We start from the raw sequence: 661,572 nt of genomic DNA on the forward strand, positions 1-661,572 counted from the left end.
CACTTGTATGTCGCAGATATGTCGATTGTTGATTTTCCAACACTTGGCCGCCGCGAACTACGGGTTTATCCGGTAGAGGGAAACCAACTCGGTACCGGACGCCATTTTGCTGCTGTGGCTCCCGGTTTTCCAGATGGTTTTTGTCTTGACCGTGCAGGGAATCTCTTTTGTAGCTGTGCCGATGGTGTATTAATTTTTAATCCCTCTGGCGAGCAAATTGGCAAGATCGATGTACCAGAACGCGTATCCAACTGCACATTAGGGGGCCCCAACGGCGATGAACTCTACATTACTGCAACAACATCACTGTACCGAATCAGGCTAACGCTCCCACTGTAGGGGGCCGCCTCTCTGGCAGGGCGATTCTATCGCCCTGCTCCGTCACGCCTAAACCCCACGTACAAGGCAAAATGCGCCCCAGATCACAAACTCATCAAATTAAAATAACCATCTGTTTTTAAATGAAAATTTAACACACTCTCGTTTTGACTTCATGCAAGCACAGGTATAGCATTTATTTGAAATGCAATTTCGCATAATGAAATATGACGAATAAAAAGCAACCTAATTATCGTCATGGAGACGCGTTATGAGAGTGAGTTACAACGACCTTAAGCAACAGTTCAAACGTGTTTTACTGGCGCGCAATGTAGCGGAAGAAACCGCCGATGCCTGCGCGACGCTGTTCGCCGATACTTCAGCCGACGGCGTTTATTCTCACGGTGTAAACCGGTTCCCACGCTTTATTCAGCAGTTGGACGCTGGCGATATCATACCCAATGCCGAACCCAGCAAACTGCTCTCACTCGGTGCTATCGAGCAGTGGGATGCCCATCAGGGCATTGGCAACCTGACAGCTCGCCGCATGATGGATCGCGCTATGCAGTTGGCAGATGCACACGGTATCGGTCTGGTGGCGCTGCGCAACGCCAACCACTGGATGCGCGGCGGAGGCTACGGCTGGCAAGCCGCCGAGAAAGGCTACATCGGTATTTGCTGGACTAACTCGATCGCCGTTATGCCACCGTGGGGAGCAAAAACCTGCCGCATCGGCACTAATCCGCTGATCGTCGCCGTCCCCGGCAACCCAATCACCATGGTGGATATGTCGATGTCGATGTTTTCCTATGGCGCGCTAGAGATAAACCGATTGGCAGGCAAGACCTTGCCCGTTGATGGCGGGTTTGACAACGACGGTAATTTGACCCGCGATCCAGCCATTATCGAGGAAAACAGGCGCATTCTCCCAGCGGGCTACTGGAAAGGATCGGCCCTGTCTATTGTGCTAGACATGATCGCCACCCTACTGTCCGGCGGTGCCTCCGTCGCAGAAGTCACAGAAGATCATCGCGACGAATACGGCGTATCGCAGGTCTTCATCGCCATTGAGATCGATAGGTTGATCGACGGCAAAACCCGCGATGAGAAACTGAAACGCATAATGGATTACATCACCAGCGCCGAGCGCACACAACCGGATGTCGCCATCCGTCTGCCGGGCCATAAGTTTCCGCGTATTCGCGAAGAAAACTTGCGCGACGGCATCCCAGTTGATGAAAGGGTGTGGGCACGAATTCAGGCGCTTTAACAAGGAGACGTCCCATGATCTTCGGTCATATCGACAATACCGTTTTTGGTCAGCACCCTGCGCCTGTCGCCCGTGCGCTAGCCTACCTGCAAAAAACCGACTTCAGCGCCTTACCGGCTGGCCGCTACCTTGATGAAGAGACAGGCTATGCCGTTCAGGTACTGGATCTACACACGCAGGCTAAAAATGACTTACGTCCCGAAGTCCATCGTCACAATATTGATGTGCAATTTTTAGTCAGCGGAACCGAAAAGATCGGCGTGGTAACGGATAACGGCCGTAATCCGGTACATCAGGAATGGAACGAAGCACGCGACATCTTGTTCTATCAGGATGTTGATGACGAGTCCTGGCTGACCATGCATTCGGGCAACTTTGCCGTGTTCTTTCCTCAGGATGTGCATCGTCCGGCCTGCATTCACGAGCAGTCCTGCTCAATCCGCAAAGTAGTGGTGAAGATACCGATGGCACACTTTCACGCTCCCTAATCGTTTCTGATTTTGTCATGTAACGCGACACATGCCTGCGGGCATGTGCGGGGATCGCTACGCGCGAAAAAGCCCAAAATGACGCACGCCATGCACGCAACATGTTGAAGGGTAAAGTGATATGAATACAGCTACAGTTTCTTCTAGCCAGCCCACAGCGGCAAACATTCCTCGATTACGCTGGTTGAGGATCGTGCCCCCTATTCTGATTACCTGCATTATTTCCTACATGGATCGCGTCAATATTGCATTTGCCATGCCCGGCGGTATGGATGATGAACTGGGTATTACGGCATCCATGGCGGGTCTGGCCGGTGGTATTTTCTTTATCGGTTATCTGTTCCTCCAGGTTCCGGGCGGCAAACTGGCGGTACACGGCAATGGTAAGAAGTTCATCGGCTGGTCGCTGTTAGCCTGGGCGGTTATCTCGGTACTGACGGGTCTGGTGACCAATCAATATCAGTTATTGTTTCTGCGTTTCGCACTCGGGGTCTCTGAGGGTGGCATGCTGCCCGTGGTGTTAACCATGATCAGCAACTGGTTCCCAGATAAAGAACGCGGTCGTGCCAACGCCATCGTCATCATGTTTGTGCCGATCGCAGGGATCCTTACCGCACCACTTTCCGGTTGGGTGATCACAACCTGGGACTGGCGCATGCTGTTTCTGGTCGAAGGTGGGTTCTCGCTGGCAGTGATGCTGCTGTGGTGCTTCACCATCAGCAATCGGCCGCAGGAAGCAAAATGGATTTCTCAGGCCGAGAAAGACTACCTGATCAACACACTGCAAGCAGAACAACTCGTACTACAAAGCAAAAACATTCGTAATGCCTCTCTGAGCCGGGTGCTGCGCGAAAAGATGATATGGCAGTTAATCCTGGTGAACTTCTTTTATCAAACAGGAATTTATGGTTATACCCTGTGGTTGCCTACCATCCTGAAAGGACTCACCAACGGCAGTATGGAACAAGTGGGCATGCTGGCCATTTTTCCCTATCTCGGTGCCATCATTGGCATGTTCACCATTTCCTACCTGTCCGACCATTCAGGGAAACGTAAAGTCTTCGTCGCGCTACCTCTTGCCTGCTTTGCTGTGTGTATGGCGCTGTCCGTTCTGTTAAAGGAGCACATCTGGTGGTCTTATGCTGCACTGGTCGGTTGCGGCGTCTTTATTCAGGCGGCGGCCGGTGTGTTCTGGACAATCCCCGCGAAGCTATTTGATGCAGAAATCGCCGGCGGGGCTCGCGGCGTGATCAATGCGCTCGGCAATCTCGGCGGCTTCTGCGGCCCTTATATGGTTGGCCTACTCATCACCACATTTAACAAAGATGTCGGCGTTTATAGCCTGGCTGTTTCATTGGCGATTGCCGCGGCGCTCGCCATTATGCTGCCACAACGCTGCGACCAACAGGTGGAGGCACCATGATGGAATACTGGTTGGGACTAGACTGTGGCGGCACCTTTATCAAAGCTGGGCTCTACGACACCCATGGCACGGAGTGCGGCATCGCACGCCGCAGTCTGTCCATCACTACACCGGAACCCGGCTGGGCAGAACGCGATATGCATGTGCTCTGGCACACCGCTGCCGACGTCATTCGCGAGCTACTACACAACACGGCAATCCCTGCCAGTACCGTGATGGGAATAGGTATCTCTGCCCAAGGTAAAGGGCTATTTCTACTGGATAAACACGACAGACCGCTGGGTAACGCGATGCTGTCGTCCGATCAACGTGCGCGGGATCAGGTGTTGGCCTGGCAGCAGGCCGGTGTACCTCAGGCGCTCTACCCTCAGACTCGCCAAACGCTGTGGACCGGCCATCCAGTATCCTTGCTCCGCTGGCTCAAACAACATCAACCGACGCGTTATGAGCAAATCGGCAGCCTGTTTATGGCACATGATTATCTGCGCTTCTGTTTAACGGGTGAGCGGGCCTGTGAAGAAACGAATATCTCCGAATCTAATCTCTACCATATGGGGTTAGGACGCTACGATCCGGCACTCGCCGAACAGCTCGGCATCAAGGAAATCACCAACGCATTACCACCTATCGTCGGCTCTGCCGATATTGCCGGTCACATTACCGCAGAGGCAGCGCGGGCTACGGGTTTACTGGAAGGAACGCCCGTAGTCGGTGGGTTATTCGATGTCGTCTCCACCGCGCTGTGTGCGGGGCTTCAGGACGATACCCGGCTCAATGCCGTCATGGGAACCTGGTCCGTAACCAGCGGGATCACTGACACGCTTAATGACGGTTACGACCATCCGTTTGTGTATGGCCGCCATGCCGAAGCGGGACGCTATATCGTGCACGAAGCCAGCCCCACTTCTGCCGCCAATTTGGAATGGTTCTGCCGGCAATGGGGCATGGATAACGGCTCTCGGCTCGATTATGCACAGCTCAATCACGGAGTATCCCAACTCCCTAAAGCGGGCAGCGATCTGCTATTCGTCCCCTTTTTATATGGGTCCAATGCCGGAATGGGTCTCAGCGCCAGCTTCTATGGCATGCAGGCATTCCACCAGCGTGAGCATTTAATACAGGCTATCTACGAAGGCGTGGTGTTCTGCCACATGACACACCTGAACCGCATGCGACAACGTTTCCCTCGGGTGGAAGCACTACGTATCACCGGCGGTCCTGCTCGTTCTGCCCCCTGGATGCAGCAGTTTGCCGATATCAGTGGCCTGCCCATTGAATTGCCACAGATAGAAGAAACTGGGTGTCTGGGCGCAGCAATGGCGGCAATGGTCGGGAGCGGCGCGTTTATCGACTTCACCGCCGCACAGCAGGCACTTTCACCACGAATCGACCACGTAACCCCAGACGAATCGTTCCGAGACGCTTACGACAAAAAATACCAACACTATCAGGCACTGGTTGAGACATTAAAATCGCTGCAACCCGCCGTTAAGGAGAAACCATGAAAATGCAACCACGCCTGCAACTGGCGCTCGATCATACTCGGCTGGATGCGGCCTTAACGACAGTGGAGCAACTTCATCCCTATGTCGACATCATCGAGGCGGGCACCATTCTATGCATCAGCGCAGGTATCCAGGCCGTCAGCCATCTGCGGGAACGCTGCCCACAACACATTCTGGTCGCAGACCTAAAAGTCGCTGACGCAGGCGGCACGCTCGCCGAACAGGCATTTTCCCACGGTGCCAACTGGATGACCGTCATTTGTGCAGCACCGTTGCCTACCATGGCAAGCGCATTGGAAGTGGCAGAACGCTATCAAGGGGAAATCCAAATTGAGTTATTTGGCCGCTGGACGCTTGAAGACGCCAAAAATTGGCGTGATTTGGGCATAAAACAGGCGATTTACCACCGTGGACGCGACGCACAGGCTAACGGTCAAACCTGGGGACAGCAGGATCTCGACACAATGAAAGCACTATCAGACCTCGGTATAGAACTGTCCGTCACAGGGGGATTGACGCCCACAGATCTCCCCCTGTTCAGCGATATTGCCGTCACGTCCTTCATTGCCGGACGTGCCCTGTCCGATGCTCCCAATCCAATCGACGTAGCTCAGCAGTTCCGCACCGCGATTAACACCATCTGGAGGCCTTAAGATGCGCCAGCACCCATTAGGAATTTACGAGAAAGCGTTGCCAAAACACCTGACCTGGCCTGAAAGGCTGGCGCTGGCAAAGGCCTGTGGCTTTGATTTTGTCGAAATGTCAGTGGACGAAAGTGACGAACGCCTCTCACGCCTGCAATGGACGAAAGAACAGCGGCTCTCGCTGGTCAGCGCCATGTTGGAAACGGGTATCCGTATTCCTTCAATGTGCCTATCTGGGCATCGGCGTTTTCCCTTCGGCAGCCACGACGAGGCGTTACGTCAGCGAGCCTTTGCGATCATGGAGCAGGCGATTCAACTGGCTAATGATGTCGGTATCCGAACGATTCAATTGGCAGGCTATGACGTTTATTACGAACAGCAGGATGAAGGCACACTCGCCCGTTTTACCGAAGGCATGCAGTGGGCCGTCGAACGCGCAGCCGCCGCACAAGTGATGCTAGCCGTAGAGATCATGGACACCGCGTTTATGAACTCGATCAGTAAATGGAAGGCCTGGGATGCCTGCCTGGCATCACCGTGGTTCACGGTCTATCCAGACGTCGGCAACCTGAGTGCCTGGGGCAATAACGTCAACCATGAGTTACAACTCGGTATCGATCGTATCGCCGCAATCCATCTAAAAGACACCTTTCCTGTCACTGAAACCTCACCAGGGCAGTTTCGTGACGTGCCATTTGGAGAAGGCTGCGTGGATTTCGTTTCCGTTTTCAAAACATTAAAGAACCTCAATTATCGCGGCGCTTTTTTGATCGAAATGTGGACAGAAAAAGCCGATGAACCGGTCGCCGAAATTGTTCAAGCGCGCCGTTGGATAGAACAGAAAATGCAGCAAGGGGGAATGACATGCTAACGTTACAACAGCTTAAACAACAGGTATTGGAAGCAAATTTGGATCTACCACGCCATCATCTGGTGACCTTTACCTGGGGTAACGTCAGCGCCGTCGATCGAGAACGCGGCATAGTCGTCATCAAGCCCTCGGGCGTGGACTACGATTGTATGACCGTAGACGATATGGTGGTGGTCGACCTGGTTTCTGGACAACCCCTTGAAGGCAGCAAGAAGCCCTCGTCAGATACCGCAACACATCTGGCGCTGTATCGTGCGTTTACCGATATCGGCGGCATCGTACACACGCACTCTCGCCACGCCACCATTTGGGCCCAAGCTGGGCTGGATCTCCCCGCGTGGGGCACCACGCACGCTGACTATTTCTACGGTTCAATCCCGTGTACCCGGCTTATGACGCAGGATGAAATCGAACAGCACTACGAATTGGAAACCGGCAACGTCATCATCGAAACGTTCCGTCAACGTGGTATTAGCCCTACAGATATCCCTGCGGTGCTGGTCAACGCCCACGGCCCTTTTGCCTGGGGCAAAGACGCCCACAACGCGGTACATAATGCCGTTGTGCTGGAGGAAGTGGCTTACATGGGGATTTTTTCACGCCAGCTCACCCCTGGCATAGCGGACATGCAACAGGTTCTGCTGGATAAGCACTATCTGCGTAAACACGGGAAAAACGCCTATTACGGGCAATAAGAAAGGAAACGCATCAGGGGTCAATTGGCCCCTGATAACATAACGATTATTCCGCGCGTTCCTGCGGTACGTTATGCAGGTGCACACCCATCTGCGGATAAGGAATAGCAATATGGTGCTCATCCAGCACGCGTTTAAAGCTTTCCAGCAGATCCCAATACACCGCCTGCGCGTCGTCGAGAGCTCTGTACCTGCGTGACCGAGCCGGACACGCCCCCCAAATCCACCCATTCGCCAGTACGAAAAGCCGCCAAAATTAAGGCTCCCGTAGGAGCCTTAGCATCAAACCATGTTTATACCCGTCATACTTCAAGCTGCATGTACGTTGGCTTTGCGTTGTTCAAAACGCTAACGTTTTGTCCTGCAACTCGAATTATTTAGGGTATACGTCGTCTGACTTACAGCACATCAACAGCATTAAGCTCTTTGAAGGCTTGTTCCAAACGAGTCACCATGCTTGCCTGCGAGGCACGCAGCCATACACGCGGGTCATAGTATTTCTTGTTCGGCTGATCGTCGCCTTTCGGGTTACCCAATTGACCTTGCAGATACGCTTCGTTTTCTTTGTAGTATTTCAGGATACCTTCCCACGTTGCCCACTGGGTATCGGTATCGATGTTCATTTTCACTACGCCGTAGCTAACGGAATCTTTGATTTCCTGAGCGCTGGAACCAGAACCACCGTGGAATACGAAGTCCAGGCTGTTGTGCGGCAGGTTATGTTTCTTGGAAACATATTCCTGAGAATCACGCAGGATGGTCGGAGTCAGCTTCACGTTACCTGGCTTGTAGACGCCATGCACGTTACCGAAAGAAGCAGCGATAGTGAAACGTGGGCTGATCGCGTTCAGTTTGGTGTACGCGTAGTCAACGTCTTCTGGCTGAGTGTACAGCGCAGAAGCGTCCATGTGGCTGTTATCCACGCCGTCTTCTTCACCACCGGTGCAACCCAGTTCGATTTCCAAGGTCATATCGATTTTGGCCATACGCGCCAAATACTTAGAGCAGATCTCGATGTTCTCTTCCAGAGATTCTTCAGACAGGTCGATCATGTGAGAAGAGAACAGCGGTTTGCCAGTCGCAGCAAAGTGTTTTTCACCCGCGTCCAGCAGGCCATCGATCCACGGCAGCAATTTCTTCGCGCAGTGGTCTGTGTGCAGAATCACTGGCACGCCATAGTGTTCAGCCATTTGATGCACATGATGAGCGCCAGAAATCGCACCCAAAATTGCCGCCTGCTGACCTTCTGCTTTCAGGCCTTTACCGGCGATGAATGCGGCACCGCCGTTAGAGAACTGAACGATGACCGGCGCGCGCACTTTGGCTGCGGCTTCCAGCACAGCATTGATTGAGTCGCTACCGACACAGTTCACTGCTGGCAAGGCAAATTTGTTTTCTTTTGCTACTGCGAAAACTTTCTGAACGTCATCACCAGTGATGACACCGGGTTTTACGAAATCAAAAATTTTAGACATGTTACGCGTCCCGTTTCGTTGGCCGTGGAGGGGTTAGAGAGGTCGATGTTAAATCGACAAGGTTGTCTCGACACGAGATTGCGAACATCACCTATCGAGACAACCCCAGGGAAGAGGAAAAGCGCCCCTTACCTTAAATTATTGCTTGGCACGTTCTTCCAGCATAACCACTGCTGGCAGTTTTTTCCCTTCGACAAATTCGAGGAATGCGCCGCCACCGGTAGAAATGTAGGAGATTTTATCTGCAATACCAAACAGATCGATCGCAGCCAGCGTATCGCCACCACCTGCAATAGAGAACGCATCGCTCTCTGCGATAGCACGGGCGATGGTCTCGGTTCCTTTACGGAAATTCGGGAATTCGAAGACGCCAACTGGGCCATTCCACAGGATGGTCTTGGCATTCTTCAGAATTTCAGCCAGACGCTCAGCGGACACATCACCCAGATCCAGAATTTGCTCTTCGTCTTTGATTGCCGTAACAGACTTCAGCGTTGCAGCTGCAGTTTCAGAGAATTCTGACGCGACACGCACATCGCTCGGTACAGGAATATCACAGGTTTCCAGCAGCTTTTTCGCTTCAGGAATCAGGTCAGCTTCGTACAGAGATTTGCCCACGTTGTGGCCTTGTGCAGCAACAAAGGTGTTGGCGATACCGCCACCGACGATCAGTTGATCGGCGATTTTAGACAGGGAATCCAGTACAGTCAGCTTGGTGGAAACTTTAGAACCACCAACGATAGCGACCATCGGACGGGCTGGTTCGCTCAAGGCTTTACCCAGCGCTTCCAACTCACCAGACAGCAGCGGGCCTGCACAGGCGATAGTGGCAAATTTACCCACGCCGTGGGTGGAAGCCTGCGCACGGTGCGCCGTACCGAATGCGTCCATTACGAACACATCACACAGCGCCGCGTATTTCTTGGACAGGACTTCGTCGTCTTTTTTCTCGCCTTTGTTAAAGCGGACGTTTTCCAGTACAACCAGCTCGCCTTCAGCGACATCAACCCCATCAAGATAGTCTTTCGCCAGACGCACAGGAGAAGACAGTTTCTCTTTCAGGTAGTCAACGACAGGCAGCAGAGAAAACTCTTCGTTGTACTCGCCTTCAGTCGGACGTCCCAGGTGGGAAGTGACCATAACGCGAGCGCCTTGTTTCAGGGCGATTTCGATGGTCGGCAGAGAGGCACGGATGCGCGCATCAGACGTCACTTTCCCTTCTTTTACTGGTACGTTCAGATCCGCACGAATAAGAACACGTTTACCAGCCAGATCCAGATCGGTCATCTTAATTACAGACATGGTGAATCCTCTTGTTGATTCTCTTTTAAAGTTGCTTGAGCGAGATAGCGACCCCAGATCGCCACCGTCGTACTAGAAACCGCTGGCCGCCATCGCCCGTGTTGTATCCAACATCCGGTTGGCAAAGCCCCATTCGTTATCGCACCAGACCAATGTTTTAATCAGATGCTGACCACTGACCCGAGTCTGCGTACCGTCAACAATGGCACTGTGCGGATCGTGGTTAAAATCAGCCGACACTAACGGCAATTCAGTGTAATCAACTATACCACGAAACGACTCGTGCGCTGATTTTTGCAATAGTGCGTTAATTTCATTCACGTTTACGGCTTTCCTGACGCTAACGCTCAGGTCAATTGCCGTGACGTTAATCGTCGGCACACGCACCGAGATCGCCTCAAAACGATCGACAAACTGCGGAAAAATACGGGTGATCCCCGCCGACAGTTTAGTATCTACCGGAATAATCGACTGGCTGGCAGCGCGTGTGCGCCGCAGATCGTGATGATAAGCATCGATCACCGGTTGATCGTTCATCGACGAGTGAATCGTCGTCACCGTCCCATTCTCAATACCAAACGCATCATCCAGCAGTTTGATTACGGGGATAATGCAATTGGTCGTGCAGGACGCATTGGAAACAATGCGGTGCCCGCTTTCCAACTGGTAGTGATTGACGCCAAACACCACCGTGGCATCCAAATCCGTTGTTCCCGGATGAGAAAACAGCACTTTCTTCGCACCTGCCGCCAGATGGGCTTCTCCATCTTCTCGGCTACCGTAAACGCCGCTGCAATCCAGCACGATATCGACACCGAGTTCTCGCCAGGGCAATGGCTGAATCTCTGACTGATGCAACAGACGAATACAGTCATCACCGACATAAAGCTGGTCACACTCCTGACGAACATCCCACGAAAAACGGCCGTGACTGGAGTCGTACTTGAGCAAATGCGCCATGCCTTCTGCGCTCGCCAGCTCGTTAATAGCCACAACGGTAATCTCGGCTCGGCGGCCTGATTCATACAACGCACGTAAAACACTGCGGCCTATGCGGCCAAAACCGTTTATCGCAATCCGGATCGTCATGGCGTTCCTTGTGATTCCTTGTGTCGTGGCAGGGTTACCCAGCACATAGGATATACCCTTCTTAGACACCAGAGAACCCCTGGAGAAACGCCGTCAGCACAACAACTGAAACGCTTCAGCTAGCATAAACGAATTAACGCATAAAAGAAATATTCTCGTCTGGCACAAACCAGAAGAGTGATCGGTGTCATAAAAATGAAAAAACCGCGATCGGGGAGCGGACAACGCGCATTGAGAGGTGGGTTAAGTTAAAGATGAAAAAAAGCCGCCAGCGCCCGCTGACGGCTTCCCATATCGAGATTAACGCGGCGTGATTACTTCAGCAGCGCCTGCGCTTTTTCAACCACGTTATCGACGGTGAAGCCGAATTCTTCGAACAGCAGCTCAGCCGGAGCCGATTCGCCGAAGCTCGTCATGCCAACAATCGCGCCGTTCAGGCCGACGTACTTGAACCAGTAGTCCGCGATACCCGCTTCAATCGCGACGCGTGCCGCTACCGCTTTCGGCAGCACCGCTTCACGGTAGGCCGCATCCTGCTTGTCGAACGCATCCGTAGACGGCATGGACACCACGCGCACCTTGCGGCCTGCGGCAGTCAGTTTGTCATACGCGCCGACAGCCAGTTCAACTTCAGAACCGGTGGCAATCAGGATCAACTCAGGTTGACCCTCGCTGTCTTTCAGCACGTAGCCACCTTTCGCCACGTTCGCCAGTTGTTCAGCCGTACGTGACTGCTGTGCCAAGTTCTGACGGGACAGGATCAGCGATGTCGGGCCATCCTGACGCTCAATGGCGTATTTCCACGCCACCGCCGTTTCCACCTGGTCTGCCGGACGCCAGTTGCTCATGTTCGGCGTGACGCGCAGGCTGGCAAGCTGTTCAACCGGCTGGTGGGTCGGGCCGTCTTCGCCCAGACCGATGGAGTCGTGGGTGTAAACGTAGATGCTGCGGATTTTCATCAGCGCCGCCATACGCACGGCATTACGCGCGTATTCCACAAACATCAGGAAGGTCGCGGTGTACGGCACAAACCCACCGTGCAGCGCAATCCCGTTGGCAATGGCCGTCATACCGAATTCGCGCACACCGTAGTGGAGGTAGTTACCCGCGTGGTCTTTATCCAGTGAAACAGAACCAGACCAGATAGTCAGGTTGCTCGGTGCCAGGTCAGCGGAGCCGCCCAGGAATTCCGGCAGCAGTTTGCCGTAGGCTTCCAGCGCGTTCTGTGACGCTTTGCGGCTGGCGATTTTCGCCGGATTGGCCTGCAAATCGTCGATAAATTTCTGTGCGTCAGCCTGCCAGTTGGCCGGCAGTTCACCGCCGGTGCGGCGTTTGAACTCAGCAGCCAGTTCCGGATATGCGCTGGCGTAGGCGGCAAACGCCTCATCCCAGGCCGCTTCCTTACGCTGACCGGCCGGTTTCGCATCCCAAGCGGCATAGATATCAGCAGGGATCTCAAATGGTGCATGCGCCCAGCCCAGCTGTTCGCGGGACGCTGCGACTTCTGCATCGCCCAGCGGTGCACCGTGGGAATCGTGCGTACCGGCCTTGTTCGGTGAGCCGAAGCCAATCACGGTTTTGCACATCAGCAGCGACGGCTTGTCGGTCACCAACTGGGCTTCACCGATAGCACGTTTGATAGCGTCCGCATCGTGACCGTCCACGCCGCGCACCACGTGCCAGCCGTAGGCTTCAAAGCGGGCGGCGGTATCGTCGGTAAACCAGCCTTCAACGTGACCGTCGATGGAGATACCGTTGTCATCATAAAACGCAGTCAGTTTGCCGAGCTTCATCGTGCCAGCAAGAGAGCAGACTTCGTGGGAAATCCCTTCCATCATGCAGCCGTCACCGAGGAACGCATAGGTATGATGGTTAACAATCTCATGACCCGGACGGTTGAACTGCGCGGCCAGCGTACGCTCGGCAATCGCCATCCCCACGGCGTTGGCAATACCCTGACCCAGCGGGCCGGTGGTGGTTTCGACGCCGGCGGTGTAGCCGTATTCAGGGTGACCCGGCGTTTTGGAATGCAGCTGACGGAAGTTTTTCAGTTCTTCAATCGGCAGGTCGTAGCCGGAGAGATGCAGCAGGCTGTAAATCAGCATGGACGCATGGCCGTTGGACAGCACGAAGCGGTCACGGTTGGCCCAGTTAGGGTTGGCCGGATTATGGTTGAGATAATCGCGCCACAGCACTTCGGCGATATCGGCCATGCCCATCGGTGCGCCCGGGTGACCGGATTTGGCTTTCTGCACCCCATCCATGCTCAGCGCACGGATAGCATTGGCAAGTTCTTTACGAGAGGACATGCTTGACTCCAGATCGGATTGAACGACTGCCCTTCTTGTATAATCATTAAAATCAACAAGTTAAACAAGAATGACAAAATAAATATGATTACAAATGTACATGAAAAGCAGAGGGAATGCACATGGAACCGTGAGCAAAAAACAGGGATTTATCAGCTAACGAATCAATGGCGGTTCTTTTACCAATTAGGCAGTTGATTACAGCGCCATACGCCATGTTTTCCAGTGCGTTTACCTTTATCTACCGTATCTTTTTGGAACGCTTCGGAAACAAAACTCATGGTCTACGGGCTATCAGAAAAGTACAAATCAGATTTTCTGATCTATTTCTCTACGCGGTTTTCGGGTAGCTTATAGCCGCTTTTTTGGTATTAGAAAATAAACATTAATCGTATGGAGATGATTTTTATGGCTATTCGTTCTTCTGTACTGGCGCTGTGTATCGCAACCTTGCTGACTGGCTGCCAGAACTTAAACACCAATACCTTAATGCAATCCGGCGCACAGGCGTTTCAGGCAGCAACGCTCAGCGATGCTGATGTTAAAGCACTCAGCAATCAGTCCTGTGAGCAAATGGATAAAGAAGCAAAGATTGCCCCTGCCGACAGCAAATACACACAGCGCCTGAATAAAATTGCAGATGCACTGGGTCATGACATCAACGGTACACCCGCCAACTATAAGGTTTATCTGACAAAAGATGTCAACGCCTGGGCAATGGCTAACGGCTGCATCCGCGTATACAGCGGCCTGATGGATATGATGAATGACAACGAAGTGGAAGGCGTTCTCGGCCACGAAATTGGCCACGTTGCGCTGGGCCACACGCGTAAAGCCATGCAGGTTGCCTATGCGGCGACGGCTGCACGTACTGCCATTGGCTCTGCGGGTGGCGTAGCAGCCTCCCTGTCACAGTCTCAACTCGCCGATCTGGGAGAAAAACTGGTTAATTCCCAATTTTCTCAAACTCAGGAAACGCAGGCAGATGACTATTCCTTCGATCTGCTGAAGAAACGTGGCGTCAAGCTGGAAGGTCTGGCAAGCAGCTTTGAAAAACTGGCCAAACTTGATGCCGGTCGTGAGGGCAGCATGTTTGATTCCCATCCTTCATCAGAAGGACGCGCCAAACACATTCGTGAGCGTATCGCTGCCGAGAAGTAATCCCACACGCTGATTACTCGCAAAGAACACACACGGCGGGCAATTGAAAAAATCTCAATTGCCCGCTAGTCATCCGACCACTATCATCCCCCTCATATTCACGGTAAGCTGTTACATAACCGCTATCTGCGATCGCTTCTATCCTCAAAATGATAGGATTTAAGAATTAATAGATATAAATAGATAGCTATTTTCAATCACATTTACTTTCCGTTCTCTTTTTAAGAAACAAATCTCAGCAGGTTTCCAAATGCTGGAGGCAGCACTCCGCGAATGCAGCAGCATACGGAAAAAGAGACAATCGCGATTAGTACAGAGACCTACGTCGCAATAAACAAGAATAATGGAGTAACCCCCTGTATTTAAAGATAGAAATAAACCAGTAAATCAAGCATACTATGTTAAACCAATAAAAATTTTTCCAGTTTGATCATATAGATATATGATAAAACCTGTTATCGCTTACGCAGGTTTCTTTAGAGGCTCCATTTTTTAGCGATTTAAAGGCATTTCAGGATCGCGATTTCTTAATAACTGGATAACATCAGCAGCGATTATTGGTTTATGGCCACTTTCAGACAATAAACTCATATGTGTTAAAAATCATGGATGTGAGAATTTTCAGTAAATGCAATTTTACCACGGTAGGATTACGGGAAATCCTATCCAGTATCCCTATGCTCTCGATAAAACCTGTCAACAGGTTTACGCTGCAGCAAGGAAAGAAGAAATGTATTTTCATCATTGACGGTAGCAGCGAGGGCTTTGAGGAATACTACGAGTCGATAAGAACCCACTTTTATAATATGGCGTCGTCGTTCGTTATCATCAATAATTCCCCCAATCACCCTCCCGTGTGCATTGACGAAAAAACGATTCTTATTTCAAAGTCAGCCACCATCGATTCTTTTTATAAATTACTCGATTTCGTCCACCTTCACGACCGCCGTTTATTCAGTCCCGTCAGACTGTCAAAATCTGAATATACCGTATTCCAGCATTGGTGTGCAGGCTACACAGCGGAAGCGATTGCCGATATCATCGGATTAAATAAGAAGTCAGTACTGAACAGCAAATCACGATTACTGAATAAATATGGCGTTCAGGATAAAAACTCTTTACTACTTATTGCTAAAATTATCTTCAAAGACAGTGTCATTGAGGAATTTGATTCCCTTCCAAAACCAGTAACTGATATCAATATGAGCCATTCGCTTATCTGAACGATAGACGAAAAAAAGGGATGCTCATTCGCATCCCTTTTTACTCAGTCATATACCCGTCATACTTCAAGTTGCATGTGCGTTGGCTACGTTCACTCACCCGAATCACTTACCAGTGTAAGTTCATCGGGATTCCTTCTCTTGCCGCCTTCCTGAAACTCGAATTATTTAGGGTATACTCACTCTTCATCTTCCAAATAAGTATAGCCGTACAGCCCTGTTTCAAACTCCTCCAGGAACTGTGCCTGAAGTTCGGTATCCAGGTCAGTTTCTTTCACCTGATCGCGGAAACGGGTCATCAGCACTTTGGGGTCAAGTTGCACATATTCCAGCATGTCGGCAACCGTATTCCCTTCGTCAGACTCTTCAATCTCAACGGTACCATCTTGGAAGACAAACACGTCAACGGTCGACGTATCGCCGAACAGGTTATGCATATTCCCCAGAATTTCCTGATAGGCACCGACCATAAAGAAGCCCAGCAGCGGCGGATTTTCTGGATCGTAAGGCGGCATTGGCATCGTCGTCGCAATCCCGTCACCATCGACATAATGATCGATTGTACCATCGGAATCACAGGTGATGTCGAGCACGACAGCACGGCGCTCAGGCGGCTTGTTTAGTCCTTCCAACGGCATTACTGGGAACAACTGATCGATCCCCCATGCATCCGGCATGGATTGGAACAGCGAGAAGTTGACATACAGCTTATCAGCCATCCGCTCCTGTAATTCATCAATTATCGGCCGATGCGCACGGTTGCTCGGATCCAACTGTTCCTGAATCATCTGACAGATGCTCAGATAAAGCTGCTCTGCTTTCGCACGCTGCGTCAGATCCAACATGCCGTGCGTGTATTGGGTATGTACATCGTGCAAATCCATCTGGCTGTCGTGCAACCATTCACGCAGCGAACGGCGTTTTCCCGGCTGCTTGATTTCTTTCCAGGTTGACCACAGGCTCTCCAACGCACGCGGAGCGTCTTCTTCTGGCTCTGTAGGTTCACTGAACTCGTTGCGTTCAACCCCGATAATATTGGAAACCAACACGGTATGGTGCGCGGTTACCGCACGGCCAGATTCGGTGATAACCGTCGGATGTGGCAACCCGTTTTCGTTACAGGCATCACCGATGCCCCAAATCACGTTGTTGGCGTATTCGTTCAGGCCATAGTTCACTGAACAATCGGACTGAGAGCGCGTGCCTTCATAATCCACGCCCAACCCACCACCGACGTCGAAGCACTGGATATTTACACCCAACTTATGCAGTTCGACATAGAAGCGCGCAGATTCACGCACGCCCGTCGCGATATCACGGATATTCGCCAGTTGCGATCCCAGATGGAAATGCAGCAGTTGCAGGCTATCCAACCGCCCTGCTTCACGCAGCATCTCAACCAGTTGCAGCACCTGGACCGCCGCCAGACCAAACTTGGATTTTTCACCGCCGCTGGATTGCCACTTGCCCGACCCCTGAGAAGCCAGACGCGCACGGACGCCGAGGCGCGGCACCACATTCAAGCGCTCGGCTTCTTCCAGCACCAGCCGAATTTCGGACATCTTCTCGATGACCAGATAAACTTTGTGGCCCAGCTTTTCGCCGATAAGTGCAAGGCGGATGTATTCACGGTCTTTGTAGCCGTTACACACAATCACAGTGCGGGTCATGCCCGCGTGGCCCAGTACCGCCATCAGCTCCGCTTTTGAACCGGCTTCCAGACCCAACGGCTCACCGGAATTAGCCAGTGACTCAATGACGCGACGATGTTGGTTAACCTTGATCGGATAAACCAGAAAATACCCGCCTTCATAGCCAAACGATTCGCGAGCCTGTTTAAACGCGGCGTTAATAGAACGCAGGCGATGCTGAAGGATTTGCGGAAAGCAGAACAGCGCAGGAAGGCGCTGATGGCTCTCTTTTTGCATATCTTTGACCAATTTGGCCAGATCGACGCGAGCTTCAGGTACGTCAGGATCTGGGCACACACTAATATGGCCGAGTTCATTGACGTCATAGTAATTATTGCCCCACCAGGCAATATTGTAAGTACGAAGCATTTCGCTGGCATTACGGTCATTCATGGCAACCTCCTGCATAGAGCGCAAATTTTCATGTTTACCCGTCGCTGACGAGCCGTGATGAATCATGTCGTCAGACATAACGAACCTCTTCTTTTTCTAGACTGCGGATCACATCAGTACCTGAATAAACAGCCCACATGAGCATACCTGCAACATGCGGCATCGACAGTGAAAAAACCGGCGTAGTGAAGTATGCCGTCACTTTATTACTCTTATTAGTGTAAAACACGTTGTCAGGCTCCGTGTTACGGGTCGATAAAACTCGTTGTGAAAATCACCGGGCGAACGTGACCAGAAAGACGCTAAAGGCTTCTGGCAGAAAGAATAACAGGCAGGTTAACCAGCCCTGGAGTCCTGTGTCGAATTTAAAGACAGGCTACGTCGAGAAACGGAAAAGAAGGGTTGAGTCGCGGACGCGGTAGCGTCAAAAGGGACATATTGCGAACGCAATATACTCAGTAAACAACGGATCATTAATCCTACCACCTCCACGTGCGCCGCAGGCTATGCGGTCAGCTATCAATAAAAAATTCAAGATGTCGCGGGTTGTATCACCGCTCGCCGTTTATACCTACATGCTGCTGGAAAAGCAAAATGAAAATTACCGCTTGTCATCTCTTGTAAAAGAAAAATCGGCCGATGATAAAAGGACGATGGCGCGCTAACGCGAAAAACTACTGGCACTGAGACTAAAAGGTGACCTAGAATAGCCATCCAGATGTTAATCCGTCTATACTGATTAACTGATACTCTGCTTAACGGCTTTGATTTGAAGGTAAAGAAACTCATGGCTAAACACCTTTTTACGTCCGAGTCAGTCTCTGAAGGACATCCTGATAAAATTGCTGACCAGATTTCTGATGCGGTTCTCGACGCCATTCTGGAGCAAGACCCAAAAGCGCGTGTCGCTTGTGAGACTTATGTAAAGACCGGCATGGTGTTAGTCGGTGGTGAAATTACCACCAGCGCCTGGGTCGACATTGAAGAAATTACCCGCCGTACCGTGCGTGATATCGGTTATGTCAATTCTGATATGGGCTTTGACGCTAACTCTTGTGCCGTACTGAGTGCGATTGGCAAGCAGTCTCCTGATATCAATCAGGGCGTTGACCGCCGCGATCCGCTAGAACAAGGCGCAGGCGATCAGGGTCTGATGTTCGGTTACGCGACCAATGAAACCGACGTCTTGATGCCAGCCCCCGTAACTTATGCACACCGTCTGGTTCAGCGTCAGTCAGAAGTCCGCAAGAGCGGCTCTCTGCCGTGGCTGCGCCCGGACGCGAAAAGCCAGGTTACGTTCCTGTACGACGATGGCAAGATTGCCGGCATCGATGCCGTGGTACTGTCTACCCAGCATTCGGAAGCTATCAGCCAGAAAGATCTGCATGAAGCGGTAATGGAAGAGATCATCAAACCGGTTCTGCCTGCAGAATGGCTGACTGCCAATACCAAATATTTCATCAACCCAACTGGGCGCTTTGTTATCGGCGGCCCAATGGGTGACTGCGGTCTGACTGGTCGTAAAATCATCGTTGATACCTACGGCGGCGCGGCGCGTCACGGCGGCGGTGCATTCTCCGGTAAGGATCCGTCTAAAGTAGACCGTTCTGCTGCCTATGCTGCGCGCTATGTCGCCAAAAATATCGTCGCGGCAGGCCTGGCCGATCGCTGCGAGATTCAGGTGTCCTACGCTATCGGCGTGGCAGAACCCACCTCTATCATGATCGAAACCTTCGGCACAGAGAAAGTGCCCACCGAGCAACTGACGCTGCTGGTGCGCGAATTCTTCGACCTGCGTCCTTACGGCTTAATCCAGATGCTGGATCTGCTGCATCCGATTTATCAGGAAACGGCTGCCTACGGTCACTTTGGCCGCGAACATTTCCCGTGGGAAAAAACGGACAAAGCCGCAGAGCTGCGCGAAGCTGCTGGCCTGTAATTTGGCGACGCAATAAACACCAAACGGCGAATGAAAATTCGCCGTTTTTCATTCTAGCTCCCTGAATATTTCGCTTCAGTTTCCCCTATTGCGTCTCCCTGCCACTCAATTTATGCTCACAGTAATGAATACACCCCGAATCCCCATTGCCAGCCATCAGGCTGTGATGCGCTGTCTGCGTGATAAATTGCAGCAGGCTAACCTCACCTTGCAGACGGACTACACCGAGCCAGCAGTAAATTACCAGCAACGCGGTTCAACGGCAGGGACGGCCTGGCTGCAACACTGGGAAATTCGGCTGAATCCCGTCTTGTTGCAGGAAAATCAGCAGGCCTTTATCGATGAGGTCGTTCCTCATGAACTGGCCCATCTGCTGGTCTATGCCCGTTTTGGCCGTGTCGCACCGCATGGCAAGGAATGGCGCTGGATGATGGAAAGCGTCCTGCACGTCCCGGCAAAACGTACGCATCGGTTTGCGGTGCAATCCGTACAGGGGAAAACCTTCACCTACCGGTGTGATTGCCAACGGCATGAGCTGACGATCCGCCGGCACAATCGGGTGCTGCGCGGCGAAACAGAATATCGCTGTCGTCGTTGCGGGAAAACCTTACGTCATGATGTAAAAAATTCTATTTAAAAGGGAATTTCCAGTTTTAAAAACTGTTTTTGCATTTGCCTGCCGACGAGACATCCGGTAGTCTGCCAACTTTACAGCCTGTGGATTATTTGGAATATGCTACGCAAAATTCTCACTATCGCCGCCGTGGGCGCGGGTCTGTTTTCGGCTACCGCGCTGGGTCAAAACATCAATAATTTTTCTCAGGCAAAAGCCGCCGCGGTCGACATTAATCGCGATGCGCCGGGCTCGTTCTACTGTGGCTGCAAGATTACGTGGCAAGGCAAGAAAGGCACGCCCGACCTTGAATCCTGCGGCTATCAGGTGAGGAAAAATGAGCAGCGTGCCAGCCGTATCGAGTGGGAGCATGTTGTGCCAGCTTGGCAGTTCGGCCACCAGCGCCAGTGCTGGCAGGATGGCGGCAGAAAGAACTGTAACAGCGACCCCGTCTACCGCGAGATGGAAACCGATTTACATAACCTGCAACCTGCTATCGGCGAGGTCAACGGCGATCGCGGCAATGCCATGTATGGGCAATGGAACGATGGTGCATCCCAATATGGTCAATGCGAGATGAAGGTCGATTTCAAAAATAATCTGGCAGAACCCCCCGCTCGCGCTCGCGGCCAGATCGCGCGTACCTATTTCTACATGCGCGACCGCTATCAGTTACGCCTTTCCAGCCAGCAAACCCAGTTGTTCGAAGCCTGGGATAAGCAATACCCGGTCACCCAGTGGGAATGTACCCGCAATCAGCGTATCGCCGCAAAACAGGGAAACCCAAATCCCTACGTTCAACAGGCTTGCCAGCGCTAGTTCCTCTACCTACTATAGCGAATCTGTTTCCAGCAAAACCACCGCCAGATGACGGTGGTTTTACCTATTTCTGGCGTTCCTGTGCCGATTAATTTCATTCAAAGGTCTTAATTCAGTATGCGAGTACCACGCATTTTTCATCCCGAAACGCTCCCCCTTAACGGTGGTGAAGTCGAACTGAATGACGATGCCGCCAATCATGTGGGTCGCGTGTTACGCATGACGGTGGGTCAGTCATTGCAGCTGTTTGATGGCAGCAATCATGTCTTTGATGCAGAAATCATCGCGGCTGGCAAAAAGAGTGTGCGCGTTCGCTTCACAGCAGGTAAGTTGGAAGATAAAGAATCGCCCCTACATTTACATCTGGGACAGGTGATGTCGCGCGGCGAGAAGATGGAGTTTACCATTCAGAAATCCATCGAACTGGGCGTCAATGTGATTACCCCACTGCTTTCTGAACGCTGTGGCGTCAAACTAGATGCCGAGCGTATGGAGAAAAAAATTAGCCAGTGGCAGAAAATTGCGATCGCCGCCTGTGAACAGTCCGGCCGCAATTGTGTGCCGCTGGTGCGGCCAGCGATGACGCTGGAAGCCTGGTGTGCGGAGCAAGACAACGCGTTGAAATTGAATCTGCACCCACGCGCCACACAGAGCATCAATACGTTACCACTGCCGGTAGATCGGGTCAGGCTACTGATCGGCCCGGAAGGCGGGCTCACCGCCAGTGAAATTACCATGACCTCAGAACACGGATTCACTGATATCCTGTTGGGGCCACGCGTCTTGCGCACAGAAACCACTGCACTCACCGCCATGACCGCCTTACAGGTACGTTTCGGCGATTTGGGGTAAAGGAGAAAAGAATGATCAAACTCGGTATCGTGATGGACCCGATTGACACCATCAATATCAAGAAAGACACCAGCTTTGCCATGCTGCTGGAGGCACAGCGCCGTGGTTGGGAACTGCATTATATGGAGATGAACGATCTCTATATGCATGCGGGCGTCGCGCGTGCAACAACGCGTCGCCTGAGCGTCCAGTACGATTACGACGGCTGGTACGATTTCTCCGGCGAGCAGGATATCGCGCTGGAAGAGTTGGATGTGGTCCTGATGCGTAAAGATCCGCCGTTCGATACGGAGTTCATCTACGCCACCTATATTCTGGAACGTGCGGAAGAGAAAGGCACGCTGATCGTCAACAAGCCGCAGAGCCTGCGTGATTGCAATGAGAAGCTGTTCACCGCCTGGTTCCCACATCTGACCCCTGATACGCTGGTTACACGTCGTGCAGACAAACTGCGTCAGTTCCATGAAAAACATGGCGACGTCATTCTCAAACCGCTCGACGGCATGGGTGGCGCGTCTATTTTCCGTTTGAAGCAGGATGATGCCAACGTTTCGGTCATCATCGAAACGCTGACCGAACACGCGACCCGCTACTGCATGGCACAAAACTATCTGCCTGCAATTAAAGACGGCGACAAACGCGTGCTGGTGGTCGACGGTGAACCCGTTCCTTACTGCCTGGCGCGTATCCCGAAAAGCGGTGAGACACGCGGCAATCTGGCAGCCGGTGGGCGTGGCGAAGCGCGTCCATTAACCGAAAGCGACTGGAAAATCGCCCGTGATGTGGCACCGACCTTAAAAGCCAAAGGCCTGATTTTCGTCGGTCTGGACATCATCGGTGACCGCCTGACAGAAATTAACGTCACCAGCCCGACCTGCGTGCGTGAAATCGAAGCGGCTTACCCGGATGTTTCCATCACCGGTATGCTAATGGATGCCATTGAAAAACGTCTGGCTGCACGTACTACCCGCTAATACCAGAGACACCTGACACCATCCGGCCCGTGCAATACGGGCCGTTTCTCCAACGCTGACGGATATCGATTAAAATACACAATGAATTTACAGCATCACTTCCTCATTGCTATGCCAGCACTACAGGACTCTGTATTTAAACGTTCGGTGGTCTATATCTGCGAACATAATGAAGACGGAGCCATGGGGCTGATCATCAACAAACCGATGGATCAGTTTTCCGTGGAAAATGTGCTGAAAAAGCTAAAAATAGACCCGACACCGCGCGATCCTGCCATTCGATTGGATAAACCCGTCTTCATAGGCGGCCCATTGGCGGACGACCGTGGCTTTATCCTGCATACGCCCTGCCCCGGATTTGGTTCCAGCATCAGTATTTCTGAGGACACGATGATCACCACGTCAAAAGACGTGCTGGAAACGTTAGGCACACCCCAGCAGCCGAAAAATACGCTGGTCGCCTTAGGCTATTCCGCCTGGGAGAACGGCCAGTTGGAAGAGGAGTTGCTGGATAATGCCTGGCTGACGACGCCAGCCGATCAAGACATTCTGTTCCACACGCCGATTGCCGAACGCTGGCGGGCAGCGGCCAGGAAGTTGGGCATCGATATTCATAATATCTCCACTGAAGCAGGACATGCCTGATGGCCAGCAGAACCCTTCTTGCCTTTGATTTTGGGACAAAAAGCATCGGTGTCGCTATCGGTCAGGAAATTACCGGTACAGCGCGTGCACTGACATCGTTCAAGGCACAGGAAGGAATACCCGACTGGCAAAAAGTGGAGAAGCTATTGTCAGAATGGCAGCCCGATCTGGTCGTCGTCGGCCTGCCGCTCAACATGGATGGCACCGAGCAACCCCTGACGGCACGGGCGCGGAAGTTCGCTAACCGACTGCATGGCCGTTTTGGCATCGCGATTGAGCTACACGATGAACGCTTGAGTACGGTGGAAGCGCGGGCCGATCTCTTCGAACGCGGTGGTTTTAAAGCGTTGGATAAAGGTAGCGTAGACGCGGCGTCTGCGGTAATTATTCTGGAGAGCTGGTTCGACGCACAGCGTTAAAAGACAATCCCGTGTAGCCGAATATCCGACCACACGGGACTATATTGATGACTAATTAATTGATGACTAATTAGCATTAACGACTAATTAATGTAATTAGGCGTCTGGGAATTCACGGATAAAACGTTCGACGTCATCAACCATGGATTCTGTTCCTACGAAGAACGGTGAGCGCTGATGCAGTTTCTCCGGCGTGATATCCAGAATACGGTTTTTACCGTCGCTGGCCTTACCGCCCGCCTGCTCCGCCAGAAACGCCATCGGGTTGCATTCGTACAGCAAACGCAGTTTGCCTTTCGGGTAGCTCGCCGTACTTGGGTACAGGTAAATTCCGCCTTTCAGCAAATTGCGGTGAAAATCCGCCACCAGTGAACCGATGTAACGCGACGTATAAGGACGCTGCGTCTCTTCATCCTGCTCCTGACAGTATTTGATGTATTTCTTCACACCGACAGGAAACTTGATGTAGTTCCCTTCGTTGATGGAATACATATTCCCTTTTTCTGGGAAGCAAACTTTTTCATGCGAGAGACAGAATACACCGAGCGATGGATCGTAGGTAAAGGCGTGAACGCCGTGACCCGTGGTGTATACCAGCATGGTTGAAGAACCGTAAACGATGTAGCCCGCAGCAACCTGCTGACTACCCGGCTGTAAGAAGTCAGCTTCCGTCACTGACGTTCCCAGCGGCGTAATACGGCGATAAATAGAGAAAATCGTACCGACAGAGACGTTTACATCAATATTCGACGAGCCGTCCAGCGGATCCATCAGAACCACATACTTGGCATTTTCCGCCTTATCACCTTCAAAGATAACAATTTCGTCTTCTTCTTCGGAGGCAATACCAGCCACTTCACCACGCGCTTTTAATGCCGCTTTTAGTTTCTCATTGGCATACAGATCGAGTTTCATCTGCACTTCGCCCTGAACATTAGAAATGCCGCTGGCTCCTAGGATATCAACCAGACCCGCTTTATTGATATCACGGTGAATAATCTTGGCACCCAGTTTAATAGCAGACAGCAGCGCGGTAAGCTCACCTGTGGCGTGAGAGAAATCGTGCTGTTTTTCGACGATAAATTCGCCTAACGTTTTCATAACACTATTCCAGAATCTACGGATGAAAAGCGGTTTCATTTCTGCACCGCCAACGTTTGCGCATGCAGTGTAGCCCAAAGAGAAAGTGAGTACCTAGTCAAATCCATTTCTTATGGCGGATTCATAGCGTTAGAATGTGACGCAGACTCACTGTGAAGATGGAAAATGTATGCGTATTCATATTTTAGGCATCTGCGGCACCTTTATGGGTGGCCTTGCCCTGCTTGCTCGTTCGCTGGGGCATGATGTCACAGGCTCAGATGCAAATGTTTACCCTCCCATGAGTACCTTACTTGAAGAGCAGGGAATCACGCTGATTCATGGCTACGATCCGGCACAGCTTAGCCACGCGCCTGATTTAGTCATCATCGGTAATGCGATGACGCGCGGAAACCCGTGCGTTGAGGCCATATTGGAACAGGGACTACCTTATGTTTCTGGTCCACAGTGGCTGCATGATTATGTGCTGCGCGATCGCTGGGTGATTGCCGTTGCGGGTACACATGGCAAAACCACCACGGCGGGGATGGTCACCTGGATTTTGGAAGATTGCGGCTACCAGCCTGGCTTTGTGATCGGTGGCGTTCCCGGAAACTTCACCGTTTCAGCACGCCTGGGGGACAGCCCGTTCATGGTGCTCGAAGCCGATGAATATGACTGTGCATTCTTCGACAAACGCTCCAAATTCGTACACTACTGCCCAAGAACGCTGGTGCTCAACAATCTTGAGTTCGATCACGCCGACATCTTTGACGATCTGAAAGCCATTCAGAAACAGTTCCATCATCTTGTGCGGTTGGTGCCGGGTAGTGGGAAAATCATCCTGCCAAGCAATGACCTTAACCTTAAACAGGTGATGGCAATGGGATGCTGGAGTGAGCTGGAACTGGTCGGCGAAGAAGGCACATGGCGGGCACAAAAAGTGTCGACCGATGCCAGCCAATATCAGGTTTACCTGAATAAGGTACTCATCGGTGAAGTCCATTGGAAGTTGGTGGGTGAACACAATATGCACAACGGACTGATGGCCATTGCTGCCGCTCATCATGTTGGCGTACTGCCTGCAGATGCCTGCCGCGCACTGGGTGGATTTATCAACGCACGTCGTCGTCTGGAGTTACGCGGTACGGAGCATGGCGTCACGGTTTATGACGATTTTGCGCATCACCCGACTGCGATTCTGGCGACGCTGTCGGCGCTACGCAGCAAGGTTGGCGGCACGGCGCGTATTTTGGCTGTGCTTGAACCCCGTTCTAACACCATGAAATTGGGGATGTGCAAAAACGAGCTAGCGCCGTCATTAGGCCGCGCCGATGAGGTTTTCCTATTCCAGCCCGCACATATTCCGTGGCAGGTGGTAGAAGTTGCGGAAGCCTGCGTACAGCCCGCTCACTGGAGCGCGGATATTGACACGCTGGTAGAAAACATCGTCAAGACTGCACAGCCTGGCGACCATATTCTGGTGATGAGCAACGGCGGGTTCAGTAACATCCACAATAAGCTGCTGGATTGCCTGAAAAAGAAAGCGCAAAAGGCGAAAGACGCTCAAGAATAGCGTGTGACAAACTGTCGTCGTTCACACACGGCGGTTACACGATAAATAGCAAAAAGGACGGGAATCCCGTCCTTTTTCATCTTCGCCTCACCCATTAATAATGGGTGGTAAAATCAAGCGTCGAACGGATCGCGCAACACCATCGTTTCGCTACGATCTGGGCCAGTAGAAATAATATCAATCGGCACACCCGTAATTTCTTCGATACGTTTGATGTAGTTCAGTGCAGCCTGCGGCAGTTTGCTGTGATCTTTCACGCCAAACGTGCTTTCAGACCAGCCCGGCATCGTCTCGTAAATCGGCTCAAGACCTTCCCAACCTTCAGCCGCCAGCGGCGTGGTATCCACTTCGGTGCCATTCGGCAAACGATAGCCTACGCAGATTTTAATCTCTTTCAGACCGTCCAGAACATCCAGCTTAGTCAGGCAGAAACCAGACAGCGAGTTGATCTGTACCGCACGACGTACGGCAACCGCATCCAGCCAGCCGGTACGACGACGACGACCCGTTGTCGCGCCAAACTCATTACCTTTCTGAGACAGGTGCTCACCCACTTCTTCAAACAGTTCAGTCGGGAATGGACCTGCACCTACACGGGTAGAGTAAGCTTTAACGATACCCAGTACGTAGTCTACATAGCGTGGACCCAGACCAGAGCCGGTAGCAACGCCGCCCGCAGTGGTATTTGAGGAAGTCACGTACGGATAAGTACCGTGGTCGATATCCAGCAGCGTCCCCTGTGCGCCTTCAAACATGACGAAATCGCCACGCAGGTGCGCTTTGTACAGCAGATCGGAAACATCAACAACCATTGCGGTCAGAATATCGGCAATCGCCAGCACGTCGTCCAGCACTTTCTGGTAGTCGACAGCATCGGCTTTGTAGTAGTTAACCAGTTGGAAGTTATGGTATTCGACGATCTCTTTCAGTTTGACAGCAAAGGTTTCTTTATCAAACAGATCGCCAACGCGCAGGCCACGGCGAGCAACTTTATCTTCATACGCAGGGCCGATACCGCGGCCAGTCGTACCAATTGCTTTCGCACCACGCGCTTTTTCACGCGCGTTATCCAGTGCGACGTGATAAGGCAGGATTAACGGACAGGCTTCAGAAAGCAGCAGACGTTCGCGTACCGGGACGCCACGCGCTTCAAGCTCTGTCATCTCTTTCATCAATGCGTCCGGCGCCAGCACAACACCGTTACCGATGATACTGACAACATTTTCACGCAGAATGCCAGAAGGAATTAAATGAAGGACGGTTTTTTCACCGTTGATAACCAGCGTGTGGCCAGCGTTGTGTCCACCCTGATAGCGCACAACATATTTAGCCCGTTCAGTCAGCAGGTCAACGACCTTGCCTTTACCTTCGTCACCCCATTGGGTGCCCAGTACGACGACGTTCTTACCCATTTCAAGAATCACCAGGTTGCTTAAAAAAGGATTCTAACATCTCATTTGGATGCTTTCAGTACTTTTAGCACACGGTTGCGCACATTTTTCCGATTAATTTTAGCCACCCATCCGGCTACGCAACATGTAGTAGATCACGCAACCCGCAACGACTATTCCGCCGCCGAAACGGCGCAAAATAGTATCCGGCAACTGCGCTATTCCCAAAATCATCAGTCGCCAGAGTCGAGGAAACAGCAGTGGCCCCAGCCCTTCAAGCACCAAAAGCAGCCCAAGCGCCAGCCAAATCGTTGAATTCATAACAACCCCTTTTCCCCGCATCAGGTTCGAGCAGGACCAACCTTTTGGATATCTCTGCCAGAAAATGGCAAAAAAAAGCCCGGAGAAAGAACCCGGGCTTGGTGAGACGTCAGTGAATGACTATCAGCGGCGTGGTGCCATGCTGCTTTCCGGTGACTTCATGTAGCGGAAAAAGTCGCTATCTGGGCTAAGAACCATAACGTCCTGATTACTACTGAAGCTGTTTTCGTACGCGCGCAAGCTACGAACGAAAGCGTAGAAATCAGGATCTTCACTAAATGCGTTAGCAAACAGTTTCGCGGCTTCAGCATCCCCTTCACCGCGGGAAATTCGGCCCTGACGCTCCGCTTCAGCCAGTGTACGGGTAACTTCATAGTCTGCCGTCGCTTTCAGCTTTTCAGCTTCTTCCTGACCTTGTGAACGATGACGACGTGCTACCGCTTCACGCTCTGCACGCATACGTTGGTAAATCGCGTCAGAGACTTCAGTTGGCAGGTTGATTTGCTTAATTCGCACATCGATAACCTCAATACCCAGCGCGGCCATACTGTTAGGGTTGATGTGAGGTTCCTTGCTCGCCGTCTCTTTCTCGACGCGTGCAGCCGCAGAAGCAATCGCATTATCGGCCTCGGTCGTTTCACCAGTACCGGTATTCAGCGCTTCACGCACGTCAGACATCAGTTGACCACGCGAGTCGGTCACAATCCCTTTCACATCCAGACGACCGATTTCAGAACGCAGACGGTCACTGAATTTACGTTTCAGCAGCACTTCCGCCTGAGAGATGTCACCACCGCCCGTTGCCAGATAGTAGCGGCTGAAATCGCTGATACGCCATTTGAGATAGGAATCGACAATCAGATCTTTCTGCTCTTTAGTGATAAAGCGGTCAGCCTGGTTTTCCATGGTCTGGATACGCGCATCCAGCATTTTCACTGAGTCGATAAACGGAATCTTGAACCGCAATCCCGGTGCATAGATCAGCGGCTTATTGTCGTCATCACGCAATACTTTGCCAAAACGCATCACAATGCCGCGCTGACCTTCCTGCACCACAAACAGTGACGCATAGACCACCATCAGTACCAGGATCAGGATAAATAGTAAGGGCTTACGCATCGATTATTCTCTCCCTACTCGAGTGAAGTCATCACGCTGCGCATTGGCTCTGCGCTGATCCATGATATTTCCATTGTTGCTGCTGCGCGTTTGGTTGCTATTCGTCGCACCGCTGCTGTTGCCAGGCAAACGCAGTGGACTAGCGCTGCTGCTGTTATTGCTTGGCGTATTTTCACTACCTTGTCCACGCAGCATCTGATCCAACGGCAGCACCATCAGGTTGCCCCCCTTGTCATTGACCAGAACTTTACGGGTATGGCTCAGTACACGTTCCATCGTTTCGATATACAGACGTTCACGAGTGATTTCAGGCGCCGCTTTATATTCCGGTAATATTCTGGCAAAACGGGCAACTTCACCCTGAGCTTCAAGAATCGTACGGGTTTTATAAGCGCGGGACTCTTCCAGAATACGCTGCGCCTGACCGTTGGCACGCGGCTGCACTTCGTTCGCATAGGCTTCCGCTTCGCGAATATATTGCTGTTCGTTTTCACGTGCAGCAATCGCATCATCAAACGCGGCCTTCACTTCTTCCGGCGGACGCGCGGTTTGGAAGTTGACGTCCAGCAACGTGATACCCATGTTGTACGGACGAACCGTCTCTTCCAGTACACGCTGAGTATCCGTACGCACAATGGTACGGCCTTCCGTCAAAATTTTGTCCATCGTGTACTTACCAATAACGCCGCGCAGCGCGCTGTCCGTTGCCTGACGTAGGCTGTCATCCGCATTGGTTACACTGAACAGATATTGTTCTGGCTGCGTAACACGATACTGCACGTTCATTTCAACGCGCACGACGTTTTCATCTGACGTCAACATCACGCCCGACGTCGCCAGTTCACGCACCGATTCAACGTTCACCGCACGAACGGAATCGATGAAGGTCGGTTTCCAGTTAAGACCGGGTCCGACCAAATGGCTGAATTTACCAAAGCGAGTGACGACACCGCGTTCCGCTTCTTTAATGGTATAGAAACCCGTAGCAGCCCAGATGACAACCGCAGCGACGGCAGCGATACCGACGATCCGACCACCCAGTGCTGGGCCGCCAGAATTTCCGCTGTTGCTTGAGCCTGAACCTTTGCCGCCACCCAGATCGCTGAGTTTTTTGCTCAGCTTACGGAAGATGTCGTCCAGATCCGGCGGCCCCTGATCTCGGCCACCTTTATTGTTATTTCCGCCAGAGTTGCCGCCATTATTGCTGCTGCTCCCCCACGGGTCGCGGTCTTGTCCGTTATTACCGGGCTGATTCCACGCCATGTTTTAGCTCCATTCTTTATGATAGGTGTTCTTCAGGTTCAATATCCCAGAGTCCGTCAGACTATTTCATCGTTCAGACTGTTTATACCAGTCAGATCAGACAATATAGTCCATCAGTTCCTGCTCTTTTTTGCAGAGGCGGCGCCAGTCAGCAATCGGCATACGAATAACCAAACCAATTTGCCCATCCTCTTCAATCCATTCTTTTTCTATTGCCTGAAGCTGGTAAAAACGACTACGCAAGCGTCCTGCCTGCGGGGGAAGATGCAAAGTATGTTGTGCAATTTCCCCGGAAAGCCGCTCAGTCAATGCCTGAAATAGCAACGGAATACCGTCGCCAGTCTGTGCTGAAAGCCAGACCCGTACCGGTAGATTCTCTTCGTTGCGATCGATACGCGGAACGAAATCATCCAGCATATCAATTTTGTTCATTACCAACAGCGCAGGTATTTCGTCTGCCTCAATTTCCGCCAATACGTCATCAACCGCGTCGATGTTCTCGTCAAGACGAGGATCGGCAGCATCAACAACGTGCAGCAGCAGCGAGGCCTGACGTGTTTCCTGTAATGTAGCCTTAAACGCAGCCACCAAATCGTGGGGCAACTGCCGGATAAAACCTACGGTATCCGCCAGCACGGTATCACCCACATCATCCACTTGAATGCGGCGCAATGTTGGATCCAGTGTGGCAAATAACTGATCGGCGGCATAGACGCCCGCCGATGTAATCGTGTTAAACAGCGTGGATTTACCCGCATTGGTATAGCCCACCAGCGAAACGGTAGGGACATCAGCACGGACCCGCGAACGCCGCCCCTGTTCACGCTGTTTTTCTACCCGTTCAAGACGCGACAATATCTGACTGATACGGTTACGCAATAAACGACGGTCGGTTTCAAGCTGGGTTTCACCCGGGCCACGCAAACCGATACCGCCTTTCTGGCGCTCAAGGTGCGTCCAACCGCGAACCAGTCGGGTCGCAAGGTGGCGCAGCTGTGCCAGTTCTACCTGTAATTTCCCCTCGTGCGTACGCGCACGCTGGGCAAAAATATCTAAAATCAGTCCGGTACGATCGATCACCCGGCACTCGCACAAACGCTCCAGGTTACGTTCCTGAGCAGGCGTCAGCGCGTGATCAAACAGCACGACAAACGCGCCCGTTTCTTTTACTGCCTGAGCAATTTCTTCAGCTTTACCTTCCCCGACAAAATACTTGGGATGAGGCGATTTACGGCTGCCAGTAACAACCTGCAAGGATTCAATACCGGCAGAAGAAACCAGAGACTCAAACTCCAGTAGATCTTCCGTATCTCTATCTTGCGAAAAGAAAATATGAACTAATATAGCCCGTTCACCTGATTCATAACGGTCAAACAAGCGAATAACCTCTCAAACGAGCAAAAAACACCACAGCGAAGGAGCCGAGCGATGCGTCAAGCTCTCCCGCGCCGTGGTGAATTGACAATACGCCTTATTCGGCGTCATCAGCTTCCTGTGACTGCTGCTGAGCAGTCGTGTTACTACCGTGATAGTTGTTGCTGCCGCCTGGATTGTTGCTATGGTGAGAGACTGGGCGAGAGGGAACAACTGTAGAGATGGCGTGCTTATAAACCATCTGACTTACCGTGTTTTTCAACAAAATCACGAACTGATCGAAAGATTCGATCTGACCTTGCAACTTAATACCGTTCACCAAATAAATCGAAACCGGAACACGTTCACGACGCAAAGCGTTCAAGAACGGATCTTGCAAAGATTGCCCCTTAGCCATTCTATATTTTCCTTATTTGTATGTTGTTTGTAACAAAGAACCCTACGGCTCTAAAATAACGGTGTAAAAAAACTTGCACGCTGAGACTCACCGATTGTACACAATCACTCAACCTATGCACTAACAACCTGTATTACCTTGTCCAGTGCTTCAGTCGGTTTTTCGCTATCCAGCCAGCAGACGTCATCCCAACCGCGCAGCCAGGTCATTTGACGCTTCGCTAACTGACGCGTCGCACAAATTCCCCGATAAACCATCTCATCGTAATCAATTTCACCGGATAAATATGACCACATCTGGCGATAACCAACACAACGAATAGAGGGCATATCCGTATGAAGGTCGTGCCGGGCAAACAATGTCCGGGCTTCTGTCTCAAAACCTGCCGCCAACATCTGATGGAAACGCTGTTCAATCCGCTCATGCAACAATTCACGCGTCGCCGGGGCGATAGCAAACTGATGAACCTGATAGGGCAGCGCGTCGCCAGACGTTTTTGTCAGTTCAGTTAAAGTGTTACCTGAAACGAAAAAAACTTCCAGTGCTCGCGAGAGTCTCTGCGGATCATTTGGATGAATCCGAATAGCTGCTACCGGATCGATCTCACTGAGCTGCCGATGCATCGCTTCCCAGCCGATTTCTTTTGCCTGCTCTTCAATGCGTTGACGCACGGCGGCATCGGCTGACGGCAGAGGAGAAAGTCCCTCCAGCAGCGCCTTGAAATACAGCATCGTCCCCCCGACTAACAGGGGAATGCGCCCGGCAGCGGTAATGTCCGCCATCTCACGTAGCGCATCGCGGCGAAAATCGGCCGCAGAATAGGATTCTGTCGGATCGAGAATATCGATTAACCGATGCGGGGCCAGTGCCAGCTCTTCCGCACTCGGTTTCGCCGTCCCAATATCCATATCTTTATAGATGAGGGCGGAATCTACGCTAATCAACTCTACTGGCAAATATTCTCGTAACGCCATTGCCAATGCCGTTTTTCCTGACGCCGTCGGCCCCATGATAAAAATGGCGGGCGGCAACGGCGCGTTTTCTACATCACTCATGCTTTAAAGCCTTGATGGCATCCTGGATGTCCATCATCGATAAAAGTTCAGACGGCGGCGCTTTCGCCAACTGCGGACAAAGCCGCTCGACATCCGCCAGTAATTGTATGGCCTGAGAATGGCTCCAGCTTTCCTGCTCGCTCAGCAATCGCGTTGCCATCCACGACGCCAATTCGCCAGGTTCCACCTGCTGTGTCTCAACCGTCCGATAGTCGGCCAGATAGCCTATCAGTTCGGAGATCAAGTTTTGTAAATTTTGTTGGCGCAATGGTAAAGGTACAGCACGCAATGTGGCACGCTGTGACTCAACCACAACGTCAATACCAAAACGCGCCAGCAAAGCATGATGGGCAGACAAAACGTTCAGCTCAGATTTACTCAACGTCAGGCGCTGCGGAATCAGCAACGGCTGCGCCCGCAACCCTTCTTCCGACGGCGTCAACTGCACAGCTTTCAGATAACGTTCAGCAACGGAAAGCGACAGCATCGCCAATCCCTTATGGTACTCCAACAGCGCGTAGCACGGCGGATAAACCGTCAATACCCGCCCAAAACCGTTCGATTGGCTTTCCAGCGGTGATTCAACCGGCGCACGTTGCTTGTTATTGTTAGCTGCGGTGTCCGTCGCGGTTCGATTTGACGGTGCGTCATGCGATACCGTGGATGGGACAACCCTATCCGACGACATAATGTGATTCGACGGTACAGAAATACGCTTACCAGACGACGGCGGTGCACTTGCTGCGCTATCCGTCGGTTGCAGCAGCGCCTTATACAGATCACCCTGCTTCTTCTGGTACGAATTCTCTGGCTGATAGCCGGAATAAGCAGATTCTCTCGCCTGACCAGAATGGCTCGCGCGCGGCGCTTTCCCACCATACGATGGCGAACTATCGCTACGTGACGGCTGGGCAAAGTGGTTTTCACCGGCGGCGGTACGGTTTTCCTGCTGCCATTGCACCGTTTTCCCAGTTTCCGGCTCTATTATGCCGAGCGCCGGTGAGGATGCCTGTTGCAGAACGGACATCACCGCCTGATAGATGAAGTCATGCACCAGACGCGCCTGATGGAATCGAACTTCGTGCTTGGCAGGATGCACATTGACATCCACCTGATGCGGGTCGATCTCCAGATACAGCACATAGGCGGGCTGCTGCTCGTCATTAAGCTGATCCTGATAAGCCTGTCGGATGGCATGATTAATCAGCCGATCGCGCATCATGCGCTGGTTCACATAGCAATACTGCATATCAGGCAGTTGCTTGGCACCAACCGGATCGGCTACCCAGCCATGAATGGTGAGATCGCCGTGTTGCCATGACACCGCGAGCGCATGCTGTAAGAATGTCGCACCGCAAATGCTACCCAACCGGCGCTCATACTGGCTTTTATCCGGTGCTGCACGATACTGCAGCATCAGCTTACCGTTATGATGCAGCGTGATGGCGACATCAAAACGCGCCAGCGCGATGCGGCGAACCACCTCATCAATATGGGTGAATTCGGTTTTTTCCGTGCGCATAAATTTACGGCGGGCGGGCGTGTTATAAAACAGATCCAACACTTCCAGCGTGGTGCCCACAGGATGGGCGGCTGGCTTGACTGTCACCGCCATGTCGCGCCCTTCGGCGTAGGCCTGCCAGGCCTCAGACTGTTCGGCAGTGCGTGATGTCAGCGTTAAACGGGAGACGGAACTGATACTCGCCAGCGCTTCGCCGCGAAACCCCATACTCACGATGGCTTCCAGATCGTCGAGCGTGGCAATTTTGCTGGTCGCATGACGCGCCAACGCCAGCGTTAATTCATCCTTTCCAATCCCCGAGCCATTGTCACGAATACGAATCAGCTTCGCACCGCCGCGTTCTATGTCGATGTCAATCCGGGTCGCGCCTGCATCCAGACTGTTTTCCACCAGTTCCTTCACGACCGAAGCCGGACGCTCAACCACCTCTCCGGCAGCGATCTGGTTAGCCAGTTGCGGTGGCAACACCTGAATCGGCATGGCGTATCCCTCTTACTATCCTCAATCTATCGACATCGTCAGCATGAAGAATCAGGCAGACGGAATAACCAGCGTTTGCCCCAACTGTACCGTGCCGGAGCGCATATTATTCGCCTGTTGGATCTCTTTCATGCTGACACCGTAACGGGCAGCAATCGCACTCAGGCTATCACCCTTTACGACCTTATGCTTCACTGGTGCTGCCTTTTTGGGCGCGGGCGTTGATGCCGTCTGCTTCGTCCCTGTCGCCGGAACATTCAAACGCTGCCCAACCCAGACGATGTCCTTGTTCAGCTTATTCACGCCACGCATAGCGGCGAGACTGACGCCATAACTCCGAGCAATCGAAGAGAGCGTTTCGCCACGTGCAACGGTATGGCGTGTGCTACCCGCACTCGCTTTTACCGCAGTTACGTTACTGTCTGGCGTTTCGGTATCACTTGCCGCCGACTGTAGTGGGCGGCTTTCCTGCTTTGGGAGAGATTGCATCGGGTGTGTTTGGAAATAACTTCTCAGCCCCTGATAAATCGCATTGGCGAGTTTTTCCTGATAGTCGTTACTCCCCAAGAGCCGCTCTTCCGAGACATTGGTGATAAACCCAGTCTCCACCAGTAGAGAGGGGATATCTGGCGAACGCAACACACCCAGACTGGCGTGCTCAGGGCGTCGTTTATGCAGCCCACCGACGCGCTGGAGCTCACGCAGCACCTTGGTCGCGACGTCATACCCCACTCGCTGAGAGTGACCGAATTGCAGATCCAACACCGCCTGACTGAGGTAAGGATCGGCACTGCTGTTCGCTAGTAGATCGCCCGCCCCGCCCAGCAGTTCAGACTGTTTCTCATGCTGCTCCAGCCAGTTTGCCATTTCACTGTTCGCACGGCGGTTGGACAGTACCCAAACAGACGCGCCTTTAGCATTACGGTTCGGCGCAGCATCCGCGTGAATCGACACTAACAGATTCGCACCCTGCTTACGCGCCACGTCCGAACGCCCCATAACGGAGATAAAGTAGTCGCCGTCACGCGTCAGCACGCCTTTAAAGGCCGGATCGCTATTCAGTAAGGCTTGTAACTTACGCGCGATAGAAATGGTGACATTTTTCTCCCGCAGCCCGTTCGTGCCAATCGCACCAGGATCTTGTCCACCGTGACCGGCATCAATCGCCACGACAATCCGTTCATTACCTTGTTGGACTGGCGCGCGGGTAGATGACGAACTGCTGTTGACCGCAACCGTCGATTTGTTACTAAACGGATTTTTTGCAGGTTCTGCCGGCGCACTATTTTGCTGCCGTGAAGCCGGAGGCGCTGAGACTTGTACCGTTTTCGCTTTATCACCCGTGATGGTGAAGACAACAACGTAGCCCGAACCTTCTTTTTGCGTCACTGCCCGCGTTTTCGCCGCCTGGGTTAAATCCAGCACCAAACGCAGGCTTTGTGCGTCCTGTGCGTTGCTGGTGCGCACACGTTTTATCAGATTTTGCCCGCTGAAATCCAACGGCAAGCCATTAATGACACCAGTCTGACGAATATCGATGACCACTCTGGCGGGGTTACTGAGCGGGAAAAAAGCATAAATAGGCTGACCGCTAAAGCTCAGGCGCACCGTGGCCTGGCCTGACGCATTATCCACCTTGATATCCGACAGATTGGCCGCCCACGCCGAGCTTGCCAGCAACAACCATACGCCGATGAACAGCGTAACCAGACGACTCATCATGATTCTGTTGTTCCTGGCTGAAGAGAAAAACGTTGTAACATCGCGTCTCCCGCCGCAGAGACAGCGGACAGTTCAGCCTGTCGGCCCTGATCCTGATAGCGCAAATGCAGTTCGATATCCGCATCGGGCAGCACGCCAGCCCCCTGCTGCGGCCATTCAATCAGACAAATGGCATCCTGTGTCAGGTAATCGCGGATCCCCATAAACTCCAACTCTTCCGGGTCGGCCAGTCGATAGAGATCAAAGTGGTAGACCGCCAGCGGCGATAACGCATAAGGCTCGACCAGCGTATAAGTGGGGCTTTTGACATTGCCCTGATGACCGCGCGCCTGTAGGAAACCGCGACTAAACGTCGTTTTCCCCGCACCGAGATCACCATAAAGGTGGATAACACAAGCACCGTCACAGGCTTTCGCCAGCGCCGTACCTAAAGAGATCGTTGCTGCCTCATCCGGCAGAAGTAAGACTATTTTTTTCATTCTATCTATTGTTCTAAAAACATCGGTTCTAAAAACATCGGCTCTAGAAACATCCGCTCGGGATTCACATATCGGAACAACACAGGCAATAAATCGGTTGCCAGCATACCTCGGGTGCCGCGTCGCGCTGCCAGCCAATCAGCCGCCGCACCATGTACGACACACCCTGCACAGGCAGCATCATACAGCGAGAGCTTTTGCGCCAGCAAACCGCCAACGATACCCGACAGCACATCCCCCATGCCACCTGTCGCCATGCCGGGGTTTCCCACATCAGCAATGGCAATCTCGTCTTGCTCGCTGGCAATCACCGTTCCCGCACCTTTCAATACGACAACACCACCATAACGTTTTACCAACCTTGTGGCCGCAAGTAAGCGATCACTTTCAATATCCGAGACGCGGCAATTCAATAAGCGTGCCGCCTCGCCGGGGTGAGGTGTCAGCACGCGATTCTGCCGCTTATGCGGATTGATTGCCAGCAGGTTAAGCGCATCCGCATCCCATAACATGGGTTTGTTACAATTTTCTGCCAGACGCAGTGCGCTTTTACCCCAGTCATCCTGCCCTAAACCAGGTCCAATCACCACGACATCGGCCCATTCCAGCCCCTGCCGCAGCGTCTCTGTCGTCAATTCTTGCACCATCAGCTCAGGCCGAGCCGTCAAAAACGCCGACTGATACTGTTTGTGAGTAAGTACTCGCACTAGCCCTGCACCGCTGTGTAACGCCGCATCAGCAGCCATCAATACCGCACCACCTAAGCCAGCGTTGCCACCTACCACCAGCAGCCTGCCGTTATCCCCTTTATGCTGTCCAGCCGGACGAGGCGTCAACCACCCGGGAAGTTGCGCTGCGGTCAGCCGCCGTATCGGCGCGGTTTGAGAGTCCAGCCACGCCTGCAATCCTAACGAATGATAATGTAATGTTCCGACGTGCTCACGGGCGCGACCGGTCAGTAGTCCCGGTTTCAGCGCGATAAACGTCACCGTCTGCGCCGCACCGATCGTTACGCCCGCACAAGCGCCAGTTTCGGCATGTAAGCCAGAGGGAATATCCAGTGAAATAATGGGAGCGGGATAGGCATTCGCCTGCGTCATTAACGCCGTATAAGGCGCGCGCGGTGCAGCGGACAGGCCGGTTCCTAACAGACCATCCACAATGAGATCGATCCCGTCCGGCCACGACATATCGCCATCCTGCGCACTAACTTCTTGAAGACGGCCACCCTGCTCCAGCCAGCGCTGCCGGGCAAGATGAGCCTCGTCAGGCAGCGGCTTATCACTGGCGCAAGCAACGACATCGACCTTAATGCCCGCCGCCAGCGCCAAACTGGCGACCACATATGCATCGCCGCCGTTATTACCGTGTCCAGCCAGCACCCGCCAGCGTCGAGCCGAGGGATAGCATTGGCGAGCCACCTGAAATGCGGCTTCTCCCGCACGCTGCATGAGTTCCCACAGCGAAAGCCCCAACTCGCTGGCCGCTCTGGCTTCTTCACGGCGCACCCACTCGGCGTAAAACACCGAGTCAGGCAACTCATCCTCTCGCTTCCAGTCGTGACCCGTCATCATCTGCTCTTAGTTTTCATTACAATTTTTTCATTACAATGACTTAAAATTAGCAAGCAACCTAAACGACCGCCAGCATTCCGCGCATCTCAGCAGGCATCGGCTCTGCGGCACGAATATGGTAACATCAGCACGTCTTGTTTATTTCTGTGGCCCATCATGTCATACCCCTACGATCTCAACGAATTAGCGCAACACATCAAACAATGGGGACAGGCATTGGGCTTCCAGCAGGTCGGCATCTGCGACACCGATTTGTCCGCAGAAGAGCCTCGACTTCAGGATTGGCTGGATAAGCAATACCACGGGGAAATGGACTGGATGGCGCGCCACGGTATGCTGCGGGCGCGTCCGCATGAGCTGCTGCCTGGGACACTGCGCGTCATCAGCGTACGTATGAATTATCTTCCCGCCAAAGCCGCCTTCGCCAGCACCTTAAAGAACCCAGAGCTCGGCTACGTTAGCCGCTATGCACTGGGTCGCGATTACCACAAGCTGCTGCGCCAGCGTCTGAAAAAGCTCGGCGACCAGATTCAGGAATACTGCGGTGAATTGAATTTTCGTCCCTTTGTCGATTCCGCCCCCATTATGGAACGCCCTTTGGCTGCAAAAGCTGGGCTTGGCTGGGTTGGTAAACACTCACTCATTCTGAACAGAGAAGCCGGTTCATGGTTCTTTCTGGGTGAACTGCTGATCGATTTACCCCTGCCCGTCGATCGGCCACAGGAAGAACAGTGCGGCCGATGCGTCGCCTGCATGACCACCTGCCCAACTGGCGCGATTGTCGCCCCTTACACCGTGGATGCCCGCCGCTGTATTTCCTATCTGACTATCGAATTGGAAGGTCCGATTCCTGAAGAATTTCGTCCGCTCATGGGCAATCGCATCTATGGTTGCGATGACTGCCAGCTGATTTGCCCGTGGAATCGGTTTTCACAGCTTACCGACGAGGCGGATTTCAGCCCACGTGCCGCGCTGCATACGCCAGAGCTGCTGACGCTATTCGGCTGGAATGAAGAGAAATTTCTGCGCATTACGGAAGGATCGCCGATCCGGCGCATCGGCCATCTCCGCTGGCTACGCAATATTGCCGTCGCACTGGGGAATGCTCCCTATCAGGATAGTATCGTGCTGGCGCTGCAGGCCCGTCTGGGTGAAAGCGAACTGTTGGATGAACATATCCACTGGGCGATTCGTCAGCAGTTGGAACGTCGCGCGTTACTGGAAATTGACGTCCAGTCCACACAGAAAAAACGACTTATTCGTGCAGTAGAGAAAGGATTACCGCGTGATGCGTGAGCCGCTCAAAACTGTTGTCATCAGTTTGTCGCACGCGCTGTGAATAAATAAAAAAAACCGTTGCCAATCAACTGTCACAAAAAGTACAAGCGATAGTGATAATGTTTTATAAGTAAAATTTATAAATAGATATCAATAAGATACTCTACAGTATTTTATCAACAATATAGCGTGATTAATAAATAACCAACAGACGGCCTGTGGATAAGTCTGTTAAGAAGAATATTATTTTTTGTATTAACTGATAAAAAATGATGTGGATTTGAGGTAACGCTTGCGCTCGAAACAGGATGCTATGTGGACAGTAAAAAAACGGGCAACAGCACAAAGCGGCGTGCATTATGAATTTCTTATTGTCCTTTGGCAAGGGCTGAAATCTACTTTTTACGATCGAAAGAAAAATTTTACGATCAAAGCAAAAACGCGGCGACACTTCTATGAAGCATCACCGCGTAGAACATTAAGATCGTCGTCAGAGAAGCAGAAGGATGGCAAATATGCTCACCTTCGCCCTCAACTGGCCGATGTTATGCACGGGTTCTGATCAGGTAATCGAAGGCGCTCAAGGACGCTTTTGCTCCTTCACCCGTCGCGATAATGATCTGCTTATACGGCACCGTCGTACAGTCACCGGCAGCAAAGATCCCTTTCACGCTGGTTTCGCACTTAGCATCGATCTCAATTTCACCGATGCGGTTTCTGGCTACCGTACCTTCCAGCCAGTGGGTGTTAGGCAACAGGCCAATTTGTACGAAGATCCCTTCCAGCGCTAAATCGTGTACCGTATCGGTAAGACGATCTTTATAGCTCAGCCCCGTCACCTTCTGCCCATCGCCTTTCACTTCTGTGGTCTGCGCATTCAGAATGATGTCAACATTCGGCAAGCTACGCACTTTTTCCTGTAATACAGAATCCGCTTTCAGTTCTGGAGCAAACTCAAGCAACGTAACATGTTTCACCACGCCAGCCAGATCGATAGCCGCTTCGACACCGGAGTTTCCGCCGCCAATCACCGCGACGTGCTTGCCTTTAAACAGCGGGCCATCACAGTGCGGACAGTATGTTACGCCGCGCGTACGGTACTGATCTTCACCGGGTACATTCATGTTTCTCCAGCGCGCGCCGGTCGCAATGATCACACTGCGCGCTTTTAGCGTCGCACCGGATACGGTAATCACCTGATGCGGTTTACCCGGTTCGCCACCAGGAATTAAGGCTTCTGCGCTCTGCGCGTCGATCACGTCGACATCGTAGTCATCAACATGACTCTTCAGCGCCGTCGCCAGTTTGGCACCTTCCGTTTTCGGCACGGAAATATAGTTTTCGATATCAACGGTATCCAATACCTGACCGCCAAAACGCTCACCGACCAACCCGGTACGAATGCCTTTACGCGCCGAATAAACCGCAGCGGCGGCCCCCGCTGGGCCGCTACCGATGATTAATACATCATAGACGTCACGCTGATTCAGCTTCTCAACCTGTTTAGCGCCCGCGCCAGTATCGATTTTCGTCACAATCTCAGCCAGGCTCGTCCGCCCCTGACTGAAGTGCTCGCCATTCAGGAAAACGGTCGGAACGCCCATCACATTACGGCTTTGGATCTCATCCTGGAACACACCACCATCAATCGCGGTATGGGTGATATTTGGATTCAAGACCGCCATTAAATTCAGCGCCTGCACCACGTCCGGGCAGTTGTGGCAGGACAGTGAGTAATAGGTTTCAAAGTGGAATGAACCGTCGAGATGGCGGATTTGATCGAGTAATTCTTTCGCTTCTTTCGACGGATGACCGCCCACCTGCAATAACGCCAGAATCAGGGAGGTAAATTCGTGTCCCATTGGCGCACCGGCAAAACGCGGGCCACTTTGGGAATCTGGATTGGTAATCAGGAATGAAGGCTTACGTACTGCCAAATCATTCTTTTCAATAAAACTTACCCGATCGGACAGCTCGGCAATCTCAGCCAGCAGGGTTCTGACTTCGGTAGATTTAGCAGAGTCATCCAGAGTCGCAATCAACTCAACAGGTTTGGTTAATTTTTCCAGATAGGCTTTCAACTGGACTTTCATCGTATTGTCGAGCATTGGTCGTCCTTAATTAGGCAAGTAGGTACAAAGGCAAAATCGTGCAGGGTGCTGGCCCCAAAAGCCGGGCCAGAAAAATCGGGTGCAACGCACCCGACAAAAAAGGCCATGTTTTCTACAGTTATGTTTTCCGAGGTGTTAGCTTAGATTTTGCCAACCAGATCCAGAGACGGTGCCAGCGTAGCCTCGCCTTCTTTCCACTTGGCTGGGCACACTTCGCCTGGGTGAGACGCCACGTACTGCGCCGCTTTCACTTTACGCAGCAGGTCAGAGGCATCGCGGCCAATACCTTCCGCCGTGATTTCTACCGCCTGGATGATGCCCTGTGGGTCAACGATGAACGTACCGCGATCGGCCAGACCTTCTGCTTCGCGCATGTTTTCAAAGTTACGCGTCAGCTGGCCCGTTGGGTCACCGATCATGGTGTATTTGATTTTGCCAATGGTTTCAGAGCTGCTGTGCCACGCTTTGTGCGTGAAGTGGGTATCGGTGGAAACAGAGTAGATTTCCACGCCACGCTCTTGGAATTCGTCGTAGTGGTCAGCGACATCACCCAGTTCGGTCGGGCAGACAAACGTAAAGTCAGCCGGATAGAAGAAGAACACGCTCCATTTGCCTTCGATGTTCTTCTCAGTCACTTCAATGAATTGACCGTCTTTGAAAGCCATGTTTTTGAATGGTTTAACTTGGGTATTGATTACTGACATCACTTTATCCTCATGTGTTTTCGCATGTGGCTAAAGTACAGAAACGTGATCGCTATCACCAATCCGTTGTCTTTATCGAATCAATAAGTAATACCGACTAGCTATTCGAGTTTCAGGACAAAACGTTAACATTTTGAACAACGCAACGCGTTGGCGGGCTAGGGAGAAGGAGACACACACGCATGCGTGTCGAATATCGTAGCCAATGTACATGCCGCTTGAAGTATGACGGGTATCAGGGCGAAATCAGGGATAAACGCTTTTCCAGACAGATCGGGTGGTGGTTTACAAACGTTGTCATCACTCAAATGATGTGGGGTAGCGCGATGAATAATATGGATAACCTACAGAAAAACTCTCCAGCTATTACGCTCCGGTGACATGTTTGTCACACCATATTTTCCCGCTATAACGCCATGAGAAAGGGCTCTAAAATTCAGCTCATTCAGAATAAACAGTATTAAACTATTAGCAATGAATATAATTTAATGGAAATAATATTAAAACAAAAAATAACTGGAATTGGATATATTCACTTAAGTTAGCTAGATATTTAAATCTCCCACAAAAAAATTAAAGTTATTTAAATAAATTGCCGATTTTATACCAATACCCATATCGCGGTTTCGACGTGAGTTCAATGCACGTTCGCTACAAGATTGGAACTAAAGTCTGTCAATTTGATATGACCTATAGTGTAAAATACGTTCTGGGGAATAAAATCCCACAGTGGACGAAGAGTACAACGCCAAGCAACGGTGCTCGATGCGATCTGCGAGTCACTTATGCCAGTGTCACAACTTATGATTCAGATGTTGAAATCACCATGAGATAGAACCACTCAGGTGAAGCATTTACATGAGTAAATTGGATAAGCCACCTTTTAGCGTGGCTTATCCTTCAGATATCAGCCTGCTACCTGGAAACCTGAAGATGATTAATTTAAATAACCTTCCCGCCACCAAAAGCATTGATGTTAGAGACACGGCAAAAACAAACTCATCTGCGGTAACAGGCAACACGTCGAACAAAACGACGTCATCCGTATCCTCAAATGAATCAACAACAAAAGATAAAAGCAGCGTATCGTCGCTTGCACGACAGTTAAGTGATGCCGCAACACGCGCAGAAGCAAGGGATAGCAGCAATAGCCGTGGAAAACTGGCGTCATATGCACATTCAGTCATTGAGGAACTGGCTGGTAGCAGCTATGAAAGCCGCCGAAAAGCGCTAGCTGAAGAATTACCGGATACTGACGACCCGCAATTACTTGCTCGCGCAAAGCAAGCTAATGACTTCGCTAACGGTCATGGCTCAAACCCCTTTAAAGGACTCTCCCGCGATCAGCTCTCACTCATTATTTACGATGATAGCAATACTTTTACCGTCAACGAGCGCAGAGCAGCACTGCATGAATCAAATGAAATAGAAAGCGCCTGGAGCCATCGAGTCGTAGCGCAAAGCAAGCAAGAATGGAATCGAGGGGAATTTAAACAAACCGAGTTCTTCAAACTTGTTCTGGAACACTATGAAGGCTTGCCGCTAATCGAACAGGTGCAGGCTCCCGCCAACTACGAGTCTCGACTCAAACATCTAATCAAAATGGATTACAACTTTGTGACCGGCGAGCCAGGGAAAAATGCGAACCCGCTGAACAATCTGTTCGACCTGCTTTTACCACGTAATATTCCAATAGGAAGCAATACAGCCACTACAGGAAAGGCTGAATAAGCCCAATCAATAATCCTACAGTCGCTAATTTTCGAGGCGGGTGTTCAGGGGAAATAAACGGCAATCATGTGCTGGCGCCCCTAATACCCACTTCTGGGTCAAAAAATAGAAACCGACATACTCGCAATTATCGTTTCTCGTGTTTGGCACACGCACATGCCTAAATCAATAATTAAGGAATCTGTACTTCACCCGCCTCCAGCCCGGAAATTTCTACGCCCTGTGCCACCGTTTTCCCTAACGTCACGTTGATTTTCTTTGGTGGTGTGTCAGCAGTCGGACGGTAAATCACATAGACATGACCATTCTCATCGGTATGCAGAGCCTGTGCAGGCACCGCGATACCGTGCTCATTGCGATAGACAATAATAGCCAGCCGTGCGCTCATCCCCAGTCGAATATTTTGCCTTAAATCTGCCAACGGCGTATCAAGTGACACCACCACATCATAGTAAGCACCACTGCCTGACATCTCAGCAGCATCAGCCTGCATATCAATCGAAGCAACCTTTCCCGTCAGGGTCTGTCCGGCAAACCCATCCCCTGTGACGTTAACCGTCATCCCCTCTTGCAGTTGATGCAGATCCGTTTCCTCTACCCGAGTCGCCACCTGAAAACGGTCCTGAGCAATGACGCCAAACAGCGACGCTCCCTGGCTGACCAGCAAACCAGATTGGATAACCACTGGTTTGCCGTTATCAGGCGTAGCCGGGCGTACCACAAAACCGCTAAACGGTGCCTTGACGGTCTGCCGTTCAACCTGAGTAGCCAGCGTCTGATAGCGCACCTGTGCGTTGGTCAACTCCATCTCCGCAATCTTACGATCCTCACCGTTCCCACGCGCCAGCACCGTTCGCAACTCCTCTTGTGCTGCAATCAGATCCTGCTCCTGCGAACGAATTTGCTGCTTTAACGTATCAACCTCCATACGCGCGACGATGCCACGCTCGAACAACGCCTGTGTATCCCGAAGATTGGCTTGCGTATTGCTAAAAGTAGACCGAGCTGAGCTTACCGCACGCCGCGCACGTGATACCTCAGCACTTTGCTCCCACTGCCTGAGCAATTGTACCTCGCGCTGCGTCTTGAGCAATTCGGCCTGCGCTTGACGTAACTGAATCTCAATTTGCCCAGGGTCCAGTATTAGTAACGTTTGCCCTTGCTCAACTCGTTGGCCCTCACGCACCAGTACCTCGCGGATAATGCCTTCAAAAGGAGCCGCCAGCGTTGTCTGCTTCGCGGCCTGAATGCGTCCAACCAATCCTAATTGATTCTCCAATAATTGGGGTTGGACAGGTAACCATTGCCCCTGAAGCGCGCTTTCCTGTTCATTCGCGCGCCCTGCCAGCAGCCAAGTGAGCATGCCGAACGCCACAATCAACAGCAATACAATAAGGTGACGCCGACGCAGTCGAGACCAAAAGTGATGCCTAATCATTGAGTGCGATATCCCAGCTTTGTAATGTTGTGCCCAGCGTCTCATCCAGTTCAGCTTGCGCATTGAGGTAGCCAATCAGCGCATTGAGACGGGCGTTTTCAGCGTTGCGTAAATCGTTCTCGAAGCTCAGCACCTGAAAGTTACTGGAACGCCCAACCGTGAGCTTTTCTCGTTCAATGTCCAGCTTGCGGCGCGATAAATCCCGCGCGCGTTGGGAGATCTCGAACTGCCGCCAGCGCGTACCGATATCACGCACCGCATTGGTAACATCGCGTTCAAGCTGCTGCCTGACTTCATCCAGTTGAATATGCTGGTTACGCACATTGACTCGCGCTTGCACCTCCGCCTGACGGGTACTCAGATCGCCGATAGGGATCTCCACCTGCACACCAACATAATTCTCCCAGGTTCGTGAGGTACTGCTCTGTGCTGCGCGGTCGCGCACCTGACTCGCGCCCCCGATTAGCGAGATATCCCACAGGCGATCGTTACGTGCCACCGCCAGACCGAGTGCAGCCTGCTCATTAGCGATGAGCTGGGCGAGATAAGCCGGTCGGGAGGCTTCGGCCTGTTTCAATGCCTGTGCGGCGTTGACATCAACGCGCTGTGCCTGCATCGATTCCGTTGCCACAACCAGCGTATTTAGATCCAGTGCCAGAAGTTGCAGCAATGCAAGGCGCGCAGTATCCAGCTGGTTTCTGGCTTCCTCATGCGCCAGCTCCTGTGTGGCAACTTCCGCTTCGGTTTGCACAATTTCAAATTCAGCCATGCGCCCTGCGGCAATCATCGCACGGTTGACCTCAACCAGTTCGCGTGCTCGTGTCAGCGCATCACGAGCGATTTGCAGTTGCTCCTGCGAGCGCAGCAGTTCCCGATAGGCGGCGATAATCTGGGTAATCGTCTGTGAAACAGTGGATTTCAGCGTCAAACGATTTAACTGCTCAGTCAGCTGTGCAATATGAACGGGGGCAGTCGTGACATCTTTACCGGCACCGCGAAGCAAAGGCTGAATCACCGTGATGTTGGCACCATCGTTACGTGACAGCCCCGCGCTATCAGCCTGCGTGTGGCGGTAGGTCCAACCAAGGCTAAAACGGGTGCCATACGGCGTGAGCAGTGTCGACGTCGGCGTTAAATTGCCCTGCCGATAACGATCGCTTTGGTTACGATTGGAAAGGTAGCTGCCCGTCAGCGATAGTTTGGGAGTAAAACGATCCTCCGCAACACGAAGATCAAATTTCTGCGCAACACGATCCAGATAGGCGCTACGGATCGCACGGTTGTCACGCAATCCAAGATAAATCGCATCGCTCAGCGTGAGATCGATAGTTTGTGCATTCAGAGATGTACTGACTGTCGCCAGACCCTGTCGCGTCGCCTGAGAAGGAGTCAAATCCGTTTCTGCATACCCTTGATGGGCTGAAAACAAAATCAGTAAACACAGGATAGATTTACGCATCGCGTAGCGCCTGCACAGGTTCGAGCCGAGCCGCAGTCATTGCTGGGTTAAGCCCAAAAAACAGACCAATCGCCAATGAACTGCCAATGCCAAGGGGAAGTGACAATACCGAAAGTGAAAAGGCTGACCAGTCTGAAAAAAAGACAAACAGCCACGCCGCCGCAACGCCACACACCGCACCGATTAGGGCTCCACAAGCGGACAACACAACAGCCTCCAGCAAAAACAGCCCCGCAATATCGCGCGGTCGCGCGCCCAGCGCCATACGAACACCGATTTCACGACGGCGTTCAGACACGTTCATCACCATGACGTTCATTACTCCTACCCCACCCACCAGCAAGGAAATCCCTCCCAGCCCCGCCAGCAGCCATGAAAACATGCGGGACTGTTGCGCCATTCCCTCCAGTAGCTGCTGTGGGATTTGTACACCGATATCAAGTTTCGGCATCAGGGGGGACAAATAATCCTTTAACTGCGCTCCCGTTTGCATCAGCGTATCGCTGCTGCTGCTGCGTGCAATCACGCTGACGATTTGTGGCGCAGGCATGACACGGCGCATACCTGAGATAGGCATCAGAATAGAGTCATCAACTGAGATGGGAACCAGAGGGTTGTGTCCCTGTGGCTGAAGGATTCCCACAATCTCAAACAAGTATCTACTCACCTGCACGCGCTCACCCAAGGCGGCTACGCCACCCTGCGATGCCCACTGTTCCGCAACATTCGCCCCCAACACGATGTAGGTACTTTGCTCATCGAAGTCACTCAGGTAGCGGCCCTGCGCAAGCTTCAGCGCTAATACGTCCGACAATTCCGCTCTGCTCCCCACCACCATAGTGCTGAGTGAACGGCCGCGCAGCCGAGCCTCGGTGGAAGTAACAATTAACGCGGTTGCCGCCTTGATATCAGGCAGATTTTGTCGCAACGCGGGGATATCGAGGTCAGCGGGAGCCGAGCCAATTGCATGACTCCCCACCCGGTTCTGAACGGAGGCAACCAGCAGGTCACTGCCCATGCCTCGGAATACGCCCATGGCTTCGGCTTCTGCGTTGTGTCCGATGTTAAGCAAAGCGACAACCGATCCACATCCAACCGCAATCCCCAGTAGAGCCAGAACAGCACGCCGCCCAAGAAGAATAAGGCTGTTCAACGGCTCGAGCAGACGCTGTTGCAGTGAAGGGCCATAGTGGTATCGGCGCACCTGACGATCTTCCATCCGTGAACGAGAATCAGACATGATTCACCTCATAGATTCGACCATCTTGTACCTGAATGCGTCGGGTCATACGGCAAGCCATGCCTTTATCATGCGTCACCATCACGAGCGTCGTCCCCTGTTCGCGGTTCAATGCCAGCAATAGCGTGATGATGTCATCGGCCGTTTGGCTATCGAGATTGCCAGTCGGTTCATCCGCCAGCAAAAGTGCGGGTTCACCAACCAGTGCTCGCGCAATTGCCACCCTCTGGCGCTGGCCGCCAGAGAGGTCGGCTGGCCTATGGTGGGTTCGTTCTGCAAGGCCAACACGCGCCAGCTGTACTTGAGCAGCTTGCCGGGCGGCCTGCCGCGAGACGCCACGATAGGTCAGGGGAAGCGCGACGTTATCCAACGCATCCAGACGCGGCAGTAAATTAAAACTCTGGAAGACAAAACCAATGACTTGATTACGCACGATCGCACGGTCATCGGCACTCGCCTGAGACATATCTTGCCCAGCAAGTAATAAACGCCCAGATACGGGCTGATCGAGTAAACCGATGATATTGAGCAAGGTACTTTTGCCAGAACCCGATGCGCCCACAATCGCACAGCTTTGCCCGGCAGGAATGGACAGTGAAATATCGTGCAGCACCGCTTGAGAGGAAGCTCCGGTACTGTAGGTGTGTGAAATACCTTGTAAACAGATCAGATCCGTTACTCTTTCATCAGACATCCTTGCCTCTTTACTGATCCCCGAAAGCATCACAGTGGTCGAATTATCCTACTGTTTGTGCTTTAGGAAAAGCACTCGACACAATAATTTAGCTACCTCTCTTATTACTCTGTATTGCCGAAATATTCATCCTATATACCCTAAAAATTTCGAGTTTTAGGATCAAATGTTAGCGTTTTGAACAACGCAAAGCGTCGGAGACGCACACCAGTGTATAGAATGACGAGCCAACGCATGCAACTTAACCTATTATGGGTATAAAACTCTTTGAGTAATAAACTACCCTTCTTAGTTCGGCCAATTTATCTTTCTTAGAAAATGTTCTGGTTGCTGGCTCATATGCGTCTGAATTTTTAAATAAATATCTGAAGATGAAGAACCCTTCGCTCGCTCATCATGATATATACGCGTTGTTTCCGCTAATACGGCTTGATCCCATTCAGCAAATTTAGCAGCCGATTCAGGTGTTACTTTCTCCCCCGTATAGGAGTTAACTATATCAGGATAATGCTCAAGAGAAATTAACTCTCCTGAATGACGCGGTGTTGCGTAGGCCTCTTTAATGTAAGAATCAACTTCATTCTGATCGGTACGGCTACGCAGTTCTTGGTACTTGCTAAAGATTGAATCAGGGAGTGTAGCCTGCTGCTGTGCCTGAGATGAAAGCGACACCTTGGTGCTAAATGTTGAGACAATTGATTGATTAACTTCACCTTCATTATCAATTAGGGGGGGATTTCGCTTTTCAGAGCCAGTAGTAGAAAGGATGCCTGATGTTAGCTCAATTTTTGATAACACTTTTATATCTCCCAAAATCACACTATATTTTACAGTAGCCTATATTCGTCATACTTCAAATTGCATATGCGTTGGCTGCGTTCACTCACCCGAATCACTTACCTAAGTAAGCTCATCGGTATTCCTTCTCTTGCCGCCTGCCTGAAACTCGAATTATTTAGGGTATAGCTTACGATTGCTGTTTATTGATTATTTTGCCAATTTACCGTTACCTGAGTTGTTCCTGACCCATAAATAGATCCGATAGTTGAACGACTATTCACACGATAGTACAAAAAGAATGGTGTCGTTGCAGGCTTGTCTCGAAACACCTCGGTAGAACCCGAGTTCATGTTCGATATATCAAAACAAGTAGAAGTATTACCTTGACATAAATAAACGATTAACGTCCCTTTATTCCCGACCTGAAGCTGTCCTAGCGCATAATTCCAGTAAATGCGAGTTACCTTAGCATTTGATGGTGGAAGTATGCTCGATGATATTGGAAAATTAAATTGGTTCCAAAAATTTGCAGAGTGAACATCCATGCTTGCCATAGGTGCCGCAGTGTAAGCACCACTAATAGCATGTGCAGAATTCGATAAGAAAAAAGAAGATAATGAGAGTAAAGCAATAACTGAAGCAGCCTTGATAGTTTTCATAGCATTCCCTTAAATGAAAAAATAAATTTATTTATATCACATAGAAAATAATTGTCAAAAAACATCCAAACAAAAAAAATTAAAAATATCAAAGTTAATAATTGACACAAAAATTATATTTATCTAAACCAGTTACAGTTTTACCAACTATACCCAATAAACCTCAAGATGCAGGTTTGAGCACCTGAAAACGATCGTGAATGCGGGGCGTCAGCGATCCCGATATTGCTGGCAATGTCGTTGAGAAAAAATTGGTGATGCATCCAATTAGTAGAACATGTAATTCTCGATGAAGGAACTGATGAATTTTTCATGCAATTCAATCGAGCGTGGGAAGCAGATTGTTTTTCGGTCCAGACGCGGCAGTAAATTAAAACTCTGGAAGACAAAACCAATGACTTGATTACGCACGATCGCACGGTCATCGGCACTCGCCTGAGACATATCTTGCCCAGCAAGTAATAAACGCCCAGATACGGGCTGATCGAGTAAACCGATGATATTGAGCAAGGTACTTTTGCCAGAACCCGATGCGCCCACAATCGCACAGCTTTGCCCGGCAGGAATGGACAGTGAAATATCGTGCAGCACCGCTTGAGAGGAAGCTCCGGTACTGTAGGTGTGTGAAATACCTTGTAAACAGATCAGGTCCGTTACTCTTTCATCAGACATCCTTGCCTCTTTTCTGATCCCCGAAAGCATCACAGTGGTCGAATTATCCTACTGTTTGTGCTTTCTCCATCGTTGGTTAACCCACTCATGAGTTTCCAACGAATAAAGATACTCTTTATATAATTATCCTAAGATTCACGCTAACGCTATTGCAAAAAATTCAGCCACCAGCGTCGAATACTTGCCTCACTGGTTTCAGCGGAACGTAGGATATCGATAATAGAATGAGCACCTTCGACAAGGCGCTGAACAGGTTCTCCATTAACCATCTCAAACCCATTTTTGCGTCCAGTCTCTGTAATGATAAAAACACCATCTACAGAACGCACATTCGGCTCTTCGACAGAAAGCACAGCCTCACTGGAAGTTTCGATAATAAAGTTATCCTTCCCTTGATGTGTGTACGTAGAGAATTTCGCATCAATAGATTGGCCCGCTTCAAGAGCGTCCGAACCAAATTTATTGACCACCTGTTCAAGAAACGCGAAATCTGTACGGTGATTGAATGAAAAACCAGGATCGAGCTGATAACGCAGAAACCCTTGATCCAAACTCGTAGATGATAGACCTTGTCCCGTTAGAATTCGCGTGGCCGTCGCATTATCGGAATCAGTGAAATGAAAACGTTGTGCATGCCCATTCACATCATACATCCCTCCATCATTTACATTCGCCATCACACCACCGAACATACGATAACTCCCTAGATCGCTAGCAAGATCATCAACATAGCTCAAATCCACGCTCTGTTGTTGTGCTTGAGAATAGAGTTCGGAGAGCATCTCACGATCGCTACGGGTAAGAAAATGGCTGGAAGGCAAAGACATGGTGGCCTGTGTCAATTGCGTTTGCACTGAGGGCTCAGAATTCGAATCGCCAAACAATCGGGACAGCATAATCGCTTTACCGCTGAGTGTAATTTGCCCGGAAGTTGAGGAAGCTTGACCTTGCGCGCTTGCCGTTTGTGAAGCCGATGATGTTTTTGATTTTTTAATAGTATTTTCTGAATTCGTCGTCTGGGTATAAGCCGTTGATGCCGTGCTGACTTTCATTGTGTATGTCTCTTTTGTATTTTTAGCCGAAATTAAGTGGCAATAGCAGCACTATCGCCACAGACGAATGCAAACAAAAGATTAGTAGCTATAATCCCACGTCACACTTTCTTGACGAGAAGGCCGAACATTATTGCCAGGATGACCGGTAACCTCATGCCGAATTTGTAGACCTACGCCAGTGTCAAAACGTAGATCATTGAACAGAGTCTGTAAGAGACTGAGGATAAGCCGCTATCTCATATCTTACTTGTGTCAACGTTTTAGGCTTGTTAAGCGTACCTGGGGTGAAATTACTTGAATTAGCGAAGAAACCACTTATCCCTGATAACCCCTCTCCTGTTGAAAGAATAAAAATAATTTTTGCCGACTCTGATTTCGTAATGCTGCCAGTAGCGGCTTGTGCAGGGAAAATAATAGCAGCAGCAATAATAAGCGAAGGCAGAGAAAGTAATTTTTGTTTCATGAATCATCCATTGATTAGCTTTTTACGTTACTCATTATATCTAAAAATAATTTTTAGATATAAGACCCGAAACAAATAAACGGCATAATTAAAAAAAACTTTAGAAAAAAATAACTTTCAATACCGAATAACATTAATCACGCTTATTATTAATAAGCTAATTAAATTAACATGTTACTGATACTAATAAAAAGTGGCTATGGCTATATCTTATTGTTAAATTTAGTTTATTTAGTCGATAACAGTGATAAACGCCATACCAACATATCAGTACAATAAGAGAAGTAACTATATTCGTAGAGCCAGTATATTTTTATCTATATACCTATTATCAGGTAGGTAGCCGCTTCATTTCGGCGCGGAAATCTCGAACGTTTGATGAAGATAAACAAAGCATTATAAGCAATAAAAGACAGATATGAGATTGGGAGGGAGAGTATGAAGACGATAAAAAATTTTGGAGCGGGAAACGAGACTCGAACTCGCGACCCCGACCTTGGCAAGGTCGTGCTCTACCAACTGAGCTATTCCCGCAGAAAATCGGATTTATTATCTTTTGCTTTCAGCAAAAAGCAAACCATGCCGAAACCAATTAAACCCTATCAAATAACATGTAACCTAATGAATTTAATCATTATTTACTAAACAAGTGATTCGACGGTCAGCATTATGTACTAATCAACTTAACGTGGCAAGCCCTTTTCACCGAAAACCTTACCATCCAGTTTTAACCCGCTATGCGCCGTGGCGGTAGAGCAATGAGAGCGCCTACAACAAGGCCGCCCGAGTTTAAGGCGGCCTGATATTTCATTAGCTTCCGCGTATCAGGATTTTACGCTTTTCAACAAAGTTTGCTTACAGAGGTGCCCAAATGTGACGTACTTAGAGTTGTTACCACCTACACCAACATCATACTGATAAGGGACTGTGATCTTCCATGCACCGACATCATAGGTTGTTCTCCAAGTATTGATATAACCCTGACTATAGTCTTGGAACTCCGTGGTGTGATCAGCCTGACAGGCATCCAGTTTCACGGTTCCCGATGCAACTCCGTTGGCATCAGTTATTGCCCCATGACCGTTACTCGGATTAAACTCCAAATTACCGTTATTTTCTCGTTGGTCGAGGTAAAAAAGCGCAATAATATTTGGAATACCAGTTCCAGTTGAATCGGTAATACGAACGTTCCAGGTAACGTCACGATAGGCTTGCGTAGTCATGAAACCATAAGTTGTCGGAGCCGCATTTGGAATACGTAGAACCGTATCCTCTCCTTTAACAGAAGAAGTGAATCCAGCAATTTTAGAGCCTACAGACAACTTATATTTCTGAGATACTGTCGGCAACGCTGATGGATTTGGTAAAACTCTTACCAGAATTTTTTCATTTGGCTGGGAGGGAACGATCGTATTTTCCTGTCCCGTAGAACTGGTTACCCAAGAATTCCCACCGTTAGTCGAGTACGCAAGTAACCAATTATTATTCGTCCCACTAGTAATGCCATCAAGACGAAACAATACATGCTGGCCGCGTAGTGCGATAAATTCGTAGTAATCCGCATCAGAATCACTATCAGAGTTACCTTCAATTTCCCTCAAATTATCAGACAAGGGATATGCCAGAGAAGGAATATCATTTAACTCATAGGCATCAACATTCGTATTAACGATAGCGCCAAAATTAAAACCGGAGCCATCTGCCGTATTGGCCTCCATAAACCAGTAATAGTGCCCCGGTGGAGTTAAATCCAACGTAGCTTCATCAGCATTCCCTGCTTGGTTTGAATAATTAATTGCCGTCACATTATTCTGGCCATCGTCCCGCATCAAACTAAGAGCAATATCTGTTTCAGGGCTCATGCCTACGACGAAAGCGGTTGTTTTAGAACGCTGAGTGATTTCAAAGTGATAGCAGGCGCTACCGCCGCTTTGCAGTCCATCCAGCGTATAGATTGAGTTTACTGCAAGGGTTGGACACAGCGGGGTGAATGAACTGTCATTTGCCAGAGCCTGACTGCTTGATAACGACTTTTTTTGTGCGCTGTTTGCATCAGCCTTCGCAGTTGGTGCATTGGGAGTAATAACGACAACCCCCTCATTTTCAGCTTTGTGGAATTTATAATGACTTGCGGCATGTGCTTGTATACTATTGGGAGCATCAAATACAGAAACCGTACCTTTCTTTTGTAGTTTCCCAATATCTTTCACTTCGACAGAAACGCTGGTTTCAGCGATCGCTGAACCCATGCAGAATGCCAATCCGGCAGCCGCAAGATATACATTTAAACGATGGTATTTCATCCCAATATTTCCTTATCTTTGAGTATTCTCAAATAGAATGCAGACTTATTATTTAATATTTAACAAATACTGAACGTTAAGCGAAGGTAGTATTACACCGACACGACGTATAATCTCAACAAGATCTTACAAAAATATTTAAAATGAAATGTTTTAAATGAGCGAATTAAAATTATTATCAAATACAATTAATTCGCTCATTAATTATTTACTAAATAATCATTCAATACTCGCGACTAAAATCCACCTCGCCACGCAGCGTATTATCAGCCTGGAAACGAGCAAGATTCTCCAGGAATAATCGTCCCATGAGTCCAGGCACCATCGGCCCGGCAATGTGTGCCGTCAACGTCAGGTTCGGCGTTTTCCAGAACGGATGGCTGTACGGCAACGGCTCTTGCCTGAATACATCCAGCACTGCTCCCTCAATTTGCGCATCACACAACGCCGCCCGTAAATCATCATCTACCACGGCACTCCCGCGCCCGACATTGATAAACAGCGCCGAAGGCTTCATGGCGGCAAACAGACTTGCATCATAGATATCGGTGGTTGCCGAGGTGTCCGGCAGAAGGTTGATTACATAATCGGCCTTCGGTACCGCAGCGGGTAACTCCGCTAAGCTCATGATCCGTTTAAAATCAGGCCGCTGCCTTGGCGTACTGACAACGCCGTATAGCTCAACGCCAAAAGGCCGTAAGAAGCCAGCAACCTCGCAGCCGATCTCTCCCGCACCGACAATCAGCACCTTTTTATCCGCCAGCGATCCCGGTAAACGGTGATCCCAGCGCCGCTCTTCCTGACTGGCTTGCCGTTCCCCCAGACGCAGCTCATGCCTGAGCATATAGGCAATCACATATTCGGCTATCGGCTGACCAAACACGCCAACGGCGCGGCTTAAGCGATAATCTCGCGGTAGCCCATCGGCCAACAGCGGTTTGAACCCTGCCCAGGTCGACTGTAGCCACTTTGGTTTGGCTCCCTGAGCCAGCAATGCCGCAGCGGTATCCGGTTCACCCAGCCAAATCGGGCAGCTTGCGGCCTGCTCTACCGTACCGTTAGAGAGCACCAGCTCAAGCTCTGGTGCAGCATGATTTAAGACAGAGCCAATCTCATCGGCCCGCGGGTCCAGCAGCAGAATAGCGGTCATAAGCACGTTCCTTAGCAGAGTGAGACACCTCCGGCCTCACTCCGGACATTGTCGTCATTACGTTTACGATTAGGCAGAAGCCTGAATGAGCGACGTCAATAGCGCGCCGCGCTTCGCTTCCGATTTTTTCACCAGTGCAGTGAGCTTTTTGGTGTTGCCCCCAGATGAGATACACAATATGTTCTATCACAACAGGTTCTCGCACCCGAACTTCGTCGACCAGCTGTTCGAACAGCGCGTCATCTTCTAGCGCAGGCAGCATATTCAGCTTTAACCTTTCCGTCGCATGGCTCAGGCAAGCAACCAAAGTCGCCACGTTCTGTGCCGTCACACCATGCTTATCGAAAAATGCACGAATGAAGCCATCCTGTACCGATTGATGCTCATCATCCACACTTTCCATGTAATCTTTGACGAGTGAAAAATATCCCACCTCGCTCAGACCCAGCCCGAATACCGCATAGCTTCCCGGCATACAGCACTTTTCGCCTTCCGAATCGGCGTACCATTCAAATTCTTCAATATTATTTATCGCAGATGAAACGTTGCCCCAAAGCACGGTATTGATGAGATTTACCAACCGCCAAAAAGGTAGCACGAAAGCATTATTATTTGCCTTTCTCGTCATTCTGTAGCAGTAGGAGGTCGCGAACATAGCAGGAGGGCGAAACCAGAATAAATGCTTATTTTAAACTGTCTTTTCGCTGTGATAGAGAAGGAAAATCAACGCGTTGGTATAAAGATATGACGATGAATAGTACCGCATTTACACGTCTTTGGTGACAGGAAATTACGATGGAGTGGTTTTAGAGAGCGTCGTAAATCACGTCATGACAGCCCCACAGCACAGGGAAATCCGTGCTGTGGGACATACGTTCAGCGTGGCGTTATCAATGACGAAGCGGTATTTCACATCGCCTTTGAGCATCCGCTCGTAGGCCTCATTGATTTCGTCGGCGCGGATAAGCTCAATATCAGAAACAATCCCATGTTCGGCACAGAAATCCAGCATTTCCTGCGTTTCAGGAATGCCACCGATCATCGATCCCGCCACCGTACGGCGTTTCATGATCAGGTTGAACACGTTCGGAGAAGGATGCGGTGACGCAGGCGCGCCGACCAGCGTTAGCGCGCCATCGCGCTTCAACAGAACCAGAAACGCATCCAGATCGTGCGGCGCAGCCACAGTATTCAGGATTAAATCGAAGCTGCCCGCGTGCGCTGCCATTTCTTCTGCGTTACGAGACACCACGACTTCATTTGCGCCCAGCGCCTTGGCATCTTCACGTTTGGATTCAGACGTGGTGAACGCCACAACATAAGCCCCCATGGCATGCGCCAGTTTGATCCCCATGTGGCCAAGCCCGCCGATACCCACAACGCCGACCTTCTTACCCGGCCCAGCATTCCAGTGGCGCAGCGGGGAATAGGTGGTAATTCCCGCACACAGCAGCGGCGCGACCGCAGCCAGTTCCGCCTCGGAATGACGAACGCGCAGCACATAGCGCTCATGCACGACAATCTGCTGGGAGTAGCCGCCAAGCGTCCAGCCGGGTTCATCCGCAGTCGGGCCGTTATACGTGCCGACCATGCCATCACAGTAGTTTTCTAAGCCATCATCACATTCTTCGCAGTGTCGACAGCTGTCCACAATGCAGCCAATACCGACCAGATCGCCCGCCTTAAAGGCGGAGACATGTGCCCCTACCGCCGACACCCGTCCGACGATTTCATGGCCGGGCACGCAGGGAAACTGTGTTCCTGCCCATTCAGCACGCACCTGATGCAGGTCCGAGTGGCAGATACCGCAGTACGCAATCTCAATCTGGACATCGTGGGCTCCCGGCGCACGACGGACGATCTGCAACGGTTCAAGAGGTTTATCGCCCGCATGGGCCCCATACGCATGTACAAGCATGGCTATTTCCTTTTCTGTTGAGAAACCGATCATGTTGAGAATCGATCATGTTAAGAAATCGACTATTTTCCTAAATCCCTCAGCAGACAGGTATAGCATTTCGATGGTTTTCTTGCCCGATCCGATGAATCTCACCTTATCAGAGGGTAATGTTGGTCAATGCCAGAGACGCGCCTAACGCAATCAGGGCAACACCGATACCTTTGTCGACCCAATGTTGACGATCGATCAGCCGGCGACGCATGGACGGTGCAGCAAAAAACAGCGCAACAAGACTGAACCAAACCCAGTGCGCCACTGACATGAATAACCCATAGCCAAAATTATGGCTTATTGGGCTACCAGGCTGCACGACCTGAGTATAGATAGCGACGACAAACAGCATGGTTTTTGGGTTAAGTGCATTGGTGAGAAAGCCCATGCGAAATGCAGCAAGCGATGACGGCGCATGACTGGATGCCTCTTCTAATGTTATTTTTGTCGTATTGGTTAATGACGTGTACCCCAGATAAATCAGATAGGACGGTCCCAGAACCTTCATCGCCATAAACAGTATCGGAGAGTTAACAATAAATACCGCGATGCCAAAAACGGTATACATCACATGGATCTGGACGCAGCAGGCAATGCCAAACGCGCTGAGTAAATTGCTGGAAGAGGCGCTGGGGGTTGAGCTATTTGAACGACGCAACCGCGCGATCTTTTTAAACGCAGCGGGGCGTTCTTTGCATACGGTCACGCAGTCCGTCTTCGAGCAGCTCGAAGGCGCGGTCTATCGGCTACAGCAAAGTGCACAGGATAACGTGCTGACGCTGTCATGCGAGCCCACGATTGCCATGAAATGGCTGATTCCGCGGCTACCGGCTTTTAATCAGGCGCATCCCGATATCAAACTTCATCTGGTGGCTGCGGGCGGGCCGATTGATTTTGTGCGTAGCGGCGTTGACCTCGCGCTGCGGCGTGACGATTTTCACTGGGATCCGCAAACACATGCGGTAAAGGTGTGTGACGAATGGATGGGGCAGGTAAGCCGCGACAAAACCGAGCGAAAAAACAGTCTGGAAGGGATGCGTTTGCTCTATACCGGAACGCGACCGAAAGCGTGGGCAACCTGGCAGCGGCAAACGGGCAACTGCATGCACCGTATGGATTTGCGCGGGATGGGTCTGCTTATTATCTGTTATCGCCCATCCCCCTTGAGCAAAATGAAAAGTATGTACGATTTCATACCTGGCTAATGCAGGAAGTGTCCACCGGCCTTTCCGGGGTCGAGAATACTTGTTAAACCCACACTGGAAGTATAATGACAGCACATTCCCGTGAATCAAACTTCACGACACTGAACATGATTATCGCCGCCTCACTCGTGGGATTGGTGACAGGGTACACGCTACCGCTGATCAGCCTGAAACTGGCGGAGCACGGGCACAGCACGGCGACGCTCGGTATTCTGGCGGCTCTTCCGGCAGCGGGGATGATGCTATCCTCCTTCGTTACGCCGTGGCTCAGCCGCCACCTGCACGCTAGCTATCTGTTATCCGGCAGCCTGATTATTCTGGCAGCCTCAACCGTGGCCTCATTCCTGCTGTCACACCCCGTATCACTCATTTTACCGCGCTTGTTAACCGGGCTGGCCTCGGGGGTTTTGGTGGTGCTGGGAGAAACCTGGGTCACCAGCCGGGCTTCTGACAAACACAAAGCGACGCTGACAGGGCTGTATGCTTCCGTTTTCACAGGATGTCAGCTGATAGGGCCGCTGCTTATTGCCGCTGGGGAGCCTATTCAAATCTATGCGCTATGGCTGATTTGTGGCATATCCGCCGCGTGTGCGTTCATGCTGAGGAACTGCGCCACGATGGTTCAGGCAGATGAACAGTCCTCGACGTCTTATCGAGATCTTATTCCTTTTCTCCCGGCAATCGCCTCTGGCGTGCTCTGCTTCTCCTTCTTCGATGCCAGCATACTTGCGCTCTTTCCGCTTTACGGCATGGAACAGGGCTTAGACGAAAAATCTGCGATATTACTGGTCACACTCATTTTTCTGGGCGATGCCGTATTTCAGACACCGATTGGCTGGCTGGCAGACAAATGCGGCATCATCAAAACCCACATCAGCTGCGGCATCCTGTTCTGCGTGATGCTGGTATTGATCACCTTCTCATTCTCCTCCCCTGCACTTCTGGTTCCCGTCTGTATCGTACTGGGCGCAGCGGCAGGCGGGCTCTACACACTGTCTCTGGTGCGGGCAGGTCAGAAATTTGCTGGTCAGCGACTGATTGTGATGAATTCACTTCTGGGGCTGGTGTGGTCTGCGGGCAGTATCAGCGGGCCGCTGTTCTCTGGCGCAGCCATCACGTTTTACGGTTACGACGGTCTCATCGCCATCTTGTTGCTAACCGGCGTGCTGTTTGTTGGCATACAGGGCGTATTAAGAAAAGAACGCGTATCGCGTTCGCTGGGTGAAGAGTGAATGTAGGCATCAGGCTCACCCTATCGAGTACTCCGATACTTTGAAGTGCCATTCAGACAGGAATAGTTATGCCAATCATACACACGGAAGAGTCGGCCAATCCCTCCGTGGCTGTCAATCCCGCTATCCACCCGCTGCTGGCGGAGCATTCTCCGTTACGGCAGCACCTTGTGGATGCACTGCTCTCAGCGGATACCATCACCCCCATAGCCCATGCAGTGGCTGGCACTTTACGCAGCAACGTCGATTTCTATCATGGCACAGAGGGTAACCAGACAGCGCTGGGCAATCATCGGCTGGGCGGCCTGCCGGATTTACCTGTCGATATCCCCTACCCTAGTGTCAGCGTCGCTGAAGACATTCTGCTCGAATACGAGGAGTGCTGGAAAGAAAGTGAAGATGGAAAAGACGTGTGCATTTTCCCTTGGGACGACGTTACGCAGAGCTATCGTGTACCGCTGGAATTTATTGCGCAGATAGACTGCCGCGATTTGCAGACCTTGCTTTCAATGACGAGAAGACACTCGAGCAAAAGCCCGCCTTTATACGGCATCCCAGAACCAGCGTCGCCGTACCCAGTTTTTACGCATTGCGTCAATTTGTCGCAAACTGAAATCCGTAGTACGTCGAAAGGTGACGTATCATTGAAACCACCACTAAAAGGCTGTGGTGACTACATCATGGAGTACCGAAATATGGCAACAAGCATCCGCCTAGATGATGATTTTGTCGAAGAAGTGAAAGTACATGCAGAAGCAATGAGCCGAAGCGTGCCAAAGCAAATAGAGTACTGGGCTAAAATTGGCCGTATTGCTGAGGATAACCCTGAATTACCTTTTTCCTTCATCAACGAAATCCTGCTGGCGAAATCAGAAATCGACAATGGAAGAATGACAAAATATGTGCGCAGAAGAGACTGGGAAAAATCTTGAGATATATCAGTCACGCCGTTTTGAGAAGAAATTTGCCTCTCTGACAGAACAAGAACAGAAAACCGTCGATGAACAAATTGAACTTATCATTGACGAACCTGAGATTGGTGAGCCCAAAAAGGGTGGTCTGAATTATCTTTGGGTACATAAATTTTATATGAGTAACCAGCAATATCTCCTGAGTTATAGCTGGGTTGACGCTAAACTTGAAATATATTTATTGAGCTTCGGTTCACATAAAAATTTCTATGATGATCAAAAGCGTCACAGAAAAGCTGACTTAAAACTTATTATGTAACTCGTCTCAGACGCTCTTTTTATCTTGAACCGTTTTCTTATTCAGGAAACTGACAACCAGAGAGCGACGACAATCCACCGAGAATTAATCGCGGCGATTGTCGTTGATATTATGCGATACAGGCTTAAGACTTCGCACTGAGCTGCGTGAAGACATCCAGGAGGGTTGCGGCCTCGTAGGTTGGCGCGATGATGTCCGAATCGTTGGCGGCTCCGCCTGCGTTGAACCAGCAGCTGTCTATGCCGTACAGGTTCGCCCCAAGAATATCGGCATCGAGCCTATCGCCCACGATGATCGCCTCGGTTTTTTTGAAAGAGCGGAACTTGCTGGCGGAGAACTCGAAGATGCGTGCATCCGGCTTGGCGAAGCCGCACGCCTCAGAGGTGGCGACAAACGAGAGCCAATCCGCCAGGCCCGAATTTGCCACTCGCTGCGCCTGCACATACTCAATGCCGTTGGTAATAATGCCAACTTCACCGATCTCGGCAAGCGCTTCACAGATCTGAACCGCGCCATCCACCAACACCACGGTCTCAGGCAGGCATTCCAGATAGAGATTGCTCGCTTTGTGGGGATCGATATCGATGCGATGAAGGGAAAAAATGCGCCGAAATCGTTCGACTTTCAGGAGATCCTTGGAGATTTCCCCCTTTTCAAACTCGCTCCATAGCTGAGAATTCTCGCGCTGATAGTCTGCGAACAGGGTCGTATTCTCAATATCGACGCCAAGGTTCGTCAGCGTACGCGCAAACGAAAGACGCTCAGAAGCTTTGAAGTCCAACAGCGTGTCATCAAGATCAAACAGGAAGTGGCGGTATTTCATCAATGTTGGTTACCCGAAATCAAGAAATCGCGTTTGGCGGAAACGGATTGCACTGACTTAGCTCCTGCCAGCGCGCGATATGTAGCGGCACACTGAATTCGGCCACCTGAATAGCGATGATATCATCCCTTCCGAGCCATAGAGCTAAACGGAAATACGACCCGCAAAAAAAAAGGATAAGAAATAATCTGACTAAGAGTTAATAACAGAAAGTAAAAAAGATTGGAGCGGGAAACGAGACTCGAACTCGCGACCCCGACCTTGGCAAGGTCGTGCTCTACCAACTGAGCTATTCCCGCATATCGGACAGACACTAACAGGCGTTGCGTCTGATTACTGCACACGGCTTGTATGGTGACAAACAGTGATAAAACTTGGAGCGGGAAACGAGACTCGAACTCGCGACCCCGACCTTGGCAAGGTCGTGCTCTACCAACTGAGCTATTCCCGCCCGGGAAATCTTTACACGATGTTGAAGTTCTTTAATTGAAATTCTTCATCGGTATGGGGTGCGCATTATACGAGAAATCCGTTTAACCGCAAGCCCCCCAAAATGAAAAATTGTCTGACTGCTGATAAAAAAAACAATATGTTGATAAAATAGACATGCGCCGACAAAACAGACGTTGTGACGTAAATAGCAGAGGTTCGCTGCACATCACGCCCTCCCCGTCTTGCTTCATCTACAGCCGCAGAAAATTCTCACGGTAATAGGCCAGTTCCGCCAGTGATTCGCGAATGTCGTCCATCGCCTGATGCGTACCTTGCTTCTTAAAACCCGTCAGGATTTCTGGCTTCCAGCGCCGCGCCAGTTCTTTGAGCGTGCTGACATCCAGATAGCGGTAGTGGAAGTAAGCTTCCAGCTCTGGCATATAGCGGAACAGGAAGCGGCGATCCTGGCCGATGCTGTTGCCACAGATCGGCGATTTACCCGCCGGTACCCATTTTTGTAGAAACGCCAGCGTTTCCAACTCGGCAGCGCGTTCATCCGTCGTGCTGGCTTTGACGCGATCCGTCAGGCCGCTGGCACCGTGCGTACGCACATTCCAGTCATCCATCAGTGCCAGCTGGCTGTCTGACTGGTGCACCGCCATGACAGGCCCTTCGGCCAACACATTTAAGTTTGCATCCGTCACCAGCGTTGCGATCTCAATGATGCGATCGTGATCTGGGTTCAGACCCGTCATCTCAAGATCGATCCAGATCAGGTTATTTTCATCTACCATCGTGGGAATTCCTGTTGCATTGTGCCCTGTCGTCGAGGCAAGGATACCAGTATCAATCTCAATGCTGATACCGATAAGGTGGTATCAGTTAATTAAAATCAAATAGGGTGTATTATAGTCTGTTCAAACGCGGCGAGCGACAATCCGCTGTCGTGAACGATAAATCGTCTTAAGTGAGGCTCAGTGAGCAAAAAGAAACTGTCGAAAGGTCAGCAGCGTCGGGTTAGCGCAAACCACCAGCGTCGCCTGAAAAAAACGGAAAGCAAAGTCGAATGGGAAGATAGCCAACTGGGCGATGCGCAGGAAGGTATTATCATCAGCCGATTCGGTATGCACGCCGATGTGGAAGCCACCGATGGCGTGGTGCACCGCTGCAACATTCGTCGGACCATTTCATCGCTGGTCACGGGCGACCGCGTCGTCTGGCGCCCCGGCCATGAATCACTCGCTGGCATCAGCGGGATCGTGGAAGCCGTTCACCCTCGCCATTCCGTCCTGACCCGCCCCGACTATTACGATGGCATTAAACCGATCGCCGCCAATATCGATCAGATCGTGATCGTTTCGGCGATCTTGCCTGAGCTGTCGCTGAACATTATCGATCGCTATCTGGTCGCCTGCGAAACGCTGGAGATCGACCCACTGATCGTGCTGAACAAAATTGACTTGCTGGATGACAAATCCCGCCAGTTTGTTGATAAAAAAATGGATATCTACCGTGCCCTCGACTATCGCGTGTTGATGGTTTCCAGCCATACTCAACAGGGTATCCCCGAACTGGAGCAGGCACTCACTGACCGTATCAGTATTTTCGCCGGGCAGTCAGGTGTCGGGAAATCCAGCCTGCTTAATGCGCTGCTCGCACTGGGTGAAGAACGCATTCTGGTGAATGAGGTGTCTGATAACTCAGGGTTGGGGCAACACACTACCACCGCCTCCCGGCTTTACCACTTCCCGCACGGCGGTGACGTGATCGACTCACCGGGCGTACGTGAATTTGGTCTGTGGCATCTGGAGCCTGAACAGGTGACGAGTGGTTTCATTGAATTACGTAAACACATCGGCTCGTGTAAGTTCCGCGACTGTAAACATGAAAACGATCCAGGCTGCGCGATCAATGCCGCACTTGCGCGCGGAGAGATTGCCACAGAACGCTTTGATAACTATCACCGGATTCTGGAGAGCATGGCGCAAGTAAAAACGCGTAAAGGCTTTTCGGATACAGAGAACTGACATTTATCATGACCGTCGCTACAATGCGCCCCCTTTGAGGGTAGGTGAGCCAACTTACCCTCTAAACTACCGTCGGCTTTCTGGGCTGGGGCTGGCAATGTCAGGCGTGTTCCCCAGACAGCTTGTTTTATGCCGCATTTCTTCATGACAAATTATTTTATGGCGCACTATTAATCCAAGAGGCTCACAGTGCTGGATAATATCAAAATCACATTACAGTATTGGCTTCCCAAGATCTGGCTGACCCGCTTAGCGGGCTGGGGAGCAAATAAGCGTGCAGGAAAACTCACCAAGCTGGTGATCGATCTGTTTGTCCGCCAATACAACGTCAACATGCAGGAAGCACAGCAGCCGGATACCGCCTCCTACCGCACGTTTAACGAATTTTTCGTTCGCCCTCTGCGCCAAGGCATTCGTCCTGTCGATCCCCACGCGCACCGTCTGGTGCAGCCCGCAGACGGCGTACTGTCGCAGTTTGGCCCCATTACCGACGGCAAGCTGATTCAGGCGAAGAATCACGACTACACGCTGGAAGCGTTGCTGGCAGGTAACTATGTGATGGCCGATCTGTTCCGCGACGGCCTGTTTGCCACCATTTATCTTTCTCCACGTGATTATCACCGCCTCCACATGCCGTGCGACGGCGTGCTGCGCGAGATGATTTATGTGCCGGGTGACCTGTTCTCCGTCAATCTGCTGACGGCCGATAACGTGCCGAATCTGTTTGCACGTAACGAACGCGTCATTTGCCTGTTTGATACTGAATTCGGCCCAGTGGCACAGATTCTGGTCGGTGCGACCATTGTCGGCAGCATCGAAACCGTGTGGTCAGGCGTGGTGACGCCACCGCGTGAAGGCATCATCAAGCGTTGGACTTACCCACAGGCGGGTGAAGAAGGTGCCGTCGTGCTGGCGAAAGGCGAGGAAATGGGTCGCTTCAAGCTCGGCTCAACCGTGATTAACCTGTTTGCTGCAGGCAATAATCTCCAGTTTGCTGCACACCTGAATACCCTAAGCGTGACGCGTATGGGCGAACCGTTTGCCGAAGTCCGTCAGGATGAGCAAACGCCTGTTGTCTTCCCGGAAGGCACCGAGCTGGAAGCCAACGACGCCGCACTGTCGCCTGCCGCAGTAGCATCTGAGCCCGTTCAGGTTGAGGGACAACATCCTGCGGCCGATGCATCAGGCAAGACGGGCCACAAACCCGACGTGCCGTAAATAACGTCCGACTTTCGTCGCTTGTAAGAGTGTTGTTTGTAATACTGTAATAAAGGTAGCTAACGTGCGTCTGATTCTGACTTTTCTTTTGGGATGTTTATTATCAACTGCCGCGTTGGCTGCCACTGCGCCCAATGAGACGCAGCTACGCCAGCAGCTACAGCAGGCGGAAGCCAACAAAGGTGCCGCCGATCAGGCGAAAGTCGTTGAAGAATATCAGGCCGCACTGAACACCCTGCAGGACCGCAAAGCGTCACTGGAGCGCGCCACACAGTACCAGCGCGTCATTGATGATTTCCCCAAGCTGGTTCAAGAGCTGCGTCGCCAGCTTAATGCCGAAGATGGCAAACCCTCGTCTATTTCAGAAAATCTCTCTAGCAACGATCTCGAACAGCAGCTACTGCAAACCAGCAGCCAGCTGTTGGAACAGGCTCGCCAGCTCCAGCAAGAACAGGATAGGCTGCGTGAAATCAGTGATTCACTGAGCCAGCTTCCGCAGCAGCAAACTGAAGCCAGCCGCATGCAAAGCGAGGCGGAACGCCGTATTCAGTCTCTCGGTACTCCTGCTACCCCGCTGGGGCAAGCGCAGCTTGTCGCGCTTCAGGCCGAATCAGCCCTGCGGAAAAGTCGAGTAGACGAACTGGAACTGGCACAGCTGTCAGCCAGCAATCGTCAAGAGTTGTCTCGGCTACGCGTCGAACTGTATAAAAAGCGTCACGACAGGCTGGATCTGCTGCAACAGGATTTACGCAGCAGACTCAACAACCTGCGCCAGCGCGAAGCCGAACAGGCATTAGAACGTACAGAACTACTCGCGGAACAAAGTGGCGATTTACCCAGCGTCATCAGCAAGCAGCTACAGGTTAACCGCGAGCTCTCCGTCGCGCTGAATCAACAAGCGCAGCGGATGGATCTCATCGCCTCTCAGCAGCGTCAGGCTGCCACGCACACCATTCAGGTTCGTCAGGCGCTGAGCACCATCCGCGAACAGGCGCAGTGGCTTGGCGTCTCACCGATATTGGGTGAAACCTTACGGGCACAGATCGCCCGCTTGCCGGAAATGCCCAAACCTCAGTTGCTGGATAGCGACATGGCGCAGCTGCGCGTACAGCGCCTGCACTTTGAAGACCTGATCAACAAACCTCAGGATCTTGATAATGCCAAGCAGGATAACGGCGATCCGCTGACCAGCGCACAGCAGCGTATTCTGGCCGATCAGATGCGAACCCAGCGCGACCTGCTGACGTCACTGATCTCCGGCTGTGATTCACAGATACTCGAACTGACCAAACTCAAAGTCGCCAATAACCAGCTGGCGGATGCGCTAACCGAAACACGGGAAGCAGCCCATCGCGACCTGTTCTGGGTGGCGGATGTCGATCCCGTAACGTTCGCCTATCCGCTCAAACTGGTACAGGATCTAACCCGCCTGCTGTCATTAGATACGCTGACGCAGCTGGGTAGCGCGCTGGTGATGATGGTGACCAGTCAGGAAACCGTGCTGCCGCTGCTGGGCGCACTGCTGCTGGTTGGTTTTAGTATCAGCTCACGTCGCCACTATCATGCGTTTATGGAGCGCGCCAGCAGCCGCGTCGGCAAGGTCACGCTCGATCACTTTATGCTGACGCTGCGTACCGTGTTCTGGTCCATCCTTACCGCCCTGCCGCTGCCGGTGCTCTGGGCCGCTCTGGGATACGGGCTGCAAAACGCCTGGCCTTACCCGATTGCCGTCGCCATCGGCGACAGCGTGACCGCCACCGTGCCGCTGATGTGGCTGGTGATGATCAGTGCCTCATTCTCGCATCCGCAGGGGCTGTTCATTGTCCACTTCCGCTGGTCGCCGGAGCGCGTAGCCAGAGCAATGCGCTACTATCGTCTCTCCATCGCCTTTATCGTGCCGCTGATTATGGCGCTGATTACTTTCGATAAGCTCAACGATCACGAGTTCTCTAGCACGCTCGGGCGGCTCTGCTTCATCCTGCTTTGTATGGCGTTGAGTTTGGTCACCACCGGATTAAAACGCGCGGGTATCCCGCTGTATCTGGATAAAGAAGGCTCGGGGGAAAACTCCGTTAACCGTGCGATGTGGAACATCCTGATCGCCATGCCGCTCGTTGCCGCGCTGGCCTCCTGCATCGGCTATCTGGCGACCGCACAGGCGCTGTTAGCCCGTTTGGAAACCTCCGTTTCTATCTGGTTCTTCCTGCTGGTGGTTTACCACATTATCCGCCGTTGGATGTTAATTCAGCGCCGCCGCATCGCCTTCGACCGCGCCAAACAGCGACGTTCGGAAATTCTGGCGCAGCGTGCCAAAGGTGAAGAAGACACGCCGTCTGCATCATCCCATGAAAGCAGTTCGGAAGCGGTGGAAGAGCCCGTTGTCGATCTGGACGCCATCAGCGCCAAATCCTTGCAGCTGGTGCGTTCCATCCTGACGTTGATCGCACTGGTTTCCGTTATCGCACTGTGGTCGGAAATTCATTCCGCCTTCGCGTTCATGGAAAATATTAGCCTGTGGGATGTCTCCAGCACGGTCAAGGGCGTGGAAAGCGTGCAGGCGATTACGCTGGGATCGGTACTGATCGCGATTCTGATCTTTATTATTACCGCGCAACTGGTGCGTAACTTGCCCGCCCTGCTGGAGCTGGCGATCTTACAGCATCTGGATCTATCGCCGGGCAGCGGCTACGCCATTACCACCATCAGCAAATATATTCTGATGCTGATCGGCTGTCTGATGGGGTTCTCGTTGATCGGGATCGAATGGTCGAAACTGCAATGGCTGGTTGCTGCACTGGGTGTGGGGCTCGGGTTCGGTTTACAGGAGATCTTCGCCAACTTTATCTCCGGCCTGATCATCCTGTTCGAGAAACCGATCCGTATCGGCGATACGGTCACGATCCGCGATCTCACGGGTAGCGTCATGCGGATTAATACCCGCGCCACCACCATTTCCGACTGGGATAGAAAAGAGATCATCGTGCCGAACAAGGCGTTTATCACCGAGCAGTTTATCAACTGGTCGCTGTCGGATTCGGTCACGCGTGTTGTGCTGACGGTGCCTGCTCCGGCGAACGCGAACAGTCAGGAAGTCACGGAACTGCTGATGGACGCAGTGAAGCGCTGTTCGCTGATTCTGGATACGCCAGAGCCCGAAGCCTTCCTCGTTGACCTGCAACAGGGCATCCAGATTTTCGAGCTGCGCGTGTTCGCCGCCGAAATGGGGCACCGTATGCCGCTGCGTCACGAACTGCATCAGTTGATTCTGGAAAACTACCGCAAGCACAATCTGGAGCTTCCTTTCCCACCGTTCCAGGTGAAAATGGACAATCTGTCGCGCAGTGGGAAAACGCTGACGCCACGGCAGCGGACGCCGGGCAGCTTATAAGAAGGGAAAACGGGCGGTGGACAGATGTGGCACCGCCCTGTATCAGATCGGTTACGCGCGCTCTACGGAGAACGCAATCACGTCACTCAGCTTCTCGGCATTCAGCGCCAGCATAATCAAACGATCCACGCCCAACGCCACACCGGCACAATCCGGCAGACCGTGTTTCAGCGCCGCCAGCAGGTTTTCATCAATCGGCTGCTGTGGCAGACCACGCGCAGCACGCTTGCGGTTATCCTGCTCAAAGCGCTGACGTTGCTCATCGGCATCGGTCAATTCACGGAAGCCGTTCGCCAGCTCGATCCCCTTGAAATAGACTTCAAAACGTTCGGCGACGCGATGGTCTTCCGAACTGATCTCTGCCAGCGAGGCCTGTGTTGCTGGGAAATGGTAGACAAACGCCGGTTTGTCGCGCCCGATGTGCGGCTCAACGCCAAAGGTAAACAGCATCTGCACCAGCGAATCGCGATCGTCTTCACGACAGGCGATATCGCCCAGCCCGAGTTTTTCTGCCGCTTCGCGCAGTTGCGCTTTATCAACAGACAGAGGGTCGATCTCCAGATGGCGTAAAAACGCTTGCTGATAGGAGAGCATTTCCGCACTTTCACAATCCAGTACCTGCTGCAACAGGTCATCGACCTCATTCATCAGGCGGTACATATCATAGTGAGGGCGATACCATTCCAGCATGGTGAATTCAGGGTTGTGGTGTCGGCCTGACTCTTCATTGCGGAAGCTGCGGCACAGCTGAAAGATCGGTCCACTTCCAGCAGCCAGCAGGCGCTTCATGTGGTATTCCGGGCTGGTCATCAAATACAGCGTCATGCCATCCGCAGCACCGGGGCCAACGAAGCGGGTCTGGAACGGGCATAAGAAAACATCCGTTACGGTAGCCTGGCTCATCGCGGGCGTTTCGACCTCCAGTACACCACGATCGGTGAAGAAACGTCGGACAGCAGCAATGATCGACGCTCGTTTCAACAAATTAGCGACAGAAGCACTAGGTTGCCAACTTGTCGTCTCGCTCATGGTTCTTACTCCAAAGTCAAACAGGGGGTGCAGTCTACCCGCATCAGCCCAAATTTCCAGCGGAAAAAAAGCCAGACGCGCTTTTCAGCAACGCATGCTCTACCCTCTAAGAAGGCGCGGTAAGGATAGCAGCCGTCAATTATATCCAGTGGATCATTTTCTTATATCCATCTCAAAAGGGTTATTAAAGAAATAAAAGCATTATTCCTCCCGAAATAAGCCTTTCGATCACGTTTTTATCAATAAATACGCGACCTGCTAAAAAAACCACAAAATGCAGGATCACATCAAATTTCATCTACCCATAATTCGGTATAATCATTCCCACACAAAAATTATAGGTTTATCTATTCTTTATACCTCTATCACATAATTTTCAGCGAGTTTGATATTAAGCTCGGATATAAAGACAGAAACGAATAGATATTATTTTTTTATTTTAACTTAATTAACTTAAGTAACTGGAGGAATGCATTGCAAACCTTTAACGCCGATTTGGCCATTATCGGGGCCGGAGGCGCTGGCCTGCGAGCGGCAATTGCTGCCGCAGAAGCCAACCCTCAACTGAAAATTGCGCTGATCTCAAAAGTCTACCCAATGCGTAGCCATACCGTGGCGGCAGAAGGTGGGTCAGCAGCGGTGACTCAGGAACACGATAGCTTCGATTATCACTTCAACGACACCGTTTCCGGTGGCGACTGGCTATGTGAACAAGACGTTGTTGAGCACTTCGTCAAACACTGCCCGGAAGAGATGATTCAACTGGAACAGTGGGGCTGCCCCTGGAGCCGTAAACCGGATGGTTCTGTCAACGTGCGCCGTTTTGGCGGGATGAAGATCGAACGCACCTGGTTTGCCGCCGATAAGACCGGCTTCCACATGCTGCATACCCTGTTCCAAACCTCCCTTAAATATCCACAAATCCAACGTTTTGATGAGCACTTTGTCCTTGACGTTCTGGTCGATGACGGCCAGGCGCGCGGTCTCGTTGCCATCAATATGATGGAAGGTTCGCTGATTCAGATCCGCGCTAACGCCGTGGTGCTAGCGACAGGCGGCGCGGGTCGCGTGTACCGTTACAACACCAACGGCGGCATCGTCACCGGTGACGGCATGGGTATGGCGTTCCGCCACGGTGTTCCACTGCGTGATATGGAATTCGTTCAATATCACCCGACCGGTTTGCCCGGCTCCGGTATCCTGATGACCGAAGGCTGCCGTGGCGAAGGCGGCATCATGGTCAACAAAGACGGCTACCGTTACCTGCAAGACTACGGCATGGGCCCAGAAACGCCGCTCGGCGAACCGAAAAACAAATACATGGAGCTGGGGCCGCGCGATAAAGTCTCGCAGGCGTTCTGGCACGAATGGCGCGCAGGCCGCACCGTCTCAACCCCGTTGGGCGATGTGGTTTACCTCGATCTGCGCCACCTCGGCGAGAAGAAACTTCAGGAACGTCTGCCGTTCATCTGCGAACTGGCAAAAGCCTATGTCGGCGTCGATCCAGTGAAAGAACCGATTCCTATCCGTCCTACTGCGCACTACACGATGGGCGGCATTGAAACCGATCAGAACTGCGAAACCCGCATCAAGGGTCTGTTCGCCGTCGGCGAATGCTCCTCGGTTGGCCTGCACGGTGCGAACCGTCTCGGTTCCAACTCGCTGGCCGAACTGGTGGTCTTCGGTCGCGTTGCGGGTGAACACGCCGTGCAGCGCGCACAGGCGGCGGCACCGGCCAACGGCACGGCGCTGGATGCACAGACGCGCGACATCGAACAGCGTCTGCATGACCTAATGAATCAGGAAGGTACAGAAAGCTGGGCGAAAATCCGCGACGAAATGGGCATGTCGATGGAAGAAGGCTGCGGTATTTACCGCACCACCGATCTGATGCAGAAAACCGTCGATAAGATGGCAGAGCTGAAAGAACGCTTCAAACGCGTGAAAATCACCGACCGCTCCAGCGTGTTCAACACCGACCTGCTGTATACCGTTGAGTTGGGCCATAGCCTGGATGTTGCGGAATGTATGGCGCACTCAGCAATCAACCGTAAAGAATCCCGCGGCGCACACCAGCGTCTGGATGACGGTTGCACCGAGCGCGATGACGTTAACTTCCTGAAGCATACGTTGGCGTTCTATAACCCGGAAGGCGCACCTCGTCTGGAGTATAGCGATGTGAAGATTACCAAACTTCCACCGGCCAAACGCGTCTACGGTGCAGAAGGTGATGCGCAGGAAGGCAACAAGAAGGAGCAGGCGAATGGCTGAGATGATCAAAACCCTGAAAATGGAAGTCATGCGCTATAACCCTGAACAGGACAGCGAACCGTATTTTGAGGCGTTCGATGTTCCGTACAACACGCAGACGTCCCTGCTGGATGCGCTGGGTTATATCAAAGATAACCTAGCACCGGACCTCTCCTACCGCTGGTCCTGCCGCATGGCGATCTGTGGTTCCTGCGGCATGATGGTGAATAACGTCCCTAAACTGGCCTGTAAAACCTTTCTGCGTGAATACACGAACGGTCTGAAGGTCGAAGCGTTGGGCAACTTCCCCATCGAGCGCGATTTAGTGGTCGATATGACCCACTTTATCGAGAGTCTGGAAGCCATCAAGCCGTATATCATCGGCAACGATCGTAAACCGGCTGACGGCCCGAACAAACAGACTCCGGCGCAAATGGCGAAGTATCACCAGTTCTCCGGCTGTATTAACTGTGGTCTGTGCTATGCGGCATGTCCGCAGTTCGGCCTGAACCCTGAGTTCATCGGTCCGGCGGCCATTACGCTGGCACACCGTTATAACCTGGACAACCGCGATCACGGCAAGAAAGAGCGTATGGCGCAGTTGAACGGGAATAACGGCGTCTGGTCCTGTACGTTTGTGGGCTACTGCTCAGAAGTGTGTCCAAAGCACGTCGACCCCGCCGCGGCTATCCAGCAAGGCAAAGTCGAAAGTGCGAAAGACTTCATGATCGCCATGCTGAAACCACAATAAGGGAGGGACAATGATGACATCTAAACGTAAAGCGTATGTTCGCGGTATGTCGCCGACCTGGTGGAAAAAGCTGGGGTTCTACCGCTTTTATATGTTGCGTGAAGGGACTGCCGTCCCTGCCGTCTGGTTCAGCATCGTACTGATGTTCGGCGTTTTCGCGCTGAAAAATGGGCCAGAAGGCTGGGCAGGCTTCGTCAGCTTCCTGCAAAACCCACTGGTGCTGCTGATCAATATCGTTGCTCTGCTTGCTGCCGCGCTGCATACCAAAACCTGGTTTGAACTGGCACCGAAGGCCAGCATCATCGTGATTAAAGATGAAAAAATGGGGCCAGAGCCAATCATTAAAGGGCTGTGGGCTGTCACCGTGGTGGTAACCGTAGCCGTTCTGGCGATCGCCTTACTATTCTGAACAGGAGAAATAACGTGATTAACCCAACGCCAAAACGTTCTGACGAACCGCCTTTCTGGGGCCTGTTCGGCGCCGGTGGGATGTGGAGCGCGTTCTTCGCTCCGGTGATCATCCTGCTGGTCGGTGTGATGCTGCCTCTGGGCTTGTTCCCGGATGCGTTAACCTATGAGCGCATCGCCGCATTCAGCCAGAGCTTCATCGGCCGTGTCTTTTTACTGCTGATGATTGTGCTGCCGCTCTGGTGTGGCCTGCACCGTATCCACCATGCGATGCATGACCTGAAAATCCACGTTCCTGCAGGGAAGTGGGTGTTCTACGGTCTGGCGGCAATCCTGACCGTGGTTACCGTTATCGGTGTGGTTACGCTGTAGATACAGCGCTATAAATGTAATGCTGTATACCTAAATAATTCGAGTTTCAGGAAGGCGGCAAGAGAAGGCATCCCGATGAGCTTACTTAGGTAAGTGATTCGGGTAACTGAACGTAGCCAACGCACATGCAACTTGAAGTATGACGAGTATAAATGGCCTGCACGACATCATTGCAGGCCGTTTTATTTTCCCCGCCTGACCACATCCATCGTCTACACTGGAACAGAGATGAAAACGATGAGATGTCAATATGATGCCCTTTAACGCTATTCGCTTTAACACCTCCTTATTCAAAAACCTTCTCTTCAAAATCAGACGATGCGGGAAAACGTGCATTGCCGCGCTGGTGGCACTCTTTTCTGTTGCCTGTAGCGTGACGCCGCCCGATAACGTCACCGTCGTGGAAAATTTTGACGTTAATCGCTACCTCGGCACATGGTATGAGATCGCCCGCCTCGACCATCGCTTTGAACGCAATATGGAACGCGTGACGGCAACCTACAGCCCGCGGGATGACGGGGGCATCAAGGTTATCAATCGCGGCTTTAACGTCGAAAAACAGGAATGGAAAGAGAGCATTGGGAAAGCGTATTTCACGGGTTCGCCTCAGCGGGGCACACTAAAAGTGTCGTTCTTCGGGCCGTTCTATGGCGGCTATAACATTATTGAACTGGACGACGACTACCGCTATGCCCTGATTTGCGGGCCGAACCGCGACTACCTGTGGATTCTCTCACGCACGCCAACGTTGGATGCGGCGACACGCGAAAAACTGGTCGCCACAGCCAAACGCTACGGCTTCCCGACAGAGGCACTTATCTGGGTCAATCAGTAATCGGTGCATATCGAACGCAACAATGGGGTAAAACGGCTATACCCTTGTATCTTGAAGTTTAGGTATTATTGACAATGTAGGTTTGGCACGGTTCATGTAGCCTGGTTTACCCTGGGGTTTCTAAGCCCGTTATTTAGCTCATTGCGCATGAACCGCGTCACTCATCTGAAACCCGTACAGTTGTTTGACCTCATTTCGTATTTGCAAGGAGGGGTAAAAATGAGTCTGCCAAATTTACTTCACATCGGCATTGATGTTTCCAAAGCCTCCCTCGATGTCGCTATCGGTTCCGCATTGCCGCCCTTTTCCGCCAGGAATGACCTCGATGGCTTTGACGCTATTCTGGCTGAACTGGCAAAACATCCTGTTTCCCTTATCCTCATGGAGGCTACTGGTGGCCTCGAAGCCCCACTCGCTTGTTCGTTACAAGCCGCTGGGTTTGAGGTCGTGGTTATCAACCCACGTCAGGCCAGAGACTTCGCGCGGGCCATGGGATACCTCGCCAAAACCGACACGATTGATGCCAAAGCCTTGGCTATGATGGCCGAGGTCATCGACCGTCATCCTGAGCGCGAACGTTTTATTCAACCGCTGCCAGACCCTCAACGTCAGGCTCTGGCGGCTCTCGTCACTCGCCGACGCCAACTCGTGACCATGCTTGTCGCTGAACGTAACCGCCTTACTCAGGCTCATCCTCAGGCTCGTAAGAGCATAAAAACGATTATTGATGCGCTGAAACACGAGCTGGCTCGCATAGACCACGACATGAACAGGCATGTTCAGATTCACTTCAGCGCCTTGTCCGGTTTACTCAATAGCGTCAAAGGCGTCGGAACCACGACCACCGCTACGTTGCTGGCAGAGATACCCGAACTGGGAAAACTCTCGCGCCGCGAGATTAGTGCGCTGGCAGGCGTCGCGCCCCTCAATCGGGACTCTGGCAAAATGCGGGGCAAGCGGACAATATTTGGTGGTAGGGCCCACGTCCGTAGCGTGTTGTATATGGCAACGTTGGTCGCGACTCGGTTTAATCCGGTGATTCACGCGTTTTATACGCGTCTCGTGACGGCGGGCAAACCGAAAAAAGTCGCGCTGGTTGCCTGCATGCGCAAACTTCTGACTATTCTGAACGCTATGCTCAAAACGGGTAAGGAATGGGATGCGTCTTTTCACCTGATTACCTCATGAAAAATAGTGTTCAAGACAGTTGCTAAATAATTCGAGTTGCGTGAAGGCGGCAACCGAGCGAATCCCCAGGAGCTTACTTAGGTAAGTGACTGGGGTGAGTGAGGGCGGCCAACGCACAAGCAGCTTGAAGTATGACGGGTATGGGTTATCCCATAATCTTATCGCGGAACATAAAGAAAACCGCGCCCAGCAGGCACAGCCCCGCCCAAATATAATCGGTGCGGAACGGTTCTTTTAAAATGAACATGGAAAAAGGGATAAATACGGAAAGGCTGATCACTTCCTGCAATATTTTCAGTTGACCGGCAGAAGCAACCTGATAACCAATCCGATTTGCTGGCACCTGCAAGAGGTATTCAAATAATGCGATCCCCCAACTAATCAACGCAGCAATTATCCAGGTTCGGCCACTGAAATAGCGCAAATGCCCGTACCAAGCGAACGTCATAAATATATTACTCAACGTCAGCATGCCGACAGTAATGAAAAGAGGCGACATTATTACTTCTCCGAGTGATCCACTTTCACATTATCTCGCCGCGGGGAAGAAAACACCATCACGGCATTTTCTCCCAGTCGGAAAAGTTATTACGATTTATTCCCCACGTTGGGCTATTGGGTGCTGCGCTGAATGGCCTTCCCGCCCGCTTCAACATCTTGCCCAACACCTCGGGTGGTATTGCACCCAACTACCGCAAAGAGAATAACCAAAGAGAAAATGGCAACAAACGCTTTTTTCAACATACTCGGTTCCTTCTTTATGAGAGTAGGATTTCAAGGGTACGAAAGTGACTGCTTTTTAAGCGTAGCCAATTTTAATGCTTGTGACGGTTTTTTCGGACGGGGAGCAAAACAGGGGGGAGACTGGGGTGAGGAAAAAATGAATTAAAAAAGCCGCCCTCACAGAAGGCGACCTTTTCAGATACATTACTTAACGCGTGAAACGTATTCGCCAGAACGCGTGTCAACTCTGACAACTTCGCCGATCTGCACGAACAATGGCACTTTAACGACTGCGCCAGTGCTCAGCGTTGCTGGCTTACCGCCAGTACCGGCAGTGTCGCCTTTCAGGCCTGGATCGGTATCGGTGATTTCAGCTTCGATAAAGTTCGGCGGCTGAACGGCGATAGGACGACCATCCCACAGGGTAACGATACATTCAGCGTTGTCTTGCAGCCATTTTGCCGCATCACCAACGGTCTTCTCTTCAACCTGATGCTGTTCAAACGTCTCAGGGTGCATGAAGTGGTAGAACTCACCGTCGTTGTACAGGTAGTTCATGTTGGTATCAACGACATCTGCGCCTTCTGCAGAATCGGTAGACTTGAAGGTTTTTTCAACGCGAGAGCCCGTCAACAGGCGACGCATTTTTACGCGAGCAAAAGCCTGGCCTTTACCCGGCTTAACAAACTCACTGGATTCGACGGCATACGGCTCGCCTTCGAATATGATTTTAAGACCGGAACGGAAATCGTTGCTAGAATAAGTCGCCATAAAGGCCCTCTACAATTTTAATACTGGTACGAAGCCAAAAAATGGCACACATTGTAACCCTAAATATACCTTCCAGAGAAGATTGGTTGCAGCAACTTGCGGACGTAATTACCGATCCTGATGAATTACTGCAACTTTTGGCACTGAACGATCACGCTAAACTCCGGCAAGGCCGTGATGCACGCAGGCTTTTTGCGCTGCGTGTGCCGCGCGCCTTCGCTGCACGGATGCAAAAAGGCAATCCTGACGATCCGTTGCTGCTACAGGTATTGACCGCGCGTGAGGAGTTTATCACCACCCCAGGCTTCACCCATGACCCGCTTGATGAACAACATAGCGTCGTGCCGGGGCTACTGCACAAATATCACAACCGTGCCCTGCTGCTGGTTAAAGGCGGCTGTGCGGTAAACTGCCGCTACTGCTTCCGCCGCCATTTCCCCTATCAGGATAATCAGGGCAACAAGGCAAACTGGCGTCAGGCGCTGGATTATATCCGCCAGCACCCAGAACTGGATGAAATTATTTTTTCCGGTGGCGACCCGCTGATGGCCAAAGACCACGAGTTGGACTGGCTGATCACCGAGCTGGAACACATCCCGCATCTGAAACGTCTGCGCATTCACAGCCGTTTGCCGGTGGTGATCCCTGCACGTATTACCGATGCGCTGTGCGATCGCCTATCACGCAGTTCGCTTCAGGTGTTGCTGGTGACGCATATTAACCACCCGCAGGAAATTGATCCTGATTTAACACAAAGTATGGCGCGTTTGCGCCGTGCAGACGTCACGCTGCTCAACCAAAGCGTGCTGCTGCGCGGGGTGAATGACAATGCAGAGACACTCGCCCAGCTCAGTAATGCGCTATTTGACGCAGGAATTCTGCCTTATTACCTGCACGTGCTGGATAAGGTTCAGGGTGCCGCGCATTTTCTGGTAGATGACAACGAGGCGCGCGTCTTAGTCAAAGCGCTTCTGAAGAAGGTATCCGGCTATCTGGTGCCCCGTCTGGCACGGGAAATCGGTGGGGAAGCCAGCAAAACGCCGCTGGATTTAGGGATGAAACAGCATCAGGACGACGCTGGGATAGTCGGTTGAGCAATACGTTAGGAAAGCGGTGAGAGCAAAATGCCACTCTCACCAGGTTTCTCTCTAGCTTAAGGACATTTGTAGACGCTGCCGCTCATCTTGCTGTCCAGCGGCGCAAAGCTTGACCAGAAGGTTTCACTCGAACTGGTTGTGCCATAGATGGTATTGCCACCCATCGCTGCCGCTTTATTGCGCAGGTCGTTTGCCGCACTGCGCATAGAACTGCCGTCGCTATGGTTTCCTGCCAGCCAGTTAGACTGGCTACCGCTGGCTTGCCCCAACAGCTGACATTCGCTGCCTGGCTTGGTATCCGTGAACGTCACGGCCTGCCCGGCGGCGCTGAGTTGGCTACTGCTACTGCTGCATCCCGCCAGCAACACTGCCGCTGATAGCCCCAACAAAATACGAACCTGCATGTCTTCCTCCTTGCGATTGAAAAACCAAAGGGCACAGGCCCGATTAGTTACGCCACGCCTTGAAGCGGTTGATCAGTCCGTTGGTAGAACTGTCATGGCTGTCGATCGTACTGTCATTTTCCAGCTCTGGCAGAATACGGTTCGCCAGCTGTTTCCCTAACTCCACGCCCCACTGATCGAATGTGAAGATATTCAGGATCGCGCCCTGAGTGAAGATCTTGTGCTCATACAGCGCAATCAGCGCGCCCAGGCTGTACGGGGTGATTTCGCGCAGCAGGATAGAGTTGGTCGGGCGATTGCCTTCGAATACTTTAAACGGCGCGACGTGTTCAACTTCTTTTGGACTTTTGCCTGCCGCCGCAAATTCTGCTTCTACCACCTCACGGCTCTTACCGAACGCCAGTGCTTCCGTCTGTGCAAAGAAGTTCGACAGCAGTTTGCTGTGATGATCGCTCAATGGGTTATGACTCACCGCCGGCGCAATAAAATCACACGGAACCAGCTTGGTGCCCTGATGGATCAACTGGTAGAACGCATGCTGGCCGTTCGTACCCGGTTCACCCCAGATAATCGGTCCAGTCTGGTAATCCACTGGATTGCCGTTGCGATCGGCTGATTTCCCGTTGGATTCCATATTCCCCTGTTGGAAATAGGCGGCAAAACGGTGCATGTATTGGTCATACGGCAGAATCGCTTCAGTTTCAGCACCGAAGAAATTGTTGTACCAAATGCCGATCAGCGCCAGCAGCACGGGCAGGTTTTTCTCCGCTGGCGTGGAAGCGAAGTGCTTGTCCATCGCGTGCGCGCCGCTGAGCAGTTTTTCAAAGTTATCAAAGCCCAGAGAGAGAATAATCGACAGCCCAATCGCCGACCATAGAGAGTAACGTCCGCCAACCCAGTCCCAGAATTCGAACATGTTGTCGGTATCGATACCAAATTCGCCGACGGCTTTCGCGTTGGTGGACAGCGCAGCAAAGTGCTTGGCAACGTGTTTCTCGTCCTGCGCCGTTTTCAGGAACCAGTCGCGAGCGCTGTGCGCGTTGGTCATGGTTTCCTGCGTAGTGAAGGTTTTTGACGCCACGAGGAACAGCGTGGTTTCTGGGTTTAGCGGCTTCAACGTTTCAGCAATATGCGTGCCGTCAACGTTAGAGACAAAGTGCATATTGAGGTGATTCTTATAAGGCTTCAGCGCTTCCGTTACCATGAACGGGCCCAGATCGGAGCCGCCGATACCGATGTTAACCACGTCGGTAATGGTTTTGCCGGTATAGCCTTTCCACTCACCGCCGATCACGCGTTCGCTGAAATCTTTCATTTTCGCGAGCACCGCGTTGACTTCCGGCATCACATCTTTGCCATCCACCAGAATCGGCGTGTTGCTGCGGTTACGCAGGGCAACGTGCAGAACGGCGCGGTCTTCCGTGCGGTTGATTTTCTCGCCAGCAAACATGGACTGAATCGCCGCAGACAGGTCCGTTTCCCGTGCCAGCGCGTGCAGTTTTTCCATCGTTTCTGCGGTGATGCGGTTTTTGGAGTAATCCACCAGCATCTGATCGTCGAACGTCGCAGAAAAATGCGCGAAACGATCGCTATCTTGTGCAAATAGCTCACTGATTTGCACGTCTTTCATCGCGTCAAAATGGTGTTGTAATGCCTGCCAGGCGGCAGTTTGGCTTGGATTAATATTTTTCATAATGCGACTTTCTCTCTAAGCATGAGTTCAAAGTGACTGAATCGATTGTATCCCTTAAAATCCCGATTGAGATCCCTTTTCTTGCTAAAAGCGGTTCATGCTCTTTTGTTTATTGACAGAAACGGCATAACCCGTTATTTGTAACACCGTACTTGCACACTCGGTGTGCAAGCCAGAAGAGGCGCGTCGCCCAGGTAAGATATCGGAGGAACCGTAATCCGCTGATGATATCCGAGGGGGAGCGATGCCGAGATGCGGTGAAAGTACGGCTTTCACCCTATCGACTACAGAGGCTGAATCCTCTGGGTTGTCACCGGATTAGTCCTGACGGACGTCCAGCAAGGTGGAGCGCTTCTGGGTGTATCGTAGTCATTTTCTACGCCTGCCCCCTACTTTTGCTCTCCCCCTGTGCCAAGGCTGATTAATGGAATGCTGTTTACTGAAAACAGCCTACCCCCTGACACGAGGTTTTTTGACATGTCTGCAACCGAAGTCTCCGCGAACGCGAACTCTACCGTTATTGCCAAATTTGGCGGCACCAGCGTGGCGGACTTTGACGCCATGAATCGCAGCGCCGATGTGGTGTTATCTAATCCCAATGTACGCGTTGTGGTGCTGTCAGCATCGGCGGGTATCACCAACTTACTGGTCGCGCTCGCCGAAGGCCAGGCGTCGGAAATGCGCGCTGAAAATCTGGCGAAAATCCGCCAGATCCAATACGCCATCATCGACAGACTGACTAACCAGAGCGTTATTCGCGATGAGATCGATCGCATGCTGGACAGCGTCACCACGCTGTCTGAAGCGGCGGCGCTTGCGACGTCAAACGCCCTGACCGATGAACTGGTCAGCCACGGCGAACTGATGTCTACCCTGCTGTTTGTCGAGATTCTGCGTCAGCGTGATGTCACTGCAGAATGGTTCGATGTGCGAAAAATCATGCGTACCGACGATCACTTTGGCCGTGCTCAGCCGGACGTCGACGTTTTAGGTGAACTGACTCGCAGCCAGTTGCAGCCGCGTCTTGAGCAAGGTCTGGTGATCACGCAGGGCTTTATCGGCAGCGAAGCGAAAGGTCGCACGACCACGTTGGGTCGCGGCGGTAGTGATTATACGGCGGCGCTGCTGGGCGAAGCGCTCAACGTCGGCCGAATTGATATCTGGACCGATGTTCCTGGCATCTACACCACTGATCCACGCGTGGTACCGACCGCAAAACGCATCGACCAAATCATGTTTGAAGAAGCTGCCGAAATGGCGACATTTGGCGCGAAAGTCCTGCACCCAGCCACGCTGATGCCTGCGGTACGTAGCGATATTCCGGTATTCGTCGGTTCCAGCAAAGATCCGGCTGCTGGCGGTACGCTGGTGTGCAATAAAACCGAAAATCCGCCGCTGTTCCGCGCGCTGGCGCTGCGTCGTAAACAAACGCTGCTTAAGCTCTATAGCCTGAACATGCTGCACGCACGCGGTTTTCTGGCCGAAGTGTTCAGCATTCTGGCGCGTCATAACATCTCCGTTGACCTGATCACGACGTCAGAAGTCAACGTGGCCTTGACGCTCGACACAACCGGCTCTACCTCAACGGGCGACAGCCTGCTATCCAGTGCCTTGCTGACCGAGCTGTCATCGCTGTGCCGGGTTGAGGTTGAAGAGAATCTGTCGTTGGTCGCGCTGATCGGCAACAATCTGTCTCAGGCCTGTGGCGTCGGGAAAGAAGTATTTGGCGTACTGGAGCCGTTCCGTATTCGCCTGATCTGCTACGGCGCCAGCAGCAACAACCTGTGCTTCTTGGTACCGGGTGACGACGCCGAGCGAGTGGTACAAACACTGCACCGCAGCCTGTTCGAGTAAATTCGCTCTCTGTCTCTTAGTCACCAATACAGAGGCATCGCGGGTTTTGACGTTATCCGGCGTAAAAAATTATGCTGAGGAGATAGCGGGCTTAGGATGAGCCGCATGGACGCGGCGAAAGCTTGCGCCACGCCGGGAGCGTGTCGCAAGCGGTCCGTTAAGCCTGATATCGACGAAGATACCGCGTCAGCGGCATAATTCCCGCCGAAAAGCCTGGGGTCACGGGGCGAGCGGCGTTTGAGCCGTCCCGTGTCGGGCGCGTGCTATGAAGTAGCATGAAAATGGCGGCATTATCGCGCACGAAACCACCTCTTAGCCTGCATAAAAATATAACTAAGAGAGCCTCCAAAGGATCACAGCGTCAGCGGTGATTCTTCGCGGTCTTCTTCCCCATCCTGTTGCACAATCAAGACGTTATACGCCACCGCACAGAACAGTGAATTCAGTCGGTTCATGTCTCCAAGCAAGCTCAAATGGAGCGAACTGGTTTCCAGACTCTGTACGTTGTGCTGATGTAAGCGATCAACATGCGCATGCGCATAACGGCGGTTCATAATGCGGAAACGGTGTTTGGCACGGCGCAGGCGTTTCGCGCTGGTAACATCCCCCGACAGGAAAACTGACAGCCCAAGACGCAGATTCACCAGCAGTTGTTCATGCAGATGGTTCAACTCTTCCAGACCCTGCGCGGAAAACGCCATGCGTACACCAGAGGAATGATTGGCAATGTCATCTGCCATGCGTTCGATAATATCTCCCGCCTGCTCCAGATTCAGCGCCACTTCGATCACTTCGGCCCAGCGCCGAGAATCTCGCTCATCCAGCCCGTCTTTCTGAATCTGCGCCAGATAGAGCTTAATCGCGGTGTAAAGGATATCGACATCATCATCGAGTCGGCGAATCTCACGCCGCTGTATAGGGTCGCCTTGTAAGACTTCACGGTACAAACGCAGCATTTGCTCCAGCACATCGCCAATACGCAGCGTTTCACGCGCGGCGTTGGCCAGCGCTAGCGCCGGCGTATCCAGCGAGCTGGTGTCCAAATGACGCGCTTTCATCTGGAGATCGACTTGCGGCGAATCAGCAATCATCACGCAGGACAGTCGTGCCACCACGCCGGTAAGCGGAATCAGCAGCAAGCAACGAATCAGGTTGTAGAACAGGTGAAAGTAAATGACCAGCTCTTCGGCGCTTAGCGGAATGCGCGTTAACCAGCGCGAAAGCGGCTCAACTAGCGGTAGCACAACCAAACAGCCTATCAACTTGAACAGCATGCTGCCGAGCGCCACGCGTCGGCCTGCCGCATTCTGCGTCGAGGCGCTCATCATCGTCAGTAATCCGCTGCCCAGATTGGCACCAATCACCAAGCACATCGCCACTTCCAGCGAGATCACACCGCTTGCCGTCAAGGTTGCCGTTAGCAGCACCGCTGCCAGACTGGAATAGGTAATCACCGCGAACAGCGCGCCAGCCAGCGCATCCAGCATGACGTCGCCTGTCAACGAGGAAAACAGCACCTTCACGCCCGACGTTTGCGTGATCGGAGCCGCGGCCACGACAATCATTTCCAGCGCCAGCAAAATCAGCCCGAGGCCAATCGCCACGCGACCAACCTGCCCCACCCGCGTCTGCTTACGGCTAAGGAAAAAGATCACGCCCAGAAAAATCAGCAGCGGAGAAAGCCAAGACAGATCGAACGTCAAAATCCGCACCATCAGTGCCGTACCAACATCCGCCCCGAGAATAATCACCAGCGCAGGCGTTAGTGCCACCAGTCCCTGTGCAACAAAAGAGGTCGTCAGCAATGCAGTAGCATTGCTGCTCTGCACCAGTGCGGTTACGCCAATGCCGGCCATAAAAGCCAACGGTTTTTTCTCAACGCTATCGCTGAGCACACGCCGTAACTGGGTACCATAAACCCGCATGATACCGGTACGTACAATGTGAGTGCCCCAGACCAGCAACGTAATCGCAGAAAGGAGATTCAACAGTGTTAACAAAAAGTCCTCGCTCCCAGCTAAACAATATATCGATGAAATACAGTGTATCGAAAGAAAACAAAGTATTAATGAGGTACTAAATCACCATCTTACCAGATGTTTGCAGACCGTATTGCGAGGCAGCCCGCGCCCAAGCAAAATCGTCCAGCGATCAAGGAATGATAAAAATTACTTAACTGACAATATTTAAAAAACAGAATCCAAATCAATAAGCCGATAATTTTGCCTCACGCCTTCCCCAGTTAGCGCTATGCTCTCTTTATCCCTATAAATCCTATGGGTTATATACCCGTACCGCTCTGCTCGCCATAAGTAAGGAAAATGGATGAAGACGAAAACCTCGTATGGACTGAACTGGCTCCCGCTGATCGTGATTCTTATCATCGCGGCTTTTTTCTGGCACATAGCCCCCCCGACCGGCTTAAGCCCCGCCGCCTGGCACTCCGCCGTCATTTTCGTGGCCACGATCGTATGTATTGTCGCGAACATCCTTCCGATTGGGGCCATCGGTATTATCAGTATCACGCTCTTTGCGCTGACATACGCTGCAGGAGATAAAACGGCCAGCGGCGCAATACAAACCGCACTCAGCGATCTGAACAGCTCGCTGATCTGGCTGATTGTTGTCGCCTTCATGATCGCGCGCGGCTTTATCAAAACAGGGCTGGGCCGCCGCATCGCCTTGCAGATGATCCGCATGTTGGGAAAACGCACGCTGGGTCTGGCTTACGGTTTGGCCTTTGCCGATCTGGTGCTTTCCCCTGCCATGCCGAGCAACACCGCACGCTGCGGCGGGATTATTTATCCCATTGCCGATTCGCTGTCCCGTAGCTTCGACTCCAAACCGGAAGATGCCTCGCGCAGTAAGATTGGCACCTTCCTCATTACCTGCATCGGTAACGTTAACGACGTGACCGCAGCGTTGTTTATGACCGCTTACACCGGCAACCTGCTGGCGGTGAAACTCGCGGCCAACGCGGGCGTGACCATCACGTGGGGAAGCTGGTTTCTGGCGGCGCTCGTGCCCTGTTTGATCTCTCTGGCGGTTGTCCCGCTGCTCGTCTACTGGCTGACCAAACCGGAAATTCGCCATACGCCGGATGCGCCAAAACTGGCCGTCGCCGAACTGGCAAAAATGGGCAACATGAGCCGCGGTGAATGGCTGATGGCATTCACCGTCGTCTTGCTGCTGGTACTGTGGATTTTTGGCGATAAATTAGGCGTGGATGCCACGACAGCCTCGTTTGTCGGGCTGTCTTTTCTGCTGTTAACCGGCGTACTGAGCTGGGAAGACGTGAAGAGCGAGAAAGGGGCATGGGATACGCTGATTTGGTTCGCCGCCCTACTGATGATGGCAAATCAGTTGAAAAAGCTCGGCTTCACCAACTGGTTTGGCGATCTCATCGGCAGCAACATCGGCCACTTAATGCAGGGAACCAGTTGGGTATTGGTGTTGTTACTGCTAAATGCAGCCTATTTCTACACCCACTATTTCTTCGCCAGCGGCAACGCGCAGATCGCCGCACTTTTTGCCGTGTTCCTCAGTGTCGGGATCAACCTGAATATTCCAGCAGTGCCGATGGCGTTCATGCTGGCGTTTACCAGCAGCCTGTACTGTTCACTGACGCAATATACCCACGCTCGCGGCCCCATCCTGTTCGGCGCAGGCTATGTGCCCACCGCCGTCTGGTGGCGCACCGGTTTCGTCGTCAGTCTGGTGAATCAGGCAATCTTCATGAGCGCGGGCCTGCTGTGGTGGAAAGCGATTGGCCTGTATTGATCGTTAGCGAATACATGATGTGAAAAAGCTGGGTTACCCCGGCTTTTTCATTGTATTACCGCAACACGCGCATGTTAGCGTTTGTCAGGCAAATCCCAGAGGACAGCGGCAACTGAGCGGCCGTGGCGCTAGTGTCACAGAGAAAAATGTGGCTCATCACACACGAAACGCCCACCCTGCAATACATAATTCAGACAACAATATCAGTAAGTCACTTACTCAATTCCTTAATCCGCATCATAGCCCAAATTCGGCGCTAACCAGCGCTCAACGTCACTCACGCTCATCCCTTTACGTACCGCGTAATCTTCCACCTGATCGTGCTGGATTTGCGCGACGGCAAAGTATTTGCTGTCAGGGTGGCTGAAATACCAGCCGGATACCGATGCACCCGGCCACATGGCATAGGATTCGGTGAGCTTCATGCCGGTATGTTTTTCCACATCCAGCAACTGCCAGATTTGCACTTTCTCCGTATGGTCAGGACAAGCCGGATAGCCCGGTGCGGGCCGAATACCCTGATAATTCTCGCGGATCAGCAGCTCACTACTGAGGTTCTCATTCGGCGCATAGCCCCAGAACACCTTGCGCACGCGCTCATGCAGGTACTCCGCAAAGGCTTCCGCCAGACGGTCAGAAATCGCTTTCACCATGATCTTGTTGTAATCATCATGCTGAGCTTCCCACAGATCGGCCAACGTATCCTCTTCCAGCCCGCCGGTCACGGCAAAGGCTCCCAGATAGTCCGGCTTGCCGCTGGATTTCGGTGCCACAAAATCAGACAGGCAGTAGTTCGGGAAGTCGGTTTTTTCCGTCTGTTGACGCAGATGGTGGCTCACTGACAGCACCGTTTCACGCCGTTCATCGGTATAAATCACGACGTCATCGCCAACGCGGTTCGCCGGGAAGAGGCCTACCACGCCGCGAGGATTCAGTGCGCCACGTGCGGACAAGTCATCCAGCATCGCGTTGGCATCAGCAAACAGGCGCTTGGCCTCTTCACCCACCACCTCATCTTCCAGAATGCGGGGATATTTCCCGGCCAGCGACCAGGTCATAAAGAACGGCGTCCAGTCGATATAGTTGCGCAGCGTTTCGATGCTGGCTGTCACCGCCTGCACGCCCAGCCGATGTGCAACGGGCGGCGTGTAGTTATCCCAATCCAGATCGGAAGCGTTAGCACGAGCCGCTTCCAGCGTCACGGGCGGCGTTCTCGGTTTTTTACGCGCGTGCTGAATACGCACGGTTTCATACTCTTTACGAGTGCGCGCAACAAAGTCGTCATACTGCGTACTGGACAGCAGGGCAGACACCACACCAACAGAGCGCGAGGCATTCTGCACATAAACCGTCGGGCCGCTATAGTTCTGCTCAATCTTCACAGCGGTATGCGCTTTAGAGGTCGTCGCGCCACCAATCAGCAGCGGCAGCGTGAAGCCCTGACGCTCCATCTCTTTCGCCACGTTGACCATTTCATCCAACGACGGCGTAATCAGCCCGGACAGCCCGATGATATCGACATGCTCTTCACGCGCGGTCTTCAGGATTTTATCCGTCGGCACCATTACGCCCAGATCGATAATTTCGTAGTTGTTACATTGCAGCACCACACCGACGATATTCTTGCCGATATCGTGGACGTCACCTTTTACGGTCGCCAGCAGGATTTTCCCAGCGGAAGAGCCTTTGTCTTTACTGGCTTCAATATAGGGTTCGAGGTAGGCCACGGCCTGCTTCATGACGCGAGCGGATTTCACGACCTGCGGCAAAAACATTTTGCCTGCACCGAACAGATCACCGACCACGTTCATGCCGTCCATCAGCGGGCCTTCGATCACCTCGATCGGCCGCGTCGCCTGCTGGCGTGCTTCTTCGGTATCCAGTTCGATAAACTCAGTAATGCCTTTAACCAGCGAATACTCCAGACGCTTCTTCACGTCCCAGCCGCGCCACTCCGCCTGCGTTTTGCTGCCTTCATCTTCCGTTTTGCTGCCGCGATATTTCTCTGCCAGATCGAGCATGCGCTCGGTGGCATCGCTGCGACGGTTAAGGATCACGTCTTCAACCGCATCGCGCAGTTCAACAGGGAGATCGTCATAGATCGCCAACTGGCTGGCGTTCACGATCCCCATGTCCATACCATTGCGGATCGCGTAATACAGGAAGACGGCGTGGATCGCCTCACGGACCAGATCGTTACCACGGAATGAGAACGACACGTTGGAGACGCCGCCAGAGATCATCGCATGCGGCAGTTGCGCCTTGATGTCCGCACAGGCTTCGATGAAATCCACCGCGTAGTTGTTGTGCTCGTCGATACCCGTTGCCACGGCGAAAATGTTCGGGTCGAAAATAATGTCTTCCGGCGGGAAACCGACTTCTTCCGTCAGGATGCGGTACGCCCGGCTACAAATTTCAATTTTACGCGCACGGGTATCTGCCTGCCCGACTTCATCGAAGGCCATCACTACCACAGCTGCGCCATAGCGCCGCACCAGCTTAGCGTGATGAATAAAGGCCTCAACGCCTTCCTTCATGGAGATCGAGTTAACAATCCCTTTGCCCTGAATGCATTTAAGCCCTTTCTCAACCACATCCCATTTTGAGGAGTCAATCATGATCGGCACACGGGCGATATCAGGTTCGCCGGCAATCAGATTCAGGAAACGGATCATCGCCGCTTCCGCATCCAGCATGCCTTCATCCATGTTGATATCGATGATCTGCGCGCCGCTTTCCACCTGCTGGCGGGCGACATCCAGCGCTTCGTTGTACTTTTCTTCTTTGATCAGACGTTTAAAACGTGCGGAGCCGGTGACATTCGTCCGCTCCCCGACGTTAACAAACAGGGTGTTGGCATCGATATTCAGCGGTTCCAGACCGGATAAACGGCAGGCCACCGGAATCTCTGGCAGCTTACGCGGCGGCACGCCTTCCACCACTTTCGCCATCGCGGCAATGTGCGCAGGCGTCGATCCACAGCAACCGCCCACGATATTCAGGAAGCCGGATCGCGCCCATTCGCCGATATGTTTTGCCATATCGGCCGGATCCAGATCGTATTCCCCGAAGGCATTAGGCAGCCCCGCATTCGGGTGTGCGCTCACATAGCATTCTGAAATACGTGATAGTTCGGCGACATACTGGCGCAGCTCATCCGGCCCCAGCGCACAGTTCAGGCCGAAGGAAAGCGGGCGGGAATGGCGTAAGGAGTTGTAAAAGGCTTCCGTCGTTTGGCCGGATAGCGTACGCCCTGACGCATCCGTGATCGTGCCGGAAATCATCACGGGCAGTACGATCCCTAGCGCTTCAAATTCACTTTCGACGGCGAAACTCGCTGCTTTAGCATTCAAAGTATCGAAAATGGTTTCGATCATGATCAGATCGACACCGCCTGCGATCAAGGCGCGTGTCGATTCGCGATACGCTTCCACCAGTTGATCAAAACTCACGTTACGAAACGCGGGATCGTTAACATCGGGGGAGATCGACGCGGTGCGGTTCGTTGGGCCAAGCACACCAGCAACATAGCGCGGCTTATCCGGCGTTAACGCCGTCCATTTGTCAGCGCTGGCACGCGCCAGCTGTGCAGCAACCGTGTTGATTTCCGCCGAAAGGGCTTCCATATCATAGTCCGCCATCGCAATCGTGGTGGCGTTGAAGGTGTTGGTTTCGAGAATGTCGGCACCGGCTTCCAGATAGGCGTCATGGATTTCACTAATCACCTGCGGCTTGGTCAGCACCAGCAGATCGTTATTTCCTTTCACATCGCTCGGCCAGTCAGCAAAGCGCTCACCGCGATAATCTGCTTCCTGCAGGCGATAACCCTGGATCATGGTTCCCATACCACCATCCAGCACCATAATGCGTTGCGCCAACTGACGCCGCAATTCGTCTACCCGATTACTCACGCGAACCCATCCCCGGCCAATAAATACGATATGTAGTGTCTATACCCAAAATAATCCGAGTTGCATGCAGGCGGCAACCGCACGAATCCCCAGGAGCTTACATAAGTAAGTGACTGGGGTGAGTAAGGACAAATCGGCTAAGCCGATTTGAACGTCGCTTGCGGCGGCTCTTCAGAGCGAGGCTCAGAGAGCCGAGTATTGCCAACACACATGTAGCTTGGAGTATGACGGGTATATCCTAGCATAAGTTATGAGCACGCTAACGCCGTGTAGCATGAGACTTTTTCAGATCATTCGCCGATAAAAAGCGCAGAGAAAGAAGAGTTGCATTCTGCGGTGAAAAAACGAAAATCAATTCCATAACCCTAAAAAGGAATCGATGCCATGACGCCACCAGAGCCAGCCAAACGCGGGAAGAAACCCAGAGCCAGTACGGGCACCACCGCGCAGCCAACTGGGCAGGTTCAGTCGCTGACCCGTGGCCTGACGCTGCTTGAATATATCGCCAAAGCCAACGGCAGCGTGGCACTAACCGATCTCGCTCAACAGGCCGGTTTACCGAACTCCACGACCCACCGCCTGCTCACCACCATGCAGCAACAGGGCTTTGTGCGTCAGGTTGGCGACTTGGGGCTGTGGACGATTGCTTCACACGCGTTTATCGTCGGCAGCAGTTTTCTGCAAAGCCGCAACCTGCTGGCCATTGTGCACCCAATACTACGTAAGCTAATGGAAGATTCGGGCGAAACCGTCAATCTGGCCGTGCTCGATCAGACCGATAGCCAGGCGATCATCATCGATCAGGTTCAATGTACGGCGCTGATGCGCATGTCCGCCCCCATCGGGGGTAAATTGCCGATGCATGCTTCGGGGGCTGGGAAAGCGTTTCTGGCACATTTACCTGATGCTCAGGTCACTCAACTGCTGCACAAGAAAGGGCTGCACGGCTACACGCCACACACCTTCAGCTCGCCACAAGCCCTGAAAGAAAACCTGTCACTGATTCGCAAGCAGGGCTATTCGTTTGATGATGAAGAGCACGCGCTGGGGCTACGCTGTATCGCGGCCTGTATTCTGGATGAACATCATGAAGCCTTCGCCGCCATTTCCATCTCTGGCCCTGTGTCGCGCATCACGGACGACCGTGTCACAGAACTCGGCGCGCTGGTGATCAAAGCCGCTAAGCAGGTCATGCAGGAATACAGCGGGTTATAAATAAGGTGTATTCCTCGTAATAAGAGCTTGTTATGACGAGTTTTACTATTGCCCAGCGTGAAAATTATGCAGCGGTGAACTTGACTGCCGAGTGAGCGACAGGACGTCGCGAAAGCCAGTGCCGCGTCGGGAACGCGTCACTGGCGGCTCGACTAGCGGTCAAGAGCATCGATGGGACCGCGTAGCGGCATAATTTAGCCGGAAGCCTGGGTTCGTAGGGCGGCGGCGACTGAGCCGCCCTACGTCGGGCGCGTATACGGTATCGCATGTGAATGGCAGGGGTGTGGCGCACGAAACGCCCTCTGAGACAGAATAAATTAACGAATAACGAGCCACGCTCAAATTTCAACACGTTGACTAAAACGCTTCCTCCGCCGGTAGGCGTAAACATCCTCAATGTGCCCTTCTCTAATACGCTGCTGTAGTGCTCGCCAGTAGTCCGCACAAAACAGGTCGCCGTGCATTTCCTCAAACAGCGTACGAATGTGGCGGTCACTACACAGGAAATGGGGGAATTCTTCGGGAAACACATCGTTTGGCGCGACGCTGTACCACGGCTCGGCGGCCAGTTCGTCCTCTGGGTAACGCGGCGGCGGGATTTTGCGGAAATTAACCTCAGTCATGTAGCAAATTTCATCGTAGTCATAAAAGACGACTCGCCCATGACGCGTGACGCCGAAATTCTTGAATAGCATGTCGCCGGGGAAAATATTCGCCGCAGCCAGTTGTTTGATGGCATTGCCGTATTCTTCAATCACATCATGCAGCTGTTGAACGTTTGCCTGCTCCAGATAGAGGTTCAGCGGCGTCATCCGGCGTTCCATGTACAAGTGTCGGATCACCAGTTGGTCGCCCAGATCCTCCAGTTTTTCCGGCACCTCCCGCCACAGCTCATCCAACAATTCTGGGCTGATGCGATGCTTATCAATGACGAAGTTTTCATATTCCTGCGTATCTGCCATGCGCCCGACGCGATCGTGCTCTTTCACCAGTTGATAGCATGCCATGACCCGCTCGGCGCTCACTTCTTTCTGCGGCGCGAAACGATCTTTGATGACTTTAAATACGCGATCGAACGAAGGCAGCGTAAACACCAACATCACCATACCTTTCACGCCGGGAGCGATAATAAACTGCTCTTCTGATGCCGCAATGTAGTGCAGATATTCGCGGTAATACTCAGTTTTACTATGCTTCTGGCAGCCGATGGCCAGATAAAGCTCCGCTGTCGTCTTCCCCGGTAAAATGTCACGCAGCCAAGCCACCAGCGCCGACGGCAGCGGGGCATACACCATAAAGTAAGAGCGGGCGAAACCGAACACAATGCTAGCGTCAGCCTGACTGCTTAAGCAGGTATCAATAAATAACGCACCGCGTTCGTTGTGGTGAATCGGCAGCAGGAACGGAAAAACACCGCCAGAGAGCGACAGTTTGCCCACCAGCCAGGCCGCTTTGTTACGATAAAACAGCTCATTCGCCAGCTGTAACGTCGCGTGCGCAAGCTGCTCCGTTGAGAAAGTGCGCTGCAAATACGCAGTGATATAACCAATATCACGCGGCAAATCTTCCCACGGTAAGCGCAGCGGCACATCGCTCAGCAGCTTTTCCAACATGCTCTGCCAGCCGTCAGTGGGCACAAACGTCTTGGCGATAGGCCGGGGAATCTCACGAAAGCGCTGTTCGGGCTGAGAACTGAAAACAAACAGTTTGTCAGGTGCCAGTTCCCGATGGTTAAACAGCCGACAGTAGACGGAATTAAAGAAACTCTCTGCAATCTCAAAACGCGGGTAGTCCGGCAATAAACGGGTGTAGATATGCTTCACGCGAGCCAAAAAATCCGCATCATCGCAGAGAATGCCGGTAATACAGCGCAGCTGTTCGACCACCAGACCAACGTGGTGATCGTATAAGTGAATACGCTGTTTCATTGCCTGTTGTACGGCGGACCAGTCAGCCTGTTCAAAGCGCTGCTGTGCACCCGCTGTCACTTCGAGAAAACGTCCATATTGCGCATCAAACCCTTGCAGGATCGTCTGCGACACCAGCTTTTCAAGGTCACGCGTCATCATGATCTCCCGATGAAACCCGGTCAGCCGAAAACTGACCGGGTTAGGATCAGAACTGCTGTTCTTCCGTCGATCCCGTCAGCGCCGTCACTGAAGACTCGCCTCCCTGAATGATGTTCGTTACCTTATCAAAGTAGCCAGTCCCGACCTCCTGCTGATGCGATGAGAAGGTATAACCGTCTTTAATCGCTTCAAATTCAGGCTGTTGTACTTTTTCTACGTAGTGCCTCATCCCCTCGCCCTGCGCATAGGCATGCGCCAGGTCAAACATGTTGAACCACATGCTGTGGATGCCAGCCAGCGTAATAAATTGATATTTGTAGCCCATCGCCGACAGCTCATCCTGAAAGCGTGCAATCGTGCTGTCATCGAGATTCTTCTTCCAGTTAAAGGAAGGCGAGCAGTTGTACGCCAGCAGCTTACCGGGGAATTTCGCATGGATGGCCTCGGCAAAACGGCGCGCCAGCGATAAATCCGGCGTTGAAGTTTCGCACCACACCAAATCGGCATAAGGCGCATACGCCAGACCACGGCTGATCGCCTGCTCGATCCCGGCACGCGTACGGTAAAAGCCTTCCACCGTGCGTTCTCCAGTGATGAAGTTACGGTCATGCTCATCGCAGTCGGAAGTCAGCAAATCCGCCGCATCCGCATCGGTTCGCGCGACCAGCAAGGTAGGCACCCCCAAAACATCCGCAGCCAGACGCGCTGCAACCAGCTTCTGAACGGCTTCCTGAGTCGGCACCAGCACTTTGCCGCCCATGTGGCCACATTTCTTCGCCGATGCCAGTTGATCTTCAAAGTGAACCGCCGCCGCGCCCGCTTCAATCATCGACTTCATCAGCTCAAACGCATTAAGCACGCCGCCAAACCCCGCCTCCGCATCCGCAACAATTGGCAGAAAGTAGTCGGTATAACGCTTATCACCCGGCTCAATGCGGTTCGACCACTGAATCTGATCGGCGCGCCGAAAGGTGTTGTTGATGCGTTCAATCACCGCAGGTACGGAGTTCGCCGGGTAGAGCGACTGGTCGGGATACATGCTGGACGCCAGATTGGCATCTGCCGCCACCTGCCAGCCGGAAAGATAAATCGCTTCAATGCCCGCTTTCGCCTGCTGTAAAGCCTGTCCTCCCGTCAGCGCGCCTAGGCAATTAACATAGCCTTTGCGTGAGTCACCATGCAGCAGGTTCCATAGCTTTGCCGCGCCGAGCTGTGCGAGCGTGCATTCCGGGTTCACCGATCCCCGTAGATTAATCACATCTTCTGCGCTGTAGGGGCGCGTAATACCTTCCCAGCGGGCGGTTTTCCACTCTTTTTCGATATGCTGGACTTGTTGGGTACGAGAGGTCGTCATAGCAGAGGTTCCTTTTTATTATCAGTCAGGATTAATCAAGCAATGCGTAGCCAGGTAGCGTCAGGAAGTCGATCAGCTCATCTTGCGTGGTAATTTGCTCCATCAGCCGAGCGGCTTCATCAAAGCGCCCTCCGCTGAAGCGGGCATCACCGAGTTCCTCCTGAATCACAAACAGTTCTTCGGCCAGCATCTGGCGGAACAGCGCTTTGGTGATCACACGACCATCGCTCAATGTCTTGCCGTGGCGAATCCACTGCCAGATTGAGGTGCGGGAGATTTCTGCCGTCGCCGCGTCTTCCATCAGCCCATAAATCGGGACGCAGCCATTGCCGGATATCCATGCTTCGATGTACTGCACCGCAACGCGGATATTCGCGCGCATCCCCACTTCCGTGCGATCTCCCGGGCAAGGCTCCAGTAACTCCTCAGCGTGAATGGGCGCATCTTGTTCACGGCTGATATCGAGCTGATTTTTGCGTTCACCTAATGCTCGGTCGAACACCTCCATCACGGCATCGGCCAGCCCCGGATGGGCCACCCAAGTGCCGTCATGGCCATTGTGAGCTTCCAGCTCTTTGTCTTTACGTACCTTATCCAACACCCAGTTATTGCGTTCCGCATCCTTACTTGGGATGAACGCCGCCATCCCGCCCATGGCGAACGCGCCACGGCGATGGCAGGTTTTGATCAACAGCCGCGAATAAGCGCTAAGGAAGGGTTTTTCCATCGTCACCGACTGACGATCGGGTAGAACGCGATCGCTGTGGTTCTTTAATGTTTTGATATAACTGAAGATGTAATCCCAGCGGCCACAGTTCAGCCCAACAATATGATCGCGTAGGTGGTAGAGGATCTCGTCCATCTGAAAAACGGCGGGCAACGTTTCAATCAACACCGTTGCTTTGATCGTCCCGCGCGGCAGATCAAAACGATCTTCCGTGTAGCAGAAGACATCGTTCCACCAAGCCGCTTCCTGCCATGACTGCGTCTTTGGCAGATAGAAATAAGGACCGCTACCTTTCTTCAGCAGTTCCTGATAGTTGTGGAAAAAATACAGCGCGAAGTCGAACAGACTGCCGGGAATCGCTTCCCCCTGCCAGGACACGTGTTTTTCTGGCAAATGCAAACCGCGTACACGACAAATCAACACGGCAGGATTGGGTTTCAGTTGGTAGATCTTTCCAGTTTCATTGATGTAGGAAATCGTACCGCGTACGGCATCACGCAAGTTGATTTGCCCGTCGATCACTTTTTCCCAATTCGGTGACAACGAATCCTCAAAGTCCGCCATGAAAACTTTCACGTTGGCATTCAATGCGTTGATCACCATCTTTCGTTCGACCGGACCGGTAATCTCAACACGACGATCCTGAAGGTCATCGGGAATACCGCGTATTGTCCATGTCTTATCACGAATGGAAGCCATTTCTGAAATAAAATCAGGCAACTTACCCTGATCAATACTACGCTGTTGTACCTGCCGTTCGGCGAGTAATTGATTACGAGCTGGCGTAAAATGCGCGACCAGCTCCGTTAAGAAATCAATCGCTTCTTCCGTAAGAATTTGCTTCTCACCTTCGCCAAAACGCTGACTAAACGCCAATTCTCTGTTTATCGTCTGCTGCATCATTCGTGGTTCCTTTTCAGATTCCGCTTCATTTATCAACAACCGCCAAATCGGCAAACCAGTATGTACATTTCTTAGCCGACAGAATTAAGCGTAATACAATAAAAAACAAAATCAAAAACAATTTCCATTTTAATCATAAATCAAAAATAACCTCATGATAAAAATGAAGATTAAAATAAAAAAAGAAGAGAAATAGCTTTCACTCACTAACGAGAATGGAATGGTTCAGTACAAAAAAGAAAGGCACCCTTGCAGGTGCCTTAGAGAAAAGAAGGGGAACGGGTTAGTCCAGCGTAGGGTTCATCCGGCGTAAATCGTAAGGCGTAATCTGGTAAACATAGTAATTCAGCCAGTTAACAAAAAGCAGATGACCGTGGCTACGCCAGCTCGCTTTCGGTGCCAGTTCAGGATTGTCATCGGGGAAATAATTTACTGGCACAGTCGGATCCAATCCGGCGTCACAATCGCGGAAAAACTCGCCCGCTAGCGTCAAGACATCATACTCTGGGTGTCCGGTAACAAACGCCAAACGTTTATCTTTGCTGGCAAACAGGTAAGCACCAGCCTGCTCCGACTCAACCAAAATCTCTAAATCCGTATGCTCCCGAATCACATCAACCGGAAAATCTGCATAGCGTGAATGTGGTGCCAGGAACGTTTCATCAAAGCCGCGGGTCAGCAAAGCGTGAGGTTGCAACGTGTGGTGCGAGTAAACACCAGATAGCTTTTCCTTACGGGTCATCTTGGGAATGCCGTAGAGGATATTGAGAGCAGCCTGTACAGCCCAACACACGAATAATGTGGAGGTAACATGCTCTTTTGCCCATTCAATGACACGCGCGATCTGTGGCCAATAGACAACATCACAGAAATCGACTAATCCCAACGGTGCGCCAGTCACAATCAGGCCATCAAAATTTTCGTTTTGGATGTCGTCGAAATCGCAGTAGAAGTTATTCAAATGCTCGGCCGGCGTATTCTTTGATTCACGACTATCGATACGCAGCAGTTGGATATCGATCTGTAAGGGGGAGTTGGATAACAGGCGCAGAAACTGGTTTTCAGTCTCGATCTTTTTAGGCATCAGGTTCAGAACCAGCACTTTGAGGGGCCGAATTTCCTGCGTTTTAGCACGCGAGGACGTCATCACAAAGACGTTCTCATTACGTAGAAAATTGACAGCTGGTAACTCATCAGGAACCCGAATTGGCATAACCTTATATCCTCAAAGCATACGTTTAAACGTTTAGACATCCAGATGCCCGAAGATAGCGAGTTTTTGTACTCATGTCGAGCGCTCAACGCATAAGGTGAAAATGTTTCACGAGACACAACACGCTGCATATCATCAGCACGACTTCTGCTGAATACGTTCAAGCGCATAGGAATCACTCAGGGGAGCAACCCATAGCAAAAAGCCCCTGTCTTGCGACAGGGGCTTTCCACTTATTTGATGCCTGGCAGTTCCCTACTCTCACATGGGGAAGCCCCACACTACCATCGGCGCTACGGCGTTTCACTTCTGAGTTCGGCATGGGGTCAGGTGGGACCACCGCGCTATCGCCGCCAGGCAAATTCTGTTTCATTCCAACCGTCATGCTTCGCTCACGCCCTCGCACAACCATCAGAACCAATCTTTGAACAAGCTAAATATCAAAACACGTCGCTATGAGTCACTCTCAAAACACCTTCGGTGTTGTAAGGTTAAGCCTCTCGGGTCATTAGTACTGGTTAGCTCAACGTATCGCTACGCTTACACACCCAGCCTATCTACGTCGTCGTCTTCAACGGCCCTTCAGGGGCATCTAGTGCCCAGGGAAGACTCATCTCGAGGCAAGTTTCCCGCTTAGATGCTTTCAGCGGTTATCTCTTCCGCACTTAGCTACCGGGCAATGCAATTGGCATCACAACCCGAACACCAGTGGTGCGTTCACTCCGGTCCTCTCGTACTAGGAGCAACCCCTCTCAATCTTCCAACGCCCACGGCAGATAGGGACCGAACTGTCTCACGACGTTCTAAACCCAGCTCGCGTACCACTTTAAATGGCGAACAGCCATACCCTTGGGACCTACTTCAGCCCCAGGATGTGATGAGCCGACATCGAGGTGCCAAACACCGCCGTCGATATGAACTCTTGGGCGGTATCAGCCTGTTATCCCCGGAGTACCTTTTATCCGTTGAGCGATGGCCCTTCCATTCAGAACCACCGGATCACTAAGACCTGCTTTCGCACCTGCTCGAGCTGTCACTCTCGCAGTCAAGCTAGCTTATGCCTTTGCACTAACCTCCTGATGTCCGACCAGGATTAGCTAACCTTCGTGCTCCTCCGTTACGCTTTGGGAGGAGACCGCCCCAGTCAAACTACCCACCAGACACTGTCCGCAACCCGGATTACGGGCCCACGTTAGAACATCAAACATTAAAGGGTGGTATTTCAAGGTTGGCTCCACAAGAACTGGCGTCCTCGCTTCAAAGCCTCCCACCTATCCTACACATCAAGGCTCAAGGTTCAGTGTCAAGCTATAGTAAAGGTTCACGGGGTCTTTCCGTCTTGCCGCGGGTACACTGCATCTTCACAGCGAGTTCAATTTCACTGAGTCTCGGGTGGAGACAGCCTGGCCATCATTACGCCATTCGTGCAGGTCGGAACTTACCCGACAAGGAATTTCGCTACCTTAGGACCGTTATAGTTACGGCCGCCGTTTACCGGGGCTTCGATCAAGAGCTTCGCCTTGCGGCTGACCCCATCAATTAACCTTCCGGCACCGGGCAGGCGTCACACCGTATACGTCCACTTTCGTGTTTGCACAGTGCTGTGTTTTTATTAAACAGTTGCAGCCAGCTGGTATCTTCGACTGAGTTCAGCTCCGTGAGCACGTCACTTCACCTACCATCAGCGTGCCTTCTCCCGAAGTTACGGCACCATTTTGCCTAGTTCCTTCACCCGAGTTCTCTCAAGCGCCTGAGTATTCTCTACCTGACCACCTGTGTCGGTTTGGGGTACGATTTGATGTTACCTGGAGCTTAGAGGCTTTTCCTGGAAGCGTAGCATTGGTTACTTCATCACCGTAGTGACTCGTCATCACGCCTCAGTGTTAATGACGACCCGGATTTACCAAGGTCATCCACCTTCACGCTTAAACCGGGACAACCGTCGCCCGGATAACCTAGCTTTCTCCGTCCCCCCTTCGCAGTAACACCGAGTACAGGAATATTAACCTGTTTCCCATCGACTACGCTTTTCAGCCTCGCCTTAGGGGTCGACTCACCCTGCCCCGATTAACGTTGGACAGGAACCCTTGGTCTTCCGGCGTGCGGGTTTTTCACCCGCATTATCGTTACTTATGTCAGCATTCGCACTTCTGATACCTCCAGCAGCCCTCACAGGCCACCTTCGACGGCTTACAGAACGCTCCCCTACCCAACAACACCTAAGTGTCGCTGCCGCAGCTTCGGTGCATGGTTTAGCCCCGTTACATCTTCCGCGCAGGCCGACTCGACCAGTGAGCTATTACGCTTTCTTTAAATGATGGCTGCTTCTAAGCCAACATCCTGGCTGTCTATGCCTTCCCACATCGTTTCCCACTTAACCATGACTTTGGGACCTTAGCTGGCGGTCTGGGTTGTTTCCCTCTTCACGACGAACGTTAGCACCCGCCGTGTGTCTCCCGTGATAACATTCTTCGGTATTCGGAGTTTGCATCGGGTTGGTAAGTCGGGATGACCCCCTAGCCGAAACAGTGCTCTACCCCCGAAGATGAATTCACGAGGCGCTACCTAAATAGCTTTCGGGGAGAACCAGCTATCTCCCGGTTTGATTGGCCTTTCACCCCCAGCCACAAGTCATCCGCTAATTTTTCAACATTAGTCGGTTCGGTCCTCCAGTTAGTGTTACCCAACCTTCAACCTGCCCATGGCTAGATCACCGGGTTTCGGGTCTATACCCTGCAACTTAACGCCCAGTTAAGACTCGGTTTCCCTGCGGCTCCCCTATACGGTTAACCTTGCTACAGAATATAAGTCGCTGACCCATTATACAAAAGGTACGCAGTCACCTAACAAGTAGGCTCCCACTGCTTGTACGTACACGGTTTCAGGTTCTATTTCACTCCCCTCGCCGGGGTTCTTTTCGCCTTTCCCTCACGGTACTGGTTCACTATCGGTCAGTCAGGAGTATTTAGCCTTGGAGGATGGTCCCCCCATATTCAGACAGGATGTCACGTGTCCCGCCCTACTCATCGAACTCACAACTTGTGCATTTTTGTGTACGGGACTATCACCCTTTACTGTGCGACTTTCCAGACGCTTCCACTAACACACAAACTGATTCAGGTTCTGGGCTCCTCCCCGTTCGCTCGCCGCTACTGGGGGAATCTCGGTTGATTTCTTTTCCTCGGGGTACTGAGATGTTTCAGTTCCCCCGGTTCGCCTCATGACACTATGTATTCATGTCATGATAGTGTGTCGAAACACACTGGGTTTCCCCATTCGGGTATCGTCGGGTATAACGCTTCATATCAGCTTACCGACGCTTATCGCAGATTAGCACGCCCTTCATCGCCTCTGACTGCCTAGGCATCCACCGTGTACGCTTAGTCGCTTAACCTCACAACCCGAAGGTGTCTTTAATAAATAAAGCCAACGTCGCGCTGCGATTATTTGAGAGACTCATTGACAAACTGATTCATCACTCACACTACATTACTGTTGTGTCAGTATGTTCAGCTGTCATGTTTCAATTTTCAGCTTGTTCCAGATTGTTAAAGAGCAATATCGTAAACATGACTCCGAAGAATCATCTTTAAGATATTCATGATAATGTCTTTCACTCATTATCGGATTGGCGTCCCCAAGGGGATTCGAACCCCTGTTACAGCCGTGAAAGGGCAGTGTCCTAGGCCTCTAGACGATGGGGACACGAAAAATCCGTACCGAATCAGAAATTCGGCACTATCGCGTCAGCATGAGTTTACACTCATCGCATCAACAGGTGCGCTTGCTCAGTATTTTCATCAGACAATCTGTGTGAGCACTTCACTTAACACACATCTTCTTGGTAAGGAGGTGATCCAACCGCAGGTTCCCCTACGGTTACCTTGTTACGACTTCACCCCAGTCATGAATCACAAAGTGGTAAGCGCCCTCCCGAAGGTTAAGCTACCTACTTCTTTTGCAACCCACTCCCATGGTGTGACGGGCGGTGTGTACAAGGCCCGGGAACGTATTCACCGTAGCATTCTGATCTACGATTACTAGCGATTCCGACTTCATGGAGTCGAGTTGCAGACTCCAATCCGGACTACGACGTACTTTATGAGGTCCGCTTGCTCTCGCGAGGTCGCTTCTCTTTGTATACGCCATTGTAGCACGTGTGTAGCCCTACTCGTAAGGGCCATGATGACTTGACGTCATCCCCACCTTCCTCCGGTTTATCACCGGCAGTCTCCTTTGAGTTCCCGACCGAATCGCTGGCAACAAAGGATAAGGGTTGCGCTCGTTGCGGGACTTAACCCAACATTTCACAACACGAGCTGACGACAGCCATGCAGCACCTGTCTCACAGTTCCCGAAGGCACTAAGGTATCTCTACCAAATTCTGTGGATGTCAAGAGTAGGTAAGGTTCTTCGCGTTGCATCGAATTAAACCACATGCTCCACCGCTTGTGCGGGCCCCCGTCAATTCATTTGAGTTTTAACCTTGCGGCCGTACTCCCCAGGCGGTCGATTTAACGCGTTAGCTCCGGAAGCCACGCCTCAAGGGCACAACCTCCAAATCGACATCGTTTACAGCGTGGACTACCAGGGTATCTAATCCTGTTTGCTCCCCACGCTTTCGCACCTGAGCGTCAGTCTTTGTCCAGGGGGCCGCCTTCGCCACCGGTATTCCTCCAGATCTCTACGCATTTCACCGCTACACCTGGAATTCTACCCCCCTCTACAAGACTCTAGCCTGTCAGTTTTGAATGCAGTTCCCAGGTTAAGCCCGGGGATTTCACATCCAACTTAACAGACCGCCTGCGTGCGCTTTACGCCCAGTCATTCCGATTAACGCTTGCACCCTCCGTATTACCGCGGCTGCTGGCACGGAGTTAGCCGGTGCTTCTTCTGCGGGTAACGTCAATCGATAAGGTTATTAACCTCACCGCCTTCCTCCCCGCTGAAAGTGCTTTACAACCCGAAGGCCTTCTTCACACACGCGGCATGGCTGCATCAGGCTTGCGCCCATTGTGCAATATTCCCCACTGCTGCCTCCCGTAGGAGTCTGGACCGTGTCTCAGTTCCAGTGTGGCTGGTCATCCTCTCAGACCAGCTAGGGATCGTCGCCTAGGTGAGCCATTACCTCACCTACTAGCTAATCCCATCTGGGCACATCCGATGGCGAGAGGCCCTAAGGTCCCCCTCTTTGGTCCGAAGACGTTATGCGGTATTAGCTACCGTTTCCAGTAGTTATCCCCCTCCATCAGGCAGTTTCCCAGACATTACTCACCCGTCCGCCGCTCGTCACCCAGAGAGCAAGCTCTCCTGTGCTACCGCTCGACTTGCATGTGTTAGGCCTGCCGCCAGCGTTCAATCTGAGCCATGATCAAACTCTTCAATTTAAGATTTGTTTGATTTGCTGAACTCGTCAGCGATGCTCAAAGAATTAGTCACTGTTCATTCGTAATGAATTTTACTGTTGTTCACTCTTCAAGACTTTTTTATATCGTTAAGATACGGTCTTGTGAGTGCCCACACAGATTGTCTGATTAAATTGTTAAAGAGCAGTGCCACTTCATCGGTGGCGCGGGCTGCACATACTATGCTTTTCCGCTGTGAAGTCAAGTCATTACTGACTGCTTCGTTGAATCTTTTTGCTGTCACCACAACCGCGTGTCGCTGTTGCCGTGTCAGTGGATGCGCATTATAGGGACTTCTCGGCCACTGACAAGCGCTAAATGCAAAAAAATTATCGAGTGATTTTTTTTTCAGCAAAGCGAATTAAAAGACGCCATTATGCCGGGTTTTTCGCCGCTAATTGGGCGAAATCCTGTGCGAAACGAGCAACCTGCTGCCAGTCTGTATATTCAACTTCTTTTGTACTATCCGTTTCCCCACCCGTTATACGCATAATGAGTTGAATCATTACCCGATCAAACCAGCGGTAACGTGGATAACGCAAAGCACCAGCGAACACACAGCACAAATCTGGCTGCCAAGGGGAATTCAGCAGAAATTTACGCGTGTAGGCATTAGTTTGTATCGTGCGTTTTTCTGGTTTACGTGCGGTGAGATTCACGGAGAAGAATGCGCTGGGAAGCTGTTGCAGAGAAACCAGATGCTTATGGATAAATTGATTTACTGCTGGATGAAAGCGCCCGTACCGAATCGACGCCCCAATCAGGACCTGGTTGTATAGACTCAGATCGATATCATTCGCATTGAGTACGTTAACCACATCGCACTCCAGGGTTCCTTTCAGCGTATTTGCAATATAGGAGGCAATCGCTCTTGTTTGCCCATCCCGACTCGAAAACACGATCAAAGCTTTCATTGTTTTTTATCCTTATGGGGACTATTCCCGCCAGAAGGTTGGCGTAAACAGCACTAAAAGCGTGAAGACTTCCAAACGACCAAACAGCATCGTCAGTATCAGAATCCATTTCGCCGTATCATTCATCGACGTAAAATTCTCCGCGACGACACCCAAACCCGGCCCCAGATTATTCAATGTGGCGGCGACCGCCGCAAACGCAGAGAAATCATCAACGCCTGTCGCAATGACGGCTAGCATGCTGACAATAAAAACCAGCGCATACGCGGAAAAGAATCCCCATACGGCTTCAAGGATACGCTCCGGCAACGCGCGGTGCCCCAGCTTGATCGTGTAAACCGCATTCGGATGCACTAAACGCTTGAGCTCACGCGATCCTTGCAGGAAAAGCAGCAGGATACGAATCACTTTCAAGCCGCCCCCAGTTGAGCCCGCACACCCGCCAACAAACGCGGAACACAGAAGCAAAACAGGCAGAAAAAGCGGCCAGGATGCAATGCTATCCGTCGTAAACCCTGCCGTTGTCGCCATCGAGACAACTTGAAAGAACGACTGATTGATCGTCTGCATCCCGCTGTCATACACGTGATGGAACCACAGGACAATCGTACACACGGCCACCAGCGACAACTGAACAAAAATGAACATGCGGAATTCTGGGTCACGCCAGTATACCTTCAGGCTGCGACCACTCAGCAGAGCAAAGTGCAAACCAAAGTTACAGCCGGAAATCAGCAGGAATATCGCGATGATGGTGTTAATCGTTGGGCTATTAAAGTAGCCGATACTCGCATCATGAGTAGAGAACCCGCCGACAGACACCGTAGAGAAGCTGTGGCCAATCGCATCGAATACCGGCATGCCAGCCAGCCAAAGCGCGACAGCACAAGCAATCGTAAGTAAAAGATAAATCAGCCACAGCGTTTTTGCCGTATCGGCAATACGCGGGCGCATTTTGTTTTCCTTCAACGGCCCCGGCATCTCCGCACGATAAAGCTGCATTCCACCGACACCAAGAATCGGCAGGATGGCAACGGCGAGTACGATGATCCCCATCCCACCAAACCATTGCAGCATTTGTCGATAAAACAGAATAGCTTTAGGCAGTGAATCCAACCCGACAAGCGTAGTGGCGCCCGTTGTCGTTAACCCAGAGAACGATTCGAAAAAAGCATCCGTTACGCCCAAATTAGGATGTTCAGCAAACAGGAAAGGCAGCGCACCGACGCTGCCCAGCACCGTCCAGAAGAGGACTACGATCAGGAATCCTTCACGAGATTTCAGTTCATGCTTCTGTTTTCGGTTTGGTAGCCATAGCATGATGCCAATCGCCAGCGCGACAATAAATGTCTGCGTAAACGCTCGGCCGGCGCCATCGCGATAAATTAACGCCACCAGTCCGGGAATAACCATCGTCCCAGAAAAAAGGATAACCAACTGGCCGACAATACGGGTTATGGCGCGCAAGTGCATCGCAGGGAATTCCTTAATGATTCATAAAAAGCGCTGGGATTATTATGGAACCGGCAATAAATGCAACGCGCCGCGGCTTAAATCACGTAATTTCATTGCCGCCTCCTCGGTTCCCCTAACGGGGATAGAGAACCGCAATACGACTTCCACGCCATACTCACTATGCAGAATTTTTCCGCCAAGCTGGAAGATCAGTGATTCAAGCTGGGGCAACAGTGCATAGTCACAGTGTAAGCCATACTCTTTTTGCAATACTTTCTCTTGCAGCGATAGCAGCTTCAGCGCTTGCTGAACACCACCACCATAAGCCTTCACTAACCCACCCGTGCCCAGAGGGATTCCACCGTAGTAGCGTACGACCACGGCCGTAATCTCACCGACACCGCTTCCCATTAGTTGCGACAGCATCGGCTTACCTGCCGTGCCGGAAGGCTCACCATCGTCAGAAAAACCCAGTTGCTGCGAATCGTCAGGCGCACCCGCAACAAATGCCCAGCAGTGGTGACCCGCCGAAGCATGCTCTTCCCTGACATGCTGGATAAACGCTTTCGCCGCGTCAATTCCCGGTGTTGCCGCCAGGATCGTCGTAAAGCGGCTTTTCTTGATTTCCTCGCTGAAGCTCACTGGCGCAGCAGGAATAGGATACGCTTGCATCAGGCCAGATTCAGGTCGCGCGTCATGTTCTCCACGCGCCCTTCATGAATGACAATATTATCCTCGATACGGATACCGCCAAACGGTTTCAGCACATCGATTTTTTGCCAGTCAAAGTGCTGACGCAATTCTCCCTCACGCCACGGAGCAAGCAAGGATTCGATGAAATAGATGCCCGGTTCGATCGTCATGACCATGCCGGGTTCAAGCACGCGAGTACAACGCAAATAAGGATGCTGCGACGGCGCTGCCAGATGTGTGCCGCGATCGTCTTGCATAAATCCGGCGACATCATGCACCTGCAAGCCCAGCGGGTGGCCAAGACCGTGCGGCAGGAAAAGCGATGTCATCCCTTGCTCCACCATAGCCTCTTCGCTGATGTCCCGCACCAGTTGATGTGATTTCAGCAGCTTCGCAATCCGCTGATGCATCTGAAGATGGTAATCGGTATAACGCACTCCCGCCTGAACGGTATCAATCAATGAAAGCATTTCCTGATTGAGATCGTTAATCAGTAGGGCAAACGCACCATCACTCTGCGCAGAATAGGTACGCGTCAGATCGGCGGCATAGCCGTTATATTCGGCACCCGCATCAATCAGAAAACTGCGGACATCGGAAGGCACCTGATGATCGAGCTGGGTATAGTGCAACACTGCGGCATGTTCATTTAGCGCGATGATATTACCGTAAGGGACATCGATATCCCGATGGCCGGTAGCCGTCAGATACGCCAAATTAATATCGAATTCGCTCATCCCGGACAGGAACGCTTCATGCGCCGCCCGGTGACCGATAACAGCGGTCTTCTGCGCTTCACGCATGCAGGCCAGTTCGTAGTCTGTTTTGTAAGCGCGATGATAGTGCAGATAATCCAATACGCCCTGAGGATTAATATTGTCTGCACGAATTCCCAAATCCTGCGCACGCTGCGGGGCATAGCCGATATAGGCAACACGCTCGCGCTGCGATGGAAGCAGTTGCCCAATATCATCAGCATTCCGTAGCACGGTAATCTCAATCTCTTCAGTCCAGAAGCTCTCGGGGACAGGCGCAACGTTATGCCAGTAATCGACTGGCGAATAGAACCACAGCTTCGGCGGGTTAACACCGTCAACCCATAGCCAGCAGTTCGGCACCTGCGTGACAGGCACCCACGCTTTAAATTGCGGGTTAACTTTAAAAGGATAGTCGTGATCGTCCAGAAAAACGGTCAACAGCTCACCAGAGTGAATCAGTAATGCGTCAAGCTGATGGCGCGCTAAAACCGTCTGAGCACGCGCTTGCAGCGTAGCCAGATGGTGATGATATAAAGAAGCCAGCTTTTCCATGAGTATCCTTGTACGTCACGACATGATCCCTCCATTTTAACACAGGCATTCTCCAAGGGCAGCGTCCGGTGCTTTGTGATCGATTCGGCAAAAAATTAATCTCTCATTTGCAAAAAATTAACATTAAAACCACAATTCGATTATCTGGTCATACCAGATCACTCACACAAACAGCGGAGATGAACATGCTTTATCAAGGTGAATCCCTCTACCTTAACTGGCTTGAGGACGGCATTGTCGAGCTGGTATTTTCTGCCCCTGGCTCCGTAAACAAGCTAGATACCCGCACGGTTGCCAGCCTGGGTAAGGCGCTGGACGTTCTGGCGGAACAGCCGAACCTGAAGGGCTTACTGCTACGTTCTGACAAACCGGCATTCATTGTCGGTGCCGATATTACAGAATTCCTTTCTCTTTTTGCTGCACCGGCCGAAAAGCTGCATGAATGGCTTGTCTTCGCCAACCGCATTTTCAGCCGCCTTGAGGATTTACCCGTTCCCACATTGTCCGCAATTAATAGCTATGCGTTGGGCGGCGGGTGTGAGTGCGTACTGGCAACCGACTTTCGTTTAGCAACGACGGATGCACGCATTGGGCTGCCTGAGACCAAACTGGGGATTATGCCGGGCTTTGGCGGCACGGTTAGGCTACCGCGCCTGTTGGGCGCCGACAGCGCGCTGGAGATAATCGCCGCAGGCAAAGATATTAGCGCAGCCGATGCCTTAAAAGTGGGACTCGTACAGGCCGTTGTCGCCAATGACAAGCTGGTTCCCGCTGCCATCAAGATGTTAAAACAGGCGATTGACGGCTCACTGGACTGGCAGGCTTACCGGCGTCCGAAGCTTGAACCGCTGAAGCTCAATAAGATTGAAGCCATGATGAGCTTTACCACCGCCAAAGCGATGGTGCTGCAAACCGCTGGCAAGCACTATCCGGCACCGATGCTAGCGGTAAAAACCATCGAAGCCGCCGCGACTATGACGCGCGATGACGCATTACAGCTCGAAACGCAGCATTTTGTTCAACTGGCGCGTTCAAATGAAGCTCGCGCACTCGTTGGCATTTTCCTAAACGATCAATATGTTAAAGGCAAAGCGAAGAAACTGATTGGCGAGACATCCGTGCCGCAGCAGGCCGCCGTGCTAGGTGCGGGCATTATGGGTGGCGGCATTGCCTATCAATCCGCGTTCAAAGGCGTGCCAATTCGGATGAAAGATATCAATGAGAAGCCGCTCGCGCTGGGGATGAATGAGGCAGCCAAGCTACTGAATAAGCAGATGGAGCGCGGCAAGCTGGACGGAATGAAAATGGCAACGATTCTGGCGAGCATTCAGCCAACGCTGGATTACGCTGGGTTCGAGCGTACCGACATCGTGGTTGAGGCCGTGGTTGAGAACCCGAAAATCAAAGCCAGCGTACTCGCGGAAACGGAATCGCACGTGAGCGAGAAGACGATTCTGGCTTCGAATACCTCAACCATACCGATTGCTACACTGGCAGCATCGTTAAAACGACCGCAAAATTTCTGCGGTATGCACTTCTTTAACCCAGTCCACCGCATGCCACTGGTCGAAATTATTCGCGGCCCCAAAACCAGCGATAACACCATCGCCAGCGTGGTGGCTTACGCCAGTAAGATGGGCAAGACGCCGATTGTTGTGAACGACTGCCCCGGATTCTTCGTGAATCGGGTGCTGTTCCCTTACTTTGCTGCGTTCAGCTTATTGCTCAGAGATGGTGCCGATTTCCGCGAGATCGATAACGTCATGGAGAAAAAATTCGGTTGGCCGATGGGCCCAGCCTATCTGCTGGACGTTGTCGGTATTGATACCGCTCACCATGCTCAGGCCTTGATGGCTGAGGGCTTCCCACAGCGCATGGCGAAAGATTATCGCGATGCGATTGATGTGCTGTTTGAACACCAGCGCTTCGGACAGAAGAATGGTCACGGCTTCTACCGTTATCAAACCGATGGCAAGGGGAAGTTGCGTAAAGAACAGGATGAGGCTGTCGAAACACTGCTTAAGGACATCAGCCAGCCGAAAAAAGCGTTCAGTGCAGAAGAGATTATCGCTCGCATGATGATCCCGATGATTAATGAAGTCGCGCGCTGTCTGGAAGAAGGTATCGTCGCTAGCCCCGCCGAAGCGGACATGGCGCTGGTATACGGGTTAGGTTTCCCTCCCTTCCACGGCGGAGCTTGCCGCTATCTGGATACACTAGGCAGCGAACACTACGTCGAGATGGCGCAACAATTGGCGCACCTCGGTGCAATCTATCAGGTGCCTGACGGCTTGCAGCAAAAAGCCAAAAGTAATGAAGGCTATTACCCATCGGTCGCGCCACACGCGGACGTTTCTTACGGCCAACCGGCATGAGGGCAGGAAATATGGAAAAGGTAGTGATTGTTGATGCCGTACGCACGCCGATGGGGCGATCCAAAGGCGGAGCCTTCCGTCAGGTGAGAGCCGAAGACCTGTCCGCACACCTGATGCGTAGCCTATTGAGCCGTAACGCAGCGCTGGATGCCCGTGAGATCGACGATATCTATTGGGGATGTGTGCAACAGACGCTGGAGCAAGGCTTCAACGTCGCCCGCAATGCCGCTTTGCTGGCAGAAATTCCGGTGAGTGTCCCCGCCACCACGGTTAACCGGCTGTGCGGCTCCTCCATGCAGGCGCTCCACGATGCCGCCCGTGCCATTATGGTTGGCGACGCAAATGTCTGCTTAATTGGCGGCGTTGAGCATATGGGACATGTGCCGATGAATCATGGCGTCGATTTTCATCCGGGACTGAGCCGCACCACGGCTAAGGCAGCGGGTATGATGGGGCTGACGGCTGAGATGCTGGCACGTATGCACAATATTGGTCGTGAGATGCAGGATCAGTTCGCCGCGCGTTCACACCAGCGCGCCCACCGCGCCACCCAGTCAGGGGCATTCCGCCATGAAATCGTCCCCACGGCGGGGCATGACGCAGACGGTGCGCTGCAACGCTTCGATTATGATGAAGTCATTCGCCCAGACACCACCGTCGATAGCCTTGCCGCACTCAAACCAGCGTTTGATCCGGTTAACGGCACGGTGACCGCCGGAACATCTTCGGCGCTGTCCGATGGCGCAGCAGCCATGTTGATCATGAGCGAATCCCGCGCGGCATCGTTAGGCTTACCCGTACGGGCACGCATCCGGGCGATGGCCGTAGTTGGCTGCGATCCTTCGATTATGGGCTACGCCCCTGTCCCAGCGACCAAGATAGCGTTGAAACGGGCAGGGCTCAGTCTGACCGACATCGGTATCTTTGAGCTCAATGAAGCATTCGCCGCCCAGACGCTACCCTGTATTAAAGATCTGGGGCTACTGGAACAATTGGATGAAAAGGTCAATCTCAATGGCGGTGCGATTGCGCTGGGTCACCCGCTCGGCTGCTCAGGCGCGCGCATCTCTACCACATTGATTAATCTGATGGAAAGCCGCGACGCTCAGTTTGGCGTGGCGACGATGTGCATCGGGCTGGGACAGGGCATTGCGACCGTGTTTGAGCGCATCTAAACACAGGAAAGCTCTGTCAGAGAACGGTTAGAAACCAAAAATACCACAGCCGTGGGATTTCAGGCGGTTGACACCGTCCTGCCCTCACGGCAGGAACGTTGAGCGCATGAGATCAGTGCAAAAAACGGACTGACCACCATGCTCCGAGAACCAGCCACGCAGCAATACCCGTTTGAAAATGGTTACCCTTGAAGAACTCGTGCCCGAAGGCCATCTCGTGCGCAAAGAAGAAGATGGCGCTGCTGGCGCTTCTTTGTCGGTTATTACAGGCACTGGCACGTCAGAGCGTACGCGCCCATCCAACCAGATAAAAGCGTTTGCAGGCTAAACAGGGGGAAATATCGAGGCCTGCGGTCGCTACAAAAACAGAACCCCACAAAAAACGTGGGGTTCGTCAACAGTCTGAATGGGGCTAACGCCCCATTCTTAATTAATCATCGCTTTCAGTGTATTCTTCCACTGCATCCATCTGCGGCTTACCACCAGACAACGTATGGAAGCGTTTAGGACGACGAATACGATCCAGATATTTGGACCAGATTTTTTCCAGTTCCGTTTCCGCTTTACGTTCGCCGCGGCACATTGCAACAAACGATGTCTCTTCCTCAGTCACTGGTTCACGTTTACCCAAATCCAGCTCGTTAAACGCGTAACCGTGGCGCTCCAACAATTGTGCTTCTTTAATCGTAAAGTCGCCATGTCGGGAAAAACCACGCGGGTAGAACTTGTTATCAAAAAAACGATGAGTGGTAGAGAAGCTTTCTGCCATCTTACACGCTCCTAATTCTTCTATGGTCGTGTTGTTTATGGCGCGGAGTATTAGATAGGCTTGACATTGTGTAAAACAAAACATTTAAATCATTACGACAAAATTTTTTTGGAGATGGGCGTGGATACCGAATTACTAAAAACCTTTCTGGAAGTCAGCAGGACAAGACACTTTGGCCGTGCCGCCGAATCCCTGTATCTCACGCAGTCAGCGGTGAGTTTTCGGATTCGCCAGTTAGAGACGCAGCTTGGTGCCAACCTCTTTACGCGCCATCGAAACAATATACGCCTGACGCCCGCCGGCGAACGGCTTCTGCCCTATGCAGAAAGCCTTATCGGTACCTGGCAGATCGCTAAAAAAGAGGTCGCACGCTCGCAGCAACACAGCCTGCTTTCGGTGGGGGCAACCGCGTCGCTCTGGGAGGCATATCTGACGCCCTGGCTACAATCGCTGTATCAACAGCGCCCGCTGCTCCAGCTAGAAGCACGCATTGCCTTACGTCACTCGCTGGTAAAACAACTCCATGAGCGTCAGTTGGATCTATTGATTACGACCGAACAACCTAAAATGGAAGAATTGGCGAGCCAGCTACTCGGCAACTTCTCCCTTTCGCTGTTTGCAGCAGAAGCGCACCCACCCGGACAGGAACTACCTTATATAAAATTGGAATGGGGCGCAGACTTTCATCAGCAGGAACACCGCCTATTAACCAGTGATCAGCTTCCTGTTTTGACAACAACGTCGGTTCAGTTGACCCGCCAACTGCTTGAAACAACCGGCGGCTGCGCGTTTTTACCCAGCCATTGGTTACAAACCTACTCCAACCTGCGGATAGTCGGCGACAGTCAGCCCGTTGTGCGCCCGTTTTATGCGGTTTGGTTACAAAACAGCGATCAGCAGACGATGATACGTCAATTGCTAAAAACGCCTATTGTGATTAATCCATGACCCATTTTGCTCACAACCCACTTAAGCACGTCTGGTTAACCAGAATGTGCTTAACGCCTTCTGTAACCCAATGAAAGCAAACAGCAGGAAACCAATGACGATTTTTGTCCACCATGAGCTCAAGGTGCCGTCAAACGTGATATACGTCTGAATCAGGCCCTGAATCAGCACGCCAAACAGGGTTCCCAATACGGTTCCGACACCGCCGGTCAGTAGCGTGCCGCCGATTACAACGGCAGCGATGGCATCCAATTCTACACCGCTTGCCGCCAGAGCATAACCCGCAGAGGTGTAGAGAGAGAAAACAATACCTGACAGCACCGCTAACGTACTGGAAAGCATGTAGATATGAATCGTCGTCCGCCTGACAGGCACCCCCATCAGTTCCGCTGAATAGCTGCTACCCCCGATCGCATAAACACGGTTACCGAAACGGGTACGGTGCGCCATCACGATCCCCAGCAGTACCACAATCAACATAACCAGCGCCAGAAAGGTAAACCGTCCTCCATCCGGCATGCGCCATGCTAAACCCGCCAGTTGGCTATAGACCGGGTGATCGATTGGAATCGACTCCTGTGAGACGATAAAGCTCATTCCTCGGACAAAGAACATACCCGCCAGCGTGATAATAAAGGCTGGCAATTTGAGCGTATCGATAATCCATCCCATCAACCCACCAAACATGGCGCCTATCACCAGCGCTATTGCGAACGCAAAGAAAGGATCAATGCCATACGTACCAATCAGTTTGGCCAGTAACACACCCGTAAATGCAATCACTGACCCTACAGAGAGATCGATTCCACCAGACAGGATGACAAACGTCATCCCAACCGCCACGATCCCCAAAAAAGCGTTATCCGTCAGTAAATCAAAGAAAACTCGCGTCGACGCAAAGCCGGGAAACTGGCTGAGACAGAATAAATAGCCAGCAATAAATACCAAAATCGTCATCAACAGGGGGAAGTGGCGTTTCAACATTATGTTTTCCTCCTGAACAGGTGGTGCAGCGAAATACGTGGAGATTGCATAACCAAAACCAGCAGAACGACGAGAGCCTTCAGAACCAGGTTGAATTCCGGCCGATAGCCAGACAGCAGGATGCCAGTATTCATACTCTGAATAATCAAGGCACCGACGACAGAGAGCAGCAAATTAAAACGCCCCCCAAGTAGCGACCCGCCACCGATCACCACAGCCAGAATCGCGTCTAATTCCAACCAGAGGCCCGCGTTGTTCGCATCCGCCCCACGGATATCTGCCGTCACGATAACGCCCGCTACGGCCGCACACACGCCGCATATGACATAAGCTGCGACCAATACCAGCTTCGTACTCACGCCAGCGTTGCGAGCCGATCGCAAATTAATACCGACTGATTCGATAAATAGCCCAAGCGCCGTTTTACGCGTCAAAATCCACAGCGCCAACAGCATTACGCAGGCAATAATCACTGGCATGGGTAGATAGAACAGGGTTCCGCTGCCCAGCTTAGCCAACCCGGCGTTATCAAACGTGATAATTTGACCTTCGGTAATCAACTGAGCAATGCCTCGCCCAGCAACCATCAGCATTAACGTCGCTACAATCGGCTGAATCTGTAACACCGCAACCAGAAAACCGTTCCATAGCCCACACAGCGCACCAACCAATAGAGCAATCAGTAATACAGAAGGGAGTGGATGACCAGCAGCGGTCAGTGTTGCGGCTGTCGCTCCAGCAATCGCCATAACTGCGCCCACCGATAAGTCTATACCGCCAGTGGCAATCACCAACGTCATACCTAATGCCAGCAGCGCAACGGGTGCGCCGCGGTTAAGGATGTCGATAAGGCTACCGAACAAGCGCCCATCCTGAATGTGGAGGGAGAAGAAGTTGGGCGCGACCATGCTATCAATCAACAAGATGGCAACGAGCGCGAGAAGCTGTGGCACCCCTTTGGTGAATGTTAGGCGGACTTTTTTGGCAGGTTTGACGTTATTGTCTGTCATCAGTTGCTCCCGCTTGTACTGCGATTGCCTGCATCACTGCGGCAACCGAAATCTCATTATGTTCGAGATGCGCAACGTGCCGCCTGTCACGCAGTACAATGATGCGATCCGCATAACCGGTCAGTTCTTCCAATTCAGAAGAGATCACGAGTAAGGCCATCCCCTGCTCACACAGTTTTTCGATCAGGCGAATAATTTCAGCATGCGCACCAACATCGATCCCTCGTGTTGGTTCATCCAAAATCAAGAAGCGCGGTTCTGTTGCCAGCCAGCGCGATAGCAATACTTTTTGCTGATTCCCTCCTGATAGATACTGAATTTCCTGCTCTGGACTGGGCGTACGAATCCCTAATAGGCTGATAAATTTTTCAGCGATACGGGTTTGCTCACGTAAGGAAATGAGCTTCAGCCAGCCGCGCTGCGCCTGAAGCGCCAAAATGATGTTCTCTCGTACTGTTGCAGCACCGACAATACCGTCAGTCTTGCGATCCTCAGGGCAATAGCCAAAGCCGAGCTTTCCTGCTGCACGCGGCGTGCGAATGCTGACTTGTTTACCATCAACGCTTGCTTCTCCGGCATCAGGCACGGTGATGCCAAATATCAGCTGCGCGGTTTCTGTTCTGCCGGAACCCAATAAACCAGCAAGGCCAACAATTTCTCCCGGACGCACGGAAAGCTCGAAGTCATTAATAGAGCCACGTCGGCCATAGTGTTTAAAATGCACGATGGGCTCACCTGAGACGTCACTATGTTCGCCACGCTTCAATAATGTTTCATCAAAACTGTGCCCCAACATCATTTGGACTAATTCAACACGTGGCAATTCTGCGGCAGATAATGTCCCCACTAATTTTCCATTACGCAAAACGGTAATTCTGTCGCTAATGCGGTAAACCTGATCCAGAAAGTGCGTCACAAATATCATTCCGATTCCGCGATCGCGCAACTTCCGCAATATATCCAGCAGCATATCGACTTCTTTTGCATCAAGGCTTGCGGTGGGTTCATCAAGAATTAAAACTTTAGCGGAAAGATCGATAGCTCTGGCAATGGCTACAATTTGTTGAACTGCGATGGAGTAATTACCAAGCGGATGGCTAACATCGATCATCAGCCCATAATTCAATAAAAGCGCTTCAGCCTGACGCAGGATTTTATGTTGATCCACGATACCCCAGCGAGTGGGCTCACGGCCAATAAATAGATTTGCTGCAACGGACAGGTTCGGTAATAGATTGACCTCCTGATAGACCGTACCAATACCCAACGACTGAGCATGAGCCGTATTGACAGGATTAATCGCGATACCATCGAGGATAATGTCACCAACTGAGCGATGGTAAACGCCAGTCAACGCCTTAATTAACGTTGATTTCCCTGCGCCATTCTCTCCTAATAGTGCCACTATTTCGCCACGATTAAGCGTGAAGTTCACTTGATCTAATGCTTTTACCCCCGGAAACTCAACGCTCATGCCCCGAATATCTAACAACCGTGTCGTTTCCATCAGCATCACCTATGCGACAACTTAACAAGGCTACGTCACACCTGAGTAATATTATGGTAAGTAGGCTGACAATATTCACTGTCCCGTCATTGAACGGTACAAAAAACATAGCAAGCCCACTTTCCCATATTTATACTTTTGCCAGGTATTTAGAAAAATACTTATATCAATCATGAATCCACAATATAAATATCAATAACCAAGGTCTTTCTTGGTTTCATATTCCTGTTTTGCTGTGTCAGGCAGTAATAAACGTGATTCGGTTTGAATAAATTTTTCAGGCTGTTTTCCGTCTTTCTTCATCGCTAATAAAGCATCAAAAGCAGGCCCGGCCATATTAGGTGTTAATTCAACGGTGGCATTAGCTTCGCCATTCATCATGGCTTTGAAAATATCAGGAACACCATCAATGGAGACAACTTTTATTTGTGAACCAGGTTTCAAGCCAGCTTCTTTAATTGCCTGAATAGCGCCTATAGCCATGTCATCATTATGTGCATAAACCGCACAGATATTCTTTCCGTTCTGCTCCGCTTTAATAAAGCTTTCCATGACCTCTTTACCCTTGCTGCGAGTAAAGTCTCCCGACTGTGAGCGAATAATTTTTATCTGTGGATCTGAAGCTATACCTTCAGCAAACCCTTTCTTACGGTTTATCGCAACGCTAGCCCCAACCGTTCCCTGTAATTCAACAACATTACAAGGTTTGCCTGCGGCTTCTTTCACAAGCCACTCCCCTGCTACTTTTCCTTCATAGACGCTATCAGAGGCGATAGCAGCGGTGTACAACGATGGATCGCTAACCTCAATCGTTCTATCAAGCAGGAACACTGGGATTTTTGCTTCTTTAGCTTCCTGTAAGACTGGTGCCCAACCTGTCGCGACGACTGGCGCAATAAATATGGCATCTACGCCCTGAGCGATGAACGACCGCACAGCCTTAATCTGATTCTCCTGCTTCTGCTGAGCATCAGCTATTTTTAACGTTATTCCACGCTTCTCGGCTTCCTGCTTTGATACTTTAGTTTCCGCAGAGCGCCATCCCGATTCTGAACCAATCTGGGAAAAACCAACAGTTAAGAGTTTTGCCTGTACGGCACCACACAACGCCGTGCTTACAGCAACAGCTACCAGTAAACGTCTGTACATACTTAAACTCCTTCTACGTAGTCTTACAGCTACTTAGTCAGATTTCAGGTACAACATAGCGCTACGAATTTCTGCTATAGCGCTATCGATGTGATGTTGGCAGATACCACTAGCAAGTGAATGCGACCTGAAGGATCGTTCTGAAAAACGATTTACCGTTCACTCAGGTTGTAGATAGTTTTAGTTCAAATATCGAACAAGGTAGATGAGCAAGTTCACAACCTGGTATTACGGTGATTTTGTGCATATTTACAGCTAAATCAGCACGATCTGTCAGCATTACATCAGCGAATTTTATCTATTAAATCACAACACATTAGATTAATTAGATATCCAGAGAGTAGAAACAACGGAGATATTGGAAAGAGAAAAGAGGGGTACAAGACAGGATTGAGCATAAATACAGATCAAAAAAAACCCTTCACAAAAACGTGAAGGGTTTTTATTTGGCAGGGGCGGAGAGACTCGAACTCGCGACACCCGGTTTTGGAGACCGGTGCTCTACCAACTGAGCTACGCCCCTAAATTGCGCTTAATATTATGCCTGCTAAAAAAAGCAGGCATAATTTTTAATAAGTGGCGGAACGGACGGGGCTCGAACCCGCGACCCCCTGCGTGACAGGCAGGTATTCTAACCAACTGAACTACCGCTCCACCGAATTTCTCTACAACCACCAGATCGCTCCGGCTTACTGCTTAATTTGATGCCTGGCAGTTCCCTACTCTCACATGGGGAAGCCCCACACTACCATCGGCGCTACGGCGTTTCACTTCTGAGTTCGGCATGGGGTCAGGTGGGACCACCGCGCTATCGCCGCCAGGCAAATTCTGTTTCATTCTAACCGTCATGCTTCGCTCACGCTCTCGCACAACCATCAGAACCAATCTTTGAACAAGCTAAATATCAAAACACGTCTCTATGAGTCACTCTCAAAACACCTTCGGTGTTGTAAGGTTAAGCCTCTCGGGTCATTAGTACTGGTTAGCTCAACGTATCGCTACGCTTACACACCCAGCCTATCTACGTCGTCGTCTTCAACGGCCCTTCAGGGGCATCTAGTGCCCAGGGAAGACTCATCTCGAGGCAAGTTTCCCGCTTAGATGCTTTCAGCGGTTATCTCTTCCGCACTTAGCTACCGGGCAATGCAATTGGCATCACAACCCGAACACCAGTGGTGCGTTCACTCCGGTCCTCTCGTACTAGGAGCAACCCCTCTCAATCTTCCAACGCCCACGGCAGATAGGGACCGAACTGTCTCACGACGTTCTAAACCCAGCTCGCGTACCACTTTAAATGGCGAACAGCCATACCCTTGGGACCTACTTCAGCCCCAGGATGTGATGAGCCGACATCGAGGTGCCAAACACCGCCGTCGATATGAACTCTTGGGCGGTATCAGCCTGTTATCCCCGGAGTACCTTTTATCCGTTGAGCGATGGCCCTTCCATTCAGAACCACCGGATCACTAAGACCTGCTTTCGCACCTGCTCGAGCTGTCACTCTCGCAGTCAAGCTAGCTTATGCCTTTGCACTAACCTCCTGATGTCCGACCAGGATTAGCTAACCTTCGTGCTCCTCCGTTACGCTTTGGGAGGAGACCGCCCCAGTCAAACTACCCACCAGACACTGTCCGCAACCCGGATTACGGGCCCACGTTAGAACATCAAACATTAAAGGGTGGTATTTCAAGGTTGGCTCCACAAGAACTGGCGTCCTCGCTTCAAAGCCTCCCACCTATCCTACACATCAAGGCTCAAGGTTCAGTGTCAAGCTATAGTAAAGGTTCACGGGGTCTTTCCGTCTTGCCGCGGGTACACTGCATCTTCACAGCGAGTTCAATTTCACTGAGTCTCGGGTGGAGACAGCCTGGCCATCATTACGCCATTCGTGCAGGTCGGAACTTACCCGACAAGGAATTTCGCTACCTTAGGACCGTTATAGTTACGGCCGCCGTTTACCGGGGCTTCGATCAAGAGCTTCGCCTTGCGGCTGACCCCATCAATTAACCTTCCGGCACCGGGCAGGCGTCACACCGTATACGTCCACTTTCGTGTTTGCACAGTGCTGTGTTTTTATTAAACAGTTGCAGCCAGCTGGTATCTTCGACTGAGTTCAGCTCCGTGAGCACGTCACTTCACCTACCATCAGCGTGCCTTCTCCCGAAGTTACGGCACCATTTTGCCTAGTTCCTTCACCCGAGTTCTCTCAAGCGCCTGAGTATTCTCTACCTGACCACCTGTGTCGGTTTGGGGTACGATTTGATGTTACCTGGAGCTTAGAGGCTTTTCCTGGAAGCGTAGCATTGGTTACTTCATCACCGTAGTGACTCGTCATCACGCCTCAGTGTTAATGACGACCCGGATTTACCAAGGTCATCCACCTTCACGCTTAAACCGGGACAACCGTCGCCCGGATAACCTAGCTTTCTCCGTCCCCCCTTCGCAGTAACACCGAGTACAGGAATATTAACCTGTTTCCCATCGACTACGCTTTTCAGCCTCGCCTTAGGGGTCGACTCACCCTGCCCCGATTAACGTTGGACAGGAACCCTTGGTCTTCCGGCGTGCGGGTTTTTCACCCGCATTATCGTTACTTATGTCAGCATTCGCACTTCTGATACCTCCAGCAGCCCTCACAGGCCACCTTCGACGGCTTACAGAACGCTCCCCTACCCAACAACACCTAAGTGTCGCTGCCGCAGCTTCGGTGCATGGTTTAGCCCCGTTACATCTTCCGCGCAGGCCGACTCGACCAGTGAGCTATTACGCTTTCTTTAAATGATGGCTGCTTCTAAGCCAACATCCTGGCTGTCTATGCCTTCCCACATCGTTTCCCACTTAACCATGACTTTGGGACCTTAGCTGGCGGTCTGGGTTGTTTCCCTCTTCACGACGAACGTTAGCACCCGCCGTGTGTCTCCCGTGATAACATTCTTCGGTATTCGGAGTTTGCATCGGGTTGGTAAGTCGGGATGACCCCCTAGCCGAAACAGTGCTCTACCCCCGAAGATGAATTCACGAGGCGCTACCTAAATAGCTTTCGGGGAGAACCAGCTATCTCCCGGTTTGATTGGCCTTTCACCCCCAGCCACAAGTCATCCGCTAATTTTTCAACATTAGTCGGTTCGGTCCTCCAGTTAGTGTTACCCAACCTTCAACCTGCCCATGGCTAGATCACCGGGTTTCGGGTCTATACCCTGCAACTTAACGCCCAGTTAAGACTCGGTTTCCCTGCGGCTCCCCTATACGGTTAACCTTGCTACAGAATATAAGTCGCTGACCCATTATACAAAAGGTACGCAGTCACCTAACAAGTAGGCTCCCACTGCTTGTACGTACACGGTTTCAGGTTCTATTTCACTCCCCTCGCCGGGGTTCTTTTCGCCTTTCCCTCACGGTACTGGTTCACTATCGGTCAGTCAGGAGTATTTAGCCTTGGAGGATGGTCCCCCCATATTCAGACAGGATGTCACGTGTCCCGCCCTACTCATCGAACTCACAACTTGTGCATTTTTGTGTACGGGACTATCACCCTTTACTGTGCGACTTTCCAGACGCTTCCACTAACACACAAACTGATTCAGGTTCTGGGCTCCTCCCCGTTCGCTCGCCGCTACTGGGGGAATCTCGGTTGATTTCTTTTCCTCGGGGTACTGAGATGTTTCAGTTCCCCCGGTTCGCCTCATGACACTATGTATTCATGTCATGATAGTGTGTCGAAACACACTGGGTTTCCCCATTCGGGTATCGTCGGGTATAACGCTTCATATCAGCTTACCGACGCTTATCGCAGATTAGCACGCCCTTCATCGCCTCTGACTGCCTAGGCATCCACCGTGTACGCTTAGTCGCTTAACCTCACAACCCGAAGGTGTCTTTAATAAATAAAGCCAACGTCGCGCTGCGATTATTTGAGAGACTCATTGACGCACTGATACACCATTCATACCCGCAGGTACCAATGCATGTTCAGCTGTCATGTTTCAATTTTCAGCTTGTTCCAGATTGTTAAAGAGCAATATCGTAAACATGACTCCGAAGAATCATCTTTAAGATATTCATGATAATGTCTTTCACTCATTATCGGATTGGCGTCCCCAAGGGGATTCGAACCCCTGTTACAGCCGTGAAAGGGCAGTGTCCTAGGCCTCTAGACGATGGGGACACGAAAAATCCGTACCGAATCAGAAATTCGGCACTATCGCGTCAGCATGAGTTTACACTCATCGCATCAACAGGTGCGCTTGCTCAGTATTTTCATCAGACAATCTGTGTGAGCACTTCACTTAACACACATCTTCTTGGTAAGGAGGTGATCCAACCGCAGGTTCCCCTACGGTTACCTTGTTACGACTTCACCCCAGTCATGAATCACAAAGTGGTAAGCGCCCTCCCGAAGGTTAAGCTACCTACTTCTTTTGCAACCCACTCCCATGGTGTGACGGGCGGTGTGTACAAGGCCCGGGAACGTATTCACCGTAGCATTCTGATCTACGATTACTAGCGATTCCGACTTCATGGAGTCGAGTTGCAGACTCCAATCCGGACTACGACGTACTTTATGAGGTCCGCTTGCTCTCGCGAGGTCGCTTCTCTTTGTATACGCCATTGTAGCACGTGTGTAGCCCTACTCGTAAGGGCCATGATGACTTGACGTCATCCCCACCTTCCTCCGGTTTATCACCGGCAGTCTCCTTTGAGTTCCCGACCGAATCGCTGGCAACAAAGGATAAGGGTTGCGCTCGTTGCGGGACTTAACCCAACATTTCACAACACGAGCTGACGACAGCCATGCAGCACCTGTCTCACAGTTCCCGAAGGCACTAAGGTATCTCTACCAAATTCTGTGGATGTCAAGAGTAGGTAAGGTTCTTCGCGTTGCATCGAATTAAACCACATGCTCCACCGCTTGTGCGGGCCCCCGTCAATTCATTTGAGTTTTAACCTTGCGGCCGTACTCCCCAGGCGGTCGATTTAACGCGTTAGCTCCGGAAGCCACGCCTCAAGGGCACAACCTCCAAATCGACATCGTTTACAGCGTGGACTACCAGGGTATCTAATCCTGTTTGCTCCCCACGCTTTCGCACCTGAGCGTCAGTCTTTGTCCAGGGGGCCGCCTTCGCCACCGGTATTCCTCCAGATCTCTACGCATTTCACCGCTACACCTGGAATTCTACCCCCCTCTACAAGACTCTAGCCTGTCAGTTTTGAATGCAGTTCCCAGGTTAAGCCCGGGGATTTCACATCCAACTTAACAGACCGCCTGCGTGCGCTTTACGCCCAGTCATTCCGATTAACGCTTGCACCCTCCGTATTACCGCGGCTGCTGGCACGGAGTTAGCCGGTGCTTCTTCTGCGGGTAACGTCAATCGATAAGGTTATTAACCTCACCGCCTTCCTCCCCGCTGAAAGTGCTTTACAACCCGAAGGCCTTCTTCACACACGCGGCATGGCTGCATCAGGCTTGCGCCCATTGTGCAATATTCCCCACTGCTGCCTCCCGTAGGAGTCTGGACCGTGTCTCAGTTCCAGTGTGGCTGGTCATCCTCTCAGACCAGCTAGGGATCGTCGCCTAGGTGAGCCATTACCTCACCTACTAGCTAATCCCATCTGGGCACATCCGATGGCGAGAGGCCCTAAGGTCCCCCTCTTTGGTCCGAAGACGTTATGCGGTATTAGCTACCGTTTCCAGTAGTTATCCCCCTCCATCAGGCAGTTTCCCAGACATTACTCACCCGTCCGCCGCTCGTCACCCAGAGAGCAAGCTCTCCTGTGCTACCGCTCGACTTGCATGTGTTAGGCCTGCCGCCAGCGTTCAATCTGAGCCATGATCAAACTCTTCAATTTAAGATTTGTTTGATTTGCTGAACTCGTCAGCGATGCTCAAAGAATTAGTCACTGTTCATTCGTAATGAATTTTACTGTTGTTCACTCTTCAAGACTTTTTTATATCGTTAAGATACGGTCTTGTGAGTGCCCACACAGATTGTCTGATTATATTGTTAAAGAGCAGTGCGTTGCGGTCTTAACCACTTCGCGAGGTGGCGTATATTACGCTTTTCACCTTCAGAGTCAACGCTTATTTTAAAGCGTTTTCCCTTTCTTTATCGACCCGGTTGTGTGTTCACAGCGCCGTGTCGATGGAGGCGCATTATAGGGATCCGTTTTCGTTACACAACAACTTTCTTGATCTTTTTTTCTGTTCGCGTGTTTTTCGACCCTTTCGATGAGATCTTACTCGATCCAAGCCACTTTTCAGTTGCCGACATCCCATATCTGTCGATATTTTGTCTAAAACGAATCATCAGTATGTGGCAAATAACTACATATGCTAAATAACTACGAGGTTATCGATGAGTACAAAAACATTCCGTCGTTATAACGGTATTTCTCCCGTTTTAGGCGAAAGAGTCATGGTCGATCATTCCAGCGTGGTGATTGGCAAGGTAACACTAGGCGATGATGTCGGCATCTGGCCCCTTGTCGCCATACGCGGTGATGTTAACTACATTGCTATTGGTGCAAGGAGTAATGTTCAGGACGGTTCTGTACTTCATGTCACCCACTGCTCAGAGAAAAAACCAGAAGGTAATCCACTTATTATTGGTGAAGACGTCACAGTGGGCCATAAAGCGATGCTGCACGGTTGCCAAATAGGAAATCGGGTTTTGGTCGGAATGGGATCAATACTCTTGGATGGAGCAATTGTTGAAGATGATGTCATGATTGGCGCAGGCAGCTTGGTCCCTCCAGGAAAACGGCTAGAGAAGGGACATCTATACCTCGGCAGCCCAGTCAAAAAAATTCGGCCACTCACACAAGAAGAAATAGAAGGGTTGATTTACTCGGCAAAAAACTATGTTCGTTGGAAAGATGAATATCTTGCTCAGGACAATGAGTAATAACCTTCATCATCGAGACTGTAATTTAAATTGTGTATCTGCCTGTTTTTGATATGTTCACTCCAACAACGGAGACAGGCAAACTATGGACGAAAAGAAACTCAAAGCACTCGCTGCTGAACTGGCTAAAGGCCTTAAAACCGAAGCTGACCTGAATGCGTTTTCTCGTATGCTGACAAAGCTTACCGTCGAAACCGCACTCAATGCTGAGTTAACCGAACACCTCGGACACGAGAAAAATGCCCCAAAATCAGGCTCGAATACCCGCAACGGTTATTCCTCCAAAACGCTGTTATGCGACGATGGTGAGATTGAACTGAGCACACCCCGTGATCGTGAGAACACCTTCGAACCTCAGCTCATCAAGAAAAACCAGACGCGCATCACGCAGATGGACAGCCAGATTTTATCTCTGTATGCCAAAGGCATGACCACACGGGAAATCGTCGCCACGTTCAAGGAAATGTACGATGCTGATGTCTCACCCACACTGATATCCAAAGTCACCGATGCGGTTAAAGAGCAGGTTACTGAGTGGCAAAACCGGTCATTGGATCCGCTCTATCCTATTGTTTATCTTGACTGTATTGTGGTAAAAGTTCGTCAGGATGGCAGTGTGATTAACAAAGCCGTGTTCCTCGCTCTGGGCATTAATACCGAAGGTCAGAAAGAGCTGCTGGGGATGTGGCTGGCAGAAAATGAAGGCGCAAAGTTCTGGCTAAGTGTGCTGACAGAGCTTAAAAACCGAGGACTTCAAGATATCCTGATTGCCTGTGTGGACGGATTAAAAGGCTTCCCTGATGCGATAAACAGCGTTTACCCTCAGACACACATCCAGCTGTGCATCATCCATATGGTGCGCAACAGCCTGAAATACGTATCATGGAAGGACTACAAAGCCGTTACTGGTGGACTGAAAACAGTGTATCAGGCTCCGACAGAGGAAGCCGCACTGATGGCACTGGATACGTTCGCGGGTCTCTGGGACGATAAATACCCGCAAATCAGCAAAAGCTGGCGTGCGCACTGGGAAAATCTCAACACCTTCTTCGGTTACCCGCCCGATATCCGCAAGGCCATCTACGCCACGAATGCCATTGAGTCACTGAACAGCGTGATCCGACAGGCGACAAAGAAGCGTAAAGTGTTCCCGACAGACGACGCAGTGCGGAAAGTGATTTATCTGGCGATTAAAGATGCCTCAAAAAAATGGAGTATGCCGATCCAAAACTGGCGGCTGGCGATGAGCCGCTTTATTATCGAGTTCGGTGACCGCCTGAGCGATCACCTTTAATACGGTGGCAGTTACACAGAATTATTTACAGGCTCTCATCATCCCATTCTTCAGCAACGATCATTTGTTCCAGTTCATCTTCAAGATCCCATCGATACTCCCTGAACAGTGCCAGCCACCGTTCAGGGCTATCACCGCCATAACGTTGCTGGAGCAGCTCTGCGCTGACTAAACATTCCTGCTGAAAGCCATTCACTAAAACGGGAAAGCGGATCGCCATTACCTTATCATCCCAACTTTCACGATCGGGGAACTGGATCGCCTGATTCATTTAGCAAGATCCTGCTTTAGTAAAGCAATCACGGGCTCCACGTCCGGCATAACACCATGCCAAAGTTTAAACGCATGTGCCGCTTGCCCCACCAGCATTCCCAAACCATCTGCATAATGGAGAGCACCATGCTGTACGCACCATGACAAAAAGGGTGTCAGCTGCGGCAGGTAAAACATGTCATAACAGCACGTTTCCGGCGAAATAAGTTCTGTCGGTAAGTTAGGAACGCTATCGTACATACCAGAAGATGTGGCGTTGATGATCAGATCGAACGACTGCCCCTGTAAATCATCGAGAGCAACAGCGTTAATATCACCAATATCACGGAAGATCTTAGCTAAGGCATCGGCCTTGGAAAAAGTCCTATTCGTCAGCACCACTTTACAGCCATAAGCCAGCAGGGGTTGGATAACACCCCGAGCCGCACCACCCGCACCAACCAGCAAAACACGATCCAACGGCTTCACCAGAGCCAATCGTTGCAGATCGCTGAGCAAACCGATGCCATCGGTATTATCACCAAACAGGCGGCCGTCACTCAATCTCTTCAATGTATTGACCGCCCCCGCAAGCGCGGCACACTCGCTACACTCATCGGCTTCGGCAAAGGCACGCTCTTTAAAGGGTGCTGTCACATTCGCCCCATCAGCACCATCACGAAAATACTGGCGCAGCATCTGCTCAAAATTATCCAGAGGCGCCAACACGCGCTGGTACGTCAACGTTATCCCCGTCTGTACAGCAAATAACTCATGTATGCGAGGTGATTTACTATGCGCAATCGGGTTGCCAAAAACCGCAAAAGACGTTACTTCAGACACGTTCCTCTCCAACTTGTCGTTACCCCTGACGAATAAGCTCGCCTGTTAATACATCCCTGATTTCTGATGGGTTCATTCTTCCGCCAACATCCCCAACCAGCACAGGAAAATCATCACCAAACTGTAGAGAAACTTCCTGAGCCGTGCGGCAGGGAAGTTGACCACTTAAATTAGCGCTGGTCGACACCAACGGTTTACCGTAACGCTGGCACAGTTCCTTGACTAGCGGATGGTCACTAACGCGCACCGCAAGCGAAGAAAATTGCCCCGTTAACCACTGCGGAGTCGTACGTTTTGCTGGCAATACCCAAGTAACCGGACCTGGCCATGTGGAAAACATCACGGCTTTCTGCTCATCGGATAACGCACTGTCATCAATATAAGGAGCCAGTTGGCTAAAATCTGCCGCAATCAGGATCAACCCTTTTTGCCAAGGGCGTTGTTTTAACGCCAGCAGTCGATTAACCGCCACTTCACTATCAGGATCGCATCCCAACCCAAATACCGCTTCAGTCGGGTACGCAATAACCTGCTCGTTATGTAACTCCCGCAAAACGGGAATCATTCGTTCATCAGACACATCACTCATTCTTATCAACTTCTACCGCTATCGGTTTTCCACATAATTTACTGGCACAAAATAGCTTGATACCTTGTGCCGTTTTTTTCTCAAAAAATAAAGCGTAATGGCAATAAGGGCATTCACCCGCTATCGGCTTATGGTTTAACGTAAAGTGGCAATCGGGATAGCGATCGCAAGAATGAAACACCTTGCCGTAGCGAGATTTACGCTGTAACAGCGTGCCTTCATTACACTGTGGACATCGAATCGCCGTATCATCAGGGCGATCGATAGTCTCGGTATGATGGCATTCAGGGTAATTGCCACAGCCGATAAACATCCCATAACGACCTTGCCGTAAGACCAAGATCGACTGACAAAGCGGACATTGCTGCCCATCTAACACTTTGACGATATGTCCATCAGCCTGTGCTTTCAGCGGGCGAATGAACTCACATTCTGGATACGCAGAACAGCCAAGAAATGGGCCGTGCCGACCCGAACGGATAACCAGCACTGACCCACAGTCTGGACACATTTCCTGTTTTTTTTCAGCAAACAGTGCAGGCTTAGCCATTCGAACTATTATTCCTCTGGCTATTGCACATAACCGTCATTGACCTCAAAGAGTAATTCTTCCATTTGCTGATAAGCATTCTCACAACCAGGTACATTGAAAAGCACCATGAGAATGACCCACTTCAGATCTTCCAGATCAAATTCCTGCGTTTCCAACGCCATGATGCGTTCAATAATCATTTCCCGCGTTTCAAGGTTCAGAACCTGAATTTGCTCAAGGAACAATAAAAAGCCACGACATTCTGCATCAAGACGCAGCGCCTCATCCTGCGTATAGATCCGCATAGCCAGAGGATCGTTCGCTAAATAAAGCGGCGCGGTCTGCCCTTCCTGAATATCGGCCAGTTTTTCCAGCCAACTCAACGCGCTATAGATATCGTTACGATGGAATCCAGCGCGAGTGAGGTCATCAGTTAACGTATCCTGATCGACACCCATTTCAGTTTCATTGTGGATGTAGCTCTCAAACAAGTACATGAGTACGTCGAACATGGCCTGCCCTCCTTAATCGGACATAGCCGCCGGGTACTGCTGCGATCCATCCTGCTAACTCCAGCTCCAATAGCTTAGTGACTATCTCTGGCACAGGTTGGCCGGCACGTTCAGCGACAACGTCAACAGGTGTAACCTCATCTCCTACGTTAGCCAACACGTCGGCAAATGGCAATTCGCCATCCTCTTCTTCGTTAGAAATAGTTTGCCCGCTTTGCATCGGCAACCACTGCAATTCACTCACCAACTGTTCAAGAATATCTTTCGGATGTGTAACTAGGCTTGCCCCTTGCTGGATTAACCAGTGTGTCCCCTCAGTCATCGGGTTACCAAGCGGCCCCGGCAAAGCAAAAACCTCCCGCCCTTGCTCCAAAGCATAACGTGCGGTGACCAACGACCCACTGCGGATAGACGCTTCAATGACCAGAACCCCCAGCCCTAGCCCACTGATAATACGGTTTCTTCTGGGAAAGTTGGTTGGGAAAGGCGGCATCGCGAGAGGAAATTCGGAAACCAGCGCGCCACCACCGCCACAAATACGTTCGGCAAGCTTAGCGTGCCGCTTGGGATAAATATTCTCCAGTCCGCTTCCCAGCACGGCAATGGTTCTGCCTCCGGCATCCAAAGCGGCCCGATGGGCAATACCATCAATGCCAATCGCTAGCCCACTTGTCACTGTGAGTTCATTCGCAGCAAGCTCCTGGGCGAAAAAGCATCCCCAACGCTCACCGTAAGCACTGCTCCCTCGGCTACCAATAATTGATATTTGTGGTGATGCCAGCAACTGAGGAGAACCAGAGACAAAAAGCAACAACGGAAAATCACGAATATTGCTCAACAGAAAGGGATACAGGGCATCTTCGCACGTCACGATATGATTATTGGGATGAGACAACCAGTTGAGAGTTTCTTCTATGATCTTACGATCATAGGAACAGAATTGGGCAATTTGAGCATCAGACAGACCTAACGCCCCCAAAGTCTCATTATCGAACGTATTTAAATCAATAAGCTTTCTGACAATCGCCTGAGCACGCCTGGCCCCTAGGTGCCGTACGCCCGTCATACGTAGCCATATTTCCGTTGATAGCATCGGCGCCCCCTACTCAGCTCTGTTCAGATAAGTGCTGCAATTCAGTGCTGATGCTGTCAATCGGGGCAGGAAATGTCTAGAATGAGCGTTAAGACTCTCTCACTATTCAGATACAGATCTAAACATATATGTCAGTTTTGCAGGTATTACATTTTCCAGACGATCGGCTCCGCATCACTGCGCAGCCCGTAAAAGAAGTCAATGCAGATATTCAACGTATCGTGGATGATATGTTCGATACCATGTACGAAGAAGAAGGTATTGGCCTGGCAGCGACACAAGTCAATATTCATCAACGTATTATTGTTATTGACGTCTCTGAAGAACGAGACCAACGACTGGTGCTGATCAATCCCGAGTTGATTGAAAAGAGCGGCGATACTGGCATCGAAGAGGGTTGTCTGTCGATCCCTGAAACGCGTGCGCTGGTTCCTCGTGCAGAGCATGTGAAAGTGCGCGCATTGGATCGTGAAGGTAAGGCGTTCGAACTTGAAGCAAGCGAGTTACTCGCCATTTGTATTCAGCACGAAATGGACCATCTGGTTGGGAAACTGTTTATCGATTACCTTTCCCCGCTTAAACGCCAGCGCATTCGTCAAAAACTGGAAAAACTGGCTAAGCAGAATAGTCGAGCCCGATAATTTTCATCCTGACAGGAAGCACCGTGTCTGATTCTTTACGCATAATCTTTGCCGGAACCCCTGACTTTGCCGCGCGTCACCTCGACGCGCTTTTATCATCGGGCCATGAAGTCGTTGGCGTTTTCACCCAGCCCGATCGTCCAGCAGGCAGGGGCAACAAGCTCACTCCCAGTCCAGTAAAAGTACTGGCAGAGCAGTATAGCCTCCCCGTTTTCCAGCCTAAATCTCTGCGGCCGGAAGAAAATCAAGCGATGGTTCAGGCGTTAAATGCCGATGTTATGGTCGTTGTCGCCTACGGCTTAATTCTGCCGCAGCCCGTATTATCCATGCCTCGTCTTGGCTGCATTAATGTCCACGGATCTCTGTTGCCTCTCTGGCGTGGTGCAGCACCCATTCAGCGCGCATTGTGGGCTGGAGATAGTGAAACCGGTGTGACGATCATGCAAATGGATGTTGGGCTCGATACTGGCGCAATGCTGCACAAAATTTCGTGCCCTATTCTGCAGCAAGATACCAGCGCAACGTTGTACGATAAACTTGCTGAGCTGGGCCCACGTGGCTTATTGGAAACGCTGGAACAGCTTGCTGATGGCAGCGCTGTCGCTGAAGTACAAAATGACGCCCTTGCCACCTATGCAGAAAAGCTCAGCAAAGAAGAAGCACGCCTAAACTGGCAGTTATCTGCTGAGCAGCTTGAGCGCTGTATTCGTGCTTTTAATCCTTGGCCAGTCGGCTATTTCATCGTCGATGAACAGCCAGTGAAAGTCTGGAAAGCTGAGGTCATCGCCAAAGCACATGGCTCACAGCCTGGTACAATCATACAGGCAGACAAGCAGGGCATTCAGGTAGCAACAGCCGATGGCATCTTGAATATTCAGGAATTGCAGCCCGCAGGCAAAAAAGTCATGGGCACGCAGGATCTGCTTAACTCACGTCGTGAGTGGTTCGTTCCCGGTAATACACTGGACTAATCTATTTTTCATACCGGCACCATGCCGGTATATCCTCTCTCTTTTACGTATACGTCATCGCTAACACATGAAAAGCTCATACAATCTACGCAGTATTGCCGCAAAAGTGGTGGGACAGGTTCTGGATCAGGGGCAATCACTCAGTGCCTTATTACCTGTTCATCAGCGTGAAGTCTCCGATAAAGATCGCGCACTTTTGCAAGAGCTTTGCTTCGGCGTATTACGCGTTTTACCGCAGTTGGAATGGTGTATCCAACAACTGATGGCTAAACCTCTGACAGGTAAACAACGCACGCTGCACTACCTCATCATGGTCGGCATCTATCAACTGCAATATACGCGGATCCCGCCACATGCAGCGCTGGCTGAAACAGTAGAAGGTGCTGTGGCGTTAAAAAAACCGCAACTCAAGGGGCTGATTAATGGCGTATTACGCCAATTCCAGCGTCAGCAGGAAGAACTGATCCAACGTGAGGCAACTCACTCATCTCACTACCTGCACCCGAGCTGGCTGCTGGCGCGCATTGAGCGAGCCTATCCAAATCATTGGCAAAACATCGTTGAGGCGAATAATCAACGCCCTCCGATGTGGCTACGAGTGAATCGGTTACACCATACACGTGAAGCATATTTAAACTTGTTAGTACAAGAGGGAATCGAGGCATTTCCTCATGCTGAATACAGCGATGCAATACGACTTGCCTCTCCCTGTGCAGTCGATCAATTGCCAGGATTTTCGCAAGGGTGGGCTACGGTACAAGATGCATCGGCTCAAGGCTGCGTCTATTGGCTCGATCCACAAGATGGTGAACAGATCCTCGATCTCTGCGCTGCACCCGGTGGAAAAACAACACACATTTTAGAAGCTGCACCAAAGTCTCATGTACTCGCTGTCGATGTAGATGAAACACGTTTAGGTCGGGTAAAAGAAAATTTACTACGGCTACAAATGCATGCCGAAGTAAAACAAGGCGATGGACGTTACCCCGACTCATGGTGCGAAGGGCGTATATTTGATCGCATTCTGCTGGATGCCCCTTGCTCAGCCACAGGCGTGATTCGCCGCCATCCTGATATTAAGTGGTTGCGCCGAGACAGAGACATCGAAGAATTAGTCGCATTGCAAAAAGAAATTCTTGATGCCATCTGGCCACATCTCAAAACTGGCGGCACAATGGTTTATGCAACCTGTTCTATCCTTCCACAAGAAAATACCCTACAACTCATTGATTTCCTTTCTCGTCATGCTGATGCAATGCTTGTCGGTACAGGAACAAGTGAGATGCCAGGTATGCAGATGCTTCCCCATGCCGATGGTGGTGATGGTTTCTTTTATGCGAAGCTGGTAAAAAATTAATATTGAACCCAGTATTGTCTGCAACAAACAGCAATTAATAAATGGCATGGCTTATTATGAAAATTATCATTCTTGGCGCAGGTCAGGTCGGCGGAACACTGGCAGAAAACCTTGCTGGCGAAAACAATGACATCACTGTCGTTGATACTGATGCAAATCGGTTACGCCAGCTTCAAGATAAATTTGATCTACGTGTCGTTACGGGCTATGCCTCTCACCCACGAGTGCTGCGTGAGGCGGGAGCGGAAGATGCCGATATGCTGGTTGCTGTTACCAATTCAGATGAAACGAATATGGTAGCCTGCCAGATCGCGTACTCGCTTTTCAAAACACCAAACCGGATTGCGCGCATTCGTGCAGCTGAATACATACGTGAATCAGAACAGCTGTTTTTACCAGAAGCGGTTCCCATCGATCACCTGATCTCCCCGGAACAGTTGGTAATCGATAACATTTACAAACTGATCGAATATCCTGGAGCACTTCAGGTCGTCAACTTTGCTGAAGGCAAAGTGAGTCTTGCTGCAGTTAACGCTTACTATGGTGGCCCACTGGTTGGTAATGCCCTCACCTCTCTGCGTGAACACATTCCTCACGTAGATACCCGCGTTGCGGCTATTTTTCGTCACGATCGCCCAATTCGCCCACAGGGTTCCACCATCATCGAAGCTGGAGATGAGGTGTTTTTTGTCGCCGCTTCACAGCATATTCGTGCGGTAATGAGCGAGCTGCAGCGCCTTGAAAAGCCGTATAAAAGGATCATGATCGTTGGTGGTGGGAACGTCGGTGCAGGATTAGCGCAGCGGTTAGAAAAGGACTACAGCATCAAGTTGATAGAAAGAAATGCAGACAGAGCTGTGGAACTGGCTGAGCTTCTGCAAAATACGGTCGTATTCCATGGCGATGCTTCAGATCAAGAACTCCTTGCCGAAGAGCATATTGAGCAGATCGATGTATTCATCGCTATTACCAACGATGACGAAGCGAATATTATGTCAGCTATGCTGGCTAAACGCATGGGCGCGAAAAAAGTCATGGTACTGATCCAACGTCGGGCTTATGTCGATCTGGTTCAGGGTAGCGTCATCGATGTCGCAATATCCCCACAACAGGCAACAATTTCTGCGCTGCTCAGCCACGTCCGCAAGGCGGATATCGTCAGCGTATCTTCTTTACGTCGTGGCGTAGCCGAAGCAATCGAGGCAATCGCCCACGGAGATGAGGGCACATCGAAAGTTGTCGGCAGAATGATCGAAGATATTAAACTTCCACCCGGTACCACTATAGGCGCAATTGTGCGCGGTGACGACGTCATCATTGCCAATACAAATAGCAAAATTGAACAAGGTGATCATGTCATCATGTTCTTGGCTGACAAGAAATTTGTGCCTGATGTTGAACGTCTATTTCAACCAAGTCCCTTCTTTTTGTAATGTGGGAACAGATTTATTGCTAATCGATAATCTGGTAAAGATACGGCTAGTGGTTGGAATTAATTTATAATTTTTGGCAAGGAGAACGGATATGGGCATCATCAAAGAATTCAGAGAGTTTGCCATGCGTGGCAACGTTGTTGATTTGGCAGTGGGTGTCATTATTGGTGCAGCTTTCGGCAAGATCGTTTCTTCTCTGGTATCAGATATTATTATGCCACCGCTTGGGCTTTTGATTGGTGGTGTGGATTTTAAACAATTCAGCCTTATTCTTCGTGACGCCCAAGGCGAAATTCCCGCTGTTGTCATGAACTATGGCGCTTTCATCCAGAATATTTTCGACTTTATCATCGTCGCTTTCGCAATTTTTATAGCTATCAAGCTTATGAATAAAATGCGACGTAAACAGGAAGATATACCAGCCGCACCGCCAAAGCCTAGCACAGAAGAGAAACTATTAGCTGAAATTCGCGATTTACTTAAAGAACAACAGCCCAAACAGTAAAAATTGAGTTTCTATTTAACCTCTGCTTCATTACGCAAAAAGTAGAAAGGCCAGAGGTAAATAATCATTTGATTGCTTACCACTGGCCTCCCAACTACCTTTCTTAATATGCTTGTCTTTTCTACGATAACTTCCTTTCCCTTTTTCATTCACTTCAATTCGTTGGCGAAACAGCGGGTCATGTAGCAATGCCTCAATGGCGTTATCCTGTATTTTCCCGCGTTTATGACGGTATGTGGTCATCATTACTCCTAAGGAACTCGGGTTAGTATGTGCGTCAATAAAACGTGTAGAGTATATAGTCGAAATGGGTAGATGAGAACAGGTGGGGTGTATTTTTCAGTTCACTCAGACACAGATAGTTGCTTACCATGTATATTTATGCGCAAGCATGACTTATTTCAGATATAAAAAAACCGGGTTTCCCCGGCTTTTTTACGCTCTTACAGATTACTCTGCAGTAGCCACTTCTTCTGTCTGCGAAACTGAACGATCAACGAGCTCGATGTATGCCATCGGCGCATTGTCACCAGCACGGAAACCACACTTCAGAATACGAGTGTAACCACCGGCACGGCTCGCGAAACGCGGGCCCAGTTCATTAAACAGTTTTGCCACGATCTCATTATCACGAGTACGGGCGAATGCCAGACGACGATTAGCAACGCTGTCGGTCTTGGCAAGAGTAATCAGCGGTTCAACAACGCGACGCAGCTCTTTCGCTTTCGGCAGGGTCGTCTTGATGATTTCATGACGAACCAAAGAACTAGCCATGTTACGGAACATAGCCTGGCGATGGCTGCTGTTACGGTTCAGTTGACGACCACTCTTACGATGGCGCATGACCTTATCCTTCTCAGTAAAACCTTAACCTGTGATCTGGTTACTCATCAGCAATGCTTGCCGGTGGCCAGTTTTCCAAGCGCATGCCCAGAGACAAACCACGGGAAGCCAGTACATCTTTAATCTCAGTAAGAGATTTTTTACCCAGGTTCGGCGTTTTAAGCAGCTCAACCTCGGTACGCTGTACCAGATCACCGATGTAGTGGATAGCTTCTGCCTTAAGGCAGTTAGCAGAGCGGACAGTCAATTCCAGATCGTCAACAGGGCGCAGCAAAATCGGATCGAATTCTGGTTTCTCTTCTTTCACTTCTGGCTGACGAACATCACGTAAGTCAACAAAAGCTTCAAGTTGTTCAGCCAGAATGGTAGCCGCACGGCGGATCGCCTCTTCAGGATCGATCGTGCCATTGGTTTCCATTTCGATGACTAGCTTGTCCAGATCAGTACGCTGTTCAACACGAGCTGCTTCAACATTGTAGGCAATACGTTCTACAGGGCTGTAGCAAGCATCAACTAACAGACGACCGATCGGGCGCTCATCTTCTTCCGTATGAATACGGGCAGATGCCGGCACATAACCACGACCACGTTGAACTTTGATACGCATGCTAATAGATGCGTTTTCATCAGTCAGGTTGCAAATTAAGTGCTGCGGCTTGACGATTTCGACATCACCATCATGGATAATGTCGGCTGCAGTCACAGGGCCAATGCCAGATTTATTCAGGGTAAGAATAACTTCATCTTTGCCTTGAACTCTCACCGCCAGCCCTTTCAGGTTGAGCAGGATTTCCAGGATATCTTCCTGTACGCCTTCTTTGGTGCTGTACTCATGCAGTACACCATCAATCTCAACCTCGGTCACCGCGCAACCTGGCATGGATGAAAGCAGAATACGGCGCAGTGCGTTGCCAAGAGTATGGCCGAAGCCCCGCTCTAATGGCTCAAGGGTCACCTTGGCGTGCGTCGAACTCACTTGCTCGATATCAACCAGGCGCGGTTTTAGAAACTCTGTCACAGAACCCTGCATTGTGTCCTCTCTTTGGTACTAAGCTTTACTTGGAGTAAAGCTCGACGATCAGGTGTTCATTAATGTCCGCAGACAGATCGGTACGTTCAGGAATACGTTTGAACACACCTTCCATCTTGGCAGCATCAACTTCCAGCCAAGTTGGCTTTTCACGCTGTTCAGCCAGCTCCAGAGCGGCTTTCACGCGAGATTGCTTTTTCGCTTTCTCACGGATGCTGACTACGTCATTCGGGGATACCTGATAAGAAGCGATGCTAACAACGCGACCGTTTACCATGATAGCTTTGTGGCTTACCATCTGACGTGCTTCAGCACGAGTGGCACCAAAACCCATACGATAAACAACGTTATCCAGACGACCTTCCAGCAGTTGCAGCAGGTTTGCACCTGTGTTGCCTTTAAGACGTGCAGCTTCTTTATAATAGTTACGGAACTGACGCTCCAGAACACCGTAGATACGGCGAACTTTTTGCTTTTCACGCAACTGTACACCATAGTCAGACAGACGCGGTTTACGCGCACCGTGCTGGCCAGGAGCTTGTTCAATTTTACACTTGGAATCGATCGCACGAACACCAGACTTCAGAAACAGGTCGGTGCCTTCACGACGGCTCAGCTTGAGCTTAGGACCCAAATATCTTGCCATTTTCTTTCTCCAACAATCCTAAAAGCGGCGTTATACGCGGCGCTTTTTCGGCGGACGACAACCGTTATGAGGGATCGGAGTCACATCAGTAATATTAGTGATGCGGAAACCAGCCGCGTTCAACGCGCGGATAGTAGACTCACGGCCCGGACCAGGTCCTTTAACCATAACTTCCAGGTTCTTAATACCGTACTCTTTCACGGCCTCTGCGCAACGTTCTGCAGCTACCTGAGCAGCGAACGGCGTAGATTTACGAGAACCACGGAAGCCGGAACCACCGGCAGTTGCCCAACCCAGCGCATTACCCTGACGATCAGTAATGGTTACGATGGTGTTGTTGAAAGAAGCATGGATATGAGCCACACCGTCAGAGACTTGCTTTCTGACACGCTTACGTGCACGAATAGGTGCCTTTGCCATTATTCAATCACCCCGATTATTTCTTGATCGGTTTGCGCGGACCCTTACGGGTACGGGCGTTAGTCTTGGTACGCTGACCGCGAACCGGCAGACCACGACGATGACGCAAACCACGATAAGTACCAAGGTCCATAAGACGCTTGATGCTCAGGGTAACTTCACGACGCAGATCACCTTCTACAACAAACTTGGCAACTTCGTCACGCAGCTTATCGATTTGCTCTTCAGACAGCTCACTGATCTTAACATCTTCGGCAATCCCTGTTGCAGCACAAATAGCCTGCGACCGAGTCTTACCGATACCGAAAATCGACGTTAACGCAATAACGGTATGTTTATGATCAGGAATGTTAATGCCTGCTATACGGGCCACTATGCACTCCTACAATTTTATACAGCAACACCATTCTGAAAAGCCCGTTTTCAGGATACTCAAATAATGTTGCAGCTACATACAAAAGATTGGCTGGCTAATCTAGCCAGCTCAATCCAACTTTGCAAGAAAAATATGCGAGATAATCAGCCTTGACGCTGTTTATGCTTCGGCTCGGCACTGCAGATCACACGAACGACACCGTTACGCTTAACAATCTTACAGTTACGACATAATTTCTTGACGGAAGCACGAACTTTCATTTTTACTCTCCGTAACTTCTCAAGCTCGCCTAATTAACGGTTATAGCCTTTCAGGTTTGCTTTCTTCAATGCAGACTCATATTGACTCGACATCATCAGAGTTTGCACTTGAGCCATAAAGTCCATGATGACGACAACAACGATCAATAAAGATGTACCCCCGAAATAGAAAGGTACTTTCATTGCGTCACGCATAAACTCCGGGATCAGGCAGATAAAAGTAATATACATCGCACCAATCAGAGTCAGGCGAGTCATCACTTTATCGATATATTTCGCCGTTTGCTCTCCCGGACGAATTCCTGGCACGAATGCACCGGACTTCTTCAGGTTATCTGCTGTTTCGCGTGGGTTGAAAACCAACGCAGTGTAGAAGAAACAGAAGAAGATGATTGCAGACGCATAGAGTAACACATAAAGCGGTTGTCCGGGCTGCAAATACAGCGAAATAGTTGTCAGCCAGTTCCAACCGGTACCGCCCCCAAACCAAGATGCAATCGTGGCTGGGAACAGAATAATACTGGAGGCGAAGATTGCAGGGATAACCCCAGCCATGTTCACCTTCAGCGGTAAATGCGTACTCTGTGCTGCATAAACACGACGACCCTGTTGACGTTTTGCATAGTTAACGACGATACGACGTTGACCACGCTCAACGAAAACAACGAAGAAGGTTACTGCAAACACTAAAACTGCAACCAACAGCAACAGGAGGAAGTGCAGGTCGCCTTGCCGAGCTTGCTCGATGGTATGGCCAATGGCCGGCGGTAGTCCCGCAACAATACCAGCGAAGATTATGATCGAGATACCGTTACCGATACCACGTTCCGTAATCTGTTCTCCCAGCCACATCAGGAACATTGTCCCAGTAACCAGGCTCACAACAGCGGTAAAATAGAAAGCAAAACCAGGGTTTATCACCAAGTCTTGCATTCCAGGCATATTAGGCAAACCGGTAGCAATACCGATCGACTGGAATATAGCCAATACCAAGGTACCGTAACGAGTATACTGGCTTATCTTACGACGGCCAGCCTCCCCTTCTTTCTTTATTTCTGCCAACGCGGGATGAACCACCGTCAGCAACTGGATAATAATTGACGCCGAAATATACGGCATAATACCCAATGCAAAGATAGAAGCACGGCTGAGAGCACCACCAGAGAACATGTTAAACATTTCAATGATGGTGCCTCGCTGCTGTTCAAGCAATTTGGCAAGCACAGTGGCATCAATACCAGGAATTGGAATAAAAGAGCCAATACGGAAAACAATTAGCGCACCGATAACAAACAAAAGTCTGCGCTTCAGTTCACCAACTCCGCCTTTAGCACTTTGAAAATCTAATCCTGGTTGCTTAGCCATCTGCTACTTATTCCTCAATTTTACCGCCAGCAGTTTCGATAGCAGCACGAGCACCTTTAGTGACACGCAGACCACGAATCGTTACCGGACGAGCAACTTCACCAGACAGAATCACTTTCGCGAACTCAATCTGAATGCCAATAACATTAGCGGCTTTCAGCGTATTCAGGTCAACCACGTCGCCTTCTACTTTAGCTAAATCAGACAGACGAACTTCTGCCGTGATCATCGCTTTGCGAGAAGTAAAACCGAATTTCGGGAGACGACGATACAAAGGCATCTGACCACCTTCAAAACCACGACGTACGCCACCGCCAGAACGAGAGTTCTGACCTTTGTGACCACGGCCACTGGTTTTGCCCAGGCCAGAACCGATACCACGACCTAAACGCTTTGGTGCGTGTTTAGCACCTTCGGCCGGAGACAGAGTATTTAAACGCATCTGTTACTCCTCTACTTTAACCATGTAGGAAACCGCGTTGACCATACCGCGAACCGCAGGAGTATCCTCACGTTCAACTGTATGACCAATACGACGCAGACCCAGGCCAAGCAGTGTCGCCTTATGTTTCGGCAGACGACCGATTGCACTACGGGTTTGAGTAATTTTAATAGTCTTTGCCACGGTCATTACCCCAGAATTTCTTCAACGGATTTACCACGCTTGGCAGCGACCATTTCTGGGGACTTCATATTGGCCAAGCCATCAATCGTTGCACGAACCACGTTAATCGGGTTAGTGGAACCATAGGCTTTAGCCAATACGTTGTGAACCCCTGCAACTTCCAAAACGGCGCGCATTGCACCACCGGCAATAATACCGGTACCTTCGGAAGCTGGCTGCATGAACACACGAGAACCCGTGTGAGCACCTTTAACTGGGTGCTGCAGGGTGCCGTTGTTCAGCGCGACATTCATCATATTGCGACGGGCTTTTTCCATCGCTTTCTGGATCGCTGCCGGAACTTCGCGAGCTTTACCGTAACCAAAACCAACGCGGCCGTTGCCATCACCCACTACAGTCAGTGCGGTGAAGCTGAAAATACGACCACCTTTAACGGTTTTAGATACGCGATTTACCGCGATCAGCTTTTCCTGCAGTTCGCCAGCTTGTTTCTCGATGTGAGCCATCTTACACCTCTACCTTAGAACTGAAGGCCAGCTTCACGGGCAGCATCTGCCAGTGCTTGGACTCGACCATGATATTGGAAACCGGAACGGTCGAAAGAGACATCTTTGATGCCTTTTTCTAACGCGCGTTCTGCAATAGCTTTACCTATTGCGATAGCTGCGTCTTTATTACCGGTAGACTTCAGTTGTTCAGCGATAGCTTTTTCTACAGTAGAAGCGGCTACCAGGACTTCAGAACCGTTCGGTGCAATGACCTGCGCATAAATATGGCGTGGTGTACGATGTACCACCAGACGCGTCGCACCCAGTTCCTGGAGCTTGCGGCGTGCGCGGGTCGCACGACGGATACGAGCTGCTTTCTTATCCATAGTGTTACCTTACTTCTTCTTAGCCTCTTTGGTACGCACGACTTCGTCGGCGTAACGGACACCCTTGCCTTTATAAGGCTCAGGACGACGGTAGGCGCGTAATTCCGCAGCAACCTGACCAATAACCTGCTTATCAGCACCTTTCAGTACGATTTCAGTTTGGCTTGGGCATTCTGCAGTAATACCTGCCGGCAGTGCATGCTCTACTGGGTGAGAAAACCCAAGAGACAGGTTAACCACATTGCCTTTAACAGCAGCACGGTAACCAACACCAACCAGTTGCAGCTTCTTAGTGAAGCCTTCGGTAACACCGATAACCATTGCGTTCAACAGAGCGCGAGTGGTACCCGCTTGGGCCCATCCGTCAACGAAACCTTCGCGCGGAGCGAAAGTCAGAGCGTTGTCAGCTTGTTTCACTTCAACAGCATCGTGGATCTTACGACTCAGCTCGCCGTTTTTACCCTTAATCGAAACATCCTGACCGTTGAGTTTTACCTCTACGCCGGCAGGAATGACGACGGGTGCTTTTGCAACACGAGACATTTTTCCTCCCGATTAAGCTACGTAGCAGATAATCTCGCCACCAAGACCAGCCTGGCGAGCTGCACGATCAGTCATAACACCTTTAGAGGTAGAAACAACAGCGATACCCAAACCGGCCATAACTTTTGGCAGCTCATCTTTTCTTTTATAGATGCGCAGGCCTGGGCGGCTTACTCGCTGAATGCTTTCTACGACTGCTTTGCCCTGGAAATATTTAAGTTCTAATTCCAGAACTGGCTTGGTGTCGCCTTCGATTTTGAAATCTTCAATGTAACCTTCTTCCTTCAGCACGTTGGCAATTGCCACTTTCAGCTTGGAGGAAGGCATGGTGACCGCAACTTTGTTCGCGGCTTGACCGTTACGGATACGGGTCAGCATATCCGCGATCGGATCTTGCATGCTCATCTGTCTTTACTCCCGTGATTCAATTGGTGACAATTACCAGCTAGCCTTTTTCAGACCCGGAATTTCACCGCGCATAGCGGCTTCACGGACCTTGATACGGCTCAACCCGAACTTCCGCAGGAAAGCGTGCGGACGACCAGTTTGGCGGCAGCGGTTACGCTGACGAGACGGGCTGGAATCACGCGGCAGAGTCTGCAGCTTAAGAACTGCATCCCAACGATCTTCATCGGATGAGTTCACACCAGAGATGATAGCTTTCAATTCCTCGCGTTTAGCGCGGTATTTTTCAGCCAGTTTCACACGAACAACTTCGCGTGCTTTCATGGATTGCTTAGCCATTAGTAACCCTACCTTACTTGCGGAATGGGAAGTTAAAGGCGGCCAACAGCGCACGGCCTTCATCATCGGATTTCGCAGTAGTGGTAATGGTAATGTCCAAACCACGAACGCGATCGACTTTATCGTAGTCGATTTCCGGGAAGATGATCTGCTCACGCACACCCATGCTGTAGTTACCACGACCATCGAATGACTTAGCAGACAAGCCACGGAAGTCACGAATACGCGGTACAGCAATGGAAATCAGACGCTCAAGGAACTCCCACATGCGTTCGCCACGCAGAGTTACTTTACAGCCGATCGGATAGCCCTGACGGATTTTGAAGCCTGCAACAGATTTGCGTGCTTTGGTGATCAACGGTTTTTGACCGGAGATTGCTGCCAGATCAGCTGCTGCGTTATCCAGCAGTTTCTTGTCAGCGATCGCTTCACCAACACCCATATTCAGGGTGATCTTCTCGACCCGAGGGACTTGCATGACAGAATTGTAGCTAAACTCAGTCATGAGTTTTTTAACTACTTCGTCTTTGTAGTAATCATGCAGTTTCGCCATCGTACTACTCCAAATTACTTGATAGTTTCGCTATTAGATTTAAAGAAACGGACTTTTTTTCCGTCTTCGAATCTAAAGCCTACACGGTCAGCCTTACCAGTTGCCGCATTGAAGATTGCAAGGTTAGAAACTTGAATTGCAGCTTCTTTTTCAACGATGCCACCTGGTTGATTCAGGGCCGGAACCGGCTTCTGATGTTTTTTAACCAGGTTAATACCTTCAACAATGACCTTACTAGCAGACAGGACATTTTTTACTTTACCGCGCTTACCTTTATCTTTACCGGTTAGCACGATAACTTCGTCATCACGACGGATTTTCGCTGCCATGATTCGCTCCTTAAAGTACTTCTGGTGCCAGAGAGATAATTTTCATGAACTTCTCATTACGCAGTTCACGAGTTACCGGCCCAAAAATACGCGTACCGATAGGCTGTTCGCTGTTATTGTTTAAAATAACGCAAGCATTGCCATCGAAGCGAATGACAGAACCGTCCGGGCGACGAACACCCTTCTTGGTGCGCACCACTACCGCCTTCAGAACATCGCCTTTCTTCACCTTACCGCGAGGAATTGCTTCCTTGATGGTAATTTTGATGATATCGCCGACGCCTGCGTAGCGACGGTGCGAGCCACCTAGAACCTTGATACACATTACGCGACGTGCACCGGAATTATCGGCCACGTTCAGCATAGTCTGTTCTTGGATCATTTTAGTGCTCCGCTTGTCAACTACTACTCTAGGACCCTTTCGGGCCATTAAATACCCCATAATTGAGGGCGCAGCATTATAACACCGCTTCCTTGGTATGGGTAGAAAAAATAAACGGCCCTTTGCAGAGCCGTTTATCATAAGAGAAGAGCGCTACTTTATTACAGAATTGCTTTCTCTACAACGCGAACAAGTGTCCAAGACTTATTTTTGGACAGCGGACGGCATTCGCGGATTTCAACCACGTCACCGATACCGCATTCATTGTTCTCGTCATGTACGTGCAGCTTAGTCGTACGCTTAATGAATTTACCGTAAAGCGGGTGTTTCACAAAACGTTCGATAGCAACAACCATGGATTTCTCCATTTTGTCGCTTACAACACGACCTTGCAGAGTACGGATTTTATCGGTCATTACGCACCCGCCTTCTCAGTCAGTAAAGTCTTAACACGTGCAATATTGTGACGCACTTGTTTTACCAGGTGAGTCTGTTGCAACTGACCACTGGCAGCCTGCATACGCAGGTTAAATTGCTCGCGCAGCAGGCCGAGCAGTTCAGTGTTCAGCTCTTCGACGCTTTTTTCACGCAGCTCATTTGCTTTCATTACATCACCGTCTTAGTTACAAAGGTGGTTTTGATAGGCAGTTTCGCTGCTGCCAGTTGGAATGCCTCACGGGCTAACTCTTCCGGCACACCGTCCATTTCGTACAGGACTTTACCTGGCTGAATCAAGGCAACCCAATATTCCACGTTACCTTTACCTTTACCCATACGAACTTCAAGCGGTTTCTCGGTGATCGGTTTGTCCGGGAATACACGGATCCAGATCTTACCTTGACGCTTAACAGCACGAGTCATGGCACGACGTGCAGCTTCGATTTGACGAGCAGTCAGGCGACCGCGGCCAACAGCTTTCAGACCGAAAGTGCCGAAGCTAACATCCGTACCCTGCGCCAGACCACGGTTGCGGCCCTTGTGCACCTTACGGAATTTTGTACGCTTTGGTTGTAACATCAGCGACTCTCCTTACTTGCGGCCTTTACGCTGCTGCTTTTTAGGTTGAGCAGCCGGTTTTTCCGGTTGTTCAACGGCAGCCATACCACCCAGGATCTCACCTTTGAAGATCCACACTTTCACACCGATAACACCATAAGTGGTGTGCGCTTCGGAGGTGTTGTAGTCGATATCCGCACGCAGTGTATGCAATGGAACACGACCTTCACGGTACCATTCGGTACGCGCGATTTCAGCGCCGCCAAGACGGCCACTTACTTCAACTTTAATACCTTTAGCGCCCAGACGCATGGCGTTCTGTACCGCACGCTTCATAGCACGACGGAACATCACACGACGCTCCAGCTGAGAAGTGATGCTGTCAGCAACCAATTTTGCGTCCAGTTCAGGTTTACGAACTTCTGCGATATTGATCTGTGCAGGCACGCCAGCGATATCCGCTACGACTTTGCGCAGTTTTTCAACATCTTCACCTTTTTTACCGATCACGATACCCGGGCGAGCGGTGTGAATAGTCACACGGATGCTTTTTGCCGGACGTTCGATAACGATACGAGAAACGGAAGCCTTCTCCAGTTCCTTCGTCAGGTATTTACGAACTTTAAAATCGCTGTCCAGGTTGTCAGCGAATTCTTTGGTATTCGCATACCAGGTAGAGTTCCAAGGTTTGACAATACCCAGGCGAATACCATTAGGATGTACTTTCTGACCCATTGCTAGTCTCCAGAGTCTCAGCGATCGGACACAACCACAGTAATGTGGCTGGTACGCTTCAGGATGCGATCCGCACGACCTTTAGCACGCGGCATAATGCGCTTCATGCTTGGGCCTTCGTCAACGAAGATTTTCGCGACTTTCAGATCATCAATGTCAGCGCCATCGTTGTGTTCTGCGTTAGCAATAGCAGACTCCAGCACTTTTTTAACCAGACCAGCAGCTTTCTTGTTGGTGTAGGTCAGAACTTCCAGAGCTTGCGACACTTTCTTACCGCGAATCAGGTCTGCCACCAGGCGAACCTTTTGAGCAGAAGAACGAGCGTGGCAATGTTTAGCGATAGTTTCCATCTCTTCCTCCTACCTTAGCGCTTCTTGGCCTTTTTGTCGGCCGCATGGCCGCGATAAGTACGAGTCGGCGCGAATTCACCCAGTTTGTGACCGACCATTTCATCGGAAACAAACACCGGAACGTGCTGACGACCATTATGGACAGCGATGGTCAAACCGATCATATTTGGAAAGATCGTTGAACGACGGGACCAAGTGCGCAAAGGCTTCTTGTCTCCGCTTTCCACCGCTTTCTCTACCTTCTTCAGCAAGTGCAGGTCAATAAAAGGACCTTTCTTGAGAGAACGTGGCATGGTTTATCCTCTAAGATTATTTAGTACGGCGACGTACGATAAATTTATCAGTACGCTTGTTGCTGCGGGTCTTCTTACCTTTGGTCTGGAGGCCCCACGGACTAACTGGGTGCTTACCAAAGTTACGACCTTCACCACCACCGTGTGGGTGGTCGACTGGGTTCATTGCCGTACCGCGAACGGTAGGACGAACACCACGCCAGCGTGCAGCACCCGCTTTACCCAGAACGCGCAGCATATGCTCAGCGTTGCCAACTTCGCCCAGCGTAGCGCGGCAGTCGGATTCGACTTTACGCATTTCGCCAGAACGCAGACGCAGGGTAACGTAAGCACCGTCACGAGCAACGATCTGAACGTAAGTACCAGCAGAGCGCGCCAACTGGCCGCCTTTACCTGGTTTCATTTCTACGTTGTGAACCGTTGAACCGACTGGAATGTTACGCATCGGCAGGGTGTTACCCGCTTTAATCGCAGCATCAACGCCAGATTGGATCTGGTCGCCGGCTTTCAGGCCTTTCGGCGCTAGGATGTAACGACGCTCGCCGTCTTTGTATAGAACCAGCGCGATATTCGCGGAACGGTTCGGATCATACTCGAGACGCTCAACAACCGCAGGAATACCATCTTTATTGCGTTTGAAGTCAACCAGACGATACTGCTGTTTGTGACCACCACCGATGTGACGGGTAGTGATGCGGCCATTGTTGTTACGGCCACCGGATTTGCTGTTCTTTTCCAGCAATGGGGCGTAAGGCTTGCCCTTGTGCAGCTCAGGGTTAACCACTTTAACAACGTGGCGACGACCCGGAGATGTCGGTTTACATTTAACAACTGCCATTGTCTTTCTCCTCCGACTTACTCAGCGCCGCCGATGAAGTCCAGATTCTGGCCTTCTTTCAGGGTGACGTAAGCTTTTTTCCAGTCGCTACGACGACCAATACGCTGTCCGTGACGCTTAACTTTACCCTTAACTACCAGGGTGTTTACGTCTTTAACTTCTACTTCGAACAGTTTCTCGACAGCAGCAACGATCTCTGCTTTAGTCGCGTCTTTAGCAACTTTGAGAACGATGGTGTTAGTTTTTTCCATCGCGGTAGATGCTTTTTCAGATACGTGCGGCGCGCGCAGTACTTTCAGCAGACGTTCTTCACGGATCATGCCAGCATCTCCTCAACTTGCTTAACTGCATCTGCAGTCATAACGACTTTGTCGAAGGCGATCAAGCTAACTGGGTCGATACCTGCTGCATCACGCACGTCAACCTTGTACAGGTTACGAGCGGCCAGGAACAGATTCTCATCCAGTTCACCGGTGATGATCAACACGTCTTCCAGTGCCATATCTTTCAGTTTCTGTGCCAGCAACTTAGTTTTCGGTGCTTCTACAGAGAACGTCTCGACAACGATCAGACGATCTTGACGTACCAATTCGGACAAAATGCTTTTCAGCGCGCCGCGGTACATCTTTTTGTTAACTTTCTGACTGTGGTCCTGTGGCTTAGCAGCGAAGGTCACTCCACCGGAACGCCAGATCGGGCTCTTAACAGAACCAGAACGCGCACGGCCAGTACCTTTCTGACGCCAAGGTTTTTTACCGGAACCAGTTACTTCAGCACGGGTCTTCTGGGCGCGAGTACCTTGACGGGCACCTGCTGCATAAGCAACAACAACCTGATGTACCAGCGCTTCGTTGAAATCACGACCGAAGGTAGTTTCGGAAACAGTCAGCGCGCTTTGCGCGTCTTTCAATACTAATTCCATTGCTATCTCCTCACGCCTTCACAGCTGGTTTAACGATCAGGTCGCTACCGGTAGCTCCCGGAACAGCACCTTTAACCAGCAGCAGGTTGCGCTCAGCGTCAACACGCACTACGTCCAGGCTCTGAACGGTTACACGCTCGTTACCCAGCTGGCCTGCCATTTTCTTGCCTTTGAACACTTTGCCCGGAGTCTGGTTCTGACCGATAGAACCCGGCACGCGGTGGGACAAGGAGTTACCGTGAGTAGCATCCTGAGTACGGAAATTCCAGCGCTTAACTGTGCCAGCAAAACCTTTACCTTTAGATGTACCAGTAACGTCTACTTTTTTAACGTCTGCGAAAATTTCGACACTGATGCTCTGACCTACAGTGAACTCTTCGCCTTCAGAAAGACGGAATTCACGCAGAGTACGGCCAGCTTCTACGCTAGCTTTAGCAAAGTGACCTGCTTCTGGCTTAGTAACACGGTTTGCTTTTTTAGCACCAGTAGTTACTTGCACAGCGCGGTAACCGTCGTTAGCCAGGTCTTTAACCTGAGTTACGCGGTTTGCTTCAATTTCGATAACGGTTACGGGGATAGATACGCCATCTTCAGTGAAGATACGGGTCATGCCCACTTTTTTACCGACTAAACCAATCATTGTTTCAACCTCTCAATCGCTCAATGACCTGATTAACCCAGGCTGATCTGCACGTCTACACCAGCAGCCAGATCCAGACGCATCAGAGCATCAACGGTTTTCTCGGTTGGCTCAACGATGTCAACCAGACGCTTGTGAGTGCGAATCTCGTACTGATCGCGCGCATCTTTATTGACGTGCGGAGAAATCAGAACGGTAAAGCGCTCTTTGCGGGTCGGCAGCGGGATCGGACCACGTACTTGCGCACCAGTGCGCTTAGCAGTCTCGACGATTTCCGCAGTTGATTGATCAATCAGACGATGATCAAACGCTTTCAGGCGGATACGGATTCTTTGGTTCTGCATGAGACCAGAGCTCCAATTATTTATAAACGTAAATGATTACTCCTCGCACCCATTTCGATTGATGGGGGAGTGTAATCGTCAGCACATAACCCCCATATCGGGAGTATTGTTTTGGGCAATAAATGAATATTGACCGTCTGATTCGGATTGAATCAGGCTTACCTAGTTTCGGTAAGCTCGCGCATTATACGCAAATTGGCAGGGGAAGCAACAAGCGGGATGAGATGATTTTAAATCCGGCCGGACGATATGTGGGACACCAGCCGGATTGGGGATAACAATACATAGCATCGTACCTGCTATGTTACTCAGCTTTTAGCTGAGCTTGAAGATAGTTTTGTATACCAAGACGTGAAATCAAATCTAATTCTGTTTCCAGCCAATCGATGTGCCCTTCTTCATCGGCAAGAATTTCTATCATTAAATCCCTACTGACGTAGTCATGTACCGAATCAGCATAGGCAATTGCCTCACGCAAATTCTTTGCGCCATCCAATTCAAGTTGAAGGTCAGAGCGTAAAATCTCTTCGACATCCTCGCCAATATTTAACTTACCCAAATCCTGTAGATTCGGGATGCCTTCAAGAAATAGGATTCGTTCGATGTAGCGATCAGCATGCTTCATTTCGTCAATAGATTCATGATATTCGTGATCGTTTAGACGGGTTAAGCCCCAGTTTTTAAACATTCGGGCATGAAGAAAATATTGGTTAATGGCTACCAGCTCGTTGCCCAATAACTTATTCAGGTGTGTGATGACTTTTTTATCGCCTTTCATGACATACTCCTCCGCTCCAGTTCTTAAAGTGTAGAACCGGTAAGCAGAGAGTCAAAGAAACGACCCTACATTTTATGCTACTTCATACATATCAGGAATTTTAGCCTGTTCTTCCTCAAAAATGACACGTGCCTGACGAATACACTTACCGCAATCGGTCCCAATAGGAACGAGCTTGCGTAATTGTTGCATAGATTGAGGCTGGTGCTGACGAACAGCATTACGAATGACTTTGTCAGAAATCGCGTTGCACAAACAAACATACATATCAGAATGACTCATTGTTATTGCGAGTGTCTTTCGCACTACCTTTCAGGACACTACAACTAGCATTTGAAACCGCGCCTAGCGATTTTTTAACCAACTGAGTTATTCTAAATAAGAATTATTTTTATTTCAATTTCCATCTAATCATTCGGACGTAAAAAAAGGCACCGAAGTGCCTTTTTCATGCATTAAGTTTATCAGCGATTAAGCGATAACTTTAGCAACAACGCCCGCGCCTACTGTACGGCCGCCTTCACGGATTGCGAAACGCAAACCATCATCCATCGCGATTGGGTGGATCAGGGTAACAACCATTTTGATGTTGTCGCCCGGCATTACCATCTCTACGCCTTCTGGCAGTTCGATGGTGCCCGTCACGTCAGTGGTACGGAAGTAGAACTGAGGACGGTAGCCTTTGAAGAACGGAGTATGACGGCCGCCTTCATCTTTGCTCAGGATATACACTTCTGATTCGAACTGAGTGTGCGGCTTGATTGAACCCGGCTTAGCCAGTACCTGACCACGCTCGATTTCTTCACGCTTGATACCGCGCAGCAGAACACCAACGTTCTCGCCTGCACGACCTTCGTCCAGCAGTTTGCGGAACATTTCTACGCCAGTACAGGTAGATTTCGCCGTATCTTTGATACCAACGATTTCAACTTCTTCACCCACTTTAACGATACCGCGCTCTACACGACCGGTAACAACGGTACCACGACCGGAGATGGAGAATACGTCTTCGATTGGCAGCAGGAACGGCTTGTCAATCGCACGCTCTGGTTCTGGAATATAAGAATCCAGGTAGCCTGCCAGTTCGATGATTTTTGCTTCCCACTCAGCGTCGCCTTCCAGCGCTTTCAGAGCAGAACCACGAACCACTGGGGTGTCGTCGCCTGGGAAGTCGTACTGAGACAACAGCTCACGCACTTCCATCTCAACCAGTTCCAGCAGCTCTTCATCATCAACCATGTCACATTTGTTCAGGAACACGATGATGAAAGGAACGCCAACCTGACGACCCAGCAGGATGTGCTCACGGGTCTGAGGCATTGGGCCGTCAGTCGCAGCAACAACCAGGATCGCACCGTCCATCTGGGCAGCACCGGTGATCATGTTTTTCACATAGTCGGCGTGCCCTGGGCAGTCAACGTGCGCGTAGTGGCGAGACGGGGTATCGTATTCAACGTGAGAGGTGTTGATAGTGATACCACGTGCTTTTTCTTCTGGTGCGTTATCGATCTGGTCGAATGCACGCGCGTTACCACCGTAGGTTTTAGCCAGAACGGTAGTGATTGCAGCGGTCAGCGTTGTTTTACCATGGTCAACGTGGCCGATAGTACCGACGTTAACGTGGGGTTTTGTACGTTCAAATTTTTCTTTAGACACGGCGATATTCCTTACTCAAATGCTCTCCCCCTATGGAGAGAGCACGGGATTTTTTTTAACCCTGAGGCTTATTTACCACGGGCTTCAATTACGGCCTGAGCAACGTTGTTAGGCGCATCATCGTACTTCAGGAACTCCATGGAGTAAGAAGCACGGCCTTTGGTCAGAGAACGCAGTTGAGTTGCGTATCCGAACATTTCAGACAACGGAACTTCAGCGTGAATCACAACGCCAGTAACGTTAGATTCCTGACCACGCAGCATACCACGACGACGGCTAAGGTCACCGATGACGTCACCAGTGTTCTCTTCCGGCGTTTCAACTTCAACCTTCATGATAGGCTCAAGCAGAACAGGTTTTGCTTTCTTAAAGCCGTCTTTGAAGGCGATAGAAGCAGCCAGTTTAAACGCCAATTCAGAGGAGTCAACGTCATGGAAAGAACCGAAGTGCAGACGCACGCCGAGATCAACCACTGGGTAACCAGCCAACGGACCCGCTTTCAGCTGTTCCTGAATACCTTTATCAACGGCAGGGATGTATTCGCCAGGAATTACACCACCTTTGATGTCGTTGACGAACTCGTAGCCTTTCGGATTTGAGCCCGGCTCCAGCGGATACATGTCGATAACAACATGACCATACTGACCACGACCACCAGACTGCTTGGCGTGTTTACCTTCGATATCGGTAACTTTCGCACGAATCGCTTCACGATAAGCAACCTGTGGTTTACCCACGTTCGCTTCAACGTTGAATTCACGCTTCATACGGTCAACGATGATATCGAGGTGCAATTCACCCATACCAGCGATGATAGTCTGGTTAGATTCTTCGTCTGTCCATACGCGGAAAGACGGGTCTTCTTTAGCCAGACGGCCCAATGCCAGACCCATTTTTTCTTGGTCAGCTTTGGTTTTCGGTTCTACCGCGATGGAGATTACCGGCTCAGGGAATTCCATACGTTCCAAAATGATGACGTTATCTGGATCACACAGAGTGTCACCCGTCGTTACATCTTTCAGACCGATAGCCGCAGCGATATCGCCCGCACGAACTTCTTTGATCTCTTCACGCTTGTTAGCGTGCATCTGAACGATACGACCAAAACGCTCACGTGCTGATTTAACTGGGTTCAGTACGGTGTCGCCGGAGTTAACTACACCAGAGTACACGCGGAAGAACGTCAGGTTACCAACAAACGGGTCGGTAGCAATTTTGAACGCCAGTGCAGCAAACGGCTCTTCATCACTTGCGTGACGCTCAGCCGGCGTGTCTTTACCGTCATCCAAAAGACCATTGATCGCAGGTACGTCAACTGGGGATGGCAGGTAGTCAACTACCGCATCCAGCATCGCCTGAACACCTTTGTTCTTAAATGCAGAACCACAGGTTACCAAGATGATTTCGTTGTTCAGAACGCGCTGACGCAGAGCTTTTTTGATCTCTTCTTCAGTCAGTTCTTCACCACCCAGGTATTTCTCCATCAGGTCTTCTGAAGCTTCTGCTGCAGATTCGATCAGGTTCTGGTGCCATTCATCAGCCAGATCCTGCATATCAGCTGGGATCTCTTCGTATTCGAAGGTCACGCCCTGATCGGCATCGTTCCAGTTGATGGCTTTCATTTTCACCAGGTCAACAACACCGGTGAAACCTTCTTCAGCACCAATTGCCAGCTGCAGCGGAACAGGGTTCGCGCCCAGACGGGATTTGATCTGACCAACAACTTTCAGGAAATTCGCACCCATGCGGTCCATTTTGTTAACGAACGCAATGCGTGGAACTTTATATTTGTTTGCCTGACGCCATACGGTTTCAGACTGCGGCTGAACACCACCAACTGCGCAGTAAACCATTACCGCACCATCCAATACACGCATGGAACGTTCTACTTCGATAGTGAAGTCAACGTGCCCTGGGGTGTCGATGATGTTTACACGATGCGGTTCATACTGCTTAGCCATACCAGACCAGAATGCAGTAGTCGCTGCGGAAGTGATAGTAATACCACGCTCCTGCTCCTGCTCCATCCAGTCCATGGTAGCTGCGCCGTCATGAACTTCACCGATTTTATGGTTTACACCAGTGTAGAACAGAATACGTTCGGTAGTAGTGGTTTTACCGGCGTCGATGTGCGCACTGATACCAATGTTACGGTAGCGTGCGATGGGTGTTGTACGAGCCATTTGTATCCTCTGTTTACTAGGGCGTTCAATTTAGTTAACCCAAGCGGGTTGGCTATTTTTAGCGCCCGCTTGGTTAGCATGACTACAACGAAGGGATTACCAACGGTAGTGAGCGAACGCCTTGTTAGCTTCGGCCATACGGTGAACGTCTTCACGTTTCTTAACAGCAGTACCTTTGTTCTCTGCTGCATCAGAAAGTTCGTTCGCCAGGCGCAGAGCCATAGATTTATCACCGCGTTTACGAGCAGCTTCTACGATCCAACGCATTGCCAACGCATTACGACGAACCGGACGGACTTCTACTGGTACCTGATAAGTAGAACCACCAACGCGGCGCGACTTAACTTCGACAGTCGGGCGAACGTTGTCCAGAGCTACTTCAAAAGCTTCCAGATGATCTTTACCAGAGCGCTGAGCCAGGGTCTCCAGCGCGGTATAGACGATTGCTTCAGCAGTAGATTTTTTACCATCTACCATCAGGATGTTTACAAATTTGGCCAGCAGTTCTGATCCGAACTTAGGATCCGGCAGAATTTTACGTTGACCAATGACGCGACGACGTGGCATGGAAATACTCCGTTGTTAATTCAGGATTGTCCAAAACTCTACGAGTTTAGTTTGACATTTAAGTTAAAACGTTTGGCCTTACTTAACGGAGAACCATTAAGCCTTTGGCTTCTTCACGCCGTATTTGGAACGGGATTGCTTACGGTCTTTAACACCTGAGCAGTCCAGCGCGCCACGAACGGTGTGGTAACGCACACCTGGCAGGTCTTTAACACGACCGCCACGGATCAGGATCACGGAGTGCTCCTGCAGGTTATGACCTTCACCACCGATATAGGAGGTAACTTCAAAACCGTTGGTTAAACGAACACGGCATACTTTACGCAGTGCGGAGTTCGGTTTTTTAGGGGTGGTCGTATATACACGGGTACATACGCCACGTTTCTGCGGGCATGCTTCCAGCGCCGGAACGTTGCTTTTAGCAGCCTTCAGGGAGCGTGGTTTGCGTACCAGCTGGTTAATCGTTGCCATTCAAAAAGCTCCTGGGTTTTGCTTCGTAAACACGTAATAAATCGCCTCATGTTTGCGCAAGGCAAAGTATGAGGACGCAGAATTTTAGGGCTGGCAGTGGAAGGAGTCAAGAAATATACAAAAATTCGGCGTTACCACGCGAGTTGCTGCGGGTGCTCCACTGTCAGTTGAACAAACTGATTATAGTCAATGAGTGTCACATTGTTTGAAATTTGTTCATCCATTCCTCTTGCCGCTGTATCAGGCTGGAGCGCGTAGAGAAGAACAGCTGAATCAAGAAGGCGCTGAATAATATCTCCACCAGCTAGCGCAGCGATAACACCGTCTTGCAATAAGACCAACGCATCCCCCTGACCCAAACTGAGCAGAAGTGCATCTAGGTCAATGTGATAAGGAGAACGTGAGAGCGTATGCAGCATATAAAAGGCGAAATCCGTCGCTAGAATGAAAGGATAGAATGATAATCGGCCAACTTACTACGCCATGCTTGCGGCGCTAATAGCTCCACATCCAAAACCCAGTCTGTTTCTATACTCAACCCACGCTGGCGCACAGAAGTCTCGCACAGATAACAAGCTTCGATATCGTACAACGGCAGTACACCAAACGTTGCGATGTAATTACGCATCAAAATCTTTTCCGGCTGTTGATGCGGCAGCAGTTGAAGTACGCCATCGCCAACAAAAAATACGCCAATCTCTTGCGTCAGTGCTGACATCGCCAATAGTGCATCCAGCCCCTCTCGCCCAGCAGCACTCCCATGTGGAGAATGCGTAAAAACAAATGCGACTCGCTTCATAACGCTACCTTAAAACTGAATAACCCGATCGCAGGTCAGCACCGATTGCGCCAGTTCACCCAACCCGCTCAGAACAAAACCAGGTTGCAGATTCGCGCCAGCAAGGTTGAGCTGAGTCGCTTGCTGTGCATCGGTCACACCTCTGCGTAATGCCGCGGCGACACAGACATTCAGCGCCACCTGATGCATTTCGCCCAACTGCTTCCAAGCGCGAACAAGATCAAACTCATCATTAGCGGGTGACGTTAGCTGGTTGGCATTTAGCACGCCCTCGCGATAGAAGAACACGCTTTTCAGTCTGTGCCCTTCAGCCAACAGCGCCTGTGCAAACTGCAACGCGCTGCTCGCTTGCTGTGTGCCATAAGCCGGGCCAGTCACCAGCAAACAGTAACTCAGCATTAACGTTCGTGCCCGCTGAAGTCGCCGCTTTTGAATTGACGGATATAAAGGTAGACCGTGTGTTTGGAGATATTGAGACGTTCGGCGACCTGGTTGATGGCGTCTTTAATATCAAAGATGCCTTTCTCATACAGGCTCAGTACGATTTGGCGATTTTTCGCATTATTGGAGACGTTGCGATCCGCGTTGACTTCCTCAATCGAAAATTCCAGCGTTTGTGCCACGAGATCATCAACGGATGACGCAAAGTTGACGGAAGAGGCGGCATCATGCGTTTCAGGTGGAATAAAGGTCTGCACAATCTGGGAGAAAGGCACATCCAAATTCATGTTGATACACAGCAGCCCAATCACGCGCTGATCGCGATTGCGAATGGCAATCGTCACTGACTTCATCAACACACCGCTTTTTGCGCGGGTAAAATAGGCTTTCGACACGCTGCTATCTTCACCTGCCATGTCATGCAGCATGCGCAATGCAAGATCCGTAATCGGCGAGCCAATCTTCCTGCCGGTATGTTCCCCATTCGCAATACGCACGGCGGAACATTTAAGATCCTCAAGCGAGTGCAATACAATCTCACAATGCTCGCCAATTAACATGGCCAAGCCATCAACCACCGCTTCATACGATTTCAGGATCTCATAGTCCGTTTGACTAAAAGGACGTTCATCCAGCAAATCAAGCTCATAAGATTCGCCAGATACAAGCGAATTAGACATGGCAGACACCACCCTCAACGTCATCTATTTATTTTGTATTGACAGGGGACACAGTCTAGCAAATGTCCACACTCGCGTCCCTGAATTTAACGGGCTACCTCTTAAGGTTGCATTAATTTAATCCCGCTAGAGTCAGCGTCTTCTTTCCTCTCCATCATGGAAATCACGAGAGACGTGTATGAGAAAACGAATACCGATGGGCAGACCACACCTGAGCAGCATCACGTTCGTGCTGATCTTTTCTGCCTTTATTACCCTGGTCCAGAACATTGCCTACTACCGTCAGACGCTGCAACTGCTGGATATGACAGACTGGGTTACTATCCCTTTCTTTCTCAGCATGCCCGTTGTGATTTTCGCGGTGCTGAATATCATTTTCACACTTCTGGCAGTACCTTATCTGCGTAAGGCCATCATTGTTCTTTTCCTGCTGACCGGTGCCGCAGCACAATACTTTATGCTGAACTACGGCATTATCATTGACCGAACCATGATCCAGAATATCCTAGAGACAACCGCTGGCGAATCCTTTTCACTGCTTACGCCACAGCTTGTCGCCTGGGTATTCTTTATTGGCGTCATTCCTGCGGCACTCGCCGTCTGGATAAAAATAAAACCCGCCAAGCCGACAACGCTCTATATTGGCATGCGCTTTCTTAGCGTCATTATTTCGTTATTCGCTATTTTATCTATCGCGGCATTCTTTTATAAAGATTACGCCTCGTTCATGCGTAATAACAAAGAGTTGGTAAAAGCAATTACGCCCAGCAATATTGTGGCGGCCAGCTTGTCCTACCATAAACATAGTGTGCTGGCTAATTTGCCTCTGGAGCAGATTGGTCTGGATGCCCACAAAGCGGCTCCGCCATCTCCGACGGCAAAAAAGAATCTGGTTATTCTGGTAGTTGGCGAGACATCCCGGGCACAAAATTTTTCGCTGGGTGGCTACGGGAAAGAGACCAATCCGCTGCTGGCAAAAGATAACGTTATCTACTTTGAAAACACCTCATCGTGTGGCACATCAACAGGCGTTTCCGTTCCCTGCATGTTTTCCAACATGCCGCGCCAACGCTTTAATGGTGACGTAGCCAGCCATCAGGAAGGGTTGCTGGATATATTACAGCGGGCAAAAGTTAACGTGCTCTGGCAGGAAAATGATGGCGGCTGTAAAGATACCTGTACACGTGTGCCAACGGTTGATGTGACATCGCTGAAACTACCGGGACTATGCACCAACGGAGAATGCCACGATGAAGCGTTATTCCACGGCGTCGAAGACTATATTAATAAACTCGATAACGACGGCATCATCGTATTACATACGATAGGCAGCCACGGCCCGAGTTATTACCAACGCTATCCTGACGCCTTTAAGAAATTTACGCCAACGTGTGATACCAATCAGATTCAGACCTGTACGCAGGAAGCGCTGGCCAATACGTATGACAATACGATCCTGTACGTCGATTTTTTTCTGGATAAAGCGATCGATTTACTGAAACAGCATCAGGATAAATTTAATACGTCATTGGTTTACCTGTCTGACCACGGCGAATCGTTAGGGGAAAACGGCATCTACCTGCATAGCATGCCCTACTCTATTGCACCGAAGCAGCAAACGCACGTCCCGATGTTTATTTGGTTATCAACGGGTTATCAGCAACAACAGGTCATTCAGGACTCCTGCCTGCGCCAGAACGCGAAGCAGCTGGATTACTCGCAAGATAATCTTTTCCATACCATACTGGGAATGTTTACTATCACCACGAAAGAATATCAGCCTCAGCTCGATATCCTTCAGCCGTGCAGGGATAAGGCAACATGAAATTATTGATTGTTGAAGACGATAAGCTGTTGCAGGAAGGATTATTATTAGCGTTGAGTCATGAAGGTTATGCCTGCGATTGTGCAGGCACAGCCAAAGAAGCAGACGCGCTCATCAGCAGCGCACACTACAGTCTGGTCATTCTCGATCTTGGCTTACCGGATGAAGATGGGCTCGCTCTGCTCTCACGCTGGCGTAAGCATCATTACCAGCATCCCGTACTCATCTTAACGGCGCGGGATAAGGTAAACGATCGCGTCAGCGGGCTGGATGTCGGCGCAGACGATTACCTTGCCAAGCCTTTCGCTCTAACGGAATTACAGGCACGCGTACGCGCGCTGATTCGCCGCCATCAGGGTTCAAGCAACAGCTTGATACAGGTCGACAACATTACCTTGGATTTAAACAATCAACAGGTGTTACTGGACGACAAACCGGTGGTACTGACGCCGAAAGAGTTTGCGATACTATCCCGTCTGGTGTTGAAAGCAGGTTCCCAGGTACATCGCGAGGTTCTGCATCAGGATATCTACGCCTGGAACGACGACCCGTCCTCCAACTCGCTAGAAGTGCATATCCATAATCTGCGGCACAAGATAGGGAAAGAACGCATCCGAACCCTGCGTGGTTTTGGCTATCTGCTGACTAAAGGCGAACAGCCATGAAGAGCGATGCCGACACCGTCACCAGCATGCGTCGTCGTTTGGTGCTGGCACTGGGCGGCATCCTGCTCGTCTGTCAGATGATCAGCGTATTCTGGCTTTGGCACGAAAGCGAAGAACAGATCGGCCTACTGGTTGATAAATCCCTGAGCGCCAGCGCCCAGAACATACAGATCGATCAAGAGATCAATGAGGCGATCGCCTCACTCAGCATCCCAAGTCTGGTGATGGTCATTCTGACATTGCTCATGTGCTTTCAGGCGGTCAGTTGGATCACGCGTCCGCTTTCACGCCTGCAGGAAGAATTACAGGATCGCACGGCGGAAAATCTGGAACCACTGCCACAACAGAGTGACATTAAAGAAATCGCTGCTGTCACCCATACCATCAACCAGCTTTTTCAACGTCTGGACGAAACGTTGAAACGCGACAGGCAATTTACTGCAGATGTCGCTCATGAATTACGTACCCCGCTAGCTGGAATTCGTCTACACCTTGAATTACACCAGCAGCAACATCAGATTGATTGCAGTTCGCTCATCAAACGCATTGATAAAATGGTGAAAACGGTGGAGCAGCTTTTGCTGCTTGCGCGTGTCGGGCAAGATTTTTCTGCGGGTCACCACCCGCATGTCTCATTCCTGAAAGACGTCATTTTCCCCATGCAGGATGAACTGGCCGAGATGCTGCAAAAGCGGCAGCAGACGTTGAAATGGGTATTACCACAAGAAGATGTCACTCTCCGTGGGGATGCCACGCTACTCCAGTTACTGTTACGCAATCTGGTAGAAAACGCCTATCGCTATAGCCCGCAAGCAAGTCAGATCACCGTGAGCCTGAGCAAGCTGCCACATATTGAACTACAGGTTGAGGATGAAGGATCGGGTATTGATGAAAGCAAAGTCGGTGAATTGAGTAAGGCGTTCGTTCGCATGGACAGCCGCTATGGCGGTATCGGCCTCGGGCTAAGTATCGTGACGCGCATTGCTCAGTTGCACGATGGAAAATTTTTCCTCTGCAACCGGCCACAACGTTCCGGCGCCCTCGCTCGCGTGGTACTCACCGCCCCTGACGAATACCTGGATGAAAAAAACTAGCGGGTCTGCGCCGAAATAATACAGGTCCTGTGCGCAAACCCACATGTCTTATCAGTACGCTGGATAGCGATTCTAGTGTGTCGACGTCATCAGGTTCATCACTCTGCGGTGCTGGTTTTATTGGGCCAGTAGTAGCCTTGTTGGTTTGTAGGTGACCAATGACCGACCACTGTAAGTCGGCTAAGTCCTGCATGGCTTCCCATTTGCGGTACGCCTCCTGCACCTTGTTCTCGCCCAATACTCGGCAACCTGCCGTATGAGCCATACGCAGGCGATTTTCAGGCTTGGTCTTGCTGACAGGCAGCAGTCGCACCGTTGCAGGATAGCAGCCGTGCCTGTCGTGGCGAGTCGGTGTATCGGAAGGTATCAGCATCAGCTTAACTCCTGACGAAGAAGATGAATGGATTGTGAAACGTATTTATAGATTTAAAATAGCTGGATATTACCCACCATTTTCCCGATAAGAGGCAGACCAATTGTTCAAACACGCCCAGCTTGAATCGGTCAAGGCCTGGATTGGCGACCCCGCGCACGGTGCCTTACCCCTGCACGCCCGTATCCAGCGAGCGATTCGCCAGTTAATCCTCGATGGCGTTCTTGATGTGGGCAAGCCCTTACCTGCATCACGTGCGCTGGCGACATCACTGGGAGTATCACGTGATACGGTCGAGTCGGCTTACAGCCAGCTGCATGCAGAAGGGTTTATCGAACGTCGCGTCGGCAGCGGCAGTTTCGTGTCGGAGCGGGCAAAGCGTCTGCCGGGGCGTGGCAAAGCCAGAAAAACGGGAGATAGCAAAGCAGAACTGCGCCTCAGTCAACGCGGCAGCGCTATGTTCCAGAATGGTGGGGTGCGCGACTTCATCATCCCGCGTGCGTTCGCGCCCGGCGTGCCGGAAACCCGCAGTTTTCCCCTCCAGACATGGGAACGACTGGAACGGCAGGTACTAAAAGAATATGGCACGCGGGCGCTGCTGCACAGCCCACCGCAGGGCATGGAAGTGCTAAGGCGCGCCATCGCAGATTATGTCAATCTCGAACGGGGAGCTCGTGCCACGCCCGATCGCGTACTGGTGCTGACCAGTTCCCAGCAAGCGCTCACCTTGTGTGCGACGGTATTGCTGGATGTTGGCGATCGGATCTGCCTTGAAGATCCCGTATACCACGGCGCCCGCAAGGCGTTCGAGGCGGCCGGGCTCGCGTGCGTACCGATACCGTTAGATGCCGATGGTTTGCAGATTGATCACCTGCTTGAGGCAAGCAACAAACATAATGTGCCCGCTAAAGCCGTGTTCCTGACGCCCTCACACCAGTTTCCCACTGGCGCAACGCTGGCGCTGGATCGGCGTCTGGCCGTGATTGAATGGGCATGGCAGCACCAGAGCTGGATTATTGAAGATGATTACGACAGCGAGTTTCACTACGCGGGCAAACCTACCGCCTGCGTTCAGGGGCTCGACCCACACGATAGAACGATCTATATCGGCACCTTCACCAAATCTCTGTTTCCCGGCCTGCGCATCGGCTACATGGTACTGCCGCCGCAGCTGGTTGCCCCCATGACCGTGGCACGCACGCTGATGGATGGACACAGCGCGCCCATTCCACAGCTCACGCTGGCGCGTTTTATCGAAGGAGGCCACTTCGGTGCCTATGTACGCACGATGCGTACCGTTTATGCCGAACGCCGCGATGCGCTGGCACGGCTGGTGCGTCAGCATCTGGCTGACTTCGTAGAGCCACGGGTGCCGGTCGGAGGCATGCAGATGCCCTGTATCTTTATCCGTGACATCTCTGAACACGACGCGGTGGAATCTGCACGCCGGGCTGGGATCGATCTGCTGGGGCTGACAGCAATGTATGCGTCGGGCCACCATAAAGCAGGCTTCCTCATGGGATTTGCCGCACACGCTCCGCATGAACTGGAAACGGCGGTCAAGACGTTGGCGAAGGTACTCGCACGCTGTGCTGACGATGGGTCGCGGGTAGTGGATGACAGATAGGCCGTCACAGTTAACGGGAAAGGGATTCAATTGCAGGGAAGTGATGGTGAAACAAACAAAAAAAACCGCAGGCCAGTGCCTGCGGTCATATTGCGACTATCGAGATGCTTACTTAGCGGCTTTCTCTTCGGCTGCTGGTTTTTCAGCTTTCGCATCATCCGCTGCTTTCAGGTCAGCTTCAGATTTAATGTCCAGCAGTTCAACGTCAAACACCAGCGTGGAGTTAGCTGGAATGCCAGGCACGCCATTTTCGCCATAGGCCAGTGCAGGTGGGATAGCCAGCTTGATTTTACCGCCTTTCTTAACGTGCTTCAGACCTTCAGTCCAGCCTGGGATCACGCCGTCCAGACGGAAAGAAAGTGGCTCACCGCGTTTGTAGGAGTTGTCGAACTCGCTACCGTCAACCAACGTACCTTTGTAGTTAACCACTACGGTATCGCTGTCTTTCGGCGCATTGCCGCTACCTTCTTTCTCAACCTGATACAGAAGGCCAGATTCCGTTTTCTTCACGCCTTTTTCTTTGGCGAAGGACTCAAGATACTTGGCGCCTTTATCCGCGTTATCTTTCGCATCTTGCTTCATCTTGGCTTCAGCTGCGGCTTTCACTTTACCTTCAAAGCCTTGCAGCGTTTTCTCGATTTCTTCGTCAGTCAGCTTGCTCTTATCAGCAAAGGCATCCTGAACACCAGCAATCAGCTGATCCTTATCCAGTTTGATACCTAATTTTTCTTGCTCTTTCAGAGAGTTATCCATATAACGCCCTAAAGATGCACCTAACGCATAAGCCGCTGCCTGCTCATCGTTCTTGAATTTGGCTGCCGCAGTGGTGTCAGATGCCTGCGCTTTGTCTGCCGCCAGAGCCTGGCCTGCGTTCAGAGCCAGAGCCATCGTTGTTGCTAACAGCGTTACTTTAAACAGTGATTTCATCCATTTCTCCAGCATCTGGAGCGACGCGCTCCAGCCATCATTAAAATACATTCGCGCCTACTATAACTGTGCGGACGAAGACAACACAACGACGCACGCGACAATCCTTTGATAAAAAACGTCAGGAAGCTTTTCCGACATCATTTGTGTCGTCCTAAGGCCTTCTGACAACGATTTGCCCCATTCCGGATGGTGCATTGCGCCCTAGTGCGACCGTTTTTACTACCAGAAGTTTCCGCTTTCTGACAAACTCGCGGGTAACAAGAAGTAAGGGGAATACCGATGTCACCATCAGCACTTGAAGAACGGCTCGAACAGTTGGAAAGCCGACAGGCTTTTCAGGAATTAACCATAGAAGAACTTAACCAAACGGTTATTCAACACGAGCGGGAAATTAGCCGCCTGCGTGAACATGTCCGTCTACTCACCGATCGGCTGCGCAGCCAGCAAACCTCGCTCGTTGCCCCCCAGTCGGAAGAAACGCCGCCACCGCATTACTGAGATTCGCGACCCGTTATGCCGATGCCCACCATCGTCCAGATATAACAATAAATAAAAAAACCTCAGGCGATCTTCATCAACCTGAGGTTTCTTTTATGCGTATGCGCTACGACTCATTAGTGGCAGCCGCATCCACCGTTGCCGCCGCAGCCGCCTTTACCGTGCTGGTGACCGTGGTCGTGATCATGGCCGTGACCGCCACAGCAGCCGTCACCATGGTCATGTTCATGATCGTGCTCACCGTGAACGTGACCGTGCGCCAGCTCTTCTTCCGTCGCTTCACGGATAGCCACAACTTCAACGTTGAAGCTCAGGTTTTGGCCTGCCAGCATGTGGTTGCCGTCGACAACAACATGGTCGTCTTCAACTTCGGTGATTTCAACTGGCACTGGGCCCTGATCGGTCTCAGCCAGGAAACGCATGCCAACCTGCAGCTCGTCAACGCCCATAAAGACATCTTTCGGTACGCGCTGAACCAGATTCTCATCATAGTTGCCGTAAGCGTCGTTTGAACCGATGTTCACATCAAACTTCTCACCTGCTTCACGGCCTTCCAACGCGTTTTCCAGACCAGAAATCAGGGAACCGTGACCATGCAGATAGTCCAACGGCGCGCTCACCGGAGACTCATCAACCAACACACCGTCTTCTGTACGTACCTGATAGGCCAAGCTGACCACCAGATCTTTTGCTACTTTCATGATATCTCCTACCGTTGGAAATCAAACTGGCGCAAATTGTAGCTGAAAAATATCCCTATGTACCGTCTGGAATCAAAAAACGTCAACGGTTGGTGACAATGCCACCACGACACTCATCCCTCATTCTGGCCGGAAGATCCCGATAATCTCGTTAGCCTGTGGGACGGATGCCGTCGTGGGCTCATCTGCCTGACTTTGGCGATATCCGCACTTCACACACACCACAACCTCGACATCATCCTCTCGTCCAACTGCCAGCGTGTCCTGAGCCTGACACGTCGGGCACACGGCCCCTGCAATAAAGCGTTTACGCATGATAACTCCAATTTATCGCCGTTCTAAAACCTAGAACCTGGAATCTAGAACCTATTCTACTAGGCGTTATTGGCGCAGACAGTTTGGACTCGGACAGCGCGCAGAAACCGGAGCGTACACGTAGTACGTGAGGATTTATTCGCTTCGCTCACCCTACGGGCCGCCCCAAGAGGCGTTCAAACGCAATTGCGTTTGTGCGAGCACTGCCCAGGTTCAAAATGGCAAGTAAAATAGCCTAGAGAATAGGTTCTTACTCGTCGTCTTCATCCCACACACTAGGCCGACGGCGCTCGCGCAGCATTTCCCGCTGGAAAATATCCTCTAGCTCACGGCGTGCCTCTTTCACACGGGAGATTTGAGCGACATCCCCCGTCAATTGCGGCATCAATTCACGCAGCATGCGCATATCCAGACGGCGGAAATGCTGTTGCGCACGCATCGCCTGATGGGGGTGCATGCCGACCGTCACCAGCGTTTTCCGCCCTAGCTCCAGCGCGCTGGAAAAGGTTTCGCGCGAGAAATGTTTTACACCTGTCTGTAACAACTCATGGGCTTCAACACGCCCGCGTGCCCGCGCCAGAATCTCCAGATTTGGAAAGTGTTGCTGGCATAGATGCACAATCTCCATCGTATCTTCTGGTGCATTACAGGTGATCACGATTGAGCGCGCTTTATCCGCCCCCGCCGAGCGCAGTAGTTCCAGCTCCGTGGCATCGCCATAATAAACCTTATAACCATAGCTGCGCATCAGGCTCACGGCACTGATATCGCGTTCCAGAACGGTAATCCGCATTTTGTTCGCCATTAATAAGCGACCAATCACCTGTCCGAAACGCCCGAAGCCCACCACGATCACCTGCGGTTCGTCATCCTCGACATACGGTTTCTCATCCGGCACATCCTGCACGTTATAGCGACGCACCAGAATGCGGTCGATCAACTGCATCAGCAGCGGCGTCGTCATCATTGATAGCGTCACTGTCACCAGCAACAGCGGCAGTTGCTCACCTTTCAATACGTTGAATGAAGCCGCCGCGGAAAACAGGACGAAAGCGAACTCGCCGCCCTGACTCAGTACCCCAGCAAACTGCAAGCGCTCGGAGCGGCGCATACGATTAATCCGCGCAAGGACATACAGTACGGCCGCTTTCACCGCCACCAGCACCAATACCGCAACCATAATCTTCACGATGTGGGTGTAGAGGATGCCGAGATTCAGCGCCATTCCTACAGAGATAAAAAACAGGCCAAGCAGCAAACCTTTGAACGGCTCAATCGCGATTTCCAGTTCATGCCGATACTCACTTTCCGCCAGCAGAATACCGGCGATAAAGGTGCCTAACGCCATGGAAAGCCCTAATGCTTCCATAAACAGCGCAGAGCCGAGCACCAGCAACAACGCGGCGGCGGTGAACACCTCGCGCACGCCGGATGCCGCAATAAAACGGAACAGCGGACGCACCAGATAGCGGCCGCCGATTAACATCCCGAGAAACGCAGCGACTTTCAGACCAATCCGCTCCCAATCGCCAAAATCACCCTGCACACCAGCCAGAATCGGAATCAGCGCTAACGCAGGGATAACCGCCAAATCCTGAAACAGCAGAACGGAGAAACCTAATTGCCCCGATTCATTGCGGTTCATGCCCTTTTCGCGCATCAGTTGCAGCGCCATGGCCGTTGACGACATCGCCAACCCCACGCCACCAATCAGCGCGGACTGCCACGAGAAATCCGTCAGATACAGGGCGCCGCCTAAAATCAGCGCACTCAGTGCGACCTGAGCCGCCCCCACGCCAAAGATCGAGCGGCGCAGCGTCCAGAGCTTGGACGGATTCAGTTCCAGACCAATGATAAACATCAGGAAAACGACACCCAGCTCCGAGAAATGCAGGATGGCTTCCACGTCACGGATAAAGCCAAGCCCCCACGGGCCAATGGCGATCCCAGCGATCAAATAGCCCAGTACGGCACCAATCCCTAATCGGGCAGCGATCGGTACGGCGACTACCGCCACAAACAAAAATAAGACGCTGGCGGTCAGTAGCGCAGAACTTTCCATACTAGCGCTCCTCTTCAGGTAAAGGGGAGGATAGCCATTCACCGTAAGCTCTGGCTTGACTCGATAACACATCGGGCTGTAAACGACGTGCCCAGTAAACAATCATGGGGCGCATCCAATGCATACGGCACAGGGCGGCCGTCAGCTCAAACGGGCGGAGCAAATCATCCATGGGATAGCGATTGTTACCATCAGCATGATAGGCATCTTCCGGTTCACCGGTTGTAATCACCGAGCGCCAGTATTTCCCCGCCAGCGCATTCCCGCCGATCCCATTCGCGAATCCGCGCGATAACACCCTATCGAGCCACTCTTTCAGCAGCGCCGGACAGCTATAGGTGTAAAACGGATGTTGGAAAACAATGACCTGATGCTCACGCAGCAACTGTTGTTCGTGATGAATATCGATAAAAAAATCAGGATAGAGTGCGTAAAGATCGTGCACGGTTACATTCGCCAACTGCTGCGCCGGTTGCAATAAGACCCGGTTTGCTACCGAGTCCTGTGGTTCCGGATGGGCATACAGCAGCAAAATCTTCGGTGGCTGCGACATCATTCCCCTCCAAAGCGTCGTCATAATAATCGTTTTCCGTTACCATGCAGCGCAACGACTAAAAACAGGACACCGCGTGTCCTGAGATGTCCATAATTTAACATACTCTGAACATACGGCGCTTTATGATTGTTTTCTCTTCGCTGCAAATTCGACGTGGTGTACGCGTTCTGATCGACAACGCGACAGCAACGGTTAATCCCGGCCAGAAAGTCGGTCTGGTTGGCAAAAACGGCTGTGGTAAATCTACGCTGCTGTCATTACTGAAAGGCGAAATCAGCGCCGACGGTGGCAGCGCAACCTTCCCGCAAAACTGGTCATTGGCGTGGGTCAATCAGGAAACGCCTGCGTTGGACAAACCCGCGCTGGACTACGTGATTGACGGCGACCGCGAGTTTCGCCAACTGGAAGCCGCGTTGCAGACCGCCAACGAAGAGAACGACGGTAACGCAATTGCCACGCTGCACGGTAAGTTGGATGCGATTCAGGCTTGGACGATTCAGGCCAGAGCATCAAGCCTGCTCAATGGGCTAGGATTTTCTCAGTCACAGCTACAACAGCCCGTCAGCGCCTTTTCCGGCGGCTGGCGGATGCGTCTGAATCTGGCACAGGCGTTAATCTGCCGTTCAGATCTGCTATTGCTGGATGAACCGACCAACCACCTCGATCTGGATGCCGTTATCTGGCTGGAAAAGTGGCTGAAAAACTACGCTGGCACGCTGGTCCTGATCTCGCATGACCGCGATTTCCTCGATCCGGTGGTGACCAAGATTCTGCACATCGAACAGCAGTCGCTCAACGAGTACACCGGTAACTACTCCTCGTTTGAACGCCAGCGCGCCACTCGTCTCGCACAGCAGCAATCGCTCTATGAGCATCAGCAGGAGCGCGTCGCGCATCTGCAACACTATATCGATCGCTTCCGCGCACAGGCGACCAAAGCAAAGCAGGCGCAAAGCCGGATAAAAATGCTGGAACGCATGGAGATGATTGCGCCGGCGCATGTCGACAACCCTTTCCGCTTCAGCTTTCGCGCTCCGGAATCGTTGCCCAATCCACTGATGAAGATGGAAAAGGTCAGCGCAGGCTACAACGACAAGCTGATTCTGGAATCCATCAAACTCAATTTAGTGCCAGGTTCCCGCATCGGGCTGCTCGGTCATAACGGCGCAGGCAAATCCACGCTAATCAAGCTGCTTGCTGGCACGCTCGCCCCACTGAAAGGGGAAATTGGGTTGGCGAAAGGCGTGAAACTCGGTTATTTCGCCCAGCACCAGTTAGAGTTTCTACGTGCGGATGAATCGCCTTTGCAGCATCTGGTGCGTCTGGCAGAGCGGGAAACGGAACAGCAACTGCGCGACTACCTCGGCGGCTTCGGTTTTCAGGGCGACAAAGTCACCGAGATCACCGAGCGCTTCTCCGGCGGCGAAAAGGCCCGTCTGGTGCTGGCGCTGATCGTCTGGCAACGCCCGAACCTCCTGCTGCTCGACGAACCAACCAACCACCTCGATCTGGATATGCGTCAGGCACTGACCGAAGCGTTAATCGATTTTGAAGGCGCGCTGGTTGTCGTCTCGCACGATCGACACCTGATCCGTTCTACCACCGACGATCTCTATCTGGTACACGACCAGAAAGTAGAACCGTTCGACGGTGATTTGGAAGACTACCAGCAGTGGCTGGTCGGCCTGCAACGTCAGGAAAATGCGGCTGATGAAATGCCAAAAGAAAATGCCGCCAACAGCGCGCAAGGTAGAAAAGATCAAAAACGCCGCGACGCCGAGTTGAGAACGCAAACGCAGCCGCTGCGCAAACAGATAACCAAGCTTGAACAGCAGATGGAAAAGCTGGGGGAAACGCTCGCAGCACTGGAAGCTCGACTGGCGGACAGCGCCATCTATGACATCAGCCGCAAAGCCGAACTCACCGACTGCCTGCAACAGCAAACCAAAGTCAAAATCGAGCTGGAAGAAACAGAACTGTCCTGGCTGGACGCACAGGAACAGCTAGAGCAGATGATGCAGAACGATTCGCTTTAAGATTTGTGTCCTGAAAGGCATAGCGAGCGGAAAGCCGCTCGCTATACTCGTGAACGAAGCCTTAATGCCAAATCAACAGCACGCAGGCGGCGGTCAGCAGCCCCATTGACACATTGAAGATAATCCACGCTTTCTTACTGCGCAGCAGTCGCCCAATCATCGTGCCGAACCCGAGCCAGATGACGCCGGACACCAGATTAACCAGCACAATCCCGATGCTTATGGCGATCACAGACTGGTTATAACCTTCCCCCGCCAGACTAAAGCTGGCAACGGCACCCAGCGCCATGAGCCACGCTTTCGGGTTCAGGAATTGCAGCAACCACCCTTGATAAAGCCGGATCGGCTGGGGCGGCGCAGCGGAGGTTTCCAGACGTTCGTAAGCCGCCGTGGCGATTTTCCACGCCAGCCAGAGCAGATAGGCGCTACCGAGGACTTTCAGGATAAAATGCAGCGAAGGGTAAATCAGAATCAACCCACCAACACCGAATGCCACCAGCAGCAAAATGCTCTGCATGCCCAGCATGATGCCAACCATCAGCCACAGTGAACGCATAAAGCCGAAATTCGCGCCCGAGGTGGTCAATAGCATATTATTTGGCCCCGGCGTGATGGCTGCTACCCACAAAAATCCCAACATCGAAAGAAATAAACTCAGTTCCATTATTTGTGGGCGCTCCTGACCCAAATGTCGTACCAACTGGCAGCATTGAAGCTAACAGTGTGATATTGATCGTACAAGAGTCGACAACAAGATTTCCATATCCTTTATGCATAATCACTTTCGTCCGCTGAGCGGCGCCCATAACCCACATCTGCAAACGCTATTGCCGCGTCTGATTCGCCGTCACGCACAGTTCTCGCCAGTCTGGCAGTCACTGGAATTACCGGACGGCGATTTCGTCGATCTGGCCTGGAGCGAAGCGCCCGAACAGGTGCGACACAAACCGCGCGTGGTGCTGTTTCACGGGCTGGAAGGCAGCTTTCACAGCCCTTACGCCCACGGTCTGCTACATGCCTGTAAGCAACGCGGCTGGCTGGCCGTCATCATGCATTTTCGCGGATGCAGCGGTAAACCCAACCGGATGAAGCGCATTTATCATTCTGGCGAAACCAGCGATGCCAGCTATTTTCTGCACTGGATGCAAGAGACGCTGGGCGATGCACCTACCGCCGCCATCGGCGTATCTCTCGGCGGTAACATGCTGGCCTACCTGCTCGCTCAGCAAGGCGAAGCCTGTTCCCTGTCCGCGGCCGTCATTGTTTCCGCGCCACTGATGCTCGAACCCTGTAGCCGCAGGATGGAACAAGGTTTCTCCCGCGTCTATCAGCATTACCTACTGCGCCTGCTGAAACAAAACGCCGGTCGCAAGCTGGCGGCTTATCCAGATACACTGCCGATTCAACTGCCGCAGTTGAGGCGAATCCGCCAGTTGCGAGAGTTTGATGACGTCATTACCTCACGCATCCACGGCTTCCGCGATGCGGCCGACTACTATCGACGTTGCAGCGCTCTGCCGCTGTTGCCTCAGATACGTAAACCGCTGCTCATCATCCATGCGAAGGACGATCCTTTCATGACGTCAGAGGTGATTCCCGATCTGTCGCAGTTACCGTCTAATATTGAGTATCAACTGACGGAACATGGTGGGCATGTCGGCTTCGTCGGAGGAACGTTGCTGAAACCGGAAATGTGGCTGGAACAGCGCATTCCCAACTGGCTTAGCCCATTTTTGGACCATGCCACCGATTCTTTTTCTTCAGGCACCGTTTTTACTCAGGCACCCTTTGAATCAGGAATTTTTTATTCAGGAGAGATCGCGTGATTATTCCCTGGCAACAGCTCGATCCAGAAACTCTGGATAGTATCATCGAATCTTTCGTCCTGCGGGAAGGCACCGATTACGGCGAACAGGAGCGATCGCTGGCGCAGAAAGTGGAAGATATCCGTAGCCAACTTCAGTCTGGCGAGGTGGTATTGGTGTGGTCTGAGTTACATGAAACCCTCAATATCATGCCGCGTAACCAGTTCAACGCCGGAGGACATGCCCCTTATTGAGCACGCCGAAAGTCGTGAAAGAACCCGTCAAACATGCTAACAATGATGATAATTACGTCTTTTGGGAGGATGCGCGCAGGCTTTCGGTCTATGCAGGCATCGCGATCACGGAGTCACGCACCTTATGTCACATCAGCATCCGATCATTGCGGTTACCGGCTCCAGCGGAGCGGGAACCACGACAACCAGTCTGGCCTTCCGTAAGATTTTCCAGCAGTTTGATCTGCGCGCAGCCCAGTTAGAAGGTGATAGCTTTCACCGCTATACCCGCCCGGAAATGGATATGGCGATTCGTAAAGCGCGTGATTCAGGACGCCACATCAGCTATTTCGGCCCAGAAGCGAATGATTTCAGCCTGCTGGAACAGTCGTTTATCGAATATGGCCTGCACGGGCGCGGTCAGACGCGTAAATACCTGCATACCTATGATGAAGCCATTCCCTATAATCAGGTTCCCGGAACGTTCACGCCGTGGGAACCAATGCCGGAACCCACCGACATCCTGTTCTATGAAGGATTGCACGGCGGCGTGGTCACTGAGCAAAACGACGTGGCACAGCATGTCGATTTACTCGTCGGCGTGGTGCCGATCGTCAACCTGGAATGGATTCAAAAGCTGATTCGTGACGTTAATGAGCGCGGCCACTCGCGTGAAGCGGTGATGGATTCCGTCGTCCGCTCAATAGAAGACTACATCACCTATATCACGCCACAGTTCTCTCGCACACACATCAACTTCCAGCGTGTGCCTACCGTGGACACCTCCAACCCGTTCGCCGCTAAATCGATTCCGTCACTGGACGAAAGCTTCGTCGTGATTCATTTTCAGGGATTGGATAATATTGATTATCCCTATTTGCTCGCCATGTTGCAGGGTTCATTTATTTCGCACATCAACACGCTGGTCGTTCCCGGCGGGAAGATGGGATTGGCGATGGAGTTAATCATGGCACCGCTGGTGCAACGGCTGATAGAAGGGAAAACCATCGAATAAGCATCGAGATACGCGGTGCGACCACAGGGGTGAGGCCTCCCTACGTCAACCTCCCCCTGTGTTTCCCCTAATAACAGGTTTAAGTGACCAGAATGAGTGCCCAGAGAAAGAGATTATTCCAGCACTCTAATTTCATGGCTGTGCGTCACCTCAACGGCTTTGCCCAGCATCAGTGCCACAGAGCAGTATTTTTCCGCCGACAGGGCGACGGCTCGCTCGACAGCGTTGTCGGTCAACCCTTTTCCCGTCACGATAAAATGCAGATTGATGTGGGTAAATAAACGCGGTGCGTCAGACCGACGCTCTGACGTTAATTTCACTTCACAATCCGCTACATCGTTGCGGCCTTTTTGCAGAATCGATACCACATCAATCGCGCTGCATCCCCCTACAGACATCAACACCATTTCCATCGGACTGGGCGCTTTATCACCGGAATTGCCGTCCATCACTATCTGATGCCCTGATGCAGATTCGCCCAAAAACGTTAAGCCTTCAACCCATTTTACCCGTGCCTGCATGATGCCTCTCCACTAAAAATTTTTTGAAAATTTATACCGTTACTGTACAAAAACCAGCGTTAATCAGCGCTTTGTCATGCTGAAGCGAGACAACACAAGACACGTCCTTCAAGCTGTGTTAAAACGAAAACAGAATAGACCTTTTCTGGACAAACCCAGAAACGAAGAAGATGATGGCCTGGCCAGACAGACCCCAGCCACGTTTACGGTGCGGCAAGGCAGCAACCGGAAAATCAAGGGTACAGTGGTTTCAGTATATTCCCTGACGTCATTCTGCCTAGACTGAATTTTATTTTTTTAGCAGTAAAACACGCCGTACAGGGAACTCTGACCCCTGTAATTTGCGCAGTGAATTACAACAGAGGATGATAGCGAATGGTTCTCGGCAAACCGCAAACAGATCCAACTCTCGAATGGTTCCTTTCCCATTGTCATATTCACAAGTATCCATCGAAGAGCACGCTGATTCACCAAGGTGAAAAAGCAGAAACGCTTTACTACATCGTGAAAGGCTCTGTCGCAGTGCTAATCAAAGATGAAGAAGGCAAGGAAATGATTCTCTCCTACCTCAATCAGGGCGATTTTATCGGCGAGCTCGGCCTGTTTGAAGAAGGTCAAGAACGTAGCGCTTGGGTTCGGGCAAAAACCGCCTGTGAAGTGGCCGAAATTTCCTATAAAAAATTCCGCCAGCTCATCCAGGTTAACCCAGATATCCTCATGCGTCTGTCTGCACAAATGGCAAGCAGACTTCAGGTGACCTCTGAGAAGGTCGGCAACCTCGCCTTCCTTGATGTGACCGGCCGTATTGCTCAAACCCTACTCAACCTGGCCAAACAACCTGATGCTATGACGCATCCAGATGGCATGCAAATTAAAATTACCCGTCAGGAAATTGGGCAAATCGTTGGCTGCTCGCGTGAAACCGTGGGTCGTATTCTGAAAATGTTAGAAGACCAGAACCTGATCTCTGCACACGGTAAAACGATTGTCGTTTACGGCACTCGCTAACCCCCTGTCGCGGTACCCTACCAATAAAAAAGCGTGAAGCCTCGGCCTCACGCTTTTTTATTACATTGATCTTGTCAATGCGCACTCGGTTCGTTGCGTTAGCTAGCCGCTAACGACCTGCGCGACGGCTTTAGCAAATTTTGCCATCCCCTGCGCAATATCCTCTTCATCAATGATCAAAGATGGCACAAAGCGGATTACGTTCGGCCCAGCCATCAGCACCATAAGCCCCTGAGCCGTTGCCGCAGCCAGAAACTCGCCCGCACGACCGTGCCATTGCGGTTTCAGTTCAGCCCCCAGTAACAGCCCCATACCGCGGATCTGTTTGAATACATCGTACTGCTGATTGATTTTCTCAAGCTCACTGACAAAGCGATCGTGACGATCCGCTACACCTGATAGCACGTCCGGCGTATTGATAATATCCAGCGCGGCTTCCGCCACTGCACAGGCCAACGGGTTGCCGCCATAGGTGGTACCGTGTACGCCAACCGTCATGGCCGATGCGATCTCTTCCGTCGTCAGCATTGCGCTAATCGGGAACCCACCGCCCAGCGCCTTAGCCGTTGTGAGAATATCAGGTGTGATGCCATAGTGCATGTAGCTGAATAATTTACCAGTACGCCCCATCCCGCTCTGCACTTCATCAAATACCAGCAGCGCCTTGTGCCGATCGCACAGATCGCGAACGCCTTGTAAAAACTCAGGCGTCGCAGGTGTAATCCCGCCCTCGCCCTGAATCGGCTCCAGCACGACCGCACAAGTGTGATCGTCCATCACCGCTTTAACAGCGGCCAGATCGTTGAAGGGAACATGAACAATATCGGCAGGCTTCGGCCCGAAACCATCGGCATATTTAGGCTGTCCGCCGACTGAGACGGTGAACAGCGTCCGACCATGGAATGCATTGTAGAAGGCGATGATCTTGGTTTTATAAGGACTATGGCGTTTAACCGCATAGTGACGCGCCAGCTTAAAGGCAGCTTCATTGGCCTCAGCACCGGAGTTAACAAAAAACACACGGTCGGCAAACGTAGCATCAATCAATTTACTGGCAAGACGTAGCGCAGGCTCATTAGTGAAAATATTGCTGGTGTGCCACAGCTTTTCACCCTGCTGCTGCAACGCGTTCACCAATGCAGGATGACAGTGACCCAGCGCTGTAACCGCAATACCGCCGGAGAAATCGATATACTCGCGGCCATCCTGATCCCAGACGCGGCTCCCTTTACCTTTCACGGGTACAAACTTCGCGGGTGCATAAACTGGCAAAATCACTTTATCGTGAGTATCCCGTGTCACTGCTTTCTGCTCTGCTGCCATTTGCTGCCTCACTCTGCTGTCCATCATATCGGAATGAAAATATAGTCAATAAATATGCATAAAAAATCAATTTCAGGCAATATTAAATCGGCTACTGAGGAGAATAACTTTCTATATAGCTAAATTTTAAGGAAATTATCCAAAAGCTGATGCCCTTGCTGGCTAAGAATGCTCTCTGGGTGAAACTGCACCCCTTCCAGCGGCAATGCGCGATGGCGAATCCCCATAATCTCATCACGCGTTCCTTCATGTTCGCTCCAGGCCGTAACTTCAAAGCAATCGGGTAGCGAGGCGGAATCAATAATGAGTGAATGATAACGGGTGACCGTCAACGGCTGTGCCAGCCCCGCGAAAACTCCCGTATCGCTATGCGCAATCGCTGAGGTTTTGCCATGCATGACCTGTCGTGCCCGCACCACGCGCGCGCCGAACGCCTGCCCCATCGCCTGATGCCCAAGACACACGCCCAAAATAGGCAATTTATTGGCAAAGTGACGGATTGCAGCCAGTGAAATGCCCGCCTCGTCCGGCGTACAAGGACCCGGTGAAATAACCAATCGCTCAGGCGCAAGCTGTTCAATCTCACGCAGCGTCAGTTCATCATTACGCTTCACCACAACCTGTGCACCAAGCTCACAAAAGTATTGGTAAAGGTTGTAGGTAAAGGAGTCGTAGTTATCGATAATTAGCAGCATATTTAACTTAACTTATTGATAAATAATAAACATGTTATTTAATTTTTCTGTCCATACCCGCATTAATACCCGCAATTTTTTTCTATACATGCTTATGGGATAAAGCGAGAAAGGCCATTGTACCCGTCTCCAGCATGAAAGGGGTGTGTCAGATGTATGACACAGCAGTTGAGGTGCATGTCTCATGGGGATAATGGGGCCTTCGGCTGCGGCGTCACTTTCATCCGTTGATACGGAAAAAGTGACGCCGGTGCAGACGCAAATCATTGATGACGAGTAGCGCAATAACGCGAACTTACGAGGATAAGCGCTGTTTAAGCCGCTGATGAAGTGAAATCACCACAACGATAAACGTTGCAGCTACGGCCAGTCTCCTACGGTATGGAAGCCGCTCTCTGACTGGGTATAGTGAGCCCACGGCAATGTTGGGCTTGAAGTAAAGTAGTCAAAAGGAACCTGCATCACCACGTTCGCAACGGCGTTCAAGCTACTCGGTGATATCTGCTTTCAAAGGCTGTCAGATTTACTACACGCAACTGAGCGTGTTTTCCCTTGCAGGCTACGGAAGTGTTTGTGGTCGCCCGAAGGCGTTTCTCACAGGTCACTCGTATCATCCCGATACTGGAAACATTGGTGGCTGTCATCGACAGCAGGGGTTCACGGTCAAAAATACGACAAAGTTTTGTAGACTTCAAGCGCTTTGACTCTGCCAGAAAAGGGAGTAATCTAGCACTAAGTGCTATAGTTAAGGTTACAGGATGTCGGCCTGATGCGTGTATTCAAAACCAAATGGTTTACTAAGGCGGCTAAATACCACTCCATCAAGGATAGCGAGTTATGTGAAGCTATTGAGGCGGTGATGCAAGGGAAAGCTGACGATCTCGGCGGCGGCGTTTATAAAAAGCGGCTGAACCAGAATCGCGATCGCGCCATCATATTAGCGAAAGGTGGACAGCACTGGTTTTACACTTTCCTATTTGCCAAGCAGGATATGGCAAATATCGATAATAGCGAACTGGCCGGGTTCCGCGAGTTGGCGAAGCACTACGCAACCCTTGCCGATGAAAAAATTACGGCACTGATTAAGAGTAAAGAACTGGTGGAGATTTGCCATGACCGCAAAAAGTAAATTCAAGAGTCCTGCATTTGAGGCTATCCATAGCGCGGCTTCTGGATTATTCAGTGTCGACGCTATTCCACAGGAAACCATGCGCAACTTTGACAAAGCGTGTCTCAACAACGTGGACGATCTTCAACCCATTGAGATTAAGGCACTGCGTGAAAAGCTGAACGTAAGTCAGCCGGTTTTCGCCCGTTACCTGAACACCAGTGTTTCGACAGTGCAGAAATGGGAAAGCGGCGCAAAACGCCCTAACGGGTTATCGCTGAAACTGCTTACCGTGGTGCAGAAGCATGGGTTGAAGGTGTTGGTTTGATTTATCGGAAGGGTTATTTTGGGAGATAGACTGGTGGTTGGCGGATTCAACTCCGAAGTGCAACGGTTCTGACGAACGTCAGTAACATCAATTCTAATGCGATCACCGTGGTTCGATAGCCACCATAACGATTCAGTGCCTGCATGAAATCCGCATCAGGTACCCCCCCTCGTTACCATCAAAGACAAAGGGGTCGCTCTCGCTGTTTAAGAAATTAGCATGGTAATAATTTCATTGATCATAAATCATTTATTTCATCAGCAAACCTCTTTATTAATAGGCCTTATTTATTATCCCAATTCACAGTAAACGATTACATTGAAATTATTTTTAACAAAAAAACAGCAACTAAAAATCGCCTATGAATTAATTCAGTTTTTTAAAAAGGAGAAAAACCAAGGACGTCATGTCTAAAATGAGATTTTTTGACGGAGATCACAATTACTAAAAAAGAGAATAAACCATACATGTAAAATGGATAAAAAAATAAAGAATCCAGATTGAAAAAACAACGATAAAAAACATAACACAATGAATAAAAAGGTTTTAAATAGAAATTAGTTTCTATTTAAAAATAATAAACACAAATCCTCTCAGCGGTCCTCTGTTATTTAATATATATATTTAACGCCCCATCTTGTATTATTTATTTTTTCTGTTAACACTTAGCTTGGCCTATAGACAAACCTTAATTTCATTTTTGTTGAAACTGCCTTTTATTACACAGGGTGTGTAGTGATCAATACCCAAAAAATTCTATGTCAAGGAGAGTACATACATGAAATACCTACTGCCTTCTGCAGCCGCTGGGCTGTTGCTGCTTGCTGCCCAACCGACAATGGCCGCAAATACGGGGGGTTATGCCACCACTGACGGCGGCGACGTTTCCGGTGCTGTGAAAAAAACCGCACGCTCTCTGCAAGAGATCGTCGATATCATTGAGGCCGCAAAAAAGGACTCAAGCGGTAAAGCGGTCAAAGGTGGCGCCTACCCGCTCGTTATTACTTATAACGGTAATGAAGATGCGCTAATCAAGGCCGCTGAAGCTAACATCTGCGGCCAATGGAGCAAAGATCCGCGCGGTGTAGAAATCAAAGAGTTCACCAAAGGGATCACTATCCTCGGTACCAACGGTTCTTCCGCTAACTTCGGCATCTGGATGGTTAACTCTTCCAACGTTGTCGTGCGTAACATGCGCTTCGGCTATATGCCTGGCGGTGCAAAAGATGGCGATGCCATCCGTATTGATAACACGCCAAACGTTTGGATCGATCACAACGAGATCTTCGCCAAAAACTTCGAATGCGACGGTACACCAGACAACGACACCACCTTTGAATCAGCGGTTGATATCAAGAAAGCCTCAACCAACGTCACCGTGTCGTACAACTATATCCATGGCGTGAAAAAGGTAGGGTTGAGCGGTTCAAGCAACACGGATACTGGTCGTAACCTGACTTACCATCACAATATTTACAGCGATGTTAACTCACGTCTGCCGCTGCAACGTGGTGGTCAAGTGCATGCTTATAACAACCTGTATGACGGTATCAAAAGTTCAGGCTTTAACGTCCGTCAGAAAGGGATCGCACTGATCGAAAGTAACTGGTTCGAAAATGCACTCAACCCAGTGACCGCACGTAACGACGATTCCAACTTCGGTACCTGGGAACTCCGTAACAACAACATTGCCAGCCCATCTGATTTTGCTAAATACAACATCACCTGGGGTAAACCTTCTACACCGCATATCAATGCGGATGACTGGAAAAGCACTGGCAAGTTCCCAGCTGTCCCGTATAGCTACTCTCCAGTTTCTGCACAGTGCGTGAAGGATAAACTGGCGAGCTATGCCGGCGTAGGTAAAAACCTGGCGGTACTGACAGCAGCTAACTGCAAATAAACGCGATCAGGCTTTCCCTGTCGAATCAAGACAGGAAGCAATAAGCCTAGATATCCCGCGGCCGTGACTCTTCACACAGAAGCATGGTTCTACCCAAGCGAGCGCTAAAAGCTCGCTTTTTTTTATGGAGCCTACGCATGAGAGTGGATAGGTATTCCTAAATAACATGCACAAATTAAATATCAGGCTAATTATTAATTATGTAAATTAATAGCTTGATTTATTAATGGAGCAAAAAATTCTTTAATTAAGAATTAATCGATATAAATAACAACAGTCCATCAACACGCGATTAATTAATAATTTGATCAGCATCAACTATTTCTGACTCCATCTTCTCAATGAGGGGATTTTACTTATTTATTGATGTCGCTCACAGTTATCGCCTTTATCAAATCTCATCCAACAACGCGTAATAAAACGAAATATAATTTTATTTTTCATAAAATTCTCAACACCCTGATTTTAGAAAAAATGAAAAAAATATTTTCATTTAAAATAGGCACTTATTAGCCCTTGAGGTTTCCGCCGTTATTCACTCTATATATTTAATGTCGAAATATTGAATTCTTTTTCTTTTATGGTAAAAATTAATTGGGATTTCAATAAACCTTGATTTTATTTTTATTGAAACACCAAGACAATATAATCTGGGTTATGTGGATCATAAATGCCCAAACAAAAATTCTATTCCAAGGAGAGTACCCTAATGAAATACCTACTGCCTTCTGCAGCCGCTGGGCTGTTATTACTTGCGGCCCAACCAACGATGGCGGCAAATACGGGGGGTTATGCCACCACTGATGGCGGTGACGTTGCTGGAGCTGTGAAAAAAACAGCACGTTCCATGCAAGATATCATTGATATCATCGAAGCCGCGAAGCTGGATTCCAAAGGTAAGAAAGTCAAAGGCGGCGCTTACCCGCTCGTCATCACCTATAACGGTAATGAAGATGCGTTGATCAACGCCGCTGAGGCTAACATCTGCGGCCAGTGGAGTAAGGATGCACGCGGTGTAGAAATTAAAGAGTTCACCAAAGGCATTACTATCATCGGAACCAACGGGTCTTCCGCTAACTTCGGGCTCTGGATGGTTAACTCTTCCAACGTTGTCGTGCGTAACATGCGTTTTGGTTACATGCCGGGCGGCGCGCAGGATGGTGATGCTATTCGTATCGACAACACACCGAACGTCTGGATTGACCACAACGAGATCTTCGCGAAAAACTTTGAATGCGCAGGTACAAAAGACGGTGACACAACATTCGAATCCGCGATTGATATCAAGAAAGCCTCTACCAACGTGACGGTGTCGTACAACTACATTCATGGCATCAAAAAAGTGGGGCTGAGCGGCTTCAGCAGCAGTGATACGGGCCGTGACCTGACTTATCATCACAATATTTACGACGATGTTAACGCTCGCCTCCCACTGCAACGTGGTGGTCAGGTTCATGCGTACAACAACCTGTACACCGGCATCACAGGTTCTGGTCTGAACGTGCGCCAGAAAGGGATTGCGCTGATCGAACGTAACTGGTTTGAGAATGCGAAAAACCCAGTGACCTCACGTTATGACGGTTCCAACTTCGGTACCTGGGAACTACGTAATAACAACGTCATGAGCCCAGCCGATTTCGCTAAGTACAACATCACCTGGGATAAAGATACCAAACCCTACGTGAATGCCGAAGACTGGAAAAGCACTGGCACATTCGCTTCTGTTCCTTACAGCTACTCTCCTGTTTCTGCACAGTGTGTGAAAGACAAACTGGCGAACTATGCTGGCGTGAACAAAAACCTTGCCGTGCTGACAGCAGCAAATTGCAACTAGTTGCAATGTGTAAAGCGTGAAAGTTCAATAAGCGAATTGCAGGCCCCGTCCCTCATTGTCCGGTGCTAACCGGAGCCTGCAAGCGAGCTTAACGTCCGTCGGTTTATCGTTCGGGCAGCACTTGAGCGAGTCCTAAGGGCTCGCTCATTTTTATCGTTAATATTCAAGGAAATGAAATGAAACGTTCTCTTCTGTTCGCCGCACTGTTCAGCACTGGATTCGTATTTAGCGTCGGCATACCGATGGCAAGCGCCGCCACACCGGCTGCACCAGAGTTGAAAGGATTCGGGACTGATACCGTGGCAGGCAGCGGTGGGCGCATTATTCGCGTCACCACGCTGGCCTCTTCTGGGGCAGGTTCACTCAGGGAAGCGCTGGCCGCTAAAGGGCCGCGCATTATCGTTTTTGAGGTTGGCGGCATTATCGACCTGAATAAAAGTGACCTCCGGTTAGCAGAACCGTTTGTCACCATTGCCGGCCAAACCGCCCCCTCTCCCGGTATCACCATCATTCGCGGCGGAATGGGGATCAGCACACATGATGTGCTGATGCAGCATATTCGTTTTCGCATCGGCGATGCTGGTACGGGTAAAAAAAGCGGCTTTGAACGCGATGTTTCCATCAACGGCAAAGATGCCTACAACGTGGTGATCGACCACAGTAGCTTTGCCTGGGGTACAGACGAGAACCTGTCTATTTCCGGCCCGCGTTATGACGGGCCACAAGGCACCGCACACCGTATCACGCTTTCGAATAATATCGTTGCTGAAGGCCTATACGATTCGGCTCACACCAAAGGTATTCACTCGATGGGGACGCTGGTTCACGATAACGTGACCGATGTGTCGATCGTGGGCAGCCTGTATGCGCACAACAACGAGCGTAACGCCTGGTTCAAAGCAGGTTCTACGGGTGTCATGGTCAATAACCTGATCTACAACCCCGGCATTTGGGGCGTTCGCGTCGGTGGCGTAAAAGCGGAATGGGAAGGGAAAACCATGCCTGCCAGCCCACGCGTCTCCGTTGCAGGTAACGTGATGCACTACGGCGCGAATACCAAAGCCGGTTTAGGGCTGGTAGGAAGCAACAGCTCCGGCGATGTCTGGATGTCAGATAACCTCGCGTACGATGCCCAGGGGAAAGTGGCGCCGCAAACGTCAGGCAGCGGGATTAATTTACTCAAAGTGTCCCCTATTTGGCCTGCAGGCTTAACGGCATCACCGGCCAGCGCCGTCACCAATCAGGTACTGCAAAGCGCGGGAGCGCGTCCTAAAGATCGTGATGCCGTTGATAAACGTATCGTGGATAATTTCAAACAGCGGAAAGGTGGCTTCGTGAACAGCCAGGAAGACGTCGGCGGCTATCCCGTTGCAACAGCGACCTACCGTCAGCTAAACGTACCGAGCACTGGCGTAGATGCCTGGCTACAGCAGATGGCCAACGCGCTGGAATAACGCGGTAGTCGAGACGTTAAGATCGCAAAAGGCCACATCAGTGGCCTTTTTAATATTCTCGTTTCTTTGCTTATCTATTTTGCCAATCCGGGCAGCACTTTCGCGGACTGAATCACGACTGGCGTAGTCGGCACGTTCTGGTAAGGCCCAACATTTTTCGTTGGCACCTGAGAGATCTTATCCACAACGTCCATGCCCTTCACGACTTTACCGAACACGGCGTAGCCAAAATCACGCTGGCCGTGATCGAGGAACGCATTGTCCGCGATGTTGATAAAGAACTGGCTGGTCGCACTGTCTTTATCAGACGTGCGCGCCATCGCAATCGTGCCGCGCTGGTTACGTAAACCGTTATCGGCTTCATTCTTGATCGGCGCATTCGTCGCTTTTTGGCTCATTTCGCCAGAAAAGCCGCCGCCCTGCACCATAAAGCCAGGGATCACACGGTGAAATGTCGTCCCGTTATAAAAACCGTTGTTAACGTACTCGACGAAATTTTTTACCGAAATCGGTGCCTTTTGATTATCTAAAGACAGTTCGATATTGCCCGCAGATGTCGTCAACAGCACACGCGTGGTGGTGTCGGAAGCCGCAAAGGCGGGAGAAAATGCCGTCAGTGAAATAAGGGCTGCCGCAGCAACCAGAGTACGCTTGAACATGAGAATTCCTTTTTGAAGAGGCCGACTACAGAAAGCGTAATGATTGTAAGTATCCACACCCTTCAACGCTACCCATTTACCTTTTTTTACGTATAAAAGTCTGTTCGTAACCCACTGTGAACGAAAACCTGTGCGTAAGATAAAAAAAGGGCCGATTGCTCGGCCCTCATCATGATGATTATCGCGCAGCGCGACGAGTCCATACGTACTTAGTCTATAAATACCTAGCCCATACGCTCCGAACGCACCGCCAGATCGCGGCTGTACTGACGACTAGCGTCCACCAGCATGGCAGTATACGCGTCCTTAGGTACATCGCTGGTCAGGTCGTCGGTTTCCAACGTTTCCAGTATTTTACCGTATTGCATCACCGCCACTTTATGGCACAGGTGGGAAATCACGCCCAAGTCGTGCGTCACCATCAGGTAGGTCAGCTTTTCCTGCTGCTGCAACTCCGTCAGCAGGTTAAGAATTTCCGCCTGCACCGACACATCCAGCGCCGACGTCGGCTCATCCAGCAGCAGCACTCTCGGCTCCAGAATCAGCGCTCGGGCAATCGCCACACGCTGACGCTGTCCACCCGAAAGCTGGTGCGGATAACGCCGGCGGAAGGGCGTTCCCAGCCCCACCTTCTCCAGCAAGGTATCGATACGATCGTCACGATCGTCAAAGCGGTGGATCGATAGCGGCTCTTCCAGAATCGACTCCACGGTATGACGAGGATGCAGCGATCCGTACGGATCCTGAAACACCATCTGTACCCGGCGACAGCGCGCCTGATCGATGCGGTGTGCCAGTTTCTTCCCGTCAATATGCAGCGAGCCTTCCCAATGATTAAAAAGCCCAGCCAGACACTTCAGCACTGTGGTTTTACCGGAACCCGATTCCCCTACCAGACCAAAGATATCGCCGTCGTTGACGGTAAGATTCACGTCGTATAATACCTGATTCGCCGTGCTGCCCTGCCCAAAAGAGAGATTCAGGTTATTCACTTCGATCATCGGCTTGCGCTGACTCATTGCTTCAGTTGCCATGATTATCCCCTTTATCCATTGATCCAGGCTGGATCGCGATTCATCACCGGCAAACGCGGGCGTCGATGATCGATATCCGGCAGCGAATTCAGCAACCCACGCGTATAAGGATGCTGCGCGTTGTCCAGATCGGCGGCAGCAATGGATTCCACGACGCGTCCGGCATACATCACCAGCACCCGATCGCAGAAGCTGCGTACCAGATTGATATCGTGACTGATGAAAATCAGCCCCAGACCGCGCTCGCTGACCAGATCGTCCAGCATTGCCAGCACCTGCAAACGCACGGACACATCCAGTGCTGAGGTCGGTTCATCGGCAATCACGATTTCAGGTTCAGTAATCAGCATCATCGCAATCATGATGCGCTGCCCCTGTCCGCCCGAGATTTCATGAGGGTACAGATTGTAGACACGCTCTGGTTGACGAATACGTACCACGTCTAGCATCGCCATGACCTTTGCCTTCGCCTCACGGTGCGACACCCGATGGTGCGCCAGATAGGCTTCGGCAATCTGATCGCCAACGCACACCACCGGATTCAGCGAATATTTTGGGTCCTGCATAATCATGGAGATCCGCTTGCCGCGGATCTGACGCATCCGCGCCTCATCCGCTTTCAGCAGGTCGGTATCACCGAAGCGCAGTTTATCCGCCGTAATCCGCGCGCTGTGCGGATGCAGTTGCAGCAACGCACGGCCGACCGTCGATTTACCGGAGCCGGATTCGCCGACAATCGCCAGCTTTTCACAGCCAAGCGTGAAGGAGACGCCGCGCACGGCATCCGTCACAGCACCACGGTTCACGAAGCTTACCCGCAGATTTTCCACTTCCATCAAGGGCGAGCTTCCCGGCGCACGTTGAGAAGACTTATTCAGTTCTGGGATCGAGGATGTCACGTAGGCCGTCTCCAAGGAAGTTGAACGCCAGGCTGTTAATCAAAATCGCCAGCCCAGGAATAGTTACTAACCACCAGCACTCCATCATGTAACGACGACCCGCAGAGATCATCGCGCCCCATTCAGGATCGGGCGGCTGTGCCCCCAACCCCAGAAAGCCCAGACCCGCTGCTGTCAGAATGATGCCCGCCATATTCATGGTGATACGAATAATCACCGACGGCAGACACAGCGGCACAATGTGGTGCAGCAGGATGCGGATAGAGGATGCGCCTTGCAGCTTCACCGCAGACACAAAGTCCGCGTGACGCAGCGACAGCGTCTCCGCCCTTGCCAGACGGGCAATCGGCGGCCAGGCCGTCAGCGTAATCGCGATCACCACATGCTCCAGACCTGGGCCAAGCGCCGCAACGAACGCCAGCGCCAACACCAGGCTAGGGAACGAAATGAAGATATCGGTGATGCGCATCAGGATGGTATCGACGATCCCGCCGTAATAGCCTGCAACGACACCCAGCGCCAGCCCGATAGGCCCCACGGTGACCGACACCAGCGCAACGATATACAGCGTGATGCGTGAACCATAGACCAGACGGCTAAACACATCGCGCCCAAACTCATCGGTGCCAAAGTAGTGCGCCGCACTCGGGGCCTGTAATGCATTAGCCAAGTCCTGTACCAGCGGATCGTGCGTGGCGATCCACGGGGCAAAAATGGCGACCAAAATCAACATCAGCACAATCGCAGAACCAATCGCGGTCAGCGGATTACGCAGCATCGTCAAGAGAAACCCGCCGATTCGCGCACAACGTAGCCGCAGGCGGCTCACCCGTTTTTCCGGCGGTGTTCGCATTACCGATTCACGACTGACCGACGGCTCAGAGGAAATATTCATGCGTTCGTCCTCGGATCAAAGATTTGATACAACATGTCCGACAGCAGGTTAAGCGTCACGAAGATCAACCCGACTAGCAGCACACATCCCATAACCGCATTCATATCCCCCAGCAGCAGGCTGCCTGTCAGATAGGAACCAAAGCCTGGCCATGAGAAGACCGTTTCGATCAGTACCGCTCCTTCCAGCAGCGAGCCATACGCCAGCGCCACCACCGTCAGAAGCTGAACCAGAATATTGCGAAACGCGTGCGCCCAGACAACGCGGAACTCAGACAACCCTTTCACTCGCGCGGTAATGATGTATTCCTGCGAAAGCTGCGCCAGCATGAAGCTACGCGTCATACGGCTGATATAGGCCAGCGAGTGGAAACCGAGAATCGTGGCGGGCAACACCAGATGGTTCAGCGCGCTGCGGAACACCTCCCACTCGCCCGCCAGTAGCGAATCCACCAGCAGCAGGCCGGTACGGTTCTCCACCAGACCGTCGTAGGCCATATCAACCCGTCCGGCACCGCCCACCCAGTTTAGCCAGGCGTAGAACACCAGCAGCCCCATCATCCCGACCCAGAATATTGGCGTGGAATAACCGGCCAGACTGATAAAACGCACCACATAATCCGCCCACTTGCCGCGTCGCGCCGCAGCCAGCACGCCTAATGGCACGCCCAGACCGGCACCCACGATAATCGCCATGGTGGCAAGCTCGATGGTGGCAGGGAAAACGCGGATAATGTCATCCACGACCGGTCGCCCGGTCAGGAGGGCATTGCCCAAATCCCCATGCATCAGTGAATTGAAGTAAATAAAGAACTGCACATACAGCGGCTTATCCAACCCCAGCTGTTGGTAAACCTGTTGATAGGTACTTTGGTCGGCATCCTGTCCGACAATAGCCAGGACTGGATCGATTGGCATCACGCGGCCGATCACGAAGGTCAGGATTAATAACCCGAACAGCGTGACGACGACCTGAAACAGACGTTTTGCCAAACGACGCAATACTCCACCCGGCTTGATCCAATCAGAGAAAACCATGTTCTTTCTCCTGATATCCCGGTGAGCGGCGACAGCAAACCACCACTCAAGCGGTTATCTCTTTTTAACGTATCTGATCGGGATGATTAGCCGAGAACGTATCGACTACTCATCCGGTTTAACGTGTGGACACTAGCGCTGCTTATACACCTCACGCAGATGCGTCGTAGAAGACGGATGCGGCATATAGCCTTTCACGTCCTTACGCAACACCACAGAATCGATCATCTGCGACACCGGAATGATGGCCGGGAACAGTTCTTCATAGCGATTCTGCGCGTTGATATACATCTGCTTCTGTTTCTGAGGATCTTTCTCCAACAGCGCCTGATCGATCATGTCGTTCAGAGGCTTGTCGTAGAAAGAGGTGCGCCAGCCCTGGAAGTTGGTCAGTTTGGCTTCGTCGCTGTTATCCGGGTTATAGACAACAGAACGCAGGCTGGAGTGAGGATGCGGATCGACGCCGCCACCGCCGCGGCCGACTAGCATATCGAAGTTACGATCGCGCATCGCGCCGTAAACCTGATTACCGGTGCCGGAGATGATTTTGGCTTTGATGCCCGCCTGTGCCAGCGTGGACTGTACCGACGTCGCCAGATTCAGGAACGGCTGATCGGACAGGACACGCAGCGTGGTTTCAAATCCATTCGGGTAGCCCGCTTCAGCCAGCAGTGCTTTAGCACGTGGCACATCAAGCTTGTAGCCAGGATCCGGCAACGTCGCATCCATCCCTTTCTGGATAGGGCGCTGATGATAGAAACCATAGCCAGGCATCACCGTCTTATTCACGCCATCGTAATCGATCAGGTAACGAACCGCTTCGCGCACTTTCGGTTTAGCGAAATACTCGTTTTTCAGGCTCATGGCAACGTAGTACAGCGTGCCTTTTTTCACCTCATCAACCACAACGTCCTTATCTTGTTTCAATGCATTGATATCCGGCACCGACATCCCAGAGGCAACATCAATATCGCCTTTTTCAATCATCAGGCGCAGCGCCTGTGACTCGGTCATGTGACGGAAAATCACGCGACGCATTTTCGCATCGCCCTGCCAGTTGTTCTCAACTTTACTGATGCGCAGCACGTCTTTCGCCTGCCACACGTCCAGCTTGAAGGGGCCGGAACCCGCTTCGTTCGTGGTCAGCCAGCCGTTACCCCAGTCGCCGTTTTTCTCATGCTGCATGACCGTTTTGCTATCCAGCACCGAGCCGCTACCCAGCGTCGCCAGCGAGTAGATCACCAGTTTTGGATCGTTCGGTTTTGGCAGTTCGATTTCAACGGTGTGAGCATCTTTGGCACGGATCATTTTCTCCACGTTTTCCGCGGTGAAGCCGTAGGATTTCCAGGTCGTGGCCTGTGCCATGTTGAGGTTAAGCAGACGCTTCATCGACCAAGCGAAATCTTGCGCCGTTACGGGGTTACCGGAATGGAATTTGGCGTTATCCACCAGATTGAAGGTAATGACCTTACCATCATCACTGACGCTCCAGCTTTTCGCCAGAGAAGGCTGGATGTTACTCAGATTGGCGGGATCCAGCACCACCAGCGAGTCATAGAGGTTGACGATAATGCCCACCACTTCGTTACCGGTCATGGCGGCCGGATCGAGTGAGAGCATGTTGTTCATGTTCATCCCCACGATCAGTTGATCGTCAGGAGTTTTTGCCGATAGAATGGCCGGCGTAGCGGCCATGCAGAGTGAACTTAACAGCAAGGTACGGAGTATTGCGCGTGCTTTCATCATTATTCTCCAGGTGTGGGAGCATGGAAGACGACAACTTTTTATTTTTTAGGTAAGGCTATCTTTCAGATCGAACAAAACTATTCATATAGAACACAACGCTATTCTTTACTTAGGGTATGCTCCTCAATCCAGTCAAAATTAATATCTTCTCCCAGCCCTGGGCGTTGCGGCAGATGCACAAAGCCCTCATTGTCCATCGGATCGACAATCGAATTCAGATACGCAGCAGGTTCGTCATAATCGAGAAAAGGATGTAGCAGCCCGCGCTCATACCAGCGGCAGTTTTTGATCGCCCCCACGACGTTGAGGTTTGGTGCACCGTTACCGTGAACTTCGCAATCCATTCCGAAGGATTCTGCCAAGCTCGCGACCTTCATACACGGCCAGAGACCGCCCACGCCTTGCACGCCCGCACGTAAAATGTCGCATGCGCCTTCTTTAACCCAGTCAGCACGGCTGAAGTATTTGCCTGACAGGCTTTCTGGCCCGATAACATCGATATCCAGGCTCTTGGTCAGCCAGCTGTAAGACGCCATGCTCTGTTCTTCCATCGGCTCTTCAAACCAGGTGAAATCGAGCTTTTGCAGTTCACGGCCGATATACAGCGCATCGCTACGGCTGTACCAGTGGTAACCATCCAGCATCAGACAGATATCCGGGCCAACCGCTTCACGGACTGCCGCACAGGCTTGTACGTCAATCTTCGGGCTAGGCGCGAACGACACCGGTGGCATCCAGGTATGCAACTTGATGGCTTTATAGCCGCGCTGCACCAGCTTTTCTGCGAACTGGCCGTATTCCTCTGGCGTAGATAAGCCACCTTCCAGCTCGTCACCACACATGGTGCTGCCGTAAGCAGGGACTTTCTCACGATAGCCGCCGAGCAGTTTATGCACTGGCATATTCAGCACGCGACCTTGCAGATCCCACAGTGCGGATTCCACAATCGACAGCGCGCGGTCGGTCAGTTGGTTGGCGCTACCGCGCTGCCAGTGCACCAGATCCTGCCACAGGCGCTCACGGTCGAACGGGTTTTGCCCAATCAACACCTTGCGGAAGAAAGCATTCACGATATGAGGACGAATCACTTCCGGCGGCGCGAAAGCGTAACCTTTTTGACCGTCATCTGCCGTGATGGTTAACAGCGCCATCTTGGCCTGATTTTCAGGTCCCGGGTGTGAATGACCCGCACTGTCGGAAACCCGGCGTGTGGGATAAGTGAAGACGGTGACATCAATTGATTCTATTTTCACGTTGTTACCTGCCTTGATGTTTAACACAACTCATGTACAAGATTGACGAATGTAAGCCGTATAAATAATTAAAGAATAACCCCACTGACTGTGTTGGCCTTGTCGCTAAAAAACACCGCTATTTTTCTGGTACGACCTTATAAATCGATCAATGTCACAGAAAAGGAATTGCGTGCTAATTAAAAAAAAATGCTGTTTTATTTTCAATTATTAAGGTTGTGACGCCGTTAGTCATTAGGCAATTTCTTCCATATGATGAAATTATGTCACTGATAATTGTGCAATTGCACACAAACCTGTGAGCATTATCACCAGAACATTTCATATCCTTACTAAACAAATGGATAATCCCTTAGTTTTATTTTTAAACGCTCAGGAACGTGAATGATTGACGAGAGGGACGATTACTCTGATCGCGGATTGCCCGCTAACCAGTCGGCTTCTGACCAAAAGCGTGCTATAGGTCTCATTTTTGTCAGTCGCTAAAACCCCAACAAAAACCAATACTTAATAAAAAATAAGTAAAATCATAAACATACTCATAAAGTAGTATATAAAAGACTATTTGATGTACATCAATAAGCGCCCAGTGTGGAGCGATAAGGTAACCTCAGAAGACGCAATTTTGAGGCAAAAATGAACAAAGTCAGACTCGCTGTTATCGGTAACGGGATGGTTGGCCACCGTTTTATCGAAGAGTTGCTGGATAAGGCTCCAACGTCCACCTACGATATTACCGTTTTTTGTGAAGAACCCCGCGTTGCCTACGATCGTGTCCACCTCTCTTCTTACTTCGCGCACCACACGGTAGAAGAGCTCTCTTTAGTACGCGAAGGCTACTACGAAAAAAATGGCGTTAACGTCTTGCTCGGTGAACGCGCCATCACCATCAACCGCAGTGAAAAAGCCATTCACTCCAATTCCGGCCGTACCGTGTATTACGACAAGTTAGTCATGGCAACCGGCTCCTATCCGTGGATCCCGTCAATCAAAGGATCAAACGGGCAAGACTGTTTCGTGTACCGCACGATTGAAGACCTGAACGCCATCGAAAACTGCGCACGCCGCAGCAAACGCGGCGCGGTAATCGGCGGAGGTCTATTAGGTCTGGAAGCCGCTGGCGCACTGAAACACCTTGGCGTGGAAACGCACGTTATTGAGTTCGCCCCGGTGCTCATGGCCGAACAGCTGGATGCACAGGGCGGCGCCCTGCTGCAACGCAAGATTGAAAACATGGGTGTGCGTGTGCACACCAGCAAGAATACGCAGGCCATTCAGCATTCCGGTCTGGAAAACCGCAAGACGATGGTGTTTGCCGACGGCAGCACGCTGGAAGTCGACTTCATCGTGTTCTCGACCGGTATCCGCGCACAGGACAAACTGGCGCGTCAGTGTGCGCTGGAAATCGGCCCACGCGGCGGTATCGCGATTAACGACTGGTGCCAAACCTCCGACCCGGACGTCTACGCCATTGGCGAATGTGCCGCCTGGCAGGGCCGGCCATTTGGTCTCGTCGCCCCCGGCTACAAGATGGCGCAGGTTGCCGTCGACCACCTGTTAGGGCATGAAAACCGATTCCAGGGTGCCGACATGAGCGCCAAGCTCAAGCTGATGGGCGTCGATGTCGGCGGGATTGGCGACGCACACGGCCATACGCCGGGTTCTCGCAGCTACATGTGGCTGGATGAAAATAAAGAAACCTACAAACGCCTGATCGTCAGCGCCGACAATAAAACGCTGCTCGGTGCTGTGCTGGTCGGCGACACGCGGGATTACGGCAACCTGCTGCAATTCATGCTGAACAAAATCCCGCTGCCGGATTCTCCTGAAGCGCTGATTCTTCCTGCGTCCGCTGGCAGTGCCAAACCGACTCTAGGTGTCGATGCTCTGCCAGAAAGTGCGCAAATCTGCTCCTGCTTCGACGTATCCAAAGGCGACATCATCAAAGCGATTAACGGCGGCTGTCATACCGTCGCGGCGCTTAAGGAAACCACCAAAGCCGGTACGGGCTGCGGCGGCTGTATCCCGCTGCTTACGCAGGTGTTGAACGCGGAACTCAGCAAACAGGGGATCGAAGTCAATAATCACCTGTGTGAACACTTCGCCTATTCGCGTCAGGAGCTATACCACCTGATCCAAATCGAAAAAATCAAAACGTTCGATCAACTGTTGGAGAAACACGGTTCAGGCTACGGCTGTGAGGTCTGTAAACCGACCGTGGCGTCCCTGCTAGCTTCCTGCTGGAACGAGTACGTGCTCAAACCGCAGCATACGCCGTTGCAAGATTCCAACGATAACTTCCTCGGCAATATCCAGAAAGACGGCACTTACTCCGTGATCCCACGCTCCGCAGGCGGGGAAATCACACCGGATGGCCTGATCGCCATTGGTCGCATCGCGAAGCAATACAACCTGTACACCAAAATGACTGGCTCTCAGCGCATGGCGCTATTCGGCGTACAGAAAGACGACCTGCCTGACGTATGGTCTCAGCTCATCGAAGCCGGGTTTGAAACTGGCCACGCTTACGCCAAGGCATTACGTATGGCAAAAACCTGCGTCGGCAGCACCTGGTGCCGCTTTGGCGTCGGCGACAGCGTAGGCTTTGGCGTCGAGCTGGAAAACCGCTACAAAGGCATCCGCACGCCGCACAAAATGAAGTTTGGCGTCTCCGGCTGTACACGGGAATGTGCAGAAGCGCAGGGTAAAGACGTGGGGATTATCGCCACCGAAAAAGGCTGGAACCTCTATGTATGCGGCAACGGCGGGATGAAGCCGCGCCACGCCGACCTGCTGGCCGCCGACTTAGACCGCGAAACGGTAGTCCGCTATCTGGACCGCTTCATGATGTTCTACATTCGCACGGCCGATAAGCTTCAGCGTACGTCCGTCTGGCTGGATAATCTCGAAGGCGGCATCGACTATCTGCGCAATGTGATTGTGAAAGACAAACTGGGCATTAACGATCGGCTTGAAGCGGATATCGCACGGTTGCGAGAAGGCTACGCCTGCGAATGGCAGGCGACGCTGGAAGATCCGGAAGCACAGAAACGCTTTGCCCACTTCATTAACAGTCCGGTACGTGACCCAAACGTGCAAATGGTGAGTGAACGTCAACAACACCGTCCAGCACGCCCTGCCGAGCGTATTCCGGTGAAACAGATTGAACTGGAAGGGGAAAGCGCATGAGCCAGTGGACAACCGTATGTAAATTAGACGACATCCTGCCCGGCACTGGCGTTTGCGCCCTCGTCGAGCAGCAACAGATTGCCGTGTTCCGCCCACGTAACGATGAGCAGGTTTACGCCATCAGCAATATCGACCCGTTCGCGCAGGCGAGCGTATTAAGTCGCGGGATAGTGGGCGAGCATCAAGGCGATCTTTGGGTGGCAAGTCCATTGAAAAAACAGCATTTCCGCCTTTATGATGGCTTCTGTCTGGAGGATGGAGCCTATTCTGTTGCAGCTTATGATACTCAGGTAACAAACGGTAATGTGCAAATATCCATCGCAGACCGTGACATCGCGGTTGATAATAGCCAACCATTACCCTAATAACCTGAGCTTTCAAGAGGCGTTACATGGATTACCTGCCAATATTCTGTCAGTTGCACGATAAACCTTGTCTATTGGTAGGAGGGGGGGAAATAGCCGAGCGCAAAGCCCGGCTATTGCTGGATGCTGGCGCAGTGATTACCGTCAATGCGCTCGATTTTAACGATCAATTTCGGGCGTGGGAGCAGGATGCTCAATTAACGCTGGTACAAGGCACTTTCGATCCCACGTTACTGGACGCGGTGTGGCTGGTGATTGCCGCCACTGACGATCAGGACGTCAATAACCATGTCTATGCCAGCGCCAGTGAGCGCCGGATTTTCTGTAACGTGGTGGATTCACCAGAACGCGCCAGCTTCATTATGCCGTCGATCATCGACCGTTCACCGCTGATGGTCGCGGTGTCTTCTGGCGGTGCCGCACCGGTATTGGCTCGACTACTGCGGGAAAAACTGGAAAGTATTCTGCCGCAAAATCTCGGTAAGCTGGCGACATACGCAGGTGAATTGCGCAGTCGGGTCAAAAGCCGGTTCCGCAATATGAGCGCACGCCGCCGCTTCTGGGAAAAGCTCTTCGTACACGATCGGCTGGCGCAGGCGCTGGCCAATGACAATAGCCAGAGCGTTCAACAACTGACGGAACTGCTTTTCTCCGCGCCGCTCGATGACCGGGGTGAAGTCACGCTGGTCGGCGCAGGGCCGGGCGATGCGGGATTGCTGACGTTGAAAGGCCTACAGCATCTCCAGCAGGCCGACATCGTCGTTTACGATCGACTGGTGTCGAAAGAGATTCTCAACCTGTCACGCCGCGACGCCGAGCGAATCTTCGTCGGCAAAGCCTCTGGCTATCACAGCGTTCCTCAGGATCACATCAATCAACTGCTGGAAGAAAAGGCACGCGCCGGTCATCGGGTCGTTAGGCTGAAAGGCGGTGACCCCTTTATCTTCGGCCGTGGAGCCGAAGAGCTGGAGCACCTGCAACAGGCAGGAATACCGTTCTCCGTCGTGCCCGGAATTACGGCCGCGTCGGGCTGTTCAGCCTACAGCGGTATCCCGCTCACCCATCGCGATCACTCACAGGGCGTAAGGCTGATCACCGGACACGTCAAGCATGATACCGATCTGGACTGGTCCAGCCTCGCCGCGGAAAAACAGACGCTGGTGTTTTACATGGGGCTTCAGCAGGCTGAGCACATTCAAAGTAAGCTCATCGAACAGCAGTTACCGGAAACCGTGCCTGTCGCGATTATCGAAAACGGCACTTCAACCAAACAGCGCGTTCTGAGTGGACAGCTCTCCCAACTGCGCGAATTAGCGCAGCAGGCCAGCAGCCCGAGTTTGATCATCATCGGCAACGTTGTCGGGCTGCGGGAAAAATTGAGCTGGTTCTCTGACCAGACAGCATAATCCTCTCCCTATCGCACTACTCACCCGCTATCCGCTCTGCCGGATAGCGGTTATTGCACCATCATAATGCAATACCCCGTCAGATAGCATAACAATGCACTATTTTGAACATACCCCCTTACAAAATGTCACTTTAATGCTTTACCGCAGGCCACATCTGCCTTATTTTGACTAGGCCGTGTCCCTTAACTTAACAACCGTTTTAAAAATAACCTGATCGCTCCCAGTTTTAGCATACTCAGGTAGTTTCTGGCTGTTTTCTCCGAGCGGGTGGCAATACGGCGATTTTCTTTAAGTATCGCAAAGCAGCGCTCCACGACATTGCGTTTTTTGTACAGGCGCGTGTCGAGGGGGCGACGTCCGTCCTGACTGGCCTTCTCATTCGATTTAAACGGAATAACCGCTTTTATTCCTTTCATTTTCAAATGAATGCGAAGGTTTTTACCTGAATAACCCTTATCCGCCAGCACCGCTTTCGGACGTGATTTCAGGTGCCCGCTTTTTCGGATAATCCCGACCCGGTTGAGCAACCTTTCCGCGTATCGGCTTTCGTGGGCCTGTCCACCGCTCAGGCAAAAACTCAGTGGTAATCCTGTGCCATCTGTCGCCAGATGGATTTTGGTGCCAAAGCCGCCGCGAGAGCGACCCAGCCCATGGTCCTCGCATTCATCGGGATGTTTTTTTTCGCACCCGCGGCCGCTTTCAGGGCGCGAACGTTACTGCCATCCAGCGCGATAACATCCCAGTCAATCAGCGCTTTTTCATCCAGAATCTGGAGTAATTTATTGAAAATGCTGTTCATTATTCCGGCTTTAGACCACCGATTGAAGCGGTTGTAAATGGTTTTCCATTGACCATAACGCTCAGGTAAATCCCGCCAGGGTGCGCCAGAGCAAAGCACCCAAAATATGCCATTCATGACATGTCTGTGCGCAAAATAAGGACGCCCGCCTCGGGAAGAGCCTCTTTCAGGTGGCAGCATGGGAGAAATCAACGCCCAGGCGTCATCGGGAAAATCGTAACGAGCCAAATTAAAGGACTTTTTGTGGTGAAATCATGTCCCTGATTGTACAAAAAATAGTTACGGGACACACCCTAGGTGAATTCGGCGAAGGTCTGCCGATTATCGCCATTCTGGGTGAATACGATGCGCTGCCGGGCCTGAGCCAGCAGGCGAATGTCGCTGAGCCAAAACCGCTGGAAAACGGTGGCAATGGCCACGGTTGCGGGCACAATCTACTCGGTACCGCAGCGCTACAGGCGGCAACGGCAGTGAAAGATTATCTGCAAAAGCACGCACTGGCTGGAACCGTGCGCTTTTACGGCTGCCCTGCGGAAGAAGGCGGATCGTCCAAAGGTTTTATGGTTAAGGAAGGCGTTTTTGACGACGTCGATATCGCCCTCTGCTGGCACCCAGCAACCTTCACCGGCGTCAACAGCCCGGTCTCGCTGGCCTGTAACGAACTGAATTTTCACTTCAAAGGTCGTGCAGCTCATGCCGCCAGCAGCCCACATCTGGGACGCAGCGCGCTGGATGCCGTGGAACTCATGAACGTTGGCGTGAATTACATGCGCGAGCACATGCCGTCCTCCGCCCGCATCCACTATGCGATTACCGACAGCGGCGGCCACGCCCCGAACGTCGTTCAGGCCAACGCTACCGTGCGTTACCTCGTACGGGCACGTCAATTGCCGGAACTGCACCAGTTAGTCAAACGCGTGAAGAAAATTGCCGAAGGCGCGGCGCTGATGACGGAAACCGAAGTCCGCAGCGAAGTGATTAGCGGTGATGCCAATCTGCTGGCGAACCCGCCGCTGGAAGCGCGTATGCACGAACATCTGCTGGCGCTCGGCCCGATACCGTTCGATGACGAAGACCGCAAAATGGCAGCGATGTTCCAGACCGCGCTGAGCGCCGAAGACATTGCCGAATCCTACGCGCGTTTCGGCGTTAAACCGCAGCCGGGTTTAACGCTGCATGACGGAATTTATCCTCTGTATAGCCCGAATGATGCTTTCATCGGTTCTACGGACGTGGGGACGGTCAGTTGGGTTGTGCCAACCGTGCAGATTCGCAGCGCCACTTACGCCATCGGCACACCAGCGCATTCATGGCAGTTGGTCGCACAGGGGAAAACTGGGGCCGCACACAAAGGCACGGAATACGCAGCGAAAGCAATGGCCTCACTGGCTATCGATCTGCTGGCCACGCCCGAACTGATTGCACAGGCAAAAGCCGACCACCAGAAAAGATTGCAGCAGACACCGTTTGAGAACCCGATTCCAGACGACGTATTTCCGCCTATCCCACGGGGATAAGAGGCCGATTCGCAGGGATAGATAAGCAGTAGCAGGAAACCGTCAGGAGAGAGCCTCCTGACGGTAATTAAGAGTTACGGACGGCCAACAAAACCGATAGCGTCGTAGACTTTCTTCAGCGTTTCCTGTGCGCGAGCACTCGCTTTGTCAGCCCCTTCGCGCATGATCTGTTGCAGGAAAGCCTCATCGTTACGGTAACGGTGATAACGCTCTTGCAGCTCAGACAGCATACCGGATACGGCATCCGCCACCGCGCCTTTCAGGTGACCATACATCTGGCCGTTAAATTCCTGCTCCAGCTCAGGGATGGTTTTTCCCGTCACGCCGGACAGAATATCCAACAGGTTGGATACCCCAGCTTTATTCGCAACATCATAGCGCACGACTGGCGGCTCATCGGAATCCGTCATCGCGCGTTTGATCTTCTTCGCCACCGCTTTCGGATCTTCCAGCAGCCCGATAACGTTATTGCGATTATCGTCAGACTTTGACATCTTCTTGGTCGGTTCTAGCAGCGACATCACGCGGGCGCCCGATTTCGGAATGAACGGCTCTGGTACTTTGAAAATGTCGCCATACAGACTGTTGAAACGCTGCCCGACGTCACGGCTCAGCTCCAGATGCTGTTTCTGATCTTCACCCACCGGCACCTGATTCGTTTGGTACAGCAGGATATCCGCCGCCATCAGCACGGGATAACTAAACAGGCCGGCGTTGATGTTCTCTTCGTAACGCGCGGATTTATCCTTGAACTGCGTCATGCGGCTCAGTTCGCCGAAATACGCGTAGCAGTTCAGTATCCAGCTCAGTTGGCTGTGCTCAGGCACGTGCGACTGAACAAAAATGGTGCTCTTTTTCGGATCGATGCCACAGGCCAGATACAGCGCCAGCGTATCCAGCGTCGCTTTTCTCAGCGCCTGCGGATCCTGACGTACCGTGATGGCATGCAAATCCACAATGCAATAGATGCAGTCGTAATCGTCCTGCATGTTGACCCACTGACGTAACGCCCCCATGTAGTTACCAATGGTCAATTCACCAGACGGCTGCGCACCGCTAAATACAATGGGCTTGCTCATACTAAGGGTTCCTGATTGTGTGAAGAAGAATGCCCGATCAGGGGCAAAATATCGGCAAAACGATCCAGAACGATATCCGGCTGACTCAGCTCGATCGCTTCACCATAGTTATAACCATACGTCATGCCGATACTGCGGCAGCTCGCCGCCTGTGCCGCCTGAATATCATTGCGGGAGTCGCCGACGAACAGGAGTTCGCTGGCACGCAGCCCCAGCTTACCGAGTACCAGATAGAGCGGCGCAGGATGCGGCTTTTTCACAATAACGTCATCGCCACCGATGATCAGCGAGAAATAGTCGCCAATCCCTAGGCCTGCCAAGAGCGGGGCAACGAACGGCGTGGGTTTATTGGTCACCACCGCCATCGGAACGCCCTGCTGCGCCAACTGCGCCAGCGTCTCTTTTACCTGTGGAAACAGCGTGCTGCCACTATCCACCGTCTGCGCATAATAGACATCGAACCGCTCACGGGTTTCTTGCAAGCGTGCACCTGTAGGCTCAACACCAGCCCAGCGCAGCGCCCGTTCAACCATCACATCCGCGCCGTTACCAATCCAGGTTGCGACACGCGCTTCACCCGCGGCAGGCAACGACTGCGCCACTAAGGCCTGATCGATCGCCGCCGCCAGACCCGGTGCGCTGTGAATCAGCGTCCCGTCCAAATCAAAAGCTAATCCGCGAACTGCGGTTAATTCAGTCATGTGTCGTCCTTGAAATTTCACTACGCATTTGATCAATGACGGCACGGTAATCTGGATGACCAAAAATAGCCGAGCCCGCCACAAACATATCGGCGCCCGCTTCAGCAATCGCGCCGATATTTTCTACTTTTACGCCGCCATCAACTTCCAGTCGAATGTCGTAACCGCTGTCGTCGATCAAGCGACGAACCTGACGCAGTTTATCCAGCGTGCTGGGAATAAAGGACTGGCCGCCAAATCCAGGGTTAACCGACATCAGCAGAATGATGTCCAGCTTATCCATGACGTAATCGAGATAACTTAGCGGCGTCGCTGGATTAAACACCAAACCAGCTTTGCAGCCGTGATCTTTAATCAGCTGCAATGAACGATCGAGATGATCCGTGGCTTCGGGATGAAAGGTAATGAAACTGGCACCCGCGTTGGCGAAATCCGGGATGATACGATCAACCGGTTTCACCATCAGGTGAACGTCAATCGGCGCGGTAATGCCGTAATCGCGCAGGGATTTCAGGACCAGCGGGCCAATCGTCAAATTTGGCACATAGTGGTTATCCATGACATCAAAATGGACCACATCCGCCCCAGCAGCCAATACGTTAGCGGTATCTTCACCAAGACGGGCAAAATCAGCCGACAAAATGGACGGCGCGATTAAAAACGGTTTCATTCATTTCTCCAAACGATAAAGTCTGAATGCCTGCGGGTAACCTCTTCCCGGCTAATAACGCCTCTCAGACGGCATTAGCCGATTCACCGCGCTCTGTTTACCCCAAACGGTATTACCGATATAGGGCTAATAACTCGTTTACTTTACTACGCCCTAAAATATTACGGCTAATCGTTCTGCGCGCTTTAACAACATAGAGCACCGCTTCCTGATACCACTCACGGGTCAGCAAGGTGTCATGATTGGAAATCAGCACCGGAATCTGGCTTTCTGCTGACAAACGACGTGCCAATTGCGCCAAACTTTGCTGGTCAGCACGGCTGAAATTATTGGTGTGATAGGCCGTAAAATTCGCGGTCGCAGACAGCGGCGCATAAGGCGGGTCGCAATAAATAACCGATCCCTTCTCTGCTTTTTCCAGCGTGTCCTGATAATGTTCACAAACGAAAGTGGCATTTTGCGCTTTGAAGGCGAACCAGCGAATTTCTTCTTCAGGAAAATAGGGCTTCTTGTAGCGCCCGAAAGGAACATTGAATTCACCGCGCATGTTGTAACGGCACAAGCCGTTATAGCAGTGGCGATTCAAATAGAGAAACAGCAGAGCGCGCCGATAGGCATCGCTGCAAAGGTTAAATTCTTCACGCAGCAGATAAAACGTCTCTGACGTGTTGACCTCATCCGTAAAAAGTTTACGGGCATCGGTAACAAACTCATCTGCGTTCGATTTAACGATATTGTAGAGATTAATCAGGTCGCTATTAATATCAGCCAGTATGTAGCGATCGTATTCCGTATTCAGAAATACGGAACCCGCACCAACAAAGGGCTCAATAAGACACTCTCCTGCGGGTAAATAGCGACGAATTTCTTCTACCAGCGGGTATTTACCACCAGCCCATTTTAAAAAAGCGCGGTTCTTCTTCATGCCGTCGTTAGTTACTCATACGTTTCAGAGCCGCGGATTGTACTCTGTGTCAGACAGCACATCAGGGCTAAAATTGGTGTTACTTATTCAAGTCCTGCTTCACCTGGCGGATCGGCTTAACCCATGGTTTTTTCGCTTGTACCTCTGCGGGCAACGCGGCAATCGCCTGTTTCGCTTCCGCAGAAGAAGCATAGACTCCGGTCACTAACACATACCAGGATTTTCCGTCTCGTTTCGTTTCATACACCCACGAATGGGCGAGATTATTTTGTTTTGCGTAGGTTTTCAGCGTATCCGCGCGTGAAGCGCTGCTCAATTGCAACGTAAAACTGCTGGCAGGCGCATTCTGTACGGAGGCGTTCTGCCCGGCCACCGCAGGAGCCGCTTTTGCGGTAGCCGCAGGTTTACTTGCTACTGGCGCTTTTGGCGCGCTGTTCGCAACAGGCTTAGCGTTGCTAGCGTGCGCAGTCGTCGTATTGTGCGTATTCTTAGCGGATGTCGCCGCAGGCGTTTTCCCCGTTGGAGCAACCGTCGCAGGCGCCGTTGGCAGCGTCGAGTTTCCTGCCGCACCCTGAGAGAATTCGCTAACACGCCCTTGCTGTTGCGACAGCGCATCGGTGATATTGCCCGGCAGCTCAATACGCTGCTGGCCTGCCACCGGCGGTTGAATCTGTGCATCCGTCGGCGTACCGGAAATCGGTGGAGCACTTAATGTCTGAGGCGACGTCGGCGTTTGAGAAGACACCTGCCCTGGCATTTGACCATGACTGGCCTCGCCGGAAACGGCCGCAGGGCTTTCACTCGGTGAGGAAGGCTGCGCGCTCTGGGGCATTGCGGACGAGGAAGAGAGATCGATATTGCGCTCGCCACCCGCTTGATTCTGCGTCTGTGATGTCTGTGGCTGAGAAGGTGCCTGCAAAGCCGATCCAATACCCACGATCAGCAACACCAGCACCACGATCCCGATGCCAATCATCAGGTGCTGTCTGGAAAGCGCGATCTTAGGTACTGCGAAGTTGCTGCTTTTCTGCTGACGAGTAGGTCGACGGTCACTGGTATCAGGCTTCAGCTCATCTTCCGGCTTGAACTCATCCATTTAACATCTCCCCCACTAAAAAGCTTGAATCCGCCACGCAGTCGCCAAGGCGAATCATTGAATCGTAACGCATTGTATTTTATTAACCATAACCCATCAGGGCGTGTCTGTCGTTAATACTTATCTTTCATAACGGATAGTCTTTCATAACGGATTGTCTTTCATAACGGATTGTCTTTCAGAACGGAGCGTCTTTCAGAACGGAGCGTCTTTCAGAACGGAGCGTCTTTCATCACCCGATAGCATTACGCATCAGGCAAGACAATCAGCTATCGAAGCCAACACCATGTCATGCGCGACGCCACCACGGACTTCTGATTGACCAATCGCCGTTGGCAGCACCAAGCGTAACTCACCCGCCAGTACTTTCTTGTCGCGCATCATATGAGGAAGATAGGATTCAGGTGTCATTTGCGTCGGGCCGTTTACCGGCAGCCCAGCGCGGATCAGCAAAGACTTGACTCGCTCGACATCCTCAGCGGAGAACTGCCCGAGACGACGTGCCGTATGCGCAGCCATCACCATGCCTGCCGCAACCGCTTCGCCGTGAAGCCAGTTACCGTAGCCCATTTCTGCTTCAATGGCATGCCCGTAAGTATGACCCAAGTTGAGCAACGCACGCATACCGCTTTCACGTTCATCTGCTGCAACCACCGCCGCTTTAATCTCGCAGCAGCGACGAATGCAGTAAGCCAGTGCGTCATGCTGTAGCGCACGCACGGCTTCAATGTTTTCTTCGAGCCAAAGAAAGAAATCGCGATCCAGAATAATGCCGTACTTGATGACTTCCGCCAGCCCGGATGACAACTCCCGTGCGGGTAAAGATTTCAGGCAGTCCAGATCGATCACAACCGATACGGGTTGGTAGAACGCCCCGATCATGTTTTTACCCAATGGGTGATTGACGGCGGTTTTACCACCGACGGAAGAATCTACCTGCGATAACAGCGTTGTCGGCACCTGGATAAACCGGACGCCACGCTGATAACTGGCCGCGGCAAAACCGGCTAAATCGCCGATAACACCGCCACCCAAGGCAACAATCGTCGTATCACGACCATGCGGTTTCGCCAACAGCGCGGTAAAAACCTGATCCAATACGGTCAACGATTTGTACTGCTCGCCGTCAGGTAAAATCACCTGATCGACATGCACGCCACTGTTTTCCAACATACCACGAACGCGGTCAAGGTACAGAGGAGCCAACGTCTGGTTCGTCACCAGCATGGCCTGCTCCCCCGCTTTCAACGGCATAAAAGAAGCCGAATCATCAAATAATCCAGCGGCTATCGTAATGGGATAACTACGTTCCCCTAGTGTTACGGTAATTCTTTCCATGCGCGTTAAACAACCCGTTCAGGATCCGCTCAATACGGATTAAAGTATGCTCTTAGTTACTTTCCAGCATATTGATAATCTGGTTAGCAACGACCTTGGCACTTTGCTCGTCAGTCCGAATGGTCACATCAGCGATTTCTTCATAAAGCGGGTTCCGCTCTTTCGCCAACGCTTCCAATACCTCACGTGGAGGGGTTTCAACCTGAAGTAACGGACGCTTCTTATCACGCTGCGTGCGGGCCAGTTGTTTCTCGATTGTCGTTTCCAAATAAACGACAACGCCGCGCGCGGAAAGACGATTGCGCGTCTCACGTGATTTGACTGAGCCACCGCCTGTCGCCAGTACGATGCCTTGCTTTTCCGTCAATTCATTAATGACTTTCTCTTCACGATCGCGGAAGCCTTCTTCGCCTTCCACATCGAATACCCAGCCCACATCAGCCCCAGTGCGTCGCTCAATTTCTTGATCGGAGTCGAAAAACTCCATATTGAGTTGTTGAGCTAACTGACGGCCAATAGTGCTTTTGCCGGCACCCATAGGCCCAACCAGAAAGATATTGCGTTTCTCTGCCATGTTTTTTGGTATTACTAAGACAATTCGTTAATGATAACCCGCCCCGCCAATTAACCCAGCGGCGGGACCTAAACTGAAACCTCATGAGCGATAGTGCGAGAATCAGACAAAAAATTATCTCAAGACTCAGGGTAGTTTGGCAACCGAATAAAATGTCACACCGACCACAGGTGGCCAATGTAGTATGTTTTATCGACATTTTCGGTGGAACAACACTTCAGTGCTCAATTCGCTAACCCTTGTAAGCTAAATCCGCCGCAGCGTCAAACTCATAAGCGACGAACGTGACAAAATATTGCGCCCAATCCGAAAAAAAAACACCGTATAACATCAGAGCCTGCCTGGGTTTACTCATGATGACACGGGTATCAGCGTCGGCGTAATGAAAATGACCAATTCTCGTCGCGTATGCTGCTGAGTATGGTTTCTGAACAGATGACCAAATACGGGAACCTCACCTAATATTGGCACCTGTCTGTCACTGTTCTTTTTTTGCTGCTGGAAAATGCCGCCTAAAACGATGGTTTCACCATCAGCGACTGTCACCTGGGTTTGGATTTCCTGTTTATCGATCGCTAACGCTTCGCCATTATCGCCCTGCTTAATCGTCTGCCCCGGCATGTTTTGGCTGATTTTCAGGTTCAGCGTAATCCGCCCAGCACGCAGAATGTCCGGCGTCACTTCCATCCCTAATACCGCTTCTTTGAACTCGATAGACGTCGATCCGCTGGCACCGCTGGAAACCTGATACGGAATTTCCGTGCCTTGTTTAATACTGGCGGTCTGCTGGTGCGCAGTAAACAAGCGAGGGCTGGCGATAATCTCGACCTGACTTTCCTGTTCCAGCGCCATTAACTCCAGATCCAGCAGGCGGCCATTCAGTCGCGCCAAATGGAACCCGGCATTGATCGCTGGCGTATCCACTGGCAGGCCAACGTTAAAATGATTCAGCCTGAGCGCCTTGTTCGCCACGTCCCCTTCTCCCAGTCCCCAGTTTACGCCCAACGCTTGCAGGTGCTCGCTGCTGATAGTGACGATATGCGCCGCCAGCTGTACCTGTGCTAAGGGTAGATCAAGCTCCTTCACCCACGGTTCGAGCTGTGCCAGAGCCTCTTCCGTATCGCGAATCAATAAGGTATTCGTTCGTTTATCCACGGTTACGCTGCCACGCGTAGACAGCAGCGTCCCACGCTGAGCCTGAACGCTGGCCGCCACGTCCGTTGAATCAGCATACTGCAATGCAACAGAGATATTATGCAGCGGCAATTTCTGCGCCTGTTCCGCTGTGTGTTCGTCCCGTTCTTTCTGCAAGGACTCAAGGTGCCCGGCAGGGAAAACCATCAGTACGTTGCCGTTACGCTCGACGCTAAGTTTCCCCATGCGTAACACAATATCCAGTGCCTGCTGCCAGGGAATATCTGCCAGCCTCAGGCTAAGGTTCCCCGTCACCCCCGGCGCGATCACCACATTGAGTTGCTGGTGATCCGCTAACGCCTGTAGCACTCGCGATATCGGTGAGTCTTCAAACGCCATCGATACCGAACTTTCCGCACTGGCCTGAAACGGCGCGGCGAGAAGAAGTAACCCGCTCCACGCCACCAATCGACATAACTTATTCATATTCATAACTTTCCTTGTTATCGAGACATGCTGTTATCAACATTGTTTTCAACGACCGGTTGTCCAAAAATTACGTTCAAAATACGTGTCGCCAGACAAATCTCACCTATTCCGCAGGCTTAGTGATAAACGGAGAAACCAGCAGCAGGCTATCTGGCAGGCCATCACAACCTGCCTCACGCGCTGTCGGGACAAGTTTGGCCCCTGATTTATCCAATTGGCTGACGAGCCAGTACCCCGGAGGAACCGTTTCACCACTTGTCAGCTTGATCCAACCAACCTCCGGCTGTGCTAGCCAACCAATCCAGCGATCGCCAGAGCCAATCACGCCTTTTAGCTGCCACGGTGGCAATGTCGCGGACGGCAGACAGCGCGCAGCAGCCAGAGGCTGAAAAGGGTCGATGCGTTCTGCGAGCGTTTCTGCCTGCACACTATGGGGTACGAAGAGCAGCATCAATGCGATACAACGTGTTATATGGCTCATGGCATTCCCTCCGGTCTGACTAGCGATAGCTCAACCTGTAACCGCGGTATTTCTGACGGCGATTCCGTTGGCACGGCATCAGGCTTTATGGTCAGTTGCGTTATCCGCAGCACATAAGGTAGCGCCGCTAACTCACGCAGCACCTGCAACACGCCCGTGTAGTTCGCGCTAAATACCAGTTGCCAACGTTCCTGATGGAGCTCTCCCACATGGGGCAGCGCGGGCTGCCACGATAGAAGCGAAGCCCCTGCCTGCGACAGAGGCTCGACGATAAGCTGTGCCAGCCTGTCAGGCTGAAAGGGAGCGTTTTGCACGGTTTTCTCCGCTAATTGCTCGCGTAGCACCGACAGTAACGGCATCGCATCGAGCTTTTGTTGGACGTCCTGTCTATCCAGACGCGCCTGAACGGTTTGCTTTTCTATGCCAATCACGGCCCTACGAACTTCACCGATGAGGAACCAACCAGATAGCAGCCCGGCAGCGGCGACAAACGCCAGTTGAAGCACCAACTGCTGCCAGAGCGGTTTATTCACTAGCCCAGGCTGATTCAGCACGACGTCAGTCAAAACCGATGGATTAATCATGGTCTTCCCCCGGTAAGGAAGCGCCTGTATCGCGCCAGTTGGCCTGAAAGGAAAAGCGCAGTTGGGTATTCACACCACGCTCTCGGGACGTCTGCAGCAGTTGTACGCGTTCGACGGAAACATGGCGTAATAATGCATTCTGTAACGTAATGATATCGTGATAATTTTCACTTACACCAGAAAGCAGCAGATACGAGCTACGGTCGGCGATTTCCGTCAGCCACAGACGCGCGGGCATCATGCCTGCAAGCTGGGCTAACAGATGGAGATTACGATGATTGTCATACTGGACTATCGCCTCGGCGCGTTCCTGTTCCAGATAGCGACGCAGCGCTTCCCGCGCCTGATGCGTTTGCTGATACCGCGCCGTCAGTTGCTGCTGTTGGGCCAGCACCGCATTGAGTTCATCCTGCGCGCGTTGCTGTTTGTGCTGCCAAAACAGATAGCTCGCGGCGATAAGGCATAGCATCACCCCCGTCTGTAGCCACAGCAACCCTAACCAACGACGTGCACGTTGGCGCATCTGGGTTTTACGCCAAGGTAAAAGATTAATCAGCAGCATAATCAGGCATCCTCAGGACGCAATGCCAACCCACCTGCAATCGCAAAAGCCGAGGGGAAACTCGGCAGCGGCGGCTGCATGTGATGAAACACCGTTAACGGCGACCACGGCTGTAATACGTCGGTCTGCTGGCGGGGTAAATCGGGCGAGATGCTAGAGTAATAGGCTATGTCATCGACATCATGCTGATAGCGAGTGCTTACAATCGATAAGATATCCGTCTCGTCATTCAGCTCATCAAGGTGTATCACGCCTGAGTGAAAAACGTGGTTCACCGGGGAAACCCACAGCCAGCCATCCAACAAGCGATGCACCAGCAGACGGTTAGCGTCAAGCTCAGCTCGCTGCGCCATCGCTCGAAGCGCACAGGTTGAGATCTCAAGCACATCGGGGTGCAGCCCTGCGTTATTCAGACATGCCAGCCATTTATCGATCTCCTGTCGACGTGCGGCGGTCACTAGCAGCGAACCCTGCCTCTGCGGGTCTTCCCGATAGTCGATCGCCAGCGATTCGCTACCGATCGGCAGCTTACGTGCCGCTAGGGTTTCGATGTAGAGGCTACGCTCCGGTTCCTGTAAACGCCGGTCAGGCATCGGTAAATGCTGCTGTAAAATCAGCTGAGCAGGAAACCCCACCCGTAGCGAAATGTATCCGGGCAGTAAACGACGCCATGTTCGCAAGGCCTCACAAAGCGCCTCAGTATGGTGTAGACTACCCGTGCGTAAGGTGTCGTCGGGTAGCGGATATTGCCACCAGTGACGAAGCTGCCAGCCATGGCGGCGGCGTTGAACCGCCAGTGCGCGCATGAAGCCGTTTTGTATATCTACTCCAACCTGCCAGATGTGATAAGCCATGTTCAACCCGATTTCCTTATCCAATAAACGTATCCACAGTGCTGGCTTACCTTTATACTAGCGCCCGATTGTTTATAAACTGTCCAAACGCTACTGAATGGAAAATCCCAGGTGAAGTTCGTAAAGTATCTATTCATCCTTGCAGTCTCTTGCATTCTGCTGGGAGCTGCCTCGATATACGGTTTGTACCGTTATATCGAACCCCAACTGCCCGATGTCGCCACGCTGAAAGACGTGCGACTGCAAACGCCTATGCAGGTCTACAGCGCCGATGGCGAACTGATCGCTCAGTTTGGTGAAAAGCGCCGTATCCCGCTAAAGCTGGACCAGATTCCCCCTGAATTGGTACACGCTTTTATCGCGACCGAAGATAGCCGCTTCTATGATCACCACGGTGTCGATCCCGTCGGGATCATCCGTGCTGCATCCATCGCGCTCACATCAGGTCACGCCTCTCAAGGGGCAAGTACCATTACGCAACAGCTCGCCAGGAACTTCTTCCTGAGCCCAGAGCGCACCTTGATTCGTAAGATCAAGGAAGTGTTTCTGGCTATCCGTATTGAGCAGTTGCTGACCAAGGATGAAATCCTTGAGCTCTATCTGAACAAGATTTACCTCGGCTATCGCGCCTATGGCGTTGGTGCGTCGGCACAGGTGTACTTTGGCCGACCTGTTGACCAGTTGACGCTAAGCGAAATGGCGATGATCGCCGGTCTGCCGAAGGCGCCATCGACGTTCAACCCGCTCTATTCCTACGACCGTGCCGTTGCCCGTCGCAACGTCGTCCTTGCGCGTATGAAGGATGAAAACTACATCACACAGTCACAATACGATGCGGCACGTAACGAAAAACTGGTCGCGAATTACCACGCGCCGGATATTTCGTTCTCCGCACCGTATGTCGCAGAAATGGCACGACAGGAGATGGTCAAACGCTACGGCGAAGATGCTTATAACGACGGTTATAAGGTCTACACGACGGTCACCAAAAAATTGCAAACCGCCGCACAGGATGCGCTGCGTAATAACATCCTCGCCTATGACATGCGCCACGGTTACCGCGGCCCGAGCAAAGTGCTATGGAAAGTCGGTGAAGGCGTTTGGGATCAGGCGAAGATGATTGCCGCCCTGAAAGCGTTGCCAGTCTACGGTCCGCTCTCTCCGGCCATCGTCACCAGCACCACGGCGGACAACGCGATTGCGATCCTCTCTGACGGCAGCAATATTGCCCTGCCGATGGCGGGCATGCGCTGGGCACGTGCATACCGTTCCGATACGCAGCAAGGGCCGACACCGAAGCGCGTCACAGACGTGGTACAGGCAGGCCAGCAGGTCTGGGTACGTAAAGTGAACGATGATTGGTGGCTGGCACAGGTGCCGGACGTCAACTCTGCGATTGTCTCACTTAACCCGAAAAACGGTGCGATAGAAGCACTGGTTGGCGGTTTTGACTTTAACCAAAGCAATTTCAACCGTGCGACGCAGGCACTGCGCCAGATTGGTTCCAACATCAAACCGTTCCTGTACACCGCTGCGATGGACAAAGGTTTAACGCTGGCAACGATTCTGAACGACGTCCCGATCACGCGTTGGGATGCAGGTGCAGGATCTGACTGGCGGCCGAAAAACTCCCCAGCAACCTATGATGGCCCGATCCGTTTGCGTCAGGGGCTGGGTCAATCCAAAAACGTGGTGATGGTGCGTGCCATGCGCGCAATGGGCGTGGACTATGCAGCGGATTACCTGCAACGCTTCGGTTTCCCAGCGCAGAATATCGTCCATACTGAATCGCTGGCGCTGGGTGCCGCCTCGTTTACACCGCTACAGGTCGTACGTGGCTATGCCGTCATGGCAAACGGCGGCTATCTGGTCGATCCCTATCTGATCAGTAAGATAGAGAGCGAGGCAGGCGGCACGGTATTTACCGCTACACCGAAAGTAGTCTGTGATACCTGTAATCTCCCGCTGGTCTACGGTGAAACACCGCGTTCTCCAGTGTTAGCGACTACTAACGTTGAAGATGTTGCCACGTCAAACGAAGCACCACCGTTAGGCTTGCCGCAGCCCGAGCTGGAGCCCGTCACACCAAAGGCTGCACAGCAAAACGCCGCACAACCTTACGCACCACACGTGATCAACACGCCGCTGGCATTCCTGATTAAAGACGCGCTGAACAGCAACGTCTTTGGCGAACCGGGCTGGATGGGGACGGGTTGGCGCGCAGGTCGTGAGTTGAAACGTCGTGATATCGGCGGTAAAACCGGCACAACGAACAGTTCCAAAGACGCTTGGTTCTCCGGTTATGGCCCGAATCTGGTGACGTCGGTCTGGATTGGCTTCGACGATCACCGCCGCGATCTGGGTGCCAGCAGCGCATCTGGCGTCATCAAAGATCAGATCTCCGGCTATGAAGGCGGTGCGAAATCAGCGCAGCCTGCGTGGGATGATTTCATGAAAGCCGCGCTGGATGGCGTACCGGAGCAACCGCTGACGCCGCCAGCAGGCATCGTCAGTGTCGTCATCGACCGCAGCAGCGGCAAGCTGTCTAACGGTGGCGGGAACAGCCGTTCCGAATACTTTATTGATGGAACGCAGCCGAAAGAATACGAAGTGCATGAAGTCGGCACTACGTTGATGGATAACGGACAAAGCGAAGAATTATTCTAGCCAGCGTTCGATAGCGTTACACTTACAAAGAAGGCACCAGAAACGGTGCCTTCTTTATTTGGCTATGATGAATCAGGAAATTAGCGAGGTGTGCGACGCAGCCAGTCGTGGGCCAGAAACAGCGCGCTGACATTACGCGCTTCGCGGAAATCAGGCTCTTGCAGCAGCGACATCATGTCATCTATCGGCCAGCGGACTTGCGGCATCGGCTCCGGTTCATCGCCTTCCAGGCTCTGCGGATACAATCCGCGTGCTACCACGATATTCATCTGGCTGGAAAAATAGGAGGGCGCCATCGTTAACGTAGCCAGCAATTCCAGCTTTTCCGCCCCAAAACCGACTTCTTCCATCAGTTCTCGGTTAGCGGCTTCAAAGACCGTTTCGCCGGGATCGATCAGCCCTTTGGGAAAACCCAGTTCGTATTCCTCAATGCCGACGGCGTATTCACGGATCAACAACAGTTCATCATCGATGATCGGAACGACCATCACCGCCTGTCGGCCGCTTGAACGCATCCGCTCATAAACCCGGCGAACCCCGTTGCTAAATTCAAGATCAACGGATTCCACAGTGAACAAGCGCGAACGCGCTACCGTTTCTACCTTGAGGATTTTAGGTTTTTTCAGGTGATGACTCATTGATGCCCCCAGAGAGTTACGACCAGAACGGCACCTTAGCCCAACTCGCACAGAGAGGTTACGTTTACCGCGACCTGAATACGGCATGCCGTTGAATAAGAAGAGATCGACAATATTCTTTTTTGATCCTGTTCACATTGTGCGTTAACAGTCCCCCTCGCTGCAACTATCGTGACGATGAATTTACGTGCAGGCAACATGCAGGACACACTCTGTATGAGAAACCACCGCTAAAAGTCAATAACTTAAAAAAAATAGGAATATCCTCATTTAAGAGACGTTTTTTGCTTGTTACTATCATCACCTTATGCGATTAATTCTATTCACAATTATGTTATTAATCTAAGAAAACAATGCCATACGGGTTATCATCGATTGTATAATTTTGTTAAACTCGGACGAAAACAAGGAGCATCGTGTTTTGGAATGGAGATGACATGAGCACAATATTTACCCTATTGGCGATATTGCTTGCCTGTCTGATCGTTATAGGAGGTCTTGTCGGCTACCGTATGCGTCACCTATTCCTGTCCGCTCCGCCGTTACCCGTTTCGCAATCGCTTCCCAGACGGTTAACTGAAGACGAACGGATCGCTGTTGAACGCTATCTGGCTCAGGAAAACAGCCAGCAAACTACGCCACTTAATACCCCCAATGCGCAGCCTAAACTACCGCGCTCCCTGCAAAGTAATCGGGTTTACCCCATCACTCATACGATTACACGCTACGGCCTGAGCACCGATGTTCAGAATAAGTGGCGCTACTATATCGATACACAAGAAATCCATCTGCCGCCCAGTTGGGAACCGTTCATTACCGAAAATAACACCGTCGAACTGATTAAGACACGCTCGATCCCGCTGGTCATTTCCCTAAACGGGCACTCGCTAACTGAATGTCTCGACGATCGTCCACTCGCTCCACTGCCGAGCGAAGTCCCTGTTGCGAACGCCTCCATCCGTCAGGAAGACAGTGAGCATGCCGAGCTGGTCACTATCCGTAAGGAAACGCGTGAAGAACACGCCATGCACCACTCTGGGGGCTTGAAGGAAACGGCCGTGCTCTGCGTGTCTTTTCTACTTTTGTTCATTAGCCTGAATAGCCCTATCGCCCTGCTCCCCTGGCTGATCGGTACCGCAGCATTATTAGCAAGCTGGAGCCTGTGGCAGCTTTTCCGCTCGCCATCCGCTCAGGAACTGCGCGATGTGCACTGCCTTCACGGCACGCCGCAAGGCTTGGGTCTGTTTGGCGAATCCAATCAGGGGCCGCTCGGTAATATCTCGCTCGGTAATATCGATCTGATTTACCCACCGCACTGGCAGCCCTATATCACGCAGGATCTCGGGCGAAAAACGGATGTTGATATCTATCTCAACCGACAGGTGATCCGTCAGGGAGAGCACCTGTCGCTGCACGATGAAGTGAAATATTTCCCGCTACAGCGCTGGAGCAGGAATCTGCTGCTGGCCGTGGGTTCACTGCTCAGCCTGATTTTACTCGTCACTAACGTACAGCTTGAACTGCCGCTCAAGCTCAGTCTGGCTTGGCTGCAGGGCGCACAGCGTATTCAGGCCACGCAGGTCAGCGATCTGGAAACCGCCCAGCTCCGCATTGGCGACACACTGGCTGTCCGTGGTAACGGCATGTGCTATGTGCCCGCAGGTATTCATCCCGTCTCCGCACCGTCGCCCTATGTGTTTAGCCCTTTCGACTGTTCCGCTATTTACTGGAATAAAGCCGCGCCGCTGCCATTGCCGGAATCCGAGACAATAGAAAAAGCCTCTGCCCTGCTGAAATCCGTCAACAACCAACTTCATCCGCAAGCGGACAAAGAAGGTCAGGTTAACTCTCAGTTAGCGTCTACGATCCAGAAATCAGGGCTGATTCTGATGAAAAACTTCGCTGAAGTTGTTCTGAGAACACAAGATTTGTGCAGGCAGGAAAACGATTGCTCCCGCCTGAAAAATGCGCTGGTGAACCTGAGCGACGTCAAGAACTGGAATACGCTGGTAAAAGATGCCAATTCCGGCAAGCTGAAAGGGATGAATGTGGTGCTGCCCGCCGTCAGCGCAGAAACGCTGGAGTCATTGGTCAACAGTTCCACCAATCAATTCTTCTATCAGGAAATCAATCATGCGACAGAGTCGCTGAACAGCCCGCCGCCCAGTGGATTCCTGATTCGCAGCGACGAAGGCCGACAGTTCGTTAACCACCCGCTCCCGCAGATGCCGCTGAATGAATATCGTCCCTCGGATCAGTGGCAGGAACTCCAGCGGCTTGCCGCGATGCTGTTGCATACGCCGTTTAATGCCACGGGCGTTATCACGCAGCTTAATACCGATGCCAACGGGACCCAGCACATCAGCCTGCACAGTGAACCCGACGTCATTACCGTCTGGCGCTATCTCGGCACGTGTCTGTTGCTGCTGCTCTTTTCTGCGACGTTTACCGTTAATGCGGTTCTGACCGGCATTAAGATGCGTAAAAGCCAGAAGCGAGTGACCGATATTCAGCGCTATTACGCTTCACGGTTCAATATGATGACGAATTCGTTCCCAGACAATCGTCCCCAGCTCCCCCGCTAACGGCATCGTGCCCGCTCTGCGGTTATGCTAACCTAGCGGTCGTCACTCTTGTCACTATTGCATTGTGCGCCTTCTGTTACATCACCCTATAGCACGGCGCGACATCTGGAGTCGTTATGAATCCCCACGTTAACTGGCACGACATCGACACCGTGATACTGGATATGGATGGCACGCTGCTCGATCTGGCGTTTGACAGCTATTTCTGGCTTCAACTGGTGCCGCAGTCGCTCAGTGAAAAACGTCGCATCAGCCTTGAACAGGCGCATCAGCTTATCGAACAGGAGTACCGAGCCGTTCAGCACACGCTAAGCTGGTACTGTTTCGATTACTGGTCAGAACGTCTCGATCTGGATATCTATCAAATGACGACGGATATCGGCACGCGAGCCCGATTGCGCGATGACACGACGCCGTTTTTAGCGGCACTGCGCGAGTGCGGTAAAGAGACAATTCTGCTGACCAACGCCCACCCACACAGTCTGGCAGTAAAAATCGAACACACGGGGCTGGATCAGCACCTTGATTTATTACTTTCCACCCATACTTATGGGTATCCGAAAGAGAATCAGCGCTTGTGGCAGGCCGTACAGCAACAGACTGGCTTCGACCCCGCCAGAACGTTATTCGTGGATGACAGCGAACCGATTCTGGATGCCGCGAAAACGTTCGGCATCCATTACTGTCTGGGTGTGCGTAATCCCGATTCCGGCCAGCAGGAAAAGGCATTCCTGCAACATCCGTCAATGAACGACTACCTTGCGCTGCTACCCGCCCTGCGCCACTCCGTTAACGCAGGGTAATGTAAGGTGGCCAGAGGGGGAAACACGGTGATGAGGTTCCGCAGGGATGCCTCGCACCATGGTCACCCAGTAACGCGATCCTTAAACGATCGGCATTAGGGTAATCAGGGGGATTGATGGTGAAAGCTACCGAGCAGGCCGACGACGTCGTTCGTCTGGATAAATGGCTTTGGGCCGCCCGTTTCTATAAAACTCGGGCGATAGCTCGCGAAATGATCGACGGCGGCAAAGTGCACTATAACGGGCAACGCGGTAAGCCGAGCAAGCAGGTCGAACTGAATGCCGAGATCAAACTGCGTCAGGGCAATGAGGAACGCACTGTTATTATTTTGGCCGTCAGCGGCCAGCGCAGAAGCGCAATAGAGGCGCAGGCGCTGTATCAGGAAACAGCCGCAAGCATTGAGAAACGAGAAAAGCTGTCGCAGGCGCGGAAAATGAATGCGCTGACGATGCCACACCCCGATCGCCGACCGGATAAAAAAGAGCGACGCGATCTGATTAAATTTAAATACAGCGATCGAGAATAGCACGCCGGCCTTCAGATAAGCCCCAGCGATCGCCGCACGACTTATTCGCCGTACCACTCATCGCGCACTACAACGAGAAAACATTATGGCTCACGACCAACTACATCGTTATCTGTTTGAAAATTATGCCGTTCGTGGCGAATTGGTGACAGTTAACGAGACGTATCAACGTATTTTGACCAACCACGACTACCCAGCGGCGGTACAAACGCTGCTAGGCGAAATGCTGGTTGCCACCAGCCTGTTGACGGCCACGCTGAAATTCAGCGGCGATATTACCGTTCAGCTTCAGGGCGATGGCCCACTGAAACTGGCGGTGATTAACGGTAATCACCAGCAGCAGATGCGCGGCGTTGCCCGTCTGCAAGGGGATATCACTCCGGGGAGTTCGCTGAAAGAGATGGTTGGCAATGGCTATCTGGTCATTACCATTACGCCGACTGACGGTGAGCGTTATCAAGGCGTCGTCGGTTTAGAAGGTGAAACCGTTGCCGAATGTCTGGAAAGCTATTTCCAGCAGTCCGAGCAGTTGCCGACACGGTTGTTTATCCGTACCGGACAGCACGAGGGCAAGCAGGCCGCCGCTGGCATGCTGCTACAGGTATTGCCCGCGCAGGATACCGATCGTAATGATTTTGATCATCTGGCCCAGCTCACCACAACGGTCAAAGCTGACGAGCTGTTTACCCTGCCCGCCACCGAGGTACTGTACCGCCTTTACCATCAGGAAGAGGTAACCGTGTATGAGCCTCAGGATGTCGAATTCCGCTGTCACTGTTCGCGCGATCGTTGCGCAGATGCATTAATGACGCTGTCCGATCAGGACGTGAATGAGATGATCGAGCAGGACGGTGAAATCGATATGCACTGTGATTATTGCGGTACGCACTACCTGTTTAATTCGCTGGACATTCGCGCCATACGGCACGATTCATCAGGAAATCTGTTGCATTAATTTTTCTAACGGGTACGAAAGTACCCGTTTATTTTGCTTATTTTCCCCACCAGTAAACCACCGTGATTATTTTTCAAACACCCTAAATAAGCAAAGTTATTAATGAATTTATTTAATTTTATGATTGTTATCGCGGTTAAAATAAGCTCACTCCCTACAATGTTTAGTAGTACGACTATAACTTGAGGAGTAGCAACATGCAGATCAACGGTATTACCCCGCAAGCCCTGGCTGCTTATGGAATCCATGATGTCCGCGATATTGTCTACAATCCCAGCTATGAACTGCTTTTTAAAGAAGAACTCTCTCCTACCCTACAAGGCTATGAACGCGGCATCGAAACCCAACTGGGTGCGGTAGCCGTCGATACCGGCATCTTTACCGGCCGTTCCCCGAAAGACAAATACATCGTGCGCGATGACGTGACCCGCGACACCGTGTGGTGGTCCGATCAAGGCAAAGGTAAGAACGATAACCACCCGTTGAGCCAGGAAACCTGGACGCAGCTGAAGCAGCTCGTCACCACACAGCTGTCTGGCAAGCGGTTGTTCATCATCGATGCCTTCTGCGGTGCCAACCCAGACAGCCGCCTCAGCGTACGTTTCGTCACGGAAGTGGCGTGGCAGGCGCATTTCGTCAAAAACATGTTTATCCGCCCGAGCGATGAAGAACTGGAAGGCTTTGAGCCGGATTTCATCGTGATGAACGGCGCAAAATGCACCAACCCGAATTGGCAGGAACAGGGGCTGAACTCCGAGAACTTTGTCGCATTCAACCTGACAGAGCGCATTCAGCTGATTGGCGGCACCTGGTACGGCGGCGAAATGAAGAAAGGGATGTTCTCCATCATGAACTACCTGCTGCCGCTGAAAGGCATCGCTTCCATGCACTGCTCGGCAAACGTCGGTGAAAAAGGTGATGTGGCGGTCTTCTTCGGCCTATCCGGTACGGGTAAAACCACGCTGTCCACCGATCCGAAACGTCAGCTGATTGGCGATGACGAGCACGGTTGGGACGACGATGGCGTCTTCAACTTTGAAGGCGGCTGCTATGCCAAAACCATCAAACTGTCTAAGGAAGCAGAGCCGGATATCTTTGGTGCCATCAAACGCGATGCGCTGCTGGAGAACGTCACCGTGCTGGCAGACGGTACTGTGGACTTCAACGACGGTTCCAAAACCGAGAACACTCGCGTTTCTTATCCGATCTACCACATTCACAATATCGTTAAACCGGTCTCCAAAGCGTGCCATGCCACGAAAGTGATCTTCCTGACGGCGGACGCGTTCGGCGTGTTACCACCGGTTTCTCGCCTGACGTCCGATCAAACGCAGTATCACTTCCTGTCCGGCTTTACCGCCAAGCTAGCAGGAACCGAGCGCGGCGTGACGGAACCCACACCGACCTTCTCCGCCTGCTTTGGCGCGGCATTCCTGATGCTGCACCCGACGCAGTACGCTGAAGTGCTGGTGAAACGCATGAAGGCGGCTGGCGCACAGGCCTATCTGGTGAACACGGGCTGGAACGGCAGCGGCAAACGTATCTCCATTAAAGATACACGCGGGATTATTGATGCCATTCTGAACGGCAGTATTGATGATGCAGAAATGCAGACGCTGCCTGTCTTCGACTTGGCAATCCCAACCTCGCTGCTTGGCGTCAATCCTGACATTCTCGACCCACGTGATACCTACGCGAGCGCCGAACAGTGGCAGGAAAAAGCGGACGATCTGGCACAGCGCTTTATCACCAACTTCGATAAATACACCGATGCTCCGGCAGGCGCAGCGCTGGTGAAAGCAGGACCGAAGCGGTAAATACAGGTAAGAAAACCATTATGAAAAAGGCGCGGATTCCGCGCCTTCAGATCGTTGACAACCTATTTGCCGAATGAAAACGGGAGTAACGGAATAGAAGAGTAAAGCGTTTGCGCCACGGATGGCGCAAGCCGAGCGTACATGGACGTATTCACAGCGTCTTTACGATCTATCCGTTACTACCGCTCGATGGTCTTTGTCGTAATCTAAGAAAGGCGCGGAATCCGCGCCTTTCTTATTCATGCCAGTGCTGCACAAAATGCTTATGACTCCTTCGCAGCACCCGCATCCGCTACCGCGACGTCCGAGAGCAGCGGCAGATAGGCGCGGACACAGAGCCCACCGCGTTCGCTGCTGCCGACATCCAGCACGCCATTGTGCGCATCGATAATACGCTGCACAATCGCCAGCCCCAGCCCTGTACCGCTGGTGGTTCGCGCGCTGTCGCCACGCACAAAAGGTTGGAACAGGTGCTTCAACTGATCGGGCGCGATGCCTTCTCCGTCATCTTCTACCTGAAACCAGACGCGCTGTAGCTCACGCCCAGTACTGACTTTTATCCAGCCGTTCCCGTAACGCGCCGCATTCACGACCAAATTCAGCACAGCACGTTTTATTGAGAGCGAGCTGATACGCACCAGCAGCTCGCCGGTAGCAAACTCGCTGTCGATCTGGCGTTCATAACCGCTTTCCGATGCCACCACTTCGCCCATAATGGCGTTCAGATCGGCCATTTCCGTCTGCATTTCCTGACCGGTACGCAGGTAGTCGAGGAACTGCTCAATAATCGCATTACACTCTTCAATGTCCTTATTAATCGATTCCGCCAGATAGTCATCTTCCTTGCTCATCATTTCGGTCGCCAGACGAATTCGCGTCAGCGGCGTACGCAGATCGTGGCTGACGCCCGCCATCAGCAGCGTGCGGTCATCGGCCAGCAGCTTCACGCCGGAGGCCATCTGGTTAAAGGCACGCGTCACAGAACGCACTTCGGAAGCGCCATACTCACGCAGCGGCGGCGGAATAATGCCTTTACCGACCTGCAAAGCCGCATGCTCCAGCTCAACCAAGGGTCGGTTCTGCACCCGAATAAATAGCCACGCGCCGCCAATCACCAGCAGCATTATCGCCAGCGTATAGCGGAAGAGCGGCGAGAAATCGCCTTGATGAATTTCAGTGAGGGGAACGCGCACCCAGATATCCGGTGACAGCCAGGTTTTCAACCACACCACCGGCGTATTCTTGCTGACCTCAACCCGCACATCCGTCGGGCCGCCCAGCTGTTGTGCCATCTGGTCACTCAAAAACTTGTAGTGCTGGGCCCAACGCAGGCCGCTTTCTTCCGCCGCCGCATTGGTGTACAGCGATATACCCAATTCGCGGTAAATCTCACGCCGGAACGCAGGCGGCACCTCAAGCGTGGAGCCATCTTCCAGTTGCAGACTGTCCGTCATCAGCATTCTTACTTCGTATGCCAGCACTTTATTGAACTGCTGCAAACTCGGCAGAATCGCAAAGTTGAGCACCACCAGATAGGTGGTGACCAAACTGACAAACAACAACGTGACAATCAGTAGCAACGTCCGTGCAAATGAGCTGCGCGGAGAAAAGCGCCATTGCATCATGCCTTACTGCCGTCCGGGACAAACACGTAGCCAAGACCCCACACGGTCTGGATATAGCGCGGGTGCGCCGGATCCTCTTCCACCATGCGGCGCAGACGAGAAATTTGTACGTCGATGGAACGCTCCATCGCGCTGTATTCACGACCACGGGCCAGATTCATCAACTTATCGCGCGACAGAGGCTCACGCGGGTGGCTCACCAGCGCCTTAAGCACGGCAAACTCGCCGCTGGTTAACGGCATCGGTTCATCATCACGGAACATTTCGCGCGTGCCCAGATTCAGCTTGAATTTGCCAAACGCAATAATCGCTTCTTCTTGCGATGGCGCGCCCGGCAGTTCATTCGCCTGACGACGCAGCACCGCACGGATACGAGCCAGCAGTTCACGCGGGTTAAAAGGTTTAGGAATATAATCGTCCGCGCCGATTTCCAGCCCGACGATACGATCGACTTCTTCCCCTTTTGCCGTCACCATAATGATCGGCATTGGGTTGCTCTGGCTACGCAAGCGACGGCAGATGGACAACCCATCTTCGCCCGGCAGCATCAGATCCAGCACCATAAGGTGAAAGGATTCACGGGTCAGTAAACGGTCCATCTGTTCAGCATTGGCTACGCTACGTACCTGAAAACCCTGCTCCGTCAGATAACGCTCTAACAGCGCCCGCAAACGCATGTCGTCATCTACAACCAGAATTTTATAGTTTTCTTGCATTCTCTTTCTCCAAAGGCGTAATAGCGCCGACGCTGCTATTGTTCAGAAACATACGAATTACTGACAGTCGTTTCTGGTATACATTCTAGGCAAAATTGTTACAAAGCATATTAAAACGCGTGTAATCAATCATTTCCTTTGCCGTCAGTCATAAAATAATCAGTGATTTGTGAACGTTGTGGGCGGTGAAGTGTAGTTGTGCACGAGTAGTTGTGCACGAAGAGTATAGTAACGCGGCCATCAATAAAAAGGCGCGAGACGGCAAAAGCCGGAGAAAAGCTAAGAGAGAGGGCGTTCTCACCTGAATTCAGCGCGACAACATAAAGCGGTTAACGCATAAGCTCATCCAGCACAACACACGGGGATCATCATAATCCCCGTCTCTTTCTCTATCTATCGGTGCCAGAGCCCGCCTGCTAGTAGCTTACTGCGCAAGACTGACGAAATAGCCCGGCTGGTAATCAACCGGCAGGAACTGCTGGTGAAGCTGGCGGAAGGTGTCATCCGCGTTGAGATCGCGGAATAAGTCTGGGTGGAACCACTCGGCCAGTTGCTGAATGGCGATAAAGTCATACGGGCCATTGTAAAACTGATGCCAGATGGCATGAAACGCTCGCTGCTGCTTGGCGACGCTGTTGGTGTAGGCCGGACGCCCCAGAAACCATTCGAGACGCTTACGTCCTTCCGCCCTATCCTGCCCCGGCCCCAGACCAATCCAGCGTCCGCCGGGCACGAAGGCCTCAAAGTTACCGCTGGTGATCACCACAATTTCCGGGTTTTCCACAATCACCTGTTCAGGGTGCATCTGCATAAAAGTGCTCGGCGCATTCTTCGCCGCAACGTTATCGCCACCGGCCAATTGCACGAATTTACCGAAGTTATCCGGGCCGAACGTCAGGCAGCATTCATCGGTGTAGCCACCCAGTCGCTCAATAAAAACGCGTGGGGAACGCGGTTTTTTCGCCGCCAGCACATCGGAAACGCGTTTTAGCTGCGCCTCACGGAATGCGAGAAAGGCTTCGGCACGTGCTTCCTGATTAAACAGCTTGCCGAATAGACGCATGGTAGGCGCGGTGTTTTTCAGCGGGTGATAGCGAAAATCGACATACACAATCGGAATGCCGACGCTGTCCAGTATCCGGTCATAACCCGCATCGACAATCGACCGCTGCGCCTCAATGTTCATAATGATGACGTCCGGCTTGAGCGACACCGCCTGCTCCACGTCAAACGTGCCCTTTTCCGTGCCGTCAAACGTTGGGATTTTTGCCAGTTGAGGGAAGCGGTCACGATACTGGTGCCATGTTGCCGGATCCGACTGAATCAGATCGCGCTTCCAGGCGACAATCCTTTTCGCCGGATCTTCGCGATCGAGCATCGCGACCAGATACAGCTGACGCCCCTCTCCCAACATGACGCGCTGCACCGGTGTGTTGACTCTCACCTCGCGCCCCAACACGTCCTTGATGACAGTGGAGGTTTGCGCGGTTTGCTCAGCCTGCCCCACCAGCGGCGACAGGCCGACCATCAACAGCGCACTCAGCAATAACCGACGGCAATGTTGCCGCGTCCAACGATTACACATTTTCAATATTTCCCTTCGTCGAGAGAGAGTCATGTTTTTCCGCCTGTATCCGCAGGCGTCGTAGCAGCATCAGCGAGACCAGAAAGGTCACCAGATACGCGGCACCAACGCAGAAGAACAGCGAACGTAGTCCGGGGGAGTAAAGAACCCATCCCCCCAAAGAAATGCCCATAATCGAGGCAAACTGGCTGACGCTTTGCGCCACACCGAGTATGTAGCCCTGCTGCCCAGCCCCCGCCGCACGAGAAATCAGCGCCATCAGAACGGGCGTCGTCGCCCCCAACAGCACGCCCCACAGGAAATAAAGCGGAATGAAAATCGCAATATTCAGAATCGTGGCGGCCGTCAGTGTCACGATGGTGCAGGCCAGCATCACCACACACAGGCGGCTCAGCGTTTGCGACAGCGAGAGGTTTTCAAAATAGCGCGCCCACAGCGACGCAGAGACAATCACGCCGGTCGCCTGTAAGCCATAACACAGCCCGATAACCCACTTATCCACCTGAAAGACGCCGTTCAGATAGAGGGAAAACGGCGTTTGCGGGATCATGCGGCTGGCCAGCAGCAGGCCGGAAATCAGCAGTAAACCGGGAATCGGCGACAACGCCCAGAGCCGCCTGCGGGGAAGTGCTTTCGCCTGCGCGTCCGCTGGCGGAGCAGTAGGAGCCTCGGGGGCGACATGTGGCAGGAACAGCGCCACGGTAATGCCGCACAGCGCGCAGAGGATCGCCGCACTCAGGTTGATCCAGAAGAAGTTCAGGTAATCGAGGATCAGCCCGCCGACAATCGCTCCCAACAGCGATCCCACGTTGGTAGATACCTGAAGCCAGGCAAACAGCCGTGTGCGCTGTAGCGGACTGACCACCGCGACGCCATACGCCTGCGCGGGCGCAATATAGCCCGCACAGGCACCCTGAATAAAACGTAGGGCGACTATCGTCCAGATGTCGTTTGCCCACGCCAGCCCGAGCTGGGTTAACGCCAGCCCAAACAGCGCGCGGATCATCATGGCTTTGTTGCCCAGCCGGTCGCCCATCCGTCCCCAGAAGGCGCTGGTCAGCATAATGCCCAGCATCGGCCCGACGTACACGGCAATCCCCGCGATACTCAGTTCCGCGCCGGATGACATACTTTCCAGATGCAGCGGCCAAAACGGTCCGCTCATCTCCATCGCTCCCATCGCGACCAACTGTACGACAAACATAAAGTGGATGATGAACGCGACCTGTCCGCTCAAGCGCATGCGTCAGCTCCTTCTGATTCCACGGCGTCACCCGGCCTCATTCCCGCTACGGTCATCACGTCAATTCATCTCATCCGTCAGCCAGTGCGGCGGGAAATAGTCGGGACGATCCTGCGTGGAGGTTCCCATGTAATCGCTGCACCACCGGTAGACTTCCTCAATGTACGGCACGCTAACGGCCAGATTCTCCGCAATCGTCACCAGCAGGCTCAGGCCGTAGGCGATATCCTCCTGAAACACCCGATGCTGCGTATCAAACACATACCCGCCAGCGCCATACTTTTGCAACGGCAGACCGATGCCGTGATAAGCCTGATTGGTGCGTAGCACGGAGAGCATCGTGTGCGCATCAGCAATCTGATTGCCATAGGCATCGATAATCTCCTGCTTGAGCGGCAGCACGGAATCCAGCCGCACGCCAAGCCGCGTCTCCAGCGCGGCGCACAGTTGCTGGTTCTCTTCATCCATGCGTTCCAAATAATAGGCGCCGAGTTCCGGGCAATCATTCCACCAGCATAGCGGCTGCGAGAGCGGTCGGGCGTGCCACTGCCCGTAGGGGCCGATCAGGCCATAAATCACCGCACTGTGCATAATCGGGTTACCCGGCGTCAGCGTGATTTCCAGATAATCCGGCAATAGCACCACGGGCGCAGAATAGAGCCGTTGCAGCAGCACCATCAGCGCCTGCTGGCTCGCAGCGGTTTCGCGCCGGTGTGTGGCGACATACAGCGTGGCCTTTTCGCCGCCCATTTTGATCGACTGACCCGGCAGCAAATCAAACGCAATGTGCGCGACGTCCTTCATTCCCCAAATCACCGCGTTTGGCCGCGCGGCCAGCTCACGTTCAGCCAGCCAGTCAAAGCCGCAAAAACCGGGAATTGCGCCAACGTACACCGGCTTGTCGGCAGGCAGATGGGGAACGATCCGCGCCAGAAGATCGGCGCGGAAGTTGGCGGGAACGGTGATGATAACGATATCCGCATCGCGGCAGGCTTCCGCCGGATCACAGGTCACACAGTCCGGCGTGGCCGTCAGCGTCTCACCATCCGGCAGCAATGCGTGTAGCCGCTTACCGTGCTGCTGATAGGCTTCCGGCAGACGAGGATGGCTACCCAGCAGCGTCACCTTGACGTCCGGCAGTTGTTTAAACAGCACCGTGGCGAGATGGCCGGTCTTGCCGGCCCCGCAAATCACCACGTTAAGCGGCTGCCCGCTTAGCGTTTCGATCATCCTTGACTCCTTAGCTTGCCTGCTCCAGAGAGATCGCGTTGCCCAGCCAGCGATCCAGATCGTGCCACACGCCGCTATCAATCAGGTTACGCGCCGCCAGCCACTCTTCGTTAAACACCGTGTGCAGGTATTTCTCCCCGCCGTCGGCAATGGCCAGCACGACGTTGCCGCCGATGCGATCCTGATAGATCAGCTCCAGCGCTTTATAGATCACCCCGCCCGTCGAGCCGCCGACCAGCAGACCGTAGTGCCGTGCGATATAGCGTGCCGTTTCAAATGCCTGCGTATCCGAAACCTGCTCGCCACAGTCGATGCAGCTGTAATCCAGCACCAGCCCTACGGTATCCCCCGCGGGTGTCCCCGTGCCGGATTGATAGTAAGGTTTGCCGGGGTGGCCGAAGACGATAGAGCCCACCGGTTCAACGGCAATGGTCGTGATATCTGGGTTATGGACTTTCAGACCGTGCGAAATACCGGTCATCGATCCGCCAGTGCCCACGCAGCCGACAAACGCGTCGATCTTACCAATCTGGCTGAACAGCTCGCGGACAAAATCGGCATAGCCACCCGCATTCGCCGCGTTGTCAGACTGGTTCATAAACACCGCGCTGGGTATTTCCTGCGCCAGCTGTGCCGCCATGCGCTGACGCTCCACCACCGCGACTTCATCTTCGCCGTAGTCGCCGGAGACGTAGCGAATTTCCGCGCCGAGTGCGCGCATGATGGCAATTTTGTCCTGTGCCGCGTGATGATCGACCACGGCGATAAAGCGCAGGCCGTATTCAATAGACGCCAGCGCCAGCCCGATACCGGTATTCCCCGATGACGACTCGACAATGGTGCCGCCGGGGCGGATTTTGCCTGACTTCAGTCCGGCGACAATCATGTTTCGCGCCATGCGATCTTTCATGCTGCCGCCGGGATTGTTCTTCTCTACTTTTAAAAATAAACGCGTATCCCCATAGGGAACCGGAATTTGTATAACGGGCGTATTACCAATCAAATCAGTTACTTTATTCAGGATCATGGTTCTGCTCCATTCAGTTATCACTGGAAAAAATCAGCTCACCTTTCTTACCTTTAAACGCACACAGGCGCGCAGGCAGCGGATGCCGATGAAACGCGTTTTCCAGCAGGTCCATCTGGTATCCCGCCGTATTCGCGTAAATCAGTAAGTCGCCAGGCTGCGGCACGGTTCGAAAATGAATCAATCGGTTCGTAATGACATCGTCGTCCAGACAGCTGTGTCCGGCGATCCAGGCTTTGCCCGGCGTCGGAGGTGTGTCTTTTTTGACGGAAAAAACATGCAGAGGATCAATCAAAAACTCAGAGTTAAACCAGGTTTCACACGCGCTAAAGCTGCTGCCTTCCACAAACACGACGTGGTTGCCATCCGGCTGGCGGCGCGTGCGCGTGACGCGAAACACGGTAATCGCACTTTGGTCAGCGAGACTGCGTCCCGGCTCTATCGCCAGAATCAGGTCATGCTGCTTGAGCACGTCCGCTACGCGATCCTGTCCAATTGAGGCGGACAGGAATGCCTCAAGATAGTCGACTGCCGAACGCTCGCCGCCATACGGGTAAAACGAGGTCGGCACCTGACCGTGGCGGTAATCCGCCCCATTCTGCTTCACTAAATAATCCTGATAGCGTGAAGCCGAAAGATATTGAATCGGCAATCCTCCGCCGATATCAATAATCGCGGGCTGCAATCCCTTTGAGCGTGCCCGCTCCAGTAATGGCAGTACCTCAGCAAATGCCGCCACGCGAGTCTCAGGCTCATAGCCGCCGAGATGGAAATGGAAGCCTTCCAGATGAAGCACAGCCTGTCTGGTGCTCAACGCCTCCAGACAGATTGCAACCTCATCGGCCAGCATGCCAAACCGACTGGCCTGCGCGAACGACGGGCGATAGCGCAGCAGAACCCGCACGGGCTCCGTCACGCGTAGTAAATCCGCCAGCGCGAGCACCTCGTCGAATTCTTCCAGTGAATCCAGCACGATAAGCGCGCGATGATGAACCAGCGCCGTCAGGAACTCACGCGTTTTGGCCGGACCGGTGGCGCACAGCCGCGCGCCGTCACAGCCTGCCCGCAGCGCATCTTTCAGCTCCTGTAAGCTGGAAACATCCACGCCGACGCCCGCGTTAACCGCCGCCTGAACTAAACCCGGCGACTTGTTCACCTTCGCGCCGTAATACAGGCGGCAGTCCACGTCGTGACGCTGCAACACTGTCCGCAATACCGCGATATTGTTGGCTACGGTGTGCGGCCAGACAATATTCAGCGGCGATCCATACTGCTCAACCAACCATGACAGCCTTTGCGGCGAGTTGAAAACAAACTGCTCAATCTCACTATCCAGATAAGGCGTCAGTCTCTCAGGCCAGTGGGCCTGCGCGACAGGGAGGGAAGACACTGCGGCAAAGCTAAACAGGTTGCTCATCGCTATCTCCTTAACGTTCGGTTCCTGAAAAACACATATCCTTAGAAATCAACCGCGACGGACAGCATCAGCGTCCGCGGCGTTCCTTGCGATACCGTGCTGAACGACGTCACGCCAGACCAGTAATTGCGGTCAAAGGCGTTAAGCACATCGGCACGGAACGTGGTGGGCGCGTTATAGATTCGTGTCTTGTAACGCGCGCCGAAATCAACGGTGGTCCAGGAAGGAATTGACTGGGTATTGATGGTGTTGACGTTCTGCTTCCCGTTATGAGTAACGTTGGCGTTGAGCGTCAGATCGCGCAGGAACGGCAGATCATATTCCACTCCGGCATTCGCCTGAAAACGCGACGTGCCCGGCGCGCGTTTGCCCTGTGCCCCCGGCGTCACGCTTTTGGTCAGCTCGGCATCCAGCAGCATCACGCCGCCGGTCAGGCGCAGATCCTCCAGCGGTGAACCGACCACATCCAGCTCGATACCCCGATTGCGCTGCTCGTTAGCATCAACAAACGTGCCGTTAATCAGTGCACCGCTCGGCTTGGTGATCTGGAAAACGCTCAGCGTGGAGATCGTCCCCAGCGCGTCCACTTTCACCCCAGCTTCGTACTGCTTGCTCTTATACGGCGACAGTACCTGCCCCGCATTGCTCGCCGTTGAGGGTGCCACATCCCCTTTACTCAGCCCCTCAATGTAGTTGGCATAGAGCGAGACGTGCTGCCAGGGTTTAACAATCACCCCGAGCATCGGGGTGATTGCGCTCTTATCATAGGAAGAGCGCGTCCCAAAATCCGGTCCGGCGAAGTTATCCGAGTTGATCTGCTGATAACGCAGCCCACCTGTGACTTGCAGCGCATCGTTCCAGAAGCCGAGCGTATCCGCCAGCGCGATACCTGACAGCGCAGTGGAAGAGCGTTTATACACGCTTGGCGGAGCGGCGATATTCTGTGCGGGGGAAGAAACCGGATTATAAATATTCGAATCAATCGCGGTTCCGTTAACGATGCCGCTCGCCTGACGATCGCGGTAATAGCTGGTCTGAGCCGACAGCTTGTGCGTCACCGAACCCGTTTCCACATCCGCACGAATGCCGGTCGCCAGCGTGTAGCGACTGGTAGCAAAACGATAATTCCCCACGCCGGAACGAATATCGCCATTGTTATTCGTGACCTGCGGCACCTGCTCCGACAGTCGGCTTACGTGTGCGCTGGAACCGCCCAAATCGGTAAACCAGGTGACGTTATCCGCCAGATCGTATTCGGTATGCAGCAGCACCGACTGGTCTTTGGAATGCCAGAATCCCCACGGCTGGGAAATATTGTTATTGCCATCCGGTGCATCAGGCACGGTCACGCCGGCCGCAAACGAATAGGGTCGCGATGGCGCACGCGTTTTCAGGTGCTGAGTGATGAGATCTAACGTGGCGCGGAAGCGTTCTGACGAGAAATCCAGCCCGAGCGCACCAACCTGTGTGCGCTTGTCGCTACGGTCCCACACCGTGTCGCCGTAGCCATAATTGCCGTTAAAACGCACGCCGAGCAGATTATTATTATCCAGCGCATAGACGCGGGAAATATCCGCATGCTGCGTGAGCTGGGAATCAGACTGCCAACTGGTCGTGAGGCGGGTCAGATTGCCGACGGTGGTCGGGCGTTTGGTGACAGCATTAATCACGCCGCCCACGCTGCTGTTAGGCGACAGCCCATACAGCAGCGCCGACGGCCCTTTCAGCACTTCTACCCGCTCGATGTAGTCGGTCATCAACTGATAGTTGGGCGCAACACCGTAGACGCCGTTCATGGCGATGTCGCTCAGGTTTCCTTCATTGAGTGGAAAACCGCGAATGTAGTAGGAATCCAGCAGACCGCCCTGAGAACTGCTCACCCGAACCGATGCGTCATGCGCGACCACCTGCCCCAGCGTCTGTGCTTGTTTATTTTCAATAAACGATGAGGTCATGTTGCTGACATTAAACGGCGTATCCATCACGTCCTTTTTGCCCAGCAGTCCGGTGCTGGACGACCGCGCCGACATGCCGCCCGCGACCAGTCCCTGTACGGCATCCGCGTCTTTAGCTTCCACCACGATAGTGGAATCATCGCGCTCGCCCGTTGCCGACTGGGCGGGTATCGCGATGCCGCTTAGCACCGCCGTTACGGCGATGGCCAACGCGGAGGGAATAGGAAAACGAGTCTTCCCGGTAGGTGGAGTGAAGTTCTTCCTGGCGTTCATCAACAAAGTTATCCATCTCAAAATGAGGAGTGAAAAAGATGCTCCCGTTTTCAGCCTGTGAGGCAGGAGCATCGCCATACATCACGATCCGATGCGGGTTTCTTCCTCTTCAATGAGGAAGGGATTACTCAGACCGTGCTGAATTCGGTAGTCGCGATATTCCTGGATATGCATGCGCAGCAGCGAACGCGTATACCAGGGCTGCGTCAAAAACATGTCGCGTTCGGTCTGCCACAGCTCGTCATCAACGCGCGACTTCACGGCGTCAAACGCCGCGGCGGTTTCTTCTTTCATCACCTGCCACAGCCGGGCATCGGCAAAGCCGTATTCCGCGCTGAGCGCCAGCGCCAGTTCGTGCAGGTGGCTGACAAAGCAGGCATCGACGACAAACATCCGCACTGGCTCGATGTCGTCTTCAAAGACCGTGGGCAGAATGCCGGGCCAGACGTAGGGTTGCAGATGGTGACCGCGCTGACGCAGCAGCGGCGCATAGGTACGCCCGTCGCCGAAATCACGGATTAATAATCCCTGCGCGACACCTTCCGGTGAAAAGAGGATCTGGCTGTTCTGCTGATGCGCTTCCAGCCCGATGCCGTACAGCAGATAGATCGCGATAACAGGCCGGGTAACGGCACGGACGTATTGGCGGAACCACGCTTCGGGGCCAAGCCCAGACAGAGTCACCAGCTCGGTGAACAGCGGCTGCTCGCGGTGAGGCAGTGCCGTAAACAGCGTGGCGACGGTCACGGGCAGCGCGCCGTCGGTGCGTTCATAAATTCGAGCATCGCGGAAAACGACGGAGAGATGTTTGCCCGGCGCGTCATCCTGATGCACCGCGTGCTTGTAGTGGAACGCCGTCTCTTCGCGGAAAAACGCCAGCCGCTGCTCAAACCCGCCTTCCTGCGCAAGAATCGCTTCGATAATGGTGCTGATACGTGGCCCCATGTGGATGGATTTCGCCTGTAGGCTGCGCATTTCGCTAGTCATCCAGATGGCGACGGGCAGTTTGATGAAAGGGGAAGCAGCCGGTTCTACGGGCAAAACAGTACGGAACGACATACCCGGTAGCGTGATGAGATCGGGGCCGTCGGTAAGCAGAATCCCTTCGGCAATTTCATCCGCATAGTGGGATTTCACCCAGTTTTCCAAATGCCAACTGTGGATGGGCAGCGGGAGCCACTGCGTCTCATCCAGCCCCTGCTGATTCAGGCGCTGCTTCCAGTCCTGCCAGAGCGCAGGGAATGCCTGAGCAAACCACGAATGAAAATCATCGACGTGCGGCATGGATTCGACATACGCCATATCGCGGCGCAGCGCGGTAATACGCAGCGGCACGCGGGCGTTAAATTCGGGTGACAGCTGCTGGACGTCTTCGTCACTCAGTCCGGGGCGGGATTTCCAGGTCGGGTAGTAAGGGTGGCCTTCCAGCGATCCCCACTGATCGAGAAACATGGCGGCATCGCGAATGCTGAGCTGCCGACGCAGCCACGGCGTGAAAGCGTTCTGCCCGTCCTGCTGCATGGCATCGGCCACCTCAGCACGCCACTGGCAACGATAGCGCCGGGCATTGGTATCATTACGAATGCTGTTACCGACGTCTTTTTTCAGGCCACTGATGCCGCTCTCGTCAGGATGAAAATCGAAACTGTCGCGAAGTAAATCAATCAATCGCTCGTGGCCGGTAACGGGAAAAGACGTTCCATCTGAATGAATGAGATAAATATTTCCATTATTAATATAGGTGTTTGCCGGTGCTGGCGAAATATCATCAAATTTCAATATACCTTTGCCACCCTGCAAAGCTAGCGTTGCTGCCCTGGAATTACCCTCAATAAATCTCAGGTTATTTTTATTCAAAATTCCTTCTGCGAAAAAGCAGCGAATCAATCGCCTTAACGCGTTTTTATTTGAGTAATCAGAGAGAAAATCATCTACATCCTGATGTATATCCCTGTGTTTAATTTCGTCAGCCTTGATATTCATAACCACTCCTCATACCGATAAAACAAGTAAAAACCGATTGCAGTAACGTATAAAAGGGTGCCGTTAAATCTCGGGTTAACACGTCCCGAAACGTAATGAAAATGTCGTGATAGATGGATTGAAAAATAATGAACGGAAAGCTAGCATATTAATCACTGCAATGTAAATAGCTATCATTCTTATTCGCAATTAATGAGTTACATTTTAATAAAACTGCATTTAATCAATTAATTAACAGAAGGAGAGCAGCATGGAACACGCTAAAACCTATCTCTTTGTGCATGGTAATGCGCCCCAGCGCTTTCAACAAGCCGTCTGCTGCGGTGCCGATGCCGTGATATTTGATTTAGAAGATGCTGTTCATCCTGATGAAAAAACCAGGCTAGCGTAAATATTATACAATGGGATAAAAACGATACGCCCGTCTCTGAAATGAATCGCAAAAGATATATACGTTTAAACAAATTTGGTTCTGTGGAATTCAGTGAAGATATCGAGTTTCTGAATAGACTTAATAATAAAGAAAAATTAAGAAATAACGATCCATCCAAACATAAAACAGCCAAATGGGGAATTTTTACCTAAAATAGAATCCGCAACAATGCTGCATGACGCGCGGGAAATGATAAATTCCAATAGATTAGAAAACGTGAACATCATTGCGATTATTGGAACCGTGCGGGGTTGCATCATGCAGAAGAGATTTGTGCAGCAGGGGTAGATAACTCAGCCCGTTGCGCCGATAGCTCGCAAAAGAGGGATGTTTTTCCTCAATAAAAGTGCGTTTGCCCGGTTTGTCGCACACATGCAAATTTCATCTACATGTCGCTACCGGGCCGCTTATTACTTAACGTACTCAATAGAATTAACAAACCACTCACGCGGGCCGTCTGGCGTGTTCACGATGAATTCCTCATCAACCGCTTTTTTCAGCATGGCGCGCGCCATCGGCGAATCGATCGAAATATAGTCTTTATTGTCGCCGTAGATCTCGTCCGGGCCGACAATCCGCAAACGCTTCGTCTCCCCTTGTTCATTCTCGATCTCAACCCAGGCGCCAAAAAATACGCTGCCATCCTGCTGCGGCGAGTAATCAACGATTTTCAATTCCGTCAGGCATTTTCTCAGGTAGCGCACACGACGATCGATCTGGCGCAATAAACGCTTGTTATAGGTGTAGTCCGCATTTTCTGAGCGATCCCCCAAGCTGGCCGCCCAGGAGACAATTTTGGTAATTTCTGGGCGCTTTACATTCCAGAGATGGTCATGCTCTGCCCGCAGTTTGTCATACCCCTCGCGGGTAATCAGGTTGGTTTTCAAGTCAGTAACCCCGTTAGGCTCTTAGTGCGTAAGCTGTCCGGTGTGCCTTCAAAAATAAATACATTTAAGGAAACACAAGACTTTCGTTCTATTAATAGGTCATATTGGCAGACTATGCCTTATTAATGAAACAAGGAAAACAACCCTGCATTGAATAACAGTAACAACAGCCTGTCCTAGCGAACTTTTTCTACAGCTAATCGGCATGTTGGGTTGGTAATAGCCCGAAAAAATCGTGCGTTCATTACACAGATTTACAGTTTTGGCTAATAATCTATCAACAGACATAAATATGTCATTTCTATCCCGTACTTTTAGCCACAGAAAGCTACGGAGAACGATTTATGTTTAGCTTAGACGCCATTCTGCAAGATCTTGTCCCGCATCGCCATACGCCACCCTGGCAGAAGACGGTTTTGCGTTCTCTGCTATTTGAAAATGAAATGCAGCAATTTGCGCGGCATTACCCACATTTGAAAGGATTGGATCTGGTCGAACAGATTCTTGATTACTTCAACTTCAATTGTGAAATGGTCGAAGGGGATTTAGAAAATATCCCCAGCCAGGGGCCAGTGGTGTTGGTTGCAAACCATCCCATTGGCTCACTGGACGGTCTGGCGCTACTGCGTACCGTCGCCAGCGTCAGGCCCGACGTCCGCATCGTCGCCAGCCAGCTACTCTCTTATGTCGCCCCGCTCAAAAATCTGTTTTTTTCCGTCGACAACTTTAATAACCGCACCAAACGCCAGCAAATCAGCGCCATCCAGCGGCATCTGGAAGGCGACGGCGCGATCATCGTCTTCCCGGCGGGCGAGGTTTCACGTGCCAGCCTACAAGGTATTCGCGACGGTCACTGGCACAACGGATTCATCCGCATGGCAAGCAAAGCCCGCGCGCCCGTGGTCCCTATTCATATCGGCGGACGCAACAGTGCGCTGTTTTATCTCTCGTCCATGGTTTATCGCCCGCTCTCCACGCTCCTGTTGGTGAGAGAAATGTTTGGTCAGCGCGATCAAACCCTCAAGCTGCGTATCGGTGCCAGAATTCCCTATGCGTCCTGGAGTCAGGGTGACTGGAACGCTAACGATTTGGCGGCCCGATTCCGGCGTCACGTTTATCGCCTAGGGCAAGGAAAGCCCGGCTGTTTTACCGGTGAAAAGCCCATTGCGCTGGCCGAAGATCGCGTGCTGCTGAAGCGCGCGCTGTCAGCGTGCGAAACGCTGGGCACCACGCCGGATGGCAAGATTGTCTATCTGTATCGTCGCGGTGAAGAAGATTACGTGCCGCTGTTGCGCGAACTCGGACGCCTGCGCGAAATTGCTTTCCGGGCTGTGGGCGAAGGATCCGGCCAACGCCGCGATCTGGACAGCTATGACGATGACTATCTGCACCTGATTCTGTGGGATGACCGCGAGCTAGAGATTGTCGGTGCCTATCGCTTTGTCTCGACAGCCAGTTTGATCGCAGAAAAAGGGAAAAGCGGCCTCTACAGCCACAGTCTTTTCCAGTACGGCGACGAAATGGATCCGATACTGGCATCCGGCATTGAGCTGGGACGCAGTTTCATTCAGCCCAAATACTGGGGTAAGCGCGGACTGGATTATCTCTGGCTGGGTATTGGTGCCTATCTGGCGCGCTATCCAGAACACCGCTATCTGTTCGGTCCGGTGTCGCTTTCCGGTACTTTGCCGCCGAATGCGCGCGATTTGCTGGTTGCGTTTTACCGCTTGCACTTCACGCCCGATCAGCCGCTGGCTACGTCGCGCCGCCCTTATCCAGCTTCGCTGCCTGACGTGCTGAAACAGTTTGAAGGAACGGACTACCAGCAGGATCTCACGCGGTTGAAAAGCATGCTCAGTAACATGGGCTGTGCCATCCCCACGCTCTACAAGCAATATTCGGAGCTGTGTGAGCCGGGAGGCGTGCGGTTTATCGACTTCGGCATCGATCCTGATTTCAATAACTGCATCGACGGTCTGGTACTGGTCGACCTGCAACAGCTGAAAGAGTCACGCTATCAGCGCTATATCGCCCCTTTTACCAGCGACAGCGTTTCTTGATCGATCGGTGCGTTAACGTCTAAAGGGGTTAACGCACCACTCTCCCACGTTTTTCTCATTATTCCCATTCGCCAACGCCATACCCGCACGCATTTTGTCTCTCAGATCACACATTTCATACGAAATCCCATTCGCCGTAATTTACGTGATCAAACGAACGCTTTTCTTGCCGATATTGAAGATATTCTTATCTATACATTTTTAAATACGGGAGTCGACGATGTATCCCGGAAACGAAGATTATGGCAATAAAACCTTGTCATTACTTGTATCGATTACGATAGCAAGCCCCCTCCGCTGTGCCTTCATAGCATGTCAAAAAATTAAGGATGTTTATGAATATGCTGAACAGAATCAAACTCGGTAATATGCTAGGAATGGGATTTACTCTGGTTATCATGATCAGCCTGATGGTGGCATTCTTTGGACGACTCCAACTGGTTGGCTTGGGTAACGACATCAACCGGCTTTCCGGTACCACATTAGCGAATATGTTATTGATTCAGGAAGTGAAAGCTGGATTTGATGCGAATGCCCGTTTAATCCGTAACATTGCGATCAGTACCGATCCTGCGCAAATCCGGCAGGAAAAGCAGTTCGTCGACGAGCAAATCGCCCGCAATACTGCCAACCTGAAAAAGCTGGGGCAACAGCTCGATACCGAAGGCACCCGCGCGCTGCTCAAACAGTTTCAGGACACTCGTCCGCCCTACCTTGCAGCCTTTTTGAAAGCGATGGAATTGGTGCAATCCACCGATCCACAGCAGCGTCTGCAGGGTAACGCCATTATTCTCAATGAGATGCAGACGGCACAAAACGCACTGTTCAAAGTGCTGGACGCGATGATGGCCTCGCAGCAGCAGGATACCAACAAAATTGTCAGCGGGGCGCAGCAGGATGCACAGTCCGGCAGCGTCATCATGCTGATTCTCGCGCTTGCCGCCGCCGTCATGGCCGCTGCCGTGGCCTGGCTGATTACCCGCACGCTGAAAAACCAGTTGGGGGGAGAACCGCTCTACGCCACTCACGTTGCCCGTCAGGTGGCCGATGGCGATCTGGCCGTTGATATCAATATCAAGCCGAACGACCACAGCAGCCTGTTAGCCACCATGCGTCATATGAGTCATAACCTGGGTGATATCGTCGAACAGGTACGGCAGAGCAGCGAAGCCATCGCTTCCGGTTCCAGCCAAATCGCCGCAGGCAGCGAAAACCTGAGCCAGCGTACGGAAGAGCAGGCCGCCAGTTTGCAGCAAACGGCTGCGTCAATGGAGCAGATGAGTCAGGCAATTCGTCAAAATGCGGAAACCGTCCGCAACGCCACTCAGCTTGCCAGCCAAACTAGCGAAACGGCGACCAAGGGCGGTGAAGCCCTCAGCGATATGGTCATTACGATGAAAGAGATCTCCACCAGTTCACACAAAATCCGCGACATCATCAGCGTCATTGATGGCATCGCCTTCCAGACCAATATTCTGGCGCTGAATGCGGCGGTCGAAGCCGCGCGCGCGGGTGAGCAAGGTCGCGGTTTCGCCGTGGTGGCTGGGGAAGTACGTTCGCTGGCACAGCGTTCCGCCTCCGCCGCGAAAGAGATTGCGGTGTTGATCAACACCAGCGTCGAAAAAGTGGAAGCGGGGAATCGTCTGGTTGAAGACACCGGCAGCACCATTGATGATCTGGTGCGTCAGGCGCGCAGCGTGGCAGATTTAATCAATGAGATCGGAACGACAACGCAGGAGCAGGAGTCCGGCATTTCGCAAATTCATGATGCCGTGAACCAGCTCGATCAGGTCACCCAGCAGAACGCAACGCTGGTGGAAGAATCCGCCAATGCGGCAACCAGCCTGCGCGAGCAGTCCTCTCATCTGGTGACGCTCATGAACCATTTCCATCTACGGGGGATGCCAGCAGCGCGCCCAGCGCCGATGGCGAAGAAAGCCCAACCGACTCGTTTAGCGCTCGCGCCGGCCGGCAATGCACAGGATAACTGGGAAAAATTCTAGGCTTATCCTGCCCGCAATACTCTAAATAATTCGAGTTTCAGGAAGGCGGCAAGAGAAGGAATCCCGATGAGCTTACACAGGTAAGTGATTCGGGTGAGTGAACGTAGCCAACGCACATTTAACTTGAAGTATGACGAGATTCACCATGATGCCGCGACATAGGCATCATGGTGATAATTGCATCACTCTTTCAGCGCGGAAACATAGTCCCGACGCGGCGGTTCGGTATAAATCTGACGTGGACGGTAGATCCTGATTTCATCCTGCTTGTGCATCTCATCCCAATGCGCAATCCAGCCGATCGTTCTGCCGACGGTAGGTAAATTTTGTTGCACTGAACAACGCCAGATCATCCGCGTTTTCCAGACGGCGGCGGCTGGCATTTTGCACGCTCAATCCGTATAACTGTCCTCACTGGTTTCACTCACTACTTAATTCCACTACCTTTTATTCCACTAATTTGACGACGACTGATATCAGACCTATGAATGATTCATTAAGCCACATTATCGCCAGCGAATTGCAGGCGCGTACGGAGCAGGTAGACGCCGCCGTCCGCCTGCTGGACGAAGGAAACACCGTCCCTTTTATCGCCCGTTACCGTAAAGAAGTGACCGGCGGGCTGGATGACACCCAATTGCGCCAGCTCGAAACGCGCCTCGGTTACCTGCGTGAACTGGAAGACCGACGCCAGACTATTCTGAAATCCATCGACGATCAGGGAAAGTTAACCGCGCCGCTCGCTACCGCCATAAAAGGCACGCTGAGCAAAACCGAGCTGGAAGATCTCTATCTGCCGTATAAACCGAAGCGTCGCACGCGCGGACAAATTGCGATTGAAGCCGGTCTGGAACCGCTGGCCGACAGCCTGTGGCAAGACCCGAGCCAGGAGCCGGAACTGACGGCACAGGCTTATGTCGATGCCGAGAAAGGCGTCGCGGACGTGAAAGCCGCACTGGACGGCGCACGTTACATTCTGATGGAACGCTTTGCCGAAGACGCCACGCTGCTGGCAAAAGTGCGTAACTACCTGTGGAAAAATGCCCATCTGGTTTCTCGCGTCGTAGAAGGGAAAGAGGAAGAAGGCGCGAAGTTCCGTGACTATTTTGATCATCACGAGCCGATTGCTCAGGTGCCTTCACACCGCGCGCTGGCAATGTTCCGTGGCCGTAACGAAGGCGTGCTACAACTGGCTCTGAACGCCGATCCGCAGCACGAAGAAGCGCCGCGTGAGAGCTACTGCGAACAGATCATTATCGACCATCTGAACCTGCGTTTGGGGAATGCGGCAGCGGACAGCTGGCGACGCGCCGTCATTAGCTGGACGTGGCGCATTAAAGTGCTGCTGCACCTTGAAACCGAACTGATGGGCAGCGTGCGTGAAAAGGCCGAAGACGAAGCAATCAACGTTTTCGCCCGCAACATGCACGATCTGCTGATGGCCGCTCCGGCGGGCATGCGCGCCACTATGGGTCTCGATCCCGGCCTGCGTACTGGCGTAAAAGTTGCGGTGGTGGATGCCACCGGCAAGCTGGTCGCGACCGACACCATTTATCCGCATACCGGTCAGGCGGCTAAAGCGGCTACGGTTGTGGCCGCACTGTGCCTCAAACATCAGGTTGAGCTGGTGGCGATTGGTAACGGAACTGCCTCACGTGAAACCGAGCGTTTCTTCCTCGACACGCAGAAGCAGTTCCCGGATATCAAAGCACAGAAAGTGATCGTCAGCGAAGCGGGCGCGTCGGTGTACTCCGCGTCCGAGCTGGCCGCGCTGGAATTCCCCGATCTGGATGTCTCGCTGCGCGGTGCGGTGTCTATCGCCCGTCGTTTGCAGGATCCGCTGGCGGAGCTGGTGAAGATCGATCCGAAATCCATCGGCGTGGGTCAGTATCAGCATGACGTAAGCCAAAGTCTGCTGGCGAAGAAACTGGATGCGGTGGTCGAAGACTGCGTAAACGCCGTCGGCGTTGATCTGAATACCGCGTCCGTGGCGCTGTTAACGCGTGTCGCCGGGCTGACGCGCATGATGGCGCAGAATATTGTGACCTGGCGTGATGAGAATGGCCGCTTCCATAACCGCGAACAGTTGCTGAAAGTCAGCCGTCTGGGGCCAAAAGCCTTTGAACAGTGTGCGGGCTTCCTGCGCATCAACAACGGCAACAACCCGCTGGATGCTTCTACCGTTCACCCGGAAGCCTATCCGATCGTGGAACGCATTCTGGCCGCGACCGAACAGGCGTTGCAGGAGCTAATGGGGAACCCTAACGCGCTGCGTAACCTGAAACCCTCGGATTTCACCGATGAGCGTTTCGGCGTACCAACAGTGACCGACATCATCAAAGAGCTGGAAAAACCGGGTCGCGATCCACGTCCTGAGTTCAAAACCGCCAGCTTCGCCGACGGCGTGGAAACCTTAAACGATCTCCTGCCGGGTATGATTCTGGAAGGTGCCGTCACCAACGTCACCAACTTTGGTGCGTTTGTGGATATCGGCGTCCATCAGGATGGCTTAGTACACATTTCATCACTGGCCGACCATTTCGTCGACGATCCGCACAAGGTCGTGAAAGCAGGCGATATCGTCAAAGTGAAAGTGATGGAAGTGGATCTGCAACGTAAGCGTATCGCGCTGACCATGCGCCTTGATGAGCAGCCGGGCGACACCGCATCACGTCGTGGCGGTGGCAGTGCGCGTGGCGATAGCAATACGTCATCACGTCAGCCAGCCGGTAAATCACGTCCTCGTCCCGCTAGCGCCCCTGTCGCAGGCAACAGCGCGATGGGCGACGCCCTGGCCGCCGCCTTTAAAAAGCGTTAACGCAGCCCCCACTATTATTTAAAAGATGCCTGACCTCGTTTTCATAAGGTCAGGCATCTTTCCTGCCAAAATACCGCTATTTTGTTTCCCTAATAAAACTACGTTTCATTTATATTGAAATATTCAACCACTTCACGAGTGTTTTGTGATCTGCATCTAGGTAAATAAATTACCGTTGCGTTATTATTGTTCTATATAGGAAACCATAGTTTTATATATAGAACACCATGAATATATTCCAACAGCTCGAACACAGTAAAGCGCCGGCAGCCGTCCGTTTAGTGATGATTATTGACTACATCGCCAAACATGACGAAGCCAGCTTCACTGAGATTTGTACGGATCTGTCTATACCCAAAAGCAGCGTACATCATCTGCTGGAAGTGCTGGTGGTGACGCAATTGTTACGTCAACGCGCTGACGGTCGTTATGTTTTGGGGTTAAGACTGTTTGAGCTTGGCGGTCTAGTAATAAAGAATATTGATCTGCGTAAAGACACGATTAACTTTATGCATGAATTAGTCAAAGAGACGGAGTTGACCTGCCATCTTGGTATTATGGACGGCGACAACGGTTTCTTCCTGAGTAAAGTGGAATCGCCCAAGGCCATCGTAAAAACATCCTGGGAAGGTAAGAAAATTGTATTTAACCGTATGTCTCTGGGGAAAGTATTATTAGCCTGGCTGCCACAGGAAAGAATTGACGCCCTGATTGCTGATTGCACTTTTGAGTATTTGACCCCTCGGACAATTACCAACAAAGAAGATTTTCTACAGCACCTGAAGACCGTCAAGGAACAAGGCTGGGCAATCGATGACGGCGAAGATATAGAAGAGATCTGCTGCATGGCCGCGCCGATTTTTAACCAAAATGGTGAAGTCATCGCCGCGATCGGCGTTAACGGTATGCAGTCGCAATATGCTAATGGAAAAAAAGAAAAGCATCTGGCAAGCCTGATTAAAACCAGCAAAGCGATTACCGCTCATATTAACAGCCGGAATATTGATAGTAGATAATATATTTAGTGAAAATAACCCTAGTGAATTTCATTTTGTGATTTATTGAAATTCATCATAGTCGCGTAAAAATAGCGTGACGGATATATCACGATATAATGACCTGTAAACGCTAATTAAGCATTACGGGAAGACCAACTATAACTAAAAAACACATTACAGAAGTCATCATTAAGATGAAAAAAATTATTAATTATCAATTTTATAATGGGGACAACCATCTTCACTAGTTAATGAAATCGGGTAATAACCCCTTGGGTTTTATTCCCCCCTATTTATTACTAAATACCAATACTCCATCTGCTTTCACTGAAAGCGGGCTGAACATGCTTTTATCTTTTAATGAGGTCTTTTATGAAAATCAAACAAGCTATTGATAAAATCCCTGGGGGATTAATGCTGGTGCCGCTCTTTTTGGGCGCACTCTGTAATACCTTTACGCCAGGAGCAGGGAAATTTTTAGGTTCTTTCAGTAACGGCCTGATTACTGGCACCATCCCGATTCTGGCGGTCTGGTTTTTCTGCATGGGCGCGTCTATTGAATTTAAAGCAACGGGAACGATGCTGAGAAAATCAGGCGTTCTGGTGGTCACCAAAATCGCCACCGCCTGGATTGTGGCACTGATCGCGGGCACGTTCCTGCCGGGAGACGGCATCCAAAACGGGATGCTGGCGGGGATCTCCGTGCTGGCGCTGGTCGCAGCAATGGACATGACTAACGGCGGTTTGTATGCTGCACTGATGAACCAATACGGTTCGAAAGAAGAAGCAGGCGCGTTCGTACTGATGTCTCTGGAATCCGGCCCGTTGATGACCATGGTCATTCTGGGTGCCAGCGGTATCGCGACCTTTGAACCTCAGTTATTTGTCGGTGCCGTACTGCCTTTCCTGATTGGTTTTGCATTGGGCAACCTGGACCCGGACTTGAGAAAGCTGTTCGGTAATTCAGTACAAACGCTGATTCCTTTCTTTGCCTTTGCATTGGGTAACACCATTAATTTATCAGTGATCCTCCAGACCGGCTTCGCAGGACTCTTCCTCGGCCTGTTGGTGATTGTTGTTACAGGTATCCCGTTAATTCTGGCGGATAAATTTATCGGCGGTGGTAATGGAACCGCAGGCGTGGCCGCATCCAGCAGCGCCGGTGCCGCCGTCGCCACTCCCCTGTTAATCGCGAATATGGCTCCGGAATTCGCGCCGGTCGCTCAACAGGCAACAGCGTTAGTCGCCACCAGTGTGATCGTGACATCAGTACTGGTACCCATCCTTACGGCAGTATGGGCAAAACGCTTTTCACCTAAAACCGCATAAGAAGGTAGCAAAATGGACGTACGACAAAGTGTACACAGTGAACATGCGAAAACGCTTGATACCACTGAGCTGAGAAAGAAATTTCTTATTGAGCAGATATTTACGCCAAACCAATACACCATGACCTACAGCCACATCGACCGTATTGTGGTGGGCGGGATCATGCCGGTGGACGGCGAGATAACGTTTGATGATGGCATCGGCAAACAATTTGGCGTGAACTATTTTCTTGAGCGTCGCGAGCTGGGGCTTATCAATATCGGTGGCCCGGCAAAAATCGTCATCGACGGTACAAGCTACGAGGTTGGCAATGAGGAAGCGCTCTATGTCGGAAAGGGAGCCAAAGCCTTAGCGTTCAGCAGCCTGGACAGCGCCAAGCCAGCGAAACTGTATTATAACAGCGCACCAGCGCATGCCGTTTTCCCGACACGTATCATTACGCAAGACGATGCGATCAAAGCACCGCTGGGCGACGTCAAGACCTGCAACAAACGGACGATTTGCAAATATCTGGTGCCGGAAGTGGTGGAAACCTGCCAGCTGAGCATGGGATTAACGCGTCTGGCGGAAGGCAGCAACTGGAATTCCATGCCGACGCATACCCATGAGCGCAGAATGGAAGTGTACTTCTATTTTGACATGGCGGAAGACACCATTATTTTCCACATGATGGGTGAACCACATGAAACGCGTCATCTGGTGATGCATAATGAACAGGCGGTGATCTCCCCGAGCTGGTCGATTCACACCGGCGTCGGCACTAAAAACTACGCCTTTATTTGGGGCATGATCGGCGAAAACCTGACGTTTGACGATATGGACCATATCGCGATGTTGGATTTACGCTAATCCCCTCTGGCATCACGCCAAGAGAGTAAAATGCAGCAGGGTGAACGATGTTCACCCTGAGGTTGCTGACAAAGTCGTAGAGCGGGAATAACGGATAGATCGTAAAGACGCTGTAAACACGTCCCTGTGCGCTCGGATTGCGCCATCCCTGGCGCAAACGCTTTACTCTTCTATTCCGTTATGCCCGTTTTCATTCGGTAAATAGGTTTGTCAACGGTCTGAGGGTGAACCACGTTCACCCTGTTTTTTATACAGAGTCGGTAAGACGTCGAATGACGTCATTCAAGATTATCGGCACAGGTTTCCCTCTCATTCCATTCACTGCCACCGTGCTCACCATTGCAGTGCAATACAGCCGCCAGCGCCCCACGCTGTGCACCAAAGCAAAGACTCTCCGTGATTAATTAGCAGGGTAATAGATGAATAAGCATTGGTATAGAAGTTGCTTTTGTTCTTGTATTCCCATACCAAAAAACAAGGACCTGCCAATGCAACTTTCATTTATCGCCCGCACCATCACTGCCGCTTGCCTGATGCTGTCGTCCCATGCACTGCTGGCCGATGACGCCAAACCTGGCGTCACGATATACGCGACGGGGGGGACCATCGCCGGAAAAGCAGAATCCAATACGGCCACGACAGGTTATCAGGCTGGCGCGATCGGCATTCAGGAACTGTTGAATGCGGTGCCAGCCATTGGCGATGTTGCGACGGTGACAGGCGAGCAAATCGCCAACACCGCCAGCGGAAATATTGATCAGGCCATTCTGTTGAAGCTATCCAAAGCGATTAACAAACAGTTAAGCGATGCAAACACGCACGGCGTCGTCATCACTCACGGCACCGATACGTTGGAAGAGACTGCGTTCTTTTTGGATCTGACGGTAAAAAGCGAGAAACCGGTGGTTATCGTTGGCGCGATGCGTCCCGCCACCGCCATCAGTGCGGACGGTTCCATGAACCTGCTGGAAGCCGTCACGCTGGCGACCAGCAAGAACGCGGAAAAACGCGGCGCGATGGTGCTGCTCAACGACCGCATCGGCTCCGCCTTCTACACCACCAAAACCAATGCCACGTCGCTGGACACGTTCAAAGCCAATGAACAAGGCTATCTCGGTGCCTTCTACGGTGGCGTTCCGCGCTTCTTCTACCAGCCATCTGCTCCCGAAAACAAACCGTTCTTTGACGTAAGTAATAAGGAAACGCTGACGAAGGTCGACATTCTGTACAGCTATCAGGATCAAGACAGCGGCCTGCTGAATGCCGCGATTGAACAGGGCGCAAAAGGGATCATTATCGCGGGTAGCGGTAACGGTTCTACACCAACGCGTATCAAAGAAGACATCAAAAAAGCGGTAGCCAAAGGTATTCCGGTGGTGATCAGCACACGCACCGGCAACGGCTATGTAACGGATAAGAAGAAAGACGGTGCTATTGGCAGTGGATTCTACAACCCGCAGAAAGCCCGCATTCTGCTCTCTCTGGCGTTGTCTAACGGCGACGGTATCGAGAAAATCCGCAGCTATTTCGAGCAGTAATAACAGGATTAGACGGTAATAATAAAGTATCCCGCAGTGTTAACCTGTCGGGATACCTTTTCAAAACAACGAATTATTTTCACTATGGATGTCGATGTGTGCCATCATTTCCGACGGCGCACACCGTTATTCACCGCATTTATTCCCCACGTAGCGCCGTTGCAGGAGATTGACGGTAAGACAGCATCGCGGGAATAGTGAGTACCACGGCGGCGACCAGCAACAGGAGCAGGACGACGTGGATGTCTTCCCATTCCAGCGTCACCGGCAGGACGAAGCCGCTTTTCTCACTCATGACCACCGCAATCGCGCGTGCGGCAAGGTAGCCCAAACCGACACCCAACAGCACACCGACGCTCACCAGCGACATCAACCCGCTCCAAATCAGCGTGAAAATGCCGTAGCGCGGTGCGCCAAAGGCACGCAGTGCGCCAATCTGTTTCTGTCGCTGCCGCAGGTGGATAACCGCCACCATCGCCACCGCGACGCCGACTAGTCCCTGCGTTCCCAGCGAGATATAGGTCAGCAGTTCACGAATGTCGCCCAGCATCGAGTAGAGCTTCACCAGCACTTCGCCGGGGAACACCGCCAGCGTCGTGTTGCTGCGATACAGCGAACGCAGTTGATAAGCACCTGCGATCGTTTTCGGTTTAACGACAATAGCGGGCAACCCCGCCTGATGTGCGTGTCCATGCGCATCTTCCTCGCCATGCTCGTCATCATGTGACGCCGTTACCGGCTGAGCGACAACAGCATGATGATCATCACTTTCCGCGCTTTCCGCTGGATGAAAGTCGTTGTGATGCTCATCGCCATGCTGCTCACCTTCCGCATGCGTATGGCCGTCATGTTCACTTTCATGATCATGTTCCCCCTCATGCTCATTATGGTCGTGATCATCGTCCGCACCATGCGGTGGATGGATACCGTGTACTCGCCACACCGCGTTCACTGGTACCAGAATCGCTTTATCCCACGCGCTGCCGTCAGCAGGTAACACACCGACTACGGTGTAGGTGACGTCATCGTGCGCGTGCGCCCCTTCCGTACCTACCTGACCGTGAATCGGGCTAAAGGTACTCCCCACCGTCAGCCCCGTTTGCGCCCCTACCACGGCCTCAAAACCGTCGTTGAACACGCGTCCGGCGGTGAGCTGCCGCTTACCGTTATCGGTGACCAGCGGCGGCGTGGTCCCGACAATCGGCATCCCCTGATAGAAATCACCAAACGCAACCGGTGCCGCCCAGGCGACCAGCGGGTTCTTCTCCAAATCGGTCAACACCTGCGCAGGAATCAGCGTCAGCGCCGACGGTTGCAGGAACACGGACGACAGCACCAACTGGGTTTCACTCCCCGGCGCGCCGATCACCAGATCGAAACGGTCAGCCGCTTTGGCGCTACCCATGCGCAGCGCCCTTTCCTGCAAACTCACCGAAATACTTAACGCTGTCGCCGTCGCGATCAACAACACCACGACCAGCACACCCGGCCAGAGCCGACGCCAGTCGACCCAGATAAGACGCCAAGGAATCATGCGCGATCCTCCTGATACTGTGTGTCCGCCACGAGGCGTCCTTTTTCCAGTTGAATACGGCGCGACATCTGCGATGCCAGACGTGCATCGTGCGTAATGGCGATAAGCGTCGCCCGGCTATCGCGCGCCAGCGTCACCAGCAGATCGGCAATCTGTTCACCGCTCTGCGCGTCCAGACTGGCCGTCGGCTCATCGGCGACGATGATGTCTGGTTTGCTGAGCAAGGCTCGCGCGACGGCAACCCGTTGCTTCTCGCCGCGTGATAACACTTCAATCGGACGTTTCGCGGTATCCAGCCCAACCTGCGCCAGCAGATCTGCCGCCCGCTGCCTGAGCGCCGCGGGGATCCGCCAGTGGTGAAACTGCGCAGGCAGTAAGACGTTCTCTATCGCACTCAGGCCGGGGAACAGGTGGAAATCCTGCATCACCAGCCCGATATGCTGCGCCCGCCAGCGGTCACGCTCCGCTTCGTTCATCTGCCAGATATCCTGTTTTTCCCACTGAACACAGCCCGTTCCGCTGTGATCCATCCCGGTGATGGCATTCACCAGCGTGGTCTTACCGGAGCCAGAAGGCCCCATCACCGCGACTCGCTCGCCAGAACGAATAGACAGCGCAGGAATATCCAGCACCGCCTCGGACGTATCGGGAAAGGTCACACTCAGGTGTTGAATCAATAACTCAGCCATCAGCGCTCCTAAAGGGTATCGAACGTGGCTTCACGCAGTCGCAGCAGGCTGACAAAACCCGTTTCCGGGTCGGTCCACGATCCGTGCTCCAGCACGCCTTCCACCTCAATCATGGTGTTGTTCTGTACGAAGGTCTGACGTTTGGCGAGGTAAACAACGAGGATATCTTCAGGCCAGTCCGCATCAGACGAACAGAAGGGGCACAGCGCCATCGGCATTTTGGTTAATACAAAGAATTGTGACTCCGCCTTGAGCGGCGGTGCCATAAAGCCGCGCATCTTGACCCGTTTACCGGAGAGCGCTTTAACGTCATTGGAGAATTCCAGACCCAGCACGCCGTAAGAGGCGTACAGCTTATCGAAGGAGAGTTCAGGCTGCGCAGCGTTTACCGGGGTGATGCCACCAAGGAGGAGGATCACCAGCACCGCACGCAACCAAGAGAATAAAAGCGGGGTCGCCCCCGCTTTGCTGCATTTCGCATTATTCATAGCGTCGTAGGATTACTTTTTGTCCTGCGGTTTCACCGCCAGTGCATCAACAATCACCCGGAACAGATCGGTGTTTTCCATGTAACCACGGATACGCTCTGCGCCTGGGCCGCTCGCCTGAATCACCATATCGTCAACGGCATGAACACCCGTATCGGAAGAGCGTGGCAGAATCCCTTCGCGGAATACCGCACCCTGCACTTTCTCGTAGGCTTTGTTAGCAACGTATTCATCTTTTTCGTTCTTGATAGCAGGAACGAACTGACCATCCAGTTTCGGACGGAACGTCTCGTAATAGTCCGGGAAGTTGTTGAAGAACACGGCCAGACGTTTAGAAACGTTCAGGTCATCCGGATAGCCGTCTTTGTTGGCATCCTTATAGTTCGGGTAGCCCGCATCTTCATACACGCCGACCTTCTCACGCATCTCGGTGCCCGGTTTGTTGTCATCAATGGTTCCGATGATAGACAGGCCGTGCGTATGGTCGCCCGTCACGATAATCATCGTATCCGGGTTTTTCTCGGCGAATTTCTTGGCGATGGCAACAGACTGATCCAGCATGATGGTGTTAGTGAAAGCGCGTTCCCAATCCAGCGGGTGAGACGCTTTGTCGATCAGCGCAGATTCCACCATCAGGAAGAAGCCGTCTTGGTTTTTGGACAGCACATCCAGTGCCGCCTGCGTCATGTCCGTCAGGTCAGGCTGGTTCGGGAATTTCTTGGCAACATCGTTTTTCAGGAAACGACGATCTATCACGCCATCCATGTTGCCGGTGTGGAACAGCCCCAGCAGTTTGGTAGCCTGCGCCGCGTTTTTCTTCAGTGAATCTGCGTCGGTAACCAGTGAATAACCCGCCTGCTGGAATTTCTCAACGTAGTTGGTTTCATCTTTACGCTTCGAACCCGGCGTGCTTTTCGGCAGGAAGTAAGCAGAACCGCCGCCCAGCATGACGGTAGGCTGCACGTTGTAGAACATCTCGACGATTTCAGCTTTATCCGCACGACGGCGAGTATGAGAGACAACTGCCGCTGGCGTGGCGTCCTGAAGTTCAGCATCGCTGACTACACCGACAGACATCTTGGTAGAACGGGTCAGCAGTTCACCCAGCGTTTCCTGCTTCGGGTGTTCCAGTGAATTTTTGCTACGGCTGACGTACACACCCAGTGCGTTCACACCGGATTTGTGACCGGTCATGTAGGCACTCATGGTGTTGGCGCTGTCGGCCGCGATAGAGTCGGTACTGGACGTACCGGCAAACGCCATATATTGCAGGTCATCAATTGCCAGACGACCGTCCGCTTTCCCTTCCGTCACCCCTTGAGACAGGATGCGTGCGCCAGTACGGTGCGCCACGGACAGACCATCGCCGATAAACAGAATCACGTTTTTAGCTTTACGCGTGCCGGACGCGGAATAAACGTCCCAGTTCACCTGCGTCTTTTTGCCTTTGGCTTCCGCCTCTACCACATACTTGCCGGCTTCAGGCAAGTTCACGTCGCGCAGCCAAATCGTGGACGCATTACCGCCATCCTCACGCTCAACAAACGAGGCCGTTTTGCCCAGCACCTGCTGGTAATCCTTGCCGTTGATCAGAATACGGATATCTTCCGGCTTAAGTACTTCATCAAATTCGACTTTAAAATCGAATTTTCCGCCTGCCAGCATGGTGGCGCGGTCAATGGGATAAATGGCCTGAGCCTGAACCATCCCCGGCAACGCAGCAGAAATCAGTAAAGGCAGTAACCAGCGAGCTTTCATTGTTATGTCCTTGGTTGCGTCATTTAGCAGGACATAACGTAGTTACCTTTGTTTACAGTTTGATGAATTTCCCCATAAATTATTGCGTCTGTGTCTCAAATAAACATCATATCAATGCACCAGCAAGCCGGTAGCAAGTCACACCAGAATGCTCAACGACACCTGCCAGACCAACCCAGTACGCTGGTATCCATCACTTCTTGTATTCGACTCGACCCGTAGACGGCACAGACGACTTGGCAGAGCGTTCAAGGCTTTTCGTCTCCACATTTGGATTCATTTTACGAAAGAACATCCGCCGATAGTCAGAGGGCGACGTGCCTAGCTGAGCGCTAAATTGCTGCCTTAAAGATAAGGGGGTTCCAAAACCTGCTTCACCCGCAATACATTCAATAGGCAAATCAGTCGTTTCCAATAGCTCTTGCGCTCTGACAACTCGCTCAGCGTTTAGCCATTTAGTTACCGTACTCCCCGTGGACTCGCGGAAGCGACGAGTAAACGTTCGCCTGCTCATCTTTGCCCTTTCAGCAAGGAGATCAAGCGAAAGCTCGCTGGCCAGATTCTGTCTCGCCCATGTCAACACATCCGACAGATGGGCCTCGGTAGCAAGCCGGGGGACCGAGTGTTCAACATATTGCGCTTGTCCCCCCTGCCGATGTGGAGGGGTCACAAGGAGCTTTGCCGTGCGATTTGCCGTTTCAGCGCCATACCGCTGCATCACTAAATGCAAACAACAGTCAATCGCTGCCAGGGTTCCCGCAGAAGTCATGATGTTGTCGGTACTGGCGTATAGCACCTCGGGCCGAAAACGAGCCTTCGGGAATCGTTGTGCAAAAATATCGCGCGCGATCCAGTGCGTAGTCGCCTCTCTATCATCAAGTAAACCGGCATCGCCGAGCACAAACGCACCTAAACATAAACCCACAATCAGCTTGCCTTGGGTATGGGCGAGTTGAAGTGCTTCCATCAGTTGTGTTGATGCCACAACCGCAGGATTGCCCCAGGCCGGAATGACGATGACATCAGATTCCCGCATGAGCTCAAGCCCGTGCAGAACGGTTATAACGATGCCCTGGTCGCTCTCTATCATGCCCGGTACTTCAGCGCAGTAGTTGACCTCGTACTGAGGCTCATTCTGCACGGTTTTAACGGTTCCAAATACCAGCCCAGGCACGGAGAGATGGAACAGGCTTACACCATTGAAGGCGAGCACCGCAACACGTATAGAAGACATAGGTTAGACCTTGCTTGAATCTTGATGGCCCAATTCTATCTAAACATGTCATTTAGGTCACTGTTTAACGTTTGAAGATTGAGCAAAAATAGACGCCTTGAATAATCAACAGGACTAATCAAATGAAATTCAAAACGCTTCCCCTCGTACTCTGCATCGCTTTTGGCACAGTCGCCGCACCTGTGTTGGCAGGAGAAAACGATACCCAAGCCTCCGCTGCAACGCATAAAGTAGAAATGCAGCAGATTCGGAATGCAACAGTGAAAATCACTTACGCAGGCACGACCTTCTTGATCGATCCGATGCTAGCTAAAAAGGGCGCTTACCCTGGGTTTGAAGGTACCTATCGCAGTCACCTCCGCAATCCGCTGGTGGATTTACCCGAATCAGCAGATAACGTCATCTCCGGTGTTGATGCCGTCATCGTGACTCATACCCATCTTGACCACTGGGACGATGCGGCACAAAAAGCATTACCTAAAGATATACCACTGTTTGCGCAGCATGAGGCCGATGCACAATTGATCCGCTCTCAGGGTTTCAAAAACGTACGCGTACTGACTGATGAAGCTGAATTCGGCGGCGTCAAGATCACCAAGACCGGTGGTCAGCATGGCACAGACGCAATGTACGCTGTTCCCGGCCCTGCAAAGCTTCTTGGTGAAGCCATGGGCGTCGTTTTTCAAGCAAAAGGCTATAAGACCCTTTACTTGGCTGGAGATACTGTCTGGCGTAAAGAGGTAGACCAAGCCATTGATACATACCACCCCGACGTCATCGTACTCAACGCCGGCAAAGCGAAACTGACCGGCTTCGAAGGGTCGATCATCATGGGAGAAGAAGATGTGCTGCGCGCATCACAGGCTGCGAAAAACGCGAAAATCGTCGCGGTGCACATGGATGCAGTTAATCACATGTCCTTGACCCGTGAAGAATTACGGGCTTATGTCAAGAAGCAAGGTATTGAGAGCCGCGTTGATATCCCAGAAGATGGCGCTTCATTGGCGTTTTGATTTAAATCACATTGCACAGTAGTAGTAGGCCGCAAGGGATGACCCACAAACTATTTGGTGCTCAGTTAGGGGAGTGGATGAGTAAACAACCCACTCCTGCATACGCTATGTGTGGGGCCAGCGAAAGTCTCTGCCTTCACAAAACATCACGTTGATAATTTGACTGGAGATCGTTTATGAAACGAGGCCTTGTAGTCGTTGATCTGCAAAACGAGTATCTGCCCACTGGAAAATTGCCGTTGTCCGGTATCGAAGCCGCTGTAGCGAATGCTAGCAGGGTAATTACCCATGCACGACATACTGATATTCCCGTTTTCCACATACGCCACGAAGCTGATAGCAACGATGCCGGGATATTTCTCAAGGGATCCGACGGTGCCCAGATTCAATCAGCCGTCGCGCCAGATGGCAAAGAACCCGTCATCGTCAAAAAATACATCAACGCCTTCCGAGAAACGGATCTCAAGAAGCAGTTAGATGCTTTCAATATTCAAGATATCGTCGTCGTAGGAGCAATGAGCCACATGTGCATCGACGCTGTAGTCCGTGCGGCAGTGGACATGGGTTATCCGGTTACTGTGCTACATGACGCCTGCGCCACCTTGGATCTTACGTTTAATGGCGTGACCGTGCCTGCCGCTCAAACACATGCGGCGATGATGGCCGCGTTTGAGTTCGGCTACGCTACCGTTAAGTCTGTGGAGGACTACCTCTCGGCATAACGCCCGATGGGGCCATTTTCATCATGAACATGACCCCATCATGCCTTCTCCTTTAACGGAAAGCGGCGGCGCACGACGACAAAGAACAGCGGCACGAAGAAGATGGCGAGGAAGGTCGCGGCTAACATGCCACCGATCACGCCCGTTCCCACAGCATGCTGACTCGCCGAACCCGCGCCGCTACTGGTCGCCATCGCGTAACTTAAATTATTTAGAATATAGGGTAAGCAGGAAAATTCAGAGAACCTACAACTTCAAGTATGATGGGGATAAAATAAAAAACCAGCACTGTCGTTATATTTCTCCTAATCAAGAGCGACTGCCGCCATAATAATTTCTTTTTTATCAGGGTAGACACTCAGATAAACGTCATATTCACTATAAGACAGCGAACGCCAGCGGAGAGTATTAGCATCAATATTTTCAGGAATAAACCCTTTAGCTATCAAATATCCTTCCAATTTTGATTGGTCAGCTGTTCCCATAAAAAATATTATATTTGTCTCAGGTTTGTTACCATCATGGGCTGAATAGGTTATGTAATAATTTTCAGAGACAAGGGGAGTCTGCCTTATAACTTCCATTGAGAAGAAATGGTCATAAAACCAATTTTCTTTTGTATAAGAAAGACTATCAATAGTCATTAATTTAATTAATGCACATACTGCCATCGCTATAAAAGCAAAAAAAAAAATCGCCTTATTAATCCCCATAGACCCTCTTATTGTTTAAATACACTCCAAAATCACTATCATTTACAATTACGACATCACCAGAATCGAAATTTGAATATGGCTTCACTGATTTCATAAAACTGGGTAATTCACCTAGATAAGGCCTTGCGTTTGGTGATTTTGATGGATCAGGAAACAACAAAGGCCTAAACCCTTTATTCTTAAAGTTGCCAACAGCGCCATAATAATCCCATCGTTTAATTGACTCACTCTTGCTAACAGGTTTTAAGTCAGAAAGATAATTTTTACCATGGATTGCTCGATAAAAACCAAGCAAATCGGACACGAGGTCTTCTCCACTAAAGCCACTGTCTGTAGCCCAGCTAAAAGGCCAACTATCTTGCATTCCTTCAAATGCTATGCCCGTTCTCATCATCATAGCAAGAGCGATACTATGGCGTTCAGATAGTAAGCGTCCTCGACGTATTTTCCAAAGACTGTACTTAGCAGTACCTGCCAGTTTTCGTTTAACGAACATGTTTTGTTCATAACGAATATGATAAAACTTATCGAGCTTACTTTCACCTAATTCCATTTGAGACAAAACACTCCTGATGTCATCACCTGATGCATGCCCCAAGTCTACCCAACCTAATATTTCGGTGTAAATTATACCGTACTTCGCTGATATTACCTGATTGACATCCAATATTTCTGATCGCTTACTCATTTACTTTATCCGTCCTTGGATTTCTAAAAATTAATAAATTGAATCACTCCATAGCATATAACTACTCGTTCGAGAAATAACATGCTCCAATGTTATTGATGAAAATTTAAATGATACATTTTCCTGAGGTTGACCATCATTATCCGTCAATGAGTGGGGATAAAAATAACGAATATCGTTAACAATCGCATCTTTTAAAGATATTTTAAAAAAAACTTCATGCCCACCCAAGGATGACGTTCTATACAATAAAAATTCGCAATTTAATTTTTCTTTATCATTCAAAGCCTGAGCTAAAAGCGGTGTGGATTTATCTATTGGTTTTCTTATATCAACAGGATGAAGAGATACATTTTCAAGTCGCGTAAATTGATTCATTAACTCATATATGAAAATTTCATCCTCATGCCCTGATTGATATTTATTACCAATAGAATCTACCGAGGATGCGCCTGCCGATATGAGGCCTTGTCTCTCACCGTTAATTTTTAAATAGATAATACTAGCCATTTACTACTCCTATTCATTCCATTGAAAGTTAATACATCCTAAATAAATTTCTATCATAAAATATTTTAAAGATCAAAGGTAATATCATTACTACTTTTACTTAGCAGTCGCATATTTAATTTTTATGATTATGAAATATTGAATAAATAATTTCACACCTATTTATTTGGTAGCACGCTGTAATGAATCTACTCGCCAGTTTCAGGTTAATTGCATCACACACAGACGATAAAATTGTTGTCTGACCACGCACCGTCAAGAGAGTAGTCAGATAAGTGCATTACTCGTCTTTATTAATGACGAAGGCAACCACTATAGCTCCATCATGCCTTCTCCTTCGGCGGAAAGCGGCGGCGCACGACGACAAAGAACAGCGGCACGAAGAAGATGGCGAGGAAGGTCGCGGCTAACATGCCACCGATCACGCCCGTTCCCACAGCATGCTGACTCGCCGAACCTGCACCGCTGCTGGTCGCCATCGGCAGGACGCCGAAGATAAATGCCAGTGACGTCATCAAGATCGGCCGCAGGCGCTGACGGGAGGCTTCCAGCGTGGCCTCAACCAAGTCCTTCCCTTTTTGGTTCATCTCGTTGGTGAATTCCACGATCAGGATGGCGTTCTTCGCCGATAGCCCGACGACCGTCAGTAGCCCAACCTGAAAATAGACATCGTTTTCCAGACCGCGTGCCCAGGTCGCTACCAGCGCCCCCAGCACGCCCATCGGCACCACCAGCATGACGGAGAACGGCACCGTCCAGCTTTCATACAGCGCGGCCAGACACAGAAACACCACCAGCAGGGAAATCGCATACAGCGCCGGTGCCTGCGCCCCGCTCAGACGCTCCTGCAACGACATGCCCGTCCACTGTAATCCAAAGCCTTCCGGCAATTGCGCCACCAGCGACTCCATGATATCCATCGCCGTACCGGTACTGACGCCCGGCGTCGCCTCGCCGACAATTTCCAGCGAGGAATAACCGTTGTAACGCTCAAGGCGCGGCGATCCGGTTTCCCAGACGGTTTGTGCAAAGGCGCTGAACGGCACCATGCCACCGCTGTTGTTACGCACATACCATTTACTGATGTCGTCCGGCAGCATGCGGAACGTCGCCGCCGCCTGAACGTAAACTTTTTTCACACGACCACGGTCAAGGAAGTCATTCACATAGGTCGATCCCCAACCCGTTTTCAGCGTGCTGTTAATGTCATCCACCGACACGCCCAGCGCCTGTGCTTTGCGCTGATCGATATGAATCCGCAGCTGTGCGCTATCATCCAGACCGTTGTGGCGCACGCGCGTCAGTTCGGGATTGCTGTCGGCCATGTTTAATAGCCGATCCCGCGCTGCCATCAGCGCGTCGTGCCCAAGCCCACCGCGATCCTGTAGCTGCATACCGAAACCCGCGGCACTCCCCAGCCCGTTAATCGATGGCGGGCTGCTGGCGAACACGCGCGCTTCCTGAATCTTGCGGAAGGCTTTGGTCGCGCGTTCGATCACGGCAAACGAGCTGCTCTCCGGCGTCGTGCGTTCATTCCAGTCTTTAAGGCGCACAAACAGCCGCGCGACGTTCTGCCCATTTCCACCCGGCCCCGAGCCGATGGTGGAAAACACAGACGTCACGGTATCTTTTTCCTGCGTGAGATAGTACTGCTCGACCTTGTTGACCACCTGTAAGGTCTGCTGCTGCGTCGAGCCCGGTGGGAGCTGTACTTGTGTCGTGAACACGCCCCGATCTTCCTGCGGCAAAAACGAGGTCGGCAGCCGGAAAAACAGAAAGGCCATAATCCCGATGATGCCCATATACAGCAGCAGCCAGCGCCCGCTGCTGATTAATATCTTGCCGACACCGCGTTCATACTTCAGCGACGTGCGGGTAAAGCTCTGGTTAAACCAGCCGAAGAACCCTTTGCGGCCGTGGTGTTGGCCCTTGGCGAGCGGTTTGAGCAGCGTCGCACACAGCGCAGGCGTCAGCGTCATCGCCACCAGCACTGACAGGATCATTGAGGTCACAATCGTGATGGAGAACTGACGGTAGATCGCTCCCGTGGTGCCGCCAAAGAAGGCCATCGGCACAAACACGGCGGACAGCACCAGCGCGATCCCGACCAACGCCCCTTGCACCTGCCCCATCGATTTTCGCGTCGCATCCCGTGGCGAGAGCCCTTCCTCGCTCATTACCCGCTCTACGTTTTCCACCACTACAATAGCATCGTCAACCAGCAGGCCAATCGCCAGCACCATCGCGAACATCGTCAGGGTGTTCAGGCTAAAGCCGAAGGCATACAGCACGGCAAACGTGCCGAGCAACACCACCGGCACCGCAATCGTGGGAATCAGGGTGGCGCGGAAATTCTGCAAGAACAGGTACATCACCAGAAAGACCAGCAGCACCGCTTCAAACAGGGTTTTCACCACATCGGTAATCGAAGCTTTTACAAAGGGGGAGGTTTCGAAGGCAATTTTGGCTTCTAGCCCGTGCGGGAAGTACTGCGACAGCTCCTCGATACGTTCTCTGACGCGCTTATCCGTTTCCAGCTCATTCGCGCCAGACGCCAGCGTCACCCCCAGACCGGAGGCGGACTGACCGTTGAAACGGCTGAGAAAATCGTAGCGTTCGGCACCAAGCTCGACTTCTGCGACATTGCCGAGCGTCACGGCAGAGCCGTCTTGATTGACGCGCAGCGTGATATCACGAAACTGCTGTGGCGTCTCTAACAGCGATTGTGCGTTGATCGTAGCGTTCAGCGCCTGATTATCCACCGACGGTACACCGCCAACCTGCCCTACCGAGACCTGACTGTTCTGCGATTCGATGGCCCGTACCACGTCGCTGGTGGTCAGCGCATAATCCATCAGTTTGACCGGATCCAGCCAGATGCGCATCGCATACTGCGATCCATAGGCAGAAACCTCGCCCACCCCGCTGATGCGGCTGATCGGCTCCTGAATATTGGTGGCGACATAATCGGCGATATCCTGTTTGTCCATACTGCCATCGGTAGAGACAAACGCGACCATCAGGATATTGGTATCGCCAGTTTTACTGACGGTGACGCCCTGCTGCTGGACTTCCTGCGGCAGCTTGCGGGTGGCGGACTGAAGCTGGTTTTGCACCTGCTGGCGGGCTTCATCGGGATCGGTGCCTGCCTCGAAGGTCAGCATGACTCTGGCTTGCCCGGTATTGCTGCTGTCCGAGGACATGTACATCAGGTTATCCAGCCCGGTCATGCTCTGTTCGATAACCTGTGTAACGGTGTTTTCCAGCGTCTGCGCCGATGCACCGGGGTAGCTCGCCGTGATCCGCACGCTGGGCGGTGCCAGATCGGGATACTGTTCCAGCGGCAATGACTTGATGGCCAACATACCGCACAGGCTGAGAAGGATAGCCAGCACCCACGCAAAAATGGGACGGTCGACAAAAAAGTTCGCCATCTCTCCAACACTCCTCAGACATATTTTGGTGGCTGCTTCACGAGCAGCCTACTTATTATCAACCGGAATAGATTCACTCACCCCAGAGAAAAACCCTGCACACAGGATAATACTGGTCACTTAAGCCCGTTATTAGGGGAAACACAGGGGGAGGTTCCCGCAGGGACGCCTCACCCCTGTGGTCGCCCCGTGTATCTCGATGCGTAAACGATCGGCATTAGCGCATAAGGTGCCAAGTTACCTTAACTGTCGACGTCGGCTAAATCGTGGAGAAATTGAGGAGAAAATGTAAATTATCGTCGGCTAGGCCTGAGCGAATGCGACCACCTGCTCGATAAAAGCATCAGGATGCGAGATAAACGGTGCATGCGCAGCCTTTGGAATCACTACCGAGGTTGAGTCCGACCACTGATCATCCAACAACCCAGCCACCTTGCGTGGTACCAGCCCGTCTAAGGCACCATAGAGCCGCAGGAATGGCACAGCCAAGTCAGCTAACGGCTGGCGTAAATCCGCTTCACGCAAAATGGCCAGCCCGCCGTTTAATACCTCGACTGACGGCATCGGCTGTTCCAGCACCACACTTTTTAACAGTCGGGCATCCTGCCGTGCGCTTTCCGTTCCCAGTGTTTGCAGCGCCAAAAACCGTTCGACCGTACGCTGGAAATCTTCACTGAGCTGCTGTTGAAACCCCAGCAAGACGTCTGGCTTGATGCCCGGCCAGCCATCCTGTGCGCCGAAACAGGGCGACGACGCCACGGTAATCAGCTTTTCCACCCGCGCAGGGGCGCTCAACGCAATCTGGCTGGCAACCAGTCCACCCAGCGACCACCCTAACCAGACGGCACGCTCCGGTGCCTGCGCCAGCACGTAGTCCGCCATGTCGCTCAGCGACATCGGCCCCAATCCCTGACTTCTGCCATAGCCCGGCAGATCGACCAGATGCAGGCGAAAATGCGGAGCGAGTCGCGCAATCATGCTTTGCCATACCTGCGCATTCAATCCCCATCCGTGCAGCAACACAAGATCCGTATTTCCTGCACCTTCGGTCTGCCAATACAACGCCGCCATCAGTTATCTTCCTTTCTCAGGGAACCCCTTAACGCTTGCATGGGGTCAATATATTTCAGGGAAAACCGTATTTAGGGAAAACGATCGTTAAGGGAAATAATGTTAACCATCTCCGCACGCTGCTGGCTATGCTTATTGCCGCTTCATCACAGCCGGCAGGGAATTTGTTCGTACTGCCAGCGCCATTTGCCCCGCTTGCCCCTCTGCTGCCCGCGCTGTGGTTTGCCCTCAGCCGACACCACACAGCAGTGCGGGCGCTGCCTACAGAATCCGCCGCCCTGGCAATCGATGACCTTTATCAGCGACTACGCGCCACCGTTCAACACACTGCTGAAACATTTCAAGTTTCACGGTAAAACCGAGCTGGCAGTGGTACTCGCTCGACAGCTGTTACTGCGCTGGCAGATGACCTACCGCGAACGAAAGCTCACCGGACACGTTCCTCTGTTTCGCCCTGACCGCCTGTTTACCGTTCCCCTGCACCGAAACCGCCAGTGGCGGCGTGGCTTCAACCAGACCGAGCTGCTCGCTCGGCCTCTCGCCCGCTGGCTGAACTGTACTTACGAGCCACGCGAATTGCAGCGTACCCGACGCACGCCGCTACAGCAAACGCTCAGCGCCAGCGCGCGACGACGAAATCTGCGGGGGGCATTTTCCTGTGATGTCTCGCTGTCTGGGCAACAGGTGGTTTTACTGGATGATGTGGTCACGACGGGCAGTACCGCAGCCGAAATCAGCAGGCTACTGCTGGCTCAAGGCGCGGCAGGCGTTCAGGTCTGGTGTTTGTGCCGAACCTTGTAGTCGGAGGGAGGATGGGCGTATTATAACCGATAAGTGCAGTCAACTATCGAGCTTACTCTTATGATCCGTATTACCGATGCTGCTCAGGAGCATTTCCTGAAACTGTTGGCAAAACAGGAAGAAGGCACACAGATTCGCGTATTTGTTATCAATCCAGGTACGCCAAACGCCGAGTGTGGCGTGTCGTATTGCCCGCCGGATGCCGTAGAAGCCAGCGATACCGTACTGAAGTTTGAGAAGATTTCCGCTTACGTGGACGAACTCAGCGCCCCTTATCTGGAAGACGCTGAAATCGACTTCGTGACTGACCAGTTAGGTTCTCAGCTCACGCTGAAAGCGCCAAATGCTAAGATGCGTAAAGTGGACGACAACGCCCCACTGATGGAACGCGTGGAGTATGTGCTGCAATCGCAGATCAACCCACAGCTGGCGGGCCACGGCGGCCGCGTGACGCTGATGGAAATTACCGATGACGGCTTGGCGATTCTGCAATTTGGCGGCGGCTGTAACGGTTGTTCTATGGTTGACGTCACGCTGAAAGAAGGAATTGAGAAAGAGCTGCTGCAAACCTTCCCTGAGCTGAAAGGTGTGAGAGATCTCACCGAACACCAGCGCGGCGAGCACTCCTACTATTAATCCTCTCCCCTGTTGATTTATCTTTGCTTTTCCTCCCCGACTCAGGGGAGGAAGAGTATTTGTTCTGTTGTCAGGCTTTCTGCGCTTTCATCGGCGCACCGCGACGCAAATCCACATCCCGAACCAGTCGCTCAAGGCAGCGGTCAGCGAAGATCGACTCCAACGGACGCGTGAGCTTACGCCGCCAGTTAGGATATTCGCGGTTGGTGCCCGGCACATTGACCGGTGTCGCCATATCCAACCAGTCTTCCAGTTGGAATCCCACCAGTGCGCTTGCGCTGTCGGCGACATAGCGATGAACGCCACGACTTAGCGGTGCGCCCATTGTCGTCAGCGATGAGTTGCGGCCAACCCGCTGCGGCAATAGCCCGAACTCGTGTAACGCATTAAGCAGCCCCTGTTTCGCTTTCTCACGCTGCTGCATCTGCTCCTGCAACAACGCCTCCGTAGGATACAGACCTAACTCCCGCCCAAGCGATAAGTCCACGGTTTGCCAGTAGCCACGCAGCGTCGGGAGGTCGTGAGTGGTGATGGTTGCCATCGCCTGCCGCGGATAATCTTCCGGTGCGCGGAAGTGGTTCGCATCGTCTTTTTCAAAGAACAGCACCTTGTAAGAATAGATACCGTAATCATGCAGCTTGCTGACAATTTCTGGTGGCACCGTGCCTAAATCCTCACCGATAATCAGGCAGCGATGACGCTGACTTTCCAGCGCCAGCACCGCCAGCAGATCGTCGACCGGATAATGCACGTAAGCCCCGTTGCCCGCCGATTCCGCCTTGGGGATCCACCACAGGCGCAAGAGCGCCATCACGTGATCGATACGCAGCGCACCACAGTGCGCCATGTTGCTGCGCAGGACGTCGATAAACGGTTGATAGCCACGCAGTTGCATCATGGCGGGATTCATCGGCGCAAGCTGCCAGTCTTGTCCCTGTGGCCCGAGCGGGTCCGGCGGTGCGCCGATAGAGGCATCAAGACAATAGAGCTGCCGTTCGTCCCACGTTTCCGCGCCACCTTGTGCAACGCCAACGGCTAAATCACGATACAGGCCGAGCGGTAAGCCAAGCTGTTTACTGTGCGCGTAGCACTCCGCGAGTTGCTCGTGCGCCACCCATTGCAGCCAGCTGTAGAACGTAATCTCGTCGTGGTATTCACGGCGGAAGGATTTTACGGTTTCGCTGTGTACATCATGATAGCTGGCCGGCCACTGGTGCCAGTCCGCATAATTCTCGCCCTGTTTTTTCAGGTGAGCCTGCAACGCATCAAACGTCGCCTGAAGCTGTAAACTCTGCCCGCCGCTGACGACAAACTGACGAAAGGCGCTAATGCGCGGGTCCAGCGCACTGCGTGTCGTAAAGTAGCGGAAAGCCAGCCGTAAAGCGGTCAGCTTAAGCGCCGTCACCGGTTCATAATCGACCCAGCGCCCCGCTCGCAGCGAAACGATTGCGCTTTGCGTATCCTCACGGTGCCACCATGCCTGCGCTTCCCCGCTCTGCTGAAAATCATCGATCCAATTGACATCGATATAAATAATGTTCAGCCAGTGTCTGGATGAAGGACTGTAAGGGCTCGCAGCCTCTGGCAATGCGGGATACAGCGAATGCAGTGGGTTCAGCCCCACAAAGGCACCGCCGCGTCGGGCAATTTGCTCCACCAGTTGGCGCAGGTCGCCAAAATCCCCGACGCCCCAGTTGTTCTGCGAACGTAAGGTGTAAAGCTGGACGGTAACACCCCACCAGCGTTTACCCTGTAGTAAGGCTTCGGGTTCATAGCAGCGATGCGGCGCGACAATAATCCGGCAGCTCCAGCGCTGGTCAGCCTGCGTCAGCGTCAGGTAGTGGTAGCCCAGCGGCAGCACACCCGGCAGCGCCAGCGTTGAGCCGCCCGTTATCTGTCCTTGAATTTGACCGCCGTTTTCATACATCAGCGTCCAGAGGAATTCACCGTGACCAGCAAGCTCGATGACCGCATCCCGGCCTTGCAAAAAGACACAAACAGGCGGTAGGGGCGCATTGCCGCTATCAGAAACGTCCATCATTGCCTGAATCTGGTCTCTGATTGCGGTCGCAACTCTGTGCTCTTTGCCATACGCATCGGTATAGCTTTCCGCGATGCCTGTCTGCTGGCTTGCCAGTTTATCCACCTTGAATACCCTCTCCTTTTCCTAACGATGCGCCTGCCAAATGCGCGTCTGGTAATCATGAATCGCCCGGTCTGAACTGAACATCCCCATTCTGGCGGTATTCAGCACACAGCGGCGCGTCCATTCATCCGGCTCACGGTAAAGCGCATCAACACGCTGCTGCACCTCACAGTACGGTGCAAAATCGGCCATTAACATATAGGGATCGCCCAGTTTCAGCAGGCTATCCAACAGCGGGGCAAACGCATTTTTATCCCCCTGACTGAACGCGCCGCTCGCTAGCTCGTTCAGCACTTCACGCAGCAGCGGCGTCACAGCAAGGTAGTCAGACGGCTCATAGCCCTGCGCCTGTAGCGCTTTGACCTGTTCGACGGTGTGACCGAAAATGAACAGATTATCTTCACCAACCTGCTGCGCCATTTCTACATTCGCCCCGTCCAGCGTGCCGACGGTCAGCGCACCGTTCAGCGCCAGCTTCATATTGCCTGTGCCGGACGCTTCTTTACCTGCCGTTGAAATCTGTTCAGACACATCTGCGGCAGGAATCATCCGTTCGGCCAGCGAGACGCGATAGTCCGGCGGGAAGACAACCTTCAGGCGATCGTTAACACGGCGATCCTGATTAATAACCGCAGCGACCCGGTTAATGGCATAAATGATGTTTTTCGCTAATACATAGCCCGGCGCCGCTTTGGCACCGAACAAAAAGACGTGCGGCACTATATCCAGATGCGGATTGTCACGCAATTGACGATATAGAGCGAGGATATGAAGCAGATTCAAATGCTGGCGTTTGTACTCATGCAATCGTTTGATTTGCACATCAAACAGCGCGTGCGGATCGATCACGAGGTCGTACTGCTGACGCAGATAGGCCGCCAGTTGCATTTTATTATCGGCCTTGATTTGTCGATAGCGCTCACGAAAGCTGGCATCGTCAGCATAGGGTTCCAGCCCTTGCAGCGCGGGCAGATCATTCACCCACGGCGTAGGTAGCGTGTCGTCGATGAGCGCGGACAGCGCCGGATTACACTGTTTTAGCCAGCGGCGTGGCGTTATACCGTTGGTGACGTTATGGAATTTGGTCGGCCACAACTGATGATATTCAGGAAACAGATCTTTCACCACCAGTTCCGAGTGCAGCGCCGCCACGCCGTTGACCGCGAAGCAGCTGACGACACACAGGTTTGCCATGCGAATCTGGCGCTGGTGGCGAATGGCGAGCTTCGCCCATACCTGCCGATCACCAGGCCATTTCTGCTCGACCTGCGCTTTAAACTGCGCATCAATTTGCCGAATGATGGACAGGTGGCGAGGAAGCAGGCGGCTAAACAGTCGTTCGTCCCAGCGCTCAAGCGCTTCCGGCATCAGCGTATGATTGGTATAGGCGAAGGTACGTCCGGTTATCGACCAAGCCTCATCCCACGGTATCTGATGTTCATCCAGCAGCAGACGCATCAGTTCGGGGATCGCCAACGTAGGGTGAGTATCATTAAGCTGGATGACTTCATAATCCGGCAGCGTGGACAGTGCGCGCCCCGCCTTAAGATGGCGGCGCAGAATGTCGGCCACCGAACAGGCACAGTGGAAATACTGCTGCATCAGGCGCAAGCGTTTGCCCGCCGCGTGGTTGTCATTCGGATACAGCACGCTGGTCAGGCTGGCGGCAGAGATGCCCGCCTGTGCCGCACGCAGATAGTGCCCTTCGTTGAATAGCGTCAAATCAAACGGATCGCGATGCGTCGCACGCCACAAACGCAACGGCTGTGCAGCGCCATTGTGATAGCCAATCACTGGCAGGTCACAGGCTTCACCTCTGAAAACGGTATCAGGCAACCAGCGCAAGGTTCCGTCAGTTTGGGGTTGCAGACGCCCGCCAAACCCGACATCCACCGCCAGCTCCACACGCGGCAAAAACCACGGATAGGCATCGCGCTGCCAGTCATCAGCGGTTTCTTGCTGCTTTTCTTGCGCAAAGTGCTGACGGAACAGGCCATACTGGTAGTTGAGGCCGTACCCCGTTGCGGGCTGCCCCACCGTCGCCATCGAATCCAGAAAGCAGGACGCCAGCCGACCTAGTCCGCCGTTGCCTAAACCCGGATCGGTTTCCTGTTCAAGGATATCGCTTAGGTTCAGGCCTTGCTCGGCCAGCACGGCGGCTACCGCGTCATACCACGCCAGATTCAGCAGATTGTTGCCCGTCAGACGACCGGGCAGAAACTCCATCGACAGGTAGTTCACATGGCGCTGAGGTGTAATGGCGGTGGAAGATGTTGGCGACGCGGTGTACGTCAGCAGTTGTTCCGACAGCGCAAGGCTGACGGCGCGCCAACACTGCACTGGCGTCATCGCCTTCAGGGACGCGACACCACCGAGCCGCTGCTGGCGAAGCAGCGCAGCGGCAAACTGTGACGCATCAAAGGCGATGGCAGGATGGGCGGAGGAAACGGGCTGCGTTAAAGCCTCTGGCTTTTTTGCGGCCGCTGAACGTTTTGGCGATCCGGATACTTTTGCAGAACCCGACTTTCTTGAAGAATCTGACATCGTGCCTCCTCCTTTGTCCATCATGGAAAAGGCACATCGAGTTCAACACAACTCCAACTGTACCTTATGTTGTTCAATGATTTTCAGTACGCTGGGCGGTGGTGACTGATCGGTAAAAAGATAGTCGATCAAATCCATGTTACCCAAATTCACCATCGCATTACGGCCAAACTTGGAATGGTCCGTCACTAGCATGACGCAGCGAGAATTTTCAATAATCGCCCGTTTTGTGCGCACTTCATGGTAATCAAACTCCAGTAATGACCCATCCATGTCAATACCACTGATGCCCAAAATGCCGAAATCCAGACGGAACTGAGAGATAAAATCCAGCGTCGCCTCACCCATAATACCGCCATCGCGGGTACGCACTTCGCCACCGGCCAAGATCAGGCGAAAATCCTCTTTTGCCGTCAGCAGCGTTGCTACATTCAGGTTATTGGTGACGACACGCAGATCTTTATGCTGCATCAGTGCATAGGCCACCGCTTCAGGCGTGGTGCCGATATCGATAAACAAGGTCGCGCCGTCTGGAATCTGGCTTGCCACCCGACGGGCAATGCGCGCTTTTTCGTCCGACCACATCATTTTACGGTCATGGTAGGCCGTGTTAACCGAGCTAGACGGCAATGCCGCACCGCCGTGGTGGCGATGGATTTTATTCTGCTCGGCCAGATCGTTCAGATCGCGACGAATGGTCTGCGGGCTCACCGCAAAATGCTCAACTAGCTCTTCAGTACTGACATAGCCCTGCTGGCGCACCAGTTCAATAATGGCGTCATGCCGTTGTGTCTGCTTCACATTTATCCCCTAAGACGCCCCGATTTACTGGGGGTTTGTTTTATTATACGTGTCCCAAAAGGCCATCAATAGCCCGACAACCAGACCGGCCACATGCGCCGCATTCGCGATCGACATGCCTAAAATATCGAAATATCCGGCGACCAGCCACAGTAAAGCGAAGGCCATCAAACTGCGCGGCAGGGATAAATAACCGTCAGGCTCTCGTTCCCCCCGCAGCCAGACATAACCCATCAGGGCATACACCACGCCAGACAGACCACCAAAATGGGTGCCGCTAAACCAGGACTGCGCCCAGCCGCTCACCAGCGCGGAAACCAGCGTGATGACCAGCAACTTTCCGGTTCCCAGCACTTTTTCAACTGGGCCGCCCAGATACCACCACCACATGAGATTGAACAAAATGTGCAGCAGGGAAAAGTGCAACAAAACATGACTGAACCAGCGCCACACCTCGATCTGTTGCCCCTCAGTTGGGAACGCCAGCCATACCATCACGCTCTCATAGCCCGCGATTTGCATCAGGATGAACACCGCGATCGTCACGACCATCAGGGAGAGCGTCAGCGGGCCTGCCTTCTGTTTCAGCGTTTGCAGGTAAGAATAACGTTGGTATTGGATGCCCGTATCCATCGATCCCGTTTGCCAACTGGCCGCCAGATAGCGCGGGTTTGTCGGGTCACGCAGAAAAATCTCCAGCGCTTCCTGAACCTTGCTCAGTTGAGTTTCATCCTCCAGCCACAGTTCAGCTTCATGTCCCTGAGGCCGCATGTCCAGATGCACCTGCTGCGTATGCATGTAATCAACAAATGCCTGAGCCAGACGCGGGTTGGAGAGAGCAATAACGCGAATCATCATAGCGGGAAGCGCCAGTGGGTAGGTTGAGTTAGGAACATGATAATAAAAATTCTGTTATCGTCATGCGATCAGGCTTGCGCCTGCGTGTCTTGCGGGTAGCGATTTTGCCAGGCTTCAAAGCCGCCATCGATACTGTACACTGAATCAAACCCCAGGCTAATCAGGTACTGTGCAGCATTGCGGCTGCTAATGCCGTGGTAGCAAATCACCATGACCGGTGCTTCAAAGTCAGCGCCGCGCACAAAGTCAGATAGCGTCTCGTTCGTCAGGTGCGTCGCGCCGGGAACATGGGCTGCGGCAAAGCTCTGTGGATCGCGAATATCAACAACAACGCCCCCTTCCTGCCAGCGGGAATGGGCTTGTTCAATACTGATAGCTTCAAATTGTTCCATCGAAAGTGACAACCTTGTTAATAATGGACAGGATGTTAGTAACCACTGACGTCATGGCAACCCGAGGCGTCATTGTAACCCGCCTTCAACGGCATAAAACCCAAATGATTATACGGTTATTTATAAAAACAGTGCTTCACTAACGTAAGTCGTGGCGACAAAACAGCACAATGCCAGCCCAATATCCCTTCTTTTAATGTGACAACTATCATCATATTGTTAGGTTCGTCACGCATAAATGTTTTTATTTGGTTAACCATTGGCTGATTTGTTTGTTTTCGATTATCATAATGCTCGAAAACGAACATTTTGATTTATTCGAGGGTGGAGGAAGAAACGTGGAAACCAAAGATCTCATCGTTATCGGCGGCGGAATTAACGGTGCAGGCATCGCCGCAGATGCGGCTGGGCGAGGGTTATCAGTCCTGTTGTTGGAAGCACAGGATCTTGCCTGTGCCACGTCCTCAGCCAGTTCCAAGCTAATTCATGGTGGCCTGCGTTACCTTGAGCACTATGAGTTTCGTTTGGTCAGCGAAGCGCTGTCTGAGCGCGAAACGCTGCTGAAAATGGCCCCGCACATTATTTTCCCTATGCGCTTTCGTTTGCCCCACCAGCCGCACCTGCGTCCGGCCTGGATGATTCGTATCGGCCTGTTCATGTACGACAACATCGGCAAACGCGTCAGTCTGCCTGCCAGTAAAGGACTGAAATTCGGCGCAGATTCCGTGCTTAAGCCTGAATTGAAGCAGGGCTTTGAATATTCTGACTGCTGGGTGGACGATGCTCGTCTGGTGGTGTTAAACGCGCAGGAAGTGACAAAACGCGGTGGAGCAGTCCGTACCCGCACCAAAGTGACCCGCGCTCGCCGTGAGCAAGGCGTATGGATTGTGGATGCGGTTGATTCACTGACCGGCGAAACCTTTACCTGGCGCGCCAAAGGTCTGGTGAACGCCACGGGTCCGTGGGTGAAAGAATTCTTTGATGACGGCCTGCAACTGAAATCGCCTTACGGCATCCGTTTGATCAAAGGCAGCCACATCGTGGTGCCAAAAGTGCATAACCAACCGCAGGCGTATATTCTGCAAAACAAAGATCACCGTATTGTGTTCGTCATCCCGTGGCAGGACGATTATTCGATCATCGGCACAACCGACGTGGAATACAAAGGCAATCCGCACGATGTGAAGATCGATGACAACGAAGTCAGTTACCTGCTGGATGTGTATAACGACCATTTCAAACAGCAACTTACGCGTGACGATATCGTCTGGACCTACTCTGGCGTGCGCCCACTGTGTGATGACGAATCCGATTCTCCACAGGCAATCACGCGTGATTACACGTTGTCAGTCGATGATGATAACGGTCAGGCTCCGCTGCTTTCCGTTTTCGGCGGCAAACTGACGACATATCGTAAGCTGGCAGAGCACGCGCTGGACAAGCTGCACAAATACTACCCGCAAGCGGGTAAGGCCTGGACGAAAGGCGCGGTACTGCCGGGTGGTGATATCGCTGGCACGCGTGATGACTACGCCGCTGCGCTGCGTCGCCGCTTCAATCTGCCTGAATCACTGACGCGCCGTTACAGCCGCACCTACGGTTCAAACAGCGAACTGATTCTGGCAAACGTGAAAGGCCTCAGCGACCTGGGTGAAGATTTCGGCCATGATCTGTACGAAGCGGAACTGCGCTATCTGGTCGAAAAAGAATGGGCAGTTATGCTTGATGACGTCATCTGGCGCCGCACCAAATTGGGTATGCGCTTCGATGACGCCCAGAAACAACGTATCAGCGACTGGCTGGCAAGCTACCGCCAACAGCAGATAGCAAAAGCGGGTTAATCCGCCTTCTTTTGCTATCCTTCTATCATATGAGATACCCTTCCCTTAACGATGTAGGGTTGCAGGATCCCCAAAGAAACTTACTCAAGTAGGTTTCTTTGGGATATAGGGAAATAGATAATATGTCGCTTGGAGAATGATGAATATTATGCCTGAGATAAACAGGTATTATAAAGCACGGTGGGATTAGTATTTTATACATTACCCCACTGTTCCAATCTTGAAATCCATTCATTGAATTTTGGACACTCTTCGCGTATTTTAGCCAAACCTATTTCCTCAGCTATAATAGGCCCATGCTCTGTTTTATTGTAAGACCCATCACTAAATATTGATAATATTCTCTTGGAAGGTGCGGTTTGCGGGCTATTATTGATGTTTTCTGGCGTATCCACACTGTTATATACTGCTTCGAGAGCGTTCCTGACAATACGATTCCAGCCATCAAGAACATATTCAAATTTTTCAATATCGGAGAATAATAAAGCCTCGAATTCATACATTTGCACGTATGGAAAAACAAATCGTTCATCATACCCTGTTGTTATTTCTGCTACTCTTTGACGAATAGCATTTTCCAATTCAACACGATTTCGACCATCAGCGTCCTGAAAACCATAAAAATCAACCAATGATGTAATACGATCGGTCGCATGATATTCATGAGACATATGTTTTGCAATTCTCTCCACCGTTACTCTTCCTCCTCGACCACGGCCTGAAGGCGATTGTAAAATAGAGGGATAAGCACAAACATTATGCTTTATTAAATAAGGGGAGATACATTTCCGAATGAATTCAACCTCAGTTTGCCCCTCACATATAATACAAATCCTAATCATTCACTCTCTCCAATTGGGGATTTTAACCAAATATCTGAGAGTAAATAATCATCATCCAACCATTCCTGATATTGAGCACGCTGCAAGTTTCGTAGTTGTGTTGCCCCATTCTTAGTTTCAGCAACAATAATATTCTCCAAGTCAAAACAATCAACCATATAAGGCGATTGTGTTGCAATAAATATTTGCCGAGACTGAGAAACTCGCTTCATCATTTCAGAGACCAGAACAATTGCATGGGGATGCAACCCCAATTCTGGTTCATCAAAAAACAGCACATTAGGTAATCGTTCGTTTGATAAACTGAGCAAAGTCAGCAAGCAAAATAATCTTAATGAACCGTCAGAAGTCAAGTGTGCACCAAACATTTTATCGCTGGTATTACTCTTCCAACGTAATAAAACTTTTCCCGCATTGGGTTCCAGTACAAAATCAGCAAAGTGGGGAAGCACTCTCTGAATCTGACGAACGATTTGCTTGTAGCGGACATGTTCGTTTGTCTGCAAGTCTAATAGAACAGCAGCAAGATTACCGCCGTCTGAGCGCAAACGAACACAGTCTGAAATATCCCAATTTTGGCGAATAAACGCATTAGCAGAGGTATCATGAAACTGATAGGTATAGCATTGTCGCAACAACCCATAAATAGTTCGCGCAGTAGGGTTCTGCTGATCAGGCAATGCAGACTCTTTACTTACTGTGTTCAAATTCGTCCATTTAGCTTGCGTAGTTTTCTGTTTGGCTGAATAACGATAAGCCTCCCGAGTAACCATTAAGGTATCACCAGCAGACAAATGAGAAAGTTCAAACTGGTAGTCATTAAACCCAATATCAGTCTCAATTCTCACTTCAGCATTAATTGAGGGTGTACGACGAGAACCCATAAAAAATTGATCGTCTCCTCCACCTTGCCGTAGCACAAACTCTTGCAAATTCTGCGCTCTTAACATCCAGCCTAGCATCTCAAAAAAACGGATAAAGCCAGATTTCCCAACGCCATTTGCTCCAATCAGCACCGTCAACTGAGGCAACTGCAACTTATCTATATCACGCAAACTCCGGAATCCCCGAATTGTCACTTCCGTGATACGTCCTTGTAAGCGCTTAGTATTCCCTGATTCATTCATTACGACACTCCGCTGAATGTATGTCACCAATAATCAATTGTCGTCATAATACCGACTAATTAGAACATTGCTATATTCCTTCTTAGCGCCGCCCATCACAACCGTATCGGTTTGATATTCCAGATATCTTCTGCATATTCGCCGATGGTGCGGTCGGACGAGAAATAGCCCATATTAGCAATATTCTGGACGGCACAGCGCGCCCATTCGTCCTTGTTCTCATACAGCTCATCCACCCGATCCTGCGTATCCACATAGCTGCGATAGTCCGCCAGTAGCTGGTAGTAATCGCCAAAATTCACCAGTGAATCAAACAGATCGCTGTAGCGTCGGCTATCATCAGGGCTGAAAACTCCCGTGGCGATTTGCGTCAGCACGCGGTGCAGCTCCTCATCCTGATCGTAATATTGCCGTGGGTTGTAGCCGTTCTTACGCAGCGCTTCGACCTGATCGGCCGTGTTGCCGAAGATGAACATGTTCTCTTCGCCAATATGTTCCAGCATTTCGACATTCGCCCCATCCAGCGTGCCAATCGTCAGCGCGCCGTTAAGAGCAAACTTCATATTGCTGGTTCCGGAGGCTTCCGTCCCCGCCAGCGAGATCTGTTCAGAGAGATCCGCCGCTGGGATGATCAACTGTGCCAGACTCACGCTGTAGTTGGGAATGAAGACGACTTTCAGCCGATCGTGCAATGCCGGATCGTTGTTGATCACCTTCGCGACGTCGTTGATCAAGTTAATAATGTGCTTCGCCATGTAATAGGCTGATGCGGCTTTACCCGCAAAAATGACAACACGCGGCACACGCTCGACCTCGGGGTCATCCTTAATGCGGTTATAGAGTGTGATGACGTGCAACACGTTCAGCAGTTGCCGCTTGTATTCGTGAATACGCTTAATCTGCACATCAAACAGCGATTCCGGGTTAACCACAATATTCAGGGTTTCCGCCATATAGGTCGCTAAGCGCACTTTGTTCTTCAGCTTCACCTTGCTGATTTTCTGCACAAATGCGGGATAATCGATGTGTTGTTTCAGTTCGCTCAATTGGCTCAGATCGGTGCGCCAGTTGTGGCCAATGGTGTCATCCAACAGCCTAGAGAGCGATGGGTTGGCCAGCGCTAGCCAGCGCCGCGGCGTCACACCGTTGGTTTTATTGCAGAAACGGTTGGGGAAGAGACGGGCGAAATCGGCAAACAGAGATTGCACCATCAGATCCGAATGCAGCTCCGATACACCGTTCACCTTATGGCTGGCAACCACGGCCAGCCACGCCATACGTATTTTACGCCCGTGGTTTTCATCAATGATGGAAACCCGCGCCAACAGCTCGTTGTCATCAGGGACTTCTTTCTGGACGTACTCCAGAAAATGTTCGTTAATTTCGAAAATCAATTGCAGATGGCGCGGCAGGATTTTACCCAGCATATCAACCGGCCAGGTTTCCAGCGCTTCCTGCATCAGCGTATGATTGGTGTAGGAGAAGACTTTTCTCACCACCGTCCACGCCTCTATCCACTTGAATTTATGCTCATCGATCAGCAAGCGCATGAGCTCTGGGATGGCCAGCACCGGGTGCGTATCGTTCAGGTGGATGGCAAATTTTTCCGCCAGATTGGCATAGGTTTTATGCATCATCCAATGCCGACTGAGAATGTCCTGCACCGTCGCGGAAACCAGAAAATACTCCTGACGTAGGCGAAGCTCACGGCCAGAATAGGTGGAATCATCGGGATACAGCACGCGCGACACGTTTTCCGAGTGGTTTTTATCTTCCACCGCCGCAAAATAGTCACCCTGATTAAATTTACCCAGGTTGATTTCGTTACTGGCCTGCGCGCCCCACAGACGCAAAGTATTGGTGGCATCCGTATCAAAACCGGGAATGATTTGGTCGTAGGCACAGGCAATCACTTCTTCCGTTTCAAGCCAACGTAACTTGCTACCTTCCTGCTGGATTCGGCCACCGAAGCGCACTTTGTAGCGCGTGCTGTGGCGCGGGAATTCCCACGCATTACCGTATTCCAGCCAGTAGTCGGGCGATTCCGCCTGTCTGCCGTTAACGATATTCTGTTTGAACATACCGTATTCGTAGCGAATGCCGTAGCCGCGCCCCGGCAGCGCCATCGTCGCCAGCGAATCCAGGAAACAGGCGGCCAGACGCCCCAGACCGCCGTTCCCTAAGCCGGGATCGTTTTCTTCCTGTAGCAGATCGTCCAGTTCCAGCCCCATGCCATCCAGCGCGGCCTTCAGATCGTCATACAGTCCCATCGCCAGCAGCGCGTTCGACAACGTCCGCCCCAGCAAAAATTCCATCGACAGGTAATAGACCTGCCGCACATCCTGCGAAAGCTGTGCCCGATTCGAGCGCAGCCATCGCTCCACCATCCGGTCACGCACGGCCAGCAGCGTGGCATTCAGCCAGTCATGTTTATTCGCAATGGAAGGATCTTTCCCTACGCTAAACATGAGCTTATAAGCAATAGAGTGTTTCAGCGCTTCCACACTGATCGTTGGTGAAGTATAGATAAACGGCGAGTTCATAATATTCATTCCCAAGTGAGTGTTACCTTACCCTGTCGTTTCCAGATTGCACGAGGATGACGCGCAGTGGGAAAACTAGTGGGTATACAAGCGTTGATAAAGCGCACCATAAGCCTGAGCAGAAACCTGCCAACCAAAATCCATCGCCATCGCCTGGCGCTGCACATAGCGCCATAGCGTGGGTCGGGACCACAACACAAACACACGACGAATTGCGCGGGATAGCGATCCCACACTGCAATCGTTAAAGACGAACCCACTTGCCAGCCCATCCGCCAGATTCTCCAGCGAACAGTCCGATACCGTATCCGCCAGCCCGCCGGTTCGGCGCACCAGCGGCAACGTGCCATATTTCAGGCCGTAGAGTTGCGTTAACCCGCAAGGTTCAAATCGGCTCGGCACCATGATGACATCCGCGCCGCCAATAATGCGGTGTGAGAAGGACTCGTGATAGCCAATCTGTACCCCAACCTGACCGTGATATTCCGCCGCCGCCGCCAGAAAGCCCTCCTGTAAATCGGCATCCCCTGCGCCCAGCACCACCAGTTGTCCGCCCTGTTCCAGCAGGTCCGGCACCGCGCTTAGCGCGATATCAAGCCCTTTCTGGCTGGTCAAGCGGCTGACAATAGCAAAAACCGGTGCTTTGTCGTCGACCTTCAAGCCCATCGCTGTTTGCAGATGCCGCTTGTTTGCGGCTTTGTCCGCTAAAGCATCTCGGGAGTAATGGCTGGTGAGTAGCGGGTCGTGCGCCGGATTCCAAATTGTTTCGTCTACGCCATTGAGAATGCCGGACAGCCGTCCTTCTTCTTCCCGCGTTTTCAGCAAGCCTTCCATGCCGTAGCCATAAGCCGGTAGCGTAATCTCGTGCGCGTAGGTTGGGCTCACGGTCGTAATATGGTCAGCGTAGTACAGCCCCGCCTTGAGGTAGGAAATCTGGCCGTAAAACTCCAGACCGTACACCTGAAAGAAATCACTCGGCAAGTGGATATTCGGCATATGCCGAGCATCAAACAGCCCCTGATAAGCCAGGTTATGAACGGTAAAGACCGATTTCGCCGGACGGTTGCGCGCCGCTAGGTAGGCGCAGGTCAGCCCCGCGTGCCAGTCATGGGCATGCACAACATCAGGTCGCCAGTAGCGATCCAAACCGCATGCCATTTCAGATCCCATCCACCCCAGCAACGCAAACCGCAGGTAGTTGTCGGCATACGCATAAAGCGCTGGGTCGTGATAAGGGCTGCCCGCGCGTTCATACAGCTCAGGCACGTCAATCAAATAAATGCCGACGCCGTTAAAATGGCCAAACAGCAGCGTGACGTGCCCGGCGAAGGTATCCAGCTCACGCACGACCTGTAGATTGGCGACGCCTTTTTTCAGATCGGGGAAGGCAGGCAGGATGACACGGGCATCCATCCCCGCCGCAATCTGCGCGCCGGGCAACGCACCAGCCACATCCGCCAGTCCACCGGTTTTCAATAGTGGAAATAGCTCTGAACAAACATGTAAGACCCGCATTATTACTCCCGTTTTGTTCCGATGGTGTTTACAGCTTTTCCAACATTGATCGCGTGACCAGCACGATCCCCTCTTCCGAACGGTAAAAACGGCGGCTATCCTCTTCCGCGTTTTCACCAATCACCATGCCTTCCGGCAAGTGGCAGGCGCGATCGATCACACAACGGCGTAAACGACAGGAGCGCCCCACGTTGACATCCGGCAGGATCACCGTCGAATCGATACTGCAAAACGAATTCACCCGCACACGCGGGAACAGCACGGAATGCGTGACAACAGAACCGGAGACGATGCAGCCCCCAGATACCAGCGAGTTCATTGTCATGCCGTGACTGCCGGAACGGTCTTGAACAAATTTGGCGGGCGGCAGCGATTCAATCGCGGAACGAATCGGCCAGTGCCGATCGTACACATCCAGCTCCGGCGTAACGGACGCCAAATCGAGATTGGCGCGCCAGTAGGCTTCCAGCGTGCCAACATCCCGCCAATATTGGTGTTCATCTTCACCCGACGTGACGCAAGACAAGTTGAAAGGGTGCGCCCAGGCCAGACGCTGCGAGACAATCTTCGGGATCAGGTCCTGCCCAAAATCGTGATTAGAGTCCGGTGCGTTACGGTCTGCTTCCAGTAATTGATAAAGATAGTCCGCATTAAAAACATAGATCCCCATGCTCGCAAGCGCCATGTCCGGGTTATCTGGCATCGGCGTTGGGTTATCCGGCTTTTCGGCAAAATCGAGGATGCGATGCTGTTTGTCCACGCTCATGACGCCAAAGGCGCTGGCTTCTTCCAGCGGCACGGGCAGGCAGGCGACCGTACACTCCGCGCCCTTCTCCACGTGATCGATGAGCATACGTGAGTAGTCCATCTTGTAGATGTGATCGCCGGCGAGGATCACCACATACTCCGCATGATAGCGCCGAATAATGTCAAGATTCTGACACACCGCGTCTGCCGTTCCCCGATACCAGTGATCGGTCGAATGGCGCTGCTGCGCAGGGAGCAAATCGACAAATTCGTTCATTTCCGCATTCAGAAACGACCAGCCGCGTTGAATATGCTGCACCAGCGTATGCGACTGATATTGCGTAATCACGCCAATGCGGCGAATACCGGAATTCAGGCAGTTAGAGAGCGCGAAATCAATAATGCGAAATTTGCCGCCAAAATGGACAGCGGGCTTGGCACGCAATGCCGTCAGCCCTTTCAGTCGCGTTCCACGACCTCCAGCCAAAATTAATGCCACGGATTTCAAAGGGAGTTGTCTTGCCAACATCAGAGGGTCATGCTTGTCGTTATTTACCATGGCTATCTCCTGATTATTCTTTTAATGGCTTGCGCTTAGGCAGTCTGTTTTATCAAGACGCCTACCGCCTGCGCGTGTCCGTGCCAAACTCCACCCTCAGGCGGATTCGTTTCATCAAACGGCGGTGAAACCTGCCAGTGGCCTTCTGGCAAAATGAATGCTCCGGCATGCAAGCTGGCGTTAAACAACACGAGCCAACGACCGGAAAGTAAAATCTGTAGCTGATGCTCCCCCTGCTCCCACTGTTGCGGTGTCAAAGGCTGCCCTTCTCGGTTCAGCCACTGCACCGCGCCATCCCCTTCTTGCCACCACGTTGCCTGCTGTAATGCCGGAATCGTGCGACGTAACTGGATCAATCCGGCGACAAACTCACGCAGGGTGCGATCCGCATTGTCCCAGTGCAGCCAGGTTAATTCATTGTCCTGACAGTAGGCGTTGTTGTTGCCCTGCTGACTGTGTCCCAGTTCATCACCTGCCAGCAGCATTGGCGTTCCCTGCGACAGAATCAGCGTCGTCAGCAGCGCCTTCTGGCTGACCAGTCGGCGTTGAAGAACGTCGTCGTCCGCTTCCAACCCTTCCGTGCCATGGTTATTACTGAAATTGCTACCTGTGCCGTCGCGGTTACCCTCGCCGTTGGCGTCGTTGTGCTTGTGGTTGAAACTCACCAGATCGCGCAGCGTAAAGCCGTCATGGGCCGTCAGTTTGTTGATGGAGGCGTAAGGTCGGCGGTCGCGCTGTTGGAAGATGTCGCTGGAGGCAGCAAAACGGCGGGCAAATGTGCCAAGAGAAATGTCACCATGCAGCCAAAAGCGGCGCATGTCGTCACGGTAGCGGTCGCTCCACTCGGCAAACGGTGTCGGGAACTGACCGAGCTGATAACCACCATGCCCAATGTCCCACGGTTCGGCGATCAGCTTGCAGCCCTGTAAACGGCTATCATTTTTCATGGCAGACAGCAGCGGCGCGTCGGCGGTAAAATCCGGGGTACGTCCTAGCACCGTTGCCAGATCGAAGCGGAAACCATCAACGTGGCAGACCTCGCGCCAGAAGCGTAGACAGTCGATCACCCAATCCATCACCGCCGGATGATTCAGGCGCAGCACATTGCCACAGCCAGTCCAATTAGGGTATTCGCCGTCTTCACCCAGCCAGTAGTAGCTACGGTTGTCGATGCCTCGCTGGCACAGCGTGGGCCCTTCGACGTCCAGCTCGGCGCTGTGGTTAAACACCACATCCAGAATGACCTCGATGCCCGCGTGATGCAGCGCTTTGACCGCATCCCGAAATTCATTCAGTGCGTCGTCACCCGCGGCCAGGCTGTTATCGACAGCAAACGGCAGCAGCACGTTATAGCCCCAGTAATTACGCAGCCCCAGTTGCTGAAGCTGGGGTTCATCCGCATGCTGCTGCACTGGGAGCAACTCCAGCGCCGTCACGCCCAACGACGTCAGATAATCAATCATCACCGGATGGCCTAACGCCGCATAGCTACCGCGAATGTCTTCGGGAATATCGGGGTGCAGTTGCGTCAGCCCACGAACGTGCGCTTCATAAATCACCGTCTGATGCCAAGGCGTTTGCGGATGCTGGTCATCCTTCCAGTCGTAATCCTCAGCCGTAACGACGCACTTCGCCATGATGGCAGCGCTATCGCGTTCATCTCGCTGGTCAATCCCGCCTTGCAGACAGGCGTCATCCACCACCCAGCCATCAAGCTGGCGGGCGCACGGATCCAACAGCAGTTTATGCGGATTGAAGCGCAAACCCTGCGACGGCTCGAACGGCCCATCGACCCGGAAACCGTAGCGTAGCCCCGGCTGTGCATCAGGGAGATAGCCATGCCAGATATCGCCGCTGCGTGCAGTCAGCACGATGCGTTGTTCCTGCTGATGTTCATCAAATACACACAGTTCGACTCGCTCGGCATCCGCCGAAAACAGGGCAAAATTCACGCCATGTCCATCAAAACTGGCTCCCAGCGGCGTCGGCTTGCCCGTTTGCAATTCCGACATTTACGCCTCCTTCACCAGATACAGCGTGGCAAGCGGCGGAAGGGTCAGAACGAGAGAATGCTGGCGCTGGTGGCTGGCCTGCTCCTCGCTGTAAATCGTCCCAGTATTGCCCAAATTGCTGCCGTTGTAGTAGCCAGAATCCGTGTTCATCGCTTCTCGCCAGCCGCCAGGCTGGTTGATGCCGATTCGATAGCCATAGCGCGGCACTGGCGTGAAGTTACTGACCACCAGCACTTCATTGCCTTGCTCATCACGCCGAACAAAGGCAAAGACTGAGTTTTCCCGGTCGTCCACCACCAGCCATTCAAAGCCCTGCGACTGAAAATCTAGCTGATATAATGACGGCTGCTGGCGATAGTAGTGGTTGAGATCGCGCACCAGTGTTTGCACGCCACGGTGCCAGCCTTCCGCTTCATCTAGCAGATGCCAGTCCAGACTGGCATCGTGGTTCCATTCACGCCCTTGCGCAAATTCGCCGCCCATAAATAGCAGTTTCTTGCCGGGATACGCCCACATAAAGCCGTAATACGCGCGTAAATTGGCAAACTTCTGCCAGACATCGCCAGGCATGCGATCCAGCAATGAGCGCTTGCCGTGCACCACCTCATCGTGAGACAGCGGCAGCACGAAATTCTCGCTATAGGCATACAACATGCCGAATGTCAGCAAATCGTGATGGTATTTACGGTGAACCGGATCGAGCTGCATATAGGTCAGCGTGTCGTGCATCCAGCCCATATTCCACTTGTAATGAAATCCTAAGCCGTTGCAGTCTGGTGGCAGCGTGACGCCCGGATAATCGGTGGACTCTTCGGCCAGCGTGATCGCCGCAGGAGCCGCATGACCCAGCATGTGGTTGGTGTAGCGTAGGAACGAGATGGCTTCGAGGTTCTCTTTACCGCCGTAATAGTTCGGCACCCATTCGCCTTCGCTGCGGCTGTAGTCGCGGTAAATCATGGAAGCCACAGCGTCGACCCTCAGGCCGTCGATGCCATAGCGCTCCATCCAGAACAGCGCGTTACCCGCCAGATAGTTACGTACTTCATGGCGACCATAGTTATAAATCAGCGTGTTCCAATCTTGATGGTAACCTTCGCGCGGATCGGCATATTCATACAGCGCGGTACCGTCAAACTGTGCCAAACCGTATTCGTCGCCGGGAAAATGTCCCGGCACCCAGTCCAGCAGAACGTTGATGTCCGCCTCATGGAGCGCATCAACAAACGCTCTGAACTCCGACGCAGTACCGAAACGGCGCGTTGGCGCGTACAGCCCCAGCGGTTGATAACCCCAGCTACCATCGAACGGGTGTTCGTTAATTGGCATCAGTTCCACATGCGTGAAGCCCATGTACTGCACATAATCAATCAGTTGATTCGCCAGTTCCTGATAGCTAAGCCAGAAATTGTTATCCGTATGCCGCCGCCAGGAACCCAGGTGAACCTCATAAATGGAGATCGGTGAACGCAGGCCGTTCGCCTCACGCCGAGCGTCGCTGGTTGGGACTTTCTCTGGCAGCGGTGTAATCAGCGATGCGGTATCTGGGCGCATCTGCGCTTCAAACGCATACGGGTCGGCCTTCAGCCGCACGCTCCCGTGGCTGTCGAGCATCTCATATTTGTAGAGCTGCCCCGCTTTCACGTCCGGCAGAAACAGTTCCCAAATACCGTTTTCCTGTCGCAACCGCATCGGGTGACGTCGGCCATCCCAGAAGTTGAACTGCCCCACGACTGAAACACGCTGGGCATTCGGTGCCCAGACGGCAAAGCGCGTGCCTTCAACGCCGTCCAGCGTTTCCAGATGTGCGCCTAACCGCTCGTAAGGTCGCAGGTGGGTGCCTTCAGCCAAAAGCCAAATATCCATATCCTGCAACAGCGGGCCAAAACGGTAGGGATCTTCAATCACCCAGGTTTCTTCGCGCCAGGTCACGGCTAATTGATAGTGAAAAACCTTTTTCCGACGCGGCACCAGACCACAAAAAAAACCGCGACCATCCACACGTTCCAGCTCGACGATTTTTCGTCCATTGCTGGCATCCACAACCCAGACTGCCTGCGCATCCGGCAGCAGTGCCCGAACTTCAAGACCTTTGGAGGAATGATGCATACCTAACAGCGAAAACGGGTCGGCATAGTGCCCGGAAATAAGTAAATTAATCGCCTCAGAAAACGCTGGCATGGTATTCATCCTCTGATAAACCATTTAAATTAAATAATTTATATAATAAAAATCACAAGATCGCACTTACATTCAAACAAAAAACCCAATAAAAATAATAAGTTATTAGCACGCTAACAAATAATGATAACGTGTAAGAATAATCAATATTATGAAAGCATTCTTGCACAACACCCTCCTTAATTAAGCGTAGTCAAAGAGTGGAGAAATATCAGAGACATTGATTAAATTTTTCTGTGTATATTTATATGAATAAGTTATGACGCAAGACAATTAGCATTATTTGTTTAATATCGATTCGTTAATAGGGAAAAAGCAGTACAATTTAATGGATTTCGTGTGAAGAGACCCCGCCCATGGTTAGCCAGGTTGATCTGATTCTTTCCCTGTTACAGCAGATGTGCGTTTATCTGGTCATCGCCTATCTGCTCAGTAAGACACCGCTGTTCATCCCGCTGATGCAGGTCACCATCCGTCTGCCGCACAAGCTGGTCTGCTATCTGGTTTTTTCCGTGTTTTGCATCATGGGAACCTATTTCGGTTTGCATATAGACGATTCGATTGCCAATACCCGCGCGACGGGCGCCGTGCTCGGCGGCATGCTAGGCGGCCCTTCTGTCGGTTTTCTCGTCGGGTTAACGGGTGGATTACACCGCTATTCGATGGGCGGAATGACCGCGCTGGCCTGTATGTTATCGACGATTGCCGAAGGCTTGCTCGGTGGGCTGCTACACCGCTATCTGGCACGCCGCAACCGCATCGATTTGCTGTTTCAGCCCCTCGTCGTAGGGCTGACCGCGCTGGTTGCGGAGATACTACAAATGGCGATTATCCTGCTGGTCGCCCGTCCGTTTGATAATGCCGTTGAACTGGTTCGAGACATTGCTTTGCCGATGATGATCACCAATACCATCGGTTCTGCCATGTTCATGCGTATCCTGCTCGACAGACGTGCCATTTTTGAAAAATACACCTCCGCGTTTTCCGCCAAGGCACTGCAAATCGCCGCCCGCGCCGAAGGGGCACTGCGTCAGGGATTCAACCCGCAAAACAGTATGCGCGTTGCCCGTATTTTGTATGAAGAGTTAGGTGTGGGTGCCGTAGCCATTACCGATCGTGACAAGCTGCTGGCCTTTATCGGACTGGGCGACGACCACCACAACGTCGGCGCGCCTATCACGTCATCACATACCCGTCGGGCGATAGACAACAATCAGGTGGTGTACGCCGACGGCAACGAGGTGTCTTATACCTGTTCGGTTTCATCACACTGCAAACTCGGCTCCACGCTGGTGATCCCGCTGCGCGGTGAAGATCAGCGCGTTGTCGGCACGATCAAGCTTTATGAGCCCAAAAATAAGCTATTTTCCAGCATTAACCGCACACTAGGGGAAGGGATCGCCCACCTGCTTTCCGCACAGATTCTGACGGGCCGCTTTGAACAGCAGAAACAGCTACTGGCCCAGTCGGAAATCAAGCTGCTACACGCGCAGGTCAACCCGCATTTTCTATTTAACGCACTCAACACGCTGTCCGCCGTGATACGGCGCAACCCCGATCACGCTCGCCAACTGGTGCTGTCCCTATCGACGTTTTTCCGTAAAAACCTCAAGCGCAGCAACGATGAAGTGTCGCTCAATGACGAGCTGGAGCACGTTAACGCCTATCTCGAAATCGAGAAAGCGCGCTTTGCCGATCACCTGACGGTAGACATTTCGCTGCCGGAAGCGCTGCGTGAAGCGCGATTACCCGCATTTTCCCTGCAACCGATTGTCGAAAATGCGATTAAGCACGGTATCTCGCAGATGATTGAAAACGGGCACATCCACATCAGCGGACGCCTGCACGCCAACACGCTGGAGCTGTCAGTGGAAGATAACGCCGGCACCTATCAGCCCCGCAGCGGTGGCGATGGGCTAGGCATGAATCTGGTCGACCGCCGTATCAAAGCACGCTACGGCAACCGCTATGGCATCACAGTGGTCAGCGAAGCGGATAAATTCACCCGTGTCGAAGTGCGCGTTCCGCTGATCTCACCTCATCAGGCACTGGAAAAGCTGGATAGCGTGGCGTGATGGGTTAGATAAAGGCGTTGCGGGTTGGATACGTAGACAACCATGACGTCAGACTGAATCATCACAATTGCGAAAAATACGTATTGCGCAGTCGATCACGTACGCTTAATAGAGGGGGGACGACTCTTAATCTAACGGGTTTACTAAAGCCGGATGGATCTTTGATTGATACATATCAGGACGAGTAATCGCCCAAACATAGTTTTCTTTGTTAACCGGAGAATATCCTGCTTTTTCATAGAGCCATGGTGCAGTTGATGTCAGTAACATAATACGCCGCAACCGCTTAAGCACTGGGTGGTCAAGGCAGCATTCCATTAACCAGCTTCCCAATTTTTGCTGCTGATATTCTTCCAGTACATAAACATCACAGAGATAACCGAAAGTCGCAAAATCCGTCACTACACGTGCTAACCCAATCTGCTTACTTTCAGTGAATAACCCGAAATTAAGGCTGTTAGCAAGGGATTCCTGAACGGTATCAATATCAATGCCCGTTGCCCAGCTTGAACGCGTTAAATAGCAATGTATGGCATCAATATCCAGTAGATCGTTATTCGTTGTTACAACGAATTTCTGATTTCTCCAGGTCAATACCTGCGGCATCTCCTCTTCACTGTCGGCATTCATTCATTTCTATTTCCGATATAACGTGAGTATGAAACTGACGCAACACCAAACGATGTTGCGCCAGAAAAGCAGCAGAACGATAGCAAGATAACTAACTACAGCAGGATGCGCAGCATACGGCGCAGCGGTTCAGCGGCTCCCCACAGCAACTGATCGCCGACCGTGAAGGCGGACAGATATTCCGGCCCCATGTTCAGCTTACGCAGACGACCCACCGGCGTGGAGAGCGTGCCCGTTACCGCAGCAGGCGTCAGCTCACGCATAGTGATATCGCGATCGTTCGGCACCACTTTCACCCAGTCATTGTGGGTTGCAAGCAGTTGTTCGATTTCCGGCAGCGCCACGTCTTTTTTCAGTTTGATGGTGAACGCCTGACTGTGGCAGCGCAGTGCGCCGACGCGCACGCAGAGGCCGTCGACAGGAATGACGCTACTGGTGCTCAGAATCTTGTTGGTTTCCGCCTGACCTTTCCACTCTTCGCGGCTCTGGCCATTATCCAACTGTTTGTCGATCCACGGAATCAGGCTACCTGCCAACGGCACGCCGAAGTTATCCGTCGGCAGCGAACCGCTGCGGGTCAGCGCGGTCACTTTACGTTCGATATCCAGAATCGCAGAGGCCGGATCCTGTAACTCTTTCGCCACTTCACCATGCAGCGCACCCATCTGGGTCAGCAGCTCACGCATGTGGCGCGCACCGCCGCCAGAAGCCGCCTGATACGTCGCAGCAGAAACCCACTCCACCAAGTTGTTCGCAAACAGGCCGCCCAATGACATCAGCATCAGGCTGACAGTACAGTTGCCGCCGGCAAAGGTTTTGATGCCTTTATCCAGCCCCTGTTGAATCACCCCGTGGTTAACCGGATCCAGAATAATGATCGCGTCATCTTTCATACGCAGTGAGGACGCGGCGTCGATCCAATAGCCCTGCCAGCCACTTTCACGCAGCTTTGGGTAGACTTCATTGGTATAATCGCCGCCCTGACAGGTAATGATGATGTCCAACGCGCGCAGTGCTTCAATATTATAAGCATCCTGCAACACGCCTTGATGACCACCCAGTGCGGGTGCAGGCTCGCCATGCTGAGAGGTCGAAAAGAATACCGGGTGAATCACATCAAAGTCGCGTTCTTCGACCATGCGCTGCATGAGAACCGAGCCGACCATACCGCGCCAGCCAATAAAACCAACATTTTTCATGGTAACTGTCCTGCTTTGGGGGTAACAAAAAGAATTCTGGCTAACGTCGATAGCGCTTAGTGATTGCTGACTCAGTGATCTGCCGCAGAGGCTTGCGCGTGTCGTGTCGTAAACCCGTAAATAATTGTGTCGTTCAGCCTTACAAAATGTACATCAAGTCGCAAGTGAATTTATTCGATAGTACGCCGTTTTTCAGCAGTCATTCTAATATCATCAACCTGGCACAGGATAATCACGTTGGTCAGCCCATGAAGATGGCCCCGGTCAGGAAACAAGGTTTTGGGAGTAACAAACCAACATGACAGAAATGATCTCCGCAACGGTGCTGCTGTTGCTCATTATGGATCCACTCGGCAACCTGCCGATTTTTATGTCCGTGCTCAAGCATCTTGACCCCAAACGCCGACGCGTGGTGTTGATCCGTGAAATGCTGATTGCGCTCGGGCTGATGCTGATTTTTCTGTTCGCCGGTGAACGCATTCTGGCGTTCCTGAATCTGCGCACCGAAACCGTGTCGATTTCCGGCGGTATCGTGCTGTTCCTCATCGCGATTCGTATGATTTTCCCTTCGCAGGAAGGCAACAGCAGCGGTCTGCCAGCCGGAGAGGAACCGTTTCTGGTGCCCATGGCGATTCCGCTGGTTGCGGGGCCGTCGATCCTCGCGGCGCTGATGCTGCTGTCTCACCAGTATCCCAATCAGCTACCTCATCTGACGCTGGCACTGTTTATCGCCTGGACGATCTCATTCATCATCCTGCTAATGTCAGATGTGTTCTTGCGTTTGCTGGGTGAGAAAGGCGTGAGTGCGCTGGAGAAATTGATGGGATTGATTCTGGTGATGCTATCGACGCAGATGTTCCTCGACGGCGTGCGTGCTTATATGAAGTTATAGCTACGCAGTTACCCCCTCTGTCTTATACATAAATGCGCAAATTATTATGGGGTTGACGTTATCCGGCGTAAAAATTATGCAGCGGTGGGCATGACCACCGAGTGAGCGGCAGGGACGCCGCGAAAGACGATGCCGCGCCGGACAAAAACGTCAGAGACGTTTTTGAACAGCACTTGTGCTGGCCCGAAGGGCGAGCCCCGTTTATGGGGCGAGTAAGCGCGTCACCGTCGGCTCGAAAGGTGGTCATGAACGCCGATGGCACCGCGTAGCGGCATAATTTAGCCAGAAGCCTGGGGTCATGGGGCGAGCGGCGTTTGAGCCGCCCCATGTCGGGCGCGTGCTACGAAGTAGCATGAAAATAACGACATTATCGCGCACGAAACCATCTCTTAGTCGGCATAAAAAATGTGACTAAAAGCCCCCTCCACAAGGAAGGGGGTTAAACACATTAGAGAAGAATACTTCCCACTAACGCCAGCAAGAACGCGATGGTGCCGAGCAGCGTTTCCATCACCGTCCAGGTTTTCAGGGTCGTTTTCTCATCCATTTCAAGGAAACGACTGACCAGCCAGAAGCCCGAATCGTTCACATGTGACAGCACAGTCGCCCCACCCGCAATCGACACCACAATAAAGCAGAGATCGAACTGGCTAAGGCCGGGGGTCGCCGCCACTGTGGGCGCCATCAGCGCTGCCGTCGTCGTCAGTGCCACCGTTGCAGAACCCTGTGCCACACGCAGTGCCATCGACACCACAAATGCAGCAACGATAACAGGCAAGCCTGTATCTGCCAGTGCACCGGACAGCGCGTTGCCAATTCCGCTGGCACGCAGAACACCACCGAACATGCCACCTGCGCCAGTTACCAAAATAATGGCACAAATCGGACCTAACGCGCCGTCACAAATCTTTTCAAGATGTGCTCCGCTCTTACGACCGCTAAAGACCATCAACGCAAAGAACACCGTGATCAGTAATGCAACTGGCGTTTTACCCAACATGCGTAAGAACTGCACCACGCCGTTATCACCGCTCACTATTCCCATCACCGTTAGCGTATTCAGCCCGGTATCGAGAAAAATCAGCACTAATGGCAGCAGCAGAATACTCAACACCACGGAAAAACGTGGTGGTTTAACGGCCGTATCCGTTTCAACCGCAGACAAGAAGCTTGCAGGCAGTTTGATGTCGAATTTTTTACCTGCGTACAACCCATAGAGGTAGCCGCCGAAATACCAGGTCGGTAGCGCGATGATGCCCCCGATAATCACCAGCAGCCCGATGTTAGCACCTAACAATTCACTCGCAGCAACGGGGCCAGGATGTGGCGGTACCAGCGCATGCATAGCGGCAAACGCGCCCGCCGCAGGAAACGCATATTTTAGCGTCGAGCCACCGAAGCGCTTTGCCACGCTGAAAATAATCGGCAGCATAACAACCAGACCTGCATCAAAAAAGATCGGGAAGCCGAACAGCAGAGAAGCAACCCCTAACGCAAAAGGTGCACGATGTTCGCCAAATTTATTGATTAGCGTATCCGCCAGCACATTCGCGCCGCCGGTCACCTCTAACAGGCGGCCAATCATTGCCCCTAGTCCAACCAGCAGGGCAACGGATGCCAGCGTACTACCGAAACCACTTAGCAGCGTCGGCACAATCTTTTCGTAAGGTGTTTTTGTTACCAATGCTGTTACCAGACTGACGAGTGTCAGCGCCAGGAACGCATGGATTTTAAAGCGCATAATCAGCACCAATAACAGTGCGACTGCACCAGCGGCAATGGTCAACAACACACTGGCGCTATAGGCGGAGGTGATTTCTGTCATCGTTAATAATCTCTTTAGGGCACTCGGTCTGGGTTGGCTAATTGTTTGTGAGGTGTATCACATCATCATTTGATACCGGTAACATGATACGGGTAACATGTTAAAGTATGGAACCATTAAGTATCATTTAATTTACAGTTTGAGATAGAGATCAAATTATGTCAGGTCGAAGCATTATTCTGATGGGCGTATCAGGCAGTGGAAAATCCTCAGTTGGCGCTGAACTTGGCCGCGCCATTCAGGCAAAATTTATTGACGGCGACGATCTGCACCCGCGCGCGAATATCCAGAAAATGGCCAGCGGTACGCCATTGAATGACGACGACCGCGCACCATGGCTGGAGCGACTCAGCGATGTCGCCTACAGCCTGGCGCACAAAAACGAGACCGGCATCATCGTCTGTTCCGCGCTAAAAAAGCGTTACCGTGACCGCCTGCGCGAAGGCAACGAAAAGATGGTGTTTATCTATTTGAAAGGTAGCTTTGAGCTGGTTCTGGAGCGTCACAAAGCCAGAGCAGGCCACTTCATGCCGACAGAACTACTGAAAAGCCAGTTCGATGCGCTGGAAGAACCGGGTAGCGATGAGCCGGATGTCCTGAAAGTCGATATTGACGGCACCCGGGAAGACGTCGTGCAGCGCTGCGTTGATGCACTGCGCGCGGCAGGCTAACGCAGCGGCTTAGAGGCTTTCGCCGTCCAGCACGGTAAAGCCGACATCGACCCTCTCCTGCGTCACTGGCTCACCCCGCAGACGAGCCAGCAGTTGTTCGGTGCCGATGCGTCCCATGTGTTCACGCGGTGTCAGTACGCTGGCCAGTTTCGGCACCATCGCCTGACCAATGTCGTGCCCGTGGAAACCGGCTACGCCAATGTCATCCGGCACGCGCAACCCCTGCCGCTGGCATTCGAACATCGCGCCGACGGCTAAGTCGTCATTGGTGCAAAACACGCTGTCGACCTGCGGGTATTCCGCCTGCGTCTGCCGCAGCAGTTCGCCACCAAGCGAATAGGAAGACGCCCGCTCACTCATCACGCAATAGCGCTTAAGCCCGCTTTCCCACATCGCTTGCTCGTAGCCCTGACTGCGCATAATCGTACGCTCATCCTGACGCGCACCGAGATAGACGATATGACGATGCCCCAGCGCGACCATACGCAGCGTCATCTGTCGAGCGGCCTCAACGTTATCAAACCCGACAGCCATATCCAGACAGGGCGAGACGGAATCCATCAGTTCGACGACCGGAATACCAGCAACGTCCAGCATCTGGCGCGTTCGCGGCGTGTGAGTACGTTCGGCCAGAATAAGCCCATCGATATGATACGACAGCAGTGACGTCAGACGCTGTTCTTCTCTGTCAGGATGATAGCCATAATGCGCCAGCATGGTCTGGTAGCCGTGCGCTTCCGCCGTGCGTTCAATCCCGCGCAAGACTTCGGCGAAAACCTGATTGGTTAATGACGGCAGCAGCACGCCAATCGCTCGGCTGGTGGCGCTGGCGAGCATATTCGGCGCGAGGTTGGGGATGTAGCCCAGCTCATCCAATGCAATAGCGATCTTTTCCTGCAACGCGGCGGACACTTGAGCGGGATTACGCAAATAGCGGCTTACCGTCATTTTGGTAATCCCAACACGGTCAGCAACGTCTTGGAGAACGGGTCTTTTTTTCTTCATCGTCGACTAAAATGCCTGAAAAACAGTAATCTAAGTCTAACAAAAAAAGCGTCAGGAAAGTAAAAACTGAGGGCAGAATCTGAATGATGTAATCAGGTCGTGATAAATAAAAAACCCGCGTCTTTTCCTACGCGGGCTTCTTCACTTTTTTCATTCGCCGTTATACTGGCGGCAGATCAAACAGCAGGATTTCGCTGTCCTCGCTGGCGTGTACGGAGATCGCCGTTTCGTCCCAGACCGCGAAGGCATCACTGGCTTCCGCTTTCTGGCCGTTAATCTCTACCGTACCGCGCACCACCTGAACCCAGACGCGGCGGTCAGCCTGAATCGGGTACACCGATTGCTCCTGCGCTTTCAGCGCCCAGCGCCACAGCGTCATGTCCTGAAAGACTTTCAGCGAGCCTTCACGCGCATCCGGGGACAGCACCAGCTGACGCCCTTGCTGCACATCAAAGCGTTTCTGCTCGTAGCGCGGCGTCAGCCCAGTTTTTTCTGGGATAATCCAGATTTGATACAGGTGCAACGGTTCGTCTTTGCTGGCATTGTATTCAGAGTGACGAATGCCCGTTCCCGCGCTCATAATCTGGAACTCGCCCGCTGGCACCTGCTCTTTATTTCCCATGCTGTCCTGATGTTCAACCGCACCGGACAATACATAGGTCAGAATTTCCATATCTTTATGCGGATGCGTGCCAAAACCCTGACCGCCTTCGATAACGTCTTCATTAATCACGCGCAGTGCCGAAAATCCCATGAAATCAGGATCGTAATAATCGGCAAATGAGAATGTGTGCCAGCTGTCGAGCCAGCCGTGATTCGCATGTCCGCGATCTTGCGCTTGACGTAAATAGATCATGTTATTTCCTCCCACGTTTTTGATAAGGAAAGTGTAACGGGCGGCGATAAATAAGATAGCGCAAAAAACTCACCGCTCTGTTCGAAAAATCAGAACGGGATGACGGGCTGGAAGGAAATTGCAAAAAAAAAAGCCAGCACCCGAGCTGGCTAAATAATACTGGAAGCAATGTGAGCAATGTCGTGCCTTCACAGGGAAGCCGGATCGTCATGAACACCATCAATAACTAATACAGGCGCATGGCATCGTCCCCTAGAATGCACGACAATAATAATCATTATCATTCGCACTTGTAAAGTGCTTTTTGCGATAAGTTCTTATTCTCAACAAGAGTAGGGAAATAATCTGTTTTGCTTAACACCCATCGTTTCAAGATCGAGATACCGGGGCTACCACGGTGCGAGGTATCCCTACGGGAACCTCATCACCGTGTTTCCCCTACGTTCACGCTTAAGCGATTGGCATTACACGTTTTGCTCCCTGCCACCTTTTACTCTGGCTGCGCCAATGCCCTTGCCAGCAGGGTGATCGGGTGTTCACACTTTTTACTGGTCGACATCTCAATCTGCCATTTACAGGTTTCGCAGTCCGTCACCACGATATCAACTCCGCTCTCTTCAATCTGCTGAAACAGCGGTGCGCCAATACCTTGCGACGTGGCGTAATTCTCTTTCTTGAAGCCGTAGGTACCCGCAATGCCGCAGCACTGGGAATCCAACATCACCAGCTCAAGACCGGGAATGCGTTGCAGCAGCGCCAGGGTATACGCCGTCCAGCCCATTCGTTCCAGATGGCAAGGCGTGTGATACGCCACCCGCAGCGGCAATTTACCCAGCGGCAGCGTTCGCCCTTCTTCTTCCAGCAGACGGTAGAGCTGACGCGTCACCAGTTCGACACCATCGCGCACGTGACCGTTATCCACGCCCAGCAGATGTGGATACTCGTCCCGCAGCGTGAACGTACAACTGGACGACGTCGCAACCACCGGCAGGGATTTCTGATTAATCGCCTCATCCAGCGAGTTGATATTCGCGTGCGCCTGCTTTCTGGCCTTGTCGTGAAAACCATTGGCGATCAGCGGCACGCCGCAGCACTTCTCTTTATTCAGCAACTGGACGCCAATGCCCATCGCGTTAAAGACCTGAACCAGATCTTTACCCAACTGTGGATGGTTGTAGTTCACATAGCAGCCGTGGAAGTAAGCGATCTGCTCATCATAGGCCTGCTGTTTTGCTGCCTGTTGGCGATACCAGCGCCGGAAGGTGCCGAACGAGTATTTCGGCAACTGGCGACGGTGGTCAATTTTCAACGCCTTATCCAGCAGTTGGCGCACCGGTTTCAGGCTAGTAGCCGTATTCACCAACGGCGCAAACGGTGTGGCAATCGACCCCATGAAGTCGGTATGACTCAGAATCGCATCACGCAGCGTCGGCTTGTGGTTGCTGTGCGTCGCCTTTGCGCGCTGAATAATATCGCCAATTTTAACATCCGACGGGCACGCGACTTCACAACGTTTGCAGTTGGTGCAGTATTTCAGCGCATCATCATACAGTGCCGGATCTTTACGCCGCAGGCGTTCGCCATCTGGGCCAGCCTGTTTCGGGCCGGGATAAAGTGGGTTCACGCGTGAAACCGGGCAGTACGTGGTACAGACCGTACACTTGATGCAATCTTCAAAACTATTATCGCTAAGCAGGCTCATGGGTTGCCCTCCTTCAAAATCTGTTCGGCAACATGAAGTGCGCTGAGCAAAGAAACCCCCGCCCCACATCCCTGCACAATGGGGTCGAAACCTTCCAGCACCGCGCCAATCGCGAACAGGTTGTTGACCGTTTCGCCCCCAATGCGCGGATGCAGATGTTCATCGACAATCGCACCAAATTGCAGATACGGCTGCGGCGCAAACACATCCTGCTGGCTCCAGCCCTCGCGCTGGTCTGCAAACCGAACGTCCAGCCCAAAGACCGGTTCGGTCACGCGATCAAACTGCGTCACCAATCCGTTACTGAAAAAGCTGCCGCTCGCGAGCACCGCATGCTTCGCTCGCAGCGGAATATCGCGATGATGGTGGCTATGAATCGCAATCTCTTGCGGCGACAGCGAGGCGCGCACCGCACGATCGCCCGGCATCACCATGCCACCCAGTTGACGAAAGCGCTGCGACAGCGCCTGATGCAGGCGTAAGCCGAGCAATGACGGCGGCAATGTCGGTAACAGCAGCACCGGTTTACCTAACGCATCAGCGAGTTCATTGATGATTTCAGGGCTGTCCAAGCCCAGACAGGCTGGCATGATGATGGCATCGTTACCGTTAGCCAGAAGCGACAATTCCTCCAGCAGCGCCGAGCGATTTTCCGGTCGGTCGAGCACGCGGGCGATATTGACCGCACGGAATTCGCTGGGGTTATGACGCAATCGATCCAGCACGGGCAGCTTGAGTTCATCACTGCGTGCCGCGATCCCCTGCGTCTGTAGCGTGCCGGCCACAATACGGGACTGAAAATCCAGAAAACCTTCGATACCGGCAATCAGCGGATTATCGCCAAAGCGAGCATCCGGTAGACCACGCGTTACGCCATCGACCGGGCTCAGCCAGCAGGCGCGAAACTTACCTAACGGCGTCATGCGCCAGTGGTTCTGCTGATAATGGCCTTGCAGGGTGATATTGCTGCGTTCCAGCAGCGCCTCAACTTGTGGCAACAGGGCCGCCACTGCCGTCGCGCCCATACGGGAATAAGGATGATGAGGAGCCTGACGCGCCAACTCATCCAGCGCATCGAGCGGCTGGCTAACGGGCTGTCCGTCAGGGAGATGGGAAAGTAAATCCAGCGCACCGGAAGAAAAATGCAGCGCATTCTGCCCCGCGCTGACAATCGCACAGCGTTTTCCCTGCTCCGCTAAGCGAATGCCGCAGGTCAATCCCGCCAGCCCGCCACCGATAATCACAACGTCATAGCGCATGACGATCCTCCTGACTGTCGCTGGCCGTCAGGCCGCACAATCCCTGATAAATCCAACTGGTAAACTCGCTTTCGCGCAGCGCATTGCCCCACGCAATCGGGCGAATCCCTTTCCAGCGTTCGTTCAAAAACTGGCTGAGCTGCGTGAGCGACTGCTCCGGCGTCGCAGTACCCAGACGGCACAGCAGACCCGCCGCACGACAGGCGCACAGCTCGCCCTGACAGGTGCCCATACCCACGCGGGTGCGCCGACGTAAATCAATCAGGTTATTCACCTGCAACGACTCAACGGCGTAGCGCACTTCCCCCGCCGTCACGGCCTCACATTCGCACACCAGGCTGCGGTCCAGACGCTCACCGGACAGCATTCTTCCGGCACGTTCACCGTGGCGATAAATCGCCGAGCCGCGCAGCGGCGCAGAGAGCGGTTTTGCCGCAGGGTAAGCAGACAGGGGGTGAGGAGCGGATTTCACCTCCTCCAGCGATTCAGAACCGGGCAGCGGCGTCTGTGCCGTCGAGCAGGCCACGTCATGACCCAGCTTTTTGCAGATGGCGTCAGTCACCCATTCCGCCATCAGGCGGTAGGTCATCAGCTTGCCGCCGGTGATGGTAATAAATCCTTCCAGCCCGTCGCGGCTGGCATGGTCGAGCAGCACAATGCCGCGACTCACGCTGCGTCCGCTGGGGTCACTATCGCTGGCAACCAGCGGTCGAACGCCCGCATAGGCGCGTAGAATGCGCGTACTCGCCAACGTCGGCGCCAGCATCGAGCCTTCCCGCATCAGCGTTTCCACCTCAGCAGGCGTCACGAGCATATTGTCTATTTGATCGTAATCGATGTGGGTTGAGGTGGTGCCAATCAGCGAAATGGTATCGCCTGGCACCAGAATGTCGGCATCCGCCGGTTTACGACAGCGGTTGATCACCATGTTATTGATGCGATGTCCAAGAATCAGCAGCGCGCCTTTTGCCGGAAACATACGCACGCGCAGATCGGCATATTCCGCAATGTGTTGCCCCCAAATACCGCCCGCGTTGACCACCACCTGTGCATAGATTTCTGTTTCTACACCTTTTTTATGGTCGAAAACGCGCACACCGGTAATACGATCGCCCTTGCGAATCAACCCGATGACCTCGTGATAGGTCAACACTTCCGCGCCGTTCTCGCAGGCATCGATCATGTTGGCCGCCGTCAGGCGAAAGGGATCGACCGAACCATCCGGCACGCGCACCGCGCCAATCAGCGTCGGATTTGCTGCCGGTTCCAGTCGTAACGCTTCCTGCGGGTCCAACGCCTGCGCGCGAATTCCCGCCTGCTGACAGGCGGTAATAAACTGCGCCTGCCAACCGAGATCGTCTTCTGGCAAGGTGATAAACAGACCGTCGGTAGGCTCAATACAGTGGCGAGCTATCCGCCGGAGAATCTGGTTTTCTTCAATACATTCGCGGGCAGACTCGCCATCGGTTACTGCATAGCGGGCACCGCTGTGTAATAAGCCGTGATTACGCCCGGTCGCGCCGGTCGCAATGTCATAACGTTCAAGCAGCAGGCAGCGCAGTCCACGCAGGGCACAGTCTCGTGCCGTACCCGCTCCCGTCGCACCACCGCCGATGACAACCACGTCAGTTTCACGCCAGTTCCCCATGTTTTTCATTCTGTTCTCACTTCAGGCGGAGGGTATACATGTTGCTATTGGGACACAGAAAGAAGGGTCAATGTTTGATAAAGAGCAAAAACGAGCACAAAACGAAAATAAAGGGGTGTCTAAAAACAATAAGTGTGATTTTCATCACTAAAACCACACTGTGGAATTTTCCAATTCTGTTAACATGAGCGCAAAAATCGTCACAGTTTCATAAAAGTGTAACATTAGCGTCATGAATCACACTCATTTGTACGCTAGCCCCATACAATAGCGTTCGTAATAGAACAAAAAAGCTCTCGTTTTTTTTCGCATTGGAGATATCTATGCTGAGTATTTTTAGGCCCGCCGCCCACCAGCCACGCGTGTCGCAAGAACACGTCGATCCGCTCTATCGCCGCCTGCGCTGGCAGATTTTCATGGGGATCTTTTTTGGCTACGCCGCCTACTATCTGGTACGTAAAAACTTCACACTAGCCATGCCTTATCTGATTGAACAAGGCTTCTCGCGCGGTGACCTTGGGTTCGCGCTGTCGGGTATTTCCATCGCCTACGGCTTTTCCAAATTCATCATGGGTTCGGTATCTGACCGCTCCAACCCACGTGTATTCCTACCTGCGGGTCTAATTCTGGCAGCAGCCGTCATGTTATTCATGGGCTTCGTACCCTGGGCAACCTCTAGCATTGCTGTCATGTTCGTCCTGCTGTTCTTGTGCGGTTGGTTCCAAGGGATGGGCTGGCCACCGTGTGGACGCACCATGGTTCACTGGTGGTCACAAAAAGAACGCGGCAGTATCGTGTCCGTATGGAACTGTGCTCACAACGTCGGCGGTGGGCTTCCGCCTCTGCTGTTCCTGCTGGGTATGGCCTGGTTTAACGACTGGAAAGCCGCACTCTACATGCCGGCCTTCGCCGCTATTCTGGTTGCGCTTATCGCATTTGCACTGATGCGTGACACACCGCAATCCTGCGGTCTGCCACCGATTGAAGAATACAAAAACGATTATCCTGCTGATTACAATGAAAAAGCGGAAGAAGAACTGACGGCTAAGCAGATCTTCATGCAGTACGTTTTCCCCAACAAACTGCTATGGTACATCGCGATCGCCAACGTTTTCGTTTACCTGCTGCGTTACGGCATTCTCGACTGGTCCCCGACCTATCTGAAGGAAGTTAAACACTTCGCACTGGATAAATCTTCCTGGGCTTACTTCCTGTACGAATACGCGGGTATTCCGGGCACGCTGCTGTGCGGCTGGATGTCCGACAAGGTCTTCAAAGGCAACCGTGGTGCAACAGGCGTGTTCTTCATGACGCTGGTGACAATAGCCACCATCGTTTACTGGATGAACCCAGCCGGCAACCCGGGTGTAGACATGGCCTGTATGATCGTTATCGGCTTCCTGATTTACGGCCCAGTCATGCTGATTGGTCTGCATGCACTGGAACTGGCACCGAAAAAAGCAGCTGGTACCGCAGCGGGCTTCACCGGCCTGTTCGGTTACCTCGGTGGTTCCGTTGCCGCTAGCGCCATCGTCGGCTACACCGTTGACTTCTTCGGTTGGGACGGTGGCTTCATGGTGATGATCGGCGGCAGCATTCTGGCGGTACTTCTGTTGGTTGTTGTTATGCTGAATGAGAAAAAACATAAAGCAGAGTTAGCCAGTGGCGCCTAACCCGCTCTTGTAGCATCCCTCTGGCGGCGTCCTGATGACGCCGCCTTCGTTTGTGCCATAAATCACAGCACAACCTCAGCGCTGATTACTTCAGAAACAGTTCACGCAGGTAATTCGGCACCGCGCTGTCCGCATTAGAGCCAATCACTTCGCGATCCGGCAGCATATCTTTCAGGCGCTGATGCGCGTTCTGCATCACACAGCCTTTTCCGGCCATCGACAGCATTTCGTAGTCGTTCATGCCATCACCAAACGCCACACATTCTTTGAGCGAGAAGCCGATAATCTTCGCTACCTGCTCCAGCGCATGGCCTTTAGACACGCCGCCCGCCATCACTTCCAGACAGGTAAGCGTCGAAAAGCTCACGTTGACACGGTCGCCCCAGCGCGCGTTGATCGCTTCTTCCAACGGCAACAACTGTTCATGGGAATCGCAGGTAAAGAACACCTTGCTGACGCCATCGGTCTCAAGCAGTGCAGGCTCAAAGAGCTTGTATTTAAAGATCGATTCTTTGAAGAAACGCTCTTCTTCCGCACGCGGACGGTTCATAAACCACTCATCATCGCGGTAAACGTGCGTCAGCATATCGGGGTTATTGTGTACGACGCTGTAAAGGTCGCGGGCAATGTCCTGATCCAGATTGTGGCTGAAAATCAGCTCACCCTGCGAGTTGTGCACACGCGCACCGTTCGAGGTAATCATAAACGCGCTGATACCGAGATTATCGCGGATCTGCGCGACATCCATGTGATGCCGTCCGGTAGCGAACACAAAGTGAATCCCTTTTTCCGTCAGCAGCCTGAGGGTTTCTTTCGCATACGGGGACAGCGAATGGTCAGGTGACAGCAGTGTGCCATCTAAATCGGAAGCAACGACATGGTACATAGCGATGAGATCTCACTTCTGGTGTGTTGTGGCGGCACGCGCCGCAAAAAATTAACGAGGTTGCTGGCAGCGTCCGTTGAACGACCTGCCAACAGTCTAAAATTAATGATAACGCGCAAAGTGCGCCAGAATCAGCGCAAATGCCTGAGCGCGGAGGTTATCCGTTTCAAAAAGAATTTCATGCCGCGCACCGTGGATAACCTGTAAAACGCCGTTTGAATTGGCGTTACCGCTCTGTGCCAGTGCCTGACAAAACGCATTCTGGCTGCGGTTATCCACCACGCGCTCTTCTCCCGCCTGTAACAGTAGAAGCGGCGTGGTGACGGCACTGGCCTGAGCCAGTAGCTGTTTCCCCGCCTGTATCGCCTCGCGCACCCAATGATAGGTGGGGCCGCCGATGCGTAAATCCGGAGAATCCGCATAAAAGCGAATGCCACGCTGGTAGCGTTCACGGCTGTGCGTCAGCACATTCATCCGGTAAGGCAAAGGACGCCATTGCCCTGTGCCGATGGCGTAGTAATCGCGTATCGTCGGGCGGCGCTCCGCCCAATCGACGATCCAACCAGCAACGCAGTGAGGAAGCGGCAAACGAATACCAAACATCGGCGCGCACAGCGCCACGGCATCAAACGTTTCAGGTTGGCGAATCAAAAGCTGCGCCAGAATCGCGCCCCCCATTGAATGCGCTAAGGCAAATCGGCGGGTATAGTGTTTCGGGCCAATATGCTGCTGACACAGCGTTTCGGCATCATCGACATAATCGCTAAAGCGCAGCACGTGTCCGCGGTGGCCGTCTTGCAACACGCGACCCGATCTCCCTTGCCCACGGTGATCCATGATGAGCACATCATAGCCGCTATGAAAGAGGTCGTAAGCCACTTCGCTATATTTGACATAGCTTTCGATACGACCTGAAAAGACAACGACAATCTTGTCGTGCTGGGGCGCGGTAAAGCGAACGAACCGGATCGGCACATCGTCTACGCCAGAGAATTCGCCCTCTTCGCGCTGACGCCAGAAATCCAGTAATTCTCCGGTAGCAAAAGCGGCAAACTGCGCTTCTCGCGTTAACAGGTTCGAGGTTAACCCTTCAGGCGTTAACCGTTCAGACGTAAACAACGTGTTGTGGCGTTGAATCATCACACCTCTCCGGTGACGCGGGAAAACAAAGCTAGCGGAAGAACATGACAAGCAGTGGAGCACAAGCGTATTGTGACATAAAAAACAGACAGACTCTCGTAATACAGAACGTGATTCAGGGGCATGCTTCATGACATTGGACTGGTGGTTAACCTACTTACTCACAACGCTTATTCTCAGCCTGTCGCCCGGCTCTGGTGCCATCAACACCATGAGCACCGGAATTAGCCACGGCTATCGCGGCGCGGCGGCCTCAATCTGTGGTTTACAGGTTGGGCTGGCGATTCATATCGTGCTGGTCGGCATTGGGTTAGGCGCGTTGCTTAACCAGTCGGTACTGGCTTTCGATGTGTTGAAATGGCTGGGCGCGGCGTATCTGATCTGGCTGGGAATTCAGCAATGGCGCGCCGCAGGCGCACTTGACCTTCAGGCGATCGCCAGCGCCATGCCGCGTCGTAGACTCTTTAAACGTGCGGTGCTGGTAAATCTGACCAACCCGAAAAGCATCGTGTTTCTGGCGGCGCTGTTCCCACAGTTCATTATTCCCCACCAGCCGCAGGCCGCACAGTATCTGGTGTTGGGCGTCACCACCATTGTGGTCGATATTATCGTGATGATTGGTTACGCCACGCTAGCCACACGTATCGCCGGATGGCTGAAAGGCCCACGGCAGATGAAGACGCTCAACCGGATATTTGGTTCACTGTTCGTGCTGGTTGGCGCGTTACTTGCCACCGCGAGAAAGACCTGATTAAGGCAGTGCGCCGTATCGGCTAGCGGTGCACGCCTATCATTCAGAGGGAAAGGTTAACGAGAGAAAATCAGGTGCAGGCCGAACCCGGTAAACAGCACGCCCGCCACACCATCCACCCATTTCGCCAGACGCTGATAGCCACGACGCATTGCCGGTAGGGCGAAAACCATCGCAACCAGGCTGAACCAGATCAGCGTTTCAATCGAGATCAGCGCGAACAAGCCCCAACGCGTACCGCTGCCGACGCTGTCGCCCACAAACAACGAGAACACGCTGCCGAAATAGATCAGCGCCTTCGGATTCGCCAGATTCGTCAATAGTCCACGCATGAAGGTTTTGCCGCGCTGAGGCAGTACTACCGCCTTCTCCTGAGTGGTTTCAATCTGTGCTTTACTGCGCGCGGAGCACAGCATCTGCCAGCCCATCCAGCACAGGTACAGCCCGCCGCCGACGGTAACTGCCGTATGCAACCAGGCCATTTTTTGCAATAGCAGGTGCAGCCCCAGCAGCGCGATAGCCGCCCAAACCATCACGCCCAGAGAAATACCTAACACGCCCATCATCGCTTCACGGCGGGAACGGCTGGCCGCCGTTTGTGAAACGAAAAAGAAATCCGGCCCCGGGCTCATCAGAGCAATGAAATGCACCAGCGCCACCGTCATAAATAGCATCAGCATGTTGGTTCTCCTGTTTTTTAAATGCGGTCAGACAAGACGAGCATCACTCGTCATCATTATTATCGACATGATCGCGAATCATGTTCATGAAAGGCGCACCGAAACGTTCGAGTTTACGGTGTCCAACCCCGTTGATATTCAACAACTCACTGGCAGTGATCGGCATCAGTTCCGCCATCTCCAGCAGCGTGGCATCGCTGAACACCACGTAAGGCGGAATATTGTCTTCATCCGCGATGGATTTACGCAGTTTACGCAATTTGGCGAACAGCTTGCGGTCGTAATTTCCACCGTACGATTTTTGATTGGCGCGCGGTTTCAGGTTAATCACACGCGGCACGGCCAGCTGTAGCGGCATTTCTCCCCGCAGTACCGGACGCGCAGATTCGGTAAGCTGTACCGCAGAATGCATTGTGATGTTCTGGTTCAGCAAACCCAGATGAATCAGCTGGCGCAGCACGCTAACCCAATGCTCCTGCGATTTCTCTTTACCAATACCGTAAACCGGCAGTTTGTCATGGCCGAAGTCACGGATACGCTGGTTATTCGCCCCACGCAGCACCTCGACGACATACCCTAAACCAAAGCGCTGCCCAACGCGGTATACGCAGGAGAGTGCCTTTTGCGCGTCTACCAGCCCGTCATAGCGCTTCGGCGGATCGAGACAAATATCGCAGTTGCCGCAGGCCTCTTGGCGTCCTTCACCGAAATAGTTCAGCAGCACCAGACGGCGGCAGGTTTGCGCTTCGGCAAATGCGCCCATCGCATTGAGCTTATGACGCTCGATATCCAACTGCGGCCCAGCCGGTTTCTCTTCCAGACAGCGGCGCAGCCATGCCATATCCGCCGGATCGTAGAACAGCGCGGCTTCGGCAGCGAGTCCATCACGTCCGGCACGCCCCGTTTCCTGATAGTAGGATTCGATGTTGCGCGGAATATCAAAGTGCACCACAAACCGCACGTTAGGCTTGTTGATACCCATACCAAAGGCGACGGTCGCCACCACCACCTGAAGATCGTCGCGCAGGAACGCTTCCTGTACCTGCGCACGCCGTTCGTTATCGAGACCAGCGTGATAAGCGCCTGCGCTCAGTCCACGAGCCTGCAAGCGTGCGCAAATATCTTCCACGCGGGAGCGGCTATTGCAGTAGATGATGCCGCTTTTTCCACGCTGCCCCTGCACGAACATCCAGAGCTGGTCGAGCGGCTTGAACTTCTCCACCAGCGTGTAGCGAATATTCGGACGGTCAAAGCTGCTGATCTGAATCAGCGGCGACTGGAGATCCAACAGGCGAACGATATCGTTCCGCGTGGTCTCGTCGGCAGTAGCGGTCAGCGCAATAAAAGGAAGATGAGGGAAACGCTGTTTAATCTGCCCCAGCGCCCGGTATTCAGGCCGGAAATCGTGCCCCCATTGGGAAATGCAGTGCGCTTCATCCACCGCGATCAGGGAAATCTGCCAATGGGCAAGATGATCGAGGAAGCTGTCCGTCGTCAGGCGTTCAGGCGCAATATAAAGCAGCTTGATTTGACCGGTACGACAACCGGCCATCACCTCAAGCTGCTGCTCGCGCGTCTGCGTCGAATTCAGGCAGGCTGCCGAAACACCGTAGGCCTGAAGCTGATCAACCTGATCTTTCATCAGTGAAATCAACGGGGACACCACCAGCGTCAGCCCGTCCATCACCAGCGCGGGGATTTGATAGCACAGCGATTTGCCGCCGCCTGTCGGCATGATAACCAGACAGTCCTGCCCACTGAGCGTCGCGCTGATAATTTCCTGCTGACCCGGTCGGAATTGCTGGTAGCCGAACGTGTCCCGCAGAACCTGAACCGCCAGCGCTTCCTTATTCAATACTTCCGCCGTAGACACGCCGTCCCCAATTCAATGAAATCAAACAGGCGCTATTTTCAGCGCCGTTGGGTAAAACTGCAATCGTTAGTTTGGTAAAACGACAGAGCTAAAGCGGTAATCGCTAAAACACCAGTCACTGAAACACGATCGTTAGAACATGTCGTTCAGCGTCACACCAACGCCAAAGCGGGTCTGACGGTGGTTGTAATCAATCAGGGATTCGCCATAGCCGCTAAACACCTTAGTGTAGAAACGGACATGACGTGTCAGCGGGTAGCTCCAGCCCAACTCACCGCCGCCGTAGCCGCTGTTCCAGTTATAGCGCCCTTCTGCGCTAAACACGCTGTCGCCCCACACATAGCCGACGCGTAAGCGGTAATGACCCATGTATTTGGTGATATCAGGGTTATCGTCCTCACTATCGGAGAAACGCACCCACGGCTTCACATCAACCTGCCAGTTGCCGTTCTGCGCCATCAGGCGCACATAAGCGCGATTCCAACTGCGCGACGTCGGGTCAGAGCGGCCATTAGACTGGTGATTAAAGCCCGTTTCCACATCCCGCAGCGTCCAGCCTGCTAATGTGTAGTTCGTTGCCCAGCCCAAAAAGACCTGTGGCTCATAGTTGGTTTCACGGAACGGAGAAGACTCGCTCTTATTAGACAACTGCCACCACGAGCGTTGCGTATAGGAAGCCCCCAGTAACGAGTTATCACCCAGAATGCCACGCCAGATCGGGAACCCCAAACTCAACTGGTAATGCACTTCATCTTTACGTGCATCTTCACCCCAGTTATAGCTCTGTATCGCCGTTTTATTGATGTTGCTGGTATAGGTATACAGTAGGTAGTTGCTCTCGTAAGGATAGAGAACAAACGGGGTATTATGCTCTTCTAACAGGCTGGCAATAATGCTGCCACGCACCGCAGGTTGATTTGGTGCAGGTGCGTTTGTTGTGTCTTCGGCATGAGCCTGTGCTGTCAGTAATGCTGCCAGTACGAATCCGATTTTATGCATTCATTTTCTCCGACATGTTTTTCTCCAGCATGCTTTTATCCAAATAAAATCTTTTATCTAAATAAACTCATTTATCTAAATAGTGATAAGCCTTCCCCACGCAAGCCGGCCATTCTACACAGTTCAACGACGTTTGAATTATCGTTCTCCCGTTTCTTGGCCTTTTCTGGAAAGAAACAAAATAAATGCATAAAATAAACATCTACACAACGTAAATGCATCAAATAAACCACATTTAATGTGTATCTCTTATCAGAGCGGGAAACCACTATGGCTGACGTACCATCATTTCAGGGAACCACACTAACCAGAGAGACCGTGCGCCAGCTCGTTGGCGAGATTTTCATTTACAAGATGCCATTCAACATCGAATTAGGTCTTGAATTACAGCAGTTTGAAGCCGACAACGCCGTCTTGACGTTCGCTCGGCAAGATAAGCTCATCGGCAATGCGGCACAAAAGATTCTGCATGGCGGCGTGATTGCTGCTGGGCTGGACGTTGCAGCCGGATTGGTCTGCGTTGGCAACACGCTGCTGCGCCATGAGACGATCAGCGATCAGGAATTTCATCACCGGCTCGCACGCATGGGAACGATTGATATGCGGGTGGATTATCTGCGGCCGGGCTATGGAGAACACTTCACCATTACCAGCACGCTGCTGCGCGGTGGCAATAAAATCGCCGTCGCCCGTGCCGAATTGCATAACGAGCAGGGTTCGCATTTAGCCAGCGCCACCGCAACCTATATTGTCGGGTAACCTTTACGTTAGAAAAAATTGTCATCAACACTTTACGTGAAAGCGCTCACCGTTTTGGGTAGACTTAGTGTTTTCCCGCCGTCCTTATCGAGTCACCCATGAACGCGCAACAAACCCGTGAGGGGATCTTTTTCGCCCTCGCCGCGTATTTTATTTGGGGAATTGCTCCCGTTTACTTCAAGCTACTTGAGCACGTTCCGCCCAATGAAATACTGACGCACCGTATTATCTGGTCATTCTTCTTTATGCTGATCCTGCTGACGGTCGGTCGGAAATGGCGTCAGGTGAGCCTTGCCTGTCGCAACGTCAAGCATCTGTTTTTATTGGCATTAACGGCGGTACTTATCGGCGGAAACTGGCTGTTGTACATCTGGGCGGTCAATAATCATCACATGCTGGAAGCCAGTTTGGGGTATTTCATCAACCCGCTGGTCAACGTCATGCTGGGTATGATCTTTCTGGGCGAACGCTTCCGCCGTCTGCAATGGCTGGCTGTGCTGCTCGCCGTGACTGGCGTACTGGTTCAGCTGTGGACGTTTGGCTCGCTGCCCGTTATCGCGCTCGGGTTGGCATTCAGCTTTGCATTATATGGGCTACTGCGTAAAAAGATTGGTATCGACGGGCAAACCGGCATGCTGATCGAAACGCTGTGGCTGCTGCCGGTTGCGGTTATTTATCTGTTTTTTATTGCCGACACGCCAAGCAGCCATCTGACAGCCAACCCCTGGTCGCTGAATCTACTGCTGCTCTCGGCAGGCATCGTCACCACCGTACCGTTGCTGTTTTTCACCTCAGCGGCGATGCGCCTGCGCCTGTCAACGCTCGGCTTCTTCCAGTACCTCGGCCCGACCATCATGTTCATGCTGGCAGTGGTGTTCTACGATGAAACGTTTAGCAGCGACAAACTGATTACTTTTGCCTTCATCTGGGGTGCGCTGGCGCTGTTCATTCTGGATGCGCTTTATACACAGCGTAAGCTACGGCGCACGCCAGATACAGTTTCCCTGTCTCAACACGACGGGAAATAAAGCGCGATAAGATCGGGCTGAACAACAGCGTCGAAAACAGCCGCAGCGTCTGCATGGCGATGACAAATGCCAATAGTCCGAGACATGCCTTTCATGCACACACCCTGTATTTAGTAATAAAAAGTAAGAACAGAAAGACTCTCCGCCATTCTAAACAAGGTGGCCAGAGAATGAACCGGCGCGGAAGAACAAACAAGAATAGCAAGTCGGAGAACGATAAGAGGAAGGACCATCAACGCGCCTGACGGGTCAATCCCATCAGACGCATTCGGACAGGTTTAGAGCCAGTTCTTACGTTTGAAGTAGAGGTACGGCGCCAATCCAGCGAGAATCATCAGCACAATCGCGCCCGGATAGCCAAACGACCACTTCAGTTCCGGCATAAATTCAAAGTTCATCCCGTAGCTGGACGCCACCAGCGTCGGTGGCAGGAACACCACGGAGACCACCGAGAAGATCTTGATAATCCGGCTCTGTTCGATATTGATGAAGCCCATCGCCGCCTGCATCAGGAAGTTAACCTTCTGGAACAGGGATTCGTTGTGCGGCAGCAGAGATTCGATATCGCGTAAGATTTCACGCGCCTGTTCCAACTGACCGGATGGCAGGCGGGCTTTACGCACCAGGAAGTTCAGCGCACGTTGGGTATCCATCAGACACAAGCGAACTTTCCAGCCCACGTCTTCCTGTTCCGCCAACGTGGACAACGCGTCATCGTACTCGTCACCTTGACGCCCTTCCATAATGATGCGGCTCAGCGATTCCAGATCGCTGTAGATGTTCTCGATCTCGTCCGCCAGTTGCTCAATTTTTGTCTCAAAGAGATCGAGCAGCAGTTCGTAAGCATTGCCCTCCACCATCGTCTGGTTACGGGCGCGCATGCGGTACAGGCGGAACGCAGGGAGTTCACGCTCACGTAACGTGTACAAGCGGCCATCGCGAATAGTAAATGCCACCGTCGAGTTACCAGCATGATCGTCAGCATCTTCAAAAAAGAAAAAGGAGTGAATGTGCAGGCCGTCTTCATCTTCAAAAAAACGTGCCGACGCTTCAATGTCTTCCAGTTCCGGACGGGTTGCCAGGCTTTGTCCCAATTCGGTTTGTACTTTTTCACGCTCATCGTCTTCCGGCTCGATCAAATCGACCCAAATTGACGTGGTGAGATCATCGGAGTCATCCAGTTCCAGACGAGATAAACGGCAATTATCCAGTTTAAATGCGCTCAGCATGGGCCATAGCTCCCCTTTAAGTAGCAGAGATGGACAACGCGATTGAAGCACAGAAACAGAGGTGAGGTGTCACCAGCAGGTTTCAGTCCGTTCGACGGATCTGACTCGTAGCGACAAAAACAGCATCGCTGACAACCACGAAGGGTATCAGCAGAGGAAGATAGCCTTAGAAGTTGTACCTAATGAACAGGTGAATGAGCCAGTATCGACTGGGTGTGTCCAAGGCGTTAGTCCTCCGAGAATAATGATGCGCGCATGTTACGCTGAGATGAAAAAGACTTCAACTTTAAAACTGCGGCTGAAACACGCTGTAAAATATTGGTCAACTGGATAAGGTTTATCCAATAAATTCGCCGCGGAAAGTGGTCAAAACGCAGTCCTCGGAGTAAAAAAGAACGGCGTTTATCTGTCAGGCGTTGTCGGGCAAATAGGTGATGGCACGGACAGAGAAGCTGGGTGCACCGGCGAAATTAGGGGTGCTGACATGAATATAAGCGCCGGTAATCCCGTCATACTCCCAGTTGCATCGTGACGTTCACACCGTTTCCAGTCTGGCATAAGCGGCGACCAGCCATTTAATGCCTTGCCCTTGAAACGCGACCTGAAGGCGGGCGTGATCGCCGCTGCCTTCCAGATTCACGATCGTGCCTTCGCCGAACTTGGCGTGGCGAACCCGCTGCCCCAGTTTGTAGCCGCTGTCGTTTTGCGTGATTGGTGTGCCGAGGCGTTGGTGGTTGACCGGACGGGAGACACTGGCGCGTAACCGCACTTCTTCAACGCACTCTTCCGGCAGTTCGCCGACAAATCGGGAAGGTCGGTGATAGGCTTCTTTGCCGTATAAACGGCGGGATTCCGCGTAGGTTATCGTCAGTTTTTGCATCGCACGCGTGACGCCGACATAAGCCAAACGACGCTCTTCTTCCAGACGCCCACCTTCATCCAGCGACATCTGGCTAGGGAACATGCCCTCTTCCATCCCTACGATAAACACCTGCGGGAATTCCAGCCCTTTCGCCGAGTGCAGCGTCATGAGCTGCACCGCGTCCTGATTGGCATCAGCCTGACCTTCGCCTGCTTCCAGCGCGGCATGTGACAGGAAAGCCTGAAGCGGCATCAGATCCTGATCTTCTTCCTGATAACTGAACTGGCGCGTAGCCGTCACCAGTTCTTCCAGGTTTTCTACTCGTGTCTGCCCTTTCTCGCCTTTTTCCTGTTCGTACATGCTCCACAGGCCGGAATCCTTAATCGCCCGGTCGGTTTGAATATGCAGCGGCAGCTCAGAGGTTTCATAGGCCAGCGCATCAATCAGTTCGATAAAGCGTTGCAGCGAGGCCGCCGCGCGCCCAGCCAGCACTTTCTCCTGCAACAGCGCCCGCGTGGATTGCCACAGCGTCAGCTGACGATCGCGCGCCGTCTGGCGCACCACGTCCAGCGTACGATCGCCAATGCCGCGTGTCGGTGTATTCACCACACGCTCGAACGCCGCATCATCGTTACGATTAGCGATCAGGCGCAGATAAGCCAGCGCATCTTTGATTTCCTGCCGTTCGAAGAAGCGCATGCCGCCATAGATACGGTACGGCATACTCTGCTGTAACAACGCCTCTTCCAGCACGCGCGACTGGGCGTTGCTCCGATACAGAATGGCGTTATCGCTCAGCGCACCGCCATTTTCCTGCCAGGCTTTAATCCGGTTGACGACGTAACGCGCCTCATCCAGCTCGTTGAACGCGCAATACAGCGAAATCGGCTCACCTTCTGCACCATCGGTCCACAGGTTCTTGCCGAGTCGTCCGCCGTTGTGGGCAATCAGCGCATTCGCCGCTTTCAGGATATTGCTGGTCGAGCGATAGTTCTGCTCCAAACGGATCGTTTCTGCGCCGGCAAAATCTTTCAGGAACAGTTGAATATTTTCGACCTGCGCCCCACGCCAGCCGTAAATAGACTGATCGTCATCCCCAACGATCATCACCTTGGCGCTGTCGCCCGCCAGCATGCGGATCCAGGCATACTGAATACGGTTAGTATCCTGGAATTCGTCCACCAGAATATTGGTAAAACGTTCGCGATAGTGATTCAGCACATGCGGCTTGTTCAGCCACAGCTCGTGCGCACGCAGCAGCAGTTCGGCGAAATCTACCAGTCCGGCGCGATCGCACGCTTCCTGATAGGCCTGATACACGCGCTGCCACGTTTGCTCGATCGGGTTGCCGTAGCTTTCAATGTGCTGCGGACGCAGGCCTTCATCTTTCTTCCCGTTGATGAACCACATCGCCTGACGCGGTGGCCACTGTTTCTCATCCAGATTGAGCGCCCGAATCAGGCGCTTCAGCAGGCGCAGCTGATCTTCGCTGTCCAGAATCTGGAAATCCTGCGGCAGATTGGCATCCATATGGTGCGCACGCAGCAGGCGGTGTGCCAGCCCGTGGAAAGTACCAATCCACATGCCACCCTGGCTGGTGCCGATCAGATGGTCGATACGATGGCGCATCTCCGCCGCCGCTTTGTTGGTAAACGTCACCGCCATGATGGAATACGGTGAGCAGTTTTCGACAGACAAGAGCCAGGCAATACGATGAACCAGTACCCGAGTTTTGCCGCTGCCTGCCCCCGCCAGCACCAATAAATTGCTGCGCGGCGCGGCTACCGCGTCACGCTGTTTGTCGTTGAGGCCATCGAGCAGATCAGAAACGTCCATAGGTACGGGTTATCCGGTGAGGGAAACGCCGCACATGTAAGTAATGTCGATCGTTTAAGCATCGAGATACACGGGGCGACCACAGGGGTGAGGCCTCCCTGCGGGAACCTCCCCCTGTGTTTCCCCTAATAACGGGCTTAAGTGACCAGTATTCGCACATGCGAGGGCATTTCCACTGGTGATTTATACAGATTAATGCAGTGATTATAGCAATGCCGACAGCGATGCCAACCGCGAAATTTCAATATGCGGCAGCAGTCGGGCATCACCAATCTGCGTCAGGCTGCCTTCACGCAGGTTAATCCAGCAGGCCTGCATACCGCAGCGGATCGACCCTGCAACATCGGTCGTGAGATCGTCACCGACGTGCAGGATCTCATGCACAGGCAGGTTGAGCTTTTGCGCCGCCAGATGGTACATGTCATCAAACGGCTTAGCACGGCCGTGCGGGCCAGCGCGCAGGATGAAAGAAAAATAGCGATCGAGGCCAAAGCGGTGCGGCTCAGCGTTACCGTTGGTGATGGCAGCCAGCGGTACTTTCTCGGCTAACACCGCTAACGTCTGGTGTGTTTCTTCGGTAATCGCAATCTGGCTACGCCAGTGGGCGAAGTTTTCCATTGCGGCTTTTGCGCCATCCTTCGACTCGGCGGCGCTCAAGCCGCGTTCTAGCATCACCAGCTCAACCGCACGACGACGCCATTCGGTCACGTCGTGATAAATGTCCGGCTCGCGCTCAAGCAAGGTCTGGCGTAAGTTCTCAAAATCATCCGCCTGAAAATCACGAAGCGCCGGATGATACTGTTGCAGAAAGCGGATTGACTCTTGCCCCGTGCGCCGAATGACGTCTGCGTTATCGTACAGCGTGTCATCCAGATCGAACGTGATCGCCCGGATCGGGCCAAGAGATCGGTAAAAATGCATCAGGGTTTCCCTCGTTTGGCGCGTGGATGCGCGGCATCGTACACGGAGGCTAAATGTTGAAAATCAAGATGGGTGTAAATCTGCGTCGTGGTCAGGTTAGCGTGGCCAAGTAGCTCTTGCACCGCCCGTAAATCCCCGCTGGATTCCAGCATGTGCGTCGCAAAGGAGTGGCGCAGTTTATGCGGATGAACATGGCTATTGATGCCCTGCTTAACTCCCCATTCGGCAAAACGCTTCTGCACATTACGCATCGAAATCCGCCGCCCCTGATTAGAGATAAACACAGCATCATCCTGTGGGCCAAACAGCTCGCGCAGCGCTAGCCAGCGTTCCAGCCAGGCTACCGCCGTTTTTCCTATCGGTAATTTGCGCTCTTTACTGCCTTTCCCCATGACCCAGATTTCACCGCTTGCCAGATCGATGTGCTGATAATCCATACCGACCAGCTCCGCCAGACGCAGCCCCGCGCCGTACATCACTTCCAGCATCGTGCGGTCGCGCACCGCAAGGGGATCATCTAAATCGATCTCCAGCAGCCTATTCACCTCATCCACATCCATATTCTTCGGTAATGGCCGTCCGGCTCGCGGCGTGGATACCCCTTTAGCGGGATTCGCTGCCAGCACGCCGCGTGACACCATCCAGTCGAGAAAACTGCGTAATGCCGATAAACGTAGCGCCAGACTGCTGGAATGGAGCCCATCGCGCTTACTGCGGGACACCACGGAACGCACGCCAGAGGCGTCCAGCTTGCGCCAGTCAGCCACACCCGCCGCGGAGAGTATTGTGATAACCGCAGACAGTTGGCGTAAATAGCTGGTCTGCGTCAGCGGGCTTAGCTGACGTTCAACTTTCAGGTAGCGCAGGAACGCATCAACATCGGTTTGTAACAGCGAAGAAGAAGGCGTTTCCGATGGCGCAGGCTGCCGGCTCATACCCGTTCAACCCAGCGCGCCAGCATCGCTGGCAGCATCATGGCCATTTGCTGGAGCAGCACGGTTCCCATGCCCTCCTGATAATGGTGGCTGTCGCGGCTGCTGAAAATCAGCACGCCCAAATCGTGATGATTACCCATCAACGACAGCGCGACCGACCCTATCTGTCTGGCCTGCGGCAGTAGAAGCAACAGCTCCGGCCCGTTCAGACTGCCAAGATAGTGGTTATGTTGTCCGAAACGCTGAATGCGCAACGGCTCAAAAGTGGAGCGATTTAGCCCAAGGTGGGTAAAACCAGACGGCGCGCCAAGGCGCCATTTATCGCTGAACAGACGAACCGTTGCGCCCGCGAGACCAAGCTGACGCGCCCAACGCTGCAAGCGCTCCAACATGTCTGTCAGGCTGTCCGCTGATGCCAATTCAGTTTGTAACCCAAGCAGGCGATTGAACAACACTTCGTTCGCGCCCGCCTGTTCCATCAACAGCGTGATTTCTTCCTCAAGCTGAGTAATGTGGTTACGCTGGCGTGCCAGTTGCCATTCTACCAGCGACACGGTTCCCCTGACGGGGTGAGGAATGCGCATCTGCTCGACGGGACGCGCATTGCGGATAAAAAAATCAGGATTCTGTTGCAGGAACTGCAAAACCATCTCGTCACTGAGTGCGATCTCGCGCTCTGCCTGTTCCTCGACATTCTTCATAAATGAATAAATCCATCGTAGACATGCGTTGCAGGCCCGGTCATGAATAACGGATGTCCCGGCCCATCCCACTGGATATCTAACCCCCCGCCCGGCAGAGATACGCGAACGTTCGCGGACAATAATCCCTGCTGGATCCCTACCGCCACAGCAGCACACGCGCCGCTACCGCACGCCTGTGTTTCTCCCGCACCGCGTTCGTACACCCGCAGACGGACAGTGTGGCTATCAACAATTTGCATAAAACCGATGTTGGCACGCTCGGGAAAACGCTCGTGGCTTTCCAGCAGCGGCCCCAGCGTTTCCACCTTCGCCGTGCCCACATCCTCAACCTGAATCACACAGTGCGGGTTGCCCATCGACACCACACCACACAGCACCGTGTGCTCGTCGGCACGCATGATGTAGGTTTTCTCCGCTTTGACCGCGCGGAAAGGCACCTGTTGCGGCTCGAAATTGGGTTCGCCCATGTTGACGCGCACCAGTTCGTCATCGGTCACCGACAGCACCATCCGGCCTGTCTGCGTACTGACGGCAATATCACGCTTGTTGGTCAACCCTTTCAGGCGAACAAAGCGAGCAAAGCAGCGCGCACCATTGCCGCACTGCGCCACTTCGCTGCCATCCGCATTAAAAATGCGGTAATGAAAATCCAGTTCAGGATCGTAGGGCGGCTCGACGACCAGCAGTTGGTCAAACCCTACACCACAGTGTCGATCCGCCAAACGGCGAATCAATTCGGGTGAAAAATAAACGTTTTGCGTAACGGCATCAACAACCATGAAATCGTTGCCTAACCCGTGCATCTTAGCGAACTGCATTGTCCTGACTCCCCCGCTTGCTTAACCGGGCGCGATAAACATCTACGTGACCTGTTATTTATAATTGCCGTCACGCATTAAGGACGCATTGACGTTTTCTTTTGCGGCGGCTGGCTCTCATTTTGCTGAGTCGTGGACGCACCGGATTTGCCATCGGTAGGCATATAAAGCGGACCTTTCAGACCACAACCGAATAAACTCACTACTGATAACACCAGAAAAAACTGGCGAAACACGTTTTTCATCACGTTAAGACCTGTCATTAATACTTGTATGCTCTCTATAATCGCAGGTGGATCATGAAAATCAATAGGAATCGAAAATGAACGATAGCGAGTTCCACCAATTTGCCGACGAACTCATGCTTCAGTTGGAAGAAACGCTGGATCGGTTTGAGGGTGATGCCGACATCGATTACGAAACTAACGGCGGCGTGATGACGCTGAGTTTTGAGAACGGCAGCAAAATCGTGATTAATCGGCAGGAACCGCTACACCAAATTTGGCTGGCGACCAAAACGGGCGGTTACCACTTCAACCGTCAGGCGGAACACTGGGTATGCGATCGCAGCGGTGAAGATTTTATCGCTCTGCTGTCAGCAGCCTGCTCGGCTCAGGCTGGGGAAACCGTTCACTTCGGGTAACTGTCTTTTTAACAAAGGAACGGGCGTCATCGATACGCCAACCAGCGTGGAACACAGCGTCATCAGGGAAATAATACTGCCGGTCAGCCCTTGTCCGAGCGCCAGCACTATCAGGTTTCGGCGTTGCAACGAATCCATCAATACATCCTTTTCTGAATACGCTGAAAGCCGAGTGTCAGAGGACTATAGAATCTGTAATCGCGGCTTCATCGTCATCACCTCATCATCTACCACGGACGTAATGGACAAATGAGAAAGTGCGCTGCTGCGGAATGGGATCACCTGCGTGCGACCGTCCAGTTGTACGATTTGGTAGAACTGCGGCAGGTTGAAATTGATAAAGCTGGAACCGTAGGTAAAGCGATCGTGCGACGATGAATAGAAGCGGCTGACATCACGCACCAGTTCCTCTTTACTGCCTTCACAATGGTGATACACCTCGACGCGATTAGACTCATCCAGAATATAGATATTAAAGCCCTGATTTTCTGTCAGATCCTCAAAGAAGAACTGGATAATCCCTTCGCTGGCGACGCCATCGACTACCGGCGGTAAATGTATATGGTTGGTTTCAACCTGAACAGGCTGGCCTTGCAGTTTGTTGTTGGAAATCGCGCCATAAAACTCGACCGCATTTTCCAACTTCTGCACCGATACACTCAATCGTTCGAAGAACAAACCCCAGGTTTGCCCCGCCACTTTCACTGCTTTGAAACGCCCTGGCTCTTGCTGACGCGTACTGGTCAGGCGCAGTTCAATGCATTCGGACACCAACTGCTGAACACGGGTACGAATCAGCCCGCGCAGGTGCTGGCTGTAGCAGAAGACTTCCAGCGATTCCGGCAGTGCCGCATCCTGGTGCATTTTGCCCAGAATGGTTTTCAGCGCTTCCAACACCGCCTGCTCACCGCTGAAATGCAGCGTACGCACTTCATTCCACGAGTTGCGATACAGCAGGTCGATACTACCAACCAGACACTGCTGCTGCTGGCCAAAGCTAAAGACATCCAGATGACGGAAATCGAAATGTACAACCTGATTGCGGAAGGCCGCCGTCGGATCGTGTTCTAAATTGACGATAATCGCCAAATGACGAATTTCACACGGGCTGTACAGCGCCTTCGGCGTCGGTGCAGGCAAACGCAGCGGGAAGTGACTGGCGACGTCGTCCACCAGCGCTTGCAGGCGCGTGATGTCGCACAGTTCGTTGCCTTTAATGTACAGACGCGTGCTTGGCGTCAGCAGGCCGTTAAAATACGCCCACGCCACCAGTTTGTTCAGATAACGGTTATATTCCAGCGGCTGATGGCTGACGATCGCATCCATCGACGGTGCCTGATTATACAGATACCAGCCTGAACGGTTCGCACGACCCGGCGGAACATAAATAAAGGTTAAATTCGGCTCCGACAAATCGGGCGAAATTTGTGGGTTCAGCAGGGTAACTTTACCCGGCAGCGCTTCAAACGCAGCGTACAGTTTACGGGTCAACACACCGATATCCTGCGGGCTGGCGCTGACGCTCAGATTATTGCGGCGGGCGAAGCGAATCAGGTTGCGATAGGTCTGCATCATCGCATCCAACAGCTCATTATGTGCTTCGCGTACCTGTTCGATTTTCCAGTTAGCGCGGTTATCCAGCATGGCCAGATGCTCGTCGCTCCATCCCCATTCTTGCACCAGTTGGCTCAGAATCTGGCGACGCCAGCCGACACAGGCTTTTTCTCTGGAGAGCTTTTCACAGACTTTTAAGTAGAAACATCGACGCGCCAGATCGAGACGCGTGGGATCGTTGATCGCCGTCAGATAGTGCGTCACGCGATCCAACATCATGCAGTAAGGATCAAGACCGAAAGCGACGATCTCGCCGTCATGCAGACGTTTTTTAATTTCGGTCGACAGCAGGCTGGTGTCCGGGTATTCCCAGGAATAGGCTTCCAGCAGCAGCGTCTTCAGTACAGCTTTATAAGGGGAATCGATACTTTTATAGAGCTGCCAGAGACTCGCGCCGAAATACTCTTCCGCCGACAGCGTGCTCAGGCCGCCTAAATCCATCCACTCGTTAGGAGCCAGCGCGCCCTGCGAGTAGAGCGACAGGACATAGTCATCGTAGTGAGATTCTTCTTCGACCGGCACCATGTTCCACAGAATACGTTTACCCGCCATACGCACAGCGGTACGGTAGAATTCGTCGAGTAACAGGATATGCTGCATGGTGCCGCAGTCTTCACCGCTCAGGCTACCGCTTTCATTGTGGCGGAAACGACTTTCATCCATCAGGAAGAAGCTGACCTCAGCGCCCTGCGCCGCGGCCCATTGCTCCAGCAGCGTACATTTCTTCTGTAGGAGCTGGCGTTCTTCGCTATCCAACCAGGATTGGTGGCACACCCAGATATCGAGATCGGAGCTACAGCTCTGCCCGATAGACGAGGTGCTTCCCATGGAATAGATGCCCGTGATCGGCAGTTCACCCTGCGGATGAGAACAGTCAAACTGACCCCAGCGCAACGCGATGCCATCAAGGTACTGTTGCTGCTTTTCATCAGGCGTGTGAGTGCAGATACCGTGAGGCACCTTGCCTTCAAGGTAGCCGGGCATCAACGGGTGATGATGATGTAATAAAATGGGCAGAAGACTGTAAACCTGCTGAAAAGCGGGTTTCATTGCTCCCAGAGCACGGTCAACACGCAGTTGGTTGATCGCATCCAGTCTTTGCTTCAAAGTCTCGATGTAGAAGTACAAGACGTTTCGCCTGATTTATCCCAGTGCCTAGAAAAACCCCGTGTTCCAAATCCGCATAATGAAATTAGAAGAATGTTTAGCGAATTATTGCTGGAAACGTGATCAATTTAACACCTTGCTGATTGGGCGTAAAGAAAGTAAAGAAAGTTAGACTTATCTATCTTGCTTTATTGCGAATTTCCCTACCCGACTGCATCAGCACGGCTTCTTACTCGTCATACTTCAAGTTGCATGTGCGTTGGCTACGCTCACTCACCCGAATCACTTACCTGAGTAAGCTCATCGGGATGAAATGAGAGACATCCTGTCTCTCACCGAAGGCCAGCCGCTGGCTGAGCAAATTCGTTCCCGACGAATTTGTCCTTCACTTGCCGCGTTATTCGGCCTTATGGCCTCACCCCTTCGGGGTCAGCGCAAGCGCTGTTCAAAAACGCCTTGCCGTTTTTGTCCTGAAACTTGAATTATTTAGAGTATATCTATAGTTGCGGCACCCGAATTTCAGACCGTTTTAAAAGGCGCGCCGCGAATGCCCACAACCTGACACCAACGCACCATCAATGATACGATGGCGGAAAATGATAAAAACGGTATCAAGCATGTTAGCCAATATTATTCGAATTGCCACCCGACAAAGCCCGCTCGCCCTATGGCAAGCACGATATGTTCAACAGTGTTTAAACCACCTCTACCCAGATTTACACGTGGAGCTGGTACCGATGGTCACCCGCGGCGACATCATCCTCGATACGCCACTGGCAAAAGTCGGCGGTAAAGGATTGTTTGTTAAAGAACTGGAATTGGCGCTGCTTGAAGGGCGCGCCGATATTGCCGTCCACTCCATGAAAGATGTGCCCGTCGAATTCCCAGATGGCCTCGGCCTGACCACCATTTGCGAACGCGACGACCCGCGCGACGCTTTTGTTTCCAATCATTACGACAGCCTCGATCAATTACCAGAAGGCAGTTGTGTCGGCACCTCCAGCCTGCGCCGCCAGTGCCAGCTGCGCGCCCGACGTCCCGATCTGGTGATTCGAGATTTGCGCGGTAATGTCGGCACACGCCTGTCAAAACTGGATAACGGCGAGTATGACGCCATTATTCTTGCGGTCGCGGGCCTGAAACGTCTTGGCCTTGAAGCGCGTATCCGCTGTGCGTTAAGCCCGGAAGAATCTCTGCCAGCCGTCGGACAAGGCGCTATCGGCATCGAATGCCGTTTGGATGACGAACATGTCCGTCAACTCCTTGCCCCACTCAATCACCCCGCTACCGCGGCCCGCGTACTGGCTGAACGCGCCATGAATGTACGCCTTGAAGGCGGCTGTCAGGTGCCGATTGGCAGCTACGCCGAACTGGAAGGCGATACGCTGTGGCTACGTGCGCTGGTTGGCGCGCCGGACGGCAGCCAAATGATCGTCGGTGAACGTAAAGGAAGCGTCTCCGATGCCGAACAACTCGGGATTGCACTGGCTGAAGAGCTACTGGCAAAAGGGGCCAGCGCCATCCTTCAAGCCGTTTATCAAGGGTCAAGCTCATCATGACGATTCTGGTTACCCGTCCGTCACCAACTGGCGAACAACTGGTGACCCGTTTAAGAAAGCTCGGCTATAACGCCTGGCACAGCCCGCTGATCGAGTTTTCACCCGGACGAGAACTCGCCAGCCTGCCGACCTTGTTGCAGGCACTGCACCCAGACGATCTGGTGTTTGCACTTTCACAACACGCGATTCATTACGCCGATCCGATGCTGGCACGAGCGGGCATCAGTTGGCCTGCCCATCTCGCTTATTATGCGATTGGTCGCACCACGGCACTGGCGCTGCATAAAACCAGCGCCCATCCGGTAATCTACCCTCCCGAACGCGAAACCAGCGAAATGCTCCTGCAACTCCCTGACCTGCAAGATGTTTCCGGTAAACGCGCATTATTGCTGCGCGGCAACGGCGGCAGGGAACTGCTGGGGGAAACGCTAACCGAGCGGGGCGCACAGGTGACCTACTGTGAATGTTATCAGCGCAGAGATGTTCACTATGACGGGCTAGAGCAAAGCCGCCACTGGCAACAAATAGGCATCGACAAACTGGTGATTACCAGCGGAGAAATGCTACAACGGATCTATACTTTAGTACCTGATTACTATCGGGCTTCTTGGTTACTCGGCTGCCAGTTGATCGTCGTCAGCGAACGGCTGGCAGAACAGGGTCGTCAGCTTGGCTGGCGCGATATCCGAGTGGCCGATAACGCCGATAACGATGCGCTCGTGCGCGCACTACAATAAACCTGATCATGGGATGTACCATTATGACGGAACACAATACCCCCACAGCTCCATCCGACGAGGTTGCTGAACGGGTTGAACCCGTGCACCAGCAGCAGGATCCCGCACCGCAGCCCAAACGTAGCGGTGCCGTGCTAGGGGCGATCGCGATTGTGATTGCGCTGGCAATAGGCGCGGGGTTGTATTATCACGGCCACCAGCAGGCGCAGAAAGAAACGGCCGCGCTTCAACGTCTGGAAGCACAGTTAAACACATTACAGCAGCGGCACAAGCAAGAGCAGCAGCAATGGCTGGACGCTCAACAGCAGCAAAGCAAAGCGCAGGAGACTGCCGCACAGCGTCTTGAGGCGCTAACGCGTCAGTCAGACGAGCTGCGCGATAAGCTGGCGGCGCTTTCCAGCCATGACACCAATACCTGGCTGATCGCTCAGGCCGATTTTCTGGTGAAACTGGCAGGACGCAAGCTGTGGAGCGACAAAGACGTCACCACCGCAGGCGCATTGCTGAAAAGCGCGGACGCCAGCCTGGCGGAAATGAACGATCCCAGCCTGATAGAAATCCGCCGTGCGCTGACCAACGATATCGGAGCGCTGGCAGGCGTAAGTCAGGTCGATTTTGATGGCATCATCCTGAAAGTCAATCAGCTCACCGACCAGTTGGACAACTTGCAGCTCGCCGACAACAACACCGATGAAGCGCCGATGGACGCCAACAGCACAGAGTTGTCCGCTTCCTTGAGCGAGTGGCGACAAAATCTAAGCAAGAGCTGGCACAATTTCCTGGCTGATTTTATCACCATTCGCCGCCGCGACAGCGCGGCCGAACCGCTGCTGGCACCGAATCAGGATGTGTATCTGCGCGAGAATATTCGCTCACGTCTACTGGTTGCCGCACAGGCTATTCCTCGCCACCAGAATGAAGTGTACAAACAGTCGCTGGAAACGGCAGCAACCTGGGTTCGCGCCTACTTCGATACCACCGACCCCACGACGCAGGCCTTTTTAGATCAGCTCGATGCCTTAAGCCAGCATTCGGTTTCACTGGATGTCCCGATGGAGCTACAAAGTCAGGCGCTGTTGGAAAAACTGATGCAAACGCGCGTTCGTAATCTATTGGCTCAGGCGCCAGCCACACAGCAAGGGGAATGAGCATGCTAAAAGTCTTATTGCTGTTCCTGATCCTGATCGCAGGCGTGGTGATCGGCCCGATCGTCGCGGGTCACCAAGGCTACGTCCTGATCCAAACGGATAACTATGACATTCAAACCAGCGTGACCGGTCTGGTCATCATGCTGCTACTGTTCTTCCTCGCCTTTGTGGCAGTGGAATGGGTGCTCCGCCGGATCTTTCGTACCGGATCCCGCACGCGCGGCTGGTTCCTCGGCCGTAAACGCACTCGCGCCAGAAAACAGACCAGAGCTGCGCTGCTCAAGCTGGCCGAGGGAGATTATTTACAGGTAGAGAAGCTACTGACGCGCAATGCCGACCATGCCGAGCAGCCCGTGGTTAACTACCTGCTGGCAGCCGAAGCCGCCCAGCAGCGCGGTGACGAGTTTCGTACCAAGCAATATCTGGAGCGTGCCGCCGAGGTTGCAGATACCGATCAGCTTCCGGTGGATATTACGCGCGTGCGTATTCAACTAGCGCGTAATGAAGATCATGCCGCACGTCACGGCGTCGACAAACTGCTGGAGGTCGCGCCCCGCCACCCTGAGGTTCTGCGTTTAGCAGAGCAGGCTTTCCTGCGTACTCACGCCTATAGTGCGCTGCTGGATATTCTGCCTGCGATGCGCAAGATCAATCTGTACCCTGAAGAACGTTTGCTGGATCTGCAACAGCAAGCCTATATCGGTCTGATGAATCAGGCGATGGCGGATGGCGGCAGCGAAGGGCTGAAGTCGTGGTGGAATAATCAGAGCCGTAAAGTTCGCCATGAGATCCCGCTTCAGGTCGCGATGGTTGAGCATCTGATCGAGTGTGACGAGCATGATACCGCTCAGAAGATCATTCTCGACGGTCTCAAGCGCCAGTATGACGAACGTTTGATTCTGCTAATGCCACGCCTCAAAGCTGGTAATCCAGAACAGCTGGAAAAAGTGCTGCGCCAGTACATCAAGCAGCAAGCCGCTACTGCGCTGCTGAGCAGCACGTTAGGCCAATTACTGATGAAACACGGCGAATGGCAGCAGGCCAGCGATGCTTTCCGCACCGCACTGGAATTACGACCGGACGCTTATGATTATGCCTGGCGTGCCGATGCACTCGATCGGTTACATCTGCCGGATGAAGCGGCGCAAATGCGGCGCGAAGGGCTGTTACTCACCCTACAGCAGCCTGCCGACTGATCGCGACGTTATCCCTTGCATAAGGCTCCTTTTTGGAGCCTTTCTCTTTTTATGGACGGTTTCATCTAGTCCGACAGAAGACGGCTACCGAGCATTTTACTCAGACGAAAAAAAACGCTTACCGATAAACGGTAAGCGTTGAAAATATCAGGTCTGTCAGACAACAGAATGGTGCCTCACTCAACGTTATGTCCGGAAGGCCCGATGGAGATTTGCATCTTCATCTGGAGTTGGACGATAGGCACCTCAAATTGGCTCTGCGTCATTCCCAGGATTATGAAGCCGAAGCAAGCATAGAAGGTGGAATGAGCATCTACGCGCTTATTTAAGCATAAATTATGCCAATATGCATAAATTTATTATTACTATCTAATGAAATTACGGTAACTAACTAATAATAAATACTATTTTTATTTCTTCACTGGAAGAAAAGCAAACGTGTAATGGGTGATAAAAACGAGATCGCGCTCACAAAACCTGTCGCCATTCAGAGACGCATTTATCAGATAAAATATTAATCATTATTAATCAATGGATTAAATGTCTCTTTTTTGCGACAGCAGAACCCCTAGAGTGTCGTGTTTTTCCGACAGTTCAATCAAAGCTATTGATTTAATTTAAAAAAGGGGAAATATCCGCGCCGAGAAACCGACGCGGACAGGATTCGCTTAACGGGAGGACAGCTGTTCTAAACTCTGCTTCGCGACCTGATACAGATAGTGCGCGGTCGGGAACAGCGCGCGATCATCGACGCGGAATTTCGGGTGATGCAGCGCATACGGTCCGCCGGAGCCGACCATCATGAACGTACCCGGCAATTTCTGCTGATAGAACGCAAAATCTTCACCAATCGGGCTGGCTTCCACGCGACGCGCTTCAAACCCTTCGTCACTCGCCACATTCAGCGCAAACTCAACCCACTCTGGCGTGTTGATCACCGACGGCGGCCCTGCGTGCCACAGGAACTCAATTTCTGCGCCAAAGGTGCTAGCGATACCTGCAACAATCTGACGGAAACGCTGTTCAATTAAATCACGCGCGGCCTGATTGAACGTTCTGACCGTGCCTTCAACATAGGCCGTGTCTGGGATCACGTTCCAGGTGCTGCCGCTATGAACCTGAGTAATCGACACCACCGCGTTGTTGTCAGAAGACACCGTGCGGCTGATAATGGTCTGTACAGCAGAAATCAGCTGACCCAGAATGATAATCGGATCGTTGCCTTCATGCGGCTTCGCGGCGTGACAGCCTTTCGCTGCGATCTTGATCTCAAAGCGGTCAACGCCCGCCGTCAATGCGCCGTCTTTCCCACCGATGACGCCAACCGGCAGCGTCGGATCGTTGTGAATGCCAAAAATCGCTACCGCATTGTCCAACGCACCAACGGCGATGACTTCCGGCGCGCCCAATCCTGTCTCTTCAGCAGCCTGGAACAAAATTCGCACCGTGCCTTTCAGCTCCGGCTCAATTTTTTTCAGCAGAATCGCAGCGCCCAGCGCCGCGGAAGAGTGAAAATCATGACCGCAGGCGTGCATCACGCCTTTGTTGAGCGACGTGAATTCTACGCCAGACTCTTCTTCAATCGGCAGGGCATCGATATCAGAACGTACCACGACCAGTGGACCATCCTGAAGGCCGCCGACTTCAGCAACCAGACCGGTTTTCAACGGCAGGTCGAGGATGCGAATCCCCTCTTTTTCCAATACCGCACGAATCTTCTTCGTAGTTTCGAACTCCTGATTCGACAGTTCAGGATGGCGGTGTAAATCGTGGCGAAACGCCTGAATAAACTGAGCCAGAGGCTCGTGCTGAGATGCTGTTTTCATGAATACTTGCTCCACATTATCGTGCCCTGCCTGACAGGGCTGCCTTGTTCAGGCGTGCAGGTGTATCTACGTATGCGTTAAATATCGTACTCAAGCGGCTCAGGCAGCTTGGTCAACTGACGCAGGAAACGCTGGGTTTGCGGATTGTCCGAGAAGCTAATCACCTGCTCCGCCGGGCCTTCCTCAACGATGTGCCCGTCCGCCATGAAGATCACGCGATCAGCCACTTCTTTCGCAAACTGCATTTCATGGGTGACGATCACCATCGTGGTGTCGTTTTTCGCCAGCTTCTGAATCACCTGAAGCACTTCGTGTACCCTTTCCGGATCCAGCGCCGAGGTCGGTTCATCAAACAAAATCGCCTTCGGATCCACCGCCAGCGCACGCGCAATACTCACGCGCTGTTGCTGTCCGCCGGACAGCGTCACCGGATATTGTGCCGCCTGCGGCAGCAGACCGACCTGCTCCAGCAGCGCCAGACCAATTTCATCCGCCTGCTTCTTCGGCATTTTTTTCACGACAATCAGCGCTTCCGTCACATTCTGCAGCGCTGTTTTGTTCTTAAACAGGTTGTAACTCTGGAATACCATCGCCGTCTGGCGGCGCAGCGCATAGGCCTCTTTAGCGGAGTAACGGCGCGTATCCAGCGTTTGTTCGCCAATTTCGATCGTACCCGACTCTGGCGTTTCCAGCAGGTTCAGACAGCGCAGCAGCGTGGATTTACCTGAACCCGATGGACCGATAATCGCCACGACTTCGCCTTTCGCGATATCCAGACTAATGTTGTCTAACACCACCTGATCGCCAAAGCGTTTAGAAAGATTCTTTACACTGATCATGTCAGCCCCTTATCGCTGTAGCGAGTGATTCAGTTTCTTCTCCAACTGCTTTTGCAGCCAGGCGTAAACCACAATCACCATCCAGTAAATCAGACCGACAACCAGGAAGGTCTCAAAGAAACGCAGAGATTCAGCAGCAATCATTTTGCCTTCCGCGAACAGTTCGGAGACGCCCAGCGCAAAGGCCACCGAAGTATCTTTAATCAGGGAAATGAAGGTGTTCCCCGTTGCGGGCAGCGCATTCAGCATGGCCTGAGGCAACACAATGCGGCGATAAACTTGCGCTTTACTCATGCCAATGGATAGGCCCGCTTCCGTCTGGCCGAAATCCACCGAGGCCAAGCCCGCGCGGAAAATCTCAGCCATATAGGCGGATGTTTTCAGGCTAAAGCCGATAATCGCGGCCGTCATCGCATCCAGATTGGATAAGCCGGGGAATAGCTGCGGCAAGCCGAAGTAGATGATAAACAGCTGAACCAGCGACGGAATACCGCGGAACAGCGAGATATACAGTTCGACGATTTTTACGACCACGACGATCTTGCTTTCACGGACTAACGCCAGTATCAGGCCGAGAACCATAGCAAAAAACATCGAAACCACGGCAAGGAACAGCGTGGTCGGCAAATACATTAATACCTGAGGAAACACTTTTAACAGGTAGGCAAGATCGACATTCATGAGTCATACCATTAATGCTTCCACCGGCCATACTGCGCCGGTGGAGAAGGTGATAAGTCAACCGACAAGCGGCAATAACGTTACTTTTTCGGTGGAACAGAGATGTCCTCACCAAAATATTTTTCGGAGATCGCTTTCAGGCGTCCATCTGCACGCATTTTCGTTAACTCTGCATCGAACTGCTTACGCAGCGCATCACCTTTCTCGTCCTTATGGAACGGGAAGCTCACTTCTTCAATCACCAGCGGCTCGCCGACCAGTTTGAACGGCAGGTTACGCTTATTGATTTCTGCCAACAGAATCGGACGTGAATTCACGTAGCCTTCAACACGTTTAGACAGCGCATCGTTCATCGCGCCATCGCGTGTTTCATAGGTGCGAATATTCACGCTGCCGTCGGCAAACGCTTTTTTCAGGTTGTTGACGTGGTTGGAACCCAGAACCCCAGCAACCGTCTTCCCTTTCAGGTCAGCCAGTGTATTAATGTCCGCGTTGTCTTTGTGCGTCACAATCTGGCTGCCGTAGAAGCTATACGGTTGAGCAAAATTGTATTTTTCCTGACGCGCTGGAGTAATGGCTACCACGTTCGCCACAGTATCCAGCTTTTTCGCTTCCAACTGCCCCATAAGGCCGCTGAAATCGGCGGTAACCCACTCAACTTTATAGTTCAGATCTTTCGCGATGGTTTCCGTCACTTCAACGTCAAACCCAACCAACTTGTTATCTTGCTTGAAGCCGCTTGGATAACTTTGACCTGTTGAACCCACTTTCAGTACTTTTTCCTGCTCAGAGCCGCTCTTCCCAGAGTCACAGCCAGCTACAAGAAAGGCTGTCGTCAGCGCCAGAACAGACAACGTTACTTTTTTCATCATTTTACTGCCTCTCTTTTTGATTTTTTATCTTTCCACTGGTCATACAATGGGTTATCAAGGATTTTTTCCATCCAGATTGTCAGGTGTCCTTTTCCCAGATTCGTCTGCCCGACTTCCTTGAAACCATAATTTCTGTACATCTCAATCAGCCACGGATGGTTTTGCGCGGTGCCAAGCGACACCGCAGGGGCTTTGAGCTGGTTAATCAGAATTTCTTCCTCCAGCCAGCTCATCATTTGCTTACCCAGTCCCTGCTTTTTATAGCCAGGGTGCGTTGCAAACCAGCCCAGATGAGGTAGACCGAACGGGCCCGGCTCCGGTCCCCACGGATAGCGGATGGTAAATGACGACACCATCTCACCGTCTTTTTCCATCACATAAACGCCGTGTGAGGCAATATGCGTACGGACCATGTCGATATCTGCATGGGCGGCGGAAAAGTTGATACCCAGTTGGCGAATCGGCTCAAATGCCGCCAGCGCCAGCGCCAGAAAAGTTTCATCATCCGCAAGCGTGGCCTGACGAAATACGATACTCATGGTGTCACCTTATGCTGGCAGCAGGCCGGAGTTATCTGCATAGCGAATCACGTCATCAACCTTCTGCGGCGCACTGCCAACGTAGTTAGCCGGATTCAGCCATTCATCCAGATCGGCGGCGGTCACCTGTTCAGAAAGCACTGGATGCGCCAGCAGCACCGATTTAAAGGACTGATTTTGCTCGAATGCCTGCATTGAGCATTCATAGACCAGATGGTGAGCAGTTTGCTTGCCGAGACGTTTACCAATCTCGAACATCACTTTTTCAGACAGCAGCAGGCCGTTTTGCAGATCGAGGTTCGCCAGCATCTGCTTCTCGTTGACGGACATGCCACGCAGAATGCCAAGCGCATTCTGAAGCTGAGCGGACAGATAGATATTGATTTCCGGCAGCGCAATCCACTCCGCACGCCAGCTCATCGCATCACGCTCATGCTCAACTTTCATGGATTCATGAATCAACGCAGCGCTCTTAAACAGCGGAGCAGTCAGGCTCGCCAGCCCTTCCAGCGCAGCTGGATTGCGTTTATGCGGCATCGTAGTAGAACCGATTTTCCCTTCGGAGAACGGCTCTTCGATTTCGTTAATCTCGGTGCGCATCAGGTTGTACAGCTCGTTGCCGATTTTGCCCAGCGTACCGCTGATCAGAACCGTAACAGAAGCATATTCAGAGAAGCGATCGCGGGCAGACTGCCAGCCGATATTCGGCGTATTCAGCCCCAGCTTATCCAGCGTCAGACGCTCGATTTCCGGCCCTTTCTCGCCAAAAGAGGCATAGGTGCAAATCGCACCGTTGATGTTGCCAACCAAAACACGTTCTTTGATTTCACCCAGACGTTCAAGGTGACGGATAAATTCATCCAGCCAGACGGCCAGTTTGAAGCCAAACGTGGTAGGCAGCGCCTGCATACCGTGGGTACGACCGGCCATCAGCGTATGCTGGTGTTTCTTTGCCAGACGTTTCAACTCAACGGCCAGCAGTTGTGTATCTCTGACGACAATATCAAAAGATTGTTTCAGCTGTAACACTGTCGCGGTATCAACGATGTCCTGCGTGGTCACGCCATAGTGAATAAACTCACCCGCGGCACCACACTGTTTCTGAATCGCGGCAATTGTCGGCATCAGAGAGTGCTTCATACGCGCGGCATCTTTGGCAATCTCTTCAACGTTAAGCGCGCTTGCGTCAGCGTTTTCTGCAATGGTTTTTGCCGCATCCAGCGGAATGACACCCAGTTCACCCTCGGCAAGCGCCAGGGCAACTTCTACTTCGACCTGTTTAGTCAGGCGGTTATGCTCGGACCATACGCCGCGCATTTCAGGCGTGCCAAAGTTATTCCCTATAAGAAGAAAATCAATAAGATGTGATGCCATAATTAACTCGTTAGTGTTGGATTTATCAGGCGGGGATTTATATCGTCTTTTTAATTTTTAAAAATATAACATGCGGAAATTATGCGCTTTATACCTTCGGGATCTATCTTAGATCAAAAAGTTTGATTGCAAACTATGCATGTAGAAATGTTCGCTAACACTCTCTTCCCTGCTGAAAAACCGGCTTGTCACTTTTTCCCACCTACAATGAAACTCCTTATCCGTATGACCGCTGACGAAGGATTATCATGCTTTACCACACGACATTACGTACTCTCCGTAGCTTATTGATTACCATGATCATTATTTCAGCCTTCTCTACTCAGGCCCTGGCTCAGGATCGCTATCTTCTGGAAAAGGTCGTTGAAATCAGCCGTCATGGCGTACGTCCTCCAACAGAATCTAACACGGTGGCACTGGAATCCGGCACGGCACGACAGTGGCCTCAGTGGGTCACGCGGGAAGGTGAATTAACCGGGCATGGCTATGCCGCCACTGTATTAAAAGGCCGCTACGAGGGTGAATACTATCGTCAACAGCATCTGTTCGCGTCAGGTTGCCCAACGGAACAGCAGATTTATGTGCTCGCCAGTCCGCTACAACGCACCCGCGCAACCGCACAAGCCTATATGGACGGCATGTTTCCGGGCTGCGGCGTTGCGACGCATGCCGTTGAGGATGAGAAGCAGGATCCGCTGTTCCACGGGGATAAAATGGGGATTGGCACGCTTGACCCCGAACGAGCAAAGGCTGAGGTACTGAAAGCCATGGGAGGTGATTTGGATATCGCCTATCAGCGTCTTAAACCCAGCATCGAGCTGTTAAAACAGGTCGTATGCGAAGCAGACAAACCCTGCCCGGTGTTTGATAAACCGTGGGCGATAAAACAGGATAAAGACGGTTCGATTTCTATCAGCGGCCTGAATACGCTGGCAAATATGAGCGAGGTTTTCCTGCTGGAGTACAGCGAAAACTTGCCACTGGCACAAGTTGCCTTTGGTCATGTCCGCAACACACAGGATCTCGTCCCGCTGATGGCCCCGATGACCGCTAAATACGACTTCACCAATGATGTGCCCTATATCGCACAGCGCGGTGGCTCGCTATTCATGCAGCAAATCGCACAAGCACTCGCGCAGGGAACGCCAGCAGAACAGGACCCCACACAAGGCGAGCCACCAGCCGTCCCTTACTTGCTGTATGTCGCTCACGATACCAATATCGCCTATCTACGCACACTGTTGCAGTTTCATTGGCAGCTACCCGGCGATACCGCCGATAACATTCCGCCCGCGGGCAGCCTGGTGTTCGAACGCTGGCGCGATACCACCACTCAGCAGCGTTTTTTGCGTATCTATTTCCAGACGCAATCGTTGGATCAGATTCGTTCACTGACGCCGCTTGACGATCGGCAGCCGTTACTGAAAGAGGAATTTACCTCTCAGGGCTGCCAGAAGACAGAAAAAGGCACACTGTGTCCTTTTGATACCGCACTAAAATCAATGCGAGAAAGTATCGATAGCAGCGCGCTAGCGCCAGTGCATTACGCGCTGTAGCACGCTATATCGCAGGGAACCACAACGTCTTGTCGGGTTGATAAATCCGGCAAGACTTTCGCCAGAGAAGGCAAATTGCAGACGAAAAAAAAGCACATCTTTCGATGTGCTTTTCTTTGTAATTGGTCGGCGAGAGAGGATTCGAACCTCCGACCCACTGGTCCCAAACCAGTTGCGCTACCAAGCTGCGCTACTCGCCGAATGTACTGCTTTTTTGAACATCACTGATGTTCTCGTTTGTGTGTGGTGCGAAGAGAGGGACTTGAACCCTCACGTCCGTAAGAACACTAACACCTGAAGCTAGCGCGTCTACCAATTCCGCCACCTTCGCATAACTCACAAACTGTCAATCAACTACTATAATTTATAACTGCAAAATCTGGGGTGGCTAATGGGACTCGAACCCACGACAACTGGAATCACAATCCAGGGCTCTACCAACTGAGCTATAGCCACCATCACCACACTTTACATCAACGACTTATTACGCAGTACTTCCTTTTTACGGGATACTTTCTTTACGAAAAGAAGGTCTACCACCGCAGCTCTTGCACACAACATACTTCATACAGAATATAATGGTGCGCCCGACAGGATTCGAACCTGAGACCTCTGCCTCCGGAGGGCAGCGCTCTATCCAGCTGAGCTACGGGCGCTTAGCGCCGTTGCGGGGCGGGATATTACGGGCTTAGTGACTGGCTGTCTAGTGCTTTTTTATCGAAATGATGCGTTTGATTATGATTTGCTCATTCCAAGCTAAATAACACAGCTAAACCACGGCTAAAAACGCGACACCAACCAGTAAAGACATCGCGTATCGATATTAAAGAACCTACAGGCGACCGCTGTAGTGGTAGGCAACATATTTCAACAGCCTAAGCTGCCTAAAAATACGGCTCGGCTGGAACAGCAAGCGATACAGCCATTCCAGTCCTAAATTTTGCCACACCAGCGGGGCGCGCTTCACATGCCCGGTAAAGACGTCGTAGGTACCACCCACGCCCATATACAACGCATCAGGATAGTGGTGACGACAATCACGCATCAGGATTTCCTGTCGTGGCGACCCCATCGCGACGGTAACAATTTGCGCACCGCTAGCGCGGATACGTTCGAACAGGGCATCGCGCTGCTCTGGCGTAAAATAGCCATCCTGACTGCCGACAATATTCACGTTCCACTGCGCCCGCAGCTTCGTTTCCGTTTGTGACAACACATCAGGTTTGCCGCCCACCAGAAAAACCGGCGTTCCCTCCTTGCCCGCTCGTGCCATTAGCACTTCCCACAGATCAGCGCCTGCAATCCGCGTGACGTCAGCCTGCGGGTATTTGCGCCGAATGGAGCGCACGATGCTGATGCCGTCCGCATACTTGTACTCAGCGCGATCGAGCAACGCTCGCAGCGCGACGTCTTTTTCCGCCGTCAGCACTTTCTCAGCATTAATCGCGACGAGCGTGCCTGTTTCAACCCGCTCGCCCGTAAACAGGTAATCAACAAACTGCGCCATATTGCGAAAGCCGTGAATGGGCAAACCACGAATGGTATACAGAGGAATGGTCTCTGTGGTTTTTAACGCTGTCATACCTGCTCCGTTATCACAGGCTCCACGGTGTTGGGTGTCGGCGCGATCGGCGTGGCTCGCCTACGCATCAGACGCTGCCGGATGAGTCCGGCGCTTTCCAGCAGCCAATAGAGCAGCTTGGCAACGAGCAAGCACAGGCCGAAAACCAGACAGAAAAACACCACACGCGAAACAAAAGAATCGACGCCTTCACGCGTCAGCACAATAATATTGAACACCGCCCCGAAGCAGAACGCCTGCAAAATAGCGGCCTTATAGCGATTGCTGTCGTTCTTCCCTAACTCGTACACCCAGTCGAACCACTTGATAACCAACCCTACGGCAATCGCGCCGAGCGGGATAAACAGCACGCCCCCCATCACTACCAGTGAGCCCAACAGCGTGGGGGAGATTGCCAGCCCAGAGTGGTTATTCAACACTTCCCAGGTGAAATAGTTCGCACTGTTTAACACCAGATTCGGACGATCCGGCCATAGCCAGGAGGGAATAAAGACGTAGAAATCACGGGCAATCGGTGCCAGTCCCTGGAATTCAATCTTGTCGTAGTTCTGCCACAGCAGCGCCAGATTTTCCCAGGGCGAGAAGGTGTCACGGGTTAAATAGAGGAACGTATAAAAGGCGTAATCACCGCTGACGTCCAACCCATAGCGCTTCAGTGCCAGCCAGAACATCCCGACAATCCCGAACGCACCAGCCGCCACCAGCATCCAGAGCGTAATCCAGCCGCGCACAATGCCAATAAACAGAAATAGGGCGAAGGCGATAATCACATTCGCACGCGTTCCGCCAACAATCACATACGTCAGCATCCCGAACGCGACCGTTCCGATGAGGAACAGTAGCCATGCACGCTGCGTCTGGCGCAGGAAATACACCACCAGCATCGCCGGAATAAAGAAGTAGAAGAAGCGCTTCAACGCCACGCCGGATACATCGCTGGAAAATATCTGGCTGTAAGAACGCAGCTTAAACAACAAGAAGCCATTGTTGAGGAAGAAAATACCGACGGTGGCGACCGCAATCAACGCCAACAGCAGCCAGGTCAGATTGGCTTCCACCCGGTTCACCGTCAGGAGTGGCGCACGCGGCGCGGAGGCTTTCTGGCGTAACCGCGTCTTATAGCTGACGTAATAGATCGCGTAGAACGCCGTCGCAGACAGCATCGCCTGAAGCAGGAACTGCACGGGAACCACTTCAACACCAAACCGGAACACTAGCACGCAGGTAAACGGAAAACCAAAATAGAACGTCAACAAATAGAGCAGGGAAAACAGCACGTTAAAATTAAAACGTACCCGCCGGAACTCCATCCAGGTCAGGTTCAGGATAAAGATGACTGAAATCAGGTAGACGACAAACAGCCCACCAAATTGCCCCAGCGTCATGTTGGTTCTCCCGTCGCCAATGCCAGCGCGTCGCGCCAGCCTTGCAGATAATTGGGATTAAAGAACGCAATCTGGTGCTTATCCACTGATGCCAGTTGGCGCTGCGCTTCACGCACCAGCGCCTCATCCAATTCATCACCGTAAAACAACACGGGCAGCCCTTGTTCCGTCAGATCCTGCCAGAACGGATTTTGTCGGCTGATCACGAACGGCACGCCAAACTGAATCAGCAGACATAACGTCCCGATTCCCTGCTGGCGATCGAAAATAAAATAGCCCAAATCGCAAGTGCGCAGCATGTTGAGATAATCATCAAACGCCAGTTGGTCTTTTAACAGTTGGAAATTTTTCACGCCGAACAGCGCCAAACCGTCCTTTTCCACCTGTGCGATGTAGGACGCGTTATTCGCGGGGTAGCCCATCGGCACAATCACCCGCACATTTTTCCCGAACTGCTTGTGAATCGCCCGCAGCGCTGCCTGATGGCGATTGGTGCGATCTCCAGAATTGCCGACCAGAATCGTCATCGGCCCTGCCAGCGGTTTATCCACCTGCATGCCCGTTAGCGCTGGATCCATTCGCGTTGGGAAGTACAGCAATGACGTCGGCACGCGAGGTGAACGCTGCTGATACCACGCCAAATCGCCACATGTGGCAAACACGTGTCCAACACGCTTTTGCGCCATACGCCGCAGCAGATAAAACAGGCGATATTTCAGGCTGCTCGCCTCTTCATACAAATCCGCGCCCCACACGTGCCAGTAAACCTGTTCAGACTTGATTTTTCCGCTCAGCAACGCCAGCCACAGCGTGGGATTAAACTGCCCATGCAGGAAAAAGCGCATCTTGCGGTTCGCTTTGGCTCTGGCGATGACTGCCTCAGCCAGCGTTTTCTTATCCACGCAGGTTTCGATACGCAGCGCGGGGAAATCGGCCGATGAAATACCGTCGCGGGACGCCACGATGAAATGCCGAATCTGCTGCTCGGGGAGTTCCGTCGCCAGTACGTCGTTAAAAAAACGTAAAACGGTCTGGTTATGATGCGGGATGTCAGATCCCAATACATGAATCAGTGTCGTCATGCTCGCCTACGGTAAATAATGAATACGCCACAACAAAGCAAAAAATAGACCAGGTAGGTTGCCATATAGGCCTGCGCCGCACCTTGTGCGCCATAAAGCGGAATCAACCAGTGGGAAAACCCAGTCAGCAGGAGAAACTGGCTCACTTCCGTGAGCAGATAAAAGCGCAGCGCCGCTTTCGCAATGACCAGATAGCCAAAGACGTAAGCGCCCACTTTCATTACATCGCCTACCAATTGCCAAACGAAAAGATCTCTCATTGCCGTGAACTCGCTGGAGAACAGCAGCCAGATGGCAAAATCTCGCAGCAGCCACACACAAAAGCTGACGCCTGCCACGACGGGCAACACAAATTTCAGCGAGCGAACAATCTCCTGCGCCAACGCAGCTTTATCCGTCAGACGCGAGAGTGTCGGCAACAAATACACGGTAAAGGAGGCGGTAATGAATTGCAGGTAAGCATCGGAAATACTGCTGACGCCCTGCCAAATACCTACTTCATCCCAGCTGTAATGTGCCGCCAGCAGGTTACGCATCATGATGTACGCAACGGGCAGCGTCACCGCCGTCATTAACGCCATCAGCGTAAATTTGCCCAACTGTCCGGCAATCGCACGATCCCACGCGGGTTTTAGCGATGTCAGCGCCAGCGGCGTACGCCGCAATAGCATGATTCCTGCCGGAATCACCAGCAGCGCAGGCACCAGCGCCAGCCCTGCCAACGCACCAACATAGCCACCCAGTTGCAGGCAGAGCCAAAAGGCCACCAGCCCGATCAGGCTGCCACCGATGACGGCCAGCGCGTTGCCTATCGCATCCCGATAGCCTTTGAGGATCGCCAGACATAGGTTGGCGTAGGCGATACCCATTTGGATAAACGCCAGCGCCCGCAACACATCGCGATAGTCGTCATGCCCAAATAGCAGATTAGCGATAGGCGTTGCGGCCGCCAAAAAGAGAATCGCCAGCAGCGTGGAGAAGCCCAGCACCAGCGTGACAGACGTACCGAGCAGAGGCCTCAGCCGTTCCGGCTGTTGCTGATACTCCGCCACGTATTTAGTGACGCCGTTGAAGATCCCTGCACCGGCTAACACGCCCAACACCGTAATAAGCTGGCGGAAATTACCTGCCATCCCCACGCCGCTGGGGCCAAAAGCGACCGCCAGCAGTTTGACAACAACCAGCCCTGCGCCGATTTTTATCAGCGTGGAACCGGCCGTCCATATCGATGCTTTCGCCAACGACATATCAGGAGAAGAAGCTCAGAATGGTATTAATCACCGTCCGCTGATTGACGTCTGACAGGTTGTAGAACAGCGGTAAACGCACCAACCGTTCGCTTTCCTGCGTGGTGTAACGATCTTCACCAGAGAAACGACCGAAGTTTAGACCGGCTGGGCAACTGTGTAGCGGAATATAATGAAAGACCGTCATAATTTCGGCTTCTTTCATGTAATTGATAAAGGCACTGCGATCATCCTGCGAGCTGAGTTTGATATAAAACATGTGCGCGTTGTAAATCCCATTGGCAGGCACGGTCGGCAGGGTAATACGCCCGGCATCGGCCAGCGATTTGAATGCCACGTAGTAGTTCTGCCACAGTTTCAGACGACGTTCGTTGATCGGCCGCGCCGCTTCCAACTGTCCCCAAAGATAGGCAGCCTGAATATCCGCCATCAGGTAGCTTGAACCGATATCACGCCAAGTGTATTTATCCACTTGCCCACGGAAAAACTGGCTGCGGTTAGTGCCTTTTTCACGGATAATTTCCGCACGCTCCACCAGCCTTGCGTCATTAATCAGCGTGGCGCCGCCCTCGCCGCCCGAGGTGTAGTTCTTGGTTTCGTGAAAACTGAAGCAGCCAATATGGCCGATAGCGCCCAGAGCGCGGCCTTTGTAGCTGGACATCACGCCCTGCGCGGCATCTTCCACGACATATAAATCGTATTTCTTCGCCAGTGCCATAATCGCGTCCATCTCGCAGGCCACGCCGGCATAGTGAACCGGTACGATAATGCGCGTCTTTTCCGTAATTGCCGCTTCGATTTTCGTCTCATCGATATTCATGGTATCTGGGCGGATATCGACAAACACGATCTTCGCACCGCGCAGCACAAAGGCGTTGGCGGTAGAAACGAAGGTATAGCTCGGCATGATCACTTCATCGCCGGGCTTAACGTCGAGCAATATCGCAGCCATCTCCAACGAAGCGGTGCAGGAAGGCGTGAGCAGGACTTTTTTACTGCCGGAATAATGTTCCAGCCACTGCTGACAACGGCGGGTAAATCCCCCATCGCCACACAATTTACCGCTGCTCATGGCAGCCTGCATATAATCCAGTTCCGTCCCGACAATCGGTGGCGCGTTAAATGGAATCATGTGATCACCTGTATAACCAATACGCCGTGCTCTCAATCATGGCTCCACGGCGAAGATAAAGACGAAGCGCCGCTACGTTGCTAACCTGTGTCGCGACCCGAAGACGTACCAACCCTTGTTGTCGACACCACATTTCCGCCAGCACCATCAGTTGTGAACCGATGCCCCGTACCGTAACACCCGGCCAGACGCCCAGTAGCCCGATACGGGCATCCGTGTCATCCATTCTACGTAGCGTGACCCATCCTTGCAGATTGCCAGCGGCATCTTCCGCCAGTAAACAGCAGTGGTCGAACGTACCGCGTACGGCGTTTTCAATCCACTGCGCATAGAAACGTCCGCTATCCTGCAGCTGATACCACGGAGAACGAAAACGGCTCAGTGCAAAAACACGTGACGCCGCATCCCTCAGTGCAGGGATATCGTCGAGCGTAGCTTCACGCCAACGCGGTAGCAGCGTCACTACCCTTTCCCGTTCCAGCGACAGACTGAGATCGACCTCGCCTTCCACCAACCGAAAACCAAGATCGGCAAGCGCATCTGCCAGCACCAGATTGTCCGCCGCAATTTTGGCCTGCGTCAGCGTCAATGCATTCAGTGCATCGAGCGTCAACGCAGGTGCAGAAGGCGAAAAATTCAGTTTCCCGCTGTTCATCTGGAAGAATTCACTCTCCCAGGCCAGCGGTTCAACCGTGGCGCGAATCCTCCCCTTTCCTACTGATATCGGATGGGGCATTGTGTCGCTCCTTTCTTTTCCGCCATCTGGTTTTCCAACTTCTGCTTTTCCAACTTCTGCCACAGGGTAGGTTTAGTCGCTCAACCCTAAACGTTCGCCGGTATAAGAACCATCCTGCACGCTGCGCCACCATTTTTCATTATTCAGATACCAACTGACGGTTTTTCTCATGCCCGTCTCAAACGTTTCTTCTGGACGCCAGCCCAGCTCACGTTCAATTTTCCCGGCATCGATCGCGTAACGCATATCGTGACCGGGGCGGTCTTTCACGTAGGTGATGAGATCGCGGTAATGTTCCACACCAGCGGGTTTCTTCGGCGCCAGTTCTTCTAGCAACGCACAAATGGTCTGCACGACTTCAATGTTTTTCCGTTCGTTGTGGCCGCCGATGTTGTACGTTTCGCCGATTTCGCCTTCTGTCACCACTTTGTACAGTGCGCGAGCGTGATCTTCGACAAACAGCCAATCGCGGATTTGCGCACCGTCACCGTAAACCGGTAACGGTTTGCCCGCGACCGCATTCAGGATCACCAGCGGAATCAGCTTCTCAGGGAAATGGTAAGGACCGTAGTTATTCGAGCAGTTGGTGATAACCGTCGGGAACCCGTAGGTGCGCAGCCAGGCGCGAACAAGGTGGTCGCTGGAGGCTTTCGATGCGGAATAAGGGCTACTTGGTGCATAAGGCGTGGTTTCTGTAAACAGATCGTCCGTCCCGTGCAGGTCACCAAACACTTCATCGGTGGAGATATGGTGAAAACGGAACGCACGCTTATCGGCATCAGCCAGGTTCTGCCAGTAGTGGCGTGCCGCTTCCAGCATGGTATAGGTGCCGACAATATTGGTTTCGATAAACGCCGCAGGGCCATCGATAGAGCGATCGACGTGGCTTTCTGCCGCCAGATGCATCACTAGCGCAGGCTGGTAAGCCGTAAAGACACGGTCCAATTCAGCACGATCGCAGATATCCACCTGCTCGAACGCGAAGCGTGAGCTATCAGCAACGGGAGCCAGCGATGACAGGTTGCCCGCATAGGTCAGCTTATCAACAACAACGACGCTGTCCTGCGTTTCCGTCAGAATGTATCTGACCAACGCCGAACCAATAAATCCTGCACCACCGGTAATTAAAATACGTTTCAACGCCATACTCCTTTGGTATCAATAACCCACTGTTGTTTCACATCTTCTGGGTTAATCACTTTAAACTGACGGTGATCAACCAACATGACCAGCACATCGGCTTCTTTTAATGCACGGCCGGTATCGACCAGCTTTACCTGTCCGGCCAACACGGACGGCAGGTGTTTGACATTCGGTTCGACGGCTAACGTCACGCCAGTATTCCACTGTGCAATCATGGACGTGATACCCACCGCAGGGCTTTCACGCAGATCGTCAATATCGGGCTTGAACGCCAGCCCAAAGCAGGCCACCGTAACCTCGCTCGCGCGTTTATCCGTTTGCGCCAGATAATCCGCCACGGCTGCTTTTACGCGATCCACCACCCAGAGCGGTTTGCCATCGTTCACCAATCTGGCGGTATGAATCAACCGGGCCTGCTGCGGATTCTGCGCCACGATGAACCAGGGGTCGACCGCAATGCAGTGTCCGCCGACGCCAGGGCCAGGTTGCAGGATATTGACGCGGGGATGGCGGTTTGCCAATCGGATAAGTTCCCATACGTTAATGTTTTGTTCGGCACAAATCAGCGAGAGCTCATTGGCAAAAGCAATATTGACGTCACGGAAGCTGTTTTCCGTCAGCTTGCACATTTCGGCGGTGCGGGAGTTAGTCACCACACACTCACCTTCAAGAAAGATTTTGTACAGTTCACTGGCGCGAGCAGAGCACACTGGGGTCATGCCGCCAATCACGCGATCGTTTTTAATCAGCTCGACCACAACCTGTCCCGGCAGCACACGTTCTGGACAATAGGCAATATTGATATCCGCCGTTTCCCCCACCTGCTGCGGAAACGTCAAATCCGCGCGCGCGTCGGCTAGCCACTCGGCCATTTGCTCGGTCGCGCCCACCGGGGATGTCGACTCCAGAATCACCAGATCGCCTTTCTTCAGCACAGGCGCGATGGACGCCGCAGCCGCCTGAACATAGGCCAGATCGGGTTCGTGATCGCCTTTGAAAGGGGTAGGAACGGCAATCAGGAACGCATCGGCTGGCACAGGCTTTGTCATCGCCTGGAGGTAACCCTTTTCCACTGCCACGTTGACCAACGCATCCAGATCGGGCTCGACGATATGGATTTCGCCGCGATTAATGGTTTCGACCGCCAGTTTGTTCACATCGATACCGATGACTTTTTTCTGGCGCGACGCAAACGCCGCGGCGGTGGGTAAACCGATGTAGCCCAAACCGATTACGGAAATGGTAGTAAAGCTCATAGTGTCACCATAATTATTTCTCGGATACTGAGAGATGCATTGAGCGGTGATAATGGATAGATCGTAAAGACGCTGTGAATACATCCCTGTACGCTCGGCTTGCGCGAATATGAATCTCATCTCTGAGATTCACCCTTTCAGGGCCGTCGCTAGCGACGTTCAAAAACGTTCCTGACGTTTTTGTCCCTGGCGCAAACGCTTTACTCTTCTATTCCATTATCACCGTTTGCATTCTGTAAATCGGGCCGCCGCGGGACGGCGTTTAAAATCGCTCCTGGCGATTTTTTAAAGCATCAACGATGCGTTGACAGGCTTGTCCATCGCCATAAGGATTATGGGCTCGACTCATTGCCTGATACGCCTCTTCATCCGTCAACAGCATAGATACCGCATCGACAATGCTCGCCACTTCCGTACCCACCAGCTTGACCGTACCGGCTTCCACCGCCTCCGGCCGCTCTGTCGTATCACGCATCACCAATACAGGCTTGCCTAATGACGGGGCTTCTTCCTGAATGCCGCCAGAGTCGGTCAAAATCATGTAAGAACGATTCATCAGATACACGAAAGGCAGATAGTCCTGCGGCGCAATCAGCATCACATTATCAATGCTGCTCAGGATACGATTCACGGGCTCGCTGACGTTAGGATTCAGATGAACCGGATACACAATTTGCACGTCAGGATGTCGGCGGGCAATATCCGCCAGCGCGTTGCAAATACGTTCAAAACCGCCGCCAAAACTTTCGCGTCGGTGTCCAGTCACCAGAATCAGCTTCTTGTTATCGTCTAAAAAGGCATATTTCTCGTCGAGGTTGCGACGTAGCGAGGCATCCCCGAGAATACGATCGCGCACCCAGAACAGCGCATCAATGACTGTATTACCCGTCACAAAAATATGCCGATCAGACAGATGCTCACGCAGTAAATTTTGGCGAGAGTTTTCCGTCGGGGCGAAATGGTACATCGCCAAATGCCCGGTCAATTTGCGGTTAGCCTCTTCCGGCCAGGGCGAGTACAAATTGCCAGTACGTAATCCCGCTTCTACGTGACCGACGGGAATACGCTGATAAAAAGCCGCCAGACTGGTTGCCAACGTCGTGGTGGTATCGCCGTGCACCAACACCAGATCCGGTTTGAACTCCGTCATAACGGGCTCCAGTCCTGATAAAATCCGGCAGGATATCTCACTGAGTCCCTGTCCCGGTCGCATAATATCCAGATCGTAATCCGGCGTAATATCGAACAAACGCAGCACCTGATCCAGCATCTCCCGGTGCTGGGCTGTTACGCAAATTCTCGATTCAAAGGCTCCATCCTGAGCCAAGGCATGAACCAGCGGCGCCATTTTTATGGCTTCCGGCCGGGTGCCGAAAACAGTCAATACTTTCACATTGAATCTCTTTAATCAGGTTAGACGCAGGCGCTCACTGAACATCAGCAAACTGGTTAGCGCGGACGACGAGCCAAGGCAACACCCGCACCCACTAGCGCGCCAATCGCCCCCCACATCACCATCAGGAATGCCCGACGTGGGCTGTCACGCTTCACCGGTTCTTCCGGCGTACGCAAATAACGATATGTCTGGAAACTGCCCTCAAGCGTTAGGCCGACGTTCAGCGTCGCCAACATCGCGCGATTTTGATCGTAATCCAGTTCATAGTGCGGGCCGCTGGTCTGCAACGTTTCCAGTCGGGCTTGAAGCATCGGCCTGCCGAGCAGGAACATTTCCGATGCGGGGATTTCATCTGTTGGCGTATCCGTCTGGCTACGGCTAATACCTTGCTGCTGAGCGATTTTCAATGCCAGTTCAACGCTGCGGACTTCGCGGTCGTAAATCGCTTTTGCTACCGCTTCCTGACGCTTGATCTGCGACTTCAGGAAAATGGTTCTGGCCGCCCAGGCCCCCTTAATCTCTTCATTCAGGTGATCAGCGGCGCGCTGGCTGGCAAACGCCATATACTGACGAAGCAGCGTGTTGGAATCCGTAGCAGTTTCCGCCACCAGCTTCACGGAATCATTGGTTTTTTTCCCATCGTCACGCGGCGTAAACTGGATATTGTTGACCAGTTCATCCAACAGAGCGGCATCCGATCTCTCATCACCTTCTAGGCGCTGCTTATAATAGTCAGTCTGCAACCAGAAATCGCGGCGAGTATCGTAAGCCGCTAATTGCATGATGAATTCATCATAAGCATCAGCCGAAATAGACGGTTGCTCGGGCTGAGGCGTAGAAAAAGATCGGGCGTCGAGGTTGCGCAGGAATTGCTGCTGCGAATAATACCCGCCCAGCATATTGACCGTCGGCTTATCGGTAATCGCTGTCGCGCTCCACTCCTGTTTCACCAAATAGGAATAGCCTAGTGCGACAACGGCAAAAAGCAGGCCAATCGCTATCGGCCACACCTTACCACGCCACAGCAGGCGAAATAACCCACGGATATCCAGCTCGTTATCAATCAACGCATTCCCGGTAGACAAATTCTCTGATTTCATTACTTCCCCAAAATTATTTGGTCAGGATGACTGCTTTTCCTCATCGGAATGCCGCATACGCCGTTTGATTCGCTTGATAAAACGGGCGACCCGCCATGCTCGTTTCAGGCAGTAGCCATACAATAGAAATGCAAGCAAGAATAATGCCAACATGAACCATTCGGGTATAAAAAAGAAGTGTTCTCCCAACACGCCGACCGAAGCCAACAAGGCGGCAGCAAGCGTAATCAGCACAAACGCCTGGCGGGGAGAAAAACCAGCCCGCATCATTAAATGATGGATATGTTGTCGGTCAGGCGAGAACGGACTCATCCCTTTGCGCAAGCGCCGATACATAATGGCGATCATATCAATCAATGGGATCGCGATAATCCACAGGGCAGTAACCGGATTAATTGGGTGCTGGGGGCCTTGCGTCGTTTGAATCAAGAGCCAGATAGCCGTAAAGCCAATCATCGTACTACCCGCATCGCCCATAAAGACCTTGTAGCGCCGTCCAAACATGCCGAGGTTAAGCAAAATATAAGGCAACGTCGCCGCAATCATGGCAAAACACCACAATGCCAGATTCATGTGGCCACTTAGGTACAGCAAAATGCCCATCGCCCCAAATGAGACGCAGGACAACCCGCCGAGCAACCCATCGATCCCATCCACCATATTGAACGCATTGATCGCCGCCCAAACGGCAAACAGCGTGACCAGATAGCCAAACGGCCCCAGCCCCATCTGCCATGGGCCAAAAATGTATCCCAGACTATGTAGCGTCAAGCCAGCAAACGCCATCATCACCACGGCGACAAGCGCCTGCACAACAGCACGAATTTTCACGCTGATATCAAAACGATCGTCCAGCATGCCGATAAACACCAGCACGCCCGCGCATAGCAGGTAAAGACGGAAATTGGGGATATATTGATCGGTAATAAAGTAGGTAAAGCAGATACCTGCATACACGGAGATACCACCAACCAGAGGCACAAGCCCCCGATGGCGTTTACGGTAGTTGGGACGATCGACAAGCCCTATTTTACCCGCGATGCTGCGAGCAAAAAAAATAAAGCCAAGAGAAAACAAGAAAATAAATAGTAATTCGGTACTCATAGTGAGTAAGTTCACCGTTAACAGCTGCGCTGTAGCTGTTCAGTATAGACTCGGTTTACGCCTTATATCCTATCGCCCATGTTGATCGCCAGTACAAATTGACGTGATAACCGCAGCTTCCCAGTAGAAAGCCCCTTCACATCTGACCAATCGGAGGATAAAAAAACGCCACGACCCAGCGTGGCGTTCCCCGAGTTATCCGTAATATACCCGTCATACTTCAAGCCGCATGTGCGTTGGCAATACTCGACTCATCTCTGAGCCTCGCCCTGAGGGGCCAACGCTTTGCGTTGTTCAAAACGCCAGCGTTTTGTCCTGCAACTCGCATTATTTAGGGTATATATAGATGAACGCTCGGATTTATGAACGTTTCATCATATCGAAGAATTCATCGTTGGTTTTCGTCATCGCCAACTTGTTGATGAGAAACTCCATCGCATCGGTCTCACCCATTGGGTGGATGATCTTGCGTAGAATCCACATCTTCTGCAATTCTTCAGAGGTGGTAAGCAGTTCTTCTTTACGCGTACCAGAACGGTTGTAATCAATCGCTGGGAACACGCGTTTTTCTGCAATTTTACGCGCCAGGTGCAGTTCCATATTACCTGTACCTTTAAATTCTTCGTAAATCACTTCATCCATCTTAGAACCGGTATCAACCAGCGCAGTGGCAATGATTGTCAGGCTACCGCCTTCCTCAACGTTACGCGCCGCACCGAAGAAACGCTTCGGACGATGCAGGGCGTTAGCATCCACACCACCGGTCAACACTTTGCCCGAAGCCGGAACCACGGTGTTGTAAGCACGCGCCAGACGAGTAATAGAGTCCAGCAGGATGATAACGTCTTTCTTATGCTCAACCAGACGCTTCGCTTTTTCGATCACCATTTCAGCAACCTGAACGTGACGAGAAGCGGGTTCGTCAAACGTTGACGCAACCACTTCGCCTTTCACCAGACGCTGCATCTCGGTCACTTCTTCCGGACGTTCGTCAATCAGCAGTACCATCAGCACGCAATCAGGATGGTTGTAAGCGATGCTCTGCGCGATGTTCTGCAGCAGCATGGTTTTACCCGCTTTTGGCGGTGCAACGATCAGACCACGTTGACCACGGCCGATCGGCGAAGCCAGATCCAGCACACGCGCCGTTAGATCTTCTGTCGAACCATTACCACGTTCCATACGCAGACGAGAGTTTGCGTGCAGCGGCGTTAAGTTTTCGAACAGGATCTTGTTGCGGGCATTTTCAGGTTTGTCGTAGTTGACTTCGTTAACTTTCAGCAGTGCAAAGTAGCGTTCACCTTCTTTCGGCGGACGAATTTTGCCAGAAATAGTGTCACCAGTGCGAAGGTTAAAACGGCGGATTTGGCTGGGAGAAACGTAGATATCATCGGGGCCTGCGAGGTAGGAGCTGTCTGCGGAGCGAAGAAAGCCGAAGCCATCCTGCAATATCTCCAGCACACCATCGCCGAAAATATCCTCGCCGCTTTTGGCATGCTGTTTCAGAATAGCGAAGATAATATCCTGTTTGCGCATGCGGGCCTGGTTTTCCAGTCCCATATTTTCGCCAAGAGTAATTAACTCAGAAACTGGCGTATTCTTTAATTCGGTAAGATTCATAGTGGTGGGTTCTTTAACTCGGGGTAAATCTCGAACGATAACGTGAATGGTATGGCAGGATCATCCGTGCCTCTATAACAGCCTTCAACCACCGGATTCCTGTCTGGTTTCACACCTGAAGCGCATGACATCCGCGCAAAACAACATCCGCATAAACGATATCCGCATAAATCAACGGCAGGAGATCGAAGACACATAAAACCAAGTATTATAAAACTAGTAGACTGCCTAAATCGGATCACAAAGGTGTTGTAAAACAATTACTTTACTTTGCAAAAAAATCATTTTGTAAAATGATCATTTTGTAAAACAACGACTTTTCGATTTAGACACAGAATAATGCTTTAGACTCTAACTTTCAGGCTTAAGCCTAAGGGCTTAAACATAGGCAAGTACGATATGCAGTGATGAAGAATCTAGCACGCTTCCCGACGAGCGGCAAGCAGTCAATATGAGAATTACATATTGCCCAATTGCGCCCGTCGACAATCCCCTTTCGCAGGGGTCAGCTAATTACAGATTTGCCGTCAGGAACTCTTTCAGTTGCCCTTTGGACAGTGCGCCGACTTTCGTCGCAGCGACTTCGCCGTTTTTAAACAGCAGCAGAGTAGGGATACCACGAATACCATATTTCGGGGCAGTCGCTGGGTTTTCATCGATGTTCAGTTTGGTAACCGTCAGTTTACCTTCAAACTCTTCGGCAATTTCATCCAGAATAGGAGCGATCATTTTGCAAGGACCACACCACTCAGCCCAGAAATCAACCAAGATTGCGCCCTCAGCTTGCAATACTTTCGTGCCGAAGCTGTCATCAGTCAGGTGAATTATTTTATCGCTCATATTTTACTCCGCAGGATTATTTCTACCTTGTTGGTGTAGCATTAACCAACAACGGGTTGACTTTATTTCACCGGATACGCTTTCGTAAAGCAATAGTTAGCTGATATTCTACCACACTATGAGCAAAACACACTTAACTGAACAGAAGTTTTCCGACTTCGCCCTGCACCCGCAGGTTATCGAAGCTCTTGAAAGTAAAGGGTTTCATAACTGTACGCCTATTCAGGCGTTAGCTCTGCCATTGGCTTTGTCAGGGCGTGATGTTGCGGGTCAGGCGCAAACCGGTACCGGCAAGACGCTGGCTTTTCTTGCGTCTACTTTCCATTATCTGCTTTCACACCCTGCAAATGCAGGGCGTCAGACCAACCAGCCACGTGCTTTAATTATGGCCCCAACCCGTGAACTGGCTGTCCAGATTCACTCTGATGCAGAAGCGCTGTCTCAGGCAACTGGGCTAAAATTAGGTTTAGCCTACGGTGGCGACGGCTACGACAAACAGCTTAAAGTGCTGGAAAGCGGCGTTGATATTCTGATCGGCACCACCGGTCGCCTGATCGACTACGCCAAACAGAACCATATCAATCTCGGCGCGATTCAGGTTGTCGTGCTGGACGAAGCCGATCGCATGTACGATCTCGGCTTCATCAAAGACATTCGCTGGCTATTCCGCCGCATGCCCGCAGCGTCACAGCGCCTGAACATGCTCTTTTCCGCTACGCTCTCCTACCGGGTGCGTGAACTCGCGTTTGAACAGATGAATAACGCCGAGTATGTGGAAGTCGAACCAGAACAGAAAACCGGCCACCGTATTACAGAAGAACTGTTTTATCCGTCCAACGAAGAAAAAATGCGCCTGCTGCAGACGCTGCTGGAAGAAGAGTGGCCGGACCGCTGCATTATTTTCGCAAATACCAAGCATCGCTGCGAAGACGTCTGGGGCCATCTGGCTGCCGACGGCCATCGCGTTGGACTACTGACGGGCGACGTCGCGCAGAAAAAACGTCTGCGTATTCTGGAAGAATTTACCCAGGGTAATCTGGATATTCTGGTGGCAACGGACGTTGCAGCTCGCGGTTTGCACATTCCTTCCGTGACCCACGTTTTCAACTACGATCTGCCGGATGACTGCGAAGACTACGTTCACCGTATTGGTCGTACGGGCCGTGCGGGACAAAGCGGATTCTCTATCAGCTTGGCCTGTGAAGAGTACGCGCTGAATCTCCCAGCTATCGAAACCTATATCGGTCACGGTATCCCGGTCAGCAAATACAACAGTGACGCGCTGATGAATGATTTACCTGCGCCGAAGCGTTTAACGCGTCCACCGCGTTCCAATAATGGCCCGCGCCGACACAATGCGCCGCGCCGCAGCGGAGCGCCCCGTAATAACCGTAAACGAGCGGAATAACCGTCGATGCTGAGCTCTTCTTCACTTTACGCTGCCATCGATCTCGGCTCGAACAGCTTCCATATGCTGGTCACCCGGGAAACCGCAGGCAGCATTCAGACGCTGGCGAAAATAAAGCGTAAAGTCCGCCTTGCGGCAGGGCTGGATAAACAGAATCGGCTCTCGCAGGAAGCGATGCAGCGTGGCTGGCAGTGTCTACAACTGTTCTCCGAACGGTTGCAGGACATTCCGCAGGATCAGGTGCGCGTCGTCGCGACCGCAACCCTGCGTCTGGCAACGAACGCTGACGAGTTTCTGCAACGGGCTCAGGAAATTCTGGGCTTGCCGATTCAAGTTATCAGCGGTGAAGAAGAAGCACGCTTGATTTATCAAGGTGTGGCACATACGACAGGTGGCCCAGATGCGCGTCTGGTCGTGGATATTGGCGGTGGCAGTACCGAACTGGCAACGGGAATCGGCGCAAAAGCGACCCAGTTGATCAGCCTCCCGATGGGATGTGTAACCTGGCTGGATCGCTATTTCAGCGACCGCAATCTGGAAGCCGGTAACTTTGAACGCGCTGAACAGGCGGCACGTGACATGCTGCGTCCTGTCGCGACTTCTCTGCGCGAGCAGGGCTGGCAAATTTGCGTCGGTGCTTCCGGCACAGTCCAGGCGCTACAGGAAATTATGGTCGCGCAGGGAATGGATGAATACATTACTCTGCCGAAGCTCAGACAGCTTAAAGAGCATGCGATTCAGTGCGATAAGCTGGAAGAATTGGAAATTGATGGCCTGACGCTGGAACGCGCGCTGGTTTTCCCCAGTGGATTAGCCATCCTGCTGGCGATCTTCCAGGAACTCGATATCAAAACGATGACGCTGGCCGGAGGCGCGCTGCGTGAAGGACTGGTCTATGGCATGCTGCATCTGCCCGTCGATCAGGATATTCGTCACCGTACGTTAGCAACACTGCAGCGCCGCTATCTGCTGGATACCGAACAGGCTAAACGCGTTAGCACACTGGCGGACAACTTTCTGCAGCAGGTTGCCCGTGACTGGCAGTTAGATAGCCGATGTCGCGAGTTACTGCGCAGCGCCTGTCTGGTTCATGAAATTGGTTTGAGCATCGATTTTCGCCAATCGCCCCAGCATGCAGCCTACTTGATTCGCCATAGCGATCTCCCTGGCTTTACACCCGCCCAGAAGAAATTGTTAGCTACGCTCCTGCAAAACCAGATTAACCCTGTCGATTTAATGCCGCTCAGCCAGCAAAATGCGCTGCCGGTCAATCAGGCACAGCGCCTTTGCCGCCTGTTGCGTCTGGCGATTATTTTTGCCAGCCGCCGCCGCGATGACACGCTGCCAGCCGTACGATTGCGCGTAGAAGGCGAAGCATTGCGTTTGATTCTGCCCGCTGGCTGGCTGGCTCAGCACCCGTTACGGACAGAAATGCTGGAACAGGAAAGCCGCTGGCAGAGCTACGTACACTGGCCGCTGATGCTGGAAGAAACCCCCGCTTAACGAGCACATAGGGGAGAATGCTTTACTCCCCTTTGGCTTTTGCTAACATCGCTCGGATACTGGCGACATTCGTCTGACCTTTCTGCATACGTTCTTGTGCGCTAACCACTTTTCTTTCCGTTTCCCACACCACATCATCCTGCGGCAATTCAAGCAGGAAACGACTCGGCTCGGGGCGCACCAACTCGCCATACTGGCGGCGTTCTTTGCACAATGTGAAAAATAGTTCACGCTGGGCACGCGTAATTCCCACGTATGCCAGACGGCGCTCTTCGTCGACGTTATCTTCGTCAATGCTGCTTTGGTGCGGCAACAGACCTTCTTCCATCCCAACCAAGAAGACGTACGGGAATTCGAGTCCTTTGGACGCATGCAGCGTCATTAGCTGAACTTGATCCAGTTCCTCTTCACTCTCTCCACGTTCCATCATGTCCCGTAGCGTGAAGCGCGTCACCACCTGCGTCAGTGTCATCGGTTCATCCAGATCGGAACCTTCCAGCATTTCAGTCATCCAGCTGAATAGCTGATTAACGTTCTTCATCCGCATTTCTGCGGCTTTTGGGCTGGGTGAGGTTTCATACAGCCAGCTTTCGTAGTCCAACCCATGAATCAGGTCTCGCACGGCGGCAACCGGTTCACGCTCTGCCAGACGGGCAATCTCTGCCAGCCACTGGGTAAATCGCTGTAGGGATTCCAGCCCACGCCCGGTCAGCGACTGGCTCAGCCCGAGATCAAAACTCGCGCTGAACAGGCCTTTATTGCGCTGCCCTGCCCACTCGCCCAGCTTCTTCATCGTCGCAGGGCCAATCTCACGCTTAGGCGTATTCACAATGCGTAAGAACGCGCTGTCATCGTCTGGGTTGGTCAGTACGCGCAGGTAGGCCAGTAAATCTTTGATTTCAGGTCGGGAGAAAAACGACGTGCCGCCGGAGATCCGATACGGAATACGGTTCTGCATCAGCATCTTTTCAAACAGACGCGATTGATGGTTACCACGATACAAAATGGCATAGTCACCGTACTGGGTCTTTTTAATAAAGTGATGGGCAATCAGCTCACCCACAACCCGCTCCGCTTCATGATCTTCGTTGTTAGCGGTAATCACTTTGAGTTCGTCACCGTAACCCAGCTCTGAGAACAAACGTTTTTCAAAAACGTGCGGGTTATTGGCGATGAGAATATTGGCGGCTTTCAGAATACGTCCGGATGAGCGGTAGTTTTGTTCCAGTTTTATCACATCAAGCGCGGGAAAATCCTGCTGTAGCAACACCAGATTCTGTGGTCGCGCACCGCGCCAGGAGTAAATCGACTGATCGTCATCCCCTACCACGGTAAAACGCGCGCGGGTGCCAACCAGCAGCTTAATAAGCTCATACTGGCTGGTGTTGGTGTCCTGATACTCATCCACCAGCAGGTAACGTAAGCGGTTCTGCCAGCGTTCACGTACCTCTGCGTTCTGCTTCAGCAACAGCGTGGGCAGCAAAATCAGATCGTCGAAGTCCAGCACGTTACAGGCGCGAAGGTGGTCGTGATAGAGCGAGTAACAATGCACAAACAGCTTGTCGCGTTCGGAGCGAGCGGTTGCTGCCGCACCGGCAGGATCGATCAGATCGTTTTTCCAGTTTGAGATCGTCGAGATCAACTGTTGCAGCAAAACCTTATCGTTTTCCAGCCACTGCTCCGTCAGCTCTTTCAGCAGCGCCATCTGGTCCTGATCGTCAAACAGGGAGAAGTTGGATTTCATGCCAAGCGCGACGTATTCACGTTTGATGATCTCCAACCCCAGCGTATGGAAGGTCGCGATCATCAACCCACGCGTTTCTTTACGCCCCAGCGTCTGTGCCACGCGCTCCTTCATCTCGCGCGCCGCTTTGTTGGTAAACGTCACAGCGGCAATGTGCTTAGCCTGATAGCCACACTGGCGAATAAGGTGCGCGATTTTGTTGGTGATAACGCGGGTCTTGCCTGAACCTGCGCCCGCCAGCACCAGACAAGGTCCGGTGACGAATTCGACGGCGTGTTGTTGGCTGGGGTTTAAGCGCATAACGATCTTGCTCACTCATAAAACGGAAGGCGATTGTAGCAGAAAGCCGTATCGATCTTGACCAGGGATTTGTTATTAAGGAAAGCACATCGCAGTCCACATCTTGCGTTGCAAATGTTACATTGCGCGCCGGAATCTCTTTTGCAAAAAAGGTAATAACATGGCAAATACCGCAGCAGCCCTACATATCTTGGTAGACACTGAGCAGGAAGCTAATGACATTCTTGCGCAACTGGAAAAAGGTGCAGACTTCCAGAAACTGGCACAGAAGCACTCAACCTGCCCGTCAAAACGCAACGGCGGCGATTTAGGTGAGTTTCGTAAAGGCGACATGGTGCCAGCGTTCGATAAGGCAGTGTTTTCCTGCGAATTGCTGAAACCGTTTGGTCCAGTGAAAACCCAGTTTGGCTACCATGTGATCAAAGTGCTTTACCGCAATTAAGCTGCACCGCCACTCAGTCGTCACGCTGACACCCCGAACATAAAAAGCGCGCCGACCTTCTGGTTTGGCGCGCTTTTTCTATTAAATGCCTGACTACCCTATCGTCATCAGGCTGGCATTACCGCCCGCGGCGGCGGTATTGATACTCAGAGAACGTTCGGTCAACAGACGCTCCAACTGAACGTGGGTATCGCCCTGCGCATAGCCTAACGGCTGGATAATCGGGCCGTCGCGCGCTGCAAGCGCCTCACTCAGTTGCCGTAACCGATCGGCATCCCCATGATAAATGACGCCATGAAAAGACGCGTCTTGCCGCTGCCAGTCAGCGATGAACTGAATATGCGACTGCACGCCTGCGGGTAAACGGCCATAGAGCGTTTTCTCCTGCTCGCCTTCCAACCACAACAACTCCCCGCCCGTCGCCAGCACCGCCGCCGTCTGAATCAAGCGATCGTCCTCATTATCCGCCAGACACAGAATCCGCTCACGCGGCAACAGCGTATAGGAATTACGTTCCCCAGTCGGGCCAGGCAGCAGTCGCGTTGTCCCGCTGACGCTATATTCTCTGTAGCGCTGGCATAACGTCGCCAGCCCGTGACGCTCCCCGGCAATCGCCCAGTCTTCCATCGCCTGTAGCCCCGCCAACAGCGACGATCGGGCAGATGCATCCAGCGCCTGCTCACGGTTCTGTTGTGCGAATTCTGCCGCAAGCGCGTCGTCTGGCCGATGTGCCAGCAAGCGATACAGGTAAAGCGGCCCGCCCGCCTTTGGCCCGGTTCCCGATAAGCCTTCCCCGCCAAACGGTTGAACGCCGACAACGGCACCGACCATATTGCGGTTCACATATTGATTACCCACTTTCGCCTTGCCCGTCACACGCAAGATAGTTTCATCAATGCGGGTATGCACACCCAGCGTAAGACCGTATCCCGCCGCGTTGATCTGCGCAATCACTGCATCCAACTGCTGGCTTTGATAGCGAACGACGTGTAAAACTGGACCAAAAACTTCTTTTTTCAGCTCGTCTATCTTGCACAGTTCTATCAGGGTCGGTTTCACAAACATCCCGTGCCGCCACGTCTCCTCATCCTGCGGATACGCTTCCTGAAATACCGTATGGCCTTTCGCCCGCATCGTCTGGATATGCAGTTCCACGTTCTCTTTCGCATCCGCGTCAATCAGCGGACCGATATCGGTCGATAACCGTTCAGGATTCCCCATTCGACACTCCGCCATCGCGCCACGCAGCATAGCCAGAGTGCGATCCGCAATATCCTCTTGCAGGCACAGCAGGCGCAGCGCCGAGCAACGCTGTCCGGCGCTGTCGAATGCAGAAGCGATAACGTCATTCACCACCTGCTCCGTCAGCGCAGACGAATCGACAATCATCGCATTCAGGCCACCCGTTTCGGCAATCAGCGGCGTCAAACGCCCCTGTGGATCGAGCCTGCCCGCGATGCTGCGTTGCAGGGTTTTGGCAACAGTCGTCGATCCAGTAAACACCACGCCGCGTACCCGTTCATCGTTCACCAACGCCGCACCAATCGTTTCTCCCTGTCCGGGCAGCAGTTGCAGCACGCCCAGAGGGACACCCGCTTCCCGTAAAATACGCACCGCCTGCGCCGCAATCAGCGGGGTCTGTTCAGCGGGCTTCGCCAGCACGCTGTTTCCAGCCGCCAGTGCGGCAGAAATTTGTCCGGTGAAGATCGCCAGCGGGAAATTCCACGGACTGATGCAAACCACTGGCCCCAGCGGACGATAGGTATCATTGGTGAACGTGTCCCGAACCTGAGCCGCGTAATAACGTAAGAAGTCCACCGCTTCGCGCACTTCCGCAATCGCGTTACTGAAAGATTTACCCGCTTCCCGCACCAGCAGCCCGAGCAGGCTTTGCAACTGCCTTTCCATCAGCGAGGCAGCCTGATTCAATATCGCGGCCCGCTCTGCGGGCGGCGTCGCAAACCAGATAGTGCCCGCATGCACTGCGGCTTCTACCGCCTGCTCAACATCTGCCACGGAGGCATCGCGAACATAGCCCACCACATCATGTACATCGGCGGGATTCACGACAGGCCTTTCTTCACTTGCCTCGCTTTCCCCCTCAATCATCGGCGCGGCGTACCACGGCTGTGACGCGTGATTTAGCAACGCGCTGGAGAGTGAAGCCAGCCGATGCTCGTTCGAGAGATCCAGCCCACTCGAATTTTGCCGTTCCCGCCCATATAGCTGACGTGGCAGAGGAATCTTGGGATGCGGTGCGCCCATGCTCCATTCCACTTTTGCCAGCGCCTCTACGCCACGAATCGGATCGGCAATCAGCGTTTCCAGCGCCATTGAGGTATCTGCAATGCGGTTAACAAATGAGGTATTCGCGCCGTTTTCCAGCAAGCGTCGCACCAGATAAGCCAGCAGCGTTTCATGGGTTCCGACCGGAGCATAAATACGACACGGACGGTTCAGCTTGCCGTCAGCCACCGCGCCCACCACCTGATCGTAGAGCGGTTCACCCATGCCGTGCAGGCACTGGAACTCATACTGCCCAGGATAATAATTGTTACCCGCCATGTGGTAGATCGCGCTTACCGTCTGCGCGTTGTGCGTGGCAAACTGCGGGTAAATCAGATTCGGTACGGCAAGCAGCTTCCGAGCGCACGCCAGATACGACACATCGGTATACACCTTACGCGTGTAGACTGGATAACCTTCCAGCCCGTCAACCTGCGCGCGCTTGATTTCACTGTCCCAGTACGCTCCTTTCACCAGACGAATCATCAGCCGCCGACGGCTGCGCTGTGCCAGTTCAATCAGCGCATCAATCACATACGGGCAGCGTTTCTGATAAGCCTGAATGACAAACCCAACGCCGTCCCACCCCGCCAACTGCGGCTCCATGCAGAGTTTTTCCAGCAGATCGAGCGAGATCTCCAGTCGATCGGCTTCCTCCGCGTCAATATTGATCCCAATATCGTATTGGCGCGCTAGCAACGTCAGCATCAACAAACGCGGATAAAGCTCTTCCATCACGCGATCATACTGCGGCCGGCTATAGCGGGGATGCAGCGCCGACAGCTTGATGGAGATACCCGGCCCTTCGTAAATCCCACGCCCGTTCGAGGCTTTGCCGATAGCATGAATCGCCTGTTGATAGGCCGTCAGATAGGCGGCGGCATCGTGCTCCGTCAGCGCGGCTTCACCTAACATATCGTAAGAGTAACGGAAGCCTTTACTCTCCCGTTCGCGGGCATTCGCCAGCGCTTCACCCATGGTTTCTCCCGTGACAAACTGCCCCCCCATCAGCCGCATAGCCATATCGACACCTTTGCGGACAAGCGGTTCACCGCTTTTCCCGATGATGCAGTTCAGCGAATTCGACAGGTTCACTTCGTTGTGCGTCGCCACCAGCTTTCCGGTAAACAGCAGCCCCCAAGTTGCAGCATTTACAAAGAGTGACGGGCTGCGGCCAAGATGCGCCTGCCAATTTCCCCGACTGATCTTGTCGCGGATCAGCGCATCACGCGTGGATTTATCAGGAATACGCAGCAGCGCTTCGGCTAAACACATCAGCGCTACCCCTTCCTGAGAAGAAAGTGAGAATTCCTGTAACAGCCCTTGCACAATGCCCGCACGCCCGTTTCCAGCTTTCTGATCGCGTAATTTCCCTGCCAGTTGATAAGCCAGTTTCTGCGTTAACTGCGACATTTCATCAGTAAGTCTTGCCTGTTCAAGCAAGATAGGCACCAGTTCATTTTCGGGGCGGCGGTAAACAGAGGTAATGGCGGCGCGGATAACGGACTGAGGAAAAACCTGCTCGGCGAAATCAAGAAAGGGTGGGTGGGTTTCTTCTTCCTGAGATTGCGGCATAATCTCTTCCGCTTCAATGTGGCTGACGTTCGCCCATGGCGGTGTTTCAGGCGTGTTGAGGCCACTTTCGAGGCGTTCGAGGTAATGGAAAATAGCCTGTTTGATCAGCCAGTACGGTGTGCGATCAATACGCTGTGCTGCCGCCTTGATGCGCTCGCGCGTTTCCTTATCGAGTTTTACACCCATCGTGGTAGAACCCATAGAGTCCACTCCTGTCATGAGAAGATGCACATCGGGATAACGCAAATATCAATCATGCTGCAACTTTGTGCAACCTTGTTAACAAATGGATCAGTTGCAGTCCATCATCACCGTCAGACCTCGTTCCGGCCTGAGTGATTACTATAAAACACAGCGTCGCCGCAACAGCGGCACGAAAAAGAATGTGGAGAGTTGAATGACAATAAGCACACCCATGCTGGTGACGTTTCTGGTGTATATTTTCGGGATGGTCCTCATCGGCCTGTTTGCCTACCGCGCCACCAATAACTTTGGCGATTACATTCTAGGCGGGCGCCGGATGGGAAGCGTGGTTACCGCGCTGTCGGCTGGCGCGTCTGACATGAGCGGCTGGCTGTTGATGGGGTTACCAGGTGCCATTTTCATTTCCGGCATTTCTGAAAGCTGGATCGCGATCGGCCTAACGTTAGGCGCGTACCTGAACTGGAAATGGGTCGCCGGACGTCTGCGCGTACACACCGAAATCAACCACAACGCACTTACGCTACCCGACTATTTCACCCACCGCTTTGAAGATAACAGCAAATTACTGCGTGTCATCTCCGCGTTAGTCATCCTGATTTTCTTCACCATCTATTGTGCATCCGGCATAGTTGCAGGGGCTCGTCTGTTTGAAAGCACCTTTGGCATGAGCTATGGCACCGCATTATGGGCAGGCGCAGCGGCCACCATCGCTTATACCTTTATCGGCGGCTTTCTGGCGGTAAGCTGGACGGATACCGTTCAGGCCAGCCTGATGATTTTCGCCCTGATCCTAACACCAGTGATCGCCATCCTGTCCCTTGGGGGAATCGATAGCTCGCTGATGGTAATTGAAGCGAAAAATCCGGCCAATCTGGATATGTTCAAAGGGCTGAATTTTGTCGCCATTATCTCGCTGATGGGCTGGGGTCTCGGCTATTTCGGCCAGCCACACATTCTGGCGCGCTTTATGGCTGCGGATTCACACCACACGATCCACAACGCGCGCCGTATCAGTATGACCTGGATGATTCTTTGTCTGGCCGGTGCCGTAACAGTCGGCTTCTTCGGCATCGCCTACTTCCACAATAATCCGGATCAGGCGGGCAATGTGACGCAAAACAGCGAGCGTGTCTTTATCGAGCTGTCAATGCTGCTGTTCAACCCGTGGATTGCCGGCGTGCTGCTGTCAGCGATTCTTGCTGCCGTGATGAGTACGCTGAGTTGCCAGTTGCTGGTCTGTTCCAGTGCCATCACCGAAGATTTATACAAGCCGTTCCTGCGCAAAAATGCCAGCCAGAAAGAGCTGGTCTGGGTGGGCCGCGCCATGGTGCTGTTAGTGGCTATCATCGCTATCGCGCTGTCTCTTAACCCTGAAAACCGCGTACTGGGTTTGGTGAGCTATGCCTGGGCAGGCTTCGGTGCCGCATTCGGGCCAGTGATTTTGATTTCTCTGCTGTGGCCGCGTATGACGCGCAACGGCGCACTACTCGGTATGATCGTGGGGGCGGCCACTGTGCTAATCTGGAAACAGTACGCTTGGCTGGGTCTGTATGAGATCATCCCCGGCTTCATCTTCAACAGTCTGACTATTTTCATCGTCAGCCTGCTGGGTAAAGCGCCATCAAAAGCGATTACCGACCGCTTCAATCAGGCGGAAGCAGAATACAAGTCCGTTTGATAAAACACATACGTTTGCTATTGCTACAAAAGCCCGGCAATAAAAGCGTTCGTTGATAAAAAAGAGGGCACAGCCAATGCTGTGCCCTCTTCTATTTCGATCACCGATGGAAATTAACCCGCAACAGCGATACGCTTCATGTCTTTCATGTAACCGCGCAGCGTGTGGCCTACGGTTTCGATTGGGTGGTTACGGATAGCTTCGTTAACATCACGCAGCTGTGCGTTGTCCACTTCGGTACCCGCGACCGCTTTGCCCAGATCGCCCGGTTGCAGAGAGGCCATGAACGCCTCTTTCAGCAACGGAACGGCAGCATTAGCGAACAGGTAGTTGCCGTATTCTGCGGTATCAGAGATAACCACGTTCATTTCATACAGACGCTTACGCGCAATGGTGTTGGCGATCAGTGGCAGCTCATGCAGTGATTCGTAGTAAGCCGACTCTTCGATGATGCCAGAGCTCACCATGGTTTCAAACGCCAGCTCAACGCCCGCTTTCACCATCGCAACCATCAGCACGCCGTTATCAAAGTATTCCTGCTCAGCGATTTTACCGTCGAACTGCGGCGCGTTTTCGAATGCAGTTTGGCCCGTCTCTTCACGCCAGGTCAGCAGTTTCACGTCATCATTCGCCCAGTCAGCCATCATGCCGCTGGAGAATTCGCCGGAGATGATGTCGTCCATGTGTTTCTGGAACAGCGGAGCCATGATGCCTTTCAGCTGCTCAGACAGTGCGTAAGCACGCAGTTTCGCTGGGTTAGACAGGCGATCCATCATCAGCGTGATCCCGCCTTGCTTCAGCGCTTCGGTGATGGTTTCCCAGCCGAACTGAATCAGTTTTTCTGCATAAGCCGGATCGGTGCCTTCAGCAACCAGTTTGTCGAAGCTCAGCAGCGAGCCCGCTTGCAACATACCACACAGAATGGTTTGCTCACCCATCAGGTCAGATTTCACTTCTGCAACGAAAGAAGATTGCAGAACGCCAGCACGGTGACCGCCGGTGGCCGCAGCCCAAGCTTTAGCGATGGCCATGCCTTCGCCTTTCGGATCGTTTTCTGGGTGAACCGCGATCAGCGTTGGTACGCCGAAACCACGTTTGTATTCTTCACGTACTTCTGTACCTGGGCACTTCGGTGCCACCATCACGACGGTGATGTCTTTACGGATTTGCTCGCCCACTTCAACGATGTTGAAACCGTGAGAGTAGCCCAGCGCTGCGCCCTGTTTCATCAGCGGTTGTACCGCCTGAACGACTGCAGAGTGCTGTTTGTCCGGCGTCAGGTTAACCACCAGATCAGCCTGCGGGATCAGATCTTCGTATGTACCGACGGTGAAGCCGTTTTCGGTCGCTTTGCGCCATGATGCACGTTTTTCGGCAATCGCTTCAGCACGCAGGGCGTAAGCGATATCCAGACCAGAATCGCGCATGTTCAGACCCTGGTTCAGACCCTGAGCACCACAGCCGACGATCACCACTTTCTTCCCTTTCAGGTAGCTCGCCTCATCGGCAAATTCATCACGCCCCATAAAGCGGCACTTGCCCAATTGATCCAGCTGCTGACGCAGGTTTAATGTGTTGAAATAGTTAGCCATGTCGTGCTCCGTATACGGTTTTGTTTGTCTGTTATTCGAGAAAGGATTCCCGCCAGAGGGGAATTCACTATGACCCCATCATATGACAGGAATTGCGTTGCTTAAATTGATATATTAACAACGTCACATTGCACTATTTGCAAGATCAAAAGCGGTTGCAAGATAAAAAGCGGCTGCAAGATAAAAAACGGGGCCTGCATCGCATGGATTTACGTGATCTCAAATTATTCCTGCACCTCGCAGAAAGCCGGCACTTTGGCCGTACCGCCAAGGCGATGCACATCAGCCCGTCCACGCTGTCGCGGCAAATTCAGCGGCTGGAAGAGGATTTAGGGCAGACGCTGTTTCTGCGTGATAACCGTACCGTACAGCTCACCGATGCCGGAGAGCACCTAAAGCTGTTCGCCCAGCAAACGTTGCTGCAATACCAGCAGCTACGCCACACGATAGACCAGCATGGGCCGTCATTAAGCGGCGAGCTGCGGATCTTCTGTTCCGTCACCGCCGCCTACAGCCACCTACCGCCGATTCTGGATCGCTTTCGGGCGCTGCACCCGCTGGTAGAAATTAAGCTGACAACCGGCGATGCCGCCGATGCCGTGGAGAAAATCCAGTCGAATGATGGAGACTTGGGGATTGCAGGACGCCCGGAAGCGTTGCCTGCGAGCGTTGACTTCATGCCGCTCGATAAGCTGCCTCTAGCGTTGATTATCCCGGCACTTCCCTGCCCTGTGCAGTCGCTGGTGCGGCAAGCAGATCCAGACTGGTCGCAGGTTCCGTTCATCCTGCCGGAACACGGCCCAGTACGTAAGCGCATCGATCTGTGGTTCCGACGCAACCACATCACCAATCCGCAAATTTACGCCACCATCTCTGGGCATGAAGCGATGGTATCGATGGTCGCGCTAGGCTGCGGCATCGCGCTGATTCCCAACGTCGTGCTGGAGAACAGCCCGGAACCGGTACGCAACCGCGTTTCTGTCTTTGTCGAACAGGTGATGGAGCCGCTAGAACTCGGCGTGTGCGTACAGAAAAAACGGCTTAGCGAACCGCTGATTGCCGCCTTTTGGGACATATTACAGGACACGCCATGAAGATAGCCTTCACTGCCCTCATCGCCGCAGGGGTGACGTTGGCCGCCCTCAGCCACACTGCGCAAGCCGCCAGTTTTCCCTGCGAAAAAGCCGCCTCAGCGCAGGAGAAGCTGATTTGCGCCAGCCCGCTGCTCGGGCAGCTTGATGAAGAACTGGCACAGGCATGGAAGACCTCCCGTGCGTCCCTGACGGCGTACGACAACAGCGCACCGTGGGAAAAAACGCTCAACCAGTTTCAACGCAGTTGGCTGACCACCCGCGATCAATGCAAAGACGAAGACTGTCTGCGCCAACGCTATCAGCAGCAGTTAAACCGGCTGCGCTATCTGAATGACATCGCGCAGCACGCACTCCCTTCGCCGATTACGCCCGTGAAAAGCACCGCTTGTTTCCACGGATCATTCAGCTATGAGTATGTGATGTCAGGGCTTTCTGCCGAAGAGTACCGCGATCTGGGGGATTATTTTCGGGAAATGTATGACCAGAAAGCGCCCTACCACGCCGTCAGCCTGACGATGACCAACCAGCGCGGCAAGATTGAAGGCGGCGCGTCCATTGCATTCCGCTACGGTAACAAGCTGGATGATTCTGCCTTCACGGCCCGCCAGATGAGCGATGTACAAGCGATTGGCAAAGGCGAAAGCAGCTTCGGTCAGCAGGTGAAATTACTGCTCACTTGCATTGACGACGATCATCTGCAAATCGCCACCTTCGGCAGCAATCGGGAAGAAGGTTACCTGTTTAACACTTTGCTGGAGCGCGATAAAACCCCACAGGATCAGCAGAAAACACCGTAGCGTTGGCTCACTTTGGCTCTAGCGTTCAAACCACTTATCCGGCGAAAATGCCCGCGTATCGGACTCCGTTTCCTGCGCGGCTTTCTTCATGGTCTCGACATTCATCAGGTAATGATAGAGCGGTTCAAGCTGGGTAAAACCCTGTGACAGAACCGTCACCAGATCGCCGGAAAACAGCGCGTCCATATCCTGTCGGGTACCTATCGCGGCAAACGACTTACGGTTATACCAGTCAGCCAGCTCCGGATCCTGACCTTTAATCAGCGGGCGTTTGTAGCTTTCGCCTTCCAGCGTGAAGGTATTGCCCAAACAGCTCGCCACTTCAAGAAACTGTGACGGATTCCCGCGCAGCGTCTGACGGAACAGGTCCATCGTATTACGCGTCGCGTTGTAATAGCCCAGCCCGTAACGCCAGGTATCCGGCGTGATTTCAAAGAAATACACCGGCGCGTCCGTCCAGTCCTTACGTGTCCGTTTGAAAGTGAGCCACATATGGCTGCGATAGCGTGATTTATCGTGAGAAAAGCGTGTGTCGCGGTGAATACGGGAGAGCGTTTTGCCGATGGCAGGACGCGTTTCAAAGTGATCATCAATCTGCAACATGGTCAGACTGAGTTCATCCACCAGCGTGCGGAACGGCGCAACCAGTTGCTCATCGTAAACCGCACGGTGCTCGTCAAACCACGCTTTATCGTTGTACTGACGCACCTGCTGAAGAAACGTTAAACCCGCTTGAGAAAAACCCGTGAACTGCGTTGCCATAAAGAAATGCCATCCCTGTTACTAATCAGATGACATAAAGATAACGCCGCCGACGGCGAAACACCATCGGCGGCGTTAGGAGAAAACTCAGCGCGTAATCAACTAACTTAACCCGCTAAAAAGAAGCGGAACGCCGGGTTATTGGTTTCATCGTGGCATTCATAGCCCAGCGCCTGTAGGTGCTGCTCGAATTCCCGATCGCCTGCATCCAACTCGAACGCGGCCAACACGCGGCCAAAATCCGTACCGTGGCTGCGGTAATGGAACAGCGAAATATTCCAGTGCGCCCCCAGCGTGTGTAGGAATTTCAGTAACGCCCCCGGCGACTCTGGAAACTCAAAGCTGTACAGCCGTTCCTGGAGCGGTTTGGAAGGGCGTCCGCCGACCATATAACGAACGTGCAGCTTCGCCATTTCATCATCGGACAAATCCACCACTTCATAACCGTCTGCGGACAGCTCGGCGATAATCTCCTGCCGCTCCGCATAGCCACGCGTCAGACGCACACCGACAAAAATGCAGGCATCTTTGGCATCCGCATAGCGGTAGTTGAATTCGGTAACGGAACGACCACCCAGCAGTTGGCAAAACTTCAGGAAGCTGCCCTGCTTCTCGGGGATCGTCACGGCCAGCAAGGCTTCGCGCTGTTCACCCAGCTCGCAGCGTTCGGAAACGTAACGTAACCCGTGGAAGTTGACGTTCGCGCCGGACAGAATATGCGCCAGACGTTCACCCTGAATCTGATGCTGTTGGATGTATTTCTTCATCCCCGCCAGCGCCAGCGCGCCGGACGGTTCAGCAATCGCGCGGACATCTTCGAACAGATCTTTCACTGCCGCACAGATGGCATCGCTGTCGACGGTAATCACGTCATCCAGATATTCCCGACACAGGCGGAAAGTCTCATCGCCGATGCGCTTCACCGCCACGCCTTCGGCAAACAGCCCGACACGCGGCAGATCGACCGGTTGTCCGGCATCCAGTGCCGCACGCAGACAGGCGGAATCTTCCGCTTCAACGCCGATCACCTGAATCTGCGGCATCAGCTGTTTGATCAGTACGGCAACACCTGCCGCCAAACCACCACCACCGACCGGCACAAACACGCGATCCAGATGCGCATCCTGCTGTAGCAATTCCATCGCCAGCGTGCCCTGTCCTGCAATCACCGCAGGGTGATCGAACGGCGGCAGAAAGGTCATATGCTGCTGTTGTGACAGCTCAATCGCCTTCGCCTTGGCCTCATCAAAGTTGGCACCGTGTAGCAGCACTTCGCCGCCAAAACCGCGCACGGCATCCACCTTGATATCAGCCGTCGCTACCGGCATCACAATCAGCGATTTAATCCCCAGCTTGCTGGAAGAGAGTGCAACACCCTGCGCATGGTTACCAGCGGATGCCGTCACCACGCCGTGTGATTTTTGCTCATCGCTCAGACCTGCCATCATCGCGTACGCGCCGCGCAGCTTGAAGCTGTGCACCGCGTGCCTGTCTTCACGTTTTACCAGAATGACATTACCCAGCCGCGAAGAGATCTTTTCCATCTTCTCCAGCGGTGTGACCTGCGTGATTTCATACACTGGCGACCGCAAGATCGCCCGCAGGTATTCCGCGCCCCCCGGCGCGGCAGGAAGAGGTTGTGACACAGCCATCAGCTTTAGCCTCCCAGCTTGCTTTTATCCCGCACAGCGCCTTTATCTGCACTGGTTGCCAGCATGGCGTACGCGCGCAGCGCAAAAGAGACCTGACGTTCACGGTTATGTGGCGTCCAGGCCTGCTCGCCTCTTGCCTCTTCCGCTTCGCGGCGGCTTGCCAGTTCATTCTCTGCGACGTCCAGCACGATGCTGCGGTTTGGGATATCAATGGCAATCATGTCGCCATCCTGCACCAAACCAATGGTGCCGCCGCTGGCCGCTTCAGGAGACGCATGGCCGATAGACAGGCCAGAGGTGCCGCCGGAGAAGCGTCCGTCGGTGATCAGCGCACAGCTTTTACCCAATCCCATCGATTTCAGGTAGGTCGTCGGGTACAGCATTTCCTGCATTCCCGGCCCACCTTTCGGCCCTTCGTAACGGATAACCACCACATCGCCCGCCACGACTTTTCCGCCCAGAATCGCTGCTACCGCGTCGTCCTGGCTTTCGTAGACTTTTGCCGGGCCGCGGAAAATCAGGCTATCTTTATCAACGCCTGCGGTTTTCACGATGCAACCATCTAGCGCAATGTTGCCGTACAGCACGGCCAACCCGCCATCCTGACTGTAAGCATATTCACGCGAGCGGATGCAGCCTTCCTGACGATCGGTATCCAGTGAATCCCAGCGGCAATCCTGAGAAAACGCTTTGGTCGTACGGATACCCGCAGGGCCAGCGGAATACATGCTTTTCACACTGTCATCCTGCGTCAACATCACGTCGTAGGCTTCCAGCGTTTCCGGCAGCGTTTTGCCCAGCACGTTGTTCACTTCACGGTTCAGCAGGCCCGCTCTGTCCAGTTCCCCCAGAATACCGATCACGCCGCCCGCGCGGTGTACGTCTTCCATGTGGTATTTCTGCGTGCTCGGCGCCACCTTACACAGGTGTGGCACCTGACGTGATAGTCTGTCGATGTCGGTCATGGTGAAGTCCACTTCACCTTCCTGCGCTGCGGCTAACAGATGCAGAACGGTATTGGTGGAACCGCCCATCGCGATATCCAGAACCATGGCGTTTTCAAATGCGGCTTTATTAGCGATGTTGCGCGGTAATACGCTTACATCATCCTGCTCGTAGTAACGCTTCGCCAGACCCACGATGCGTTTGCCCGCGTTCAGGAACAGTTGCTTACGGTCGGCGTGCGTCGCCAACAGCGAACCGTTGCCCGGTTGAGATAAGCCCAGCGCTTCGGTCAGGCAGTTCATGGAGTTAGCGGTAAACATACCGGAGCAGGAGCCGCAGGTCGGACAGGCAGAACGCTCCACCTGCTCGCTCTGTTCATCCGAGACTTTCGGGTCCGCGCCCTGAATCATCGCATCCACCAGATCCAGCTTGATGATCTGATCGGATAGCTTGGTTTTCCCCGCTTCCATCGGGCCACCAGAAACAAAAATCACCGGAATATTCAGGCGCAGCGACGCCATTAACATCCCTGGGGTGATTTTGTCGCAGTTGGAAATACACACCATGGCATCCGCACAGTGGGCATTGACCATGTATTCCACGGAGTCGGCGATCAGTTCACGGGAAGGCAGGGAATAGAGCATACCGCCGTGCCCCATCGCGATACCGTCATCAACTGCAATGGTGTTAAATTCTTTCGCGACGCCGCCGGAGGCTTCGATCTGCTCGGCAACCAGTTTCCCCAGATCGCGCAAGTGCACATGGCCCGGCACGAATTGGGTGAAGGAGTTAACCACCGCGATAATCGGTTTACCAAAATCGTCGTCGGTCATCCCGGTGGCGCGCCACAAGGCTCGGGCACCCGCCATATTACGGCCGTGTGTGGTTGTGGCTGAACGGTACTTAGGCATGCTCTGTTACTCCAAAAATTACGAATTTGGCGATGACGGAACGAGTCACCGCCTGACTGTCTGTCTTGATTGCTTACTGATTTATCGGATCCAACCAGCCCCATTTATCTTCGGTTTCACCCGTAAAGAGGCCGAAGAACGCCTGCTGCAAGGCTTTGGTGACTGGGCCGCGTTTGCCAACGCCGACCTGAATGCCGTCGACGCTGCGCACGGGGGTAATTTCTGCCGCAGTACCGGACATGAAGACTTCATCGGCCAGATACAGTGACTCGCGGGACAGCACCTGCTCACGCACTTCATATCCTGCGTCTTTCGCCAGTTTGATGATAGCGTCACGCGTAATGCCCGGCAGCGCCGAAGAGGTAAACGGCGGTGTGAAGATAATACCGTCCTTCACTTCAAACAAGTTCTCGCCCGCACCTTCGGAAACATAGCCGTGGACATCCAACGCGATCCCTTCCTGATAGCCGTGGCGACGCGCTTCGCTACCCACCAGCAGGGAGGACAGATAGTTACCACCCGCTTTTGCGGCGGTTGGAATGGTATTTGCCGCCACGCGATTCCAGGACGACACCATCGCATCGATGCCTGCTTCCAGCGCCTCTTCACCCAGATACGCGCCCCACGGGAAGGCTGCGATGATCACATCGGTTTGATAACCATCTGGCGGGTTAACGCCCATGCCCACATCACCAATGAACACCAGTGGACGAATATAGGCGCTAGTCAGGTTATTTTTACGCAGCGTTTCACGGCAGGCTTCCATCAGCTCATCTACGCTTTGCGCGACGGGCATACGGTAGATTTTTGCCGAATCACGCAGGCGTTGCATGTGCTCACGGTGACGGAAAACCACCGGACCCTTATGTGAATGGTAGCAGCGAACGCCTTCAAAGACCGAGGTGCCATAATGCAGGGCGTGCGACATGACGTGTACTTTTGCTTCAGCCCATGGAACCATCTCACCATTGAACCAAATGTAATCCGCTTTTTTTGTCATTCTTCTTTTTCCTTACTCTTTTACGTTAGGCGCTGATCTGCTGTGATGTCGTCATCGGTTGAATATCAACGCAGGCAATATCCAACAGCTTGCTCAATTGCGTTGACAATAAATCTACCGAACGATGGCTGGCAACGGTCAGTTCAATATTAATGTGTTCGGCATTGGTGGTTTGCACCATATTCATCGCGCAAACTTTGAAACCGCGATGGCGGGTAACACGCAATACACGCTCCAGAACCTCGGGACGAAAGCGCGCCTGAATCGAAAGTTGATGGTGTGTCATTCTGTTATCTCCAGCACTTATTCTGTGTAAGTCGGCCATTGTTCGGTTTTGTCGAGCTTAGTTTGGTGTTGTCGAGCCTATTCGGTTTTATCGAGCATCGTTTCGTTACCCGCACCCGGCGGAACCAGCGGCCAGACGTTTTCGTATTCATTAATCGATACGTGCAATAAATAGGGTCCTTCGCTGTTAAACAGGGCATCCAGCGCGACATCAATTTGATCTTTACGGGTGATGCGCTGGCCGGGGATATCAAACGCGCTTGCCAGCGTCAGGAAATCAGGGTTATCGGAGAGGTCAGTTTCACTATAACGTTCATCAAAGAATAACTGCTGCCACTGACGTACCATGCCTAACCGTTGGTTATCCAGCAATACGATCTTTAACGGCAGCCGTTTTCGTTTGATGGTGCCCAACTCCTGAACGTTCATCATGAAAGAGCCGTCGCCGGAAATGCAGATAACCATGTCATCCGGGCGCGCAACCTGTGCGCCTACCGCAGCGGGCACGCCGAAGCCCATCGTGCCGAGGCCGCTGGAGGTAATGAAATTCTCAGGACGGCTGAACGTCATATGCTGTGCGGCCCACATCTGGTGCTGGCCCACATCGGTCGTGACCACCGCATCCGCATCCATTCGTTCGGAGATCGTTTTCAGCAGCGCAGGCGCATAAATCGCCTGACCGGGATGATCATAACGCCACGGGTATTCTGCCTTCATCATGGCCGCCTGCTGACGCCACGCGCTGACGTTCAGCGGCTGTTGCAGCGCAGGTAATATCGTTTTCAGATCGCCTTGCAACGCGACATTAGCATGACGCAATTTGCTCAACTCGGCTGGGTCGATATCCATGTGAATCACACTGGCATGAGGCGCGAAGGCGTTCAGTTTGCCGGTCACACGGTCATCAAAACGCGCCCCAACCGCGATTAACAAATCGCACTCCTGCACAATCAAGTTCGCCGCCTTCGTGCCGTGCATACCAATCATACCGAGGTAATAGGGATGATTGGCATCCACGGCTCCCAGCCCTTTCAGCGTCGAAACGGACGGGATATCCGTTACGCTCAGGAATTCACGCAGTGCCGGAACCGCATTCGCCATGCCGACCCCACCGCCAACATACAGCACGGGTTTTTGCGCTTTCGCCAGCAGAGCGTACGCCTGCGCAATATCTTGCTCGGGGAAATCGACATCGTTAACAACAGGCGCAAAGTTTGGAGTGAAATCCCCCACTGCCAGCTGAATGTCTTTAGGAATATCGACCAAAACAGGGCCTGGACGACCGCTGTTGGCAATCGCGAACGCTTCTGCCATCACTTCCGGCAGTGATTCGAGAGACTCAACCAGAAAACTGTGTTTCGTACAGGCCAGCGACAGCCCCAGCACGTCAATTTCCTGGAAAGCATCGGTGCCAATCAGCGCTGACCCAACCTGCCCAGTGATCGCCACCACAGGGACAGAATCCAACAGCGCATCGGCCAAACCCGTGATCAGGTTGGTTGCTCCTGGGCCGGATGTCGCAATGCAGACGCCCACGTTACCCGTGGAGCGGGCATAGCCAATCGCCGCCATCACCGCGCCTTGCTCGTGGCGACACAGCAGGTGTTTCACGCCGCCGTCATAAAGTGCATCGTAGACTGGCATTATCGCGCCCCCCGGATAACCAAAAACGGTTTCCACTCCCTGCGCTCGCAACGCTTGAACCACCCACTGTGCTCCATTCATAGTTATTTCCCCGACATCTTATGGGAATAACAGAATTTTATGCTGACGTTCATTTTCTGTTCCTTTCCGTTATAGATTACGCCCAACAAAAAACCCCCGACCTTTCGGTGCGGGGGTTTTCTTGAATGAGGCCTTGATTTCTAAGCCATTCTTCGTCCAAGTGCAGCCCCGCACGGTGGGATAATAATCACCACCACGCTAATCACGACTAGGCTAATCACTAGGGATAGGGCTTTCATAATAGGTTGTTCATTAATCTTCTGTCGAACGAATGCCTACAGAGTTATCACAGTAAGACAGGGTATGACAACCATTTTTTTTCATTACCACCCGTAAGAATTACCTATGATACGAAAAAAAATACAACGTAATCATAAGGTAGAGGTACATCAAATTATTTTCGCCCGTTGGCGTAAAAATGAGCGCTGTATGAGAAACGTGGCAGATGAAAACAGGTGTCGTCGATCGTCGGATAACGTTAAGCAATCGGTTCACCTTAGATAATTGCGATACATCGCGCACAAATTTTACTCATTACTGAAACAGAGGATTATTTCATGACACCGCCGCGCAGAGTGGCGAAAACAGCCTCTACTTCTTCTCCCTTGCCAGACATGATGTAAACCATCAGCAAAGGGGAAATAGCATGTCATTGGCAGTTACCTATACTCGGGCAATGATTGGTGTACAAGCGCCGGACGTTTATATCGAAGTTCACATCAGCAGCGGGCTGCCGGCCCTAACGCTGGTGGGTTTACCTGAAACCACCGTCAAGGAAGCGCGGGATCGCGTGCGCAGCGCACTCATCAATTGCGGATTTACGTTTCCAGCAAAGCGCATCACGGTCAATCTCGCTCCCGCAGATCTACCAAAGGAAGGGGGACGCTACGATCTACCGATTGCTCTGGCGATTCTGGCAGCCTCAGAACAAATTGATGGTGAAAAGCTAAGCCGCTACGAGTTTCTTGGCGAACTCGGCCTGTCTGGCACCTTACGTGGCGTCAATGGCGCGATTCCCGCCGCATTAGAAGCCATAAAAGCAGGCCGCCAGCTTATCCTGCCAGATGACAATAAGCGGGAGATGACGCTGATACCGCAGGGTGAAGCGCTAATGGCCGGGCATTTGTTGGATGTGTGTGCTTTTCTCAGTGGGGAAGAGGAATTGCTCAGTTGCTCCGACATGACGCCCGTTCCACCGATCGAGGAAGATACCCTCGATCTGAAGGATATCATCGGTCAGGAGCAGGCTAAACGCGCGTTGGAAATCGCGGCGGCAGGCGGCCATAACTTGCTCTTACTGGGGCCACCGGGAACCGGGAAAACCATGCTGGCAAGCCGATTAGGCAATCTGATGCCACCATTAAGCGATGACGAAGCGTTGGAAAGCGCTGCCATCAATAGCCTAATCAACATTGATGCCACCATGACGCGCTGGCGAGCCAGACCATTCAGAGCGCCTCACCATAGTTCTTCCATGGCCGCGCTCGTGGGCGGAGGGTCGCTGCCCAAACCCGGAGAAATCTCGCTCGCCCACAATGGTGTACTATTTCTGGACGAACTACCGGAGTTTGAGCGACGAGTATTGGACTCACTACGAGAGCCGCTGGAGTCCGGTGAAATTATCATTTCCCGCACGCGGGCCAAAGTATGCTACCCAGCACGGGTGCAGCTCGTTGCCGCAATGAATCCCAGCCCCTCAGGACACTATCAGGGCGTTCATAACCGGTTGCCAGCACAACAAATACTGCGCTATCTCAGCAAACTTTCCGGTCCCTTTTTGGATCGCTTTGACCTTTCAATCGAAGTCCCTTTACTACCACCAGGGGTGTTATCTCAGCAGCATTATCAAGGCGAAAGCAGCGCGACCATTCGCGAGCGCGTGCTGATCGCACGGCAAATACAGCTGAAGCGGGCAAATAAAATCAACGCACTGCTCACGTCACGCGAAATAGAAAAACACTGCGGATTGGAGATGGCTGATGCGACCTATCTGGAAGAGGTGATGAACAAACTTGGCTTATCCGTACGTGCGTGGCACAGGATATTGAAAGTCGCGCGCACGATCGCTGACCTCGGCGATAGGGACAATATAGAGAGAAAACACCTTGCCGAAGCGCTGAGCTATCGCTGCATGGATCGATTGCTCATCCAGCTCCACAAAAGCCTTGAATAGCGAGAGCGCTAATCTCAGGACGAGATTTATATCTGCGCAATCAGAGCGTACAGGGATGCATTTAGAGCGTCTTTACGATCTATCCGTTACTACAGCCATACAAACTTTGTCAGCCGCCTCAAATCCCACAGCCGTGGGATTTTTATTTTACAGCTTATGTATTACTACTCGCGACAGCTTTAAATAAACGAAAACGCATCGCTGAACATATGCGCGGTCAGCGCGCCGCGCTCATTACAAAAACGCTCGCGTGCAATTTTCGCCATTTCAAAGCGACCGGCAATATAGATATCCTGCTCTGCCAGTGAGCCGTAATCCTGTAATACCGCACTCAGAACAGTCCCCGTTCTACCATCCCATCCTGCTTCCGGCTGCTCGACCACCGGCACTACGCGCAGAGTAGGGTGCTTGGCCGCAAAGCCTTCAAGCTCGGTTAAGTCATACAGATGCTGGGATTCACGTCCGCCCCAGTAAATGGCGATATCACGCTCGGGTTGCTGCGCCAGCGCGGTCAGCAGAATAGAACGCACATACGAAAATCCGGTTCCCCCCGCAATCAACACCAGCGGGCGCGTACTCTCTTCCCGCAGCCAGGCTTCGCCATGTGGGATATCGACCGTCAGCGCTTTTTCCCTGTGAATCCGTTCCATCACAGCCATTGCGTAAAGATTCAGTTCGGACGCCCCAATGTGCAACTCAATAAAGTTTTTATCCATCGGGGTCGATGCCAGTGAAAAAGGACGTTTATCTCGATCGCCCATCACTACCATCAAATACTGGCCAGCCCGAAAGGAAAACGGCGCTTCAGGTAACAAACGAACGCGATAAACCGTATCGGTTATGGCTTCGACCGAAGTCACTTTACAGCTCAATGTTGTCATGCATTCCCTCTATAGGGTCATAAAAGCAAAACTGAGAACAGAGCAGCAGCCCTTAACGCCGAGGCTCTCTGTCACTAAAAATGGCCAGTTCATCCCATATGTCATCAACGCGGGCACAAACCTGTGGGTCTTTCTTGATGGGGCGACCCCACTCGCGCTGCGTCTCGCCAGACCATTTATTGGTGGCGTCCAGACCCATTTTGGAACCCAGACCAGAAATCGGCGAGGCAAAATCAAGGTAATCTATCGGCGTATTTTCTACTAATACCGTATCGCGCGCCGGATCCATACGCGTCGTGATCGCCCATATGACATCGTTCCAGTCACGCGCATTAATGTCATCATCGCAGACAATGACAAATTTCGTATACATGAACTGGCGTAAAAAAGACCAAACGCCCATCATGACGCGTTTAGCATGGCCCGGGTACTGTTTCTTCATGGTAACGACAGCCAGACGGTAAGAGCAACCCTCCGGTGGCAAATAAAAATCAACAATCTCAGGAAACTGCTTTTGCAGGATCGGCACGAAAACTTCGTTCAACGCCACGCCCAGCACGGCAGGCTCATCCGGCGGTCGGCCCGTGTAAGTCGAGTGATAAATGGCATTCTGACGCTGAGTAATATGCGTGACGGTAAAGACCGGAAAATTATCGACTTCATTGTAATAGCCGGTGTGGTCACCATAGGGACCTTCTGCCGCCATTTCTCCGGGTTCAATATACCCTTCAAGAACAATTTCCGCACTGGCAGGGACTTCCAAATCGTTCGACAGGCACTTCACCACTTCAGTCTTATGCCCACGCAGTAAACCCGCAAAGGCATATTCCGATAGCGTATCGGGCACAGGCGTCACCGCACCGAGAATCGTCGCAGGATCAGCGCCCAATGCGACAGACACCGGAAAACGCTGCCCAGGATTTTCCTGACACCACTCTTGGAAATCCAGTGCGCCACCGCGATGAGATAGCCAGCGCATGATCAGTTTGTTTTTACCCAGCACCTGCTGGCGATAGATCCCCAAATTCTGCCGTTCTTTATGCGGCCCGCGCGTCACGGTAAGCCCCCAGGTAATCAGCGGGGCGGCATCTTCCGGCCAACACTGCATCACCGGAATCCGACGCAGGTCAACATCATCCCCCTGCCAAACCTGTTCCTGACACGGCGCAGAAGACAGGCGTTTAGTCGGCATATTCAATACCTGACGGAACTTCGGCATTTTATCCACCAGATCGCGGAACCCTTTAGGCGGTTCCGGCTCTTTCAGAAACGCCAGCAGTTTACCCACCTCACGTAATGCGCTGACGTCTTCCTGCCCCATGCCCAATGCAACACGTTTCGGCGTGCCAAATAAATTGCACAGCACCGGCATGTCATAGCCTTTGGGGTTCTCAAACAGGAGAGCAGGGCCTTCCGCACGTAGCGTTCGGTCGGCAATTTCCGTCATTTCAAGGTAGGGGTCGATGGGCTGGGTAATGCGTTTTAACTCCCCTCTCTCTTCCAGCAGTGAGAGGAATTCGCGTAAATCACGGTATTTCATGCTATTCATCGGGGGCAGTCTATCGTTCTGGCTATTATAAAGTCTCTTCGCCAACCTGTCGCTTCCCGCAGCGCCTATTTATGGCAAGAATCTACTCACCATCAAGAATTCAATCGCCGTAATGTGGTAACAAAAATATTTGACGAAAATTTTTTATCCGTGTTCGCTTTTGTTATGCTTGCTCGTCGGAATCATAAGTCTGCGAAATTATGGAAGCCTGGTACTTACTGTATTGTAAACGTGGTCAACTGCTGCGAGCGAAAGAGCATCTGGAACGTCAGGATGTCACCTGCGTGAGCCCAATGATCACGCTGGATAAGATTGTGCGTGGTAAACGGACGGAAGTGTGTGAGCCGCTGTTCCCGAACTACCTGTTTGTGGAGTTCGACCCTGAACGCATCCACACCACCACTATCAGTGCGACACGTGGGGTGAGCAACTTTGTGCGATTCGGTGCGCTGCCAGCAACCATTCCGCAGCAGGTTATCGATGAATTGTCACTTCGCCCTATTCAGGGAATTATTGACCCAATGACGCCACAGCCCGGCGATAGTGTGGTTATTACCGACGGTATTTTCTCTGGTATTCAGGCTATTTACACAGAACCTGACGGCGAAGCTCGCTCAATGCTGTTGCTGAATATGTTGAATAAACAGGTCAGACAGAGCATCGATAACCGCGAGTTTCGCAAAGCCTAGTCTTTATAAAAAACATAGCCCTTCGAAAAACGTAGCTTGACGCCTCTGCTCTTTACCTTATCCGGCGCGTTTATCACGCGCCGGATAAGAACAGACCTAGCGTTGCATGTGCTGATCATGTAGCCACTGTGCGACACGCTTGGCAAAATAGGTCAACACCCCATCTGCACCTGCGCGTTTAAAGCACAGCAGAGACTCCATCACTACTGGCTGTTCTTGCAACCAGCCGTTCTGAATCGCCGCCATGTGCATCGCATATTCGCCAGATACCTGATAAGCAAACGTCGGCACACCAAAGGTATCTTTAACGCGACGCACCACGTCCAGATAAGGCATCCCAGGTTTGACCATCACCATATCCGCGCCTTCCTGCAAATCCTGCGCAATTTCTTGTAAGGCTTCATCGCTGTTAGCAGGGTCCATCTGGTAGGTTTTCTTGTTGCCACCTTTCAGGTTGCCCGCTGAGCCCACGGCGTCACGGAAAGGCCCGTAATAACACGATGCATACTTAGCTGAATACGCCATGATCTGAGTATTGACCAGATTCTGCGCTTCAAGCATGTCGCGGATAGCGCCGATGCGGCCATCCATCATGTCACTAGGGGCGATAATTTCTGCTCCAGCTTCCGCGTGAGACAGCGCCTGACGTACCAAAATCTCCTTGGTGACGTCGTTAATCACATAACCATCCGCATCGATAATCCCGTCCTGCCCGTGCGTGGTATAGGGATCGAGCGCCACATCCGTCAGTAAACCCAGCTCAGGGACGGCGTCTTTCAGCGCGCGGATCGTGCGAGGAACCAGACCATCCGGGTTATAGGCTTCTTCGGCATGGAGTGATTTTTTATCCGCTTCAATGACGGGGAACAGCGACAGAACCGGAACGCCGAGCTTAGCGATCTCTTCGGCTTCTTTCAGAAGCACGTCGATAGTCATCCGGTATACCCCCGGCATGGAGGGAACTTCCTGACGATGATTTATCCCTTCCATTACGAAAACGGGATAAATCAAATCATTCACCGTCAGTTGATTTTCAGCAACAAGGCGACGGCTGAAATCATGGCGGCGAATGCGACGCATACGTCGGCCGGGGAACGTGCCGGGAAAAGCAGTGCTCATGTCATTATTCTCCTGAATCAGGCCAACCGGAAAACCCGGCGGGCATTTTCATCTGTTGTCTGTCCCAACCATGTGGCATCTTCTCCACGCCACTCCGCAACCTGGCGAATAATATGAGGCAGATAACAGGGTTCGTTACGGCGGGAGGCCGGTTTAGGGCGTAAATCCCGGGGTAACAGATAAGGTGCGTCGGTTTCCACCAACAGCCGATCGGCAGGAATATGCGGCAGTAAGGCGCGCAGCTCAAGCCCGCGGCGCTCATCGCAAACCCAGCCAGTGATGCCAATCATCAACCCCGCAGCCAGACACTCATCCAATTCATGACGATTACCGGTAAAGCAGTGGACCACGGCGGCAGGTAACTGGCTCAGCCATGGCATCAGCAGAGAAATAAAGCGGGGATGTGCGTCGCGGCAGTGAAGGAAAACCGGCATGGACCGTTCAGCCGCTATCGCTAACTGTGCGCTGAATGCCCCTTCCTGTTCTTCTGGCGTCGAAAAGTTACGGTTGAAATCCAACCCGCATTCACCAATAGCAACCACGCAAGCAGCGTTTGCCATTTGGTGGAGTTGTTCGGCGATAGCGCCATTCCATTGGCTGGCATCATGCGGATGAACGCCCGCCGTTGACCAACAGTAATCGGGATAGGCTTGCGCCAGTAACATGGCCTGATGGCTTTCCTGGGCATTGGTGCCCGTGATCAAGATGCCACTGACACCCGCTTGCTTTGCCCGGATGACGACCTGCTCCCGATCTTTTTCAAACTGAGAACTGGTTAGGTTGACACCGATATCAAACATGACTCTCACTCTGGCGAATAAAAAATAAGACCTCTCAAAGAGAGGTCATTTTACCGTCCTGCCGCAGGGAACCGTTAGTTACGGCGATGGCTCTTCCGCTTCAGCTCGTCGGCCTTTGCCAACATAAAACCGCGCGAAAAATACACCGATTTCAAACAGCAGATACATCGGAACCGCCAGTAGCGTCTGTGAGAAAACGTCCGGCGGCGTCAGCAGCATCCCGACAACGAATGCGCCCACCAAAATATAAGGGCGTTTCTTCTTCAGGTCTTCTGGCGTCACCACACCACTCCAGCAGAGCAGCACGATGGCAACGGGCACCTCAAACGATATGCCGAACGCCATGAACAGCGCCATAACAAAATCGAGGTAGTTATTGATGTCTGTCGCAATCAATACGCCAACCGGCGCGGTTTTCGCAAAAAAACCAAACGCCAGCGGGAACACCACAAAATACGCGAACGCCATGCCCGAATAAAACAGCAGACTGCTGGAAACCAGCAACGGCATCATTAAGCGACGCTCGTGTTTATACAAGGCTGGAGCCACAAATGCCCACACCTGATACAGCACCAGCGGCGCAGCGACAAATACTGAGACAATCATCGTCAGCTTTATCGGCGTAAAGAAAGGTGAGGCGACATCGGTCGCGATCATGCTGGCACCCGCAGGCAATTGCTCAATGAGCGGAGCAGAAACCAGTTGATAAATGTCGTTGGCAAAGAACACCAGCGCAATAAATACCGCCAGCACACAGATAATGCTGTTCAGTAGCCGCTTGCGTAGCTCAATCAGGTGGCTAATTAGCGGTTGAGTCTCTTCATTGGCCATAAACTAACGACTATCACTCGGTTGGCGGGCAGAAACAGCAGAAAACTGGGCCTGCTCAGGTTTGACATTATCGTTGCCGACAGCGTCAGCACTTGCGGCGTTGCGATCATCATGGTGGTGTTCAGCAGCAGAGCTTTCAGGTTTAGGCTGGCTGGCTGCAGGACGTGGACGTACAGCGGTTTCCGCTTCAATAACCCCATCATAGGCCGCTTCGGGATCGCTCAGCGGAATGTTGTGCTGTGGTTCCACCGTTGCACGATGACCCTCTGGCGTTTGGTGCCCATCTACCTTTTGCGGCGACACTGTCTCGGTATAGCCGCGTTTCATCGCTTCTGCCGCTTCTTTAAGTTCATCCATTGAGGCTTTCAACTCAGGCGACAGATTCTGCAAACTGGCTTTTTCGACTTTCTTCAGGCTTTCCTGAAACTCCTGGAGTTTCAGCTCCTGCGACAGTTCATTCTGAACCGTAGACGCCAGCGAACGCAGCGTCCTGACCCAGCTTGCAACCGTTCTGACTGCCACAGGCAAACGCTCTGGCCCGAGAACAATCAGGCCGAGAACCATCACCAATAGCAGTTCACCAAAACCGATATCGAACACAGATTACACCTGCTCTTTATGCTGGCTCTTCGTGTCACTCTGTTTGGTTTCTGACGGGTGGTCAGTGATCGACTTAGTCGAAAAATCCGCATCTTGCTGAGTTTTATCTGCGTGATTAGATGTTTGATCATCCCCCATCGCTTTCTTAAAACCTTTGATCGACGCACCCAAATCTGAACCCAGTGTTTTTAATTTTCCAGTCCCGAACACTAGCACGACGAGAACGACAACAATCAGCAACTGCCAAATACTAATACCGCCCATAACATTTACCTCTTTTCAAAAAGGGGAACGACAGAATTCCCGTAATTATATCGGGCAATTCTGGCCTGCATCATGATCTGCTTCAACGAGTTCGACGCCAGCCGATAATCCAAGCGACGATCCCTGCGGCCATCAGCCCTGCGGGAACCCCATCGGCTTCAACACGGCTGATCAGTAACAACGTACCACTGATTAGCAGCGTTGCGCCAATACCCAGAAGATATCGTGACTGTCCTTGACGAGAGTGCTGTGTCTTCAACTCATAGGCCAGCTTATCGACGCTTTGCTTTAACATCTTATGCTGACGTAGCCCGTCATAAAACAGCTCAGGGACTTCCGGCAGTTTTTCAGCCCAGAACGGCGCCTTTTCTTTAAGCGCACGGAAAACCGCAGACAAACCGACCTGTTGTTTCAGCCAGTTTTCCAGAAACGGCTTGGCAGTTTTCCACAGGTCGAGCTGCGGATAAAGCTGCCGACCCACACCTTCAACATACAGCAGCGTTTTTTGCAGCAGCACTAGCTGCGGCTGTACTTCCATATTGAAGCGACGGGCCGTATTAAACAAATTCAATAATACATGACCGAACGAAATTTCTGCCAACGGCTTCTCAAAGATCGGCTCACAGACCGTACGAATAGCAAACTCAAAATCGGCAACATTCGTGTCCGCAGGCACCCAGCCCGAATCCACATGCAGTTCGGCAACTTTGCGATAATCACGATTGAAAAAGGCAATGAAATTCTCAGCCAGATAGCGCTTATCTTCTTTATTCAACGAACCGACGATACCGCAATCAATACCAATGTATTGCGGGTTCTCTGGGTGATCGTAGCTGATAAAGATATTGCCGGGATGCATATCTGCGTGGAAGAAACTATCGCGGAACACCTGTGTGAAGAAAACCTGAACGCCGCGTTCTGCCAGTAATTTCATATCCGTGCCATTGGCTGTCAGCGCGTCGACATCAGAAACAGGAATACCGTAAATTCGCTCCATGACCAACATGCTTTCACTGCAATAATCTGAATATATTTCAGGCACATACAGCATCGGGCTATTATCAAAATTACGCCGTAGTTGAATGGCATTTGCCGCTTCACGCAGCAAGTTCAGCTCATCAAGCAGCGTTTTTTCATATTCCAGCACTACTTCACGCGGGCGCAGACGGCGGCCATCCGGCAACAGGCGCGGCAACCAGCCAGCCAGACGTTTCATCAGGCGCATATCCGCCTTGATGACGGGCAAAATATCTGGGCGGATGACCTTGATAACGATCTCTTTTCCCGTGCTTTTCAGGCAGGCGGTATGCACCTGTGCAATCGATGCAGAGGCCAGAGGTATAATGTCAAAATCGTCAAACCACTCTTCAAGGGGGATTCCGCCCATCGACAGCTCAATTTGCTCGCGCGCCAACTTGCCGTCAAATGGCTCAACCTTATCTTGCAACATCGCTAGCTGATCGGCGATAGCCGGTGGGAACAGATCGCGGCGTGTAGACATCATTTGTCCGAACTTAATCCACACGGGCCCCAGTTCCTGAAGCGCCAAACGCAGGCGTTCCCCCAAAGGCATGTTGCGGTGGAGATTAGGTAACCAGAACAGCAGGCGACGACCCGCACGCAGCGGAAACGTCAGGCGCATCTTAGGAATGAGTTCATCCAGACCATAGCTCAACAGCACACGCACAATGCTGTAAAGGCGGCGTAATTCACCAGGCGTCATCGTAAAGCCTCCAGCTTCGCCAGCCGTTCGGACAACGTATCGGCGGATTTATCCAGCGCAACAATTTCCTCATGGAACCAAGCGTTTTCCAGTTTTCCTGGGGTCAGTCGCCATTCTTCCGTTAACGTCTCGGACAAGAAATGTTGCTGCTGATGTAATGACCGTCTCAGGAAACTCAAGGTTTTCTGTGCCGTTTGGGTAAGACCCTGAGCAACAATATCGCCCAGATAGGGGGACAACCACTCCGCCGGATCGAACTCTGCCAGATCAACCAGCACGATGAACTGTTGAACGACTTGAATATCGCCTTCTATCACCAGCTCGCCGCTGCGCATCAGCGACGATAGCTGTTGACGATCGCGTAATTTCATCAGAACCGGAACGCGTGTTTTCAGGCAGCAATCCGCAGGCTCGCCCCATTGGCTGATCACGTCCAGCCGCTGTTCGTTAAACACCAGCACCAAGGGCATATCCAGCTCAGCCAACTCGATCTGAAGTGTTTTCCCCTGTAAGCGCTGGCGGGCAGACTTCATACTTCGATCGCAAGAAAAACCACGATCGCAAGAAACCGTATCGTGAAAAAGCAGCTGATTCAGCGCGGTTTCCAGCGTAGCAGTCAGAAAAGACGTTATCAGCATTGGCGTTTCCAATCAGAATTTAAACCCACGATGCAGCGCAACGATTCCACCGGTGAGGTTGAAATAGTTAACACTGTCAAAACCGGCATCGCTCATCATCCCTTTCAGCGTTTCCTGATCGGGGTGCATGCGGATAGATTCCGCCAGATAGCGGTAGCTACCGGCATCACTCGCCACGGCTTCGCCAATCCTCGGCAGGATATGAAATGAATACGCATCGTAAACGGTGCTCAGTTGTTTAATGATCGGCTTGGAAAACTCCAGCACCAGCAAGCGACCACCCGGCTTCAGCACGCGGTACATTGATCGCAGCGCTTTGTTTTTGTCCGTCACGTTGCGTAGACCAAAGGAGATAGTAATGCAGTCGAAGAAGTCATCAGGGAACGGCAGCGCTTCAGCATTGGCCTGCACGTAGTTGATGTTGTCGATAATGCCTTTGTTACGCAGTTTTTCGCGGCCCACTTTCAGCATTGATGCGTTGATATCCGCCAGAATGACCTCACCACCTTCGCCAACCATACGGGAGAATTTGGCAGTTAAATCCCCCGTGCCTCCGGCAAGATCCAGAACACGCTGGTTACGTCTTACTCCACTACATTCGATAGTGAAACGCTTCCAGATTCGGTGGATACCAAAGGACATCAGGTCATTCATCAAGTCATACTTTGCTGCTACAGAATGAAAAACTTCAGCCACCATGACTTCTTTTTCATCCCTGGCGACAGTCCGAAAACCAAAGTCGGCCGTATTCTCCTGCTCACTTGCCATCTTATCCGCCTACTATTTCAGTCAAATTTCGGGTCTACCCATTTATGGTGAGAGTGTACCAGACCCGTATAAAAACCCCACTGCACTAATTTCACAGTGCATGGTGCCAAGCCCGCGAAATCCATACCTATTTATATCAGTCATACTTCAAGCTGCTTGTGCGTTGGCTTCACGCAACTCGAATTCTTTAGGATTGGGTACGGGTAGCGAAAGGGGTTTCCCCTTCTTCACCCTCCGTTTTCACGGTTGGTGAAACAGCATCGGGTGCTACGGAATCCGGTAATTCATCGTGTTCAGCGTGCTCATGGGCCGTTGCTTTTTCTGCTAATGACGGGCTGATTGTGCGTTTGATTTCTACACCCAGCGCACGGAACCCCTCAGCCTGGCCAATAAGGTTACCACGCCCAGAGGAAAGTTTATTCATCGCCTGACGATAAGTGCCCTGCGCTTTATCCAAACTCTGCCCCAGCGCTTCCATGTCGTCGACAAACAATCGCAGTTTATCGTACAGCCGCGAGGCTTTCTCGGCGATCTGCTGTGCGTTGCGGCTCTGTTGTTCATAGCGCCATAAATTGTTGATGGTGCGTAATGCCACCAGCAGCGTGGTCGGGCTGACCAGCATAATATTGTGCTTTAACGCCTCGTTGATCAATTCGGGCTGGCGATCGATAGCGACCAGAAAAGCAGGTTCAACGGGAATAAACATCAGCACGTAGTCCAGCGAACGCAGCCCAGGAAGCTGCTGGTAATCTTTACTGCTCAACTGCCGAATATGGCTGCGAACCGAGAGCAAATGTTCGTTCAGCGCCACACTCCGCTCTGCATCATCGTCACTATTAAAATAGCGCTCGTAGGCCACCAGCGACATTTTGGCATCGATCACGACATCTTTGCCCTGCGGTAAACGCACAATGACATCCGGTTGCAGGCGGCTATTTGTGCCTGTTTGCACGCTGACCTGTGTTTGATACTCGTAGCCTTCACGCAGGCCGGAGGCTTCGAGCACGCGGCTTAACACCACTTCCCCCCAGTTACCCTGCGTCTTATTGTCGCCCTTCAGGGCTTTCGTCAGGTTGATGGCTTCATGTGCCATCTGCGCGTTCAGCTGTTGCAGATTGCGGATTTCATGCGCCAACGTGTGACGCTCACGCGCTTCCGCACCAAAGCTGTCCTGCACCTGACGGCGGAACCCATCAAGCTGCTCACGCAGCGGCATCAGCAGCTTATCCAGACTCTGTTTATTTTGTTCATCCACCTTACGACCGCTGTGTTCAAAAATCCGGTTCGCCAGATTCTCAAACTGCGTCGTCAACCGCTGTTCGCTGTTTGCCAGCAGCCGCTGCTTTTCTTCCGCCGCCATACGGGTTTCTTCCAGCCGAATGGTAACTTCCCGCAGCTCCGCTTCCTGCGCGCTGTTGATTTCACGCAGCGTTCGCAGTTCCTGATTTAACTGCATGCACTCTTCACGGAGTTCAGTAAGCTGTTGCAGCTTTTCATGGCTAGCAGAGAGCTGAGCGTGAACCGTGCGCAGCTCCAGCTCGTTTTGCCGCAGCCGCTGTTCGTCCTGCTGCTTTACCTGCTGCTGTTCGCTGAGCGACTGTTGAGTCTGCTGCAATGTCTGCGCCAGCAACCGCTGTTCGGTGTCATGCTGCGACAGCTTCTGCTGATGAATCAGGCTGGCAATTAACCACCCGACCAACAGACCCACTGCACTGCCGCCCAGACCATAAAATATGCTGATATCCACTTTGCCTCCGCAGGCCTTTCACGCTGTCGGTCAAGGTAAAATGATACTGTATGGATGTCCAGAAACAATTCCGGCGGGGAAGACGCTGAGCAGAAAAATGCGAGCCGCATTCCATATGAGAATGGATAGATGATAATTTGCAGAATAATCAGATGAGTAACGCCGAAATTCCCCCAACGCGAAACACCACGCTGGGGGATACAACTTAAACCTATTCCAGTAGGCGTTATTGGTGCAGCCAGTTTGGACTCGGACAGCGCGGAGAAACCGGAACGTACACGTAGTACGTGAGGATTTCGAGCACTGCCCAGGTTCAAAATGGCAAATAAAATAGCCTAATGGATAGGTTCTTAAGCTAAGCGCTGCTTCGCATCACTAATCGCTTTAGCGACCTGCTGCGGTGACACACCACCTTGTGCCGCACGCTTATCCAGACAGGATTGCAACGCCAGAATCGGGTACACATCCTCGCCAATCACGGCGCTGAATTTTTGCAGATCGGCCAGCGGCAACGCTTCCAGCGCTTTGCCCTGACGAATGGCTTCAACTACCGCTTCGCCCACGATATGGTGCGCTTCACGGAACGGAACGCCTTTCGCGACCAGATAATCCGCCAGCTCTGTAGAGTTCGCGTAGCCTTGCTCGGCCGCTTCTTTACAGCGCGGACGCTTCACCTGAATGCCTTCCAGCACCAGACCCGCCATCATCAGGCAGTCATGCCAGGTATCCAGCGCGTCAAACAGCCCTTCTTTGTCTTCCTGCATGTCTTTGTTATACGCCAACGGCAGGCCTTTAAGCGTCATCATCATGCCGGTTAACGCGCCCTGTACTCGACCACATTTACCGCGAATCAGCTCCAGTGCATCCGGGTTTTTCTTCTGTGGCATCAGGGAAGAGCCGGATGTCACACGGTCAGACAGCTCAACGAACGCCGCTTCACCGCTGTTGAAGAAGATCAGATCTTCGGCAAAACGAGACAGGTGGATCATACCGATCGAAGCATCAGACAGCAGTTCCAGTACATGATCGCGATCCGAAACTGTGTCCAGACTGTTACGCGTGGCCGAGGCAAATCCCAGCCAGCCCGCCAGTTTCTCACGGTCGATCGGGTAAGCCGTTCCCGCCAGCGCACCGCAGCCCAATGGGCTGACATCCAGACGCTTCAGCGTATCTTCCAGACGGCTTTCATCACGCGCCAGCATTTCATGGTAGGCCAGACACCAGTGGGCAAACGTCACCGGCTGTGCGCGCTGCAAGTGGGTATAACCCGGCATCACCGCATCCTGATTGGCTTCCGCCGTCGTGACCAGCGCCTGACGCAGCTGGCGTACCGACAGCAGCAGTTCAGCAATCTGCGCCTTGCACCACAGTTTCAGATCCGTCGCGACCTGATCGTTACGGCTACGACCGGTATGCAGCTTTTTACCTAAATCGCCAACTTTCTCAATCAGACGCAGTTCAACCCAGCTGTGAATGTCTTCTGCATCGCTTTGCAGGATCATCTCAGGGTCAGCCTGTACCTCAACCAGCAGCGCATTCAGAGCCTGTTCCAGCTGTTGCTGTTCCTGCTCGCTGAGCACATTGACCGTCACCAGTGCTTTCGACCAGCCGATCGAGCCAACGATGTCCTGTTCCGCCAGACGGTAATCAAACCGCAGTGAGTCATTAAATTGTTTAAAACGCTGATCTGCTGCCTGACTAAACCGACCGCCCCACAAAGCCATAACCCTTACTCCCAAAAATATAATTCACGTTGGTATCGCATCATGCCATACCCAGAAACGACTTACGCCAGAATACGTGTGCCAATCGCCACGCCATTGAACAGCGCAGGTAGCTGCTCAGCGTGACGCCAGCTGGCGATATCAACCGGACGACCCAGCGCACGCGCGGCATCCAGCGCAGCGTTGACCTTAACAATCATGCCGTCGGTGATGATGCCCTGAGCAATCAACTGCTCGGCTTTCTCCGCCGTCATTTCAGCAATACGCTGGCCTTTACCGTCCAGAATGCCACTCACGTCAGACAGCAGGATTAAATCCGCGCCCAGCGTTTGCGCCAGCGCCGTCGCCGCTTGGTCAGCGTTGACGTTCATCAGGTCGCCCTGTGCCGTAATACCGATGGAGCTAACAACAGGCAGATAGCCCGCAGACAACAGCGTGTTCAGCAGCGCAGGCGATCCCGCTTCTGCCTTACCCACAAAGCCCAAAGACTCATCTAACTGTGTGACCGTCGTGCTGCCGCCATCGCCCAGACACAAGCCGACTGCGTTGATGTCATGCTTCTTCGCCCATGACAGCAGCGTCTTGTTGGCGGAACCCGCCAGCGCACCGGTGATGATATCGATCTGATCGGCAGGCGTGACGCGCAGGCCGTTTTTCTTCACGACGGGCAGCGACAGTTTCTTCATCAGGTCATCCACCAGACAGCCGCCGCCGTGCACAATCACCAGCGGACGCTGGTGTTCCTGACGGTAAGCCACCAGCGCGGTGAACAGACGTTCCAGCGCTTCTTCGCTATCCAGTAAAACGCCACCTAATTTGATAATTAACGGATTCATTATGCTTCGCGCCTCGAAATGTCGGGACCAGTAGTGATTAAATTAACGATTGGGTTTCAGGGAAACCAAAACGAATGTTCATGCATTGCACAGCCTGTGCCGCCGCGCCTTTCAGCAGGTTATCTTCGGTTGCCACCACGATCAGGTGCTCACCATCAACAGAGAAACCGATATCGCAGAACGGCAGGCCGACAACGGATTTCAGCGCCGGAACGCCCTTATCGTACAGGCGAACCAGCGGCTTATCGTGATAAGCGTTGTGATAAGCCTCAGCGATATCCTGCTGGGTTACGCCCGGTTGCAGGCGACAGGTGATAGTTTCCAGAATACCGCGAGCGAAGTTGCCCAAATGCGGTGTGAAGATCACTGGCGTACCGAGGTGCGTTGAAATTTCAGGTTCATGGCGGTGGTTGAAAATGCCGTACGGTTGCAGGCTGACTTCACAGAAGCTGCTGGTCAGCGACGCTTTACGCCCTGCCCCGCTCACGCCGCTCACGGCATTAATCACCGGCCACTGAGCCGGGTTCAGCAGTTGTGCATCCAGCAGCGGCTTCAGCGCCAGCTGCGCGGCCGTTGGATAACAGCCCGGAACGGCAACCAGCTGTGCGTGTTTTACGCTTTCAGCGCGCCATTCCGCCAGCCCGTAAACCGCTTTTGCCAGCCAGTCAGGGTGCTGATGCTCAAAGCCATAGTAGCGACGATAAAATTCAGCATCCTGTACGCGGAACGCGCCGGACAAATCAAAAACGGTGCAGCCTGCCGCCAGAAAAACAGGGGCCAGATCGTGGCTGACTTTGTGGTCGGTCGCCAGAAAAACGACATCCACGCCTTTCGCCGCTTCTTCTGCATCGGTCAGCGGTTTTACCGGAACATCGATGATGCCTTTGAGCTGCGGATGTAAATCAGAAATCAATTTTCCTGCATCGACACTTTGCGCAGAAACCATCAAAGCGGTTATGTTCATCTGTGGGTGACGGTTCAGGTAGAGCGCAAGCTCAGCGCCGGTATAACCACTTGCACCAACAATCAGCGTATTCAGCATGGGATCCGTATACCTTCTTACTTATCTATGGAACAGGTAACCGGGCTCACCAGCGTCGGCACGCTGTTCACCCGCGAAACTCAGTGAAAGTGACGAATCATCATCGCCGTACCTTTGGGTTTCCTTTCGCCGAGCATTATTGTATTTTTATTCAAAATAAATGCATGAATATTGATACTATCCTAACCAGAGGCTGTCAACAGTGAAGATGAATTTACCCCCTTTTATTGAGCTATATCGGGCATTGATCGCCACACCGTCCATCAGTGCCACCGACAGCGCGCTCGATCAAAGTAATCATACCTTAATCAACCTGCTGGCAGGCTGGTTCGGCGATCTCGGCTTCCATGTGGAAGTCCAACCGGTTCCCGGCACCCTCAATAAATTTAATATGCTGGCGCGGATTGGTGAAGGAAAAGGTGGCTTATTGTTGGCAGGCCACACCGACACCGTCCCGTTCGACGACGGTCGCTGGACGCGCGACCCGTTCACGCTGACCGAACATGACAACAAGCTGTACGGCCTGGGTACGGCGGATATGAAAGGCTTCTTTGCCTTTATTCTGGATGCGTTGCGCGATATCGATCCGACCAAACTGACGAAACCGCTCTACGTGCTGGCAACGGCAGATGAAGAGACGACGATGGCCGGCGCCAAGTATTTCTCCGAATCCACGCAGATTCGCCCAGACTGCGCCATCATCGGCGAACCGACGTCGCTGCAACCAGTGCGTGCCCACAAGGGCCATATGTCCAACGCGATCCGCATTCAGGGGCAGTCTGGCCACTCCAGCGATCCGTCGCGCGGCGTGAACGCGATTGAGCTGATGCACGAAGCCATTTCTCATCTGCTGGTATTGCGTAACACGCTACAGGAGCGCTATCACAACCCGATTTTCCACATTCCTCACCCGACCATGAACCTCGGGCACATTCACGGCGGCGATGCCGCTAACCGCATCTGTGGCTGCTGTGAACTGCATATGGATATCCGTCCGCTGCCGGGCATTACGCTCAACGATCTGGACGGACTGCTGTCAGAAGCGCTTGAGCCTGTCAGCCAGCGCTGGCCGGGTAGGTTAACCATCAGTGAACTGCATCCGCCGATTCCTGGCTATGAATGCCCACCAGACCACCGTCTGGTGTCCGTCGTGGAGAAGCTGCTGGGGACGAAAACGGAAATCGTGAACTACTGTACCGAAGCACCGTTTATTCAGACGCTGTGCCCGACGCTGGTTCTGGGGCCAGGATCAATCGAACAGGCGCACCAGCCGGATGAATATATCGATACCGCGTTTATCAAACCGACACGGGAACTGATTTCGCAGGTGATTCATCACTTCTGCCACCACTGATCCGACGAAAGCGGCCTTGCCAGCCATGCTGGCAGGGTCATTTTGAGACAGAGAATGAAAAAGAAAGATTTCATCGCACAGGATCTACTGAGCAAAATCTATCAGCACACCGATCCGCTGCCGGAAAAGCTGCCGCCGGAACGCCAACTGGCGGAAGAATACGGCGTGTCACGCTTTACCCTCCGTCAGGCGCTGGAAAAGCTTGCCAGCATCGGTGCGATCCATATGGTACAAGGCTCGGGTAACTTCATTAATCAGGGCGTTCGCAGTAACCCACTGGTTTATAATTCGATTACCGAAAAGAAATTCACTCAGATTTCATTCCGTCTGCTTAGCCTGCATAAGCGGCTGCCGACGCGGGAAGAGCAGCAGGTTTTTGCGATCGGCGAAAATACGTTCATCTGGGAATTCAGCCGATTACGTTATGTCGATAACCGTAAGGTACAGATCGAGATATCGAAGATGCCCGCTGCGGATTTCCCCGACATGAGCCAGAAGATTATTGAAAGCTCGATTCAGCAGTATGTGCTCAGCAAAGGCTACGCGATTTCACACTACCTGACACATTATCAGGCGGTTAACGTCACTAAAGCACAGGCTGAGCTACTGGGCTGCAAGAAAGGCACGGCGGCGATGCATATTCTTAATCGCGGCATTTTACAGGGCGGTCGCGTGTACGAATCGAGCGATATCATCGATATCAACTACGCCTGCACCTACGTCATCCCCTTCAACCGCGATAACCTGAATTTCCGCCAGTCGCCGTAATAATTCACTCAGGGCGTATGCATCGTGCCATCCGGCAGGCGGCTCTGCGTCCATTCGTGCGGGCGATAGACAACGGGGAACTGCCGCGCCGCATCCAGATCGATACCCACCCCAATACCGGGGCGCTCAATCGGATACAGATAGCCCTTCTCCGGTTCCACCGCCTGCGGGAAGACCTTGCGGGTATTTTCCGGGTAAGCGACAAATTCCTGAATCGCGGCATTATGCAGGTGGATATTCAGGTGAACGTTGACCGCCGCACCGATGGGCGTCATATCCGGCGGGCAATGCCACGCGAGACGAACGCCAAAATTCTGACAGAACGCGCCCAGTTTCAGCGCTGGCGTAATCCCGCCAATCTGTGAGACATGGCAGCGGATGAAATCAACCTGACGATTAATCACCAGATTCTGCCACTCGGCGGGGTTATTAAACAGCTCCCCGGTCGCCAGCGGCACCGCGCTCTGGCTGCGGATCTGCGCCAGCCACTCATTTTGCGCAGGCGGCAAAATGTCTTCGATGAAATAGGGACGATAAACTTCTACCGCTTTGGCAAACTGCACGGCCTGATTCGGGAACAGACGCTCATGGACATCATGCAGGATGTGGAAACGATCGCCGTATTTCTCACGCAGCGCACGGAACATGGCGAGCGTGTTGGCCATGTACTGATCCTGATCGTAATAGGCTCCCTCCGTTGGCTGCCGCGTGCTGTGCAGCGCATCGGGATTACCGCCATAGAATCCTAGCTGGCAGCGGATATGACGATAGCCCTGCGCATACAGCCGATCCACTTCCTGATACAGCCCGTCCAGCGTATCGCTGGCAGCATGGCTGTAAGCGGCAATGGCATCGCGAGATTTCCCACCAAACAGGTGATAAAGCGGCATATCCGCCAGCTTGCCTTTGATATCCCACAGCGCCATATCGACGCCCGCCACCGCATTGTTGATAACCGGCCCATTACGCCAATAAGCGTTGACCATCATCATGTGCCACAGATCTTCAATGTGGTTAGCATCTCGTCCTAGCAGCAGCGGTTTGAGGTACTCATCCACCATCGCTTTGACGGCCAGCGGGCGCTGCTGGAAGGTCGCACAGCCATAACCCGTCACGCCTTTATCCGTGTGAACCACCACCGTCACTAAATTATGGCGGTCGGGGCGGGTAACAAGACATTCAATGTCAGTAATGATTGTCGGCAACACAAAAATATCCTCCAGAGCATTTACCGGAATAGCGCTACCCGGCAAAAACACAGTCTAAAATTAGTTTCTTTTTTTGTTTTCTACTTATTTTTTCTTTTATTGTAAACCTCTTATTTAAAAGATTTATTTTGGTTTGAAAAAGCCATCTAATTGATTAAAAAACCAGACCAATTATCGAATAATGGCAACAAACAGCCCCTTATAGACTAACCATGTGACGAACTTCATGTTTTATTGGTTTGTTTTTTCTTCTTTAAGTTTTTACTATCGGTGGAAATAATTCGGCCAAAAATAACATAAGGTCATGTTGGAGGTTTATTCCATGGGAAAAGATGAGGTTATTCAGTCAATCATTAAACTGGTTGGCGGAAACGATAATATAAATAAAGCCTGGCACTGCATGACGCGGCTTCGGTTTGATTTAATTGATGAAAGTAAAGTGCAAACCGAGGCGATCAAAAACCTGCCCGGAATATTAGGTGCGCAACACCAGAGTGAACAGTTTCAGATTATTATCGGGCCGCAGGTCAATGAGTATTACGAACTGCTGAACGCCCAACTTTCCTCCACAACGCTTTCGCCTACAGCGACATCACAGCCAGACGTGCAGAAGCAGAAGAAGGGGCTGGTTTCGCTGTTCATGGATACGGTTTCCGGCGTATTTGGTCCGATCGTCCCTGCCATCGCGGGTGCGGGGATGATCAAAGGGCTGCTGGCAGGGCTGATCGCCTTGAAAGTGGTCTCTGCCAAAACCGATACCGTGATCGTCCTCGACCTGATCGCCAGCGGTGTGTTCTATTTCTTACCTTTCTTCCTCGCCATCTCCGCAGCCAGGATCTTTAAAACAAGCGAATATCTGGCAGCGGCTGTTGCAGCCTGCCTGATGTACCCATCGTTGATAGAAGCGGCGAAGGCACTAGCCAGCAATAGCCCTAATGCGGTCAGCGCCTTTTACTTCATCGGTGTGCTACCCATTCCGGTGTTCAACTATGCCGCCAGCGTCATCCCAGTGATTTTCTCCGTGCTGGCACTGAGCTATATCCATCGTTGGGTCGACCGCATCATGCCTTCGGTGCTGAAAACCGTGTTTACCCCAACGCTGACGCTGTTTATCGCCGCACTGGTGTCGCTCACCGTTATCGGGCCATTCGGGATCTACCTCGGTAAACTGCTGGCACTGTTTATTCAGAGCCTGTTCGATGTGTCGTCTATCTTTGCTGGTTTCGTGGTTGGTGCGATTCGACCTGTCGCGATTCTGACTGGCATGCATCACGCGATGACACCCATTGCGCTGCAAAATTTCAGCAATCAGGGCTTTGATATGCTGATGCCAATGATGTGTATGGCTAATATGGCGATTGCGGGTTCCACGTTTGCCATCTACTTCCATGCCAAAACCCGTCAGGATAAATCCGTCGTGCTGTCTGCTGGGGTTTCCGCGCTGCTCGGTATTACCGAACCGGCGCTGTTCGGCGTACTGACGAAGTATAAAAAAGCGTTTATCTCCGCCACTATTGCCAGCTCCATCGCCTCGGCCTTTATCGCGTACTTCGGTGTCCGGCTGTATGGCTACATCTTGTCGAGTATTTTCAGCCTGCCAGCCTATATCGGCCCGTACTTTAGCTACGCGGTATCCGGCATGGCCATCGCCATCGTGCTTTCTTTCACGCTGACTTATATTCTGGTCGTCAGAGCGTCCAAACAGTCGTAACCGCACTCGCGGGGCCGTTGCGCCCCGCCATCCCCCTCCGCGATACTCTAAATAATTCGAGTTTCAGGAAGGCGGCAAGCGAAGGAATCCCGATGAACTTACTCAGGTAAGTGATTCGGGTGACTGAACGTAGCCAACGCACATGCAACTTGAAGTATGACGAGTATATTAGTTAGCCTAATATCCGCGCCCCTGTAATTAAATTTCACAAATTGCCAAGCCCACCTCAATGCAAGTACAAAGAATAAGGAGAAGAAAGAATCGTCAATTGACGAATCCGCCTTATCGTGGCTAGATGGAGGCAGTGCGTCAAAATATGTCAAGTGAAATAAACTTACAAAAATGGTAGGGATGGGTCAGGGTAACTATGAACGAACAATATTCCGCAATGCGCAGTAACGTCAGTATGCTCGGCAAGCTTCTCGGCGATACCATCAAGGAAGCGCTGGGTGAAAACATCCTTGATAAAGTCGAAACAATCCGCAAGTTGTCAAAGTCTTCCCGCGCAGGTAATGAAAAACATCGTCAGGAGTTGCTGACCACGCTGCAAAACCTGTCTAACGATGAACTGTTGCCCGTTGCCCGCGCATTCAGCCAGTTCCTTAACCTGACCAATACCGCTGAGCAATATCATACGATTTCACCGCACGGTGAAGCCGCGAGTAACCCGGCACAGCTTTCCCACGCGTTTGAGCGCCTGAAAGAAAGCAAAGATCTGACCGAACGCGATATCCGTGACGCGGTAGAATCCTTGTCGATCGAGCTGGTGCTGACTGCACACCCGACCGAAATTACCCGCCGGACGCTGATCCACAAGCTGGTAGAAGTGAATACCTGCCTCAAGCAGCTCGACCACAACGATCTGGCTGATTATGAGCGCAATCAGATCATGCGCCGCCTGCGCCAGCTGATTGCGCAGTCCTGGCACACCGATGAAATCCGTAAAATTCGTCCTACCCCGGTAGATGAAGCCAAATGGGGCTTCGCCGTGGTGGAAAACAGCCTGTGGGAAGGCGTGCCTGCATTTTTACGCGAGCTGGATGAGCAGTTGGAACAGGCTTTCGGCTACCGTCTGCCCGTTGATGCGATTCCGGTGCGCTTTACGTCCTGGATGGGCGGCGACCGCGACGGTAACCCGAACGTCACGGCGGAAGTTACTCGCCACGTGCTGTTACTCAGCCGCTGGAAAGCCGCCGATCTGTTCCTGCGTGATATTCAGGTGCTGGTTTCCGAGCTGTCGATGTCCGAATGCACGCCAGAGCTGCTGGAGCTGGCCGGTGGCAGCGAGGTACAAGAACCGTACCGCGCCATCATGAAGTCACTGCGTTCGCAGTTGAGCAGTACGCTGAGCTATCTGGAAGCGCGCCTGACAGGCGAAGAGCGTTTGCCACCGAAAGATCTGCTGATTACCAACGAACAGCTGTGGGAACCGCTCCACGCCTGCTACCAATCGCTGAAAACTTGCGGCATGGGCATCATCGCCGATGGTCGCCTGCTGGATACGCTGCGTCGCGTACGTTGCTTTGGTGTGCCTTTGGTACGCATCGATGTGCGTCAGGAAAGCACCCGCCACACCGAAGCGCTGGCCGAGATTACCCGCTATCTGGGTCTGGGCGATTACGAAAGCTGGTCAGAATCCGATAAGCAGGCCTTCCTGATCCGTGAACTCAGCTCCAAGCGCCCACTCCTGCCGCGCTACTGGGAGCCGAGTGCGGATACCAAAGAAGTACTGGATACCTGTCGGGTTATCGCCAAAGCGCCACAGGGTTCTATTGCCGCTTACGTTATTTCCATGGCGCGCACACCTTCCGACGTGCTGGCCGTTCAACTGCTGCTCAAAGAAGCGGGCTGCCCATTTGCTCTGCCCGTCGCGCCGCTGTTTGAAACCTTAGACGACCTGAACAACGCCGATGATGTCATGACGCAGTTGCTGAGTATCGACTGGTATCGCGGCTTTATTCAGGGCAAGCAGATGGTCATGATCGGCTATTCCGACTCTGCGAAAGATGCGGGCGTGATGGCTGCCTCTTGGGCGCAGTACCGTGCACAGGACGCGCTGATCAAAACCTGTGAGAAAGCGGGTATCGCACTGACGCTGTTCCACGGACGCGGTGGTTCTATCGGTCGCGGTGGCGCACCAGCTCATGCTGCGCTGTTGTCACAACCGCCGGGTAGCCTGAAAGGTGGCCTGCGCGTGACGGAACAGGGCGAGATGATCCGCTTTAAATACGGTCTGCCGGAAGTCACCATCAGCAGCCTGGCGCTGTATACCGGTGCGATTCTGGAAGCGAACCTGCTGCCGCCGCCGGAACCAAAACAGGAATGGCACGAGGTGATGGACGATCTTTCTCGCGTATCCTGCGATATGTACCGTGGCTACGTGCGTGAGAACCCAGATTTCGTCCCTTACTTCCGCGCCGCAACGCCGGAATTGGAGCTGGGCAAACTGCCGCTGGGGTCACGTCCGGCCAAGCGTCGTCCGAACGGCGGCGTGGAAAGCCTGCGCGCTATCCCGTGGATTTTCGCCTGGACGCAGAACCGCCTGATGCTGCCAGCCTGGCTAGGCGCAGGTGCCGCATTGCAGAAAGTGGTGGATGACGGTAAGCAGGAACAGTTGGAAGCTATGTGCCGCGACTGGCCGTTCTTCTCGACGCGTATCGGCATGCTGGAGATGGTGTTCGCCAAAGCCGACCTGTGGCTGGCGGAGTATTACGATCAGCGTCTGGTAGAAGAGAAACTGTGGCCGTTAGGGAAACAGCTGCGCGATCAGTTAGCCGCCGATATTAACGTCGTGCTGGCGATCTCCAACGACGATCACCTGATGGCGGATCTGCCGTGGATCGCCGAGTCGATCGCACTGCGTAACGTCTATACCGATCCCCTGAACGTGTTGCAGGCTGAGTTGCTACATCGTTCACGTCAGCAAGAACAGCCAGATGCCGACCTGGAACTGGCGCTGATGGTGACGATCGCCGGTGTCGCGGCAGGCATGCGTAATACGGGTTAATTGCGACAACACGTTAATACGCCAAACTAACTCACTCACGAAGCCTCTCAACAGAGAGGCTTCCTTTACATGGGTTAAAAGATAAGCGTCGTGACGCCATCTAACGGTAAATGCCAGTCCAGCGTGTTCCACGGGCTTTCAGGATTACCGGTTAAACGACGCAGAATATCCATCTGATCGTTAACAAAATCTTCCGTCGCCAGCGAGCGCCAATATTGCCGCCCAACCACGTAGCTAATGGCAAAATGATACCAACTGTCATATTTCTGTTGCGCATCCCGCGCCATAGACATGATCATATCCCAACCTTCCTTTTCGCCCACCATACCCACCGCCATCCCCCAGCGGCACAGGTTTACGCTACGCCCTTCGTCCCAGGCATCAATCCCGGTACGATCCAACGCAAACCGATTGAGCCTCACGATCAGTAATTCACTGTGATGTTCTTTATCATGTTGATGGCGCTGGATATACGCCTCCATCTCTGCTTCAGACATCGCAGACAAAAGATGCTGTAGACGTCGGTAACCGGGCCCATGTCCGTGACCATTGAGCAGGCGATGGATCTGGCGCAGCAGCGCTTCGCGAGTTTCAATGCCCCAATCCCGTTTCAGAATATGGCGGATCGTATCCAGTGCTTCCTGTTTATCACCACCGCCATCCAGCACATCATGCCGATCGCGATTCATTTCCGTTAAAATGGCTGACAGCCCCAGCCCCCATAGCTGAGTGTGGGATAAAGGCTGTGTATTTTCCTGATTTTCTACGGTCATGCGTTATCTACTCCCTGCTGCCCCGGCGCTATCTGCTCCAGCTTCATCAACCACTCGCCGATCTCATCCATATCGCCGCCGTATTCCTGATATAGCCTCAAAGCACGCTGAGCCTTGTCATACAGGCCTAATTCGCAGGCAGATTTCAACAATCCCAGCGCCGCGCCCGCGTTTTTGATGTTCCAGTCAATCGCTTCTTCAAAACAGTCTATCGCTTCTCGGTGACGCGCTAACCGACTCAGACAGGTCCCCCGGCGATACCATATCCAGCCACGAGATGGCTTACAGCGCACAACAAAATCCAGATCGGATAGGGCTTCCTGATAGCGTTCAAAGGTATAAAGTAAAAGGATCGAGCGGGCGGAAAAATAGACCCAGTGTGATGCATCCAGCGCGATAGCCTTATTTATGCACTCTAATGCCTTATCAGGCTCATCAGTAAAACGGAAAGCCTCCGAGAGCATAAACCAGACGGTGGAATTGTCCTGATGATAGCTCAGCGCGTTTTCTAATAGCGGGATCATGTCCTTGTACTTGTCTATTTCGTACAAGGTTTCCGCTAAGCGAATCCTCGCATCGTAGCCATTTTCTCCTTGCCGCTGCGCCTCTTCCATCGCCCATGTATAAGCCTGCCGTGCGTCCTCATACTGCTTCAACCGATAATAGGCATCGCCAAGCGTCATATAGAGCGTCGAGGAAAGATGACGCTGGCTGAAATCACCATGCTTGACGAAAAGTGAGCGGTAGATGACCTCAAAAATACTCCCCCTAATAAAGCGCCAGGGTGACGTAGCGTTGTATTCTGCTCGAGCCATCAGATGGCGGATAAAATTAATACTCAGTGTATAAGCACCATTTTGCAGGTAGCATTCTGCGACTTCTTCACAGTATTCCATGCTGTAACGCTTCGGTTTAATCGTCGCGAAACCACCAGCAATGGTCTGCGCATTGATTTTAAGCACCTGAATCTGCGCTTCTACGTCATACGGCACCAGCATGCAAAGATAGCGATACAGTTCCCGAGCTTCAAAGAGCAGACCTTGAGCCAGAAAACAGCCAGCCAATCCCTTCAACGCCACGGCATGGTCGCTTTGCATCTCCAGCACCTGATTAAACGCATCGGCGGCGCGTAGATACTGTCGGTCATCCAGCTCGATTTGCGCTAATCGCAGGTAACCGTCTATTTGCTCCGGCACCATCGCAATTAACTGACGACAGCATTCACGAGCAGGGGAAAAATCACCAAGGCGATGGTAGTGGGCGATAGCCCAACAGAGCAGCTCTGGATCGCAGATCTCTCGCGCTAACACCTGCGCTAGTTGTCGATCAAATGCCGCGCGATCACGCTGATAAACGATGCGAACCAACTGTTCCCTATCGTGGAAATAACGGTCGACGTCCTCTCCAGTCAAGCCGGAAGGCAACCTCAATCCACGCACTGGGATATGCCAGACATCCTCATCATTCAGCCATTCCAACACATTCTCCACCTGCTGTGATGAATAATGTCGCTTTAGCAGTAACGAGTTATGTTCCCAGTCGAAGGTTTCCAGTAAGTGCTGCTTCACCGTATCGGGTAAGAAAGCACAGTGGCCTAAAAAGCCAAACAGCCACAGTGAAACAGGCTGTTTGATTTCAAGACGATCGAGTACCGATGTTGATAGCACGTCACGCCACACCTCATCGTCGATACGACACTGAAAATCCGCATAGATTGCCGCCACACGCTGCTTTATCGCTTCAATTTGCTGCATCGTATCCTGCATTAAAGCAATGTCATCGTTCGCCGTGTTAGCCGCAGGATTGCTAATGTTCTCAGCCTCTGCTGCCGTCTCTGGCGCAGGGTTTTCCTGCTGCTCGGCATCCCCTTTAGCCACCAGATAGCGGGCCTGCAAGAGCGCTTCTTCGTACGCAGCGCGGAGCGCTTTAAACGCTTCGGCATCATCTTCTGGATTATGCTGCCGCAACAAACGCGCATACGCACGTCGAATAGCCATTTGGTCGACCGTTTCATCAATCCCCAAAAATACCCAACATGACGTTTTCATAACGAATGAGGCTCCATCTCATCAAATACGCTCTGTATTTCTTTTGTTACCCGGCGAATGTGCAAGGAATCCTGCGTTTCCAATGCATCTTCAAAGGCTTGCAATTCATGTGCAATACGTTCTCGCGCTTCGCCCATTAATTGCTCATATAAACGCTCACCGCGTGCCAGTAACAATCGACTCTCCATACGCTCACGCGGGTGTATTTTTATCTCTGCCAACTGCTGTAAGCGCGCCTGTATCTCAGCGTCCGACAAATCACAGCTATCATTGCGGATAACCGTTGATTTACTGTTGCCCTCATGGAGGTCTGTCGCCTGCACTTCCAAAATGCCGTTGATATCGTAGGTATAACGCACACGCACAATGGGTTCATCTTCCGGTGTGGGCGGAAACTCAATTTCCAGCTCACCCAATTTGACGTTATTACGCGTCAGACGACTTTCCCCCTGATAGATTTGCAGCAGCATGTTGGTTTGCCCTTCATGACAGGTGCTGAACACCTTTTCCCGGCTCACGGGGACAACCGTATTACGATCAATGATCGGCGTATAATAACCGCTCTCCAGATGTCCATTCGGCAAGCGGCGTGCCGTTTCTAGCCCTAGGGTAAACGGGCAGACGTCAGTCAGCACGACCTCCGCTAGCCCTTGGCTACGCGCCTTGAGCCCAGCCTGCACGGCAGCACCCAACGCCACGATTTCATCAGGATTTAGCGTCGCGATCGGGTACTGACCAAATAGTTTGGCAGCCAGGCTTCTCACCACGGGCATACGGCTAGCACCCCCGACCAGAATGACGCAATTCAAATCACGCGGGGTAATAGCCGCGTCATTCAATGCCCGTTCGATAGGCTGGCGTAACGCATCAATTAAAGGAGTGCAAAGTGATTCAAAATCATCGCGGGTGAGGCGCCATGGATACGCTACGCCACCGAACTCTGGCGCTATCGACGCCTCATGTTGCAGCGTTAATTCTCGTTTCATCCCTTCGATATGCTGACGCAGGCGACTCATTTCTGACAAGTCGAGCGACGTCAGCGCATGCGTATTCAGAAACGCTTTTACCAACGTATCGACAAAATCTTCGCCCCCTAGTGTGTTGTGCCCTGCTGTGGCGTTCACTTCCATAATGCCGTCAAATAGCGTCAGGACCGACACATCGAAGGTGCCACCGCCCAGATCGAATACTAAAAAACGGCTTTCTGGTGCATTGATGTGCAACCCGTAACTTAACGCAGCGGCCGTCGGCTCATTCACCAAACGTTCAACCTTAAGGCCAGCTAGCTGCCCTGCAATCTGCGTTGCTTTGCGTTGTTTGTCATTAAAGTAAGCAGGCACGCTGATGACCGCTTCTGTCACGGGCGCACCAAGAAATGCTTCAGCATCAGCTTTCAACACGCGTAGCAGAAAAGAAGATAATTCCTCAGGCTGGTAGGTCTGTACATTACCAAGCGAATAGGCCTTTTTCGTCCCCATGTAGCGTTTGAACAATGCTGCGGTTTTAAGCGGGTGAGTAATCAAACGCTCTTTAGCCACACGCCCCACCAATAGGTCGCCGTTATCATCTAGGCCGATAACTGAGGGGGTGAGGTAATCACCGTGTGCATTGGGAATCAGTACGGCTTTCTCGCCGTCCCAAAATGAAGCCAGACTATTTGTCGTACCTAAATCAATCCCTATGATATGAGACATATTCCTCCCTGATTGAATAAACGCAAAACGCCTGATGAAATTCATCGGGCGTGGGTAAGCTGAATAGAATTAACCGATAGTAGGACTAATTATGAACACAATAACGGACTTAAAAAACGTCCTATTGTAAATTACGCCAGATATTTATCCTGCAAATAATTCCGCGCACGATTATCCAGACCGTATTCCGCCTCAAGCCAGCTATCGATTGAGCCATGCCGTTCGTAAATGGCCTGCAACGCCGTCACGATGAACTCTTCCTGCACCGACAGCACATAAGAGAATTGTCCCAGCGCTTTCTCATTCAGCGTTGCCGACAGATGTGTCAGTAGCTGCTGGCGGAAGGGCGTCAGTGTCGTCTCGGTGAGCAGGTAATCTTCCATCACCGTCTGTTCATCTGCCCCCAACGCAAACATCACCAGCGCCGAACCGATACCCGTGCGATCTTTGCCCACGGCGCAGTGCTGTACCAGCCCGCCCTCATCCGGCCGCAATAGCAGCGATACCAGCTGCTTATAGGCGGAATTATTGAAAGGCAGACGGCGGTAAAGCTCCAACATGAATGCGCGGGAATCAAAGGCTGCCAGCACATCGGATCCCAATGAATCCAGATTAGCCGTCACTTCATGACGTAATGGATTGGCCGGATGGGCGTGATAATTAGCCCCCGTCCACAAGACATCGGGCTTCTGCGCAATTTCATCAGCATCCCGATAGTCCACCACGTGGGAAATCGGCACGCCCGCAAGGTGTTCACAGTCAGCCTGACTCAGCAGATCCAGCGAGCCGGAGCGAAAAAGTTTACCGTGTCGGATAAGCCGCCCATCAGCAGCGCGGTTACCGCCTAAATCGCGGAAGTTGATTCCGCCGTCCAGCGGTAATAAAGAAGGATGGAGCAACGTTGGTTCGGTCATACATCTCCTTGCGAGGTTGAAAGGCGAGCAAGGCAACCGTATTACACGCGCTAAGCACGGTGCAGGTTAACCCGATGAACCTGAAGAGGTTATCAGGATACGGGCTGGCATCGATGATAGCCAGCCCAAAATACCATCAATTTTTGTGCTTATTCAGCCGCTAACAAACTACGGGTCGCGTCCAGCAACACCTTGATGACGGTGGTTTCGGCCAGTTTCATGGTCGCCGCATCCGGGATTTCCTGCTGAGTACGGTTCACGATCACGCCCGCGATCATGCCCGCTTTCAGCCCCTGGCTGGCGCACATGGTCAGCAGCGTGGCGGATTCCATTTCATAGTTCAGCACGCCCATGCTCTGCCACTCTTCCATCGAACCGCGGAAGCGACGGACAACGCGGCCAGAGAAGGTATCGTAGCGTTCCTGACCGGGGTAGAACGTATCAGAAGACGCCGTAATGCCCACGTGCAACGCCGCACCCGAGGCCTTGGCCGCTTCCACCAGCGCGGTGGTACAGCCGAAATCAGCCACGGCTGGGAATTCCATTGGCGCGAAGTGCAGGCTCGCCCCGTCAAGGCGAACGGCTGCCGTGGTCACTAGCACATCACCGACGTTGATGCCGGACTGAATAGCCCCCGTCGTGCCGACGCGCAGGAAAGTCCGGATGCCGAGCTGTGCCAATTCTTCTACCGCGATTGACGTTGACGGGCCACCGATACCGGTCGAGCAAACAATTACTGCCTTGCCGTCCAACTCTGCACGCCAAGACGTAAATTCACGGTGTGATGCCAGATGTACCGGGTTATCCATCAGACGAGCAATTTTTTCAACACGCTCAGGATCGCCGGGGACGATAGCCAGCGTCGCGCCCTGTAAATCGTTCTTGACCAGACCAAGATGGAACACATCAGATGTAGACATAACTGCCTCCCAGGCAATCAATTGGGTATTCAGAGAAATCGTGCTGGACGCCCCATAAACGCAGCCTGTAGGCGTCCGTTCAATAAAAAGACTCTAGCGCATCATGACGTTTTTTTAAGTGACGAAAATCACCGATAAAAAAGAAACAAATATCAACATACATAAAAAATGTGACCTAAATCACTATTTATTGGGTGGAGAATTCATTTTTGTCGATTAATTGTCTTCTAGTGTAGATTCTTTAATCATTGATAGTATTTATCATGGATATTCTGAAATCCCTCTTTCCATGAAAATCGGCCGATAACAGGAGATCGCGTAATGAAGACTGATGAACAGACGACCTTCACACATCTTCCCCAAGGGCTATCCCCAGCGGTGGAACCGCAGACCTCCTCCATCATTACGACAGATTCTGTCGGTATCGTTGCCAGTGAAACCACCATTACTTCTCAGGGTGAGCAGCTACCCGCGTATATCGCCAGACCGGCAAACCACGACGGGCCGCTCCCTATCGTACTGGTAGTGCAGGAGATTTTCGGCGTTCATCAACACATTCAGGACGTTTGCCGCAGGCTGGCCAAGCAGGGCTACATGGCCATTGCGCCAGAGCTGTATTTTCGTCAGGGCGACCCCAGCCAATATGACAACATTCAGCGAATCCTGACCGAGTTGGTTTACAAGGTGCCTGATACGCAGGTGCTGTCCGATCTCGATCGCGCCGCCAACTGGGCGATTAAACAGGGTGGCGACGCCAGTAAGCTGGCGATAACGGGTTTCTGTTGGGGCGGACGCATCACCTGGTTGTACGCTGCACACAACCCACAGCTCAAGGCGGCCGTTGCCTGGTACGGCAAATGTACGGGTGAGAAAACGCTGAATAGCCCCAAGCATCCGGTGGATATCGCCACGGAATTAGCAGCCCCCGTGCTGGGATTGTACGGCGCGAAAGACGGGAGTATTCCGCTAGAACAAGTGGATACCATGCGGCAGGCGCTGCGTGCAGCCAACGCAGCGGCAGAAATCATCGTCTACCCCGATGCCGGGCATGCTTTCCATGCAGATTACCGCCCCAGCTATCATGAAGAATCCGCACGCGACGGCTGGCAGCGTATGCTGGCGTGGTTCCAGAAAAACGGCGTGGCGTAACACCATCACACCATTTTCGTTCTTATCCACGATCTAAAACGCCACCGAAAAACGGTGGCGTTGGCATTTTACCTTGTTACTGTTTTACAGAGAAAGACAGCGTTAGAACGTCGTCCAGTCGCCGTCATTGCCCTTGTCTTTCGCTGCCGCTGGCGCTAAAGACAGCGTACGCGTTGGTGCGGGTGCATAAGACGCGGTTTTGCCGCTGCCATATGACTGCAACTTAAACGCGCTTACCGCTTCCGCCAGAACAGAGGCCTGTGCTTGCAGAGACTGTGCCGCAGAGGCTGATTCTTCAACCAGAGCCGCATTCTGTTGGGTCGTGGTATCAATCTGTCCAATCGCCAGATTCATCTGGTTAATCCCGTCACTCTGCTCACGGCTGGCCTGCGAAATCTCGCTGATAATGCCGTGTACGTCCTTCACGTGAGCCGTTAATCCGCCCATCGTTTCTTCAGCGGTATCAACCAGTTCCATGCCTTCACGAATTTTGCTCACGGAATCGTCGATCAAGTCCTTAATCTCCCGTGCGGCAGTCGCACTGCGCTGTGCCAGCGAACGGACTTCTCCCGCTACCACGGCAAAACCACGCCCTTGCTCACCCGCACGCGCGGCTTCAACGGCAGCGTTCAGCGCCAGAATGTTGGTCTGGAACGCAATACTGTCAATCACGCCGATGATCTCCGCCATACGCTGGGATGAATCACGAATGCCGCGCATTTTCTGCGTCACAGAAACCATAACCTCACCGCTTTGCTTCGCCGCACCGGTCGCCTTATTGGCAATGTCCGTCGCCTGTTGAGTGTTTTCCGCCGTGTTTTTAATGGTGGATGCCAACTGCTCCATTGAGGCTGCGGTTTCTTCCAGTGAGCTGGCCTGCTCTTCGGTACGCGATGATAAATCCTGATTACCAGCGGCAATTTGCGACGCCGCCGTCGAGATCGTTTCCGCCCCGTCACGCACCTGACCGACAATCGAGCTCAGACTGGTGTTCATGCGATCCAACGATTGCAGCAGCAATCCGGCTTCATCCTTGCTGGTCACCGTGATACGTGAGGTCAGGTCGCCCTGCGCCACTCTGTCTGCGACTTGCAAAGCCTGCTCTATTGGGTGAGTTACGCTACGCGTGATAGCCCAGGCAATCAGCCCCCCAAACACGGCACCCAGCGCCAAAATAAGCAGCAAAATCATGCGAGTATTGTTGTACACCTCGGCCATGGTCTCGACAGAGTTATTCATCGCATCGTCCTGGTAATTCACCAACTGCTTCACCGAGTCACGGTAATTACGCTGAATGACGTTCAGGGTGTTATTGAATTCCGCGACGGCAACATCGTTATTGCCCGCCAGCGCATCACTAATAATTTTATCGCCGGACTTGATGAACTCGGCACGAAACCCGCGGACAACCTCTACCTGTTTACGGACACGCTCCCCTGAAGCATTACTTTCCAGATTGTCGAGCAGACGACTAATTTCCTTGCGGTACGCCATAATCCGATCGACATACTCCTGACGCTGATCCTGACCGGATACCAGCATCATCTGTAAATAAGCGACAAAATGCCCATTCACGTTATCGATGAGATCATTCGCATCTACCGTTTGCGGATAAACTTCTTTGACGATATCACTGGCACCATCCTGAAAAGAGGACAGTTTAGACAAAGAAAAAATACTCACGGTAAACAACATCAGAATCAAGATGGCAAACCCGCCTCCTAATCGATAGCCAATTCGCCAATTCGCTAAACTCATGTCTCACTCCTTTTAGGTAATACATAATAATGACTACTGCGCACAGCTATCGTCTAATAACGCCGCAGAATGGGGAATTATCGTTTTTTTCGGGAAAATAAATAGGCTTCATGGGTGTGTATAAATACCCACAAATGAGTAATCGCAGGTGCACATTCAACATCAGTAAAACGTTAAAAAATACAAACAACCTCGCTCCATGGGTACATCCAGAGCCGTTTCCATACCGTCTACCTTATCGGCACAATATTCCCTAGCTTTATGACGGTATCGATTAACCCCACCGAACAATAAATATATTGATAGCGGATAAATACTCCTCTTCAACAAATAACCTACCAATCTATGCAGAAAAATACGGGGAATAGCGCGGCAATTTTATTAAAGAAAAGACAATATAGTTAATTTCAGAGAAGGAAGAAAATTTGCAGGAGGAAATAATAAACAATCGGAAAGTTGGGGAAATAATGCGTATTTTTATCTACTCGTTAGCTATAAAAGATCAGGGAGGGCATCGCCTCCCTGATTGCATTAACGATTAACTATTACTGGGTTTCACGCAGACGTTGTGCTGCCTGAACCATATTCGCCAGAGCCTGACGCGTTTCCGGCCAGCCACGGGTTTTCAGACCGCAGTCCGGGTTCACCCACAGGCGTTCAGCGGGGATACGCTGCGCCGCTTTCTTCAGCAGGTCTTCCATCCATTCCACGCTCGGTACGTTCGGGGAGTGGATATCATAGACGCCCGGACCGATTTCATTCGGGTACTCGAACTCTTCAAACGACTCCAGCAATTCCATATCGGAACGCGAGGTTTCAATCGTGATCACGTCTGCATCCAGCGCGGCGATAGAATCCATGATGTCGTTGAACTCGCAATAACACATGTGGGTATGGATTTGCGTCTCATCTTTCGCCACCGCGGCGTTCAGACGGAAGGCATCCACTGCCCAGGCCAGATAAGCATCCCAGTCAGAGCGGTGCAGCGGCAGACCTTCACGCAGCGCCGGTTCGTCAATCTGGATGATACCAATGCCCGCAGCTTCCAAATCTGCCACTTCATCACGCAGCGCCAGCGCAATCTGCTTGGCGATGGTTTCACGCGTAACGTCTTCACGTGGGAAAGACCAGCACAGGATCGTCACCGGACCCGTCAGCATACCTTTCATCGGCTTGTCGGTCAGAGACTGTGCGTATTTCGCCCACTCAACGGTGATCGCTTCTGGACGGCTCACATCACCAATAATAACAGGCGGTTTCACACAGCGAGAACCGTAGCTCTGCACCCAGCCGTTCTGGGTAAAGATAAACCCATCCAGATGCTCACCGAAGTATTCCACCATGTCGTTACGCTCGGCTTCACCGTGTACCAGTACGTCCAGCCCCAGGCGCTCTTGCTCAGCCACGGCCTGCTTGATGTGCTCGGAAATACCAGTGCGATAGTTATTGCCATCCAAACGACCCTGTTTGAAATCTAAGCGCAGGCCACGAATTTCGGTAGTTTGCGGGAAAGAACCAATCGTCGTCGTCGGCCATGCTGGCAGATTAAAGCGCTCACGTTGGGCATCCGCACGAACCGAATAGACATTCTGACGCTGGCTGTCCTGTGCGGTGATAGCAGCAAGACGCTGTGTAACGGCCGCGTTATTCACACGCGTTGAGGTACGGCGAGCACGAATCGGTGCGCTATAGGCTTCCAGTGCCTGACCGTTGCCGCTGTTCAGTGCCTGAGACAGCAGCGACAGCTCCGCACATTTCTGAATCGCAAAGGCAAACCAGCTCTTCACTTCATCATCCAGACGGACTTCCACGCTCAGATCGATAGGGCTATGCAGCAGTGAACATGAGCTGCCCAGCCACAGATCGCGCGTTCCCACCAGCGGTTGCAGACGCTCGAACCAGTTGCTCAGATCAGCGCGCCAGACGTTACGGCCGTTAATCACCCCCAGAGACAGAACCCAGTTAGCAGGCAGCTGGGCGCTCAGCGTAGCGGCATCATCCTTACCGTGAACCAGATCGATATGCAGACCCTGAACCGGCAGCGTTTTGATCGTTTCCAGATTCTGGCTAACGCTATCGAAATAGGTCGTCAGCAGCAGTTTCACCTGACCTTGCAGTGCGTCATAAGCCGGTTTAAACGCGGCCAGCCATTCTTGCGGCAGTTCCAGCGCCAGTGCAGGTTCATCAATCTGCACCCACTCAATGCCGCGCTTCGCCAACTCAGCCAACACCTGTTGGTAAACGGGCAGAATGTCCTGCAACAGCGACAGACGGTCAAACTGCTCACCCTTCACTTTGCCCAACCACAGGTAGGTAACCGGACCTAACAGCACAGGCTTCACGTTATGGCCCAGCGCCAGCGCTTCATCGACTTCATCCAGCAGCTGTGTCCAGGTCAGCTTGAACTGTTGCCCTTTGGTGAATTCCGGCACCATGTAGTGATAGTTAGTGTTAAACCACTTGGTCATTTCTGCCGCAGCAGCAGGTTGACCGGTTGGCGCGCGTCCGCGGCCAATACGGAACAGCGTATCCAGATCGACCGAGCCATCTTCATTCTGATGGCGCGCAGGCACGTTACCCAACAGCAGACTTGTGGTCAGCACATGGTCATACCAGGCGAAATCACCCACTGGCAGCAGATCAACGCCAGCATCCTTCTGTTGTTGCCAATGACGCGCACGCAGCTCACGTCCAACGGTCAGCAACGCTTCCTGTGTCGCGTTACCTGCCCAGTAGTTTTCCTGCGCTTTTTTCAGTTCACGGCGTAGTCCAACGCGCGGAAAACCCAGTGTGTGATTCACAATCGCCATCGTTAATTCCTCATTTAGCCGTCCAGATGTTTACACATCCATAATCCGCAGGTACTGTAGTAATCACAAGCGCAATTTATTCACTGTCACTGTGAAGGACTCTCATGATCGAATTTAAACACCTGCGAACGCTGCAAGCACTGCGCAATACCGGATCGTTAGCCGCCGCTGCCGCTGCACTTCACCAAACTCAATCGGCGTTATCCCACCAGTTCAGCGATCTGGAACAGCGCCTTGGGTTCAGGTTATTCGTGCGTAAAAGCCAGCCGCTGCGCTTTACGCCTCAGGGAGAAATTCTGTTGCAGTTGGCAGAGCAGGTGTTACCGCAAATCCAGCAGGCGTTACAGTCGTGCCATGAACCGCACCAAACCACGCTGCGTCTGGCCATTGAGTGCCATAGCTGTATTCAATGGCTGACGCCTGCGCTAGACGAATTCCATCAGCACTGGCCGCAGGTGGTGATGGACTTTAAATCAGGCGTGACGTTCGACCCTCAGCCAGCACTTCAACAAGGCGAATTGGATCTGGTCATGACGTCCGACATCATGCCGCGCAGCGGTCTGCACTACTCGCCTTTGTTTGATTTTGAAGTCAGATTGGTGCTGGCTCCCGACCATCCGCTGGCAGGAAAAGAGAAAATCGAACCGGAGGATTTCACCGCCGAGACTCTGATGATCTACCCAGTACAGCGGCAGCGGCTGGACGTCTGGCGTCACTTTTTACAACCCGCAGGCGTCAGCCCTACGCTGAAAAGCGTGGACAATACGCTGCTGCTGATTCAGATGGTCGCCGCCCGCATGGGCATCGCTGCGCTACCGCACTGGGTGGTGGAAAGCTTCGAGCGTCAGGGACTGATTGTGACTAAATCGCTGGGTGACAGTCTGTGGAGCCGGTTGTACGCCGCCGTCCGTGATGGAGAGCAGCGCCAATCGGTGATTGATGCGTTTATTCGTTCGGCGCGTCAGCACGCTTGTGAGCACTTACCGTTTGTGAAGGACGCTTCACGACCCAACGCTGGTGTACCCACAGTGAGGACGTAATAATTATCGTCCCCACGATAAAGCTCAGCCAGTCTGGCGTTTTATGCCAGATAGCGAAGTTGACCAGTAGACCAGCCGGCACGTGAAAGTTATTCATTATGCTAAGCGTTCCGGCATCCACCTGAGTTGCGCCGTAGTTCCACATAAAATAACCCAGGCCAGAAGCGCCAATCCCCAACCAGACCAACACGCCCCACTGCAAGGTTGTAGTGGGTAATTTATCCAGATTGCCGAAAAGCAGCCATGCAGCTATCGTCACAATCGCCGCCCCCAGATAAAACCAGGAAAACGCGCAGTGCTGCGGCACGGGATAGAGCTCCATCAAACGCTTATAACCCACCTGACCGGCGGCAAAACACACGTTCGCCGCCTGCACCAGCAGGAATCCCCACCAGAAATGTGCACTCACGCCGTGATAGTGGATCACCGCCGCCCCGAATACCGCCAGCAGAGCGCTCATCACGTAACCCCAGCGCAGGCGCTGTCGGGCAAGCAGATCGTAAATCAGCGTCACGTACAGCGGCGTCATCACCGTAAAGAGTAAAAACTCAGGTACGGTCAGGTACAGGTAAGCCTGGAACACGAACAGGTACATGATACCCAGTTGGCAAGCACCCACTAACAGATACAAGAAAATAACGCGTGGCGCATAGCCGCGCAGGCGTAAGAACGGCAAAAACACCACGGCTGCGGCCGTCAAACGGAACATGGCAGAAAACCAGCTATCAACCTGACCCGCCAGATATTCGCCAATCAGGCTGAATGAAAATGCCCACAAAATAGTGGTGATAGTAAGTAATGGCACAACAACATCCGCTTAGGAAAAAAGTATCGCCATTGTAACGGAGATGACTGAATGAATTTCAGTCAATATGGTTTACATCAGATTAAATAGCAAACAAACAGAAAATACGCTTAACAACGGAGAAAGGCGGCGTTAAATAATCTTTATCAGGTAGCATCCACGTCATTAAATATATTCTATCAGTGCGGCTCTTTTAGAAAAAATAATGCCTCTTTTTGTAAAATAAAAGAGGCTCTGTGACCGTGGAATTAAATCTGCCATCTGAACCAAGCAAAGAAAACATTACCGTTGTTGTAGGTTCCGGGAATGTAAGTCGCCTGGAAAGAGAGCTTGCTGTAGCTTATTGATGCCAAAGGTAATAAGACGGGAATTGGAATATAGTTCCAGTTATCACGCATAGTGAAACCCGCCGTAAAACCCAGCCCCAGTTGAAAATCCTGATCGCTGATTGGTCGCCAGCGCTTTTCATAACCGTAGCCACCGATAGGCTCCCATTTGTTATAGGAGTCCTTGAACGCCATGATATAAAGCCCGTGCCAGTCCCCATCCTTATCCAGACGGGAAACCCCATAGCCCGCGCCCCACGGCCTTTCATTATATTTGTCGGTCTTTTCTTTATCGTACGTCCAGCGGTTATGCCAGGTGATCGTCGGGATATAAATATCGTGGCTCTGCGGCGAATTCCAGGTCGTAGACAGATTATTTTTACTTCTCTGCCACCAACTTTCATCCTGCTTATCCGACGCCGACTCACTGGAATCAACCGCGACAGGTGCGAGATTTGCCGTGCTACTCGTGTTATTTGCCCCCGCATTATTTATGCTTTCTGCTGCGTAACTCAGAAAAGGGACAACGGATAGTGTAATCAAACTTAACGTGACTAAAATTCGCTTCAAATACATATAAGGTTCTCTGTAACAGCGTCACGATTCCATTCAAACAAAGGTGATCCAAACAAAACTATTTTGGTTGTTACCAAAATATAGAGTTCAGTTTACGTAATCTGCCCATATAGGCGGAAAACCAAAACAGCCTATACACTAAATAATTCGAGTTGCATGAAGGCGGCGACACAGCGAATCCCCAAGAGCTTACTCCAGTAAGTGACTGGGGTGAGCGAGGAAAGCCAACACACATGCAGCTTGAAGTATGACGGGTATATTATGAAGGGATAAACAGTAACTGTGCCTAAATAGATAGTGAATTCCGTGCCGCTTTCAGACGTTTCCTAGCTGAAATAACAAAAAACCACCTTATTTATCGGCGGTTTATATTCTGGTTGGAACCCGTATCAGAGAGATAGCAAGAACGATGAATCGCCTATGCCGTGGGATTAGATACCATCACCATATTCGAAACCGCGATTGATCCCGTTGAAATACTGATCCATATCCATCGCGGGTTTATCGCTTTCCGGGCGACCGACGATACGAGCCGGAACCCCTGCCGCCGTCGTATGTGGAGGAACCGATTGCAGCACAACGGAACCGGCGCCAATTTTCGCGCCACAGCCAACCTCAATATTCCCCAAAATTTTAGCACCCGCGCCAATCATCACGCCTTCACGAATTTTAGGGTGGCGATCGCCGCTCGTTTTACCCGTACCGCCCAGCGTCACGGATTGCAGAATAGAGACGTCGTTTTCAACAACAGCAGTTTCGCCGATTACAATGCCCGTTGCGTGATCGAGCATGATCCCGCAGCCGATTCTCGCCGCTGGGTGGATATCAACACCGAAAGAAACCGAGATCTGGTTCTGGAAATAGACCGCCAGCGCTTTACGATCCTGCGACCACAGCCAGTGACCAATACGATAGGCCTGTAATGCATGAAACCCTTTCAGGTAGAGCAGCGGCGTAGAATATTTATCCACCGCCGGGTCACGTAGGCAGACGGCCTGAATATCGCGCGCGGCAGAAACGATCATCTGCGGATCGGCACGATAGGCTTCCTCTACCACCTCACGAATAGCAATCGCGGGCATAATCGAATTGGCTAACTTATTCGCCAACATATAGCTCAGCGCGCTGCCCAGATTCTCGTGCTTTAGCAATGTGGCATGAAAAAAGCTGGCCAGCATCGGTTCACAGTCCGCGAGACTGCGCGCTTCTGCCTTGATATTGGTCCAGACCAGTTCCAGTTCTTCTGTCGACATTGCCTTACTCTCCGAGATACCACACACCACAATGTATATCTGTTATCAAACGGCAGGCTTAGTAGCACCGCCGCTCGCATACAAGAAAATGAAGATACTATGAGCCTCCCAGATTAGGAAGCCCAGCATGGAACGACGTGTTTTATAACCTAGCGGTTTCGTCTTTACGCGTGCGCCCCAATAGGCTCAGCGCCGCCTCTCGGGCGTCTTTCCCACAATACAGCACCTGCCAGAGTTGCTCAGTAATCGGCATTTCAACGCCGTAGCGCTGTGCTAATGCCAGCACCTCTTTCGTATTGCGGTACCCTTCAACAACCTGACCAATGCTATCCTGCGCGCTCTGTACATCCATTCCCTGCCCCAGCATCATGCCGAAGCGCCGGTTACGGGACTGATTATCAGTACAGGTCAGCACCAGATCGCCAAGCCCCGCCATCCCCATGAAGGTGGTGGGATCCGCACCCAGCGCCGCGCCAAGACGGGTCATTTCTGCCAGCCCGCGGGTGATCAGAGCGGTACGTGCATTGGCACCAAACCCAATGCCGTCAGACATCCCGGCACCGATAGCAATGACGTTTTTTACCGCGCCGCCCAACTGCACGCCGATAAAATCGGGGTTGCTGTAAACGCGGAAGCTCTTCCCACAGTGCAGCAGCTGTTGTAGGTCGTCAGCAAATTCACTGTCCGTTGATGCCAGCGCAATCGCCGTCGGCATACCCGCCGCTAATTCTTTGGCAAATGTCGGGCCGGATACCACCGCAAGCGGGATGGCTTCGCCCAACGCTTCGCGTGCAACATCTTGCAACAAGCGTCCCGTTTCCGCTTCCAGCCCTTTAGTCGCCCACACAATACGCGCATCGGCACGCAAGTGGGGTTTCAATTGACGCAAGACATCACCGAACACATGGCTCGGCACAACGACCAGCACGTTTCTGCTGGCAGCAAGCGCCTGCGCCAGATTGGTTTCCAGCTGTAGCGAATCGGGGAAAGGCACATCAGGCAGGAATGCCTGATTACAGCGAGCGGACTGTAACGCCTGAATGTGCACAGGGTTGTGACCCCACAGCACGACTCGATGGCCATTACGCGCCAGCGTAATGGCCAACGCGGTGCCGTACGAACCGGCACCGATAACGGTCATTGAAGCGTCAGACGCGTTCATCAGGCATCCTGATGCTGCGCAGCGCCTTCACCTTCGGTCTGCTGCTGCAGGTAATTCATGAACAGTGCATCAAAGTTAACCGGTGCCAGGTTCAGTTGCGGGAAGGTACCGCGAGAAACCAGGCTAGTGATGCACTCACGCGCATAAGGGAACAGAATGTTCGGGCAATATGCACCCAGACAATGCGCCAACTGAGTTCCTTCGATACCGCCAACGGTAAAGATACCACCTTGCTGAACTTCACACAGAAATGCAGTTTCTTCACCCAGAGAAGCCGTTACGGTCACACGCAGTACGACTTCATAGATGTCATCAGCCAGTTGGCTAGAAGCCGTATCCAGATCCAGTTTTACTTCCGGCTGCCATTCCTGCTGGAACACCTGAGGCGCATTCGGCGCTTCAAAAGAGATATCTTTGGTGTAGATACGCTGGATTTGGAAAGCCATTTCTGTGTTGTTTTGTTCAGACATGTTAAGTAATACCCTTTTGTTAGATTCTCTTGACGTCTTCCGTCGTCATAAGTGGGCGGACGTCAGCACATTTCTGTCATTGTCATACTGCAATCACTGTAGTTGCAATAACGGTAGTACTGCAATCAGCCTGTAGGTTATCCTGCAAAATCGTCGCCATTTTCACGGTGTATGATTGATATACTTGGCACGATGCGGATAGTTTTACCACAAACCGTTTTATTTGCCGCGGACTAAAGGCAGATTCTCACCGCTCCAGCCAGCCAGGCCGTCTTTCAGTACCTGCACACGCTCAAAACCGGCTTTATGCAAATTCTCGGCCGCTTCGCGTGAAGAGAGGCCGTTGGCGCAAACCACGATAATCGGCTGCGATTTATGTTTTTCAAGTTCACCTACGCTGCCGTTTTTAATGTCGTTCGGCAACAGGTTAAATGCGTTGGCAATATGGCCACGGCGATAGTCGTCACGGTTACGGATATCAACGACGACAGCATCTTCTTTATTAATCAGGCGGATCGCTTCACCGCGAACCACTTCTTTTACGTTCGACAGTTTACTCTTCACAGTAAGTACAATTACCGCAACCAACAGCGCAACCCAGGCGATGCTCAAAATAGGGTTCTTGCTAACGAATGGCATAATCTCTTGCATGGGGTGTAACGACTCCCGGATCAGTTAAGCAACAAAAATATAAGGTTCCTGAGTATACCTGCGCGATAAGGCAATTACAGCCAGTAAGCCAATATAGCGTATCGAATCTGCGGCGAGCTTTCCATTTATCTCTATATTGATGCGCCCAGACGCCCACCTTTGTGCCATGCTTGTCACGTCTGGAAATAGAAATCAGACAAGAGACAACTGGTAAGCCGCTGTTCATCGTGGAATAATTCACCGCTATGAGTAAAAACGCGTTATTTGTACAGAGTCGAGTAGCATGTAGCGCCGATCGCCATGTATCCGCATTACAAAGGCTGCTCACCCGCTGCGCCAACGCGCTCTGCGTTGGCGTTTTGTTGTTGCCCGCACTCGGCCAGGCGGAAGATAATCAGGCACAGCTTAAGACTCTGCAACACGATATCGCCGAGAAAGAAAAAAGCGTTCAAGAACAACAAAAGCAACGCAGTGCCTTAGTCCAGCAGTTGAAAAAGCAGGAGCAGTCCATCTCTCAGGCCAGTCGTCAGCTGCATGAAACGCGCAATACGCTGTCCACGCTCAATAAAGAATTAACCAGCCTCAGCGCCTCTATCGCCAAACTGCAATCTCAGCAGGATAAGCAACAAACGCTACTTTCCCGTCAGCTTGACGCCGCCTTCCGGCAAGGTCAGCACAGCGCACTGCAATTAATGTTGAGCGGAGAAGAAAGCCAGCGCAGCGAGCGCATCCTCGCCTACTTCGGTTATCTGAATGAAGCGCGGCAGAAATCCATCCACGACGTGCAGCAAACGCGTGTGGAGCTGGCTGAACAAAAGCGTCAGTTGGAACAAAAACAGGCACAGCAAAAAACGCTGCTGGGCGATCAACAGCAACAACAGCAGACGCTGGAACAGGCGCAGTCCGATCGGAAGAAAACGCTGTCGACGCTGGAAAGTTCGCTGGAGAAAGATCAGCAGCAGTTGACGGAACTGCGCCAGAATGAAACTCGGTTGCGCGATCAAATCGCCCGCGCTGAGCGAGAAGCGAAAGCCCGAGCCGAACGGGAAGCACGTGAGGCCGCCAAGGTTCGCGCTAAAGAAGAACAGGCCAAACGCAGCGGCAGCAGCTACAAACCCACAGAGGGTGAACGCTCACTTATGGCCCGAACCGGCGGGTTAGGGCGACCTTCTGGTCAAGCTATCTGGCCAGTTAACGGTCGCATCGAGCACCGCTTTGGTGAACCGTTACAGGGTGAGCTGCGCTGGAAGGGCATGGTGATTACCGCACCGGAAGGGACGGAAGTGAAGGCGATCGCCGACGGAACCGTACTGATGGCCGACTGGCTACAGGGCTACGGGTTAGTCGTTGTTGTGCAGCATGGTAAAGGCGATATGAGCCTGTACGGTTATAACCAGAGCGCCTTGGTTTCCGTTGGCGCTCAGGTCAAGGCAGGCCAACACATCGCGCTGGTCGGCACCAGCGGCGGGCAGAGCCAGCCTGGACTGTATTTTGAAATCCGTCGTCAGGGTCAAGCGGTCAATCCACAACCTTGGCTGGGAAGATAGTCTTGTCTTATTTAACCAAAACTCCGCTATTGGCGTTGAGTCTGCTCGCCCTGTCTCCTTTGGCGCTGGCCGGAAAACTGTCGATTGTCATCGATGATTTCGGCTATCGCCCACATAATGAGAACCAGATTCTGGCAATGCCGACGGCGATTTCCATCGCGGTATTACCCAACGCGCCGTACGCCCGTGAAATGGCGACCAAAGCCCACCAGCAAGGACGAGAAGTGCTTATACATCTGCCGATGGCACCGATGAGCAAGCAGCCGCTGGAGCGCGATACGTTACGCCCGGACATGAGCAGCGAAGAAATTCAGCGCATTATTCGCCAATCGGTCAATAACGTGCCTTACGCCGTGGGGTTGAATAACCACATGGGCAGCGCGATGACCGCCAGCCTGCCCGGCATGCAAAAAGTCATGCAGGCACTGAGCGCCTACCCGCTCTATTTCCTCGATAGCATGACCATTGGCAGCAGCCAATCGAGCCAGGCCGCGGCAGGAACGAACGTCAAAGTCATCAAACGCAAAGTCTTTCTGGATGATTCGCAAAACGAAGCCGAGATTCGCAAACAGTTTACCCGTGCGGTGCAAATCGCCCGCCGCAGCGGTTCCGCCATCGCTATCGGGCATCCACATCCTGCAACCATCCGCGTCTTACAGCAGATGTTGCCCACGCTGGATGCCGATATTGTCTTAGTCCGCCCCAGCCAGTTGCTGAATGAGCCGACGCGGCAATATGAGCCTCAGCCGCAGCAGCCAGTCAAACCGCGTAATCCGTTCCGCGGTATACAGCAATGTCAGGTCAAACAGCCGCCGGAACCGGTGAAGAACGATGTATTCTTCAAGTTGGTGAGCAGCAGTATTCAGGAAAGTGCACCAGTGATGTTTATCAAGCACCGCTGGCAGACCTGGATTGAGCCAGCCGCGACCGAAGCGCCCAAACAGCCGTAAGATCAGAGGCGCGTCCCCTTTGCCATCGCGCGCCACAGCAAGGTTATCTTTCATCCCAATTGAGAATAACCTTGCCCGACTGACCCGAACGCATGGCATCGAACCCTTTCTGAAACTCATCAATGTGGAAGCGGTGGGTGATAATCGGTGACAAATCCAATCCAGACTGAATCAGCGCCGACATTTTGTACCAGGTTTCGAACATTTCTCGTCCGTAGATCCCTTTGATAAACAGCCCTTTAAAAATCACGTCCCCCCAGTCAATCGACATCGGTTCATGCGGAATACCCAGCATGGCAATGCGCCCACCGTGATTCATCGCTTTTAGCATGGCACGAAAGGCCGATGGCGCGCCCGACATCTCCAGACCGATATCAAACCCCTCGGTCATACCCAGCTCTATCATCACGTCCGCCAGATTTTCCTGCGCCACATTAACGGCGCGCGTTGCCCCCATTTTACTGGCGAGATCCAGGCGGTACGCATTCACATCAGTAATCACGACATTCCGTGCACCAACGTGGCGGCACACCGCTGCCGCCATCATGCCTATCGGCCCCGCGCCGGCAATCAAAACATCTTCCCCCACGAGATCGAAGGACAGTGCGGTATGCACCGCGTTGCCGAAGGGATCGAAAATGGCGGCCAGCTCATCAGAAATATTGTCGGGAATGCGAAACGCGTTGTAGGCCGGAATCACCAGATACTCCGCAAACGAACCGGGACGATTTACCCCGACGCCGATGGCATTGCGGCATAAATGGCGCCGCCCGGCACGACAATTGCGACAGTAGCCGCAAGTAATATGCCCTTCGCCAGAGACTCGATCGCCAATATGAAAACCGTTAACTTCCTGACCGATAGCGACAATTTCGCCAACGTACTCATGCCCGACGACCATCGGAACGGGAATCGTCTTCTGCGACCATTCGTCCCAGTTATAGATATGCACATCTGTTCCGCAGATCGCGCTTTTACGGATTTTAATCATGATGTCGTTATGCCCGAGCTCCGGCGTGGGGGAGTCCACCATCCAGATGCCTTCTTCCGGCCGCAGTTTTGCCAATGCTTTCATGATGGTTTCCTCAGATGATCACACCCAGACGTTTGCCCACGCGGGTAAAAGCCTCGACGGCGAATTCGATTTGCTGCGGCGTATGGGCGGCCGACATTTGGGTGCGAATACGCGCCTGACCGAGGGGGACTACGGGATAGAAAAAGCCGGTGACATAAACACCTTCCCGCTGTAGTGCCTGCGCAAAATCCTGTGCCAACTGCGCCTCGCCCAACATGACGGGAATAATGGCGTGATCGGCCCCCGCCAGCGTGAACCCTGCGGCCGTCATCTTTTCACGGAACAGACGGGCATTTGCCCACAGACGTTCACGCCGCTCTCCACCCTGTTCCAGCAGATCCAGTACCCTGAGCGACGCGGTGACAATCGCTGGTGCGAGCGAGTTGGAAAAAAGATAGGGTCGAGAACGCTGGCGCAGCCAGTCGATCACCTCATGCTTGCCCGCCGTATAACCGCCCGACGCGCCTCCCAACGCCTTGCCTAATGTCCCGGTGATGATGTCGACGCGATTCATCACCCCGCAGCGTTCGTGCGTTCCACGCCCTTGTTCGCCCACAAATCCCACCGCATGCGAATCATCCACCATCACTAACGCATCATAACGATCCGCCAGATCGCAAACTCCCTGCAAATCGGCAATCACGCCATCCATCGAGAACACGCCATCGGTGGCGATCATCACGTGCCTTGCCCCTTCCGCTCTGGCCAGTTGCAACTGTGCTTCCAACTGGCTCATATCGTTATTGGCATAGCGATAGCGTCGCGCCTTCGATAGCCGAATACCGTCGATGATTGAGGCATGATTGAGCGCATCGGAAATAATCGCATCCTCCGGCCCCATCAGCGTTTCAAACAACCCACCGTTGGCATCAAAACAGGAGGAATAGAGAATCGCATCGTCCATTCCCAGAAAATCCGCCAGCTTACGCTCCAGCTGTTTGTGGATATCCTGCGTCCCACAGATGAAGCGCACCGAAGCCATACCAAAACCGTGGCTGTCCAATCCAGCTTTTGCAGCGGCAATCAGCTCGGGGCTATCCGCCAGACCAAGATAATTATTGGCACAGAAATTGAGCAGGCGGTCGCTGTCCATCACCTCGATTTCAGCCTGCTGCGCAGAGGTGATGATGCGTTCCTCCTTGAACACGCCCTCGGTACGTGCGGCCATGATTTGTGTAGTAAGTTGTTGATAAAACGCGGCAGGCATAGCGTCACTCTCCCATAAAAAGATTGCGTTATGGTTTTTAAGCTAGCGGATGTGGGCAGAAATGCGGGGTAAACAGTCTGAAAATGCTGGCTTCGTCACGGCCTGAATCATCTTAAAAATGCCGGGGCAACACGGGATAAATTAAGCTCTGGCTGCTTGCGGTAAAATGAAATGCTATTATAGCGGTCATAAACAGTGTGGGGCGCGGTGCCTCACCAGCAAGATTAATAAAGGTCGCGCCCATGATTATCGTTACTGGCGGTGCCGGTTTTATCGGCAGCAATATCGTAAAATCTCTGAATGACATCGGCTATCGGGACATTCTGGTTGTCGATAACCTGAAAGACGGCACCAAATTCGCCAATCTGGTCGATCTGGACATCGCAGATTACGTGGATAAAGAAGATTTCATCGCCAGCATCGTTGCAGGTGACGATCTGGGCGATATCGACGCCGTATTCCATGAAGGCGCTTGCTCTTCCACCACCGAGTGGGATGGCAAATACATGATGGATAACAACTATCAGTATTCCAAAGACGTGCTGCATTATTGCCTCGATCGCAACATTCCGTTCCTGTATGCCTCTTCTGCCGCAACCTACGGCGGTCGTAACGATAACTTTATCGAAGCGCGTCAATACGAGCAGCCGCTGAACGTCTATGGCTACTCCAAGTTCCTGTTCGATCAATACGTGCGTGAAATTCTCCCAGAAGCTGAATCGCAGATCTGCGGCTTCCGCTATTTCAACGTCTACGGACCACGCGAAGGCCACAAAGGCAGCATGGCAAGCGTCGCGTTTCATCTGAACAACCAAATCAATCAGGGTGAAAATCCGAAGCTGTTCTCCGGTAGCGAGAACTTCCAACGTGACTTTATCTACGTCGGTGATGTCGCCGCCGTCAACCTGTGGTTCTGGCAAAACGGTGTTTCTGGCATCTTCAACTGCGGTACTGGTCGCGCCGAATCCTTCCAGGCTGTTGCCGATGCCACCCTCGCCTTCCATCAGAAAGGCAGCGTGGAATACATTGAATTTCCTGAGAAACTGAAAGGCCGCTATCAGGCTTATACACAAGCCGACCTCACCAATTTGCGTGCCGCAGGCTATGACAAGCCGTTCAAAACCGTCGCCGAAGGCGTGGCGGAATATATGGCCTGGCTGAACCGTACCGTTTAATCGGATAAGGATTCATAAGCGGTATGAAAATTTTGGTCATCGGCCCTTCCTGGGTCGGCGATATGATGATGTCGCACAGCCTTTATCGCACGTTGAAGGCTGAACACCCGGAAGCGGTCATTGACGTGATGGCGCCAGCTTGGTGCCGTCCGCTGCTGGCACGGATGCCGGAAGTCAATCAGGCGTTAGCCATGCCGCTAGGTCACGGCGCACTTGAGCTGGGAGAACGTCGCCGTCTTGGCGTATCGCTGCGCGATGCGGGCTATGACCGCGCTTACGTGCTGCCCAACTCCTTTAAATCCGCGCTGGTCCCTTTCTTTGCTAATATTCCGCAGCGTACAGGCTGGCGTGGCGAAATGCGTTACGGGCTGCTGAACGACGTACGCGTGCTGGATAAAGCCGCATTTCCGCTGATGGTTCAGCGCTATACCGCGTTAGCCTACGATCGTAGCCGTATTCGTCGGGCCGAGGATCTGCCGCAGCCGTTACTGTGGCCGCAGTTGCAGGTCAATCAGGCCGAAATTGCGGACATGACGCAGGCGTTTAACCTCAGCGATGCGCGCCCCATCATCGGCTTTTGCCCCGGCGCCGAGTTCGGCCCCGCCAAACGCTGGCCGCATTATCACTATGCGGCGTTGGCACAATCACTGATTGAACGCGGCTACCAGATAGCGCTGTTCGGTTCGGCCAATGACCGTTCAGCCTGTGACGACATCCTTCAGGGATTGACGGAAGACGCACGGCAACATTGCGCTAATCTGGCAGGGAAAACCTCGCTGGAACAAGCGGTGGTGCTCATTGCCGCCTGCCACGCCGTTGTCAGCAACGATTCTGGACTCATGCACGTTGCGGCGGCACTTCATCGTCCGCTTGTCGCGCTTTATGGCCCAAGCAGCCCCGATTTTACCCCGCCGCTGTCCCATCAGGCCGAGGTGATTCGCCTGATTACCGGCTATCACCGAGTGCGCAAAGGCAATGCCGAACAGGGTTATCACCAGAGTTTGATCGATATTCAGCCCGAACGCGTACTCAGCGCACTGGATAAGTATCTCATTCTGGGAGCGGACGCATGAGGGTGCTGATTGTGAAAACATCGTCGATGGGCGATGTGCTGCACACCTTGCCAGCCCTGACCGACGCAATGCAGGCTATTCCCGGTATCCAGTTCGACTGGGTGGTTGAAGAAGGTTTCGCGCAAGTTCCCAGTTGGCACCCGGCAGTTTCTCGCGTCATTCCCGTCGCAATACGCCGCTGGCGCAAAAGCTGGTTCAGCGCCCCGATACGCCAGGAACGTGCGGAATTTACACGCCAGCTACGCCAGCACCGCTATGATGCGGTTATTGATGCGCAAGGGCTGATTAAAAGCGCGCTGCTGGTGACGCGACTCGCCAACGGAAAGAAACACGGATTGGATTGCAAAAGCGCGCGCGAGCCGCTGGCAAGCTGGTTTTATAACTATCGCCACCCAATAAGCCGCCGACAACATGCTGTCGAGCGCGTGCGGGAGCTGTTTGCCGCCAGCCTGAGCTATCGGAAACCCACCGAGCGTGGCGATTATGCAATTGCCTCACGCTTCCTATCCCTGTCGCCCGCAGACGCCAATCGCTATCTGGTGTTTCTCCACGCCACAACGCGCGATGAAAAACACTGGCCGGAAGCGCACTGGCGTGAGCTGATTGCCCTATTAGCACCGAGTGGATTACACATCAAACTTCCCTGGGGAGCGGAGCATGAGCACCAGCGTGCATTACGGCTAGCCGAAGGCTTTCCACATGTTGACGTCTTACCACGCCTCACACTGCAACAGGTTGCCGAGGTATTAGCTGGCGCCAAAGCCGTCGTTTCCGTCGATACTGGGCTTAGCCACCTGACGGCAGCGCTGGATCGTCCAAATATCACCTTATACGGACCAACCGACCCAGGGCTGATTGGCGGCTACGGGATGAATCAGGTGGTGGAAATGTCTGAAAGCCAGAAAATGGAGACGATTCCCGCTAGCCTCGTCCATCAGAAATTAGAGAAGCTGATAGAATTACCTGCATCAGACGAGTGATATCGCTCCCGACTGTGAACAAATACATGCTCAATGAATTAAGGTACGAACTGGGAAAAACGCCCAGCATCAGTTCGGCTGTCGCGCTTAAAGCGGTTTTCCCCAGCTGTTTACTCACATTAGCCATTATGCCATTTAGTAGCATTATTGCCGGGTGGCTTTTTTATCTCACGGGCTCGCTATCTGTTTTTTATGTGGCGACACACTTAAGAACAATAATAGCGGCTAAGCGGCTGTTGCTGATCCCACTTTGCCTGCTGGCTATCGGCTTAACCAATCTCTTTTGGTATCACCACTATTATCAACCCGATAGCCTTTTCCCTTATGTGTACAACGCCTATAAAACATCTGCACATGCGGGTATTTTGGGGGCATTCATCCTGCTAACAACCCTACATATCACGCAAAAAAAGCAAAAACTGCCGCTCTTCTACCTCATCGCAATCTGTGTGTTAACGCTGGGCTATGCGTTTTATCAGTCATTGTTCAGTGGAGTGCACCGTATTGGATTGGTATTTGGCACAGCAACCAGTGCAGCCTATTTTCTTACCTTTATTGGTGCGTTAAGCGCACAAGCGCTACTCAAGCTCGATTCAGCTTATAAGTATTATCTCTATCTGGGACATTTTCTGTTAGTCACCATCGCTATTTTCCTGACAGAAACTCGAGCAGCTATACTCGTCTATCCTATTGTTGGTGCTACCATTTTACTGTCAGAGGTCAGGCACAATAAGCGTTTATTCATCAAGGCATTTATCGGCTCATCGGCCACGATCCTCCTGTGTTTATTCCTTTTTCAGGAGACAATTCATCAGCGCGTCAACGATCTGATCAACGACGTCCACAGCTACAGCATGAATAACAGCAGAACCTCGGTGGGTGCACGAATTGCCATGTATCAATCAGGTATCGAAGCCGGGGAAGAAGCATTATTGGGACAGTCTGCCGAACAGCGCGCAGAGCGAATCGTTGCACAAGCCAAACAAAAGCCGAGCTTAGCGGGGGCGGTGGAATATCTGGATGTCCATCTGCATAACGAAGTGATTGATGCCTTTTCCCTTAAGGGGTTGCCGGGAGCAATATTGCTTGTGTTGCTCTATGCCTCTTTGTTTTATTTTTCATTTTTTGTTCTACGCAGCCACCTCTCTGCTGCACTGCTTTTTGCCTTGCTGATGTATGGACTTAGCGATGTCATTCTCTATTCACGAGACATGCTGATTGCGTGGCTGATGGCGTTTTGTCTTGGCACCACGCTGACTGGAAAATGGTTAAAGCAGAAATGATCCTAATCGGCGAGTTTTTTCAATGCTTCCGCTACGGTATGCACGTCGTAACACCCTTGCGCCGCCATTACCACGAAATCAGCAAAGTTTTCTGACGGAGTCATTGACGCGCCATTCATATCAAGAAACACCATAGCCGCGGCTGCCGAAGTCCTTTTATTCGCATCATTAAAGCCATGCCCGCGCGCTATCGAAAGCAACAGCGATGCGGCAAGCACGTGCAGGTCATTCTCACCTTGGTATGAGTGAAGGTTCTCAACACGGGCAACCATACCTTCCACCAAACCAATATCCCTAAACCCTGCCAAACCACCATAGGTTTCTAACTGACTGTCGTGAATAGCGATGACCTGTTCAACGGTTAAGAAGAAGATCATTTATCAGCGAGTTCCTTAAACAGCGCCTGATTCTTTGGCTTACTCATTACCTTGGCAAGAGAAACCTCAAATTTAGCCTGCTGCAACTCTGCAAACTGTGCCGCCGTGATGACCACCATATCTGGCGCTGAACGACGGGTAATCGTCACTGGCTGCGTGATAGCCGTATCCAGAACTTTGGCAAATTTCTGACGAACATCAGAGAAAGTCATGGTCAACATAGCATGTTCCTTTAAATTGCTTCGGGTTAATCTCAATTAAGTTGTACAATTAAGTTGGTATGACTGTCAATTCAATGCGCTCAACATCTTTTCGACAAACGAGAGAGGGCATGACAACAAAAAACCAGCGGTAGTCGGAAATCTGTGGGTAAAGGTAACCTCTGCGCAGCTTTCAAGATGACGGATATAATAGTAATTACTACTGTGAGAGGGGGGTGGGTTTTAGTACCATAGCGGAAAAATTAGCTATCCATGCTGTCACACCACATGGATAGGATCAGCCTTTTGGTCGCTGTTGAGCCAAGGCGGTAGCGTGCCTGTAAAAATTAACCTTTTGATGACATGAAGGAAAACGAGTGAGTCAACGCATCATCCCTTATCACCGGATTCTCGTGGTAAAGCTCAGATATCATGGCGATATGCTGCTGACCACTCCGCTCATCAGCACGCTGAAAGCCAATTACCCTGACGCCAAAATCGATGTATTGCTGTATCAGGATACGATGCCAATTCTCTCCGCCAATCCAGAGATACATCAGCTTTATGGGCTCAAAAGAAAAACGGGCACGCTTTTGGGAAAGATCCGTAATTTCCAAGACGTCAGGCAACAGCTTAAGCAAAACAATTACGATCTGATCGTCAATTTAGCTGACCAATGGCCGATTGCCCTATTGGTAAAATCATTGGGATGTCACAGCATTGCTCTCGATCGGGGCGATAATCTGAAAGGAAAGATTTGGCGTTCATTTTTCAGCACCTGCGTTTCAGCAAGGGGCACGCATATTGTTGAGCAAAATCTTCATCTCCTCACCCCGCTCAACCTGCCGGCGTCAAATACATGCTCGACATTATCACTGCATTATCGTCAGGAAGACGCCCAAAGTATCGCTGATCAACACCCTACACTTTTAACGCAACGCTACGTCGTTATCCAACCCACGACTCGCCAATATTACAAATACTGGGACAACAACAAGTTCGCTCAGGTCATTGACTATCTTAAAACCAAAAATCTGGAAGTCGTTTTGACCTGTGGTCCTTCAGAAGACGATTTAAACGTGGTGCGCGACATTCACTCACAGTGCACGCATAAACCCGATATGACCTTTGCGGGTAAAACGAGTTTTCTGGAACTCGCTGCGTTAATTGACAACGCGGTGTTGTATATCGGTGTAGATTCCGCCCCAATGCATATGGCTGCCGCATTGAATACGCCGCTAGTGTGCCTGTTTGGCCCAACAGACTACAAATTATGGCGCCCGTGGTGCGATCGCTATAAGCAAATTTGGGCAGGTGAATACCAACAGATGCCAGCCCAACAGAATTACGATCAAACGGTCAAATATTTGTCCTGCATTCCTGCACAAGCGGTCATCCAGGCATCAGAACACATGCTGCAAGAGGCGCAGGAAGAGAACACCAAATGAAAATCGCATTCTGCGTCTATAAATACTTTCCTTTCGGTGGGCTACAGCGAGATTTTCTGAGCATTGCAAAAGTCTGCCAGAAACAAGGTCATGATATTCGTGTTTACACGAGTGAATGGCAAGGCGACAAACCTGAAGGGTTCGATATCGTTCTTGTGCCCATATCAGGGCTGAGTAATCATACGCGCCACCGCCGTTTTTCCGACTGGATACAACGTCATTTACAGCAATTTCCTGTCGACCGCGTTGTCGGATTTAGCAAAATGCCGGGACTGGACTTCTACTATGCTGCAGAAGGGTGTACCGCAGAAAAGGCCGTGCAGGAAAAAGGCTTCTTTTATCGACTCACCCCCCGCTACCGTGGTTACGCAGCGCTTGAACGGAACGTGTTCGATAAAAATAGCCACACGCGTATGCTGATGCTGACGCCACGGCAAATCGCCCATTTTCAGAAGCATTACGGCACACAGGATGAACGCTTTTTTATGCTGCCGCCGGGTATTTCGCGGGACAGAAAATACAGCACGCGTTCTCCAGAAACACGTTCACAGTTCCGTCAGCAGCATCATCTGGATGAAAACGGATTTGTTCTATTACAAGTCGGTTCCGACTTCAAACGTAAAGGTGTTGGCCGTAGTCTGAGCGCTATCGCCAGCCTGCCACAGGAACTGCGTCAACGTGTAACGCTGTTGGTTGTCGGCCAGGACGATCCAAAACCGTTTCAACAACAGGCAGAGCAGCTCGGCATCGGCAAACAAATACGCTTCTTCTCTGGCCGAGATGATATTCCTGACTTCATGGCAGCCGCAGACTTGTTACTTCATCCGGCTCATCAGGAAGCCGCTGGCATCGTTTTACTTGAGGCTATCGCGGCTGGATTGCCGATACTCGTCACCGATGCGTGCGGTTATGCTTTTTACATTGAGCGCTCGCAGGCAGGGCAGGTCATCCCCGAGCCTTTTAACCAGACAGCACTGAACCATGCGTTGTCACTCGCACTCAGTCAGCCAGATACGCTTAAACAGTGGGCAGAAAATGCCCGCCATTTTGCTGATACAGAAGATATTTATAGTTTGCCAGAAAAAGCGGCACAGTTGATTACCAGCGCAAACGATCGTTAAACTAACACAGTATATTGCTGCCAAAATAACGCGTTGATTCCCATTTATTTTTAAGAGCCATAACCGAGTTCACTATGTATTTTTCATCGCAAGGTGTTATAAAAAGAAAAGTTTCATTTACTCGCCCCTTAGCGGAAAATTCAGAATCCGATACGCTAAATATCGCTTACGGTATTGATAAAAATTTTATGTTTGGCTGCGCCATTTCAGCAGCATCAATCTTGCTCCACAATCCTGACATAAAATTTTCATTTCATATATTCACTGACTCATTAGGTGATGATGAAGAAGAAAAATTTCAAAACCTCAGCACTCAATATAATGCAGATATTAATCTTTACATTGTCAATTGCGATGAACTGAAATCGCTTCCCAGCACCAAAAACTGGTCTTACGCCACCTATTTTCGCTTTGTGATTGCTGATTTACTTTACCCAGAAATTGAAACGCTTCTTTATATCGATGCTGACATTGTTTGCAAAGGCTCATTGCACGAGCTGTTAGGAATCGAATTCAACAACAACATTGCGGCAGTGGTCGCAGAAGAAGACAAGGTTTGGTGGGAAAAACGAGCAAAGGCGCTTGATGAACCGGGAATCAATGCCGGATATTTTAATGCTGGGTTCTTGTACATCAATCTCGCACAATGGCAAAAAAACGATATTAGTTCACAGGCTATGTCGCTTCTTGCCGATGAGAAAGTAAAGTCAAAAATATCTTATCTTGATCAAGACATATTGAATATCTTGCTTATAGATAAAACAACATGGCTTGATAAAAAATATAACACACAATATAGCATTAATTATGAACTTAGTAAGCCTAAGCCAGTCAACCCTATAAAGGATGACACGGTTATGATTCATTATATCGGGCCGACAAAGCCCTGGCATAAATGGGCTGAAAATTACGCTTGCACGGAGTATTTTCTAGATGCCAAAAGAGCATCACCGTGGAATCATTCTCCCTTACTGCAAGCAAAAACTACGAGTAATATGAGATATTGTGCTAAACATCAATTCCATAGCGATTATATTTTATTAGGCATAATTAGCTATCTTAAATATTTCTATAGAAAAGTCCTGTCAAAATAGAGAGGATTTATAAAAGCCATCAAAAATAAAAATAGAATTAGGTATATACAGAATGAAAGCATTATTTCTAAAAAGAACAGGCGGTGGGTTGAATAATCAAAAAATGATTTTCCTTGCCCTATTAATTGAAGCTATAGAAAAAAACTCCCCCATAGCACTGCCTTATTTCATTAATTTTATCGCTAATAAAAGCAAAAAGAATTTGAAAGATAAAATTTATTTTTCTTATATATATAAATTCTTTCATAGAGATATAGATCTATTCACAGTATTCGATAAGAAATCAATGGATGTTTTCTTCGAAAAGTACAATATAAAAATAAACAACTATATCACTTCTCGATATACAGGAACAAAACTCAATCCTGACAAACTATTTTTCAAAGGCGAATCGATTGTCAACGAATTTATAAAAAACCAGGAATATGAATATAGAGATATAGTGATCGACTTTTTTAAATATCTAACACCTTCTAAATACATGGAAGAAAAGATAGAGTATTTTATTTCGCACGCACGTCCATATGATGCCGTTTGTCAATTACGAATAGAGAGTGATTGGCCGTTAGACATTGAAGACTCCTGGGAGAAAAAACCCAATGAGGTTAACTCAACACCATTGGATCGCTGCAATCACATATTTAGTAAAATAAAAAAAACCTTACCTTCTCTAAAAACACTTTATATTACTTATGATAAAAGTGCTCTAACCTGCTCATTCGAAGATATAGAAAATTTAGCAAGAGATGGATTTGGGTTAAAACTAAAAGAGAAAAATACAACTACCGAGAATGAGTTCAACCCTAAAAATGCATTAGAAGCATCTATCATCGATTTTGAAATTGCAGCACGCAGCGATATATTTATCGGCACGGACATGTCGACATTCACATCAATATCAGCGGTAACTAAATTTTGTAGAGATGGGCATCCACCTAAAGACAGATACTTATATAATTTACCGGGTGAACTTTTGATTTTAGATGATAAAACAATAAATCACTGAAAATTAATTGTATAAATAATATTTCATCGTGAACGATGAAATAGAAAATTAAAAAATAGGTTTTCTGTATGAAGATAAATGCAATTATCGTCACTTACAATACTGAATTAACAAAATCAGAAACTGTAAAATCTATATTTGAATCAAAATCAGATAATATCAAACTAACCATTACCGTATGGAATAATGGTCCAAGATTACTGGATAGTAATGATTTAGAAAAATATAGCGAACAGTGTAAATCATTAAAAATATCTTCTGATATATATCAGGACATTAGGAATGCATCTCTAAGTAAGATATACAACTTCCTGTTAAAAAAAGGAAAGCACGATTTTTTTGTAATTCTAGATCAAGACACAAAGATAAACCCAGACTTTTTCTCTAATATCATTGAAAATAACAATAGTGAAATTATATGCCCTCAAGTATATTTAGAGAATTATAATAACCAGCTTGACACTCCCGTCTATAGAAATACCCTAAAACATGTTCCTTTCGGTAACTTCAACGCTAATAATATATTAACATGTGGCTCTGGGTTAGCGATATCTCACTCTTTATGTGAAAAAACCCTCAACCATTCTGGCTTTATATTTGATGAGCGATACGCCTTTTATTTAGCCGACGACAGTTTTTTGTTAAATATAAACAGATTCGATTATATAAAGGGAACATGCGTTGGCGAAATACATCACAATCTATCAGGATTTGGATGCAATTATAAGGAAATGAAAGAAAGTTCAAAGCTTGAGCATGGATATGCCCTGATATTAAGAAAAACAAATCAAAGAAATAAAAACAACATAATAAAAAACATATTCCATTCAATAAAGTACATTTACAAATCAAAGTGCAATTATACTACTGCATTAAAAATACTTAAATGCGCCTTAACAGGAAAGCACCCTAGATCAAAATATAAGATCGACGAACAGAAAGAAACAACCATGAGCTTCCGTTTCTAAAAAAATCAATATAAATCCACACTGAATTACTTTAATACTCGGTCAATTAAATAACGTTGGAGTCAACAATGCATCATCCTCGTCTCTCTGTTGTATTGATCAGTTTGAATGCAGAGGAAATACTTTCTGACTGTCTTTCATCCGTCGACTGGGCAGACGAGATTATCGTACTAGATTCTGGTAGTCATGATAATACGCAAGCGATCGCGCACCAATACGGTGCAAAATTTTTCGAAAACACGTCATGGCCAGGCTTTGGAAAACAGCGACAACTTGCTCAACAGTATGCTAGTGGCGATTATATACTGATGCTCGATACCGATGAGCGAATCACACCAGATTTACGGCAATCGATTGAAGCGGTATTGAACTCGCCAAAGAAAGATACTGTTTATCGATTTGCCCGCAGTAATTTATTCTTGGGACGATTTATGCACCATAGTGGTTGGTATCCTGACCACGTTATTCGCCTCTATCCTAATAGTTATCATTATAATAACAACGAAGTGCATGAATCCCTTGATTATGGTGCAGCAAAAGTTGTCACTTTACAGGGTGATCTCGAACACCTCACCTGTCGTGATTTCTTTTCTTTTCAAGAAAAGCAGTTGATGTATGCAAAAAGCTGGGCAAAGGAGCGATTTCAGAAAGGAAAACGTTGTAGCTACCCTGCTATTTTTATCCACGCTATTTCTGCATTTATAAAAACGTGGATATTACGTGCAGGTTTTCTCGACGGAAAACAAGGATTATTACTTTCCATCATAAATTTCCAATACACTTTCAACAAATATGCTGGACTTTGGGCACTAAACAACAGCGCAAAGCTAAGAAGTAAAAACTAAATACATCGTAAAAATAACTCACGCATTATTATATAAAAGTTATTCAAAAGACATTGGTACTTTTAATAGAAAAAGAATAAAAGACCTACCTAATAAATGCTCTACGGAGACTATATGAGAATAAATTTTTTACAATTACAAACGCACGGAGATGAACGAGGTTCTCTCGTTGCGTTAGAGAAAGGAAAAAACATTCCATTTGAAATTAAACGCGTATATTACATGTTTAATACTAAAGAAGAAGTCAGAAGAGGATTCCATGCTCACCGGCAGCTAAAACAGGTTGTTATTGCGGTGAGGGGCTCCTGCCGCTTTCTTCTGGATGATGGGGTGGAGAAAATTAGCGTCTTACTAGATAATCCAGCACAAGGACTTCTGATAGAATCATTTATGTGGAGAGAAATGTATGATTTCTCTGATGATTGTGTACTTATGGTATTAGCCGATAGTCTATACGATGAATCTGACTATATCCGGAACTATGATGAATTTATCAGCATGACAAAGAGTGAAAAGTAATGTTTATTCATCCACTAAGCGATGTACAATCAGAGAAAATCAAAAAAAATACCAAAATATGGCAATTCTCAGTTGTTTTAAAAGATGCCACCATAGGCGAAAACTGCAATATTTGTGCGCACACATTTATAGAGAATGATGTTATTATTGGCGATAATGTTACCATCAAATCTGGTGTGTATGTTTGGGACGGGATAAGGATCGAAAACAACGTATTTATTGGTCCAAACGTAACATTCACAAATGATAAAGAACCTCGTTCGAAGGTATATCCAGAACATTTCCCTATAACTACAATTGAAGAAGGTGCATCAATAGGAGCTAACGCAACTATTCTGCCAGGATTAAGATTAGGTAAAAATTGTATGGTCGGTGCTGGTGCCGTGGTTACAAAAGATGTACCAGAAAATGGGCTCGTTATCGGCAACCCAGCAAAATTGGTAAGGATGATTAATCATGGTTAATTTTTTAGATTTGAAAACTATAAACAATAAATACCAAAAAGAATTAAAAGAAGCATGTGCAAGAGTCATCGATTCAGGTTGGTATATTTCCGGGAACGAACTTACACGATTTGAAGAGGAATTCTCTTCTTTCTGTGGAACAAAGTATACCATTGGAGTTGCAAATGGTTTAGATGCACTAATTCTTGTCTTACGAGCCTGGAAAGTTCTAGGGAAATTAAAAGATGGGGACGAGGTAATTGTTCCAGCAAATACTTATATTGCATCCATTTTAGCTATTACAGAAAACAATTTAACCCCAATATTGGTAGAGCCTGATTATAATACGTATAACATTGACATTAATAACATCAAGGCTGCGATTAGCGAGAAAACAAAGGCTATCCTTCCGGTTCATTTATATGGCCAACTGGCTCCGATGGAAGAAATATTAGAACTATCCAGAAATTATAATTTATTAGTTCTTGAGGATAGTGCCCAAGCACATGGCGCAAATATTTCTGGCCGTAAGGCAGGAAACTGGGGAGATGCATCTGGCTTTAGCTTTTATCCTGGTAAAAACCTAGGTGCATTGGGTGACGCAGGGGCAATAACAACAAACAATGTTGAATTAATGGAAACCATTAGAGCCCTTAGGAATTATGGTTCCCACGAAAAATATAAAAATATATATTGTGGTCTAAATAGTCGATTGGATGAAATTCAGGCTGCTATGCTATCAGTTAAGTTAGCATATTTATCACAAGAAACATTACGCCGACAAGAAATTGCCAATATATATTTAAAAGAAATAAAAAACGAAAAAATATCACTTCCATCCGTAAAAAATCAATCGGCCCACGTTTGGCACTTATTTGTCATTCGGTGTCATGAGAGAAAGGAATTTCAAGATTACTTAATAAAAAATGGCGTTCAGACACTCATCCATTATCCTATTCCGCCGCATAAACAAGGTGCCTATAAAGAGTGGTCAACCTTGAATCTCCCCATAACTGAAAGGATTCATAATGAAGTCATGTCGCTACCAATTAGCCCCGTTATGACAGATGAAGAAATCCGAAAAGTAGTAGAGGTAGTGAATGCCTGGAGATAATACTGGTTTATTATCAATATGTTGCCTAGGGTATAATCATGCTGATTTCTTAGCAGAGAATATAAAATCAATTTGTAATATATCCTATCCTAAAATTGAAATTATTGTAGTTGATGACGGATCCCAAGATAACAGTGTGAAGCTTCTACATGGATTATCTAAAAATGTCCCATTCGAGATGAATATTATTGCCCAGAAAAACACCGGCAATATAGGGAAGAATTTTAATAACGCCTATAAAATTGCCAAAGGTGAATTTATAACATTCATCGCTCTGGATGATGTCTATCATCCAAGAACGATGTTAAAGCAACTAGAGGCTATGAATAACTCACCAGAACTGGCATTTGTTGCTTCATCAAAGGCAGTAAGTATTAATAATGCTGGATATATAAATGAGGAATTTCAAGAACTTTCTCTTTACTCTAGAGAAACGGAGAATATTAACGATCTTCTAGAACTTGAATATTCTGAATTTGGTGCATTTTATCTTCAAGGTGCTATATTTAAAAAATCAATAATTGATGCGGTGGGTGGTTTTGATGAAGATATGACTGGAGATGACCTTGTCATTAGAACTAAAATATTTAAATATATTCAGGGCGATTCGCACTACAAATTTTTAATACAAAAAGAAAATTCCTGTTTTTACAGATTGCACGACGGTAACGTACACAAAAACACGCTTAGGCAACTAAAAATAGTTACAGAATATCTTGAGAGATACTGGCCAGAAAAAGAAAACCCAAGAATTTTAATTGATTGGTATTGTGCATATATTTATAATGAGCGATTCGATAATTACATTAAGGCTTTTTCCCTAAACAAAAGAGCATCAAGCTTATTAAAAGAAGATGCTATAATTAGCGAAATAAAAAAGTCAGCAAAAAAAGAATTTAGCACATTTAGAAAAGCCTTAATATTTATTTTTAAAAGAAAAAGACACAACAATGGGGAACGAGAGATAGTGATATTGTCTTTTTTAAAAATAAACTATAAGAAAAAAACGAAGGTGAAAAACCTTACAGTACATTACTCAGAAATAATTTAATGAAAATATAGCCATCATTGATGGCTATAAAAGAGAAACCTCTAAATAGCTTCTCGCATTGATGCTCCACCTATCATTGTGCGGCTCCAGCGCTGGCGGGATGTCATCTTCTGCAAGTGTAGCGCTATTATGAGAAGCTATTTAGTTTCTTGAGCCTTGTTACTCAGGGTAAGGGATCAAACATAGCCTTATCCTCACGAACCCGATAAAATCCCCCCAGCGATAACCGATAACAGTAGATCTTATGTTACAAACTCTCTACACCATCATCCTGTACCTCATCCAACCGTTGATTTGGCTTCGCCTGTGGCTTCGTGGCCGTAAGGCTCCGGCCTATCGTCGACGCTGGGCTGAACGCTACGGCTTTTGTGCAGAGAAGGTTAAACCAGACGGTATCATGCTGCATTCGGTGTCGGTGGGGGAAACGCTGGCCGCCATTCCCTTAGTGAGAGCGCTGCGCCATCGTTACCCCAATCTGCCGATTACAGTCACCACCATGACGCCAACCGGATCCGAGCGTGTGCGTTCAGCGTTTGGCGATACGGTCTACCACGTTTACCTGCCTTATGATTTACCCTGTGCCCTGAAGCGCTTTTTTGACCAGGTTCGTCCGAAAATCGTCATTATTATGGAAACCGAGCTGTGGCCAAATCTGATCGCGGAGCTGCATAAACGCGACATTCCGTTGGTTATTGCGAATGCCCGGCTGTCCGAACGCTCTGCTGCGGGTTACAAAAAGATCGGGAAGCTAATGCGCCATATCTTGCAGCGCATTACCCTCGTCGCTGCACAGAATCAGGAAGATGGTAATCGATTTATCGATCTTGGCCTGAAGCGCTCCAGCCTGAAAGTGACCGGCAGCCTCAAGTTTGATATTTCCGTGACGCCGGAACTGGCGGCTCGCGCCATTACATTACGTCGACAATGGGCGCCACACCGCCCGGTATGGATAGCCACCAGTACACACGAAGGTGAAGAAGCGATCGTTCTGGCCGCTCACCGACAGCTGCTTGCCACCTATCCTGACCTACTCCTCATTCTTGTGCCTCGCCACCCAGAGCGTTTCTCCACCACACAGGCGCTGACAGAAAATCTGGGATTCACCTACACGCTGCGCAGCAGTGGTGAACAGCCTCCTGCAAACACGCAGGTGGTTATCGGGGACACCATGGGCGAGCTGATGCTGTTATACGGCATCGCCGATCTGGCTTTTGTCGGTGGAAGCTTGGTTGAACGAGGCGGACATAATCCGCTAGAAGCGGCAGCGCATGCTATTCCGGTATTGATGGGGCCACACACGTTCAATTTCAAAGACATCTGCAACAAACTCGATCAGGCAGACGGGCTGATTACTGTGACCGATGCAGACTCACTTGGAAAAGAAGTCGGGAAACTGCTCGCTGACGAAGACTATCGTCTTTACTATGGTCGACATGCCGTGGAAGTGTTACACCAAAACCAGGGTGCACTACAGATGCTGCTTACACTACTAGAGCCTTATTTACCCCAGCGCACACAGTAAAGCAGTCGCTACCGAGACAGTAAATGAAGGGCTAACGTGATGACAACCAAAGCGATTTATCCTGGAACGTTCGATCCGCTAACCAATGGTCATTTGGATCTGCTGACGCGTGCATCACGACTGTTCGATCATGTGGTGCTGGCCATCGCTGCCAGCCCGAGCAAGCATACGCTTTTCACATTGGATGAACGCGTCGCGCTGGCAAAGGGTGCAACGCAGCATTTATCGAATGTTGAGGTCATCGGCTTTAGCAACCTGATGGCGCACTTCGCACAACAGCAAAACGCGAATGTTCTTGTGCGTGGTTTGCGAGCCGTTGCCGATTTCGAATATGAACTCCAGCTCGCAAAAATGAATCACCACCTGATGCCTACGCTCGAAAGCGTGTTCCTGATGCCATCAGAAGAGTGGTCGTTTATTTCATCTTCTCTGGTCAAAGAAGTGGCTCGTCACGGCGGTGACGTATCGCACTTCTTACCCGATGCCATCGTTAGTGCCTTGGCGGACAAACTATCAAAGAAGATGTAGGGGAATTATTTTTTCTTTGAATATAAATAAACCGTAAAATAAAAACGTAGGGAATACCAAAAATCATTAAATGTCCTCATTCCCTTGAATAAATTCCCGCCAATACCCGTAGAGATAAATTTTCTAGCTAGCTGTTGCCGGATAGCAGGCGATGATATCTTTTTACGCAAAAGCCCAAATAAATGGCGACTCTCTCGGTTGGCATGACGAGTTAACGCTTTATTTAAAGCAACGTTATCTTTGTTCTGAGCTGCGAGAGAAATCAGCCCCTGCATGATATCAATATAGCTGTTTGCTCTGCGGGATATTTTCTCAACTGATGATGACTTTGTGATCGAATGCGTATTACCAACGCGGTAACCATAACTCATCTTTTCACAAAAACCGACTCGCTTGGCTACCAGCGCTAAATTCGCCGTCCACAGAATGTCTTCATGCATCATATCTGGAATAAAGTTTAACTTATTCAGTGAAATGATATCGCGACGTATAAGCTGCAACCAGGCAAAGTGGCACCATTCGTTATTTCTTACACTACGAATAATCCATTCATCACCGCTGATTACCTCACCCCATGGCTGCTTCGTCTGAATAGGTTCTTTTACTTCTTGTTCCGGGTTTTCATTAAATTTGAAGCCATTACCTATTAATAGATCGAGGCGTTGTTCCTTAGCTTTTTCGAGCCATGTCGCTAGCGTAGCTTTTTCCAACCAGTCATCGCCATCAACAAATGCAATCCACTCTCCATTCGCGTGCCGAATCCCTGTATTTCTCGCTTCCGACAATCCTTTATTTTCCTGGCTTACAATAATCAAATTCGTCGCCGATTTGCCTATCTCATTCAATTTCACAAGGCTGCCATCGGTGGAGCCATCATTGACTGCAATAATTTCAAAAGAGACATTATCCTGAGCAAGCAACGACGAAAAAAGAGGCTTGATAAACTCTTCGCAGTTATATATCGGAACAATGACGCTGATATCCACACAACTCATAATGCCCTCTGAAAATTTTTATATTTAGGCTATAAAACTGAAAAAGAAAAATAGGATTACTTCTGGCAGCGGCGACAGAAAAACGTGCTGCGCTGTCCATGCTTCGCGGTTTCGATCAATGTTCCGCATGTCCGACAAGGTTCGCCGTTGCGACCATAGACTCGCAGCTCCTGCGCGAAATAACCAGGTTTACCATCTGATTGCAAAAAGTCGCGCAGCGTTGTGCCACCCTGCTCAATCGAAAGCTGTAGCACCTGTTTAATCACGCCCACCAATACGGCTACGTCGTTTTCATTTAACGATCCGGCCGCTCTGTCAGGGTGGATTCCAGCCGCAAACAGCGATTCGCTCGCGTAAATATTGCCTACGCCAACGACGACTTTGTTATCCATAATCCATTGTTTGATTGCCGTCCTTTTACCGCGTGAGGCCTGATAGAGATAATCCGCAGAGAATTCCGCCTCTAACGGTTCTGGCCCGAGATGCGCCAATACCGAGCAGGTTTCCAGATTATCCGTCCACAGCCAGGCACCAAAACGCCGAGGATCGGTGTAACGCAGCACCTTACCGCTGTCCATCACCAAATCAACATGGTCGTGCTTCTCCGGCTCGCTATATTCCGGCAACACCCGCAGGCTGCCAGACATGCCGAGATGCACAATAATCCAGCCGCGCGTGAGTTCAATCAGCAGATATTTTGCCCGCCGACGCACACTGAGCACCGGTTCATCGCTCAGCGAGAGAATTTCAGCCGATACCGGCCAGCGCAGGCGCGAGTTCCTCACTTCCGCATAAAGGATGGTATGACCAACGAGATAAGGGGAAATACCCCGACGACTGGTTTCAACCTCTGGTAATTCAGGCATATTCTCTCTCTTGGGAGTCTCTCAATTATTGCAAACGCTGCCAAAATGAATATTTTCGGCCATGCTGCTGCTTAAGCTGTGCCTGATAATCCGTCCACGCCAATAACGGCGCGTAATCCGCGACTTGCGAGTCTAGAGCATCCAATTCGCGATAATAATTTGCAGCATGATCGTAGGCCTTACTCCGGCCAGCAGATAAAATATCGTTGAGTAGCAGACGATAACAAATAACTTCAGCTAAAGGGCATTCCGCATCATGAAATTGATCTGCCCAACCCAACAATACACCGAAGAAGACATTGAGTGACTCCCAATGGGCAAGCAGTTGTGCTGATGCTTGCCCATAATCATTCAGTGCCAACAGCGTATCAATTCTGGACGGAACATCTCCCATCGCCAACGCATGGGTAGCCGCCTGATTCTGTAACGTTTCTCGTTCCGTCTCATCTTGCAAGACGGCGAGCAGTGCTTGTAGCCGACTATAATCAGGACGTTGCTGATAAGCTTCACGCCGTAACGTCAAGAGCGCGTCTTGATCGCCAAGTTGGACATAGGTTTTATCCAGCAATGCCCTGCGCTTTTCTTCGGCATGCCCCTCAAAAGGCTTTGATAACCATTTCAGAGCCGACTGTGCGTCATTGATCGACAGACAGAACTCCACAATGTGGAGCTTTTGCAATTCATTAGGCTTTGGGGAACCCAAGAGGATAGATCGCTCAAATAGGGCAACATCTTGCAGAGCTTGCGCCACCCCAGAAATACCGAGAGTGGCATGCGCAGCACGAAAGTTATATTCATTGTGCGGTGCAGAGGCCAAGGCAGCAGCATATTCACGTTCAAAGTCCTGCGCCAGGTGTCGCAACTCTGGTTCGGTAAGTAACGTGCCACTTTGTGCAATCAAATCATCCCATGCGGCATAATCGTTCTCATCATGCCGTTTTTTTACCTCATCCGGCCAATTCCACGTCTTTCCACCTTGTGCTCGCCACTGGCTTGCGGCTTTAATCCATACCGAAAGCGCCGCCACATACGCCTCACCAATAGCCCCATCGGAATCATCCACGCGCTCATAAACACGAACATGGGTGGACATCAGTGCATCAATCAGTGCAAATGCTTTTTCCGGTGCGTCGTCGATCAGATAGGCGATATCACCAACCAATGCCTCAAGCTCCATAGCAAAGCCATGACTCTGATAATAATCAATAAATCGTTTACCACGAGCAATAGATGCAATACGTTCTTTCAGCGATTTTCCCTGCTTCACCGTATCCTGCCGATACAACAGCGTTTCAATACGCTGGTCTACCTTTGGATCTAAACCATAAATCGCTTCGATCAGAAGTAAGAGCTGCGTCTGTGGTGTCGCTAACAAAAGCTGGTGCAATGTCGAATCCATATTTTCATTACCGGATGGTTGTAGAAGCCAGAGACCAGAAAATTGGCATAATGCAAAAAGGGATACAAGGGGAAGAATTAGAAAATAAGCTCGAAAAAAAACCCGACCAAGGCCGGGTTTTCATCAAGAAGCATAAATTACTTAATTTTAGCTTCTTTGTAGAGTACGTGCTGACGGACAACGGGATCGAATTTCTTCAGTTCCAATTTTTCCGGCTTAGTACGCTTGTTCTTCGTAGTGGTATAGAAGTGACCAGTACCAGCAGAAGAAACCAGCTTGATCTTCTCGCGAACACCCTTAGCCATGATTCAGTTCCTTAATACTTTTCACCACGGGCACGCAGATCGGCCAGAACCGTCTCAATACCCTTCTTATCAATAACACGCATACCTTTAGCAGATACACGCAGTGTTACAAAGCGCTTCTCGCCTTCAACCCAAAAACGGTGTGAATGCAGGTTCGGCAGAAAACGGCGTTTGGTCGCATTCAGTGCGTGGGAACGGTTGTTCCCGGCCACCGGACGCTTGCCAGTAACTTGGCAGACTCGGGACATGTCTATTCTCCAAAAATCAAATCAGCTCGAGCTTCGTATAGGGTTTGGCCGCCTCGTCAGGCTTTAGAGCCCATCTCAGCAACTTCACTGAAAAGACTCTGTCATCAGGATAAACCTGCTGAGATAGGCTCTTAACGCCACACCCAAGATTCTCAAAGGTGGCGTAGTATACGCTCTGAAGCGTAAGTGCTCAAGTCCCGAACAGCTAAAGATCCCATTGGATCGCGGAAATATCTGTCAAATCCAGCCGCGCTCGGCAAAAGAAACGTATTCGCCATGCCCAATGACCAAATGATCGAGCACGCGGATCTCCATTAACAGACAGGCTTTAACAATCTGTTCGGTTATCGCACGGTCAGCCTGACTCGGCTCCGCTTTTCCGGATGGATGATTATGCGCCAGTATTAACGCGGCAGCATTGGCTTTTAGCGCTTCACGCACAATTTCACGCGGGTGGACTTCCACGCTGTTAATCGTACCAACAAACATCTCCTGATGGCGAATAACGTGGTGCTGATTGTCTAAAAACAGGACTAAAAAGACCTCGCGTTCACGTCGAGACAATAGCAGTTGCAGATATTGCCCCGTTGCTTCTGGGTTTAGCATGGCATCTTCTTTCGCCAACCGAGAGAAAAACAGCCGCCGCGACAGCTCTGCGATCGCCTTGATTTGCGTATATTTCGATATTCCCACCCCTTTAGCGCTATGAAATGCGGACTGGTCAGCCATCATCAACTGATATAACGATCCGAACTGCACCAGCAAATCCTCTGCCAGTTGCATCACATGTACGCCCGGCAGCCCAGTGCGTAAAAAAATCGCCAGCAATTCGGCATCTGTCAGCGATTCCGCCCCTAAGCGCACCAGCTTTTCACGCGGTGCCAATTCCTTTTCCCAGCCCATCATTCCTCCCTATACCGCTCGACGGCATCATGCCACGCCCGTAAAAACAGGACGATATCGGCGATAAAAGGCTGCGAAGTGCTTCGCAATCTTCTTAGGGAAGCCACGGTAACCATCTTAAGATTCCTATCTGGCCACAAGGTTATGGTAAAATAGCGCATCTTCTGACTTTCAATCGGACCATGATGATGACGGAATTTTCCAGCCTGAATGCCCTCTCCGGCAAACGAATCGTGCTGGGTATCAGCGGCGGCATTGCCGCGTATAAGTGCCCAGAACTGGTGCGGCGCCTGCGCGATGGTGGAGCTGACGTACGCATTGTCATGACCTCTGCCGCTAAAGCGTTCATCACGCCGCTGACGCTGCAAGCCGTCTCCGGCTACCCAGTATCAGACGACCTGCTCGACCCCGCGGCGGAAGCCTCAATGGGCCACATCGAGTTAGGAAAATGGGCAGATTTAGTCATTCTTGCCCCAGCGACTGCCGACCTTATCGCACGAGTCGCCGCCGGCATGGCGAATGACCTGCTAACCACGATCTGTCTGGCGACATCCGCCCCTATCGCCGTTGTCCCTGCGATGAATCAGCAGATGTATCGCGCACAGCCCACGCAGGACAACCTGCGCACGCTGGCCGCGCGCGGTTTACCGATCTGGGGGCCAGATAGCGGCAGTCAGGCGTGTGGCGACGTTGGGCCGGGCCGCATGATCGACCCAATGGAGATTGTCGGGCTGGCGCAGCATCATTTTTCTGCCATCAACGATCTGCAACATCTGAACATTCTGGTCACCGCTGGGCCGACGAGAGAAGCGCTGGATCCCGTTCGCTTTGTCACCAACCACAGCTCCGGGAAAATGGGCTTTGCTATCGCACAGGCCGCTGCCGCCCGTGGTGCGAATGTCACACTGGTAAGCGGCCCGGTTTCGCTCGCCACACCGCAGGGCGTCACGCGTATTGACGTCGGCAGCGCGTTGGAGATGGAGCACGCGGTGATGGCACACGCGGCTCATCAGCACATTGTGATCGGTTGTGCGGCGGTTGCCGACTACCGCGCCAAACACATCGCCGATGAGAAGATAAAAAAACAGAATCAGCAGGGCGATGAAATGACTCTCACTCTGGTCAAAAATCCAGATATTATCGCCGGTGTCGCCGCCATGACGAAAAACCGTCCTTATGTTGTCGGGTTTGCTGCCGAAACCCAGAATGTGGAAGAATACGCCCGACAAAAACTGGCGCGTAAAAAGTTGGATCTGATTTGCGCGAACAACGTTTCTCTTTCCGGGCATGGTTTTAACAGTGAAACCAATGCGTTACACCTCTTTTGGCAAGGTGGTGACACGCCGTTGCCGCAATGCGACAAGCGTCTGCTTGGCCAAAAATTAATCGACGAGATTATCAGCCGTTATGATGAAAAAAATCGACGTTAAGATTGTTGACCCGCGCGTTGGGCAGCAATTTCCGTTACCGACCTATGCCACACCGGGTTCTGCTGGGCTCGATCTGCGTGCCTGTCTGGATCAGGCGATTGAACTCAAAGCAGGGGAAACGATCCTGATTCCAACTGGGCTGGCGATTCACATTGCCGATACTGGGCTGGCAGCGGTTATCCTGCCCCGCTCCGGGCTGGGCCACAAGCACGGCGTAGTGCTGGGGAATCTGGTGGGGCTGATTGATTCGGACTATCAGGGACAGTTGATGGTTTCCGTCTGGAACCGTGGTCAACAAACGTTTACGGTTGAACCGGGCGAGCGCATCGCACAGATGGTTTTTGTGCCCGTCGTTCAGGCCGAATTTAATCTGGTCGAAGATTTTGTCGGCAGCGAACGTGGAGAAGGCGGCTTCGGCCACTCTGGCCGTAGCTAACGCGATCCAGCCACCCATAGTGTAAAAATTCCTATAAGCCACAGCGCCGACTCAAACGGGAATGGCAACTGTGGTGCTAACGGGTGCTTGTCAGTCAAATATTTAGCAAGGGTCTTTTCAGACATGGCAGAAAAAGAAAATACGAAAAGGAATCGCCGCGAGGAAATTTTGCAGGCGCTGGCGCAGATGCTGGAATCCAGCGACGGTAGCCAACGTATCACCACGGCAAAATTAGCTGCGAACGTCGGCGTGTCCGAAGCGGCGCTCTACCGGCATTTCCCCAGTAAAACGCGGATGTTTGATAGCCTGATTGAATTTATTGAGGATAGCCTGACCACCCGCATTAACCTGATTCTGCAAGACGAAAAAGAAACGTTTAATCGTCTTCGTCTGATTTTGCTGCTTATTTTAGGGTTTGCGGAACGAAATCCGGGTCTGACTCGCATCATGACCGGCCATGCGCTGATGTTTGAACAGGATCGCTTGCAGGGGCGGATTAACCAGCTATTTGAGCGTATTGAATCGCAACTGCGTCAGGTGTTGCGCGAGCACAAGCTACGCGATGGCAAAGGTTTCCAGCATGATGAAACGCTGCTAGCCAGCCAACTATTAGCATTTTGCGAAGGGATGTTGTCGCGCTTCATTCGCTCTGAATTCCGCTATCGTCCGACGCAGGAATTCGACACCCGTTGGCCGCTGTTGGCAGCACAGCTGAACTAAACGCCGCTCTTAGAGATTAAAACCCGCCAGATATTCCTGCCGGGTCCGACCGTTGACAAACCTATTTGCCAAACGGAAACGGGGTAACGGAATAGAAGAGTAAAGCGTTTGCGCCAGGGATGGCGCAATCCGAGCTTACAGGGACGTACTTGTAGCGTCTTTACGATCTATCCGTTACTCCCGCTCTACAGGCTTTGTCAGCAACCTCGGGTTCCTGACTCACTACGTTAAATCCCGAACTGCTCACGATAGGCTTTCACCGCATCCAGATGCGCTGCCATTTCTGGTTTTTCCGCTAGATAAGCAATCAAATCCGTTAGCGTAATAATCGAAATCACCGTGCACTGATAGTCGCGTTCCACTTCCTGAATCGCGGACAGTTCGGCGCGGCCGCGTTCCTGACGATCCAGCGCAATCATCACCCCCGCCAACGTCGCGCCGTGCGCACCGATGATCGCCATCGATTCACGAATCGCCGTACCCGCCGTAATCACGTCATCCACCAGCATCACGCGGCCCTGTAACGGGCTACCGACCAGGCTGCCGCCCTCGCCGTGGTCTTTCGCTTCTTTACGGTTGAAACAGTACGGCAGGTCGCGATCGTGGTGTTCTGCCAGCGCCACCGCAGCGGTGGTGGCTATCGGAATGCCTTTGTAAGCCGGTCCGAACAGCAAATCAAACGCTACGCCGGAATCAACCAAGGCTTCCGCATAAAAACGCCCCAGTAAGGCCAGATCGCGCCCGGTATTAAACAGCCCGGCGTTGAAGAAATAGGGACTGATACGCCCGGATTTCAGGGTGAACTCGCCGAACTTCAATACCTGCTTGCTGAGTGCAAACTCAATAAACTGGCGCTGGTAGGCTTTCATTACTGCATCTCCTCGTCTTACGAATTAATCACGTTGTTGAGCAATTTATATATACCCTAAATAATTCGAGTTGCAGGAAGGCGGCGACGCAGTGAGTCCCCAGGAGCTTACACAAGTAAGTGACTGGGGTGAGCGAGGACAAATTGGCTTAGCCAATTTGAACGCCGCTTGCGGCGGCCCGTCAGGGCGAGGCTCAGCGATGAGCCGAGTATTGCCAACGCACATGCAGCTTGAAGTATGACGGGTATAAAAAAGCGACCCATTGGTCGCTTATAAAATCAATCGATTAAGGCCGCTTTCTGCGCCTGAACGATGGTATCAATTCCCCCTCGGGCTAGCGCCAGCAGGGTGAGCAATTCTTCGTGGCTAAACGGCTCGCCTTCGGCCGTCCCTTGCACTTCAATCATGCGGCCGTCTTCGGTCATGACCACATTCATGTCGGTTTCCGCAGCGGAATCTTCCACGTATTCCAGATCGCACAGCGCTTCGCCGTTCACGATGCCGACGGACACGGCGGCGATCATGCCTTTCATCGGGTTCTTTTTCAGCTTACCCTTGGCAACCATCTGGTTCAGCGCGTCGGCCAGCGCCACGCAGGCACCGGTGATGGACGCCGTACGCGTGCCGCCATCCGCCTGTAAGACATCGCAGTCGAGCGTAATGGTGTATTCGCCGAGTACTTTCAGGTCGATTGCCGCACGTAAAGAACGTGCAATCAGGCGCTGAATCTCCAGCGTCCGACCGCCCTGCTTACCTTTGGCGGCTTCACGCGCGTTACGGCTGTGCGTCGCACGCGGCAGCATGCCGTATTCGGCGGTGACCCATCCTTGTCCCTGGCCTTTCAGAAAGCGCGGAACACCCTCTTCTACCGTGGCATTGCATAACACTTTGGTGTCGCCAAACTCGACTAAAACGGAACCTTCAGCGTGTTTCGTGTAATGACGGGTGAATGTAAGGGGGCGTACTTGCTGTGCACTTCGGCCTGTTGGGCGCATGGCTCATCTCCGGTGGGTCAATGAAAACTGGCGCGTATTATACACGAAATCCTTCGCGTTGCGGGAAAGCGGCATCAGAAAGCCATACCTTGAACTTAGGGTATAACCTGAGGTTATACCCTACTGATGAACAAGTATTCGTCAGTGATGATGCATCATGAAATAGTCCGTTCATCCCTTGAGCGTTGATGAGAAAAAATCATGATGCGGCATATGCAAATTGAAACGGTCAATCTGCCCCTAGCCCGTCCTATGGCGGTTGATAACGGGACGCGTCGCGCGGTTACCGTTATCCGCGTCGCGTTGGAAGAAAAAGGATTTATTGGACAAGGCGAATGTACGCCAGTCGCCCATTATGGCGAGTCCGCCGACAGCGTATGTCGCCAGCTCTCTGCGGTCCGTGAGGCAATAGAACACGGCCTGACCATCGAACAGCTCCAGAAAGATTTATCACCGGGTGCGGCCAGAAATGCGCTGGACTGCGCCCTGTGGCGGCTCAACACCGCATTGGAAAAACAGACGCTGTGGCAGCGCATCGGCATTCATCCCCCCACGTCCGTGATCTGTGCGCAAACGTTGGCGCTCGACAGCGTGGAGAGAATGGCCGCCGCCGCATCCAATGCGGTTTCCCACGGCGCCCTGCTGCTAAAAATCAAACTGGATCGCGAGCTGATTCTGGAGAAGATCGCCGCCATTCGTGCCGCCGCGCCCAATGCCAGATTGATTATCGATGCAAGAGCGAGCTGGAGCGGACTGGATTTACATAGCCTGTCTACCGCTCTGCTGCCTTATCAGGTCGCCATGATTGAGCAACCGCTTCCTGTCGGTAAGGACGAGGATTTACAGCGGTTTTCTCACCCGATTCCGATCTGCGCGGACGAAAGTTGCCGCCACAGCGGAGACATCGTCGGGCTGCGTCGTCGTTACGACATGATCAACATCAAGCTGGACAAGTGTGGCGGGCTAACCGAAGCGCTGGCGATGGTGCGCGAAGCCCACTTTCACGGCCTGCGCATTATGGTCGGCTGCACGCTGGGCTCGTCAATGGCGATGGAAGCCGCCCTGCCCGTCGCCGCCGATGCCGAGCACGTCGATCTCGATGGCCCTATTTGGCTAGCCGCCGACAGTTCGCCTTATCTGACCTATAACCTCGGCCGAATCTGGCTATGACGCCATTAACCGCAGTAACCCTAAATCATCAACCGGAGTGACCATGACGGATATCATGCACGCGGGTGCCGCCACAGCACCCGGTAACGCCCCCAGACCTGTACTGGAAATCGACGATCTGAGCGTCAGCTTTAGTGGCCGTTCCGGTACGCATCAGGCGCTAAAAGGCATTTCCTTTACCGTGAATAAAGGGGAAGTGGTCGCCGTGGTCGGCGAAAGTGGTTCAGGCAAGTCCGTGACGTCACTCGCCGTGATGGGGCTGCTGGCGGACTCTGCCAACATCGAACGCGGTGCGCTACGTTTCACCGCACGCGACGGCCAACAGCATGACCTGCTGAGTATGAAAGCAGAAGCGCGTCGTAAGCTACGCGGTCGCGATCTCGCGATGATTTTTCAGGAACCGATGACCTCGCTTAATCCGGTGCTGAAAGTCGGCGATCAGCTCACCGAAGCCCTGCTTGACCACAAAATCTGCGATGCCGCCAGCGCGGACAAAAAAGCCCGTGAGCTGCTGCACAAGGTGCGCATCGCAGACGTCGATCGCGTGATGAAAAGCTACCCGCACTCGCTGTCCGGCGGGATGCGCCAACGCGTGATGATTGCACAGGCGCTGGCCTGCGATCCGCAGCTGTTGATTGCCGATGAACCGACCACCGCGCTGGACGTCACCGTGCAGGCACGCATTCTGCAAATCCTGCGCGACCTGCAACAGCAGAGTGACATGGCGGTGCTGTTTATCACGCACGACATGGGCGTGGTAGCGGAAATCGCCGATCGCGTGGTCGTGATGTATCGCGGCGAGATCGTGGAGCAAGGCACCGTCGAACAGATTTTTGCCGCACCACAACACCCTTATACCCAGTCGCTGCTGGCCGCCGTACCGAAGCTGGGCGACATGCGCGATAGCCTCTGGCCGAAGCGCTTTCCTTTACTGGGACAGGCTGCCGATCCAGAAAATAGTGAGCAGGTCACCGCACGCTATGACGCTGAGCCACTGTTAGATATTCGCGGACTGAGCGTGTATTACCCCATGCGCAGTGGGATTTTATCCACTATCACCCACCACGTTCACGCGGTAGAACAGATCGATTTCAACGTCTGGCCGGGCGAAACGCTGGCTATCGTCGGGGAAAGCGGCTGCGGCAAGTCCACCACCGGACGCGCCCTGCTGCGTCTGGTACAGAGCCAAGCCGAAAGCATTCATTTTCAGGGTAACGAAATTTCCCAGATGAAAGAGCGGGATTTCCAGCCGCTGCGTCGGGAAATGCAGATGGTGTTTCAAGACCCGTACGCCTCGCTCAATCCGCGCCTGACGGTCGGCTTCACGATTGCGGAACCGCTGCTGCTGCACGGGTTGGTGAAATCGCTGGAAGAAGCCACACCACAGGTGCAGGCGCTGTTAAAAAGCGTCGGCCTACTGCCTGAGCACGCGCGTCGTTATCCGCACGAGTTTTCCGGCGGGCAGCGTCAGCGTATCGCGATTGCCCGCGCGATGGCGCTACAGCCGCAGGTCATCATTGCTGACGAAGCCGTTTCGGCGCTCGATGTGTCAATTCAGGCGCAGGTCGTCAACCTGATGATGGATCTCCAGAAGAAAACCGGCGTGTCGTGGATTTTCATCTCGCACGATATGGCCGTCGTCGAGCGCATCGCCAACCGCGTCGCGGTGATGTACCTCGGCCAGATTGTGGAGATCGGCCCGCGTCAGTCGGTGTTTAACGACCCGCAGCACCCATATACCCGCCGCCTGTTGGCCTCGGTTCCGATTGCCGATCCAACCCGTCGCGGCGCACGCCAGTTTGACGACAGCGAAATCCCCTCACCCTTGCGTAAAGCAGGCGAGGCCGTCGCCAAAACGCGCTACCGAGAGGTTGCGCCGCAGCACTGGGTCGCCGACAACGAATCGGCCGCCTGAAACACGACGTCATGACAAGAAAATAGCCATAAAACACAATTTATTTATAAAAAACAACGTTTTTATAAAACACAACACACGTTCATTGCTGACCAGGAGAGAAACCATGAAGCCATTCGTTCGTCGCTCTGCCGTTGCCCTCGGGCTCTCACTGTGTCTGGCGGCTGTTGCCCAGGCGCAAGACCTTCGTATTTCCATCTATGCCGATATCACCGGGCTCGACCCGCACGATACCTCGGACACGCTGAGCTACTCCATTCAGAGCGGCATCTTCGAGCGTCTGTTCCAGTTCGATAATAAAATGAAGCTGGTGCCGCGTCTGGCGACGGGCTACACCAGTAATGACACCGCCACCGAGTTCGTCGTTACGCTGCGCGAAGGCATCACCTTCCAGGACGGCACCCCCTTCAACGCCGACGCCGTTAAAGCTAACCTCGACCGTCTGGCCGATCAAAGCAAAGGCTTAAAGCGCAACAGCCTGTTTAACATGGTACAAACCGTCACCGTTCTGTCGCCCACGCAGGTTAAAATCGAGCTGAACAAATCCTTCGGTGCCTTTGTCAACACGCTGGCGCACCCGTCTGCCGTTATGCACAGCCCAGAAGCGCTGAAGAAATACCCAGACGAAGCACAGTTGCGCGTGCACCCAGTCGGTACTGGCCCGTTCAAGTTCACCGAATGGCAGCAGGGTAAAGACGTGAAGCTGGTGAAATTCGACAACTACTGGCAGAAAGGCTGGCCGAAAGTCGACAGCGTGACCTTCTACCCGACGCCGGAAGATTCCACCCGCGTGGCGTCACTGAAATCCGGCCAGGTTGATGCAGTGTATCCGCTGCCTTCCGACCTGATCGGCACCGTACAAAACGACAGCAAGCTGGCGATTCAGCGCGACCCGAGTATTTATCAATTCTGGCTGGCGATGAACAACCTGCGTCCGCCGCTTAACGATATCCGCGTACGTCAGGCGCTCAACTACGCCATCAACCGCGACATCTGGCTGAAAGTCGGCTTTGCTGGCATGGGTGTTCCTGCCTCTTCTGCGATGGCACCAGACGTGCAGTTCTTCGCACGCCAAAGCTCACCGAACTACACCTATAACCCGGAAAAAGCCAAGGCGCTGCTGAAAGAAGCAGGCTACGCCAACGGCCTGAGCCTAAAACTGTGGACGACGAACCGCACCGACTACATCCGTAGCGCGCAGTTCTTCAAACAGCAGTTAGAGCAGGTCGGCATCAAGGTCACCGTCACCCCGATGGATTCCGGGATGCGTAACGCCAAACTGTTTGGTGTTAAAGATCCGAAAGACGCCGAATTTGACCTGTTCTACAACGGCTGGTCTCCGTCTACCGGTGATGCTGACTGGGCACTGCGTCCGCTGTTCGCGACAGAATCCTGGGTTCCGGTTGCGTATAACGTTTCCTACTACAGCAATCCGGTAACGGATAAAGCGATTACCGCTGGGCTGGCGACGGCCGATAACGACAAACGTGCTGCGGCTTATGCCGATGCACAGCGTCAGATTTGGCAGGATGCGCCTGTGGTCTTCCTGGGCTCGCCGGACAACGTTGTCGGCAAAACCAAGAACCTCGACGGCGTGTACATGCTGGCGGATGGCTCGCTGATCTTCGATCAGGCTGAATTTAAGTAATCGGTCAGGGAGAACGCCATGTTTGCTTATATCGTCCGACGTTTGCTGGAAATGATCCCGGTTCTGCTGGTGGTCTCCCTGTTAGTGTTCGGTTTTATAAAACTGTTGCCGGGCGATCCGGCACGTATTTATGCAGGTGCTGACGCGACCATTGAGGCGGTGGAAGCCGCCCGTCAGCAGTTAGGATTGAACGACCCGCTGCCGCAGCAGTATGTCCACTGGCTCGGCGGCCTGTTCAGCGGCGATCTGGGTGTGACGTACCGCACCCAGCAACCCGTCATCGACGTCATCAGCAAGAGCTTTATGCCCACCATGTGGCTGGCGCTGGCAGGCTTTGTCTGGTCGGTGCTGCTTGGCCTGCTGATTGGCGTGGTTTCCGCGCTCAAGCGGGGGAAATGGCAGGACTGGACGCTGATGAGCTTCGCGGTCGGCGGAATTTCGATGCCGCCGTTCTGGCTCGGCCTGTTGCTGATTCAGTTTGTCGCCATGCCGTTCGGCGTCTTTTCCGTCAGCGGCTTTAATCAGCCCAGCGACATCATTCTGCCCGCGCTGACGCTCGGGGCATCGGTAGCTGCCGTTATGGCACGCTTTACCCGCTCCGCGTTTCTGGAAGTCGCACAGGAAGACTACGTCCGCACCGCGCGCTCCAAGGGGCTGCGCAATCGGCTAGTCACCTGGAAGCACGTGATGCGTAACGCGCTGATTCCAGTCATCACCATGCTTGGGCTGCAATTCGGCTTCCTGCTTGGTGGCTCCATCGTGGTTGAAAGCGTGTTTAGCTGGCCGGGTCTGGGCTGGCTGCTGATTGAATCGATCAAGACGCAGGATCAGCCAGTCATTCAGGCACTGGTGATGCTGTTCGTGTTTGAATTTATTGTCATTAATCTGTTGGTGGACCTGCTGTACGCGGTGGTCAATCCGGCGATTCGCCTACGTTAGGAGACACGATGAACCTTCCTCCAGAACCCGTCGTGGCTGTTGCCACGCTTGATGAAGAGACGATACGTTCGCCGTGGCGCGACTTCGTTCAGGTCTTTATCCGTAACCCGATGGCGCTGGTTTCCAGCGGCTTCGTCCTGCTGCTGGTACTGGTCGCCATTTTCGCCCCCTGGCTGGCACCGTGGAACCCGATGGAGCCTGACTGGGCATCACTGGCTTCACCGCCTTCAGCGGCGCACTGGATGGGTACCGACGATCTCGGGCGCGATGTGATGAGCCGTATCATCTACGGTGCACGCATCTCGTTATATATCGGCATCTTTTCCGTCACGCTGGGCATGCTGGTCGGCATCGTGCTCGGCCTGCTGGCGGGATACTACGGCCGCTGGGTGGATACGCTGATCATGCGCGGTTCCGACGTGCTGTTCGCCTTCCCCGGCATGCTGCTGGCGATTGCGGTCGTCGCGATCCTCGGCCCCGGCCTGAATAACGTGATTATCGCCGTCGCGGTCTTCAGCGTACCGGTCTTCGCCCGCATCGTGCGTGCTTCTACGCTGTCGCTGAAACAGGCGGCCTATGTGGAAGCGGTACGCTGCGCTGGTGCACCGGATCGCATTGTGCTGATGCGCCACATCCTGCCCGGCACGCTGCCTAACGTGATCGTTTATTTCACCATGCGTATCGGCACCAGTATCCTGACCGCGGCAGGCCTGAGCTTCATCGGCCTTGGCCCAGAGCCGGACGTACCAGAATGGGGCAACATTCTCGCCATGAGCCGCAGCCTGATGATGGCAGGTGCCTGGCACGTCAGCGTGTTCCCCGGTCTGGCGATTTTCTTCACCGTGCTGGCGTTTAACCTGCTTGGGGATGCGCTGCGTGATACGCTCGATCCCAAACTGAAAAGCTGAGGAAGGCGATGCACGGCGATCACCAGATGAACGATTATCAACAGCAGTTGCAGGCGCTATTGCTACAACGCTGGAAAACGACGCGGCAGTTGGGTACGCCGCGCTCGGCCAGCGGAACGCATAATAGCATTAGCGATGTGGCAGGCGTACGCGTCGGCCACTGCACGCTGGCTGCAGGCGAAGTGCAAACCGGCGTCACGGCGATTGTGCCGCCCGGCGAGAACCTGTTTACCCAGCCTCTGCCCTGCGGCACGGCGGTGCTGAACGGCTTCGCTAAACCCGTCGGACTGGTACAGATCGAGGAATTGGGGCTGTTGCAAACGCCCATTTTACTCAGCAACACGCTGGCCACCGGCACGCTGTTTACCGCGCTGGTGCGCGATGCCATTTCCCGCAATCCTGAACTGGGTCGCACGCTGCCGACGGTGAACCCGCTGGCGCTGGAGTGCAACGACGGCTGGCTGAACGACATTCAGGCGCTGGCGGTCACGGAACACATGGCGCGACACGCGCTGGCTAGCGCAACGGACAGCTTCGCACGCGGCAGCGTGGGTGCCGGACGCGGTATGAGCTGCTTTAGTCTGAAAGGCGGCATCGGCACCGCATCACGCCTGATTCCTGAATTGAACGCTACGCTCGGCGTGTTGGTGCTGGCAAACTTCGGCACGCTTTCCGCGCTGACGCTGGACGGCGTGCAGATGGGCGACGCCATCGCCCCTATCCTGCCGGGGCTCGCGCCACAGCAGGACGCCGGATCGATCATCATTATCATGGCGACGGATGCCCCGCTCGATGCGCGCCAGCTCAAGCGCATCGCCAAGCGTGCTGGTGCAGGATTAGGTCGGCTCGGCAGCTACTGGGGACACGGTTCCGGCGATATCGCCGTTGCATTTTCCACCTGCCCACAGCCGCAACCGCCGGAGGATGCGCAGCTTGAATCGCTGTTAAGCGCCGCCGCCGACGCGACCGAACACGCGGTGCTCGACGCCATGCTTCAGGCAGACGCCGTGACCGGTTTTCGCGGCCATCATCGCCCGACGCTGCCACAGGCGTTGGATCGGTTGGCTGCAACTCTTTATCCATAAGCAAATTCTCCCGTAGGAAACTGATTATGAAAGTGTTTATCTCTGCTGATATCGAAGGGATCGCTGGCGTGATGCGCCCGGAACAGTGCAGCCCCGGCACCGCAGAATACCAGTTGGCGCGCGGCCTGATGGAGCAGGAAGTGAATGCCGCGATTGACGGTGCGTTCGCGGGTGGCGCAACAGAGGTGGTAGTCGCCGACAGCCATGCGGCAATGGTCAATCTGCGCGCGGAGAACATCGACGCCCGCGCCCGACTGGTACAAGGTAAACCGCGCGGCTATTCGATGGTAGAAGGGCTGGAGCAACAACAGTTCGACGGCCTGATGTTCATCGGTTATCACAGCGCGGCAGGCGAGTTTGGCGTGTTATCGCATACCATCAATGGTCGTGCGTTCTACCGCGTGTGCATCAACGGTGAAATCATGGGCGAGAGCGACATCTACGCTGCCGCCGGTGTGGAACAGAAGACGCCACTCTGGCTGGTCAGCGGTGACGACACGCTCCAGAGCTGGATCGCCCGCTACTACCCTGCCACCGATTACGCCTGCGTCAAACGCGCCATTTCACAGCATGCGGCAGAATCCCTCAGCACCGAACAGGCCCGTCAGGTGATTCGTGACGCAGCAAAAGCGGCGGTGGAAAAAGCGCACCGGACGCTGAACTCACGGATTCAGGCGCCCTACCGTCTCGAACTGATGGTGGCAAAGCCGGTACTGGCCGATCTATTCTGTCTGCTGCCGAATGTTGAACGTTTGGATGCCATAACCGTAGGTTATACGGCGCAGAGCATGCGGGAAATCACCAGCCTGCTGGGTGCCTTCTCCTATCTGGCGACAACGCAAAACTGATTCCGGTCTCTCCGCCCCTGATTTCGGGGGCGTAAACCGCTTGAAAAGAGACTTTATCGCATGACGAAACCCGTGATTGTGATCCACGGTGGCGCAGGTGCGCTGACCCGCTCGGCTATGAGCGCTGAAAAAGAGCAACGCTATCTGGCGGCGCTGTCCGAGATTGTCGCCAGCGGACAACGCATTCTGGCTGAAAACGGCAGCGCGTTGGATGCCGTAACGGAAGCCGTCCGTCTGTTGGAAGAGTGCCCGTTATTCAACGCCGGACACGGTTCGGTCTTCACCCACGCAGAAACCCACGAACTGGACGCCAGCATCATGGACGGACGGTCGCTGGATGCTGGCGCGGTCAGTTGCGTCAGCCATATCCGTAACCCGATTCTGGCCGCGCGTACCGTACTCGAAGCCAGCCCGCATGTGATGTTTACCGCCGACGGAGCGGAAGCCTTTGCACAACAGCACGGTCTGGACATGGTCGATCCGGCGTTTTTCTCCACCGACGAACGCCGTCAGCAGCTTCATAACGCACAGGCAGGCTCAGGCCGCGTCATCCTCGATCATGATGGTCAGAACGACCCTATCGATCCCGACCGTAAATTCGGCACCGTCGGCGCGGTAGCACTGGACAGCGCAGGTAACCTCGCGGCGGCAACCTCGACGGGCGGCATGACCAACAAACAGGCCGGACGCGTGGGTGACAGCCCCATCATCGGCGCAGGCTGCTACGCCAACAATCAGACGGTGGCGGTTTCCTGCACCGGCACCGGGGAAGTCTTCATGCGTGCCGTCGCCGCCTATGATGTTTCTGCGCTGATGGAATACGCCGGACTGACGCTACAGCAGGCCAGCGATCGCGTAGTCATGGAGAAACTCGTGCAAATGGACGGCAGCGGCGGGCTGATTGCCGTCGATAAAGCAGGCAACATCGCCCTGCCATTTAACAGCGAAGGCATGTACCGCGGCTATGGCTACGTGGGAGAAGTTCCCGTCGCCGATATTTATCGCTAAGTCTGTCGCGCTACCATACATAGGTCGAATTGCACCATTTTCGATCATGACGCCCAATTATGGGGCATTGCGCCCCGTAATTGGGCAACCCGATCATGAGGAAACGCCGCGGGCCGCGCAGGAACAAAATTAGAAACTGGCGTAATAATTGCAGGTATTTTGGTTATTACTCATACGATGCTCATTAGAAAGCGTCAGCCGGAGCCTGCAACCATGCGATTACGCCATATTGAAATCTTCCAGGCCATTGTTCAGGCAGGTACCATCAGCGGCGCGGCCCGTTTACTCAATGTCTCGCAACCGAACGTCAGCCGGGTACTGAACCACGCAGAGCAGCAGCTCGGTTTTTCCCTGTTTGAACGTCGCACACAGGGAATGATCGCCACCGAAGAAGGGCTGCGCCTGATACCGAAAGTGCAGGAGCTTTTCAGCCATCTGCAAAGCATCAGTTCGCTCACCGAACAAATCAAAACCAGCAAGGCCCACTCCGTACGGCTGGGTGCAGCGCACGCATTCGGGCAAATGATCGTGGCCCCAACGCTGGTGGAGTTTCATAAGCAGGCAGCCTCGGTTAACGTCGAACTGGTTACCGAACACTTCAGCACGCTGTGCCAGAACATCCTGCAAAACCAGCTCGATTTCGCACTGATCTTTGGTCAGCAGGTGCCGTCCGAACTGCTGGCAGAACCGCTGTTCCAGTCCACGATGGTTGCCCTGCTGCCGAAAGACAGCCCGATAAACGGCCCTGTCTCGCTGGAATGGCTGTGCAACAACAATCTGCTGATGATGCAGCATCAGGACCCGCTCGGTCAGGTGGTACACCGCGCCCTGCGCGACAAAGCGCTACAGCCGGCGGCGTCGCTCTACATCAAAACCTACTCGGTGATTGCCGACATGGTGCTGGCGGGCGGCGGTACGGGCATCGTCGATCTCTTTACCGCCTGTCGCTACGCCGACCAGCTCAAGATTGTCCCTATCGACCAGCCGCTGCCTTTTGAAGTCACGCTGATCAGCCGCCGCGACAACCCACAGTCACAGGCGACACTGCAACTAAAACAGATGATGAAAAACCGCTGTCGCGACATCGCCAGACAGAACGAAGCCTTACTTTACGCCGCCTGATTCTCGACGGGTGGCACTGGGCAAACGGTTTTTCCTATCCCCTGCACGGGACTCAACGCTATAATCCGTCTCATCATTTGCTTTACAGGTATGCACCAATGATTCGCAGCATGACCGCTTACGCCCGCCGAGAGATCAAGGGCAACTGGGGAAGCGCAGCCTGGGAACTGCGTTCCGTTAACCAGCGCTATCTGGAAACCTATCTTCGTTTACCGGAACAATTCCGCAGCCTCGAACCTGTGGCGCGTGAGCGCATCCGCGCCCGCTTAACCCGTGGAAAAATCGAATGCAACCTGCGTTTTGAGCTCGACCCGAGTGCGCAAAGTGCGCTGATCCTGAACGAAAAGCTGGCGAAACAGCTGGTTAATGCCGCTAACTGGGTCAAGATGCAGAGCGACGAAGGGGAAATCAACCCAGTTGATATCCTGCGCTGGCCCGGCGTGATGTTGGCGGAAGAGCAGGATCTGGACGCCATCAGCGCCGAACTGCTGACCGCGCTAGAAGGCGCGTTAGATGATTTCATCGCCGCCCGCGAAAGCGAAGGCAACGCGTTGAAAGGGATGATCGAACAGCGTCTGGCGGGCGTCAGCGCCGAAGTCGTCAAAGTTCGTGCCCAGATGCCAAACATCCTGCTCTGGCAGCGCGAACGCCTGCAAAGCAAGCTGGAAGATGCGCAAGTACAGCTGGAAAATAACCGTCTGGAACAGGAACTGGTTCTGATGGCACAGCGCGTCGACGTCGCCGAAGAACTCGACCGCCTCGACGCTCACGTCAAAGAAACCTACAAAATCCTGAAAAAAGAAGAAGCCGTCGGCCGCCGCCTCGACTTCATGATGCAGGAATTCAACCGCGAATCGAACACGCTGGCCTCGAAATCCATCAACGCCGACGTCACCGCGTCAGCCATTGAGTTGAAAGTGCTGATCGAGCAAATGCGGGAACAGATTCAGAATATCGAGTAATGTTTCACGCGATCTCGCGTAGTATCACTAAGTCTCGTCAGGATAAAAAGGCCATTGTAAATCATGGCCTTTTTTGTTTTATATAGTCTCATGATGTATCACTAGAGCGCGTGTTCAGCGTGTACTTAAAGGTGTACTTACTCAGTCTTAAGTACACGTATTTAAGTACACCCCCTGATGATGAGAGACATATGGGAAAACTGACAGACATACAAATCCGTACATGGATTAGAAACAACGAGCGCTTCGCAGGACGTTCTGATGGCAATGGCCTATATCTCTGTTTTCCAGAGAAATATAAAGAGATGTTCTGGCGATTTCGTTACAAAATCGCAGGAAAATCCAGAGTGATGCTTATTGGCTACTACCCCGCCATTTCTCTCGCTAAAGCGCGGGAAATGGCTAAAGAGCTTTCTGCCCGTGTCGCTCTGGGACATGACGTAGCAGGAGAGAAGCAGGAGCGTAAAGCTGAAGCGTTGAAGAAGATGGAAGAAGAAAAACATGCGCTGAAAGTATCAGCACTGGCCGCTGAATACTTTGAACGTCAGATTCTGCCCCGCTGGAAACATCCAGACATTTTGCGCCGCCGTATCGACAAGGACATAAATCCTTGCATTGGTCACATGAAGGTCGAGGACGTAACCGCGCCATATTGATGACATGCTAAAAGGCATCGTAGATCGCGGAGCGCCAACCGGTAATGCCTTCAATCGATAGAAATTTCTGTTACCCTATGGGTATTTGAGGTTTTCTGTGGCTACCGTTACCGTCCATTGTCCCCGATGCCATTCAGATGAAATTTATCGCCATGGTCGTAGTACTTCACAACACGAGCGCTTTCGGTGTCGGTCATGTAAACGTGTTTTCCAGTTGACCTACACCTATGAAGCGCGGAAGCCGAGAGTCAAAGAACAAATCGTTGATATGGCGCATAACGGTTCCGGTGTGCGCGATACCGCCAGAACGCTGAAGATAGGCATCAACACCGTCATACGTGCTTTAAAAAACTCGCTCCCCAGCGCATAACTTCTTTTCCGGTCGCTCACGCCGACGTCGCCCTTATCTGTGAACTTGATGAGCAGTGGGCCTTTGTTGGCAGTAAAGCCGTGCAACACTGGCTCTGGTACGCTTACAACATTAAAACTGGCGGTGTTCTGGCTTATACGTTCGGGCCGCGAAACGATGAAACTTGCCGTGAACGGCTGGCTCTGCTCACGCCCTTCAGCATTGGCATGATAACCAGCGACGGCTGGGGCAACTATGCGAGAGATGTGCCGAAGGAGAAGCACCTGACAGGTAAAATTTTTACACAGCGCATTGAGCGTAACAATCTGACGCTCCGTACCCGCATCAAGCGTCTGGCACGCAAAACGATTTGCTTCTCACACTCAATTGAGGTTCACGAGAAAGTCGTCGGTTCCTTCATCGAAAGATACATGTTCTACTAATTGGAGGCATTACCCAATCAGGGGTTAGTGTTGGTTCAAAACGCCTCTATGTCGGTTCAGTTTTTGAGAAAAAAATTAATTAAAACAATCGTCTTTACAAATTGAACCAACTGAACCGACTGAACTAACATACTTTTGCTTATATATGCATTTTTAGTGACGCTAGTTATCGACCAGACCAGAGGTACAAGCTGATTATCTCTTTTTTGTGGCTGTCATTTTCATGGCTGGTGTGGTTTCTTATTGCGGGATAGACCTATCGTAGAATAATCAGAATGTGGGATATTGAAGCAAACATTCCGCAGATCCAGTGACTAAAACAAAACCCACCAGCGCAAGATACATGGAGTGAGCGATGAACGAGCACCATCAACCATTTGAGGATTTACGGCAATATAGCAGCGAAGGGCAGGAATATTGGTCAGCAAGAGATTTAGCACCATTGCTTGATTATCGGGACTGGAGAAATTTTCAAAACGTTCTATCACGTGCCGCTCAAGCATGTGAAGTTAGTAACCAAGAGGTTTCAGACCATTTCGTTGAGACCACCAAAATGGTTGTGCTTGGATCGGGAGCTCAACGAGAACTGGAAGACATTCATTTGTCCCGGTATGCATGCTACCTAGTTGTACAGAATGGTGATCCTAGTAAACCCGTCATAGCAACAGGGCAAACATACTTTGCAATACAGACAAGGCGGCAGGAACTAGCTGACGATGAGACATTCAAGCGACTCCGCGAAGATGAAAAACGACTTTTTCTCAGGAACGAACTGAAAGAGCACAATAAACAATTGGTCGAAGCAGCACAGCAAGCGGGTGTTGAAACCACTCTGGATTTTGCAATATTTCAAAATCATGGGTATCAAGGGCTGTACGGCGGATTAGACCAAAAGGCCATACATCAACGGAAAGGACTCAAGAAAAGCCAAAAAATACTCGACCACATGGGTTCAACTGAATTAGCAGCCAACCTATTCCGAGCAACCCAGGCTGAAGAGAAACTCCGCAGGGATAATGTTAAATCGAAGCAAAAAGCCAATGAAACTCACTTTGAAGTGGGAAGGAAAGTAAGACAAACAATCAAGGAACTGGGCGGGACTATGCCAGAGAATCTACCTGCGCCAGAAAAAAGCATCAAACAGCTAGAGTCTGCCGCAAAAAAACTGGATAAAAAATAGAGCACTCCGTTTTACCGTGTACACATGGGTGTACACATAGAAAAAACGCATTATCGAAAACCCGCTTACAGCAAGGCTTTACCCCATCTACTCAATAAACAGATTCAATCGAATAACGTTTCACGCGATCTCGCGTTGTCTCACTAAGTCTCGTCAGGATAAAAAGGCCATTGTAAATCATGGCCTTTTTTGTTTTATGATGGAGGGAGAAAAACATGGGGCTAACCCATATCAAATGGATTTTTTGGTGTTCCGTCATTCAGTAACTCAGACGCGATGGCATGTACCTCGCCCTGAACATAAGCCCAATATGCAGGGTTATCGAGGGTTCTCTCTTTAATTTGCTTAGAGATAAAACGGCTCATTTCCATATTGAAGTCGTCACGGACTTCATCTTCCGACATTAGCTTGGCTAACTGAATAGACAGCGCCTGTCGAAAGTCTTCTGTTTGCTTCTGTCTGGCGGTGAGCTTCTTTTCAACCAGTGTCTTGGATAAATCAATACCGCGCTGCTTAATCCAAACAATATCCCAGATATCACGAGGTTTAATACGTCTTGCCCGATACGCTAACGCGATCAACTTATCGGCCAATGTTTCTTGTAACGACTGTACCGGAACCAAGATCCCTTCAGTCGGTACAACGATGTTGTAATGATTGATTAGTGGGCGTTTTTCAATATCAAATGACGGAATAGCACAGACGTCAATATGCATTTTTTGCCGTGGCAAATCAGGACGATTAGCTTCTTTTACGATACTAATTTTCCAAGAAACAGTATCCCCTTGCTGCTCGCCAGAAGGTTTGTTTACCCAAACTTCGGTTTCATACTTGTTCTGAATATAGGTTTGGATTTCGGACTCCAGCCCCTCAAACGCTGAGGGCTGGAAATCATGACCACCATTGAAATCAAGATCTTCTGATAGCCTGCTGCTGTTGTAACACATTCGTAATGAGGTGCCGCCAATAAACGTTAACCGCTGCATGACGCCCTGTTTGATCAGCACATCCATAATGTCATGATGCAAGATCTCTTTTTCTATGACGGGTGTCACTGCGGCATAGTCAGGGTTTGACTGGACAATTTGGCGAATTTGTTGCTTCAGCATACGTTATCTCCCATACACACCCCCATGCTTAGCTCTCCAACATATGTAGATTGCGCTGGCAGTGTTTTAGATCTGCAATCGCTTGTTCCTTGTATGCGCGATACATTTTGATGTCGGGGTCATAATACAAATTAGGTGCAATTTGCTCGACTGGCTTTTTAGTATGGGTAAACTCGATCACGCCATAAGGCGTATCAAAACAACCACTTCGACCTTTAGTCACCACAGTGACTCTACCCATCACAACTTGTGAAATATCACCGGTATGACTGAGCTGACTTTCTAAGCTGATGTAGCTCAATACGCCGCTGCGCAACTTTTTGATGATTTTATAAATGGCAGTCTCAGGCTCAGGTGGTGTAATAACACTTTCATAGAAGCCTTTCACCACTCGTCTTAGCAACCCCTTCTTTACGCAATCTGCCAGGAATTTTCTAAAGGCTGAGTCACAAGGCACACCCTGCATAAAAGCCAGCTCTGTTACACTGTGAATGCCGCCGCCGGCGTTCACTGCTTTGGCCAACGCGTTTAATAGCTCATCAGATTTAGCCATAGGTCTACACTACATTACCAAATAAGTAATGTAGTGTAGACCTGATGCTAGACCTGCGCAAGAAAAGGTCTACAGGTTGTTACGTAATTATTGCCCCCTCCATTAAAGCAAATCACTCAAGCGATTTAACAGCGCTTTACGGCTATTATTCGCCACAGCAAAGCGCTTAAAGCGTTGTTCAAACGCCGCTTCATCCGCTTTGAACTGATAGGCCTCAAACAGCTGATGCAGATAGCGTGATGCCGCATCGTAACCACTGGCGCAAGTTCGATCCGCTTGCTCTTGTGATTGCTGCCAGTAGTGCTCACGCTGGTTGTAAATATCCGTCAACGCTTTTTCTTTTTCCGCTTTTTCGAGGGCCATTTTCTTTGCGAGTGCTGCGGCTTGCTCTTGCTGTAATTGGCTTTGCGCTTGCTCGATGAAAGGGGAAATTACCTCGGGGGTTAACCAGTATTGATAGATTTCGTCTGTGTTGGCAGGTTCATTTCGCGTCAGCGCTAAGGCTTGGTGTCGGGTTAGCTGGCCTTGCTCAAACAACGTGCGTAATAGCGTGTCTTTCTCTGCTTCCGAGAGATTATGGAGCCACACATCAAACTGAAACTGGGTTTGTTTGGCTTGGTGACTGGGTTGTTCGTTCAGCACCATGGCGAGTGCCTTAACCAATGCTAAGGGAATATCAAACAGCGCTGCAAAGGCCTGCAACTCTTCACTGAGAGGTTCAAAATCGAATTGAATTAACGGCACTCGCTCAACTTCATCATTAAAATCGCACTCTTTGAGCCACATAAAGTACACAAGGCGCCAATCCCCTCGGATTAACTCGCTACGTAACCCAGCTAAATGCTGGAAAAAGTCGTCAGCATTCTCATCGTCAAAATATTCGTCATACTCCTCGATGGAAAAAATCAGCAGTTGCCACTCATCATTTTCGTGTACATGAAGCCCATCACTTGAAAAGCCGAGTAACGCATCTGGAAGTGTTCCAGCTGGTAGCTTGATGTAAGCATCGATTGAGCCCCAATCGGCATAGTAAAAACCGATATCGAAGTGTTTTAACATCAGCTCAAAAGGCTCTGCCTTTAGACCACTGTAGGTGTAATACACCTGAAAGGACGTGGCGCTGATCTCGGCACGGCTTGAAATGGCTCTGAGTGCTTGGCGCGCTTTAGCATCTAAATACCCATCCAGACGCTCGAATTTATAGTATTGATATTCGCTCACGGTGACTTTGCTATGTATTTATTGTGAATTGAAAAGTGTGTGTTAACAAAGGCTGCACCTGAACCACTCTGTCGACGGGGTCTGCGATGATATAACGGTCCGCGGTCACAAATCCCCAAAACTGCAAAAATCGTCCAATAAATCGAGATTCGATGAGCATGCTTAAGTTTCTTTCTGGCGAGAAGTAATGATTCGTAGGGAATGCCTGCAATAAATCGGGGAAAGCGGTAATAACCTCTTCAATCAGCTGATCCACACGTTTGTGGCTCTGAATGCGCCAGAGCATAAACAGCCAAAAGGTTCGCAAGTCGGCATCAAACTCAAAACTGTCCAAATAGCCCCAGTTATATTTGTTGATGGCAGTTTCTAACATAGGTTTAAAAAATGCCTGTACGCCTAGAGTTTGATACTGTTTTTGCGCTGCTTTTTTCACATGGTAGCGGCCGCTGCGTTGATAAATAATGCCGTTAATTTCGGCTAGCACTCTGGTGTAGTGCAAGGCATTGAATTTGTCTTCGTTACTGCCCGCAAACTCGCTGATACTTATGTCACGTTCGAATTGAGCAACGGCAAACTCAGGCAATAACTCACTGGCCTGTTTAACCAACTTAGTCGGTAAATTGCCTTTACTCGTGGCTTTGAATGAGCCTTCTTGTGCCATGGCCTCATCAAGAATTAGCGCGAGATAGCGCATCACTGGGCTGGCAGAAAGATCGTCTGGTGTGCTGATTTTCACACACTGTAGTTCATCAAAAGGCGCATAAAGCCAATTGGCCATTTGCATTGGCGTCACGCCACAAAAATCGGGATGAGGTTGATTATTGCGATCCTGAACTTTGTGTTGTAAAGCAACGTTGAGTTCATCAAGGCTCAAATTTGGGTTCATTGCCAGCATCGCTTCAACATCATCGATGACTTGGGCATGTTGCTTAGAAACGCTGTTCATACAACAACGTTTAAATTTTTTACCACTGCCACAATGGCAAGGATCGTTTCGGCCGAGCTTCATTATGGGTTTCTCTTATTGTGGTAGAAAATATTGAAAAAAAACGCCTTGCCAATTCTGAGCCAACACCCCCACTGCGACCTCTTCACCCGACGTGCGAGCTACACTGAGTTTCTGAACGGGTTTAAAACTCATCTTTTAGCACCTCATAATGCTAGTCGGTATAGCAGCACGCGCCTTGTTAGGTTGTGTGAGCGGATATAGCCTGTCTAGCGAGTCAAGTGTCTTCTGCCAAAGCAACAGTAATTGGCGGAAGGAAATTTGCCCAGTCAGCTCAAATTTCTTAATGGTGGCCACAGGCACGCAGCTTCGCTCTGCCAGTGCAGCCCGTGACAGCTTGCTTGTTGGCGTAACTCACGTAAGTAAGCAGCATAGGCTCGGCTCACATCAGTATCATCAAGTAATGTAAAATTCATCGGCGGCCACAACGCCCTGTGCTCAGGGCGTTTTCGTTGCATTATTGCCCTTCACCCTTTCCTGCATGCGAGACCGGCAAGGCTTCCTTATAGACTTCGTTCACCGAATTAAATTGTCGCGCCGCCTCCAGTGCATTCAATGTTGTTAGCTTCATCGAATTGCGAATGGGCCGGTGAGGCACGTTTTCAATCGGTGTTTTTAACATCAGGGGTTTACCTAATTCAAACAAAATACAGTCATAAGTATCAACACTTAACTTTCCCGTTTGCTCAACGTCTAGTTCATTCCTTTTCACGATTTTCTGGCTTTTAACTGGCCATATTTTCTTAATCGATTTCCAGTGGGGATCAAGGTCACTCGTTGAGGCGATAGCAAGGTAGCGTATTTCTGCGACTACGTGATTTTTTGACTTTTTCATCGCCGCATTGAATGTCTCCACTCTGGTGTGGTACCACGCCGATGTGCCGTTTTCAAAATTATCAAAATAGGTGCTGGTTCGCCCCACCTTACCACCCAAAGCGGCCGTCATCACTAAATCGGGGTAAAGCGTTTGCCCCATGCCGTAATAAGGGATCCGTGCGGCTTCTTGCAGATATAAACGTTCTTGTAATTGTTGCGTGCTGTAATAATTTCCCGCAACACCAAGCTGGTGCTTTAGAAAATCCACAATCCAGCGGCATCCAACCTGACCATCGTTGTTGGGCAGAAGTGCAAACGCGCCAATCCCCACCTCAGAAATGGCATCAAGGTAAGGGTTGTCTTCCACGTTTTGGTTAAAAAAGCCGGGATAGAGGGCAAAGGCTCCAAACACGGGGCGACTTTTCTGGCCTGCTACGGATGATGTGTCTTGCGTAATACGGATCAACGCATCACGGTAACGGTGCATTTGGTTAATGGCATCGTCCGGCACCAAATCGATTTTATCAATATCGTATTTATCTGCATCGCTACCATCCACTTGGCTCGCTTTGGTTTGAATACGGTACTTGGCATCGAATAGCCAAATACAGCGCTTATCGCTCGGCGTAGGGAATTCAACCTTCAAGACAATATCAGGACGATGAGAGACGAAGTAAGAACGAATATCTTCGCTGTTTGGGCTAAAATGAGGTTCGTGAGCCAATCTCGCCACTAAACCATCCTCGCGTTCAAAAACAAACGCGCCCGCAAATCCATTTTTTAACTGATATTCAAAGTCATTTTTTAATACCAAGGCTTGGCGATTCGGGGTGATATCCTTAAATCCAAGATCGTCGACTAAAATGTTGCGCAATGCCAGAAAACACCACACTTCATAAATATCAGCAACAGATTTCATCGAAATACTGGTTTGATTAGCAAAAACATCCAAGTAGCATTTAAGCTCCTGCCAAATACGATATACCGCGCTGTAGCCCGTTTTTTGTTGCAGTACGAGCGATGATTTAGCCAAACCATTAAATTCGCTAACGTCACGTAAAAAACTGTGGTTCAGCATTTTGATCAATGGTTTTTGCCAACTGCCAATTTCAGTGAGAAACGAATCTGAAAGGCGTTGATTTTCAGGTGCTTGATTATTTTTCCGCAGTTTGCGTTCAAACTCGGCTAATCGATTTTTGCATTGAGTGACCACCATCTTGATAAAACGATTCTCTGGCGTATCGACACTCAAGTGCTTTTTTTCAACGCGATAGCGTTTATCAGACCGACCATTTTTCAGATCGTTAATGACGTTTTCGGCTAAGCGATAAGGTAAGCGGCCTTTTAAACGATCCGCACGCACAAATGAAACATTGGGCTGTAGGCGGCGATGAGGCGCCTGACTGATTATTTTTAAACTTTGTTCTAAACGTTGCCTCAGTGCCGTGAAATTAGCCAACCAGAGTAACGGAAAATCACCACGTTGTTTGCTTTGCTCTGCGTCTTGCTCCGTTTTCTCCGCCAGGCTAAAACGCCACAGCGGATAATTTTTGTCGAGTACACGATACATCTCCGGCAAATCACGGTGTAAATCCATTTTGGTCGGCAACACTTCAAAAGCGAGAGTAAACCGATAGTCCTGACCTGCACGGCGATAGCTGAGCGGCAGGCGCATCCAGCCGACATCATTACCTGTATTGATGGTGCCCGTTAAGCGCGCGGGAATATCGCGTTTCTTTGCCGCAAAGCGAAAACCTTCATTCACCAGCCTTACGCGGTGGGTTAAAGCGGCTTGCTCCACCTCATTAAAAAACACCCACTCAAACTGATATTGCGCATTTTCAAAAAACAAAGGTTCCCGCAGAGTGATCGACTCACTCTGCACACGAGGGGAATTACCCAACGTTTCAGAGATCAGCGTTTCATCCAGAACTGCCACTTCCTGCAAATCCATCGCAGGGGAAAAACGCACCGCCGAGCCCACACTATTCTCAACCAAGGGATGAAGAGCATCAGCGTGCTGAACGCGTTTAGCCAGCGTGTTACGGTAAACCTGTTGCCGTTTAGCGATATCATTACACCAAATCGACAGTTCAAAATGCTCAGTTTGTACTCGCAGTAATTCGGGCATTTCGTACCGCCTTATGGGTTATGGCCAGAAACTGGTAAAGCCTGATTGAGCAAGCTTATTTTGCATCCAATCAATTTTAGCGCGACTGCGGCAAGCAATCATTATTGTCTCACCATCTTGTTGCTTTTCACGGTAAAAATCCTGTCTTGCGTTTGGTTGATTCCAAATAGCGGACAGATTTTCCTTTAAAATACCGGATAATTTTATGAGCAGCGATTCATCAATATCATGCTGAGCTAATTTATCGCTATCACCTTCAATACGCGGTAATAACTTGCACATTAAAAAATCATCCCAAACCGCTTGTAACTGCATTTCGTCTTCAGGTTGATGACTGATCACACTCAGCAGCAATTCATTTAAGGCACGATAGGCCAATTTAAAGGGCGTGTTGTCCAAAACGGTATTCAGCGCATGTAGAAATTGAATACTCGCTTTGCCATCTGCATCAATTACAGGCAAGCGTTCTTTATTCTTCACAGCACTTGAATAAATCGGGTAGGTCAGTTTTTTAGAGGCGACTGTTGGTGAAAAATATTCATTAAAATCGTTAGGGAAGAAATCACCAAAATCGAAACTCAGTGCGCGGTCAATCACCTTACGGGAAAAGCCGTGCGTGGTCTCATCCATATTCACCGTACCGGCCACCAGTAAGTTAAAGGGAATGCCGATACCGTGCTTAGAAAATTCAAGCCATAACGCAGAAGTCGGGTCTAATTCTAAACGCTCGCACAATTCATTCCGTTTATCATCAGAAAGTGACTGAATCACGGAGGCTTTTAATAACGGGTCGCACTGGTAGGTAAACTCATCATCTTCCCATTCCCATTCGCGGGTTTCCAGTATAGATAAATAATCCGCAAAATACTGCTCGACAGGGGCAAGATTCATTTCATCCAAGCATAACCAATACGGCGGTATTGCCTGCAAATCATTACGGTTCCCTGACGTTTTGTTCCCTGCGATTTGCACACCGGTCTCTGCAATGGTTTTCCACGCTTTAACAATAAATTGCAACACATCGGTGATGACGTACTCGGCATTGTTATTCAAGCGAGTGGTATAACCTAATAAATCGCTGGGTTCATGCCAATCCGGACGGACGGAAACTAAACAATAGGTTTCTTGACGGCTTCCCGTCGCTTCTGCTTGTTCACGAACAAAACGTGATTTTCCTGTGCCGGAAATACCGGCTAGGAGGAGGAACGGTTTAGGGAGGGGGGTAGTGTCTCTATCTGGTCCACTCAATTTTTCTTTGGCCGGTATGTCTTGCATTTCGAACTCCATCCCCTCTATTTCTCTATAAAATTTCAGTAATGAATACAAATCGTTTTTGAGAATTTCATCAGATGGGATACTGTCAGCAGCATAATATTTTGCTATCACACTTGGTTTTTCATACGATTTACCGAGAGTGGTGTCTGCTTGTAAATCTATATCTTTAACACCCCAATTTTCTAAACCAATTATTTTACTTAATAGTTGCTTCTTTACATATTCAGCGCGTTCTTCGGCTCCTTTCTTCCCCCATTTTTTAGCTGGTTTTGTTGTACCTTGATTAAGCGATAAGTAAATCCCTGAACCATCAGATTTAAAAAGGTATACTGGATAGATTCCTGCTTGAGTGGTACTTGTAATTTTCGGATTAAGAATAGACACCCAAGGAACATTAGCCCAATTTCCTGCTCCAGCACTAGCCTCTACGTCATAATTCAAATCAAACTGACTAACTATATCTTCTATTTCTTTTTTTAACTCTTTTCTCAATAAATTCGCAATTGGATTATTAGTAAACCCCTGTTTTGTAGCCGAAACCCAACTTTTAGTTATTATCTGGAATTTTTCTTGCAGGCTCATCCTAGCTCCTAAATTAAGACAATAAACTTATGATATCTAGTACAAAAATTTATTTTATTGCGTAATGCTATTTATTTCTACTACACACGAAAAATTTATTTGGCTTTCACAGAAGAATCGGTTCAACCAAACTCACCTCCCGAGAAGGTGAGTTTTCATTTTTTTATTACCAACCAAAACCAAAAGCTACGATATACGTAGTATCTAATATCTTTCATACCTACGAATATCGTAGGTATGAATATTCGTCAGCAACATCGTGATATTTTCAGTCAACGTCTCAAAGATGCCCGATTGTTAAGGGGGCTGTCTCAGAAAGGGCTGGGTATCGCAGCCGGAATTGATGAGTTCGTAGCAAGCGCCCGAATTAACCGTTATGAGAAAGGTGTGCATGAAGCCAACCTCGTCACCGCCAGCCGTTTGGCTGAAGCACTAGATGTTCCCCTCGCCTATTTCTATGCCGCTGATGATAATCTGGCAAAAATGATTCTGACATTTGCAGAGTTATCCGCAGCAGAGCAAACGGCACTACTCAACTCGCTGGAAAACAAATAGTTTGCCAGACGTTCATTACGTCTTATCGCCCCTTATCTTTACCTTTCGATCAAGCAAACTCCCCTCCGTATCATAATAACGACTCGGCCATATTTCGGCGGGATGTACCCCAAGTGCGCCTGCAACTAGCCATTCGCCTTTAGGCCAAGGGCGCGTTAATACATTTGCCAGCGTTGACGAACTCAAACCTACAGAACGTGAAAGCGCAGCCATTGAAGTACTCTTCTTGTGTAAGGCAGCAATGATATCTGCTTTGTGCCAGTCCTTTTTCATCTAACCTCCTAACAGTTCATCATTAAAGGAACATGCACCACCAATACTACGTTATTCGTAGTATCTAGCTCAAGAAAAAACTACGATTCTCGTAGTCATGATGACAAAAAAAAATTACCATGACGTTTTCTGCCAACGACTAAAACAGGCTCGCTTGGCAAAAGGCTTATCGCAGAAAAAACTCGGCATTGCTGCTGGTATCGATGAATTCGTCGCCAGCACGCGTATCAATCGCTATGAGAAAGGCGTTCATGAAGCAAGTATTGAGACGGCTCAACAGTTAGCAAAGGCGCTGGATGTGCCACTCGCCTACTTCTATACAGAGAACGATGAGTTAGCCGAAATGATGCTGGCGTTTTTGGCATTGTCACCAGAGAAAAGGGCGGAAGTTTTGGCGTTGGTGGAAAATGAAAGAAACACATGACAGGCTGTTAAGTGTTATCCCTGAACTCTGCTTTAGATTTTGTTACCGCACGGCAAACCTTACCTAAATTGTCTCTATCCGATCCTAATAAGGACAAAATTCCTATAACTTGTCCTTATTGACTTGAATTTTGTCCTTATTCCTACTACGTTTAGAGACACCGACGACTATTCTGTCCTTATAAAAATGAGCCAAAACACTCGTATACAGCAAGAGAAAATATCAATTTTGCAAGCAATGCTTCAGTTCGATGAAGCAAAAAGCCTGGGCGAAATTGAAGAATTCCTATTTTTTTCAATAAATAAGAAAACACTACAGCGCCGACTTAAAGAGCTGTACGACGACGGACAGATCGTGACGGTAGGGGAAAAACGCAATACTAAATATTATGCAAATAAGGACAATTCACCTTCATTGCATGTCCTTAAGCCATTCGATAAGGACACTAGCGATAACAACATAGGGACAATACGGGCAGATGAGGACAATCACCCCATCTTTTCCAAAGAGGCTATCTCACAGCTCGCCTATTTAGATACACCTTCGTATGCACGTAAAAAATCCAGCTATCAATTTGATATTTTGGATAATTATTTACCCAACATCACTCAGTACCTGCCGAATCAGATACAAACGACGCTGGCGAAAATGGGGAAACGATTTGATGACACACTGGCAGCAGGGACTTATGCGAGGAATATTAGTCAACGTCTACTCATTGATTTGTCCTATAACTCTAGTCGACTAGAAGGTAATACCTACTCCAAGCTTGATACACAAAAACTCATAGAACAGGGGCTGACAGCCGATGGTAAAGTTCATGAAGAAACCATCATGATCATGAACCACAAAGAAGCGATTGAATTTTTAATTGAAAATGCCGAAGAGATAATCATTAATCCCTTCACAATCAGAAATATTCACGCCCTGCTTTCGCAAGATTTACTCGCCAATCCCAATGCATGCGGTAACATCAGGCAGATAGAAGTCTCTATTGGAAAATCGGCCTATTTTCCGCTAAACAACCCCCATCAACTCGAAGAATACTTCTCTCTATTGCTACGCAAAGCAGAACAAATCCACGACCCCTTTGAGCAAAGCTTTTTCTTATTCATTCATTTATCGTATCTACAAGCCTTTGAAGACGTAAACAAGCGAACCGCTCGATTATCCTGCAATATCCCTTTTATTAAGCACAATTTTTGTCCGTTAAGTTTTATTGATGTACCGCAAGAGGATTACTTTAAGTCACTGCTGTATTTCTATGAAACCAATGAACTCCTGCCCGCTTTAGAGCTGTTCAAATGGGCCTATACGAGATCTTGCGAACAATATGATGTAGTAAAAGAGTCGATTGGCGAAATTGATATTTATCGCATACAACATCGTGCGGCACGAAAAGTGGCGATGGGGAGCATTATCCGAGAAAACCTTAATGAACCGCTTGCAGAACAATATCTTAAGAAATATTGTGCAGAAAATAACATTCCTTCTGCCGATAAATTTATTGCCATGACACTCAGTGATTTAGCTCAACTTCATGTTGGATCAATCGTTGGACTTGGCATTACAGAAAACATGTTTATTAAGTGGAAAAATAGTTGAATGAACTAAAAGAGTGTAGTGAATCAATAAACCGACACGCGCTACACATTAAACGCCTCTTGTTTGGCAAGTTGCTCATTGCGGCTAATGCCCAATCGGTTTGCGGCCGCTTGCCAGCCTTTTACGGCGCCAAGTACCTCGTCATAGATACGGGTTGCGTCCTCGCGGCTTAAGCGGAAAAAATCGATCACCTCAAAGGCAGATGATAACTTCCAGCCTCTATTGATGAGCAAAAAACAATCAAATAGGGACTATATTCCCATAATATTGCCAAAAATGGGAATACAGTCCTCTTTTCTCGGTCGATGAAATCGACACAAAAAATCTATCCACGCTTTAATCGGTCACAGATTGACCAACTCTTAAATGACCAGTAGACTCATTCATGTAGACCAACTTTTTTTAAGAATTTGACCAACTCTTCGGAGGACCTGTGCAAAAAATCAATCTCTACGAGGCAAAGACCAATTTCTCTAAAATTATCAACCATGTATCTGAAACGGGAGAATCCTATGTCATCGCCCGCAACGGTAAACCCGTAGCGAAGATCGTTCCTCTTACCCTTACCGAAAAAACGCCACGCATTGGTTTCATGAAGGGCCAAGTTTCAGCACCAGAGAATTTTAATGATTTGAATAAAGAAGAAATTATCGACATGTTTAATGGGAAATAATGATGACAATCAACAAGGACGATGCCCCAAAGCAGCGCTCTACTAGCTACTTGTTAGATACGCACGCGTTGATTTGGTTAGCAGGTGAGCCGGAAAACCTTAGCAGCGACACAATCGCCATTCTTTCCGATGACAATAACCGTTTTTACTTCTCTTCCGTCAGCATACAAGAGATAGCAATCAAAACGGCACTAAACAAGCCCAGCTTTAGTATTGATGCTGAGGCTATAACGAAAGGTTTATTATCAGCGGGTTATCTTGAGCTTCCTATGCAGGCAACTCACGCCTATAACCTCACAAGATTACCCGAAATGCACCAAGACCCGTTTGACCGAATATTAGTCTCTCAAGCGAAAATAGAAGGTCTGGCACTGATAACAAACGATGGCAATATTATTAAGTATTGCTCAGGCTATATCAGCGTGATCAAATGTTGTTAGCATTCCAAGGAAAAACAACCGACATGCGTTACCTCGTCCTCCCCTTCATCCTTCTTGTCCTGACCGGCTGTCAGGCGGTTACCACCTTCGATAAATACGCCACGATGCGTCTTTATGAAGTTTATGAAGTCGAGAACCTTTCTGCCTGTGAGTACAAACCGCCGTTTCGTGACTGCACCGTGGATAAGCGCTCTTTTAACGTCAGGATCACTGACGATAAAAGCAAAATCGCGTTAGTGGTAGGAAAGCGCTATGCCTATTTCGGCTTCACGCGTGATGATTTTGCCCGTCAGACGCAGCCGCTGCGTGATTTCCTGATTTGGGTAGAAGATCCGAACGCGCAAGATAAACAGATCAAGCAATTACGCAAAGCCGGAAACGTTGGCGGAAGTCTGTTTTACAACACAGAGGTGGAATATCAGTTCGATTATCTGCACACGCGTGCCGATGTTCCGTTGCTCGTCGTTAAACCTCATGAAAACGCGGATTCTTACGGTCTGACCGTCGAAGAAGTGAAAAACCTGCTGTCGGTGATGGATGCCTGGTATGCCGGCACGTTTTCTGGGAAACAGCTTACCTAAACATAGTGAAGGCGGCCAGACAGGTCAAATCTGGCCGAGAGCGGCATTAGAATTTCTGCATTCTGGAAGAGAATTGACCGCAGTTTTTCAGCATCAAGTCTTTGACCGGTCGGCGGTCATAGTAGCCTTTTTCGGTTTTGAACACTTCGTAGACTTCGATGCGACGTGGCGAATAAGCATCAACAAATTTACCAGTAACATAATAGTAATTCCCGACCACAGGTTTAAACGTGACGGTACTAAATCCACCATTGGCAGCAATCATTCTGACTGCAATTCACCCTCAACGCGAAAATCGATAACGTTTTCAGAAAAGGAATCATGTTCTCCGGCTCGACTAAACTCCCCGATAGCGATGAAGATGCCGCCTCGATTGGCGTCCAGCACTGGTGCCAGTGTTTATCCGAAATCCGCACCGCCCTGACACACTGTGAATGGCTTGTCGCGGTTGACGACCACAGCATACCTTGGGACGCCGAGGCAAAGGCGCATGATCCCACGCGATGAAGTCTCAGCCTCTGACGCTTGCTGAAAGACGAATTTGGCCTGTGGTTCTTCGCCAACGCGCCCGCAGGCGTCGTGTGGATTACGCCCGAGGGGCAAGAGAGTTGGACGTAAGAGGAATCAGCGGGCCAATCACAAAACCGTTGATACCGTAGATTTCCATACCGCCCAGCGTGGCGATCAGAATCAGGTTCACCAGATAGGCGCCGTCCTTCAGGAGGAAGAAAAGCAGGTAGAGCATCACCCCGAAACCGATGAAGAAGGTGAATGTTCCTTTGCCGATCAGCAGCACCACCGCCCATAAGATGGCGGAATAATACGGTGCCAGAGTGTCAAAAAACGCCAGCGTGAGATAAATAAGATAAGGATGAAGAATCTCCCTTCGTTCAATCTGCCCTCGAAATATAGAACGAAGTCGACCGTTTTCAATACAGGAAAAAGCGCATAGTGCTGAGGAAATGGCTAGGCAAGCGCCTCATGAGTGGCAATAAAGTCATCTTTTAACTGGCTATACACAGCGGCATCGTTGTCACACGCCAGTGCAGCGGCGCGCTTTATTGCCGCATATTCCGCACACACGTCAGGATTCACCCGCAGATAATCACGAAAAGCTAAATGTCTCTGAATAGGTTCGTCACCCACCACGAAGGCGTGAAGATGGTGAGTACGAGCGTCACCGCCCTTGGTGTAGTAACGACGCCTCGCTATCCCATTTTCGCCGCGGGGGCGATAGCCCAAATCGACCATGACGTGATCCAACCTATCCAAATCGGACAGCGAAACCACTTCCAGCAGCATATCAATCACCGGTTTAGCGGGTAACCCCGGCACGGCCTTATCGCGTAAAGGTTATCAACGTTCAGAGGAAGGTTCAAAAGCCATCACGCGGCGAGTGACTCTCACCGCGTCATCCGTGCTTACAGGCCATCCAGTCGCCGCTGGGTCGCCTGCACCAGTGAGTCTGTGGTGATGTCGGCAATGGATTTGGCACCCGTGAGCGTCATCGCTACACGCATCTCTTTTTCGATCAGGTTCAGCAGGTTAACCACGCCCGCTTCGCCCGCTGCCGCGAGTGCGTAGACAAACGCGCGCCCGAGCATCACACCGTCCGCACCCAGCGCGATCATCCGCACCACGTCCAGCCCGGTACGAATACCGGAATCCGCCAGAATGGTGATCTCGCCTTTCACCGCATCGGCGATAGCGGGCAGCGCATGTGCCGTCGAGAGCACGCCGTCCAGTTGTCGACCGCCGTGATTGGAAACCACGATGCCGTCCGCGCCAAACCTCACCGCCTCTTTGGCATCTTCGGGGTCGAGAATGCCTTTGATGATCATCGGCCCTTTCCACATCTCGCGGATCCACGCCAAATCCTGCCACGAAATAGAGGAATCGAAATTCTCGGCCAGCCAGCCGATATAGTTCTCCAGCGTCGTCGGCGTACCGCGATAGGCGGAAACATTCCCCAAATCGTGCGGCTTACCGTTCAGGCCAACGTCCCATGCCCACTGTGGATGCACCATCGCCTGCAAAACGCGACGTATCGCCGCATTCGGGCCACTCATGCCGGAATGGGCATCACGATAGCGCGCGCCCGGCGTCGGCATATCCACGGTAAAGACCAGCGTCTTCACCCCTGCTGCTTGCGCACGTTCCAACACGTTGCGCATAAAGCCGCGATCTTTTAACACGTAGAGCTGGAACCACAGAGGCCGATCGATAGTGGGTGCGACCTCCTCAATCGGGCAGACGGAAACGGTAGACAGCGTAAAGGGAATACCCTTCTGCGCCGCCGCACGGGCAGCCTGAACCTCGCCGCGTCGGGCGTACATGCCGGTCAGGCCAACGGGTGCCAGCACCACCGGCATCGCCAGTTTTTCGCCGAACAGCTGCGTTTCTAGGCTCAGGTCGGAGACATTTTTCAGGATGCGCTGACGCAGCGCGATATCCGCCAGATCGGCGGTATTACGCCTGAGCGTGTGCTCACCATACGCACCACCATCGACATAGTGGAAAAGAAACGGCGGCAGCTTACGCTGCGCCGCCGCCCGGTAGTCCGTTGAAGCAGAGATGATCATCGTCCTTTCCCATCCTTCTTCTTGTTTGTGCCACTGTTACGGTAAGTGGCATGACTGTTACTGGAACTGCTTTTAGTGGAATTCATACTGTTCACTTCAGTCCGCTTTTAGGGGAAACACAGGGGGAGGTTCCCGCAGGGAGGCCTCACCCCTGTGGTCGCCCCGTGTATCTCGATACTTAAGCGATCGGCATGACTTTATTGAGATTGCCTTTAGTGAAACTGCTTTTAGTGAAATTGAAGGTACGCGACATGCGTTTGCAGATATTCCTGCAAGCCATGCTTACCGTCCGCCCCACCCACACCGGATTTACGCCAGCCCGCATGGAAGCCCTGCATCGCCTCGAAGTTTTCACGGTTGATGTAGGTTTCACCGAACTTCAGCCCTTTAAGCGCCTTCATCGCGGTGTTGATGTTTTGCGTATAGATCGACGACGTCAGGCCATATTCGCTGTCGTTCGCCATCGTAATCGCCTCTTCCAATGTGTCGAAAGTCGCGACGGGCAGCACCGGACCAAACACTTCTTCGTGCATGATCGGCATGTCTTGTTTCACATCCACCAGCAGCGTAGGCGGGTAGAAATAGCCTGTACCGCTTGCGCGCTGGCCGCCGAGCAACACTTTCGCACCCTGTGATACCGCTTTCGCCACTTTGTCTTCTACACGCTGTCGCGCCGCCGCGCTGATCAACGGCCCCATATCCAGCGCTTTTTTCTCCGCCGTGTTGCCGAAGGTCACCTGCTCCATCGCAGTTTTAATTCGGGAGATAAACTCGTCGTAAATGCCTTTCTGCACGTAAACGCGCTCGGCGCAGTTACACACCTGCCCGCTGTTGATCACGCGGGAGCTGACAATCGCTTTCACTGCCAGATCGAGATCGGCATCATCCATCACGATGGCGGGCGCTTTGCCGCCCAGTTCCAGCGATACCTTCGTGACGTTCTGCGCCGCCGCCGTCATGGTGGCAATGCCCGCCGCCACGCTGCCAGTCAGGCTGACCATGCCGACTTTCGGGTTAGCAGCCAGCTCTTGCCCGACCGTTGGGCCATAGCCGGTAACGAAATTGATGACGCCTTTCGGCAGGCCAATTTTGTGAATGATTTCGGCGAAAATCACCGCATTATTCGGTGTGATCTCGCTCGGTTTGATGACGATGGTATTGCCGGTGATCAGCGCCGGAGCGGCCTTGCGCGCGATCAGGAAGAAAGGGAAGTTCCACGGCAGAATACCGGTCGTGACGCCAATCGCTTTGCGGAAGACGAAGATGTTCTCATTCGGGCGGTCGCTCTGAATAATTTCGCCTTCATAACGGCGCGCCCACTCCGCCATGTAGTCGAGGTAGTCAGCGGTGAACAGCACTTCCGTCTGCGCCAGACCGTGCGTCTTGCCGCCTTCCGCAATGATGGTATCGGTCAGTTCGGCTTCGCGCTCGCGGATACCGTCGGCAATTTTGTGCAGCCAGACGCCGCGTTCAACCGCAGGCAGCGCTTCCCAGCCCGGCTGTGCGGCTTCTGCCGCGTCTATCGCTCTCTTCGCATCGTCAGCGGAGCCTTCCGGGATCTGTGAAATAACCTGCTCTGTGGCCGGGTTCACCACATCAATCCACTTCCCGCTGCTGTTTTCAACAAACTCACCGTTGATGTACATACGTTTTTGGGTGGTGCTCATGTCAGGCATCTCCAAAGTAGGGTTAGAGAATACAACACATAAACGAGTTGTTAATAAAACACGTCTTTTTTGTGAAGTTTTGCCATGCTGCGCGATCTGCACTGCATTTACCTTTTCATGGCTGCCATCTCAGTCTGGCAAGTGGCAAAAAAGTCATGCTGAGAACGCCTGACGTAACACTTTTGCAAAGTATCAGAGAATGCAGGGGAATAACGGCAGAGTGGGAATGAACGGGGCGGTGACAGACGCCGCATTCCACTACGGCGTCTGTCTGTAAAGCAGGGAAATTTTACTGTTCGTCGACTTTTACTATCTCTTCCTTCACCTGCCACTTGCCGCCCACCAGCTCGCGGGTGGTGGCGACCATCGCCTGTTTCTCTTCGGAGTAGGCTTCCGTGGTTTCGACAATCAGGACAGGCTTATTATTGGCTATCTGATAGGTAGACCATTGGTGCCAGCAGCAGCCGCTTTTGGTAAACGTCGTGATAGTCTTACTTTTCTCATCAATCTCGAACAGGCCGAGGTTGGAGCTGGCTAACTCGGTCAGCGGCACATTCTGAGTAAACTGCTGCTTTTCCACATCAAACAGGTAGACGTTGTAAGACGGCCCGCCGTAAGCACCGCTATTGCCATTACGCAGCATGATATCCGCGTGGTAATCGAAGTTAGCGTCATCAATCACCAGCCCGCTGTTGTTCTCACCGTAGACCTCGACCAGATTCGCGGTGACTTCACCCTTATTGTTCAGCTCGATGAACAGGTTTTCCATCGTGATACGTTGGAACAGGTCACCACGCCCTTTCTTAAAGATATCCAGCGTGCCGGGGCCTTCGCAGGTTGAGTAAGAAGGGTCGAGAGTGCACCTCGCCACGCTGAGAACGAAGTCCCACTGGCCTGATGCCTGAGTAATCAGGGAGATATTTTCACTACCGGACAGCGCCTGAATACGGGAAACCATCTCATTCCCTAGGCAAACGTCATCCTTACAGCGGTCACGCTCGGCCAGCCACGCGCGCTGTTCCTGACGCGCTTGCGCTTTGTCTTCCTTTTTCACATAACCCTGATAGGCCTTGTTTAATACCGTATCAAGCTGCTGTAAACGGCTGCTGGCACAAATCATTTTCTCGGTGTCTGTACTGGCCTTGCTGCAATCCATCGCCCAGACGGACGAGGTGAAGAAAAACAGCAGGGATGAAACGGCCAGAGATAAATAACGCATGAAGTCTCGCTCCTTGAATACAAATGAAAACCTAACTGATTAATAAGTAGACCATCGTCCGGTGCCTGATAAAACGTCCCCTTTGCCCAATGCGACCCCAGAGATTGAAATGCTCGCCCGAATGGTGAACCACATGCACCGCCCACAGCATGCCGAAGGTATGGTGCCAGCCCAGCGCCGAACAAATAAACGGCACGGAAGGGAAATCCCGCACCACGCAGCCCCATACAACCCGGATGCAGGCAGTACCCGACTTCAAACGTCGAAATATTAGCCATGTCGATCAGTGCTCCGCTGCGCAGGAAGCGCGCTGCCGGTAGAAATAATCTTGAGTGGAACCAATCCCTGAGTAAATGCATGACTTGGCGTCTTGAACATCCATCCTTTCCAGATTTATTATCGTTTTACCTGCAAACGATAAGACTATCGTGCGCGGTATTTATTCATTCTGACGCTAAGAATAACGAAATCACCACGAATTGAAATCTTAAGCTGTGCGGTCGCACGATTCCATCCCGACACTTTTTCGCTATTCTCTGTGCATTCGCGATGCTGAATTAAGCCAGAAATTCTACTTATGTCATTGTTTATAAAATCAGTTATTGCCGCTGGATGATGTTGGCAGAAGGAATTGCTCCCTCTGCCATGGTCAGGCAGGATCAGGCGAAGGCAAAGCCCTCATCTTCCCATCCCGTGATTCCCCCTATCATAATTTTTACCGGGCGACCGAGTTGTGCCAGCTTTAATGCCGCCTGATCTGCGCCATTGCAGTGTGGTCCCGCGCAATAGACGACAAACCGTGTGTCATCGGGCCACTCGGCCATACGCTCAGGTGTGATTTCACGGTGCGGAAGATGAATCGCTCCCGGTATATGGCGCGCGCTAAAGTGCTTCGTCGACCCCACTACATGCAATAACACGAAGTCCTGCTGGGTGTCAGAGAGCGAGCCCGCCACATCCGCACAGTCTGTTTCCACAGACAGACGCCGTGAAAAATGGGATAAGGCGATATCAGAAGCAGCAAAGGGATAGTCAGTCACATAACTCATCGATTTTTCTCACTGATTGGAATGAAACTCGACTATAAAACGGATACATAAAGGCTGGCAGATGGCATTATTGCCATATATCGTCAATATCATGACAGGTTATTGAGGTGAGGAAATCGATGGTCAATCCGCTTGTTGTCGTACTCGCTTATGATGGCTTGTGTACCTTCGAATTTGGTATCGCAGTTGAAATCTTCGGCCTTCCTCGCCCCGAAATGGGAAAAGACTGGTATCAGTTTGCCGTCGCGGGCTTAGACAGTGGCGCGATGCGGGCAATCAAGTGGCTCGCCGCTTAGTGGTCGCACCGCATCGTGATGGTGGGCAAGCGCAGTATATTGAAAAAGCAGTACCGGTAGACTATGAACGCTCACGCCTCGGGCCGCTTATCGATCATGTCCGAGCCAACCTCGCGGAAGAGTATTCCGTTACGAAACTGGCAGCAATTTCCTGTATGAGTCCACGCACGTTCCTTCGCCGTTTTTCTGCCGCTACGGGTACGACGCCAGCGCGCTGGTTACTGGCCGAACGGCTGAATACCGCACGCGATTTACTGGAAAACACGCGCTTATCGATCGAGAAAATCGCCGAAACGGTGGGATTCGGTACCGCAGCCTCGTTACGCCATCATTTTCGCCAGCAGCTACAGCTCACGCCCTCAACCTATCGGTTGCGCTTCGGGCAGAAAACCCATGATATTCCAGAGAATCTTGCTGCGAAAAGAGGATAAAATCATATCGACGAGGCGTGAGAGACAGTAAAAGCGAGCACAATATGAAAAGTCGAGTGTTACTCATGAAGACAACGAATGTCATTGAGGCCTGATGGGCCTGTAAAACGATACAGGCCATCGAGGAGAAAAAATTATTTTTATTATGCTATTGATAAATATCGCTTAATTAGCATTCCCTGATGTTAGCCAATCATCACGCCTATCCTGAGCGGTGTTTGTTTCTCTTGTTTTATGCTCTTAAAATCGTCGTAAGATTGTATTTTTTTCACTCACCCATAACAATTAGACTTAGGTACAGGTGTAGGTATATACTTTTCCGTTACACGGATGTTGATTCTTCAGACTGAGGTCATGAGATGTCGCCATTATTCACCGATAGTGAAATAATAAGCAGGGTAATCAAAAAACACTTCAATAAAAATTTGGATCATTATGATGGAATAAAATTCTCATTTATGGTTCTCAATAAGAAAAACCCTTCTCAGATGATCATCATTTCCAGTTATCCCGATGAATGGGTTGACCTCTATAAGGAGAACAAATACCAGCACATTGATCCTGTGGTCCTTGCTTCATTTAATAAAATATCGCCCTTCTCTTGGGATAAAAGCCTGGTTATTAATACGCGATTACAGCTTGCCAAAATATTCGACCTCTCTAAAAAATATAATATCATTAACGGATACACCTTTGTCCTTCACGATCATGGCGACAATCTGGCCATGCTATCTATTATTGTAGACAGTTCGTATCCAGATGATGTTGATGTATTTATTGAAGAAAAAAAAGACACCTTTCAGATGCTATTAATTGATGCATATGAGAAAATCATCTCACTTTGCAGAGATATGGTTGAAAACAAAAAACAACCAGATAATAAAGAAATATTCTCTCAGCGAGAAAATGAAATTCTTTACTGGGCCAGTATGGGTAAAACCTATCTGGAAGTGGCTATTATTCTCGGTATCAAAACCAGCACGGTAAAATTCCATATTGGCAACGTTGTGAAAAAACTTGGGGTTCTTAACGCCAAGCATGCCATCAGGCTCGGCGTTGAGTTACAGCTTATCAAGCCAGTGCAATAGCACCCGGAACTCGCAGAGGCCACTGCTTCAATTCATTGCTCATGAATGTCCCACTGCGGTTAATACGACGAGCCAACGCTTCCTGATTCTCATCATCAACGGGAAGGAAAACTAAATATACTCTTTCTTCCTTTTCTGACAAACCTTGTTCGACCACGCGAATTCCCCAGCCAGATCGTTTTAATATCGTCAGCATAGGGTGACTCACTATTGTATATATTCCATCATAACCTTTATCCCTTGAATAATTAATCATCGAAAGAAACAACATCGAACTAATTGGATATTCATTACCGAGAATATCTTTCGCTCGTGATTTATCGACAAAGAACCGACTCGATTCAAGATAATTTCCATCAGGAATATTAATCTCCTTAAAGTAAGGGAAAAATGTTCCAGTAATCATATTAGGGTATTTTGTTTCGATAAACCTCAAACTACAGATAACGGTGTTATCTTTTATGCCAAAAAGATAAGTCGTGTTATTATTATCATACTGATCAAATTCCATTCCATCAGTACATTGCACGGCCCAATTCAGTCGATCTTTAAACGTCTCTTTTCTGAGGGTAAATAGCTCTTCTGATTTCTTTTCTGACAACAAGGTGTGATTTACATCAAATATCTCTAACATTTTTCCTCCATTGAAAAGTTAATACATAATCTCAAAAAACGATACGCCATCCCACCAATCCTTCGCTTTCAGATTATTATCTTGGCTGATTATTTATAGGTATTCTGTCGCTTTCCTCGGCGGTTGTACAGATGCAACCTGCATTGTCAGCAAGAATTCATACACAAAAGGACAACACGAAAAAATAAAACGTAACTATATGATAAAAAATAAAAAATCCGGAAGCGCGAGACGATTCCGGATTTTTATATTACTCAATCTGTGCGTTATTTCTCTGTTTTATCCTGCAGTTGCCCCACCTGCGGCAGACCCGTGCTGGCGGAGGAAGAGAGCAAGCCTGTTGCAGCATAGTTAAACAGTTTTTCACGCGTGTCGGTAATATCCAGATTGCGCATGGTCAGTTGGCCGATACGGTCATCTGGCGAGAAGACCGAGTCGCCTTTCTCCATGGTCAGACGTTCTGGTTTATAGGTCAGATTATCAGACACGGTGTTCATGATGGAGTAATCATTGCCACGACGCAGTTCCAGCGTCACTTCGCCGGTGATGGCGCTGGCGATCCAACGCTGAGAAGAATCACGCAGCATCAGTGCCTGAGAATCGAACCAGCGTCCCTGATACAGGAAACGACCCAGTTGACGGCCATTAGCGTGGTATTGCTCGATGGTGTCTTCGTTGTGGATACCGGTAACCAGACGCTCATAGGCAATGTGCAGCAGTGCCATTCCCGGCGCTTCATAGATGCCGCGGCTTTTCGCTTCAATGATACGGTTTTCGATCTGATCGCTCATGCCCAAGCCGTGACGACCACCGATGCGATTCGCTTCCAGCATCAGTTCAACATCATCGGCAAAGGTCTTGCCGTTCAGCGCCACTGGGTGGCCGCGTTCAAAACGAATGGTCACTTCTTCTGCAGGCACGTTGACGTTCTCGTCCCAGAACTTCACGCCCATAATCGGGTTAACGATTTTGACGCTGGAATTCAGGAATTCCAGATCCTTCGCCTCATGCGTCGCACCCAGAATGTTGGAATCGGTGGAATAGGCTTTCTCAGCTGACATTTTATAGCCGAACCCTGCCTGTGACATAAATTCGGACATCTCCTGGCGGCCGCCCAGCTCATCAATGAAATCGGTATCCAACCACGGCTTATAAATCTTCAGTTCAGCATTGGTCAGCAGGCCGTAACGATAGAAACGCTCAATATCGTTGCCTTTATAGGTGCTGCCGTCACCCCAGATGTTTACGCCGTCTTCTTTCATTGCAGCAACCAGCATAGTACCGGTAACCGCACGGCCCAGCGGCGTGGTGTTGAAATAGGTCACGCCCGCCGTCGTGTTGTGGAATGCGCCACACTGAATCGCAGCAATACCTTCAGCAACCAGTTGCTTACGGCAATCGATCAGGCGAGCATTTTCTGCGCCGTATTCCATAGCCCGACGTGGGATTTCCTCGTAGTCATCCTCGTCTGGCTGCCCCAGGTTCGCGGTATATGCATAAGGAACTGCGCCTTTTTGACGCATCCAAAGCAGTGCAGCGCTGGTATCCAGACCACCCGAGAACGCAATACCAATACGCTGACCAACCGGAAGATGCTTGAGAATCGTTGTCATATATATAATCCCTGCTCGAAAGATCTCTGGATATAAGCTGAATCGCCCACACCATTATGTTACGCCATACATTCATGAGCGCTCGGGCCCTGTGCACATCCTGCATTAAACGGGCCGGTCGATGACCAACATCGACACACTCAAAAATGCATATTTATGCAAAATAAGTGAGTGATAATTTAAACATCTTTTTGGCAGGACAGGAAGAGAAGAGTCATACTTTCATGCAAAAAAATTCGTGGCCAATTCACGACCAAGTTAGCAAGTATAGCGCTATCTTCTCTTCAAGCTAAGCAGCAAAAATCGTTTACGCGACCCACCCGACATTAATAAAACATCGTTTCATTTTTGCGATATTTCTTTGCTATTCTCTTGCGGTTAACACCTTCCCTTGCATATTGCTGGAGATGCTATGTCTAAGAAAGTCGCCGTTCTGCTGGCCCCTGGGTTTGAAGAAGCAGAAGCGATTATGGTGATCGATGTACTGCACCGTATGAAGATAGAAGTCACCATGCTGTCATGCTATGACAGACTGGAGCTACACAGTTATCACAATATTCGCATGTTTGCCGATGCTCTGCTGGAAAGAAACCAGGACACGCTGTTTGATGCTGTAATCATACCTGGCGGCCCACAGGGAACGGTAAATCTGGCCGCAAACCCGATGGTCGTCGAGTTTATCCGTCGCCACGATGACGCGGGAAAACTGATTTGCCCACTGTGCTCCGCAGCCGCGCGCGTGCTGGGTGGTAACAAACTGCTGAAAGGCCGCCGCTACGTTTGCTCTGGGAATTTATGGCAGGACGTGACCGATGGTATTTATGTTGATGAGAAAGTCGTGGAAGACGGCAATCTGATCAGCGGCAAGGGGCTGGGGGTCACATTCGACTTTGCCTTTACCATCGCCAGCCGTCTGACTGGTGACAAAGAAAACGCCAACTTCCAGGTTGAGCACATCGATTACGATTACTGGCGCGTGCCAGCGTAACCGTTCACCAACCTAATGATAAGGCGCGCACCGTCGCGCCTTCCTGCGTGACCTTCTTTTATGAACTAATGCCGATCGTTTAAGAATCGAGATACCGAGGGCTACCACAGTGCGAGGTATCCCTGCGGGAACCTCATCACCACGTTTCCCCCTAAATCCACGCTTAAGTGAATAACATGACTTTTATGAATAGTCTCAATAACCTTCTCCATAACGCTCGCGATACTCTTTCGGCGTGATGTCATACCCTTTCTTAAAGACAGCATAAAAATAGGGCAGCGAAGGGTAGCCGCACATCAACGAGATCTCACCAATCGAGAGCGAGGTCGATATCAGCAAGTTACGCGCTCGATCCAGCTTCTCCTCATGAATCATGCCGTGAATGGTCTGGCCAACTTCTTCTTTGAAGCGTTTTTCCAGATTAGAGCGGGAAATCCCCACTGCATCCAGCACTTGCTCGACCTTAATCCCTTTGCAGGCGTGATAGCGGATAAAGTGCATAGCCTGAATGACGGCAGGATCGTGCACAGAGCGATAATCCGTTGAGCGACGTTCAACCACCCGAACTGGCGGCACCAAAATACGCTGTAGCGGTACATCAGACTGATTCAACAACAGCTGGTGCAGCAGTTTCGCTGCGCGATACCCCATTTGGCGCGTGCCCTGCGCTACCGACGAGAGCGCAACACGTGAAAGGTAGCGAATTAGATCTTCGTTATCGATCCCAATGACGCACAGCTTTTCCGGTACGGCAATATTCAGGTGTTCGCAGACTTGCAGCAGATGGCGCGCACGGGAATCCGTCACCGCGATAATCCCTGTCTGCGGCGGTAACCCCTGCACCCAGTCAGCCAGCCGATTTTGCGCGTATCGCCAGTTATCCGGCGAGGTTTCCATTCCCTGATACACCACGCCCTGATACTTTTCTGCCGCAACCAACTGCCGGAAAGCGTGCTCCCGTTCCTGCGCCCAGCCTTTCCCGCCCGATGCCGGCAGGCCATAAAACGCAAAGCGGTTGAGCCCTTTCTCTTTGAGGTGCATAAACGCGCTTTCCACCAATGCATAATTATCTGTCGCGATATAATGCACCGATGGGTAATCCTCCGGTTGATGGTAGGAACCGCCCACCCCCACCAGCGGCACGTTCACATCCTGTAGTAGCCGCTTGATTTCGCCATCGTCAAAATCGGCAATCACGCCGTCACCCAGCCACTCTTTGATGTTATCAATGCGGCAACGGAAATCCTCTTCGATGAAGATGTCCCAGTCGCACTGGGAAGCCTGTAAATACTCGCCAACGCCTTCAACCACCTGACGGTCATACACTTTATTGGCGTTGAACAGCAGCGTGATGCGATAGCGTTTTTCAAACATGGCAGTTGGCGCTCATTAATCGCAAGTTCCTTGATTGAATAAAGTCTTCTTCCTTGAATAACACAGCCCCCCAAGAGGCCAAAATAATTTGCTGATTATTGCGAGCCGCCGCGTATTTCCTTCGCAGACTCTGCATCACGTCATACGCGCCGCTTTGTTGCGGTATCCATCCACACCGCCAACAACAGGATTCCGCCTTTTACGACGTATTGCCAGAACGTCGGCACATCCAGCATGCTCATCCCGTTATCCAGCGACGCCATGATAAATGCCCCCATCACCGCCCCCGCGACGCTACCAATGCCGCCCGCCAGACTGGTGCCGCCAATCACACAGGCGGCAATCGCATCCAGCTCAGCAATATTCCCAGCGGATGGCGAACCCGCCCCCAGTCGTGAACTGAGAATCAGCCCAGCGACCGCCACCATCAAGCCGTTAATCGCGAACACCGCCATTTTGGTGCGTTCGACATTCACACCCGATAGGCGAGCAGCATCGATATTCCCGCCCACGGCATAGATACGGCGGCCAAACGCGGTTCGCGTCGCCAGAAAAATACCGCCCAGCATCAACAGTGTCAGCACCAGCACTGGCGTTGGCACACCGCGATAGTCATTCAGCAGATAGATCGCGCCCAGCACCACCAGTGCCGTAAATGTCTGACGGCCAATATCGCCTGCGGGTGGGTTTACAGGTAACCCTAATCGGGCTCGGCTGCTGCGCCGACGCCACTGCCAGGCAATAAACACCATTAGTCCGATGGCACCGAACATAAAACCCATGCCGGAAGGCAGATAGCTTTGCCCAATCTGCAACATCGCCTCGCTGGTCGGGGAAACCGTGGTCCCGTTAGTGATGCCTATCAGAATGCCGCGAAAAGCCAGCATCCCCGCCAGCGTCACGATAAAAGAAGGGACTTTCCGGTAGGCGACCCACCAGCCATTCCACGCACCCAGCAATAATCCCAACGTGAGCGTCACGACGATGGTCAACGGCAAGGGCCAGCCAAACCAGACATCAAAAATCGCCGCCGCACCGCCCAATAGCCCCATCATCGAACCGACCGACAGATCGATCTCGGCAGAGATAATGACAAACACCATGCCAACCGCCAGAATGCCGGTGATCGCCGTTTGCCTCAGCAGGTTGGAAAGATTACGCGCGCTGAGATAGGCCCCGTCGGTCATGTAAGTGAAAAAAAGCATGATGGCGATGATGGCGGCAATCATCACGTAGACCTGAAGATTGATGTTTTTCAATCGTTGCAGCATCGAGGCAGAGCCAGCGATATGTTGTTCAGACTGCGATGTTTTCAGCACGATGTTCACTCCTCAATGCAGCTTCCATAACCTGTTCCTGGGTTAAATCACGATTGATCAAATCCGCTTTGATCCGCCCCTGATGCATCACCAATACCCGATCGCTCAACCCCAGCACTTCAGGCAATTCAGAAGAAATGACAATGACGGCAATATGCTGTTTTACCAGCGCATTAATGAGCTTATAGATTTCGTATTTGGCACCGATATCAATGCCGCGTGTGGGCTCATCGAGAATCAGAATACGGGGGTTCAACAATAGGCATTTCGCCAGCACCGCTTTTTGCTGGTTGCCGCCGCTTAACCGGGCAATCGCCAGTTCCGGGCTGGAAGTTTTCACCTTCAGGTTCGCCAGAGACTGCCGAATGATGTCCTGCTCACGAGCATCATCCAGCATGGAAAACGCCCCCGTGAATTGGTCGAGTGCCGCCAGCGTCATGTTCTGCGCCACGCTCATCACCGGGACGATGCCGTCCTTCTTACGATCCTCCGGCACCATCGCAATGCCCTGTGCCATAGCCTGTCGGCAGTTGCTGATGGTCACTGGCTTACCATCAATAAAGATGTCGCCCTGCCAATGACCGTGGTAGGCACCAAACAGGCACTGTACCGTCTCTGTACGCCCCGACCCCACCAGCCCGGCAATGCCGAGAATTTCGCCTCGGTGTAGAGCAAACGAAACATCATCCACCCGACGAATATGGCGATTCACAGGGTGCCAGGCGGTCAGGTGTTCTACGCGCAGCACTTCTTCACCAATGACATGCGGTTCATTGGGATAAAGCTCCGTCAGTTCACGCCCCACCATCATGGCAATGATCTGGTCCTCACTCAGCTCGGCCGCCGGACGCATACCAATCGGCTTCCCGTCGCGAATCACACAAATCACATCGGAAATGGCTTTAACTTCGTTAAGCTTGTGCGAGATATAGATGCAGGCGATACCGTGATCGCGCAGATCCTGAATGATCTCAAGCAGAATAGCGGTTTCCCGCTCGGTCAATGAGGCCGTTGGCTCATCCAGCACCAGCAGGCGCACCTGCTTGTTCAGCGCTTTGGCGATTTCCACCAGTTGCTGCTGACCTAATCCCAGTTCACCCACTTTGGTATTCGGGTCGACAGCCAGCTTGACCTGCTCCAGCATACGCTGGCAGCGAAGGTACATATTGTCGTAATCCATCACGCCAAAACGCGTCCACTCGTTGCCCAAAAAGAGATTCTCCAGCACCGTCATCTCTTTCACTAGCGCCAGTTCCTGATGAATGATCGCAATGCCCTTTTGTTCCGTATCGCGAATATGGTTGGCGCGTAGCTCATCACCGGAAAACACGATCTGCCCGTCATAGCTGCCATATGGGTAAATGCCACACAGCACCTTCATTAAGGTGGATTTCCCTGAGCCATTCTCGCCACACAGCGACAAGACCTGACCCGCGTCCAGCATCAGGCTAACGTTATCTACGGCTTTCACCGTGCCAAACGCCTTGGTGATGTTTTTCATTTCCAACAGATGCGGCATCATTGGCCTCCGTGATTCAGGTGTCTCAGGCCTCGCCTGCGACAGTGGCGAGCCACAACGGCATATCGTGGCTCGGTAAATTTCCTACATCCTGAAATCTATTGGCGGTGGAGTGCGTTAATACACATCCGCTTTTTTGTGGAAACCATCGGCAATAACGGTGGAATCGATATTGGATTTATCGACGGGAATTGGAGTCAGTAAGAAGGAAGGAATATCTTTCAACCCATTGTTTAATTTAGCGTTAGATTCCGGATTTTTATCGGAGCCGAGCGCCACGGCGATATCTGCGGCGTCTTTCGCCAGCGTGCTGATCGGTTTGTAGACCGTCATGGTTTGCGTACCTGCCACAATGCGTTTGATTGCTGCCAGATCGGCATCCTGACCGGAAATTGCAACTTTCCCTGCCAATCCCTGTGCGGCAAGCGCCTGAATCGCCCCGCCTGCCGTAGCATCGTTCGATGCCACAACCGCATCAATCTTATTGCTGTTCGCCGTTAGCGCATTTTCCATAATTTTCAGCGCATTTTCTGGTAGCCAGGCATCAACCCACTGATCGCCGACCACGTTTATTTTCCCACTCTCGATCAACGGCGTGAGCACTTTCATTTGACCCTGACGAAACAGCTTCGCATTATTATCGACCGGAGAGCCTCCCATTAAGAAATAGTTCCCGCCAGGCACCTTATCGACGAGATATTTCGCCTGTAGTTCTCCAACCTTCTCATTATCAAATGAAATATAAAAATCCACGTCTGCATTATTAATCATGCGATCGTAAGCAAGCACTTTTATTCCCTCACGTTTTGCTTCCGCAATAACATTACCAAGTACCTGACCGTTATAAGGAATAATCACTAATACATCGACACCGCGATTGATCATGTTTTCTATTTGAGAAATTTGCGTCGCTTCATTGCCGTTTGCTGATTGAACAAAAACATCAGCACCCTGCTTTTTGGCTTGCTCAACAAAAAGATCGCGATCTTTCTGCCAGCGTTCGAGACGCAAGTCATCAATCGCCATACCTATTTTAACGTCCTTCGCGAATCCGGGCTGACAAGCAAGAATGAATACGGCACAAGCTGAGAGTAAAAAATAGTTAACTTTCATCATAGCGTACCTTTTTTTATTTAAGATGCAGGGCGATACCCTAAATAATTCGAGTTACAGGAAGGCAGCAAGAGAGGGAATCCCGATGAGCTTACACAAGTAAGTGATTCGGGTGACTGAACGCTGCCAACGCACATGTAACTTGAAGTATGACGGGTAAGACTCCAATAGCCAGATGAGTATTGTCGCTAAACATCCCCCCATCAATTACAGATTTTTATCCTCCAATTATGTTTTTTGGTTTAATTTCCGTTTTTTGATACGGGTCATATTTTATTGTCGAGTCACATTTTCATTTTATTACCTATTGCGAAACGTATTCAGAGTAAAACACCGTTATTTTTTGCGACACAGCGCACATTTAATAATTTTCTGAATTTCAGTGTGAAATAACGTAATTGAGGAAATACTCATCCACTCCGAAAATTAATCACATTCCCGTCTCTTCCGTCTGGGTGGTTTCTAAGGAGTTAACGATGCAAGCCTATTTTGAACAGATCGAAAAAGTCCGTTATGAAGGTAGCCAAAGCAACAATTCCTTCGCCTTTCGTCACTACAACCCCGATCAGGAAATACTCGGTAAACGTATGGCAGATCATTTGCGTTTTGCCGTCGCGTATTGGCACACGTTCTGCTGGAACGGCGCGGATATGTTCGGCGTCGGCTCCTTTGCCCGCCCGTGGCAGCAGTCAGGCGACGCGCTGGAGTTGGCAAAGCGCAAGGCGGATATCGCATTCGAATTCTTTCAAAAGCTCAGCGTGCCTTACTACTGCTTTCATGATGTCGATGTCGCGCCAGAAGGGAATTCACTGAAAGAGTATCTGCATAACTTTGCGGTCATTACCGATGTGCTGGCTGAAAAACAACAGGATAGCGGTGTAAAGCTGCTGTGGGGCACCGCGAACTGCTTCACCCATCCCCGCTACGGCGCAGGCGCAGCCACCAATCCTGACCCAGACGTCTTTGCGTGGGCCGCCACGCAGGTGTTCACCGCCATGAACGCGACCCAAAAACTGGGTGGCGAAAACTATGTGCTGTGGGGCGGGCGTGAGGGATATGAAACCCTGCTCAATACCGACCTGCGTCAGGAACGTGAACAAATCGGCCGCTTCATGCAGATGGTCGTCGAGCATAAACACAAAATCGGCTTTCAGGGCACACTGCTCATCGAACCGAAGCCGCAGGAACCGACCAAACATCAGTACGACTATGATGTCGCCACCGTTTATGGCTTCCTGAAGCAGTTTGGGCTGGAAAAAGAGATTAAAGTCAACGTGGAAGCCAACCACGCTACGCTGGCAGGCCATTCCTTCCATCATGAAATCGCCACCGCTGTCGCGCTGGGCATTTTCGGATCTGTCGATGCGAACCGCGGCGATCCGCAGCTCGGCTGGGACACCGATCAGTTCCCTAACAGCGTGGAAGAGAACGCGCTAATCATGTACGAAATTCTCAAAGCGGGTGGCTTCACAACGGGTGGCCTGAACTTTGATGCCAAAGTTCGCCGCCAGAGTACCGATCGCTATGACCTTTTCCATGCGCATATCGGCGCGATGGATACGATGGCACTCGCGCTCAAGGCTGCCGCCAGAATGATTGAAGATGATAAGCTCAATCAGCTAGTCGCTAAACGCTATGCGGGCTGGAACGGGGAACTAGGTCAGCAAATCCTGCAAGGTAAGGCCTCGCTGGAATCGCTTGCTCGGTATGCGGAAAGCCATCAACTGGCACCACAACACCAGAGTGGCCAGCAGGAATTGCTGGAAAATCTGGTCAACCGCCACCTATTTGGCTAAAACGGTACGCTCACCTCCTGCGACAGAGCAGAGGCTTATCAGGAGCCACTATGTATATCGGTATTGATCTGGGTACGTCCGGTGTGAAAGCTATCCTGCTGGATGAAGCAGGCAAGGTGATTGCTAGCCATAGCGCCGCGCTGAGCATTTCCCGTCCGCATCCGCTCTGGTCGGAGCAAGCACCTGAAGAGTGGTGGCAGGCAACCGACCAGGCATTACACGGGTTGGCGGCAGCACATAGCCTTCGTGCCGTGAAAGCGCTGGGGCTGACCGGGCAAATGCACGGGGCGACCTTGCTGGATGTACGCCAAAATGTGCTGCGACCCGCGATCCTCTGGAATGACGGGCGCAGCGCAGCCCAATGCCTAACGCTGGAACAACAGGTACCAACATCGCGTCAGATTACCGGCAACCTGATGATGCTGGGCTTTACCGCGCCCAAACTGAAATGGGTGCAAGAAAACGAAAGCGAGATCTTCCGCCAAATCGATAAAGTTCTGCTACCGAAAGACTATCTCCGCTGGCGTCTGACAGGGGAATTTGCCAGCGATATGTCCGATGCGGCTGGAACGCTTTGGCTAGACGTTGCCAAAAGAGACTGGAGCGATACCCTGCTGGAAGCCTGCGCGCTGAGCCGCAAGCATATGCCCACGCTGTATGAAGGCAGCCAGATTACCAGCTATCTGCGAGCTGACATCGCCAGCCGCTGGGGTATGGATCCCGTTCCCGTCGTGGCTGGCGGTGGGGATAACGCAGCAGGCGCGATTGGCGTCGGGCTGTATCAAACGGGTCAGGCGATGCTGTCTCTCGGCACATCCGGCGTTTACTTCGCCGTCAGCGATGGCTTTCTCAGCAATCCGCAGCATGCCGTCCACAGTTTCTGCCACGCGCTGCCGAATACCTGGCACCTGATGTCCGTGATGTTAAGCGCCGCATCCTGCCTCGACTGGGTCGCCCGTCTGACGCACGCGGAGAGCGTTCCCGCGCTGCTGCAGGAAATCGCTTCGACACCCGTCGATGACACGATAACGCCAGTGTGGTTCTTGCCTTATCTTTCCGGCGAACGTACGCCGCACAACAATCCCGATGCCAAAGGCGCATTCTGGGGGCTCACCCACCAGCACGGACGCCCAGAACTGGCAAAAGCGGTATTGGAAGGTGTAGGGTTCGCGCTTGCCGACGGCATGGATGCACTGCATATGACGGGGCTCAAGCCCGAGAGTATTACGCTGATTGGCGGCGGCGCACGCAGCGCCTACTGGCGGCAAATGCTGGCGGATATCAGTGGTCAAACGCTGGCGTACCGCACGGGAGGGGATGTCGGCCCTGCGCTGGGCGCCGCGCGTCTGGCGCAAATTGCCATGCATCCGCATACGCCACTGGCAGAACTCTTGCCGCCGCTACAGTTGGAACAGATTCATCAACCGGATCCCCAGCGTCACGCCGACTATGCCGAGCGGAGGCGTACATTTAAGGCTCTCTACCAACAGCTTAAGCCGTTGATGTAAAAATTAATCCGTAGTCAGCTAACCCAGCGACGCACATCGACTTTCTGTAGCGCCATCGAAAGCAGCAGGCTGCCTGCCAGCGCGATGGCGAAAACAGAGAAGATATCGAGAACCGGATGAGCTGGCAGTATCACATCATGTGTACGCAGATAGTGAATGATCAACGCGTGGAAGCCGTAAATCGCCAGCGAATGGCGCGAAATGGTAGCAAAGCCCGGTAACATCCGCTGGCTAAAGTAGTGCTTAAACACCACTAGAAGGCTGACCGCAGCCAAAAATACCAGCGGGCCACAGTAGATGTAAAACGTCTGGGTGAATGTATCGTTCAATAATGTGTGGTGCTTCGTTCCCATCGCCACCAGCGCGACACACGCAATGAAGAAGGGAATAGCCGCTAACACAACGGTCTTTGGCACGTCCAACATACCCAGCGCGCGTCCCAGCGCGGCATACAGCACGTAGTAAAATGTATCGCCGTAAATATAGAGATTCACAGGCAATACTTTAAATCCTTCAAACTCCACCCTCCCCGTATTGGGGTTAGCGACAACGGCCAGCAAAATAATCAAGACGGCTACATATTTACCCGATACTGGCTTGATGGTAATAAGGGGAGAGAGCAGGTAAATCACGATAACCGCGTAGAAAAACCATAAGTGATAAAAGATCGGTTTTTGCAGCGCATGGTGCAATGAATTCAGGCCATTGATCGACGTGAGCGTCGCAATATAAATCAACGCGACCGTACTATAGAACAGCAGACACAAACCGATGCGCAGAAAATGCTTCTTCCCCGCGCAACGTTCACCAAAGAATAAATAGCCCGAGATCATGAAAAACAGCGGAACGCAGACGCGCGAAGCAGAGTTCAGGATATTCGCCACATCCCAATGTCCATCGCCCGGCGTGCCGCCCGCGGTAATATAATACGTTGTGCTATGAATCAGAACGACCATCATACAGGCCAGTGCCCGCAGATTATCAATCCAGCCGATCTTATCCGTCATGCACAACCTCTTGAAAGAAAAGCGCTATTCAAAACAGCGTAGCCGTTGTTAAATGCCAGCACAATCGATTATTAACAACCAGCCATTATCCACAACTAGCGCTCAACAATCGGGAAAATCTGAGTGATAAGGGCGGATTCATACGGGAAACCCGCATGAATTTACGTTATACGCGCTTACCCTAGTGGCAAGCGCGCAGGATTTTACGGAGTGTGTTGTTAGAACAGCCCCATCGGCTTATCAGAGTAACTCACCAAGAGGCACTTGGTTTGCTGGTAGTGTTCCAGCATCATTTTATGGTTTTCACGCCCGATACCGGACTGCTTGTAACCCCCAAATGCCGCATGCGCCGGATAGGCGTGATAACAGTTGGTCCAGACGCGTCCAGCCTGAATACCGCGCCCCATCCGGTAGGCGATATTGCCGTTACGGCTCCACACGCCAGCGCCCAAGCCGTATTCCGTATCGTTAGCGATCTCCAGTGCGTCATCCATCGTTTTGAAGGTCGTGACCGCCAGCACCGGTCCGAAAATTTCCTCCTGAAAGACGCGCATACTATTTTTACCGAACAAGATCGTCGGCTCCAGATAGTATCCTTCAGCCAGCCCGCCCGGCATCACCTTGCGTTGGCCGCCCGTGAGCACGCGTGCGCCCTCTTTCTTACCGATATCAATGTAGTTAAGGATGGTGTCAAGCTGACCTGCGGACACCTGCGCGCCCATCATGGTTTTGCTATCCAGTGGGTTACCGATGCGGATCGCCTCAACGCGCTTGATTGCCCGTTCCATAAAGCGATCATAGATAGATTCCTGCACCAGCGCACGGCTCGGACAGGTGCAGACCTCTCCCTGATTGAAGGCAAACAGCGTGAAACCTTCGAGCACCTTGTCAAAGAAGCTGTCTTCCTTGTCCATCACATCGGCAAAAAAGATGTTCGGCGATTTGCCGCCCAGTTCCAGCGTTACCGGCGTCACGTTCTGCGCCGCATAGCTCATGATCTGCTGACCCACCTCGGTCGATCCGGTGAATGCCACTTTCGCAACGCGTTTCGATGTCGCCAGATATTCACCAATTTCGCTGCCCGACCCATTAACAACATTGATGACACCGGGCGGCAGCAGATCCTGAATCAGTTCCATCAAAATCAACACCGACATCGGCGTCAGTTTGGCGGGTTTCAGCACGATACAGTTACCGGCAGCCAGCGCGGGTGCCATCTTCCAACAGGCCATGAGCAGCGGGAAATTCCAGGGAATAATTTGTCCGACAACGCCGAGAGGCTCATGAAAATGATAGGCCACGGTATCACCATCAATTTCGCTAATCCCCCCTTCTTGCGCGCGGATGCAGGCAGCAAAATAGCGAAAGTGGTCAATCGCCAGCGGTACGTCTGCCCCGCTAGTTTCGCGTATCGGTTTACCGTTATCCCAGGTTTCCACCTGTGCCAGCAGCTCAAGATTTTGCTCCATCCGGTCGGCGATTCGGTTAAGCACCAACGCGCGTTGTTGCACCGACAGGCCACCCCACTCCGCTTTTGCCTTGTGAGCGGCATCCAGCGCGTGGTCAATATCTCGCGTTGACGAACTGGCCACTTCACACAACGGCTGGCCCGTTACTGGCGTCAAATTGACAAAATACTGACCAGCGTCAGGTGGTACCCAAGCTCCGCCGATAAAATTGTCATAGCGTTTTTTCAGATTGAGAGAGCCATATTCGCCAGATGCGGATCGGCCTTCGAGATGATCGTGCGCCATTTCAGTCTCCTTTTCATTTCCGAGTGAGCGGCCAGGCCGCAGTGAAAAAAGAGGTAAACAGTAAGCCGTTACATTAAGCCTATACGGGGTATGGGATTAGCGACAGCATTCGGCCAGAGAAGAAGGCAACTCTTCGAGTTGACGCACAGTTTCTTGCGAGAAAAAGTCGCATCCCTTCAGGTGCGGTGAAATATACCCTAAATAATTCGAGTTTCAGGAAGGCGGCAAGAGAAGGAATCCCGATGAGCTTACTCAAGTAAGTGATTCGGGTGACTAAACGCAGCCAACGCACATGCAACTTGAAGTATGACGGGTATAATACTTTTAATTTCCAGGGTGACTAACATGCAGGTATTTCAGGTGGAAGGGGTTCATTTACCAGCGGATGCCGCCCTTGAAGGCGCAACGCAACATTCAGTCTATCATCCCGATTCGCTGCATCAGCCGCAGTCTGACTGGCTGGCGGAAGAAGTGCCCGTTGCATTGGTTTATAACGGCATATCGCATGTCGTCATGATGGCCTCACCGAAGGAACTGGAGCAGTTCGCACTCGGGTTTTCCTTATCTGAAGGTATTATTCAATCATCGGCAGATATCTACGGCATTGATGTACAGACCGCCTGTAACGGCATCGAAGTACAGATTGAGCTTTCGAGCCGACGCTTCGCTGGGCTAAAAGAACGCCGCCGGGCGATGGATGGCCGTACAGGCTGCGGCGTATGTGGCGTAGAACAGCTCGCAGAGATCGGCAAATCGATCGCACCGCTGCCCTTCACGCAGACATTTTCCCTTAGCAAACTTGAAAACGCGCTGCTGCGGCTGCGCGATGTGCAGAAGATCGGTCAAGTGACGGGTTGCACTCACGCCGCAAGCTGGGTCGCGCCAGACGGCACGCTGTCTGGGGGGAGTGAAGACGTCGGCCGCCATGTCGCACTGGATAAGCTGCTAGGTACCCGAGCGAAACAAGGGTGGCAGCAAGGCGCAGCGCTGGTTTCCAGCCGGGCCAGCTATGAGATGGTCCAAAAATCCGCCATGTGCGGCGTGGAAATCCTGTTTGCTGCCTCAGCGGCCACCTCACTGGCCGTAGAGGTCGCACAGCGCTGCAACCTGACACTGGTCGGTTTTTGTCGGCCGGGACATGCGACTATCTACACGCATCCGCAGCGTCTGAGCGCGTAAGGGCAACCAACGCACAGGCAACTTGAAGTATGACGGGTATAGACAGAGACAGGAGTACAGGGAATGGCAGTAGAGTGGGTAGCAGCCTATCTGGCATTAGGCGCGGTAGTTGGTTTCATGGCGGGGTTATTGGGCATTGGTGGCGGCGGCATTATGGTGCCAGTACTGACGGCGCTGTTTGCTGCACAGGGCGTGGAGAATACGCATTTGGTGCATCTGGCGTTAGGCACGTCAATGGCGGCCATCGTCGTCACGGCAATTTCCAGCCTGCGTACGCATCATCAGCATCAGGCGGTGCTTTGGCCTGTGGTGTTGCGGATTACACCTGCCATCCTGATCGGGACATTCGCGGCTACCTGGCTGGCGACGCTGTTACCGACGCGGGCGCTGGCGATCTTTTTTTCCTGCTTTATGGCCTACGTTTCGCTGCAAATGGTGCTGAATATCAAACCAAAACCGCAGCGCCAGTTGCCCGGTACGGCAGGCGTTTCGCTGGCGGGATTGGTGATTGGCAGTATTTCGGCGCTGGTGGCTATCGGCGGTGGGTCGCTCACGGTGCCGTTCCTGACGTGGTGTAACGTCCGTATTCAGCAGGCGATTGGCACCTCCGCAGCAGTTGGGTTACCGATTGCCCTTTCCGGTGCGCTGGGCTACATGATTAACGGCTGGTCGGCGACGGGATTACCTGACTACAGCGTCGGCTATGTGTCTCTGCCTGCGGTTCTCTTGATTTCTGCCGTCAGCTTCTTCACCGCGCCCGTTGGTGCTCGTCTGGCGCACCGTCTGCCCGTGGCGACGCTGAAAAAGGCCTTTGCCGCGCTGCTGTTGTTGCTGAGCCTGAAGATGTTGCAGACCGTTTTTTCAGGCTGATCCTGAAATTTGAAAGATGATGACGGGGGATTTGCACTTGTTGCCGCATTCTGGCTGTATATCTTGCGGTCAGAGGGTATACTGGCGCATTCCTTATAAATCCACTTGTATCGCGCGCGAATCCAACATGCAAAAGTTTGATACCAAGACCTTCCAGGGCCTGATCCTGACGTTACAGGATTATTGGGCTCGCCAGGGCTGCACCATTGTTCAACCATTGGACATGGAAGTCGGCGCAGGCACTTCACATCCTATGACCTGCCTGCGGGCACTGGGACCGGAGCCGATGGCTGCCGCCTATGTGCAGCCTTCTCGTCGCCCGACCGATGGGCGCTACGGTGAAAACCCGAACCGCTTACAGCACTATTACCAGTTTCAGGTCGTCATTAAGCCATCACCGGACAATATTCAGGAGCTGTATCTTGGTTCTCTGAAAGAGCTGGGCATGGATCCGACCATTCACGATATCCGCTTCGTGGAAGACAACTGGGAAAACCCGACGCTGGGCGCATGGGGCCTGGGCTGGGAAGTCTGGCTGAACGGTATGGAAGTCACGCAGTTTACCTACTTCCAGCAGGTTGGCGGTTTGGAATGTAAACCGGTGACGGGCGAGATCACCTACGGTCTGGAACGTCTGGCGATGTACATTCAGGGCGTTGATAGCGTTTACGATTTGGTCTGGAGCGACGGCCCGTTAGGGAAAACCACCTACGGCGACGTGTTCCATCAAAACGAAGTCGAGCAATCGACCTACAACTTTGAACACGCTGATGTCGATTTTCTGTTCAGTTGCTTCGAGCAATATGAGAAAGAAGCGCAGCACCTGCTGGCGCTGGAAAAACCGCTGCCTTTACCGGCTTACGAACGCATTCTGAAAGCGGCGCACAGCTTTAACCTGCTGGATGCGCGTAAAGCAATCTCGGTTACCGAACGCCAGCGCTACATTCTGCGTATCCGTACCCTGACCAAAGCGGTTGCGGAAGCCTACTATGCCTCGCGTGAGGCGCTGGGCTTCCCGATGTGTAATAAGAAAGAGAGCTAAGAGGCAGCGATGACTGACAAGACTTTTCTGGTGGAAATTGGCACGGAAGAGCTGCCGCCGAAGGCTCTCCGTAATCTGGCAGAATCCTTTTCCGCGAATTTCACGGCAGAGCTGGATGCCGCCAATCTGGCACACGGTGACGTAAGCTGGTTTGCCGCGCCGCGCCGTTTGGCGCTGAAAGTGGCACGCTTAAGCGCGTCTCAGCCCGATCGTGAAGTAGAAAAACGTGGTCCGGCGATCTCACAAGCGTTTGATCCTGAAGGCAAACCGACCAAAGCAGCAGAAGGCTGGGCGCGTGGCTGTGGTATCACCGTTGAGCAAGCTGAACGTTTGACGACCGACAAAGGCGAGTGGCTGCTGTATCGCGCCCACGCGAAAGGCGAGCAGGCGCAGGCGCTGCTGGCTGGCATGGTAAGCACTGCATTATCGAAGCTGCCGATTCCAAAATTGATGCGCTGGAGCGACAAAGAAACGCAGTTTGTGCGTCCGGTGCACACGGTAACCATGCTGCTGGGTGAAGAACTGATCCCCGGTCAGGTATTGGGTATCGATTCCGCTCGTACTCTTCGCGGCCACCGTTTTATGGGTGAAGCTGAATTTACGATCGATAACGCCGAACAGTATCCGCAGATTCTGCTGGAGCGCGGTAAAGTCGTTGCCGACTACGATGCGCGTAAAGCGAAAATCAAAGCCGATGCAGAAGACGCCGCACGCAAGATTGGCGGTAATGCCGATCTGAGCGACAGCCTGCTGGAAGAAGTCACCTCGCTGGTGGAATGGCCAGTGGTGCTGACCGCGAAATTTGAAGAAAAATTCCTCGCTGTGCCGTCCGAAGCGCTGGTTTACACCATGAAAGGTGACCAGAAGTATTTCCCGGTTTACGACAACAGCGGCAATCTGCTGCCTAACTTCATCTTTGTTGCCAATATCGAGTCCAAAGATCCACAGCAGATTATTTCCGGTAACGAAAAAGTGGTGCGCCCGCGTCTGGCTGACGCCGAATTCTTCTTCAATACCGACCGTAAGAAGCGTTTGGAAGATCACCTGCCGCGTCTGGAAACCGTCTTGTTCCAGCAGCAGTTAGGTTCATTGCGCGACAAAACTGACCGTATTCAGGCGCTGGCTGGCTGGGTTGCTGGCCAGATTGGTGCCGATGTGGATCACGCAAAGCGTGCTGGTCTGCTGTCGAAGTGTGACCTGATGACCAACATGGTGTTCGAATTCACCGACACGCAGGGCGTGATGGGGATGCACTATGCGCGTCATGATGGCGAAGCGGAAGATGTTGCCGTTGCGTTGAATGAGCAGTATCAGCCGCGTTTTGCGGGTGACGAACTGCCGTCTTCTGCGGTGGCGTGCGCGCTGGCAATTGCTGACAAGATGGATTCACTGGCAGGGATTTTTGGCATCGGCCAACACCCGAAAGGCGACAAAGACCCGTTTGCGCTGCGTCGTGCCGCCCTCGGTGTGCTGCGCATCATCGTCGAGAAACGTCTGCCGCTCGATTTGCAGATGCTGACCGAAGAAGCGGTGCGTTTGTATGGTGATAAGCTGTCTAACGCCAAAGTTGTGGATGACGTGATTGAGTTCATGCTCGGCCGCTTCCGCGCCTGGTATCAGGAAGAAGGCCACAGCGTGGATACCATTCAGGCGGTATTGGCGCGTCGTCCTACCCGTCCGGCTGATTTCGATGCCCGCGTCAAAGCCGTCAGCCACTTCCGTTCGCTGGATGCCGCCGCGGCGCTGGCAGCGGCTAATAAGCGTGTTTCCAACATTCTGGCGAAGTCTACCGATACGCTGAACGAGAGCGTCAATGCTGCCGTATTGAAAGACGCGGCGGAAATTACGCTGGCCACGCACCTTGTCGTGCTGCGCGACAAACTGACGCCGCTGTTTGCTGAAGGTCGCTATCAGGAAGCGCTGGTTGAGCTGGCCTCACTGCGTGAGCCTGTCGATGCGTTCTTCGATCAGGTGATGGTCATGGCGGAAGATGAGCAGGTTCGAGTGAACCGCCTGACGCTGCTGAGCCAACTGCGCGAACTGTTCTTGCAGGTTGCGGATATTTCTGTTCTGCAATAACGAGGTTACCGTAATCTTTCCCCCGGCCTGAAAAGCGAGTCTGGGGAAAGATTGTTTAACTTGAGTTTGCTGCAGAGACCATATCCTTTTTTATTTTAATAAATGACATTAGCTGGAGACTGTTTTTCATATGTCCATGATCATCCTGATTTGAATGACATTCGATACAAAGCGCCTGTAGGTTGTCTTTCTTATTATTATTCTTTTGCCTATCGCGGTGGTGGACGTGTAAAAATTGATTTAAATTTTTACGTTCAAGACTTATGTTGCAAATTTCACATTGCCAATTAACTGACTCTCGATATTGTTTTGATATTATCTGGAAATTTTTTGAGTAATCATTAATCGGAGCAGTAATGTCATTATGTTCGGCATTATACGTCGTAGCTGAGTTTGGATAAACGCTGAAAAATTCCTTCAGGTCAAAAGTCGAGAAAATATTATCTTTCTCTCGATATTCCTTTGAGTAATTTTTCCAATTTAAGGTGTCGAGACAACATTTACACACATCTAATTTTTCCTCGCTGGTGATCCACTCCGTTTTATCAGTATTTTGTGACTTTATTGTGAAAATTCCATCACTACGAGTGGCTGCAACGTATCTTCCGCTTTTATTTTTTTCCCACATTTCTTTTAGTTTTTTACAGTTTGCCAAATGATATTTTGGCAAACTCATTTTCCCACCGTAGGATGCTACATCCCTTATATGAAGGATAACGCGTTTATTTTTATAAATAATAGTGTTGTCACTATTGATTTCTATTTCTGATATATCAATTTCTTTTCCTGTTGTTGAAAGTATTTTTTCAAGAACAAGTACGTCCATTTTTATATCAGCGATAGGTGGAATAATCTCTGCTTTCATTTCATTGCGTAATTTGTTGAAAATTGGCGAATCAAGAAAGTCGGGGAGTTGAGAGACGAGAAACGAATCCATTATATTTTATTCCCTTTTTCAACAATATTGGCCACTTGGCGTTCAACATTCGTCCTGACGCGAAATTCCACTCGTTGAGAGCGCGCACTGTCTTCAATTTGCTCTGGGGATATGATCGTTTTCCCTTCTTTATCAATAGGTTTTGCTGAAGAAAATCCAATAGCCCGAACGTGGTTTTTAAACCAACTTAAGGTGCTTTTAGAGTCTGAAACTGCAGGCATATTCATAATATATGATAGAGTTGTCCGAGTTCTTGACTGAGACAGTTCCATGTTATGAAAATAAGCATCGTTTTCACTTACGCCTGTTCGCCACATCGTTGATGTATGTCCCTCAATACGTATTTCCTCAATGTTATCGATATACTTTTTATCAGTCATAATGCCGAGGTAGCGGGGAATAAACTCATCTAAGATACTTTTAAATTCTGGTTTTAGCTCAGAGGAGCTGGTTGTAAATAAAATATTTGGCTCTTGAAACCGCACTGTTAGATCCTCGTCGATTGTTGCGTGCCAACGTTTTAGATCGTCCTTGAATTCATGCTGTAAGGCTTGACCAAGCCCCTGTAGGGTATTCTTATATACTGATGGGATTTTCACCATCTCCTGTACTTTTATCATATAGACAACAGAGATAAGTAAAAATATCATCATCAGAGAGGTCATTAAATCACTCAGGCTGATCCAAAAATCCTCTTTATCTGCTTTTGGGCGAGCTAATAATGGGTTATTCATTTGTTATCCTCTCAAATTCTCTGATAGACGCACGACATCCCTTAGTTTTTCTGTCAGAGGATCGTAATCCTGTACAAATTTAGAGGATAGCGCCCCTAATTGTTGCCCGAGGCTATCGAGAGATTTCTTCAACGCGGCAGCTAAAGCTGCATCCAATGTTTGAACCTGTTGTTCTGTTTTTCTGTTTAGTTCGACAATATTATTTGTGACATCTTCATTGTGTTGCTGCATGTATTTAGTGAGATCTTGAGAAAGGCGTGTTATCTGCTCTTGTAGTTCTGTGCCTGTTTGCTGCACAGATTTTTGCATTTCCTGATTTTGGTTTCTTATAGCATCAAACATTGTTTTTGAACTACCTATCATCTGGTTGCTAAAATCGGCTGTGGATGATTCCAATGTTTGCGTTACAGTATAAACACTATTTTCAATGGCTGTGGCGGAGGCTGTAGCTCCGTTCCTCACATCCTCTATAATAGCCATGATTCCTCTTTCTATTTCAGGAATACCTGTTTTTGATGATTCAATTAATTCTGCCAATTGTTTTAGATTCTCTTCTATACCTTTCTCTAAACTAGATACTGTACCAATCGTTTGATGAATATCTTTTGCAACCTGAGTAAATGATTCTGACTGTGTCATGATTTCGGCAAAGGATTGGGTCGCTTGTTGCATATTTGCTGTTGTTTGAGTTTGTTGCTCAATCATCTCTCGCATTTGGAGGCTATATTGTTGTTGCCATTCATTTATTTTACCGACAGCTTCATTTAGCTGTTTGAAATTATCACCAAATTGCTCACCAATTTTTTCATTAAAATCATGAATAACTTCTTTTAACGCTTCAATTAATGCTTTTGAGTTGTTTTCAGTTTGATTTTTTGCAAACTCAGTAAATGCGTTATGTATATTGGTCAGTTGAGTACTTTGATTGCTGCTCATTTTTTGTAGCTCTGCTAGCAGAGAAATACTATTTTTCTCTGTAGTAGAGTGTAATAGTTTAATCGATTCTGTAGAAAACTGTAGGTGTTGAACAATATCGTCAATTGTTGAATCAGTGGGTATCGGTTGGTTGTTTTTTGTCCTTACACCACGAAACGCATAGCGCCATTTTATAATTAATGCGCAAGCAACACCCACAAAAGAGGCCCAAAATGCAGTTTTGATTCCATTAATCAGCGTAGGTAAGCTATTTTCCACATCATTCATATCGAATGATGCCAAGCCTAACGCAATCCCAAGGAAGGTTGCCAATATTCCTATAGTAATAAGGATCCCTGGTGACTCATGGGCTTTCTTCTCGGTAAAATTCCAGTTGCTATAAATGAAGTAGGCAAGGATTACAGCAATAAAAAACCATGTGTCAAGGGGTAATATACTAAGCATAGAGTAGTCAAATTGTCCGTTTGTTAAAAATAAGATAAAAATATCGTGCTAAAAGAATCACTTTTTATTTAAGGTAGTAAATTGCACATTCATTACCTTGATAATAGTTTTGTTTGGAAATCTATTTTTTCATGTTGTCGAGTAGCCTCACCTTTTGGGCGTTCCTTATTATTCGGATAAAAATGCGGGATGAAACGCAATTTTAATAATATGTTTCTGATTAAACAATAACCATACTGGCTTTTATTTCTCTTGACCGTCGAGATTGGCCCTTTCCTGCACAGCCAGCCTGATTCGACTATGCTTATGTCGTAGAAAATCTTGTCATGGAAAATCCGTCGTCAGCGTGTTTTGGTTTGAAAAAAGCACGATTGGCGGGGCAGTAAGCATAACGGGAGTAGGGAATGAGAAGGCTAATGACGTACCGTTCACGCTGGCTGCTGCCAGTTCTGGTTATTCTGGCGGCATTGCAGCTGGCTGCCTGTGGTGACAGCGAAGCCGATCAGCGGAAGGCATTCGTTGCATTCCTGCAAAGCGTGCAGTCGCAGCAGGATGGGACGCTGCCGACATTGACGGAAGAGCAGAAAAATAATTTTGGCAATTTCACCAACGATTACGCGATGTTAACTACTTTTTCTCAGCAGTTTAATCAGGCGGTATCCGGCAGTTTAACGCCGATGCTGGGGCAAATTTCCCGAATTCGTGTTCCTAAAGACTATCTGACGCAGCGTGATGATCTTCGCCAATCTATCGGGGCAATGAACCTGTTGAGCCAGCATGTGCAGGCGGCGAAAGTGCAGGCGGACAACGCCCATCGGCTGCTAAAACAGCCCGAAGAAGTGCAAATACCCTATGAGCGGTTGTATGCACGCACGGTAATACAGCCCACCAATGCGCTGCTACCCGCTATTCCGAATGCGATTGCCTTCGCACAGAGCCTGATCCAGATCGGTGATTTCCTTCAGGCTCAGGGCGATCAGGCGGTGTTTAATGGCGCGTCTGTGCAATTCCGTACGCCGCAACAGGTGGCGCAATATAACAGCATGGTGGCAGCGTTACCTCTACAGCAGCAGAATTTAATGAATGCACTCAGAGGAATAACTGGCGTGAATTATCCCTAACCGCGTCGTGCCCCGACGCTTTAGCGATGCGATAGGGCAGAGAGGTATTCTGTATAAGATGCGTGTGGCTGGTGAGAGGGGAAAATAAATTGTGATTAACATCACACAAACAAAACAAATACAGCCCTGTAAATTGTGATACAAGTCACATATAAGGCACGGTGTTTGTCTAAAAATTTGTTTAATTTTTCATTTTTAACGGTTTTTTGTGAAGTAAATCACCTATTTGTATCGTTGATGTAGGGTGGTTGTGTGATTTTTGTCACGTTACCGCTATGGAGTTGCGGTATGAAAACAGCGTGTTAGAGTCCGCGCTGCATACAGTAATAATGACGGACGTCTTCTTGTGGTAATCGGTGTTTTATTGCCACGCCGTCTCACGATAATTACCACGCGCTCTTATTGTCAGCGCGTTTCAATAGGGGTGTGTTTTTATGCTTTCACCAGATATTAAGATCAAGGTGCAAAACTTTGGTCGCTTCCTCAGTAATATGGTGATGCCCAACATTGGCGCATTTATCGCCTGGGGTATTATTACCGCGCTGTTTATCCCTACTGGCTGGTTCCCCAATGCAACATTGGCGAAGCTCGTCGGTCCGATGATTACCTATTTGCTGCCATTGCTGATTGGTTATACCGGCGGACGTCTGGTATTCGGTGAGCGTGGTGGTGTCGTGGGTGCCATTACGACGATGGGTGTGATCGTCGGGACCGATATCCCGATGTTCCTCGGCGCCATGATTGTGGGCCCGTTGGGCGGCTGGGCGATCAAACGTTTTGACCGTATGGTCGACGGTAAAATCAAGAGCGGCTTTGAAATGCTGGTCAACAACTTCTCTGCCGGTATCATCGGTATGTTGTTGGCAATCCTGTCGTTTTTGGCAATTGGTCCGCTAGTTGAAGTCTTCTCTCAGGTGCTGGCTTCCGGCGTTAACCTGATGGTACAAAACAACCTGCTGCCGTTTACGTCTATCTTCGTTGAACCGGCGAAAATTCTGTTCCTGAACAACGCCATTAACCACGGTATCTTCTCACCGCTGGGCATTCAGCAGGCGACGGAAACTGGCAAATCTATTTTCTTCCTGATCGAAGCGAACCCAGGCCCGGGTATGGGCGTGCTGATGGCGTACATGTTCTTCGGTCGTGGTAACGCGAAAGAGTCAGCTCCAGGTGCGGCGATTATCCACTTCCTGGGCGGGATTCACGAAATCTACTTCCCTTATGTGCTGATGAATCCGCGTCTGATTATTGCGGTGATTCTGGGCGGGATGACCGGCGTGTTTACGCTGAGCGTACTGGGCGGCGGTTTGGTTTCTCCTGCGTCTCCAGGTTCCATTCTGGCGGTGCTGGCGATGACGCCAAAAGGCGCTTACTTCGCTAACCTTGCAGCTATTGCGGCGGCTTTCGCGGTGTCCTTCATTGTGTCGGCGATTCTGCTGAAAAGCACCAAGCAAAAAGAAGAAGACCTGGGCGATGCAACGCGCCGCATGCAGGAAATGAAAGCGTCTTCTAAAGGCACGGCGACTAATGTCGGTGTCAGCGGTGATATGAGCACCGTGCGTAAAATCATCGTAGCGTGTGACGCTGGTATGGGTTCCAGCGCGATGGGTGCGGGTGTGCTGCGCAAGAAAGTTCAGGATGCCGGGCTGACCAACATTTCGGTGACTAACAGCGCGATCAATAGTCTGCCGGAGGATGTCGACCTGGTGATTACGCACCGCGACTTGACCGAACGTGCGATGCGCCATGCGCCGCAGGCACAGCACATTTCGCTGACCAACTTCCTTGATAGCGGTCTGTATAGCGATCTGGTGTCACGTCTTACCGCAGCACAGGGTGCCGTGAAGTCTGAAGCCGTCGCGACGCCAGCACCCGCTGTCGCCGACGCACAGACTAACTTGTTCCAATTGGGTGCAGGCAATGTGTTCCTGAATCAGCATGCGACAGACAAAGAGCAGGCAATCCGTTTCGCCGGTGAGCAACTGGTGAAAGGCGGCTATGTCGAGCCTGCGTATGTTGAAGCGATGCTGGAACGTGAAAAGCTGACTTCCACCTATCTGGGCGAATCGATTGCTGTGCCGCACGGTACGATTGAAGCGAAAGACCGCGTGCTGAAAACGGGCGTTGTCTTCTGCCAATATCCTGAAGGCGTTCGCTTTGGCGCTGAAGACGATGAGGTTGCGCGTCTGGTTATCGGTATTGCCGCTCGCAACAACGAACATATTCAGGTCATCACCAGTCTGACCAATGCGCTGGATGATGATGCCGTCATTGAACGTCTGGCACAGACCCAGGATGTTCAGGAAGTGCTCGACTTACTCTCCGGTAAAAAGAGTGCCTAATTGATGTGGCTAGGGCCGCCTGCGGGCGGCCTCTTTTTATGTTTTTTTAAGGTTATGTCTCATGAAAGCATTACACTTTGGCGCGGGTAATATTGGCCGTGGGTTTATTGGGAAATTGTTGGCCGATGCCAACGTCGAACTGACATTCGCTGACGTCAATCAGCCGCTGTTGGATGCCCTGAACAGCCGCACAAGCTACACGGTGCGGATTGTCGGTGATAACACGCAGGTTGATACCGTCAGCAACGTTAGCGCCGTTCACAGCGGCAGCCAGGATGCCGTTGCGCTGATCGCTGTAGCCGATCTGGTGACGACCGCGGTGGGGCCGCAGATTCTGGAAAAAATCGCCGGAACTATCGCTCAGGGGCTGGTTAAGCGTCATAACGACGGCAATACCCGGCCGTTGAACATTATTGCCTGTGAAAATATGGTGCGTGGCACCAGCCAGTTAAAACAGCATGTGTTGAAACTGCTGCCGGAAGGCCATCAGGAATGGGTTGTTGAGCATGTGGGATTCGTGGATTCCGCCGTGGATCGCATCGTTCCCCCTTCCGAAGCCGGTAGCGAGGATATGCTGGCGGTGACGGTAGAAACCTTCAGCGAATGGATTGTCGATAAAACCCAGTTCTGCGGTGAACCGCCAGCGATTCCCGGTATGGAACTGACCGACAATTTGATGGCGTTTGTTGAGCGTAAGCTCTTCACGCTGAACACTGGCCATGCGATTACGGCCTATCTCGGCCAGCAGGCGCGTCATCAAACGATTCGCGATGCGATTCTCGATCCGAAAGTCAGAGCCGTGGTCAAAGGCGCAATGGAAGAGAGCGGTGCGGTACTCATCAAGCGCTACGGTTTTGATGCGGAGAAGCACGCTGCCTATATCAACAAGATTCTCAGCCGCTTTGAAAACCCGCATCTGCACGATGACGTAGAGCGCGTTGGCCGTCAGCCGCTGCGCAAGCTGAGTGCCGGTGATCGTTTGATCAAGCCGCTGCTCGGAACGTTGGAATACCAGTTGCCGCATGAGAGCCTGATTATCGGCATTGCTGCCGCGATGCATTATCGCAGTGAACAGGATCCGCAGGCGCTGGAACTGGCTGAGTTAATCCGCACTCAGGGGCCGCAGGCGGCGCTGGTGCAGATTTCTGGCCTAGATGCTGACAGTGAGGTTGTCGCGCAAGCAGTGAATGTGTATAACGCCATGCAGTAATCGGCGTCTCTCGTCATCATGCAGGTGTGGTCTTTTCGACACGGTGTAAGGTATACGGGCGACGTCGGGGATAGGATGTCGCCACACCTGCCGGTAAGCATGCTGCCGAGATGGGGATGCTGCGGGCGGGGTTAAAGGGTCGAGAAGTGACGATGGAAGAAACACAGGCGTTTGAAAACCGGGTTCTGGAAGCGCTGAACTCAGGGAAGACTGTGCGCGACTTTATGCTCTGCGCCGTTGAGCTGCTGGCTGACGCGGTCAGTATCCTGATGTTGCAGGTGTTCCGTAAAGATGACTATGCGGTGAAATATGCCGTTGAACCCTTGATGATGGGAACGGGCCCGCTGGGCGACCTTTCCGTGCGCCTGAAACTGATTTATGGCCTGGGAATGATCAGCCGTAAAGAGTACGAAGATGCGGAACTGTTAATGGCGCTGGGCGAAGAGCTGGCACATGACGAGCGGCATTACCGTTTTACCGATGATGAAATTCTGGGGCCTATCGGCGAGCTGCACTGCGTGGCGACGTTGCCTACAGAACCCGCTTTGCCGCCGGCAGACGACGCCGATCCGCTTTTGGTGAGTATGCAACAGCAGCGTTATCAGCAGATGGTGCGCTCCACGTTGGTGCTATCCCTGACCACATTGATTGCGCAAATCAGTCTGAAAAAGGCGTTTTAATCCCATTCCGCTATATTACGTCACATGCGTCATGTCAGGCGGTTCCCGCCTTCACGCAACTCGAATTATTTAGCGTATAGTGTATGCTGTGCCCCGCATTATTCTCCCGTTATATAGGTTATCTTTTATGAAAGAGCAGGAAAAAGCAGAGATCAAACGCCTTAGCGACCAACTGGATAAGCTGACGCGTAAGCAGACCACGCTGCTGGAACAAGGTGATGCTGAAGCAATCGCCCTCAATCTGGAGGCCTGCGAGAAGCTAACAGCTGAAATCGAGCGCCTGCGTAACGTGAGAGAACAGAAGCTCAGTGAAGAAGCACAGAAACTGGCGAACCTGCCTTTCAAACGTGCGATTACTAAAAAAGAGCAGGCTGATATGGGGACGTTGAAGAAAAGCGTTCGCGGTTTGGTGGTGGTGCACCCGATGACGGCATTGGGGCGCGAGATGGGTTTAAAAGAGATGACAGGCTTCGCGCCGAAACCGTTCTGAGGTTTCTTCTCTGCGCAGACCGATGCTGGTGATGGATTCGTTGATGAAGCCCCTGTTTAACAGGGGCTTTGTCGTTTTTGGTACGGTTGTTGATATTAGCGCGGCGCGCGCAGACGATGCGTTTGGTCGGCAAACGCGATACCCGCTGGAGTGTCATCGTGTGGCGTGCTTGCCAGACGGAAGACGGAAACGGCCTGCTTCAGCAGTCTCGCCTGCTCTTCCAACGAATCGGCAGCAGCAGAGGATTGTTGAACCAGTGCGGCGTTCTGCTGCGTGGTGCTGTCCATCTCAACAATTGCCTGGCTAACTTGGCTGATTCCGCGACTTTGCTCATCCGATGCGGTAGCAATTTCACCCATGATGTCATGCACCTGCGTGATAGAGATGACGATATCATTCATCGTTTTACCGGCATTGCCAACCAGCGTCGCTCCGCGTGATACCTGGGTAACCGATTCAGAGATCAGGCCTTCGATTTCCTTCGCGGCCTGTGAACTACGCTGGGCAAGGCTACGGACTTCGCTGGCAACCACAGCAAAGCCGCGGCCTTGTTCACCGGCGCGGGCGGCTTCGACTGCGGCGTTCAATGCCAGAATGTTAGTCTGGAAGGCGATGCTATTGATGACGGACGTGATTTCCGCGATACGCTTAGAACTGCTCTCAATCGCCGTCATGGTTTGCACCACATTATTCACCTGCTCGCCGCCTTGTTTTGCGGTTTGAGATGCGCTGATTGCCAGCTTGTTAGCGTGGTGTGCGTTATCTGCGTTTTGCTTAACCGTCGCGGTGAGCTGCTCCATGCTGGCGGCAGTTTGCTCAACGGCAGCGGCCTGTTGCTCGGTACGTGATGACAGGTCCGTATTACCCGCGACGATCTCGCTGGACGCGTTAGAAATCTGGCTGACGCCGACGCGAATGTCATCGATCATATTGTGCAGGTTGTCATTCATTTTCGACATTGCACTCATCAACTGACCCAGCTCATCCTTACGCGTCGTGTTGATGGACATGGTGAGGTCGCCTGTTGCGATTTTTTCAGCCATGCTCAATGTGTTGCCAAGCGGTGTTGTAATCTGACGTGAAATAAACCAGGAAATCAGCAGACCAAGCAGCAGCGTAATCAGTGTTGCGATGCTCATTTGCAGCGTGGCACTACGAATGTCTGCCTGTGAAGCCGCTAACTGATCGCTGAGGAGTGAGGTGATAACGGTATTTAACTGATCGGCAACCACCCGCATTTGCCCCGCCTGCGCCATTTCCTCTTGATAGGCTGGCATATAGGCCAAAACCTGCTCTTCATAGGTATTCATGATCGTCAGGACGGGTGTCAGCGTTTCACGCTGTTCGGCAGACAGGCTTTGATACAGGAAGGTCAATGACGTTTGTGCTGCGTTGATGGCATCCGTCAGTTTTTCTTCGGATTCTTTATTGGTAGACAGTAATAAGCCACGAACGTGGTAGCGAACGGAAATGAGTTTTTGGTTCAGATCAGAAAGTAATAATTGAAGAGTAGTACTGTTATTGTCTGTCTTTAATTGATCGTTAAGCTGCTCTAGCGGTTTTTCTGTTGTTGAGATATTCCAGCTTTTTCTGACGGCATCCTTTTTTCCCACTGCATTAATATAATTATTTTGTTTTTCCTGATAGCTGGAAATTAATGTGGGGATACTGGCTATTTTCTTGGTATCACTTTCTGACCAGTTAAATTCTTTTGCCTTTTCAGCGAGTTTACTGACGTTGGCAATGTGTTCAACGTTCTTTTTTATATCATCAGGATTATAGGTGGTGCCGTATAATGCGCGGTAATATTTAGCCTGGTTAATTTCATCATTGATATTGTTGCTTAAATTCACTTTATCAATACTGTCTTTCAGCGAGCCAATATGCATAATGCCCGCACCGGCAATTACCATGGTCATCAGCAGAATCAGGAAAAAACCTAATCCTAATTTTTTACCGACTTTTAGATTATCAAAATTCATCGTCATCACATCCCACCACTATATCGTATTGAGTCGAATTCACTATCCTGATGCACACGTATTTAGCGGTGTTAGCATCTCGGATTACCGCTTACCAAGCTTATCCCTGCACAATAACATGATAAAAACCTGCAATAGATATCGGCACGTTACTCCGAAACTTTATGCGCCAGTGAGAGAGGAATGCCAACGTACATGCTGCTCGGCATCGAGGTAGGGATAATAAAAAACTGGAATAACAGACTGTTATTCCAGTTTATATTCAAATGCAGAAGAGGCCTGATGGTATCAGGCACTCAACGGCTTTATTTTTTCGCGCTAGCGAAACGCGCAGCGGCTTCGTCCCAGTTCAACACGTTCCAGAATGCTTTAGCATAAGCTGGACGAAGATTCTGATATTTCAGGTAGTAAGCGTGCTCCCATACGTCCAGACCGACGATTGGGTAGCCAGACGCACCAGAAACGGCTTCACCCATCAGCGGGCTATCTTGGTTTGCAGTAGACACGACGGCCAGTTTGCCGTCGTCTTTCAGTACCAGCCACGCCCAGCCAGAACCGAAGCGGGTTGCTGCTGCTTGCTCAAATTTCTCTTTAAACGCATCAACGCTGCCGAAATCACGTTCGATGGCCGCTTTCAGGTCGCCAGTCAGCGTCGTGCCGACTTTCAGGCCCTTCCAGAACAGGCTATGGTTAACGTGACCACCCGCGTTGTTACGCAGTGCCGTTCTTTTCTCCGCAGGAACTTTGTCCAGTTGAGCAATCAGCTCTTCAGCAGACAATGTAGCCAGTTCAGGCAGAGATTCCAGCGCGGCGTTAGCATTATTGACGTAAGCCTGATGGTGTTTGGAATGGTGAATTTCCATCGTTTCTTTGTCGAAATGCGGTTCCAGTGCGTCATAAGCGTAAGGCAGCGATGGCAGTGAATAACTCATGTTTAGCATCTCCATGGTAAAAAAAATGTTACGGCACTGTGTTGTTAGTACCGCGTAAGCAATATCTTCATTATAGTTAATTAAATGATATTGAAAATGATTATTCTCGAACGGTCAGCATGAATCAGATTGCTTTACTTCATGATAACAAACGCTTATGTCGTTATTGCACTATGTAAAAACAAATTAATCTATACCCGTCATACTTCAAGCTGCCTGTGCGTTGGCTGCCCTTACTCACCCCAGTCACTTACCTGAGTAAGCTCCTGGGGACTCGCGCGGTTGCCGCCTTCACGCAACTCGAATTATTTAGGTATTGCTTTTCTTATGATCGATTGAACAGCCCTGAGCGAATGAACAGCCCTGAGCTGTTGGCGAAACATTATTCATGATTCCGCGACGACTTTCTGCCCCATCCGCAAACGACCTTTCATATCTGCGAGCACACCCGCAAAACACTGGTTGCATATACAGCAACATAAATGCCATGATCGACCCCGACTTGCGACAGACTGCCTTACAATGAACGGCTCAACATAATCAGGGGAAAGGTATGCAACGCTGCGGCTGGGTTACACAAGACACCTTATATCAGGATTACCACGATAACGAGTGGGGGAAACCCTGCACCGACAGCCAGAAGCTGTTTGAGTTACTGTGTCTGGAGGGCCAGCAGGCAGGTCTTTCCTGGATTACCGTCCTGAAAAAACGCGAACACTATCGCCGTTGCTTTCACCAGTTCAACCCTGAGCAAGTGGCACAGATGACGCAGGATGACGTCGAGCGACTGGTGCAGGACAGCAGCATTATTCGCCATCGAGGAAAAATCGAGGCGATTATCACCAATGCAAAAGCGTGGATGGCGATGGAAAGTCAGGGAGAGAGTTTCTCGCACTTCATTTGGTCTTTCGTCGAACACCAACCGCATCTCAATCACCCCGCTTCGCTCGCCGAGGTGCCCGCCAAAACGGACGTTTCAGATGCCATGTCCAAAGCCCTGAAGAAACGTGGCTTCAAATTTATCGGCTCAACCATCTGTTACGCCTTCATGCAGGCGGGTGGATTGGTCAACGACCATGTCACCGACTGCTTTTGTCATCAGGAAAGCCCCTCATGATTCGACCTTACCGCGACCACGATCTCGAACCGCTGATGCAGCTTTGGCTGAAAAGTACCACGCTGGCGCATCCGTTTATTCGTGAAGATTATTGGCGAGAAAGTGCCAGCGCGGTACGTGAGATCTATATTCCCCAGTCGCAAACCTGGGTTTATGAGGAACAAGGGAGCCTCATCGGCTTTATCAGCGTGCTGGAGGCACGGTTCATCGGCGCGCTGTTTGTGGAACACGCCTATTATGGCAAGCAGATTGGTACAGCGCTGATCCAGCATGTTCAGGCACAGTACCCCTTACTCAGCTTGGAAGTGTATCAGCAGAATACGCGCGCCTGCCGGTTCTACCATAAACAGGGATTTGTCATCGTGGAGGAAAACGTCAATCAGGATACACAGGCCACGGCGCTGATCATGCAGTGGGAACAGGAACATCCTGTGTGTGTGCGATGAGGCGGTTGCTCATCACATCAATCGTGCAGACTTCCCATTAATCGCGGTTAACCTTGGGCAGATGCGGGCCGGTATCGCTTGCAGTCTCTCGCCAGCTACGCGATTATTCGATGAGCTATTTCTACGTTAACTTCCTTAATCTGCTGGAGTTTGTGATGAAACCTAGCGTTATCCTGTATAAAAAAGTGGCTGACGATCTACGCGCTCGTTTAGACCAACACTTCACCGTCACTGAACTTGACGCCTTTCCCTCACTCGACCACCCCGCTCTGGCAACGGCCGAAGGCATCATTGGTTCCGGTGGTAAAGTCGATAAAGATTTCCTGCAACACGCACCGCGTTTACGCGCGGCGTCCACCATTTCAGTCGGTTATGACACCTTTAACGTCGACGCGCTGAATGAAAAAGGGGTGATTCTCATGCACACCCCGACCGTGCTGACGGAAACGGTGGCGGATACAGTTCTGGCACTGATGCTCGCCAGCGCACGTCGGGTCGTGGAAGTGGCTGAGCGGGTCAAAGCGGGTGAATGGAAAGGGGGCGTCGGCAGCGACTGGTTTGGCACTGACGTTCACCATAAAACCATCGGTATTCTGGGGATGGGCCGCATTGGTCTGGCCGTCGCGCAACGCGCCCACTTTGGTTTCAGCATGCCGGTTCTGTACAACGCACGCCGCCATCACGCCGAAGCGGAGCAGCGTTTTAATGCCCGTCACTGCGATCTCGATACGCTATTAGCCGAGTCTGATTTTCTCTGTATCACGCTGCCGCTTACGGCGGAAACGCACCATCTCATTGGCCGCGAACAGTTGGCAAAAATGAAACCCAGCGCCATTTTGATTAATATTGGTCGTGGTGCCGTCGTAGATGAAGAGGCGCTGACGGAAGCCTTAGTGAAAGGAACCATTCAGGGCGCGGGCCTAGATGTTTTTGTCAAAGAACCGCTGCCCGTCGATTCTCCGCTGCTGGATTTACCTAACGTGGTGGCGCTGCCGCATATCGGCTCTGCCACACACGAAACCCGTTACGGCATGGCTGCCTGCGCCGTTGACAACCTGATTGCCGCCCTGAGCGGTCAGGTAAAAGAAAACTGCGTGAATCCGCAGGTTTTGAAATAACCCTAGATCGACCTTAGCGCTGCGACGACACTTTCGCAGCGCTGCTTTTCCCCACTCACCAAGCCCATCATCACACGCGAAACGCGGCGATTTCTCGCAAAAACCACGCTTTTTCCTAACTAAAAACTGGATAACCAATACCGGTATTGTTCTTTGCGGTTTCCTACCGCCTATGGAAATATCGGCTGTAACGAACGGTTAACGTCTTCTGCCGTATTCCCCGTTTCAGGACGTAATCGATACGCATATTCACCTGATAAAAAACAAATTTAATAAAAACCATCACATGTAGGGAAAACCATCGTGGCGACTTTTTTGCATCCTCATCAGAAACTCACTATTTTTACCTCATTGCTCCTTCTGGGTGGTGCGCTGGGCGCACAGGCAGCGAACGACGCGCCGAAAATCGGCGGCACGCTGATTTATCTGGAGCAGCAGGCGCACACCAATCTCTATACGCCCGCGGGCGGGTTTTATCCGAACGGCGGCATCCTCAACCAGATCACCGATAAACTGACGTACCAGAACCCAGAAACGCTGGAGGTCGAACCGTGGATTGCGGAATCCTGGACCATTAACGCGGATAACACCGAATACACGTTCAAGATTCGTCCCGGCGTTAGCTTCTCTGACGGCACCCCGCTGGATGCCAACGCAGTAGCGAAAAACATCGATACCTACGGCTTGGGAAATACGGCACTCAACCAGCCGATTTCTGAGGTCATCAATAACTACCTGCGCAGTGAAGTCATCGATCCGCTCACGGTGAAGTTTTACTTTAAGAAGCCGTCTCCGGGCTTTCTGCAAGGTACTGCGACCATCGGTTCCGGTCTGGTGTCCCTCAGTACGCTGGAGCGCAATTTCAATCAGTTAGGCAATGCTAAAAACATTATTGGCTCCGGCCCGTTCGTGGTGAGCAGCGAGAAGCTAGGGCGGGAACTGAAACTGTCCGCCCGTAAGGATTACAACTGGGCACCGGTTAAATCGAAGCATCAGGGGCGCGCCTATCTGGACGGTATTACCTATCTGGTCACCCCAGAAGACAGCGTGCGTATTGGCGCGCTGGTATCGGGTCAGGCGGACTTCATTCGTCAGATCCAAGCCTATGATGAGAAGCGGGTGCAGAGCCAGGGCTTCAATCTTTATGCCCCACCGACACGCGGCGTCAATAACAGCGTCGTATTCCGCCCGGATAACCCACTGGTCGCCGATATTCGCGTGCGTAAAGCGCTGCTGCACGCCACCAACACCAAAGAGATCATTGATACGCTGTTCTCGGACAACTACCCACAGGCCACGTCACCGCTGGCTAAAACCGCCGCGGGCTATGTCGATCTCTCCAGCAAACTCACGTTCGATCCCGCTCAGGCCAACAAACTGTTAGATGAAGCAGGCTGGAAAACCGGTTCGCAGGGATTGCGACAGAAAGACGGCAAAACGCTGGAGCTAACCGCCTATGAATCCCTGCCGCAGCCGCAGAACAAAGAAACCTTACAGCTGGTTTCTCAGCAGTGGGCAAAAGTCGGCGTGAAGCTGAACGTGCTGGCGGGTGACGCAGGCAGCAAGACCGTCGATAGCCTCGATCCGCTGAAAACGGGCGTTGCTCCAGCGATGGTAGGCCGTGCCGACCCGGATGTACTGAAAAGCCAATATTACCCGACGGTACGCAACGTCCTGCTGCAAAAAGGCGGCTCCAGCGACAAGGTGAACACCTTTGTCGATGCGCACCTAAATACGCTGCTGGATGGCATCGCCGCTGAAACCGACCGCAGCAAGCGACTGGCGCTGGTCGGAGAGGTGCAGAGCTACCTGATCGATCAGGCCTACGTCATTCCTATTTTTGAAGAGCCGCAGGTGTTTGCGGGCGCGCCAACCACAAAAGGCATCGCGTTTGAAGCCGTTGGTCGCCCCAGCTTTTACAACACCTGGCTGGATAAGTAACACAGAAGAAAGAGGGAGGAGATCATCATGAACCGATATCTGGCACTGCGCATCGGTCAGGCACTGCTCGTCCTGTGGGCGGCATTCACCCTGTCTTTTATCCTGCTTCAGGCGATGCCGGGTGATGCCGTACTGATCAAGTTTCAAAACCCAGAGCTCGGCCTGAGCGCCGAGCAGATCGCGCAGCTGCGTTTATCCTACGGTGCCGATACGCCGGTGCTCACGCAATATTTTCATGCGATAGCCCAGATACTGCGTGGCGATCTCGGCCTCTCTCTTCAGGCTGGCGTGCCGGTCACCGAGCTGATTGCCGCCAATCTACCGCCTACATTGCTGCTCGCGGTGCTGGGTTTCATCGCCGCCGGGCTGTTGGCGTTCGCCCTTGCGTTCTTATCAACACTGACGCCGTTTCAGTGGCTGCGAACCGCACTGCAATCGCTGCCATCACTGTTTATTTCCGTGCCGACCTTCTGGCTCGGCATTGTGTTGATTCAGATCTTTTCTTTTCGTCTGGGGCTGATTCCCGTCATTAACCCCGGCGAATGGGAAGGGCTGATTTTGCCTGTTCTGACGCTGGCGCTGCCGATCTCCGCCCCGCTCGCTCAGGTGCTGATGCGCAGCATCGATCAGGTACAAACCCAGCCGTTTGTTGCGGTAGCCCGTGCGAAAGGAGCCAGCCGCAGCGGCGTGCTCTGGCGACATATCGCCCGTAACGCGATGCTGCCCACGCTGACCATCGCCGGTTTGCTGCTGGGCGAGCTGATTGCGGGGGCGCTGATTACCGAAACCGTGTTTGGACGTAACGGGCTCGGTCAGTTGACGCAAGAAGCCGTGAACTATCAGGACAGCAGCGTGTTACAGGCCATCGTGCTGATTTCCGCCGCCGCCTTTGTCGTCGTCAATTTGGTCGTCGACCTGCTTTATCCCCTTCTCGATCCGCGCCTGAAAAGAACGCCAGGAGCCACGCTATGACTACCGTACAACTGGAAAAAATCACGTTTCCTCTTCTGCGCAAGCGACCGCTTCTGCGTCGCTACGCCTTTCAGCCGGGGCTGGCGCTGGCCTGGCTGGTTATGCTGACCGTCGCACTCTGGGCGCTGTTTCCCGGCTGGTTTACCAGCTATAGCCCGACGGAAGGTATCGCAGGCGCACAGCGGCTGGCACCTGACGCCGACTACTGGCTCGGCACCGACCAGCTGGGGCGCGATCTCTATGCGCGCATTGTTTATGGCGCGGTGCACTCACTTTCCGGCGCGTTTATCGCCGTCGGGCTAGGTCTGGTGCTCGGTAGCCTGTTCGGCCTGTTGGCGGGTGCCGTTGGCGGCTGGCTGGATAGCGTCGTGATGCGCAGTATCGATGTCTTGCTTGCCATTCCCGGCCTGCTGCTGGCGCTGAGCGTCATCATCCTGTTGGGTTTCGGCACGGTTAACGCCGCGATTGCCGTGGGCGTCACCTCCGTCGCCAGCTTTACCCGACTGGTGCGTTCAGAAGTGCTGCGCGTGCGCCACAGCGACTACGTCGAAGCCGCCTATGGCAGCGGCGGCACCTTTTTCAGCGTGCTGTGGCGACACATTCTGCCGAACTCACTGACTACCGTTTTCGCCTTTGCCGCCCTGCAATTCGGCAGCGCGATTCTGGCCATCTCCACGCTGAGCTTCCTCGGCTATGGCGCACCACCGCCCACGCCGGAATGGGGTCTGCTGATCGCCGAAGGCCGCAACTACATCGCAACCGCCTGGTGGCTAACCACCTTCCCCGGCCTGATTGTCGTGTTAGTTGTGCTGTCCGCTAACCGTATCAGCCAGTCGATCAGGAGGACGGAACGATGAGCCTGTCAGCCAGCTTACAAACCAGTGCTGCCGTGCCCGTGTTGGCTCTGGAGAATGTCACGATTGCCTATCGCAGTGACGATCGCGAGCAGACGGTGGTCGAAGGCGTCTCTTTCCATATTCAGCCCGGTGAAGTGGTGGCGCTGGTAGGGGAATCCGGTTCAGGGAAAACGACTACCGCTCAGGCCGTCATCGGTTTACTCGCCGAGAACGGCAGGTTAACGCGCGGCGCCATTCGGCTAAACGGCGTGGATATCAGCGGCTGGTCGCAAAAACGATTGGATAGCGTGCGCGGTGCGCAGATCAGCCTGATCCCGCAGGATCCCACCAGTTCACTGAATCCGGTGCAAACCATCGGCGAGCAGGTGGATGAAATTCTGCGGATTCACCAGCGGGAAGATCGCCAGACTACCCGCCAGAAAACACTGGCGCTGCTGGAGCGCGTGGGACTAAACCAGCCGGAACTGCGGGCGAAACAGTACCCGCACGAGCTGTCCGGCGGTATGAAACAGCGCGTCCTGATCGCCATTGCGATTGCGTTGAAGCCCGCGTTGATTATTGCTGACGAACCTACCAGCGCGCTGGATGTCACGGTGCAGAAACGTATTCTCGATCTGCTTGATGAACTGCGGCGCGAAAATGGCACAGCGGTGCTGTTCGTGACTCACGATCTGGGCGCCGCCGCCGAACGTGCCGATCGCCTGCTGGTTTTCCAGAACGGCTACATTCAGGAGCAAGGCCCAACGCTTGAGGTATTAAGCGCGCCCGCAAGCCACTATGCCCGCACGCTGCTGGCGAATGTTCCGTCGCTAAACCCAAGCCCACGTCCACAACGTGCCCCTACATCTGCATCTGACATTATTGTCTCGGTCGAAAATTTGGTGCAGACCTTTCCCCTGTCGGGCCGTAAAGGGGAACATTTTCGGGCGGTGGATGACGTCTCTTTCAGCGTGGCACGCGGCACAACGCACGCCATTGTGGGCGAATCCGGCTCCGGTAAAACCACCACGGCGCGCAGCCTGCTCGGGTTTCATCACCCCAGCGCCGGGCGCATTCTGATCGACGGCACCGACATCACTCACCTGAAAGGTGAAGCGCTACGTCAGTTCCGGCAGAAAATTCAGTTGGTCTATCAAAACCCTTTTGGCTCACTCGATCCGTCACAGCGGTTATATGACATCGTCGAGGAACCGCTGCGCAATTTTAATCGCCATACCGCCGCGCAGCGGGAACGAAAAATTCATGAGATTTTCGAGTGCGTTGCCCTACCCGTCGCGCTGCTATCACGCAAGCCGCGTGAACTGTCCGGCGGACAGCGCCAACGTGTCGCCATCGCCCGGGCGCTGGTGCTTGAACCACAGGTACTGGTGCTGGACGAAGCCGTTTCGGCACTGGATGTCACCGTGCAGGCGCAGATTCTGCGTTTACTGACCGAGCTACAGGAATCACTGGGGCTGACGTACCTGTTCATTTCGCACGATTTGGCGGTAGTACGCCAGATCGCCGATACCGTTTCCGTGTTGTACCACGGCAAGCAGCTTGAATCCGGCCCGGTGGAACAGATCTTCGCCCAGCCCGAACATCGCTATACCCGTGAACTCATCGAGGCCATCCCCGGACAGCAACACCCGGCTTTTGCCCGTTTTCACCCTCCCCATATTCACACTGAACCCACATTCGCACTAAACCAAGGACTGTAGAATGGCAACGAAACGTCTGGGATTTTTCACGCGATTACTGGATGACGTCTCCGCCCAGCAGCGCTATCGGCTGGCGACGGAACAGATCGTCAAAGCCGAACAGTTAGGCTTCGACAGCGCCTGGGTCGCACAGCACCACTTTCACGCAGATGAAGGCGGATTGCCTTCACCGCTGGTGTTTCTGGCACTGGTCGCCGCACGCACCCAACGCATCCAGCTCGGCACTGGCGTGATTACGCTGCCGATGGAAGAGCCGCTGCGCGTAGCGGAAGACACCGCCGTGCTCGATTTACTCAGCAACGGCAGGCTGGAAGTCGGCGTGGGTTCTGGCGGTACACCGTCCTCATTCGCCGCATTTGGTCACGACAGCGCACAGCGCGGACAGATCCTCGGGCGCTATCTGGAAAAACTGCGCGCCGCGTGGCGAGGGGAAGCCTTGAGCGAAGACGGTAATCAGCTCTACCCTGCCGCGCCGCATTTGGATAATCGCGTCTGGCAAGCCACGTTTTCCATCGAGGGTGCAGAGCGTGCCGGTAAAGCAGGCGATGGCCTGATGCTTTCCCGTACCCAGCCGCGCCCGGAACATTTCCCGGACGCCACGCTCGCCGATCTACAAAACCCAATGATCGACGCCTATTTGGCCGCGCTGCCCGCTGGTGTCGCACCGCGCATCCTCAGCTCGCGCAGCGTTTTCGTGGCTGACGATCGTCAATTAGCACTGAGTCTGGCAGAAAAGGGACTTAATCGTTCCGCCGCCCGTTCCGGCACGTTCCGCCCGATCCCTCACGACTCGGTGGAGGCGCTGATCGCCTCCTTCGATAGCCATGTTGGCACCGCGCAAGATGTGATTGCGTCACTGCGGGCAGACAGCTCGCTGGAGCGCGCGACCGATGTGACATTCCAGGTGCATTCCATCGATCCGCCGCATGCGCTGATCCTTCACTCGCTTGAACTGATAGCGACTCAGGTCGCCCCCGCTTTGGGCTGGAAGCCCACCGTCAAACAGAAAAGCCCAATCGGGCAGGAGATTGCATGACGCACGCTAACACGTTACACACCCATGACGTACTGGATGCGCTGGCTGAAATCAGCCCGGAATCTGCCCTCGCCGCCGCCAGAAAAACCCGCGATGCGGCAACTCGCCACACCCAAGGCAGCTACGACGCGCTGTTTAACGCCGACGCCGCAGACAATGCGACATTACCGCTATCGCTACGCTTCTGGTTTGCGACAAAAATCAGCGGCTGGCAGCAGGATGAGCAGCTACAGCATTTTTATGCCGAGCGGCTGGCAGACTTCCCTGAGCCCTCGCTGACACCCGCGCTACAGTTGGCGCTGGATCATGCCGAACGCCTGACGAAAACGCCCGTGCAAGCCTCGGCGTCCCACGTCAATGCGCTGGAGCAGGCGGGCTGGTCGGTAGATGACATCGTGACGCTGTCGCAGCTCATTGCGTTTGTGAATTTTCAAAGCCGACTGCTGCGCGGCTATCGCCTGATTGCCGGTCATCGCATCAGCCAGCCGCATTCGCAGGCCGCCGTTGCAGGCCAGTGGCATACCCAGCCGCAGACGCACAGCGGTAAGTCTGCGCCGCAGGCATTCACTCAGGCGGAACTGGATTGGGAACCGTGGATCGCGCCCAAACCGCTGGCAGCATTTAATGCGGATGAGCAGGCGATTCTGGCGCGCTTCGGCCACACCCATTCCGACTATTTCCGTTTGCTAGGCCGCAACCTTCCGGTGCTGGAACAGCGCACGCTGACGGATAAAGGGATTTTCTATACCGCTGGCGGCCTGCCGCGTAAAGAGCGCGAACTGATTGCCGCCGTCACCAGCAAGGTCAACGGCTGCATCTACTGCGCCTCGGTGCATGCCCGTAAAGCCAGCCAGCTATCCAAGCAGGACAGTAACGTACAGCGACTGCTGGACGTCGTCCCCGGCAGCGATTTGAGCATCGGCCAAAGTCCACGCTGGCAGGCGATTATCGATTTCTCGGCACGCCTTTCCGCCACGCCCGCACAGGTCAACGCTAACGACCTGAAGCAGTTGCAAGAACAGGGGTTAGATGCGCTGGAGATTGTCGATGTGGTGCAGTCAACTGCCTTCTTCTCATGGGCCAACCGACTGATGCTCACGCTAGGTGAACCGTTCTGGCCGGAGCATTAAATCGACCTTGTGCGATAGCAAATCAGGCGACACCACATCTGCGTCGCCTGATGTGATTTACTTTCAGTGTCATAAATGAGCCAAATTAAGTAAAAACTAACAAGAAGTCTTACATATGGACATTAAGAAAATTTACGGACTATACTTAACCCATTAACGGGTTAGATTCAAAAGTAGAGTCCATTTATGAACACACCCACTACTGCACCAACATTACTAAAGCTCGACGCCATTAGCGAAGCTATCGACGAACTCCGGCACGAACTCGCGCGTAGCGATGCTTCCAGCAAAGAGGTTATGCTGGAAGACCACATTCATTCTCTGGATGTATTTGGCGTTCAGCTAAATACGCGACGTAAAGCGTTGGGCATCGAACTCACTACGCTAGAGCTACAGACTGGCGTATCACTATCCACGTTAAAACGTTTATTCAAAGATCCCGCTCAGGTGAAGTTTTCCACGGTTTATAGCGTCTGTTCCGCGTTAGGGATAAAGCTATGCGCCGTCAAGTAAAGGTCTATCTTTACGGTGTCCACATCGGCCAGTTAAGTCAGGACGATAAAGGCTATTTGTTTGAATATAAAAAGTCCTACATCGGCCCGCCATTATCCTTGAGCCTACCGATACAGACCGGAACATTTCGCAGCCAGACATTACCGCCTTATTTTGCCTCATTAGCCCCCGAAGGTTGGCTCCGGCGACAGTACAGCCAGCTTCAGCATCTGGATGAGACGGATTTATTTGGCATCCTCATTCAAAACGGTAAGAACCTGATCGGTGCCGTGCAACTGATCGCGGAGGATAAGTCATGACAAGATGTCGAATTTTGCTGACACCGCTGACACACGAAGAAGAAAGTGCCACAGGCTATAGCCGTAAAGGGTTGAAGCATCTGACGGGATCAATGCACGCTTCCCCGGCCTTACGTTTCACCCGACAGCAATTTATGCACGACTTGCCACAAACACAGAAAGGCATGAGCATCTCTGGCTATCAGCCCAAAATTCAGATGGTATTAGAAGAACGGGCGTTTACCGTCGTTGATCATCAAGGGCTGTACATCCTCAAGCCTTCTCCGATTGAATTTCCCCATTTGGCAGAAAACGAACACGCCACGATGACGCTAATGGCACGCCTGGGGTTTGCCGTTCCACCACACGGGTTACTCTGTTTTAAACCGGAGCAGGCTGATGACGAACCTGAGTTTGCTTTCGTTATTAAGCGCTTCGACCGCGACGAAAAAACGGGCCACCCTATCCATCAGGAACAGTTAGACGGCGCGATGGGGATCGGGGAAAAATTCGGTAAAATACGAGCAGATGGCAGACAATACGTCAGTTATGAGCGGTTGGCTTTATTCCTTAGCAAACACGTTAATGACAATATCGTCTTCAAAATAGATCTGTTCCGCCGTATCGCTTACGCCTACATGCTGGGTAACAACGACATGCACCTGCGTAATTTTGGTTTGATACATTCGCGCTCAGGTTCGTTAATGCTGGCTCCCATTTATGATTTTGTTTCCGTCGCCCCCTATCCCACCTATTTTTCTTCCTGTTTCATGGCATTGCCGCTGCTGATTCAAGAAGAGGGAGATGAAGCACTCGCGCTAGGATTTGAAACTGCATACGGAGAATACCTTGGTATGGATTTCATTCTGTTCGGACAGCGTATCGGGCTGAGTGAAAAGCTTACCAAAAAGCTACTGGCAGACTTCATCAAAGAAGCTGAATGCGTTGAATCAACCTATCGGGATTCCTTTATGCCTGCGGAGGCGATTGATACGACGCTGCGGTGCTATCGACACCGCCTGAATCTTATGAGCATTCTCGATGCAGAACGGATTTAGTGATTCATAATCAAACGTCTTGCTGCGTCACTGCGGGTATCGGTGCAGTGGCGCTAACTTACCGCCGAGACAAAACCAGACGCGCAGCGAATGCCAAAAAGATAACGCCTGTCGTTCGGTCCATCCACTTCACTACAGAACCGCGACGCAAAAAGCGCGACAACGGACGCGTGGCGGCAATCAGCGTAGACGACCACAGCGTGCCGATAAAGACATGAATAAGAACAAGCAGATAAGTCCACAGCACCACTGAATGTCCGGCAGGGATAAACTGCGGCAGGAATGAAACGTAGAACACGCCGATTTTTGGATTTAATACATTGCCCAGCATGCCACGGAGAAACCAGTTCTGCTGCTTCGGTGCACCTTGTGGCGCGGCCATCACCAGTTCAGTTCTGGGTTTCAGGATCATTTGCAGACCCAACCAACAGAGATAAGCCGCACCGCACCATTTCAGGATGTTATAGGCCAGCTCCGATGCAGCAGACCAAACGCCACCATCGCGCCCCAAATCAGGCAACCAACGTTAATACCAAACGCGGCATGGAAGGCCTTTTTACTACCTTCAACAGTAAAGACATAGTGAGAAAGCCGGTATGTTTTGTAAGGGAAAAGTCATTAATCGGGATAAAACCCATGCACCGCAACTTACCATAAACAAAACACTAACGATAATCATTATCACTCTTCAGATGGATGTCGTGATAAAAGCGGCATTTTCTTCATATCGTTGGCAGGAAGCCATTCGGAGCAGGCATAAAAAACCCTCAAAAGACTTGTTAACAGGTCTTTTATTGCTTATTTTAAAGACCTATTAACCGGTCATTAAAGGTCTATCATGCCGAATATTATATTGAGTGATACCAGTGCTAGCGTCAGTGAACTGAAAAAGAACCCGATGGCGACGGTCAATGCTGGTGATGGCCTGCCTGTCGCTATCTTGAACCGCAACCAGCCTGCGTTTTATTGCATTCCTGCGGATCTCTACGAAAAAATGCTGGATGCGCTGGACGATCAAGAACTGATTAAGCTGATCGGTGAACGTAAAAACCAGCCGCTGGTTGAGGTGGATTTGGATAGTTTCCTATGAGCTATAGCGTCAAATTCAGGGAAGATGCGCTAAAAGAATGGCTAAAACTCGATAAAGCTATCCAACAGCAATTCGCCAAAAAACTAAAAAAATGCTGCGAAAATCCCCATATTCCTGCGGCAAAGTTACGGGGGATGAAGGACTGCTACAAAATAAAGCTCCGAGCGTCAGGCTTTCGTTTGGTTTATGAGGTTATTGACGACGTATTGGTTATCGCCGTGGTGGCGGTAGGCAAACGTGAGCGCAGCGGCGTTTATCATCTGGCGAGTGAGCGAATGAGGTAGCTGCGTTAGGCTGAGCATAAAAAATGCTGGCCAAATAGTTAACTATTCAGCCAGCACATTTTCGTTTTTCAGAAAAGCCGTAAACCCGCTTCCCTACGCCATCACCGCATCGTCACAAACTCTTCTGACGCCGTCGGGTGGATGGCGACGGTGTTGTCGAAGTCTTTCTTGGTTGCGCCCATTTTGACGGCGACCGCGAAGCCTTGCAGCATTTCGTCCATACCAAAACCGATGCCGTGGATGCCGACGATTTTTTCTTCTTTGCCCACGCAGACCAGCTTCATGCGGCACGGCTGGCGGTGCTGCGTAACGGCGGTGTACATCGCGGTGAAGGCAGATTTATACACTTTCACCTGATCGTCGCCGTACTGCTCACGCGCCTGCGGTTCGGTCAGCCCAACGGTGCCAATCGGCGGGTGGCTAAAGACGACGGTCGGGATGTTGCTGTAATCCAGATGCTCGTCCGGCTTGTTATTAAACAGACGTTCGGACAAACGACGCCCTGCGGCGACAGCGACCGGCGTTAGCTCGACGGCACCGGTGTTATCACCTACAGCATAAATGCCAGGAACGTTGGTGTTCTGGAATTTATCGACGTTGATGTAGCCTTTGTCGTTCAGCTCCACGCCCGTGACGCTCAGGTTCAGGTTATCCGTCGCGGGTTCACGACCAATCGCCCAAATCAGGCAATCGACAGTTTGTGACTGACCATTTTCCAGCTCTAGCGTCAGGCTGCCATCGGCATTCTTCACAATCGCTGTCGGGATCGATTCGGTATGCAGCGTCGGCCCTTCGGTGTTCATCACTTCCACCAGCGTGTCGACAATCAACGGATCAAAGCTGCGCAGCGGTGCGTGTTTACGCACAAACAGGTGGGTTTCAGAGCCCAACCCATTCAGCACCCCAGCAATCTCCACCGCGATATAACCAGCACCAACAATCGCGGTGCGCTTCGGCAGCGCATCCAGCTCAAAGAAGCCGTCGGAATCAATGCCGTATTCCGCACCGGGGATAGCAGGGTGAACCGGACGACCGCCCGTCGCAATCAGGATATGGTCAGCCGTGATTTTCTCGCCGTTCACTTCCACCGTGTGCGCATCGACAAAGCGGGCAAAACCGTGGATAACGTCGACCTTATTCTTGCCCAGCACGTTATCGTATGACTGGTGGATACGATCGATGTAAGCGCTACGGTTCTTAACCAGCGTGCCCCAGTTAAACTGGTTTACCGTGGTATCGAACCCGTAATCCGGCCCGTACTGATGGATCGCTTCGGCAATCTGCGCCGCATGCCACATCACTTTCTTCGGCACACAGCCGACGTTGACGCAGGTGCCGCCCAGATATTTTGCTTCGATCAACGCACATTTTTGTCCATACATCGCCGCGCGGTTGATAGACGCGATACCGCCGCTGCCGCCGCCAATAGCAAGGTAGTCATAGTGTTTGGTCATCAGTGTATCCATGCTTAAGTGAATAAAATTTGCCTAGAGTGTACCGCCAGAGCCATACGCTGAATAAAGGTTATGCCTATGGTTGTGATAGGAAAAACCAACCGCGTCCCGCCACAACCGTGTGCATTACTCCGGTACGATTTGCTCCACCAGCGTATGTCCGGTGCCTTCCGGTACCAGCACGCTATGCAACCACGGCAGCACACTCTTCATCTGAGATGCCAGCTTCCACGGCGGGTTAATCACAATCATGCCAGACGCCGTCATGCCGTAGCGATCGCTGTCCGGCAGCACTGCCAGTTCAATTTGCAGAATGTTGCGAATGCCCGTGGCTTCCAGCTCTTTCAGCATGCGTTTGATGTGCTGACGCAGCACCACCGGATACCACAGCGCAAATACGCCTGTGCCAAAGCGTTTATGCCCTTCCTGAATGCCTTTCACCACGGCCTGATAGTCCGTTTTCAGCTCATAAGGTGGATCGATCAGCACAAATCCCCGACGGGAAAGCGGCGGCAGCTGTGATTTCAACTGCTGGTAGCCATCGTCACGCAGCACTTTGGTGCGCGAATCTTTCTGGAATTCATTGCGCAGCAGCGGGAAATCGCTAGGGTGAAGTTCGGTCAGGTGGAGCTTGTCCTGTTCGCGCAGCAGCTGGCGGGCAATCAGCGGGGAGCCGGGGTAATAGCGCAGCCGCCCATTGTGGTTATAGGTGTGCACGGCCTGCATGTAAGGTTCGAGTTCAGCCGGAATGTCGTCACGCTGCCAGATTTTCGCGATGCCATCCAGATACTCCCCCGTGCGCTCGGCGTGTTCGCCGCTGAGCTGATAGCGGCCAGCACCCGCATGAGTATCGAGATACAGGAAAGGTTTTTCTTTCTCTTTCAGGGCAGTGATGATCAGGCTCTGAACGGTGTGTTTCAGCACGTCGGCGTGATTGCCGGCATGGAAACTGTGGCGGTAACTTAGCATGCTTGCTTTCCGGTGAAGTTTTTATAAATAACGTCGATTAACCGACAGTATAACCGTCTGCGACGGAAAATATCCCGTCAAACGCTCCCCTCTGCAAGCCGCCCCGCAAACCCGCCATTTTTATCGTCTTAAATCAGTAAATTGAGAAACATGGCCGTTTTTCATCCATACTGACGGCCGAGGGCGTGAAGTTCTCATTCAGCGCATTCGGTATCAGGCGTGCCTCGCCATGTTGCCAAACGCTAATCAGGCCGTTCGTCGTGCCCAGATCGAGACCAATCGCCAGAGAAGCGTCTTGCGGGTGCGTCATGCTGTTCTTCCTTATTAACCATTCCGTGCACTACCGATTCCCAGAGTGCCCATCAGGCGCAGATCAATAGCCCGTTCGGCGAGCAGGGCAATAATATATACCTCTTTTTTATGCAGGCTATGATGCGCACACGCCACGTTAGTGGATGCCAGTTAGCGGCGGATTTCCCGTAAATCAAAGCTAATGGGGATAGTGATGGTGAGCTGCGCGTTATCCCCAATCACCTCTGCTGGTGGAGCCGGAAGTGGCTGGGCACGCTGCGGCAAAGCGACAGATTCCTTATCCAGCGGCACCACACCGCTGCTGCTGGCTAACGAGACGTCCAGCACACTCCCCGTCCGATCCAACGTCACGCGAATCTGGGCAACGCCCTGTAATCGCTGCCGCACCGCCTGTGCCGGATAACGTTTATAGCGGCTCAGGTGCGCCAGCAACTGGCTGCTCCAGTCCGCCCCCCCTTTGCGCATCTGCGCGGCATCGCTGTTATAGGGCGCCGCGACTTGCTGGCTGGTGCCCGGCAGCGGCGCGCTGGTGACGGGCGCGGGCGGTTTTTCCGATGGCGCCACTTCTTCCTGTGGAGTCGTCTCCTGCACCGGTTTTTCCATTTTTTTCTGCGGCTGCGGTTTTTCCTTTTGTACCGCCGCCATCACCGGCTTCGGCGCGGGCGCAAGCAGCGGCACCTCCTGCGTCATTTTTTCCGGCTGAGTCGCCGCTTCCTGCGGCGTGGACAGCGTCTGCTGCGGGCCGACAGACGCATCCTGAGGGCTGGGAGTCGATTGCACGCTATCCGCCACCATTAACATCATGGCGGGCGGCGGCGCTTCAATGGCCGAATCAAGCGCAGGGTAGCTAACCCAGATAATCAGCCCCGCGTGTAGCGCCAGCGCCATCAGCCAGCCGCTCCCCCAACGAACCGTCGTGGCGGGCTGAATCGTATTGTATTGCAGCGTCTGTGCAGCCATTAGCCTACTGCCCCTCGCCGTGGAGACAGGGGCTGCACTCTCAATGAATGGGGCTTTGAGGAGATCATCATGCGTTCTTCATCACATCGTTAGGTATAAAACGGACAGCAGATAATAGTAGGTCGTTCAGCTACGGGGATCGGACAGAAAAAAAAGTGAAAACAGCATAAAAAGTAATGTTATTACGTTTTAGCAGGATATTTTATCGCGCAGCAATCTGAACCCAGTAGCGAGAGAAATAACGCACCTGTACAGGAAGCGCCTCCACCAGCGCCGCTAAAATATTATCGGTATCCGACAGCGGGAAGACGCCGGAAAACCGCAGGCTTTCCACCTCCGGCTGGCAACGAATGACACCGCTGCGATAACGGCTCAGTTCATCAACAAAATCCACCAGACGCTGATTATCCGCCAGCAGCTGTCCTTTCACCCAGGCAGGCTCTACCTTCGCCGTCTCAATCTGGCCGCAGCGCTGCGTAGTGAACGTCGCCGTTTGTCCGCTTTTCACCACCTGTACATCCTGACCGTTCTGCTGCGGATGAAGCCTTACCGCGCCGTCATACACCGTCACCTGCGTGTGTTCATCCTGCACTCGCAGGCTGAAGCGCGTACCCAGCGCCTGCACTTTTCCCTGTGCCGTCGTCACAATGAAAGGACGCGGATACAACGCGGCCTTCTCCGCCTGACCGGTTTCGATCATCACTTCACCGCGAATCAGCGTAAGCTGACGTAGATCGTCACCGTAGGCCACATTCAGCGCCGTCTGCGTATTCAGCAGCAGCGTCGTGCCATCGTCCAATACCGCATGGCGCTGTTCACCCACCTGCGTCTGGTAATCCGCCGTCAACGACTGCCACAGGTCGGTGCGCGATCCGGCCACGCCAGCGCCTCCGGTCAGGCAGAGTATCGCCAGCGCTTTGAGTACGCTGCGGCGCTGCATACCGTTAAGCGTTGACAGGCTCTGGTGTGCCGCCCGTGCGTTAAGCTGACCCAGATTGGCACACACGGATTCAATATGCTGCCACGCCTGTTCGTTATCCGGCGAGGCTTCCCGCCAACGCTGCCACTCGCGGCGATCCTGTTCCGTGACGCTGTCGGACATCAGTTGCGTCAGCCACGCCACCGCTTCACGCGCGCTGTCTGGCTGAATCGGCAGACCCTGTCTGTCACGATAAAAAGTGCGATCGTTCATAGCGGCAGCGCAAAGAAACACTGGAGGTTGGCGCGTTGCAGATACTGTTTCACCGAACTGCTGGAAACCCGTAAGCGTTCGGCGATATCGCTATAGCGCATGCCGTGGAGGTGCGCCAGCAAAAACGCTTCTCTGACCGGTGCTGGCAGGCCATCCAATGCGGCATCAAGCTGTTCAAGAATTTCGAGGGTAAGCAGACGCGTTTCCGGAGAGGGCATACAGGCATCCGGCTGCGTGCTCAAGACATCCAGATAGGCATCTTCAATCTTTTTACGACGATAATGATTGGCGACCAAACGGCGGGCCACGGTAGCCAGAAACGGGCGCGGCTGGCGAATCGTGAGCAGTTCCGGGTTCATCAGCACGCTAAGGAACGTATCTTGTGCCAGGTCTTCCGCATGCTGGGCGCAGTCCAGTTTATGGCGCAGCCAGTTACACAGCCAGCGGTGGTGATCGAAATAGAGCTGTTGGGCAAAGTCATTAACGCTGGCCGTCGCTTTCCTCACCATCGAACTTTACCCCAGAACGCTATTTAAACAATAAGAATGATAATCGTTCTTATTTATGTTTTTTCCCTCTGACTGTCAAGTTCCTAAGCGAAAATTATTCAAATTTGCTGAATTTACATTACGCCCATGCAACACCCCTCGCTAACGGGGCGGCAAGACTATCCGCCCCGAGCACCGCGATCAGAAACGCTGTAACACGCTGATTTTTACGTTACGTCCTACGCCGGATACAGATTCGCCCAGATACGGGTAATAATCGGTATTCAGCAGATTATCGACCGTCACACGCGCCTCAAATCCTTTTATCGTCTGCGGCTGCCAGCTGGCGAACAAACCATGCAGCACGTATCCCTTGCTCTTCGGTAACGCCCAGATATCGGCCTGTGGATCGCCATCAGCAGGTGAACGATCCTGCTTGCGCACAAAGTCCCCCGTCCAGCCTACCGCCATATCCAAACGTGGGATCTTGGTACCCAGCGTGGCGTGTGCTGTCGTAGGAGGAATTTCAGCAATCCAGGTTTTATTGCCCCACGGGTTACGCGGTGACGCATCGCGCTCGCCGCGAATGGAAGAGAAGGACAGGCTGCCAAACAGCCAGCGGCTGTCGTAGAAGGATTCAATCTCAACCCCTTCAATGGTATAGCCCGGCAGGTTGCGGTAAACCGACAACGGCCCAGCGCAGGAGGAATTGCTGCCCGTCTGGGAAGATGCCGCGCAATAAACACCGGTGCGTTTGAAAATTTCGTTTTTGCCACGGTTACGGAACAGCGTGGTGCGAATTTGCAGACTGTCTTCTTCCAGCACCAGGTGGTTGAAATCCAGAATCGCCCCTAGACGGATGCCTTTGATGCTTTCCACGTCCAGATTACGGCTACTTCCCGGCACACCCGAGGTAGCTGACTGCACTTCATACTGTTCATCAATGACGGGCGCACGCCAGGTACGGCTGGCATCGGCAAACAGCGACAGATTGTCCGTCGCCTTCCACAACGCCCCAATACGTGGCGACCAGCCGGTATAGGTCACGCTGTTGTAGTCATGCCCTGCGGACGGGCTACTGCTGTTATAACGCGGGGCAACGTTGGGCCGACCAGTGTTAGTCACATGGTCATAACGCACGCCCGGCGTGATTGTCACTCTGCCCAACGTCACCGCATCTTGTAGATACAGGCTGTGGGTTTCCTGTTCGCCAGCCGGCATATAGTGAGGCTGGAAATAGCCATAGTTATACTCAGCGCTATTCTTACCGGACGGATAATAGATCAGCGTATCGCGCTTATGCTGGTGCCAGCGCATCCCCACCAGCAGCTTATGATCGAGCGGGCCAGTGGTGAACTGACTTTCGTTACTGACCTCCGCCAGTTGATCTTTATAGCTCACCCAGCTTTCATTCCCAAGCGTTCCCAGAAAACTGTCTTGTGACGCCGAATCAGGGCGTTTATCATGCTGTTCGGTTTTTGAGGTGGCAAATGACGCCGTCAGATTCAGCCACGGCTTATCCTCCGGCGCGATATTCCATTTCAGCGAGTAGTTCTTATCCACCTGATCGCGATAAACCAGCTTGCGCAGCCAGGCTTCTTCCCAACCGTAGAGATCAATGTCCCTTTGTGAAGGTGCTGTCATATCGTCACGCTTCGCGGCAAACGGCTGCCAGCCGTCAGATTCGGAACGCATGGCAGAGAGCGTCAACGTCTGAGCATCCGTCAGGTAGATGTTGGTCTTCAGCAGGTAGGACGCCATATCGCTGGTGGAGTAGACAAAGCGCGTACCATCAGGGCGTTCGATGTTGTCGCCATCACGCTTGCTCATATAGAGCAGGCCGTCAGCCATCCCCTCTTCCGTGCGGCCATACAGCGCGCCGCTGTAGATATTTTGCCGATCGTTGGTGTGATAACTGTATTTGACCATCCCGCCGAAATTTTCTCCCGGCAGCAGCAGATCGCTAGCGTCTTTGGTATCAACGTGAATGGTACCGCCAAAGCCGCCGTTGCCGCTGCGAATATCATGCGGCCCTTTATCGACATCGATCCGCTTAATCAGCTCAGGCTCAATAAATACCGAGCCCTGGCGGTATTTCTCAAAGCCTTTCGGCGCGCCGTCCAGCACGACTTTGACGTCTTCCATGTCGCCCATGCCCCAGATATTCAGGCTTTGCCCACCCGGACGGGGAGAACCCGCCATCGACACACTGGGGAGCTTATCGAGCAGGCTGGCAATATTATCGGCCTGCACGCGGTCAACATCGGCCTGATGCAGCACGGAACGTCCAGCAGCGGCGCTGTCCGATGTGCCGCCAACCACCGAGAGCGTTGGGATCATCAGGCTGCCGTCACTTCCCTCAGCGGCAAGCGCGGATTCCAGCCGATAGCCCGTGGCCGTCTGTACCGCACTCAGTCCCGTCCCAGCCAGCGCGGCCGCAAAAGCGGCCTGAACGGTGTAGGTTCCCTGTACGCTCCCGCTGGTTTTATTCTGTGTTTGATCGGGAGAAAACGTGAGAATGACATTGGCGCGGCTGGCGATGGCCTGCAACGTGGTCCCTAGCTGCCCAGCGGGGATAGAAAACGTCACTGTCGGCGCCGCGACAGCTGTCGGCATTTCCGCCGCCAGCGCCGAACTGACCGCTCCAGCACTCAAGATCAACACGCCGGACAGCGCCAGATGCACTGCCCGCGCCACCGTCAAGGTGGGTTTATGCGCGATGCACCCGCCATTATGATTATTTATCGCCATTGTCATTCCCCTGAAATATTGAAAAAAAAGACACATCAGGTAGGTCACATGAAAAACCAAATCGGGCAGAAAAAGTGCAAAAAATTTTCGGGGGAAAGCATTTAGCACCGCGTTAACGATGATGTTCAGGTAACGCATGGCGCTTATTTATGGCGGTAAAACGCACCTTTGGTCACGAGCGATAATCCCTCTGCCATTGATTTTCACGGCGCTTGACCTCATCTTAGTGATTAATCCGCAATAGATATCCGCCTTGCCGGCCTTTATTCAACAGATTCCACTTACCGGCAACGAGATCACCCACAATTATCAGGACGGCACCATGACGAATCCATTACTGACCTCATTTACCCTGCCCCCGTTCTCCAGTATCAAAACGGAAGATATTGTCCCTGCGGTGAAATCCGCGCTGGATGAATGCCGCGAGACGGTAGAGCGTGTGGTGGCGCAAGCGGGGCCGTTTACATGGGATAATCTGTGCCAACCGCTGGCTGACAGCGACGATCGTCTTGGCCGCATCTTCTCACCCATCAGCCACCTGAACGCGGTGAAGAACAGCCCGGAGCTGCGTGCGGTTTATGAAGAATGTCTGCCGCTGCTGTCCGAGCACAGCACCTGGGTCGGCCAACATGCCGGGCTGTATCAGGCTTATCGCAGCCTGCGTGACGGCGAACAGTACACCGCGCTGAGCGTGGCGCAGAAGAAATCCGTTGATAACGCGCTGCGCGATTTTGAGCTGTCCGGTATCGGTCTGTCGCCGGAAAAACAGAAACGCTACGGTGAAATCTCTGCTCGTCTGTCCGAACTCGGTTCGCAATATAGCAACAACGTGCTGGATGCCACCATGGGCTGGAGCAAGCTGATTACCGACGTCACCGAGCTGGATGGCATGCCGGAAAGCGCACTGGCAGCGGCCAAAGCGCAGGCAGAAGCAAAAGAGCAGGACGGCTGGCTGCTGACACTGGATATCCCAAGCTATCTGCCGGTGATGACTTACTGTACCAATCAAGCGCTGCGCGAAGAGATGTACCGCGCCTACGGCACGCGCGCATCCGATCAGGGGCCAAACGCGGGCAAGTGGGACAACAGCGACGTGATGGCGGAAAAGCTGGCACTGCGTCACGAGCTGGCACAGCTGCTGGGCTTCGATAGCTATGCGCACAAGTCGCTGGCGACCAAAATGGCGGAAAACCCGCAGCAGGTACTCGATTTCCTGACCGATCTGGCGAAACGCGCCCGTCCACAGGCTGAAGAAGAACTCGCGCAGTTGCGTGCCTTCGCCAAAGAACACTACGGCGTAGATGAATTGCAGGCCTGGGATATCACCTACTACAGCGAACAGCAGAAGCAGCATCGGTATTCCATCAGCGATGAGCAGCTTCGTCCGTACTTCCCGGAAGAACGCGCGGTGAACGGCCTGTTCGAGGTGGTTAAACGCATCTATGGCATCACAGCCAAAGAGCGTAAAGACGTCGATGTCTGGCACCCGGACGTTCGCTTCTTCGATCTGTTCGATGAAAGCGGTGAACTGCGCGGCAGCTTCTACCTCGATTTATACGCTCGTGAACACAAACGCGGCGGAGCCTGGATGGACGACTGCGCGGGTAAACTGCGTAAAGGCAACGGCGAACTGCAAAAACCGGTCGCTTATCTGGTCTGTAACTTCAACCGTCCGGTCAACGGCAAACCCGCGCTGTTCACCCACGACGAAGTCACCACGCTGTTCCACGAATTCGGTCACGGCCTGCACCACATGCTGACCCAGATCGATACCGCCGGTGTCGCGGGCATCAATGGCGTACCGTGGGATGCGGTCGAACTGCCGAGCCAGTTCATGGAAAACTGGTGCTGGGAACCTGAAGCGCTGGCCTTTATCTCCGGCCACCACGAAACCGGTGAACCGCTGCCACAGGAACTGCTGGAGAAGATGCTGGCGGCGAAGAACTATCAGGCTGCGCTGTTCATTCTGCGCCAGTTGGAATTCGGCCTGTTCGATTTCCGCCTGCATGCCGAGTTTGATCCTGCGAAAGGCGCGCAGATTCTGCCGACGCTGGCTGAAATCAAAGCGCAGGTGGCCGTGGTGCCAAGCCCAAGCTGGGGCCGCTTCCCACATGCATTCAGCCACATCTTCGCAGGCGGTTATGCCGCAGGCTACTACAGCTATCTGTGGGCAGACGTGCTGGCAGCGGATGCTTACTCCCGCTTCGAGCAAGAAGGTATCTTCAACCGTGAAACCGGTCAGTCATTCCTGGATAACATCCTGACCCGCGGCGGTTCCGAAGAGCCGATGGAGCTGTTCAAACGCTTCCGTGGCCGTGAACCGCAGTTGGATGCCATGCTTGCGCATTACGGCATCAAAGGATGAGCATCTGCTTAATTGCAGAAGAAGGCGCCGATAGTGGCGCCTTATCTTCTCTGGCCGCACGCTGGGGGCTGGTTTCCGATCCCGATGCGGTCATGGCACTGGTGCTGACAGCAGAACGTCTGGAACTGCGCAAGCAGGATGAACCGAAGCTCGGCGCTATCTTCGTCGATTTCGTTGCCGGGACGATGGCACATCGCCGTCGCTTTGGCGGCGGGCGCGGCGAGGCTGTCGCTAAAGCCGTCGGTATCAAAAAAGATTACCTGCCGGATGTCGTGGATGCGACGGCCGGACTGGGACGCGATGCCTTTGTGCTGGCAGCATTAGGCTGCCACGTACGCATGGTGGAGCGCAATCCGGTGGTTGCAGCCCTGCTGGACGACGGATTGCAACGTGGTTATCAGGACGCAGAGATTGGCCCGTGGCTACGGGAGCGGCTCACCCTGCTGCACGCGTCGAGTATGACCGCGCTGCGCGATATCACACCGCCACCGGATGTGGTTTATCTCGACCCGATGTTTCCACACAAACAAAAGAGCGCGCTGGTGAAGAAAGAGATGCGGGTATTTCAGTCGCTGGTGGGTGCGGATGACGACGCCGATGCGCTGCTGGCACCCGCACGCGCGCTGGCGAAAAAACGCGTCGTGGTGAAGCGACCAGACTATGCGCCGCCGCTGGCCGGCGTGCCAGCACAGTCCATGCTGGAAACCAAAAGCCACCGCTTCGACTTCTATCTTCCTGCCTGAAAAATCTCATCGCCGCGACGCTAAGCGTATCGGCGACTAGAAACTTAGCCTGCTTCGCATTTCCTACGCTGCTTTTGCAAAGTCTGTGGCACTAATGAGAAGCAGCTCGCATAATTTCGCGCTATCACCTTTTATGACACTAAGATGACATAATGAAAAAAACGCTTCTGTCACTTCTGCTTTGTTTGAGTACTTCTGCTATGGCCGCTCAAGAACCCGTCAATATTACGATTCTGGGGACATCAGACCTGCATGGCACCTTTGTTCCCTGGGATTACGCCACCGACACCGCCAACATGGCTGGCAGCCTGAGTCAGATCGCCACACAGGTGCATAAAGTCCGTGCGCAGCAGCCGAATGTGATTCTGGTTGATGCGGGCGACACCATTCAGGGCAACGTTGTCGAAACCTTCAAAAATGACAAAACCAGCCCGATGATTCTTGGTTTTAACGCCATGAATTATGACGTCTGGGTCATGGGTAACCACGAGTTCGATTTCGGCCTGAACGTACTTTCCACCTCGCTTGACCAATTCAAAGGCACCGCGCTGGCGGGCAACATTTTTTGGGAAAGCGGTAAACCTTACTTACCTGCCTATAAAATTGTCGAACGGCAGGGCGTGAAGATTGGCATCATCGGTATGGATACGCCGATGACCGCTGAGTTCGCCAAGGGCACCGACCGCGTGAAAGGACTGAACTTTACCGATCCCGTCGGGGCAGTAAAAACCGTTATCCAGCAAATCCACGGCAAAGTGGATGCCATCGTGCTGGTCGCCCATATGGGAATCGATAACGAGAATCAGCGACCGGGTACTGGCGTCGGCGATATTGCCCGTGCAAACCCTGAATTAGCCGCCATCGTCGCGGGTCATATGCACGTAAAAGTGGATAAAGAAGTGATTAATGGCGTGATCGTCACCGAACCGGACAGATATGGCCGCGCACTGTCGCGCATCGATTTGCAGTTTGAACAGCAGAACGGCAAGTACGTGCTGATCAACAAAGACAGCTATACCTATTCGATTAAGGACGTGGATTCTGACCGCAAGATGGAAGACATCTACGAGCCTTATCACAATACCCTGCGCGCCAACGCCAACCGTCCGATCGCGCAGCTCCTCGGGCACGATCTGGTGCCGCAAGATGCCGTGAAAGGTATTCCTCAGGTACACATACAGGATACCGGCATCAGCGCCCTATTCCAGGAAGCCAGCCGTCATTACGCCCCTAAAGCGCAGGTCATCGCGCTGCAAATTGATAACGATAAGCCCAAGCTGAATGTCGGTACCATCGCCGCGAAGGACATTGCCTTTAACTATCAATATGCTGGCGGCGAGATCACGGTTTATCAGCTCACCGGAAAAGAACTGAAGAAATACATGGAATGGTCCGCGGGTTACTTCAACCCGTTGCAGGACGGCGATGTGACTTACAGCTTTAATCCGCAGCGTCGTGCGTCCAAATATTCCACCAATGATTTTTTCGACGGCGTGACCTACACCATCGATCTGACGAAACCCGCTGGGCAGCGCATCACTGACCTGAAACTGAATAACGGGATGCGGGTTACCGACAAGATGCCGATTCGTCTGGGTATGAACAGCTACCGCATGGGCCACCTGACGCAGAAAGGCGGCGTACTGGAAGGCATGCAGTTCCCGGTGCTGTCGGATACCAAAGCGAAATATGGCGAAGAGGCAGGCACAATTCGTAACCTGACCATCCGTTATCTGACCGAGGTGAAAAAAGGCCAGTACGAAGGTACGGTGCCACAGCGCTGGAAACTGGCGGGATTGCAGGGCTATGAGCGCGAACGCCACATCGTCGAATCGCTGCTCAACAGCGGAAAAATCAGCGTGCCGACGTCAGACGATGGCCGCTACAGCAACGTACAATCCATCAACGTGAAATCGTTACTGCTGCCGGATGCCACGCAGCGGGAGAAACGCGTAGCGGAACTGACGCAACAGCGCGACAGCGCCACCAACGCGTTAACCAAACAGCGGCTGAACGATCAGCTAACGATTATCGCGGCGATTAACTAATCGATACCTTGCGGGAATCTGGGCAGTAGACAAAGTACAACGGTGATAACGGATAGATCGTAAAGACGCTGCGAGTTCGTCCATGTAAGCTCGGCTGGCGCAAACGCTTTACTCTTCTATTCCGTTACTCCCGTTTCCATCCGGTAAATTGGTTTGTCAGCGGTCTAGCCCCGTATTTTGAAAACGTAATAATTATGGCGTTTCTGTCACGGTTCCCTGATGCATTTGCTGTCTGATAGGATGATCATTGCTATCCACACCTTGCAGCGTACCGCTTAGCGTCGGCTTCAGCGGCGTATCAGCGGCAAGTCGCCCATTCAACTGCAATTGCAGATTCGTGTTGCCTGTCGGTGCAGTTGCCGGCTCTGGCCATCCCCAACGCGTCAGAACATCCAGTGGTACGGCGCGTCCTGTCAGTGACAGGGAGAAATGGCGTGCTGGTTGCTGGTTGATCGTTGCCTTTGCATCCAGCATGCCATTTTGCGTAAATGCGCTGAGTTCGTTAATGACGATCTGGTTATCGTCGGCTACCAGTGCCATTGAAGGACGGCGCACATCGACTTTATTAAACGTTGCGTCGCTGGCATTAAGATTCAACGATCCTGCCCACATTCCCCACTGGTAGTTGTGAGCCAACAGCAAATCGCTGCCGTAGCCATCCAATGCGGTTAGCTGGAAGGGGAAGTCTGGGTTGATATCGATCAGCAGATTGCGGTTCGCCGTAAATTTTCGCACATTCACTTCTGCCAGCCATGATGGCAGGGTCGCTTGCCAGCGCTGACGCCAATCGCTGGGGAGCGTGTACTCCATCCCTGCCACAACAAATTCATTCAGTTGTAAACGGTGGTTACTACGCTGCCAACTACCGTTGGTTCGCAGCAAGCCGCCTTCCCAGCGCGTAGAAAACTGCTTGATGTTAACGCCCGCTGGTGACAAATCCAGATTCACGATAGGGTCGATAAGGTGCATGTTGCCGTTCACAATGTCAGTCGCATTGAACGACAGCGTTCCCCCTTCGCTCTGCCAGTCATTCTGCTTAAACGTGACATTTTGTAGGGCAACATCAAGGTCAATAAACGCCCAACCCGGCCCTTCGATACGGGCATCAATCAGATCAAAGCGGTCAACCGTAACAGAAGGCAGTTCGGTAACGGGTTGCCAGAAGGCCTCCGGCGTTCTCTGCGTTTGCAAACGGACATTGCTGAGCCGCAGGCTACCGATTTGCCAGCTGCCATCTTCTGCGCGGCTGGCGCTGCCTGTTAGTTGCCCTTGAGCGACATCCGCGCCGAAATTGCTCAGAATCAGCTGGTTGTGGTTGATTTCGCCCTGAACCAATACCTGACTGGCGGGAATGTCGTTGAGTTCGAGTGAGCGGGCGCTGAGCTGGAACTGTCCCTGTTTACCCAGCAGATAGCCAGCCTCGGGCTGCCACGGCATTATTCCACCGTTAATCTGTTGACCATTCAGATGCCAATTGCCGTCCTTTGCCTGCAGCGCCATGGTACGCAGCTGTAGCACATCGGCCTCGATAGGGAGTGTCGCCGCCTGAGAGGAAAGATTGAGCGTTCCGCCTTCCAGTTCAAGACTGGCGAAATGGTGCGGCTCGGTAATTTGACGGGCGCTAAATCCAACTGAAATCTGCTTTGCAGTGAGTGTCGGCGGTTGATTTTTCTGACCAAAACTGACATCGGTGAGTTGGATATGATCGGCTGTTGACCAGTCATGATTAATTTTGCCCAGTGACAACTGGTAGTCAGTATTCTGGTTTACCCAATTACTTATCCAGCCTGCCGCCCAACTGGTTTGCAGTAATACATATACGACCACCAGTGCTAAAAAGGCCAGCAGCAGCAGGGTCAGCAATAATTTCCCGATAAATTTCATCGTGTCAGTCCATGCCAATCGTCAGGGAGAACTGTTCTTATGCCGCAATTTCCCTGAAGGCTCAATAGGTAATGCTGTTACAGACAGTAAAAAGCGAGCAGTGTTGCATCACCGCTCGCTTTTTACATGAACTGAACTGAAATTATTGCGGGCTGACGCTATTTTTCTTCGTGTGGAAAGATGATATTCAGCACGATTGCCGTAATCCCACCAGCGGCGATACCAGAAGACAGTAATGTTTTAATCCAATCTGGTGCGAACTGCAGAATCAGCGGCTGCTGCGATACGCCAAGACCAACAGCCAGTGACAGCGCAATAATCATGATCGCACGACGATTCAGTGGCTCACGGGACACAATGCGCACACCGGAGGCTGCGATCGTACCGAACATCACGATAGTGGCACCGCCCAGAACTGGCTCTGGAATATGCTGCACAAATCCGCTAACGGCAGGGAACAGCCCCAGTGCGATCAGCATCAGCGAAACCACAAAACCCACATAGCGGCTGGCAACCCCGGTAAGCTGGATGACGCCATTATTCTGGCCGAAGCAAGAGTTTGGGAAGGTGTTGAATACGGCAGAAAGGCAAGAGTTCAGGCCATTTGCCAGCACGCCGCCTTTTAAGCGTTTCATATACAGCGGGCCTCTGACCGGCTGCTCCGAAACGTCGGAGGTCGCGGTGATGTCACCGATGGTTTCTAACGATGTCACCATGAAGACCAGCATCAGCGGAATCAACAGGTTCCAATCAAAGCCTAAACCATAATACAGCGGCGTGGGCACCATAATAACTGTGTCGTTTTGAGCAGGCGCATTTTCCGGCAGCATTCCCATCAACCAGGCACCCAGATAACCCACCGCCATGGCAATCACCAGCGAGGCGACGCGCAGGTAAGGGTTACGCTGGCGGTTAAGCAGAATAATAACCAGCAACACCGCTCCCGCTAATAGTAAGTTCTTGGGCGCGCCGAAGGTGTTATTACCCATTGCGGCATAGCCGCCGCCGATGGAGGTCAGGCCGACCTGAATCAGCGACAGACCAATGATCATCACCACAATGCCGGAAACCAGCGGGGTAATGATGCGACGGGTTAAATGCAGGAAGCGTGAAAGAATGATTTCGGTGAAGGAAGCGACCATCAGCGTGCCGAACAGCGCAGCCATCATCGTGGGAACATCCGCGCCGCCGTTTTTCAGCGCCAGTCCGCCCATAATCAGCGGCGTCACGAAGTTAAAGCTGGTGCCCTGAATTGACAGTAGACCAGAACCGACAGGGCCCCAGGTTTTAATTTGGAGAATAGAAGCCAGACCGGAAGCGAAAAGCGACATGCTGATGATGCGCTGCGTATCCTGAGCGGGTAAACCTAATGCCTGACAGATCAGTAGCGCAGGGGTAATCACCGCAACAAACATGGCAAGCAGGTGCTGACTGGCGGCGAATAGCGTTTGCGGCAGCGGCGGTCTGTCTTCAAGGCGATAGATGAGTTCACTGCGCTGAGGTGCGGCAGCGGCTTCTGTTTGGGACGTTTCCGTGGTGGTAGTCATGATGTAAGTTGGCGTTCCTGAAACGACAAAGAGCGCATTTTAATGATCTCTTTGTTGAAAGCAAACGTTTGCTAACTCATCTTTTCGATATGAATTTTGTCTGACAAGCAAGGCCTTATTATTTAAGAGGATACTTTTAAGAAAAATGAAGAAGCGCTGCTGCGATTAGGCGTTGGTGTAGCGTGCGCGCTCGGGTAGCCAGCGTTCGATTAGCGCGATGGCATGCTCGGGATAGTGCTCATGAAGATGGCGCGCAACGCGCTGTACCTGTGGAATCAGTTCCTGATCGCGCAGGAGGTCAGCGACTTTAAACTCGGCATTGCCCGTCTGGCGCGTACCTAATAATTCACCCGGCCCGCGAATTTCCAGATCGCGCTGCGCGATAACAAAGCCATCGTTGCTGTCGCGTAGAACCTGAAGCCGCTTTTGTGCGGTCTTGCTCATCGGCGTTTTATAGAGCAGCACGCAGTGAGACGCCACCGCGCCGCGTCCGACGCGCCCGCGCAACTGGTGTAGCTGTGCCAGGCCCAGGCGCTCCGGGTTTTCAATGATCATCAGGCTGGCATTCGGTACATCCACACCCACCTCGATGACGGTGGTCGCCACCAGCAGTTGCAGTTCGCCCTGTTTGAAGGCCTGCATTACTGCCTGCTTTTCCTGTGCTTTCATGCGACCGTGGACCAATCCGACCTTGAGATTCGGCAGGGCTGCCTTCAGTTCTTCGCTGGTGGCTTCTGCGGCCTGTGCTTCCAAGAGGTCGGATTCTTCGATCAGCGTACATACCCAATAGGCCTGTCGCCCTTCCTGCTGACAGGCATTATTCACGCGCTCGATAATGTCGCTGCGGCGTGAATCCGGTATGGCGACGGTGGTGACGGGCGTTCTGCCCGGCGGCAGTTCATCAATGACGGACGTATCTAGATCGGCATAGGCTGTCATCGCCAGCGTACGGGGAATGGGTGTGGCGGTCATAATCAATTGATGAGGATGAAAGCCTTGTTCTTCGCCTTTTTCCCACAGCGCAAGGCGTTGATGCACGCCAAAGCGGTGCTGTTCATCAATAATGACCAATGCCAGTCCGTTGAATTTAACCTGCTGTTGGAAAATAGCATGCGTCCCGACAACCATGGAAACCTGACCGCTGGCGATGGCATCCTGCTGCGCCTGACGTGCTTTCCCTTTTTGTTTGCCAGCCAACCAGCCCACTTCAAGCCCTAGCGGTTCAAACCACTGACGGAAATTATGGGCGTGCTGTTCGGCCAATAGCTCGGTTGGTGCCATCAGCGCGACCTGTTTGCCGTTGGCAATAGCGCGTAATGCTGCCAGCGCGGCAACCAGCGTTTTCCCTGAACCGACATCGCCCTGTACCAGACGCATCATCGGGAAATCTTTCGCCATATCCGCTTCAATCTCCGCCACAACACGCTCTTGTGCCTGCGTGGGTTTGAACGGCAGGGCATCAAGCAGACGTTGCTTCAAGCCGTCTTGCGCCTGTAGCGGCGAGGCGTTATGCCGCTGCTCCCCTGCTCTTACGGCGAGCATACTCAGGTTATGCGCCAGCAGTTCTTCCATAATCAGCCGCTGCTGTGCCGGGTGTTTCCCGTGCTCAAGCTCGCTGAGCTGCATATCCGGCGGAGGACGATGTAACGTGCGTAGTGCGTCTGGCAGGCTAATGAGCGATCGGCTCAGGGATTCAGGCAGCAGCTCATCGATGGGGTTTGCATCGATCAACGCCAGCGCCTGATCGGTAAGTTTGCGGAGCGTGGCCTGACGAACGCCCTCTGTGGAGGGGTAAACCGGCGTGAGTGATTCCTGTAGCTCGACCTGCGTACTATCCCCCTGAACACGATATTCAGGATGGATGATCTCCGCACCGATTTTACCGCGCTTGATTTCGCCATAAGCGGTAACGCGCTGTCCCGGTGCGAGGCTGTTTTTCATCGCGGCGCTGAAATTGAAGAAGCGCATGGTCAGCATGCCGCTGCCGTCGCTGATCTGGCAGGTCAACATGCGACGGCTGCCAAAGGTGATATCGTTGCGTAGGATTTCACCTTCCACGGTGGCATACATACCAGGAAGGAGGTCACCAATAGGATAAAGATGCGTACGGTCTTCGTAGCGCAGAGGTAAATGCAGCAGGAGATCCTGCACGGTTTCCAGTCCGAGTCGCGCGAGTTTCGCTGCCTGACTTGCACCCACGCCAGTAAGTGTACTCAGCGGTTGGGTGTTCAGCAGGCGGCCTTTCATCAGCACTCCGACGATTGCATCGCGGCCCACCACGGGGTATCCGCTACAATCTGACCCTGATGGTCAATATAAGGGCGAGGAAGCCCTTTACGTTTTGCGACGCGAGCCAGTACCGGGTAGCCCCCTTCAAAAAGCAGGCGCTGCTGCTCTTCTTCATCAAGCGGGCTCTCTTCACGCTGGTACATACCGGCGATCTGGCGTTGGCGCTGCGCTTCATACAGGATCAACGCCGAGGCTACGGAGACATTCAGTGACTGTACCATGCCAGTCATCGGAATGATGATATCCCGATCGGCCAGTTTGAGCGCTTCGGCTGTAATACCGGTTTTTTCTTGTCCAAGCAGAATACAGCTCGGGCGGGTGTAATCAATTTCCCGAAAATCGACCGCGTGTTCAGACAAATTGGTCGCCAGAACCTGCATGCCTTCGGCCTTCAGGTGACCAACCGCATCACCTATGCTGCGATGGGTTTTAACCTGCACCCAGCTATTGCTGCCTGCGGCGGAGGAGACCAGCGTTTTCATCCGGCTGGTGGGCCAAATCGCATGGACTTCATGCACACCGACGGCATCCGCAGTGCGAATAACCGCAGAAACGTTATGAGGCTTATGCACCTGCTCCATGCAAATCGTCAGATCGGGCTGACGACAGTTGAGCATTTCTTTTATGCGTGCATAACGTTGAGGAGTCATGACGGTTAATTTCGGTTACGGTTAACTTTGATGACATCCGGCATCACGCGAATTTTACGCATAATATTGGCCAGATGAACACGATCGAGGGTGGTGAGACGGATGAAGACGCTGTATACGCGGCCGTCTCTCTCTTCCGTGTTGATGCGTTGAATATTGGAGTTTGCAGTGTTGATCGCGGCCGTCAGATTCGCCAGTGCACCCTGATGGTTGAACATATCCACTTTGATTTCGGCGATGAACTCTTGTTCCGTCACCTTATCCCACTCTACCGCCATGAATTTTTCAGGTTCTTTCTGATAGCCGCGAATGTTGCGGCAGGATTCATGGTGAATAACCAGCCCTTTACCGGGGCTGACGTGGGCAATAATCGGGTCGCCAGGGATGGGGCGGCAGCATTTGGCAAATGAGATCATGACGCCATCTGCGCCCTTGATCGGCAACTTGCGCAGCCCAGTTGTGCCCAGTTCAGATTGTTCGTTCAGCAGATTTTTCGCTACAACGACGCTCATAGCATTACCCATGCCAATTTCCGCCATCAGATCGTCCAGCGTGGCGAGCTTCATGCGCTCAAGCTCAAGCTGAATCGACTTTTCAGGGATGTCGGAGAGTTTGCGGCCATTGCCTAATGCATGGTTCAGCAAGCGGCGGCCGAGACTCACGGAATCATCACGCTTGAGGTTTTTCAGCATCTGGCGAATTTTGGAGCGCGCTCTGGAGCTAACCACAAAGTTAAGCCATGCGGCATTCGGTCTGGCGCCGGGAGCGGTAATGATTTCAACGGTTTGACCGCTGGTTAGCGACTGTGACAGCGGGTAAGGCTGGCGGTCGACGCGTGCGCCGACGCAGGCGTGACCGATATCGGTGTGGACTGCGTAAGCGAAATCGACGGGCGTCGCACCTGCGGGGAGTTCCACAATACGGCCTTCTGGTGTAAAGACGTACATCTCGTCAGGGAAGAGATCGGACTTAACACTTTCGATAAATTCAAACGAGCTACCGGCACTTTGCTGGAGTTCTAGCAGGCTTTGCATCCAGCGCTGGGCGCGTACCTGTGCGGTGGTGCTGCTTTCACCTTCTTTATAGGCCCAGTGTGCGGCGACACCCATTTCTGCCATTTGATCCATATCATCGGTGCGAATCTGCACTTCAACTGGCACGCCGTGCGGGCCAATTAGAGAAGTATGCAGTGACTGATAGCCGTTGGCTTTGGGAATGGCAATATAGTCTTTTACTCTGCCTGGGCGGGGTTTATACAGGCTGTGAACCTGGCCTAGCACGCGATAACAGGTATCCTGTTCTTTCACGATGACCCGAAACGCGTAAATATCCATGATGGAATGAAAACGCTGCTCTTTCAGGTGCATTTTGCAGTAGATGGAGTATAGGTGTTTTTCGCGACCGCTCACGCGGCAGGCAATCCCGGCTTCAGTCAAACGTCCTTCGATTTCCGACAGGATTTTCTGAATCATTTCCTTGCGGTTACCGCGAGCGGCCTTGACGACTTCTTTAATGACGCGATAACGGTTCGGATACAGCGCCTCAAAACCCAGCTCTTCCAGCTCGGTTTTGAGGTGATGGATACCCAACCGGTGTGCCAGCGGGCTGTATATTTCCAGCGTTTCGCGGGCAATGCGGCGGCGCTTGTCCGGGCGCAATGAGCCCAGCGTGCGCATGTTATGGGTACGGTCTGCGAGTTTGATCAGGATGACGCGAATATCCTGCACCATTGCCATGATCATTTTGCGAAAGTTTTCAGCCTGCGCTTCTTTCTTATCGCGGAACTTCAGCTTGTCCAGCTTGGACACGCCCTCTACCAGTTCAGCAACGCTTTTACCGAAAAGCTGTTCCATGTCCTGATAGGTGGCGGGGGTGTCTTCTATGACATCATGCAGCAGTGCTGCCATCAGCGTTTCGTAATCGAGACGCATCTCCGCCAAAATACAGGCGACAGCAACAGGGTGTGTGATGTAGGGTTCACCGCTGGAGCGAGTCTGCCCCTCGTGAGCATCACGTGCAACTAAGTAAGCCTGCTGTAAACGTTTGATCTGATCTTCTGGCAGATAACGTTGAATCAGCAGATTAAGGCTTTCGAAAATGTACAAGGGCGACTCGTGGTGTGATTAACGACGGCCTTCAGCAATCGCGGTAACCGCCTGAATCTCTGCGGCTTCCTGCTCTTGCTGTTCCTGACGGTCACGAACATCCAGAATCTGGTTGTTGATCAGACCTTCTTCGATTTCACGCAGTGCGATCACGGTGTACTTATCGTTTTCTTCAGGAACCAGCGGATCTTTGCCGCCAGTCTGGATTTGACGGGCGCGACGAGCAGCGACCAACACCAGATCAAAACGGTTACCAATTTTCTCTACAGCGTCTTGAACAGTTACGCGTGCCATAATGTGCTACTCCACAGGAAATAAAATGACTGGGCATCATACTGAAAGAGGCGTCAGTCTGCCAATAGTTTGGTGATTAATGCATCATGCCGAACCTTTTGTCTGCTCAAACGCAGACGTTCGGCGCGAATAATGGTTTTGAGATCGAGCAGCGCCAGATCAAAATCATCATTCACAATCAGGTAATCATACTCGCCGTAGTGCGTCATTTCAGCTACGGCCTGAGACATACGACGGGCAATGACTTCATCGCTGTCCTGTCCACGGCCACGCAGGCGGCGAGCCAGTTCTTCTTTTGACGGCGGCAGAATGAAAATACTGCGCGCGTGCGGCATTTGAGCGCGGATTTGCTTGGCACCTTGCCAGTCGATATCCAGAAAAACATCAACGCCAGTCGCTAATACCTGCTCAATTGCTGGCCGAGATGTACCGTAGTAATTACCGAAGACCTCAGCGTGTTCCAGAAATTCATTGTTCCGAATCATACGCTTGAATTCATCGACTTCGACGAAGAAATAGTGTTCGCCGTGGTTTTCTCCCGGTCGTTTAGCTCGCGTGGTATGCGAAATCGATACCTGAGTGTCGTAAAGCGGCTGAGTTTTTAATAACGCCTGAATCAGGCTGGATTTCCCAGCTCCACTGGGAGCAGAAACGATATATAACGTACCTTGAGCCATAATGAAGTTTTATTAACGGTTACGATGGTGAATGGTGACATGCAGCAGAAAAATGCGCATTTCCCCGCATTATACACGCCTATATGTCATCAGTCGCGCTGCGATAAATTCTCCGCTGACTGTTTTTTCGTTATGCCATCGGGAAAACGTTTTTCCAACGTTTCTTTTTTAGATTGCGAAGCACGTTCCCGTCTTTTTTATCGGTGCTGCAAACGATGAATCATCTTGCGGCGCGTTTGGCATTTCTCCTTTTTTCGCCTCGTATTTTCCTCTGCGTTGCTATGTACTGCGGCCATTCGCTAATGGATGGCAGGAGGTTCTATGTGGCTCAGGATCCGCACATTTTTGATCATCATCGTCATGGGGGGCATCAGCAATTTCCCTGCCGTGGCTGCAGAGTGCCCTGATTGGGATAGCACGCGTTCCGGCAAAGAAATTGATGCATTGCGTCACCAGTTAGAACAGTGGGATGGCGTGTATTACACCGAAGGGAAAAGCCCGATAGAAGATGACGTTTATGATCAGCTGCGGGAACAGTTAAACGAGTGGTTAGGGTGTTTTCAGCCCCAAAACGCGATTCCCGCCCGACTACCCGATAATGGCAAGCAGCTTCATCCTGTTGCTCATACAGGGCTGAAAAAATTGTCCGATCGTCGGCAACTGGTGCAATGGATCGCACAGCGTGAGGATTTATGGGTTCAGCCAAAAGTTGATGGCGTGGCTGTCACGCTCGTCTATCAGTACGGCAAGCTCGTGTCCGCGGTTAGCCGAGGTAACGGCCTGCAAGGTGAAGACTGGACGGAAAAAGTGCGCCTGATTCCGGGAATTCCTCATCTATTAACCGATGCGCCTTCCTCATTGGTATTACAAGGGGAACTATTCCTGAAGATGACCGATCATCGGCAGCGTACTCAGGGCAGCGTTAATGCCCGCTCGGTCGTGGCCGGTGAAATGCGTCGTCATCAGCCATCTTCTGTGTTGTCGCAGATTGGTCTATTCGTCTGGGAATGGCCGGATGGCCCAAAGACGATGCCCGAGCGTCTGGATAAATTGAAGGAAATGGGGTTTGCGATGACGGCGGACTATACCCATGCTATTGGGTCATTCGCTGACGCGGAGAAATGGCGTCATGACTGGTATCACGGTCCGCTGCCTTTTGTGACGGATGGCGTAGTTATCCGCCAGACGAAAGAGCCGCAGGGGCGCTATTGGCGTAATACATCGGCCGACTGGGCGATCGCATGGAAATACCCGCCTGTTCATCAGGTTGCGGAAGTGGCTGATGTGGCGTTTTCTGTCGGGCGGACGGGTAAGATCTCTGTGGTGTTAAAACTCAATCCTCTTAAATTGGATGACAAATCGGTCAGCCGCGTGAATGTGGGTTCGCTGTCTCGTTGGAAACAGTGGGACGTGTTGCCTGGCGATCGGGTGAGCGTCAGCCTGGCGGGGCAGGGGATTCCACATCTGGATAATGTGGTATGGCGTGGCACTGAGCGGCCAGCCATTGTTTTTCCTAGTGAACATGATTTCCATGCTTTTAGCTGTTTTCGGTATAGCGCGGTTTGCCAGCCGCAATTTCTGGCGCGCTTAGTCTGGTTGAGTGGAGAGCAGGGATTAAATCTGGCGGGAGTGCGTGAAGGAATGTGGCTGCGCCTGATGCAACATGCTTTACTGGAGGATGTGCTGTCATGGCTATCGCTGACGGAGGTACAGCTTAATGCGGTCAATGGCATGGGCGATAAGCGAGCGCGAGATATCTATGAGAGCTTACAGTCGGCGCGGCAGATGCCGCTATCCCGCTGGCTATTTGCCTTAGGTATTCCTGTTCCTCGTTCCGCTATTAGCGCATTAGATAATGTGGATTGGCTGGCGTTACAGCAGTGGACGGCGCAACAGTGGCGGCAGTTCTCCGGTATTGGGGAGCGACGTGCAGAAGAGATTATGGCGTTCCTGAAACACCCTATCGTGATGGAATTAATGACCCGATTAGATCGTGAAGGCATACATAGATAAGCGGTGATGATTTTTCAGAACATGTTGGGATCACATCTTTTATTTTTTTCGTGGATTCATTCACATAAAAGGACAATTTTTTTCTGTTCTCTCTACTTAATCATAAGTAAGATTTACGAATTAAAGATCTAAGCCTATTTGCTGTTTTGCGATATAGAAATGCCTGATAGTCTGATTATTTACATTGAACTCAGGCATACGGATGTTGTCATATAGCTTCAGATAATAAGAAAGGTTTGTTGGAGCACTTGTCATAATGAAGTTTGTAGCATCTTTTTCGCAACCCAAATTATCGTTTGTCCTGGCAGTCTATATTGGTCTTTTTCTCAATATCTCAGTCTATTATCGCCGATTTGATTATTTTTCACTCTCTGCTGGTAGCCAGGTTCCCACGTTTATTCCCGCTCTTGTCGAATTGACCGCGAGTATCTTATTTACCTTTTTCCTGATGAGGATTATTTCACTCGGGGGACGCCGTTTTTATCGGATAGCCGCATCTCTCTTGGTGCTGATTTCTGTTGCTGCCAGCTATTACATGACGTTTTTTAATGTTGTGATTGGCTATGGCATTATTGCTGCGGTCATGACTACGGATATTGATCTTTCTAAAGAAGTCATTGGCTTTCGTTTTTTCCTGTGGATGCTGGCGGTGGGTGCGCTGCCGCTGTTTTTGATCTGGAAAAATTCGCTGCGTCATACGTTGCTTGAACAGCTTAAATCACGAGGAAAGCGTTTGGTTCCTCTTGTAATTCTTGCCGCTGTTGTTGCGCTAGTTTGGATGCCACTTCGCTATATGGACAACGTTCAGTCAGTGTCCGAGCGAGAGTCCAATGTGGATTTGCCCAGCTATGGCGGCGTAGTCGCTCACTCATATCTTCCTTCCAACTGGTTGTCTGCATTAGGGTTGTTTGCGTATACCAAGTATGACGAGAGTCAGGATTCTTCTAATCTTTTTGATCCGGCTCAGCATTTTACCTATGTTCCGCCGAAAGGCATTGACGATACCTACGTGGTTTTCATTATCGGTGAAACAACTCGATGGGATCATATGGGGCTGTTAGGCTACGAGCGAGATACGACGCCAAAGCTATCAAAAGAAAAAAACCTAGTCGCATTCCGTGGTCAGTCGTGTGATACCTCAACTAAGCTTTCCATGCGCTGTATGTTTGTGCGAGAAGGCGGTACGGAAGACAACGCACAGCGAACGCTGAAAGAACGGAACATCTTTTCCGTACTGAAAGAGCTGGGTTTTACCTCTGAGCTATTTGCTATGCAAAGTGAGGTGTGGTTTTACAATAGTATCGAGGCAAACAACTATTCTTTCCGCGAAATGATCGCGTCAGAGAAACACAATGACGGCAAGTCGGTGCAGGATATGTTGCTAATCGATGAGGTCAAGGGATCGCTGGCACGCTACCCCAAAGGTAAACACCTGATTGTTCTGCATACTAAAGGCTCCCACTACCTGTATTCCATGCGATATCCCCGCAGCTATGCGCGCTATCAGCCCGAGTGTATGGGCGTTGATGCCTCCTGCACGCGTGAGCAACTGATTAATGCTTTTGATAATAGTGTGCTCTATACCGATAGCTTTATTGATAGCGTGATCGATCAGGTGCGGGATAAGAAAGCGATTGTGTTTTATGCCTCCGATCACGGTGAATCCATCGATGATAACTATCATTTGCACGGCACGCCGCGTCAGATGGCACCGCCTGAACAGTTCCGTTCACCGATGATGGTATGGACATCGGATAAGTTTCTGGCCGACAACGATAATTTGCATGCGTTTGAGCAATTGAAAGCGCAACAGCGCGTTGGCAAAACACATCGCCATGAAGAGCTGTTTGATACAATACTTGGGTGTGTGGGATACACATCGCCTGATGGTGGCATTAACCCTAAAAATAACTGGTGTCAGAAACCCGCTAATTGAGATGAATCACGGACAAGGACGTCGGTTTCAGGCTGTACATACAAGAGATGGATACTTTAACGGCAACTGAAAATCCTTTTGCTAAAAAAGTATTGACGCTCTAATAAGGTAGCAGTAATATGCGCCCGCATTCGGCGAGTAGCGCAGCTTGGTAGCGCAACTGGTTTGGGACCAGTGGGTCGGAGGTTCGAATCCTCTCTCGCCGACCAACATCCTTCCTTTAGTCAATTATTCTCACCTTTCTCCTGTTCTAACATCCTCTATTCATATTATCCGTAGTCTAACAATAACCGTGTATAAAAAAGCCTTTCTGAAAACAGGGTTTTCTTCCTGGGGATTCCTTCACTTGCCACCTGCCTGAAACTCGAATTATTTAGAGTATAGACAGCTTTAATATTGGCGTTGGGTATCACTTCTGATTCGCCGATTATTAATGTCTCTCTTCCTCCCCTTTGTTTTTAGTTATAAAGCTCTCTATTGATTTATTACCATTATAATGTAGCCAGACCAGCAACGATTCATTATCCATCGGCTTAGCGTAAAGGAACCCCTGTATATATCTGACGCCACGCTGTTGTAAATACATGAGTTGCTGTACGGTTTCCACGCCTTCCGCCACGGATTTAAGCTTGATGCGCTGGCTCAAATTAATAATGGCGTCAAGAATAGGTGCGTCTTCATCCGGTGATGAAATGGCGCTGACGAATCCCTGATCGATTTTAAGGCAATCCAACGGAAAATTTTGCAGATAAGAAAGCGAACAGTGGCCTGTACCAAAATCATCGATGGCGATCATAAAGCCATCCTCACGTAGCTGATGCAGGCGCTGTATGACCTCAGGGCCATTGCTGATGAGGTTACGTTCCGTTAATTCCAGCGTAATGCTTAATGAATGAGAGGCGACTTTCTCTGCGAAACGATGTACGTCTGAGACAAAGCTTGGGTGATGCAAATGCTCGGCATGATTCATTGCGATTTGCGCAGTGGATTCCAAATCGCGCTTTACCATTAATCTGGATTCAACAAAAGTGAACAGCAATCCAAGCAGCAGTGGCAGCATACCTGCAACCAGTAACTGCAATATGTTGATCTTACGTTCACTACGTCTGGGGCTCATCCACATCTCCTTTCTGGCAGCATAGGCCTGTGTAGAGACGTCCTTTTCTCCGTAAATTAAAGGAGTGCGCTGAATAGAGATGATTATAGTGGTTATTTGCTGAAAGAGATTCTCGGTAATAAAGTTTGTAACCCGAATAAGCTGATATTGGATTGCTGTTCACATCGTGAATGTTGCCCTGTGCATGACACAGGGCATCTTGCGGTGATCAGCTTCCGCTACGGGATGTGACGACCAGAGTCTGCCCTAGAGGATGGGTATGCCAGGCTGCGCGTGCACCGGGTTCAAAGGATACGTAAGCGCCTGTCGTGCGCTGAGGCGGCTGTGACTTGATGAACAACGGGTCAATCCAGGCTTTACCGGTGAAATGTGCTTCTGGTGCGGGGATAAAATTCCGGCTTCCACTTTCAGAGATCGTCATCTGGGCATCTGCTGCCAGAACCGTTGGTACAGAAAAGGCTGAGAGCAGAAATGCACCGGCTATCGAAGAGGTTTTAAAATTCATCACTAACTCCGTTAGAAGGAAAAGAAATAATGGGGAGGATATTTATGAAATTAAGTTTTGTACTACCCAGTGATATTTAGCAGAGTTGATATGAAAGATAATTAATGAAAATCGATAGCCTTTATGAATTTATTTCATTAATCAGGCTTGTCCGAGCGATCGTTTTGGTCAGGATTGATTGAGGCGATGAGCGCATACCCGATGGGGGAACCTGCTCGCGCAGGGCGGTAATATCTTTCCTGGCTGGAGCACCGAACAAACGGCGATATTCGCGGCTGAATTGCGAAGGGCTTTCATAACCCACGTTGAAGGCGGCGCTTGAAACATCTAGATGTGCATTCAGCATCAGGCGTCTGACTTCGTGCAGACGAATCCACTTTTGATACTGTAGCGGGCTCATCAAGGTCAGCTTTCTGAAGTGCTGGTTAAACGTTGGTGTGCTCAAGAAGCAACGGAGCTATTTTTCCCAGAGTTCATCGCTTATCTGCCGCCATACTTCGCCCTTAAAAATTATCGTAACGCATTATACGACGATACCTTTTGGGACAGGATATTAAGTAGTCAGAATGATACCTATGAATTAATAATCATGCTTATGATTATCTATATATTAATTATCTTGGCATCTTACTTGTTAAATAGTATAAAATAGTAAAAACCACTATAAAAAAAGGTTTATTTACTTATTGTTAACGTTACGAGTACGCCATCAAAAAATTGGATTCAGGAGAAAAGTCAGCATAATCGATCGTTTTTAGTATGAGGTTGATTAATGAATTGAAGGCGTAAAAAAGACGATGTTATTATCCAAAAAAGAGAGGAAAGGATAAAAGGAAATTAATATTCATTAGTTTATAATTCGCATTCATCGTTCTGCGTTAAAATAATGTTTTTCTTATAAGGAGTAATAATGTCTGAATTTATCGAAAACATACGTGGCAGAATTAATGCACGTAAGAAAATGACCAGCCCTTTATATCAGGTTATTGTTGAAGGAAAAGCAACTCATCGATTGTTACAAGAATTCATTATCAACCGAGTGCCAATTAAAGAAATATGGCCGCGGCATTTGATGGGTATTGCGCATCGCGTTGGTGATTATAAACTTCGTGCGGGTCTGGTAGAGAATGCATTTGAAGAAGAAACTGGTCATTTCTCGGGCGGTGGTCGCCATTTAAATTCTTTCCTGAATGTCGGGCTTGCTCTTGGCGTTACGCCGGAAGAAGTCAGTGCACGCTCTTTATTGCCGGAAACTAAAGCGCTGATAGAAAATAATCTGCGTGACTGTAATGATACAGATGTGCATTTTACCCAGGGGCTTGCATCGGTACTTTTTTTAATGGAAGGGCAACCGCCAATTATTAACAGCGATAAAACCAGCATGGAAGTGGTAATGAAAGACATTTATGGTCTTCCGGCGGAAGGCTATGACTTCTTTACGCACCATGCATCTGGAGGTGCAGAAGATGAGGCGGTCAGTGAATTAGAAGACGAGCATACTGCAAATGTGATTAATCTTCTAGAAAAATATTGTGATACGCCAGAGTTGCAAGAAAAAGCTATTATGGCTCTTGAAAATGCCATTGAATTAAGACATCGCCACTTCCAAGTTATTTACGATAACTATTACGATTCTTCAGAACCTGTTTATCGCTGGAAATCTTCTGACGCTGCGGGCTATTATCTCTGATAACTTAATCTTTCGCAGGGTTGTCAGATCCTGCGAAAGAGGGGTGCTTATGTCTATTAAAATTTATGTCGTGAATGCTTTTTCTGACCGAGCTTTCAGTGGTAATCCGGCAGGCGTGGTGCTGCTGGAAAAGGAAATGGATAGCGACATTCTGAAAAGAATCGTCGCTGAATCGAACCTGCCTGAAATAAGCTTTATCAGTAAGATAGCAGATTCAAATTGTTATAATATACGCTGGTTCACTTCGCAGACTGAGTTAGATATATGCGGCCACGGTACGTTGGGTGCCGCGCATATCGTCTTGAGCCTCTACCAGCCGCATGATGACGAAGTGGTATTTGAGGCGGCTAATCAGCGGCTATGCGTGCGTCGAGTAGGCGAACGTTATGTCATGATGCTTCCGGCTATTTCTTGCGAAATCTGTACTGACCCACAAGAAATAGCGTTAGTTGAAGCAGCCGTAATGCCCGCAGAAAAAATTTACAAAGGACGCTCTTATGTTCTGTGGTTAAAAAGTAAAAAAGAGGTCGTGAATTTTTCACCTGACTTTATAAAATTGCGCCAGCTGTCATTGCCCGGCATCATTATTGCCGCTCCTGGCGATAATGAAGATTATGTTTGCCGCTATTTTGCACCTCAAAAAGGAATAAATGAAGATCCGGTAACGGGTACGGCGCACTGTACTCTCGCCCCGCTTTTTTCCGCAGTTTATCTGAAGAATAAGCTGTCAGCTTCTCAACTTTCTAAGCGTGGCGGTAACATTGGCGTGGAGGTTAAAGGAAAAGTAATTGAGCTGACTGGGCAAGCCTTTACCGCAATGGAAATAACTCTGTTCTGAACCAGCCTCTGCTTTTTATAAAATGACCAGCCAGGAATTTATATGGAAAAGGCTATTGACACTTTATTACAGCGACGCTCTATCGCTTCTCTACCCCTACCTTATCAACAGGTAGAGCTGGAGATTATTTTTCAAAGCGCCTTGACTGCTCCCGATCACCAGGGGCTGACACCCTGGCGTTTTATTACCGTAGCACAGGAAAATAAAGAAAAACTGGCAGAATGTTATATTCGAGCGCAGATGATAGAAGGTGTTATTGTTGATGAAGGAAGTAAGCGAAATATCAGAGCTAAATTAAATCGAGCACCGGATATTATTATTTGCATTTTTTCGCCAAAAGCGAACGCTAAAGTACCGGAGAGTGAACAGCTATTAAGTATGGGGGCAGCCATTCAGAATATGATTATTGCTTCCAGCCTGCTGGGCGGAAATGCTTTTTGGGCCACCGGCAATATTGTGTATACCGATGGATTTAAAGATGCACTGGCGCTGGCACCGCATGAGCAAATAGCGGGTGTACTTTATCTGGGGAAAAGTCTTAATACGGTTTCGCCTAAATTACGGCATGCTGTCCGCGACTTTTTCCGTCCTTTTTCGCTTGGGGCATAAATTATGCGTCCAAATCACTACTCGCTTGTTGGTACTCCGTATCTGCGTGGTAAAAAATGGGGAGAGGTGGCGGGAAATGATATTAAGGCACTTATCGAGCAGGATAAGTATTATATTTTCACGGCGCCGATAGCCAGAAATAATAGGGATAATAGGTGGCGGCACTACTACGATATTATCGCTAGCTATTTACCGGAAACTGCTGATTTCCTACATGGCATAGCTGAAGGTGCAGGCTGTGATATGCAGGATATTATTGCACTGCAATGCCGCCGAGAATTATCAATGCCGGGAGATGACTGTAGTCTGTTCGCTCAAAATAATGCTGATAACAGCTTTATTGTGCAAACCATCGATTTGGCAAAATACAGTGAACCTTATGGTTGCTTGTTACATGAGTTGGATGAGGAGAAAAAAACGCGTTCTCTGATGTATACGTTGACCGGGCTGGCGGGCTATGCCGGTATCAACGGCTATGGTCTGGCTGTTGGTATCAACATGGTTAGATCCAGCGACTGGCAACCTGGTATCCCACCCTATTTGTTGGTGCGTCATTTGTTGTCGCTGAAAACAGTGGAGGCATGTCTCGCTGAGCTGGAAAGGCTTCCTCGCGCCTCTTCTCGCTGCCTCACTCTATTGCAGGGAAATAATTTGACGACGGTGGAGATGATGGCAACGCAGCTTCGCTATTGGCGGCAGCAAAACAGTACCCATACTAATCATTATTTGCATCCTGACTATTTGACAGTGGATGCGCAACTGAAAACAGACTCAACTGAAGAACGGCTCTTTCGCCTGAATTATTTGATTAGTCAGACTGGGTATTTTACGCAGGACAAAATACTGGCGACTTTATCCGATCATGTGGGCGAGCATGGTGCAATTTGCTGTCATGGCCGACAGCCGCTCGACGCCCATACAATCGCAGGAATAGTACTTATGCCTAGGCAGGGAAAAATTGCCGCAGTAGCGGGTAATCCCTGTCAGTCACACCAATTTCATGAGTTTATACTATGAGTGATAAAAATAGTCGTTTTATCTGCATGAACGGAGAAATCGTTCCCTATATCAACGCCACTATTGGTATCGGTGCCGTAGCACTTAAATATGGTGCGCAAATTTTTGAAGGCTTACGTTGTTATAAAATACGTGATGGCGCTTATAACGTGTTGGCGATGGAACAGCATATTCAGAGGCTGTTCGATTCGGCTCGGATTATGCGGATGCCCATACCTTTTACCGCAGATGAAATTAAAGCGCAGATTATCGCCACGCTAGAAGCGAATAATCTTACCGCTGACAGCTATATTCGTCTGGCTTGCTCTGTGGGTGAAGACGGACCGATTACCAGCACTGGCGATATTTTACTGTCGATAGCTGCTTTCGCCCTGGGCCGCAAAGCGTTTCCACAGGGGCAAAAAGTATGCATCAACGGTTGGCAGCGTATCAGCGATGCGCAGATGCCGCCCAGAATTAAATGCGTGGCTAACTATCAAAACGGTCGTTTAGCAATGCTGCAGGCAAAAGAGGACGGTTATGACAACGTTCTGCTAACGGACAGTCGAGGAAAAGTTTGTGAAGCACCGACTGCCACCTTTTTCCTAATCCGCGCTGGCACACTCATTACCCCTCCCGTCACAGATGGGATACTTGAAAGCATTACTCGTGAAATCGTTATCCGCCTTGCACAACGCCTCGGCTACAAGGTGATCGAACGTTCGGTCGATCGCACGGAACTCTATCTTGCCGAAGGGCTGTTTTTCGCCGGTACGGGAGCGGAGATTCTTCCTGTCGGCTCCGTAGACGGCTTTGCTATCGCCACCCTATCGAGTGAAATTTATCATAATATTCATCGGGGTTATTTTTCAGTGTCTATCGCCGGTGATACCGACTTTATCGACTATTACCACCTGGTAAGCCTCTGAGGAAATACTATGCTGACCGACAATTCATTAAGTAATCAGCTTCAGCAACATATTGCGCTTAATCCGAAAGCGATTGAACAGCAAATTTCTCTTCTGGAAACGAGCCTGAACGAAGGGAAGATCAGTATATGGAATAAAGCGTTCGATCTTTTACCTGCCGTAATGTTCATAGATAGCGAGCGGCATCAAAAATATGCTCGATTGGCTGAAGATTATCATCGGCTGTTGAGAAAAATACTTGTGCTTTATCGTGAGAGGCCTGAGGTCCGCTTCTGGTTTGGTTTTCCACCGCTAGTTGAATCGCTCTGCATGCTTGAGCCCGGTTACGATAATGAAATTATTATTTGCCGTTTTGACAGCTACCCGACAGAGAATGGATTTAAGATTCTGGAAAATAATACCGATTGCCCGGCTGGCGTATTATTTACTCGTCACCACCGTCAGGCGATCACCGGTCTGCCGCTGATCTCATCTTTTCTGCACGAAAACGTGCAGGTAGCGGACACGCTGAATCAGTCAGACGAAGCATTTTTTCATGCTCTGCTGCAGGCTCATGAAAACCGAACCGGCCAGAAAATCCGTCAGGCTTTTTGCATTCTCCAGCCTGAAGGGAAAGTCAGCGCAGAAGTTAAGCTAATGCAACAGGTCCTCGAAAGCATGAACATCACCTCCGTGATTGCCGATCCGGGGAGCCTGACCTACAAAAATGGACAGCTTTATCATGAACAAACAGCGATAGAGGTTATCTGGAATAAGATCAATACCTGCTACTTTGATGAAATGCTGACACAACCTGGCAGAACCTCTGCGCTAATCCGGGCCATTTGCGAAAATAAAGTCACTCATGTTAATTCTTTCGCTAGCCGCTATGTAACCGAAAGCAAACGCTCGTTGGCTTTAATGAAGGATACCCGCTTTCGTCACCTGTTTACCGCAGAGGAAAATGCGCTGATCGACATGCTGTTGCCTTGGGCTTGCTCAATTAGCGAGACCAACGTCAGTTACCAGGGAGTTCAAGGCAGCGCAGTCGCGCATGCACTGGCGAATAAAGATGCTTTTGTGCTGAAAATGCCTTACGACATTCGCGGCGAGGGCGTCATTCTGGGTAAAGAGTCCACTGATGAAGAATGGCGATGCGCTGTAGAAAATGCGCATAAAAATAGAAGTATTTTACAGGAATATATCTCCATTCATAAATTCCCAGTTTATACACCTGATACAAAAAGTATTGCTGTTTATAATATGAGTCTGGATTTTTTTATGTATAACGGAAAATTTGCTGGTTTTGGTTCAAAAATAAGTAAGAACCTGAAGGTTAATATTTTTCAAGGTGGAAGCAAGAATATTGTTCTACCTGTCCTCTAACTTAATTAATTGGAAATTTCGATGAATAAAGAATTATTATTGCAGGCAGGCACGGCCACGGTTTCTGATGCGTTGGATATGTTGAATATTAATAATGGCCTAGGCAGCGCCATTAATCCTCTGCAATTCGGTATGAGGTGTGTCGGTCCAGCGTTTACTTTACAGGTGGAAGCTGTACAGCCTGGGGAGTCGGGAAAAGCTGCAGATTATATCGATGACGTTGCGGAGGGCGACGTCATAATTATCGCTAACCGGGGTGTAACTGAGGTCACTGTATGGGGAGATATTCTGTCTCGACTTGCTGTGCGTAAAGGCATTGCAGGAACTGTGATTGACGGTTCCTGTCGTGATGCCGATGGAATTGCCGCATCTGGCTATCCGGTATTCTCCCGTGCTGTTTATATGAAGTCAGGAAAAGGCAGAACGATGCTGAAAGCCATTAACGTGCCAGTAAATATCGGCGAAACGACAGTTACTCCGGGCGATATTATTTGTGCCGACAGCTCCGGCGTTGTTGTTATTCCTCAGGATAAATTGGCTCAGGTAGAAGAGCTGGTTAGCGAAATTCTTACCATGGAAACACAGGTTGAGGATTTAGTAGAGAAAGGTATGACGTTAAAAGCAGCTCGTGAGAAATTAAACTATAACCGTTACGGTCTTAAAGCAGGCTGATAAATAATTAAGGAGTTAAAGTGAAAATGAAAAATTCACTGGAAATTATCGATGTCACACTGCGAGATGGTGGTTACGTTAATAGCTTTCACTTTTCTGAGGACGATGTACAGAGCATCGTTTATCATCTGGATAAAGCGCGAGTTAACTATATTGAGTTAGGCTATTTAAAAGGTTCACCGTTTGATATTAAAAACTGTGGCCTAACCTCAGATATTACGCCAGACCTTTTTAAACGGCTGAGAGCCTTGCCGAAACAGGCGAAGTTGGGGGTAATGGCTCATCCAAAAAATGTTGACGGCGAGGATATTTCGCGACTTGTCGATGTCGGTCTGGACTTAATTCGTATCTGTATTACGCCGCAGAATATTGAGCAAGCACTGAAACTTATCACCTGGAGCAAAAAGCAGAACCTGAAAGTTTGTGCCAACTTTGTTCGTATGAGCCGTTTTCGGCTGAAAGAGGTGATCGATAATATGCGACTGTGCGAGGAAAGTGGCGCGGACATTATTTATTCTGCTGATTCGCTAGGTAATATGCAGCCGAAAGATGTCACTGTTCTGATCGCGGGCATGAAAGCCTTGTTGGCCAAAAATATCGGTTTTCATCCTCATGATAACCTAGGGCTTGCTGGTATTAATGCTCTGACGGCGATTAAAGCTGGTGCTAAAATTATCGACGGCTCTTTACTTGGTATGGGGAAAGGCGGCGGGAATTTACGAACTGAAGTAATCGCTCATCTTTTAAAAGATAATCAGGCCAATCTGAATCTTGATTTGGATATCGACTCCTTAATCGAAGCAGCCAGCTATGTGAGTAAATATCTGAATAAAAAGAATAATAAGGGCGGGAATTTATTTCAGTCTTATTTGGCTATGAAAAATATGACGGTAGAAGAAGGCGACGTTATTTACAGTAATGCGCTATTGAACCATTCAGGAAGTTGGGTGGAAAGGATTGCCGAAAGTATCTGACACGGAGTAAACCATGCACGCTATTGTTTTTATTCGTAGCCCGCTTTTCGATATTTATCAATGGCGGGTCAGTCATGCTATTCAGTTGCACGTTATTGCACAGTGTGATTTACCCGAAACATCGTGCTTTGCTTCTTTTTATCACACGAAAAGCATTGATCAAGACAGTGAAGTTGTCGCTTGGATTGACAGGTTGATTACCGCTCACCCCATTGATTATGTTGTTTGCCATTCCGAATACGATCTAATCCGCAGCGCTCAGCTCAGGGAAAGGTTAGGAATTGAAGGGCAGCGGCTTGATTCGGCACTGGCCTACCGCGATAAAGGGTTGATGAAAACTTACTGTCGTTCACAGGGTATTAAGGTCGCCGATTGGCACACCGTGGCCGACAGCGAAGAGTTTGACGCTGCTGTTCGCAAAACGGGATTCCCCTGCGTGCTAAAGCCAGTCGATGGCGGCGGCTCGCGCAATACCAGCATCCTTCGTCACGCTATGGAGATCAATGATACTGCTCTGCACTTCCCTTTGCTGGTTGAGCAGTTCATTGAGGGGAAAATGTATCACGTTGATGGTTTGGTCGAAGATGGCGAAATGGTTTTCGCTACCGTGTCCTTCTATACCACCAGTTGCCTGGCCTGGCAGGATGGTGTGCCTCTGGGCAGCGTGATTGTCGAAGCTGGTTCCTCTATTGATACCCGGATGAAAGGGAAAACTCGCGGAGTTATCGCCGCACTTCCGCCTGTGGCTCAGATGGCCTTCCATGCTGAGTTTTTTCTCACTCCCGATGATGACATTGTCCTGTGTGAAATCGCGGCCCGCTCCGGCGGGGCGTTGGTACCGCAAGCGATTGAAAAGGCTTGGGGTATTAATATCAATGAACATTGGTTGCGCCAGCAGCAGGGGGAAAAACTTGATTTGTGCCTCCCCTCTGTTGCTTTACAACAAAGTGGCTGGTTTCTGCTGCCGCCTCAGGTTGGTGTTCTGCGATCCCTGCCGGACACAGAACCGCCTTTCGACTGGCTCAGCCACTATCGTTTCAACGCTCCAGTAGGCAGCCGCTTTCGGGGCGCGGATTCTAGCGTGAGCCATGTCGCCGCGGGGGTGATTTCCGGTAGATCCAGCCAAGAGGTGGAAGAGAGAATAGAAGCCTTCAGCCGCTGGTTAAATGATAATGTGGAATGGGAGGTCTGATGGTTGGGCGTAAATATTACCTCTGCGCGCTGGGCTATTATATCAATATCGGTATTTTAGGCGTTTATATTCCCTGGCGGTTGCTGGAGCTGACAGGGGCTGCGACCGCAATTGGTGCCATGCTTTGCATCAGAGCGCTGCCGGGATTATTGATCGGTTCGCTTACCGGGAAACTGGTAGACAAACGTGACAAGAGAAAATTGATGGTTTTCGCTTGCCTTCTCAGCGTGCTGTTTATGGTGCCGTTTATTCTCTTCCCGTCCGCATTGATGAGCATAACGGGCCTGTATGCCGTTATTGCCGTTGCCAGTATATCAAATACGGTTTTTCTCGCTGCTATTCGTTCTTATCTACATGTCATGACGGAAAGCCAGTATTTGGGCGTGGCTAACGGCAGATTTGAGATGTCCATCCAGTTTGGCAATATTATAGGCACGATGGTAGGGGGGGGCCTGACGGTTTTAGCTTCGTCCGGCCTGACGTTCGGATTGGTGAGTGTCATTCTGGCGAGCGTGGCTCTACAGGCTTTTCGCCTGCCTAGCGTTACTTCTGAAGCTACAGGCGGGAAAACGGTGTTAAAAACGCACACAGAAGAGCCTCCACTCTTGAGGCAGGTGGGCGTTCTGCCTGCCTTGCTCGTGATGCTGATCCCAATGACCTTTCTGCAAATGTTTAATATCTTGCTGGGGCCGATCAGTAAGGAAAGCATGCATGTGACTGCAGAAGGGTTTGGCTATCTGAACGCGGCTTACTCTGCCGGTGCAATGGCGATGAGTCTGGTACTCAGTAGCCGGTTTCATGCACGTTCTTTCTCTTTACTCTTTATCTCAGGTCTGAGCGTGGCGATCTTTAACATGCTTTTGCCCCTGAGCACTACTCTTGTTTCAGGTCTTGTCGCCACTTTACTGATTGGCGCTACTATTGTCTGGGCTAGGGTGATCGCCAATTCCTTTTTAATGAAGTTGGTGGCTCCTTCTCAGGCCGGTCGGCTTCAGGCTGTTATTTTAAATATGCACTATTGCACCGTTTTCATTGCTGGTCTGGCATTCGGCTACCTGACGGACAGATTCGGCTATCTGCCACTTTATTTCTGTCTTTCTGCACTTGTTACCCTGCTGATGTTTACGGGACTCACCGTCAAATTACTGGCTAAAAGAAAATCGCCTTCAACCATTTTACGCTTTTCTGATGTGGGTAAAAAATGAGCCATTTCGTAACCAATGAAAAAGCCTTACAGCTGAAGAATCACACGTTATTCACCACTCTGGATTTTATCTGCGACGCGCCTAAATTAAATCGCGCTATTGCTGAAGAAATTAGACTGCTTTCAGTTGCCTATATACAAGGAATACAGCAAGCCGTTAAGGAGTATTTTCATGGTGACTGGGTTGAGTTCGCACGCTGGTTAGGATTTTCCGCTGAACATATTGATGTCATCACGCAATTCTCCTGTTTCACCGCGCCTTCTTCCTATATGCGGGTGGATATCGCCGGGGAAATCGATCACCCGAGGATGGTCGAGCTGAATGCCGGGCCCAACGTTGGCGGTCTAGCTTATTCGATCGCACATCGCATTTGTCATCCTGGTGGCAATACCGATCCGCTTTATCAATGGGCGGCTTGGCTTCATCAGCTCTTACATACACCGGTGGGCAGCCGCCCGTTTGTGGCCGTGGTAGAAGATGGTGGTGTACTGCCGCAAATTACCCCGGTCGCCACGTTAATGGTTGCTGAACTGCAACGCTGGGGTATTGATGCCGCGCTGGTTTCCCATCGTGATCTGATCCTGCAGGAGCAGGGACTTTTTCTTGATGAGAAGCAGGTGACACATCTTTATTGTCTCTTTGATTTGGTGGATGTAGTGAACGCACCTGAAGAGTATCAGCCGCTTTGTCAGGCGCTGGAAAAGCGGCTGGTCGTTTTACCAGCAGGGTTTGAGGGGCGCTTAATTGGTAATAAATTGTGTATGACTCTGGTACATGACGAACGCTTTCGCCCGTTTTTCGATGAGCAGCTCTATGAAAAGCTGCAGGCCTTTATCCCCTATACCTGGCGGCTTGACGACATGAAGTTGGAGAGTTTACGGAAACAGCGAGAGGAGTGGATTGTTAAGCCTGCGCACGGTTATGGTGGCAACGATATCCTGTGTGGCTGGGAGCTGGATCAGGATACATGGGAACGCCAACTCTCCGCTATTCTGGCTCAGAATTTGCCCTATGTTATCCAGCGTCGAGTACCTATTGCCAACTATTCGGTAACTGCATTTAGCGTGGAGAAGCAGGAAGAGTATGTGATGCAGGGTAAATGTTTACTAGGCATTTATATTATGAATAACGAGCTGGGTGGCGGATGGTGGCGGGTCGGGTTTCCAGAACGCTCTGATATTATTAACACTAGTCAGGGGGCGCTCGCTGGCAACATGATGTTACAGGACGATCCGATATGACGGTTTTAATTCTATGCCGTGAGCGAACAGAAGATGTTGTGAAATTACAGGCCAGCTTGGCGGTAAAAGGCTTAGTTGCCTGTGCTGCAACACCCTCTGAAATCTCTTTCAGTATTCAAAACGGAAAAGCATTAGCGATCTATGTGGGAACGGAACTTATCCAGCCTGATCTGGTATTTGGCTGGGTTTCGCTTCAGGCCCGGGAAACTGGGCTGGCTTTGCTTCAGGCGTTTGAAAAAGCAGGGGTGCCGGTCATTAATCGAGCAGAAGTGCTCAGTACAGGCCAGAGCAAGCTTATTAATAGCATTGTTTTGCATCGTCATGGATGTCACCACGCCGATACGGTTGTAGTCACGAACGAAGCCGCGTTGGACAAACTGATACCCGAAATTGGTCTTCCCTGCGTGGTTAAGCCGCTGATTGGTGCTAAAGGAATGGACGTCAGGCTTATCGATAACGCTGACGAACTCTGGCAGTACGCTCGATTGCAGTTCGCGCACGGCGGTGCGGTTTATCTACAGCGGGAGCTTGCCAAACCGGGCAGGGATATTCGTGTCAGGGTAATTGATTATCAGGCGGTCTTTGCTTTTTATCGTTATCTTTCGCCTGATGGCTTTACCACCAATCTTTCCACTGGTGGTTCCTGGCAGTCTTGCAAGCTGACCGAGGAAATGAAAGCTGTGGCTGAGCGATGTGCCCGGCTGATGCAGGCTCCTGTTTGCGGGGTCGATTTAATTGAACTGCAAGGTGATCGTTACAGCGTAATCGAAGTAAATACTACTCCCGCATTCAGCTGGCCTAATGATGATAACGTTGAGGATGTTTGCCGATTGATTGAAAAGTATCTAGACGCTGTCAGTTGAAGTAAACCAACAAGCGATAGCTGCGATTCAGCAGTTATCGCTGATCTCCTCCCAATAAACCTGACGCTAAGGACTCGCATTAAGAGCCTATCAATAGGGCTTTATTTCAGACAATGACACAGCGGGCAAAATGCAGCATTGCCGCGTAGCCTTTATGAATTTATCTCATTAATCAGGCTTGTCCGCGCGATCGTTTTGGTCAGGATTAATTGAGGCGATGAGCGCATACCCAATGGGGGAACCTGCTCGCGCAGGGCGGTAATATCTTTCCTGGCTGTAACGACGAACAAACGGCGATATTCGCGGCTGAATTGCTAAGGGCTTTTCATAACCCACGTTGAAGGCGGCGCTTGAAACATCCAGATGTTCATTCAGCATCAGGCACCTGGCTTCGTGCAGACGATACTAAGAAACAACCGGGTTTCTATACTGACAACCACCCTCTCAAGATATTAACCAACACAGGTGCGTAAGGTTCAAGTAGACCATTCTTAGGTGTACAGAGATCGTTAATGATGGATTGCAGCAGTTCGTCATCTTCCAGGCCCTCATCAGGCTCAATCCCATTTGTCCATAAGATGGTATTGATAGCTTGCTTACGTGTTTCAATCAGTTTTTTGTTATGAGTTTCACTGTCACCGAGATTAAGCACCCGAATGGTATCTTGTGCGCGTGATGTGGTGCCGGTGACGCGCCCGCTGATCATAAATTGCAATTCTGTTTCACAAGCTGCCATCAATGGCGTGAGTGAAAAAGATTGTGAACCGTGGGCGGCATCGCACTGGTCTGGTGTTTTGCAACTCGCCACAATGTTGGTGAAGTCGAGGCTGCGCTGTGGTGCAGAGTTGCGAGCCTGAACATGTTCATTCATGGTGTCCTGGTGATCACCACTTATCGGTCTACAACAGTAGGCACACAGGCCAAATTGCTCTTTGGTACAGGCATCACGGATGTCCTGACGAGCGGCTGGTATCAGATCATCATATCGACCAGTAGGATTGGCACGTTTCCAGGCTGTCAGACTGACAGGTTCAGCGCCTTTAGTTATTCTTCTCACCGCGTAACTCCTGTTTGCGCAGTAATAGGCGAGCTTTGGTTAGCTCCAAATTAGTGGGGGGCAACTCTTCTGTCAGTTCGTTCAACAACGTTTTGGCTTGTGCTAACTGTTTGCGCTGGATTAAATCCAATAGATCGTTAAATTTTGAGGCGATATGCGCGTTGCGGATGTGTGTGTCCATGACTTCCAGTAAGACGCTGTTAGCATCCTGACCATATTGGGATGGCACCTCAGTGAGCTTGCCGTCATCAAGTGAATACACCAGCACGTCTTTACTGTCGCTGATCACCAGCGGTGAGTGGGTGGTCAAAATAAACTGGCAGTGTGGGAAGGTCGTTGTTAGCCGTTCAATAATACTGCGTTGCCACGAGGGATGCAGGTGCATATCGACTTCATCGATCAGAATAATGCCTTGCCCATGTAGCGGGTTACCTAATTCTGGGTTCATCATTGCCAACCGACGTGCGATATCCCCTACCAGCGCCATCAGTGATTTTTCACCCTGAGAAAGTTGCAGTACGTTGAAGGTTTCACCGTTTTTATCGACGGACATATGTAGCCTAGGAGTGCGGCGTATTCGGAGGTTAGAAAAACCTAGCATAAAGTGATAGATCGCATTCCGAACGGCATCAAGTTGTGGGTCTTTATTCGATTTTTCGGATAGTTTTAATTTGGATAGTACATTCTTTAGCGTCGTTACTTCCGCTTCAATATCGATATCTTTATTTTTTTCAGGATCAAGGGCTTGACTAATAAATTGTTCAGGGTTGTTGTCGAGTATATTAGAAATAGTATCCGTCAAGGATGGTTTCGTCTCGTTTTCAATATCTTCTCGTAGCCGAAACCATTCGAAAAACCGACGAAAATCTACGCCCCTGTTGAGCGAGTTATCGTATCCATCTAACTGTTGAAAACGGTGTTTGCCTTTTATTTTCAGCGGAATATCCAGCACGCTGCGTTCAACTGGATAAAAAGCAATTAACGGCAGACTGCTTTGATCATCTTCGGTTAACGCGGTGCGGTAGCGATCCGCTAGCGCGGAAAGGTCGTTCAACTGGCTGACATGTTGCCCTTTTTGGCCGCTACGGACTTTTGCCAGCACCCAACTGTAACTTGCTTCTTTTTCCCCACTGGATTTTTGATGCTGCGTGCCACCGTGAACCGCAATCTCAATGGCAGCAGAAGGCTGCCGTTTCGTGATGGTACTTTCGCTGATAGTACCGCTGGTGCCTTTTTCGCTGCGTATTCTCGCCACTAGCCAGCCGAGTGAGGTTGCCAATGCCTGTAAAATAGATGTCTTGCCTGCGCCATTGTTGCCGACCAGTACCGTGACATTGGAAGGATAATCAGCTGTTGGCGCAATGGGGGCATCCAGAGACGCAAAACGCCCGACATTGTGCAACTTGACTTGCTTTATTTTCATCATCCGTTCCTTAAGTAGACATTTTTCGCCATGCGATGAAGTGTACAAATCTTCTGGTAATGATACATCCCTTTGTACGGCTAATGGGCTGTATTAATTTTCGTGAAGGTGCCCTGAATGTTGAATCCATTGGAACGGTTGTGGTTGTGATGCCACAACTTAGGGAAAAGGTGACTGTTCCTGCATGACTTGCAGCGCCTGCGCACAGGCCCATGCAGAGCTCCACGCCCATTGGAAGTTATAGCCGCCGAGCCAGCCGGTCACATCGACCACTTCGCCGATGAAATACAACCCCGGTACCGCGCTGGCTTCCATGGTTTTGGAGGACAGCGCACGGGTGTCAACGCCACCGATGGTGACTTCGGCTGTGCGATAACCTTCCGTACCGTTTGGCTGCACGCGCCACTGTTGCAGGCTCTGTTCAATCTGTGTTTGCTGTGCGCTGTTGAGCTGTTTCAATGTGACGTCCGGCAGTTGCCCTAACGCTTGCAGGCATTCAACCAACCGTTTAGGCAACCACTGTGCCAGCGTGTTTTTCAGGCTTTGATTCGGGTGAGCGGTGCGCTCGTCATTAATGAGCTGGGTAAGATTGCGGTCGGGCAGTAGATTGATGGTGACGAACTCGCCGGCCTGCCAGTAGCTGGAAATCTGCAAAATAGCGGGGCCAGATAGCCCACGGTGCGTAAACAGGATATTTTCACGGAACGTCACGCCGTTTTCTGCGGTGACGACGGTCGGCACGGAGACCCCAGAGAGCGTTTGCAACTGCTCGAGCAGCGGCTTGTGCAGCGTAAAGGGCACCAGTGCAGCGCGAGTTGGGAGCACGTTGATACCGAACTGTGCGGCGAGCTGGTAACCGAACGGCGTCGCGCCTAGGCCGGGCATCGACAGACCGCCGCAGGCAACGACTAACGATGCGCTCTGGAATGCTGTGCCGTTGCTTAGCTGGACGGTGAACAGATCGTCTGATTTCTCTACCGAAGTCACTTCACTGCGCAAACGAAGGGTGACGTTCGCCCGCTCACATTCTGTTACCAGCATGTCCACGATTTGCTGCGCGGAATCATCGCAGAATAACTGACCGAGGGTTTTCTCGTGATAAGCGATGCGGTGGTGGTTGACCAGACTGATGAAATCCCACTGGGTATAACGCGCCAGCGCTGATTTACAAAAGTGAGGATTATGAGACAGATAGGCTGCTGGCTCTGCATACATATTGGTAAAGTTGCAGCGCCCGCCCCCGGACATCAATATTTTCCGGCCAGCCTTCTTGCCGTTATCGAGCAGTAGAACACGCAGTCCGCGTTGTCCTGCCTGTGCCGCACAAAACATGCCTGCTGCACCGGCACCGATGATGACAGCGTCAAACTGTTCCACAATGCATTTCTCCGATGAGTGATTTTATCTTCTGGGATTGCCACAGGCCGAAAGCCGTAGGGCGGCAAATTGTAGTGTTGGTTTTTGTTCGACACCAGCGTAACAATTTGCATATTTTAGTAAAAATATATAATTATTTGATTTTTATTGATTAAGTGGTTTATCTACCGATCGTCGTCACATATTAAGTCAAAAAAATGTCATATTTCGCTTTTCCAGACCCCTGCTTGTCGCCGATAATGCGCCGCGTTCATGACCACTAAATGGCCTAACGTTTATGCTACATTTATTTGCCGGTTTGGATTACTACACTGGCCTGATGTTGATATTGGCTTTGTTGTTTGTACTGATGTATGAAGCCATCAACGGTTTTCACGATACTGCGAATGCCGTTGCCACTGTTATTTATACCCGAGCGATGCGCGCCGAGTTTGCCGTTGTTATGGCGGGGGTCTTTAATTTCTTCGGTGTACTGCTGGGCGGCCTGAGCGTGGCCTATGCCATTGTTCACCTTCTCCCCACGGATTTATTGCTGAACGTGAGTTCGGCGCACGGTCTGGCGATGGTCTTTTCCATGCTGCTGGCTGCCATTATCTGGAATCTGGGTACCTGGTATTTCGGTATTCCTGCCTCCAGTTCTCACACGTTGATCGGCTCCATTATCGGTATTGGTTTGACCAACGCGCTGTTGACGGATACCTCCGTCGTGGACGCGTTGAACGTGCCGAAAATGATCAGCATTTTCCTGTCCCTGCTGCTCTCGCCGATTGTGGGGATGGTGGTGGCAGGTCTGATGTTGCTGGTACTGCGTCGGTTCTGGAACAACAGCAAAAAACGCAAGCGCGTGCATCTGACGCCTGTCGATCGTGAAAAGCAGGACGGCAAACGTAAGCCGCCGTTCTGGACGCGTACCGCGCTGATTTTATCGGCAATTGGGGTGAGCTTCTCTCACGGTGCAAACGACGGTCAGAAAGGTATCGGCTTGATTATGCTGGTGCTGATTGGCGTCGCGCCTGCCGGCTTTATTGTCAACATGAACGCGTCTGGCTATGACATCAGCCGTACCCGTGATGCCGTTGTCAATTTGCAGGAATACTACAAGCAGCACGGCGACGCGTTGACGCACGTTATCGACCTGTCTCCGCCAGTGATTTCTACGCCAGAAAGCACGACTCCCAGCAACGGTCAGAAAGAGTTTCACTGTGACAGTTCACGCGTAATGATTGCGATTGAACGTACACAGGGCCTGCTGAATAACCTGAAAAGTTACGACCAGTTGAACCCTGACGATCGTAGCAGAGTGCGTCGCTTGCTGATGTGTATCTCTGACACGATGGACCGAGTGATCAAGCTGCCAGAAACGTCGGGCGAAGATAAGCGCTACCTGAGCAACCTGCGTAAAGACATGCTGCAGACGGTTGAGTATGCGCCTCTCTGGATTATCGTCGCTGTCGCATTGGCGCTGTCTCTGGGCACCATGGTGGGCTGGAAACGCGTTGCAGTGACCATCGGTGAGAAGATTGGTAAGAAAGGCATGACCTACGCACAGGGCGTTTCGGCGCAGGTGACGGCGGCTCTGTCGATTGGCGTTGCCAGTTACACCGGTATGCCGGTTTCCACCACGCACGTATTATCCTCGGCGGTTGCCGGGACGATGATTGCGGACGGTGGAGGCGTACAGGGCAAAACGATAAGAAGTATTCTGCTTGCCTGGGTGTTGACGCTGCCTGTCTCAATGCTGATGTCCGGTACGCTGTACTGGCTGGCGTTGAAGCTGATCTAACTATCATAAAAAAGGCGATTCTGTGGGGAATCGCCTTTTTACTTTTTATCGACGTTCATGGTTGTCATACCAGTGGTGGTGTTAATAACAATAGTGATGTTAATACCAGAAAATGGTGTAAGTACCCGCGTTTAATACCATATCGTCATCGCAAACAGACTGATGACGATAAGGCCACACAGGGCGGTCGTAAGCAGAAACTGTCCCCGCACTCGCTCGCAACGGCGAATAAACTCAGGGTCGTGATGATCAAGATAGCGTTGCGCGTAAATATAGCGTACCAGCCGGATTTGTTTACTTGGCTGGCCATGCGATGTAAAAAATCCCCCCCCGTCAACGTATTGGTAAAGCAGCGGGTCACAGTCACGCAAAATTAGCAGTAACACGCGTAATGAAGAATAGTACCTCGCCATATTGATGATACAGACGATACATAAAGCCCAGAAAAGCGCAAATGTACTAATCATGCTTTCCTCCCGGTCGTTCTATTCGTCAGATTCGATGGTCATACATTCCCGTTATCCACCAGTCACCGGTGACAAGCGTTACTATTTATTATCCGCGACGCTTATCGACGCCGTTTTTTCTGTGACATTTTTTCTACGAATAGTTATGCCACGCGCTTGCGCACGATTTTATTGTCATTTTGGCTAGCCAACGGCATCACGACTAGCCCCATTCTCGTTTTCCATCCCAAGGTGCAGCGGACAAGTTCACCACCCCTACTTGTAGTGTAGAAGAAGAATGTTCGTTTGTGCCAGAGAGGCTGGCGCAATCGGGATGAAGGACGATTTTCGACGAGATAATGCCCTTTCTGAAAGGAGAAGCTGCGCGATTTAACTGTGAAAAGGAGCGGTTTCTACTACACTTATCAATAGAATTAACAGGTTTTAAAACGGGTTGTGATCGACTGAACAGTCCGATAGCGTGGACGAGTGCTATCCTATAATCCGCTGTTAAGTATCAGATTGGCAGGAGAAATATCTGCTAACCCTTAATTAGTCTTTACGGAAGGAGTCTTATTATGGCTTACAAACATATCCTTATTGCTGTTGACCTTTCTCCAGAAAGCAAAGTGTTAGTGGAAAAAGCTGTTTCAATGGCAAGACCGTACAATGCGAAAGTCTCGTTAATCCACGTTGATGTGAACTATTCCGATCTCTACACAGGGCTGATTGACGTCAATCTGGGTGACATGCAACAGCGTATCTCTGAAGAAACCCAGAATGCGTTGACTGAGCTGTCCCAGAACGCGGGCTACCCTATCAGCGAGACGCTGAGCGGCAGCGGCGATTTAGGGCAGGTGTTGGTTGATGCGATTAAGAAATACGATGTCGACCTCGTGCTGTGCGGTCACCATCAGGACTTCTGGAGCAAATTGATGTCTTCTGCTCGCCAACTGATTAATACCGTACATGTCGATATGCTCATCGTGCCGCTGCACGATGAGGAAGACGAATAAAAATTAGCTTTTTTTGCATTTTTTTTCAGTGATGAAAGGCACGGCTTCTTAGCTGTGCCTTTTGTTATATAACAAAAACTTATAGCAAATTTCTCTTCTCAAATCACCCAAAACCCCTTCCTATCCCATTGGATTATAACGTTTATATGAAAAGAAAACGCTTGCTTAAATATCCATCGCCAGTGTTATAGTCCAGAGGACACAACATCATTTTCACCGACCCCACAAGCTTCTGCGTGTCTAAAAATAAAGAAGCAGACGGGAACTTATTCGTTCAATCAGGAGCTGTTCATGGCACAAATCGTATCTCTGGCAAGTTTTCTTGATTCTGTTCAACAGCGCGATCCGCATCAACCTGAGTTTCTACAGGCCGTTAATGAAGTCCTTTCCACTCTGTGGCCTTTTCTGGACCAGAACCCTCACTATGCGGACTACAGCCTGCTGGAACGATTGGTAGAACCGGAGCGTGTGATTCAGTTCCGCGTCGCATGGACGGACGACAAAGGTCAGGTACAGGTGAACCGCGCCTGGCGTGTCCAGTTTAGCTCCGCGATCGGCCCGTACAAAGGCGGCATGCGTTTCCATCCGTCCGTTAACCTATCGATTCTGAAATTCCTTGGGTTCGAGCAGACGTTCAAAAATGCGCTGACGACACTGCCAATGGGCGGCGGCAAAGGCGGATCGGACTTTAACCCGAAAGGGAAAAGCCAGGGCGAAGTCATGCGCTTCTGTCAGGCGCTGATGACGGAACTGTATCGTCATCTGGGCGCGGATACCGACGTTCCGGCGGGCGACATCGGCGTGGGTGGCCGTGAAGTCGGTTTCATGACCGGCATGATGAAGAAGCTGACCAACAACACCGCGTGCGTCTTCACGGGTAAAGGATTGTCGTTCGGCGGCAGTCTGATCCGTCCTGAAGCGACGGGCTACGGCCTGATCTATTTCACGGAAGCGATGCTGAAACGCCACGGTCTGAGCTTTGAAGGCATGCGTGTTGCGGTTTCTGGTTCCGGCAATGTGGCGCAGTATGCGATTGAAAAAGCAATGGAGCTGGGTGCGCGTGTGGTTACGGCATCAGATTCTAACGGCACGGTAGTGGATGAGAACGGGTTTACCCCAGAAAAACTGGCGCTGCTTGAAGAGATCAAAAATAAACGTTATGGCCGCGTGGAAGATTACGCGCGTGAAGCGAAACTGACCTACCTCTCAGGAAAAACGCCGTGGGAAGTACCGGTAGACATCGCGCTGCCGTGTGCGACGCAGAATGAGCTGGATCTGCCAGCGGCGCAGACGCTGATTGCTAACGGTGTGAAAGCGGTGGCAGAAGGTGCCAACATGCCAACCACGATCCCAGCGACCGACGCGTTCCTGGATGCTGGCGTGTTGTTTGCGCCGGGCAAAGCGGCTAATGCGGGCGGCGTGGCGACATCCGGTCTGGAAATGGCGCAGAACGCGGCACGTTTGGGCTGGAAAGCAGAGAAGGTGGATGCGCGTCTGCACCACATCATGCTGGATATTCACAGTGCCTGTGTGCAGTATGGCGGTGAAGACAGCCAAACTAACTACGTGCGCGGTGCCAACGTGGCAGGTTTTGTAAAAGTGGCTGACGCGATGCTGGCGCAGGGCGTCGTGTAACGTCTTAGTCCTTCTGAGCGCCTGTATTTGCAGGCGCTTTGACTTTTCACTTATTTATCTAAGTTTTAGCGACATTTCTTGCTGGACACCGCTTCCTGCCTTTCTTTATCTTAATCAGCATTGCGTATCGTCAGTCTTCTGATACAACCCGTTCTCTTCAAGGCTTACACCATTGTGAAAATCAAACATCTTCCTTTCGATCAGAATCGTAATGGCTGGTCGGCAGATCTTGTCGATAAACCGAATTACCCACAGCAGCGTGGAAAAACAACGGCGGACTGGCTGGTAATCGGCGCTGGCTATGCGGGGATCGCCTTTGCACAGCGTCTGGCTGAACAGCGCCCGGATAAACATATTATCCTGCTGGATGCGGGCGAGATTGGCGACAATGCCTCCGGGCGTAACTCCGGTTTCGTCATCGATTTACCGCACAACATCGGCAGCTCGACCGCCGAGCTGGAAAAAGCGGCGGCTTATCGTCGCCTGTTGCAGTCCGGTGTAGCGCATCTGAAGGATAAGGTGGATCGCCATGCGATTGCATGCGACTGGAGCGTGGCGGGGAAATATCACTGCGCCGTCAGTTCGACGTTTGACGGCCTGATCGATACCTATGTCCGCGAATTGAACGATCTTGGCGAACCCTATCAGGTGGTGGAAAAAGACGAACTTGCCCGCCGCTTAGGCACGTCTTTCTATCATCGTGCTGTGTATACGCCCAATTGTATTCTGCTAAACCCGGCGGCGCTGGTGGTCGGGCTGGTGGCGAATTTGCCGAAGAACGTGACGGTTTACGCCCATTCACCCGCGCTGAATATCGAAACAGGATCGCGCATTCGTGTGGAAACGCCGTACGGCGAGATTCAGGCGGATAAGCTGATGATGGCGATTAACGGCGCGGCGCGCGGCCTGCCGCTGTTCAATGGTCGGGTGTTTGCCGTGGCGACCTTCGCGACGCTGACGGAGCCGCTGAACGCGGAGCAGATAGCGCGCATGGGCGACATGCCGGACTGGGGGCTGACGCCGGTCAATGCGCTGGCCAGCGCGACGCTACGCTATACGCGCGACCATCGCTTCCTGATTCGGGAGCATGTGAAATTTACCCCAGAGCTGGTCAATAGCGCGGTAGAAACCGGACGCCACGCGCGTCGTCACGCGGCTATTTTTGCCCAGATGTTCCCGCAGTTGAGCGATGTGAAGATGGCGCATACCTGGTCAGGCTTGATTAGCGTAACGCGCAACGGCGCGCCAATTTGGGGGCAGCTAAGCGACAATGTGTACGCGTCCGCTGGCTGTAACGGGGCGGGGCTGTCGAAGCAAACCGCTGCCGGACATATTCTGGCGGATTTGGCGCTGGGTGAAGACAACCCGCTAATCGTTGATATGCAATCGCTCGGACAGGCGAACTACCTGCCGCCACGCCCTTTCCTGGATGTGGGCGTGAACGGCTACTTGACGAGCGAACGCTGGAAAGCCCGAAGTGAGAGATAGCAGTGTTTGCTGATCGTTGGAAAACCTCTTCGTAGAGTGAAAACGGTGATAATGGGATAGAAGAGTAAAGCGTTCGCGCCAAGGACAAAAGCGTCATGAAGGCTTTTGAACGTCGCTTGCGACGGCCCTCAAAGGGTGGATCTCAGGGATGAGATTCATATCTGCGCAAGCCGAGCTTACATGGACGAACTCGCAACGTCTTTACGATCTATCCGTTACTCCCGCTCTACGGACGTTGTCAGCAACATCACCCAGTGAGAACTACGGGTATTATTATGGCGAAATGTGCTGGCTAACATGCAGCATGATGTATTGATGGGAAGAACGTTATCATGCTTGGCTGTCACAATGATTAGCCACGGGCTAATCCACTACTGACCCACCTTCTTCCAGTGGCGTATCCGGTTGAGCAGGCAGCACGATATAAACCCCTTCGAACAACGCCCCTTTATTGTCATCACCGAAGAGTTCAACATTGAGCTGCACGCGCGCCTTACGCCCACGCGCGAGACGATCCAGATCGCCACTCAGCGACCCTAAATCAGCGATGGCATTCGGTCGGCCACTCACCGGCGTACTGTAACGAATGTGCGCATCTGCCAGAATAATCGTTCCACCGAGGTGTCGTTCACGCAATAACAGCCAGATTAATCCCCACCCAGTGAGCGTAGCGAGAGAAAACATGCTGCCGGCAAAAAGCGTGTGATGCGGGTTCTGGTTGCCTGTTTCAGGCATGGTGGTAATAAATTGCTTTCCGGTGTACTGGCTTATCCGCACTCCCATTTTTTCACTCAGGGGAATGTGCTCATACCACGCCTGCTGCAACTGTCCGCACCAGTCAGGACGATGCAAAATATCATCCAGCGTCGCTACCGGTTTAATCATCAGGAAGTGCCGCACGGGTGTGGTTTGTGGCGCAGTGATCTCTCCCTGATTAACAAAGCCCAGCTTGGAGAAAAAATCCATGGCGTCTTCTCGAGCGCTACAGACCACGCGCTTGACGCTTTCCTGACGCGCGACTGACTCCAGAGTAATCGCCACCAGCGTGCCTAACCCTTTCCCTCGGACGTCGGGGTGAACAGCTAAAAAACGGATTGCCGCTTCATTATCCGCATTGATAGAAAGACGCCCAATCGCAACCAGCCTTCCCTGTTCATCCACCACAGTTTGGTGATGTGCCAGAGCATCATAGGCATCACGCTCGGAGCCCAGCGGCTGGTGCAGAGGTTTACGCAGCATTTCCCAGCGAAATTGATAGTACGCATCCAGTTCTTCCGCGCTTTCAGGTACTCTCAAATGATACATAACCCTTCCTCTATACCGAGATGCCTCATTGCATCAGGGTTCATGAAATCAGACTGTTGAAGCAAATTTATACTCGGAACGGCAACGGTAATAGCACGTTACAACACCATGACGTTACAGACCGATGACGCGACAACGCTATGTCTGTAACCAGAACGTCACCGGGCCGTCATTCACCAATGCCACTTTCATATCTGCCGCAAACTGCCCCGTTTCCGTGTGAACGCCTTGCTCACGACACTGTCCGACAAAATACTGATAGAGGCGATCGGCCTCTGAGGGATGCGCACCGCGAGAAAAACCAGGCCGCATGCCACGCTGCGTATCGGCAACGAGCGTAAACTGTGAAACCACCAGCACATTGCCGCCAGACTGGCGAACATTGAGATTCATTTTCCCGTCATCGTCACCGAATATGCGGTAACCCAATACACGTTCGCAAAGTCGCGTGGCTTTTTGTTCGTCATCGCCCTGCTCAACGCCCAGCAAGATCAGTAAACCTTTATCGATTTCCCCAACCACACTGCCTTCTACCGTAACGCTGGCGCTGGATACTCGTTGAATTAGCGCAATCATAAAACCCAACTACTCCTGATGTTATCATTCCCAATAGGGGCTGTGTCCGCCCTTGCGATATAAATCATGCTTTAGCCGTCGTCGCCTGCATGGCGAAAAAATCCGGCACCACCTGACGATCGGTCACCAGAATGCTGTGAATACCCAGGCTTTGTGCAGCATCGACGTTCGCGGCATTATCGTCAAAAAAGACGGCTTGCCCAGGCGGAACGCCTTCCTCTGTCAGGACATATTGATAAATCGCCAATTCCGGCTTACGTAATCCAATATCTTGCGACAGGTAGAGCTTGTCGGCCGCCGTCGCCACTTCTGGGAATAGCGCAGGCCAGTGTGAACAGTGGAGACGATTAGTATTCGACAGAATCACCACGCGGTGCCCTTCATGACGCAGGTGCTGCATGATGTCGATAACCTCAGGACGCAACGCGACAAAAATAGCCTGCCAGCCAGCGGTGAATTGTTCGAAGCTCAGGGCGATGCCCATTTCCTGGCACAGTCTGGTGGCAAATTCCTCGTCGCTGATCTCACCCCGCTCATGCTGTTCAAACGCCTCGCCCATGACAAAACGCTCTTGCAACGTCGCGAGCGGCGCGCTGCTCAGATTACTCCAGACACCCAATACTCTATTGAAATCAATATCTATGACGACATTGCCTAAATCAAAGATATACAGCATGGCAGTGACCTCCTGACGTAATCGTAGGATTTTCACTGTAGCGGGAAATGGGGAAACTGAACAGGGAGGAAATATAAAGGAAAGGTTAAAGTGGAAGAAAGCGCATAAAATTCAGGGCACCCGAAGGTGCCCTGTTGCGTAACAAGACAAATCCGTCTGAAATTAGACGTCTTTGCTGCCGCGGCTAGCGCGTTTACGATCGTTTTCGGTCAGGTGACGCTTACGAATACGGATAGACTGTGGCGTAACTTCAACCAATTCGTCGTCATCAATGAACTCCAGCGCTTGTTCCAGAGACATTTTGATCGCCGGAACCAGTGTGGTTGCTTCATCGGTACCCGATGCACGCATGTTGGTCAGTTTCTTACCGGTCAGACAGTTTACTGTCAGATCGTTAGAACGTGAGTGAATACCGATGATCTGGCCTTCATACACTTCTGCACCGTGTCCGAGGAACAGCTTACCGCGATCTTGCAGGCTGAACAGTGCAAACGCGACCGCTTTACCTTGACCGTTGGAAACCAGCACGCCGTTCTGACGCTGACCGATTTCACCTGGACGCACGTCATCGTAGTGACTGAACGTGGAGTACAGCAGACCGGTACCAGACGTCATGGTCATGAATTCGGTACGGAAACCGATCAGACCGCGAGCTGGGATCAGGTAATCCAGACGGATACGACCCTTGCCATCTGGGATCATGTCTTTCACATCACCTTTACGCTCACCCATGGCTTGCATGACTGAACCTTGGTGCTGTTCTTCGATGTCCAGCGTCACGTTTTCAAACGGCTCTTGGTTACGACCGTCGATAACGCGGTTGATAACTTTCGGACGTGATACGGCCAGTTCAAAGCCTTCACGACGCATGTTTTCGATCAGAACTGACAGGTGCAATTCACCACGGCCAGAAACGCGGAACGCATCAGCGTCTTCGGTTTCGTCAACGCGCAGAGCAACGTTGTGCACCAGCTCTTTGTTCAGACGCTCCAGAATCTGGCGCGACGTTACATACTTACCTTCTTTACCGCAGAATGGTGAAGTATTAACGTTGAAGAACATGGTAACGGTAGGTTCATCGACGCTCAGTGCTGGCAGCGCTTCGACATTCTGCGGATCGCAGATGGTGTCGGAAATGTTCAGCTCGCCCAGACCGGTGATCGCGATGATATCGCCTGCTTCCGCTTCAGTCGCGTCGATACGCTCCAGACCCAGGTGAGTCAGAACTTTACCGACTTTACCGTTACGGGTTTTGCCTTCGCTATCAACAATAGTGACTTGTTGGTTAGGCTTAACTTTACCGCGCTTGATACGGCCGATACCGATAACGCCAACATAGTTGTTGTAGTCCAGCTGAGAGATCTGCATCTGGAACGGCGCATCCATCTCAACCTGAGGCGGAGAAACGTGATCGACAATCGCCTGATACAGCGGAGTCATATCTTCCGCCATATCGGTATGGTCGAGACCCGCGATACCATTCAGCGCAGAAGCATAAATGATCGGGAAATCCAGTTGCTCGTCCGTCGCATCCAGGTTCACGAACAGGTCGAATACCTGATCGACAACCCAGTCAGGACGCGCACCAGGACGGTCAACTTTGTTGATAACCACAATTGGCTTCAGACCGTTGGCAAATGCTTTTTTGGTCACGAAACGCGTTTGCGGCATCGGGCCATCCATCGCATCAACAACCAGCAGTACCGAGTCAACCATCGACATTACACGCTCAACCTCGCCGCCGAAGTCGGCGTGTCCCGGGGTATCTACGATGTTAATACGGTAGTCTTTCCAATTAATGGCGGTATTTTTTGCGAGGATGGTAATTCCACGCTCTTTCTCCAAATCGTTGGAGTCCATTACACGCTCGGTTGCTTCGACACGTTCACCGAACGTTCCGGATTGTTGCAACAGCTTGTCAACCAGGGTGGTTTTCCCATGGTCAACGTGCGCAATAATGGCGATGTTACGCAAATTTTCGATCACAGCTTTGCCTCAGGCATTTAGAAATAGCGCGCTATTGTACACGTATTAATCGAGGGACTAAACAAGATCACAAGCATCTATGATAAACAACCTAGAGCTGCCTGCTTTGTGATCCCTTTCACGGTGCAAAAGCGCTACAAGCGAACATGAATGCACTAAATTAGTGCAATAATTCACATATGGAGCACCATTTTGGTGCTTTAGACTATAATGGTGCAGTGGGTTTACGTGAGAAAGCCCCAAGGAGCAACACATTGCACACATTTAAAAAGTTGGCACACTTTTAGCTTTAGTCTACTCACGGCAACAACATCAATCCACAACGATATTCGTTCCACGACGATAAATGACCAATCGGGAGAACCAAGTATGTCCGCAGAACATGTTTTGACGATGCTGAATGAGCACGAAGTGAAGTTTGTTGATTTACGCTTCACTGATACTAAAGGTAAAGAGCAGCACGTCACCATTCCGGCTCATCAAGTCAATGCCGACTTCTTCGAAGAAGGTAAAATGTTTGATGGTTCCTCGATTGGCGGCTGGAAAGGTATTAACGAGTCAGACATGGTTCTGATGCCCGATGCCAGCACCGCAATGATCGATCCGTTCTTCGAAGATTCTACACTGATCATTCGTTGTGACATCCTTGAGCCAGGCACAATGCAAGGCTATGACCGCGACCCGCGTTCTATCGCGAAACGTGCGGAAGATTTCCTGCGTTCTTCAGGCATTGCCGATACCGTCCTGTTCGGGCCTGAACCAGAATTCTTCCTGTTCGATGACATCCGTTTCGGCAGCAGCACGTCCGGTTCTCACGTTGCTATCGACGACATCGAAGCTTACTGGAACTCCGGTAAAGCATACGAAGGCGGTAACAAAGGTCACCGTCCAGGTCTGAAAGGCGGCTACTTCCCAGTTCCACCAGTCGATTCATCACAGGACATCCGTTCTGCAATGTGTCTGACCATGGAGCAAATGGGTCTGGTTGTTGAAGCTCACCACCACGAAGTGGCTACCGCTGGTCAGAACGAAGTGGCTACCCGCTTCAACACCATGACCAAAAAAGCTGACGAAATTCAGATCTACAAATATGTCGTGCATAACGTGGCTCACGCCTACGGTAAAACCGCGACCTTCATGCCAAAACCCATGTTCGGTGATAACGGTTCAGGTATGCACTGCCACATGTCTCTGTCTAAAGACGGCACTAACCTGTTCGCTGGCGACAAATACGGCGGCCTGTCTGAATTGGCGCTGTTCTACATCGGCGGTGTTATCAAGCACGCTAAAGCCATCAACGCCTTGGCGAACCCGACCACTAACTCCTACAAGCGTCTGGTCCCAGGCTACGAAGCACCTGTTATGCTGGCTTACTCTGCCCGTAACCGTTCTGCTTCAATCCGTATCCCAGTGGTTGCTAGCCCGAAAGCACGTCGTATCGAAGCACGCTTCCCGGATCCAGCAGCTAACCCATACCTGTGCTTCGCTGCACTGCTGATGGCTGGCCTCGACGGCATCATCAACAAAATCCACCCTGGCGATGCGATGGACAAAAACCTGTACGACCTGCCACCGGAAGAAGAAGCAGAGATTCCAAAAGTTGCAGGTTCTCTGGATGAGGCCCTGGCTGCACTGAACGAAGACCGCGAGTTCCTGACTCGTGGTGGCGTGTTCACCGACGACGCTATCGACGCGTACATCGAGCTGCGTAAGCCTGAGATTGACCGCGTTCGTATGACGCCACACCCAGTTGAGTTCGAACTGTACTACAGCGTTTAATAACCAAGCGTCTAATATTTATACCAAAAATAATTCGAGTTGCGTGAAGGCGGCAACCGCACGAATCCCCAGGAGCTTACACAAGTAAGTGACTGGGGTGAGTAAGGGCTGCCAACGCACAAGCAGCTTGAAGTATGACGGGTATACCTCGGCGTGGTTGGGTATGCTGATACCCGACCATGACCGATAAACAACAGAATACTAATAATTTTGTTTTTGTTGCCGTGGAAACGCTTCAGCCCATCTTCGGATGGGCTTTTTTCACCACCGGCATTGGCCGTTGCGACGTAACATCCATCATCCACACTACAATGCACCACGACGGTGCGGGAGTCTGCGTTATGGCAACAGGCACGCTGCCCGATGCTGGGCAGATCCTAAATTCCCTGATAAACAGCATCTTATTGCTGGATAACGATCTGGCTATTCACTATTCCAACCCAGCAGCACAGCAATTACTGGCACAAAGTTCGCGTAAATTATCCGGCACACCGTTGCCCGATTTGCTGGGATACTTTTCTCTGAATATCGATTTACTGCGTGAAAGTCTGGATTCAGGGCAAGGGTTTACAGATAACGAAGTCACCATCGTCGTAGATGGCAAAGCGCACATCATGTCGCTCACCGCTCAGCGGGTACAGAACGATTTTATCCTACTGGAAATGGCGCCGATGGATAACCAGCGCCGTCTCAGTCAGGAACAGCTTCAACATGCTCAGCAGCAGGCCGCCCGTGATTTGGTCCGGGGTCTGGCGCATGAGATAAAAAATCCGCTTGGCGGATTGCGCGGTGCCGCACAGTTGCTTGCTAAAGCACTGCCTGACCCAGCGTTGACGGAATACACCAAGGTCATTATCGAACAGGCGGATCGCCTGCGTAATCTGGTTGATCGCCTGCTCGGGCCACAGCAGCCCGGCCTGCACATCACCCAAAGCATCCATCAGGTCGCCGAACGCGTTTGCCAACTCGTCTCACTGGAAAAGCCCGATAACGTGACGCTGGTGAAAGACTATGACCCCAGCCTGCCGGAACTGACGCACGACCCCGATCAGATTGAACAGGTACTGCTGAATATTACCCGCAATGCGCTACAAGCGCTGGGCGAGGAAGGCGGGACGATTACGATACGTACCCGCACGGCTTTTCAGCTCACGTTACACGGTGTGCGCTATCGCCTCGCAGCACGTATTGACGTGGAAGATGACGGCCCTGGCGTACCCGCTCAACTACAGGACACGCTGTTTTACCCGATGGTGAGCGGACGCGAAGGGGGAACTGGTTTAGGGCTTTCCATTGCCCGCAGTCTTATCGACCAGCACTCAGGTAAAATTGAATTTAACAGTTGGCCAGGACACACCGAATTCTCGGTTTATCTGCCTATTCGCCAGTGAGGTTACAATGCAACGAGGGATAGTCTGGATTGTCGATGACGATAGCTCCATCCGTTGGGTGCTTGAGCGCGCGCTTGCTGGTGCGGGTTTAACCTGTGCAACATTTGAGAACGGAAATCAGGTACTGCATGCGCTGGCGACACAAACGCCTGACGTTCTGCTGTCCGACATCCGTATGCCAGGAATGGATGGATTAGCGCTCTTACAGCAAATCAAACAGCGCCACCCAATGCTCCCAGTCATCATTATGACGGCACATTCCGATTTGGATGCCGCGGTTAGCGCTTATCAACAGGGTGCGTTCGACTATTTGCCGAAGCCATTCGATATTGATGAAGCCGTTGCGCTGGTTGAGCGCGCGATCAGTCATTATCTGGAACAGCAGCAGCCGGTACGCAACCAGCCAATCAACGGCCCGACAACCGACATTATTGGCGAAGCCCCCGCGATGCAGGACGTCTTTCGCATCATCGGCCGCCTGTCTCGATCGTCGATCAGCGTGCTGATTAATGGCGAATCGGGAACCGGTAAAGAACTGGTAGCGCAGGCCCTGCATCGCCACAGCCCGCGTACTAAATCCCCTTTTATCGCGCTGAACATGGCTGCCATTCCTAAAGATCTGATCGAATCAGAACTGTTCGGCCATGAAAAAGGCGCGTTTACGGGTGCTAACCAGATTCGTCAGGGCCGCTTTGAGCAAGCCGATGGCGGTACACTGTTTCTCGATGAAATCGGCGATATGCCGCTAGACGTACAAACCCGTCTGTTGCGCGTCTTGGCAGACGGGCAGTTTTACCGCGTTGGCGGCTATGCTGCGGTAAAAGTGGATGTTCGTATTATCGCGGCAACGCACCAGAATCTTGAACAACGCGTGCAGGAAGGCAAGTTCCGTGAGGATTTGTTCCACCGCCTGAATGTGATCCGCGTTCATCTGCCGCCGCTGCGCGAACGTCGGGAAGATATCCCCCGCCTAGCGCGTTACTTTTTGCAGGCTACAGCCAAAGAACTGGGCGTCGAGCCGAAGAATCTGCATCCAGAAGCAGAAACGGCGCTAACTCGTTTACCGTGGCCTGGCAACGTGCGCCAATTGGAAAACACCTGTCGCTGGTTGACCGTCATGGCCGCCGGTCAGGAAGTGCTGATTCAGGATCTGCCGCCTGAATTGTTCGAGACCACCGCACCTGATTCCACCGTGCATATTCTGCCGGACAGTTGGGCCACGCTGTTGGCACAATGGGCCGATCGCGCGCTGCGTTCCGGTCATCAAAACCTGCTAGCGGAAGCACAGCCGGAAATGGAAAGGACGTTGCTGACGACGGCACTGCGACATACGCAGGGGCATAAACAGGAAGCGGCAAGATTGCTGGGATGGGGTAGAAATACCCTGACGCGTAAATTAAAAGAGCTGGGAATGGAGTAGCAAGATTGCTTTTTTATTGCTCAATTGTTAACAAACAAATTGGTGATAAAAAATACAATCTGGCGCACGAAATTGTCATTAATTCGTCCTTTACTTGCCTCGGGTCAGCAGTATGATCGTGTCGCTGATTCGGGAGGAACACCATGCTGGACTCATTGATTTCCGTTGCAACACTTTCTGTTGCAACACATGGCGCTGAAATTGGCTCCGCGGCAAGCCATTCGCCGCAGGCTGCTATTGCCGCCGTGTTGTGTGCCGCACTGATTAACTTCTTTAGTTAATCCTATAAGCGTTCAAGAACAGCCAGTCGATGCAAAATCGACTGGCTGTTTTTTTGACTAAATCACGCGGGAAAATTGCTGCGTTCTGAGCTTGTTACGTAGATAGACATCAAAGCACATACAGATATTACGGATCAGCAACCGTCCCTTCGGCGTCACCACCAGCCCGTCAGCCTGACTATCGACCAGCCCATCGGCCACCAGCGGAGCCAGCAGCGCTAAATCCTGCTCAAAGTAGGTTTTAAAATCGATAGCATATTCCGCTTCAATGGGTGCATAGCTAAGCTGGAAATTACAAATTAGCATCTTAATCACATCACGGCGAAGGCAGTCATCACGCGTCAGCTGTAACCCACGCCACAGGCCATTTCCCTGGTCTTTAACCTGTGCGTAATACTGCTTCAGCTCTTTCTGGTTCTGGGCATAACTGTCACCGATCATACTAATCGCCGACACCCCCATACCGAGAAGATCGCTATCGCCCTGCGTCGTATATCCCTGGAAATTGCGATGCAGCTTCCCTTCGTGCTGCGCCACCGCCAGCTCATCGTCCGGCCGAGCAAAGTGATCCATACCGATAAACTGATAGCCCGATTGCGTCAGCGATCCAATCGTCTGTTGCAGAATATCCAGCTTTTGTTCCGCGCTCGGTAAATCCGCTTCTTTAATCTTGCGCTGTGCCGCGAACAGGCTGGGTAAATGCGCATAGTTAAAGACGCTAAGCCGGTGAGGGTTTAATTCCGCAACGCGCTGTAGCGTAAAGGCGAAGCTTTCCGGCGTTTGTTTCGGCAGGCCGTAAATCAAATCAATATTGGTTGAGGTGAAGCCAAGCGCTTTTGCCCGCTCAATAAGAGCAAAAATAAAGTCTTCATCCTGCTCACGATTAACCAGTTTCTGAACGTCTTTATTAAAATCCTGCACGCCCATGCTAAGGCGGTTGAACCCTTCAGCCCGCAGATGATCGAGGACGTCCAGCTCAATTTCTCGCGGATCGACTTCAAGCGACAGCTCAGCCTGATCGGAAAAAGAGAACAGCTCGCGCAGCAGCGACATCAGCCGACTGATTTGTACTTTATTCAGGTAGGTTGGTGTACCGCCACCCCAATGCAATTGCGTCACTGTTCGTCCGACGAATAGCGGCGCACGCTGGCGAATTTCCAGCTCCAGTACATCAAGGTATTCATCCGCTTTATGCTGCTGACGCGTAACCAGCTTATTACAGCCGCAGAAATAGCACAGCCGATGGCAAAAAGGGATGTGGATATACAGCGACAGCGGTCGCTGTGGATAACGGGCGATGGCATGCTGAAACGCAGGCTCATCGTAAGCTTCACTGAATTCTAACGCTGTGGGATAAGACGTATAACGCGGCCCAGAATAGTTATATTTTTGAATCAGGGCCAGATCCCAGTCAACGGACGGTATCGACATATTCGCTCACTCCTTCCAGTTTTTACTCGGTGGGTTATCCTTCCCCTCCTTCAGATCACCAAAAAATGGCGTTCAAAAACGCTCCCGGCGTTTTGCTACTCGTCTCATCCCTGAGACTCGCCCTAAAGGGCCGTCACCTTGTGACGTTCAAAAACGCTCCCGGCGTTTTTGTCTTGGGCGTAGGCGTCGAACCTGATTCACGCGCCCGTTAAACAGGGCGCGATGCAACCGATGCTTACGCTTAGACAATAGCCATAGTTTACTGAACAGACAGAGCAGATAAAACGCAACCAGCAATATCAGGAACAGAAACAGCCATTTCATTGATTAGAACGTGTCTTTCGGGTTATTACGTTTCAAAAGCTGCAGCATATCTTCCTGCTGCTCTTCTTCGTCATCATCACCCAGCTCGATTCCAAGCTCTTCCATCAGGATGTCGATACGATCCAGCGTTTCATCAACCCATGATTGTTCTTTGGCGCTCAGCGTCTCACCGCTATCCAGACGATCCAACAAGGCATCCAGACGCGTATCGTTTTCTAACATTTCCAGCTCTTCTTCCGGTGACATCGTCGGCTTGGCAACAACGACTTTCTCCACAGGTTCAGAAGGCTTCGACTTAGGCTTCGGTTTAGCGATATCGCTATCCAACACACCAAGCTGTACAGGCTTTTTGCTGCCGATACGCGGATCGGCGACTTTACGCTGACCAGAGCGCTGATCGGCGGATGCTTTTTCCTGAGTTCGGCTGCCCGACGCGTGGCCACGATGCTTTTTATCTTTTTTGCGCTCGCGCGCTTCACGCTCCAGCTCTTCGCGGGTCTTTCTTTTTACTTTGGGTTTCCCTGCCTGATCGGCAGCCCCTTTGACAGGTCGGTTCATAATATTGTTCTCAGGTACACAGATATAAGGGAAGTGCGGCGGAATCTAGCAGAAAGCCCGCGAATAAAAAAGCGTCCACATCAGACAGCTGGGCTTTTCTTTTCGCATCAGTCTGCTGCATTTCGAGACAGATAAAGCCGCCTTTATTGTCAGTTACAGGTATAATCCCCAACCAGACAGAGATCCAGATAGAGATAACCACCGTGACCCAGCAATATAACTACCACATGACGCGTTTTATCATCAGCGCCCCGGATATTCGCCATCTGGCAACAGATAGCGGTATTGAAGTGGCCTTTGCTGGGCGCTCTAATGCCGGAAAATCCAGCGCACTGAACACACTGACCAACCAGAAAAACCTGGCACGAACCAGTAAAACGCCGGGCCGTACTCAGTTGATTAACCTGTTCCAGGTGGTAGACGGCGTGCGTTTGGTCGACCTTCCCGGCTATGGCTATGCCGAAGTGCCGGAGCAAATGAAGATCAAATGGCAACGTGCGCTCGGTGAATACCTGCAAAAGCGTAACAGCCTTAAAGGTCTGGTTGTGCTGATGGATATTCGCCATCCGCTGAAAGATCTCGATCAGCAAATGATTCAGTGGGCAGTTGATGTCCAGCTTCCAGTCTTAGTGCTGCTGACCAAAGCCGATAAGCTGGCTTCAGGCGCGCGTAAGACACAGTTGAACATGGTTCGCGAGGCTGTCTTGCCATTTATGGGTGATATTCAGGTCGAAGCATTTTCGTCACTGAAAAAACTCGGCGTCGATAAACTACAGCAGAAATTGGACAACTGGTTCAGCACGCTGCCACACGCTGAAGAAGAACAAGAAGCAGAATAATCCTTTCACGTGGTGCAGTGTATCATCACTCGCATCACGCCCCCACTTTCCCGCAATGATCGCCCACCAGAGATGTTCTTCACACTCGAAACCGTGCTGACCCACTGCTATCTATCAGGCAGTTACTGATATTTTGAGGGTAAAAATCCTGGATAAGGCCCATAAAAAACGCCCCGCTCAAAACTGAGCGGGGCGGCTAATATTCAGCCAAATCCGATTACGTGAAGTAAAAGGTCTGAAAGATAGAACATCTTACCTCTGTACCCTACGTCTTTAACTCTACCCTATTTTTTCACGGGAACAAAGGCTTTTTTGTTGTTTACTTTCATAGAAAATGGTTATCGATTACACAAAGTTAAACCAGGTCACACAATACTGTTATTTAATTACAGAAATAGCATAAAAATCGGCCATTAATGTGCTTCATCCCAGTTCATGCCCGTACCAATGTCTACCTGTAACGGAACATTCAATTGCATACAGCCTTCCATTAATGCTTTGATTTTACTAATGGATTCCTCAATAACCGAATCATGAATCTCGAAAACCAATTCATCGTGAACCTGCATGATCATCTTCACCTTCGGCGTGTCTTTCTGTAGCCAATCGTCAATCGCGATCATCGCTTTCTTAATAATATCAGCAGCAGTGCCCTGCATTGGTGCGTTAATCGCCGCACGTTCCGCGCCTTTACGCGCCATCGCATTACGAGAATGGATATCAGGCAGATAGAGACGGCGACCGTCAAGCGTGGACACATAGCCATGCTCAGCAGCCTGTTGACGCGTCCGCTCCATGTAATCCTGCACACCGGGGTAACGCTCAAAATACAGGTTCATGTACTTCTGCGATTCGCTACGCGGAATATTCAACTGACGCGACAGGCCAAATGCGCTCATGCCGTAGATCAGACCAAAGTTGATCGCTTTCGCACTGCGGCGCTGTTCTGATGTCACCTTATCCAAGGCGATGCCAAACACTTCTGACGCCGTTGCCCGGTGGATATCCACCCCGTTAGCAAACGCGTTCAACAGCCCTTTATCACCGGATAAGTGCGCCATGATACGCAGTTCGATTTGCGAGTAATCCGCCGCAACAATGCTGTAGCCCTTCGGTGCAATGAATGCCTGACGAATACGGCGCCCTTCGTCATTACGCACCGGGATATTTTGCAGGTTCGGATCGCTGGAAGACAAACGCCCAGTTGCGGTAACAGCCTGATGATAAGACGTATGAACACGCTTCGTCGCCGGATTGATCATCAGCGGCAGCTTATCGGTGTAAGTAGATTTCAGCTTGGCCAACCCACGATATTCCAAGATCAGCTTCGGCAGAGGGTAATCCAGCGCCAGTTCAGCCAACACTTCTTCATTGGTTGACGGTGCGCCTTTTGGCGTTTTCTTCAGAATCGGCAGCTTTTGTTTTTCATACAAAATCCCCTGTAGCTGCTTGGTCGATGAGAGGTTGAACTCTTCGCCCGCCAGCTCATAGGCTTGTGTTTCCAACTCTGCCAGACGAATTGTGAGCTCTTTTGAGTGTTCCGCGAGGATAGCAGGATCGATAAGCACGCCCGTACGCTCAATGCGGGATAAAACCGGCACCAGCGGCATATCGATAGTCTGGAAGACTTGGCACAGATCGGCATGCGGCTGGAGTTTCCCCCAGAGCTTCTGGTGCAGATGCAGCGTAACGTCCGCGTCCTCGGCGGCATAAGGCCCAGCCTGTTCCAGCGCAATCTGATTAAACGTCAGCTGATTTTTTCCCTTACCCGCGATCTCTTCAAAGGTAATGGTTTTGTGGCTCAGATAGCGTTCGGCTAGGCTATCCATATCGTGGCGGCCCGCCACGCTGTCTAGCACATAAGATTCCAGCATGGTATCAAACGCGATGCCGCGTAAATCGATGTCATACCGCTGCATCACGCCTTTATCAAATTTGAGATTCTGGCCAATCTTAAGCAGCTTCTCATCTTCCAGCAGCGGTTTGAACAAGGCCAATACCTTGGTGCGATCCAACTGTTCCGGTGCATCCAGATAGTCATGTGCCAACGGCAGATAAGCCGCTTCACCTGGCTTAATCGCAAATGACAGACCAATCAGATTGGCGGTGAGCGTATCCAGCCCGTCGGTTTCCGTATCAAAAGCGAAAACCTCAGCCTGTTTTAAACGCTCAATCCAGTCCAGCAGCGTTTTTTCATCAAGAATCGTGACATAACCGTCGGCAGAAAGCGTAGGCGCGTTATCTTCTTCAGCAACTTGCTCAACCACCGCGTTACTCACCGCCTGAACAGGCTGGCTGCTCTTTCTACCTTGCATCCAGGTGCCTGATTCAACATCTGATAACCAGCGTTTAAATTCATAACGGGAAAAAAGACGATGTAGCTCATCTACATCCAGCTCGTTAACGGTGAGCTGATCGCAGCTAAGCTCCAGCTCGACATCCGTTTTAATGGTGGCCAGCTGATAAGAGAGGTAGGCCACTTCTTTGTGCTGTTCCAGCTTCGGTGCCATGGTTTTCGCACCACGGAAGGAAAGCCCGGCAATTTTATCAAGATTGGCATAGAGCGAATCCAGCCCGCCGAGCCCTTGCAATAGCGCTTGAGCCGTTTTTTCACCCACGCCAGGTACACCGGGAATGTTATCCGATGCATCTCCCATCAGCGCAAGGAAATCGATAATCAGCTCAGGAGGAATACCGTACTTATCACACACTTCCTGTGGGCCAAGAATCGAGTTATTCATGGTATTGATGAGCGTCACGCTCGGCGTCACCAGTTGCGCCATATCTTTATCGCCGGTACTAATCAGCACCGACTTACCCGCTTTTTCCGCCTGAACGGCGAGCGTACCAATAACATCGTCCGCTTCTACGCCGGAAACCGCCAGAAGCGGAAGCCCCATCGCTTTCACCATCTTATGCAGAGGCTCTATTTGCTCGCGTAGATCCTCCGGCATCGGTGGGCGGTGAGCCTTATAATTTTCGAACAGTTCATCGCGAAACGTTTTTCCTTTCGCATCAAAAACGACGGCAACGTGGCTAGGCTGATATTGCAACAGCAAACTACGTAGCATATTCAGTACGCCATACATTGCACCGGTGGCTTCTCCCGCGCTGTTTGTTAACGGTGGGAAAGCGTGATAAGCACGATACAAATAGGATGAACCGTCTACCAGTATTAAAGGATTTTCTGCAATCTGAGCCATAGCCTGCCATGATCGTTGTTGTCTGTCATAGCGCTAAGCATGCCATAGGTCAGGGAAAGAGACGATCCTTAACGTGAGGTATTGGCTGATTTTGCATGGATCCTCGCAAGATCTTCCTGTGGATAACTTTGTGAATAGTTTTCCCCGATTAATTGCTAACTCTCCTTATTATCTTAAGCTACTTTTTTATATTCATTAATTTCATGAAGTTATAATATAATCTATTTGTTTTTCAGGTATGAAAAACCGTCATCCAATTTGTGGATATAAACAAAAAGATAAATAGATATTGCGAGTTGATGAGATATAAAAGATAAGAAGATGAACAGCAGGAAGGTATAAGTTCATGCGGTTTTACCCGCATGACTTATTAAATAATTACTTCTTGGTAATGAGGAACTTCACCACGTCAGCGTACTGTTTTACATATCCATCCATTGAACTGGTATCAAGACCATCATTCTTGATCATATATTTACCGTTAACGAACATGGCTGGAACACCGCGTAATTGTAAATCTGCCGCCGCTTTTTCCTGCTGGGCAACCAAAGATTTCACAACAAAGCTATTTAGTGCACCATCAAACTCTTCCGCGCTCACGCCAGCTTTCACAAAGACTTCGCGAATATCTTCCGGTTTTTGTACGGTCTGTGTTTTCTGAACCGCATCAAACATCAGCGGGGTAATTTTATCTTCAACGCCCAGCGCCATAGCGACAGCCCATGCCTGCGTCAGGTTTTTACCCAGTGGGCCCAGGAAGTCCACGTGATAACGTGTCATCTTCGTACCTTCTGGCAACGCTTTTTTTACTGCATCTGGAACGTGGTAAACCTGTTCAAATTGATAGCAGTGCGGGCAATAGAATGAGAAGAACTCAAGAACCTGAGACTCTTGGGTTGCAGGTTTATCTAATTCTACATATTGTTTGCCGTCAGAAAACTCTGCAGCAGAAGCACTAAATGCCAGAACAACGCCCATCAGCGCAAGCAATAATTTTTTCATAAATTTCACTCTCTCCATTTAATTTCAGTACATTGGCATTAGCTGTAGAGGAGGTTCCTGCAACAGCTGAGTTTGCCCAATAAATATTGCCGTTTGCTTCAACCAGAAATCAGCATCCGTCATCCAGGGGAAATTTTTCGGAAACGCGGGATCTTCCCAGCGACGGGCAACCCAAGCCAGATAATAAACCTGCCGCATCGCGCGAAGAGGCTCAATCAGCGCGAGCTCTTTCTCCTGAAATTCCGCAAATTCGCTATAGGCTTCTAACAAGATATCCAGTTGAATACGTTGTTCACGACGGTCACCATGCAACAGCATCCATAAATCCTGAATTGCTGGACCATTGCGGGCATCATCCAAATCCACAAATAGCGGACCATCACGCCACAAAATATTGCCTGGATGACAATCCCCATGCAGACGCAGTGGCCGCCAGTCGTTATGCCAATAAGTTTCAACTGTATCAATCAGTTGACGGGTCGCCTGTAAAAAATCATGTCGATGTATTTTCGGTATTAGCGGACATGTCTCCAGCAGCAGATAAGGTTCATGCAGATATTCATTTACCCCAATCGTCGGACGCTCGGTGAATAACGATTTCTGTCCCGTCTGGTGAATCCGACCGAGAAAACGACCGACCCACTCTAGCTGGTCTTCATTATCCATTTCATACTGCCGCCCGCCCACGCTGGGGAATACGGCAAAATGAAATCCTTCATAGACATTCAACGTCTGTCCATTAAGCGAGATGGGGGCGACAATAGGGACTTCATCTTCTGCCAATTGCTGGGCAAAAATATGCTCTTCCTGAATCTGCGCCGTGCTCCACCGTTCTGGGCGGTAAAATTTCACCACGAATCGTTTACGATCTTCATCCGCAAACTGGTACACCCGGTTCTCATAACTGTTTAATGCCGTCAAACCAGAATCAACGCGCAGCCCAACATCCAGCAAGGCATCCATGATCAGATCGGGGAATAGCGTCTGAAAATTAAATATCGAACTATTCATCACGGCCACAAATGGTTAGAGGCAATGTAATAGGTATGCGTGCAATAGTTAGCATCATGAACGTGTTATTCCTTTCCACTAGTCTTTAATAACTCCTCGGGCACGAAGCAAAGCTGTCTTAAAATCTTCTTCGTAGTCTTTCTTCAAACCGGGGATGACTTGTTCTTTATCTGCATCACGCATTTTTAGATGGTAAATAAGGATATCATCAGTCAGTTCATTTAACTGCCCCTCGAACCCCGCCTCCTGTGCAAGGTTTTGTAAAAATTGCACCAGATTTAAATCGGGTTCTTTTTGCCAGGCTGGGTGCAACAGTTCAATAAGCTCATTAACACGATGACATTTCATTTTTTTCTCCTTAAAAAAGATTTGTGCTCAATAAATTTCAAGGTGCCAGAAGCCGCTTGAACGATATTGAGCATATAGTGATAAAAATAACAGCCTTGCGCATATGAGGAAAGAACTTGGTCTTCAGCGAAAGTTTTTAGAGAATAACGCATAGTTTATCCCTCAAAACATTCAGAACAGAAGAAAGTGAGCATAGATACTTGGAAAGCAAAATGATTACCGGTGTTATTCTCGCAGGCGGACGGGCAACACGCATGGGCGGGCACGATAAAGGTCTTATAGCACTGAACGGTGTGCCGCTATACCAGCACGTTCTGTATCGGCTTAAAGCACAGGTCGATGAGGTCATGATTAGCGCTAACCGCAATCAGGTTGTGTATGCGCAAAGTGGCTGCCGCATTATTGGTGACGTTGATACAAGCTTTCCAGGCCCGTTGGCGGGCATTCTGAGCGGATTACATGCCTCTTCATCCGAATGGGTCGCATTCGTCCCTTGCGATGTCCCTGCTCTCCCCCTCGATCTGGTTCACCGATTGTGGGAAGCACGTGGGGAAGCCAATGCGGCTTATGCCACTGATGGAGAACGGCCACATCCCACATTACTCTTAATCAATAGAAACCTTATTGAGCCGTTGGAAGCTTATCTGCATCTTGGAAACCGTAAGCTGATGCTATTTATGGAACAGGTTGGAGCAAACGCTGTTTCATTTAGCGATCAGCCTAAAGCCTTTCGCAATATGAATTCGCCTGAAGATTTATCCAATTGGGAGGATCAACACCGTGAATCCTAATCGTGTCCCCTTGCTCGCTATTACTGCTTATAGCGGTACAGGTAAAACGGCATTACTTAAACACGTCATCCCGCTGCTGACTCATCATGGTGTTCGAGTCGGACTTATTAAACATACACATCATCAAATGGATATTGATACGCCAGGTAAAGATAGCTATGAGCTCCGTAAGGCAGGCGCAGCACAAACCATTGTTGCCAGCAGCCAAAGGTGGGCGCTGATGACGGAGACTCCAGATCAGGAAGAACCCAATATTTACGATCTAGCTGGGAAAATGGATGTATCAACTCTCGACCTGGTGCTGGTTGAGGGTTTTAAACACGAGAAGATCGCTAAAATAGCCTTATTTCGCCAATCATTGGGTAGGGAATTAAGTGATTTGATCGATGAATATGTCATCGCGATTGCAGCGGATACAGAGATAGACACCCGACTTCCGGTGCTTGATATCAATCAACCAGAACAGGTTGCTGCTTTTATCCGACAATGGCTCAAAAATAATAATCTGTAGTGCGGAATAGACAACCGTTAATACTGAACCATTGGGTAATGTCTGGCAGAAAATGGGCTTCTGAACCCAAAAAACTAAACCCTCCCCATGCGCTGTATCCATCATGTGATCTTCAGATTTTTGTAAATCCACCCAATTCCCATAGCAAAAAGCCCCTGTCTTGCGACAGGGGCTTTCCACTTATTTGATGCCTGGCAGTTCCCTACTCTCACATGGGGAAGCCCCACACTACCATCGGCGCTACGGCGTTTCACTTCTGAGTTCGGCATGGGGTCAGGTGGGACCACCGCGCTATCGCCGCCAGGCAAATTCTGTTTCATTCCAACCGTCATGCTTCGCTCACGCTCTCGCACAACCATCAGAACCAATCCTAAAACAAGCTAAATATCAAAACACGTCTCTATGAGTCACTCGCAAAACACCTTCGGTGTTGTAAGGTTAAGCCTCTCGGGTCATTAGTACTGGTTAGCTCAACGTATCGCTACGCTTACACACCCAGCCTATCTACGTCGTCGTCTTCAACGGCCCTTCAGGGGCATCTAGTGCCCAGGGAAGACTCATCTCGAGGCAAGTTTCCCGCTTAGATGCTTTCAGCGGTTATCTCTTCCGCACTTAGCTACCGGGCAATGCAATTGGCATCACAACCCGAACACCAGTGGTGCGTTCACTCCGGTCCTCTCGTACTAGGAGCAACCCCTCTCAATCTTCCAACGCCCACGGCAGATAGGGACCGAACTGTCTCACGACGTTCTAAACCCAGCTCGCGTACCACTTTAAATGGCGAACAGCCATACCCTTGGGACCTACTTCAGCCCCAGGATGTGATGAGCCGACATCGAGGTGCCAAACACCGCCGTCGATATGAACTCTTGGGCGGTATCAGCCTGTTATCCCCGGAGTACCTTTTATCCGTTGAGCGATGGCCCTTCCATTCAGAACCACCGGATCACTAAGACCTGCTTTCGCACCTGCTCGAGCTGTCACTCTCGCAGTCAAGCTAGCTTATGCCTTTGCACTAACCTCCTGATGTCCGACCAGGATTAGCTAACCTTCGTGCTCCTCCGTTACGCTTTGGGAGGAGACCGCCCCAGTCAAACTACCCACCAGACACTGTCCGCAACCCGGATTACGGGCCCACGTTAGAACATCAAACATTAAAGGGTGGTATTTCAAGGTTGGCTCCACAAGAACTGGCGTCCTCGCTTCAAAGCCTCCCACCTATCCTACACATCAAGGCTCAAGGTTCAGTGTCAAGCTATAGTAAAGGTTCACGGGGTCTTTCCGTCTTGCCGCGGGTACACTGCATCTTCACAGCGAGTTCAATTTCACTGAGTCTCGGGTGGAGACAGCCTGGCCATCATTACGCCATTCGTGCAGGTCGGAACTTACCCGACAAGGAATTTCGCTACCTTAGGACCGTTATAGTTACGGCCGCCGTTTACCGGGGCTTCGATCAAGAGCTTCGCCTTGCGGCTGACCCCATCAATTAACCTTCCGGCACCGGGCAGGCGTCACACCGTATACGTCCACTTTCGTGTTTGCACAGTGCTGTGTTTTTATTAAACAGTTGCAGCCAGCTGGTATCTTCGACTGAGTTCAGCTCCGTGAGCACGTCACTTCACCTACCATCAGCGTGCCTTCTCCCGAAGTTACGGCACCATTTTGCCTAGTTCCTTCACCCGAGTTCTCTCAAGCGCCTGAGTATTCTCTACCTGACCACCTGTGTCGGTTTGGGGTACGATTTGATGTTACCTGGAGCTTAGAGGCTTTTCCTGGAAGCGTAGCATTGGTTACTTCATCACCGTAGTGACTCGTCATCACGCCTCAGTGTTAATGACGACCCGGATTTACCAAGGTCATCCACCTTCACGCTTAAACCGGGACAACCGTCGCCCGGATAACCTAGCTTTCTCCGTCCCCCCTTCGCAGTAACACCGAGTACAGGAATATTAACCTGTTTCCCATCGACTACGCTTTTCAGCCTCGCCTTAGGGGTCGACTCACCCTGCCCCGATTAACGTTGGACAGGAACCCTTGGTCTTCCGGCGTGCGGGTTTTTCACCCGCATTATCGTTACTTATGTCAGCATTCGCACTTCTGATACCTCCAGCAGCCCTCACAGGCCACCTTCGACGGCTTACAGAACGCTCCCCTACCCAACAACACCTAAGTGTCGCTGCCGCAGCTTCGGTGCATGGTTTAGCCCCGTTACATCTTCCGCGCAGGCCGACTCGACCAGTGAGCTATTACGCTTTCTTTAAATGATGGCTGCTTCTAAGCCAACATCCTGGCTGTCTATGCCTTCCCACATCGTTTCCCACTTAACCATGACTTTGGGACCTTAGCTGGCGGTCTGGGTTGTTTCCCTCTTCACGACGAACGTTAGCACCCGCCGTGTGTCTCCCGTGATAACATTCTTCGGTATTCGGAGTTTGCATCGGGTTGGTAAGTCGGGATGACCCCCTAGCCGAAACAGTGCTCTACCCCCGAAGATGAATTCACGAGGCGCTACCTAAATAGCTTTCGGGGAGAACCAGCTATCTCCCGGTTTGATTGGCCTTTCACCCCCAGCCACAAGTCATCCGCTAATTTTTCAACATTAGTCGGTTCGGTCCTCCAGTTAGTGTTACCCAACCTTCAACCTGCCCATGGCTAGATCACCGGGTTTCGGGTCTATACCCTGCAACTTAACGCCCAGTTAAGACTCGGTTTCCCTGCGGCTCCCCTATACGGTTAACCTTGCTACAGAATATAAGTCGCTGACCCATTATACAAAAGGTACGCAGTCACCTAACAAGTAGGCTCCCACTGCTTGTACGTACACGGTTTCAGGTTCTATTTCACTCCCCTCGCCGGGGTTCTTTTCGCCTTTCCCTCACGGTACTGGTTCACTATCGGTCAGTCAGGAGTATTTAGCCTTGGAGGATGGTCCCCCCATATTCAGACAGGATGTCACGTGTCCCGCCCTACTCATCGAACTCACAACTTGTGCATTTTTGTGTACGGGACTATCACCCTTTACTGTGCGACTTTCCAGACGCTTCCACTAACACACAAACTGATTCAGGTTCTGGGCTCCTCCCCGTTCGCTCGCCGCTACTGGGGGAATCTCGGTTGATTTCTTTTCCTCGGGGTACTGAGATGTTTCAGTTCCCCCGGTTCGCCTCATGACACTATGTATTCATGTCATGATAGTGTGTCGAAACACACTGGGTTTCCCCATTCGGGTATCGTCGGGTATAACGCTTCATATCAGCTTACCGACGCTTATCGCAGATTAGCACGCCCTTCATCGCCTCTGACTGCCTAGGCATCCACCGTGTACGCTTAGTCGCTTAACCTCACAACCCGAAGGTGTCTTTAATAAATAAAGCCAACGTCGCGCTGCGATTATTTGAGAGACTCATTGACAAACTGATTCATCACTCACACTACATTACTGTTGTGTCAGTATGTTCAGCTGTCATGTTTCAATTTTCAGCTTGTTCCAGATTGTTAAAGAGCAATATCGTAAACATGACTCCGAAGAATCATCTTTAAGATATTCATGATAATGTCTTTCACTCATTATCGGATTGGCGTCCCCAAGGGGATTCGAACCCCTGTTACAGCCGTGAAAGGGCAGTGTCCTAGGCCTCTAGACGATGGGGACACGAAAAATCCGTACCGAATCAGAAATTCGGCACTATCGCGTCAGCATGAGTTTACACTCATCGCATCAACAGGTGCGCTTGCTCAGTATTTTCATCAGACAATCTGTGTGAGCACTTCACTTAACACACATCTTCTTGGTAAGGAGGTGATCCAACCGCAGGTTCCCCTACGGTTACCTTGTTACGACTTCACCCCAGTCATGAATCACAAAGTGGTAAGCGCCCTCCCGAAGGTTAAGCTACCTACTTCTTTTGCAACCCACTCCCATGGTGTGACGGGCGGTGTGTACAAGGCCCGGGAACGTATTCACCGTAGCATTCTGATCTACGATTACTAGCGATTCCGACTTCATGGAGTCGAGTTGCAGACTCCAATCCGGACTACGACGTACTTTATGAGGTCCGCTTGCTCTCGCGAGGTCGCTTCTCTTTGTATACGCCATTGTAGCACGTGTGTAGCCCTACTCGTAAGGGCCATGATGACTTGACGTCATCCCCACCTTCCTCCGGTTTATCACCGGCAGTCTCCTTTGAGTTCCCGACCGAATCGCTGGCAACAAAGGATAAGGGTTGCGCTCGTTGCGGGACTTAACCCAACATTTCACAACACGAGCTGACGACAGCCATGCAGCACCTGTCTCACAGTTCCCGAAGGCACTAAGGTATCTCTACCAAATTCTGTGGATGTCAAGAGTAGGTAAGGTTCTTCGCGTTGCATCGAATTAAACCACATGCTCCACCGCTTGTGCGGGCCCCCGTCAATTCATTTGAGTTTTAACCTTGCGGCCGTACTCCCCAGGCGGTCGATTTAACGCGTTAGCTCCGGAAGCCACGCCTCAAGGGCACAACCTCCAAATCGACATCGTTTACAGCGTGGACTACCAGGGTATCTAATCCTGTTTGCTCCCCACGCTTTCGCACCTGAGCGTCAGTCTTTGTCCAGGGGGCCGCCTTCGCCACCGGTATTCCTCCAGATCTCTACGCATTTCACCGCTACACCTGGAATTCTACCCCCCTCTACAAGACTCTAGCCTGTCAGTTTTGAATGCAGTTCCCAGGTTAAGCCCGGGGATTTCACATCCAACTTAACAGACCGCCTGCGTGCGCTTTACGCCCAGTCATTCCGATTAACGCTTGCACCCTCCGTATTACCGCGGCTGCTGGCACGGAGTTAGCCGGTGCTTCTTCTGCGGGTAACGTCAATCGATAAGGTTATTAACCTCACCGCCTTCCTCCCCGCTGAAAGTGCTTTACAACCCGAAGGCCTTCTTCACACACGCGGCATGGCTGCATCAGGCTTGCGCCCATTGTGCAATATTCCCCACTGCTGCCTCCCGTAGGAGTCTGGACCGTGTCTCAGTTCCAGTGTGGCTGGTCATCCTCTCAGACCAGCTAGGGATCGTCGCCTAGGTGAGCCATTACCTCACCTACTAGCTAATCCCATCTGGGCACATCCGATGGCGAGAGGCCCTAAGGTCCCCCTCTTTGGTCCGAAGACGTTATGCGGTATTAGCTACCGTTTCCAGTAGTTATCCCCCTCCATCAGGCAGTTTCCCAGACATTACTCACCCGTCCGCCGCTCGTCACCCAGAGAGCAAGCTCTCCTGTGCTACCGCTCGACTTGCATGTGTTAGGCCTGCCGCCAGCGTTCAATCTGAGCCATGATCAAACTCTTCAATTTAAGATTTGTTTGATTTGCTGAACTCGTCAGCGATGCTCAAAGAATTAGTCACTGTTCATTCGTAATGAATTTTACTGTTGTTCACTCTTCAAGACTTTTTTATATCGTTAAGATACGGTCTTGTGAGTGCCCACACAGATTGTCTGATTATATTGTTAAAGAGCAGTGCCACTTCATCGGTGGCGCGGGCTGCACATACTATGCTTTTCCGCTGTGAAGTCAAGTCATTACTGACTGCTTCGTTGAATCTTTTTGCTGTCACCACAACCGCGTGTCGCTGTTGCCGTGTCAGTGGATGCGCATTATAGGGACTTCTCGGCCACTGACAAGCGCTAAATGCAAAAAAATTATCGAGTGATTTTTTTTTCAGCAAAGCGAATTAAAAGACGCCATTATGCCGGGTTTTTCGCCGCTAATTGGGCGAAATTATCATCGAACAGACTGACGAACCATCAATTCCGGCGTCAACACCAGCGCATTAGGTTCTGTATTGGGATGTTCTAGACGATACAAAAGTGTATCCACCGCTAATTCGCCGAGTTCATCTTTAGGTTGGTGAACAGTAGTTAGAGGTGGAGACATATAGCGGGCCAGTTCAATGTCATCGTAACCAATAACTGCCATATCTTGCGGAATAGAAAGTCCAGCCTGATAAAGCGCATGGTAAACGCCAACGGCCATCGCATCGTTACTGGTGAACACCGCTTCAGGTTTATCTTCCAGCGCTAACAACTGCTGCATAGCGCGGTAGCCCGCTTCAAACTCAAAATCACCGAAAATTTCATAATCAGCGGGAACGGATAGCCCAGCGAGCTGCATCGCCTGTCGATAACCTTCTAATCGGTTATAGGCGGTCGTCTTGTCTTTTGGACCCGCAATGCAGGCTATCTTTTTATAACCACGGGAAATGAGGTAATTGGTCGCGATCTCTCCACCGAGCAGGGAGTTATCTTTAATGACGTCCATGACGCCCTCAAAAGGGGCCCAATCCATCATGACCATAGGTATTGAAGGATAGCGGCTCATCATTTCAGGCAAAGGGCGATGGTTTTCGGTGCACATCAGCAGTACGCCGTCGACCCGCTTTTGCAGCAGCGTTTCGAGACTATGGCTCATTCTGTCGCGATCGCCTTCGGTGTTGCACAGAATCAGGCTATAGCCTCGCTCATAACAGCAGCGCTCTACGCCACGAACCACTTCGGCATAAAATGGGTTATTACTGGCGGTGAGCAACATGCCGATGGTGCGGGTCTGGTTTATTTTCAGACTTCTGGCCAGCGCAGACGGCGCATAGTTGAGATCCTCAACGGCCTTCACCACTTTTTCGCGAATGGTATCGCTGACAAAACGATTGTTATTAATGACGTGAGATACGGTAGAAGTAGAAACGCCCGCAAGACGGGCGACATCTTTCATGGTGGCCAAAGATCACCCCTGGGTTTGCAAAAATGCGTCGATCTCTTCACGCCACGGGACAGAGGGCTGAGCGCCTCGGCGAGTAACGGCTATCGCAGCTGCCGCATGGGCAAATTTTACTGCGGAGGACATGGGTTTATTTTCCAGCAATGCAGTGACTAACGCACCATTAAAGGTATCTCCAGCGGCGATAGTATCCACGGCTTTTACACGATATCCCGGAATTCGCTGCCCCTGACCGTTTTCACTTAACCATACGCCACGGCTACCCAATGTGATGAGAACCGTTTCAATGCCTTTATCGTGCAGAACCTGTGCTGCGCGAGCCGCATCGTCTTCCGTCTCAACGGTAATTCCCGTCAGGAACTGTGCTTCGGTTTCATTCGGCGTGATCATATTGACCAGCGATAACAGTTCATCGGGCAGTTCACGGGCAGGGGCAGGGTTAAGAATCACTTTCGTTTGGTGTTCATGCGCCAGTTTAGCGGCCGCAATGACCGTTTCCAACGGCGACTCAAGCTGCATAAGCAATGCTGAAGCATCAATAATGTGTTGCTGATGACGATGAAGATAATCAGGCGTCACCGCAGCATTCGCTCCGGCATTAATCGCGATCATGTTCTCAGCGTCGGCGTTAACAAAAATCAGTGCAACGCCGGTTGTTTCCCCGGAGATAGCCTCAACGGCAGAAACATCGATATTGTCCTTGAATAGCTGCTGGCAAATACGGGTGCCGATATCATCTTCTCCAACGCAGGCAATAAAGGCGATGTCTGCACCGCTTCGACCAGCGGCAACGGCCTGATTGGCACCTTTCCCACCGAAAGCAACGCTATATTGCTCACCGATCACCGTTTCGCCTGGACGGGGAAATTGCTCAAGATTGAGAATATGGTCAGCATTAATACTGCCCAGCACCACCAGCTTACCCGTTTTCATTATGTCGAATCCCGCTACGTTAATAATGCGCCACCACAAACGGGTGGCGCGAGCCCTGCTTTATTCTTTAATTATTTTGCTACCAGTTTCAGGTCAACCGGAATGATGGCCTGAGGTTTTTCACCTTTCAGCACTTTCGCCGCCGTTTCGATACCGATCACACCGATCTGATCAGGACGCTGAGCAACAGTCGCAGCCAGCTTGCCTGACTCAACAGCCTTCACGCCATCTTGAGTGCCGTCAAAGCCGACGACCAGCACATCTGTTTTGCCTGCGGTTTGCAGCGCACGCAGTGCACCCAACGCCATTTCATCGTTCTGAGCAAATACGGCCTGAACGTCAGGGTGCGCGGTCAGCAGGTTCTGCATCACGTTCAGCCCTTTAGTACGGTCAAAGTCAGCGGGTTGGCTGGCCAGCATAGCGAATTTATTTTTCTCAGCAGATTTCATGAAGCCCGCCCCACGCTCGCGTGCGGCAGACGTTCCAGCGATGCCTTCCAGTTGAATCACTTTAGCGCCTTCACCCAATTTCTTGGCAATGAAGTCACCGGCAACTTTACCGCCGAAGGCGTTATCAGAAGCCACGTGGCTCACAACTTCACCACTGCTCGCAACGCGGTCCAGCGTAATAACAGGGATCTTGGCTTGGTTAGCCATTTTAATCGCATTACCTACTGCATCAGAATCGGTCGGGTTGATCAGCAGAACTTTGGTTCCACGTACCGTCAAATCCTGAACGTTAGCCAGTTCTTTTGCTGGGTTATTCTGGGAATCCAGCACAATCAGTTCGTAGCCCAGTTTGTCAGCTTCTTTCTGCGCACCCTCTTTCATTGAAACAAAGAACGGGTTATTCAGCGTAGAAACCACCAGAGCAACCGTATCTTTGGCCAAGGCATTAGCACTGACAGTCGCGCTCAGCGCAACAGCGGAAACCAGAGTAGCCAGCTTTTTCATATTCATAACTCAATTCCTGTGTGAATGAAGGTTATTTACTGCTTTTGTTATCTACCAGAACCGCCAGCAAAATGACGACTGCTTTAACGATCATTTGGTAGTAAGAAGAAACACCTAATAAATTCAGTCCGTTGTTGAGGAAACCAAGGATAAGTGCGCCGATCAACGTACCAACGATACGCCCTTTTCCTCCAGCCAGACTGGTGCCGCCCAATACTACAGCCGCGATAGCATCCAGCTCATACCCTGTACCCGCCGTCGGCTGTGCAGAGGACAAACGTGCGACTTCGATAATTCCCGCTAGGGCAGACAACAGCCCACACAGGGAATAGACAATAATTTTGACTTTATCAACACTGATGCCGGACAAACGGGTGGCAGACTCGTTGCCGCCTAACGCATAGATATAGCGCCCCAGACGCGTATGGTGCAACATGTACCAGGCTGCCGCGAACACGATAGCCATGATCCAGATTGGCGTCGGAATTCCCAGAGGACGACCGATACCAAACCAGCCAAACGCATCTGCTACGTCGGAAAAGCCAGTATTAACCGGGCTACCGTTGGTATAGACCATTGTCACACCGCGAAGTAACAGCATCATGACCAACGTGGCAATAAACGCCTGCACTTTGCCTTTGGATACAATGATCCCTGTACCCGCACCAATCAGCGCCCCCAGCGCCAGCGCGCCAAACACCGCCACCAGCGCATTGACTTCAAGCCCGACGATGGAAGCCGCTACGGCACCAGTCAATGCCAGCAGTGACCCCACTGACAAATCGATGCCCGAGGTCAAAATCACCAGGGTCATGCCGACGGCCATGATGGCGTTCACCGACGTCTGCTGGAGAATATTGAACAGGTTGTTCAGGGTAAAAAAGTTAGGGCTCATGGCGGAAACAACCGCAATCAGGATCAGGAGCGCGATCAGCGATTTCTGCTCCAATAACCACTCTTTGCTGAACCAGCGTTTTGCCGCGATAGATTGAGAACTCATGTCTGACTTACTCCTGCTTTGCGCCGTATTGCTTACCAACGGCCGCGGCCATCAGTGCTTCCTGGGTTGCTTGCTCAATAGGGAAATCACCGCTCAAGCGCCCTTCATGCATCACAATGATGCGATCGCTCATTCCCAAGACTTCGGGCATTTCGGATGACACCAATATGATGCTCAGCCCTTCTTCTTTGAATTGATTGATTAACTGATAAATCTCTTTCTTCGCCCCGACATCGACGCCACGCGTCGGTTCATCGAGGATCAGGACATTCGGGCGCGTCATCAGGCCACGGGCAATCGCCACTTTCTGCTGATTACCGCCGGAAAGCAGGCCAATAGGCTGCTCCATCGAAGGCGTTTTCACGTTGAACAGGCGAATAAAATCGGCAACCGTCAGTTGCTCTTCGGCGTGTTTCAGACGACCGCCCGCATGGCTGAAATAACGTAGTGCGGTTAAGGACATGTTTTCTTTTACTGACATGCCCAGCACCAAACCATCACGTTTGCGGTCTTCAGAAATGTAAACAATGCCGTTCGCCAGGCCATCCTGCGGTTTACGGGTCACTACGTCGCGGCCATCCAGCGTCACATTACCGCCAGTTCGCGGCAGTGCACCGTAGAGAATCTTCATCAGTTCGGTACGGCCCGCACCCATCAGCCCTGCGACGCCCAGAATTTCGCCTTTCCGCACCGTAAAGCTTACGCGCTCTACGCCCGGCCCTGACAAGTTCTGCACCTTAAGGCGAACCTCTCCCGGCGCTTTATTCGAACGCGGGTACTGATCTTCCAGCTTACGGCCCACCATCATTTCAATCAGCGTATCTTCCTCTAAGTCACTGACAGGACGCTCGCCAATAAACTGACCATCGCGGAACACGGTAATGTCATCGCAGATTTCAAAGATTTCTTTCAGACGGTGGGAAATATAGACAATGCCGCATCCCTGAGATTGCAGCTCTTTGATCACGCTGAATAGCGAAGCGGTTTCGGTATCCGTCAGAGCATCGGTAGGTTCATCCATGATGATGACTTTCGATTCAAAGCTCAGCACCTTGGCAATTTCAACCATTTGCTGATCGCCAATCGATAAATCCCCGACCATACGACGACTGTCGTAGCGCAGATTAAGGCGTTTCAGCAGCTTATCGGCTTCCGCATACATCTTGTTCCAGTCGATACGACCGAAGCGGTTGGTAAACTCACGGCCAAGGAAGATATTCTCGGCAATCGTGAGTTGGGGAATCAGGTTAAGTTCCTGATGGATAATACCGATACCTGCTTCCTGAGACGCTTTCGGCCCGCTGAAATCTACCTCTTGCCCTAGAAAATGGATGCTGCCGGCATCTTTACGATAGATCCCGGTCAGGACTTTCATCATGGTGGACTTGCCCGCACCGTTTTCGCCCACCAGCGCCATCACTTTTCCCGGATAGACATTGAGTGCAGCACCGGAAAGCGCTTTAACGCCGGGAAAAGATTTCGTGATGCCTTGCAGTTGCAGTAAAGGTTGCATTGATGCCTCAGAACGTTACGCCAGCACAAAGGATGACATTGGCATACGGAGAGCATTCTCCGCTGCGAATGATCGCCCGGCTTTTGCCGCTTTGGGTTTTAAATTCTTCATGGCTAACATAGTGCAATGCAATTGAGTTTCCCTGGAGTTGTTCAAGTTGCTTCAATTGATCGAGTAATGCGTCATGGACTGCGGGGTTCTTTTCAATAATCTCTTCCGCCAGAATCGCGGCCTCGACCTGCATTTCGCTGGTGACAACGCTAACCACCTGCAAGAACGTCGGCACGTTATGCGTCAATGCCAGATCGATACGGGTCGTCGTTTCAGGAATCGGTAAACCGGCATCACCAATAACAAGGCTATCGGTATGCCCCAGTCGAGAAATCACGGAAGAAATATCTGAATTCAATAATGTTGCTTTTTTCATCTTATCACCCCACCAGCGAAACGTTTCGCTAATAACATTCTAGAAAAAGAAGCAAGAAAGGCAATGAAGAGATAAAAAAAATGTGATCACTATCGAAACGTTTCGCTAACAAAAAAAGAAAGATAGCGAGAGGCCGTTATAGGAGATTGATAAATAGAGAAATGGCGGGCAACGGCCCGCCACGAGGGAATTGAGGGTAACGATTTAGAGTTTGCGAATCTGCTTCACATCCAGCTCGACGGAGTTGAAGTCTTTATCCAGTTCTCCCTGAATTTCGACTTTGTCGGTGGGCGAAACCATCTGACCATTCCAGCGTTTGTGATCGATTTCGACTTCCATCGTGCCTGTCGCGTCGCGGAACAGGTAGTTTTCATCACCGATCCGTTTTTCAATATTACCGCTCAGCGTCACCCAACTGTCATCACGCAAATCTTTAGCTTTATCTACCGTGGTGAGGGAACTCTGTTGATCAATGAATCCCCCTTTATGTATGCCAACCGCAGACGTTTCTGGGTTGACGAAACCACCGCCGCTTTGTGCGGCAAAGACGGGCGCAGAAACCAGAGCGGTAATGGCAAGTAACGCAACTGCTTTTTTCATGTTTACCTTCCTTATTTTGTCTGTTTTTCACAGTCAACGGTTTCGCAGTCAACCTGCGGGAGTAATCGGTCTTCGGGAAGGATTAAAGCAAACCGTTCTTAACAGAATCTTAAGGAGTCAGCGTTTACTTTCTTATTTTTTTATATTGCCGAAATCGCCCGATTTCAGCGATTTGTCCTGTACACACCGCCTCTCTATTTCGTATAAAACCGGAAAAGACATAAGCGCAACGGCAGTACATTCCCTGCGAGGCCCCCATGAGAATATTGTTAATCGAAGACGATCGCTTGATTGGTGACGGCCTGAAAGCGGGGTTGAACAAACTGGGCTTTAATATTGACTGGTTTATGGAAGGTAAAGCGGGTGCTGCGGCAGTGAAGGCGGCACCCTATGATGCGGTGGTGCTCGATCTCAGCCTGCCGGGCATGGATGGGATGGATATTCTGCGCCAGTGGCGTCAGGCGGGGCATGACGAACCAGTGCTGGTTCTGACCGCCCGCGATGCGCTGGAACAGCGCGTAGAAGGGCTACAGCAGGGTGCCGATGATTATTTATGTAAGCCCTTTGCGCTGACAGAAGTGGCCGCTCGCCTTCAGGCGCTGATTCGCCGTCGTCACGGCCAGCTTCAACCGACATTAACGCACGGCGCGGTTTCCCTTGAGCCGGGATCGCGGAGCGTCACGCTTAACAATGAACCGCTGATACTAAAGTCTCGCGAACTGGCGTTACTGGAACTGTTTTTGCTCAATCCAAACCGCGTACTCACGCGCGCGCAGTTGGAAGAAAAACTCTATGGGTGGGACGATGATGTCTCCAGCAATGCAGTAGAAGTGCACATCCACCACCTGCGCAAAAAGTTAGGTGGCGGGTTTATCCGTACCGTGCATGGCGTTGGCTACATTCTGGGAGATACACCATGAACCGACTCAGCCTGCGTTTACGCCTGATTGCAGGTTTTACGCTGCTGACGCTGATTTGCTGGAGCGTAGCCAGCCTGCTTTCGTGGTATCAAACGCGTCATAATATCAATGCGTTATTTGATACCCAGCAAATGCTGTTTGCCAAACGTCTTGCCACCATGAATCCCGATGAATTGCGAATTAAGTCGACTTCTCTGCCCAAAACCAAAAGTCTGGTACATAAGGATCGAGGCAAGCAGGACGACGATGCGCTAGCCTTCGCCATTTTTACTCGCGACGGGACGATGGTGTTGAATGATGGTGAGAACGGCAAAGATTTTATTTTTGATTACCAGCGAAACGGCTTTACCGACGGCAGGTTACGCGATGACAGTGACGCCTGGCGCATCGTCTGGTTAGCGACGGCAGATGATCGTTACGTGATCGCTGTCGGACAGGAATGGGAATACCGTCAGGACATGACGCTGGATATTGTAAAAACCAACTTGATGCCCTGGCTGTTTGCGCTGCCGATCATGCTGGCGCTGCTGTTCTGGCTGGTCACGCGTGAACTCTCACCGCTAAAACGCATTACCGCCGAGCTTCAACAGCGTTCACCGGACGAAAGCACGCCGCTGGAAACGCAGCACATTCCGCAAGAGGTTCGCCCGTTGGCCAACGCATTGAACCACCTGTTTTCCCGCATCAGCGACATGCTGGTTCGTGAACGTCGTTTTACCTCCGATGCGGCTCATGAATTGCGTAGCCCGTTAGCAGCGTTGAAAGTCCAAACCGAAGTCGCACAGCTCGCGCATGACGATGAAGCCATGCGGCACCATGCACTGGTCAATCTGGACAAAGGTATCGATCGGGCCACACGGCTGGTGGATCAACTCCTGACACTATCGCGGCTGGATGCCGAATCGTCCCCCGAAGGGATGCAGCCCGTCCAGTTCAATGAACTCCTGCAACAGGCAGTGATCGCGCATTACCACACAGCGCAAACCGCAGGTATCGAACTGACGCTGGATTTACCAGATACGCCGGTCATCCGGCAAGGCCACCCGCTGCTGCTGGCTCTGCTGGTACGCAATTTGCTGGATAATGCTATTCGCTACAGCCATGAAGGGGGGACGGTAAACCTGACGCTGACAGAACGCAGCTTTCAGGTTACCGATAACGGGCCGGGTATTAGCAAGGCGGCGCTGGCAAGAATTGGCGAACGCTTTTATCGCCCGCCGGGGCAGGATAAATCCGGCAGCGGTCTGGGAATTTCCATCGTCAACAACATCGCAAAACTACACCACATGCGGGTCACGTTCACCAATCAGCCCGAAGGCGGGCTAATTGTGTCGGTAAATTGGGAAAATAGTTAACGTACTAGCAGCAACTCGCTGCCTGTTATTAGGGAAACACGAGGATGAGGTTCCCGCAGGGATGCCTCGCCTCGTGGTCGACCGTATATCTCGATCTTATCCCAACATAAGATCATCTATTCGGTTCACTTAAATCTCGACCTGTATCCCCAGTTCAATCAGCCTGTTCGGCGGTATTTCAAACTGATCCGCCGCCCGCAGCGCATTGCGGCTGAGCATCATGAATAGCTTACCGCGTAAGCGTAGATACCAAGGACGCTCACCGATAATCAGTGACTCATTGGACATAAAGAAAGAGGTTTCCATCATTTGGCAGGTTAACCCATCCTGCCAGCAGCGCTGAAAGACCTCTTCAACATCCGGCGTCTCACGCCAACCATAGTTGGCAATCACGCGCCAGAACGTCGGCGAAAGCTGTTCAACCGTCACTCGGCGAGCGTTCAATACATAGGGCGCATCCTCAGTTCGCATGGTCAACAACACCACGCGCTCGTGCAGGATCTTATTGTGCTTAAGGTTATGCAGCAGTGCGAACGGAATAACACGAGTCGCGCGCGAGAAATACACGGCGGTCCCCAGCACACGCGTCGGCGGCGTTTTCTCCAGCGAGGCAATCATGGCATCCAGCGAATTACCATGCTCATGCAGCCGGCGCAGCAGCCTGAAGCGCTCGCTTTTCCATGTGGTCATGATGATAAACATCACCATACCCAATGCCAGCGGCAGCCAGCCGCCGGAGAAGATCTTGACCACGTTTGCCAAAAACATCGGCACGTCAATAATCAGCAGGCCCGCCAGCAAAACCCACGCCAGATAGCGATTCCAGAGCCAATTTTTTACCGCCACCGTAAAGAACAGAATGCTGGTAATCACCATCGTACCTGTTACCGCAATCCCGTAAGCCGCAGCAAGATTGCCCGAATGCTCAAAGCTGACAATCACGATGACAACGGAAATATAGAGCATCCAGTTAATGGCAGGGATATAAATCTGACCGGATTCCATATCTGACGTATGTACGATACGCATCGGCGGCAAGTAACCCAGCCGCACCGCCTGACGGGTCAAGGAGAAAACGCCGGAAATCACTGCCTGAGAAGCAATAATTGTCGCCAACGTAGCCAATATCATCAGTGGAATCAGCGCCCAGTCTGGTGCCAGCAGGAAGAAAGGGTTCTTGATGGCTTCCGGGTCCTTTAACAGCAACGCGCCCTGCCCGAAGTAATTTAACACCAGCGATGGTAGCACCACCGTAAACCAAGCGAGACGAATAGGGAATTTACCGAAGTGCCCCATATCGGCATACAGCGCTTCGACCCCGGTAATCGCCAGCACCACCGCACCCAGCGCAAAGAACGACGCTACTTTATATTCGATAAAGAAGCGCAAGGCGTACATCGGGTTCAACGCCTGCAAAATTTCGGGATTAGCGATAATGCTGCGCGCACCCAGTACGCCAAGCGTCAAAAACCAAATCAGCATCACGGGTGCAAACAGCTTGCCGACGCTACCTGTACCGTGTTTTTGAATAATAAACAGTAATGTCAGAACAACAATCGAGAGGGGAACGATATAGCTGCCCATCGACGGCGCGGCAATTTCCAGCCCTTCCATCGCCGACATCACCGAGATAGCTGGCGTGATGACCACTTCCCCATAGAAGAAGCTACCGCCAATCAACCCCATGATGACCAGCACAGACGTCATTCTATCGGAGGTATTGCGCCCGGCTAACGACATTAATGTGAGAATTCCACCTTCGCCTGCGTTATCGGCACGCATCACATAGGTCAGGTATTTCAGCGAAACAACAAGGACCAACAGCCAAAAGATCAGTGAAAGAAAGCCAAAGACAGAATCAGGTTCGACCCCAAAGCCAAACTGCCCTGATAAACATTCCCTTAACGTATAAAGAGGGCTGGTTCCTATATCTCCATAAACTACCCCGATGGCCGCCAGCGTGACAGCCGGAAGCGAACGTTTATGTTCTGAGCTCATAAACCTATCTTCTTTTGTTAATCATGTTGTTAATCAGTCCGCGAAGCGCGTCATTCACAGCAATGCGTCCAAAAGCGCACAGTATGCACAAATCAGGGTAAAAAACCATGTTTATGGTGCGGGGTTATGCATAAGAAACATCCTGTAAAAGGTAGTTTATTGCTTACTTCCCCCGTTAGGGTGAATAATCCGTAAAAGTATTCTAATAAAAATCTGTGATCAGCCGTTTATTATTACTATTGTCTTTCTGAAAGTAGGTTTTTTCTGAGACATCGCTTTCAGTAGAGCAGCCGAATTCAAAAAATAAACGATTTCAGTACATCACATCATGGGACTAACGGATTAATTATGCGTCAAACTGCGGCATTGGCTGAAAGAATTTCTCGCCTCAGTCATGCGCTAGAGCATGGGCTCTACGAAAGACAGCACGCCATTCGCCTCTGCCTGCTGGCAGCACTAAGCGGGGAAAGCGTTTTTCTCCTGGGGCCGCCAGGTATAGCCAAAAGTATGATCGCCCGGCGCCTTAAATTCGCTTTTCGTCATGCGAACGCATTCGAGTACCTGATGACCCGCTTTTCCACTCCGGAAGAGGTATTCGGTCCCCTTTCTATTCAGGCATTAAAAGACGAAGGCCGCTATCAGCGTCTGACCGCGGGTTACCTGCCGGAAGCCGAAATCGTGTTTCTGGATGAGATCTGGAAAGCGGGCCCCGCTATTTTGAATACCCTGCTGACGGCCATTAACGAGCGGCGTTTCCGTAATGGCAACAGCGAAGACACCATCCCGATGCGCCTGCTGGTCGCGGCCTCGAATGAATTGCCAGAGGCGGATGGCGGTCTGGAAGCGCTCTACGACCGAATGCTCATCCGTCTGTGGCTCGATCGCGTGCAGGAAAAACAGAATTTCCGTGCACTGCTCGTGAATAACAGCAGCGAACGCGATAACCCCGTCCCACCCGCCCTTAGCGTCAGCGATGAAGAGTACCAACAGTGGCAGAAGGATATTGAGCAGATCGCGCTGCCTGAAGTCGGTTTCGAGCTGATTTACACGCTGCGTCAGCAGCTCGATGCGCTGGAAAAGGCACCTTACATTTCCGATCGACGCTGGAAAAAAGCCCTGCGCCTGCTTCAGGCCAGCGCATTTTTCTGCGGACGGGACACCATTACGCCGGTTGATATCATTCTGCTGAAAGACTGTCTATGGCATGACCAAAGCACGTTGACGCTCATCGAACACCAGCTTGAGCTACTGATTACCGAGCACGCTTACCAGCAGAAAAGTCTGCTGTTCCGGCTGCAACAGGCGAATACCAAACGTCAGCAATACCAACGTGAACAAAGTGAATTACAGGCATTTTCGGTGGAGAAACAGGGGCACTTCCTTGGCCGGAAATTCCATTACACCTTGCCTGACACGATTGTCGCTGAAACGCTGGATCTGGTGCTGCAAAGACCGCTGATCCTGCACGATATTGAAGTCAATCACCTGATCATTGAAAAGCATGCTTTGCAGGGCTGGTTGCAAAAGGGGGGAGAAATCCGGGGCAAGCTCAACGGCATCGGCTTTACTCAACGTCTCGATCTTCTGGTGGACGATCGCCAGCACCTGACAGTTCGCGATATCAGCCTGCAATCCTCCATGCTTTCTCTGCCGGAAAAGCGCGACTGTGTATTGCCTACCGCGATTACCGATGAATATGAAAAGCTGACCATGCAGCTACGCGAACAACGTCGCTTATTCAGCCAGCATCAGCCTTGTCTGTTCGTCCCCGCAGAGTGGCTAGCGAAAATAGAAGCCAGCCTGCAAGAGGTTGCCGAGCAGATCCAGCAATCAGAGCAACAGGACTAACGCCGATGATCACGCTGGAATCACTGGAAATGCTGCTGTCTATCGATGAAAACGAACTGCTGGACGATCTTGTCGTCACGCTGTTGGCAACGCCGCAGCTCGCTTTCTTCTTGGAAAAGTATCCCAGCCTGAAGTCCGCGTTACTCAACGATCTTCCCCACTGGAAAGAAACCTTAAAACAGCGCCTGCGCACCACGCAGGTACCGCCAGAGCTGGAAAAAGAATTTAGCTGCTACCAACGTTCACAATCGATCGACAACCAGGCTTTTCAGACACGCCTGCCTGCGATTATGGATATGCTGAACAACGTAGAATCCCCCTTTCTGGCACAGGCCTCACAGCTCATTACCTCTCCAGAGAGAACCTTAGGGCAGAAGATCACCAGTGGGCTCCACGCGCTCTTTCTGCAGCGCTGGCGGCTAAGCCTCACACTGCAAACCGTTTCACTGCATCAGCAGTTGATGGATCAGGAACGGGAAATCCTGCTGGATGAACTGCAACAACGCCTGACCCTCAGCGGCAAACTCGAACCTATTCTGGCCGAAAACGAAAACGCGGCCGGGCGGCTCTGGGATCTCAGCGCAGCGCAGCGTATTCATACCGATCCCCGTCCGTTACTGGATTTCGGTGCCTTCCTGCAACGCCAGCCCGCATTACAAAAGCTGGCGGAACGCTTAGGCCGCAGCCGGGAAACCAAATCCATCCTCACGCAAGAGGCGCCACAAGAAACCTTCCGGGTAAGAGTACGAGAACCGGCCACCGTGCCCGAACAGGTGAGCGGCGTTCATCAGAGCGATGACATTTTGCGTTTGATGCCGACGGAGCTGGCCACATTGGGCATTAGCGAATTGGAATATGAATTCTATCGTCGCCTGCTAGAGCATCGACTGCTGACCTATCGCTTACAAGGGGAGAGCTGGCGCGAGAAAATCACCGAGCGCCCCGTTGTCCATCAGCAAAACGAACAGCAGCCGCGTGGCCCCTTTATCGTCTGCGTCGATACGTCAGGCTCGATGGGCGGCTTTAATGAACGCTGTGCTAAAGCCTTCTGTCTGGCATTGATGCGCATCGCGCTCGCCGACAACCGCCGTTGCTACATCATGCTGTTTTCTACCGGCGTGGTGAAATATGAGCTCACGTCTGCGGACGGATTAGAGCAGGCGATACGCTTTCTCAGCCAGTCCTTCCGCGGCGGCACGGATATGAGCGCCTGCCTGTCAGCATTGTTGGATAAAATGGATGACGGACTCTGGCATGATGCCGACGCCGTGGTGATTTCAGATTTTATCGCCCAGCGGTTGCCGGATGAGGTAGTCAATAAGGTGAAAAGCCGCCAGAAGCAGCTACAGCATCGTTTCCATGCTGTAGCGATGTCCGATCATGGCAAACCCGGCATCATGCACATCTTTGACCATATCTGGCGCTTTGATACTGGGTTAAAAAGCCGCTTAATGCGCCGCTGGCAGCACGGCAAGGCTTATTAAAGCAGGCCGGAAACTGACTCACGCAGCGGCTGTGGCCAGACGCCGCACTGAACCTGACCAATGTGTGGCAATTGCAGCAACAGCATGACCAAGCGAGACTGACCGATTCCCCCACCGATCGTTTGCGGCATTTCACCGCGCAGCAGCGCCTGATGCCATTCCAGCTTCAGACGTTCTTCATCCTGCGTCAGCGCTAACTGGCGTGTTAAGGCTTCAGCATCAACGCGGATGCCCATTGATGAAATCTCAAACGCATCGTTCAGGACTGGGTTCCACACGACGATATCGCCGTTCAGGCCCGCCAATTCCTGCTCGCCTGGCGTTGTCCAGTCATCATAATCCGGCGCACGCACATCGTGAGAGTGTCCGCTGGACAGCTTACCGCCAATCCCAATCAGGAAGACCGCACCCAGTTCTTTAGCGATAGCTCGCTCACGCCCTTTGGCATCCAGATCGGGATAACGCTGCAGCAACGTTTCGGTATGCACAAAATGAATCTGTTCCGGCAGGAAAGGCTGAATGCCAAACGCCTGATGTACCGCCGCTTCCGTCGCTTTAATGCCCTGATAAATATGCGTCACTGTCGATTTCAGATACTCGGCATTGCGCTCTCCATCCCCCATCACGCGCTCCCAGTCCCACTGATCGACATAAACTGAGTGGATCGGGCTCAGACGATCTTCGTCCGGGCGCAGTGCCTTCATGTGGGTATAGATGCCTTCGCCGAAGCTAAAGTCATACGCGCCCAGCGTTTTACGTTTCCATTTCGCCAGTGAATGAACCACTTCAAATGTGGCATCCGGTAGGGCTTTAACCTTAACCTGCACCGCTTTTTCCGTACCGGACAAGTTATCCTGCGTACCATCACCGATACGGCTGAGAATCGGTGCCTGGACTTCAATCAATCCCAGAAGCTGCTCCAGTTGGCTGGAGAAGAAAGACTTAACGAAGCTGATTTGCTGTTGTTTTTCGATGTACTGCTTTTTCATTGCCGCGTCTCTTATTCATCGTATTTAGTTATTCATTAAGCAATAAAAACTGCCAGTCATTCAATAATCTTATGGATAAATTGCACTTGTGCTTTTAATCCGTCATTTTATAGCGGTATAAAATCATTATTCGATAAAATAGGGGGCTCAAAGTGGCAGAAATTTATCAGATCGATAATCTCGATCGCGGCATTCTTTCCGCCTTAATGGAAAATGCGCGCACGCCTTATGCCGAACTGGCAAAACAATTTTCCGTCAGTCCAGGCACGATCCACGTTCGAGTAGAAAAAATGAAGCAGGCGGGCATCATTGTCGGTACGCGTCTGGATGTGAATCCAAAGCAGTTGGGCTATGACGTATGCTGTTTTATCGGCATCATTCTGAAAAGTGCCAAAGATTATCCCTCTGCACTGGAGAAGCTGAACAATCTGGAAGAAGTGGTCGAGGCCTACTACACCACTGGGCATTACAGCATCTTTATTAAGGTCATGTGCCGCTCGATCGAGGCGCTGCAACATGTGCTTATCAACAAGATCCAAACAATTGATGAAATTCAGTCCACTGAAACACTCATCTCCCTGCAGAACCCCATCATGCGGACGATCGCGCCGTAATGCTTTTTTCCTATACCCATATTATCCACAGGTAGATCCCAGCCAGATCACAGCGTACAATGTCCCGTCTTTTATCAGATGGGATCGCTATGGCAGATATTACCTTAATCAGCGGCAGTACCCTTGGCAGTGCCGAATATGTTGCAGAACATTTGGCCGAACTGCTGGAGAAGGATGATTTTTCCACTGAAATTCTGCATGGCCCTACGCTTGATGCACTACCTGAAAGCGGTATATGGCTGGTGGTGACGTCTACACACGGTGCAGGAGAATTCCCTGACAACCTGAAAGCACTGTTTGAACAGTTGGAACAACAAAAGCCCGATCTTTCTCAGGTGAGTTTCGGTGCAGTGGGGATCGGTAGTAAAGAGTACGACACATTCTGTGGCGCGATCCAAACAGCAGATCGTGTACTGGCTCAATTAGGGGCCAAACGGATCGGTGAAATCCTCGAGATCGACATCACCCAACATCAAATTCCAGAAGATCCAGCAGAAGAATGGCTAGGATCGTGGGTTAATTTACTCAAATAAGATGAAATATTCGGCAGTTGAATGTGGATAACTATGCTTATTTCAGGTGTAAAACCCGTAGTTATCCCAATAACAACCCGAGTATGTTTTTTGTCCTGTGCATAACTACGCATTAAGATCCCAGCTTATACTGGCTAGGATCACCGATCATTCACAGGTAAGGATCATCTCCATTCTCTTGATCTTTAATATGAATAATCACTTATCCACACAACATGACGATCCTAATAAGAGATCTAATAAAGAGATCTTTAAATAAAAAGATCTTTCTTTAATTAACGAGGATCCAACGGACTTGGTCGTTGGCTCAAAGTTGAGTAGAATCGCCTCCCCAGGGCAAATAACGATCGTTCACCACTCATCATTCGCGATAATGCGAGGAGCAGTACCATGTTTTATCCAGATCCATTTGACGTCATCGTGATCGGTGGCGGTCATGCCGGAACAGAAGCAGCAATGGCTTCTGCCCGAATGGGCCAACAGACGCTTTTGCTCACACACAATATCGACACGTTGGGACAAATGTCTTGCAACCCAGCGATCGGCGGTATTGGGAAAGGTCATCTGGTTAAAGAGATCGATGCAATGGGAGGCTTGATGGCGCGTGCCGTCGATCAGGCAGGTATACAGTTTAGGATACTAAACAGCAGTAAAGGCCCTGCCGTCAGAGCGACCCGCGCACAAGCGGATCGTGTGCTCTATCGTCAGGCTGTCCGTACCGCTTTGGAAAATCAGCCAAACCTGACGATCTTCCAGCAGGCTGTTGACGATCTGATCGTGGAAAACGATCGTGTTATCGGTGCAGTTACCCAGATGGGACTAAAATTCCGTGCAAAAGCCGTGGTGTTGACGGTAGGCACTTTCCTTGATGGCAAAATTCATATTGGGCTGGATAACTACAGCGGTGGGCGTGCAGGCGATCCGCCTTCCATTCCGCTCGCACGCCGCCTGCGTGAACTGCCTCTGCGCGTCAACCGCCTGAAAACTGGTACGCCGCCACGAATTGACGCCAGAACGATTGATTTTAGCGTGCTGGCACAACAGCACGGTGACAACCCGATGCCGGTTTTCTCATTCCTGGGAAATACGAGCCAGCATCCAGCACAAATGCCGTGCTACATCACGCATACCAATGAGAAGACCCATGATGTGATCCGTAATAATCTGGATCGCAGCCCGATGTATGCCGGGATCATCGAAGGGATCGGGCCACGCTATTGCCCATCGATCGAAGACAAAGTCATGCGCTTTGCCGATCGAAATACGCATCAGATCTTTCTTGAACCGGAAGGACTGACTAGCAACGAAATTTATCCTAACGGGATCTCAACCAGTTTGCCGTTTGACGTCCAGTGGCAGATTGTTCGCTCGATGGCAGGGATGGAAAATGCACGCATCGTTCGTCCTGGCTATGCGATTGAGTACGATTTCTTCGATCCTCGCGATCTGAAACCTACGCTTGAAAACAAATTTGTTCATGGCCTGTTCTTCGCTGGACAGATCAACGGAACAACAGGTTATGAAGAAGCGGCCGCACAGGGCATGCTAGCTGGGCTGAATGCAGCTCGACTGGCTGCCGATAAGGAAGGTTGGTCACCACGTCGCGATCAAGCTTATCTCGGCGTGTTGGTTGACGATCTCTGTACACTGGGGACGAAAGAACCCTACCGGATGTTTACCTCACGTGCTGAATATCGTCTGATGCTACGCGAAGATAACGCTGATCTACGTTTGACTGAAATGGGTCGCGAGCTGGGGATGGTCGACGATCATCGCTGGGCACGTTTCAACGAGAAGCTCGAGAATATTGAGAAAGAGCGTCAGCGCCTGCGCGACATTCACGTTCACCCGCAATCTGAGCAGTTAGATCAGGTCAACTCATTGCTGAAAACGCCGTTGTCCCGTGAAGCGAACGGTGAAGAACTGCTGCGTCGCCCGGAAGTGGATTACGTTCAGCTTACTGCGCTACCGCTGTTTGCTCCAAGATTAACCGATGAACAGGCCGCAGAGCAGGTTGAAATTCAGGTCAAATACGAAGGATATATTGCTCGACAGCAGGATGAAATCGAAAAACAGCAGCGTAATGAAAATGCACTGTTGCCTGCCGATCTGGATTACAAACAGGTGAGTGGATTGTCCAATGAGGTGATTGCAAAGCTGAACGATCACAAGCCTTCGTCGATCGGTCAGGCTTCACGGATTTCTGGTATTACGCCTGCGGCGATCTCCATTCTACTGATCTGGCTTAAAAAACAAGGTCTGCTGCGCCGCAGCGCCTGATTTACGGTAAACTTATCCCCTAAATAGCCGGTTATCCGGCTATTTTTATTATTAACTTCATATTTTTCATCGGGATCTTATTGTGCGCAACACACTCGATAATCTGCTAAACGCGGCTGGTATGGTGATTTCAGATAAGCAAAAAAATCTTCTGATACAGTATGTTGATATGCTGAATAAGTGGAACAAAGCTTATAATCTGACGTCGGTACGCGATCCGCAGCAAATGCTGGTCCGCCACATCATGGACAGTATCGTGGTTGAGCCACATTTACACGGACAGCGTTTTATCGATGTGGGTACCGGGCCTGGGTTACCGGGAATTCCGTTGGCGATTGTTCGCCCTGAGTCGCATTTTACTTTGCTGGATAGCCTGGGTAAGCGTGTGCGCTTCCTGCGTCAGGTTCAGCATGAACTACAGCTTGAAAACATCACGCCAGTACAGAGTCGCGTTGAGGCGTTTCCAGCAGAACCCCCTTTTGATGGGGTGATCAGTCGGGCATTTGCCTCTTTGCAGGACATGATTAACTGGTGCAACCATCTTCCAGCCAGACCTACAGGGCGGTTTTATGCGCTAAAAGGCCTACTTCCAGAGGATGAATTGTCATCCTTGCCACAAGATGTCCTATTAGATCAAGTGGTTCGCTTATCCGTTCCCGATCTGGAAGGTGAACGCCATTTGGTCGTGCTTAAACCAAACTAATTTTGTTTTTTATCAAAAAAATTATAACTAAATATTGCATGTCAGGATGCCACCTCGTCTATCGGTGGCATTGTCTTGGAATGCATTGCGATCACTGAAATTTTACATCTTCGTTTTTTCAGCGTTGTCCTTTTGCTTTCGCACTGAATAATAACGAGCGAAAATAAATCATCGGCATCAAAATTTAGTTATTTTTGTGTTAATTGAGTAAAAAAACGATATCAATAATGTCAATAGGTGGTTGAAAGCTTGTTTATTGCGATTTCTGGATGGTTTTTTTATTAACTTATTGAAATAAAATAAAATAAATACTTTTTATTACTAAGGACAAAAAAAAATACATCCTGTTGTAAATATTCGTAAGCCCTTTTATGTGAGTCATATCACAGATTGGAGGCCTTTAGACATTAATGACACCAGACACGAGTCGCGAGGATTGTTAGTAAAAACGGGGCTTCAGAAAGAAATTTAAATAATTGTTCACCTTTTCGCTACTTATCGATTGAATTCGCAGGTATGACCCGTATAATTTGCTCGTTTTTTGCTGCTTGACTCAGTGGTGTAAAGGCAGTTTTATACGTCATTCGGTATACCTCTGAAAAGGTACGGAGAGAGCAAACGTCATGCCTGTATCCCTTTACAGCGGAAAAGTTGCCTTAAGGCTGCTGTTGTTACAGTTAGTGACTTTTGCTTTGTTGAGTGCTGTTTTCAGCCTCAATAGCGTCAACGCTGCTGCTTCTGCATTAGGCGGAGGATTGGCAGCCTGGTTACCGAATGTGTTGTTTGTGCTGTTTGCCTTGCGTCACCAGTCACACAAGCCTGCTGATGGACGTGTGGTGGCTTGGTCATTCGCGATTGGCGAGGCGCTTAAGGTATTTATCACCATTGCACTGCTAGTGGTGGCGTTAGGCGTGTTTAAAGCGGCATTCTTTCCGCTTGGCCTGACTTATTTATCGGTGCTGGTTATGCAGATCGTGGCACCGGCCGTAATTAATCGTTGCCGTAATTAACAACAAAAGGGTAAGAGACATCATGGCTGCTGGAGAAATCTCTACTCCGCAAGAGTATATCGGTCACCACTTGCAGCATTTGCAGGTCGGGACGGGTTTTTGGGCGATCAACGTCGATTCGATGTTTTTCTCCATCGCTCTTGGGGTCCTCTTTCTGGTTATCTTTCACCGCGTAGCGAAACGTGCAACCAGCGGTGTGCCAGGTAAGCTGCAAACCGCCGTAGAACTGGTTATCGGTTTCGTTGATGGTACCGTGCGCGATATGTTCCATGGCAAAAGCAAACTGATTGCTCCTCTGGCGCTGACCATTTTCGTCTGGGTTTTCCTGATGAATATGATGGACCTGCTGCCCATCGATCTGTTGCCGCAAGCCTGGGCGGGTGTCTACAGCCTGCTGGGGTACGACCCTGCGCATGCTTATCTGCGTGCTGTGCCGACGGCTGACGTGAACATCACGCTGTCGATGGCGCTTGGGGTATTTATCCTGGTTCTGTTCTACAGCATCAAAATGAAGGGGCTTGGCGGTTTTGTTAAAGAACTGACCATGCAACCGTTCAACCATCCAGTATTTATTCCTATCAACCTGATTCTTGAAGGTGTCAGCCTGCTGTCCAAACCTATTTCCTTAGGCTTGCGACTGTTTGGCAATATGTATGCGGGTGAGTTGATCTTCATCCTGATTGCCGGTCTGTTGCCGTGGTGGTCACAATGGCTGTTAAATGTGCCTTGGGCTATTTTCCACATTTTGATTATTACGCTTCAGGCTTTTATTTTCATGGTTCTGACGGTTGTTTATCTCTCGATGGCATCTGAAGAGCATTGATTTTCTTTCAACAAATAACGTTTTTAACTGAAACAAACTGGAGACTGTCATGGAAAACCTGAGTGTGGATCTGCTGTACATGGCTGCCGCGTTAATGATGGGTTTGGCGGCAATCGGTGCTGCGATCGGTATCGGCATTCTGGGTGGTAAATTCTTGGAAGGTGCTGCTCGTCAGCCTGACCTGATTCCTTTACTGCGTACACAGTTCTTTATCGTCATGGGTCTGGTTGACGCCATCCCGATGATCGCTGTTGGTCTGGGGCTGTATGTGATGTTTGCGGTGGCCTAAGCAGAATGTGTTCTGCTGAGGTTAAAACATCAACTTATTTAACTTTGAAAGAGGCATTGTGCTGTGAATATTAATGCAACAATCCTCGGCCAGGCCATTGCGTTCGTCCTGTTTGTCTGGTTCTGCATGAAGTATGTATGGCCGCCGATGATGGCAGCCATCGAGAAACGTCAGAAAGAAATTGCTGACGGTCTGGCTTCTGCTGAACGTGCCAAAAAAGATTTGAACTTGGCTCAGGCCAATGCGACAGATCAACTGAAGAAAGCCAAAGCGGATGCTCAGGTTATCATCGAGCAGGCGAACAAACGCCGTGCTCAGATCCTGGATGAGGCGAAAGCTGAAGCGGAAGCTGAACGTAACAAGATTGTGGCGCAGGCGCAGGCTGAAATCGAAGCCGAACGTAAACGTGCTCGTGAAGAGCTGCGTAAGCAAGTTGCTGTATTGGCGATTGCTGGTGCCGAGAAAATTATTGAACGTTCCGTGGATGAAGCTGCTAACAGCGACATCGTTGATAAACTGGTCGCTGAACTGTAAGGAGGGAGGGGCTGATGTCTGAATTTGTCACGGTAGCTCGCCCCTACGCCAAAGCAGCTTTTGACTTTGCGGTTGAGAATCAGGCCTTGGATCGCTGGCAGAACATGCTGGCGTTTTCGGCCGAAGTCGCGCGCAATGAGCAAATTGCCGAGTTGCTTTCTGGTGCAGTTGCACCGATTGAACTGGCGAAAACGTTCATTGCCGTTTGTGGTGATCAACTTGATGAAGCCGGTCAGAACCTGATTAGGGTAATGGCCGAGAACGGACGCTTACCGGTGCTTACTGAAGTACTGGAACAATTTATTCAACTGCGGGCAGCGCTAGAATCGACGGTTGACGTCGATGTCATTTCTGCCAATACGTTGAATGAGCAGCAGCTATCGAAGATCGCTGCTGCTATGGAAAAACGTCTGTCACGCAAAGTGAAGCTGAATTGCAAAATTGATAAGTCTGTCATGGCCGGCGTGGTTATTCGCGCGGGCGATATGGTGATAGATGGCAGCATTCGCGGTCGTCTGGAACGTCTGGCAGACGTCTTGCAGTCTTAAGGGGACTGGAGCATGCAACTGAATTCCACCGAAATCAGCGAACTGATCAAGCAGCGCATTGCTCAGTTCAATGTGGTGAGCGAAGCTCACAATGAAGGTACTATTGTTTCCGTCAGCGACGGAATCATCCGTGTCCACGGTCTGGCAGACGTGATGCAGGGAGAGATGATCTCTCTGCCGGGTAACCGTTATGCGATCGCACTGAACCTGGAGCGCGACTCCGTTGGTGCGGTAGTTATGGGTCCGTATGCGGATCTGGCTGAAGGCATGAAAGTAAAATGCACCGGCCGTATTCTTGAAGTTCCAGTTGGCCGCGGCCTGCTGGGTCGCGTGGTCAACACGCTGGGTGCACCGATTGACGGTAAAGGCGCACTGGATCACGACGGTTTCTCTGCGGTTGAAGCGATTGCGCCTGGCGTTATCGAACGTCAGTCCGTTGATGAGCCGGTACAAACGGGCTATAAGTCCGTTGACGCCATGATTCCAATCGGTCGTGGTCAGCGTGAGCTGATTATCGGTGACCGTCAGACGGGTAAAACCGCGCTGGCCATCGACGCCATCATCAACCAGCGTGATTCCGGCATCAAATGTGTGTACGTCGCTATCGGCCAGAAAGCCTCCACGATTTCTAACGTGGTACGTAAACTGGAAGAGCATGGCGCACTGGAAAACACCATTGTTGTTGTTGCTACCGCGTCTGAATCTGCTGCTCTGCAATACCTGGCACCGTATGCCGGTTGTGCGATGGGCGAGTACTTCCGCGACCGTGGTGAAGATGCACTGATTATTTATGATGACCTGTCTAAACAGGCCGTTGCTTATCGTCAGATTTCTCTGCTGCTCCGTCGTCCGCCAGGTCGTGAAGCTTATCCTGGTGACGTTTTCTATCTCCACTCCCGTTTGCTGGAGCGTGCATCGCGTGTTAACGCCGATTACGTTGAAGCATTCACCAAGGGTGAAGTGAAAGGGAAAACCGGTTCGTTGACCGCTCTGCCGATCATCGAAACGCAAGCGGGTGACGTTTCTGCGTTCGTTCCGACCAACGTAATTTCTATTACCGATGGTCAGATCTTCCTGGAATCCAACCTGTTTAACGCCGGTATTCGTCCTGCGGTTAACCCAGGGATCTCCGTATCCCGTGTGGGTGGTGCAGCACAGACCAAGATCATGAAAAAACTGTCCGGTGGTATTCGTACCGCGCTGGCACAGTACCGTGAACTGGCAGCGTTTTCTCAGTTCGCTTCCGATCTTGATGATGCAACCCGTAAGCAGTTGAGCCACGGTCAGAAAGTGACCGAGCTGTTGAAGCAGAAACAGTATGCGCCGATGTCTGTCGCACAGCAGTCTCTGGTTCTGTTTGCGGCGGAACGTGGTTATCTGGAAGATGTTGAGCTGTCGAAAGTCGGTAGCTTTGAAGCGGCACTGTTGGCTTATGCTGACCGTGAGCATGGCGAACTTCTGCAACAAATCGACCAGACTGGCGCTTATAACGATGAGATCGAGGGCAAGTTTAAAGGCATCCTCGATACTTTTAAGGCAACCCAGTCCTGGTAACGCCCGGTGGCCTGCTGTAAAGCAGGCCGCAAGGCTTTGAGGAGAAGCAAAGATGGCCGGCGCAAAAGAGATACGTAGTAAGATCGCAAGCGTCCAAAATACGCAGAAGATCACCAAAGCAATGGAAATGGTCGCCGCTTCCAAAATGCGTAAATCGCAGGATCGTATGGCGGCCAGCCGTCCTTATGCGGAAACCATACGCAATGTGATTGGTCACCTTGCGTTAGGAAATCTGGAATATAAACACCCGTACCTGGAAGAACGCGATGTTAAGCGCGTTGGGTATTTGGTGGTGTCTACTGACCGTGGTCTGTGTGGTGGTTTGAACATTAACCTGTTCAAAAAACTCCTGGCTGATATGAAATCCTGGAGCGACAAAGGCGTTGAAACTGATTTAGCGCTAATTGGTTCCAAAGCGGTCTCTTTCTTCGGTTCGGTAGGCGGAAACATTGTTGCTCAGGTTACCGGTATGGGGGACAACCCTTCCGTATCAGAATTGATCGGCCCGGTTAAAGTTATGCTGCAAGCCTATGACGAAGGTCGTCTGGACAAGCTGTATATCGTCAGCAACAAGTTTATTAATACCATGTCTCAGGAACCGCTTGTTGTTCAAGTGTTACCGTTACCGCCTTCGGATGACGGTGAGTTGAAGAAGAAAGCCTGGGATTACCTGTATGAACCCGATCCTAAGTCGCTGCTGGATACCCTGCTGCGCCGTTATGTAGAATCTCAGGTTTATCAGGGCGTCGTAGAAAATCTGGCTAGTGAGCAGGCCGCGCGAATGGTTGCGATGAAAGCCGCGACCGATAACGGCGGTAGCCTGATCAAAGAGCTGCAGTTGGTATACAACAAAGCTCGTCAGGCCAGCATTACCCAGGAACTCACCGAAATCGTCGGGGGAGCCTCCGCGGTTTAAAGCAGGTTTACGAATTACGTATTGTCGAATTACGTAGAGGATTCAAGATGGCTACTGGAAAGATTATCCAGGTAATCGGCGCCGTGGTGGACGTCGAGTTCCCGCAAGATGCCGTACCGAAGGTGTACGATGCGCTTGAGGTAGAGAACGGCGCTGAAAAACTGGTGCTGGAAGTGCAGCAGCAGTTGGGCGGCGGCATTGTTCGTTGTATCGCAATGGGTTCTTCTGACGGCCTGCGTCGCGGGTTGAACGTGAATAACCTGGACCACCCGATCGAAGTGCCGGTAGGTAAAGCAACGCTGGGTCGTATCATGAACGTATTGGGCGATCCCATCGACATGAAAGGCGACATCGGCGAAGAAGAGCGTTGGGCTATCCACCGTTCAGCTCCGAGCTATGAAGAGCTGTCAAACTCACAGGAACTGCTGGAAACCGGTATCAAGGTTATCGACCTGATGTGTCCGTTTGCCAAGGGCGGTAAAGTGGGTCTGTTCGGTGGTGCGGGCGTAGGTAAAACCGTAAACATGATGGAGCTGATCCGTAACATCGCGATCGAGCACTCCGGTTACTCCGTGTTTGCAGGTGTTGGTGAGCGTACCCGTGAAGGTAACGACTTCTACCACGAAATGACCGACTCCAACGTAATCGATAAAGTATCACTGGTGTATGGTCAGATGAACGAGCCGCCGGGTAACCGTCTGCGCGTAGCATTGACCGGTCTGACCATGGCGGAAAAATTCCGTGATGAAGGCCGTGACGTACTGCTGTTCGTCGATAACATCTACCGTTATACCCTGGCCGGTACGGAAGTATCTGCACTGCTGGGTCGTATGCCTTCTGCGGTAGGTTATCAGCCGACGCTGGCGGAAGAGATGGGCGTTCTGCAAGAACGTATCACCTCAACCAAAACCGGTTCTATCACCTCCGTTCAGGCCGTTTACGTTCCTGCGGATGACTTGACTGACCCGTCACCAGCCACCACCTTTGCTCACTTGGATGCAACCGTGGTACTGAGCCGTCAGATCGCTTCTCTGGGTATCTACCCGGCCGTTGACCCGCTGGATTCCACCAGCCGTCAGTTGGATCCGCTGGTTGTTGGTCAGGAACACTATGATGTTGCTCGTGGCGTGCAGTCTATTCTGCAACGTTATCAGGAACTGAAAGACATCATCGCGATTCTGGGTATGGACGAGCTGTCTGAAGAAGACAAGTTGGTGGTATCCCGTGCGCGTAAGATTCAGCGCTTCCTGTCTCAGCCGTTCTTCGTAGCGGAAGTATTTACCGGTTCTCCGGGCAAATACGTTTCCCTGAAAGACACTATTCGTGGCTTTAAAGGGATTATGGAAGGCGAATACGACCACCTGCCAGAGCAGGCGTTCTATATGGTTGGTTCCATTGAAGAAGTCGTGGAAAAAGCCAAGAAACTGTAACGCCTTGTAGGAGGGTGACATGGCTATGACTTACCATCTGGATGTCGTGAGTGCAGAACAGCAAATGTTCTCCGGTCTGGTGCAGAAGATCCAGGTAACGGGGAGCGAAGGCGAACTGGGTATTTATCCGGGACATGCCCCTCTGCTCACTGCCATTAAGCCGGGTATGATTCGTATCGTTAAGCAGCACGGTGAGGAAGAGTATATCTATCTTTCTGGCGGCGTCCTTGAGGTGCAGCCGAATATGGTCACCGTACTGTCTGATACCGCTATCCGTGGGCAGGATCTGGATGAAGCACGTGCGCTGGAAGCGAAGCGCAAAGCCGAAGATCATATCCGCAATTCGCATGGCGATGTGGATTATGCTCAGGCTTCCGCAGAGCTGACTAAAGCGATTGCGAAGCTGCGTGTTATCGAGCTGACCAGAAAAGCGATGTAACAGATAAGCTTGCAATAATTGAAGGCCAGTCAGTTCACACTGACTGGCCTTTTTCATTTAAGGTGATGTTATACGCCGAGATAAAAATGCTGCGAGAGCAGGCATGTTGGGTATGACAAAGTGCGTCGAGCGGTAGTAACGGATAGATCGTAAAGACGCTGTGAATACGTCCATGTACGCTCGAGCCGCGCAATATGAATCTCATCCCTGAGATTCACCCTTTCAGGGCCGTCGCTAGCGACGTTCAAAAACGTTCCTGACGTTTTTGTCCATGGCGCGGACGCTTTACTCTTCTATTCCATTATCCCCGTTTTCGTTCTGCAAAAAGGGCTTTTCAATAGTCTGAAAATACCTTATTTTTTCTTCAGGAAATCGCCAAGTACCAGATTGCCTTTGGCATCACGCGTAAACGTCTCCGGAACGGTAACGGATACGAAGTTATTTACGGTGATTTCCTTGCCTTGCGCGTTAACCGAACGGTCTTCTTTGATGAAATAGTTGGTGTTATCGATATTGCCGACAACCGCATCATCATATTTACCCGCTTTGGTTTTCAGCGAAATGTTGTTCTTGAAGACGCCTTGTTTTTCCGGGCCAGAGTAAGGGCTTGGGCGGAAGATAAAGTTAAAGCGTTCGTTATCTAACGCGATGTTGTCTTCAACGATCAAGGCGCCAGGGTTGAAGTTGTCAGTGAAGCCATCAAGTTTGTTGCCCACAGCAATGCTGTGTTTAACCTGATGTGCTACTGGCTGGCCTTCTCCACCCATTTTGAAGCCGTTGCTGGTGTTGTTCATGGCAATTGAATTCTCGATCACCACAACGCCGTTGGCGCCGTCTTCAATTTTGTTAAACAGGTCGAAGCCGTCATCGATGTTGTTGTGCGAGAACGCACCGCGGATCACGTTGCCTTCACCCACACGCATTTTCACCGCGAAACCGTCGGCGTTAATTTTGCCTGGATCCTGGTTGCTGTGAGATTCTGAATTCAGAATCAGGTTATGGCTGGCCCACAGTGGTCTGCCTACATCTGCCGTCGAGGTCACCTGAATACCCGTATCGTCAGCGTGGTGCGCCAGAACACGTTCGATAGTGTTATAGCTCCCTTCGATACGGAATGGTTTCTCTGTAATTTCAATCCCTTTAACATGCCAATGGCTCGCTTTCAACTGCAGGCCATGAATGACGGCTTTATTGCCGACAGCAAACAGGTTCTTGACGGTTTTTTTCTGGCCGCTGGCGCTGACAGGGATTTCAGCCGCGCTGTAATCGCCATCGTTGAGCCAGATGGTGCCACCAGTTGGTAGCGCCGCGACGGCGCTGGCTAAATCGATCGGTGCATTTTTACTGCCGTCATTGCTGGCTGAACCTTGTGGCGAAACATACAGATTTTTAGCGTCTGCATAGGCTACTCTTTCAACCTTGAACGTGCTCTCTTTTACTGCTTTATCATCGCCTTCCGTAGGCTGGTAGGCAATCTTGAACTCAGCGCCGTTACCAGCAATTTTCGCTGGCAGAGATAAGGTTTCTCCCGCTTTTACCTGCTTCGCTTCACCCAGAGATTTACCATCTTGCGACACCGCGATCGTGCCATTGTAATTGGCTCTGGCCTGAACCACATAGTGTTCGCTGGTGGTTTTAGGCGATGACATAACCTGGAGCAAAGGATCATAATCCTTGGCTTTAAACTCCGGTGAGGCTTTGGTTTGCGCTGGTGTCGTGGTCAACTGTGCATTGCTGACGGTAATTTTGGCGTTACGGGAAGCAAAGAAACCGACGTAGTAATGGTCTTTATCCAGCTTGGTGACGACGTCCGCGCCTTTGACTTCTTTTGATACCCAGTTGTCCGTCCCTTTCGGCGCATAAGAGGTAATGAAGCCGTCGTTGGTGCGTTCCAGTTTCAGACGGAACGTTGGCGTTTGCTCTAGATTTACATTTTCCTGATAGCTGGTTTTGGTAATTTTCGCGCCGGCGTTGCCCCACGGTTGTGTGACGCCATTACGTAAAATTGCCTGTAGTTTGATTTCGGTATGAGACTTTTTATCCTGCGTCATGATGGCGTTCATCACCATGTTGGATGCCGCAGGGAATTCCTCATACCCTTCTTTCAGCGGTTCCTGACGCGGCACGCCGATAATATCGCGCACCAGAATCCCCGCGCCTTCCTGAGCTGCCGGTTTGGCGCCATTTTCTGGCCCAAACTGTTCCACAGTAATATCAGACTGAAGTGTAAAGTTCACATTCGCAGGCAGTTGCGTATAGAAGAACGTCAGCCCGTCATGGGTGTTGGCAATCTTTCCGCCACGGCTCTCGATCGTGATCGGTGTGGATAAATCAGCATTATCCCCCGGTGATAATTTTTTGCCGTTAATGGTGACGTTATTAACACCAACTTTTTCCGGCAGGACATTGGATGAGAAGTTGACGTCTGTCGATTGGCCAAAGGCGACACCGTGCCAGACTGGCGATGATTCTGTCGCGGCGTGTGTACTGAAGCTGAAAAGTAATGCATTCGTCAACGCGACGGCTGCGAGGCGTGAAGAACGGTGTTTCCGTAATGAATCACATTTTTGTGAAGAACAACGTTTCATTGTATCTCCTTCGTTATTGAATTATTTGCCCGCGTATATTGCTATAAATGAAACGCTGTTTCTTTTGTGTGTGTCACAAATGGAAATACTTAAAAACAAAGTCTGTTTTTTATGAAGCTCTGTGTCATTTCTGTTGATGTCGATAGCACGGTGTCCGTTTCTTCTCCTTATGAACATTCGCCGTTTTGAGTGAAATTTTCAGAAAAAACTCACCAAAAAGTATCCGCGTTAAGCAGTAGTTTCGGTAAACTCTGGTTATTCATGCCGTAGCAGGCTGGCCATTTTATTCTTGCGGAGCGGTGGCTCCGTATTGTCAGGATACTTATGTCAAATAGTTCGATGAGTGTGGTAATCCTTGCTGCGGGTAAAGGGACCCGTATGTATTCGGACCTTCCCAAGGTGCTGCATAAACTGGCGGGTAAGCCGATGGTTCAGCACGTTATTGATGCTGCAATGACGACAGGCGCACAGCACGTTCATCTGGTCTATGGCCACGGCGGCGATCTGCTAAAACGTGAATTGACCGATCCGGCGTTGAACTGGGTATTGCAGGCGGAACAGCTGGGAACCGGGCATGCGATGCAGCAAGCCGCGCCTCATTTTGTTGATGATGAAGATATTTTGATGTTATATGGCGATGTGCCGCTGATTTCATCGCAAACGCTGGGACGTTTACGCGAGGCTAAGCCGCAGGGCGGTATCGGCCTGTTGACGGTGGAGCTGGACGATCCGACGGGCTATGGACGAATTGTGCGTGAAAAGGGTGCCGTAGTCGGGATCGTCGAGCATAAAGATGCCAGCGAAGAACAGCGCCAGATTAACGAGATCAATACTGGCATTTTGATCGCGAACGGCAAAGATCTGAAGCGTTGGCTAAGCCAGTTGAATAACAACAACGCACAGGGCGAGTTTTACATCACCGATATTATTGCGATGGCAGCGGAAGAAGGTCAGCGTGTTGAAGCGGTCCATCCCGAGCGGTTGAGCGAAGTTGAAGGCGTTAATAATCGTCTGCAACTGTCGGCGCTGGAGCGCGTTTATCAGTGTGAACAGGCGGATAAACTGCTGTTGGCGGGTGTCATGCTGCTCGATCCGGCTCGATTTGATCTGCGCGGCGAATTGACTCATGGTCGCGATGTGGTGATTGATATCAATACGGTCGTGGAAGGCAATGTTAAGCTGGGTAACCGAGTGAAAATCGGTGCAGGCTGTGTGATCAAAAACTGCATCATTGGCGATGATTGTGAGATCAGCCCTTATTCCGTGTTGGAAGATGCCGTACTCGAAGCACAGTGTACCGTTGGCCCATTTGCCCGCCTGCGTCCAGGATCAGAACTGGCTGAGGGTGCGCATGTTGGCAACTTTGTCGAACTGAAAAAAGCGCGTTTAGGTAAAGGATCAAAAGCGGGTCACCTTAGCTATTTGGGGGATGCGGATATCGGTTCCGGTGTTAATATTGGCGCGGGAACGATCACCTGTAATTATGACGGCGCAAATAAACACAAAACAATTATTGGTGACGATGTATTTGTCGGCTCGGATAGTCAGCTGGTAGCGCCCGTTAGCATAGCCAGCGGTGCGACGATCGGTGCGGGAACGACGGTTACGCACGACGTGGCAGAGAATGAGCTGGTGGTCGGTCGCGTGAAACAACGGCATATTTCCGGCTGGCAACGTCCGGTGAAAAAGAAATAATATTTAATGCCTCTGCACGCAGCGGAGGCGGTTTTGTCCTGTGCTTTGGCCGATCCCTGAGCACAGAACAAAACATAATAATCCCCAACTCTCTACAAGGCTCGGGGAACCCGGAAAAACCGGAACAATCAGGTCTAAGACATCCCTGGTGACACAATATGTCACTTTTATAGGAATACCATCGATGTGTGGAATTGTAGGCGCAGTTGCGCAACGTGATGTTGCTGAAATTTTGTTGGAAGGTTTACGCCGTCTTGAGTACCGCGGTTATGACTCTGCGGGCCTGGCGGTTGTTGACAGCGAAGGAAATGTCGCCCGTTTGCGTCGTCTGGGGAAAGTGCAGGTGCTGTCTCAGGCAGCCGAAGAGCATGAACTGCACGGCGGTACGGGTATTGCCCATACTCGCTGGGCAACGCACGGTGAACCTTCTGAAGAGAACGCACACCCGCATGTTTCTGAACATATCACTATCGTCCATAACGGCATTATCGAAAACCATGAACCGCTGCGCGAACTGCTGATCGGTCGCGGCTATCGTTTTGTTTCTGAAACCGATACCGAAGTGGTTGCTCATCTGGTTCATTTCGAACAGCAGCAGACCGGCGGAACGCTGGTTGACGTGGTTAAGCGTGTGATCCCACAGCTGCGCGGTGCGTATGGCATGGTGGTGTTGGATAACCGCGATCCGAGCGTACTGGTTGCCGCGCGTTCTGGTAGCCCGCTGGTGATTGGCCGTGGTGTGGGTGAAAACTTCATTGCCTCCGATCAGTTGGCATTACTGCCTGTGACTCGCCGTTTCATGTTCCTGGAAGAAGGTGACATTGCGGAAATCACCCGTCGTGATGTACGCGTTTTTGACAAATCCGGCGTGCTTGCTGCACGCGAAGAAATTGAATCAAAAGTGAATTACGATGCTGGTGACAAAGGTGCGTATCGTCACTACATGCAGAAAGAGATCTACGAACAGCCGATGGCGATCAAGAACACCCTTGAAGGGCGTTTCAGCCACGGCGAGATCAATCTTTCTGAGTTAGGTCCGAAAGCGGATGAGCTGCTGGCGAAGGTTGAACACGTTCAGATTATTGCCTGTGGTACATCCTACAACTCCGGTATGGTTTCTCGTTACTGGTTTGAATCACTGGCCGGTATTCCGTGCGACGTGGAGATTGCTTCCGAATTCCGCTATCGCAAGCCTGCCGTGCGTAAGAACAGCCTGATGATTACCCTGTCTCAATCCGGTGAAACCGCAGATACGCTGGCAGCACTGCGTTTGTCCAAAGAACTGGGCTATCTGGGATCGCTGGCTATCTGTAACGTCGCCGGTTCCTCGCTGGTGCGTGAATCCGATCTGGCGCTGATGACTAAAGCGGGCGTAGAGATTGGCGTGGCCTCGACCAAAGCCTTCACTACCCAGCTTACCGTTCTGCTGATGCTGGTGGCGCGTGTTGGCCGCCTGCGCGGTATGGATGCGAAAATTGAGCATGAGATCGTTCACGGTTTGCAGGCGCTGCCAGCGCGTATTGAGCAAATGCTGTCTCAGGACAAACTCATCGAATCTCTGGCGGAAGGTTTCTCTGACAAGCACCATGCGCTGTTCCTCGGCCGTGGCGATCAGTATCCGATCGCAATGGAAGGGGCGCTGAAGCTGAAAGAGATTTCTTACATCCACGCGGAAGCCTATGCCGCAGGCGAACTGAAACACGGCCCGCTGGCGCTGATTGATGCGGATATGCCGGTTGTTGTCGTGGCACCGAACAACGAGCTGTTGGAAAAATTGAAATCCAACATCGAAGAAGTTCGGGCGCGCGGCGGTGAGCTGTATGTCTTCGCTGACGAAGATGCCGGTTTCACCAGCAGCGAAAATATGAAGATTATTCCACTGCCGCATATCGAAGAAGTGATTGCGCCAATCTTCTATACGGTGCCGTTGCAGTTGCTGTCTTATCACGTCGCGCTGATTAAAGGCACCGATGTCGATCAGCCACGTAACCTGGCGAAATCCGTTACGGTAGAGTAATTTTTAAAAACGGAGGTAAATAGCGATTGTGTTATTTACCTCTGCTTATTTTGATAGTTCATCTCATTTTTTATCCCCCTTATTTTAAGTCCACCGCATTCTCCTTATCAAAATTTATTGGGTATATTGGTTTACCCATATTGATTAGTTCTTAATATGAATAACAAACAACAATACCAGGATATCGATGAAGGGAATGCAACTCAATTAAGCAACTGACTCGCCATCTTTCTCATCTGACAGTTCACCAGATTGTAGGCCAGCAGCATAATATCAAGGCGGTTAACTATCTGATAAGGAGGATCTTTACACTCCAGCACCATACCCACAATGTACCAGACCATCATTTCCAGCGGGAGACGATGTTTATGCAGAGTGACAATCTCGGACTCTTAAAGACAACGTTAAATGAGCGCTGGGTCAAGAAAGTCACCCAAAGAAGTCAGGGGTTACGGGTGGCGTTTTAGCAGGAGATAAGATTAAGAGCCTGAGCAATAAGCATAAAAAAATCCGGAAACGAGGGTGATTTTCGGATTTTTACACAATAACTGGAGCGTTCAGCCGATCCTTAATTGATCGGTATTACCCGTCTCGGCAGCGGCAATAAAAATTCGGCGTTGATCGAGGGTAATGGCGTCTGACATAACTATTGGCTCGGGCGATGGGTTCAATTAATGGTAAGCGTTCTGGCAGCTCAATCTTTCTCATACTGACAGTGGTCAGCTTACCTTTATCATCGTCTGGGTGACTTGAATAATCCAATTAATGACAGCATCCACCCGTGGTGCAATATGCCTGCGGTGCGGAAGCAACAAAGAAACTTGTCGTGGCGGTGGTACGAACTCTGGCAACACCGCTACCAATGCTCCGGCGTCAAGTAAACGCTGGCTGGTGGCTTGCTTCTGTAATCAAAGCCACGGACTCTTGCTTAAAACAGAGCAATCAACACGATAAAACAGGGCTCTTGACCTCAATCAACAGCCCTTATCGTTCCACGATATTGCGGACAACTCACAAATTTATTACCCCTGTTCAATTTTCAATAATTAGAAAATCTTAATAATCATCGAACTCAACAGGCTTTGACTCTCCCAATCTGACCTGATTTTCATCCACTACGTCGCAAGACTGGGGGGCAGTTTCTTCATGTGTTAGTGATGAAAGGCGATAACTTTTTACACGCCAATATCAACTAACCACTGTTCGACTGTGCGCGGATGAATACTCAATAGTTGCTGCGCACTTATTTTTACATTGATTGCAGAATCTTTGGTTAGCGCTTTTGCTTCGTAACCTGCAACAACGTCAGCCGCTACCGCCGCACCAAACAATACTGCCAAGCGCTCCCCAAATTCTTTCGGAGTCAAACTCGTATAACTGACTTCTCGCCCCAAATGATTAGCGAATGATTTCGCAAGTTCATCACCAGTAACAGCCGGTAACTGACCAATCTCAACGACGCCTGTGATCGCATCGCTCATCAAAAGTGCCGCTGCGACATCAGCAACATCCAGATGCGAACACCAGGAAACTGGGTAATCTGCTCGTAGTGGATAAGGGAGAACGCCTTCAGTTTTCACTGCCTCAATCACTATCGGTAACAGCAAATTTTCGAGATATAAACGTGGCGCAATTATCGCGCTAGAGACGCCTGTTGCTTCAACTCCACGGATCAATTCGGCTAGCGCACTTTTATCCTCTGAATCACCCAATACCCATCCGCTAGTAGAAATTACCACCCGTTTTGGGCGGGCAAGCCCAACTGCCTCTGCGATATTCTGTGCATATTGCAGGCGCAGGCTTTCAGGCCCTAATGGCAAATGGATAAAAACGCCTTTCGCACCCAAGTACGCCGCAACCAAGGATTGAACGGACGTGAGATCCACCGCTACGGCTGAACCCGATTCAAGATTTTGTGGATGCCTAATCGCAGCCGTTACATTTTTACCTTCAGCCACCAATTTTCTAAACAGGGGGGATCCTTGTGCGCCAGTTGCGCCGTGAACTACGTATGTCATAAACACCTCTATGGTTAAATAAACAGACTATTAATAGTGCTGTGCTAAGATAGGTTACGTCAAATGCACTATTAGAGATGTTTTGCCATGAATGAAAATAAAGTTCCCTGCTGTGGAGTCGCTCGGTTTTTAGTCCTTCTTGATGGACCATGGGCGACCTTAATTGTGCGGCAATTGCTCCTTGGCCCCCAGCGTTTCACGCAACTACGAGATGCCCTGCCAGGCATAAGTGCGCATACCCTGACTCATCGGCTGAAAAAATTTGAGGCGCACGGATTGGTCACTCGCACTGCCTATGCAGAAACACCGCCGCGCGTTGTTTACGAACTCACTCCGCTGGGAGAAGGTTTACGCGGTGTGTTGGAGTCAATGAAAACCTGGGGCGACGCAGTGCCGAATGAAATAATTGTGGGGAATGTAAAATATAACGAGGCAAGCTTGGCCGACATTAGCGTTCCTTTACCGGAGTTGAAGTCTCCTTCTTGAACAATCGTCTATAAACCGACGGTGAGGGAGAAGAGCGCGAGCCGTGGTTCGCTCCCCCTCTGGATTGATGCCAATGTCATGAACAACTAAGTTCACCACGACCATCACTGACAGGCAGCCCACCCACATTATAACGGTCACTTGGGGCTGGATAAGCATTCTTACGACTAATTTGGGAAGCCCCTTTTTAATTAACGCAGACTGAAATCACCTAATCTATATCTTTAATGTATCGATAACCGCTCTCAAAGCTGGCGACGCATTGCGATGAGGGTAGTAAAGATATAGACCGTCCAAGCGGTGGCTAAACTGTTGCAACACCCTGATTAGTTTTCCGTGTTCAAGCTCAGTGGCAACTAGCTCCTCCGGCACATAGGCCAACCCTAATCCCATTTTTGCAGCTGCTGCTTCCATATAGCTGTCGGAAAAGACCCACTGCCCCTCTGGCCGATGCTTGATGGGCTTACCCTCGAGCCAAAGCTCCCACTGATATAGGCTGCCATCGGCAAACTGGTAGGCAATGCAGGGGTGGACCGCTAGCTCGGCTGGCGTCTGCGGAAAGCCGTATTGCAGAAAATGATCCGGCGTCCCCACCATCACCATCTCCATATCCGGGGTGATGCGCACGGCCACCATCCCCTCGTCCACCTCGCCCCCCAGACGCACACCGGCATCGAAGCGCTCATCGATGATATTCACGAAGCGGCTTTCGCTGATGAGCTCCAGACGGATATCAGGATAGTGCTGCCTGAAGATGACCAGCTTAGGCAGCAGCACCTTTTCAATGGCGTGCTGACTGGCATTGATCCTCACAGTACCTGAAGGGATATCGCGAAAATGTGCGAGCGTGGCAAGCCCCGCATCCAGGGATTGAAAGCCGCTCATTGCCGTGCGGTATAACTGCTCGCCAGCCTGGGTCAGTGACAGGCTGCGGGTGGTGCGCACCAACAATTGCACCCTGAGCCTGACCTCGAGATCGCGGATTGTACGACTGATCCCGGACTGAGCCAGTCCCAATCTGGCTGCTGCCCGGGTAAAGCTGCCTTCCCGGGCAACCAGCATGAAAACGTGGAGATCGTTGTAATTTTCGCGGCTTGTCATCTTGTTCCACCCACACTTTTTTCAGCCAGCCATGGCTTGTTCAACGCCTATTGGACGTCCGAATTAAGAACACATACACATTAATGTTATCAAAAAAACCGATCTAATCATCACAAATGGTTCTAACTAGAATGTAGCTTATGGTTCACAACACCATCAATCCAGTACCACGGATCAGAAACCCGATTTCAAGGAGTTTTGCCATGAATGTCCTCCCCAAGAAGCTGACAGCTATCGCGTCTGCCCTGCTGCTGGGCGCAGCATTAACCGGAGTATCCACAATGAGTCATGCACAGACTGCCAATCCCACTGAACCCGTCTCAATGGTGACCCAATGGGACAAGACTTTTGCCCAGAGCGACAAAGTCGAGCATCGCAAGGTGAGCTTCAAGAACCGTTATGGCATCACCCTGGTCGCTGACCTCTATCTGCCGAAGAACCGGGGAAACGCCAAGCTAGCGGCCATAGCTCTGGGCGGCCCCTTTGGCGCGGTGAAGGAGCAGTCGAGCGGTCTCTATGCCCAAACTCTGGCCGAGCGCGGGTTCGTCACTCTGGCATTTGACCCCTCCTACACCGGCGAAAGCGGCGGTCAACCGCGCGATGTGGCCTCACCCGACATCAATACCGAAGACTTCAGCGCAGCCGTCGATTTCCTTGGCTTGCAAGAGGAAGTGGACCGTACTCGGATCGGTTTGCTGGGGATCTGCGGCTGGGGTGGTATGGCCCTCAATGCCGCAGCCGCGGATACTCGCATCAAAGCCGTGGCGACCAGCGTAATGTATGACATGAGTCGAGCCATGGGGCATGGGGTGGGCGATGGCAAGGATCGTTACACCACTGCCGATCGCCGCGCCATATTGAAACACCTGAACGAACAACGTTGGCAAGACGCAGAAAGTGGCTCATTTGCCCATAGCAATCACGATCTCTATGTCGACCAGAAGGGTAACGTCACGGCAGCCAGCCGGACCCTGCCAGAGGCACTGCCGGACAATCCGCATCCGGTACTCAAGGAGTTCTTCGATTACTACCGTTTGCCACGCGGGTTCCACTCCCGCTCGGTGAACTCCAATGGAGCCTGGACCACCACCATGCCCCTGTCGTTTATGAATATGCCACTGTTGAGCTATGCCAGCGAGATCAAGATTCCTACGCTTGTCGTCACCGGCGAGAACGCCCACTCGCGCTACTTTGCCGAAGATGCCTTCAAGGCCGTGGGAAGTCAGCAAAAAGAACTGGTCGTGGTACTGGGCGCCAACCATGTTGATCTCTACGATAACGTGGCAGGCAAGATCCCCTTTGGTCAGTTTGAGCAGTTCTTCAAGACCAACCTGAAGTAAAGACCAAGCACGCGGCGGGCCATCCCGCCGCGCATTTTCCATCGGATGCGGTATCACATGACGTGTCTGCTGCACGTAAGCTGATCGGCAATGACCACTGAAACACGCACCATTGAAGCCTTCCAATGACGCACCTCCACCCTTCAATATCAGGTCCTAAAATGAAGACTCATCATGCCACTGTCGAATCCCTCCCCGCAGTACAAGAACATTGGGGGGCCGTGGGGGCCATGTCCCTCTGCTGATCGCCGCCGAGTTTATGCCGGTCAGCCTACTGACCCCGATCGCCCGCGATCTCGGTGCCAGCGATGGCCAGGCAGGCCTTGCCATCTCCATCTCGGGCCTCTTCGCCGTCGTCGCCAGCCTGCTGGTCACTCGGGTCTGCGCCCACCATGAGCGGCGTCATGTGCTGATGCTGACCCTGTGGGGTGCTATCAATGCCGCCATTCCGGTTGCCTGGTCCGCCTGGATAGCTCGGGGGATCCACGATGCCCCCGAGAATGGTGGCGGCCTCATCGTTGCCGCAATTTGGCTCATTTTTGGCATTGCACTGCTTGCCCGCGACACAGAATCAACGAGATTATCGATGACCGTAGACTGGATCTGGCAACATGATGAGTGGCCAAACTTTTGCTGGCAAGATTGGCTGTTACTGCCACGACTACGCCGTGCAAATTACTTAGCCATAACTAGACTCACTGACCGATCCCCTGCACCAGTCAGAACGCCTGTTCTGGCTGGTGATGCCTGAATTTTCCTGCACTCTGCGTCACTGTCATAAAACTGTCACACTGCGTACATTTTACTGTCACCAAATTGTCCTATTTTTCCTCCTGCGAACTACATTCTGATTTGATAACTCTGATAGATAACGACGTTACGTCGACACGTTTGAGTATCCCACAGGAGGGATTATGAAACTGATGCGTACCACTCTTGCCAGTGTTGTTGCGGCAACCTTTTCTCTGACGGCATTTTCTGCTTTAGCTGCTGCTAACCTCACCGGTGCCGGTGCGACATTCCCTGCGCCTGTTTATGCCAAATGGGCTGACTCCTATCAAAAAGAAACGGGTAATAAAGTTAACTATCAAGGCATCGGTTCTTCTGGCGGTGTAAAACAGATTATCGCTAAAACGGTCGACTTTGGTGCTTCTGACGCGCCTCTGGCTGACGACAAATTAACACAGGATGGTTTATTCCAGTTCCCAACCATTATCGGTGGTGTGGTGTTGGCAGTGAACGTTCCTGGTATCAAATCTGGCGAATTGACGCTGGATGGTAAAACGCTGGGTGACATTTACCTGGGTAACATCAAAAAATGGAACGACCCAGCAATCACCAAACTGAACCCGAATGCCAAACTGCCGGATCAGGACATCGCTGTGGTTCGTCGTGCTGACGGTTCTGGTACGTCTTTCGTATTCACTAGCTACCTGGCAAAAGTGAACCCAGAGTGGAAAGAGAAGATTGGTGCAGGTTCTACCGTGAACTGGCCGACCGGCCTGGGCGGTAAAGGTAATGATGGTATCGCGGCCTTCGTACAGCGTCTGCCTGGTTCTATCGGTTACGTAGAATACGCGTATGCGAAGCAGAACAACCTGACTTACACCAAACTGATTTCTGCCGATGGCAAATCGGTTAGCCCGACTGGCGCAAGCTTCAGCAACGCAGCCAAAGAGATCGACTGGAGCAAGTCTTTCGCTCAAGACCTGACTAACCAGAAAGGCGCTGACGCATGGCCGATCACCTCAACCACGTTCATCCTGGTTCACACCAAACAGGAAAAACCTGAGCAGGGCGCTGAAGTGTTGAAATTCTTCGACTGGGCGTTCAAGAAAGGCGGTGAGCAAGCCGAAGCGCTGGATTACGCCACGCTGCCAAAAGAAGTGGTTGAGCAAATCCGTGCAGCCTGGAAAACTCAGGTAAAAGACAGCAGCGGCAAAGCACTGTACTAATTAGTGTATCGACACGTCGTGTTGATAACCAGAGCACGATGAGGTTGTCAGGTTCTGGGAAATACGTAGTGGAATAACAAGTCGTATCGGGGCGGAGAGGTGATAGCAACCTCTCTGCCTTCAACAGTTTATCAAATGTAGTTAAAACGAGAAGAGAGACGTATGGCGGAGTACAAGCCAACTATCAAAGCCCCGGGAAAGTATGGCGATATCCTCTTCAGCACGCTGGTAAAACTGGCGGCGCTGGTCACGCTACTGCTATTGGGTGGCATCATTGTTTCCCTGATGGTGGCGTCCTGGCCCAGCATCGAGAAGTTCGGTTTTGCCTTCTTGTGGACGAAAGAGTGGGACGCGCCCGCAGAACAGTTTGGTGCACTGGTTCCGATTTACGGTACTGTCGTGACCTCACTGATTGCATTGATTATTGCAATCCCGATTAGCTTTGGGATTGCGCTATTTCTGACCGAATTGGCTCCAGCCTGGTTGAAGCGTCCGCTTGGCGTGGCGATTGAATTGCTGGCGGCCATTCCGAGTATCGTTTACGGCATGTGGGGGCTGTTTATTTTTGCTCCGCTGTTTGCCAAATACTTCCAACAACCGATAGGCAACGTCCTGTCCGGTATTCCTATTGTTGGCTCGCTGTTCTCCGGCCCAGCATTCGGGATCGGTATTCTGGCGGCTGGCGTCATTCTGGCCATCATGATTATCCCGTACATTGCGGCGGTGATGCGTGATGTGTTTGAGCAAACGCCAGTGATGATGAAAGAATCTGCCTACGGTATTGGCTGTACAACGTGGGAAGTCATCTGGCGCATTGTGCTGCCTTATACCAAAAACGGCGTGATCGGCGGGGTGATGTTGGGACTGGGGCGTGCCCTGGGGGAAACCATGGCGGTGACCTTTATCATCGGTAACACCTACCAGCTCGACAGCGCGTCGTTGTATATGCCAGGCAATAGTATTACCTCTGCGCTGGCGAACGAATTCGCCGAAGCCGAATCCGGCCTGCACACGGCGGCGCTGATGGAGTTAGGGCTGATTCTGTTTGTGATTACCTTTATTGTTCTGGCATGTTCAAAGCTGATGGTTATGCGTCTGGCTAAAAATGAGGGGACGCGCTAATGGCTATATTAGGCATAGAGCAAGACGCTGCACTGGAGCGTTCGCGGCGTAAAATGCAGGCCTGGCGCCGCCAGAAAAACCGCATTGCGCTGTTTTTATCCATGTCCACGATGGTGTTTGGCCTGTTCTGGCTGGTCTGGATCCTGTTTTCGACCGTGACCCGAGGCGTGGATGGCATGTCTCTGGCGCTGTTTACCGAAATGACGCCGCCGCCTAATACGGCGGGTGGTGGATTGGCGAATGCTATCGTCGGGAGTGGATTGCTGATCCTGTGGGCGACGCTGCTGGGGACGCCGCTGGGGATTATGGCGGGCATCTATCTGGCGGAATACGGTCGTAAATCCTGGATCGCCGAAGTGATTCGTTTCATCAACGACATTCTGCTGTCAGCACCGTCGATTGTGGTGGGGCTGTTTGTCTACACGCTGGTGGTGGCAAAAATGCAGCACTTCTCCGGCTGGGCAGGCGTAATTGCGCTGGCGTTGTTGCAGGTGCCGATTGTGATTCGTACCACCGAGAACATGCTTAAACTGGTACCGGATAGCCTGCGCGAAGCGGCTTATGCACTGGGTACGCCGAAATGGAAAATGATTTCTGCGATTACGCTGAAGGCATCGGTATCGGGCATTATCACTGGGGTATTGCTGGCCATCGCACGTATCGCTGGGGAAACCGCACCGTTGCTGTTTACGTCTCTGTCGAATCAGTTCTGGAGCACGGATATGATGCATCCGATTGCTAACCTGCCGGTCACCATATTTAAGTTTGCCATGAGCCCGTTTGTGGAGTGGCAACAGTTGGCCTGGGCAGGGGTACTGCTGATTACGATGTGCGTGCTGCTGCTGAATATTCTGGCGCGCGTTATTTTCTCTGCCAAGAAGAACTAATTCGCTAAGAAAGCGTCGTTTTCTGAGAAACATTAAATAAATTCAAGGTGCTGCCTGGCAGCGCCAGGAAAAAGAGAGAAGTCTTGATGAGTATGGCTACTGAGACATCCAACAAAATCCAGGTTCGCGATCTGAATTTCTATTACGGAAAATTCCATGCGTTGAAAAACATTACGCTGGATATTGCCGCGAATCAGGTTACCGCGTTTATCGGCCCATCCGGCTGTGGTAAATCCACGCTGCTGCGTACGCTGAACAAAATGTACCAGCTCTATCCTGAGCAGCGCGCCGAAGGCGATATCCTGCTGGATGGCAATAACATCCTGACGGATAAGCAAGATATCGCGCTGCTGCGTGCCAAAGTCGGCATGGTGTTCCAGAAGCCGACGCCGTTCCCGATGTCGATTTACGACAACATCGCGTTTGGTGTACGTCTGTTTGAAAAGCTGTCTCGTGCCGATATGGATGAACGCGTTCAGTGGGCGCTAACCAAAGCGGCGCTGTGGCAAGAGACGAAAGATAAGCTGCACCAGAGTGGCTATAGCCTGTCTGGTGGTCAACAGCAGCGTTTATGTATTGCGCGCGGTATCGCGATTCGCCCAGATGTCTTGCTGCTGGATGAACCTTGTTCTGCGCTTGACCCGATTTCTACTGGCCGCATTGAAGAACTGATCTCCGAGCTGAAAAAAGACTACACCGTGGTCATCGTGACGCACAACATGCAGCAGGCAGCGCGTTGTTCAGATCATACGGCGTTCATGTATTTGGGTGAGCTGATTGAGTTCAGCGATACTGATACCCTGTTTACTGCCCCAAGGCAGAAACAGACTGAAGATTACATCACCGGCCGTTACGGTTGATTAGGGAAGCATCATGGATAATCTGAATCTGAACAAACACATTTCCGGTCAGTTTAACGCCGAACTGGAACACATCCGCACGCAGGTCCTGACCATGGGCGGGCTGGTGGAGCAACAACTGAGTGACGCGATTACCGCGATGCATAATCAGGACGCGAATCTGGCTCAGCAGGTGATTGAAGGCGACGCCAAAGTTAACATGATGGAAGTGGCGATTGATGAAGCCTGCGTGCGCATTATTGCGAAGCGCCAGCCTACCGCCAGCGATCTGCGTCTGGTGATGGCGATCATCAAAACCATCTCCGAGCTGGAACGTATCGGTGACGTGGCGGATAAAATCTGTCGCACCGCGCTGGAGAAATTCTCTCATCAGCATCAGCCGTTGCTGGTGAGTCTGGAGTCATTAGGGCGCCACACCGTGCAGATGCTGCATGACGTGCTGGATGCGTTTGCCCGCATGGATCTGGACGAAGCGATTCGTATTTATCGCGAAGACAAAAAAGTGGATAAAGAGTACGAAGGGATTGTGCGTCAACTGATGACCCACATGATGGAAGATCCTCGCACTATCCCAAGCGTACTGACCGCACTGTTCTGCGCCCGTTCTATCGAGCGTATCGGTGACCGTTGCCAGAATATCTGCGAATTTATCTTCTACTTCGTCAAAGGTCAGGATTTCCGTCACCTGGGTGGCGATGCGCTGGAGAAGTTGCTGGCGCAGAAAGATAAGAAAGAAGAAGAGTAAGCTCGTTTTCATTCCGCAAATAAGTTGTCAACGGCCTGACGCCCTGCTTGCAGGGCGTTATTTTTTATCAGGATAGTGAATCAAATTGTGGAAGCGCGCCGTGGTATCGGCAGGGTTGTGGTAACGGTGTTCCCTGTCGGCGGTAAAGCGCAAGGCGTCACCAGCGGACAACACATGCGTCTGTCCATCAACGGTCATTTCCAGTTGTCCCTCCAGCACAATAATATGCTCGATCACCCCGCTTTCATGCGCCGATGAGGTGCTGCTGGCTCCCGCCGCCAGCTCAATAACCAACATATCAAAACGCAGTTTTTCGTCGAAGGGGAAGAGGGGAACCACGTGCATTCCCACCTCATCCCCCCTGAATGTCGAACCTACTCCTGAGCGATAGGTCACGTCTTCATCTGCGAGCGTCGGTTCAATAAAGGTAGAGAACGCCACATTCATGCCGGTCGCAATTTTCCACAGCGTGGCGACCGTCGGGCTGGATTCACCGCGCTCGATCTGGCCGAGCATTGCTTTGCTCACACCCGTCTCTTCTGCCGCACGTGTGAGGCTCCAGCCTTTCTCTTGCCTTAACGTTTTCAACGTATTGCCAATACGGCGGGTTAGCTCATCAGACATCAATATTGGCTCCTGCTTGTGCGTTATAGCGCACGCTGTTATGTTAACGCTTTCTGTGCGTTATAACGCACGACAAGAGTGAAGGTATACCATGCCTGCGTCATTTGCGCTAAAAGATGTCACCTTTTCGACCCTCATCGCTGGCTTCGTTGCGGTGCTGGTGGGCTACACCAGTTCAGCCGCTATCATTTTTCAGGCAGCGGAAGCGGCGGGTGCCAGTGCGGTGCAGATCGGCGGCTGGTTAAGCATGCTGGGGATTGCCCAAGGGCTGGCGTCTATTAGCCTGTCGCTGTATTACCGCGCGCCGATACTGGCGGCCTGGTCAACGCCAGGGGCGGCGCTGCTGGTCACCAGCCTGCCGGGCACCTCGATCAATGAGGCGATCGGCGTGTTCCTGTTTGCCTCCGCGCTTATTTTTATCTGTGGAATCACTGGCCTCTTTGCCCGCCTGATGAATGTTATTCCGCAGGCTATTTCTGCTGCGATGCTGGCGGGGATTTTGCTGCGCTTTGGCGCGGATGCTTTTCTTTCCCTGCAACACGATTTCTGGCTGGCTTTTGCGATGTGCATAACCTATTTGCTCAGCCGTCGGCTGTTGCCGCGCTTTGCGATTGTACTGACGCTGCTTGCTGGCCTGCTGCTAGCCTTATTTCGCGGACAAATTGTGTTTTCTGATTCGCCGCTGGTGTTCGCCGTACCGGAGTTTATTACGCCGCATTTTTCATGGGCGTCTCTGCTGGGTGTCGGTATTCCATTTTTCGTTGTCACGATGGCGTCGCAGAACGCGCCGGGCGTTGCCACGCTGAAAGCCGCTGGCTATCAGGTTCCTATATCACCGCTGATTAGTATTACCGCATTAATCGCGCTGGTTTTGACGCCGTTCGGTGGTTTTTCCGTCTGTATCGCCGCGATTACCGCCGCGATCTGTATGGGGCCGGATGTACATCCCGATCCGAAGAAACGCTATCTTGCTGCCGTTGCTGCTGGTGGATTTTATCTGCTGGCGGGTGCTTTTGGCGGATCGATCGGGCAGCTTTTCACGGCGCTACCGCAGCCGCTGATTCACGCTATCGCCGGTTTGGCGCTGCTCAGCACCATTTCAGGCAGCCTGTACCGCGCTTTACTGGATGAAAAACAGCGGGATGCTGCGGTGGTCACCTTCCTAATTACCGCCTCAGGGCTGACGTTGTGGGGAATCGGTGCGGCGTTTTGGGGACTGATTGGGGGGATGATGACCTGGCTGGTGCTGTCAGCATACGCTGACAAGGTGCGTTGAATACGCGAAGAAAATAGGTGGAGGGGATCAACGTGTCTTAAATAGGGGACGTTATTCAATTGCTTATCTTAACTGCCGAAGCGTTGTGATAAACCAAGCATCTGACATAGCGTATGAACGCTGAGGGCTGGGAAATATTTCTGGTTATATTACAACGGAGGTTTTATGAATTTTCACCATCTGCGTATAGCGCGACCAGCTAGTAACCTGAAACTCAGTTGTGAAATGTACTGCAGTGGGCTTGATCTAAAAAAATTAGGCTCATTTTCAGACCATGAAGGTTTTAGCGGAGCTATGTTGGGGCGTAGTGATTTAGGCTGGCACCTTGAATTTACGCAGTGCCACCACCATCCGGTATCACCTTCTCCATCAGATGAGGATTTACTGGTTTTGTACATCGCGGATAAGGTGTTATGGGACGAGGCATGTTCAAGAATGGATGAGGCTGGGTTTGTCAGAGTCAGCTCGTTCAACCCTTACTGGGATAAAGATGGTGTGACTTTTCGGGATCATGATGGGGACAGGGTTGTCATCCAGAACCGGCGGTGCGGATAACCTTGACAGCGCTTTACAGGCTTATGGTAAATAAGTGCATAGGCTAGCTCATTCGGACTAGCATAAGAACGACAAAGGCTCACCATATGGCGAGCCTTTGTCGTATATCTACTTCTGTTGTCCTCGGGGGGAAGCATTACTGCTAACAAGTCCCGTGGCTAGTGAGATCAGTATAAGGATGATTGACGATGTCGTCAAACAGCATAAAGGATAGCCTCTCTGCGGCCAGAATAGGCACGTATGAAAATATCGTCGGTGGACCGACTGGCTTGCCTCAGACAGAAAAAGCCTTAAAGCTTTATATGTGGAATGCGCAAATCTCAGCCGCTTTTTTTGTTCCTCTTCATGTGTGCGAAGTCCTCACGCGCAATGCTATTTCTGAAGTCATTGAAACGGTATACGGGGACAGATGGCCTTGGTCCATTGGTTTTGAGCGAAGCCTACCGATCCCTATCCATGGCTATAAGCCAAAAGATGATCTGATTAGTGGGCGACGAAATCAGCCAACGACGGGAAAAGTTATCCCTGAACTAAAGTTTGTTTTCTGGCAAAAAATGCTGACCGGAAGATTTGATACTCGCTTATGGAACAATCACATACTAACCGCTTTCCCTCATGTCGTCGCACAGGGCCTGAGTGCCGCGCAGCTGCGTCAGAATCTCTATAATGATTTAGAAACTGTGAGAAAACTGCGCAACCGCATTGCTCATCACGAACCTATAATCAACCGGAACCTGCTGGATGATTTCGCAACGATAAAAAGAATTATTGCATATCAGTGCGAACATTCGGTTGAGTGGATGCAAAACAATCAGATGCTGCTCCCGCTCCTTACACTTAAACCGTAGTAATACTGTGCCTGGCTGCCGTTATCTCTTCCGAAAAAGTCTGAATAGGAGATTTCCTGTCGCTTTCCATCACTCTACCTAGCTGTACTTGAATCAGGATAATCTGCCAGAATACCGAAGTAACATAAGGTTATATTATAGCTATTTATGTTATTTCCCGCGTTTTCGCCCTGCTGATAGCCTGCGGTTAATACAGCAATATTAAGGGGCAGGGAATGAAAAAGCAGATTTTAACAGTGACTTTATTGGCCGGGTTGGCTTCCGTTTCTGGTGCTGCACAGGCCGATAAATTAGATGATATTCAGAAGGCGGGCATCGTGAAAATTGCCGTCTTCGACAGCAATCCGCCGTTTGGCTATGTCGATCCGCAGAGCAAAAAGCTGGTGGGTTATGACGTAGATATCGCCGAGGCGATTGGTAAGGCGCTGGGCGTGAAGGTGGAGTTGCGCGCGACCAACCCAGCGAACCGTATCCCGCTGTTAAGCTCACAGAAAGTCGATTTGATCGCTGCTAACTTCACCATTACCGATGAGCGTGCCAAGCAGGTTAACTTTAGTATTCCTTACTTCGCTACAGGGCAAAAATTCATCGCCCGTAAAGGCGTGCTGAAAACGCCGGAAGACATCAAAACGCTGCGTATTGGCGCGGATAAAGGCACTGTGCAGGAGATTACCCTGCGTGAGCATTACCCGACAGCCAAAGTGATTTCCTACGATGATACGCCGCTGGCCTTTGCTGCGCTGCGTAACGGCAACGTTCAGGCCATCACGCAGGATGATGCCAAACTGGTCGGCCTGCTGGCTAACGTGCCTGATGCACAGAAGGCTGAGTTTGAAATTTCTCCGTTCAGCATTACCAAAGAGTATCAGGGCGTCGGGATTCCGAAGGGTGAAGAACGCCTGACGGCGAAAATTAACGACACGCTGATTAACCTGGAAAAACAGGGTGAAGCGAAGACGATTTACGATCGCTGGTTCGGGCCGAGCACAAAATCATCCCAGCCGCGCGGCGACTTCACCTTTGCCCCGCTGGATCAACAACCTAAATCCTGATAGCTGACGCCTGGTGCTATGATCCCAGCCCTCTGCAATACAATGCCGAGGGCATTTCTATTTGTACCTCGTAGTAATGACAAAGAGAGATAAAACGCATGGATACGGCGCTGCAATCGCTTGAATCGTGGCTGTTGGCTCCTCAATACCTCATCTGGCTGTGGCACGGTTTCCTGATCACGCTGGGTCTTTCCCTGAGTACGATCGTTCTGTCTACAGTGTTGGGTTTTCTGCTGGCGGCAGCCAGAGACAGCCAGATTCATGTGCTGCGCGGCATTGTGGTGGCGTATAGCTCGCTATTTCGTAATACACCGCTGCTGGTGCAGCTGTTTTTCTGGTATTTCGGTGCCGGACAGCTTTTTCCCTCAGAGATGATGCAATGGCTGAACACCCCGCATACGCTTTCTCTCTTCGGTACGACGTTAGCGTGGCCTTCTTTTGAGTTTCTGGCGGGCTTGGCAGGATTGACGCTCTACTCTAGCGCGTTTATTGCGGAGGAGATCCGCGCCGGTGTTCGCGGTGTAGCACGCGGGCAGAAGTACGCCGCGCATGCTTTGGGGTTAACCGGCTTCCAATCCATGCGTTATGTGGTATTGCCGCAGGCGCTAAAAATCGCTCTGCCGCCGCTGCTGGGGCAGTACATGAATATTGTTAAGAACTCGTCGTTGACGATGGCGATTGGCGTTGCTGAATTGTCCTACGCGTCGCGTCAGGTAGAGACGGAAACCCTGCGTACGTTTCAGGCGTTTGGCGTGGCGACGGTGTTGTACATCGTGATTATTGCGGTGATGGAAGGCTGGGGCATGTGGCGTCAGCAGCGCAGTCTGGCGGAGAGACACTAAGATGGATTTTACCGTTATCACCGATAACATCGACTATTTGATGTGGGGAACGTTCCCGGATGGTCCGCTGGGTGGCGCAGCGCTGACGCTGGTGATGAGCCTGCTGGCGGGCATAGCGTCTGCCATATTGGGTACGATTTTAGGCGTGGCGCTGGCGATGTCCCGAGGCTGGTGGAGCGCACTGTTGGCGATGGTGCTGGGGTTCTTCCGTGCCATTCCCGTCATCATGCTGATTTTCTGGACCTATTTTCTGCTGCCGATCGTTTTTGGCGTCGATATCCCAGAAATTACGACCGTGGTGTGTGCGCTGGCGCTGATCGCCTCGGCGTATCTGGCGCATGGCGTGAAGGCCGGCATTGTCGCCATCGGGCGCGGCCAGTGGCAGGCTGGACTCTCGCTGGGGCTAAGCCGCTGGCAGGTGTTATGGCAGATAGTGCTGCCGCAGGCGTTGCGGATGATGGTGCCTTCCTTCATTAACCAATGGATTTCTCTGATTAAGGATACCTCACTTGCCTATATTGTCGGGGTCGGCGAGCTGACGTTTCTTGCTACGCAGGTCAATAACCGCAGCATGGTCTACCCGATGGAAGTTTTCCTGTTTGTCGCGCTGGTCTACTTTGTGTTTTGTCTGTCGCTGGAGCTGCTGGCGAACGGGGTTAACGCCCGTTTTAACCAGCAGGAAAAGCAGCCGAAACGCCGTTTGCTGTGGTGGCGGAATAAGCCAGCCTGAGACGAATATGGGTCACTTAAGCCCGTTATTAGGGGAAACACAGGGGGAGGTTCCCGTAGGGAGGCCTCACCCCTGTGGTCGCCCCGTGTATCTCGATGCTGAAACGCTCGGCATTAAGCCTGAGTCTGGTTGCCTGAGTGGTACTGCTACGCAGTGATATTCCAGCCTTTTTCGCGCCAAATTTGCGGCAATTCGCGCATATCGTCGAACATCGTGACCAGTGGGTGATGAATCGGCTGGTTATGGGGATCGGCGCAGTAATAGAACACTGGAATGCCCGCGGCGATGCCTGCCTGTACACCAGCGGCGGAATCTTCAACCAGAATGCAGTGTTCGATGGGAAGCTGTAACTGCTCGGCGGCGTGATACAGCACCGCCGGATCGGGCTTCCATTTTTTCAGATCGTAGCCGCTGTAGAGATGGTCACCAAACAGATCGAGCATGTGCGTCAGGCCGAGCGAATGCTGCATCTTGCTGACCGGACCGTTGGACACCACGGCCATCGGGACAGTAATCGACTGCACTAACTCACGTGCGCCCTCGATAGGTTGCAGGAACTCATCGAACAGACGTTTCACTTCTTGCCGGAAATGACGCTCCGCATCGTCTACCGACACGGTTAAGCCATGCTGCTGGCTGATGCGGGCAATAATTTCGTACAGCTTCACGCCCTTGTAGGTTTTTATCACCTCCTCCAGCGATAAGTTCACCCCATACGGGATGAAGATATTCACATAAGCCTGGCAACACAGCACTTCGCTATCAACCAGCGTGCCATCACAGTCGAAGAAGACGCATTCAATACGGGGCATGACCAATCCTTATCGATGAAATAAAAGATGAAGCTCCTACTTTAACCAATTGACCCGATATTACGACCTATAAAGCCATTTTCACTGCTATCTTGCGTAAAATTAGGGGGATTTAACCGAGAGAAAACGATGACGTTAATAGGTTCTTCTTATTCGATGAAAAAAAACGTGGGATCAACGTAAAAACGCCGCATTTTGTTATAGGATACCCGACGACAGTTATTCCCTTCTTTGGATTGTTACTCATGAATAAATCACAACCCGGTCTTGCTACCGAGCAAGGCCTGCTGGAGCGTGTGTTTAAACTTAAACAACACGGCACGACAGCACGTACGGAAACGATTGCCGGTTTCACGACGTTTTTAACGATGGTCTACATCGTTTTTGTTAACCCGCAGATTTTGGGTGTGGCGGGGATGGATACCAAAGCGGTCTTTGTGACCACCTGTCTGATTGCGGCGTTCGGCAGCATTTTGATGGGGCTGCTGGCTAACCTGCCTGTGGCACTGGCTCCGGCAATGGGGCTGAATGCATTTTTCGCCTTTGTTGTTGTCGGTGCGATGGGGCTGCCATGGCAGGTTGCGATGGGGGCTATTTTCTGGGGCGCAATCGGTTTCCTGTTGCTGACTATCTTCCAGATTCGCTATTGGATGATCGCCAATATCCCGCTCAGCCTGCGTTTGGGTATCGCCAGCGGTATCGGCCTGTTCATTGCCATGATGGGGCTGAAAAACGCCGGCATTATCGTTCCTAACCCTGAAACGCTGGTGACGATTGGTAACCTGACGTCACACAGCGTGCTGCTGGGCGCTCTGGGCTTTTTCATCATTGTGGCGCTGGCTTCACGTAATATTCACGCTGCGGTATTGATCTCCATCGTGGTGACCACCTCAATTGGCCTGCTGCTGGGCGATGTGACGTATTCTGGTGTGTTCTCCATGCCGCCGAGCGTCATGTCGGTGGTGGGTCAGGTTGATCTGGCAGGGGCGCTGAACCTCGGGATGTCCGGCATTATTTTCTCCTTCATGCTGGTTAACCTGTTTGACTCCTCCGGTACGCTGATTGGCGTGACGGATAAAGCCGGTCTGGTTGATGCTCGCGGTAAGTTCCCGCGCATGAAGCAGGCGCTGTATGTCGATAGCATCAGCTCTGTAGCCGGTTCGTTTATCGGAACGTCATCCGTTACTGCGTATATTGAAAGCTCTTCTGGCGTGTCCGTGGGCGGACGTACCGGCCTGACCGCCGTAGTTGTGGGTTTGCTGTTCCTGCTGGTGATCTTCCTGTCGCCGTTGGCGGGGATGGTGCCTGCCTATGCGGCCGCGGGCGCACTGATTTACGTGGGCGTATTGATGACGTCCAGCCTGGCGCGCGTGAAGTGGGATGACTTGACGGAAGCCGTACCGGCCTTTATTACCGCGGTGATGATGCCGTTCAGCTTCTCTATCACTGAAGGGATCGCGCTGGGCTTCATTTCTTACTGTGTGATGAAGTTGGCGACGGGTCGCTGGCGTGAAATCAGCCCTTGCGTGGTCGTGGTTGCGCTGCTGTTCCTGCTGAAAATTGTGTTTATCGACGGGCATTAATGTGTTCGTGGCTCCGGGGCTTTCCCGGAGCCTCAGCCTGAGACAAGGCGGCTGGCTACTGTGAGGCGGTAGAGGTGGCTTTTTCTATCGTATGGCTGATTAATTTCATATAGCGTAAAGACTGGCGCTGCTGCTGTAGTATTTCTCCCGACTTTCTCATACCCGTTGGCGACGTGTATTTCCACATGATTAATCGGTTAAGCGTGGGGATATGGGCGCAGGCCCAGGCAAGGTAATCATCAACATCGCTCATCACTTCTACTGCTGGGATGCAGGTTGAGCGTAGCCTACCAGAGGCGGGGTGGAGTTTCAGGCTATTGGGCGGTTGGCTGTTCACGCCAGGGATCTTCATCAATGACTGGCGGATGGTACAGAGTTGTGTTGCCGCTTCCAGCGGATCGCGCTGCGCGTCGATCCACGCCTGTTCGGCCTGTGTCTGCGCCTGCATCTGTGGGACGACCTGATTCGTTGGCCTGACATGAACGATTTCGATATCCATACCGACGCTGCCTTCTTCACTCAGTAGGATGGCAATCGTATTGCCTGCATAGCCGATGCTGAAATTGGGCATATTAGGATCGGCAAAATAAGGGCGTCCTTCAGGGGACACGAGTAGCGTGGGCAACAGCGGATAGCCGAAAAAATAGAACATCATCTCAGCCAGCAGCACTCGACTTTTCAGGTAACGCTCTCGGCGTTTGGCTGAAAAACTCTGTGTTGATGAGATGAGTCTATCGGGCAGTCTTTGTAAGTCAGGAAGCGCTTCCGTGCTTGTCCACCTGACAAAATGGCAGGTCATTGTTCACTCCGTGATCGTGATAAAAGATGGGAACCTATCAGGCACTACCGATGCATATTATCAGACTAATATGTGATCTAAAGAAAAATCGATGGATAAATCGGCGATAATTATTAATTAGGCACACCGAATTTTCTGCATCGTGTGTTTTGTGGCGATCCTTCCCTGTCCGCCACATTCCCAGCTGTTTTAATGGCTTGCCCACCCCAGTGCGGAACGCCGCTGTTTTTCCAGCGTCTGCTTGCGCAACTCATCCTCTGTCACTAATCGCAGCGCCGATGTTGGACACACGCTAACGCAGGAAGGGCTTTGGGCGACATCCACGCATAAATCACATTTGTGAACCTCGCTTTGCATGAGGTGTGTTTCCCCCTCGTCATTCGACGTTTTTGTCACCACGTCGATAGCACCGAAAGGACAGGCGACGACGCAGCTTTTGCAGCCGATGCAGCGGGACTGAATAACCTGAATGCTGTCCCGATCGCGCACCAGCGCATCATTCGGACATACGCTGGCACAGGGCGCGTTCTCACACTGGCGGCAAAGAACAGGGACGCTTACGCTAGCGCTTTTAACGACCTTCAGTCGGGGAAAGAAGTGCGAAGGCCGCAACTGCGCACTTTGGCCACCGCTATGGGCTACCGCGCAGGCGATCTCACAGGTCCGGCAGCCGATACATTTTTCTGCTTCGGCAATAACAAACTGATTCATGAGCGGAGCTCCTCGCGGGTTGCGTTCATTTCAGGGCGCTGCGGGTGTGCGGGAATGGCACCTGTGATGGCGGTCAGCCCCATCGTCGCAATCATTCCCAATGCGGCTTTGCGCCCGTCGGCAATGGCGGTCACGACCAGATCGGCACCGCGTACGGCATCACCCCCGGCAAAAATGCGCGGATGGTTGGTCTGGCAAGGTATTTGACTATCAAGCGGGGCGGTGATGTATCCCCAGTTATCCAGACCGATGTCGGCGTCTTCCAGCCACGGCATGTTGTGTGACTGAAAGCCAAATGCGGTTATTACTGCGTCCGCGGGCTGCACGAATTCTGAATCAGGAATAGGGCGCGGGCGACGACGGCCGCTGGCGTCAGGCTCGCCCAGTTCGGTGCGAACCAGACTAATGCCGCATACTTCGCCCTGTTCATTGAGGCAGATTTTTTGTGGCTGAACGTTAAACAGGAATTCCACGCCCTCTTCGCGGGAGTTTTTCACCTCTTTTTTCGAGCCGGGCATATTGGCTTCATCACGACGATACGCGCAGGTGACGGATACTGCACCCTGCCGAACGGACGTGCGCAGGCAGTCCATCGCGGTATCCCCACCGCCGAGCACCACGACGCGTTTGCCCGCCATCGAGATATAAGGCTCATCCTCTAATTCAGGTAGCCCCATGACGTGTTTGGTATTGGCGATCAGGAAAGGCAGCGCATCGAAGACGCCGGGAGACTCTTCATTATCAATGTTGGCCTTCATGGAGCGGTAGGTGCCTACGCCGAGGAAAACGGTGTCATAGTCGTCCAGCAACTGAGCCAGAGAAATATCTTTCCCCACTTCGGTATTCAGTTGGAATTCGATGCCCATGGCGCTGAACACTTCACGCCGATGAATCAGGACGTCTTTATCCAGCTTGAATGACGGAATCCCGAACGTGAGCAAGCCACCAATTTCCGGGTGACGATCGAACACCACGGCCTGCACACCGTTGCGGGCTAGCACATCGGCACAGGCTAGCCCAGCAGGACCAGCACCGACGATCGCCGCGCGTTTGCCGCTGGGAACAACATGCGTCATATCGGGCGACCAGCCCATTTTTATCGCGGTATCGGTAATGTAACGCTCAACGTTACCGATGGTAATCGCACCATACTCCTTGCCCAGCGTACAGGCTCCTTCACATAACCGATCCTGCGGGCACACTCGGCCACAGATTTCCGGCAGGCTGCTGGTTTGGTGCGACAGTTCTACGGCTTCAAGAATGCGCCCCTGTTTGGCCAGACTCAGCAGCTCGGGAATATTGTTATGCAGCGGGCAGGTCCACTCGCAGATCGCGCGTTTGCCGCAAGAAAGGCAGCGGTCAGCCTGATCTTCCGTCTGCTGCACGGAGAAGCCATGATAGATTTCATCAAACGTGGAAGTTCTCTGGGTCAGCGGCTTTTTCTCGGCATCCCGGCGCGGCCAGTTTTTTCTTTTGCTGAGCGGATGGGGTGTATGCGCTTTCAGTACGGGCGTTTCACGCTGCCAGTGGGCGGAGGAGCGCAATGCCATCGCCTGCTGTTTTTCCTGACGGCGGGCCGCTAACGTTTTTTCGCTGACGAGCTGTAAGGCCTGAGTCGGACAGGCTTCTACACACGCTTGTCCTTCTGGACGATCGGCGCAGAGATCGCATTTATGGGCGATGGCGCTGTTGTCCACCGGGCTTGTCACCATGGACATCGCGCCGAACGGGCAAGCCAGTACACAGCTTTTGCAGCCGATGCACTTTTCCTGAACGAGCTGAATGCTATTGTCTTTTCTGATCAAGGCCTGTGTTGGGCACACGCTGGCGCAGGGGGCATCTTCACAGTGACGGCAGGTCACGGCAGCCCGCAGCGTTGGCGTATTGAATGCTTTTATTCTGGGCTGAAACACCGCGGTGCTATCTGGATAGCGCTCGTCATTATGTGAAATGACACAGGCGATTTCGCATGCATGGCACCCCATACAGTCTTGAGTACTGGCAATAACAAATCGGTTCATTACCTTTTCCCACTCTGGATCCCTCGATCGTGGCCTTTATCCTAATAGCTGGATAACCCCCTGACTTTGATATAGAGCAGGTAAAAAGTCGGTTAATGTTAAATCTCACTCGTGTTACTAATAAAATTATTGAATCGTTTCAGTAAGTTGTAATGTTACTGATAAGTAATATCTTCGTGGTTTATAGCCTTGTTTTTAATATGGTTTACCATGATTTCTTATTTTATGTGTCAGCCGTTTTACGGGATTGCGATTTATTATCGCGGGTTGTCCAGACGAAGGCCGCGGTCAGCAGCAGGATCAGCGTGGCTGCGGCCAGCACAATGGAAAACCCCGAATCAAAGGCAGAATGGGCCTGTGTGGTAAGCATCTGCCGCATATTTTCCGGTAAGGATTCGGCAAAAATTAATGCTTCGTCCAGACTGTCATACGCGGTGTCCGGTGCAGCAAACCCAGCGGGCAGCATAAACGTTGCGGAATAAGCGAAAGACAGCAAGCTGCCCATCAGCGTTACGCCCGTTGCGCCCCCTAATTCATAGGACACTTCTTCGATCGACGCCGCCATACCCGCTTTTGACGCTGGCGCAACCTGCATAATAGTGCTGGATGCGGCCGTCATGGTGGAGCCCACGCCTGCGCCAATAACGGTTAGGCTGATGATTTGTATCATGGTAGGCGCATTGTGCAGCAGCAGATAGCTTCCCATTCCGAGCCCTGAAATCAACAGGCCAGCGGCTAGCATTGTCCCGCTATTCACGTGTGGCAGTATCTTTCCAGTTAACGGGCCAGCGATAAAGGACGCCAGCGACAGTGGTAAAATGAACAGCCCAGCCTGTAGTGGAGACAGCCCGATGACTAACTGCAATCGCTGGGTGAAAGCCAGCTCCATGCCGATCAAGGCGGCGGCGGCCACGATAGCGGCGGCCACAGCAGCGCTGAAAGGCCGCAGGCGGAAGAGAGAGAAATCGATCAGGGGATGCTTGCTGTTACGCTGCCGCCGCACAAACAGGGTAATGAACGTCACGCCGATGAGCAGAGCGATTAGCGCATCCTCATAAGACGGAACCCGCTTGCCCAGCTCTTTGATGGCATAGGTAATACCAATCAAACCCACCATGATTAATAGAGAACCGATGAAATCCCAGCGGTGGGAGGCGTTGCCCGGCTGATGTGGAATCACGGTGATTCCCATGATGAGCGCAAGCAAAACGACCGGTACATTAATGAGGAAAACCGATCCCCACCAGAAGTACTCAAGCAGTATCCCGCCCATCACGGGGCCAAATGCTGCGCCGCCGGATGCGACCGCAGCCCAGATACCGATTGCCAGTGCGCGTTCCCGTTCATCAGTAAATGTCAGACGAATAATCGACAGTGTGGCGGGCATCATCATCGCCGCACCGATTGCCAGCAGCGCACGAGCGGCGATAAGCATACTGGGTGTGGGCGAATAAGCGGCAAACAGTGACGCCGCACCAAAGACCAGCAGCCCGGAAATAAATAGAGGTTTATGGCCCAGCTTATCGCCCAATGTGCCCATCCCCAGCAGTAAACCGGAGGCAATCAGCGCATAGATATTAACGATCCACAGCTTTTCCGATGCAGTCGCGTGCAGGTCGTGAGTCAGTCTCGGGAGTGCGGTGTACAGCACCGTCATGTCGATAACAATTAGGAACAGGGCGCTGGAAACAATGGCCAGAATCAGCCACTTCTTGGGTGATTGCATAACAGGATCTCTACCTTGAACTTCTATTTTTCATCTGTCGGATAGCGTTCTGATGATATAGAATTGCTTTTTAAATACAAACGTATTTTAAATTGGGGGATATATGGGGCGTCATAAGAGCATTAATCGTGCGTGCGTGTTGGATGCGGCGGAGCAGATTGTCCGCACCCAGGGAACGGCTGCGCTGACGATCGATGCGGTCGCTAAAGCTGCGGGCGTGACAAAAGGCGGTATTCAGTCGAGTTTCGGGACGAAAGATGAGCTGATTCACGCGATGTATCAGCGCTGGGAAGATGAGTTTGATGAGATGGCCGCTGTGTGCATCGGTGAGGATAATAGCTGGGAAGCCAGAGTGCGTGCGCACGTTGACATCACTTATCGGACGGATGCCGCAGAAGGCGATCGAGCGGCGGGCATGATGGCCTCGTTGTTGAATACGCCTGAGCACCTTGCTAGATCGCAGGCGTGGTATGACAGCCAGTTGGCTGGGCTTGACCTGAATTCGCAGGAAGGGCGAGATGCCCGGCTGGCGTTTCTGGCATCCGAAGGGGCATTCCTGCTGCGCTATTTTGGCTTTATGGCGGTCGATGACGAGACCTGGAAAGCCATTTTCTCTGATATTTCCCGCCTGCTACCCGAGCGCACTGCTTCTTCCTGAGGAAACCCCTCTGTCCATGAAGCGCATTGTTTTACAGATGATTGTTTGATTATGATTTGATGGATTGTTGCTCGCCTGACCGCTGTGCCGCCAGAATATCGTCTAGATTCCCTTCAACCCATATCGCCAGCTCTTTTACCCTTACGCTCACTTCCTTGCCTAATGGCGTCAGGCTGTATTCAACATGCGGCGGGACAACCGGATAGGCCGTTCGTAGAACAAAACCATCACTTTCCAGCCATTGCAGAGTTTGCGCCAGCATGCGCTCGCTCACGCCGCCAATCCGTCGACGCAGTTGACTAAAGCGATGCGTATCATCAAGTAATGCGATCAGAATCAGTACGCCCCAGCGACTGGTAACGTGGTTAAGTATCTGGCGAGAAGGGCATTTCTCAGCAAAGACATCACCAGTTGGCAGAATGGGTAGCAATAAATCTGCTGGTGTTTTGGGTTGACTCACTATACTTACCTTTATGTATGTACTTACTTAAAATTAGCTTTGCCGCTATTATGCCAGCCACTACCCGTTAGTAAAAGACGGTTAACAAAAGATGGTTAGTAAAAGACGGTTAATAAAAGACAGTCAATAAAAGGAGCTTGAGATGATTGCTATTACTGGTGCATCCGGCCAACTGGGCCGTTTGGTTATCAAACAACTGTTAGAGAAGGTTCCGGCGAGCGACATCGTGGCGCTGGTGCGTGATGTCAATAAAGTTACCGATCTATCGGCGCTTGGCGTGCAGGTGAAAGCAGCAGATTACAATCAGCCTGAGGCGCTGGCTTCTGCTCTGCAAGGTGTGGATAAGGTGCTGCTGATCTCTTCTAGCGAAGTGGGTCAGCGTGCGGTACAACACCGCAATGTCATCGATGCGGCGGTGAAAGCCGGTGTTAAACTGGTGGCTTATACCAGTCTGCTGCACGCGGATAAGTCCCCTCTGGCGCTGGCGGAAGAACACCGTCAAACGGAGACGTTGCTGAAGGATTCTGGTTTACCGCATGTCCTGCTGCGCAACGGCTGGTATACCGAAAACTATGCGGCCAGCATCCCTGCGGCGCTGGAACACGGTGTGTTTATCGGTAGCGCGGGTGAAGGCAAAATTACGTCTGCAACCCGTGAAGACTTCGCTGCCGCTGCGGTCGCAGTTCTGACGCAGGAAGGGCAAGCTGGCGAGGTTTACGAACTGGCTGGCGACGAGCCTTACACGCTGGCAGAGCTGGCGGCGGAAGTCAGCAAACAGTCTGGCAAAAATATCGGTTATCAAAATCTGTCCGAAGCGGAGTTTGCCGCCGTGCTGGTTTCAGCCGGGCTACCTGAGGGTTTCGCGCAGATTATTGCGGATTCGGACACTGGTGCATCTAAAGGTGGTCTGTTTGATGACGGTAAGCAACTGAGCCGCCTGATCGGTCGCCCAACCACGCCGCTGTCTGCGGTAGTGAAAGCGACGTTGAAATAACCCTTAAAAAGTAACGCTTAAAAATCGGCTCAGAGATCATTCTGTACCCGCCTTATTGCTTATATTCTATTTACACGCCATAGCAGATAAATGCACAATTAACGGCTATAGCGTGTAATTATTGCTTTACCTGCTAAAGCGTGTAATATTTATTCTACCGTCTATAACCGATAGGATAAGAGGATGAAGGTCACCAACAGCAAGCAGCTTAGCAGCTACCTGAAAGATGTTCGTATCACGCAGAAGCTTTCACAAGGGAAAGTGGCCAGTAAAGTGGGTATTCGCCAGGATACGGTATCCAGCTTCGAGCAACATCCTGATTCCACCAAGCTGGAAACCTTCTTTAAAATCCTGTCGGCATTGAACTTAGAACTTACTGTTACGCCCCGAAATGTGAATACCGCCAATAACGAAGCCTCTGTTGCATCATCCTGGAAGGAAGAATGGTAATGGCTGCGCTCGATGTTTACATGAACGGCTATCGGGTGGGGATTCTGACCAAAACGGGCAGTGGGGCACATCATTTTTCCTATGATGCGAACTGGCTCGGGTTGCCGGGGAGTCGCCCCATTTCGCTTTCTATGCCGCTACGTCATCAGCCCTATCAAGGTGATGAGGTTTATAATTTCTTCGACAATTTGTTGCCGGATAACCCGGATATCAGAAGACGCATTGTCGCCAGACATCACGCTGACTCCACCCAGCCGTTTGATCTGCTGGCTAAAGTGGGGCAAGACAGTGTCGGGGCGTTGCAATTAGTGCCGCAGGGTACACCTGTGCACGATATAAAAAAGATCAAATACAAAACTTTATCTGAGCAGCAGCTTGAAAACATACTGGCGGGATACCTGTCCGATGCCCCGCTGGGGATGATTGATACAGAAGACAATTTTCGTATCTCTATCGCGGGCGCACAGGAAAAGACGGCGCTGCTTTATCTGGATGATCACTGGTGCCTGCCTCTCAATGCCACACCAACTACCCACATCATCAAGCTACCGATTGGTAAAATCGAGAGTCACTCTTACTCAATTGATATGTCTGACAGCGTTGAAAATGAGTATCTGTGCCTGCTCATTGCCAAGGCATTTGGGTTGCCAGTGCCGCACTGTTTTATGATCAACGCTGGCAAGATAAAGGCGTTGGCGGTGGAGCGTTTTGATCGTAAATACGCCTCGGATGTCAGTTGGATTATGCGGTTACCACAAGAGGATTTTTGTCAGGTATTAAACGTTCCTTCCGCACTGAAATATGAAAATCATGGTGGACCGGGTATTTCCGCCATTATGTCGTTTCTATTGGGTTCGGCTGATCCAGAAAGGGATCGTTATCGCTTTATGCAGGCTCAGGTACTGTTTTGGCTATTGGCTGCAACGGATGGTCATGCGAAAAATTTTTCCCTGTTTATTGAATCTGAGGGACGATATCGACTCACGCCTTTCTATGACATTCTCTCTATGTATCCGGCGATGGGCGGACGGGGAATTGACCACAGAGAGGCCAAATTGGCGATGGGATTGACTGGCTCAAGAGGCAAGAAATATGCGATTGAGCAGATCTTTCCCCGGCATTTTTTCCAGACGGCGAAGGCCGTTGGGTTTGCCAGAGAATCGATGGAAAACATTCTGGTGGAGTTTTCAAACACCGTTGAGACCGTTATGACGACTGTTGGAAGTCAACTGCCTGTGGATTTTCCTACTCATATCAGTGATGCAATCCTGACCGGGTTGCAGGCTAGATCGAGACGGCTCATGAGAGGATGGGAGTAATTTCCCCGACGAATATACCCGTCATACTTCAAGCTGCTTGTGCGTTGGCTGCCCTTACTCACCCCAGTCACTTACCTGAGTAAGCTCCTGGGGATTCGTGCGATTGCCGCCTTCACGCAACTCGAATTATTTAGGGCATAAATCGGGGAGAGCAAATCACTTCCCGATACAAAAGCTCGAGAAAATACGGCCTAGCAGGTCGTCAGAGGTGAACTCGCCGGTGATTTCACTTAAGGCCTGCTGTGCCAGCCGCAGTTCTTCTGCCAGCAGTTCTCCCGCGTAGGCGCTCACCAGCTGTTCTTTGCCCTGAATCAGATGCTGTGCAGCCAGTTCGAGTGCTTGCAGGTGGCGACGTCGAGCCAGAAAACCGCCTTCTGTGTTGCTGGTGAACCCCATACTTTGCTTGAGGTGGTCGCGCAGCGTATCGATGCCTTCACCCGTGCGGGCGGACAGGCGGATGAGTGAGTGAGTATTTACCTCTTCGATGCCGAGCGTTTCGCCAGTCACATCAGCTTTGTTACGTACCACAGTAATCGGTAGCGTTTTTGGCAGGCGCACCATAAATTCTGGCCAGATTTGCTCAGGCTCGGTCGCCTGCGTGGTGGTGCCGTCTACCATGAATAGAACGCGATCGGCCTGTTCGATTTCCTGCCAGGCGCGCTCAATACCAATGCGCTCGACTTCGTCGCTGGCATCGCGCAGCCCAGCGGTGTCGATGATATGCAACGGCATTCCGTCGATATGGATATGTTCACGTAGTACGTCGCGTGTCGTTCCGGCGATATCCGTCACAATGGCAGCTTCACGACCCGCTAACGCATTGAGTAAGCTGGATTTACCGGCATTAGGACGACCCGCGATCACGACTTTCATCCCTTCCCGCAGCAGGCTACCTTGATGCGCTTCGGCTCTGACGGCATCCAGATCGGCCATCACGCCATTTAACTGTGCTTCAATTTTGCCATCGGAGAGAAAGTCGATCTCCTCATCTGGGAAGTCGATGGCAGCTTCGACGTAGATTCGCAGGTGAGTGAGTGCTTCCACTAACTGATTTATACGGGTGGAAAATACGCCTTGCAGAGAGTTCAGCGCTGAGCGTGCGGCCTGTTCCGAGCTGGCATCAATCAGATCGGCAATGGCTTCCGCCTGCGCAAGATCGAGTTTGTCGTTCAGGAAGGCGCGCTCAGAAAATTCGCCAGGCCGCGCAATCCGCACGTTAGATAGCGTCAGGATACGTTGCAGGAGCAAATCAAGAATAACCGGACCGCCGTGACCCTGAAGCTCCAGCACGTCTTCACCGGTAAAGGAGTTCGGGCCGGGAAACCAGAGAGCGATACCTTGATCGAGCGTGGTACCGTTGGCATCACGGAACGGCAGATAATCGGCGTGGCGAGGCTTGGGAAGCTTACCCAGAACGGCATGCGCGACGTCGGCGGCGGCCTGTCCTGAAATGCGTAAAATACCCACGCCTCCGCGTCCCGGTGGCGTGGCTTGGGCGACGATGGTGTCGGTATTACTCATGATGTTCTCTCTGCATTGATGCCTGTCTAGCAGGCTATTTTACGTATCTTGGCTGATAAAGCAGCCGTTAAAAAAATAAGGCGGTCAATGACCGCCTTACGCTTTCTATCGGTTAGCCATCAACCGGATTATTTTTTCTCGCGGCTATGTAAGCCACGTTTTTCCAGACCGCGGTAAATCAACTGCTGCTGGAGAATGGTAACCAGGTTGCTGACGATGTAGTACATAACCAGACCTGACGGGAACCATAGGAAGAAGACCGTAAAGATGACCGGCATATAGGTCATGATCTTCTGCTGCATTGGATCGGTCACGGTGGTTGGTGACATCTTCTGAATGAAGAACATCGTCACGCCCATCAGGATCGGCAGAATGTAGTACGGGTCTTGTGCAGACAGGTCATGAATCCACAGAGCGAACGGCGCGTGACGCAGTTCAACGGAGCCCATCAGCATGTAATACAGCGCCAGGAAGATTGGCATCTGAATCAGCAGTGGGAAGCAGCCGCCCAGCGGGTTCACTTTCTCTGACTTGTACAGCGCCATCATTTCCTGACTCATGCGCTGTTTGTCATCACCAATACGCTCACGCATAGCCTGCAATTTAGGTTGCAGTAAGCGCATTTTCGCCATTGAGGTGTATTGCGCTTTCGTCAGCGGATACATGATTCCGCGCACGATAAAGGTAATGGCAATAATGGAGAAGCCCCAGTTGCCGATAAAGCTATGCAGGAATTTCAGCAGCTTAAACAGCGGCTGAGAAATAAACCACAGCCAGCCGTAATCTACGGTCAGATCCAGGTGCGGTGCGACAGCAGCCATCTTGTCCTGAATTTCCGGGCCGACCCACAGGGTGGTCTTCAGGTCTTGCTGGCTACCTGCGGCAACCACAACAGGAGCGGATTTGAAACCAATGGCAGCCTGACCGTTACCCAGCTTGCTGGTGTAGAAGGTGTTAGCGCCAGCCGTAGTCGGAATCCACGCGGTTGCGAAGTACTGTTGCAGAATCGCTACCCAGCCACCATTGGTGGTGATGTTCAGGTTTTCGTCCATGTCGCTGAAGCTGTACTTTTTGTACTTGTCTTCACTGGAAGAGAACGCCGCGCCACGATAAGTGTGCAGTGCAAAGTTGCTGCTGCCGGTATCGCGGTGCTTAGGTAATTCGATAGATTGCTTTAACTGACCGAACAACGTGAGTTCCAGAGGCTGAGCGCTGGTGTTGTTGACGCTATAGTCAACGTTCAGTGCATAGTCGCCACGTTTCAGAACAAACGTTTTGGTGTAGGTGATACCGTCAGCCGCGGTGTATGTCATCGGGATGCGCAGCTCGCTCTGACCATCCGCCAGCTCGAAGCTATCTTGCGTGGTGGTAAATAGCGGACGTGGGCCGTTAGCCGGGTTGTCTGGGCCGTTTTTGCCGGTCAAACCGCTCTGAGCCTGATAGACAAACTCGGAGGTGGTTTCCAGCAGGTGGAAAGGTTTATCTGAACCCAATGTATCCGGGTAAGCCAGCAGATGCGCTTGCTCGATGTCGCCGCCACGCGTGTTGATTGTCAGCGACAGCACATCGGTTTTCACTGTGATCAGTTTGCCTTGACCGCTGGCGGGTACGCCCTGGTTGGTAGCATCACCGGTCACTGCGTTCGTCGCCTGCTGTATGGCCTGCGTGGTTGCTGGCGGATTTTTATCCGTCTCCCAAGCCTGCCAAAGCATAAAGGTTACGAATAGCAGAGCGATGAGAAGAAGATTGCGTTGCGAATCCATCGTTAATGTTCTCTGTTATTGTCGGTTTTTGGCGGTACGGGATCATCACCACCAGGGTTCAAAGGATGGCATTTTAATACGCGTTTAAGCGTCAACCAACAGCCTTTTATCATGCCGAACCTGCGTATTGCTTCAATACCGTATTGCGAGCACGTTGGCCGGAACCGACAATGCGGTCCGAGCAACGGGCTGATAACGAGTTGATAACCGCGTATCAACCCGATCAGGAGTCGGGAGCCAAACGACAATGCCGACGCCATAGTTTTTCCAATGCTTCCGTCAGAGTACGGTTATCCAGTTCAGACACCCCTTTTTTCACCAGCACGACAAAGTCCATTGAAGGCAATGAATGTTGGTGTAGGCGAAAACTTTCGCGCGTCAGGCGTTTAATCCGATTGCGTTCATGAGCACGTTTCACATGCTTTTTGGCGACGGTAAGACCGATGCGGGGATGCCCCAGCGAGTTCAGGCGGCCGAGAATGGTGATTTGCGGCGTGCCAGCCCGTTGCGGTTGCTGGAAGACGAAAGTGAAATGACTGGGAGTTAACAAACGTAACTCCCTGGGAAATGCTAGCTTAACCACTCGGTGGGTTAGCTTTTATTACTTAGAAACAGACAGACGAGTACGGCCTTTCGCACGACGGCGGGCCAGAACTTGACGACCATTTTTGGTGGCCATACGAGCACGGAAACCATGGCTACGGTTACGCTTCAATACGGACGGTTGGAAAGTGCGTTTCATGGCGATTTCTACCTAAACTTGGAAAATTATAACTTCACAGTAAACGCGTTTGGCTGTTCGGCGTGAAAAAATGACCGACGCCTCAATCGCATATCACAGCTATATAACGGAAAGAGGCAGGATTGTAATAATTGTACAGTCCTGAGTCAATTAACATCACACTTAACACGCCAGCCATTCCGATTATTTTTGGAATTTCTGCCTGCCAGAGCACAGAAAAGGCGTAGACGCGCGGGCAGGGAATTATACGGGCTCTGTTGCAAAGCGCAAGGATCCTCCAATGATCTGTCCCGTAAGATCATGATCGATGTCACCGTAACGATCGTGTTTCCGACGGTATGCTTGGATGCGTTTCATGTAGGGCGGGTAAAATATGTGCTCACTGCCCCTCTGGCGTGTTGCGGGGAGTCGCGATGAGAATAGCCTGTGGATAAAAAGGATCGAAACTGTGCAGAAGGGGAAGATCTCTTTGGCGGATTAGGTTATGATCCGCGGTTCCGCTAGCGATCCTTTTGACGGGATCGTCGGGGTAAACCGCCACGCTACGTGGTGTGTCTGCTGTCTGAATTGTGGATGAAACCATCGTGGATGACGCAGGCGCCAAAAAATCATGAGTCACATAAATAACGTCTTATTCTTTTCTTTTTGATCGTTCTTGTTCGAGTGGAGTCCGCC

At 51.7% G+C, this 661,572-nt stretch carries 581 protein-coding genes, 13 tRNA genes, 9 rRNA genes, 18 pseudogenes and 1 riboswitch (1 of these 622 cut by a window edge); of the genes and pseudogenes, 250 read left to right on the forward strand and 371 right to left on the reverse strand.

Going from position 1 to position 661,572, the window contains the following annotated elements; genetic code table 11:
- The 8 genes from DMB82_RS17570 to araD all read left to right on the forward strand — a co-directional run.
- Positions 1-339 carry the 3' end of an SMP-30/gluconolactonase/LRE family protein gene (locus DMB82_RS17570; protein ID WP_102118506.1) on the forward strand. 507 nt of this gene lie to the left of the window's left edge, so the window shows 339 of its 846 coding nt (coding positions 508-846); its start codon lies off the left edge, out of view; its stop codon occupies positions 337-339.
- 250 nt (positions 340-589) lie between these two features.
- On the forward strand, positions 590-1,588 hold the full coding sequence (gene yiaK / locus DMB82_RS17575) for a 3-dehydro-L-gulonate 2-dehydrogenase (RefSeq protein ID WP_102118507.1): 999 nt from the start codon (positions 590-592) through the stop codon (positions 1,586-1,588).
- A 14-nt stretch (positions 1,589-1,602) separates the two neighbouring features.
- Complete coding sequence (locus tag DMB82_RS17580; RefSeq protein ID WP_102118508.1) at positions 1,603-2,076, forward strand: NanQ anomerase/TabA/YiaL family protein; 474 nt, start codon at positions 1,603-1,605, stop codon at positions 2,074-2,076.
- A gap of 121 nt (positions 2,077-2,197) precedes the next feature.
- Entirely contained in the window at positions 2,198-3,499 is a 1,302-nt protein-coding gene (locus DMB82_RS17585) for an MFS transporter (protein WP_116155381.1), read from the forward strand.
- The gene (locus DMB82_RS17590; RefSeq protein ID WP_102118545.1) at positions 3,499-5,004 is read left to right on the forward strand and encodes an FGGY-family carbohydrate kinase; all 1,506 of its coding nucleotides are present in this window, start codon (positions 3,499-3,501) and stop codon (positions 5,002-5,004) included. Before DMB82_RS17585 ends, DMB82_RS17590 begins: the two co-directional genes overlap by 1 nt.
- Positions 5,001-5,657 carry a 3-keto-L-gulonate-6-phosphate decarboxylase UlaD gene (gene ulaD / locus DMB82_RS17595; RefSeq protein ID WP_102118510.1) on the forward strand — a complete coding sequence of 219 codons (657 nt, stop codon included), beginning with the start codon at positions 5,001-5,003 and terminating at the stop codon, positions 5,655-5,657. Before DMB82_RS17590 ends, ulaD begins: the two co-directional genes overlap by 4 nt.
- A 1-nt stretch (position 5,658) precedes the next feature.
- Positions 5,659-6,519, forward strand: coding sequence for an L-ribulose-5-phosphate 3-epimerase (locus tag DMB82_RS17600; protein WP_102118511.1), 861 nt, complete (start codon positions 5,659-5,661; stop codon positions 6,517-6,519).
- Positions 6,513-7,214, forward strand: coding sequence for an L-ribulose-5-phosphate 4-epimerase (gene araD, locus DMB82_RS17605; RefSeq protein WP_102118512.1), 702 nt, complete (start codon positions 6,513-6,515; stop codon positions 7,212-7,214). Before DMB82_RS17600 ends, araD begins: the two co-directional genes overlap by 7 nt.
- Before the next feature lie 46 nt (positions 7,215-7,260).
- Here araD and DMB82_RS17610 read toward each other — a convergent pair.
- The 5 genes and pseudogenes from DMB82_RS17610 to tkt all read right to left on the reverse strand — a co-directional run.
- Positions 7,261-7,389, reverse strand: a pseudogene (locus DMB82_RS17610) (mechanosensitive ion channel protein MscS); the annotation flags it as partial.
- A 223-nt stretch (positions 7,390-7,612) separates the two neighbouring features.
- Entirely contained in the window at positions 7,613-8,689 is a 1,077-nt protein-coding gene (fbaA, locus tag DMB82_RS17615; RefSeq protein ID WP_039487408.1) for a class II fructose-bisphosphate aldolase, read from the reverse strand.
- A 138-nt stretch (positions 8,690-8,827) separates the two neighbouring features.
- Positions 8,828-9,991, reverse strand: coding sequence for a phosphoglycerate kinase (gene pgk, locus DMB82_RS17620; RefSeq protein WP_039361752.1), 1,164 nt, complete (start codon positions 9,989-9,991; stop codon positions 8,828-8,830).
- Positions 9,992-10,063: 72 nt separating this feature from the next.
- A complete protein-coding gene (gene epd / locus DMB82_RS17625) occupies positions 10,064-11,080 on the reverse strand; it encodes an erythrose-4-phosphate dehydrogenase (RefSeq protein ID WP_116163775.1) in 1,017 nt (338 codons plus the stop codon).
- Positions 11,081-11,394: 314 nt separating this feature from the next.
- On the reverse strand, positions 11,395-13,389 hold the full coding sequence (tkt, locus tag DMB82_RS17630) for a transketolase (RefSeq protein ID WP_102118514.1): 1,995 nt from the start codon (positions 13,387-13,389) through the stop codon (positions 11,395-11,397).
- Positions 13,390-13,797: 408 nt separating this feature from the next.
- Between tkt and loiP the strand changes: the two genes are divergently transcribed.
- A complete protein-coding gene (gene loiP / locus DMB82_RS17635) occupies positions 13,798-14,550 on the forward strand; it encodes a metalloprotease LoiP (protein WP_116155379.1) in 753 nt (250 codons plus the stop codon).
- A 677-nt stretch (positions 14,551-15,227) separates the two neighbouring features.
- Positions 15,228-15,773, forward strand: coding sequence for a helix-turn-helix transcriptional regulator (locus DMB82_RS17640; RefSeq protein ID WP_102118515.1), 546 nt, complete (start codon positions 15,228-15,230; stop codon positions 15,771-15,773).
- Positions 15,774-15,952: 179 nt separating this feature from the next.
- On the opposite strand, the gene speA is transcribed toward DMB82_RS17640, so the two are convergent.
- Positions 15,953-17,935: a biosynthetic arginine decarboxylase gene (gene speA / locus DMB82_RS17645; RefSeq protein WP_116163110.1), complete on the reverse strand. Its 1,983-nt coding sequence runs from the start codon at positions 17,933-17,935 to the stop codon at positions 15,953-15,955.
- On the reverse strand, positions 17,928-18,086 hold the full coding sequence (locus DMB82_RS17650; protein WP_165707522.1) for a hypothetical protein: 159 nt from the start codon (positions 18,084-18,086) through the stop codon (positions 17,928-17,930). The genes speA and DMB82_RS17650 overlap by 8 nt, the downstream gene beginning before the upstream one ends.
- Positions 18,087-18,644: 558 nt before the next feature.
- On the opposite strand from DMB82_RS17650, the gene metK reads away from it, so the two are divergent.
- The 7 genes from metK to ruvX all read left to right on the forward strand — a co-directional run bounded on the left by metK (position 18,645) and on the right by ruvX (position 24,118).
- Entirely contained in the window at positions 18,645-19,796 is a 1,152-nt protein-coding gene (gene metK / locus DMB82_RS17655) for a methionine adenosyltransferase (RefSeq protein WP_102118517.1), read from the forward strand.
- A 124-nt stretch (positions 19,797-19,920) separates the two neighbouring features.
- Positions 19,921-20,433, forward strand: coding sequence for a SprT family zinc-dependent metalloprotease (locus DMB82_RS17660; protein WP_102118518.1), 513 nt, complete (start codon positions 19,921-19,923; stop codon positions 20,431-20,433).
- A gap of 96 nt (positions 20,434-20,529) precedes the next feature.
- Complete coding sequence (gene endA, locus DMB82_RS17665) at positions 20,530-21,228, forward strand: deoxyribonuclease I (protein WP_102118519.1); 699 nt, start codon at positions 20,530-20,532, stop codon at positions 21,226-21,228.
- A 117-nt stretch (positions 21,229-21,345) separates the two neighbouring features.
- Positions 21,346-22,080 carry a 16S rRNA (uracil(1498)-N(3))-methyltransferase gene (gene rsmE, locus DMB82_RS17670; protein WP_102118520.1) on the forward strand — a complete coding sequence of 245 codons (735 nt, stop codon included), beginning with the start codon at positions 21,346-21,348 and terminating at the stop codon, positions 22,078-22,080.
- Positions 22,081-22,091: 11 nt separating this feature from the next.
- Positions 22,092-23,054 (forward strand): glutathione synthase, encoded by a 963-nt coding sequence (gshB, locus tag DMB82_RS17675; protein WP_102118521.1) that lies wholly within the window; start codon positions 22,092-22,094, stop codon positions 23,052-23,054.
- Between the two features lie 81 nt (positions 23,055-23,135).
- Positions 23,136-23,699 (forward strand): YqgE/AlgH family protein, encoded by a 564-nt coding sequence (locus tag DMB82_RS17680; RefSeq protein ID WP_102118522.1) that lies wholly within the window; start codon positions 23,136-23,138, stop codon positions 23,697-23,699.
- Positions 23,699-24,118, forward strand: a complete 420-nt coding sequence (gene ruvX / locus DMB82_RS17685; RefSeq protein ID WP_102118523.1) for a Holliday junction resolvase RuvX — start codon at positions 23,699-23,701, stop codon at positions 24,116-24,118. The genes DMB82_RS17680 and ruvX overlap by 1 nt, the downstream gene beginning before the upstream one ends.
- 96 nt (positions 24,119-24,214) lie before the next feature.
- Here the strand turns inward: ruvX and fbp are convergent, their stop codons facing one another.
- Complete coding sequence (gene fbp, locus DMB82_RS17690) at positions 24,215-25,219, reverse strand: class 1 fructose-bisphosphatase (protein ID WP_010285800.1); 1,005 nt, start codon at positions 25,217-25,219, stop codon at positions 24,215-24,217.
- A 169-nt stretch (positions 25,220-25,388) separates the two neighbouring features.
- Here fbp and mpl point away from each other — a divergent pair, with 169 nt between their 5' ends.
- A complete protein-coding gene (gene mpl / locus DMB82_RS17695; RefSeq protein WP_102118524.1) occupies positions 25,389-26,774 on the forward strand; it encodes a UDP-N-acetylmuramate:L-alanyl-gamma-D-glutamyl-meso-diaminopimelate ligase in 1,386 nt (461 codons plus the stop codon).
- Positions 26,775-26,887: 113 nt separating this feature from the next.
- On the opposite strand, the gene DMB82_RS17700 is transcribed toward mpl, so the two are convergent.
- From DMB82_RS17700 to nnr, 11 genes are all read right to left on the reverse strand, one after another.
- A complete protein-coding gene (locus DMB82_RS17700; protein WP_102118525.1) occupies positions 26,888-28,186 on the reverse strand; it encodes an adenylosuccinate synthase in 1,299 nt (432 codons plus the stop codon).
- Between the two features lie 99 nt (positions 28,187-28,285).
- Positions 28,286-28,486, reverse strand: a complete 201-nt coding sequence (locus DMB82_RS17705; protein ID WP_116163112.1) for a DUF2065 domain-containing protein — start codon at positions 28,484-28,486, stop codon at positions 28,286-28,288.
- Between the two features lie 123 nt (positions 28,487-28,609).
- Positions 28,610-29,605 (reverse strand): protease modulator HflC, encoded by a 996-nt coding sequence (hflC, locus tag DMB82_RS17710; protein ID WP_102118527.1) that lies wholly within the window; start codon positions 29,603-29,605, stop codon positions 28,610-28,612.
- A 3-nt stretch (positions 29,606-29,608) separates the two neighbouring features.
- Positions 29,609-30,868 carry an FtsH protease activity modulator HflK gene (gene hflK, locus DMB82_RS17715; protein WP_102118528.1) on the reverse strand — a complete coding sequence of 420 codons (1,260 nt, stop codon included), beginning with the start codon at positions 30,866-30,868 and terminating at the stop codon, positions 29,609-29,611.
- A 96-nt stretch (positions 30,869-30,964) separates the two neighbouring features.
- Positions 30,965-32,245: a ribosome rescue GTPase HflX gene (gene hflX, locus DMB82_RS17720; RefSeq protein WP_102118529.1), complete on the reverse strand. Its 1,281-nt coding sequence runs from the start codon at positions 32,243-32,245 to the stop codon at positions 30,965-30,967.
- A 94-nt stretch (positions 32,246-32,339) separates the two neighbouring features.
- The gene (hfq, locus tag DMB82_RS17725) at positions 32,340-32,639 is read right to left on the reverse strand and encodes an RNA chaperone Hfq (RefSeq protein ID WP_010285823.1); all 300 of its coding nucleotides are present in this window, start codon (positions 32,637-32,639) and stop codon (positions 32,340-32,342) included.
- 113 nt (positions 32,640-32,752) lie between these two features.
- Positions 32,753-33,694, reverse strand: coding sequence for a tRNA (adenosine(37)-N6)-dimethylallyltransferase MiaA (gene miaA, locus DMB82_RS17730; RefSeq protein WP_116155374.1), 942 nt, complete (start codon positions 33,692-33,694; stop codon positions 32,753-32,755).
- A complete protein-coding gene (gene mutL, locus DMB82_RS17735) occupies positions 33,687-35,696 on the reverse strand; it encodes a DNA mismatch repair endonuclease MutL (RefSeq protein ID WP_116163114.1) in 2,010 nt (669 codons plus the stop codon). The genes miaA and mutL overlap by 8 nt, the downstream gene beginning before the upstream one ends.
- Positions 35,697-35,747: 51 nt before the next feature.
- Positions 35,748-37,418 carry an N-acetylmuramoyl-L-alanine amidase AmiB gene (amiB, locus tag DMB82_RS17740; RefSeq protein WP_116163116.1) on the reverse strand — a complete coding sequence of 557 codons (1,671 nt, stop codon included), beginning with the start codon at positions 37,416-37,418 and terminating at the stop codon, positions 35,748-35,750.
- Positions 37,415-37,897 carry a tRNA (adenosine(37)-N6)-threonylcarbamoyltransferase complex ATPase subunit type 1 TsaE gene (gene tsaE, locus DMB82_RS17745; RefSeq protein WP_095700697.1) on the reverse strand — a complete coding sequence of 161 codons (483 nt, stop codon included), beginning with the start codon at positions 37,895-37,897 and terminating at the stop codon, positions 37,415-37,417. Before tsaE ends, amiB begins: the two co-directional genes overlap by 4 nt.
- A 5-nt stretch (positions 37,898-37,902) precedes the next feature.
- The gene (gene nnr, locus DMB82_RS17750; protein WP_116163118.1) at positions 37,903-39,471 is read right to left on the reverse strand and encodes a bifunctional ADP-dependent NAD(P)H-hydrate dehydratase/NAD(P)H-hydrate epimerase; all 1,569 of its coding nucleotides are present in this window, start codon (positions 39,469-39,471) and stop codon (positions 37,903-37,905) included.
- A gap of 156 nt (positions 39,472-39,627) precedes the next feature.
- Here nnr and queG point away from each other — a divergent pair, with 156 nt between their 5' ends.
- Together queG and DMB82_RS17760 are read left to right on the forward strand one after the other, a co-directional pair.
- Positions 39,628-40,767 (forward strand): tRNA epoxyqueuosine(34) reductase QueG, encoded by a 1,140-nt coding sequence (gene queG / locus DMB82_RS17755; RefSeq protein ID WP_095701973.1) that lies wholly within the window; start codon positions 39,628-39,630, stop codon positions 40,765-40,767.
- Between the two features lie 295 nt (positions 40,768-41,062).
- The gene (locus tag DMB82_RS17760; RefSeq protein WP_116163120.1) at positions 41,063-41,311 is read left to right on the forward strand and encodes a hypothetical protein; all 249 of its coding nucleotides are present in this window, start codon (positions 41,063-41,065) and stop codon (positions 41,309-41,311) included.
- Here the strand turns inward: DMB82_RS17760 and ahpF are convergent.
- Both ahpF and ahpC read right to left on the reverse strand, forming a co-directional pair.
- On the reverse strand, positions 41,295-42,857 hold the full coding sequence (gene ahpF / locus DMB82_RS17765) for an alkyl hydroperoxide reductase subunit F (RefSeq protein WP_102118535.1): 1,563 nt from the start codon (positions 42,855-42,857) through the stop codon (positions 41,295-41,297). The two genes, DMB82_RS17760 and ahpF, sit on opposite strands and share 17 nt — an antisense overlap.
- Positions 42,858-43,000: 143 nt before the next feature.
- Entirely contained in the window at positions 43,001-43,564 is a 564-nt protein-coding gene (gene ahpC / locus DMB82_RS17770) for an alkyl hydroperoxide reductase subunit C (protein WP_116163122.1), read from the reverse strand.
- Between the two features lie 933 nt (positions 43,565-44,497).
- Between ahpC and DMB82_RS17775 the strand changes: the two genes are divergently transcribed.
- Positions 44,498-45,295, forward strand: coding sequence for a hypothetical protein (locus DMB82_RS17775; RefSeq protein WP_116163156.1), 798 nt, complete (start codon positions 44,498-44,500; stop codon positions 45,293-45,295).
- Between the two features lie 172 nt (positions 45,296-45,467).
- On the opposite strand, the gene DMB82_RS17780 is transcribed toward DMB82_RS17775, so the two are convergent.
- From DMB82_RS17780 to DMB82_RS17850, 16 genes and pseudogenes are all read right to left on the reverse strand, one after another.
- A complete protein-coding gene (locus tag DMB82_RS17780; RefSeq protein WP_116163124.1) occupies positions 45,468-46,733 on the reverse strand; it encodes an HlyD family secretion protein in 1,266 nt (421 codons plus the stop codon).
- Positions 46,726-48,192, reverse strand: coding sequence for a TolC family protein (locus tag DMB82_RS17785; RefSeq protein WP_116163126.1), 1,467 nt, complete (start codon positions 48,190-48,192; stop codon positions 46,726-46,728). Before DMB82_RS17785 ends, DMB82_RS17780 begins: the two co-directional genes overlap by 8 nt.
- Complete coding sequence (locus DMB82_RS17790) at positions 48,185-49,432, reverse strand: ABC transporter permease (protein ID WP_116163128.1); 1,248 nt, start codon at positions 49,430-49,432, stop codon at positions 48,185-48,187. Before DMB82_RS17790 ends, DMB82_RS17785 begins: the two co-directional genes overlap by 8 nt.
- Positions 49,425-50,126 (reverse strand): ABC transporter ATP-binding protein, encoded by a 702-nt coding sequence (locus DMB82_RS17795; protein WP_116163132.1) that lies wholly within the window; start codon positions 50,124-50,126, stop codon positions 49,425-49,427. Before DMB82_RS17795 ends, DMB82_RS17790 begins: the two co-directional genes overlap by 8 nt.
- 288 nt (positions 50,127-50,414) lie before the next feature.
- The gene (locus DMB82_RS17800; RefSeq protein ID WP_116155367.1) at positions 50,415-50,924 is read right to left on the reverse strand and encodes a hypothetical protein; all 510 of its coding nucleotides are present in this window, start codon (positions 50,922-50,924) and stop codon (positions 50,415-50,417) included.
- A gap of 182 nt (positions 50,925-51,106) precedes the next feature.
- Positions 51,107-51,565 (reverse strand): flagellar protein FlhE, encoded by a 459-nt coding sequence (locus DMB82_RS17805; RefSeq protein ID WP_116155366.1) that lies wholly within the window; start codon positions 51,563-51,565, stop codon positions 51,107-51,109.
- Positions 51,566-51,832: 267 nt separating this feature from the next.
- The gene (locus tag DMB82_RS20715) at positions 51,833-51,931 is read right to left on the reverse strand and encodes an IS1 family transposase (RefSeq protein ID WP_420892633.1); all 99 of its coding nucleotides are present in this window, start codon (positions 51,929-51,931) and stop codon (positions 51,833-51,835) included.
- Positions 51,917-52,237 (reverse strand): annotated as a pseudogene (locus tag DMB82_RS17810) (ATP-binding cassette domain-containing protein); the annotation flags it as partial. The pseudogene DMB82_RS17810 and the gene DMB82_RS20715, both read right to left, overlap by 15 nt.
- A gap of 146 nt (positions 52,238-52,383) precedes the next feature.
- A complete protein-coding gene (locus DMB82_RS17815) occupies positions 52,384-53,289 on the reverse strand; it encodes a hypothetical protein (RefSeq protein ID WP_116155365.1) in 906 nt (301 codons plus the stop codon).
- 196 nt (positions 53,290-53,485) lie between these two features.
- Positions 53,486-53,755 carry a hypothetical protein gene (locus tag DMB82_RS17820; protein ID WP_116155364.1) on the reverse strand — a complete coding sequence of 90 codons (270 nt, stop codon included), beginning with the start codon at positions 53,753-53,755 and terminating at the stop codon, positions 53,486-53,488.
- Positions 53,756-54,213: 458 nt separating this feature from the next.
- A tRNA-Gly gene (locus tag DMB82_RS17825) sits at positions 54,214-54,289 on the reverse strand.
- Between the two features lie 290 nt (positions 54,290-54,579).
- A complete protein-coding gene (locus tag DMB82_RS17830; RefSeq protein ID WP_116163136.1) occupies positions 54,580-56,058 on the reverse strand; it encodes a hypothetical protein in 1,479 nt (492 codons plus the stop codon).
- Between the two features lie 223 nt (positions 56,059-56,281).
- A complete protein-coding gene (locus tag DMB82_RS17835) occupies positions 56,282-57,208 on the reverse strand; it encodes a D-2-hydroxyacid dehydrogenase (RefSeq protein ID WP_116163138.1) in 927 nt (308 codons plus the stop codon).
- Positions 57,171-57,836 (reverse strand): DUF6138 family protein, encoded by a 666-nt coding sequence (locus DMB82_RS17840; protein WP_228400016.1) that lies wholly within the window; start codon positions 57,834-57,836, stop codon positions 57,171-57,173. The genes DMB82_RS17835 and DMB82_RS17840 overlap by 38 nt, the downstream gene beginning before the upstream one ends.
- A gap of 195 nt (positions 57,837-58,031) precedes the next feature.
- Positions 58,032-59,126: an NAD(P)-dependent alcohol dehydrogenase gene (locus DMB82_RS17845; protein WP_116163140.1), complete on the reverse strand. Its 1,095-nt coding sequence runs from the start codon at positions 59,124-59,126 to the stop codon at positions 58,032-58,034.
- Between the two features lie 139 nt (positions 59,127-59,265).
- Positions 59,266-59,727, reverse strand: a complete 462-nt coding sequence (locus DMB82_RS17850) for a LysE family translocator (protein ID WP_267132201.1) — start codon at positions 59,725-59,727, stop codon at positions 59,266-59,268.
- Between the two features lie 43 nt (positions 59,728-59,770).
- Between DMB82_RS17850 and DMB82_RS17855 the strand changes: the two are divergent.
- From DMB82_RS17855 to DMB82_RS17875, 4 genes and pseudogenes are all read left to right on the forward strand, one after another.
- Positions 59,771-60,411, forward strand: a pseudogene (locus tag DMB82_RS17855) (LysR substrate-binding domain-containing protein); the annotation flags it as partial.
- A gap of 18 nt (positions 60,412-60,429) precedes the next feature.
- Positions 60,430-61,596 (forward strand): MFS transporter, encoded by a 1,167-nt coding sequence (locus DMB82_RS17860; RefSeq protein WP_116163144.1) that lies wholly within the window; start codon positions 60,430-60,432, stop codon positions 61,594-61,596.
- A 695-nt stretch (positions 61,597-62,291) separates the two neighbouring features.
- Entirely contained in the window at positions 62,292-62,528 is a 237-nt protein-coding gene (locus DMB82_RS17870; protein ID WP_116163145.1) for a TA system antitoxin ParD family protein, read from the forward strand.
- Positions 62,497-62,826 carry a type II toxin-antitoxin system RelE/ParE family toxin gene (locus DMB82_RS17875; RefSeq protein ID WP_116163147.1) on the forward strand — a complete coding sequence of 110 codons (330 nt, stop codon included), beginning with the start codon at positions 62,497-62,499 and terminating at the stop codon, positions 62,824-62,826. The genes DMB82_RS17870 and DMB82_RS17875 overlap by 32 nt, the downstream gene beginning before the upstream one ends.
- Positions 62,827-62,950: 124 nt before the next feature.
- On the opposite strand, the gene DMB82_RS17880 is transcribed toward DMB82_RS17875, so the two are convergent.
- The 4 genes from DMB82_RS17880 to orn form a co-directional block, all read right to left on the reverse strand.
- Positions 62,951-63,649, reverse strand: a complete 699-nt coding sequence (locus DMB82_RS17880) for a YjjG family noncanonical pyrimidine nucleotidase (protein WP_116163148.1) — start codon at positions 63,647-63,649, stop codon at positions 62,951-62,953.
- A 223-nt stretch (positions 63,650-63,872) separates the two neighbouring features.
- Positions 63,873-63,948, reverse strand: a tRNA-Gly gene (locus DMB82_RS17885).
- Between the two features lie 76 nt (positions 63,949-64,024).
- Positions 64,025-64,100: transfer RNA gene (locus tag DMB82_RS17890), tRNA-Gly, on the reverse strand.
- A 232-nt stretch (positions 64,101-64,332) separates the two neighbouring features.
- Positions 64,333-64,875, reverse strand: coding sequence for an oligoribonuclease (gene orn, locus DMB82_RS17895; RefSeq protein WP_010283124.1), 543 nt, complete (start codon positions 64,873-64,875; stop codon positions 64,333-64,335).
- A gap of 183 nt (positions 64,876-65,058) precedes the next feature.
- On the opposite strand from orn, the gene rsgA reads away from it, so the two are divergent.
- The 3 genes from rsgA to mscM all read left to right on the forward strand — a co-directional run bounded on the left by rsgA (position 65,059) and on the right by mscM (position 70,714).
- On the forward strand, positions 65,059-66,108 hold the full coding sequence (rsgA, locus tag DMB82_RS17900; protein ID WP_116163150.1) for a small ribosomal subunit biogenesis GTPase RsgA: 1,050 nt from the start codon (positions 65,059-65,061) through the stop codon (positions 66,106-66,108).
- 189 nt (positions 66,109-66,297) lie between these two features.
- Complete coding sequence (gene asd / locus DMB82_RS17905) at positions 66,298-67,326, forward strand: archaetidylserine decarboxylase (protein ID WP_116163151.1); 1,029 nt, start codon at positions 66,298-66,300, stop codon at positions 67,324-67,326.
- 64 nt (positions 67,327-67,390) lie between these two features.
- A complete protein-coding gene (mscM, locus tag DMB82_RS17910) occupies positions 67,391-70,714 on the forward strand; it encodes a miniconductance mechanosensitive channel MscM (protein WP_116163153.1) in 3,324 nt (1,107 codons plus the stop codon).
- A gap of 51 nt (positions 70,715-70,765) precedes the next feature.
- On the opposite strand, the gene epmA is transcribed toward mscM, so the two are convergent.
- On the reverse strand, positions 70,766-71,743 hold the full coding sequence (epmA, locus tag DMB82_RS17915) for an elongation factor P--(R)-beta-lysine ligase (RefSeq protein WP_116163155.1): 978 nt from the start codon (positions 71,741-71,743) through the stop codon (positions 70,766-70,768).
- Positions 71,744-72,217: 474 nt separating this feature from the next.
- Here epmA and frdA point away from each other — a divergent pair, with 474 nt between their 5' ends.
- The 6 genes from frdA to DMB82_RS17945 all read left to right on the forward strand — a co-directional run bounded on the left by frdA (position 72,218) and on the right by DMB82_RS17945 (position 77,547).
- Positions 72,218-74,014 (forward strand): fumarate reductase (quinol) flavoprotein subunit, encoded by a 1,797-nt coding sequence (gene frdA / locus DMB82_RS17920; RefSeq protein ID WP_102119406.1) that lies wholly within the window; start codon positions 72,218-72,220, stop codon positions 74,012-74,014.
- Entirely contained in the window at positions 74,007-74,744 is a 738-nt protein-coding gene (locus DMB82_RS17925) for a succinate dehydrogenase/fumarate reductase iron-sulfur subunit (RefSeq protein WP_095700727.1), read from the forward strand. Before frdA ends, DMB82_RS17925 begins: the two co-directional genes overlap by 8 nt.
- A gap of 13 nt (positions 74,745-74,757) precedes the next feature.
- Positions 74,758-75,153, forward strand: a complete 396-nt coding sequence (gene frdC / locus DMB82_RS17930) for a fumarate reductase subunit FrdC (protein WP_102119418.1) — start codon at positions 74,758-74,760, stop codon at positions 75,151-75,153.
- A gap of 14 nt (positions 75,154-75,167) precedes the next feature.
- Positions 75,168-75,524: a fumarate reductase subunit FrdD gene (frdD, locus tag DMB82_RS17935; protein ID WP_005972985.1), complete on the forward strand. Its 357-nt coding sequence runs from the start codon at positions 75,168-75,170 to the stop codon at positions 75,522-75,524.
- A gap of 250 nt (positions 75,525-75,774) precedes the next feature.
- Positions 75,775-76,359, forward strand: a complete 585-nt coding sequence (locus DMB82_RS17940; protein WP_102119405.1) for a lipocalin family protein — start codon at positions 75,775-75,777, stop codon at positions 76,357-76,359.
- Between the two features lie 219 nt (positions 76,360-76,578).
- Positions 76,579-77,547 (forward strand): IS110 family RNA-guided transposase, encoded by a 969-nt coding sequence (locus tag DMB82_RS17945; RefSeq protein WP_102119603.1) that lies wholly within the window; start codon positions 76,579-76,581, stop codon positions 77,545-77,547.
- 145 nt (positions 77,548-77,692) lie between these two features.
- Here the strand turns inward: DMB82_RS17945 and DMB82_RS17950 are convergent, their stop codons facing one another.
- The 3 genes from DMB82_RS17950 to efp form a co-directional block, all read right to left on the reverse strand.
- Positions 77,693-78,046, reverse strand: coding sequence for a DMT family protein (locus DMB82_RS17950; RefSeq protein WP_005972979.1), 354 nt, complete (start codon positions 78,044-78,046; stop codon positions 77,693-77,695).
- Between the two features lie 113 nt (positions 78,047-78,159).
- Positions 78,160-78,291, reverse strand: a complete 132-nt coding sequence (locus tag DMB82_RS17955) for an entericidin A/B family lipoprotein (protein WP_102119429.1) — start codon at positions 78,289-78,291, stop codon at positions 78,160-78,162.
- A 183-nt stretch (positions 78,292-78,474) separates the two neighbouring features.
- Positions 78,475-79,041, reverse strand: a complete 567-nt coding sequence (gene efp, locus DMB82_RS17960; RefSeq protein WP_014916784.1) for an elongation factor P — start codon at positions 79,039-79,041, stop codon at positions 78,475-78,477.
- 41 nt (positions 79,042-79,082) lie between these two features.
- On the opposite strand from efp, the gene epmB reads away from it, so the two are divergent.
- Positions 79,083-80,135 carry an EF-P beta-lysylation protein EpmB gene (gene epmB, locus DMB82_RS17965; protein ID WP_116155350.1) on the forward strand — a complete coding sequence of 351 codons (1,053 nt, stop codon included), beginning with the start codon at positions 79,083-79,085 and terminating at the stop codon, positions 80,133-80,135.
- Between the two features lie 59 nt (positions 80,136-80,194).
- On the opposite strand, the gene DMB82_RS17970 is transcribed toward epmB, so the two are convergent.
- Both DMB82_RS17970 and pgi read right to left on the reverse strand, forming a co-directional pair.
- Positions 80,195-80,542: a DUF4156 domain-containing protein gene (locus DMB82_RS17970; protein WP_102119427.1), complete on the reverse strand. Its 348-nt coding sequence runs from the start codon at positions 80,540-80,542 to the stop codon at positions 80,195-80,197.
- Between the two features lie 43 nt (positions 80,543-80,585).
- On the reverse strand, positions 80,586-82,235 hold the full coding sequence (gene pgi, locus DMB82_RS17975) for a glucose-6-phosphate isomerase (protein ID WP_014916787.1): 1,650 nt from the start codon (positions 82,233-82,235) through the stop codon (positions 80,586-80,588).
- A 168-nt stretch (positions 82,236-82,403) separates the two neighbouring features.
- Positions 82,404-82,597, forward strand: a riboswitch (Lysine riboswitch).
- A 115-nt stretch (positions 82,598-82,712) separates the two neighbouring features.
- Here pgi and lysC point away from each other — a divergent pair.
- Positions 82,713-84,089 carry a lysine-sensitive aspartokinase 3 gene (gene lysC / locus DMB82_RS17980; protein ID WP_102119426.1) on the forward strand — a complete coding sequence of 459 codons (1,377 nt, stop codon included), beginning with the start codon at positions 82,713-82,715 and terminating at the stop codon, positions 84,087-84,089.
- A gap of 353 nt (positions 84,090-84,442) precedes the next feature.
- Here the strand turns inward: lysC and DMB82_RS17985 are convergent, their stop codons facing one another.
- Positions 84,443-86,089: a Na/Pi cotransporter family protein gene (locus DMB82_RS17985; protein ID WP_102119425.1), complete on the reverse strand. Its 1,647-nt coding sequence runs from the start codon at positions 86,087-86,089 to the stop codon at positions 84,443-84,445.
- A gap of 325 nt (positions 86,090-86,414) precedes the next feature.
- Between DMB82_RS17985 and DMB82_RS17990 the strand changes: the two genes are divergently transcribed.
- Positions 86,415-87,869 (forward strand): DASS family sodium-coupled anion symporter, encoded by a 1,455-nt coding sequence (locus tag DMB82_RS17990; protein WP_102119424.1) that lies wholly within the window; start codon positions 86,415-86,417, stop codon positions 87,867-87,869.
- A gap of 227 nt (positions 87,870-88,096) precedes the next feature.
- Here the strand turns inward: DMB82_RS17990 and metH are convergent, their stop codons facing one another.
- Positions 88,097-91,732, reverse strand: coding sequence for a methionine synthase (gene metH, locus DMB82_RS17995; protein ID WP_267132212.1), 3,636 nt, complete (start codon positions 91,730-91,732; stop codon positions 88,097-88,099).
- A 432-nt stretch (positions 91,733-92,164) separates the two neighbouring features.
- Between metH and iclR the strand changes: the two genes are divergently transcribed.
- Positions 92,165-92,995 carry a glyoxylate bypass operon transcriptional repressor IclR gene (gene iclR, locus DMB82_RS18000; RefSeq protein WP_010310516.1) on the forward strand — a complete coding sequence of 277 codons (831 nt, stop codon included), beginning with the start codon at positions 92,165-92,167 and terminating at the stop codon, positions 92,993-92,995.
- Between the two features lie 338 nt (positions 92,996-93,333).
- On the opposite strand, the gene aceK is transcribed toward iclR, so the two are convergent.
- The 12 genes from aceK to pepQ form a co-directional block, all read right to left on the reverse strand.
- Complete coding sequence (gene aceK / locus DMB82_RS18005) at positions 93,334-95,061, reverse strand: bifunctional isocitrate dehydrogenase kinase/phosphatase (protein ID WP_102119422.1); 1,728 nt, start codon at positions 95,059-95,061, stop codon at positions 93,334-93,336.
- 49 nt (positions 95,062-95,110) lie between these two features.
- Complete coding sequence (aceA, locus tag DMB82_RS18010) at positions 95,111-96,418, reverse strand: isocitrate lyase (protein ID WP_116155345.1); 1,308 nt, start codon at positions 96,416-96,418, stop codon at positions 95,111-95,113.
- A 31-nt stretch (positions 96,419-96,449) separates the two neighbouring features.
- Positions 96,450-98,048, reverse strand: a complete 1,599-nt coding sequence (gene aceB / locus DMB82_RS18015; protein WP_116164721.1) for a malate synthase A — start codon at positions 98,046-98,048, stop codon at positions 96,450-96,452.
- A gap of 283 nt (positions 98,049-98,331) precedes the next feature.
- Complete coding sequence (metA, locus tag DMB82_RS18020) at positions 98,332-99,261, reverse strand: homoserine O-acetyltransferase MetA (RefSeq protein WP_116164723.1); 930 nt, start codon at positions 99,259-99,261, stop codon at positions 98,332-98,334.
- Positions 99,262-99,503: 242 nt separating this feature from the next.
- Positions 99,504-99,619 (reverse strand): 5S ribosomal RNA (gene rrf / locus DMB82_RS18025).
- A gap of 129 nt (positions 99,620-99,748) precedes the next feature.
- Positions 99,749-102,655 (reverse strand): 23S ribosomal RNA (locus DMB82_RS18030).
- A gap of 235 nt (positions 102,656-102,890) precedes the next feature.
- Positions 102,891-102,966, reverse strand: a tRNA-Glu gene (locus DMB82_RS18035).
- 140 nt (positions 102,967-103,106) lie between these two features.
- A 16S ribosomal RNA gene (locus DMB82_RS18040) occupies positions 103,107-104,648 on the reverse strand.
- Together the 16S, 23S and 5S rRNA genes with 1 tRNA gene alongside form the textbook arrangement of a ribosomal RNA operon.
- A 392-nt stretch (positions 104,649-105,040) precedes the next feature.
- Positions 105,041-105,580: a menaquinone-dependent protoporphyrinogen IX dehydrogenase gene (gene hemG / locus DMB82_RS18045; RefSeq protein WP_228400017.1), complete on the reverse strand. Its 540-nt coding sequence runs from the start codon at positions 105,578-105,580 to the stop codon at positions 105,041-105,043.
- Positions 105,581-105,601: 21 nt separating this feature from the next.
- Positions 105,602-107,053, reverse strand: coding sequence for a Trk system potassium transporter TrkH (gene trkH / locus DMB82_RS18050; RefSeq protein WP_116165032.1), 1,452 nt, complete (start codon positions 107,051-107,053; stop codon positions 105,602-105,604).
- Between the two features lie 42 nt (positions 107,054-107,095).
- Positions 107,096-107,707, reverse strand: a complete 612-nt coding sequence (locus tag DMB82_RS18055) for an IMPACT family protein (protein ID WP_116165034.1) — start codon at positions 107,705-107,707, stop codon at positions 107,096-107,098.
- Positions 107,707-109,038 (reverse strand): Xaa-Pro dipeptidase, encoded by a 1,332-nt coding sequence (gene pepQ / locus DMB82_RS18060; RefSeq protein WP_116156278.1) that lies wholly within the window; start codon positions 109,036-109,038, stop codon positions 107,707-107,709. The genes DMB82_RS18055 and pepQ overlap by 1 nt, the downstream gene beginning before the upstream one ends.
- 185 nt (positions 109,039-109,223) lie before the next feature.
- On the opposite strand from pepQ, the gene fadB reads away from it, so the two are divergent.
- Positions 109,224-111,413: a fatty acid oxidation complex subunit alpha FadB gene (gene fadB / locus DMB82_RS18065; protein ID WP_116165036.1), complete on the forward strand. Its 2,190-nt coding sequence runs from the start codon at positions 109,224-109,226 to the stop codon at positions 111,411-111,413.
- Positions 111,414-111,424: 11 nt separating this feature from the next.
- Positions 111,425-112,588 carry an acetyl-CoA C-acyltransferase FadA gene (fadA, locus tag DMB82_RS18070; protein WP_116165038.1) on the forward strand — a complete coding sequence of 388 codons (1,164 nt, stop codon included), beginning with the start codon at positions 111,425-111,427 and terminating at the stop codon, positions 112,586-112,588.
- Positions 112,589-113,018: 430 nt separating this feature from the next.
- Here the strand turns inward: fadA and DMB82_RS18075 are convergent, their stop codons facing one another.
- On the reverse strand, positions 113,019-113,357 hold the full coding sequence (locus DMB82_RS18075; RefSeq protein WP_102119500.1) for a MaoP family protein: 339 nt from the start codon (positions 113,355-113,357) through the stop codon (positions 113,019-113,021).
- Positions 113,358-113,477: 120 nt separating this feature from the next.
- On the opposite strand from DMB82_RS18075, the gene hdfR reads away from it, so the two are divergent.
- Positions 113,478-114,305 carry an HTH-type transcriptional regulator HdfR gene (gene hdfR / locus DMB82_RS18080; protein WP_102119508.1) on the forward strand — a complete coding sequence of 276 codons (828 nt, stop codon included), beginning with the start codon at positions 113,478-113,480 and terminating at the stop codon, positions 114,303-114,305.
- A 21-nt stretch (positions 114,306-114,326) separates the two neighbouring features.
- Here the strand turns inward: hdfR and yjfF are convergent, their stop codons facing one another.
- The 10 genes from yjfF to DMB82_RS18130 form a co-directional block, all read right to left on the reverse strand.
- The gene (gene yjfF / locus DMB82_RS18085) at positions 114,327-115,289 is read right to left on the reverse strand and encodes a galactofuranose ABC transporter, permease protein YjfF (protein ID WP_102119499.1); all 963 of its coding nucleotides are present in this window, start codon (positions 115,287-115,289) and stop codon (positions 114,327-114,329) included.
- Positions 115,289-116,299 carry a galactofuranose ABC transporter, ATP-binding protein YtfT gene (ytfT, locus tag DMB82_RS18090; protein WP_010294686.1) on the reverse strand — a complete coding sequence of 337 codons (1,011 nt, stop codon included), beginning with the start codon at positions 116,297-116,299 and terminating at the stop codon, positions 115,289-115,291. Before ytfT ends, yjfF begins: the two co-directional genes overlap by 1 nt.
- Positions 116,286-117,806 (reverse strand): galactofuranose ABC transporter, ATP-binding protein YtfR, encoded by a 1,521-nt coding sequence (ytfR, locus tag DMB82_RS18095; protein WP_116165042.1) that lies wholly within the window; start codon positions 117,804-117,806, stop codon positions 116,286-116,288. Before ytfR ends, ytfT begins: the two co-directional genes overlap by 14 nt.
- A 192-nt stretch (positions 117,807-117,998) precedes the next feature.
- Positions 117,999-118,955 carry a galactofuranose ABC transporter, galactofuranose-binding protein YtfQ gene (gene ytfQ / locus DMB82_RS18100; protein WP_116165040.1) on the reverse strand — a complete coding sequence of 319 codons (957 nt, stop codon included), beginning with the start codon at positions 118,953-118,955 and terminating at the stop codon, positions 117,999-118,001.
- 447 nt (positions 118,956-119,402) lie between these two features.
- Positions 119,403-119,478 (reverse strand) — tRNA-Trp (locus DMB82_RS18105).
- 54 nt (positions 119,479-119,532) lie between these two features.
- Positions 119,533-119,609 (reverse strand) — tRNA-Asp (locus DMB82_RS18110).
- A gap of 52 nt (positions 119,610-119,661) precedes the next feature.
- A 5S ribosomal RNA gene (gene rrf / locus DMB82_RS18115) occupies positions 119,662-119,777 on the reverse strand.
- Between the two features lie 129 nt (positions 119,778-119,906).
- Positions 119,907-122,813, reverse strand: a 23S ribosomal RNA gene (locus tag DMB82_RS18120).
- Between the two features lie 231 nt (positions 122,814-123,044).
- Positions 123,045-123,120: transfer RNA gene (locus DMB82_RS18125), tRNA-Glu, on the reverse strand.
- Between the two features lie 140 nt (positions 123,121-123,260).
- Positions 123,261-124,802, reverse strand: a 16S ribosomal RNA gene (locus DMB82_RS18130).
- A 506-nt stretch (positions 124,803-125,308) separates the two neighbouring features.
- Here DMB82_RS18130 and DMB82_RS18135 point away from each other — a divergent pair.
- Together DMB82_RS18135 and DMB82_RS18140 are read left to right on the forward strand one after the other, a co-directional pair.
- Positions 125,309-125,857 carry a gamma carbonic anhydrase family protein gene (locus DMB82_RS18135; protein ID WP_102119285.1) on the forward strand — a complete coding sequence of 183 codons (549 nt, stop codon included), beginning with the start codon at positions 125,309-125,311 and terminating at the stop codon, positions 125,855-125,857.
- Between the two features lie 85 nt (positions 125,858-125,942).
- On the forward strand, positions 125,943-127,151 hold the full coding sequence (locus DMB82_RS18140; protein ID WP_228400018.1) for an IS256 family transposase: 1,209 nt from the start codon (positions 125,943-125,945) through the stop codon (positions 127,149-127,151).
- Positions 127,152-127,176: 25 nt separating this feature from the next.
- Here DMB82_RS18140 and DMB82_RS18145 read toward each other — a convergent pair whose 3' ends face one another.
- From DMB82_RS18145 to dprA, 6 genes are read right to left on the reverse strand one after another with little or no spacing between them, the layout of a single operon-like run.
- Positions 127,177-127,422, reverse strand: coding sequence for a DUF1488 family protein (locus tag DMB82_RS18145; RefSeq protein ID WP_116164899.1), 246 nt, complete (start codon positions 127,420-127,422; stop codon positions 127,177-127,179).
- Complete coding sequence (aroE, locus tag DMB82_RS18150; RefSeq protein ID WP_102119287.1) at positions 127,419-128,246, reverse strand: shikimate dehydrogenase; 828 nt, start codon at positions 128,244-128,246, stop codon at positions 127,419-127,421. The genes DMB82_RS18145 and aroE overlap by 4 nt, the downstream gene beginning before the upstream one ends.
- 19 nt (positions 128,247-128,265) lie before the next feature.
- Complete coding sequence (tsaC, locus tag DMB82_RS18155) at positions 128,266-128,835, reverse strand: L-threonylcarbamoyladenylate synthase type 1 TsaC (RefSeq protein WP_102119288.1); 570 nt, start codon at positions 128,833-128,835, stop codon at positions 128,266-128,268.
- Positions 128,828-129,385, reverse strand: a complete 558-nt coding sequence (locus tag DMB82_RS18160; protein WP_102119289.1) for a DNA topoisomerase family protein — start codon at positions 129,383-129,385, stop codon at positions 128,828-128,830. The genes tsaC and DMB82_RS18160 overlap by 8 nt, the downstream gene beginning before the upstream one ends.
- 20 nt (positions 129,386-129,405) lie before the next feature.
- Positions 129,406-129,879: a DUF494 family protein gene (locus tag DMB82_RS18165; protein WP_102119290.1), complete on the reverse strand. Its 474-nt coding sequence runs from the start codon at positions 129,877-129,879 to the stop codon at positions 129,406-129,408.
- Positions 129,851-130,972 (reverse strand): DNA-protecting protein DprA, encoded by a 1,122-nt coding sequence (gene dprA, locus DMB82_RS18170; protein ID WP_102119291.1) that lies wholly within the window; start codon positions 130,970-130,972, stop codon positions 129,851-129,853. The genes DMB82_RS18165 and dprA overlap by 29 nt, the downstream gene beginning before the upstream one ends.
- Positions 130,973-131,100: 128 nt before the next feature.
- Here dprA and def point away from each other — a divergent pair, with 128 nt between their 5' ends.
- From def to mscL, 5 genes are all read left to right on the forward strand, one after another.
- A complete protein-coding gene (def, locus tag DMB82_RS18175) occupies positions 131,101-131,613 on the forward strand; it encodes a peptide deformylase (protein WP_102119292.1) in 513 nt (170 codons plus the stop codon).
- A gap of 23 nt (positions 131,614-131,636) precedes the next feature.
- Complete coding sequence (gene fmt / locus DMB82_RS18180; RefSeq protein ID WP_116164897.1) at positions 131,637-132,584, forward strand: methionyl-tRNA formyltransferase; 948 nt, start codon at positions 131,637-131,639, stop codon at positions 132,582-132,584.
- 67 nt (positions 132,585-132,651) lie between these two features.
- Entirely contained in the window at positions 132,652-133,941 is a 1,290-nt protein-coding gene (rsmB, locus tag DMB82_RS18185) for a 16S rRNA (cytosine(967)-C(5))-methyltransferase RsmB (RefSeq protein ID WP_102119294.1), read from the forward strand.
- A 56-nt stretch (positions 133,942-133,997) separates the two neighbouring features.
- The gene (trkA, locus tag DMB82_RS18190; protein WP_102119295.1) at positions 133,998-135,374 is read left to right on the forward strand and encodes a Trk system potassium transporter TrkA; all 1,377 of its coding nucleotides are present in this window, start codon (positions 133,998-134,000) and stop codon (positions 135,372-135,374) included.
- A gap of 91 nt (positions 135,375-135,465) precedes the next feature.
- A complete protein-coding gene (gene mscL / locus DMB82_RS18195; RefSeq protein ID WP_102119296.1) occupies positions 135,466-135,879 on the forward strand; it encodes a large-conductance mechanosensitive channel protein MscL in 414 nt (137 codons plus the stop codon).
- Positions 135,880-135,909: 30 nt separating this feature from the next.
- Here the strand turns inward: mscL and DMB82_RS18200 are convergent, their stop codons facing one another.
- The 39 genes from DMB82_RS18200 to DMB82_RS18390 form a co-directional block, all read right to left on the reverse strand.
- A complete protein-coding gene (locus tag DMB82_RS18200) occupies positions 135,910-136,122 on the reverse strand; it encodes an alternative ribosome-rescue factor A (protein WP_102119297.1) in 213 nt (70 codons plus the stop codon).
- A gap of 207 nt (positions 136,123-136,329) precedes the next feature.
- Positions 136,330-136,722: a 50S ribosomal protein L17 gene (gene rplQ / locus DMB82_RS18205; protein ID WP_005970246.1), complete on the reverse strand. Its 393-nt coding sequence runs from the start codon at positions 136,720-136,722 to the stop codon at positions 136,330-136,332.
- Positions 136,723-136,762: 40 nt separating this feature from the next.
- Positions 136,763-137,752: a DNA-directed RNA polymerase subunit alpha gene (locus DMB82_RS18210; protein ID WP_102119298.1), complete on the reverse strand. Its 990-nt coding sequence runs from the start codon at positions 137,750-137,752 to the stop codon at positions 136,763-136,765.
- A gap of 25 nt (positions 137,753-137,777) precedes the next feature.
- Positions 137,778-138,398 carry a 30S ribosomal protein S4 gene (gene rpsD, locus DMB82_RS18215; protein ID WP_010286047.1) on the reverse strand — a complete coding sequence of 207 codons (621 nt, stop codon included), beginning with the start codon at positions 138,396-138,398 and terminating at the stop codon, positions 137,778-137,780.
- A gap of 30 nt (positions 138,399-138,428) precedes the next feature.
- On the reverse strand, positions 138,429-138,818 hold the full coding sequence (rpsK, locus tag DMB82_RS18220; protein ID WP_002919257.1) for a 30S ribosomal protein S11: 390 nt from the start codon (positions 138,816-138,818) through the stop codon (positions 138,429-138,431).
- Positions 138,819-138,834: 16 nt separating this feature from the next.
- Entirely contained in the window at positions 138,835-139,191 is a 357-nt protein-coding gene (rpsM, locus tag DMB82_RS18225) for a 30S ribosomal protein S13 (protein ID WP_010286058.1), read from the reverse strand.
- A gap of 146 nt (positions 139,192-139,337) precedes the next feature.
- A complete protein-coding gene (gene rpmJ / locus DMB82_RS18230; RefSeq protein WP_002227352.1) occupies positions 139,338-139,454 on the reverse strand; it encodes a 50S ribosomal protein L36 in 117 nt (38 codons plus the stop codon).
- 33 nt (positions 139,455-139,487) lie between these two features.
- On the reverse strand, positions 139,488-140,819 hold the full coding sequence (gene secY / locus DMB82_RS18235; protein ID WP_010286083.1) for a preprotein translocase subunit SecY: 1,332 nt from the start codon (positions 140,817-140,819) through the stop codon (positions 139,488-139,490).
- Positions 140,820-140,826: 7 nt separating this feature from the next.
- Positions 140,827-141,261 carry a 50S ribosomal protein L15 gene (gene rplO / locus DMB82_RS18240; protein ID WP_010286086.1) on the reverse strand — a complete coding sequence of 145 codons (435 nt, stop codon included), beginning with the start codon at positions 141,259-141,261 and terminating at the stop codon, positions 140,827-140,829.
- Positions 141,262-141,264: 3 nt separating this feature from the next.
- Positions 141,265-141,444: a 50S ribosomal protein L30 gene (rpmD, locus tag DMB82_RS18245; protein WP_004846568.1), complete on the reverse strand. Its 180-nt coding sequence runs from the start codon at positions 141,442-141,444 to the stop codon at positions 141,265-141,267.
- Between the two features lie 5 nt (positions 141,445-141,449).
- Positions 141,450-141,950, reverse strand: coding sequence for a 30S ribosomal protein S5 (rpsE, locus tag DMB82_RS18250; RefSeq protein WP_005970257.1), 501 nt, complete (start codon positions 141,948-141,950; stop codon positions 141,450-141,452).
- A 14-nt stretch (positions 141,951-141,964) separates the two neighbouring features.
- On the reverse strand, positions 141,965-142,318 hold the full coding sequence (gene rplR / locus DMB82_RS18255; RefSeq protein WP_039487912.1) for a 50S ribosomal protein L18: 354 nt from the start codon (positions 142,316-142,318) through the stop codon (positions 141,965-141,967).
- A 9-nt stretch (positions 142,319-142,327) separates the two neighbouring features.
- Positions 142,328-142,861, reverse strand: a complete 534-nt coding sequence (gene rplF, locus DMB82_RS18260; protein ID WP_005970259.1) for a 50S ribosomal protein L6 — start codon at positions 142,859-142,861, stop codon at positions 142,328-142,330.
- Positions 142,862-142,873: 12 nt separating this feature from the next.
- The gene (gene rpsH, locus DMB82_RS18265) at positions 142,874-143,266 is read right to left on the reverse strand and encodes a 30S ribosomal protein S8 (RefSeq protein ID WP_005970261.1); all 393 of its coding nucleotides are present in this window, start codon (positions 143,264-143,266) and stop codon (positions 142,874-142,876) included.
- A 33-nt stretch (positions 143,267-143,299) separates the two neighbouring features.
- Complete coding sequence (gene rpsN / locus DMB82_RS18270) at positions 143,300-143,605, reverse strand: 30S ribosomal protein S14 (RefSeq protein WP_010286114.1); 306 nt, start codon at positions 143,603-143,605, stop codon at positions 143,300-143,302.
- A 13-nt stretch (positions 143,606-143,618) separates the two neighbouring features.
- A complete protein-coding gene (gene rplE, locus DMB82_RS18275) occupies positions 143,619-144,158 on the reverse strand; it encodes a 50S ribosomal protein L5 (protein ID WP_039487909.1) in 540 nt (179 codons plus the stop codon).
- A gap of 14 nt (positions 144,159-144,172) precedes the next feature.
- Entirely contained in the window at positions 144,173-144,487 is a 315-nt protein-coding gene (gene rplX, locus DMB82_RS18280; protein WP_005970267.1) for a 50S ribosomal protein L24, read from the reverse strand.
- Positions 144,488-144,497: 10 nt separating this feature from the next.
- On the reverse strand, positions 144,498-144,869 hold the full coding sequence (gene rplN / locus DMB82_RS18285) for a 50S ribosomal protein L14 (protein WP_000613954.1): 372 nt from the start codon (positions 144,867-144,869) through the stop codon (positions 144,498-144,500).
- 161 nt (positions 144,870-145,030) lie between these two features.
- The gene (gene rpsQ, locus DMB82_RS18290; protein WP_010286161.1) at positions 145,031-145,285 is read right to left on the reverse strand and encodes a 30S ribosomal protein S17; all 255 of its coding nucleotides are present in this window, start codon (positions 145,283-145,285) and stop codon (positions 145,031-145,033) included.
- Entirely contained in the window at positions 145,285-145,476 is a 192-nt protein-coding gene (gene rpmC, locus DMB82_RS18295; RefSeq protein WP_005970272.1) for a 50S ribosomal protein L29, read from the reverse strand. The genes rpsQ and rpmC overlap by 1 nt, the downstream gene beginning before the upstream one ends.
- On the reverse strand, positions 145,476-145,886 hold the full coding sequence (rplP, locus tag DMB82_RS18300; protein WP_005970273.1) for a 50S ribosomal protein L16: 411 nt from the start codon (positions 145,884-145,886) through the stop codon (positions 145,476-145,478). The genes rpmC and rplP overlap by 1 nt, the downstream gene beginning before the upstream one ends.
- 12 nt (positions 145,887-145,898) lie before the next feature.
- The gene (rpsC, locus tag DMB82_RS18305; RefSeq protein ID WP_005970274.1) at positions 145,899-146,600 is read right to left on the reverse strand and encodes a 30S ribosomal protein S3; all 702 of its coding nucleotides are present in this window, start codon (positions 146,598-146,600) and stop codon (positions 145,899-145,901) included.
- 17 nt (positions 146,601-146,617) lie between these two features.
- On the reverse strand, positions 146,618-146,950 hold the full coding sequence (gene rplV / locus DMB82_RS18310) for a 50S ribosomal protein L22 (RefSeq protein WP_005970275.1): 333 nt from the start codon (positions 146,948-146,950) through the stop codon (positions 146,618-146,620).
- 14 nt (positions 146,951-146,964) lie between these two features.
- Positions 146,965-147,243: a 30S ribosomal protein S19 gene (gene rpsS, locus DMB82_RS18315; protein WP_004929772.1), complete on the reverse strand. Its 279-nt coding sequence runs from the start codon at positions 147,241-147,243 to the stop codon at positions 146,965-146,967.
- Positions 147,244-147,259: 16 nt separating this feature from the next.
- Positions 147,260-148,081 (reverse strand): 50S ribosomal protein L2, encoded by an 822-nt coding sequence (gene rplB / locus DMB82_RS18320; protein WP_102119299.1) that lies wholly within the window; start codon positions 148,079-148,081, stop codon positions 147,260-147,262.
- A 17-nt stretch (positions 148,082-148,098) separates the two neighbouring features.
- A complete protein-coding gene (gene rplW / locus DMB82_RS18325; RefSeq protein WP_005970277.1) occupies positions 148,099-148,401 on the reverse strand; it encodes a 50S ribosomal protein L23 in 303 nt (100 codons plus the stop codon).
- A complete protein-coding gene (gene rplD, locus DMB82_RS18330) occupies positions 148,398-149,003 on the reverse strand; it encodes a 50S ribosomal protein L4 (protein ID WP_010304939.1) in 606 nt (201 codons plus the stop codon). The genes rplW and rplD overlap by 4 nt, the downstream gene beginning before the upstream one ends.
- A gap of 10 nt (positions 149,004-149,013) precedes the next feature.
- Entirely contained in the window at positions 149,014-149,643 is a 630-nt protein-coding gene (gene rplC, locus DMB82_RS18335; protein WP_102119300.1) for a 50S ribosomal protein L3, read from the reverse strand.
- 32 nt (positions 149,644-149,675) lie between these two features.
- Positions 149,676-149,987, reverse strand: a complete 312-nt coding sequence (gene rpsJ, locus DMB82_RS18340) for a 30S ribosomal protein S10 (RefSeq protein ID WP_001181005.1) — start codon at positions 149,985-149,987, stop codon at positions 149,676-149,678.
- Between the two features lie 304 nt (positions 149,988-150,291).
- Positions 150,292-150,765: a bacterioferritin gene (gene bfr / locus DMB82_RS18345; protein WP_010286186.1), complete on the reverse strand. Its 474-nt coding sequence runs from the start codon at positions 150,763-150,765 to the stop codon at positions 150,292-150,294.
- A 72-nt stretch (positions 150,766-150,837) separates the two neighbouring features.
- On the reverse strand, positions 150,838-151,032 hold the full coding sequence (gene bfd / locus DMB82_RS18350) for a bacterioferritin-associated ferredoxin (RefSeq protein WP_005970281.1): 195 nt from the start codon (positions 151,030-151,032) through the stop codon (positions 150,838-150,840).
- A 204-nt stretch (positions 151,033-151,236) separates the two neighbouring features.
- Positions 151,237-152,421, reverse strand: coding sequence for an elongation factor Tu (gene tuf / locus DMB82_RS18355; protein WP_102116828.1), 1,185 nt, complete (start codon positions 152,419-152,421; stop codon positions 151,237-151,239).
- 68 nt (positions 152,422-152,489) lie between these two features.
- Positions 152,490-154,604 carry an elongation factor G gene (gene fusA / locus DMB82_RS18360; protein ID WP_116156464.1) on the reverse strand — a complete coding sequence of 705 codons (2,115 nt, stop codon included), beginning with the start codon at positions 154,602-154,604 and terminating at the stop codon, positions 152,490-152,492.
- A gap of 96 nt (positions 154,605-154,700) precedes the next feature.
- Positions 154,701-155,171, reverse strand: a complete 471-nt coding sequence (rpsG, locus tag DMB82_RS18365; RefSeq protein ID WP_009111198.1) for a 30S ribosomal protein S7 — start codon at positions 155,169-155,171, stop codon at positions 154,701-154,703.
- A 96-nt stretch (positions 155,172-155,267) separates the two neighbouring features.
- Positions 155,268-155,642 carry a 30S ribosomal protein S12 gene (rpsL, locus tag DMB82_RS18370; protein ID WP_005969567.1) on the reverse strand — a complete coding sequence of 125 codons (375 nt, stop codon included), beginning with the start codon at positions 155,640-155,642 and terminating at the stop codon, positions 155,268-155,270.
- Between the two features lie 131 nt (positions 155,643-155,773).
- Positions 155,774-156,061 (reverse strand): sulfurtransferase complex subunit TusB, encoded by a 288-nt coding sequence (tusB, locus tag DMB82_RS18375; RefSeq protein WP_102116830.1) that lies wholly within the window; start codon positions 156,059-156,061, stop codon positions 155,774-155,776.
- A 20-nt stretch (positions 156,062-156,081) separates the two neighbouring features.
- Positions 156,082-156,441 (reverse strand): sulfurtransferase complex subunit TusC, encoded by a 360-nt coding sequence (gene tusC, locus DMB82_RS18380; RefSeq protein WP_102116831.1) that lies wholly within the window; start codon positions 156,439-156,441, stop codon positions 156,082-156,084.
- A gap of 9 nt (positions 156,442-156,450) precedes the next feature.
- Complete coding sequence (gene tusD, locus DMB82_RS18385) at positions 156,451-156,840, reverse strand: sulfurtransferase complex subunit TusD (protein ID WP_116156466.1); 390 nt, start codon at positions 156,838-156,840, stop codon at positions 156,451-156,453.
- A complete protein-coding gene (locus DMB82_RS18390; RefSeq protein WP_010296984.1) occupies positions 156,840-157,562 on the reverse strand; it encodes a helix-turn-helix transcriptional regulator in 723 nt (240 codons plus the stop codon). The genes tusD and DMB82_RS18390 overlap by 1 nt, the downstream gene beginning before the upstream one ends.
- A 178-nt stretch (positions 157,563-157,740) precedes the next feature.
- On the opposite strand from DMB82_RS18390, the gene eptA reads away from it, so the two are divergent.
- From eptA to pmrB, 3 genes are read left to right on the forward strand one after another with little or no spacing between them, the layout of a single operon-like run.
- Entirely contained in the window at positions 157,741-159,387 is a 1,647-nt protein-coding gene (eptA, locus tag DMB82_RS18395) for a phosphoethanolamine transferase EptA (protein ID WP_116156467.1), read from the forward strand.
- Entirely contained in the window at positions 159,384-160,052 is a 669-nt protein-coding gene (gene pmrA, locus DMB82_RS18400; protein ID WP_102116834.1) for a two-component system response regulator PmrA, read from the forward strand. The genes eptA and pmrA overlap by 4 nt, the downstream gene beginning before the upstream one ends.
- Positions 160,049-161,146: a two-component system sensor histidine kinase PmrB gene (gene pmrB, locus DMB82_RS18405; protein ID WP_102116835.1), complete on the forward strand. Its 1,098-nt coding sequence runs from the start codon at positions 160,049-160,051 to the stop codon at positions 161,144-161,146. Before pmrA ends, pmrB begins: the two co-directional genes overlap by 4 nt.
- Positions 161,147-161,279: 133 nt before the next feature.
- Here the strand turns inward: pmrB and DMB82_RS18410 are convergent.
- Positions 161,280-161,519 (reverse strand): annotated as a pseudogene (locus tag DMB82_RS18410) (YggS family pyridoxal phosphate-dependent enzyme); the annotation flags it as partial.
- A 103-nt stretch (positions 161,520-161,622) separates the two neighbouring features.
- Between DMB82_RS18410 and pdxR the strand changes: the two are divergent.
- Positions 161,623-163,146 (forward strand): MocR-like pyridoxine biosynthesis transcription factor PdxR, encoded by a 1,524-nt coding sequence (pdxR, locus tag DMB82_RS18415; RefSeq protein WP_116163598.1) that lies wholly within the window; start codon positions 161,623-161,625, stop codon positions 163,144-163,146.
- A 108-nt stretch (positions 163,147-163,254) separates the two neighbouring features.
- Here the strand turns inward: pdxR and fkpA are convergent, their stop codons facing one another.
- The gene (gene fkpA / locus DMB82_RS18420; RefSeq protein WP_102117061.1) at positions 163,255-164,073 is read right to left on the reverse strand and encodes an FKBP-type peptidyl-prolyl cis-trans isomerase; all 819 of its coding nucleotides are present in this window, start codon (positions 164,071-164,073) and stop codon (positions 163,255-163,257) included.
- Positions 164,074-164,355: 282 nt separating this feature from the next.
- Between fkpA and DMB82_RS18425 the strand changes: the two genes are divergently transcribed.
- Positions 164,356-164,574, forward strand: a complete 219-nt coding sequence (locus tag DMB82_RS18425; RefSeq protein ID WP_010277499.1) for a protein SlyX — start codon at positions 164,356-164,358, stop codon at positions 164,572-164,574.
- A gap of 116 nt (positions 164,575-164,690) precedes the next feature.
- Here the strand turns inward: DMB82_RS18425 and slyD are convergent, their stop codons facing one another.
- From slyD to kefG, 4 genes are all read right to left on the reverse strand, one after another.
- Positions 164,691-165,275 carry a peptidylprolyl isomerase gene (gene slyD / locus DMB82_RS18430; RefSeq protein ID WP_102116837.1) on the reverse strand — a complete coding sequence of 195 codons (585 nt, stop codon included), beginning with the start codon at positions 165,273-165,275 and terminating at the stop codon, positions 164,691-164,693.
- 120 nt (positions 165,276-165,395) lie between these two features.
- Positions 165,396-165,590: a YheV family putative zinc ribbon protein gene (locus DMB82_RS18435; protein WP_102116838.1), complete on the reverse strand. Its 195-nt coding sequence runs from the start codon at positions 165,588-165,590 to the stop codon at positions 165,396-165,398.
- Between the two features lie 250 nt (positions 165,591-165,840).
- Positions 165,841-167,652, reverse strand: coding sequence for a glutathione-regulated potassium-efflux system protein KefB (gene kefB, locus DMB82_RS18440; RefSeq protein ID WP_102116839.1), 1,812 nt, complete (start codon positions 167,650-167,652; stop codon positions 165,841-165,843).
- Position 167,653: 1 nt separating this feature from the next.
- Positions 167,654-168,205, reverse strand: coding sequence for a glutathione-regulated potassium-efflux system ancillary protein KefG (gene kefG, locus DMB82_RS18445; RefSeq protein WP_167469158.1), 552 nt, complete (start codon positions 168,203-168,205; stop codon positions 167,654-167,656).
- A 125-nt stretch (positions 168,206-168,330) separates the two neighbouring features.
- On the opposite strand from kefG, the gene DMB82_RS18450 reads away from it, so the two are divergent.
- Complete coding sequence (locus DMB82_RS18450; protein WP_102116841.1) at positions 168,331-170,244, forward strand: ABC transporter ATP-binding protein; 1,914 nt, start codon at positions 168,331-168,333, stop codon at positions 170,242-170,244.
- A gap of 61 nt (positions 170,245-170,305) precedes the next feature.
- Here DMB82_RS18450 and DMB82_RS18455 read toward each other — a convergent pair whose 3' ends face one another.
- The gene (locus DMB82_RS18455; RefSeq protein WP_102116842.1) at positions 170,306-170,908 is read right to left on the reverse strand and encodes a LysE family translocator; all 603 of its coding nucleotides are present in this window, start codon (positions 170,906-170,908) and stop codon (positions 170,306-170,308) included.
- Between the two features lie 106 nt (positions 170,909-171,014).
- On the opposite strand from DMB82_RS18455, the gene DMB82_RS18460 reads away from it, so the two are divergent.
- The 3 genes from DMB82_RS18460 (at position 171,015) to DMB82_RS18470 (ending at position 173,297) form a co-directional block, all read left to right on the forward strand.
- Positions 171,015-172,070, forward strand: a complete 1,056-nt coding sequence (locus DMB82_RS18460) for a hydrolase (RefSeq protein ID WP_116163597.1) — start codon at positions 171,015-171,017, stop codon at positions 172,068-172,070.
- Positions 172,067-172,303 (forward strand): YheU family protein, encoded by a 237-nt coding sequence (locus DMB82_RS18465; RefSeq protein ID WP_116156470.1) that lies wholly within the window; start codon positions 172,067-172,069, stop codon positions 172,301-172,303. Before DMB82_RS18460 ends, DMB82_RS18465 begins: the two co-directional genes overlap by 4 nt.
- 124 nt (positions 172,304-172,427) lie before the next feature.
- Positions 172,428-173,297: a phosphoribulokinase gene (locus DMB82_RS18470; protein WP_116163595.1), complete on the forward strand. Its 870-nt coding sequence runs from the start codon at positions 172,428-172,430 to the stop codon at positions 173,295-173,297.
- 113 nt (positions 173,298-173,410) lie between these two features.
- Here the strand turns inward: DMB82_RS18470 and DMB82_RS18475 are convergent, their stop codons facing one another.
- Positions 173,411-173,818 (reverse strand): OsmC family protein, encoded by a 408-nt coding sequence (locus DMB82_RS18475; protein ID WP_102116845.1) that lies wholly within the window; start codon positions 173,816-173,818, stop codon positions 173,411-173,413.
- Between the two features lie 375 nt (positions 173,819-174,193).
- On the opposite strand from DMB82_RS18475, the gene crp reads away from it, so the two are divergent.
- Positions 174,194-174,826, forward strand: a complete 633-nt coding sequence (gene crp / locus DMB82_RS18480) for a cAMP-activated global transcriptional regulator CRP (RefSeq protein WP_004090925.1) — start codon at positions 174,194-174,196, stop codon at positions 174,824-174,826.
- A 102-nt stretch (positions 174,827-174,928) separates the two neighbouring features.
- On the opposite strand, the gene argD is transcribed toward crp, so the two are convergent.
- Together argD and DMB82_RS18490 are read right to left on the reverse strand one after the other, a co-directional pair.
- Positions 174,929-176,149: a bifunctional acetylornithine/succinyldiaminopimelate transaminase gene (argD, locus tag DMB82_RS18485; protein WP_102116846.1), complete on the reverse strand. Its 1,221-nt coding sequence runs from the start codon at positions 176,147-176,149 to the stop codon at positions 174,929-174,931.
- A 119-nt stretch (positions 176,150-176,268) separates the two neighbouring features.
- Positions 176,269-176,844 carry an aminodeoxychorismate synthase component II gene (locus DMB82_RS18490; RefSeq protein ID WP_102116847.1) on the reverse strand — a complete coding sequence of 192 codons (576 nt, stop codon included), beginning with the start codon at positions 176,842-176,844 and terminating at the stop codon, positions 176,269-176,271.
- Positions 176,845-177,613: 769 nt separating this feature from the next.
- Between DMB82_RS18490 and DMB82_RS18495 the strand changes: the two genes are divergently transcribed.
- The 5 genes from DMB82_RS18495 (at position 177,614) to pelZ (ending at position 183,471) form a co-directional block, all read left to right on the forward strand.
- The gene (locus tag DMB82_RS18495) at positions 177,614-177,973 is read left to right on the forward strand and encodes a type II toxin-antitoxin system RelE/ParE family toxin (protein ID WP_116163594.1); all 360 of its coding nucleotides are present in this window, start codon (positions 177,614-177,616) and stop codon (positions 177,971-177,973) included.
- Positions 177,957-178,280: a helix-turn-helix domain-containing protein gene (locus tag DMB82_RS18500; RefSeq protein ID WP_116163592.1), complete on the forward strand. Its 324-nt coding sequence runs from the start codon at positions 177,957-177,959 to the stop codon at positions 178,278-178,280. Before DMB82_RS18495 ends, DMB82_RS18500 begins: the two co-directional genes overlap by 17 nt.
- Positions 178,281-179,058: 778 nt before the next feature.
- Positions 179,059-180,183 carry a pectate lyase PelA gene (gene pelA, locus DMB82_RS18505; RefSeq protein WP_102116849.1) on the forward strand — a complete coding sequence of 375 codons (1,125 nt, stop codon included), beginning with the start codon at positions 179,059-179,061 and terminating at the stop codon, positions 180,181-180,183.
- A 709-nt stretch (positions 180,184-180,892) separates the two neighbouring features.
- On the forward strand, positions 180,893-182,017 hold the full coding sequence (pelC, locus tag DMB82_RS18510; RefSeq protein ID WP_102116850.1) for a pectate lyase PelC: 1,125 nt from the start codon (positions 180,893-180,895) through the stop codon (positions 182,015-182,017).
- 176 nt (positions 182,018-182,193) lie between these two features.
- Positions 182,194-183,471, forward strand: coding sequence for a pectate lyase PelZ (gene pelZ / locus DMB82_RS18515; RefSeq protein WP_102116851.1), 1,278 nt, complete (start codon positions 182,194-182,196; stop codon positions 183,469-183,471).
- Positions 183,472-183,545: 74 nt separating this feature from the next.
- On the opposite strand, the gene ppiA is transcribed toward pelZ, so the two are convergent.
- The 7 genes from ppiA to DMB82_RS18550 all read right to left on the reverse strand — a co-directional run bounded on the left by ppiA (position 183,546) and on the right by DMB82_RS18550 (position 190,994).
- Entirely contained in the window at positions 183,546-184,130 is a 585-nt protein-coding gene (gene ppiA / locus DMB82_RS18520) for a peptidylprolyl isomerase A (protein ID WP_102116852.1), read from the reverse strand.
- A 224-nt stretch (positions 184,131-184,354) separates the two neighbouring features.
- A complete protein-coding gene (locus DMB82_RS18525) occupies positions 184,355-185,131 on the reverse strand; it encodes an ABC transporter ATP-binding protein (protein ID WP_189338656.1) in 777 nt (258 codons plus the stop codon).
- Positions 185,132-185,175: 44 nt separating this feature from the next.
- Positions 185,176-186,063, reverse strand: coding sequence for an ABC transporter ATP-binding protein (locus DMB82_RS18530; protein ID WP_404932086.1), 888 nt, complete (start codon positions 186,061-186,063; stop codon positions 185,176-185,178).
- Positions 186,035-186,916: an ABC transporter permease gene (locus DMB82_RS18535; RefSeq protein WP_102117062.1), complete on the reverse strand. Its 882-nt coding sequence runs from the start codon at positions 186,914-186,916 to the stop codon at positions 186,035-186,037. Before DMB82_RS18535 ends, DMB82_RS18530 begins: the two co-directional genes overlap by 29 nt.
- A 38-nt stretch (positions 186,917-186,954) precedes the next feature.
- Positions 186,955-187,995 (reverse strand): ABC transporter permease, encoded by a 1,041-nt coding sequence (locus DMB82_RS18540; protein WP_102116854.1) that lies wholly within the window; start codon positions 187,993-187,995, stop codon positions 186,955-186,957.
- A 132-nt stretch (positions 187,996-188,127) separates the two neighbouring features.
- Positions 188,128-189,738 carry an ABC transporter substrate-binding protein gene (locus DMB82_RS18545; RefSeq protein ID WP_102116855.1) on the reverse strand — a complete coding sequence of 537 codons (1,611 nt, stop codon included), beginning with the start codon at positions 189,736-189,738 and terminating at the stop codon, positions 188,128-188,130.
- A gap of 101 nt (positions 189,739-189,839) precedes the next feature.
- A complete protein-coding gene (locus DMB82_RS18550) occupies positions 189,840-190,994 on the reverse strand; it encodes a mandelate racemase family protein (RefSeq protein ID WP_010297089.1) in 1,155 nt (384 codons plus the stop codon).
- 636 nt (positions 190,995-191,630) lie between these two features.
- Here DMB82_RS18550 and nirB point away from each other — a divergent pair.
- Genes nirB through cysG form a run of 3 tightly spaced genes read left to right on the forward strand, consistent with a single transcriptional unit; the run spans position 191,631 to position 195,954 of the window.
- A complete protein-coding gene (gene nirB, locus DMB82_RS18555) occupies positions 191,631-194,183 on the forward strand; it encodes a nitrite reductase large subunit NirB (protein ID WP_116163591.1) in 2,553 nt (850 codons plus the stop codon).
- Positions 194,180-194,548, forward strand: a complete 369-nt coding sequence (gene nirD, locus DMB82_RS18560) for a nitrite reductase small subunit NirD (protein WP_102116857.1) — start codon at positions 194,180-194,182, stop codon at positions 194,546-194,548. Before nirB ends, nirD begins: the two co-directional genes overlap by 4 nt.
- A gap of 26 nt (positions 194,549-194,574) precedes the next feature.
- Entirely contained in the window at positions 194,575-195,954 is a 1,380-nt protein-coding gene (cysG, locus tag DMB82_RS18565; RefSeq protein ID WP_116163589.1) for a siroheme synthase CysG, read from the forward strand.
- Between the two features lie 185 nt (positions 195,955-196,139).
- Here the strand turns inward: cysG and DMB82_RS18570 are convergent.
- A protein-coding gene (locus DMB82_RS18570; RefSeq protein WP_102119033.1) for an IS5 family transposase occupies positions 196,140-196,984 on the reverse strand; the annotation gives its coding sequence in 2 pieces (ribosomal slippage) (positions 196,140-196,639 and positions 196,639-196,984; 846 coding nt in all).
- A 26-nt stretch (positions 196,985-197,010) separates the two neighbouring features.
- Here DMB82_RS18570 and DMB82_RS18575 point away from each other — a divergent pair.
- Complete coding sequence (locus DMB82_RS18575; protein WP_228400019.1) at positions 197,011-198,273, forward strand: M20 family metallopeptidase; 1,263 nt, start codon at positions 197,011-197,013, stop codon at positions 198,271-198,273.
- 74 nt (positions 198,274-198,347) lie between these two features.
- Here DMB82_RS18575 and trpS read toward each other — a convergent pair whose 3' ends face one another.
- The 12 genes from trpS to pilM form a co-directional block, all read right to left on the reverse strand.
- Positions 198,348-199,352 carry a tryptophan--tRNA ligase gene (trpS, locus tag DMB82_RS18580; RefSeq protein ID WP_116156445.1) on the reverse strand — a complete coding sequence of 335 codons (1,005 nt, stop codon included), beginning with the start codon at positions 199,350-199,352 and terminating at the stop codon, positions 198,348-198,350.
- Positions 199,349-200,053, reverse strand: coding sequence for a phosphoglycolate phosphatase (locus DMB82_RS18585; RefSeq protein WP_116162732.1), 705 nt, complete (start codon positions 200,051-200,053; stop codon positions 199,349-199,351). The genes trpS and DMB82_RS18585 overlap by 4 nt, the downstream gene beginning before the upstream one ends.
- Positions 200,046-200,723, reverse strand: a complete 678-nt coding sequence (gene rpe / locus DMB82_RS18590) for a ribulose-phosphate 3-epimerase (RefSeq protein WP_010297113.1) — start codon at positions 200,721-200,723, stop codon at positions 200,046-200,048. Before rpe ends, DMB82_RS18585 begins: the two co-directional genes overlap by 8 nt.
- A 112-nt stretch (positions 200,724-200,835) precedes the next feature.
- Positions 200,836-201,648, reverse strand: a complete 813-nt coding sequence (gene dam, locus DMB82_RS18595) for an adenine-specific DNA-methyltransferase (protein WP_102116865.1) — start codon at positions 201,646-201,648, stop codon at positions 200,836-200,838.
- A 79-nt stretch (positions 201,649-201,727) separates the two neighbouring features.
- A complete protein-coding gene (locus tag DMB82_RS18600) occupies positions 201,728-202,744 on the reverse strand; it encodes an SPOR domain-containing protein (RefSeq protein WP_116162734.1) in 1,017 nt (338 codons plus the stop codon).
- A 252-nt stretch (positions 202,745-202,996) separates the two neighbouring features.
- On the reverse strand, positions 202,997-204,082 hold the full coding sequence (aroB, locus tag DMB82_RS18605; protein WP_102116867.1) for a 3-dehydroquinate synthase: 1,086 nt from the start codon (positions 204,080-204,082) through the stop codon (positions 202,997-202,999).
- Positions 204,083-204,134: 52 nt separating this feature from the next.
- On the reverse strand, positions 204,135-204,656 hold the full coding sequence (gene aroK, locus DMB82_RS18610) for a shikimate kinase AroK (RefSeq protein WP_005969451.1): 522 nt from the start codon (positions 204,654-204,656) through the stop codon (positions 204,135-204,137).
- A 351-nt stretch (positions 204,657-205,007) separates the two neighbouring features.
- Positions 205,008-206,282 carry a DNA uptake porin HofQ gene (hofQ, locus tag DMB82_RS18615; RefSeq protein WP_116156443.1) on the reverse strand — a complete coding sequence of 425 codons (1,275 nt, stop codon included), beginning with the start codon at positions 206,280-206,282 and terminating at the stop codon, positions 205,008-205,010.
- A 100-nt stretch (positions 206,283-206,382) separates the two neighbouring features.
- Positions 206,383-206,760, reverse strand: coding sequence for a DNA utilization family protein (locus tag DMB82_RS18620; RefSeq protein ID WP_102116869.1), 378 nt, complete (start codon positions 206,758-206,760; stop codon positions 206,383-206,385).
- Positions 206,757-207,344 carry a hypothetical protein gene (locus tag DMB82_RS18625; protein ID WP_102116870.1) on the reverse strand — a complete coding sequence of 196 codons (588 nt, stop codon included), beginning with the start codon at positions 207,342-207,344 and terminating at the stop codon, positions 206,757-206,759. Before DMB82_RS18625 ends, DMB82_RS18620 begins: the two co-directional genes overlap by 4 nt.
- On the reverse strand, positions 207,337-207,906 hold the full coding sequence (locus DMB82_RS18630) for a PilN domain-containing protein (RefSeq protein ID WP_102116871.1): 570 nt from the start codon (positions 207,904-207,906) through the stop codon (positions 207,337-207,339). The genes DMB82_RS18625 and DMB82_RS18630 overlap by 8 nt, the downstream gene beginning before the upstream one ends.
- Positions 207,907-207,908: 2 nt before the next feature.
- The gene (gene pilM, locus DMB82_RS18635) at positions 207,909-208,760 is read right to left on the reverse strand and encodes a type IV pilus biogenesis protein PilM (protein ID WP_102116872.1); all 852 of its coding nucleotides are present in this window, start codon (positions 208,758-208,760) and stop codon (positions 207,909-207,911) included.
- Positions 208,761-208,871: 111 nt separating this feature from the next.
- On the opposite strand from pilM, the gene mrcA reads away from it, so the two are divergent.
- Positions 208,872-211,427: a peptidoglycan glycosyltransferase/peptidoglycan DD-transpeptidase MrcA gene (gene mrcA / locus DMB82_RS18640; protein WP_102116873.1), complete on the forward strand. Its 2,556-nt coding sequence runs from the start codon at positions 208,872-208,874 to the stop codon at positions 211,425-211,427.
- An 80-nt stretch (positions 211,428-211,507) separates the two neighbouring features.
- Here the strand turns inward: mrcA and nudE are convergent, their stop codons facing one another.
- On the reverse strand, positions 211,508-212,065 hold the full coding sequence (nudE, locus tag DMB82_RS18645) for an ADP compounds hydrolase NudE (protein WP_102116874.1): 558 nt from the start codon (positions 212,063-212,065) through the stop codon (positions 211,508-211,510).
- 437 nt (positions 212,066-212,502) lie between these two features.
- Here nudE and DMB82_RS18650 point away from each other — a divergent pair, with 437 nt between their 5' ends.
- The 5 genes from DMB82_RS18650 to pckA all read left to right on the forward strand — a co-directional run bounded on the left by DMB82_RS18650 (position 212,503) and on the right by pckA (position 218,752).
- Positions 212,503-214,650, forward strand: a complete 2,148-nt coding sequence (locus tag DMB82_RS18650) for an intracellular growth attenuator family protein (protein WP_116162736.1) — start codon at positions 212,503-212,505, stop codon at positions 214,648-214,650.
- Positions 214,651-214,766: 116 nt separating this feature from the next.
- Positions 214,767-215,453 (forward strand): GMP/IMP nucleotidase, encoded by a 687-nt coding sequence (gene yrfG, locus DMB82_RS18655; RefSeq protein ID WP_102116876.1) that lies wholly within the window; start codon positions 214,767-214,769, stop codon positions 215,451-215,453.
- A 116-nt stretch (positions 215,454-215,569) separates the two neighbouring features.
- On the forward strand, positions 215,570-215,980 hold the full coding sequence (gene hslR / locus DMB82_RS18660; RefSeq protein ID WP_102116877.1) for a ribosome-associated heat shock protein Hsp15: 411 nt from the start codon (positions 215,570-215,572) through the stop codon (positions 215,978-215,980).
- Positions 215,981-216,065: 85 nt separating this feature from the next.
- Positions 216,066-216,935 (forward strand): Hsp33 family molecular chaperone HslO, encoded by an 870-nt coding sequence (gene hslO / locus DMB82_RS18665; RefSeq protein WP_010305989.1) that lies wholly within the window; start codon positions 216,066-216,068, stop codon positions 216,933-216,935.
- Between the two features lie 197 nt (positions 216,936-217,132).
- Entirely contained in the window at positions 217,133-218,752 is a 1,620-nt protein-coding gene (gene pckA, locus DMB82_RS18670; RefSeq protein ID WP_116162738.1) for a phosphoenolpyruvate carboxykinase (ATP), read from the forward strand.
- A 263-nt stretch (positions 218,753-219,015) separates the two neighbouring features.
- Here pckA and envZ read toward each other — a convergent pair whose 3' ends face one another.
- The 9 genes from envZ to DMB82_RS18715 all read right to left on the reverse strand — a co-directional run bounded on the left by envZ (position 219,016) and on the right by DMB82_RS18715 (position 231,806).
- Complete coding sequence (envZ, locus tag DMB82_RS18675; protein ID WP_116162741.1) at positions 219,016-220,377, reverse strand: two-component system sensor histidine kinase EnvZ; 1,362 nt, start codon at positions 220,375-220,377, stop codon at positions 219,016-219,018.
- A complete protein-coding gene (ompR, locus tag DMB82_RS18680; RefSeq protein WP_005969424.1) occupies positions 220,374-221,093 on the reverse strand; it encodes an osmolarity response regulator transcription factor OmpR in 720 nt (239 codons plus the stop codon). The genes envZ and ompR overlap by 4 nt, the downstream gene beginning before the upstream one ends.
- A 424-nt stretch (positions 221,094-221,517) precedes the next feature.
- Positions 221,518-222,678, reverse strand: a complete 1,161-nt coding sequence (locus DMB82_RS18685; RefSeq protein ID WP_116156439.1) for an ABC transporter substrate-binding protein — start codon at positions 222,676-222,678, stop codon at positions 221,518-221,520.
- Positions 222,671-223,921 carry an MFS transporter gene (locus tag DMB82_RS18690; protein ID WP_116156438.1) on the reverse strand — a complete coding sequence of 417 codons (1,251 nt, stop codon included), beginning with the start codon at positions 223,919-223,921 and terminating at the stop codon, positions 222,671-222,673. The genes DMB82_RS18685 and DMB82_RS18690 overlap by 8 nt, the downstream gene beginning before the upstream one ends.
- 60 nt (positions 223,922-223,981) lie before the next feature.
- The gene (locus tag DMB82_RS18695; protein ID WP_116162742.1) at positions 223,982-225,151 is read right to left on the reverse strand and encodes an NAD/NADP-dependent octopine/nopaline dehydrogenase family protein; all 1,170 of its coding nucleotides are present in this window, start codon (positions 225,149-225,151) and stop codon (positions 223,982-223,984) included.
- A gap of 10 nt (positions 225,152-225,161) precedes the next feature.
- A complete protein-coding gene (locus DMB82_RS18700; RefSeq protein WP_116162744.1) occupies positions 225,162-226,178 on the reverse strand; it encodes a PLP-dependent cysteine synthase family protein in 1,017 nt (338 codons plus the stop codon).
- A 13-nt stretch (positions 226,179-226,191) separates the two neighbouring features.
- Positions 226,192-227,595, reverse strand: coding sequence for a Y4yA family PLP-dependent enzyme (locus DMB82_RS18705; RefSeq protein ID WP_116162745.1), 1,404 nt, complete (start codon positions 227,593-227,595; stop codon positions 226,192-226,194).
- 41 nt (positions 227,596-227,636) lie between these two features.
- Entirely contained in the window at positions 227,637-229,823 is a 2,187-nt protein-coding gene (locus DMB82_RS18710) for a TonB-dependent receptor (protein WP_116156436.1), read from the reverse strand.
- An 81-nt stretch (positions 229,824-229,904) separates the two neighbouring features.
- Entirely contained in the window at positions 229,905-231,806 is a 1,902-nt protein-coding gene (locus DMB82_RS18715; protein WP_116156435.1) for an IucA/IucC family protein, read from the reverse strand.
- 250 nt (positions 231,807-232,056) lie between these two features.
- Here DMB82_RS18715 and DMB82_RS18720 point away from each other — a divergent pair, with 250 nt between their 5' ends.
- Entirely contained in the window at positions 232,057-232,197 is a 141-nt protein-coding gene (locus DMB82_RS18720) for an aldolase/citrate lyase family protein (RefSeq protein ID WP_226374104.1), read from the forward strand.
- A 452-nt stretch (positions 232,198-232,649) separates the two neighbouring features.
- Here DMB82_RS18720 and greB read toward each other — a convergent pair whose 3' ends face one another.
- A complete protein-coding gene (gene greB / locus DMB82_RS18725) occupies positions 232,650-233,126 on the reverse strand; it encodes a transcription elongation factor GreB (protein ID WP_116156434.1) in 477 nt (158 codons plus the stop codon).
- 344 nt (positions 233,127-233,470) lie between these two features.
- On the opposite strand from greB, the gene olsF reads away from it, so the two are divergent.
- Both olsF and DMB82_RS18735 read left to right on the forward strand, forming a co-directional pair.
- The gene (olsF, locus tag DMB82_RS18730) at positions 233,471-235,186 is read left to right on the forward strand and encodes a bifunctional ornithine lipid synthase OlsF (protein WP_102116883.1); all 1,716 of its coding nucleotides are present in this window, start codon (positions 233,471-233,473) and stop codon (positions 235,184-235,186) included.
- A 335-nt stretch (positions 235,187-235,521) separates the two neighbouring features.
- Positions 235,522-237,189 carry a methyl-accepting chemotaxis protein gene (locus DMB82_RS18735; RefSeq protein ID WP_102116884.1) on the forward strand — a complete coding sequence of 556 codons (1,668 nt, stop codon included), beginning with the start codon at positions 235,522-235,524 and terminating at the stop codon, positions 237,187-237,189.
- Positions 237,190-237,371: 182 nt separating this feature from the next.
- Here DMB82_RS18735 and gltA read toward each other — a convergent pair.
- Positions 237,372-237,512 (reverse strand): annotated as a pseudogene (gene gltA, locus DMB82_RS18740) (citrate (Si)-synthase); the annotation flags it as partial.
- A gap of 161 nt (positions 237,513-237,673) precedes the next feature.
- Between gltA and DMB82_RS18745 the strand changes: the two are divergent.
- From DMB82_RS18745 to DMB82_RS18765, 5 genes are all read left to right on the forward strand, one after another.
- Positions 237,674-240,007 (forward strand): Tex family protein, encoded by a 2,334-nt coding sequence (locus DMB82_RS18745; RefSeq protein WP_116162747.1) that lies wholly within the window; start codon positions 237,674-237,676, stop codon positions 240,005-240,007.
- A 227-nt stretch (positions 240,008-240,234) separates the two neighbouring features.
- On the forward strand, positions 240,235-241,023 hold the full coding sequence (locus DMB82_RS18750) for an IclR family transcriptional regulator (RefSeq protein ID WP_102116886.1): 789 nt from the start codon (positions 240,235-240,237) through the stop codon (positions 241,021-241,023).
- Between the two features lie 354 nt (positions 241,024-241,377).
- A complete protein-coding gene (kdgT, locus tag DMB82_RS18755) occupies positions 241,378-242,334 on the forward strand; it encodes a 2-keto-3-deoxygluconate transporter (RefSeq protein ID WP_040033181.1) in 957 nt (318 codons plus the stop codon).
- Positions 242,335-242,346: 12 nt separating this feature from the next.
- Positions 242,347-243,183, forward strand: a complete 837-nt coding sequence (gene kduI, locus DMB82_RS18760) for a 5-dehydro-4-deoxy-D-glucuronate isomerase (protein ID WP_010299379.1) — start codon at positions 242,347-242,349, stop codon at positions 243,181-243,183.
- Positions 243,184-243,671: 488 nt separating this feature from the next.
- Entirely contained in the window at positions 243,672-244,721 is a 1,050-nt protein-coding gene (locus DMB82_RS18765) for an asparaginase (RefSeq protein ID WP_102116887.1), read from the forward strand.
- 139 nt (positions 244,722-244,860) lie between these two features.
- Here DMB82_RS18765 and DMB82_RS18770 read toward each other — a convergent pair whose 3' ends face one another.
- The 5 genes from DMB82_RS18770 to DMB82_RS18790 form a co-directional block, all read right to left on the reverse strand.
- The gene (locus tag DMB82_RS18770) at positions 244,861-246,255 is read right to left on the reverse strand and encodes an FtsX-like permease family protein (RefSeq protein ID WP_116162748.1); all 1,395 of its coding nucleotides are present in this window, start codon (positions 246,253-246,255) and stop codon (positions 244,861-244,863) included.
- The gene (locus tag DMB82_RS18775; RefSeq protein WP_010299385.1) at positions 246,252-246,944 is read right to left on the reverse strand and encodes an ABC transporter ATP-binding protein; all 693 of its coding nucleotides are present in this window, start codon (positions 246,942-246,944) and stop codon (positions 246,252-246,254) included. Before DMB82_RS18775 ends, DMB82_RS18770 begins: the two co-directional genes overlap by 4 nt.
- Positions 246,945-246,952: 8 nt before the next feature.
- Positions 246,953-247,432, reverse strand: a complete 480-nt coding sequence (locus DMB82_RS18780; protein WP_102116889.1) for a hypothetical protein — start codon at positions 247,430-247,432, stop codon at positions 246,953-246,955.
- Between the two features lie 12 nt (positions 247,433-247,444).
- Positions 247,445-249,190: an alkaline phosphatase gene (locus tag DMB82_RS18785; RefSeq protein WP_116162750.1), complete on the reverse strand. Its 1,746-nt coding sequence runs from the start codon at positions 249,188-249,190 to the stop codon at positions 247,445-247,447.
- Positions 249,191-249,383: 193 nt separating this feature from the next.
- A complete protein-coding gene (locus tag DMB82_RS18790; RefSeq protein ID WP_116162751.1) occupies positions 249,384-250,424 on the reverse strand; it encodes a GlxA family transcriptional regulator in 1,041 nt (346 codons plus the stop codon).
- A 236-nt stretch (positions 250,425-250,660) separates the two neighbouring features.
- Between DMB82_RS18790 and DMB82_RS18795 the strand changes: the two genes are divergently transcribed.
- Positions 250,661-251,437: an MBL fold metallo-hydrolase gene (locus DMB82_RS18795; protein ID WP_228400071.1), complete on the forward strand. Its 777-nt coding sequence runs from the start codon at positions 250,661-250,663 to the stop codon at positions 251,435-251,437.
- A 176-nt stretch (positions 251,438-251,613) separates the two neighbouring features.
- Entirely contained in the window at positions 251,614-252,159 is a 546-nt protein-coding gene (locus DMB82_RS18800) for a cysteine hydrolase family protein (protein WP_039484715.1), read from the forward strand.
- A gap of 38 nt (positions 252,160-252,197) precedes the next feature.
- Here the strand turns inward: DMB82_RS18800 and DMB82_RS18805 are convergent.
- The 6 genes and pseudogenes from DMB82_RS18805 to bioH all read right to left on the reverse strand — a co-directional run.
- Positions 252,198-252,353, reverse strand: a pseudogene (locus tag DMB82_RS18805) (efflux RND transporter permease subunit); the annotation flags it as partial.
- A 111-nt stretch (positions 252,354-252,464) separates the two neighbouring features.
- Positions 252,465-252,872 (reverse strand): hypothetical protein, encoded by a 408-nt coding sequence (locus tag DMB82_RS18810; protein ID WP_228400020.1) that lies wholly within the window; start codon positions 252,870-252,872, stop codon positions 252,465-252,467.
- Positions 252,862-253,563: a hypothetical protein gene (locus tag DMB82_RS18815; protein WP_039484718.1), complete on the reverse strand. Its 702-nt coding sequence runs from the start codon at positions 253,561-253,563 to the stop codon at positions 252,862-252,864. Before DMB82_RS18815 ends, DMB82_RS18810 begins: the two co-directional genes overlap by 11 nt.
- 30 nt (positions 253,564-253,593) lie before the next feature.
- Positions 253,594-254,073: an Hcp family type VI secretion system effector gene (locus DMB82_RS18820; protein WP_116162755.1), complete on the reverse strand. Its 480-nt coding sequence runs from the start codon at positions 254,071-254,073 to the stop codon at positions 253,594-253,596.
- Positions 254,074-254,396: 323 nt separating this feature from the next.
- On the reverse strand, positions 254,397-257,507 hold the full coding sequence (gene acrD, locus DMB82_RS18825; RefSeq protein ID WP_116162756.1) for a multidrug efflux RND transporter permease AcrD: 3,111 nt from the start codon (positions 257,505-257,507) through the stop codon (positions 254,397-254,399).
- Between the two features lie 303 nt (positions 257,508-257,810).
- Positions 257,811-258,578: a pimeloyl-ACP methyl ester esterase BioH gene (gene bioH / locus DMB82_RS18830; RefSeq protein WP_102116893.1), complete on the reverse strand. Its 768-nt coding sequence runs from the start codon at positions 258,576-258,578 to the stop codon at positions 257,811-257,813.
- Between the two features lie 99 nt (positions 258,579-258,677).
- On the opposite strand from bioH, the gene gntX reads away from it, so the two are divergent.
- Complete coding sequence (gene gntX / locus DMB82_RS18835) at positions 258,678-259,379, forward strand: DNA utilization protein GntX (protein ID WP_116162758.1); 702 nt, start codon at positions 258,678-258,680, stop codon at positions 259,377-259,379.
- A gap of 60 nt (positions 259,380-259,439) precedes the next feature.
- Positions 259,440-260,015, forward strand: a complete 576-nt coding sequence (nfuA, locus tag DMB82_RS18840; RefSeq protein WP_010277845.1) for a Fe-S biogenesis protein NfuA — start codon at positions 259,440-259,442, stop codon at positions 260,013-260,015.
- A 70-nt stretch (positions 260,016-260,085) separates the two neighbouring features.
- Here the strand turns inward: nfuA and malQ are convergent, their stop codons facing one another.
- The 5 genes from malQ to glpE form a co-directional block, all read right to left on the reverse strand.
- On the reverse strand, positions 260,086-262,161 hold the full coding sequence (gene malQ / locus DMB82_RS18845) for a 4-alpha-glucanotransferase (RefSeq protein WP_116162760.1): 2,076 nt from the start codon (positions 262,159-262,161) through the stop codon (positions 260,086-260,088).
- A gap of 21 nt (positions 262,162-262,182) precedes the next feature.
- The gene (gene malP / locus DMB82_RS18850) at positions 262,183-264,705 is read right to left on the reverse strand and encodes a maltodextrin phosphorylase (protein ID WP_116162761.1); all 2,523 of its coding nucleotides are present in this window, start codon (positions 264,703-264,705) and stop codon (positions 262,183-262,185) included.
- A 42-nt stretch (positions 264,706-264,747) separates the two neighbouring features.
- Positions 264,748-265,506, reverse strand: a complete 759-nt coding sequence (locus DMB82_RS18855) for a DeoR/GlpR family transcriptional regulator (protein WP_010277854.1) — start codon at positions 265,504-265,506, stop codon at positions 264,748-264,750.
- Positions 265,507-265,530: 24 nt separating this feature from the next.
- Positions 265,531-266,364, reverse strand: a complete 834-nt coding sequence (gene glpG / locus DMB82_RS18860) for a rhomboid family intramembrane serine protease GlpG (protein ID WP_116162763.1) — start codon at positions 266,362-266,364, stop codon at positions 265,531-265,533.
- A 68-nt stretch (positions 266,365-266,432) separates the two neighbouring features.
- Positions 266,433-266,756: a thiosulfate sulfurtransferase GlpE gene (gene glpE, locus DMB82_RS18865; RefSeq protein ID WP_015842027.1), complete on the reverse strand. Its 324-nt coding sequence runs from the start codon at positions 266,754-266,756 to the stop codon at positions 266,433-266,435.
- A gap of 338 nt (positions 266,757-267,094) precedes the next feature.
- Between glpE and glpD the strand changes: the two genes are divergently transcribed.
- Positions 267,095-268,597: a glycerol-3-phosphate dehydrogenase gene (gene glpD, locus DMB82_RS18870; protein WP_116156418.1), complete on the forward strand. Its 1,503-nt coding sequence runs from the start codon at positions 267,095-267,097 to the stop codon at positions 268,595-268,597.
- Positions 268,598-268,791: 194 nt separating this feature from the next.
- On the opposite strand, the gene DMB82_RS18875 is transcribed toward glpD, so the two are convergent.
- From DMB82_RS18875 to glgB, 7 genes are all read right to left on the reverse strand, one after another.
- Entirely contained in the window at positions 268,792-269,439 is a 648-nt protein-coding gene (locus DMB82_RS18875; protein WP_116162764.1) for a DUF4276 family protein, read from the reverse strand.
- A complete protein-coding gene (locus DMB82_RS18880; protein ID WP_116156416.1) occupies positions 269,436-270,566 on the reverse strand; it encodes an AAA family ATPase in 1,131 nt (376 codons plus the stop codon). Before DMB82_RS18880 ends, DMB82_RS18875 begins: the two co-directional genes overlap by 4 nt.
- A gap of 95 nt (positions 270,567-270,661) precedes the next feature.
- A complete protein-coding gene (gene glgP / locus DMB82_RS18885; RefSeq protein WP_116156446.1) occupies positions 270,662-273,109 on the reverse strand; it encodes a glycogen phosphorylase in 2,448 nt (815 codons plus the stop codon).
- A 75-nt stretch (positions 273,110-273,184) separates the two neighbouring features.
- Positions 273,185-274,624, reverse strand: a complete 1,440-nt coding sequence (gene glgA, locus DMB82_RS18890; RefSeq protein ID WP_116162766.1) for a glycogen synthase GlgA — start codon at positions 274,622-274,624, stop codon at positions 273,185-273,187.
- A gap of 28 nt (positions 274,625-274,652) precedes the next feature.
- Positions 274,653-275,930 (reverse strand): glucose-1-phosphate adenylyltransferase, encoded by a 1,278-nt coding sequence (glgC, locus tag DMB82_RS18895; RefSeq protein ID WP_102116900.1) that lies wholly within the window; start codon positions 275,928-275,930, stop codon positions 274,653-274,655.
- A 35-nt stretch (positions 275,931-275,965) separates the two neighbouring features.
- On the reverse strand, positions 275,966-277,942 hold the full coding sequence (gene glgX / locus DMB82_RS18900; protein WP_116162768.1) for a glycogen debranching protein GlgX: 1,977 nt from the start codon (positions 277,940-277,942) through the stop codon (positions 275,966-275,968).
- Positions 277,943-280,120 (reverse strand): 1,4-alpha-glucan branching enzyme, encoded by a 2,178-nt coding sequence (gene glgB, locus DMB82_RS18905; protein WP_167469138.1) that lies wholly within the window; start codon positions 280,118-280,120, stop codon positions 277,943-277,945. It abuts the gene before it with no gap.
- Positions 280,121-280,476: 356 nt separating this feature from the next.
- Between glgB and DMB82_RS18910 the strand changes: the two genes are divergently transcribed.
- A complete protein-coding gene (locus DMB82_RS18910; RefSeq protein WP_102116903.1) occupies positions 280,477-282,195 on the forward strand; it encodes a sensor histidine kinase in 1,719 nt (572 codons plus the stop codon).
- A 126-nt stretch (positions 282,196-282,321) separates the two neighbouring features.
- Here the strand turns inward: DMB82_RS18910 and DMB82_RS18915 are convergent, their stop codons facing one another.
- A complete protein-coding gene (locus DMB82_RS18915) occupies positions 282,322-282,825 on the reverse strand; it encodes a GNAT family N-acetyltransferase (RefSeq protein ID WP_116162770.1) in 504 nt (167 codons plus the stop codon).
- 95 nt (positions 282,826-282,920) lie between these two features.
- Positions 282,921-284,024, reverse strand: a complete 1,104-nt coding sequence (gene asd, locus DMB82_RS18920) for an aspartate-semialdehyde dehydrogenase (protein ID WP_102116904.1) — start codon at positions 284,022-284,024, stop codon at positions 282,921-282,923.
- A gap of 298 nt (positions 284,025-284,322) precedes the next feature.
- On the opposite strand from asd (DMB82_RS18920), the gene DMB82_RS18925 reads away from it, so the two are divergent.
- Entirely contained in the window at positions 284,323-284,916 is a 594-nt protein-coding gene (locus DMB82_RS18925; RefSeq protein WP_014916905.1) for a YhgN family NAAT transporter, read from the forward strand.
- A gap of 448 nt (positions 284,917-285,364) precedes the next feature.
- Here the strand turns inward: DMB82_RS18925 and DMB82_RS18930 are convergent, their stop codons facing one another.
- Entirely contained in the window at positions 285,365-286,741 is a 1,377-nt protein-coding gene (locus DMB82_RS18930; RefSeq protein ID WP_103971693.1) for a GntP family permease, read from the reverse strand.
- A 158-nt stretch (positions 286,742-286,899) separates the two neighbouring features.
- Between DMB82_RS18930 and DMB82_RS18935 the strand changes: the two genes are divergently transcribed.
- Positions 286,900-287,412 carry a gluconokinase gene (locus tag DMB82_RS18935; protein WP_102116906.1) on the forward strand — a complete coding sequence of 171 codons (513 nt, stop codon included), beginning with the start codon at positions 286,900-286,902 and terminating at the stop codon, positions 287,410-287,412.
- Positions 287,413-287,421: 9 nt separating this feature from the next.
- On the opposite strand, the gene gntR is transcribed toward DMB82_RS18935, so the two are convergent.
- The 5 genes from gntR to glpA all read right to left on the reverse strand — a co-directional run bounded on the left by gntR (position 287,422) and on the right by glpA (position 293,891).
- Positions 287,422-288,417 carry a gluconate operon transcriptional repressor GntR gene (gntR, locus tag DMB82_RS18940; protein WP_102116907.1) on the reverse strand — a complete coding sequence of 332 codons (996 nt, stop codon included), beginning with the start codon at positions 288,415-288,417 and terminating at the stop codon, positions 287,422-287,424.
- A gap of 160 nt (positions 288,418-288,577) precedes the next feature.
- Positions 288,578-289,273: a pirin family protein gene (locus tag DMB82_RS18945; RefSeq protein ID WP_102116908.1), complete on the reverse strand. Its 696-nt coding sequence runs from the start codon at positions 289,271-289,273 to the stop codon at positions 288,578-288,580.
- Positions 289,274-289,763: 490 nt separating this feature from the next.
- The gene (gene glpC, locus DMB82_RS18950; RefSeq protein ID WP_102116909.1) at positions 289,764-290,975 is read right to left on the reverse strand and encodes an anaerobic glycerol-3-phosphate dehydrogenase subunit GlpC; all 1,212 of its coding nucleotides are present in this window, start codon (positions 290,973-290,975) and stop codon (positions 289,764-289,766) included.
- Positions 290,972-292,234: a glycerol-3-phosphate dehydrogenase subunit GlpB gene (glpB, locus tag DMB82_RS18955; protein ID WP_116162772.1), complete on the reverse strand. Its 1,263-nt coding sequence runs from the start codon at positions 292,232-292,234 to the stop codon at positions 290,972-290,974. The genes glpC and glpB overlap by 4 nt, the downstream gene beginning before the upstream one ends.
- A complete protein-coding gene (gene glpA, locus DMB82_RS18960; protein WP_102116911.1) occupies positions 292,224-293,891 on the reverse strand; it encodes an anaerobic glycerol-3-phosphate dehydrogenase subunit A in 1,668 nt (555 codons plus the stop codon). Before glpA ends, glpB begins: the two co-directional genes overlap by 11 nt.
- A gap of 314 nt (positions 293,892-294,205) precedes the next feature.
- On the opposite strand from glpA, the gene glpT reads away from it, so the two are divergent.
- Positions 294,206-295,555, forward strand: a complete 1,350-nt coding sequence (glpT, locus tag DMB82_RS18965; RefSeq protein ID WP_102116912.1) for a glycerol-3-phosphate transporter — start codon at positions 294,206-294,208, stop codon at positions 295,553-295,555.
- Between the two features lie 85 nt (positions 295,556-295,640).
- Here glpT and yigL read toward each other — a convergent pair whose 3' ends face one another.
- Positions 295,641-296,441, reverse strand: coding sequence for a sugar/pyridoxal phosphate phosphatase YigL (yigL, locus tag DMB82_RS18970; protein ID WP_010294521.1), 801 nt, complete (start codon positions 296,439-296,441; stop codon positions 295,641-295,643).
- 102 nt (positions 296,442-296,543) lie between these two features.
- Complete coding sequence (pldB, locus tag DMB82_RS18975) at positions 296,544-297,581, reverse strand: lysophospholipase L2 (RefSeq protein ID WP_116162774.1); 1,038 nt, start codon at positions 297,579-297,581, stop codon at positions 296,544-296,546.
- A gap of 130 nt (positions 297,582-297,711) precedes the next feature.
- On the opposite strand from pldB, the gene rhtB reads away from it, so the two are divergent.
- Positions 297,712-298,332, forward strand: a complete 621-nt coding sequence (rhtB, locus tag DMB82_RS18980) for a homoserine/homoserine lactone efflux protein (protein WP_116156409.1) — start codon at positions 297,712-297,714, stop codon at positions 298,330-298,332.
- 56 nt (positions 298,333-298,388) lie between these two features.
- Here rhtB and rhtC read toward each other — a convergent pair whose 3' ends face one another.
- From rhtC to pldA, 3 genes are all read right to left on the reverse strand, one after another.
- Positions 298,389-299,012 carry a threonine export protein RhtC gene (rhtC, locus tag DMB82_RS18985; protein WP_116156408.1) on the reverse strand — a complete coding sequence of 208 codons (624 nt, stop codon included), beginning with the start codon at positions 299,010-299,012 and terminating at the stop codon, positions 298,389-298,391.
- A 43-nt stretch (positions 299,013-299,055) separates the two neighbouring features.
- On the reverse strand, positions 299,056-300,885 hold the full coding sequence (recQ, locus tag DMB82_RS18990) for an ATP-dependent DNA helicase RecQ (protein WP_116162776.1): 1,830 nt from the start codon (positions 300,883-300,885) through the stop codon (positions 299,056-299,058).
- A 132-nt stretch (positions 300,886-301,017) separates the two neighbouring features.
- Entirely contained in the window at positions 301,018-301,884 is an 867-nt protein-coding gene (gene pldA / locus DMB82_RS18995) for a phospholipase A (protein ID WP_116162778.1), read from the reverse strand.
- A 270-nt stretch (positions 301,885-302,154) separates the two neighbouring features.
- On the opposite strand from pldA, the gene DMB82_RS19000 reads away from it, so the two are divergent.
- Together DMB82_RS19000 and rarD are read left to right on the forward strand one after the other, a co-directional pair.
- The gene (locus DMB82_RS19000; RefSeq protein ID WP_116156405.1) at positions 302,155-302,643 is read left to right on the forward strand and encodes a thioesterase family protein; all 489 of its coding nucleotides are present in this window, start codon (positions 302,155-302,157) and stop codon (positions 302,641-302,643) included.
- 98 nt (positions 302,644-302,741) lie between these two features.
- Entirely contained in the window at positions 302,742-303,671 is a 930-nt protein-coding gene (gene rarD / locus DMB82_RS19005; RefSeq protein ID WP_102116919.1) for an EamA family transporter RarD, read from the forward strand.
- Here the strand turns inward: rarD and DMB82_RS19010 are convergent.
- The 9 genes and pseudogenes from DMB82_RS19010 to lptM all read right to left on the reverse strand — a co-directional run.
- A pseudogene (locus DMB82_RS19010) lies at positions 303,640-303,744 on the reverse strand (AbrB family transcriptional regulator); the annotation flags it as partial. The gene rarD and the pseudogene DMB82_RS19010 sit on opposite strands and share 32 nt — an antisense overlap.
- Positions 303,745-303,949: 205 nt before the next feature.
- On the reverse strand, positions 303,950-304,900 hold the full coding sequence (gene corA, locus DMB82_RS19015) for a magnesium/cobalt transporter CorA (RefSeq protein WP_102116920.1): 951 nt from the start codon (positions 304,898-304,900) through the stop codon (positions 303,950-303,952).
- A gap of 166 nt (positions 304,901-305,066) precedes the next feature.
- A complete protein-coding gene (ysgD, locus tag DMB82_RS20835; RefSeq protein WP_368726657.1) occupies positions 305,067-305,123 on the reverse strand; it encodes a YsgD/CorL family protein in 57 nt (18 codons plus the stop codon).
- A 312-nt stretch (positions 305,124-305,435) separates the two neighbouring features.
- Positions 305,436-307,598, reverse strand: coding sequence for a DNA helicase II (gene uvrD, locus DMB82_RS19020; RefSeq protein WP_116162780.1), 2,163 nt, complete (start codon positions 307,596-307,598; stop codon positions 305,436-305,438).
- Positions 307,599-307,802: 204 nt separating this feature from the next.
- Positions 307,803-308,519, reverse strand: coding sequence for a 5-amino-6-(5-phospho-D-ribitylamino)uracil phosphatase YigB (yigB, locus tag DMB82_RS19025; RefSeq protein ID WP_102116922.1), 717 nt, complete (start codon positions 308,517-308,519; stop codon positions 307,803-307,805).
- Positions 308,519-309,454 carry a tyrosine recombinase XerC gene (xerC, locus tag DMB82_RS19030; protein ID WP_116156402.1) on the reverse strand — a complete coding sequence of 312 codons (936 nt, stop codon included), beginning with the start codon at positions 309,452-309,454 and terminating at the stop codon, positions 308,519-308,521. The genes yigB and xerC overlap by 1 nt, the downstream gene beginning before the upstream one ends.
- A complete protein-coding gene (locus DMB82_RS19035; protein WP_116162782.1) occupies positions 309,451-310,155 on the reverse strand; it encodes a DUF484 domain-containing protein in 705 nt (234 codons plus the stop codon). The genes xerC and DMB82_RS19035 overlap by 4 nt, the downstream gene beginning before the upstream one ends.
- Positions 310,152-310,976, reverse strand: a complete 825-nt coding sequence (gene dapF / locus DMB82_RS19040; RefSeq protein WP_102116925.1) for a diaminopimelate epimerase — start codon at positions 310,974-310,976, stop codon at positions 310,152-310,154. The genes DMB82_RS19035 and dapF overlap by 4 nt, the downstream gene beginning before the upstream one ends.
- 77 nt (positions 310,977-311,053) lie before the next feature.
- Entirely contained in the window at positions 311,054-311,221 is a 168-nt protein-coding gene (lptM, locus tag DMB82_RS19045) for an LPS translocon maturation chaperone LptM (protein WP_284070732.1), read from the reverse strand.
- Between the two features lie 77 nt (positions 311,222-311,298).
- Between lptM and cyaY the strand changes: the two genes are divergently transcribed.
- Positions 311,299-311,619 carry an iron donor protein CyaY gene (gene cyaY, locus DMB82_RS19050; RefSeq protein WP_116162784.1) on the forward strand — a complete coding sequence of 107 codons (321 nt, stop codon included), beginning with the start codon at positions 311,299-311,301 and terminating at the stop codon, positions 311,617-311,619.
- On the opposite strand, the gene DMB82_RS19055 is transcribed toward cyaY, so the two are convergent.
- Together DMB82_RS19055 and DMB82_RS19060 are read right to left on the reverse strand one after the other, a co-directional pair.
- A complete protein-coding gene (locus DMB82_RS19055; protein ID WP_226887594.1) occupies positions 311,572-311,757 on the reverse strand; it encodes a hypothetical protein in 186 nt (61 codons plus the stop codon). The genes cyaY and DMB82_RS19055 overlap by 48 nt on opposite strands.
- Before the next feature lie 45 nt (positions 311,758-311,802).
- Positions 311,803-314,361 carry a class I adenylate cyclase gene (locus tag DMB82_RS19060; RefSeq protein ID WP_102116928.1) on the reverse strand — a complete coding sequence of 853 codons (2,559 nt, stop codon included), beginning with the start codon at positions 314,359-314,361 and terminating at the stop codon, positions 311,803-311,805.
- 596 nt (positions 314,362-314,957) lie between these two features.
- Between DMB82_RS19060 and hemC the strand changes: the two genes are divergently transcribed.
- The 4 genes from hemC to hemY are packed head-to-tail and all read left to right on the forward strand — an operon-like array spanning position 314,958 to position 318,980.
- Positions 314,958-315,899, forward strand: a complete 942-nt coding sequence (gene hemC, locus DMB82_RS19065; protein ID WP_039277692.1) for a hydroxymethylbilane synthase — start codon at positions 314,958-314,960, stop codon at positions 315,897-315,899.
- The gene (gene hemD / locus DMB82_RS19070) at positions 315,896-316,636 is read left to right on the forward strand and encodes a uroporphyrinogen-III synthase (protein ID WP_102116930.1); all 741 of its coding nucleotides are present in this window, start codon (positions 315,896-315,898) and stop codon (positions 316,634-316,636) included. Before hemC ends, hemD begins: the two co-directional genes overlap by 4 nt.
- Before the next feature lie 23 nt (positions 316,637-316,659).
- A complete protein-coding gene (gene hemX / locus DMB82_RS19075) occupies positions 316,660-317,784 on the forward strand; it encodes a uroporphyrinogen-III C-methyltransferase (protein ID WP_102116931.1) in 1,125 nt (374 codons plus the stop codon).
- Between the two features lie 2 nt (positions 317,785-317,786).
- Positions 317,787-318,980: a protoheme IX biogenesis protein HemY gene (gene hemY / locus DMB82_RS19080; protein WP_167469139.1), complete on the forward strand. Its 1,194-nt coding sequence runs from the start codon at positions 317,787-317,789 to the stop codon at positions 318,978-318,980.
- A gap of 668 nt (positions 318,981-319,648) precedes the next feature.
- Here the strand turns inward: hemY and DMB82_RS19085 are convergent.
- From DMB82_RS19085 to purB, 6 genes are all read right to left on the reverse strand, one after another.
- Positions 319,649-320,806 (reverse strand): M20 peptidase aminoacylase family protein, encoded by a 1,158-nt coding sequence (locus DMB82_RS19085; RefSeq protein WP_116155298.1) that lies wholly within the window; start codon positions 320,804-320,806, stop codon positions 319,649-319,651.
- 77 nt (positions 320,807-320,883) lie between these two features.
- Positions 320,884-321,645: an amino acid ABC transporter ATP-binding protein gene (locus tag DMB82_RS19090; protein WP_116155299.1), complete on the reverse strand. Its 762-nt coding sequence runs from the start codon at positions 321,643-321,645 to the stop codon at positions 320,884-320,886.
- Between the two features lie 9 nt (positions 321,646-321,654).
- On the reverse strand, positions 321,655-322,326 hold the full coding sequence (locus tag DMB82_RS19095) for an amino acid ABC transporter permease (RefSeq protein ID WP_116162786.1): 672 nt from the start codon (positions 322,324-322,326) through the stop codon (positions 321,655-321,657).
- An 80-nt stretch (positions 322,327-322,406) separates the two neighbouring features.
- The gene (locus tag DMB82_RS19100; protein ID WP_102116935.1) at positions 322,407-323,198 is read right to left on the reverse strand and encodes an amino acid ABC transporter substrate-binding protein; all 792 of its coding nucleotides are present in this window, start codon (positions 323,196-323,198) and stop codon (positions 322,407-322,409) included.
- Entirely contained in the window at positions 323,195-323,737 is a 543-nt protein-coding gene (locus tag DMB82_RS19105) for a GNAT family N-acetyltransferase (protein WP_102116936.1), read from the reverse strand. Before DMB82_RS19105 ends, DMB82_RS19100 begins: the two co-directional genes overlap by 4 nt.
- Positions 323,738-323,746: 9 nt before the next feature.
- Positions 323,747-325,111 carry an adenylosuccinate lyase gene (gene purB, locus DMB82_RS19110; RefSeq protein ID WP_010294611.1) on the reverse strand — a complete coding sequence of 455 codons (1,365 nt, stop codon included), beginning with the start codon at positions 325,109-325,111 and terminating at the stop codon, positions 323,747-323,749.
- A 248-nt stretch (positions 325,112-325,359) separates the two neighbouring features.
- Here purB and DMB82_RS19115 point away from each other — a divergent pair, with 248 nt between their 5' ends.
- Positions 325,360-326,667 (forward strand): histidine-type phosphatase, encoded by a 1,308-nt coding sequence (locus tag DMB82_RS19115; protein ID WP_116162788.1) that lies wholly within the window; start codon positions 325,360-325,362, stop codon positions 326,665-326,667.
- A gap of 123 nt (positions 326,668-326,790) precedes the next feature.
- Here the strand turns inward: DMB82_RS19115 and DMB82_RS19120 are convergent.
- The 17 genes from DMB82_RS19120 to trxA all read right to left on the reverse strand — a co-directional run bounded on the left by DMB82_RS19120 (position 326,791) and on the right by trxA (position 342,290).
- Positions 326,791-326,867: transfer RNA gene (locus tag DMB82_RS19120), tRNA-Pro, on the reverse strand.
- 44 nt (positions 326,868-326,911) lie between these two features.
- Positions 326,912-326,998: transfer RNA gene (locus tag DMB82_RS19125), tRNA-Leu, on the reverse strand.
- A gap of 49 nt (positions 326,999-327,047) precedes the next feature.
- Positions 327,048-327,123 (reverse strand) — tRNA-His (locus DMB82_RS19130).
- A 123-nt stretch (positions 327,124-327,246) separates the two neighbouring features.
- Positions 327,247-327,323, reverse strand: a tRNA-Arg gene (locus DMB82_RS19135).
- Between the two features lie 176 nt (positions 327,324-327,499).
- Complete coding sequence (gene wecG / locus DMB82_RS19140; RefSeq protein ID WP_102116938.1) at positions 327,500-328,249, reverse strand: lipopolysaccharide N-acetylmannosaminouronosyltransferase; 750 nt, start codon at positions 328,247-328,249, stop codon at positions 327,500-327,502.
- Entirely contained in the window at positions 328,246-329,634 is a 1,389-nt protein-coding gene (gene wzyE, locus DMB82_RS19145; protein WP_102116939.1) for an ECA oligosaccharide polymerase, read from the reverse strand. Before wzyE ends, wecG begins: the two co-directional genes overlap by 4 nt.
- Positions 329,631-330,716 (reverse strand): TDP-N-acetylfucosamine:lipid II N-acetylfucosaminyltransferase, encoded by a 1,086-nt coding sequence (locus DMB82_RS19150; protein ID WP_116155302.1) that lies wholly within the window; start codon positions 330,714-330,716, stop codon positions 329,631-329,633. Before DMB82_RS19150 ends, wzyE begins: the two co-directional genes overlap by 4 nt.
- Entirely contained in the window at positions 330,713-331,963 is a 1,251-nt protein-coding gene (gene wzxE, locus DMB82_RS19155; RefSeq protein WP_116155303.1) for a lipid III flippase WzxE, read from the reverse strand. The genes DMB82_RS19150 and wzxE overlap by 4 nt, the downstream gene beginning before the upstream one ends.
- 1 nt (position 331,964) lies before the next feature.
- The gene (gene rffA, locus DMB82_RS19160) at positions 331,965-333,095 is read right to left on the reverse strand and encodes a dTDP-4-amino-4,6-dideoxygalactose transaminase (protein WP_102116942.1); all 1,131 of its coding nucleotides are present in this window, start codon (positions 333,093-333,095) and stop codon (positions 331,965-331,967) included.
- Between the two features lie 4 nt (positions 333,096-333,099).
- A complete protein-coding gene (wecD, locus tag DMB82_RS19165; protein ID WP_116155304.1) occupies positions 333,100-333,831 on the reverse strand; it encodes a dTDP-4-amino-4,6-dideoxy-D-galactose acyltransferase in 732 nt (243 codons plus the stop codon).
- Between the two features lie 72 nt (positions 333,832-333,903).
- On the reverse strand, positions 333,904-334,977 hold the full coding sequence (gene rffG, locus DMB82_RS19170) for a dTDP-glucose 4,6-dehydratase (protein WP_189644263.1): 1,074 nt from the start codon (positions 334,975-334,977) through the stop codon (positions 333,904-333,906).
- Complete coding sequence (gene wecC, locus DMB82_RS19175; protein ID WP_102116944.1) at positions 334,968-336,230, reverse strand: UDP-N-acetyl-D-mannosamine dehydrogenase; 1,263 nt, start codon at positions 336,228-336,230, stop codon at positions 334,968-334,970. Before wecC ends, rffG begins: the two co-directional genes overlap by 10 nt.
- A 262-nt stretch (positions 336,231-336,492) precedes the next feature.
- Entirely contained in the window at positions 336,493-337,623 is a 1,131-nt protein-coding gene (wecB, locus tag DMB82_RS19180) for a non-hydrolyzing UDP-N-acetylglucosamine 2-epimerase (protein ID WP_102116945.1), read from the reverse strand.
- 56 nt (positions 337,624-337,679) lie between these two features.
- Entirely contained in the window at positions 337,680-338,726 is a 1,047-nt protein-coding gene (wzzE, locus tag DMB82_RS19185) for an ECA polysaccharide chain length modulation protein (protein WP_102116946.1), read from the reverse strand.
- 21 nt (positions 338,727-338,747) lie between these two features.
- Positions 338,748-339,845, reverse strand: coding sequence for a UDP-N-acetylglucosamine--undecaprenyl-phosphate N-acetylglucosaminephosphotransferase (gene wecA, locus DMB82_RS19190; protein ID WP_116162790.1), 1,098 nt, complete (start codon positions 339,843-339,845; stop codon positions 338,748-338,750).
- A 345-nt stretch (positions 339,846-340,190) separates the two neighbouring features.
- Entirely contained in the window at positions 340,191-341,450 is a 1,260-nt protein-coding gene (gene rho / locus DMB82_RS19195; RefSeq protein WP_102116948.1) for a transcription termination factor Rho, read from the reverse strand.
- 513 nt (positions 341,451-341,963) lie between these two features.
- Positions 341,964-342,290, reverse strand: coding sequence for a thioredoxin TrxA (trxA, locus tag DMB82_RS19200; RefSeq protein WP_010283883.1), 327 nt, complete (start codon positions 342,288-342,290; stop codon positions 341,964-341,966).
- A 118-nt stretch (positions 342,291-342,408) separates the two neighbouring features.
- On the opposite strand from trxA, the gene rhlB reads away from it, so the two are divergent.
- Both rhlB and ppx read left to right on the forward strand, forming a co-directional pair.
- Positions 342,409-343,698 carry an ATP-dependent RNA helicase RhlB gene (gene rhlB / locus DMB82_RS19205; protein ID WP_102116949.1) on the forward strand — a complete coding sequence of 430 codons (1,290 nt, stop codon included), beginning with the start codon at positions 342,409-342,411 and terminating at the stop codon, positions 343,696-343,698.
- 6 nt (positions 343,699-343,704) lie between these two features.
- Positions 343,705-345,201 carry an exopolyphosphatase gene (gene ppx, locus DMB82_RS19210; RefSeq protein ID WP_102116950.1) on the forward strand — a complete coding sequence of 499 codons (1,497 nt, stop codon included), beginning with the start codon at positions 343,705-343,707 and terminating at the stop codon, positions 345,199-345,201.
- 22 nt (positions 345,202-345,223) lie between these two features.
- Here the strand turns inward: ppx and rep are convergent, their stop codons facing one another.
- A complete protein-coding gene (gene rep / locus DMB82_RS19215; protein WP_102116951.1) occupies positions 345,224-347,245 on the reverse strand; it encodes a DNA helicase Rep in 2,022 nt (673 codons plus the stop codon).
- A 160-nt stretch (positions 347,246-347,405) separates the two neighbouring features.
- On the opposite strand from rep, the gene ppiC reads away from it, so the two are divergent.
- Complete coding sequence (gene ppiC / locus DMB82_RS19220) at positions 347,406-347,687, forward strand: peptidylprolyl isomerase PpiC (protein ID WP_010294655.1); 282 nt, start codon at positions 347,406-347,408, stop codon at positions 347,685-347,687.
- Between the two features lie 93 nt (positions 347,688-347,780).
- On the opposite strand, the gene putA is transcribed toward ppiC, so the two are convergent.
- Positions 347,781-351,749: a trifunctional transcriptional regulator/proline dehydrogenase/L-glutamate gamma-semialdehyde dehydrogenase gene (gene putA / locus DMB82_RS19225; protein ID WP_116162792.1), complete on the reverse strand. Its 3,969-nt coding sequence runs from the start codon at positions 351,747-351,749 to the stop codon at positions 347,781-347,783.
- Positions 351,750-351,945: 196 nt separating this feature from the next.
- Here putA and putP point away from each other — a divergent pair, with 196 nt between their 5' ends.
- Positions 351,946-353,430: a sodium/proline symporter PutP gene (putP, locus tag DMB82_RS19230; RefSeq protein WP_102116953.1), complete on the forward strand. Its 1,485-nt coding sequence runs from the start codon at positions 351,946-351,948 to the stop codon at positions 353,428-353,430.
- 113 nt (positions 353,431-353,543) lie between these two features.
- Here the strand turns inward: putP and ilvC are convergent, their stop codons facing one another.
- A complete protein-coding gene (gene ilvC, locus DMB82_RS19235; protein WP_102116954.1) occupies positions 353,544-355,022 on the reverse strand; it encodes a ketol-acid reductoisomerase in 1,479 nt (492 codons plus the stop codon).
- Between the two features lie 203 nt (positions 355,023-355,225).
- On the opposite strand from ilvC, the gene ilvY reads away from it, so the two are divergent.
- On the forward strand, positions 355,226-356,116 hold the full coding sequence (gene ilvY / locus DMB82_RS19240) for an HTH-type transcriptional activator IlvY (RefSeq protein ID WP_102117067.1): 891 nt from the start codon (positions 355,226-355,228) through the stop codon (positions 356,114-356,116).
- Positions 356,113-356,913, forward strand: coding sequence for a lysozyme inhibitor LprI family protein (locus DMB82_RS19245; RefSeq protein ID WP_116162794.1), 801 nt, complete (start codon positions 356,113-356,115; stop codon positions 356,911-356,913). Before ilvY ends, DMB82_RS19245 begins: the two co-directional genes overlap by 4 nt.
- Positions 356,914-356,931: 18 nt before the next feature.
- On the opposite strand, the gene DMB82_RS19250 is transcribed toward DMB82_RS19245, so the two are convergent.
- The 7 genes from DMB82_RS19250 to ilvL all read right to left on the reverse strand — a co-directional run bounded on the left by DMB82_RS19250 (position 356,932) and on the right by ilvL (position 364,432).
- Positions 356,932-357,675, reverse strand: coding sequence for a DUF2461 domain-containing protein (locus tag DMB82_RS19250; protein WP_116162796.1), 744 nt, complete (start codon positions 357,673-357,675; stop codon positions 356,932-356,934).
- Between the two features lie 107 nt (positions 357,676-357,782).
- Complete coding sequence (gene ilvA, locus DMB82_RS19255) at positions 357,783-359,327, reverse strand: threonine ammonia-lyase, biosynthetic (protein WP_048256108.1); 1,545 nt, start codon at positions 359,325-359,327, stop codon at positions 357,783-357,785.
- A 5-nt stretch (positions 359,328-359,332) separates the two neighbouring features.
- A complete protein-coding gene (ilvD, locus tag DMB82_RS19260; protein ID WP_102116962.1) occupies positions 359,333-361,183 on the reverse strand; it encodes a dihydroxy-acid dehydratase in 1,851 nt (616 codons plus the stop codon).
- A gap of 73 nt (positions 361,184-361,256) precedes the next feature.
- On the reverse strand, positions 361,257-362,183 hold the full coding sequence (locus tag DMB82_RS19265; protein ID WP_102116963.1) for a branched-chain amino acid transaminase: 927 nt from the start codon (positions 362,181-362,183) through the stop codon (positions 361,257-361,259).
- Positions 362,184-362,208: 25 nt separating this feature from the next.
- On the reverse strand, positions 362,209-362,469 hold the full coding sequence (gene ilvM, locus DMB82_RS19270) for an acetolactate synthase 2 small subunit (RefSeq protein ID WP_102116964.1): 261 nt from the start codon (positions 362,467-362,469) through the stop codon (positions 362,209-362,211).
- Between the two features lie 77 nt (positions 362,470-362,546).
- A complete protein-coding gene (ilvG, locus tag DMB82_RS19275) occupies positions 362,547-364,193 on the reverse strand; it encodes an acetolactate synthase 2 catalytic subunit (protein ID WP_116162798.1) in 1,647 nt (548 codons plus the stop codon).
- 140 nt (positions 364,194-364,333) lie between these two features.
- The gene (ilvL, locus tag DMB82_RS19280; protein WP_071531109.1) at positions 364,334-364,432 is read right to left on the reverse strand and encodes an ilv operon leader peptide; all 99 of its coding nucleotides are present in this window, start codon (positions 364,430-364,432) and stop codon (positions 364,334-364,336) included.
- A 407-nt stretch (positions 364,433-364,839) separates the two neighbouring features.
- Here ilvL and DMB82_RS19285 point away from each other — a divergent pair, with 407 nt between their 5' ends.
- Entirely contained in the window at positions 364,840-366,366 is a 1,527-nt protein-coding gene (locus tag DMB82_RS19285) for a YifB family Mg chelatase-like AAA ATPase (protein ID WP_102116966.1), read from the forward strand.
- A 179-nt stretch (positions 366,367-366,545) separates the two neighbouring features.
- Here the strand turns inward: DMB82_RS19285 and fre are convergent, their stop codons facing one another.
- Together fre and ubiD are read right to left on the reverse strand one after the other, a co-directional pair.
- Positions 366,546-367,247, reverse strand: a complete 702-nt coding sequence (gene fre, locus DMB82_RS19290; RefSeq protein WP_102116967.1) for an NAD(P)H-flavin reductase — start codon at positions 367,245-367,247, stop codon at positions 366,546-366,548.
- Positions 367,248-367,299: 52 nt separating this feature from the next.
- Complete coding sequence (gene ubiD, locus DMB82_RS19295; protein ID WP_102116968.1) at positions 367,300-368,796, reverse strand: 4-hydroxy-3-polyprenylbenzoate decarboxylase; 1,497 nt, start codon at positions 368,794-368,796, stop codon at positions 367,300-367,302.
- Positions 368,797-368,996: 200 nt separating this feature from the next.
- Between ubiD and rfaH the strand changes: the two genes are divergently transcribed.
- Positions 368,997-369,485, forward strand: coding sequence for a transcription/translation regulatory transformer protein RfaH (gene rfaH, locus DMB82_RS19300; protein ID WP_102116969.1), 489 nt, complete (start codon positions 368,997-368,999; stop codon positions 369,483-369,485).
- Positions 369,486-369,581: 96 nt separating this feature from the next.
- Here the strand turns inward: rfaH and hemB are convergent, their stop codons facing one another.
- The 12 genes from hemB to argC form a co-directional block, all read right to left on the reverse strand.
- The gene (gene hemB / locus DMB82_RS19305) at positions 369,582-370,604 is read right to left on the reverse strand and encodes a porphobilinogen synthase (RefSeq protein WP_102116970.1); all 1,023 of its coding nucleotides are present in this window, start codon (positions 370,602-370,604) and stop codon (positions 369,582-369,584) included.
- Between the two features lie 17 nt (positions 370,605-370,621).
- On the reverse strand, positions 370,622-371,404 hold the full coding sequence (gene tatD, locus DMB82_RS19310) for a 3'-5' ssDNA/RNA exonuclease TatD (RefSeq protein ID WP_102116971.1): 783 nt from the start codon (positions 371,402-371,404) through the stop codon (positions 370,622-370,624).
- A 78-nt stretch (positions 371,405-371,482) separates the two neighbouring features.
- Positions 371,483-372,235 carry a Sec-independent protein translocase subunit TatC gene (gene tatC, locus DMB82_RS19315; protein WP_102116972.1) on the reverse strand — a complete coding sequence of 251 codons (753 nt, stop codon included), beginning with the start codon at positions 372,233-372,235 and terminating at the stop codon, positions 371,483-371,485.
- Between the two features lie 3 nt (positions 372,236-372,238).
- Complete coding sequence (tatB, locus tag DMB82_RS19320) at positions 372,239-372,835, reverse strand: Sec-independent protein translocase protein TatB (RefSeq protein ID WP_102116973.1); 597 nt, start codon at positions 372,833-372,835, stop codon at positions 372,239-372,241.
- A gap of 3 nt (positions 372,836-372,838) precedes the next feature.
- Positions 372,839-373,099: a Sec-independent protein translocase subunit TatA gene (gene tatA / locus DMB82_RS19325; protein WP_102116974.1), complete on the reverse strand. Its 261-nt coding sequence runs from the start codon at positions 373,097-373,099 to the stop codon at positions 372,839-372,841.
- An 82-nt stretch (positions 373,100-373,181) separates the two neighbouring features.
- Positions 373,182-374,822 (reverse strand): ubiquinone biosynthesis regulatory protein kinase UbiB, encoded by a 1,641-nt coding sequence (ubiB, locus tag DMB82_RS19330; RefSeq protein ID WP_116155311.1) that lies wholly within the window; start codon positions 374,820-374,822, stop codon positions 373,182-373,184.
- On the reverse strand, positions 374,819-375,460 hold the full coding sequence (ubiJ, locus tag DMB82_RS19335) for a ubiquinone biosynthesis protein UbiJ (RefSeq protein ID WP_102116976.1): 642 nt from the start codon (positions 375,458-375,460) through the stop codon (positions 374,819-374,821). The genes ubiB and ubiJ overlap by 4 nt, the downstream gene beginning before the upstream one ends.
- Positions 375,461-375,472: 12 nt before the next feature.
- Entirely contained in the window at positions 375,473-376,228 is a 756-nt protein-coding gene (gene ubiE, locus DMB82_RS19340) for a bifunctional demethylmenaquinone methyltransferase/2-methoxy-6-polyprenyl-1,4-benzoquinol methylase UbiE (protein WP_102116977.1), read from the reverse strand.
- 187 nt (positions 376,229-376,415) lie between these two features.
- Positions 376,416-377,975, reverse strand: a complete 1,560-nt coding sequence (gene rmuC, locus DMB82_RS19345) for a DNA recombination protein RmuC (RefSeq protein WP_102116978.1) — start codon at positions 377,973-377,975, stop codon at positions 376,416-376,418.
- A gap of 350 nt (positions 377,976-378,325) precedes the next feature.
- Complete coding sequence (argH, locus tag DMB82_RS19350; RefSeq protein ID WP_116162800.1) at positions 378,326-379,699, reverse strand: argininosuccinate lyase; 1,374 nt, start codon at positions 379,697-379,699, stop codon at positions 378,326-378,328.
- Between the two features lie 62 nt (positions 379,700-379,761).
- Positions 379,762-380,535, reverse strand: coding sequence for an acetylglutamate kinase (gene argB, locus DMB82_RS19355; RefSeq protein WP_005973420.1), 774 nt, complete (start codon positions 380,533-380,535; stop codon positions 379,762-379,764).
- Positions 380,536-380,572: 37 nt separating this feature from the next.
- Positions 380,573-381,577 carry an N-acetyl-gamma-glutamyl-phosphate reductase gene (gene argC, locus DMB82_RS19360; RefSeq protein ID WP_102116980.1) on the reverse strand — a complete coding sequence of 335 codons (1,005 nt, stop codon included), beginning with the start codon at positions 381,575-381,577 and terminating at the stop codon, positions 380,573-380,575.
- A 202-nt stretch (positions 381,578-381,779) separates the two neighbouring features.
- Between argC and argE the strand changes: the two genes are divergently transcribed.
- Positions 381,780-382,931 (forward strand): acetylornithine deacetylase, encoded by a 1,152-nt coding sequence (gene argE / locus DMB82_RS19365; protein WP_130587448.1) that lies wholly within the window; start codon positions 381,780-381,782, stop codon positions 382,929-382,931.
- 54 nt (positions 382,932-382,985) lie between these two features.
- Positions 382,986-383,699, forward strand: coding sequence for a GntR family transcriptional regulator (locus DMB82_RS19370; RefSeq protein WP_103183498.1), 714 nt, complete (start codon positions 382,986-382,988; stop codon positions 383,697-383,699).
- A gap of 8 nt (positions 383,700-383,707) precedes the next feature.
- On the opposite strand, the gene DMB82_RS19375 is transcribed toward DMB82_RS19370, so the two are convergent.
- A complete protein-coding gene (locus DMB82_RS19375) occupies positions 383,708-384,907 on the reverse strand; it encodes a starvation-sensing protein RspA (protein WP_116162865.1) in 1,200 nt (399 codons plus the stop codon).
- A 322-nt stretch (positions 384,908-385,229) separates the two neighbouring features.
- On the opposite strand from DMB82_RS19375, the gene DMB82_RS19380 reads away from it, so the two are divergent.
- Positions 385,230-386,618 (forward strand): PTS transporter subunit EIIC, encoded by a 1,389-nt coding sequence (locus DMB82_RS19380; protein WP_116162802.1) that lies wholly within the window; start codon positions 385,230-385,232, stop codon positions 386,616-386,618.
- 367 nt (positions 386,619-386,985) lie between these two features.
- The gene (gene ppc / locus DMB82_RS19385; protein WP_116162804.1) at positions 386,986-389,625 is read left to right on the forward strand and encodes a phosphoenolpyruvate carboxylase; all 2,640 of its coding nucleotides are present in this window, start codon (positions 386,986-386,988) and stop codon (positions 389,623-389,625) included.
- Between the two features lie 74 nt (positions 389,626-389,699).
- On the opposite strand, the gene DMB82_RS19390 is transcribed toward ppc, so the two are convergent.
- The 5 genes from DMB82_RS19390 to udp all read right to left on the reverse strand — a co-directional run bounded on the left by DMB82_RS19390 (position 389,700) and on the right by udp (position 395,974).
- Entirely contained in the window at positions 389,700-390,398 is a 699-nt protein-coding gene (locus tag DMB82_RS19390; protein ID WP_102116985.1) for a DUF1266 domain-containing protein, read from the reverse strand.
- Entirely contained in the window at positions 390,395-392,446 is a 2,052-nt protein-coding gene (locus tag DMB82_RS19395) for a J domain-containing protein (RefSeq protein WP_116162806.1), read from the reverse strand. Before DMB82_RS19395 ends, DMB82_RS19390 begins: the two co-directional genes overlap by 4 nt.
- Positions 392,443-394,140 carry an Hsp70 family protein gene (locus DMB82_RS19400; protein ID WP_102116987.1) on the reverse strand — a complete coding sequence of 566 codons (1,698 nt, stop codon included), beginning with the start codon at positions 394,138-394,140 and terminating at the stop codon, positions 392,443-392,445. Before DMB82_RS19400 ends, DMB82_RS19395 begins: the two co-directional genes overlap by 4 nt.
- Before the next feature lie 131 nt (positions 394,141-394,271).
- Entirely contained in the window at positions 394,272-395,054 is a 783-nt protein-coding gene (locus DMB82_RS19405; protein WP_116155321.1) for a tyrosine-protein phosphatase, read from the reverse strand.
- 149 nt (positions 395,055-395,203) lie between these two features.
- A complete protein-coding gene (gene udp, locus DMB82_RS19410) occupies positions 395,204-395,974 on the reverse strand; it encodes a uridine phosphorylase (RefSeq protein WP_116162808.1) in 771 nt (256 codons plus the stop codon).
- Positions 395,975-396,295: 321 nt separating this feature from the next.
- On the opposite strand from udp, the gene DMB82_RS19415 reads away from it, so the two are divergent.
- The gene (locus DMB82_RS19415; RefSeq protein WP_116162810.1) at positions 396,296-397,123 is read left to right on the forward strand and encodes a dienelactone hydrolase family protein; all 828 of its coding nucleotides are present in this window, start codon (positions 396,296-396,298) and stop codon (positions 397,121-397,123) included.
- A 102-nt stretch (positions 397,124-397,225) separates the two neighbouring features.
- Here DMB82_RS19415 and DMB82_RS19420 read toward each other — a convergent pair whose 3' ends face one another.
- Together DMB82_RS19420 and metE are read right to left on the reverse strand one after the other, a co-directional pair.
- Positions 397,226-398,881, reverse strand: a complete 1,656-nt coding sequence (locus DMB82_RS19420; protein WP_102116991.1) for a methyl-accepting chemotaxis protein — start codon at positions 398,879-398,881, stop codon at positions 397,226-397,228.
- Between the two features lie 545 nt (positions 398,882-399,426).
- Positions 399,427-401,691 carry a 5-methyltetrahydropteroyltriglutamate--homocysteine S-methyltransferase gene (gene metE, locus DMB82_RS19425; protein ID WP_116162812.1) on the reverse strand — a complete coding sequence of 755 codons (2,265 nt, stop codon included), beginning with the start codon at positions 401,689-401,691 and terminating at the stop codon, positions 399,427-399,429.
- Between the two features lie 104 nt (positions 401,692-401,795).
- On the opposite strand from metE, the gene metR reads away from it, so the two are divergent.
- Entirely contained in the window at positions 401,796-402,731 is a 936-nt protein-coding gene (gene metR / locus DMB82_RS19430) for an HTH-type transcriptional regulator MetR (protein ID WP_116162814.1), read from the forward strand.
- On the opposite strand, the gene DMB82_RS19435 is transcribed toward metR, so the two are convergent.
- The 6 genes from DMB82_RS19435 to DMB82_RS19460 all read right to left on the reverse strand — a co-directional run bounded on the left by DMB82_RS19435 (position 402,637) and on the right by DMB82_RS19460 (position 407,974).
- Positions 402,637-403,536 (reverse strand): carboxylate/amino acid/amine transporter, encoded by a 900-nt coding sequence (locus DMB82_RS19435; protein WP_116162817.1) that lies wholly within the window; start codon positions 403,534-403,536, stop codon positions 402,637-402,639. The two genes, metR and DMB82_RS19435, sit on opposite strands and share 95 nt — an antisense overlap.
- Positions 403,537-403,784: 248 nt before the next feature.
- Complete coding sequence (pagP, locus tag DMB82_RS19440; RefSeq protein ID WP_102116994.1) at positions 403,785-404,438, reverse strand: lipid IV(A) palmitoyltransferase PagP; 654 nt, start codon at positions 404,436-404,438, stop codon at positions 403,785-403,787.
- Positions 404,439-404,869: 431 nt separating this feature from the next.
- Positions 404,870-405,691, reverse strand: a complete 822-nt coding sequence (gene cysE, locus DMB82_RS19445; RefSeq protein WP_039364143.1) for a serine O-acetyltransferase — start codon at positions 405,689-405,691, stop codon at positions 404,870-404,872.
- A 142-nt stretch (positions 405,692-405,833) separates the two neighbouring features.
- The gene (gpsA, locus tag DMB82_RS19450) at positions 405,834-406,853 is read right to left on the reverse strand and encodes an NAD(P)H-dependent glycerol-3-phosphate dehydrogenase (protein WP_116162819.1); all 1,020 of its coding nucleotides are present in this window, start codon (positions 406,851-406,853) and stop codon (positions 405,834-405,836) included.
- On the reverse strand, positions 406,853-407,323 hold the full coding sequence (gene secB / locus DMB82_RS19455; protein WP_014913761.1) for a protein-export chaperone SecB: 471 nt from the start codon (positions 407,321-407,323) through the stop codon (positions 406,853-406,855). The genes gpsA and secB overlap by 1 nt, the downstream gene beginning before the upstream one ends.
- Positions 407,324-407,542: 219 nt before the next feature.
- Positions 407,543-407,974, reverse strand: a complete 432-nt coding sequence (locus tag DMB82_RS19460) for a rhodanese-like domain-containing protein (RefSeq protein ID WP_102116996.1) — start codon at positions 407,972-407,974, stop codon at positions 407,543-407,545.
- 245 nt (positions 407,975-408,219) lie between these two features.
- Here DMB82_RS19460 and envC point away from each other — a divergent pair, with 245 nt between their 5' ends.
- Positions 408,220-409,521: a murein hydrolase activator EnvC gene (envC, locus tag DMB82_RS19465; RefSeq protein WP_102116997.1), complete on the forward strand. Its 1,302-nt coding sequence runs from the start codon at positions 408,220-408,222 to the stop codon at positions 409,519-409,521.
- 2 nt (positions 409,522-409,523) lie between these two features.
- Complete coding sequence (locus tag DMB82_RS19470; protein WP_116162821.1) at positions 409,524-410,471, forward strand: divergent polysaccharide deacetylase family protein; 948 nt, start codon at positions 409,524-409,526, stop codon at positions 410,469-410,471.
- A 43-nt stretch (positions 410,472-410,514) separates the two neighbouring features.
- Here DMB82_RS19470 and tdh read toward each other — a convergent pair whose 3' ends face one another.
- Together tdh and DMB82_RS19480 are read right to left on the reverse strand one after the other, a co-directional pair.
- Positions 410,515-411,546: an L-threonine 3-dehydrogenase gene (tdh, locus tag DMB82_RS19475; RefSeq protein ID WP_102116999.1), complete on the reverse strand. Its 1,032-nt coding sequence runs from the start codon at positions 411,544-411,546 to the stop codon at positions 410,515-410,517.
- A gap of 10 nt (positions 411,547-411,556) precedes the next feature.
- Positions 411,557-412,753 (reverse strand): glycine C-acetyltransferase, encoded by a 1,197-nt coding sequence (locus DMB82_RS19480; RefSeq protein WP_116162823.1) that lies wholly within the window; start codon positions 412,751-412,753, stop codon positions 411,557-411,559.
- A 242-nt stretch (positions 412,754-412,995) separates the two neighbouring features.
- On the opposite strand from DMB82_RS19480, the gene rfaD reads away from it, so the two are divergent.
- The 4 genes from rfaD to DMB82_RS19500 are packed head-to-tail and all read left to right on the forward strand — an operon-like array spanning position 412,996 to position 417,264.
- The gene (gene rfaD / locus DMB82_RS19485) at positions 412,996-413,928 is read left to right on the forward strand and encodes an ADP-glyceromanno-heptose 6-epimerase (protein ID WP_010300769.1); all 933 of its coding nucleotides are present in this window, start codon (positions 412,996-412,998) and stop codon (positions 413,926-413,928) included.
- Positions 413,929-413,951: 23 nt separating this feature from the next.
- Positions 413,952-415,001, forward strand: coding sequence for an ADP-heptose--LPS heptosyltransferase RfaF (gene rfaF, locus DMB82_RS19490; protein ID WP_102117002.1), 1,050 nt, complete (start codon positions 413,952-413,954; stop codon positions 414,999-415,001).
- Positions 414,998-415,981 (forward strand): lipopolysaccharide heptosyltransferase RfaC, encoded by a 984-nt coding sequence (gene rfaC / locus DMB82_RS19495; protein ID WP_116162825.1) that lies wholly within the window; start codon positions 414,998-415,000, stop codon positions 415,979-415,981. The genes rfaF and rfaC overlap by 4 nt, the downstream gene beginning before the upstream one ends.
- Before the next feature lie 26 nt (positions 415,982-416,007).
- Positions 416,008-417,264, forward strand: coding sequence for an O-antigen ligase family protein (locus tag DMB82_RS19500; protein ID WP_228400021.1), 1,257 nt, complete (start codon positions 416,008-416,010; stop codon positions 417,262-417,264).
- Positions 417,265-417,266: 2 nt separating this feature from the next.
- Here the strand turns inward: DMB82_RS19500 and DMB82_RS19505 are convergent, their stop codons facing one another.
- Positions 417,267-417,641, reverse strand: a complete 375-nt coding sequence (locus tag DMB82_RS19505; RefSeq protein ID WP_102117005.1) for a type II toxin-antitoxin system death-on-curing family toxin — start codon at positions 417,639-417,641, stop codon at positions 417,267-417,269.
- On the reverse strand, positions 417,638-417,862 hold the full coding sequence (locus tag DMB82_RS19510) for a type II toxin-antitoxin system Phd/YefM family antitoxin (protein ID WP_102117006.1): 225 nt from the start codon (positions 417,860-417,862) through the stop codon (positions 417,638-417,640). The genes DMB82_RS19505 and DMB82_RS19510 overlap by 4 nt, the downstream gene beginning before the upstream one ends.
- 356 nt (positions 417,863-418,218) lie before the next feature.
- On the opposite strand from DMB82_RS19510, the gene rfaQ reads away from it, so the two are divergent.
- The 12 genes from rfaQ (at position 418,219) to coaD (ending at position 429,500) form a co-directional block, all read left to right on the forward strand.
- The gene (gene rfaQ / locus DMB82_RS19515) at positions 418,219-419,289 is read left to right on the forward strand and encodes a lipopolysaccharide core heptosyltransferase RfaQ (protein WP_116162829.1); all 1,071 of its coding nucleotides are present in this window, start codon (positions 418,219-418,221) and stop codon (positions 419,287-419,289) included.
- Positions 419,286-420,410: a glycosyltransferase family 4 protein gene (locus tag DMB82_RS19520; RefSeq protein WP_102117008.1), complete on the forward strand. Its 1,125-nt coding sequence runs from the start codon at positions 419,286-419,288 to the stop codon at positions 420,408-420,410. Before rfaQ ends, DMB82_RS19520 begins: the two co-directional genes overlap by 4 nt.
- 74 nt (positions 420,411-420,484) lie before the next feature.
- A complete protein-coding gene (gene waaO / locus DMB82_RS19525) occupies positions 420,485-421,504 on the forward strand; it encodes a lipopolysaccharide 3-alpha-galactosyltransferase (RefSeq protein WP_116162831.1) in 1,020 nt (339 codons plus the stop codon).
- A 52-nt stretch (positions 421,505-421,556) separates the two neighbouring features.
- Positions 421,557-422,510, forward strand: a complete 954-nt coding sequence (locus tag DMB82_RS19530; RefSeq protein ID WP_116162833.1) for an O-fucosyltransferase family protein — start codon at positions 421,557-421,559, stop codon at positions 422,508-422,510.
- A 68-nt stretch (positions 422,511-422,578) separates the two neighbouring features.
- Entirely contained in the window at positions 422,579-423,478 is a 900-nt protein-coding gene (locus DMB82_RS19535) for a glycosyltransferase family 2 protein (protein WP_116162835.1), read from the forward strand.
- Between the two features lie 68 nt (positions 423,479-423,546).
- Positions 423,547-424,323, forward strand: a complete 777-nt coding sequence (locus DMB82_RS19540) for a glycosyltransferase family 2 protein (RefSeq protein ID WP_116162837.1) — start codon at positions 423,547-423,549, stop codon at positions 424,321-424,323.
- Between the two features lie 114 nt (positions 424,324-424,437).
- The gene (locus DMB82_RS19545; RefSeq protein ID WP_039533144.1) at positions 424,438-424,842 is read left to right on the forward strand and encodes a sugar 3,4-ketoisomerase; all 405 of its coding nucleotides are present in this window, start codon (positions 424,438-424,440) and stop codon (positions 424,840-424,842) included.
- Positions 424,842-425,306, forward strand: coding sequence for an acyltransferase (locus DMB82_RS19550; RefSeq protein WP_103162619.1), 465 nt, complete (start codon positions 424,842-424,844; stop codon positions 425,304-425,306). The genes DMB82_RS19545 and DMB82_RS19550 overlap by 1 nt, the downstream gene beginning before the upstream one ends.
- Positions 425,299-426,399, forward strand: a complete 1,101-nt coding sequence (locus DMB82_RS19555; protein WP_103162620.1) for a DegT/DnrJ/EryC1/StrS family aminotransferase — start codon at positions 425,299-425,301, stop codon at positions 426,397-426,399. The genes DMB82_RS19550 and DMB82_RS19555 overlap by 8 nt, the downstream gene beginning before the upstream one ends.
- On the forward strand, positions 426,386-427,450 hold the full coding sequence (locus DMB82_RS19560; RefSeq protein WP_116162839.1) for a glycosyltransferase family 2 protein: 1,065 nt from the start codon (positions 426,386-426,388) through the stop codon (positions 427,448-427,450). Before DMB82_RS19555 ends, DMB82_RS19560 begins: the two co-directional genes overlap by 14 nt.
- Before the next feature lie 244 nt (positions 427,451-427,694).
- Positions 427,695-428,972: a lipid IV(A) 3-deoxy-D-manno-octulosonic acid transferase gene (gene waaA, locus DMB82_RS19565; protein WP_116156477.1), complete on the forward strand. Its 1,278-nt coding sequence runs from the start codon at positions 427,695-427,697 to the stop codon at positions 428,970-428,972.
- A 39-nt stretch (positions 428,973-429,011) separates the two neighbouring features.
- On the forward strand, positions 429,012-429,500 hold the full coding sequence (gene coaD, locus DMB82_RS19570) for a pantetheine-phosphate adenylyltransferase (RefSeq protein ID WP_102117017.1): 489 nt from the start codon (positions 429,012-429,014) through the stop codon (positions 429,498-429,500).
- Positions 429,501-429,505: 5 nt separating this feature from the next.
- Here the strand turns inward: coaD and DMB82_RS19575 are convergent, their stop codons facing one another.
- From DMB82_RS19575 to radC, 6 genes are all read right to left on the reverse strand, one after another.
- A complete protein-coding gene (locus DMB82_RS19575; RefSeq protein ID WP_116162841.1) occupies positions 429,506-430,495 on the reverse strand; it encodes a glycosyltransferase in 990 nt (329 codons plus the stop codon).
- A gap of 56 nt (positions 430,496-430,551) precedes the next feature.
- On the reverse strand, positions 430,552-431,361 hold the full coding sequence (mutM, locus tag DMB82_RS19580) for a bifunctional DNA-formamidopyrimidine glycosylase/DNA-(apurinic or apyrimidinic site) lyase (protein ID WP_102117019.1): 810 nt from the start codon (positions 431,359-431,361) through the stop codon (positions 430,552-430,554).
- A 25-nt stretch (positions 431,362-431,386) separates the two neighbouring features.
- The gene (locus DMB82_RS19585) at positions 431,387-432,760 is read right to left on the reverse strand and encodes a DUF6880 family protein (RefSeq protein WP_102117020.1); all 1,374 of its coding nucleotides are present in this window, start codon (positions 432,758-432,760) and stop codon (positions 431,387-431,389) included.
- Positions 432,761-432,897: 137 nt separating this feature from the next.
- Positions 432,898-433,065 carry a 50S ribosomal protein L33 gene (rpmG, locus tag DMB82_RS19590; RefSeq protein WP_002208990.1) on the reverse strand — a complete coding sequence of 56 codons (168 nt, stop codon included), beginning with the start codon at positions 433,063-433,065 and terminating at the stop codon, positions 432,898-432,900.
- 11 nt (positions 433,066-433,076) lie between these two features.
- Positions 433,077-433,313 (reverse strand): 50S ribosomal protein L28, encoded by a 237-nt coding sequence (rpmB, locus tag DMB82_RS19595; RefSeq protein WP_005967968.1) that lies wholly within the window; start codon positions 433,311-433,313, stop codon positions 433,077-433,079.
- Positions 433,314-433,550: 237 nt separating this feature from the next.
- Positions 433,551-434,216 (reverse strand): RadC family protein, encoded by a 666-nt coding sequence (radC, locus tag DMB82_RS19600; protein ID WP_102117021.1) that lies wholly within the window; start codon positions 434,214-434,216, stop codon positions 433,551-433,553.
- Between the two features lie 182 nt (positions 434,217-434,398).
- Here radC and coaBC point away from each other — a divergent pair, with 182 nt between their 5' ends.
- The 3 genes from coaBC (at position 434,399) to slmA (ending at position 436,802) form a co-directional block, all read left to right on the forward strand.
- Positions 434,399-435,646: a bifunctional phosphopantothenoylcysteine decarboxylase/phosphopantothenate--cysteine ligase CoaBC gene (coaBC, locus tag DMB82_RS19605; protein WP_420849730.1), complete on the forward strand. Its 1,248-nt coding sequence runs from the start codon at positions 434,399-434,401 to the stop codon at positions 435,644-435,646.
- Positions 435,624-436,082 (forward strand): dUTP diphosphatase, encoded by a 459-nt coding sequence (gene dut / locus DMB82_RS19610; RefSeq protein WP_116156480.1) that lies wholly within the window; start codon positions 435,624-435,626, stop codon positions 436,080-436,082. The genes coaBC and dut overlap by 23 nt, the downstream gene beginning before the upstream one ends.
- A gap of 123 nt (positions 436,083-436,205) precedes the next feature.
- The gene (gene slmA / locus DMB82_RS19615) at positions 436,206-436,802 is read left to right on the forward strand and encodes a nucleoid occlusion factor SlmA (RefSeq protein ID WP_005967978.1); all 597 of its coding nucleotides are present in this window, start codon (positions 436,206-436,208) and stop codon (positions 436,800-436,802) included.
- 227 nt (positions 436,803-437,029) lie between these two features.
- Here slmA and pyrE read toward each other — a convergent pair whose 3' ends face one another.
- Together pyrE and rph are read right to left on the reverse strand one after the other, a co-directional pair.
- Positions 437,030-437,671 carry an orotate phosphoribosyltransferase gene (pyrE, locus tag DMB82_RS19620; RefSeq protein ID WP_102117022.1) on the reverse strand — a complete coding sequence of 214 codons (642 nt, stop codon included), beginning with the start codon at positions 437,669-437,671 and terminating at the stop codon, positions 437,030-437,032.
- 278 nt (positions 437,672-437,949) lie between these two features.
- A complete protein-coding gene (gene rph, locus DMB82_RS19625; protein WP_102117023.1) occupies positions 437,950-438,666 on the reverse strand; it encodes a ribonuclease PH in 717 nt (238 codons plus the stop codon).
- Between the two features lie 204 nt (positions 438,667-438,870).
- On the opposite strand from rph, the gene ycjG reads away from it, so the two are divergent.
- From ycjG to dinD, 13 genes and pseudogenes are all read left to right on the forward strand, one after another.
- Positions 438,871-439,836 (forward strand): L-Ala-D/L-Glu epimerase, encoded by a 966-nt coding sequence (gene ycjG / locus DMB82_RS19630; RefSeq protein WP_189338644.1) that lies wholly within the window; start codon positions 438,871-438,873, stop codon positions 439,834-439,836.
- A 43-nt stretch (positions 439,837-439,879) separates the two neighbouring features.
- Positions 439,880-441,751: an ABC transporter ATP-binding protein gene (locus DMB82_RS19635; RefSeq protein WP_116156482.1), complete on the forward strand. Its 1,872-nt coding sequence runs from the start codon at positions 439,880-439,882 to the stop codon at positions 441,749-441,751.
- Positions 441,752-441,857: 106 nt separating this feature from the next.
- Positions 441,858-443,399 carry a glutathione ABC transporter substrate-binding protein gene (locus tag DMB82_RS19640; RefSeq protein WP_102117026.1) on the forward strand — a complete coding sequence of 514 codons (1,542 nt, stop codon included), beginning with the start codon at positions 441,858-441,860 and terminating at the stop codon, positions 443,397-443,399.
- A gap of 18 nt (positions 443,400-443,417) precedes the next feature.
- Positions 443,418-444,338, forward strand: coding sequence for an ABC transporter permease (locus DMB82_RS19645; protein WP_014913740.1), 921 nt, complete (start codon positions 443,418-443,420; stop codon positions 444,336-444,338).
- Positions 444,339-444,346: 8 nt separating this feature from the next.
- On the forward strand, positions 444,347-445,246 hold the full coding sequence (locus DMB82_RS19650) for an ABC transporter permease subunit (protein ID WP_010300708.1): 900 nt from the start codon (positions 444,347-444,349) through the stop codon (positions 445,244-445,246).
- A gap of 26 nt (positions 445,247-445,272) precedes the next feature.
- Positions 445,273-446,331, forward strand: coding sequence for a DmpA family aminopeptidase (locus DMB82_RS19655; RefSeq protein WP_102117070.1), 1,059 nt, complete (start codon positions 445,273-445,275; stop codon positions 446,329-446,331).
- Between the two features lie 26 nt (positions 446,332-446,357).
- On the forward strand, positions 446,358-447,179 hold the full coding sequence (locus DMB82_RS19660) for a M55 family metallopeptidase (protein WP_116162843.1): 822 nt from the start codon (positions 446,358-446,360) through the stop codon (positions 447,177-447,179).
- Between the two features lie 60 nt (positions 447,180-447,239).
- Positions 447,240-448,187 carry an isoaspartyl peptidase/L-asparaginase family protein gene (locus DMB82_RS19665; protein WP_116156484.1) on the forward strand — a complete coding sequence of 316 codons (948 nt, stop codon included), beginning with the start codon at positions 447,240-447,242 and terminating at the stop codon, positions 448,185-448,187.
- 213 nt (positions 448,188-448,400) lie between these two features.
- Positions 448,401-449,309, forward strand: coding sequence for a LysR family transcriptional regulator (locus tag DMB82_RS19670; protein ID WP_102117031.1), 909 nt, complete (start codon positions 448,401-448,403; stop codon positions 449,307-449,309).
- A gap of 98 nt (positions 449,310-449,407) precedes the next feature.
- Entirely contained in the window at positions 449,408-450,271 is an 864-nt protein-coding gene (locus tag DMB82_RS19675; RefSeq protein WP_102117032.1) for a YicC/YloC family endoribonuclease, read from the forward strand.
- Between the two features lie 191 nt (positions 450,272-450,462).
- Positions 450,463-450,967: pseudogene (locus DMB82_RS19680) on the forward strand (integrase arm-type DNA-binding domain-containing protein); the annotation flags it as partial.
- Positions 450,968-451,024: 57 nt separating this feature from the next.
- Positions 451,025-451,719, forward strand: a protein-coding gene (locus DMB82_RS19685; RefSeq protein ID WP_102117033.1) for an IS1 family transposase whose coding sequence is annotated in 2 segments (ribosomal slippage) — positions 451,025-451,268 and positions 451,268-451,719 — 696 coding nt in all. Because the reading frame shifts where the segments join, the coding sequence is not laid out codon by codon here.
- Positions 451,720-452,074: 355 nt separating this feature from the next.
- Positions 452,075-452,899, forward strand: a complete 825-nt coding sequence (dinD, locus tag DMB82_RS19690; protein WP_102117034.1) for a DNA damage-inducible protein D — start codon at positions 452,075-452,077, stop codon at positions 452,897-452,899.
- 221 nt (positions 452,900-453,120) lie between these two features.
- Here dinD and DMB82_RS19695 read toward each other — a convergent pair whose 3' ends face one another.
- From DMB82_RS19695 to DMB82_RS19725, 6 genes are all read right to left on the reverse strand, one after another.
- Positions 453,121-454,008 carry a nucleotidyl transferase AbiEii/AbiGii toxin family protein gene (locus DMB82_RS19695; RefSeq protein WP_116162847.1) on the reverse strand — a complete coding sequence of 296 codons (888 nt, stop codon included), beginning with the start codon at positions 454,006-454,008 and terminating at the stop codon, positions 453,121-453,123.
- A 28-nt stretch (positions 454,009-454,036) separates the two neighbouring features.
- On the reverse strand, positions 454,037-454,561 hold the full coding sequence (abiEi, locus tag DMB82_RS19700) for a type IV toxin-antitoxin system AbiEi family antitoxin (RefSeq protein WP_095993166.1): 525 nt from the start codon (positions 454,559-454,561) through the stop codon (positions 454,037-454,039).
- Between the two features lie 102 nt (positions 454,562-454,663).
- Positions 454,664-455,782: a hypothetical protein gene (locus tag DMB82_RS19705; RefSeq protein ID WP_116162849.1), complete on the reverse strand. Its 1,119-nt coding sequence runs from the start codon at positions 455,780-455,782 to the stop codon at positions 454,664-454,666.
- Positions 455,783-455,792: 10 nt separating this feature from the next.
- A complete protein-coding gene (locus DMB82_RS19710; RefSeq protein ID WP_116162851.1) occupies positions 455,793-456,791 on the reverse strand; it encodes a YecA family protein in 999 nt (332 codons plus the stop codon).
- 454 nt (positions 456,792-457,245) lie between these two features.
- A complete protein-coding gene (locus tag DMB82_RS19720) occupies positions 457,246-459,735 on the reverse strand; it encodes a restriction endonuclease-like protein (protein WP_116162853.1) in 2,490 nt (829 codons plus the stop codon).
- A gap of 18 nt (positions 459,736-459,753) precedes the next feature.
- The gene (locus DMB82_RS19725) at positions 459,754-461,592 is read right to left on the reverse strand and encodes an MrcB family domain-containing protein (protein WP_116162855.1); all 1,839 of its coding nucleotides are present in this window, start codon (positions 461,590-461,592) and stop codon (positions 459,754-459,756) included.
- A 237-nt stretch (positions 461,593-461,829) separates the two neighbouring features.
- Between DMB82_RS19725 and DMB82_RS19730 the strand changes: the two genes are divergently transcribed.
- Positions 461,830-462,147, forward strand: a complete 318-nt coding sequence (locus DMB82_RS19730; protein ID WP_116162857.1) for a helix-turn-helix domain-containing protein — start codon at positions 461,830-461,832, stop codon at positions 462,145-462,147.
- Positions 462,148-462,162: 15 nt separating this feature from the next.
- Here DMB82_RS19730 and DMB82_RS19735 read toward each other — a convergent pair whose 3' ends face one another.
- A complete protein-coding gene (locus DMB82_RS19735) occupies positions 462,163-462,420 on the reverse strand; it encodes a helix-turn-helix domain-containing protein (protein WP_039490198.1) in 258 nt (85 codons plus the stop codon).
- Between the two features lie 97 nt (positions 462,421-462,517).
- On the opposite strand from DMB82_RS19735, the gene DMB82_RS19740 reads away from it, so the two are divergent.
- The 5 genes from DMB82_RS19740 (at position 462,518) to DMB82_RS19760 (ending at position 466,143) form a co-directional block, all read left to right on the forward strand.
- Positions 462,518-462,844: a helix-turn-helix domain-containing protein gene (locus DMB82_RS19740; RefSeq protein WP_109225069.1), complete on the forward strand. Its 327-nt coding sequence runs from the start codon at positions 462,518-462,520 to the stop codon at positions 462,842-462,844.
- A gap of 186 nt (positions 462,845-463,030) precedes the next feature.
- Complete coding sequence (locus tag DMB82_RS19745) at positions 463,031-464,449, forward strand: Fic family protein (protein WP_116162867.1); 1,419 nt, start codon at positions 463,031-463,033, stop codon at positions 464,447-464,449.
- A 433-nt stretch (positions 464,450-464,882) separates the two neighbouring features.
- Positions 464,883-465,122: a type II toxin-antitoxin system Phd/YefM family antitoxin gene (locus tag DMB82_RS19750; RefSeq protein ID WP_102117042.1), complete on the forward strand. Its 240-nt coding sequence runs from the start codon at positions 464,883-464,885 to the stop codon at positions 465,120-465,122.
- The gene (locus DMB82_RS19755) at positions 465,122-465,562 is read left to right on the forward strand and encodes a type II toxin-antitoxin system VapC family toxin (RefSeq protein WP_080724435.1); all 441 of its coding nucleotides are present in this window, start codon (positions 465,122-465,124) and stop codon (positions 465,560-465,562) included. The genes DMB82_RS19750 and DMB82_RS19755 overlap by 1 nt, the downstream gene beginning before the upstream one ends.
- A 23-nt stretch (positions 465,563-465,585) precedes the next feature.
- Positions 465,586-466,143 carry a hypothetical protein gene (locus DMB82_RS19760; RefSeq protein ID WP_102117043.1) on the forward strand — a complete coding sequence of 186 codons (558 nt, stop codon included), beginning with the start codon at positions 465,586-465,588 and terminating at the stop codon, positions 466,141-466,143.
- A gap of 46 nt (positions 466,144-466,189) precedes the next feature.
- Here the strand turns inward: DMB82_RS19760 and DMB82_RS19765 are convergent.
- A pseudogene (locus DMB82_RS19765) lies at positions 466,190-466,420 on the reverse strand (hypothetical protein); the annotation flags it as partial.
- Positions 466,421-466,464: 44 nt separating this feature from the next.
- On the opposite strand from DMB82_RS19765, the gene DMB82_RS19770 reads away from it, so the two are divergent.
- Positions 466,465-466,650 carry a hypothetical protein gene (locus tag DMB82_RS19770; RefSeq protein WP_228400022.1) on the forward strand — a complete coding sequence of 62 codons (186 nt, stop codon included), beginning with the start codon at positions 466,465-466,467 and terminating at the stop codon, positions 466,648-466,650.
- An 18-nt stretch (positions 466,651-466,668) separates the two neighbouring features.
- Complete coding sequence (locus DMB82_RS19775; RefSeq protein ID WP_226373223.1) at positions 466,669-466,761, forward strand: DUF596 domain-containing protein; 93 nt, start codon at positions 466,669-466,671, stop codon at positions 466,759-466,761.
- 61 nt (positions 466,762-466,822) lie between these two features.
- Here the strand turns inward: DMB82_RS19775 and DMB82_RS20840 are convergent.
- From DMB82_RS20840 to DMB82_RS19805, 7 genes and pseudogenes are all read right to left on the reverse strand, one after another.
- Positions 466,823-466,939 (reverse strand): annotated as a pseudogene (locus tag DMB82_RS20840) (AI-2E family transporter); the annotation flags it as partial.
- 170 nt (positions 466,940-467,109) lie between these two features.
- Positions 467,110-467,481 (reverse strand): annotated as a pseudogene (locus tag DMB82_RS19785) (GrpB family protein); the annotation flags it as partial.
- Between the two features lie 83 nt (positions 467,482-467,564).
- Positions 467,565-468,725, reverse strand: coding sequence for an FMN-dependent L-lactate dehydrogenase LldD (gene lldD / locus DMB82_RS19790; protein ID WP_116162859.1), 1,161 nt, complete (start codon positions 468,723-468,725; stop codon positions 467,565-467,567).
- 227 nt (positions 468,726-468,952) lie between these two features.
- The gene (gene aldA, locus DMB82_RS19795; RefSeq protein WP_102117045.1) at positions 468,953-470,392 is read right to left on the reverse strand and encodes an aldehyde dehydrogenase; all 1,440 of its coding nucleotides are present in this window, start codon (positions 470,390-470,392) and stop codon (positions 468,953-468,955) included.
- 289 nt (positions 470,393-470,681) lie between these two features.
- On the reverse strand, positions 470,682-471,611 hold the full coding sequence (locus DMB82_RS19800; RefSeq protein WP_102117046.1) for a lysozyme inhibitor LprI family protein: 930 nt from the start codon (positions 471,609-471,611) through the stop codon (positions 470,682-470,684).
- A 170-nt stretch (positions 471,612-471,781) separates the two neighbouring features.
- A pseudogene (locus DMB82_RS20845) lies at positions 471,782-471,889 on the reverse strand (MBL fold metallo-hydrolase); the annotation flags it as partial.
- Positions 471,890-472,270: 381 nt separating this feature from the next.
- A complete protein-coding gene (locus DMB82_RS19805; RefSeq protein WP_039284999.1) occupies positions 472,271-472,660 on the reverse strand; it encodes a rhodanese-like domain-containing protein in 390 nt (129 codons plus the stop codon).
- A gap of 119 nt (positions 472,661-472,779) precedes the next feature.
- Between DMB82_RS19805 and DMB82_RS19810 the strand changes: the two are divergent.
- Positions 472,780-473,387, forward strand: a pseudogene (locus tag DMB82_RS19810) (helix-turn-helix domain-containing protein).
- Positions 473,388-473,746: 359 nt separating this feature from the next.
- Entirely contained in the window at positions 473,747-474,475 is a 729-nt protein-coding gene (locus tag DMB82_RS19815; protein ID WP_116156307.1) for a LuxR family transcriptional regulator, read from the forward strand.
- On the opposite strand, the gene carI is transcribed toward DMB82_RS19815, so the two are convergent.
- Complete coding sequence (gene carI, locus DMB82_RS19820) at positions 474,459-475,109, reverse strand: acyl-homoserine-lactone synthase CarI (protein ID WP_116156306.1); 651 nt, start codon at positions 475,107-475,109, stop codon at positions 474,459-474,461. The two genes, DMB82_RS19815 and carI, sit on opposite strands and share 17 nt — an antisense overlap.
- 266 nt (positions 475,110-475,375) lie before the next feature.
- Positions 475,376-476,722: an argininosuccinate synthase gene (gene argG, locus DMB82_RS19825; RefSeq protein ID WP_102117051.1), complete on the reverse strand. Its 1,347-nt coding sequence runs from the start codon at positions 476,720-476,722 to the stop codon at positions 475,376-475,378.
- A 412-nt stretch (positions 476,723-477,134) separates the two neighbouring features.
- Between argG and DMB82_RS19830 the strand changes: the two genes are divergently transcribed.
- A complete protein-coding gene (locus tag DMB82_RS19830; protein ID WP_102117052.1) occupies positions 477,135-477,710 on the forward strand; it encodes a DJ-1/PfpI family protein in 576 nt (191 codons plus the stop codon).
- A 195-nt stretch (positions 477,711-477,905) separates the two neighbouring features.
- Here DMB82_RS19830 and xylR read toward each other — a convergent pair whose 3' ends face one another.
- The 4 genes from xylR to xylF all read right to left on the reverse strand — a co-directional run bounded on the left by xylR (position 477,906) and on the right by xylF (position 483,035).
- Positions 477,906-479,084: a D-xylose utilization transcriptional activator XylR gene (xylR, locus tag DMB82_RS19835; protein ID WP_102117053.1), complete on the reverse strand. Its 1,179-nt coding sequence runs from the start codon at positions 479,082-479,084 to the stop codon at positions 477,906-477,908.
- A 140-nt stretch (positions 479,085-479,224) separates the two neighbouring features.
- Complete coding sequence (gene xylH / locus DMB82_RS19840; RefSeq protein WP_228400072.1) at positions 479,225-480,355, reverse strand: xylose ABC transporter permease XylH; 1,131 nt, start codon at positions 480,353-480,355, stop codon at positions 479,225-479,227.
- A gap of 25 nt (positions 480,356-480,380) precedes the next feature.
- Entirely contained in the window at positions 480,381-481,922 is a 1,542-nt protein-coding gene (locus DMB82_RS19845) for a xylose ABC transporter ATP-binding protein (protein WP_102117055.1), read from the reverse strand.
- 117 nt (positions 481,923-482,039) lie between these two features.
- A complete protein-coding gene (xylF, locus tag DMB82_RS19850; RefSeq protein ID WP_102117056.1) occupies positions 482,040-483,035 on the reverse strand; it encodes a D-xylose ABC transporter substrate-binding protein in 996 nt (331 codons plus the stop codon).
- Positions 483,036-483,511: 476 nt separating this feature from the next.
- Here xylF and xylA point away from each other — a divergent pair, with 476 nt between their 5' ends.
- Together xylA and xylB are read left to right on the forward strand one after the other, a co-directional pair.
- Positions 483,512-484,831 carry a xylose isomerase gene (gene xylA / locus DMB82_RS19855; protein WP_039284980.1) on the forward strand — a complete coding sequence of 440 codons (1,320 nt, stop codon included), beginning with the start codon at positions 483,512-483,514 and terminating at the stop codon, positions 484,829-484,831.
- Between the two features lie 50 nt (positions 484,832-484,881).
- Complete coding sequence (xylB, locus tag DMB82_RS19860) at positions 484,882-486,339, forward strand: xylulokinase (RefSeq protein WP_116162863.1); 1,458 nt, start codon at positions 484,882-484,884, stop codon at positions 486,337-486,339.
- 14 nt (positions 486,340-486,353) lie between these two features.
- On the opposite strand, the gene DMB82_RS19865 is transcribed toward xylB, so the two are convergent.
- Both DMB82_RS19865 and exaC read right to left on the reverse strand, forming a co-directional pair.
- Positions 486,354-487,346, reverse strand: coding sequence for an acyltransferase (locus tag DMB82_RS19865; RefSeq protein ID WP_102117059.1), 993 nt, complete (start codon positions 487,344-487,346; stop codon positions 486,354-486,356).
- A gap of 218 nt (positions 487,347-487,564) precedes the next feature.
- Complete coding sequence (gene exaC, locus DMB82_RS19870) at positions 487,565-489,100, reverse strand: acetaldehyde dehydrogenase ExaC (RefSeq protein ID WP_102117060.1); 1,536 nt, start codon at positions 489,098-489,100, stop codon at positions 487,565-487,567.
- 345 nt (positions 489,101-489,445) lie between these two features.
- Here exaC and fdhD point away from each other — a divergent pair, with 345 nt between their 5' ends.
- The 4 genes from fdhD to glyS all read left to right on the forward strand — a co-directional run bounded on the left by fdhD (position 489,446) and on the right by glyS (position 494,270).
- Positions 489,446-490,279, forward strand: a complete 834-nt coding sequence (gene fdhD, locus DMB82_RS19875) for a formate dehydrogenase accessory sulfurtransferase FdhD (protein ID WP_102119568.1) — start codon at positions 489,446-489,448, stop codon at positions 490,277-490,279.
- Between the two features lie 63 nt (positions 490,280-490,342).
- Entirely contained in the window at positions 490,343-491,149 is an 807-nt protein-coding gene (locus DMB82_RS19880; protein ID WP_102119567.1) for a sulfite exporter TauE/SafE family protein, read from the forward strand.
- 127 nt (positions 491,150-491,276) lie between these two features.
- The gene (gene glyQ, locus DMB82_RS19885; protein WP_010286428.1) at positions 491,277-492,191 is read left to right on the forward strand and encodes a glycine--tRNA ligase subunit alpha; all 915 of its coding nucleotides are present in this window, start codon (positions 491,277-491,279) and stop codon (positions 492,189-492,191) included.
- Between the two features lie 9 nt (positions 492,192-492,200).
- Complete coding sequence (gene glyS, locus DMB82_RS19890) at positions 492,201-494,270, forward strand: glycine--tRNA ligase subunit beta (protein WP_116163897.1); 2,070 nt, start codon at positions 492,201-492,203, stop codon at positions 494,268-494,270.
- A gap of 55 nt (positions 494,271-494,325) precedes the next feature.
- Here the strand turns inward: glyS and DMB82_RS19895 are convergent, their stop codons facing one another.
- The 3 genes from DMB82_RS19895 to DMB82_RS19905 are packed head-to-tail and all read right to left on the reverse strand — an operon-like array spanning position 494,326 to position 497,321.
- On the reverse strand, positions 494,326-495,207 hold the full coding sequence (locus DMB82_RS19895; RefSeq protein WP_116163895.1) for an HNH endonuclease family protein: 882 nt from the start codon (positions 495,205-495,207) through the stop codon (positions 494,326-494,328).
- Entirely contained in the window at positions 495,207-495,941 is a 735-nt protein-coding gene (locus DMB82_RS19900) for an OmpA/MotB family protein (RefSeq protein ID WP_102119564.1), read from the reverse strand. The genes DMB82_RS19895 and DMB82_RS19900 overlap by 1 nt, the downstream gene beginning before the upstream one ends.
- Positions 495,942-495,944: 3 nt before the next feature.
- Positions 495,945-497,321: a hypothetical protein gene (locus DMB82_RS19905; protein WP_116163893.1), complete on the reverse strand. Its 1,377-nt coding sequence runs from the start codon at positions 497,319-497,321 to the stop codon at positions 495,945-495,947.
- A gap of 416 nt (positions 497,322-497,737) precedes the next feature.
- On the opposite strand from DMB82_RS19905, the gene DMB82_RS19910 reads away from it, so the two are divergent.
- The 5 genes from DMB82_RS19910 to DMB82_RS19930 all read left to right on the forward strand — a co-directional run bounded on the left by DMB82_RS19910 (position 497,738) and on the right by DMB82_RS19930 (position 503,164).
- Positions 497,738-498,442: a DUF3053 domain-containing protein gene (locus DMB82_RS19910; RefSeq protein WP_102118752.1), complete on the forward strand. Its 705-nt coding sequence runs from the start codon at positions 497,738-497,740 to the stop codon at positions 498,440-498,442.
- 434 nt (positions 498,443-498,876) lie between these two features.
- Entirely contained in the window at positions 498,877-500,784 is a 1,908-nt protein-coding gene (locus tag DMB82_RS19915; protein ID WP_116156296.1) for a PTS mannitol transporter subunit IICBA, read from the forward strand.
- Positions 500,785-500,845: 61 nt separating this feature from the next.
- Positions 500,846-501,994 (forward strand): mannitol-1-phosphate 5-dehydrogenase, encoded by a 1,149-nt coding sequence (locus DMB82_RS19920; protein WP_116163891.1) that lies wholly within the window; start codon positions 500,846-500,848, stop codon positions 501,992-501,994.
- 116 nt (positions 501,995-502,110) lie between these two features.
- Entirely contained in the window at positions 502,111-502,674 is a 564-nt protein-coding gene (locus DMB82_RS19925; protein ID WP_133306653.1) for an MltR family transcriptional regulator, read from the forward strand.
- A 127-nt stretch (positions 502,675-502,801) separates the two neighbouring features.
- The gene (locus tag DMB82_RS19930) at positions 502,802-503,164 is read left to right on the forward strand and encodes a YibL family ribosome-associated protein (RefSeq protein ID WP_102118755.1); all 363 of its coding nucleotides are present in this window, start codon (positions 502,802-502,804) and stop codon (positions 503,162-503,164) included.
- A 95-nt stretch (positions 503,165-503,259) separates the two neighbouring features.
- Here the strand turns inward: DMB82_RS19930 and DMB82_RS19935 are convergent, their stop codons facing one another.
- Together DMB82_RS19935 and sodA are read right to left on the reverse strand one after the other, a co-directional pair.
- Positions 503,260-505,152 carry a methyl-accepting chemotaxis protein gene (locus DMB82_RS19935; RefSeq protein WP_107332108.1) on the reverse strand — a complete coding sequence of 631 codons (1,893 nt, stop codon included), beginning with the start codon at positions 505,150-505,152 and terminating at the stop codon, positions 503,260-503,262.
- Positions 505,153-505,451: 299 nt separating this feature from the next.
- Positions 505,452-506,078: a superoxide dismutase [Mn] gene (gene sodA, locus DMB82_RS19940; RefSeq protein ID WP_102118757.1), complete on the reverse strand. Its 627-nt coding sequence runs from the start codon at positions 506,076-506,078 to the stop codon at positions 505,452-505,454.
- A gap of 553 nt (positions 506,079-506,631) precedes the next feature.
- On the opposite strand from sodA, the gene DMB82_RS19945 reads away from it, so the two are divergent.
- The 12 genes from DMB82_RS19945 to DMB82_RS20000 all read left to right on the forward strand — a co-directional run bounded on the left by DMB82_RS19945 (position 506,632) and on the right by DMB82_RS20000 (position 518,244).
- The gene (locus tag DMB82_RS19945; RefSeq protein ID WP_102118758.1) at positions 506,632-507,195 is read left to right on the forward strand and encodes a DNA-3-methyladenine glycosylase I; all 564 of its coding nucleotides are present in this window, start codon (positions 506,632-506,634) and stop codon (positions 507,193-507,195) included.
- Positions 507,192-507,641, forward strand: a complete 450-nt coding sequence (locus DMB82_RS19950; protein ID WP_116156293.1) for an N-acetyltransferase — start codon at positions 507,192-507,194, stop codon at positions 507,639-507,641. Before DMB82_RS19945 ends, DMB82_RS19950 begins: the two co-directional genes overlap by 4 nt.
- A 155-nt stretch (positions 507,642-507,796) precedes the next feature.
- Positions 507,797-508,759, forward strand: a complete 963-nt coding sequence (gene ghrB / locus DMB82_RS19955; protein ID WP_116163889.1) for a glyoxylate/hydroxypyruvate reductase GhrB — start codon at positions 507,797-507,799, stop codon at positions 508,757-508,759.
- A gap of 303 nt (positions 508,760-509,062) precedes the next feature.
- Positions 509,063-510,700, forward strand: coding sequence for a TIGR04028 family ABC transporter substrate-binding protein (locus DMB82_RS19960; RefSeq protein WP_116163887.1), 1,638 nt, complete (start codon positions 509,063-509,065; stop codon positions 510,698-510,700).
- Between the two features lie 27 nt (positions 510,701-510,727).
- Entirely contained in the window at positions 510,728-511,672 is a 945-nt protein-coding gene (locus DMB82_RS19965) for an ABC transporter permease (protein ID WP_010296559.1), read from the forward strand.
- Positions 511,669-512,529: an ABC transporter permease gene (locus DMB82_RS19970; RefSeq protein WP_116163885.1), complete on the forward strand. Its 861-nt coding sequence runs from the start codon at positions 511,669-511,671 to the stop codon at positions 512,527-512,529. Before DMB82_RS19965 ends, DMB82_RS19970 begins: the two co-directional genes overlap by 4 nt.
- A complete protein-coding gene (locus DMB82_RS19975; protein WP_116163883.1) occupies positions 512,526-514,229 on the forward strand; it encodes a dipeptide ABC transporter ATP-binding protein in 1,704 nt (567 codons plus the stop codon). Before DMB82_RS19970 ends, DMB82_RS19975 begins: the two co-directional genes overlap by 4 nt.
- Before the next feature lies 1 nt (position 514,230).
- Positions 514,231-515,265, forward strand: coding sequence for a putative FMN-dependent luciferase-like monooxygenase (locus DMB82_RS19980; protein ID WP_116163881.1), 1,035 nt, complete (start codon positions 514,231-514,233; stop codon positions 515,263-515,265).
- On the forward strand, positions 515,262-516,395 hold the full coding sequence (locus tag DMB82_RS19985) for an alkylhydroperoxidase domain protein (RefSeq protein WP_116163879.1): 1,134 nt from the start codon (positions 515,262-515,264) through the stop codon (positions 516,393-516,395). The genes DMB82_RS19980 and DMB82_RS19985 overlap by 4 nt, the downstream gene beginning before the upstream one ends.
- Positions 516,396-516,581: 186 nt before the next feature.
- Positions 516,582-516,908 (forward strand): helix-turn-helix domain-containing protein, encoded by a 327-nt coding sequence (locus DMB82_RS19990; protein ID WP_039546304.1) that lies wholly within the window; start codon positions 516,582-516,584, stop codon positions 516,906-516,908.
- Positions 516,893-517,207 carry a HipA N-terminal domain-containing protein gene (locus DMB82_RS19995; protein ID WP_102118768.1) on the forward strand — a complete coding sequence of 105 codons (315 nt, stop codon included), beginning with the start codon at positions 516,893-516,895 and terminating at the stop codon, positions 517,205-517,207. Before DMB82_RS19990 ends, DMB82_RS19995 begins: the two co-directional genes overlap by 16 nt.
- The gene (locus tag DMB82_RS20000) at positions 517,204-518,244 is read left to right on the forward strand and encodes a type II toxin-antitoxin system HipA family toxin (RefSeq protein ID WP_116163877.1); all 1,041 of its coding nucleotides are present in this window, start codon (positions 517,204-517,206) and stop codon (positions 518,242-518,244) included. The genes DMB82_RS19995 and DMB82_RS20000 overlap by 4 nt, the downstream gene beginning before the upstream one ends.
- A 58-nt stretch (positions 518,245-518,302) precedes the next feature.
- Here the strand turns inward: DMB82_RS20000 and DMB82_RS20005 are convergent.
- Positions 518,303-518,817: pseudogene (locus DMB82_RS20005) on the reverse strand (LysE family translocator); the annotation flags it as partial.
- Positions 518,818-519,082: 265 nt separating this feature from the next.
- Between DMB82_RS20005 and DMB82_RS20010 the strand changes: the two are divergent.
- Together DMB82_RS20010 and DMB82_RS20015 are read left to right on the forward strand one after the other, a co-directional pair.
- The gene (locus tag DMB82_RS20010; RefSeq protein ID WP_102118771.1) at positions 519,083-519,334 is read left to right on the forward strand and encodes a type II toxin-antitoxin system Phd/YefM family antitoxin; all 252 of its coding nucleotides are present in this window, start codon (positions 519,083-519,085) and stop codon (positions 519,332-519,334) included.
- Entirely contained in the window at positions 519,331-519,618 is a 288-nt protein-coding gene (locus tag DMB82_RS20015) for a type II toxin-antitoxin system RelE family toxin (RefSeq protein ID WP_039546296.1), read from the forward strand. The genes DMB82_RS20010 and DMB82_RS20015 overlap by 4 nt, the downstream gene beginning before the upstream one ends.
- A gap of 101 nt (positions 519,619-519,719) precedes the next feature.
- Here DMB82_RS20015 and gorA read toward each other — a convergent pair whose 3' ends face one another.
- The 7 genes and pseudogenes from gorA to DMB82_RS20050 all read right to left on the reverse strand — a co-directional run bounded on the left by gorA (position 519,720) and on the right by DMB82_RS20050 (position 527,744).
- Positions 519,720-521,072 (reverse strand): glutathione-disulfide reductase, encoded by a 1,353-nt coding sequence (gene gorA / locus DMB82_RS20020; RefSeq protein WP_102118773.1) that lies wholly within the window; start codon positions 521,070-521,072, stop codon positions 519,720-519,722.
- A gap of 126 nt (positions 521,073-521,198) precedes the next feature.
- Positions 521,199-522,041: a 23S rRNA (adenine(2030)-N(6))-methyltransferase RlmJ gene (locus DMB82_RS20025; RefSeq protein WP_102118774.1), complete on the reverse strand. Its 843-nt coding sequence runs from the start codon at positions 522,039-522,041 to the stop codon at positions 521,199-521,201.
- 154 nt (positions 522,042-522,195) lie between these two features.
- Positions 522,196-522,351 (reverse strand): annotated as a pseudogene (locus DMB82_RS20030) (Hsp70 family protein); the annotation flags it as partial.
- Between the two features lie 152 nt (positions 522,352-522,503).
- Positions 522,504-523,313: a TonB family protein gene (locus tag DMB82_RS20035; RefSeq protein WP_116163875.1), complete on the reverse strand. Its 810-nt coding sequence runs from the start codon at positions 523,311-523,313 to the stop codon at positions 522,504-522,506.
- 202 nt (positions 523,314-523,515) lie between these two features.
- Positions 523,516-524,505, reverse strand: coding sequence for a FecR domain-containing protein (locus DMB82_RS20040; RefSeq protein ID WP_102118776.1), 990 nt, complete (start codon positions 524,503-524,505; stop codon positions 523,516-523,518).
- The gene (locus DMB82_RS20045) at positions 524,502-525,014 is read right to left on the reverse strand and encodes a sigma-70 family RNA polymerase sigma factor (protein WP_010296516.1); all 513 of its coding nucleotides are present in this window, start codon (positions 525,012-525,014) and stop codon (positions 524,502-524,504) included. Before DMB82_RS20045 ends, DMB82_RS20040 begins: the two co-directional genes overlap by 4 nt.
- Before the next feature lie 180 nt (positions 525,015-525,194).
- Positions 525,195-527,744, reverse strand: a complete 2,550-nt coding sequence (locus DMB82_RS20050; protein WP_116163873.1) for a TonB-dependent hemoglobin/transferrin/lactoferrin family receptor — start codon at positions 527,742-527,744, stop codon at positions 525,195-525,197.
- A gap of 322 nt (positions 527,745-528,066) precedes the next feature.
- Between DMB82_RS20050 and prlC the strand changes: the two genes are divergently transcribed.
- From prlC to DMB82_RS20065, 3 genes are all read left to right on the forward strand, one after another.
- On the forward strand, positions 528,067-530,109 hold the full coding sequence (gene prlC, locus DMB82_RS20055; RefSeq protein ID WP_102118810.1) for an oligopeptidase A: 2,043 nt from the start codon (positions 528,067-528,069) through the stop codon (positions 530,107-530,109).
- Entirely contained in the window at positions 530,106-530,852 is a 747-nt protein-coding gene (gene rsmJ / locus DMB82_RS20060; RefSeq protein WP_039279949.1) for a 16S rRNA (guanine(1516)-N(2))-methyltransferase RsmJ, read from the forward strand. Before prlC ends, rsmJ begins: the two co-directional genes overlap by 4 nt.
- A 152-nt stretch (positions 530,853-531,004) precedes the next feature.
- A complete protein-coding gene (locus DMB82_RS20065) occupies positions 531,005-532,900 on the forward strand; it encodes a bifunctional metallophosphatase/5'-nucleotidase (RefSeq protein ID WP_116163871.1) in 1,896 nt (631 codons plus the stop codon).
- Between the two features lie 192 nt (positions 532,901-533,092).
- Here DMB82_RS20065 and DMB82_RS20070 read toward each other — a convergent pair whose 3' ends face one another.
- The 7 genes from DMB82_RS20070 to gmk form a co-directional block, all read right to left on the reverse strand.
- Positions 533,093-534,784, reverse strand: coding sequence for an AsmA family protein (locus DMB82_RS20070; RefSeq protein ID WP_102118780.1), 1,692 nt, complete (start codon positions 534,782-534,784; stop codon positions 533,093-533,095).
- Positions 534,785-534,942: 158 nt separating this feature from the next.
- A complete protein-coding gene (locus DMB82_RS20075; RefSeq protein WP_102118781.1) occupies positions 534,943-536,331 on the reverse strand; it encodes a nucleobase:cation symporter-2 family protein in 1,389 nt (462 codons plus the stop codon).
- 165 nt (positions 536,332-536,496) lie between these two features.
- Positions 536,497-538,578, reverse strand: a complete 2,082-nt coding sequence (gene recG, locus DMB82_RS20080) for an ATP-dependent DNA helicase RecG (RefSeq protein ID WP_102118782.1) — start codon at positions 538,576-538,578, stop codon at positions 536,497-536,499.
- Entirely contained in the window at positions 538,578-539,270 is a 693-nt protein-coding gene (gene trmH / locus DMB82_RS20085; protein ID WP_116163869.1) for a tRNA (guanosine(18)-2'-O)-methyltransferase TrmH, read from the reverse strand. The genes recG and trmH overlap by 1 nt, the downstream gene beginning before the upstream one ends.
- A gap of 5 nt (positions 539,271-539,275) precedes the next feature.
- Positions 539,276-541,375: a bifunctional GTP diphosphokinase/guanosine-3',5'-bis pyrophosphate 3'-pyrophosphohydrolase gene (gene spoT, locus DMB82_RS20090; protein ID WP_102118784.1), complete on the reverse strand. Its 2,100-nt coding sequence runs from the start codon at positions 541,373-541,375 to the stop codon at positions 539,276-539,278.
- Between the two features lie 18 nt (positions 541,376-541,393).
- Positions 541,394-541,669, reverse strand: a complete 276-nt coding sequence (rpoZ, locus tag DMB82_RS20095; RefSeq protein ID WP_005968230.1) for a DNA-directed RNA polymerase subunit omega — start codon at positions 541,667-541,669, stop codon at positions 541,394-541,396.
- A 53-nt stretch (positions 541,670-541,722) separates the two neighbouring features.
- Positions 541,723-542,346 (reverse strand): guanylate kinase, encoded by a 624-nt coding sequence (gene gmk, locus DMB82_RS20100; RefSeq protein ID WP_102118785.1) that lies wholly within the window; start codon positions 542,344-542,346, stop codon positions 541,723-541,725.
- A 321-nt stretch (positions 542,347-542,667) separates the two neighbouring features.
- On the opposite strand from gmk, the gene ligB reads away from it, so the two are divergent.
- The 3 genes from ligB to DMB82_RS20115 all read left to right on the forward strand — a co-directional run bounded on the left by ligB (position 542,668) and on the right by DMB82_RS20115 (position 546,504).
- Positions 542,668-544,359, forward strand: a complete 1,692-nt coding sequence (gene ligB, locus DMB82_RS20105) for an NAD-dependent DNA ligase LigB (protein ID WP_102118786.1) — start codon at positions 542,668-542,670, stop codon at positions 544,357-544,359.
- 256 nt (positions 544,360-544,615) lie between these two features.
- Complete coding sequence (eptB, locus tag DMB82_RS20110) at positions 544,616-546,295, forward strand: kdo(2)-lipid A phosphoethanolamine 7''-transferase (RefSeq protein WP_102118787.1); 1,680 nt, start codon at positions 544,616-544,618, stop codon at positions 546,293-546,295.
- A 132-nt stretch (positions 546,296-546,427) separates the two neighbouring features.
- Positions 546,428-546,504: transfer RNA gene (locus tag DMB82_RS20115), tRNA-Pro, on the forward strand.
- Positions 546,505-546,725: 221 nt separating this feature from the next.
- Here the strand turns inward: DMB82_RS20115 and DMB82_RS20120 are convergent.
- The 3 genes and pseudogenes from DMB82_RS20120 to DMB82_RS20130 form a co-directional block, all read right to left on the reverse strand.
- A pseudogene (locus DMB82_RS20120) lies at positions 546,726-547,256 on the reverse strand (EAL domain-containing protein); the annotation flags it as partial.
- Positions 547,257-547,620: 364 nt separating this feature from the next.
- Positions 547,621-547,917, reverse strand: coding sequence for a cupin domain-containing protein (locus DMB82_RS20125; RefSeq protein WP_208644333.1), 297 nt, complete (start codon positions 547,915-547,917; stop codon positions 547,621-547,623).
- 121 nt (positions 547,918-548,038) lie between these two features.
- Positions 548,039-548,371 (reverse strand): annotated as a pseudogene (locus tag DMB82_RS20130) (helix-turn-helix transcriptional regulator); the annotation flags it as partial.
- Between the two features lie 456 nt (positions 548,372-548,827).
- Here DMB82_RS20130 and DMB82_RS20135 point away from each other — a divergent pair.
- The 12 genes from DMB82_RS20135 to DMB82_RS20190 are packed head-to-tail and all read left to right on the forward strand — an operon-like array spanning position 548,828 to position 560,491.
- Entirely contained in the window at positions 548,828-549,607 is a 780-nt protein-coding gene (locus tag DMB82_RS20135; protein WP_116155901.1) for an iron-containing redox enzyme family protein, read from the forward strand.
- A gap of 49 nt (positions 549,608-549,656) precedes the next feature.
- Entirely contained in the window at positions 549,657-550,445 is a 789-nt protein-coding gene (locus tag DMB82_RS20140) for a PhzF family phenazine biosynthesis protein (RefSeq protein ID WP_116163867.1), read from the forward strand.
- A 42-nt stretch (positions 550,446-550,487) separates the two neighbouring features.
- Positions 550,488-551,054: a nitroreductase family protein gene (locus DMB82_RS20145; protein WP_116163865.1), complete on the forward strand. Its 567-nt coding sequence runs from the start codon at positions 550,488-550,490 to the stop codon at positions 551,052-551,054.
- A 3-nt stretch (positions 551,055-551,057) separates the two neighbouring features.
- On the forward strand, positions 551,058-552,071 hold the full coding sequence (locus DMB82_RS20150) for a C45 family autoproteolytic acyltransferase/hydrolase (protein WP_116163863.1): 1,014 nt from the start codon (positions 551,058-551,060) through the stop codon (positions 552,069-552,071).
- Positions 552,068-552,979 (forward strand): aminotransferase class IV, encoded by a 912-nt coding sequence (locus DMB82_RS20155; protein ID WP_116155905.1) that lies wholly within the window; start codon positions 552,068-552,070, stop codon positions 552,977-552,979. Before DMB82_RS20150 ends, DMB82_RS20155 begins: the two co-directional genes overlap by 4 nt.
- Positions 552,980-552,988: 9 nt before the next feature.
- Positions 552,989-554,344 (forward strand): circularly permuted type 2 ATP-grasp protein, encoded by a 1,356-nt coding sequence (locus DMB82_RS20160; RefSeq protein ID WP_116155906.1) that lies wholly within the window; start codon positions 552,989-552,991, stop codon positions 554,342-554,344.
- 21 nt (positions 554,345-554,365) lie between these two features.
- Entirely contained in the window at positions 554,366-555,016 is a 651-nt protein-coding gene (locus DMB82_RS20165) for an RraA family protein (protein WP_116155907.1), read from the forward strand.
- A 26-nt stretch (positions 555,017-555,042) separates the two neighbouring features.
- Positions 555,043-555,990, forward strand: coding sequence for a beta/alpha barrel domain-containing protein (locus tag DMB82_RS20170; RefSeq protein ID WP_116155908.1), 948 nt, complete (start codon positions 555,043-555,045; stop codon positions 555,988-555,990).
- 13 nt (positions 555,991-556,003) lie between these two features.
- Positions 556,004-557,182, forward strand: coding sequence for an ATP-grasp domain-containing protein (locus DMB82_RS20175; protein WP_116155909.1), 1,179 nt, complete (start codon positions 556,004-556,006; stop codon positions 557,180-557,182).
- Entirely contained in the window at positions 557,182-558,387 is a 1,206-nt protein-coding gene (locus DMB82_RS20180) for an MFS transporter (protein WP_167469168.1), read from the forward strand. The genes DMB82_RS20175 and DMB82_RS20180 overlap by 1 nt, the downstream gene beginning before the upstream one ends.
- Positions 558,384-559,628 carry a hypothetical protein gene (locus tag DMB82_RS20185; protein WP_116163859.1) on the forward strand — a complete coding sequence of 415 codons (1,245 nt, stop codon included), beginning with the start codon at positions 558,384-558,386 and terminating at the stop codon, positions 559,626-559,628. Before DMB82_RS20180 ends, DMB82_RS20185 begins: the two co-directional genes overlap by 4 nt.
- Positions 559,625-560,491 carry an ATP-grasp domain-containing protein gene (locus tag DMB82_RS20190; RefSeq protein WP_116155912.1) on the forward strand — a complete coding sequence of 289 codons (867 nt, stop codon included), beginning with the start codon at positions 559,625-559,627 and terminating at the stop codon, positions 560,489-560,491. The genes DMB82_RS20185 and DMB82_RS20190 overlap by 4 nt, the downstream gene beginning before the upstream one ends.
- A gap of 168 nt (positions 560,492-560,659) precedes the next feature.
- Here DMB82_RS20190 and DMB82_RS20195 read toward each other — a convergent pair whose 3' ends face one another.
- The 4 genes from DMB82_RS20195 to DMB82_RS20210 all read right to left on the reverse strand — a co-directional run bounded on the left by DMB82_RS20195 (position 560,660) and on the right by DMB82_RS20210 (position 564,348).
- Positions 560,660-560,869, reverse strand: a complete 210-nt coding sequence (locus tag DMB82_RS20195; protein ID WP_208644332.1) for a hypothetical protein — start codon at positions 560,867-560,869, stop codon at positions 560,660-560,662.
- 46 nt (positions 560,870-560,915) lie between these two features.
- The gene (locus DMB82_RS20200; protein ID WP_102118789.1) at positions 560,916-561,548 is read right to left on the reverse strand and encodes an HNH endonuclease family protein; all 633 of its coding nucleotides are present in this window, start codon (positions 561,546-561,548) and stop codon (positions 560,916-560,918) included.
- Complete coding sequence (locus DMB82_RS20205) at positions 561,532-562,974, reverse strand: AAA family ATPase (RefSeq protein WP_208644331.1); 1,443 nt, start codon at positions 562,972-562,974, stop codon at positions 561,532-561,534. The genes DMB82_RS20200 and DMB82_RS20205 overlap by 17 nt, the downstream gene beginning before the upstream one ends.
- 156 nt (positions 562,975-563,130) lie before the next feature.
- Positions 563,131-564,348 (reverse strand): BaiN/RdsA family NAD(P)/FAD-dependent oxidoreductase, encoded by a 1,218-nt coding sequence (locus DMB82_RS20210; protein WP_102118791.1) that lies wholly within the window; start codon positions 564,346-564,348, stop codon positions 563,131-563,133.
- Positions 564,349-564,625: 277 nt separating this feature from the next.
- On the opposite strand from DMB82_RS20210, the gene pitA reads away from it, so the two are divergent.
- A complete protein-coding gene (gene pitA, locus DMB82_RS20215; RefSeq protein ID WP_102118792.1) occupies positions 564,626-566,131 on the forward strand; it encodes an inorganic phosphate transporter PitA in 1,506 nt (501 codons plus the stop codon).
- A gap of 131 nt (positions 566,132-566,262) precedes the next feature.
- On the opposite strand, the gene uspB is transcribed toward pitA, so the two are convergent.
- Positions 566,263-566,598, reverse strand: coding sequence for a universal stress protein UspB (gene uspB, locus DMB82_RS20220; protein WP_010281678.1), 336 nt, complete (start codon positions 566,596-566,598; stop codon positions 566,263-566,265).
- A gap of 557 nt (positions 566,599-567,155) precedes the next feature.
- Between uspB and uspA the strand changes: the two genes are divergently transcribed.
- From uspA to DMB82_RS20235, 3 genes are all read left to right on the forward strand, one after another.
- Positions 567,156-567,593, forward strand: coding sequence for a universal stress protein UspA (uspA, locus tag DMB82_RS20225; RefSeq protein WP_102118793.1), 438 nt, complete (start codon positions 567,156-567,158; stop codon positions 567,591-567,593).
- A gap of 291 nt (positions 567,594-567,884) precedes the next feature.
- Positions 567,885-569,228, forward strand: a complete 1,344-nt coding sequence (gdhA, locus tag DMB82_RS20230) for an NADP-specific glutamate dehydrogenase (protein ID WP_102118794.1) — start codon at positions 567,885-567,887, stop codon at positions 569,226-569,228.
- A gap of 174 nt (positions 569,229-569,402) precedes the next feature.
- Positions 569,403-570,716, forward strand: a complete 1,314-nt coding sequence (locus DMB82_RS20235) for an NAD(P)/FAD-dependent oxidoreductase (protein WP_116163857.1) — start codon at positions 569,403-569,405, stop codon at positions 570,714-570,716.
- A 363-nt stretch (positions 570,717-571,079) separates the two neighbouring features.
- Here DMB82_RS20235 and fabY read toward each other — a convergent pair whose 3' ends face one another.
- The 4 genes from fabY to typA form a co-directional block, all read right to left on the reverse strand.
- Positions 571,080-572,021, reverse strand: coding sequence for a fatty acid biosynthesis protein FabY (fabY, locus tag DMB82_RS20240; protein WP_102118796.1), 942 nt, complete (start codon positions 572,019-572,021; stop codon positions 571,080-571,082).
- Between the two features lie 138 nt (positions 572,022-572,159).
- Positions 572,160-572,597 (reverse strand): D-aminoacyl-tRNA deacylase, encoded by a 438-nt coding sequence (gene dtd / locus DMB82_RS20245; RefSeq protein WP_109225104.1) that lies wholly within the window; start codon positions 572,595-572,597, stop codon positions 572,160-572,162.
- 64 nt (positions 572,598-572,661) lie between these two features.
- On the reverse strand, positions 572,662-573,273 hold the full coding sequence (yihX, locus tag DMB82_RS20250) for a glucose-1-phosphatase (protein ID WP_116163855.1): 612 nt from the start codon (positions 573,271-573,273) through the stop codon (positions 572,662-572,664).
- Positions 573,274-573,435: 162 nt separating this feature from the next.
- Entirely contained in the window at positions 573,436-575,259 is a 1,824-nt protein-coding gene (gene typA / locus DMB82_RS20255; protein ID WP_103862859.1) for a ribosome-dependent GTPase TypA, read from the reverse strand.
- Between the two features lie 369 nt (positions 575,260-575,628).
- Here typA and glnA point away from each other — a divergent pair, with 369 nt between their 5' ends.
- The 4 genes from glnA to DMB82_RS20275 all read left to right on the forward strand — a co-directional run bounded on the left by glnA (position 575,629) and on the right by DMB82_RS20275 (position 580,130).
- Positions 575,629-577,038: a glutamate--ammonia ligase gene (gene glnA / locus DMB82_RS20260; RefSeq protein WP_010298142.1), complete on the forward strand. Its 1,410-nt coding sequence runs from the start codon at positions 575,629-575,631 to the stop codon at positions 577,036-577,038.
- Positions 577,039-577,379: 341 nt separating this feature from the next.
- Complete coding sequence (gene glnL, locus DMB82_RS20265; protein ID WP_102118800.1) at positions 577,380-578,429, forward strand: nitrogen regulation protein NR(II); 1,050 nt, start codon at positions 577,380-577,382, stop codon at positions 578,427-578,429.
- 7 nt (positions 578,430-578,436) lie between these two features.
- Positions 578,437-579,849, forward strand: coding sequence for a nitrogen regulation protein NR(I) (gene glnG / locus DMB82_RS20270; protein ID WP_102118801.1), 1,413 nt, complete (start codon positions 578,437-578,439; stop codon positions 579,847-579,849).
- 143 nt (positions 579,850-579,992) lie between these two features.
- Complete coding sequence (locus tag DMB82_RS20275) at positions 579,993-580,130, forward strand: YshB family small membrane protein (RefSeq protein ID WP_145962345.1); 138 nt, start codon at positions 579,993-579,995, stop codon at positions 580,128-580,130.
- A 57-nt stretch (positions 580,131-580,187) separates the two neighbouring features.
- Here the strand turns inward: DMB82_RS20275 and hemN are convergent, their stop codons facing one another.
- The 3 genes from hemN to yihI form a co-directional block, all read right to left on the reverse strand.
- On the reverse strand, positions 580,188-581,561 hold the full coding sequence (gene hemN / locus DMB82_RS20280) for an oxygen-independent coproporphyrinogen III oxidase (RefSeq protein WP_102118802.1): 1,374 nt from the start codon (positions 581,559-581,561) through the stop codon (positions 580,188-580,190).
- A gap of 147 nt (positions 581,562-581,708) precedes the next feature.
- Positions 581,709-581,885: a hypothetical protein gene (locus tag DMB82_RS20285; protein ID WP_162847971.1), complete on the reverse strand. Its 177-nt coding sequence runs from the start codon at positions 581,883-581,885 to the stop codon at positions 581,709-581,711.
- A 3-nt stretch (positions 581,886-581,888) separates the two neighbouring features.
- Entirely contained in the window at positions 581,889-582,443 is a 555-nt protein-coding gene (gene yihI, locus DMB82_RS20290; protein WP_109225106.1) for a Der GTPase-activating protein YihI, read from the reverse strand.
- A gap of 203 nt (positions 582,444-582,646) precedes the next feature.
- Here yihI and yihA point away from each other — a divergent pair, with 203 nt between their 5' ends.
- Complete coding sequence (gene yihA, locus DMB82_RS20295; RefSeq protein ID WP_116156603.1) at positions 582,647-583,282, forward strand: ribosome biogenesis GTP-binding protein YihA/YsxC; 636 nt, start codon at positions 582,647-582,649, stop codon at positions 583,280-583,282.
- 203 nt (positions 583,283-583,485) lie between these two features.
- Here the strand turns inward: yihA and spfP are convergent, their stop codons facing one another.
- From spfP to DMB82_RS20315, 5 genes are all read right to left on the reverse strand, one after another.
- Positions 583,486-583,533, reverse strand: a complete 48-nt coding sequence (spfP, locus tag DMB82_RS20865) for a small protein SpfP (RefSeq protein ID WP_071892919.1) — start codon at positions 583,531-583,533, stop codon at positions 583,486-583,488.
- Between the two features lie 162 nt (positions 583,534-583,695).
- Positions 583,696-586,485 carry a DNA polymerase I gene (polA, locus tag DMB82_RS20300; protein WP_102118805.1) on the reverse strand — a complete coding sequence of 930 codons (2,790 nt, stop codon included), beginning with the start codon at positions 586,483-586,485 and terminating at the stop codon, positions 583,696-583,698.
- Positions 586,486-586,863: 378 nt separating this feature from the next.
- A complete protein-coding gene (gene dsbA / locus DMB82_RS20305) occupies positions 586,864-587,487 on the reverse strand; it encodes a thiol:disulfide interchange protein DsbA (protein ID WP_102118806.1) in 624 nt (207 codons plus the stop codon).
- 24 nt (positions 587,488-587,511) lie between these two features.
- Positions 587,512-588,498, reverse strand: a complete 987-nt coding sequence (locus tag DMB82_RS20310) for a serine/threonine protein kinase (protein ID WP_102118807.1) — start codon at positions 588,496-588,498, stop codon at positions 587,512-587,514.
- Between the two features lie 78 nt (positions 588,499-588,576).
- Complete coding sequence (locus DMB82_RS20315; RefSeq protein WP_005968263.1) at positions 588,577-588,846, reverse strand: YihD family protein; 270 nt, start codon at positions 588,844-588,846, stop codon at positions 588,577-588,579.
- 212 nt (positions 588,847-589,058) lie between these two features.
- On the opposite strand from DMB82_RS20315, the gene mobA reads away from it, so the two are divergent.
- The gene (gene mobA / locus DMB82_RS20320) at positions 589,059-589,637 is read left to right on the forward strand and encodes a molybdenum cofactor guanylyltransferase MobA (protein WP_102119597.1); all 579 of its coding nucleotides are present in this window, start codon (positions 589,059-589,061) and stop codon (positions 589,635-589,637) included.
- Entirely contained in the window at positions 589,627-590,148 is a 522-nt protein-coding gene (gene mobB, locus DMB82_RS20325) for a molybdopterin-guanine dinucleotide biosynthesis protein MobB (protein ID WP_102119596.1), read from the forward strand. The genes mobA and mobB overlap by 11 nt, the downstream gene beginning before the upstream one ends.
- Positions 590,149-590,337: 189 nt before the next feature.
- Here mobB and rrf (DMB82_RS20330) read toward each other — a convergent pair.
- The 11 genes from rrf (DMB82_RS20330) to DMB82_RS20380 all read right to left on the reverse strand — a co-directional run bounded on the left by rrf (DMB82_RS20330) (position 590,338) and on the right by DMB82_RS20380 (position 602,330).
- A 5S ribosomal RNA gene (gene rrf / locus DMB82_RS20330) occupies positions 590,338-590,453 on the reverse strand.
- Between the two features lie 129 nt (positions 590,454-590,582).
- Positions 590,583-593,489: ribosomal RNA gene (locus tag DMB82_RS20335) — 23S ribosomal RNA — on the reverse strand.
- A gap of 235 nt (positions 593,490-593,724) precedes the next feature.
- Positions 593,725-593,800, reverse strand: a tRNA-Glu gene (locus DMB82_RS20340).
- 140 nt (positions 593,801-593,940) lie between these two features.
- Positions 593,941-595,482: ribosomal RNA gene (locus DMB82_RS20345) — 16S ribosomal RNA — on the reverse strand.
- Between the two features lie 429 nt (positions 595,483-595,911).
- Positions 595,912-596,907, reverse strand: coding sequence for a ribose operon transcriptional repressor RbsR (gene rbsR / locus DMB82_RS20350; protein ID WP_167469180.1), 996 nt, complete (start codon positions 596,905-596,907; stop codon positions 595,912-595,914).
- 3 nt (positions 596,908-596,910) lie between these two features.
- A complete protein-coding gene (rbsK, locus tag DMB82_RS20355; RefSeq protein WP_116156070.1) occupies positions 596,911-597,837 on the reverse strand; it encodes a ribokinase in 927 nt (308 codons plus the stop codon).
- A 71-nt stretch (positions 597,838-597,908) separates the two neighbouring features.
- Complete coding sequence (gene rbsB, locus DMB82_RS20360; RefSeq protein ID WP_039275930.1) at positions 597,909-598,796, reverse strand: ribose ABC transporter substrate-binding protein RbsB; 888 nt, start codon at positions 598,794-598,796, stop codon at positions 597,909-597,911.
- A gap of 25 nt (positions 598,797-598,821) precedes the next feature.
- The gene (gene rbsC, locus DMB82_RS20365; protein WP_102118014.1) at positions 598,822-599,790 is read right to left on the reverse strand and encodes a ribose ABC transporter permease; all 969 of its coding nucleotides are present in this window, start codon (positions 599,788-599,790) and stop codon (positions 598,822-598,824) included.
- 7 nt (positions 599,791-599,797) lie between these two features.
- A complete protein-coding gene (gene rbsA / locus DMB82_RS20370; RefSeq protein ID WP_102118013.1) occupies positions 599,798-601,303 on the reverse strand; it encodes a ribose ABC transporter ATP-binding protein RbsA in 1,506 nt (501 codons plus the stop codon).
- A 7-nt stretch (positions 601,304-601,310) separates the two neighbouring features.
- Entirely contained in the window at positions 601,311-601,730 is a 420-nt protein-coding gene (gene rbsD / locus DMB82_RS20375) for a D-ribose pyranase (RefSeq protein WP_116164546.1), read from the reverse strand.
- A gap of 204 nt (positions 601,731-601,934) precedes the next feature.
- Positions 601,935-602,330, reverse strand: coding sequence for a YgiW/YdeI family stress tolerance OB fold protein (locus DMB82_RS20380; protein WP_116156069.1), 396 nt, complete (start codon positions 602,328-602,330; stop codon positions 601,935-601,937).
- Positions 602,331-602,587: 257 nt separating this feature from the next.
- On the opposite strand from DMB82_RS20380, the gene qseB reads away from it, so the two are divergent.
- Positions 602,588-603,250, forward strand: coding sequence for a quorum sensing response regulator transcription factor QseB (gene qseB / locus DMB82_RS20385; RefSeq protein ID WP_116164544.1), 663 nt, complete (start codon positions 602,588-602,590; stop codon positions 603,248-603,250).
- Positions 603,247-604,605, forward strand: a complete 1,359-nt coding sequence (gene qseC, locus DMB82_RS20390; protein ID WP_116156067.1) for a quorum sensing histidine kinase QseC — start codon at positions 603,247-603,249, stop codon at positions 604,603-604,605. Before qseB ends, qseC begins: the two co-directional genes overlap by 4 nt.
- Positions 604,606-604,734: 129 nt before the next feature.
- Here the strand turns inward: qseC and kup are convergent, their stop codons facing one another.
- Positions 604,735-606,603 (reverse strand): low affinity potassium transporter Kup, encoded by a 1,869-nt coding sequence (gene kup, locus DMB82_RS20395; RefSeq protein ID WP_102118008.1) that lies wholly within the window; start codon positions 606,601-606,603, stop codon positions 604,735-604,737.
- Between the two features lie 348 nt (positions 606,604-606,951).
- Here kup and ravA point away from each other — a divergent pair, with 348 nt between their 5' ends.
- The gene (gene ravA, locus DMB82_RS20400; RefSeq protein WP_102118007.1) at positions 606,952-608,451 is read left to right on the forward strand and encodes an ATPase RavA; all 1,500 of its coding nucleotides are present in this window, start codon (positions 606,952-606,954) and stop codon (positions 608,449-608,451) included.
- 5 nt (positions 608,452-608,456) lie between these two features.
- Positions 608,457-609,935, forward strand: a complete 1,479-nt coding sequence (viaA, locus tag DMB82_RS20405) for an ATPase RavA stimulator ViaA (RefSeq protein WP_116164542.1) — start codon at positions 608,457-608,459, stop codon at positions 609,933-609,935.
- Here the strand turns inward: viaA and asnA are convergent.
- Entirely contained in the window at positions 609,932-610,924 is a 993-nt protein-coding gene (gene asnA, locus DMB82_RS20410) for an aspartate--ammonia ligase (RefSeq protein WP_102118005.1), read from the reverse strand. The genes viaA and asnA overlap by 4 nt on opposite strands.
- Positions 610,925-611,076: 152 nt before the next feature.
- Here asnA and asnC point away from each other — a divergent pair, with 152 nt between their 5' ends.
- The 13 genes from asnC (at position 611,077) to DMB82_RS20475 (ending at position 622,597) form a co-directional block, all read left to right on the forward strand.
- On the forward strand, positions 611,077-611,538 hold the full coding sequence (asnC, locus tag DMB82_RS20415; protein WP_010300103.1) for a transcriptional regulator AsnC: 462 nt from the start codon (positions 611,077-611,079) through the stop codon (positions 611,536-611,538).
- Positions 611,539-611,627: 89 nt separating this feature from the next.
- Positions 611,628-612,071, forward strand: coding sequence for an FMN-binding protein MioC (mioC, locus tag DMB82_RS20420; RefSeq protein WP_010300101.1), 444 nt, complete (start codon positions 611,628-611,630; stop codon positions 612,069-612,071).
- Between the two features lie 390 nt (positions 612,072-612,461).
- Positions 612,462-614,351, forward strand: a complete 1,890-nt coding sequence (mnmG, locus tag DMB82_RS20425) for a tRNA uridine-5-carboxymethylaminomethyl(34) synthesis enzyme MnmG (protein ID WP_116164540.1) — start codon at positions 612,462-612,464, stop codon at positions 614,349-614,351.
- 82 nt (positions 614,352-614,433) lie between these two features.
- Positions 614,434-615,054: a 16S rRNA (guanine(527)-N(7))-methyltransferase RsmG gene (gene rsmG, locus DMB82_RS20430; protein WP_102118002.1), complete on the forward strand. Its 621-nt coding sequence runs from the start codon at positions 614,434-614,436 to the stop codon at positions 615,052-615,054.
- 623 nt (positions 615,055-615,677) lie between these two features.
- On the forward strand, positions 615,678-616,064 hold the full coding sequence (gene atpI, locus DMB82_RS20435) for a F0F1 ATP synthase subunit I (protein WP_102118001.1): 387 nt from the start codon (positions 615,678-615,680) through the stop codon (positions 616,062-616,064).
- Positions 616,065-616,086: 22 nt separating this feature from the next.
- Positions 616,087-616,887 (forward strand): F0F1 ATP synthase subunit A, encoded by an 801-nt coding sequence (gene atpB / locus DMB82_RS20440; RefSeq protein WP_102118000.1) that lies wholly within the window; start codon positions 616,087-616,089, stop codon positions 616,885-616,887.
- 49 nt (positions 616,888-616,936) lie between these two features.
- On the forward strand, positions 616,937-617,176 hold the full coding sequence (gene atpE / locus DMB82_RS20445) for a F0F1 ATP synthase subunit C (protein WP_005976545.1): 240 nt from the start codon (positions 616,937-616,939) through the stop codon (positions 617,174-617,176).
- Positions 617,177-617,239: 63 nt separating this feature from the next.
- A complete protein-coding gene (atpF, locus tag DMB82_RS20450; RefSeq protein ID WP_010681466.1) occupies positions 617,240-617,710 on the forward strand; it encodes a F0F1 ATP synthase subunit B in 471 nt (156 codons plus the stop codon).
- 14 nt (positions 617,711-617,724) lie between these two features.
- Complete coding sequence (gene atpH, locus DMB82_RS20455; RefSeq protein ID WP_010300085.1) at positions 617,725-618,258, forward strand: F0F1 ATP synthase subunit delta; 534 nt, start codon at positions 617,725-617,727, stop codon at positions 618,256-618,258.
- Positions 618,259-618,270: 12 nt separating this feature from the next.
- Positions 618,271-619,812: a F0F1 ATP synthase subunit alpha gene (gene atpA / locus DMB82_RS20460; RefSeq protein WP_005976551.1), complete on the forward strand. Its 1,542-nt coding sequence runs from the start codon at positions 618,271-618,273 to the stop codon at positions 619,810-619,812.
- Positions 619,813-619,864: 52 nt separating this feature from the next.
- Positions 619,865-620,728, forward strand: a complete 864-nt coding sequence (atpG, locus tag DMB82_RS20465) for a F0F1 ATP synthase subunit gamma (RefSeq protein WP_005976554.1) — start codon at positions 619,865-619,867, stop codon at positions 620,726-620,728.
- A gap of 47 nt (positions 620,729-620,775) precedes the next feature.
- Positions 620,776-622,158 (forward strand): F0F1 ATP synthase subunit beta, encoded by a 1,383-nt coding sequence (gene atpD, locus DMB82_RS20470; RefSeq protein WP_039317443.1) that lies wholly within the window; start codon positions 620,776-620,778, stop codon positions 622,156-622,158.
- 19 nt (positions 622,159-622,177) lie between these two features.
- On the forward strand, positions 622,178-622,597 hold the full coding sequence (locus DMB82_RS20475) for a F0F1 ATP synthase subunit epsilon (RefSeq protein WP_005976558.1): 420 nt from the start codon (positions 622,178-622,180) through the stop codon (positions 622,595-622,597).
- A 353-nt stretch (positions 622,598-622,950) separates the two neighbouring features.
- On the opposite strand, the gene pelX is transcribed toward DMB82_RS20475, so the two are convergent.
- Entirely contained in the window at positions 622,951-625,185 is a 2,235-nt protein-coding gene (gene pelX / locus DMB82_RS20480) for a pectate disaccharide-lyase PelX (protein WP_116164538.1), read from the reverse strand.
- 324 nt (positions 625,186-625,509) lie between these two features.
- Between pelX and glmU the strand changes: the two genes are divergently transcribed.
- Both glmU and glmS read left to right on the forward strand, forming a co-directional pair.
- A complete protein-coding gene (glmU, locus tag DMB82_RS20485) occupies positions 625,510-626,880 on the forward strand; it encodes a bifunctional UDP-N-acetylglucosamine diphosphorylase/glucosamine-1-phosphate N-acetyltransferase GlmU (protein ID WP_116164536.1) in 1,371 nt (456 codons plus the stop codon).
- Between the two features lie 184 nt (positions 626,881-627,064).
- On the forward strand, positions 627,065-628,897 hold the full coding sequence (gene glmS / locus DMB82_RS20490) for a glutamine--fructose-6-phosphate transaminase (isomerizing) (protein WP_116164535.1): 1,833 nt from the start codon (positions 627,065-627,067) through the stop codon (positions 628,895-628,897).
- Between the two features lie 263 nt (positions 628,898-629,160).
- Here glmS and DMB82_RS20495 read toward each other — a convergent pair.
- A pseudogene (locus DMB82_RS20495) lies at positions 629,161-629,343 on the reverse strand (transposase domain-containing protein); the annotation flags it as partial.
- Positions 629,344-630,072: 729 nt separating this feature from the next.
- Entirely contained in the window at positions 630,073-630,915 is an 843-nt protein-coding gene (locus tag DMB82_RS20500) for an SDR family oxidoreductase (RefSeq protein WP_039546156.1), read from the reverse strand.
- Between the two features lie 87 nt (positions 630,916-631,002).
- Between DMB82_RS20500 and DMB82_RS20505 the strand changes: the two genes are divergently transcribed.
- A complete protein-coding gene (locus DMB82_RS20505; RefSeq protein WP_116164534.1) occupies positions 631,003-631,401 on the forward strand; it encodes a winged helix-turn-helix transcriptional regulator in 399 nt (132 codons plus the stop codon).
- A gap of 216 nt (positions 631,402-631,617) precedes the next feature.
- Here the strand turns inward: DMB82_RS20505 and DMB82_RS20510 are convergent, their stop codons facing one another.
- Positions 631,618-632,502, reverse strand: coding sequence for a LysR family transcriptional regulator (locus tag DMB82_RS20510; protein ID WP_039546151.1), 885 nt, complete (start codon positions 632,500-632,502; stop codon positions 631,618-631,620).
- Positions 632,503-632,705: 203 nt separating this feature from the next.
- Here DMB82_RS20510 and DMB82_RS20515 point away from each other — a divergent pair, with 203 nt between their 5' ends.
- From DMB82_RS20515 to phoU, 7 genes are all read left to right on the forward strand, one after another.
- Positions 632,706-633,842: an alpha/beta hydrolase gene (locus DMB82_RS20515; protein WP_039546149.1), complete on the forward strand. Its 1,137-nt coding sequence runs from the start codon at positions 632,706-632,708 to the stop codon at positions 633,840-633,842.
- Positions 633,843-634,053: 211 nt separating this feature from the next.
- Complete coding sequence (locus DMB82_RS20520; protein ID WP_228400023.1) at positions 634,054-634,593, forward strand: hypothetical protein; 540 nt, start codon at positions 634,054-634,056, stop codon at positions 634,591-634,593.
- A gap of 163 nt (positions 634,594-634,756) precedes the next feature.
- Positions 634,757-635,797 (forward strand): phosphate ABC transporter substrate-binding protein PstS, encoded by a 1,041-nt coding sequence (pstS, locus tag DMB82_RS20525; protein ID WP_102117984.1) that lies wholly within the window; start codon positions 634,757-634,759, stop codon positions 635,795-635,797.
- A 162-nt stretch (positions 635,798-635,959) separates the two neighbouring features.
- A complete protein-coding gene (gene pstC, locus DMB82_RS20530; RefSeq protein WP_039546142.1) occupies positions 635,960-636,919 on the forward strand; it encodes a phosphate ABC transporter permease PstC in 960 nt (319 codons plus the stop codon).
- Positions 636,919-637,806: a phosphate ABC transporter permease PstA gene (gene pstA, locus DMB82_RS20535; protein ID WP_102117983.1), complete on the forward strand. Its 888-nt coding sequence runs from the start codon at positions 636,919-636,921 to the stop codon at positions 637,804-637,806. The genes pstC and pstA overlap by 1 nt, the downstream gene beginning before the upstream one ends.
- 86 nt (positions 637,807-637,892) lie before the next feature.
- Positions 637,893-638,666 carry a phosphate ABC transporter ATP-binding protein PstB gene (gene pstB, locus DMB82_RS20540; protein ID WP_010681437.1) on the forward strand — a complete coding sequence of 258 codons (774 nt, stop codon included), beginning with the start codon at positions 637,893-637,895 and terminating at the stop codon, positions 638,664-638,666.
- 13 nt (positions 638,667-638,679) lie between these two features.
- Positions 638,680-639,411, forward strand: a complete 732-nt coding sequence (phoU, locus tag DMB82_RS20545; RefSeq protein WP_095993276.1) for a phosphate signaling complex protein PhoU — start codon at positions 638,680-638,682, stop codon at positions 639,409-639,411.
- A 57-nt stretch (positions 639,412-639,468) separates the two neighbouring features.
- Here phoU and DMB82_RS20550 read toward each other — a convergent pair whose 3' ends face one another.
- Positions 639,469-640,035 carry a helix-turn-helix domain-containing protein gene (locus tag DMB82_RS20550; protein ID WP_116164533.1) on the reverse strand — a complete coding sequence of 189 codons (567 nt, stop codon included), beginning with the start codon at positions 640,033-640,035 and terminating at the stop codon, positions 639,469-639,471.
- Positions 640,036-640,126: 91 nt separating this feature from the next.
- On the opposite strand from DMB82_RS20550, the gene DMB82_RS20555 reads away from it, so the two are divergent.
- From DMB82_RS20555 to DMB82_RS20580, 6 genes are all read left to right on the forward strand, one after another.
- Positions 640,127-641,311: a benzoate/H(+) symporter BenE family transporter gene (locus DMB82_RS20555; RefSeq protein WP_116164532.1), complete on the forward strand. Its 1,185-nt coding sequence runs from the start codon at positions 640,127-640,129 to the stop codon at positions 641,309-641,311.
- Positions 641,312-641,476: 165 nt separating this feature from the next.
- Positions 641,477-641,866, forward strand: a complete 390-nt coding sequence (locus DMB82_RS20560) for a VOC family protein (RefSeq protein WP_116164531.1) — start codon at positions 641,477-641,479, stop codon at positions 641,864-641,866.
- Between the two features lie 188 nt (positions 641,867-642,054).
- Positions 642,055-642,714: a hypothetical protein gene (locus tag DMB82_RS20565; protein WP_116164530.1), complete on the forward strand. Its 660-nt coding sequence runs from the start codon at positions 642,055-642,057 to the stop codon at positions 642,712-642,714.
- Positions 642,715-642,929: 215 nt separating this feature from the next.
- Entirely contained in the window at positions 642,930-643,766 is an 837-nt protein-coding gene (locus DMB82_RS20570) for an ABC transporter substrate-binding protein (protein WP_102117980.1), read from the forward strand.
- Between the two features lie 98 nt (positions 643,767-643,864).
- Entirely contained in the window at positions 643,865-644,608 is a 744-nt protein-coding gene (locus DMB82_RS20575) for an amino acid ABC transporter permease (RefSeq protein WP_116164529.1), read from the forward strand.
- A 1-nt stretch (position 644,609) separates the two neighbouring features.
- Positions 644,610-645,338, forward strand: a complete 729-nt coding sequence (locus DMB82_RS20580; RefSeq protein WP_039475211.1) for an amino acid ABC transporter permease — start codon at positions 644,610-644,612, stop codon at positions 645,336-645,338.
- Between the two features lie 146 nt (positions 645,339-645,484).
- Here DMB82_RS20580 and yieH read toward each other — a convergent pair whose 3' ends face one another.
- Positions 645,485-646,150, reverse strand: a complete 666-nt coding sequence (gene yieH, locus DMB82_RS20585; protein WP_010681428.1) for a 6-phosphogluconate phosphatase — start codon at positions 646,148-646,150, stop codon at positions 645,485-645,487.
- Between the two features lie 245 nt (positions 646,151-646,395).
- Between yieH and DMB82_RS20590 the strand changes: the two genes are divergently transcribed.
- Entirely contained in the window at positions 646,396-647,733 is a 1,338-nt protein-coding gene (locus DMB82_RS20590; protein ID WP_039487851.1) for an NCS2 family permease, read from the forward strand.
- A gap of 55 nt (positions 647,734-647,788) precedes the next feature.
- Here DMB82_RS20590 and DMB82_RS20595 read toward each other — a convergent pair whose 3' ends face one another.
- The 4 genes from DMB82_RS20595 to DMB82_RS20610 form a co-directional block, all read right to left on the reverse strand.
- Entirely contained in the window at positions 647,789-648,532 is a 744-nt protein-coding gene (locus tag DMB82_RS20595; protein ID WP_116164528.1) for a 4'-phosphopantetheinyl transferase family protein, read from the reverse strand.
- Positions 648,533-648,721: 189 nt separating this feature from the next.
- Positions 648,722-649,243: a 4Fe-4S dicluster domain-containing protein gene (locus tag DMB82_RS20600; protein ID WP_116164527.1), complete on the reverse strand. Its 522-nt coding sequence runs from the start codon at positions 649,241-649,243 to the stop codon at positions 648,722-648,724.
- Positions 649,240-651,264: a formate-dependent uric acid utilization protein AegA gene (gene aegA, locus DMB82_RS20605; RefSeq protein ID WP_116164526.1), complete on the reverse strand. Its 2,025-nt coding sequence runs from the start codon at positions 651,262-651,264 to the stop codon at positions 649,240-649,242. Before aegA ends, DMB82_RS20600 begins: the two co-directional genes overlap by 4 nt.
- 223 nt (positions 651,265-651,487) lie before the next feature.
- Positions 651,488-652,990, reverse strand: coding sequence for an MFS transporter (locus DMB82_RS20610; RefSeq protein WP_116164525.1), 1,503 nt, complete (start codon positions 652,988-652,990; stop codon positions 651,488-651,490).
- Positions 652,991-653,093: 103 nt separating this feature from the next.
- Between DMB82_RS20610 and DMB82_RS20615 the strand changes: the two genes are divergently transcribed.
- On the forward strand, positions 653,094-653,648 hold the full coding sequence (locus DMB82_RS20615) for a TetR/AcrR family transcriptional regulator (RefSeq protein ID WP_102117973.1): 555 nt from the start codon (positions 653,094-653,096) through the stop codon (positions 653,646-653,648).
- A 49-nt stretch (positions 653,649-653,697) separates the two neighbouring features.
- On the opposite strand, the gene DMB82_RS20620 is transcribed toward DMB82_RS20615, so the two are convergent.
- Positions 653,698-654,108 (reverse strand): winged helix-turn-helix transcriptional regulator, encoded by a 411-nt coding sequence (locus DMB82_RS20620; RefSeq protein WP_102117972.1) that lies wholly within the window; start codon positions 654,106-654,108, stop codon positions 653,698-653,700.
- Positions 654,109-654,250: 142 nt separating this feature from the next.
- Between DMB82_RS20620 and DMB82_RS20625 the strand changes: the two genes are divergently transcribed.
- The 3 genes from DMB82_RS20625 to DMB82_RS20635 all read left to right on the forward strand — a co-directional run bounded on the left by DMB82_RS20625 (position 654,251) and on the right by DMB82_RS20635 (position 656,871).
- Positions 654,251-655,102 (forward strand): SDR family oxidoreductase, encoded by an 852-nt coding sequence (locus DMB82_RS20625; RefSeq protein WP_102117971.1) that lies wholly within the window; start codon positions 654,251-654,253, stop codon positions 655,100-655,102.
- 183 nt (positions 655,103-655,285) lie between these two features.
- The gene (locus DMB82_RS20630; protein WP_102117970.1) at positions 655,286-655,552 is read left to right on the forward strand and encodes a helix-turn-helix domain-containing protein; all 267 of its coding nucleotides are present in this window, start codon (positions 655,286-655,288) and stop codon (positions 655,550-655,552) included.
- Positions 655,552-656,871: a type II toxin-antitoxin system HipA family toxin gene (locus DMB82_RS20635; RefSeq protein ID WP_116164524.1), complete on the forward strand. Its 1,320-nt coding sequence runs from the start codon at positions 655,552-655,554 to the stop codon at positions 656,869-656,871. Before DMB82_RS20630 ends, DMB82_RS20635 begins: the two co-directional genes overlap by 1 nt.
- 156 nt (positions 656,872-657,027) lie before the next feature.
- Here DMB82_RS20635 and mnmE read toward each other — a convergent pair whose 3' ends face one another.
- The 5 genes from mnmE to rpmH form a co-directional block, all read right to left on the reverse strand.
- Positions 657,028-658,392 (reverse strand): tRNA uridine-5-carboxymethylaminomethyl(34) synthesis GTPase MnmE, encoded by a 1,365-nt coding sequence (gene mnmE, locus DMB82_RS20640; protein WP_116156053.1) that lies wholly within the window; start codon positions 658,390-658,392, stop codon positions 657,028-657,030.
- A 128-nt stretch (positions 658,393-658,520) separates the two neighbouring features.
- Positions 658,521-660,155 carry a membrane protein insertase YidC gene (gene yidC, locus DMB82_RS20645; RefSeq protein ID WP_102117967.1) on the reverse strand — a complete coding sequence of 545 codons (1,635 nt, stop codon included), beginning with the start codon at positions 660,153-660,155 and terminating at the stop codon, positions 658,521-658,523.
- A 2-nt stretch (positions 660,156-660,157) separates the two neighbouring features.
- Complete coding sequence (gene yidD / locus DMB82_RS20650; protein ID WP_010281237.1) at positions 660,158-660,415, reverse strand: membrane protein insertion efficiency factor YidD; 258 nt, start codon at positions 660,413-660,415, stop codon at positions 660,158-660,160.
- On the reverse strand, positions 660,379-660,738 hold the full coding sequence (gene rnpA / locus DMB82_RS20655; protein ID WP_010302382.1) for a ribonuclease P protein component: 360 nt from the start codon (positions 660,736-660,738) through the stop codon (positions 660,379-660,381). The genes yidD and rnpA overlap by 37 nt, the downstream gene beginning before the upstream one ends.
- Positions 660,739-660,756: 18 nt before the next feature.
- Positions 660,757-660,897, reverse strand: a complete 141-nt coding sequence (gene rpmH / locus DMB82_RS20660) for a 50S ribosomal protein L34 (RefSeq protein ID WP_005976668.1) — start codon at positions 660,895-660,897, stop codon at positions 660,757-660,759.
- Positions 660,898-661,572 lie beyond the last annotated feature (675 nt).

The organism is Pectobacterium aquaticum, from assembly GCF_003382565.3.
In the GTDB taxonomy this organism is placed as follows: domain Bacteria; phylum Pseudomonadota; class Gammaproteobacteria; order Enterobacterales; family Enterobacteriaceae; genus Pectobacterium; species Pectobacterium aquaticum.

Excerpts from the sequence above, each read along its gene's own strand:
- yiaK (WP_102118507.1), top strand. The coding sequence starts at position 590 with ATGAGAGTGAGTTACAACGACCTTAAGCAACAGTTCAAACGTGTTTTA.
- DMB82_RS17580 (WP_102118508.1), top strand. The coding sequence starts at position 1,603 with ATGATCTTCGGTCATATCGACAATACCGTTTTTGGTCAGCACCCTGCG.
- DMB82_RS17585 (WP_116155381.1), top strand. The coding sequence starts at position 2,198 with ATGAATACAGCTACAGTTTCTTCTAGCCAGCCCACAGCGGCAAACATT.
- DMB82_RS17590 (WP_102118545.1), top strand. The coding sequence starts at position 3,499 with ATGGAATACTGGTTGGGACTAGACTGTGGCGGCACCTTTATCAAAGCT.
- ulaD (WP_102118510.1), top strand. The coding sequence starts at position 5,001 with ATGAAAATGCAACCACGCCTGCAACTGGCGCTCGATCATACTCGGCTG.
- DMB82_RS17600 (WP_102118511.1), top strand. The coding sequence starts at position 5,659 with ATGCGCCAGCACCCATTAGGAATTTACGAGAAAGCGTTGCCAAAACAC.
- araD (WP_102118512.1), top strand. The coding sequence starts at position 6,513 with ATGCTAACGTTACAACAGCTTAAACAACAGGTATTGGAAGCAAATTTG.
- fbaA (WP_039487408.1), bottom strand. The coding sequence starts at position 8,689 with ATGTCTAAAATTTTTGATTTCGTAAAACCCGGTGTCATCACTGGTGAT.
- pgk (WP_039361752.1), bottom strand. The coding sequence starts at position 9,991 with ATGTCTGTAATTAAGATGACCGATCTGGATCTGGCTGGTAAACGTGTT.
- epd (WP_116163775.1), bottom strand. The coding sequence starts at position 11,080 with ATGACGATCCGGATTGCGATAAACGGTTTTGGCCGCATAGGCCGCAGT.
- tkt (WP_102118514.1), bottom strand. The coding sequence starts at position 13,389 with ATGTCCTCTCGTAAAGAACTTGCCAATGCTATCCGTGCGCTGAGCATG.
- loiP (WP_116155379.1), top strand. The coding sequence starts at position 13,798 with ATGGCTATTCGTTCTTCTGTACTGGCGCTGTGTATCGCAACCTTGCTG.
- DMB82_RS17640 (WP_102118515.1), top strand. The coding sequence starts at position 15,228 with ATGCTCTCGATAAAACCTGTCAACAGGTTTACGCTGCAGCAAGGAAAG.
- speA (WP_116163110.1), bottom strand. The coding sequence starts at position 17,935 with ATGTCTGACGACATGATTCATCACGGCTCGTCAGCGACGGGTAAACAT.
- metK (WP_102118517.1), top strand. The coding sequence starts at position 18,645 with ATGGCTAAACACCTTTTTACGTCCGAGTCAGTCTCTGAAGGACATCCT.
- DMB82_RS17660 (WP_102118518.1), top strand. The coding sequence starts at position 19,921 with ATGAATACACCCCGAATCCCCATTGCCAGCCATCAGGCTGTGATGCGC.
- endA (WP_102118519.1), top strand. The coding sequence starts at position 20,530 with ATGCTACGCAAAATTCTCACTATCGCCGCCGTGGGCGCGGGTCTGTTT.
- rsmE (WP_102118520.1), top strand. The coding sequence starts at position 21,346 with ATGCGAGTACCACGCATTTTTCATCCCGAAACGCTCCCCCTTAACGGT.
- gshB (WP_102118521.1), top strand. The coding sequence starts at position 22,092 with ATGATCAAACTCGGTATCGTGATGGACCCGATTGACACCATCAATATC.
- DMB82_RS17680 (WP_102118522.1), top strand. The coding sequence starts at position 23,136 with ATGAATTTACAGCATCACTTCCTCATTGCTATGCCAGCACTACAGGAC.
- ruvX (WP_102118523.1), top strand. The coding sequence starts at position 23,699 with ATGGCCAGCAGAACCCTTCTTGCCTTTGATTTTGGGACAAAAAGCATC.
- fbp (WP_010285800.1), bottom strand. The coding sequence starts at position 25,219 with ATGAAAACGTTAGGCGAATTTATCGTCGAAAAACAGCACGATTTCTCT.
- mpl (WP_102118524.1), top strand. The coding sequence starts at position 25,389 with ATGCGTATTCATATTTTAGGCATCTGCGGCACCTTTATGGGTGGCCTT.
- DMB82_RS17700 (WP_102118525.1), bottom strand. The coding sequence starts at position 28,186 with ATGGGTAAGAACGTCGTCGTACTGGGCACCCAATGGGGTGACGAAGGT.
- DMB82_RS17705 (WP_116163112.1), bottom strand. The coding sequence starts at position 28,486 with ATGAATTCAACGATTTGGCTGGCGCTTGGGCTGCTTTTGGTGCTTGAA.
- hflC (WP_102118527.1), bottom strand. The coding sequence starts at position 29,605 with ATGCGTAAGCCCTTACTATTTATCCTGATCCTGGTACTGATGGTGGTC.
- hflK (WP_102118528.1), bottom strand. The coding sequence starts at position 30,868 with ATGGCGTGGAATCAGCCCGGTAATAACGGACAAGACCGCGACCCGTGG.
- hfq (WP_010285823.1), bottom strand. The coding sequence starts at position 32,639 with ATGGCTAAGGGGCAATCTTTGCAAGATCCGTTCTTGAACGCTTTGCGT.
- miaA (WP_116155374.1), bottom strand. The coding sequence starts at position 33,694 with ATGAGTGATGTAGAAAACGCGCCGTTGCCGCCCGCCATTTTTATCATG.
- mutL (WP_116163114.1), bottom strand. The coding sequence starts at position 35,696 with ATGCCGATTCAGGTGTTGCCACCGCAACTGGCTAACCAGATCGCTGCC.
- amiB (WP_116163116.1), bottom strand. The coding sequence starts at position 37,418 with ATGATGAGTCGTCTGGTTACGCTGTTCATCGGCGTATGGTTGTTGCTG.
- tsaE (WP_095700697.1), bottom strand. The coding sequence starts at position 37,897 with ATGAAAAAAATAGTCTTACTTCTGCCGGATGAGGCAGCAACGATCTCT.
- nnr (WP_116163118.1), bottom strand. The coding sequence starts at position 39,471 with ATGATGACGGGTCACGACTGGAAGCGAGAGGATGAGTTGCCTGACTCG.
- queG (WP_095701973.1), top strand. The coding sequence starts at position 39,628 with ATGTCATACCCCTACGATCTCAACGAATTAGCGCAACACATCAAACAA.
- DMB82_RS17760 (WP_116163120.1), top strand. The coding sequence starts at position 41,063 with ATGTGGACAGTAAAAAAACGGGCAACAGCACAAAGCGGCGTGCATTAT.
- ahpF (WP_102118535.1), bottom strand. The coding sequence starts at position 42,857 with ATGCTCGACAATACGATGAAAGTCCAGTTGAAAGCCTATCTGGAAAAA.
- ahpC (WP_116163122.1), bottom strand. The coding sequence starts at position 43,564 with ATGTCAGTAATCAATACCCAAGTTAAACCATTCAAAAACATGGCTTTC.
- DMB82_RS17775 (WP_116163156.1), top strand. The coding sequence starts at position 44,498 with ATGATTAATTTAAATAACCTTCCCGCCACCAAAAGCATTGATGTTAGA.
- DMB82_RS17780 (WP_116163124.1), bottom strand. The coding sequence starts at position 46,733 with ATGATTAGGCATCACTTTTGGTCTCGACTGCGTCGGCGTCACCTTATT.
- DMB82_RS17785 (WP_116163126.1), bottom strand. The coding sequence starts at position 48,192 with ATGCGTAAATCTATCCTGTGTTTACTGATTTTGTTTTCAGCCCATCAA.
- DMB82_RS17790 (WP_116163128.1), bottom strand. The coding sequence starts at position 49,432 with ATGTCTGATTCTCGTTCACGGATGGAAGATCGTCAGGTGCGCCGATAC.
- DMB82_RS17795 (WP_116163132.1), bottom strand. The coding sequence starts at position 50,126 with ATGTCTGATGAAAGAGTAACGGATCTGATCTGTTTACAAGGTATTTCA.
- DMB82_RS17805 (WP_116155366.1), bottom strand. The coding sequence starts at position 51,565 with ATGAAAACTATCAAGGCTGCTTCAGTTATTGCTTTACTCTCATTATCT.
- DMB82_RS17815 (WP_116155365.1), bottom strand. The coding sequence starts at position 53,289 with ATGAAAGTCAGCACGGCATCAACGGCTTATACCCAGACGACGAATTCA.
- DMB82_RS17820 (WP_116155364.1), bottom strand. The coding sequence starts at position 53,755 with ATGAAACAAAAATTACTTTCTCTGCCTTCGCTTATTATTGCTGCTGCT.
- DMB82_RS17830 (WP_116163136.1), bottom strand. The coding sequence starts at position 56,058 with ATGAAATACCATCGTTTAAATGTATATCTTGCGGCTGCCGGATTGGCA.
- DMB82_RS17835 (WP_116163138.1), bottom strand. The coding sequence starts at position 57,208 with ATGACCGCTATTCTGCTGCTGGACCCGCGGGCCGATGAGATTGGCTCT.
- DMB82_RS17840 (WP_228400016.1), bottom strand. The coding sequence starts at position 57,836 with ATGACGAGAAAGGCAAATAATAATGCTTTCGTGCTACCTTTTTGGCGG.
- DMB82_RS17845 (WP_116163140.1), bottom strand. The coding sequence starts at position 59,126 with ATGCTTGTACATGCGTATGGGGCCCATGCGGGCGATAAACCTCTTGAA.
- DMB82_RS17850 (WP_267132201.1), bottom strand. The coding sequence starts at position 59,727 with ATGTATACCGTTTTTGGCATCGCGGTATTTATTGTTAACTCTCCGATA.
- DMB82_RS17860 (WP_116163144.1), top strand. The coding sequence starts at position 60,430 with ATGACAGCACATTCCCGTGAATCAAACTTCACGACACTGAACATGATT.
- DMB82_RS17870 (WP_116163145.1), top strand. The coding sequence starts at position 62,292 with ATGGCAACAAGCATCCGCCTAGATGATGATTTTGTCGAAGAAGTGAAA.
- DMB82_RS17875 (WP_116163147.1), top strand. The coding sequence starts at position 62,497 with ATGTGCGCAGAAGAGACTGGGAAAAATCTTGAGATATATCAGTCACGC.
- DMB82_RS17880 (WP_116163148.1), bottom strand. The coding sequence starts at position 63,649 with ATGAAATACCGCCACTTCCTGTTTGATCTTGATGACACGCTGTTGGAC.
- orn (WP_010283124.1), bottom strand. The coding sequence starts at position 64,875 with ATGGTAGATGAAAATAACCTGATCTGGATCGATCTTGAGATGACGGGT.
- epmA (WP_116163155.1), bottom strand. The coding sequence starts at position 71,743 with ATGAGCGAGACGACAAGTTGGCAACCTAGTGCTTCTGTCGCTAATTTG.
- DMB82_RS17925 (WP_095700727.1), top strand. The coding sequence starts at position 74,007 with ATGGCTGAGATGATCAAAACCCTGAAAATGGAAGTCATGCGCTATAAC.
- frdC (WP_102119418.1), top strand. The coding sequence starts at position 74,758 with ATGACATCTAAACGTAAAGCGTATGTTCGCGGTATGTCGCCGACCTGG.
- DMB82_RS17940 (WP_102119405.1), top strand. The coding sequence starts at position 75,775 with ATGATGCCCTTTAACGCTATTCGCTTTAACACCTCCTTATTCAAAAAC.
- DMB82_RS17945 (WP_102119603.1), top strand. The coding sequence starts at position 76,579 with ATGAGTCTGCCAAATTTACTTCACATCGGCATTGATGTTTCCAAAGCC.
- DMB82_RS17950 (WP_005972979.1), bottom strand. The coding sequence starts at position 78,046 with ATGTCGCCTCTTTTCATTACTGTCGGCATGCTGACGTTGAGTAATATA.
- DMB82_RS17955 (WP_102119429.1), bottom strand. The coding sequence starts at position 78,291 with ATGTTGAAAAAAGCGTTTGTTGCCATTTTCTCTTTGGTTATTCTCTTT.
- efp (WP_014916784.1), bottom strand. The coding sequence starts at position 79,041 with ATGGCGACTTATTCTAGCAACGATTTCCGTTCCGGTCTTAAAATCATA.
- epmB (WP_116155350.1), top strand. The coding sequence starts at position 79,083 with ATGGCACACATTGTAACCCTAAATATACCTTCCAGAGAAGATTGGTTG.
- DMB82_RS17970 (WP_102119427.1), bottom strand. The coding sequence starts at position 80,542 with ATGCAGGTTCGTATTTTGTTGGGGCTATCAGCGGCAGTGTTGCTGGCG.
- pgi (WP_014916787.1), bottom strand. The coding sequence starts at position 82,235 with ATGAAAAATATTAATCCAAGCCAAACTGCCGCCTGGCAGGCATTACAA.
- lysC (WP_102119426.1), top strand. The coding sequence starts at position 82,713 with ATGTCTGCAACCGAAGTCTCCGCGAACGCGAACTCTACCGTTATTGCC.
- DMB82_RS17990 (WP_102119424.1), top strand. The coding sequence starts at position 86,415 with ATGAAGACGAAAACCTCGTATGGACTGAACTGGCTCCCGCTGATCGTG.
- metH (WP_267132212.1), bottom strand. The coding sequence starts at position 91,732 with ATGGTGCTGGATGGTGGTATGGGAACCATGATCCAGGGTTATCGCCTG.
- iclR (WP_010310516.1), top strand. The coding sequence starts at position 92,165 with ATGACGCCACCAGAGCCAGCCAAACGCGGGAAGAAACCCAGAGCCAGT.
- aceK (WP_102119422.1), bottom strand. The coding sequence starts at position 95,061 with ATGACGCGTGACCTTGAAAAGCTGGTGTCGCAGACGATCCTGCAAGGG.
- aceA (WP_116155345.1), bottom strand. The coding sequence starts at position 96,418 with ATGACGACCTCTCGTACCCAACAAGTCCAGCATATCGAAAAAGAGTGG.
- aceB (WP_116164721.1), bottom strand. The coding sequence starts at position 98,048 with ATGATGCAGCAGACGATAAACAGAGAATTGGCGTTTAGTCAGCGTTTT.
- metA (WP_116164723.1), bottom strand. The coding sequence starts at position 99,261 with ATGCCAATTCGGGTTCCTGATGAGTTACCAGCTGTCAATTTTCTACGT.
- hemG (WP_228400017.1), bottom strand. The coding sequence starts at position 105,580 with ATGAAAGCTTTGATCGTGTTTTCGAGTCGGGATGGGCAAACAAGAGCG.
- trkH (WP_116165032.1), bottom strand. The coding sequence starts at position 107,053 with ATGCACTTGCGCGCCATAACCCGTATTGTCGGCCAGTTGGTTATCCTT.
- DMB82_RS18055 (WP_116165034.1), bottom strand. The coding sequence starts at position 107,707 with ATGCAAGCGTATCCTATTCCTGCTGCGCCAGTGAGCTTCAGCGAGGAA.
- pepQ (WP_116156278.1), bottom strand. The coding sequence starts at position 109,038 with ATGGAAAAGCTGGCTTCTTTATATCATCACCATCTGGCTACGCTGCAA.
- fadB (WP_116165036.1), top strand. The coding sequence starts at position 109,224 with ATGCTTTATCAAGGTGAATCCCTCTACCTTAACTGGCTTGAGGACGGC.
- fadA (WP_116165038.1), top strand. The coding sequence starts at position 111,425 with ATGGAAAAGGTAGTGATTGTTGATGCCGTACGCACGCCGATGGGGCGA.
- DMB82_RS18075 (WP_102119500.1), bottom strand. The coding sequence starts at position 113,357 with ATGGCAGAAAGCTTCTCTACCACTCATCGTTTTTTTGATAACAAGTTC.
- yjfF (WP_102119499.1), bottom strand. The coding sequence starts at position 115,289 with ATGTTGAAACGCCACTTCCCCCTGTTGATGACGATTTTGGTATTTATT.
- ytfT (WP_010294686.1), bottom strand. The coding sequence starts at position 116,299 with ATGACAGACAATAACGTCAAACCTGCCAAAAAAGTCCGCCTAACATTC.
- ytfR (WP_116165042.1), bottom strand. The coding sequence starts at position 117,806 with ATGGAAACGACACGGTTGTTAGATATTCGGGGCATGAGCGTTGAGTTT.
- ytfQ (WP_116165040.1), bottom strand. The coding sequence starts at position 118,955 with ATGTACAGACGTTTACTGGTAGCTGTTGCTGTAAGCACGGCGTTGTGT.
- DMB82_RS18135 (WP_102119285.1), top strand. The coding sequence starts at position 125,309 with ATGAGTACAAAAACATTCCGTCGTTATAACGGTATTTCTCCCGTTTTA.
- DMB82_RS18140 (WP_228400018.1), top strand. The coding sequence starts at position 125,943 with ATGGACGAAAAGAAACTCAAAGCACTCGCTGCTGAACTGGCTAAAGGC.
- DMB82_RS18145 (WP_116164899.1), bottom strand. The coding sequence starts at position 127,422 with ATGAATCAGGCGATCCAGTTCCCCGATCGTGAAAGTTGGGATGATAAG.
- tsaC (WP_102119288.1), bottom strand. The coding sequence starts at position 128,835 with ATGAGTGATGTGTCTGATGAACGAATGATTCCCGTTTTGCGGGAGTTA.
- DMB82_RS18160 (WP_102119289.1), bottom strand. The coding sequence starts at position 129,385 with ATGGCTAAGCCTGCACTGTTTGCTGAAAAAAAACAGGAAATGTGTCCA.
- DMB82_RS18165 (WP_102119290.1), bottom strand. The coding sequence starts at position 129,879 with ATGTTCGACGTACTCATGTACTTGTTTGAGAGCTACATCCACAATGAA.
- dprA (WP_102119291.1), bottom strand. The coding sequence starts at position 130,972 with ATGCTATCAACGGAAATATGGCTACGTATGACGGGCGTACGGCACCTA.
- def (WP_102119292.1), top strand. The coding sequence starts at position 131,101 with ATGTCAGTTTTGCAGGTATTACATTTTCCAGACGATCGGCTCCGCATC.
- rsmB (WP_102119294.1), top strand. The coding sequence starts at position 132,652 with ATGAAAAGCTCATACAATCTACGCAGTATTGCCGCAAAAGTGGTGGGA.
- trkA (WP_102119295.1), top strand. The coding sequence starts at position 133,998 with ATGAAAATTATCATTCTTGGCGCAGGTCAGGTCGGCGGAACACTGGCA.
- mscL (WP_102119296.1), top strand. The coding sequence starts at position 135,466 with ATGGGCATCATCAAAGAATTCAGAGAGTTTGCCATGCGTGGCAACGTT.
- DMB82_RS18200 (WP_102119297.1), bottom strand. The coding sequence starts at position 136,122 with ATGACCACATACCGTCATAAACGCGGGAAAATACAGGATAACGCCATT.
- rplQ (WP_005970246.1), bottom strand. The coding sequence starts at position 136,722 with ATGCGCCATCGTAAGAGTGGTCGTCAACTGAACCGTAACAGCAGCCAT.
- DMB82_RS18210 (WP_102119298.1), bottom strand. The coding sequence starts at position 137,752 with ATGCAGGGTTCTGTGACAGAGTTTCTAAAACCGCGCCTGGTTGATATC.
- rpsD (WP_010286047.1), bottom strand. The coding sequence starts at position 138,398 with ATGGCAAGATATTTGGGTCCTAAGCTCAAGCTGAGCCGTCGTGAAGGC.
- rpsK (WP_002919257.1), bottom strand. The coding sequence starts at position 138,818 with ATGGCAAAGGCACCTATTCGTGCACGTAAGCGTGTCAGAAAGCAAGTC.
- rpmJ (WP_002227352.1), bottom strand. The coding sequence starts at position 139,454 with ATGAAAGTTCGTGCTTCCGTCAAGAAATTATGTCGTAACTGTAAGATT.
- secY (WP_010286083.1), bottom strand. The coding sequence starts at position 140,819 with ATGGCTAAGCAACCAGGATTAGATTTTCAAAGTGCTAAAGGCGGAGTT.
- rplO (WP_010286086.1), bottom strand. The coding sequence starts at position 141,261 with ATGCGTTTAAATACTCTGTCTCCGGCCGAAGGTGCTAAACACGCACCA.
- rpsE (WP_005970257.1), bottom strand. The coding sequence starts at position 141,950 with ATGGCTCACATCGAGAAACAAGCTGGCGAACTGCAGGAAAAGCTGATC.
- rplR (WP_039487912.1), bottom strand. The coding sequence starts at position 142,318 with ATGGATAAGAAAGCAGCTCGTATCCGTCGTGCGACCCGCGCACGCCGC.
- rplF (WP_005970259.1), bottom strand. The coding sequence starts at position 142,861 with ATGTCTCGTGTTGCAAAAGCACCCGTCGTCATTCCTGCCGGCGTAGAG.
- rpsH (WP_005970261.1), bottom strand. The coding sequence starts at position 143,266 with ATGAGCATGCAAGATCCGATCGCGGATATGCTGACCCGTATCCGTAAC.
- rpsN (WP_010286114.1), bottom strand. The coding sequence starts at position 143,605 with ATGGCTAAGCAATCCATGAAAGCACGCGAAGTTGTTCGTGTGAAACTG.
- rplE (WP_039487909.1), bottom strand. The coding sequence starts at position 144,158 with ATGGCGAAACTGCATGATTACTACAAAGACGAAGTAGTTAAAAAACTC.
- rplX (WP_005970267.1), bottom strand. The coding sequence starts at position 144,487 with ATGGCAGCGAAAATCCGTCGTGATGACGAAGTTATCGTGCTAACCGGT.
- rplN (WP_000613954.1), bottom strand. The coding sequence starts at position 144,869 with ATGATCCAAGAACAGACTATGCTGAACGTGGCCGATAATTCCGGTGCA.
- rpsQ (WP_010286161.1), bottom strand. The coding sequence starts at position 145,285 with ATGACCGATAAAATCCGTACTCTGCAAGGTCGTGTTGTAAGCGACAAA.
- rpmC (WP_005970272.1), bottom strand. The coding sequence starts at position 145,476 with ATGAAAGCAAATGAGCTGCGTGAAAAAAGCGTCGAAGAGCTGAACACT.
- rplP (WP_005970273.1), bottom strand. The coding sequence starts at position 145,886 with ATGTTACAACCAAAGCGTACAAAATTCCGTAAGGTGCACAAGGGCCGC.
- rpsC (WP_005970274.1), bottom strand. The coding sequence starts at position 146,600 with ATGGGTCAGAAAGTACATCCTAATGGTATTCGCCTGGGTATTGTCAAA.
- rplV (WP_005970275.1), bottom strand. The coding sequence starts at position 146,950 with ATGGAAACTATCGCTAAACATTGCCACGCTCGTTCTTCTGCTCAAAAG.
- rpsS (WP_004929772.1), bottom strand. The coding sequence starts at position 147,243 with ATGCCACGTTCTCTCAAGAAAGGTCCTTTTATTGACCTGCACTTGCTG.
- rplB (WP_102119299.1), bottom strand. The coding sequence starts at position 148,081 with ATGGCAGTTGTTAAATGTAAACCGACATCTCCGGGTCGTCGCCACGTT.
- rplW (WP_005970277.1), bottom strand. The coding sequence starts at position 148,401 with ATGATCCGTGAAGAACGTCTGCTGAAAGTACTGCGCGCGCCGCACGTA.
- rplD (WP_010304939.1), bottom strand. The coding sequence starts at position 149,003 with ATGGAATTAGTATTGAAAGACGCGCAAAGCGCGCTGACTGTTTCCGAA.
- rplC (WP_102119300.1), bottom strand. The coding sequence starts at position 149,643 with ATGATTGGTTTAGTCGGTAAAAAAGTGGGCATGACCCGTATCTTCACT.
- rpsJ (WP_001181005.1), bottom strand. The coding sequence starts at position 149,987 with ATGCAGAACCAAAGAATCCGTATCCGCCTGAAAGCGTTTGATCATCGT.
- bfr (WP_010286186.1), bottom strand. The coding sequence starts at position 150,765 with ATGAAAGGCGATAAAAAAGTCATCACACACCTGAATAAGTTATTGGGC.
- bfd (WP_005970281.1), bottom strand. The coding sequence starts at position 151,032 with ATGTATGTTTGTTTGTGCAACGCGATTTCTGACAAAGTCATTCGTAAT.
- fusA (WP_116156464.1), bottom strand. The coding sequence starts at position 154,604 with ATGGCTCGTACAACACCCATCGCACGCTACCGTAACATTGGTATCAGT.
- rpsG (WP_009111198.1), bottom strand. The coding sequence starts at position 155,171 with ATGCCACGTCGTCGCGTCATTGGTCAACGTAAAATTCTGCCGGATCCT.
- rpsL (WP_005969567.1), bottom strand. The coding sequence starts at position 155,642 with ATGGCAACGATTAACCAGCTGGTACGCAAACCACGCTCCCTGAAGGCT.
- tusB (WP_102116830.1), bottom strand. The coding sequence starts at position 156,061 with ATGCTGCATACGCTCTCACGTTCTCCTTATCACATTGACCTAGATGCA.
- tusC (WP_102116831.1), bottom strand. The coding sequence starts at position 156,441 with ATGAAGCGAGTCGCATTTGTTTTTACGCATTCTCCACATGGGAGTGCT.
- tusD (WP_116156466.1), bottom strand. The coding sequence starts at position 156,840 with ATGCTGAGTTACTGTTTGCTGGTGACTGGCCCGGCTTATGGCACACAG.
- DMB82_RS18390 (WP_010296984.1), bottom strand. The coding sequence starts at position 157,562 with ATGTCTAATTCGCTTGTATCTGGCGAATCTTATGAGCTTGATTTGCTG.
- eptA (WP_116156467.1), top strand. The coding sequence starts at position 157,741 with ATGAGAAAACGAATACCGATGGGCAGACCACACCTGAGCAGCATCACG.
- pmrA (WP_102116834.1), top strand. The coding sequence starts at position 159,384 with ATGAAATTATTGATTGTTGAAGACGATAAGCTGTTGCAGGAAGGATTA.
- pmrB (WP_102116835.1), top strand. The coding sequence starts at position 160,049 with ATGAAGAGCGATGCCGACACCGTCACCAGCATGCGTCGTCGTTTGGTG.
- fkpA (WP_102117061.1), bottom strand. The coding sequence starts at position 164,073 with ATGAAATCACTGTTTAAAGTAACGCTGTTAGCAACAACGATGGCTCTG.
- DMB82_RS18425 (WP_010277499.1), top strand. The coding sequence starts at position 164,356 with ATGTCACCATCAGCACTTGAAGAACGGCTCGAACAGTTGGAAAGCCGA.
- slyD (WP_102116837.1), bottom strand. The coding sequence starts at position 165,275 with ATGAAAGTAGCAAAAGATCTGGTGGTCAGCTTGGCCTATCAGGTACGT.
- DMB82_RS18435 (WP_102116838.1), bottom strand. The coding sequence starts at position 165,590 with ATGCGTAAACGCTTTATTGCAGGGGCCGTGTGCCCGACGTGTCAGGCT.
- kefB (WP_102116839.1), bottom strand. The coding sequence starts at position 167,652 with ATGGAAAGTTCTGCGCTACTGACCGCCAGCGTCTTATTTTTGTTTGTG.
- kefG (WP_167469158.1), bottom strand. The coding sequence starts at position 168,205 with ATGTCGCAGCCACCGAAGATTTTGCTGCTGTATGCCCATCCGGAACCA.
- DMB82_RS18450 (WP_102116841.1), top strand. The coding sequence starts at position 168,331 with ATGATTGTTTTCTCTTCGCTGCAAATTCGACGTGGTGTACGCGTTCTG.
- DMB82_RS18455 (WP_102116842.1), bottom strand. The coding sequence starts at position 170,908 with ATGGAACTGAGTTTATTTCTTTCGATGTTGGGATTTTTGTGGGTAGCA.
- DMB82_RS18460 (WP_116163597.1), top strand. The coding sequence starts at position 171,015 with ATGCATAATCACTTTCGTCCGCTGAGCGGCGCCCATAACCCACATCTG.
- DMB82_RS18470 (WP_116163595.1), top strand. The coding sequence starts at position 172,428 with ATGTCACATCAGCATCCGATCATTGCGGTTACCGGCTCCAGCGGAGCG.
- DMB82_RS18475 (WP_102116845.1), bottom strand. The coding sequence starts at position 173,818 with ATGCAGGCACGGGTAAAATGGGTTGAAGGCTTAACGTTTTTGGGCGAA.
- crp (WP_004090925.1), top strand. The coding sequence starts at position 174,194 with ATGGTTCTCGGCAAACCGCAAACAGATCCAACTCTCGAATGGTTCCTT.
- argD (WP_102116846.1), bottom strand. The coding sequence starts at position 176,149 with ATGGCAGCAGAGCAGAAAGCAGTGACACGGGATACTCACGATAAAGTG.
- DMB82_RS18490 (WP_102116847.1), bottom strand. The coding sequence starts at position 176,844 with ATGCTGCTAATTATCGATAACTACGACTCCTTTACCTACAACCTTTAC.
- DMB82_RS18495 (WP_116163594.1), top strand. The coding sequence starts at position 177,614 with ATGCGTGTATTCAAAACCAAATGGTTTACTAAGGCGGCTAAATACCAC.
- DMB82_RS18500 (WP_116163592.1), top strand. The coding sequence starts at position 177,957 with ATGACCGCAAAAAGTAAATTCAAGAGTCCTGCATTTGAGGCTATCCAT.
- pelA (WP_102116849.1), top strand. The coding sequence starts at position 179,059 with ATGAAATACCTACTGCCTTCTGCAGCCGCTGGGCTGTTGCTGCTTGCT.
- pelC (WP_102116850.1), top strand. The coding sequence starts at position 180,893 with ATGAAATACCTACTGCCTTCTGCAGCCGCTGGGCTGTTATTACTTGCG.
- pelZ (WP_102116851.1), top strand. The coding sequence starts at position 182,194 with ATGAAACGTTCTCTTCTGTTCGCCGCACTGTTCAGCACTGGATTCGTA.
- ppiA (WP_102116852.1), bottom strand. The coding sequence starts at position 184,130 with ATGTTCAAGCGTACTCTGGTTGCTGCGGCAGCCCTTATTTCACTGACG.
- DMB82_RS18525 (WP_189338656.1), bottom strand. The coding sequence starts at position 185,131 with ATGATCGAAGTGAATAACCTGAATCTCTCTTTTGGGCAGGGCAGCACG.
- DMB82_RS18535 (WP_102117062.1), bottom strand. The coding sequence starts at position 186,916 with ATGCGAACACCGCCGGAAAAACGGGTGAGCCGCCTGCGGCTACGTTGT.
- DMB82_RS18540 (WP_102116854.1), bottom strand. The coding sequence starts at position 187,995 with ATGGTTTTCTCTGATTGGATCAAGCCGGGTGGAGTATTGCGTCGTTTG.
- DMB82_RS18545 (WP_102116855.1), bottom strand. The coding sequence starts at position 189,738 with ATGAAAGCACGCGCAATACTCCGTACCTTGCTGTTAAGTTCACTCTGC.
- nirB (WP_116163591.1), top strand. The coding sequence starts at position 191,631 with ATGAACAAAGTCAGACTCGCTGTTATCGGTAACGGGATGGTTGGCCAC.
- nirD (WP_102116857.1), top strand. The coding sequence starts at position 194,180 with ATGAGCCAGTGGACAACCGTATGTAAATTAGACGACATCCTGCCCGGC.
- cysG (WP_116163589.1), top strand. The coding sequence starts at position 194,575 with ATGGATTACCTGCCAATATTCTGTCAGTTGCACGATAAACCTTGTCTA.
- DMB82_RS18575 (WP_228400019.1), top strand. The coding sequence starts at position 197,011 with ATGTCCCTGATTGTACAAAAAATAGTTACGGGACACACCCTAGGTGAA.
- trpS (WP_116156445.1), bottom strand. The coding sequence starts at position 199,352 with ATGAGCAAGCCCATTGTATTTAGCGGTGCGCAGCCGTCTGGTGAATTG.
- DMB82_RS18585 (WP_116162732.1), bottom strand. The coding sequence starts at position 200,053 with ATGACTGAATTAACCGCAGTTCGCGGATTAGCTTTTGATTTGGACGGG.
- rpe (WP_010297113.1), bottom strand. The coding sequence starts at position 200,723 with ATGAAACCGTTTTTAATCGCGCCGTCCATTTTGTCGGCTGATTTTGCC.
- dam (WP_102116865.1), bottom strand. The coding sequence starts at position 201,648 with ATGAAGAAGAACCGCGCTTTTTTAAAATGGGCTGGTGGTAAATACCCG.
- DMB82_RS18600 (WP_116162734.1), bottom strand. The coding sequence starts at position 202,744 with ATGGATGAGTTCAAGCCGGAAGATGAGCTGAAGCCTGATACCAGTGAC.
- aroB (WP_102116867.1), bottom strand. The coding sequence starts at position 204,082 with ATGGAAAGAATTACCGTAACACTAGGGGAACGTAGTTATCCCATTACG.
- aroK (WP_005969451.1), bottom strand. The coding sequence starts at position 204,656 with ATGGCAGAGAAACGCAATATCTTTCTGGTTGGGCCTATGGGTGCCGGC.
- hofQ (WP_116156443.1), bottom strand. The coding sequence starts at position 206,282 with ATGAATATGAATAAGTTATGTCGATTGGTGGCGTGGAGCGGGTTACTT.
- DMB82_RS18620 (WP_102116869.1), bottom strand. The coding sequence starts at position 206,760 with ATGAGCCATATAACACGTTGTATCGCATTGATGCTGCTCTTCGTACCC.
- DMB82_RS18625 (WP_102116870.1), bottom strand. The coding sequence starts at position 207,344 with ATGATTAATCCATCGGTTTTGACTGACGTCGTGCTGAATCAGCCTGGG.
- DMB82_RS18630 (WP_102116871.1), bottom strand. The coding sequence starts at position 207,906 with ATGCTGCTGATTAATCTTTTACCTTGGCGTAAAACCCAGATGCGCCAA.
- pilM (WP_102116872.1), bottom strand. The coding sequence starts at position 208,760 with ATGGCTTATCACATCTGGCAGGTTGGAGTAGATATACAAAACGGCTTC.
- nudE (WP_102116874.1), bottom strand. The coding sequence starts at position 212,065 with ATGAGTCATCACCTGAAAAAACCTAAAATCCTCAAGGTAGAAACGGTA.
- DMB82_RS18650 (WP_116162736.1), top strand. The coding sequence starts at position 212,503 with ATGAGCACAATATTTACCCTATTGGCGATATTGCTTGCCTGTCTGATC.
- yrfG (WP_102116876.1), top strand. The coding sequence starts at position 214,767 with ATGAATCCCCACGTTAACTGGCACGACATCGACACCGTGATACTGGAT.
- hslR (WP_102116877.1), top strand. The coding sequence starts at position 215,570 with ATGGTGAAAGCTACCGAGCAGGCCGACGACGTCGTTCGTCTGGATAAA.
- hslO (WP_010305989.1), top strand. The coding sequence starts at position 216,066 with ATGGCTCACGACCAACTACATCGTTATCTGTTTGAAAATTATGCCGTT.
- pckA (WP_116162738.1), top strand. The coding sequence starts at position 217,133 with ATGCAGATCAACGGTATTACCCCGCAAGCCCTGGCTGCTTATGGAATC.
- envZ (WP_116162741.1), bottom strand. The coding sequence starts at position 220,377 with ATGATGCAATGGCGCTTTTCTCCGCGCAGCTCATTTGCACGGACGTTG.
- ompR (WP_005969424.1), bottom strand. The coding sequence starts at position 221,093 with ATGCAAGAAAACTATAAAATTCTGGTTGTAGATGACGACATGCGTTTG.
- DMB82_RS18685 (WP_116156439.1), bottom strand. The coding sequence starts at position 222,678 with ATGTGTAATCGTTGGACGCGGCAACATTGCCGTCGGTTATTGCTGAGT.
- DMB82_RS18690 (WP_116156438.1), bottom strand. The coding sequence starts at position 223,921 with ATGCGCTTGAGCGGACAGGTCGCGTTCATCATCCACTTTATGTTTGTC.
- DMB82_RS18695 (WP_116162742.1), bottom strand. The coding sequence starts at position 225,151 with ATGATCGAAACGCTAAGCGGGCAGCCGCTTAACGTGGTGATTTGCGGG.
- DMB82_RS18700 (WP_116162744.1), bottom strand. The coding sequence starts at position 226,178 with ATGATCCTGAATAAAGTAACTGATTTGATTGGTAATACGCCCGTTATA.
- DMB82_RS18705 (WP_116162745.1), bottom strand. The coding sequence starts at position 227,595 with ATGAGCAACCTGTTTAGCTTTGCCGCAGTGTCTTCCCTCCCTGTCGCG.
- DMB82_RS18710 (WP_116156436.1), bottom strand. The coding sequence starts at position 229,823 with ATGAACGCCAGGAAGAACTTCACTCCACCTACCGGGAAGACTCGTTTT.
- DMB82_RS18715 (WP_116156435.1), bottom strand. The coding sequence starts at position 231,806 with ATGAATATCAAGGCTGACGAAATTAAACACAGGGATATACATCAGGAT.
- DMB82_RS18720 (WP_226374104.1), top strand. The coding sequence starts at position 232,057 with ATGGAACACGCTAAAACCTATCTCTTTGTGCATGGTAATGCGCCCCAG.
- olsF (WP_102116883.1), top strand. The coding sequence starts at position 233,471 with ATGTTTAGCTTAGACGCCATTCTGCAAGATCTTGTCCCGCATCGCCAT.
- DMB82_RS18735 (WP_102116884.1), top strand. The coding sequence starts at position 235,522 with ATGAATATGCTGAACAGAATCAAACTCGGTAATATGCTAGGAATGGGA.
- DMB82_RS18745 (WP_116162747.1), top strand. The coding sequence starts at position 237,674 with ATGAATGATTCATTAAGCCACATTATCGCCAGCGAATTGCAGGCGCGT.
- DMB82_RS18750 (WP_102116886.1), top strand. The coding sequence starts at position 240,235 with ATGAATATATTCCAACAGCTCGAACACAGTAAAGCGCCGGCAGCCGTC.
- kdgT (WP_040033181.1), top strand. The coding sequence starts at position 241,378 with ATGAAAATCAAACAAGCTATTGATAAAATCCCTGGGGGATTAATGCTG.
- kduI (WP_010299379.1), top strand. The coding sequence starts at position 242,347 with ATGGACGTACGACAAAGTGTACACAGTGAACATGCGAAAACGCTTGAT.
- DMB82_RS18765 (WP_102116887.1), top strand. The coding sequence starts at position 243,672 with ATGCAACTTTCATTTATCGCCCGCACCATCACTGCCGCTTGCCTGATG.
- DMB82_RS18770 (WP_116162748.1), bottom strand. The coding sequence starts at position 246,255 with ATGATTCCTTGGCGTCTTATCTGGGTCGACTGGCGTCGGCTCTGGCCG.
- DMB82_RS18775 (WP_010299385.1), bottom strand. The coding sequence starts at position 246,944 with ATGGCTGAGTTATTGATTCAACACCTGAGTGTGACCTTTCCCGATACG.
- DMB82_RS18780 (WP_102116889.1), bottom strand. The coding sequence starts at position 247,432 with ATGAATAATGCGAAATGCAGCAAAGCGGGGGCGACCCCGCTTTTATTC.
- DMB82_RS18785 (WP_116162750.1), bottom strand. The coding sequence starts at position 249,190 with ATGAAAGCTCGCTGGTTACTGCCTTTACTGATTTCTGCTGCGTTGCCG.
- DMB82_RS18790 (WP_116162751.1), bottom strand. The coding sequence starts at position 250,424 with ATGTCTTCTATACGTGTTGCGGTGCTCGCCTTCAATGGTGTAAGCCTG.
- DMB82_RS18795 (WP_228400071.1), top strand. The coding sequence starts at position 250,661 with ATGCAGCAGATTCGGAATGCAACAGTGAAAATCACTTACGCAGGCACG.
- DMB82_RS18800 (WP_039484715.1), top strand. The coding sequence starts at position 251,614 with ATGAAACGAGGCCTTGTAGTCGTTGATCTGCAAAACGAGTATCTGCCC.
- DMB82_RS18810 (WP_228400020.1), bottom strand. The coding sequence starts at position 252,872 with ATGGGGATTAATAAGGCGATTTTTTTTTTTGCTTTTATAGCGATGGCA.
- DMB82_RS18815 (WP_039484718.1), bottom strand. The coding sequence starts at position 253,563 with ATGAGTAAGCGATCAGAAATATTGGATGTCAATCAGGTAATATCAGCG.
- DMB82_RS18820 (WP_116162755.1), bottom strand. The coding sequence starts at position 254,073 with ATGGCTAGTATTATCTATTTAAAAATTAACGGTGAGAGACAAGGCCTC.
- acrD (WP_116162756.1), bottom strand. The coding sequence starts at position 257,507 with ATGGCGAACTTTTTTGTCGACCGTCCCATTTTTGCGTGGGTGCTGGCT.
- bioH (WP_102116893.1), bottom strand. The coding sequence starts at position 258,578 with ATGGCGGCGTTGTATTGGCAGACCGAAGGTGCAGGAAATACGGATCTT.
- gntX (WP_116162758.1), top strand. The coding sequence starts at position 258,678 with ATGTTAACCATCTCCGCACGCTGCTGGCTATGCTTATTGCCGCTTCAT.
- nfuA (WP_010277845.1), top strand. The coding sequence starts at position 259,440 with ATGATCCGTATTACCGATGCTGCTCAGGAGCATTTCCTGAAACTGTTG.
- malP (WP_116162761.1), bottom strand. The coding sequence starts at position 264,705 with ATGTCAGATTCTTCAAGAAAGTCGGGTTCTGCAAAAGTATCCGGATCG.
- glpG (WP_116162763.1), bottom strand. The coding sequence starts at position 266,364 with ATGATGATTCGCGTTATTGCTCTCTCCAACCCGCGTCTGGCTCAGGCA.
- glpE (WP_015842027.1), bottom strand. The coding sequence starts at position 266,756 with ATGGAACAATTTGAAGCTATCAGTATTGAACAAGCCCATTCCCGCTGG.
- DMB82_RS18875 (WP_116162764.1), bottom strand. The coding sequence starts at position 269,439 with ATGATTAGGATTTGTATTATATGTGAGGGGCAAACTGAGGTTGAATTC.
- DMB82_RS18880 (WP_116156416.1), bottom strand. The coding sequence starts at position 270,566 with ATGAATGAATCAGGGAATACTAAGCGCTTACAAGGACGTATCACGGAA.
- glgP (WP_116156446.1), bottom strand. The coding sequence starts at position 273,109 with ATGAACTCGCCGTTTATCTATACTTCACCAACGATCAGTGTGGAAGCG.
- glgA (WP_116162766.1), bottom strand. The coding sequence starts at position 274,624 with ATGCGGGTCTTACATGTTTGTTCAGAGCTATTTCCACTATTGAAAACC.
- glgC (WP_102116900.1), bottom strand. The coding sequence starts at position 275,930 with ATGGTAAATAACGACAAGCATGACCCTCTGATGTTGGCAAGACAACTC.
- glgX (WP_116162768.1), bottom strand. The coding sequence starts at position 277,942 with ATGTCGGAATTGCAAACGGGCAAGCCGACGCCGCTGGGAGCCAGTTTT.
- glgB (WP_167469138.1), bottom strand. The coding sequence starts at position 280,120 with ATGCCAGCGTTTTCTGAGGCGATTAATTTACTTATTTCCGGGCACTAT.
- DMB82_RS18910 (WP_102116903.1), top strand. The coding sequence starts at position 280,477 with ATGGTTAGCCAGGTTGATCTGATTCTTTCCCTGTTACAGCAGATGTGC.
- DMB82_RS18915 (WP_116162770.1), bottom strand. The coding sequence starts at position 282,825 with ATGAATGCCGACAGTGAAGAGGAGATGCCGCAGGTATTGACCTGGAGA.
- asd (WP_102116904.1), bottom strand. The coding sequence starts at position 284,024 with ATGAAAAATGTTGGTTTTATTGGCTGGCGCGGTATGGTCGGCTCGGTT.
- DMB82_RS18925 (WP_014916905.1), top strand. The coding sequence starts at position 284,323 with ATGACAGAAATGATCTCCGCAACGGTGCTGCTGTTGCTCATTATGGAT.
- DMB82_RS18930 (WP_103971693.1), bottom strand. The coding sequence starts at position 286,741 with ATGACAGAAATCACCTCCGCCTATAGCGCCAGTGTGTTGTTGACCATT.
- DMB82_RS18935 (WP_102116906.1), top strand. The coding sequence starts at position 286,900 with ATGTCAGGTCGAAGCATTATTCTGATGGGCGTATCAGGCAGTGGAAAA.
- gntR (WP_102116907.1), bottom strand. The coding sequence starts at position 288,417 with ATGAAGAAAAAAAGACCCGTTCTCCAAGACGTTGCTGACCGTGTTGGG.
- DMB82_RS18945 (WP_102116908.1), bottom strand. The coding sequence starts at position 289,273 with ATGATCTATTTACGTCAAGCGCAAGATCGCGGACATGCGAATCACGGC.
- glpC (WP_102116909.1), bottom strand. The coding sequence starts at position 290,975 with ATGAGCCTGCTTAGCGATAATAGTTTTGAAGATTGCATCAAGTGTACG.
- glpB (WP_116162772.1), bottom strand. The coding sequence starts at position 292,234 with ATGCGCTATGACGTTGTGATTATCGGTGGCGGGCTGGCGGGATTGACC.
- glpA (WP_102116911.1), bottom strand. The coding sequence starts at position 293,891 with ATGAAAAACATGGGGAACTGGCGTGAAACTGACGTGGTTGTCATCGGC.
- glpT (WP_102116912.1), top strand. The coding sequence starts at position 294,206 with ATGCTGAGTATTTTTAGGCCCGCCGCCCACCAGCCACGCGTGTCGCAA.
- yigL (WP_010294521.1), bottom strand. The coding sequence starts at position 296,441 with ATGTACCATGTCGTTGCTTCCGATTTAGATGGCACACTGCTGTCACCT.
- pldB (WP_116162774.1), bottom strand. The coding sequence starts at position 297,581 with ATGATTCAACGCCACAACACGTTGTTTACGTCTGAACGGTTAACGCCT.
- rhtB (WP_116156409.1), top strand. The coding sequence starts at position 297,712 with ATGACATTGGACTGGTGGTTAACCTACTTACTCACAACGCTTATTCTC.
- rhtC (WP_116156408.1), bottom strand. The coding sequence starts at position 299,012 with ATGCTGATGCTATTTATGACGGTGGCGCTGGTGCATTTCATTGCTCTG.
- pldA (WP_116162778.1), bottom strand. The coding sequence starts at position 301,884 with ATGCATAAAATCGGATTCGTACTGGCAGCATTACTGACAGCACAGGCT.
- DMB82_RS19000 (WP_116156405.1), top strand. The coding sequence starts at position 302,155 with ATGGCTGACGTACCATCATTTCAGGGAACCACACTAACCAGAGAGACC.
- rarD (WP_102116919.1), top strand. The coding sequence starts at position 302,742 with ATGAACGCGCAACAAACCCGTGAGGGGATCTTTTTCGCCCTCGCCGCG.
- corA (WP_102116920.1), bottom strand. The coding sequence starts at position 304,900 with ATGCTGAGCGCATTTAAACTGGATAATTGCCGTTTATCTCGTCTGGAA.
- uvrD (WP_116162780.1), bottom strand. The coding sequence starts at position 307,598 with ATGGACGTTTCTGATCTGCTCGATGGCCTCAACGACAAACAGCGTGAC.
- yigB (WP_102116922.1), bottom strand. The coding sequence starts at position 308,519 with ATGCATTTTTACCGATCTCTTGGCCCGATCCGGGCGATCACGTTCGAT.
- xerC (WP_116156402.1), bottom strand. The coding sequence starts at position 309,454 with ATGAGCCGGCAGCCTGCGCCATCGGAAACGCCTTCTTCTTCGCTGTTA.
- DMB82_RS19035 (WP_116162782.1), bottom strand. The coding sequence starts at position 310,155 with ATGAAGAATGTCGAGGAACAGGCAGAGCGCGAGATCGCACTCAGTGAC.
- dapF (WP_102116925.1), bottom strand. The coding sequence starts at position 310,976 with ATGCAGTTCGCTAAGATGCACGGGTTAGGCAACGATTTCATGGTTGTT.
- lptM (WP_284070732.1), bottom strand. The coding sequence starts at position 311,221 with ATGAAAAACGTGTTTCGCCAGTTTTTTCTGGTGTTATCAGTAGTGAGT.
- cyaY (WP_116162784.1), top strand. The coding sequence starts at position 311,299 with ATGAACGATAGCGAGTTCCACCAATTTGCCGACGAACTCATGCTTCAG.
- DMB82_RS19055 (WP_226887594.1), bottom strand. The coding sequence starts at position 311,757 with ATGGATTCGTTGCAACGCCGAAACCTGATAGTGCTGGCGCTCGGACAA.
- hemC (WP_039277692.1), top strand. The coding sequence starts at position 314,958 with ATGTTAGCCAATATTATTCGAATTGCCACCCGACAAAGCCCGCTCGCC.
- hemD (WP_102116930.1), top strand. The coding sequence starts at position 315,896 with ATGACGATTCTGGTTACCCGTCCGTCACCAACTGGCGAACAACTGGTG.
- hemX (WP_102116931.1), top strand. The coding sequence starts at position 316,660 with ATGACGGAACACAATACCCCCACAGCTCCATCCGACGAGGTTGCTGAA.
- hemY (WP_167469139.1), top strand. The coding sequence starts at position 317,787 with ATGCTAAAAGTCTTATTGCTGTTCCTGATCCTGATCGCAGGCGTGGTG.
- DMB82_RS19085 (WP_116155298.1), bottom strand. The coding sequence starts at position 320,806 with ATGAAAACAGCATCTCAGCACGAGCCTCTGGCTCAGTTTATTCAGGCG.
- DMB82_RS19090 (WP_116155299.1), bottom strand. The coding sequence starts at position 321,645 with ATGATCAGTGTAAAGAATCTTTCTAAACGCTTTGGCGATCAGGTGGTG.
- DMB82_RS19095 (WP_116162786.1), bottom strand. The coding sequence starts at position 322,326 with ATGAATGTCGATCTTGCCTACCTGTTAAAAGTGTTTCCTCAGGTATTA.
- DMB82_RS19100 (WP_102116935.1), bottom strand. The coding sequence starts at position 323,198 with ATGATGAAAAAAGTAACGTTGTCTGTTCTGGCGCTGACGACAGCCTTT.
- DMB82_RS19105 (WP_102116936.1), bottom strand. The coding sequence starts at position 323,737 with ATGAGTATCGTATTTCGTCAGGCCACGCTTGCGGATGATGAAACTTTT.
- purB (WP_010294611.1), bottom strand. The coding sequence starts at position 325,111 with ATGGCATCACATCTTATTGATTTTCTTCTTATAGGGAATAACTTTGGC.
- DMB82_RS19115 (WP_116162788.1), top strand. The coding sequence starts at position 325,360 with ATGCTTTACCACACGACATTACGTACTCTCCGTAGCTTATTGATTACC.
- wecG (WP_102116938.1), bottom strand. The coding sequence starts at position 328,249 with ATGACAGCGTTAAAAACCACAGAGACCATTCCTCTGTATACCATTCGT.
- wzyE (WP_102116939.1), bottom strand. The coding sequence starts at position 329,634 with ATGACGCTGGGGCAATTTGGTGGGCTGTTTGTCGTCTACCTGATTTCA.
- DMB82_RS19150 (WP_116155302.1), bottom strand. The coding sequence starts at position 330,716 with ATGACGACACTGATTCATGTATTGGGATCTGACATCCCGCATCATAAC.
- wzxE (WP_116155303.1), bottom strand. The coding sequence starts at position 331,963 with ATGTCGTTGGCGAAAGCATCGATATGGACGGCCGGTTCCACGCTGATA.
- rffA (WP_102116942.1), bottom strand. The coding sequence starts at position 333,095 with ATGATTCCATTTAACGCGCCACCGATTGTCGGGACGGAACTGGATTAT.
- wecD (WP_116155304.1), bottom strand. The coding sequence starts at position 333,831 with ATGCCCCATCCGATATCAGTAGGAAAGGGGAGGATTCGCGCCACGGTT.
- rffG (WP_189644263.1), bottom strand. The coding sequence starts at position 334,977 with ATGGCGTTGAAACGTATTTTAATTACCGGTGGTGCAGGATTTATTGGT.
- wecC (WP_102116944.1), bottom strand. The coding sequence starts at position 336,230 with ATGAGCTTTACTACCATTTCCGTAATCGGTTTGGGCTACATCGGTTTA.
- wzzE (WP_102116946.1), bottom strand. The coding sequence starts at position 338,726 with ATGAAATCAGAGAATTTGTCTACCGGGAATGCGTTGATTGATAACGAG.
- rho (WP_102116948.1), bottom strand. The coding sequence starts at position 341,450 with ATGAATCTTACCGAATTAAAGAATACGCCAGTTTCTGAGTTAATTACT.
- trxA (WP_010283883.1), bottom strand. The coding sequence starts at position 342,290 with ATGAGCGATAAAATAATTCACCTGACTGATGACAGCTTCGGCACGAAA.
- rhlB (WP_102116949.1), top strand. The coding sequence starts at position 342,409 with ATGAGCAAAACACACTTAACTGAACAGAAGTTTTCCGACTTCGCCCTG.
- ppx (WP_102116950.1), top strand. The coding sequence starts at position 343,705 with ATGCTGAGCTCTTCTTCACTTTACGCTGCCATCGATCTCGGCTCGAAC.
- rep (WP_102116951.1), bottom strand. The coding sequence starts at position 347,245 with ATGCGCTTAAACCCCAGCCAACAACACGCCGTCGAATTCGTCACCGGA.
- ppiC (WP_010294655.1), top strand. The coding sequence starts at position 347,406 with ATGGCAAATACCGCAGCAGCCCTACATATCTTGGTAGACACTGAGCAG.
- putA (WP_116162792.1), bottom strand. The coding sequence starts at position 351,749 with ATGGGTTCTACCACGATGGGTGTAAAACTCGATAAGGAAACGCGCGAG.
- putP (WP_102116953.1), top strand. The coding sequence starts at position 351,946 with ATGACAATAAGCACACCCATGCTGGTGACGTTTCTGGTGTATATTTTC.
- ilvC (WP_102116954.1), bottom strand. The coding sequence starts at position 355,022 with ATGGCTAACTATTTCAACACATTAAACCTGCGTCAGCAGCTGGATCAA.
- ilvY (WP_102117067.1), top strand. The coding sequence starts at position 355,226 with ATGGATTTACGTGATCTCAAATTATTCCTGCACCTCGCAGAAAGCCGG.
- DMB82_RS19245 (WP_116162794.1), top strand. The coding sequence starts at position 356,113 with ATGAAGATAGCCTTCACTGCCCTCATCGCCGCAGGGGTGACGTTGGCC.
- DMB82_RS19250 (WP_116162796.1), bottom strand. The coding sequence starts at position 357,675 with ATGGCAACGCAGTTCACGGGTTTTTCTCAAGCGGGTTTAACGTTTCTT.
- ilvA (WP_048256108.1), bottom strand. The coding sequence starts at position 359,327 with ATGGCTGTGTCACAACCTCTTCCTGCCGCGCCGGGGGGCGCGGAATAC.
- ilvD (WP_102116962.1), bottom strand. The coding sequence starts at position 361,183 with ATGCCTAAGTACCGTTCAGCCACAACCACACACGGCCGTAATATGGCG.
- DMB82_RS19265 (WP_102116963.1), bottom strand. The coding sequence starts at position 362,183 with ATGACAAAAAAAGCGGATTACATTTGGTTCAATGGTGAGATGGTTCCA.
- ilvM (WP_102116964.1), bottom strand. The coding sequence starts at position 362,469 with ATGACACACCATCAACTTTCGATTCAGGCGCGCTTTCGTCCCGAGGTT.
- ilvG (WP_116162798.1), bottom strand. The coding sequence starts at position 364,193 with ATGAATGGAGCACAGTGGGTGGTTCAAGCGTTGCGAGCGCAGGGAGTG.
- ilvL (WP_071531109.1), bottom strand. The coding sequence starts at position 364,432 with ATGAAAGCCCTATCCCTAGTGATTAGCCTAGTCGTGATTAGCGTGGTG.
- DMB82_RS19285 (WP_102116966.1), top strand. The coding sequence starts at position 364,840 with ATGTCATTGGCAGTTACCTATACTCGGGCAATGATTGGTGTACAAGCG.
- fre (WP_102116967.1), bottom strand. The coding sequence starts at position 367,247 with ATGACAACATTGAGCTGTAAAGTGACTTCGGTCGAAGCCATAACCGAT.
- ubiD (WP_102116968.1), bottom strand. The coding sequence starts at position 368,796 with ATGAATAGCATGAAATACCGTGATTTACGCGAATTCCTCTCACTGCTG.
- rfaH (WP_102116969.1), top strand. The coding sequence starts at position 368,997 with ATGGAAGCCTGGTACTTACTGTATTGTAAACGTGGTCAACTGCTGCGA.
- hemB (WP_102116970.1), bottom strand. The coding sequence starts at position 370,604 with ATGAGCACTGCTTTTCCCGGCACGTTCCCCGGCCGACGTATGCGTCGC.
- tatD (WP_102116971.1), bottom strand. The coding sequence starts at position 371,404 with ATGTTTGATATCGGTGTCAACCTAACCAGTTCTCAGTTTGAAAAAGAT.
- tatC (WP_102116972.1), bottom strand. The coding sequence starts at position 372,235 with ATGGCCAATGAAGAGACTCAACCGCTAATTAGCCACCTGATTGAGCTA.
- tatA (WP_102116974.1), bottom strand. The coding sequence starts at position 373,099 with ATGGGCGGTATTAGTATTTGGCAGTTGCTGATTGTTGTCGTTCTCGTC.
- ubiB (WP_116155311.1), bottom strand. The coding sequence starts at position 374,822 with ATGACGCCTGGTGAATTACGCCGCCTTTACAGCATTGTGCGTGTGCTG.
- ubiJ (WP_102116976.1), bottom strand. The coding sequence starts at position 375,460 with ATGCTGATAACGTCTTTTCTGACTGCTACGCTGGAAACCGCGCTGAAT.
- ubiE (WP_102116977.1), bottom strand. The coding sequence starts at position 376,228 with ATGGCAAGTGAGCAGGAGAATACGGCCGACTTTGGTTTTCGGACTGTC.
- argH (WP_116162800.1), bottom strand. The coding sequence starts at position 379,699 with ATGGCTTTGTGGGGCGGTCGGTTTAGTCAGGCAGCAGATCAGCGTTTT.
- argB (WP_005973420.1), bottom strand. The coding sequence starts at position 380,535 with ATGAATCCGTTAATTATCAAATTAGGTGGCGTTTTACTGGATAGCGAA.
- argC (WP_102116980.1), bottom strand. The coding sequence starts at position 381,577 with ATGCTGAATACGCTGATTGTTGGTGCAAGTGGTTATACCGGCGCTGAG.
- DMB82_RS19370 (WP_103183498.1), top strand. The coding sequence starts at position 382,986 with ATGAAAAAGAAAGATTTCATCGCACAGGATCTACTGAGCAAAATCTAT.
- DMB82_RS19380 (WP_116162802.1), top strand. The coding sequence starts at position 385,230 with ATGGGAAAAGATGAGGTTATTCAGTCAATCATTAAACTGGTTGGCGGA.
- ppc (WP_116162804.1), top strand. The coding sequence starts at position 386,986 with ATGAACGAACAATATTCCGCAATGCGCAGTAACGTCAGTATGCTCGGC.
- DMB82_RS19390 (WP_102116985.1), bottom strand. The coding sequence starts at position 390,398 with ATGACCGTAGAAAATCAGGAAAATACACAGCCTTTATCCCACACTCAG.
- DMB82_RS19395 (WP_116162806.1), bottom strand. The coding sequence starts at position 392,446 with ATGAAAACGTCATGTTGGGTATTTTTGGGGATTGATGAAACGGTCGAC.
- DMB82_RS19400 (WP_102116987.1), bottom strand. The coding sequence starts at position 394,140 with ATGTCTCATATCATAGGGATTGATTTAGGTACGACAAATAGTCTGGCT.
- DMB82_RS19405 (WP_116155321.1), bottom strand. The coding sequence starts at position 395,054 with ATGACCGAACCAACGTTGCTCCATCCTTCTTTATTACCGCTGGACGGC.
- udp (WP_116162808.1), bottom strand. The coding sequence starts at position 395,974 with ATGTCTACATCTGATGTGTTCCATCTTGGTCTGGTCAAGAACGATTTA.
- DMB82_RS19415 (WP_116162810.1), top strand. The coding sequence starts at position 396,296 with ATGAAGACTGATGAACAGACGACCTTCACACATCTTCCCCAAGGGCTA.
- DMB82_RS19420 (WP_102116991.1), bottom strand. The coding sequence starts at position 398,881 with ATGAGTTTAGCGAATTGGCGAATTGGCTATCGATTAGGAGGCGGGTTT.
- metE (WP_116162812.1), bottom strand. The coding sequence starts at position 401,691 with ATGGCGATTGTGAATCACACACTGGGTTTTCCGCGCGTTGGACTACGC.
- metR (WP_116162814.1), top strand. The coding sequence starts at position 401,796 with ATGATCGAATTTAAACACCTGCGAACGCTGCAAGCACTGCGCAATACC.
- pagP (WP_102116994.1), bottom strand. The coding sequence starts at position 404,438 with ATGTATTTGAAGCGAATTTTAGTCACGTTAAGTTTGATTACACTATCC.
- cysE (WP_039364143.1), bottom strand. The coding sequence starts at position 405,691 with ATGTCGACAGAAGAACTGGAACTGGTCTGGACCAATATCAAGGCAGAA.
- gpsA (WP_116162819.1), bottom strand. The coding sequence starts at position 406,853 with ATGAACGCGTCTGACGCTTCAATGACCGTTATCGGTGCCGGTTCGTAC.
- secB (WP_014913761.1), bottom strand. The coding sequence starts at position 407,323 with ATGTCTGAACAAAACAACACAGAAATGGCTTTCCAAATCCAGCGTATC.
- DMB82_RS19460 (WP_102116996.1), bottom strand. The coding sequence starts at position 407,974 with ATGCAAGAGATTATGCCATTCGTTAGCAAGAACCCTATTTTGAGCATC.
- envC (WP_102116997.1), top strand. The coding sequence starts at position 408,220 with ATGAGTAAAAACGCGTTATTTGTACAGAGTCGAGTAGCATGTAGCGCC.
- tdh (WP_102116999.1), bottom strand. The coding sequence starts at position 411,546 with ATGAAAGCATTGGCAAAACTGCGGCCGGAAGAAGGCATCTGGATGGTG.
- DMB82_RS19480 (WP_116162823.1), bottom strand. The coding sequence starts at position 412,753 with ATGCCTGCCGCGTTTTATCAACAACTTACTACACAAATCATGGCCGCA.
- rfaD (WP_010300769.1), top strand. The coding sequence starts at position 412,996 with ATGATTATCGTTACTGGCGGTGCCGGTTTTATCGGCAGCAATATCGTA.
- rfaF (WP_102117002.1), top strand. The coding sequence starts at position 413,952 with ATGAAAATTTTGGTCATCGGCCCTTCCTGGGTCGGCGATATGATGATG.
- rfaC (WP_116162825.1), top strand. The coding sequence starts at position 414,998 with ATGAGGGTGCTGATTGTGAAAACATCGTCGATGGGCGATGTGCTGCAC.
- DMB82_RS19500 (WP_228400021.1), top strand. The coding sequence starts at position 416,008 with ATGCTCAATGAATTAAGGTACGAACTGGGAAAAACGCCCAGCATCAGT.
- DMB82_RS19505 (WP_102117005.1), bottom strand. The coding sequence starts at position 417,641 with ATGATCTTCTTCTTAACCGTTGAACAGGTCATCGCTATTCACGACAGT.
- DMB82_RS19510 (WP_102117006.1), bottom strand. The coding sequence starts at position 417,862 with ATGTTGACCATGACTTTCTCTGATGTTCGTCAGAAATTTGCCAAAGTT.
- DMB82_RS19520 (WP_102117008.1), top strand. The coding sequence starts at position 419,286 with ATGAAAATCGCATTCTGCGTCTATAAATACTTTCCTTTCGGTGGGCTA.
- waaO (WP_116162831.1), top strand. The coding sequence starts at position 420,485 with ATGTATTTTTCATCGCAAGGTGTTATAAAAAGAAAAGTTTCATTTACT.
- DMB82_RS19530 (WP_116162833.1), top strand. The coding sequence starts at position 421,557 with ATGAAAGCATTATTTCTAAAAAGAACAGGCGGTGGGTTGAATAATCAA.
- DMB82_RS19535 (WP_116162835.1), top strand. The coding sequence starts at position 422,579 with ATGAAGATAAATGCAATTATCGTCACTTACAATACTGAATTAACAAAA.
- DMB82_RS19540 (WP_116162837.1), top strand. The coding sequence starts at position 423,547 with ATGCATCATCCTCGTCTCTCTGTTGTATTGATCAGTTTGAATGCAGAG.
- DMB82_RS19545 (WP_039533144.1), top strand. The coding sequence starts at position 424,438 with ATGAGAATAAATTTTTTACAATTACAAACGCACGGAGATGAACGAGGT.
- DMB82_RS19550 (WP_103162619.1), top strand. The coding sequence starts at position 424,842 with ATGTTTATTCATCCACTAAGCGATGTACAATCAGAGAAAATCAAAAAA.
- DMB82_RS19555 (WP_103162620.1), top strand. The coding sequence starts at position 425,299 with ATGGTTAATTTTTTAGATTTGAAAACTATAAACAATAAATACCAAAAA.
- DMB82_RS19560 (WP_116162839.1), top strand. The coding sequence starts at position 426,386 with ATGCCTGGAGATAATACTGGTTTATTATCAATATGTTGCCTAGGGTAT.
- waaA (WP_116156477.1), top strand. The coding sequence starts at position 427,695 with ATGTTACAAACTCTCTACACCATCATCCTGTACCTCATCCAACCGTTG.
- coaD (WP_102117017.1), top strand. The coding sequence starts at position 429,012 with ATGACAACCAAAGCGATTTATCCTGGAACGTTCGATCCGCTAACCAAT.
- DMB82_RS19575 (WP_116162841.1), bottom strand. The coding sequence starts at position 430,495 with ATGAGTTGTGTGGATATCAGCGTCATTGTTCCGATATATAACTGCGAA.
- mutM (WP_102117019.1), bottom strand. The coding sequence starts at position 431,361 with ATGCCTGAATTACCAGAGGTTGAAACCAGTCGTCGGGGTATTTCCCCT.
- DMB82_RS19585 (WP_102117020.1), bottom strand. The coding sequence starts at position 432,760 with ATGGATTCGACATTGCACCAGCTTTTGTTAGCGACACCACAGACGCAG.
- rpmG (WP_002208990.1), bottom strand. The coding sequence starts at position 433,065 with ATGGCTAAGGGTGTTCGCGAGAAGATCAAGCTGGTTTCTTCTGCTGGT.
- rpmB (WP_005967968.1), bottom strand. The coding sequence starts at position 433,313 with ATGTCCCGAGTCTGCCAAGTTACTGGCAAGCGTCCGGTGGCCGGGAAC.
- radC (WP_102117021.1), bottom strand. The coding sequence starts at position 434,216 with ATGGGCTGGGAAAAGGAATTGGCACCGCGTGAAAAGCTGGTGCGCTTA.
- coaBC (WP_420849730.1), top strand. The coding sequence starts at position 434,399 with ATGATGATGACGGAATTTTCCAGCCTGAATGCCCTCTCCGGCAAACGA.
- dut (WP_116156480.1), top strand. The coding sequence starts at position 435,624 with ATGATGAAAAAAATCGACGTTAAGATTGTTGACCCGCGCGTTGGGCAG.
- slmA (WP_005967978.1), top strand. The coding sequence starts at position 436,206 with ATGGCAGAAAAAGAAAATACGAAAAGGAATCGCCGCGAGGAAATTTTG.
- pyrE (WP_102117022.1), bottom strand. The coding sequence starts at position 437,671 with ATGAAAGCCTACCAGCGCCAGTTTATTGAGTTTGCACTCAGCAAGCAG.
- rph (WP_102117023.1), bottom strand. The coding sequence starts at position 438,666 with ATGCGCCCAACAGGCCGAAGTGCACAGCAAGTACGCCCCCTTACATTC.
- ycjG (WP_189338644.1), top strand. The coding sequence starts at position 438,871 with ATGCGGCATATGCAAATTGAAACGGTCAATCTGCCCCTAGCCCGTCCT.
- DMB82_RS19635 (WP_116156482.1), top strand. The coding sequence starts at position 439,880 with ATGACGGATATCATGCACGCGGGTGCCGCCACAGCACCCGGTAACGCC.
- DMB82_RS19640 (WP_102117026.1), top strand. The coding sequence starts at position 441,858 with ATGAAGCCATTCGTTCGTCGCTCTGCCGTTGCCCTCGGGCTCTCACTG.
- DMB82_RS19645 (WP_014913740.1), top strand. The coding sequence starts at position 443,418 with ATGTTTGCTTATATCGTCCGACGTTTGCTGGAAATGATCCCGGTTCTG.
- DMB82_RS19650 (WP_010300708.1), top strand. The coding sequence starts at position 444,347 with ATGAACCTTCCTCCAGAACCCGTCGTGGCTGTTGCCACGCTTGATGAA.
- DMB82_RS19655 (WP_102117070.1), top strand. The coding sequence starts at position 445,273 with ATGAACGATTATCAACAGCAGTTGCAGGCGCTATTGCTACAACGCTGG.
- DMB82_RS19660 (WP_116162843.1), top strand. The coding sequence starts at position 446,358 with ATGAAAGTGTTTATCTCTGCTGATATCGAAGGGATCGCTGGCGTGATG.
- DMB82_RS19665 (WP_116156484.1), top strand. The coding sequence starts at position 447,240 with ATGACGAAACCCGTGATTGTGATCCACGGTGGCGCAGGTGCGCTGACC.
- DMB82_RS19670 (WP_102117031.1), top strand. The coding sequence starts at position 448,401 with ATGCGATTACGCCATATTGAAATCTTCCAGGCCATTGTTCAGGCAGGT.
- DMB82_RS19675 (WP_102117032.1), top strand. The coding sequence starts at position 449,408 with ATGATTCGCAGCATGACCGCTTACGCCCGCCGAGAGATCAAGGGCAAC.
- dinD (WP_102117034.1), top strand. The coding sequence starts at position 452,075 with ATGAACGAGCACCATCAACCATTTGAGGATTTACGGCAATATAGCAGC.
- DMB82_RS19695 (WP_116162847.1), bottom strand. The coding sequence starts at position 454,008 with ATGCTGAAGCAACAAATTCGCCAAATTGTCCAGTCAAACCCTGACTAT.
- abiEi (WP_095993166.1), bottom strand. The coding sequence starts at position 454,561 with ATGGCTAAATCTGATGAGCTATTAAACGCGTTGGCCAAAGCAGTGAAC.
- DMB82_RS19710 (WP_116162851.1), bottom strand. The coding sequence starts at position 456,791 with ATGAAGCTCGGCCGAAACGATCCTTGCCATTGTGGCAGTGGTAAAAAA.
- DMB82_RS19720 (WP_116162853.1), bottom strand. The coding sequence starts at position 459,735 with ATGCCCGAATTACTGCGAGTACAAACTGAGCATTTTGAACTGTCGATT.
- DMB82_RS19725 (WP_116162855.1), bottom strand. The coding sequence starts at position 461,592 with ATGAGCCTGCAAGAAAAATTCCAGATAATAACTAAAAGTTGGGTTTCG.
- DMB82_RS19730 (WP_116162857.1), top strand. The coding sequence starts at position 461,830 with ATGAATATTCGTCAGCAACATCGTGATATTTTCAGTCAACGTCTCAAA.
- DMB82_RS19735 (WP_039490198.1), bottom strand. The coding sequence starts at position 462,420 with ATGAAAAAGGACTGGCACAAAGCAGATATCATTGCTGCCTTACACAAG.
- DMB82_RS19740 (WP_109225069.1), top strand. The coding sequence starts at position 462,518 with ATGATGACAAAAAAAAATTACCATGACGTTTTCTGCCAACGACTAAAA.
- DMB82_RS19745 (WP_116162867.1), top strand. The coding sequence starts at position 463,031 with ATGAGCCAAAACACTCGTATACAGCAAGAGAAAATATCAATTTTGCAA.
- DMB82_RS19755 (WP_080724435.1), top strand. The coding sequence starts at position 465,122 with ATGATGACAATCAACAAGGACGATGCCCCAAAGCAGCGCTCTACTAGC.
- DMB82_RS19760 (WP_102117043.1), top strand. The coding sequence starts at position 465,586 with ATGCGTTACCTCGTCCTCCCCTTCATCCTTCTTGTCCTGACCGGCTGT.
- DMB82_RS19770 (WP_228400022.1), top strand. The coding sequence starts at position 466,465 with ATGTTCTCCGGCTCGACTAAACTCCCCGATAGCGATGAAGATGCCGCC.
- lldD (WP_116162859.1), bottom strand. The coding sequence starts at position 468,725 with ATGATCATCTCTGCTTCAACGGACTACCGGGCGGCGGCGCAGCGTAAG.
- aldA (WP_102117045.1), bottom strand. The coding sequence starts at position 470,392 with ATGAGCACCACCCAAAAACGTATGTACATCAACGGTGAGTTTGTTGAA.
- DMB82_RS19800 (WP_102117046.1), bottom strand. The coding sequence starts at position 471,611 with ATGCGTTATTTATCTCTGGCCGTTTCATCCCTGCTGTTTTTCTTCACC.
- DMB82_RS19805 (WP_039284999.1), bottom strand. The coding sequence starts at position 472,660 with ATGAGTTATGTGACTGACTATCCCTTTGCTGCTTCTGATATCGCCTTA.
- DMB82_RS19815 (WP_116156307.1), top strand. The coding sequence starts at position 473,747 with ATGTCGCCATTATTCACCGATAGTGAAATAATAAGCAGGGTAATCAAA.
- carI (WP_116156306.1), bottom strand. The coding sequence starts at position 475,109 with ATGTTAGAGATATTTGATGTAAATCACACCTTGTTGTCAGAAAAGAAA.
- argG (WP_102117051.1), bottom strand. The coding sequence starts at position 476,722 with ATGACAACGATTCTCAAGCATCTTCCGGTTGGTCAGCGTATTGGTATT.
- DMB82_RS19830 (WP_102117052.1), top strand. The coding sequence starts at position 477,135 with ATGTCTAAGAAAGTCGCCGTTCTGCTGGCCCCTGGGTTTGAAGAAGCA.
- xylR (WP_102117053.1), bottom strand. The coding sequence starts at position 479,084 with ATGTTTGAAAAACGCTATCGCATCACGCTGCTGTTCAACGCCAATAAA.
- xylH (WP_228400072.1), bottom strand. The coding sequence starts at position 480,355 with ATGCTGCAACGATTGAAAAACATCAATCTTCAGGTCTACGTGATGATT.
- DMB82_RS19845 (WP_102117055.1), bottom strand. The coding sequence starts at position 481,922 with ATGCCGCATCTGTTGGAAATGAAAAACATCACCAAGGCGTTTGGCACG.
- xylF (WP_102117056.1), bottom strand. The coding sequence starts at position 483,035 with ATGAAAGTTAACTATTTTTTACTCTCAGCTTGTGCCGTATTCATTCTT.
- xylA (WP_039284980.1), top strand. The coding sequence starts at position 483,512 with ATGCAAGCCTATTTTGAACAGATCGAAAAAGTCCGTTATGAAGGTAGC.
- xylB (WP_116162863.1), top strand. The coding sequence starts at position 484,882 with ATGTATATCGGTATTGATCTGGGTACGTCCGGTGTGAAAGCTATCCTG.
- DMB82_RS19865 (WP_102117059.1), bottom strand. The coding sequence starts at position 487,346 with ATGACGGATAAGATCGGCTGGATTGATAATCTGCGGGCACTGGCCTGT.
- exaC (WP_102117060.1), bottom strand. The coding sequence starts at position 489,100 with ATGGCGCACGATCATCTCGAAGGCCGATCCGCATCTGGCGAATATGGC.
- fdhD (WP_102119568.1), top strand. The coding sequence starts at position 489,446 with ATGCAGGTATTTCAGGTGGAAGGGGTTCATTTACCAGCGGATGCCGCC.
- DMB82_RS19880 (WP_102119567.1), top strand. The coding sequence starts at position 490,343 with ATGGCAGTAGAGTGGGTAGCAGCCTATCTGGCATTAGGCGCGGTAGTT.
- glyQ (WP_010286428.1), top strand. The coding sequence starts at position 491,277 with ATGCAAAAGTTTGATACCAAGACCTTCCAGGGCCTGATCCTGACGTTA.
- glyS (WP_116163897.1), top strand. The coding sequence starts at position 492,201 with ATGACTGACAAGACTTTTCTGGTGGAAATTGGCACGGAAGAGCTGCCG.
- DMB82_RS19895 (WP_116163895.1), bottom strand. The coding sequence starts at position 495,207 with ATGGATTCGTTTCTCGTCTCTCAACTCCCCGACTTTCTTGATTCGCCA.
- DMB82_RS19900 (WP_102119564.1), bottom strand. The coding sequence starts at position 495,941 with ATGAATAACCCATTATTAGCTCGCCCAAAAGCAGATAAAGAGGATTTT.
- DMB82_RS19905 (WP_116163893.1), bottom strand. The coding sequence starts at position 497,321 with ATGCTTAGTATATTACCCCTTGACACATGGTTTTTTATTGCTGTAATC.
- DMB82_RS19910 (WP_102118752.1), top strand. The coding sequence starts at position 497,738 with ATGACGTACCGTTCACGCTGGCTGCTGCCAGTTCTGGTTATTCTGGCG.
- DMB82_RS19915 (WP_116156296.1), top strand. The coding sequence starts at position 498,877 with ATGCTTTCACCAGATATTAAGATCAAGGTGCAAAACTTTGGTCGCTTC.
- DMB82_RS19920 (WP_116163891.1), top strand. The coding sequence starts at position 500,846 with ATGAAAGCATTACACTTTGGCGCGGGTAATATTGGCCGTGGGTTTATT.
- DMB82_RS19925 (WP_133306653.1), top strand. The coding sequence starts at position 502,111 with ATGCTGCGGGCGGGGTTAAAGGGTCGAGAAGTGACGATGGAAGAAACA.
- DMB82_RS19930 (WP_102118755.1), top strand. The coding sequence starts at position 502,802 with ATGAAAGAGCAGGAAAAAGCAGAGATCAAACGCCTTAGCGACCAACTG.
- DMB82_RS19935 (WP_107332108.1), bottom strand. The coding sequence starts at position 505,152 with ATGACGATGAATTTTGATAATCTAAAAGTCGGTAAAAAATTAGGATTA.
- sodA (WP_102118757.1), bottom strand. The coding sequence starts at position 506,078 with ATGAGTTATTCACTGCCATCGCTGCCTTACGCTTATGACGCACTGGAA.
- DMB82_RS19945 (WP_102118758.1), top strand. The coding sequence starts at position 506,632 with ATGCAACGCTGCGGCTGGGTTACACAAGACACCTTATATCAGGATTAC.
- DMB82_RS19950 (WP_116156293.1), top strand. The coding sequence starts at position 507,192 with ATGATTCGACCTTACCGCGACCACGATCTCGAACCGCTGATGCAGCTT.
- ghrB (WP_116163889.1), top strand. The coding sequence starts at position 507,797 with ATGAAACCTAGCGTTATCCTGTATAAAAAAGTGGCTGACGATCTACGC.
- DMB82_RS19965 (WP_010296559.1), top strand. The coding sequence starts at position 510,728 with ATGAACCGATATCTGGCACTGCGCATCGGTCAGGCACTGCTCGTCCTG.
- DMB82_RS19970 (WP_116163885.1), top strand. The coding sequence starts at position 511,669 with ATGACTACCGTACAACTGGAAAAAATCACGTTTCCTCTTCTGCGCAAG.
- DMB82_RS19975 (WP_116163883.1), top strand. The coding sequence starts at position 512,526 with ATGAGCCTGTCAGCCAGCTTACAAACCAGTGCTGCCGTGCCCGTGTTG.
- DMB82_RS19980 (WP_116163881.1), top strand. The coding sequence starts at position 514,231 with ATGGCAACGAAACGTCTGGGATTTTTCACGCGATTACTGGATGACGTC.
- DMB82_RS19985 (WP_116163879.1), top strand. The coding sequence starts at position 515,262 with ATGACGCACGCTAACACGTTACACACCCATGACGTACTGGATGCGCTG.
- DMB82_RS19990 (WP_039546304.1), top strand. The coding sequence starts at position 516,582 with ATGAACACACCCACTACTGCACCAACATTACTAAAGCTCGACGCCATT.
- DMB82_RS19995 (WP_102118768.1), top strand. The coding sequence starts at position 516,893 with ATGCGCCGTCAAGTAAAGGTCTATCTTTACGGTGTCCACATCGGCCAG.
- DMB82_RS20000 (WP_116163877.1), top strand. The coding sequence starts at position 517,204 with ATGACAAGATGTCGAATTTTGCTGACACCGCTGACACACGAAGAAGAA.
- DMB82_RS20010 (WP_102118771.1), top strand. The coding sequence starts at position 519,083 with ATGCCGAATATTATATTGAGTGATACCAGTGCTAGCGTCAGTGAACTG.
- DMB82_RS20015 (WP_039546296.1), top strand. The coding sequence starts at position 519,331 with ATGAGCTATAGCGTCAAATTCAGGGAAGATGCGCTAAAAGAATGGCTA.
- gorA (WP_102118773.1), bottom strand. The coding sequence starts at position 521,072 with ATGACCAAACACTATGACTACCTTGCTATTGGCGGCGGCAGCGGCGGT.
- DMB82_RS20025 (WP_102118774.1), bottom strand. The coding sequence starts at position 522,041 with ATGCTAAGTTACCGCCACAGTTTCCATGCCGGCAATCACGCCGACGTG.
- DMB82_RS20035 (WP_116163875.1), bottom strand. The coding sequence starts at position 523,313 with ATGGCTGCACAGACGCTGCAATACAATACGATTCAGCCCGCCACGACG.
- DMB82_RS20040 (WP_102118776.1), bottom strand. The coding sequence starts at position 524,505 with ATGAACGATCGCACTTTTTATCGTGACAGACAGGGTCTGCCGATTCAG.
- DMB82_RS20045 (WP_010296516.1), bottom strand. The coding sequence starts at position 525,014 with ATGGTGAGGAAAGCGACGGCCAGCGTTAATGACTTTGCCCAACAGCTC.
- DMB82_RS20050 (WP_116163873.1), bottom strand. The coding sequence starts at position 527,744 with ATGGCGATAAATAATCATAATGGCGGGTGCATCGCGCATAAACCCACC.
- prlC (WP_102118810.1), top strand. The coding sequence starts at position 528,067 with ATGACGAATCCATTACTGACCTCATTTACCCTGCCCCCGTTCTCCAGT.
- rsmJ (WP_039279949.1), top strand. The coding sequence starts at position 530,106 with ATGAGCATCTGCTTAATTGCAGAAGAAGGCGCCGATAGTGGCGCCTTA.
- DMB82_RS20065 (WP_116163871.1), top strand. The coding sequence starts at position 531,005 with ATGAAAAAAACGCTTCTGTCACTTCTGCTTTGTTTGAGTACTTCTGCT.
- DMB82_RS20070 (WP_102118780.1), bottom strand. The coding sequence starts at position 534,784 with ATGAAATTTATCGGGAAATTATTGCTGACCCTGCTGCTGCTGGCCTTT.
- DMB82_RS20075 (WP_102118781.1), bottom strand. The coding sequence starts at position 536,331 with ATGACTACCACCACGGAAACGTCCCAAACAGAAGCCGCTGCCGCACCT.
- recG (WP_102118782.1), bottom strand. The coding sequence starts at position 538,578 with ATGAAAGGCCGCCTGCTGAACACCCAACCGCTGAGTACACTTACTGGC.
- trmH (WP_116163869.1), bottom strand. The coding sequence starts at position 539,270 with ATGACTCCTCAACGTTATGCACGCATAAAAGAAATGCTCAACTGTCGT.
- rpoZ (WP_005968230.1), bottom strand. The coding sequence starts at position 541,669 with ATGGCACGCGTAACTGTTCAAGACGCTGTAGAGAAAATTGGTAACCGT.
- gmk (WP_102118785.1), bottom strand. The coding sequence starts at position 542,346 with ATGGCTCAAGGTACGTTATATATCGTTTCTGCTCCCAGTGGAGCTGGG.
- ligB (WP_102118786.1), top strand. The coding sequence starts at position 542,668 with ATGTGGCTCAGGATCCGCACATTTTTGATCATCATCGTCATGGGGGGC.
- eptB (WP_102118787.1), top strand. The coding sequence starts at position 544,616 with ATGAAGTTTGTAGCATCTTTTTCGCAACCCAAATTATCGTTTGTCCTG.
- DMB82_RS20125 (WP_208644333.1), bottom strand. The coding sequence starts at position 547,917 with ATGAATTTTAAAACCTCTTCGATAGCCGGTGCATTTCTGCTCTCAGCC.
- DMB82_RS20135 (WP_116155901.1), top strand. The coding sequence starts at position 548,828 with ATGTCTGAATTTATCGAAAACATACGTGGCAGAATTAATGCACGTAAG.
- DMB82_RS20140 (WP_116163867.1), top strand. The coding sequence starts at position 549,657 with ATGTCTATTAAAATTTATGTCGTGAATGCTTTTTCTGACCGAGCTTTC.
- DMB82_RS20145 (WP_116163865.1), top strand. The coding sequence starts at position 550,488 with ATGGAAAAGGCTATTGACACTTTATTACAGCGACGCTCTATCGCTTCT.
- DMB82_RS20150 (WP_116163863.1), top strand. The coding sequence starts at position 551,058 with ATGCGTCCAAATCACTACTCGCTTGTTGGTACTCCGTATCTGCGTGGT.
- DMB82_RS20155 (WP_116155905.1), top strand. The coding sequence starts at position 552,068 with ATGAGTGATAAAAATAGTCGTTTTATCTGCATGAACGGAGAAATCGTT.
- DMB82_RS20160 (WP_116155906.1), top strand. The coding sequence starts at position 552,989 with ATGCTGACCGACAATTCATTAAGTAATCAGCTTCAGCAACATATTGCG.
- DMB82_RS20165 (WP_116155907.1), top strand. The coding sequence starts at position 554,366 with ATGAATAAAGAATTATTATTGCAGGCAGGCACGGCCACGGTTTCTGAT.
- DMB82_RS20170 (WP_116155908.1), top strand. The coding sequence starts at position 555,043 with ATGAAAAATTCACTGGAAATTATCGATGTCACACTGCGAGATGGTGGT.
- DMB82_RS20175 (WP_116155909.1), top strand. The coding sequence starts at position 556,004 with ATGCACGCTATTGTTTTTATTCGTAGCCCGCTTTTCGATATTTATCAA.
- DMB82_RS20180 (WP_167469168.1), top strand. The coding sequence starts at position 557,182 with ATGGTTGGGCGTAAATATTACCTCTGCGCGCTGGGCTATTATATCAAT.
- DMB82_RS20185 (WP_116163859.1), top strand. The coding sequence starts at position 558,384 with ATGAGCCATTTCGTAACCAATGAAAAAGCCTTACAGCTGAAGAATCAC.
- DMB82_RS20190 (WP_116155912.1), top strand. The coding sequence starts at position 559,625 with ATGACGGTTTTAATTCTATGCCGTGAGCGAACAGAAGATGTTGTGAAA.
- DMB82_RS20195 (WP_208644332.1), bottom strand. The coding sequence starts at position 560,869 with ATGCTGAATGAACATCTGGATGTTTCAAGCGCCGCCTTCAACGTGGGT.
- DMB82_RS20205 (WP_208644331.1), bottom strand. The coding sequence starts at position 562,974 with ATGATGAAAATAAAGCAAGTCAAGTTGCACAATGTCGGGCGTTTTGCG.
- pitA (WP_102118792.1), top strand. The coding sequence starts at position 564,626 with ATGCTACATTTATTTGCCGGTTTGGATTACTACACTGGCCTGATGTTG.
- uspB (WP_010281678.1), bottom strand. The coding sequence starts at position 566,598 with ATGATTAGTACATTTGCGCTTTTCTGGGCTTTATGTATCGTCTGTATC.
- uspA (WP_102118793.1), top strand. The coding sequence starts at position 567,156 with ATGGCTTACAAACATATCCTTATTGCTGTTGACCTTTCTCCAGAAAGC.
- gdhA (WP_102118794.1), top strand. The coding sequence starts at position 567,885 with ATGGCACAAATCGTATCTCTGGCAAGTTTTCTTGATTCTGTTCAACAG.
- fabY (WP_102118796.1), bottom strand. The coding sequence starts at position 572,021 with ATGTATCATTTGAGAGTACCTGAAAGCGCGGAAGAACTGGATGCGTAC.
- dtd (WP_109225104.1), bottom strand. The coding sequence starts at position 572,597 with ATGATTGCGCTAATTCAACGAGTATCCAGCGCCAGCGTTACGGTAGAA.
- yihX (WP_116163855.1), bottom strand. The coding sequence starts at position 573,273 with ATGCTGTATATCTTTGATTTAGGCAATGTCGTCATAGATATTGATTTC.
- glnA (WP_010298142.1), top strand. The coding sequence starts at position 575,629 with ATGTCCGCAGAACATGTTTTGACGATGCTGAATGAGCACGAAGTGAAG.
- glnL (WP_102118800.1), top strand. The coding sequence starts at position 577,380 with ATGGCAACAGGCACGCTGCCCGATGCTGGGCAGATCCTAAATTCCCTG.
- glnG (WP_102118801.1), top strand. The coding sequence starts at position 578,437 with ATGCAACGAGGGATAGTCTGGATTGTCGATGACGATAGCTCCATCCGT.
- DMB82_RS20275 (WP_145962345.1), top strand. The coding sequence starts at position 579,993 with ATGCTGGACTCATTGATTTCCGTTGCAACACTTTCTGTTGCAACACAT.
- hemN (WP_102118802.1), bottom strand. The coding sequence starts at position 581,561 with ATGTCGATACCGTCCGTTGACTGGGATCTGGCCCTGATTCAAAAATAT.
- DMB82_RS20285 (WP_162847971.1), bottom strand. The coding sequence starts at position 581,885 with ATGAAATGGCTGTTTCTGTTCCTGATATTGCTGGTTGCGTTTTATCTG.
- yihI (WP_109225106.1), bottom strand. The coding sequence starts at position 582,443 with ATGAACCGACCTGTCAAAGGGGCTGCCGATCAGGCAGGGAAACCCAAA.
- polA (WP_102118805.1), bottom strand. The coding sequence starts at position 586,485 with ATGGCTCAGATTGCAGAAAATCCTTTAATACTGGTAGACGGTTCATCC.
- dsbA (WP_102118806.1), bottom strand. The coding sequence starts at position 587,487 with ATGAAAAAATTATTGCTTGCGCTGATGGGCGTTGTTCTGGCATTTAGT.
- DMB82_RS20310 (WP_102118807.1), bottom strand. The coding sequence starts at position 588,498 with ATGAATAGTTCGATATTTAATTTTCAGACGCTATTCCCCGATCTGATC.
- DMB82_RS20315 (WP_005968263.1), bottom strand. The coding sequence starts at position 588,846 with ATGAAATGTCATCGTGTTAATGAGCTTATTGAACTGTTGCACCCAGCC.
- mobA (WP_102119597.1), top strand. The coding sequence starts at position 589,059 with ATGATTACCGGTGTTATTCTCGCAGGCGGACGGGCAACACGCATGGGC.
- rbsK (WP_116156070.1), bottom strand. The coding sequence starts at position 597,837 with ATGAAAACGGGTAAGCTGGTGGTGCTGGGCAGTATTAATGCTGACCAT.
- rbsB (WP_039275930.1), bottom strand. The coding sequence starts at position 598,796 with ATGAATATGAAAAAGCTGGCTACTCTGGTTTCCGCTGTTGCGCTGAGC.
- rbsC (WP_102118014.1), bottom strand. The coding sequence starts at position 599,790 with ATGAGTTCTCAATCTATCGCGGCAAAACGCTGGTTCAGCAAAGAGTGG.
- rbsA (WP_102118013.1), bottom strand. The coding sequence starts at position 601,303 with ATGCAACCTTTACTGCAACTGCAAGGCATCACGAAATCTTTTCCCGGC.
- rbsD (WP_116164546.1), bottom strand. The coding sequence starts at position 601,730 with ATGAAAAAAGCAACATTATTGAATTCAGATATTTCTTCCGTGATTTCT.
- DMB82_RS20380 (WP_116156069.1), bottom strand. The coding sequence starts at position 602,330 with ATGAAAAAAGCAGTTGCGTTACTTGCCATTACCGCTCTGGTTTCTGCG.
- qseB (WP_116164544.1), top strand. The coding sequence starts at position 602,588 with ATGAGAATATTGTTAATCGAAGACGATCGCTTGATTGGTGACGGCCTG.
- qseC (WP_116156067.1), top strand. The coding sequence starts at position 603,247 with ATGAACCGACTCAGCCTGCGTTTACGCCTGATTGCAGGTTTTACGCTG.
- kup (WP_102118008.1), bottom strand. The coding sequence starts at position 606,603 with ATGAGCTCAGAACATAAACGTTCGCTTCCGGCTGTCACGCTGGCGGCC.
- ravA (WP_102118007.1), top strand. The coding sequence starts at position 606,952 with ATGCGTCAAACTGCGGCATTGGCTGAAAGAATTTCTCGCCTCAGTCAT.
- viaA (WP_116164542.1), top strand. The coding sequence starts at position 608,457 with ATGATCACGCTGGAATCACTGGAAATGCTGCTGTCTATCGATGAAAAC.
- asnA (WP_102118005.1), bottom strand. The coding sequence starts at position 610,924 with ATGAAAAAGCAGTACATCGAAAAACAACAGCAAATCAGCTTCGTTAAG.
- mioC (WP_010300101.1), top strand. The coding sequence starts at position 611,628 with ATGGCAGATATTACCTTAATCAGCGGCAGTACCCTTGGCAGTGCCGAA.
- mnmG (WP_116164540.1), top strand. The coding sequence starts at position 612,462 with ATGTTTTATCCAGATCCATTTGACGTCATCGTGATCGGTGGCGGTCAT.
- atpI (WP_102118001.1), top strand. The coding sequence starts at position 615,678 with ATGCCTGTATCCCTTTACAGCGGAAAAGTTGCCTTAAGGCTGCTGTTG.
- atpB (WP_102118000.1), top strand. The coding sequence starts at position 616,087 with ATGGCTGCTGGAGAAATCTCTACTCCGCAAGAGTATATCGGTCACCAC.
- atpE (WP_005976545.1), top strand. The coding sequence starts at position 616,937 with ATGGAAAACCTGAGTGTGGATCTGCTGTACATGGCTGCCGCGTTAATG.
- atpH (WP_010300085.1), top strand. The coding sequence starts at position 617,725 with ATGTCTGAATTTGTCACGGTAGCTCGCCCCTACGCCAAAGCAGCTTTT.
- atpA (WP_005976551.1), top strand. The coding sequence starts at position 618,271 with ATGCAACTGAATTCCACCGAAATCAGCGAACTGATCAAGCAGCGCATT.
- atpG (WP_005976554.1), top strand. The coding sequence starts at position 619,865 with ATGGCCGGCGCAAAAGAGATACGTAGTAAGATCGCAAGCGTCCAAAAT.
- atpD (WP_039317443.1), top strand. The coding sequence starts at position 620,776 with ATGGCTACTGGAAAGATTATCCAGGTAATCGGCGCCGTGGTGGACGTC.
- DMB82_RS20475 (WP_005976558.1), top strand. The coding sequence starts at position 622,178 with ATGGCTATGACTTACCATCTGGATGTCGTGAGTGCAGAACAGCAAATG.
- pelX (WP_116164538.1), bottom strand. The coding sequence starts at position 625,185 with ATGAAACGTTGTTCTTCACAAAAATGTGATTCATTACGGAAACACCGT.
- glmU (WP_116164536.1), top strand. The coding sequence starts at position 625,510 with ATGTCAAATAGTTCGATGAGTGTGGTAATCCTTGCTGCGGGTAAAGGG.
- glmS (WP_116164535.1), top strand. The coding sequence starts at position 627,065 with ATGTGTGGAATTGTAGGCGCAGTTGCGCAACGTGATGTTGCTGAAATT.
- DMB82_RS20500 (WP_039546156.1), bottom strand. The coding sequence starts at position 630,915 with ATGACATACGTAGTTCACGGCGCAACTGGCGCACAAGGATCCCCCCTG.
- DMB82_RS20505 (WP_116164534.1), top strand. The coding sequence starts at position 631,003 with ATGAATGAAAATAAAGTTCCCTGCTGTGGAGTCGCTCGGTTTTTAGTC.
- DMB82_RS20510 (WP_039546151.1), bottom strand. The coding sequence starts at position 632,502 with ATGACAAGCCGCGAAAATTACAACGATCTCCACGTTTTCATGCTGGTT.
- DMB82_RS20515 (WP_039546149.1), top strand. The coding sequence starts at position 632,706 with ATGAATGTCCTCCCCAAGAAGCTGACAGCTATCGCGTCTGCCCTGCTG.
- pstS (WP_102117984.1), top strand. The coding sequence starts at position 634,757 with ATGAAACTGATGCGTACCACTCTTGCCAGTGTTGTTGCGGCAACCTTT.
- pstC (WP_039546142.1), top strand. The coding sequence starts at position 635,960 with ATGGCGGAGTACAAGCCAACTATCAAAGCCCCGGGAAAGTATGGCGAT.
- pstA (WP_102117983.1), top strand. The coding sequence starts at position 636,919 with ATGGCTATATTAGGCATAGAGCAAGACGCTGCACTGGAGCGTTCGCGG.
- pstB (WP_010681437.1), top strand. The coding sequence starts at position 637,893 with ATGAGTATGGCTACTGAGACATCCAACAAAATCCAGGTTCGCGATCTG.
- phoU (WP_095993276.1), top strand. The coding sequence starts at position 638,680 with ATGGATAATCTGAATCTGAACAAACACATTTCCGGTCAGTTTAACGCC.
- DMB82_RS20550 (WP_116164533.1), bottom strand. The coding sequence starts at position 640,035 with ATGTCTGATGAGCTAACCCGCCGTATTGGCAATACGTTGAAAACGTTA.
- DMB82_RS20555 (WP_116164532.1), top strand. The coding sequence starts at position 640,127 with ATGCCTGCGTCATTTGCGCTAAAAGATGTCACCTTTTCGACCCTCATC.
- DMB82_RS20560 (WP_116164531.1), top strand. The coding sequence starts at position 641,477 with ATGAATTTTCACCATCTGCGTATAGCGCGACCAGCTAGTAACCTGAAA.
- DMB82_RS20565 (WP_116164530.1), top strand. The coding sequence starts at position 642,055 with ATGTCGTCAAACAGCATAAAGGATAGCCTCTCTGCGGCCAGAATAGGC.
- DMB82_RS20570 (WP_102117980.1), top strand. The coding sequence starts at position 642,930 with ATGAAAAAGCAGATTTTAACAGTGACTTTATTGGCCGGGTTGGCTTCC.
- DMB82_RS20575 (WP_116164529.1), top strand. The coding sequence starts at position 643,865 with ATGGATACGGCGCTGCAATCGCTTGAATCGTGGCTGTTGGCTCCTCAA.
- DMB82_RS20580 (WP_039475211.1), top strand. The coding sequence starts at position 644,610 with ATGGATTTTACCGTTATCACCGATAACATCGACTATTTGATGTGGGGA.
- yieH (WP_010681428.1), bottom strand. The coding sequence starts at position 646,150 with ATGCCCCGTATTGAATGCGTCTTCTTCGACTGTGATGGCACGCTGGTT.
- DMB82_RS20590 (WP_039487851.1), top strand. The coding sequence starts at position 646,396 with ATGAATAAATCACAACCCGGTCTTGCTACCGAGCAAGGCCTGCTGGAG.
- DMB82_RS20595 (WP_116164528.1), bottom strand. The coding sequence starts at position 648,532 with ATGACCTGCCATTTTGTCAGGTGGACAAGCACGGAAGCGCTTCCTGAC.
- DMB82_RS20600 (WP_116164527.1), bottom strand. The coding sequence starts at position 649,243 with ATGAATCAGTTTGTTATTGCCGAAGCAGAAAAATGTATCGGCTGCCGG.
- aegA (WP_116164526.1), bottom strand. The coding sequence starts at position 651,264 with ATGAACCGATTTGTTATTGCCAGTACTCAAGACTGTATGGGGTGCCAT.
- DMB82_RS20610 (WP_116164525.1), bottom strand. The coding sequence starts at position 652,990 with ATGCAATCACCCAAGAAGTGGCTGATTCTGGCCATTGTTTCCAGCGCC.
- DMB82_RS20615 (WP_102117973.1), top strand. The coding sequence starts at position 653,094 with ATGGGGCGTCATAAGAGCATTAATCGTGCGTGCGTGTTGGATGCGGCG.
- DMB82_RS20625 (WP_102117971.1), top strand. The coding sequence starts at position 654,251 with ATGATTGCTATTACTGGTGCATCCGGCCAACTGGGCCGTTTGGTTATC.
- DMB82_RS20630 (WP_102117970.1), top strand. The coding sequence starts at position 655,286 with ATGAAGGTCACCAACAGCAAGCAGCTTAGCAGCTACCTGAAAGATGTT.
- DMB82_RS20635 (WP_116164524.1), top strand. The coding sequence starts at position 655,552 with ATGGCTGCGCTCGATGTTTACATGAACGGCTATCGGGTGGGGATTCTG.
- mnmE (WP_116156053.1), bottom strand. The coding sequence starts at position 658,392 with ATGAGTAATACCGACACCATCGTCGCCCAAGCCACGCCACCGGGACGC.
- yidC (WP_102117967.1), bottom strand. The coding sequence starts at position 660,155 with ATGGATTCGCAACGCAATCTTCTTCTCATCGCTCTGCTATTCGTAACC.
- yidD (WP_010281237.1), bottom strand. The coding sequence starts at position 660,415 with ATGGCGTCGGCATTGTCGTTTGGCTCCCGACTCCTGATCGGGTTGATA.
- rpmH (WP_005976668.1), bottom strand. The coding sequence starts at position 660,897 with ATGAAACGCACTTTCCAACCGTCCGTATTGAAGCGTAACCGTAGCCAT.